An 842,601-nucleotide genomic window follows, 5' to 3' on the forward strand; every position below is an offset into this window, starting at 1 on the left:
CTGACATCGAGGAAGACGCCGGCTCCTACCTTCTCTACCGCGTGCTCTCGGACCTGCCGGATGGGCCGCTGACGCCGTCGATCGGCCTGTTGCGTGCGCCCGCCCCTGCCAATGAGGCGGCCGTGCGAAAAGGCGTCAAGGCCGCCGCCTCGGCCATGGCCAGCCACCTGACGCCGCTGCCGCGTGTCGGATAACCTTCCTGGGTCGCAGACATCGGCGAACTGGCGGTCTAGGGTTTTCGGATGACAGTGAGTCGCAATCTGATCGTCTTCGCCGCCCTGAACGGCGCCCTGGCCGTGGCGCTGGGCGCCTTCGCCGCGCACGGCGCTGGGCCGCAGATCAAGACCCTGCTGACCACCGGCGCCCAGTATCAGATCGTCCACGCCGTCTTCGCCTTCGCTTGCGCCCAATGGACAGGGGGCGGCGGGTTGGCGCGGCTTGCAGGCTGGCTTGGATCGATCGGCGGCCTGATTTTCTGCCTCGCCCTGGCGGCGATCGCCTTTCTGGGCGTGCCGGCGTTCGGCGCCGTGGCCCCGATCGGCGGCCTGCTGATGATCGCCGGCTGGCTATGCCTGGCCTTCACGGCCTCGCGTTCTCGCTCCTAATCTTCTCGTAGAAAGACCAAGCATCCATGGCCTTCCCCACGCCCGCCGAGCCGCGTCGTGTGCTCCACCCTGAAATCGAGGCCTACGCCTCGGGCTGGATGACGACCGAGGGCGTGCATGAAATCTACTACGAGGAATCGGGCAATCCGCACGGTTTGCCGGTCCTGGTTCTGCACGGGGGGCCTGGCGGCGCGGTCAATCCGGGCATGCGCCGCTTCTTCGACCCGGCCGTCTATCGCATCATCATGTTCGACCAGCGCGGCTGCGGTCAGTCGCGGCCCCACGCCTCGCTGGAAGACAACACGACCTGGGCCCTGATCGACGACATCGAGCGTCTGCGCGCCCTGTGCGGCGTCGACAAATGGGTGGTGTTCGGCGGGTCCTGGGGATCGACCCTGTCGATGGTCTACGCCATCACCCATCCTGAGCGGGTCATCGCGCTGCTGCTGCGCGGCATCTTCCTGCTGACGAAGAAGGAGTTGCACTGGTTCTATCAGGACGGCGCGTCGATGATCTTCCCGGACGCCTGGGAGCGCTTCGTCGCCCCCATCCCCGAGGCCGAGCGCGGCGACCTGATGGCCGCCTATTACAAGCGGCTGATCGGCGATGACGTCGCCGAGCGCGAACGCTGCGCCGTCGCCTGGTCCAGTTGGGAGGGCGAGACCGTCAGCGTCGAGGGGCCCAACGCCCGGCCGGACAGGTTCGCCGAGCCCGACTTCGCCGTCGCCTTCGCCCGGATCGAAAACTGGTTCTTCACCAACGCCGGCTTCTTCGATGAGGACGGCTGGCTGCTGAAGAATGTCGACCGGATGCGGCATATCCCGTGCTGGATCGCGCAGGGGCGGTTCGACGTGGTGACGCCGATTTCAGGCGCCTGGGCGCTGCATCGCGCCTGGCCCGAGGCCCATCTGGACATCGTCGGCGACGCAGGCCACGCCTCGTCGGAACCGGGCATCGTCGACAGCCTGGTGCGCGCCGCCGACTGGGCCGCGAGCCTCAAGGCATGAAATAAGCCGCCGCGCAGGACAGCGTGGCGGCTATTCTCATTCTGACAAATCAGAAGCGTTTTGCGGTTCGATTGTCGATGCTCCACGCGCCCGGACCGGCGGTGAAGATGTACAGGAAGATGAAGCAGTACAGGATGGCCGCGTCGCCGCCGTTCACCGCCGGATACGGGCTGCTGGGGAAGTGGAACATCCAATAAGCCACAGCCATCTGGCCCGAAGCGATGAAGGCGGCCGGACGCGTGAACAGACCTAGGATAAGCAACAGGCCCGTGATCAGCTCGATCACCCCACCGATGCCGAACAGCGACAGCAACTCCTGCTGACCGGGCTCGGCCCCGGCCGGAAAGCCGAAGACCTTGATGACGCCATGCGCTAGGAACAACAGACCGGCGACGATCCTGAGCGCCGCCAGGGCGCGGGAAGACCAGCCATTCACCTGATTGAACATTCTCTTTCCTCGCCTTTTTGATGCGGTTGTTCACGGTCGGATAGGGTCCGACCGTGAAGCTTGTTCCGAAAATCAGGCGGCGTCCACCAGCACGATCTCGGCGTCGGACAGCGCCTTGACCGTCACGACATCCTCCTGAGCGATGGCCGCGCCATCACGGGCGTTCAACCGGACGCCATTGACCTCGACCTCGCCCTTCGCCGGGACCAGATAGGCCCGCCGCGCACCGCCCAGCGGATAGTCGGCGCTGTCGCCTGCCTTCAGCGTCGCCGCCACGATCCGCGCATCGGTGCGGATCGGCAGGGCGCCCCCGCCGCTCTCGGAAGTGTCGCCTTCGAAGCCCGAGGCCAGGACCACGAACTGGCCCGACCGCTCGCCCTTGGGGAAGGGCTTGGTGCCCCAACTCGGCGCATCCCCGCGTCGGGTCGGCTCGATCCAGATCTGGAAGATCCGCGTCAGGTCCGGCTCAGCGTTGTATTCGGCATGACGGATGCCGGTTCCGGCGCTCATCACCTGGACATCGCCCGCGACGGTGCGGCCCTTGTTGCCCAGACTGTCCTCATGGGTGATGGCCCCATCGCGGACGTAGGTGATGATCTCCATGTCGGCATGCGGATGCGGCGGGAAGCCCGTTCCGGCGGCGATCTCGTCGTCGTTCCAAACCCGTAGGTTGCCCCAGCTCATCCGCTTGGGATCATAGTAGTTCGCGAAGGAGAAATGGTGTTTGGCGTTCAGCCAGCCGTGGTTGGCGCCGCCGAGGGATTCAAATGGTCTGCGCTCGATCATCGCACTCGTCCTTTCGCGTCGGAACCGTCCGACGCCTTTGCTTGACGCCAAGATAGAGATCGGCGACCGATCAGAAATAGAAACAACCGAAACTCATCGTTTCAGGACGCGAGGCCGCCCATGTCCCGCCTGCCCGATCTGGAAGCCCTAGCCATCTTCGCCAAGGTCGCCGACAGCCAATCCTTTTCCGGCGCAGCCGAGACGCTGGGCCTGTCCAAGGCCACGGTGTCCAAGGCGGTCACACGCCTGGAACAGCAGCTGAAGACCACCCTGCTTCACCGCACCTCGCGCCGCTTCGCCCTGACCGATGCAGGCCGAACCCTGGCCGCCCGCGCCGCCCACATGTTGGCCGAGGCCGAGGGCGCGGTGTCAGAGGCGCTGGACATGTCCATCACGCCGCGTGGCCTCGTGCGACTGGCGGCGCCCATGTCGTTCGGCATGGCCTATGTGGCCCCGGCCCTGCCCGAGTTCCTCGCCACCCACCCCGACGTATCGGTCGACTTGCATCTGTCGGACGAGGTCATCGATCTGGTCGGCGGCGGCTTCGACTGCGCGCTTAGGATCGCCGCCCTGGCCGATTCCTCGCTGACGGCGCGCAAGCTGCGGCCTGTGGCCCGCGCCCTGGTGGCCTCGCCGTCCTATCTCGATCAGCGGGGTCGCCCCACTCATCCCGACGATCTGGCCCGTCACGCCTGCCTCGGCTACGCCTACATGCCCAGCCCGGACACCTGGCGGTTCAGCAATGAGGCGGGTGAAGAAGTGGTGGTGCATCCACGCGGGCCGTTGCGCGCCAACAACTCCGACGCCCTGACGGCGTCGTTGTGCGCAGGCCTGGGGCTCTTTCCCCAGCCGGACTTCATCTACTGGAAGGACGTCGCCGACGGCCATCTCGAGGCGGTGATGACCGACTGGCGCCTGCCGCCCATCGCCCTTCATCTGGTGGCGCCCAGCGGCGGACCGCGCCCGGCCAGGGTCACGGCCTTCATGGACTATCTGGCGGCGAAGTTCAGCGGACCGCTGTGGCCGGGCGATACGGTGGGGCGCTAACGCTCAACCGCACTTCACTTCACGCACGATGTTCGTCGCCTCGTCATAGACGAAATTCACCCGGTTCTCGCGATAGTCCATGGTCGCGGCGCAAGTGGTGCAGAGCACGCGGAACGTCTGGCCGGCGGGCGCGGTCGGGATAGTCGAGCGGTTGCGGCCGACATAGCTCTGATAGTCCGAAACCTTGCACGCCTTGAAAGCGGTGTCCGATCCGGGCGCAGGTTCGGCGGTCTGGACCGGCGCGCAGGCCGACACGGCCAAGGCGCCAGCGGCCAACAGGGTGCTCACGATGATCTTCATGGTCGTCTCCTTGCGTCGGGCTCAGCCGCAGCGGACCTGTTCGATGATGCCGGTCTGTTCATTGTAGAAGATGTTCAGACGATAGGCGGAGAAGTCCTGCGTCACCGGGCAGGTGGTGCAGGTCACCCGCCGATTGACGACGTCCACGGGCACCGGGATTTCGGTCCGGGACTTGCCCACCAGATACTGCATCTCGCCGGCCTTGCAGACGTCCTCCGTCTGGGCGGTCGGCATCCGGCTTCCGATGGGCGGGTTCAGCTGGGCCTGCTCGACAGCGCGCGGCGCAGGCGCCTCGGAGACCGGCGTCGAACAGCCGGCCAGCAGAACCAGTCCGATCAGGCCGCCTTTTCCCAGCGCCCTTCGTCCGTTTGACGCCAATAGGCCAGGTTCGCGCCCTGCCCCTTCAGCGCCTTCCAGCGTCCCCGCGCGTTTTGCAAAGCCGGCTCGTCGCGACCGTCGAAAATAATGAAGCATCGTTCGAACCCTTCCGTCCCGCCCAGTTCTGCGTCGTCGACTATGAACAGCGCCTGAGCGCCGTTCAGGTTCTCGCCCGTCTCGCTCAACAGCACAGGCTGGCGCTCGGCATGGGGCTGGTCAGCCCGGCCGTGCGGCAAGAAACTGTCATCGCGAAACGTCCACAGCGTCTCGTCGACCTCATCCAGTCGATGCGAATGCGACGATTTGATCATGGCCCTCCAGCCCCGCTCGATCGTCTTTTCGAGCAGGGTTGGCAGCACCTGATCCAGCGATGAACGCTCCAGGTGATAGAACCAGATTTCGGGCTTGTCGCTCACCCGGCTCTACCTCCCGACCGATCAGCCTTCGTAGGAATCCGCGACCATCCGGTCCAGCGTGCGCACGGCGAAGCCGACGCCGCCTTCCGGCACGGTGGGGCTGGGGCTCTTGTTGGCCCAGGCCGTCGGGGCGATGTCCAGGTGCGCCCACGGCACGCCGTTTGTGAAGCGTTGCAGAAACAGGGCGGCGGTGATCGAGCCGCCGGCGCGGCCGTTGCCGGTGTTCTTCACATCGGCGATCTTGGAATCGATGTGCTGCTCGTAGATGGCCGGGATCGGCATGCGCCAGAAGTTCTCGCCAACCTTCTTGGCCGCCGCCAGGATCGGATCGGCGACATCGTCAGAGTTCGAGAAGACGCCGGCGTAATCCAGGCCCAGGGCGACGATCATGGCGCCCGTCAGGGTGGCCAGGTCGATCATGAACTTCGGCTTGAAACGCTCCTGCGTATACCAGAGGGCGTCGGCCAAGACGAGGCGACCTTCGGCATCGGTGTTGATGACCTCCACCGTCTGACCCGACATGGACACGACCACATCGCCCGGACGCTGGGCGTTGCCGTCCGGCATGTTCTCGACCAGGCCCAGAACGCCGATGACATTGGCCTTGGCCTTGCGGCTGGCCAGGGCGATCATGGTTCCGGTCACGGCGGCCGCGCCGCCCATGTCCCACTTCATGTCTTCCATGCCGTCCGCCGGCTTGATCGAAATGCCGCCGGTGTCGAAGCAGACGCCCTTGCCGACGAAGGCCAGCGGCTGCGCGCCGGCTTCGCCGCCGTTCCACTTCATGATCGCCAGCTGGCTTTCGCGACGGCTGCCCTGGCCCACACCCAGAAGGGTGCGCATGCCCAGCTTCTCCATCTCGGCCTCGCCGAGGATTTCGACCTCCAAACCCAGGCTCTCCAGCGCCTTCACCCGCTTGGCGAACTCGGCCGGATACAGGACGTTGGCGGGTTCGGACACCAGGTCGCGCGCGAAGATCACGCCGTCTGCGACGGCCGATAGCGGCTCCAGCGCGGCTTCCGCGCCCCGCAGGTCGGTCGTGACCACGCGGATGGCGGTGATCGACGGAATCTTGTCAGCCTTTTGCGTCGTGCGATATTTGTCGAAGCGATAGGCGGCCAGACGCGCGGCGAAACCGACGCGGGCAGCCTGCTCAGGCGACAGGTCCGAAGCGTCGATCGTCAGCACCTGGGCGCCCGACAGCTTGACCGCCGCATAGGCGTTGCCGCCGAAAGCCTCAACCGCCAGGTCGTCCAACTTGTCCTTGGCGCCGGCGCCGACCAGCAGCACGGCGTCGGCCTCGACGCCCGCCGGCGCGGCGATGCTCAGGCTCTGCCCTGCCTTGCCGGTGAAACGGCCCTTGCCCGCCGCCTTGGTCAGGGCGCCGTTGGCCTTGCCGTCCAGCGCGGTCCCTGCGGCGGTGAAGGTGCGATCTTCAAAAACCGGAACGGCCAAAATCTCGGCGGCGTCCACGGCGGCGACGAATTCGATCTTCATTCAATCAACTCCAGCCAGGCCCCACCCGGCGTCTGCAAACAGCAAAATGACAACGGCGCGTCTGCTTGTCGCGGACGCGCCCTGATGTGCTACTAGATGCGCCTCAATATCGCCGCCTGCAACCGGGCGAAGTCCATCCGCCCATGACCCTGATTCAAAGATACCTTTTTCGCCAGATCCTGTTCCCTGTGATCGCCGCGTGCGCAGCGCTGGCGGGAATCGGGATTCTGAGCCAGAGCCTCGACCAACTCCAGGTCATCGTGGAGCGGGGCCAGAGCGTGTGGATCATGGTCAAGCTGACCCTGCTTGCCCTGCCGCAACTGCTGTCGGTGATTCTGCCGATCGGCCTTTTCGTCGGCGCCCTGATCGCCCTGACGCGTCTGCAACGCGAACAGGAGCTGACGGCGGCCTTCGCGGGCGGCATGACCCGGTGGCAGGTCATATCGCCGGCCGCCCGTATCGCCGTGCTGGTCGCCCTGGTCACGCTGCTGGTCAACGTCTTCATTCTGCCCTGGGCGCAGCAGGAGGCGCGGCGACAGGCGTTCGACATCCGCACCGACCTCGCCGCGCTTCTGGTCGAGGAAGGCCAGTTCGTTCAGGGACCTGACGGCCTGACCGTCTATGTGCAGCAGATCGAGCAGAACGGTCTGTTGAAGAACCTGTTCGTCTATCTGGACGACAAGGACAAGGTCACGACTTGGAACGCGTCCGAGGCGCGCTTCAGCCGGGACGCCGGCGGCATTCCCATCCTGACCATGATCGACGGCTCGGCCCAGCGCTATTCGTCGGGCGGCGTGCTGGAGACCCTGTCATTCGGACGATACGACTTCTCTCTCGCGCCCTTTGTGGGCGTGACCGACACCATTCGCTACAAGCCGACCGACCTCTATCTGCGCCAGCTGCTGAACCCGACGGCCAAGGTGCTTGAGGTCGCCGGATCGCGCGGCGAACTGCTGGCCGAGGCGCATTCGCGGCTGGCCTCGCCGCTCTACGCCATGGTCGCCATGGCGCTGGCGCTTTCGGCCATTCTAGGCGGCGCCTTCAGCCGCACCGGCTACACCTTGCGCATCGCCAAGGCGGCGGGTCTGTTCCTGGTCCTGCGCGTCATCGGCTACGGCCTTGTCGCCGCCAGCGCCTGGAACGGCTGGATGAACGTGCTCCAATACGTCGTGCCGATCGTGGCCATCGTCGTCGCCCTGCGAGTTCTGTTCCGCGCGCTGAAGCCGCGTCGCAGCCGGACAACCGCCGCCCTGCGCGATTTGAAGGCCAAGTTCGCATGACCGCCGTCGTCGCCTCCGCCCGTCGTTCGCCGCATATCCCCCGTCTGGGTGGGATCGAACGCTATGTGCTGGTCCAGCAGCTGAAATCGCTGGGCGTGGCCCTGGCCGTAATTTCGGCCCTCGTCATGCTGATCGACTTTGTCGAGGTCTCGCGCGGCGTCGGCTCGGCGCAGGATTTGTCGGCCGTCCGCATTTTCGGCCTGGTGCTGCTGAAGTCGCCCTCGGTCATCGTGCAGTTGATGCCGTTCGTCTTCCTGTTCGGCACCTTGTCGGCCTTCATCAGCCTGAACCGACGCAGCGAACTGATCGCCATGCGCGCGGCGGGCGTCTCCGCCTGGCGGTTCGTCTTACCGGCGGCCGGCATGGCTTTCGTCCTGGGCGTCCTGACCGTCACGGTGCTGGGTCCGATGGCGTCGGCCGGCGACGGCCTGTGGCAACGCGAGCGCGCGCGGATTTCCGGCACGGCGCCCGGCGGCGACCCCAAGGAAGCGATCTGGCTGCGCGAGGGCGACGATCAGCGGCAGATGATCATCCGCGCCGGCCAGCAGGACCGCGCCAACGCCCGACTGCTGAACGTCAGCTTCTTCATCTACACGACCGCGCCCGGCGGCGGCCGCACCTTCTCCGAGCGGATCGACGCCAAGTCGGCCTCTCTGAACGCCGGCAGCTGGCGCCTGACCGATGCGGTCGGCGCCCAGATCGGCCAGCGCGCCGTCACCTATTCCAGCCTGACCCTGGTCTCCAGCCTGGCGGACGACGAAGCCTTCGATCGTTTCGCTCGACCGCAGGCCACGCCCTTCTGGTCGCTGCCGAACCAGATCAGCCGGATCGAGAACGCGGGCTTCACCTCGACCGCCTATCGCCTGCGCTTCCAGCAACTTCTGGCCACGCCGCTGGTGTTCGCGGCCATGTCGATCCTGGCCGCCGCCTTCTCGCTGCGGCTGATGCGGCTGGGCGACCTGGCGCGCATGAGCGTCGCGGCCGTGGTGCTGGGCTTCGCTTTCTTCTTCCTGAACCAGTTTTCGTCGGCGATGGGATCGGCGGAGGTCGTGGCGCCGTTCGTCGCCGCCTGGCTGCCGCCTGTTCTTACGGCGCTCGCAGCCTTGACCTTGCTGTTCTATACCGAAGACGGCTAATCGGGCGCTCGCTTCTCAGACTACGGATGGCCTATGCAGGGTGATCGGCGCTTCGACGCTTTCAAAGCAAGGCTTCTCGCCGGTGCGGCTCTGGTCGCCTGCGCACCCCTGGCGACGCCTGCATGGGCGCAATCCACCCCGGCGGCCGCAGCCGCGCCTTCCGACGGCCTGCCGCCCGAAGCGGTCTATGTCGACGCCGACAATGCGCGTCGCGAAGGCGACAACATCATCGTCAGCGGCACGCCCGAGAACCGCGCCTATGTCCGCACGCGCGGCCATGTGCTGCGCGGCGAGAACCTGTCCTATGATCTGAACGCCGGTTCGGCGACGGCCGAAGGCCGCGTCGAGGCCATCGCGCCCGACGGCACCGTGGTCTACGCCAGCCGTCTCGAGCTGGATGAAAATCTGGAGACAGGCGTCGCCGTGGATTTCGCCACGCGTCTGGCCAACGGCGCCAGTCTGATGGCCGCAACGGCTGTGCGCCGCAGCGAGAATGTCAGCGAACTGAACTACGCTCGCTTCACACCCTGCCCGATCTGCGACGATGGCGGTCCAAAGACGCCGACAATCTCGATCCAGGCGGAAAAGGTGACGCAGGACGAGCAGTTGCGCGCGATCCTGTATCGCAACGCCGTCTTTTATATCGGGCCGGTGCCCGTCTTCTACACGCCCTTTTTCGCCCACCCCGATCCCTCGGTGGAGCGGGCCTCGGGCTTCCTGGTGCCTATCGTCAACTATGACGAGGGTCGCGGCGTTTCCGTCGAGGTTCCCTATCTACGTGTCGTGTCGCCGTCCGAGGACTGGCTGATCAGCCCGCAGATCAACACGAAGGTCGCGCCGCTGCTGAACCTGCAATGGCGGCGACGGTTCGCCAACGGCATGATCGTGGCGCGCGGCGGCTATACCTACGAGCGCGAGTTCGGCGACTTCGATCGGGACGGCGACGGCGACTTCGAAAGCAACGTCAAGTTCGGCGATCGCGAACATCGCAGCTATTTGTTGTCGCACGGCGAGTTTGATCCGGATGGCCCATGGCGGTTCGGCTTCACGGCCGAGCGCACCTCGGACAAGACGCTGTTCGATCGCTACGACGTGCGCTCTCCGTATCAGGATAACGGCCTCTACTACGGCGACCGCCGTCGTCTGATCAGCCAGATCTACGCCGAACATCAGACCGATCGGTCTTACGTTTCGGTCGCGGCCTTCTCGATCCAGAGCCTGCGCCTCGATCCGGCCTTCGCCGCGACGGACTTCCGCGACGCAAACGGCTTCAAGGTGTTCGAGGACGACGACACCCTGCCCTTCGTCGCTCCGCTGATCGATGCCCGCTGGGAGCCGCGCGAACTGGTCTTCGGCGGCCGGCTGCGCTTGAAGGGTTCGGCCGTCTCCCTTTATCGCGACGCCTTTGTTGGCGCGCCGATCCTGAATCCGGAGATCGTCCCGCCCGTCACGACAGGTCTGGCTGGCGTGGACAGCCGCCGCATCACGGGCCAAGTCGAATGGCGACGGGCGATCATCCTTCCTGTCGGCATGCGCGTGGAGCCGTTCGTCGATACGCGCGTCGATCTCTATTCCATGTCTGACCTGCCGCCGATGATGGGCGTCGACAGCGACGAGACGGTGAGCCGGTCCAGGTTCAGCGCGGGCGTGGACGTCACCTATCCCCTGATCAAACGCATCGCCGACGCCGACATCATCCTGGAACCGGTGGGCCAGTTCTCGGTCTCCAACAAGGTCAGCCTGGACCGCCGCATTCCCATCGAGGACTCGCAGGTTCTGGAGCTGGACGAGTCGTCGCTGTTCCGCATGGATCGCTTCTCCGGCTATGATCTGCTGGAAGGCGGCGCGCGCGTGACGGCGGGCGGTCGCGCCACCATCCGCTGGGCTGAAGGTCGCAAGGCCAGCCTGTTCGTGGGACGCAGCTATCGCTTCGACCAGCAGGACGACTTCCGAACGTCGATTCCCGACGATCCCGCGCGTCTCTATGACCCGACGGGTCTGGCCTCACAAACCTCCGACTGGGTGGTCCAGGGCGACTTCTCGCCGTCGGATCGCATCCGTAGCTGGTTCCACGCCACGGTGGACGGTTCGGGCGAGGTGCGCCGCGCCGAGGCGGCGCTGGACGGCCGCTGGGGTCGCCGCAACCTGGCGACCGTCAGCTACATTCTGGATCAGTCCAACCCCGTCGACGGGCCGCTGAACCGCAACTACGAATTCGTCCAGTTGGCGGGTCAGCAGTTCGTCTTCCAGAACTGGGGCTTTACCGTCGCCGGCATCGCCGATCTGGACCAGAACGAGATAACGCGGTCCGAAGTCGGGGTGCTGTTCGACGACGACTGCCTGCGGTTCGAACTGGGTTATCGGCGCGACAACACCCGCGCCCGGCCCGGCGGCCCGTCGGAAGGCATCTATGTGCGCCTAAACCTCGCCACTTTCGGAGGTTCAGGTTATGGACAGGGCGATATGCGTTGAGCATGACGCTTTACGGGGCGCGACCGCCTGCCGGCCTGGCTGGCGGACCGCTGTGAGGAATCAGGACGACCAATGGGTTTGATGCGTTATTCGACGGGGGCTGCGCTCGCGGCAGTCCTCCTCGCCGGTTCGGCCTATGCCCAGACGGCGCCCGCCCCGGCACAGACCCCGACGCCTGCGCAAGGCCCTGCGGCCGGCGCGCCGAATCCTGCGGCCGAAGAGGCGCCGACAACGGCGCGCGCCGAACCCCAGTTTGAAATGGCCGACGGCATCGTCGCCACGGTCAACGACAAGATCATCACCGGCTACGACCTGCGTCAGCGTATGCTGATGCTGATCGCCTCGTCGCAGGTCCAGCCGACCGAGCAGAACCTGCCCGCCATTCAGCAGGCCGCCCTGAACGCTCTGATCGAGGATCGCCTCAAAGATCAGGAGATGGCCAAGTTCGAGAGCCTGAAGGTCACGGACGAGGAAATCGACGGCGAGATCGCCGAAATGGCCCGCGCCGCAGGCACGACGCCGCAGGCCTATCTGCAGTTCCTGCAACAGGGCGGCATCCAGCCCGCCGCCTTCCGTGACAACCTGCGCACCCAGATCGGCTGGAGCCAGCTGATTCCGGGCCGCTTCAACAGCCGCGCCCGCGCCAGCACCCTTCAGGTCGATCAGGAAGTCCGTCGTCTGAACGAGGCGGCCTCCAAGCCCCAATTCCTGCTCGGCGAAATCTATATCGACGCCGCCCGGGTCGGCGGCGCGCAGGCGGCCTTGAACGGCGCCCGCCAGCTGGTGCAGCAGATCATCCAGGGCGCGCCGTTCCAGGCCGTCGCCCAGCAGTTTTCCGCCGCCCCCTCGGCCAGCGCCCGCGTCCCGGGCGATGCGGGTTGGGTCGTCAAGGATTCGCTTCAGCCGGCGGTGCAATCGGTTCTGGAACAGCTGCAGCCTGGGCAATTGTCCAACCCGATCGTCGTCGATGGCGGCGTCTACATCCTCTACCTCCGCGACAAGCGTGACGGCGCCTCGACCAGCTTGGTTTCACTGAAGCAGGTCATGGTCGAACTGCCGGAAACCGCGTCGGAGGCCGATGTCGCCACCGCGACCGCCAAGTTGGAAGGCCTGCGCAACGGCCTGACGTGCGACAACATCATCTCCCAGGCCCGCGCGACGCAGGGCGTCCTTGGCGCTGACCTCGGCGAATCCGACGTCGCCAACCTGGCGCCCCAGTTCCAGCAGTTCGCCCGCACCGGCGAAATCGGTTCGGTCTCGACGCCGATCCGTACGCCGCTGGGTCTGCACCTGGTCGCCGTCTGCGGTCGTCGCGTCGGCGGGCCGGAGGCGCCGAACCGTCAGCAGGTCGAAAACCGTCTGCGCGCCCAGAACCTGGCCGTGCTGGAGCGCCGCTATCTGCGCGACCTGCGCAGCGACGCCCTGATCGAGTTCAAATGACCCCAGGGGTCGCGCCTTTGGTCCTGACGCTCGGCGAACCCGCCGGCGTCGGGCCGGAGATCGTGGCCGCCGCCTGGAAAGCGTTACGCGCCGAGCCGACTCCCTTCGCCGTCATCGGCGACGCGGCCCTGTTGCGCGCACAAGGCGTCGCCGTGGCCGAGGTCGGGGCTCCCGGAGACGCTCATGGGCTGTTCGGGTCGGCCCTTCCCGTCATCCATCGCCCTCTGCCCGCGCCGGTCTTGGTCGGGTCGCCCGATCCGGCCAATGCCTCGGCCGTCGCGGACGGCATCGAGGAGGCGGTCAGCTTCGCCCTGTCCGGCGAGGCGTCCGGCGTCGTAACCGCCCCCATCGCCAAGGCGCCGATGTACGCCTCGGGCTTTCGCTTTCCAGGCCATACCGAGTTCATCGCCGAACTGACCGCCGATGCGCCCTATGCCGGCACGCGCGGGCCGGTGATGATGCTGACGGCCCAAAACCTGCGCGCCTGCCTCGTCACCATTCACGTCGCCCTGGACCAGGTGCCTGAACTGGTCACGGCCGAGCGTGTCGCCCGTACCGCCCGCGTCGTTCACGAAAGCCTGAAGCGCGACTTCGCCATCGCCCGCCCGCGCCTGGCCATGGCGGCCCTGAATCCCCACGCAGGCGAAGGCGGCGCCTTGGGCCTGCAGGAACGCGACATCCTGATCCCCGTCGCCGAACAGCTTCGCGGCGAGGGCATCGACATCACCGACCCTAAATCTGCCGACACGCTTTTCCATGACGAGGCGCGCGCGACCTATGACGCGGCCATCTGCATGTATCACGATCAGGCCCTGATCCCGGTCAAGACGCTGGACTTCTGGGGCGGGGTGAACGTCTCCCTCGGCCTGCCGATCATCCGCACCTCGCCCGATCACGGCACCGGCTTCGACATCGCCGGCAAGGGCGTCGCACGTCCGGACAGCCTGATCGCCGCCATTCGCCTGGCATCGGAGATGGCGGCGGCCCGCGCCGCGCGCTAACAGGGCGTGTGACCGACCTTCCCTCCCTCCGCGAAACCCTCGACGCCCACGGCCTCTCGGCCAAGAAGAGCTTCGGCCAGCATTTCCTGCTGGACCTGAACGTCACCCGCAAGATCGTGCGTCTGGCCGGTCCTTTCGAGGGCCGCGCCGTGATCGAGGTCGGACCAGGTCCTGGCGGCCTCACCCGCGCCCTGCTGGAATCCGACGCCGGCGCCGTGGTCCTGGTGGAAAAGGATCCGCGCTTCATTCCCTTGCTGACCGAACTGGACGACGGCTCCGGCCGCCTGACCATCGTCGAAGCCGATGCGCTGAAGGTTAAGGAGGCCGACCTGGCCTCCGGCCCGACCCATCTGGTGTCCAACCTGCCCTACAATGTCGGCACTCCTCTGCTGATAAAATGGCTGACCGGCCCGTGGCTGCCGCACAGCCTGACCCTGATGTTCCAGAAGGAAGTCGCCGAGCGCGTCGCCGCAGGGCCAGGCGAGGACGCCTACGGCCGTCTGGCGGTCATCGCCCAGGCCGTCTGCACCGCCCGCATCGTCATGCATCTGCCCGCCGCCGCCTTCACCCCGCCGCCCAAGGTGGCCTCGGCTGTCGTCCATCTGGTTCCGCTGGATGAGCGGCCGTCGCCGGACCGCCTGAAGAAGCTGGAACGCGTTACCGCCGCCGCCTTCGGCCAACGTCGCAAGATGCTGCGGTCCAGTCTGAAACAGATGGGCGGCGCCGCCCTGTGCGAAGCCGCCGGCATCGAACCCGACGCCCGCGCCGAAACCATCGACGTCGCGGGCTTCCTGCGTCTGGCGGATGCCCTTGCCTGAGACCCTTGCCATGACCGTCGAACCCTTCCGCGCCATCTCCGTCAGCCGACTGGCGCACCAGCTGAAAGCCGAAGGCCGGTCGATCATCCACATGGAGTTCGGCCAGCCCTCGACCGGCGCCCCCGCCGCCGCCATCGCCCGTGCGCACCAAGTGCTGGACGCCGACGCCATGGGCTATTGGGAAAGCCCCGACCTGCGCGCCCGCATCGCGCGCCTGTACGACGACCGATACGGCGTCGCCGTTAATCCCGACCGCATCCTGCTGACCTGCGGCGCATCGCCGGCCCTGGTTCTGGCGCTCAGCACCCTGTTCAAGCCCGGCGACCGCATCGCCTTGGCCCGCCCTGGGTATGTCGCCTATCGCAACACCCTGCGCGCCCTGCATCTTGAGCCGCTCGAGATCGCCTGCGGTCCCGAGACCCGGTTCCAACTCACCGCCGCCCAACTCCAGGCCCTGGATCCCGCCCCAGCGGGCGTCATCATCGCCAGCCCGGCCAATCCGACCGGCACTATCATCCCCGATGCGGAACTGGAAGCCATCGCCGAGGTCTGCCGCGCGCGAAACATCGCCATCATATCGGACGAGATCTACCACGGCCTCAGCTACGTCGGCCCGACGCCCTCAATGCTGCAGTTTGCGCCTGACGCCGTGGTCATCAACAGCTTTTCCAAATACTGGAGCATGGCGGGCTGGCGCCTGGGTTGGCTGCTGGTTCCAGAGGAGCGGATCGACGCCGCCCGCGCCTATATCGGCAATATGTTCCTGACCCCGCCCAGCCTCAGTCAGCATGCCGGTCTGGTCGCAATGGACGCGATCGATGAGCTTGAAGGCCATATCCAGACCTACGCCCGCAACCGCCAGCTCATGCTGGAAGCCCTGCCCGCGCTGGGTCTGCGCAAGATCGCGCCCCCCGACGGCGCCTTCTACATCTGGGCCGACATCGGCCATCTGACGAACGACAGCGTGGCCTTCTGCGAGCAGTTGCTGCGTGACACCGGCGTCGCCACCGCGCCCGGCGTCGATTTCGACCCCGTCGAAGGCCACCATTTCATCCGGTTCAGCTTCGCCGTTTCGACGCCCGAAATCGAAGACGCCTTGAGCCGCCTGCGTCCCTGGTTCGCAGCCCTGGCTTAAGCCGCCTTCGCGTCCGCCGCCGTCGATGTCGCCCGGTGCAAGGCGTCGTAGAGCTTCTTCGGCTCCAGCGGCTTCGCCAACCAGTCCGTCATACCGGCCGCATAGCAGGCCTGTACCTGTTCGGTTTCCGTGCCCGCGCTGAACCCGATCACAGGGGCGTCCACATTGGGCCCGTCCGATGCCCGCAAGCGGCGCGTCGTCTCATTGCCGTCGATGCCCGGCATATTCACATCCATCAGCACCACATCGAACGCCTTCTCCGACAGCAGCGCCAGCGCCAGATGGCCGTCCGAGGCCGTGGTCAGATCGACATCCAGCGGCTGAAGCACGAGCGAGATCGTGCGGCGATTGATCTCGTGATCGTCGACGGCCAGGACGCGAAGTCGCCGGACCAGAACGGGCGCCGCCGCCTCTTGCCCGTCCAAATCCTGCGTCGGCTGACCCGCCGGCAGGTCGACGCGAAGGGTAAAGGCCGCACCCTGCCCCGGCGTGCTCTCGACCGATAGGTCGCCGCCCATCAACCGCGCCAGTTCCCGACTGACGGTCAGGCCCAAGCCCGTCCCGCCATAGGTGCGCGCCACCTCGGCGGACCCCTGCGCAAAGGGTGTGAACAGCCGGCTCATCGCGTCTGGCGCAATGCCGGCGCCTTGGTCGATGACGGTCAGGGTCAGACAGTGCTTCCCGTCGCCACGCGGCGCCGACGCTTCAAGACGGATCGCGCCCGACGGTGTGAACTTGATCGCGTTGGACACAAGGTTGTTGATGATCTGGCGCAGACGATAGGGATCCCCGCGCAGCCACACCGCCTCGCTGTCCACGCCCGACATGTCCAGCGTCAGTCCCTTGTCCGCCGCCGGCGCCGCCCAGAACCGCACCGTATCGCGCATCAAATCGCCCAGCTCGAAGTCGCGGCTTTCCATCGCCATCGCCCCGGCCTCCATCTTGGAGTGGTCCAGCAGATCGTTCAGCATGCCGGTCATCAATCGTCCGGCGTCGATGATCAGGTCGGCCGTCTCCTGGCGGTGTTCCGACGACTTGCCGTCGCGAATGACATGGGCGCCGGCCAGGATGGCGCTGACGGGCGTGCGCAGTTCGTGGCTGACGATCGCCGCCATCGCCGCGCGATCGGCCATGGCCGCCTGCGCCTGCTCCAGCCGCGTTTCCGCCTCCGCCCGGGATTTTACCTCGGCTTCACGTGATCCGTGCACGCGCCAATAGATGTTGAGCACCATGCCGACGAACAAAACGGCGGACAGGGTCATGACCACGACCCCGCGGGTGTCGCCCTGGATCACCTTGATCGCCGGCATCAAGGCCAGCGCCGCCAGATAAGGGCTGCCGCCGATGAAGAAAATCGTTCGTGAAGCGATGCCGGATGCGACATTGGTCAACAGACCACCCGCCATCGTCAGGGCGGCGAGCGTCACAAGCGCTGGGTGATTGGTGGACCAGATCACCAAGGCCATGACGGCATAGGTCGTCGCCATCACGGTGGTGGACGCTAGGGCGACAAACACGGACAGCGGGCTTTGTGACGGCTGGGCGCGTCTGAACGGCGCCATGGCCCACAGTTCGAATGCCTGAACCAGAACCGCGACCGCCAGCCACAGCGGGACCCATCGTAGCATCCCGGCTTCGGTCATCGCCCAGCCGACCAGGGCGGCAAGCAGCAGCCTGACCGGGACCTGCTTGACCCTCTCCTTGGCGCTGCTGGCCAGAAGAGGCGCGATCGAATGAAGAAAGCCCATGATACCCCCGTTCACCGCCTGACGTTAGGTCAAGAGGGCGAACAGGTCGTAAACCTGCGATATCGCGCCGCTACGGAACATTCCCTATGGCCGCGTTTACCGTCCGAAATCTTCTGGGTGGCACAACAGCGTCAGTAGCGTAGCGTTGAGTACCCCACAGCGCCGCAGGTCCCCACGGCCTGTGGCGCTGTTTTTTCAGACGGCTTCGTTCAGAAGGGCGGCCTTGTAGTCGCCGACCCACAGGTTCCTGAACCGGCGCGAACGCTCGGCGTGATAGATGTGAGCCAGTTCAGCGTAGGACCGGTCGAAGTCCTCGTTCACCAGCACATAGTCGAAGGCGTCGCAGTGTTCGATCTCGCCCTTGGCGTTGGCCACACGGCGCTCGATCACGTCGTCTGCATCTTGTGAGCGGGTGACGAGACGACGACGCAACTCTTCCAGGCTGGGCGGCAGGATGAAGACGCGCACGGCGTCCTCCGGGCATTTCTCGGCGACATCGCGCGCGCCCTGCCAGTCGATGTCGAACAACACGTCGCGCCCTTCGGCCAGCGCCTTGTTCACCGGCGCGCGCGGGCTGCCGTAGCGATTGCCGTGGACGTCCGCCCATTCCAAAAAGGCGTCCTCGTCGATCAGGCGCTGAAACTCGTCATGGCCGACGAAGTTGTAGTCGCGCCCATGCACCTCGCCCGGCCGAATGCCGCGCGTGGTCATGGAGACCGACAGCTCCAGCCCGCCGTGATCCGCCATCAACCGGCGACACAGCGAGGTCTTGCCGGCGCCCGAAGGACTGGCGACGATCAGGAGGACGCCCCGGCGGGGGCTGCGTTCATTCGACATTCTGGACCTGCTCACGCAACTGTTCGATGACGGCCTTGAGCTCCAGGCCGATTCCGGTGAGCGCGGTCGTAGCGGATTTCGAGCACAGCGTGTTGGCCTCACGCATGAATTCTTGCATCAGGAAGTCGAGTTTCCGCCCGGCGGGCGCCGAGGCCACAAGCTGACGGGCCGAGGCGACGTGGGCAGTCAGTCGATCCAGCTCCTCGCGCACGTCCGCCTTGGTCGCCAGAGCGGCCGCTTCCAAGAAGATTCGGTCCTCAAGCCCCGGCGCATCGGGCGCCAGTTCGGAGATTCGCCGGGTGAAGCGATCGCGAATGGCCTCGACCTGCGCGGCCGCCTCGCCTTCTGCCTGGGCGACCAGCGCCTCGATCCGAACGATGAATTCGTCCACCACCGGTGTCAGTTGCGCGCCCTCGTTCTGGCGTGACGCCTTCAGCGCATCCAGCGCCTCCTCGACCGTGCGGGTCATGGCCGCCTCGACCGCCGCCCGCGCCTCGGGATCATCCACCTCTTCGGGCGCCTCGATCACACCGCGCAGGGCTAGCAGGCCGTCGGCGGACGGCGGCGTTGCGCCGTCCTCGGCCAGTTCGTTCGCCAGCGTCAGATAGCGCGCCAGCACAGCGGCGTTGATCGTGACCGCCGCCTCACCAGCTTCGGTCCACTTGGCCTGAACGCCGATGGTCACCTGGCCCCGCGCGAACCGCGCCTGGCCGGCCGCCTTGGCCGCACGCTCCAGCCCGTCGAAACCGTTTGGTCCACGGAACCGGACCTCCAGATTGCGCCCATTGACCGAACGCGCCTCGACCGACCAGGTCCAGCCTTCGCCGGCCCCGTCGGCCCGGCCGAAGCCGGTCATGCCAGAAAGCGTGCTCATCGGGGCCCTTGCGTCGCGCCGGCCGGAAGGGTGATCGTCGCCTGACCGCTCTCGGCCGACGCGGCGGACGGCTCGGTCGTCATTGGCGCCGCACTGGTTCCCGGCGTGGCGGGCGGCGTGGCTTCGGGCGGCAAGCCCGCCTTCTGGCGCTCGATCTGACGCCACCGCGCGACGTTCTGCAGATGCTCGTCATAGGTCAGGGCGAAGGCGTGTCCGCCGGAGCCATCCGCCACGAAGAACAGGGCCGGGTCCGCCGGCGGATTCAACACGGCCTTGACCGCCTCCTTGCCCGGATTAGCGATCGGCGTCGGCGGCAGCCCGTTGATCTGGTAGGTGTTCCACGGCGTCGGGGCCAGCAACTCCGAGCGTCGGATGCCGCGCCCCAAAGGCCGCCCCTTGGTCACGCCGTAAACGATAGTCGGATCGCTCTCCAACCGCATCCCCGCCCGCAGACGATTGGAGAACACAGCCGCCACGCGGGGCCGCTCCGCCGCCAGCGCGGTCTCCTTCTCCACGATAGAGGCCAGGATCACCGCCTCCTCCGGCGTGCGCGCCACGGTCGCGGGTGACCTCTGGCTCCACAACAGGCGCAGGTTCTCAGTCGCCGCGCGCTGCATCCGGTCGACGACCGACTGGCGCGTGTCGCCGCGCGAAACCTCATAGGTATCAGGCCACAGGCTGCCTTCCTCGGGTGTTTCGGCGACCGTCCCGGTCAGCACGGCCTCCTTGTTCAGGATGTCCACCGCCTGCAACGACGACCAGCCCTCCGGCAGGGTCACGAAGTGGCGCACCACGCGACCTTCGACCAACAGGTTCAGCACCCCGGCCAGCGACGTGCCCGACGGCACCTCGTATTCGCCGGCCCTCAACCGCCGATCCGCGCCCGTCAGGGTCGCCGCCGCACGGAACAGGTCCGTCGAACGGATCACACCCGCGGCCTTCATCCGCGCGGCGATGGCCGAGACGCCCGATCCGCTGGGCAGGGTGACGACCGTCGTCTGACCCTGCCGCGCGGACGGTCCCGGCGCATAGTAGACCGCCCAGACGGCGATCAGCGCCACCAGCAGAAACAGGCCGAAGGTCGCGGACGCGGTCAGCAGCGAGACTGTAAACCCTGACCGCCCGCTGGATTTCTCGACCCGTCCGCGCCCGAACATCTTAGTCCACTTTCTTGAAGATCACCGAGGCGTTGGTGCCCCCGAAACCGAAGCTGTTGGACATGGCTACGTCGATCTTCATCGGCTTGGCGGTGTTGGGGACCAGATCGATGGGCGTCTCCATCTCAGGGTCGTCCAGATTGATCGTCGGCGGCGCGATCTGATCTCGGATGGCCAGCACGCAGAAGGCCGCCTCGATGGCGCCCGCCGCGCCCAGCAGGTGTCCGGTCATCGACTTGGTCGAGGAAACGGTCAGGTTCTGCGCATGATCGCCGACCAACCCCTCGATCCCCTTCAGCTCGATCCAGTCGGCCATGGTCGAGGTGCCGTGGGCATTCACGTAGTCCAGGTCCGACGGCTGCAGACCGGCCCGCTTCAGCGCCGCCTTCATGGCCCGCACCCCGCCTTCGCCGTCCTCGGACGGAGCGGTGATGTGATAGGCGTCGCCGCTCATGCCGTAGCCCACGACCTCGGCATAGATTTTGGCTCCGCGAGCCTTGGCGTGTTCGTATTCTTCCAGCACCAGGATGCCGGCGCCCTCGCCCATGACGAAGCCCGCATGGCCCCGATCATAGGGGCGCGACGCCTTCTCGGGCGTGTCATTATAGGCGGTGCACAGCGCCTTGCAGGCCAGGAAGCCCGCGATGCCGATCGGCACGACCGAGCTTTCCGCCCCGCCCGCCACCATCACGTCCGCGTCGTCCAGCGCGATCATTCTCGCCGCGTCGCCGATGGCGTGGGCGCCGGTGGCGCAGGCGGTGACGGCCGCATGGTTCGGCCCCTTCAGACCGTGACGGATCGAAATCTGGCCGCCGGCGAGGTTGATCAGGGCGCTGGGGATGAAGAAGGGGCTGACGCGACGCACGCCCTGTTCCTTCAGGACGATGGCCGTATCGGCGATGGGGCCCAGGCCGCCGATGCCCGAGCCGACCATCACGCCGGTGCGCTCCTTGTCTTCGTCCGTCTCCGGCTTCCAGTTGGCGTCAGCCAAGGCCTCATCCGCCGCCGCGATGGCATAGAGGATGAAGTCGTCGACGCGCTTCCGGTCCTTGGCGGACATGATCTTCTCGGGGTCGAAGTCGCCTTCGCCGCCTCCGCCGCGTCCATCCACGCTCGGCACTTCGCCGGCGATGGTGCAGCCGTAACCGGTAGTGTCGAACGACGTGATCGGGCCGATGCCCGAGCGTCCCTCGACGATGCCCTTCCAGCTTTTCTCGACGCCCCAACCCAGGGGGGTCAGCAGACCGATGCCCGTAACGACGACGCGGCGCATGGTGCGTGCTCCTTCAAATCCATCCGTCCTGGGAATCACATGGGGATTCGCGAGGGTCAGAAACAGTAAAGGCCGCCGGGCGTCTCCGCTAGGAGCGCCGGGCGGCCCTGTGAACCGTCAGCCTGTTCGGCCGATTCGGCGACTGAGATCAGCCGGCCGACTTTTCGTCGATGAACTTGACCGCATCGCCGACCGTCTGGATGTGCTCAGCGGCGTCATCCGGGATCTCGATGTCGAATTCTTCTTCGAAGGCCATCACCAGCTCGACGTTGTCGAGCGAGTCGGCGCCCAGGTCGTCGATGAAGCTGGCCTTTTCGGTGACCTTGTCCGGATCGGCGTCCAGATGGTCGATGACGATCTTGCGAACGCGCTCGAGGGTGTCGGACATGAGTGTCTCTCTGCCTGTTTGAAATCGCCGTAGAGGCGGGGGTAGCTCAGAAATCGCCGTCTCACGGCAGCGTTGGCGACGCAAGCCCGAAAGCCCGAACCGCCGACGCATTCAACCCTTTAGCACAGGCTTTCGGGCTGGAAATAGTCTGTTGCGCGACGTGATAAGGGCTGTAGCCCTTAAATCATCGCCATGCCGCCGTTCACGTGCAGGGTCTGACCTGTCACATAGGCGGCTTCATCGGAAGACAGATAGACGGCGGCGGCGGCGATCTCGTCGCCCGAACCCAGTCGGCCCGCCGGAATCTTGGTCAGAATGGTCTCACGCTGCTGATCGTTCAGCACGTCGGTCATCGGCGATGCGATGAAGCCTGGCGCGATGCAGTTGACGGTGATGCCGCGCGATCCGACCTCCTGCGCCAGCGACTTGGAAAAGCCGATCATGCCGGCCTTGGACGCGGAATAGTTGGTTTGGCCCGGATTGCCAGTCACGCCGACCACCGACGTGACGCCGATGATTCGTCCCGAACGGCGCTTCATCATCCCCTTCACCGCCGCGCGTGTCAGGCGGAAATAGCTTTCCAGATTGATCTTGATGACCGACTGGAAGTCCTCGTCCTTCATCCGCATCAGCAGGCCATCCTTGGTGATGCCCGCATTGGCCACCAGGATGTCCAGGGCTGAGCCCGCCGCCGTCTCGGCCGCCGCGACGAGATTGTCGACCGACTCAGGATCCGACAGGTTCGCCGTGGCGAAATGCGCCCGTTCGCCCAGTTCCTTGGCCAGATCCGCCAGCACCGCCTCGCGCGTGCCCGACAGCACGACGGTCGCGCCTTGCGCATGCAGCGCCCGCGCCACCGCCCCGCCGATCCCGCCCGTCGCGCCGGTCACCAGCGCGGTCTTACCTGCAAGATTGAACATTTGTTCCCTCTATTCCTTCCGTCATCCTCGGGCTGGAGCCGAGGATCAGGCGCCGTGCAGCGCCGATGTCGATGATGGCGTTAAAAGCCGAAGTGCGGACGGTCCGATCCTCGGGTCAAGCCCGAGGATGACGACTGCGTGGGCTCACAACGCCTTGGCGAACGCTTCCAGTTCTTCGGGCGTATTCAGAGGCAAGGCCTCGGCGTCCGGCGCGATCCGCTTGGCCATGCCGGTCAGCACCTTGCCCGAGCCGATCTCGACGAAACGCGTGACGCCGCCTTCGGTCGCCATCCACTCCATGCTCTCGCGCCAGCGAACCCGGCCGGTGACCTGCTCCACCAGCAGCCGGCGGATCACCTCAGGATCGCGCTCCGGCCGCGCCAGCACATTGGCCACCACGGGAACCGCTGGCGCCAGAATGGTCGCCGAGGCCAACGCCGCCGCCATCTCGTCCGCCGCCGGCTGCATCAGCGGGCAGTGGAAGGGCGCCGAGACGTTCAGCGGGATCGCCCGCGCGCCCAGTTCCTTGGCCTTCTCGATGGCTCGATCCACGGCGGCCTTCTCGCCTGAGATGACGATGTTGCCGTTGTTGTTGTCATTCGCGACCACACAGACGCCGACCTCCGACCCGGCCGCCGCGGCCGCTTCTGCCAGCGCGAGGTCGGTCTTGGGTCCGATCAGCGAGGCCATTGCCCCCTGCCCCACCGGCACCGCGCGCTGCATTGCCTGGCCGCGCAGTTTCAGCAGCCGCGCCGTATCCGACAGCGAAATCGCGCCCGCCGCCGCCAGGGCCGAATATTCGCCCAGCGAGTGACCGGCCACATAGGCCGCGCTCGCCACGTCAAAGCCGAACTCGGCTTTCAAAGCCCGGATCGCCGCCACGGACACCGCCATCAGGGCGGGCTGGGCGTTCTCGGTCAGGGTCAGTTGGTCCTCAGGCCCTTCACGCATCAGCACCGACAGCTTCTGGCCCAGGGCCTCGTCCACCTCGGCGAAGACGTCGCGAGCGGATTGGAAGGCGTCCGCCAGCTGCGCGCCCATGCCGACGGCTTGGCTGCCCTGTCCCGGAAACAGAAGTGCGAGGGTCATCGACCGCTCCCTGAATCATTGATCAAGAGCGCGGACCCGTAAGCCCAGACTTACCCGAGGGCAAGCGGAGGCGATGCGTGCTTTTGCGTCTGATCGTTTCCACGACCGCAGGGATGTTGCCTCAGGAGAGCCTAGCGGCGCCCGGATTTTGTGAGCAGTCGATCACGCGCGGCGTTGACGCGCGTCGCCAGACCCGCCGTGCCGCCCTGATCGGGATGGGCGCGAGCCATGGCGCGTTTCCAGGCGGCTCTTATCTCCGCCTCGGTCGCGGCTGGTCCGACGCCCAGCACGGCGCGGGCGTCCGCTTCGCTGATGTGTTCGGATCGGATGATCGGTCGCTGGCGGGACGACCAGGCCAGATAGAGACCAGCCCCGGCCAGCGCCGCCGCCGTCAGCCATGATCCCCGAAACGCCGCAAGCGCGCCGCCAGCCAGAAGAGCCGCGCCCAGCAGGGTCGCGGTCACCCGCCAGTGGGCGCGTCCGCGTCGCTCGGTCTGCCGGCCCAGCCGCACCAGCGCCCAGACGGCGATCGCCGCCAGGGCCAGCCAGATCAACCCCATCAGGCGATCAGGCCGCCACGTCCAAAGGGCTGAGAACCTGCTCCAGGCCCATTGCCATCATCAGATTGCGCATCTCCTGGCGCGCAGCGACGTGGGCCAGGGACACCGCGACAGGCCGAATGTCGTTCGACAGGTCGGCCACCGTCAGGCCGAACGGGAACAGCTCGCGATAGATGACCCGGTCACGCAGGCCCGGACCGACGCGGAAGCCGACGCGCTTGGCCAGCTTGGTCATCCGTTCTTCCAGACGCTTGCGGTTGCGGGCCTCCGCGACGGCGAGGCGGTTGGTGACCACCAGCCAGTCGATCGTGGCGTGACGGCCCTGGGCGATGGCGCGCTGCTTACGTGCCTCCCAGACGCTCTCGGAATAGATGGAGGGTTTCAGCAGATCCAGGGTGACCGGATCAACGTCGCCCAGCAGGTCGAAGTCGACGAAGCTGTCGTTCATCGGCGTCACGATCTGATCGGCGCGGGCGTGAGCGGCGTTCGACACCGCCGTGTCGCCGCCGGGCGTGTCGATCAGGATGCAATCGACGCCCCGCGCCGCCGCCTCATCGAAAGCGCGCTCGAAGGTGGCGATCTGTTCGGCGACGTCCGACTTGGCCAGGGCCTTGCCGTCGCCCATGTCGGGAATGAACGGCTGGGGCAGATCGTGCCCGTTAGCCGCCAGCCAGGCCAGACGGTTGTGGAAGAAGCGCTGCATCGAGCGCTGGCGCAGGTCCAGATCGATGATCGCCACCGAGCGCCCGGCGTGCAGCAGCCCGGTCACAATGTGGATGGCCAGGGTGGACTTGCCCGCCCCGCCCTTTTCGTTGCCGAGGACGATCACATGCGGCTGCGTCATTCGAGGGAATCCTCTGTGCCGACCGCGCGACTCAGACTGCGCGGTCCTAGGTCCGGCCAGACTCGGCCTCAACGGGCCAAACGTCAACGGAACCTTAACGCAGACCTGTGGACGGCGAACGGGGGTCGATCAGCTGTTGCGTGCGCACCAGGCGTCGGCGACAGCGGCGGAGCGGCATACCGCAGCGGCGGTTTCGGTCGAGACCGGTCCGACCTTCAGCCGCGTGAGCCGACGGCCGTCCACCTCGACCTCCTGATAGATCGGCGACAACCCCGACAGGTCTGATGTCGTCTTGACCCGATCCCAGGCCTGGCGAGCGCCGGCCGCACTGGAATAGGCGCCCAGTTGGATCGTTCGCCCGGTTTCCGGCGCCGTCGTGAGGCTGGCGGGACGCAACACAGGCGCCTGAATCCGCGAGACCGCTTCGTCCGCCACGGCCTTGACAACCGCGGGCGAAGCAGCCCGAATGACCGCATCGCGCAGGCCCGGCGCGTCGCCGACGGGGCGAAGGCCCGCCTGAACGTCTCGGGCGTCCCACATGGCGTGGGGATCCATGACGGCCACCTTGACCGGCGTGAAGCGCACAGGCCGCAGTCCGGCCTTTTCAGCCACGGCATGCCGGGTTTCGCGATCACCGGCCGAGAGCGGAATGTCGATCGCCGCGACGTTATCGGCCATCGCGCTGAATCGATGAGGATCGCTGTCCACCGCGCCGCAGCCGGCGACGGCAAGGCTGCTGGCGAAGGCCAGGGCGATCAGAACTGGACGGGTCGCTTCTGCGGGCGTCATAAGCACGACCCTAGAGCCCAGACTTTGCGGTCTGGTGCATCAACAGGCTTAAGCGGAAAGGTTAATCCCTTCATCATGATAGACGCCGCCCCCCCGTTTACCCCTTTGGCCGTCGTCCGCACCGTCGCCGACCTGCGGGCGATCGTCCGGGACTGGAAACGTCAAGGCCTGAGCGTCGGCATGGTTCCGACGATGGGCGCCCTGCATGAAGGCCACCTGACGCTGGTGCGCGAAGCCGCACGCCGCGCCGACCGCGTCGTCGCCTCCAACTTCGTCAATCCGACCCAGTTCGCGGCGCATGAGGATCTGGGCAAATATCCCCGCCAGCAGGAGGAAGACGCCCGCCTGCTGGCCGGCGCAGGCTGCCACCTGATGTTCGCGCCCTCAGCCGACGAAATGTATCCAGAAGGCTTTGCAACCAGCGTCGCCGTCGCCGGCCCGGCGTTGGGTCTCGAGGGCGATTTCCGGCCGCAAATGTTCGGCGGGGTCGCCTTGGTCGTCACCAAACTGTTCAACCAAGTCCAGCCTGATGTCGCGGTCTTCGGCGAGAAGGACTACCAACAGCTGATGGTCGTTCGTCGGTTCGTGCGCGATCTGGACCTGCCGGTCGAGATCGTCGGGGCGCCGACGGAGCGGGATGGCTGGGGCCTGGCCCTGTCGTCACGCAACGCCTACCTGTCAGAGACCGAGCTTAAGACCGCCCGCCGGCTGAACGGCATTCTGGCGGAGGCGGGCGTCCAAGCTTCCAGCGGCCGCCCCCTGCCCGGTGTCGAACGTGAAGCCTATGCCGCCCTTCTGAAAGCCGGGTTTGATCGGGTCGATTACGTCGCCATCCGCCACGCCAAGGACCTGACGCCGTTCCGCAACGACATCTTCGACGCCCCCGCCCGCATCCTGGTGGCCGCTTGGCTGGGCAAGACGCGCCTGATCGACAACATGGCCGTCTGAAAAGAAGGGCCGCATCCGGTTCTGGACATAGGGCGGCGAATTGCACGTGTGAAAAGTAGTGCAATGGCGTGCAATTGAAGGAACGGATCCTTGTTTTCGTTCAAGAAAACAACAGCACCCGAATTGCACAGTGCAACGAAGTGCAATCCGGGCCTGAAAGTTGGACCGGGGAAATAGTCCAAAGAGCCTAACAAGCCCAAGTCTTGTCGAGGGATGGCGATGTCAAAGACCGAGCCGGCATCATAATGGCGTTTGACGTCGGACTCAGGACAAAGCCGATCCCCGCCCTTCAAGCCGCTGAAAAGATGCTGTTTCGCCCAGGCGAAAAGGATGGCTGGCGGCCGCGACATAGCAGCCGCCAGTCCGGAACCGCCATTCCTCAAATACTGACCGATCTAACCGATCGCGCCGACGCAGCCCTCGGCGTCGCCCGGCGCCAGATCGGCGTCGGTCAGGGCGATGGTCCAGCCGTGATGCGTGTTCAGGCCCCAGCGCCGCGCGCCGCCGCCGTCGCCCGCGTCCCCACCAGCAGTGACCACCACGCGTCGGCCTTTGGGCAGAGCCGGCGGATCGATCTTGCCGACCGCCAGAGACGTCGGCGTCTCGCCGCCATAGCCGTCGAACACGCTCAACATCGACCATTCGCGACGCAGGCCCATCCACCAGGCGTCCTCGGTATTGATCGCCAGCACGGCGATCCCGTGGCCTTCGGCGGCGAAGGCCAGGGCCTTTTGCGGGTCGCGCACCATCTTGATGTCGGCGGCGGCCCCGAAACGCAGGCGCGCGCCGTCATAGGCGCGGGTCGGTTCGATCGGGGCCCAGACCTGGACCTGAAGCCGACCCTGGCGCGCCAGCCCCCAGCCGACAATCTCGCGCCACAGATGTTCGACCGCCTCGGCGTTCTCGGGCTTGGCCTGCTTGAGCATGCGCGAGAGGACGGTCTGCTCGCGATCGGGACGCAGCTTGGTGTGCGGTCCCGTGGGCGCGTCCTTGGCGCGGCCGACGGTGGCGGCGATGGCCAGGCGCTGCTCGAAGAGCGCCAGGATCTGGTCGTCGATGCCGTCGATCTCGGCGCGCAGGGCGGCCAGCGCCTGCTGTTCGGGGGTCAGGTCGGCCACGTCAGGCCAGACTTGCTGGATTTTGGAATTGGGCATGGGAAAAGGCTTTCGGCATTCTGGATTTCAATATGTGCAAAGGCGAACAGCCGCTCTGGTCCAGAGCGGTCGCCGGTGAAGCAGTCAGGGACGGATTGCGCCCGACGCCTCAGCCGGCGTATCGAAAGCCGTAAAAGCCGTAGCCGAAATAGAGGCCGGAAACCGCGCGCGAACGGTCGAAAGAAACAGAAAGAGCGCGCAGGCGGGACATGGTCCGGTTCCGGTTTGTGCGGATCGTGTTGCGACCCGTGGGTGACTTAAGGACGCAAAGACCTTGCGCCGTCAAGCCTCAGGGAAGCTCAACAGGACAAAACGCGTCTGATTATCGCCGGAATCCTGCAAGTCGTTGCGCAGGATCGACAGGCCGTACACCTCCGCCGCGCCGACTGGGGCGATGGCCGCCCGTGTCGGATCGCCCGCTTCGGCGACATCGCGCGCCGCGCCTGCGGTATCGAAATGCTCGATGACCTCGACATTCAAACCGGCCAGCGTGCCCTTGCACTGGGCCAGGGCGATGGGGTGGCTCTCGACCGTGCGGATATCGGACAGGCGCGCGCCGTCGATCGCCATCAGCGCATGACGGATCGGCCGCCAGACCTGGGCGACCGGCTCCACGCCAAGCCCGCCTACCAGCGTCGCCGCCGGCTCGACCACGCCGATGGTCGAGTTCTCGACCGGGATCAGGGCGCAACCGCAGTCGCCGGCGCGCAGCGCCTCCAGGGCCTGGGCGAAGGTTTCGAACGCCACCGCCTCGTCCCACGGACGCAGGGCCAGACAGGCCTCATGGCTGAACGATCCGGGCGCGCCCTGATAGGCGACCCGGCCGGGCTTTTCCTCAGTTGGAGCCGCTGATTGCATCGATCACTCCCTCGGTCTCGGAACGATCTGGCGCTGCTCAGTGGCGGCACCGTGACCGGATCGGCCCGCATTTGGGGCGCTGACGACGGTTAGGCCGCCGCCGACTGCGCCACCCGCCCGGCCTTCAGCCGCTCCGCGACCAGGAAGGCCAGCTCCAGCGCCTGGTCGGCGTTCAGGCGCGGGTCGCAGTGGGTGTGATAGCGGTTGGACAGGTCGTCTTCCGTCACGGCCTGGGCGCCGCCGATGCATTCGGTGACGTTCTGGCCGGTCATTTCCAGATGGACGCCGCCGGGGTGGACGCCTTCCGCCTCGGCCACATCGATGAAGGTCCGCACCTCGCCCAGAATCCGGTCGAACGGCCGGGTCTTGTAGCCGTTGCCGGCCTTCAGCGTATTGCCGTGCATCGGGTCGATGGACCAGATCACCTTGCGGCCCGAGGCCTTCACTTCGCGCATCAGCTTGGGCAAGCGTTCGCCGACCTTGTCGTGACCGAAACGTCCGATCAGCGTCAGACGACCGGAGACGTTGTCCGGGTTCAGGGCGTCGATCAGCGGCAGCAGGTCGTCGGCCGTCATCGTCGGTCCGCACTTCACGCCGATGGGGTTCTTGATCCCCTTCATGAACTCGACGTGGGCGCCGTCCAGCTGACGCGTGCGCTCGCCGATCCACAGCATGTGGGCCGAGGTGTCGAACCATTCGCCAGAACCGCCATCCAGACGCGTCAGGGCGCTTTCGACGTTGAGCAGCAGGGCCTCGTGACTGGTGAAGACCTCGACCCGGCTCAGGTCCGGATGGGTCTCGGGCGTGACGCCGACCGCCTCCATGAAGGCCAGGGCCTCGGTGATCTTGTCGGCCAGCTCACGGTACTGGGCGCCGGCGGCGTTGTCTCCGGCGAAGCCCAGGGTCCAGCGATGGATGTTGTACAGGTCGGCATAGCCGCCGCCGGCGAAGGCGCGCAGCAGGTTCAGCGTCGAGGCCGACTGGTTATAGGCGCGGATCAAACGCTGCGGATCGGGCGCGCGCTCCTCCGGTGTAAAGCCCATGCCGTTGATGATGTCGCCGCGATAGCTGGGCAGTTCGACGCCGTCGATCTCCTCCAGCGGCGACGAGCGGGGCTTGGCGAACTGACCTGCGATCCGCCCCACCTTCACCACCGGCTTGCGTCCAGCGAAGGTCAGCACGACCGCCATCTGCAGGATCAGGCGGAAGGTATCGCGGATATTGTCGGTCGAGAACTCCTTGAAACTCTCGGCGCAGTCGCCGCCCTGGAGCAGGAAGGCGTCACCCCGCTCGACCTGCGCCAGCTTCGACGTCAGGCGCCGCGCCTCGCCGGCGAAAACCAGCGGCGGCAAGGCGCGCAACTCGTCTTCTACTCGCGCAAGAGCGGCAGGATCCGGATAGTCCGCCGGCATATGCAGGGCGGTCTTGGTTCTCCAGCTTTCGGGGGTCCAGCGTGTCATCGCGCAAGAATAGGACTTCGCGCCTATTCAAACAACGAAAAGCCAGGAGGATTTTGCCGCGAAATGTCAGTCTTCCGAAGAAGGCGACTTTTCCGCCGCAGCTTCAGCCTTACGTTCGGCCTTGGCCGCCGCCTTCTCGGCCGCTTTCAGCGCTGCGGCGCGCTCACGTTCCTGACGCTCAAAGCTGTAGTTGGGTTTGCGAGCCATCGGCGTCCTCGTCTCTTATCGTGATCTTGCGGTGAAAGTGGCGATGCAATCGGTCGGACGCAATCGCCAAATCCAGCACCGTGCAAAAGCGGCTCACAGCAGTCTCTCCTTACGCGTCAAAATCTTGGCTGCGGCGTCGAAGGCGATGAACAGGCGAGCTAGAAGGGTCATGGGCTCTAAACGCTTGGCCCTATTCGATGTTCAGTCCAGCGAACCTTCGTCGCACCCGAAAGGCAGGCGCTCATGTCGACCCAACCCATCCTCCTCGGCGGTGTCGAAGCTGGCGGCACCAAGTTTATCTGTGGTGTCGCCACCGCCGACGGCGTGATTGTCGACCAGATGCGCATCCCGACGACGTCGCCCGACGAGACGCTCGATGCGGTCGCGGCCTTCTTCGTCCACGCACAATCGAACTACGGCCGGCTTTGTGCACTGGCGATCGTCAGCTTCGGCCCTTTGTCATTGAAGCCCGACGCGCCGGATTTCGGCGCCATCACCAGCACGCCCAAGCCAGGATGGAGCGACGTCAACCTGTTGGCCCGTCTACGCCGCCGCCTCGATGTTCCAATGACGCTGGACACCGATGTGAACGGCGCGGCCGTGGGCGAACGCCTGTTCGGCAGCGGGCAAGGACTGGAAAGCTTCTGCTACGTCACGGTCGGCACCGGCGTGGGGGTCGGGGTGATGATCGACGGCGCGCCGCATGGCGGGGCGAACCATCCCGAAGCCGGTCATATCCGACTGCCTCGCGCCAAGGGCGACGAGACCTTCTCGGGCGTCTGCCCCTTCCACGGCGACTGCCTGGAAGGCCTGGCGAGCGGGCCGGCGCTGCAAGCGCGCTGGGGCGCGGCCGCCGAGACGTTTTCTCACGATCATCCGGCCTGGCCGATGGCGGCGGAGTATATCGCCGGGCTGTGCACCAACCTGACCTACACGCTGCGGCCGGAGCGAATCATCATCGGCGGCGGCGTGATGCAGCCGCACATGCATGATCTGGTCAGGCAGGCGCTAATGAGACAGCTCGGCGGCTATGACGCGAGCCTGCGGGGTCTGGATATGAAAACCTACATCGTGGCGCCGACCGCGGGCGTATCCGCCGGCCTGATGGGCGCATTGGCCCTCGCCTACCGTTCTGGCACGGGCGAGTGGCCCAAGGACTGGGCGACGCAAGGCCAGGGTCAAAATAGAGTGGAGATGGTGGACGCGACAGGGATTGAACCTGTGACCCCCTCGGTGTGAACGAAGCGTGTTCCGCCTGAAAGGCCCTTACCGCTTGGATTGGGTCTTCGCTACTTTCCGGTTTCGTTCACGGTGTTTTCGACCATTTGCGGGAAGTAACTGGGAAGCATCAGCGCATCGCGCGCCGCGCGGCGGATTGGTGATCCGGCCTGTGGTGCCCGTAATGGCTCTCCAGGGTCGCTGTCGTCATGCCGAGATATCCCGCCGCTTCCCAGCCATCGACGTTTTGTTCCATCAGCCAAGTCGCCGCCGTGTGTCGGAGCCAATGCGGCGTAACGCCCGAAAGCCCGGCCGCCTTGGCGCATGCGGCGAACCCCGTCCGCACCGATCCGATCTGCTCCCCGCCATGATGGATGACGATCGCCAAGCCCCTCTTCTCGTCGATGCTGCGCCAACGCCGGAGGTGCGCCAGAAGCCGGGGCGGCAACTTCACCAGAGGCCGCTTCTTGTTCGCTGCGACACTTTCATTCCGGCCGCGCCGATAGATGATGCCGCGCTCCAGATCGACCCAGGGGTTGTTCAGGCTTTCCAACCACGACAGACGCTTGATCGCTGTCGAGCGGGTACCGGTGTAAAGCCCGATCAGAATGAAGCGACGAAGGTGCGCCCGGTTCTCCCGGCCGGATGACGAATCGCCCCTTTGCATGGTCGCGCGCAGAAGGGCTGCCGCCTGCGATCGCGTGAGGGCGTCCCGGTTGCTTTCCGCCTTCTCTGGGAGGACGACCATCGGCCGGCGCGTCAGGTGATGCTCTGCATCCCAGAAGCCGATCGCCGCCGATAGAACCTCCAGCTCGCGCCGCGCTGTCTGCGCAGACACCTTTCGCCCGGTCGAGCCGGTGCGGATGACCTGGGACGTCCTGTGGCGGACATAGGCATTGCAGGAAGACCGCTTGACGTCCGAGAGCGTCTGCTCGCCCCAGAAGGCATTCAGGTGGTCGACAAACCCCTTCATGGTCGCGGGATCCGCCTTGAGCTGAGGGCCGCGCTCCATGCTGTAGAGCGCGAGGGCGTCAGCTACGAGGACTTGAGCGGGATCACTGTTGCCGACTGGCTTGGCCCATTTTTCCGCGATGAACGCGGCGAGTTGTCGTTCCGCGTCGTCCAGGCGCTCGACGCTGCAGCCTGTGCCAACCTCACTCTTTCCGTCACGGATGAACCAACGGTCGGGGAGCTGCTGGCCCGTCCGGTTGTCGATCCGGCCTTTGCGGAGGTAGAGGCGCGGGCCTTTGGACTGACGGGGCATCGAAAGAGGGCTTTCACAGCAGCGGGGGTGACGAAGTAGGAGCCCCCAACTCGGGAGGCCGTCAAGCGCCCGCGGGCGATCTCCGTCCGCATGGCCGAAACCGTTATAGGGAGCACTGCGCCAAAAACGGACACAAACTCGGCCAGCGTCATCGGATCATCGTCGGTCCAATCTTCCGGCGCCGGCCGGTCAGCGGTGCGGCATTTGAGGTTCGCGCTCATCTCCACACTCCCCTGCGTTCTCTCCGGGCTGCGTTCTCATCGCGCCGGTATGGATCTCCGAAGTTCGTCTCGCTGATGGCCAGCCCCTCGCGGACCAGCTGGGCGCCCAGATCGCGCCCCCTGGCCGTGCAGACCGCGACGTTGCGGCGATACCGATCTGTGTCGGTGATCGTGCAGCGGGCGCTGGCGCTGGCCAACTGACGGGCGCGGGCAGCCGCGGCCGAAGCCGTGGACCGGGCGACGGGCGAGCAAGCCCAGACATCCGGCCGCTGGCGGCAGCGGGTGAAGGGCGCGACTTCCCCGGTATCAATCCCAGCCAAACGCAACCGGTGGCGCTCGCCGTCGGCGGTGACGCACCAGCCGCTGTCGCCATCGCTCATGAGTAGGGTCGCGCAGATCAGTACGACGGCGCTCATCCCTCCCCCTTCCCATTGCGGGCGAGGAAGGCGCGGATATTGGATAGGCAAGACCTGATGGCGACCATTTCCGCGTAATCGACCCCCTTGCCTTCGAAGGTGTCCATAAGCTTATCAATGCCGTTCTCTTGCAGGTCCTTGGCTGCAACCTCGGCCGCCCACATCGCCTCACAACGGTCCTTCAGTTCAGCAATCAGGGCTTTGATGGTGGAGGGGTTGGCGGCTTCCGAAAACTGGCGTTGGCGATTGAACCATGACCGACGACGCCTATCAGGCATCGGCAACAGCGCCTCATCCGCCAGCTTCTCCAGCGCGTCTAGGTCGATGACCTTTTTGGTGGCCTCACCGATATGGTCTGTCATGCGTCACCTGTCGGGGCGGCGGGAAACGGCATCCAGTGGGTGGGCTTTTCAGAGGGGATCATCCTGACGGTATGAGAACCGCGCCACTCATGTCGCCCCCAGCCGGTCGGTCCCCACGTCGCATCTGTGAGACGACCCCTTTCTGGATAGAACAAGTCAACGACCGTCCCATCCTTCGGAGCGGTGCTGATGTCCTGCCACCCGCCCCGTGGCAGCGGCGATGCGGGGGCGGCTTTTGCTGCCAGTAAGAGCGCATAGAGGTCGTCAAGATCAACCATCATGGCTGTGGCCTTATCGACGTTACGCGCCCAAGCCGCATCTGTTGCAAGCTGAACGAAGCGATCTGGCAGGCGCAGCGCATCGTTGGCGGCTTCATTGCTCACGGCTGTGTCTCCTGCTGTAGGGCGGCGCGGGTCCGAATGCGGATTTGCCCGGCGAGAAGGTCGGCTGAATCGTCGCAGAAGCTGTCCGCTACGTTCTCGATGTCCTCCAACGCCTTCGCCAGCCTATCCGCTCGGGCTTCTGCTGCGTCGATCCTGGCTTGAGCGGATGCGGCGGTGACAAAAACCTCGCGGATGTCAGCGGCGAGGGTCACAGCGCCTTCCTCACGGAAATGGATTCCGTTTCCCGGGCCGAACTCGACAGCCGCTGCGATTGCTTTCAGCCGCTTTTCAGCCTCCAGCCCCGACGTGTTCGCGTTAGAGGGGGCGGTCATTGGTCGGACACCTTGATTGCGAACACCTCGACCGGTTCTGTGCCGAAGTGCGGATGAGTGAGGGTGATTTCGCGATAGCCGCGCCATGGCAGGACTAGTCGTCGCGCGTGGTCGTCTCGGGCCGGATAGCCACGCGTCAGGACGATCCGGTCGTAGGACCGGCCTTCCAGCCGTTTTCGCCAATAGTCCGTGCGAAGGCGGAACTCTTCGACCTTCAAGCCATCACGGATCGCGTCGAAATACTCGCCGTTCAGGGCTAGGGTCAGATCACCCATCACTCTCCCCCTTCCTTCGCGGCGGTCGATTTCAGGGCGGCTTCCACCGCGTCAGCAGCTGCACGCAGGCATTCAGCCGCACCGTCAATGCGACAATGCTGAAATGAGGCAAGCGGAGGGCTGTTGTTAATCCTCACCACATAATCGCTGGGATGCTTGTCTGGTGTGAACGGATCGGCCGTGACGTTCTGTATCCAAAGAGCCATCTACTTCCCCTCCGATTTCAGGGCGGCGAGGGCTTGACGGGCCTTTTTGAAATCACCGATTGCATGGCTTGTTTCGGCGCGGTCAGAGCCGCCTTTACCGTTGACCTGTTCCCAATAGTCGGCTCGCCGCGCGAACGGCTCCAACGCCTCCACCGCGATCCGCATCCTGTCGGCATCGGCGGCGGGGGTCGGGGATGGGTGGGCTGAATCCTTGCCTGCCAAATATACCTTGTTGCGCATCTGAGTGATACGGCAGCAAATGTCGTTCAAGCCTAACTCGTCACCGTTCAGGACGGAGCCGCCTGTGGCGTGTGCGACCACGTTGCGCAGAATCGTGCGCAAGTCCCCCGCCGCCCCTTCGTCTTGGGCCTCGGCTTCCTGACACGAACACCGCCGTTCCGTTTGATGGGTGACGCCGGTGTCTCCGCAATCAGTGCAGGGCGTGTCCTCGTCCTGGGCCTCGGCTCGGGCGGGGGTGGTGGAGAGGGCGGACACGAGCGCGTCGGTGGCGTTCTGCGTGATCTCGAACCGCATGGCGGCGCGATCAGCAAACTTCTCAGGCACATCGACCGAAGCCGCAATGACCGCTTCTCGCACAATCGCCTCTATGCGCCCCCGATCATTCCCTTGCTGGCCTCCCAAGGCGAGGGGGCGGGCGGATAGGAGGGCGGGCTTGGAACCATGCAGCGCGTCGCCCATGGTCTGACACAGGGTCACGAGAGGGTGTAGCGCCCATGATCCGAGCGGACGTAGCGAGCGGGCATCTAGGGCGACGCCGGGCGAAACGACAAACACCGGGACGCCAGCCGCCAAGGCCATGCCGACTTCGATAAACGCGCCTTTCAGCGGAAAGTCGTCAGGCTCGACATAGAGGATCAGGCGTTCGGCCGAGTTGACCTCGCGCAAGATGCGCTCCCACAGTTCGCCTAGGTCGTGGCTCTGGCCTTCGCCGTCCTCGTCAATCCACGTCGAGATGATCGGAGCGCCGCCAGCGCGAAGAGTGCGCCACATTTCGCCCCGCGCCGGGACGCTTGCACGGCTGGCCACATAGACGCCCGACCGCGTCTCTCCGCTCGGTTGGGGGCGGAGGGCGGCCGGAAGGTCCGCGATCAGGACTTCGGCGTGGCAATGAGCGGTGAGCAGATTATCGTTCATCAGCCAGTCCGGCACACGCTCAATCGCTATGGCTAGGGCCTGAGCGGTCTGCACCAAATCATGCGCCTCGCCATCGAAGACGGTCTCCCGCTCCGGCCCGCTCGCTTCGACCGGAGAGGTGGGGGCGAGGCGGAAGGCTTCGACCATGACGCCACCTTTGCGCCACGAAACGATGTCGCTGTAGTATTGCTCGACAAGACCATTGGTCCAGCGAACCTCCACCATCCGCCCCGGCACCGGGTTCTCGCCGCCAGACCACGGCATCCAGCCGGATTCGTCAGGGCGGCCGATGAAGTTGAAATCTCCGTAGTGCGTGTCTCGGATCAGTGTTTCTTTGCCGCTATCGCCTGACAGCCAAACACCGGCCTTGTCGTGGTAATCGTAAGGCTCGTAAACGCGGCAGAACCGCAAAACATGCTGGCGGTTTGGGGACATCAACAAATCGCCCTTCACGAGCAGCTTCACGTCATCCCCGCTCAGCGGGCCGGGTGTGGGGGCTTGGGTCACGAGCGATGCTCCCGGGGCTGGCGAGAGGATTGGATGTGGGCCAGCAGTTGGCGGCCCAGCTGTTCGGTGAAGGCGGGCGGGATGGCCTCTGACATTTCGGCGCAGGTGGCCCAGGTCATACCCATGGCCTCCGACATCGCGGCACGGTGTCCGCCTTCCCAAACGTCGCGGGTTCCACGTCCGCCGGCCGATGCGGCGCGGCGCCGGGCATGTCCGCCATAGACGCCGATTACCGGACGGGCGTCGTGCTGACAGGGGGATGGCGGGCTGATCGCGATGTTGCTTTCGAACAGCCTATGCCGCCGAAGCTGGCACCCTTGGGCGCCGAGGCCGAACATAGAGCCGCAGAGGGTGATCGGATCGACCATCGCCCATCGCGCCTCCTCAACGTTCTCGATGATCCAGGGCACGCCGGCTGCTTTCAAGATCGCACGCGTCTGTTCGATCAACAGCGGCGCTCCCTTGGCCCCAGGGGCGTGGCGCATCGGTGTATAGCCCTGGCAGGGCGGCGAGGCGTGGATGGCGTCGAAGGACCGCAGGAAACGTCGATCAAGCGTCAGAGCGTCGTGCTGGATGAAGGCAAACGGATAGTTGCGCTGCGGCTCCAGATCGACGCCGACGACCTCGAACCCGGCACGGTGATAGCCCATGCCAGCGCCGCCCGCGTTACAGAACAGGTCGAGCACCCTCACGACGCGCCCTCCCCCTCATTTGCGGGGCTGTCTTCTCCGGTGGCGAGGGAAATGGCGTCACGCAGCGCCATGGTGAGATCGGCTTCATCGGCGCCGTAGAGGCAGCGGATGTCCTCCTCGTCGAGGCCGACATACGGTTGGTGGCTCTTGATCGCGACTGCCAGCAGATCAGGCGCCGCGGCGATCAGGCGGGCGTTGGCTTCCACCTCTTCGTCATTGCCGTATGCGCTCGGCTCAACAGCGAAACAGACTGGCTGCGGACGGGCGCCGCAGATGGTCATGTAGGTGGACGAAGGGCCGTCGTAATCGACCGACCAGTCCTCGGAGCCGTTGACGTCTATCCGCCAAGGCCCCGGCGTATGTCCCTGCTTCTCCCCCATCAGACGCGGGCCTCCGATTGGGCGCGGAGGATAGGATGTCCGTCAGGTGCGATGACGTAGATCGGCGGGTTGCCGATAGCAGCAGCGTCCCATTGTGCATGGCAGCCATCGCGGATTGGGTCGTCGAACCAATACTGTCCGTCACGATCCATGCACGGCGTTCGGCCATTTGAGCCGCGCACGGTCGGCCCTTTCATGGGCACAACCAGCTCCTCGACCTCCCCGACTTGCTCGCCGTCCTTGTAGATTTCGCGCCGGATGTCGTGCTCGCCGAGCGGCAAGACCAGCTCGTAATGGCAGTTCCAGGAAAGCTCTCCGTCCCAATCCATGTCGTGGGGATCGGCGCGACGTTCCCACCTCATTTGCAGGCGCGGCGCGGGCAGCTTCTCGGTCAGCGATGTGATGGTCTGGTCAGACATCAGGCGGCTGCTCCAAATTTGGCGGTTTCATTGCCCCACACGGTCCAGCCTGGACGCGGCTCGCGGGCGAACATTTCGAGGTAGGGACCGGCGACCAGCGCCTCGATCCGGGCGTGGGTCTCGTCGGGCTTGCGGCTGTGCTCGCGGCGTGGAGCCTCGATGATCTGGCGGACGCCCTTGCCGAGCCGCTTTGGCCGGCCGCGCGTGAACAGCAAGCACGTCTCCGCTTCCTTGCGGGTCCAGTATCCCATGCCCATGCTGTGCTGCTGCCGAAACAGATCGGGCGTGTCGCCGCGCATCTTCGTCCAGATGAAGGCGTCGGTTTTGTAGGCGAAGCCCCAGGCACCCGCGAGGTCGATGGCTTCAAGAAGATGGGCGCCCACGATCCACATGAAGAGCGCGCAGTCGGGCGCCGCGACCTCAGAAACCGGCAATGCCTTCATGTCCGCGATCGACATCGTGGCGTAGGGATCTGGCGCGACCGTCGGCACAGCCGACTTGCCGTCGTAGGTCCGAAACGACCACGGCGGGTCAGCCAGGATGCAGCCGAATGGTCCAGCGGGAAGCTCGCCCATCCTCTAGCCCTCCCTGTTGGAGGAAGGGGCGGCGCCCTGATATTCGGCGTAGTACTGAGCGGCGGACGCGTAGGCATCGAGGCCGGCAGCAGCCCAGAAGGCGCGCTCATTCCGCTTGTGCTGGTCGTGCTGGTGGTGGTGGTGGCAGAGCGGGTTGCAGTGACGGTCGTGATTGCGCCGCTGCATGCCCGGGTTCACTGATCCAGCCGCCGCGTCGCTATAGCGGACATGCGCAGCCTCCACCGGGCCGTCACAGCCGCCCATGTGGCGCACGGCGCACGGCTGGCGGCGCAGGAAGGCGAGGAACCCCGTGTCGGTCTCGCGACCGCGCGTGGCGGTTCCTCGGGCTTTGCGTTCACCCTTGATCTTGGCTTTGGCCTCTTTCCGCTGGGCCGACTTGATGCGGGCGGCGGCGCGGATGATGTCGCGCTCTTGAGCGGTGACCATCATGCGGCCTCCCCGATGTGACGCCACGACCGGCCGTCTGCGATGGATTGGATGGTGGCCGGGTGAACGCCAAACTTGGCGGCCAGCCCTCGCTGCGTGCTGCCATGAAGGAGTTGAGCCTTGATCGAGCGGACCTGAGCGTCGGTCAGCCGCGCCTTGCCACTCTTTTCACCACGAGCGACGACACCGCGCCCCTTGGCGGTCATGTCGGCCATGTTGTCTTTCTGCGTCCCGAGGAAGAGGTGATCTGGGTTGCAGCAAAGGCGAACATCGCACTTGTGACAGACCATCAGGCCGTCCGGGATGGGGCCCTTAAAGGCCATCCATGCGGCTCTGCTAGCCGCGACGCTCTTCCCGCGAATGGGCAAGTTGCCGTAGCCGGCATTTGCGATGATCGCGCCTGACCACAGCCAACAGCCGCCCACGGTGTCGTATTCGACGCGGCGCAGTATCCGATCAGCGAGAGGGTGCTCCTTGATCATGCCGCCCTCCGCAAGTCTGCATCGGCGTCGAAGTGCTCGATTGTCAGATTGTTCTGCGCGGACCAGGCCAAGATCAGCTCAATGAGATCCGAAAACTCGGACTTGGTGAGCTTGGACGACTGAAGCCCGAGCGGGAGCATGGAGGTGCCGTCAAGGGTCGGCACAAAGCGCACCTCACGCCCAAGCGCCGCCAAGAACAAAGCCTTGTACGTTTCGGCATCCATCTGGACGCCGTTGTGCTCGGGGCGCTGTTTGACGATCTGGCCCAGCAGTGACCAGAGGGCGGCGTTCTGAGCGTCCGAGCGCTTCCCGTCGCGGACCTCCATCACCATGCCGAGACCTTCGCGGCAGGCCTTTTCGACCCAGGCGTGGGCGCGTTCGCGGGTGAAGGCGTTCAGGGGGATGGCGAACCGGCTCACAGCACGCGCTCTTCAGTGATCGCCACGCCAGGGATCATCGAACCGCGGCGGCCTGCGCGGACGTCAGCGTCGACCATGCTCTGGACCAGACGGCGGAACGGGCCATCGTCCTGGCGCCAGTAGAACTTCACCGCCTCGTTCAGGTCGATGATGGTCCCGACGTGCTTGGTGCGCAGGCCCATGGCCCGTTCACCACCCGTCGCGTGGGCGCGGTCGTTCGCTGCGATCTTCGCCGCCCGCTGAGCGTCTTCGGCCTCGCGGATCTTATCTTCGGCGGCCTCGCGGGCTTCCAGGTTGGCCGCGTCGGCGTTGCGGATGGCCTCAGCGGCGGCACGGGCGGCCTTCTCCGCTTCCTCGCGGGCGATGCGTTCCTTCTCGCGCTTCTCGTCGTCCAGCTTGCGCAGATACGGCGCCAAGGCGGCCTTGAGCGCGGCGACAGCCTTGTGGACTTTGCCGGGCGTCTTGTTCGTCGCCGGAGCGAAGAGCGGCGCATACTTGTCCTGCACCGCCGCCTTGGCGTCATCGAACGGCTTCACCTCGACCTTGCGCTGCTTCTCGGCGGCGTCGGCCGACTTACGCAGGGCGTCGATCACAGCCGACACGGCGTCAGCCTGCTTTTGGGTTTCGATGGTCGCTCCGTCGGCCCAGTTGCGGGCTTCTTCCAGCCACGACTCCGCGTCCTCGGCGATCAGGTCGAAGGGTGTCGAGTTCGACAGGTGGATGGGCTCGGCGCTCATGCCGCATCCTCCGACTGAGCAGCTTGCTCAGCGGCGAAGGCGTCGTCCCGGCGCTGCAGTTCTGCAGCCATGGCGTCGATCTCGGCCTGGCGCAGGCCGTCACGCTGTTCGCGGACCAGCTTGGCGTGGGCGCTGGCCAGGTGCGGATACGCCATGTCAGCGATCACGACGTCTTGGCCCTTGGAGTTCACGTAGAACATCAGGCGGCTTCCTTTTGATCGAAGGGGGTTTCTTCGGAGGCGGGCTTCTCAGTCGGAGCCTCGGCGAAGCGCTTGGCCTCGGTGCGCATCACGCCGATGACGTGGGCGAAGTTGCCGTCGTCCAGCGTTTCGCGAAGGCCGCTCTTCTGGCCCTCCCAGAAGTGGGTGAACTCTTCCTTCGTCTTGGCTTGGCGCAGTTGGTCGGCGGCGTATTGAGCGGCGGCGCTGGGGAAGTCCGGTTCGCGCTGCTGCTGCTGATGCTGATGGTTTCCAGCCGGGCGTTGCGGCGACGCGGCATTCGCGCCGTCATCGTCATCCTCTGCCGCAACACCGATCATCGCCGTCAGTGCGTAGCGACGGGCATAGGTGAGCGCTGATCCCATCTGCTGATGGTCAGCAGCGATTTGGCAGACCGGGTAGTCGCCCTCGATCCACTGACCTGCGTGAGACAGGCGCGTGACCAACATCATCATGTTGGTGCGCGGCATCGGCACTTGCGTGATGGAGATGCCGTGCTTGGCGAGGATTGGGCGCGAGGAAGCCAGCACGTCGCCTATGTCGGCATACGTGTAGGACATCTCGAAGTCCTTGCCGGTCTTCTTGGAAACGCCCTTTACTTTGGCTGTCTTGGTCTTCGCCGGGTTTTCCAGCTCGACCTGAGCCTTTGCCAAGGCGACATCGAACTTGTCGGTATGAACCGAAGTGCGGAGGGCGCTGCTAGGCGACGATTGCTCAGTCATGGATTGCTCCGAAGGTTCGGCAGCATCCCGGAGGGCTTCTTGGGCCTCTCCGGTCTCTGCTGCGGGGAAAAGGGTGTCGGTCACGGCAGGCGGCTCCACAGCAGGGCCAGCGCGGCGACGGGCGCCATGCAGGCCAGCAGAGCGGGAACGAGGGCCAGCAGCCGGAACGGCGTGGCGCGGGCGTCGAACGGCGCGGTGCGCGGGTCGCCCCAATGCCCGACCGGATCAGCAGACCCGACGACCGACATGGAGCGGTCACGGTTGCCGGTGGCGCGGGCGGCGGGGAACAGCGGATCGGCCGGGATGATGCGGAGGTCGGTCACGCTGCGGCCTCCACGGGGCTGTAATCCAGCTCTTTCGGGTGGCAGGGCGTCGAGAACTTCATGCCGTCGAACACGACGTGGACGTAGTTGTCGTAAGCCTTCTTGCCCGCGATCTTACCGAACTTGCCGGTCACCGTGTGCCGGACGCGCGCACCGGGAACCGGGTTCACGCCGTACGCTTGTTTCACATATTCGTAGGCCATTAGGCTGCGGCTCCCATGCTCACCGGAACAGCCAGGGCCGAACCGGAAGGGTCTGTGTCAGGGGTGGTGGGGTCAGCATCGTTCGCGGCGTTCAGGCGGCGGCTCATGGCCTCGCCCAGCCGGACGGCCCTCGTGACGGAGCGGACCTGAAGGTCGATCAGCGTCCCGAGGATTTCGCGGGTCAGCGCGTCCTCTTCGGGCTCGCAGGTCGGACCCCAGCGTTCGCGGAAGTCGCGGATCGCCTCGATGGCGGCGTCAACGGCTGTAGGGCCTACGCTGTCCTTGAGGGCGGTGATGGCGCGTATGCGGTTCACAGGTCACCACCCTGTTCGAAGTAGGCCGTGACTTCCTCTGGGGTCATAACGTCGATGACCTGTTCCGCCTCGCGGTCCCAGATGACCGAGATACCTTCGGCCTCCGGCGCTTCGCACGGCACGATGATGAAACGGTCGCCGATCATGCCGCCACCGCCGAGAACATCGCCGCCTTCGCCACGGTCAGCTCACGGCGCCATTCAGCAGCCTTGCGCTCTCCGATTTCCTTGCGGGCGAGGTAGGCGGTCAGGGCGTCGCCCTTAGCGACCGAGATCAGATAGTCGAGGTCGGCGTTCGCCCTGCCCTCTTCCATGGCTTGAAAGTCGTAGAGGGCGGCGCGGATGGCGCTGTCGCCTTCGTCATTCCGGTGCGGGCCGAAGTCGCGCAGGGCGGCGGCGGACGATCCGGCGTGAAGCGCCATCTGGCGGGCGGTCGCAGCGGCCTCGCTGGGCGAACCGGCCCAGACCTGATCGGCAATCTGTGCGCCTTCCGGCAGCAGACGAAGCGCGGCTTCGTGCTTTCCGGGGCGGCGTTGGGTGGAGGCGGCCATCACGCGGCCTCACGTTCGGCGATGGCGACAGCGCAGGCGGCGCGGCCCGCTTCAGCGCGCAGCAGCTTGCGGACGGCGGGGCCATCGACGGGCGGTTCATAGCGCATGGCGATCCGCCACAGGTCCGCCTTGCTGGCGACGTTGGCGAAGACGGCGCCGGTGGACATGCCCATCTCGTCGGCGATCTCGCGGATGCCGATGGCTTCATAGGTGCCGGGCTCAGCCCAAAGCTTGCGGGCGGCGGCGATCAGCTTGGCGCGGGTCGCGGCTTTGGCGAGCTGGCGCTTGTTCGGGGTGGTGGCTTGGGTCTGCATGAGTGCGGCTCCGTTGTTGAAGCCATCCTACACATCGTAGGGATTGCGTCTAGCCCCTATTCCTACTTTTTGTAGGCATGGATACGCCAAATCCGGACGTAGCCTCTCGCGCTAGGACTCGACTTGGCTGCAAAACCGGCGATTCGTTAACGGGAGAGAGAGGAGACGGTAGATGGCCAGAAAGACGATCTATTGCGCTCAGGCGTTCTGGCGCCGGGGCGGCCGGTTGGTCGGCGGTGAGGTGCGACAGTTCTTGAACGAGGATCGGGCGCGCGCCGGGGCGGACATTCTGCTGACCGGGGCGGACGGCGTTGCAGTCTTCAGCCTGGAGGGCCATCCAGACGAAGATCTTTGGGATGAACCAAAGATGATCGCGCTTATGGGCGACACGCCCCGCCACGACGTGCTGGCGGCCTAGACACCCGCACTGGCTGTGATACGCAAGATGATCAAGAGCGGCAGGGGGCCGCTAGGGGGAAGCATTTGGAAATCCTGATTATAGCCGCCTTCATCGGCCTCATCCCGGCGGCCGTTGCTAAGAACAAGGGTCATGGGCCATTCTTCTTGTGGTGGATCTACGGCGCTGCGATCTTCATCGTGGCCATCATTCACGCCATCATGCTCAAGCCCCAGGGAGAGGCGGCGCGACGCATGACGGCCCCTCCTCCCGGCTTCAGCCATGCCGATGAAATCGCCAAGTTGAGCGACCTGAAAGAGAAGGGCATCCTCACTGAGGCCGAGTTCCAAGCGAAGAAAGCACAGCTTCTCAGCTAACTCGCAGCCATCCTGGAACGACCAACGGCGGCTCCATAAGGGGCCGCCGTTTTGCTGTCAGAGCCAGTTTCCGAGGCCGTCGAGTATCTGGTCCCGTTCCTCATCAGCGATCACGTCGCTGGATTCCACGAACTCTACAATCTTCATCAGCACATCAGCGCCAACCACTCCCTTCACCTCCATGCGCCGGCCCTTTAGGTCGGCAGGCGTAGGAGCAAGCACGAGGGTGCAGCAAACGATGGATTGCCCCGAAGGCGTGGGATCAAGAAATGGGAAGTCCGTGCATGGAAGCGACAAGTCGCCCTCGTAGACGCGCACCTTTGGCGAGTTGAGATAGAGGTACCGGCCGGCAAGACTGACGCAGAGGTGGAACTTCTCTTTCCCGGCGCTCCCGCTCCAGAACAGCACCACCTCTCCCGGCTTGTGCATCAGGCGTAACGCGATGCCTCAGCGAGATCTGCTGCGAGCTCTTCGTCGGGCTCAGACATCACTCGCGCGTAGTTCATAGGCGCGGAGCCCTTTTCACCACGGCTATTCCAAGCCTCTGTGTACGCAGGGTTCCTATGCGTCTTATCAACGACGCCGCCGAAGCGCAGGCTCTTCACTTCATCTAGCGCGGCAGATAGCGCCGCCGTATCCGTTTTCGACAGCACGCGAAGGTTAGGATCACGGCGGGGTCCGCGATAGAAGTAGGCGCGATTGTGAGCGTGCTCTCGACGCCAAGGCGGCCATGCTTCATCAGCGAAGTAGTGGTTTGGATTGTAGTTCGGCTTCAGCATGTCATATGCCGCTTCGGGCACAGGGCCGAACTCCAACGCAGCGTAGTTGTCGAAAGTAATAGGCCGGCCGTAGCGCTCCAAATGGGCGACATCGGCCAGAAACAAAGACTTCACGATTTCATATTGCGTGACAGGCGCGCGCCTGCGCTCGCCCTCCTGCACAAGATACAGGGTGGCCTCCAATATGCGTTTATGGTTTGGCGTCAGCCTCACCGATTCCCTCCGTACCGCCACGTTATCCAGTATGATTCCTGAAGGATGCCTTGACAACGGCGCATTTTGAGGGCGGTCGCGCCCTCCCAGAACTAGACTAGCGTCAGCGGTATTGCTCAAGGCGCTCTAGGCGTCTCTCAAGGTCGTCAACCCGCAGCCGCTCCTCGTCAGACACGGCATAGGCGGCGTCGGCTCGTGCCTGGGCCTCGTCGGCCGCGTCTCTGGCTTCTTGATCTGCACAGCCCATGACGATCACACACGCTGCGACGGCAGCAACGCTGCGACCGAGCCGTCGCTTCATCCTTCGGTCCCTGTCCGCTTGAAGCTCTCCAGCACGCGAAGAGCCTGAGGCCTGCTTTCCTCGGGGATGTCAGCCCAAACGTCGAGGATGGCGGTCGGAAGGTCGTTGGGATCGTGGTCCAGCAGATAGCCGGGCGACGTGCTGAGGACCTTTGCGATTGGGTGCGCCCACTTGTCGGACAACCTGCGAACGCCGGTTTCGATGTGTCCAATAGTGGCAGTCGAACATCCTACAGCCTCCGCCAGCTCTTCCTGCGTGAGGTGGCGAAACATTCGCCAAGCGCGGACATGGTTCGGGAACGGAGCGTCTGCCATCTCTACATTATGAAGGGGCGGCCGCGCCGTGTCCTTGCATGGAATGTAGGATCGGGGCTTGTCGCGTGACCCTACACATTGTAGGGTTTGGTTATGACCCAGCAAATCACCTCTGCCGATCTTCGCCGGGCAGGCCTCTCCCGTAGCTTCGCTGATCATGTGATCGCGGGAACGAGAAATATCGGCGTCCCGCTCGCGCTCTGGCTCTTGGACAACCACAAGATCGTCTCCGGGCCGTTGGTCGGGAAGTCGCGGGCTGAGGTGCGGCTGTTGCGGTCCATCTATGAACCGCGCGCGCCGAAAAGCATCGAGCGCCGTGTCGCCGCCAACGACACCGACACCCCTCCCCAAGAGGCGGCGGCATGAAGCCCATGGTCATTATGCACTATGACGAGAAGGGTTGGCTCGACGTTCGTATCTCGGGCGAGGTCACGGTTTTGACCGTCGATGACCGAGTTCCCGCTGATCGGGTTTACGAGCACACCATCCAGGAAGACCGCGACGAACTGCTGGCTTTCGCTGACGGTCCTTGGGGCAACATCAACGACCAGCGCTCCGACCAGCTTCGTGTGAAGCTGCATCGGTTGGAGCATGGTCTCGCCGTTGTTGGCGAGGGCGCCTGAGATGCGCGCTCCCTCACAAATTTCGCGCTGCGCTGGGCTTGCACTTACCGGACGGGAGCCCGGGGGCTGCGGCGCGAAAGCTCCGGCGGGGGCCGCCCTCCCCCCAGGTCCCCGCCGGAGCACCCCATGCTGAGCAGCGACGATCTCCAGATGATCCGCGCCGTCGTCCGCCAGGAACTGAACGGCGCCCTGCATCCAAGCATCCGCCGCGTCGTGCCCGACCCTGCGTCGTTCGACGCCTACGTGGCCACCGCCACCTCTCCACCAGCCAACGACACTCAACCCGATCAACCTCCGCCTGATGCCGCCTGAGTAAGCGCACGAAGCGGAGCCGTCATGACGAAACCGAACGAGAACAGAGCAAGCACATGGACCGGCTCACACCTCTAGAACATGCAAACCTCGCCCGGCGGCTCATTGAGCATGTCGGCGGGTTGGACAAGGCGGCGAAACTCTGCCGCGTCGGCGTCAGCGACCTGTCGCTCTATCAAAATCCCAATCGCCCCGACCGGATCATGCCTGCGGACGTCATGAGCGCCCTTCAGGTCAATGGCGGGACGACGCTCTACTCCGACGCCCAGCTGGCCGAAGTGGATGCGCCGAGAACCGTCGTCGCCGATCCCATGCACCACGCCTGTGGGCTGGTGAAGGAAGCGGCCGACGTGCTGGGCGCGGTTCAAGCCTCGCTGTCCGACGGGACGGTGTCCGCCGCTGACTTCTCCAACTGCGACCGCGAACTGGCTGACCTTGAAGAGCGCATTATGGTGCTTCGGGCTGGTCTGCGCGGCGCTCATCTGCGGGCGGTGTCGTGATCGGTTACCTCTTCCTCCGCGCCCACGCCGCCTTCCAGGCCGCGACAGCGCCGATCCGAGAACGGAAGGTTGAGAGAGCCTTCGCCGCGCAACGCGATCTTTCTGACGCCAAGGATATGCTTCGTCGCGCGAAGCTTCGGAAAGACACCCGCTCGATCCACCACGCCGAAGCTGAGGTCCATCGTGCCCGCACCGCTCAACTGTCCGCTGAGCGGGCGATGGGGTGGCGGCTATGAGCGCGCCCCAGACCCACATCGTTGATCGCGTCTATCATGCCGATAGCGGCAAGTTCTGCACCCTGATTGGAAAGCCCGGCGTCTTCCGTTGCGATGACGACGTTGCGCCCGGCCTTTCAGTGATCGTGCGCGGAAACCGCGCGGAGAAGGCGCGATGACCGTGCCGACCAATCATGGGGCCATCGGCTCGGCCGGCCTTTTCGCGACCACTCGGCGCGGCGGCCTGACGGCTGACGAGATCCGGCAAGCGAAGGACATGCGCGCCAAGCGCTGGGGCATTCAAAACATCGCCAATGTCTTGGGGCGTTGCCGTGAGGACGTGCAGCGGGCGCTGGAGCCTGTCGCGCTTGAGGCCATTCCCGGCCCTACGTCGCCGCGCTCTGCTGACGAGCGGTTGAAGGCGGCGGAAGGTTATCGCGACAAGCGCTTTGCAGAGATGTGGGCCGGTTCGGCTTCTATTGCCGAAATAGCCGACCATTTCTCGGTCAGCACGAACACCATTCACAGCTGGCGCATCCGCCTCCGTCTTCCGACCCGGCAAGCGCCAGGGCTGGAACCGAAACAAACGGGATCGTCGAAGACATGCGGGCCGGAGGCTGAGCGCGTCGCTGACGCCATAGCCGGCATCTACGGCCTTCGGCTCAAGGATCTCGCGCCGCCGCCCTCGAAAGCCAACCGGTACGCCCACCCGCGCCAGCACATCATGGCCGCGCTCATGGATTGCGGCTACTCCGCGAAAAGCATTGGCGACCTTCTCCACACCGACAACGGCACCGTCAGCTACGGCGCCAAGGCGCACCGCCTGCGGCAGCGTCGGGCCGATGAGGTTGCGGCATGAACGCCATCATCCCCTTTCCCGATCGCGCTGGCCACGATCTGCTCAAGGACACGTCGGTCGGCGTCGCCTCCATCAGCCGCAAGGTTGATCGGATCATCGAGGACCACACACCTCATGCCCAAGCTGCGCGCCTGACGGTCCGGTTCGCCGTTCTGGCGGCCCGTGACCGAATGACGAAATCCGAACTGCTGAACGCCCTGCGTGACCTGACCGAAGAAGTCGAGGCCCAGCCATGAACATCCCCATCGACCAAATCACGACTTTTGATCGCGTCCGTCAGGCTTCCCGACCGCAGGTTGATGCCCTCGTCGCCAGCATTCGTGAAGTTGGCCTGCTGAACCCAATCACCGTGGCGCCGACCGACGGCGGTTTCGCCCTGGTCGCCGGCATGCACCGTCTGGAGGCCTGCCGCGTCTTGGGGATGACGGCAGTGCCAGCGATCACGCTCGACCTCGACGCCAATCAGCGGATCATCGCCGAGTGCGACGAAAATCTGTGCGCGCCGACGTTGACCGCGTCGGAGCGGGCCGAGTTCACCCGCCGGCGGAAGGCGGCCTATGAGGCGCTGCACCCCGAGACGCGGGCGGATGCACCTAAGGGCAACCAGTATGCTTCTCGCCAAGTTGGCGACAAGCAACCTGCCCCACGGTTCACTGCCGACACTGCCGCCTCGACGGGCCAGTCTGAGCGGGCCGTGCAGCGCGATGCCGAGCGAGGCGAGAAGGTCTCCGACGATGCCCTGGGCATGATCAAGGGCACCCGTCTCGACACCGGCAAGTACCTCGACAGCATCAAGAACCTCGCGCCCGAGGATCAGGTCGCTAAGGTCGAGGCCGACCTCGCGCCCTCAGAGCCTGACGAAAAACGGGACACTGCTCCACAAGCAGCGGTCGATCCCGAACGCCGCAAGCTGGCGAAGCTGACGACGGACGCCTTGATCGACGAGGTATTGGGTCTGCGCGCCGACCTTGCTGACGAAAAGACGAAGACCCTCAGTTTGAAGAACGAGCGTGAAGACCTTTCCGCCAGGCTGGCCGAGGCCACCTCCGGCGAACAGGGAAAGGTGATAGGCAACCTCCAGCGCCAGCTGCATCAGCTCAAGGGACGCATCGCAGAGCATCAGACTGCAGCCAAGCGATGGGAGCGAAAGGCCGTGAAGGCTGAGGCGCGCGTCAAGGAACTGGAGAACCTGCCGATCGACATGGGTGCGCTGTGAGCATCCTCGCCCGCATCCAAGCCCATGGCGGTCAGGTCGTCCGCGCCGAATGGAGGTTCACGCTCAAGCCCGGCCGTCTGTCGCCTGCCGCCCTCGCATGGCTGAAGGCGCACTGGCGCGCGGCGTGCGCTGAGGCATGGCCAGCGCTGGACCATTGGGAAGAGCGCGCGGCTATCCGCGAATACATGGGCGGGCAGTCTCGCGCCGAGGCTGAGGCCAGCGCCTATGCGGAGGTCGCCGGATGCTGACCTTCCGAGACCCAAAGGACATCGTTCTGCGCCCCTACCAGGATGCAGCGGTCGAAGGATTGCGCGACGGTCTTCGTGAGGGCCGCAAGCGTCTAATCCTGTGCGCCCCGACCGGTGCGGGCAAGACAGTCTTGGCGGCCCACCTTCTGAAGCAAGCTGATGAGAAGGGCAGCTACGCCTTGTTCCTCGTGGACCGCGTGGCCCTAGTGAACCAGACGAGCGAGACGCTCGACGAATATGGCGTCAACCACGGCATCGTGCAGGGCATCAACCGCCGCTGGGCTCCCCGCGAGAACGTGCAGGTCTGCTCGGTCCAGACGCTGGCTCGCCGGTCTCTGCCCCGGCGTCCGTCGCTGATCGTCTACGACGAAGCGCACTGCCAATACGCGGCGACCCTGAAGTTCATCGCCGACCATCCTGACGCCGTGGCCATCGGCCTGACCGCCACGCCATTCACCGCCGGCATGGCGGACCATTGGGAGGGTATGGTCAACGTCACGACGACGCGGACGCTGATTGACGACGGCTTCCTGATGGAGCCGAAGGTCTATATCGCCAGATCGCCGGATGAGAGCGAGTATGGTCGTAACAGCTTCGGCGAGTTCTCGGATGAGAGCGCAGCTTCGGCCGGCATCAAGATCGTCGGCGATGTGGTGGCCGAGTGGATCGCCAAGACAAACGAGCATTTTGGCGGCCCAGCCAAGACCATCGTTTTCAGCCCGACCGTCGAACATGGGCGCGAGCTATGCGCTGCCTTCGCAGCGGCTGGGTTTAACTTCCAGCAGATCAGCTACCAGGACCGCGACGACAACGAGCGCGCCGAAAAGATCGCTGAGTTCCGCCGCCCTGACAGCCTCATTCATGGGCTGGTCTCTTGCGGCGTGCTGACCAAGGGCTTTGACGTGCCAGACGTCCTGGTCGGGATCTCGTGCAAGCCTTACCGAAAGAGCCTGTCGAGCCACATCCAAGAGATAGGCCGCGTCATGCGGACCCATCCTTCGAAGACTAAGGCCCTCTGGCTCGATCATTGCGGCAACTTCGAACGCTTCGCCGTCGACATGTATGACGTCTGGGACAACGGCGCGGGTGAGCTGTCGTCAGCGACGAAGCGCGACAGCATCGCCCGTGAGCGCGAAGTTAAAAACCGCGAGCCGGTCAAGTGCGTCGAGTGCGGCGGAGGGATGCGAGGCAATACCTGCACAGCATGCGGGTGGGAGCGTCCGGCGCGCTCTGACATCCAGTCGGTCGCAGGTGAGTTGCGCGAGTTCGATCCGGCTGCCTTCGGCATGCAGGCGCGCGGCGGTCTGAGGGCGGACTGTTTGAAGCGGCCGAAGGACATCTGGCGTGCCGCTCTCAACTATTGCGCCGCCCACACCCGCCAGGGCGAAGATCATGCCCGGCGCTGGGCTTATGGCGTGTTCCGGGGCGTCTATCCCGGCGCCAAGGTGCCGAGCGGCTGGTATCATGCTCGCATCCCTGCCGTCGTGGACCCGGCAGCATACGGCTTGGTCGAACGCGAGACGGCTCGCTTCCGCAAGAAGTCGCCAATGAAGAGGGCAGCATGAACGCCCTTTCGCTGGATGAAGCCATGCGCCGGGCATGTGATGCCGTGAGGGTGTCGCCGCCCAAACGCCGATGCGCGCCCGGTCGATGGACCCGAACCGATTCCCTCGGGAAGAACGGAAAGAACGACGCGGCGGTGTTGATCGATGACGATCAGCAAGGCGGCTTCGTCTACAACTACCAGACGGCCCAAGGGCAGAAGTTCCGCGTCGATGGCGCGAACGATAACCGCCCGGCGGACCCGATGATCGAGATTCGCCGGCGGCAGCGGGACGCTGAACGTGAGACCGAGCGTCGAGACGTGGAGCGCATCTGTGCGGACTTGGTGCATGGGTGCAGGACGGACGTTCACCCCTACCTGAAGGCCAAAGGCTTCCCGGATGAGCTGGGGCTGGTCTGCGACGACCCTCGCCAGTTCTTCCCGTCCGGCCGGTTCGGCGACATGCTGGCCCACGCCTTGCCCGAGGGCCAGGGCCCGTTCCTGATCATCCCCGGCCGCGTCGGCAAGGCAATCACGACGGTTCAGTTCATCACGCCCGACGGCGCCAAGAAGAACATCCTTCGAGGCGTCATGTCTGGTGCCGCCCATCGGATCGCCACGGGGCGCGACACATGGGTTTGTGAGGGCATCGGAACCGCCATGACCATCAGGGCCGCCCTGCGCCTACTGGGGGCCTCGGCGACTGTCCTTTCGGCCTTCTCGGCATCCAATGTCGGTCAGGTGGCAGAATCCATCGCAGGATCGCGCATCGCAGCTGACCACGACAAGCCCGTCGAGACGCTAGACTGGAAGGGCGCGGGAGAGTTCTACGCCCGCCGCTCAGGTCGCCAGTGGACGATGCCCAAGCAGATGGGCGACGACTTCAACGACCTTCACCAGCGGGAGGGCCTTCGGGCCGTGGCGCTGCACCTTAGGGAGGCGCTGGGATGATGAAGAGACCCCGCGCTCTTGAGGAACGCGGGGCCGGCCTGGCGGACGGTTTGAAGACAGTGGCGCCAGAGACCGGAAGCCTACCACGGGGCGGAACCCCAGGCGAAGCGCAGTCCGAAAGAGTGAAGCGCGGTTCCCGGCACGATGACCAAGGTGTCGCAAGTAGCACTCGACGATCCGGCGATAGTCACTCGACCAGATCGGCCAAGACGACGGCTCGGCTCCGGCCAGCAAGATCGTGGAGGCATGGGGACCAACCTGGGAGGCCGCGAGGCCCCTGGGCTGGTCGTCCTATGCCTTCGCTCAGGCTCTCTCCTACCAGCAATACAAATCTGACCGAGGAAATTCAGACAGTGACCCGCGCCGATTTTTCCGCCAACCGCCACCACCAGGGAGCCGCAGCATAATGGCCAAGCGCAACTCTATCCCGCTGACCTTTGCGGAACAGCAAGAGCGAACTCGCGCCGCCAACGAGGCGCGGGCGATCAAACGCGCCCAGAAAGAGGCCGAGGCCCAGGGCGTCGCCCAAAAAGAGCAGCCCGAAACCAACGCTCTTCTGCGAGAGCGGCGAGCCGAAGTCGCGCGGTTGAAGGCCCAAGGCGCCGACGTGAACGTGGACAAGAACACGAATGAGGTCCTTGGAGCTTGGCGCCGGGACGTTTTTACGATCCTGCGCAACCGTCACGGAAAGCCGACCAACGGCTATCCCAAGGGCCGGCCCGCCCTTTCACAGCGCGCTTATGAGGCGTTTCGGGGCCACGAGACGGACATTCACCTGTCGGAGGGGGCGTCAGGTGGCGAACGCCGGCCCGACTTCATCCGCGCGACGTGCGAAGGCGCGCCGGGCCAGAACGTCACCCAGGAAGCGATAGACGCGGCCGGCCGGGTAAAGAAGACGCTGCTGGGCCTGTCGCCGACTGACGCTCGCCTGCTGACCGCCCTGATGACCGGAGAGAAGGCGCTGGCGCGAAACTGGCGCCAGACCGTGGAGGCGGAGACGGGAGAGACGGCTGACGAAAGCCAGGCGGCCCGGATCCGGGCCTTAGGTGAAAATCTGATCCACGCGCGCGGCGTCGCGACTGCCAAGGCCATCATCCCCGCCAACGACCGACCTGCCCTCGAGCCTCATCAGCAGAAGGTGACATGGTTCAGGGGCGCTGATTTCGGAAGATAACTCAGGGCTTTTCCGACCGGTCGAAGCAGGGTACACAAAGGCAAGGTCGCTTCGCGCGTCCAGAAGATCAGCCCCGCCTCTTTTGAGCGCGGGGCTTTTCGTTGCGCGTCAGATTTGACCAAGCGGCCTCAGCGCTGATCCATCGTGATCGGTGTCCACACGAGCTGAGCGCCGTCGACCGTAGTGTACGACCCCATTGGATTGCCGATTATCGCGCCTGTGTTCGGCACGGCAGCAAAGCTTTTACCGGTGACGGTGTCGAGCAACACCATGTCTCGCAGGTTACCCTGGTTGTAGATCATCCACCTGCCGACGTTTGATTGTTCGACGGGCTCTGGCTGCGGATTGCAGGCACCCAAAATCAGTAGAGCCGAAGCTACAAGAAACCTCTTCATCGATCCCCCCTATAAAAAACAACCTGCGGGATATTTCGATTCCCCGATTGAAAACAATCAAAGGAAATCAAACATGGCCCGAGGCGGTGCGCGCCCCGGCGCTGGGCGTAAGAAAGGCGCGATCACGACCAAGACGCGTGAGATCGCAGAAGCGGCTCTAGGCTCAGGTCTGACGCCTCTCGACTATATGCTCGGCATCCTTCGGGACGACCAGAAGCCGGAAGCCATGCGCTTCGAGGCAGCTAAGGCGGCGGCGCCATTCGTCCATGCTAGGCTGGCGGCCGTCGACGCCAACGTGAACCACGGCGGCATCAGCATCAACATCTCGCCGGACGACGCCGAGCTGTAGGGTGGCCTTTTCCCTGACGCCTAAGCAGCGAGAGGCGAACAGGCTTCTCGCCAGCGCGGCGACAAACATCATGCTTCGGGGCGGATCCCGATCGGGCAAGACGTTTCTGATCATTCGCGCCATGTGCGTCAGGGCGATGAAGGCGTCGAACTCGAAGCACGCCGTGTTCCGCTTTCGGTTCAATCACGCGAAGGCCTCTATCTGGCGAGACACCCTGCCGAAGGTCATGCGGCTATGTTTTCCGGGCGTGCCGCTGGAGCTGAACGAAACCGACCTGGTCGCCACCTTCCCAAACGGTTCGCAGTTGATCCTTGGCGGACTGGACGACAAGGCGAGGGTCGAGAAGATCCTCGGCGGCGAGTACTCGACCATCTACTTCAACGAGAGCAGCCAGATACCCTGGTCCTCGATCGAAGTGGCGATGTCGCGCCTAGCTGAGAACAGCGGCCTCGCCCTCAAGGCCTATTACGACTGCAACCCGCCATCGAAGCTGCACTGGTCGTTCCAACTCTTCCGGCTGAAACTGAAGCCCGGCACCAAGGAGGCGGTCTCCGATCCCGACGACTATGTCGAGATGCTGGTCAACCCGTCAGACAACCGAGCCAACCTGCCATCGAAGTATTTCGACATCCTGGGCGGAATGTCGGCCGCCAAGCGCCAGCGTTTCGAAAAGGGCGAATGGGCGTCCGAGGTCAACGGTGCCCTCTGGTCGCTTGACGATCGCGAGGCGCCCGATGGCCGGGTAATCCCCGGCATCGACAGCACGCGGATCGCGACGCCAGCCTTGCCCCAGATGGTGCGGGTCGTGATCGCAGTTGATCCATCCGGCACCAAAGGCGACGGCGGCGGGGACGACATCGGCATCGTTGCCGCCGGCAAGGGCATCGACGGCCGGGCCTACGTCCTGGCTGACAGAACCTGCCAACTGTCCCCCGATGGATGGGGGCGAATGGCCGTTCAGGCCTATCACGACTTCCAGGCCGACCGGGTCATCGGGGAGTCGAACTTCGGCGGCGACATGGTCCGCTTCGTCGTCCAGACGGCCGACAAGCGCGTCCCCTACGCTGAGGTCAAGGCCAGCCGGGGCAAGACCGTTCGGGCTGAGCCTGTGTCCGCCCTCTACGAACAGGGCCTAGTGTCGCACGTCGGCGACTTCCCGGATCTGGAGGACCAGATGGTCAACTTCACCCAAGCCGGATTTGTCGGCGAGGGCTCACCAGACCGCGCCGACGCACTGGTCTGGGCCCTGACTGAGCTGATGCTTAGCGGCACGAACTACAGCCTGGCCAACGTCTGATGCGCCTGTTCGCCGCCGACCGCCTCGTCAACCTCGTCACCGCCATGGGGACGCAGAAGGACAAGGCTTCGGCTGCGGCCTACTCGATGGCCTATCTCAGTCCCGAGCAGGCAAACACCGCCTATCGAACCGACTGGATATGCCGCAAGGCCGTGGACATCCCGGCCTTCGACATGATCCGCGAAGGCCGGAACTGGCAGGCCGAGGCCACCGCAATCGAGAAGCTGGAAGCCGAAGAGGCCCGGCTACAAGTCTGGCCCAAGCTGGCCCGCGTGCTGAAAATGGCCCGCCTGCATGGTGGCGCCGCGCTAATCCTGGGAACCGGGGAGACGACCCTCGGTCAACCGCTTCGCCTCGACAGCGTCGGCGCCGGCGGGCTGAAGTTCATCCACGTCGCCAGCAAGTACGAGATCAGCGCAGGCCTGATCGATAAAGACCCCGCCTCCCCCGGTTGGGGCGAGCCGATCAAGTACACGATGAGCGGGAACGGCGGCCGGCAGGTCGATCTGCACCCCTCGCGCGTCATCCGTTTCGTCGGCGCCGAACTGCCCGACCTCGCCACCGGGAGCGACGGTTGGGGCGACAGCATCCTTCAGGCCCTGGACGAGGCGATCAAGAACGCGGGCCTCGCCGCTGCCGGCATCGCCCAGCTGCTCCAAGAGGCCAAGGTCGACGTCTTCAAGCTGCCGAACTTCATGGCGAACGTCGGCGACGAATCCTACCGCCAGAAGGTGCTGGACCGCATCAGCCTGGCCAACACCGCCAAGTCGATCAGCAACGGCTTGGTGATGGATGCCGAGGAAGACTACCAGCAGAAGCAGGTCAGCTTCTCGCAGCTGCCCGAGGTGCTGCAGCTATATCTTCAGATCGCCGCCGGCGCCGCAGACATCCCCGCAACCCGCCTGCTGGGTCAGTCGCCATCGGGCATGAACAGCACCGGCGAGAGCGACCTCCGCAACTACTATGACCGGCTCGCCGCCGAGCAGCAGGTCTATCTTCGCCCCCGGCTGGAACGCCTCGACGAACTGCTGATCCGCTCGGCCTTGGGCTCACGTCCCCCGGAGGTCCACTTCACCTTCGCCCCCCTGTGGCAGATCAGCGAAAAAGAGAAGGCGGACATTTTCAAGACCACGGCCGACGCAGCGCGCACCATCGCGGGCAATGGCGGCACGTCCGAACCGCTGATGCCGCTTGAGGCTCTGTCCGACGCCCTGGTCAATCGTCTGGTCGAGGACGGTCACTTGCCCGGCCTTGAGGCCGCCATGGACGAATACGGGCGTCTCAGCGAGCAGGACGATGACACTGGTGCTGACGAAGAAGCGCTGGCTCTGGTCACCCCCCAGATTGCGCCTCCCGTCGTCGCTGTAGACGCCGCGCCCCGCAGCCTCTACGTCCAGCGCAAGCTGTTGAACGCCGCCGAGTTCATTGCCTGGGCCAAGGCGCAGGGCTTCGAGACAACGACCCCTGCCGACGATCTGCACGTCACGATCGCCTTCAGCCGTGTCGCGGTGGACTGGATGAAGGCGGGTCAGCCCTGGAGCAACGACAAGAACGGACACCTGCTTGTTGAACCCGGCGGCGCCCGTCTGGTCGAGAAGCTGGGCGACAAGGGCGCGGTCGTGCTGCTCTTCAACTCATCCGAACTGGCTTGGCGCCACGAAGCGATCCGCCGCGACGCCGGCGCATCGTGGGACTATCCCGAGTACCAGCCGCACGTGACGATCACCTATGCCGGCGGCACCATCGATCTGACGAAGGTCGAGCCTTATCGCGGCAAGCTGCTCTTCGGCCCGGAAATCTTCCAGGAGCTGGACGAAGACTGGTCCTCGCGGCTCACCGAAGCCTGATCCCAGGAGACCGCTATGCAGTTCACGGACGCCGCGCCGATCGCAGGGGTGCGCCTGACGCGTGACGGCTACGCCGTCGCCGAAGTTCGCGCCGCGCGCACCGGCATTCAGCAATACGCCGGTTCCGAAGTCGGCCGGCCCGACCTCGCCGTGGTCAATGTCTACCGCCCGCCCGAGAGCGTTTTCGCCAACGACAGCATGGCGAGCTACGGCTTCAAGCCGGTCACCATCAACCATCCGGCGGAGGGCGTGACCGCCGATAGCTGGAAGGCCCTGGCTGTGGGCGTCGTCGGCGGCGATGTCGTCCGAGACGGCGGGTTCGTGAAGGTGCCGCTGGCCCTGATGGATTCCGCCGCAATCAAGGCCGTGCAGGACGGCACGCGCGAAATCTCGATGGGCTACGTCTGCGATCTCGCTTTCGAGGACGGGGTGACGCCGGAGGGCGAGCCCTATCAGGCGATCCAGAAGGACATCCGCATCAATCACCTCGCGCTCGTGCCGAAGGGCCGCGCGGGTCCGCAATGCCGTCTCGGGGATCAGGGCGCCCCTAAGACAGCTCCGACCAAAGCGCCCCTCAACCATGGAGACCGTCTCATGACGCTCAAGACCATCACCGTGGACGGCCTCCCGGTCGAGACCACGGACGCCGGCGCCATCGCCATCGACCTGCTGCGGGGCAAGCTGTCCCAGGCCGCCGATGCGATGTCCGCCGCCAAGACCACCCACGACGCCGCCCTCGCCGCCAAGGATGCCGAAATGGCAGCCAAGGACGCCCAGATCGCGGACCTGAAGACCAAGGTGCTGGACGGCGCCGCCCTCGACGCTCTGGTCGCTGAGCGCTCGACCATCGTGGCGAAGGCCAAGGCGCTGGACGCCAAGGTCGTGACCGACGGCAAGTCGAACGCCGAGATCAAGCGGGCCGTTCTGGGCGACGCCGCCAAGGACAAATCCGACGCCTACGTCGATGCCGCCTTCGACCTGAAGACGGCCGACATCAAGACGCCGGACCCCCTGCGCGAGGTCATCACCGACGGCGTCAACGTCGCCGACGCGCTGGCCCAGCGCGACGCCGCCAAGGAGGCGCGACTGAACCGCCTCAACGGCATCATCGAAGCCGCGGCTTAAGGAGCACCTGACATGGCTGTTGTTCAATCCACCTACGCCAACGACATCCCGGTCGGCTATCCCGGCATGGTCGCCAATGGCGAAACGTCGAACCGCATCTCGCGCACCTGCGAAGACGCGGGCGGCATCCCCTTCGGTGCGCCGGTCTGGCGTGGAGCCGGCGACCGTGGCTGCACCGCCACCGTCGGCACCGCCGCCAACTTCCTCGGCTTCGCCATCGCTGACCACGGCGTCCAGGCGTTGCCGGGCGGCGTCGCGGCCGACGTCTATCCGCGCTACGCCAGCGTCGGGATCATGACGGACGGTGTCATCTGGGTCACCGCCACGGGCGCCAATGTTGACGGCGCTGCCGTGACGATCGGCACCGGTGCGGGCGCCGCTGACGCCATCGGCGACGTCGCCGCCGACGCCACCCACATCGCCACCGGCGGCTGGGTCTTCGACGACACCACCACGGCGACGGGCCTCGCCCGCATCGCCAAGCGCTAAAGGAGCGTCATCACCATGCGTGAGATCAACTTCGCCGACGCTCAACAGGCGCTCGGCTTCATCACCCCGCAGCTTCTGCGGATCGAGACCCAGGTCTATCAGACCAAGTACCCGAGCTTCGATTATTCCCGCCTGATGACCGTCAACACCGACGGCGACATGTGGGACATCGGGTCGGTCTTCTACTCGGGCGACTTCGCCGGTAAGGCCGAGTTTCTGTCCGGCAAGGGCTTCGACATGCCCTTCGCCGACATCAGCCAGTCGCAGTTCCTGCAACAGAACCACCTTGCCGGCATCGGCTATGAGTGGTCGCTGCAAGAGCTGCAACGGGCCGCCAAGCTCGGTCGCAACCTGTCGTCCGACAAGGCCATGGCCGCCTCCAAGGTCGCCGAGAGCTTCTGCTACGGCATCGCCATTCGCGGCAATGTCGAGAAGGGCCTCACCGGTCTGGTCAACGATCCGAACGTCCCGACTGCTACTGTGGCAGCCGACGGCTCCGGTTCGGGCACGGCGTTCACCACCAAGAACCCCGACCTGATCCTGCGGGACATCAACGCGGCCCTGAACGCGCCGTATAACGCGACCAACGAGACCCAGGTCGCCAATACGCTGCTGCTGCCGACTTCGCGTCTGCAGTACATCGCCGGCCTGCGGATCGGTGACGGCGCCGACACCCTGATGAAGTACATCCGGGAGAACAACGCCTACACCCTGGCTACCGGGCAAGAGCTGACCATCATCGGCACCCGTGAGCTGGAAACCGCCGGCGCGGGCAACTCGGCCCGGATGATCGCCTACGACAACAGCCGGGACGTGGCCCAATTCCACCTGCCCGGCCCGCATGAGTTCCTGCCTGCCTTCCAGAAGTCTTCGATGACCTGGGAAGTCGGCGGCATCATGAACGTCGGCGGCGTCGAAATCCGCCTGCCCAAGGGCATTGCCTATCGGGACGGGATCTGATCATGGCCAAGTTCACCAACTACACCCAAGGCCCCAAAGGCCTGAACACCGAGACCGGCCTCGTCTACGTCGAGGCTGGTCAGACGGTGGACGTCGAAATCAGCAAGGACGAGGCGGCATCCGCCAAGAAGACCGGCTGGTTCTCGGCACCGAAGCATCAGGCCGAGGCGGCTCCCCCGTCGGAGCCGACCGATGCGGAGATCATCGACGCCCTGAGCGCCGATGACAAAGCCGCCTATGACAAGCTGGACGACGCCGGGAAGGCGAAGTTCCTGGCTGACAAGAAGGCCGCCTGATCGTGGCGGGCTACGGCAGCGACCAACGCTTCACCGACTGGATGGCCGACAACGGCTATTCCACGTCGGGTGATGGCGTGCTGACCGTAGCCCAGCTGCGTCAACGTGGGTCCGCATACATCGACGCCCTCTATGAGCCAAAGTTCCCCGGTCAGCGCACCGGCGGCTTGGAGCAAGAGCGCGCCTTCCCTCGTACCGGCGCATCGGCCTATGGCCAGACCATCGGCTCCGACGTCATCCCTCTCGCTGTCGAGCACGCCAGCTATCATGCGGCACTCCAAGAGGACGTGACCCCCGGCAGCCTGTCGGTCGGCGTCACAGCCGCCGGCGCCGTGAAGCGCGAGCGCATCGAGGGCGCGGTCGATATCGAATACTTCGAAGGCTCTGGCGATGCCGCAGCCGACGCAACAATCCGGCTGAGCGCTGTGGAAGGTTTGCTCGCCCCATTCTTCTCTCGGCCGATGCCGGCGATCTTTGTGGTCTGATGCCCAAGTTCGACTACAGCCGTCCGCTGGCGACGGCGAACCGGCTGTTTGATCGCTATGGCCAGCGCGGCGCGATCCGACGCACCACCCCCGGCACCCGCCCATCATACGACCCCGGCCCTTCCACATATTCCGACGACCCGACCGACATGGTCGTCACCGACTTCAGCAGCCGCGAGATCGACGGCACCCGCATTCTGGCGACCGACAAGAAGATCATGGTCGCGCCCGGCGCGCTGACCGCGCCCCCCGCCCTCTCCGACAAGGTGGTCGAGGCTGACGGAACGGTCTACAACATCGTTCCGCCGATCCAGACGAAGCGCCCGGCAGGCACGACGCTGGTCTACATCCTCCAGGGCCGCCGATGACCACGAAGAACTCTGTGATGCTGGCCACCGCCACGCTGCAGGACATCATCAGCAAGGGTAAGGCGATGAGCGCGTGCGCCATGCGCCAGGACGGCGCCGGCCCCCGCGAGGCCCTCCGCAACGACGCCCACGCCCTGCTGGACGCCTATCTCGACCACATGGCTGACGCGGGCACCCACGCCCGAGCCATCATCCCGGATTGATCCATGGCCACCACCCGCGCGAACCGGCAGGTCTATGCCGACCTGCTGGCTCGCTATGGTGTGGCGGTCGCTGACGCGTTCTTCCGAGCGCTGGACAGCCTTCGGGCCGGGGTTGAGCTGCAACGGGTCACAGCTGCCCTCCAGAACGGCGACATCGACGCGGCGCTGGAAGCCCTGCACATCGACCCCGAGGTCTTCAACGAAGTCGCCGAGCGCGCCAAGCAAGCCCACGATGAGGCGGGCAAAGTCACTGCATCGGCCATGCCGAAGCGCGGCGCTGACGGCACCGCCCTGATTGTCCGGTTTGACGGCCGTAACCCTGAAGCCGAGGCCTGGCTCTCGCGCCGGTCTTCGGATCTGATCACCCGCCTGACGACTGAGCAGCGCCAGCTGGTTCGTGACACCCTCTCCGACAGCATGCGCCGGGGCGTGAACCCGCGTCAGGCCGCGCTAGATATTGTAGGCCGCATCAGCCGCGTCACTGGCAAGCGTGAGGGCGGTATTCTCGGGCTTTCCGCGCCCCAGGCCGAATACGTCGCTACCGCGCGCGGTGAACTCGACAGCGATGACCCGGCCGCCCTGAAGCACTATCTGACGCGCATCCGGCGCGACAAGCGCTTTGATCGATCGGTCATCAAGGCGATCCGCGAAGGCACACCCGTCGACCCCGCCATCGCCGCCAAGGCTGTCACCGCCTACGAGCGCCGGCTTCTGAAGTTGAGGGGCGAGACCATCGGCCGGGTCGAGACACTGACCTCGATGCAGCGCGCCAAGTTCGAAGCTTATCGACAGGCCATTGCATCGGGGAAGGTCGCCGAGAACGTCGTCACGAAGGTCTGGCGCTCCGCTGGCGACTTGCGGGTCCGCCATACGCACCAAGCGCTGAACGCCGAGAGCGTGCGGTTCAATGAGGCATTCCGCAGCCCGTCGGGTGCCTTGATGCGCTTCCCGATGGACACCGCGCTCGGGGCCGGCCCGCAAGAGATCGTCGGCTGTCGGTGCGACTGTGAATACCGGATCGACTTCCTGGCGAACCTGAGGTGATGCAATGGCCAACGTCACCTTCAAGGAACAGGTGACGGCTTGGACCACTCGGACGAAAGAGCGGATGCTCGCGGTTCGAAATGAAAGCGTTCAGCGCGTGATCGAGGTCATGCAAGAGCCTGGCCCATCAAAGGCCGGCACCAAGCGTGCAATCGCCGCTGGCGCTGGCCTCGGCAAGCTGAAGAAAGACGGCTCGCGAGGCGTCAGCAAGAAAGCATTCGGGCCGGTCGCGCCCGGCGGTACGGGCAACATGCCTGTCGATACCGGCTTCCTGCGGGCGTCGCTCCGGGTCGGAAAGGCGCCACTATCGGTCGCGGTCAGGCAGCCGCCCGAAAATCCAGGCTCCTATAGCTGGAACGCGTCGAGCGTGAGCCTCGTGCTCACCCGGCTCACGATAGAAGACCCCATCGAGGCCAAGTACACGGCCGTCTATGCGCGGGTCGCGGAGTACGGCGCCGGCGGCCGACCAGCGCGTCGGTTCGTTTCACTGGCTGCGCAACAGTGGCCCCAGATCGTCCAGCAGGTCTGCATTGAGGCCCGCGCTCGCACAGGCGGCGGTTTCGATCAGATGCAGCCACGAGCCGCTAACGGTCGCTTCGTATCGGACAGAGGGTAACCCATGGCCGATCCCGCCATCGTCGCCGACCTGCTGCTGGCTCGCGCCGCGCTGATGGAAACCCAAGGCCCAGCCCTGCCGGTCGCCATGCCCGACGTGGCCTTTCAGCCCCCAGTCGACAGCCAAGGCGAGGCCCTGCCCTACATTCGCGTCGACCTCTTCTCCAATGCGCCGCTCTGGGAAGGCCTGGCGTCGGGCCGCATCGACCAGGGGCTTCTGCAGGTTACCGTCGTCTGGCCCGAAGGCGAAGGCATCGTCGCCGCCCGTCGCATTGCCTCACACGTCATGGCCCACTTCCAAAAGGGGTTGCGCCTTTTCGGCCCAGCCACCCGCGTCACCGTCAACAAAGAGCCTTGGGCCGCATCGCCGATCACAGAGCCTGCTGAGACGCTGACGCCCATCACCATCAGCTGGACGGCCGTCTGAGCCCTCCCTGACCGCCCTCACTCGCCGAGATGGGCTCCGGCTTCAAACCAAAGGAGCCACCCATGGCAATCGGCACCTCCGAAGGCTCGACCGTGTTCATCGGTCCGGTCACCAACGTCACCACCCTCGCTGCTCTGAAGGCCCTGACCGGCTGGGTCGAGATTGGCGACGTCGAAAGCATCGGCGAGTTCGGCCCCCAGAAGCAGGACGTCAGCTTCACGCCACTCAAGGGACCGAGCGTTCAGCACCTGGTCGGCGCCGTCGATAACGGCATGCTGCCGATCGTCTACGCCCACAACCCGCTGGATGCTGGTCAGATCGCTCTGCGCGCCGCCGCTGGCACGAAGTTCGAATACGCGGTCAAGATCGTCTTGGCTGATGAGGCCGACGAGAACGACACGCCGACGACCTTCTATGCGCGCGGCCCGGTCTTCGGGAACCGCATCAACGTCGGCGGCGCCAACGACGTCCGCAAGCGCACCTCCAACATCGGCTTGAACGTCTTCGAAGAAGAGCCGGGCGCCGCCGTCACCTGATTTCGACCTCCCCCCCCCAAACTCAACGGCCGGGTCGCGCCCGCGCCGTCCTTTTGAAGGACACCCCTATGGACCTCTCCACCCTCGACACCTCAGCCTTGGCCAACGAAGGCGCGGTGCTGGAGCTTCGCGGCCCCGACGGCAATCCGGTGCTGCAGGAAGACAACTCGCCGGTTTCGATCACCCTGCTTGGCGAGGACTCCGACGTCGTCACCAAGCACAACAACGGCATCGCCAACCAGTTTTTGCGCTCAGCCACTGGCGGCCCGGCCATCACCGCCGAGGCCAGCAAGGACAACGAGATCGCCAAGTTCGCCAAAGCCACGGTGTCGTGGAACGGGATCGTGCTTGATGGTGAGGCGCTGGCCTGCAACGAGGCGAACGCCAAGCTGATCTATCGCCGCTTCAGCTGGATCCGTGATCAGGTCCGCGCCTTTATGGGTGACCGCGCCCGTTTTCTGCCGACCTCGCCGAAGACCTGATCGCCTTCGCTGAGGCCGTCGCCGGCGGGACGCCACAGACCAAGCTCCCGCCGCTTCCCCAGGCGATCACCCACCTCTGGCTAGCTCTCGTCGATCTTCAAGCCACGCGCGACAGAGGCATGGCGGTCGGGCCGATCACATGGGCCGAAATCAACGCCTACGACGCAGCCACGCTCGCCGGCCTGTCCGCTTGGGACAAGCGCCTGATCCGCCGCGCCGACGACGTCTATGAGGCCGTGCGGCTGGGCGTGAAGCCGAAGCCAACGAGCGTCGCCGGGATCAAGGCCAGCCTCAGGGCCGCCATCGCAGCGCGCAAAGCCCGCCAGCCTCAGGAGCCGCCAGCATGACCGACCTGGCGACCCTGGGCATCCGCGTCGAAAGCCAAGAGGCGGATGTCGCCGAAAAGCGCCTCGACAACCTGTCAGCTTCTGCTGCCAAGGCCGAGAAGAGCGTCGACGCTCTAGCTGTTGCAGCCCGTCGGGCCGACGGCGCTACCTCGACCATGAACACGGCAGTGCGCGAGCAGGGCCGGGTTATGACGGCGGCCCGGAACAGCATCGGTCTGACGGCTGCTGAAGGCCTGAACCTGTCGCGCCAGTTCGCCGACATCGGCGTCACCGCCGCCATGGGCATGAACCCGCTCATGATCGCCCTTCAGCAGGGGCCGCAGCTGCTGGACATCTTCCAGATGGCGGCGATGCGGACGGGCGTCACAGTTCGGGCCGCGATGCTGACTGCGGCAAGCGGGGCCTGGGCCGCAGCTGCTCCCTTCGTCCCTCTGGTTGCTGCTGCAACGGCTGCTGTGGCGGTCATCGGCGGTGGCCTGGCTTTGGCGGCACGCGGCGCCAACAAGGAGTTCGGTGACCTCGAAAAGGGCCTTGGCCTGACCGACGAGCAGCTGAAGAAGGTCACCGACACGTCGATCGGCATGGGTGACATCGTCATCGCAACCTTCCAGGAAGCGGGTGAGGCCATCATGGACGCCTTCGACGGGCCGCTGAAGGCCGCGAAGCAGGCGACCAATCAGTTCCTCGATGAGTTGGCGACGAACACAGTCAAGGAGTTGAAGGTCGTCGTCGGCGCGTTCGTCGGGGCGTTCGGTGCGATCAAGGCCACGTGGAGCCTTCTGCCCGGCGCAATCGGCGACGCCGCCTACACGGCCGCCCAGGCCGCGATCAATGCGGTGAACTGGCTGATCCAGAAGTCGGTCGACGGCATCAACAGCCTGCGGAACCAGTTCAACGCCCTACCCGCCTGGATGCGCGGAGGCGAGACGGCTCCGACCCTGGCGGCTCCGCGCATCGCGGCGCTGGCCAATCCCTATGCTGGGCAGATGCGCAATGTCGGAGAGGTCGGCTCGGCTGCCTTCAACCGCGACTTCGCCCGCGGCGGTGCCTACGTCGATCAGGCGTTCGACGCCATCGGCCGGCGCGCACGAGACAACCAGATCGCATCCATTCGCCGACAAGCCGGCGACGCAGATGAAAGCGGCGCCGGCCGCGCCGCCCGTGAAGCCGCGAAACTGCGCGAGGTGCTGGACCCCCTGCCCCGCATCGACCTTCAACCGCTTCGGGTGCAGTTCATCGAGCTGGTCGAGCCGCTGAAGCTGATAGCTGATGAGCTGCGTCTTATCGACGGCCTGGCCCAAGAGACAGCCCAGGGGCTGGCGTCTGCTTTCGGCGAGACTGGCCGAGCGATGGGCGATCTGCTGACCTCGATGACGCGCTATCAGTCGCGGGTCGCGGAAATCAATCTCGCCGAGAAGGAATATCACCTCAGCGCTGCCCAGGCTGAGCGAGAGCGTGCCTACGCCCAGATCGCCAACTACGGTGACATGCTGGCGGCCGCCAAGGGCTTCTTCCAAGAGGGCAGCGACGGTTACCGCGTCCTCCAAGCCGCTGAGGCCGCCTATCGCGTGTTCCAGTTCGCCATGTCGGTCCAGGCGATGGCCCAGAACGCCGCAGAGACGAGCGCCAGTGTCGCCGGATCCGCCGCAAAGGGCACAGCATCGGCCGCCGCCGGTGCCGCCAAGATGTTTGAGGCTTTGGGGCCGTTTGGCTTCCCCGTCGTCGCAGCGATGATCGCCTTGCTGGCTTCGCTCGGCCTCAAAGGCAAAGGCGGCGGTGGCGGATCGGCCTCACCGTCTCTGGACGGATCGGTGGCGAAGTCGCAGGGCTACAGCCAACAGGCCGACGCCACGCAATCCTCTTTCGCCGCATCGCTGGCCCAGAAGGTCGAGGTGCGCGTCACCGCCGACCGCGACGGCCTGAACGCCTATGTAGCGCAGACCGCCCGCGAGGAAGCCACGCCTTTAGTCATGCAGGGCATGGCGGCGGCCTCGGGCGCAACCCGGGCCCAGGTAATGTCGGACCTCGACAAGGGCCGCACCTATAGCCGAGGCTGACACTCGACCGCGGGGCAGGCCCGTGGCAGGATCGAGCGATGATCTCAGCACTCTTCGCCCTTCTGGTCGCCGCAACGCCTGCGCAGGCCGCGCCGCCACTTCAAAACGCAGCCCAGATCAAGGATGCGCTCGACACGCGCCTGACCGACTATCCGTCGGCACGCTTCCGGCGCGTCCAGGTCAGCGAGGACGGCTCGATGATCTGCGGCGAGGTGAACAGCAAGAGCCCCGCCGGCGGATATGAAGGCTGGAAACCCATGATCATCGTCAACGCGCAGTCCGCGCCTGACGTCCAAATCGCGCAGGCGCCGGCGCCCGCTCGTGATTTCCAGGCTCGGTGCAGTTCACGCTCGGACTGGCGATCTGCCGATTATGCAGCCGCGCTCGTCCACACCGACTGAAGGCACACGCCACAGCCTGAAGCCTACCAAGGGGCAGTTCTTCGGAGCTGCCCTTTCTGATTCCGGGAGCCAAGATGCCAAAGCAGCTTCCGACCCCGCGCTTCATCAGCGCCGAGCCGACTATCGTGTCGTCCAGCATCGATCAGCGCAGCGCCACTGGGTCCAATCGTCAGAAGGGCATGCGGAAGGGCAGCCACTATTCGTTCGAAATGGCCTTGGAGCCTATGAGCCACGCCGAGGCCCTGACTTGGCTGGACCTCCGCAACGAGGCCGACACCGTCATCATCGACGTTCCACAGATGGGCCTGGAGATCGGAACGCCCGGAACCACGCTGGTCAACGGCTCGGGTCATGCCGGTGCCAACCTCCCCATCAAGGGCTTCACGCCCGGCTACGTCGTCCGCAAGGGCCAGGCCTTCAACCACATCGGCAGCGATGGCGTGCGCCGCATCTATGTCGCCGCCTCGGCCGTGACCGCCACCGACGGCACCGCGACCGTCCCGCTTGAGACCATGCTGAACTGGCCCGTCACGAATAATGAGGTCGTGACCTTCTCCGATGTCCGCATCGAGGGCTTTGCCGCTGTCGAGCGCGGGTCGTTCCTGCAAGACGGCGATGGCTGGCACCACATCCGCTTCACGGTCGAAGAACCCGGCTGATGGATCCCGCCACCTCTGCCGCCTATAGCCAGCGGGTATGGACGCGGGCGCTATTGGTGCGCCTGGACCTCCCCGGCGGCACCTACTGCCTGACCGATGGCGGCTTCGTCTTCTACGACGGCTTCTACTATCTCGGCGCTGAGCCAACGCTCGGCCTGTTCCAAGGCATTTCCGGCCTGACCAGCGGCATGGGCAATCAGACGACGCGGGTTGACCTGCGCGTCCTGCCCAAGAGCAACGCAGCCGCCTCGATCCTGGGATCGCCCAACACACAGGGCAGCCGGGTCCGCGTCTGGCGTGGCGCCATTGATCGGCAGACCGGACTGTTGGTCGGCGCGCCCGTCCTCCGCTTCGACGGCGAGATCGATCAGCCCAGGTTCGCCATCAGCTCCGACCGATCGCTGACCATCGCCTGCGGCACCCAATCGGCTCGCCAGTTGGAAGAGAACGCCGATTGGCGCGGCAACCACAGCTTCCACACCACTCGGTGGCCCGGCGAGGCCGGAATGGTCCGCGTCGCCGGCATTTCGAAGATCACGCAAGATTTGGGGACGTGGCGCACATGATCGACGAACGCATCCGCCGCGCCGCCGCTGCCGAAGCCTGCTGGAAGCGCTTCTATGGCAAGGCCTACGACCCCGGCAAACGCGACTGCGTGAAGCTGGCGACCCATGCGCTGATCAAGATGGGCCACGGCTCCGGCCCGATGAAGGGGCTCGTTTATGCAAGCGAAGCGCAGGGCCTGAAGCTGCTTCGCAAGGCTGGCTTTAAGTCCCTGCCGGAAGCGCTGGATGCGCGAGGCCTGCCGCGGATTGCGCCGGCCGCCGCCATGCAGGGCGACTTGATCGCCCTCGACGCGGGCGAAGAGAACCCCTTCGGCGCCGCGCTCACTGTCGCAATGGCTGACGGCATCGTCCTCGGCTTTAGCCAGGGCATCTGCTCGACGTGGCGCCCCCTCGCCTATCAAGCGGCTTGGCGCTTGTAATGCCGGAGATCGCCGCCGCCGTTGTAACGGCCATCGCCTATGTCGGAACCGCGACCACTGCCGTCGTCGCGGGCACCGCAACCTTGGCTCAGATCGCCACTGTCGCTGCGGTCGGCATCGGCGCCGGTGTCGGGAGCATGGCCGCCGCCAAGGCGCTGACGCCCGAGATCGGCAGCCAGGGCGCCGCCGTGCGCTGGGAGGCCAACCCCGACGCGCCACTGCGCTTCGCCTTCGGTCGTGTCGGCGTTAAGGGCAACATCGTCGACGCCGCCATCTACGGCCCCGACCGGATGTACGTGTCGTTCGCCTGCACGGTCTCGGCGGCTGGGCCCATCAAGCGCTTCGTCAGCTTCCGAGCCGGCGACTACTACATGTCGTTCGACGGTGCAGGCGCGGCGATCAACGAGCCCTATCGCGGCGAGATGTGGCTTTCGACTCGGTTGGGCACCCAGCCAGACACAGCCCTATCTCTGCCCTCGGGCCTCAAGAACGGCGTCAGCTTCCCCGGATGGGACGCTAGCCGGAAGATGTCGGGGTCGGCAGGCTATCTCGTCACCCTCGGCGAGAACTCCAAGCGATCGGCCTACGAGGGCAAAATCCCGGCCTTCGTGACCACCATCGAAGGCCTGTTCTGCTACGATCCGCGCCAGGACAGCACCTATCCGGGCGGCGCCGGCTCCTGCCGACTTAACGATCCCTCGACGTGGGTTTGGACGCAGAACCCCATCCTGTTCGCCCTGAAGTGGGCGCTCGGCCTCTGGGAAGGACCGAACGGCAAGGGCGCGCCTCAGGTCGACTATCAGGTCGGCGGCATCGGTGCGAAGGTCGAGAGCATCCGCCTGACGACCGTCGTGGAAGCCGCCAACATCGCGGATGCGAACGGCTGGACTTCGGCGGCTTGGCCTTCGACCGACGACGACAAGGCCCAGGTGCTGGACGGCTTCCTGAAGGCGGCTGGGGGCCGCTACGCCGAGATTGCCGGTCAGATCGCCTTCATCCACCGCGCCGCGCCGCGCGCGCCGGTCTTCACTGTCCGCGCCAGAGACACAGCCGGCCCGGTCGAAATCGACACTGCTTCGTCCAAGCTGAACCGCTTCAACACCGTCAGGCCTCGCTTCTGGTCCGAGGCCAACGAATGGGAAATGACGGCGCTGCCGGAGGTCACGGCGACCGAATGGCAGATCGAGGATGGCCAGGGTGTCGCGGTGAAGCGGACGCGCGGCGCCGACTACACCTTCGTGGTCGATCCGAAGCAGACCCGCGAGCTGGCCAGCCTGGAGATTTCGAATAGCCGGGAGGGTATCAAGGGCCGAGTGCCGCTGCGGCCCTACATGGACCCCGAGCCGGGCAACACCTTCATCTTCGATGAGCCCGACTTTGCTCTGTCGAATCTGAAGTGCTTCGTCCTCGACGTTGAAGACGACACCGAGAACGACACGGTTGTCGTCACCTTCGAAACCGAGACCGACGGCAAATACCCCTACGCCTACGGCCAGACCGGCAGTCCGCCGCCAGCCCAAGAGCTCGATCCCATCGACCCGTTCTTCGTCACGCCACCCGGCGCCGGCGATTGGACCATTACCCCGCGTCCGCCCTCGAACGGTGCGCAGCTCCCCGGTTTTGATCTGACGGGCTTCGTGTCGAACTCGACCGCCACGGCCATCATCGTGGAGACCGGCCCGAGCGCGAACGGCCCATGGAAGCAGGCCTATCAGGGACCGCCGACGGTCACGAACATCCCGATCGATGGGCTGCAACCCGGCGCGACCTATTTCATCGCGATCCAGTATCAGCGTAACCAGAACTATTCGGAGCGCGAGGTCTTCGGGCCATTCACGGCGCCGGATTTGATCGCTGGCGACCTGTCGCCGGAAAGCCCGGTGCGGATCGCGGTCACCGAGATCACCGATAGGCTCGTTGGCGTCGAGCAGATTTCGGCGACGAACGCGGCGGCCGTCGCGGATCTGGAAGAGGTCTTTGGAGACACCGTCAGCGCGGCAGCCAGCGCGGCCCAAGCCGCTGAACAGGCTGCTGTCGCCACGCAAGCCAAAGCCGATGCCCTGATCTCTTCCGCTGCAGCCAGTGAACAGGCAGCAGTTGCGATTCAACAAGCCCTCAACGCTGAAACGCAGGCCGGAAACGCTCAAATCTGGGCGGATCAATCGGCGGGTTCCGCGACGACAGCATCGAGTGCTGCGGCGACTTCGACGGAACAGGCCGGCCTCTCCGCCACGGCTCGCGGTGAGGCCGAAGGATTTGCCGGCGCGGCCTTCAACTATCGAAATCAGGCTTCCGGCTTTGTCACTGACGCGGAAGCGGCGGCGGCCGTCTCGACCGCGCAAAAACTGGAAGCGATTGCTGCCCGCGACATAGCGACGGAAAAGGCGACGGCCTCGGCGCAGTCGGCATCGAACGCCAGCGCGTCAGAAACGGCGGCCAGTCAGCAGGCCGCTGCCGCGACACAACAAGCCCTCAACGCCCAAACTCAGGCCGGAAACGCCGAAGTGTGGGCGAGCCAAGCTTCGGCCTCATCTTCTAGCGCGGCGGCGTCAGAGAGCAATGCAGCCGGGTCGGCTTCGACCGCTGCAAGTCAGGCGGTTTTGTCGGCGTCGTCCGCGTTCGGTGCGGCGTCATCGGCCAACTCGCCGCTGGCGACCTCTCCTGCCCTGTCGCCGGATGCGTTTTCGGTAAACGACCTTTCGACGCTGAACGGCGCCCCGAACCTGCGCCAAGTCCTCTCCGACAATCCAGGGAAGATTTATCCGATCAACTCGACCGTTGAGGTCAACAACTTCGGATCAGCCGTCCATATCAACACCGCAAAGGCGCTGGCTCGACCGGTAGGACACCGTTTCCGGTATTCGGCCCGCATCAAGCGCATGGCCGAGGGCGGCGACGCATCGCAGAACCTCGTTTCGCTCTTCGCGTGGTATTGGGACGAATCTGGAAACCCCCTGGGCGGCGAAGAGCTCGCTGGCGTCAACCCATCGGGTTCGGACGGTGTCGTGCTGCTTTCCGTGGATCACCCGCCGCCCGCCGAGGCCGCTTGGACGCGGACGCTTTTGCGTGTGATCTCCCGTGTCGGTGTCACGGCGATCCTCTCGCTGGACACCCAAGACATCGAGTCCGAGAAGACCGCGTCGGCGGCGGCGACCGCCTCTGTCGCGTCGGCTGCTGTTGCGTCAACCAGGGCGGATGAAGCGGGTCAAAGCGCGTCTGCGGCGACTGCGGAGAAACTGGCGGCTGAACTTGCCCGCGACGGCGCAAGCGCAGCGGCTTCGGCATCAGCGACAAATGCGGCCCAAGCCCTTGCCTCTAGAAATCAGGCTGGCGAGTTTGCGTCGTCGTCCAGCGGGTCCGCCAATACTGCTGAAACCGCCGCCGGGCACGCGCTGGCCTATCGAGATCAGAGCGCCAGTTCAGCCGCCACTGCGAACGCTGCATCCGTAAGTTCCGGTGTCAGCGCCTCGACGGCGGAGGCGGCGAAGCAGGACGCGGAAGCGGCTCGGGATGTATCGATTTCCCAAGCCGCCGCCGCGCTTACCCAAGCCGCCAACGCCGGCGCGTCAGCTTCGTCAGCGTCGATCAGCGCGAACCTCGCCGCCTCGCTTGGAGCGAACGCCAGCGTCATCAACAATGGTAGGTTCCTGAACTGGCCCGCGGGACAGGATCGACCAACCGGCTGGGACGATTGGACCAACGCTACCGGATCGACCAACATTCAATCCGGCAGCGGATGGAACGGGCGACGCTTCACCCGCATGAACTACGTCCCCAGCATGGGCAGCCTGGGGATGAAGCAAGTCATCAGCGGCTTCAGGGGCGCTGGGGCGTATAACCTAGAGGTCGAAATCGCCATCCCGAACGGCGGTGCTACCGGAACCGGCTTTCAAGGTGCAGGCGTCCTCATCCAGTGCATGGATGGGAACGGCGGCTATATCGCCGATGGGGGCATTCTGCGCTTCGCCACCGATCCTGACACGGGCGGAAACGTCGCGGGCAGCGGCTCCGGCGACGGTCGGATCTATCGTTTCACAAAGCGGATCGATTTGGCCCCAAACACCGCCAGCATTCAGCTTTACCTCATGTCTCGGTGGGCTGAAGGTTTCGGGCCGCAGGGCGCCAACGAAACCAAGTCGCTGGATTGGTATAGCACCGCTCTGACGTCTATGTCGGAAGGTGATCGGGCGGTCCCAGCCTTGGCGGCGCAGCTCAACGTCACCGCCGCCGTCGCTGCCGATGTGGCGACCCGGATGGCATCGGTCGAGTTCAGCGTCACCGGCGGCGCGGGCGGTGATCCGTTTGATATCTCGCTGAAAGCGGGGCCGACCGGCTCAGACGCCTCGATCACGGCGACGAAAGTGCGGCTGCGGAACATCGTTAACGGCGAGGCGGTCGAGGCGCTGCGGATTGAAAACGGCAAGTCCAAGTTCTTCGGCGATGTCGAGGTCAATGGCGGAAGCATGAACTTCAATAACCGGTTCATCGTCGCGCAGGACGGCACGACCACCATCCGCAGTGGTCAGACCGGCGAACGGATGTGGATCGAGGGCAAGACGATCCGGGGCTGGTACGCCAATGGCCAGCAAGCCTATCAGCTGGGGTGACGGATGGGCCTGCGTATCTGGCGTCCGGACGGCTCGGTGTTATTCGACACCACCAGCCGTCCCGGCCGCATCACGGGCACGGCCGCACATAGCGGACCGGGAACCGTCACCCAGACCATCGGGGTGCCAACTGGTCCAGGCAAGCGGTCGTGGATGTCCGCCTTCCCCTGGGGTGATGTGCGCGGCGGTTGTTTCGACAATGGTGACGGCACCTGGACTTACAGCCTGACGCTGGCGGCCGGAGCGACGGTCCAGGTCTATTGGGGCGACCGCTGATGGCCGGCTTCTTCTTCAACACGCCGGACGGCGTGCGCCAGTTCGACAGCAATGGCTGGCCAGTGATCGGCCATACGGCCCGCGCCTCGGTGCCGTCCTCAGCGCTCGATTTCGGGCTTGAGTTCCCATTCTTCACCGCCAAGTTTATCGACATCACCATAAACGGCCGTTCGCCCATGATCGCCGTTCGCGTTCCCTCGACGCTGCACCCCGTCACTGGCAATCCGTACAAGCTGGGGGGCATCTTCAGCACGCGGCGGAACGGCGATGCCTTCACCTTTCGGATCTACGTCTTCTCGACCAACAATGACTGGGCGTTCGACTATTTCGTGATCGACCGGATGCAGATCGCGCACGACGGCATGGGCCTGACGTTCTGGGACGAAGCGCAACAGGTGGTCGTTTTCTCGACCGCGACACCGTTCGTCAACATTCCAGCCGCCCAGGCGTCCGGCCGTCGCCATGCCGTCGTTGGCTTCGTGTCCTCAACGATGAGCGAGAACTTCAACGACGACTTCAACAATCCCTCGACCCAATACGAGGTCACCGGGAACGGCTTCTACTACGCCGACGGAAAGGTGTTCGCCGCGTCCAAGGTGATCGACGGAGGGGTCGTCACGGGCGCGTCAGGTCCGCCCTACAGCGGCCGAGACATCGGTATCGCCCAGCCGCCCCTGATCATCGACGTCACCGATGTCGGCGGCTGAACCCCACCCCAACAGCGAAAAGGAACCTCCATGGCGAACGCGTCCCTCATCAAGTCCGACGATATGGCGCTGAACCTGCCGGCCGGGTCGGTCGTCGTCCTTGCGCCGCACTCAGCTGGCGAGGATGGCGCGCTCAGCTACATCGTGTCGCGTCACCGCACCTCCAGCTATTTCGACCTGGCGCAATCGACCGAAGATGTGCGGGCAGAGCTGTTCCGCGCCGGCCGATCCGCTGAAACCTTCGTGCAGTTGTCCTCCAGCGGCCAACCCGTTCTGGTCGAGCCCGGCTCGCTGGAAGGCTTCGAGGGTCGCAAGGGTGATGACGATTCTCGCTGGATCGTCGTCGATGTCCGCGCGCCCAACGACAATCTGTTTCAGGTCACGGTCGATCACACGCCCGATCACCTGATCCTGCTTCAAACCACCCTCACCGAAAAGGAGGCCGGACATGGCCAAGACCCAACCCACGCCTGAAGACATCGCCGCCGCCCGCCAGATGGTGGCCGAAGCGGACGCCGCCGCCGCCGCCGAACGCAAAGCGTCGGTGCGCGCCACACTGACTCCGTTCACCGACGCCGGCCTGGGATCGACGGCGGAAGACGGCAGGGTTGCCGCCCTGATCAGCGTCCTGCGCGCCAACTACACCACCCTGGCGGAGATCGATCCCAGCCTGCCCAACCTCGCCTTCAGCACGGCTCGAGTGCTGCAAACCCTGGACGATCGCGTCCGCAGTCTTGCGGCCATGAATGCGCCAGCAGCTGCGCAGCCCTGACTTCGTCAAAGCCGCCCAACGGCTGTTCGACCACGGCCTGACATTCGGAGACCTCCATGGCTCGTTTCATCCGCTGGGTGGCGGAACCCTTCACCGTGTTCGGGATCGGCGCGCTGCTGAACCTGATCCTGAGCGCAGCGGCCTATGCCGGCGTCATCGGGGCGGACCGGATCGACCCCGACTGGATTTTTCTGGCGGGCGCGGCGGGCGGCATCGTCTCCGCCCTGGTCCACGTCGGGGTGGTGTCGCTGGGTTCCGAACCGGCGACCTCGCGCGAGATCATGCGCGCGGTGATCGAGGGCGTGTTCGCCGTCGTCGTCGGCGCGTTGGTCGCCCGGTTCTGGGCCGCGCCCATCGCCCTGCGACTGGCGCCAGACATCAACCCGTCCGACCTCAGAGCCATCGGCTTCGGGATCGGGATGGGGGCGTGGCGCTTCGCGCCTGGTCTGTTTGGGGCCGTCAAACTGCTGTCCAACCCCGCCACCCTTCGCGATCTGGCCCTGCGCTGGTTGGGCGGCACGAGGGCCAACCCATGACCCCTGTCGATATCGTCACCGTCATCGCCGCTGGCGTGGTCGGGCTGACCGTCTTCGCCCGCGCTGAGATCGTCTCGCCGCGCGTGCGCAGTTCCTACGCCAGCAACTGGATCGTGCGACGACTGATGGATGTCGTGGCGCTTGTGACGGTGTTCGTCATCCTCGAAATCTATGGCGGCGCGCATGTGCCGGATGCGGTCGCCTGGTTCTTCGTGTTCGCCGCCGTCACCTCGACCGCCATGCTGATCAGCATGTTCGTCCACGACGGGCGCGAGGTGCTGGAGGTGCGGCGGGCAGAGACGCGGGCCGCCGACGTTCAGGACATGAAGGAAGCGGTGGCGGAGACGGTCCCGCCGGTCGTGGAGCGCTCTCTGGAGAAGGTGGTCTCGGGTTTCGCCGAACCTGCGCCCGATTACGACCGACTGATCCGCATCGACCCGGTCCCGCCTGCCTCGCCGTCCGCCGACTGACGAACCGGGTTCGCGAACGCCGTTCGCCTCATCTTTCCACGCGAGTAATCATCATGACAACTCTAGCACAGACGTCGTCTGCCTGCGGCTGCTCTTCGGCCGACTGCCGCATCAACGGCTGCGCCTCTCTCAGGCAGGCATCGCAACATGGACGATCGCACTGGCGTCCATGGGAAGCGGGAACTGCTGCACAGACGTCGCAATACCAAGCGTCAGGGCCTCCTGCGGGAGGAGCCGCCGATCTTCTGTTCCAAAATAGTGATCGATCTGCTGATCACCCCACCCAAGAATTTCCCTGAAGGGCGCGCCGATCAGGTCCGTATTGGGGGCGCGTTGCCCGATTTTTGGGCCATCCGAATAGGTTGCCCCGTGGAGCACAAAGGCGCTGATCGGCAGACAAGTCCGCGCGGCGCCTGCCATGAACACCGTCGCTGCTATAGAGTCGCATGGCCCGAAAGCGTGGGTATCAACACGCCACGGCAAGCTTCGAATGAAGTTGTAGAGCCCGACGCCGGCGACGACATCACCGCCTCCGCTGCAAATGTGAAGCACGATGCGGGTCGCGCCTTCGCGGAGGGCGCCCACCATCAAGATTTGCGTATTTCGAGCAGCGACTGGCGTCATTGCTCCATGGAAGATCAAGTGACGGTCCATGCTGATATCGTCTCCTGTCACGATGATTTTGGCGCTGTTGCTCGTCGATCAGGCCCGGCGCGGCCCGAGCCTCGATCAGGCGAAAGTCTGCGTGATCAGCTGATCCGTCAGGTCCAGGTGCACTTCCAGCGCCGCAATAGCCTCGGTTCGGGCACGCTCTGCGGCCGATCGATCACCCGCCGTCAGGTGGGCCGCGAACTCGGTGATCTTCGCCGTCATCAGCTGTTCCGCGCCCATGGCGCGCCGCTCCAGCGTCCCGTCATCCATTCCGTGTTCCCTATAGCTTTGCGGCCCGGCCGTTGATGTCCTCGCCCAGCCGGGCCGCCTGACGCAGTTCGGGCACGAGCCGCGACGGCTTCGCCTTAGCCGCGAAATCTCACTCTCACAATCTGGAGACTGACCATGCTCGACGCCCGTCGATTGCAGACGAACCAGCGTGTCCCGGTTGACGGGATCATAGGCGCCGGCACCCTGACTGCTCTCTTCTCACGGATGGGCGCCGCGCCTGCCATCGCTGCCGAACTCGGCCTCGCCGCCAACGTCCACTTTCGAACCTACGGCATCTTAGAAAGCGGCCTGCGCCTAGCGCACTTCATGGGTCAATGCGCGCACGAGAGCGGCAGCTTCCGATACATGGAGGAGATCGCCAGCGGCGCGGACTATGAGGGACGCGCCGACCTGGGCAACACCCAACCGGGCGACGGAAAGCGCTATAAGGGACGCGGACCCATTCAGACCACGGGCCGCGCCAACTATCGGCGGGACGGCCGGGCCCTTGGCATTGATCTGGAGAGCAATCCGCATCTGCTGTCGATTCCGTCTCTCGGGTTGATGGCTAGCACCTTGTTCTGGTCACGCATGGGGCTGAACACCTATGCAGATCGGGACGACGCCGTGGCCTGCTCTCGCGGGGTGAACCGGGGCAATCCGAAGTCCGACAAACCCTCCAACCATGAAGCCGACCGGATCGCTCTGACGGCGAAGGCCAAGGCGTTGATCCTGTGATCGACACCCTCGCCTTCCTCCGCTCCATCCCGCGCCTGCTCAGCCCGACCGGCTGGCTGATCGTCGCCATCATCGCCGCCTTCGTCGTGACCGGAGCCTATTGCTCCCACAGGGGCGCACAGGGCGAACGGGACCGTCAGGCTGTCCAGACCCAGAAGACCGAGGCGAAGGCTTCAGGCGCGCGGGAAACCGCTGCTATCGAGCGCGAAGCCGACACGACCACCATCCGCAACCGGCAAGAGGAGAGAGACCATGCCGCTGAAGCGATCCCTGACAGCCGCCCTGATGATCGCGAGCTTAGGCGCCGCTGTCGCCAGTTGCGCGAAGCCGGTCGGAGCCTTCCCGACTGCGACGGATTTGATCGTCCAGCCCAAGCCGGTCCCGCCTGACGACGTGCTGAGCAGCCGCATCGCGGGCGAGCAATACGACAACGCCGTAGAAGCCTGGGGCGAGGAAGGGTGGGCGCGGGTGTCGCGGCTCTGCCGATTCTTCGACACGATGGGGATGCGAGGGCTGGATTGTCCGCCGCCTCCGCGACCGGGCTAAACCTCCGAATAATCCGGGGGTATCAGCAATGACTATCGGTCAGAGCGATAGTCATTCGGTCGGAGGAAATCACCCCCAAATCCAATAAGGGCGGGGGGTTCAGCCGCTTTACCCCTTGATTGGAAATCAGCAGAGCGTCGAGCCTCGGCTCCGCTATCGAGGCCGCTCCGGGAGACCGGGGCGGCTTTCGTCTTATTCCGCTCACAGGAACCGATGGTCACTGCTGGAGTTAACCGCAGCAGAGCCGGCTTATGAGGGTGGTGGCCCGGCAATATGCGCCACCCCGCTCGGTGGGCGGTCTATTACGTTCCCAGGGTGAGGCCGCCCGCCACAGACGCCCTCGGTTTAACTGCCGGGGGCGTTTTGCCGTTGAGGCCCTGCCCATAGACCGGTTTCGGCGGCGGCCGCCATTTCCCCATCTCAAGCCACCATCCCAGAGCCTTGAGCCGCTCATTCTCTGCTGCGGTGTAGTCCCACCAGATCCGATCCATGTCGGTGATCGTGTCCACTTGGCGGGGCCAGGTGCTCGTCTTGTCCATGAACCGAACTCGACCGGGGCAGCCCTCGACGCGGCAGGCGGGCCGCCTGTTCGCTAGGGTGAAGTCTTCGCCTTTGGCGCTCGCCACAGCAGCAAGATCGACGGGGCCGCCGTGACCGATCTGGACGACTTCACACTCCCATATGATCTTCGCGCCCCGCTCGATCATGGAGCCGACGGTTTCGGCGGTCATGGCGCCTGGAAGCGGCCGAGGCGCATCAGTTCTTCGGTTGATAGGGGCTGGCCCATGATGTCCTCCGTCGCGCCATCGACGAGAGAGCCATAGCTTACCATGAACAGAATGAGAACATCTGCTGTTTATGGGAAGTCAGGCGGGGAGTGAGACGCAAGGCTTCAAGCTAAGTACTTGAAAAGGATGGTGGACGCGACAGGGATTGAACCTGTGACCCCCTCGGTGTGAACGAGGTGCTCTCCCGCTGAGCTACGCGTCCTTGCCTTGCGGAGGCGGCGACATAGCCCGGTCGCCGGCCCCGCGCAAGCGCCTGTTTCAGATTCCGGCGGCGCGAACGCCTTCGGGCGTATCGGCTTCCGGATCACCCGGCAGCCAGGCGACGTGACCGTTATAGATGTCCTGGTTCAGGATGCCCTCTTCCTTGGCCACCAGCACCGGCACCAGCATCTGGCCGGTCACATTGGTCGCGGTCCGCATCATGTCGATGATCCGGTCGATGGCGACGATATAGCCGATGCCCTCGAGCGGCAGGCCGGCGGTCGACAGGGTCAGGGTCAGCATGACGATGCTGGTCCCCGGCACGCCGGCCGTCCCCAGCGACCCGAGCACCGCCGTCAGGCCGATCAAGATGTACTGCGTCAGCGTCAGATCAATCTTGAAATACTGGGCGATGAAGATCGAGGCGATGGCCGGATAGATAGCCCCGCACCCGTCCATCTTCACATTGGCCCCCAGGGGCACAGCGAAGGCGGCGTAGGCCTGGGGCACGCCCAGCCGCTCGACCGTCTGGCGAAGGGTGATGGGCAACGTCCCCAGCGAGGACGAAGTCGCAAACGCGGTCTGCTGGGCCGCGAAGGCGCCGCGGAAGAAGCTGGTCACCTTCAGCCCGTGAACCTTCAGCAGGCCCGAATAGACGATCAGGATGTGGAACAGGCAGGCGGCGTAGATGGCCAGGATGAACTTCACCAGGGGCAGCAGCGCCTCCCAGCCATAGCCGCCGACGACCGAGCCGATCAGGCCGAACACGCCGATGGGCGTCAGCTGGATCACCCAGCGGGTGATGCGGAAGATGACGGCCGCGCCCTCATCCACCAGACGCCGCACCCCTTGCGCCCGATCACCCAGCGCCACCAGCGCCATCCCGACCAGTGCCGAGAAGAAGATGATCTGCAGCACCTTGCCTTCGGCCAGGGCGGCGAACGGATTGGTCGGCACGACGCCGATCAGAACTTCCAACGGCGTCGGGATCACCCGTTCCTTGACCTCGCCCAGCGGCAGGTTCGACAGGCCCACGCCCGGATTGATGATGTGGCCGAACGCGAACCCGACCAGCACGGCCAGCAATGAGGTGATGGCGAACCAGACGATGGTCCGCACCCCCAGCCGCACGGCCCCCGCCCCCTCACCCAACTTTGCGATCGAGCTGGCGATGGTGAACAGCACGAGCGGCGCCACCACCATGCGGATCAGGTTCAGATAGACGTCGCCGATCGGCTGAAGCCAGGTCTCGGCCCGCTCGCGCAGGATCAGCCCGGCGATGATGCCAAGGATGAAGCCGGCGGCGGTCCGCTGCCACAGCGGGATCTTGAAAAAGCGAGCGAGCATGACGGCACTTTCAACAGGGGTGCGCCAATCTGTCCATCGCCATGGCGATCCGCAACCGCAGCAGCGATCATTCAGCCGACAGATTTCCTCTCGGCCGGTATCAGAATTTCAGCGCTCGCCTCACGTAGAAGTCGGAGAGGATGCCGTCGATCGCCTCTTCCACGTCCTCGAAAGCATCGATCAGGACGTCCCCGCCCAGGTCTTCAACGGGCGTCGGCGTAAAGCCGAAGGTCGTCAGAATGCAGGGCATGCCGGCGTCTTTGGCGGCGTCCGCATCCGGTGCGGCGTCTCCCACCATGATGGCCCGTTCGGGATCGCCGCCTGCGATGGCGACGGCCTCCTTCAGATGGGCGCCTGAGGGCTTGCGCGCGCTGACCCGATCCGGGCCGACGATGGCGGCGAAATGTCGGGTCAGGTCCAGCTTGCCCAACAACAGCTCCGACAGGTCCGAACGCTTGTTGGTGGCGACGACCAGAACTGCGCCCCGCTCGGTCAGACGCTCCAGCGTTTCGACCACGCCCTCGAAAGGCTGGGAGCCATCGGCGATATGGGCGGCGTAATCGACCAGGAAGCGTTCGAACAGCTCGTCGGACTTGGCCCGCTCGACCGGCGCGCCGGCGGCTTCGAAGCCGTGCACCAGCAGCGCCCGCGCGCCCGTTCCGATCAGGGTCGAGGCGGACTCCATCGGCACGGGCGGCAGCCCCTCCTCGACCAGCATCCGGTTCAGCGTTCCGATCAGGTCCGGGGCGGAATCGACCAACGTCCCATCCAGATCGAAGGCGATGGTCCAGCCTTCCAGGTCGCGATCGCTCATCCACATCTCCCGCTGGCCCGCATGATGGGCTAGATCGCAGGACGACTAGACTGCGAGACGATTCATGACCAGCCAGACGCGCGCCCGCGCCGCCATCATTCTCGCCGCCGGCCAGGGCACGCGGATGAAGTCGCCCCTGCCCAAGGTGCTGCACCCCGTCGCCCACCGCGCCATGCTGGACCACGCCATCGATGCGGCGGAAGGGCTAGGTTGCGAACGCATCGTGGTCGTGGTCGGCAATCACTCGCCGGAGGTCCGGGCCCATGTCGTCAGCAGGCTGGGCGAGGCCGCCATTGCGGTCCAGGACCCGCCGCTCGGCACCGGCCACGCCGTGCGCGCCGCCGAACAGGCGCTGGCCGGCTTCGACGGCGAGGTGGTCGTCACCTATGGCGATGTACCCCTGCTGAAAGCCGCCGACATCGAGCCCGTGTTCAATGCGGACGGCGTCACCGTCATCGGGTTCGAGGCTCGCGATCCGGGCGCCTATGGCCGTCTGATCGTCGAAGGCGACACCCTGACCGCCATAACCGAGGCCAAGGAGGCGTCGCCAGACGTTCTCGCCATCACCGCCTGCAACTCCGGCGTCATGGCCGCGCCGGCGGCTTTGCTCTTCTCGCTGCTGGCCGAGGTGAAGAACGAGAACGCCAAGGGCGAATACTATCTGACGGATGTCGTCGCTCTGGCGCGCCAGGGCGGCCACCCGACCCGCGCCGTCTTCGCGGCAGAGGACGCCGTGATGGGCGTCAACTGCCAGGCCGAGCTGGCTGAGGCCGAAGCCTTGTTCCAGAGCGTGCAGCGCGACGCCTTCCTGGCGGCGGGCGTGACGATGGCGGCGCCAGAGACCGTCCATTTCGCCTGGGACACCCAAATCGGCGGCGGGACCGTCGTCGAACCCTTCGTGGTCTTCGGCCCTGGTGCGGTGATTGATGCCGGCGCACGCATTCGCAGCTTCAGCCATATCGAGGGCGCGCGGGTCGCGGCCGGCGCCGAGGTCGGTCCCTATGCGCGCCTGCGTCCCGGCGCGGACCTGGCGACAGGGGTCAAGGTCGGCAACTTCGTCGAGGTCAAGAACGTCAAGATGGCGGAGGGCGCCAAGGCCAATCATCTGGCCTATCTGGGCGACGGGTCGGTCGGTGCGGGCGCCAACGTCGGCGCCGGGACCATCTTCTGCAATTACGACGGCTTCAACAAAGCCCAGACCCAGGTCGGCGCCGGCGCCTTCGTCGGGTCGAACTCAAGCCTGGTGGCCCCCGTGGTCATAGGCGACGGCGCCCTGATCGCCTCCGGCTCTGTCATCACCGAGGATGTGCCCGCCGACGCCCTGGCCTTCGGCCGCGCGCGCCAGACCGTCAAACCCGAAGCGGCCGCGGCCTTCCGTGTCGAAGCCAAGGCGAAGAAGGCTGCGAAATCCAAATGAGCGACCTCCAGAAGAAGAACGCCGGCGAGGCCGCCGCCGCTCATGTCGAGGCCGGAATGATCGTCGGCCTGGGCACGGGCTCGACGGCCGCCTGGTTCGTGAAGGCGTTGGCGGCGCGGGGCCTGCCCGGTCTGCGCTGCGTGCCCACCTCCGAAAAGACCGCCGATCTGGCGCGCGAACTTGGGCTGACGTTATCGACGCTGGAGGACACGCCGCGCATCGACCTGACCGTGGACGGCGCCGACGAGATCGGGCCGGGCCTGGCGTTGATCAAGGGCGGCGGCGCGGCTCTGCTGCGCGAAAAGCTGGTTTGGGAGGCCTCGGCTCGCTGCATCGTCATCGCCGATGCGGCCAAGGTCGTGCCTGTGCTGGGAAACTTCCCCCTGCCCATCGAGGTCGTCGCCTTTGGTCACAAGACGACGGCCAACCGCATCGCTGATGTCCTGATCGACCACGATATCAACCAGCCGGCACGGGTGCGTCAGGCCGATCGCGGCCTGGTCCGCACCGACGGCGGCAATCTGATCTATGACGCGGGCTGCAAGGCGATCCACGATCCGGTCCGTCTGGCCGACGATCTGAAACTGATCACCGGCGTGGTGGAGCACGGGCTGTTCCTGGATCTCGCGGACCTCGCCATCATCGGCACGGACGAGGGCTTCGAGGAGCGTCTTCCCTAGGACACGCCCCGGCGGCTCAGCACCGCCGGGATCGTGCGCACCAGGATCGCGAGATAAACCCTGATGCTCCGGTTTCTGACCAGCCAGACATCCATCGCCACACGGCGCGGATAAGGCACGGCGTTGCGGCCCGACACCTGCCACAGCCCCGTCAGGCCCGGCCGCACCGCACAGTACTCAGCCAGCCGCCGGCCGTATCGCGCAGCCTCGTCGATCACGATCGGTCGGGGGCCGACCAGCGCCATCTCGCCCCTCAACACATTGATCAACTGAGGCAGTTCATCCAGGCTGGACCGGCGCAACAGGCGTCCCAGCGGCGTAACGCGCGGGTCGTGTGTCAGCTTTCGCATCGCCTGCCATTCCGGATCAGATGCTGACGGCAAGGTTTGCTCCGCGCCCATCCTCATCGAGCGAAACTTGAGACAGTCGAACATTCGGCCGTCGCGTCCGATGCGCTGCTGGCGAAAGATCGCGCCCCCCCCGTCCTGCGCCCTGACGCCCAGGGCGATGAAAACGAAGAGCGGCCAGGTCAGAAGCAGGCCTATTAAGGCGAACACGACATCCATGGCGCGGGTCGGGTCGGGACGAACGCGGCGCCGATGCGCACCGACACCGCGTGTCGGCGTGACATCGCACTCGGCCAAATCCGATATCGACATTCAACGCCCCCAAGTGTGATCATGACCTGGGATTGCGTGATTGGCAATCTTGACGAGCTGTCAGCGCAGGTTGGTTAGATCAGTCGCCGCCCCACCAACTCAGCGTGAACGACGTGCGACGGCCGCTCACCGAAACCGTCCCGGCGACAACAGGCGTATGATCTCCGAGATTGCGCCGCGCCGTCGCCAACGCGCCCTGATCAATCTGCGCCGACAACTCCACCAAGCCCATGCCAGGCGCCGAGCCGCGCATCTGGACCCGATCGTCGGTGACGACATAGGCGTCCGGCAGAACTCTTACCTCGCCTTGCGGCCCGTTCAGCGACAGGATCAGCGGTGGCGAAGCGCGGGACCCACCTTCCCAGGCGGCGAAGGCGTCATCCTGTCCGATAAACAGCGAAGCCACGGGCTGAATGGATTCCTCACCTATCGGGCGATAGTCGCCCGAGGTATCGCCGCTCAGACGATGCTGGAACGTGGCTTCCGGCGTCGACGTCGATGTCGCGGCGTCGCGCCGCTCGCATGCCGCCAGGCTCAACAAGCCCGCGACCGCAACGACCACCCATGAGGACTTCATCGATCAAGCGCCCGGTCCAAGGCGCGGAACCCGGCGATGGCGATCTCGGTCGCGCTGGTGAAGATCGACGGCGTGATCCGGTCGAAGGTGTCGCTCGGTCGATGATAGTCGGGGTGATAGTCGATGCCCATGTACAGGAAGGGCACGCCCGCCTCGTGGAAGGCGCCATGATCGGAAGCGTCGACCCAGTTGTTCTCGCCCGTATCCTGAGGGGTGTCCTTGCCGAAGGCGAAGGACACGGCCCCGTTCGGCGCCACAGCCTCCAGCAAGGGTCGCAGATTGGGATGCTGATAGGTCCCAGTGACCCACAGATGGCCGTCCGTTTCCGCCCGCGCCGTCATGTCGAAGTTCAGGTTGAGGCTCAGTGACGACAGGGGTACCGGAGGCGCCTTGACGAATTCGCGAGCGCCCAGCAGCCCCCGCTCCTCGCCGTCCAGCGCGACGATCAGCACGCTATGTTCCGGCGGTTGGGCCTTCAGTCGCGCCGCCAGTTCCAGCATCGTCGCCACGCCCGAGGCATTGTCGTCGGCGCCGTGGAAGATCTGGCCGTCATTGACGCCGACATGGTCGTAGTGGGCCGTCACAACGATATAGCGGTCGGCGACGCGGGTTCCGGGGATCAGGCCGACGATATTGACGCCGCTGAAGGTCTTGACGCCTTCTCTCGTGCGGCCCGGCGTCTCGAACCGCTGCAAACGCCCGAACGGCGGCGCCTGAACGCCCACGGCCTCCAATCGCGAGACGATATAGGCGCGCGCCCGCTCGCCGCCTTCAGAGCCCGTGTCGCGGCCCTGCATGTCGTCGGCCGACAGGATGCGAACGTCCTCGAGCAGTTGGCTGGAAACCGGCGCAACAGCGCTCGGCGCACTCGGCGCTGTTGCGGGAACGGCGGCGCAACCGCTGACGATCAGTGCGGCGCCAGCGACGAAAAGGCAGAGGGTCGAACGAGTCATACAGGCTCCGATAAGGACGCGCGAACCTATCGAAGAGCGGACGGCGCGTCAGCCTACGGTTCTGTCATCATCGGCTTTGCGCGATGCACGGGCGGCGCGTCAGATGATATGACGACGGCCATGGCCAACACGATTCCTCTCGAAGTCCCCGTCGAAGACCTAACCGCCGAGACGGCCGCCGAGGCCCTGGCCTGGCTGGCCGCCGAAATGGCCCGCCACGACGCGCTGTACAACGAGGCGACGCCCGAGATTTCCGACGCGGAATACGACGCCCTGCGTGCGCGCAACCTAGCGATCGAAACCGCCTTTCCCGATTTAATCCGGCCTGACTCGCCGTCGAACAAGGTCGGCGCCGCCGCCTCAACCCAGTTCGCCGAGGTGCGGCACGGCGTGCCCATGCTGTCGCTGGACAACGCCTTCGACGAGGGCGAGGTGCGCGATTTCGTCGCCCGGATCACACGCTTCCTGAAACTGCCCGCCGACGAACCGATTGCCTTTGTCGCCGAGCCCAAGATCGACGGCCTGTCGGCCAATCTTCTCTATGTCCAAGGCAGGCTGACGATCGGCGCCACGCGCGGCGACGGCCGCTCGGGCGAGGACGTCACCGCCAATCTGAACACCATCGCCGATGTGCAGCAGACCCTGGCCGGCGACGACTGGCCCGACCGGATCGAGGTGCGTGGCGAGGTCTATGCGCCAAACGATGCCTTCGCCGCCTTCAACGCCGCTGCCGAGGCGGAAGGCCGCCGGACCTACGCCAACCCCCGCAATTTCGCCGCCGGCTCCCTACGCCAGAAGGACGCCCGGATCACGGCCAAACGCCCGCTGAACTTCTTCGCCTACGCCTGGGGCGAACACTCCAGCGACTTCGCCGAGACCCAGTGGGAGGCCCTGCAAAAGCTCGAAGCCTGGGGCTTCCCCGTCAACGCCCGTTCGCGCCAGGTCGAGGGCGCAGAGGGCCTGATCGCCGTCTATCGCGAACTGGAACGCGACCGCGCGACCCTGGGCTATGACATCGACGGCGTGGTCTACAAGGTGGATCGCATCGACTGGCAACGCCGCCTGGGCTTCGTCGCCCGCAGTCCTCGCTGGGCCATCGCCCACAAGTTCCCGGCCCAGCAAGCGACTACGGTGCTGGAGGGCATCGACATCCAGGTCGGCCGCACCGGCTCCCTGACCCCCGTCGCCCGGCTGCACCCCGTCACCGTCGGCGGTGTAGTGGTCAGGAACGCCACCCTGCACAATGAAGACGAGATCGAACGTCTGGATGTCCGCATCGGCGACACCGTCCGCCTGCAACGGGCCGGCGACGTCATCCCCCAGATCCTGGGCGTGGTCCCGGACCTGCGCCCCGCCGACGCCGTCCCTTACGTCTTCCCAGAACATTGCCCCGTCTGCGGTTCGGAAGCTGTGCGCGAAGGCGACGAGGTCAAACGCCGCTGCACCGGCGGCCTGATCTGCGACGCCCAGATCGTCGAGCGCCTCAAGCATTTCGTTGGCCGCCGCGCCTTCGACATCGAGGGATTGGGCGAAAAGCAGTTGGTCGCCTTCCATGCGCGGGGCTGGATCAAGGAGCCGGCCGACATCTTCCGCCTGGCGCGCGACGAGGCGCGGCTGAAGGAACTGGAGCGCGACGACGGTTATGGCGAGACCAGCATCCGCAACCTGGTCGCCGGCATCGACGCCCGCCGCGTCATCGCGCTGGACCGGTTTCTGTTCGGTCTGGGAATCCGCGACATCGGCGAACAGACCTCCATCGTTCTGGCCCGCGCCTTCGAGAGCTGGGCCGCGCTTAAGGCCGCCTGTCTCCAGGCCGCATCAGGTGTGCCGTCCGAAGCCTGGACCGAACTGGCGGCCGCCCACGCCATATCGCCCCGCGTCCTGACCCTGATGGCCGAGGCGAAGCCCCCCGCCGTCGATCCCTGGCACGAGGCGACGATGGACATGAAGATCAGCCAGGCCTTCCCCGGCATGGCCGCCCCGGCCCGCCGATCGTTGGCGACGATGGCGAGCGACTGGTCCGGCCTGGTCGAACTGGCCCGGGTCGCGCGCGAGGACGGCCCGTCCGAAATCCTGAACCAGATCGCCGGCGTCACCGGCGTTGGCCCTGTCGCGGCCGAGGCCCTGGCGCACTTCTTCCACGAGCCGCACAATCTCAAAGTCGTGGAGGCTCTGGAAGCAGAGCTGACCGAAATCCTCGACGCCGAACGCCCCAAATCCGACACTGCGGTCGCCGGCAAGACCGTCGTCTTCACCGGCGCCCTGGAACGCTTCACGCGCGACGAGGCCAAAGCCCGCGCCGAAAGCCTGGGCGCCAAGGTGTCGGGCTCGGTGTCGAAAAAGACCGACTACCTCGTCGCGGGCCCCGGCGCCGGCTCCAAGCTCAAGGACGCCGAGAAGCACGGCGTCCAGGTGCTGACCGAGGACGAATGGCTGGCACTGATCGGCGGTTGAAGTTGACCTAACGGTCGGTTTTCGTTGGTGATCGCTGGGGTTTTGGCCTTGTTTTCAACCGAAACCGCGATCAACGTCCGCTTTAACGGGCGGTGCGACCGACCCGACGAAAGGGAACGACTATGAAGATCAAGATCATGCTGGCCGCGGCGACCCTGGCGGGCGCCCTCGCCTCTCCGGCTCTGGCGGGCGACCCGACGGGCCTGTGGCAGACGCCGACCAATGGCGGCCAGGTGCGGATCGCGCGCTGCGGGCAAGCGCTGTGCGGCACGCTGGTGACTTCGGACCACATTCGCGCCGACGCCAATGCGCGCGACGCCAACAATCGCAACGCCGCCCAGCGGAACCGCACCCTGCGCAATCTGCCCATGCTGACCGGCTTCACCGGCGGTCCGACGGAATGGCGCAACGGCTCGGTCTACAATCCGGCCGACGGCGGCACCTATCGCGGCACCATCACCATGACAAACGACAACAGCCTGCGTCTGCGCGGCTGCATCGTCGCGCCGCTCTGCAAGACGCAGACCTGGACGCGCATCCATTAGGATCAGGACTCCCCACATAGGAAAGGCCCGGTCGGAGCGATTCGACCGGGCCTTTTTTGCATTGGTCTTCAGATTAACGGTTCAGCGCAGCCCGCGCCGTCTCGGCGTAGCGATGCCCCGTCGCCGCGCCCTTCGGGAAGACGGCCTCGATCCGAGCGAAATCCTCGGGCGTCAGAACGACGTCGACGGCCGCCGCATTCTGCTCCAGGGTCGCGATACGGCGCGTGCCGGGGATCGGGATCAGATCCTCGCCCTGAGCCAGCACCCAGGCCAGCGCCAGTTGAGCGGCGGTGATGCCCTTGTCCGACGCAATGGCTTTCACTGCCTCGACCAGATCCAGATTCTTCTGGAAGTTCTCGCCCATGAAGCGCGGATTGGTGCGGCGGAAATCGTCGACGGCCAGATCATCGATGGATGTGATGTCGCCAGACAGGAAGCCGCGGCCCAGCGGGCTATAGGGCACGAAGCCGATGCCCAGGTCGCGCACGACCGCGAACAGTTCGTCTTCGGGCTCGCGGCTCCATAGCGAATATTCGGTCTGCAGCGCCGTAATCGGATGGGTCGCATGCGCCTTGCGTACTGTGTCAGGCGCGGCCTCGGAAAGACCCAAGAAGCGGACCTTGCCCTCCTTGACCAGCTCCGCCATCGCGCCGACCGTGTCCTCGATTGGCGTGTCCGGATCGACGCGGTGCAGATAGTAGAGATCGACGTGATCGACGCCGAGGCGCTGCAGGCTGCCCTCGATGGCGCGACGGACATTGGCCGGGCTGCCGTCGGTCATCAGCTTGGTGCGGTCGGCGTTATAGTTGATACCGAATTTGGTGGCGATGAAGGCCTGGTCGCGCCGGTCCTTCAGCGCCTTGCCGACCAGCACCTCGTTTGTGTGAGGGCCGTACATCTCGGCGGTGTCGAACAGACTGATCCCCAGATCCAGCGCGCGATGGATGACGGAGATGGACTGGGCCTCGTCGGCGCCACCGTAGAAGGCGCTCATGCCCATGCAGCCCAGGCCAATGGCCGAAACCTCGGGGCCGTTCGCACTCAACTTGCGCGTCTTCATGAGGCCTTCTCCTGTCGATGTGGGGGATCGGCCCAAAAACGGATGTGGCGGCCGACGATAAGGAGATGGTCGCGGCGACGGCGGGCTGCAAGCCCGACCGCGCTTTTGCGATGGTACCGCCTCTCAGGCTTGAACTGAGGACCTCCGGTTCCACAAACCGGCGCTCTAACCAACTGAGCTAAGGCGGCCCGCGCGTCGCGAGGCGCGTTCTCTACCGGGCCTGCGGCAGGCGATCAAGCGCCTTCCTCACATTTCGTCAGGAGATTTCGTCGGCGATGCCGCAAACAAAAACGCCCCGGAGATTGCTCTCCGAGGCGTCTTGTCTGTGGCCGTGACAATCACCCGAGGGTGAAGGGCACCCGGACGCGGAAGGTCGCGTCTTGAGCGGCGCCATCGACGGTCCGCGGGGACAGTTGTCCACGCTGAACCACCCGAATGGCGGCGCGGCCGAAGCCCATGCCTGCGGGCTCTTCCGAGATCACGCGGCAGTTCGCCGGAGCACCGTTGGAGCGCGCCGTGCACTCGACCGTAGCGGAACCGCTGATTTCACGTTCCAGCGCACGCGCCGGGAAGTCATCAGCCGTCGGGCGCGGTTGGCGCGACCACTGAACGTTCGTGATCGTCGACGGGCGCGGCGGAGCCGGGGGGGCGGGCGGAGGCGGAGGTCCAGGAATATTGACGGGCGGACCCGTGTATTCAACCCGATCTTCCTTCTTCGTCGGCGTGATGTTGACCGGCGGAGGGGGGACGATGTTCGGGACCGGAGCCGGCACGCGCACCTGAAGCTTCGGCGGCGGAGGCGTATCCGTCGGCGGAGGCGGCGGGGGCGGAGGAGGCGGAGGCGGCGGAACCGGCTCGACCAACTCGACCTCGACGGACTCGTCGACGTAGTTGAACTCCTTCAGCTTGAACTTGGACTGCTGAACAAAGAAGATCAGCAACGCAAACAAGATACTGACCACCATCAGGCAGACGATCAGCACGGGGTAGGACACCCCCATGAAGCCCTTCTTCTTGGGTACGTCGTAGCGACTGCGATGATATTCGACGTCTGTCATACTATCTCCGCATCCTAACTCGTCGCCTGGTCTTCGCCGACCAGCGCAACGCTATAGAAGCCGTTATCCTGCAGCGCATTCATGACCTGCATGAAGTCGCCGTAACGGGTGTTCTGGTCGCCCCGAATGAAGATCCGCTCATCGGCCGGGTTCCGGGATCCGATCTGTTCTTTCAGATCGTCACCCAGGGATCCGACGTCGGTCCGGAAGTCGCCCACATAGACGTCGCCGTCATTCTGGATCGAAATATAGACCGGCTTGGGCGGGTTCGGGGCCGCCTTGGCGACGGCGATTGGCAACTCGACAGGCACCGACACAGAGGCAAGCGGAGCCGCCACCATGAAGATGATGAGCAAGACCAGCATGATATCAACGAAAGGCGTAACGTTGATATCACTGTTGGCCTGAGGCAGGTTGCCAGCGCCGCCCGATTTAATCTTGGCGGCCATCCGTCTTACGCCCCCTTGTCGAGCTGACGCGAGATGCCGTTCAGCAACTCGGCGGCGAAGCCGTCGGCGCGCGTGCCGTAAGCAGCGATGCGGGTGTTGAAATAGTTGTAGAACACAACGGCCGGAATAGCGGCGAACAGACCGATACCGGTAGCCAGCAGAGCCTCAGCGATACCCGGAGCCACAACGGCCAGGTTGGTCGTGTTCGACTGGGCGATACCGATGAAGGAGTTCATGATGCCGTACACGGTGCCGAACAGACCGACGAACGGACCGATCGAGCCGACCGAGGCCAGGAACTGCTGGCCGCCCGAGAGGCGAAGGGCCAGACCGGATTGCACGGCGGCGACAGCCGACTGAGCGCGGGCCATGGCCGAGTCGAGGTGATCGCCGGTGACCGACAGACCCGATTGACGCGACAGTTCGATTTCCTCGGTGGCGGCGGCGGCCATGTCGGCCAGCGGGTTGCCGTCGAACTCTTCCTGGGTCGAGACAGCGCGCATGTCAGCGATGGTGCGGGCGCCGCGGAAGTTTTCGAGGAAGTTGTCGGTCTTGCGGTTCAGAGCGCCGAACTCGAACAGCTTGATAAGCAGCAGGGTCCACGACAGGATCGAGGCCAGCAGCAGGCCGGCCATGACGACCTTAACGACGACCGTGGCTTCCATGAACATGGAGATCGGAGTGATGTCGCCGTGACCGCCGCCGACGGCGTCGTTCACCGTTGCGGGATCAGCTTCGCCGGCGGCCGGAGCGGCGGCTGCGGGAGCCGCGGTCGAGGCGGCCGGAGTGGGCTCGGCCGGGGCCTGGGCCAGGACCGGCGAGCTCGCCATCAGCGCGGCGGCGCCGGCCATGGCGAGAAGGATATTCGTCTTTTTGCTGTTCAGCATAATTCGCCAGTTCCTGCTTGGTCTGACTCGTGGAACCAAAGGTGCGGCCATAGTCAGCGACCGCCCCCCAACCTGAAATGTTTCCTTCAACGCGCCCGTCCTTTCGAGGATCAGAGCCCGCTGAAATCTTCGGTGGAGATCGAACCGGTCGCCCGCCTCGTCTCCGCTGGTCGAACCTTCGGAGACACGTCTCCGGCGATCCGCATTAACGTCTTCTTGCGAAGGCGCCTCAACCCTTTGACGAACCCTTACCGGAGCGTCAAGGGACAAGAGGGGCTTTTAACCCGTCGAGAGACATGGAGAAAAGTTCCACCAACCGGCGCATTAGAGTGCAGCCGCGCGACATTTTGATGATGATCTGACGTCAGGTGAAGCAAGTTTGTTCAAAACAGCCATCCTGAGCGTGATCATTTCCCGATATGGCGAATTGTAGGGCTGATCGCTGCAAGCCAGCTGAAACCAAAGGACGGCGCAAAGGCCGCAGCGCGGGATCATGCGCTCGAAACAATCGATTTTCACGGTGTAGGAAAAGATGGTGCCTGGAGGCGGGTTCGAACCACCGACACGCGGATTTTCAATCCGCTGCTCTACCAGCTGAGCTATCCAGGCGCCGACGCGGCGTCGCGAGAGGCGGGTCTATAGGGGAGGCTTTTGCGCCTGTCCAGCGCCCAGTTCGTCCATTTCGTCATCATCTTCGGCGCCCTCGTCCAAGGCGACCGGAATGGCGTAGGCGCCGGTGAACCAGCGCTGAAGATCCACGTCCGAACACCGGCGTGAGCAGAAGGGCTTGTACTTGGGATCGGCGTCGGCCTTGCGGCAGATGGGACAGGAAGCCACGGCTCAACCCTCTTCTATTCGTCCGCGCCCCGGCGGGATTGCGGCATCGGCTTGGATCACCGCTCGCGGTCCCAGACGGGCCGCCAGCGGATCAGCGATCAGGGCTTCTTCCGGCGCGCAGCGCGCGATGATGCGCGGCGAAAGCGTATCGGCCAGAAGCTGCCGCCGCAAAGCCCTTACGACAGACAAGGCTCGTGTTTGAACGGACGGGCGTCCGCCGGCGTCGAGCAGGACCTCCTCGATCGGTGTGCGGCGCCAGGGAAGCGACATCTGCAACAGGCCGAATCGACTGACGGGTCCGAACACGGCCTGGGGATCGTGGCCGAACGCGGCCCGCGCGGCCTTGGACTGCGCCTCGGCGTCCGCACCGTCCCCGATCATGTCAATGACGACCAGGCCGCCCCAGTGGCGCAGGCCGATCAGCCGCGCTGCCTGTTTCAAACCCTCGCGATTCGCAGCCGCCCTTGCCTGTTTCGGGTCACGACCGAGCGTGGAGGCGAAGTCGATGTCCACAGCCACCAGGGCGCGGGTGCGCTCTATGGCGAGATCGATTCCATGCGAGGCGAAAACGCACGACCGAGCCAGGGCCTCCTCCTCCGCCTCGATCACGGCGTCGATGGCGGGGATGCCGGTGACCGATTCCTCGTTCGGCGCGAGATCGCGCAACTGTTCCGCGATGCTGGGTGCGGGCTGAATCAGGCGAGGCGTCCCCTCCCCCGGCCCCAGACGACGAACCATCGCCCCTTTTCCGGCACGAGGTTCGGCGGTGACGACGACTTCCAGCCGTTGGCCTTGGGTAAGTCGCTCATTTCTCGGGAACGGCAGAAAGGCGGCGGCCGGTGCGGCGATATCGACGAAGGCGCCGCGCAAGCCGGGGTTCACCTCTATCACACGCCCCACCGAGCGGGCGCCGAGCCGCGTCTGCGCCGCATCACTCTCGCGATGGATCAGAAGATCGGTGTAGCGGCCGTCGCGCATGATCGCGGCACGCGTCTCGCCAGGCGTCTCGTCGAGGAAGACCTCGACTTCGCCGCTCATGAACGCCAGCCGACGCCGTGCAAGAGCTGTACGGCCTCATAGACGGGCAGGCCCATCACGGACGGATGGCTGCCGACGATTCTCTGGATGAAGGCAGCCGCTGGGCCTTGGATACCATAGCCGCCGGCCTTGCCACGCCAATCGCCAGTGGCGACGTAAGATGCGATCTCGTGATCGGACAAGGGTTTGAAGGTCACGCGGGTTTCGTTGACGCGCGATGATAGTTTTCCGTCGCGCCAGACGGCGACGCCTGTGAAGACGCGGTGATTGCGGCCAGACAGCAGTTTCAGAAAACGCGTCGCCTCGGCCTCGTCCGCCGCCTTCTCCAGAAAGCGACGCCCGACGGCGACAACCGTATCGGCGGCGATGACGACCGCGTCGGGACGCCGTTCCGCGACGACCTGGGCTTTCGAGGTGGCGAGTCGTTCGGCCAGACGCGGCGGGGTCTCGCCCTTCAGAGGCGTCTCGTCGATATCGGCGGGATCAATGTGGTCGGGCGTGATGCCGACCTGCGCCAGCAGTTCGATGCGGCGCGGGCTGGCCGAAGCCAGCACCAGTTCGGGGCGACCCGCAGCCACTTACTTGAAGCGATAGGTGATGCGACCCTTGGTCAGGTCGTAGGGGGTCATTTCGACCAGCACCTTGTCGCCGGCCAGAACGCGGATGCGGTTCTTGCGCATCTTGCCGGCGGTGTGGGCGATGATCTCGTGGTCGTTCTCGAGCGTCACGCGGAAGGTGGCGTTCGGCAGCAGTTCGCTGACGGTGCCGGGAAACTCGAGCAGTTCTTCCTTAGCCATGCGGCCTCTCACGCCCGTTGAATATGCGTTCGACCCCACGCCGGGCGGGCGCGAGGGGCGGAATGGACGGGCCTAATGCCCGAAAACACAGAGATAGTCGAGGTCAGCCGCGACGGTAGAGGGCGCAGAGCAATGTAAACAGGCGCCGCGACGTCTCATGATCGACGACGATCTTGCCGTCCAACCGCGTCTTCAGCTGTTCAGCCCCTTCGTTGTGAAGGCCGCGCCTTCCCATATCGACCGATTCGATCTGGCTGGCCGAGGATCCGCGCAGAGCCTCATAGTAGCTGTCGCAGATCATCAGATAGTCTTTGATCACGCCCTTCAGCGGCGTCAGGCTGATGGCGTAGGTGCGCGTGAAGTTTTCGCCGTCGATGTCGAACACCAGACGATTGTCCTGAAGCGACAGCTTCAGCCTGTAGGGTCCGCCCTCGGCGCCGACGGGCTCGAAGCTGTTCTTCTCGACCAGATCAAAGATGGCGACGCGACGCTCGTGCTCGATCTCGGCCGTCGCCGCCGGCAGGGTCGCGGCATCCAGCTCGACCGAGGCCAGCTTGTGATCGGCGCTCATGCCGCAGTCCCTTCGTCCAGTTCGGGCGTGTCCAGGTGGGTCGGCGCGATCCGCGCGGGCCAGCGGTCGGAAATATCCGTGACCACGGCGTCCAGACATTCCACGTCGATTCGCAGGTCGCCGCCGCCGGCGAACATCAAGATGACGCGTCCGCTCAGATCCTCGGTCGGAATGAAGTCGAGCGCGAGCAGCTCGAGCGATGCGTCGGGACTGCGCGACAGGCGACGGCTCTTGACCGCCAGAACGTCGCCGAACTGCATGGCGCACATCACCCGCGTCCCGCCGCACTCCCAGCAGAAGCGGCTGAAGGCGATGGTCACGGTCCGGGCCGCCTTTTCCCAGACGATATCGACGGGACGCAGGATGGCGTCCTGAAGGGCGGCGGAGATGATCTGAAGATCGTCGGCGTCCTCGGCCAGCAGGCGCAGCGGTTCGACCGGCGCCTTGGCTTCGGGGATGACGCCGTTGATCTCAGTGCTCATCACCTGTTCCCTTTATGCGGCGGATGTCGGCTCCGCACGCGCCAAGCTTTTCTTCCAAACGCTCAAAACCGCGATCCAGATGATAGACGCGTCCGACCGTCGTTTCGCCCTCGGCGACGAGGCCCGCAATGACCAAGCACATCGAGGCCCGAAGATCCGTCGCCATCACCTGGGCGCCGTGCAGAACTTCGACGCCGTTGACGTGCGCCTCTCCGGCATGAACCGAAATGTCGGCGCCCAGCCGCGCCAACTCCGGCACATGCATGAAGCGGTTCTCGAAGATCGTCTCGCGCACCGTGCTGACGCCCTCCGCCGTCGTCATCAGCGCCATGAACTGGGCCTGAAGATCGGTGGCGAAGCCCGGATAGATGGCCGTCTCGACGTCCACGGCCTTCAGTCGTTGCTTCGGGTCGCGTTTGATCAGAACGCCGTCGGCGGTCGGCGAGACCTCAACCCCGGCTTCGACCATCTTGTCGGTCAGCGAACCGATCAATTCAGCTCGCGCCTTAGTCAGGCGCACCTCGCCGCCCGCCATGGCGGCAGCGACCGCGTAGGAGCCCATTTCGATCCGGTCGGGAATCACAGACCAGGTCGTTCCGTTCAGCGACGAGACGCCGGTGATGGTCAGGACGTCGGTGTCGATTCCCTCGATCCTGGCGCCCATGGCCGTCAGACAGTGGGCCAGATCACCAATCTCGGGTTCGCGCGCCGCCCGGCGCAGGACGGTCGTGCCCTCAGCCAGCACAGCGGCCAGAAGCGCATGTTCGGTGGCGCCGACCGAAACAAAGGGGAACTCGATCTCGGCGCCCTTCAAGCCTTTTGGCGCGCGGGCGGTGACGTAGCCCTCGTCCAGCTCGATCTCGGCGCCCAACGCCGTCAGCGCTTGCAAGTGCAGATCGACCGGACGCGCGCCGATGGTGCAGCCACCCGGCAACGAAACCTTGGCCTCGCCTGTGCGCGCCAACAAAGGCCCCAGCACATTGAACGACGCCCGCATCTGGCGCACCAGATCATAGGGAGCGAAGGTCGAGGTCAGGTCCCTGGCGTGGAACAGGCTCTCCTGCCCGTCCGCCCCGTCACGCTCGGTCACTTCGATGCCGAACTGGCGTAGCAACTGACCCAGGAACCGGGTGTCGGCCAGGCGCGGCATATTGGTCAGCAACAAGGGCTGATCCGTCAGGATCGAGGCGGCCATCAGCTTGATGGCGGAGTTCTTGGCGCCGCTGACGGGAATATCCCCGAAAAGCTGGGCGCCGCCCTGAATGGCGATGCTGTCCATGACGTCCTTAAGCGCGCCCGATGCCAACGCCTCGGGGGGAAGGTTCTCTAGCAAGCCGGCGGGCGCTTGCCAAAGGGCTGCGTGATTGCGAGCCGATGACTTTCAGTTGCTGTCGCGCGGCGCGGCGGGCGTGCGCGCGGGCGCCTTGCGCCGCCGCAGATTGGCCCGGAGCGCCGAGGCCAGCCGCATGGCCTTTTCCGCCTTTGCGCGCGCCTTCTCGAAATCAGGGCCCGATTCGGCGATTGGCGTCGCCTGCGCAGCGGCGGAGGGCGTATCGGCATCATGCGGCGTGCGAGTCATGGCGTGATGATGCCGTGATCACGGGCCATGTCCAAACTTTCTTTCAGATCGTCAAAAAGCCGCTTCCCTCCCCGGAAGGGTTTGGCTATACGGCCGCTTCCTCAGTCGGGGCCGCCGTAGCTCAGTGGTAGAGCGCATCCTTGGTAAGGCTGAGGTCGTGGGTTCGATTCCCCCCGGCGGCACCATCTGAGACTTGAAAAGGCCCGGCTTTCGCCGGGCCTTTTTGATTTCCAGATCGGACGAAAAGTCTTCAGTCGTATCCGTACAGGCTGCGGCGATAGGGATCGCGATCATCCGCATCCCCGTCCTTGCTCCAGCTGAACCCCATCGACATCGATTTGGTCGTGGTGTCGGCGCCATAGCCTCGACCGCGCCAGCCGCCGCCATAGGGCGAATAGAAGCCCGGTCCGCGCAGACCATAGCCGCCGTAGCCGTAGCCCCAGGTTTCGTTGCGGCCTTCGCGGTAGGCCAGGTCCAGACGACCGTTCTCGCCGACAGGCAGAGAGACAGCCGCACCATAGCTGCGATAGCCGCCGGTGCCGATCCCGGCCTCGACCATGCCATGCATCTTGCGCTCGGCCGGCGCGCCCGGCTCTCCGCTTTCGTCGAAGGTTGCGCCCGGCGTGCGTGCGCTGATCCAATTCTGGATCTGCTGTTCGGTGGTCATGCCGTGCGGGGCGGCGTCCTGAGCCGTCGGCGCGGTCAGCGACGCCTCCGGCGCCGTCGCCAAGGCCTGAGCCAGGGTGGGCGCGTTTGTCGGCGCCGTCGTCACAACGCCGTCCGGATCACCGTCCGACGCCGCCAGCGCCACACCCGCCAAGAGACTTGCGATCAGCATAGGCCACCTCCGTTCGACATCATCCTAGCACAGCGATTGAGGCCAAGGTCAGGCGATGCCGTCGCCGCGGTTCAGGGGGTCCGGCAGAGCCTCGCCCTCAGCTACAAAACTGAGCGCGACTGAGTTGATGCAATAGCGGTTTCCGGTGGGCGGCGGGCCGTCGGGGAAGACGTGACCCTGGTGGCTGCCGCAACGGGCGCATTGGGTCTCGATCCGGATCATGCCGTAGCTGGTGTCGCGGATCGCGTGGACGTGCGCCTCATCGACCGGTTGGGTGAAGCTGGGCCAGCCGGTCCCACTTTCGAACTTCGTTCCGCTCTTGAACAACGGCAAGCCGCATTCGCGGCAGCAGAAGACGCCCACCCGCTTCTCGCCCAGCAGAGTGCCGCAGAACGGGGCCTCCGTGCCATGGGACAGCAGCACGCGCTTTTCCTCTGGGTTCAGATCGGCTTCGAGCCGGGCGCGTTCTTCCGGGTTCGGCGGGGTCAGGTCATAGCCCGACGGCGAACGGAGGGATTCGGAGGTTTGGGCGAGATCGGTCATGGACTGCAAATAAGAAGGGCGGGCCAAGGGTTCCACCCCCTGCCCGCCCCTCGCTCACCCGATGAGCCGTTTCCTTATTGGAACAGCGTGCCGACCCACGTGCGCACGGCCGCCTCGTCCGTCGCCGAGCCGGTGTAGGCAAGGCCTTGCGCCGGCGTGAACGGCGCATCGTTGCCGCGCTGACGCGTGGTCCAGGCCTTATGGCCGTAGCTGAGCTCGGCATAGTTCGACGGCAGACGCAGAACGGTCGGCTCGATGAAGATCGAGTCCTCGGCGGTCACCGATCCGGCCAGACGCACGTTCGGCAGGCGCGTCAGCAGATCCAGCGTATCCAGGCACCCGCTGGTGCAGCCGCTGTCGACCAGGACCACGACCGGACCCGCCACGGGGTTTGCTGCGCCCGTGTCCGCCACCGACGGGCGGCCCGGCATGGTGAAGGTCGGCTGATTGGCGGCCAGGGCCGAATCGAAGGCGGCGACGATGGCCTGGGTCTGTTCGATCACCGGGCCGGACTCGGCGACGAAGCGCGGGTCGGCCTGCATGCGGGCCAGGGTGTCGGCGAACCACTGACGGTTGGCGGGTGTGGCGCGGTAAGTGATCGAGCCGGCTTCAGGCTGACGGCTGACGGTGAACTCCGGCGTCCAGATGCGGTTGGCCAGGCCATAGCCCTTGCCCGTCGCATTCAGCGAAGCGCCGTTTGCGCCGCGCAGATCGATGACCAGCCCCTGCGCACCGCGAATGGCGGGCAGTTGGGCTTCGACAGCGGCGTAGAAGGCGTCCCATCCAGCGTCGTCAGCCAGGGTGTGAACGTTGATCCACGGACGGCCGTCCACCGTCTCGACCGACAACGGATTGGCGCCCGGCGTATAGACGGTGGCGCGATAGGCGGCTTCCAGGCTGGCGGCGTCGGCCGGCTGGGGCTGCATCTGGAAGTCGCGATCGCGACGCCCGACCTTGAACGTGCACAGCGACGGCACGCCGCCGGTGAACGGATTGTTGCGGTTCCACAGCAGATAGGGGGCGGTGCGGACACGCCCGGCCTCCGTCGTCAGATCGCCTTCCCAGCGGTCCAGCCGCTCTTCGGCCAACTGAGCGGCGGTCTTGTCGCCGCACTTGACCAGCGTCGCGCCGAGCGGCGGCACGTTGCGCACGCCGGGCTTCACATAGGAAACGACATATTCGCCGTTGCGCCACGCCGTGGTGACGCCCGGCCAGCTGGTCGCGAAGAAGGGACCGAGGCCTTCATAGGTCGGGCGAATCGCGATGTTCGAATCGCGGAAGCCGTTGGCGTAGTAGCGCATCAGATAGGCGTGGCTGTCGCCGCTGTTCACGCGACCAACCTTGCCTTGCGCATCGGTCAGGCCAGCATCGATCCAGCTGCGAAACGCTTCGCTGGGCGCGCCGGGAATCACGGCGGCGGGGTGGTTGGCGGCCAGGGCGTCATGCGCGGCCTGAAGGTCTTGTTGCGCCAAGGCGCGAAAATCCTGTGCGACAGCGGCGCCCGCGGCGACGGTCAGCGACAGAACGGCAGCCGATGCGGCGGCGATCATGCGGTTCATGGGGTTTCCTGCGGCCTTTGATTTCAAGCTCGTGGGAAAGGTTAAACCCCATGCGTCCGTTGCTTGCCAACCCCGCCGCGCGGGATTTCGCCCGATTGTCACATGGGCTGCGGCAATGCGGCGCGCGTCAAAGCGGCGCCGAAGCCTCGACCGCTGCGCCGAAGATCCAATCGAAGCTGCGCCTCAAGGCCTCGTCCGCCTCGTCCATCGTCGCCAGAACGCCGAGATCGACCAGGCTGGTGACGCCGTGCTCCTGAATGCCGCAGGGGACGATGCCGCCGAAATGATCCAGATCCGGCTCCACGTTCAGACTGATGCCGTGGAAGCTGACCCATTTGCGGACCTTGACGCCGATGGCGGCGATCTTGTCCTCACGCGACCAGCCCGCCCCCTTGCGCTCGACCCACACGCCGACGCGCCCCGGCCGGATGTCGGCCTTAACGCCGAACGTCTCCAGGGCGCCGATCAGCCACAGCTCAAGCCCGCGCACGAAACACCGGACGTCCTTGCCGCGCCGGCTCAGGTCCAGCATCACATAGGCCACGCGCTGTCCCGGGCCGTGATAGGTGAACTGCCCGCCCCGCCCTGTGCGATGCACCGGAAACCGGCCGGCATCCAGAAGGTCGTCGTCCTTGGCCGAGACGCCGGCGGTGTAGAGCGGCGGATGTTCCAGCAACCAGACCATCTCATGCGCCTCGCCCGCCGCAATCGCGGCGACGCGCGCCTCCATGAAGGCCTCTGCGGCCGCATAGTCGACGTAGCCTTTCGACACGGCCCATTCGACCGGTCGACCATCGTCGAGACGCAGTTTCTGAAGGGACGGGCTTAACGGCTCAGCAAGCATGACGCTTCAATGTGGTCGCCAGGGCGTTTCTGCAAGAGACGGCCCTCCTGTGAAGAGAGCTTTACGTGACCCAGATCAACGCCGTCGATGTCGAAATCTCTGTGGTGCTGGGTCGATCGGTGCTGCCGATGTCGCAACTGCTGCGCATGGGTCGCGGCGCGGTGATTCCCCTGGACGCCGCAGAGGGCGACGAGGTCTGGATCCTGGCCAACAACTATCCGGTCGCGCGCGGCGAAATCGAGATTCGCGACGACCGTATCGCCATCACCGTCACCCGCCAGGCGGACGTGTACGACTTCATGGCCGGGTCGGCCTGAGGCTTTGATCCGCGACGTCTTTGCGTCGTTCATTTCGCCCTTTCCTTTTCCAACGGCTTCGTCTATTCGCCGCCGCTCCGATGCGAGCGGTCGTGGCGGAATTGGTAGACGCGCAGCGTTGAGGTCGCTGTGGGGCAACCCGTGGAAGTTCGAGTCTTCTCGACCGCACCATCTGGCTAAACAGGGCGATTCATCGGCTAAATACGGCTGGACATTCTACCAAGGGAGGCGACCACGTGAGCACCACGGACACCGCCTTTGCTCCAGACGAGACGCTCGATAACGAAGACCACGCCGCCCTGGACGAGGACTATGTCCTCACCCCTCAATTCGTCGAGAAAGTCGTGGACGCCGCCGACGACGGCGACGGGATGCGGCTGCGCTCGCTGTTGGAAGACCTGCACCCGGCCGACGTCGCCGACCTGATGGGCTTTCTGACGGCGGAACACCGCGCCGTCGTCGTCCTTTGGTTGCCGCCCGAGCTTCTGGCCGAAACCCTGCCCGAGCTGGACGACAATATCCGCGAGGAAGTGCTGGAGCGGGTTCCGCACGGCACCCTGGCCGAGGCGCTGCAGGAACTGGATTCCGACGACGCCGCCGCTGTCGTCGAAGACCTGGAAGACGACCAGCGCGAGCGCGTTCTGGCCGCCATGCCCGAAGTCGATCGCGCCGCCATCGAAAGCAGCCTGGGCTATGCGGAAGAGTCCGCCGGCCGCCTGATGCAGCGCGAGGTGATGGCCGCGCCCCAGTTCTGGAGCGTGGGCGACACCATCGACCACATCCGCAAACAGGGCGACGACCTGCCCGAGCTGTTCTTCGACATCTATGTCGTCGATCCGCTGAACCGTCCGGTCGGCGGCGTGCCGATCAGCGGCCTGTTGCGCGCCGCCCGCACCGTCGCCCTGACTGATCTGATGGAGCCGATCAACGAGATCGCCGTCGATCAGGATCAGGAAGAAGTCGCCTACATCTTCGAGAAATACCACCTGATCTCGGCGCCGGTCGTGGACGCGGCCGGACGGCTGGTGGGTCAGATCACCGTCGATGACATCGTCAACATCATTCAGGAAGAGAACCGCGAGGACATCTTGCGTCTGGCCGGTGTCGCCGACGAAGACCGCGGTTCGTCCGTACCCGAGATCGTGCGCGGTCGCGTGCCCTGGCTGGCGATTAATCTGGCGACGGCGGCCCTGGGCGCCAGCGTCATCGGCCTTTTTGAAGCCACCATCCAGCAGATCGTCGCCCTCGCCGTGCTGATGCCAATCGTCTCTGCCATCGGCGGCAACGCCGGCACCCAGGCCCTGACCGTGACCGTGCGCGCCCTGGCGACGCGTGAGCTGAACAGTTCGAACGCCCCCCGCACCTTCTGGCGTGAAATGATGGTCGGCCTGGCCAACGGCCTGATCTTGGCCCCCCTGATCGGCATCGCGGCAGGCTTCTGGTTCCGGGACGAAGACTGGAAGATCGGCCTGGTGATCGGCGCGGCCATGATCCTGAACCTGTTGGTCGCCGCATCGATCGGGGTGCTGACGCCCCTGACCCTGTCCAAGCTGAAGTTCGACCCGGCCGTGTCATCAGCTGTGTTCGTCACGGCGACCACCGACTTCTTCGGCTTCCTGATCTTCCTTGGTCTGGCCACACTGGTGCTGCTCTAGACACGACGCGGACGATCCGGCGCGGCCCTTGCTGGGAGCGGTGCGAGCGCCGCGCGCCTGTTTCCAATTGGGTCAACTGTGTCTGACGTCCTCCCCAAACCCAGCAAGGTGTCCCGCGAGGGCGTCCTGCTGATCAAGAGTTTCGAAGGCTTCCGCCCTCGGGCCATGCAGCGCAGCGACGGTCGCTGGGTCATCGGCTATGGCCACACCCAGTCGGCCCGCGAGGGCGCGAGGGTGTCCGAGGCCGAGGCCGAACTGCTGATGCAATACGACCTGATCCCGATCGTGAAGGCCGTGACCGATCACGTCCGCGCCCCTTTGAACCAGCATCAGTTCGACGGCCTGGCCAGTTTCGCCTTTTCCATCGGCGCAGACAGGTTCGCCGCCTCGGACGTGGTTGAACAGTTGAATGCGGGGTCTGCGCGTCAGGCGTCCGCCTCCTTGAGCGCCTGGGCCGATGAAGCCGCAGCCGAGACCCCGACCCGCCGTCGCTCGGCTGAACACGCGCTGTTCAACGCCGCGCCCGGCGCGCCGGTCACCTTGGCGGACCTTTTGGCCGCGCCCCTGCCGTCTCCTTTCGAGACGGATGAACCGACTCTGCCCGCCGTCGACGGCGCCCTGGATGAAGCCGTCGCCCCCTTCCCGGCCCAAGACGACGTAGCGCTGGCTCAAGCGACCACCGCGCCCCAGCCGCATGCCGTCTATGCCGCGACGGCGGTCGGCCCGGTCCCGGACGTCGTGCCGCTGAACGGGCAGTCGGAGACCGTGTCCGTCGCTGCGCCGATCATCGCCGCCAACGACATCCACGCCCCGGTTGAGACTCAACAGCCGGAGACGCCGTCGGGCTTCGCCGATGCGCAGAAGACCAGCGTGGTGCTGACCGCGCCGGGACTGGCCGAAGCCGTGCCCGCCGACAGCCCCGTCGAACCGGTCATCGAGGGCGACGCTGCATGCAGCGAAGACGTGCTGAGCACGCGTGAACGCCTGGCGCGCGCTCGGGCCAAACGGCGTTCGGGCCTTGGCGAAACCCTGACCTTCGTCATCATGGGCGGCCTGGGCGCCCTGTGCCTCGGCGTCGCCATGGCCGCCTTTCGCCGCGCGTCGATCTCGAACAGCAGTGACACCGCCACGGTCGCCTGGGTCCTGATCCTGGTCGCCGCCGCCTGCCTCGGGGTATCGGGCTACAACTGCTATCGGCGCTGGGGACGGGCTGACCGCGTCTGACAGCGCTTGGCGAAAGGCCGTGCGCGATGCTACGCCCTAGCGCATGAGCATTCCCTTCGCGCCCCAATCCATGGAATTCGGCCTTGGCGATAACGCCGACGCCATCCGCGACACCACCGCCCGCTGGGCCGCCGATCGCCTGGCCCCGCTGGCCGCCGAGATCGACGAAAAGAACGAGTTCAAACGCGAACTCTGGCCCGAGATGGGCGAGCTGGGTCTGCACGGGATCACCGTCGAAGAAGAGTTCGGCGGCCTTGGCCTGGGGTATCTCGAACACGTCGTCGCGATGGAGGAAGTGTCGCGCGCCTCGGCCTCGATCGGCCTCAGCTACGGCGCCCACTCCAACCTGTGCGTCAATCAGATTCGGCGCTGGGGCACGCCCGAGCAGAAGCAGAAATATCTGCCCCAGCTAATCAGCGGCGAACATGTCGGCTCGCTGGCCATGTCGGAGGCCGGATCGGGTTCCGACGTCATGTCGATGCGCACCCGCGCCGAAAAAAAGGGCGATCGCTACGTCCTGAACGGCACCAAATTCTGGATCACCAACGCGCCCCACGCCGACACCCTCGTCGTCTACGCCAAGACCGATCCGGATGCAGGATCAAAGGGTTGCACCGCCTTCCTGATCGAAAAGGGCATGAAAGGTTTCAGCGTCTCCAAGAAGCTGGACAAGATGGGCATGCGCGGCTCGGACACCGCCGAACTGGTGTTCGAGGACTGCGAAGTGCCGGAAGACAACATCATGGGTCCGCTGGGCGGCGGCGCCGGCGTGCTGATGAGCGGCCTGGACTATGAGCGCGCCGTTCTGGCCGCCGGTCCGCTCGGCATCATGCAGGCCGCACTCGACGTAGTCCTGCCCTACGTCCGCGACCGCAAGCAGTTCGGCAAGCCGATCGGCTCGTTCCAGCTGATGCAGGGCAAGATCGCCGACATGTATGTCGCTCTGAACAGCGCCCGCGCCTATGTCTATTCGGTCGCCCGCGCCTGCGACGCCGGCCTGACCACGCGCTACGACGCGGCGGGCGCGATCCTGCTGGCGTCCGAGAATGCGGTGAAGGTGACGATGGAGGCCGTTCAGGCCCTGGGCGGGGCCGGCTACACCAAGGAGTGGCCGGTCGAACGGCTGGTCCGCGACGCCAAACTCTATGACATCGGCGCCGGCACCAACGAGATCCGCCGCTTCCTGATCGGACGGGAACTGCTGGGCGGCTGACGGCTTGTCTCCGGACAAGGAGACAGCCCATGCCCGCCAAATCCGCCGCTCAGCAAAAGGCCGCCGGCGCCGCCCTGTCGGCCAAGCGTGGAGACACGCCGAAGTCGAAGCTAAAGGGCGCGTCCAAGTCCATGGTCGAGTCCATGACGGAAAAGCAACTGGAAGACCTTGCCGAAACCAAGCGCAAGGGCAAACCCGAGCACGTGCAGGACTGAGACAGCGTCGATTTATCTGATCGCCTGTCCGTTCTGTAAGTGGCGATCCGCGCGCCGACCGCCTAGATGGGCGCAATCTCCAGCCGAGCGCCCCGCCTGATGCCCGCCCAACCGCCTCCGAACGACGACCTGCGGCGGTTCTCCGACGTCCTTGAAGACCTCGGCCACGCCCCGGAACCCAAGCTGACCATGGCCGAACTGGTCGCATCGTTCGGCGAGCGCGGCTTCGGGGCCATGATCCTGATCCTGTCGCTGCTGGCGCTTTTGCCCTGGCCGCCCGGCGGCAAGGCGGTCTTCGCCGTGCCGATCATCCTGATGTCTCTGGAACTGGCCTTCCAAAGACAGAGCGTGTGGCTGCCGCGCTGGATGTTGAAGGCCTCGGTGTCCCGCGCCGCCTACACGTCCTTGATCGCCACGCCGTTCGCAGCCCCGGCCTGGCTGCGTCGCTGGGTGCTGTCGGCAAGGGTGCGGATCGCCGGGCGCCGCTACATCTTTTCCGACGGCGTGAGGCGCGCCGTTCGCAGACGCCCGAATGGCCTGAGCGTCCTGAAGATGGTTCGCGCCATCGAACGACTGACCCGCCCACGCCTGCCGCTGCTGACCGGCGATGTCGCCGACACCTTCACCGGCCTGGTCTGCGTCGTGTTGGCCCTGATCATGGCCTTGCCCATTCCGTTTGGAGACGCCCTGCCCGGCATCGCCCTGGTTCTGTTCGCCCTGGGCATGATGCAGCGCGACGGGGTCGCCATCCTGCTCGGCGTCGTCGCCACCGCAGCCAGCGCCCTCTATCTGTTCCTGATCTGGGCGACGGTGGTCGAGGTGGCCCAGCACGTGACCGGCTGGTTCGCCAAACTGCTGCACTGACGGCGACAAAAAGGGCCGCCGGGTTTCCCCGACGACCCTTCATTGCCTGACCGCGAACGGTCCGGCCGCAACTCAGTCTGAAAGGCTCAGACCAGACCCTCTCCGAGGGCCAGGGTCGCGGTCGCCGCTCGCGATTGATGACAATGAGACACTGGATCACCTCCTTTCGACTGTTGAACAGGGAGGTGAAACATAAGACGGCTCAACGCCTTGCGCCAATGGGCTTCGCGCTTTCGTGAACGCGTGTCGATCTACTGCGTCGGCGACGCCCCGCCGGACAGGCCCTGCATGATCATGCGATTGATATCGATCAGATCCTGAAAGCTCTCTTCGCCCCGCATGATCGCCGAGGAATGGCGATTGATGAATAGGCTCAGGGAAATGATCTGCGCACGCATCGGAGCGCCCAGAGCGTTGCCTGCATCGCTGCACTCGCCAGCCAGCGTCGACCAGAGGCGGCGATTCCAGTCCAGCGCATCGATGCGCGTGGCGATGTCGGATTCGTCGACGGTCGAGGCGTGAACCAGAGCGCGCGTGACCTGACCGAACAGACGGTACTCCAGGTCGCGCGGGCTCTCAGCCCTCGCTGTCGCCGCTGTGTAGGCCTGAAGCGACATTCAGCACTCTCTCTTCATACTCGACAATCTTACGCGCCGACATCAGGGCCTTGTAGTATTCGCGCGCCAGCACATGACGCGAGGCCGAGACGCATTCGGCCAGGATGTCCGGGTTCTGCGTCGCGCCCATGAATTCGGTAATCCGCAGAGCGAGTTCGTCGAAGAACTTCGACGCCGAACTCTCGTCCAGATACATCATCATGATCGGGAAATAGATGCGGCGTGCGGGCGTGGTGACGTCCTCGGCCTGCATGATGTCCTTCTCGCGCAGGACGCTGGCGCGGTTTTGAAGGATCAGCACGCCGCGACGATCGCCGTTCTGGACCACGGCGCCATTCAGAACAAACTTCTCGCCGGGTTTCAGCGACAGCTTCAAGGCCATTGAGGACCGTACTCCAGTCGTGGTCGAGCCGATCGCGCACGACAGCTCCGAGTGAGCCACACTCTACCCCGGCATCAGTTAACCATCCCTTGTGAGATCGATCTGCTGGAACGCGTATCGTCGCCGTTGCGTTGGCTTGTCGAAGAGGAGACGACCATGCCGGACAACGACTATCAGGACGATCAGGAACAGTCTGAGACGTTCGACGAAACCCATCTGGACGACGAGGGCGACGGCGAGTTTCTGTTGGATGAAGCCGACCAGGTGCTCGACGTGACCCAGGCCGATGGCGACGCCGACGAAGAAGATTTCGACGAGGACGCCGAGATCGATCTCGACGACCAGTTGGCCCTCGACGGCATCGAACGCGAAGCCGACGCCCTGTTGGGCGTCGATGGCGAAAACCGCGATCAGATCGACGCCGAAGGCGGGCCGCCGTCAGCGCCGGATGAAGTCGAGCTCGTCTATTCCGGCCTGATGGAAAACGAACGCGGCGCACAGGCCAGCGCCGCCCATTGGGAGGCCAAACGTCTCTCGGACGACGACATTACGGACCTGGGATACGGCCCGGACGGCGATCAAGACGCTCCGGCGCAATAAGGAGAGAATGACATGACCGACGACAAAGCCCGTCACGACGCGTCGCACGACGCCCCGCACGCCAAGCGCACGACCGCGCAGGACGGCGTGCCGGACCAACTCGATAAGATCGACAAGTCGGATAGCCGCCAGGAGGCTCTGGTTGATGAAGGCCTGGAAGAGACCTTCCCCGCCAGCGATCCAGTCTCGGCGAAGCGCATCACCTGATCGCTGTTCACGACGCAAGTGATCCGCTAACCCACTCTGTGGAAACACGGAGTGGGTTTTTCTATGAGCCGTTTCGAAGGCACGGACCGTTACATCGCCACGAGCGACCTCAAGGTCGCGGTGAACGCCGCGGTCGCACTAGAGCGTCCCCTGCTGATCAAGGGCGAACCCGGCACAGGCAAGACGGTCCTGGCCTATGAGATCGCCAAGGCCTTCGACGCGCCGCTGATCACCTGGCACGTCAAATCCACGACCAAGGCCCATAACGGCCTTTATGAATACGACGCGGTCAGCCGGCTGCGCGACAGCCAGCTGGGCGAGGAACGCGTCCATGACGTCCGCAACTATCTGAAAAAAGGCAAGCTGTGGGAGGCCTTTACCGCCCCTGCACGCCCCGTCCTGCTGATCGACGAGATCGACAAGGCCGACATCGAGTTCCCGAACGACCTGCTGCAGGAACTCGACCGGATGGAGTTCTACGTCCAGGAAACGGACGAGACGATCCGCGCCGAAGTGCGCCCCATCGTCATCATCACTTCCAACAATGAAAAAGAGCTGCCCGACGCCTTCCTGCGCCGCTGCTTCTTCCACTTCATTCGCTTCCCCGACGCCGAAACCCTTTCGGCGATCGTCGACGTACACTTCCCCGGCATCAAACCGCGCCTGGTTTCCGAGGCCTTGAAGACCTTCTACGAAATCCGCGACACGCCGGGTCTGAAAAAGAAGCCGTCCACCTCAGAGCTTCTGGATTGGCTGAAGCTGCTGCTGGTCGAGGATATCGACGCCGAGACCCTGCGCGAGAAGACGCCGAACAAGCTGATCCCGCCGTTGCATGGCGCGCTGCTGAAGAACGAACAGGACGTGCATCTGTTCGAACGTCTGGCGTTCCTGAACCGCCGCGAAGGCTCGCGCCCCGGCGGCTGACCCTGTGATTACCGCGATTTCACTGGATCACGCGGCCGCAGCGAGCAGAATGAGGGCCAAGAGAGGTTCGACCATGCGTCATGTCCTGCTTTATCTCGCGCTCAGCGCCAGCCTGGCCGCCTGTGACGGCGACAGCTCGGTCCGCATCACCACCACCTCGTCCAGCGACGATCAGGGCGCGGGCGTATTGAAGGTGATCGACGCCCTGCAATGCCCAGACAATCTTGGCGTCCTGACGCGAAAAGGTCTGGCGGCGGCGGGCGGCGCGAACTGCGTCTATGGCGGTCCCAAGGGCGCCGACGTCGTTCTGCATCTGGTCAAGCTGGACGGTCGCTCCGTTGATGACGTGCTGCGGGACTTCGAGGCGCGCGCCAGCGCCGATCTGCCCCACACGGTCGCGCGCCTGGCCCCGGGCGCAGGCGATGCGCCGCCGCCTCCGCCATCGATCGAGGCAGGCGATACGACTTCCGTCCAGGCGCCGGGGGTCGACATCAAGACGCGCGGCGAAGACGCCTCGGTCCGCCTGCCGGGCTTGAAGATCGAGACCCAGGGCGATAACGCCAGCGTCCGCATCGGCGGCATCAACATCCAGTCCAAGGATGGACAAAACGTCCGCACCGAAACCTCGACGGTCAGCGTGGACGCCAACGACAACTCCACGCGCGTGCGCACCCGTGCGCCGGGCGCGGCGACGCGCATGACCTATATCCTGGCTGACGATCAGCCCGGCGATGCGGGCTGGCGCCAGGTCGGCTTCGAGGCGCGCGGCCCCAGCGGCGGCCCGATCGTGATCGCCGTGGTCAGGTCCAAGGATCGCCGCAACGACGGCATTTTCGACGACGCCAAGGAACTGGTCACGCTGAACGTCGGACGCTGACGCGGCGATTTCCTGCGCCGTCTGGTCCCTCCCGCTTGATCCCGGCGTATCTTTGCGTCACCTGACCAGCCGACAAGCGATCAGGACACGCGATTTGGCCGAGCGCCCCACTAAGAAGAACGCCCCCCGCGCCTGGCAGCGCATGCTGTCCGGTCGTCGCCTGGATTTGCTGGACCCGTCGCCGTTCGACATCGAGATCGAGGACATCGCCCACGGCCTGGCGCGCGTCGCTCGCTGGAACGGTCAGACCATTGGCGAACACGCCTTTTCGGTCGCCCAGCACTCGTGCGTGGTCGAAGAGATCGCCGCCCATATCAAGCCCGGCCTGGATCCGAAATGGCGTCTGGCGGCCCTGCTGCATGACGCCTCGGAATACGTCATCGGCGACATGATCTCGCCGTTCAAGGCGGCGCTGGGGGCCGGGTACAAGGACTTCGAGGCCAAGTTGGAAGCCGCAATCCACCTGCGCTACGGCCTGCCGCCCAAGACGCCGCAAACGATCAAAACGCTGATCAAGAAGGCCGACAAGGCCTGCGCCTTCTTCGAGGCGACGCAGTTGGCGGGTTTCACCGAAAAGGAATCGCTGGGCTTCTTCGGCAGCCCGCCCGAGGGCTACAGCCTGACGATCGAACCGCAACCCGCGCCTGTCGCCCAGGCCCGCTATCTGGAACGGTACCGCGTTTTGGCTGGCGCCGTCGGCCTGATCCCCGCCGACGACGCCTGGCACACGGAATAACACGATGACGCAGGGGGCGGAGGATGGCGTTCGCATCGGTCTGTCGGCGGTCGTGATAACCTTGAAAGACCGACAGGCCGTCGTCCTGACGACCCCGACCGAAGACGGTTCACGCGCCCTGCCCTTCGGACCTTTCGATCCCGTGCGCGACCGCACCTTCGAACGCGCTCTGCGGGACTTCGTGACCGCCCAGACAGGGTTTCGGCTTGGCTTTGTCGAACAGCTCTACACCTTTGGCGACGCGGGCCGCGCCTCGCCGCGCGCCACCCCCGGTCCTGGTCGTCACAGAGAGGTCTCCGTCGGCTATCTGGCTCTGACGCCCGACACGGCGGAAGGCCAGACCCACGACGCCCGCTGGGACGCTGTGTTCGAGTTCTTTCCCTGGGAAGACCGGCGCAGCGGCCAAGACACTCAGATTACGGAAGGCCTGCACGCCTGGGCCGACGGCGACGAGCACCGCATAGCCCGCGCCCGCGCCGTGTTCGCCCTGACGCCCGATCACCGCTGGAACGAGGAGCGGGTCCTGGAGCGATATGAACTGCTCTATGAAGCGCGTCTGGTCGCTGAGGCGTGGCGCGACGCCGACCTGTCGCCCACTCAGCCCATGCCGGGCCGCATCATGTCCTCGGATCACCGTCGCATCCTGGCGACCGCCCTCGGCCGTCTGCGCAGCAAGCTGAAATACCGCCCGGTCCTGTTCGATCTTACCCCTGGAGTCTTCACCCTGTCCCAACTCCAGGCGGGCGCCGAGGCCGTCTCGGGCCTCAGCCTGCACAAGCAGAATTTCCGGCGCGGCGTGGAGCGGACAGGGCTGGTCGAACCCACCGGACAGCTCTCTTCCACCACGGGCGGCCGACCCGCCGAACTGTTTCGATTCAAGGGTGTGGACGCCCAGACCGGCGCCGCGCCGGGCCTGTCTTTGCCCGCGCAAAGATAGCGTCGGATTTCTTTCACAGACGGGTTGCGAAGCGCTGCGGCTCCGACTAGAGAAGCCCCTCGCTCGACCAAGCGATATCGGCGCCGCGGAGAGGTGGCAGAGTGGTCGAATGTACCGCACTCGAAATGCGGCGTGCCTGGAAGGGTACCGTGGGTTCGAATCCCACCCTCTCCGCCATTCCGCCGGGAATAGCCTAGACTACGAATGCTTAGGTTCCCGGCTACGGCCGGTCGCGCTTTTCCGGTCCACATCATGGTTCACACCGGTGACGGTGCGGATGGTCCGGACTTTCGATGGGAACACGCCCCTTGCCGGAGTTGAGGTTCGCCGCTACGCGCGGAGCACGTCATTCTATCTCTTTTGCCGTGGCCGCATTGATTACCTACGCATGCGGGCGCCGCTTCGTCATCAGGATCGAGTTTGTTGGCGCTACCGAAGTGAGATGGTCTCTACAGGTCTGTCATCCACGCGCACACAGATGGAGCGGTTCGCCGTGGTCGTCCTGCTGCCGGTGTTCTTCACCCTCTCGAGGCTGAACACTCAGTTGACCATGATAAACAGCGTCAGCCTGCTCGGGTGACGGTGGCGATCCGGTTCGCGCCAGCCGCGTCCAAGGGCGTCGCCTGCTGGGCGAGGCGCGCCTCACGGGTCAGGACGACGCCATCGCCATGGGCATCGGCGCCCTAATGAATGCGCGCGGTCCGATGGAGTTAATCATGATCAGCATCGGCCTGCAGCGCGGCATCATTGGCCCGGCGCTGTTCTCCATGCTGGTGGTGGTAGCCATCGTGACGACCCTGATGGCCTCGCCCCTGTTCGAGTTGGTTTACGGCAAAAAGGCGCGCGGACGTGACGAGCTAGGCTCGCTCGCCGACGCCCAGGACGATCTCTCACCCGCCAAACGCGCGGCTGTCTATTCAGCCAGGGTCGAACGTCGGACGGTGAAGTCGAACGGGATGGTCACGCCGGCGGGCAGATCCGCATCCCCCGCCTTGGCCCGGATCAACAGGCGCGCGGCCTCCGCCGCCATCGCGGCGACCGGTTGAACCACGGCGGTGAGGGGCGGATTACTGAAGCGTACGATGGGGGTGTCGTCGAAGCTGACGATGGCCAGACCGTCGGGCACCTGAATGCCACGGCCGTTCGCGACCCGTAGCGCCGCCAGCGCCATCTGATCGTTCGAGGCCACCACCGCCGTCGGCGGGGTCTTCAGCGCGAAGAAGGTCTCCATGGCCCGCACGCCGGACTCAAACGAGAAATCTCCTCGCCCGACAAGGTCGTCATCTAGCGGCAGTCCCCGGTTCGAAAGCGCCCGGCGATAGCCGTCCAGCCGCGCCCCACTCAGCACATATTCATCGCTGCCCGTGATGAAGCCGACGCGTTCATGTCCCAGATCCAGCAGGTGGGTCGTGGCCACCTCGGCGGCGGCGCGGTCGTCCATGACGATGGCGAACCCAGGCCCAGCCGCGACCGAGCCGATCCGCGCGAACGGCAGGCCCATCTGCACCAGCAACTGGGTGATCAAGGGATTGTCCGAGTGCGGCGGCGTAAGGATCACCCCGTCGGGGTGGAGGGCCGAGATCGCCGCCTGCACCTCCCGCTCGACCTGGGACGAATGGGTGTCGACCAACTCGAAGATCATGCGGTAGCCGAACTCGGCGGACTTCAGCATGCCGCCCAGCAGCATCTGGTCGACCCAGTCCGTGCCCTCGCCGGACTTCCACCCCTCGATGGTGCGGTCGCGATCGTTCAGGGCTAGCAGCAGATAGGATCGCGACCCGCCCATGCGCTGGGCCGCCAGACTGGGCACATAGCCCAGCTTCTCGACCGCCGCATTGACACGCTCGCGCACCTCGGGGCGAACGTTCGGCCCATTGTTGATGACCCGCGAAACGGTCTGAAGTGAAACGCCGGCCTCGGCCGCCACGTGTTTGATGGTTACGGAGCCGCGCACACGCTCATCCGCCGCTGTGAGTCCGATCTGCTCATAATGCTACGCTAGCCTATCCCTTCGCTGCAGTCGCGTAACGATCAGGCCGCCTTCTCGGGCATTTTGGCCGCGCAGTGCTGGCTGATGAACTGGGCATGGAGCGGCAGGTCGCCGACGACCCGTCGCAGCAGTTCGGCCGCGTGGTCCAGTTGCTGCGGGACGCCATCGAACGGGATGCGATCCACCAGCGGGTGATAGCCGCGCGGATGCACCCCCATCCCCTCCATCACCGATTGCCAGCTGACCGCGCGGAACAGCTCGTCCAGCCCCTCGGCCAGACTGCCATTGACGCGAAACAGGTCGATCTTGCGCTTCAGGCCCGGCGGCAGCTCCATGTCCCGGCACTCGCGCCAGAAGGCCGTGTCATCCCGCTCGGTCGTGCAGTAGTGCAGGACGATGAAGTCGCGGATCTCCTCATAGTCCGTCCGCATGCGTCGATTATACTCCTCAGCTAGCGCCGGATCGCAGTCGCGGTCGGGAAGCAGGCGGAAGAAGAAGTCCATGCCGCGGTAGATCAGGTGGATGGCCGTCGATTCTAGCGGCTCGATGAATCCGCCGGCCAGCCCGAGGGCCAAGACGTTCTTGTCCCATAGCTGCTCGCGCATCCCGGTCTTGAACGGCACCACCATAGGCTTGACCACGGGCGCGCCCTCGACCTGGCTCATCAGGGTCGCGGTCGCCTCGTCGTCGCTCAGATATTTGCTGCAGAAGACATAGCCGTTACCGGTCCGGTGCTGCAGCGGGATGCGCCAGCGCCAGCCGAAGTCTTGGGCCTGGGCCATCGTATAGGGTGTGGGCGCGCCGACATTCTCGGTCTGGACGGCGATGGCGCGGTCGCACAGCAACCAACGGGACCAATCCTCGTAGCCGACACCCAGAGCCTTGCCGATCAACAGGGCGCGGAAGCCCGAGCAATCGATGAAGAAGTCCGCCTCCACCGTCCGGCCGTCCTTCAGGATCAGCTTCTCGACGAAGCCGTCGGCCCGAACCGCGACATCATCGACTATACCCTCGCTCCGCGTCACGCCTCGCGCCTCGGCATAGCTGCGCAGGAAGCGCGCGACGCGTTTCGCATCCACATGCAAGGCGTAGCTGGCCCCGCCGATGGGCGTCCGCGCCGCCTTGAACGGCAGGGTGAATTTGCCGTTCTTGGCCATCACAGCTGCGGGTGCGAAATCCTGCAGCGCGCCGGCATATCCGTGTGCCTTGGCCTTCAGCCACAGCTGGTAGAAGTCGGCCAGATCGACCGGCGCCCCGATGGTCCCGAACGGGTGGAAATATCGCTCGCCCTTTCGTTTCCAGTCCTGGAACTCGATGCCCAGTTTAAAGCTGGCCTGAACCTCGCGTACGAAGACCTGTTCGTCGATCCCCAGCTTGGCCAGCAGTTGCAGGAAGGGCGGGACGGTGGATTCCCCGACGCCGATTGTGCCGATGTCGTCGGACTCGACCAGTTCGATCTGGCCCATCGCTCCCTTGAAATGCTCGGCCATCAGGGCGGCGGCCATCCAGCCGGCGGTGCCGCCGCCTACGATGCAGATCTTGCGGATCGAACGATTGGGATCGGTTTCCATCAGGCGGCTTTCGGCGAGGCGAACTGAGACAGGAAGGCCCCGTGACTGGGCGTGCGGGCGACGGCGTCGGCGATTGCGGCGCGCATCTGTTGCAGGCTGACGTCGAGGTCGCGCGCGGGTATGCCCTCCACCGCCGGGTCGATCCGGTCCGGCATCCAGTCGAAACCGTCATAGATGGCCAGCCAGCTGGCTGGATGGAACATCTCCCAGCGATAGCGGACGAACTGTCCCCTCGCCTTCCAGAGCTCGACCTTCTTGCGCAAGGTGTCTGGGATATCCGCCTCGCGCCGCTCGCGCCAGAAGGGTTCGACACGGCCGTTCAGCCAGTAGTGCAGGATGATGAAGTCGCGCGTCCGTTCCATCTCGCGCGCCGACTGGTCGTTGAACTCGTCGATCACGGCGGGGGCGAACGTCTTATCGGGGAACAGGCTCTTCAGCCGTTCGATCCCGTTCTCGATCAGGGCGATGCTGGTGCTCTCCAGCGGCTCCAGGAAGCCGGTCGACAGGCCCAGGGCAACGCAGTTCTTTACCCAGGCGCGATCGCGGCGACCGGGGCGGAAACCAATGCGACGCGGCTCAGTGATCGGCTTGCCCATCAGGTTCGGCATCAGGGCGTCCAGCGCCTGCTGGTCTGTCATGTGGCGGCTGGAAAAAACCATTCCGTTGCCCGCGCGGTGTCTCAGCGGAATACCCCACTGCCAACCGGCCGCATGGGCGGTGACGCGGGTATAGGGCACAGGCTCCGTCCCCGGCGCATTCTCGCTCTGCACGGCGAAGGCGGCGTCGCAGTCGAGCCACTTCCCCCAGTCCTCATAGGTCGACCCGAGGGCCTCGCCGATCAGCAAGGCGCGGAAGCCGGAGCAATCGACGAACAGATCGCCCGCGACCTTGCGGCCGTCGTCCAGCACCAGCGCTTCGATGAAGCCGTCCGTTTGTCGAAGATCGACGCTGCCGATCCGCGCATCGATCCGGCGCACACCCGAGGCCTCCGCATAGGCGCGCAAATGTTTGGCGAACAGCGACGCATCGAGATGGAGCGCCCAGTCGAACACCGACAATGACGATGGCGGATTGGGCGACGGCCCGGTGAACTTGCCTGCCTTGGCCAGCGATGCACCCAACGAATACGCAGCAAGAGGCGTCGTGTCGCCCAACCGCCTCTGCTTCATCCAGTAATTATGGAAGCCCACCCCGTTCAAGTCCTGACCGTACAGGCCGAAGGGATGGATAAAATCGGATCCCGTCCCGTTCCAACCGACAAAGCGGATGCCAAGTTTGCAGCTGGCCTCGGTCGCGCCCATCACATCGGCGTCGCTCATCCCAAGCTGGGCGTAGAAGCGCCGGATGGTGGGAATGGTGGCTTCTCCGACACCGATTGTGCCGATCTCGGACGACTCGACCACGGTGATCGTCACGGGCGTGTGGCGCAGGTGATGGGCCAGGGCCGCGGCCGCCATCCACCCGGCGGTGCCGCCGCCCGCAATGACGACGTCGCGAATGGCGGTGTCGGATACACTGTCCATGACAGACCCTTGGCTCTTGAACTGGATACTCAAAAAGATTGGCCGGCGACAACACAAGGGCGCCGCCGGCCGAGGCTTCAGGAGATCTAGAACTTGGCGCGTACGCCCACGAACCAGCGGGGTTCGAACTCGTTGCGAGAGTGGAACTGCTCCGCCCCCTTCTCGAATTCGAGGTAGTACTCTTCGATCTCGCCAAAGACATTGGAGCCGTTGGCGTAGATAGTGATGTCGTCCGTCACATCATAGGTGATGTTGACGTCCACATACTGGGCCGTGTCCTGGTAGATCGGAATGGCCCCGAACGTGCTGGCCAGACGCGGCGTGCGGTAGTTCCAGGCGACACGGGTCTGAAGACGTTCCCCCTGGTACCAGAAGGCGGCGTTGATCTGCTGCTCGGAGTTGTCCGGGAACGGCAGGTCGTCGCCGGACAGGTTCTGGGCGTTCTGCGAGCTGTCCGAGAAGGTGTAACTGCCGTCGAAACCGAAGTCGCGCAGGAAGCCGTCCTCAATGAAATCGCTGAATGCCAGCTTTGCCCCGACTTCCACCCCTTGCAGCGAGCCGCCTTCGCCCTGAACCGGACGGTTGACCGGCACGATTCGGCGGATGATGCCGTCGCCGTCCGGGAACTGCCCGTCGTTGACCGTGGCGCGCGTGACGAAGCTTTCTATCTCCAGCTTGAACAGGGCGATATTGAACATCGTCGCTCGGCCCATATAGTACTCGAGGCTGAGATCGTAGTTGTTCGACCGCCACGGGTTCAGCTCCGGGCTGCCCGCGAAGCTGGCCCCGGTCACCCGGCGCACGCCCACAGGCGAGGCCGTCGGATCGGTCGCGGTAGGCCCTGCGGAGTCGGCCGTCGAGATGGTGACGCCGCCGCCGTAGTTACCAAGATCCAGCGGGATCATGGTCTTGTTGTATGCGGCGCGCAGCTTCAGCCGATCGCTGAAGTCATAGACAAGGTTCACCGACGGCAGATAGTCGGTGTAGCTGCGCGACGAGATCGTATCGCCAACATCCAGGTTGGTGTCGCCGTAGTTGCGAGTGTCGCCGGTCTGGTTCTGACGCACGCGCAGCTCGGTCTCGATGACCTTCAACCCGATGTCGCCCGAAAGATTGCCGATGGCGATGCCGGCGTTCAGGTAGGCGCTGTCCTCATAGAGGTCGACGTCATAGCTGTTGCCAGGGATAATGACCTCATAGGCGCTGCCGAACACCCTCTGCTGGAAGCCGACGACGTCATCGAAGTCGCGCGGATCGACGACCCAAACACCCGGCATGCCGCGCGTGATCGAGCCGAAGTCGCTGAGGAAGTAGGTGTTATTGTTTGCGTTCAGGCGCGTCGGACGGTTGACCGTATAGCCCTGGAAGATGGTCTGGGGGTTTGTCGCGCTGACTGGCAGGCCAGGGTTGAATGCGGGGTTGGGCACCTGTTCGCCGGCCTGGCACTGGTTCTGGTTCATGACGACATCGATCGCCTTCCACTGAACCGAGCAACCGTTGACGTCCGAGAACAGGTGGAAGCTGGTGATATTCACCTCGCGGTCGGAGTGACGCAGACCCGCATCGACTCGGGTGATGAAGCCGAGCGCCGGTCCGCCCTCGAACTCATAGCTGCCGTCCATGCGCAGGACGGACAGTTCGGATTCGTTGCGCTGGTTGCCTTCCGACGAGTAGGCGGCGACCGCATAGCTGTCCTGATTGGACATGTAGTCGGTCAGAGGACGTGTCCCCAGACCGCCGACGATCGGACGGTCGAAGCCGCTCCAGACCGTCTGGCCGCCGCCGATGTTCAGGTGCAGTTGCGGGTCATTGCCGATGCCCAATGGGTTCGGGTTGATGTAGCGGCCGCCGGCCGAACCGACGATGCTGTTGGAGTATTGCGACGCCGGATATTGTGCCGCGATGGCCGCCGAGTAGAAGGGGCCGCGCGTCCGGTCCAGCGGATCGCGGAACAGGGTGAAGGCGCGATCGGGCGCGTATTGCCAGTTCGACAGGTCGCCCTGGACCTGACCGTTCATGCTCAACAGAGACGCCTCGCCCCGCAGCGCGCGCGCCGAGAAGGTGAAGGGACCGCCGCGGTCGTATTTCAGTTCCAGATTGTAGTTGGTCGACTCGTTGTTCTTGGTGCGGTTCACCGTGAACGAGTTCATCCACCAGACGTCGAGGTCGTACTCGGTCACGTCCAGCCACGGGTTGCCGTTGCCGCCACTCACGCCCGTAGTGGTGAAAGCCGTCGGCGTCGTCCAGGTCAAACCGTTCCAGCGGTTGGAGATGTTCAGGCCGGCGGCGCGGTCATGCTCCTCCAGCTTGGTGTAGAAGACCTCGCCGGTCAGTTCGAAGCCGTCGTCGATCTGCCAGGTGAAGGCGCCGTTCAGGCCAGTGCGCTTGCGTTCCACCACGCGGGCGAAGGTGTCGTAACCGTGCGGTGCGATCCAGTTGGCGTCCGAGCCGCCCCAGTCGTTGTTACCAAAGACCCCGCCGGAAACGCCGGAATAGTTGTTGCCCAGATTGCTCTCGCTGTAGACGCCCGAGATCATCGCGCCGAAGCGATCCGTCCGCCAGTTAAGCAGGCCGTTGAACAGATAGTCCTGCTCCTGGGTGTCCTCGCCTGAGGCGTATTCCGAGGCCACGGCCGAAGTCAGCCCCTCGCTGAAGTCGAACGGGCGCTGGGTCCGCAAGTCGATAGTGCCCGAGATGCCGGAGATGGCGTTGCGCACATCCATCGACTTGAACACGACGATCGACTTCATCAGCTGGGCGGGCACGTCGTTCAGGTTCGGCTGGGCGCTGCCCAGATTGCCGGGCGCCAGATACTGTTCGCCGTTCAACAGCGTCACAACCTGCGGCAGACCCCGGATGTTGACGGTCGCACCCTCGCCGGCGCTCCGCTGGATCTGGATGCCGCTGATGCGTTGCAGAGCGTCGGCCACGGTGACGTCCGGCAGCTTGCCGATGTCTTCCGCCGAAATCGCGTCCACGACAGCCGTTGTGTTGCGCTTGATGTCGATTGACTGTTCCTGCGACGCGCGGATGCCGGTGACGATGATCTCGTCGAGTTGGGTCGCCTCGTCCTGCGGCGCGGTCTGGGCGAAGGCGGGCGACGCCAGCGCCGTACTCGCCATCAGGGCCGTTAGAATGGATCTCTTCTGCAGTCTCATTTTGTTTCCTCCTCCGTGGGCGCCGCCTCTGAGGGCGGCTTTGTCCAAAGTTTGCGCGTTCAAGGCCTCATGGTTCGCGTCGACAGTTCCGTCTCTCCCCCAAGAGCGTTGTCGAGCGCGTCTCGTCCGATCTGGACGCGATAGGTTCCGGCGGCGATCCGCCAGCCGGGCATAGCCGTGTCGTATTCCGCCAAGATGCGAGGCTCTGCCGTGATGACGACCTCGCGGCTTTCGCCGGGGCGCAGCGACACCCGCTGCCACCCGGCCAGACGACGGGCCTTCTGGCCCTCTCCGGCGACATACAGTTGCGGCACGTCAGCGCCTTCGCGATCCCCGACATTCGAGACCCGGAAGGTGACGCGCAGGCTGTCGCCGCCCTCGACCTTCAGGTCGCTGTACTCGAACCGGGTGTAAGAAAGCCCGTGCCCGAACGGGAAAAGCGGGACGTGCCCCTCGCGCTCGTACCAGCGGTAACCGACGTCAGAGCCTTCGGGATATTGGACCGGGAAAGGTTCGAAGCCCAAGGCTGCACCCGCCCCGGCGTTCGACGCTGCGTCGGAGGCCTTCATGGCTTCCAGACCTGGAACCTCGGGACGCGGCGCCTGATCGGCGCTGCGTGGGAAGGTGATCGGCAGACGACCCGAGGGATTGACATGACCGAACAGGATGCGAGCTATGGCCTCTCCGCCGCGCTGGCCCGGATACCAGGCCTGAACCACGGCCGGAACGTCGTCGATCCACGGCATCAGAACGGGGCCGCCGGTCTCCAGCACCACCGTCGTCTTCGGATTGGCGGCTGCCACGGCGGCGATCAGGGTGTCCTGATCGTTGGGCAGAGACAGGGTTTCCACGTCCTGCGCCTCGGTTGTCCACTGGGTGGCGAAGACCACGACGGCGTCGGCGCTCTGAGCAGCACGCGTGGCGGCGGCGACATCGTCACCGGCGACGAACTCGACCTCGGCGTCTGGCGCCGCCGCCCGGATGGCGCTCAGCGGCGAAGACGCATGATAGGTCATCCGCGCGAAGGACGCCGCCGCCCCGGACGTCAGCGGAATTTCGATCGGCGCTCCGCCGACTGACCGCACTTGGGACGATCCACCGCCCGAGAGGACCCCGACATCGGCATGGCCGCCGATCACCACGATGCGTCGCGCTTCGGTGCTTAGCGGCAAGGCGCCGCCCTCGTTTCGCAGCAGGACGACGCCCGCCTCCGCCGCCCGCTGGGCCACCTCGGCGTTGGTCGCATAGTCGATCGTCTGGGCTGTAGCGGGGACTGGCGTATCCATCGCGCCCGTTTCGATCATGCCGATCAGGATGCGCCGGACCATGTCGTCCAACCGCGCCTCGGTCACCCGCCCGGCCTTAATGGCATCAGTCAGCGGCTTGCCGAAATAGATTTGACGATCCAGCTCCTGTCCCGACTCCTGATCCAGCCCGCTGTTGGCGGCCTTCTCGGTCGAATGCACCGCGCCCCAGTCGGACATGACCCAGGCCGGATAGCCCCAGTCGCGCTTCAGCACCTGGTTCAGCAGGAAGTCGCTCTCGCAAGCATAGTCGCCGTTGATCCGGTTGTAGGCGCACATGACCGAACCCGGCCGGCCGCGCTCGATGGCGATCTGAAAGGCTAGAAGGTCGCTTTCACGGAGCGCCGCCTCGTCAAGGCGCGCATCCATGATCATCCGCCCCGTCTCCTGACTGTTGAAGGCGAAATGCTTTATCGTGGAGACGATGTTGTTCGACTGGACGCCGCGAATATGCTCGCCCGCCATGACGCCGGCCAGAAGCGGGTCCTCGCCGAGATATTCGAAGTTCCGACCCGCCCAAGGATCGCGGGTCAGGTTCACGCCCCCGGCCAACAGGACGTTGAAGGTCTTGGCCCGCGCCTCGGAGCCGATCATCGCCCCGCCTGCGTGGGCGATCTCGGGATCGAAGGTGGCGGCGGTGGCGAGGCTGGACGGCAGGGCAGTGGCGACATCGCCGCGCCGCTGCTCGATTTGATTGGCGACGCCCAGGCTGGCGTCGCTCTCGCGCAGGGCCGGAATGCCCAAACGCGCCACGCCCGGCACATAGCCGGCCGAGGGAATCATCTGGTCCAAAGGCGCGCCCGGCGTGCGATCGGCCATCGGCGGGAAGTAGCCGTGCACCAGCTGCAACTTCTCTTCGCGGGTCAGCTGAACGACCAGGGCCGAGGCGCGCGCGAAGGCGTCGGCCGAATTCGCAGAGGTTAGCGAAGCGGCCTGCTCGAAGGCGCAAGCGGACCCAACCGGGGTCTGCGCGGCAAGCAGCGCGACGGCTGCGACCGACAGGTTGCGCCAGGCTCCAAACCGCTTCGACATCCGCACGATCCCTCCAGTTCAACGGCAGGAATTTCGTCGAGTGGTGCAAACACGCGTGTACATCGGCCCGTCGGCGACCGAGCGTTTGCGCTCCGTCGCCGGTTCGCTTCCGGCACACAGAACGCACGGGTCCTGTCGCTCGAAGGCGAACGTTTCAGATCGTCGTTCCTGACGCCCGCCCCGACCTTGATCGGACTACGAACTCTGGAAACGTCGACACCTGCCGTCTGTACGAGTGATTGACTCGATTTCCGTCCCTCGGAGGGTCTGCGCCCTCTCATATCGCTGGTAGAGCATGCTTTGAGAGCGTTCACAATCACAAACTGGCCACAAATGGTTACAGCCTCGCCGGGGCTACTTTAGCGCGGCAGTTGTGGGATGTGGTTGGCTAAACGGACTGTTCGCGGATCTGAAACAGCAGGACCAAAGCGACCGCAGCCAACCCCGTCAGGACCAGCAGCAGCATCTGGAAATCCCCCTCCCCCGCCAGAGCGAAGGCCAGGGACGGCGCGATCAGGGCCGGGATAGTGTTCGTCAGATTGAGCACCCCCATGTCCCGCCCCCGATGTTCGGGCGTGATTAGAAGCTGCATCGCATAGGCGCCCTGCAGAGCGAGGAAGAGACCCACCCCCGTGGCGAACAGCACATAGCCTGTCGCCGCCGGAACCCACTGCGGCAGCAAAGCCATCAGCCCGAGCCCCGCCGTCATCATCACCGCCGTGATCAACAGGAAAGGCTTCCTCAACCGCACCGCATCGGACAGCCGCCCCATGGCGATCGACAGGGGCACTAGCAAGATGGTCACCGACCCCGCCAGCCAGGCCACCTCACGCGCGATCTTGGTCGGCGAGACGGCTGCCCCCGACCGCTCGACCGTCTCGAAATAGAAGAGGAGGTAGGCGAACAGGATGCTGCCCGCGATCTGGACCAGCAGTCTCGCGGTCCAAACCCGCGCCAGATTGCGCTTCCTCCCCGCCCCCGCCTGAACCACAGGAACCGACGCCGGCACGATAGGCCCACGCCGTCGGCTTATCAGAAGGAAGGGCAGCATACAGGCCGTGACCAGACCTCCGACAATGGCCAGTTGCGTCCCCTCGCTCCATCCCGCCGAGGCCGTGACGACCATCCCGGACAGGGCGCCGAAGGTATAGACCGCCCCCATCAGCCCACCCGCCAGACCCTTCTGCTGATCCGGGATCTCGTCGGCCGCCGTGGCGCTGAGCGGCGCCAGCATCAGATTAAGCGCCCCTTGGAACAGGACGATGCCGACGATCAGTCCAGCTCGCGTCGTCACCACATCGATCAGGACATAGGAGGCCAGCGTCAGCACGAGCCCCAGCGCCACCCAGGGCCTGCGCCCCCTCTCTTGCAAGACAGTTCGGTCACTGACGACGCCGACCACGATGTTGATCACGCTGGCCACCACCGCCCCGATCAGGGTGGCGAGGCTCAGCAGAGCGACCTTGTCGTCCGGCGCAATGGCCTCGACCTTGATCGGCAAAATGAGGGTAAGCAGCGGCACGTAGGCGATGACCCCGCCGCCCCAGGCTAGGGCGTAGAGCACAAGAAACCCCAGCCCACGCGGCCGGACCGGCGACGTCGCATCGGACAGGATCAGGGTTTGACTCCGCGCATGCGCTATACTGTCAGGCGCACGCGGCGAATGTCGAGACGTTCCCTATCGGCGGCAGTAGGCAGCGTAGGCAGCGATCACCGCATAGCAGACCGCCGGCACGATCAGCGCCATCCGAAGCGTGGACATGTCGGCAACATAGCCGGTCAGCGGCGGGATGATCGCCCCGCCGACGATGGCCATGCAGATGATGCCGCTGCCTTCCGCCGCCCGCTTGCCCAGATTGACAGAGGCCAAGGTGAAGATGGTCGGGAACATGATGGCGTTCAACAAACCCACGGCGATCAGAGCCAGGCCCGAGATCGTTCCAGTGGTGGAGACCGACAGGCCGATCAGGGCGATGGCCCCCATGGCGACGAACGCCAAAACCTTCCACGGCGCGATGAACCGCATGACGAAGGCGCCGATGAACCGTCCGACCAGAGCTCCGCCCCAGTAGAAGGCCAGCCGCTCGCCCGCATGCTGGGCCGACAGGCTGAGCGTATCGGACTGCATCAGATAGTTGGTCAACAGGCTGGCGACCGCCACTTCAGCCCCGACATAGACAAAAATGCCCAAGGCTCCGAAAGCGAAGCGGGGGTCCTTCAACAGATTGAAGGCCCGCAGGAAACCGATGCTCGGCGCCTTCTCCTCGATCAGCCGGTTGCGGTTGAACCAGACGACCAGAGCGACGACGGCCAGCGCCGCCGCAATGCCGATATATGCGTGGGTAATGACCGCCGATTCCGCTGCACGATAGGTGATCAGCGCCTCGCCCGACAGATCCGCCGCGCTGACCGTCGCCAGCGACCCCAGGATTATCGTCGCTCCCACATAGGGGAAGACGGTCGTGCCCAGCGAGTTGAACGCCTGGGCAAAAGTCAGGCGGCTCGACGCCGTCTTGGCAGCGCCCAGCATGGAGATCAGGGGGTTGGCCACCACCTGAACCAGGGTCACGCCTGACGCCAACACGAACAGCGCCCCTAAGAAGGCGACGAACAACCCCGCCCCCGCCGCCGGAACGAACAACAGACACCCCGCCATCATGATCAGCAGACCGACCACGGCGCCGCGCATGTATCCGACCTTCTGCACCAAGGCGGCGGCCGGCAGGGACACCATGAAATAGGCGGCAAAGAAGGCCGTCTGGATCAGCATGGCCTGGAAATAATTAAGCGCGAATAGCTCCTTCAGCTTGGGCACCAGGACGTCGTTCAGGCTGGTGATGCCGCCGAAGATGAAGAATAGGCCGAAGACGAACCACTGCAGGTAGCCGACGTCGCCCTTCGGGCCAGAGCCGGACGTCTCTTCGCCCAGATCGGACGTGGGGCTGGTGGTGGCGATCATTGGCCGGCCTCCTTAGGACAGACGGTGTCGTTATTGTTGGGCGCCAGCTGGATTTCGGACACCGAGACGGTGAAGGCCGAGCCTGTCGACAGGCCGAACGGCACGTCGATCCCCGTCAGGTTCACCCCCTCCCCGACCAGGCACGACAGCCGCACCTTCATCGTCCGCCATTGATTCAGAGGCGCGGCCTTGAACAGGTCGGTCACATCGGTGCGACCCCGGCCGAACATCAGGCCGACATCCCCCTGGGGCGCCGCCTCGACGCGATAGCGGAAGCTGATCGCCAGCTCGCCGTTCGTCTGTCGCGACAGGTCGATCGGCACGCCCTCGATATAGGCGTCGGCCGGACCGGCTCCGGTGAAGGTGAACTGCTGGCCGCTCTCTTGCGCCAGGTCGTCGATGGGCCGGACCCGCACCCCGTCGCGCGGACTGGTCGCCACCTTGACCGTGCCCGGCTTGTTCTGCCCGCCCGCATCCCGCAACATCAGGCCCCACGGCGCGACATAGCGGCCGGCGACGAAATAGTGGTCGACGCTGGAGGTCGAACCGTCAACCCCGCTATCTTCCGACAGGGCGCCGACCTCGCCCGGCCGGGCATACGTGAGGCCGTAGCCATAGGCGAACTGCGGATCGTAGCCCGGTTGTCCGTGGTTCAGCGGCGTCCCCGTCGCATCCTTCGGCCAACTGAACGTCAGTGTCCCGTGGAAGTCGTTGCGCGGCTGTCCTTCGGCATTGCCGATCAGCACATCGGCGACCCCGCCGCCCTCGGTTCCCGGCAGCCAGGCGGCCACAAAGGCGTCGGATGCATTGATCTCCGGATTGGTCCACATCGGTCGCCCCGAGAGGAAGACCGACACCGTGGGCACCCCCGCCGCCTTCAGCCGCAGCAAGGTCTCCAGCGGCTCGGTCGGCAGGAAGTCGAGCGTGTCCACATCGCCCTGGAACTCGGCGTAGGGCATCTCCCCGAAGACCACGATAGCCACGTCCGGCTTGTCGGTGAAGGCGCCGTCGGCGCTCAGCGTCGCGGACCCGCCCGCCGCCTCGACCGCCTCCTCAATCCCGGCCCAGATCGACTGCCCCTGCGGGAAATCGGCGTTGGTGTTGCCCGTCCCCTGCCAAGCCAGGGTCCAGCCGCCTGCGGCCTGACCGATGTCGTCGGCCGCGGTCCCCGCCACCAGCACCCGCGCTCCGCCCCGGATCGGCAGCACGCTCCGTTCGTTCTTCAGCAACACAAGCGACTTGCGCACGGCCTCCCGCGCTAGGGCTCGGTGCGCCGGCGACGCCAGTTGCGCCAGGTCACCCTCGACAGGCCGTTCCTTGCGGAACACTCCCGCCTTGACCTTGGCCCGCAGGATGCGCCGCACCGCCTCATCCAGCCGCGTCTTCGAAATCGTCCCGTCCCGCACATGGGCCAAGGTGCTTTCATACAGTGGCTTCCAGGTGTCGGGCGCCATCAGCATGTCGATGCCCGCATTGATCGCCAAGGCGCAACTGTCGTTGGTGCAACCGGGCAGTTGGCCGTGCGCATTCCAGTCCGACACCACGAAGCCGTCGAAACCCAATGACCCACGTAACACCTCGGTCAACAGGCTGTGGTTGCCCGTATGCTTGACCCCGTTCCAACCGGAGAAGCTGGCCATCACCGACAACACGCCTGCGTCGATCGCCGCCGGATAGCCACCGAGATGGGTATCGATCAGTTCCTGCTCCGAGTCTCGAAAGTCGCCCTGGTCCTCGCCCTCGAAGGTGCCGCCGTCGGCGAGGAAGTGCTTCGCCGATCCCGCGATCCGGCCGGGCGTCAGCGGCCTGTTTGCCGACAGTTCGCCTTGCAGCCCTAGGGTCATGGGGCCCGCATAGGCGCGCTGCACCTCCGGATCCTCGGAATAGCCTTCATAGCTGCGACCCCAGCGATCGTCGCGCGGCACCGCCAGGGTCGGTCCGAAGGTCCAGTCCGCCCCGGTCACCGCCACCTCCAACGCCGTCGCCTCGCCGATGCGGCGGATCAGGTCGGGATCGCGCGCGGCGCCCAGACCGATATTGTGGGGAAAGATCGTCGCGCCCGGCACATTGTTGTGCCCGTGGACCGCGTCGATGCCGTAGATCAGCGGAATGCGCGCGCCCGGCCTGGCCGCCGCCGCCGCCCGGAACTCCCGCGCCAGATCGACCCAGGCCTGGGCCGGCGCCTTGTCGTTCCCGCCAGGCCCGGAGCTGCCGCCCGCCAGAATGGACCCCAAAGGATAGGTCGCCAGATCGGCTGGGGTGATCGATCCAATGTCCGCCTGGATGGTCTGCCCGACCTTCTCCTCCACCGTCATCCGGCTCATTAGCTCGGTGACGAAGGCCTCGGTCTCCGCGTCCGACATCGCAGCAGGAGACGCTGCGCGGGGCCAGATGTTGGGGTGAGCCGTCGCTTCTGGCCGGACCGCCAAATCTTGGGCCATCGCCCCGACGGGCGTCAGAGCCAGCATCGGCAAGGCGGCCAGAAGCGCCGCCGTCGAAAGTGCGTACCGCATGATTTTCCTCGCCCTATGTCACCCGGCCAGTCGCTCTGTCGGCGACCTTTTGTATCGGTTGATGAAATAGTGGCGCAACAGATCAGGGTTGTCACCGAAATTGTGAACGCTCACAATCGAGGCTGCTGACCTTCTCCGACTGTCGCTACTCTTGAACAGGCCGCCAAGCTTAGCGTTCGGTACGCAGCTGATGGGGGCATCTCCAACGGAAGGCTAGGCGTCAATTCCGCTGACGCGCCGTCGATGCCCGATCCGATAGGCAAGCTGCTGAACTCGCCACTGAGACCGACATTTTCGAATCGCGTTTAACCCTTGTCGTCGGCCCTTTGAGCCTGCATTTCGACCTCCCCGACATTCCACATTGAATCATGATGATACCGGTGTCACGATCGCGTTGGCCGGATATAGGACAGGCGAGGATTGATGATCACGCGACGTAAGGCGCTGCTGAGCAGCTTGGCGACCGCAGGTCTGCTTTCGGCGCCCTCTGGCGTACTTGCGGCGCCGGCGCCGGATCGCGTGATGACAACGGCCGGGCCGATCATCGGTCTGCGACAGGATGGGATCAGCGTCTTCAAAGGAGTGCGATATGGAGCGCCGACGCGACGGTTCCAGCCGCCAGAGAAGCCGACGCCTTGGCGCGACCCGGTTCGTGCAACAAGTTACGGCGCGGCCAGTCCGCAGCGCGGCGATGAGCCGAATCAAAGCGAAGACTGCCTGTTCCTGAACGTCTGGACGCCGGGGACCGACGCGGGTCGGCGACCGGTGATGGTCTATATACACGGCGGCGCCTATTCGAGCGGATCGGGATCGGACCCGCTGTATGACGGCACGCGTCTGGCGGCGCGCGGCGATGTCGTGGTGGTGACGCTGAATCACCGGCTGAACGTCTTCGGCTATGCCTATCTGGCGCGACTGGCTGCGGGTTTTGAGGATTCGGGCAATGTCGGCCAGCTGGATCTGATTCTGGCGCTGCAGTGGATACGGGACAATATCGCGACATTCGGCGGCGATCCGTCGAGGGTGATGCTGTTCGGTCAGTCCGGCGGGGGCGCCAAGATCGCCACCCTGATGGCGACGCCGGCGGCGCGAGGTCTATTCCATCGCGCCGCGACCATGAGCGGTCAGCAGGTGACGGCGTCCGGGCCGATCAACGCCACGACGCGAGCCACGACTTGGCTGAAGGCCTTGGGCCTGACGCCGGATCGGGCGGCCGAGGCGGCGACGATGCCGGCCGAGCGGCTGCTCGAAGCGCAAAGCGCCGAGGATCCGATCCTAGGCTTCGGCGGTCTGTATTTCGGGCCGGTGCTGGATTTCCGGACCTTGCCCCGCCACCCCTTCTATCCCGACGCGGCGCCGTTGGGCCGATCGATCCCCATGATCATCGGCAATACGCGGGAAGAGACCTTGGGCTTCATGGGCAACGATCCCAAGAATGTCGGCCTGACGTGGGAGACCCTGGCGGCGCGGCTATCGCCCGGCGTCATGCGCATCGACATCACGCCCGAAGCCGTGATCGCCGGCTATCGCGCCATGCATCCCGAATGGTCGCCCGACCAGGTGCTGATCGCCGCGACGACGGCGGGGCGGTCCTGGCGCGGCGCGGTGATCGAGGCTGAGGAGCGGGCCAGGGCCGGCGCACCCGCCTGGGTCTATCAACTCGACTTCCCTGGAGAGTTGGCCTCGGGTCGCCGGGGCGCCTTCCATACCGCCGACATCCCTTTGGTGTTCGACAATGTCGAGGCGACGGGCTCACGGACGCGTGGGCCAGGCGCGCAAATCATGTCGGACCGGATGAGCGACGCCTTCATCGCCCTGGCCCGCGATGGCGATCCGAACCATGCCGGACTGCCGCGCTGGGACCGCTATGAGCTGCCTCGCCGCCAGACGATGTTGATGGATATCCAGCCGCGTATGGTCGACGATCCGCGCGGCGACGAGCGGGCCTTCTTCTCGGCCATTCCCTATATCCAGCCGGGAACCTAGAGCGGAAAATCCAGCCGGGCGGCCCAGGCGCGAACCAGATCGGGCCAGACCTGGGCGGGCTTGCCCTCGATCAGGCGGACGCCGAAACCGTGGCCGCCTTCCTGGAACAGATGCGCCTCGGTCGGGACGGCGGCGGCTTTGAGCGTGGTCAGCAGTTGCAGACTGTTCTCGACCGGCACGGACGCGTCGTCCACGGCATGAAGTAGGAAGACGGGCGCCGCATTCCGCCACTCCATCTGCTCCAGAGAATAGGCCGCGATCCGCTCGGCCGACGGCGTATCGCCCAGCAGATGCGTCCGCGATCCGGCGTGCACGTATGGGTCCGCCATGGTCGCGACCGGATACATCAAAACGGTCAAATCTGGTCGCAAGGATGCGCTGTCGGCCGCGTCGATCGGTTCATAGGTCGCGTCCTTCCGGGCGCTGGCCAGCCCCGCCAGATGCCCTCCCGCCGAGGCGCCCAGCACGGCGATCTTTTGCGGATCCACAGCATAGTCGGCGGCGCGGCTGCGGATCAGCCGGATCGCACGCTGAGCGTCCTGAAGGGGCGCATCGGCCTCGGCCGCCCAGCCGTCAGCCGGCAGGCGATAGCGCAGGACGAAGCAGGTCGTGCCGCTGGCCGCGAAGACGCGCGCGACGTCATAGCCTTCCTTGTCCAGCACCGCCCAGCGATAGCCGCCGCCAGGGATAAGGAGCATCGCCGAACCGTTCGGCCGCTCGGGGCGAAACACGGTCAGGATCGGGTCGGTCGTATATTGGGCGTAACGGTCGTGAAAGGCGGGATCGGTCGAGCGCTCTGGCACGACCGGCGTGACGGTCACATCCTGCCCGCCCGGCGCGCCGTCGGACCATAGGCGGATGATCTCGGTTGGGTCTGGCGGGGCGACGCGGCCGCCGTCGGCCACTGTCTGCGCCCGCGCCCCGGATGCGCCAACCACGGCCCCCATCGCCAGACCTAAAACCGTCCTGCGCTCAACATCCATCACGGCTCTCACTTCCTGAAAAGACGACGGCCGGACGATCGCTCGCCCGGCCGCAATCCTTGATGACGTCGCGGCGCTGAGCCACGCAGCCTTTCGTCAGACCTTGGCCAGTTCGTATTTCGGCGTGATCAAGTGAATAACCAAAAGCGCGATCAGATAGGCCGAGGCCGCCACGATGAAGATGGGCGTATAGGTGCCGATCTTCTCCAGGACGTAGCCGGCGTATTTGGCCATGGCCATGCCGCCGATGGCGCCCAGCATTCCGCCGATGCCGACGACCGACCCCACCGCCGAACGGGGAAAGACATCGCCCGGAAGCGCATACAGGTTGGCCGAGAAGCCTTGGTGCGCGGCCGTCGCCAGACCGATGATGCCGACCGCAAGCCACAGGTTTGAGGCCTCGGCCGCGAAGGCCACCGGCACGGCGCACAGGGCGCAGATCAACATGGTGATCTTGCGGGCCTTATTGATGCTCATGCCCCTGTGCATGAAGCGCGACGACAGCCAGCCCCCGCCAACCGACCCGATGTCGGACAGCAGATAGATGGCGACAAGCGGCGGGCCGAAGGTCTTCAGGTCCAGCCCATAGGTTTTGCCGAGGAAGTCCGGCAGCCAGAACAGGAACATCCACCAGATCGGATCGATCAGGAACTTGCCCAGAGCGTAGGCCCAGGTTTCCTTGACCGTCAGCAGTTTGGTCCATTTGACCTTTTCGACAACGTCGGCCGGATCCTGTTCGATATAGGCCAGCTCCGTCGCGGACAGCTTCTTCTGCTCGCGCGGGCGGCGATACACCAGCAGCCAGATCGGCAGCCAGATCAGGCCCAAGGCCCCGGTGATGACAAAGGCCATCTGCCAGCCGAACGCCAGCACGAGGCCCGGAACGATCAGGGGGGTGACGATGGCGCCGATATTGGTGCCGGCGTTGAACAGGCCGGTAGCGAAGGCGCGTTCCTTTTTCGGGAACCACTCCGCCACCGCCTTGATCCCGCCAGGGAAGCCGCCAGCTTCGCCGACGCCCAGCACCATCCGCGCCATCATGAAGTGCGATAAATCACGCGCCGCACCGTGCATGATATGACCGATCTGCCAGATACCGAACGCGATCCCCAGCCCCCAGCGCGCGCCGATCTTGTCCATGATCCGGCCCCACAACAGGTAAGCCACGGCATAGGACGCCTGGAACCAGAAGACGATGTCGGCATAGTCCGTCTCGGACCAACCGAACTCGGCCGACAGGGTCGGCTTGAGGAAGCCGATCATCTGACGATCGACGTAGTTGATGACCATGGCTGCGAACAGCAACCACATGATGATCCAGCGATACTTGCCGGGAGATGGCGCCTTGATCTGGATCGGCGGCGCGACGGAGGCGTCTGACATGGTTATGAAAACCCGTTCCTGAATATTCCTCGACACGTCCCTGCTCTTTTCCGTCCCTGAACGGCGGCGGGGTAGGCGTCCGATGATGTTACTGGGCTTCGGCCCTGACGACCGAACAGTGAAGTTCTGCGATACCCTTGAAGATGCACACGGCCTCGTCGCCCGCGTGGACACGGTGGACGCCGGTGACAGCGCCGGTCGAAACCAGCGTGCCTGCCGTCAGCGGACGTCCCCAGCGCGCGCAATGTTCCAGCAGAAACCGCACGGATTCTATCGCGCCGCCGGCCAGGGATTGCGACCCGCCCGTGCCGACGCTGGCGCCATTGATCACTGTCTCGACCTCGATGCGGTCCAGACGCTCGCGCCAGTTCTCGACCTCGGGACCGATCATCAGTCCGCCATTGTTGCCGAAATCGGAGGCGACCACGGCTGATCCCAGGTCGTTGATCGTCGAAAGCGGACTGCCGGCTAGCTCGACGCCGATGAAGACCTTGTCCACGACGCCCATGGCGTCTTCGATGGTCCAGTCGGTCTTGGCGGGATCGGCGTCGGCGCCGATCCGAGCAATGAACTCAGCCTCCACCGCCGCGAACCCACCCTCGATTTCGGGCAAAGGCACGACCGTATCGCCGGGCGCCGGCCAGACATTGCGCGCGAAAATGGCGCCGGCCAGACGATGGATCCCCAGCTTCGGTTGCTGCTCGGGCGGGACACCGCCCACCTTCCAGCCCACGACCTCATCGGGAAACAGACCGATGGCGGCGTCCTGGATGGCGTAGGATTCGGCCATGCTTTGAGGGATCACGCCCGGATAGTCGGGCGTGTTGCGCGCCGCCAGACGCGCGGCGACGAACTGCTGTGCGATCGCAGCCGGGTCGGCCGACAGCGCGTCGTCCTGGCTCGCAAGAGAGGGGGTCGAAGTCAAAGGTGTCGCCTCGTGAATAGGCCCCGATAAGAGCGACGAAGGAAACCGGTGTCAATGCGCTTTCACCGAGCCCCATGGCGTCGGCCGCGAGTCGCGGCTATGCCTTCAAGCTGCACTTAGGGAAGGAGCCGAACCTTGGCTCAAGACGATCCGCGATCCGGCAAGCCGGGCAAGCGGGCAACCATCAACGATGTCGCCCGTGAGGCGCGGGTCTCCAAGAAGACCGTCTCACGTGTCATCAATCAGTCGCCGTTCGTCAAGGAAGACACGCGCGAAAAGGTCAACGCCGTCATCAAGGCTCTGGGGTTCACGCCTGATCCACAGGCACGCGCCCTGGCGTTTCGACGCTCGTTCCTGGTCGGTCTGATCTACGACAACCCCAGCCCGACCTATGTCGTGAACATGCAGCAAGGCGTGCTGGATGCGTTGAAGGGATCCGGCCTGGAACTGGTTGTTCACCCTTGCAATCGCAACTCCCCTACCCTGCTGGAAGACATCAGGGGCTTCGTTGAGCGCCAACGTCTGTACGGCGTCATCATGCCGCCTTCGGTGTCCGAGGACGAACAGGTCATCGACCTGCTGCGCGATCTCGACTGCCCCTATGTCCGCATCGCCTCGGTGGCGTTGGATGAACCTCAGGCGATGGTGGTCACCAATGACTGGATCGGCGCGGCTGAGGCTGCGGCGCATTTGGCCGAACTGGGACACGAGCGAATCGGTCTGGTGCGCGGGCCGGACCTGTTCCGGTCGTCGGCCGTGCGGGGCAAGGGGTTCCTTGACGCTCTGGCCGAGCGCGGCATCCCGCTGGACCCGACCTATGATTTCAAAGGCGCCTATACGTTCGAATCAGGCGTGGAGGCGGGCCACGCCCTGTTGGCGCTGGAAACACCGCCGACCGCGATTTTCACCCTTAACGACGACATGGCCATCGGGGTGATGCAGGCGGCGCGAGATCGCGGTCTGGAACTGCCGCGCGACCTGTCCGTCGTCGGCTTCGATGACTTGCCGATGGCGGCGCGGGTTTGGCCCAACCTGACGTCGGTGCGCCTGCCGATCCGCGACATGGGACGGATGGCGGCCGAAAAGCTTCTGGCGCCGATGCGGGGCGTCGATCCGGCCAAGATGCAGCAGCCCGAAGTTCGACCGGCTCTGGTGGTGCGCAAGTCGGCGATCCCGGCAGCCTGAGTTGGGTCGGCGCGCGTGATCGCGCGCCGACCTCTTCGCCTCAGGCCGTTTCGAGCGCAGGCTTGGCGGCGAGAACGCTCTTCAGATAGTCGCGAATGCCTTCGTCCGTAGCATTGGCGAAGAAGTAGTCCTGGAACTTCTCTCCGGCGATGGCGGCCTTCAGCAGGTCCTGATCCATCGTCTTCAGAACGGTCAGCATGTCGTGGCAGGTCACGGCCTTCAGGTCGCTGAGCACGCCGCGATTCTTGCGCATGATTTCGGCGCGCACTTTGGGGTAGCCCAGGCCGCGCTCGCCTTCGAACAGCTTGCGATAGACGTCCTGCAAATTCAGCTCCGCAGCCCAGCCGAAGCCCTTGGCATAAGGCATCGAGATGGCGTTGCCGTCGTTGATCTGGCCGAACAGGAAGGCGTCGGTCGGGTCGATCACCAGACCGCAGAAGACGCCGGGCATGCTGTTGCACGCCAGCATGGAGCCCATGCCGGTTCCGCAGCCGGTGACGACGAAATCGGCCGCGCCGGAGTTCAACAGGATGCCGGTCAGCACGCCGTTCATGACGTAGGTCAGCGAGGCCTTGTCCTCGGCCGTATACATTCCATAGTGGAAGACTTCATGGCCCAGTGAATCGGCGACGGCCGTAAGCGCCGCATGCACCGTTTCACTTTTGGCGGCCTGGCTGTTTTCGATGATGAGAGCGATCTTCATGGGGAAATCCTCAAGACGGTGGCGAAGCGATGCCGACATATGTGGGCGGCGTTGGTCTAATCGATTGCATCATTATATGACACCGGTTACCTAGTCCACAGAAGGACGGGCGAAAGAACCGTTTCGGTGGCTCGTGCTGCGAGCTCCAGGGAGACCGGGATGTACGACCCCATGTATGACAAGGTCTATCAGGCCACCCATCCCGACATGATGGACGGCGCCTCGAACCAGCAGCTGCGGGATCGCTATCTGATCGAGAACCTGTTCGTTCCGGGTAAGGTCAGCCTGAACTATTCGCACCACGAGCGCATGATCATCGGCGGCGCGACCCCGGCTGAGACCGCCCTGAGCCTGCCCACCCAGTCGGAGCCGCCCTCCTTGGCTGGCGCGCCGTTTCTGCAGGCCCGAGAACTGGGCGTAGTCAATATCGGCGGCTCCGGTTCGATCACGGTGGATGGCAAGACTATCGAACTACGCTTCCGTGACGGCCTGTATGTGCCGATGGGATCGAGCGATGTCAGCTTCGCCTCGAATAACCCCGCCGAGGCCGCAAAATTCTATCTGGTCGCCACGCCGGCCCACGCCCGCTACGACTTGACCAAGATTTCGATCGATGAGGCTGTGCCGCTGAAAATGGGGTCGCTGGAGACCTCCAACGAACGGACCATCTATCAGTACATCGTTCCCGCCAAAGTGAGGTCCTGCCAGTTGCTGCTGGGCGTGACGGTGCTCAAGTCGGGCTCGGTGTGGAACACCATGCCGCCGCACATTCACGACCGCCGTTCGGAAGCCTACCTCTATTTCGGCCTGGGCGAAGATGACCGCGTCTTCCACTTCATGGGCGAACCAGACAAGTCACGCCACATCGTCATCGCCGACGGCGAGGCGGTGATCTGCCCGCCCTGGTCGATCCATACCGGCGCAGGCACTTCGAACTACACCTTCATCTGGGGCATGGGCGGCGAGAACCTCGACTACACCGACATGTACAAGCTCGACATCTGCCAGTTGAAGTAATCAGGACAAGAGGAAGAAAAATATGAGCAATTCGTTCGACCTGACCGGCAAGGTCGCCCTGGTCACCGGCGGCAACGTGGGCCTGGGTCAAGGCATCGCCCTGGCTCTGGCCGAAGCTGGCGCCGACATCGTCTCGGTCGCCTTGTCAGACTCCGACGACACGGTCGCCAAGGTGCAGGCGATGGGCCGTCGCGCCCACGCCATCAGCGCCGACCTGACGTCGATCGAGCCGGTCGAACGCGTTGTTCAGGAAGCTCTGGCAGCCATGGGTCGGATTGACATCCTGGTGAACAACGCCGGCCTGATCCGCCGCGCCGACGCCGTGGACTTCACCGAGGCCGACTGGGACCTGGTGATGAACATCAACCTGAAGACGGTCTTCTTCATGAGCCAGGCGGTCGCCCGTCTGTTCATCAAGCAGGGGGACGGCGGCAAGATCATCAACATCGCCTCCATGCTGTCCTTCCAGGGCGGCATCCGCGTACCCTCCTACACCGCGTCCAAGTCGGGCGTCGCCGGATTGACCAAGCTGATGGCCAACGAATGGGCGCCGCACCGCATCACCGCCAACGCCATCGCCCCCGGCTATTTCGCCACCGCCAATACCCAGGCCCTGCGCGAGGACCCGGTCCGTTCGGCTGAAATTTTGGGCCGCATTCCGGCTGGTCGCTGGGGTGAGCCGTCGGACCTGGGCGGCGCGGCCGTCTTCCTGGCCAGCCGAGCCTCCGACTACGTCCAAGGGGCCATACTGCCGGTCGACGGCGGTTGGCAGGCGCGTTGATCCAGGGCTAGCGTTGCGATCATGACCCAGGCTGCATCTTCCCGCCGCATCCTCTGCTTTGGCGAGATGCTGCTGCGGTTTTCGCCCAACGCCAACGAACTGCTGATGCAGTCGCCTGCCCTGACCGTGCGTCCGGGCGGGGCCGAGGCCAATGTCGCCGTGTCCCTGGCTCGCTTCGGTGCGCCGACCGGCATGGCCACAGTCCTGGCCGACAATGCGCTAGGCCGTGGCGTGCGCGACGAGGTGCGCAAGCACGGGGTAGACACGTCTCAGGTCGTCTTCAAACCCGGCCGCATGGGTTTGTATTTCCTAACGCCGGGCGCTGTGCGTCGCCCCTCGGAAGTCCTCTATGACCGCGCCGGATCGGCCTTCGTCGAACATGTCGACACAGCCTTCGACTGGGACCAGTTACTGGACGGCGTGGAATGGCTGCACGCCTCGGGCGTGACCCCCGCGACGGGGCCGAACGGCTCGGCCGCCGCTGTCGCCCTCATTGAGGCCGCCGTCAGGAAAGGCGTGAAGGTCAGCTACGACGGCAACTTCCGTGGCAAGTTGTGGGAACAATGGGATGGCGATCCCCCGGCTACGCTCGGCAAGATGTTGGCCGGCGCCACGGTCGCCTTCGCTGACGACCGCGACTTCGCCATGGTGCTGAAGACGACGTTCGACAGTTCCGACCCGACTGTGCGTCGTCGCCACGCCGCAAAGGCCGCCTTCGCCGCCTTCCCGCGCCTGCAACGCATCGCCTGCACCCTGCGTGTTCAGGATAGCGTCGCCGACCAGGCCCTGTCCGCCGTCATGCTGACGCGCAATGGCGACGATGTGATCGAAACCAAAGCCGAGGCCATCCATATGGCCGGTGTCGTGGACCGGGTCGGCGGCGGCGACGCCTTCGCCTCAGGCGTCCTGTTTGGCCTATGGAGCGGATGGGCGGATCAGGAGGCCCTCGACTTCGGCCTTGCCGCCGCCGGCCTGAAGCACTCCGTGCCCGGCGACTTCAACCTGTTCGCCGCCGACGACGTCCGTGCCGCCATGGGCGACGGCGGGTTCGATATTCGCCGCTAAGGCTGCGAACATTGAGACTGGGTGGAGGCCGCATGGAGAAGTCCATGCGGCCCTTTTTCAATCGCGCCACGGGGCTAGGAAACCGGTGTCAATCATGCTTCAGTGAGGGTTCGAAACGGTCGATAGAAACCGTGCGAAAGAGGTCACACCAGGAGTTTCCATGTCCGTTACGTCCTTGAACCGCCGCGCCCTTCTGGCCGCCGGCGCCGCCGCCACCTTCGTCGCTGCTTCAGGGCCGGTCCTGGCCCAGGCGTCGCCAGCACGGGCCGCCATTCTGGACACCATGAAGCGCGCCGCTCGGTTCATGAGCGGAGAGGCCGCCGTCGAGGGCGGATACGTTTGGCAATATCTTCCCGACTTCTCGCGCCGTTGGGGCGAGCTTGAGGCCAACCCGACGATGATCTGGGTCCAGCCGCCGGGCACCGCGACCGTGGGCCATCTGTTCCTGGACGCCTATCACGCCACCGGCGACGAATTTTACTATGAAGCGGCCAAGAAAGCTGCGGACGCCTTGGTCAAGGGTCAGCACCCGCTGGGCGGCTGGAACTATGTTATCGACACCGCCGGCGAGGAGTCGCTGAAGCAGTGGTACGGCACGGTCGCCGCCAACGCCTGGCGGTTGGAAGAATACCACCACTACTACGGCAACGCGACGTTCGACGACGCGGGCACAGCCGAGGCGTCGCAACTGTTGCTGCGGATCTACCTTGAGAAGAAGGATCGCAAATATCTGGCGCCGCTGAACAAGGCGATCAGCTTCGTGCTGGAAAGCCAGTACGAGAATGGCGGCTGGCCCCAGCGCTATCCGTTCGTCGAGAACGGCGGCCTGCATGGGCATGCGGACTATACGCCCTACATCACCTTCAATGACGACGTGGCTGGCGAGAACCTGGAGTTCCTGATCTACGCCTATCATGGCCTGGCGCGGAGCGGTCGGGGCGATGCGAGGATTCTGGACGCCATCAATCGCGGCATGGACATCTTCGTAAAGACCCAGCAGCCGCAGCCGCAACCGGCCTGGGGCCTGCAACACTTCCCCGACACGCTGAAGCCGGCGGGCGCCCGCACCATCGAGCCGCAAGCCTTCGTCACCCACACGACCGGCAGCAACATCAAGTCGATGATGGGCTTCTATCGCCTGACGGGCGACCGCAAATATCTGGCCCGCCTGCCCGAGGCCATGGACTGGCTGGATCAGGTTGCGGCCAAGCCGCCGCTGAACACGCCGGGCCGTACCCACCCGACCTTCATTCTGGAAGGTGCCAACACCCCGATCTATATCCACCGGCGCGGGTCCAACATCGCCAACGGCCAGTACTACGCCGACGACAACCCTACCAATCTGATCGTCCACTACGGCTCGTTCCGCAATGTGGATACCCCGGCCCTGCGCGCCGAATACGCGCGTCTGTCGGCCATGTCGGTTGATGAGGCGACACGCGGTTCGCCGCTCAAGGCCCGCCCCGGCTCGCTGAACCTGCCCAAGTACTTCACGCTTCAGGATGTGGACGTGTGGGACATGTCCAGCGACGCTCGTCGCCCGACCGCGCCTCACGCCGGTCGCGCGGCCGAAGTCATGGCCGGGCTGAATGCGCGCGGCTATTGGCCCACGCCGCTGACCACGACATCAAACCCGTACAAGGGGCCCTCCCCCACCGCCGTGACAGGCGGCGAATATCAGATGACCCGCGTCGGCGACCTATGGGACACCTCGCCTTACAATACCGACTTCCCGGTCGAGGGCGTCTCCACCTCGGTCTTCATCCGCAACATGGGCGACCTGATTGAGGCATTGGGGGCTTAGGACTTGCGAAGATGTGCGTCATCCCGGCTTTCGTAGCGGGAGATGACGCACTGATCCGCGTCAGGTCGCTAGCATTTCTCGGCTCATGCCTGCGACCGACTTGGCGCCGGTCAGGGTCATGGCGACGCGCATTTCCTTTTCGAACAGGTCCAGCAGGTTTTCGACACCCGCCTGACCGTTCGCCGCCAAGGCGTAGATGAAGGCCCGGCCCAACAAGACCGCGTCGGCGCCCAGGGCGATGGCGCGGACCACGTCCAGACCGTTGCGAATGCCGGAATCCACCAGAATCTTCAGGTCACCCTTCACCGCGTCGGCGATGACGGGCAAGGCGCGAGCCGACGACAGCACTCCGTCCAACTGACGCCCGCCGTGGTTCGACACCACGATGCCGTCTGCGCCGAAGCTGACGGCGTCGCGGGCGTCTTGCGGATCCAGGATGCCCTTGATGATCATCGGCCCGTCCCAGAAATCGCGGATCCATTGCAGGTCCTTCCACGAAATCGACGGATCGAAGTTGTTCGCCAGCCAACCGATGTAGTCGGCCAGGCCCGTGGGCTTGCCCAGATAGGCCGAGACATTGCCAAGATCATGCGGCGTGCCGCGCACACCGACGTCCCAGGCCCAGGCCGGATGGGTCATGGCCTGAACCATGCGGCGGATTTCGGCATTGGGCCCGCTCATGCCCGAATGTGCGTCACGATAGCGAGCGCCCGGCGTCGGCATATCGACGGTGAATACCAAGGTCTTCACCCCCGCCGCCTTGGCCCGTTCCAGCGCATTCCTCATGAAGCCGCGATCGCGCAGCACATAGAGCTGGAACCACATGGGCCGGTCGATGGCCGGCGCCACCTCCTCGATCGGGCAGACAGACACGGTCGACATCGTGAACGGCACGCCGCGCGAGGCCGCCGCCCTGGCCGCCTGGACCTCGCCTCTGCGCGCATACATGCCGGTCAGGCCGACGGGGGCCAAGATGATCGGCAGGCGCAGGGTTTCGTCGAACAGATCGGTCTCAAGGCTGAGGCTGGTCATGTCCTGCAGCACGCGTTGGCGCAGGGCGATGGCCTGCCAGTCCTCGACGTTGCGGCGCAGGGTCTGCTCGGCATAGGCGCCGCCGTCGATGTATTGAAAGAGGAAGGGCGGCAGCTTGCGTCGCGCGGCTTCCCGGTAATCGCTCGGCGACGAAATGATCACGGCCTGGCCTTACTGGAAGTTGGCAAAGGCGCCGCCGTCCACCAGCAGCGCCGCGCCGGACATATAGCCCGCCATGTCCGAGGCCAGGAAGGCGACGACCGAGGCGATGTCCTCCGGTCGGCCCAGACGCCCCAGCGGGATGCGACCTTCCATATATTCGCGCTTCTTCGGATCGGCGAGGTCGTCCTTGTTGATGTCTGTGGCGATGGTGCCCGGGAGGACCGAGTTGCAGCGGATGCCATGACGGCCCAGGGCGACGGCGCAGGACTGCATCAGGCTGTGCACCCCCGCCTTGGTCGGGGTGTAATGGGTCTGCATCTCGCCGCCGACCAGGGCGGAGATCGAGCTGATGGCGACGATGGCGCCGCCATCGCCCTGCTTCACCATCTGATTGGCCGCCGCCTGCACCATGTAATAGGCGCCGTGCAGATTGACCTCCATCGTCCGACGCAGGGTCTCGACCGGCATGTCGAGGAAGGCGTGGAAGGGGCAGATGCCGGCGTTGGAGACAAAGACGTCGACCCGACCCAGCGCCTGAACGGCGGCGGCGACGAAGGCTGCGGCGCTCTCGGGCTGGGCCACGTCGCCGTCGACGGCGATGGCCCGGCGGCCCAGCGCCTCGATCTCGGCGACCACCTGGGCGGCGGCGGCCTCGTCCCGGAACGTATTGAGCGCGACATTCGCGCCCTGGCGTGCAGCTTCGATCGCCGTCGCCCGTCCGATACCCCGCGATGCGCCCGTGATCAGGACGACCTTGTTCTCAAGCAGCATGGGGGCTCCGGCGGTGGTTCGGTTTCAAGGTTTGGGCGACCAGCCCAGGTCGGCGCTGATCGCATCGGCGGCCTCGGTCACGGTCTTGGTCAGTTCGGTCATCCGGGCATCCGACATATATTGCGCAGCGGACGACACGCTGAGCGCGGCGACGATCTGGCCGTTCACCGACCGGATCGGGGCGGCGACGCAGCGGATCTGATCCTCGTTCTCTTCCAGATCGAAAGCGTAGCCCTTCTGGGCGTAGCCATGCATCCGCTCAAGCCAGACCGCGCGAGCCGACGAGTCGAAGGCGGCGCCCGGCTCGGCGTAGAAGTCGATCCAGTCCGCCTCGGTCTTGTCCAGGATCAGTGCCTTGCCCAGGCCAGTCGAGGCGATCGGATGACGTTCACCCAGGCGGGAGCCGATGTTGATCCGCCTGCGCCCCGCCACCTTGTCCAGATAGAGCGCATGACGGCCGTCCAGCACGCCCAGATGCACGGTGTCATCGGTCTGGGCCGACAGCTGTTCCAACCAGGGCCGGGCGACGCGCGGCAAATGCATCTGCTGGCTGGCCGCATGACCCAGCTCCAGCAGTTTCGGACCGAGGGAATAGCCCTCGCGCGGGCGGAAGGACAGCAGCCGCCGCTCGACCAGGGCCGAGGCCAGACGGTGGGTCGTGCTGCGCGTCAGCTCCAGCTTTTCGGACAGTTCGGCCAGCGGCAGGGAGCCGTCGATCAGGGCGTCGATGACGTCCAGACCCCGCAGCAGGGTCTGGCTGCCGGACGCCTTGGCGCCGACCTCTTCATCCCCATCGACCTGTGCGGTCTTGATTGACGGCGTTCGTCCCATTTCGTAATCCTCATTCTCAGAATGTAGCAAAACGCGCAAGTCGCTCCGTTACACTGACCTGACTTTGACGCTGCGCACGGAGGAACGCCAGTGAAATCCCGCATTATGGGAGCAAATCACCAATCCTTGGTGATGACGCGATGAGCCGCCTGCCCCGCATCAAATACGTCCGCGCCTTCGTCGTGAAAAACGACGGCACCGGCGGCGGCGCCGATTACCACGATCAGGGCGACGGCCACTGGATCGACGACCACATCGCCACTCCCATGGCGAAATACCCCGAGTACCGCCAGAGCCGCCGCAGCTTCGGCATCAATGTGCTGGGCACATTGGTCGTCGAGATCGAGGCCGAGAACGGCGTGGTCGGATTTGCGGTGACGACCGGCGGCGAACCCGCCGCCTATATCGTCGAGAAACACCTGGCCCGCTTCCTCGAGGGGCGCGATCCGTCCGAGGTCGAGAAGATCTGGGACCAGATGTATTTCTCGACCCAGTACTACGGCCGCAAGGGCCTGGTGGTGAACGCCATCTCCGGCGTGGATCTGGCGCTGTGGGACCTGCTGGGCCGTCTGCGCCAGGAGCCGGTCTTCGCCATGCTGGGCGGGGCGGTGCGCGACGAACTGACGTTCTACGCCACCGGCGCGCGGCCCGACAAAGCCAAGGAACTAGGCTTCATCGGCGGCAAGATGCCCCTGCACCACGGCCCGACCGAGGGCGAAGAAGGCCTGCACAAGAACATCGCTGAACTCGAAGCCATGCGGAACGCCTGCGGCGACGGCTTCTGGCTGATGTTCGACTGCTGGATGGCGCTGGACTTGAACTACGCGACACGTCTGGCCCACGAGGCCCACAAGCTGGGTCTGAAGTGGATCGAGGAGGCGCTTAGCCCCGACGATTACTGGGGCTATCAGGCGCTGAAGAAGAACGCCCCCAAGGGAATGCTGGTCACGACCGGCGAGCATGAGGCCACCCGCTGGGGCTTCCGCATGCTGCTGGAGATGGAATGCTGCGACATCATCCAGCCGGACGTGGGCTGGTGCGGCGGCGTCACCGAACTGCAGAAAATTTCGGCCCTGGCCGACGCCAAGGGCGTGCTGATGATCCCTCACGGTTCGTCGGTCTATTCCTACCACTTCGTGGTGACGCGCCATAACAGCCCGTTCGCCGAATTCCTGATGATGGCCCCCGGCGCCGACGAGGTCGTGCCCATGTTCCACCCGCAACTGATCGGCGAACCCGTCCCCGTAAACGGCCGCCTGAAGGTTCCAGATACGCCCGGCTTCGGCGTCGAGCTGAACCGCGACATCGCCCTGCATCGCCCCTACGCGCGTTAAGACGAAAGCCTCTCCGCCACCATGAAACTGCTGCGTTACGGCCCCAAGGGCCAGGAAAAGCCGGGCACGCTGGACGCCGAGGGGCGTATCCGCGACCTGTCCGGCGTTATCGCCGACATCACGCCGGACCAACTGCATGGCCCGACGATCGAGGCGCTGAAGGCCATCGACCCGACCACCCTCCCTTTGGTCGAGGGCCAGCCCCGCTATGGCGTGCCGATCAATGGCGTGCGCAAATTCCTGGCCATCGGCCTGAACTTCGCCGACCACGCGGCGGAATCGAACCTGCCGATCCCGGCCGAGCCGGTTCTGTTCACCAAGGCCATCACCTGTCTGAACGGGCCGAACGATGACGTGGTCATCCCGCGCGGCTCGGAAAAGACCGACTGGGAGGTCGAGCTGGGCATCGTCATCGGCAAGCCCGCCAGCTATGTCACCCAGGAAGAGGCGCTGGATCACGTCGCCGGCTATGTGCTGATCAACGACGTGTCGGAACGCGCCTATCAGACCGAGCGCGGCGGCACTTGGGACAAGGGCAAGGGCTGCGACACCTTCGGCCCCGTCGGCCCCTGGCTAGTCACGACCGACGAGGTCGGCGACGTCCAGAACCTGGACATGTGGCTGGACCTCAACGGCCAGCGGATGCAGACCGGCAATACGAAGACGATGATCTTCGGCGTGGCCGAGATCGTGTCCTACGTCAGCCAGTTCATGACGCTGGAGCCTGGCGACCTGATCACCACCGGCACCCCGCCCGGCGTCGGCCTGGGCCAGAAGCCGGAGCCCTTCTACCTGAAGGCCGGCGACGTGATGGAGTTGGGCATCGACAAGCTGGGCAGCCAGCGCCAGGCGGTGGTCGCCTGGTCCAGGGACGCCGTCGCATGAGCGCCTATCAGGGACGTTTCACCGGCCGCACCGCCGTCGTCACCGGCGGCGCCTCGGGCCTGGGCAAGGCCTCGGCCGCGCGCATCATCGCCGAGGGCGGCCAGGTCTCGCTGTGGGACCTGAATGCAGACGCCTTGGCCGCCGCAGCCGTCGAGATCGGCGCGCAACATTTCGTGGCGCTGGACGTGTCGGACGCCGATGCGGTCGCCGCCGCTGCCGCCGAGGCGAACCAGACGCTGGGCAGGATAGACATCCTGATCGCTTCGGCCGGCATCACCGGGGCCACCGTGCCCGTCCATGAGTTCCCGATCGACAGTTGGAAACGGGTCGTGGACATCAACCTGAACGGCGTCTTCTACTGCTCGCGCGCCATCGTGCCCTTCATGCTCGAGAACGGCTATGGCCGGATCGTCAACGTCGCCTCGGTCGCGGGCAAGGAAGGCAATCCGAACGCCAGCGCCTATTCGGCGTCCAAGGCCGGGGTGATTGGCTTCACCAAGTCGCTGGGCAAGGAGCTGGCCGGCAAGGGCGTCATCGCCAATGCCCTGACCCCCGCCACCTTCGAAAGCCCGATCCTGGCCCAGATGCCGCAAAGCCAGGTCGACTACATGCGCTCCAAGATCCCCATGGGTCGCCTGGGCGAGGTCGACGAGAGCGCCGCCATGGTCTGTTTCATGGCCTCGGAAGAATGCAGCTTCACCACCGCCTCGACGTTCGACACGTCGGGCGGACGCACAACCTACTAGGCGCGAAAGGTGGGTTCGGATCTTCGCATCGTCGACAGCCACGTCCACCTGTGGGACCTGTCGCGTGCGCGCTATGGCTGGCTTCAGGACGATCCCCTGCCGAACAATCCGGCGGGGGACATGAGTCCCATCGCCAACGCGAACTACCTGCTGGACGACTACCTCGACGACACGACCGGCTGGCGCGTGGACAAGATCGTCCACGTCGAGGCCGGCCAGCCGGTGGGCCAGCAGTTGGCCGAGACCGACTGGCTCCAGTCCCTGGCCGATGACCGTGGCTATCCGCACGCCATCGTCGCCGGCGCCGACCTGCTCGATCCCGATCTCGACGCGCTGCTGGAAGCCCATGCTGCGCGTCCGAACGTGCGCGGCGTGCGCCAGATCGTCTGCTGGCACGAGGATCCGCTGAAGACCTATACCGACCGCGACCTGTTGCGCGATCCGCAGTGGGTCGAGGGGCTGGCCAAGCTGGGGCGCCACGGTCTGTCGTTCGACCTTCAGCTCTATCCGTCGCAGATGGCGACCGCCGCCATCATCGCCGCGCGCCATCCCGACATTCCCATGATCGTCAACCACGCGGGCCTGCCGACCGACCGCGACGACATCGGCATGGAACGCTGGCGGATAGGATTGCGCCTGCTGGCCGCCCAGCCCCAGGTCTCGATCAAGATCTCCGGCCTGGGCATCACCGACCGGGCCTGGACGCCTGAAACCATCCGCCCGATCATCCTGGAATGCATCGACGCCTTCGGGACCGAGCGCGCCATGTTCGCCTCCGACTTCCCTGTCGAAAGCGTCCACGGAACCTTCGACGCCTTCTACTCCGCCTTCGACGCGATCACGGCCGACTTCTCGGCCGACGAGCGCGACCGCCTGTTCGCCGCCAACGCCGAGGCGATCTACCGCATCTGACACCCAGTCCGCCGAAGCCGCATCAAGACGGCTAGGCCCCGAGGAAATCCAGGAGAGTACCCCATGGTCATCGAGACCGACGCCGCACACACCCCCGGAGGCCTGGCTAAACCCGCCGGTTCGCTGAAGGGGCCGCTGGCCTTCGCCATCGCCTGCTTCCTGATCTGGGGCCTGGCCTACGGCTTGCTGGACGTGCTGAACAAGCATTTCCAGGAGACTCTGAACATCAGCCAAGCCGACAGCGCTTGGCTGCAGATCGCCTATTTCGGGGCCTATCTGCTGCTGTCGATTCCCGCGGGGATGCTGCTGCACGCGCGCGGTTACAAGTTCGGCATCGTCTCGGGTCTTGCGGTGACCGCCATCGGCGCCCTGTTGTTCATCCCGGCGGCGGGCGCGGGCGCCTTCCTGCCCTTCGTCGGCTCTATGTTCGTCCTCGCCGCCGGTCTGTGCATCCTTGAGACCAGCGCCGACACCTACGTCAACGTCCTGGGCGATCCGGCCAAGGCCTCGCAACGTTTGAACCTGGCCCAGTCTTTCAATGCGCTTGGCGTCTTCTTCGGTCCCCTGATCGGCGGCGCGGTCTTTTTCAGCCCGACGACGACCGAAGCCCTGGGCGGCGCGACCCGTTCGATCCAGATCGTCTACGGGCTGATCGCCGTCGGCGTGGTCCTGTTCGCCCTTGCCGTCTGGCGCGCCCGCCTGCCGGAGACCGGTCTGTCCGACCACGGCGGCGCGGTGCAAGGCGACGCCCCTGCCCTGCCCCTGTCCAAACAGCCGCACTTCGTCGCCGGCGTGATCACCCAAGCCCTCTACATCGGCGCCCAGGTCGGCATCGGCGCCTATTTCATCAATCTGGTGACGCATAATTGGCAGGGCCTGACGTCGCAACAGGGCGCCTTCATGCTGTCGCTCGCGGCCATCGGCTATCTGGTGGGTCGTTTCTTCGCCACCGCCCTGCTGCTGAAGATCAAGCCACGCGTGCTTCTGACGGCCTATGGCGTCATCAATATCGTGCTGACGCTGATTGTCGCCGCCGGCATCGACAAGGTCTCGCCCATCGCCCTGCTGGCCGTCTTCTTCTTCATGTCCACCATGTTCGCGACCATCTTCGCCTTGGGCACCGCCGGCCTGGGCGCCGGCACCAAGAAGGCCTCGTCCCTCATGGTCATGGCCATTGGCGGCGGCGTTCTGCTGCCTTGGCCGATGGGCCGGATCGCCGATCTGTACGGCGCCAATGTCGCCTTCCTCCTGCCCGCCGCCTGCTTCGCCGTCGTCGCCTGGTACGGCTGGAAAGGTGCGGGGCTGGGACTGAAGGCGGAGGCGAAGTGATGCGTCTTCGCACCGCCCTCCTCGCCTTCACGCTGTTGGCCGGCTCTACGGCGGCCTGCGCTCAAACGGTCGCGCCCACCCCTGCCATCGCACCGGCCACACCAATCGACCGCCATGCGCTGGTCACGCGCCACAACGTGACCTTGACCGCCATCGATCGCCATGCGCCGATCATGCTGGGCAATGGCGACCTGGGCTTCACCGCCGACATCACCGGGCTTCAAACCTTCCCGGAACAGTATTCGGAATTGGCGCCTCTGTTGACCATGGCCCAATGGGCCTGGCACAGCTTTCCTAACCCGAACGGATATAGTGAACAGGACGGCCTGATCGATGTGCCCGTGCCGGGCCGGGGCGAACAGCCCTATGCTTGGATGAAGTCTTGGTCCGTGGCCGAGACGCAACCCGCCTACACCTGGCTGCGGGCCAATCCGCATCGGTTCTCGCTCAGTCGCATCGGCCTGACCTTCGCCGACGGCAAGGCGCTGGACTTCGCCAAGATCGCAGACACGTACCAGACCCTGGACTTGTGGTCCGGTGCCCTGACCAGCCGCTTCACCTACGACGGCCAGTCGGTCGAGATCGTGACCCGCGTCCACCCGATGGTGGACATGCTCATGGTCGAGATCGCCTCGCCTCTCGTTTCATCTCAGGGCCTGGGCGTCCAGGTCCGCTATCCCGGCGTGAATCCCGCCATCAATCCCGACCCGACGATGTTCCACAGCGATGGCGAACAGAGCCTGAATATCGTCGCCTCCGACACAGGCGACGTCCACATTCGCCGCACCTTGGACGGCGCCACCTATTATTCCGGCATCACCGCATCCGGTAAGATCGAACAAAGCGCCCCCGACACTTTTCGCGTGGCTGCTGCTGGGCGCGAGCGGCTGACCGTCATGGTCCGCTTCGATCAGCAGGAGCCTGTTGAGAAGACGCCTGCTTATTCCGCCAGCGTCCAGGCGACGACCGCCCACTGGAACGGTTTCTGGACTCATGGCGGCGCCGTTGATTTCACGGGCTCCACCGATCCACGAGCGGCAGAGTTGGAACGTCGCGTCGTCCTGTCGCAGTACCTGTCGGCGGTGAACGGCGCCGGCGAATTGCCGCCGCAGGAAGAAGGCCTGTTCTCCAACAGCTGGTACGGCAAGTTCCACCTGGAAATGCATCCCTGGCACGCCGGCTGGCAGGCGATGTGGGGTCACGCCGACATGCTTGAGCGCAGTCTGCCCTGGTATGTCGGCAATCTGGACAATGCGCGCGCCGAGGCCGCGCGTCACCACGTCAAGGGCGCCTGGTGGCCCAAGATGGTGGGGCCAGAGGGTCGCAATAGCCCCAGCCTGGTTTCGCCCTTCATCATGTGGCAGCAGCCGCATCCAATCCTTTTGGCCGAACTGGTCTGGCGGGCCGAGAAGGATCCGGCCGTGCTGGATCGATACGGCGAGGTGGTCGAGGCCACGGCCGATCTTTTGGCCACCTGGCCTATCGAACGCGACGGCCGGCTGAACTTGGGCACGCCGATGATCCCGGCGCAGGAGAACTATGATCCGCTGACCACGGTGAACCCGACCTTCGAGGTCGAGTATTTCCGCTGGGCTCTCGAAACCGCGCAGCAATGGCGCGAACGCAGAGGTCAGGCCCGCCGCGCCGACTGGGATCAGGCCCTGGCCAAGATCGCGCCGCCGCCGATGAGGGACGGCCTGTATCTGCCCGTCGAGAGCGTGCCGGACTTTTGGGAGACGGCCATGTCCGACGCCTGCCGCCGACACGCGGCGGCGGCTCAGTGCAAGAACCGCGACCACCCCTCCTTCCTGATGGCCTATGGCTTCATTCCCGGCGCGCGGATCGATCCGGCCGCCATGCGCCGCACCTTTGAAGCGGTGGAGCAGACCTGGGACGTGCGCCAGACCTGGGGCTGGGACTTCCCGATGATGGCGATGACGGCGGCTCGCCTTGGCGAACCGGACAAGGCGGTGAACTGGCTGTTCGCCGACCTGAAGAACAATCAGTGGGGCGTTACCGGCATGACCCCGCGCGTTCACCTGGACGAACACGCCGACGAACTGGTGCCCGTCTCGGCCGGCGCCGGCGGCGTGACAATGGCGGTCAATCCGGATGGTCCGGGCTATCGCCGCGCAGCCGAGACCTATTTCCCGTCCAACGGATCCCTGCTTATGGCCGTCGGTTTGATGGCGGCGGGTTGGGACGGGTCCAGCGGCCACGCGCCCGGCTTCCCAAAGGAAGGCTGGACCGTCCGCGTCGAAGGCCTGACCCCCGCGCCGTAATCCAGAAAACCGAGAGGACCGCCCCGATGACGACCTCGAGACGCACCGCCCTGAAGGCCCTGCTCAGCGCCCCCGCCGTCGGCGCCTTCGCCACGACGACCGTTCAGGCGCAGGCTACGCCGGCCGTCCCGCCAGTGCCGGGACAGACCCCCGTCTGGCCCGCGCCCAACACCGCCCCACCTTCGACTCAGGAGGCGCCGGGCGAGCGGCCGCGCTGGGACGGCCCCGTGCCGACCGAGTGGGTCGATCCGAAGACCGGCCATCGCATCCGCCGCGTCTCGCCCGATGGCGGGGGCGGAAAGCCCTATTTCTACAAGAACATGTTCTTGCCCAACAAGGTCGGGGCGCCCGACCTGATGGTCATCTCGACGCCTCAGGGCATCTCGACCGTCAATCTGGCGACCTGGGCCGTCGACGTTCTGGTGCCCGATCATGACGCCGACCTGATGTTCACGGGCCGCAAGGGGCGCAACGTCTATTATTCGGTGACCGCGCCTGGCGAAGGCCAGTTGATGGACCGCGCCAAGACCCTGTTCGTCATCGACGTCGACACCAAGCAGCGTCGCGAGATCGGCCGGATACCGAACGGTCAGATCAATTCGGTCAATGCCGATGAGAGCCTGCTCCTGGGCTTCGTGGCCTATGACAGCCAACCGCTACAGCCGACCGTGCCCGATCCGCGCAACCGCCGCTTCGATCAGGCCGAATACGAAGCTGATGGGCCGGACGGAAAGCCGCTGAACTTCGCCCGCGCCAAGGGCGTGCGGATGCTTCAACGCTGGGCCGCGCGCTATCCGATGGAAATCTTCGTCATCGACCTGATCACGGGCGAGCGACGCGTGATCCACAAGACCAACGAATGGATCGGCCACACCCAGTTCTCCCCCACCGATCCCCGGCAGATCATCTTTTGCCATGAAGGGCCTTGGCACCGCGTGGATCGAATGTGGGCTATCCGCGCCGACGGCACGGGCCTGAGAAAGACGCATCAGCGGACGATGAACTTCGAGATCTTCGGCCACGAATGGTTCAGCCCGGACGGCAAACAGGTGCTCTATGACCTGCAAACCCCGCGCGGCCAGGTCTTCTGGGTCGCCTCGGTCGATCTGGAGACGGGCCGCCGGGTCTATCGCAAGGTCGAGCAGAATGACTGGTCGGTTCATTACAACGTCTCGCCGGACGGCAGCCTGTTCGCTGGCGACGGCGGCGACGGCGACATGGTCGCGCATGCGCCAGACGGTAAATGGCTCGTCCTGTTGCGCCCCGAACCGATCGTCGATGAAGATCCGTCCAGCGACAAGGAAGACCAGATCTTCGTCGAATATCTGCGCTCCGAGCGTCTCGTGGATATGTCCAACCACGACTACCGGCTTGAGCCGAATCTGACCTTCACGCCGGACGCAAAATGGATCGTCTTCGTGTCGAACATGCACGGCGCCAACCACGTCTATGCTGTCGAAGTCGATCGCCGCGCCTAGGACCATCGGCAGTTTCTCGAGCCCCAACGCCAGAGATGTCGAGGCTTCATCGACGTTCTCAGCAGGCTCTCTCGGTCGAGACATCATCTTGTTGCAAAATGCGGGAGGCTGTTGCAATAAGCGATACGTCGCTAATCCGAATATGCGCGACGGCATACCACAAAATGACACCGGTGCCAGATGGACGCCGGGATGGGGAGAGAACGAATGCGACGGACCAACACCCGGACTCTGTGCGCCGTTGGCGTATCCCTGGCGGCCCTGACGGGTGCGTCGGCGGCTGCGGCTCAGGCCGTTCCTGCCTCAGAACCCGTCACGCAAGACGCTGCCCAGGACGCGACCGTGGTCGATGAAATCGTCGTCACCGGCTTCCGGTCCAGCCTGCAACAGGCGCTGAACATCAAGCGCCGCGAAGCTGGAGCGGTGGACGCCATCCTGGCTGAAGACATGGCCGACTTCCCGGATCAGAATCTGGCCGAAGCAATCCAGCGCCTGCCCGGCGTCACCATCGATCGCGTGAACGGCCAAGGCACGACCATCTCGGTGCGTGGTTTGGGTTCCGATTTCACCCGCACCCGCATCAACGGCCTGGAAGCCCAAGCTGCGTCTGGCGGCAACCGCAACCGCAGCTTCGACTTCTCAATGTTCGCCTCCGAACTGTTCAACAGCATCAAGGTCCGCAAGACGCAATCGGCCGAGATCGAGGAAGGCTCGCTGGGCGCCACGGTCGATCTGCAGACCGGTCGCCCCCTGGACTTCAGCGGCAGCGGCCTGAACTCCGCCTTGTCTGTACAGGGCTCGTACAATGATCTGTCAGAGAAGACCGTGCCGCGGCTCGCGGGCCTGCTCAGCTGGTCGAACGCGGACCGGACTTTCGGCGCGCTGGTGTCAGTCGCCTATTCCGAGCGGTCACCGATCCTGGGTAGCTTCAACACGACGCGTTGGCAAAAGGGCGACCCGTCAAACGTCAACGCCGCCGGCAATCCCTATGGGCGCGGCCAGAACTTCGGCGGCTGCATTCCCTGCACCACGACGGCGCAACGTGACGCCGTCCTGAACGCCTTCTATCCCCGCATCCCGCGCTACACCCTGGGCAATACTCAGGAAGATCGTCTGGGTATGACGGGCGCGCTGCAATGGCGGCCGAGCGACCGCACCGAGGCGGTGCTGGATGTTCTGTGGTCGCGTTTCAACGCGGAACTGGAAAGCCCGAACATCGAAGCCTGGTCGTTCAGTCGCGCCAACGTCAACAGCGTCGTCGTGCGCGATTATGCGATCGACGCCGACAAGAACATCCTGTCCTACGGCGTCTTCGACAATATGCTGGTTCGCGCCGAAAACGGCTTCACCCGCAACGAAAGCAACTTCTACCAAGCCTCTCTGAACGTCCGCCACGATTTCAGCGACCGGCTGCATGGCAATCTGAAGGTCGGCGCCAACCGATCCGAAGCCCGCACGCCGCTCAATGTCGCCTATGCCTTCGAGGCCGCGGGCGTAAACGGCTATACCTTCGACTTCCGCGAGGATGATCGCCGGCCGCGCATCAACTACGGCTTTGACGTCACTTCGGGTCAGCGCTTCACCCTGGTCAATGCGACGCGCAGCAACGCCGGAGGCAACTTTGACAATAAGGTCGGCGCAGGCTCGTTGGCCTACGACTGGTCCGACTTCCTGACTTTCAAGATCGGCGGCGAATATCGCACCTATGGGTTCGAGACCTTTGGCCTGACGCGGACCAAAACGTCTCCGACCGGCGCCGATCGGCTGACCGGGGTCGACAGCATCGGACGCGTCGTCAGCATCGGAGACGGTGTAAACGCCGGCGCAGGTTCGGACCTCAGCTTCATCGTTCCCGACATTTCCAAGATTGCCGACTTCCTCAGCTTCTATGACGATCCCCTTGCCCCTAATCGCAGCGAGCGTGAAGTGGACGAAACGGATAAGGGCGTCTTCTTGCAGGCCGACTTCAATACGACTGTTGGAGGTATGGTCCTGCGCGGCAATGCGGGCATCCGCTATGCCCAGACCGAGGTCACGGCCAAAGGCTGGCAAACCATCGCAGTGGGGACGCCGCCGGTCACGACCTATGACTATGTCACGACCGACAACGACTATGACGACGTCTTGCCGTCCTTCAATCTGGCGCTGGAGCCGCGTGACGACGTCGTGATTCGCCTGGGCGCCGCCAAGGTGATGTCGCGTCCGACTCTCGGCGATCTGACGCCAGGCGGCAGCGTCTCACCGACCACCCGCACCGTCTCCTACGGAAACCCGCTTCTCGACCCGTTCCGCGCCACCAACTACGACTTCTCGGTCGAGTGGTATTTCCAGAATGAGGGCCTTCTGGCCGCCGCCGTCTTCTACAAAGACATCGACAGCTTCATTACCTCCGAAACCGTCGGCATCCCCTACAACCAGTTGGGCCTGCCCAACGAACTGCTTCAGGGCGCTGCCAGCCCGACTGACATCTTCCAGGTCACGCGCCGCCTCAACGGCGAAGGCGGCGCGCTGAAGGGGATCGAAATTCAGTACCAGCAGCCCTTCACCTTCCTGCCTGGCCTTTGGTCCAACTTGGGCTTCACCGGGAATGTCACCTGGGTTGATTCCGAAGTCAGCTACGGCACGGCCGGCAAGAATCGCCTGACGGGCCAGTCAAAGAACACCGCCAACGCGACCCTGTATTATGAGGACGGCCCATTCCAGGCCCGCGTCTCGGTCGCACACCGCAGCCAGTATCTGCTGTCCTTCCCCGGTGCGAACGGCAACTCCGAAGAAGGCGTCAATGACACCACCAACGTCGATGCCTCTATGTCCTACGAGTTCACGCCGAACCTGACCTTCTCGCTCGAAGGCATCAATCTGACGGACGCCTACACCGACCGTTATGTCGACGTGACCAACCGCGTGTCCGACTACCGTCACACCGGCCGGGAAATCGCCGTGGGATTGCGCTGGAAGTATTGAGCTTCCCTCCCTGACGCCTCCAGCGTGACAAACTAAAGGCCCGGAGCCAACGGCTCCGGGCTTTCTTTTTTACCCACGCGACAGGAGGTGATTGAGGTTCTCGATCCCTTGCCGCCTCTACAGATACGCCCCGACCTGCCAAGGCACGAACTCGTTGTCGCCGATGCCTAGGGCCTCGGATTTGGACGGCTCGCCTGACGCGATATCGAGCATTTTGCGGAAGATGACCTCGCCGACCTCGGCCAAGCTGGTTCCGGTCAGGACGGGCGAGGCGTCGATGTCCATGTCCTGGTCCATCCAGTTCGCCAGCCTGGCGTTGGAGGCGACCTTGATCGACGGGGCGGGCTTGGCGCCGAAGACCGAACCCCGTCCCGTGGTGAAGACGATCAGATTGGCGCCCGAGGCGATCTGGCCCGTCGCCGAGCACGGATCGTAACCGGGGCTGTCCATGAAGCTGAGGCCCTTCACCTGAAGCGGTTCGGCGTATCCGATCACGTCGTTCAGCGGGATCGAACCGGACTTGGCCACCGCACCCAGCGACTTCTCCAGGATGGTGGTCAAACCGCCCTTCAGATTGCCGGGCGACGGATTGTTGTTCAGCTCCATCTGATGGCGATCCGCATAGTCGCGCCACCACGCCAGGCGCGCGTTCAGCTTGTCCGCAACATTCTGCGACGCCGCGCGCCGCAGCAGCAGGTGTTCTGCCCCCCAGATCTCGGGCGTTTCCGACAGCATGGCCGAGCCGCCGTGCGCGACCAGCAGATCGACAGCCGCGCCCAAGGCCGGATTGGCGGTGACGCCGGACCAGCCGTCCGAACCGCCGCATTGCAAGCCGACCTTCAGGTGAGATGCGGAAACAGGCTGGCGCTGGACCGTGGCGGCTTCGGCGACTAGGTCGCGCACGATGTCGATCCCCGCTTCAATGGCGCGGGCGGTGCCGCCGGCCTCCTGAATGGTCAGGGTGCGGAGGTGCGAGCCGGATTGCAGGCCTTCGTTGGCCAGCCAGGCGGGGATCTGGTTCGCCTCGCAGCCCAGGCCGACGATCAGGATTGAGTGGAAGTTCGGATGCTTGGCATACCCCGCCAAAGTCCGCTGCAGCAGGGTCACGTCGCTGCTGAGCGAAGAGCCGCCGCAACCACCCTGGTGGGTGAAGGCGACGACGCCGTCCACGCCCTTGGGCAGACTGGAATCCGGGAAGGCGTCGGCGATGTGGCGCGCGACTGTGGCCGAACAGTTCACGCTGGTCAGGACGCCGATGTAATTCCGCGTGCCGATGTGACCGTCCGGGCGAACGATGCCGTTGAACGTCGCGCCCGACAGCGGTGCGGGCGGGCGCAGATCGGCGCCGACCTCGGCCTTACGCCCGTCCTCGGCCATCGCCAGGTTGTGGACGTGGACGTGGTCCCCGGCGGCGATGGCCGCCTTGGCGCGGCCGATGACCTGGCCATAGCGGCGAACCAGACCGCCCTCCTCCACCGCATGCCGAGCGATCTTGTGCCCGGTGGCGATGTCGGCGCGCGCCGGCGCGTCCAGGCCCTCGGGCGTGTCGCCGTTCGCGATGTCGTCCAGGGCGATGGCGACGTCGTCGGCGGGGTTCAGGATCAGGACGCGTGACATGATCTAACCTCGTGTCGTCCTTCTCCCCTCGGGGGAGAAGATGGCTCGCGGAGCGAGACGGATGAGGGGGTTGCCGGATACGGGCCCGCTCTTGCCGTCAGTGGTGCGGACAGAGCCCCCTCATCCGAGCCCTTCGGGCCCACCTTCTCCCCCGAGGGGGGAAGGAAGAAAATGGCGAGTTCAGCCATCATTCTAGTCCACGACCTGTATCGCAGCGTCGATCGCGCCGTTCCGGCTGAGCGACAGATAGGCGCCCGTGACCGCGACCGCGAACCGGTCGTCGGCGGCGAGCGCGGGCGGGAAGACGGCGGACAGGCTCAGCAAGGCCGATACCCGCGCCTGGTCGTCAGCGGCGCCGGCCAGCAGTTCGGCGGTCCTCGCCGCCAGGGGATCATCGACGACGAAGGTCTCGCCGCTTTCGGTCCCGCCCGACTGCCATTTCATCCAGGCGGCGACGCCCAGGGCGATGGCGTCGATGCCCTGCCCGGTCGCCAAACGTTCGGCGGCGCCAGCCAGCAGACGCTGGGGCAGTTTCTGCGAACCGTCCATGGCGATCTGGCGGGTCCGGTGCATCAGGGCCGCGTTCGAAAACCGGGCCATCAGCGCATCGCGATAGGCGGGGATGTCCAGGCCGGACGGCGGGTGCAGCGTCGTTTGCGCTTCGTCCCACAGGGCTTCGACATAGGCGCGGAAGGCAGGGACGGCCACGACCTCGTGGACATGCTCATGACCCGACAGGGCGCCCAGATAGGCGATGGCCGAATGGGCGCCGTTCAGCAGCCGCAGCTTGGCGTCCTCCCAGGGTTCGACCGCGTCGGTCAGTTGCACGCCCAGAGCCGCAAAGTCCGGGCGCTCGCCGGCGAACCAGTCTTCGATTACCCATTGGGTGAAGGGTTCAGCCTTCACCATCCCCCGGTCTTCGACGCTGAGACGGGTGGTCAGGCGGCCGATGTCGTCGGGGGTGGTCGCCGGGACAATCCGATCGATCATCGTTTGGGGGAAAGCGCCTTCGGCCTCGATCCAGTCGGCCAGCGAAGGGTCGATCCGACGAGCCATGGCGATGACGCCGGCGCGGATGCGCTTCCCGTTGTGGGGAAGGTTATCGCAACTGATGACGGTGAAGGGCTTGAGGCCTGCGGCCTTCCTCGCGCGCAAGGCCGCGACAATGAAGCCGGGCGCGGTTCGGGGCGCGGCGATATCAACCAGATCGCCCTCGACATCAGCGTCGCTCAAAAGCAGATCGCCCGTCGCCGGGTCGAGCCGATAGCCCTTCTCGGTCACGGTCAGGGTGATGATGTGGACATCGGCGTCGGCCATGGCGGCGACCAGGGCGGCGGGATCCTCCGGCCCGACCATCACGCCCGCGCAGGCGCCGATCACCCGCAGATGCTCCTCCGATCCGTCACGCACGACCAGGGTGTAGAGGCTGTCCTGCGGGTTCAGTTGCTCGCGCACGTCGGGCGACCGGAGCGAGGCGCCCAGCACGCCCCAACGCAGGTCGCCTCGCCTGATCGCATCATCAAACACAACCGCCTGGTGGGCGCGATGGAAGGCGCCGATGCCTAGATGGACGACACCCGTCTTCACCTGGGCGCGGTCGTAGCCGGGGACGGCGACGTCGGCGGGCAGCCCCTTCAGGGCGGCTTGGTTCAGTCTGCTCACAGCTTGTACGCCGCCTTGACCAGGCCATAGGTCAGAGCGTGGGCCAGTTCGTGGGCCTCGTCCTCCTCCATTCGGTGCTCGACAACCAGTTTGGCCAGGAAACCGCAGTCCATGCGCCGCGCCACGTCGTGGCGGGCGGGTATGGACAGGAAGGCGCGGGTGTCGTCGTTGAAGCCGACCGTATTGTAGAAGCCGGCCGTTTCGGTGACCTGTTTGCGGAAGCGACGCATCCCCTCGGGACTGTCGTGGAACCACCAACTCGGCCCCAGCTTCAGCGCCGGATAGTGACCGGCGAGCGGTGCGAGTTCGCGGCTGTATGTGGTCTCGTCCAAGGTGAACAGGATCAGAGACAGACGGCTGTCCGAGCCGAACCGATCCAGCAGCGGCTTCAGCGCGCGGACGTAGTCGGTCTGGGTCGGGATATCGCAGCCCTTGTCACGGCCGAAGCGGTTGAAGACGGTGGCTGAATGGTTGCGGAAGCTGCCGGGGTGCAACTGCATCACCAGACCATCCTCGACCGACATGACGGCCATTTCGGTCAGCATCTGGCCGCGGAACAGTTCGGCGTCGGCGGCGCTGGCAGGGGCGGTCGAGACACGCCGGAACAGGGCCTCGGCTTCGGCCTTGGGCAGATCGGCGGTGAAGGCGGTCGGGTGGCCGTGATCGGTCGAGGTCGCGCCCATCGCGATAAAGAAGGCGCGACGGTCGCGCAGGGCCTGCAGATAGCCGTCCCAGTTCATCGTATCGCGGCCGGTCTGATCGGCCAGAACCTTCAGATTGTCGCGGAAACCCTCGTAGTCGGGGTCCAGCACCGGGTCGGGGCGATAGGCGGTCAGCACCTGTCCCTTCCAGCCCGAGGCTGCGATGGTCCTGTGATGCTCCAGCGTGTCCAGCGGGCTCTCGGTCGTGGTCAGGACCTCGATATTGTAGCGATCGAACAGGGCGCGCGGCCTGAAAGCGTCGGTCTTCAGGGCCGCATCGATCACGTCGTAATAGTGATCCGCCGTCTGGGCCGACAGGCGCACGTCGATGCCGAACGCCTCAGCATAGACCCAGTCGTGCCACATCCGCGAAGGCGTCCCCCGGAACAGGTGATAGTGCTCGGCGAAGCGCCGCCAGATCTTGCGCGGATCCGTTTCAACCGGCCCGCCATCGGCGCGCGGCACGCCCAGATCCTCCATCGCCATGCCCTGCGAGTGCAGCATGCGGAAGACGTAGTGGTCGGGCGTGATCAGAAGTTCGGCCGGATTGGCAAAGGGTTCGTTCAACGCAAACCAGCTCGGGTCCGTATGACCATGCGGGCTGATGATCGGCAGCCCCTTGATCTCACCATACAGACGACGCGCGATCGCCCGGGTGTCGGCGTCCGCCGGAAACAGGCGATCGGGGTTCAGTTTGAGCGGATGAACCATAGCGTTCCTCATGGCCTCGTGTCGGAGGCTTCGTTCGCCTCTCAATCTTGATCCAACAAACCTACAACATCGGCCGCAAAAAGACACCGGTTACCATCATCGAACCTCAGCTTGTCTTTGGGCGTCGCACGTCGGATTTTCGGCAAGCCTGCGCTGGCGCCTTGCGTCCGGCCGCGAGGCTGGACATAAGGGCCCCTCACCGCCCGTGCGGGCCGGCTTAGCTCAGTTGGTAGAGCGCCAGTTTTGTAAACTGGATGTCGCGGGTTCGATTCCTGCAGCCGGCACCACGCCTTTCGACCATTGGGGACATGGCCGACACAACCAATAAGCTGGGCCACAAGATCGGTGCGCGAGGCGGCAGAACCCGCCAGGCGATCCTCGACGCGACCCAGCGCCTGTTGAACGAGCGGCACTACGGGGAAATCCGCGTCGCCGATCTGGCCTCGGCCGCCGGCGTATCACCGTCGAATTTCTACACCTATTTCAAGACGGTCGAAGAACCTGTTCTGGCGCTGTGCGAGGTCGCTGCGACGGATTTCCAGGGGCTGGCGGCGCATTTCCAGGCCGACTGGCCGGGCGACAAGGCCTTCGTCATCGCACGCGCCTTCATTCTGGACGTGATGGCCATCTGGCGCAGTCACGGTCAGGTGCTGCGTGTCGAGCATATGCTGGCCGACAATGGCGACGCCGCCTTCGTCGAGAGCCGAGTGCGCCGCCTGCGCCGTCTGCACCTGGCCATTGAACGCCGCGTGGCCCAGGCCCACGCCAGCGGGCTGCACCCCAAGGATTACAATCCGCGCCTGGCCTCCTATCAGATCGCCTCGATCGCGGAATCGACGGCGGCCAGTTTCGATCTGTTGCGGCGGGCCGATACGCCCGAAGCCATCCTGGATACGGCGGCCATCATTATCGTGAAGCTGACGACGGGACGTTAGAGGCCCAAAGGCCCATACAGCCAGGTCAACCAGATCCCGACGGCCAGGAAGACGCCGAAGGGCAGCTTCTCCGATCCGCTGACGCTGCGCCGGACCACCAAAATACCGAAGACCAGACTGAGCCCGACCGCGCAGGCCCACAGCAGCACGCTGGGCAGGCCCATCCAGCCGACCCAGGCCCCTGCTCCCGCGAACAGGAAGGGGTCGCCTCCCCCCAGTCCCTGGCGTTTTCGGACGAGCTGGTACAGCCAGCCGACCAGCCAAAGTCCGCCAAAACCGACAGCCGCGCCAATCAGGTTGGATAAACCGAGGCCCCAATCCAGAATCAGCGCGACCGTGACGCCTGTCGAGATCAAGGGCAGCGTCAGACTATCAGGCAGCCAGAAGTGTTCGCCGTCGACGATGGCGATCAGCAACAGCTGCCAACCCAGAATGGCCGTGGCGGCGATCATGAATGTCGAGGCGCCGCTTGTCGCGCCCCATACCCCGGCCCAGATCCCGACGCCGGCCGACGCCAGTTCGATCAAAGGATAACGTGGCGAAATCCGGGTGTGGCATCGCGCGCACCGCCCGCGCAAGGCAAGCCAGCTGAACACCGGCACAAGCTCCCAAGGGCGTAGTGCTTGATCGCAGCCACGGCATCGCGAGCGGGCGACGACGATGTCCTCGTCGCGCGGCAGGCGAACGCTGACGGCGGCGATGAAACTGCCGACGATCAGGCCCAGCCCGCCCATGACGGCGGCGGCGAGTACAGGATTCATCAGGGCGTCCAGACGGCGGCGAACCGCCTTGGCTTAGCCGCCTCCGAGCGCCACCGCCACATGATAGGTGGCCAGCGACGCCAGATAGGCCAGACCGAACATGTAGCCGATCATGATCCAGGTCCATTTCAGCGAGTTGGTCTCGCGCCGCACCACGCCCAAGGTCGCTACACACTGAGGCGCAAAGATGTACCAGGCCAGGAACGACAGGGCCGTTGCCAACGACCAGTGCGACGCCAACGTCGAGGCAAGGAGGCCCGTCGCATTCTCGGCGTCTGCGATGGCGTAGGTCGTCCCCAGCGCCGCCACCGCGACCTCACGCGCCGCCATGCCGGGGATCAGGGCGATGACCATCTGCCAGTTGAAGCCGATGGGCGCGAAGATCGGCTCAAGCGCCCGACCGATCATCCCGGCGAACGAATAGTCGATGGCCGGCAGGGTCGCATTCTCCGGCGGATAGGGGAAGGTCGCCAGCACCCACAGAATGATTACGAGCGGCAGGATGATACGGCCCGCCCGGTTCAGGAATATCTTGGCCCGGAGCCACAGGTTGAAGCCTACGCTCTTCAGGTCCGGCGTCTTGTAGGTCGGCAGCTCCATCATGAAGGGCTCGACCGCGCCGCGCCAGAACACCTTGCGGATCACCAGCGACACCAGAAGCGCGCTGACGATGCCGGCGGCGTAGAGGCCGAACATCACCAGACCCTGTAGGTTCGCGAAGCCCCAGACCGTCTCGTTCGGAATGAAGGCGGCGATGATCAGCGTATAGACCGGGATGCGCGCCGAGCAGGTCATCAGGGGGGCGACCAGGATGGTGGTCAGGCGGTCGCGCCGCGAATCGATCACTCGCGCCGCCATGACGCCGGGAATGGCGCAGGCGAAACTGGACAGCAGCGGGATGAAGGCCCGGCCGTGCAGCCCCGCCCCGCCCATGATCTTGTCCATCAGGAAGGCCGCGCGGGCCATATAGCCGAAGTCTTCCAGCGCAATGATGAACAGGAACAGGATCAGAATCTGCGGCAGGAACACCAGCACGCTGCCGACGCCGGAAATGATGCCGTCCACGATCAGGCTTTGCAGCAGACCGTCGGGCAGCACATTGGCGACCAGGCCGCCCAACCAGGCGATGCCGGCCTCGATGCCGCCCATCAGGGGCGCGGCCCAGCTGAATACGGCCTGGAACATCACGAACAGCAGGGCGAACAGGATCAGCAGCCCGCCGACCGGATGCAGCAGCACCGAGTCGATCTTGCCGGTCAGCGTATCCGGCCGCTCGGGCGGGCGAACGCAGGCCTTCATGATCCGCTCGGCCTCGCGCGCGGCGGTCCGCAACTCGGCGGCGTCCGGACTGCGCCACTGGCTTTCAGTCACGGCGGCGACGGCGGCCTGGTCTTCTATCGCGGCGACCAGATCGTCGATGCCGCGCTTGCGCGTCGCCACGGTGGTGATGATCGGTACGCCCAGTTCGGCGCGCAGTCGCTCCAGATCGATGCGCAGCCCCTGGCGCTGGGCGATGTCATACATGTTCAACGCCAGAACCATGGGCCGACCCACCGCCTTCAGCTCCAGAATCAGGCGCAGGACCAGGCGCAGGTTGGTGGCGTCCGCGACGCAGACCACCACGTCAGGCGGCGTCTCGCCGGCCAGTCGCCCCAGCACTGCGTCGCGCGTGACCTCCTCGTCCGGGCTGCGGGCGCGCAGGGAATAGGTGCCGGGCAGGTCCAGCACCGACATCGTGCGGCCGGAGGCGCGGATCAGGCCTTCCTTGCGCTCCACGGTCACGCCGGCGTAGTTGGCGACCTTCTGGTGAGCGCCGGTCAGGGCGTTGAACAGGGCCGTCTTGCCGCTGTTGGGATTGCCGACCAGAGCAACGCGAGCGGTCTTCAGCGCAATGTCCATCAGGCGGCGCCCAGCCGGATCGACAGGCTTTCCGCCTCGTGACGACGCAGGGCCACGCGCATGTCGTCCACCTTCATGGCGATGGGGTCGCGTCCGAACAGACCTTCGTGCAGCAGTTCGATCTGCGCGCCTTCGACAAAGCCCAGTTCAAGCAGACGGCGTTCCAGTTCGACCGTCTCGGCCTGATGGTGACAATGGGCGCCCACCTGAACGATGACGCCGCGATCGCCGCGTCGGGCCTGGCTCAACTTGATGGTGTCGGTCAATTCTACGCTCGCACGGGCGAGGCCGCTCCCCGACGGCTCCGCGTTTCTTTGACACTGATTATCAGGTGCGAGGGGGCTACGTCCAGCAGGACAGCTTGACCAATTGCCGCGCCGGTGCGTTGCGCTATCACAAGGCAAACAGGAAGCCGCAATGACACGCCACGCCCTCGTCGCCCCCCTTCTTCTGGCCCCGCTTTTGACCCTGGCCGCCTGTGGTCAGGGCGAGCCGTCCGCAACCACGCCTGCCGCGCCGGTGCACGTGCTGACGGATGCGGAAAAGGCGACCCTGCTGGCCTCCCTACCTGCCCCCTACAATGCGGGCGATCTCGAGAACGGGCGTCGGGCGTTTGCGCGCTGTCGCGCCTGCCACACCATCGGCGAAGGCGGCCCCGACATGGCGGGGCCGAACCTGTATGGCGTGTTCGGCCGCAAGGCGGGCGATCGTCCGCGCTATAACTATTCCAACGCCATGCGCACGGCGAACTTCACCTGGGACGCCGAGAAGCTGGATCACTGGCTTGAAAACCCGCGCACCTTCCTGCCCGGCAACAAGATGACCTTCCCGGGTCTGCCCGACGCCACGGATCGCCGCGACGTCATCGCCTTCCTGAAGGTGGAGACGGGCTACAAGCCGGAGCCTGCGCCCGCCGCCTGATCCGTCAGGCCTCGGGCAGTTCCTTGCGGCCGCCCTCGCGCATTTCCTGCGCTTCCCACTCCTCGATCTTGCGGGCGGTCCATTCCGGCGACTTGGTGAAGCGCGCGAGGACGCCATAGATCACCGGCACCACAAACAGGGTCAGGACGGTGGCGAAGATGGCGCCGGTGAAGATCACTACGCCGATCGTCTGACGGCTGCCGGCGCCTGCGCCTTGCCACAGCACCAGCGGCAGAGCGCCGAAGGCGGTGGCGATCGATGTCATGATGATCGGACGCAGACGCAAGGACGACGATTCGACGATCGCCTCCCTGATCGACCGCCCCTGGTCGCGCAGCTGGTTAGCGAACTCGACGATCAGAATGCCGTTCTTGGCCGCCACGCCGATCAGGATGATCAGGCCGATCTGGCTATAGATGTTCAGGCTGGAGCCCGCCATCAGCAGGCCGAAAAGCCCGCCCGCCGCCGCCAGCGGCACCGTCAACATGATGACCGCCGGCGTGATCCAGCTTTCGAACTGGGCCGCCAGAACCAAGAAGACAAGCAGCAGCGCCAGACCGAAGGCCGCGAACACCGCCCCGCCTGCTTCCTGCTGATCGCGCGCCGCCCCGCCCCACTGAGTGACGACGGCCCCTTGCGGCTGCTTGGCCGCCTCGGCGTTCAGGAACTGTATCGCGTCGTCGATCGTGGTGCCGGGATTGAGGTCGGCCTGCAGGGAGATCGCGCGCTGCCGATCCAGACGGCGACGGTCCGGCGTGTCGCCGCTGGTCTTGGTCGTGACGACGGCCGACAAGGGCACCAGTTGGCCGCCCCCGGTCGCAACATACAGGGCTTCCAGGTCGGCGACCTCGCGACGGTTGTCGCGCTCGGTCTGCAGGATGACATCGTATTCCTGACCGCCCTTGATGTAGGTCGTGGCGCGGCGAGAGCCAAACATGGTCTCCAACGTACGGCCGATCGACTGGGACGAGACGCCCAAGGCGGCGGCTTTCTGCGGATCGACATCGACCAGCAGACGCGGCGAGTTTGGCTCATAGTTCAGGCGTGGACGCGAGAAGCCGGGATTGGCCTGGGCCGCGGCCAGCATCGGCTGGAGCCAGGCGTAGATCTGCTGGTAGTCGCTGCCGGTCGCGATCAACTCGATCGAGTTGGAGTTGCCGCCGCCCCGCTGGAAGGCGCCGGGCGTCGAGGCATTGACCTGGGCGCCCGTCTGGCCGCGCAGCTTGCCGTTCAGTTCCTGAGCGATCTCGGCCGCCGAGCGGTCGCGCTTGGACCAGTCGGCGAGCGTGAGGACGGCGTTGCCCGAGTTGAAGCTGCCGCCGCCGAAGCCGGGCGCGGACACCAGATAGCTGTCGGCCTCGCCGCTCGTCTTGTATTCGGCCAGCAGAGGCTCGAGCCCCAGCATGATCTTGCGGGTATAGTCGAAGCCCGCGCCTTCGGGCCCTGCGACGCGCACCGTGACCCGGCCGCGATCCTCGTCCGGCACCAACTCGTTGGGCAGGGTCAGGAAGATGCCGCCCGCCCCCGCAGCCACCAGCAGGATCAGGGCGCCGACGCCGATCACGGCGATGCGACGGCCCAACAGCATGTCCAGCGACCGGCCATAGGACGACTTCAGCCGATCCATGCCCCAGTCGACCTTACGCGCCACCCAGCCGCCGCCATGAGCAGGTCGCAGGATTTTGGACGCCAGCATCGGCGACAGGCTGAGCGCCAGGAAGGCGGAGAAGGCCACAGCCGCCGCGATCGCTGCGGCCAGTTCGACGAAAAGACGTCCGACATAACCCGGCAGGAACAGCAGCGGCGCGAAGACGGACAATAGCACGATGGTGGTGGCCACGACCGCGAAGAAGACCTGGCGCGCGCCACGTTCGGCGGCGACCAGCGGCGGCTCGCCCAGATCCAGACGGCGCTGGATGTTCTCGACCACCACGATCGCGTCATCGACCACCAGGCCGATGGCCAGAACCAGAGCCAGCAACGTCAGCAGATTTAGCGAGAAACCCAGCGGCGCCAGGACGATGAAGGTCGCCAGCAGACAGATCGGCGCCACGATGGACGGGATCAGCGCGGCTCGCAGGCTGCCCAGGAAGATGAAGTTCACCAGGGCCACCAGCGCCATGGAGATGCCGATGGTGATCCAGACCTCATCGATCGCGTGCGAGGTGAAGACCGAGTTGTCGGATCCGACCTCGATGGTCACGCCCGGCGGCAAGGTCGGCCGGATTTCCTCGATCATCTTGTGGACGCCGTCCGAGATGGCGAGGTCGTTGGACTGCGCCTGACGAGTCACGGCCAGGCCGATCTGATCCATCCCGTTGCCGCGGAACAGACGACGATCTTCTTCCGGCGCCTCCTCAACGCGGGCGATGTCGCCAAGGCGCGTCACATAGGTCGGCTGCCCCTGGATGATGGCTGACGAGCCGCTGCCCGTCCCTGTGGCGACTGTCGCTGAGGCCGAGGCCGAACCGCGCGTGCCGATTGGCAGTTGGCGGAAGTCTTCCGGCAGGGCGTAGGTGCGCGCCACGCGAACGGTGTAGTCCTTGTCCGTCGATTCCAGCGAGCCGGCGGGCAGTTCGACGTTCTGGTTCGTCAGGGCCGTCTCGACGTCGTTGACCGTCAGGCCCCGCGCCGCCATGGCGGCGGAATCAAGCCAGATCCGCATCGAATAGCGCTGCTCGCCATAGATGTTCACCTGGGCCACGCCGGGCACCGTCGCCATGCGGTCGATCAGATAGCGGTCAGCGTAATCGGTCAGCTGAAGCCGGTTCATGCTGGTCGAGCGCAGGAAGACAATGATGATCGGCTGGCTGTCGGAATCGGCCTTGGCTACCTCGGGCGGGTCGGCCTGATCCGGCAGGCGGCCGACCACGCGGCTGACGCGGTCGCGCACATCGTTGGCGGCGTCGTCGATATTGCGGTCCAGCGAGAACTCGATGTTCACGTTGGAGCGTCCGTCGCGGCTGGTCGAATTGATGCGTTCGACGCCCTGGATGCCGGCGATCTGCTGCTCCACAGGCTCGGTGATGCGGCTCTCGATCACCTCGGCCGAGGCGCCGGCGTAGCTGGTGTTAACCGAGACGATCGGCGGATCGACGTCGGGCAGTTCGCGCACGGGCAGGAAGAAGAAGGCCGCTGCGCCGATGACGCACAGCACGATGGCCGCGACGGCCGCGAAGACGGGCCGCCGGACCGAGACATCGGACAGCATCATTTGGCGGCGCCCGACTTGCGACCCTGGCCGCCCACGCTGACCGGTGCGCCCGGCTGAATACGGTTCAGGCCCGATCCGACGATGCGGTCGCCCGCCTCAATGCCGGACAGGATTTCAACGAAGCCGTTCTCGACGGCCCCGGTTTCGACCTCGACCCGCTGAGCGGTGGAGCCGTTCTGGCCGGGCGCGATGCGATAGACGAATGCGCCGGCGCCTTCGTATTGCACGGCCGACTCGGGCACGGCGGCGCTCTGACGCTGGCCCTGCTGAACCGCCACACGCATCAGCATGCCGGGACGGATGCGACCGCCGGGGTTGGGGAACTCCGCGCGCGCCGTTGCGGCGCGGGTCGTTTCGTTGACGCGCGTGTCGATCAGGGCGATCCGGCCCGTGAAGGGTTCATCGCCATAGGCATCCGCCGTCGCGGTCAGCTGGGCGCCGGGACGCAGAAGGTTCAGATAGCGCTCAGGCAGGGGGAAATCGACGCGGATCGTCGAGGTGTCGTCCAGCGTCGTGATTACCGCGCCCGGGTTTATCAGCGTGCCGGGCGTCACCGTGGTCAGACCGACACGGCCGGAGAACGGCGCCCGGATCATCCGATCGCCGCGACGCGCCTGGGCCGCCTGTAGCGACGCCTGGGCGGTTTCGAGCGCGGTCTCGGCCTGTTCCAGCATGACCTGGGGCGCGACGCCCCGGTCGGCCAAAGCTTTGTAGCGGTCGTATTCGCGCTGAGCCTGATTGACGTTGGCGCGGGCCTCGATAATGGCGGCGTCTTCTTCACGCGCTTGAAGCTCGACCAGGGGCGCGCCGGCCGAGACGTACTGGCCGTCCGCAAACAAGACGCGGGTGATCAGTTCGGTGGTCGAAGACGTCACGTTCACCGACCGTTCGCCGCGCGCCACGCCCAAAACGCGAATCTGATCCGAGAAGGGTCGCTGCGCCACGACGGCCTCGGACACCTGCTGCGCTCCGCGTCCGCGACCACCGCCCGGCCCTGCCGCCTTCTTTTCATCTCCAGCGGAGACTTTGACGATGGCGGCGACGACCATCAGAGCAAGCAGGATAGCGGCGGCGACGAGGAAGAAGTGACGTTTGATCACGCGGGGGTCTCTCGGTCAGGGGGACGCCGCATGCATTACCGGGTAATGAAGTGCGCGCAATGTTACGTATCAGTAACGTGCCGCATCACATTTTCCGTCGCGGAAATCTTCCCTAAAATCGTCGCCAGATCGCAAGAACCGGCCCGCGACTGATGGGAATCTCCTGGCCTGCGACGGTTTGTCTCCATCCGGCCTGCACGCTCCAGGCGCCGAAATCACGCACCACCGAGGCTTCCAAGGATAGCCAGCGCGCCCCGCCGTCAGCCGCGCCGCCAAACGCCTGACCGAGCACCATCCAATCCTCGCCGATCCGGGCGCCCGCCGTGGCGTCAATGCGGGTTTCATCCGGCAAGCCGTCGCGCAGACGACGTGCGACCTGAAGCTCGACAAATGCGCCGTCCATTCCCCAGCGCTCGCCCATCTCGCCGAGGGACCGGCCGACCGAGACTCGCGCCTCCCAATCGTGATCGCCGACGCCCGGCGCAGCATAGCCGGCGTTGCGCCCCTCCCCGGCCTGGGTATAGCCGCCGTAAAGGCTGACGGCGTTCCGGTCGTCGCGCCAGATCTGCCAGGTCGCGCCGATCTCGATGGGGCCGCGCCCGTTGTAATCGACGAAAGCGTCCTCGCCGTCCTGCCAGTCCGCCTTCAGCTGCAAGGTCAGCCGATCCGACACGCCGTATTCGGCGAACACGCCCAAGGTGGCGTCACGCCGCCGGCCAGACAGATCAAGTTCCTCGCCACCAGCGTCGAAACCTGTTTCAGCACTCAGCCGCTCGTATTTGACGATGGCCTGGCCCTTGCCCTTCGGCTGGGTCCAGGCGCCGGCGAGGACTTGAGTCGGCGTCAGCGCCGCGAGGACCAGCGCCCCCGCGACAACGGGAGTTAGGCGTCGTAGCCCGGCGACTTGCGATCCAGCTGTCGCAGAGCGCCCGGCCAGGCGAGCGACGAGATGAAGCCGATGCCCCGCCCCTGCTCCTTGGTTTCGGCTTGGGCCTCGTCCGGCGCCAACAGGATGTGCTCGCGCCCGCCAGACAGCGCTGCAACCTGCTGCGCGCAGGCCCTCTCCAAAAAGAAGATGCCGATCCATGCCTGAGCCGCCGTTTCCCCGACCGCCAGCGTGCCGTGGTTTCGCAGCAGCATCAGCGGTTTGTCCCCAAGGTCGGCGACCAGACGTTCGCGTTCGTCATGGTTCAGGGCCAACCCCTCGTACCCATGATACGCAACCTGATACTGTAGTAAACACGCGTTCTGACTGACGGGGAGCAAACCTTCGGCCTGAGCAGCGACGCCCACCCCGTTCACGGTATGCAGATGGATGACGAACTTGGCGTCCTCGCGCGCGGCATGGACCGCCGAATGGATGGTAAAGCCCGCCGGATTGATGAAATAGGGCGTGTCCTGGACGATGTTGCCCTCCAGATCGACCTTCACCAGCGACGAGGCCGTGATCTCGTCGAAGTAGAAGCCGTACGGATTGATCAGGAAATGATGCTCCGGCCCGGGCACGCGCGCCGAGATATGGGTGAAGATCATGTCGTCCCAACCGTTCAGGGCGACCAGTCGATAGAGGGCCGCCAGCTCGACACGGACCTGCCATTCGGCTTCTGACACGCGCGACTTGATCGAGGGACTGGTTCCGTCCGCCATGATTTCCTCCTGCCTCTGGATGGGCTTTTACAAACCGTCACCCCGCGCGGTCGCGTCGTCAAGCCGACAAGGCCGTAGTTGACGTTACGTTATCCCCAGCGGCACCCTTGCTTAACCCGGTCTTCATCACGCAAGCATATGGTTAAGCATCGTCGCCGGTTCGGGGAGCCGCCTTGTCTGTCGTTCAACTGGAGCCGCCCCGCGACGCCTGGGACGACCGCACTGTGTCTGAGCTTCTGGCGTTGGCCAGCAGCCGTTCGGCCGACGACCGTCAGCGCCTGCTGCTGAAGGTCACCTCGCTGTGTGATTCCAATCCGCCGCCGCCCAAGGTCGCGCCGCTGCTCAGCGACATCTTCCTCGCTCTGACGGCCCAGGCCGAGCGGGACATTCGATTGGCGCTGTCCGAACGGATCGCGGGCGTCGACTGGGCGCCGCCCGCCTTGATCAATATGCTGGCGCTGGATGAGATCGAGATCGCCCGCCCGGTCATCACCTCCAGCCCGCTTCTTCAAAACGCCGACCTAATACGCCTGCTGATCGAGGCGACGCTGGAGCATCAGATCGCCGTCGCCCGGCGCCCGCATCTGGCGCGGCCGGTCGTGGACACCATCGTCGATCGCGCCGAACCCGTCACCATGACAGCGCTGGCGTCCAACCGCACGGCCGACATTGGCGAGGAGGCCATGCGCAAGCTGGTCGATCATTCGCGCCGCATCGCGGGCCTGCGGGCGCCGTTGACGCGTCACCCCAGGCTGAACGAACAGTTGGCTCAGCAGCTTTATCAATGGGTCGGCCAGGCTCTGCGTCAGTCGATCGGCGAACGCTTCCGCATCGACGGCGCCCAGTTGAATGCGGCGGTTCAGGACGCAGCGGCAAAGGCCGTCGGCAGCCCGGAGTGGCGCGCCATGCCCGCCCGGATGACCGAGGATCGCGCGCGCATCGACGCGGAACGACGACTGGTGGAAAAGCTTCAAACCGCCGGTCAACTGCGCCCCGGCCTGCTGGTCCGCGCGCTGCGGGAACAGCGTTTCGAACTGTTCGAACAGACGCTGGCGGTCCTGGGCGGCTTCAGCGAGGCTCAGGTGCATCACGCCATCCGAGCGCCGACCGCCGAGCCGCTTTACCTAGCCTGCATCGCCGTGGGCGTGGATAAAGCCGTCTTCGCTTCCCTCTTGGTCGAGGTGCGCAAACTGTCGGGCGGAATGCCTGCCGACGGCGGCTGGAAGGCGACACCGATGAGCGCGCACGCCGCCTCTCGCGCCTTCCATCAGATGATGCACAAGCCCGCGACCGTTTGACTCTGGGCCTAAGCTCGGGCCACGTCGCCAAGTGACTCAGTCAAGCCCCTCTCCCCTGCCGTCTTCGCCCCGATTGGCCTTCGTCGCCAGCGACCGGCCCGAAGCCCAGGCGGCGCGCAAAGCCCTGATCGCCCGCTATGGCGCGGTGCCTGAAGACGAGGCCGATGTGATCGTGGCCCTGGGCGGCGACGGGCAGATGCTGGAAACCCTGCACGGCAACCTGCGCAAGCGCACGCCGGTGTACGGGATGAACCGGGGGTCGGTCGGCTTTTTGATGAACGACTACGACGACAACGGTCTGCTGGAGCGAATCGCGACGGCCGAAAAGACCGTCATCCACCCTCTGCAAATGGACGCCTGGACCGAAAGCGGCGAGGTGCACACCGGCCTGGCCATTAACGAGGTGTCGCTGCTGCGCCAGACGCGCCAGTCGGCCAAGCTGCGGATCACCGTCGATGAGCGCGTGCGGCTGGAAGAACTGTCCTGCGATGGCTGCCTCGTGGCGACGCCTGCGGGATCGACCGCCTATAACCTTTCGGCACACGGCCCGATCATCCCATTGGACGCCCGCATCCTGGCCCTGACGCCGATCAGCGCCTTCCGACCGCGTCGCTGGCGCGGCGCCCTGTTGTCACACGGCGCCAAGGTGCGGTTCGAGGTTCTGGAGGCCGACAAACGCCCGGTCTCGGCCACGGCCGACAACTTCGAAGTCCGACGCGTCGCCCGCGTCGAGGTGCGCGAGCGTCGTGACGTCACCCTGACCATGCTCTTCGATGCGGGCCGGTCGTTCGACGAACGTGTGATGGCCGAACAGTTCGCCAACTGATCGGTCACAGCTTCTTAAGCCCGCCACCGTATCTTGGCGTGAACGTCCTATGGAGCCCGCCATGAGCAATCCGGCGCAGATCACCCCTCCGACCAACTCACTGCGGCTCAAGGTCGGCGGCGGCTTCGGCATCAACGCCGACGCCATCGCCAAGGCTGAGGAGGCGCTGAAAGCCATGTCGGCCCAGTTCGGCCAGTGGCTGAACGACGAGATCGTCAAGCTGGACAAGGCCCAGGCCGACATCCGTGAGCAGGGCTACACCCCCGTCACCGCAGAGGCTCTATATTTCCGAGCTCATGATCTGAAGGGCTTGGGCACGACCTACGAATATCCGCTGGTCACCCGCATCGCCGGTTCGCTGTGCAAGATGCTGGACGACGCCGATCGCCGCATGACTGCGCCCATCGCCATCCTGGACGCCCATATCGACGCCATCCGCGCCGTCGTCCGCGACCAGATCAAGACAGACGAACATCCGACCGGCCGCGCTTTGGCCGAGACCCTGGAAGCGCGCGTCGCAGATCATCTCGCAGGCTGAAGTCCCTCCAGCCGTTTGCGAAAGGCCCGTCGTCTCCGGCGGGCCTTTTTCTTTAAGCCTGATCGGTTAAGACGAATCGCTTCGCGATCTCGTCGACACCGTAAATCAGGCTCTCAGGATCAGGCCGCGTTGGCGGCGGTCAGGCTGAGCGACGGCGACTGATCCAGCCGCTCCATCAGATAGGCCAGATCGTCGCGCAGCACGGCTGGACGCTGGGTCAGGAACCGCTCCAGCATCTGATCGCGGAAATAGGCGCTGGACGTATCGATCCCCTCCGCAGCCAGCGCACGCCAGGTGTCGACGCCCGCCCTGAAGGCCTGGAACAGGCGTGGCGGCAAACCCGCGCGATCATAGATGGCCTTCAGCCCCAGCGGACCGGCGTCATGCACCATCAGCCAGGCGCGGTGATGCGGCGTGTTGGCCAGTTCGGCCAGCCCATATTCGAACATCGCCATCTGACCCCGCGCCAGTCCGCGCAGCAGCAGCGATGCGTTCAGGACGCGACGGGCGTTCAGCTGGGCCATGAAGGCCGCCAGATCGGTGCTGACGCTGGCCTGATCGACCAGATCGACCGTCATCCGCTCACGAGAGTATTGGGCCAGACGGATCGCGGTTTCCGGCGCCACAGCGTGATGGCTGATCAGATGTTCGCGCACCGCCTCGCTGGCCAGCTGGATCAACCGTTCCGTCACATGCAGCGGCAGGACCTGGCGATAGGCGACCGCGGTCATGACTTCGGGCGCTTCTGCGAAACGATCGACGACGGTCGCCAGCGCGTCTTCGGACAGGTCGGCGTTGTCGTTGGCCGCCAAGGTGCGAACAGACTGCTCGCATCCTTCGGCCGCCAGCACGGTCGCGACATCACGCGACACCCGCGTCCGCCCCGCCACGGCGACCTGACGCACGACCGATCCGGCGCGCACGATCTCGATCAGATCCTCATCGCTGAACGCCGGCGACGAGGCGATGATCGGCAGGGCGATGCTGTCCAGATCGCCGGCCAGCTTACGCGCCACGTCGTTGGGAATCAGATCGGACGCCTTCAGCGTGACGGCCATGGCGCGCCGCACCAGTTCGGCGGCGTCATTGGCCAGTAGCCGCAGGATTTTCTGCGCCGCCGCACGGTCGTCCTCATTCAGCTCCGCACGCTCCATATTGCGGCACAGCTTGTGCGCCGCCTCGGCCCGCTCATCGTCGTCCGTCGCCTTGATCAGGCGTCGAATGTCCACTTCTGTCAGGCGGGCGCGGAAGGCGGTCATGGACGGCTCGTGATGGAATCGGACATTGATCCCAGAATGAGACTGCCATGCTTAACGGGCGGTTTACCATCGGTTGCAATGCAACGACTCAGGTCGTTTCCTTGCCATTGGGCGAGAAAGCGCCACCAAAGCCGCTGCTGGACGATCCATCCTGACCGAGCAGTAGCGCTAGCAAGCCTTGATCCTGCTTCAACCGATCCAGACGTGCGGCCAGCATCTGGTCCTTGTCGCTAAGGTTCGGCACGGCGTATTTCGTCTCGCCGGCTCCGGCGGCGGGTGCGCCCTCGCCTGCCGTGCGCTGCAGATTGGCGTGAACCTCGGCGACCGTGGCGGCGCGTCCATTGCGATAGAAGATGCTGCGATTGGCCCGCGCGGCGTCCGGGAACAGAGCGGCGGCGCTGCCGCCGGGATTGCGATCCATCGCCTCCATCAACCCGGCCGCCCCAGCAGGCCCCAAGAAGTGAGCCGCATATAGATCGCCCGCGCCCGGTTCCTTACCCGTGCGCCCGCGCAGATAGGCGGCGTTGGACGCCGTCAACTCAGCCGCCATGGTCGAGGCTGCATGGGGATCGAACCGCAGGTCCAGCACCACATTGCGCGCCGAACCCTCGACGCGCCAACGGCCATCCGATCCGCGATGGATCAGGTCGGCGTATTGGCCATAGCCGTGCTGGGCCCCGTGCTGCTTGACCGTGCCCAGCCAGGTTTGTTCGATAAACTGAAACAGCCCGGCGGCCGACGAGGTCGGAGCCTTAGCCGACGGGTTCATCGCGCTCTCGCGCCGCGCGGTCTTGACCAAGAAGTCATAGTCCACGCCAACGGCGTTAGACGCGCGCCGGATGGCCGCCTCTACTCCGCCTGTCGATGGAATCGCTCCGATACCCATGTGCGAAGGGTCGGCGAACGTAGTTAACCAACTCTTAATTCTTAACGGCCGCGTTAACGCCTCGACCTTCGTCGAACGGGAAAACTTCGCCGTAAAGCCGCCACAACCTGCGCGCTCAACTTCCAGTTACGGGCGCTGCGGGGGCGGTGAACGAGGGAGTGAGTTTGATGATGATCCGTGCTGCCGGTGGACCCGGCTTGATCAGCCCGATCGACTTCGGGGAACGCAAGAAACCCATCCCGCGCTGGATGCTAGGCGCTATCGGCGTCTCCGTCGTCCTGCACGTTGCGGCGGGGGTGGTGCTTTATAATCAGCGGTTCGAGCTGAGTGCGGCGCCCATCGAAGACATCGTCGACCCGCCGGTCTCGGTGATGATGGCGCCGCCCAAACCCAAGCCCTTGCCCACGCCTGAGCCGGCGGCGCCGCCCACGCCCATTCACAAGTCGGCGATCCCCGTGCCCTCGACGGTGCAGACGATCCCGCTGACGCCGCCCGAGCCCGGCGTCGTTACCGCTCAACCCGGTCTGCCGACCATCAGCGTTGCCCCCACCGGCGTCGAGAGCGGCACGGCCACCGTCGAGACGCCACCGCGTCCGCCGTCGGTGATCAACAATCCGTCTTGGGCCAGCCGGCCTTCGGCGGCGCAGATGGCGCGCGCCTATCCGACCCGCGCCGCAGAGAACGGCACGCCGGGTTCGGCCACGCTCAGTTGCGTGGTCAATGCAGACGGCGGCCTGAACGGCTGCCGAGTCGTGGGCGAGACACCGAGCGGCCAGGGCTTCGGCCGCGCCGCACAGAGCCTGACACGGTCGTTCCGCATGAACCCGCGCACCGTGGACGGCCGGCCTGTCGACGGCGCGACCGTCAACTTCACCGTCCGGTTCGCGATGGAGGGCTAGAACCGACCAGGGTCGAGGGCGCGGGCGTGCGGCGACGCCGTCCGCCCCTCGATCGCATCGGCGACCACTTCGCCGACCAAGGGCCCCAGCAGCCAGCCGTTTCGACGCGGCGCCAAGGCCAAATACAGACCCTCTTCACCAGGCGCCGGGCCCGCGAGCGGCAGACCATCCCCCGTCGCGCCTCGAATGCCGACGCGCCATTCGATCGCCAGCGGTTCGGGCGACCGACCCAGCGCAGCCCAAGCCGCCTGGGTCAGGCGTTCGGACGCCTCGGCATCCGGCGCCGTATCCCGCCGCCCCGGCTCCATCGTCGCTCCGATGACCGCGCCAGACGCCATTGGCGCGACATAGGCGCCCGGTCCACGCACGACATGATCGACAAGATGTCCGGCTGCCACGCCGATCTGTCCTCCGATCGGCTCAATATCTGCGATCAACCGGCGCGCGGTCTCGGACAGACCCGCAATGGCGTCACCGGCGCCGGTGGCGAGCACGACCGCCTCCGCATCCCGCCACTGATCGCCGACTTCGAGTCGCCAGCCGCCATCGGTACGGGCGATCTTCGTCACCGTCCCGGCCACGACAGCCTCGCCCAGCGCCTGCCTCAGCGCCGCTAACGCCTGTGCAGGATCGACCTGATAATCCTCTTCTGTCTTGACGGAGTCGCCCTCGCGCCATGCGTCGAAGCCCAGCGCGCGCAACCGCGCCTCCATCGCCCCCACATCGCCGCCTCTCCATTCGGCGGGTCGACGCGCCAGAGCGATGCCGGCCGCCGTCGCGAACTCGGACCACAGGTCGCGTCCCGCCCGAAACAGCCGGGCGCGTTCCGGCGATACGTCGTCGATAGCCGATTCCATCGCCGGGGCGATCATCCCGGCAGCCACCAGGGAAGCGTTCACCTCGCCCGGATCGACCACCAACACCGCCCGGCCGAGCCGATGCAGTTCGAACGCCGTGCAAAGCCCCAGCACGCCGGCGCCGACGATCACGATGGGAGAGGAAGACGTCACGGGCGGTGTGATCGACCCGTGACGCCCCTATTGCAAGATGGCTTTCGCCTATTCCGCCGCCATCGAGGCCGCGCCGGCGTCGTCCAAACGTGCGACCAGGGCCGCGTGCTGGTCCCACAAGGCGGTCGGCAGACGCTCGCCGAACTGGCGATAGAAGTCGGGGATCAGCGCCGCCTCTTCGGCCCAGACGCCCGCATCCACGTCCAGCAGGATCGACAATTGCGCCGGCGTCAGGTCCAGGCCTGACAGGTCCAAAGCCGTGACTGACGGGACGCGCCCGACCGCCGTATCGACCGCCTCGGCCTCGCCGTCGATCCGCTCGCTGATCCACTTCAAGACGCGCGCATTGTCACCGAAACCGGGCCAGACGAAGCGGCCGTCCTGATCCTTTCTGAACCAGTTGACGAAGAAGATGCGTGGCAGTTTCGAGGCGTCTCGCCCTTGGCCCATCTTCAGCCAGTGGGCGAAATAATCGCCCATGTTGTAGCCGCAGAACGGCAGCATGGCGAAGGGATCGCGGCGCAGTTCGCCCACCTTGTTCTCGGCCGCTGCGGTGCCTTCGGACGCCACGGTCGAGCCCATGAAGACGCCGTGTTCCCAATCGAAGGCTTCGGTCACCAGCGGCACGGCGCTGGCGCGGCGACCGCCGAACAGGATCGCGTCGATCGGCACGCCCCTGGGATCTTCCCACTCCGGCGCGATGGCCGGGCATTGGCTGGCGGGCGCCGCGAAACGGGCGTTGGGGTGCGCGGCGGGTTCGCCAGACGCAGGATCGTGCGGACGGCCCTTCCAGTCGGTCAGACCTTCGGGCGTCTCCTTGGTCAGACCCTCCCACCAGACATCGCCATCGTTGGTCAGGGCGGTGTTGGTGAAGATGGTGTTGGAGGCGAGGGTCTCCAGCGCATTGTGATTGGTGTTGCGGCTGGTGCCCGGCGCGACGCCGAAGAAGCCGGCCTCGGGATTGACCGCATACAGCCGCCCGTCGTCGCCAAATCGCATCCAGGCGATGTCGTCGCCGATGGTCTCGGCGGTCCAGCCCGGCAGTGTCGGTTGCAGCATGGCCAGGTTCGTCTTGCCGCAGGCGCTGGGGAAGGCGGCGGCGACGTATTTCGCCCTGCCCTGCGGATCCGTCAGCTTCAGGATCAGCATATGCTCGGCCAGCCATCCCTCATCGCGAGCCATGATCGAGGCGATGCGCAGAGCGTAGCATTTCTTGCCCAACAGGGCGTTGCCGCCATAGCCCGAGCCATAGGACCAGATTTCGCGCGTCTCGGGGAAATGAACGATCCATTTGTCGTCGTTGCAGGGCCAGGCCACGTCCGGCTGACCGTCGGCCAGCGGCGCGCCCAGCGTGTGGACGGCCGGCACGAAGACGCCCTTATCGCCCAACTGATCCAGCGCCGGCTTACCCATGCGGGTCATCACCCCCATGGATAGGGCGACATAGCCGCTGTCGGTGATTTCGACGCCCAGGGCGCTGATCTCGGATCCCAGCGGGCCCATGCAGAACGGGACGACGTACATCGTCCGCCCGGCCATGCAGCCGTCGAACAGACCGTCCAGACGTTCACGCATCTCGATCGGATCGGCCCAGTTGTTGGTCGGTCCGGCGTCAGTCTGGTCATCCGAGCAGATGAAGGTGCGGCTCTCGACGCGCGCGACATCGCGGGGATCGGAGGCGGCGTAGTAGCAGCCCGGCCGCTTGGTCTGATCCAGCGCCTTCAGCGTGCCCCTGGCCAGCAGGTCGGCGGTGATGGCCTCTTTCTCGGCCTCTGAGCCGTCGCACCAATGGACCTTGGCGGGCTTGGTCAGGGCGGCGATCTGATCGACCCAGGCGATCAGCCCGGCATGGGCGGTGGGCGCCGGGCGCAAGCCGGGCGTGGAAGGATTGGACAAGGACGTCTCCTGAGCAAAAAAGAGCCCGGCGATCTGACGCCGCCATGACCCGACATATAACGATCACGCACTGTTACAAGCCCAATGCGCCGTCGTCTCCGCCACGTCAAACCGCGCACGAAAGCGCCGATGTCCACCGGTGTCGTGGGCAAAAGATCGCAGATGCGGTCGCGGCGTCGGAGCGGTAGAAGACCCTGTGCAAACCATGGATTCGCTCACTGTCCTGCCTGACGGCGCGCTCACTTCGCCCGCCGCGCGTCGAAACGCCGAGGCGATTCTTCGCGTCCTCCGCGCCCATCTGCCGGGCCGTGGTTCGGTGCTCGAGATCGCGTCCGGATCTGGCGAACACGCCGCCGCCTTCGCCGCCGCCTTGCCGGATTTGGATTGGACGCCTAGCGATCCCAGCGATCAGGCCCGCGAAAGCATCGCCGCCTGGAGCCGCCAGTTCGCCGTGTCGAACCTGAGGCCGCCGTTCTCGATCGACGCAGGCGACGTCGCGACATGGCCGACCGACACGTTCGCCGCCCTGTATTGTGCGAACATGACGCACATTAGCCCCTGGTCGGCGACCGAGGGGCTGATGGATCTGGCCGGTCGGGTCTTGAGACGCCCCGGCGGCCTGTTTGTGCTTTATGGCCCCTATCGCGAGGCCGAGGTTCCGCTGGCGGAGTCGAATGCGGCCTTCGACGCCAGTCTGAAGGCGCGGAACATGGAATGGGGTCTTCGTGATCGCGAAGCGGTCGAGACCCTAGCCCGCTCGCATGGCCTTGCGGCCACGCTGCGCGTTCAGATGCCGGCAAACAACCTCATTTTGCTGTTTCGCGCCGTCTGATCAGACGATCGCGCCGACCAGCTTGGACAGTTCGGATCGCTCGTTCAGCAGGGTCACCGCCCCGTCCTTGAACACTGCTCCATCCGCCTGGGCCGGCACGCCAAAGCTCTCAGCCGCCAGCGTGACGCCATCGGCGAAGGCGATGACCGTCAGGCCGTTGGTGCGCGCCAGGTCGATCAGCGACCGCACGGCCGCCAACGACGCCTCATCCATCGACCCGCCCGGCACGACCAGACCCTTCAGACGCCCCTCGGCGATGTCCTTGGCCGTTGCGGTGGCCAGCACGGTCACGCCGCCGGCGATCAGGCTGGCGTCGCCTGTCGAGATCGGGGCCAGGCCCACGCCTTCGGCCCGCAACGCGCCCTCCACGTCGCCCAATTCGCCAAACGCCATGTCACGCCGCATCACCAGCCCCATGCGCAGACGGGTGGGAACAGGACGGTTGTAACCGGTGCGACGGGGGCCTGCGGAAGATTTGTTTTGAGCGAACAAGACGTCTCCTTGAGATGTTTCAATACTGATCCAGATCCGACAAGCGACGCTGTCGAACCACCCACGCCGATGACCAGAAAAACGAAAATCGACGGGTCCGACGCGTGTCGTCCCGCACTCTGGCTCATTTGTGGAATGCCGTCAGATATAGTGACGATCCTGCCTGGATCAACCTGCCAGTTCGAACAGACTGGCCTTGTTGATTCTGAAAACGGCGATCCGCTTGCTCGCGATCGCGGCCGGCTCTAGACACCCGCATCGACTGGACGACGGAATCGCATGGCCTTCACCCGCACCTATGATGGCGACGAACCCGTTCGCGTGAACAAATGGCTGGGCCAGACCGGCGTCTGTTCGCGGCGCGAGGCCGATACCCTGATCGCCAATGGTCTGGTCTCCATCGATGGCGAGACGATCAGCGACGCCGGCCGAAAGATTCAACCCGGCGAAACCCTGACCCTGAACGACACCGCCCAGGCTGCGCTGGCGACGGGCATGACCCTGGTGCTGCACAAGCCGGTCGGCTACGTCTCGGGCCAGCCCGATCCCGGCAAGATCCCGGCGGTGCGACTGCTGAAGACGCCCAATCGTGTCGGCGAAGGCGAGACGCCTGCGCGGGATGCCTCCCTGCCCCCCATCGGTCGGCTGGATGAGGATTCGCGCGGCCTGTTGCTTCTGTCGTCGGACGGCGTCGTCGCCAAGGCCGTGATCGGCCCAGCGTCCGAGCTGGACAAGGAATATCTGGTCGTTGTCGAAGGCCAGATCACCGAAGGCAAGCTCAGCAAGCTGCGCCACGGCCTGTCGCTGAACGACAAGCCGCTAAAGCCCGCCCGCGTCACCCAGATCGAGCAACAACGCCTGCGCTTCATCCTGACCGAGGGCAAGTATCGCCAGATCCGCCGGATGTGCGAACTGGTCGGGCTGGAGGTCGTGGACCTCTATCGCACCCGCATCGGCCCGTTGGAACTGGGCGACCTGCCCGAGGGTCGCTGGCGTCACCTGAGCGATCAGGAACGCGCCATGCTGATCGCGGCCTCGACGACGCCTACAGCGCCGTAATCGAGCGCTCTAATTGAGCGCTTTGAACCACCGGTCCAGAAGTTGGGCCTCGGCACGGCGCGCCTCGGTGCGTTCGGCGGCCTCGGCGTCCACGCCCCACTGCTCTTCCTGGAACAGCTCGTCGATCCGCGACAGGTCGAACGCCGCCCCGCCATCCAACGCCCCCTGCTCCACCGCCAAGGCCAATACAGCCGACCCCAACAGCGGCACGGCCGTCGCCAGTCCAGTCAGGCGGAAATCATCCAGCGTCACAGCGTGCGCCTTCACCTTTGCGATGGCGTCCGGCGACTGCGGCCGATGCACGATGCCTTCAACAGGCTCCAGCGCCACCCCCATCTCGCGCGCCGCCCAATCGCGCCAAGGCCCCCACTCCTGCGCCTGCCGTTCGACCAGCGGCGTCGGATGCTCAGCCAGGTAGCAAACCACGTCCGATCCGGCATAGGCGGCGATCTCGTCCGCCACCGCCTCGCGCGCCTGCCCGATCCGGTCGATCGCGGTCGAGGCTAGCCGCGTCGCCGGCATGGTCGATGGGTCGAGAAACTGTTCCTGCGCCGCCCATTCGTCGGCGACCAACTGCGCCGCAGCCTGCGTCGGCAGGACCAACGCCGCCTTGTCCGGCGTCTTCGGCGTGCGCCCATCCAGCAACACGGCCCAGCCCCCGTCTGCATGCGGCCCCACCGTCGCTTCAGTCCAGAAACGGGAGATGCGATCCGGCGACTGTTCGACGAAACGCGGGCGATGCGGGGTGGGTTGATCGGTCATCAGAAGGTCCGTTGAAATCAGGCGGGCACGACGTCGAACGCCAGCGTCAGACGCGACGCCTCGCCGCCGAACGGCTGGGTGCCATGCCACATATAGGAAGGAAACAGGACCAACGTGCCGGGTTGGGGCTGCACATAGTGTTCTGCCGCCAAGCTCGGCAGGCCGGGCGGCGCGCCGAACCGCAACCCCCCCTCGCAGCCCTCGCCCCGCACCGCCGGCGGCAGTTCGATATGGCAGGCCGAGGACAGCCAGCCGTTCGAATGGATGTGGTCGGCGTGAAATCCGTTCGGCCTCAACCGCACCGACCAACTGCCCTGGATGCGATAGTCGCCCGTATTGCGCGCTCTCAGCGGATCGTCGCCGTGGCCAACCGCCGCCATATAGTCGCGGATCGGCTTGTCGATAGCCTGGAAGAAGGCGCGAATGGCCGGATCTTCGCTCTGGGCCAGGGACGCGCTGGTCTGCGATCCCCCGCGCAGCGACTGGCCCACCGGATGGGTCTTTAGCGTATGCAGATCATGCAGCGCCCTCGCCAGATCAACCAGATAGGCCTCCAGGGACACCCACCCTTGCGGCGCCTGCAGCCGATACGGCCGGACGAAGGCGTCGTAGTCGTAAAGCTCATGGTATCGAGGATCGCCGAGCATCCGCCACACCGTCGCCTGAAAGGCCAGCACATGCTGGTTCAGCGGCTCGCGCGCCCGCAGCGTCTCGATCGGAACCAGCGCCGCCTCTGTCTCGCCCAACGCCAGCAGACATTCGGCCTGGGTCACCATGATCGCCGCGACCTCGCCACCGGCAAGCGCCGCCGCCCGGTTCGCATGGTCCAGCGCTCGGCGTGGGTCCAGCGTCAGGCACGCCTGCGCCGCCGCCAGTTCCCCTGGCCCATCCAGCGGCCCGGCGACTAGGGTGCGATAGGCCCGCTCACCCTGCCCTGCATATTCCAGCAGCTTCGCTTTGATCTGGCGCAGCATGGGCGTCGCTGGCGATACGGCGATGGCGGCGTCCAACGGCGCGCAAGCAGTTTCCAGATCGGCATCCCGCATCCAGATCAACTGGCTCAAATCACGCAACGCGTCGCCATAGCCGGGACGCCGCGCCAGCGCCTGACGGTAGGCGTTATCCGCCTCGTCGAACCGACTCTGCGCCTGCAACGCCCGCGCCAGCACCAACCAGGTTTCCGGCGCATCGCCGCCGATGGACATGGCGGCGCGACACGCGACCTCCGCGTCGACCGCCCGCCCAAGATCGCCGAGGGTGGACGCCAGATTATGCCACGCCGGCACGCTCTGCGGCCGAACGCCGACGAGTCGCTGCGACAGCGCCGCGCTATCCTCCAAACGCCCCGCCCGCTTCAGCAGATCGGCCTGGACCGACAGCGCCTGCCACGGCGCATCGGCCGGCTGCGCTATCGGCGCCAGCATATCTACGGCCGCGTTTAGCTGCCCGGCGGCGGCCAGAGCCTTGGCCCCTTCGACCCTCGCCTGCCAAACCTGCGCTTGGAGGTCCGCCGTCACCGAATTCGCTTCACGCCCAGGAAGGGATCGTCTTCGGCCTCATCCTCGGAGAAGCCGAAGTGGGCGAAGCCGGCTTTCATCTCAGGGCTCAAAGGGGCGGTGACCTTCAGGACGCCGCCGCGCGGGTGATCCAGTTCGATGCTGCGGGCATGCAGTTGCAGCTTCAGCGGACCCGACAGTTCACGCGATTTCTCGTCGCCGTATTTCGGGTCGCCCAGAATGGGATGGCCGATCCCTGCCATGTGGGCGCGCAGCTGGTGCGTCCGGCCGGTGAAGGGGCGCAGCGCCATCCATGACGCCCGATGCGAGGCGCGGCTGATGGTCGAGAAGGCCGTCTCGGCCGGTTCGGCGCGCGGGTCCTTGCGCTCGGCTGGGCGCATCATCTCGAAGTCGTTGATGCCCGTCTTCTTCAGCGGCATGTCGATCTGGCCCGAATAGGGTTTCGGATTACCGATCACGATGGCCCAATAGGTCTTCTTGGCCTGCCGACGCGCAAAGGCGCCCGCCAGACGCTTGGCCGCCTCCGGCCCCTTGCCCAGCAGCAGAACGCCCGAGGTGTCGCGGTCCAGCCGGTGCACCAGACGCGGTCGCTCCAATCCCTCGCCCCAGGCCGACAGCAAACGGTCCACGTGACGGCTCGTCTTGGTCCCGCCTTGCACCGCCAGGCCATGCGGCTTGTTCAAGGCGATGACCATGTCGTCTTCGTACAGTACCAGCGACTTGGCGAAGGCGATGTCACGTTCTGAAAGGGTGTGGGCGTCGCCCGCCTGGCGAGACGTGTCGTCAGGGATCGGCGGCACGCGAACGGCTGCGCCGGCGGTCAGCCGGCCTTCGGGCTTGATGCGGGCCCCGTCCACGCGGATTTGACCGCTGCGGGCCATCTTCTGCACCTGGATGTTGGACAGATGCGGCCAGCGCCGGCGGAACCAGCGGTCCAGCCGGATGCCGTCCTCATCCTCGGCGACATAGATCGTCAGGACTTCGCGCTTGGGCGCATCTGCTGCGGGCGGCTGGTCGGTCAAGCGGGAACTCCAAAGGCGCGGCGGGCGAGCATCAGGCCGACGAACAGGGCCGCGATCGCCAGAACCACCGAGCCGATCACATAGGCGGCGGCCAGACCGATCTGGCGGCGCTCGATCATCTGCACCGCTTCCAGCGAATAGGACGAAAAGGTCGTGAACCCGCCCAATACGCCGACGGCTGCGAACAGACGCACCATCTCCTGCTGCGCCCCGCCCCGGAACGCCAGCCAGCCGACGAGCAAACCCATCAGCAGACCGCCGGCGACATTGGCGGTGAAGGTGCCCACGGGCCAACCGGCATTGGGCGCGAGCCGCCCGGCGGCGAGGCCAAGGCCATAGCGCGCCATGGAGCCGATGGCCCCACCTGCCGCAACGAGAAGAAAACGTGTCATCGTGCGGCGATATATACGCCGCCCGCGACGAAAGCGATGGTCAGCGCGGGATGGAGCCCTGCGCCGAGCGCGCATCATAGGCGTTCGGCCGATCCGGCTTCTGGCCGCGTCCCAAAAGCACTTCCAGGGTCGTCGAGGTCGGCTGCGGTCCACTGAAGTTCAGACCGACGCCCACGCCGACGCCCGAGGCCGAATAGCCGCCGTATCGACTGCTGCCGCCGCCGATGGAGACGCTCGGGCTGACGCCGCCTGCGCCACCCGGCCGACCATCGGTCCAGCTCTGCGTCACCTCGAACCAGTCGTAGCCCTGTTCGGTGGTCAGGTCGGCGGCGCGCACCAGCGCCCAATCGGCGACACGGCCCGCCGCGCCGACGCCGTTGTAGGTTACACGGTAGCGATTGGATTCGATGCGCTGCTCGGAATACCCCTGCCCGTTCGGCCCCATCTGGGCGCCATAGGGCGCCAGGCTGGCGCAGGCGGTCAGGGCCAGGGCGGAAAGACCGGTCAGGGCGAGGGCGAGACGCTTCATCAGAGGTATCCTTTCAACGACATAGCGCCAAAACGCGCACGGCGTTCCCTGAAGCGACCGTGCCCTAAAGACCCAGAGCCGTCCTCAGCGTCGCGAAATCCTCGGGCGGCGGCGCTTCGACCGTGGTCGTCCCGCCCTCGGGATGCGGAAAACTCAGTTTGGCGGCATGCAGCATCAGGCGTGGCGCCGGCCCGACCGGCGTGGTCAGGGCGCCGCCGTAACGCACATCCCCGATCAACGGCCGACCGACATGGGACATATGCACCCTCAACTGATGCATCCGCCCCGTCAGAGGCTCCAGCTCGACTACCGCCCCTTCGGATCCCGAGGCCAAGGTCCGATATCGGCTCTGCGACCCCTGCGCGCCCGGCGCATCAAAGGCGACGACCCGCATATAGCTTTCGCGCCCGATCTCCTCGCGTCGCAACGGCGCGTCGATGGTCGCCGCCTTGGGCTCAGGCGCGGCCGACAGCAGGGCCAGATACTGTTTTCTGAACCGCCGCATCTGCAACGCCTTGCCCAGAAAACTCGCCGCCGGCTTGGTCTTGGCCGCCAGGATCACGCCCGAGGTGTCCCGGTCCAGCCGATGCACCAGTTCCGGCCGCTTGCCGTTGGACCGGGCGAACGCCCACAGCAGATCGTCCAGCGTATGCGCCTTGATCCGCCCGCCCTGGCTGGACAGGCCCGGCGGCTTTGAGAAGGCGATGACGTGCGCATCCTCGTGGATCACCCACGACCGGACGGCGGCGATTTCGTCTGGGGATAGGGCGACGGGTTGGCGTTCGGACATCGGGCGCTTCTAGAGGTCAGTCGCCCGCCGCGTCCACAGCGCCGTCCACCGCCATCCGCGCCCGCATCTCGGCCCAGCGCTCCAACCGCGCCTTGACCTTCTCCTCGTGCCCCTCGCCCTTGGGCTTGTAGAAGGTGCGACGGTCCATCTCGTCGGGAAAGAAGTTCGCGCCCGAGAAGCCCTCGGGCGTGTCGGGGTCGTATTGATAGCCCTTGCCGTACCCCAGCGACTTCATCAGCTTGGTCGGGGCGTTGCGGATGTGGGCGGGGGGCATCAGCGAGCCCGTCTCATAGGCCGCCTTCTTTGCCGCCTTGAACGCCTCATAGACCCCGACCGACTTGGGCGCCGTCGCCAGATGCACCACCGCCTGAGCCAGGGCCAGTTCACCCTCGGGACTGCCCAGGAAGTCGTAAGTGTCCTTGGCGGCATTGGCGACCAGGATCGACAGCGGATCGGCCTCGCCGATGTCCTCGACCGCCATCCGCACGATCCGTCGCGCCAGATACAGCGGATCCTCCCCCCCGTTCAGCATGCGCGCCAGCCAATAAAGCGCCGCGTCGGGGTCCGACCCCCGTACCGATTTATGCAGGGCGGATATGAGGTTGTAGTGTTCTTCTCTCGACTTGTCATAAGCGGGCGCGCGGCGTTGCAGCACGCCCGCCAGACCCTGCACGTCCAGCTTTTCGCCCTCAGGCAGGTCGAACAGCACCTCCGACATGGTCAGCAGATACCGCCCGTCGCCATCGGCCAAGGCCAGCATCGCCTGTCGCGCCTCCGGCGTCAGCGGCAGGGTCCGGTCCATATGCGTCTCGGCACGGCTCAGCAGCTGATCCAATGCAGCGTCGTCCAGCCGCTTCAGCACATAGACCTGACTGCGCGACAGCAGGGCGCCGTTCAGCTCGAAGCTGGGGTTTTCCGTCGTGGCCCCGACCAGGGTCACCACGCCTGCCTCGACGAAGGGCAAAAAGCCGTCCTGTTGGGCGCGGTTGAAGCGGTGGATTTCATCGACGAACAGCAGCGTGCTCTGTCCCGCCGCACGCCGCATCCGCGCCGCCTCGAACGCCTTCTTCAGGTCGGCGACGCCCGAAAAGACCGCGCTGATCGCCTGATATTCATAGCCGGCGGCCTGGGCCAGCAGCCGCGCGATCGTGGTCTTGCCCGTCCCCGGCGGTCCCCACAGGATCATCGACCCCAACCGCCCCGCCTCGATCATTCGCCGGATCGGCCCGCCTGGTCCCAGCAGATGATCCTGCCCCACCACCTCGTCCAGCGTGCGCGGACGCAGGCGGTCGGCCAGAGGGGCGTCGGGGGGCAGAATGCCGGAGGCTTCGAACAGGTCGCTCATGGGTGCGACCTATGTAGGCGTTCGCCAAAGGCTTTTCACGCGTTAGTATGGCGAACCGCCACGGAGACCGCCCCATGACCGACACCAATCCGAACCAGGGTCCGACTTCTGGCGTGACGCCGCACCTGACCATCCCGTCGCGCGGCGCTTCTGCGGCGATCGATTTCTACATCATCGCCTTCGGCGCCGAGGTTCTGGACCGCAGGCTGGCGGACGACGGCGAGCGGCTGATGCACGCCCACCTGAAGATCAATGGCGCCAGCGTCATGTTGAATGACGAGTTTCCGGAATACGGCGGCTCGCAGGACCTGCGGCCCGCCGGCGTCACCCTGCATCTTCAAGTCGCCCATCCCGACGCCTGGTGGACGCGCGCCATGACCGTCGGCGGCGCGGAACCCGTTCTGGACATGGCCGATCAATTCTGGGGCGACCGCTACGGAGTCCTGCGCGACCCCTTCGGCCACACCTGGTCGATCGGCGGGCCGACGAAGGCCTGACGACCTATCTCAGCACGCCGCGGATCTGACGGCCGCCCCGGTTGACCACGACCTCCCACGGGCCGCGACCGGAACTGGCGGCCTCGACATCGCGGGCCGAGCCGATGGCGCGGCCGTTGATGCTGACGATAAGGTCGTTCTGGCGGAAGCCCGCGCGGGCCGCATAGCCGCGCCCCGACACGCCGGTCACGATGACGCCCGTCGCGAACGGATCGCCGCCCAGTCGGTCGGCCAGAGCAGGGCTGAGCGCGACGACCTCGGCCCCGGCGAAGGGGCCGGACTGGATCGTCACTCCCTGCTTCGGATCGGCGTCGCCCGGCAGAGTCTGCACCCGCGCGGTCAGGGTCTGCGCCCGACCGTCGCGCAGGATGGACACCTGCACCTGGTCGTTCGGATTGCGCGAGCCGACGCGGTAGTTGAGCCCGTTCTGGTCGTTGATCTCCTGACCATCGACTGAGGTGATGACATCGCCCTGACGAATGCCGGCGCGCGCGGCCGGACCGTTGGCGTAGACGTCGGTGACGACCAATCCCTGCGGCCGGCTCAGGCCCAGGCTGCCGGCGATGTCGCCAGTCACAGTGTCGCCCTTCACGCCCAGCCACGGCCGCACCACAGCCGTCGCGCCGCCCAGCGCGCTGTCGACGACCCGCTTGACCATGGCCGCCGGCACCGCGAACCCGACTCCGGCCGAGGAGCCTGAGCGCGAGAAGATGGCGGTGTTGATGCCGATCAGGTCGCCGTCCATGTCCACCAGCGCCCCGCCCGAGTTGCCGGGATTGATGGCCGCATCGGTCTGGATGAAGGAGCCGCTGTCGGAAATGCCGGTCTCGGTCCGGTTCAGGGCCGAGATGATGCCGTTCGTCACCGTCTGGCCCACGCCGAACGGATTGCCGATGGCCAAGACCAGATCGCCGACCTGCTGCTCTTCCTGATCGTCGATGGCCAGCACCGGCAGGCGGTCGCTGACGTTCTCCAGCCTCAGCACGGCAATGTCGCTGCGCTCGTCGGCTAGGATAACGGTGGCGGGAAACTCGCGCCGATCGTTCAGCACGACCTTGATCTGCTGGGCGCCGTCGATGACGTGGTTGTTGGTGACGACGATCCCGTCAGAGCGGACGATGACGCCAGAGCCCACGGATTCCGCCACCCGCGCCTGGGGAATGCCGCCGCCGAAGAACTGGAAGAAAGGATCGGCCTGCACCCGCTGCACGCTGCGCGCCGAGATATTGACCACGGCCGGCGCGGCGGATCGCACTACCGGCGCGAAGCTGGACTTCATCCCCGCCGCATCGGCCGGAGCGGTGCGCGTCGGTTGGGCGAACTCGCCCTCCTGCGCCTTGGAATTCGAGGGATTGCCGCACGCCGACAGGGCGAAGGCGGCGGCGAGCACGATCGATCGGGTCTTCATGGGCATCCGAGGCTGGGGCATCCGAGACTGGCAAGCGTAAAGCGACGCCATTCCGCACCTGGTTTCGGGCCGGATCAAGGCGCGCCATTGTCATCAACGGACACGCTTTACAGCCGTTCCGTTCGGCCGCCTGCCCGCCATATTTGCCCTTCGCGCGCAGGATCGCTACATCCGGCGCAACTCCCCATTCAGACGAACCCGAAGGGCGCACCGCACCTCATGGCGCAGCAATATATTTTCCAGATGCAGGGTCTGACCAAGACCTTCCCCGGCGGCCGCAAGATCTTCGAGAACATCTGGCTCAGCTTCTACAACGACGCCAAGATCGGCGTCGTCGGCGTCAACGGCTCGGGTAAGTCCACCCTGCTGAAAATCATGGCCGGCCTGGACAACGAGTTCAACGGCGAGGCCCGCGCCGCCGACGGCATCAAGCGCGGCTATCTGGAGCAGGAGCCCAAGCTCGACGACAGCCTAAACGTTCGTCAAAACGTCGAGGCCTGGTGCGAAGAGAAGCAGTGGGTCAACCGCTTCAACGAAGTCGCCGCCGAACTGGGCGAAAACTACACCGACGAGCTGATGGAGGAGATGACCTCCCTTCAGGAGAAGATAGACGCCGGCGACGTCTGGGACATCGACAGCCGCATCGACCAAGCCATGGGCGCCCTGCGCTGCCCGCCTGACGACTGGGAAGTCACCAACCTGTCCGGCGGTGAAAAGCGCCGCGTGGCCTTGGCCCGCCTGCTGCTGTCAAAGCCCGACATGTTGCTGCTCGACGAACCGACCAACCACCTGGACGCCGAATCCGTCGCCTGGCTGCAGCACCACCTGGAAAACTTCCCCGGCTGCGTCATCCTGGTGACCCACGACCGCTACTTCCTGGACCTCGTCACCAAGTGGACGCTGGAGCTGGACCGCGGCAAGGGCCACCCGCACGAGGGCAACTACTCCTCGTGGCTGGAAGCCAAGACCAAGCGCGTCGTGCAGGAACAGTCGGAATCCGAAGCCCGCCAGCGCGCCCTCACCCGCGAACTGGAATGGGTGCGTTCGGGCGCCAAGGCCCGTCAGGCCAAGTCCAAGGCCCGTCTGGCCGCCTACGAGCGGATGGTCGAGGAACAGGAATCGATGCGCGGCGCCCAGACCCACGCCCACATCCAGATCCCGCCCGGGCCGCGCCTCGGCAACGTCGTTCTGGAAGTCGAGGGTCTGCAAAAGACCTATGGCGACAAGACGCTGTTCGACAACCTGACCTTCAAACTGCCGCCCAACGGCATCGTCGGCGTCATCGGCCCGAACGGCGCCGGCAAGTCGACCATGTTCAAGCTGATCACCGGCCAGGAACAGCCCGACGGCGGCACGATCAAGGTCGGTGAAACCGTCAAACTGGCCTATGTCGATCAGTCGCGTGACGATCTGAAGCCGGACGAAACCATCTGGCAGGCCATTTCGGGCGGCACCGACGTGATGATGGTCGGCAAGCGCGAGATCAACACCCGCGCCTATGTCGGCAGCTTCAACTTCAAGGGCGGCGACCAGCAGAAGAAGGTCGGCCAGTTGTCCGGCGGTGAGCGCAACCGCGTCCACCTGGCCAAGACCTTGGCCTCGGGCGGCAATCTGATCCTGCTCGACGAACCGACCAACGACCTGGACATCGAGACCCTGCAGAACCTCGAAGAGGCTCTGGAAGAGTTCGCGGGCTGCGCCGTGGTCATCTCCCACGACCGCTGGTTCCTTGACCGTCTGGCCACCCACATTCTCGCCTTCGAGGGCGACGGCCATGTAGAATGGTTCGAGGGCAACTTCGAAGCCTACGAACAGGACAAGATGCGTCGCCTGGGCGCCGACAGCATCATCCCCAAGCGCATCCAGCACCAGAAGTTCGGCCGCTGATCGCCTGACCTGACAAGAGGAGCCGCTGCATGACCCAACGCCCCGCCGTTCTCATCATGCAGCGGCATCTTGCGCCGCTCTCGGGATTTCTGGAGAGCGCCTACGACGTCTATCGTTTCTGGGAAGGTCCGCCGATCGAGGCCGCCCACGACATCCGCGTCCTGGTCGTCGCCGGCGAGGCGCCGCTGGATAAGGCGCTGATCGAACGCTTGCCCAATCTCGACCTGATCGCCTGTTTCACCTCCGGCTATGATGGGATCGACATCGACTGGTGCCGCCAGCGCGGCCTGCCTGTCACCCATGCCCCCGGCGTCAATCACGAGGATGTCGCAGATCACGCCCTGGGCCTGATCCTGGCCGCACGCCGCCAGATCGCCTCGGGCGACCGTCAGGTCCGCGCTGGCGGCTGGACCTTCGAGACGCGCACCATCACGACGTCGCTCGCTGGCCAGAAGCTGGGCATTGTCGGCTTGGGCCACATCGGCAAGGCCGTCGCCGACCGCGCCGAGGCCTTCCGCATGGCGGTCAGCTGGTGGGGGCCGCGCCCGCACGACGCCGAATGGCCACGCGCCGACAGCTTGCTGGCGCTCGCCAAGGCCAGCGACATCCTGGTCGTCGCCTGCAAGGCGGACGAGACCAATCGCGGCCTGATTTCGCGGGACATCATCGAGGCGCTTGGCCCGGACGGCCTGCTGGTCAACGTCTCGCGCGGTCAGGTCGTGGACGAGGACGCCCTGATCGCCGCTTTGAAGTCAGGGACATTGGGTCAGGCCGCCCTGGATGTCTTCATCGAAGAGCCGACAGACCCAGCGCGCTGGGCCGACGTTCCCAATGTTATTCTCACGCCCCACACCGCCGGGGCCACGACCGCCGGCGTGCAGGGCATGCTGACGCTGCTGATCGACAACCTGCAGGCGCATTTCGCAGGCGAGCCGCTGAAGACGCCCGTCGTCTGACTTCAGCGGGGACGCTGCGGCCGCTCGTCCGCCGTCACCACGCCGTCGCCGTTCTTGTCCATCGCCTTGAAGGCGGCGGCGAGGCCCACGTCGAACTCCTCGCGAGTGATACGTCCGTCTGCATCGGCGTCGAAGCGCGCCAGCATCCGACCGCCGCGCGCATTGGCCAGTTCGCTGGCGTCGACTACGCCGTCTTCATTGGCGTCTAGGCGGTTGAACATCTGGGTCATGCGCGCCTGCATCTGGGCTAGGTTTTCGCGCTCCGGCGGCCGCATCTGTCCGCCCATAGGCCGCCCTGACATTTCAGGTCCAGACATTTGAGGCATGGGCGTCTCGGGAAAGTCGCTCTGGGCCAACGTCGGACTGGCGGCGGCGACAGCAAGAGCGGCGATGAACAGGCTACGCATAAGATCACTCCAAGACGGGTCTGTGGGCTTTAACGCACGCACGAACCATTCCCGTCGACGCGGTTCCAAGAAACCGATTTCACTTGCCAAATCATATAAGGATATCTTTATATGAGCATATGAGTTTGTCCGCCGATCAGACTGTCGAAGCCCTCCGCGCCGCTGGCGAACCCACCCGTCTGCGCCTTCTGTCGCTGCTGGCGGGTGAAGAGCTGTCGGTCATGGAAATGTCCCGCATCCTGGATCAGAGCCAACCCCGGGTGTCGCGCCATCTAAAGCTGATGACCGACGCCGGGCTTATCGAGCGCTTTCCCGACGGCGCCCGCGTCTATTACCGCCTGTCACACGACGCCCAAGCGCGCCGGCTGATCGACACGGTGCTGGACATCCTGGCCGACGACGCCGGCGAAGCTGATCATCGGCGTCTGGACGAAGTCCGCAAGGACCGCGAGGAAGCCGCCGTCAGCTATTTCGAACAGGTCGCGCCCCAGTGGGACCGCCTGCGTTCGCTCTACGTCAGCGAAAGCGCTGTCGAGGCGGCGCTGGAAAAGGCTGTGGGGCCCGGCCCCTTCGAACGCGTCGTCGATCTGGGCACGGGTTCTGGCCGGATGCTGACCCTGTTCGGCAAGAAGGCCAAGATGTCGGTCGGGCTGGACCTCAGCCAGAATATGCTGAACATCGCCCGCACCAACGTCACCAAGGCGGGTGTGGAGCAGGTCGAACTGCGCCACGGCGATATCTTCGCCACCCGCCTGCCCGCCGCCAGCGCCGATCTGGTGATCGTGCATCAGGTGCTGCACTACCTGTCCGATCCGTCCGCCGCCGTGGCCGAGGCCGCCCGCCTTGTCAGTCCGAACGGCCGCCTGGTCATCATCGACTTCGCCCCGCACGACTTCGAACATATGCGCGAGGCGCATCAGCATCGCCGCCTGGGCTTCGCCGACAGCGAGATCAACGGCTGGCTGCTCGACGGCGGCCTGACGCCATCGGCCCCGATCGCTCTGCCGCACGACGCCGAGGGCCTGACCGTGACCATCTGGACGGCGGAACGCCGCGTCCAGGACAGAAAGACCGCCTGATGGCCTCCTCCGCCTCCCTCAACCTGGCCGATGCCCGCGCCCTGCTGCTGTCGCCGCTTGGCCCCGTAGCCCGCGCCGGATCGAACCGCGACGCCGTGCGAGTCTCGTTCGAATTCTTTCCGCCCAAGACCGATGAGGCCGAGGCCAATCTGTGGAAGGCGATCCGCCGTCTGGAGCCGCTGAACCCCGCCTTCGTCTCCGTGACCTACGGCGCCGGCGGTTCGACCCGCGAACGGACCCACCGCACAGTCCAGCGCATCATCACCGAGACTTCGCTACGACCCGCCGCCCACCTGACCTGCGTCGAGGCCAGCAGGGAAGAAGTCGACGAGGTCATCGAAGGCTACAAGGTGATCGGCGTCGATCACATCGTGGCCTTGCGCGGCGATCCGCCCGGCGGGGCTGGCATCGGCGGCGTCTATCAGCCGCGCGCCGACGGCTATGCCAACGCCACCGAACTGACCGCCGCCATCAACCGCATAAGCGGCTTCGACGTCACGGTCGGCGCCTATCCCGAGCGCCATCCCGAAAGTCCGTCCATCGATCACGACATCGAGGTGCTGAAGGCCAAGGTTGACGCCGGAGCCACCCGCGCCGTCAGCCAGTTCTTCTTCGACATCGACGCCTTCCTGCGCTTCCGCGACCGGGTGCGGGCGGCGGGCGTCACTATCCCCCTGATTCCCGGCGTCATGCCGGTGTCCAACTTCGCCGGCCTGACCCGGATGTGCGGCGCCTGCGGGGCCAGCATTCCCGACTGGCTGAAGGCGCATTTCGACGGCCTGGACGACGATCCTGAGACCCGCAAACTGGTGGCCGCCTCGGTCGCCGCCGAGACCTGCGCGCGTCTGCAGGAAGAGGGCTTCTCGGACTTCCACTTCTACACTTTGAACCGCGCCGACCTGGTTTATGCGATCTGTCGCGTTCTGGGCGTGCGCGAGACGGCGGCAGCCCAATGACCGCTTCTCTAACTCGGGCAGAACGCATTGCCGCCCTGCATCAGGCGGCCAAGGAACGCATCCTGGTCCTCGATGGCAGTTGGGGCGTCATGATCCAGCGTCGGGGGCTGGACGAGGCCGACTTCCGCGCCGACCGCTTCGTCGCCGCCAAAGGCTATGACGAGAAACACCAGATGAAGGGGAACAACGACATCCTCTGCATCACGCGGCCCGATGTCATCGCCGACCTGCACGACCAGTATTTCGCCGCCGGCGCCGACATCAGCGAAACGAACACCTTCTCGGGCACCACCATCGCTCAGGAGGACTACGCCCTGGACGCCCAGGCGGTGTGGGACATCAATCTGGAGGGCGCGAAACTGGCCCGCGCCTCGGCCGACCGCTGGACCGCCATGGAGCCGCACAAGCCGCGGTTCGCCGCCGGCTCCATCGGCCCGCTGAACAAGATGCTGTCGATGTCGTCCGACGTGAATGACCCCGGCGCCCGCAGCGTGACCTTCGACCAGGTCTATGAGGCCTATCGCCATCAGGTGAAGGCGCTGAACCAAGGCGGGGTCGATCTCTATTTGATTGAAACCATCACCGACACGCTGAACTGCAAGGCCGCGATCAAAGCGATCAAGGACTTGGAAGACGAAGGCATGGACGTCCTGCCGATCTGGATTTCGGGCACCATCACCGACCGTTCGGGCCGCACCCTGTCGGGCCAGACGGCCGAAGCCTTCTGGAACAGCGTACGCCACGCCAAACCCTTCGCCGTCGGCTTCAACTGCGCCCTGGGCGCCGACCTGATGCGACCCTTCATCGCCGAGCTGAGCCGCGTCGCCGACACTCTGGTCGCCGCCTACCCCAACGCCGGCCTGCCCAACGCCATGGGCCAGTACGACGAAGAACCGCACGAGACCGCCCACTTCATCGAGGAATGGGCCGCCTCGGGTCTGGTCAATATCGTCGGCGGCTGCTGCGGCACGACGCCGGATCACATTCGTCACGTCGCCGAAGAGGTCGCGCCGCTGAAGCCCCGCGTCATCCCGGAACGACCGGTGGCCTTGCGGCTATCCGGCCTCGAACCGTTCGAGATGGTGGCGTGAGCAAGACCGGAGAGGTCGAGGCGTTCGAGCGGTTGCGTATCGAACTCCGAAAACTAGCAGCAAGCAGCCCCGCCTGCGTGATCGATCACGACTCTGAGAAATATATTCTTCTCCGAATGGGGGACGGCGGCGACATGTCTCTTCTGGAGGCGCGTCTGGGTAGCTACGAGCTAGGCCTGAGTTGTGGCCAAGGCCTAGACTTCAAACGTCTCCGAAATGATCACGACGTCGAAGAGGCACTCGCTCTTTGCGACGCGGTCATAGCAGGCCGAGGCGTCTCTGTCAGCGGTCCCAAAGGCTATCCGACACGCTCCTGGATATTCCTGGATAGTCGGGGCTTCAAAAAAGCCGTCACGACCGGTGCTGTATCCATCATGTCATGGCGCCGCGCCCGGTCGATCAAGAAAAGCCTCTGGCAGCGAAACAGGTTGCCTATCCTCGTAGTTGAGTCCGCCTGATGCGCCCCACCTTCATCAACGTCGGCGAACGGACCAACGTCACCGGCTCGGCCAAATTCCGCAAGCTGGTGGTCGAGGGCGACTATTCGGCTGCGCTGGACGTCGCTCGCCAACAGGTCGAGGCCGGCGCCCAGATCATCGACGTCAATATGGACGAAGGGCTGCTGGACGGCGTCGTCGCCATGCGGACCTTCCTGAACCTGATTGCAGCCGAGCCCGACATCGCCCGCGTGCCGGTGATGATCGACAGCTCCAAATGGGAGGTGATCGAGGCGGGCCTGAAGTGCGTTCAGGGCAAGCCCATCGTCAACTCGATCAGCATGAAGGAAGGCGAACAAGCCTTCCGCGATCATGCGATCAAATGCCTGCGCTACGGCGCGGCCGTCGTGGTCATGGCCTTCGACGAGGTCGGTCAGGCCGACACCGCCGCCCGCAAGATCGAGATCTGCACCCGCGCCTACAACATCCTGGTCAACGAGGTCGGCTTCCCGCCCGAGGACATCATCTTCGATCCCAACATCTTCGCCGTGGCGACAGGGATTGGGGAGCACGACAACTACGCCGTCGACTTCATCGAGGCGACGCGGGAGATCAAACGCACCCTCCCCTACGCCCGCATCTCGGGCGGGGTGTCGAACGTCTCGTTCAGCTTCCGCGGCAACGAGCCGGTGCGCCGGGCGATCCACAGCGTCTTTTTGTACCACGCCATCAATGCCGGCATGGACATGGGCATCGTCAATGCCGGCGACCTGCCGGTCTATGACGACATCGACGCCGAACTGCGCGAGGCGGTCGAGGATGTGATCCTGAACCGGCCGCAGCGGACCAATGTCACGAACACCGAGCGGCTGGTCGACATGGCGCCCCGTTACAAGGGCGAGAAAGGCCAAGCCCGCGTCGTCGATCTGAAATGGCGCGAACAGCCGGTTGGCAAGCGGATCGAACACGCCCTGGTCAACGGCATCACGGAGTTCATCGAGACCGACACCGAAGAGGCCCGCCTGGCGTCCGAGCGCCCGCTGCACGTGATCGAAGGCCCGCTGATGGACGGGATGAACGTGGTCGGCGACCTGTTCGGCTCGGGCAAGATGTTCCTGCCGCAGGTGGTGAAGTCCGCCCGCGTGATGAAACAGGCCGTCGCCTGGCTGGAGCCCTTCATGGAGGCCGAGAAGGCCGGCAAGCCGCGCGAGCAGGCGGGCCGCATCCTGATGGCCACCGTCAAGGGCGACGTCCACGACATCGGCAAGAACATCGTCGGCGTCGTGCTGCAATGTAACAACTACGAGGTGATCGACCTCGGCGTCATGGTCCCGGCCGACCGCATCCTGGACGAGGCCAAGGCCCACAACGTCGACATCATCGGCCTGTCGGGCCTGATCACGCCCTCGCTGGACGAGATGGTCTTCGTCGGCGCCGAAATGGAACGGCGCGGCTTCGACATCCCTCTGCTGATCGGGGGCGCCACCACCAGCCGCACCCATACGGCAGTCAAGATCGAACCCGCCTATCGCCGGGGCTCGACCACCTATGTCGTCGATGCGTCGCGCGCCGTCAGCGTCGTTTCGGGTTTGCTGTCCAAGACCGAGCGCGCGAAGAACGAGGCCGCCACCCGCGACGAATACATTCGCATCCGTGAGCAATATGCGCGCGGCCAGGAGGTGAAGGCGCGCGCCACCCTGGCTCAGGCCCGCGAAAACCGCTTCCGCATCGACCCCGCCCAGCCCATGCCCGGCAAGCCGTCCTTCCTCGGCGTGAAGGCGTTTGACGCCTGGGACCTGCAGGATCTGGCCGACCACATCGACTGGACGCCCTTCTTCGCCAGCTGGGAGCTGATCGGCCGCTATCCGCTGATCCTGGACGACGAGATCGTCGGCGAGGCCGCGCGCGACCTGTTCGCCGACGCGCAGGTTATGCTGAAGCGGATCATCGACGAGAAGTGGTTCACGGCGAAAGGCGTTGTCGGCTTCTGGCCGGCCCGCGCCGACGGCGATGATGTCATCGTATTCGCCGACGAAGGCCGCGACGCGGAGATCGCCCGCTTCCACACCCTGCGCCAGCAAATCAAGAAGTCGAACGGCAAGCCGAACCTGGCTCTATCCGACTTCATCAACGACGATGGCGACGACTATATCGGCGCCTTCGCCGTCACGGCCGGGCACGGCGAGTTGGAGATCGCAAAACGGTTCAAGGACGTCGGCGACGACTATTCCGCCATCCTCGCCACTGCCCTGGCCGACCGCCTCGCCGAGGCCTTCGCCGAACGGCTGCACAAGGAAGTTCGCACCACCCTGTGGGGCTACGCCGCCGACGAAACGGCCGACATCGACGCGCTGATCGCCGAACAATACCAAGGCATCCGCCCTGCACCCGGCTATCCCGCCCAGCCCGACCACACTGAAAAAGCTACGCTCTTCCGCCTGCTGCAGGCCGAAGACCACGCCGGCATGGCATTAACCGAGAGCTACGCTATGACGCCCCCCGCCTCGGTCTCCGGCCTCTATTTCGGCCATCCGGGCAGCCACTATTTCGGCGTCGGCAAGATCGATCTAGACCAGGTCGAGGATTACGCCCGGCGCAAGGGATGGGACGTCGCCACCGCCGAGCGCTGGCTTGCCCCCATCCTCAACTACGATCCCTACGCCGCCAAACGCGACACGGCGGCTTGAGCCGGGCTCAAGCCGCCGTCTGTGATCGGGTAACCGCCGAACCGATCAGTTGATACCGACGCTCTCCAGCGTGGCAGGCGGCGTTGTGATGTTGTCGCGCAGGCGGCGCGCGGCGTGCTCGCAGCGGCCCGGCAGACCGAAGAACAGGCCAAACGACTGGCTGCGCGCCTCGGCGTCAGGGTTCGCCATCAGCGGCGCCCACTGCGCCTTGACGGCGGCGACGGCCTGCTCGGCCTCGGCCTTCGAAGCCGCCGACTGGCGCGGCGCGGCCGCCTCCAGGGCGCTACGGAAATCCTGGGCTTCGAGACGGCCCAGACGCACCAGCTCGACATCCTCCGGCGCACGCGACGTCAGCGTCTCGCCCAGATCGGCATGGCCCGTCACCAGCGCATCGCACCACGCCACCAGCGGATAGTCGGCGCTTGGCGCGCCGCGCGGCAACGGCCGTGCATAGGCGATGGCCTCGCGCGTCTTCAACGCATCGGCCGTCTCGCCCGAGCGATTACCCGTCACGATCGGCCCATCCTGCGTTTGAGCAACCGCCGCGCCGGCAGCCAGCAGCGACAGGACCGATAGTCCGGGAACGACAAATTTCAGCATGATCTTCCTTGGAGGGGCGCGCCGCAAATAGGCGACGATCCGTAACGCTCGCCCGCGCGAATGGTTTTTCTACGGCGCCGCTTAAACGAAAAAGGCGGCGGAGCGTTGCTCCGCCGCCTCAGTCTGTCGTCGATGACCGGCCTTAGAACTTGGCGGTCAGACCGACGTAGTAACGGCGACCCAGCACATCATAGGTGGACGGGTCGGTGTTGGCCTGAACGCCAGGAACGAAGACGTTCGGCTGTTCGTCGGTCAGGTTGTTCACACCGCCGCGCAGCGACACCGTGTCGTTGATGGACCACGAACCGTTCAGATCGAAGTAGTCGATGGAAGGCAGGACCTCGGTGGTGTTGATCACCGTGATTTCGCCAACCCGACGCCAGCGTGCGCCGACCGAGAATGGACCGCTCGCCCAAGTCACCGACGTCAGAGCTTTCCATTCCGGGAAGGTGTTTCCGAAGGTGCTGTCGATCGTGCCCGTACGGTCAGTGAAAGCGCCGCCTTCGACGACGTTGTCTTCGTAGTTCTCCAGCCAGCTGATGACCGTGTTGAACTTCAGACGGCCCCAATCGCCACCACCGATGTCGGCGATGTTGAACGCCCAGTCGGCCTGGAAGTCGACGCCAGACGTCTTGATCATGCCAAGGTTGGCCTGATTTTCGATCGCGCCGACAATGTTGCCGGACAGCGGATCGCGGCTGAACAGCTGGCAGTAGCTATTGGCGTTGCTGAAGGTGGGGTTTTCGCCCGTTACGTTGAAGCAGCCGGCCAGCGAGTCGTCTGCCGCGATCGATCCGATCGCGTCGGTGATTTCGATGTTGTAGTAGTCGATCGAAGCCGAGAAGCCCGACAGCCAAGGCGACGTGAACTGCGATTGATACACCAGACCGACCGACCAGCTGTCCGAGGTCTCTTCAAACAGGTTGGGGTTGCCACCGGTGCGGCTTTCGACCTGGTTGTTGGAGAAGGTGTAGCGATCGATCGCCTGAGCCGAAATCCCTTGCGCCAAGCACAGCGCACGGACGGCAGCGGCGTTAGAGCCCTGGCGGAAGCTGCTGCGAATATCGCAGGGGTCACCACCGGTGCCCGCAGCCGAGGGCGCGCCGATGCTCGGGAAGTTCGTGCTCGCGGTGGCGAACAGCTCCCCGATCGACGGCGCACGAACCGAGCGGCTATAGCCGCCACGAGCGCGCAGACCGCCGGCGACGGTCCAGTCTAGCTCCGCACGATAGGCCTGCGTGCCGCCAGCGGTGCTGTAGTCGGCGTAACGATAGCCGAGGTTCAGATCCAGTTGCTCGACGAAAGGCAGATCCGAGAGCAGCGGGACCAGCGCTTCGATGAACAGTTCCTTGGAGTTTGTACCACCGCTCAGCGAAGGCGTCGGGTTGAAGCCGGCGATTTCCGAACCACCGACATTGCCGCCGTCCGGCTGGCCATTTGCGCCCAAGTGAGGCGTGACCGCGTTCTGTTGAGCGAGCGAGGAGTCGGCGCCGAAGGCGAAGTCGTCTTGGCGATACTGAGCGCCGAGGGCGACACGAACTTCACCGGCCGGCAGATCAAACGCCTTGCCCTGAAGCGACGCTTCGATGACCCGTTGTTCGGTCACGGTCGAGTTACGCGCCGAACGACCGATGTAGTTGATGCACTCGGCCGACAGGTCTGTCACGCCAAACGGATCGAAACCACCAGCGCAGAGGCTGCGTCCGCCGTCCGCAGCGTCCAGCAGTCGCTGAACCGACGAGCGAGAAACGTTGCCGGTTTGAGTGGTCGTGTTGGAAACGCGGCCATACGAACCGTAAACGTCATACGTCCAGGTGCTTTGCGGAACCTGACCACGGACGCCCGTGGTGATCTGATAGATGTTGTACTCTTCCGTCGAGTGGCGACCGCCCAGCGACGTGAAGCGCTTGTTCAGCAGGAACGAACCATTCGGATTAGCACGCGAGTTCAGGAATCTGCGGAGATCAGCCGTGATGAACGGGTTGGTCGCCGGGACGCGGAAACCGGTTCCGCTGGCCGCGGGGCTAGCCGCCAGTTCGGTGTCGGCGACATATTGGGTGAACAACGCATTGGCATAGACTTCAGCGTTGTCATTGATCTTGTAACGGCCGCCACCGTAGACGTTGTAACGGTCAAGCGGCAGTTGCAGATAGTTCAGCGGACCCGTGTTGAACGTGTAGTTGGCGCCGGGCGCCGTGTATTCCGCGCCGGCTCCAGCCGGATTCTTGACGTTCAGCTTGCCAGTGTACGAGAACAGCGTGTTGTCATCGTTGAAACCGAACGCGCCCGTTTCAACAAGCGTCGGGCTGTTGAAGTAAGATCTGACCAAAGCCAGGCTTGGCAGGTTGTTGCTGTCGAAGATCGTCGAACCCAGGGGCGAGGTGCCCGAAGGGCCGGACACCGCCGAGAAGTCACGCGCGGCGTTGAAGATCACATCGCGGGTCGAACGGCCGAGCGACAGCACCATGTTGCCACGGTCGTCGTCGAAGTTGCCGCCGACAGTGACCGAGTAGCTTTCGGTCTTGCCGTCGCTGCGATCGGTTTCACCGTACTGGGCGTCGACCTGAACGCCCGAGAAGTTCTCGTCGAGGATGAAGTTCGCAACACCAGCCAGGGCGTCCGAACCATAGGCCGCCGAGGCGCCGCCCGAGATGACTTCAATATTTTTGATGAGGGCCGTCGGGATCAGGTTGACGTCAACCGAACCGTCCGAGTTCGACGGCACAACGCGACGGCCGTTCATAAGAACCAGCGTGCGGTTCGAACCCAGGTTACGCAGGTTGATGTTGGCTTGGCCGCCATTGGACGGGTTGTTCGAGGTCGACGAGATCGACGGCGTGAACTGCGGCAGATCGTTGATCAAGGTGTCGATCGTGACCGAACCCGTCGCCTGGAAGTCCTGGGCGGTGACCGTGACGATCGGGCTAGTCGAACGATAGTCCTGACGCGCGATGCGCGAACCCGTGACGACGATCTCGCCGACGTCGGTCGCTTGGTCGTCAGCCGACTGTGCGAACGAGGGCGTAGCGGCCATCGCCAAAGCGGCGCCGCCGATGATCGTGGTTGCCAGCAGGCCGCGACGATATCTGTTGTTGTTCAAGGCTTGTTCTCCCAGAAGAGCCAAGATCGTTAGAAACGAACTGCTCAATACATTAGCCATTTGCCGACCATGCGATCGGTTGGGCGCGAGAGCATACCAACGCAGGCAGCAAGTCCAGCGAGAAGGTGGCGCTTGAACACATTGGAGACACGCCTGTCGCAAAGACGACACACCATAGTCGCTACAGCGACATCGGACACGACTCGAATTCTAATGATATACTGGCCGCCACCTTAATGAGACGAAGAAGATTATGGCCCGTTCAGATGGCAAACACGCCAAAAAAATCGCCGTTCTATCGGTTGCATCGGTTATTTTTGCGTCAAACCAGGCTTTAGCGCAGCAAGGTTTGTCTTCGTTAGGGAGCGACTTGGTCGGAGCCGTGACGCAATGCACGACGATCGCGGCCGATGCCGCCCGACTGGCGTGTTTCGACGCCGCCGCGGCTCGATTGGCAGCCGCCGGCGAGGTTGCGATCGTCAGCCGGCAGGATGTGGAACAGAATCAACGTCGACTGTTCGGCTTCAACGTAACGGGCTTGAACCCATTCAGCGGGTCAGGGCGATCCGAAGAATTGCAGTCCATCACGGCGACGATGACCTCAGCCCGAAACCTTGGCAGGGGGGAATGGTCCATCACGCTGGATGACGGCTCGGTATGGCGTAAGACCGACGGCGTGGATGTGCTCTTTTCGGCGAACCGGCAGAATCCGGTTACCGTGCGCAGGGCAGCGTTGGGAAGCTACATGATGAAGGTGGCGAACGATCCGCCCTTCCGTGTACGCCGCGAGTAGTTCTCTAGCGTTGGATCCCCCCCCGCGCCGCATAGGGCGCGGGCTCCGGCGTGCAGGAGGCGGCGATCAGTTGCACCGCGGCGAGACACAGGATCGCCGCCGCGACGAACGGGAGCCGATTTGATACAGCGTTGGCGATCGAACGGGCCATTGTGGGCGCTCCAGGCATGATTACCAAGACGTTAACGCAAGCTCTGCGCCAAACGCGGCCGTGACGGTGATCCCGTTCGTGAGAGCCTTCGACTTCGCCTATGGGCGGCGCGATCAGGTGTCGCCGTTGATCCAGCGCGTGGTCGCCGACAATCCGGGGCCTTTCACCTTCACCGGAACGGGGACCTATATCGTCGGCCGCCTGGATCGAGGGGCCGAGGTCGCGGTGATCGATCCGGGGCCGATGGACGAAGCGCATCTGGCGGCGCTGATGGCGGCGGTCAAGGGGCGGCGGGTCAGCCATGTGCTGGTGACGCATACGCATCGGGATCATGCGCCGCTGGCCCGGCCGTTCGCCGAGGCGACCAAAGCACGGATTTGGGCGGCCCGGCCCCCGGTGCGGGAAACGCATGCGTCGGGTGCGCTGGACGAGGATGAGGATGCGGACTTCGCGCCCGATGTGGTGCTGACGGGCGACGAGGTCATCGAAGGCGACGGCTGGACGATCGAGGCGATGTTCACGCCCGGCCATGCGTCAAATCATATGGCCTTCGCCTTGCGCGAGGAGAACGCGCTGTTTTGCGGCGACCATGTCATGGGCTGGTCGACGACGGTCGTGGCCCCGCCGGATGGGAGCATGCGCCACTATATGGCCAGCCTGGACGCGGTGATCGCGCGCGACTTCGATGTGCTTTGGCCGACGCACGGGGCGCCGGTGACGCAGGTGCGGCCGTTTCTGGAGGCTTATCGCGCTCATCGGATGGAGCGGGAGGCGCAAGTGCTTCAGCGGCTGGCGGCGGGGGATCGCACGATCGCCGAGATGGTCCCGGTTCTGTACGCCGCCGTCGATCAGCGGCTGTGGCCGGCCGCCTCGCTGTCGGTACTGGCGCATCTGATCAAGCTGGTCGAGGACGGCGCGGCGATCAGCGATGGCGCGCCCGGCCTGTCGGCGCAGTTCCGGCTGGCCTAGCTTTCCGCCCCAAGGTTTAGGGTGATCTTGGCGGCGAGACGGCAGGTGGCGCCGCCGTCGGGACGACTGCCGCGTGCGGCGACGCGGATGTCGGTGCGGCCGGGACGGATGCGAACGACCGCGTCGGTGGCGAAGCCGAACCAGGCGCCGGCGTGCACGGCCTCGACCTGGAAGGTTGTGGCGCGGGTGACGACGAAACCGGCGTCGACCAGGGCCGAGGTCGCCTGCTGGGCCAGGACCTGGGTCGGGACGGCGTCCACACCCTCGCAGGCTTGAGGCGCGCCGCTGCGCACGCCGGCGGCGCGGGGCAGGCCGGGCGGCTCGTCCAGATTGGTGCTGACGTCACGCGGATGGGGCGTCGCATCCTGACCCTGACGCAGCACGAAGCCGGCGACGGTCGCGCCCGAGAGAACCAGCGCCACCAGTGCATAAATCCCCCTGCCCTTCAGATCGCGCAGCGCCAGCACCGCCGCCGTCAGAGCCGCCGCCAAACCGACCCAGGCCAGGATGCGCGCCACGGTCCAGGTCAGCAGGTCGTAGCCGATCGCCAGATCGAGCCCGCCGAACCGCGTCGCCGTAACGGCCGCCACGACCAGCACAAAGGGCGCCGCCGCAAGCGCCGTCAGCCAGGGCAGAATGGCGGGTACGGGCTTTCTGGTCGGCATTCAGGCTCCGGTTCTAGGGTTAGGCGGCGGTCGGCAGACGATAGTCCTTCATCCGGTCGCGCAGAAGCTTCTTGTCGATCTTGCCGGTCGCGCCCAGCGGAATGTCGTCCACGGCGACCACATCGTCGGGCATCCACCATTTGGCGATCTTGCCGGTCAGGAAGTCCAGATGCTCCTGCTTGTCCAGCGTCTCGTCGGGCTTAAGCTTCAGGATCAGCACGGGCCGTTCGTCCCATTTGGGGTGGGCCGCGCCGATGACGGCGGCGATCTCGACCTTGGGGTGACCCACGGCGATGTTCTCGATCTCGATGGAGCTGATCCACTCGCCGCCCGACTTGATCACGTCCTTGGCGCGGTCGGTGATCTGCATGAAGCCCAGGTCGTCGACCGTGGCCACATCGCCGGTGTCGAAGAAGCCTTCGTCATCTAGGATCGAGCCGTCTTCCTTGAAATAGGCGCGGCTGATCGTCGGTCCCTTGACCATCAGACGACCGAAGGTCGCGCCGTCGTGCGGCAGTTCGGCGCCCGCCTCGTCCTTCAGCTTCAGCTCGACACCCAGCGGCGGGACGCCCTGCTTCAGGCGGTATTTCATCTGCTGGTCGTAGGAGAGCTTCAGGATTTCGGGCGGCAGGTTGGCGATGGTGCCGATGGGCGAGGTCTCGGTCATGCCCCAGGCGTGAGTAACCTCGACGCCGAAATCGTCCTGGAAGCCGCGGATCAAGCTTTCGGGGCAGGCCGAACCGCCGATCAGCACGCGTTTCAGAGTCGAGAAGCCCAAGCCGTTCTGTTTCATATGGGCGAACAGCCCCTGCCAAACGGTCGGCACGGCGGCCGAGAAGGTGACGCCCTCCTGTTCAATCAGCTCATAGATCGACTGACCGTCCATCTTGGCGCCCGGCATCACCAGCTTGGTGCCAGCGGCGGGGCCGGCGAAGGCGATGCCCCAGGCGTTGGCGTGGAACATCGGCACGACCGGCAGGATCACCTCCTTGGGCGTGGCGCCCATCACCGTGGCCTGAAGGCCCATGAAGGTGTGCAAGAAGTTGGAGCGGTGCGAATACAGCACCCCCTTCGGATTACCCGTGGTGCCGGAGGTGTAGCAGAGGCCGCAGGCCGTCTGTTCGTCGAAGTCGCCCCAGACGACGTCGGTCGATTGACCGGCGATCGCGTCCTCATAGGCGACGGCCTTGGGCAGCTTCGTCTGCGGCATGTGGGCGGCGTCGGTCATGATGACAACGCGTTCGACCTTGGGGATATGCGGCAGGATCGCTTCCAGCAGCGGCACGAAGGTCAGGTCGACGAAGATGATCCGGTCTTCAGCGTGGTTGATGATGTAGACGAGTTGTTCCGGGAACAGGCGCGGGTTCAGGGTATGGCACACCCCGCCGATGCCCATAATGCCGTACCAGGCCTCGATATGGTTGGCGGTGTTCCAGGCCAGGGTGGCGACGCGGTCGCCCAGCTTGATCCCCCAGTCCTTCAGGGCGCTGGACACGCGTTTGGCCCGCTCGTGGATCTGGGCGTAGGTCGTTCGGACGATGGGCCCCTCGACCGAGCGCGTCACCACTTCGCGCTCGCCATGCCAGTTCTTGGCGTGGTCGATGATCTTGTCGACCGTCAGCGGCCAGTCCTGCATCAAGCCCAGCATGTCGTATCCTTGTCCCTTGGATGCGTCTGCTTTGATGCGACGCTTGAGCCGACGCTAACATCGGTGATCGGCGATAAGCAACGTGACCCAACGTCAACTGGGGCGTCAGCCACGGCGCGGCGGATCGTCCCCCGTGGCGTCGGCAGGTTCAGCGGTCTAGAAGGTCGCCCATGACCATACTGATCGCGATCACGGGGGGCTCCGGCTCCGGCAAAAGCACCCTGGCGGAGGCGCTGGTCTCGGCCCTGCCGGAAGGGTCGGCCGTGCTGGTGCGCGAGGACAGCTATTACAAGGACGCAGCCTCCCTGCCCGGCTTCGACGCCGCGACCTTCGACTTTGACGATGTGACGGCGCGCGATCACGACCTGATGATCGCAGACCTGAAGGAACTGAAGGCCGGGCGCGCGGTGACGGCGCCGGTCTATTCCTTCATCCACCACGGCCGCGAGCCGGGCGGCGAGCCGATTCCGGCGGCCGAGGTGGTGATCGTCGAGGGCACGCATGTTCTGTGCACTCCCGACCTGACCGCCCTGTTCGACATTCGCGTCTTCGTGGACACCCCTGCCGACATCCGCTTCATCCGCCGCCTGCTGCGCGACCAGGCCGAGCGGGGCCGGTCGGCGGATTCGGTCGTGGCGCAATATCTGGCGACTGTTAGGCCGGGCCACGAACGCCTGACCGAACCGTCGCGCACCCACGCCGACTTCATCGTCGCCGACGCCACGGCGGCCGTCCGCCTGGAAGACCCCCAGGCCGTGGTGCGTCTTGCCGCTCCGGTCCTGGCCCATCCGCTGCTGCAGGCCCTGCTGGACGATTAGGACCAAGGGCTCTGATGTGGTCTTGCGTATCTATTCGCGAGATCGTGAGGATGAACTGCGTTCACCCTCCGCGTGCCCACTTCTCCTCTATGGAGGAAGGTGGCGTTTAGATCAGTCCCGCCAGCGGCGACGACGGGTCTGCATACATGCGTTTCGCCATCCGGCCGGCCAGATAGGCGTCGCGGCCGGCGATGACGGCGTGTTTCATGGCGCGGGCCATGCGGATGGGGTCCTTGGCCCCGGCGATGGCGGTATTCATCAGGACGGCGTCGCAGCCCAGTTCCATCGCACGGGTCGCATCCGAGGCCGTGCCGACGCCTGCATCAACCAGAACCGGCACCTTGGCCTGTTCGACGATGAGGCGGACGTTGACCTCGTTCTGGATGCCCAGGCCCGAGCCGATCGGGGCCGCGGCGGGCATGATGGCTGCGGCCCCGGCGTCTTCGAGCCGCTTGGCCATCACCACGTCGTCGGTGCAATAGACCATGACGTCGAAGCCGTCCTTGATCAGCAGATCCAGCGCCCGCAGGGTCTCGATCATGTCGGGATAAAGGTGAGCGGTGTTGGACAGCACCTCCAGCTTGACCAGGCTCCAGCCGCCGGCCTCGCGCGCCAGACGCAGGGTGCGAACCGCATCCTCACCCGTGAAACAGCCGGCGGTGTTGGGCAGGAAGGTGAAGCGGTCGGGCTTCACATAGTCGACCAGCATCGGCTGGGTCGGGTCCGACAGGTTCACACGGCGCACCGCGACGGTGACGATCTCGGCCCCGGCCGCCTCGGCGGCGGCGGCGTTCTGGGCGTAGTCGGCGTACTTGCCAGTGCCCACGATCAGACGTGAGTTGAAGGTGCGGCCGGCGACGGACCAGGTTTCGTTGGCTGTATCGGTCATGGATGCTGACCTAGGCCTCTCCGGCGCGCGGGGGAACCCGTCGTAGCCGGATTTGATCTGATCACCCGCCGCCGACGAACTGGACCAGCTCGATACGATCGCCTGCGGCCACCGGCGTGGCGGCGTGCAGGGACTTGGGCACGATCTCGAGATTGCGTTCGACGGCCACCTTGCGCGGGTCCAGCGACAGTTCCTCGACCAAAGCCAGGATGGTGGCGGCCTGGACCTGGCGTGGTTCGCCATTGAGATGGATCTGGTGCACGCGCATTCTCCCTGACCTTCGCCCCTCCGACCGTCGCGCGTCAGATAGACGGTGACAGGCCGCTTCGCCAGACTATGCGTTCAGCCCGCCTCGAACAGGAAGGCGCCGACCGCGACGGCCAGGGCCGCCAAGGTCGCCACCACGGTTCTCAGGATCAGTTTGCCGTCCTGGCGCATCCTCGGCGCTCCCTCAGGCCGTCCCGACCAGGGACGATGGCAGCCGGCGCTGCGAAATCCACGCCATCGCACGCAACGTCGGGTAAGGTTCGACGCTGCGAGCGTTTGACCCACGCCCTGCGTCCGCTAAAAGGCCCCTCTTGCGCCGCGCTGCGCCGGATCGATTCTGGAACCATGGCCGAAACGCCCGTCATTCATGTGCTGAACGGCCCCAACCTGAACCTGCTCGGGGTTCGGGAGCCGGACATCTATGGCCGCGACACCCTGGCGGACATCGAGCAGCGCTGCGTCCGGGCGGCCGGCGAGGCGCAGATCGTGTTTCGCCAGACCAACCATGAAGGCGTGCTGGTGGACTGGATCCAGGAGGCGCGCGAAGGCGCCCACGCCCTGATCCTCAATCCGGCGGCCTATGGGCATACGTCGGTGGCGCTGCATGATGCGTTGAAGACGCTGTCGATCCCGGTGATCGAGCTGCATCTGTCCAATCCGGCGGCGCGCGAGGCGTTTCGCCATCACTCCTATGTGTCCTCCGCCGCGACCGGCGTCATCGCCGGCTTCGGCGCGGCGGGCTATGAACTGGCCGTCCAGGCGGCCCTCACCCAGGTTCGGGAACGCGGCTGAGGCCCGTCCCGTTTATCAAAGACCACGAAAGACAAGGCGCAACTCCAATGGCCGATGACAAGAAACACGCCGAGATCGACGCCGCCCTGGTTCGCCAGCTGGCCGAGATCCTGAACGAGACCGATCTGACGGAAGTCGAGGTCGAGCGCGGCGAACTGCGTATCCGCGTGGCGCGCGAAGTCACCATCAACGCCGCCCCGGTTCAGTACGCCGCCGCCCCCGCCCCGGTTGCCGCTGCGCCCGCTGCCGCTGCTGCGCCGGCCGCCATGCCGTCGGACCCCGCCACCATCGTCGCCCGCGCCGGCGAAGAGGTGAAATCGCCGATGGTCGGCACCGCCTATCTGCAGGCCTCGCCGGAGGCCCCGGCCTTCGTCCAGCCCGGCGACAAGGTCAAGAAGGGTCAGACCCTGCTGATCGTCGAAGCCATGAAGACGATGAACCCGATCCAGGCCCCGCGGGACGGCGTTGTGGCCGAAATCCTGGTCGGCGACGCCCAGCCGGTCGAGTTCGGCGAACCCCTCGTCCTGCTGGAAGCCTAAGCCGTGTTCACCAAGGTCCTGATCGCCAACCGCGGCGAGATCGCGCTGCGCATTCACCGGGCGTGCAAGGAGATGGGCATCTCCACCGTCGCCGTGCACTCGGAAGCCGACCGCGGTGCCATGTGGGTGCGGCTGGCCGACGAGAGCGTCTGCATCGGCCCCGCCTCGGCCGCAAAGTCGTATCTGAACATCCCCTCGATCATCGCTGCGGCCGAGATCACCGGCGCCCAGGCGATCCACCCCGGCTACGGCTTCCTGTCCGAGAACGCCCGCTTCGCCGAGATCGTCGAGGCCCACGGCATGAGCTTCATCGGTCCCAAGCCCGAGCATATCCGGGTTATGGGCGACAAGATCAGCGCCAAACAGACGGTCAAGGACGCCGGCATCCCCGTCGTCCCCGGCTCGGATGGCGAGGTCGAAACGGTCGAGGCCGCGATCGAGGCGTCCAAGTCCATCGGCTTCCCCCTGATCGTCAAGGCTGCGGCGGGCGGCGGCGGACGCGGCATGAAGGTCGCCCTGACGCCTGACGATCTGGTCGAGGCAGTCCAGACCGCCCAGTCGGAAGCTCTGGCCGCTTTCGGCAACGGCGCGGTCTATATGGAGCGCTACCTCCAGAAGCCGCGCCACATCGAGATCCAGGTCATCGCCGACAGCCACGGCAATGTCGTCCACCTGGGCGAACGCGACTGCTCGCTGCAACGCCGTCACCAGAAGGTGCTGGAAGAGGCCCCCTCGCCCGCCCTGTCGGCCGAAGGTCGCAAGCAGATCGGCGAGACGGTCAACAAGGCTATCGCCGCCATCGGCTATCTGGGCGTCGGCACCATCGAGTTCCTGTGGGAGGACGGCGAGTTCTTCTTCATTGAGATGAACACCCGCCTGCAGGTCGAACACCCGGTCACCGAAATGATCACGGGCGTGGATCTGGTTCGCGAACAGGTGCGCATCGCCGCCGGTCTGCCGCTGTCGTTCACCCAGGACGACATCGAGTTCAAGGGCCACGCCATCGAGGTGCGGATCAACGCCGAGAACCCGGAGACCTTCACCCCGTCGCCGGGCAAGATCACCGACTTTCACGCACCGGGCGGCCTGGGCGTGCGCCTGGATAGCGCGATCTATGCCGGCTATTCGATCCCGCCCTATTACGACAGCCTGATCGGCAAGCTGATCGTCCACGGCCGCGACCGCGAGGAGGCCATTGCCCGACTGAAGCGTTCGCTGAACGAGGTCGTCATCGGCGGCGTCGATACGACCATCCCCCTGTTCCAGAAGTTGCTGGCCGAGCCGGACATCCTGTCGGGCGACTACGACATCCACTGGCTGGAGAAGTGGGCGGCCCGTCAGAAGGGCGACGCCTGACCGACCCCGATTTCAGCGCCAGCGGGCCTTTCGGCGGTTTCGGCCCCGACGACCTGCTGGCCTGTTACGCCCGGGGCGTGTTTCCGATGGCCGAGGCGCGCGATGATCCGCGCGTCTTCATTATCGAGCCGGAACAGCGCGGCGTCATTCCGCTGGACGCCTTCCACATCCCCAGCCGCCTGCGCCGCACCGTGCGGGGCGAGCCGTTCGAGGTGCGGGTCGATACCGCCTTCGAAGCGGTGCTGGACGGCTGTGCGGCGGCGCAAGGACCGGATCGCGAAGACACCTGGATCAACGGCCCGATCCGGCGGCTGTACGCCGCCCTGTTCGCCATGGGTTTCGTCCATTCCATCGAGTGCTGGCGTGACGAGCGGCTGGTGGGCGGCCTTTACGGCGTGTCGCTGGGCGGGGCCTTCTTCGGCGAGAGCATGTTCAGTCGCGAACGGGACGCGTCCAAGGTCGCTCTGGTGCATCTGGTCGCGCGCCTGCGAAAGGGCGGCTGGGACCTGCTGGACGCGCAGTTCTTGACCGACCATCTGAGCCAGTTCGGTACGGTCGAAACGCCGCAAGCGACCTATCTGGAGCGGCTTCAGCCCGCGCTGTCGGTCAGGCCGGACCAAGGGGTGTTGCGCGCGCCCCTGACCGGCGCAGAAGCCGTCGCCCTGGCCAGCGCCTAGTCTCTGTCCGGACACGATTTCAGGCCTGTCCCGACAGCTTAGGATTGGCGTCTTCGCCCGGCCTGACGGTCAATGGCGGCATGACCCAGACCCCGTCCAAAGCCCCGCCCCACCCGTCCCTTCTTCGCGAGGTGCGAGAGATCGCCCTGACGCTGATCTTCGCCATCATCCTGGCGCTCGCGATCCGCATCGTCCTGTTCCAACCCTTCACCATCCCTTCGTCGTCGATGGAGCCGGGGCTGGTGACCGGCGACTATATCGTCGTGTCGAAATATCCCTATGGCTGGAGCACGGCGTCTCTGCCGTTCAATCCGGCGATGTCGCCGGGACGGCTGCTGGGGCGCGAGCCGAGACGCGGCGACGTTGTGGTGTTCCGACTGCCCCGCGACCCCAGCGAGGCCTGGATCAAGCGCGTCGTCGGGCTGCCGGGCGACACGGTTCAGGTGCGGGGCGGCGTTGTCTTCGTCAATGGCGACCCGGTGCGACAGACCCGGCTGGATGTCGTCGCCGATCACGATGCGCCGCAGAGACGGGTCCTGCAGGTGCGCGAGACCCTGGCGGACGGACGATCCTACGTCACCTATGACGGCGGGCCGGGCCTGCCGGGCGACGACACGCCTGTGCGCCGTGTGCCGGCGGGCTGCTATCTGATGATGGGCGACAATCGCGACAACTCGCTGGACAGCCGCTGGCCGCCCGAGGTCGGCGTCGGCCTGCTGCCGGCCGAGAACATCATCGGCCGGGCCGAGGTGGTGCTGGCCTCATGGAAGCCGGGCGCCAGCCTGTTCAAACCGTGGACGTGGTTAGACCTTCAGTGGGACCGGTTCCTAGTCCGCATCCGCTAACGCGCGCGGTACTCTTCGAAGCTGACGACGCCGTCGTGATTGCGGTCCAGCCGGTCGAAGTCGGCGCGGGTGGGCGACGATTGGGCCAGGGAGGGCGCGGCGACGGCGCCCAGCGCCAGGCCGGCGACGGCGGCGGCCAGCAGCGGTCGCCAGCCCAGGCGGGGTTGAGGACGCCCGGACGACGTCGCGTTCAACTCTGCGTCTATGAAACGGCGAATGGCGTCGCTGGCCGTCCGGCCCTCGTCACGGCACCGGGCCATGAAGGCGGTCTTGGTCGCGTGGGGCAGTCGAATTTCGACCGTTTCGGTCTTCTTGGGCGGCTTGTTGCAATCCATGGCGCGCCTCCTCGCGGCGTCAAAGCTCAGTTCTTACAGCCGACGACCCAGGCGTCGTAGTAAGGGTTCTGGATGCCGCTGACGGCGGGTGACGAGGCGAACATCCAGCCGCGGAAGATCTGGCGGCCTTCCTGCCGGCCGCGCGCCTGGAGCGAGACGTCCATATAGGCGATGGCGTCTTCGGTCAGTTCGTCGGGCGTCGTCACCTCGCAGGCGCGGGCCGCGAAGATCAGATTTTGGTTGAAGCGCACGGGGCGACCGCCGACCTCGACCTCGAACTTCATCGTCTCGGCGGTGACCTTGTCGATGGCCTGGATGATCGCGAACTTGCGACGCTGGCGGCGCGCGGGCGTGGCGGGCTGGTCGATGGCCTTGGTCGCGACGGGCTTCTCGGCCTCGACCTCCTCCTCGGCCTTTTCCTCGACGGCGGCGTCCTCGGCGATGACGACGTTGGGCGGTGGGGCCACGGCGACCGGAGAGCGCGGAGCCGGCGCGCCCGCAGGCGGCGTCTCGGTCGGGACCGAGGGCTGGGCCGGGGTGGTGCGCAGAATGTCGCCAATCGGATCCTGGACCGGACGCGCATCGCGCGGTGCGTCCTGAAGCACGCTGGCGGTCACCGCGCCCGCGCTCAGCACGGCCGCGACGGACGCCGCGCCCAACAGGATGCGGCGGATTTTCACTCGGGCGTCCAGGCCTGATAGTCGCCGGTCGCGGCCGGGCGCTTGGCGTCGCCGGCCAGCGAGCCGGGCGGACGCCAGGCCAGGGGCGTGCCGGTCAGATTGGGCAGATGCTCCTTCTCCCAGGCGCGACGCGGCAGCGGCTGCTCGGTCGGCGGCAGGTCGAAGGTGTAGTGCAGCCAGCCGTGCCAGTCGGGCGTCACCTTGGACGCCTCGGCATAGCCGTCATAGATGACCCAGCGACGCTTGCGGCCGTCGTAGCTGACGTTGTCGCGGCTCTCGTAATAGCGATTGCCGTTCTCGTCCTGGCCGACGAAGCGACCGCGCTTGGCGATGGTGAACCGGGTGCCGATCGTGGCGCCCTCCCACCAGCCGAAAATCTTGCTCAACACGTCGTGGAATCCAACCGTAAGGGGTCGCCGGAAAGGGAGGCGGCGTCTGGTGCGGATCATAGAAACCCGCGCCCTCTTCGTCCAGCGTTCAAGCGTCGGGCAGTGAATCGATATCTTGTGGGCAACCCCGCCCTGCGACACCAGATGTATTGGCTAAGTCGCATGCGCATCCTAGGCTTGCCCGAACCTTTCGGAGAGACGCCGCCATGCGCTTTCAATCCGGCTTCGCCGCTCGCGCCAAACGAGTCGCGATGGAGACCCGCGCCGTCGAGCGCCCCGCCGGCGTGCAGCAGGTCCTGGCCCCCGCCGGCTGGTCCGACGTCCGGATCGAGGCCTGGTTGGACTGGGTCGAGGCGGAAGGATTCGCAACACCCCTGTCCGGTGACTGGCTGAACGGCGGCGTCGACGGCTGGGCCGAGCGGCTGGCCGAGACGGGCGTGGCCGACGGCGTGTTTGACCGGGCTGACGCCGCTGCGTTCGTCGATGAGCTGTCGGGCGCCTTCAAGTTGGGCGTGGCGGCGCTGGCGGCGTCTGGACCTGCGGCCGTCGGCGTCGTCGATCTGAACGACCCCGGCGCGGCGGCGCGTCTCAAGGCGCACGCCGGACGGCGCGCGGCCGCGCGTCTGGGCGCCCAGGCGGCCGACGCCTTGGCCGAGGCGCTGGCGGGCGTCGCCGATGCGGTCGATCGCTGCGAAGGCCCGCGGGGCGACTGCGGCGACCCTTCGCGCAATCCGGCCCTGGGCCGTGCGGCGGCCCTGGCGCGGCGGTGCGGCGCCAGCGACGCCGATATCTTGAGAGCCATCGACGGCGAACGGCCCGCGATGGCCTTGGAGCCGATGGTCGAAGGCGCGCCTCTGGTCGCCCTGGCGGACCGGACCCAGATCGCAGCGGGCGCGCCCGAGGCCCTCTTGGCGGCCGAGGCGGCGCTGGACGGCGGTCTGATCGTCGCCTTCGACCCGCGCGATGCGGAGACCGCAACGGCGCAGACCACGCGGGCTTTGATCGATCTGAGCGCCGTCCTGGCGCTCGACGGAGACGCGGCGAACGATCTGGCGGATCTGACCCGCCTGCTGATCGTGGCGCTGGACCTGCAGTCCGCGCAGCCCGGTCCCATCGCGTTGGGACTGGACGGTTTGCTGGAGGCGCTATCCGCCAGCGACGACCGTACGGATCAGGCGCAGACGCTCGCTGGCCTGGTCGCGGCGACGGCGGCGCAGACCTCGGCCGAACTGGCGAGCCTGCGCGGTCCCTGCCCCGACTGGGAAGCCCCGGACAAGCCGCGTCGCCATTCGGCCATCGGCCTGTTCGTCGAGGATGCCGAGGTGCGGCTGCGGCTGGGCCTGGGCCGCGTCGCGGCGGTCGATGTGTTCCAAACGGCGGACGGCGAGATCGGTCGCCGGCTGCACCCCGCGTTTGCCGCGGCCATCTCTGCCGCCGGCGGCGATCTCCAGGCGGCGGAACGGTGGACGTTCGGTCGCCGCACCCTGGTCGAGGCGCCAGGCATCGACCACACGGCCTTACGGGCCCTGGGCTTCACCGACATCGAACTGGCCGCCATCGAAAACGCCCTGGGCTGGGCTGAGGATTTCGACACGGTCTTCGCCGCCCCCGTCCTGGACCCCGGTTTCATCCGCGACGTCCTGGGCGTGGAAGACGGGGATGGTCTGCTGCTGACCCTGCTGGGCGTGTCTGAAGAGGCCGAGACGGCGGCGACGCGTTGGGTCTTCGGCCATGGCGATCTGCGCGACTGGCCCGAGGCGCCGGCCTGCGTCTCCGCCCTGCTGGCCGATCCGGCGGCGGCGGCGGCCGACCTGCGGCGCGCCGTGGAACCGTTCAGCGACATGCCGGACCTCGCGATCGAACCGATGGACTGGCGCACGACCGCCACCCAGGCCGCACGCCTGTTGAGCCAGGGCGCCCTGGACGGCCGTCGCGCCCTTCGCCTGTCGCGCGCCGCACCGCCTGTCGGTCCGCTGCTGTCCCTGCCAAACATCGACACCGGACGCCCCGAGCTTGGCCGCCCCGAGCCTGCCCACGAAGCGCCTCGCCCGGCTCCGACGGAACGGGTCGTCGAACGCGTGGTCGAGCGCGAACGCGCGCGCCGCAAACTGCCCGACCGGCGTAAAGGCTACATCCAGAAGGCCGCCGTCGGGGGCCACAAGGTCTATATCCACACCGGAGAATACGAAGACGGCGAACTGGGCGAGATTTTCATCGACATGCACAAGGAAGGCGCCGCCTTCCGCAGCCTGATGAACAACTTCGCCATCGCCATCTCGATCGGCCTGCAATACGGCGTGCCGCTGGACGAGTTTGTGGACGCCTTCGTCTTCACCCGGTTCGAGCCGGCCGGCCGCGTTACCGGGAACGACTCCATCAAGTCGGCGACCTCAATCCTCGACTACATCTTCCGCGAACTGGGTGTTTCCTATCTGGACCGCGTCGAGCTGGCCAATGCCGAGACGGAGGCGCAGAACCCAGACGATCTGGGCGATGGAAAGCCTGACGCCAGCGCGGCCGTGCCCGCCGCCCGCTTCATCTCCAAGGGTTTTGCGCGGGGTTCCGCGCCCGACAATCTGGTCGTCCTGCCCTTCGGCAAGAAGGGAGAGCCAGAAGCCCGCGCCGCCGCCAACAGCGAGCCCGTCGCCTGCCCCGCCTGCGGCGATTTCAGCCTGCAGCAACGCGGCGCGGCCTGGGTCTGCGACACCTGCGGGGCGGCCCCTGCGCTTCAGGGCGGCGATCAGGGCTAGGTTAAGGGTTATGGCCTAGGGTTTGCTGACAGACGATCGAACGTCGGAGCCCGGTCCATGAAACGCACACTTTCCCTCGGCCTGATCGCCGCCCTGCTGGCCGTCGCCGCGCCCGCCCTGGCGCAGAACGCGGGTCAGATCGCCAGTGTGCGGCGCGGCGCCTCCTGCGCCGGTTGCAATCTTTTTCAGGGCGACTTTTCGGGGCTGGAGGCGCGGGGCCTGAACCTGGCCGGCTCACGCCTGCGTCAGGCGGACCTGAGCCTCAGCGTCATGAACCGCACGCGCTTCTCCAACACCGACATGCGGGACGTCGAAGCCTATGGCGGCGTCTTCTCAGGCTCCAACTTCTCGCGCGCCAACCTGACCAACGCCAGTTTTGTCGGCGCCTATCTGGAGGGCGCCAGCTTCGCCGGCGCGAGCCTGTCGGGGACTAATCTGTCAGGCGCCCAGCTGGCGCGGGCTACCGGCCTGACCCAGGCCCAACTGAACCGGGCCTGCGGCGACGGCTCTACCGTCCTGCCTCGGGGCTTCCGCATTCCGGCCTGCTGAGCGGCGCCGACCTTGCTCCGATTTCATGAAGTTACCTCGATTTAAGTAGGTGTGGCGGGGGTTTCGAGGCATTCAGAGTGCGTGAAACAGATCGCTAAACATATCCGGGTCCGCCCCGCATTGGCTCTGCTGACGCTGGGACTGGCGCTCGCCGCCTCCCCCGCCTTCGCCGGGGTCGAGATGTCGATGCAGGACCGCGACGTGGCCCGTTCGGTGTCGCTGGGCGGATCGTGTAATCGCTGCGAACTGTCCGGCCGCAATCTGTCGGGCGCCACCTTCACCGGCGCCAGCTTCATGAATTCCACCCTGGTCGGCGCCAATCTGCGCGGCGCCGAGATGATGGGGTCCAACTTCACCGGCAGCGATTTCAGCCGCGCCAACATGGGCGGGGTCGAGATCGTCGGCGCCAACTTCACCTCCGCCAACTTCACCGGGGCGCAAATCAACGGCGCCGAGGCGCAAGGATCGTCCTTCGTTCGCGCCAACCTTACCCGGGCCAACCTTTCCGGCAGCGAGATGCACGGAGTCAACTTCACCGGCGCTACCCTGTCTGGAACCAACTTCTCCAACTCGGAACTGTTCGGCGCCACCCTGGCCAATGTCCGGGCGTCCGGCGCCAACTTCGCGAGCGCCGAAGTCACGGCCTCGAACCTTTCAGGCGGCGATTTTTCCAGCGCGGACTTTTCCAACGCCAGCCTGGATGGGGCGCGGTTGACCGGCGGCAGCTTCTCGCGCGCCGACTTCTCCAACGCCTCGCTGCGTCGAACCGACATTCGCGGCGCCGACTTGTCGGGCGCGCGAGGCCTGACGCAGGACCAGATCAGCGAAGCCTGCGGCGACGGCTCAACCCGCCTGCCCGGCCGCCTGACACCCCAGGCCTGCCGCAGCAGTTCTATCCGCATCGTCCGCGCAGCGCCCACGCCGCCGATCCCGCCTCGCGTGCGCAACTTGGTCAACGCCGAAAACTAAGCCGTTCGCCTCGGACTCGTCCCCTCGGGGACTGCCCCGTATCTAAGGCCGGACCGCGTCCCGAAGACAAGAGGCCTTGGCCTGCGGCGCACACCGATCAAACTCGGCTCTTCTACGAGCGCCTCTGGCGATCTGCGGATAGTCCCAACAGCAAAACGGCCCCCGGATTGCTCCGGGGGCCGTTCTGTTACGCTACTCTGTATCCAACCGGCCTCAAGCAGCGCGTGAGCGCGTTAGGCCAAAAGGACGTCTTCTTACTCGACGATCTTGGCGACGACGCCGGCGCCGACGGTGCGGCCGCCTTCACGGATGGCGAAGCGCAGGCCTTGGTCCATCGCGATCGGAGTGATCAGCTCGACGTTCAGCTCGGCGTTGTCGCCCGGCATGATCATCTCGACGCCTTCCTTCAGGTGAACGATGCCGGTCACGTCCGTCGTGCGGAAGTAGAACTGCGGGCGATAGTTCGTGAAGAACGGGGTGTGACGACCGCCCTCTTCCTTGGTCAGGATGTAGGCTTCGGCCAGGAACTTGGTGTGCGGGGTGATGGAGCCCGGCTTGCACAGCACTTGGCCGCGCTCGACGTCTTCACGCTTGGTGCCGCGCAGCAGCACGCCGACGTTGTCGCCCGCTTGACCTTGGTCAAGCAGCTTGCGGAACATTTCCACGCCCGTGCAGGTCGTCTTCTGGACCGGACGGATGCCGACGATCTCGACTTCCTCACCGACCTTGACGATGCCCTTCTCGACGCGGCCCGTGACCACGGTGCCGCGGCCCGAGATCGAGAACACGTCTTCGACCGGCATCAGGAACGGCAGGTCGACCGGACGTTCCGGCTGCGGGATGTAGGCGTCGACGGTTTCCATCAGGGCCAAAACGCGCTGTTCGCCGATTTCCGGGTTCACGCCGTCGGTCGCGGCCTTGGCCGAACCCTTGGTGATCGGAATGTCGTCGCCCGGGAACTGGTAGCTGCTCAGCAGCTCGCGCACTTCCATCTCGACCAGCTCGAGCAGCTCTTCGTCGTCGACCAGGTCGACCTTGTTCATGAAGACCACCAGGGCCGGCACGCCGACCTGACGGGCCAGCAGGATGTGCTCGCGGGTCTGCGGCATCGGGCCGTCAGCGGCCGACACCACCAGGATCGCGCCGTCCATCTGGGCGGCGCCGGTGATCATGTTCTTCACATAGTCGGCGTGGCCGGGGCAGTCGACGTGGGCGTAGTGACGGTTGGCCGTCTCGTATTCCACGTGCGCGGTGTTGATCGTGATGCCGCGAGCCTTCTCTTCCGGCGCAGCGTCGATGTCGGCGTAGTTCATCGCCTTCGCGCCGCCGGCCTTCGCCAGCGTCATCGTGATCGCAGCCGTCAACGTCGTCTTGCCGTGGTCAACGTGACCAATCGTGCCGATGTTGCAGTGCGGCTTCGTCCGTTCGAACTTTTCCTTGGCCATTTTCTAGCTCCTAAGGTCCCCGAACCGGGGTTCCTGCAGTTTGGGGGTTAAGGACGCCCGGTCCTTACGGTCCGGGCGCATATAGGCGGGCTTTCCGAAAAGGGAAAGCTTAGGCGTACTTCTTGATCACTTCGTCGGCGACGTGTTGCGGCACCGGCTCGTAGTGGTCGTATTGCATGGTGAACTGAGCGCGGCCCTGCGACATGCCGCGCAGCGTGTTCACATAGCCGAACATGTTGGCCAGCGGCACGAAGGCGTTCACGACGGTGGCGTTGCCGCGCATGTCCTGACCCTGGATCATGCCGCGACGGCCGTTCAGGTCGCCGATGACCGAGCCGAGGTATTCCTCGGGGGTCACGACTTCCACCGCCATGATCGGCTCGAGCAGCTTGGGCGAACCCTTCTCCTTCAGTTCGCGGAAGGCGGCGCGCGACGCGATTTCGAACGCCAGCACGCTGGAGTCGACGTCGTGGAACTTGCCGTCCGTCAGCGTCGCCTTGAAGTCGATCAGCGGGAAGCCGGCCAGCAGACCGTTGTCCTTGGCCGAGTTCAGGCCCTTTTCGACGCCGGGGATGTATTCCTTCGGCACCGCGCCGCCGACGATCGAGTTCTCGAACACGAAGCCCGAGCCCGGCTCGCCGGGTTCGAAGGTGATCATGACGCGGGCGAACTGGCCCGTACCGCCGGTCTGCTTCTTGTGCGTGTAGTCGATGTCGACCTTGCGGCCCAGCGATTCACGATAGGCGACCTGCGGCGCGCCGATGTTGGCCTCGACCTTATAGGTGCGCTTCAGGATGTCGATCTTGATGTCCAGATGCAGCTCGCCCATGCCCTTCAGGATCGTCTGGCCCGACTCGTGGTCGGTCGAGACGGTGAAGGAGGGATCTTCCGAGGCCAGCTTGGCCAGGGCGACGCCCAGCTTCTCCTGGTCGCCCTTGGTCTTGGGCTCGACCGAGATCTCGATGACCGGCGCCGGGAACTCCATCTTCTCCAGGATGACGGGCGACTTTATCGGGTCGCACAGGGTGTCGCCCGTGCGGGTTTCCTTCAGCCCGGCCAGGGCGACGATGTCGCCGGCGTAGGCTTCCTTGACGTCTTCACGGTTGTTGGAGTGCATCTGCAGCATCCGGCCGACGCGCTCTTTCTTGTCGCGGCTGGAGTTCAGCAGCGACTGACCGGTTTCCATCTTGCCCGAGTACAGGCGGCAGAAGGTCAGCGAGCCGACGAAGGGGTCGTCCATGATCTTGAAGGCCAGGACCGACAGGGGCTCTTCGTCCGAAGCCTTACGCACGACAGGCTCTTCAGTCTTGAAATCGATGCCCGGGGTCGGCGGGATGTCCAGCGGCGACGGCAGGTAGTCGACGACGGCGTCCAGCAGCGTCTGCACGCCTTTGTTCTTGAAGGCCGAGCCGCACAGGATCGGATAGAAGGCGCCGGTCAGAACGGCCTTACGGATGCACTTCTTGATGGTGGCTTCGTCGGGCTCGTTGCCTTCGAGATAGGCTTCCATCGCCTCGTCGTCCAGCTCAACAGCGTTGTCGATCAGGTACTGACGCGCGGCGATCGCCTTGTCCATCAGGTCGTCGGGGATCGGCACGTCCTTGTAGGAGGCGCCCAGGCCGTCGTTGTCCCAGACCACGCCGGTCATACGGACCAGGTCGACCAGACCCGACAGCGAGGATTCGGCGCCGATCGGGAACTGGATCGGCACGGCCTTGGCGCCCAGACGGTCGCGGATCGACTCGACCGAGGCGTCGAAGTCGGCGCCGATCTTGTCCATCTTGTTGACGTAGACGATGCGCGGCACCTTGTACTTGTCGGCCTGGCGCCAGACGGTTTCCGTCTGCGGCTCCACGCCAGCGTTGCCGTCCAGCACCGTCACGGCGCCGTCGAGGACGCGCAAGCTGCGCTCGACCTCAATGGTGAAGTCCACGTGGCCGGGGGTGTCGATGATGTTCAGGCGCTTGCCCTGCCAGAAGGCGGTCGTCGCTGCGGACGTAATGGTGATGCCGCGCTCCTGCTCCTGGTCCATCCAGTCCATGGTCGCAGCGCCGTCGTGGACTTCGCCGATCTTGTGGGATTTGCCGGTGTAATACAGGATCCGCTCGGTCGTCGTCGTCTTGCCCGCGTCGATGTGGGCCATGATGCCGAAGTTGCGGTAGTCCTCGAGCTTGTGAGTGCGGGCCATGAAAGCGTGCCTTGAAAGTTTTCAGGACGCTCAGGTGCGCCCTCGGAAGGATGTCGGTGTTCGGATAAGCGAGTGCGGGCGATTTAGCTCAAACCGCCCGCACCGGAAACCCTTAGATAGTCAGCGCAGATGACGCTTTGAAGGCGTTACCAGCGATAGTGGCTGAAGGCGCGGTTGGCTTCGGCCATCTTGTGGGTGTCTTCACGCTTCTTGACCGCGGTGCCGCGGTTGTTCGAGGCGTCCAGCAGTTCGGCGGCCAGCTTTTCGGTCATGGTGTTCTCGCCACGCTTGCGCGCAGCGTTCACCAGCCAGCGGATGGCCAGGGCGCGGCGGCGGTCCGGACGGACTTCGACGGGCACCTGATAGGTGGCGCCGCCGACGCGACGCGAGCGCACTTCGACCGACGGGGAGACGTTGTCCAGGGCGGCGTGGAAGGTCGCGACCGGCTCCTGGTCCTTCTTCTTCTCGGCCAGAATATCGAAGGCGCCGTACACGATGTTCTCGGCGACGGCCTTCTTACCTTCGTACATGACGTAGTTCATGAACTTGGTGACGACCAGGTCCCCGAACTTGGGATCCGGCAGAACTTCACGTTTCTGGGCGCGGTGACGACGCGACATGGGGTATTCCTTGCAGTGCCCGACCAGCGCCGGGAAGATCTCGAAAAGGCCTCCGGGCGCGACGGCCCGGAGAAGAATGGCTTACTTCGGACGCTTGGCGCCGTAGTGCGAACGACGCTGCTTACGGTCCTTGACGCCTTGGGTATCCAGAACGCCGCGCAGGATGTGGTAGCGAACGCCGGGCAAGTCCTTCACGCGGCCGCCGCGGATCAGAACAACCGAGTGTTCTTGCAGGTTGTGGCCTTCGCCGGGGATGTAGCACACAGCTTCGTAGCCGTTCTTGGCCAGACGGACCTTGGCGACCTTACGCAGAGCCGAGTTCGGCTTCTTCGGGGTCGTGGTGTAAACGCGGGTGCAGACGCCGCGACGCTGGGGCGAACCCTCCAGAGCCGGCACCTTGTTGCGGGTGGGCTTGGGCTTGCGCGGCTTGCGGATCAGCTGGTTGATCGTAGGCATTCGAAACTCGTCTCGACTTCTGATGGAGGCGTGTGTCTTTCGACCGAAGCGCCTCTCGCCTTCTTGTGAACGGGGGACCATCCCCTCGCCCGGGTGTCATCGAGACTGATCGCGCGACCACCCAAACAGAAAAACCGGAACGCGCGCTTCGGGCGTTCCGGCGGGCACAGCCCGACCGTTCGATTGTCACGATCTCAGCGACCGGCGAACCGGTCACGCCTCGAAAGTGGGCGGCTTCTACGCGCGATGGGCGTGAAGGTCAAGGCGGAGACGTTAACGCTCAAGACTCCAGCCGCTTCGATGAAACCTGGCGGTCTTCAATAGAGCGACCTTTCGCCCGAAACCCGCCACGCTTCGCGCTCAGCTTGATGACACGACCAACCGGGGATGGGTCATGGCGGGGCTGGCAAAAACAGGGGCGATTGCGCTCTCGCTTGCGGTGAACGCAGGGCTGCTGGCGCTGCTCGTTGTTGAAGATCGCCGTCCGACGCCGCGGCGGGGTTTGGGACATTCGCCTCTCTACATCAAGATCGAGCCTGTGATCATAGGGGCCAAGGACCGCAAAGCGCAGGCGTCCGCGCCGCAAGCGCAGCACCAGCGCCGGGCGCCAGCCCGTTCGCGAGATTCTGAGGCTGCGGGACCGGCGCCAGCCGTGACGCCGACGTCGGATCATTCGGCCGCGCCCGCCTATGATCCGCGCTGGACAGTCCGACCGAGCCACTCACCCGACGCCGCCTGGCCGGCGGGGAACGCGGCGCGCAATGACGGACCGGATTGCCGCCCCACAAGCGCGCCGTCCTCACCGGACCGTCAGGCTTGCCGTGCGCTGGCGATCGCGGCCGAGGAATCATCGCCGCCGATGGCGCGCTCCGGCGACGAGGAAAGGACGGCGGGTTTCGCCAAACAAGCCGCCGTCAAGAAACGCTGGCGCGACTACCGCGAGGGCGACGGCGCCTACCCCGGGCTGCGGTCCCTGTTCGGCATGAATTGAGGATGGCTGCAGTTGACCTCTCACCTGGGACGATGACCCCGACGAAGGCCCCCCGCCGTCTTGACTGGCGCAAGGCGGGCTTTGCGGCCGCAGCAGTCGGGCTGAATGCGGGCGCCGTCGGGCTTCTATCCATGACCGATCCTGGGCTGCGCGTTCGTTCGCTGCGGCCTGCGCAAATGATCGTCTATCTTGAGGACGCCTGGCCATCCCTGGTCCGCGCGCCAAGAGCTCCGTCTGTCACTTCCTCTGAGGATGCCATGGCCGCGCCCCGACGCGCGCAGGCGTCGCAAGGGGATGAGTCAAACAGTGGCGATCGGGCGACGTCGGCGCCCCCGCCCACGTCCATGAGCCAGACGAAAGCGGACGACGGGATCGACCCCCGCTGGCGGGTAGACGGTGCTCTTGCGGGGCCGAGACTGTCTTCCCCTTCGTGCAACGCCCCGCACCGCCTCGCGCCCGACGACCGTCGCCGCTGCGAGGAGCGCTGGAGCGATCACGTGGCGGTCCGTCCAATCCGAGGCACAGGCGATACAGAACGCGACGCGGCCTTCGCCCGGCAAGGCGCGCGTCGCCTGGCGGCCTGGGAGGCTCAACGGGCCGTGCCGCCGCGCGGAGATCCGCCGTGCGTAACGCCACATCCGATGGCAGGATGCGAGGGCGTGAACATTCAGGTCGATCTCTTCTCCTCGCGAGACGGCTTCCTGCCCAATCTCAGAAAGCGTCGCGAATGACCGCCGCCTCCGCGCCCTCCTCTGGCCCATGGCCGCGACGAGCTCGCCCGGACTGGCGCAAGGTCGCCTTGGCCACAGCCTCGGTCGCCATCAATGCAGGACTGATCGCCATCCTATCCCTCACCGCACTGGGGATTGACGCTCCGCCAAGCGCGCCGCATCCACGTCCCCTCTATATCGACATCACCCCACGCCCTTTGCTGCCGAATGAGCGGCCCCGCCCTGCGATGCAGACGCCCGAGCCCGTCACCACGTCCGCATCGCGTGACGCTGGCGGCATCGACGCCGCTCCCACAGACAGGGTCGCGTCCGCACCGGACAGTCGCCCCGCCCCGATCCGTCCGCGGATCGCCGCGCCCACGCCCCAGGGCGCGCCCGCGCCGCCGGACGCCTGGACAGTCAATCCGAACGACCGCGCCGGCGCCATGTCTCGCGTCCTGCGTCAGGGCCTGATCGGCTGCACCACGCCCCAACAGCTCAGCGCCGCCGAGCGCGCCCATTGCCACGAGGACGCCATGCGACGCAGCATGAACGCCGCTCCGATCACCGGCACGGGCAACCCCGAACGCGACGCCGCCTTTGCGCGTGAAGGCGCACGGCGTCTGGCCGAATGGGAGGCGCGGCGTCGTCCTCTCTCCGGCGGGGTCGGTGTGGTGGGCCCGGCGGACTGCGTCGGCTCGAACTTCGGCACAGGCTGCGCCGGCGCGCAGTTGAACCCGTCGCTGGCGCCCGACTCGACCCGCAACGTCCAGACCCGACGCGACGGCCACCGGGCCGGCGGCGCACCGATCACGCCGGGCGCTTCGGCCCCGATGGAGCGGTGGAAAGACTGAGGTCAGTGATCCTGGCAGTAGGCGTCGTGCATGGCCGCGCCGAGGTTGAGCATCATCGTCTTGGCTTCAACGACGATGAAGAGCGACAGAATCACGGCCGCTAGGCCCCACAGCACCTTGTCGGCTTTCGTCATGAAGCCCCCCTACACAACCTCGACTTTGTTCGCCGCAATCCGAACACGCGTCAAGGCATAGAAAAAGGGCGGCGCCGTCGCCGGCGCCGCCCCCCTCATGTCTTCGCTTTTGAAACGGAAGATCAGCTCTCGCTGCTCTCCAGCTCCAGTTGCAGATCGGCCGGCAGCGGCTCGATCGCCTCTTCCAGGGCCGAGGTCAGTTCCGCATCACGCTCATTGGCGATCTTCTGCAGGCTGCGCAGGTAGGCGCCGGTGCCGGCCGGGATCAGGCGGCCGACGATGACGTTTTCCTTCAGGCCTTCCAGCATGTCCTTCTTGCCGTGGACCGAGGCGTCGGTGAGGACGCGAGTGGTCTCCTGGAAGGACGCCGCCGAGATGAAGCTGCGGGTTTGCAGCGACGCCTTGGTGATGCCCAGCAGGACGGGCTGGGTGGTGGCCAGACGGCCGCCACGCTTCTCGACCTTGGCGTTTTCCAGAACGGCTTCAGCGACTTCGACGGTGTCGCCGCGGATCAGGGTGGTTTCACCCGAATCCAGCACTTCCACCTTCTGCAGCATCTGACGCACGATGACTTCGATGTGCTTGTCGTTGATCGGCACGCCCTGCAGTCGATAGACCTCCTGCACTTCGTTCACCAGATACTCGGCCAGCGCCTCGACGCCCTGGATGCGCAACAGATCGTGCGGATCCGGGTTGCCGTCGATGATGTAGTCGCCCTTCTGGATCAGATCGCCGTCGTGGACAGAGATGTGCTTGCCCTTCGGGATCAGGAACTCGACCGGTTCGCCCTGCACGCCGTCGGCGTTGGGCTCAGGCGTGATCTTGATGCGACGCTTGTTCTTGTAGTCGCGGCCGAATTCCACGCGACCATCCATCTCGGCGATGACCGCGCAGTCCTTCGGACGGCGAGCTTCGAACAGTTCGGCGACGCGCGGCAGACCGCCGGTGATGTCGCGGGTCTTGGCGCCTTCGGTCGGAACGCGAGCGATGATCTCGCCCGGCTTGACCTCATCGCCGTTCGACACGGACAGAACCGCGCCCACGGGCAGCAGATAGCGGGCGTCCGAACCGGACGACAGCTTGGCGTAGGCGTCGCCCAGGGTGACGCCCATGGCCGGACGCAGGTCCGAACCGCGCGGGCTGGCGCGCCAGTCGCTGACGACGCGCTGGGCGATGCCCGTCGCTTCGTCGGTTTCTTCCTTGACCGACAGGCCTTCGACCAGGTCCTCGAAGCGCACGACGCCGCCGACTTCCGTCAGGATCGGGGTGGTGTAGGGGTCCCACTCCGCCAGGCGTTGGTTCTTCTTGACCTCGTCGCCGTCCTTGACGCGGATGCGGGCGCCGTAAGGAGCCTTGTGCGTCTCGCGGTCCTTGCCGTCCACGACCACGGTCACGATGACGTTGCGGCTCATGGCCACCAGATCGCCGTGCGCCGCGACGACGGTCGGGCCGGTTACCTTGGCCGTACCGGCGTTGGTCGCCTCCATGAAGGAGGTTTCCGCCACCTGGGCCGTACCGCCGATGTGGAAGGTCCGCATCGTCAGCTGGGTGCCCGGCTCGCCGATCGACTGGGCGGCGATGACGCCGACCGCTTCGCCGATGTTGACGTTGGTGCCACGCGCCAGGTCACGGCCGTAGCAGTGGGCGCAGATGCCGGCGTCCGCCTCGCAGGTCAGGGCCGAGCGGACCTTGACCGACTGGACGCCCGCAGCCTCGACGGCCTCGGCGACTTCTTCCACCAGATAGGTGTCGGCGGGGAACAGGACGGTATCCGTGCCCGGCTCCTTGATGTCCTCGGCCGCATAGCGACCCAGGATGCGCTGACCCAGCGAGACCAGCACGTCGCCGCCTTCCATCACCGCACGCAGGGTGATGCCGCGCGTCGAGCCGCAATCCTGCTCGGTGACGATGGAGTCCTGCGCCACGTCCACCAGACGGCGGGTCAGGTAACCCGAGTTGGCGGTCTTCAGCGCGGTGTCGGCCAGACCCTTACGGGCGCCGTGGGTGGAGTTGAAGTATTCAAGGACGGTCAGGCCTTCCTTGAAGTTCGAGGTGATCGGCGTCTCGATGATCTCGCCGGACGGCTTGGCCATCAGGCCGCGCATGCCGCCCAGTTGCTTCATCTGGGCCTGCGAACCACGGGCGCCGGAGTTGGCCATCATGAAGACCGAGTTGATGTCGGGGTTTTCACCCTCGATCAGCACGCGCGGTTGCGCGATCTCGCCCATCATGGCGTCGGCGATCCGGTCCGTGGCCTTGGACCAGGCGTCGACCACCTTGTTGTACTTCTCGCCGCGCGTGATCAGGCCGTCGGCGTACTGTTGTTCGTACTCCTCGACCTGGGTGCGGGTCTCGGCGACCAGCTCGACCTTCTTGGCCGGGATCACGATGTCGTCCTTGCCGAACGAAATGCCGGCCTTGGCGGCTTCGCGGAAGCCCAGGCCCATCATCTGGTCGGCGAAGATGACCGTCGCCTTCTGACCGCAGTGGCGATAGACCACGTCGATCAGATTGCCGATTTCCTTCTTGGTCAGGTTCTTCTCGAGCAGGCGGTAGCCGACGTTCGGGTTGCGCGGCAGCAGAGCCGCCAGCTTCATCCGGCCCGGCGTGGTGTCGATGACCTTGGTCACCTCATTGCCTTCGGCGTCCTGTTCCGTCCAGCGCGCCTTGATGCGGGTGTGCAGGGTGACGACCTTGGCGTCCAGCGCCGCATCGATCTCGCCGATGTTGGCGAACAGCTTGCCTTCGCCCGGCTCGCCGTCCTTGACCAGCGACAGGTAGTACAGGCCCAGGACGATGTCCTGCGACGGCACGATGATCGGCTTGCCGTTGGCGGGCGACAGGATGTTGTTGGTCGACATCATCAGGACGCGCGCTTCCAGCTGGGCCTCGAGGCTCAGCGGGACGTGAACGGCCATCTGGTCGCCGTCGAAGTCGGCGTTGAAGGCGGTGCAGACCAGCGGGTGCAGGCGGATGGCCTTGCCCTCGATCAGCTTGGGTTCGAACGCCTGGATGCCCAGACGGTGAAGCGTCGGCGCGCGGTTCAGCAGAACCGGGTGCTCGCGGATGACCTCGTCCAGGATGTCCCAGACGGCGGGCTGCTCGCGCTCGACCATGCGCTTGGACTGCTTGACGGTGCCCGACAGGCCCTTGGCGTCCAGGCGCGCGTAGATGAACGGCTTGAACAGCTCCAGCGCCATCTTCTTGGGCAGGCCGCACTCGTGCAGCTTCAGTTCCGGTCCCACGGTGATGACCGAACGACCCGAATAGTCGACGCGCTTGCCCAGCAGGTTCTGACGGAAGCGACCCTGCTTGCCCTTCAGCATATCGGCCAGCGACTTCAGCGGACGCTTGTTGGCGCCCGTGATGACGCGACCGCGACGACCGTTGTCGAACAGGGCGTCGACGGACTCCTGCAGCATCCGCTTTTCGTTACGGATGATGATGTCCGGCGCGCGCAGCTCCATCAGGCGCTTCAGGCGGTTGTTGCGGTTGATGACGCGGCGATACAGGTCGTTCAGGTCGGAGGTCGCGAAACGACCGCCGTCCAGCGGCACCAGCGGACGCAGTTCCGGCGGGATGACCGGCACGATCGTCAGGATCATCCACTCGGGCTTGTTGCCCGATTCCAGGAAGGCCTCGATCAGCTTCAGGCGCTTGGACGCCTTCTTGGCCTTCATTTCCGAGGGATTGTCGGCCAGCTCGGCGCGGTGCTTTTCGGCTTCCGCGTTCAGGTCGATGCCCATCAGCAGGTTGCGGACGGCCTCGGCGCCGATCTCGGCGGTGAAGCCGTCATCGCCGAACTCTTCCTGGTAGCGATAGAACTCGTCTTCCGTCAGCAGTTGGTTCTGCTTCAGCGGGGTCAGGCCCGGCTCGGTGACGATATAGTTCTCGAAGTACAGGACGCGCTCGACGTCCTTCAGCGCCATGTCCAGCATCAGCGAGATGCGGCTGGGCAGCGACTTCAGGAACCAGATGTGGGCGACCGGCGCAGCCAGGTCGATGTGACCCATGCGCTCGCGGCGAACGCGGGCCAGGGTGACTTCGACGCCGCACTTCTCGCAGATGATGCCCTTGTACTTCATGCGCTTGTACTTGCCGCACAGGCATTCGTAGTCCTTGGTCGGGCCAAAGATACGCGCGCAGAAGAGGCCGTCACGCTCGGGCTTGAACGTGCGGTAGTTGATGGTTTCCGGCTTCTTGATCTCGCCGAACGACCACGAACGGATCTTCTCGGGCGAGGCCAGGGCGATCTTGATCTGGTCGAAGGTCGGGGTGACCGGGACCGGGTTGAAGATGTTCAGGACTTCCTGGTTCATCTTGATTCCTTCTGCGGGGCAGACCCGCGAAAATTATTCAGAACGGAGAAAAGCGGAGGGATCGCCCTCCCCCGCCGTGGCGAGAGAGGGCTCGTGATCCGGATCAGCTGTTCCCCAGCTCCACGTTCAGACCCAGCGAACGCATTTCCTTGATGAGCACGTTGAAGCTCTCGGGAATGCCGGCCTCGAAGCTGTCGTCGCCACGGACGATGGCCTCGTAGACCTTGGTCCGGCCGGCCACGTCGTCGGACTTGACCGTCAGCATCTCCTGCAGGGTATAGGCGGCGCCGTAAGCTTCCAGAGCCCAGACCTCCATTTCCCCGAAGCGCTGACCGCCGAACTGCGCCTTGCCGCCCAACGGCTGCTGGGTGACCAGCGAGTACGGGCCGATGGAGCGGGCGTGGATCTTGTCGTCGACCAGGTGGTGCAGCTTCAGCATGTAGATGTAGCCGACCGTGACCGGACGTTTGAACTGCTCGCCTGTTTGACCGTCGTACAGGATCGACTGGGCCGACTTGTTCAGCCCCGCCTCTTCCAGCAGACGCTCGATGTCGCCGATGTGCGCACCGTCGAAGACCGGGGTCGCGAAGGGCACGCCCTTGGACAGGTTCTTCGCCAGTTCGATCAGCTCTTCCTCATCCTGCGGCAGCGGGGTTTCCGGGCCGTAGATATGCGTCAGACGATCGATCAGCGCCTGCTTCTGACCACCCTGCTGCCAGGCTTCCAGCAGACCGGAGATCTGCTTGCCCAGACCGGCGGCGGCCCAACCCAGGTGGGTTTCGAAGATCTGGCCGATGTTCATGCGCGAAGGCACGCCCAGCGGGTTCAGAACGACGTCGACGTGCGTGCCGTCTTCCAGGTGCGGCATGTCCTCGATCGGCAGGATCTTGGAGATGACGCCCTTGTTGCCGTGACGGCCGGCCATCTTGTCGCCGGGCTGAAGCTTGCGCTTCACGGCTACGAAGACCTTGACCATCTTCATCACGCCGGGGGGCAGTTCGTCGCCGCGCTGCAGCTTCTCGACCTTGTCTTCGAAACGACGGTCCAGTTGCTTGCGAGCGTCCTCGAACTGGCGCTTCATCGCTTCCAGCTCGCCCATGGCCTTTTCGTCGTCCAGGGCGATCTGCCACCACAGACCACGGCTGACCTCGGCCAGCTTCTCGTCGGTCAGTTCGCCACGGCCGATGCCCTTGGGCCCCGACACGGCGTTCTTGCCCACGATCAGCGGCTTCAGGCGGCCATAGACGTTGCGCTCGAGGATCTTGAGCTCGTCGTCGCGGTCCTTGCCCAGACGTTCGATCTCGGCGCGTTCGATCGCCATGGCGCGCTCGTCCTTGTCAACGCCGTGACGGTTGAAGACGCGAACGTCGACGATCGTGCCGGCGACGCCGGGCGGCAGGCGCAGGGAGGTGTCGCGCACGTCCGAAGCCTTCTCGCCGAAGATGGCGCGCAGCAGCTTCTCTTCCGGCGTCATCGGGCTTTCGCCCTTCGGCGTGACCTTGCCGACCAGGATGTCGCCCGGCTGGACCTCGGCGCCGATGGCCACGATGCCCGCTTCGTCGAGGTTGCGCAGGGCTTCCTCGCCGACGTTGGGGATGTCGCGCGTGATTTCCTCAGGGCCAAGCTTCGTATCGCGGGCGGCGACTTCGAACTCTTCCAGGTGGATCGAGGTGAAGACGTCGTCGCGCACGATGCGCTCGGAGATCAGGATGGAGTCTTCGAAGTTGTAGCCGTTCCAGGGCATGAAGGCGACGAGGGCGTTGCGGCCCAGAGCCAGTTCGCCCAGGTCCGTCGACGGGCCGTCGGCGATGACGTCGCCGCCCTTCACCTGATCGCCCACGCGCACGATCGGGCGCTGGTTGATGCAGGTCGACTGGTTCGAACGCTGGAACTTCGACAGGCGGTAGATGTCGACGCCCGAGCGGGCGGCGTCCACGTCGCCGGTGGCGCGCACGACGATCCGGGTGCCGTCGATCTGTTCGACGACGCCGTCACGACGGGCGACCACGACAGCGCCGGAATCCACGGCCACGACCGCTTCCATGCCGGTGCCGACCAGCGGCGCGTCCGACTGCACCAGAGGCACGGCCTGACGTTGCATGTTGGCGCCCATCAGCGCGCGGTTGGCGTCGTCGTTTTCCAGGAACGGGATCAGGGCGGCGGCGACCGAAACGACCTGTTTCGGCGACACGTCCATCATGTCCACGGCGTCCTTGTTCAGGAGCTGGGATTCGCCGTTGATCCGGCCGGGGACCAGGTCCTCGACGATCTGGCCGTTCTTCAGTTCGATGTTGGCCTGAGCGATCGTGTACTTCGACTCTTCCATGGCCGAGATGTACACCACCTCGCCCTGGGCCTGGCCGTCCTTCACGCGGCGGTACGGGCTCTCGATGAAGCCGTACTTGTTGACGCGCGCATGGGTGGCCAGCGAGTTGATCAGGCCGATGTTCGGGCCTTCCGGCGTTTCGATCGGGCAGATGCGGCCGTAGTGGGTCGGGTGCACGTCGCGGACTTCAAAGCCGGCGCGCTCACGCGTCAGACCGCCCGGGCCAAGCGCCGACAGACGACGCTTGTGGGTGATTTCCGACAGCGGGTTCGTCTGGTCCATGAACTGCGACAGCTGCGACGAACCGAAGAACTCGCGAACCGCGGCGGCGGCCGGCTTGGCGTTGATCAGATCGTGCGGCATGACCGTGTCGATATCGACCGAGGACATGCGCTCCTTGATGGCGCGCTCCATGCGCAGCAGACCGACGCGGTACTGGTTTTCCAGCAGCTCGCCGACCGAACGGACCCGGCGGTTGCCCAGGTTGTCGATGTCGTCGATCTCGCCGCGGCCGTCCTTCAGGCCGACCAGGATCTGCAAGACCTTCAGCACGTCTTCCTTGCGCAGGACGCGGATCTCGTCGGAGACCTCGGGGCTTTCCAGACGCATGTTCATCTTGACCCGGCCGACGGCCGACAGATCGTAGCGTTCGCTGTCGAAGAACAGCGAGTTGAACATGGCCTCGGCGGCTTCCGGGGTGGGCGGCTCGCCCGGACGCATCACGCGATAGACGTCGAACAGGGCGTCCTCACGGTTGTCGTTCTTGTCCACACGCAGGGTGTTGCGCATGTAGGCGCCGACCGTGACGTGGTCGATGTCCAGCACTTCAATGGTGGTGAAGCCGTTTTGCTCCAGCACGTCGATGGTCGGGGCGTCCAGTTCGTCTCCGGCCTCGGCGAAGATTTCGCCGGTCTCGAAGTTGACGGCGTCATTGGCCAGATACTTGGTGACCAGGGCGTCGGCGGCCAGCGACAGCGAGGTCGTCGTCTCGCCCAGCTTCTTGGCGGCGCGAGCGCTGATCTTCTGACCGGCCTGGGCGACCACTTCGCCGGTGTCGGCGTCGATCAGGTCGAACTCCGGCTTAACCCCGCGCCAGCGCTCGGCCTTGTAAGGCGTGACCCAGCCTTCGCCGCGCTTCTCGTAAGGCACGGTCTCGTAGAAGGTCTTCAGGATTTCTTCGCCGTCCATGCCCAGACCCATCAGGAAGGTCGTGGCGGGCAGCTTGCGGCGGCGGTCGATGCGGACATAGACCACGTCCTTGGCGTCGAACTCGAAGTCGAGCCACGAGCCGCGGTACGGGATCACGCGGGCGGCGAACAGCAGCTTGCCTGACGAGTGCGTCTTGCCCTTGTCGTGGTCGAAGAAGACGCCCGGCGAACGGTGCATCTGCGAGACGATCACGCGCTCGGTGCCGTTGACGATGAAGGTGCCCTTGTCCGTCATGAGCGGGATGTCGCCCATGTAGACATCCTGCTCCTTGATGTCCTTGACCGAACGGGCTCCCGTTTCCTCGTCGGTTTCGAACACGATCAGACGCAGCTTGACCTTCAGCGGCGCGGCATAGGTCATGTCACGCTGAATGCACTCTTCGACGTCGTACTTCGGCTCTTCGAACTCGTACGACACGTATTCCAGGATCGCGCGTTCGTTGAAGTCCTTGATCGGGAACACCGACTTGAAGACAGCCTCGATGCCCTGCTCCTTGCGGACGCCCGGACGGACCTCACGCTGGAGGAACTGTTCGTAGGAAGCGCGCTGAACCTCGATCAGGTTCGGCATCGCGATCGCTTCGGGGATACGCCCGAAGGATTTGCGGATGCGCTTCTTGCCGGTGAACGAGGTGGCGGAAGCGATCTGACCGTTGATGGCGAGATCGTGGGCGACGTCAGTCATTCAGTGTTTCCCATGGCGCACGCCCCGGGGAAGGCGTGCGTGAAATGCAGCAGCCACGGCGCGCGTTTCCGCGTCCGCAGCCAGGGTTTCGGCATCCACCCTCGGCCCGCTGCCGGGCCAGGACGCCTGAAATGTACCGGCTCCCTGGGAAGGAGCCGCGCCTTCGCTCGGTCGGAGGGCGACGGACCGGGCCTCGGCGCTTGCGCGCAGACTCATATGGAGTGTTGCGGAGCGCGCACATATACGCGCATTCGCGACGAAATAAAGGCCCCGGGGAACCTTTTCGACAGAGCCTTCCAATCTCGTTGCGAGCGACGATAGGCTGATCTAGCGTCGCCTTATGACACGTATCGCCCTGCCCCTGCTCGCCGCTCTCGCCCTTTCCGCCTGCGCCACCCATCGTGAGCCGGTGACCTATGCCGAGACGGCTTCGGCCGCCGCGCGCGCCGCCGATCAGGTCAATGGCCAGGGCGCCCTGACGCCGCAACAGGCCTGGGACGCCGGCAACACCGCCTACCTCGCCTGGAACGGCGCGCGGCGCGGCTGGACCACCACCGAAAGCGGTCTGCAATATCGCCGCGTCGGTAAGGCCCACCCCGAGGGCGCCCAGCCCTCCGGCTCCGACACGGTCAAGGTCCACTATCGCGGGACCTTCATTGACGGGCGCGAGTTCGACAGTTCCTACAGCCGCAACGAACCGGCCGAGTTCCCGCTGAACCGCGTCATCAAGGGCTGGACCGAGGGCGTGGCCCTGATGCGCGTCGGGGAAATCTACGAGTTCGTCATTCCGGCCTCGCTGGGCTACGGCTCGCGCTGGGTCGGCGGCGACGAACTGCCGCCCAACTCGACCCTGCGCTTCTCGGTCGAACTGCTGGACGTCAAGCCGGGCTGAAGACTGAAACAGGATGGCTGGCGACTGCGCCCCATCCTATTTCGACACCCCGACCATAGCGTATTCAACGCCTTGGGCGCTCGGATCGTCGTTGTTCCGGCCATAGTCGACGCCACCTGCATCATGGGCGGCATGACCGATGACACCTGCGATCCCAATCCGAATTCCCCCGACTGGACCCGACGGTCCGCCGCAACCTGGGCCGCCGCCCGCAAGGACTATCTTGCCGGGGGATTCGCCCCGGAGGTCTGCGAGCGCCACGGCCTCAGCCTCTCGACCTTCCGTTGGCGCGCTCGCACAGAGGGTTGGCGCCGATCGGACCAGCCGCACGGCGCGGTTTTCGAACCGCTCGACGCCTATGAGTTGGACGCCATCGACCAGCGCCTGCCCTGCAACGCCGCCGACATGGCGCGTCTGGCCTGGGCCAATGCTTCGAGGGCGATGATCGACGGCAAGCTGATCGAGGCGCGGGGCTGGTCCCGCCTGCACAAGGATCTGGAGGCCATCGCCAAGATCGACGATCATGCCGTGCGCTACTACCGGGGCATGGCGAACGACCCGAAACGACAGCACAATCTGCCCACCACGCCGCCCCTGCGTCCGATGGAAGAGGACTGACCCAAATTGCACGTCCTTGCATTTTGCACGCGTTTTCGGGGTGCAGTGCAATTTCGGATCAGCGCTGACGCTTGACGCCCCGCCCCCTGCGTCGGACTGTCGCGGCTCCCCCAGTCGCCTGAAGAGTCCTCGATGATCCGTTCTTGCCTGCGCGCCGCTCCACTCGGCCTCGCCCTCCTCCTGGCCTCGACCGCCCCGGCCGCCCTGGCGCAGCAGGCCTCGACCACGCCGCCCGCCCTGCCCGCGCCCTTGCCCGCGATTCCGGACGCGCGGGACGTCGCCTACCCCGGCGTCATCACCCTGGATGTCGACGCCACCAATCTGGCCCAGCACATCTTTGCGGTGAAGGAAACGATCCCGGTCGCCCAAGCGGGTCCGATGACCCTGTTCTTCCCCGAATGGCTGCCGGGCAACCACGGCCCCGTCGGCCCCATCGCACAGCTGGCCGGCATCGAGATCACGGCGAACGGCCAGCGGGTGCAGTGGGTGCGCGACACCCTGCATCCCTTCGCCTACCATGTGGTCGTCCCGGCCGGTGCGACGGCGCTGAACATCACCCTGCAGCATCTGTCGCCGACGACCGGCAATCAGGGCCGCATCACGATGACGCCTGAGATGCTGAACATTCAGTGGGAGAAGATGCTGCTCTATCCCGCCGGTCACTGGTCGCGGAACATCACGGTCCAGCCCACGGTCAAGTTCCCCACCGGCTGGCAGTTCGGCACGGCGCTGGAGCCCGAAACCAAGACCGGCGACGGCCAGACCTTCAAGCCCGTCAATTTGGAAGTGCTGATCGACAGCCCGGTCTTCGCCGGCGTCCATTATCGCCAGATCGACCTCGATCCCGGCGGCCGCTCGCCCGTTCGCGCCAACATCGTCGCGGACAAGGCCGACAGCCTGAACGCCACCGACGAGCAGATCCAGATCCTGCGCAATCTGGTCGATCAGATGGACCGCCTGTATGGCGCGCGCCATTTCGACCACTACGACTTCCTGATCGCCATGACCGACAAGCTGGGCGGCATCGGGCTGGAGCATCACCGCAGTTCCGAGAATTCGGTCGATCCCGCCTTCTTCACCGGCTGGGAGACCCACCTGGGCGACCGCGACCTGCTCAGCCATGAGATGAACCACTCCTGGGACGGCAAATGGCGTCGCCCCGCCGACCAATATGTGCCCAACTTCAACTCGCCGCTGCAGAACAGCCTGCTGTGGGTCTATGAGGGCCAGACCCAGTACTATGGCCAGGTGATCGCCGCACGCTCGGGCCTGCTCAGCAAGCAACAGGCGATGGACGCCCTGGCCATGACCGCCGCGACGTTCGACACGCGCGTCGGCCGCGAATGGCGCGCGATGCAGGACACCACCAACGACCCCATCATCAGCCAGCGCCAGCCCAAGGGCTGGCTGTCGTGGCAGCGCGACGAAGACTACTATTCTGAGGGCCAGCTGATCTGGCTCGACGTCGACACCACGATCCGCGAGAAGACCGGCGGCCGGAAGTCGCTCGACGACTTCGCCCGCGCCTTCTACGGCGTCCAGGACGGCAGCTATACGCCCGCTCCCTACACATTCGAGGATGTGGTCGCGGCCCTCAACGGCGTCGTCGCCAATGACTGGGCGACCTTCCTGCGCACCCGCCTGGACGCCGATGGCCCCGAGGCCCGTGCGCCGCTGGACGGTCTGGCGCGCGGCGGCTGGCGGCTGTCCTATTCGGACAAGCCCACCGATTACATGAAGACCCTGTATGCCGAGCTGAAACGCAACGACTTCACCTATTCGCTGGGCTTCCAGACCGGCGAGGGCAACAAGATCCGCAGCGTCCAGTGGAACGGCCTGGGCTTCAAGTCGGGCTTGGCCGCCGGAATGGAGATCGTCGCCGTCAACGGGCAGGCCGCCAGCGCCGAACGGCTGACCGAGGCCGTCACCGCGGCCAAGGATCCGTCGACGCCCATCACCCTGATCGTCAAGGACGACGAGCAGTACCGCACCGTCGTCTTCGACTACCACGACGGCCTGCGCTACCCCCGCCTGGAACGCATCCCCGGCACGCCTGACCGCCTGGGCGACATCCTGACGCCGCGTCGGCGCTGAAACGCCGAACACATACGTCTCCTCCCCACTGCGTGGGGAGGTGGCGCGGCGCTTCTTCAGCGCCGTGACGGAGGGGCTCTTCACCGCCTCGCAGGCGCCTGTGGGACTTCAAGAACCCCTCCACCGCTTCGCGGTCCCCCTCCCCATTTCATGGGGAGGAGACACAACGCCGCGCTTGACGCATCGCCCCCCGCCCCCGACGGTGCGGCTCCCTCGCCGAACCGGATGACCGAATGCCGCGTACCCGCCTGACCGCCGCCTGCCTCGCCGTCCTGATGACGACCGCAGCCGCTCCCGCGATAGCACAGACCTTCCAGTCCACGCCCGTCATTACCGATGCGACCCAGGCGCCGCTGGCCCTGCCCCGCGCCCAGCCGGCCATCCCCGCGCCCCAAGACACCCCCTATCCCGGCGTCATCCAGTACCGCGCCGACATCACCGATCTGGACCGCCGCATCATCAACGTCAGCCAGACCATTCCCGTCGCCGGCCCCGGCGCGCTGACCCTGCTCTACCCGAAGTTCCTGCCCGGAAACCACGCCGCCACCGGCCCAATCCAGCTGATCTCCGGCCTGACCGTGACGGCCAATGGTCAGCGGATCGAGTGGCTGCGCGACACGCTGGATCCCTATGCCTTCCACCTCAACATCCCGGCGGGCGTGACCAGCATCGACGTGCAGTTCCAGCAACTGACCCAGCCGGACGCCTCCAACTGGCGCGTGCTGATGACTCCGGCCATGGTCAATCTGCAGTGGGAGAAGGCCATCCTCTATCCGGCCGGCTATTTCAGCCGCCAGATCCAGGTCGCCCCGAGCGTGGTCCTGCCCGCCGGCTGGAAATACGGCACCGCCCTGAGCACCGCTTCGCAAGACGGCGACGTGGCGACCTTCGCCCCGACCGACCTCTACACCCTGATCGACAGCCCCATCTTCGCCGGCGCCCACTACCGCCGCGTCGACATCGACCCCAGCGGTGAGCGCGTCCACCTGAACATCCTGGCCGATCAGGCCAAGGGTCTGGCCGCCACCGACGACCAGCTGAAACTGTTCGAAAACATGGTCCAGCAGGCCGACCGCCTCTTCGGCGCCCGTCACTTCGACAACTATGAATTCCTGTTCGCCCTGACCGATCAGATGGGCGGCATCGGGCTGGAGCATCATCGCTCGTCCGAGAACACCGGTGCGCCCGACTTCTTCACCAACTGGACCAAGAGCGCCGGCGACCGGGGCCTGCTGCCGCACGAATACACCCACTCCTGGAACGGGAAGTTCATGCGTCCGGCGGACGAGCTGACCGCCAACCACAACGTCCCGACCCAGAACACCCTGCTGTGGGTTTATGAAGGTCAGACAGAATATTGGGGCGACGTGCTGGCCGCCCGTTCGGGCCTGCATTCCAAGGACGTGGCCCTGGCGACCCTCGCCAGCGTCGCCGCCTTCTATGACCAGCAGCCGGGTCGCCAGTGGCGCGCCTTGCAGGACACCAACAACCACAATCTGCTGGGCTATCGCGTGCCGGGGCAGTTCACCTCTTGGATGCGCGGCACCGGCGACTACTACCGCGAAAGCCTGCTGGTCTGGCTGGACGCCGACACCCTGATCCGCGAGGGCACCAATGGCCGCAAGTCGCTGGATGATTTCGCCAGGGGCTTCTTCGGTCACGACGACGGCGAATGGGCGCCTCAGGGTTACACCTTCGAAGATGTCGTCGCGGCCCTGAACGCCGTGTATCCCCACGACTGGGCTTCCTTCCTGCGCACCCGTCTGGACGCCGTCGGCCCCGACGCCCGCGCGCCGCTGGCCGGGATCGAGCGTGGCGGCTGGCGACTGACCTACACCGACACGCCCTCGGCGGCGGAGAAGTCGGTCCAGAGCGGCTGGGCCAACGACTTCCAGTATTCGCTGGGCTTCACCCTGTCGGGCGACAAGCTGACCAACATCCGCTGGGGCGGGCCGGCCTTCGAGCAAGGCCTCGGCGCCGGCTGGAGCCTGGTCGCCGTCAACGGCAAGGCCGGCTCGGCCGAGGTGTTGCGCGACGCCGTCACGGCGGCGAAAGGGACCGACGCCCCGATCGAACTGTTGCTGAAATCCGGCGATCGCTTCCGCACGGTGGCCTTCGCCTATCACCACGGCCTGCGCTACCCCCGCCTGGAGCGGATCGAGGGCGCGCCGGATCGCCTGTCCGACATCCTCGCGCCTCGGCGGCGCTAACTCTGGGCGACCGTCTCCTCCCCACTCGGTGGGGAGGTGGCGCGACGCGCCTTCGCGTCGCGACGGAGGGGCTCTTCAGGTCTGTGGGACTTCAAGAACCCCTCCACCGCTTCGCGGTCCCCCTCCCCGCATCGCGGGGAGGAGACAGTTTTTCCTTATGCGCTCAACAGCTTCAGCAGCGCCTCGGCCGCTGCGTGCGACGAGCCGGGGTTTTGCCCGGTCACCAGCTTGCCGTCGGTCAGCACATAGGAGCCCCAGTCCGGCCCCTTGGAGTAGTCGCCGCCGTTGGCGGTCAGTACGTTCTCGACCAGGAACGGCACCACGTCGGTCAGGCCCACGGCCTCCTCTTCGGAGTTGGTGAAGCCGGTCACCTTGCGGCCGTTGACCAGCGGCTTGCCATCCGGCCCGTTCACCGACTTCAGCACGCCGGGCGCATGACAGACGAAGCCGGTCGGCTTGTCCGCCTTGGCGAAGGCCTCGATCAGGGCGATGGAGTCGGCGTCGTTCGCCAGGTCCCACAGCGGTCCGTGGCCGCCGGGATAGAAGACGGCGTCGAAATCCTCGGCCTTCACCGAAGACAGGACGACCGTCGAGGCCAGGGCGGCCTGGGCTTCGGCGTCGGCCTTGAACCGGCGCGTGTCGTCGGTCTGGGCGTCGGGGTCGTCGCTCTTGGGGTCCAGCGGCGGCTGACCGCCCTTGGGCGAGGCCAGCACGAGCTCCGCGCCCGCATCTTTCAGCGCGTAATAGGGCGCCGCCAGTTCTTCCAGCCAGAAGCCGGTCTTCTTGCCCGTGTCGCCGAGTTGGTCGTGCGACGTTAGCACCAGCAGAATTTTCATAGGGGATGGCTCCGTCTTGGGGTGTCCACAGATGGGAAGCCGCACGGCGCCGCTCAAGACTGGCCTCGATGCCGAAAACACCCCACCCTGTCGCTCTCGATCAGCGGAGACAACGTCGCATGAAGCCTTGGTTCGGTCTGTTCGCCGCCCTGATGGGCCTGATGATCTTCAGCCCGTCGGCGCAGGCGGCCGGTCCTTGCAACATCGGACAAGCGGGCGCGACTCAGGCCGTCGCCATCGGCCGCACCGGACGCACGATGCGGATCCACCTGCCCATCGGTTTTGACCCAGCAAAGCCGGCGCCTCTGGTCTTCCTGCTGCACGGCAGCGGCGGCACGGGAGAGAAGATGCTGGCGTCTTCCGGCCTGGCTGAGGCGGCGGATCGGCACGGCTTTATCGTCGCCGCGCCCGACGCCGGCATTCCGATCGATCAAGGTTTCGTCTGGAACATCCCCGGCGTGCCGACCGTCACCGGCGCGGTGCCCGGTCCCGGCGATGCGGACGACGTCGCCTATCTGACGGGGGCCATCGACTATCTGGCCGACCAGGGCTGCGTCGATGACAGCCGCATCTATGCGACGGGCCTGTCAGGCGGCGGGCGGATGACGTCCTGGCTGGGTTGCGTCGCCGCCGATCGTTTCGCCGCCATCGCTCCGGTCGTCGGCTTGCGCGCCGGCAATCCCAGAAAGGACCGCCCGCAGGAGCCGGATCCCGCCACCTGCCGCCCCTTGCGCCCCATGCCGGTCATCGCCTTCGCCGGCGACGCCGACACCACCAATCCGACCCAGGGCGGCGGCGCAGGCTATTGGAGCTACACTATGCATGCCGCCGAACAGCGCTGGGCCCAGTTGAACGGCTGCACCCAGGTGCGCGACACCCGCTGGATCGCCGACAAGGTCTATGAAGAGGGCTACGCCGCCTGCCGCGACGGCGCCGACGTCGTGGGCCGCATCACCTCAGGCGGCGGCCACAGCTGGGTCGCCGACAACGACGCCCTATGGGCCTTCTTCACCGCCCGCACCCGCCCGCAGCGCTGAGCGCTCCACGCACAGCAGCAGCGCCCGGCCTCAAGTAGCGCGAAGCGCGATAGGCCAACAAAAAAAGACCCGGCGGTTTCCCGCCGGGCCTTTCCGATCTTCAGCAAATGCCGAAAGTCAGACCTTACTTGATCTGGACCTTGGCGCCGGCTTCCGTCAGCTTCTTGGCGACTTCATCGGCGGCTTGCTTGGAGACGTTCTCGACGACGTTCTGCGGAGCGCCTTCGACCAGGTCCTTGGCTTCCTTCAGACCCAGGTCCGAACGGACGCCGCGGACTTCCTTGATCACGTTGATCTTCTTGTCGCCGCCGTCGACCAGGACGACGGTGAATTCGGTTTGCTCTTCGGCAGCTTCAGCCGGAGCGCCGCCGCCGGCGGCCGGAGCAGCCATGGCGACCGGAGCAGCGGCGCTGACGCCCCACTTTTCTTCCAGCAGCTTGGAGAGTTCAGCAGCTTCGAGGACGGTCAGAGCGGACAGGTCTTCGACGATCTTGGCGAGGTCAGCCATTGTCAGTTTTCCTTCGGAGGATTGGTTTTAGAGAGTGATGCAGAGATGAAAGGCTGGGCCGCTTACGCGGCTTCCTTGGTGGCGTAGGCGTTGAACACGCGAGCCAGCTGACCGGCGGGTGCTTGCAGCACGCCGGCGATACGGGTCGCAGGCGCGTTGAGCAGGCCGATGAGTTGACCGCGAACCTCGTCGAGCGTCGGGAGCTTGGACAGTGCGTCCACGCCCTTTTGGTCGACGATGGTCGAGCCCATGAAGCCGCCGACGATCTTGAAGCGATCGTTGGCCTTGGCGAACTCGGTGGCGACCTTGGCGGCCGTACCGGGGTTCTCGGAATAGGCGATGCCCACGGGACCCTTGAACAGGTTGTGGTAGTCGCTGCCTTCCTCGGCCTCGAGCGCCTTCAGCGCCAGGCGGTTCTTGACCACCTTGAACGCGCCGCCTTCTTTACGAAGACGGCCACGCAGATCTTCCATTTCCGCAACGGTCAGACCCAGGTTGTGGGTCACGACCACGCTGCCGGCGTCGGCGAAAACGCCCTTGAGCGATTCGATAGACTCGGCTTTTTGAGCGCGATCCATTGCGGTCTCCAGTCTTGGTGTTCGCCGCCGGGCTTATTCCCGACGACGGATTGGCCAAAGCGCGTCGCATCGCTGCGAAACGTCGGGCCGGTCGTATTGTCCGAAGGATGCGTCTGACGGCGTCCGTCCCGGAATGCGGGCTGACAGCGCAGGGTCGCGTCCCCATCTCCCCACGGCGTCAGAGGGCTCTCTGACAGTTATGGCCCGGGTGACCCCCACGCCCCGAAGTTCTCGGACAGGACCGTCAGAAGATGAACCTCCGACGGGAAGCGGCGCTCTTACAGGCGCCGCCGTTGGAAATCAACCCGGCTTAACGCCGGCTGGGCTTTGCGCCGGTCTCGTCTTCTTCGCCGCAATCGAACCGAGCGCAGTATTTGCTCTCGAACTCCTCCAGAAGGTTCGTCATCGCTGCGGTCTCGACCTCCTGTGAGGCCATGCTCAAGGATATCGTCTTGGCTGCGACAGACCGCCCGACAGCCGTGCGATAAAATGCGATCTGAGCGACAAGCTCTTCTTCGGTGAAGACGGAGCCGTAGATCGGCGCCAAGTCATTCATGAATCGCTCGATCATTCTGCTCGCCATCGACGGCATGTTGGTGCGGACCCAGATCGCTTCTTCGCCGCCCTTCTTATCCATTTCGCCCATCTGCGCGACCATGACGCGCTCAAACTCCTTCATGAAGTTCGGTCCGACGGACAGGTCGATCAGTTCGCGCGCCAAGGCGCTGCGGCGGGCCAGGCCGGAATCCTGCTGCGCTGGCTCGACGCGCGTGACGACGACCGTTTCGGACTGAGCCGCCGCCTGCGCGTGCGCGCCTGTCACGCTCAGCCCCAGCGCCAGACCCAGCGACGCGGCCAGCGCCAGTTTGCGTGTGATGGTCATGATAGCCTCCCCCGCCCTCTTATCGGGAAGCTCAGACCTGCAGGCCAGTCGAATTCGACCGACGGTTGCTCAATCTTCCAGCGGCGTGGCTTCGAAGTCGCGGATCAGCGCGGCCAGATCGGGCTCGTGAACCAGGTCCGCAGCCTCGCTAAAGCTCATCCAGCGGCGCTCGCGTTGATGCGCTTCGGGCCAGGCGCCCATCTGGATCAACACCTCCATCGGATAGACCGACACCACACATTGGCGAACCCCGCCGTCCTTCAGACCCTTGGCGTAACGGAATACGCCGATGGATTGGGTGTCGATGTCGCCCTTGACCCCCGCCTCCTCCATCGCCTCCTGGGCGGCGGCCTCGGGGTCGCTCTTGCCGACCATCCGCCCGCCCTTGGGGATCACCCAGCGCCGCGTTTCGCGCGAGGTGATCATCAGGATGCGACGTTCGCCGTCCTCCAACCGCCACGGCAGGGCCGCGACCTGCCGGGTCTCGGAACGGGTGGTGCGTTTCGACCGGGCCTGCGCCACGCCTCAGCCCTCGCCCCTTGCGTGCGCGGTGCTGACGATTCGTGCTGGCGCTCGCCCAATCTTCACGTCTGGTTCCAGGTCTGCCGGTCGCGGCCGCCCTCGAAACGGGATCGCGACGGCTGCGTCAAGTTGTCAGACCACGGACGGTCCCATTTATTTCTCACCAGGCGCCTTGGCCTTTGGATCGCCCAGCACGTCCTGACGATACAGCATGGTGATCAGCGTGTGCAGCACCAGCGCCAGCGGCGTGGCGAACAATACGCCCAGCGGCCCGAACAGGGTGCCGATTCCCACCACGGCGAAGATGCCCAGGACGACCGGCAGATTGGCCACGTTCTTCTGCACCATCGGCGTGATGAAGTTGCTCTCCAGTTGGGACACAACGACATACAGCGCCAGCGTCATGAGGGCCGTCTCCCACCCTTGTGTGGCGCCCACCAGCACAGCCGGCACGGTGGAAACGATGGGCCCAACGATCGGCACGAACTGCGCCAGGCCCGTCAGCAGACCCAGCCCCAGCGCCGACGGCACGCCGATGATGGCCAAACCGACCCCTGTCATCGTTCCGACCAGGACCATCGAGAACAGCTGCGCCTTCAGCCAGCCCTTCAGCGCCTTGCCGCAGCTGTTCAACACTTCGCGCATTCGCGGCCGCCGATCCATGGGCAGCATGGACAGCAGCCCCTCGCGCGACTTGGCGGGCTCGATCGCCAGGAAGACGCCCGCCACCACGACCAGAACCAGGGTGGTGACGCCGGATGCGAAGCCCAGGGCGAACTTCTGCGCGACCTGCAACGCCTGACCGGCGCGGCCGCCCAGCCCCTGCAACTGCTCCAACAGCTGCGCGGCATAGGGCTGGGCCTGGATCCAGGACTGAACCTGCTCCCAGCCTTGCGGCACCACGGCGGACAGGGCAACGACCTGTTCGGTGATTTGAGTGCCGAACAGGGTCAGAACGCCTGCCAGCACCGCGATCACGATCAACAGCGACAGGAAGACGGCCAGCGCATCCGGCGCCTTCAGCCAGCGCACGATGGGATCGGCCAGCGCGCGCAGGATCACCGACACCACGATGGCCCCGAAAATAAGCAGCCACAGCGTCTGCAAGGTCACGATCAGCTGGACCGCGAAATAGGCCGCCACCAGCACGATGGCGCCGAACGCGAGGCGTCCCTTCCACGGGTCGTGGCCGCCTACACCGGGCTTGTCGCCCATCAGTTTTCCCAGTCCGAACATATCGCCCCCTTCAAGGTCGCGACAGGAACGCGGGTCGAGCGTGGCCGTTCGCCGCACGCGATAAAAAAGTCAGTGGACGTCGGAGGATCGCTGATCGTAGGCCATTTGCGCGGCCGCGACTTCGGGCATCCGGGTCTCGGCCCAGTCGATCATCGACTGCATCGCCGCCATCAGGGTCCGGCCCAGCGGCGTGACTGCATAGGTCACCGACACCGGCACGGTGGCCACGACGGAGCGTGACACCAGGCCGTCGCGCTCCAGCGACTTCAGCGTCTGGCTCAACATCTTCTGCGACACCCCATCGACCCGCTGCTTCAGGGCGTTGAACCGGATCGGCCCCTCTCCCAGCACGATCAGGATCAGGGTGCTCCACTTATCAGCGATGCGGTCCAGCAGCTGTCGCGTCGGACAGTTCGCCGCGAACACATCGCCGCGCAGCCAGGTTTCTTGAAGGTGACCAGGTGTCCGAGAGGTGCCGTCTTGCATGGGTGCATCCCATATCGCACCTGGTATCCACTGGATACCCAAAGGAGCCTTCCATGAAAGTCGCAGTTCTCGGCGCCAGCGGTCGCGCCGGCTCGGAAATCACCAGGGAGCTGGCCGCGCGCGGTCACACAGTCACCGCCATCGCCCGCAAGCCGCAAGCGATCCCGACCGCCACCGGCGTCACGCCTGTCGCCGGCGACGCCTCGGACGCCGCCGCGCTCGCCGACCTGATCAAGGGTTCGGACGCGGTCATCAGCGCCCTGCATTTCGATGTTCCCGCCGCGACGATCCTGGGCGCGCTGAAGACCGCCGGCGTCCCGCGCCTGCTCGTCACCGGCGGCGCCGCCAGCCTGGAGGTCGCGCCTGGCGTCCTCTTGTTCGATACGCCGCAGTTCCCGGCCGAATGGAAGCCCATCGCCAAGGGCGGCCTGACCTTCCTGGACGACCTGCGTCAGGAGACCGAAATCGACTGGACCTTCTTCTCCCCCGCCGCCCTGATCGAGGAAACGCCACGCCTGGGCCGCTATCGCACCGGGACCAACCAACTGGTTGTAAACGCCAACGGCGACAGCAAGATCGGCTTCTCCGACTACGCCATCGCCATGGTCGATGAACTGGAGAACCCCAAGCACAGCCGCGCCCGCTTCACCGCCGCCTACTGATCCGGGCAAGAAAAAACGGCGGGGATCGCTCCCCGCCGTTCTTCAGTGTGGCTTGTCTTTCGACTTAGGCGCCCAGCGAGGCCGGGTCGACCTTGAAGCCCGGGCCCATCGTCGACGACAGGCTGATGCGCTTCACATAGGTGCCCTTGGCGCCCGACGGCTTGGAACGCACCAGGGCGTCCACGATGGCCTTCACGTTGGCTTCCAGGGCGTCCTGGGTGAACGAGACCTTGCCGATGCCGGCGTGGACGATGCCCGCCTTCTCGACGCGGAACTCGACGGCGCCGCCCTTGGCGTCCTTGACGGCCTGGGCCACGTTCGGGGTCACGGTGCCGACCTTGGGGTTCGGCATCAGGCCGCGCGGGCCCAGCACCTTACCCAGACGGCCGACCAGGGCCATCATGTCCGGCGACGCGATCACGCGGTCGAACTCCATGAAGCCGCCGGCGATCTTTTCGTACAGATCTTCGGCGCCGACGTGTTCGGCTCCGGCTGCGGTGGCTTCGGCGGCCTTGGCGTCCTTGGCGAAGACGGCGACGCGAACGTCACGGCCGGTGCCCGACGGCAGGTTGACGACGCCACGGACCTGTTGGTCGGCGTGACGCGGGTCGACACCCAGGTTGACCGAGATTTCCAGCGACTCGTCGAACTTGGCCTTGGCGTTTTCCTTGGCCAGCTTGATGGCGTCGGAGAACGGCAGCAGGTCTTGGGTCACGCCGGTGCGGGCCTTGAAGGCCTTGGTTTGCTTGGCCATCGTTTAGCCCTCCACCACTTCGAGGCCCATCGCGCGGGCGGAGCCTTCGATGATCTTGGCCGCCGCGTCGATGTCGTTGGCGTTCAGATCCTTCATCTTCTTTTCGGCGATCTCGCGCAGTTGCGCCTGCGTGATCTTGCCGGCGACTTCACGGCCGACCAGCTTCGAACCCGATTTCAGGCCCGTGGCCTGCTTCAGGTACCAGGTCGCCGGCGGCGTCTTGGTGATGAAGGTGAACGACTTGTCCTGATAGACGGTGATCACGGTCGGAAGCGGGGTGCCCTTGGCTTCCTTCTCGGTGCGCGCGTTGAACTCCTTGCAGAAGCCCATGATGTTCACGCCGCGCTGACCCAGAGCCGGGCCGATCGGGGGCGAAGGCGTGGCCGAACCGGCCGGCACTTGCAGCTTGATATAGCCGAGAATCTTCTTGGCCATTGGTCTCTCCTATGAATGACCCGGCGCGAACGCAGGGCCGGTGAGCCGTGGTGCGGCATGGCTGCCTCCCACGGATTTGACGCTCCACGAACCGAAGGCCCGCCGAGCGAAGGCGCGCGTGTAACAGAGGGGGGATGGAAAGGCAACGCAACGCACCGCCCTCGCCGCAGAAACGAAAAAGCCGCGCCCTTTCGGACGCGGCTTAAATCTCGACAGGTGCGTGAGCCTCAGCCCGCGACCTTCTCCACCTGGGCGTATTCCAGTTCGACCGGCGTGGCGCGACCGAAGATGGACACGGCGACGCGCAGGCGGGCGTGTTCCTCGTCCACGCTCTCGACCGAACCGTCGAAGCTGGCGAACGGGCCGTCGATGACCTTGACCTTCTCGCCGATGTCGAAGCGGATGGTGGGCTTGGGACGCTCGACGCCCTCTTCCACCGCGCCGATGATGTTCTGAACTTCACGCTCGGAGACCGGCAGCGGCTTGGTTCCGCCCGCGGCGCCCAGGAAGCCTGTGACCTTCGGCGTGTTCTTGACCAGGTGATAGGCCTGGTCGGTCATTTCCATCTTCACCAGGACATAGCCGGGGAAGAACTTGCGTTCCGAGTTCACCTTGCGGCCGCGACGGATCTCGACGACGTCCTCGGTCGGAACCAGGATTTCGGAGAAGGCGTCTTCCAGGCCTTGTTGCTTGGCCTGATCACGCAGCTGCTCGGCGACCTTCTTCTCGAAGTTCGAGTAGGCGTTGACGATGTACCACTTGTGGCGCGGATTGGCGGGCTTTGCGGGCGCTGCATCGGTCATGGGCGCGTCTTTCTCAGGATCCGAGAGCGATGATGTAGCGGAAGGCGTAGCCTAGGCCGGTGTCCACGATCCAGAAGAAGATCGAGGCGATGATGACCATGATGAAGACCATCACCGAGGTGATCCAGGTCTCCTTGCGGCTGGGCCAGACGATCTTGCGGCCTTCGGCGCGCACCTGGCTCAGGAACTGGCCAGGGCTGGTGCGGGGCTTCTTGGGCTCGGGCGAATCGACCGTGATGGCGGCGGCGCCGGCCGCCTGAGGCTTGGCGCCCATCTGGGGCTTCGCGCTGCCTTGAGGCCGCTTGCCGGGAGTTTTGGCCTTGGCCATCAGTTGCTCTTCACACAATTGTTCCTGTCGCCCCAGATGGGAAGTCCCATCCGGAAGCGACAGGGGGGATTGGCAGGAGTTGGGGGACTCGAACCCACGACCCCCGGTTTTGGAGACCGGTGCTCTACCAGCTGAGCTAAACTCCTAGACAACCGCGCAAACCCGAAAGGTCCGTGCGTTCGCCAGAGGGGGGCGTATGCCCGACACCGCCCGCCATTTCAAGGGCGATGTGACACTTGCGATCAGTCTTCCAGATGCGCGGCGATGGCGTCCCGCTCGTCCTGAGCCTTCACCAGTTCCTTGAAGATCAGCTTGTCGATGCGGCGGTCGTCCATATCCACGACCTCGACCTCGAATCGGCCGACCTGCAGCACTTCGCCCTCGTCCGGGACGCGCGAGATCTGGTGCAGAATCAGGCCGGCGACGGTGTGGAAGCCTTCATGCTCGCCAAAGTCCTCGCCCAGCTTGTCAGCCAGTTCGTCCAGGTCCGTCTGACCGTCGACAAGCCAGCTGCCGTCGGCGCGCTGATGGATCCAGGCCTGCTCTTCGTCATGGCCCTCGTTGAAATCGCCGGCGATCATTTCCAGAATGTCGGTCGCCGTCACCACGCCTTCAAAGGCGCCGTACTCGTCGACGATGAAGGCCATGTGGACACGCGAGCCCTTCAGGATCTCCAGCGCCTTCAACACCGAGGTCGACTGAGGAATGAAGGCCGGCTCGGCGACCAGCGGTTCGATGTCGAACTTGCCGTTGGTCAGCAAGCTGTCCAGCAGATCCTTCTTGTGAACCACGCCCAGCGGATTATCGACGTCGCTCTCGCGCGCCACCACGATCCGCGAATAGGGGCAGGTGCGAATCTCTTCGCGCAGCATCTCTTCGGGGTCGTCCAGCGCGATCCAGAACACGTCGTGGCGCGGCGTCATGGCCACCCGCACCGGACGGTCGCCCAGGCGCAGGATTTCCTCGATCATCACCTGCTCTTCGGGCTCGATCAGGCCGGCCGAGGTGCCTTCGGCCAAGATGGTCGCCACCTCTTCCTGGGTTACGTCCGAGCCATCGCGATCCTTGACGCCCAGCAGCTTCAGAATGCCCGAGGTCGAGGCGGTCAGCAGCAGGACGAACGGCTTCAGCACGATCGCCAGCTTGGAGATCGGCCCGGCCATCTTGGACGCCACCGTCTCGGGGAAGATCAACGCCAGGCGCTTGGGCACCAGTTCGCCGATGATCAGCGAGACATAGGTGATGCACACGACCACCAGGGCCGTGGCGAAGAATTCGGTATATTGAGCCAGGGCCGGGAAGGCGACTTCCAGAATGCGATCCAGCTCGCCCGCGATGGTCGCCTGACCATAGGCGCCCGCCAAAATGCCGATCAGGGTGATGCCCACCTGAACCGCGGACAGGAACTGAGTCGGTTCTTCCGACAGTTTCAGCGCCGCCCTGGCCCCCCGGTCGCCCCGTTCCGCCCTCGCCTGTAGTTTGGATTTCCGCGAGGAGACGACCGCCAATTCAGTCATGGCGAACAAGCCGTTGAGCACCACCAGGAGCAGAACGACAGCAATAGCGATGAGTAACATCTAGGGGGTTTTGGGGACCGACGCGGCGCAACAGACGGCGTCCGCAGCGCTACAGTAGGGCAGGATCGCGACCAACGCCACGTTTTCCTTTGCGCTCAGCCCGTCCGCCCGGCTTCGACCGAGCCGTAAGCGCCCGAAACCGGCCGACCATTGGCGTCATACTGGGTCGCACAAGCGCTCATGCCCAGCACGGTGCCGATGAAGATACCCAGTCGAATGGCGCGTCGCATTTGGTTACCGAAAGATTAACGTCCGATCCGAACGTAAATCCCGGTTTGCGGTTGCAGGCAATCGTGCTCGCCCTGGGCGCGAGCGCAAAAAAGGGGGACGCGAAGCGTCCCCCTTCTTCATCTGTGATCAGACCTCGCCGATCAGACCTTGATCGGCAGCGCTGTGCGAATGTGGACATCCTTCAGCTGGCGCTCCTCGGCCTCGGTCGGAGCATTCATCAGCAGATCCTCGCCCTGCTGGTTCAGCGGGAAGGCAATGACCTCGCGGATGGCCGTCTCGCCGGCCAGCAGCATGACGATGCGGTCGATGCCGGGGGCCAGGCCGCCGTGCGGCGGGGCGCCGAAGCGGAAGGCGTTCAGCATGCCGCCGAACTGCTCCTCGACCACCGAGGCGTCGTAGCCGGCGATGGAAAACGCCTTCAGCATGATCTCGGCCTTGTGGTTCCGGATCGCGCCCGAGCACAGCTCATAGCCGTTGCAGACGATGTCGTACTGATAGGCGCGGATGGTCAGCGGATCCTGGTTCTCCAGGGCCTCCAGCCCGCCCTGCGGCATGGAGAAGGGGTTGTGGCTGAAGTCGACCTTCTTCTCCTCTTCCGACCATTCGAACATAGGGAAGTCGACGATCCAGCAGAACTTAAACTGGTCTTCGTCCACCAGCTTCAGCTCGGCGCCCACGCGGGTGCGGGCCAGGCCGGCGAACTTGGCGAAGGTCGCAGGCAGGCCGGCGACGAAGAAGGCGGCGTCGCCCTGGCCCAAGCCCAGCGACGACATCAGGGCCTCGGTCGGTTCCTGACCCAGGTTCTTGGCGATCGGGCCGCCCCAGGCGCCCTGGTCCTCGGACCAGAAGATATAGCCCAGGCCCGGCTGGCCCTCGCCCTGCGCCCAAGAGTTCATGCGGTCGCAGAAGGCGCGGCTGCCGCCGGTCGGCGCCGGGATGGCCCAGACGGCGTTCTTGTCGTCGGCGCCCAGGATCTTGGCGAACAGGCCGAACCCGCCGTCGCGGAAGTGATCCGACACCACCTGCATCTTGATCGGGTTGCGCAGGTCCGGCTTGTCCGAACCGTACCAAGCCATCGACTGGGCGTAGGTCAGGCGCTCGAAACCCTTGTGTTCGAACGTCTCGCCGAAATCGTTGGTGAAGACGTGGGTTCCGTCGATGGCCGAGACCGGCTTGCCCTCGCCGAACTCCTCGAACACGCCGTGCATCAGCGGCTCGATGGCGGCGAAGACGTCTTCCTGCGTCACGAAGCTCATCTCGACGTCGAGCTGGTAGAATTCGAGCGACCGGTCGGCGCGCAGGTCTTCGTCACGGAAGCACGGCGCGATCTGGAAATAGCGGTCAAAGCCCGACACCATCAGCAGCTGTTTGAACTGCTGCGGCGCCTGGGGCAGCGCGTAGAACTTGCCCGGGTGCAGTCGCGACGGCACCAGGAAGTCGCGCGCGCCTTCCGGCGACGAGGCCGTCAGGATGGGCGTCTGATACTCAAGGAAGCCCTGATCGACCATGCGACGACGGATCGAGGAAATCACCTTGGAGCGCAGCACGATGTTCTTGTGCAGACGCTCGCGGCGCAGATCGAGGAAGCGGTTGGCCAGGCGGATATCCTCGGGATACTCCTGATCCCCAAAGACCGGCATCGGCAATTCGGCGGCTTCCGACAGCACCTCGACGCCTTGGACGCGCACCTCGACTTCGCCCGTGGGCAGATTGGCGTTCACCACCGAGGCGTCGCGGGCGACCACCTCGCCATCGACCTTGATCACGCTCTCGGCACGCAGACGTTCGACGGCGGCGAAGCCCGGCGTCTCGGGGTGCAGAACCAGCTGCGTCAGGCCGTAGTGGTCGCGCAGGTCGATGAACAGCAGGCCGCCGTGGTCGCGCTTGCGGTGAACCCAGCCCGACAGGCGAACAGCGGAACCGGCGTCGGAGGCGCGCAGGGCGCCGCAGGTGTGAGAGCGATAGGCGTGCATGAAACGAACCGTCTGGAGTCTCTGGGCGGTGGAATCCGACGCCGTCGGCGCCCGAAATCGAAGCGGCGTAGGGCGCATCATCGCCCCGGAAAGTCAAGGTTTCAGCCGTTGCAAAGCCTGCCGTCGCGCATGATATCTGACGCTTCCATCCGCCCGAGGCCGCCATGTTCATCGTCACCATCACCTACACCCAGCCCATCGAAGCCATCGAGGCGCGGACGGTCGAGCATCGCGCGTGGCTGGATCAGCATGTCGCCAGCGGCCTGATCATCGCCGCCGGGCCGATGGTTCCGCGCACCGGCGGCATTCTGGTGGTCCGCAGCGGCGGAACCAAGCAAGAGCTGGAGACCCTGCTGAAGGACGATCCGTTCCAGGTTCACGGCCTGGCCGATTACACGGTGACGGAGTTCAAGGCCGGCAAGCTGAACCCCGCCTTGGCCGAATTCGCCTGATTTCATCCACAGGGGCGCGGTTCGCTCCCCGCAACCAACAGCGCGGGCCTGACGCGGTTAACGCCGGCCTCTGCTATGACAGGCCCATGTCCGCGCTGAGCGCCCTGCCCCCGACGACGACCGAACAGCTGCGTCTGCCGCTGGAGCGGCCGGTTGCGGGCGAGGCCTTCGTGACGTCCGACAGCAATGCCGAGGCTGTGCGCGTTCTGGCCCGCTGGCCCGACGGCGTGGGCGCGGTGCTGGCGCTTCACGGCCCCCCTGGATCGGGCAAGAGCCGCCTCGCCGCCGACTGGGCCGAACGGATCGGCGCCGTGCCCCTGAACGGCGCCGAGGCCGCGCTGATCGATCCGCTGGAGCTGGAAGGCCGGCCGGTCCTGCTGGACCGCGCGGCCGACGCCGACGACGAAAGCCTGTTTCATCTGATCAACCTGGCCAACTCCGGCGGCGGCGCCCTGCTGCTGGTGTCCCGCTCGGCTCCCCGTCAGTGGTCGGTCGATCTGCCCGATCTGCGTTCGCGGCTGGACGCCGTGCGCGCCGTCGCCATCGTCGCGCCCGACGACGCGGTCCTGTCGGCCATCCTGCGCGCCCGCTTCGCCGAGCGCAGCATCATCCCATCCGACGACGTGATCGACTATCTGGTGCGCCGCCTGGACCGCTCGGCCGAGACCGCCGCCGCCGTGGTCGAACGTCTGGACGCCCTCCACCGCCCCGTGACGCGCGTCCTGGCGCGTCAGGTGCTGGACGCCATGGACGCCGCCGCCGACTGACCCGCGACATTTTCTCGGCGCCCGCTTGCGGCCGTCACACACGCGCGCGAGAACCGGTTCATGACCGACGCCGCGATCCATGACGACACCCGAGGCGAAGAGGTTCCCGCCTCTCGCGCCCCTCAACTGGCGCTGAGCGAAGAGCTGATGGCCTCGCCCAGCCGGTTCTTCAATCGCGAAACCTCGTGGCTGGCGTTCAACGAACGCGTGCTGGAAGAAGCGGCCAACCCCAACCACCCGCTGCTGGAGCGGCTGCGGTTCCTGTCCATCTCGGCCAATAACCTGGACGAGTTCTTCATGACGCGCGTCGCCGGTCTGAAGGGTCAGTTGCGCGAACGGCTGCGCGTCCTGTCCGCCGACGGCCTGACGCCCGCCGAACAGCTGGAGCGGATCAACATCGCAGCCGGCGAGCTGATGGCCGAACAGCAGTTGCGCTGGCGCCAGCTGAAGAAGGAGCTGACGGTCGCCGGCATCGAGATCGTCGATCGCCAGAAGATCACCAAGACCGAGCGCGAGCGTCTGGAACCCGAGTTCCTGAACCAGCTCTTCGCCGTCCTGACGCCGCTCGCCATCGACCCGGCCCACCCCTTCCCCTTCCTGCCCAACCTGGGCTTCTCTCTGGCGCTGAAGCTGAAGCGCAAGGGCGAGACCAAGACCTTCTATGCCCTGGTGCCGGTGCCGACCCAGGTGCGCCGGTTCTGGGAACTGCCGACCGACGGCCGCTCCACGCCAGGGCACAAGCGGTTCATCACGCTGGAAAACGTGCTGTTATTGTTCATCGACCACCTGTTCCCCGGCTGCGAGGTTCAGGAAAAGGGCGTGCTACGCCTGATCCGCGACTCGGACATCGAAATCGAGGAAGAGGCCGAAGACCTGGTGCTGGAGTTCGAGGAGGCGCTGAAGCAGCGTCGTCTGGGCTCGGTCGTGCGGGTCAAGATCGAGGCGTCCATGCCGTCCGACCTGCGCACCTTCATCGTCGGCGAGCTGGAGGCCGCGCCCCAGGACGTGGTTCTGGTCGACGGCATGTTGGGTCTGGCCCAGCTGTCGGACCTGATCCCCGGCGGCCATCCGGACCTGAAGTTTAAGGGCTATGAGCCGCGCTATCCCGAACGCGTCCGCGACAATGGCGGCGACGTCTTCGCGGCCATTCGCGAAAAGGATCTGCTGATCCACCACCCGTTCGAGAGCTTCGACGTGGTGGTTCAGTTCCTGCGACAGGCCGCACGCGATCCCAACGTCATCGCCATCAAACAGACGCTGTACCGCACCTCCAAGGACAGCCCCATCGTCGCCGCCCTGATCGAGGCGGCCGAGAACGGCAAGAACGTCACCGCCCTGGTCGAACTGAAGGCCCGCTTCGACGAAGAGGCCAATCTGCGCTGGGCGCGGGCGATGGAGCGGGCCGGCGTCCACGTCGTCTTCGGCTTCGTCGAATACAAGACACACGCCAAGGTCAGTGTCGTGGTCCGGCGCGAGGGCGACGGGCTGAAGACCTATTGCCACTTCGGCACCGGCAACTATCACCCGGTGACGGCCAAGGTTTACACCGACCTGTCGCTGTTCAGCTGCGACCCCGTGCTGGGGCGCGATGCGACCAAGGTGTTCAACTACATCACGGGCTATGCGACGCCGGACCATCTGGAGGCGCTGATCGTGTCGCCGCTGAACATGAAGTCCACGCTGGTCGAACTGATCGGCAAGGAGATGTCGGCCGCCGCCATGGGCAAGCCCGCCGCCATCTGGGTCAAGCTGAACTCGCTGGTGGACCCCGAGATCATCGACGCCCTGTACCGGGCCAGCCAATGGGGCGTGCGGATCGACCTGGTGGTGCGCGGCATCTGCTGCCTGCGTCCGGGCGTGCCAGGCCTGTCCGAGAACATCCGCGTCAAGTCGATCGTCGGCCGCTTCCTGGAACACAGTCGCATCGTCTGTTTCGCCAACGGCAAGGACCTTCCGCATGACAAGGCCAAGGTTTTCATCTCCTCAGCCGACTGGATGACGCGCAACCTTGATCGCCGTGTTGAGCTGATGACGCCGATCCGCAACGCCACCGTCCACGATCAGGTGCTGGACCAGATCATGGTCGCCAATCTGAAGGACGACGCACAAAGCTGGGTGCTGGACGCCGAAGGGCGCTATACACGCGTCACCCCCGCCGATCCTGAGCGGCCCTTCTCGGCGCACAAATACTTCATGACAAACCCCAGCCTGTCCGGGCGCGGCCGCAAGGCCAAGAGCCTGCCCGCCGTCCTGCGCTACGAGCGTCCAGGCCGCTGATGCCCGACATCACGCTTACCGACCGCGACATCGCCGCGATCGACATCGGTTCAAACTCGGTTCGACTGGTCCTGTACCGGCTGGAAGGCCGCGCGATCTGGACCGTCTATAATGAGAAGGTTCTGGCCGGCCTGGGCCGCGACCTGCCGACGACACGCAAGCTGTCGCCCGATGGCGTGGTCATGGCGATGACGGCGCTGCGCCGTTTCGCCGCCGTGCTGGAAGGCGTGCGGCCTGACGCGACCCTGATCGCCGCCACCGCCGCCGTGCGCGAAGCCCTGGACGGGCCGGAGTTCTGCGAGCGGGTCGCCGCCGAAACCGGCCTCCAGATCCGCGTCCTGTCGGGTGAGGAAGAGGCCAAATATGCGGCCATGGGCGTTTTGGCTGGCGCCCCCCTGGCCCACGGCGTCTCGGCCGACATGGGCGGCGCCAGTCTTGAGCTGACCCGGCTGAACGGAGACGGCGTCGAGAACGGCCTGACACTGCCGCTGGGTCCGTTTGCTCTGGCTGACGGCAAGGCCTTCGACGCCGAGCGCATCAAGGCCCGTATCGATCAGGCCCTGAAACCGGTCGCAGCCCAGTTCAAGAGCGAGCGCCTCTACGCCGTGGGCGGCGCCTGGCGCACCCTGGCCCAGGTCCAGATGGACTTGAAATCCTATCCGCTGAAGGTCGTGCATCAGTATCAGATGTCGGCCGATGAGGCGCTGGAGACCGCGCGTCTGGTGGCGCAACAGTCGGCAGCCAGCCTGGCCAAACTGCCCGGCGTGTCGAAGAAACGCGCCGAGACCCTGCCTTACGCCGGACTGGTGCTTGAGGCGTTGATCAAACATCTCGGTCTCAAACAGATCGAGATGTCGGCCTGGGGCGTGCGCGAGGGCCTGCTTTTCGAGACGCTGGACGAGGCGACGCGCACGGCCGATCCGCTGCTGGCCGGCTGCACCGCCCTGGGCGGTCGCCAGGGCGTGGCTCCCGCCCTGCCCGGCGCGCTCAACGGCTGGATTTCCGAAATCGTCGCCGCCCTGCCCGAGGTGTTCGGCGAGAAACGCGACGCCGTGCTGGTCAGCGCCGCCTGCCGTCTGGCGGACCTGGGCGCGCGGCTGCACCCGGATCACAGGCTGGAGCTTGTCTTCGACCAGGTGCTGCGCGCGCCCGTCGCGGGCATCAGCCACACGGAGCGCGCCTTTTTGGCCAGCGCGATGAACGCCCGCTACGGCGGCGCCCCCGCCACCCCGCAGCCCGAGGTCATCGACCGCCTGCTCGACGCCGCCGCCGCCAAACGCGCCCGCGCCATCGGCCTGGCTATTCGTCTGGCCTGCGATCTGTCCGGTCGCTCACCCCAGCTACTGGCCAACGCCACCGCCAAGGTCAAAGGCGGCGACCTGCGTCTGACCGCGACCGAAGGCTACGCCGACGTCCTCTTGGGCGAACAGACCAAGAAGCGCGCCAAGGCCCTCGCCGAGGCGATGGACCTGGGGCTGAAGATTTGATTCCGAAGTCTCCTCCCCACTCTGTGGGGAGGTGGCGCGGCGCGTCTTCTGCGCCGTGACGGAGGGGTCTTTCACGCGTCGCAGGCGGCTGTGAAACTTCAAGAGCCCCTCCACCGCTTCGCGGTCCCCCTCCCCATTGCATGAGGAGGAGACGTTTTCCCTACTCGATCTCGACGACTTCCACCCGCGCGCCATTCAGCACCAGGGCGATCTCGCCGCGCTTCAGCTTCAGCGCATCCTCGCCGAAGATCTGGCGGCGCCAGCCCTTCATGGCGTCGATGTCCGCGTCGTCGCTGATGGCGATCTTTTCCAGGTCCGACACGGTCGCGATCAGCTTGGAGGCCACGCCGGCGTTGTCGCTCTTGGCCTTCAGCAGCACCTTCAACAGTTCCACCACCGACGGCGGGGCCGGCTGGCGGTGGGCGGGGCGCTCCATCTCGGGCGCAAAGGCTTCAGGATCGGCCAGAACCCGTTTCAGCTCCTCGGCCAGTTCCAGCCCCAGCCGTGAACCGCCGAAACCCTTCGGCACCGAGCGCAGGCGATTGAAGGCCTCGACATCCGTCGGCGTCTGCTGGGCGATCTCGTCGATGCCCTCGTCCTTCAGGATGCGGCCGCGCGGCTGGTCGCGCTCCTGCGCCGCCCGCTCGCGCCAGACGGCGACGGCCTTGAACGCCGCCAGATATTTGGCCGAGAACTTCTTGGGCTTCAGCCGCTTCCAGGCGTTTTCCGGATTGGTGTCGTAGAGGGCCGGATCGGTCAGGCTCTCCATCTCCGACATCACCCACCCCAGCCGGCCTTCCTTCTGCAGCCGGTCGCGCAGCTTGGGATACAGCGCCGCAAGATGGGTCACGTCGCCAAGCGCATACACCAGTTGGTTCTCCGACAACGGCCGGCGCGCCCAGTCGGTGAAGCGGCTGCCCTTGTCCACCTCGATGCGCAACATCTGCCGCACCAGCGAATCATAGGCGACCTGTTCGCCGAAGCCCGCCGCCATGGCCGCGACCTGGGTGTCGAACATGGGCTTGGGCATGGCCCCCAGGCGCACGAAGATTTCCACGTCTTGGCGACAGGCGTGGAAGACCTTCACGATCTTCTCGTCGCGCAACAAATTCAGGAACGGCTCCAGATCCAGCCCCTCCGCCATCGGGTCGATGATCGCGGCGTGATCGGCCGATGCCGCCTGGATCAGGCAGAGCTTCGGCCAATAGGTCGTTTCCCGCATGAACTCGGTGTCGACCGTGATGAAGGGAGCTGTGGCTACGCGGGCGCAGAAATCGGCCAGCGCCTCGGTGGTGGTGATCGGCGTCATTCCGATGCTATAGCCCCGCGCATCCTACCTGTGGCAAGAGCCGCGCTGCATTTCCGCCCCGATTCAGGCCCGAGATCCCATGAGCGACACCCAAAAGCCTCTCGAAAACGGTCTGACCTACGCCGATGCAGGCGTGGACATCGACGCGGGCGAAATGCTGGTCGAACATATCAAGCCGCTGGCGAAATCGACGGCGCGCCCCGGATCGGAACCCTCGCTGGGCGGATTCGGCGCCCTGTTCGACCTGAAGGCCGCCGGCTTCCAGGACCCGCTGATCGTCACCACCACCGACGGCGTCGGCACCAAGCTGAAGATCGCCATCGAGACCGGCCGTCACGACGGCGTCGGCGTCGATCTGGTCGCCATGTGCGTCAACGACCTGTTGGCCCAGGGCGCCGAGCCCCTGCTGTTCCTCGACTATTACGCGACCGGCCGGCTTGAGATCGACGCCGCCCGCCGCGTCGTCGCCGGCATCGCCGAGGGCTGTCGTCAGGCCGGCTGCGCCCTGGTCGGCGGCGAGACGGCCGAAATGCCGGGCATGTACACCGAGGGCGACTACGATCTGGCCGGCTTCAGCCTGGGCGCCGTCGAGCGCGGCCACGCCCTGCCCTATCTGGATCGCCAGGCGGCCGGCGACGTGATCATCGGCCTGGCCTCCACCGGCCCGCACTCGAACGGCTATTCGCTGGTCCGCAAGGTGGTCGAGAAGTCCGGCCTGGCCTGGGGCGACGACGCCCCCTTCGCCAAGGACCGCTCGCTGGCCCAGGCCCTGATGGAGCCGACCCGCATCTATGTGAAGCCGGTCCTGCCGATCATGAAGGCGGGCCTGGTCAAGGGCGCGGCCCACATCACCGGCGGCGGGTTGATCGAAAACCCGCCTCGCTGCATCGCCGAGGGTCTGCAGGCCCGATTCGACTGGAACGCCTGGCCCATGCCCGCCGTCTTCCATTGGCTGGCGGAGACCGGCGGCATCAGCGACCACGAGATGCGCCGCACCTTCAACTGCGGCGTCGGCTTCATCCTGATCGTCTCGCCCGAGAACGCTGAGCCGGTGCTGGCCGCCCTGCTCAACGCCGGCGAAGTCGCCTTCGTCTGCGGACAACTGGAAGCGGCCTGATCTCGTGACGACGCGCGTCGCCGTCCTGATCTCGGGCGCGGGCTCCAACATGGCGGCTCTGATCGACGCCAGTCAGACGCCGGACAGCGGCTATGAGGTCGTGCTGGTGCTGTCGAACGTCGAGGGCGCGGGCGGTCTGGCGATTGCGGCGGCCAAGGGCGTGGCGACGGCGACCGTGGCGCACAAACCGTTCGGCAAGGACCGTGAGGCGCATGAGCGGGCGGTGGACGCCGTCCTGCGCGACGCCGGCGTCGAGGTCGTAGCGCTGGCCGGCTATATGCGTGTTCTGACGCCCTGGCTGGTCGGCGGCTGGCGCGAGCGGATGCTGAACATCCACCCCAGCCTGCTGCCCCTTTATCCCGGCTTGGACACCCACGCCCGCGCCATCGCCGCCGGCGACGCCGAGGCGGGATGCACCGTGCATCTGGTCACCGAAGGCGTAGACGAAGGCCCGATCCTGGGCCAGGCGCGCGTGCCGATCGTTCAGGGCGATACGCCGGAAGCCCTGGCCGAACGGGTCAAGACGGCGGAGCACGGGCTCTATCCGCAGGTGCTGAGCGACTTCTGCTTGGGTTTGGAACAGGGCTAAAGCCCCCACCCCGTTCGTCATCCTAGGCCTTGTGCCTAGGATCCAGAATCCCGGTGGATATGCAGCGTGCGCCGCCTTCGAACACCGAGCGTATGGATCCTAGGCACAAGGCCTAGGATGACGGCTTGAGGGGGCCTGGACACCCACCCACGACAATCCCGGCCCCAAGATTACAAAAACGTCATGCGACAGACCGCCGCACCGGCGCAATGGTGCGCCCGACCTCAATCGGGACCCTCTCTATCCATGACACGCATTCGTCTGATGGCCGCCTGCTCGGCCTGTATCGTCGTCGCTCTTACCGGCGGCGCGGCCTCGGCCCAGGACGCTTCGGCCCAGCACTCGCACGGCATGGCCGGCGCGGCCCACAGCCCCTTCGGCGCCTGGGGCTTTGATCTGGCCGGTCGCGACACCTCGGTGAAGCCCGGCGACGACTTCAACGAATACGCCAACGGCGCCTATCTGCGCACGACCGAGATTCCCGCCGACAAGTCGCGCTTCGGCCCGTTCGACGTCCTGTATGAGAACGCCCAGTCCCAGCTGAAGTCGATCATCGAGACCAGCGCCGCCAATCCCGCCAACGAGAACGCCCGCAAGGTCGGCGCCCTGTACGCCAGCTTCATGGACGAGGCGAAGATCGAGCAGCTGGGCGCAACGCCGCTGGCCGCCGACCTCGCCGCCGTCAAGGCGGTCACCGACCACGCCGGCATGGCGCGCCAGATGGGCGAGAGCCATTCAGGCTTCGGCGGCTCCCTGTTCGGCATCGACGTGTTCGAGGACCTGAAGAACCCCAATCTGAACTCGGCCTATCTGGGTCAGGGATCGCTGGGCCTGCCGGACCGCGACTACTATCTGAAGCCCGACTTCGCCGCCCAGCGCGAGGCCTATCTGGCCTATCTGACGACCACCCTGACCGCCATCGGCTGGGCCGATCCGGCCAAGACCGCCGCCGACATCCTCGCCTTCGAAACCAAGGTCGCCGACAAGCAGTGGACGACGGTCGAGCGTCGCCAGATCGACAAGCTGTACAACCCGGCCAAGGCCTCGGACCTGGCGACCCTGGCTCCCGGCTTCGACTGGGCCGGCTTCCTGGCCGGCGCCCAGGTGTCGGACGTCGACACCTTGGTGCTGATGGAAAACACCGCCATCCCCGCCATCGCCCAGGTGTTCGCCGACACCCCCATCGAGACGCTGAAGGCCTGGCAGGCGTTCAACGTCGTCGATCAGGCCAGCCCCTATCTGTCCAAGGCCTTCGTCGACGCCCGCTTCGACTTCCGCGGCAAGACGCTCCGTGGGCAGCCCGAGAACCGTCCGCGTTGGAACCGGGGCGTTGCCCTGGTCGACGGCCAGCTGGGCGAGGTCCTCGCTCAGGAATACGTCCGCCTGCATTTCCCCGCCTCGTCCAAGGCCCAGATGGAAGCCCTGGTCGGCAACATCCGCGACGCCATGACCGAGCGGCTGAAGACCCTGGACTGGATGAGCGAGCCCACGCGCGAGCAGGCCCTGTACAAGATGTCCAAGTTCGGGGTGAAGATCGGCTATCCCGACAAGTGGCGCTCGTATGACGGCCTGGAGCTGAAGGCCGACGACCTGTACGGCAACGTCGAACGCTCCTCGGCCTTCGAATGGGCCTACAAGCGCGGCAAGATCGGCAAGCCGGTCGATCCGCTGGAATGGGGCATGACGCCCCAGACGGTGAACGCCTACTACAACCCGCCGCGCAACGAGATCGTCTTCCCGGCCGCCATCCTGCAGGCGCCATTCTTCGATCCGAACGCGGACCCGGCCGTCAACTACGGCGGCATCGGCGCGGTCATCGGCCACGAAATCACCCACGGCTTCGACGATCAGGGCCGCAAGTCCGACGGCGACGGCGTGCTGCGCGACTGGTGGACGCCGGAGGACGCCGCCCGCTTCGAGGCGCGCGCCAAGGTGCTGGGCGACATCTATGACAAGCTGGAGCCGATCCCCGGCGTGCACGTCAACGGCGACCTGACGATGGGCGAGAACATCGCCGACCTGGGCGGCCTGCTGCTGGCCCTGGACGCCTATCACAAGTCTCTGAACGGCCAGCCGGCGCCGGTCATCGACGGGCTGACGGGCGATCAGCGCGTCTTCCTGGGCTGGGCGCAGGTCTGGCGCGAGAAGTCGCGAGAGGCGGCGCTGAAGGAACAGTTGACCACCGATCCGCACTCGCCCGGCCCGGTGCGCGCTGCGACCTCGCCGCGCAATATCGACGCCTGGTATGCGGCCTTCGGCGTCTCGCCGGACCAGAAGGAATATATTGCGCCCGAGGCCCGCGCCCGCATCTGGTAAGGGCGCCGGACGTCGAACGTAGAAAAGGCCCGGAGCGAACGCTCCGGGCCTTTTTGTCATCCGGGCTTTCGCCCGAAAGACCTAGACTGATTTAGCGGGGCGTGGTCGCCGCGCCGCCGACAGCGCCGATAGCGGCGCCGGCCACGGTCGAACCCGTGTTGCCGCCGAGGACCTGACCGGCGACAGCGCCGCCCAGGGCGCCGGTGGCGGCGCGTTGTTCCATCGTCTGGCCGCAGGCGGCCAGCAGGGCCACGACGCCGATGACGGGGGCCAGTTTGATCATGGTCTTCATGGGTCTTCTCCGGGAGACGAACGATATAATGACCACCAAACGACAGGGCCCGCGTCCGGTTCCGGACGCGGGCCCATATAGTAACGCTATGCGGGGATCAGTATCCACGCATAGGCTCGCCTAAAATGCTTAGCCGACGATCTGGTCGTCGGTGAAGAACTGGGCGATCTCGATCTTCGCGTTGTCCTGGCTGTCCGAACCGTGGACCGAGTTTTCACCGATCGACAGGGCGAACTGCTTGCGGATGGTGCCTTCGGCGGCCTGTTCCGGGTTGGTGGCGCCCATGACTTCGCGATAGGCGGCGACGGCGTTGTCGCCTTCCAGCACCTGAACGACGACCGGCTCGGCCGTCATCTGCTCGACCAGCTCGCCGTAGAACGGGCGCTCGGCGTGCACTTCGTAGAATTTCTTGGCTTGTTCGGTCGTCAGCTTGACGCGGCGCTGGGCCACGATGCGCAGGCCGGCGCCTTCGATCACGGCGTTGATCGCGCCGGTCAGGTTGCGGCGCGTGGCGTCGGGCTTGATGATCGAGAAGGTACGTTCGGTCATGGGAATTGACTTCTTGTTGGGAGATTGAGTGTCGCGGGCTTATAGCGACCACCTCCCGCGTTTCCAACCGTCCCTTTTTGCATCCCTGACGCACGCCGCATGGCGACCTGCCGATTGAGGGACGCCGACCAATCGAAGAACCTTCGCCGCAATGCTCCAGATCACCGACCTGACCTTCAACGCCTGGGGCCGCAAGTTTCTCGTGGACGCCTCCGTCAGCTTGCCGCCCGGCTCCAAGGTCGGTCTGGTCGGCCGCAACGGCATCGGCAAGTCGACCCTGTTCAAGCTGATCCTGGGCGAGCTTCACGCCGCCGGCGACGAGATCAGCCTGCCCAAGACCGCCCGTATCGGCTCGGTGGATCAGGAGCATCCGGCGACCCCCGTCAGCGTCATCGACACCATCCTTGAGGCCGACGTCGAACGCCACACCCTTCTCGGCCGGCTGGAAACGGCCGAACCGGAAGAGATGGGCGAGATCTGGTCGCGCCTGATTGAGATCGACGCCGACGCCGCGCCCGCGCGCGCGGCCGAAATCCTCGTCGGCCTTGGCTTCGACCAGGAAAACCAGGCCCGGCCGATGTCGGAGTTCTCGGGCGGCTGGCGGATGCGCGTGGCCCTGGCCGCCGCCCTGTTCGCCGAGCCGGACATGCTGCTGCTGGACGAACCGACCAACTACCTCGACCTGGAAGGCGCGCTGTGGCTTGAGGCGCGGCTGAAGAAATACCCGCACACCGCCCTGATCATCTCCCACGACCGCGAGATGCTGAACGAGGTCTGCACCCACATCCTACACCTCGCGAACCACACCCTGACGCTCTACACGGGCAACTACGACGCCTTCGAAAAGGCTCGCGCCGAAAAGGCCCGTCTGCAACTGTCGGCCAAGGCCAAGCAGGACGCCGAGCGCGCCCACCTTCAGGCCTTCGTCGATCGCTTCAAGGCCAAGGCCTCCAAGGCCGCTCAGGCCCAGTCGCGCATGAAGCGGCTGGAGAAGATGCAGCCCGTCGCCACCACGATCGAGGAGCGCGTCGCCCCCTTCACCCTGCCCTCGCCGCCGCGCCCGTTGGCGCCGCCGCTGATCCGGCTGGAGCGGGCCAACGTCGGCTATGAGCCGGGCAAGCCGATCCTGCGCAATCTGAACCTGCGCATGGACCTGGACGACCGGATCGGCCTGCTGGGCGTCAATGGCGCCGGCAAGTCGACCTTCGCCAAGATGATCGCCGGCGCCCTGGACGTGTCCGAGGGCGAACTGCACCGCGACCGGAAGATGCGCGTGGGCTGGTTCCACCAGCATCAGATCGAGGCCATGGACCCCACCGACACGCCGCTGGAAATCATCCGCCGCGCCATGCCGGACGCACCCGAAAGCGCCCGCCGCTCCAAGCTGGCCCAATTCGGCCTGGGCTATGAGAAGCAGGAGACCACGGTGGACAGCCTGTCGGGCGGCGAACGCGCGCGTCTGCTGCTGAATATGGTGGCCATGGATGCGCCCCACGTCCTGATCCTGGACGAACCGACGAACCACCTGGACATCGACAGCCGTCGCGCCCTGCTGGACGCGCTGAACGACTACAGCGGAGCCGTCATCCTGATAACCCACGACCGCTCGCTGATGGAGATGGTGGCGGATCGCCTGTGGCTGGCCGCCGACGGCACGGTGAAACCCTTTGACGGCGACATGGACGACTACGCCAAGTTCGTCCTCGACCGCGCCAAACAGGCCATCGCCAAGCCCAGCCAGATCAAGAAGGAAGAGGCCGCCGCCGCCCCGGCCCAAAACAACAAGAACCGCAAGAACGACAAGAAATCCGGCCCCTCGCCCTCGACCCTGCGCCACGCGGTCAAGAAGGCGGAGGAGACGATGACCCGCCTGACGGCCGAGATCGCTCGCATCGACGACGACATGGCAACCGCCTCGGTCAGCAATCCCAAGGCCCTGGAAGGCCTGACCCGCGCCCGCGCCAAGACCGAGGCCGATCTGGCCGCCGCCGAAGCCGCCTGGGTCGCCGCCGAAGAAGCCCTCGCCGAAGTCGCATGACGCCGATCGAATTCTCCAGGGAAGAACGCGCAGCGATCACCGCCAAACTGCGCGACTACTTCGCCCGAGAACTGGATCAGGAACTCGGCCCGCTTCCGGCCGAGATGCTGCTGGACTTCATCGGGAAGGAGATCGGCGGCGCCTTCTACAATCGCGGTGTCCACGACGCCCAGCAACTGGTCCAGCAGAAGGCCGAAGACATCGTCGAGGCGCTGTATGGCCTCGAGCGCGCGGCCCCTACGCGCTGACCGGCCCGTATCGCTGAACAGGTCGGCCCAAGCGAAAACCGCCCGGCGCATTCACACCGGGCGGTCGGATCGGTCGGCGTTTAGGCCGGAAGGTCTTCGGCCAGGATCGCCATTTCGAACATGAACGAGCCTTCCTCGTCCTCGTCCTCGAAGACGATGCCGATGAACTCGTCGCCGACATAGACCTCGGCCGAGTCATTCTGCTTGGGGCGGGCCTTCACGATGATGCCGCCGGTGTTGAAGGTGCGCTTGAGGTGCGCCTCGATGCGCTTCAGGTCGGTGTCTTTCACGGGGGGCCTCATGGTCTGGACGTTGGCGGCGGACCCTAGAGACATCGGCGGTTCAGGGAAACCGGCGATGCACATTTTCCCCATTTCAGAGGTAACGCATCCACCAGTGCGAACTGCGCCGCTTCACGCCGGCGAACCATCGGCAGGCGAACCAGCACGGCACGGCGAGCACAGCCGCCAGTCCCCATAGCCAGGCCACGCCCGGCGCCGCGAACTCATCGCCCTGATTGGGACCGAAGGCGGTCAGGGCCGCCAGATTCAACAGGTGCAGCGCATAGATGTGCAGGATGTAGAAGAACAACGGCGCCGCGCCGAACACGGCCAACAGCCCGACCAGCCGATCCGGCGCCTTCTCCAGCCCCGCCAAAACCAGCGCCCCGATACCCAGCGTCAGCAGCAGGAAGTCGGCCGACGGCGGATATTTGGTCAGGTTCAGCACGCTCATCACCGTCTGGATCGGCGTCGCCTGCACGGTCCAGGGCGTCGGATCGCCATAGACATTGCTCGTCCGCAACACGACGAACAGCGCCAGCGCGCCCACCCCCAGCAGCACCAGCCGCCGCAACCGCGTCCTCTGCTCGCCCACGAACCACGGCCCGATGGCGTAACCCAGCGCCGCCACCCCGATCCACGGCAACAGCGGATAGGAGGTTCGCACCTGCCCGCCCCATGGCAGGTCCATCAGACTGCGATCATGCAGCACCGCCCACAGCGCATGGCCCGGCTGGCCCGCCGCGACGGTGATCGGATCCAGCAGATTGTGCCCCAGCACGATCACCAGTCCCACGACGATCAGCGCCGGACGAGGCAGATGAACCAGGGCCGCAAGGGCGATCATCGACAGGCCGATGGCCCAGATGACCTGCAGATAGATGATCTGCGGCGTGAACGAGAAGCTCCAGCCGAAACCGACGACCGTCAGTTCCAGAACAACCAGAAACAAGCCGCGCTTCCATAGGAAGTCGGACGCCGACTTGGCGCCGTTTGCGCCCTGGGCCTGTTTGTTCCCATACAACCACGCCCCCATCCCCGTCAGCGCCAGGAAGATGGGCGCGCACAGATGGGCCGACAGCCGCGTGAAGAACAGGGCGGGCGAGGTCGTCTCCAGGTTCATCGGGTCTGAGACCTGGGCGTGGATGAAGAACGATTCGCGGGCGTGATCGACCAGCATCAGCAGGATCACAAGCCCGCGCAGGGCGTCGATGGATCGGATGCGACCGACCGCACGGCTTGGCGCGGCAGTCGACGAAACGGAGGCGGGAACAAGCGTTGCAGCGGTTGACATCATCAGGCGGAAGCGGATAGCCGATACGGTATAACATTTCAAATGGAGCCTGCCTTGTCCCTCCTTCTGGGCTGCGCCAGCGCGTGCCTGCTGGTCGCCGCCAACGCCCCCGCCCCTGTCGCTGTCGAGGCGGTCGAGCCTGAAACGGTGGGGGAGATCGTCGTTCTGGGCCGCCGCTCGGCGCCGCGTGACCTGACCCTGGGCGCGGGATCGATCACCGAGGCCATGTCGCCGTCCAGCCGCTCCATCGAGAACGACCTGATCAAGGCCGTGGGCGCGACGCGCATGGCCGATGCGCTGGAACTGGTCAGCGGCGTCAGCCAGCAGAACAATCGCGGCGGCGTCATGGACAACTTCGCCATCCGCGGCTTTCTGGGCACGCCCGACGGCGGCGCCGAATATTACGTCGACGGCTTTCTGGCCAATCGCGGCATGGCCCCGCCTCGCGACCCGGCGACGTCCGAGCGGATCGAGGTGCTGAAAGGGCCGTCCGGCGCTTTGTTCGGCGACATCGACCCGGCCGGACGCATCAATATCGTCTCCAAGACCCCGCGCTTTGCGCCCGCCGCCGCCTTCACCGCCACGGTGGGATCGTTCGGCCTGCGTCGTGGCGAACTGGACCTGACCGGCCCGATCAACGACACCCTGGCCGGACGGCTTGTGGTGGCGGGCGAGACCTCGAACGGCTGGCGTGACTATGTCGGCCTGGACCGCACCGTCGTGGCGCCGTCCCTGACCTGGCGTCCCAACGATGCTCTGCGCCTGACCTATGTGGGCGAGTTCACGACCTTCACGACCCTCTTTGACCGGGGGATGCCGGCGATCAACGGCGACGCCCTGTTCCTGCCGCCCTCGAACTACTACGGCGAGCCCGGCGACGGCGTGACCCGCTTCCGCAACGAACGGCACCAGATCACCGGCGAATACCGGATCAATGACGACTGGAGCCTGAACGGCGGCGTCGCCTGGCGCGGCGGCTCTCTGAAGGGCCTGTCCAGCGATCAGTCGCGCCTGGTCGGCGAGCAGCTGTGGCGCCAGCGTCGCGGACGCGACTTCTCGGTCGAGGACCTGTCGGCCCGGCTGGAGCTGAACGGCGTGGTCGAGACAGGGCTGGGCGTTCACAATCTCGGTTTCGGGGTAAAGGCCTATCAGCTGACCTATGGGGAGAAGTGGCTGCGCATCAATCCGACTGCGGCCAATCCCTATCCGATCAATGTCTTCAATCCCGTCTATGGCGCGGTCACGCCGCCGACACCCCTGCCCTTCACCGACAATCTGGAAACGCGCGACGTCGTCACCCTGTACGCCCAGGATTTGTGGGAGGTGAACGACCGCCTCAGCCTGCTGGCCGGGCTGCGGTTCGACGACTATGACCAGACCATCCGAAACAACCGCACCGGCGCTGTCGGCGAGGCCAGTGACACACCCCTGAAATACCGCCTCGCCGCCCGCTATCGCCTGACCGACAACCTGACCGCCCACGCCAGCTATGGTCAGTCGTTCGTGCTGAACTCCGGCACGGGTCGCGACGGCTCCGGCTTCGCGCCCGAGGACGGCAAGGGCTATGAGATCGGCCTGGCCGGCGCCTGGGACGGACTGGACCTCGCCGCCACCGTCTTCGACATCGAGAAGTCGAACATTCTGACGACCGATCCCGTCGATCCCAACTTCCTGGCCCCGGTCGGCAAGCTGACGACGCGCGGGATCGAGCTGGACGGCGCCCTGAAGATCGACGACGCCTGGCAGGTGGTCGCCAACTACGGTTGGACCGACGCCAAGGCCGACGACAGCGCCTTCGCCACCGACGCCGTGCTGAACGTGCCAGAACATTCGGGCTCGCTGTTCGTGATCGGTCGCTTCCCCACTATCCACGGCACGACCTGGTCATTCATGACCGGCGCGGCCTACGTCGGCGACCGGGCCGGCGGCCTGGCGCTCGGCGCGCCCGAACTGCCCGCCTATTGGAAGGCCAAGGCGGCGCTGGACTATGGCCTGACGCCCCAGGTCACCGCCCGCGTCGAGGTCGACAACCTGTTCGACGAGCGTTACGCCGCCAGCTCCTACAGCGCCCTGTGGATCTACCCTGGTGCCCCGCGCAGCGTCCGCGCCTCGCTCAGGATCGCCCTGTGAAGCGTCGGCTCAGATGACGAAGTCGTACACCACATCGGCCAGGGTGTGATCCATGGTGCGGGCCGGTTCGGCGTTGGTCGGGCAGTTGACCAGCCGGGCCGGCACTCCCGCCACGGTGCAGCCGGACGGCACGGCCTTCAGCACCACCGAGCCGGACGCCACCTTGGCGTAGTCGCCGACGTGAATATTGCCCAGCACCTTGGCCCCGGCGCCCAGCAGGACGCCCTTGCCGATCTTGGGATGGCGGTCGCCGCGCTCGGCGCCCGTCCCGCCTAGGGTCACCCCATGCAGCATCGACACGTCGTCGCCGACCACCGCCGTCTCGCCGATGACGATTCCGGTGCCGTGATCCAGAAACAGCCCCTTGCCCATCTGTGCGGCCGGATGAATGTCCAGCTGGAACAGTTCGGAAATCCGGCTCTGGAAGTGGAAGGCCAGCGTCTCGCGCCCCTGTCCCCACAGCCAGTGGGCCACGCGCCAACCCTGCAAGGCTTGGAATCCTTTGAAATACAGGAAGGGCTGCAACAGGTTGCGGATCGCCGGGTCGCGTTCGGCCACAGCCTGCAGATCCGCCTCCGCCGCCCCGACCATCGACGGATTGGCCTTGAACGCCGACAGACAAACCTCGCGCACCGACATGGCGCTCATCTCGCCGTCTGCCAGCTTGCGCGCGATCTGGAAGCTCAGCGCGCCCGCCAGGTCGTCATGCGACAGGATCACCGCATTCATCTGCGAGCCCAGTTGCGGCTCCTCGCGCGACGCCGCCTCGGCCGAGGCGCGCAGCTGACGCCACACGCTGTCCGTTTCGGTTTCCGCAACGACTTCCAGCTTGGCCATGACCGGCTCCTTCGGCGACATCATACGCGCCCCAGCAAGGCGCGCGCCAGCGCCTCGGGCAGCTCGCCGTTCATCGCCATATGATAGACCTTGTAGGCCGTCGCCACCGTCAGGCTGTCGCGCACCGTTCCCCGCCCGATCTCGCCCAACAGATCGACAAACGGCACGCGCACCACGGCGATGATCTCGGTGGGATCGGGATCGGTCGGCGCGGGCGACAGGCCCCAGGCGATCCAGGTCATGCCGATCTCGTCGGTGATGGAGTTCGACATCTCGACCTTCAGCGCCGGCAGCCAATGTTCGGCCTGCAAGCCCGCCTCTTCGGCCAGTTCGCGCTGGATGCCGTCGAAGGGATCCTCGTCCAGCGGCGCGCCGCCTTCGGGCATTTCCCAGCTGTAGTTGGCGTGGGCGAAGCGCTGCTGGCCCACCAGGGTCACCGTCCCGTCCTCGTGCACGGGCAAGACGCCGGTCCCGACGTTCTTGAACCGCGCGACGGCATAGTCGGCCTTCATCCCGGTCGGCGCCGTCGCCGGATGCCGGGTCAGCGCCATCCAAGGGCTATCGAACACGGTCTCGGTTCCGTCGCTGCGCCACGCCGGCGGTTTCGCCAGCCCCTCGGCCCATTTCGGTTCGTCGGATTTGCGCATGGGCCACCTATGGCGAAGACGCGGATGAAAGCCTAGCTAGACGGCATGGTCGCCCTCAACGAACCCCTGCCCCCGCCCGTTCCGTCGAAAGATTTCCGGGACCGCCTGGCCCAGCGGCGCTCCGCCCCAGCCCAGGCCCTGGTCGCGCCCGGCCCGTCTGAGGCCGAACTGGACGAGATACTGACGCTGGGCGCCCGCACGCCCGACCACGGCAAGCTGTTCCCGTGGCGGTTCGTCGTCCTGGGCCCCCAATCGCGCGCCGACATCGCCGCCCGCCTCGCCGTGCTTGTCGAACTGCGAAACGGCCCGGCCAAGGATCAGGCGGTCCTGGCCAAGCTGACCGCCGCGCCCGTCACCATCCTGGTCATCTCGACGCCGGTCGAAGGATCCAAGCCGATCTGGGAGCAACAGCTGTCGGCGGGCGGCGTCTGCATGAACTTGGAACACGCCGCTTCCGGCTTCGGCTATTCGTCCAGCTGGATCACCGACTGGTACAGCTACGACCCGCAAGGCGTCGCCCTGTTCGGCCTGACCGAGGGCGAGAGCGTCGCCGGCTTCATCCACATCGGCACGCTGAACGAACCCGCGCTGGAACGTCCGCGTCCCGACCTGACCGCCAAGGTCACACGCCTGCCGTAAGCGGGTGACATAAGGTCGCCCTACGTCGGTTAGACCTCGACCGACCCCGCCTTCCTCCCCCAAGGCCTTCGTATGGATTCCCTGTTGCAAGCCGTGGGCGATTTCGTCGCCCGCAACCATATGTGGGCCGGCGTCATGCTGGGCCTGGTCGTGTTCGTCGAGTCGCTGGCCGTCGTCGGCGCCTTCGTGCCCGCCACCGGCCTGCTGGTCGCGGCGGGCGGCCTGATCGCGGCCGGCGTGCTGGACCCCGTCAATGTCATCGTCGGCTGCGTCATCGGCGCGGTGATCGGCGACGCCATCTCCTACTGGGCCGGACGTCGAATGGGCGTTCGCTTCCTTCAGCGCCCGATGTTCAAGGCGCACCGTCGCCGCATCGCCTGGACGCGCCTGTACTGCCGTCGCTACGGCGTCATGTCGATCTTCGTCGGCCGCTTCTTCGGTCCGTTGCGCGCCTTCGTGCCCCTGACCCTGGGCATGCTCAGGATGCGTCAGCGCGCCTTCCAGTTCGGCAATGTCACATCCGGGATCGTCTGGGTGCTGGCCATGCTGGCGCCGGGCTATCTCGCCGCCCAGGGCCTGGCGAAGATGGAAGTCCTCAGCGAGGCCCACGGCCCCACCCTGCTGATCGGCGCCCTCGCGGCAACCATTCTGGTCGTTGCCGTGGTCTATCGCTTGGTGAAGGCCCGCATGAGCCGCAAGTCGGCCATCATGCGCGGGGCGCTACAGGGCCGCTGACCTCCTCTTCCGGTCGGTGCACCAACGAGACCAACACCACCGAGATGATCATCAGCAGGAACCAGCTGCCCAGCTTGGCCAGGGACACCATCTCCCACCCGTCGGCCTGCCCCGGATAGACCCAGGCCCGCCCCAGCGTGCCCAGGTTCTCGGCGAACCAGATGAACAGGGCCACCAAGCCGAAGCCCAGCAGCAACGGCATCTTCAATCGCATCCGATCGACGGTGAAGAAGAACCAGCCTCGGCAGAACAAGAGGATCGTCAGCACAAATAGGACTTTTCGAAAATCCGGCAGCCAGTGATGGGCGAAGAAGTTGACGTAGATCGCCGCCGCCAGCACCCAGGTCGTCCAAAGCGGCGGATACCCGCGCACCCGGATATGGAAGATGCGCTGCACCCTCGCGATGTAGCTGCCGACGGCCGCATACATGAAGCCCGAGAACAGCGGCACCGCCCCGATCCGCAGCAGACTGTCCTCGGGATAGACCCATGACCCGTGCGCTGTCTTGAACAGCTCCATGACCGTCCCCGCCACATGGAACAGGAAGATCACCCGCGCCTCTTCCCAGCTTTCCAGCCGGAAGATCAGCATCGCCGCCTGGATCACCACCGCCCCGGCCGCCAGGAAATCGTAGCGAGACACCGGCGCCTCCTCCATCCACAGCAGAAACGTCCCCAGGATCAGGGCCAGCATCAGCCCCCCGAACAGACACGCCCACCCCTGCTTCAGCCCGAACCAAAGGAACTCATAGGCCTGGCGCCGCGCCCACGACCCGTCCGCCCACGCCTCCGCCCGCGTCATCAGACGACGGCCCCAGGCTTCGAGCGGAAGTGCGTGGTTCATCGCATTACCCGTGACGGCGCAGCGCGAAACTTCAAGAGCGGACCGCTTCCGTGCTGCGGCCTTTTAACCGCACGAAAGGAACGTAGAGCGAATTTCTTGTTCGACATCAGTCCTTAATGCCTACCACCTTAGACTTGCCGGCCAGTAGGAGAAGCTGATGTCTTGCGCAGGCTGTAAGGATGGGGCCGGGTTCGACCTGCCGATCACCATGGCGTTCCAGCCCATCGTCGATGTGGCGAACCAGACCGTCTTCGCCTACGAGGCCCTGGTGCGGGGCAAGGACGGCCAAGGCGCCGGCCAGGTCCTGTCGCAGGTCTCACCCGACAATCGCTACGCCTTCGACCAGGTCTGCCGGACCACCGCCATCGACCTGGCGGCCGGTCTGGATATGACGGCAGACGGCGCGCACCTGTCGATCAACTTCCTGCCCAATGCGGTCTATGAGCCGCGCGCCTGCATCCGCGCCACCCTGGCGGCGGCGATGCGCACCAACTTCCCGCTGAACCGGATCATCTTCGAGTTTACCGAGAGCGAGGCGATGGACGCCGATCACATTCTGAACATCCTGCGCGCCTATCGCGCCATGGGGTTCAAGACCGCCATCGACGACTTCGGCGCCGGCTACGCGGGTCTGGGCCTGCTCACCCTGTTCCAGCCCGATATCGTCAAGCTGGACATGGCCCTGGTGCGCGACATCGACACCAACACGGTCAAGCGCACCATCGTGCGCCACACGTTGAACATGCTTCGGGACCTGGGCATCCAGCCGGTCTGCGAAGGCATCGAAACCCTGGCCGAACACGATGCCCTGCGCGATCTCGGCGTCGATCTGATGCAAGGCTATCTGCTGGCGAAGCCGGCGCTGGAAGCCCTCTCGCCCATCGCCTGGCCTGACCAGGCTGCGCCTACCGCCCTAAGCGCCTGATCGCCACGCGGGCGCGTATGCCCGGTAGCATCTCGTCACCGCGAGACCGACTGCGCCAAAGTCGTCGAACCCAGGCTGGCACGGCGCTCAATGACGGCACAATGTACCGGCTCCGGATCGATAGCGATCCAGTACGCGACTGCCGCACACGTTTGTCAAAAACAATCCGCCCGCCGCGTCTGCGCAGGCGTATGGACTAGCGTCCTCGTTGCAGTCTGGTAGTCAAGACCTCGATATCTCGGGGGACAACGAATGATTTTGAGCATGCTGGCGGCGTTAGCGATTCAGGCCGCAGAATCGACGACACCGGCGCCTGAGGCCTCCGAACGTTTACGGCTTGCTGCACCTGACGCAGCCGCGTTTCCCAACACGACCTTGCGCGGTTATGTGCTGCAGGCCACGTCCCCTCGTGCAATCAGAGCGGAGATGAACCAACTCCGCCCTGGCGTAAATGGACGTCGGCACGATGCGACGACGAACTGGCGCTATTCATTCCGCCTCGCGTCTTCAGGCGGCAGATGCGATCCTACGACAGCCGTGGTTGACCACGATATCTCCATCGTCATGCCGGATTTGCAGAATCGCGAAGGCCTTCGCCGCCAGGACAAGCAGGCGTGGGATCGCTATTTTTCAGCGCTGCAAATGCATGAGGTCAATCACGCCCGGATCGCACAGCTCGGAGCCCAACAGTATCAGGCCGCCATGCGCTCGGCGCCGACCTGCGAAGCCGGAAGGGCTGCAGCGGCTCAGGTAGCCGCAGACGTGTCCGCAGCCAGTGCTGAGTATGACAGGAGAACCGAGCATGGGAGACACGAAGGCGCTTCTTACCCGAACTAGGTCAAACGCCTGTCACCCCCGCCCGCGATAGGTCGGCACGCCCTGGTCCGGCAGCCACAGCCCCTCGGGCGGCGCGCCGGTCTGCCAGAAAACGTCGATTGGGATGCCGCCGCGCGGATACCAGTACCCGCCGATCCTCAGCCATTTGGGCTCAAGCAGGTCGGCCAGCTTGCGGCCGATGGCGACGGTGCAGTCCTCGTGGAAGGCGCCGTGATTGCGGAAACTGGTCAGATACAGCTTCAGGCTCTTGGACTCGACCAGCCAGTCGCCCGGCGCATAGTCGATGACGATGTGGGCGAAGTCCGGCTGGCCCGTCACCGGGCACAGGCTGGTGAATTCCGGCGCCGTGAACCGGGCCAGATACAGCGTATCCGCATGCGGGTTCGGCACCCGCTCCAGCACCGCCGTCTCGGGACTGGTCGGTGCGGCGGTCTGGGCGCCGAGCTGGCTGAGGTTGTCGGTATAGTGGGTCATGCCGCGCATTTAGGCGCTTGCGACACGTATGAAAATCCTCCCCCGCCGGGGCCGCATTGGAATCCCCCAGCCATCCCAGTCCCGGACGGCTTCCTCCACGCTTTCAACGCCTTCGCGCCGAGCAGCGTCAATCGACCGATCCTCTGTCCAAACTGTCGTATGATGGCCGGTTTTCACCCGCCATCGCCGCCTGCCCGCTTTCACCCCGCCCCCGGCCCGAGATTAGACGAATTAGACTCATTTTTTCGCGCCACCGTCTGAAATCCCCGCGATTGCCTTCCCCGGCGACAGCCCGCTAAGCGTGGCGAAAGAAAACCAAAGGAGACGTCCGTGGCCATTCCCGCTTCGCTGCAAAAAGGTCTGATCCTGCCGATCATTTCGGCGCCGATGTTCCTGGTGTCCGGACCGGATCTGGTGGTCGAGGCCTGCAATGCGGGCGTGATCGGCACCTTCCCGTCGCTGAACCAGCGCACGACCGAGGGCTATCGCGACTGGATTCATGAAATCAAAGGCCGGCTGAAGCCCGAGGCCGCGGCTTTCGGTGTCAACCACATCGTCCACCTGACCAACCCCCGGCTGATGGCCGACATGATGGTGTCGGTCGAGGAGAAGGTGCCGCTGATCATCACCTCCTTGGGCGCCGTGCGCGACGTGGTCGACGCGGTCCATGGCTACGGCGGTCAGGTCTTCCATGACATCGCCAACATTCGCCATGCGCGAAAGGCGGCCGAGGCGGGCGTCGATGGTCTGATCCTGGTCGCCAACGGCGCGGGCGGCCATGCGGGCATCATCAACCCGTTCGCCCTGGTCAATGAGGTCCGCAGCTTCTTCAAGGGGACCATCATCCTGTCGGGCGCGCTCTCGACGGGTCAGGATGTGGCGGCCGCCCTGATGCTGGGCGCCGACTTCGCCTATATGGGCACGCGCTTCATCAACACGACCGAGGCGATGGCGGCGCCGGCCTACAAGCAGATGGTCATCGACAGCGGCGCGACCGACATCGTCCATACGCCCGCCGTATCCGGCATCCCCGCCAACTTCATGAGCAAGTCGCTGATCGAGAACGGCATCGATCCGAAGACCCTGCCAGAGCACAAGCTGGACATGGGCGACGAGGCCAAGGCCTGGAAGACCGTCTGGTCCGCCGGCCAGGGTGCGGGCGCGATCCACGACGTGCTGCCGACCGCCGAACTGGTCGCGCGCCTGCGACAAGAGTTCGCTCAGGCCACGGATGAATTCGCCATCAAGGCCGGAGCGCGCTAAAGGCGGCGCCAATCCGCATCTCGCGCGTTGGAGCCGCCATGATCCGCACGACCGTCCTCGCCGCCCTTTCCGCCGCCGCGCTCGCCGTCGCCTTGCCGGCCTCCGCCCAGTCGGCGCCTGCCGCGCGCGACGCCTGGTCCTTCGAACTGGGCGCGGGCACGGACAACCGCTCCAAGGATGCGTCCAAGTCCGGCAACGACGGCTACGCCTTCGGCTCGGCGACCTGGGAAAGCGCGGACGGCCTGTTCTACGTCGGCCCCGGCTTCCAGACGATCCAGGCCGGCGGCTCCAACGTCGAGGCCGAGTTCGTGGTCGGCTATCAGCCTGAAGCCTTCGGCTATCGGTTCGATTTCAACGTCGCCTACAAGAACCGCCTCGACGCCGAAGCCGGCTATGATCAGGACGCCTGGGAGATCACCGGCAACGCCAGCCGCTCGATCGGCCCGGCCAGGGCGCGACTGCAGGTCCAGTATTCGCCCGACGCCGCCGGCTCGACCGACAGCTTCACCTGGGTCGAGGGCCGCTTGGGCTGGGACTTCACGCCCCAGCTGAACGGCATGGTCGCCATCGGTCGTCGCGAACAGAACGGCGCCCCCGATTACACCGGCTGGAACGCCGGCGTGACCTACGCCCTGACCGACGCCCTTGAGCTCGACCTGCGCTACTACGACACCGACGCCCACACCTTCGGCGAACAATATGAGGACGCCCTGGTCGCCAAGGTCGCCTACGCCTTCTGATCGCCAGCCCCTTGCGTAACGGTTGTCGGGCGCCCATCTAGGTCTGGTCGATCTCTCTGCGTAACGCCGCTGCTCCCTTTGCATCACGCACCGAGGTCCAAAAGCCGATCCCATTCAGACCCGACAGGCCGACCAGGGATCCCTCCCTGCGGTCAACGCCAGACGGAGGTCTCCAAATGGCTACCGGCACTGTAAAATGGTACAACCCCACCAAAGGCTATGGCTTCATCGCGCCCGATGACGGCGGCAAGGACGTCTTCGTCCACGCCTCGGCCGTCGAAACTTCGAGCGTCGGCTCGCTGAACGAAGGCCAGAAGATTTCCTACGAAATCGAGCGCGATTCGCGCTCCGGCAAAGAGTCCGCCGGTCGCCTTACGGCGGCGGAGTAGGACACGCTCCAAGCGTCCAACACGAACGAGCCGGCCCCGACCAGGGCCGGCGTGATCGCCTTCGACGGCGAGGTCATCAAACTGATGCCGCTCGGCGGCCGTCGTGTTCGCCTGGACAACGGCCACCTGATCACGGTCCTGCCCTCGCTGGGCGCCCAGACGGGCGTCTCGCTGCTGGGCGACCGCGTGACGGTGGAAATCGCCTTCAATCAGCTGAAGGGCTGGCGCCTGTCGCGCCAGCCCTGAGGCTTCTGCACACGGATGCCGACATGACCCCGCTCGCCGACATGATCCCCGCGATGACCGACGCCGACCTGACGACGCTGCGCGCCAACGCCGCCCGCCTGGTCGAACACGGCGCCTCGACCCAGGTCATGGCCGCCAGCGACATCATCCCGGTCATCGACACCGAAATGGCCCGCCGCGCGGCCCTGCCCAAGCCCGCAAAGGCCCCGATCAAGCGCGCCGCCCCCAAGAAGAAGCTGCCGCCGGTCACCGGCCACCAGACAGCCCTTCCTTCCAGCTGAGATCAGCCCAGGGCCTGATCCAGATCTGCGATCAGGTCCTCGACATTCTCGACCCCGACCGACAGACGGATCAGGTTGTCGGTCACGCCGCCCGCCTCGCGCACCTCCTTGGGCACGCTGGCGTGGGTCATGATGGCCGGGTGGTTCACCAGGCTTTCAACCCCGCCTAGCGATTCCGCCAGGGTGAAGACCTGAACCCGCTCCAGCACGCGCTTGGTGCGCTCCAGATCGCCCTCCAGGATCACCGTCACCATCCCCCCAAAGCCGCCGTGCATCTGGCGCGCGGCCAACTCATGCTGCGGGTGGGCGATCAGGCCGGGATAGATCACCTTTGCGATCCCCGCGCGCGTCTCGAGCCAGCGCGCAATGGTCAGCGCGTTCTCGCAGTGCGCCTTCATCCTCAGCGCCAGAGTCTTCAGCCCCCGGTTGGCCAGGAAGGCGTCGAACGGCCCCATGATCCCGCCGACCGAGTTCTGCAGGAACTTGATCCGCGTCGCCAGGTCGGCGTCGGCCGTCACCAGCACCCCGCCGATGATGTCCGAATGGCCGTTCAGGTATTTGGTCGCCGAGTGCATCACCACATCCGCCCCCAGGCTCAGCGGTTGCTGGCAGAATGGGGTGGCGAAGGTGTTGTCCACGACCAGCAGCAGACCATGCGCCTTGGCCACCTTCGACAGGGCCGCGATGTCAGCCAGCTTCATCAGCGGATTGGTGGGCGTCTCGACCCACAGCATCTTGGTCTTGGGCGTGATCGCCGCTTCGACCGCCGCAATGTCACTCAGGTCCACATAGGCGAAGTCCAGCCCCATGGTCCGCCTGCGCACCCGCTCGAACAGCCGCCACGAGCCGCCGTACAGGTCATCGCCCGTGACCACATGATCGCCGGCGTCCAGCAGTTCCAGCGCCGTGGATGTCGCCGCCATGCCCGAGCCGAAACCGAACCCGTGCGTGCCGCCCTCCAAGTCCGCGATACAGGCCTCGAACGCCTCGCGCGTCGGGTTCTTGCCCCGCGCATACTCGTATCCTTTGTTCACGCCCGGACTTTCCTGGGCATAGGTCGAGGTGGCGTAGATCGGCGTCATCACCGCACCCGTCGTCGGGTCGGGATGTTGACCGGCATGGATGGCGCGGGTGGAAAACCCTTGGCTGTTCTTCTTGTCGGCCATGGTTCTTACCGGTTCAGGCTGAGGTGGTTGATCAGGTCGGTGCGGGTGATCAGGCCGACGAACTTCTCGCCGTCCAACACGATGGCCACGCGGTCGCGGTCGAAGACGGGGATCAGGGCGTCCAGAGGCTCATTGACCTGAAGCGTGTCCAGATCGCGGGTCATGGCCGAGGCCACCGGCTTGGCGAACCGCTCCTTCCGCGTGATTTCGTCGGTGTTCATGATGCGGATCAGGTCGCTTTCGTCCAGGATCCCGACCAGCCGGCCGTCTTCGATGATCGGCAGCTGCGATACGTCGGCGCCCTTCATCCGCTTGAAGGCGGTGTCCAGCGTATCGCCCGGCCCGGCGACGACGACGTCGCCCTTCTCGTATTTGCGGTTGATCAGGTCCGACAGGTCGCCGTGCAGCTCGCGCTCGCCCAGACCCTGATCCGCCAGCCAGGCGTCGTTGTAGACCTTGGACAGGTACTTGGCCCCGGTGTCGCAGACGAAGGTGACGCAGGTCTTGGCTTCCGTCTGCTCGCGGCACCAGCGCAGCGCCGAGGCGATCAGGGTGCCGGACGACGAACCGGCCAGGATGCCTTCCTTCAGCAGCAGTTCGCGCGCCGTGGCGATCGCCTCGGCGTCGGGGATCGAATAGGCCTTGTCGATCAGGCTCATGTCCGCTGTGTCGGGCACGAAGTTCTGGCCGATTCCCTCGACGGTGTAGCTGCCTTCCGGCCCCGGCACTCCGTCGTTGACGATGCCGGCCAGGGTCGAGCCGACCGGATCGGCCAGGATGATCTGGGCCTTCGAGCCCACGCTCTTCAGAAACTGCGCCGTGCCGGTGATGGTGCCGCCCGAGCCGATGCCGGCGACGAAGGCGTCGATATCGCCACCCGTCTGCTCCCAGATTTCCGGACCCGTCGTCTTCACATGGGCCTCGGCGTTGGCGGCATTGGCGAACTGGTTGACGTAGAAGCCGCCGGGAATGCCCTGGGCCAGACGCTCGGCCATGTCGGTGTAATATTCCGGATGGCCGTGCGGCACGTCCGAACGCGTCAAACGAACATCGGCGCCCATCGCCCTGAGATGCTGGATCTTTTCCTTGGACATCTTGTCCGGGATAACCAGAAGCACCTTATATCCCCGGGCCCGACCGACCAGCGTCAGCGCCAGGCCGGTGTTGCCCGCCGTCGCCTCCACGATGGTGCCGCCTTTCTTCAAGAAGCCTTCGCGCTCGGCGGCGTCCAGCATTGAGATGGCGATCCGGTCCTTGATCGAACCGCCGGGGTTCTGGGACTCCAGCTTCAGCAGCAGGCGGCACGGGCCGGTGTCGATCTTCGTCACCTCCACCATCGGCGTCTTGCCGATCAGATCCAGCGGCGACGAGACGGTCGCGCTCAGGGCGGGGGCGGTCAGGGACATCGAAAACTCCATTCGGGGCGGGCGGAAGCTGAAGCCCCGCCTTCACCTGGTCAACTCACGCAAGATTTGACCCCTCAAGATTTACTCAAGGGCGCGGTTCCGCGCTACGAAAGACATAATGACCAAATCATCCAATAGGCCGCCCGCCGGTCTCCCCGACAAAGACACCCTCGTCGCCTTCCTGCGCGAGGCCGGATCGGCCGAGAAGACCGACATCGCGCGCCATTTCGGGCTCAAAGGCGGCGACCGCCGGGCCCTGCGCGAAATGATCCGCGAGCTGGAAGCCGAAGGGCGACTGGGCAAACGCGGTCGCAAGGGCTTTTCCGAAGCCGGCGCCCTGCCCCCCGTCGGCGTCGCCGATGTGATCGAACGCGACGGCGACGGCGAACTGTATGTGCGCCTGGTCGAGGCCAGTCCCGACGCCCCGCGCGCCATTCTGATGCCCGACAAGTCAAAGGCCGCCCCTGGCCTGGGCGACCGCGTGCTGGTGAAGTTCCAGCGCGGCGCCGAGGGTTGGGAAGCCCGGCTGATCAAGAAGCTGGATGTCGGCTCCAACCGGGTTCTGGGCGTGATCCGCAAGTCGGCCCGCGAAACCCGCGTCGAGCCGGTCGATCGCCGCTCCAAGGACGTGCTGCTGGTGCCCCAGGCCCAATCCGGCGATCTGCGCGACGGCGACCTTGTTCTGGCCGCCGTTGAAAAGGGCGACCAGCGCTATGGCCCCAAGCGCGGCAAGATCCTGGAGCATATCGGCAAGGAGGATGATCCCCGCGCCGCCTCCCTGATCGCCATCCATGCCCACGGCGTCCCGACCGGCTTCTCCGAAGCGGTCGAACGCGAGGCCGAGGATCAGGCCCTGCCGACCCTGAAGGGCCGCGAGGACCTGCGCGAGGTCCCCTTCATCACCATCGACCCCGCCGATGCGCGCGACCACGACGACGCCGTCTATGCGGCGCGCGACGAGGATCCGAAGAATGAGGGCGGCTGGATCGTCTGGGTCGCCATCGCCGATGTCGCCGCCTACGTCCGCCCCGGCAGCCAGTTGGACCGAGGGGCGCGCGACAAGGGCAACTCGACCTATTTCCCCGATCGCGTCGAGCCGATGCTGCCTGAGGTGCTGTCGAACGGTCTGTGCAGCCTGAAGGAGGGTGAGAACCGCGCCTGTCTCGCCGTGCGGATGGTCTTCGACAAGGAAGGCCGAAAGACCGGGCACAGGTTCGTGCGCGGTTTGATGCGGTCGCACGCCAAGCTCAGCTATGAACAGGCGCAGGCCGCCATCGATGGGCAAGCTGACGACACGACCGGCCCGATCATGGAGGCGATCCTCTATCCGCTGTGGAACGCCTATCACGCCATGCTGAAGGGCCGGCTGAAGCGCAGTCCGCTGCAGATCGAATCGGCCGAACGCCGCATCCGCATGGCGCCAGATGGCGGCATCGCGTCTATCGAGAAACGTGCGTCGCTAGAGGCGCACCGGCTGATCGAAGAGATGATGATCCAGGCCAACGTCTGCGCCGCTGAAACGCTGGAGCAGAAGAAGACACCGCTGATCTACCGCGTCCACGACACGCCCAGCCAGGAGAAGATCTTCAACCTGGCCGACTTCCTGTCGACCATCGGCAAGCCCTGGAACAAGGGCGAGCCCGGCACGACCAAGCGGTTCAACAAGCTGCTGGACGAGACGCGCGACACCGAACACGCCGATGTGGTCAACGAGGTGGTCCTGCGCAGCCAGATGCAGGCGATCTACAGCCCTGAGAATATCGGCCACTTCGGCCTGAACCTGGATCGCTATGCCCACTTCACCTCGCCGATCCGGCGCTATTCCGACCTGATCGTCCACCGCGGACTGATCCGGGCGCTAGGCCTAGGCAAGGACGGCCTGACGGATCGCGAGATCGCCGAACTGCCCGCCATCGCAGAGGGCGTGACCATGACCGAGCGCCGGTCGATGGCCGCCGAGCGCGACGCCATGGATCGCTACATCGCCGCCTATCTGGAGGAGCACGTCGGTGCGACCTTCGCCGGGCGGATCACCGGGGTGACGCGGTTCGGCCTGTTCATTCGTCTGGAGGACACGGGCGCGGACGGCCTGGTGCCCGTCTCCACGCTCGGCAGCGAATATTTCACCCATGACGATCGCGCCCACGCCCTGGTCGGCGAACGCACCGGCAAACGCTTCACCCTGGGCCGCATGGTCGAGGTCAAGCTGCGCGAGGCGACCCCCGTCACCGGGGGCCTGGTGTTCGAAATGCTCAGCGAGCCCGAACCTCGCGATCCCAACGCCCCCGCGCCCCGCTATGGCATTCGCGGACGCGGCGGCGACGGCCCGCCGATGCGCGGCAAGAACCGGCCCGGCGGCCCCAAGCCCCGCAACGGCTCCAAACCCTCCGGCGGCCTGAAGGGCGTGAGGAAGGGCAAGCGCAAGTGACCCCTTTCGACGCCGCTCAGGATCTGGCCGACGCCCCGCGTGTCGGCGAGGCTCAGCGGCCGAAGGATGCGGCGACGCTGATCCTGACGCGCGGCGGCGATCAGCCCAAGGTGCTGATGGGCCGTCGCGCGCCGGGGCATGTGTTCATGGCGTCGAAATGGGTGTTTCCGGGCGGGCGGATTGATCGCAGCGACTTCACCGCCGCCGCGACAGGCGAGTTGTCGGGCGAGGTTGCGCGGCGATTGGAAGCCGAACTGCCCGCTCGGCGTGCGCGGGCCCTGGCGCTGACGGCTGTGCGCGAGACGTTCGAGGAGACCGGGCTGATCCTGGGGCGGCCGGCTCCCCACGCCTCCGTCGCCGGCCCGTGGCGTGAGTATCGGAAAGCGGGCGCCCTGCCCGATCTGTCGGTCCTGTCCTACATCGCCCGCGCCATCACGCCGCCGGGTCGCACGCGAAGGTTCGACGCCCGGTTCTTCATGGCCCCGGCCGAGGCCCTGCTGAGCCCGGAGCCGACCGCTGGCTCTGGCGAACTGGACGAGATCGCCTGGCTGCCGCTGGACGAGGCGCGCAGCCTGGACCTGCCGGCCATCACACGTTTCGTGCTGGGGGAGTTGGCCGAGAGGTTGGAACACCCGAACCGCCCCCTGCCCTTCGTGCGGATGGTGCGGGGTCGGCACATGGTCGAACACAGGGACTGACATGGCCGGAATGACGATCACCCTGCGCCTGACGATCGCCGATCCGGTCGCGGGCGTCGCCTACAGCCTGCAGGCAAGGCGAACATGCCGGTCGAGCCGCGCATCGCCGCCGAAGGCCTGATCAGCTTCGACGCGCCCGTCACCCTGTCCGAGGATGGCCGCCTGACCGGCCCCTTCGTGCGGCGCGAGGGCGCAACGCGGCGGTTCGTCTATATCGCGATCGGCACGTCAGCAGGCCAGCACGCCAGCGAATGGAGCCGACGCGCCAAGATCGACGTCCACGACATTCCCGCCGATCTGCTGGCCCAGGCGCGCCAGGGCGAGGTGCTGGAAGTCGTTTTGCCCGGCCGCGCCAAGGACGGCAGCCCCGCCTGCGCCACCGTGCGGCCGATCCGGGCCTGGCGCGCCATCTAACCTAGTCGGCGATCGGCTTGGTCAGGTCGAACTCCACGCGGAAATGCCGGTTGGGACGACGCAGCTCGTAGGCGAACATCCGGTCGGGATGGACCTCTATCGCCCAGACATTGGTGGTCGAGACCGCTGCGTCATTGGCGTTGAACAGGGCGATCGATTCGGCGTCGACCGGGAACGCCTGCCGCTCGGCCGTGCCCGCGCCGGCCGTGTCGCCGCCGTACCAGTGCAGGACGTCGGTCGTGCCGTCCTCGTGCCGGTGATCGTGCTTCAGCCGCAGGCCGGCCTCGGTCTTGGTCACGACCCAGGTGCGCGAGCGGTCCTCGCCCACAGCGAAGGGAATGCGCACCTCGTCCGCCGAACAGTCGCGGACCTGCATGACCAGCCGCTCGCTGGCGAACCTGACGTCAGCGGCGTCGGTGGTGACGACCCGGCCTTCGAATCGTTGCCCGCACAGGGCGTTCAACCGCGCCAGGAAATCGCCCTGGGACTGAGCCGGATCGGCCGTTACGACGCCGACGCACGACAAGGACATCAGGGCCGCGGCGGCAAGCAGGGATGCGATTTTCATGCGGTCACACTATATGTGCGTTTCGCCTCATCAACGTGGCATCGCGCCCGTTGACTTTGGGGCGATCCTGAGTATGTTCCGCGCCTCTTATTTTAAGCGGCTTTCGCCGTCGCAGAGGTAATTCCGATGGCCAAACCGGCTTCCATCAAGATCCGCCTGAACTCCACGGCCGACACAGGCTTCTTCTATGTCACCAAGAAGAACGCCCGCACCATGACCGAGAAAATGGTCGTCAAGAAGTACGACCCCGTCGTGCGCAAGCACGTCGAGTTCAAGGAAGGCAAGATCAAGTAAGTCCTTGATCGGCTAAGAATTAAAAACGCCCGGCTGGTCTCCAGCCGGGCGTTTTTCGTTGTGTCTAAGGGGTTCACGCCGCCTTGGCGATGACCCGGTTGCGGCCGGCGGCCTTGGCCTCATAGACCCCCTCGTCGGCGCGCTTCAGCAGGCCTTCGGGCGTATCGCCGTCGCCGGTCGTGGCGGCCACGCCGATCGAAATGGTGATGGTGATCTGCTCCTTGCCGCCCATGACGCGGAACGGCGCGGAGGCGACGTCGCGGCGAATCCGTTCGGCGACGCGGCCGGCGTCTTCCAGACTGGCGCCCGGCATGACCACCACGAACTCCTCCCCGCCCATGCGGCACGGCAGGTCAACGGCCCGGACATTGGTGGCCAGGCGCACGGCGAACTCCACCAGCACCTCGTCGCCGGCATCGTGGCCGAAGCTGTCGTTGACCGACTTGAAGTGGTCGATGTCCAGAACCAGCACGGCCACCTGGGCCCCGCCCTGGGCCGCGCGACCCACGAGCGCCTGTAGCTGGCCGGTCATGTAGCGCCGATTGTGCAGACCGGTCAGGGCGTCGGTGACGGCCATTTCCATGCTGCTGTCCAACTTTTGGCGGAGGAAGTCGGTGTAGCGTTTGCGCCGGATTTGGGTGCGAACCCGCGCCGAGAGTTCTTCGGTATCGACAGGGCGCGGCAGGATGTCGGCAGCGCCCAGTTCCAGCGCCTTGATCATGCGCGGCCGTTCGGTCGGCTCCACGATCGCCAGGATCGGCGCGCGGCGGGCATCGCCCGACTTGGCCTGGGCGACGATCCGAAGCCCGTCGAAGCTGGCGGCGGCGACGTTGACGATGATCAGGTCCAGCGCGCCCTTGGCGGAGACCAGCGCCGCCTCGGGATCGGTTTCGATGGTGACGCGATGTTCGCCGCCCAGTTCCTGGGCGATCTTCTCGGCCTGACGCTGGTCGTCATCGACGATCAGGACCCGCCCGCCCTCGCTGCGCAGCCGCGCGGCATTGTCCGAATCGACGCCCAGGCGACGGCCGCTTTCTTCGCGCTCGCGCAGCTCGTCCATGACGTGCTTCAGCCGCGTCAGCGACTTGACCCGCGCAAACAGGATGACGTCGTCGATCGGCTTGGTCAGGAAGTCGTCGGCGCCGGCCTCAAGCCCCTTGATCCGATCCTCGCGCCCATCCAGCGCCGTGACCAGCACGATAGGGATATGGCGCGTCTCGGCCTGGGCCTTCAGCCGTCGGCAGGTCTCGAACCCGTCCATGCCGGGCATCATGACATCGAGCAGGATCAAATCCGGCTGATGTTCGGCGGCGATGGCCAGGGCCGACAGGCCGTCGTTGCAGCTCAGCACATCGTAGTATTCGATGGTCAGCTTCGCTTCGAGCAGGCGGACGTTCACGTCCACATCGTCGACGACGAGGATACGGGCGCTCATCCGAGGTGCTGCCGGATGGTTTCGAGGAAATGCATCACAGAGATCGGCTTGGAGATATAGGCCTCGCAGCCGCCCTGTCGAATCCGCTCCTCATCGCCCTTCATGGCGAAGGCGGTGACGGCGATGACGGGGATGTGGTTCAGCTCCTCGTCGTCCTTCAGCCATTTGGTGACTTCCAGGCCCGAGATTTCAGGCAACTGGATATCCATCAGGATCAGGTCGGGATGATGGGCGCGCGCCAGGGCGAGCGCCTGCAAACCCTCGCGGGTCTGCAGGGTCTCATAGCCCTGGGAATCGAGCAGATCATGAAAAAGCTTCATGTTCAGCTCGTTATCCTCGACGATGAGGACTTTCTTGGACATCATCACCTGACCTGCGCGCCCCTCGAACGCGGGACGCCTCGTTGGTCGCATTCGTAGGCGCCCAGTCTTAAGTTGGGGTGAAGCCAACCTTACGGAGACCTTAAGCGTGGCCATCAAGGCCATCTGTCGCGACTGCCTGTGGACCGGCGATGATCCCGCCGGGCCGCGCGAGAACCGCTGTCCGGCGTGCGGATCGCGGCGCGTGGTCGCAGACGCCGAACTGGACCAGTTGTCGATCGCCCACATGGACTGCGACGCCTTCTACGCCTCAGTGGAGAAGCGCGACCGGCCAGAGTTGCGCGACAAGCCGGTGATCGTCGGGGGTGGAAAGCGCGGCGTGGTCTCCACCGCCTGCTATGTCGCGCGTCAGTACGGCGTCGGCTCGGCCATGCCGATGTTCAAGGCGCTGAAGGCCTGTCCCGAGGCCGTGGTGATCCGGCCGGACTTCACCAAATACGTCTTCGAATCGCAGCGCATTCTGGGGGCGTTGGGGCAGCTGACGCCGTTGATCCAGCCGTTGTCGCTGGATGAGGCCTGGGTCGATCTGTCGGGCACAGAGCGGCTGAACGGCGGCCCGCCGGCGTTGCAGCTGATCCGCTTCCAGAAACAGATCGAGGAGGAGACCGGCCTGACCGTCTCCATCGGCCTGGCGCCCAACCGCTTCCTGGCCAAGATGGCGTCGGAGATGGACAAGCCGCGCGGCTTCTCCGTCGTCGGCGCCGCCAACGCCCAGGCCCTGCTGGCGCCGCGCCCCGTCACCGCCCTGCCCGGCGTCGGGCCGGTGTTCGGCAAGGCGTTGCGCAGCGACGGCTATTCGACCATCGGGGATCTGGCGCGGGCGGACGTGCGCAACCTGGTCAAACGCTACGGCGAATCCGGTCTGCGCCTGCACGATCTGGCCCATGCCCGCGACGCCCGCGCCGTGAACCCCGAGCGAGATCGCAAGGGGATGAGCGCCGAAACCACCTTCAACGAAGACCTGAGTTCGGCCGAGGCGCTGGAGGCCGAGCTGTGGCCTCTGTGCGAGAAGCTGGCGTCCAAGGCTCGCCGCGACGGCGTCGCCAGCCGGGTGCTGGTGCTGAAGCTGCGGCGCACCGATTTCAAGATCGTGACCCGACGCGTCACCCTGCCCGATCCGGTGCAGACCGCCCGCGCCTTGTTCGCCGCGGGGCGCGATCTGCTGAAACCCGAGCTGGGCCGCCCCTATCGTCTGATCGGCATCGGCATGGCGGACGTGCAGGACGCCGAGGACGCGCCCGCCGGCCTGTTCCAGACCCCCGAGACCCGGGCCTTGAAGACCGAACGCGCCATCGACGTGCTGCGCGAGAAGTTCGGCAAGGACGCAGTGGTGGCGGGCCGGGCGTTGAAGCCGTAGGACAGGGCATGGATCTCGCAAAACGCGCCTATGACCATGGCTTTCGCCTGGACCCGATCGTCCGCAGCCTGCTGGACACGGACTTCTACAAGCTGTTGATGCTGCAAATGATCTGGCGCGAGCATCGCGACGTGCCGGTCGTCTTCCAGGTCATCAACCGCACCAAGACCGTGCGTCTGGCCGATGAGATCGATATCGACGCCTTGCGCGAACAGCTGGATCACGCCCGCACCCTGCGCTTCACCAACAAGGAGCTGGTCTGGCTGGCGGGCAACAGCTTCTATGGGGTGAAGCAGATCTTCTCGCCCGACTTCATCGCCTGGCTGACCGACTACCGCCTGCCGGACTACGACCTGTCGGTTCAGGACGGGCAGTATGTGCTGACCTTCTCGGGCCCCTGGGCCGAGGTGACGCTGTGGGAAATCCCGGCGCTGGCGATCCTGAACGAGTTGCGCTGCCGGGTCGGGATGCGGCGGCTGGGCCGGTTCGAGCTGGACATCCTGTATTCGCGCGCCAAGACGCGGCTGTGGTCCAAGGTCGAGCGGCTACGCGCCTTGCCCGACCTGGCCCTGTCCGACTTCGGCACGCGGCGGCGGCACGGCTTCCTATGGCAACGCTGGTGCATTCAGGCGCTGAAGGAGGGGCTGGGCAAATCCTTCATCGGCACGTCCAACGTCCTGCACGCCATGGAGAACGATCTGGAAGCCATCGGCACCAATGGCCACGAACTGCCGATGGTCATGGCGGCGCTGGCGCCCGACGACGCAGCGCTGGCCCAGGTGCCGTATGCGGTGCTGGACGAATGGCGCAGGCACTATGCGGGCAATCTGCTGATCGTCCTGCCCGACGCCTTCGGCACGGAGGCGTTTCTGGAGCAGGCGCCCGATTGGGTGGCGGACTGGACCGGTTTCCGTCCCGACTCGGCCCCGCCCATCCCGGCCGGCGACCGCCTGATTGACTGGTGGCGCGCGCATGGGCGCGACCCTAAAGAGAAGCTGCTGATCTTCTCGGACGGGATGAACATCGACGGGATCGAGGCGACCCACGCCCATTTCCACGACCGCGCGCGTCTCAGCTTCGGCTGGGGCACCAATCTGACCAATGATTTCCGCGACTGCTCGCCCGCTTTTGCGCCGGAACTGGAGCCCATCTCCCTGGTCTGCAAGGTGGTCGAGGCCGGAGGGCGGCCCGCCATCAAACTGTCGGACAACCCGGAAAAGGCGGTCGGGGACCCGGCCGAGATCGAACGCTATCGCCGGGTCTTCGGCGTGCGCGGCCTGACCGCCCAGCCCGTCACGGTGTGAAACCCGGCCTTAAGCCCGTTGTGCGACAAGGCGGGCATGAGCGCCTTTCTCGACAAGATGCGCCGCCGCGCCGGCCGCTATCTCGATGTCCGTCCTGCCGACGTGCGACCCGCGCGCGGCGTCCTCAGCCTGTCGTTCGACGACATCCCGGCATCGGCCTGGACCGAGGCCGGGCCGATCCTGGCCCAGCATGGGGTCAAGGCGACCTACTATGTCTGCGGAGGCCTGTCGGGCGGCCGCAATCTGGACCTGCCCCAGTTTGAGGTGGAGCACCTGCAGGCCCTCCATGAGGCCGGGCACGAAGTCGGATGCCACACCTACGAGCATGTCTCGACCCTGACCCTGTCGCCGGCCCAGCTAGACGCCAGCCTGGCCCGCAACGCCGCCTGGGTGGCCGAGCGGCTGGACGGACACGAAATGCAGACCTTCGCCTATCCCTTCGGCGATTGCGCCTTGGGATCGAAAGCCGTGATCGACAAACGCTTCCTGTGCGGGCGCGGCGTCCGCGACGGGATCAACGCCGGACGTTCGGATCGCAATCTGCTACAAGCCATCGGCCTGGAGAGCCGTCGCCTGCCCGGCTACGATATGGAGGCGCTGGTGGCGGAGACGAGGGCCTCGAACGGCTGGCTGATCGCCTACGGCCACGACGTCAGCGACACGCCGACGCCATATGGTTGTTGTCCAGAGGATATCGATCGATTGATCCGACTGGCCAAGGCGGCCGATCTGGACATCCAGCCGGTCGCGGCGGCGTGGCGGATGGCGACAGCCTGAGAGATCAGGCGCCCGTACGCCGATCCGCCCAGGCGATCAGCTCCTTGCGGGGCCAGATCATCAGCCATGACCGCGCGGTGTATTCCCCGCAGTCGATCAGCGCCTTCCTCGACGCTGAGGCCGTGCCGGCTCGCTCGGTATGGATCTCGCCCGGTCCTTGGTGGACCATGAAGGCCCCGCCCTTCAGCGGGTTCAGGCGCAGGTGCGCCAGGCGGGGGCTGATCTCGGTCAGGGGCGGGTCGTAGAACCAGCTGGAGCCGATCATGCCGGCCAGTTCGGACCGCGCGCGGCACAGTTCGGCCGCTGTCGCCCAGGCCTCGTTCCAGCCGTCCTCGTTGAAGCCGCGCAACCAGCGGCTCTCGGTGTGAACCTCCAGCCAGGGCTCCCGCTTGGCGCCCGCCGCCAGATAGCGGAACAGCGGTTTGACGCCCCAGCCCTCGCGGACGTGTTTGACGATCTGGCCCGGCCCGACCGGCGACGACAGGTCTATGACCTGGCTCTTGGCGCCCGGCACGCTGAGCGCCAGGGTGAAGCGCACGTCCTTGGACCAGTGGTCGAAAACGTAGTCGCCCTCGGCCTTGTCCAGAAACCCCGCCAACTGTTCGATCCAGTAGGGATAGAGGGCCATGACCTCGGCCGGCAGGCTCATCGCCGCCGCCCGGTCGGGCAGTTGCAGCGCCCAGGCGGCGACCAGGCCGCGACGCACATCGTCGGATGCATCAGCGCCCAACAGCGCATCCACCGCCTTGGCCGGCATTTCGAAGTCCCAATGCGGCGCGGCCTCGGCGGCCTTCTGCGCGGCCGGGAGCACGGCGGCGTCCACGCGCGCGCGGTCGTCAGGGGACAACCGCGCCAGCACGGCATGGAAGGCGGCGACGTCGGGGGTCAGATGCATATCCATGATCGCATCATGACACGGCGCGGTTGGCGAACCTTTAAAGCGCGCCGAACGGGTGACGCCGCCCTTGCCCCGCGCTAAACCGCGCCCAGATAAACAGGAGCCCCCATGAGCATCGAAGCCCGCATCGCCGAACTCGGCCTCACCCTACCGGAACCCGCCAAGCCGGTGGCTAGCTATGTCTCCTATGTCCGCTCGGGCAATCAGGTCACCATCTCGGGCCAGTTGTCGAATGACGCGAACGGCGGGATCAAGGGCACGGTTGGCGTGGACGTGACGCCGGAGCAGGCGCTGGAAGCCGCGCGTCTGTGCGGTCTGAACCTGATCGCCCAGATCAAGGCCGCCTGCGATGGCGATCTGGACCGGGTGGTCCGCATCGTGAAGCTGGGCGGCTTCGTCCAGGCCGGTCCCGACTTCATCGCCATTCCCGCCGTGATCAACGGCTGCTCGGACCTGATGGTCGAAGTCTTCGGCGATGCGGGCAAGCACGCCCGCTCGGCCGTCGGCGTCTACAAGCTGCCGCTCGGCTTCGCCGTCGAGATCGATGCGATCGTGGAGATCCGCTGATCTTTCAAATCTCGGTTCACGAAGGGATCGCCGAAATCGGCCGCGAGGCCTGGGACGCGTGCGCGCATCCCACCGGCGATCCCTTCGTCTCCTATGATTTTCTGCACGCCTGCGAGGCCTCAGGCAGCGCCGCGCCGCGCCAGGGATGGGCCCCGCGTCATCTGGCCCTGAGGGATGAAGACAACGCCGTGCTCGGCGTCATGCCCCTCTATCTGAAGGGCAACAGCCAAGGCGAATACGTCTTCGACCACAGCTGGGCCGACGCCTATGAGCGGGCCGGCGGGCGTTATTATCCCAAGCTGCTGGGCGCCGTGCCGTTCACCCCGGCGACCGGCCCGCGCTTCCTGAACCATCCCGACACCGACGCCGCCACGGTGCGTCAGGCGCTGATCCAGGGCGCGGTGACGCTGGTCGAGCGACTGGGCGTCTCGTCCCTGCACGTCAACTTCCCCACAGAACCGGAATGGTCGGCCATGGCCGAGGCGGGCCTGCTGCCGCGCCAGGACATCCAGTTCATCTGGCGCAACAACGGCTATCAGACCTTCGACGACTTCCTCGCGGCCCTGTCGGCCAACCGCCGCAAGACCATCAAGCGCGAGCGCCGCGACGCCCAGGCCGACCTCGACATCCGCGTCCTGACCGGCGCCGACATCACCGAGGCGCACTGGGACGCCTTCTTCGCCTTCTACATGGACACCGGCTCGCGCAAATGGGGCCAGCCCTATCTGACGCGCGACTTCTTCAGCCGCGTCGGCGCAACCATGGCCGACCGGATCGCCCTGGTCATGGCGTTTAGGGACCAGACGCCCATTGCCGGCGCCCTGAACTTCATCGGCCGTGACGCACTGTATGGCCGCCAGTGGGGCACGCTGGAAGACGTGCCCTTCCTGCATTTTGAGCTTTGCTATTATCAGGCTATCAAATTCGCCATTTCGCGTGGTCTGTCCCGCGTCGAGGCCGGGGCCCAAGGCGACCACAAGATCGCGCGCGGCTATCTGCCCTCCCCCGTCTATTCTGCCCACTTCATCGCCGACCCCGCCCTGCGCGATCCCGTCGCCCGCTATCTTGACGGCGAACGCCCGGCCGTCGATGCAGAGATGCGGGCGATGACCGAGGAACTATCGCCCTACAAGCAGGCATAGAAAAAGGCCCGGCTGCTGCCAGCCGGGCCTTTCGCCATCACCATTTTAAGGATCAGGCCGTCTCTTCTTCCTCGGCCTTCGCGGGCGCGCTGGCGCTCGTGATGTCGAAGTCGATCTTGCCGTCCTTCAGCTGGACCCTGACGTGTCCGCCGCGCGTCAGGCGGCCGAATAGGATGTCGTCGGCCAGCGGCTTCTTGATCGAGTCCTGGATGACCCGCGCCAGCGGACGCGCGCCATACAGTTCGTCGAAGCCGTTCTTGGCCAGCCAGTCGGCGGCTTCGTCGGTCAGTTCGATGGTGATGTTGCGGTCCGCCAGCTGGGCTTCCAGCTGAAGGACGAACTTGGTCACCACCGAGCGGATCGTGTCGGCCTGCAACGGCTTGAAGGCCACGATGGCGTCCAGGCGATTACGGAACTCCGGCGCGAACAGGCGCTGGATGGCCTTGTCGTCCTCACCCTCGACCTTGCCCCGGCCGAAGCCGATGGAGGCGCGCGCGTTGTCGGCGGCCCCGGCATTGGTGGTCATGATCAGGATGACGTTCCTGAAATCGACCTTCTTGCCGACCGCATCGGTCAGCATGCCGTTGTCCATCACCTGCAGCAGGATGTTGTAGACATCCGGGTGGGCCTTCTCGATCTCATCCAACAGCACGACGGCATGCGGATGCTGATCGACCGCGTCGGTCAGAAGCCCGCCCTGGTCATGGCCGACGTAGCCGGGAGGCGCGCCGATCAGACGGCTGACCGTGTGGCGCTCCATATATTCCGACATGTCGAAGCGCTGCATCTCGATGCCCAGAGTGGCGGCAAGCTGCTTGGCGACCTCGGTCTTGCCGACGCCGGTGGGGCCGCTGAACAGGAAGCTGCCGATCGGCTTGTTCGGATCGCGCAGACCCGCCCGCGCCAGCTTCATGGCCGCCGACACCTGTTCGATGGCCTGTTCCTGACCAAAGACCGCGCGCTTCAGATCGGTTTCCAACTCGCGCAGGCTTTCCGTGTCGGATTTGGACACCGACTTGGCGGGGATGCGGGCCATCTTGGCGATGACGGCCTCGACCTCCTTCTGGCCGATGACCTTCTTGCGCTTGGATTCGACCAGCAGCATCTGGCCGGCGCCCGCCTCGTCGATCACGTCGATCGCCTTGTCAGGCAGTTTGCGGTCGGTCATGTAGCGGGCCGACAGCTCGACCGCGGTGCGGATGGCGCTGTCGGTATAGCGGACCTTGTGGTGCTGCTCGTAGTAGGTCTTCAGACCCTTCAGGATCTTCACCGTATCCTCGACCGTCGGCTCGTTGACGTCGATCTTCTGGAAGCGACGCACCAGGGCGCGGTCCTTCTCGAAGTGCTGACGATATTCCTTGTAGGTCGTCGATCCCATGCAGCGCAGCGTGCCGGACGCCAGGGCCGGTTTCAGCAGGTTCGAAGCGTCCATCGCCCCGCCCGAGGTTGCGCCCGCGCCAATCACCGTGTGGATCTCATCGATGAAGAGCACGGCGTTGTCGTGGTTCTCCAGTTCCTTGACCACCTGTTTCAGGCGTTCCTCGAAGTCGCCGCGATAGCGGGTGCCGGCCAGCAACGCGCCCATATCGAGCGAATAGATGGTGGCGTCCTTCAGGACGTCGGGCACTTCGCCGTTGACGATCTTGCGGGCCAGACCTTCGGCGATGGCGGTCTTGCCGACGCCGGGGTCGCCCACCAGAAGCGGGTTGTTCTTGGTCCGACGGCACAGGATCTGGATCGAGCGATCCACCTCGGCCTGACGACCGATCAGCGGGTCGACCTTGCCCTGGCGCGACTTCTCGTTGAGGTCGACGCAATAGGCTTCCAGCGCCTCACCGCCCTGTTTGACGGCGGACGCATCTTCGGCCTCTTCGGGCGAAGCGCCCTTGGCCGGACGCGCCTCGTTGGCGCCCGCCTTCTTGGCGATGCCGTGGGCGATGAAGTTGACCGCGTCATAGCGCGTCATGTCCTGCTCTTGCAGGAAGTAGGCGGCATGGCTCTCGCGCTCGGAGAAGATGGCGACCAGCACATTGGCGCCGGACACTTCCTCGCGGCCGGACGACTGGACGTGGATGACCGCACGCTGGATCACGCGCTGGAAGCCGGCGGTCGGCTTGGCGTCCTCACCGTCGCTGGTCGCCAGGGCGGCCAGGTCGTTGTCGACATAGAGGGTCAGCGCCGCTTTCAACGCCGACAGATCGACGTTGCAGGCCTGCATGACGCCGGTCGCGTCGGGATCGTCGATCAGCGCGAGCAGCAGGTGCTCAAGCGTCGCATACTCGTGCCTGCGCGCATTGGCGTATCCCACCGCGCGGTGCAGGGTTTCTTCGAGAGGACGGGAAAATGAAGGCATAGGGAGGCTCCTCTCAGTCCTTTTCCATCGTGCATTGCAGAGGGTGCTGGTGGCGGCGCGCGGTCTCGATGACCTGCGCGACCTTGGTCTCGGCGACCTCGTAGGTGAAGACGCCGCAGACGCCGACGCCATGCTGATGCACATGCAGCATGATGCGGGTGGCCTCTTCCCGGCTCTTCTGGAAGAACCGCTCCAGCACATAGACGACGAATTCCATCGGCGAATAATCGTCGTTCAAAATCAGCACTCGATAGAGCGAGGGCTTTTGCAGCTTCGGCTTTGTTTCGGTGACGACGGCGGTTCCTTGACCGCCGCCGGTCTCACCGGGCCTTTGTATGGGCATTCGTGTTCCGTAATCGGGGAGTCGTCTTGGCTCTCAGATAGGGAATGATGGCTTGAATTGAAGCGGCGTCCAGTCACGGATTGCGTGAACGGCAAATCACGGACGCAGAACAGAAAAAGGCCCCGGAGCGAACTCCGGGGCCTTCTCGATCGACCAAACGGTTCGCTGGTTTAGCGAGCGGCCTGGAAGGTTTCGACCGAGGCGGTGACGCGCTCGTTGATCGGCTTGATGCTGTCCTTGACCGTGGCGGTGACGATTTCGTTCGTCTTGGTCAGCTCGGCGACATAGCGCTCCATCGACTTCTTGGCCCAGGCGGTCTGGAGCTCGAAGAACTCCTGCACCGAACGGGCGGTCGACAGTTCCTTGGAGGCGGCGACGCCGTCTTCCCAGGAGGACTTGGCGAAGCCCAGCGCCTGTTGCGACAGGGCCTCGGCGCCCTTCTGGGCGACGGTGACCGACTCGACCATGGCTTCCAGGGTCTTCTTGCTGTGCGCGTTCAGCTCAGCCATCGAGGCCGTCGACTTGTCCATGCCTTCACGGAAGGCCTGCGTGCCAGCAGCCTGCATGGTTTCGGCTTGCGCCTTGACCTTGGCGGCGGCCGAAGTCGCGGCGGCGGTGGCTTGGTCGGCGGTTTTCTTCATCGTTTCGGCGGCGTCGGCCATGATCGTCTCTCCGGTAGAAGGTCCTTGGGGACGGACCTGAGGGCGGAAATAATGACGCGAGAGGATCTCGCAGACCCGTAATATGCTGCAAGTGCGAAGGCTTTTCAAGCGTTTTGTGCAATGCACAATATGATCGACAATAACCTTGATCGGTCAGTCAAATTTGCGTTGACGCGCGGTTAACCACCACGAAACCCGCGCTTCCTATGCTAGCTGTTTGTTCGTGACGGCCGGGGGGCCTGTCGCACCCTGCTCACCGAGGGGTTGTCCCGCCCATGATCGCTTTTCTCCGCCGTGGCCTGTTCGCCGTCCTTGCGCTGTCGCTGGTTCTGGGCGCGAACGTCAGGCCGATCGAGGCCCAGACCGCCTACTCGGCGCAGGAGAACAGCCGCTACGCCGCCATCGTGATCGACGCCGCCACGGGCGAGGTCCTGTTCGCGAGAAACGCCGACAGCCGCCGCTATCCAGCGTCGCTGACCAAGATGATGACGCTGTATCTGACGTTTGAAGCGCTGTCTCAGGGCAAGGCCAACGTGAACGAAGTGCTGACGATCTCGCCGCGCGCCGCGTCTCAGCCGCCGTCGAAACTAGGCCTGGCGGCGGGCCAGACCATCACCCTGGACAACGCCATGCGGGCCACCGCCGTGCGGTCCGCCAACGACATGGCCCTGGCCATCGGCGAGCACATCGGCGGATCGGAAGCCCGCTTCACCAATATGATGACGCAGAAGGCCGCGCAGCTGGGCATGACCCAGACGCGCTACTACACCGCAAACGGCCTGCCGGATGCGCGCCAGGTGACCTCCGCGCGCGACCAGGCCATTCTGGCGCGGGCCATCATGCGCGATTTTCCGCAGTACTATAGCTACTTCGGCCTACACGACTGGGCTTACAACGGCCGGAACTATCGCAACACCAACGGCCTGCTGCCGACCGGCCGCGGCTATGACGGGATGAAGACCGGCTACACCAACGCCTCGGGCTACAACCTCGCCGCCTCGGCCGTGCGCGACGGACGACGCCTGATCACCGTGGTCCTGGGCGGCCGCTCGACCGCCAGCCGTAACGCCCACGTCGCTGAGCTTATGGACACCGGCTTCGAAGTCGAGCGCCGCCGCGCCCAGGGCGAGCGGATCCAGGTGGCCCAGACCTTCTTCGAGCAGCGTGGTTTCGGCGTCGGATCGGCGATCGCCGACGCCCCGATCGCCTATGCTTCGGTCAATGACGACGAGGACGGCGTCGGCGCGGAATCTACTGCTGTCGCCTATACGGCAGCGCCCGCGCCCGCCGCCCTGCCGACGCGTGTCGCCCCAGCCCCTTCGGAGCGCGCGGCCAGCCAGCGAGCCGCCGCGACGCTGCCGCCCATCGGTCAGGCGCCGGCCGCTTCTGCCCCTTCCCGTGCGCCCCGCAATGTCACCGCTTCGCTGAACGGCGCCCCGGCCAATGCCGCTGTCGCGCCTTCCACCACGCCCCGTCGCTCGGCGTCTTCCGCAACGCGGGAACCCGCCCGCGCCACGCCCAGAACGCCGGTGGGTCGCTGGGCGGTGCAGGTCGGCGCCTTCCGAGAAGAGAAGGTGGCGACCGACTGGCTGACCGAGGTCAACCGCCGCTTCCGCGATCAGTTCGCCACCGCCGAACGCAATGTCCAGACCGCCGGTGACTGGTATCGCTCGCGCTTCGTCGGCCTGACCGAAACCGGCGCGAAGTCCGCCTGCGAGGCGCTGGCCGCGCGTCGCGTGACCTGCATGGTCATCGGCCCCGACTGAGACCAAAGCCGCGAGAACAAATGTTCTTGCTTTGTTCCGATTGATGTCGCATCGTCCTTCCCATGGAAACCGCCAAGGGAAGAGGCGCGCGTTCGAATGCCAGCGGCCGCTACGAGCCTGAGCAGCACCAGTCGTTCGATGACGGCTGGACGCAAGACGACGCCGAGGCCGCGCCGCTGCGCACCACCCTCACCCCTGAACACGCCCGCACCATCATCGCCCGGAACGATAGTCCGGACATCGGCTTCGACCGCTCCATCAACCCGTACAAAGGTTGCGAACATGGCTGCATCTACTGCTACGCCCGTCCGTCCCATGCCTGGATGGGCCTATCCCCGGGCCTGGATTTCGAGAGCCGGATCTTCTTCAAGCCCCAGGCCGCAAGTCTGCTGGAACAGGCGTTCCTCGCACCCCGATACCGATGCAAGCGCATCCACATAGGCGGCAACACCGACCCCTATCAGCCGGTTGAACGTGATCTGAAGTCGACGCGCGCGATCCTGGAGGTCATGGAGCGCTTCAACCACCCGTTCAGCATCATCACCAAGTCGGTGTTGATCGCGCGCGATGCCGACATTCTGGGCCCGATGGGCAAGGCGGGGCTGGCCTCGGCCTTCGTTTCCATCACCACATTGGACCGTGGGCTGGCGCGGGCGATGGAGCCGCGCGCCTCGACCCCCGCCAAGCGGCTGGAGGCGATCAGCCGCCTGGCGGACGCCGGTTGTCCCGTCGGGATCGGTTTCGCCCCCGTCATTCCCGGTCTGAACGACCACGAACTGGAAGCCATACTGGAAGCCGCCGCCAAGGCCGGGGCGACGCGGGCCATGTATGTCACCCTGCGTCTGCCGCTTGAGATCAAGGATCTGTTTCGGGAATGGCTAGCCGACGCTCGCCCGGATCGCGCCGCCCGTGTCATGTCCCTGATCCGCCAGACACGCGGCGGCAAGGATTATGACGCTGACTGTTCCCAGCGCATGAAGGGAACCGGCCCTGTCGCAGAACTGATCGGAACGCGGTTCAAGGCCGCCGTCAAACGCTACGGCCTCGACACGCCACACCGCTTGCTGGATGAAACCCAGTTTTGCGTGCCGGCAGACGCTCAGCCGCAGCTGGAGTTGTTCGGTTAGTCGTCCGCCGCCGATGGATCGATGGCGCGCGTGACCAGATCGCGCCAGGTGGGGTCGGTGTCATCGACCAGATCGACATCTTCCATCAGGGCCACCGCCCCCTCGCCGTCCGGCAGGATCAGGCCCAGGATTTCCATCTCCTCACCATCGCCGCCGAGATGGCTTTCGGCCTGAACGGCCACCGCCGCCTGTTCGCCGTCCTCTTCCCACCAGATGACCGGCTGAGGCAGGTCCATGATTATGGGACGCGGATCGTCGGTCTCGCCCAAGGCGAACACGGCACGTCGCGCCTGAACGTCGTCCAGCGTAGCCACAGCGCCAGTAAACGGCTTCAGCCGCGTCCAGTCGTCGGCGTCGAAACCGCCGCCGTCCTCTTCATTCGTGTCGTCCGAGGTCATCGTTTGAAAACCCCCACCAGTTCGACGTGCGAGGACCACAGGAACTGATCCACCGGCGTCACCGTCTCCAGCCGGAAACCGGCGTCGATCAGCACCCGCGCATCACGCGCAAAGGTCTGAGGATTGCACGACACGCCCACGACGACGCCGGCCTTGGTGTCCGCGATCTGAGCCGTCTGGTCGATCGCGCCCGCCCGCGGCGGGTCGAACACGATGGCGTCGCAACCCTTCAGGTCATAAGGATTCATCGGCCGACGAAACAGATCGCGCGCCTCCGCCGTGATGGCCTTCATCCCTTTCGCTGAGCCCACTGCGGCCTTCAGCGCATCGATACCCGGCTTGGATGCGTCCGCTGCGATCACCGGCGCCACAGTCGCCAACGGGAAGGTGAAGGTCCCCGCGCCGCAGAACAGATCGGCGATCTTCTTGGCGCCCTTCACAGCCGCCAGCGCGCGAGAGACCATCGCCGCCTCGGCTTGGGGCACCGCCTGCAGGAAGCCGCCCGCCGGCAGGGCCACGGTCGCAGGACCGAACCCTACCTTGGGCTGGCGCGCCATCACCAGGGTGTCGCCCGCCAGGCTGAGTCGCGCCAGATCGGCCCGGTGCGCCGCCTGAATGGCCTGCATCTGAGCGTCGGCCGACAGGCCGCCGCCAGAGCGCCGTTCGACCCCGGTCACATCGACGTCCAGCCCCGACAGGGTCCAGGTGACGTGCAGGGTCGGGGCGGATTTCGGATGTTCGAAAAAGCCGGCCGCGACCTGGGTCAGCGCCGGAATGGCCGCCACGATGCGGGGATCGGCGACCGGACAGGCCTTCACCTCGACCAGCCGCCACGAGCGGCGCGCCTTGAAGCCCAGAACGACCCGTCCATCCTGGGTGCGACGGGCATGAAGAGCCAGGCGGCGACGGCTGGCCGGCGGGGTCGCCACCGTCGCCTCGATCTCGGTCTCGATCCGCTCGCGCGCCAAGGCCAGACGCACCTGTTCCCGCTTCCAGTCCAGATACGGCCCCTCGGACCAATGCTGAAGCGAGCAACCGCCACAGTCGCCATACTGGGGCGAGACCGGTGCGATCCGGTCGGGGCTGGGCGTGACGATCTCGACCTCTTCCAGCCGCCCGTCCACGACGACGCCGCGCACTGTTTCGCCGGGCAAGGTCAGGCCGGCGAACACCGGGCCGGACGGCGTCTGGGCGACGCCGTCGCCCTGGCCGCCGACGCGGTCGATGGTGAAGATATCCATCGGCGGGCTTCTAGACGGGCGTCCCCTTTCGCTCAAGCCACGGGCTGCAACAGCGGAGCGGCTGAACATGAACGAAGATGAACGAACCGATCAATTGCCGTTCAGCTTCGCCGTCGTAAATCCCATTGCAACGAGACACGAGGCTTTGCCGTTAACGTTTGACGGAAATCGTTCGGTCCTCAGAGGGTTGGAAAATGCGTCTCACGAAAACATCGATCGCCGCCGTCGCCGCCCTGGCGTTCGGCGTCACGGCCGCCCCGCTTACGGCGTCGGCCCAGAACTATTACGGCAACGGCTACAGCCAGAACTACGGCACCGGCGCCTACAGCCGCTCGTATGATTACAATAGCGGCCGTTATTACGATCCTTGCGCTCGTGAGCGCCAAGGTCGCACTGGTGCCGGCGCGGTGATCGGTGGCGGCGCGGGCGCCGTCATCGGTTCGCAGCTCGCCGCTCGCGGTCGACGCACCGAAGGCAGCATCCTGGGCGGCGTGCTCGGCGCTGTCGTCGGGTCTCAGGTCGGTCGGTCCAGCTCGGACGCCTGCCGCAGCTATCAAAGCAGCTATGGCTCGAACGGCTACTACGCCCAAGGCTACAGCCAGCCGAGCTACGGCTATTATGATGATCGTTACACCGGCGACGAAGGCTATCGCTACGACGACTATGATCGTCGCAACGACTACGCCTACAGCCGTGGCGGCTACTACGATGACCGCTCGCGCCCGGTCGACTCCTATCAGAATTCAGACGGATGCCGTCTGGCCGAAAGCCAGATCCGTCTGCCGGATGGTCGCACGGACACCCGCTACGTCCGCACCTGCCCCGACCAGTACGGCCGCTATCGCGTCGTCGATTAATTTTCAGCCCCCCTGTCGATCGACGACGTGACGGAGCCGCCGGAGGAGCAATCCTCCGGCGGTTTCTCTTTGTTTGTGGGGCTATCGGCCTTTGGCCTACTTGAGCCCGTTTTGGGCCATCGGCCGTTGGGCCACTTGAGCCCTTTTTGGGGTTACGGCCCTAGCCCGGCTTCTTGGCCCACAGCAGGAACTCGACATTGCCGTCGCCGCCGGTGATCGGGCTTTCCGTCGTCGCCAGCACCGCCCAGCCCAGCGCTTCCAGCCAGTCGCGCACGCGCTCGACAGCGGCCGCATGCGCCGCCGCATCCTTGATCACGCCCTTCTTGCCGCCGCCCGGGCCATCGGCCTCGAACTGCGGCTTGACCAACGTCACCAGATCCGCGCCAGGCGTCGCCAGATCGAGTGCGACCGGAAGCACCTTGATCAGGCTGATGAAACTGGCGTCGCAGACGACCAGTGAGGGCGGCTGGGGGATCAGATCGACTGTAAGGTCCCGCGCATCTGTACGCTCCAGATTGACCACGCGTGGATCGGACGACACCCGTGCATGCATCTGGCCAAAGCCGACATCGACGGCGAACACCTTGGACGAGCCGCGGTTCAGCAAAACCTCGGTAAAGCCGCCGGTCGATGCCCCGACATCCAGCGCCACCCTGCCCTCCACAAGGACGGGCCACAGGGTCAGCGCGTGGTCCAGCTTCAGCGCCCCGCGCCCGACCCAAGGGTGGGCGGGTTGGGCCTCGATCTCGGCATCCTCGGCGATATGTTCGGACGGCTTGACGATCAGACGACCGTCCGCCTTGACGCGCCCCGCCTCGATGGCGGCGCGTGCGCGGGCGCGGGTGTCGAACAGACCTCTGGCGACGAGCATCTGGTCGGCTCGCCCCCTCATTTCCGCTCATCCCCGCGAAAGCGGGGACCTAGTTCTTTCGCTAAGCACGCGCCTTGGATCACGCACGTCGAGATCGACCCTACGCCGGATCGCCCAAAGCCCTGGGTCCCCGCTTTCGCGGGGATGAGCGGAGGGAGGGTCATCCGATCTCGCTGAGACGCGCCAGCGCCGCCTGCAGCTTGACCTTGCCCGCCTCGGCCTCTGCCAGCTTGGCGCGCTGTTCGTCGACGACTTCCGGCGCGGCGCGAGACACGAAGTTGGGGTTGCCCAGCTTCTTGTTCACATGGCCGATATCGCTGTCGAAGGCGGCGATTTCCTTCTCCAGGCGCGCCCGTTCGGCGGTCAGATCGATGATGCCCGCCAAGGACAAGGCGATGGTCGAGCCGCCGGACACGAAGGTCACAGCCCCTGTCGGCGCCGCGTCCGCCGAGCCGACCTTGGACACACGGCCCAGGGTCAGGATCAGATCGCGGTGACGGGCGATCCGCTCGGCCGTCACGTCGTCAGGCGCGACAAAGGCCAGCGGCGGCTTGGCCGACGGCGGCACGTTCATTTCGGCGCGCAGACCGCGAATCTCACCGACCAGATCGACCAGCCAGCCGATTTCGGCTTCAGCCGAGGCGTCGATGAAGGCGTCCGGCAGAACCGGCCACTCAGCGCCGATCAGCAAGCCGTCGCGCGCCGGGCCTTCCTTGCCCAGCTCGGCCCACAGTTCCTCGGTGATGAAGGGCATGACCGGGTGCAGCAGCTTGAGCGTCTGGTCCAGCGTCCAGGCCGTCATCGCCCGCGTCTCGGCCTTGGCGGCTTCATCGGCGCCCTGGAACACCGGTTTGGCCAGTTCCAGATACCAGTCGCAGAACACATTCCAGACGAAGCGATACAGGGCGCCCGCCGCATCGTCGAACCGGCCGCCTTCGATGGCTTCGGACACGCCGCGTTCGGCCTTGGTCAGCTCGCCGCGGATCCAGCGGTTGATCGTTTGATCAACGGTCGCCGGATCGAATCCCTCGACGCGGCGCGCCTCGTTCATCTGGCTGAAGCGCGCGGCGTTCCACAGCTTGGTGCCGAAGTTGCGATAACCCTCGATCCGCTGCTTCGACAGTTTGATGTCGCGGGTGCCCGACAGGATCGCCATCGTGAAGCGCAACGGATCGGCGCCCAGCTCGTCGATGATGCCCAGGGGATCGATGACGTTCCCCTTGGATTTGCTCATCTTCTGACCCTTCTCGTCGCGGACCAGGCCATTGATGATGACGCGCTTGAACGGCACCTCGCTCATGAAGTGCTGTCCCATCATCATCATCCGGGCGACCCAGAAGAAGATGATGTCCGCCGCCGTGACCAGGTCGCTGGTCGGATAGAACCGCTCCAGATCCTCGGTCTTCTCGGGCCAACCCATGGTCGAGAACGGCCACAGGGCCGAGGAGAACCAGGTGTCGAGAACGTCCTCGTCCCGGGTCAGGGCGACCTCGGAATCGTAATCCGCCATCGCCTGTTCGCGGGCGTCCTCTTCCGTTTCAGCGACATAGATTTCGCCGTTCGGGCCGTACCAAGCCGGGATGCGGTGGCCCCACCACAGCTGGCGCGAGATGCACCAGGGCTCGATGTTGCGCAGCCATTCGAAATAGATCTTCTCATAGGACTTCGGCTCAAACACCATATCGCCCTGCTCCACCGCCTTCAGCGCGGGCTGGGCCAGGACCTTGGCGTCGACGTACCACTGGTCCGTCAGCCACGGCTCGATGACCACGCCGGAACGGTCGCCGTGCGGCACGACGTGTTTGGTCTTTTCGATCTCGCGCAGCCAGCCCTCTTCCTCGGCGCGGGCGACGATGGCCTTGCGCGCAGCGAAGCGGTCTTGACCGACATAGTCCGCAGGCACGTCGGTCGTATCGACGTCGGTGATGCGTCCGAAAGCGTCGAGGATATTCAGCGACGGCAGGCCCGACCGCTTGCCCACGCCGAAGTCATTAAAATCATGCGCCGGCGTGATCTTCACCGCGCCCGAACCCTTGGTCGGATCGGCATAGTCGTCAGCGACGATGGGGATGCGACGGCCGGTGATCGGCAGGGTCACGAACTTGCCGACCAGGCCGGCATAGCGTTCGTCATCCGGATGCACCGCCACGCCGGTGTCGCCCAGCATGGTCTCGGGCCGGGTCGTGGCGACGACGATGAAGTCGCGCGTCTCGAACTCGGTCGCCGTGCCGTCCTCGTCGAAGGTGACCGGATGCTGATAGGTGACGCCATCGGCCAGCGGATAGGCGAAATGCCAGTAGGCGCCGTCGACTTCGCGCTGTTCGACCTCCAGGTCCGAGATGGCGGTCTGGAAATGCGGGTCCCAGTTCACCAGGCGCTTGTCGCGATAGATCAGGCCTTCCTTATGCAGTTGCACGAAGACCTTGCGAACGGCGGCGTTCAGCCCCTCGTCCAAGGTGAACCGCTCGCGCGACCAGTCGCACGAGGCCCCGAGGCGGCGCAGCTGACGCACGATGGTCCCGCCGCTTTCGGCCTTCCATTCCCAGATCTTCTCGATGAAGGCGTCGCGGCCCATATCGCGGCGCCCCACATTGCCGGCGGCGGCCAGCTGACGCTCGACCACCATCTGGGTGGCGATGCCGGCGTGATCTGTGCCAGGCAGCCACAGCACCGCCTTGCCCTTCATCCGGTGATAGCGGGCCAAGATGTCCTGCAGCGTGTTGTTCAGGGCATGGCCGATATGCAGGCTGCCCGTCACGTTCGGCGGCGGAATGACGATCGAATAAGCCTCGGCGGCGCCGTCGGTGCGGGGCGCGAACAGGCCGCTCTCTTCCCACTGGGCGTAAAGGCGGGGCTCGGCGGCCTGGGGTTCGAAGGTCTTCTTAAGCATCGTCATTCTTTTTTGCTAACGCTCCGCGCGCGGCGCGTCGCTACATGAGCATATCGAAATGCGAAAGGGCGGCCCCTTCAGGAGCCGCCCCTCGGATTAGTCTGGGCTGAAGCGAAGGGCTAGGCGCTGCGCGCGATGCGTTCGACTTCCTTTTGTACCGCCGCCTGGACAATGCCGGGCAGGTTGTTGTCCAGCCAGTCCTTCAGCAGCGGACGCAGCATCTCGGCGACCATGGCCTCGACCGTGTTGCCGCTGACAAAGGGCAGGTCGCCCGTGGCCGACGGAGCCGGCTCAGGCTTCTTGAAGCTGGCGGCCAGGCCCGCAAAGGCCGAGGCCGCGCTGGCGGCGGCGCTGTCGCCGACCAGGGTGTCATAGGCCGGGGCCGGCTCGGGAGCCGATTCGTAGGCCGGCGCGGGTTCAGGCTCGGGCTGATAGGGCGCAGGCGAATGCTCGACCACGTCCAGATCACCGATTGTCTCGGCCGGCGCCTCATAGCGGTCGGTCAGTTCCAGCACGTCGTCTTCGACGGCGGCAGTTTCCGGCGCAGGCTCCACCGGAGCGGCGAAGACGGTTTCAGCCGCGATCGGCTCTGGCGCCGGCTCGGGCGCAGCTTCAGGCGTTGTTTCGGCCGGGGCCTCGTCTTCGGAGATGATCCGGCGAATCGACGCCAGAATCTCCTCCATGGTCGGTTCCTGGGCGGACTGATCGGTCATGGCGCAACCTTGGGCGAGGCCTGGTAGAAGGGGTGGGCGCCGAACGATGGATCGCTCGAAACCTGTGCCTTGTCGTCGCATCTTCGCCCGTCGGAATCAACGGGCGGTTTCCGTCCGTATTCGACGCGGTCAGTTCTGCGGCGCCGTGCGCACGACCTCGCCCTTGAGCTGAGCGTCGATCGGCGCGTCGGCGGTGTCCGGCGTGGTGACGATCGGCGGCGAGGCCACGCGGTCCAGCGTTTCGATCACACCATCCCACGGCAGCCCGCCGCGTCCCTTGACCCGGTCGTAGTTCGTCGCGGGATCATAGGCCTCGATCGTCGGGTTCAGCGCCGGGCCTTCCAGCTGGCCCATGGCGGCCAGCAGCGAGGCGCGGGCGACGTATTCGGCAGCGCGGGCGCTGGCGACCGAAGTCTGGGCGTTGCGCAAGGCCAGTTCCTGATTGAGCACATCCAGCGTGGTGCGCAGACCGACCTGGGCTTCCTGGCGCACGCCTTCGGCAGCGACCGATGCGGCGCGAACCGCTTCCGTGCCGGCCGCGACCGTGGCGCGGGTCGACAGCACTTGGGCGTAGGCCGAGCTGACGTTCTGAAGAACGGTGCGGCGCTCGCCCTCGATGCCTATCTGAGCCGCGTTGGCGCGTTCCAGCGCCTGGGCGACGCGCGAGCGGTTCAGGCCGCCGGTGAACAGCGGCACGGACAGGGTGGCGCCGGCCGTGAAGCTGCGGCGATCGGCCAGTTCACCGAGGTCGCCCAGATCGTTGGTCGATCCACCATAGGAGGCGGTAGCGCGCACCGACGGCAGATATTCCGAACGGGCGGCGGCGACGGCCGCCTCGGCGCTTTGCAACTGATAGGTCGCGGCCAGGACGGCGGGGTTGCGCTGCAACGCCATCTCGATGGCGACGTCGAAGTCGCTGGGAACCTCCGGCAGGACCGGCGCAGCTTCCAGATCGGCCGGCGATTGGCCGACGACGGCGGCATAGGCGGCGCGCGACGTGGACAACTGGGCCTGGGCGTTCGCCAGGTCGGCTTCGGACTGCGCCTGCGAAGCTTCGGCCTGTGCCACGTCGGTACGGGTGATCTCACCGACCTCGAAGCGGGCGCTGGTTTCCTCCAGCTGGCGTTGCAGCACCGTCAGATTCTCCTGGCGGATACGCAGAATTTCCATGTCGCGAGTGACGTTCACATAGGCCTGGATCACGGACAGCATGACCGACTGTTCGATGTCTCGCAGGTTTTCACGACCGGCCAGGACGCTGGCGCGGGCCTGGTCGATGGCGCGCGAAGTGCGACCGGCGGTCCAGACATTCTGGCTCACGCTGACGCCGACGTTGGCGCCTTCGGCTTCGGACGACGAGGTCGTGACCTGGGTGTCGGGTATGCCGTCGCCGTTCGTGTCGACGAACTGGGTCACGGCGGGGAAGTCGTTGCGAGTATAGTCCACGCCGGCCGAGGCGCCGATGGTCGGGCGCAGACCCGACCGCGCCTGGACCACCGTCTCGTCCAGCGCACGCTGGTTGGCGCGCTGGGCCAGCAGATTGGGATTGGTCCGATAGGCCAGGGCGATGGCGTCCTGCAGCGTCTCGGCCCAGGCCGGCGCGCCCAGACCGGTCATCACGGCGACCACAGCGGCCGAAGCCAGCACACGCGAGCGTTTCAACATTGTCCGTCCTTACGTGACGCTCTGAAGAACGCCCGAATGTTTTCTCAAGCGTAACTGCGGCCTGACCGAACCACACGCCAGTTAAGTTTTCTTCACGGTTGCGAACGGGATTTCCGTCGCAACCGCGCGTCTCTTTGGTCTTACAGCGCGAAAGTGGGGGCCGGCTTCAGCTCGGCAAGGACCGCAGGCGACGAATCAAACAGTTCGCGGCGCGACAGCCCTTCGCGCGTCTGAACAAACAGGGCCGCCTTGCCGATGGCGCCGCGACGTTCAACGACGACGATACGGCCGCCAGGACGCAGGGCCGCGCCCCACGATTCGGGCAGGCTCTCGACGCCGCCTTCGGAAATAATCAGGTCCCATCCTTCGCCGGTCGGTTGACCCAGCGGCGCGACGACGGTCGCCACGCCCGCGTCCGATAGGGCCTCGCCGACTACGGCGAACACGGCGTCGTCCGATTCCTGAGCCGTGACGCTGACGCCCATATGGGCCAGCAGGGCGGCGGCATAGGGCGCGGCAATGGCCAGGGCCTTCTCGCCTTCGCGTGCATCGGCGGCTTGCAACAGCTTGGCGACGTCGCGCGCCGGCATCAGGCGGCGCTCGCCCGCGATCACCACCGATTCTTCGGAATAGGCGGCGAAGGCGCGATCAGGCGCGCAGAACTTTTCACGCGGCACGGCCATCATGGCCAGGTGAATCGCGCGATCCGTCACGTCGTTCACCCGCACCTGCGAGTCGACCATGGCCTTGCGCTCTGCGGTGAAATCCATCTGTAGGCAGCCTTCAACGATAATCCGGGAGGAAATCTCGCGCGCTTATAGGTCCGTGCGTTGCAGCGGACAATCCGATCTGATAGCGAACGCCCCTCGCGATGACCGCCCCCGAGAAATCGGGGACAAAAAGCGGCCTGATGGCGGAGTGGTGACGCAGAGGACTGCAAATCCTTGCACCCGGGTTCGATTCCCGGTCAGGCCTCCATCGCGAAGATACGGACGAAGGCCGCCCCTCGGGGCGGCCTTCGCGTTTTCAGCTTCCAGCAAGCGCCGTCGTCGTCAGATGATGAAGCGCAACCGCACTGGTCGCCGCGACATTCAGCGAATCGAACCCGCCCGCCATAGCGATGCCGATCGGCCGGCAACGGTCGATCAAATCCTTCGGCAGCCCCGGACCCTCGGACCCCAGCAGCAAAGCGGCCGGTCCGGGGCGCCTGTAGTCCGAAAGCCGCTCGGTCGCCGAAGGCGTCAACGCCAACACCTCGACGCCGGCCCGCTGCAGAGCCTCGATAATGTCCGTCGCGCCGCCGACGACAAACGGCGTGCGCAGCACCGCGCCGACCGAAACGCGAATCGCCTTGCGGTAAAAGGGGTCGCAGCAGGTCGGATCAAGCAGCACCGCCCTGGCGCCGAACGCGGCGGCGTTCCTGAACAGGCCGCCGACATTGTCGTGGTTGCCGATCCCGCTGGCCACGACGAACACGTCCAGTGGCTCGATATCCTCCACCACTTTGTCCAGCGACAGCGGCTCGGGCTTTTGGCCCAAGGCCAAAATGCCCCGGTGCAGTTCGAAACCCGCGATCCGGTCCAGCACGGCCTGGCCTGCGACATAGACGGGCGTCGCGGGCGGCAGAGACGTTATGACATCGCCCAAGGCCGCAACGCGCTTTTCCGCCAGCAGCAGCGACAGCGGCTGGCAGCGCGACGCCGCCGACGCCAGTCCACGCACCACCACCTCCCCTTCTGCGATGAACTGGCCTTGGCGGCCCGTCAGATCGCGCTCGCGGATATCGCGATAGGCCGCAACACGCGGGTCGTCGGGATCGTCGATAAATATCGTTTCGATTGGCTCGTTTTCCCATTGCAAGATCGGAACGGCCGCTGCTATACGCCCGCCTCCCGAGCAGATGTTCCGCAGTAGCTCAGTGGTAGAGCAGCCGACTGTTAATCGGCTGGTCGTAGGTTCGAATCCTACCTGCGGAGCCACTCGGGGTAAAGACTGAGGCCAGACAAGGCGTTAGGTCGGAAACTTCCCGTAAAATCTGATCCTTTCGCACGACGACCGAGCTGTTGGGCGCGGATGTGGCGCGCTCTGCTGTCGCTTTGACGCACCCCGCCCCTGTCCGTAGATCAAAGCGAACCTTGCCCAACCTTGAGCGTTGGCAAAGCTATCCCTCACGAGCCAGGAGAGACGCCCCGCCTCGATGTCCATCAGCTTCCTTCTCGTCGTCATCCTAGTCCTGCCGTTCCTTGGCGCCATCGTCGCGTCCGGATTGCCGCGTCACGCACGCACCTCCGCCGCCATCCTGTCGTGGGTCGTGGCCTTGGTCAGCCTGGGGTGTCTGGCTGCGCTATGGCCGATGTTCCAGGACGGTGAGACGCTGCGCTACGAAATCCCGTGGCTGCCGTCGCTAGGCGTCAATCTGGTGCTGCGACTGGACGGACTGTCGTGGCTGTTCAGCGCCCTGATCCTCGGGATCGGCGCCTTGGTGGTGCTATACGCCCGCTACTACATGTCGCCGAAGGACCCAGTCCCGCGGTTCTTCTCCTTCCTGCTGGCCTTCATGGGCGCGATGCAGGGCGTGGTGCTGTCGGGCAATCTGATCCAGCTGGTCGTCTTCTGGGAGCTGACCAGCCTCTTTTCCTTCCTGTTGATTGGCTATTGGCACCAAAACCCCGCCGCGCGCGAAGGATCGCGCATGGCGCTGACGGTGACGGCCATGGGCGGCATCGCTCTGCTGGTCGGGATGATCCTGATCGGGCGGATCGTCGGCAGCTATGACCTCGATGTCGTCTTGGCGTCACGCGACGCGATCCAGACGAGCCCGCTGTATCTGCCCGCGCTGATCCTGCTGCTGCTCGGTGCGATGACCAAGAGCGCGCAGTTTCCGTTCCACTTCTGGCTGCCCCGCGCCATGGCCGCGCCGACACCGGTCAGCGCCTATCTGCACTCCGCGACCATGGTGAAGGCCGGGATATTCCTGCTGATCCGCTTCTGGCCCGTTCTGGCGGGCTCCGAAAGCTGGTATCTGATCGTTGGCGGCATGGGTCTGGCGACTCTGCTGCTCGGCGCCTGGTGCGCCATCTTCCAGCATGATCTCAAAGGCCTGCTGGCCTATTCGACGATCAGCCATCTGGGCTTGATCGTGCTGCTGCTGGGACTAGGCAGTCCGCTGGCCTGCATCGCGGCCATTTTCCACACGGTGAACCACGCCACCTTCAAGGCGTCGCTCTTCATGGCCGCCGGCATCATCGACCACGAGGCCGGCACGCGGGATATGCGCAAGCTGAGCGGTCTGTTCCGCTTCATGCCCTTCACGGCGACCCTCGCCATGGTGGCTGCAGCCGCGATGGCGGGCGTGCCGCTGCTGAACGGCTTTCTGTCCAAGGAGATGTTCCTGGCCGAGGCGGTGGCCAGCGCCCATACGCACGGCCTGAACATGCTGCTGCCCGCCCTGGCCACATTGGCCAGCGCCTTCAGCGTTCTGTATTCACTGCGGTTTATTCACGCGACCTTCTTTGGCCCTGCTCCGACAGAGTTGGACCGCATCCCGCACGAGCCGCCCGCCTGGATGCGTCGCCCCGTTGAGGTGCTGGTCGCACTGTGTCTGGTCGTCGGAATCTTTCCGGCTGTGACGGTGGGGCCGTTCCTGAAGAGCGCCGCCGTTTCGGTGCTGGGCTTTGATCTGCCCTATTACAGTCTGGCCCTGTGGCACGGGTTCAACCTGCCGCTGGTGCTGAGCCTCATCGCCCTCGCGGGCGGCGTGGGCCTCTATGTCGTTTTCGGTAAACGCATCAACGCCAACCCGCGCGGCGGACCATGGGGCTGGAAACGTCTGAACGGCGGCTGGTTGTTTGAGCGAACCATGACCGGCCTTTTCAAAGGGTCGGAGGCGACGGTTCGCCTGTTCGGGGCCACACGACAACAGCCACAGCTACGGGCCATCGTCTTGGTGGCCCTGCTGGCAGGCGGGCTGGCGGCTATCGGCGCCGGATTGGTGATCCGCCCGATCATGCCGACATTGACCCTGTCCAACTGGGCCTTCGCGGGTCTGTGGCTAGTCGGCGCCAGTTGTGCGGTCGCGGCGGCATGGCAGGCGAAATATCACCGGCTGGCCGCCGTGGTTCTGATGGGCGGCGCCGGTCTGGCCAGTTGCCTGTCCTTCGTCTGGCTGTCGGCGCCGGATCTGGCCGTGACCCAACTCCTGGTCGAGGTCGTGACCACCGTCCTGCTGCTGCTGGGTCTGCGTTGGCTGCCGAAACGGCTGGAGACCATTCGCCTGCCACAGACCATGGAGAAACGGTCTCGCCGCCGTCGCCGTATCGACCTGATCATCGCCGGCGCCGTCGGCGCGTCCTTGGCGGCCATTTCCTACGCCATCATGACGCGCCCATCGATCGAGGGGATTTCGCGCTTCTTCGTCGAGCACGCCTACAAGGACGCGGGCGGGCGCAACGTCGTCAACGTCATCCTGGTCGACTTCCGCGCCTTCGACACCTTCGGCGAGATCACGGTTCTGGGCATCGTCGGCCTGACGATCTTCGCCCTGCTGCGCCGCTTCCGTCCCGCCGACGACACCCTGTCCAATCCCAGCCAGCAGAACGTGCAGGACGCCTCCGACCGCGATCACGAGACGCGATCAGAGGGCGACACGCTGAAGGAGACCATGCTGATCCCCCGCGTGGTGATGCGCTGGATCTTCCCCTTCATCATCCTGTTAGCGGTTCACCTGTTCCTGCGCGGTCATGACCTGCCGGGCGGCGGTTTCGCGGCGGGCGTGGCCCTGTCGATCGCCTTCATCCTGCAATATATGGCCTCGGGCGCCCGGTGGGTCGAAGAGCGGCTGGCGATCCGGCCCGTCTTCTGGATCGGAGCCGGCCTGGTGATCGCCGCCCTCAGTGGGATTGGATCGGGGTTGTTCGGCTATCCCTTCCTGACCTCCTGGTTCCAGTATGCCGACCTGCCGATCCTGGGTCGCGCGCCCTTGGCCAGCGCTGTGCTGTTCGACCTGGGCGTGGTCGTTCTGGTGGTCGGCGCCACGGTCCTGACGCTTGTCGCCCTGGCGCACCAGTCGCTGCGCAAGCCCAAACAAAGAGACGCCGAAGAAGGAGAACCATCATGATGGAGCTGGTTCTCGCCCTCGCCATCGGCGTGCTGTCGGCCTCGGGCGCCTGGTTGCTGCTGCGCCCGCGTACCTTCCAGGTGATCATGGGGCTGTCGCTGCTGTCCTATGCGGTCAATATCTTCATCTTCGCCATGGGACGGCTGAGGTCGGGCGCGCCGCCCGTGCTTGCGGGCGAGGTCTCCGATCCCGCACGCTACACCGACCCGACGCCGCAGGCGCTGGTCCTGACCGCGATCGTGATCAGCTTCGCCCTGACGGCGCTGTTCCTGGTCGTCATTCTGGCCGCGCGCGGCATCACCGGCAGCGACCATGTCGATGGCAAGGAGCCGGACGCATGATCGACTGGGACGCCCATCTGATCATCGGCCCCATCGTCCTGCCGATGATCATCGCCTCGGCCATGCTGCTGCTGGACGAGCGCCGCCGAACGCTGAAGGCGGCGCTTAGCTTGAGCGCTATGGCCGCTATTCTGATCATGGCCCTGGTTCTGCTGCACGAGAGCGCAAACGGCGCCGTGGGCGGCGGTGATACTGCGCGCGTCTATCGCCTGGGATCTTGGGCTGCGCCCTACGGCATCGTCCTGGTGGCCGACCGCCTGTCGACGATGATGGTCGCGCTGACCAGCGTTCTGGGTGGATGCGCTCTGATCTTCGCCCTGGCGCGATGGGACCGGGCAGGGCCGCGCTTCCACGCCCTGTTCCTGCTTCTGATCATGGGCGTGAACGGCGCCCTGCTGACCGGCGACCTGTTCAACCTGTTCGTCTTTTTCGAGATCATGCTGGCCGCCTCCTACGGACTGGCCCTGCATGGTTCGGGCGAGGCGCGGGTACGGGCGGGCGTGATCTATATCGCTGTCAATCTGACCGCATCCTTGCTGTTCCTGATCGGCGTCAGCTTGATCTACGGAGTGACCGGAACGCTGAACATGGCGGATGTTGCGACGCGGGTTGCGACCGTCACAGCGGATGACCTGGGACTGTTTCATATCGGAGCGGCGGTGCTGGGCACGGCCTTTCTGATCAAGTGCGCCATGTGGCCCTTGGGCTTCTGGCTGACCCCGACCTATTCGGCGGCCAGCGCGCCGGCGGCGGCGGTCTTCGCCATCCTGTCCAAGGTCGGGGTCTATGTGGTCATCCGCCTAAGCCTGCTACTGTTCGGCGCTGATGCTGGCGCGTCCGCCGGATTTGGCCTGACCTGGCTGTTCGTCGGCGGACTGGCGACCATAGCGTTCGGCACATTCGGCCTGATCGCCTCTCGCGATCTGTCGCGCGCCGCGGGGTTCGGCGTGATGATCTCGTCTGGCACTGTTTTGGCGATCCTGGGCGTCGGCGACGCGGCCGCGCTCAGCGGCGCGCTCTTTTACCTGATCGGCTCCACGCTGGCCTGCGCAGCCCTGTTTTTGCTGGCCGAGATCCTCCAGCGCGGACGTGAGGCCGACGTCGGCGAGGCGCGCGCTGTTTTCGATGATGAATATCGCGATCCGTTCGACGACGAGGAACGCAACGAGCCAGGCCTGGTGATTCCGGCGGCTGTCGCAGCCCTGGGCGGGGCTTTTCTGATCTGCACCTTGATGGTCGCCGGCCTGCCGCCCTTGGCCGGCTTCGTCGGAAAACTGTCGATGATCAGCGCCCTGGTCGGCGTCGGCGACGCGGCGGCCTGGACGCTGGTCGCCGTACTTTCCGTGTCCAGCCTCGGCGCCTTGATCGGCCTGACCCGCCTCGGGGTCAGCGCGATCTGGACGCGCGACGAGGATGCGCCGGCTTTCGTCGTGGGTGCTGCCGAGCTCACAGCGGTTGCCGCCCTGCTTGGCGCCTGCGTGTTTCTGGCCATCTTCGCTGGCTCCGCCCTGATCTACACCGACCACACGGCGGCCTGGCTGGCTGAACCGCAAGGCTACATCCACGCGGTCTTGGGCGGGGGCGGTCGATGAGACGCATCCTCCCCTACCCCGTCCTGTCGCTAGCCCTGTTCGTCGCCTCGATCCTGCTCAGCGCCTCGGTCGCGCCGCCGTCTCTGGCGCTCGCGGTGCTGCTGGCCCTGCTGGCGCCGATCATCATGTTGGCGCTGGGCGTGGATCGCGTGCGGGTGAAGTCGCCGATCGCCATAATGCGCCTCGCCATTGACGTCGTCGGAGACATCGTCCGCTCCAACTGGGCGGTGTCGCACATCATTCTGGGGCGGCGACGGCATGAGCGCACATCCGGCTTCATCCACATCCCGCTGGACCTGCGCGACCGATATGGTCTGGCGGTCCTGGCCATCATCATCACCTCGACGCCCGGCACCCTGTGGGTCGAGTACGAAGCCGCGACCGGCCGTCTGCTGCTGCACATTCTGGATCTGGTGGATGAGGAGACCTGGGTGCGGCTGATCAAGGATCGCTACGAACGCCGGCTGATGGAGATTTTCGAATGACGGCGGCGGTGCTGACCTGGGGCCTGGGTCTGGCCCAACTGATGCTGATCTGCGCAATGGGCCTGGCGGCATGGCGGATCATTCACGGTCCGCGCGCCCAGGATCGCGTCCTGGGCATGGACACCCTTTATCTGAACGGCATGCTGCTGGTGGTGGTGTTCGGCATTCGCACCAACAGCCAGCTGTATTTCGAGGCCGCCCTGGTGATCGGCATGTTGGGCTTCGCCGCCACTGTGGCCCTGGCGAAGTTTCTGATGCGCGGCGAGGTGATCGAATGATCGAGGCTGACGTTCCCGCATGGGCCGCCATTATCGTCGTCGCCCTAGCCGTCATCGGCTCGACCCTCTCCCTGCTGGGCGCGGTTGGGCTGGTTCGGCTGAAAACTTTCTATGAGCGCGTCCACGCCCCGACGCTTGGAGCCACGCTAGGCATGGCGCTGATCCTGCTGGCCTCAATCGTCTGGTTCACGACCGTCGAGCGGCGTTTCATGCCGCGCGAACTCCTGATCGGCCTGTTCCTGACGGTCACGACGCCGGTCACCCTGATCCTGTTGGCCCGCGCCGCCCTGTTCCGCGATCGCACCGAGGGCGCCAAAAACACGCCGAGGAAGGGCTGATCGACCGGCAAAAAAGAAGCCCGGCGGGGGAGCCGGGCTGCAAGCAGGTTCGGTGATGGTGTCCCTGAGGACGGCCCATTCCTTAACCGAAATGGTTTCCAGATCGTTAAACGCCTTCAGTCCGGCAGCCATGTCGTCTGACGTCCCGCTGGCTCGACAGGCCGAGTGATCCGCCAGCCTGCTCCCGCCCGCTCGACGACGAAGCTCCCAGCCGCGCCCGGGCCCGGATAGTCGAAGCGCTTTCCATTCACCGTGATCGTCGCCGCACCCGACTGTCCGATAACGGCCCGCCAGCGGCCGCGCCCGATCGCCATCGGCGCCATATCTGCGCCGTTGATATTGACCGAGGGAGCCGCCCCATTCGTCCGGCCTGACGCCATCAGAGTCGCACCGTCCGAATCCACCGCATCCAGCCCCTCGCCGCCATCGAGCCGGACAGTCGGCTGGCCTGCTGCAATCAGGGCGACGGGACCCGCCCCGCCCTGGATCACCACCAAGGTCTCGGGCGAGACGGCGGCGTCCTCGCCCACCTGCACCTCAGGCGTGAAACGCACATCGCCGCTCAAAGGCGGCAGTCGCAGTTCGAAACGCCCCGCGCCGTCCGCCGTCGTCGCCACTGCCGCAGCGTCCGGCGCACGCAGCACGACACGCGCATTGGCCCCCGCCCCGCCGCGCAGCACCAGAACGCCGCCTTCGCGCATCACGCCATCAATCTGGGGCGGGCGAACCCAGGGCGAGGCCTCGTCGGCCCCAGTCGGCCCCGCCACGCCGCCCTGCTGATCGGAACAGGCTGTGGCAGCCAGGACCGCGACACACGCGACCATCATCCGACGTTTCATCCTGCGCCTCTACGATATAGGACTGGCGACCCAGCGGCTTGAGCCTGTGTTAGCTTGAGCGCCGTCGGTTTGGCCATGGCCAGGCCGCCTATTCGTTTTGTTCGAGGCTCCATGTCCCTACCCCCCGTTTCGTTCCTGCCGTTCGACGGGTCTTCCGTCTGCCTGTTCTGCGGCGCTTCCGAGACCGCCGATCCTTCCTATACCGAGGCGGCCTACGCCTTCGGCAAGGCGGCGGCTGAGGCCGGCTGGCGGCTGGTCTATGGAGGCGGCGGCGTGGGTCTGATGGGTGCCTCGGCGCGCGGCGCGCATGAGGCGGGCGGCCGCGTTGTCGGCATCATGCCGGCCTTCCTGCGCAGCCGCGAACGCCTGTTCGACGAGGTCGAAACGGTCGTCGTCACTTCGATGCACGAACGCAAACAACTGATGTACGACCAGTCCGACGCCTTCGTGGTCGCGCCCGGCGGCATCGGCACCCTGGAAGAGGTCGTGGAGTTGCTGTCCTGGAAGCGGCTGGACCTGCACCACAAGCCGGTCGTCTTCCTGAACCTGAACGGCTTCTGGAACGGCTTCTTCGACCTGATGAAACACAGCGTTGCAGAAGGAATGACGCCGCCGTCGTTCCTGGACGCCTGGACCGTCGCCGAAACCGTCGAGGAGGCGATGGCGCAGGTTCAGGCCGGCGGCGATGCACCGCACTTGAAACATGATCATCGATAAGTGATCAACGCTCATAATCCGCTGCGCGCGTCTTGACAGTTTTTATGGAAAACTGACATGGGAGCGCAGCGGCATGACGCCGTTCTTCAATTCGGAGAGTTTTCAATGCGCGTTCTGCTGATCGCCGCCGCCCTGTTCGCCGCTGCCCCTGCGGTCGCCCAAGCCCCCGCCGCCACCAGCCTGACGCTAGCCGACGCCGCCAAGGCGCCCGCACGCGCCACCATCATCGACGGTGCTCGTTGGTCCTGCGAAGGCGCGACCTGCACCGCTGCAGGCGGCACGGAACAGCCCGCGACGCGCGCCTGCCGCCGCGTTGTTCAGAAGTTCGGTCCCGTGACCGCCTTCTCGTACAAGGGTGTCGCCCTGAGCGCCGACGAACTGGCTGTCTGCAACGCCTAGAATGCGTAAGGCGGCTTAGGCCGCCTCGCCTCTCAGACGCCGCTGGATGGTTTCGCGACCGATCAGCGGCGCCATGGCCGCCATGTCCGGCCCGTGCTGCTGCCCCGTCAGCGCCAGACGCAGCGGCATGAACAGCGCCTTGCCCTTGGCGCCCGTCTCGGCCTTGACGGCCGAGGTCCACGCGGACCAGGCGTTCTCGTCGATCACTTCCGGCAGCAGACGCAGCGCTGTTTCAATGAAGGTCGCATCTTCGATCACCGGTTGGATCGGACCACGGACGATCTGCGCCATGTCCGCGACGTCGGCGAACTTTGTCAGATTGCCCCGAACCGTATTCCAGAAGGTTTCACCCAGATCGGCGCCGAGAGCCTGAAGACGCGGCTGCGCCGTCGCATAGTCCATGACGTGCAGCGCCTGGGCGTTCAGCCGGTCCAGATCGGCCGTATCGTAACGCGCCGGCGAACGGCCCATCTTAGAGAAGGCGAAGCTCTGACCCAGAGCCTCGACCGAGGCGCCGACTTCCAGGGGATCGGAGGTGCCGATCCGGCCGAGGTGGCTGGTGATTGCGATCGGCTCATAGCCTTGGTCGCGCATGTCGCTGATCGACAGCGATCCCAGACGCTTGGACAGGGCCGCGCCGTCGGCGCCGACCAGCAACGGCATGTGGGCGAACCCCGGAACTGTCGCGCCCAGCGCTTCGAAGATTTCGATCTGCGCCCCGGTGTTGGTGACGTGATCCTCGCCCCGGATGATGTGCGTGATGGCCATGTCGATGTCATCGACCACCGACGGCAGGGTATAGAGGAACAGGCCGTCCTCGCGGATCAGCACCGGGTCCGACATCGAGGCGGTGTCCACCTCCGCATGACCGCGCGCCAAGTCTTCCCAGGCGACGCGCTTGCCGTCCAGTTTGAAGCGCCAATGGGGGCGACGCCCTTCGGCTTCGTAGGCGGCCTTCTGCTCTTCGGTCAGTTCCAGCGCCGCGCGGTCATAGATCGGCGGCAGGCCGCGCGACAGTTGCACCTTGCGGCGACGGTCGAGCTCGTCGGCGGTCTCATAGGCGGGATAAAGCCGCCCCGACGCCTTCAGCCTGGCGGCCGCTTCTTCGTAGCGATCGAACCGCTTCGACTGATTATAGCGCTCGTCCCAAGGCATCCCCAGCCAGGTCAGGTCGTCTTCGATTCCCTGTTCGAACTCGGGCGTGGAGCGCGCCAGATCGGTGTCGTCGATGCGCAGGACGAACGATCCGCCCTGCCCCTTGGCGAACATCCAGTTCACCAAGGCGGTGCGGACATTGCCGACGTGCAGCTTACCCGTGGGCGACGGGGCGAAACGAACCTTGACGGACATGGATAGACGACCTCGAAAGCGAGGCGGCTAGGTCGCCCCGCAACCCGGCGAAGTCAAGGCGCGTAAGGCTTAAACCTCAGTCGTCGCGGTGGACGCGTTCGCGGCGTTCGTGGCGTTCCTGGGCTTCGACCGACAGGGTCGCCGTCGGACGGGCTTCCAGACGACCCAGGCTGATGGGTTCGCCCGTGTCCTCGCAGTAGCCGTAGGAGCCGTCCTCGATCCGGCGCAGCGCGTCGTCGATCTTGGAGATCAACTTGCGTTGGCGGTCGCGGGTGCGCAACTCCAGCGCGCGATCCGATTCCGAAGACGCCCGGTCCACCAGATCGGGGTGGTTCTCGGTCTCGGCCTTCAGATTGACGACCGTGCCCTTGGACTCGCGAAGGATCTCATCCTTCCAGGCCAGCAGCTTCTTCTTGAAATAGGCTTGCTGCCGTTCGTTCATGAACGGCTCGCTGTCAGACGGCCGATACGGGCCGGTTTCGTCGGACACAACGGACGCCAAGGCGCTCATCGATCTCACGCTCTCTAACACGCCCCCCTGTGGCGTAGATGGCCGTATAGTCAGCCCGTCGAGTCGCGGCAACGCGGTTCTCGATTCCGTGATGAAAATAGGGCGACTAACCGCCTGACAGTGGCAAAAGTCACTCACTGCCGAAGCTTAGCCGCCTGATGTCAGACGATTATTTCGTATCAGGGGCGGTTGCGGCGCATTTCCGCCTTCGCCAGTTCGACTGAGGCGCGCAGGTCGATCTGATCCAGCAGGGCGCCCAGGTCCTTGTCGTCGTCATCGGTGCGCTCTTCGCGCAGGCTCCGCGCCAGACGATCCAGAGCGCCTTCGTCGACGTCGCCGTTCAGCAGGGCCAGCTTGATTTCATCAAGGCGATCCAGAAGACCGCTGCCGCGCCGGATCGCGCGACGTCGCTTTTCCAGCGGCCCCTCAACCCCTTGAAGGGCCATCAGGGCCGAGACGTCAGAGACCCCGCCCGTCGCTGCGCTGGCGGTCATTGCAGCGGGCGCGGACGCACCCGCAGTCTGCCCCAGCGAAAAGCCGCTGGCGGATCGCGTCGGACGTGTGCTGGCAGGCGTGCTGACGCCGTTGGGGCCGACAACCTTCATGTGCAGGTGCTCCGCGTCATGAAACCATGGATGACGGGCGGCGATGACCGTTTGGTTAACGCCCCGGCAAATCCTGCCGCTTCTCTGCCCGTCGAAGGCCGACCAACATTGATTTCACGTCGTTAATTCTCCGGCATGATCCTCGCAATGATGGCGGCCTAACGTTGCGTGGACGCCTGACCGATGCAAAATCTGCTTGCCCGCCTGATCGCCTCCGTCGCCGCGACGCTCGTCGTCGCCGGCGGCGCGACCTCGGCGCTGGCCCAGTCGCAGTCGCGCATCAAGGACATCGCAGCCGTCGAGGGCGTGCGCGGCAACCAGTTGGTTGGCTACGGCATGGTCATGGGGCTGAACGGCACGGGCGATTCCTTGCGCAACTGCCCCTTCACCCGTCAGTCGCTGGAAGGCATGACGGAGCGACTGGGCGTCAACATTCGCGGGGCCAACGCCAACACCAAGAATATGGCCGCCGTCATGGTCACGGCCGACCTGCCGGCCTTCGCCACGCCCGGCTCGCGCATCGACGTGTCGGTGGCCTCCATGTGCGACGCCAAGAGCTTGCTGGGCGGTTCGCTGGTTGTCACCAGCCTGCAAGGCGCAGACGGTCAGGTCTATGCGGTGGCGCAAGGCTCGGTCCAGACCGGAGCCGTCTCGGCGTCGGGCGGGTCAGGGTCGTCGGTGACGCGCGGCGTGCCGACCGCCGGCCGCATCGCCTCGGGCGCCCTGGTCGAGCGCGAGACGGGTTTCCAGATGGCCAATATGAACGAGGTGCGCCTGAACCTGCGCAACCCCGACTTCACCACCGCCCAGCGCGTCGCCGCCGTCGTCAACGCCGCCTATCCGGGGTCGGCCCTGGCCGAGAACGGCACGGTCGTCGCCCTCCGCGCGCCCGGTGAACTGGGCATGGCGGGCTTCATCAGCCGGATCGAAAACCTGGCCGTCAGCGTCGATACGCCTGCCAAAGTCATCATCGACGAGGTCAACGGCGTCATCGTCATGGGCGACGCCGTGCGCATCTCTCGCGTCGCCATCGCCCAAGGCAACCTGACCATATCGGTGGACGAACAGCCGCAGGTCAGTCAGCCGGCGCCGTTCAGTCGGGGCCAGACCGCCGTCGTGCCCTCGACCCAAGTGAACGTCGAAGAGGATCTGGGCACCCAGATGCGACTGGTCGGCGGTGGCGCCAACCTGTCCACCCTGGTCAACGGCCTGAATGCCCTGGGCGTCAGCCCGCGCGACATGATCAGCATCCTGCAGGCCATCAAGGCCGCCGGCGCCCTGCAGGCCGACATCGAGGTGATGTGAGCATGACCGACCTGACCGTCTCCGCCGATCTGCTGCGCCCCGCCGCGGCTGCGCCGACCGCCGTGAACCGTGACAAGATCGAGGAAACCGCCAAGGCCTTCGAGGCCACCTTCATCTCGCAAATGCTGAAGCCGATGTTCGAAGGCCTGTCGACCGACGGCCTGTTCGGCGGCGGCCAGGGCGAGGCGACATGGCGCAGCTTCATGCTGGACGAAATGGCCAAGTCCACGGTGAAGGCGGGCGGCATCGGCCTGAGCAACACCGTCATGGCCGAAATGCTGAAGATGCAGGAGGGCCGGCAATGAGCGACACCGAACTGGCCCAGGCGCGGGTTCGCCAGCTGACGACCCTGACCTTGCGCCTGACCGAGCGACTGAAGGCCGAAACAGCCGCTTTCGCCGATGGCCGTCCTCAGGATGTGGCGGCCGGTCTGTCGGAAACCCAGGAGATGGCCAATCTCTACCGTCGCGATTCCGCCCATGTGAAGGCCAATCCGGCGCTGCTAAGCGGTGCTCCACTCGAAGATCGCAGGACGCTGGTCGACGCCACGCGTGAGTTCGACGCCGTCCTGACTCGCCACAGCCGCGCCGTCGACGCCGCGCGTCAGATTTCCGAAGGTCTGGTCCGCGCCATCGCGACGGAGGTCACCGCTGCACGCACACCCGCCTCCGCCTATGCCGCCGACGGCCGCGCCTCGCTGGGCGACGGACGCGCCGTCGCCCTGAACCGAATGGCCTGAAAGGGACGGCCTGACCAGAACGGCCATTCGCCGTTCGCAGATCACGGTTCTCGCCCTAAGGATCGTTGCCTATTTTTTAAGCGACTGCGTGCCAGCATGGCCTCATGACGCTGACCACTCGCCTCCTAGGCCTGGCCTTCGCTTCCGCCGACACCTTGGTGGAGGTGGACTCGAAAGGCGTGGTCGCCTTTGCGATCGGCGCAGGCGCCGTGGCCGGCGAAGACGCAGGCGCGACCTGGACGGGCCGTCCCCTGCTCGATCTGCTACACGATGGCGTCTCCACCCTGACCGCCCTGCAAGGCATGAAGGCCGGCGTGCGTATTCCCGCGACATCAATTTTGGTGGCGGCCGGACCTGACCGCGTGCGTCGTGCTTCGTTTCGCGCCTTCGTCCTGCCGCAGATGGCGCCGGCCGTCTCCTGCGCCATATCCTACGAAGGCCCGGCCTTTGCGCTGGAGGATCTTGAAACCCGCCCGCTTCTGGAGCCGGAGGATTTCCTGGCCGACGCAGGGCGCGTGCTGGAGTCCAATCCCGACCTGGCCCTGTCCTTCCTCGACATCACCGGGTTGGAGAACGTCACCGGCGACGCCGCCGACCGTCTGAACCGCCGCATCGAGGCCACGCTTCAGTCCGCCGCCGTCGAGGGATCGAGCGCGTCGCAAGTCACCGGCGTCCGCTATGCCCTGCTGCGCCCCGCCAACGACCGTCGCGACATCGCCGCCGAGATCGTGGAGGCCGGTCGGGCCGAAGGCCTGTCGTTGGGCGCCGAGGCGTTCAGCTCGCCCGTGCCGCCCGGATCGGATTCCCTGTGCGTGCTGCGCGCCATGCGGTTCGCCATCGAAGGCTGCTTGAAGGGCGACGGCCTCGCCAATCCACAGATCGCGTTCGCCGATTCACTGAAGCGCACCTTCCGCGACGCCGAAACCTTCCGCAGCCTGGTCAAGTCGCGCGAGTTCCAGGTCCACTACCAGCCCATCGTCCATCTGGGTTCCCGAGCGGTCCATCACTTCGAGGCCCTGACCCGCTTCAACGGCAACAGCGGTCCCGCCGAGGCCATTCGCATGGCCGAGGAGCTGGACATGATCGAGTCGTTCGACCTCGCCGTGGCGGAAAAGGTCTTGAAGCGGATGCGCCAGCCCGGCGCCGGCCTGCTGAAGATGGCGATCAACGTCTCGGGCGCCTCGCTGGGCGATGACACCTACGTCGAACAGCTGCTGCGCATGACCGCCGGCGCGCCCGAAGAACGCCGTCGTCTGATGGTCGAGGTGACGGAAACCTCCGCCGTCGCAGACATCGAAGCCGCCGACCGTCGCCTGGCCGCGCTGCGAGAGGCCGGCATAAAGGTCTGCATCGATGATTTCGGCGCCGGCGCCGCCGCCTTCGACTATCTGCGCAAACTGTCGGTGGACTCGGTCAAGATCGACGGGGCCATCGTGCGCGATATCCAGACAGATCAACGCTCCAAGGCCATGCTGCACAGCATCGTCGAACTGTGCCGCTCGATGAGGCTGGAAACCATCGCCGAGATGATCGAAACCGACGGCGTCGCCGCTGAGCTAAAGGCGGCGGGCGTCGAATACGGCCAAGGCTGGTTGTTCGGCCGCGCCGAAGCCGAGCCGCGCACCCAATTGTCCAGCCCGTCAATGGTTCGTCGCAAGGGCGCCGTCGAGGCCTGGGGCTGACCGACCTCAGAGCTTGACCGTGCGCGTGATCTTCAGTGCGGCCAGGAAATCCACGTCGTGGCTCACGACGATCAGGGCGCCGTCAAAGGCGTTCAGCGCCTCTTCGACCGCTGTGATGGCGTCCAGGTCGAGGTGGTTGGTCGGCTCGTCCAACACCAGCAACTGCGACGGCGTCGCGCCTGTCATGACGCAGGTCAGACCCGCCCTCAGCCGCTCCCCGCCAGACAGCTCGCCGACCCGGCGCTGCGCCGCCGTATTGCGAAACAGGAACCGCGCCAGCGCCGCCTGGGCGTCATTGACCGACCCTTGCGGGTTCAATCGCCGCCACGCCTCCACCAAGGTTTCGTCCGGGCTCAGGATCTTGACCTCCTGATCCAGCAGCACCGCACGCACAGGCCGATCGACGGCGCCCGTGGTCGGTTGCAGATCGCCGGTGATCAGCCGCAGCAAGGTCGTCTTGCCCGCGCCGTTCGGTCCCGTGATCGCGACTCGTTCCGGCCCGACCAGCTTCAGGTCGACCGGCCCGACGATCGTCCGTCCCTCAGGTGTCGCCCAACCGACTTGGTCCAACGTCAGCACTGTCCGTCCCGTTGGCAGGCCGGTCGTCGGCATCGGGATCGCGAGCCTTCGTGTCCGCTCGACGCGCGCTTGCGCTGAGGCCAAGGCGTCCTGCGCGGCCTCGGCCTGTCGTTCGGCGAGCAATCGGCTGCGCCCGCCCGTGTTTTCGGCGCGCTCGGCCCGTGCGCCCAGCAGGATCTTCGGCATGTCGCCCTTGGCGGCCTTGCGGCGGCCGGCGGCGTCGCGACGCGACTGAGCCTCCGCGCGCTGCTGAGCCTCGGCGCCGGCCCGCGCGAGGTCGCGTTGAGCTTCGGCCAGATCCCGCGTCGCCGCCTCGCGCTCCAGCGCCTTTCGCTCGACATAGGCGTCATAGCCGCCGCCGTAGCTGGCGACGCCCAGGCTCGACACCTCAACGATGCGGTCCATGCGGCGCAACAGGTTGCGATCATGGCTGACCACCACGACCCCGCCGTCCCAACGAGCGATGACATCGGCGACCAGCGCCCGCGCCTGCGCATCCAGATGATTGGTCGGCTCATCCAGCAGGATCAGATCGGGCCGAGCCAGCCTCAGTCCCGCCAAGCGCAACCGCGTCTGCTCGCCCCCGCTGAGACTGGACGTCAGGCGTTCGTAGTTCAGGTCCGCCAGCCCGACGTCGCGCAAGGCTTCGTCCAAACGCGTCTCCAGCGTCCAGTCGGCCTCAGCCAGATCGTCGGAAGCTCCCTGTCCCGCCAACACCCGCACCAAAACCGCCAGCGCTGCGTCGACGCCGAGGGTTCGAGCGACGGTTTCATCAGGCTTTGGCTCATAGCGCTGATCCAGGACGCCGATCGTTCCGGCTCGCGCGACAGCCCCTTCAGCCGGCGCGGCTTCGCCTGAGATCAGGCGCAGCAGCGTACTTTTGCCCGCCCCGTTGCGACCAACGACGCCGGTGCGCTCAGGCCCGAAAGTAAGGCTTAGATTGTCGAATAATGTGGCGCCGTCCGGCGTCCTAGCGGCGACCTTGTCGAGTGTCGCGAGTGCGGACGGGAACGCGTTTCGGCTTGGGCTGGTTGGCATTGAGGATCACGAGCAGCATGGCGGACAGGGCGGAACCGGTGGCCAATGCGATGATCATGATCGTCAAACCTTCTGCAAAACGCGTCAGAACAAGGAGGATGGGTCGTAATCCCGCAATGCGCAAGTCTGGCGTCGAACACGGCCGCGTGAGAAGCTTGGCTGTCAGGAGACATCCATGAAGCTTCTCATCGCGCTCGTCCTCGTCTCCGCCCTCGCTTGCGCCGCCTGCGCCACCGCGCCGAAGGCGCCGCCTAGACTTGCGAACTACAGCGCCGTGCCGACCCAGGCACCCCCGCCAAACGCAAGGCTCTATGCGGCCTGCCTGGAGCAGGCCGCCGCAGCCGAAGACTATCGGCGCGCGGACAACGGGGACGGCGCGGAATATATCCTGTTCACCTGCACAGGTGCGACGGCCGCCGCCTTCGCCAAGGCCTTGATCCCTTGGAGCGAGAAGATCGGATCGACATTCCAGCGTGACGGCCGCACGTTCCGCTCGACCGCAAAGGTCGAGGCCAACCTGTTCGGAGTCGATTCCTGCTCCACCGACGCGACGGGCGGCGACGCCGTCTGCACCCTGTCCTTCAACGCCGGCGACTTCCTCGACCAATAGGATGGCGGCGGCTAGACCAGCCGTCATGCAAACCCGTTTCCACATCGAAGACCCTGCCGGCGCCGCCGCGCGGCGCGAGGCCGCCGTCCAGCGCCTGCGGGACGAGACGGGCATAGACGAAGCCATGATCGACGCCTTGGTCGAAGACTTCTACGCCCGCGTCCGCGACGACGCGCTGATCGGCCCGATCTTCGCGGACCGGATCACCGACTGGGCACCGCATCTGACGCAAATGAAACTGTTCTGGTCGTCGGTCGCCCTGTCCACCGGCGTCTATCAGGGCCGGCCGATGCCCAAACACCTGCCTCTTCCCATTGATGCGCGGCATTTCGATCGCTGGCTGCAGTTGTTCGTCGAAACCGCTTTCACCCTGTGCCCGCCCATCGCCGCCAACCACTTCATTGAACGCGCCCGCCGCATCGCCGAAAGCCTTGAACTGGGTGTCGCCAACGCCCGCGGCGTGCTTCTGGCCAAGGGCGAGCGTTTCGTGCGGCCCATGCAAGCGTGGACGCCGGAATGATGCGCTGGCCGCAATGTTCTTACATTGTTCTTGCTTCAATCACGCAATTCGTCCCCATATAGCGATGTCGCGCCGGACCCGCCGGCCCTCCTCCGCGTTCTCCGGACAGCATGACCGAAAAGCACAACTTCATCCGCGTTCGCGGCGCCCGCGAGCATAACCTCAAGGGCGTGGATCTCGACATTCCACGTGAACAGTTGGTGGTGATGACCGGCCTGTCGGGGTCGGGTAAATCGTCGCTGGCGTTCGACACCATCTACGCCGAGGGCCAGCGCCGCTATGTCGAGAGCCTGTCGGCCTACGCCCGCCAGTTTCTGGAGCTGATGGGCAAGCCGGACGTGGATCTGATCGAAGGCCTGTCCCCGGCCATCTCCATCGAACAGAAGACCACCTCCAAAAACCCTCGCTCGACCGTGGGTACGGTGACGGAAATCCACGACTATATGCGCCTGTTGTGGGCGCGCGTCGGCGTGCCCTATTCGCCGGCGACCGGACTGCCCATCGAGAGCCAGACCGTCAGCCAGATGGTCGACAAGCTGGTCGCCCTGCCCGATGGCGAACGCATCCTGCTGCTGGCTCCCGTCGTTCGCGGCCGCAAGGGCGAGTACAAGAAGGAAATCGCCGAGTGGCAGCGCCAGGGCTTCCAGCGCCTGAAGATCGACGGCCGGTTCTATCCGATCGACGAAGCGCCCACGCTGGACAAGAAGTTCAAGCACGACATCGACATCGTCGTGGACCGGATCGTCACCAAGCCGGATCAGGAAGCGCGCTACGCCGACAGCCTGCAGACGGCGCTGGGTCTGGCCGACGGCATCGCCAACGCCGAATGGGCCTCGACCGCCGAGGGCGAGACGGCGCCACGCTCCATCCTGTTTTCCGAACGGTTCGCCTGTCCGGTGTCGGGTTTCACGATCAGCGAGATCGAGCCGCGATTGTTCTCGTTCAACAACCCCTTTGGCGCCTGCCCGGTCTGCGACGGTCTGGGGGTCAAGCTGGCGTTCGACGCCGATCTGGTGATCCCGGACCGCGACAAGACCCTGCACAAGGGCGCCGTCGCGCCGTGGGCGCGTGGGCCGTCGCCGCTCTATACCCAAACGCTGCAGTCGCTGAGCCTCCACTACGGCTTCTCAATGGACAAGCCGTGGCGCGACCTGCCCGCCCAGGCGCACAAGGCCATCCTGCACGGCACGGGGTCCGAGAAGATCAAGTTCGTCTATGACGACAACGCCCGCAAATACGAGGTCTCCAAGCCGTTCGAAGGCGTGCTGCCGAACCTGGAACGCCGCTGGCGCGAGACCGACAGCGCCTGGGTGCGCGAGGAACTGGCCCGCTATCAGTCCGAGACGCCCTGCGACGCCTGCCACGGCAAGCGGCTGAAGCCCGAGGCCCTGGCGGTTAAGGTCGGCGGCGAGGACATCGCCGACATCTCCACCCTGTCGATCTCAAAGGCCTATCTGTGGTTCTCGACGCTGGAAGAGAACCTGACGGAAAAGCAGATGGAGATCGCCCGGCGCATCCTGAAGGAAATCTGCGACCGTCTGCGGTTCCTGAACAACGTCGGCCTGGACTATCTGAACCTGTCGCGATCCTCCGGCACCCTGTCGGGCGGCGAGAGCCAGCGCATCCGCCTGGCGTCGCAGATCGGCTCGGGCCTGACCGGCGTTCTTTATGTGCTGGACGAGCCGTCCATCGGCCTGCACCAGCGCGACAACACCCGTTTGCTGGAAAGCCTGAAGGGTCTGCGCGACCTCGGCAACTCGGTCCTTGTGGTCGAGCATGACGAAGAAGCCATCCTGACCGCAGACTATGTCATCGACATGGGCCCGGCCGCCGGAGTTCACGGGGGTCAGGTCTGCGCCGAGGGCACGCCGGCCCAAGTCATGGCCAACCCCAAGTCCCTGACCGGCAAATATCTGACTGGCGAGCGCGAGATTGAAATCCCCGCCGAGGGGCGCCGCCCCATCAACCGCAAGCGAATGCTGAAGATCAGCGGCGCCAGCGGCAACAATCTGAAGAGCGTCACTGGCGAGATCCCGGTCGGCGTCTTCACCTGCATCACCGGCGTCTCTGGCGGCGGCAAGTCCACCTTCACCATCGAGACCCTGTACAAGGCCGCCGCGCGTCGCCTGAACAATGCATCGGAGGCCCCTGCCCCCTTCGACCGGATCGAAGGCCTGGAGCATTTCGACAAGGTCATCGACATCGACCAGTCGCCCATCGGCCGCACCCCGCGCTCGAACCCGGCGACCTACACCGGCGCCTTCGGCCCAATTCGCGACTGGTACGCCGGCCTGCCTGAATCAAAGGCGCGCGGCTATGGCCCCGGCCGGTTCAGCTTCAACGTCAAGGGCGGCCGCTGCGAGGCCTGCCAAGGCGACGGCGTGATCAAGATCGAGATGCACTTCCTGCCCGACGTCTATGTCACCTGCGACGTCTGCAAGGGCAAACGCTACAACCGCGAGACGCTGGAGATCGTTTTCAAGGGCAAGTCCATTTCGGACGTCCTGGACATGACGGTCGAGGAAGCGGCGACCTTCTTCAAGGCCGTGCCCCCCATCCGCGACAAGATGCTGACGCTAGAACGGGTGGGCCTGGGCTACGTCAAGGTCGGCCAACCGGCGACCACCCTGTCGGGTGGCGAGGCCCAGCGGGTGAAACTGTCCAAGGAATTGTCGAAACGCGCGACCGGCCGGACCCTATACATCCTCGACGAGCCGACCACCGGCCTGCACTTCGAGGATACGCGCAAGCTGCTTGAGGTGCTGCAGGAACTGGTCGAGGCCGGGAACACCATTGTGGTGATCGAGCACAACCTCGATGTCATCAAGGTCGCCGACTATCTGCTCGACTTCGGTCCCGAGGGCGGCGATGGCGGCGGCGAGATCGTCGCTGTGGGCACGCCCGAACAGGTCGCGGACAACAAGGCCAGCTGGACCGGAAAATACCTCAAGGAGGTGCTGGATCGGCACGAGGACCGCCGCAAGGCGCGTGTTGCGGCCCTGGGCGGGTCCGTCGATGCTCCGGCCAAGAAGAAAAGGGTGAAGGCGTCGGCTTGAGCCGACGCCAGTCTGTCTTCAGCGCGGCTTCAGGGCCGCCCAGGCCGCTGCGAACGGGGCATACAGGACCGCGAGTTGCAGCGCGGCGAGGAAGGCGTTGACGATCGACGACACCAGGATGGCCGGCCAGGCCTGCACCAGGATTTGACCCAATCCCTCGCCGTCGAAGCGCGCCAGCGTCTGGATGCCGCCGGTGGCGAGGTCTGCCGCTGCGCCGATGATCATGCCCAGGATGCTGACGATCAGGGACATGATGATGGCGATCACGGCCATGCCCAGCAGCGACCAGAAATGTCCCTTGGTGGCGGCAAACGATTCCACGATGGTGATCTTGCGACGATCGATCGTCATCGGAACCGCGAGACTTAACTTGATCGCCAACCAAACGATCAGCGCAAAGACGGCGAAGACCAACAGCACGCCCGCTAGGATCAGCAAGGCCTGACCCGACGCCGCACCCACCCCGATGGCGGCCCCAACCAGCATCATGCCGACTCCCGACGCCAGACCGATAACGAGGCTGATCACCAGACTGACCGCCAGAACACGGACCTCATCCATACCGAGGCGCAGATAGCCCCACGACGACTCGTCCGGCCGCAAGACCGAGCGCGCCACCGCCGCGCTCAGCACCGCGCCGACCAACAGGCCGATGGGCGCGGCCCAGATCAAGGCTCCGGCATAGGTCTGACCCAGGGCTTGAAACTCCGCCATCGACGGGTTGGCCGACTGTTCCAGCGCTTCGCCGGCCGCCATCAGGCTGGCCCACTTGTCTGCGCCCAGGCCGAACATGGCGACATAGACGGCCAGGTAGACCAGGCCCCAAGCGACCGCGACGATCGGATGCCGGCGAACGACCCGGAAGCCTTCGAAGGCCGCGTCGGTGGCGGAAAAACTCATGACAACTCCGGGAGCAGATTCGCGGCGCACCCTAGCGCATCCGCAAGGCTACGTCCCGCACCGCCACCCTCGCGGCACAATGCGCTCGATCGCCTCAGTTCGCGGAGGCGATCGTCCAGTCCGCGATCTGGGTATTGATCTCGCGCGTCGCCGTGTCGAAGGCCGCAACGATGGCGGACAGGCGATTGTCGCCGGCGGGCTGGGTCACGGTGAACACCCGCTCGACCGAGCGGCCTTCCTCGGAACGAATGGTCCCGCCGCCAGCGCGCCGTTCGGGGGTGGAGCGCAACTGCGCCTGCGCGGTCACGACGACGTCCGGCACGGCGCCCGGCGCGGCGTAACGCGCCTCGAACGTCGTAACCGTGACTTGCAGCACCAACGGCGGCGTCCCCGGTTCGCGACGACCCAGCACGCGAATGCGGTCGGCCCGGTTGGCGAACGCCGCTTTCAGGCTGTCGTCGAACAAGGTCGAGGCCGGCGACACCCAGCGAGCGCCGCCGATATAGGCCGTCTCCAGACCCGTGACGCCCAGGATCTTGTCGTCGCCGGTCGCCTGCGGGAACTCTATGCGGCGGATGGAGACCGTGAGAGGCGCAGGCGTGTCGCCCACCGCCGACGGCGCGGCCATCGGGAGGCCGAACCGATAGTTCTGCACCGGGTCCGGCGACGATAGCAGCGCGCACCCGCTCAGTGCGGTCAGGACAGCGGCGGACGCCGCCAGTCGAAGGACAGGACGAAGGATCACGGCTGCACCTCCAGCTCTTTGGATTTCGGACGACCGATGAAGTCGCGCGGGCTGGCGCGGACGTCGTCGATCAGGGATTGCAGAGACCGGGTGGCGTCCTGCAGTTCTTCGATCGTGCCAGTCAGTTGCGGCAGGCTGGTCGTTGCAAAGTCACCCAGCGGACGCTCAAGCCCCGTTATCGAACGGTTGGCCGAGGCGATCGCCGTACGGGCTTCCGCCGTCGCCGAGTTGATGTTGGCGATGGCCTGGCGACCGTCCGTGTTGATGATCTGCCGCGTGTCGACGGCCAGGGCCTGGTATTCCTTCACCGCAGCGTTGGCGTTGGTCACGGCCTCTTCCAGTTGCTGGAAGATGGCCTTGCGGGCTTCCAGTTCAGTCGTCAGCGCCTCGACGTTCTTCACGCTGGTGGAGAAGCTGCGGATGTTGTCGTCGGACATGACGCGGTTGATCCGGTTCAGCGCATCCACGGTCTGGGCCAGCACTGTGCCCGAACCGCTCAAGAGTTCGGCGATCGGCGACGGCTGGCTTTGCAACACTGGCACGACATTGTCAGGATACTGCTCTTTCAGCAGGGCGCTGTTGGGCGAGCCGGCGGTGATCTGGATGTAGTTCAGGCCAGTGATGCCTTGCGGCTCCAGCTGCGCGCGCGAGGTCACGCGCACCGGCGTCGTGCCGTCCACGCGGACACGTGCGATGACCTGATCGCCGCGCTTGGTGTCGATGTTCAGGTCGGTGACCTCACCGACACGGATGCCGTTGAAATGCACCTCGCCGCCTTCGGACAGGCCGTTCACCGGCCCATAGAAGACGATGTCGTACATGTCGTAGTCGCTGTTGAACTGCAGCCGGGCCAGCCAGATGGTGAACACCGCCAAGGCCGCCAGAAGGGCGACGGTGGCGATGCCGACGGCGGCGTAATGTGCGTCTCTTTCCATGATCCGCTCTCCTCAGGCGGCAGACTTGGTGGCTGCGCGTCCGCGCGGCCCCAGGAAATATTCTTTGATCCACGGGTGGTCGGAGCCTTTCAGCTCCTGCACCGTGGCCTTTTCCACGACCCGCTTGTCCGCCAACACCGCCACCTTGTCACAGATGGCGTAGAGCGTATCGAGGTCGTGGGTGATCATGAAGACGGACAGACCCAGGTCGTCAGCCAGTTGCCGGATCAGATCGTCGAACGCGGCCGCCCCAATGGGGTCCAGACCCGCCGTCGGCTCGTCCAGAAACACCAGCTCGGGATCCAGCGCGAGCGCACGCGCCAGGCCGGCGCGCTTCTTCATGCCGCCCGACAGTTCGGCGGGCTTCAGATGGTGATGCTCGGGCTTCAGACCCACCATGGCGATCTTCAACTCGGCCAGCTCATAGATGACCGACTTGGGCAGATTGGTGTGTTCGACCAGAGGCGAAGCCACGTTCTCCAGCACGCTCAGCGACGAAAACAGCGCGCCTTGCTGGAACAGGATGCCGGTGCGTTTCTCTATGTCGGCGGCCTCGGCATTGGTTAGGTTCGCCCGGTCGTAGCCCAGCACCTTCACCGACCCGCCCTCCGGCTCCTTCAAGCCGATGATGGTGTTCAGCAGCACGGTCTTGCCCGCGCCCGATCCGCCGACGACGCCCAGGACTTCGCCGCGCACGAGGTCGAGGTCGAGGTTCTCGTGGATGGTGCGCTCACCGAACTGGCTCAGCAGGCCGCGCACTTCGATCAGGTTTTCTGGCGCCTCGGTCATATGTTCAGCTCCAGGAAGACCAGGGCGAACACGGCGTCCAGGAAGATGATGGCGAAGATGGCCTGCACCACGGCAGCCGTCACGCGGCGCCCCAGGCTTTCGACATCGCCGGCGACCGACATGCCCTGACGGCAACCGATGGCGGCGATCACCAGGGCGAAGACCGGCGCCTTCACCAAACCGACCATCAGATGCTGGGCCATGGTGCCATCCTCGACCAGACGCTGGAAGAAGAAGGACGGACCGAGATTGAGCGAGCTCCAGCACACGACCAGACCGCCGACCAGACCGCCGATCATGCCCATGAAGGTCAGCAGCGGCAGCATCAGCACCAGGGACGCGACGCGCGGGATCACCAGGGCCTGGAACGGATTGACGCCCATGACCTGCATGGCGTCGACCTCCTGGTTCATCCGCATCGACCCGATCTCGGCCGCAAAGGCCGAAGCCGAACGTCCAGCCAACAAGACCGAGGCGATGACGACCGCGAACTCGCGGAACATAGCGACGCCGATCAGCTGAACCGCAAACACCTGCGCACCGAAGTCAGTCAGCAAGTCCACGCCGATGAAGGCGATGACCGCGCCGATGAAGAAGTTGGTGATCATGACGATCGGAATGGCGTCCAGCCCGGCGCGCTCGGCCTGACTGACCCAGGCGGGCCAGCGGATGCCGCCGGGATGTTTGGCGGCTTCCACCACGGCGGCCATTAGCCGGCCCAGGAAGGCCAGCGACAACATGGCCTCCCCGCCGAAATCGTAAACGCCGCGCCCGATCTTGGCGAAGGTGCGCACGAAGGCGCTGGGGCGTTTCGGCGCCGGGGCGCTCTGGCGCTCCAGCAGTTCGATCATGTGATAGATGCGACCGGCTTCGGGCCGTTCTTTCCACTGGCTCTTGGACAGACGACCGCTTGAGGCCTGCACCAAAGCCAGGGCGCCGGCGGTATCGAAACGCCCAAGGTCGGAGGTGTCGATGCTGGCGATATCGCGGCCTTCCAGATCGCGGCTCAGCTCCGTCGGCAGACGACCCAGAGCCGTGGTCGTCCAGTCGCCGGTCAGCCGCAGACGCGCCTCGCCATCACGATCGACAATTTCATATGCGGCCGGGTTCATCGCGCCCCTGAAGATCGGTCTGACATCGCGATTTTCCCCTGACACTCTGAACAGACAGCCGAAATCCCTGCCGCGCTAATGGTCAAGCCGGCATTGGATGTCAACGCGCGATGACATTCGCGCGGATGTTTGTCGATCGACCGTGTCGAGATCGCCTCCCCCGATGAAACGTCCAACGGTCACGCTGGCGCTGATGCCAAACGCGGCCGAAAGGGATTCGTTCTCGCGTCACCTCATACGACGTTGCACCGCCGCCAGATCCTCAATGAACAACCGTCTCGCCTCGGACTTCGCGGCCTCGTCCGGCAGACGTAGCAAATAGGAGGGGTGCACCGTCAGGACGGCGGTCGATCCATCGCTGAGGTCGATCGGCGCGCCGCGTTCCTGCATCACGGCCGGCTTGCGCCCCAGCAAGGCCAGACCCGCCGTCGCCCCCAGGGCCAGAACAACCTGCGGCTTGATCAGCCTTCGCTCTGAGTCCAGCCACCAGCGGCAGGCCTGAACCTCGCCGGCGTTCGGCGTTTTGTGCAGCCGGCGCTTGCCGCGCGGCTCATGTTTGAAGTGTTTGACCGCGTTGGTGACATAGACGTCGGATCGATCAATGCCGGCCTCGGCCAGGGCTGCGTTCAACACCTGTCCCGCCGGCCCGATGAAGGCGCGCCCTGCTAGATCCTCCTGATCGCCCGGTTGTTCGCCGACAATCATCAGACGCGCCGACCTCGGCCCCTCGCCGCACACGCCCTGCGTCGCATCTCGATAAAGCGGACAACGGCGGCACGCCTGAATGCCGCCGGCGACATCGTCGAGGTTTTCGGGCACGGCCTCGGCGTCAGGACGCGCCAAATGGAGGTCCGGCGCGACGGCGCGTGCGAAACGCGGATTGGGCTGAGGAGAGGGCGTAGCGACCATGGTCTCGGTTCGCACCGACGAGGCCGCGACCAGTTCCGGTATCAACGCGGCTTCCGGCAGGTTCTTCCAGTAGGACTTGGCCATTTCCCCCTGCATCGTCTTCACCTTCAGCCGCGCGGGATTGAAGGTTGAGGCGTAATAGGTCTTCCAGAAATCCTCGATCTCATCTTCGGCCGGCGCCATGTCGCGCGTTGCCGGCGGCCCGAACCGAAGGGTTTCGCCATCCCAGAAGGCCGAACCATCCGGCGTCAGGATCGACCAGCGCATGGTCGTGAATCGCCGCTGGAAAAAGGGCGCGGTCTTTTCCAGAACCCGGTGCGGCGGCTCGAACCATGCCACCCAGGCCTCGCCCAGATCGTCATGCACCTGGCGAAAGCGAACGAAGGCCTTCATCTTATGCGAGGCCCGGCTCACATTTTTTACCCGCTCCAGCGCGTCGGCGACGTCCCGGTCCGAAATGACCTTGATCAGGTCCGGCTCATCCTTCAGCCGCCACAGCAGCCGATACATCAGATCGAAACGGTCAGCGGATCGATGCAGGACCAGGTTCTGGGCCAGATCCACGAACTCTTTCGGAACGTTGAAAGCGCTGCGGTCATCCGACGTCGGCAACGCCTTGTCGGCAATCGGCTGATCGAACAGCCCGCCCTGTTCCACCGCCCCCGCCACGACAAACCGCGCCGCCGCAGGCTCCACACCCGCCAATCGAAATGCGCGCGCCGCTTTCCGCCAGCCGTCGAAGTCGGTCTCACCGTCCAGCGTCGCCACCGCCATCAGAACAGGCTCAACTGCTCGGGCGTGCGACTGGTCACGCGCGCCTTGAGGTCCGCCGCATCCGTCAGTCCGCCTGGCGTCCAGTCCAGCGCCGTGATGAACGGCCGGATTTTCGCCACCGATCGCGTCAGCCGTCCGACATCCTCCAGCCGCAGGGTCCGGTAGCGGCGCACCGAGACGATCCGGTCCACGGCCTTCACGCCCAGCCCAGGCACCCGCAGCAGCATCTCACGCGGAGCGCGGTTCACATCGACGGGAAACTGCTCGCGCTTGTTCAAAGCCCAAGCCAATTTGGGGTCGACCGCCAGATCCAGCATGCCGTTCGATGCACCCTCGCCGATCTCTGGCGCGGAGAAACCATAGAACCGCATCAGCCAATCGGCCTGATACAGCCGATGCTCACGCATCAAAGGCGGCTTGGACAGCGGCAGGATCGAACTGGAGTCTGGGATGGGGCTGAACGCCGAATAATAGACGCGGCGCAGGCCATACCCTCCGTAGAGCGAGGCGCTACGATCCAGGATTTCCGTGTCCGGAGCGCCGTCGGCGCCGATGATCAACTGCGTGCTTTGGCCGCCCGGCGCGAACTTCGGCGGCTTGATCTTTTCACGTTTGGCCGGCTTGGCGGCCTCGACGCCAAGACGCACCTGGCTCATCGCCTTCTTGATGACCCCGACGTCCTTCTGCGGCGCCAGTCGCGCCAGCGCCTCGTCGCGCGGAAGTTCGATATTGGCTGACAGGCGGTCGGCATACAGACCCGCCATCTCCACCAGCTTCGGATCCGCTTCCGGGATCAGCTTCAGATGAATGTAGCCCCGGAAATCGTGGACTTCGCGCAGCGTCTTGGCCACCAGAACCAGTTGCTCCATCGTATAGTCGCCGGATCGAATAATGCCCGACGACAGGAACAGGCCTTCGATATAGTTGCGCTTGTAGAAGTTGAGCGTCAGGTCGACCACTTCGTCGACATCGAACCGCGCGCGCTCCACATTCGACGACACGCGATTGATACAATAGGCGCAATCGTAGATGCAGAAGTTGGTCAGCAGGATCTTGAGCAGACTGATGCATCGACCGTCGGGCGTATAGGCGTGACAGATGCCCATGCCTTCGGTCGAGCCGATCCCTTTGCCGCCGACAGAGTTTCGTTTCGACGTTCCGGACGACGAACACGAGGCGTCATATTTGGCGGCGTCAGCCAAAACGGAGAGTTTTCGACGCAGATCGAGACGGGCCATCGTTCATGATACGTTCCAGAACGATGTTTGGTCCAGCGTTGCCGTTTTCTTTTTTGAAACGACGACTTAACGCAGGAGATTGAGCAGCGACGTGCTCTTCAGCGAGTTGATGATCTGAGCCGAAGCCTCGATCGCCACCTGCGCCATCTGCAGATCGGTGATCGCCCGTGCCGGATCATAGCCGGACTTGTCCTGCATCATCTTCTGCAGGGCGGTCTTCTGATTTTCCTGGGCGTCCAGCGCCGTCTCGACGTGGTTTTGAATCAGACCATTCTTGGCCGTCTGGTTCGTCAGGCCCGCATTCGCCTTGTCCAGCTCGCCCATCTGCGCCTTCAAAAAAGCGGTGACGTTGGCGTCCGGCTGTCCCGTCAGAGTGCCGGCGCCAGCTGGTGTATAGGTCACGCCGCCGACGGTCACCGCCGTGCCGTTCTGGAAGGCCTGAATGTTGCGGAACACCTCAGTCAGCGGCCCGCCGATCTCGCTGGCCAGAAACCCGGTTTCGACCGTGGTCTTCTCGTCGATGCGCGACTTCTGCTTCAAGGTGTCGTTGGCGAAGGTCGCGGCGGTGGACGGCGCCGTCGTCAAATCGGCCATGGTCGCGGCTGTGGCGGGAGCGATGTCGCTCTGGCCGCCCGCAAACAGGTACGAGCCCTGGTGTTCCGCGTTCAGCCCCCCCTGCACCGTCTGATAGTTCAGACCGAGCTCGACCATCAGATTGTCGATCCGCCCGGCGGCCAGGCTGTTTGCGATGGCCTCGCGTGCCGCATTGCCGCCTTCGTAGATGCGGTTCATAGCCAGATCCTGGGCGCTCAGCCTCGCCTTCACGGCCTCGCCGGTGGCGATGAAGCCCTCCAATCGCGCCTGTGTCGACGTCAAACTTGTCAGCTGCTCTGCGCCTCGGCCGTAGCCGGACATGTCGGTGGCGATCTTCTCGCTATCGATCCGCTCCTGCGCCTGCTGCGCGCGGCCTTGCGCGTTCATCAGGCTGAGCAAGGCCGACTGGTAGTTCCCGTGGGTCGCGACGCGCGTCATTGCAGGATTCCGATCAGTACGTCGTACATGTCCTTGCTCGCCTGGATCAGGCGCGCAGAGGCGTTATAGGCTTGCTGGAAGGTGGTCATATTGACCAGTTCCTCGTCCATGTTCACGCCTTCGGCCGAGGTGCGGCGGCTGTCCGCCTCCTTCGCCAGGGCGCTTGCCGTTTCGCTGCGGGTCTTGGCGGCCGAGGCCTTGCCGCCAATCTCGCCGGCGAAGTCCGCCGAATAGGACGACAGGGTCTTGGTCCCGCCGGCATTTCCTCCGGCTGCTGCGAAGGCGACGTTCTTCTTGCCCACATCGCCCAGCGCCAGGCCGCCGCGCCCATCGTTCTTGCTCAGCGCCGGCGTCCCCGCCGCGGCCGACAGGTTCAGTTGCGCCAGGGCCAGCTTTCCGGGGTCCTGCTGGATGTCGCTGCGCACCGTATAGGCGCCCGCCCGGGTCGACCCGGTCGCGCCCAGGCCGAACAGTTGCGACATTGAAACGCCGGATGGATCCTGGGTCGTATTGTCCTTCACGACGCTCATCGACGTCGCAGACGGGTCGTAGGCCTTGAAGAACATCTTGCCCGCCGCATCCAGGCTAAATGCGCCATAGCGGCCAACGCCGGTGATGGGATCGTTCAGCGCGCCCAGCATCTCGCCCATTGTGCCCGTCCCGGCGGGCACGGACACAGTGATGTCGCGAAGGCGAGCGCCGGACGGGCCGACAAACCGCAAGGTCAGGCTCTCGCCTGGATCGAACCCATGCTGGGACGTCAGGGTCAGGCCCGTCTCGTAGAAGGTCGGCGTGGTCGTGGTCACCAGGTCGTTCAGGCCGAACCAGTGAGAAAATCCGCGCCCGCCCTTCGTGCTGGGCGAGGTCGCGTCGTCGGCGATGGCCACGCCGTTTCCACCCGCGCCGTCCAGGCGCAGTTGGCCGTCCGAGAAGCTCGCCGTCGCCGTGCCGCCCAGTTGGGCGTTCAGCACGCTGAGGAAGGTGGTCGGATCGGCGGCGGCGCCGTTGATCGTCATCGTGCCGCCGGAAAAGACGATCCGCGCCGAGGCCTGCACCACGCCCGACGCATTGACCGCCGAGATGGTGGTCGTGCCGGTGAAGCCGGTCAGGGCGTTCTCGAGCGACTGGCCGGTGTTGCGCCCTGTCAGGGTGGTCGGCGCGGGGACACTACTGTTGGCGTTGTGGGCGCGGTTCAGTTCGTCGGCGAGCTTGGCCGTCAACTCGCCCAGGCGCGCGGCGGCGGCAGGCGCATCGACATCGCGCATCTCGACCAGACCCCGGATCTGACCGGACGACACGCCGTCCAGCAGCGGCCAGCGCGTGCCGCTGGGCTCGGTGATCATGATGTCGGAGAAGGCTGTCATGGCGTCCACGGTGCCGGCCGCCTGATATGACAGCGTCGCCGCCCCCTCGCCCACCAGGGTCGTGCCTGTGTTGGTGCGCAACGTCACGCCGCCGTTGGAGCGCGCCTCGACCTTCACATCCATATATTTGGACAGTTCGTTGATCAGGCCGAGCTGAGCATTCTGGGCGCCCGTCACATCCTCGTTCGTCACCGTGCCGGCGGCGATGGTCTTGTTCAGCTTGGCGATCTGTTCCAGCAGCGGATTGACCGTCTCGACCGCGCTCAACAGCCGGCCGTCCGCCTCCTGACGCGCCGATTGGATCTGGGACGCAATGCCGGCGGCCTGATTGAAGATCGCCTGGGTCTTGTAGATCGTGTCCTGACGCCCCGCCGAGGACGTCGGGCTTTCGGCCAGGGTCGCATAGGTGGCGAACAGTTTGTCGACCTGAGCGAAGAAGTTGGTGTCGCTGCTGGGATCGCCGAACTGGTTCTGGATCTGGTCGTACAGTTCATACCGCACGGTCTGGCGCGCGGCGTCCGATCCGGCGCTGAGGCTGGCGGCCTGCAGGAAACGGTCTGTCGCCAGACGCACCCGCGTGACATCGACACCCGAACCATACCCATTGGTGACGGCGGCCGACTGATCAGCGACCTTGCGGATGTATCCCGGCGTATCGACGTTGGCGATATTGTCGGCGGTGACGCGCAACTGCGACTGGGCGGTCTTCAGCCCCGACGTCGCAATGTTCATGATCGAGTTCAGCGACATTGACGCATCTCCCCCGCCCTACCCGGCAACCGCTGCATCGCGACGCGCAGTTCTTGCCCAGCCACGCGCCACGCCCACCCGCACAAAGCGTTGTTTTTCCATAGGATCGTTGATCGGGCGGCCGTCATAATGGGAAAGACGCGCAAAGGTCGGGCCAATAGGATTGCGGGCATCCCGCGTGTCACTGATCGGCAGCGTGCGAAGCCGGGCAAAAAGTGGCGAGAGCGCGGCAATAACGACCGCCGCGCCGCGGACCCGTCGACCACGACCCTGTTCTTTGCATTGTTTTTGCTCGCTTATTTTCTTGGCCCGGCCCTTGCGTCGAGGGCGGCGAACTCTTGGGCGCAGCAGGCGCCGTCGTCGCTCCTTACGAAAGCCGCCGCGCTTCCATGTCCACCGCTTCCGCCCTGCTCGCGCATGCCGCTCTGGTTTCGACCGGAACGTCGGCTGCTGCCCTGGGCGCAGAGTCAGCCGATGCGGGCCTGTTCTCCAGCAAGGTCGCCGATGCGCTGAACGCGGGCGTTCACGGCGCGCCGGTCGAAAGGATGACGCCCGGCCGTCTGACGGGCGCTCGGTCGCTGGGCGTCATCATGGCCCAGCCCATGGCGGCCGAGCCGGACGCCGACACGCCGACCCCGACAACCGAAAGCGTCCCTACGATCTCGGGCGAGATAGCAGACTCCGCAGCTCAGCCTTCCCTCGCCGACGAGCAGCCGATCGGCACGGACACGGCCGCGAATGACGACAATAGCTCTGGCCTCGTTGCCGAAACGCCGTTTACAGCCGCGCAACTGACGCCGGCCGTTGCACTCGCTCAATCGATCGTCGTCGCGGGCTCGCTGGCCGTTTCCGAGGACGCGGAAATCCTTGTCGAACCTAAAGCTCGCCAAGACGTCACGCCAGTCGATGTCGGTGCGCCAGAAGCCGCAATGTCCGCGTCGATGGTCGCTACGACTGCCCGTTCTGAAACGGATATGGCGGGCAAGCCTGCGTCATCACCTGGCGAACAGGAAGTCGAAGCGCGGAACGCTCTGGCTGCCGCGACCGCTCAAACGGTTCTTTCCGAACTCAGCGAAATCCTGACCACCAAGGCGCCGGTCACTTCTCCGGTCGAAGCGAAGACGGCGGTTGAAATCGGAACTGAAAAGGCCCCAACCGCGTCCGCCCAGAGGGTGACGGTGAGCGATAGTTCAAAGCCTGCCGTTACCGGCATGGCTGACGCTGGGCCGCGCTCGACCGAACCGACGACGCCGGCGACCGCAACGGCCGCCAACACGATCCAGACCGTGGTCGCCAATACCGACAAACCGGCCGCTCCCTCGCCCATAGCGCAGTCCCTGGCGGCCGCTCAGATCCCGGCCGCTCAGGTCCAGATCGCCGGCAACGCAACGACGTCCAAGCCCTCCGCGATAGCCCTCGCCGACGTCGTCGCGGCCCTCAATGAAGCGGCTTCCGAACAGTCGGCAGAGGCTGCCCCGGCCGACACGCCGAAGCCGCCGACCTCGCTGCAGGCCGCTGCCCCCCTGCGCGGCAGTCTCCATGGCGCTCTGGACCAGACCGGGGAAACCGCCGTTCCTGCGGTTCAAACGGCTGCCGCCGAATACGCCACCCCTTCCAGCGCGGGGATTGAAGTCGGCGCCAAGCCGACGTCCCCATCCGCCAAGGCAGCCGAAGCCACGACCGGCGGCGTCGCCATGCCGGAGCAAGCGTCGCCCGAAGCGCCGATTGCGAGCCCCGCGTCGACCGATGCTCAACCTGCTCAGCAGGCGGCCGCGTCCAGCCATTCTCAGGGCCTGTCCACCCTGTCACGCGCCACCGTCGAGACCACCGCCCAACTCGCCGCGCAGATGGCCCGCAAGCTCGAGGGCCGTTCGACCCGGTTCGACATGGTGCTGACGCCCGAAGATTTGGGCCGCGTCGATGTCAGCCTTGAAATCGGCAAGGACGGCCAGTTGTCCGCTCGTCTGGCCTTCGACAATCCCGCCGCAGCCGCCGATCTGAAGGGCCGCGCCGACGAACTGCGTCGCCAGCTTCAGGAGGCCGGCTTCCAGGTCGCAGGCGACGCGCTCGACTTCTCGCAACGCGATCCGTCCGCGGGCGGCGGCGCCTTCGAGCGCCAGCAGCAGCGCAACGCCCTGTTCGCCGGCGGCACTCGCCTCGCGGCCCAGGCTGACATGCCCATCGTCCCGGCGCCCAGCGCCTGGATCAACCATTCCCTGACGCCTGACCGCGTCGATCTGAAGGTCTGACCCCATGGTCGACGCCGTCACAACCTCCGCCGCAGCGGGCCGCATCACCGGCGGCACCAAGGCCCTCGCCTCGAACTTCGAGACCTTTCTCACCCTGCTGACCACGCAGATGAAGAACCAGGACCCGCTGTCGCCGCTCGATTCGAACCAATTCACGGCTCAGCTGACCCAGATGGCCGGCGTGGAGCAGCAACTGCTGACGAACGATCTGCTGACCAGCCTTCTGGCCGCCCAGGCCGGCGGCGGGTTGGACAACGCCGCCAACTACATCGGCAAGAGCGTCACCGCCGCCTGGACCGCCACCGAGTTCAACGACGGCAAGGCCACCTGGGCCTACGAGCTGGGCGCCGATGCGGACAAAGCCACCTTACAGGTCGTCGACAGTAAGGGCGTCGTCGTCTGGGAGGGCGCCGCGCCCGACAAGAAGTCCGGCCTGCACACCTTCTCCTGGGACGGCAAGCTGAAGGCCGGCGGCACGGCCGAGGACGGCGGCGTCTATACGCTGAAGGTCGCCGCCACGGACGCTGTCGGCGCCAAGGTGGACGCCCAAGCCCTGATCCAGGGCCGGGTCACCGGCGTCGAGATATACAACGGCGCGCCGTATCTGGTGATCGGCGACTCCATCCTTCCGCTTTCGACCGTGATCTCGCTGAACGAGATCAACGCCCAGGCGGCCAACGATACCGACGATACGGAGAATCCGAACGTCCCCACCGAGGAGGCGGCCGCATGATGCGATCCGCCGCCTTCCCGATGACCTTTATCTTAAGGAGCGTTCTTCCATGAGCCTCAACAGTGCAATGCTGGCCGGCGTGTCCGGCCTGGCCGCCAACTCCGCAGCCCTGGCGGCGATCTCCCAGAACATCGCCAACGTGAACACCATTGGCTACAAGCGCACGGCCAGCGAGTTCCAAACCTTGATCAACAGCCAGACCGCAACCGGCGGCAGCTATTCGGCCGGCGGCGTCACCACCAACACACGCTCCTACGTCAGCCAGGAAGGTCAGCTTCAGCGCACGACCTCAAGCACGGACCTCGCCGTTAATGGCCAAGGCTTCTTCGTCACGACCACCCAGGCGGAGAATGTTAACGCAACCGACACCCGCCTGTTCACCCGCGCCGGCGCCTTCACCGTTGACAAGCAGGGCTATCTAAAGAACAGCGCCGGCCTGTACCTGCAAGGCTGGCCGGTCGACTCCAACGGCGAAATCGCGACCGATCCGTCCGACCTGTCGCGGCTGCGCTCGATCAACATCGGCTCGGTCGGCGGCACCGCCGAACCGACCACTCGCGTCCAGATCAACGCCAACCTGCGTTCCAGCCAGGAATCGTCCACCGCGGCCAGCGCCCAATCCTATAAGGGCGTGTCCGATACGGCGACGCCGGCCGTGACCCACGACGTGTCGGTCCGCTACACCCGGACCGGCGCCAACAGCCACGATCTGGTGATCAAGTCCGGTTCGCAGAAGGTCGACGCCTCGGCGACCTTCGACCCAACCACCGGCGCCATCACCGGGCTGACGATCAACGGCGCGAACGCCGGCTCGGCGGCCCTGGTCGGCACGCCGCCGACTCAGATCCAGTTCACGCCGGCTAGCGGCCCTGCCTATACGATCAACCTTTCGGACGTCGGCCTGGGCAACGAAAACGTCGCCAAGACGAAGTATGACCCGTCGGTCAACTCGATGGCGATGTACAATGCCGACGACGACAACCCCGTCGGCGTGAAGCCCGACTTCAAGATGAACATTCCGGTTTCGGACTCCAAGGGCGGCCAGCGCAACCTGGAACTTCGCTTCCTGAAGAGCGACGAGCCGAACATCTGGTACGCGGAAATCGTGTCCGTGCCAGCCAGCGACATAACCGCAGGCGCACCCTACGCCAACGGCCAGATCAAGACCGGCAAGATCGCCTTCACGCCTTCGGGTCGCCTTGACGTCGATACGATGAAGGCCTGGCCGGCCGGTACCGGCCTATTCGACGACCCGACCATGGCGACGCTGAACTTCGGCAAATCCGACCCTGCCAACTTGACGATGCCGGCCGGTCAGGTGGCCTGGGCCGACGGGCTGGGCATCGCCGCCCAATCCGTCACGCTGGACCTCAATACCTCGGCCGGCGGCCTCAGCCAGCTGAACACGGCCTCGGTCGTCCAGTCGACGGTCACCAACGGGACGGCGTTCGGCAATCTGAGCGAGATCAAGATCGACGAAGGCGGCTTCGTCACCGCTATCTTCGACAACGGCGTCATGCGTCGCATCGCCCAGGTCGCGGTCGCCACCTTCCCCAGCCCGGACAGCCTGCGTGAAGTGTCTGGCAACGCCTACGCCGTCAGCCTTCAGTCCGGCACCTTTAACCTGAAGGCGGCGGGAACGGGCGGCGCCGGACAGATTGCAGCCCAGCAACTTGAGGCGTCGACCGTCGATCTGTCGGCCGAGTTCACCGGCCTGATCACCACCCAGCGCGCCTATTCCGCCTCGTCAAAAATCATCACCACGGCCGATGAAATGCTGGCCGAGCTGATCAACATCAAACGCTGATCGGCGAGTAAGTAAGCGTTAGTCTCGATGAATCGTCGCGCAAGCAAGGTTTACAGAGTCGTTCAGGGAGGGGCGGAAGTTATGCGTTCCTTCACCACGACGCTTAAACGGACCTTAGTCGGGGACGCCTACATTCATGACACTACGGTGTTGGTGAAAGAGGCATAAGCCCATGTTGCAAGAGCGACGCCTTAATAGCAAAGGCGAACAATACGTGGTCGGACCGACTGGCACGCCCCTGACCCTCAACGACCTGCCGCCGTCCAACACGGACCGGTGGGTGATCCGGCGGAAGGCCGAGGTTGTCGCCGCCGTTCGCGGCGGCCTGCTCAGCCTCGACGACGCCCTGGCGAAATATCGCCTGACGGCCGAAGAGTTCCTGGCCTGGCAAAAGGCCATCGACAAATGGGGCATGCAGGGCCTGCGCACGACGCGGATCCAGAGCTACCGCTCCTGAGGGTTTCCCCGAAGACGTTAAGGGCCGCATCCGGCGACGGGTGTGGCCCTTTTCTTTTGCGGGCCTCGAAATCGCACTGGTTACGCACTAAATGGCCGCGATGAGCTTGGTCGAAGATTTCTGCCCCGTTCCCGACATCGCCCGCACCGACATGGATGCGGCGGTCGAGAGCGCGCGGGCGGCGGTTGGCCTGCCGGTCGGCGCGCGGGTCGTAGCCGCCATGTCGGGCGGAGTGGATTCCACCGTCGTCGCCGCCCTGCTGCACAAGGCGGGCTACGACGTCGTCGGCGTGACGCTGCAGCTCTACGACCACGGCGCGGCGCTGAAGAAGAAGGGCGCCTGCTGCGCGGGCCAGGACATTCACGACGCCCGTCTGGCCGCCGACATGATCGGCATTCCTCACTACGTCCTGGACTATGAGAGCCGGTTCAAGGACGCGGTGATCGACCAGTTCGCCGACAGTTACCTGAAGGGCCAGACGCCGGTCCCCTGCATCCGCTGCAATCAGACCGTCAAGTTCCGCGACCTGCTGGACGTGGCCCGCGACCTGGGCGCCGAGGCGATGGCGACGGGTCACTACGTCCGCCGCGCCGTCGCGGGCAACCGCTCGCAGATGCGCAAGGCGATCGACCATTCGCGCGACCAATCCTACTTCCTGTTCGCCACGACCCAGGACCAGTTGGACTATCTGCGCTTCCCCCTGGCCGATCTGGAAAAGCCACAGGTGCGCGGCGTCGCCGCCGAACTGGGTCTGAAGATCGCCGCCAAGCCGGACAGTCAGGACATCTGTTTCGTGCCCTCCGGCGACTATCGCACCCTGATCGACCGCCTGCGTCCGCAAGGGCGTGAGGCCGGCGAGATCGTGCATATGGACGGCCGGGTGCTGGGCCGGCACGCGGGCATCACGGACTACACGATCGGCCAGCGCCGCGGCCTCAACGTCGCCGTAGGCGAACCGCTGTTCGTGACCAAGCTGGAGCCCGAGACCCGTCGCGTCATCGTTGGACCGCGCGAAGCTTTGCTGACGGCCAGTCTGAGGTTGGAAGAGACCAACTGGCTGGGCGATGAGGCGACCATCATAGAGGCCGCCCAGGCCAACATCCCAGTCCTGGCCCGTGTCCGCTCGACCCGCCAGCCCTCGCCAGCCCGCCTCACCCTGATCGACGGCGATATCCGCGTCGTGTTCGACGATGGCGAAGAAGGCGTCGCGCCGGGCCAGGCCTGCGCCCTATATGACCCGACGGACACCGAACGCGTTCTGGGCGGCGGTTTCATCCGCGACACAACGGCGGTCGTCGTCTAGCCACAGCACAAAGTGTGGAGACGATGTGGAGACGCGGTGGACCCTGGCTGCAGGTTTCTCTCAATCTCGGACATCAAAGACGCACCGGGCGGTTGCACGGCTGTAAACTGCGCATCGCAATGACGGCGTAATCCCCGCCCCGACCAAGTAGGGATAAAAATGCATCGTCAGACCAAACTGCGCCTTCAGCTGCTGCTGGGGACCGCCTTCTCGCCGCGCCCGTTTCCGCCTTCGCTCAAACCACGCCGGTCCAGACCGCGCCGACGGCCGCAAGCGCCGAGCCGGCCGGTCTTGACGACATCGTCGTGACCGCGACCAAGCGCGAAACCAACCTGCAAGACACGCCGATCTCGATCTCGGTCGTCAACGCAGAAGCCTTGACCGATCGCCACGTGCAAAGCCTTATGGACCTGGCCGACGGCAGCGTCCCCAGCCTGCGCATCGCCACATTCGAGGCCCGTCAGTCCGCCCTGACCATCGGCATCCGCGGCATCGTGCCGAACGACGCCAACCAGCCGGCCCGCGAGCAAGGCGTCGGCGTCTATGTCGACGGCGTCTATCTGGCCCGCCAACACGGCTTGGCCGCCGCCCTGCTCGACATCGAGCGCGTCGAAGTCCTGAAGGGTCCGCAAGGCACCCTGTTCGGCCGCAACACCGAAGGCGGCGCCCTGTCGCTGGTGACCAAGAAGCCCACGGGCGTGTTCGGCATGCGCGCCATCGCCGGCGTCGGCAATCTGGAGTCCTACAACTCCGAACTGCACGTCGACTTCCCCGCCCTCGGCGACTTCGCCTTCAAGGTCGACGGCATCATTTCGGTCCAAGGTCCGGTGACCGAGAACATCCTGCCGGGACAGACCGGCTTTGGCGAATACGACCGTCGCGGCCTTCGCTTCCAGACGCGCTGGACGCCGGCCGAAAACTTTACCGCCACCCTGGCGGCGGACATCAGCAAGGACAAGAACACCCCGTTCTACAGCCAACTGCTGAACTTCAACCCGAACGGCCTGAACGTCGTGCCGTTCACCTCGGCTACGGTTCCGTCGGGCAGCATTCGCGCCCTGTCGCCTCTGGTCCAGGTCGAAGGCTCCAACCGCATGACGCAGGCCGATATCGGCGTGCCTCAGCAGTTCAGCGTCGACGAAACGCGCGGCATGGATCTGCACCTGTCGTATCGCCCGACTGACTCGCTGGAAATCCGCTCGATCACGGCCTACCGCGATCTCGACGTCGAACAGTACGACAACATCGCCGGCGCCCACCGTCCGCCGGTCGTCGGCCCGAACGGCCGGTTCAGCCGCTATTCGCTGGCCGGCTTCTGGCAGCATCAGTTCAGCCAGGAACTGCAGGCCATTGGTTCGCTGGGCGACAGCATCGACTATGTCGGCGGCGTCTTCTACTTCAAGGAAACGGTGTCCGACGACGCCGGCACGCCCTCGACCAACCAGTGGAACGCCGACGGCACGGGCTACACCATCCTGGACCCCACCCCGACGATCCGCGGCTTCCGCTCGCTGGACCGCCGCTGGAGGTGCAGTTGGAGAACTATCTGGCGGCGATCTTGACGCCGGCTGGCAAACGCCGCCTGGACCTGACCCTGACCGAGTTCCGCATCCTGGCCCACATGGTCCGCACGCCCCTGCGCGTCTTCAGCCGCAGCGAGATCATGCAGGCCTGCTTCCCCAATCAGTCGGTTCTGGAACGCACGATCGACAGCCACGTCAGCCACCTGCGCCGCAAGCTGGACGCCGCCGACGCCGCCGGTCTGCTGACCAATGTGCGCGGGGTCGGATACCGGCTCGAAGCCGAGGTCTGATCGCGCCTAGGTCGTGACGACTCGGGTCTAGGCTGCTTCCTTGGGCATCACATCGCCGACCGTCGGCCGGTTCTCCGCGCGGGTCAGGGCGATGTCTCTGGGTTTGACGATCTCGCCGCAGCAGCCGCAGGCGATGCGTGGAGTCAGCGAATGGCCGCAGGTCTTGTGGATCATGTCGATGCCGCTGTCGGCGTCGCCATAGACGTGCTTGTTGCCCCAGCCGTGCAGGGTGACCAGAACGCCGTAAAGATCCTTGCCCTTGGCGGTCAAGACATATTCGTTGCGCGGGGGGCGTTCGGAATACAGGCGCGGCTCCAGCACGCCATGCTGAACCAGGCTTTTCAGACGGGCGGCAAGGACGTTGCGCGCCACACCCAGATTGTCCTGCCACTGTTCGAACCGGCTGACGCCGTTGAAGGCGTCGCGAATAACCAACAGGGTCCACGGATCGCCGATCACCTCAAGCGTGGCGGCGATGGAGCAGCTTTGGCGGCTGTAGTCGGCGGTGCGTCCCATAGGCGCGAAAGTGACGCCGCGTCAGGCATTTGGCAAGGGTTGCAAATCCGAACGCTCCAAGTCAGTCTTGTTTCGCAACGGACGTGCGAGCGTCCCGGTTCGCCGCCTTGTTCCTTGGACTTCGGCGGGAGATCGTCATCAGGTCTTCCGCCGCTTCTTCGCCTGACGCAGGATTGCGCAATGACGCCGCCCATTTCCCTCGCCGCCGCCCTGACGTTCCAGATCCTCGACGACGGCGGTTTGTCCGCGCACGTGCCGGGTCATTTCTCGAATGGCCCATCGAGCATGGCGCCGGAGAAGGGCTTTCCGTTCGGCGGGCTGCTGGCGGCCCTGTGCGCGCAGTCGATGCGACAGGGACTGGCGCTGACAGCGCCCCTTCGGACCCTGTCGGTCCAATATTTGTCGGCTGCAAGGTTCGGTGAACAAGTCGCATTTCGCCCTCGCCTGCTGCGCGGCGGCCGCAATGTTCTGTATGCTGCGGTGGAGGCCGAGCAGGACGGGCGCATGACCCACCACGCCACCGGCACCTATGGCCCGGACGCCGCGCCGCCTCCGCTGACGCCATTGCACACGTCGCCGCCGCCGCTGGATAAACTGGACCCCAAGGCCACCATACGCGGGCCGATGTCGCCGCACTTCGCCCAGCACGTTCAATACCGCTTTGATGGCGGCCCCAACATCCTGGGCGGCAATGAGGGCAAGCCGGTGATCGAACGCACCTGGATGCGGATGGCCGACGCCAGGCCTCTGGATGAGGTCGGCCTGTGCTACCTACTGGATGCGCTGTACCCGCCCGCCTGGACCGCATCCAAGACGCCAGCCGCCATGACCACCGTCGATCTGCGCATCGACATCCTGACCGATCCGACGCCGCAGACCGCGCCGGACGGCTGGGCCTTCTTCGAGTTCAGGATGCTGGACCTCGGCCTGGGCTGGACGGTGGACGAGGCGATCGCCTGGGGCGCTGATGGAACGCCGCTGGCCCTGTCGCGCCAACGCCGCAAGCTGCTGCCGCAACGTCCCGCCTGAAGTCAGCCCTCATTCATCATTATCGACGACTATTCCAAATCTCTGGAGTGTCGCCCATGCGTCGAAATCGCCTCGTTTCCGTATCCCAAGTCGTCGTTGCGCTGGGCGGTTGTCTGATGCTGCAGGGCTGCCTTGTCGGCGCCGTCGTCGGCGGGACCGCTGCGGTCGTCGGTGGGACGGCGAAAGCCACTGGCGCGGTCGTCGGCGCCGGCTTCGACGCCGTCACCACCTCTGACGAAGAAACCAAACTGCGTCGTGAGCGTGAACAGCGCGACTACGAACGCGAACAGCGCCGCTGCGAACAACGCCAACGTCAGGGAAAACGCTGCTAGATCAGAGACTTAGAACGCAGCGCTCGTTGATCGTCGGCCGCGCCACCTGAATCCGGCACAGGCCCGGCCATTCGGGTTTCAGCGTCTTGGCGAACCATAGGCACAGGTTTTCCAGACTGGGCAGCTCCAGTCCCTCGTGCTCGTTCAGCATCCCGTGATCCAGCGTCTCGGCCGCCGCCTTCAACGCCCGGTCCAGCGCGCCCAAGTCCGCGACCCAGCCGTGTTCGACATCCAGCACCTCGGACCGCACCGTCGCTTCGACCGTGAACGAATGGCCGTGGACGCGGCGATAGATGCTGCCCTCGGGCTCGTTCGGAAAGTGGTGGGCGGCGTCGAACGTCGCCTGTTTGGTGATCTCGAAGACGGGCATTAGCGGACGCCGATGTATTTGTGGGTCTGGACGCTTAGGCGCCACTGCGGGTGGGTCAGGCAGTATTCGATGGCGGCGGCGGTGTTCTCGACCTGATCCGGCCCGTCCATCGGCTGGAGCCAGAACCGTTCGAAATCCAGATGCTCGAACCGATCCGGCATGGCCTTGGGCTGGGGAAAGACCAGTTTCAGCTCGGCTCCGCGCGTCTGCACCACATCGGCATCGGCCTTGGGACTGATGCAGATCCAGTCGACGCCGTCCGGCGCCGCGATCGTCCCATTCGACTCGATCGCGATCTCGAAACCGCGCGCATGCAGCGCGTCGATCAGCGGCGCATCCAACTGCAGCAAGGGCTCTCCACCGGTGCATACGACCAGTTTCGGATCGCCGTCACGCCCGCGCCACATCGCCGCGACATGACCGGCCAACAGGTCCGGCGAGGCGAACTTGCCGCCCCCGTCGCCGTCAACCCCGACAAAGTCGGTGTCGCAGAAGGTGCAGACGGCGCTGGCCCGATCCTGCTCGCGACCGCTCCACAGATTGCAACCCGCGAACCGCAGGAAGACCGCCGGTCGCCCCGCCTGTCCGCCCTCGCCCTGAACCGTCAGGAACACTTCCTTGGCCGAATAAGTCATCGCCCCGACGCCCATTCGTCATAGCCGGCCGCGCGCAGTTCGCAGGCCGGGCAAGACCCGCAGCCATAGCCCCAGGCATGTCGATGCGTCCGGTCGCCCTGATAGCAGGTGTGGCTATCCTCGATGATCAGCGCGATCAGCCTGTCGCCGCCGATGCTGTGCGCAAGTTCCCAGGTCTGGGCCTTGGTCAACCACATCAAGGGCGTGTCGATGACGACCGGCTTGTCCAGCCCCAGCGACAGCGCCCGCGCCATCGCCTCCATCGTCTCGTGGCGGCAATCCGGATAACCCGAATAATCCGTCTCGCACATGCCGCCGACCAGCACGTCCAGACCACGCCGATCCGCCAGCGCCGCGGCTGCGACCAGGAAGATCAGATTGCGACCCGGCACGAAGGTCGTCGGCAGGCCGCGCGCGTCCATCTCGATCTGGCGGTCGGCGGTCAGGGCGCTCTCGGCGATCCGGCCGTATCCGGTCAGGTCCACCACATGGTCGTCGCCCAGGCGATCGGCCCACTGTGCCAGGGCCGTCTTCATTCCGTCGCGCACGGACTGACGCGCCTGCATCTCGACCAGATGGCGCTGGCCATAGTCGAACCCGACCGTCTCCACCCGCTCGAACCGCTCCAGCGCCCAGGCCAGGCAGGTCGCGCTATCCTGCCCGCCGGAGAACAGGACCAGGGCCGTCTTGCTAGCGGTGGGGGAGGTCTTTTCCAGGACGACGCTCATGACGAATCTGCGGTCGGCCGGTCGGCCGCGCGCATGCACAAAGGTATGGGGACCCAGATGGGTCGGGCGGGCCTCATACACCAGACCCCGCCCGTGAGCAAAAAAGGCGGATTTGCGTCTTGGATGACGCCGCTTAACTAATCCGCAAGCGATTTGGGCTTTTACTCACAATGAGTAGGAGTTCCAGGCAGTATGCCGACCATCGAGACCCTTTCCGAGCGTCCAAAGCCGGTTGAGCCGACGACTCTCGGCTGCGAGGTTCTGGCGCGTTTTGAATGCGAGCCGGATACGCTGGTCATTCCCGTGGTCGATGGCGACCGCCCCGTCGGCCTGGTCGAACGCACAGCCTTCCTTCAGAAAATCGCCGCCCGTTTCGGCCACGCCCTTTACGACCTTCGCCCCATCACCTTCGCCATGGATGCCGAGCCGGCGGTGGTCGAGGCCGGCGTCCGGATCGACGCCTTTTGCGACATCATGCTGAAAGGCGGTCCGGCCGCCCTGCTGCGCGGCTTCGTCGTCACCAAGAACGGCGCCTATTGGGGCGTAGGCACCGCCGCCACCCTGTTGCAGGCCGTCAACACGCGTCAACGCGAACAGAACGCCGAACTGGCCGAACAGGCCGCGATCCTCAGCGACACCCGCGCCCAAGCCATCGCCGCCGCGCGCGCCAAGAGCCAGTTCCTGGCCATCATGAGTCATGAACTGCGCACGCCGATGAACGGCGTCCTGGCCGTCGCCGAACTGCTTCGCCGCCAGCCCTTGAATACGGCGGCTCAGGCGCACGTCCAGACCATCGTCGACTCGTCCGAAACCCTGCTGCGCATCCTCCAGGACGCGGTGGACCTGTCAAAGGCCGAGGCCGGCGAACTGGAGCTGAATACCGAACCGACCGCCCTGCGCGCCGTCATGGACGACATCCAGTCGATGTGGGAGCCACGGGCCTCTCAGGACGGCGTGACCCTGCTCGTCGGCTACGAAGGCGACACAGAACTGGCGGCCGTTATCGACGGCATGCGCCTGAAGCAGGTGTTCAACAACCTGATCGGCAATGCGCTGAAGTTCGCCCGCAACGGCGTGGTCGAGGCGGGCCTCAAGGCCTGGGTCGAAGGCGACCACATTCGTATGGAAGCCCGCATTCGCGACGACGGCCCGGGCGTCGAGCCGGAACGCGTCGATTCCATTTTCGAGCCCTTCGTCCACGGGTCCGGTCCCGACGGCGCCGGCCTGGGCCTGTCGATCTGTCGTCAGGTCATCGACCGGATGGACGGCCGGATCTGGGCCGAAAACAACAAGGGACGCGGCGCCACCTTTGCCTTCGACCTGACCGCGCCGCGCGCTGTGATCGAGGTGGAGGCGCAGTCCAATGTGTCGGATCTGTCGGGCCTCGACCTGAAATCCGCGCCACACATCCTGATCGTCGACGACAACGCCACGAACCGCGTCGTCGCCCAAGCGCTGTGCGAGATGTTCGGCTGCAGTTCCGAACTGGCCGAGGACGGCCTCGAGGCGCTGCAAGCTGTTCAGGAGAGCCGCTACGACCTGGTCCTGATGGACATCAAGATGCCGCGGATGGACGGGGTTCAGGCGACGCAGGCCATTCGCGCCCTGCCCGGCGCCGTCGGCCGCGTGCCGATCGTGGCTCTGACCGCGAATGCGGACCCCGAAGACGCCAAACACTATCTCTCGATCGGCATGGCCGCCGTCGTTGAAAAGCCCATCAAGCCCGAACGCCTGCGCATGGCGATGAACGCCGCCATCTCCGCCGCTCACGAAGACGCAAAAGAACAGGACCAATCCGGCCGCGCCGTCGCCTGATCCTCAGTCCGGACGAACGTCCAGCGCCTCTTCGTCCTCTTCGTCATAGCCGACCAGTCGGAGCGCCCTCGCCTTCTGGCCGTTGATCTCGGCCCAGCGCAGCAAACCCTCTTCACGGCCGTGAGTGATCCAGATTTCCTCCGGCTTGATCTCGGTGAAGGTCGCGGTCAGTTCGTTCCAGTCGGCATGATCCGACACGACCAACGGCAGTTCTACGCCGCGCTGGCGCGCCCGCGCCTTCACCCCCATCCAACCTGAAGCGAAGGCCGTGACCGGATCAGCGAACCGACGCGCCCATCGATCCTGGATGGCGGATGGCGGTGCGATGGCGACCTCGCCGCCCAGCGCATTCTTGGGCAGATCCCGGGTCGGCGCCAGCGGGCCCAGATCGACCCCTTCTCTTTCGTACAGGGCGTTCAGCCGCTCCAGCGCCCCGTGGACATAGATGGTGCGGTCCCATCCGGCCTCGCGCAGCAGACGGATGATCCGTTGCGCCTTGCCCAGCGCGTAGGCGCCGACTAGATGCGCGCGCTCGGGAAACTGTCCCAGCGACCGCACCAGCCGCCCGACTTCCTCCTCTGCCAGCGGATGGCTGAAGACCGGCAGGCCAAACGTCGCCTCCGAGATGAACACGTGGCAGGGCACAGGTTCGAACGGCGCACAGGTCGGATCGCGGCGGCGCTTATAGTCGCCGGACACGACCATGATCAGCCCCTTCCAGCGCACCTCGACCTGGGCCGAGCCCAGCACATGGCCGGCGGGCGCCAGTCTGAGATCGACGCCGTTGATCGCGGTCGCCTCGCCGTATTCCACCGATTGGGGTTGCAGCGTGAAATCCGCGCCATAGCGCTCAGCCATGATCGCCAGGGTCTGGCGTGTCGCGAGCACCGCCCCGTGACCGGCGCGCGCATGGTCGGCATGGCCGTGCGTGATGACGGCGCGATCCACCGGCCGAACCGGATCGATGTAGAAATCTCCCGGCGGACAGTAGAGGCCGGCGGGCGTGGGATGCAGCAGGTCTTCAGGGCGGATCATCTTACGGTAACGCTCTCGACGCCGTCGGGTCGCCGCCCCATAGAGGATGACCCCGAAAATCGGCGCAACAGGTTCAGTCCGCACGATGCACGAGAGTTTCCTGACCACCATCCTGCCGCAACTGGCCGCCGGCGCCGCCCACACCGGCGCCTTGGGCTTCACCTTCGACGGCCTGCACGATGGCCAGCCCCGCATTCGCGTGCCGTGGCGTGAGGATCTGGTCGGCGATCCCGACAGCGGCGTCTTCGCGGGCGGTCTGGTGACGACCTTGCTGGATCATATCGGCGGGCTGGCGGTGTGGACAGCGATGGACGCCTTCCAGCCCATCGCCACTCTGGATCTGCGCGTCGACTACATGCGCGCCGCAAGGCCGCGTCAGGACCTGCTGGCGCAAGGCCTATGCTTCCGGCTGACGCCCAGCATCGCGTTCGTGCGCGCCTGGGCTTTCGAGGACGACCCCGCCGATCCGGTTGCCGCGGCCCAGGCCGCCTATATCCTCAACCAGACCCGCGAGCGGACGCCCCATGCAAAAGGAGCGGCGGTATGACCGACATCCTGAACCGCATGCCCTACGCCCGCTTTCTTGGCCTTCAGACTTTGGTCAGCGGCGACGAAGTCACCGTCATCATGCCCTTCGACGACAAGCTGATCGGCAATCCGATGCTGCCCGCCCTGCACGGCGGGTCGACGGCCGCCCTTTTGGAAATGACGGCGATGGCTCAGGTGGCGCTCAGCTTCCCAGGCCCGCGACTGCCCCGCCCGATCAATGTCACGGTCGCCTACCTGCGCACCGGCAGACCGATCGACGTCTTCGCCCGCGCCCGGATCAGCCGCGCGGGTCGTCGCGTGGCCCATGTGCATGCAGAGGCCTGGCAGGAAGAACGTCAACAGCCGATTGCGTCCCTTACCGCACACTTCCTGCTGGACAACCAGGACTGATCACCGCGCCCTAGCGCGCTGATTCGCGCCGACTTCCTGCTCTCATTGGCTTTAAACGTCGTGCTTACGGCGGCGCTTCAACGCGCGATTGCCGATATGGTAAAGATTGCTCTACCAAACAGGGTTAAGACGTGATAACCATACGGTTCTTGTAAACCTGTCTTTGAGGGGCTTTCATGGACCGCACTGAAGTCGTCACCAGCGTTGCTGGCGATCTGCATGCTACCGAACTCGCGATCGACGCCGCGATCACCCAGGCGACCACGCTGGTTCAATCCTTCATCGGCGCTCGCGCCGCTCTGTCGCTGTCGCCGGTTTCCGGCACGATGTCGCAAGCCAAGGCCATGGAAACGATCGCCGCCCTCTCGGCTGCACGTGAATCCATCGTGGCCTGCCACGCCGAGCTGCAAAAAGATCACCGCCGCCTCGGCTTCGGCACCTACGCCGCCGGCCCGGTCGCCAAGCCCGACGATTGGCTGGACCCGAAATCGGCCCTGACGCCGACGCACCTGCATCGCGTCGCGTGAATTCTTGGTAAGCTTGGCTTACCGAGATTTCAGTTTGAACTGACTTCGGTCATTATCGCCCCCGTTCATTTCTGCGCGGGGGCGATTTGTCATGCTCAACATCGCTTATGCCATCGTCGGCGCCGTATTCATGGTCGGCATGGCTTTGTTCGCCTTTTTGAAGGGCAACTCGGCTGAACGGATCGGCGCGGGCGCCTATCTGTTCGCGTGGTTTGCTACCATTGTGATGCAGGAAAACAGCGGATTTCGCGGTGTGCCGCTTGGCATGTTCCTGGTCGATCTTGTCCTTCTGATCGTCTTCATAGGCATCAGCTGGCGTTATCGACAGTCGTGGCCCGTGTGGGCCAGCGGCCTGCAGCTGATCGCAGTAATGTCCCATGTCATGAGCCTGACCGGACAACGCGTGATGGTCGGATCGCTTTATACGGTCGTGAACATGATTGGTTATTTAATCATCGGCTGCATCATCATCGGCACATTCTATGCCTGGCAGGAGCGCCGCGCGGCGGCGTTGATAGGTAGAAATTCCTAGCGTCTGACCGTATGCTGGCGGCGAATCAGTCGTTGGAACACGATGCCGCTCTCTCATGCCAAGCTTTGGAAGGCTGTCGACGCCTTGGCGCGGCGTGAAGGGCTGACGCCGTCGGGCTTGGCGCGTCGGGCCGGTCTGGATGCCACGAGTTTCAATCCCTCAAAACGCTTCGGGCCCGGCGATCCACCGCGTCCACGCTGGCCCTCGACGGAGAGCATGACGCTGGTGCTGCAGGCGACGGGCCTGTCGCTGTCGGAGTTTGCGGTGTTGGCCGAAGACGCGCCCGAGGCGCCGACCAGCGTGCCCTTGCTGGGTCTCGCCAAGGCGGGGCAGGACGGTTTCTTCGACGACGCCGGCCTGCCGGTCGGCGAAGGGTGGGATCAGACCGACCTGCCGCGCGCCAAGGACACCCTGTTCAGCCTTCAGATCACCGGCGATTCGATGTCGCCCCTCTATCGCGAAGGCGACCGCGTCATCGTCGATCAGGAAGCGACACAGGTGCGACGCGGCGACCGCGTCGTCGCCCGCCTGACCAGCGGAGAAACCGTGGCCAAGGAGGTCACCAGCCTGACCAGCCGCGCCGTCACATTGGCCTCAATCAATCCCGATTACCCGCCAAGGGTCGTGCCCCGGCGTGAGATCGAATGGATGGCTCGCATCCTCTGGGTCAGCCAGTAACGCGCAGGAAAAAACCCCGCCCGGCGAACCGGACGGGGCTTTCGATTGAAGGCGAACTGAACTCAGTTGGCCGTGACGTAGTGGGCGTTCACCCAACCGCCGCCAGCGATCTGAACCCATTCACCTTGCGAACCGATGGCGGTGAAGGGCTGGCCGGCCGACAGCGTGCCGGCTTGGCGGTAGTTGGTGCCGGGGCCGCTGCGGATGCGCAGGTTCGACGACGCGCGATACTGGGCGCCGCTGGAGGCCGAAGCCGCACGGGCGCGTTGCTGGTTGCAGCCGATGTAGGAGCCGGCGGCGGCGCCGGCGCCGGCGCCGACGATTGTGCCGGCCGTACGCTCGTTGCGAGCAAGGTTCGAACCCACCACGCCGCCGACCACGGCGCCGATCAGAGCGCCCGCACGCTGGCGACCGCCCGGGGCGTCACAGTTGGTCACGCCGTTGGCCTGAGCCTGGGCGGACATCGGGGCGGCGGTCACCATGGCGGCCAAGGCGGCAGCTGTGGCCAAACCAGTCTTGAAAATCTTGTTCGACATAACTCTTCTCCTGTCAGCGCGTTTGCCGATGAGGGGAGAATGCACGGACGAACCTGAAGGCTCCCGGAGCTTCGCCGTTATTTTCTGTTCATGTTCGCTGCGGCTAGAGGCCCATGGCTACTTAACCCGAAGAGCGGGATGACGCGGTCAGGCCGCCAGCTCTCCGTGCGCGCCCGCTTCGATCAGGGCGATCGTTTGCGGCAGGCCGTAGATGGCGGCGAACGAACCGAAGCGTGGCCCCTGGCTGGCGCCCAGCAGCACCTCGTAGAGCGCGCCGAACCACGCCCGCAGCGGCTCGAACGCGTGGGCCTTGCCAACCGCATAGACCTCGTTCTGGATCAGTTCGCTGTCGGTGGTGTCGGCCGGCAGCGCCTTCAGCCGTTCGGCCAGGTCCAGCAGCGCCGCCTTCTCCTTGTCGTCCGGCAGGCGGTACGACTTCGAGGGCTTCACGAAGTCCTCGTAGTAGTTCAGCGCGTGGTCCATCAGCCGGTACAGCAGGGGCTCGTTCTGCGGCGTGGCGTCAGGCAGGTATTTGGCGAAATAGGCCCACAGCTGCTCTTTGGTCGAGGCGTTGGCCACGCCGACCAGGTTAAGCAGCAGGGCGAAGGACACCGGCGAGGTGTGGGTCGGCGGGTCGCCCGCATGGATCGACCAGACGGCGTTGTCGATCCGCTTGGCCGGCTCCTGGGTCTTGTAGCTTTCGATGAAGGCCAGATAGTCGTCGATGGCGCGCGGGATGACGTTGAAGTGCAGGCTCTTGGCCGACTTTGGCGACTGGAACATATACCACGACAGGCTCTCGGGCGTGCCGTAGCGTAGCCACTCGTCCATTGTCAGGCCGTTGCCCTTGGACTTGGAGATCTTCTTGCCCTCGATGTCGAGGAAGAGCTCGTAGTTGAAGCCTTCGGGCGGGGTGCCGCCCAGAGCGCGGCAGACCTTTGAGCTCTCGCGCACGCTCTCGATCAGGTCCTTGCCCGACATCTCGTAGTCGATGTCCAGCGCCACCCAGCGCATGGCCCAATCGGGCTTCCATTGCAGCTTCACATGGCCGCCCGTGACCGGCACCTCGGTTCTGTTGCCCGGCTCGCCGGCGGGGTCTTCGAAGGTGATCGTGCCCTTCTCGACGTTGCGCGCCAGGGTCGGCACCTGCAGCACATGGCCGGTGATCGGGCTGATGGGCAGGAAGGGCGAATAGGTGGCGCGGCGCTCCTCGCCCAGGGTCGGCAGCATGATGGCCTGGACCGCGTCGAACCGTTCCAAAAGCGTCAGCAGCGTCGCGTCGAACCGGCCCGACTTGTAAGTCTCGGTCGAGGACATGAACTCGTAATCGAAGCCGAAGCTGTCGAGGAAAGCGCGCAGGCGGGCGTTGTTGTGCGCGCCGAAGCTGTCGTGGGTGCCGAAGGGATCCCGCACTCGCGTCAGGGACAGATGCAGATCCTCGCGCAGCATCTCCGGATTCGGCACGCCTTCCGGCACCTTGCGCAGGCCGTCCATGTCGTCGGAGAAGGCGATCAGGCGCGTGGGCCAGTGGTCGCCCGTCAGGGCGCGAAAGGCGTTGCGCACCATGGTCGTGCGGGCGACCTCGCCGAAGGTGCCCATGTGCGGCAGGCCCGACGGGCCATAGCCGGTCTCCAGAATCACCGGGCGCTGCAAGGCGGGAAAGGCCGCAAGGGCTTCATCCGCCTTGCCGGCGTCGATCAGGGCGCGCGCTTCGGCTCGCTCGGTCTCGCCCAGCCGTTTCTTCAGAACATGGGCCAGCAGGTTGCGGGCTTGTTCGAAGGGCCAGGACTTGGCCTCGCGGGCGAGGGTTTCGAGGTTCTGAAGCATGGCGGCGGTTTGCAGTCTGCATCCCGCCCGGTCAACCGCGATCAGGCTTTGGCGGCGATTACGATGATCTCGACCTTGTAGTCGGGCGAGGCGAGCCGGCTTTCGCCCGTGGCGCGGGCCGGCGGGTTGGCGGTGTCGACCCACGCGTCCCAGACGCCGTTCATCGCATCGAAGTCACCGATATCCGCCAGCCAGATCTGGGCCATCAGGATCTTGGACTTGTCGCTGCCGGCCTCGGTCAGCAGGGCCTCGATCTCGGCCAGCGCCGTTCCGGTCTGCGTCGCCACATCGTCGCCGGGTTCGCCGACCTGGCCCGACAGATAGATGGTGTCGCCGTGGACGACGGCCTCGCTCATGCGGGCGCCGGGCTGGATGCGGGTGATCATGGGCGGGGATCCTTCGAAAACGTCTCTCACCTATCGCCGCCGTGGCCCGGCTGTCGAGCGGCTAGCGGCGGTTGAACCGCGAGACCGTCAAGCCGACGACCAGGGCGCCGGCGCCGACGATCAAGGCGTCCTCGATCAGCCCGCTCTTGGTCTGACCGATGCGAGCCATGGCCTTCTTGCGACCCGAGAGGGTCAGATAGGCCAGCGGCACGGCCGTGCCGACCGCCAGGCCGGCGCCCAGCTTCTCCCTGCCACGCGGGGCCAGGGCGGCGCCGGCGATGCCCGCGCTCATGACCCGCGCCAATAGGCCGAGAATGACGGTGCGGTCGGGCGCGGTCTTCATCTTGTCGCCCAACAGTTCGCCGACGCCCATGGCCAGGGCGCCAAACTTGAACAGCGGCCGGTTCAGCAGGAAGACGCGGCCGGGCAAGGGCTTGTGCGCCAGTTCGGCGGCGGCGAGGGCCGCCATCGGGGTCATGGAACGGGCGCTGGCGACGGCGCCGATGAGGGCGGACGGGAGGAGGTCGAGGGCTTTCATGCCGCCACAACACCCGACCGGGCCGGAAGGTTCAGCCCGTTTCAGCCGCGCGCCGCCAGGACGTTGCGGATCGCCAGGCTGGAGTGGATGCGCGACACGCCCGGCAGGCGCGACAGGACGTCCTTGTGGATCACCTCATAGGCGGCGATGTCGGGCGCGACGGCGCGGACGATGTAGTCGGCCTCGCCCGCCATCAGATAGCAGTCGCGGATTTCCGGGTGGTTGCGGACGGCCGCCTCGAACCGGCGCATGTGATCGTCGGTCTGCTTCTCCAGCGTGATCTCGACATAGGCGACGACGCCGTCGTCGCTGTCGTTGGCCAGGACGGCGGCATAGCCCCGGATCACCCCGCGCTCTTCCAGCCGCCGCACCCGCCGCAGGCAGGCGGAAGGCGACAGACCGACGGCGTTGGCCAGGTCCGCGTTGCTGATGCGCCCGTCGGCGCGAAGCCGTTGAAGGAGGCGTTGGTCGAGGGGATCAAGCAGGGACACAAGTTTCCGCCATTCAGCCGCAGATCATTGCGCCACACCTCTATCAGCGACCGATCGTTGCGCAAACAGGCAGGATCGTCGATCCATGCGGCGCTAGCTTGCAGCGAATAACAACAGTGGGCTTGGGAACGTCACATGCGGGTTCTGGTGCTTGGGTCGGGCGTCATCGGCGTCACCACCGCCTGGTATCTCAGCCAGGCCGGGCATGAGGTCACGGTCGTCGATCGGCAGGCCGGTCCGGCGCTGGAGACCAGCTTCGCCAACGCCGCGCAGATTTCGCCGGGCTATTCCGCGCCCTGGGCCGCGCCGTCGATCCCGGTCAAGGCGATGAAGTGGCTGCTGATGCGCCATGCGCCGCTGATCGTGCGGCCGCGTCTGGACATGGCCATGGTGCGCTGGACCTTCGCCATGCTGCGCAACTGCACCCATGACCGCTATGCGCTGAACAAGAGCCGGATGGTGCGTCTGGCCGAATACAGCCGCGACCAGATCGACCTGCTGCGCCGCGAGACCGGCATCACCTATGACGGTCGCCAGCAGGGCACGCTGCAGCTGTTCCGCACCGAAAAACAGCTGGCCGACGTGCACAAGGACGTCGATGTGCTGAAGGCCGCCGGCGTGCCGTGCGAGGTTCTGGACCGCGCGGGCTGTATCGCGGCCGAGCCGGGCCTGGCCGCCTCCGACGTCGATTTCGTCGGGGGCCTTCGTCTGCCGCATGACGAGACCGGCGACTGCTTCCTGTTCACCAACGCCCTGGCGAAGCTGGCGGCGGAGCGCGGCGTGGTTTTCCACACCGGGACCGAGATCCAGTCGATCACCATGACGGACGGTCGCGCGACCGGCGCAATGACCAGCAAGGGCGCTATGACGGCCGATCTGGTGATCCTGGCGCTCGGCTCCTATTCACCGATGATGGCCAAGCCGCTGGGTCTGGATCTGCCGGTCTATCCGGTGAAGGGCTATTCGATCACGGCGAAGATCGTGAAGGAAGACCGGGCGCCCGTCTCCACCGTCATGGATGAGAGCTACAAGGTGGCGATCACGCGCCTGGGCGACCGCATCCGCGTGGGCGGCATGGCTGAACTGTCGGGATACAACAACACCCTGCCCGCCCTGCGTCGCGAGACCCTGGTCCATTCGGTGGGCAGCCTGTTCCCCGGCGGCGGCGACCTGGCGGGCGCCAGCTATTGGTCGGGCCTGCGTCCGATGACGCCGGACGGCACGCCGGTGATCGGCGCGACCAAGGTTTCGGGGCTTTACCTGAACACCGGCCACGGCACCCTGGGCTGGACCATGGCCTGTGGCTCCGCGCGGGTTCTGGCCGACATGGTCGACGGCAAGGCGCCCGAGATCGAGACCCGCGACCTGTCGCTGAACCGCTATGGCGCCTGGGCCGGGGCGTTCGCGCCGGGCTACACCTGAGATCAGACGTCGACGGGGAATTTTACCGTCTAAAGAGTCTAATTCGTCTAATCGCGCGGCGGTGAGGCCTTGGGCCGCGGACGGGAATTCACCGTCTAAAGTGTCTAATTCGTCCAATCTGGCGGCACCATCCTGGTGAGGCGCAGGCGGGATTTCGCCATGCCTTCCGGCTGAACTTACACTGTCAAAGATCCACGGCCAGTCTAGCACGCGGCCGGGGCGCGGTCGGTTAGACGCCGTTCGGGCGCGAAAACCCGTTGTGAATCAGACAGCGGCCCGCCGACGATGCGCTGGCAGTACGCCGCGACGTGGCGCGGCGCGTCGGAGCCCCCTATAGAGCGCGCGATGAAGACCGCCGATTTCGATTTCGACCTGCCCGAAGACCGGATTGCGTTGCGACCGGCCGATCCGCGCGATTCCGCACGGCTGTTAGTGGTGAAAGGCGGCGCGCTGGAAGACCGGATCATTCGCGATCTGCCGGACTTCCTGCAGCCGGGCGACGCCCTGGTGTTCAACGATACGCGGGTCATTCCCGCCCGTCTGTCGGGCGTGCGTCAGCGGATCGGGGCCGAGGGCGAAACCCTGACGGTCGAGGTGGAGGCGACGCTGCACCACCGCGACGCGCCCGACGTCTGGTCCGCCTTCATGAAGCCCGGCAAGCGGATCAAGCCGGGTGATCGGGTTCGGTTCGGAACCGCGAGCGACGCCGCCTGCGACCTGGGGCGACTGGACGCCACGGTGACGGCCAAGGGAGAAGGCGGCCTGATCACCCTGACCTTCGACCTGGCGGGACCGGCGCTGGACGATGCGATCCGCGATGTCGGGGTCATGCCCTTGCCGCCCTATATCGCGGCAAAACGGCCCGAGGACGACCGCGACCGGTCGGACTATCAGACCGTCTTCGCCGAGCATGACGGGTCGGTCGCGGCGCCGACGGCGGGGCTGCACTTCACCCCGGCCCTGCTGGACGCCATCCGCGCCAAGGGCGTCTCGACCCATGCGGTGACGCTGCACGTCGGGGCCGGCACCTTCCTGCCGGTCAAGGCCGACGACCTGGCCGACCACAAGATGCACAGCGAGTGGGGCGAGGTGTCGCCTGAAACCGCCGCCGCCCTGAACGCCGTCCACGCGAAGGGCGGGCGCATCGTCTGCGTCGGCACCACCTCCCTGCGGTTGCTGGAAAGCGCCACGGCCGAGGATGGCGAGATCAAACCCTTCCACGGCGACACGGCCATCTTCATCACGCCCGGCTATCGGTTCCGGGCGGTCGATGTACTGATGACCAACTTTCATCTGCCGAAGTCGACGCTGTTCATGTTGGTCAGCGCCTTTACCGGCACGGCGACGATGAAGGCGGCCTATGCCCATGCGGTCGCCGACGGCTATCGCTTCTATTCCTACGGCGACGGGTCGCTGCTGTTCAGAGCGTAAAAAGCCGTAAAGCTCTACAGTCCGTCATTCCGGGGCTGAGCGCAGCGAAGAACCCGGAACCCAGGCCCACACCCCCGCCGCCGACCGCATTTCAACGCCGGATGCGAGCCCCCTGGGTTCCGGGTTCGCCCTTCGGGCGCCCCGGAATGACGGCTGTGGGACGAATATCGATAATCCCGGTCAGGGCCAGAGGCGGCCCGAGCGCCAGGCCTCGCCGTCGTGGTCGAAACGCAGTCGGTCATGCAGGCGGAACGGGCGATCGCGCCAAAACTCGACCGAGCGCGGAACGACGCGCCAGCCGGTCCAGTGGGACGGGCGCGGGACCTCCTGACCATCGAAGCGCGCGGTTTCGCGGCCCACGGCCTCTTCCAGCACCGTGCGATCCGACAGGGGGCGGGACTGGTCCGAGGCCCAGGCGCCGATGCGGCTTTCGCGCGCGCGGCTGGCGAAATAGGCGTCGGCCTCGGCCGGCGTGACCGGCTCGACCGCGCCGCGAACCCGCACCTGACGGCGCAGGGATTTCCAGTGGAAGGTCAGGGCGGCGGCCGCGCAACCGGCCAGTTCGACGCCCTTGGCGCTCTCGCTGTTCGAATAGAAGGTGAAGCCGCGCGCATCGACGTCCTTCAGCAGGACGATCCGCGCATCGGGCAGGCCGTCGGCGTCGACGGTCGACAGGGTCATGGCGTTCGGATCGTTCGGTTCGTGCGCGCGCGCATCGGCCAGCCATTCGACGAACAGGCCGATCGGTTCGGGCCGGTCGAAGATGGTCTCGTCGCCATTGGCGGCCAGGGCGGCGGCATAGTCGCGGGCGTATTCCTCACGCGACGGGCTGGGCGGGATCACGGATGCGGTCATGCGAGTGATGTAGTCGGTGCAGGCGCGGCTGGAAATGATCGAGGTCAAAAACGGGCGTCTCGCCGTCAGGGTTAACCGCCCATTGACCCTGATGGACGAACGGTGACGATATGAGCGCGCATCGTCAGCTGTCTGATGTCTCCAGCGTCCGCGAGGCCCTGTCGATCCTGGGCCTGGGCGGCGATGTCGATGCGTCGACGCTGAAGGCCGCCTTCCGCACGGCGGTGAAGGCGGCGCGGCCGGATCAGGCGGGCGGCGACGCCGAGCGGTTCCGGCGCGTGATCGCGGCCTATCGGCTGATCCAGGCGCATCAGCCCCCTCGCCCCGCCCTGTCCGCGCCCGCCGCGCGGCCCGCGCTGACGCCGGTTCTGGTCCTGTCGCCGATGCAGGCCCTGGCCGGGGGTCACGTCGAGGTGCGGCTGGGCGCGCGCACCGTGCGGGTCACGGCGCCCAGGGGCCTGCGCAGCGGCGATCATCTGCGGCTGAGACGCGGGGCGGCGGACGGGAGCGACCTCTATCTGTCGGTGTTGATCCGGCCCGAGGACGGGCTGTCTGTCGTCGGCGACGACCTGTTTATGACCTGGGCCGTCGAGCGTCGCCTGATGGCCGACGGGGGGCGGGTTGAAATCGAAACCCCTGTCGGCACGCGCTCGGCCTGGATCACCGCCGACATGGCCGCGCCGGTGCGGGTGCGGTTGAAGGACCTGGGCCTGCCCGCGCGCGGATCGCGGCCGGCGGGGCATCTGTTCGTGACGCTGGAGCCGTCGTCGGATGTTCCCTCGGCGGCGGAGGACCTGCTGGTGCGGTTCACGCGGGTCTGGACGCAGGAGCGTCTGGCGGCCTAAGTCGGGGCCATGTCGCACAACACCTTCGGCCATCTGTTTCGCGTGACCACCTGGGGCGAGAGCCACGGGCCGGCGATCGGCTGCGTCGTTGACGGATGCCCGCCGATGATCCCGCTGACCGAGGCGGATCTTCAGCCTTGGCTGGACCAGCGGAAGCCGGGCGGCAGCCGCTTCGTGACCCAACGCAAGGAAAGCGACACGGCGCGCATACTGTCGGGCGTGTTCGACGACGGCGACGGACCGGTGACGACGGGCACGCCGATCTCGGTCCTGATCGAGAACGAGGACCAGCGCTCCAAGGACTATGGCGAGATCGCCCGCGCCTATCGGCCGGGGCACGCCGACTATGCCTATCAGGCTAAATACGGGGTGCGCGATCATCGGGGCGGCGGTCGATCCTCGGCGCGCGAGACGGCCAGCCGCGTGGCGGCCGGGGCCGTGGCGCGCAAGGTGCTGGGCGACGGGATCAGGATCCGCGCCGGCGTGGTCCAGATCGGCCCGCACCGGATCGCGCCAGATCGGATCGACTTCGACGCCGTCCACAGCAATCCGCTGTTCGCCGCCTCGGCCGAAGTCGTGGGCGACTGGGAAGCCTATCTGGACGGCATCCGCAAGGCGGGATCGTCGGTCGGGGCGGTCGTCGCGCTGGAGGTCACGGGCGTTCCAGCGGGCTGGGGCGCGCCCTTGTACGGCAAGCTGGACGGCGAGTTGGCCGCAGCCCTGATGTCGATCAATGCGGCCAAGGGGGTCGAGATCGGTGCGGGCTTCGAGGCCGCCGAACTGACCGGGGAACAGAACGCCGACGAGATGCGGCTGGACCTCAACAAGCAGCCGGTCTTCCTGTCGAACAAGGCGGGCGGCGTGCTGGGTGGAATTTCGACGGGCCAGCCGGTGACGGCGCGGGTGGCGTTCAAGCCGACCTCCTCCATCCTGACCCTGCGCCAGACGATCACCCGCGACGGCGAAGAGACGGACCTGCGCACCAAGGGTCGTCACGACCCGTGCGTCGCCCTGCGCGCCGTGCCAGTGGTCGAGGCGATGGCCGCCTGCGCGCTGGCCGACGCCTATCTGAGGCACCGCGCCCAGGTCGGCTGATCAGGGTCTGGGTCGGCCCGGCCGCGGGTCTGCGCGATCGGTGTCGAGCCTCTGCGGCGGCTCGACCGGACGCGTCTCGCACTGCATCAGGGCCATCAGGGCCGACAGGCCTGTCGTCATCACGATCATCGCTCGATTCCTGCAACTGCGAACCGTTTGCAGGTTTGCGCATGTCGAGGGCGCGTGCAAGACAGGGGAACGGTGGCGCCCAACTCAGGAGATCAACCGTGCGTGAAGACGGAAAGCTGGATTACCTCGAACTCCCCGCCGCCAACCTGCCCGCGACCAAGCAATTCTACAGCCAGGCGTTTGGCTGGAACTTCGTGGATTACGGCCCGACCTATGCCGCCTTCGATCAGGGTCTGGACGGCGGGTTCGACGCCGATCAGACCGATCAGACCAAGGCACCCCTGCCCATCCTGTACGCCCATGACCTGGAAGCCATGCTGGCCAAGGTCGAGGCGGCCGGCGGCCGGATCTTGAAACCGATCTACAGCTTCCCCGGCGGTCGCCGCTTCCACTTCGCCGATCCGGCCGGCACCGAAATGGCGGTGTGGTCCGAGGGCTGAGCCCTATTTGACGTCGATGGACTGGCCGATGCGTTCGGCCAAATCCCGGTCCGCGCCCTCGACGCTGGCGATCCAGACGTGGATTTCCTTGGGGTCCGTGGCGCGCTGGAACAGATGCTCCATCGCCAGACGGCGGCTGCCTTCGGTGACGACGACCGAGGCGCGGCCGCCGGCGCGGACCGTCTCGCCGTCATAGATCGGAAACTGCGACGACGGGCCGGCGTAGATCATCAGCAGGGTCTGGTCGCCGCGCTGAACGCGATAGATGTTGGCGTTCGCGCCGGCGCGCGCCGGGGTGATCGTCAGGCCGGCGGGCAGTTGGATGCTGAACGGCAGAGCGGCGATAGCGGCGGCGTTCAAGGCCGCCGGGGCGGGTGCAGCGGCCGGCGCAGTTGCGGCAGGCGCGGTCGTTGTCGGTTGAGGCGTGGTCGCCTGAGGCGTCGTTGTGGTCGGGGCTGGGGTCTGCGGACGTGTCGCGGTCGCCGGGCGCGTCGTGGCCGACGGGCTTTGGCCGATGGGCGGCTGGGCCTGGGTCGTGCGCGGCGCGGATGACGTGGCGGGCGCCGGACGCGGCGATGCTGCGGGGGTCTGGCCGATCGGAGGCAAGGCCTGGGTCGTCGCCCGGGCCGGGGCCTGGGTCTGGGCCTGGGTCGGCGCTACGGCGGAGGCGGCGGGCGGGGTCGCGGAAGGCGGGGCGCTGTTCAGGTCGCGCGTCAAGTTGGAACCGGCGCGCTGCGGCGGGGGCGTCGTCGCCTGTCCGGAAATCATGAGGGCGGCGGCAAGGGCGATCATGGGCATGGCCGGACCATCGCGCGGCCGGGGCGCGACCGCAAGCGCGACCTCACGCCTTGGGCAAAGCGACCCAGAAGGTGGCGCCCTCGCCCGGCGCCGAGATCACGCCGATCGAGCCGCCCTGCAACTCGACCAATCGCTTGGCCAGGGCCAGGCCGACGCCGTGCCCCTCGACCGTCGAACGCTCAAGGCCCAGGCGGTTGAAGGGCTCGAACAGCTGCGCCTGCTTTTGAAGCGACAGACCGGGGCCGAAATCGCTGACCTCGATGCGGACGCAGTCATCCTGACGAAGCGCACGCAGAACGGCACGGCCGCCGGAACCGCCGTATTTCAGCGCATTGCTGGTCAGGTTGGTGATGATCTGGGCCAGACGCTGAGAGTCCGCGACCGCGATCAAACCATCACCCTCGCACACCACCTCGACGGCGACCCGGTCGGCGTCGGGCCACAGCAGGCACGTGCGGCGCACGTCTTCCAGCAGCCCTGGAATGTCGGTCGGCCGCAGATCGACCCGGACGGCCCCGGATTCGGCGCGGGCCACGTCCAGCAGATCATGGGCCAGGGTTTCGACCTGACGCGCGGTCTTGACCAGCATGTCGGACATTTCGGCCTGCTGGGCCGAGACTGGCCCCAGGTGGCCCTGCCGCCACAGATCGCCAATGCCGATGATGCCGGCGACGGGGCTCTTGATCTCGTGAGCGACATTGGCAAGCAGGCGGGACTTGGCCTCCGAGGCCTTTTCGGCGCGTTCGCGACCGACGCGCGCGCGCTCCGCCAGAAGATCGCGCTCTTCCAGCAACGAGGCCACCAGCAGGACGGGCATATAGCCGATCAGCACCAGCATTTGGCCCATCAACACCTGTTGGGTCAGGTCACCCTTGCTGTAAGGACCATTCCCCATCATGGCGCCGCCGACCAAAAGGATGGTCAAGACGACCAAGGTGAAGGCCGCGCCAGCGACGCCGAGCCGGACCGCGATGGCCAGAAGAAGCGGCAGCAGGACGAAGCCCATCGGCACGTCGCCCGTGAAGGCGACAAAGTAGAAGACGGGGACAAGGCCGATCAGAACGACGGCCTCGATCAGCTTTCTCGGCTTCAGCAGACGCGCGAACATCGCAGGCGTCAGCGACATGCCTAACGAACCCAGTACAGCGATGCCCAAGGCGTGACCCAGCCACCAGGTCTGGAACCCCTGCCAAACGATGTCGGACTGGCCCACCAGCGACAGGATCACGGTGCTGCAAAGGGCGGCGGGTAGCGGCGCTAGAACGGCCGCAAAAAACAGGAAACTCACCGCCCCGTTCAGGCTGGACAGGTTCAGCGTGGGCGAGAAACGGCGCGCCAGCAGCACGGCGCTAATGATCTCGACCATATTGGCGATCGTGAAGGCTAGCGCCAGCGGGGGTTTGTTGCCGGCGATGATCTCGCCGATCAGGATACTGACGGTTAGGACGCCGGCGAAGGTGAGGTCGCTGGTGCGGCCACGGCTGGTGCGCAGCCAGACGGCGACGGCGACGCCGCTGGCGCCCCACAGGCCCGCCACCAGTCCGGCCGAACGGGCATAGGCGATGGCGATTGCGACCAGGATGGCCACCGCCACACCTGTCAGCACGGGGATAAGAGGATTGGGCCCGTCGGAACTCTCTGCGTCGACCGGGCTGGGGCGATGGCCAGCCGCCAGCGCGCCCTTGACGGACGCGCTGCGGGGATCGTCGATATTGAGCGCGCGGCCCAGGATCATGGACAGGTTCCGACCAGTCAGAGGTTGGTATAGGATCAGCCGGTTCCTAATATCCCCTGAAGTCAGGGCCTCAATTTTTCATTGAAGCGCCTGACGGCCTCGGCCGGGCCGTCGGGATGGTTCCAGACCCCGCCGCTGACCGCCACGAAGTCGGCGCCGGCTTGGGCAAGGTCTGCGGCGTTGTCGACCGTGATCCCGCCGATGGCGACGCAGGGGGTTTCGACGGTTTCTTGCCACACCGTCAGGATGTCCAGCGGCGGACGATGCACCGTTTCCTTTGTATCGGTGGGATAAAAGGCGCCGAAGGCGACATAGTCGGCGCCGCCCTCTGCGGCGTCCCAGGCCAGGTCGCGGTCGTCGTGGCAGGTGACGCCGATCATGGCGTCCGGCCCCATGATACGCCGCGCCTCGGCTAGCGAGCCGTCTTCCTGACCGATGTGAACGCCGTCGCAGCCGCTGGCCCGCGCCAGATCAGGCAGGTCGTTCAGCAGGACCGCGACATCATGACGCCGCGCGATGGGAGCCAACACCTCGACCGCCGTGCGGATGGCGGCGTCGTCGGCGGGCTTCAGCCGGATCTGCAAGGCCGCGACGTCGCCGGCGGCCAAAGCCTGATCGAGGGTTTGCGCAAAGGCGTTCAGATCGGCGATCACAGGCGGCGTGATCAGATACAGCCGGCAGGGCGGACGCTCGGGGACGGTGGGTGTTCGGGCCATGTCCGTCATTGCCTGCCCCCGCGACGATCCGTCAACGGCCCACCGGCAGCTGAGCCATGCGAACGACTTGCAATCGCCTTAAGTACTGCTATAGCGAACCATTCTCAGTCAGTGAAACGTGTAGCGCCTCGTGTACGTCTGCAACTGTAACGGTCTTCGCCAGCGTGATGTCGCCCAGGCCATCGAGGCCGGCGCCTGCCGTCCGCGTGACATCTTCGCGCGCAACCAATGCCAGGCCCAGTGCGCCAAATGCGTCTGCGAGATGAGTCAAATGATTCAGGAAAGCCGCGAAGCGTTCGCTCTCGCAGCCGAATAGTTTGCTTCGCCTGCGGCCGACAGTCACTCGCACTCTCAATGCAGTGATAAAAATTCGCAAATAAACAAAGCCCGTTTTACTGTGTTATGGCTGCGCTCGACAGACGGCGATAGCGCCGTGGCGAGACCAAGGACCATGGCCATGAAGGGCGACCCCGCAATCCTGCGCACGCTGAACGCAGTGCTGACCAACGAGCTGACGGCCGTAAATCAGTATTTCCTGCACGCCCGCATGTTCGAAAGCTGGGGCCTCGCGCACCTGGGCAACGTGATCTACGAAGAGTCGATCGGCGAGATGAAGCACGCCGACATGCTGATCAAACGCATCCTCTTCTTGGATGGACTGCCCAATCTGCAAGACCTGCACAAGCTGAAGGTCGGCGAAGATCCGATCGAATGCCTGGGCGCCGACCTGCAACTGGAACTGGACAGCCGCGCCACGACCGCCGCCGCCGTGACCCAGTGCGAGGAAACCCGCGACTACGTCAGCCGTGACCTGCTGATGAAGATCCTGGCCGACACCGAAGAGCACATCGACTTCCTGGAAAACCAGCACAAGCTGATCGAGCTGATGGGCGCGCAGAACTATCTGCAATCGGCGATGAAAGAGATCGTCACCGACGGCGCGGCGACCGGCAACTAAGCTCTGCCTTCTGACGGAACTCCAATCCGCTCCGGCCATTAGCCTGTCAGGGCCAAGCTGGAGCGGACCATGACCGATATCGACGACGCCATCGACGACGTGCGCGACGCCGCCATGGACTTGCTGAACAGCGAGGGCCGCAGCACCGGCCATGTGGTCGCGGGGATCGCCCTGACCGTCGGCTTCGCCCTGCTGGCCCACACCATCGCCTCGGGCGCGTTGAAGCCCCGCCGCAACCTGAAACAGGTGCGCGACAAGGATTTGCCGATCACCGAAAAGCCCAAGGGGGCCTTCAGCCTGGTCCTGCCGGCCGTGTTCTCGGCGACAACCCTGTCCGCCGTACGCGTCTGGAACGCGCCTCCGCAAAAGGAGCGGACCCGCGCCATGGGCCTGTGGGTCGCGGCCCAGACGGTGAACGCCGTCTGGCTGGGCCTGCGTCCGTCGTCGATGGCGCGTCAGGTGGTCGCCGCGATGTCGTCAGCCGGTCTGGCCGCCGCCTTCGCCCACGAAGCGCGCAAGCTGGACGAAGGGGCCGGCAAGATGGCGGCGCCGCTGGGGTCGGGCGTGCGGTTCGGAAACTTCCTGCATCGCAAGGCCGATGACGCTTCGGGCGGACGCACGCTGCATTAGGTTGCGTCGCCTTGCCCTTTATCGGGGCTTCCTCTAGGGATCGCGCCCTATTCGCCTCGCCCCGAACGGTGCGAGGGCGCAACTCCATTTCCGATGTGACCCCATGAAGATCAACGGCAACACCATCAAGCCCGGCATGGTCCTGCAGCACAATGGCGGCCTGTGGGTCGTCACCAAGGCCAGCCACGTCAAGCCCGGCAAGGGCGGCGCCTTCGCCAACGTCGAGGCCAAGAACCTGGAGACCGGCAACAAGCTGAACGAACGATTCCGGTCGGAAGACAAGGTCGAGCGCGTGACGCTGGAGCAGAAGGACTTCTCCTATCTGTTCGACAATGGCGACAGCCTGGTCTTCATGGACGACACCACCTACGAGCAGATCGAACTGCAGAAGGACTGGGTGGGCGAAGAGCGCATCCCCTATCTGCAAGAAGGCATGAAGGTCGTCATCGAGATGCACGAAGAGCGTCCGATCGGCCTGGAACTGCCCGATCAGGTCGTGCTGGAAGTCGCCGAGACCGAGCCGACCGTGAAGGGCCAGACCGCTTCGTCGTCCTACAAGCCCGCGCTGGCGTCCAACGGCGTGCGTATCATGATCCCGCCCTATATGTCGGCCGGCGAGCGTATCGTCGTCGACACGACCAGCGGCGAATACGTCCGCCGCGCGGACTAATAGACCACCACGCTAAAGCGGCCCCTCGCGGGGCCGTTCCTTTCTGAACTTCTCCGACTGTCCGGCTGCGGCTTTGAAGGACTTTCGGACCAGGAGATTCCCCGATGGCCCTCGCCTCCGCCCTGCTCCAAGTCATGACCGATGCGGTGCGCAAGACCGCCCGCCCGATGCTGCGCGACTTCGGCGAAGTGTCCCAGCTTCAGGTATCGAGGAAGGGCCCCGGCGATTTCGTCACGGCCGCCGACTTGAAGGCAGAAGACACGCTTTACGAGCTGCTGATGAAGGCCCGCCCCGGCTATGGTTTCCTCGGCGAGGAACGCGGCATGATCGAGGGGACGGACAAGTCCCACACCTGGATCGTCGATCCGATCGACGGCACCACCAACTTCATGCACGCCATGCCCCACTTCGCCATCACGGTGGGGCTGGAGCGCCGCGCGCCGGACGGGTCCAGCGAGATCGTCGCCGGCGTGACCTACAACCCCGTCATGAACGAGCTGTTCTGGGCCGAAAAGGGCAAGGGCTGCTATCTGAACGACCAGCGCATCCGCGTCGCCGGCCGGCGTGACCTGTCCGAAAGCCTGATCGCCACCGGACTGCCCTTCATCGGCAAGTCGGGCCATGCCCAGTCGATCAAGGATCTGCACGCCGTGGGCCAGCGGGTCGCGGGCATCCGCCGTCTGGGTTCAGCCGCCCTGGACTTCGCCTGGGTCGCAGCTGGTCGCTACGACGCCTATTATGAGCGCAATCTGAAGCCCTGGGACGTGGCGGCGGGCATCCTGTTCGTCACCGAGGCCGGCGGCCGGGTCACGACCATCGAGAACGACGGCGATCCCAAGACGGGCAAGTCCATCCTGGCGTCGAACACCGAACTGCATCCGAACCTGCGCAAGGTCCTGCAGGGCTGATTGTCATAGGGGCGACGCGCCTCTGCCCTATCCAAGGCGGATGATCCGTTTCATCCTGTGCGGCCTCGTCCTTCTGACCGGAACGCCAGCCTTGGCCCAGCCCCTGATCATCGCCCACCGCGGCGCGTCCGGCGAACGGCCCGAGCACACCCGTGCGGCCTATGAGCTGGCGATCGAACAGGGCGCGGACGTGATCGAGCCGGATCTGGTGCAGACCAGGGATGGCGTCTTCGTCGATCGGCATGAGAACGAGATCGGCGGCACGACGGACGTGGGCGACCGGCCCGAGTTCGCGGGCCGTCGGACGACCAAGACCATCGACGGGGTCGAGACCACCGGCTGGTTCACCGAAGACTTCACCCTGGCCGAGTTGAAGACGCTGAGGGCCAGGGAGCGGTTGCCCGCGTATCGACCGGGCAGCGCCGCCTATGATCGACAGGAGCCGATCCTGACCTTCGAAGAGGTCGTCGCCATCGCGCGCGAGGCCTCGGCGCGGACCGGGCGGACGATCGCCGTGGCGCCGGAGCTGAAACACCCGACCTATTTCGCCGATATCGGCCTGCCGATGGAGGACGGCTTCGTCGCGGAACTGGAGCGGCTGGATCTGACGGGCGCCGAGGCTCCGATCATCATCCAGTGTTTCGAGGTCGGGCCGCTGGAGCGGCTGGCGAAGCGCATCGATGCGCCGCTGGCTCAACTTGTGGCCGCCAAAGGCGGACCGGCGGACCGGGCGGACGTGACCTATGCGCAGATGATCACGCCGGAGGGGCTGAAGGCCATCGCCGCCTACGCGGACTGGGTCGCGCCGGAGATGACCCTGGTCCTGCCGCGCGACGCACAAGGTCGCACGACCGCGCCCACGACCTTGGTCGCCGACGCCCATGCGGAGGGCCTCACGGTCGTGGTCTGGACCCTGCGGGCCGAGAACGCCTTCCTGCCGGTCGAGCGACGCAGAGGCGACGACCCGGCCGCGCACGGCGACATGACCGGCTATGCTGCATCCTTCGCCGCAGCAGGGGTCGATGCGCTGTTCAGCGATTTCCCGGCCCTGGCGCGGACCACGGCGCCCTAGTTGCGGAACTGAAGCTCGGCGAGGCGGGCGTAGAGGCCGCCCTGGGCGACGAGTTGCTCGTGGGTGCCCTCTTCGACCACGCGACCGTCGTCCATGACGACGATGCGGTCGGCGCGGAGCACCGTGGCCAGGCGGTGGGCGATGACCAGGGTGGTGCGCTCTTCCATCGCCTGATCGAGGGCGACCTGGACCAGGCGCTCGCTTTCCGCGTCCAGAGCGCTGGTGGCCTCGTCCAACAGCAGGATGGGGGCGTCGCGGACCAGGGCGCGGGCGATGGCCAGGCGCTGGCGCTGGCCGCCCGACAGGCTCTTGCCGCGCTCGCCGAGCGGGGTGTCGAAGCCCTCAGGCAGGGCGTCGATGAAGCCGAGCGCCTGGGCCTTTTCGGCGACGGCGCGGGCCTCTTCCCGGGTGGTGTTCTCGCGGCCGAAGCGGATGTTCTCTAGCGCCGAGCCCGAGAACAGCGGCGTTTCCTGCGACACCCAGGCGAAGCGGTCGCGCACGGCGACAGGATCGGCCTGGCGCACATCGACGCCGTCGACCGAGACCATGCCGGTCTGCGGATCATAGAAGCGCAGCAGCAGGCGGAAGACCGTGGATTTGCCGGCGCCAGACGGGCCGACCAAAGCGACCGTCTCGCCAGGGCGCACAGTCAGGCTGAAGCCCTTAAGGGCGGGATGGTCGGGGCGGCCCGGATAGGCGAAGCCGACGGCCGACATCGACACCTCGCCGCGAGGGGGCGTCGGCAGGGCCATGGCCTGAGGCGGCGGAGCGATGCCGGCGACGGCGCGCATCAGCTCCTCGATCCGCTCCATGGCGCCGGCGGCCTTTTGCACGTCGCCCCAGCTTTCGCCGAGCGCGCCCACGGCGCCCGCCGCGAAGACGGACAGCAGAACGAACTGAAGCAGGGCGCCGGGCGTCATGGCGCCCTTCACGACATCCTGAGCGCCTAGCCACAGCACTAGAGTGACGCCGCCGAACATGACGACGATGATCAGGGCGGTCATCCAGGCGCGGGCCTGCATCCGGGTCAGGGAGGCGTTGAAGGCGTCCTCGACCGCCGCGCCGAAGCGGGTGATGGCGCTCTGTTCGCGGCCAAAGGCCTGGACCGTCTCGATGGCGTCCACGCTTTCACCGGCGAAGCCGACGGCGTTGGCGAAGCGGTCCTGGGACGCGACGGTCAGTTTGCGCACCTTGCGGCCGAAGATGAAGATCGGCCCCAGGAGGAAGGGCACGATCAGCAGAACGAAGCCGGTCAGCTTGGGGCTGACGAAGAACAGCAGGGCCACGCCGCCGATCATGGTCAGGAAGTTGCGCAACGCATAGGAGATGGACGTCGTCATCAACGTCTCGACCAGGGCGATGTCCGTGGTCAGGCGCGACAGCACCTCGCCCGTCCGCATATGGGCGTAGAAGGACGGGTCCAGCGTCAGGATGCGGCCGAACAGACCCTTTCGCACATCGGCGATGACGCGCTCGCCCGTGCGGGTGACGAAATAATAGCGAGCGGCGGTCGCCAGCCCCAGGAACAGGGCGTTGGCGCCCAGCAGCAGGAACCAGATGTTCAGATTGGCGCCGCCCGCCTCGAACCCGTGGTCGATGGCCCCGCGCGCCAAGGCGGTCAGACCCAGAGAGGCGGCAGTGGACAGCAGCAGCCAGAAGACCGCCATCAGGGCATGACCCTTGTGGCGCATGGCGAAGGGAATCAGTCGCGCCAGCGGGCGAATGTCGCGGCGCTTGGCGCGCTTTGCGCCCGCTTCGGACATCTGGTCGGCGAGAAGGGCGCCGGCGCTGGGCCTCCCCTCCAGCGACGCCATGCCCGAGGCGCGGTTGGCGGAAGAGGCGGAGGCGGCGGCTTGATCGGTCATTTCGCCCGCCTCTTGCCCCGGAACGCCCCCCGGTGTAAACGCCGCCCCTCATTCCCGCCGGGCCTTTCCCTCAAAAAGGATTGGTGGCGGGTTTCTCATTTCACGCGCACGGACGGTCGGCATCGTCACCGCGCAGAGACCGGACGACGACCATGAAGGCGGATACCCATCCCGACTACCACTTCATCACCGTGGTGATGACCGACGGCAGCACCTACCAGACCCGTTCGACCTACGGGAAGGAAGGCGACAAGCTGGCCCTCGACATCGACCCGTCGACCCACCCGGCCTGGACGGGCGGCAACGCCCAGCTGATGGACCGCGGCGGCCGCGTCTCGCGCTTCAACAACAAGTTCGCCGGCTTCATCAAGAAGTAAGCGCGTCCTGGCTGCGACATCTCGCAGCAATCGGAACACCAAGAGCGTCGGTCGCAAGGCCGGCGCTTTTTGTTTGGTCGGAACGCCGATAATGTGGGGGCGTTCGGGTACCAGGGGCGTCGGCCACGCTGGCCGAAGCGATCGAAGAAGCGGAAGACTATGAACAGACGGCAACTGGGTCTGGGCGTCGCGACGGCGGCCATGACCCTTGGCTCGGCGGCGCGCGCGCAGCAGGTCTTCGTGCAGCGCGGACCGGAGGCGACCGCCTTCTACAACAGCTTCAACGATCAGATTTCGCGTCTGCCCCAGACGCAGCAGGCGGATGTGCGCGCCTTCTATGAAATGAACGGCTGGCGCCCGGTGTGGAACGCCGAGCGGGTTCGGGCCCTGAACACCGTCGCGGCCGGCGCCAATCGCCATGGTCTGGCGGGCTCTGACTATTTCGACTTCGTGGGACTGGCGGCCGATCCGGCGAGCGCGGACCTGCGGACCACGGCGGCGGCGCTGGCCTATGCCCGCATCCTGGCCGAGGGCAAGGTGCGGCCCGAGACGGTCGAAGACCTTTGGGAAATGCAGAAGAACCGTGTGGATCTGCCGCGCGGCCTCAGCGACGCCCTGACCCGCAATGTGCTGGGCCAATGGTACGACGGCCTGGCGCCCACCGACATCGGCTATCAGAACCTGTCGGCCGGCTATGTCCGCTATCGCCGTCTGGCGGCGCAGGGCGGCTGGCACCGCTTCACCCAAGGCGCGACCATCGAGCCGGGCAATAGCGATCGCCGCATCCCCGCCCTGATCGACCGCCTGACGGCCGAGGGCGACCTGTCGGCCGCCGACGGCGCGCGGCTGAAGTCGCAGGGCCTGGTTTACAACGCCGAACTGCAACGTGCGGTGCAAAGCTTCCAGAACCGCCATGGCCTGGGCGCCGACGGGCGGATCGGCGCGGGCACCCAGCGCTCGCTGGGCGCCTCGGCCGAGGACCGTGCGCGTCAGATCGCGCTGAACCTTGAGCGGCGTCGCTGGCTGAAGCGCGAGGTCGCGCCCGAGCGGATCGAGGTCAACACCGCCGCCGCCATCATGGTCTATTGGAAGGACGGCAAGCCGGTTCACTCCAACCGCGTCGTGGTCGGCTCGGCCGAGAACCAGACGCCGAGCCTTGAGAAGCCGTTCGCCTCGGTCGTGGCCAATCCGCCCTGGTATGTGCCGGCCGGCATCGCGCGCCGCGAAATCCTGCCCAAAGGGCCAGGGTATCTGGCCGCCAACGACATGTATGTGAAGGACGGCACGGTCATCCAGCGCGCCGGTCCGCGCTCGGCCTTGGGCTATGTGAAGTTCGAGCTGCGCGACAGCTACGCCATCTTCCTGCACGACACGCCGTCGAAGGCCGCCTTCAACCTGTCCACGCGTCAGCGCAGCCACGGCTGCGTGCGGGTGCAGAATGCGGTGGAGTTCGCGCGCCTGTTGCTGTCGCCCGATCCGACCAAGCTGGCCCAGTTCGACACGGCGCAGGACACGCGCGAGACGACGCGCGTGACGACCGGACGCGAGATCTCGGTGCGTCTGCTGTACTGGACCGCCTTCGTGGACGGTCAGGGCCGGGTGGCGTTCCGCGAGGACGTCTATGGCCGCGACGACAAGCTGGCGCAGGCGCTGGGCATCGGCGTCAATCTGCCCAAGCCTATCGACGACGGCCGGGCGGACGCAAACGACGTCGGGCCGTAAAGGGGGCGATCAGCCCCTGAAGGCCGCCTCAAGCATGCCCATCTGGCTGAGCACCGGGTTTTCCGGGGTTTGGTCCTGATCGTCTGAATACATGCGGCGATGCAGATAGAGGGTGCGGTCGAACAGCTTTTCCGAACGAACCAGATATTCGATCAGGGCGATGGGAAGTTCGGCGTGGCTGGGCTCGGCGTCGATGCGACGCTCGTTCAGGCGATAGCGCGGCTCGCAGGCGGTTTCCGGCGACATGTCGTCTTCGCGCACGGCGCGCTGGACCAGGAGCCAGGAGGCGATCTGCATCAGGCGGGTGGTCAGCTTCATGCTCTCGGCCGCATAGGCCAGGGCGGCGGCGCGCGACAGCATCTTGGAATCGCGACGGCCCTCGCCGTCCAGATAGGCGGCGGTTTCCTCGACCAACTCCATGCCTTCACGGAAGGTGCGATCGAACAGCTCGGACCGGGCGAAATCGCGAACGGTGCGGCTGCGGTCAGCGGGGGACGGAGCGGAGGTCATTTGAGCATTGATCATCAGAGAAGGTCGGGTCCGTCCTGCAATCGGCCCCTGGCGGCGCCGTTCGCACGAAAGATGCAACGCTCATGCCATGCCAGCGGATCATTCGCGATCACGAACCGAAGTTGAACAGGGCGTCGGCGGCGTTTTTCTTGGAGCGTTTCGTCTCGATCGCGGCGCGCGAGCGCGCGATCTCGGCCTCAAGCGCGGCGATCCGCTCCTGCAAATCCTCGACGGCGTAAACATCCAGATCTTCGCGTGACAGGGCCCGCAGCGGTTCACCGCGTTGCGGGCGGGGTTCAAGATCTTCGAACATCGTCGCCTTCCTTTCGCGCTGTTATGGCCAAGGCGGTCCACGGTCCCTATCTGAACGCCCGGATACGGACGAATGCAAGGCGAGTGCGATGCGCGTGATCGAAATCGAAGGCGGTTCCGGACCGGCCGAGGCCCTGAAGATCGCCGAACGGCCCGATCCCGTGGCGAGGCCGGGTCAGGTGCTGATCCGGGTGCGGGCGGCGGGCGTGAACCGGCCGGACCTGCTGCAACGCACCGGCGCCTACCCCCCTCCCCCCGGCGCGTCGGACGTTCTGGGGCTTGAAATCGCCGGCGAGATCGAGGCCGTCGGAGAGGGCGTCACGCGCTGGACGGTCGGCGATCGGGTCTGCGCCCTGCTGGGCGGCGGCGGCTATGCGGAGTTGGCCGTGGTGGATGCACGTCACGTCCTGCCGATCCCCGAGGGTCTGGATTTCGTGCAGGCGGCTGTGCTGCCGGAAACCGTCTTCACTGTCTTCGCCAATGCGTTCGAGGGCGGCGCGTTAAAGGCCGGCGAGACGTTGCTGATCCACGGGGCGACCAGCGGCATCGGCGTGACGGCCATCCAGATGGCCAAGGCGGCAGGCGCCCGAGTGATCGCCACCTCACGCGGGGCGGACAAGGCCGCAGCCGCCAAGGCGTTGGGCGCGGACGTCAGCCTGGACGCCAAGAGCGATGATCTGGAGGCGCAGATCCGCGAGGCGGGCGGCGCGGACGTGGTTCTGGACATGGTGGGGCGCGATTACGCCGCCCTGAACCTGAACAGCCTGAATGCGGGCGGGCGCTGGGTGGTCATCGCCTCCCTGACCGGACCCAAGGTCGAGTTGGATCTGCAGCGGATCATGCTGAAACGGTTGACCCTGGCCGGATCGACGCTGCGCAGCCGCCCGGCGGACGAAAAGGCGCGTCTGACCGCGGCTGTCGAGGCGACCGCCTGGCCGTGGGTGGCATCCGGCAAGGTCAAACCGCCTGTTCAGGCGGTCTTCGCGTTGGAGCAGGCTGCCGATGCGCACGCCGAACTGGAAGCCGGCGGGCACATCGGCAAGATCGTGCTGAGCGTCTAGTAGCGCCCGCCACGCACGGGGCGCAGCGACGAAATGTTGTCGTTGAAGCCGCCGTTCAGGAAGCGGACGTCGCCTTCGACGATGCGGCAGCGTCCCCGGAACTCGGCGTCAGTGCAGACTTCCCAGCGGCCTTCGACGCGCATCGAGCTGATGCGGTCGTTAAACGGAGTGCGGCCCAGGTTGCGGTCTTCGCTGGTGAACTCACGCGAAGCGCCGCGGAAGTTGGCGTGCTCATAGACGGTGATCGAGGACCGTCCCCAACCGCCGCCATTGCCGCCGCCCCAGCCGGGGCCACCATTGCCAGGTCCCCAGCCGCCACCGGGACGGCCGGGCTGGCTGTCTTCATAGTCGCCACGGAACCGCCCGCAGACCAGCAGGCCGTTGTCGTTGTTGATCTCCTCGCCGCCGCAGCGGTTCAGCTCGATCGACGTGCCGCGCATCCGGCCGCGCGTATCGCGGCAATCGGCATAGAGACGACCGCGATTCACATAGGCTTCCGAACACGACTGGGTATAGCCGCCGCGCGGGGCGACGCGTTGCTGCGCATAGTCCTGGCCCGAGGCCATCGCTGCGGCCAGAGCCGCGCCAAGCAGAATGGACATAGTGGTTCTCCTATCCCGAAGCTGAAAAGCTTCATTACCGCGAAGGTTGCGTCAGGGCGGATGAACCGTTGCTGTATGGGATTGTCGCTCAGCGTTTTCTTTTGTGTCGAATAGGCCTATATCGGCATCATACGCGCCCGGTCGAAAGGCCGGGCGCCGTCGTATCCAACGCCAGCCGAAGCCTCATTCGGCGGCTCAACAACACCGGGACGAACGCCCCATGAGCGACATTCTGATGCCCAAGGCCACTGCGGTCTGGCTGGTCGACAACACCTCTCTCAGCTTCGAGCAGATCGCCGACTTCTGCGGCCTGCACCCGCTGGAAGTTCGCGGCATCGCCGACGGCGACGTGGCGCGCGACATTCGTGGCGTGGATCCCGTCACCGGCGGCCAGCTGACGCGCGAAGAACTGGACAAGGCCCAGGGCGACGAAAACTACCGGATGAAGGCGATCGTCAGCCGCCACGCCGAACTGCTGAAGTCGGCAAAGCCGGCCCCGAAATACACGCCCGTGTCGCGTCGCCAGGACCGCCCCGACGCCATCGCCTGGTTCGTGCGCAACCACCCCGAGGTGACGGACGCCCAGATCGCCAAGATGCTGGGCACGACCAAGTCCACCATCGAAAGCGTGCGCAACCGCACCCACTGGAACAGCGCCAATATCAAGCCGGTCGATCCGGTGACGCTTGGCCTGGTCGGACAGCTGGCGCTGGACGAGATGGTCAAGAAGGCCGCCGACAAGAAGGCCAAGGACGACCTGAAGAACGGCGGCGGCACGATCCAGCCCGTCGAACAGGTCGAGGCCGAGCCCGAGTTCGTGCCGGAAGCCCGCCAACGTCCCGGCGCCGAGCCGACGGCGGAGTCGGTGTTCGGCACCAAGGACTGATCCGCCTTTGAGCAACGAAAACGGCCCCGGAGAGCGATCTCCGGGGCCGTCGTCGTTTTCAGGGAGACGGGCGCTAGGTCGCACGCGCCTCCAGACTGGTGATTTCTTCCTTCAGCCGAAGCTTCTTCTGCTTCAGCGCCCTGACCTGCAACGGATCCGTGGACGGGCGGGTAAGCTCCCTCTGGATGGTCTCATCCAGGGTGCGATGACGATTACCCAGTTCGCGAATACGAGCCTCGATGGTCATGGCTTGCGCCTCCTTTGGTTAGGGACCAGTAGAGTGAGCGCCCGGTTTGGCGCGCTGTGTAATCACTTTCCAGTGACAGCCCGTCGCCCCGGACCCGAAGGAGGCTGACCCCCAAAATGGACCATGATGTGAACGGAGCCATACGGAACCCGCCCGCCAAACTGGTGGTCGGAATTTCAGGGGCTTCCGGCGCCGTCTATGGCGCCCGGGTGCTCGACGCGCTGAACGATCTGGGCGTCGAAAGCCATCTGGTCGTGACCAAGGCCGCCCTGCTCACATTGTCGCAGGAAACCGATCTGTCGCCCGACGAACTGACGGCCAAGGCGTCGGTGGTTCACAAGCTGGGCGACGTGGGTGCGACGATCGCCTCCGGCTCGTTCCGCACCCTGGGCATGATCGTAGCGCCCTGCTCGATCAAGACGATGAGCGAGATCGCGACGGGCGTGACCTCCACCCTGCTGACGCGGGCGGCGGACGTGACGCTGAAGGAGCGGCGACCGCTGGTGCTGATGGTGCGCGAGACGCCGTTCCACCTGGGCCATCTACGCACCATGACGGCCCTGGCCGAAATGGGCGCGATCATCGCCCCGCCCCTGCCCGCGCTTTACGCGCGGCCGAGCTCGATCATGGAGATGGTCGATCAATCGGTGGGTCGGACGCTGGACCTGTTCGGCCTGGATTGGGGCGCGGTGCGGCGCTGGGAAGGCCTGAAGTCATGAGGCTTTGGGACTGGGCGGTCGCCGCCTATGGCGCGCCGGGGGTTGGTGAGGCGTGTCTGACGCTGCAGGACAGCCACGACCAGAATGTGCCTGTGCTGCTGTGGTCCGCCTGGGTCGCAGCGACAGGCCGAAAGCCCGACGAAGAGACGATCGAGGCGGCCTGCGACACCGCTCGAGCCTGGGACAGCGTCGTGGTCGCCCCGCTGCGTTCGGTGCGGCGGATCCTGAAAGCGCCGGTCCCCGATATCGACGACGGCCCGCGCGAGAGCGTGCGCAACCGCATCAAGGCGCTGGAGCTGGAGGCGGAACGGCATTTGCTGGACGCGCTGGAGGCGCTGGCCCCCGAACCCAGCGGGCCGGCCCGCCCGATCATCGACAGCCTGGCAGCCACCGCCCGGATGTGGGCCGACGTGACACCGCGCCCGGCCCTGATCCGGCTCGCAGACGCCCTTCCGGCCTGAGATCAGCGTGGCTATAAGCGGCCTGAGACGAGCGGCGTGGAGATGACACGATGAACGACGACACGCCTGCGATCACCGAGGAAATGGTCGAGCTTCACGCGCGGGTGAAGCATCTGCGCCAGGAACACGCCGACCTGGACGCCTCGATCGAAGCCCTGGGTCAGGCCGCCATTCCCGACCAGCTGATGATCGCCCGGTTGAAGCGCAAGAAGCTGGCGCTGAAGGACGAGATCGTGAAGCTGGAAGACCGCATCCTGCCCGATATCATCGCCTGATCTGGCCCGGCGGGCGGCGGGTTCCGCCCTGCGACCATCCGCCGCCCTGCCCTAGCCCCAAAGTCGCCAAAGCCAGCGGGCATAAGCCGCCCTCCCACGGAACGCCGTGCGCTGTCGGGGCGCCGCTTCCTTCATTCCAGAGCGTAGAGACGCTGGAGAGGCCGCCGAATGCGACGCCTGCTGTCCAACGCGCCGATGGCGCGGTGCAAGACCCTGTTGATCCACTCCGGCCAAACGGCCGCCTTCGCCGCCGTGGCCGTTTTCGCCGCCGCCGCCGCGCCAAATGCTGCGCGCGAAGCCGCCTTGCCGCCGCCGACCCAGATCGCCGCGCCGGTCTCGCCGCCCCTGAAGGCCGAAGTCGAGAAGGCGGGGCCGATCACGCGCCAGATCGCCTTCACCGCCCCGGTGCGCGGCTATGCGATCAACTCGCCGTTCGGCCTGCGCAAACTGGCCATCGAAGCCAAGGCGCGCGCCCACAAGGGCGTCGACATCGCCGCGCCGAAAGGCACGACCGTCTTCACCGCTGCCGAGGGCGAAGTCATCCGTACGGGCTATGACCCCGAGGGCTATGGCAACTTCATCGAGGTGCGCCACCCTAACGGCATGAGCACCCTGTATGGCCACCTCAGCCGGATCGATGTGGCGAACGGCGACGCTGTCGCGCCCGGTCAGCGCATCGGTCTGGTCGGCTCCACCGGCTATTCCACTGGCCCGCACCTGCATTTCGAGGTCCGTCGCGGCGGCGCGCAGGTGAATCCGACCAAGGTGGTCGATCGCCATTTCGAAGTGACGGTGAAGGCCAAGGCCTGACGCGCATTGCGTTGCGACGGGCGCCGCAAACGTCCTAGTGTCCCCTCTCGTTCTGGGAGGGATGGATATGAACAAGATCGTCGCCGCCGTCGTCGCGGGCCTTTTGGCCGCCACGCCCATCGCCGCCTCGGCGCAGGACTATGGGCGCTACAGCGACGCCGCCGCACAGACCGAGCTGTCGCGCCTGGCGGATGTGCAGATGGCGGTCATGGTGCCGATGCGCGACGGCGTGGGACTGGCCACCAATGTCTATCGCCCCAAGAACGCGACCGGCCCCTTGCCGACCGTCTTCGTGCGCACGCCCTACAACGAGCTGGCCTACAACGCCCGCACTACGCGCTCGGCCCTGAGCTGGGTCAGCAAGGGCTATGCCTTCGTCATCCAGAACGAGCGGGGACGGTACTTCTCGGGCGGCGACTATCAGATCCTGGGCTATCCCCAGACCGATGGCTATGACGCCCTGACGTGGATCGCGGCCCAGCCCTGGTCGAACGGCAAGGTCGGCACCTTGGGCTGTTCGTCGTCCGCGGAATGGCAGTTGGCCCTGGCGGCCCAGAACCACCCTGCCCACGCCGCCATGGTGCCCCAGGCCTCCGGCGCCGGCATCGGCAAGGTCGGACGGTTCCAAGAACAGGGCAACTGGTACACCGGGGGCGTGCCGCGCAACCTGTTCTTCGTGTGGCTGTACGGCGTGGACAATCCGCAGCGCGCCCAGATCCCGATGGATATTGACCAGGAAACCCGCGCCCGCATCGTTCGCTACAACGATCTGGACGCCAAGAAGCCGGACGTGAACTGGCCCAGCCAGATCCGTCATCTGCCGGTCAATGACATGCTGAAAGACCTGGGCGAGCCCGCCGGCACGTTCGAGGAACTGATCGCGCGCACTCCGTCCGATCCGGCCTGGCGTCAGGGCGGCCTGTATCACGACGACATGGGCTGGGGCGTGCCGTCCCTGTGGTTCAACAGTTGGTACGACGTCTCGATCGGGCCGAACATGGAGCTGTTCAACCACGCCCGGTCCACGACCCAGGATCGCGAGGCGGCCGAGAACCAGTATGTCGTGGTCGGCCCCAACAACCACTGCGCCTTTGGGGGCCTGGGGCCGAATTACAAGTCGGGCGACCGGCCGCTGGGCGACGCCACCTTCGACAGCGACGCCCTGGTGCACGCCTGGTTCGATCGCTGGCTGAAGGGCGAGCGCCGCGCCTTCCCCGAGAGCACGCCGCACGTGCAGTATTTCAACATGGGCGAAAACGCCTGGCGCACGGCCGCGCAGTGGCCGCCGGCCGGGGTCAAGACGGTGCGGATGTATCTGCGCTCGGGCGGCGGGGCCAACAGTCTGAACGGCGATGGCCTGCTGAGCCTTCAAGCGCCGCCCGCCGGCGAGCCGGCAGACCGCTATCGCTATGATCCGATGAACCCGGTCCAGACCATCGGCGGCGGCGATTGCTGCAACGGCGGGCTGGTCACGGCCGGGGCCTTCGACCAGCGGCCGATCGAGGCGCGCAACGACGTGCTGGTCTATACGTCGGAAGCGCTGACCGAGCCGATGCAGGTCACCGGCTTCATCGATGCGGTGCTGAAGGTGTCGTCCTCTGCGCCCGATACCGATTTCGCGGTCAAGGTGGTGGATGTGGCGCCGGACGGCACGGCCTATATCCTGGGCGACACCATCATGCGGGCGCGCTATCGCAACGGCTATGACCGCCCTGCGCCTCTGACGCCAGGCCAGGTGGCGACTGTGCAGCCCACGCCGCTGACCATCAGCAACACCTTCCAGCCCGGCCACCGCATCCGGGTCGAAGTCACCAGCTCCAACTTCCCCAAGTTCGTGCGCAACCTGAACACGGGCGGACCGAACGAGACCGAGAGCCAGGGCGTGGTCGCCGACAACGCCGTCCATCACGCGGGCGACGACGCCTCCTACATCGACTTGCCGGTCCTGAAATAGGGCGCGACGCCGAAGCCGCTGGCGTCCCCTGCCGTCCCCTTCTAGGCTGACGGCAGGGACAAGGGAGGCGACATGGCGGCGTTGACGCTGGATGGGGTGAACAAGCGATACGGCGATTTTCACGCCGTGCGCGATCTGAGTTTTCAGGTCGAGAAGGGGTCGATCTGCGGCTTTCTGGGGCCGAACGGGGCGGGCAAGACCTCGACCCTTCGGATGATCCTGGGGTTGCAGCCGGCGACCTCAGGGCGGATCGAGATCCTGGGCGCCGACGACGGGCGCAAGGTGCGCGACCGGATCGGTTTCCTGCCGGAGGAGCGCGGGCTCTATAAAAAGATGACGCCGGTCGAGGCCATCGCCTTCTTCGGCGCGCTGAAAGGCCTGCCGGTCGCCGAGGGCCGCAAGCGCGCCAAGACCTTGCTGGAGCAGCAGGGGCTCGGCGAGGCGCAGAAGAAGAAAATGAAGGAGCTGTCCAAAGGGATGGCGCAGAAGGTGCAACTGATCGCTTCGGTCGTGCATCAGCCCGAGTTCGTCATCCTGGACGAGCCCTTCTCCGGTCTGGACCCAATGAACCAGCAGGGCCTGGAGGCCATGATTCGTGGGCTGGCTGCGAACGGCGCCACGGTGCTGTTCTCCACCCATGTGATGCAGCATGCCGAGCGGCTGTGCGACAAGGTCGTGCTGCTGGCGCGCGGCAAGAAGGCGTTCGAGGGGACGGTGGATCAGGCCAAGGCCACCTCGCCGCGCTTCCTGGATCTGGACGGGGCGATCAGCGCGGACGCCGCCGCCGCCCTGCCCGGCGTGGCGGGCGTCGAGACCCTGTCCGACGTCGATGGCGTGCGTCGCCTGAAGATCGCCCTGGCGCCCGGCGCCGGGGGTCAGGACACCTTGAAGACGGCCTTCCTGAACGGCCTGGACGTGCGCGGCTTCGCACTGAAGGAGCCGACGCTGCACGACGCCTTCATCGGCCTGACTGGCGACCATCCCGACCAACCCGTCGCATCCGTGGAGGCTGTCCGATGAACCGCACCCTGCTGATCGCGCGACGCGAATATGTCGCCTACGCCAAGACCGTCGGCTTCTGGCTGTCGCTGTTGGCCTTTCCGCTATTCGCCGTGCTGGGCGGCGGCATTCCGGCGCTGATCAAGGCCTCCGAGCCGATCAAGTCGGTGGCGGTGATCGAGGAAGGCCCCAATGCGACAGGTCTGGCGGCCGCCGTGCGCGCCTCGTTGCAAGCCGATGTGGATCGTCAGAACGAGCGCCTGCGCGAAGCCGCCGAAAAGGGACAGGCCGGCGCCGGGCGCGCCGTCGCCTCCATCACCGGCCCCAAGATCCGTCTGGTCGACGCGCCGCCCGCCATCGCCGACGCAGTGGGCCCGGCCCGTGACGAGGCGATCCGCAAGGCGCTGGACAAGCAGACCTCGAAGGCCAGGCGCCTTGACGCCGTGGTCTTCCTCAGCCGCATGGATGGGAAGCCCGCCGCCCAGGTCTGGACCGCGCGCGCCACCGACAACGACGTCTCCGGCTTCGTCCGCAATGCGCTTCGTGATGCGCGACGCACCGAGCTTCTGACCGCCGCCGGGGTCGCCCCCGCCGTGGCGCAGGAGGTTCAGACCTTCCGGCCCGAGGTGAAGTCCTTCTCGCCCAGCGCGGCGAGCGGGGGAGAGGTGTCGATGCGTGACCGGATCCCGTCCTTCATCGGCCTGGGCGTCGGCTTCCTCCTGTGGTCGCTGGTCATCACAGGGGCCTCCATCCTGCTGAACAGCGTGATGGAGGAGAAGTCGAACAAGATCCTGGAGGTGCTGCTGTCCTCGGCCTCGGCGACCGAAATCCTGACGGGCAAGGTGCTGGGCGTGGCGCTGCTGACCCTGACGGTCATGGGGGTCTGGGGCGGGATCGGCGCCTTCACCCTGATTTCGGCCTCGCCCGAGACGGCGGCGACGGTCGGACAGGTTCTGCTGCACGACGGCCTGATCTTCTATTTCATCGCCTATATGGCCGGCGGCTACCTGATGTATGCGGTGCTGTTCGCGGCCATCGGCGCCTTCTGCGAGACGCCGCGCGACGCCCAGACCCTGATGGGGCCGATCATGATGATCCTGGTCGTGCCGATCCTGGTGATGCAGATGGCCCTGACCAGCCCGGATGCGCCGGTGGTCAAGGTTCTGTCCTGGATCCCCTTCTTCACCCCCTTCCTGATGAGCGCCCGCGCGCCCAGCGACCCGCCGCTGGTGGAGGTGATTCTGACGCTGATCGGCATGTTCGCGACCGCCGCCTTCATGGTGTGGATCGCCGGGCGGGCCTTCCGCGCTGGCGCGCTGTCGGACGTAAAGCTGAGCTGGAAGAGCTTCGGCCGGGCGATCACCGGACGGGCTTAGGCGGCTTGGTTGCCTCCTCCCTGTCGCGTCGCGATGGGGAGGTGGCGCGGCGCTTCTTCCGTCAAAACTTGCAGAGCCCTCCACCACGCTCCGCAGAAGCGAAACGCAAAGAAAAAGGCCGCTTCCCGGAGGAAGCGGCCTTAAATCTGTCGGCTTTCGCCGGGGTCTTAACGACCGCCGGGAACGCGCGGCTTCGGCGCGGGCAGCAGGCCCTCGCGCTGCATGCGCTTGCGCGCCAACTTGCGGGCGCGACGGATGGCTTCAGCCTTCTGACGGGCGCGCTTTTCCGAGGGCTTCTCGAAATGCACGTGGCGCTTCATTTCACGGAAGCTGCCCTCGCGCTGCATCTTCTTCTTCAGGGCTTTGAGCGCTTGGTCGACGTTGTTGTCGCGAACGAAAATCTGAACCAGGTTAAACTCTCCTTTGGCCGCCCGCCGCGTCCTGTGAGGGAGACGGGCGAACAAAATAAAATCGTCTTCCGACAGCCGGGCTCTCGGATGAAGGCGCGCTGATACACGAGCCGCCTCCTTCTGTCCAGATCGTCGCGACCATTCTTCAAGGCTCGAAACGCCATGACGACCGGCGTATGATCGCCCCTATGACCGAGACGACAGACTGGGCCGACCGGACCGAACAGACCGTGCTGGACGCCGCCATCGCCCGCGCGCCCGCCCTAGGCTGGAACGCGCGTCTGGTGCGCGAAGCCTGCGGGGCGTGCGGTCTGTCGCAGGGCGACGAGGAACTGCTGCTGCCCAACGGCGCGCGCGATCTGGCGGCCCTGCTGTCGCGCCGCCATGATGCGCGGGCGCTGGCGGCTCTGGGTGAAATCGACGCCAAGTCGCTGAAGATTCGCGAGCGAATCGCCCGCGCTGTGTCCGAGCGGATGGAGGCCGGCGCCGCCGATCTGGAGGCCACGCGTCGCTGTGCCGCCTTCCTGGCCCTGCCCGTCAACGCCGACTTGGGCCTGAAACTGGCCTGGGAGAGCGCCGATCATCTGTGGCGTTGGGCCGGGGACGAGGCGACCGACTGGAATCACTATTCGAAGCGGACGATCCTGTCGGGCATCCTGATTCCCGCCCTGACGATGCGCTGGTTCGACGGACGGGAAGCGGCGGAGGCCTTCGTCGCCCGCCGGATCGATAACGTCATGGCCTTCGAGAAATGGAAGGCGGGCAAGGACTTCGACGCGCCGTTCCGAAAGGTCAGCGATGCGCTGAGCCGCATGCGGTATGGGGCGAAAGCCTAGACCGCACCCAGCACCCGGTTCACATGGGCCATCTTGCGGCCGGGGCGGGCCTCGGCCTTGCCGTAGAGGTGCAGGCGTTCGTCGGACTTGGCCGACAGCTTGCGCCAGTCCTCGACTTCGTCGCCCAGCAAGTTTGTCATTTCGATGCGGGCGTGGGCCGTCGTGGGGCCGAGCGGCCAGCCGGCGACGGCGCGGATATGCTGTTCGAACTGGTCGCAGACGCAGCCGTCCTGGGTCCAGTGGCCGGTATTGTGAACGCGCGGGGCGATCTCGTTGACCAGAAGCACGTCGTCTCCGAGGTCGAACAGTTCGACGCCCAGAACGCCGACGTAATCCAGCCCGTCCAGGATCGCCTCGGCGATGGCGCGGGCGCGAACTTGGGTTTTCTCGTCCACGGCGGCGGGGGCCAGGGTGGTGCGCAGAACGCCGCCCTCGTGCCGGTTCTCGCCCAGCGGATAGACCGCCATATGGCCGTCCCAGTCGCGGGCGGCGATGACCGACAGTTCGCGCACGAAGGTCGCCCTGGCCTCCAGGATGGCCGGACGACCGCCCAGGCTTTCCAGGGCGGCGGGCGCGTCCTCGATGGCGTGGATCCAGACCTGCCCCTTGCCGTCATAGCCTTCGCGGCGGGTCTTCAGCAGGGCGGGCAGGCCCAGCTCGGTCAGGCCGACGACCAGATCGTCCAGCGTGTCGATGACGGCGAAGGCGACCGTCGGGGCGCCGACGGCGTTCAGGAAGGTCTTTTCGTCCACCCGGTCCTGCGACACGCGAAGCGCGGTCGGTCCCGGCGCGACGAGGGCGCCGGCCTCGGCCAGACGCTCGATGGATTCGGCCGGCACGTTCTCGAACTCGAAGGTGACGACATCGGCGGCGCGGCCCAGCGCCGACAGGGCTTTGGGGTCGTCATAGGCGGCGACGATCTGGCGCGCCGAAACTCGGCCGGCCGGGCTGTCGGCCTCGGGGTCCAGGATCACGACGTCGAAGCCCAGGCGCGATGCGGCCTGGCTCAGCATCCGGCCCAGCTGGCCTCCGCCGATGATGCCGAGGGTCGAACCGGGGGGAAGCGGAAGATCAGGCACTCAGTCCTCGACGGTTTCTGCGACGGAATCGGTCTGGGCGGCGCGGAAGGCGGCCAAGCGTCCAGCCAACTCTTCGTCCGACAGGGCCAGGATCTGGGCGGCCAGGATGCCGGCGTTGGCGGCCCCCGCCTCGCCGATGGCCAGGGTGGCGACCGGAACGCCGGCCGGCATCTGCACGATCGACAGCAGGCTATCCATGCCCTTCAGCGCCTTGGACTGGACCGGCACGCCCAGCACCGGCAGTTCGGTCATGGAGGCGGCCATGCCCGGCAGATGGGCGGCGCCCCCTGCGCCAGCGATGATGACCTTGTATCCGGCGGCCTTGGCGCCCGTGGCGAAATCGACCAGGCGTTGGGGCGTGCGGTGGGCGCTGACGACCTTGGCGGCCCAGGCGACGCCCAGTTGATCCAGGCGATCGGCGGCCAGCTTCATGGTCGGCCAGTCGGACCGGCTGCCCATGATGATCGCCACCGGGGTTTCGGAAGTCGCCATGTCTGCAAGGCCCCTCGCGGAAAGGCGCCGGTTACAGCACGCGGGTGACGCCCGCAACCGCAACACCGTGATTTCAGCCGCGTCGCCCCTTAATGTCGGCCTTCAATGTCGACGGATCACGCTCTACCATCGTTCGACCGCGCGACGCAGACTGAGTCGCGCCTTCGGAGCCATCCCTGCGCCGTGACCGACGTGGCCGAACACGACCTGACCGCCGAGATCGCGCGCCTGCGCGTCGAGCTGGAAGCGTGGAAGACGCGCGCCGCGGCCGCCGAGGCCGCCGCCGACCACGATGTGCTGACGCCCGCCCTAAACCGCCGCGGCTTCATCGCGGCGATGCAGCGGACCATGGCCTATTGCCAGCGGCACGGGGCGCCGGCGGTGCTGCTGTATCTAGACATGGACGGGTTCAAGAGCGTCAACGACAGCCTGGGTCATGCGGCCGGCGATGCGGCTCTGGTCGCGGTGGCGGAGCTGTTCTTGGCCAATCTGCGCGAGTCGGATGCGGTGGGTCGGCTGGGCGGGGACGAGTTCGCTCTGCTGATGTTGCACGCGGGCTATGAAGAGGGCCGGGCCAAGGCGCGTCAGCTGGCCGAGGCGCTGAAGACCGAAGGCTTCGTCTGGGACGGCCAGAAGACCGAACTGGGCGGCTCTTTCGGCGTGCGCGCCTGGGACGGCCATACGGACGCCGAGGTCTGGCTGACCGAGGCCGACGCCGCCATGTGGGTGAGGAAGAAGGGGCGCTGAGGCCCCTTCCCGCCCCTGCTGCTTAAAGCGGCAGTTTCAGCTGAATGCCGCCCATGTGGCTGTCGGCGTGGTCGCCGAAGCGGCCGCGATAGCCGACCGTCACATTGACCGGGCCGAGCGAACCCTCGACGCCGGCCGAGGCCAGGAACTGGCCGCCGAACGGATCGTCGATCTCGCGCGACAGCACCTGAGCTGGGTTGTTGTAAAGGCCGACACGCACCGGATCGGAGCTGTCGTCCAGGGCGTCGCGATAACCGCCCTCGGCGAACAGGCCGAACCCGCCCATTTCCGCCTCGGCGCGCAGCGCGACCTCGCCGGTCAGGGCCTTCACGGTGCGGTCGCCGTACTGATACTGGGCGCCGACGCCCTGTTCGTAATAGCCGTCGACGTCGCTGGACACATAGGCCAGGCCCGCACGGGGCGACAGGGCGACGCCGCCCATGTCGAACCACATGCCGCCTTGCAGACGCGCGCCGCTGCTGAGCGCGCGGGTTTCGGCGGTGTGGACGATCGGCGCCAGGCTGGTGGTGCGTTCGATGTCATCGATATTGTCACGCGCCACGCCGACGGCGGCGTTGACGAAGACATCGCCCGAGCGCCAGCCGCCATAGACGTCCAGGCCGAAGCTCTCGACGTTGAACTGCAGCGCCTGGCTTTCGACGTCGGTGTTGCGCGCCGTGCCGGCCAGACCAAAGCGCCAGTTGGCCGAGGGGCCAGCCTCAAGCGCGATACGGGCGCCCCAGCCGTCGCTGGACGAGCTGGTGACCGAGCCGCGCGCGTCGGTGTCGACGCTGTCGATCAGGGCCGAGGTGGTGACGGACACGCCGGCCTCCCACGGCTGGCGACCCGACAGGGCCTCGCCGGCGGCGTCCAGGGCGTCCTCGCGGTGACGATAGGCCGTCTCGCCCTGCAAGGTCGATTGGGCGCCGATGTCGCCGTAGTAGAGGTAGTCGGTCGCCAGCTGGGCGATGATCCGGTGGCCCGCCGCCGTCGGGTGAACGCCGTCGAAGTAGAAGTAGCTGTCGGGGTTCGTGCAGACCGTCACCCCGTTGAAGCAGGGCTGGGTGATGTTGGTGATGCCGAACAGGCCCGGATTGCCGGCCAGGGTGTCGCCGATCTTGTACAGGTCCATCATGATGATGTTGCTGCCTGGGCGGGCGGCGGCTGTAGCGGTCAGATTGGTCTGGAGCGCGGTGTTGAAGGTGGTGACGGCGAAGTCGGCCAGAGGCGCGGCGGTCGTGCCGCGGAATTGAGGCGTCAGGCTGAGCTTGGGCAGGTTGGTGACCAGGATGGTTCCGGCGCCCGCGCCGGCCACCGTGTTGACCAGGCTGTTGATGTTGGCGGCGGCCGTGGTTGCGACCGGGGTGATGGCGGCGACCGGGCTGGCGGAAGCGCCGGCGGCGGGCAGGCCTTGGAAGATGTCGTTGGCGCCGCCCAGGACGCTGACCAGATCGGTCGAGCTAAACCGGCCGCCCGAAGCGGTGTAGCGCGACAGCTGGTTCAGCATGCCGAACGGCACGCCGGCCGAGGCGTCGGTGCGCGAGCCGCCGAAGGCGTAGTTGATGCTGCCCGTGACCGAGCCGTTGAAGTTGGCGGCGTTGAAGCCCAGCAGTTCAACGAAGGTCGGCCCGTTCGAGAAGCGGCGCGCATAGGGCGGCGACGGCGGCTGGGTCCCGCCCGAAATCAGAAACAGGTTGCCGTTGTCGCTGAGGCTGTCGCCGAACACGACCAGACGGTTGTAGGTCTGGGCCGAGGCCGAGCCGGCAAAGGCGCAGGCGGCGAGCGCCAGAGCGGCGACGGCGCCGCCGGTGATGAAGCGTGACATGAAATTCCTCCCGCAGCCGTCGTTGCGCGGCCGTTCGACGTGAGGATGCGCCAGTTCGCGCAGAGCGCAAGATGCCGCGAGGTCAGCTTTGAGAAGATATTTGCGAGCGACGTATCACTGCAACGTGCGGAACTTCAGCGTGCCCGGCACCGTCTTGAGTTCGCGCAGCGCCTCCGGGTCGTAGTCGCGGTCCACGTCGGTGATGACATAGCCCGTGCGCTCGTCCGTCTTCAGGTGTTGGCCCAGGATGTTCAGGCCCGCCGACGCCAGGGCGCGGTTCAGTTCGGCCAGCACGCCCGGCTGGTTCCTGTGGATGTGCAGGATGCGGTGCGCGCCCGAAACTTCGGAGAGCTGGACGTTGGGCAGGTTGACGCTGAAGGTCGTGTCGCCCCGGTTCAGATAGCCCAGCAGGCGTTCGGCCGCGAACTCGGCGATGGCCTCCTGCGCCTCTTCGGTTGAGCCGCCGATGTGCGGCGTCAGGATCACGTTGGGCAGGCCCTGAAGCGGGCTATCGAAGGGGTCGGCGTTGGTGCGCGGTTCTTCGGGGAAGACATCGACGGCGGCGCCGGCGACCCGGCCCGAGCCGATCGCCTGGGACAGGGCGCCGACATCGACCACATGGCCGCGCGCCAGGTTCAGGACCAACGCGCCTTCCTTCATTCGGCCGAACTGGGCCGCACCGAAGATGTTGGCGTTCTCCTTGCGGCCATCGACATGCAGGGTGACCACGTCGCTTTCGGCCAGCAGCGCGTCCAGCGAGCGCATGCGGCGCGCATTGCCTAAGGCCAGGCGCTCGGACAGGTCGTAGAACAGCACCCGCATACCCAGGTTTTCGGCCAGGACCGACAGCTGGCTGCCGATCGCGCCGTAGCCGACGATGCCCAGAGTCTTGCCGCGCAGCTCCTTTGAGCCGGTGGCGGACTTGTTCCACTTGCCGACATGCATGGCCGCCGACTTGTCCGCCACGTCGCGCATCAGGACGATCATCAGGCCGATGGCCAGCTCGACCACCGAGCGGGTGTTCGAATAGGGCGCGTTGAACACCGCCACCCCGTGATCCGAAGCCGCGTCCAGATCGATCTGGTTGGTGCCGATGCAGAAGGCCGCGACGGCCATCAGGCGATCGGCCTGTTCCAGTACGCGACGGCTGACCGTGGTCTTGGAGCGGATGCCCAGGACATGGACGCCCTTGATGGCGGCGATCAGATCGTCCTCGTCCAGCGCGCCCTTCTGGGTTTCGACCGAATAGCCCGCCTCCTCCAGCCGCTCGACGGCAGCTGGGTGGATGTTTTCCAAGAGCAGCATCTTCATGCGGCTGCGCGGGAAGGACCAGCGGCCGACCAGGCCTTCGGCATGCAGCACCTCGTCGAGCGATGCAGCCTCGGCGTCGGCGACTTGGACTACCGGCGCGCGGCGCACGACCTCGGTGAAGGCGTAGAAGGCGTCGGCGGCGCCCGCGATTTTGACCTCAGCGTCGTTCCAGCCGTCGCCCACCATGACGACGCGACCCGTCAAGTTCAGACCGTGAATGGCGGTCGGCTTGCCATTGGCGTGCGACAAGGGGTTGGCGTCGTCCACGCCGATAACGCGGTCGTCGGCGTCATAGATCAGATCATTGCACAGCACGCGATCGACAGAGACGCCCAGCTCTTCGGCGACGGGCGCAATCACCTCGCGGAAGCCTCCGGAGAGGATGACGACCTTGCCCTTGTTCTGCTGGAAGAAGTTCAGGTTGCGCCGCACCGACGCCGTCAGGTGGTCCGACGCGCTCTGGGCCAGGGCGGCGACATGGGCGCGGGTCAGCGGCAGCAGCGCCAGCCGGCGACGCAGAGCCTCGCCGAATTCGATCTCTCCGGCCATGGCCTGATCCGTCAGGGCGGCGATCTGGGCGCGTGTATCGGCTGCGGCCGGCGCGTCGGCCAGGGCGATGTCGGCGAGGGCCTCAAGGGTCTCGAAATCGACCAGGGTCGAATCGAAGTCGAAGATCAGTGTGGGTCGCGCGCTCATGAGCGGCGTCTTAGCGACCTTCGCGCCTGCGGCAAAGCCGAGCGATGCTGCTCACTGTGGGCAGATGCGCTAAAAGTTTGCCGCCCGCCATGATTTTCACACAGCGGGCGGCACGAAAATGTCAGAAGCGCGCGATGCGGCGCACGTGGCTGTCGGGACGACGGCTTTCGAGAACCGCTGCGCCGACGGCTGCGGCAATCGTCGCCACCGCCAACAGCGCGCCGCCTTCGCGGGCGTGATCACGCGCATATTGGCCGGCGTCGTCAGCATAGCGTCGCGCCGTCTTGCCATGCTTCTTCAGCGCCTTCTTGCCGTCCTTGCGGGCCGAACGGAACCAGTCGTCGGCGCGGTCGCGCACGTCATAGGCGGTGTCTGCGGCGCGGTGACGGGCGTCGCGCGACAGTGCGCCGGCGCGTTCACCGACATCCTCGGCGCGGTGGCGGAAGGCGTCGACGGCGTCGTGGAAACGGTCACGCAGTTCGGACGTATCGACCCAGCCGCGCGGGTCGATACGCGACTTGATGCGCTGGTAACGGGTGGGGCCGCTGCGTTGCGTCAGATAGACGACGGCGACAGCGCCGAGCGCGACCGCGAGGAGGCTGCCGGCGGTGATGCCGGGGTGTTTGCGAATCTCTTCGATCGGATCGATGTCGCGGATCATCGGCGGAACCTCTTCAGTTATTGGCGTCATGAACGGAGCGACGGCTCCGCTTGAGCCAAAAGAGCGATCCGCGCCGAAATCGGTTCCGTCGCCCTCCCCCAGACCCGGCGGATTGCCCCCTTATCAAGCCGCCTGCGGGCGCCTACATAGCCGCGATCCCGAAATGACGCCCCAAAGGACCTCGCCGTGACCGATCACGCGCCCAACATTTCCGTTTCCGACGATCTGGCCGCTGCCTTCCAGATCGAAGGCTGGCCCGTGCGCGGTCGCCTGGTTCGCCTGGGCGCGACCATCGACAAGATTCTGGCCGCCCACGCCTATCCCGAGCCTGTCGCCGCCCTGTTGGGCGAGGCCTGCGCGCTGGCCGCCCTGATCGGCTCCAGCCTGAAGTTCGAGGGCCGCCTGCTGGTCCAGGCCCAGGGCGACGGCCCTGTGCGCTACGTGGTCGCCGATTATGGCACCGACGGCTCGCTGCGCGGCTATTGCCGCTACGACGAGGCCGAGGTGGCCGAGGCGTCGCAGGGGTTCGCCCGTCCCGGCGCCCGCTCGCTGCTGGGCCAGGGCGTCTTTATCATGACGCTGGATCGCGGCCCGGACTTCGAGCGCACGCAAGGGATCACGCCGATCGAAGGCGAGAGCCTGTCGCTGGCGGCCGAACACTATTTCCAGCAGTCGGAACAGGTGCCGACCAAGGTGCGCCTGGCCGTCGGCCAGATACAGACTGAGGCCGGATCGCAGTGGCGCGCCGGGGGGGCGATGATCCAGATCATCGCCGGCGACGAGGCCCGCGGTTCGACCGAAGAGGTCTGGGACCGCACGCGGGCCCTTTTCGGCACGCTGGGCGATGACGAGCTCGTCGATCCGACGATCTCGCCCGAAACGCTGCTGTTCCGCCTGTTCCACGAGGACGGCGTGCGGCTGGAGGGCGCGCGAGAACTGACGGCCGTTTGCCGTTGCTCACGCGAACGGATCGCCTCGGTCCTGGCCTCGTTCGATCCGGCCGAGCGCGCCGACATGCTGGAAGACGACGGCAAGATCCGCGTCACCTGCGAATACTGCGCCACGGTCTATGCGCTGGACCCCGACGAAGTGGTCGCAGAGCAGATTTGAATTGCAAAGGGCGGCTCCGAGAGCCGCCCTTCTTCTTTTAGCCTTCCAGATCCAGCGAATAGCCCGCCGAGCGGACCGTGCGGATGGGATTGGCGCTTTCGTCGGCGATGGCCAGGGCCTTGCGCAGGCGACCGACGTGGACGTCCACCGTGCGGGCCTCGACATAGACGTCCGAGCCCCAGACCGCGTCCAGCAGCTGCTCACGGCTGAACACCCGCCCGGGGTGCTGCATGAAGTGGTCCAGCAGGCGGAACTCGGTCGGGCCCAGATGGACCTCCTTGCCGTTGCGCTTCACCCGGTGCGAGACACGATCCACGACGATGTCGCCGTGGTTCAGGCGATCGTCGGCCAGGCCCGGACGAATGCGGCGCAGGACGGCGCGGATGCGCGCGATCAGCTCGACCATCGAAAAGGGCTTGGTCAGATAGTCGTCCGCGCCGGTGTCCAGACCGCGAACCCGGTCGCTCTCCTCGCCGCGCGCCGTCAGCATGATGATCGGCAGGTTGCGGGTCTCGGCCTTGCCGCGAATGCGACGGCAGACCTCGATGCCCGACAGCTTGGGCAGCATCCAGTCCAGCAAAACCAGATCGGGCAGACGCTCGTCGATCTGGAGCATGCCCTCCTCGCCGTCGGCGGCGACGGCGACGTCGTAGCCTTCCTTTTCGAGATTGTACTGAAGAAGGGTCGCCAGCGCGTCCTCGTCTTCCATCACAAGGATATAGGGCTGCACGTCGGGTCTCCGGTCTCGGGTCAGTGCGTCGAAAGGTTCGGCGTCGGATCGGAATCCTCAGCCGTGGGCTGGGCGCGCGGGCGTTCGCCCACGATGTCCTCGCCCGTGATCTCGTAGTGGACGGTTTCGGCGATGTTGGTCGCGTGGTCGCCGATCCGCTCCAGGTTCTTGGCCATGAACAGCAGATGGGTGCAGGCGCCGATCGTACGGGGATCGCCCATCATGTAGGTCAGCAACTCCCGGAACAGGGCGTTGTAGTGCTCATCAACCTCGTCGTCGGTCTGCCAGACGGCGACGGCGCGATCGAGTTCCGAGGCCGTATAGGCGTCCAGCACATCGCGCAGGCGGGTCGAGACCAGCCGTCCCATCCGCTCTATCGAACGGGTCAGGGGCTGCATCGGCTGGCCTTCGGCCAGGATCAGCGCACGCTTGGCGATGTTCTTGGCCAGGTCGCCGGTGCGCTCCAGATCGGTGGCGATCTTCATGGCGCCCAAGGTGCGGCGCAGGTCGCTGGCGACCGGCTGGCGCAGGGCGATCAGGCGGATCGCCTTCTTCTCGATATCGCGGTGCAGGGCGTCGAGCTTCAGATCGCGTTCGACCACGGCGCGGGCCAGGGCGATGTCGCGCCGGGCGACGGAGTCGATGGCGTCCGCGACCTGGGCCTCGGCCAGGCCGCCCATGCGGGCGATCTCGGCCGTGATCTGGTTCAGTTCGTCGCCATAGGCTTTGACGGTGTGCTGGTTCATCGGATTAGCCGAAGCGTCCCGTGATGTAGTCAAGCGTGCGCCGTTCGCGCGGATTCTGGAAGATGTCTTCCGTATCCCCGGTCTCGACCAGACGGCCCATGTGGAAGAAGGCGGTGCGTTGCGACACGCGCGCCGCCTGGGCCATCGAGTGGGTGACGATGACAATGCAGAACCGCTCGCGCAGTTCGTCGATCAGCTCCTCGATCCGCGCCGTGGCGATGGGGTCCAGCGCCGAGCAGGGCTCGTCCATCAGGATGACTTCGGGGTTCACGGCGATGGCGCGGGCGATGACCAGACGCTGCTGCTGACCGCCTGACAGGCCCATGGCCGACGATTGCAGTCGGTCGGCGACCTCGTCCCACAGGCCGGCGCGCTTCAGAGCCTTTTCAACGACCTCGTCCATCTCGGCCTTGGACGACACCAGGCCGTGGATCTTGGGCCCGTAGGCGACGTTTTCGTAGATCGATTTCGGGAAGGGGTTCGGACGCTGGAACACCATGCCGACGCGCGCGCGCAGCAGCACCGGGTCGATGGCGCGGTCGTTGATGTCATCGCCATCCATGGCGATGCGGCCCGTGACCTTGGCCCCGGCGATGGTGTCGTTCATGCGGTTCATGGTCCGCAGGAAGGTGGACTTGCCGCAGCCCGACGGACCGATCAGCGCTGTGACGGTCTTGTCCGGAATATCCAACGAGACGTCGTAAAGCGCCTGTTTGCCCTCATAGAAGACCGAGACGTCGCGCGCGGCGATCTTGATCGGACCGACAGGCGGGCTGTCGACCACGGCGGGGCCCGACCGGGGCGTAGCGTCCTCGACACGCGGTTCGGCGGCGGCGCCCTTGGACGGGGCGATTTCGGGCAGAACCTGACCGCCCATGCGCGGCGCTTCGGTCGGATCGACCGAGCCTGCGCCGGTCTGGTCCTCGGCGGAGCGGAAAATACGGAATTTCATTCTCTTACCACCGACGCTCGAAGCGCCGCCTCAGGATGATGGCCGCCGCGTTCATGATGATCATGAAGACCAGCAGGACGATGATCGCCGCAGCGGTGCGTTCGTGGAAGGCCCGCTCCGAGGCGTTCTCCCAGATGTAGATCAGCGAGGGCAGCGCGCCGACCGGCTGGTCGATGGCCGCCGGCACGCCGGGCACGAAGCTGACCATGCCGATCAGCAGCAGCGGCGCGGTCTCACCCAGGGCGTGGGCCATCGAGATGATGGCGCCGGTCATGACGCCGGGCATGGCGAGCGGCAGGACGTGGCTGAACACGGTCTGGGTCTTGGATGCGCCCATGGCGAGGGCGGCCTCGCGGATCGACGGGGGCACAGCCTTCAGCGCCGAACGGGTGGCGATGACCAGGGTCGGCAGGGCCATCAGGGCCAGGACCAGACCGCCGACGATGGGACTGGCGCGCGGCAGATGCATCCAGTTGATGAACAGGGCGAGACCCAAGAGGCCGTAGACGATCGACGGCACGGCCGCGAGGTTGTTGATGTTGACCTCGATGATGTCGGTCAACTTGTTCTTGGGTGCGAACTCTTCCAGCCAGATGGCCGCGCCGACGCCCAGCGGGATGGCGATCAGGGCCGTGACCATAAGCATCAGGGCCGAACCAACCACGGCGCCCAGGACGCCGGCCAACTCGGGTTGGGTCGAATCGCCGTTGGTGAACAGTGCGGTGTTGAAGTGCGAGCCGATCACGCCCTCGGTCTTCATTCGGTCCAGCCAGGCGATCTGCTGGTCGGTCAGGCGGCGCTGATCCTCGGGCGTGTCCCTGGAGATTTCGCCTTTCAGATACAGATCGGCGTCGTCGGACAGCGGCACGGCCAGGGGCACGGTCTCGCCGATGACTTCGCTGCGCTTGGCGACCAAGTCGGCGGCGACGAACTTCAGCTCCGACGAGAACAACCGCTTCATCTGCGCGGCCTTCGTTCCGGCCGCGTCGTCCTGAATGCCCATGCGGGCCAGCTGCTGCTCGGCGGCCAGTTGCTCGAAGTTGGAGCCCTGCGGATAGGCGCGGTCCACGCGCGCCGGATCCATGAAGACCGGCACGGTGACGGTGTGGGTGTAGAAGGCGGTGTGGCCCTGCTCGACGATGCGCACCAGCAGCACGGCCAAGAACAGCATGGCGGCGGCGATGGCCAGGCGGCCATACCATTTGAAGCGCGTTTCCTTGGCGTGGCGACGCTTCAGGCCTGAACGCAGGCGGTCAAGACGACCCTTGGCGGCCGCGCCGTCGATCTGATCGGGGGTCGCGTCAGTCATATTGTTCCCGATAGGTCTGCACGATCCGGTGGGCGATGATGTTCAGCAGCAGGGTGACCAGGAACAGGGTCAGGCCCAGGCCGAAGGCGGACAGGGTCTTGGCGCTGTTGAACTCCTGGTCGCCGGTCAGCAGGGTCACGATCTGCACGGTGACGGTGGTGACGGTGTCCAGCGGATTGAAGGTCAGGTTGGCGGCCAGGCCCGCGGCCATGGTCACGATCATGGTCTCACCGATCGCGCGCGACACGGCCAGCAACAGAGCGCCGGCGATGCCCGGCAGGGCGGCGGGCAGCAGAACCCGCTTCACGGTCTCGGACTTGGTCGCGCCCATGGCGAACGAGCCGTCACGCAGCGACTGGGGCACCGCGTTCAGAATGTCGTCGGATAGGGACGACACGAACGGGATCAGCATGATGCCCATCACGGCGCCGGCCGTCAGGGCCATCTGGTTCTGAACCAGGGCCAGATACTGACCCAGCCCGTCCAAGGGTCCGCCGATCAGGAAGAGGCCGATCTCGTTGAAGAAGACCCGCAGCAACGGCCCGACGGTCAGGGCGGCGAAGAAGCCGTAAACGACGGTCGGCACGCCGGCGAGAATCTCCAGCAGCGGCTTGATCACCGCACGGGTCGTGCGGCTGGCGTATTCCGACAAATAGATGGCCGACAGCAGGCCGATGGGCGCCGCGACGCACATGGCGATGACCATGATCAGCAGGGTGCCGGCGAACAAAGGCACGGCTCCGAAGGCGCCCGAGGATCCGACCTGATCGGCCCGGATGGCGATCTGCGGACTCCATTGGGTGCCGAACAGGAAGTCGAGAACCGGCACCTTCTGGAAGAAGCGGAAGCTGTCGAAGGCCAGAGAGGCGATGATGCCGAGGGTCGTCAGGACGGCGATGGCCGAGCAGACGAACAGAGCGCCGTAGATCCAGCCCTCGACCCGGTTGCGGGCGCGGGTCTGAGGCTTGATCTGGGTCAGGGCGAACAGGCCGCCCAGGATGGCGGCCAGGATGGCGGCGACGCCGCCGCCCCAAGACAGGGTGCGTTCGATGCGAACCATGCGGCGCGCCTCGACCGGCAGCTGTTCGGCCAGGGGGCGTTCCCAGATTTGCAGCGCGGCCTCTCCGCGACCCACGCGATGGGCGTCGGCGAAGAAGGCGTCGCGGCGGAAGGGCTCTAGCGCCGCAACTGCATCAGGCGTGCCGACGGCGGTCAGCTGACGCTGAAGCGGGGCGGCGAAGACCGAGGCCAGGATCAAGACCAGCAGAGCCGGCGCGGCGACCCAGATCAGGGCATAGGCGCCGTGCTGGCCGGGGCGGGAATGAGGCTTTGCGACGATCGCACGACGACGCGCCAACGTGCGTCCGCCCAAGAAGGCGGCCGCACTCAAGGCGACGAGGATCAGCAAATAAATCCAGATCATTCAGAAGTCCGAAGCGCCGTGCGCGAATCGACGACGGTCCTGAACATCGGGACCGACGCGGCGCGACTACTGCCTGCGAATGGTCAGCGGATTACGACGGGTCGATGACAGTTGGGTGACAGCGACCGTCCCTAGCGCTCTTAGCGTCGCTCGACCGGCTGGGGGAACCAGGCGGTGAAGGCCGCGCCCATGCCCGGCGCGCTTTCGACCACCAGACCGCCCTGGTGACGGTTGATGATGTGTTTGACGATCGCCAGACCCAGCCCCGTCCCCTGCCGCTCGCCGCTCTTTTGACCCTCGACCCGATAGAAGCGCTCGGTCAGGCGGGGCAGGTGTTCGCGCGCCATGCCGGGCCCATGATCGCGTACCGTGACCGCAGCATAGGAGACGCCCGCCGTGCGATCCGGCGTGACCAGCGGCAGTCGTGTCGCGCCAGGCATGCGCGAGGCCCAGGCCTCGTCGAACGACAGGTCTGAACGAACCGAAATTTCGACCGTGCCGTTGCGTGACGAATATTTGACGGCGTTGTCGAGCAGGTTCTGCACCACCTGCAATATCTCGTCGCGATCGCCGCTGATCGACGCCCTCGCCTCCCCTTGATCCAGGGCGATGGCGATCTCCTTTTCGCGCGTCAGAACGCTGATGGCGTCGACCACGTCAGAGGCGGCACGGTCCAAATCGACGCGACCAGACGGCGGAATATGCTCGTTCAGCTCGATCCGGCTGAGCGACAGCAGATCCGCGACCAGCCGCCCCATCCTGTCCGCCTGGGCCGACATGATGTCCAGGAAGCGGTCGCGCGCGACAACATCCTCGCGGGCATGGCCCTTCAGGGTCTCGATAAAACCGCTGAGCGAAGCCAGGGGGGTGCGCAGTTCGTGGCTGGCGTTGGCCAGGAAGTCGACGCGCATCATCTCGATGCGGCGCGAGTCCGTTTCGTCGCGCAGGATCAGCAGGGCCAACTCCGACCCGGCCTTGCCTGACTTTTCGAGTGATAGCGGCCGGGTCCAGGCGCGCCAGCGTCGGTCGCGCTGACCGCCCGTCGCATAATCCGTGGTGCGGGCCGTCCCGCCGAACAGGGCCTCGTCCACCGCCTCCAGCACGCCCGGTTCGCGGATCACCTGGACCAACAAGGCGCCTTGGCGCTGGATGCGCAGCAGCTCGCGCGCCGCCGCGTTCGCCATGACAATGCGTCGCCCGGCGATGTCGTCCGGCTCGCCGCCGCTGACCACCAGCACCGGATCGTCCAGCGCCTCGAACACGCGGTCGAGAAGATCGCCCGTCACCATGTCGATGGCGGGCTCGGTCGCCGCGCCTTGACTGGCCGCCGGCTCAGCCCTGGTCGCCTCGTTCATATTCAACAGCCAGGCCGAGGCCGCCACGACCACCGCACCGCCGACCAGCCAGTTCGCCAGTTCGGGATGCAAGATCGCCAGCACGAGCAGGGTCACGATGGCGAGCCCGATGCTGGCGCCGACCGTCCACAGCCGCGAGGTGGAGACCGGCGCGACAGGCGATGGCGAGACTTCGTAAGGCATGGGTCCGGGCGACCTCGAACTGAAGAACGATTCCGATCCTTGCACGGATTCTGTGACGGCGTGCCGACAGCCTGCGGCGCCCATAAGCTTCGCCGCACGGTTTCTTTAGAATTGTCGTCTATCGTACGCTCAAGGGGAGGCCTCGTGGACCGCATCATCCATTGCATTGCGCACGATCACGACTGGCGGATCACGCTGTTCGCTGCGCTGATCTGCATGGCCGGTCTGGGCGTCTCCACCCACGTCATGCAGCGGATGGGCCGGCGCGATCCTGATCGACGCCGCCGCTCGGTCCTGCTGGCCGTCATGATCGGGGCCCTGTCGATCTGGGCGACCCATTTCGTGGGCATGCAGGGGTTCGTGGCCGGCGTGCCTGTGCGTTACAATCCTTTCCTGACGGTCGCCTCCCTGGGGATCACGCTGGCTATGATCGGCCTGACGATCGGCTCGACGTTGATGGGCAAGGGCCGCATGTGGCGCGTGCTTGCCGCCGTGATCGCCGTCGCCGGCGTCGGCGCCATGCATTATCTGGGTATGGCCGCCATAAGAGCGCCGGCGCACATCAGCTGGGATCCTGGCCTAGTCGCCCTGTCCATCATCGCGGCCCTGGCGATCGGCGGAACGACGGCCTTCTTCTATCGTCGAGGCGGCCTGCTGCGCCTGCTGGCGACGACGACGGGACTGTCCGCGACAGTCATCATTCTTCATTTCATCGGAATGGCGGCCATCACGGTCACGCCAGACCCGACCGTCGCCGCCGACCAGGGGCTGTCCAGCGAGGCGATGCGAATGCTGCTGGCCGCCATTCTGTTGATGATCTGCACGGCGGCCGCCGTGCTGGGCATGATGGCCTATATTTCGCGCGCCACCGCGCTGCGCCGTATCCGTGAAGCGGTGGACGCCATGCCTGACGGCCTGGGCTTTTATGATTCCAAGGATCGGCTGGTGCTTTGGAATGCGCGCTATGCCGAGGTGAACCCCGAGCTTGAGCCGCATCTGGTCGTCGGCCTGACCTTCCGTGAGGCCCTGCGCATCGGCATCGATGAAGGCCGCTATCAGGAGGCGGCCGGTCGCGAAGAGGAGTGGCTGAACGAGCGCATGCAGGCGCGTCGTCAGCTGTCCTCGAACAGCGAGCAGCAGGTCGCCGGCGGGCGTTGGCTGCGCATTCAGGACCGCCGTACGTCCGAGGGCGGGACGGTGACTGTCTGCAACGACATCACCGATCTGAAGCGCGACGCCGAGGCCCTGTCCGAAGCGCGTGACGCAGCCGAAGCCGCCAATGTCGCCAAGAGCCAGTTCCTGGCCAACATGAGCCATGAGATCCGTACGCCGTTAAATGGCGTGATCGGCCTGTCCCAAGCCTTGGCGAAGACTGATCTGACGGCCGAACAGCGTGAGATGCTGGATCTGATGCAGGCGTCGGGCAAGACGCTGCAGACCCTGCTGAGCGACATCCTGGATCTGGCGCGCGTCGAATCGGGCAAGCTGGAACTGACCGAAGACGCCTTCGAACTCGCGACGGTCGTGCGCGAGGCGGCTCAGCTCTACGCCGAGAACGCGCGCGAGAAGCATCTCGACTTCCACGTCGATATCGATCTGGAGGACGACGTCTGGATCCTGGGCGATGCAGTGCGCCTGAAGCAGGTGCTGACCAATCTGATCTCCAACGCCGTCAAGTTCACCAGCAAGGGCTTCGTCAGCCTGATCGTGCAGCGTGGCACGGACCGCCAGGGCTCGCCCGTGCTGCGCTTCACGGTCGAGGACAGCGGCATCGGCTTCGACGCCGCGACACGGGCGCGGCTGTTCAGCCGCTTCGAACAGGCCGACGGCGGCATCACGCGCAAGTTCGGCGGTTCGGGACTGGGCCTGTCCATCTGTCGTCAGCTGGCCGAGATGATGGGCGGCGACCTGGGCTGCGAGAGCGAACCCGGCGGCGGCGCGGCCTTCATCCTGACGTTGCCGCTGAGACAAACCCAGGCCCCATCGCGCAAAGAACCGGCGCCGGCCCAACCCGCCGTCGTGGAGCAGGCGCGGACGATCCGCGTGCTGGTCGCCGACGACCATCCGACCAACCGCCGCGTCATCGAACTGATTCTGGCGCAGACGCCCACGCAGATCGTGATCGCCGAGAACGGCGCCCAGGCGCTGGAAAGTTTCCGGGCCGACACCTTCGATCTGGTGCTGATGGACATGCAAATGCCCGTCATGGACGGGCTGACCGCGACGCAGGAGATTCGTCTGCACGAGGCGACGATGGGTCTGGATCGCACGCCGATCGTCATGCTGACCGCCAACGCCATGCCAGAGCACATCGCCGCCGGACGCGCGGCCGGGGCCGACCATCACCTGGCCAAGCCGTTCAACGCCGCCGAACTGCTGGGCATTGTCGCGGCGCCGACGTCGCTGCTGAAGGATCGCGCGCGGGCGGCGTGAAGCGGAACCTTTGACGGTTGCGCCTTGGACCTGATGCGTGTAATAGCCCGCGCTCTTGAATTCGAGGGTTCATCACCCCCGCCGCGAGAGCCCCGGGTTGGCGCGGCGTTTCCGTTGTTGTTGAGGCGAGCCACATGGCCGAGATCATTCTGAACGTGGACGTCCGCGATGGCGTCGGCACCGGCGGCGCTCGCGCTGCGCGTCGCGCCGGTTTCGTGCCGGGCGTCCTTTACGGCGGCGAGCAAGCCCCCGTCGCCATTTCGGTGAACGAGAAGGACTTCCGCAAGTCGCTCTACACCGGCAAGCTGCTGGGCCACCTGGTGACCCTGAAGTACGGCGACGAGACCCAGCCGGTCATCGCCAAGGACGTGCAGTTCGACCCCGTTTCGGACCGCCCCCTGCACTTCGACCTGATGCGCGTCGACGAGAAGGCTCCGGTCAAGATCGAAGTGCCGGTGCACTTCCTGAACGCCGATGAAGCGCCCTACTCGCGTCAGGGCGGCTCGCTGGAGATCGTCCGTCACGCCGTCGAGATCCTGGTCCGCGCCGACCAGATCCCGGAAGAACTGGTTGTCGACCTGGCCAAGGCTGAAATCGGCGACACCATCCGCATCTCGGACATCAAGCTGCCCAAGGGCGCGGAAGCCACCATCACCGACCGCGACTTCGTGATCGCCACGGTCAAGATCTCGTCGGCCGCCCTGTCGGAAGCTGCTGACGAAGCCGCTGACGCCGAGGCCGCCCCGGCCGAGAAGACCGAAGACTGATCCTTCGTCGCTTCGACAAGATCACGCCCCGCCCGGTTCGCCGTGCGGGGCTTTTCTTTGCCTGACGCAAACGGCAAGAGGACGCCATGATCATCATCGCGGGGCTCGGCAATCCGGGCGGGAAATACGAAAAGAACCGGCACAACATCGGCTTCATGGCCGCCGACGAAATCGCGCGCCGGTGGCGGTTCGGTCCCGAGCGCGCCAAGTTCCAGTCGATCGTCAGCGAGGGTCTGATCGATGGGACCAAGGTCCTGCTGATGAAGCCCCAGACCTATATGAACGAAAGCGGTCGGGCTGTCGGAGAGGCGGCGCGCTTCTACAAGATCAAACCCAGCGAGATCATCGTCTTCCACGACGAGATCGACCTGGCCCCCGGCCGTTTCCGCATGAAGACCGGCGGCGGCGCAGCGGGACAGAACGGCGTCCGTTCGCTGATCAGCCACCTGGGCGCCGACTTCCGCCGCGCACGTATGGGCATCGGCCATCCAGGCGAGAAGGAATTGGTCATGCCCCACGTCCTGGGCGACTTCCACAAGGCCGAACAGCCGTGGCTGGACGCCATGCTCCAGGCCTGCGCCGACGCCCTGCCCTTCGCGATCGCCGGCGACGACGAACGCTATCAGGGCGAGGTCATGCGCCTGGCCCCCGCGCCCAAGTTCAGCCCCCGCCAGGCCGCGCGCGGCGAGCTTTAGGACAAACCGCCGCCTATCGCGCCGTCGCAAAACGCCGTAGAGGCGAGACGTGACCCGCGCCCAGGCCGACAATTGGTCGATCTCGCAATCGCTCGCCTTCCTGGCGGCGGTGTTCGCGCTCGTGCTCGGAACCCTGCTGCCGTTCGCGGCCCTTGCGGCGGTCCAGCCGGGCCACCCGCTGGTCATCTGTTCGGCGGAAGGCCCCCAGACGATCCAGTCCGGCGGCATGGACGGCCCGGTCAACAAGCACGTTGGGGCCAAATGCGCCGCCTGCGTCATGCCGTTGGCCGCCGCCCTGCCCTGCCCGCCTGCGCCCGAGCCGGCGCCGGTGGTCCGCACCGTCGAACGCGTCGTCTATATCGCCGCCAGCGTCAGCCCGCCGCCGCCAGCGCGCGCGCCGCCGCGTCCGCCGTCCACCGCCCCACCTCAAGCCTGAACCAGACCCCAAGCCCGCGCCGGCCCGAGCGCCCGCGCGCCGTCTCGTTCTGATTTCAGGCTCATTCCATGTCCTTCAAGACTACCGCAGCGCCCTGCGCGCTGCTGCTCGCCGCCCTCTCCAACGCCGGTTGGACGAGCCCCGTCCTGGCCCAGCAGACGCCCGAACCGGCGTTGCTGGACAGCGTCATCGTCACCGGCCGCCGCAACGCCGAGGATCCCGCCGTTGTCGCCGAAGCCCGCGCCCTGTTGTCGCGCACGCCCGGCGCCGTCGCTGTGGTCGCCTCCGAAACCTATCAGGACCGCTACGCCCTGACCTTCGCCGATACGCTTCGCAGTGTTCCAGGCGTCTTCGCGCAACGTCGCTGGGGCGAGGAGGTGCGGCTGTCGATTCGCGGCTCCGGTATCGGCAATAGCGCGCACCTGCGCGGCGTCCTGCTGGCCCAGGACGGCGTGCCTTTCAATGCGCCCGACGGCTTTGGCGAGTTTCAAGAGATTGATCCCCTGATCGCTCGCCACATCGATGTGTTCAAGGGCGGCAACGCCCTGCGCTTCGGCGGTGCCGCCCTGGGCGGTGCGATCAATGTGGTGACCCCGACGGGGCGAACGGCCGCCAGCCAGAACCTGATCCGGGTCGAGGGCGGATCGTTCGACACCCTACGCGGCCATGTCGCCCTGGCCCGCGATTGGGGCGATTGGGACCTGTACGCCGCCGCCACCGTGGCCAGTTCAGACGGATTCCGGGACAATCAGAGCTCAGACTCCAAGCGGCTGACGCTCAATCTGGGTCGGTCGTTCGGCGAGGGGCGCGAGCTGCGCCTTATCGTTCAAGGCAATGATCTGGACCAGTCGGCATCATCGGCCGTCACCCGTCAGCAGGCCCTTAACAACCCAACCGCTGTACCGGCCAACAATACGACCTTGGCCTTTGCGCGCGATGTGAAGTCCTTGAGGAGCACGCTGCTTGGTCGCTGGCGCGTGGATGACAGCCTGGCGTTCGAAGGGGCCGTCTATGTGGTGGACAAGGATCTATACCATCCCATTTCCATCGTCATCGATCAGAACAGCCTGCAGTGGGGCGGCTATGGCCGATTGGACTGGAACGGTCGGCTGGGCGGCATGAGGGCTGATGCCTATGCGGGGATCAGCTATCGCGGCGGCACGACGGACGCCTTCACCTTCGTGGCGGCGGGCGGGGCGCGCCCAGGCGCCAAGATCGGCGATTCGGTTCAGGACGCGACCGGTATCGACGCGTTTGCTGAAGGGCGCCTGTTCGTCACCGACCGACTGGCCCTGGTCGCGGGCGGCAGCTACGGTCGCGCAGAGCGGGATTACACAAACAATCTGGCCCCCGCCAACAATGCTGAAACGACCTTTGACTGGTTCGCGCCACGCATCGGCTTGCTGTGGGAAGATGAGACCGGCGCCCAAATTTACGCCAATCTGACACGCTCCGTGGAGGCGCCCAGCTATGGCGCCTTGGTACAGGGGACCGTGCCGCAATTCGTGCCTGTCGATATCCAGGACGCCTGGACAGCCGAGGTGGGCGCCCGCGGCCGCCGCGGTCCATTCACCTACGATATCTCGGCCTATCGCGCCCAGATCGAAGGTGAACTGCTGAACTACAGCGTCAATCCCGCCCTCAACATTCCAGCCGCAACCTTTAATGCGGACGACACCATCCATCAGGGCATCGAAGCGGGGCTGGATTGGCGGATAATCGACAGCGCCGATGGTCGCCTGACTCTGCGCCAGACCTATGCCTGGTCGGATTTCTTCTTCGAGAACGACCGTGTCTACGGCGACAATCGTCTGCCGGTCGTGCCGGAGCACCTTTACCGGGCTGAACTAAAATATGCGCATCCTGCCGGCTGGTTCGTGGCGCCCAGTGTCGAGTGGTCGCCGACGGATGTGCTGATCGATTACGCCAACACGCGCAGCGCCACAGATGGAACGCCGCTGACAGCACCTGACTACGCCATTCTGTCCTTCAATGCGGGCTGGAGTTTGCGAGGTGGCCTGTCCCTGTTCCTGGATGCGCGCAACCTGACCGACGAACGCTATATTTCGACCGTCAACGCCGTGACGGACGCCACTAAAGTCGCGACTGCCGTCTTCGTGCCCGGCGAGGGACGTTCGGCCTATGTGGGGGTGCGTTATGCGTTCTAAGTCTGGCGACGCCTCAGTGTCCGACGCCTATCGCGCGGTTTGGCGCTGGCACTTCTATGCCGGCGTCTTCGTCATGCCTGTGCTGATGCTGCTGGCCCTGACGGGGGGTCTTTATCTGTTCAAGGACGAGATCGACGGGTTTCTGTATCGCGACATGATCCGCGTGCCGGCGGTTCAGGCCGAAGCGGCGCCAGATGCTTGGGTGGCTTCGGCCGCCCAGGCCGCCGGCGGCGGTCGGGTCGCCAATCTGGTCATGCCCGCGCGCGACGATCAGGGGATCCGGCTGCGGGTAGATCGGCCCGACGGGGTGCAGAAGACGGTCTTCGTTGATCCGCACACCGGCCGGGCCACCGGCGTCATTCCGGCCGGCGGGTTCATGGAGCTGGTCAAGAAGACGCACAGCCTGACCCTGCTGGGGCGGCCGTTCAACATCCTGGTCGAGATCGTCGCGGGCTGGACGATCATCCTGTTCGCCACGGGGCTTTATCTGTGGTGGCCGCGACGGCGGGGCGTGGCGACCTTTGCGCCGCAGACAGCCGACAGCCGCCGGCGACCGTTCTGGCGCGACCTGCATGCGCTGACGGGTTTCTATGTCGGCGGGGTCGTACTGTTTCTGGCCGTGACCGGCATGCCCTGGTCGGCGGTCTGGGGCGACAAGGTCATGGGGATGGTCAAGGAGACGGGGCTGGGGCGGCCGCCCGCACCCGTCGCCGGCGCCTGGCAGAGAGCGCAGCACCACGATGCGCCGGTCGGGGCCGGCTGGACCATGGAGGGCATGGTGATGACCCACGACCATGCCGGCCACGGCGGCCTGGCGCAGGTTCTGCAGGTCGCGGAGCAGGCCAGACTGGCGCGCCCCTATACGGTGAACATCCCTAAGGCCGATGACACCGCCTATACGCTGACGACACAGGCGACGCGGGTTCAGGACAGCCGGTCGCTTTATGTCGATGCGGCCTCCGGGCGGCTGCTGGGCGACATCGGCTATGACCAGTTCGGCGCCGGCGCAAAGGTCATCGAGTTCGGCATCTATACGCATCAGGGTACGCAGTTCGGACAGGCGAACCGCATCGTCATGCTGATGGGCTGCATCGGCGTGTGGCTGTTGGCGATCAGCGGCCTGGTCATGTGGTGGAAGCGCCGCCCGCCCAATCTGTCGCGCCGACGCCTGGGCGCGCCGCCCGCCCCGCCGGCACCGCGAGCGCGCGCCGCTGTCCTCGGCATCGTCCTGCCCCTCGCCATCCTCTATCCCTTGACGGGACTGAGCCTGATCGCGGCCGTATTGCTCGACCGAGCCGTACGTCCGATGATCCGGCGCCGTCCCGCCGCCTCGTGAAAGACCTGACGCCATGAAGATCAAACTCGCCCTTGCAGCCGCCGCCCTGTCGCTGACGGCCTGCAATCCGTCCGAGCCGGCCAAGGCGCCCGCCGCTGAGACGCCGACGGCGACCGCCGCCGTGAGCGCGACCGAAGCCTGGTGCCGCCCGTCGCCGAACGGGGCCAAGGCCGGCGGCTGCTACGTCACCCTGACCGCCGCGACCGACGACAGGCTGACGGGCGGATCGACGCCGCGCGCCGGATCGCTTCAGGTCCACGAGATGAAGACCGAGAACGGCATGATGAAGATGGCCGAGATGACGGCGGGCCTGCCCCTGCCCGCCGGTCAGGACGTGGCCCTGGCGCCGGGCGGAAACCATCTGATGCTGATCGGCCTGACCGCGCCTCTGATCGCCGGCGAGACCGTGCCGCTGACCCTCCAGTTCGCCTCGGCGCCGACGATCACGGTTCAGGCGCAGGTTCGCCAACCGGCCATGGACGGCATGGATCACGGCGCCCACTGACCTCAGTTGAAGCGCGAGCCTGACAAACGGCTCTGAACCCGCTAAAGGCTCGCGCCTCACGAGGAATACCATGGCTCTTAAAGTCGCGATCGTCGGCCTGCCCAACGTCGGCAAGTCCACCCTGTTCAACGCCCTGACCAAGACGGCGGCGGCCCAGGCGGCCAACTATCCGTTCTGCACCATCGAACCGAACACCGGCGATGTGGCGGTGCCTGAGGCGCGTCTGAACGCCCTGGCCGAGATCGCCGGATCCAAGGAGATCATTCCAGCCCGCATCACCTTCGTCGACGTCGCCGGTCTGGTGCGCGGCGCGTCCAAGGGCGAAGGCCTGGGCAACCAATTCCTGGCCAACATCCGCGACTGCGACGCCGTGGCCTTCGTCGCCCGCTGCTTCGTCGATGACGACATCACCCACGTCGAGGACCGTATCGATCCGATCGCCGATCTGGAGATCATCGAGACCGAACTGATGCTGGCCGACATGGAAAGCCTGGAGCGCCGTCGGCCGCAGCTGGAGAAGCGCGCCAAGGGCGGCGACAAGGAATCCGTCCTGACGCTGAAGCTGGTCGATCTGGCCTTGGCCCAGCTGAACGCCGGCAAGCCGGCCCGCACCGCCGAGGTGTCCAAGGAGGACATCAAGGCCTGGCACATGCTGCAACTGCTGACCGCCCTTCCCGCGCTTTATGTCTCGAACGTCGAGGAAGGCTCGGCCGACAAGGGCAACGACCTGTCCGACAAGGTCGCGACCCGCGCCGCCCAGGACAACGCCAACTCGGTCGTCATCTCGGCCCAGATCGAGTCCGAGATCGCCGTGCTGGACGACGAGGAACAGAGGGAGTTCCTGGAGACTCTGGGTCTGGAAGAACCCGGCCTGAACCGTCTGATCCGCGAGGCTTACAAGCTGCTGGGCCTGCAGACCTATTTCACGGTTGGACCCAAGGAAGCCCGCGCCTGGACCATCAATGTCGGCGACACCGCGCCCCAGGCGGCTGGCGTGATCCACACCGACTTCGAAAAAGGCTTCATCCGCGCCGAGACCATCGCGTTCGACGACTTCGTGGCCCTGCGTGGGGAAGCCAAGGCGCGCGAGGCGGGCAAGCTGCGCGCCGAAGGCAAGTCCTATGTCGTCAAGGACGGCGACGTGATGAACTTCCTGTTCAACTAGGCGGCGCGGCCGGCGGGGTTTCGGCCCCGTCCTTCTTCATCATCTTTTCCAGCGGATTGGCGGGATCGCGCGCGCGCGGCGAACCGGGGCAGCGCGCCAGTTTCACCGTCTTCATGTCCTGATCGACATAGGTCAGGTTCATCACGTCGCCGCTCGTGCCCATGTGCACCCGCTCGGTCTGAGGCCGCCCCGCACATCGCAGCACTGCGACATAGCCGGAACCCGTCTCGTCGATGCTGGCGATGTCGCAGTTGCTGCCGTAGGCGTCGAAGCGCAGGGGCGTCAGGGTGATCGGGCTGCGTTCGCCCTGGGGCCGGGCGCACCATTGCGGGTTCGCCGCCCAAACGCCCACGAAGCTGCGCGGCCCCCGCCCGGCCAGAGACGACGGTCCAGGCGGTTCGACCGGCTGCATGGCCTCGGGCGTGCGCAGGGGCGCCGCCGGTTCGTTCGGCGGATTGACCTCGTGATCGCCGCAGGCGGCCAAAAGGGCGATCGCGCCCGCCATCGGGATCAAGGCTGTTTTCATCCCGCCACAACGTCACGGCCAAGGTTCGGGTTCAATCCCGAGGCCGACGCCTGCGCCTTATGTCGAAGTCAGCTCAGAACCACCCGGCCGTCGATGATGCGGAAGGCCACGCCTGTGCGCTGGAACAGGCGCGCGATGACGGCGGACGGGTCGGGCGCGCCCTGGTCCAGCAGCCTTTCGACATCGCCACGCAGCGACGGGTCGCGCGATGTCCGGGTCAGGGCCGTTAGCCACTCCTCGCGGCTGAGCACGCCGTCCGGCTGGCGCAGCAGAGGTCTGAGGAAGTCGAACCAGTCGCCGCCTGTGCGCTGGCGTTGCGCGCCCTCCGCCGCCAGGGCGAAGACGGCCCCGCAGGCGTAGTAGGCGCGGTGTTCGCCTCGGGCACCGGCCTGGGCGACAGGCTGGCGGGCCAGGTTGACGCAGTCGTCCACCTCGGACTGAAGCTCGGCGCGGTCGTCATAGTTTGCATCGAGGGCCTTGAGGGCGCGCACAGCCATCAGGTCAGCCCCGCCCTCGGTGATCCAGGCCTCGTCGGCGAAGGCGTATCGCACCGTCTGCCCCAGCCAGAAATGCGCCCCCTCATGGCCGATGAACCAGCGCGAACGCTCCACGATTTCCGGCTGGGGCGAGGTCACGCCCCTGCCCTCGAACGACATGACGATCAGGCCCGGAAGAACGCTGCCGCCCATGCTGGTCATGCTTTCGGTCGGCCCGTTCCAGGCCACCATGACGATGGGCGTATCGCCGCCGGAGCCCGGCGCGCCGAGCCGGTCGCGGTAGTAATGACCGACACGCGGCGCGAAGCCGCGGATCTCTTCACCGATCCACGGCGGCAGATTGGGGTCCATAACGGTCGACAGGCCGTCGCCCGGCGTGACTGTCGCCTCGCCCAGCAGGACATAGCTGCGCTCGTCCGTCGTGGTCAGTTCGTCGCGGCGGCGCCCGTTGAACAGCACGGGTCCGTTCTCATCCCGCCACGTCACGCGCGAAGGGCCGCCATCCAGCCTGATCCGGTTCAGGTCGTCCGGCACCTGTTCGGCCGCCTGGGCCGACGGCAGGGCGAAGACGTCCAGTTGCCGTGTCGGCAGGGCCACCGCGCTGTTGGAGAACAGCAGGGTCGGATATTCGGCCTCAAGATCCACCGCCTGAGGTCGAACGCGGAAGCGGACCTCGCGCGGCACAGGCCCGCCGTCCGTGCTGCGGATGATGTCGTAATGGCCGCGCCGCTCCATAACGACGCCGGGAGTCTCGACCGTCCATTGACGCGGCCGCCAAGGCTGGCGCGAATCCTGTTCCAGCGCCGAATCCTGGAAGGCCCAGACCGGCACGTCGCGCCCGAAGCGATAGTCGATGTTCAGGTGATCGCCGTCGCGCGTCACCGTCACCTGGGGTCCGGCTTCCTCTTGAAAGGTCGCTGGCGCCGACATTGGCCCGGCGGCGCAGGCGCCGCTCACAAGAGCGAGGGCCAGGATGGCGGACGAGGCAAAGGCGTGGACGCGCAAGGGCGATCTCCTGAAGGGCGCTCGGCGCGAAGCCTAGCGGTCGTCAACGCGTCGCGTCAGCTTACGGTTTCGTCAGGCTGAGGCCCGTTCCAAGGCGCGGCCCGCCGCCGCCAGTTCGCCGGCCATCACGGCCTTCAGCCGCTCCGGCGCCAGGATCTGCACCTGCTCCCCCCAGGTGAACAGATGCCAGGCCAGCTCGCGCATGCCCGAGGCCCGGAACCGCACGATGACGCCGCCGTCCGGCTGATCCTCGAACGACTGGGTGGGGTGCCAGCGCCAGCCCTTGGCCTCAGCCGCGCCTTCGGGCGCGATGCGCAGCACGACGTCCTCGATCTCGTCCTGATAGATGCCGAAGGACTGGCTGGCGAAGACGCCGAGGTCGAAATCGGTGGGCGGGACGGCCAACCCCTCCTGCGGGGCGACATGGCTCATTCGGTCGAGGCGGAAAGTCTGGATGCGGCCGGTCTCGCGGTCGGCGGCGACCAGATAGTTGGCCCGGCCGAACATGACGCCGCAGGGCGCCACGCTGCGCCGACGCGGCTCGGCCCCCGGACGAGAATAGGTGAAGCCCAACGGCTGCTGCGCCAGCACCGCCGCGCGAATGGCGGTCAGCATAGCTTCGTCGGCAGAAGGTCGAGGGCCGGCCTGGACCGCAATGGTTTCGGCCCGGACCAACGCCTCCAAATCGGGCGCCATGCGGTTCAGGGTGGTCGACCGCATCGCCGCCTTCAGCTTGCGCTCCAGCCCCTCCAGCGCCGTGGCGCGCGCCGGTTCGCCAGCGGCGCGCAGGGCGGTCGCGGCCTTGGACAGTTCCAGCATTTCGGTCGCCGTCGGAGCCTGTTCGAAGGCCGATAGACCGCCCCGGATGCGCCAGCGTTTGGACGGCGGGTCCGAGACCTCGTCCACCTGGGGGAACAGCATCAGAACCGCGTCGCGCATCCGTTCGGCGGTGCGGCGGCCGACGCGCATGTCGCGCGCGATCTCGTCCAGGCTCAGCCCCTCGGCGCTGGCGGCCATGCGGCGCGCCAGATCGATCACCATCGCCGCCTTGTCGTGTCTCAACTCTTTCGCCGATCCCTACGTCCGTTTCTGACGCAACACTGCTTCATAACGACATCATCGACAAGAGGCCCCCGCTTCAGGAGATCATCAGATGGCGCATTTCCAACCCGCCCAGACCGTCAACGCCGGCCGCTACATCATCGTGCCATGCGAGGCCGGTGGGTCGTCCGACCTCGCAGTGATCTGGGACCGGCTGGAGGAACAGGTGGTCGACGTCATTTCGGCCGCCGCCAGCAGCCGCTATTCTGACGAGGACATGCTGTGGGACGAAGGCCGCGCCGGCGACATGGCCCCCGAGTGGCGGATGGCCGCCTGAACTCAGGCCGCCTTCGGCTTGGTCCAGCGATCGATCATGCGCTGGGCCGGCAGCTCGACAAGTCGGTGCGCCCCGACGGCGACCGCGACGATGAAGCCGAACATGGCGACGGCGAACAGGTCGTTCAGCCAGACCGAGCCGAAGTCGATGCGACGAACCGGCACGAGGTCCAGCTTTCTGGCCACGATCATCATCACGGTCAGGATGAACATGTGGACCATGTAAATGGCGAACGACCAGCGCCCCAAGGTGACCAGAGCCGGGTGGTCCAGCACGCGTGACAGCGCCCCCTCCTCGCCGGCGAAGACCCAGATCAGCGCCACAAAGATCAAGGTGACGGCGACGGTGATCGGGCCCTGGGCATAGCCGATGAAGACACAGGCCGCGACGATGGCCGCGATCTCCAACAGCGTCGCGGCGCCGCCCTTGAGGCGCGGAATGCGCGTCCACAGCCCCTGCAGCAGGCAGCCCAGGAAGAAGCCATAGACGGCACGCGGCACAGCGAAGTCATAGGTCGTATTCATCCAGCGCCGGGCGTAGCTGAGCACCAACACGCCGCCAATGATCGCCAGCACCAGCCCGATCCAGCGGAACCGCTTGGGCGCAATCAGCACCAGCCCTGCGAAGATCAGATAGCAGGCCCATTCGGCGCTGAGCGTCCACGACGGCCCGTTCCAGGTCAGATAGGGATGCACATGCCAGGCCTGGATCAGCGCCAGATTAGTGAAGATCGCCTCGATCGACCGATCCCGCGTGAACGGCGGCGCGCTATCGAAATGAAAGACCAGCCGCGCCAGCTCCAGCCCGATGAAGGCCGCCAGCGTTAGCAGATGCAGCGGCCAGATCCGACCGAAGCGCCGGACCATGAACCGCCCGGCGTCGCGTCCCGACTTCAGTCGGTTCGCATAGGCATGAGCAATGACGAAGCCCGACAGAACGAAGAAATAATCGACGAACAGATAGGAATGTTGAATGAAACCCCAGTCGCGCCAGTGACTTGCGACCGGCATGTGGAACATCACCACAAGAATGGCGCAGACCCCGCGCAAGGAATCCAAGGCCTCGAAGCGGCGATGAGCAATGGGAGCGGGTTTAGAAAGGGCGTTCACGGACGCGTGATAGCGCCGGTCAAGGTTGCGCGATAGGGGTCTGACGAGACTTCAGTCCGCCCCGGCTTTGAGCGCACGAACAGCGCGACCGCAAAGGTCGCGCAGAGCCGCCTGATCGACATCCTCCAGACGCGAAACATACAGGCACCCGACGCCGGTCTTCACCTTGCCCAAGCGGGCGACCAGTTGGGCTCGTTCAGGGAAATCCCCAGCGACATAAAGCACCAGATTGGCTTTTCGCGGCGAGAAGCTGATCAGCGGCCAGCCGCCCTTGGGGCCGCCGTCGTTGCCGAACCCGACGATGGACGATCCCCAAAGCAAGGCCGGTTCACCGGTGATCTGAGCCATCATGGCGGCGACGGCGTGAGCGTCAGACCGTCGGCGGGGATCGTCGATCGCAGACAAGAAGGCGTCGACAGAGGCGTCGGTGGGGCCGGTCTTGGGCGTGCTGGCCATGGCTCAAAGCCCCTTTACGATCCCTTCGACCATCTTCTTGGCGTCGGCGAACAGCATCATGGTGTTGTCGCGGAAGAAGAGTTCGTTCTCGACCCCGGCGTAGCCCGAACCCATGCCGCGCTTGATGAACAGGACGGTGCCGGCCTTTTCCACGTCCAGGATCGGCATGCCGTAGATGGCGCTGGTCGGGTCGGTCTTGGCGGCGGGGTTAGTGACGTCGTTGGCGCCGATGACGAAGGCGACGTCGGCGGTGGCGAACTCGGCGTTGATGTCCTCCAGTTCGAACACTTCGTCATAGGGGACGTTCGCCTCGGCCAGCAGGACGTTCATATGGCCCGGCATCCGGCCGGCGACGGGGTGGATAGCGTATTTCACCTCGACCCCCTCCTCCTTCAGCTTGTCGGCCATTTCGCGCAAGGCATGCTGGGCCTGGGCCACGGCCATGCCGTAGCCGGGCACGATGATGACCTTGGACGCATTCTTCATGATGAAGGCTGCGTCCTCAGCCGAGCCCTGTTTGACCGGCCGCGTCTCTTTCGCTCCCGCCGGACCGGACGCTGCGTCGCCGCCGCCGAACCCACCCAGGATAACGCTGACGAAGCTGCGGTTCATGCCCTTGCACATGATGTAGCTGAGGATCGCGCCGGACGATCCGACCAGGGCGCCGGTGATGATCAGGGCGATGTTCTCCAGCGTGAAGCCCAGGGCCGCCGCGGCCCAGCCGGAATAGGAGTTCAGCATCGACACGACGACCGGCATGTCGGCTCCGCCGATGGGAATGATCAGGGTCGCGCCCAAAACGAGGGCGATCAGGAAGACGCCCCAGAAGGCCCACGTCGCCGCACCATTGGTGCCGATCAGTATGCCGATCAGCAAGACCAGGCCCAGGGCCAGGCCGACGTTGATCAGATGGCGGGCGGGCAGGATGATCGGCGCCCCGCTCATGTTGCCGTTCAGCTTGGCGAAGGCGATGACCGAGCCGGTGAAGGTGATGGCGCCGATGGCGACGCCGAGCGACAGCTCGATGATCGACAGGGTCTTGATGCCCGTCCCATCGTCCGAAAGGATGCCGAAGGCCTCGGGCGCATAGACGGCGCCGATGGCGACCAGACAGGCGGCCATGCCGACCAGACTGTGGAAGGCGGCGACCAGCTGCGGCATGTCGGTCATGGCCACGCGTTTGGCGATCAGGGCGCCGGCGCCGCCGCCGACGATGACGCCGCCAGCGATCAGGGCCAGGGTCACGCTATCCAGCGCCCCCGTCGTGCCCAGCGTCAGCAGGGTCACGCCGATGGCCAGCGCCATGCCGACCATGCCGAAGGTGTTGCCCTGACGGCTGGTCTCGGGGCTGGACAGCCCCCGCAGCGACAGGATGAACAGGACGCCCGAAACCAGATAGGCCAGTGCGGCCAGCGATGCGTTCATCACGCCCCTCCCCTCAAGACGTGCGGGCCAGCCGCCACAGGGCGGCGGCGATGAACAGCGGGCCGATGAAGAACAGGGCCCATTCGAAGACGCCCAACGGCCGGTCCTGCGTCACCACGCGAACCAGAATGGCCGAAAAGACTAAGGCGATGCCGCAGTCATGGAGCCGCTGCCGCTTGATCGGCGTCTTGGCCCCGAACCAGCCATACAGCCACAGGCCGAAGCCGATGCCGGTCGCAACCCAGGAGCCGGTGATGGCGATCTGCGCAGCGTCGGTCATTTCGAACGCTTGTCAAAAGGCGCCAAGGTGCGGCGTCGAATGGCGTAGAAGCCAGTTACAGCAAATACCGCAGCAGCGACGGCCATCAGACCTGCGTAGAGCCAATCGCGATCTCTCACACCTTCGATCGCCCGCCAGGCCCAAAGCCCGGTTACGGTCGGAAACAAGAGAATGCCGACGACAATCTCCACGGTGGATCGCACGGCTTTGGACAAGCGACCGCTAAAAATCACTAACACGATCACTAAAGCTATGACGACGGCTCCGATCGCCGTCACGACCGCGTCCATCGGCAAAGCGTTCACTTCGCCCCCTTCGGAGCGACGGGCCGCTCCTTCTTCTTGTACATCGCCAGCATCCGCCGCGTGACCATGAAGCCGCCGAAGATATTGACGCTGGCCAGGGTGACGGCGATGACGCCCGCGCCCTTGGCGATCCATGCGCTGGGGCCGGTCGCGTCACCGGACACGGCCGCCGCCGCGATCAGGCCGCCGACGATGATGACGCTGGAAATGGCGTTGGTCACGGCCATCAGCGGCGTGTGCAAGGCCGGCGTCACGCTCCAGACGACGTAATAGCCGACGAAGATCGCCAGCACGAAGATGGCCAGACGGAAGATGGTGGGATCGACGTGTTCCATGATCTATGTCCTACTTTCGGATCGCGCGGCCTCGCCGGCGCGGTGCCTGTCCTCCTGCGCCTCCATCCGCTTGGCGAGTTGTATGTTGGACCGCACCACCGCCGCGAGGATGCTGAACAGCACCACGATCAGCGACACTTTTACGTCAGTGTCTGGACGCCAAATCAATAAACCGGCGAGAAGTAGGGCCATCCCCACGCAAATACCGAGATAGATTTTGAGCTCGCTTATCATCCCCGCACCCCCTCATGCACCACGACGCCGCCATTGGTGACCACCGCCGCCTTCAGGATCTCGTCTTCGAGATCGACCGCCAGACCGCCGTCCTTGATCAACAGGCCGACGAAGGCGGTCAGATTGCGAGCGTAGAGGGCGCTGGCGTCGGCGGCGATGCGGCCGGGCAGGTTCGACCAGCCGACGATGGTGACGCCGTTCGCGGTGGTCACGACCTCATTCAGCTTGGAGCCCTCGACATTGCCGCCCGCCTCGACCGCCAGATCGATGATGACCGAGCCGGGCTTCATCGAGGCGACATGGGCGGCGGTCAGCAGCACCGGGGCGGCGCGGCCGGGGATCAAGGCCGTGGTGATGACCACGTCCTGCTTGACCACATGGGTCGCGGTCAGTTCGGCCTGTTTGGCCTGGTATTCGGCCGACATGGGCTTGGCGTAACCGCCGGCGGTCTGGGCGTTCTTGAACTCCTCGTCCTCCACGGCCAGGAATTTGGCGCCCAGGCTTTCGACCTGTTCCTTGGTCGCGGGGCGGACGTCGGTGGCTGTGACGACGGCGCCCAGGCGACGCGCGGTGGCGATGGCTTGCAAGCCCGCGACGCCCACGCCCATGATGAAGACCTTTGCGGCGGCGACCGTGCCGGCCGCCGTCATCATCATCGGGAAGCCCTTGCCATAGGCATAGGCCGCCTCGATCACCGCGCGGTATCCGGCCAGGTTAGCCTGGGACGACAGGACGTCCATGACCTGGGCGCGGGTGATACGGGGCACGAACTCCATGGCGAAGGCGGTGGCGTTGGCCCCGGCTAGCGCGTCGACGGTCGCCTTGTCGCGATAGGCGTCCAGCATGGCGATAACGACGGCGCCGGGCTTCAGCGCGCTGGTTTCCTGGGCCGTGGGGCCGCGCACCTTCAGCACGATGTCGGCGCCGTCCAGCACGGCGCGGGTGTCCGGCTTCACGACGGCGCCGGCGGCGGCGTAGTCGGCGTCGGGAATGGAGGAGCCAAGGCCGGTCCCGGCCTCGACCGTGACGGTCGCCCCCAAGGCGATCAGCTTCTTGACCGTCTCGGGCGTGACGGCGCAGCGCGTCTCGCCTTCGCGACGTTCACGGGTGACGGCGATAGCGACGGCCAAGCGAATCCCCTCGTTCTTTTCGTTGAACGAAGGTTAGGCCCTTCCGGCGCAGGCCGTCAAAGCACGGTTATGCCGAAGCTTGGTGAGGGCGCGTGATTTCAGACCGCCGCAAGGCGATCCGATGCAAGGCTCAGTGCGCGGCGCCGGGCTTGGACTTCAGCGCCACGAAGCCGACGCCGCCCAGAACGACCGCGCCGATGACGGCGGCCATGAAGCTGCCGCCCGGGTGGAACCACAGGGTCAGGAACAGCAGCAGCACGGCGATGGCCAGGCTGCCCCACTTGGCCAGGTTCAGGAAGAGGCGGTAGGTCGAGACCTGTTCACGCACTTCCATATGGCCGTGCAGATAGGCTTGCGCATCGGCGTCGGCAGGTGCGTTGGCGGTGTCGTGCAGGTCGGCCATTCGTGGAATCCCCTCATCGTTATGGCGGACTTACACCGAGGCGACCGCCCCGCTCAAGCCCGCAGTCATGCCTTGGTCAGGCCAGCGCCTCGAACTGATCGACCAGTCGCTCCAGCCTCTGACAGCCCACGCTCCAGAAGGCCGGGTCGCGCGGGTCCAGACCGAACGGCTTCAACGCCTCGACATAGGTCCGCGATCCGCCGCCGGCCAGAAGCTCGCGATAAAGGGGCGTGAAGCCGGCCGGATCGTTGCGACGCGCCTCCATCAGCGCCGCCACCAGCAGATCGCCGAAGGCATAGGCGTACACATAGAAGGGCGAATGGACGAAGTGGCTGACATAGGCCCACCAGTGTTCGTAGCCGGGGTTCAGCTTGACCGACGGCCCCAGCGAGGCGCCCATTTCCTCAAGCCACAGCTGATTGATCCGCTGTTGCGACACCTCGCCCTGCAGGCGCTCGTCGTGGAAGCGGGTTTCGAAACGGTGGAAGGCGATCTGGCGCACGACGGTGTTCAACCCGTCCTCGATCCGGCCGGCCAGCAGGCCGCGCTGCTCGGACTTGGGCGCCGTGGCCAAGAGGCGGTCGAACGTCAGACCCTCGGCGAAGATCGACGCCGTCTCGGCCAGGGTCAGGGGCGTGTCGGCCAGAAGCGTGCCCTGATCCGCCGCCAACGTCTGGTGGACGCCGTGACCCAGTTCGTGCGCCAGGGTCAGCACGTCGCGCCGCTCGCCCATCCAGTTCAGGAAGACATAGGGGTGGCGGTCGGCGGTGACGGGGTGGGCATAGGCGCCCGACTGCTTGCCCGGCCGCGCCCGGCCGTCGATCCACGGCTTGTCGAAGAAGCCGCCCGCCCGGTCGGCGAAGTCGCCGCCCAGGTCCGAGAAACTGTCCAGCACGATCTCTCGCCCCTGCGTCCAGGTGAAGGCGCGCGGGGCGGTGGTTTCGATGGGAGCGTTGCGGTCCCAGTGGTCCAGCCGCGCCTTGCCCATCGCCTTAGCCTTCAGCGCATAATAGCGATGCGACAGGCGCGGATAGGCGGCGGCGACGGCCTCGGCCATGGCGTCCACGGCCTCGCCGTCCACTTCATTGCCCAGGTGGCGGCTGTCGGCGGGACGTTTGAAACCGCGCCAGCGATCCTCCATCGCCTTGTCGGCGGCGACGGTGTTCAGCACCAGGGCCAGGGTCGGGGCGCGAGCGGCCAGGGCTTCCGACAGCCCTTCGGCGGCGGCCTTGCGCCGCGCGGGCTTGGCGTCCGACAGGCGGTTCAGCGCCTCGGCCAGGGTCAGGCTCTCGCTGCCGGCCTTGGCGCGCAGGGCGGCCAGTTGTTCGTCGAACAGGCGCGGCCATTGGGCGGTGATCGGCCCGCGCTCGGCGATGAAGGTCTCCAGCTCGGCTGACAGTTCGTGCGGCTTCATCGCCCGCACGCGCCGCAGCCACGGCCGCCAGCGCGCCGCGCCCGCATGGGCGTTCAGGGCCGCTTCCAGCGCCGCATCGTCGATCTGATTTATCTCCAGCGTCAGCCAGACGGTCGGAGTGGCGATGGCGGTGATCTTCTCGCGCACATCGGCCTCGAACCCTTGCGCCGTTGCATCATCACGCGCGGTCGAGGCCGACAGGAAGGCGTAGGCGCCCAGCGCGCCCAGCACATCGGACGCCTGCTCATAAAGCTGGATCGTGCGGTCCAACGTCTCACCCAGCGCCTGTGCGTCCTGATCGACCGCCAGCCGCCCCTTCAGCCCGTTCAGCGCCTCGACCAGACCGCGCGCCTTTTCCAGGTCGGCGGCCACCTTGGCGTCGTCGCGCGACGCATAGAGCTCGGTCAGGTCCCATAGCGGGGCTTCGGCGTTGGGCGTCTTGAAGGGAGCGTTCATACCCCTGTTCTGGGGACGCATGCGATTGGGCGCAACCTTCAGTCACGTTAACCTGCCGGTCACCACGCCCCACAACGCGATTTTCACCTCATCACGATTAAAACCGTCCCGAAACGATCCATCCGTGACGGGTTGGGCGACAGTACAAGGGATTTTCATGGCCAAGACCGTCCTGGTCGTTGACGACGATCCGACCCAGCGCCGGCTGATCCAGGCCGTGCTGGAGCGGGACGGCAACGCCGTGGTCCATGCCGCCAGCGGCGGCGAGGCCATCGATCGGATGACGCGCGGCGGCGGGGCCGACCTGATCCTGCTGGACATGGTCATGCCCGAGATGTCGGGGCTGGAATGCCTGGCCGAACTGCGCAGCGCCGGCATCAATGAGCCGGTCATCGTGCTGACGGCCAACGGCGGCATCGACATGGTGGTCAAAGCCATGCAGGCCGGGGCCCAGGACTTCTTCGTCAAGCCGGTGGGCCCAGAACGCCTGCTGGTCGGCGTGCGCAACGCCATGCAGATGAAGCGCCTGACCGCCGAGGTCGGGCGCCTGACCAAGCGTGTCCAGGGCCGCACCAGCTTCGACGATATCGTGGGCGACAGCCCGCCGATGCGCATCGTCAAGGCGCTGGGCGCCCGGGCCGCCAAATCGTCCATCCCCGTCCTGATCACCGGCGAGAGCGGCGTCGGCAAGGAGGTCATCGCCCGCGCCCTGCACGGCGCCAGCGACCGGGCGGGCAAGCCCTTCGTCGCCGTCAACTGTGGCGCCCTGCCCGCCAATCTGATCGAATCCATCCTGTTCGGACATGAGAAGGGCGCCTTCACCGGCGCCGTGGACAAGACGCTGGGCAAGTTCCGCGAGGCGGACGGCGGCACCCTGTTCCTGGACGAGATTGGCGAACTGCCGCTGGACATGCAGGTCAAACTGCTGCGCGCGCTGCAAGAGGGCGAGATCGATCCCGTCGGCGGCAAACGCCCCATCAAGATCGACGTACGCATCGTCTCGGCGACCAATCGCGACCCGGCCCAGCAGGTCAAGGACGGCGCCTTCCGCGAGGACCTGTTCTATCGCCTCAATGTCTTCCCGATCGAGGCCCCCGCCCTGCGTGACCGGCGCGAGGACATCGCGCCCCTGGTCGATCACTTCATCGCCCGGTTCAACGCCGAGGAGGGCAAGCGGATCGCCGGATGCGCGCCTGAAACCCTTGCTCTGCTGCAAGGGTTCGACTGGCCCGGAAACGTCCGACAGCTGGAAAATGCAGTGTTCCGCGCCATCGTCCTGGCTGATGCGCCCTTCCTTCAGCCGCACGATTTCCCCGCGATTTCAGGCGTCGCCGCGCCAATGCCCGACGCCCAGCCGCTACAGGCCGCCAAAGCCGCCGGCGCCCAGACCGACGCCGCTGCGCAGGTCGATCAGCCGATCCGCATCCTGGACGACCGCGGCCATCTGCGCACGCTGGAAGACATCGAACGCGACCTGATCCAGCACGCCATCGAGGTCTATGCCGGGCACATGAGCGAGATCGCGCGCCGCCTCGGCATCGGCCGTTCGACCCTATACCGCAAGGTCCGCGAACAGGGCTTGGAAGGTCAACTGAAGGAAGCGGGCTGAGTCTCTCGCAATTCATGGCGTAAACTGATCACTCCGGCGGCTTCCTGCCCCACCGCCGTTTCGGCTCTTCGCCATTGGCCTTTGCGGTGATCTCTTTCAGCTTGCGGCCCTGCATTGCCGAGAGAGCTTGGCCTGGCGCGCCCTTTTCGGGGTCGGCGAAGGCGCGGCCGTGGGTTTTCACGCGCTCGCTGACCGAATCGATGAACTCGCCCTCCCATTCGGACAGCGAAACGCCCGCCTTATCCGCCGCGCGGCGAGCGCGTTTCAATGCATTCAACGCAGCGCGCTTAGCCGCCTCGCGCTGCATCTCGAAGGGGCTGGGCAGCTTCTCCTTTTTGGCGCTACCGCCCTTTGGGCTGCTTGAGCGCAGATTGGATGCGCCGTCGCCTTTCAGGCCGCCTGATCGCGACAGCCCGCCTCCTGGCTTGAAGGGGGTGCGCTTCAAGCCGGGTCAGCCTCAGATCTCGCCGAGCGCCGACAGGTAGAGGTCCAGGATGGCGTCCTCTTCCTGACGCTTGGCCTTGTCCTGCTTTCTGATGCGGATGACCTTGCGCAGGATCTTGACGTCGTAGCCCTCGCCCTTGGCTTCGGCGAAGACCTCCTTCATGTCGGTCATGACGGCCTGCTTGTCCTCTTCGAGCCGCTCAAGGCGCTCGATGATGGTGCGAAGGCGGCCCTGCGCCGTGGCGGTGAGAACGTCTGAACCACCGTCGAACGAGGCGTCGTCAGCCATGGGGAATACTCCAGAAATCAGGCGCGGACGCTAACCATGCGGACAGGCGCGCGACAACCGCGAACACGAAAAAGGCCGCGGACAGAAATCCGCAGCCTGTGGATCGTCATCTTTCAAGCGCGCTATCGCCCATCGGGCTGCTTGAGCGCGATCCAGCGTGCGCACGCCGCCGAAGCGTCGCGCAGCGATCGCTGCTTAGCCCTGCTTCGCCTTGAAGCGCGGGTCGGTCTTGTTGATGACGAAGACGACGCCCTTGCGACGCACGACCTTGCAGTCGCGGTGGCGGGTCTTCAGCGACTTGAGCGAGCTACGGACCTTCATGGTCGGACGTCCTGAAAGAAACCAATAAGAAAGCCGCTGACCCGGTCGGATCGCGGCGGAGGCGGTGGTATAGAGAGAGGGGTTCGGAAGGTCAAGCCGCCAAAGCCCGAAACCGCAGAAAACCCAGTCCCCGTCTGCCTGGTGAAGCCTTTCACTTCGCATGCTTAAGCAGCCCGAAGGGCGATAGCAGGACAAAAACTATGGAGGCCTGACCTCCGAGTCGAACGGAGGGTTTACGGGGTTGCACGCCCGCCGCGTCGCCGCTCCGCCATCAGGCCGTCAGAGCTGGTGCGTCATTACGACACACACGTATAAGGCGTCCAATACAAAGGTAGTTAACGACGCGCCTTACACCCGAGCGGGGAATGGCGAGGCAACGCATTCGCGCGGCGCGCGCTTTAGGGCGTCGAAATGGCCGTTCGCGCGGATGTCATTTCGTGTCTGACCCCGGGGGCTTTAGTTTGAATCTCATGCGCTTTTCCTACCGCCTTCTCCTGATCGGCTGCGTCTCGGCCTGCGCGCCCATGCTGCCCGAGCCCCAGGTGAACCTGCCGACACCCCAGCCTCAGCCCCAGGCGGGCGCGCCGGTCACGACGCCGGCCCCTGCCCCCCAGACGCCGCCGTTGGCCGCCTATGACCAGCAGGGTTTCGAGGGCTGGAAGCAGGGCTTCCTGGCGCGCAAGGGCGGCGCCCGCCGCGCGGAGTATGCGCGTGAGCTGGAGGGGCTGACGCCCGATCCGACGGTGATCCGCCTGGATCGCAACCAACCGGAATTTTCCAAACCCGCCGGCGCCTATGTTCAGAATGCAGTGACCCCGGTGCGAATCGCCCAGGCCAAACAGCGCATCGACCGGGTGCCGTGGTCGGTGGTTCAACGATTCGGCGTGCCGAGCGAAATCCTGGTCGGCGTCTGGGCCCAGGAAAGCGCATTCGGTCAGGTGCAGGGCGACTATGACGTGATCCGCTCGCTGGCGACCCTGGCCTATGACGGTCGCAGACGCGATTGGGCCGAGGGGCAACTGAAGGACGCGCTGGACATCGTCGTGGACGGCCGGCGCGAGCGCACGGGCCTGAAGGGCAGCTGGGCCGGGGCCATGGGCCAGACCCAGTTCATGCCCGACAACTATCTGCGCCTGGGCGTGGACCAGGACGGCGACGGCAAGGTCGATATCTGGCGCGACGACGCCGACGCCCTGGCGTCCGCCGCCAACCTGCTGGCCCAGGCCGGATGGAAGCGCGGTCAGGGTTGGGGCTATGAAGTCACCCTGCCCTCCGGCTTCGACTATGCCGAGGCGGAAGGCCCGAAGCACAACTGGGCCTATTGGGCGGCCAAGGGCGTGCGCCTGGCGCAAGGCGGCACCCCGAACGGCGCCGAGGCGCTGGAAGAGGCGACCATCCTGCTGCCGCAGGGCGCGAACGGTCCGGCCTTCCTGGCCCTGCCGAACCACTATGTGATCCGCCGCTACAACAACTCGGTATCCTACGCCCTGGCGATCGGCCTGACGGCCGACGGGATCATGGGCAAGCCGGGACTGACGAAAGCCTGGCCCAACGATCCGTCGATGACGCGCGATCAGCGCATCGGGGCGCAGCGCGCCCTGACGCAGCTGGGTTACGACACCCAGGGCGTCGACGGTGTGATCGGCTCCAACACCCGCGCGGCCCTGCGTCGCTGGCAGATCGCCAACAACAGGATCGCCGACGGCTATCTGACGCCGACGCTGGCGGACGAACTGATCCGCCGGACGAACTGAACCGCGTCTCCCGTCCCGCACCGCGACCAGAAGGAGTGGGATTTAGACCCTACCCCTTCACGCGCCAGGTGGCGCCGTCGGGGCCGTCCATGACGACGACGTTCAGGGCGTTCAGGCGGTCGCGGATGCGGTCGGCCTCGGGCCAGTCCTTGGCGGCGCGGGCGCTGGCGCGCTGGTCCAGCAAAGCCTCGACCTCGGCCTTCAGGGCGGGATCGCCGCCCTCGAACCAGGCGTCCGGCGTCAGGGACAAGACGCCGATCAGCCCGGCCGCTCCCTTCAGGCTCCAGCGGGCCATGGCGACATCGTTGATATCGGCCTCGGCGTCGTTGAGCAGCTCGCGCAGGGCGTTCCCCAACCCGAACAGCTGGGCGATCGCGCCCGGCGTGTTGAGATCGTCCTCAAGCGCGTCCAGCACCGGGTCCAGTGCGTTCTCGGCCAGCTCCATCTCGGCCTCGTCCAGCGTGGCCTCGTCGAAGTCGATCAGAGCAGCATCGGCGTCGCGCAGGACGCCATACAGCCGGTCCAGGTTCTTGCGGCTCTGATCCAACAGCCCCTGGTTCCAGTCCAGCGGCTGGCGGTAGTGGGCGCTGAGCAGGGCCCAGCGGACGACCTCGCCCGGCATGGCCTGCACCAGATCGTGCAGCAGCAGGACGTTACCGATCGACTTAGACATCTTCTCGGCGTCCACGGTCAGAAAACCGTTGTGCATCCAGTAGCGGGCGTATTCGTCGTGCGCGTGATCGCCATGGGCATGGCCGTGGGCGCAGACGCCCTGGGCGATCTCGTTCTCGTGGTGGGGGAAGACCAGGTCGATGCCGCCGCCGTGGATGTCGATCGGCAGGCCCAGGGTCTTTTCGATCATGGCCGAGCATTCGATGTGCCAACCGGGACGCCCCTCGCCCCAGGGCGACGGCCAGGACGGCTCGTCCGCCTTGGACGGCTTCCACAGGACGAAGTCGTGCGGATTCTTCTTATAGGGCGCGACCTCGACGCGGGCGCCGGCGATCATATCGTCCAGGTTTCGACCCGACAGGGCGCCGTAGGCCTTGTAGGACGAGACGTCGAACAGCACGTGCCCTTCGGCTGCATAGGCGCAGCCCGCGTCGACGATGGCCTGGATCTGGTCGACGATGGCCGGGATGTAGTCGGTGACGTGAGGCGCGATATCGGGCGGCGAGACGTTCAGCAGGCCCATGTCGGCGAGGTAGGCGGCCTCATAGCGGGCCGTGACCTCGCCGATCGGCACGCCCTCGCGCGCAGCCTTCTGATTGATCTTGTCGTCCACGTCGGTGACGTTGCGGGCGTAGATCACGTGGTCGGCGCCATACGTCCGGCGCAGCAGACGCACCAGGACGTCGAACACCACCGGCGGACGCGCATTGCCAATATGGGCGTAGTCATAGACCGTGGGGCCGCAGACATAGAGGGTCACACGATCCTTGTTCCGGGGCTCGAACAGGCGCTTTTCACGGCGCAGGGTGTCGTGGATGTGCAGCGGCATGGATCAGTCTTTAGCGGGTTTTCTTGCGGGACGGACGGTCTGTCCCATATAGCGGCCTGATATACAGTCCCGACGGATTGTAGAAGGTAAACCGGGCGACCCGCCCGCCCCGGCCGGAAATCGAGTTCATGAGCGTCACCCCCGCCAAGCCCGTCCTTGTCAGCGATGCTGCCGTGCAACGCCCCTCGCGCGAACAGGCGCTGGACGCCGTGCGCACCCTGATCGCCTGGGCCGGCGACAATCCCAACCGTCCGGGCCTGATCGACACGCCCAAGCGGGTGGTGGACGCCTATGGCGAATGGTTCGACGGCTATGACGCCGATGCGGGCAAGGAGCTGAGCCGCACCTTCGAGGACGTGACCGGCTATGACGACATGGTCATCCTGCGCGACATCGAGGTGGAGAGCCATTGCGAGCACCACCTGGCCCCCTTCCTGGGCAAGGCCTATGTCGCCTATCTGCCCGGCGAGAAGGTGGTCGGCATTTCAAAGCTGGCGCGGGTCGTCGAGATCTATGCGCGGCGCCTGCAGAACCAGGAGACCCTGACCAACGACATCATCGACGCCATCGAATCGCACCTGCAGCCGCGCGGCGTGGCGGTGCTGGTGGACGCCGAGCATCAGTGCATGACCACGCGCGGCGTGCATCATCGGCACGTTTCGACCATCACGACCCGCTTCACCGGCGCCTTCAAGGACGATCCTGCCCTGGCGGACCGTTTTCTGAAGCTGGCCAAGGCCTGAACGCCGAACTGTCGTCCCTCTGTCGTGTATAATTGACGTTCGGGAACGGCAGATCGTTTAGAACCGCTTTACAAGCCCGCATCGGGACGCCAAGAACCGATCAAGCCTTCGGGCGATCCATAGGGAAATGTCGGCGCGGAACGCAGCCGGCGAGTAACGGAGACGAGCATGGCTGCGAAGATCGGCGGTTCCGGTGGGGACAAGCACACGATCGAACAGACGGCGGATATCAACATCACGCCGTTCATCGACATTCTGCTGGTGCTCATGATCATCTTCATGGTCGCCGCGCCTATGGCGACCGTCTCGATCCGTCTGGACCTGCCGCCCGCACAGCCGCCCACCAATCCGACCGAAGAGAAGGAGCCGGTGTACATCACCATCCAGGAAAACGGTCAGTTGTTCCTGTCGGACAAGCAAACCTCGATCGACAACCTGGCCACTGACGTTTGCACCGCCTTGGGCGGCGGCGCCTGCCAGGAAGAGCGCGTCTTCGTCCGCGCCCAGCCGGAAGTGAAATATTCGCAGTTCATGGAAGTCATGAACAAGATGCAGGAGAACGGCTTCTTCAAGGTCGGCCTGCTGAACGAAGACATCGAATAGGACCGTCGTCCTTTCCAGGATTTGGGCCGCGTTCCGAAAGGGACGCGGCCTTTTTCTTTGCCGAAAGACTTGCCGGATCGATCGACTGCACCCTTGATGCCGCATCGATTGTTCGAGGAGTCCGCCCATGCGTCGTCGCACCTTCCTGTCCGCCCTGCCCGCCGGTGCGCTGGCGGCGACCGCAGCCCAGGCCCGGCAGGCTGCTCCCGCCGCCAGGCCGACCGAAGCGGCCCCTGCCCCCACACCTTTATCGGCTCGCCCGGCCGACCCCTATGCCGGCGTCGGCATCGGCGACCGGATTTCGGGACCGAAGTTCATGGGGCGCTCGACCGTCTGGGGCGCGAACGGGGCGGCGGCGACGGCGCATCCCGCGGCCAGTCTGATCGGCATCGACACCTTAAGGCGCGGCGGATCGGCCATCGATGCGGCCATCGCCATCAATGCGGCCCTGGGCTTTCTGGAGCCTGTGGCCAACGGCATCGGCGGCGACGCCTATTGCATGCTGTGGGACCCCAAACAGAAGAAGGTCGTCGGGCTGAACGGATCGGGCGCCAGTCCGGGGGGCCTCAGCCTGGAGATCGCGCGATCCAAGGCCATCGACGGCTATCTGCCGCGTTATGGCGCGGTGACGGTGAACGTGCCGGGCACGGTGGACGCCTGGTGGAGCGCGCATCAGCGGTACGGCAAGCTGCCATGGAAAGAGGTGCTGCTGCCCGTCGCCGAACTGTGCGAACAGGGCGTGCCCGTGCCCCAGGTCATCGCCTACTATCTGGAACGCAACATGGCTTCGTTTGATCGGGGCCAGATCCCGATCGAGGAAAACGAGAACCGAAAGCGCATCTGGGCCGCCGGCGGCGCGACGCCGAAAGTGGGCGAGGTCTTCGCCAATCCCTATCTGGGCAAGACCCTGCGGATGATCGCGGAGGGCGGGCGCGACGCCTTCTACAACGGTCCCATCGCCGATCAGATCGAGACCTATTTCAAGCGAATCGGTGGCTGGATGACCCGCGCCGATCTGGCCGCCCATCACACCGAATGGGTCGAGCCGATCCGGACCAACTATCGCGGCGTGGACGTGTTCGGCCTGGGTCCCAACACGCAGGGGCTCAGCACCAACCAGATCCTGAACATCTGCGAACAGTTTGACCTGAAGTCGATGGGCTTCCAGTCCGCCGCCTCGCTGCACGTCCAGGCCGAGGCCAAGCGGCTGGCGTTCGAGGACCGGGCGCGCTGGTTCGCCGACGACCGATTCTCCAAGACGCCGGTCGAATGGCTGAACTCCAAGGCCTACGCGGCCGAGCGGGCCAAGCTGATCCGGCCCGATCGGGTCATGGACCGCGTCATGCCGGGCGACGCCCCGCACCACGGCGACACCACCTATTTCAGCGTCGCCGATGCGGATGGGATGATGGTCAGCTGGATCCAATCCAACTATCGCGGCATGGGGTCGGGCCTGGCGCCCGACAACGGCTCCGAACCGCTGGGCTTCATGTTCCAGGACCGGGGCGAGTTGTTCGCCCTGACCGACGGCCATCCGAATGTCTATGCGCCGGGCAAGCGCCCGTTCCAGACGATCATCCCTGGCTTTGCGGTCAAGGACGGCGAGCCGTGGATGGCGTTCGGCGTCATGGGCGGCGCCATGCAGCCCCAGGGCCAGGCCCAGATCATCATCAACATGGTCGATTACGGGCTGGAGCCCCAGGCGGCGGGCGACGCCCCGCGCTGGCAACACTATGGCTCGTCCGAACCGACCGGCCAGCCGCAGGAAGGAACCGGCGTGCTGCACCTGGAAAGCGGCGTGCCCGAGGCGACCAAGGCCCGGCTGCGCGCGATGGGCTGGACTCTGGGCGAACCCGACGGCGGCTTCGGCGGCTATCAGAACGTCATGAAACAGATGAACCCCGACGGGCGCTGGACCTATGGCGCGGCGACCGAGATGCGCAAGGACGGCATCGCCCTGGCCTACTGAGATTGGCCGACTGATGACCCTCGACGAGGTCCGCGCCCTTCTGCTGTCGTTCCCCGGCGTGGAGGACGGCGTGTCCTATGGCGAGCCGTCGTTCAAGATCGCGGGCAAGTTCTTCACCTGGATGCGCCCGGCGCTGGACGACAGCATCGTGGTGCATTTGGACAATCTGGATGAGCGCGAACTGCTGATCGAAATGGACCCGGCGACCTTTCATTTCACCGACCACTATCGCGACCATCCCATCGTCCTAGCGCGCATCGCCAGCGTCGATCCTATCTGGCTAAGAGCGGCGCTGACACGCCGCTGGCGTCGGATCGTGCCGAAAAAACTGTCCAAGGCGCATCCGGACCTTATCGGAGCGGGGTCGGGCGCCTAACTACGCCCCTCAAGCGGACCCAGCCCAAGGAGCGCCCCATGGCCTATGGTGACCAACCCACGACCACAGTCGACGGTATCGAAATTCCCCTGCTGGGCTTCGGCACCTGGCAGCTGGAGCCCGACGATGCGCGGCGCATGGTCGCCGAGGCCCTGCGGATCGGATACCGCCACATCGACACGGCCTGGATCTACAAGAACGAGAAGGCGGTCGGCGAAGGCATCCGGGATTCTGGGGTCGCGCGCGAGGACATCTTCCTGACGACCAAGATCTGGGTCGAACATTTCACCCACGACGCCCTGCTGAAACAGGCCAGGGAATCGGCCGACAGCCTGGGCACGACGCCCGACCTGCTGCTGCTGCATTGGCCGAAGACGACGCCGACGTTCGAAGAGACGCTGGGCGCCCTGAACGAGGCCAAGGACCAGGGCCTGACCGAGTCGATCGGCCTGTCCAACTTCCCCTCCAAGGAGTTCCGCCAGGCGCAGAGCCTGTCCAGGGCGCGGCTGCTGACCGATCAGGTCGAGCATCACCCCTACTTGGGCGTCGATCAGCTGGTGGCGACGGCGGCCGAGCTGAGGTCGTCGATCACCGCCTGGTCGCCGCTGGCGCAGGGCAAGATCGCCGACGACGCCACGATCAGCGAGATCGCCGGCGCGCACGGGAAGACGAACGGCCAGATCACCCTGCGCTGGCTTATCCAGCACGGGATCATCGCCATCCCTCGCACCACCAAGGAGAGCCGCGCGCGCGAGAACTTCGACATCTTCGATTTCGCCCTGACGGACGAGGAGATGCAGCGGATGGACGCCCTGGATCGCGGCGAACGGCTGGGCGACTGGCTGGACCCGGCGTTCGAATGGGACAAGACTGCCGCCTGACCGACAAGGGAGGCGCCGGTGTTTCGCAAGCGGGACCAGCCCAGGCTGTGGCGCGCGACGTTCGCCGTCGTGGGCTGGACCGCGCTGGCGCTTCAATATCTGCTGATGATCGCGCCGGCCCAGGGCTGGACCGTGCTGGAACGGACGATCAACTACTTCAGCTTCTTCACCATCCTGACCAATATCCTGGTCGCCTTGGCCTTCACCGGGCCGCTGCTGGGCGAAGGATCGCGGCTGGCCCGCTGGTCAGCCAGCGAAGGCGTCAGGGCCGCCGTCTCCATGTATATCGTGGTGGTCGGGGTGGTGTACCACTTCCTGCTGCATCCCTATTGGAACCCGACCGGCTGGTCGTTGGTGGTCAATCTGGTGCTGCACTACGTCATGCCGGCCGCCTTCGTGCTGGACTGGCTGTGGTTCAGCCCCAAGGGCCGGCTGCGCTGGATCGATCCGGCGAAATGGCTGGCGTTTCCGCTCGTCTACGGCGGCTGGACCCTGGCACATGGGCTGGCGACACGCTGGTGGCCCTATGGGTTCGTCAATGTGGATCAGCTGGGGCTGGTCCGGGTCGTGGTGATCTTCGGCGTGCTGCTGGCGTTTTTCCTGATCGTCGGGCTCGGTCTCGTCGGGCTTGACCGGCTGTTTGGTCGCGCGACGCGTGACAGTTCAACATTAGCACTCTAGGCATCCCGAGAACCGCTCATCCCCGCGAAAGCGGGGACCCAGTTCTTTCGCTTGGCGGGGTGTCGGAGGATCGAGGGCAGCGCCGTCCCGCCGACATCTCAACGCCCACAGCGCTGGGTCCCCGCCTTCGCGGGGATGAGCGGAAGATTTAAGAGCGGAAGCCTCATGGCCTACAAATCCTTGCGTGACTTCATCGACCAGCTGGAAGCCAAGGGCGAGTTGGTGCGGGTGTCCGAACCCGTCTCCACCGTGCTGGAGATGACCGAGATCCAGACGCGGTTGCTCAGGAACGGCGGACCCGCGGTGCTATTCGAAAAGCCGGTGATGCCCGACGGCACGATCAGCCCCATCCCCTGCCTGGCCAATCTGTTCGGCACGGTGAAGCGGGTCGCCATGGGGGTGACGCTGGAGGGCAAGAACCGGACGACGGCGGGCGAACTGCGCGAAGTTGGGGAACTGCTGGCCTTCCTGCGCAATCCGACGCCGCCACGCGGCCTGAGCGACGCGATGGAGATGCTGCCCCTGGCCCAGACCGTCATGTCGATGCGGCCCAAGACGGTGAAGAAGGCGCCGGTGCAGGAGGTGGTGCTGAAGGGCGACCAGATCGACCTGACGGCCCTGCCCGTCCAGTCCTGCTGGCCCGGCGAGCCGGCCCCCCTGATCACCTGGGGCCTGGTCGTGACCAAGGGGCCGAGCGAGGACCGCGAGGACGACTTCAACCTGGGCATCTATCGGATGCAGGTGCTGGGCAAGGACAAGGCTATCATGCGCTGGCTGGCGCATCGCGGCGGGGCGCAACATTATGCCCGGCACAAGAAGGCCCGGCCCAAGGAGCCTCTGCCCTGCGCGGTCGTGCTGGGCGCCGATCCGGGCACAATCCTGGCGGCGGTGACGCCGGTGCCGGACACCCTGTCGGAATATCAGTTCGCCGGCCTGATGCGGGGCGCCAAGGCCGAGCTGGTCCCCTGCAAGACCGTGCCGCTGATGGTTCCGGCCCAGGCCGAGATCGTGCTGGAAGGCCACGTCCTGCTGGACGAGTTCGAGGACGAAGGCCCGTACGGCGACCACACCGGCTATTACAATTCGGTCGAAAAGTTCCCGGTGTTTCAGGTCAGCGCCATCACCATGCGCCGCGACCCCATCTATTTGACTACCTTCACCGGCCGGCCGCCGGACGAGCCGAGCGTGTTGGGCGAGGCGCTCAACGAGGTCTTCATTCCCCTGTTGCGCCAGCAGTTCCCGGAGATCACGGACTTCTGGCTGCCGCCTGAGGGCTGCAGCTACCGGATCGCGGTGGTGTCGATGAAGAAGGCCTATCCGGGCCACGCCAAGCGGGTGATGCTGGGCGTCTGGAGCTATCTGCGCCAGTTCATGTACACCAAATGGGTCATCGTTGTGGACGACGACATCGACGCCCGCGATTGGAAGGACGTCATGTGGGCCATCTCCACCAAGATGGACCCGGCGCGCGACATCACCGTGATCGAGTCGACGCCCATCGACTATCTCGACTTCGCCAGCCCCGAGAGCGGCCTGGGCTCCAAGATCGGGCTGGACGCCACCGACAAATGGCCGCCCGAGACCAAGCGCGAATGGGGCGAGGAGATTCGCATGGACGCGGCGGTCGTCGAACGGGTCAACGACCTGTGGGGCCGTCTCGGCCTGCCGGGTGACGGAACGCCGATCTGGAAATAAGCTTGGCCTTTGGTCACGCCGGGGGCGATGTGAGCGCATTCGAGTTCTTCTTCAGCTTTTACGGCCTGCTGCTGGGGCTGTCCGTGGCCGAACTGGTCGGCGGGTTCGCGCGGGTGCTGCATGAGAAGCAGCGGATTCGGTTCGGCTGGCTGACGCCGATGCTGGCCCTGTTCGTGGCCATCGACATTGCGACCTTCTGGAACCAGGCCTGGGTCATCTTCCGCGGCGCGCCGTTCAACACCTTCGTGCTGCTGGTCTCACTGGCCATTGCGGCGACCTTCTACGTCGCCGCCAGCGTAACCTTCCCACGTGTTTCGGCCGAAGGCGGCGACCAAAAGATCGATCTGGACGCGCACTTCTGGTCGCATCGGCGACTGGTGTTCGGCTGCATCCTGGCGGCCAATCTGATCGTGGCGGTGATCGTGATCATCCTGGCCCAGCTCAATCCCGGCTTCGCCAAGATCGCCCACTCGGTGCGGTTGTGGGTGGGGGTGGCCATCTTCGTGATCGGCACGGCGACGGCGGCGTTTGCGCCATGGCGCCGGATAGCGGTCGGCGCCCTGATCGTCGTGCTGCTGTACAGTCTTTGGCAGACGGGGAACTCGGCGGCCCTGCTGCTCAAGGCCGGCGGTTGGGCGCCGGTCCTGGGCGGGGGCGGTTGAAACCTTGTCAGGGCCGCGCAATCGGCTCACGAAAGGCCATGCAGTCCCCTCTTCTGGTTTCGGCGCTGGTCGCCGCCCTTGCCTGTAGCGTGAGCCCCGCCATGTCCCAGACGCTTCCCAACACCGCCCCGTGGGATCAGGCCTTCCTGCCGCCCGCCCCCGCTTGGGACGGCGCGTCCAAGGCCTTGCTGCGCGATGCGAGCGATCCGTGGGTCACCGCGTTCGAGGCCGATCCGGGCCATGACTTCAGCCCCAACTATGCCGACACCCGCGCCTGGTTCGATCGTCTGGACACCGCCAGCGATCGGATCCGCATCGAGCAGTTCGGCGTCTCGCCCGAGGGCCGGCCTATCTATGCGGTGATGGCGTCCAAGGACGGGGCGGCCTTCGATCCCGCAAAGCCGGTGCTGATGATCCAGGCCGGCATCCACCCCGGCGAGATCGACGGCAAGGACGCGGGCATGATGCTGCTGCGCGACATCGCCTTCTATGGAAAGGACGCCCTGCTGGACCGGGTCAACCTGATCCTGATCCCGATCCTGAGCGTGGACGGCCACGAGCGTTCTGGCCCCTATTCCCGCCCCAACCAGCGCGGCCCGCGCATCCAGGGCTGGCGCAATACGGCGACCAACCAGAACCTGAACCGCGATTATCTGAAGCTGGATCAGCCCGAGATGCGGGCCGTGCGCGGCCTCATCCTGAAATACCGGCCGGACCTTTACGTGGACGTCCACGTCACCGACGGCATGGATTACCAGTACGATGTCACCTACGGCTTCAACGGCGAGGACGGGACCTTCAGCCGGTCGCCGAACGGCTCGGCTTGGCTGGATTCGGTCTTCAAGCCGGCGATGAACGCCGCGCTGGAACGCGAGGGCCACATCCCCGGCGAACTGGTCTTCGGTATCGACGACGACGAACCCAAGAAGGGCCTGTCGGACGGCGGCCTGGGCGAGCGGTTCTCCAACGGCTGGGGCGCGGCGGCCCATGTGCCGACCATCCTGATCGAGAACCACAGCCTGAAACCGCACGAGCAGCGGGTGCTGGGCACCTATGTCTTCATCGAGGAGGCGATGCGTCTGCTGGCCGATCAGGGCGCGGGTCTTCGCGCCGCGACGGATCAGGACAAGGCCCTGCGTCCGGCGCAGATCCCCGCCAACTTCGAGGCCGACGAGACGGCGTCGTCCACCCGGCCCTTCAAGGGCATGCTGTATGAGATGTACGACAGCGCCGCCTCGGGCCGGAAGGAGATCCGCTGGCTGGGCCGCCCCGATCCTGACCTGTGGCAGATGCCCTTCTATGGCTCCAAGCCGACCCTGACCCTGACGCGGCCTACGGCCTACTGGGTGCCGGGCTATCGCACCGACATCATCGAGCGTCTGAAGACGCACGGGATCGAAATGGAGACCGTCGAGGCTGCGCGCACCGTGAACCTGTCGATGCTGCGCCTGGTCGAACCCAAGCTGGCGACCCGCGCCAACGAAGGTCACGTTCAGGCTTCGGTGAAGAAGGTCGAGGTCGAGAAGCGCGACTGGACGTATCCGACCGGCTCGGTGCGGGTGCCGACGGATCAGCCGCTGGGCGACATCGTCGTGCTGCTGCTGGAGCCGCAATCCAGCGAGAGCTTCTTCGCCTGGGGCATGTTCCCCGAGGTGATGAGCCGCGTCGAATATATCGAGGCCTACGCCATCGCGCCATTGGCGGACAAGATGATGGCGGCGGACCCTGCATTGAAGGCCGAGTTCGAGGCCAAGGTGGCGGCCGACGCCACGTTCGCCGCCGATCCGCAGGCGCGTCTGGCCTGGTTCTATGAACGCACGCCCTTCTATGACGACCACTATCTGCTCTACCCTGTCGGGCGTGAGGACTGATCGATGACCACGCCGCTGATGTACGCTGTCCAGGCCGCCGCCCTGTGGAGCGGCCTGCTGATCCTGATGATGCTGGTGCTGTCGGGCATCGTGGTCAGCGGACGACGCAAGCATATGGTGTCGTTCGGGGACGGCGGGAACGCGGACCTGATGGCCGCCAGCCGGGCCTTCGGCAATCTGGTGGAATATGCAACGCCGGGCATGATCGCCATGCTGCTGCTGGCCGCCATGGGGGCGCCGGCCTGGATGGTCCACGGCGTCGGCGCGACCTTGCTGGCCGGGCGTGTGATCCATGCCCTAGGTCTGTTGTTCCAGACCGGGCCATCGTTGGGGCGGGTGATCGGCATGTTGCTGACCTGGGTGGCGCTGTTGAGCGCCGCCGTGGGCCTGATCGCCTTCGCCGTCGTCTGACGCGGTTGCGGTGCAGCGGGGCGTCCGCCATATCGGGGCATGACTGAAACCCTGGCTGCGCCCGTTTCCACCGATCTTCTCAACGACATCGTCAAGGCCGCGCTGAAGGCCGGCGCCGACGCCGCAGAGGCGGTCAGCGCCGATCGACGATCCCTGTCGGTCGGGGTGCGCAACGGCAAGCTGGAAGATGTCGAACGCGAGGAATCGCGCGACCTGGGCCTGCGCGTGTTCGTGGGCCAACGGCAGGCGTCGGTCTCGGCCTCGGACCTATCGCCGGCGACCCAGCAGCGCTTGGTCGAGCGGGCCGTGGCCATGGCGCGGCTGGCGCCGGAAGATCCCCACGCGGGTTTCGCTTCCGAAGATCGACTGGCGCGGGGGCCGTTCATCGATCTTGACCTGTTCGATCCGAGCGAACGCACCGCCCAAACTCTGGAACAGGTCTCGGCCGAGGCCGAGGCGGCGGCCCTGGCGGTCCCCGGCGTGGCGCGGTCGGAAGGCGGACATGCCGGCTGGTCGTCCACCCGCTGGCGGCTTGTGACCTCTCACGGTTTCGACGGCGCCTATGAAGGGTCGGCCTTCTCGCTGGGCGTCGGCGTCATCGCCGAAAAGGACGGCGCGATGGAGCGCGGCGGCGAGAGCCGTTCGACCCGCCACCTGTCCGACCTGCCGGGCGCCGACCTGATCGGCCGCACCGCCGGCGAGCGCGCCGTGGCGCGCGTGGGGCCGCGCAAGATCGCCTCCACCACTGCCCCGGTGATCTTCGACAATCGGATGGCGGGCCAGATCGTGTCGCCGGCCATCGGCGCCATTTCCGGCCCGTCGATCGCGCGCGGCACCTCCTTCCTGAAGGACCGCATGGGCCAGCGCGTGTTCGCTGAGGGCGTCACACTGATCGACGATCCGTTCCGCCCGCGCGGCATGGGATCGACCCCGTTCGACGACGAAGGCGTGGCGGTCCAGAAGCGCGCCCTGTTCGACGACGGCGTCCTGACCACCTGGTTGCTGAACAGCGCCTCAGCCCGACAACTGGGTCTGGAAACCACCGGCCATGCTTCGCGGGGTCTGGCCGGGCCATCCGGCGTCTCGACCCACAATCTGCATATGGAACCAGGCGAGCGGGATCTGGCGGGGCTGATGGCCGACGCCGGGACCGGCCTTCTGGTGACGTCGATGTTCGGCCCGTCGCTGAACGGCAACACCGGCGACTGGTCCGCCGGGGTGTCGGGCTTCTGGTTCGAGAACGGCGTCATCGCCTATCCGGTCAGCGAGGTCACGGTCGCGGGCAAGCTGACCGACCTTTACCTGCGCATCGAGCGCGGGTCGGACCTGGAGTTCCGAGGCGGATTCAATGTGCCCAGCCTGATGTTCGATGCGGTGGCCATCGCAGGCAAATGATGGACCTGGACGCCGACCTCGACCTGATCCGCCAGGCGGCCATCGACGCCGGGGCGCTGGCCATCGCCGAGCGCGAGGCGGGCCTGAAGATCGAGTCCAAGGTCGGCGGTTCGCCCGTCACCAGCGGCGACCTGAAGGTCGACGCCATGCTGAGGGACCGGCTGCTGTCGGCGCGGCCCGACTATGGCTGGCTGTCGGAGGAGACGGCGGACACGGCCGAGCGCCTGTCGAAACGACGCATCTTCGTGGTCGATCCCATCGACGGCACCGTCGCCTACATGAAGCGGACGCCGTGGTGGTGCGTGCCCATCGCCGTGGTCGAGGACGGCGAGGTCGTCGCCGCCGTCATCCATGCGCCCGAGGTGGACGAGACCTATGTGGCGACGCGCGGCGGCGGGGCGCGACGTAACGGCAAACCCATCCACGCCTCGGATGTCGATACGCTGGAGGACGCCTCGATCCTGGGCGATGCGCGACTGATCGAAGCGCCCTATTTCGACGAAGAACCCTGGCCGTCGATGCGGTTCGAGAAACGCAACGCCCTGGCCTATCGGATGGCGCTGGTCGCCGCCGGCGCCTTTGACGCCGCCCTGGCCCTGACGCCGAAATGGGACTGGGACGTCGCTGCGGGCTGGCTGATCGCGACCGAAGCCGGCGCCAGGGTCAGCGATCACCACGGGCGGCCGTGGGCCTTCAACCGGCCCGATCCGCGTCAGGCCAGCCTGGTCTGCGCGGCGCCGATCATCCAGCCGATGATCGTGCGGCGCTGTAAAAACGTGCCGCTTTCGACCTGAGGCGGGGGGCGGAAAAACCCCCGCCAACATTGATCCGAGGGCGTTCTCGGCCTATGCCGCGCGCAAACCTCCCTCCCCCAAAGCCTCCCGGCCCAGCCTTCAGGATTTCCGATGACCGATCAGAACGCCGTCCCGCCGCAACTTCTGCACATCGTGATCGGCGGCGAGCTTCGTCACCTGGGCGAGCCGACGTTCCGCGACCTGTCGCAGGTCGAGTTCGTCGGCGCCTTCGGCAGCTATGACGAAGCCAAGAAGGCCTGGAAGGCGCGCGCTCAGGCGACCGTGGACAACGCCCACATGCGCTATTTCATCCTGCACGCCCACAAGCTGATCGATCCACGCGGCGACGCGGCCTGATCTGAGCATCGAGTGCGACATCGAGGGGCCGAACCGGCTCCTCGATCCGACGTTTTGATCTGTAGGCGAGGACGACGATGAACCTGGAACCGCAACAGATCTTCCAACTGGTCAGCCTGCTGGCCGTGCTGGCGCTTTTCAGCTTTTCGCTGCGCGGCCACATCAACGACGCCCGCTGGTTCAAACGGTGGGAGGCCGACCGCAAGGCGCGCCGCGACGCCGAACTGGCCGCCGAGGCGCGGGAAAATGATCCCGACGCGCCAAAGACCGGACCATGGGGCTGAAGTCGCTTCCTCAGTTAGGACCGTCATTCCGGGGCTGAGCGCAGCGAAGAACCCGGAACCCAGGGGGACATCTTCGACGCCTGACCCGGTAGATGCCGCAACCGCATCCCTGGGTTCCGGGTCCATCCTGCGGACGCCCCGGAAGGACGACGGAAAGCCCCCTACTCGCGCCGCAACAGCTTGTCGGTCACCAGCGTGCCCCACCAGCCGGCCTTGAACTCGGCGCGGATGGCCTTGGGGTCGTAGTCGGGACTGTCGACCCAATCGATGAAGCTGATGCCCTTCGGCTCGATCTCGTTGACATATTTCTCCAGCGTATAGTCCAGCACCCCGGTCAGCCCCTCGCGGGAGTGCAGATATTTCTTGGACAGCTGTTTCATGGCGACCGAGATCGGCTCGCCCAGGTGGAAATGGCGATAAAAGACCGCCATCATCCCCGCCCGATCCGCGCCGGACTTGCAGTGGATCAGCACCGGATACCGGATCGTCTTGAACAGCGCGCGCGCGCGGTGGATGCGCACCGTCTCGGGCGGATCGCGCGAGTCCAGCGGGGCGTCGATCAGGGTCAGGCCCAGCCGCTCGCAAGCGTCCTTCTCCAGCCAGTAATAGCCCTCGTCGCGTTCACCACGCAGGTTGATGACGGTCTTGACGCCCCTCGACTTCCAATACGCCAGCTGGCGCGGCGACGGCTGGTTGGTGCGCACCAGATCCGGGCCCAGCCAGTGGGCGTTGGAAAAGGCCACGCGCAGAAACGCGTGGTCAGCCCAGAAATAGTGCCAATGCGCCCGAAAACGGCCCATCGCGGTCGAGAGGTCGAAGCGCGCCATGCCCGCCAGATAGCGATCCGGCGCCGCCGCGTCATCCGATCTCGATCCTGATGCGTTGGAATGTTCGTCGAGACCGGAGAACAGCCCGATGAGAACCCTCGCCGCAGCCGCCGCCGTCGCCGCCAGCCTGTGGGCCGGCGCGGCCGCCGCCCAGACCCCGCCGCCCGAAGACCCTGCCCTGATCGCCTATTTGCGTGACCGGGCCAAGGAGGCGTTGGACACCACCCGCTATACGGCCGCGATCACCCCGGACGGGGCGATGACCCTGGTCTATCTGACCGGGCCGAATTGGTGCGGCTCGGGCGGATGCCGGCTGCTGGTGCTGGACCGAACCGGCGCGACCTACCGCTCGGTCGGCGAGATCAGCGTCGCGCGCGCGCCGATCCGGTTGCTGGAGCGACAGACCCATGGCCGACGGGATCTGGGCGTCTATGTCGCGGGCGGCGGAATCACCGAGGGCTATGAGGTCGCCGTGCCGTTCGACGGGCGTCGATACGCGTCCAATCCGACGGTTCCGCCTGCCGTCAGGATCCAGGAGGCGCCCGGCGAAACCCTGTTCCGCGCCGACGAACAGGGCCGCCCGCTGGAACCGTCGCCGGACAAGCCTTGACTTGAACGGCGGCTCGGACGACCGAGAGCCGATGACCGTCGCCGCCTCCGAAACCATGCCGCTGCGCGCCCTGCTGGCGCGGATTTGGCGCGACTATCTGTCCAAGCACAAGGGATCGCTGATCCTGTCGGTCTTGTGCGCGGCGACGACCGGCCTGCTGACGGCGGCGCTGCTGAAACTGCTCGAGCCGGCCGTCAACGGTCTGTTCCTGGGCGGGACCAGGCCGATCAGTCTGTTCGGCCTTGTGACCTTTCCGGCGGACAAGGCCGTCGTCTGGATTCCGATCGCCATCCTGACCGTCGCCATTGCGCGTACCCTCGCCGCTTTGGGCCAGGCCGCCCTCGTCAATCGTTTGGGTCACACCATCGTCGGCGACATCCAGATCCGTTTGTTCGGGGCCATGATCCGCGCCGATCTGGCGCGCTTACGCAGCCAGCACTCGGGCGGCTTCGTCTCCTCGGTGCTGTTCGACGCCAATATGGTGCGCGAGGCCTTCACCTCGGGCGTGGTCAACTACACCCAGAACCTGCTGACCCTGATCGCGGTGCTGATCTACATGGGGTTCATCGACTGGCAGCTGACGATCGTCGTGCTGCTGGGCGTGCCGCTGGTGGCGCTGGTGCTGCGGCGCTTCGGGCGCAAGACGCGCAAAGCCGCCGTCGGCGCCATGGCCGAGACAGAGAACCTGTCCACCGCCCTGATGGAGAACCTGGACGGGGTTCGCCTGATCAAGATCGAGAACCGCGAGGCCGCAGAACAGGACCGCGTCGCCGAGGTGGTCGCCCGTCGCCAGCGCCACGTCATCAAGGGTGCCAACGCCCGCGCCTTCGCCGGTCCGTCCAGCGATCTGGTCGCCTATGTCGTCGTCGCCGCCGTCATGGCCTACGCCGGATGGCGGGCGCAGACGGGCGATATGACCGTAGGGGGCTTCGCCGCCTTCATCGGCATGCTGTTGGCCGCCGGCCAGGCCCTGCGCCAGGTGACCAACCTGGCCACGGTGATGAGCGAGGGTTTCACCGCCGCGCGGCGCCTATTCGGCGCCCTGGACATCCAGCCTGAAATCCGCGAGGCGGCCGACGCCGCGCCCCTGGCCGCTGGGCCGGTGGAGGTCGTGCTGGATAAGGTGTCCTTCGCCTACGCCGGGACCGATGCGCCGACTCTGGACGGGGTGTCCCTGCGGGTCGCGCCGGGCGAGACGGTGGCGTTGGTCGGGCCGTCGGGCGGCGGCAAGAGCACGATCCTAAGCCTGCTGCCGCGCTTCTATGATGTGACGGGCGGGGCGGTGACGATCAACGGCGCCGACGTGCGGGCGCTTCGGATCCATGACCTGCGCGACCACATCGCCCTGGTGACGCAGGAACCCTTCCTGTTCGACGACACCATCGCCGCCAACATCGCCTATGGCCGGCCGGGCGCGACGCAGGAACAGATCGAAGAGGCCGCCCGTTCGGCCGCCGCCCACGACTTCATCACCGCCCTGCCGCAAGGTTACGACACCCGGGCGGGCGAGGCCGGCCTGCGTCTGTCCGGTGGGCAGCGCCAGCGGATCGCCATCGCCCGCGCCTTCGTCAAGGACGCGCCGATTTTGCTGCTGGACGAGGCCACCAGCGCCCTGGACACCGAAAGCGAGGCCCTGGTCCAGGCGGCGCTGGAGCGGCTGATGCAGGGCCGCGCCACCCTGATGATCGCCCACCGCCTGTCGACCGTCCGGAACGCCGACCGCATCTATGTGATCGAGGCCGGGCGCGTGGTCGAGGAAGGCTCGCACGACGTCCTGGTCGCCCGAGGCGGCCTCTATTCCCGCCTGGCCCGCCAGCAGTCGCTGGACGGCGCCGCGCCCACCGTCGAGACCGTCGCGTGAGGCCGCTGCGCATTCCGGCCGTCCAGGCCAGCCTGTCTTTCATCCTAGCGCACTGGATGCAGTTCTGCTTCGCCACCATGCGCTGGACCCATGAAAACCAGGCGGTGGCCGAGGGTGTTTGGGCCCGGGGCGGCGGGGTGCTGTGCGCCTTCTGGCATTCGCGTATCGGCCTGTCGCCGGCGTGCTGGCCGCTGAACCGCGCGCAGCCGGCCAAGGCGTTGATTTCCCTGTCAGCGGACGGTCAGTTCATCGCAAAGGCCGTGGCCCGCCAGGGCTTTCCCGCCATTCGCGGTTCGTCGTCGAACAAGGATAAGGCGGACCGGGACAAGGGCGGATCGCAGGCGCTGCGGGCGGGCCTGCGTCAGTTGAAGATCGGCGCCCTGGCCATCACGCCGGACGGTCCGCGCGGCCCGGCGCGCCAGATGGCCGAGGGCCTGCCGATGATGGCCAAGATCTCAAAGGCGCCGACGCTGTTCATCGGCATGTCGTGCAATCCGGCCATCCGGCTGAACAGCTGGGACCGCGCAATTCTGCCCCTGCCCTTCGCCAAAGGCGCCATCGTGTGGGACATCGCCGATTATCCGACCGGCGACGACCTGGATCACGTCCGCAAGGACTGGGCCGCGCGGCTGGATGCCGTCGAGGCGCGGGCCGATGCGATCACGGGCCTGAAACCATGAGGATGTCGTGACGCCGCTGCCGCTGATCGCCTATCGGCTGGCGACGCGCGCGCTGGAGCCGCTGGCCCCGCGCCTGCTGGATGCGCGCGCCAGGCGGGGCAAGGAAGACCCGGTGCGGGTGGACGAGCGGATGGGCTTCACCCGCACCACGCGTCCCGAAGGTGATCTGGTCTGGCTGCACGGCGTCAGCGTGGGCGAGAGCCTGTCGCTGCTGCCCGTGGTCGAGCGGCTGACGAAGGCGCGGCCGGATCTGACCGTTCTGGTCACCTCAAGCACCGTGACCTCGGCGCAGATTCTGGCCGAACGGCTGCCAACGGGCGTGATCCACCAATATGCGCCGGTCGATGCGCCGGGCGTGGTCGAGCGGTTCCTGGACCATTGGCGGCCAAGCCTTGCGGTCTTCGTCGAAAGCGAACTGTGGCCCAATCTGTTGCTGGAAGCGCGTCGGCGGGGCGTGAAACTGGCCCTGGTCAGCGCGCGCATCACGGAAAAGACGGTCGAGGGCTGGGCGCGGTTTCCGGCCTCGGCGCGGGCGCTGACCGGCGCCTTTGATCTGGTGCTGCCGCAGGATGCGGTCTCGGCCCAGCGGCTTGAGGGCATGGGCGCGCGGATCGACGGGCTGGTAAATCTGAAACTGTCCGGCGAGGCCCTGCCGCACGATCCCGCCGCCTTCAGCCGTTTGAGCGCCGCCATCGGAGACAGGCCGGTGATCGTCGCCGCCAGCACCCATGAGGGCGAAGAGATCGCCATCGTGCGCGCGCTGGACCATTTGAGCGAGCGTGTCTGCCTGATCCTGACGCCACGCCATCCCGAGCGGGGGGCGCACATCGCCCAGACCCTGCAACGCGACGGCTACGCCTTCGCCATGCGTTCGCGCGGCGAGACGATCGGGCCGGACACCGACATCTATCTGGCCGACACCCTGAACGAGATGGGCTTGTTCCTGCGGCTCGCCGATGTGGTGGTGATGGGCGGCTCGTTCGCGCCCGCCATCGGCCTGCCGCCCGTCGGCGGGCACAATCCGCTGGAACCCGCGCGGCTGGGCAAGCCGACGATCACGGGGCCGGATGCGTCGAACTGGGCGCCGGTGACGGCAGCCCTGGTCGAGGCGGGAGGCCTGGCCCTGGTTCAGGCGCCGTCCGACCTGCCCGTCGTGATCGAGCCGCTGCTGGAAGACCTGAACGCGGCCAAAGCCATGGGCGAGCGCGGGCGTCGCGCGGCTGTCGAAGCCGGAGGCGGGCTGGAGCGACTGTGGGCGCTGCTGTCGCCGCTGATGCCGCAAAGGCAGGGCCGGCGATGAAGCTGAACACGCCGCGCTGGTGGTATGTGCGCGACAGCAACCACGCCCGAATGACGCGCACGGCGCTGAAGCCGCTGGGCTGGGTCTGGGCCGCCGTGACGGCGCGCCGGATCGCGCGGACGGTTCCGATCGACCCCGGCTGCGCGGTCATCTCGGTCGGCAATCTGACGGTCGGCGGATCGGGCAAGACGCCGGTCGCGCGCGAGACCCTGCGGCTGCTGCGCGCGGCGGGGGTGGAGGCGCAAGGCTTGTCTCGCGGCTATGGCGGGCGGCTGGAAGGGCCGGTCCGGGTCGATCCCCAAATCCATACGGCCGACGATGTCGGGGACGAGCCGCTGATGCTGGTGCAGGGGGCGCCGATCTGGATCGCGCGCGATCGCGTGGCGGGCGCCAGGGCCGCCGTCACGGAGGGCGCGCTGGCTCTGGTGCTGGACGACGGCCATCAGAACCCGGCGCTGAAAAAGACCGTCAGCCTGATCGTCGTGGACGGCGAGACGCGCGGCGACGAATGGCCGTTCGGCGACGGATCGGTCTTCCCATCCGGCCCGATGCGCGAGGCGCTGAAGGCCGGGCTGGCGCGCGCCGACGCCGTGGTGGTCATGCTGCCGACGGATGTCGAAGAGGCCGATCCCGAACTGCTGGCCGTGTTCGGCGCCCTACCCGTCTTCGTCGCGCGCCTGACGCCCAAGGGGCCGCCGCCGTCGGGGCCCCAGGTCGGTTTCGCCGGCATCGCCAAGCCCTGGAAGGTCGAGCGGTCGCTAAAGGCGGCGGGCTGCGACCTGGTCGACTTCGTCCCCTTCCCCGACCACGCGGCCTATAGCGCCGCCGACATGACGTTCCTGACCGACCGGGCGGCAGTGTTCGACGCTGGCCTGGTTACGACGGAAAAGGACTGGGTCCGGTTGACGCCCGAGCAGCGCAAGGCCGTCGTCGCCTGGCCGGTCGTCGCCCGGTTCGAGGACGAGGCGGCTTTCGCCGCCTTCCTGAACGACAGGATTCAGTCGGCGCGATAGACCACGCCGGACCTCATCACGAACTTCATCCGCTCCAGCTCGGTCACGTCCGACAGCGGATCGCCCGAGACGGCGACGATGTCGGCGGGCATGCCCACGGCGATCTTCCCGGCCTCATTGGCGATGCGCAGGTGTTCGGCGGCGTCGACGGTGGCGGCCTGGATGGCTTCAAGCGGGCTCAGGCCGGCGCGGACCAGAAGCGCGAACTCCTGGGCGTTGTCGCCGTGGGCCGAAACGCCGGAGTCGGTGCCGAAGGCGATCTTGACCCCGCCCTCATGCGCGCGACGCGCCATGTCCAGCATCTTGGGCCCGGCTTCCAGCGCCTTGGCCGTCTGGGCGGGGGTGAAGAAGTTGTCGGGTCCCGAGGCGATGCGCGCAACGAAATCCCCGGCCAGCAGGGTCGGGATCAGCCAGGCGCCGTTCGATTTGAACAGGCGGATCGACTGGTCGTCCAGATAGGTGCCATGTTCGATGGAATCGCCGCCGGCCCGCAGGAAGGCGTTGATGCCGTCGACGCCGTGGGCGTGCGCCGTCACCTGGCGGCCCATGCGGTGGGCGCTGCCGACGATGGCGGACAGTTCGTCGTCGCTGAACTGCTGGTTCAGGCCGGCGGCGGTGTTGGACAGCACGCCGCCCGTCGCGGTGATCTTGATGATGTCGGCGCCGGCGCGAACCTGGGTGCGCACGGCCCGCATGCAGTCCTCAGGCCCCGAGCAGATGCTCTCGGACGACAGCAGGTGCATGACGTCCTCGCGATAACCGTTGATGTCCCCATGCCCGCCATGGATCGACACTGACGACCCCGCCGCAATGATGCGCGGTCCCGGCACGTCGCCGTTCCGAACGGCGTGTCGCAGGGCGAAGATGGCCTGGTTCGAGGCGCCCAGATCCGCCACCGTCGTAAAGCCGGCCATCAGGGTGCGACGCGCATAGCGGGCGCCGACCATCGCCTGGTCCGCGTCCGAAAGCGTCACCTCTTCAAGGCGTGCGTTCGGGTTCTGCTGGCTCGTCAAATGGACGTGGCTGTCGATCAGGCCGGGCAGAACAAAGGCCTGGCGCAGGTCCACAACCTTGCCTTGCAACGCGTCGCCGACGAAGCCGTCGCGCACCTCAACGACCTGGTTCCCTCTGATCACGAGAGTTTTATCGCGTTGCACAACGCCGTTCGACGGATCCGCAAGCAACCTTCCGGCTTCAACGAACGTTGTGTCGGGTTGGGTCGAAACGCCTGTGGCCACGGGGGTTTGCTCCGCATGAGCGCTCGCCGCCGACGCCATCAGCGCCGCCAGCGCGATTCCGAAACGTTTCATCGATCTCTCCCCGCGACGCGTTGGCCGCAAAAATGCCCCACAAGGCTCAGGTTGCCTCGCCCGTAACCAACTGAAACAAACACGCCTCAAGACCAACCGCAACGAGGGCGTCGCATGCGGCTATCGAGACGAGGACTTATTCTGGGCGGATCGGCCATGCTGGCGGGATGCGCCAGCGCGAGCGCTACGGCGCCGCTGACGACGGCTCAGAACGGAACTCCGATCGCCATGCCGCGGGTCGGTCTGCCCTCGGTCCAGACCGCCGCCCTGACGCCTCCGCCGCTGGACCCCCGTGGTCGTGTGCGCAAGGAACTGATGGAGCGCGCCATGACCGCGCTGGACACCCATCACCACCGCCTGCCGCTGCGCGACCGGATGTATCTGGTCGATTTCCAGAAGTTCTCGGGCGAGGAGCGGTTGTACGAAGTCGACCTGATCGCGGGTGAAGTGAAGGTGCTGCGCACCTGCCACGGTCGGGGATCGGACCCCAGCCATACTGGTTATGCCCAGCGCTTTTCCAACACGCCGGATTCCAACATGTCCTCGATCGGCGCCTATGCGACGGCGGGCGCCAACTGGGGCGCGCAACAGGGGCCGAACGTCCTGCTGGACGGGCTGGAATACTCCAACAACAAGGCGCGCGAGCGGGCCATCATCATCCACGGCGCCGACTATGCCGATCCCGACTTCCTGGCGCGCGAAGGCAAGCTGGGCCGCAGCTACGGCTGTTTCTCGGTCGCCCACACTGACCTGCCGGCCTTGCGTGAACGCATGGGCGAGGGCCGACTGCTGTTCGCAGCGGCTTAAGCCTCAACCCCGCTCCAGCGCCCGCCAGCCGATGTCGGAGCGGTTGAAGCCGCCCGGCCAGTCGATCCTGCGGATGGCGGCATAGGCGCGTTCGCGGGCCTCGGCGATGTCGTCGCCCTCGGCGCAGACGTTCAGGACGCGCCCGCCCGAGGCGGCCAGCAAGCCGTCGTCGCGGCGCTTGGTCCCGGCATGGAAGACCTGGACATGGGGGCCGAAGTCCTGATCGGCGCCGCGGATGATCGAGCCTTCCAGCGGGCTGTCAGGATAGCCCTTGGCGGCCATGACCACGCAGATCACCGTCTGAGGCTTGAAGGCGGGCGAAGCCAGACCCGAGACGTCGCCGCGCGCGCAGCCCAGCAGATAGGGGACGATGTCGCCCGCCATCCGCATCATCAGCACCTGGCATTCCGGGTCGCCGAAGCGGGCGTTGAACTCGACCACCTTGGGACCGTCGTCGGTCGCCATCAGGCCGGCGTAGAGCACGCCGCGATAGGGCGAGCCTTCCTCCGCCATCTTGCGGATCGTCGGCTGGACGATCAGCGCGTCGGCCTGCTGCACCAGCTCGGGAGTGAAGACGGGCGCGGGCGAATAGGCGCCCATGCCGCCGGTGTTGGGGCCAAGGTCGCCGTCGAAGGCGCGCTTGTGGTCCTGGGCGCCGCCGAACAGCAGGGCGCGTTGACCGTCGCACAGGGCGAACAGCGAGCCTTCCTCGCCGTCCATGAACTCCTCGATCACGACGCGGGCGCCGGCCGCGCCGAACCGGCCGCCCAGCATCCGCTCGATTTCGGCCTCGGCGTCTGGGCGGTCGGGGCTGATGGCCACGCCCTTGCCGGCGGCAAGACCGTCGGCCTTGATCACATAGGGCGGCCGGAACACGTCCAGCGCCGCCTTGGCGTCCTTGACCGTGTCATAGATGCCGTAACCAGCGGTAGGGATTTCGTGCCGTTCGAGGAAGCCCTTCGAAAAGGCCTTCGAGGTTTCCAGCTGCGCCGCCTTGGCGGTCGGCCCGAAGCAAGGAATGCCGGCCGAGGCCAGACGATCAGCCAGACCGGCGGCCAGCGCCACCTCCGGCCCCACAACGACCAGATCGGCCTTGATCTCTCTGGCCAGGGCGGCCAGGCCGTCGGCGTCGTCCGCCTTGACGGCGCGCAGCTCGCACAGCTTCTCGATGCCGGGGTTGCCCGGCGCCGCGACCAGGCGCGTGACCAGCGGCGACTGGGCGATCTTCCAGGCCAGGGCGTGTTCGCGGCCGCCCGATCCGACGAGAAGAATGTTCATGAGATCGGGCAATGACCGGCCGGCGCCGGCCGGTCAAGCGCCCGTCAGGCTTAACGCCGCATTCAGCGTCCGATCAGCGCGCCGGCGGGGTCCAGGCCGGCAGGGCCTGAAGCTGACCGGGCGTCAGATCGGTGACCAGATCCCGGTCGCCGTTGCGGTCGATCGGAGCAACATCCGCGACCGGAACCAGCACCTTCATGTCGCCGGGCCCTTCCAGTTCGACGACCAGATGGGTGAGGGCGCCAGAGGCGTCCAGCACCAGGGTTTCCACGTCGCCCAGATCGACGTTGGCGCGCGAATATAGGTCCGCATCCTCCAGCTGATCGCGGGTCATGTTGAAGGCCAAGGCGGCGTTTGAGGCGGCGGCATCCGCCTGTTGATCCGGCAAGGCCACGGGCGCTGCGCCGGGTGCCGGGGCCTGAACCACATCGTCGTCGCGATCCGAGCAGGCGACGACGCCGCCGGTCAGGCAAAGAATGGCGGCGAGCGGGACGAAGCGGTTCATACGGCCTCCTTGGGCGTTAGAGCAAGGCCGAGACGACATAGACGCCCAGGCCCAGCAGAATGATGCAGCCGATGATCAGCCACGGGCTCATGGCGCCGCCGCCCCCGGCGCGGCGCGACAGATCGCGCTCATGTGGGTCGCGGTCAGAAGGATCGGTTCCGGGCGGGTCGGCGGCCATGAAAGTCGAACGGCAGGGCGCGCGCAGCGTTCCCGGGCGGATCGACGCAGGCTAGGATGTCTTCATGAGCGACGACTCCTACGTATTTGAAGGCCCGGCCGAGGTCCCTGCCCCGCGCGACAACAATCCGCCCCTGTCGATCTCGGAACTGTCGTTCGCGCTAAAGCGCACGCTGGAGGACCGGTTCGGCCATGTGCGGCTGCGCGGCGAGGTCTCCAAGGTCAACCGCCACGCCTCGGGCCACATCTATCTGACGCTGAAGGACGACAAGTCCGCCATCGACGGCGTGGTGTGGAAGGGGTCGGTGCGCAGCCTGGGCGTCCAGCCCGAGGCGGGGCTGGAGGTCATCGTCACCGGCAAGATCACCTCCTATCCGGCCAGATCCTCCTATCAGATCGTGATCGAGAGCATGGAGGCGGCCGGCGCCGGCGCCCTGCTGGCCCAGCTAGAGCGGTTGAAGGTCCGCCTGCGTGAGGAAGGGCTGTTCGAACCCGGGCGCAAGAAGCCCCTGCCCGCCTTTCCCGCGACCATCGGCGTGATCACCAGCCCGACCGGCGCGGTGATCCGTGATGTGCTGCACCGGATCGCGGAACGCTGGCCCTGCCGCGTCATCGTCTGGCCGGTCGTCGTTCAGGGCGAATCGGCCTGCGGTCAGGTGTCGAACGCCATTCGCGGCTTTGATGCGATGACCGCCGACGGGCCGATCCCCCGCCCGGACCTGCTGATCGTCGCGCGCGGCGGCGGGTCGGTCGAGGACCTGTGGTGCTTCAACGACGAAGGCCTGGCGCGGACCGTGGCGGCGGCGCGCATCCCGATCATCTCGGCCGTGGGGCACGAGACCGACACCACCCTGATCGACTTCGTGTCGGATCGCCGGGCGCCGACCCCGACGGGCGCTGCCGAAATGGCGACGCCGGTGCTGGCGGACCTGCGCTACGCCGTCGCCGACATGGACCGGCGCATGGTTCAGGCGGGCGGGCGGCTGATCGAGGATCGACGCACGCGCCTGCGGGCGGTGGCGCGCGGCCTGCCGGCGCGGCCGGAAGACCTGCTGGCCCTGGCGCAGCAGCGGCTGGACCACGTGTCGAGCCGGCTGGGATCGGGCCTGCAACGCAATGTCGCCCTGCACGAGCGGCATCTGGCGGTGACCGGCGGCAAGCTGAGCCCGGCCCTGCTGCGCACACGGATCGAGCGGGGGCAGGATCGGCTGCGCGGCGCCGGCGACCGGCTGGGCGCCGCGCTTCAGGCCGGCGTGGCGCGCGGCGAGCGGCGGTTGTTGCAGGTCTCGGCCCGCCTGTCGCCCGAACCGCTACATCGGCGGCTGGACCAGCGTCAGGCGCGGCTTGAAGCCGTCGGCGCGCGACTGGACGGGGTCCTGCCGCGCCGGCTGGAGCGCGAAGCCGATCGCCTTGCAGCGCTGTCACGGGCCCTGACGACGCTGGACCCCGGACGTCCCAAGCCCGGCTTCGCCCGTGTGGAAGATGCAGATGGCGCCTGGATCACCTCGGCCAAGGCGCTTGAGGCGGGTCAGTCTGTCAAGCTGGTGTTCGGCGACGGCGCTCAGCCCGCGACGATCGACGGCGGCGAACCCCGTCCGTCCGCGCCGCGTCCGGCGGCCAAGCCGAAGCCGTCCGCCGCCGATCAGGGCAGCCTGTTCTGACGGCGGCGGATATGATCCGCGTTTTCCGCTTCGCCCCGGCGCCGCTTCCTGCTAACGGCGCCGCATGAAGATCACGCGCCTCGCCGTCACCGCCTATGTGTTCGCCCTCCTGATCATCGTCCTGGATCAGCTGACCAAGGCCTGGATCATCAGCGGCCTGTCGCTGCAGGAAGTCGGCCGCATCCCCGTCTTCCCGCCGATCCTCAACTTCAGCTGGGTCGAGAACACCGGCGTCAGCTTCGGCCTGTTCGGCGGCGGCGAAGCGCGCTGGGGTCTGGCCATCTTCTCCATCGTCGTCTCGGCTGGCCTGGCCTGGTGGGCGACGCAGTCGAACCGACGCCTGCTGATCACCGCAATCGGCTTCGTGATGGGCGGGGCGCTGGGCAATGTGATCGACCGGATCCGCTTCGGCTATGTGGTCGACTTCATCGACTTCTCGGGCACCGGCGTCTTTCCCTGGGTGTTCAACGTCGCCGACAGCGCCATCACCATCGGCGTCGTGCTGCTGATCATCGACAGTCTGGTGTCTGACAAACCCGCGAAAGCCTGATCGGCTTTCCTTTCTTTTGAGCCTGATTCACGGCCTTGGCGGGATCGCCCCCTCGGCCGATCAGGCTCCGAGGTTGGCGCGGCCGTCGAAAAGTCGTAATCACCCCGTCTTCACTATGCCGACTGCGCCATCGCGGCGCTTCCTGCATCAGCCGACCAGAGCCTGAAACCATGCGTATCCGCAGTGTCGCCGTCCTGACCCTCGTCGCCTCCTCCGCGCTCGCCGTCTCGGCCTGCGGCAGCATCAAACAGGGCATCGGCCTGACCAAGGTTGTGCCGGACGAGTTTGTCACTGTCTCTACCGCCCCGCTCAGCGTTCCGCCGGAATACGGCCTGCGTCCGCCCGCGCCCGGCCAGCCGCGCCCGCAGGAACTGGCCCCCGAAAGCGCCGCGCGTCAGATCCTTCTGGGTCAGCGTCAGGCCGTCACCCGCACGCCGGGCGAACAGGTCCTGGTGGCCCAGGCCGGCGGCGAACAGGCCGACCCGCTAGCCCGCTATGTCGTCGATGACGAGTTCGGCGATCTGGCGCACAAGGATGAAAGCTTCGCCAACCGTCTGATGTTCTGGCGCAAGGACGACGCCTCGACCCAGGCCCCGACGGTCCGCCAGACGGCCGAAGGCCAGAAGACCATCGACGCCTCGACTGAGGCCGCCCGCCTTCAAGCTCTGACCGGCGGCCAGCAGGCCATCACGATCCAGCCGCGTCGCAGCAGCGGCTTCAAGCTGCCGGGCCTGTAAAAACCGATACGACGGGCGCTTGCCACGGCAGCGTCCGTCCTTATTGTAGACGGACCTGATCAGGAGCTGTCTGCATGACCGAAACCGTCGATATCGCCGACCTGTCCGGGATCGATCAACTGCGTCTGGGCATGACGGGCGGCTTCATCGCGCCCATCGCCCGCACCGTCGGCTTCGAACTGACCGAAGTGGAAGAGGGCCGGGTGGTGTTTGAGGCCATCCCCACCACCGCCGTCTATAATCCGCTTGGCACGGTCCATGGCGGCTGGATCGCGACGGTGCTCGACTCGGCCTGCGGCTGCGTCGTGCATTCGACGCTTCGGCCGGGCCAGACCTATACGACGCTGGAACTGAAGACCGTTTTTCACAAGGCGCTGACCGCCGGCACGCCGGTTCGGGCTGAAGGCCGGATCGTTCAGGCCGGTCGCCGCGCGGCCTTCTCGGAGGCCGATCTACGCGGCCTGGACGGCAAGCTCTATGCGACCGCGACCTCGACCTGCCTGGTCATGGAGCGCTGAGGGGGACGCTGAGGGCAGCAAGCGTTTGCCGCGCCTCGCTTTAGCCGCTATCAGCGGCGAGCGTTGATGATCGGCCGCCGATCGTCGTGCGCCCTCTCTCGCTGTCGGAAAAATAAGCTGATGCGTCGCGTGTTCACCGCCCTGGCCGCCCTCTCCATCGCGGCCTCCGCCCTGCCCGTCGCCGCCGAGGCCCAGACCTCCCAGCGTCAACGCGAGCGCGGCGGGCAACAGCAACAGGCCTCCGGTGAAGACGCCGCGCCGTCGCGCGCGCCGCGCATTGCGCCCCTGCGTCGCCGCGCCAACGCCGGCCCCTGCCCCTACGTGAAAATCCTCTACGACGCCGCCCGCTACGTCGAACTGGAAGGCGGCCGCGCCGCCGTGGCCAATGTCGGCTACACCGGCGAGATCGAAGGCATCTCTTCGGACTGCGAATATCGCGAGGCCGATCCGATTCGCGTCGATATGGACGTTCTGTTCAATCTGGGCCGCGGCGCGCAAGCGGCCGGCGAGCAACGCACCTACCGCTATTGGATCGCGGTGACCGAGCGGAACAACGCCATCCTGTCCAAGGAATATTTCGACCTGCCGGTGAACTTCGAGGGCCAGCGCACCGCCTCGGTCACCGAACAGCGCACCATCGTCATTCCACGCGCCGGCATCGAGACCAGCGGCAGCAACTTCGAAATCCTGGTCGGTTTCGACGTGACGCCTGAAATGGCCGAGTTCAACCGCTCCGGCAGCCGCTTCCGCGTCAACGCCGGCACGACGCCAGCCGCGCCTGCCTCCGCACCGAGCCAATAATGTCTGATCTGAAGACCGTCCTCAGCGAAGCGGTCGCCGCCGCCTTCGCCGCCGAAGGCGTGGACCCCGCCCTGGCCCGCGTCACTCCGTCGGACCGCCCCGACCTGGCCGATTTCCAGTCCAATGGCGCGCTTGCCGCCGCCAAGGCGCTGAAGGCCAATCCGCGCGAACTGGCTGGCAAGATCTCCGAGCGCCTGAGCGCGGATGCCCGTTTCGCCTCAGTCGAGGTCGCGGGACCCGGCTTCATCAATCTGAAGCTCTCCGACGCGCTGCTGGCCGAACGGGCGACCGAGGTTGCGAACGACGCAGACCACGCGGGCGCCGCGACCGTGGCCGAGCCGCGCCGGGTGGTCATCGACTACGGCGGTCCCAACGTCGCCAAGCCCATGCACGTCGGCCATTTGCGCAGCGCCATCATCGGTGAAAGTTTGAAGCGGTTGTTCCGCTTCCGCGGTGACCATGTGACCGGCGACGCCCACTTCGGCGACTGGGGCTTCCAGATGGGCCTGCTGATCGTCGCCTGCGGCGACGAGGGTCTGGCCGAGGCTTTCATGGTCGAAGGCGACGGCCCCTTCCCGGCCGAAAGCCCGGTCACCCTGGCCGACCTGGACCGCCTTTATCCGCAGGCCGCCGGCAAGGCCAAGGAGGATCCGGCCTTCCGCGACCGCGCCCGCAAGGCGACGGCCGAACTGCAAAACGGCCGCCCCGGCTATCGCGCGCTGTGGCAGCATTTCGTGGCGGTCAGCCGCGAGGCGCTGAAGCGCGAGTACGGCGACCTGTCGGTCGATTTCGACCTGTGGAACGGCGAGAGCGACGCCGATCCGCAGATGCCGGAAATGCTGGCGCACCTGGAGGAGACCGGCCTGCTGGTCGAGGACGACGGCGCCCAGGTGGTGCACGTCGCCAAGCCCGGCGAGACGCGCAAGAAAAAGCTGGCCGACGGCTCGGTGATCGAGGCCCCGTCGCCCCCGCCCCTGCTGGTCATCAGCTCGGAAGGCTCGGCCATGTACGGCACGACCGACTTGGCCACGATCCTGGACCGCAAGAAGGCTCTATCGCCCGACCTGGCCCTCTACGTGGTCGACGAACGCCAGGCCGAGCATTTCGAACAGGTCTTCCGCGCCGCCTATCTGGCCGGTTACGCCGAACAGGGCGCGCTGGAGCATCTCGGCTTCGGCACGATGAACGGACCGGACGGCAAGCCTTTCAAGACCCGCGCGGGCGGGGTGCTGAAGCTGCGCGACCTGATCGATCAGGCGACCGAAAAGGCGCGCGAGCGCCTGCACGAGGCCAAGCTGGGCGACGACCTGTCGCCGGAGGAGTTCGAGGCCATCGCGCACAAGGTGGCCATCGCCGCCCTGAAGTTCGCCGACCTGTCGAATGCGCGCACCACCAGCTACGTCTTCGATCTCGACCGCTTCATGAGCTTCGAGGGCAAGACCGGACCGTATCTGCTGTATCAATCGGTCCGCATCAAATCCCTGCTGCGCAAAGGCGCCGAACAGGGACAGACGCCCGGCGCCATCGTCATCGCTGAACCCGCCGAACGCGACTTGGCCCTGACGCTGGACGCCTTCTCGACCGCCGTGTCGGACGCCTACGACAAGCGGATGCCGCATCTGGTCGCTGAACACGCCTATCGGGTGGCCCAGTCCTTCTCGAAGTTCTACGCCGCCTGCCCCGTGCTGATTGCGCCGGACGAAGCGACCAAACGCTCGCGCCTGGCCCTGTCCGCTGCGGCTCTGCGCCAGCTGGAAATCGCGTTGAACCTGCTGGGCATCGACACGCCGGAGCGGATGTAGGGTATAGACGGGGCGACATCCTCCCGGAGATCGCCCATGTCGCTCGACGCCTATATCGCCGGCCTGCCCAAGGCCGAACTGCATCTGCACATCGAGGGCTCGCTGGAGCCCGAGCTGATGTTCGAACTGGCGCAGCGCAACGGCGTGTCCATTCCCTACGACAGCGTCGAGGCCGTCAGGGCGGCCTATGATTTCTCGAACCTGCAGGACTTCCTGGACATCTATTACGCGGGGGCCGCCGTCCTGCTGACGCGGCAGGATTTCGAGGATCTGGCCTTCGCCTATTTCCAGCGCGCGGCGGCGGATAATGTGCGCCACGCCGAGATCTTCTTCGATCCCCAGACCCATACCGACCGCGGCGTGCCGTTCGGCGTGGTGGTCGAAGGTCTGATCGCGGGCATGGACCGGGCCAGGGCGGAGCTGGGCCTCAGCAGCGGTCTGATCCTAAGCTTCCTGCGCCACCTGACCGAGGATGAGGCTTTCGCGACGCTGGAGGCGGCCAAGCCCTATCTGCATCATTTCATCGGGGTGGGGCTGGACTCGTCGGAGGTCGGCCATCCGCCGTCCAAGTTCCAGCGCGTCTTCGCCGCCGCGCGTGAGCTGGGCCTGAAACTGTGCGCCCGCGCCGGAGAAGAAGGCCCGCCCGCCTATGTGCACGAGGCGCTGGACCTGCTGAATATCGACCGGATGGACCACGGCAATCGCTCGATGGAGGACGCGGCGCTGGTTCAGCGGCTGGCCGCCGAGCAGATGACCCTGACCGTCTGCCCTCTGTCGAACCTGAAGCTTTGCGTGGTCGATGACCTGAAGGACCATCCCGTCCCCGAGATGCTGCGCCGGGGCCTGCACGTCACCCTGAACTCGGACGATCCGTCCTATTTCGGGGGCTATGTGAACGACAACTACAGCCGGCTGGCTGAGGCCGTCGGCCTGACACGCGATCAGGTGACGCAGCTGGCGAAGAACAGCTTCGAAGGGTCGTTCCTGGGCGAGGCGGAGAAGGCGGCCTACCTGGCTGAGGTTGATGCCTACGCGCAGCGATGAATGCCGCTCAAGCCGCTCTGGGCATCGCTGGCTGGTTGAGTATGGCGACAGGCATGATCAGCAGCATGGGCGCACATCTCGCGGCCGACCACAGAAGGCGCAACGGGCTCGTTCCTCGAAAGACCCCGGACTTCTACGACTTCTCGAAAAATGTCTTTTACTTCGGCATAGGGCCGTCGTTCAGGACGATCTTTTCCGACGCACACCGTCACTATAACAGCCGCTTCATAACGCGTTGCGTCAAAGTCTCACGGGTGGCTTTCGTCCTCGCTGCGGCCTTCCTCGCTGCATTCGTCATATGCCTGGTTGTCTGGTGATCCACACCCTTTAGATCCCTTCGTGTTCCTGATATGTTCCACCGATGGAGCGGACAGGATCACCGGTGGAAGACGAGGCGAACCTCCGCTGGCTGTTCGTCGATCTGAACGCCTTCTTCGCCAGCGTCGAACAGCAGATGAACCCCGACTGGCGCGGCAAGCCGGTCATCGTTCGCCCGGCGATGAGCGAATACACCGGCGCCATCGCCGCCAGCTATGAGAGCAAGGCCTGGGGCGTTCACACCGGGATGCGGGTGTCCGAGGCGCGCAAACTGTGCCCTGACCTGATCGTCGCCGAGGCGCGCCCCGACCTTTACGTCAAAATCCATCAGCAGATCATGGCCGAGATCGACCGCCATGTTCCGGTGTGGAAGGTCGGCTCCATCGACGAATGTTCATGCGAACTGCTCGGTCCAGAACGGCTGGAGGCGAACGCCGTCGCCTTGGCCCGACGGATTCAGATGGGCATCCTGCAAAACGTCGGCGACTGTCTGCGGTCGTCCGTCGGGCTGGCGCCGTCGCGTTTCCTGGCCAAGACCGCCTGCGGCATGCAGAAGCCCGCCGGGCTGACGGTGCTGCGCGCCAACGAGCTGCCCGGTCCCTTGCTGGACCTGCCGCTGTCGAAATATCCAGGCATCGGCTCGCGCATGCAGATCCGGTTGCAGGCGGCGGGCGTCACTGACACGGCCGGCCTTTGGAACATGAGCGCGAAACAGGCTCGGGCAGTCTGGAACAGCATCGAGGGCGAACGCATCTGGCGCGGCCTGCACGGTCTGGACAGCGAGCCGACGCCTGAGAAACCCCCCGCCTCGATCAGCCACAGCCACGTCCTGGCCCAGGCCATGCGGACCCCGGACAAGGCGCGGGCCGTGGCGCGGCGGCTGGTGGTCAAGTGTGGGGCGCGTCTGCGGCGCATGGGCCTGACCGGCGCCAGCCTGACGCTGCATCTGGACATGGGGCCGAAGGCGACGCCCCGAAGCGGTCGACGCGGCTGGGAAACAGCGGCGATGAGTTGCCCCATCGCGCCCACGCAGGACACCTTCGCCCTTCTGGCCGCGCTCGACAGCCTGTGGCGCAAGGTCGAGCCCGAACTGGAGGCGGGACGCCTGAGCTATGTCGGGGTCGGGGTCCACGGCCTGAAATCCCGCGACGCCTTCGAGACCGACCTGTTCGCCGCTGGGCCGGATCAGGACGGCGACGCCCCGTCTCTTCGCCTGTCCCAGGCGCTGGATGCGCTGAACCGCCGCTACGGCAAGGACACCGTCAGCATCGGGCCCAAGGCCGGCCTGCCCGACTATATCGGCGCCAAGATCGCCTTCACCCGCATCCCCGAGGCCGAGGATTTCTGGGAGTGAGGCCCACCTAGCTCAGCAGGGACGCCGCGGCGACCTCAGCCACGCCGAAGGCCCTGAAACTGTCTTGGGCCGCCGCCTCGGTTTGCGGCGCGATGGCTCGGCTGGCGTCGGCGATCACCACGGCTTCGAACCCTTCGCGGACCGCGTCTTCGGCCGTGAAACGGACGCAGTAGTCAAAGGCCAGACCGCACAGGAAGACGCGCGACACGCCCAGTTCGCGCAACAGGCCGGCCAGCCCCGTCGGGGTGCGGTGATCGTTCTCGAAGAAGCCGGAATAGCTGTCGACCGCCGGATTATAACCCTTGCGGATCACGGCCATGGCCTTGTCCACCGTCGGCGCTGCATCGGGATGAAAGTCGGCGCCAGGCGTGCCCTGAAGACAATGATCCGGCCACAGCATCTGACGACCGTAGGCCACTTCGATCTCGGTGAACGGCGCCGCGCCGGGATGGTTGGAGGCGAAAGAGATCTGTTCTGGCGTATGCCAGTCCTGGGTTATGATCACCCGGTCGAACCGAGCCGACAGCCGGTTGATCAGCGGCATGATCCCGGCACCGCCTGCGACCGCCAGACTGCCGCCTTCGCAGAAGTCGTTCTGGGGGTCGATGACCAGAAGAGCGTCGCTCATCACACGCCTGCGTAGGCGTCGATCTCGTTGGCCGAACCGAGCGCGACGGGGATGCGCTGGTGCAGATGCTCGGGCTGCACATCCAGAATGGCCTGGCGTCCGTCCGTCGTCGCCTTGCCGCCGGCCTGTTCGACCAGGAAGGCCATCGGATTGCCTTCGTACATCAGGCGCAACTTGCCGGGCTTGTTCGGCTCGCGCTGGTCCCAGGGATAGAGGAAGACCCCGCCGCGCATCAGGATGCGGTGGACATCCGCCACCATGGCCGCGACCCAGCGCATATTGAAGTTCTTGGCTCGCGGCCCCTCGTCCCCCTTCAGCAGATCGCCGACATAGGTCTGCACCGGCTCGGCCCAGTGGCGCAGGTTCGACATGTTGATGGCGAACTCCTTGGTGTCCGGCGAAATGGCGATGTCGTCGTGGGTCAGGATCCAGTCGCCGTCGTTCGACAGGGTAAAGCCCTTCACGCCCGCGCCCGTCGTCAGCACCAGCATGGTCTGCGGCCCATAGACGGCATAGAGGGCGGCGACCTGATTGCGGCCGGGCTGCATGAAATCGGCCTCGGTCGGGGTCGCCGTCGCGGATTTCAGCACCGAGACGATGGTGCCGACGGGGGCGTTGATGTCGATGTTGGACGAGCCGTCCAGTGGATCAAACAGCACGAGATATTCGCCCGCCGGATTGGAGGCCGGCTGGACCTCGTCCATCTCTTCCGACGCGACGCCGGCAACGGCCGGGCTGTCCAGCAGGGCCTCGGTCAGCATGTCGTTGGTCATGACGTCGAGCTTCTTCTGCTCCTCGTCCTGCACATTGATCTGACCCGATGCGCCCAGCGCCCCGGCCAGGGCGCCGCCCGCAACGACCTTGCTGATGTCCGCGCAGGTGGCGGCGACCACGGTCAGAACCGTCTTCAGCCCCTGGGGCGCATCCAGGGCGGCGATATGGGCGTCGAGGCGTGTGCAGGTCATGCGGTCGGTCCGGTTCTGGGCGTTGCGCCGTTTTGGCGGGGGACAGGCCCCAGGGCAAGGCGGCAGGGCGAGGCGACAACGAAAACGCCCCGGCGAAACCGGGGCGCTTCCTTATCCTTCGGCGTCTCGTCGGATCAGATCGGCAGGATCGCCGTACCGAACGCTCGCTTCAGTTCGTGGGCGGCGAAGGTCTGGGCCGCCGCAGCATCCGGCACGACCGTCGCCATGCCGAAGAATTCGTGCGTCGAGCCGTGGAAGGTCTTGTGACGCACGTCGACGCCCGCCTGCTCCAGCTTCTCGGCCAGCAGTTCGCCTTCGGTGCGCAGCGGATCGATCTCGGCGCAGATCACCGTCGTCGAGGGCAGGCCCGACAGGTTCGCCTTCTCGACGATATTGATGCGCGGGTCCTGAGCATCGGCCTCGTTGGCGAAGATATGCTTCACGAACCACTTCATCATCGGCTTGTTCAGCGGCTTGGCGTCGGCGTTCTCGACGTAGGACTCATTGTCCATGTCCACGCCGGCGACCGGATAGACCAGCACCTGATGTTTGGGCGCCGGCAGCCCCGCGTCGCGCGCCATCATCGACACGCCGATGGCCAGGTTGCCGCCTGCGCTTTCGCCCATCACCGCCACCTTCTGCGGGTCGCCGCGGAAGGTCTGCGCATTCTCCAGCACCCAGCGATAAGCGGCCAGGGCGTCGTCGTGGGCGGCGGGGAAATGGTGTTCCGGGGCCTGTCGATAATGGACCGAGACAACGATCACATCGGCCATCTTGGACACGCCGCGCGGGCCGCCGTCATAGACGTCCAGATCCGCGATCACGAAGCCGCCGCCGTGGAAATAGACGACGACCGGATGCAGCTTGTCTTCGGAATGGTCGTGCGGCTTGTAGATGCGCGCCTGGATCGGGCCGGCGGCGCCGGGAATGGTGATGTCGCTGGTCTTGACGCCCATGTCGTCGCTGGGGTCCTTGCCGTCCTTGCGCAACAGCGATTTCACTGCATCGGTCGGGGTCGGCTGCTGGCGGGCCTCCTCGGGCGACAGGGTCTCGATCGGCTTGCCGCCGAGGGACGCCAGTTCGTCCAGCACCTTCTGCATCGGGCCATCGGCCTTGGCGGGCGTATCGCGCGGCTTGTCGTTGTCGCCGAACAGCTTGTCTATGATGGACATTTTCGCATTCCTGAGTTTGGTTTCGGGGTTCGGAACGACAACCCGCCGCACGCATCCTTGTTCCCGGCCCGCTTGACTTGGCGCTTGAGTCGATGCCTTAGGTCGCAGGCTCTCGCGGGAGAGATCGGGCGCTGGAAACAGGGTTCGACGCCGAAGGCGCAACCGCCCCGGAAACGCTCAGGCAAACGGACCGCGAAGCATACGGACGCTGGAAAGTCGCCCATTCGGGCGCGCCGACGGAGCAAGGCGACATGATTTGGTCGCCGGAATCTCTCAGGCTTCAGGACAGCGGGGGCGCGAGGACGGCGGAGCTCCGCCACAACACGCGACCGTGAAAGCCTGAACCATGACCGACCAAACCCTGAAGACCACCACCCTGAACGCCGCGCACCGCGCGCTGGGCGCCCGCATGGTGGGCTTCGGCGGCTATGACATGCCGGTCCAGTACGAAGGCGTTCTGGCCGAGCACCGCTGGACCCGGGAACACGCCGGTCTGTTCGACGTGTCGCACATGGGCCAGTGCAAGATCACCGGCGAGGACGCGACCGCCCAGTTCGAGCGTTTCGTGCCGGGCGACTATGCGATCCTGAAGGCCGGCAAACAGAAGTATTCGCTGCTGCTGAACAAGGACGGCGGCGTCATCGACGACCTGATGGCCGGACGGCCGGATCACGACGGCCTGTTCGTCGTCGTCAACGCCGGCAACAAGGACGAGGACTTCGCCTTCTGGGACGCCAATCTGGAAGGCGACGCCAAGCTGACGGTGCTGGACCGCGCGCTGATCGCCATCCAGGGACCGGAAGCCGCCGAGGTCATGGCCACGCACGAGCCGATCCTGGCCGAAATGGGCTTCATGGAATGCGCCCGTCTGATGCTGTTCGGCGCCGACTGCTATGTCTCGCGCTCGGGCTACACCGGCGAAGACGGCTATGAGATTTCGGTCCCGGCGGACCAGGCCGAGCGCATCTGGAACACCATTCTGGAAGACGCCCGCGTCAAGCCGATCGGCCTGGGCGCCCGCGACAGCTTGCGTCTGGAAGCCGGCCTGCCGCTGCACGGCCATGACATCGACCCGACCACCTCGCCGGTGGAAGGCGCCCTGACCTTCGCCCTGTCCAAGTCGCGCAAGGAACGCGGGGACTTCGCCGGCGCCGACCGGATCTTGAAGGAACTGTCCGACGGCCCCTCGCGCGTTCGCGTCGGCCTGATCGTCAAGGAAGGCGCCCCGGCCCGTGAAGGCGCCGAGATCGCCGACGCCGACGGTAACGTGATCGGCAAGGTCACATCGGGCGGCCCCTCCCCGACCTTGGGCAAGAACATCGCCATGGGCTACGTCCCGCCGGCCCATGCCGCCCTGGGCTCGGAACTGAAGGTCATCGTGCGGGGCAAGACCGCTGCCGCCGAAGTCGTCGCCATGCCCTTCGTGGCCCAACGCTATTACCGCAAACCCAAAGCCTGAGAGATCAGACCATGAAGTTCACCAAGGATCACGAGTGGGTCAGCCTGGACGGCGACATCGCCACCGTCGGCATCTCCAAACACGCCGCCGACGCCCTGGGCGACGTGGTGTTCGTCGAAGTGCCTGAAGTCGGCAAGACCGTCTCCAAGGGCGACAGCTTCGCCGTGGTCGAGAGCGTCAAGGCGGCGTCGGACGTCTACGCCCCCGTCTCGGGCGAAGTGGTCGAGGCCAACGACGCCCTGTCGACCGCCCCGGAAACCGTCAACTCGGCCGCCGAGGCCGACGGCTGGTTCGCCAAGATCAAGGTCTCGGACGCCTCGCAACTGGACGCCCTGATGGACCAGTCCGCCTACGACGCCTTCCTCGCCACCCTCTAAGCCCCATCGGACCCGCTGATTAGTCAGCGGGTCTTCGGCCTTTCATGGCCCAGGACACGACCATGCGTTACCTCCCCCTGACGCCCGACGACCGCACGGCGATGCTCGCCGCCATCGGCGCGAAATCCATCGATGATCTGTTCGTGGACGTGCCCCAGGCCGCCCGTCTGGACGGCCCCGTTGATCTGCCGCGCGTTGCGGGTGAGCTGGAGGTCGAGCGCGCCCTGTCCGCCATGGCGGCCAAGAACGCCACGGCGGGCGCCGTGCCCTTCTTCTGCGGCGCAGGGGCCTACAAGCACCACGTCCCGGCGACGGTGGATCACGTGATCCAGCGCTCGGAGTTCCTGACCAGCTACACCCCCTACCAGCCGGAAATCGCGCAGGGCACGCTGCAGTATCTGTACGAGTTCCAGACCCAGGTCGCGAACCTGACCGGCATGCCGGTCGCCAACGCATCCCTCTATGACGGTTCGACCGCCATGGCCGAGGGCGTGCTGATGGCGACCCGCGTGACCCGCCGCAACAAGGCGGTGATCTCGGGCGGCGTGCACCCGCACTACATCAAGGCGACCGAGACCGTGGTTCACGCCGTCGGCGTCGAGACCCTGGCCCTGCCCGCCGCCGTGGACGCCGAGTCCGCCGTCATCGACCAGATCGGTCCCGACACCGCCTGCGTCGTCGTCCAGACTCCCAACGTCTTCGGCACCGCAACGGATGTCACCAAGATCGCCGAGGCCGCCCACGCCGCCGGCGCCCTGCTGATCGTCGTGGTCACTGAAGCCGTGTCGATGGGGCTGCTCAAGTCGCCGGGCGAGATGGGGGCCGACATCGTCGCGGCCGAAGGCCAGTCGATCGGCAACGCCCTGAACTTCGGCGGTCCCTATGTCGGTCTGTTCGCCACGCGCGAGAAGCTGATCCGCCAGATGCCCGGGCGTCTGACCGGCGAAACCGTCGACGCCGACGGCGAGCGCGGCTTCGTCCTGACCCTGTCCACGCGCGAGCAGCACATCCGCCGTGACAAGGCGACCTCGAACATCTGCACCAACTCGGGCCTGTGCACCCTGGCCTTCACCATCCACATGAGCCTGCTGGGCGAAACGGGCCTGCGCAAGCTGGCCCTGCTGAACCACGAAAAGGCCGTCGCCACGCGCAACGCCCTGGCCGCCATTCCGGGCGTCGAAATCCTGACCGACCGCTTCTTCAACGAGTTTGCGGTGCGCCTGCCCAAAAACGCGGCCGAGGTCGTGGATCAGCTGGCCGCCCATCACATCCTGGCCGGCGTGCCCTACAGCCGCCTGGCCCCCGACGCCGGCATGGATGATGTCCTGCTGGTCGCTGCGACCGAGACAACGCTGGATGCTGACATCCAAATCCTCGCCAAGTCGCTCTCCAAAGTCCTCGGCGCGTAAGGGATACTAGCCATGAGCACCATGAACACCGTTGGCCGCCCGACCGCCCCGAACCCGGTCCAGACCAAGCCCGCCACCCTGACCGGCGGCCGCGGCCTGTTGCAGAACGAAGCCCTGATCTTCGAGGGCGACGGCTGGGGCAAGACTGGCGTCGATCTGCCGGAACCCAAGACGGACGGCTCCGACCTGGGCGACCTGGTCCGCAAGGATCCGATCGGCCTGCCCGGCCTGTCCGAGCCGGAAACCATGCGCCACTATGTGCGCCTGAGCCAAAAAAACCACGCCATCGACCTGGCCATCTATCCGCTGGGTTCGTGCACGATGAAGCACAACCCGCGCCTGAACGAGAAGATGGCGCGCCTGCCCGGCTTCTCCGACATCCACCCCCTGCAGCCGATCTCGACGGTTCAGGGCGCGCTGGAGCTGATGGATGCGCTGGCCCACTGGCTGAAGACCCTGACCGGCATGCCCGCCGTCGCCCTGTCGCCCAAGGCCGGCGCGCACGGCGAACTGTGCGGTCTGATGGCGATCCGCGCCGCCCACGAGGCCTCGGGCCAGCATGAGAAGCGCCGCAAGGTTCTGGTGCCCACCAGCGCCCACGGCACCAACCCAGCGACGGCCGCCTTCGTCGGCTATTCGGTGGTCGAAGTGGCCCAGACCGAAGACGGCCGCGTGGACGTCGCCGACCTGGCGTCGAAGCTGGGCGACGACGTCGCCGCCATCATGGTCACCAACCCGAACACCTGCGGCCTGTTCGAGCGCGACATCTTGGAGATCAGCCGCCTGACGCATGAGGCCGGCGCCTATTTCTACTGCGACGGCGCCAACTTCAACGCCATCGTCGGCCGGGTCCGTCCGGGCGACCTGGGCGTCGATGCGATGCACATCAACCTGCACAAGACCTTCTCGACGCCCCACGGCGGCGGCGGTCCGGGTGCGGGTCCGGTCGTGCTGTCCGAAGCCCTGGCGCCGTTCGCGCCCGCCCCCTGGGTCGTGCATGACGACGGCGGCTATCGCCTGATCGAGCGCGAGGAGGATGAGGCCAAGCAAGCCTTCGGCCGTCTGTGCGCCTTCCAGGGCCAGATGGGCATGTACACCCGCGCCCTGTCCTACATGATGTCGCACGGCGCCGACGGCCTGCGTCAGGTCGCCGAGGACGCCGTCCTGAACGCCAACTACATCAAGGCCCGGCTCGGTGATTTGATGTCGGCCGCCTTCCCCGACGGCCCCTGCATGCACGAGGCCCTGTTCGACGACGAGTGGCTGAAGGGCACGGACATAACCACGCTCGACTTCGCAAAGGCGATGATCGACGAGGGCTTCCACCCGATGACCATGTATTTCCCGCTAGTCGTCCACGGCGCCATGCTGATCGAACCAACGGAAACCGAGTCCAAGGCCGAACTGGATCGCTTCATCGAGGCGATGCGCGCCCTGGCCGGGGCCGCCAAGGCTGGCGACGTCGATCGCTTCAAGGGCGCGCCCTTCCACGCGCCGCTGAAACGTCTGGACGAAACCCGCGCCGCACGTTCGCCGGTTCTGCGCTGGACCGCGCCCGAAGGCTCAAACAAGGCGGCCTAAGGCGACGCAACAGGTTTAACCGCGCCAAGCAGCGCTCGTCTCCTCGCCGGAGCGGGCGCTGTTTTCGTTTGAAACTCTTCTTTTTCGTCATCCTCCGGCGAGCGTAGCGAGACCGGGGGACCCAGCGGCGCGCGCAGCGCGAACCGGCGCGGACTCTGCTGTCGGAAGGTTCATGCGGCGGATGGATTTCGCCTTCGGCGCCGCTAGGTTCCGGGTCTTCGCTGCGCTGCGCCCGGAATGACGAAAGAATGAGAGGCACCCAGTCTTCAGCTCGTCCTAAAGTCTCCCCATGACCTGGACGACGAACGACATCCCCGACCTTTCCAGCCGACTGGCCATCGTCACCGGCGCGACCGGCGGGCTGGGCCTGGAAACTGCCCTGGTGCTGGCCGGCAAGGGCGCGGAGGTCGTGCTGGCGGCCCGCAATCCCGACAAGGGGGCCGAGGCCGAACGGCTGATCCGGTCTCGTCATCCGAACGCGGCCGTGCGGTTCGATCTGCTGGACCTCGCCAGCCTGGCTTCCGTCCAAGCCTTTGCCGAGCGCCATCTGGCGACGGGACGCGCCATCGACATCCTGATCGACAACGCCGGCGTCATGGCCCTGCCGACGCGCCAGACGACCGTCGATGGGTTCGAGATGCAGTTCGGGACCAACTACCTGTCCCACTTCGCTTTGGTCGGCCGCCTGTTGCCTTTGCTGACGGCTGCGAAAGCCCGCGTCGTCCAACTGTCCAGCGTCGCCCACCGCAGCGGCCATATCCGCCTGGACGAGCTGAACTATCAGACCCACTACAGCCCGTGGCCGGTCTATCAGCAGTCCAAGCTGGCCATGCTGATGTTCGCCCTGGAGCTTCAGCGACGCAGCGACGCCCACGGCTGGGGCCTGACCAGCGTGGCGGCCCATCCCGGCTTCGCCCGCACCGACCTGATCGCCAACGGCCATGCCGGCAAGCCTGGCCTGTTCGCGCGCGGCGCGCGGCTGCTGGAGGCCGTGCTCAGCCATTCGGCCGCCGACGGCGCCCTGCCGATCCTGATGGCCGCGACCCTGCCGGACCCGACGCCCGGCGGCTATTACGGCCCCACCGGTTTTCAGGAGATGAAGGGCCCGCCCGGCGCTGCAGTGATCAAGCGTCAGGCCAGGGACGCGGATGTAGCCAGGCGTCTTTGGGCGGAATCGGAACGTCTGACAGGCGTGGCTTTCGGCTGACGCTGCGGGCGTGTCCGTCGCGCCACGGCGCGCAGAGATCGTCTCTTCATGACCAAAGCTTCACCCGCCGGACATCCATCCGCCATGGACGCAGGGCGTTAGGGGGTCTTGTGGCAAGGTCGTCACGGTCGCCTTTTCCTTTCCCGACGAGGGATCGCGCGCCCGTGGCGACCGTTGTCATGATGATCCTCCTCCCCATCTGGCGTATTCGTGACCTCACTCCCCGTTCCCTTCGTCCGCTCTGACAAGCCGCGCGCCTCGACGCTGCGGGTCGTCAAACGCTGGGCGCTGATGATCGGGGGTCTGTTTGTCGTGCTGCTGGGCATTCTGATCGCCCCCCTGCCCGGCCCGGGCGGCATTCCCGTCATCGCCGTCGGCCTGATGCTGATCCTGAAAAGCTCGTTTTGGGCCAAGCGCCAGTTCATTCGCGCCCAATATGCGCGTCCGAAATGGGTCTATCCCTTCCGTCGCCTGATGCGGAAGAAGCCCGAGTTCGCGCCCGTCTTCTGGCAACAGGCGCTGCGGGCGGAAAAGATCGTGACCAAACGCTCCAGCCGTCGCCTCTCGCGCGGCCGCAAGAGCGTTCGGCGCTATTTCCGCAAGCTTTTCCGCTAGTCACCGCCTGATTTCGCGGTTGCGTTGCTGCAACCGCTAACCACAGGATCGTGACCACCGCTCTTCCCAGTCAGGCGTATTCTGTCTGCGCGTTATCAGAGAACCACTTATGCGTTGGGAGGCGCTAAGGTCATGATGTCACGCGTACAAAAAGGTCTGATTGCCGGGGTTGCGGCGACCGTGGCCGTCTCACTGCTCGAAATACCCAATATGTTCCTGAACTGGTTCGATCCCTTCCAGGGGGTCATCGCCAGCATGATCGGCATGCCCGGCAATCTGGCCGTCGGCTGGGTCGTCCATGTCATCAGTGGCGTGTTTATCCTGGGGCCGCTGTTCGCCATCCTGTGTCCCCGCCTGCCGACGGACACGCCCGAGACCAAGGGCATCGTCTTCGCCGTCGGCGCCTGGATCCTCATGATGGCGGCCATCGTAATGTTCGGGAACTATCGGACATTCACGGCCGGCGCAGGCTTCGGCACCTTCGCCTGGCTGCTGATCACTCATGCGGTCTTCGGTATCGTGCTGGGCAACGTCTATGCTCGGCTGGTGGCGCGCGACAAGCGGATGGGCGCGACCATCATCGGCGGCGCCCACGCCCACTGATCACGGCTTGATCGCTCAAGAAAAAAGGCCCCCGACGGCGACGTCGGGGGCCTTGTTTCATTCAGGATCGACCCTGATCAGTTCAGGCGATCGCCGATCTGGGCGATGGCGCTGTCGAGCAGCGGATCCTTGGCGCCGCTGGCGAGGCGCGCGGCCAGAACCTGTTCCGCCGACTTGGCGGCCAGATCGGCGGCGGCGGCTTTCACTTCGGCCGAGGCCTGGGCTTCGGCTTGCGCGATGCGGGTCTCGGCCATCTTCTGACGACGGGCCAGGGTTTCTTCCAGCTTGGCCTTGGTCTCGACTTCCAGGCGACGGGCGTCGGCTTCGGCCTGAGCCATCATCTCGGCGGCTTGGGCTTCAGCCTCGGCCTTCTCCTTGCGGATCTGGGCCAGCAGGGCTTCGGCCTCGGCGCGCAGGCGAGCGGCCTCGTCCAGATCGGCCTGGATCTTGACGGCCTTGGCGTCCAGCGCCTTGCCGGCCATCTTGGGCACGCCGGCGGCGATCAGGATGCCAAAGAAGATGATCAGCCCGATGCCGACCCAGATCTCCGCATTGGCGAAGCTCCAGATGCCGTGTTCGAAGATCAGGTTCATCAGGCGGCTCCCTTGACGGCGGCCAGCTCGGCGGCGGTCGCGGCCTTGCCGGTCAGACGCTCGACCATGGCGGCGGTCGTGTCGGAGGCGATGGTAGAGACATTGGCCATGGCGGCGTCGCGGGTCTTGCCGATCGAGGCTTCCGCCTCGGCGATGCGGGCGTTGACCACGGCTTCTTCGGCGGCCTGACGGGCGTTCGCTTCGTCGGTCACGCGCGCCTTGGCGGCGGCGGCCGTGGCGCGGGCGTCAGCGCGAGCCTTGGCGACTTCGGCCTGAGCCTGGGCGGCCTGTTCGGCGGCCTCGGCCTGGACCTGGCGTGCAGTCGCGACGGCGGTGGAAATGGTGTCGGCCCGTTCGTCCATCACCTTGCGAAGGCGCGGCGCGAAGACCTTGGAAACCAGAACATACAGGATGACGAACAGGATCAGCAGATAGCCGATCTGGCCCGCCCAGTGTTCGAACTGGAATTGCGGCAGGCCGCCCGAGCCGTGCTCGGCGGTGGTCGCCGTCTCGGCGTGCAGGTCCGCTTCGACCGAAGGCGGGACCGCGTCGATGGTGTGGGTGCTGGCCATGAACCGTCTACTGCAGGATCAGATGAAGCGGCGCGCGGGCGAACCCCGCGCGCCGTAATCGACTGATATCAGCCGAAGATCATCAGGATGCCGAGCACGAAGGCCAGGATGCCCAGGGCTTCGGCCAGAGCGGCGCCGACGAACAGGTTGCCGACTTGGCCGGCGGCGGCCGACGGGTTGCGCAGGGCGCCGGCAAGGAAGTTGCCGAAGATGTTGCCCACGCCCAAGGCCGAGCCGATCATGCCCAGGGTGGCGAGACCAGCGCCGATGTACTTCGCGGCTTCAGCGTCCATGATTGTATTCCTAGATTAAAGTCGTTGGTGGTTGGGGTGAAGAGACTGGTCCGGCCCTTTAGTGGGCGTGGTCCAGGTTGACCACATCGTTCAGATAGATGCAGGCCAGAACGGCGAAGACGAAGGCCTGGAGGAAGGCCACCAGGAACTCCAGAGCGGTCAGGGCGACGACCATGCCCAGCGACAGGGCCGCGACCGGGAAGGCCAGCAGGCCGATGCCGCCGCCCAGGCCCAAGAGGCCCAGCGACACGACGAAGCCGGCGAAGATCTTCAGCGCGACGTGACCGCCCAGCATGTTGCCGAACAGACGCAGCGCCAGGGTGACCGGGCGAAGCAGGAAGGACACGAACTCGATCAGGCCGACCACCGGGCGCAGCGCCAGCGGCGCACCCATCGGCCAGAACAGCTTGAAGAAGCCCAAACCGTTCTTGGCGAAGCCGACGACCAGCACCAGACCGAAGGTGATCAGGGCGAAGGTGGCGGTGATGGCCAGCTGCGAGGTCGCCGTGAAGGTCAGGAACAGACCCAGGATGTTCATGCCCAGGATCAGGATGAACAGGGTGAAGATGAACGGGAAATACTTGCGGCCTTCGTGACCGATGATGGAATCGGCCAGATTGTCGATCAGGCCGAACAGGCCCTCGCCGGCGGCTTGAAGCCGGCCGGGCACGACCTGGGCGTTCGCGGTCACGGCGGCCAGGAAGCCGACGATAAGCACGAAGGCGACCGTCATGGCGATGTGCGAGTTGGTGATCGCCAGATCGACCGTCCCCAGCACAGGCAGGGTGACGTCGCCAAGGTCGACGACCTTCTGAATCGCAAACTGATGAATCGGATCGGCCATGAAGCCCTATCGTTCCCCGTCTTCGTCGGCCTCGACGTAGGGCTCGGCCGGAGCCGTCGTCCCTTGCGCCTTGGCCTGCGCCATCAGCCGGTTGGCTGTGCGACGCGCCATGTAAATCGACAAGGCGAAGCCCAGAAGGACCCCGCCGATCAAACCCCACGGACGGGTCCCGAGGGCCCAGTCTGCGATCGCTCCAAACGCCAGCCCCACGAAGACGCCGCCGAGAAGTTCGGCGATGATCTTGTAGGCCTGACCCGACACCTGATGGCCGGTCAGTTCGGCGGATTTCTCCGCCGTGGTCCGCGCCTCCAATGCGGATGCGCTGTCTTGGAGGCGTTTGATCGCCTCTTCGCGCGATTCCGACATGGGGGATAGGACCTGTGCGTTCGGCGTCCAGACAGTGCGTCCGGACGGGTCTGAATTCGGCGCGGAAACTAATCGTGAGCGGCCTACAGGTCAAGGCGTCGTGATCATGCGCTAACGCGTTGTAGAATATCGACTTTCTATTCGCGCCCGCCCGCCGTGACGATGCGCCGCTGCTGCGGGCGACAGAATCCGTCGCATCCGCCCTTCGGCTCCGATGGCGGTCAGCGCTGCAAACGACTAGGTTCGCCGCCATGAATGCGCACGTTCCTGTCCCCAACGCCCCGCTTCGCCCGCTTTCGGTGCGGTTGGCCACCCCGCGGGGCTTTTGCGCCGGGGTCGACCGGGCGATCCAGATCGTCGAGCGCGCGATCGAAAAGTTCGGCGCCCCCGTCTATGTGCGCCACGAGATCGTCCACAACAAACATGTGGTCGAGCGGCTGAAGGCCATGGGCGCCGTCTTCGTCAAGGAACTGGACGAATGCCCTGACGACCGGCCGGTCGTCTTTTCGGCCCACGGGGTTCCCAAGTCGGTGCCGGCGACGGCGCGGGCGCGCGAACTGGTCTTCCTGGACGCGACCTGCCCCCTGGTGTCCAAGGTCCACGTTGAGGCCGAACGTCATCATGCGGCCGGCCGCCACATCATCCTGATCGGCCACGCAGGCCACCCCGAGGTCGTCGGCACCCTGGGCCAGTTGCCGCCCGGCGCCATCACTTTGGTGGAGACCGAAGCCGACGCCGAATCGTTCGAACGCCCCGGCGACGCGCCCCTGGCCTACGCCACGCAGACCACCCTGTCGGTCGACGACACGGCGGGCATCCTGAAGGTGTTGAAGCGCCGCTTTCCCGAACTGCCCGATCCGCACAAGGAAGACATCTGCTACGCCACGACCAATCGCCAGGACGCCGTCAAGGCGTTGGGCGAGGGCTGCGACCTCGTGCTGGTCGTCGGATCCAAGAACTCGTCCAATTCGGTGCGCCTGGTCGAGGTCGCGATGCGCGCCGGCGCTCCGGCCGCCTATCTGGTGGACGATGCGTCCCAGGTGGACTGGTCCTGGTTCGATGGGGTAAACACCGTCGGCGTCACCGCCGGCGCCTCGGCGCCCGAGCCGCTGATCGAGGCTCTGGTCGACGCCATCCGGGCGCGCTTTGACGCCACGGTGACCGAGGACGACGGCGCGCGCGAAACCGTCACCTTCAAACTGCCGCGCCTGCTGACGGCCTAGACGACCGCCTCCAACGGCAGGACGACGCGGAAGGTGCTGCCGGTGCCGGGCGCGGTGACGATCTCGATCTTGCCGCCCATCAGGGCCGCGAGACCGTGCGCCGCCGTCAATCCCAATCCCAGTCCTTCGGCCGTGCGCGTCGCGCTTTCATCGCCCTGGGTGAAGGCCTCGAACAGACGCGCCGTCTCCGCCGGCTCCATGCCCGGCCCCGTGTCCTCGACCTCAAACGCCAGGCCCGCGCCCGCAACGGCGCGCAGCATCACGCCGCCGGTGCGTGTGAACCGCACCGCATTGTCCGTCAGCGCCGCCATCAGTTTTTCGACATGGACCGGGTCGCCCAGCCACTCGCCCTCGGCCGCCTTGACCGAAATCTTCAGCCCCTTGGCCTCGGCCGCGCCCCGGAAATCGTTAGCGACCCGCTGCAACAGGTTGTCCGGCCGGAACGGGCGTGTCTCCAGCGCCACCGCCCCGTCGCGCAGCCGCACCACGTCAAGCAACTCCTCGACCAGCCTCAGTTGCTGACGCCCCGACGCCTTCAAGATTTCAAGCCGTTCGCGCTGCTGCGGCGTCACCAGATCGGCGCCGATGATCTCGGCCATCCCCAGAACGCCGTTCAGGGGCGTACGCAGTTCGTGACTGACGTTGGACAGGAACCGCGTCTTGGCCCGGTTCGCCGCCTCGGCCCGCTCCAACGCCGCCGACAGGGCGACCTCGGAGGCCTTGAGGCGCCGCACGTCTGCCGTCGTGTTCCACAGCAACGACCCCGTGCCGATCAGCAGCACGATCAACAGCAGCAGCAGCAGCGGCCCGGCCTTGGTCAGGATCTGATAGCCGGGCTGCTCCGGCGCCCAGACGACACGCCCCAGCAGGGCGCCGCCGACGTCGCGAACATCGACGCCGATCATGCCGTTCGGCGGCTCTGCATCGCCGGGCTGGAAGTGAATCCGGTCCAACGCCAGCCGCGTTCGCAAGAGATTGAGTTCGCCGGCGAATGGTTTGAACGAGGCCACGATCGGATCGGACGCCGGCGTCGATCCGCCCGCCGTATGCCGCACGACCGTGGAGCCCCCCAGCACGTAGATGTCGTCGCCGACGCGAACGAACGCCGCCTTCAGACGCACCCCGGCATCCGCGGTGACCGATCGGTCGCGGCCGGCGGCCTCGGCCCTGAGCGCGTCGATCAGCGGCCGGGCCGCCAGGCCGAATGGCTCGCCGACCTGCGTCTCGGCCGGTCGGCCCAGCGTGCTGATGCGAAACAGCCGCCCGGTCCCGTCATAGCCCAGAGTGAACTGATGCTTATGCTGGGCGGCGTAGAAGGCGCCGAAGTTGCGGTCGTACCAGGCCGCATCGCCCGCCGTCATCCGATCGACGGCCTCGTCCCAGACCGAGGCGGTGGTTAGATTCTCGCCAATGGTTTCCAGCGCGCGCGTCAGACGCAACTGCACCAGACCTTCTTCCTTGCGCGCCTGGTGGGCGTCGATGCCGCGACTGACGATGGTTAGAACCCCGGCCATGCCGACGATGGACGACAGCATCAGGATCAAGGCGATCCTGAACGTGCTCCACGCCCGCCAACCCGTCTTCGATGTCACGCCACTCATACGGTCTGGCTTAGGACGCGCAGACTAAGACGGCGTGAACATCACGCAGGGTCAGCTTCGTTCGCCGACGAAATCCTGGGCGAACTCGGGCGCCTCGTCGTCCAGCGGCAATGTGCCGTCCTCGTCGTCCGCCTCCGAGGCGCGGCTGGGATCCGGCACCTCGAACCCGACCGGCAGCGACAGATCCAGCAGGCCCGCCGCCTTCATCTCCTGCACGCCCGGCAGATCGTACAAGGTCGCCAGGCCGAAATGCTCCAGGAACCGGTCGGTGGTCGCATAGGTGACGGGCCGCCCCGGCGTGCGCCGACGTCCGCGCAGCCTCACGAACCCCATCTCCAGCAGCAGGTCCAGCGTGCCCTTGGAAATGCTGACGCCGCGCACGCTCTCGATCTCGGCGCGGGTGACGGGCTGGTGATAGGCGATGATGGCCAGGGTCTCCAGCGCGGCCTTGGACAGCCGGCGCGGCTCCTCGCGCTCCTGCGTCATCATGAAGGCCAGGTCGGGCGCGGTGCGGAAGCGCCAGCGGTCGGCGACGCACTCCAGCTCGACCCCCCGCCCCTCATAGCGGGCGCGCAGACCCGATATGGCGCGCGCGACGTTGCAGTTCTCGGGCAGGCGCGCGGCGATTTCGGCCGCCGTCAGCGGCCCGGCGGCGGCGAACAACAGGGCCTCGACCCGCCGCTCGATCTCGGCCTCGTCGGGCTGGAACGACAGGTCGCTCACGGCGTCCACTCCAACAGCTGGCCCGGTCCCCGGCGTTTCAGATACAGGTCCGCGAACGCCTCGCTCTGCCGGATGTCCATCGCCCCCTCCTTCACCAGCTCCAGACTGGCCGACAGGGTCGAGGCCGTAAAGCTGGCCTGGCTGGGCCCCTCCTCGTCCTCACGATGCGGCGCGACCTGTTCCAGCGGCGTCCACTCCGCCAGCTTCGGCATGATCTCGCGCAGCCAATCGCGCGCGGCCTCCAACGGAAAGGCCTCGACCCGCTGGCCGGGGGCATAGCGCCGCGCCTCCTCGCGCCGACGCTGGACGACATAGGCGCTCATCAGTTCGTAGAGGCTGGCGTCGATGCGATCCGAGGGCACGATCACCGTCGCCTCGGGATCGCCGCGCGTGAAGACGTCGCGCCTCAGCTGGGGCCGTGCCATCAGCTGTTCGACGGCCTTTCGCATCGCCTCCAGCTTCTGCAGCCGGAACGCCAGGGCGGCGGCCATTTCCTCAGCCGGCGGCTCTTCGGCCTTGCCCTTGTCGGTGCGCGGCAACAGTAGGCGCGACTTCAGATAAGCCAGCCACGACGCCATCACCAGATAGTCGGCCGCCAGGGCGAAGTTGCGCCTGCGCGCCTCATGCACGAAGGCCAGATACTGTTCCGCCAGCTGGGTGATCGACAGCTTCAGCAGATCGACCTTCTGGTTTCGCGCCAGGGCCAACAGGACGTGCAGCGGTCCCTCATAGCCTTCCAGATCGACGACGAAGGCCTCGCGCTCCTCGACCTCCTCGGCGTTGAAATCAAGATTCGGCTGGAAAGACTCCGTCATAGGTCTTTAGGCCTGCGCCTCACCCACGTCCGGCCCCTTGGCGGCGTCCATGCGACCGCCCATGGCCTTGAAGAAGCGGTCGTGCCCGGCGACGGGATCGAGCGGTTCGGGCGTCCGCACGATCCGGGCCAGCGCGGCTTCCGCCCGGCGGCGCGCCCCGCCCTTCAGCGGTCCGACGCCCTCGGCGACCTGGCGCATTTCGTCCATGTCGCCGTTCCAGTGGACGACGAGATCGCACCCCGCCTTCAGCGCCTTGTGAGCGCGCTGGGTCAGCGAGCCCGAAAGGGCGTTCATCACCAGATCGTCGGACAGCAACAGACCGCCGAATCCCAACCGCTCGCGGATCAGGCGAATGGCCTTCTTCGACTGCGTCGCCGGATGTTTGCGATCGATCGCGGTGAAGACGATGTGCGCCGTCATCCCGATCGGCATGTCCGACAGGGCCTTGAACGGCGCAAAGTCCCAGGCGTCCAGCGTGTCCAGATCGGCATGAACCGTCGGCAGGTCCTTGTGCGTGTCCGCAAAGGCCCGGCCGTGGCCTGGCATGTGCTTGATGCAGGGCAGAACCCCGCCCGCCAGCAGCCCTTCCGCCGCCGCCCGGCCCAGCACGGCCACCGTCTCCGGATCGACGCCATAAGCCCGGTCGCCGATGATGTCGTGGGCGCCGGGCACCGGCACGTCCAGCACCGGCAGCAGATCAACGGTCACCCCGACCTCGCGCAGATCGTGCGCCATCAGACGTGCGCCCAGTCGCGTCAGCTCACGCGCCTGAGCCAGCTCGTTCGTCGCCTTCAGATAGGCGTTGCCCGGCGGGTATTTGGGCCAGTGGGGCGGCCCCATCCGCTGGACCCGACCGCCTTCCTGGTCGATCAGGATCGGCGCCTCGGGATCGCCAATGGACGCCCGCAGTTCGTCGGTCAGGGCCCGCACCTGTTCCGGCGTGTCGATATTGCGCCGGAACAGCATGAAGCCCCAGGGTCGGACCTCGGCGAAGAAGGCCTTTTCGTCCTCCGTCAGCCGATGTCCCAGGCAGCCATAGATGGCGGCGGACGTCACCGGACGATGCAGTCCCGGCCCGCCGCCTTCAGCGCGTTGCAGAAGGCGACCGCCCGTTCGCGCGACAGGCCCGAGAAGGCTGTGCGGTACAGGGTCGATCCGCTGGACGATGTCACTTCGGTCACGCGCTTTTCAGCGCCCGAGGCGAACGCGCCGAAGCGGCCGGCGACGGCGGCGTATTCACGGTCCGCGATCTCGGTCGAGGAGAAGGCGCCGATCTGGACCGAGGCCGATCCGCCGGTCGCCGCCGGAGCCTTGGTCGCCGGTGCAGCGACGGGCGCAGTTGGAGTCGTCGGACGCGGCGCAGGCGAGGCCGGCGTCACGGCCTTGGCGGGCGGCAGGCCTTGGCCGGTCGGGGCGGCGGTCGGCGGCGCGGCCGGACGCGGCTGGGGCGCCTCGGGCGGCGGGGTGAAGGTCACCGGCGCATCCGTCGTCTCGGTCTCGTCGCGATAGACGCGCACCCCCTCGGCCGGGTCGATCGGCTGAGCGTCGATGGGCGCGGCGGTCTTCATCTCGCCGACCGGCTGACCCACGGCCGGCGGAGCGTCGGTCGAGGCGCGCATGCCGGAACGGTAGAAGAAGATCACCGCCACGATCAGCAGCAGCAGGACCACCGCGCTGATGATCAACGTCACCGGCGGCGCCTTGCCCCCGCCCGCGCCGACATTGCGGCCGCTGCGCGGATCGTAGCTGTTGCGGCGGAACGGCAGGTCGTCGTCGGTCGGCGGCGTATAGGCGCCCCGGCCGGGTTTGTTGTCGTCTTCAAAGGACATGGTCGCGCTCCGCCGTCTGTCGGCGCGAATCGGCGCGCCGAACGATCACTCTACGCCCCCGCGTGCATCTTTCGAATCACAGATCGAGGGCGAGGTCGAGGCTGAACAGCTTCTGGTGCACTTCTATGGCGTAACGGTCGGTCATGCCGGCGATATAGTCGCACACCGCCCGCGCCCGCTGCGTCTTGTCGGTGGTCATCGCCGGCTCGCCCCATTCCGGCGGCATCACCTCTGGCTCGGCCATGAACAGTTCGAACAGCTGCGACAGCACGCGCCGCGCCTGGCTGCGGGTTCGGTTGACGCGGTAGTGGCGATACATCCGCTCGAACAGGAACTTCCTCAGCACCGCCAGATCGACGTGCATGGCGTGCGAGAAATCCACCATCGTACGCCTGGCCATCCGCACGTCCTCGGTCGTGACGATCCGGTCTTCCTCCAGCCGCCGCGCCGTCTCGGCCAGCACGTCCTCGATCATGACGCCGATCATCCGCCGCACCGCCTCGATCCGCAGCATCCGGTCGTCGATCGTGGGATATTCGCGGCGCACCTCGGCCAACATCGGCCCGATCAGCGGCACCTGATCCAGATCGCGCAGGGTGATCAGACCCGCCTGCACCCCGTCATCCACGTCGTGGTTGTTGTAGGCGATGTCGTCGGCGATGGCTGCGCACTGGGCCTCCAGCGAGGCGAACGTCCCCAGCCGCAGGTCCCACCCCGCCTCGCCGCCGGCCGCATAGGGGCGCACGACCGACCAGGCCGGCTCGTCCAGCCGGTGCGACACCGGGCCGTTGTGCTTGATGACGCCCTCGACCGTCTCCCAGCTCAGGTTCAGCCCGTCGAACTGAGGATAGCGGTTCTCCAGCTCGGTCACGACGCGGAAGCTCTGGACGTTGTGGTCGAACCCGCCGTGGTCCCGCATCTGCACCACCAGCTCGTCCTCGCCGGCATGGGCGAAGGGCGGATGGCCCAGGTCGTGGGCCAGGGCGATAGTTTCGGCCAGGTCGTCGTCCAGCCTCAGCGCATGGGCCAGCGACCGCGCGATCTGCGCCACCTCCAGCGAATGGGTCAGGCGCGTGCGATAATGATCGCCCTCGTGCGCCACGAAGACCTGGGTCTTTTCCTTCAGCCGCCGGAACGCCGTCGCATGGATGATGCGATCACGGTCGCGGGCGAAGGCGGTGCGCGTGCGGCTGGCGGGCTCGAAAACGCGGCGGCCCCGGGTCAGGTCGGCGCGCTCGGCGTAGGAAGCGAGGTCTGTGTGGCTCAAGTCATCAACTTTGAGGCTGCTTTGATGCGGGGGGCCTTTGCGAACGGCCCTGCCCGCCTCATATAGACAGCCGTGAGCACCGTCCAATCCACAGAACCATCCACACCCGCCTTCACCGTCGCCACGCGCGCGCCGGAAGGCATCGTCCTGGCCGCCAGCGCCGCCAAGCGGCTGGCCAAGCTGGGCGCGGCCGAGGGCAAGACCCTGATGCTGCGGGTCGCGGTGGACGGCGGCGGCTGCTCGGGCTTCCAGTATCGGTTCGAGCTGGTCGAGACGGCCGAGGACGACGATCTGCGGATTCAGGCTGACGGACAGACCGCGTTGATTGACCCCGTCTCTATCCCGTTCCTGAAGGGGTCCGAGATCGCCTATGTCGATGAGCTGGCGGGCGCCCAGTTCGTGGTCAGGAACCCGAACGCCGCCTCCAGCTGCGGCTGCGGCGTCAGCTTCTCGATCTAGCGACGGCCCAGCCGGTCGCCAGGATCGGCGAAGCCAGCAAGGCCGCAAAGGCCCAGTCCCACACCCCATCCTGCAACAGCGCGCCCACCAGCCCGATCAGGCTGAGCGCGAACAGGGCGATGGGCGCGCGGAAGATCGCCCAAAGGCTCAGATCCCTCGGGTTGTGACGGCGACGGCTCACGCCTTCCGTCTCCCCTTGCCCAGCCACAGATAAAGACCGGACCCCAGGATCACGATGGTGGCGATGTCCAAGAGCGCCCACAGGATTTTCAGCGCCAGCCCGCCATAGTCTCCGAAATGCAGCGGCTGAGACAGCGACAGGGTCTTCACATACCAGGGCATCGGCGCCACCGCCGCCAGTTCGCCCGTCCGCGCGTCGATCAGAGCCGGCGTCGTCATATGCGTCGTCAGCGGCGTGTCGCCGTGGAAGAAGACGGCATAGTGGTGGTCGGTCGAATAGTCGGTCCCCGGAAACGCCACGAACTGCAGCTTCATGCCCGGCAACGCCGCCTTGGCCCGCTCCACCGCCGCGTCCAGCGAGGCCCGGCCTTGGGCGGGCGCTGGCGCATCATAGGCGACCGTCAACTCCTTCAGCGCCGTCTCTTTCCAATAGGCCAGAATGGGCGTGGCCAGGGTGTTCACCGCCCCCGTCAGCCCCACCACCAGCACCCAGGCCGCCGTCACCACGCCCAGCAGATTGTGATAGTCCAGCCACCGCGTCCGCGCCGCCTTCATGACCCTCACCGTCCCGAACGGCAGCCGACGCATGAAAGGCGCGTACACGACGACGCCCGACACCACGGCGACGACCAGCATCAGCCCCATCGCCCCTAGAAACAGCATTCCCGGCAGACCCAGGAACATGTCGGTATGAAGCTGAAGCAGGAATTCCATCACCGGATGACCGGCGACCAGCGGCGCAACTTCGCCGCTGGTCTGATCGATGGGCTCGAAACTGTATTTGCCGGCCGGGGCGTCGGGGGCGCGGCTGGTGACGTTCACCACCGGCCGGTCCTCGTCGAAGCTCATGAAGGCCGGAACCTCGCCCGGATGTTTGGCCAGACCGGCGGCCAGCACCTCGTCCAGCGTCAGCAGTCGGCCGCCCGGGTTCTTCGGCGCCCACGGCTCATGCAGCAGCGCCTCATTCAGCTCGTGGCTGAACACCAGCGGCAACCCCGTGACGCACAGCATTAGCAGGAACAGGGTCGAGATCAGGCTCGACCACTTGTGCGTCCAGCTCCAGGCGCGGATCGTGCGGGCGTGCATCGGCGGGCGCGGTTCAGAACTCGGTGGAGACCGACAGACGCAAGGTCCGCGGCGCGCCCAGCGTCAGATAGTTCGATCCCGGATAGCCGCCGACCGCGACCCACTGATCCTTGTCCGCGACATTCTCCACCCGCGCCCGCAGCGTCACCGGCTTGTCGCCCGCCACGAAGGCGTAGCGCACCCCGGCGTCGAACCGGGTCCAGCTTTCCAGCTCCAGCGTATTGGTCGCATTGGCCGGTTGGGCGCCGGTATGGACCGCCCGGCCCTCGACCGTCAGACCGCTGACCATCGGCACGTCCCATTCGACGTTCAGATTGGCCTGGAAGTCCGGCACGCCGATCGCCGACTTGCCCGCATTGGCGGCGGTCAGCGACCGATTGATCTCCGCGTCCAGCCATGTCGCGCCGCCGATCAGACGCAAGCCTACGACCGGTTCGCCATAGACAGTCAGCTCGACGCCCTTGTTCTCCTGCTCGCCGCCGTCCGAATAGAGGGCGGTGTCCGGATCGAAAAAGGCGCTGGGCAGGGTCGTGTGGAAGACGCTCAGCGTGCCGCCATACGAACCGGCGTCGTATTTGGCGCCGATCTCGGCCTGCTCGGCGCGGAACGGCGACAGCACTTCGCCGCCGTTCGCCACCGTCACGCCATTGACCACCGCCGGCGCGGTCGTGCCCGGAACCAGGGCTTCGGCATAGTTGGCGTACAGTGAAATCGTGTTGCTGGGCTTGTAGACCACGGCGAAGGCCGGCGTCGTCGCGTCGCTGGAATAGCCCGACGTGAATGCGCCGTCGGCGTAGGCATAGGATCGAGTTTCGATCTCCTGATAGCGGACGCCGACGGTCGCCAGCACCCGTCCACCCAGGAAGGACAGCACATCGGCGACGGCGAAACTGGTGTTCTTGACCCGCTCGGTGACCTTGGGATCATCCAGATCGCCCGAGACGCTTGCGATGGCCGGCGCCGGCGACACCAGCGGATCGGTCAGCGTTCCCATCGCATAGCCGGCGAAGTTCGACGCCGCCCAGGCGTTCTTGGACTTGGACTGAATCTGCGAGGCCGAGGCGACCAGGCGATGTTCGATCGGGCCGGTCGTCAGGTCGGCGCGCACGCCGATGTCGCCCGACCACACCGTGTCCTCGCGGATATTGTCGAAGCGATAGCCGCTGATCGCGCCCGCCGCATCGGCGCGCGGATTGGCCAGGCTGTTGTCTTCCTCGCCCTGACGCCCGCCGAAAGCGGCCCAGGCGCTGATGCTGTCGGTCAGGTCGAGCTCGCCGCGCACGGCGCCGAACAGCTGCTCCTCGTCGGTGTAGGTCCAGCGCTGGGCGAAGTTCTTGTCGGCCGAGGGCGCGTCAGGGATGGCGGTTCCCGGCGTCACGCTGGGACGGGGCGCGTCGATCCGATGATCCTGCCAGCCCACATCGGCCGAAAACCGGGCGCGATCGCCCCGGCGGTCCAGCCCAAGGCCGACGACCCGCAGTTGGCCGGTCTCGTCCTCGACGGCGCTTTCGCCCGCGCGGCTGGCGATGTTCAGGCGCGCGCCCCATTCGCCTTCGTCGCCAAAACGGCGGGCCAGGTCGGCGGCGGCGTAGATCTCGTCACGGCCCGACACGCCCCCGGTCAGGCGCGTCAGGGGGGCGTCGCCCGCCCGCTTCGGCGTCAGGTTGAAGGCGCCGCCGACCCCGGTCCCGCCCGGCGCAGCGCCGTTCAGAAAGGTAGAGGCTCCGCGAAACACTTCCACCCGCTCGACAAGTTCGGCCGCCACGAACTGGCGCGGCAAGACGCCATAGAGCCCGTTGTAGCTCATGTCGTCCGAATAGACTGGGAAGCCGCGAACGACATACAGCTCCTGGAAGTTGCCGAACCCCTTGGACACACGCACCGTCGGGTCGTTCTGCAGCACGTCGCCGATGCCGCGCGCCTGCTGATCACGCACCAGTTTTTCGGTGTAGTTGGCGGTCGAGAACGGCGTGTCCATCACGCCCAGATTGCCCAGCAGGCCGATGCGTCCCCCGCGCGCCACCTGACCGCCCGCCGCGGGCGCCGTCAGCCGCACCTGCGATCCCGTCACCACGATCTCGCCCAGCTCCGCCGGCGTCGTCGCCTGCTGCGCCAAGGCGGGCGAGGCGAGCGTCAGGGCCAGGACGCTGGCGGTGAACGAAACGGAGGCACGGCGAAGGCAGGGCATTTTGATACGCATTCTCAAAATCAAGTTGCGCGTCCTTAGCCCGATCGGTGGGCGCAATGCAATCCGCCGCGCCCGCGACATATTGCATTCGAGCGGTTTCTCGTCTGACCTCTCCACAAAGGAGACTGCAATGCCGATGCTGACCCACGCCCTTCTGGCCGCCAGCCTGCTCGCCGGCCCGGTCTCGACCGACATCGCCCTGCCCGCCCAGCCCGCGCCCTTGCATGGCACGCTGCTGACGCCCGAGAGGCCGACGGCCGTCGCCGTCATCCTGCCCGGCTCAGGCCCGACCGATCGGGACGGCAACAGCCCGATGGGCGTCGCCGCCTCCACCTATCGGCTGCTGGCCGAGGGCCTGGCGGAACAGGGGATCGCCACCCTGCGCATCGACAAGCGCGGCATTGAAGCCAGCGCCGCCGCCGGGTTCGACGAAACCAAACTGCGCTTCGACGACTACGCCGCCGACGCCCGCGCCTGGGCGACGGAGGCCGCTTCGCGCGCGGGTCTGCCCTGCGCCTGGCTGATCGGACACAGCGAAGGCGCTCTGGTCGCCCTGAAGGCGGTGGAGGGCGGAGACGACAAGATCTGCGGCCTGATCCTGCTGGCCGGCGCGGGCCGTCCGGCGGGCGTGGTGATCCGCGAACAGCTCCAGGCCGGCCTGCCCGAACCCCTGAAAACCCAGGCCTTCGCCGTCCTGACCCAACTCGAGGCCGGACGCACCGTCACCGACACGCCGCCCGCGCTGGCGGCCCTGTTCCGCCCGTCGGTCCAGCCCTATCTGATTTCGTGGTTCGCGCTGGACCCCGCCGCCCTGCTCGCCGCCTACGACGGCCCAGTCTTCATCGGCCAAGGGACCACCGACCTCCAGTTCGGCGTCGCGGACGCGCAAGCCCTGGCCGCCGCCGATCCCAAGGCCACGCTGAAACTCTGGGACGGCGTCAACCACCTCCTCAAGACCGCCCCCGCCGACCGCGCCGCCAATATGGCCACCTACGCCGCCCCGGCGTTGCCGCTCGCGCCGGGCGTGGCGTTGCCGCTCGCGCCGGGCGTGGCGGAGGATGTGGAGGTGTTTATTCGGGCGAACGGGCGGCGTTAACCGCGGCTCGTAAAACGGCCGCTCGCTGCATCAATTGTCGGTGGAAGGCGGTCATTGTCGCCCAACCAGTATTCGCGCCAACTTCATCCCAACTCTCTATCATCTCGATTTACGGTTGCACCTCTTCGCGCAAGCCAGTTGTATCGGCGCCATAAAAGCGGAGCTTCTAGATGTTAGAAATTAACGGCCGCCTCTTCATGAACGCTGTCATGGAAATTCGGCGAGTGCAGGCCATTGTCGAACATAGCGGTAGTGACGATCAACGCCGCGAGAACATGAACCGCACTAGCCGAGACATCGTGCTACGTAATACTGAAGACATGGTGCCGTCGCTTCAGCAGCTGCACGCTAGACTGGCGGAGACGTCAGCGCTGCGTCTATGCGACGTACTTCGGAGCGATGACGAGTTTACGTGGAGAGCATTAACGGCGGCAATGGCCGACATCGAGTCAAGACTCCGGGATGAGCTAGATTTGGTCCGCATCTTCGTTCTGAGCCCGGCAATGGCCGCCTACCTGCTAACAGGATCAGACCTTTGCGGCCCTCGCATAACAAGCCATTTCCCCTCTGTGCTTTTTGAAATGGAAGAGGCGGCGAAGTGCTTGGCGGTATTGCGCCCTACGGCCAGCGTGTTTCACTCGATGAGAACACTAGAGATAGCCATCCGCGCTCTCGCTAGGTTCTTGAGCATCCCCGACCCGACCAAGCCTAGCGAAAGAAACTGGGGCGCTATGCTCACAGCGATCAAGGGAGGCATGGGGGCGAAATATCCCGGCCCCGCGATGCCTCATTCAGAAGGTGCCATGATTGAAGGTCTATACGCATCGCTGGACGCCATTAGGAACCCTTGGCGCAACGCCACGATGCACGTGGAGAACATCTACCAGCCGCATGAAGCCGAACATATTTTGCGCTGCGTCAACATGCTGCTTTTGCAGATGTCGAACGTGTTCGATGAAGAGGGCCAGCCAGCTTAGAACGATATAGCCCTTACTCAGCGTCAGCGAAAATGGACCTTCGAATCTAAGTTCGACCTTCTCAAGTTAGAGCTCCTACCTCTTCGCCGCCGTCCCCCGCGCCTGATCCGCCAGCGAGAAGAACCGCTCCCGCACCTCGGCCGCGAAGGGGTTGTCGCGTTCGATGGCGCGGAAGACGGCGGGGCTGTCGTGGCGGACCATGTCGACGGCCTGCATCAGCCGGTCGAAACTGGCGGTAGTCATGCGCGTTGGCAGGGGCTCCATCGCCATCAGGACGCGGGCGATCAGATGGGTCAGGCCCTGCACCGTGGCGGCCTCGCGGTCGTGATCCTCGGGGCTGACCTGAAACACTTTCAGGCGCAGCGCCCGGCGGCAGAAGGCGGCGACGCGGCGGGCGTCCTTCGCAGCCCTCACCTCGCACACAGCGATCCGCAGGCCCGCGATGCCGTCCTTGCCGCTCTGGGGGCCGAACAGCGGGTGCGTCCCGACGATCCGCACGCCGGGCGGCAGCAGGGCGTCCATCGCCTGCGCCGGCCTCACCTTCACCGAGCCCACGTCGACGACCAACGCATCGGGCGCCAGATGCGGGCCGATGGCGATCAGCGTCGCCTCCAACGCCTCGACCGGCACGGCCAGCACCACCGTCGGACAGGCGGCGGCGGTCGCCAGATCGGTCAGCGTCGCGAGGCCTTCGCCATCGCTGGCCGCCGGATCATGCGCCAGGACATCGAACCCCGCCGACAGATGCCGCGCCGTCAGCCGCCCGAAGGCGCCGAAGCCGATCAGGCCGAGCCTTTCCCTCACAGCGTCTCCATGAACCGCACCGGCCGCCCGTGCGCCGATCCGATCAGTTCGCCGTCCTGCATCACCACCTGGCCGCGCACGATGGTCGCCATCGGCCAGCCGGTCGCCTCCACGCCATCGAACGGGGTCCAGCCGCAGCGCGTCGCCTGCTGGTCGTGCGTGATCGTCCGTTTGGCCTTCAGATCGACGATGGTCAGGTCGGCGTCATAGCTGACGGCCATCCGCCCCTTGTTCGCGGTCCCGAACACCCGCTGCGCGCCCGCCGAGGTCAGGTCGATGAAGCGCTCCAGCGACAGCCGCCCATTGGCGACGTGCGTCAGCATCAGCGGCACCAGTGTCTGCACCCCCGGCATTCCGGACGGAGAGGCCGGATAGGGCTTGGCCTTTTCTTCCTTCGTATGCGGCGCGTGGTCGGAGCCCAGCACATCCGCCACGCCCTGCTGCATCCCCCACAGCCAAAGGGCGTCCACATGCTCCTGAGACCGGATCGGCGGGTTCATCTGGGCATAGCTGCCCAGGCGCTCATAGGCTTCCGGTCCGACCAGGGTCAGGTGCTGGGGTGTGATTTCGACGGTCGCGACATCCTTATGGAAGCGCAGATATTCCATCTCTTCCCTGGTCGTGACGTGCAGCACATGGATGCGCGCGCCCGTCTCCTTGGCCAGGCCGACCAGGCGCCGGGTCGAGCGGATGGCGCTCTCGGCGTCGCGCACCTCGGGGTGGCTGGTCCAGTCGCCGGTGCGGGCCAGACCGCGACGCTCGACCAGACGGTATTCGTCCTCGGAGTGGAAGGTGGCGCGGCGGCGCACGTTGGACAGCACCTTGCGCACCCCCTCGTCGTCGGCGATCAGCAGGTCGCCGGTCGAGGCGCCCATGAAGACCTTGACCCCGCAGCAGCCAGGCAACCGCTCCAGCTCGCCCAGATAGTCCGCATTTTCATGCGTGCCCCCGACGTAGAAGGCGTGGTCGGTCCACATCCGATCCTTGGCCCGCGCCAGCTTGTCGGCCATGGTGTCGGGATCAGTGGTGTTGGGATTGGTGTTCGGCATCTCGAACACGGCGACGACGCCGCCCAGGGCGGCCGCGCGGCTGCCCGTCTCCAGATCTTCCTTCCACTCCAGCCCCGGCTCGCGGAAATGGACCTGGGTGTCGATCACCCCGGGCAGAACCGTCAGACCCGTCGCGTCGAAGACTTCGCCCGCCGAGGCCTGGCTCAGGTCGCCGATGAAGGCGATCTTGCCGTCGATCACCCCGACGTCGGCCAGGCCGCGCCCCGCATGATTGGCCACCTCGCCGCCACGGACGATCAGGTCATAGGTCTGGGTCATGGGGCGGCGGTCCTGCGGGATGAGCGATGCGCTCTTACTATATCTCCGCTCATCCCCGCGAAAGCGGGGACCCAGCGCTTTGCGCGTGCTAACCCCGCACCTTCAACATTCTCTGCGCCGCCTTCAGCACCCGCTCCCACGGCAGGTCCATCATATGCTGGATCGCCTGGTTCAGGCGCGGATCTAGCTTTTTGAACTCATCATAGGTGCGCGGCCCGCGCACGGCCTCGCCTTTCCAGGGTCCGCGCACGGTCTCGTCCGACGGTCCAAACACCGCCACCACCGGTGCGCCCGAGGCCACGGCCAGCTGGGTCCAGATCGAGTCCGCCCCGATGTACAGCACTGACCTCGACAGGGCCGCGACCGTCTGCAGGCGCGTCAGCTTGCCCTGAAGCTCGATCACCCGCGCGCGCGGCACGGCGTAGCGGATCGTGTGCGCCGCCTCACGGTCGATCTCCTCGCCCACGATCATCAGCCGCCCGCCCGCCAGCGGCCCGTCGTCGGCCAGCAGTTTGGCCGCGACCTTAGCGTAGCGTTCGGCGGGCCAGCGCTTGCCCATCCATTCCACGCCCGGCCCGACCGCCAGGATCGGCCCATCTCCACCCGTCGCCGGGATCAACGCCTCGACCTGGGCCTGCGTCTCGTCCGAGACATAGAGTTTCGGCGCGGGGATCTCATCGGGTTCCAGCTTCAGCACCGCCGCCGCCGCTTCGACCGCGTGCAGACCGGGCTGATCCTTGCCCCGCACCGCGCGCTTGTGCCGCCTCAGCTTGCCCGACAGGTCCGAGCCGCGCATGTCCACGACCAGCCCCCATTTGGTCGCCCGCACCTGGTTCCACAGGGCGATCCATTCGAAATGGCCTTCGCGCTCCAGCACAATCAGCTTTGTCAGGCGCGGCGTATCGGCGAACAGCGGCGCGCTGGCGGCCGATCCGACGATGGTGAAGGTCGCGTGCGGCAGGCTTTCGACCAGATGCGCCAGCACTCCTGCGGACAGCACGGCGTCCTCGGCGTCCGCCTCGGCGATGTAAAGGATGGGAAACCGCCCGATCATCCGTTGACGGATACAGGGATTCTATCTGCGGTTCAGCGCCAAACGCGTGTTTCCACAGGAAGGCCCCATGCGCTACAGCGACGCGCATGAGACAGACGCCCGACGCCGCCCCGGATCCAGAAGCCGCCGCCGCCCTTGAACGCTTCAAGGCCCAGCGCGTCACGGCCATCTATCGGCTGGACCTGATCGCCAAGGGCGCCACCATTTCCTACGAGGACGGCACGCCCATCGACATGGCTTCCGAAAAGGCGCGACTAGAGGGGGTCGTCGCCGACATGGATCGCCGCATCGCCCGGCTGGAGCGTTCAGCCGGGTGAGCCTGCCCCTCCTTCCCGGCCGGACCTGCGGCGGTTGCGTCGAATGCTGCCGGGTCATTCCGCTGAACCTGCCGGAACTGGCCAAGCCGACGGGCGAGCTGTGCGCCTATTGCGTCGACGGCGCCGGCTGTTCGGTCCACGCGATCCGGCCGAACACCTGCCGCATCTGGTTCTGCCTGTGGCGCGTGGTCGAGCTGTCCGACGACTGGAGGCCGGATCGCAGCGGCGTCATCGTCCGCCCCGACGGTGTCGAGGACGGGGTCATCACCCTGTATGTCCTGCGCCGCTCCGACTTCCTGGCCTCGCCCGACTTCTTCGTGACCGTCGCCGGCTGGATCGCGGAAGGGATCGAGGTGGCGCTCAGCATTCCCGGCCCCGTCGGCACCTATCCCGCCCGCGCCGTCGTCACCGACTGGCTGCGTCCGGCCATCGAGGATGGAGACACCGACGCCTTCACGACCCGCGTTTTGATGTCCCTCGACACCCTGGCCGAACACGACTTCCAGCCGGACGGCGTCATCGCGCGATATGCGGTGACAACCCAGGATCAGCCCAAAGCTTAGCCGATGCTTAAGTCCTTCGCCTTACGGTCCGATCCGTAACGCCGTCGCTGGAAAGGGCACGCCGTCGATGCAGGCCTGGGACGCGCTGAAACGACCGATCTGGATGTTCGATCCGGTCGCCTTGCGCGGCGTCTACGCCAATGCGGCGGCACTCGACCTCTGGGGGTCCGACAATCTCGACGCCCTTCTGGCGCGCGATTTCAGCAACGTGTCCCCCGCCGTCCTGGCCCGCACCGAGCGTCTGGCGCGCGAGACGGCCAATGGCGAGACCCTGACGGAAGACTGGACCTTCTATCCCCACGGTCGACCACTGACGGTGTCGGCGGTGATCTCGACCTATCGCCTGACGGACGGCACGCCGGTTCTGCTATTCGAGGCGGCCCCCATTGCGGTCGAAAACGAAGAGCGTCGCGCGGTCGAGGCCCTGCGCCACACCTCGACGCTGATCACCCTGTTCGACAGCGAGGCCCGCCCGATCTTCTCCAACCCGTCGGCCTTCGCCGCCTATGGATCGACGGCGCACCCCTTCGAGGCCCGTTTCGCCGAACCCGAGCGCGCCCAGCCCATGTTGGCGACCGCCCTGTCCGGCGCCGCGATCTCCGATGTCTGCGAGATCATCACGCGCGGAGGTGTGCGCTGGCACCATCTGGACGTTCGTCCCGTGACGGACCCCGTCACGGGCCATCTCGGCGTCTTGCTGAACGAGATCGATGTGACCGACCGGGTCGAGGCCGAACAGGCCCGCGTCGCCGCCGAGCAGAAGACAGCGATGGCCGAGGCCCGGCAGAAGTTCCTGACGGACATGTCGCACGAACTGCGCACGCCCCTGAATGCGGTCATCGGCTTTTCCGACCTGTTGTCAAAAGCCGGCCTGTCCGAAGAACAAGCCGATCAGGTCGCCCGCATCAACGGCGCGGGCCAGCGACTGCTGTCCGTCGTCAACAACATGATCGACCTGTCGGCCGACAACGTCGTTCCCCTGTCGCCCCAAGAGACGACGGCCGAGCCTAGCCCTCCAGCGAACGAGGACGCTTCCGCCCTGCGCGTCCTCTATGTCGACGATCACGACAGCAACCGCGCCCTGGTCATGGCGGTGATGACGGCCCAGGGCATCCTTTGCGCCACCGCCAATGACGGGGAACAGGGCGTCGAGGCCGCGCGCACCGGCGAGTGGGACGTGATCCTGATGGACGTCCAGATGCCGGTCATGGACGGCGTCGAGGCGACGCGCGCCATCCGCGCCCTGCCCGGCGTGGTGGGGCGCACGCCGATCCTGGCCCTGACCGCCAACACCCTGCCGGAACAACTGATCCAGTACGAACAGGCCGGCATGGACGACTGCATCGCCAAGCCCATGAACATCGTCGATCTGGTCATGCGCGTCACCGCCTGGGGCGCCAGCGACTGGCGCACCTTCGATCCCCGCCTTGAAGACGCGGCGGCCGCTGTCGCCTAAATTCGGCGCGGCGCCTTCTGAAGCCACGCCGTCGGCCCTATCTTGGCCCCATGCCCATCGCCCGCCTCGACAGCCGCGCCCTGATCTCTGTCACGGGCGAGGATGCGCAACCCTTCCTGCACAACCTGCTGACCCAGGATGTGGAGACGCTGACCGACGGCGAACTACGCTTCGGCGCCCTGTTGTCGCCGCCCGGTCGGCTGTTGTTCGACCTGTTTCTTCTGGGACAGGCTGACGGCGTCGTTCTGGATGTCGCCGCCGAGCGACGCGACGCCCTGATCCAGCGCCTGTCGATGTACAGGCTGCGCGCCAAGGTTCAGGTCGCCGCCGACGACCGCCCGGTCTTCGCCGCCTGGCCCGAGGCCTCCGCCGGCTTTATCCCCGACCCCCGCACGCCGATGATAGGCGGCCGCCTCTATGGCGAAGCGACGGCGGACGCCGCCGAGACCGACTACGACGCCCACCGTCTGTCCGTTGGCCTGCCCGATCCGACCGCCGACGCGCCCCAGGACAAGACCTATCCGATCGAGGCCGACTTCGACCTGCTGAACGGCATCGATTTCCAGAAGGGCTGTTTCGTCGGCCAGGAAACGACCTCGCGCATGAAGCGCCGGGGCACGATCAAGAACCGGATGCTGCCGCTGGACTTCGACGGCCCGCCCCCCGCCTTCGGCGCCGAGGTGCTGAAGGGCGAACTGCGCGCGGGCGAGATCCTCTCGGGTCAGGACGGTTCGGTCATGGCCCTGCTGCGCATCGACCGCCTCGACGGCGACCTGACCGTTGACGGCCGCCCGGTGCGCTTGCGCAAACCCGCCTGGATGGGCGACGACGTTCTCCCCTCCTCGAACGCGTGAGTCTCGTATGAAGATCGCAGATCAGATCGTCCTCGTCACCGGCGGGGCGCGCGGCGTTGGCGCCGCCTGCGTCCGCGCCTTCGCCCATGGAGGCGCTCGCGTCGTCATCAACTGGAGGAACAGCGGCGAGGCCGCGAACGCCTTGGCCGCCGAGATCGGCGAGCGCGCCCTCGCCCTCCAGGCCGACGTGACCGACCGCGCCGCGGTGGACGCCATGGTTGCGGCCGCGCAAGGCCGTTTCGGCGCCCCCGTCACCACCGTCATCAACAACGCCCTGGACTACAGCTTCAACGGCGACGCCCGGTCCCAGATGACCGCCATCGGCTGGGACGAGATGGATCGCCAGTTCTCGACCGTCGTGCGCGGCGCCCTGAACCTGATCCAGGCGACCGCGCCCGGCATGGCCGCGGCCCGGTTCGGCCGCATCGTCAACATCGGCACCAACCTGTTCCAGAATCCGGTCGTGCCCTACCACGACTACACCGCCGCCAAGGCCGCCCTGCTCAGCCTGACCCGCACCGCCGCCGGCGACCTCGGCCCTGACGGCGTCACCGTCAACATGGTCTCGGGCGGTCTCCTGCGCACCACCGACGCCAGCGCCGCCACGCCAGAGGCTGTGTTCGACCTGATCGCCGGCATGACCCCGCTGCGCAGCGTCACGACCCCGCAAGAGTTCGCCGACGCCGTCCTCTTCTTCGCCTCCCCCTGGAGCCGCGCGGTCACCGGCCAGAACCTGGTCGTGGACGGCGGATTGGTCCGGGACTGAAATGATGACCGTCTCCTCCCTATCGCGTAGCGATGGGGAGGTGGCGCGGCGCTCTTGCGCCGTGACGGAGGGGCTTTCAGCCGCCTCACCGCCGCCTGTGGGACTTCATAGAGCCTCTCCACCGCTTTGCGGTCCCCCTCCCCATTCCTTGGGGAGAAGACGAGAGACATCCTATTTATGCAGAATATTTTAGAGAAATTCAGTCGCTTGGCTTCCTCCAGCGTCAATCGACCATCCCGCCACCAAACGCCCCTACAATGCGCAGGTTTACGACCGGGGGAGACGAAGACTTGGATCCATTGGACTGTTTTCCAGCGTCCAACCTCACGCCTCGAAATTGCACTTCCTTGCACTTTGCACGCGTTCTTGAGGTGCAGTGCAATTCCGCCCGCGCCCCGAGATTAGACGAATTAGATACTTTAGACGGTGTTTTTCCTTCCCCGCTCTCGACGCCCGGCCTTCCCCGAAACCACCCATACGGCCACCTTCATCCCATGACCGACTCACATGCTGAAGGCCGCTGCGGCTGGTGCGGGACCGACCCCCTCTATGTCGCCTATCACGACACCGAATGGGGCGTGCCCGAGCGCGATCCCCGCGCCCTGTGGGAAAAGCTGGTGCTCGACGGCTTCCAGGCCGGTCTCGCCTGGATCACCATCCTCAGAAAACGCGAAGGCATCCGCGACGCCTTCGATGGTTTCGATCCCGAGATCGTCGCCCGCTACGACGAGGCCGATATCGAGCGCCTGCTGAATGATCCGCGCATTATCCGCTCGCGCGCCAAGATCAACGCCGCCATTCGGGGCGCCCAGATCTGGCTCCCGATGCGCGATGATGGTGAAGACTTCTCCGCCTGGCTGTGGTCCTTCGTCGGCGGCGAACCGATCCAGACCCCCTACGCCGACTATCGCCAGGCCCCGACCCAGACCGACCAATCCGTCGCCATGGCCAAGGCGCTGAAGAAGCGCGGCTTCAACTTCTGCGGCCCGGTCATCGTCTATGCCTTCATGCAGGCCGTCGGCATGGTCAACGATCACCAGACGACCTGCTTCCGTCACGCCCAGGTTCGTGCGATGGCGAGCCATGGCTAAAGCCCCCGCAAATTCGAAAGCTTTCCCGACCCTCGCGCTGGAAACGCTGCTGATGCAGCGGGTCAATGGTCACGTCTGCGGCGTGGACGAGGCCGGGCGTGGCCCCTGGGCCGGGCCGGTTTCGGCGGCGGCCGTGATCCTGAACCCTGACGACCTCCCGCCCGGCATCGACGATTCCAAGGCCCTGACCGAAAAGCGCCGCGCCGCGCTGGAGCCCGAGATCAAGGCCCGCGCCGTCGCCTGGGGCGTCGGCTTCGCCTCGGTGGACGAGATCGAGGAACTGAACATCCTGCACGCCACGGGTCTGGCCATGTGCCGCGCCATCGAGGCCTTGGAGGTCCAGCCGGTCGCCGCCCTGGTCGACGGCAACTATCGCTTCAAGCTTCCCTGCGAAATCCAGACGGTCGTCGGCGGCGACGGGTTGTCGCTATCCATCGCGGCGGCCTCGATCCTGGCCAAGACGGCGCGGGACCGGTTGATGATCGATCTGGATGCCCAATACCCCGGCTACGGCTTCGCCAGCCACAAGGGCTACAACGCCCCGATCCACCAGAACGCCTTGAAAACCCTGGGCCCCTGCCCCGCCCACCGGCGCAGCTGGTCGCCGATCAAGGCGCTGTTGCAGGAGGCCTGACGCCGTCTCAGATGTGCAGGAAGCCGCCCAGCAGCGCGCCCATCAGGGCCGCCACAGCCGCCCCGGCGATCGCCATCATCCAGCGCGGGGGCGGCGCCACCTCGGGCTCGACGTCGATCTGCTCGATGGGTTGAGCAGCTTCGACCGGCCGCGTGTAACGCGCGGCGTTGTGGGTGAAGGTCGCATCCGCCGTCCGCGGCGCCCACGAACGCGGCTCAGCCGCCGGACGGACGCGGTAGTCGTCGGGGCGATCGGTCTTGGGGGCGGTGTACGGGTGCGGTTGCATAGTCCCACAACGGCACGCAGCGATTCGCGTTCCGCCCTACCCTCCGTTGTTTTCGTTGGTGTCTATGCGGCCACGGGCAAGGAGACCGGCCGCTCTGTCACCACGAACAGGTGCTCGACATTCTTGAGCCGCCCCACCTGCCCGACCTTCTCGCCCTTGGGATTATGGATCCCGATCCGGGCGCCGACGTATCGCGGATGCGCCACCTCAAGGACCTGCACATGACCCCGCGCCGAAAGCATCTCGACCAGGTCGGCGCGGCTCAGATACCCCTCGTCGTTGAAGCTGACGATCAGGTTCGGCGCCTTGACCCGCTCGATCACGGTCCGCAGCGCCGGGCCGATACCGGGCCGGCTGTTGAAGGCGCTCTTGCGCGTCCTCACGTCCACCCGCTTGTTGGCGACCCCATAGGTCTCGGGCCGGTCCCACAGCACCAGGCTTTCCCAGCAATGGTAGTTGCCCAGATAGGAATGCTGGTTGTAGGGCGGGTCCAGATAAACCAGGTCCGCCTCGACCTGTTCGGCGATCTCGACCGCATCGCCCTGCGTCGCGCGGCACGGCCCGTCCACGGCCGGGACCAGATCCGGCGTGCGCAACTCCAGCGTCTTCAGCGCCCTCGGCGCCCACTGCTTCATATAGGCCATCTGAACGCCGGCGGTGGAATCCACCCGATCCGCCGCCTCCATCAGGCTGACCAGAGCGATGGCCTTCAGCTCCGGCTCCAGCCCCATGGCCTCAATCCGGTCGCGCATGGCGTCGATCCGCGCCCCGTTGTCCGGGTGGAAATACCGCGCATCCTGACAAAACGCCTGGGTGAACCAGCCCGCCTCGGGCTTCACCGTCCGCAACTCGGCCAGCACGACCTCGACCCGCTCGACCCACCGCTCTCGATCCGCCTGGACATAGGTCGTCGCCAGGGCGTGGGCATAGGCGTTCAGGTCGTTCGACCGCACCTGAAACCCCTGCTTCTTCAAGGCGTGCCCGACCCGCGCCGTGCCTGAAAACAGATCGCACACCCGCCCGCCCTGCGGCAGCACCCCCGCCACCGCACCCGTCACATGCCCCAGCAAGGCGCGCTTGGAGCCGATATATTTGATCATGACACGGCCCGACTCATCACGGCAGCATAGCCGGTTGCAGCGAAGCGCGAGAGAGTGGTCGACCTTACTTTGGGAGGCCTGCAGACCCGGGTGCATCGAGCCCTCGCAAAAACGCGCAAGGCCGCCGTCCCGAAGGATGACGGCCTCGGCTGTGTTCACGGTTCTTAGCGGAATTCGCCCCTTGGCAGATCAAGCGAAAGTGCCAAAGGCTCTAGGTCTCACACCGAAGGCTTAAGGCCTACGGGCGATGCGCCCGGAGGCCTGATCTCGATCAGAAGTAGAAGCGAACGGCTGCGGTGACCGTGCGGCCAGGCAGGGCCTGGGCCAGGACCACGCCGCTGGCGGGCAGGCTGTCGGCCGACACCTCCGTCAGGGCGGTTTCGTCGAACAGGTTGTTGGCGGTCAGCGACAGCACGACGCGGTCGACGGGGCGAACCTGGACGAAGGCGTTGACCGTGGCGTAGCCCGGCATCTTCAGCTGGTTGACGTCCTGCGTATAGCTCTCGGTCGTGCCGACGACGCTGGCGCCGACCGTGAACAGGTCCGTCTCGTACTGCGGCATGACCTGGAAGATCAGTTCGGCCTGACGGCGCGGCGAGTTGCCGACCAAAGCCGCATCCTCGGCCTTGGTGGTCTCGGCGCTGGTGACGGTGGCGCTGCCGGTCAGGCTGAACGGACCGTGACGTACGCCGGCCTCGAATTCGGCGCCCTTGGCCTCGTAGCTGCGCTGGACCAGCACCAGACGCGTGACGCCGCCGGCATCCGCGCGGATCTGCTGGTTGGTCTCGCCGACCTCGGCCCAGAAGCCCGTGACGTTGGCGAACAGGCCGTTGGCCCGGTACTTCATGCCGATCTCGGCCTGGTTCACCGGATCATAGGCCGCGTCGGTCTGCAGCAGGTCGCCGTCGACATTGCTGATGGCCGGCGAACGGAGGATCTTGTCCGCTGCGGCGCGTGCGCCTTCGCTGTAGCGGGCGAAGGTCGAGAAGCTGTCCGAGACGCGGTAGTTGGCGCTGAGCGAATACGAGACATAGTCGTAGTCGTAGTCGACTGGGGTGGCGCTGGCGGCCGGCGCAAAGGCGAAGGTGCGTTCGGCGTCCGAGATGACGCCGTCGTTGTCCACGTCGATGGTGCGAACGTCGGTCAGGCCGTTGGCGACCGTGCGGCCGCTGACGTCGCCGCTGTCGAAACGGATCGACCCGCCCAGCGCCAGCTTGCCCAGCCGGTAGTTCAGCGAGGCGTAGGGCGCGAGCACCTTGTAGGTCACATCCGTGCGCGAATTGGACCCGGCGCCCGAGGGACCGAAGAAGTTGACGACGCCGTCCTGCGTGCGGGGCGTGCTGTTCGTATTGAAGATATCGACCAGGGCCGAGTTTCCGCCGCCCACGACGTCCTGAAGGAACGGGATGTACTGGCGATCGAACTTCAGATCCTGCTGGGCCGAATAGACGCCAACGGTGGTCGTCAGGTCGCCGCCGCCGATCTTCCAGACGCGGTTGGCGCGCAGATCGTTGGTGAAGTTATCCAGGCTGTCGATGTCGGTGTGGACCAGGGTCGAATAGGCCAGCAGACCGTTGCCGTTCAGGGTCGTCGGGCTGGTGATCGCCTGACCGGCGCGCGGTCCCGTCGCGTAGACCAGGGTTCCGGGACGACGGCCGAACGCCAGCGGCGCCTGGGCCGCCGGCACCACGGCCAGCGGGTAGTTGAACGACTGATCACCCGATTGCTGCGCGTAGCGCATGTGCTCGGAAATCGTCCAGCCGTGCAGGTTGAAGCGGGTCTGGAAGCCCAGCGCGCGCACCTGAACCTGGTTGCCGTCCTGCAGATTGACGCGCTTCAGATTGTTGTCGCCGTCCAGCAGCGGGAAGACGGTGGTAATGCGCGACGTCAGGGTGTCGCGCGTCATCGAGAAGTTCGGAACGTCGCTGTAGTTGGGATCGTCGTTCGTGCCGGACACCAGCAGCGGCGTCGGCCCATAGGCGACGACAGTGTCGTCCAGGATCTTGCCGTACAGACGTACGAAGCCGCCGTCGAAGGTCTTGGTGATGTTGGCCTTGATCTGGCCGCCCTTGTTGCCGGTGAAGCCAGCGTCGCGCGGGCCTTCACCTTCGCGATAGAAGCCACCGACGTGGAAGCGCACGGTGTCGCTCAGGTGACCGCCATAGCTGAAATCGCCGCGATAGGTGTCGTAATCCAGGCCCGAAGACACCTGGACCGAGCCGCCTTCGACCTCACCCGTCTGCGAGATCAGGTTGATGACGCCGCCCGGCGCGTTCGAGGCGAAGGTCGAGGACGACCCGCCCCGGATGGACTCGATCTGGCCGACGTTGAAGTCGTAGCGCATGAAATAGTCGGACGTCAGGGCAAGGATGTCGCCGAACTCCAGGACCGGCAGACCGTCTTCCTGGAACTGCAGATACTTTGCACCGGTGCTGACCATCGGCAGACCACGGATCGTATAGTTGCCGTTGGTCTCGCCCGTGCTGGCCTCGGCGCGAATGCCGGGGATGGTGCGGAACAGGTCGTTGATGGAATAGGCGCCGATCTTGGGGATCTCGACATCGTTGATCGAGCTGGTGGAAGTCGCGCTGTCCAGCCTGTCACGCGCCTTGGCCACGCCCGTCACGATCACGTCGTCATTGGCCCGCGTCCGGCCGGCCTCCCAGGCCGTCTGGCGCTGCGGTGCAGGCTGCGTCTGCGCATGAGCGGGCATGGCGAGGATAAGCGGCGCAAACGCAGCCGTGAGGTACAGGGATTTCAAGGAAGCCTCCAAGGCGTTGTCCGGCAGTACGAAGACTGGACAACTGATTTTCGTTCGAAAATTCTTCCATGCAGTTTCTTGCATGGCTGTTATCAATAAACCCGGATGTGTTTGATGATTTATAATGCCAGACTACGGATTAATACTGACATAACGACGCTTACAAAGTTCGAATTGTTGCGCCGGCTTCCTCAACACTCAACTGGATCGATATCTTAGAACTCGCTCCAGTCGTCATCGGCCGCTTCGCTCGACAGGGCGAGCGCACCGAACGTGCGGATGACTTTGGGCGCCGGTCCGGGGGCGGACGCGGTATCCCGGCGAGGCGCCGGCGCGGCCGAGGTCGTCGTATTCAGCCGGAACCTGGAAACCAGGGTCGCCAGCTCGTCGGCTTCGGTCGCCAGGATGCGCGCCGCCGCCGTCGCCTCTTCCGCCATGGCGGCGTTCTGCTGGGTCATGCGGTCCATGCTGCCGACGGCGCTGTTGACCTGCTTCAGGTTTTCGGACTGGATCTGCGCACCTTGCGCGATGTCCACGATCAGGGTGTTGGCGTCGCCGATCTTGGACACGACGCGCGCCAGCATCTCGCTGGTTTCGCCCACGCGATCGACGCCCAGCCGCACCTCGTCCGACGACTTGCTGATCAGCTGCTTGATATCCTTGGCGGCGTCGACGGTGCGCTTGGCCAGTTCGCGCACCTCGCCGGCGACAACGGCGAACCCGCGTCCCGCATCGCCTGCCCGTGCGGCCTCGACGCCGGCGTTCAAGGCCAGAAGATTAGTCTGCAAGGCGATGGCGTCGATCATGTTGATGATCTCGCCGATCTCCTGCGATCCGGCCTTGATGGCGTCCATGGCGACGATCGCTTCTTCGACGATCACGCGACCGTCCGCGGCGTCGCCATTGGCCAGCGTGATGGCGTTGCGGGCGTGGGCCGCGCTGCGCGCCGTGTCGCCGACCATGTCGGTGACGTGGTTGGTGGCGGTGGTGGTTTGCTGCAGGCTGGACGCCTGCTGTTCGGTTCGCAACGACAAGGTTTCGGACGCCGAGCAGATTTGGGTGGCGCCCAGGCGAACGCTCTGTGCCGACCCGGCGACGCTGGCCAGGCTCTCCTCCAGACCCTGCACGGCCACGTTGAAGGCCGTGCGCAGGCGCTCATATTCCGGAGCGAACGGCGTGCGAATGGTGTGGGTGAGATCGCCAGCGGCCAGAGCCTCCAGAGCTGTGTCCAGTTCCTCGACGACGTGACGTTGCGCGGCGTCGGCGACGATCTTCTCGCGCTCGGCGGCGTCCTTGGCCAGATCGGCGGCCGCCTTGGACCGTTCGGCCTCGGCTTTGGCCAGCGCGGTGTCCCGGAACACCAGAACCGCGCGCGCCATGTCGCCCAGTTCGTCGGCATGGCTGGCGTCCACGACGATGTCGTTGTCGCCCTTTGCCAGTTGGCCCATGGCCTCGGTCAGGACCGTGATCGGGCGCGCGATCATGCGGCTGAGCATGGCCGACAGCACCATGGCGATCGTAATCAGGGCGATGCCGCCGACAATCAGGGCGATGATCGCGGTGACGATCGCAGCCTGCTGACGTTCCAGATTTTTCTCGGTGACGGCGGCTTCGGCCTCGCGCAGGTCGCGCAGAGGCAGGACGGCGTCGCTGACAAGAACCTTCTTGCCTGCGTCGCGCACGTCTTGCTGGGCCTGCTCACGCTTGCCGGCGCGAACCTCGGCGATTATGCGATCGCCCCAATCGGCCCTCCAGGCCAGGGTGGCCAGGCGCGATTTTTCCAGCAGCGCCTGTTTTTCGGCGTCGCCCAACTGACCCTTCAACTCGACGACGACCTTGTCGAACTCGTCGCGCCCTTCGTAGTAGGATTTCAGATAGGTCTCATCGCCGGTGACCAGAAAGCCTCGAAACTGGCTGTTCTGACGCAGGATCGCGGTTTCCAGCGACATCGCCTGCGCCTCGATCGTGCGGCTGAGATTGTTGCTCTCGATGGACGCGCGGATCATCATGATCGTCGCGAAAAAGACCGCCATCATGATCGCCGCCGAGACGCAGATCAGGATGAAGGAAAGCCGTAGCTTTCTCGGAATTCGCATCTTCGACATCATGAGCTCGCCCCCGTTACGCACTTATACTTACTTAGGGGCAACCGATTACTCAGCTGACGCCACTGCGCACAGCCCGGTCTCGGTTCGAGCTACGCAAAACACCCTGTTTTTCAGGTGACTATCCACCCCTATGACGGAACGACTAAAAAGATAGTTAAGCTGCCGACGCCCGGGCGCTTACATCGACCGGATCTGAATTTCGCGAGATTCATGCGCTGTTAAGCGAGGTGATCATAGGTAAGTCACCCTTCCCGTCCGCGCTTCAAGCAACGCCGGGTCGCAACCCCCGGGCGAATACTTCTTCAGGCCGCGGATACACAAGTAACAGTTCGTTTTATTCGGAATGCGCGACGATGCGATTGGTGACTGGATGATCTGCCCCGTCGCCGACCGTTTCACCCAGGAACTCGCGGCCCAGGCCGACCGCTGCCGCGCCATGGGGTCGCCCTTCGTCGCCCGCGTTCTCGAAGCCGCAAGCCGGCAACTGTCGCACGCGCCGCTCACCGCCGCACGGCTGTATGACTGGCCGGGAGATCAGGCTGCGGCTGCCCTGGCCCTGCGCTTGAATGGCGCCCTGCACGCCCTGGCGCGCGCGGGCCGGTCCTACGCCCTGACCAGCCTCTATCGTCGCGAACACACCGACTTCGACGCGGCCGTGGCCGACGCCCTGGCCCGGAACGATCGATACATCGCCGACTGGATCCTCCATCCGCCGCAAACGAACGAGGTGGCCCGCGCCGCCGCGCTGATGAGCGCGCTGATGGCCGCCCCTCTGGACCGCGCCATGCCCTTCGAACTGCTCGAGCTCGGGTCCAGCTGCGGCCTGAACCTGAATCTGGATCGCTACGCCTATGCTCTGGGGTCGGCGTCAGCCGGCGATCCCTTCTCGGACGTGCAGATCGACCCCCTGTGGCAGGGCGCGTCGCCGAGGGTCGGTCCAGTCTCTATCGCGGCGGCCCGCGGCGTCGACCTGCACCCGCTGAATGCCGCAGACCCGGCGCATCGCGAACGACTGCTGGCCTTCGCCTGGGCCGATCAGCCGGCGCGCACCCAACGCCTCGAGAACGCTCTGCGCATCGCCGCCGATAATCCGCCGCGCATCGATCAGGGCGACGCCGTGACCTGGCTGGCAGACCGTCTGGCCGAACCGCAGGCGGCGGGACGCTGCCGCGTCGTCATGCACACCATGGTTCTGCAATATCTCAGCGACGACCACCGGCGCCAGATCGCAGCGCTCCTCACGACCGCCGGCCGCCGCGCCGACGCCGACCACCCGCTGCTCTGGATCAGCTTCGAATGGACCCGCGACCGCAGCCACGTCGAACTGCGCCTGACAGCTTGGCCCACCGGCGAAACCCGCGTCCTGGCCCACTGCCATCCCTACGGCGACGCGTTGGAATGGTTGCCGTCATCTTTGGCGGAACTGGCAGCGTAGGCTAAGCCATCGTCCATTTTGCGCTTCCGATCATTTTCACCGCATAGGGCGCTCGAAAACTGATTGAAATCAACTCGCCCAGTTCCCGCTCAATCATTGATCCAATGAGTAACACGGGATATCTTTGATGCAGACCGGCCTGCCGCTCCAAATCATCCGAACGCTGCTCTTAAGAAGCTTGTGCTAGTTCGCGCGACCAATAAGTGTGGTTGTTGATGACTCGATCACCCGTTATCTCAGTATCCGCGCCTATCCTGCGACGTTCGATCAGCGCCCGCGCTATGCAACAGCCTTTCTTTTTTCGACTGAATGTCTCGCACTAGTCGGTATGGCAAGGAACATATCATGCCCCATAGCGAAACCCATCGGGTCGATCGGATCGGCTGGCTCAGGGCGGCGGTGTTGGGGGCCAATGACGGGCTGGTGTCGACGGCCAGTCTGGTGGTGGGCGTCGCAGCGGCGGCGACCAGTCATGGCGGCATAGTGATCGCGGGCGTCGCCGGATTGGCGGCAGGCGCCATGTCGATGGCGGCGGGCGAATATGTCTCGGTCAGTTCGCAGTCCGACACCGAAAAGGCCGATCTGGCGCGCGAGGCGGTCGAACTGGCCGGCCATCATGAGGCCGAGACGCGCGAACTGGCCGGCATCTATGTCGGGCGAGGCGTTGCGCCGGATCTGGCGACCGAGGTGGCGCGTCAGATGATGGCGCATGATGCGCTGGGCGCACACGCGCGCGACGAGCTGGGTATTTCGGAGATCACCACCGCGCGGCCCATCCAGGCGGCGCTGACCTCGGCGATCACCTTCTCGGCCGGAGCCGCTCTGCCTCTGGTCGTCGCCGCCGTTGCGCCGTTGGACACGCTGGCGATCTGGGTCGCGGCTTCCGCCCTGCTGGGCCTGGCTTTGCTGGGCGCCCTGGGCGCCCGCGCAGGCGGCGCGCCGATCGGACGATCGGTTCTGCGCGTCGTCTTCTGGGGCGCGCTCGCCATGGCCATCACCACAGGTGTCGGCCGGCTGTTCCACATCGCCGCCTGATCAGAAACGAGCGGTCAGGGCCAGGCGGGCGGTGACCGGTCGTTGCGGGGTGCTGATGTCACCCGAGGCGTAGAAGGGATTGCCGAAGGTGAAGGTGTCGTCGTTGCGGTTGAACAGATTGTCCACCGACGCCCTGATCGCCCAGCGACCGATCTCCACGCCGACGCCCAGCGAACTGGTCAGACAGCCGGCCGAGGCGCCGGTCGAGGTCGGCGACAAGGCGATATCGGTCGGGCCGACATAGCCCAGGCGAAGCTCGGAACGCACCGTCGCATGCGCCAGATGCGCCTCATGCACGACGCCGCCCTGCACGTTGAAATCGGCAACCGCCGGCAGGCGCGTATCGGTCCCGAGCGCGAAACCGGGATCGGGTCGGGTCAACTCGGGATCATTGACGACGGCGTGCGCATCCAGCGTCCACGGCCCGTCCCGCCATTCGACCTCGCCCTCGATGCCCCGATTGCGGCCGTCGCCCAGATTGGCGGTGAAGGGCAGGCCCCGCGCGTCGAACCGGTCCGACTGGATGTTGCGCCAATCGGCGACGAAGACCGCGCTTCGCCCGCGCAGTCGCCCTTCGAACAGGGTGAAGCGCGCGCCCGCCTCGCCGGCGACGATCTCGTCCGGCTTCACCCGTCGCGCGGGCTGCTGATCGCCGCCCGGCACGGCGCCGGCGTTGAAGCCCGGCCCGCGATAACCCTCGGTCGCCAGGGCGTAGAGGACGAAGGGCCCGCGATCATATTCGATCACCAGGCGCGGAGTGATATCGACCAGGGCGTCTTCTTCAGACACCTCCGTCGGATCGCCGTCGGTTTCGCTGCGATGCTCAACCCCGATGCGGAACAGGCGCGCGCCGGCGATAATCTTGAGGCGGTCGGTCAGCGCATAGGCGGCGTCGCCGAACAGGGCCGCCTCATCCACATGGTCGCGCCTGTGCTGTCGATAGACCCCCGGCCCGCCCTGCCCGTCCGAGATCGCGACGGTGCGAGTGTGGGTGTATTCCGAGAAGAACAGCCCGGCGCTCCACTTCAGCCGTGCGCCGAAGTCGCCGTTCAATCTTACCTCATGCACCGCTGCCGACAGGTCGTCGGCCTGGTCCAGCGCCGCTGTTCCCGTAGCCCGAACAGTCCGGCCGCAGGCGTCGCATCGTATCGCGCATCAAGCCTGTGCGACTGAACGCTGGACGAGGCCCGCAGCCGCGCCCAGCCCAGATCTCCATCCACCGAGGCCCAGACGCCGTCGAAATCGTTGCGGCTGGGCTCCGTCAGGCTGCGACGACGCGCATAGGGTTCGTGGGCGCCCAGGTTGGCGTACTGGCTGTCGTCGACGTCGATGGTCTGGGCCAGGACGCTCGCCTTCAAGGTCCAGCCGGGGTTCAGACGCAGCAGCGCCGCCGCCCTCAGCCCCTGCCGATGCATGCCGCCGGTATTGCTCAGTCCGAGGGCCTCGTCATCGATGTAGCCCCCGACCCGTTCGTCATAGCCGACGACGCGGACCGCCAGGCGATCGCGAAGGATCGGGGCGTTGATCATCAGTTCGACGGCGTCGCCCGGCGCGCCGCCGGCCGTCAGAGCCCCCTCCGCCGTCACGCGCCCATAGACGCCGTCCAGGTCCGGCGCGCGGCTGACCATCTGAACGACGCCGCCCATCGAACCGGCGCCGTACAGCGCCCCTTGCGGCCCGCGGAGAACCTCGACACGTTCGATGTCGGCCAAGCGCAACGCCGGGTCAGGCGCGTCGTAGGTCAGGCGCACGTCGTCGAGATAGAGCCCGATCAGGCTTTGCGCCTGTCCAGCGACGGGTCCGTCCGCCAGGCCGCGAATGAAGAGCTTGTCGCGTCCCGGCCCCAGATTGGTGACCGTCAGGCCCGAAAACGCGCGCGGCGACGCCGTCAAGGTCGCTGACCCCGGCCCGTTCCAGCGCCACCCCGTCCAGCGACGACAGGCTGTAGGGGGCGCGCGACAGCAGCAGATTGTCCGTGCGTGACGCCGTCACCACGACTTCATCCAGGGTCGTCGGGGTCACGGGCGCTGACCATCATCGTCCCGACCGGCAACGTTCACTCGGTCGCCGCCCTCACGGCGACTGGCACGAGGGCGTCGAGGCCCTGGGCCTGGCCGCGATCATCGTCGCCATCGTCGGCCGCGCCTGGTGCTCGCTCTATATCGGCGGACGCAAGAAGGCCGAGATCGTCGACCGTGGCCCCTATTCCATCACGCGTAACCCACTGTATGTCTTCAGCTTCATCGGCGCCTTCGGCGTCGGCGCCCAAACCGGCAGCGTGACGATCGGCGCGATCTTCGCCGTGGCGACCTTCCTCATCTTCCTGCGCACGGTTGGCCGCGAAGAGGCCTGGCTGGCCGAACATTTCGGCGCGCCCTATGCCGCCTATTGCGCCCGCACGCCGCGCTTCCTGCCCAATCCCGCCCGCTGGCGCGACGCCGAGGAACTGACCATCCGTCCCGCCTTCTTCGTCCGCACCCTGCGCGACGGCCTGGTCTTCCTCGCCGCCATCCCCGTCATGGAAGGCATCGAACGCCTGCAGTCATCAGGGTTGATCGGTTTTTCGATCAGCCTGTTCTAGCCCTAACCGTCGCGCCATTCGCTGAGCGTCTGGCCGTCGGCGTCTTCGAAGGCGACGCGGTCGAGTTGCACTGCGCCGATGCAAACCGGCCGTTGATCGGCGGCGGCGGTCCGGCAGTGGATGGCACGGCCGTCGGCGAAGGCGGTCATCCGGCCCTCGAGGACAAGACGGTATCCTTGCGCCGACGGCACGGGTGGTTGACCGTCCTCGCCACGCAACGTGAACTCATAGGCGCGACCATTACGGCGGCCGGTCCGCGCGCCGTTCGCCTTGAACACGGCGGCCAGACCCAGCGTCTGAGGCGAAGGCTGGTCGGACGTCGAGGCGCCGGGCGCCATCGCCGGGCAGGCCTCGGTGCGCAGCCACGGCCGTTCCAGCCAGAATCCTTCGACCGCCTCCAGGCCGCTGTCGTCGCGTCCAATCAGACCAGACTGCAGCCAATCCGTCGGCGCCAGGCTAAACCTTAATGTCTGGCGGTCTTTCGCCCAAGCCACGGTCGCCAGTCCGTCCGTCGCTGTCTCAGCAGCGTCATTAGGCTCACCGCACCCAAAGGGCTGACGCATAACAAAGCGTCGCCCGGCCAGAGACGCGCCGCCGACCTCGCGCCCTGCGGCGAAGGCCGAGGCGGCGATGTCCATGGCCTCGAGCAGGCCAGCACGGTCCAGAACAGGGGCAGGCGCGACCGTCACGACCGGCGGCGATTCGGATTTTGCAGCCGGAGCAGGCGCGGGCTGCGGCTCACGCTGGCAGGCGGCGAGCGCCAGAAGGGACGCCGCGAGCGCGACGAGCGAAAGACGAGGCGACGCAATCGGATCGGGCATGGAACCACCCTAACACGCGAACCGCTGAGGGGGATGCGCTCACCCGAAAAAGGTTGACGCGAAGGACGGGGAACGGTCTGCACAGCATCATGACTTTCGACCAGATCGCCGCCCTCGCCGTGCTCGTCGCCGTCGTGGGCGTCCTGATTCACGGCAAGATGCGGGCCGACGTCGTCGCCTTGACCGGCGCCGCCGTCCTTCTGCTGCTGGGCGTCGTGCGTCCGGTCGAGGTGCAGGGCGCCTTCGCCAGTCCCGCGGTCATCGCCTTGGCCGGCCTGTTCGTCATCGCCTACGCCGTTGAACTGTCCGGCCTCTTGGGCTGGCTGATCCGACAGGCGACGCAGCTTTCCGCCCGGATCGGCGCCCGGGGCATCTGGATCGTCATCGGCCTGTGCGGTTCGGTCGGCGGCTTTCTGAACAACACCCCTGTGGTGGTCTTGGCCGCGCCGGTGATCCGCGACGTGGCCCAGTCGCTGCGCCTGTCGCCCAAACGCTTTCTGATGCCGCTCAGCCACGTCACGGTCATGGGCGGTCTGCTGACGCTGATCGGGACATCCACCAACCTGCTCGTCAACGACATGGCCCGCAACGCCGGCCAGCCGGTGTTCGGCCTGTTCGAGATCACCCCCGTGGGTCTGGCCATCGCAGTCGTCGGCGGCCTGTGGCTCTATTTCGTGGGCGCGCGCCAACTCGGCCGATCCGTCGCCAGGGATGAGGCGGAAGCCGCGCGCCTGGCGGAAATGGAAGAGGCGCGTCGCCGCGCAGAGGCCGAGGCCATCAATCGTCGCAAGCGCCTGCTTCCGTTCGGCCTGCCGCGCCTGGGCGGATCACGAAATCAGGTCGATGGATCGGGCGATGCGCATCTTGGGGACGTTGAACTGTATGGCGCCGCCGATCGTCCGCTGCGGTTGAGGCCTGCTGCGATCTCGCTCGGCGTGTTTGTTTTGGTGATCCTGTCGGCTGCGCTGGGATGGGCGCCGATCGCCGCCTCAGCCTTCGCCGGAGCCGTCGGGTTGATCCTGCTGCGCGTCATCACGCCCGAAGAGGCCTATGCCGGACTGCGCCCCGAAATCCTGCTGCTTATCGCGGGCATGGTCGTGGTCGGCACGGCGATCGAGGTCACGGGTCTGGCGTCTGCTGGCGCGGATCTTCTGATCGGCGTGATCCGGCCGCTGGGGCCGCTGGGCGCCCTGATCGTACTTTACGGGGTGACGTTGTTCGCCACCGAACTGCTGTCCAACGCCACGGTCGCGGTCCTGATCACCCCCATCGCCGTGGCCTTGGCCGAAAGCCTGGGCGTGGATCCCCGCCCCTTCCTGGTGTGCGTCATGATGGCAGCCTCTGCCGCCTTCGCCACCCCGTTCGGCTATCAGACCAATGTGCTGGTCTTCAACATGGGCGGCTACAGCTACATGGACTTCGTCCGCGTCGGCCTGCCCCTGAACCTGATCACCTGGATCGCGGCCATGGTCGCCATCCCGATCTTCTTCCCATTCTGATCGTCTAGTTGTCAGATTGGTGCGGGCGGCCGGGCTTGAACCGGCAAGGACTTTCGTCCGGCAGATTTTAAGTCTGCTGCGTCTACCAGTTTCGCCACGCCCGCAGCCCGGTCTGGCCCGGTTCGGCTCCTATAGACGGAACCGGGCCGGGTCTCCAAGTCGTCAGCGTGTCGGGGCCGCCGGCGCGGGCGCGGGCTTCATCGCCCGGAAGTCCACGTCCGAGTCGGCGATCAGCCACAGCAGGCCGGCCCAGGCGGCGACGTTCTGGTTGAGTTGCGCCGGGTCGACCTTGTCCAGGGTGTCGTTGGCGGTGTGGTGCAGGTCGAAGTAGCGGGTTCCGTCCTGAGCCAGGCCGAAGAAGGGCACGCCCAGGGGGCCCATCGGTCCGACGTCGACGCCGCCTTCGGTCTCGACGCGATCGGAGGCCAGGACGCCGATCGGATAGAGGACGCGGGTCGCGGCCTTCTGGAAGTCCGAGCCTTGCGCGCCGGCGGGCAGGCGCAGGGCATAGACGCGGTCGGCGCCGAAATCGCTCTCGCCGGCGATGATGTGCTTGTCCAGCGCCGCGCCCTGGCCGCGCGCGTAGACGCCGCCGCCGTTGCCGGTCTGGGCGGTCGGCTGGGCCACTTCTTCCGAACCGTAGAAGATGACGCGCAGGGTGCGGGCCGGGCGACGGCCGCTGTCTGCGATGGCCTTGGCGGCGGCGATGGTGATAGCGCCCCCTGCCCCGTCGTCGATGGCGCCGGTGCCCAAGTCCCAACTGTCCATGTGTGACCCCAGGACGATAATCTCGTCAGGCCGCGTGGCGCCCGGCAGATCGCCGATCACGTTCTGGCTGGTGGTGCGATAGGTGCGCGCGGTCGAGGTCAGGCGCATGCGCACCGGCTGCCCCAGGGCGACCAGGCGGCTGACCTGATCGGCGTCGGGCGCGGCCAGGGCGAAGGCGGGAATGGTCGGCTTGCCATCAACGTAGCGGGTCGTGCCGGTGTGCGGCATCCGGTCCTCGTCGGAGCCCACCGAACGCATGACAAAGGCCGCCGCGCCCTTGGCCGCCGCCACGCCGGGGCCGGCGCCGCGCACGCGGGTCTGGGGACCGTAGCCGGAGCCGTCCTGCATCGGGTGCATCTGGCCCAGATCGACATAGACGATCTTGCCGCGGACGGCGGTCTCGGGCGCGGCCTGCAGGTCTTCGAAGGTGGAGAACCGCACGATCTCCGCCTCGACACCGCCCCTCTGCGTGGCTGGCGAGTGGCCCAGAGCCGCAGCGACCAGGGCCTGGGCGTTGTCTCCGACGATGGCGGCCGAGCTTTCACCCCGCTCCCAGCCGACCAGCGGGAACTCTTCGATGCGGACGTTCTGGAAGCCGTTGGCGCGCAGATAGTCGGCGGCCCAGGCGGCGGCCTGCTGCTCGGAGCGCGAACCCGCCGGGCGCGCGCCGAACCGCGTCGTCAGCTGGGTGACATAGTCCATGGCGATGTTCGAGCGCATCGCGGCATCGCGCACCACGATCGCCTGCTGCACCGTCGCCGCATCCTGTGCATGGGCCGCCGGGGTCACGGCGACAAGACCCAGGGCGACGGCGCTGGCGGTCAGCAGACGGATGGACATAGGCAGGCTCCGGACTCAGATGAGAGCCGGACCCTAGGTAGGTTCAGTCGTTCTGGAAATAGGGTTCGACCGGACCCTGCAGTTTCACGGTCAGGGCCTTGCCCTTGCGATCCACGCGGTTGCCGAGCGCCAGGCGCACCCAGCCTTCGGACACGCAGTATTCCTCGACATTGGTCTTCTCTTCGCCCTTGAAGCGAATGCCGACACCGCGTTGCAGAACCTCTGCATCGTGATGCGGGCTGGACGGGTCGACCGAAAGGCGATCGGGGGGCGTGTCGGACATGGCGTTGGTCGGGCTCAGATCTCGGGAAGGCGCGGTGATAGACGCGCAGGCGCGCCCTGCCAATCCGAAACCGGGCTCAATGAACTACGGCAGCAGGTGATAGTGCTGGGCGACAGCGGCCATCATCACGGTTCCGACCGCCGGAACGGCGAGTATGATGGCCCGGCGCATGCGGTGCGCGACGTAAAGCAGTTCGCCGATCATGGCGCGGATCCTCGATGTCATCGCTCTCTGACGGAGCGTTCGAAGATCATTGGTCGAACAGTGCGCGCTGTCGAGACGAAACGTCAGCGCCAAGATCACACTTAAGGTTACTGCACAGTTTGACGGGGCTGTGCGTTGGGCGCGGCTGACGGCTGATAGGCCTGCGGGCCGGTCGCAGTGGGAGCAGCCGCAGGCGTGGCGGCGGGACGACGCGCCGGGGTCGCGGCCGGGCGAGCCGCCGGTCGCGCAGCGGGACGGTTGGCGGCCGGGCGCGGCGTCGGACGGGTCGTCGGGGCGGCGGCGGGCTGAGCCGTCGGTGTCGCGGGCGGGGTCGTGGCGGCAGGCGCAGCAGCGGCAGGCGCGGCGGCCGGAGGGGGCGTGCCTTCGGCGGCGGCGGCGCGGGCGGCCATCTGCTGGGCCTGGAAGCGGGCGGCCAGCTTTTCCGTCAGCTCCTTGGCCTGCGGGGCGCTCATCTGGGCCATGATGGCGGCCAGGGTGCGCGGACGCATGGCGGCGGCGACCGGCAGGCGCACCCGGTCCTCCAGCGCGGCCATGACCGGGGCGGCCTCCTTGGGACGCATGGCGGAATAGACCTGAACCAGACGATCGATCTCGGCCTTCTCGCGCTCGTCGACCTGGCCGAGCATCTGCTTCATCTCGGCCTTCAAAGCTTCCAGCGCCTTGACCTTCGCGTCCAGCTTCTGCTCGGCGGCGACCATCAGCGGCAGGGTGGTGGCGAAGTCCTGATCACGCGCATCCAGCGCCGCGCGGCGCTGCGACAACGATTGGATGATCTTCAGCTCGGCCGGCGAAATCCCCGCCTGCTGGGCCAGTTGTTCGGGAGACAGGGCGGAACAGGTGCCGGGCAAAGCCGGCTTGGGCGGCGCGCCGGCCGCAACGGGAACCGCCTCCTCGGCCCAGGCCTTGGCCCCGTCGAACAGGCCAGGCGCGACGCCGACGGCGCGCACGGCGACGACCCCGCCGATGGCGATAGCGATCAGGGGCAGGATGCGGGGAAGGCGGGCCATGAAATGGGGTTCCGAACTCAGGCGGCGAACAGGTCGTCGTCGAGATTACGACGCGCGGCGTTGAGGCTTTGTTTGGCGGAATGGTTAGCGGAGCGTCCGGCCGTCAGGGCCTGAACGATGGCGGCGACATTGTCGCGCCCTGCGGGCGCCGCCGCTTCATTGCGACGGTTCGAAGAGGGGCTGGCCAGTCCCTGGATGCGTTGAGCAAGAGCCGCCATGCGTTCGGCCCGCTCTTCGTCTTCGGTTGCGGCCGGCGCCGAAGCCAGGGCGGCCGGGGGCGCGCGACGGACGGGTTCGTCCTCGACGATCCGCGCCGGCGCCACTGCCGGCGCGCGGGCGATCAGGGTCTCCAGCTGGGCCTTGACCTCACGCGCCTTGATGATCCGGTCGTGAAGCAGGTCCGTTTCCTGGCCCGAGGCGCGAAGGGTGGCCAGCGCGTTTTCGGCGCGGCCGGCGGCGGCGTTCAGTTCTGTGACAGCCTGGGCGAAGGCCAGCTGTCCGGCGCGCAGGGCGGCCAGCTTGCGTTCCAGCTTGATGCCGTAGCCGACCGCCGCGATCAGCAGCACCATCAGCACGCCGTCCATGATCATTCCGGCCATCAGACGTTCACTCCCAGGCGGGCGGCGACTTCCGGATTGACCGGTCCTTCGACGCGTATGGCGATGTGCTGGCCCTTGCGACCCATGCGGCCGGTGGTCAGCGGAATGGATCCGGCGCGGATCGAAACCTCGGAATCCGGCGTGGCGTTCAGCATCATCGTGTCGCCGACCTTGAGGTTCAGCACGCTGGACAGGGGCATCTGCTGTTCGTCCAGGACCGCGCGGACTTCGGTTTCGGTCGTCCATATCTCGGTGGCCAAGTGGCCTTCCCAGATGTTGTCGCGGCCGAACTTCTCGCCCATGAACTGCTGCAGCAGCATCTTGCGGATCGGCTCCAGCGTCGCATAGGGCAGCAGCAGTTCGATGCGACCGCCGCGATCCTCCATGTCGATCCGCAGCTTGATCAGGATGGCGGCGTTGGCGGGGCGCGCGATGGCGGCGAAGCGCGGGTTGGTCTCCAGCCGGTCCAGGTTGAAGTGGACCGGGGTCAACGGCTCGAACGCCTGGCGGGCGTCGTTCAGCACGACCTCGACCATCCGCTGCACCAGCACCCGCTCGATGGTGGTGTAGGGCCGGCCTTCGATGCGCAGCGCCGCCGTGCCGCGACGACCGCCCAGCAGCACGTCGACAATCGAATAGATCAGGTTGGAATCGACCGTCAGCAGACCGTAGTTATCCAGCTCCTCGGCGCGAAACACCGCCAGGATGGCCGGCAGAGGGATCGAGTTCAGATAGTCGCCGAACCGGATCGACGAGATATTGTCCAGGCTGACTTCGACGTTGTCGGAGGTGAAGTTGCGAAGGCTGGTCGTCATCAACCGCACCAGTCGGTCGAACACGATCTCCAGCATCGGCAGACGCTCGTAGCTGACGAGCGCGGAGTTGATGATGGCGCGGATGCCCGAGCGTTCGGAACCGTCGTCGTCGCCCAGGTCGAAGCCCAGCAGGCTGTCGATCTCGTCCTGGTTCAGGACGCGTTCGGACAGGGCGTCGCCAGGATCGCCCAGACCGCCGAAAGGATCGAGTTGCGCTGCGTCCGTCATGCCTATTGCACCAGCATTTCTTCGATCAGCACGGCGTCTACCTTGCCCGGAGCGGCGATCAGATTGACGCGGCGCAGGATCTCGGCGCGCAGCTGATAGGTGCCGGCCGAGCCGCTGAGATCCTCAGGGCGCAGTTCGCGCACGAAGCCGGTGAACATATCCTGCAGACGCGGCATCTCTTCCTGCAGGTGGGTCGCCACCTCGGCGTCCTGCATTTCCAGCGTCAGCTTCAGCTTCAGGAAGGTCGGACGGCCGTCGGGCGACTGAATGTTCATGACCATGTCGGGCAATGTGTAGAAGGTGACGCCATCCGGCCCCGCGGCGATGACGCCCAGCGCAGGATCGGCCTCGCCTTCCTTGCCGCCGCCGTGACCGCCGCCTTCCTTCTTCTCTTCCTTGCCCTCGGCCTTCTTGTCGGCCTTCTCTTCTCCGTGGCCGGCTTCGGCTTCGGCGCCGTGCGCTTCGGCAGGCTTGGGCTTCAGCATGAAGAAGGCCGCCGCGCCCCCGCCGCCCAACACCAGCAAGGCGACCGGCGCGATGATGAACAGCAACGGGATTTTCTTTTTCTTAGGCGCGGCGGCGTCGCCCTCGGCGGCCTCGCCTTCGGTCACCGCCGGCAGGTTGGCGTCGGCGTCGGCCGCAGGCGCACCCTTCTTCTTGCCGAACTTGAACATGCGCGCGCCCCGGAGACTCTCTCATGACGAGGATCGTCCGGTTTGGTTAACGCGACGTTTACAATGGGCAGGATTTGCCGGGTCGGAACGGACCCGATCCGCTCAAACCCGCATTCCGCCTCGATTAACCCTGTTGGCACGGCCGTTGCGAGAGGCTGAGGCGAAGGAGCACGCCTCTCGTGGAAAACGCCGCCTATATCGGACTGTCACGCCAGATGACGCTGCGTCGCGAACTGGACATCGTGGCCAACAACGTCGCCAACGCCAACACCACCGGCTTCAAGGTCGAGCAGCTGATGCTGGGCACCGAGATCGGGCAGCGCGCGCGCAACGACTCGATCCGCCCGTCGGCCAGCTTCGTGCTGGACAACGGCGTCGGTCGCGACTTCGGCCAGGGCTCGATGCAGCAGACGGGCCGCTCGCTGGACTTCGCCATTTCAGGCGAAGGCGCCTTCTTCACTGTGCGCGACGGCGCCAATGGCGAGGCCTACACCCGTGACGGCGCCTTCACCCTCGACCCGGAAGGGCGTTTGACCACCAAACAGGGTCAGGCTGTTTTGGGCGGCGGCGCGGAGATCGTGCTGGACCCAGCGCTTGGCGCGCCCAGCGTCGGCGCTGACGGCACCATCACCCAGAACGGACAGGTCACCGGCCGGCTGTCGGTCGTGCGTTTCGATACGCTGGGCGTGCTCGAAAAGGGCGGCGACAGCCTCTACCGCAATACGTCCAACGCCCAGCCGATCGAGGCCGCCGACGCCCAGGTTCATCAGGGCTCGCTGGAGTCCTCCAACGTCAATCCGTTGATCGAAATCACCAATCTCGTCGAGATCAGCCGCGCCTACGAGAGCATTTCCAAGCTGATCGAGAACACCACTGACCTGAGCCGTCGCGCCGTCGAGCGCCTCGGCAAGGCCGCTTAAGGGAGCCCCTCAAGTAGCGAGACGCCGAGCGTCGAGCGATAGGGAGAACAACAATGCGCGCTCTGAGAACCGCAGCCTCGGGCATGGCCGCCCAGCAGCTGAACGTGGAGGTCATCTCCAACAACATCGCCAACATGAACACGGTGGGCTTCAAGAAGCAGCGCGCCGAGTTTCAGGATCTGCTCTATCAGAACGTCGAGCGCATGGGGGCCCAGTCCTCGGCCTCCGGCACCGTGGTTCCGACCGGCATCCAGATCGGCGCGGGCGTCAAGGCCGGGGCCGTCTATCGGATCACAGAACAGGGCACGCCCCAGGCGACCGGCAACCCTTACGACATGGCTATCGACGGCAAGGGCTATTTCCAGATCAGCCTGCCTTCTGGCGAAAAGGCCTACACCCGCGCCGGCAATCTGCAGGTCAACCCGGAGGGCCAGATGGTGACCGACGACGGCTATCTGCTGGAGCCGGCGATCACCATCCCGCAGGACGCCACCAAGGTGTCGATCTCCAAGACCGGTCTGGTTCAGGTGACCCAGGCCGGACAGCCCGCCCCGACCACGGTCGGGCAGATCGAACTGGCGAGCTTCTTCAATGAAGCCGGCCTGGAAGCTATTGGCGACAACCTGCTGCTGGAGACCGCCGCGTCCGGGCCGGCGATCGTCGGGACGCCCGGGGACGCTGGCTACGGCCAGATCATGCAGTCCTACACCGAGGCGTCGAACGTGGATGCGGTGGCGGAGATCAGCGCCCTGATCGTGGCGCAGCGCGCCTATGAGATGAACTCCAAGGTCATCAGCACCGCCGACCAGATGCTGTCGGTCGCTTCGCAAGTGAAGGGCTAGGGCCATGACCACCATCCGCTCCCTGCTGCTCGCCGCCGCCGTCAGCGCGTTGGCCAGCGCCGCTCTCGCCAACCCGGTCGTCCTGCGCGCCAACCCCGTGGACGACGACGGCCGCGTCACCCTGGGCGACATCTTCGAGGGCGCGGGCGCCGCAGCCAATGTCGCTGTCGCCGAGCGCGTCGGTCCCTCGGTCGTGCTGGACGCCGGTCAGCTTCAGGCCCAGGCGCGTCAGGCGGGCCTGGACTGGAGCAATCCGAACGGCCTGCGCCGCGTCGCCGTGCGCCGATCGGCCGGACCCGTTCAGACAGAGGCCGTGGCCGCGCCGACGGACGCCGTCCAGGCCGTCCAGCCCATCGCCCGCGCCGCCTATCGTCCCGGCGCCGCGCCGCAGGTCATCGCCCGCAACGATATGGTGCGCGTCTCCTATCAGGTCGGCGGCGTGAACCTGGCCGTCATGGGCAAGGCCATGCGCAGCGCCGGTCTGGGCGAGCCGGTCGCCATCATGAACACCACGTCCAACCGCGTCATCGACGCGGTCGCCTCCGGCCCCGGCCAGGCCATCGCCGGCCCCGGCGCCGACATGGCCCGCGCCAATCCCCAACAGTTCGCCGCCCGCTAGGGAATCCAAGTCATGCGTAAAGCCGTCCTGATCCTCGCCGCCCTCGCCCCGCTCGCCGCCTGCTCGACCGTCGCCGAAACGGTGCGCGGTCCGGAACTGGCCCCCATCGGATATCCCGCCGCCCTGATCCCAGCGCAGCAGGCCTATCTGCCCGCGCGCGAGACCGCGCCGGCCAGCGCCAACAGCCTGTGGCGCACGGGCGCCCGCACCTTCTTCGGCGACCAGCGCGCACGCCACATCGGCGACATCCTGACGGTCAAGATCGACATCGACGATCGCGCACAGACCCAGAACTCAACCCAGCGCTCGCGCTCCAACGAGATCAACGCCGGCGTCAGCAATCTGTTCGGCCTGGAAAGCAGCCTGGGCCGCGCCTTCCCCGGCGGCTTCGATCCGTCGAAGATGGTCGGCATGGAAGGCGATCTGAAGTCGTCTGGCAATGGTTCGGTCACCCGCGCCGAGAAGGTGTCGCTGACCATCGCCGCCGTCGTCACGGACGTCCTGGCCAACGGCAATCTGGTGATCCAGGGTCGGCAGGAAGTGCGCACCAACCGCGAGGTCCGCGAACTGACCGTCGCCGGCATCGTCCGCCCCGAGGACATCTCGTCGGCCAACGCTATCAACCACACCCAGATCGCGGAGGCGCGCATCTCCTACGGCGGTCGCGGCGACGTCAGCCGCGTCCAGGCCCCGCCCGTGGGTCAGGCGCTGGCGGAACGCTTCAGCCCGTTCTAACGCGCGCTGACCCTGCAGGTTGAACTGCGGACGGATAACCGCGTTCAAAGGACATGCGGTCGTCTGATCTCTTGCGGTCACAGCCGCGTCTGACGACATTCAAGGCGACGCGGCGCTGCGCGTCGTCGGCGGGGGCTGACACATGATGCTTATACTCTCCGCCCTGATGGCGGCCGCGATACAGACTGCGCCCGGCGCAGGCTGGACCTGGAGCTTGTACGAGGGCGAGGGACCGATGGTGCTGGCCAACGACATCCCCGACACCGCCAACCTGCGCGCGACGCTGCAATGCCTGCCGGGTTCGGGCGCGGTCTCGGTCGCGGTCTATGGCGAGGATGCGTCCGCCGGCTTCGCCCGCATCACCTCAGGCGGGTCGACGGCGACCAGCGAGGCGCGCGTCGGGCGCGGCGGCAAGCTGGAAACGGCAATCCCCGTCGATCACCCCGCCTTTTCCGCCTTCGTGGCGAACGGCCGGATGACGATCGCCGTCGGCGACGACGCCAGCACGATCACCGTCGAACGTCCGCACATGGCCAAGCTGCGTCGCTTCGCCGATCGCTGCGCCGGCTGAGGGAGTCACGCATGCGTCTTCGCTTGATATCAGCCTTGATCGCCGTGTCGGCGCTCGCGGCTTGCGCGACCCAGGCCCCGATGCCCGCAGCCGGCTCGGCGGCGACCGCGTCTGCCCCGGCTCCGACGCCCGGTTACGACTGGTTCCTGAACACCGATGGTCAGGAGGCCATGCTGGCCTACGGCGTCGCCAACAGCGACGAGGTCAAACTTCGGCTCGCCTGCCAGGTGGGATCGAGCGCGCTGGAACTAACGTCCTCCAGCGACAAGCCGGGCCGCGAAATCCACTTGGAGTCCGGCGGCGACACCGAGCGCTATCGCGCTGCATCCGAGCCAGCCGTCGTGCATGACGGCGAACTGCTAACGGCTCAGGCGAAGACCAAGGATCCAGTCTTCCAACGCTTCCGCCGTCTGGGCTGGATCGCCGCCTGGGCTGACGACGAACGTCAAGTCTACGCCGCCCATCCCGCTGCAAAGGCGCAAATCGAGCGGTTCTTCACCGTCTGCGGTTGACGCATCGGCTCTGCTCGGCTTGCGTGCCTCTCCTGACAGGAGGGGGCGTCATTAAGATTTCTTATCTGGCTATCGCAGCCATGCTTGCGGCTGGTTCGCCGATTGCGGCCGCCGCGCAGACGCCGCCTGCCGCCGTCGCAACCGCCCCGGCAGACGCCGCGCTGAACGCCGTCATCGCCGACTACGAGACCTACCTGAAGTCGGTCGATCCAATCTCGGCCGGCGGAGAGGGCGATGTGGAGGCGATGGGCCGGGTGCCTGACCTGTCGCGGGAATTCGAACTGGCCCAGCGCGCGCCGCTGGAAGGGTTCGTGCGGCGGCTGACGGCCATCGACCCGGCAAGTCTTTCCCACGCCGGCGGCATCAACCACGCCTTCCTGCTCTATACGCTCAAGCGCAGTCTGGAAGGGCTGGATTACAACACCAGCCGCCTGGCGTTCGACTCCGAAGGCGGCCCCGGAACCTGGGCGCTCTATGTCGGCGGCAGCACGCGACTAAACTCGGTCGCGGAGGCCGAGGCCTATATCAAACGTATCCGGGGCTTCGGCCAAATCTACGCCCAGACGACGGCCAACGCCCGGCGCGGCCTGGACACCGGCCTGGTCCAGGCGCGATCGGTGACCGAAAGCGCCCTGACGCTGGCGCGAAACGATGTGGCGATCAAGCCGGACGCCGAGCCGCTGCTGAAGCCCTTGGCGACCCTGCCGTCGACCGTGTCTCAAGCGGATAAGGATCGCCTGACTTCAGCGGCGACGGCGGCGGTTTCAGAAACGATCCTTCCCGCACGCCTGGCCTGGCTGGCCTTCCTCGAGAGGGACTATCTGCCCAAGGCGCCGGTCCAGCCGGGCATCGGCAATCGGCCTGGCGGCAAGGCGCTCTACGCCTATCTGGTGCGTGGCCACACCACGACCGACCTGACGCCGGACCAGATCCACCAGATCGGTCTGGACGAGGTCTCGCGCATCCGCGCCCGCATGGATGTGGAAATGAAGGCGTCGGGCTGGACCGGCGACTTCGCCGGCTTCCTGAACTTCCTGCGCACGGATCTTCAGTTCTATGCGACCAGCCGCGAGGCCCTGTTGCAGCAGGCGTCGGAAATGGCCAAGCGTGCGGATGGCGGCCTGCCGCCTCTGTTCGCCACCCTGCCCCGCCTGACCTACGACGTGCAGCCCGTGCCGCCCCAGATCGAGGAAAACTATACCACCGGCCGCTACAACGGCGGTTCGATGCAGAATGGCGTTTCCGCCCATTACATCGTCAATACGTCCAAGCTGGATCAGCGTCCGCTGTATGAGTTGCCCGCCCTGACCCTGCATGAAGCCGTTCCGGGCCACCATCTCCAGATCGCCTTGCAGCAGGAGGCGCCCGGCCAACCCTATTTCCGCCGTCAGGCCAATGTCAGCGCCTATACCGAGGGCTGGGGGCTTTACGCCGAATATCTGGGCGAAGAGATGGGCTTCTACCGAACGCCTTACGAACGGTTCGGCCGCTTGTCCTATGAGATGTGGCGCGCCTGCCGGTTGGTCGCGGACACCGGCCTGCACTGGATGGGCTGGACCGAGGAACAGGCCCGCGCCTGTTTCCGCGACAACTCGGCCCTTGCGCCTCACAATATCGAGACCGAGCTGCAGCGCTATATCGGCTGGCCCGGCCAGGCCACGGCCTACAAGATCGGCGAGATCCGCCTGCGCGAGATCCGCGCGCGGGCCGAGCGGGAGTTGGGGCCGAAGTTCAACATCCGCACCTTCCACGACGCCCTGCTGGTCGAAGGTCCGCTCCCGCTGGCGCTGTTGGACCAGCGGATGGACGCCTGGATCGCGGAGCAGAAGTCACAATAGGCTGTGCGGCTTACGCCCAATCCGGCTCCGGCAAACCTTTCGACCGCAGGAATTCCGGGTTGAACAGCTTGGACGCATAGCGCGAGCCGGGATCGCATAGGCAGGTCACGATGGTCTTGCCTGGCCCAAGCTCGCGCGCCAGCCGCACCGCGCCGGCGATGTTCACCCCCGCCGATCCGCCCAGCGATAAACCTTCGTGCTTCACCAGGTCGAACAGGATCGGCAGGAACTCCGCATCCTCGATCCGATAGGCGTAGTCGGGTTTGAAGCCTTCCAGATTGCCGGTGATGCGGGCCACGCCGATGCCCTCGGTGATCGACGATCCCTCGCCCGTCATCTCGCCCTTGGTGAACCAGTTGAACATGGCCGCGCCTGCTGGATCGGCCAAGGCGATAGTCACATCCGGCTTCTGTTCGCGGAGGTAGGCGCCGACGCCGGCGATGGTCCCGCCCGAACCGACGGCCGACACGAAGGCGTCGATCTGACCGTTTGTCTGCGTCCAGATTTCGGGGCCGGTCGTGTTGTAGTGGGCCTCGCGGTTGGCGGTGTTGTCGAACTGGTTGGCCCAAATGGCCCCGGCCTCTTCGCTGTCGTTCAGCTCGGCGGCCAGACGCCCGGAATAGTGGACGAAGTGGTTCGGGCTGGAGAAGGGCGCGGCGTCCACCTCGACCAGACGGGCGCCCAGCGAACGGATGGCGGACTTCTTCTCTTCGGACTGGGTGCGCGGAATGACGATGACGACCGGATGACCCAAGGCGGCGCCGACCAGGGCCAGGCCGATGCCGGTGTTGCCGGCCGTGCCCTCGACGATCGTCCCGCCAGGTTTCAGCGCGCCCGACGCCCGCGCGCCCTGCACGATCGACAGGGCCGCGCGATCCTTGATCGAACCGCCGGGATTCAGAAACTCGGCCTTGCCCAGGATTTCGCAGCCCGTCGCCTCGGACAGGCGGTTCAGGCGCACCAGCGGCGTATTGCCGATCAGGTCGATGACGGATGACGTAGCGGACACGGTGAGGCTTTCAGGCGAGGTCGAAACAGGGCGGATCAGGCGGCGGCCTGACGTTGCCCTAAGTGGATGCCGCACTCGACCTTGTCCATGCCCGACCAACGTCCGGCGCGGGCGTCTTCGCCGTCCCGGACCGCGCGGGTGCAGGGCCAGCAGCCGATGGATCGATAGCCTTGCTCGACCAGCGGATGACGCGGCAGATCGTTCTCCTCCAGCCAGGCCTCGACGTCGTCGGCGTCCCAGTTCGCCAGGGGATTGATCCGCAGCACCCCGTCCAGCACCTCGAACGGTTTCAGCTTCGCTCGCGTCGCGGCCTGGTAGCGTTTCCGTCCGGTGATGAGCGCATTGAACCCGGCGGTCGCCCGCGCGAGCGGCCGCACCTTCCTCAGGTCGCAGCAGGCGTCGGCGTCGGTCTTCCACAGGTCGGCGCGCGCATCCAGCGTCGCCTTCTCGCCCGCATCCGGCGTCACCAACCGCACGTCGGTCAGGCCCAGCGCCTTGGTCAGTTGGGTGCGATAGGACAGGGTCTGGAGGAAATGCTGGCCCGTCTCCAGAAACACCACTGGCACTGTCTTGTCCTCGCCAGCGATGATGTCCAGCAGGGCGGCGGACTCGGCGCCGAAGGACGAGACGGCGCCGACCCGCAGACCCAGCGCCGGATCCAACGCCGCCTTCAGGATTTCGGTCGCGTCCTTGCCCGCCGTCTCGCGGTTCAGCCGTTCCGCCAGGGCGTCCAGATCGCGGTCGTTGGACGCCGCACGTCTTCGCTGCCAGATCGTTGGGGCGGGATCGACCGCCGGCTGATAGCCAGCGCTGAACGCTCGGTCCATCCGCTCCCAGGCGGCCGGATCCGCACCCTCGGCCAGTTCCACCGCATCGAAGCCCGAACGCCGCAGATGTCGCGCCTGATCCGGCAGCACCTTGCCCGCCGCGATCAGACGCCCGGCGTAACCTCGCTCTCGCAGCACCGCGGCAAGCGAGAAGCCGCGCCCGTCGCGGAAGGCGTTGAACTCCAGCACCAGCGTGTCTTCGTTTGCGGCGGCCGCCTCGACAGCCTCCAGCGGGGTCGTCACCGACAGGCGCAACCCGTTCTGTATGCCCTCAAGCCGTTGCATCGAGCGTCTCATAGATGGCGTCGCGGAAGGGATCGGGTCCGACACGGCGCACCGTGTCGATGAACCGCTCGCCGTCCGTGCGGATTTGCAGATAGCGGTCCAGAGTCCGCTGGATGGCAGGCGCGACCTCGTCGCCAGGCAGGCTCCTGCCGACGATGTCGCCCAGAGCCGCCTGCTCGTCGGGCGAACCGCCGACGGTGATCTGGTAGTATTCCTCGCCCTTGCGATCGACGCCCAGCACGCCGATCTGGCCGACGTGGTGATGGCCGCAGGCGTTGATGCAGCCGCTCATGTTGATGCGGACCGGCCCCAGCCGCTCTTGATAGTCCATGTCCGCCAGCCGCTTCGACAAAGCCTGGGCCACCGGGATCGAGCGCGCGTTAGCCAGGCTGCAATAGTCCAGGCCCGGGCAGGCGATCACGTCCGTCGCCAGATCGGCGTTGGCTGTCGCCAGCCCCGCCTCCCGCAACGCCCGCCAGACCGTCGGCACATCATCCAGCTTCACATGCGGCAGAACCAAGTTCTGCTCATAGGCGGCGCGCAGTTCGTCGAACGAATAGCGCTCGGCCAGATCCGCCACCGCGTCCATCTGGTCCGCCGTGATGTCGCCCGGCACCCCGCCGACCGGCTTTAACGACACCACCACAGAGGCGTAGCCCGGCTGGCGATGACGGCGGACGTTGTTGCGCGCGAACCGGGCGAAGTCCGGATCGGCCAGCAGGGCGCGGTCAAACGGGCCGCTGACCTTGGGCAAATCCTCGAACGGCGGCGGGGCGAAATAGGCCTTGATCCGCTCGGCCTCGTCCTCGGGGATGCGCAGATCTTCGTGGCGCAGCGTGGCGTAGTGTTGGTCCACCTCTTCACGGAAGACCTCGATCCCCAGCGAGGCGACCAGAATCTTGATCCGCGCCTTGTGGATGTTGTCGCGCCGGCCCAGCAGGTTCCAGGCCCGCAGGATAGCGGTCAGATAGGCCAGCAGGTCCGCCGCCGGGACCGCCGAGGCGATCTCCTGACCGATATGGGGCAAACGTCCCTGCCCGCCGCCGACGAAAACGCGGAAGGCCGTTCCACCGTCGTCGCCCTTGACGATCTGCAGGCCGACGTCGTGGGTGCGGATCGCCGCCCGATCCTTCTCGGCGCCGATGACCGCGATCTTGAACTTGCGCGGCAGGAAGGAGAACTCCGGGTGGATGGTCGACCACTGGCGGATGATCTCGCACCAGGGGCGCGGATCCTCGATCTCGTCGTCGGCGGCGCCGGCGAAGACGTCGGTGGTGGTGTTGCGGATGCAGTTGCCGCTGGTCTGGATGGCGTGCATCTCGACCTCGGCCAGGTCGCTGAGGATCGCCGGTAGGTCGGTGAGGGCCGGCCAGTTGTACTGAATGTTGCAGCGGGTGGTGAAGTGTCCGTAGCCCTTGTCATAGGTCCGCGCGATATGGCCCAGCCGGCGCATCTGGCGACTACTCATCACGCCATACGGAATGGCGACGCGCAGCATATAGGCGTGCAGTTGCAGATAGACGCCGTTCATCAGCCGCAGCGGCTTGAACTCATCCTCGGTCAGGGCGCCCGATGCGCGCCGCGCCACCTGGTCTGAGAACTCCTCGACCCGTTCACGCACCAGGGCGTGGTCGAATTCGTCATAGCGATACATCAGCCGACACCTCCGGCGACGCTGTGCCCGACGGTCGGTCCGGCGGACCGTATGCGCTCCTTCAGCCGGTCGCGGCCTGAGGGCGCATGGCCCTCCACCTCGACGGCGTAGGGATTGACGAAGACGTCCGGTCGTCCGGCGACCTGGGCCAGCACGATCTCGGCCGCCGCCTCGTCCAGCACCGAGGCTTGGTCGATGCCCTCGACCGGCTGGTTGTCCACGCCCGCATAGATGACGCGGCCGTCCGACAGGCGGTTTGCGGTGACGATCTTCACGCCGCGGCCTCCGTCCGGGTCTCGACCGTCGCCGAAAAGGCCGCCGTCTCGCCGACGAACAACAGAGCCGGGCCGGTTAGATCAGCGCCACGCACCAGGGCGCACAGCCCGTCGAGCCGGCCGGTCAGCACCCGCTCATTCGGGCGGCTGCCGTTTTCGACGATGGCGACGGGCGTCGAAGGCGAGCGACCCGCCGCAATAAGGCGCGCAGCCGTCTCCTCGGCCCGATCGGACCCCATGTAGATGGCCAGGGTGTGGTTGGGGCCCGCCAGCTTCGTCCAGTCGGCCTCTACGCCGCCCGGCTTGGCCTGGGCCGTCACGAAGGTGACGGCTTGGGCGTGGTCGCGGTGGGTCAGGGGGATGCCCGCCGAGGCCGCGCAGGCCAGGGCCGCCGTCACACCGGGCACCACGAAGACCGGCACGCCGGCCGCCCGCATGGCCTCCAGCTCCTCGCCGCCGCGACCGAAGACGAAGGGATCGCCACCCTTAAGTCGGACCACCCGGTGCCCAGAGCGGGCCTCCGCGATCATCAGGGCCTCGATCTGATCCTGCGGCACCGAATGTTCGCCGCGCGCCTTGCCCACGTACAGTCGCTTGGCGTCGCGCCGCGCCCGCTCCAGCACCGCCTCGGGCACCAGTCGGTCGTGTATGATGACGTCGGCGTCCTGCAACACCCGAAGCGCCTTCAGGGTCAGCAACTCCGGATCGCCCGGCCCCGCGCCGACGATATGGACCACGCCCTGTTCGGGCGCGGCGACGTTCAGCAGGCGCAGCATTTCGCGCCGCGCCTCGGCCGTGCGACCTTCCGCCGCCAGCGTCGCGGCCGGTCCACGAAAGGCCTTCTCCCAAAAGCGGCGGCGCGCCATGAAGTCCGGCACGCTGGCCTTGACCGTGTCGCGCAACTCGCGCGCCATCCGGGCCACATTAGCCAATCCGGCGGGCAGCACGCCCTCGATGGCCGTGCGGATGTCGCGGGCCAGGATGGGCGCCGATCCGCCGGTCGCCACGCCGATCACGACCTCGTCGCGGTCGATCAGGGCTGGGGTCTGGAAGTCGCTCAGATGTGGCTTGTCCACCACATTGACCTGAGCCCCCGCCGCCCGCGCGAAATGACCCAGCCGCGTCAGTTCGTCCGCGTCATCCAGCGCCATGAACACTAGCCGTGCGCCGGCCAGGTCTTCAGCCTCTGGCGAACGCAGCACCGGCTCCGGCGCCGTCAATGGCGTCTCGATCTTGGGGGGCGCGCCGTCGGGCGCGAACCATACCACCTCGGCCGGCGTGTTCAGGAACAGTCGCAGCTTGGCCAGCGCCGGCTCGCCGCCGCCGATGATCACGATCTTTGCGGCCTCCAGCGGAATAGAGGCGAGAAATACACGCATCGTCTTGCTTTCATGGCCGTCGGGAGAGGAGACAGGGACGACGGCGGGGCGTGAACCTTCGTCTTCCGGGTCCCGCGTCGCAAACCAGATTGCCTTTGTCTCGCTGATAGGATTTCTATCCGCGATGGCTCGATCCCTGCTCCCGCTCAACGCCCTGCGCGCCTTCGAGGCCGCCGCGCGGCATCTGAACTTCTCGCGCGCCGCCGACGAACTGTCGGTGACGCCGGGCGCGGTCAGCCAGCAGATCCGCCTCTTGGAAGACATCGTCGGCGGGCCGCTTTTCGTGCGCGAGGCGCGAGGCCTGCAACTGACCGATCTGGGCCGCTCATCCGTGCCGCTGCTTCGCGAGGGGTTTGAACGGCTAATGGACGCCTCGGCCCTGTTGCGCGAACCGCCGCGCAGGAAACAGGTGTCGATCAGCGTGGCGCCTGGCTTCGCCTCCAAATGGCTGATGCCGCGCATGGACGACTTCCACACCGCCCATCCCGAGATCGAACTGTGGATCTCGGCCGACATGGAGCCGGCGGACCTGAGCGAGGGCAAGGTCGATCTGGCGGTGCGCTACGGTCCCGGCGACTATCCCGGGCTTACGGTTGATCGGCTGATGACCGAGACGGTGCTGCCGGTCTGCGCCCCATCGCTGATGGACGGCGACAAGCCGATCCGCAAACCCGCCGACCTGATCGGACACACTCTGCTGCACGACATGTCCAACGACGGCGACCCCAGCCGCCCGGACTGGGCCATGTGGTTGAAGGCGCGCGGCATTCGCCATCCCGACCCGCGTCGAGGCTCGCGTTTCAACCAGTCGGGTCTGCTGATCGAGGCCGCCATATCGGGGCGCGGCGTGGCCCTGGCCAAACGCACCCTGGCCCAGGCGGACTTGGCGTCAGGGCGACTGGTCGCGCCCTTCCCCGACGGGTCCGAGGCGGTCGGCTTCGCCTACTACGTCGTTCAGCCCCGCGACCGCCCGCCCTCGCCCAGCGCGACCGCCTTCGTCGGCTGGCTGAAGAAACAGGCCGTAGATCACGACAACACGATGGGCCAGCTTTAGGCTCAGCCGAAGCCCTAAGCTCGCACGGCCTGGCTAGCGGACACGCCCAGAGCCTGAAGCGCGGCGGCGGTGATGTGTTCGGCGTTCAGGCCGGCCTGGGCGTACATCGCCATGGGCGCATCCTGGTCCTGGAAGACGTCGGGCAGGTTCAGGGTGCGGATCTTGAGTCCGCCATCCAGCGCGCCCTTTTCGGCCAGCAGTTGCAGCACGAAGGCGCCGAAGCCGCCCATGGCGCCTTCTTCAACCGTAATCAGGGCTTCGTGCTCGCGAGCCAGACGCAGGATCAGATCGGCGTCCAGCGGCTTGGCGAAGCGGGCGTCGGCGACGGTGGCCGACACGCCCTTGGCGGCCAGCATGTCCGCCGCCTTCAGCGATTCCTGCAGACGGGTGCCCAGGCTGAGGATGGCGACCGAAGTCCCCTCGCGCACGATCCGGCCCTTGCCGATCTCAAGCGGCGCAGCGAGTTCCGGGATCTCCACGCCCACGCCGTCGCCGCGCGGATAGCGGAAGGCGCTGGGCCGGTCGTCGATGGCCAGCGAGGTCGAAATCATCGCCGCCAGTTCGGCCTCATCCGCCGCCGCCATCAGCACCATGCCAGGCAGCGCGCCCATGAAGCCGATGTCGAACGATCCCGCGTGCGTGGCGCCATCCGACCCAACCAGGCCCGCCCGATCCATGGCGAAACGCACCGGCAGCGACTGGATCGCCACGTCGTGGACCACCTGGTCGTAACCGCGCTGAAGGAAGGTCGAATAGATCGCGCAGACCGGCTTCATGCCGTCCGCCGCCAAACCGGCCGCGAAGGTCACCGCGTGCTGTTCGGCGATGCCGACGTCATACGTCCGCTCGGGGAAGGCCTGACCGAACAGGTCCAGACCCGTGCCCGACGGCATGGCCGCCGTGATCGCCACGATCGACGGATCGACCTTGGCGTGTTTGATCAGCTCGGTTCCGAACACCTTGGTGTAGCTGGGGGCGTTGGAGATGGCCTTGGCCTGCTTGCCCGAGACCACGTCGAACTTGACGACCGCGTGGAGTTTGTCGGCGCTGCTTTCGGCGGGGGCGTAGCCCTTGCCCTTCTGCGTCACGACGTGGACCAGCACCGGACGGTCCTCGATGGCGGCCGCCTTCTTCAAGATCGGCACCAGATTTTCCATGTCGTGGCCGTCGATCGGGCCGACATAATAGAAGCCCAACTCCTCGAAGAAGGTGCCGCCGGTGACCATGCCGCGGGCATACTCCTCGGCCTTCTTGGCCGCCTTGCGGAAGGGGCGCGGCAGGTGCTGGGCCACCGTCTTGCCCAGGCGGCGGACGTTCTGATAGGCGCCGCCCGACACCAGGCCGGCCAGATAGGCGCTCATGCCGCCCACCGGCGGCGCGATCGACATGTCGTTGTCGTTCAGGATGACCATCAGCTGGCCGCTGGTCGCCTCGGCGGCGTTGTTCATCGCCTCATAGGCCATGCCGGCGGACATGGAGCCGTCGCCGATGACGGCCACGACGCGGTTCTTCTCGCCCTTCTGATCGCGCGCGGCCGCGAAGCCGAGGGCGGCGCTGATGGAGGTCGACGCGTGGGCGGCGCCGAACGGATCGTATTCGCTCTCGCTACGCTTGGTGAAGCCCGACAGGCCGCCGCCCTGTCGCAGGGTGCGGATGCGGTCGCGCCGGCCGGTCAGGATCTTGTGCGGATAGCACTGATGCCCGACGTCCCAGATCAGGATGTCTTTGGGCGTCTCGAACACATGGTGCAGCGCCGTGGTCAGTTCGACCACGCCCAGACCCGCACCCAGATGGCCGCCGGTGACGGACACGGCGTCGATCGTTTCTGCCCGCACCTCCTGCGCCAGCTGTTTCAACTGGGCGATATCGAAGTCGCGCGTGTCGGCGGGCGTCTTGACGGTGTCGAGTAGCGGGGTGTCGGGCATCAGCCGTAAAACCTTGGAAAGTCTGGTCGATCAACCCGCAGGTCGCGTCAACGTTTCGTATCAGGACCGGCGCTTTAGCACAAAGTCCACGCTGGCCCTGAGGATTTCGGCCTCTTCGCCGAACGGCTCCAGATGCGACCGGGCCTGATTGGCGAGATGCGCGACCCTTTGCCGCGCCGCCTCCAGACCGAGCAGGGTGACGAAGTTGGTCTTGCCCAGGGCCGCGTCCTTGCCCCCGGCCGCCTTGCCCATTTCCTCGGCCGACCCTTCGGCGTCCAGCAGGTCGTCGACGATCTGATAGGCCAGGCCGACATCGTGGGCGAAGCTGATCAGGGCGTGGCGGTGCTGGGCAGAGGCGTCTGCGATGATCAGCGGAATTTCGAAGGCGTAGGCGAACAGGGCGCCGGTCTTCAGCCGCTGCATTCGCGCCACGCCGCCCAGATCGTCGCGGACGCCCAGAAGATCGATCATCTGACCGCCCGCCATGCCCCGCGCGCCGGACGCCAGCGACAGCCGCGCCGCCAGTTCGCAACGGACGGCCGCATCGTCGTGGGTGTCTTCGTGCAAGATGATGTCGAAGGCGGCCGTCTGAAGCGCGTCGCCGGCCAGCACCGCCGTCGCCTCGTCATAGGCCCGGTGAACGGTCGGCCGGCCGCGGCGCACGTCGTCGTCGTCCATGCACGGCAGGTCGTCGTGAACCAGGCTGTAGGCGTGCACGCATTCCAGCGCGCAGGCGGCGCGCAACACCGATCGCTCATCGATGTCGAACAGGCGTGCGGCCTCCAATGCGAAGAACGGCCGCAAGCGCTTGCCAGGACCCAGCGCGGCATAGCGCATCGCCTCGGTCAGGCGGGATTCCGGTCCCTCGGCGCGCGGCAGCAGTTCATCCAGCGCGACCGTGACCAGATCGGCGACCTCAGCCACGCGATCGATCACCGCCTGTTCCGGCGAGTTCGCGGCGATGACGCGGTTCAAGACCGGCCGCCCATTGCCGACCTGACGCGGAACAGAGTGATCATTCGAACGACGCCGCCTCGACGCCCTTGGCCTGGCCGTCCGGGCCGACGACGATCTTTTCGACGCGCAGCTGGGCCGCCTTCAGGCGCGCCTCGCAGTGGGCCTTCAGCTTGGCGCCTTCTTCGTACAGGGCGATGGATTCTTCCAGCGGCGCCTGGCCGGACTCTAGGCGGGACACGATGGTCTCCAGCCGCTGCAGGGCGTCTTCGAAGCTGAGGTCGGCGGGGATGGCGGCGGCGGTGTCGGTCATGCCGCGGACCCTAATGGGGCGCAACCGCCGCATCAACGTCTCAAGCGGCTATCGTTTCTCGTAGCGCCGTTGCGACCAGTATTTGAAGCCCTGGTTATGGACCAGTTTCCAGCCGTCGGCCTTCAGCGCGCGGCCGACCATATGGTTGAAATAGCCGTGGGCGAAGACCAGCACGTCCTGGCCGCTCTCGGCCCGCGCGATGAGCTTTTGCGCCGCCTGATCGGCGCGCGCCTCGGCCTGGGCGCGGGTTTCCTGGCCGCCGTGATGATCAAAGGCGTGCCACCAGAAGCGCGACACCACGCCCCACCATTTGGGCGACAGCTTGATCCATTCCGGAATCGGCGGCGGCGGCAGGGGCGCCTCGATGAACATGACGTCGGCCGTGACCTCGCGCCCGGCGACGACCGCAGCGGCGGTTTCCTGGGCGCGCTGACGGGTCGAGGCGTAGATGGCCCCAGCCCCTTGGGCGGCCGCGACCAGTTCGGGCGGCGGCGTCTGGCCGGCCAGCAGGCCGCCGATCTCATACTTCGCCCACCAGTCGCCGTACTGGCGCGCAGAGATCAGGCATTTGCGCGACAGCGCCGGCTCGCCATGACGCGTCAGGATGATGGCGCCGGGACGGACAGCGACAAGCGCGCCGACGGACGGCGCCGCATCTGGCGGGGACACGGACGGTTCGGTCGAATCGAGGGACAGGGCGGGGGCTGACATGACAAACGGACGGGCCTTTGGTTTCAAGGCGTTAGGCGTCCTCAGTCCTCCCAGAGCGCAGCGACGTGGGCGACCGCAGAGCGGCCTAGTCCTTCAAGGTCGTAACCGCCCTCAAGCGCCGACACAACCTTGCCCGAACAGGTCCGACGCGCGACCTCCAGAATCGCACGCGTCGCCCAGGCGAAATCTTCGGCCTCCAGCGACTGATGCGCCAGCGGATCGCGCCGGTGGGCGTCGAAACCGGCCGAGATCAGGATCAGGTCCGGCCGGAACGATTCCAGCGCCGGCATCAATCCGCCGGCGAAGGTCGCACGCCAGTTCTCGCGCGCCGCATGGGGTGCGACGGGGGCGTTGACGATATTGCCGACGCCCGTCTCCGACGCCGCGCCCGTGCCGGGATAGAGCGGCATCTGGTGGATGGAGGCCAGGAACAGGCTGTCGTCGTCTTCGAACGCCGCCTGGGTGCCATTGCCGTGGTGAACGTCGAAATCGACCACCGCCACCCGCGCCAATCCTTCGGCCTGAGCCGCACACGCCGCGACGGCGACGGAGGAGAACAGGCAGAACCCCATCGCGCGGTCCGGCTCGGCGTGGTGGCCAGGCGGGCGCACGGCGGCGAAGGCGCGACCCATCTCGCCCCGCGCCACGGCTCGCACCGCATCGATCGCCGCCCCCGCCGCCAGCCGCGCCGCCGGTACGCTGCCGGGTGAAAGGACGGTGTCGGCATCCAGTTGGACCATGCCTGCGACCGGCGAGGCGTCCAGCAGGCGCGCGACATAGGCGGCAGGATGCACCCGCTCGAGATCCACAACCTCGGCCTGGGTCGCGGCGCGCCGGTCGCGGGCCAGGCCTGCGTCGTCCAGAGCATCCAGCACCGCCCTCAACCGCTCGGGGCTTTCGGGATGGCCCGCGCCCGGCGCGTGGGACAGCATGGAAGGATGGGTGAAGATCGGAACGTGGGTCATGGCAAAATCGTCATTTCTCAGATGCGCCTTGCGGCCAGCCTATCGCAAACCGATTTGCAGGGCGACGAAGCAAGCTTGAGGAGATCGTCATGAAGGCTATTGGCACGACCGGCCCCCACCCCGCGACAGACCCTGCCGCCCTTACGCTCTTCGACGCGCCGGAACCGGGCCTGCGCCCCCGCGATCTGCTGGTTGAAGTAAAGGCGGTCAGTCTCAATCCGGTGGACACCAAGGTCCGCTCCAGCCGGACGCCGGAAGACGATCAGCCAAGCATTCTCGGCTATGACGCGTCAGGGGTGGTGATCGACATCGGCGATGAAGTCAGCCTTTTCAAGGTTGGAGACGAAGTATTCTATGCCGGCCAGATCGATCGGCCGGGGTCCAACGCAGAGCGCCAAGCTGTCGACGAGCGGATCGTCGGCCCGAAGCCCAAGTCCTTGACGTTTGCAGAAGCGGCGGCCCTCCCGCTGACGGTGATTACGGCTTGGGAATTGCTGTTTGACCGCTTGAAGGCCGGCAAGGATGAAGACGAGACCTTGCTGATCGTCGGCGGGGCGGGCGGCGTCGGCTCGGCCCTGATCCAGATCGCCCGCGCCGTCACAAGTTTGCGTGTTGTCGCCACGGCCTCGCGTCCTGACACCCGCCAATGGTGTCTCGACCTAGGCGCGCACGCAGTGGTCGATCACTCCGGCCCGATAGACGAGGCTCTAACTGCAGCTGGCGAACGCGCGCCCAAATATATTGCATCCCTGACCCACACGCAGGCGCATTTCGAAGCGTTGGCCCGCGCGGTCGGCGTGCAAGGCGTGATCGGCTGCATCGACGACTTCAAGGGGTTGCCGATCGAGCTCTTGAAACAAAAATCGGCAGGATTTGTCTGGGAATTCATGTTCACCCGCTCCCTCGAACAGACGCCGGACATGATCGCGCAGCACCAACTCCTATCGGAGGTCTCTCGCCTGGTTGATTCTGGCGCCTTGCGCACCACCCTGACCGAGAACCTGGGCCGGCTGTCGGTGGAGAACCTGCTTAAGGGGCACAGACAACTCGAAAGCGGATCAACCATCGGCAAGGTCGCGCTAGACGGTTTCTGAAGCTATTGGCGGATCATGACCGAGATCGTGATCCGCCCTGCCCGCCCCGAAGACGCCGCCGCCTTGGGCGCCCTGGGCCGTCAGACCTTTATCGACACCTTCGTCGAGGGGTTCGGCATCCCCTACCCGAAAGCCGACCTGAACGCGTTTCTGGACGCCAGTTTCGATCTGGAACCGACGCTGAAGAAGTTGGCGGAGCCCGACTGCGCCTGGTGGGTGGCCGCCCGCGACGGAGAACTGCTGGCCTTCGCCAACGCCGGCCCCAATGGTCTGCCTCATCCCGAGGCTCGATCGTCGCACATGGAACTGCGCCGGCTCTACGTGTCCAAGGCGGCGCAAGGTCTGGGGCTGGGAACCAGACTGCTGAAGCTGTCTCTGGACTGGATGCAAACCCACACGGACGGGCCGCTGTGGATCGGCGTCTGGAGCGGCAACGACAAGGCCCAGCGCCTCTATGCCGCCTACGGCTTCGAGAAGGCAGGCGAATACGACTATCCTGTCGGCGCCTGGCGCGACCACGAGTTCATCTTGCGGCGCGGCTGATCCGGGTTCACATCCCTCTCATGCTCCTGCCCTTCTTCACCGCGCTGCGCGACGCCAAGGTTCCGGTGTCGATGAAGGAATGGCTCCATCTGATGGAGGCCATGGATCGCGACGTGGCCGGGCGCGAGGTCGAGGCCTTTTATCACCTGTCGCGCGCGGTGCTGGTCAAGGACGAGAAACACTATGATCGGTTCGATCAGGTGTTCGGGACGGTGTTCAAGGGCGTCGAGTCGGTCGGGTCGGGCGAAGACCTGACCACCGACATTCCCGAGGACTGGCTGCGGCTGCTGAACGAAAAATACCTGACCGATGAGGAGAAGGCCCAGATCGAGGCGCTGGGCGGATTTGACAAGCTGATGGAAACGCTGAAGCAGCGTTTGGAAGAGCAGAAGGAGCGGCACTTCGGCGGCTCCAAATGGATCGGTACGGGCGGAACCAGCCCCTTCGGACACGGCGGCTACAACCCCGAAGGCGTAAGGATCAGCGGTCCGGGCAAGCATGGCCGGGCGGTCAAGGTGTGGGAGAAGCGCGAGTTCAGGAACCTGGACGACACGGTCGAACTGGGCACCCGCAACATCAAGGTGGCGCTGCGTCGTCTGCGCCGTTTCGCCCGACAGGGGGCGCCCGACGAACTGGATATCGACGGCACCATCGACGGCACGGCGCGCCAGGGCTGGCTGGACATCCAAATGCGGCCCGAGCGGCGCAATACGATCAAGGTGCTGCTGTTCCTCGACATCGGTGGCTCGATGGACGGTCACATCAAGCTGGTTGAGGAGCTGTTCTCGGCGGCCAAGACCGAGTTCAAGAACCTGGAGTTCTTCTACTTCCACAACTGCCTCTACGAAGGCGTCTGGAAGGACAATCGCCGCCGCCACACCGAGCGGATCCCGACGTGGGATCTGCTGCACAAATACCCCGGCGACTGGCGCGCCATCTTCGTCGGCGATGCGACGATGAGCCCCTATGAGATCACCATGCCTGGCGGCTCCGTCGAGCACTGGAACGAAGAGGCCGGCGCCGTCTGGATGAAGCGGGCGCGCCAGCAGTGGGAGAAGTCGGTCTGGCTCAATCCCGTTCAGGAGCGGTACTGGGACTATACCGCCTCCGTCGGCCTGTTGCGTGAGGTGATGGAGCAGCGGATGTTCCCGCTGACGCTCGAAGGCCTCGACAAGGCGATGCGGGCCCTGACAAGGTAGGGGAAGTTTGGGCGACCGCCTGAAACTTCACGAAGGGTCCGACCATGATCGCCGCCGCCTTCGCCTTGTTGATCCTCCAACAGACTGCACCGACCGTGGTGTGGGAAACACCGGCGGCAGAATCGGTCGTTGAAACACCAGCGCCGCTCCCGCAGCATAACGTGCCTGCCTGGGGCCTTGCCGATCCATTCGGCTTCGAGCGCGCACGGTGCAGCCCGCTGGTGCGAGGCCAGAAGTCCATGGCCGAGTGTCAGACCGAGGTGCGTGAAAAACTGGCCATCGCCATGGGGCCGGACCTGCCCGAAGCTCTGCGCCCGAGCGGCATGGCTGGCGACTGCCAGATGATCCGGGCCAGCGCCGCGGGCTCGGACTACGCGGTCCAGTGCGGTCCGCAGTCGCGCACGGCGGCCGCGGCCTCGAGCCTGCGTGAAATGGATTGTCGTCCGCGTCCGGTCGAGGGCGGGTTCAGCTCTGAGTGCCGCCCGGTCGATGGAGCCGACAAAAAGGGGCTGTCGCTGACCCTGTGGGGCGACAAGGACTGATGGGACAGAAAAGCGCCGCCCGCTTTCGCGGACGGCGCTTCGCATCTTCGCGCATTCTAGGGAAGCTTAGGCCTTGTCGCGCAGGCTGTCCTTGACGCCGCCGACAGTATTCTGGACCTTGCCTTCGACCTGATCGGCCTTGCCTTCGGCCTGCATCTTGGTGTCGCCGGTCACTTTGCCGACGCCTTCCTTGATCTTGCCACCGATGTTCTTGGCGGCGCCTTCGATACGGTCATGATCAGCCATGGAAATCTCCTAATTTTCATCGCCGCGACGTAGCGTTGCGGTTCGAAAACTAAACGACTTGGCTAACGGCCTGTTCCGTAAGGCTCAGCTTGGACGACGCAGCCAGACGGCAACCGCCCAAGCGTGGGAGTCGTGACGCAGGCGCGAGATGGCGAAGGTCGGATCCAGCCACACCAGCGTGTGATCGTCCTCACATTTTGCATCGGGATTTTCGGCCGCCACAGTCGCCGTCCAGAAGCCGCCGACATTGTTCACCGGCTCGCGCGTCGAACGCACGAAATACTGGCTGGCCTCGGCGATGCGGTTCAGCGGCGCGATCGTCAAACCGGTTTCCTCAACGAATTCGCGGATCAGCGCCTGAACCTCGGTCTCTTCCAAATCCAAGCCGCCGCCGGGCAGGTCGAAATAGGGACCGGTCTCGCGTTCGACGCGCACACAGGCGATCAGGCCATCGCGCTCGACGATGCCGAACGCGGTGGCGCGGTGACGATAATCCGAAGCGGGTTTGCGAACGCCGAACTGCAACATGATGAAAACCGACCCTAGAGGTCGAACGACAACCTGGCGCGCACGCCCTTGTGGGCGCCGTCGAACTCGACGGCCGAGCGCAGGCCCGAGGCCATGGCCGAGATGATCTTGCCGCCCAGGCCCGTGCCCTTGGGCGCGCCGTCGCCCAGGCCGGGGCCGTCGTCCTCGACCGTCAGCATCACGCGATGGTCCGTCTCGCGGCGCAGATGGATGCGAATCTCGCCCCCTTGCCCCGGCGCATAGGCGTATTTGACCGCGTTGGTGACCAGTTCGGTGACGATGACGCCGATGGAGACGGCTTGATCGGTCGTGACCGACAACGGCTCAGCGTCCAGCGTCAGCCTGGGCGATCCTTCGTCTGGCCCGATGGACTTGGACAGTTCGTCCATCAGCCCGACCAGATATTCGTCCATCGCCACGTGGCTCATGTCGCCGGACGTGTAGAGGCGGCGGTGAACATGGGCGACGGCCTCGATGCGCGCCTGCGATTCGCGCAGCGCGTCCTTGGCGCCCTGATCGGTGACGTGGCGCATCTGCAACGACATGAAGCTGGACACCAGCTGCAGCGAGTTGCCGACGCGGTGGTTCACCTCACGCAGCATCGCCTCGGCCCGATCGCGCGCCCGGCGGATTTCTTCCTGCGCCAGTTCGTTCTCGCGCTCCAGCCGACGGCGCGACAGGGCGTCCTCGAGCGCCGAGCGCAACAAGGACGTGAAGTCCTCCGAGACATCCTTGATCACGTAGTCCGCCGCGCCCGCTCGAAGGGCCGCGACGGCGATCCGCCCATCCTGCGCACCCGTCACATAGACGACGGGCGGCGCCGCCGTCAGGGCCAGAATGTCCGGTAGGACGTCCAGCCCGTCTCGCGTCGGCATATAATGGTCGAGCGCGCAGACGTCGAACTCGTCCTGCTGCAACAGCTCCAGCCCCGCATCGCCGTCGGGCGCGCAGGTGACGGCGTAGCCGTGACGCCCCAGTTCCTTCTCGACCAGTCGGGACAGACCCCGATCATCGTCGATGTAGAGCAGGCGGATGGGCTGGGACGCGTCGATCGTCAGATCTCCGGCGCCTGAATCACCGACAGGAACAGACCCAACTGACGGATGGCGCCGGCGAAGGATTCATAATCCACCGGCTTGGTGATGTAGACGTTGCAGCCCAGGTCGTAGCAACGCTGGATTTCGACCTTGTCGTCCGTGGTCGTCAGCACCACGACCGGAGCCCGCTTCAGACGGTCGTTGGCCTTCACCTTTTCCAGAATGTCCGTGCCCGACATATCGGGCAGATTGAGGTCGAGCAGGATCAGCAGCGGGCCGTTGGCAAGGATTTCGTCGCTGAACAGATAGTCGAGCGCCGCACCACCCTCATCGAAATGCTTGATCTCGTTGTTGATGTTGGCCCGGCGGATGTTCTTTTCGATCAGCTTGGCGTGGCCGTGGTCGTCTTCGACCATGATGATTTTGACGGGTTGCGTCACAGCGCGCCTCCGGGTTCAGACAGGATCAGTCGTTTGGGGAATTTCAGCAGGAAAGTCGAGCCTTTGCCCAACTCGGACTCGACGTCGATGGTGCCGCCCAGGCGACGCACGCTGTTCCTGACGAACGCCAGCCCCAAACCTTCGCCGGAACGGTCCTGTTTTCCAGAGCGGCGGAAGAGTTCGAAGATTCGCTCATGGTCGCGCGGGGCGATGCCCCGGCCGTTGTCGGCGACCCGGTAGACGACCCAGCCGCCCGGCACGTCTTCGCCCGACACGACGATTTCGCCCGGCCGGTCGTGATCCAGATATTTGACGGCGTTGTCGATCAGATTGCCGACAATCTGCTCCATCGAAATGCGGTCGCTTTCGATTTCGGGCAGCGACTGCACCTCGATGCGCGCGCCCGAGGCCTCGGTCTGGTGGTGGACGCTGTTGGCGATGTTCTGGGCCATCGTCGTCATGTCCAACGGTTCTGGAAGCAGGTTGCGGCGACCTTCGCGCGACAGCTTCAGGATGGCGTTGATCAGCCGGTCCATCTTTTCTGTCGAAGCGCGGATGAAGCCTACAGCCTCGGGCATTTCCTCGCGCACGGCGGTGACGACCTCGGGATCGACCACGCGCGTCTTCTCATCCTCTTGGATGGCCCTATCGACGACCTTGCCAGCCTGCTCCAGTTCGGAGGTGTAGCCCATGACGTTGACCAGCGGCGCGCGCAGGTCGTGACTGACGATATAGGCGAAGCGCTGGATTTCCTCGTTGGCGCGCATGAGGTCGCCGGTGCGTTCGCGAACCTTGTCCTCCAGACTGGCGTTAGCGGCGTCCAGGGTCGCGCGAGCCGCCTCGATCTCGGCCACATAACGCCGCACTAACCAGGCCGACAGCAGGGCCAGAACGAGGACCAGAAACCCCGCGATGGCGTTCATCGTGACGGTCAGGAAGCCAAGACGCTCCGAGGCCCGACGTCGACTGTCGATCCTGTCGGACTTCAGCTTGTCGAACTTCTCGATGGCGGCTCGGAGCTCGTCCATATACTGCTTGCCTTCGCCAGACCGCACGGCCTGGATCGACTGACCGATCCGACCCTGCCGCGCCAAGGCGACGGTGCGCTCCATCTCGTCCCATTTCTTGTCACCCAGACGGTGAATGGGTTCGACGGTGTCTTTCAGCGTCGGATCGAGGGCTGCGCCCTCATCCAAAAACGCCAGAGCCGGCTCCATGTCGGCCCTGGAGTCACGATAGGGCTGTAGAAAATCGCTTCGTCCCGTCAGCAGAAAACCGCGTTGCGACGTTTCGGCGTTCAGGCTCGCAATGAGAACCGTGCGCGCGGCACGCCGCATCTGCTGAGCATGCTCGATGGTCTTGTTCAACGCCACGGTGCGCTGGATCATCACGAAGGTCGTCGCATTGACCACGATCAGCAGTCCGAACGCCAGGATCAGCATGGCCGATATTGACCGGGCCAACGACGGCGTGCGCATGAAGTCGCGCAGGCGCGACCATTGGGATCGGGGGTTTGGACTCATGACGGCGGAGCTTTAGCGGGGTGCGTCGCTGCGTCAAACGTCAAACTGCCAAGTCGGCGAGATCAGACCTGACCCAGGGTCCGCAATCGGGCCTTGGGGTGGATCTCGTTCTGGCTCATCACGACGGTCTGGCCGCGGAAGCGTTCGATGATCGATCGCACATAGGGCCGCGTCATCGGCCCGGTAAGCAGCACCGGATTTTCGCCCGTCATGGCGATCCGCTCGAAGGTGTCGCGCACGGCGCGGATAAAGTCCTGAAGGCGCGACGGCGCCATGGCCAACTGCTTGTCCTCGCCATTGCCGATCAGGCTTTCGGCGAAAGCGTTTTCCCATTCCGGCGACAGGGTGACGATGGGCAGGGCGCCCTCGCCGTCCTTGTTCTGCCAGCACAGTTGTCGGCCCAGACGCGCACGGACGTGTTCGACCAGGGTGGTAACGCTGGAGCTATGCGGGGCTGCCTCGGCCAAGCCTTCCAGGATCGCCGGCAGGTCGCGGATCGACACCTTCTCGCGCAGCAGAGACTGCAATACCCGCTGCAGAGTCGTGACGGTGACCACGCTGGGCACCAATTCCTCGACCAGCTTCTTCTCCTCGGCGCCTAGTTCCTTCAGCAGCTTCTGCACCTCTGCGTAGGACAGTAGGTCCGCCATGTTGTCTTTCAGGATCTCGGTCAGATGGGTCGTCAGGACCGTCGACGGATCGACCAGCGTATAGCCCCGGAACGTCGCCTCCTCGCGCAGACCTTCCTCGATCCAGGTCGCCGGCAAGCCGAAGGCGGGTTCACGCATATGCTCGCCTGGCAGTTCGACCTGACGACCTGCCGGATCCATCGCCATCAGGTGGCCCAGCCGCACCTCGCCCGCGCCCGTCTCCATCTCCTTGATGCGGATGGCGTAGCCCTGGGTCGGCAGACGCATGTTGTCGAGGATGCGCACTTGGGGGATGACGAAGCCGTATTCCTGGGCCAGCGACCGCCGCAACGCGCGGATTTGATCGGTAAGACGCCGCCCTTCAAGATCGTTGATCAGGCTCAGAAGCGAATAGCCGAGCTCGATCTTCACCTCGTCGATGGTGAGCACATTGGCGATCGGCTCTTCGACATCTTCCTTGGGTTTTGCGGCCGCCGCTGCAGCCGCGATCTCCGCCTCTGTCGGCTGAGGCTTCAGGCGATTGCGGCCCAGCCGCCAGGCCATGAAGCCCGAGCCGATGGCCAGCGCCGCGAACGGGATCAGCGGCATGCCGGGGATCAGGCCGATCAGACCGGCGGCGCCCGAGACCACGCCCAGCGATACGGGATTGGTGGCCAGCTGGGTGACCATGGCCTTGTCCGCCGTGCCTTCGACGCCCGCCTTGGACACCAGGAAGCCGGCGGCGATCGAGATGATGATGGCCGGCACCTGCGTCACCAGACCGTCGCCGATGGTCAGCTGGACATAGGTGTTGGCGGCCTCCATCGCCGGCATGCCGTGTTGCAGCGTGCCGATCAGTATGCCGCCGATGGCGTTGATGAAGGTGATGATCAGACCCGCGACGGCGTCGCCGCGCACGAACTTGGACGCGCCGTCCATGGCGCCGAAGAAGGTCGATTCCTGCTCCAGCTCCTTGCGACGCAGCTTGGCCTGGTCCTCGGTGATCAGGCCGGACGACAGATCCGCGTCGATGGCCATCTGCTTGCCCGGCATGGAGTCCAGGGTGAAGCGGGCGGACACTTCCGCGATCCGGGTCGAGCCCTTGGTGATGACGACGAAGTTCACCACCAGAATGATCGCAAAGATGATCACCCCGATGATGAAGTTGCCGCCCATCATCAACTGACCGAAGGCGTTGATGACCTGACCTGCCGCATCGTGACCTTCCTGGCCGTGGGTCAGGATCAGGCGCGTGGAGGCCAGGTTCAGGCCCAACCGGAACAGGGTTGAGACCAGCAGCACCGTCGGGAAGATGGCGAAATCCAGCGGCCGCTTCATCATCACGGCGGTCATCAGGATCAGCACGCTGGACACCAGCGAGAAGGCCAGCAGCAAATCCAGCAGGAACTTGGGCACCGGCAGGATCAGCAGCATGATCACGCCGATCACGCCGACCGCCATCAGCACTTCGCCGCGGTTGACCCAGCCCAGGACGTCGCGGCCCGTCGGGCGCGCCATGCCGTCCTTCATCATCACCGGCGTATCAGTCACGACCCAACGCCTTCAGCGCGCGACGCGTCGCCTCGGCGATCACGGCCGCATTGGCGTCGTCCGATGTCGCCCGGGTGGCGTGGTAATAGGCGGCGACGATCACGGGTTGGCCGTTCGGCGGATACAACAGGCCGATGTCATTGGTCGGCCCATAGCCCCCCGTCCCCGTCTTGTGCGCCACCCGCCAGTCCGCAGGCGTCCCAGCCCTAAGACGATTCTGACCGGTGGGCGTATCGGTCATCCACTGCAGCAACAGGGCGCGCGACGCTGCGGTCAGGGGCGAGGCCGGAGCCAGAAAAAGACGCTGGAGATTGGCGACGGACTGAGAGGGAAGGATCGTGTCCTTGTCGCCGTCCAGACGATTCATCTCCGGTTCGAAACGGTCCGAACGGGTGCTGTGGTCGCCGATGCCGCGATAGAATGTCTGCATCGCCGACGGGCCGCCCATGGCCTTCAGCAACAGATTGGCGGCGGGGTTGTCGCTGACCTCTACTGCGCCCTTCATCAACTGCTCGACCGTCAGGCTGGCGCCAACGGCAGGCTCGGTCACCGGGGCGTGGTCGATCATGTCCGCCGCCGTGATGGGGATGCGGCGATCCAGCCACTCCTGCCCGGCTTGGGCCCGCAACAGGGTCGCGGCGGCCAGATACATCTTGAAGGTCGAGCAATAGACGAAGCGTTCGTCGCCGCGCCAAACCAGCTTACGGCCCGTCGCTGCGTCCTGAACGACGAAGCCGAGACGGCCGCCGTTGCGCGCTTCCAGGTCGGACAGGTCAATAACCTCGTCTGACAGAGGGGCGGGCGCGGCAGGACGTGATTCCGCGCGCGGCGAACAGCCGACCGCGCTCAAGGCGGCCAGCCCCGTCAGGACGCATCGACGCTCCACGGGTGAGCGCATGGGTTCAGGCCGCGTAGCCCGAGGCGGAGACGCCGCTCATCGGCGCCGGGATGGCCGTGCCTTCGTCGGCGTATTCGTTCAGCTTGTTGCGCAGGGTGCGGATCGAGATGCCTAGGATGTTGGCCGCATGGGTGCGGTTGCCCAGGCAGTGGGTCAGGGTGTCCAGGATCAGCGTCTTTTCCATCGCCGCCACAGTCTGGCCTACAAAGCTGCGGGTCACGGCGTCGGCTGCCTGGGCGGCGCGGGCGGCCACCCCGGCTTGCGGCGCTTCATAGGCCTGTCCCGCCATCATGCCCGCGCCCATGCCGCCCAGCGGCTGACCGTCCGGCAGGCGGATGGCGTCGACGTCGATCTCGGGCCCGGTCGCCAGAAGCACCGCGCGGTGCATGGCGTTTTCCAGTTCGCGGACGTTGCCCGGCCAGCGATGGGCCGAAATGGCCTGACGTGCGGCGGCCGAGATCGGACGCACCGGCACGCCGTTGGCTGCGGCGTATTTCTTGATGAAGTGGTCGGCCAGAACCACGATGTCGCCGGGCCGCTCGCGCAAGGACGGCAGCCGCAGGTTCACCACGTTCAGGCGATACAGCAGGTCTTCGCGGAAGGTGCCTTCCGCCACGGCCTTGGCCAGATCGCGGTTCGAGGTCGCGATGATGCGGATGTTGACCGAGACCGGCTTGGAACCGCCGACGCGATCGATGACGCGCTCCTGGATTGCGCGCAACAGCTTGGCCTGAAGCCGGGCGTCCATCTCGGAGATTTCGTCCAGCAGCAGGGTGCCGCCGTCGGCCTCTTCGAACTTGCCGATGCGGCGCGCGACCGCGCCGGTGAAGGCGCCCTTCTCGTGACCGAACAGTTCGGATTCCAGCAGATTGTCGGGAATGGCGGCGCAGTTGACGCTGATGAACGGGCGTTCGGACCGGCGCGAATGCTCGTGCAGATACCGCGCCATCACCTCCTTGCCGACGCCGCTTTCGCCGGTGATCAGGATCGAGGCTTCCGAGCGCGCGACCTGGTCGGCCAGTTGCAGCACCGCCTTCATCGACGGGTCGGCCGAGATCATGGGCTTTTCGTCGTCGGCGACGGCCGACAGGACGGCGGCGATCAGTTCGGCGTCCGGCGGAAGCGGAATGAACTCCTTGGCGCCGGCCTTGATGGCGGCGGCCGCCTCTCGCGCATCGGCATCGACGCCGAAGGCCACGACCGGAATGGTGATCCGCTCGGCCTCGTTGGCGGCGATCAGGGCGGCGATGTCCAACTGATAGTCGACCATCAGCAGGTCGGCGCCCTGCCCCCGGCGCAGTTGCTCGGTCGCCTGATCGGCGCGCTCGACGTGATTGACCTTGGCGCCGTGCGCCATGGCCATCTTCACCGCCGAAGCGAGCTGGCCGCTCAGTCTGCCTACCACCAGAAGACGCATCGTTCTTCTCCTCTAATCTCTAAAGCCGGTCGCCAATCAGGCGCCCGAATCCTCGGTCTTGATGATTTCCGTCATGGTCACGCCCAGCCGGTCGTCGACGACAACGACCTCGCCGCGCGCGATCAGGCGGTTGTTGACGAAGATGTCGATCGCCTCGCCGACCTTGCGATCCAGCTCCAGCACCGAGCCCTTGTTCAGCTTCAGCAGCTGGGCCACCGACATGTGCGACTTGCCCAGAACCGCCGAGATGTTGACCGGCACGTCGAAGACGGTGGCCAGGTCGGCGGCGCTCTTTTCGCCGCTGTCGTCCAGGGGCGGCAGGCCCGAAAGGCCGGAGAATTCCTCCAGCGCCAGGTCGTCGGATGCCATCAGAACATGCTCCTGTCGACGGGAAGGGTTTCGGCGTGTCCGGCTTCGGCGGCCAGGGCGGCGGTCAGGGCCTCGGCGACACGGCCGGCCGAGCCTTGCGGATCGTGATCGGCGCGGCCATCCGCCCATTCCAGCTGGAAGGCGGCCTGGGCCAGGCCCGGTTCATCGCGGAAGGCGACCACGCCGGTGAAGCCGCTGTCGGCGCAGGCGCGCTCGATCAGGCCGCGCGTCTCGTCATCTAGGCCGGAGGCGCGGACGACCAGACGTGGCGAGGCGTCGATTTCCTGCGCCAACAGTTCCAAAGCGGCTTTCAGCGGCGCATGCGGAAACCGGTCGAGAGCAGCTCCAGCGATGGTGCGCGCAGCAGCCAGGGCCAGGTCGGCGGCCTGTTCGCGGTGCGCCTGGGCCACAGCCTTCAGGGTCGGCATGGCCGAGGCGACAGCCTGGGCGATATTGCTTAGCGCCATGGCGCGGATGTTCTCGACCTCGCTGAGGGCCTGTTCGCGCGCTTCCAGACGCCCTTGGGCGACCAGGGCATCGACCTCGGCCGGCAGATAGGAGCGCTTGGCCGGCGTCCAGGCGCCGGGACGCACGACCGTGCCGTCCGCGTCGAACTCGGTGTCGAAGGCGAAGAGGCGCCGGATTTCGGGAGACTGGGTCATGTCAGTAGATCAACTCGTCGTCCGCGCCCTGACCGGCCAGCATGATGTCGCCCTTGGCGGCCAGATCCTTGGCGACCTGGACCATGGCCATCTGGGCGGCGTCGACATCCTTCAGACGCACCGGCCCCATCGACTCCATGTCCTCGCGCATGATCTTGGATGCGCGCTCGGACATGTTGGAGAAGAACATCTCGCGCAGCCCTTCGGACGCGCCCTTCATCGCAAGACCCAGCGAATCCTTATCCACGGCGCGCAGCAATGTCTGCACCCCGCCCGGGTCCAGCTTGGACAGGTCTTCGAAGACGAACATCAGGGCGCGGATGCGTTCGGCCGATTCACGATTGCGCTCTTCCAGAGCCCCGATGAAGCGGGCCTCGGTCTGGCGGTCAAAGCTGTTGAAGATGTCGGCCATCATCTCGTGGCTGTCGCGCTTGGAGGTCCGCGCCAGGTTCGACATGAACTCGGTGCGCAGCGTCGCTTCGATCTTGTCCAGGATTTCGCGCTGCACAGGCTCCATGCGCAGCATCCGCTGCACGCATTCCAGGGCGAAGTCTTCGGGCAGGCTGGTCAGGACGCGGGCGGCGTGGTCCGAGCGCACCTTGGACAGGATGACAGCGACGGTCTGGGGGTATTCGTTCTTCAGATAGTTGGCGAGAACGGCCTCGTTCACATTGCCCAGCTTGTCCCACATGGTGCGACCAGCCGGACCCCGGATTTCCTCCATCAGGCCGTCGACTCGATCCTTGGGCAGGAAGGCGGCCAGAAGCTTTTGCGTCTGCTCGTAGCTGCCCATGACCGAGCCCGAACCGGACAGGCCCGAGACGAACTCGATCATCAGGGCCTCGACGGCCTCGGCGCTGACATTGCCCAGGGTCGCCATGGCCTGGGAGATTTCCTTGACCTCGTCGTCATCCAGCCGCTCCCACAGGGCGGTATGCTCTTCGCCCAGCGCCAGCAGGATGACGGCGGCCTTCTCCGGTCCCGACAGCTTGTTGGGATCGTCGATCGCGGCCTTCTTGTTTACCAGCTTCGCCATCAGCCTTCGGCCACCCAGGTCCGCAGGATGCCGGCCGCATCATCGGGATGCGACTGAACGAAGTCGGCGACCTTCTTGACCGATGACGCCTTCACCTGCCCCTCGATGCGGGCGATGTCGATCTTCTGTTCCATCTCGCTGGGTGCCGGCAGCTGAACCAACTGAGGCTGGCCGTCCGGGCCGATCACCGTAGTTGCTACTGCCGTGACCGGCACGCCATTGGTGCCCGCCAACGCCGGCAGATTGGTCCCACCGCCGGCCGCCGTCTTCAGCAGAGGACGCAGCACGAAGAAGATCAGCAGCAGGGCGACGACCGTCAGAATGCCCAGCTCGACGAAACGCATGATGTCGTTCTTGGAGAAGTCCAGCAGCGACGACTTGCCGTCCAGACCGCCCTCGATGCCGGTGTCGTGGTTGAAGCGGACGTTGATGACCTCGATCTTGTCGCCGCGTGTCTCGTCGATGCCGGCGGCGGCCGCGACCAGCGACTTGATCTGGGCGATCTCCTCGGCGGTGCGCGGCGCATAGGTCGGCTCGCCCTTGCCGTCCTTGGCCGGCGTCCATTTGCCGTCAACGGCGACGGCGACGGCCAGCTTCTTGACCTCGCCCGGCTCCTTGGTCGTGGTCGTGGTGGTCTTGGAGATTTCGTAGTTCGTCGTCTCGGCGTTTTCCGAGTTGGTCGAACCGGCCGGCGTCGCGCCGGGCGCAGCCCCGCCAGGGATGTTATTGGTCGCGGTCACGCCTCCGTCCGGCTGGGCGCTGTTGTCTGCGGATTGCGAGCCGTTGGTCGTCGTCGAGCGAACGACCTGACCATCGGGATCGAACTTCTCTTCCTGTGTCGTGGCGCGACTTTGGTCGATGTCGGCCGTGACCTGAACGCGAGCAGCGCCGGCGCCCACGACGCCTTCGACGATGTCCTTGATGCGCGCTTGAAGCTGGCTCTCGGTATTGCCCTTGGCCTCGGCGGCGGACGCCGAGGTGAACGTTCCGTCGTCGCTGCCGGCCGCCAGGGTGCGGTTCGTCTGGTCCGCCACGGTGACGCGGTCGGGCTTCAGGTTCGGCACAGATGAGGCCACCAGGTTGCGGATCGCCCGCACCTGATCACTCGTCAGGTCACGCCCGCCCAGCCCCACCAGAACGGCGGCGGTCGGTTCGCCGGCGGCAGAGGTGAACATCTCGCGGCGCGGCATGGTGATGTGGACGCGGGCGGCGGTGATGCCGCGCATGGACATGATGGTGCGTGACAGCTCGCCCTGCAGGGCGCGCTGTTCGTTCAACTGCTGCTGGAACTCGGTCTGGCCCAGCACCGACTGGCTGTCGAACAGCTCGTAACCGACCGATCCGGACGTGACCAAGCCCTTGCCCGCGACCAGCATCCGCGCCGTGCCGACCTCGTCGCGGTTGACCATGATGGTCGAACCGTCGCCTTTGGACGAATATTTGATGCCGGCCTGATCCAGGGCGGCGCTGATCTCGCTGGCCTCGCGCAGATCCAGATTGGAATAGAGAAGCGCGTCCGGCGCCTGGCCCATGCGCAGCATAATGGCGACTAGCACGGCGGCCACGCCTGCGGCGACGCCGAGGACCGCAGCCAGACGGCCGATCCCGAACTTCTGCAACGCCGCTGTGAAGCCGCCCACGCGTCCCCGCCCCCTACTCGCGGGAGACACGAACGCCCCGCTAGGCAGAAAATGCCGCCTTGATGGTAAACGTCGCGTTAAGACCCGCTTAAGGGCGCGCTCTGCCCGCCTGAAGCTGCGGCAAGACGGCCGGCGCACCCGACGGCAACGGGGCTTTCGGATCTCTCAGCCACGAGGCGACGTCACGATAGACGATCTCGGCGTCCAGATCGCGGTTCAGCAGATGCCAGCCGTTTGGATACCATGCGGTCCGCAGCGTGCCGCCCTCCCGCTCAGCCCGCTCCAGCGCCAGCTTCATCGGCCCCTTCTTCACCACCTCGTCGTGGGCGCCGTACATCAGGATGGCGTCGCCCCGAATGCGGCCGAGGCTGCGCGACGAGGCCTCCATCAGATCGACCAGCCCATAGACCGTGTCGAACCGGGTCGCGAGGATGCTCATCGGATCGCGCCCGTTGCGGATCAGCTCCAGCGTATTGGATGAGGCGTGGATATCGCGCGTGATAAACTCCGGCGGTTCCAGCGCAACGTCTCCCAGCGCCCGCGCCGCAATGTTCAGCGCCGTGCTGTTCAACGGTCCTTGCGTCGACCAACCCCAGACGCCTGGCGCGAGCAGCACGACGCGGTCCGCATCCGGGGGATTATCGGAGCCGAACGCCGCCGCCGTCACAGACCCGCCCATGCTTTCGCCCACCACGGCGATGATGGCCTGGGGATAGCGGGCGCGCGCCATGGCGGTGATCTCGCGCAGATCATCGGTCATCCGCTGCTGCCCGGCCCATTCGCCCCGCCCCGGCGCCCCGCCAAAGCCGCGCTGATCGTAGGACCAGGTTTCGATTCCCTGCTCAGCCCACCAGGGTCCGGCCAGACGGAAGCTGGCGTCGTGGTCGTTCATCCCATGTAGGGCCACGATCACAGCCCAAGGCGCCCCATCCTTTGGCCCCCAATGCAGATACGGCAGGCGCGCGCCGTCCGACATGACCAGGGCGCGATCCTCGACATGGGCGCCGACAAAGCCCGGCGGCGGCGTCAAAGGGGGCTGGATATGAGGTGCGGCGCAGGCCGACAGAACGAGCGCGGCGGCCAGCGGCATAAGTCTGGAGGCGATCAAGGCCATGTGTCCCAAGCAGCGCTCACGATACCACCGGCAAGTCCATCTCGCTGGAGCGAATGGCCGCCGGATTTGCAGAAGTCAGAATGCGCCGAACGCGTTCCCGCAGATAGGGAAGCACCTCTATCTCGAACCACGGATTCTTCTTTAGCCAGGCCGTATTGCGCCACGACGGATGCGGCAGCACCAGCAGATCCGGCGCGTACTCACGCCACGCCCGTACCGTCTCGGTCATTGTCCGCTTGGCCCTGTCGCCCAGCGCCCACGCCTGGGCATAGCCGCCGACCAGCAGCGTCAGCTCCATCTGCGGCAGGGCGTCCAGCAACTGCGGTCGCCATAGTTCCGCACAGCGTGACGGGGGCGGATAGTCGCCACCCTTCGGGGCAGTGCCTGGATAGCAGAAGGCCTGGGCCGCCACCCCGATGCGCGGGTCGGCGTAGAAGGTCTCATAGTCCACGCCCATCCAATCACGAAGACGATCGCCTGAGGGGTCCGTGAACGGCAGGCCGCTCTCATGAACGCGTCGTCCCGGCGCCTGGCCGCAGATCAGCAGCCGTGTCTCGGGAAAGACCCGCACTACCGGGCGCGGCGTATGCGGCAGGACGCCCGCGCAGGCGCGACAGGCGCGGATGTCGGTCAGAATGCCTTCGAGATATCTCGCGACACGCTCATCCCCACGAAGGCGGGGACCCATATCTTTGGGCGCTCCGCTTTCGCCGATCTTCAGCGATATCGATCCCAAACGCCGTGCCTCACGAAAGGATTAGGTCCCCGCTTTCGCGGGGATGAGCGGAGTGCTTAATCCTCGCCGTCATTGTCGACGACCGGCGGACGGCGGCTCAACGCCAGGGCCGTCTCTTCCTCGGTCGCCTGACGCAGGCGCGTGACGCCACGGAAGTTGTCTGGATCGACCGCCTTGCCCTTCTTGGTGATAGTCAGCTTGCCTTGGCGCATCAGGCCCAAAGCGGTCGCGCGAACCTTGGGCAGCATGCGCTGCCACTGCTCGGGCTGTAGCTCTTTGGCCACTTCCGCCGGCTCAATGCTCTTGCCGGGCTCAAGCGCGGCGATTTTGTTCAGGATTGCGGTTTCGATCGGGTCGCTCATTGCGCCTATATGCTGCAACGCACGCCCAGAAGTAAGGCCGAGTCTGCATGCCCAAGAAAATCACCATCACCGAGGGCGAGTTCGCCGGCTGGCAGACTTACGATCTGCACGACACCTTCGACACGGTGGTCGGCCCCTTCTACGGCAAGCCGGACCCCGACGGGCACATGCGCTGCGCCTTCCGCGCCGAGCAGAAGCACATGAACGCAGGCGGGCGGATGCACGGCGGTTGCCTGATGACCTTCGCCGACATTGCTATGTTCCAGATCGCCTATCAGGAGATGGAGGGCGCCTCGGGCGTCACCGTCCAGCTGGACTCCACCTTCATCGACGGGGGCTATGTCGGCGAACTGATCGAGGCCACCGGCCAGGTCACCAAGGCGGGCAAGAGCCTGATCTTCGTGCGGGGTCAGATCAATACCGGCGAGCGCCTGCTGATGACGTTCTCCGGCGTCATCCGCAAATTCACGCCGCGCTGAGCGTGTCCTAGCCGAAGACGACGCTGGGCATCGCGCCGACGATGGCCGCGGTCATCAGTGTGGCCAGGAAGCCGGCGAGCAGGCCCTTCCAGACCATGCCCAGCACCTCCTCACGGCGTTCGGGCATCAGGACCGACAGGCCGGTGACGGTGATGCCGACCGAGCCGATATTGGCGAAGCCGCACAGGGCGTAGGTCATCAGCATCCGCGTGCGCTCGGTCATCTCTGCGGCCGGCACCTTGCCCAGGTCGATGAAGGCGACGAACTCGGTCAGGGTCAGTTTGACGCCCAGCAGCCAGCCGGCGACATCGGCATCCTTCCACTCGACCCCGATCAGCCAGGCGACCGGCGCGAAGACCCATCCCAGCATCCGCTCGACGGTCAGGGGCGCATCGAACACGACGAACCCGCCCAGCATGACGTTGACCAGGGCGACCAGGGCCACGAACACGATCAGCACGGCCGAGATGTTCAGCACGACCATCAGGCCGTCGGACGTGCCTTTCACAATGGCGTCGATGGCGCTGTCGTATTTCAGGGCTGAGTCATAGTCGGCGACCGCACCGCCCATCCCCTCTTTCTCGGGGATGATGATCCGCGCCAGCAGCACGCCGGCCGGCGCCGACACGATGGAAGCCACCAGCACGTGCCCCGCCGCATTCGGCAGCACAGGCGACAGGATCGTCGCATAGGCCACCATGGTCGAACCGGCGACGGTCGCCAGGCCCACCACCATCATCAGGAAGATCTCGGAACGCGTCAGCTTGTCCAGATAGGCGCGGATCACGATCGGGCTTTCGATCATGCCCAGGAAGATGTTGGCCGCGACCGCCAGGGCCGAGGCGCCGCCCAGACCCATCGTCTTCTGGAACAGGAAGCCGAAGCCCAAGGTGATCCACTTCAGGATCTTCCAATGCCACAGCAGGGCCGACAGGGCGGAAATCACTAGGATCAACGGCAGAACCTGGAAGGCGAAGGTGAAGAGCGCGCCCTGGTTCGAGACCGTATAGGGTTGGTCCCCGCCCGCCAGATAGCCGAAGACGAACTTGGTCCCCTCGGTCGTGGCGACCGCCAGACCATCCACCGCGCCCGTCACCGCCGCCAGCACCGCCTGCGAGCCAGGAATGGCGAACAGGGCCAGCACCAGCGCGGCCTGCACCAGGATCGCGCCGATGGTCAGCCGCCAGGGAAAGGCCTTGCGGTTTTCCGAGATCGCCCAGCAGACCGCGACGATGACGACCAGACCCAGAAGGCTCTGGAGGTTCAGAAGGCTGAACATGAAAAACGATCCCCGCACCCGGCGCGCCTGCCGGTCTTTATTCGCTTCAAGGACAAAGTGACGCGGCTGGCAAGCGAAACGAAAAAGGGCGGCCCCTTAAGGGACCGCCCTCATCCTGTCGTCGCGCCTCGGCTTACAGTTGGCCGCGCACCAGCTTGCCATAGTGATCCATCAGATCCAGCGACAGGGCGCCGGGGGTGAAGCGGTATTCGCCCACCTCGGCGACCGGGGTCACCTCGACGGCCGTGCCGGTCAGGAAGCATTCGGTGAAGTCCGACAGTTCTTCCGGCTTGATCTCGCGCACCACCACCTCGATGCCCTTTTCGCGGGCGATCTCGATCACCGTCTGGCGGGTGATACCGTCCAGAATGTGCTCGACGTTCGGCGTGTGGATGACGCCGTCCTTGACGAAGAAGACGTTGGCGCCGGTCGCCTCGGCGACATAGCCGCGCCAGTCCAGCATCAGGGCGTCGGCGAAACCGCGGCGCTCGGCGGCGTTCTTGGACATGGTGCAGATCATGTACAAACCCGCCGCCTTGGCTGTCGTCGGGGCTGTCGCCGGATCGGGACGACGCCACTTGGACCATTCCAGACGCAGGCCGCGCGCCTTGACCTCGGGGTCGAAATAGCTGGGCCAGTCCCACACGGCGATGGCCAGGTGGACCTTGTTGTTCAGGGCCGAAACGCTGGTCTGTTCCGGGCCGAGGTAGGCGACGGGACGCACATAGCAGTCCGTCAGACCGTTCTTGGCGCAGGTTTCCTTACAGAAGGCGTCGATTTCAGCGACGCTGTAGGGTATCTCGAAATCGAGCAGGTTGGCGGACCGCTTCAGGCGCTCGGAATGTTGCGTCAGCTTGAAGATTTCGCCGCCGTACATACGCTCACCCTCAAAGACCGACGAGCCGTAGTGAAGGGCATGGGTCAGAACGTGCGTTTTCGCTTCCCTCCAGGGGACGAAATCGCCATTCACCCAGATGAAGCCGTCACGATCGTCGAAAGGAACGAAGGCCATTGAAATACGTCTCCCGCGAAACTGACGGTCTTAGAGCCGCACGAATCGCTCAGGTCAACGCCGCAAGCGGGGGAAACGTCGCATGAGCATGACGGAATCGCGTTCGCATGGCCGCTCAGGCCCCATCGCCGGCCCCGGCGTCGGCCGCCATCTGCTGATTGTCGACGACGACGATCGCATCCGCGAACTGCTGAAGGAATTCCTGGCGCGCGAAGGCTATCGCGTGACCGGCGCCGCGCACGCGGCCGCCGCCAAGCGGATGATGGAGCTGATCGAGTTCGATCTGGTCGTGCTGGATGTCATGATGCCGGGCGAAAGCGGCCTGGACCTGACCAGCTGGGTCCGCAGCAAGGCTGAACTATCCAAGACGCCGGTCCTGCTGCTGACCGCGCGCGGCGATCCGGAGGACCGGATCGAGGGTCTGTCGCGCGGCGCCGACGACTATATGTCCAAGCCGTTCGAACCGCGCGAACTGGTGCTGCGCATCGACGCCATCCTGCGCCGCACCGGCGGCAAGCCGATCGGTCCCAAGGAGATCAAGCTGGGGACCGCTGTATTCGACATGGAACGGCTGGAGTTGAGCCGTGACGGCGCGCTCCAGCGCCTGACCGAGGCGGAGGCCCAGTTGCTCAAGACCCTGGCGCTCCACGCCCATGCCCCGGTCGAGCGGATGAGCCTGTCGCCCGACACCGCCGACATCACAGGCCGCGCCGTGGACGTCCAGGTCACCCGCCTGCGCCGCAAGCTGGAGGTCGATCCCAAGAACCCGCGCTATCTCCAGACGGTGCGCGGCGTCGGCTATATGCTGGCTCCCGACTGAGCCGATGCGGCTTCTGCCCGCCTATCTGTGGCCGCGCTTTCTGAAGCGGCGCCTGCCGACCTCGCTATGGGGCCGGTCGCTGCTGATAATCGTCCTGCCGGTGCTGGTGATGCAAATGGCGGTGACCTGGGTCTTCTTCGACGCCCACTGGCAGACGGTGACCGCGCGCCTGTCCGAAGGCCTGGCCGGCGACATCGCCTGGGCCGTTGAGAGCTATGAGGACGACCCCAGCCCGGCGAACCTGGACAAGCTGGCCAATCGCGCCGAGCGATCCATGTCCCTGTCCATCGTGCTTCAGGATGGACGCACCCTTCCGACCGAAGAACGCCGCGGCGCCATCGGCGTGGTGGACCGCGTGCTGGACAAGGCCTTGGATGCGCGCCTCGACCGCCCCTACTGGTTCGACACCACCCGCTATCCCGCCTACGTCGACATCCAGGTGCAGGAGCCGCAAGGGGTGCTGCGCATCATCGCCCCGCGCGAGCGCGCGGTGGCGACCCAGGCTCATATCTTCGTCCTGTGGTTGGCGGTGGCGACCGTTCTGTTGATGGGCGTCGCCATTCTGTTCATTCGTAATCAGGTCCGCGCCATCGAGCGTCTGGCCGACGCCGCCGAGGCCTTCGGACGCGGCGAAACCGTGCCCCGGTTCAAGCCGCATGGCGCGCGCGAGGTCCGCGCCGCCGCCGTCGCCTTCATGGCCATGCGCGACCGGATCCAGCGCCACATCGATCAACGCACCGCCCTGCTCGCCTCGGTCAGCCACGACCTGCGCACGCCGCTTACCCGTCTGCGCCTCGAACTGGCGCTCGCTCCGCCCTTCAAGCGCCAGTCCGCCATGCGGGGCGACCTGGACGAGATGGAGCATATGATCGACGAATACCTCGACTTCGCTCGCGGCGAGGCGGGCGAACCGCCGAAGCCGGTGTCGATCTCCGACCTGCTGAAGGCGGCCGGCGAGGATGCAAAACGCGCCGGCGCCGAGGTCGAGGTGGTGGTCGCCGAGGGCCTGACCGCCTCGGTTCGCCCCCTCGCCTTCAAGCGCGCCCTGGTCAATCTGGCCGGCAATGCCGCCTCGCACGGCGAGCATGTGCGGCTATCGGGCCGCGCCCTGGCGTCAGGCGGGCTGGAGATCATCGTCGAGGATGACGGCCCCGGCATTCCAGAAGCGATGTATGACGAGGCCTTCCGGCCCTTCTCGCGCCTGGACGAGTCACGCAATCAGAACCGCAAGGGCGTCGGTCTGGGCCTGGCCATCGCGCGCGACGTGGCGCGCGGCCACGGGGGCGACGTCACCTTGGATCGCAGCGAACTGGGCGGATTGAAAGCGACCATCCGCATCCCCGGCGCGGTCACCGTCGCCGAGTCCGCCTAAGGCTTTAAAGCTTTCGTCAGCAGGTCTGGCGAAACGACGCTGCAAGGGTCATCTTGAGGGCGACAGGGCTTGGAGATGATTTCGATGCGTAAACTCGCCTTCTTTGCACCGCTGGCCGCGACCCTCACCGTCGCCGCCATAGCTCAGGCTCAAGCGCCGACGGTGAACGTCACGGTCGGGCCGCAGCTTCAGCGCGAGGTCGAAAAGCTCGGTGACCGCGAGGTTAACGAACAGATCGCCGGCCTTCAGGCCGAGGTCGGCAAGGCCTTGGCCCAGCGTTATCCGGGCGCCACCGCCAATCTGGTGCTGGTCGATCTGAAGCCGAACAGGCCGACGTTCGAACAGGTCCGTCAGACGCCCGGCCTCGATCCGATCCGCAGCGTGTCCGTCGGCGGCGCGGCCATCAAGGGTGAGATCGTGATGGCGGACGGCGTGACGCGGCCCGTGGACTATTCCTACTTCACGCCCAGCATCAACGACGTCTGGGGCTACAGCGTCTGGCGTGACGCCGACCGCGCGTTCGAGCGCTTCGGCGATCAGATCGAGCGCGGACGCTTCTAGGCACCCATCTCGCGGTTGCGTCTGACCGCCGCCGCGACCGTCTCGTCCAGCATCACCGTGAGGCGGCCGTCCTTCGCCATGGCGTCAAGCCCGGCGCGGGTCGAGCCGCCAGGCGAGGCGATGCGGCCTATCAGGGCCTCCAGCCCGTCGTCACCCATGGAGTTGGCTGCGGACCTCAGGGTCGCGCGCGCCAGCACATCCGCCGTCGCCGCATCCAGACCCGCCGCCTCCCCGGCCCGCGCCAGCGCTTCGGTGAAGGCGTAGAAATAGGCTGCGCCTGACCCGGCCACCGCTGTCGCCGCATCCATCAGCGCCTCGTCGGCCAGCACGACCGTCTCGGCCATCGGCTCGAACAACGCCCGCCCGATGCCCTCGGCGCGCCGGTCCGCCGACCAGACAGAGGCAACGCCGCGCCCGCGCGACACGCCGGTCGTCGGCATCACCCGCACGATGGGCCAGCCTCCTAGACCTTCGGCCAAGGTCGGCGCCGTCACGCCCGCCATGACCGACAAGATCACAGCCCGGTCGTTCAGGAACGGCGCCAGCGGAGCCATCACCTCGCGCCATAGCGCCGGTTTGACCGCCAACACGATCACCGCCGCCTCGGTCAGCATCTCCAGCGGCGGATTGATATGCGCGCCCTTGGCCCGCGCCGTCTCGGCCGCCGGCTTTTCAGAAAGGGAGAGAATGATCAGGTCGGACGCCGCCACCGTCTCGGTCAGCAGCCAGCCTTCCAGAATGGCTGAGCCCAGCCGGCCGCAGCCGACCAGGACAACGGGACCCGGCACAGATGCCGCGCTTGGCATCAGGCGGTGCCGACGGTCTCGAACAGGCAGGCGTCGATCGCCTCCTGCGGCTTCTTGTTCCCGCGCACCATGAAGTCGAAGGCGGGGTAGTAGCGATCCGAAGCCTCGATGGCCGCGTCGATCATCGATGCCGCCTGGGCCAGGGTCGGGCGCTCGCCCATCGGCAGGGCCAGCGAATGGCGGAAGACGATCTCCCCGTCCTCGGCCCAAACCTCGAAATGCCCCATCCAGGTGCGCTGGTTGATCAGACCGACCAGTTCATAGGCCGCCGTCTTGCGGCTCTTGGCGACCTTCAGATCCAGCGCGCAGCACAGCTGAAGACAGTCGCCCTCGGGACGCCAGGCGAACCAAAGTTCATAGTCCTTCCAGTCGCCGGCCAGAGCAAAGGCGAGGTCGCCGTCGTCGGTGCGGTCGAACGGAAGGTTCTCGGCCGTGAGCACATGCTCGACGACCTCAAGCGGGTCGAAGGGCACGTCCACTTCTTCTGGCCGGGCGATGTCCATCAAGTGTCTTTCACGCTGCGTCCGCGAGAATCGCGGGCGTTAACAGAACGGTAAGCCTGTTCGCAGATTCGGCTCAACCGGCTGCGTCCCCGGGTTGAGTTCCATCTGTGGACGTTCCCTTCACGGGCTTTGCAGCCGGCTTTTGGGCGGCCTTCAGCTCTGCGATCTCGGCCCGCAGAGCCGCGATCTCGTCCTTCAGAACATCAAACTCGTCGCGACGGACCAGGTCCATTTCGGCGGCGATCCGGTCGGCCTGGGCGCGCCAGGCGGTCTTGGCCTCTTCGCCTGCGGCCTGGGCCAGGCCCATGGCGCCGGTCGTCAGCTTGGCGAACTCGTCCAGAATGGGATTGCGGGTCTGCATGGCGGCTCCGACCTCAACGTCGTTAACGAAGGTTCACCGACTATGGTGAACGAAACCTTTCTTTCTGCTGCTTCGCGGGCGCCATCAAGGCGTCGTGATGCGTCTTCACAGGCGACGACGGCGGCGACGCTTGCTAAACCGCTGTCAAAGACAGTCCCGCACAGGAACGCCCCTTGCCCTTTCCCGAATTCGATCCGGTCCTAATTCACCTCGGACCGCTTCCGATCCGCTGGTACGCCCTGGCCTATGTCGCCGGCATCGTGCTGGGCTGGTGGTACGCCGCACGTCTGGTCAAGACCCAGCGTCTGTGGGCGCCGGGCAAGCCGCCAATCAACACCACCCAGCTGGACGATCTGGTGCTGTGGATCGTGCTCGGCATCATCCTCGGCGGCCGGTTGGGCTACGCCCTCTTCTACAAACCGGTCATGTACGGCCAGCTTTTCACCGGCCAGACCCTGGGCGAACGGTTCGAACTGTTCCAGCTCTGGACAGGCGGCATGAGCTTCCACGGCGGCTTCTTGGGCGTGGTCCTGGCTATCGTCCTCTATTCCCGCGCCCAGAAGATCGACATGCTGCGGCTGGGCGATCTGATCGCGCCTGTCGTGCCCATCGGCCTGATGTTCGGCCGCCTTGCCAACTTTATCAATGGCGAGCTGTGGGGCCGCGAGACGACTGTCCCGTGGGCCATCCGTTTCTGCAACGCCCGCATCGAACAGATGTACGGCTTCTGCCCCGCCGGCGACGCGCCCCGCCATCCCAGCCAGCTTTACGAAGCCGGCCTGGAGGGGATCGTCCTGCTGTCCATCCTCTCCCTGGGCATCTGGAAGTTCGATCTGCTGAAGAAGCCCGGCTACATCACCGGCCTGTTCCTGGTCGGCTACGGCGTCTGCCGCGCCGCGCTGGAGAATGTGCGTGAGCCCGACTTCGGCATGCCTGATTTCCCGCTTGGCCTGACCATGGGGATGATGCTGTCGATCCCGATGATCCTGATCGGCGCCTGGCTGATCTGGCGCGCCTGGAACCAGCCGCCCGTCGCAGCATGAGCGACGTCGAACCCCTGAAGACCCGTCTGGCGCGCGAGATCGCCCTGACGGGGCCGATGACGGTCGCCGACTACGTCACTCGCTGCCTGCATGACCCGAAGGGCGGCTACTACGCCTCGCGTCCTGACCTGGGCGCACGTGGCGACTTCATCACCGCCCCCCTGGTCAGCCAGATGTTCGGCGAACTGATCGGCCTGTGGGCGGTCGAGACCTGGAACCGGCTGGGCGCCCCCGAACGCTTTCGCCTGGTCGAGGTCGGCCCCGGCGACGGCACATTGATGAGCGACGCCCTGAGGGCCGCCCGCCTGGTCCCTGGCTTCCTCGAAGCCTGCGACCTGATCCTCATCGAACCCAGCGCCCCCTTGCGCGATCTTCAGGCCAAGGCTTTGGCCGGCGCCGACCTGTCGCCCCGGTGGGTCCGCGACCTGACGCGGATCGAGACCGACGCCCCCGTCATCCTGATCGCCAACGAGGTGCTGGACTGCATGCCCGCGCGCCAGTTCGTCCGCACCGAGGGCGGCTGGGCCGAGCGGCGCATCGGCGTCACCGACGACGGCGACCTGATCTTCGGCCTGACCGCCATTTCCGGCGGTTTCCAAAAGCCGGACTTCGAAATCGCGCCGGGCGGCATCCTGGAAATCTCGGAACAGCAGGCCCTCTTCGGCCGCGACCTGGGCCTGTTGATGAAGGCCGCCTCGGGCGCCGCCCTGCTGATCGACTACGGCCGCGCCCGTCCCGAGGCCGGCGACACCCTCCAGGCGCTGCACCGTCACCAGAAGGTCGATCCCCTGTCGACGCCGGGTGAGGCCGACCTGACGCAATGGGCTGATTTCCCTCTGGTCATGGAGGCCGCCGTCCGCACCGGCGCCGATGTCACCGGCTGCCTGCCCCAGGGCGAGTTCCTGCGCCTGCTCGGCGTCGAGGCCCGCACCGAGACGCTTAAAGCCAGTCGGCCCGCAGCCGCCGCCGTCATCGACCGCCAGTTCGACCGCCTGACCGCCGCCGACCAGATGGGAAGCCTGTTCAAGGCCGCCGCGATCTTTGCGCCCCGATCCCTGGTCGTGCCCGGCTGGGACGCCTGATATAGGTGGGGGCATGAGCGATCTGGCCCCCATCACCCACCCGCTTCTGACCGCCGCCGGCGTCGCCCACGGCTTCTTCACCCGCACGGGCGGCGTCTCGACCGGAATCTACGAAGGCCTGAACGCCGGCGTCGGCTCAAAGGACGACCCCGCCTCCGTCGCCGAGAACCGCCGCCGCGTCGCCGCCCATTTCAACGCCGACGCCGACCATTTGAACGGCTGCTACCAGATCCATTCCGCCGTCGCCCGCGTGGCGGAAGGCCCCTGGCATGGCGACAGGCCCGAGGGCGACGCCGTCGTATCGGCCGAGCCTGGTCTGCTGTGTTCGGTCCTGACGGCCGACTGCGCGCCGGTGCTGTTGGCCGATCCCGAGACCCGCATCGTCGCCGCCGTCCACGCCGGCTGGAAGGGCGCCCTGGGCGGGGTGGTCCATTCCGCCGTCGCCGCCATGCAGGCCCTGGGCGCCGATCCCCGCCGCACCCTGGCCGTCGTCGGCCCGTGCATCGCCCCCGCCAGCTACGAGGTCGGCGCCGATTTCGAGGACCGTTTCACCCACCATGATCCTGGCAGCGACCGCTTCTTCCACCCCGGAGAGACCGACGACAAACGCCAGTTCGACCTGCCCGGCTTCGTCCTGTGGCGGCTGCAGCAGGCAGGCGTCGGTCAGGCCGTCTGGACCGGCCACAACACCTGCGCGGACACAGAGCGGTTCTATTCGAACCGCCGCGCCTTCCAGCACGGCGAGCCGGACTTCGGTCGATTGATTTCGGTGATCGGGGCTTAACCCGCGCGCGCCAGCTCCGGCACGCGGGTGACCTCGCGCCAAGCTTGGGGCGCGGCCAGCAGGGCGCGGACCAGCTTGTTGTTCAGGGCGTGGCCGGCCTTGTAGCCTTCGTAGCGACCCAGCAGCGGCGCGCCCAGCACATACAGGTCGCCGATGGCGTCCAGCGCCTTGTGACGCACGAACTCGCGTTCCATGCGCAGACCGCCGGGGTTCAGAATCTCATCGCCGTCGATGACCACGGCGTTCTCCAGCGAGCCGCCGCGCGCCAGACCCGCCTTGCGCAGCGCCTCGACCTCATGGGCGAAACCGAAGGTGCGGCAGGCCATGATCTCCTTGCGGAAAGTCGGTTCGTCCACGACGAAATCGATCACCTGATTGCCGATCACGGCCGACGGGAAGTCGATCTCGAACCGCATCTCATAGCGGTCGCACGGCATCAGGGCCGCATGCTTGTCGCCCTCGACGACATGGACCGTTTCCAGAATCTCGACGTAGCGCTGCGGCGTCGGCTGCGGTCGGAAACCGGCCCGGTCCAGCAGCTTCACGAACTCCAGCGCCGAACCGTCCAGGATCGGCAGCTCCGGTCCGTCGACCTCGACCACGGCGTTCGACACGCCCAGCGCGGCGAAAGCGGCCATCAGATGCTCGATGGTCGAAAGGCGAACGCCCGCGCCATTCTCGATCATGGTGTTCAGGCGGGCGTCAACGACGGCCTCGCCCGACACCGGAATGCGGTTGTCGCGGTCGGTGATGTCGGTGCGCACGAAGACGATGCCCGTGCCAGATGGCGCAGGCCGAACCGCCAGCCGCACCCGGCGACCGGTGTGCACCCCGACCCCGGCGATAATGGCCGGGGCGACGAGGGTGCGTTCGTGATGGTCGCTTCTGACCGACAAACCTGATCTCGCTCTTTACCTTTTCGCGCGCCGCACGCCGTGCGGATTGCGCCCTAGGTTCCATGTAACGGTCATGCCGCAAGCGCGAAATCAAAGTCCGGTTTCGGATTGTTTCGGTCTGAGACACATCCAGACGAGAAACGCCCCGGAGGCGGGCTCCGGGGCGTTTGGTCGTCATTTGGGACGTTTAGTTGGCCAGACGGCGGAGAAAGGATGGGATTTCCAGGTCGTCATCGGCCTGTCCCGCCTCCGGTTCTGGATGTTGGGCCGGTTGAGCCGACGCGCGCGCCTGATGCGACGATTGCGGCGCATAGGACATATCGTGCTGAGGCTGGGTGCGCTTGCCGCGTCCGAACAGGCTCCAGCCGCTGCGGCGGTGGTCACGGTCGTCGTAACCATCTTCGGCTTGGGGTTGCTGGGCCGCAGGCGCGGCGCGCTCATAGAGATCGCCTTGCGGCGCGACGCGCGGGGCCGGCGCGCGGGTCTCATATTCCTCGACCCAGGGATCAACGATGGGGTCCAGAGTGCGCGGCTGCGGCTCGGCGACGCGGATCACCGGCTCGGGGCGCGGTTCCGGTTCGCGAGCGGCAGGGGCCTGAAAGGTCGGCACAACCGGCGCCGCCTCGATGCGGGGCTCAGGCGCGCGCGGGGCTTCTGCACGAACCGGCTCGCGATAGGTGTCGCGGGTCGGTTCCGGGGCGCGCGAGGCTTGCGTGCCATACAGGCCGCCAGCCGAGCGTCGAGCGTCATGACCAGCCAGCGGCGCGCTGGCGGCCTGCGGGGCGATGGGTTCGATGCGACGCACTTCGCCCTCGTCCATTCCGGTCGCGACGACCGAGACGCGGATCTTGCCATCCAGGGCCGGGTCGAAGGCCGCGCCGAAGATGATGTTGGCGTCGCCGTCCACTTCCGCGCTGATGGCGTTGGCGGCTTCATCGACCTCCAACAGGGTCATGTCCAGACCGCCGGTGATGTTCACCAGCACGGCCTTGGCGCCCTTCAGGCTGGTCTCGTCCAGCAGCGGGTTGGCGATGGCGTTCTGGGCCGCCAGCAGGGCGCGGTCGTCGCCGGTAGCCTCGCCCGTGCCCATCATCGCCTTGCCCATCTCGGACATCACCGCGCGTACGTCGGCGAAGTCCAGATTGATCAGGCCGGGCAGGATCATCAGGTCTGTGATCGAGCGCACGCCCGAGTGCAGAACCTGATCGGCCATGCCGAACGCGTCGGCGAAAGTCGTGCGCTCGTTGGCGACGCGGAACAGGTTCTGGTTCGGGATGACAATCAATGTGTCGACATAGCGTTGCAGCTCGGCGACGCCCGCGTCGGCCAGACGCATGCGGTGACGCCCTTCGAAGGTGAAGGGCTTGGTCACGACGCCGACGGTCAGGATGCCGCGATCACGCGCGCATTTGGCGATGACCGGCGCCGCGCCGGTGCCAGTGCCGCCCCCCATGCCGCAGGTGATGAAGACCATGTGCGCACCTTCCAGGTGCTGATGGATTTCGTCGGCGGATTCCTCGGCGGCGTTCATGCCGACTTCGGGGTGGGCGCCGGCGCCCAGACCCTGGGTGATGGTCTCGCCCAGCTGGATGCGGCGATCGGTCTTGGCGAAGCTGAGGTGCTGCGCATCGGTGTTGGCCACGACGAACTCGACCCCTTCAAGGCCGGCGTCGATCATATTGTTCACGGCGTTGCCGCCAGCGCCGCCGACGCCGAACACGACGATGCGGGGCTTCAGTTCAGTGTGTTGCGGCTTGACCAATGAGAGCGACATTTTCTGTTTCCGACCTGCTGACCCGCCCCTTCAAACCAACCGACCGCCCCGCCGAATCGCTTTGGTTATGAGCGCGTTAAGGATTGCGCCCATGAAGGTTAAGAGAAGGTTACGGCGATAATGTGAGTCGGACCGAAGAACACCCCAAACCGAAAGCGTTGCCGGAGTTTTCCTGTCGACAACGAAAAAGGGCGGCTCTTCCGAGCCGCCCTTTCCGCAATCAATCCCAGTTTTACCAGGGACGATAGTTCAGGCTGATCGAGTAACGACGTCCGTAAGGATCGAAGTTGGAGTAGAGCGTTGCGCCCAGCCAACGCGCCTGTTCGGAGTCGAAGGCGTTCTGCACCGTGCCGGTGAGCGTCAGATCATCGCGAACCTGATAACGGACCGAGAAGTCGTTCCGCATGAAGTTCTTGGTGTCCAGATATTCGGCAGGACGCGAGTCTGCGTTCTGCACGAAATCACGACGCTGGACGATGTCCTGAGCGGTTTGCCAGTCGGCGACCCAGGTGACACGCAGAGGCTCGAACGGCGTTTGCCACGTCAGCGTCGAGGTCAGGCGGGTACGCGGATAGAACAGCGTGCTCGACAGTTCGGTGAAGTCGTTGGGGTTTTCGATGTTGTTGAAGTTCTTCTGCTCGATCAGCCAGGAGCCGTTGACCGAGTGTTGGAACACCCCCCAGTTCCGACCCAGCATGTCCTGCGTGTCGAAGCGGTAGTTCGACGTGAAGTCCAGTCCGCGAACGTTACGCTTGGCATAGTTGATCGAGCTTTGCAGGAAGTCGACCAGCAGGAAGCGGTCATCGCGCGGCGTCGCCGGATCGTTGACGCCAGTACGGGTCAGCGTTTGGCAGGCGCTGGTGTTCAGCGAAGGCCCGTTGACGCAGTTTTCAGCTGCGGTTTGTGCGCTCACGGCTGCGATCACCTTGTCGATGGTGATTTCGTAGTAGTCCAGCACCAGCGAGAAGTTCGGAATGAAGCGGGGCTGCAAGACCGTCGAGAAGGTGAACGATTCCGACTCTTCCGGCTGCAGGTTGGGATTGCCGCCGTTACGCCCTGCGACGCTCGAGCCGTATTCCGGACGGTAGGCGTTGGCCGCCGTCGGATCCTGGAAGTTGAAGGTCAGACCCAGCTGTTGCGCCAAGGCGGCGCAGTTCACGATCCGGTTCGCCGCCTTCGTACGATCGGCGAAGTTCTGGATGTTGACCGTAGCGCACGGGTCATTGAACTGCAGGAAGGTCTGCGTTTGCGGCGAGTTGGTTTCGGACAACGTTGGCGCGCGCACCGAGGTGTTGAACGACGTCTTGAAGGCGATATCGCGGATCGGGCGGTAAACCAGGTTCACGCCGTAAACGTCGTTGCCGCCAAAGGTCGAGAAGTCGCTGTAGCGATACGACCCGCTGAGTTCTGCATATTCGCCCAGGAAGCTGTCACGCATCAGGGGAATGGAGAGTTCAGCAAAGGCTTCCTTGGTCTCATAGGAAGCCGGCAGGAAGTCGGCGCCGCTGTTGAGCTGGGCGTAGGTGGTGCCGAGCGAACGGCTGCGGCCCGTGCCTTCGGTGTATTCCTTGCGGTATTCGGCGCCCAGAGCGACACCGATGGGGCCTGCGCCCCAGAAGTCCCACAGTTGGCCAGACACGGTGCCCAGCGCGTCATGCTGTTCGTTGACTTGGTCGATCGTCAGTTGGGCGCGCACATACTGCAGAGCTTCTTCGCTCTGGTTGCCCAGACCAAAGACGTTCAGCGGCTTACAGTTCTGGACCACGGCCGACTGCGAATTCAGCGTACCGGGCACGTTGGGGTTACGGCTCGTGACCGTACCGCCGTTGGCGGTCAGCTGCTGCACGCGGCAGACGATATTGCCGGACGCGTCGCGCACTGCATCCATGGCGTAGGAGAAGCGCTCGATGTCCAGGCCACGTTCGACGTTCTTGTTGTCGACACGACCGTAGGTGTAGCCCAGATCCCAGTCGATGTTCTTGACAAAGCCCAGATCACCAGCCGACCCGTTCAGACCGACAACGTAACGTTGCAGTTGCTTGTCATTGGTCTGCGGACGGTCCAGCAGCCAAGCGCTGTAACGCGCGAACGGCGCCGCCGTCGTGCCCGTCTGGGCGCCCGGAGCCCCAGCGGTCGCCGGACCATAGACGGGCGTCGTATTTGCGCGGATCGCAGCGGCCAGATTGGCCGGCAGGAAGGCGTTGTCCGTGCGCGTCGTATAGGCCGACGTGCTCAGGATCTGCATCGAGTTCCCGGCGTTCAGCGTGTCGGAAATATAGACGTCGCCGAACGAGTAGCCCGTCGCCAGATTCGTCGTTTCGTCGACGTACTTGGCCTCGGCATACAGATTGATGTTCGGCGTGATCTTGAAGTTTCCGCCGACCTGGAAGCGGGCGTTTTCAGATTTCGGCAACGTCGAGTCGACATTGAAGATCACATTCGGGTTCTCACCGTCACCGCCGACGTTGACCGCACGGTTGGTGCCCGTTTGCTGAACCCAATTGCCGAAGTCCGCGATACGCGCATTGAGCCCATCAAAGACGTAGGTCCTGCCCGGAGCGACGCCGAAGCAGGACGCCGAAGTGATGGATGTCGTCGTGCACTGTCCGGTTGGAATGGTGTTCGGGTTGTTGAGTGCGCTCGGCTGGTAATTGTTGGCGAGCGTAACCTGACCCCAGCGAAGCAGCTGGAGCGTGCGGCGGTCCTTGTAGAGGAGCGCATCAGTCACGCCATCGTAAGCTGCTGCCGCCGTGTCGGCATCGCGACCGACCAGACCCCAACCGCCCTGCAGCCAATCGATGTCGGCCGCCAGAACTTCATCCAGTTGCTCGTATTCACCGAAGGCGTAGACGTTCAGGCGGTCGTCGAACAGATTTTTGCCAGCCAGCACGGAGATGCGCTTGGAGTCCTGGCCGCCATCGTTAAGCTGCGCCCAGCGAGCATCGATTTCCAGCCCCTCGAAGTCCTTGCGCAGCTTGAAGTTCAGCACGCCGGAAACGGCGTCCGCGCCGTAAACGGACGCCGCGCCGCCCGTGACGATTTCGACGCTTTCAATCAGTAGGCGCGGAATGGTGTCGACGTCGACGGCCAAGGTGCCTTGCGGCGATCCAACGTGGCGACGGCCGTCAACCAGCGTCAGCGTGCGACCCGAGCCCAGCGAGCGCAGGTTGGGCAGCGACAGGCCGCCCGCGTTCAGAACGCCTGCGGTCGTGTCCGACGGAACCTGCGAGTTCATCAGCGCAGGAATGGTCGCCAGGTAGTCGATGACCGTGTTTTGACCGGTCGTCAGCAGGGTCTCGCGGCTGACCTGGATCAGGGGGGTGGGAGCCGTGACCGGATCGCGGCGGATACGCGAACCGGTGACGACGATTTCGTCAACCTGAGTAGCGTCTGCGGCTTCAGCAGCGGTTTGCTGCGCCTGCGCCCAAGCGGGGGCCGACACGGCGAGAATGCCCGCCAGAACCGTCGTCCCAAACAAATAATTACGCTTCAGTTTCATAATCAGTCACCCCACTAGAATCGATTTGCGAACAGCCGAGCCGCAAAAGCCCATGGCTTCTCGTAAACCGTCTAGCGAAATATGGCCGTCAGGCAACCAATGTGACCCAAATCGGGCCAGCACGCGTCGATGATGTTACAATCATGACACAGTTCAGCTACCAGGGATTGGTTAGTTGCGAAGCGCTGCCGCTACAATGATGTCCAAACCGACGAGCCGACGCGCTTTTGACTAGGAATAGACGACATCACAGATTGTCGCGCAGCCAGCCCGCCACACGCCCAACAACATTGCCTCGATGGATCCGGGGCGCGTCGGCGGCTGTAATCTGACGCGCCATCAGCTTTCTTGCCGACACCGCCTCGCGCGGTCCGTAGGCAGCGCGGAGCAGAACGCCAGCGGTGGCGCAGAAGGCGGAGCCGGAGGCGGCATCGGCCAAATGTGGCGCCCGTTGGGGTTTTCCGAGGCGGACGGGACGGTCGAAGACACGCACCGCCAGCTCGCGCACGCCGTTCAGCTGGCTGGCCCCGCCGGTTAGGACGAGGCCCGCGCCGGGCTCCAGGCCGACACCTGCATTTTTCAGCCGATCACGGAGCAGTTCGAGGGTTTCCTCGACGCGGGGAGCGATGACGGTCTTCAACATGGCGCGGGGGACGATGACGGGTCCGGCCGAGGCGTCTTCGCCGCGCGGCGGGGCCTCCAGCATTTCGCGGTCCTCGTTGGCGCTGGCCATGGCCGAGCCGTGAAGGGTCTTGAGCCGTTCGGCGCCGGCCTTGGACGTCGACAGACCGCGTGCGATGTCGGAGGTGACGTGGTCGCCGCCGACGTTCAGGCTTTCAATATGCAGCAGGGAGCGGCCGCCCCAGACGGCTGCGCTGGTCGAGCCGCCGCCCATGTCGATGCAGACGGCGCCCAGGTCCATCTCGTCTTCTTCCAGCGCGGCCAGAGACGAGACGACGGGTGCGGCGGCGACTCCTTGCAGGTCGAGGTGCGCCAACTCCAGGCAATGGCTGAGGGTCGTGAACACGTTCTCGGCCATCGAGACGACCAACAGATCAAGACCCAGCGAGCCGCCCCGCATCGAACGCGGATCATGCACGCCGCGCGCGCCATCGACCGACCAGGCGATGGGCAGGACGTGGATCGGGCGGCGGTTGGGCAGGCGGATCTGGGCCAGGGCCATGCCGATGGCGCGCGCCAGATCGGCGTCGCCGACCGGGTTGGCCCCCAGCGAGACGCGGGCCTGCACCCGGTGGCTTGCCATCTGGCCGATAGCCGTGGTGACGACGACGCCGGAAACCGGGCTCTGGGCCGCGCGCTCGGCGCGTTCGACCGCGTGGCCGATGGCCTGTGCGGCCTCGTCCATGTTGATGATGGCTCCGCCCCTCACACCCTTGGACTGGACGTGGCTGGCGCCCGCGACGCGGATGGTGCGGTCGGCATGACGGACGCCGTCCGGCTTCATGATGAAGCACGACACCTTGGATTGACCGATGTCCAGCGCGGCGACCACGGGCGCGCGACCGGCGCGAGGATCCATGCCCCGACCGTGATCATTCGCCGCGCCGCGTTGCTTGGTCATGTCCTACGGTCCTTAGGCGTCGCCGGCGGGTCGCACGGCGACCTCGTCCGGGGTTCTGAGATCGACGCGGGCGAAACCCAGGTCGAGCAGGCGTTCGCGCTGGTCCAGCGCATCGAGGCGGATCAGGGCCGCCTCCTGTTCGGTGGCGGGAAGCTGGATCAGGCTGCCGTCCTTCAGGCGCAGGTCCCAGCGGCGCTCGTCCACGCGCACCAGGGCGTCCACCATCCCCATCAGTCGCGGGCGCTGGGCCAGCAGAGGCAGAATTTCGCCAGCCGCCACGTCCGCGCCCTTGCCCACGACAAGCGGCAGCGTCGGATAGCGACGCGCGTCGGCGCCGTCGATGACCTGGCCCCGATTGTCGATCACCTTGATCTGGCCGGCCTCCTGCCAGACGGCGAGGCGGTCGTGTTCCTTGACCTCGACGATCAGGGTGTCGGGCAACAGGCGCACCACGCGCGCCTCCTTGACCCAACCCACGCCCTGGACGCGCGTGCGAATGGCGTCCAGATCCAGGCTAGTGATCGGCTGACCGGAATACAGACCCAGCGCGCGCTGAATCGCCGGCTCGGCCTCGGGTGAGGCGCCGGTGATGTGGACCCGCTTCAGCGTCAAGCCCATGCCGGCCGTCACATTATCCAGGCCATGCGAAACCGAGGCGCCGATCCGCTCGGCGCGTGCGCCCGTGGCCAGAACTCCGACCAGCAGCAGCGCGCCGGCGCCCAGGGCGATCACGGCGGTGCGCGGCGAAATATCGACACGGCCGATGGCGGCCATCTTGCCGGGAACGGCGGACGCGTTCTGGGCCCCGCCGCGCGACCGTCCTCCGCCCTTGGAAGCCGAACCGCGCTGTGGAGCCTGACTAGAACCCTGTCGCCGACCGCCGCGAACTACCGCGGGCATGAGGCGTCCTCCACCATCCACCGAACCAGATCATCATAGCTCATCCCGGTATGGGCGGCCTGCTCGGGCGCGAGCGAAGTCGGGGTCATGCCGGGCTGGGTATTGACCTCCAACAGGACCAGATCGTCCTTAACATCATCATAACGGAAGTCGGATCGCGACACGCCGCGGCACCCCATGGCCACGTGCGCCGCCTCGGCCTGACGCAGCGCCTGTTCGAACACATGCGTAGGCAGGACGGCCGGCAGGACGTGCACCGATCCGCCCGGCGCATACTTGGCCTCGTAATCGTAGAAGCCCTTGGTGGGGGTGATGTCCGTGACCGTCAGGGCGCGCGGCCCGGCCGGCTCGCCCAGCACGGTGACGCACAGCTCCTTACCGGCGATATAGGGCTCGACGACGACACGCTCGCCGTAAGCCCAACCTGGCTCGCCCACTTCGGCGACCGGCCGATTGGCACCCTCGCGCACCAGGAAGACGCCGACGGACGAGCCCTCGGCATTCGGCTTGACCACATAGGGCGGGTCGATGACGTGGCGGCTGGCGACTTCGTGACGATCGTAAAGACCACCGCCTGGCACCTTGATGCCAGCCGCCCGCAGCACGGCCTTGGACTTGTCCTTGTCCATCGCCAGGGCCGAGGCCAGCACGCCAGAATGGGTGTAGGGAATCCGCAGGGTCTCCAGCACGCCCTGAACGCAGCCGTCCTCGCCCCAGGCGCCGTGCAGGCAGTTCAGCACGACATCCGGCTTGATCAGGCCCGAAAGCACATTGGCCAGATCCCGCCCGGCATCCACGCGGCTGACGCGTACGCCCTGCCGCTCCAGCGCCAGCGCGCACTGCTCGCCCGACGAGAGGGACACCTCCCGCTCTGCGGAAAGGCCGCCCATCAGGACGGCGACGTGAAGATCTTTGAAAGCGCGGGCCATGGCGCCTTGGATTGGGGCCTACATGTTTAACAGGCCGTCAACCATTGGCGACCGCCGACCATTTTTGCGCGGGATTTTTATCCCGCTCGGCCGATCCGCTTGATTTCCCACTCCAGCTGAACGCCGGTCTTGGCCAGCACATCCGCGCGAACCGCCTCGCCCAGGCCTTCGATGTCGGCGGCTGTCCCCTCGCCGGGATTGATCATGAAGTTGGAGTGCAGTTCGCTGAACTTGGCCCCACCCCCGGTTTCGGCGTGCAGTTTGCCGCGCCAGCCGGCCTCGTCCACCAGCTTCCACGACGAATGGCCCTCGGGATTCTTGAACGTCGAGCCGCCCGTCTTCTCACGGATGGGCTGGGTTGTTTCGCGACGGCTGGTGATCTCGGAGATCCGGGCCGCCACCGCCTCGGGTTCGTCGGCCGTGCCGCGATAGGTCGCCTCGATCCAAATGATGTCGGCCGGCGCCTGGGAATGGCGATAGGTGTAACCGAAGTCGGCCAGAGCGTAATCGACCCGCTCGCCCGCCCGCGTCAGGCCCCAGGCCGACACCAGCACGTCCTGGGTCTCGGAGCCATAGCAACCGGCGTTCATGGTCAGGGCGCCGCCGATCGTGCCCGGAATGCCGGCGTAGAATTCCAGCCCGGCGATTCCCGCCTTGGCGCTGGCCTTGGCCACCATGGAGTCCAGCGCGCCCGCGCCGGCAGTGATCGTGTCGCCGTCTGTCGTGATCTGCGCCCACGGGCGGCCCGCCAGGCGGATCACCACCCCCTCGACCCCGCCGTCACGGACGATGACGTTCGATCCGACGCCCAGAACCGTCACCGGCACGGCCGGGTCCAAGGCCTTCAGGAAGTCCGCCAGATCCTCGGCGTCCGCCGGAATGAACAGGGCCTCGGCCGAACCGCCCACCCGAAACCAGGTATAGGGCGCCAGCGGCTCATTCCGCAGCAGCTTGCCGCGCACTTCGGGCAAATCGATCACGCCAGAGTCTCCAGCTGCGCCGGCAGGCCATAGGCCCAGCTGGTGATATCGCCGGCGCCCAGCAGCACGACGACGTCGCCGGATTTGGCCTCATCCTTGATCAGGCGTGGCAGGACGGCGGCGTTCTCCAGGGCCTGGACGTGACGATGGCCATAGCGGCGCACTCCGTCGGCCAAGGCGTGCTTGTCCACGCCTTCGATCGGTTGTTCGCCGGCGGGATAGACGTCGGCGACGATCACGCTGTCGGCGTCCGAGAAGCAGGTCGAGAATTCGTCCATCAGGTCGCGCAGGCGCGTGTAGCGGTGCGGCTGAACCACGGCGATGACCCGTCCGTCCGTCACCTGGCGCGCGGCCTTCAGCACGGCGGCGATCTCGACCGGGTGGTGGCCGTAGTCGTCGACGATGCGAACGCCGCCCACGACGCCCGTGGTGGTGAAGCGCCGCTTGACCCCGCCAAAGCCGGCAAGGCCGGTGCGGATCGCGTCGTCCGACACATCCAGCTCGCGCGCCACGGCGATCGCGGCCAAGGCGTTCGACACATTGTGCCAGCCGGCCATCGGCAGATGAACGCCCGAGATCACATGGGTTTCGCCATTCTGGATGACCACGTCGAAGCGGCAGCCGTCCGGCCCCATCTCGACATTGTCGGCCCGCACCATGGCCTGCGGATTGACGCCGTAGGTCACCAGCCGCCTGTTATCGATGGCCGCGACCAGCTTCTGCACTTCGGGATGATCCAGGCAGACAGCGGCGAACCCGTAAAAGGGGATGTTCTCGACGAAATCTACGAACGCCTTCCGCACCCCGTCGAAGTCGCCGTAGTGGTCCAGATGTTCTGGGTCGATGTTGGTGACGATGGCCACCGTCGACTTCAGGCGCAGGAAGCTGCCGTCCGACTCGTCCGCCTCCACCACGATCCAGTCGCCGTCCCCGACCTTGGCGTTGGTGCCATAGGCGTTGATGATGCCGCCGTTGACCACTGTGGGATCCAGGCCCGCCGCATCCAGCAGGGCCGCCACCATAGAGGTCGTCGTCGTCTTGCCGTGCGTACCGCCCACCGCAATCGAGAACTGCAGCCGCATCAGCTCGGCCAGCATCTCGGCCCGGCGCACCAGCGGGATGCGGCGCTCTCGAGCCGCCTTCATCTCGGGATTGTCGGTCTTGACCGCCGTCGAATAGACCACCGCCGAAACGCCCTCGCCTACATGGGCGGCGTCGTGGCCGATGAAGATCTTGGCGCCAAGCTGTTCCAGTCGCTCGGTATTGGCGCTCGCCTTGGCGTCAGAGCCCTGCACCGAATAGCCGATCTTCAGCATGATCTCGGCGATGCCGCTCATGCCGATGCCGCCGATGCCGACGAAATGAACAGGACCGAGGTCGAACGGGACGGGGCGAAGGCGTGCGATCATTTTCGCCTCATAAACGCCGCCTCGCCTCCTGCGAAGGGCGCGCCGCATACGGAGCGAACTTTTCTAAGGACGATCTGGCGCAGCTGTGCGCGAACTCGCACAGAACCATTGCGCCTCCACCGAGTTGTCTTCGGGAACGCGCGCGGCTCCCGCTTGCGCCGCTTCTCCAAAGGAATTCCAAGATGGCCAAGAACTCAAAGCCGGTCGGCGCGCCGACAATCGGCAACGCCGGCGAAGTGCACCAGACCGCCTCGACGCCTGAGCCCCGCCTGACCACCAATCACGGCACGCCGATCAGCGACAATCAGAATTCGCTCAAGGCCGGCCCGCGCGGCTCGACCCTGCTGGAAGACTTCATCCTTCGCGAAAAGATCCAGCATTTCGACCACGAGCGTATCCCGGAGCGGATCGTCCATGCCCGCGGCTCGGCCGCCCACGGCTTCTTCGAACTGACCGACAGTCTGTCGGACTTCACCACCGCCAAAATCCTGACCGAGGTCGGCAAGAAAACCGAGCTGTTCACCCGTTTCTCGACCGTCGCCGGCGGCGCGGGGTCTGTTGATACGCCGCGCGACGTGCGCGGCTTTGCGGTCAAATTCTATACGACCGAGGGCAACTGGGATCTGGTCGGCAACAACATCCCCGTCTTCTTCATCCAGGACGCGATCAAGTTCCCGGACCTGATCCATTCGGTGAAGATGGAGGCCGATAAAGGCTATCCTCAAGCGGCCAGCGCTCACGATACCTTCTGGGATTTCATCGGCCTGATGCCCGAGAGCATGCATATGGTCATGTGGGCCATGTCCGACCGCGGCATCCCGCGCAGCCTTCGCATGATGGAGGGTTTCGGCGTCAACACCTTCCGGCTGATCAACGCCGAAGGCGAGGCGACCCTGGTCAAGTTCCACTGGCGGCCCAAGCTGGGCACGCAATCCACCTGCTGGGACGAGGCGGTCAAGATCGCCGGCGCCGACCCCGATTATCACCGTCGCGACTTGTATGAGGCCATCGATCAGGGCGACTTCCCCGAATGGGAGTTCGGCGTGCAGCTTTTCACCCAGGAACAGGCCGACGCCCTGCCCTTCGACATCCTGGACGCCACCAAGCTGGTGCCGGAAGAAGACTATCCGATCCGCGTGATCGGCCGCATGGTGCTGGATCGCAACCCCGATAACTTCTTCGCCGAGACCGAACAGGTCGCCTTCCTGCCGACCAACATCGTGCCGGGCATCGACTTTTCGGAAGACCCGCTGCTGCAAGGGCGGCTGTTCTCCTATCAGGACACCCAACTCTCGCGTCTGGGCACGGTCAACTTCCACCAGATCCCGATCAACCAGGCCAAGGGCTGCCCCTTCCAGAACTTCCAGCGCGACGGGCATATGCAGATGGCTGTGCCCAAGGGCCGCGCCAACTATGAGCCCAACAGCCTGTCCGAGGCGGGCGAGGACGGCGGCCCGCGTGAAGATCCCAAGGGCGGTTTCCGCACCGCGCCCATCCCGGTCGAGGGCGGAAAGGTCCGGCTGCGCGCCGAAAGCTTCGCCGATCACTACAGCCAGGCGCGGCTGTTTTTCCGCTCCCAGACCGAGATCGAACAGGCCCACCTGGCCAGCGCCATCGTCTTCGAACTGTCCAAGGTGTCGCTCGCCCACGTTCGCGAGCGTGTTCTGGCCAATCTGCAGAACGTCGATGAGACCCTGGCCCAGCGTGTCGCAGACGGCCTGAACCTGCCCCTGCCCAAGGCGTCGGACCCCGGTGTGGCGCCCATCGATCTGGACGCCTCGCCTGCCCTGCGCATCGTCGGCAAATATCCCGACACCCTGAAAGGCCGAAAGGTCGCCATTCTGGTCGCCGACGGTTCGGACGGCGCCGTCGTCGATGCGGTGAAGGCGGCGGTTGAAGGCGACGGCGGCTCAGTCTTCATCGTCGCACCCAAGATCGGCGGCGCCAAGCTGAAGGGCGGCAAGAATTTGGCGGCAGATGGTCAGCTGGCCGGCAGCCCGTCGGTCCTGTTTGACGCCGTGGCGATCGTTTTGTCCCAGGACGGCTGCGCCCAGATGCTGAACGAAGGCGCGGCAGTCGATTTCGCCAAAGACGCCTTCGGTCACCTTAAGGCCATCGGCCACACGCCCGAGGCCCAGCCCCTGCTCGACAAGGCGGGCATCGAGGCTGACGCCGGCGTGATCGAGCTGTCCAAGAACGCCGAAAGCTTCCTCGCCCCCGCCCGCACCCGCCAATGGGATCGCGAGCCCAAGGTGAGAATGCTGGCCTAACCGCAGATAATTTGATCAGAACGATAAAAGGGCCGGGCGATGCATCGCCCGGCCCTTTTTTTCCAGCATCGCGATGCGATCAGCTGTCGGCTTGCCAGCCGCCGGCCAGGGCGCGGAACAGGGCGATCTGGTAGGTCGTGACCAAGGCGTCGGACTGAGCGAGAGCGGCGTCCGCCGACGCTTGGGTGCGTTCGGCGTCCAGCACCAGGAGGAAGCTGTCGGCGCCGGCGTTGAAGCGTAAGCGCGACAGGTCGGCGGCGCGGGCGGCCTGGTCCCTGGCTTCGGTCAGGGCCGCACGGCGGTCCAGTTCGTTCGCGTAGTTGCTGAGCGCCGTCTCGGTTTCCTGAAGCGCCGTCAGCACCGTCTGGTCGAAGTTGGCGAGCGCCGCGTCCGAACGGGCGCCGGCGGCCTTGATCTGAGCGCGGGCGGCGAAGACGTTGGGGAAGGACCAACTGATCAGCGGACCGAAGCTGAAGCGGAAGTTCTGGTCGTCGCCCAGTCCACCCGAGTCCAGCGCGGTGGAGCCGAACGATCCGCCCAGGCTGATCTGCGGAAACAGGTTGGCGGTCGCCACATTGACGCGCGCGGCGGCGGCGGCCAGTTCGGCCTCGGCCTGGCGCACATCGGGACGGCGGGCCAGAAGCGCCGCACCATCGCCAACCGGGATCGGCTGGTTGAGCTGGGGCGGACGCACGCAGGCGGCGGCGGCCTGGCTGGCCTCGGCCGGGGTGCGCCCGGTCAGGGTCGCCAGGCGGAACAGCGCCTCGTTACGGGCCGCGCGCAGGGTCGGCAGGGTCGCCGCCGTCTGGGCCAGGGCCGCGCGGGCGCTGGCCACGTCCAGCCCCGTGCCCGCCCCGCCGTCGAGGAGGGTCTGGGTCAGATTGGCGGTGTTGCGTTGCAGCTCCAACGTCCGTTCGGCCACCGCGATCTGCGCATTGGCCGAGCAGGTGTCGGCATAGGCGCGCGTCGTTTCGGCCGCGACCGTCACCTGGACCGTGGCCAGGGCGGCCTCCGCGGCGCGGGCGTCGGCGCGGGCGGCGCGGATGGTGGATTCCACCCGTCCGAACAGATCGACCTCATAGGCCGCCTGAACGCCGACGTCATAGGTGTCGATCTCGGGCGCATCCTGCCCGGCGGGCAGGCCCTGGACCGTGGCGGCCGACGCGCGACTGCGCTGGGCCTGAGCGCTGGTCGTCGTGGTCGGGAAACGGCCGACGCGGGCCTCCGACAGCGACGCCCGGACCGCGCGCAGATTGGCGAAGGCGGCCTCGAGCTGGTTGTTTTCGGCGAAGGCCTGCTGGATCAAGGCATCCAGCGTGGGGTCTTCATACAGCCGCCACCAGTCGTCGCGTGCAGCAGCGGTCGAGACGGTGGGGCTGGCCGAGCCGACGAAGGCGCCCGTGCCGGCGACGGGCAGGTCGGCGACGGGCGCCTTGGGCCCGACCGCGCAGGCGGTCAGCAGGGCGCCAGAAGCCGTCAATTGGGCTGCGGCGGTCAGGAAGCTGAGGGTCTTGTTGCGGGTCATCAGATGTCCCCTCCCCGGCCGGTCGCGGGCGCAGGCGCGTTCGGATCGGTCAGGTCGCTGGTTTCGTCATAACGTACGGGCCGGTCCAAAGGACGGTCAGGCGTCGTGGTCGGTTTCTTGCCTTGCGGCAGTTTCGAGGACAGCCACCGGCTGACCACATAGAAGACCGGGGTGAAGATCAGGCCGAAGAACGTCACGCCCAGCATGCCCGAGAAGACGGACGTGCCCAGCGACTGACGCATCTCCGCGCCCGGCCCCGAGGCCAGCATCAGCGGCACGACGCCGAGGATGAAGGCGAACGAGGTCATCAGGATCGGACGCAGACGGGTCTTGGCGGCGACGACCGCAGCCTCGAACCGGTTCATGCCTTGCTCTTCCTCGGCCTGTTTGGCGAACTCGACGATCAGGATGGCGTTCTTGGCCGCCAGGGCGATCAGAACGACAAGCCCGATCTGGACCAGAATGTTGTTGTCCAGGCCACGCAGGTTCACCCCGATAATGGCCGCCAGCAGACACATCGGCACGATCAGGATGACCGCCAGCGGAAGCGTGAACGCTTCGTACTGAGCCGCCAGCACCAGGAAGACGAACACCACCGCCATCAGGAAGATGACCGTCGCGCCGGAACCCGCCGCCTTCTGCTGATAGGCCAGACCCGTCCATTCGTAAGAGAAGCCCTGCGGCAGGGTCTGGGCGGCCATGGTTTCCATGATCTGCAGCGCCTCGCCGGAAGAGACCCCTGCCGCGGCGTTGCCCTGAAGTTCGGCCGCCGGGAACAGGTTGTAGCGCACGATCCGCGCCGGGCCGGAATCGTTGACCAGATTGGCCACCGACCCGATCGGCACCATGGCGCCCGTGGACGACTTGGTCTTCAGATTGGCGATGTCGGCGATGTCGTCGCGCGCCGTCGGCTCCGCCTGCGCCGTCACCCGGAAGGTGCGGCCCAGCATGTTGAAGTCGTTGACGTAGGACGAACCCAGATAGACGCCCAGGGTGTCGAACACCGAACTGGGTTGGACGCCCAGCATCAGCGCCTTGTCGCGGTCGACGTCGGCGGTGATGCGCGGCGAGGCCGTGTTGTAGGTCGAGAAGACCTGGCTGACCTCGGTCGGTTTCTGGGCGGCGGCGCCCATCATGGCGAAGGTCGCGCCTTCCAGCGGACGATAGCCGGCTCCTTCGCGGTCCTGGATCATCATCGAGAAGCCGTTGCCGGTGCCCAGACCCTGGACCGCCGGGGGGGCGATGACGAAGATCTGAGCATCCTCGATCTGTCCGGTCGCCTGGGTGATGGCGCCGGCCAAGGCCGTGGCGGCCTCTTCCTTGGAGCGTTCCTCGAACCCGTTCAGGCGCACGAAGATGGTGGCGGCGTTGGAGCCGAACGAGAAGCTGGAGCCGTCCAGACCGGCGAAGGCCACGGTGCCGTTCACCCCGGCGGTTCCCTGGATGATCTTGGTGGCGCGTTCCATCACCGCCTGGGTGCGATCCAGAGACGCGCCCGCCGGCAGTTGGATGACACCGATCAGGAAGCCCTGATCCTGTTCAGGGATAAAGCCCGAGGGGGTGTCGACCAGACGCCAGGCGGTGAGGCCCAGAAGACCGGCATAGATGATCAGCACCAGACCGACCGTGCGCACCAGACGCGCAGTCAGGCGGCCGTAACGGTCCGACAGCCAGTCGAAGCCTTCGTTGAACTTCCGCCCTGCCCAGCCGCCATAATAGACGACCGTGCCCAGGACGCCCGGCTTGCGAGCGTGCTCGTGATCCTTCTTGTGCGGCTTCAGCAGCAGGGCGGCCATGGCCGGCGAAAGCGTCAGGGACACGAACAGCGAGATGACCGAGGCCGAGGCGATGACGACCGCGAACTGGCGATAGAAGATGCCTGGGATGCCGGGCACGAACATCGTCGGCACAAACACCGACACCAGCACCAGACCGATGGCGATCAGGGCGCCGGAAACCTCCTGCATCGATCGATAGGCGGCCTCCTTCGGCGTCAGGCCCTCGCTGATGGCCCGCTCCACGTTCTCGACCACGACGATGGCGTCATCGACGACGATGCCGACCGCAAGGACCAGGGCGAACAGGGACAGGGAGTTGATCGAATAGCCCAGCGCCAGCTGCACCGCGAAGGTGCCGACCAGGGCAACGGGAATGGCGACGATGGGGATGATGGCCGCGCGCCAGGTCTGCAGGAAGACCATGACCACGATGATGACCAGAATGACCGCTTCGACCAGGGTGTGCTGAACCGACTCCACCGAGGCGGCGACGAATTCGGTCGGGTTGTAGGGCACGCCCACCTTCATGCCGGCGGGCACTTCGGACTTGAGGGCCTCGACCTCTTTCAGGACGCGGTCGGCGGTGCCCAGGGCGTTGGCGCCCGGCTGTTGCACGATCGCGATCCCGACGCCGCGCTGGCCGTCGAAGAAGCCGCGGATGCCGTAGTCCTGGGCGCCCAGTTCGATCCGCGCCACGTCGCGCAGATAGGTGACGCGGCCTTGGGCGTCCGTCTTCAGGACGACGTTGGCGAACTCATTGGGATCGCTGAGACGGCCCTGAACCTGGACCGGCAGTTGGAAGGCGGCCGCGCTGTTAGGGAACGGCGGTTGGCCGATGGAGCCGGCGGCGGCCTGGACGTTCTGGGCGCGCAGGGCGGAGACGATCTCGGGGCCCGTCAGACCGCGCTCGGCCGCCTTGGCCGGGTCGATCCAGACGCGCATCGAATAGTTGCCGCCGCCGAACACCTGAACCGCGCCCACGCCCTCGATCCGCAGCAGACGGTCCCGCAGCGTGGAGTTGGCGTAGTTGCCGACATAGTCGTTATCCAGGGTGCCGTCGGGCGACGTCAGCCCCAGGATCATCAGGAAGCCGCTCTCGGCCTTGTTGACCACGACGCCCGTCTGGCGAACCGCCTCGGGAAGACGGGGCTCGGCCAGCGCCACCCGGTTCTGGACCAGCACCTGTGCCGAATCCAGGTCCGTGCCGGGCTGGAAGGTCACGGTGATGGCCACCGCCCCGTCCGATGTGGACGAGGAGGAGATGTAGAGCATGTTTTCGACGCCGTTCACCTCCTGCTCGATGGGGGCGGCGACGGTTTCGGCCAGGGTCTCGGCCGATGCGCCGGGATAGGCGGCGTTGATGGTGATCGTCGGCGGCGCGATCTCCGGATACTGCGACAAGGGCAGCAGCGGATAGGCGGCGATGCCGATGATGGAGATCACCACCGCGATCACGGCCGCGAAGATCGGCCGGTCGATGAAGAAGCGCGAGATGTTCATGGCTTAGCCGGCCGGCAGGCTGTTGGCGAAGGAGGCGCTGGACGCTGGCGCCGACTGGGTGACGGGCGCCTGGGACGCATCGCCGGCGACGGGTTCGATCTTGCCGTTCTTGGGCGTGACCTTCGAACCCGGCTGGGCGGCGCGTTGCAGACCCGCGATGATGACGCGGTCGGTCGGGGCCAGGCCCGAACGGACGACGCGCAAGCCCTGCACGATCGGGCCGAGCTGGACGGCCTTGGTCGTCACGGTGCCGTCGGCATTGACCACGGCGACAGTGCGGCGGGCCTGATCGGTGCCGATGGCCGAATCCGGAACCAGCAGGGCGTCATAGGCGCCGGCGCCCGCGACCTGGGCGCTGCCGAACATGCCGGGACGCAGGAAGCCGTCGGCGTTCGGTAGAATCGCGCGCAGACGGATCACGCCCGAGGCGGTGTCCACGGCGTTGTCCGAGAAGTCGAGACGGCCGGTGTGCTTGTACGTGCTTTCGTCCTGCAGGCGCACGTTGACGACCGCGCCCTGATTGGCGCCGCCCTGACGCAGGTATTTAAGCAGGACCGCTTCCGAGCCGTCGAAGACGAAATGGATCGGGCCGCCCGAGATGATGGTGGTCAGGATGTCGCCGGCCGACGAACCGCCGGCGATGACGTTGCCCGGATCGACGCGACGGTCGGACACGCGACCCGAGGTCGGCGCGGTGACGCGGGTGTATTCCAGGTTCAGACGCGCATTGCGGACGGCGGCGTTGCCGGCCGCCAGATTGGCCTGGGCCGCATCGACGGCCGCCTTGTTGGAATCATATTCGGCCTTGGACACAGCCTGCGAGGCCAACAGGGCCTCGCTGCGGGCCAGGTTGGCGCGGGCCAGCGACAGTTGCGACTGAGCCTGGGCCACCTGGGCCTGAGCCTGCGCCAGCGCGGCCTGCGCCGGACGCGGATCGAGGGTGAACAGCAGCTGGCCGCGCTGGACCATCTGGCCGTCGCGGAAGTGAACCGCCTGGATATAGCCGCCGAAGCGGGCGCGCACGTCCACGCTCTCGACCGCTTCGAAGCGCCCGGTGAACTCGTCCCAGTCCCGCACCTGCTGCTTCAGCGGCACAGCCACCGTCACGGGCGGCGCGCCTTGCGCGGGCGCCTCTGCCTTTGGGGAACAACCATAAAGCGCACCCGTCACCATGACGGATACCGCCGCAATCTTCAGCCCGCGCATCTGCGCATCTCCCTGTCGGAGGTAAATCCCTGTCGTGCGGACAGAGGCCGATGGGGAGTCGGCCTTGTCAACGCGTGGTGACTTAATGGTCGGAGCCGTGGCGCTTGTCAACAGACGTTGACAAAGCCATATGTGATCTACGGTTATTGTCTGTGGAGTGTCATCACCTTGTTATGTCCCGGCCCACGCCCGAGAAACGCCGCCGCCACACGCACGGCCATTCTCGATGCTGCGCGCGAGAGATTCGCGGCCGAGAGCTATGACGACGTGGGCATGCGCGACATCGCCCGCGATGTCGGCGTCGATGCGGCCCTGATCAGCCGCTACTTCGGCTCCAAGGACGATCTGTTCCTGGCCGCGCTGGACAGTTGCGGCGACGGCAGCGCCCTTATGCAGGGCGAAAAGGCCGACTTCGGCCGGCGCGTCGCCCACGAGATCGTCTTCGAACCCAAGAAGGCCGAAAAGCTGAAAGGCATGTCGATCATGCTGCGCTCGATCGGCTCGGCCAAGGCGTCGGAGATGGTTCAGACCACCTGCACCCAGCGCTTCTTCGGCCCGCTGGAGGAGTGGCTGAGCGGGCCGGACGCCACGGTCCGAGCTCGGCTGCTGGCCGGCTTCATCATGGGCATGTCGGTCAGTCGCGAACTGGGCGGCGGCAGCTTCAACATCGAACCCGTTCAATGCGAGGAGATGCGCGACCGCCTGGCGCCCATTCTTCAGTCCCTGATCGACGGCTGACCCAATCGCCGAAACGAAAAAGGGCGCGGAGGCTGTCCCCCGCGCCCTTTGTCTTGTCTGGCGACCGGCTCAGTGCGAGGCGGTTGAGGTCACTTCGGTCCGCGCCTTGGTGCGGATGCAGCCGATCGCGAAGATGGTCAGGCCGACGTAGCCCAGCATCGGCACGATGAAGGCAGGCTGAAGCTTGCCGGCCGCATCGGCGATATGCGCCGCGACCTGGGGCAGAAGCGCGCCGCCGATGATGCCGAACACCAGCAGGCCCGAGGTCGCCGAAGTCGGAGCGGTCGAGCGCTCCAGCGTCAGGGTGAAGATGGTCGGGAACATGATCGAGTTGAACAGACCGATCGACAGGACGGCATAGGCCGCCGTCGGACCGCCGATTTGGCTGACGGTCAGGCACAGGACGGCCGCCGCGACGGTGCAGCAGGCAAGGACGATGCCGGGGCGCACCTTGGTCAGGACGGCCGAACCGATGAAGCGGCCGACCATCGCGCCGCCCCAGTACAGGGCAACCATCTTGCCTGCCGTCTCGATGGGGGCGTTCAGGATGTCGGGGCTTTCCAGGAAGTTGGTCAGCATGCCGCCGATGGCGACTTCGGAACCGACGTAGAGGAAGATGGCCAAGGCGCCGAATACGGCCCACGGCGACGACAAGGCCTTCAACGGCGAGACCGCATTGTGCGATTCAGGCGCCGCCGCATTGATCTTCTTGCGCGCTGTGAAGATGAAGACGGCGATCAAGGCGAAGAAGGCGCCCATGCCCAGGAAGGCCATGTCGATGCTGCGCAGTGACTGGGTGCGGGTCGCGGCGGTGACGACGGCGCCAGCGGCGAAGACGCCGCCCGTCAGCAGGACGTGCGAGCCCAGCCAGGGGCCGACGGTGGTGCCCAGCGAGTTGAAGGCCTGCGACAGATTCAGACGACTGGAGGCGCCCTTGGGGCTGCCCAGCTCGGCGACCAGCGGGTTGGCCGCGACCTGCAGCAGGGTCACGCCCGAGGCGATGACGAACAGGGCGATCAGGACGCCGGGATACCAGTCGGCGGCGGTGGCGGCCGGCACGATCAGGCAGCCCGCGACCATGACGATCAGGGCGCCGATGATTGAGCGGCTGTAACCAAGCTTGCTGAGCACCGAGGCCGCTGGCAGCGACATCAGCCCATAGGCGATGAACCAGGCGAAGGTCGTCAGGAAGGCCTCGGCGTTGTTCAGGTCGAACACCCGCTTAACCGCCGCGATCAGCGGGTCGATCAGCGAGGTGGCGAAGCCCCAGGCGAAGAACAGCGTGGTGACATAGGCGAAGGCCAGGCCTGCGCCCTGGCGTTTTCCGGCGTCCGGAACGGTCATGAAGGATCCCCCAGTGAAATCGAACGGCCGCGCTGTGGTCGCGCGGTTCTCATCCTTCTTGGTTCGGACATCGCGAAAGGCGCGTCCAGCCGAAAAGCGCGCTTTGTAACGAAACTTTTCCGCCGAGCCGGGGCGCAGGCAAAGAAAAGGGCCGCCTCGCGAACGCGGCGGCCCAAGTTTGCTCAGAAGAGAGGGGAAATCAGAACTTGTAGTTCAGCCCGACTGCGAAGGTGCGGCCGTAGTGCTGATAGTCGATGGTCCGGCGCTCATCGCCGTTCTCGAAGGTCTTGAACGGCTCGTCGGTCAGGTTGTTGACCTGAGCCAGAACCGACAGGCTTTCCAGCGGACCGGACTGGAACTCATAGCCGACCTGGGCATCGACGACCGTTTCAGCCGCCACCGAACGCAGGGTGCGGCCGTTGCCGAAGCCGGCGACCTCGCCCAGGTAATCCGAGCGATAGCGGGCCGAGATCCGCGACTGGAAGCCGTAGCGCTCATAGTAGAGCGAACCGTTGATCACGTTTTCCGACAGACCCGGCAGAGCAGTCGGGGCCTGGGTCGGATCGGGCTGGACCTCGCTGTCCGTGGTTGAGGCGCTGAACTGGGCGCCGAAACCTTCCAGAGCCGGATGGAAGATGTCGAACGGCGCCGAGATCGACAGTTCAAGACCCTTGATCCAGCCACCTTCGCCGTTGTCAGGCGCGCCGACCAGGCCCTGGCGCAACGCAGGCTCGGGGTTGGTGGGCGAAATCACGCCGATGGGATAGCCCGTGAAGTCGAAGATCTGGTTGCGGTTATAAACGTAGCTTTCCAGGTTCTTGTAGAACGCCGCCAGCGAGATGTAGCCCTTGCGGTTGGCGAAATACTTCTCGAACGACACGTCGATGACGTCCGCGATGAACGGCCGCAGTTCCGGATTGCCGCCGCCGCCGCCCCAGGGGGAACGGTTGATGTCGGTCGATTGGGCCAAGCTGGGGTTATAGCTGTAGTTCCGCGAGGCGCGCATATCGTCCATGCGCGGACGCGCTAGGGTGCGCGAAACCGCCAGACGCGTGAACATGTCCTCGCCGGCTTCCAGGATGAAGTTCGCGCTGGGCAGGATCTCCAGATATTCGTCGCCGCCCGTCACCGCGATGGTCTCGGAGACGCCCGGTCCGACCTGACGCGCCGAGAAGCCGCTGGAGCTTTGATCGGTATAGACGAACTGCATGCCGACATTGCCGGTCAGGGCGCGGCCAAACAGATTGTGATCGATGTTGGCGCGGACATAGGCGGTTGAGACCTTTTCCGTCACCTCCCAGTTGCCGGCGGTGACGTCGGCGTTCGGGTTGCGGATGCGGTTCAAGGCGCCGCTGTTAACTAGGCCGAGAGCGTCATAGCTCAGCACGGCGCTGATGCCGAGATAGCCAAGGTCGGTCGGGTCCAGCAGGAAGGCCGAGGGCACGGTCAGATCGCCGCCACCGGGGACGCCGAGATAGAACTGATCGTTGACGAAGCTCTTCTGACGCTCGGTGTAGTTGACGCCGAAGTCGATCGACTTGAACGGGCTCTGGTGCAGTTGGCGCGTGACCGAGAAGCGGGCCGCCTTCAGTTCGTCCTCGATGGACGGCGTGTTCAGATAGCCGGCCTGACCTTCAGGGATCACGTCGCCGCCCCAGCCCTGCGGGCTGGTGATGCGGATCAGGTTCGGATCGGCGTAGTTCAGACGGCTGGTGAAGCGAGTGACGCCGTCGTCGGTCAGTTCGAAACCCAAAGTATCCAGCGCGCCGTTGATGTTGCGGCCGGTGCCGGCGTTGGTTTCCAAAATAATGTCGTTACGCTCGACCTTTGAATAGCTGAGGTCCAGGTTCGCCGACCAGTCGTCGCTGATCGTGAACTCAGTGTTCCAGCCCAAGGCGGTGATGTTGCTGTCGCGCTTGTTCAGGTCGTTGCGGACGACACCCTTGATGTTGTCCCAAGTACCGGCGACGATCAGGCCGTCCTGCACGGTGTAACCAGGGCGCAGCGCGGGGCCAGGACGGCAGATTGCGGACGGCACGTTCACGGTGCAGTCACCGGAAGAACCGCCCCAAGCCAGTGGGAACTCGATGCCGCGCAGAACCTGGGTGTTCTTGAACTCGGAATAGAAGGCGTCGATCGTGGAGTGGATGCGGTCGTTCGGGCGCCATTCCAGCACGCCCATATAGCCGTCGCGCTCCAGCTCCGACGACATCACATAGGGCTTCACGCCGCCGGTCAGCAGATTGCCGTCCGTGTAGTTGGGATAGCCCCAAGCATTGAAGCGCTCGGACTGATAAGGCGAGCTCATGTGGGCGTAGCCCAGGGCCACGCCCAGCGTGCCGTCCAGGAACTGATCGATGTAGGAGATGGTGTAGCGGTCGCCGTTGTCGGTCGTACCCGAGTTCAGGGCGCCGATCTCGTTCCACTCATGACGATAGTTCATCGCGATGGCCTGGCGGCCATAGGCCAGCGGGCGAACGGTGCGCAGGTCGACGGTGCCGCCCAGACCTTGGCCGATCAGGGCCGCGTCCGGGGTCTTGTAGACGACGACGCTATTCAGCAGTTCGGCGGGGAATTGGTCGAACTCGACGCCGCGGTTGTCGCCGGTGGTGACCAGTTCGCGCCCATTCAGCAGGGCGGTCGTGAAATCGGGGCCCAGGCCACGGATGGAGATCGCCTGGCTGCGGCCGTCGAGGCGCTGCATCGTTACGCCCGGAAGGCGCGCCAGGGATTCGGCGATCGAGACGTCCGGCAGCTTGCCGATGTCTTCGGCCGAGATGACTTCGACGATCGAGGTGTTGTTGGCCTTGGCCGAGATCGCGGCCTCGATCGAACGGCGAATGCCGGTGACGACGATCTCATCGACCTGTGTCGCCTGATCGTCGGCCTGCGTTGTCGCGGCGGCGGTTTGTGCGTGGGCCGAGCCGACCGCCATCAGGGCGGCTGCGCCGAAGGCGACGCCGGATAGCAGGCGCGCGCGCCGGTTGAGACGTTGGAACATGGTCATCCTCCCTGGGGCTGACCGCGATTCTGAACGTCGCGATCTGAAGCCGTCGCAAAAATATGCAAATCTTTTGGAATGTTGCAAGCAGTTAATGCGGAGGTCTGATTTCCGTCGCACTTCCCGCTGCTTTACAGCCCGCTGAGGTCCGAGTGTGTGCGGTTTCGCGCTGTTTCCATGACGCATTGCAGCATTTCAGCGACGCGTTGACAGCTCCGTTCATTGCTGCAAAATCTTGCAAATCGATCTGGAAGGCTTTGCACTTTCTAGACGCAAGGGAGTGAGCGTCATGGCGAGGGGAAACCTCAAAAGGGTCGGACTGCACGCGGCGATGGCGGCGGCGGCTCTGTTGAGCGGCTGTGCAACGCCGAGCGCGGCGGAAACGCGCCAAGCCGAAGACGCCCTGTCGGCCCTGCGTCAACGCCTGCCTCAGGATGAGGTGATCTACTTCTTGTTGCCGGATCGGTTCGCCAATGGCGATCCGTCGAACGACCACGGCGGTTACGCGGCCGAGCGGCTCAAGAGCGGCTTCGATCCGTCTGACACCGACTTCTATCACGGCGGCGATCTGGCGGGCGTGACCCAGCGGCTGGACTATATTCAAGGCCTGGGCGCCACAGCCGTCTGGCTGGCGCCCGTCTTCAAGAACAAGCCGGTCCAGTCGCACGGCAACTACACCGGCGCGGCGCACCACGGCTATTGGATCACCGACTTCACGGCCGTCGATCCGCACTTCGGCGATGAGGCGGCGATGCGCGCCCTGGTCGAGGCGGCCCATGCGCGTGGGATGAAGGTCTATCTGGACATCGTCGCCAACCACACCGCCGACGTCATCCAGTATCGCGAATGCCCGGAAGGCCGCTGCGCCTATCGCAGTCGCGCCGACTATCCCTACACCCGTCGCGGCGGCGTCGATGGCGCGCCGATCAACGAGGGCTTCGACGGTCGCGACTTCTCGCGCCTGACCCGGCCCGACTACGCCTACACTCCCTATGTCCCGGCGGGCGAAGAGAACGCAAAGGTTCCGGCCTGGCTGAACGACCCTATCCACTATCATAACCGGGGCGAGAGCACCTTCACCGGCGAAAGCAGCCTGGACGGCGACTTCGCCGGGCTGGACGATCTGCTGACCGAGGATCCGGTGGTCATCCAGGGTATGATCGACATCTTCGGCGGCTGGATCGACAAATACGGGATCGACGGCTTCCGCATCGACACCGCCCGCCATGTGAACCCTGGCTTTTGGCAGGCCTTCATTCCCGCCATGATCGCCCGCGCCGAGGCCAAGGGCATTCCGAACTTCCACATCTTCGGCGAGGTCTATGATCCCGATCCGGCGGTGACGGCGCGGTTTACGCGGGTCGACGGTTATCCGGCGGTGCTGGACTTCCCGTTCCAGAAGCAGGCGACCGACGTGGCGGCCGGCAAGGTCGGGACCGACGCCCTCGCCAAGCTGTTCGACGCCGACACGATCTATGACAAGGGCGCGGAGACCGCCGCCATCCTGCCGACCTTCCTGGGCAATCATGACATGGGCCGGGTCGGCTTCTTCGTGAAACAGGCCAATCCGAACGCCGACGACGCCGAGGTCCTGGCGCGCATCAAACTGGCCCATGCCCTGATGATGTTCAGCCGGGGCGTGCCCACGCTCTATTACGGGGACGAACAGGGTTTCGCCGGCGCGGGTGGATACGGAAACTCGCGTCAGGACATGTGGCCCAGCCGCACCCCGGTCTATGCGAATGAGCCGCCTGTCGGCGGTCGCCAGCCGGCCTATTCCACGGACGCGCCCCTGTATCGGGCCATTGCCGAAATGGCCCGCGTACGCGCCGCCGAAGCGGCCCTGCGACGCGGCCGTCAGGTCGTGCGCGCCTATGGCGACAAGCCCGGTCTGTTCGCAATGTCTCGCATCGGCGAGGACGGATCGGAGATTCTGGCCTTGTTCAACACCTCCACCGCGCCCGTCGCCGCTCAAGTCGAGGTGGAGCCCGGCTCGCTGCGGTGGCAAGCTCTGCGCGGCGATTGCGCACCCGAATCCTCAGCACCCGCCAGCGTCGCCGTTCGCGTGCCTCCCCTCGATTACCTCGTCTGCAAGAGCGTGCCGTGACTGCCCTGCCCCTCGATCTTTCTACGGCTGACGCCGCCCCCGCATTGGCGCAGGACTGGTGGCGCGGCGCGGTGCTGTATCAGATCTATCCGCGCAGCTTCGCCGACTCCAACGACGACGGCGTGGGCGATCTGAAGGGGATCACCCAGCACCTCGACCATGTCGCTTCTCTAGGCGTCGATGGCATCTGGCTGTCGCCCTTCTTCACGTCGCCGATGAAGGACTTCGGCTACGACGTGTCGGACTACTGCGACGTCGATCCGATCTTCGGCACTTTGGCCGATTTCGACGCCCTGATCGCGCGCGCTCATGCCCTGGGGCTGAAGGTCGTCATCGATCAGGTCTTTTCTCACACCTCAGACGAACATCCCTGGTTTACGGACAGCCGCGCCAGCCGCCACGGAGACCACGCCGACTGGTACGTCTGGGCCGACGCCAAGCCGGACGGCTCGCCGCCCTCGAACTGGCAGTCGGTGTTCGGCGGCCCGGCCTGGACCTGGGACGCGCGGCGCGGCCAGTACTACATGCACAACTTCCTGGCCTCCCAGCCCCAGCTGAACGTCAGGAACCCCGCGGTTCAGGACGCTCTGATCGCCGCCGCACGCTTCTGGCTGGACCGGGGCGTGGACGGCTTCCGTCTGGATGCGATCAACTTCGCCATCCATGACCCGTCCCTGCGCGACAATCCGCCGATCCAGGACGGCAAGAAGCGCACGCGGCCGTTCGACTTCCAGGACAAGATCTACAACCAGTCCCACCCGGACATCATCGGCTTCCTGAACCGCATCCGCGCCCTGACCGACAGCTATGAAGGCCGGTTCACGGTGGCGGAGGTCGGCGGCGATCACGCCGACCGCGAGATGAAGGAATTCACCGCCGGCAACGACCGTCTGCACTCGGCGTACGGCTTCCTATATCTCTATGCCGATACACTGAAGAGCGAACTGATCGGCTTGGGCGATGGGATGTGGCCAGATCAGCAGGGCGAGGGCTGGCCGTCCTGGACCTTCTCCAACCACGATGCGCCGCGCGCCGTGTCGCGTTGGGCCCAGGGCCGGGACGAGAAGGCCTTCTCGGAAATGGCCTTGCTGCTGCTGATGTGCCTGCGCGGCAATGTCTTCGTCTATCAGGGCGAAGAGTTGGGCCTGCCTCAGGCCGAGGTGCCATTCGAACGGCTGGTGGATCCCGAGGCCATCGCCAACTGGCCTGAGACTCTGGGCCGCGACGGCGCCCGCACGCCGATCCCCTGGGTGGCCTCGGCGCCTAACGCCGGCTTCTCGACGGTCGAGCCCTGGCTGCCGGTCGATCCGCGCCATCTGTCGCTCGCCGTGGATGCGCAGGAGGCGGACCCGACATCGATCCTGCACGCCGCGCGCCGCATCATCGCCCTGCGTCAGGTCCACCCGGCGCTGCGGACCGGTGAGCTGGAGATCGAGAGCGCGGGCGACCTGTTGGTCTTCCGCCGGTTCGAACGGGCCGAGGGCGGCGAGCGTCTGCTGTGCGTGTTCAACCTCGGCTTCGAGGCCGTGGATTGGTCTGCGCCTGCCGGTGCGCACCGGATCGCGGCGGTCAACTGGACCGAGGCGGACGGATCGACGCTGAGCCCGCTGGCTGGCCTGATCTTCGCCGACGCCGGATGACGGGTTCAGCCGCCGCAGGTCTCGCGAACGATCAGCTCGGTCGGAACGCGCTCGGAACGGCCTGCTGCGGCGCCGCCGTGATCCAGCAGTTTGGACACCATCAACCGGCCGGCCTTCATGGTGTCCTGGGCGATGGTGCTGAGCGCCGGGCGCGAATAGCGGCTGAACGGCACATTGTCGAAGCCGATCACCGAGACCTGACCCGGCACCTCGACGCCGGCATGCAACAACGCCCTTACGGCTCCGAGCGCGATCTGGTCGGACGCGGCTACGACGCCATCAAAATCCAGCCCGCGTCGGATCAGGGCGTCGACGGCGGCCTCTGCGGATTCGACCTCGAAATGCGCAGGCACGATCAGGTCGGCGTCCACGTCCAGCCCGCTCTGGCTCAGGGCGTCCAGATAGCCGCGATGCCGCTGCATGGCTTCGGGCGGATCCAGATCGCCAAGAAAGACGATGCGTTTTCGCCCCAGCCGCGCCAGATGAAGCGTCGCGCGGCGGCCGCCCGAGATGTTGTCCGATCCGATGGAGCAATAGTCCTGGTCCGGCAGTTCGGCGCCCCACACGACGAAGCGATGGTCGGCGTCGACCAGACGGTTGAAGGCCGAATGCAGGCTGGATTGACCCAGAAAGATCACGCCGTCCGCCCGGCTGGTGTTCAGCGCGGCCGACAGCTCATCATAGTTGGCGGGCGAGATATGGCTCATCAGCAGGTCGCAGCCGCGTTCGCGCGCCGCCTCGCCCACCCCGGCCAGAAGCTCCAGGAAGAAGGGATCGCTGAGGCGCCCTTCGCGCCCCTGCGGCCGCGGCACCACCAGGGCGATGGTGCCCTGGGCGCCGATCGGGCCGGCCGGCATATGGCGGCGGAACGGATAGTCGTGTTCCTTGGCCAGCTTCCAGATCGTCTGTTTGGTGCGATCGTTGACGGCGGGGCTGTCGTTCAGGGCGCGCGAGGCGGTGGCGATGGACACGCCGGCGAGGCGGGCGATGTCTTCCAGACGGGTTGTCTTGCGGCTCAAGGTCGCGGGTCCTCACAGCAGCATGGTGAAGCTGCAAAATTTTCTGCAAATATTTCAGCCACCGTTCGCGGCGGTTGGCAAGAGGCGGCCTAACGGAGTTCCCATGATGCAGCGCAGATCCTTCCTGGCCCTTGGCGGCGTGTCGATCCTGGCTTTGGGGGCGACGGGCGCGCGCGCCCAGACCGCGCCGAACCATGCCCGGGCGTCCTCGCCCGGCGGCGTGCTGACGGTCGAAGCCTTCACCGACAACGACGGGCGGCCGATGTATTCGGTGCTGCGTCAGGGTCGGGTCGTCGTGGCGCCGTCCAAGCTGGGCTTCCTCTTGACCGACGCGCCGGCCATCGAGCGCGGCCTGACTGTGACGGCAGGCCAAGCGATCACGGTCGACGACACCTGGGAGCAGCCGTGGGGCGAGCGCCAGTTCATCCGCAACCACTACAACGAATGGCGCGTCGCCTATGCCGAGACCGGCGGCCTGCGACGCCGCGTGGACGTGGTCTTCCGCCTGTACGACGACGGTTTGGGCTTCCGCTATGAGTTCCCGCAGCAGGCTGGCCTGACCACCGTCCGCATCGGATCGGAAATCACCGAGTTCAACCTGGCCGAAAACGGCGAGGCCCTGTGGTGCCCGGCCTGGGAATGGAACCGCGAGGAATATCTCTACAGCCGCACGCCCATCGATGCGGTCGGCAGCGCCCAGACGCCGATGACGGTTCGAGGCCAGTCGGGCCTGCACGTCTCCATCCACGAGGCGGCCTGCATCGACTATGCAGGGATGAACCTTCGCCGGTCGGAGCAAACCAAGTTCCGCGCTCAGCTGACGCCGGGCCTGACCAATGCGGCGGTGGTGCGCGAGGCGCCGTTCAACACGCCGTGGCGGACCCTGCAAATCTCCGACAGCGCCTCAGGCCTGCTGGATTCCAGCCTGATCCTGAACCTGAACGAGCCCAACAAGCTGGGCGACGTCAGCTGGTTCAAGCCGATGAAATACGTTGGCGTATGGTGGGAAATGCACCTGGACCTGAAGACCTGGAACGCCGGCCCCAAGCATGGCGCGACGACCGAGAACACGATCAAACACATCGACTTTGCGGCCAACCACGGCTTCGGCGGCGTTCTGGTCGAGGGCTGGAACAAGGGTTGGGACGGCCAGTGGTTCGCCAACGGCGCGGACTTCAGCTTCACCGAAGCCTATCCCGACTTCGATATCGAAGCGGTCTGCGCCCATGCGCGGTCCAAGGGCGTGCAACTGATCGGCCACCACGAGACCGGCGGCAACGCCTTCCACTATGAGCAGCAGCTCGAGCCGGCCATGGCCCTGTATGAACGCCTCGGCGTCCATTCGGTGAAGACCGGCTACGTCGCCGACGCGCAAGGCGCCCGCGTCGCCGGGCCGGACGGACAGATGGTGATGGCCTGGCACGAAAGCCAAGCAATGGCCCAGCACCACATGCGCGTGGTCGAGGCCGGCTATCGCCACAAGGTCGCCGTGAACGCTCACGAGCCGTTCAAGGACACCGGCCTTCGCCGCACCTATCCGAACATCATCAGCCGCGAGGGTCAGCGCGGCATGGAATATTCGGCCTGGGGCAATCCCGGCAATCCGCCCGAGCATGAGCCGAACCTGGTCTTCACCCGCCTGCTGGCCGGGCCGATGGACTATACGCCCGGCATCTTCGGCATGGAGACGCGCAGCCCCGGCGGTGTGCAGACGACCTGGGCCAAGCAACTGGCGCTCTATGTCGTGATCTACAGCCCGATCCAGATGGCGGCGGACCTGCTGGTCAACTACGAGGCCAACCCCGCTCCGTTCCAGTTCATCAAGGATGTGCCGGTCGATTGGAGCGAGAGCCGCACGCTGGACGCCGCCATGGGCGACTATGTCGTCACGGTTCGCAAGCAGCGCGGTACGGATGTCTGGGCCCTGGGCGCCGTCACCGACGAGCATCCGCGCGTTCTGAAGGCCCCTCTCGATTTCCTGGACGCCGGCCGTCGATATCGGGCCGAAATCTATCGCGACGGGCCGGACGCCGACTATCGTGGCAAGCGCGAGGACATCGTCATCGAGCAGCGCGAGGTGACGTCGTCTGACACCCTGACCCTGGCGCTGGCCCCCGGCGGCGGTCAAGCGATCCGGTTCGTGCCGGTCGGTCGGGCGCGACGCGGATGACCCTGCTCTCGCACCGCCCGCGCCTGTCCGGCCTGGCGATCTGGAACATGTGCGTCGGCTTCTTCGGCATCCAGATCGGCTTCGGCCTGCAGAACGCCAACACCAGCCGGATCTTCCAGACGCTGGGCGCCGAGGTCGACAGCCTGGCGATCCTGTGGATCGCCGCGCCGCTGACGGGTCTGCTGGTCCAACCGATCATCGGCCATTTCAGCGACAAGACCTGGACCCGGTTCGGCCGGCGGCGCCCCTATTTCCTGGTCGGGGCGATAGCCACCACCCTGGCCCTGATCGCCATGCCCAACAGCCCTAGCCTGTGGTTCGCCGCGGCCATGCTGTGGATCATGGACGCGTCGATCAACATCACCATGGAGCCGTTCCGCGCCTTCGTCGGCGACAACCTGCCGGAGGAACAGCGCACCGCCGGCTATGCGATGCAGAGCTTCTTCATCGGTGCCGGCGCGGTCTTCGCCTCGGTCCTGCCGTGGCTGTTGTCCAACGTCTTCGATATCGCCTCGACCGCCGAGGCAGGCGTAGTGCCCCTGTCGGTCAAGATCGCCTTCTACGTCGGCGCCGCCGGCCTGTTCTCGGCCGTGCTGTGGACGGTGCTTTCGACCAAGGAATACAGCCCCGAACAGATCGCGGCCTTCGAACGCGCCCGAGACGACGCGCCGACCGCACCCGTCGAGACCGAAGCGCCGGCCCGCAGCGTCCAAGGCTGGATGACCTCTGGCCTGGTCTGCGCCGTCCTCGGCGGACTGGGTTTCGTGCTGATCGGCGCGCTCGATCTGGAGAAGGAGCTGCTGATCCTGGCCGGCTTCTTCGCCGGGTTCGGCCTGCTGCAGATCGCCGTCGGCATGATGCAGCGTCGCCGCATCACCAACGCCGCGACCGAAATCCTGAACGACATCTTCCGCATGCCCGAGACGATGCGCGGCCTGGCCGTTGTTCAGTTCTTCAGCTGGTTCGCCCTGTTCGCCATGTGGATCTACACCACCGCCGCCGTGACCCGCGTCCATTACGGTGCGACCGACACCACCTCGGCCGCCTACGCCACGGGCGCGGACTGGGTGGGGGTTCTGTTCGGGGTCTACAACGGCGTGGCGGCCCTGGCGGCCTTCACCCTCCCGGTCATCGCCAAACGGATCGGACGCAAGGCGACCCACGCGCTGATGCTGACGCTTGGCGCCGCCGGTCTGTTCAGCGTCTTCGCCATCCGAGAGCCGGGCCTCTTGTGGCTGCCGATGATCGGCGTCGGCTTCGCCTGGGCCTCGATCGTTTCCATGCCCTACGCCATCCTGTCGGCGGCGGTGCCGGACCGAAAGATGGGCGTCTATATGGGCGTCTTCAACATCTTCATCGTCGTGCCGCAGCTGCTGGCCGCCACGGTTCTGGGCCTGATCCTGAAGACACTGTTCAATGGTCAGGCGATCTGGGCCCTGGTGCTCGGCGCCGTCTCCTTCGTCCTGGCCGCCGCGAGCGCGCTGATGGTCAAGGAGCATCGCGGATGAACCGTCGGGGTCTTCTGGCCCTCATGGCCGCCCTGCCCTTCTCCAGCGCGGCGCGTGCTGAAGGCGCCATCGCAGGCGGCCGGTTGGTGCTGCATGAGGCGGTCGCGTCGGCCCATGTGAAGGCGCGCAACATCTCGGTCTGGCTGCCGCCCGGATACGAAGCGTCCGACGCCGCCTGGCCTGTTCTTTACATGCACGACGGCCAGAACCTGTTCGATCCGGCCACAGCCAACTTCGGCGAATGGGGTGTGGACGAGCATCTGACAAGGCTGATCGCGAGCGGTCAGGTGCGGACGCCGATCGTGGTGGGGATCTGGAACACCGACCTGCGGCTGAGGGAATATGTCCCCGCCGACCTGATCGCCGCCCTGCCCGCCGACATGCGCGACGAGGTCCAGGCCATATACGGCGGCGCGTCCTTGTCCGACGCCTATCTGCGGTTCCTGGTCGAGGAGTTGAAGCCCTTCATCGACGGCGCCTACCGCACCCTGACCGGCCCGCAGGACACGATGATCGCCGGCTCCAGCATGGGCGGCCTGATCTCCATGTATGCGGTGATGAAACGGCCGCAGGTCTTTTCCGCCGCCGCCTGCCTGTCCACCCATTGGCCGCTGAAGGTCGAAGGGCTTGAGCCCGGCGCGACGCTGGACGCCTGGCGCGAACGCCTGGTCGCGGCCTGGACCGGCGTGATCGAACGCGGCCTGCCCGAACCGGGCGACCACCGCTTCTATTTCGACCGGGGCGACGAGACGCTGGATCAGTTCTACGCCGTCTTCCAGACCCAGGTGGACCAGACTTTCCGCCGTCGCGGCTATGGGCCCAGCGACTTCCGCAGCCTGGTCTTCCCCGGCGCCCAGCACAATGAAGCGTCCTGGAACCAGCGCCTGGACGTGCCCTTGACCTTCCTTCTTTCCCCCGCCCCCACGCGCAACTCGTGAGGACCACAATGCGTCACTTCCGTACCTTCTGCCTCGCCGGCGCCGCCGGCCTGGCCCTTGCACCCGTCGCAAGCGCCCAATCGGGCGTCGCGCCCGGCGCGCCCGGCGCCCCGCCCGTCTGGTCCAGCGCGGCCAAGACCGGCGCAGGCGCCTCTTACGAGGCTTATGTCGACGGCCAATATCGCGACGGCGGCCCGACTGGCGCGGTGTCCAAGGTCTGGTATTCCATCGCCGACGGCGTTCTGACCGAGACTATGTACGGCCTGATCCATGCGGCCCAGATCAAGGCCCTGCGCTTCGCCGGCGTGACCCAGGACGGTCTGGTCGTCGAAGGCGACGACACTATCAGCCGCACCGAATATCTGCACGTCGACGCCCAAGGGCGTCCGCTGTCGCCGGCTTATCGCGTCACGACCCAGGACAAGAACGGCCGCCTTGAGATCGAAAAGCAGATCTTCAGCGACCCCGACCGCAACGCCTTGGTGTTGCGCGTCACCATCACGGCGCTGAAGGGCGATGTGACGCCCTATCTGATGCTGGAGCCGCACATCGCCAACACCGGCGTCGACGATCGCGGTCGGGTCTCGCGCGACGGCTTCCACGCCTGGGAAGGCGACACCCACCTGTTCCTGAAGCCCAGCGAGGCCTTCGACAAGGCCAGCGTCGGCTTCGTCGGCGCCTCGGACGGCCTGACCGATCTGAAGGACGGCAAGCTGGACTGGACCTACGCCTCCACCGGCGATCAGGCCGGCAACACGATGATGACCGGGGCTCTGCCGCGCCTGCGCCAAAGCAGCCGGATCACGCGCGACTTCGTCATCGGCTTCGGCGCTAGCGAAGCTGAGGCGCGCGCGGCCGCGGACGGTTCGTTCTCGACCGGTCTGGACGAGGCGCTCGCCCGCTTCAACGGCGAGGGCGAGCGCGTGGGTTGGGAGGACTATGTCGCCTCGCTGACCGAACTACCGCGCATCGCCGAACAGGCGACCGACAGCGGCAAGCTGGCCTACGCCTCGGCTCTGATGCTGAAGGTGCAGGAGGATCGCACCCATGCGGGCGCGCTGATCGCCTCGCTGTCCAATCCGTGGGGCGATACGGTGGACGCGTCGAAATCCTCGACCGGCTACAAGGCCGTCTGGCCGCGCGACTTCTATCAGGTGGCGATGGCTCTGGCGGCGCTGGGCGACAAGGAGACGCCGCTGGCGGCCTTCAACTATCTGCCTCAGGTTCAGGTCGGCCCGAACACGCCCGGCAACACCGGCGTCGGCGGCTGGTTCCTGCAGAAGACTCACGTCGATGGCGAACTGGAATGGGTCGCGGTTCAGCTGGACCAGACGGCCATGCCGATCATGCTCGGCTATCGTCTGTGGAAGATGGGTTGGCTGTCGGACGTCCAGATGACCGAACACTATCGCTCCATGCTGAAGCCGGCGGCCGACTTCCTGGTCGACGGCGGCAAGATCGGGCTGATGTGGAATGACGCGGAGATCAAGCCGCCCTTCACCCAGCAGGAACGCTGGGAAGAGCAACAGGGCTATTCGCCGTCCTCGACCGCCGCCGTGGTCGCGGGCCTGACGGTGGCTGCCGAAATGGCGCGCGCCTCAGGCGACGCCGCCGGCGCGACGCGCTACCAGATCGCGGCCGACAGCTATGCGTCCAAGATCGAAGAGCGGATGTTCACCACCAACGGCGACTTCGGCGACGGTCGCTACTTCATCCGCATCACGCAAAACGAGAACCCGAACGACAAGGCCCCGATCGGCGCCGCCAATGGCCAGATCGCGCCGGTGGAAGACCGTGTCGTGGACGGCGGCTTCCTGGAACTGGTGCGCTATGGCGTGCGCAAGGCCGACGATCCGCACATCCTGGCAACCCTGCCCGTCTATGACGACCAGTCGCTGGATCCGCTCTATCGCGTTCGCTACGACTTCGGTCCCGAGGGCGACAAGACGCCGGGCTGGCGGCGTTATGGCGTCGACGGCTATGGCGAGGACCATCTGACGGGCGCCAACTATGGCGTCGGCGGGGAGATGAGCCCTGGCCAACGCGGTCGGGTCTGGCCGTTCTTCACCGGCGAGCGCGGTCACTATGAGCTGGCCCGCGTCAGCGTGAACGGCGCCCCCTCTGCCGCCGACATCGCCGCCATCCGCCAGACCTATGTGCGCGGCATGGAGCGGTTCGCCAACGGCGGACTGATGCTGGCCGAACAGGTGTGGGACGGCGTCGGAAACCCGACGGCCAAGGGTTATGCCGTGGGTCAGAATACGGACTCTGCGACGCCCCTGGCCTGGACCCACGCGGAATATCTGAAGCTGCTGCGGTCGCTGGCCGATGGCAAGGTCTGGGACAGCTACGACCCCGTCCACGACCGCTACGCCCGCTGATACGAAAACGGCCCCGGAGATCGCTCTCCGGGGCCGTTCTCATTTCAAACTGACGTGGCTCAGAAGGTGAGCTTCACAGCCCCGACGATCCGATCTTCGGCACCGGGCACGCCGTCCACATCGGAGTCGTGATAGCGGACATCGACGCCCACCTTGTCGGTCAGGGCATAGCCGACGCCGACGTTCCAGGTGGTGTAGTCGTCGCTGACGTCGAGCCATTGCTTGCCGAGCGCACCTGACACCGTCCACTTGGGCGCCGGCGAGAAGGCGGCGTTGACCTCGGCGTAGGTCGCCTCGTCGTCGATGCCGAAGAAGTCGGGCGAGTAATAGACGGCCGCGCCGAAGGTGGCCGGACCGACCGCGCGCGAGGCCGCAGCCTTGAACTCGGCGTAGTTATAGTCCGCGCCGTCCGGCTCTCCGACATACAGATAGCCGATCACGCCGAAGTCGAGCGCGAAACCGCCGGCCTCGGTGCGATAGCCGCCGTAGAGATCGACCTCCGCATCGGTGTCATCGCCAAAGTCGACGTTGGAGGCCCAGGCGCCGCCATAGAAGTTGCCCGACGTCAGATCGACGCCGCCCTGAATGGCGGGATCCTCGCCGGTCTGGCTGAAGCCGCGGAACACATAGTCGCTGACGACGCCGACGTTCCAGGCGACGTCGACGGTGCTCTGGGCCGAGGCCGGCGCGGCGAGGCCGATCAGACCCATGGCGAGCGTTGCAGCGGCAGCCGCACGGATGGTGATCTTGTTCATAGTCTATCCCCTTGTTGTGCTTGTTCTACTCGAGGTCGGAAAAGTCGGGCGCGGGGTTTGGGAGCCGCGCCCGATCTCAGCTCAGTGTTCCAGCGCTTCGCCGTGAAGCGAGGTGTCCAGACCGGCGGCTTCCTCCGCCTCGCTCACGCGCAGGCCCGTGGTGAACTTGCAGATGAACAGGATGATCAGGGTGCCGACGGCGCTGTAGACGATGGTCCACAGAAGCCCCAGCGCCTGGGCGCCGACATTGGCGCCTTCCGACAGGCTGTTGATCGCGGTCGTGGCGAACACGCCGGTCAGCAGGGCGCCGATCAGGCCGCCTGCGCCGTGGATGCCGAAGGCGTCCAGACTGTCGTCATAACGCAGCAGCTTCTTGATCCACACCGACGAGGCGTAGCAGGCCGGACCGGCGATCAGGCCGATGATAACCGCGCCCTTGGGATCGACGAAGCCGGCCGCCGGCGTGATGGCGACCAGACCCGCGACGACGCCCGACAGCATGCCGACCAGCGAGACCTTCTTCTTCTCGATATATTCGACGATCTTCCAGGTCAGAGCGCCTGCGGCCGCGGCCAGGATGGTGTTCAACAGAGCTACGCCCATCAGGTCGTTGGCGGCGCCCGCCGAACCGGCGTTGAAGCCGATCCAGCCGACCAGCAGCAGCGAGGCGCCGATCATGGTCAGGACGGGGTTGTGGGCGGTGATGACCTCTGTGCCGTAGCCCTTACGGCGACCCAGGAAGATGGCGCAGACCAGGCCCGCGACGCCCGAGTTGACGTGAACGACAGCCCCGCCCGCGAAATCCAGCACGCCCGCCGAACCTAGGAAGCCGCCACCCCAGACCCAGTGGCAGATCGGCGCATAGACCAGCAGCGACCACAGGGCGGTGAACAGCAGCAGCGCCGAATATTTAAACCGCTCGGCGAAGGCGCCGGTGATCAGCGCCGGGGTGATGATGGCGAAGGTCATCTGGAAGGAGATGAACAGGAATTCGGGAATGCCCGGCAGCAGGGCGTTGGCGGTCTTCAGCGACACGCCGTTCAGGAACAGCATGTCCAGGCTGCCGACATAGGGCTGAAGCGCCGCATTGCCGTTGGCGCCGAAGGCCAGGCTGTAGCCTGCGATGAACCACACCAGCGACACCACGGCGAATACGCCGACGGACTGGGTGATGGTGGCGATGACGTTCTTCTTGCGCACCATGCCGCCATAGAACAGCGCCAGACCGGGGAGGGTCATCAGCAGAACCAGGGCGGTCGAGGTGCCAAGCCATGAGGCGCCGGCGCTGTCCAGCTCAAGCGCAGCCTGGTGGCCGAGCAAGGCGGGCGCGGCGTCCTGCGCATTCGCCGCGCCGGCAGCCATCAGACAGAGTGTGGGAAGTAGGAGCGCAGCCGCTCCCATAAGTCGTTTCGTGGTCTGCGACATGAGCTAGTACCCCCTATGCAATCTCGCAGTTGCGAAGACTTTACCGCATTTGTGATAGGCGCAAGGGGCTAGACCGTGAACGGCGCAACTTTCTTGCAACGGTCACGGAGAAAAAGAACAGGGCCGCACGATCTTGCGATCCTGCGGCCCGATATCAGATTCTTTATGCCGACCAAGCCAAGCTGAGTGGCAGGATTTTCAGCCTCAGTTTAAGGCGTCAGGCCCAGTGCATCTGCACCCGATGCGCTGCCGCCCAATGGATGGCGCGGATGGCGTCGATGACGGCTTCGGTCGCCGCGCGCGTGCCCAGTGCGCCGCCCAGATCGGCCGTCACGGCGCCGGCCGCCAGAACGGCGGCGACGGCGGCCTCGATGGAATCGGCCTCGTCCTCCAGTTTCAGGCTGTGACGCAGCAGCAGGGCTGCCGACAGAATGGTCCCGACCGGATTGGCCAGATCCTGACCGGCGATGTCGGGCGCCGAGCCGTGGATCGGCTCAAACAGGCCCGGCCCGCCCGCGCCCAGCGACGCCGACGGCAACAGGCCGATGGAGCCGCCCAGCACCGAAATCTCATCCGACAGGATGTCGCCGAACATGTTTTCGGTCAGGATGACATCGTATTCGCGCGGCTTACGGATCAGGTGCATGGCCATAGAGTCCACCAGGGCGTGCTCCAGGGTGATGTCGGAGAACTCCTCGGCATGGATGCGGGTCACGACCTCGCGCCACAGACGGCTGGTCTCCATCACATTGGCCTTATCGACAGAGGTCACCTTGCCGCGACGCTGTTGGGCGGTCTGGAAGGCGGCGCGGGTCACCCGCTCGATCTCCGGAACGGTGTATTCGCAAAGGTCGGTGGCGCGGTCGGCGGTCCGGGTCTTCTCGCCGAAATAGACGCCGCCGGTCAGTTCGCGGAAGACGATCAGATCGACGCCCTCAACGATCTCCTTCTTCAGCGGCGAACGGTGGGCCAGCACCGGCGACACCTGCAACGGCCGCAGATTGGCGAACAGGCCCATCGCCTTGCGGATCGCCAACAGCCCCTGTTCTGGACGCGCCTTGCCGCCATCCCATTTGGGCCCGCCCACGGCGCCCAGCAGCACGGCGTCGGACGCGACGCAGGCCGCGCGCGTGGCCTCGGGCAAGGGCTCGCCCGTTTCGTCGATGGCCGCACCACCGATCAGATGCTCGGCGAACTCGAAATGGTGACCATAGAAGTCGCCGATGACCCGCAAAACGTCTCGCGCGGCCCGTGTGACCTCCGGTCCGACGCCGTCGCCGGGCAGCAGGACGATGTTGTAGGTCTTGGTGGCGGCGGTGCTCATCTTACGGTCTCTTTCGATCGCTCGTAGGCTTCGATTTTAGGCATGTTTGCTTGCAGCCAGCCTAGGGTGTCCACCCCGTCCAGCAGGCATTGACGGGCGAAGGATTCGACCCCGAACGGCACGGGTTCGGCATTGCCGCGCTGGATCTGATTGGCCTGGAGGTCGATCGTGACCGGCTGGTCCGGCTGCGACGCCAGATCGTCCCAAACCGCCTGACTGACGACGATGGGCAGCAGACCGTTTTTCAGCGCATTCGATGTAAAAATGTCAGCGATTTCGGTCGAAATCACCGCCCGGAACCCATAGTCCAGCAGGGCCCAAGGCGCATGTTCGCGCGACGAACCGCAGGCGAAGTTCCGGCCCGCCAGCAAGATGCGATGCTCGGCCGGATCGATCCGGTTCAGAATGGCCTCGGGCTTTTCCGAGCCGTCGTCCTCGTAACGCCAGTCATAGAAGGCGGCCTTGCCCAGCCCTTCGCGCGTGGTCGTGGTCAGGAACCGCGCCGGAATGATCTGGTCGGTGTCGATATTGGCCTGGCTCAGGGTCACGGTCTTGGAGGTCAGCACCTGGAAGGGTTCAGACATGTTCGACCTCCTTCAGAAAGACGCGCGGATCGGTCAGCACCCCGGCAACCGCCGTCGCCGCTGCCGTCGCTGGACTGGCCAGAATGGTGCGGGCGTCCTTGCCCTGACGCCCTTCGAAATTGCGGTTCGATGTGGATACGGCCAGTTGGCCCGGCGCGACGAAATCGCCGTTCATGGCGATGCACATCGAACAGCCGGGAATGCGCCACTCGGCCCCGGCGGCGATGAAGACCTCATGCAGCCCCTCGGCTTCGGCGTCGCGACGCACGGCCTCTGACCCCGGCACCACCAGCACGCGCAGACCCGGCTTGACCTTCCTGCCGCGCAGCACCTCTGCGGCGGCGCGCAAATCGGGCAGGCGCCCGTTGGTGCAGGAGCCGATGAAGACCACGTCCACCGGCTGGCTGGTCGTCGCCTCCCCGGCCGTGAAGCCCATATAGGCGATGGCCTTGCGGTCTGAGTCCGACTGCGGTTGCGGCACGGGCGAGCCGATGGGCGCGCCGGCGTCCGGCGTCGTGCCCCAGGTCGCCATCGGACGGATGGCGGCGCCGTCGATGACGACTTCCTTGTCGAAGACCGCGCCCGGATCGCTGGACAGTTTCAGCCATTCGGCCGTCGCCGCCTCATAGTCGGCGGGGACGTGCTTGCGACCGCGCAGCCAATCAATGGTCGTCTGGTCTGGCGCGATCATGCCGGCCCGCGCCCCGGCTTCTATGGACATGTTGCACAGGGTCATCCGCCCTTCCATGTCCAGCGACCGCACCGCCTCGCCCGCGTATTCGATGACATAGCCGGTGCCGCCGCCGAAGCCGATGGCGGCGATGACGGCCAGGGCGACATCCTTGCCCGAGACGCCGGGCTGCAGCTTTCCGTCCACCGTCACCCGCATGGCCTTGGCCTTGCGCTGCAACAGGCATTGGGTCGCCAGCACATGGCCGACCTCGGACGTGCCGATGCCGAAGGCCAAGGCGCCGAAGGCCCCATGCGTCGCCGTATGGCTGTCGCCGCAGACCACGGTCATGCCCGGCTGTGTCAGACCCAGTTCCGGTCCCATGACATGGACCACGCCGCGATCGTCCGAATCCCATCCCGCCAGCGGCACGCCGTGGGCGGCGCAGTTCCGCTCCAGCGTATGGACCTGAGCCTCGGCCTGGGCCGTGACATAGGGCTTCAGGCCGTTCAGCCCCGCCGGCAGCGTGGGCGTCGAATGGTCCAGGGTCGCATAGGTCCGGTCGGGACGACGCACCTTCAGCCCGCGCGCCTCGATCTCGCTGAAGGCCTGCGGGCTGGTGACTTCGTGGACCAGATGCAGGTCGACATACAACACCCCCGGCGTATCGACCGTTTCCGACCGCACGACGTGGGCGTCCCACACCTTGTCGAACAGGGTCTTGGGATCAGGCATATTGGGCCACGACCTTGGACACGCCATCGACCCGGTCGATGATGGCGATCAGTTCGGCGTCATTGATCTCGCCGATCTGATCCGCACGCGACTTGAAGCCCGCGACCACCGCCGCCAGACGCTCGCCCTCGATGGGACGGCCGATGGTTTCGGCGCGCTTGGCGATGGCGTGACGGCCCGAATGCTTGCCCAGCACGAACCAGCTGCCCTCAAAGCCCACATCCTGGGGCCGCATGATTTCGTAGGTGCGGCTGTCGGCCAGCATGCCGTGCTGATGGATGCCCGCCTCATGGGCGAAGGCGTTGATGCCCACCACGGACTTGTTACGGGCGATGACTGTCTCGGTGATCTCGCACAGAATCTTGGAGGCGCGCACCAGATGGCGGCTGTCGGCGCCGGTCGTGACGCCATAGCGGTCCTCACGGACCTTCAGCGCCATGACGACCTCTTCGATCGAGCAGTTGCCGGCCCGTTCGCCGATGCCGTTGATCGCGCCCTCGATCTGACGCGCGCCGCCTTCGACGGCGGCCAGGGAGTTGGCGACCGCCATGCCCAAGTCGTCATGGCAGTGGGTCGAGAAGATGACGTGCGGATGCCGCTTCTTGATGCGCGCGGCCAGGGCGGCGAACCGCTCGCGCACCTCTTGGGGGGTCGCATAGCCGACGGTGTCGGGCACGTTCAGGGTGCGGGCGCCGGCGTCGGCGGCGGCCTCCAGCACATCGGCCAGAAACTCCGGCTCGGTGCGGAAGGCGTCCTCGGCCGAGAACTCGACGTCGTCGAACAGGCTGCGGGCGTATTCCACCGACCGCACGGCCGTCGACAGCACCTCACTGGTGGACATCTTCAGCTTGGCGGAGCGGTGGATCGGGCTGGTGCCGATGAAGGTGTGGCACCGGCGGTGCGACTTCGGCGCCGGCGCCAGGGCGCGGAAGGTGGCGTCGATATCCTTCTCGTTGGCGCGCGACAGGGAGCAGAAGATCGGTCCCTCGACCTCGCCCGCCACGCGGCGGATGCAGTCCTCGTCGCCGGGCGAGGCGGCGGCGAAGCCGGCCTCGATAACGTCGACGCCCAGGTCCCGCAGAACCTGGGCCATCTTCACCTTGGCCTGGGCGGACATCGAGAAGCCCGGAGCCTGTTCCCCGTCGCGCATCGTCGTGTCGAAGACGATGACGCGGTTGGGATCGGCGGCGATCTCCTCTGTGCGGGATACGCCCGATACTCGTACGCTTTCGGGGGTAATCATCACGCGGCCTCGGATTGAATAATGTCGTTGCTGATGCGGCGCACGCCGAACAGCCGGTCGATCTGGCGACCCAGGTTGTCCATGCAGCGGCCCGCGTCGCGGCCGCGCACCGTCAGAGCGATGCGGCGGAAGGCGCCCTCGTCAGCCAGGGCCATGCCGTCGATGTGGAAGCCCCGGCGCTCCACCAGGCCGATGAGACGCTGAAGCGAACCGTCCGCGCGGTCGATCTGGATGTGGATCGTGTTGCTCATCTCAGGAGCCCTCCATCATTTCAGCATTGCTCTTGCCCGGCGGAACCAGCGGCCAGACGTTGTCTCGGGGGTCGATGACCACATGGGCCAGGCAGGGACCGTCGGCGGCCAGCAGGCGCTGGATGCCGTCGGACACCTGATCGCGGCGATCGATGCGGAAGGCCTCGATGCCGAAGGCTTCGGCGACCTTCACGAAGTCCGGATTGTCGGACAGATCGATCTCGGAATAGTTCTCGGCGAAGAACAGCTCCTGCCACTGGCGCACCAGACCCAGCGACGAGTTGTCGATCAGCACGATCTTCAGCGGGATGCCGTAACGCTTCAGCGTCGCCAGCTCCTGAATGTTCATCATGAAGCCGCCGTCGCCGGCGATCGTGACGACCGTCGCCGACGGATCAGCCAGCTTGGCCCCGATGCCGGCGGGCAGCCCAAAGCCCATCGCGCCCAGACCGCCCGAGGTGATGTGGGCCTCGGGCCTGGCGAAGCGACAGTGCATGGCCGCCCACATCTGGTGTTGGCCCACGTCGCAGGCGGCGACGAAGTCATCGCCCGCCGCTTCCGAGATTTCCTTCAGCAGGGCGGGCGCATAGACCCCCTCGCCTGGCGCGTCATAACGGTGAGCGCCCGCTTCGGCCGCACCAGCGCAGTCGTCGGCCCAGGCCTGGATGTCCAGCGCCGCGCCCGACCGCATCCGCGCCGTCAGCGCCTCAACGCCTTCGCGCAGCTCGCCGATGACGGCGACATTGGCGCTGCGCAGCTTGCCGACTTCCGAAGCGTCGATGTCGAAATGGACGATGCGAGCGTTGGGAGCGAACTCGGCCAACTTGCCCGTCGCGCGATCATCGAACCGGGCGCCGACGACGATCAGCAGATCGCTGTCCTGCACCGCATGGTTGGCGGCGCGCGTACCGTGCATGCCCAGCATGCCCAGCATGCCCGGCGCATCCGTCGGGATCGTGCCCAAGGCGTTCAGGGTCGAGACTTGGGGAATGCCGGTCGCGGCGACAAAGGCGCGCAGGGCCTGGGTTGCGCCGCCGATCTTCACCCCGCCGCCGATATAGACCAACGGCTTCCTCGCCGCCCGGATCGCGGCCTCGGCGGCGGCGATGGCGTCGTGATCGACGCGCGGCGTTTTGTTGGGAATCGAAAAACCGTAGTCGTCCGCGGTCGTCTCGAACTGCACATCCTTGGGCAGATCGACCAGAACCGGACCTGGGCGGCCCGAGGCGGCGATATGGAAGGCTTCCTCGATCGCGGCGGGAACCTCGGCGGCCGAGCGGACCAGGATCGAATGTTTCACAATCGGCAAGGTGACGCCCAGGATGTCGATCTCCTGAAAGGCGTCGGTGCCCATCAGGCCTTGGGCGACATTGCCGGTGATGCAGACGATCGGCACTGAATCCATCATCGCATTGGCGATGCCCGTGACCAGATTGGTGGCGCCGGGACCGGAGGTGGCCATACAGACGCCGACCTTGCCGCTCTTCCTGGCATAGGCGTCGGCCGAGAAGGCCGCACCCTGCTCATGGCGGACCAGGATGTGTTGCAGCTTGGATCCAGCCAGGGCGTCATAGACCGGCATGATGGCGCCGCCCGGATAGCCGAACACCACCTCCACCCCCAGCCGCTCCAGGGTGGAGACCAGCAGTCGCGCACCCGACTGGGGAGCAGTCTCGGCTGAGGGTTTAAAGGTGGCGGCGGTCATAAAGGTCATCCGGTCGTTCAGGCGGTGATCAGGCCGCTTCAGCCTTGGGCGTGTTCAGCCAGGCCATGCGTTCGCGCAGACGCGCGCCGACCTGTTCGATCTGGCTCTCGCGGTCCGCCTTCAGCCAAGCCTCGTATTGCGTCTTGCCGGCCTCGTTCTCGGCGATCCAGTTGCGTGCGAAGGTGCCGTCCTGGATCTCGTCCAGAATGGTTTTCATGCGGGCCTTGGTCTCTTCGGTCACGACCCGCGGGCCGCTGGCGACCGCGCCGTACTTGGCGGTTTCCGAGATGAAGTGGTGCATCTTGGAGATGCCGCCTTCGTAAAACAGGTCCACGATCAGCTTCAGCTCGTGCAGGCATTCGAAATAGGCGATCTCGGGCTGGTAGCCGGCCTCGACCAGGGTGTTGAAGCCTTGGATGACCAGCTCCTTGGCGCCGCCGCACAGGACGGCCTGTTCGCCGAACAGATCGGTCTCGGTCTCTTCGCGGAAGGTGGTTTCCAGCAGGCCGCCGGTCGCGCCGCCATTGCCCTTGGCGTAGCCCATGGCCCGGTCGCGCGCCTTGCCGGTGACGTCCTTCTCGATGGCGAACAGCGAGGGCACGCCGCGGCCGCGCTGGAACTCGCGACGGACCAGATCGCCCGGTCCTTTAGGCGCGACCAGGATCACGTCCATGTCCTCGCGCGGCGTGATGCGCTCGTAGATGATCGAGAAGCCGTGGGCGAACAGCAGGGCCGAGCCTTCCTTGGCGTTCGGCTCGATGATGTCGCGATAGACGTCGCCCTGAACCATGTCGGGGGTCAGGATGGCGATGATGTCGGCGCCCTTGACGGCGTCGGCCGGCTCGGCGGTCGGCACGCCGTCGGCGGTGGCGTGTTTCCAGCCCGTGCCGCCGTGACGGACGCCGGCGACCACGTCATGGCCGCTGTCCTTCAGGTTCTGCGCATGGGCGCGACCCTGCGAGCCGTAGCCGATGATGGCGATGCGCTGGCCGGCGATGGCGCCCGGCTTTATGTCTTCGTTGGTGTAGATGGTTATAGCCATGGGTCAGGCGTCCTGAGCAGCGTTGGTTTTGTGGCTAGCCGGGACTTGGGCCGGCGGCGGGTTGGGGATGGTGACGGCGCCCTGGGCGGCCGAGGCGACCGAGGCGCGGTATTTGGCGAAGACACCTCGCGCCGGGCGGACTACGTGGGGCGTAAAGCCCGCCCGGCGCGTCGCCAGATCGACGTTGACGTCGATGCGGCGGTTGGTGACGTCGATGGTGATGCGGTCACCATCGCGAATGAGGGCGATCGGGCCGCCCGCGGCGGCTTCTGGCGAGACGTGTCCGGCGACGAAGCCGTAACTGGCGCCCGAGAACCGGCCGTCGGTCAGCAGGGCGACGTTGTCGATCTTGCGGCCCTTCAGGGCGGCTGTGACCTGCAGCATCTCGCGCATGCCCGGACCGCCCTTGGGCCCTTCGTAGCGGATGATGATCACGTCGCCCTCGCCGACCGATCCGTCCTGAACGGCGTGGAAAGCGTCTTCTTCCGAATCGAAGACGCAGGCCGGACCTTCGAACGTATCTACCTTGTGGCCCGTCAGCTTGATGACCGCGCCTTCCGGGGCGACATCACCATAGATGACGGCGAAGCTGCCGCGATCCATCACAGGGGCGTCGAAGGTGGTCACCACCACCTGGCCCGGGGTCTCCTCGGCCTCGGCGGCTTCGGCGAACAGGCTGCGGCCGGTGACGGTGGGGGTCTTCACGATCTTGCCGGCCTCGGCCATCCGCTGGGTGACCAGACGCGTGCCGCCGGCGGCGAACAGATGCGAGGCCAGGAAGCGGCCGCCCGGCTTCAGATCGCAGATGACCGGCGCCTCGACGCAGGCCTGGTGGCAGTCTTCGACGCCGAACTCGACGCCGGCCTCCGCCGCGATCGCCGTCAGGTGCATGACCGCATTGGTCGACCCGCCCGAGGCCGAGACGGCGACGGCGGCGTTCTTCAGGCTGGCGCGGGTGATGTATTTGCGGGCCGTGTCGCCGGCAAAGACGCGCTCGACGATCAGCCGACCGCAGCGTTCGCCCTCTGCGGCCTTGTTCGGATCGACGGCCGGCACGTCGTTGGCGCCCATGGGCGAGATGCCCATGACCGACAGGGCCATAGCCATGGTGTTGGCCGTGAACTGGCCGCCGCAGGCCCCGGCGCCGGGGCAGACGGCCTGTTCGACCGCCCTCAGCCCTTCGTCGTCCAGGGCGCCGGCCGAATGGGCGCCGATGGCCTCGAACACCTCCTGGACCGAGACCTCTTTCGTCCCGATCACGCCCGGCATGATGGTGCCGCCGTAATAGACCAGGCCGGGGATATCCATCCGCGCCAGGGCCATGGCCGCCGCCGGGATCGTCTTGTCGCAGCCGACGATGCAGACCACGCCGTCCAGCTGGTGGCCCTCGATGGCCAGTTCGATCGAGTCGGCGACGACCTCGCGGCTGATCAGCGAGGCCTTCATGCCCGCCGTGCCCATCGAGATGCCGTCGGTGACGACGATGGTGTTGAAATCAACCGGATAGCCACCCGCCGCGATGATGCCGGCGCGCACGTCCTTGGCCAGGCGGTCCAGGTGCATGTTGCACGGCGTGACCGTCGACCAGGTGTTGACGATGCCGATCATCGGCTTGTCGAAATCGGCGTCCTGCATGCCGGCGGCGCGCAGATACGAGCGGGCGGCGGCCCGGTTCGGACCAGCCGTCACCGCCGCGCTGCGCGCGTTGGGCTTTCTGGGCTGAGAGGTAGAATTTTGCGTCATCGATCCGGTTCGTTTCGAACCGCCGCGCACTAAAAACCCCGCTTCCTTTCGGAGGCGGGGTGGTGCGAGGCGATCCTGAGTGTGTCTAAGGTCAGGTCGCGTGCATCCACGCCGCTTGCGTAAGCAGGCCGAGAAGTACGAGAGTAATGAGGAATACGGGGCTTTTCAGGCCGACAGGCGCGCGAACGGCTGCGACCGCCTTGGCGGTGCGTCCCTTCGTCATGTCGCGCATCATCGTGGCCACGGGCGGCTCCCTGTTCTGACGCCAAGAAACCATAGCGGCGTACGCCACACAACCCTTGTCGCAATAATTTTGCGTAACAGATCGAAAACGACTGCGTCCGGGGTGTTTCTTACCCGAAGCTGGCACGGGCGATTTTGGAAGCGTAACCGTCCATCACATCATGTTACGCGCGCGGGGTTGAAACCCGCTCACGACCGCTCCATTGAGACGCGCACCTATATAACGCTCGTCATACCGATCACAGGAGCTCTCCATGACCGTTCGCGTCGCCATCAATGGTTTCGGCCGCATTGGCCGTCTCGTCCTTCGCTCGATCATCGAGCATGGCCGCACGGACATCGAGGTGGTGGCGATCAACGATCTGGGTCCGGTCGAGACCAACGCCCACCTGTTCCGCTACGATTCGGTCCACGGCCGCTTCCCCGGCACGGTGACCTCGGGCGAGGATTGGATCGATGTCGGCACCGGCAAGATCAAGGTCACGGCCGAACGTGACCCCGCCAACCTGCCGCACGCCGAACTGAAGGTGGACATCGCCTTCGAATGCACCGGCATCTTCACCTCCAAGGACAAGGCCAGCGCCCACCTGAAGGCCGGTGCCAAGCGCGTCCTGGTTTCGGCCCCCGCAGACGGCGCCGACAAGACCATCGTCTACAAGGTCAACCACGAAACCCTGACCGCCGACGACATCGTCGTGTCCAACGGCTCGTGCACCACCAACGCCCTGGCCCCCGTCGCCAAGGTGCTGAACGACCTGTTCGGCATCGAGCGCGGCTATATGACCACCATCCACTCCTACACCGGCGACCAGCCGACGCTGGATACGATGCACAAGGACCTGTACCGCGCCCGCGCCGCGGCCCTGTCCATGATCCCGACCTCGACCGGCGCCGCCAAGGCTCTGGGCCTGGTCCTGCCGGAACTGAAGGGCAAGCTGGACGGCTCGTCGATCCGCGTCCCGACCCCGAACGTCTCGGTCGTGGACCTGAAGGTCGTCGCCGCCCGCGACGTGACGGTCGAGGAAATCAACGCAGCGCTTCAGGCCGCCGCCGACGGCCCCATGAAGGGCGTCCTGTTCACGACGACCGACCCGCTGGTCTCGCACGACCTGAACCACATCGCCGCCTCCTCCACCGCCGCCCTGCCCCAGACCCAGGTCGTCGACGGCAAGCTGGCCCGCGTTCTGAGCTGGTACGACAACGAATGGGGCTTCGCGACGCGCATGAGCGACACCGCGCTGCAGATGGCGAAGTTCCTGTAATATCGCAAAAGTTTCCTCCCCACACCGTGGGGAGGGGGACCACGAAGTGGTGGAGGGGCCTTTCCGCCGCACCGAACTCGGGGCCAAAGCCCCTCCTTCACGGCGCAAGCGCGCCGCGCCACCTCCCATCGCTTTGCGACAGGGAGGAGACAGGGAAACGATCATGACCTTCCGCACCCTCGACGACGCCAAGGATCTCGCCGGCAAGACGGCTCTAGTCCGCGTGGACTTCAACGTCCCGATGGAGGGCGGCAAGGTCACGGACGACACCCGTCTGCGGGTCGCCCTGCCGACGATTCAACGCCTGCGCGATGCCGGCGCCAAGGTCGCCCTGCTGGCGCACTTCGACCGCCCCAAGGGCCAGCGCGTTCCGTCGATGAGCCTGAAGCCGATCGTCCAGCCGCTGGAAGAACTGCTCGGCGCCCCCGTCCGCTTCGCCGACGACTGCATCGGCCCTGACGCCGTGGAGGCCATTCGCGATCTGGACGCCGGCGGCGTGGTGCTGCTGGAAAACGTACGCTTCCACGCGGCGGAAGAGGCCAACGATCCGGTCTTCGCCCAGAAGCTGGCGGATCTGGGCGATCTCTACGTCAACGACGCCTTCTCGGCCGCCCACCGCGCCCACGCCTCGACCGAAGGCGTCGCCCACCACATCCCTGCCTATGCTGGCGAATCCATGCGGCGCGAACTGGACGCGCTCGACGCTGCGCTCGGCAAGCCGCAGAAGCCAGTCGTCGGCATCGTCGGCGGCTCCAAGGTCTCGACCAAGCTGGACCTGCTGAAGAACCTGGTCGGCAAGCTGGACACGCTGGCCATCGGCGGCGGCATGGCCAACACCTTCCTCTATGCGCAAGGGATCGATATCGGCGGCTCGCTGGCCGAGAAGGATATGGCGGGCACGGCGCGCGAGATCCTGGCGGAAGCCGAAGCCAAGGGCTGCCACATCCTGCTGCCCGTCGATGTCGTGGTGGCGACCGAGGTCAAGCCCGGCGCCGACGCCCGCACCGTCAAGACAGGCGAGGCCCTGTCCGCTGACGACAAGATCCTGGACGCAGGCCCCGACACCGTTGCTCGCCTGAACGCCGCCATCGACGGCTCCAAGACCCTGATCTGGAACGGCCCGCTGGGCGTGTTCGAGGTGCCGCCCTTCGACGCCGCCACCGTCGCGGCCGCCAAGCACGTCGCCGAGCGCACCAAGGCCGGCGCCCTGATCGCCGTGGCGGGCGGCGGCGACACAGTCGCGGCCGTCGGTCATGCCGGCGTCAGCGCAGACCTGACCTTCGTCTCCACGGCCGGCGGAGCCTTCCTGGAATGGATGGAGGGCAAGCCCCTGCCCGGCGTCGAGGACCTGCGCGCCTGAAGGCTCAGCGATGCAGGCGGATCACGCCTGCATCCTGTCTTCGAAATCGGCGCTGAAACGGCTGTAACACGGCGTGACTTCGCGCTGTCCGGCGTCTAATCTCTCGCCCAACCAAAAAGACTATTCGGCTCAGGAGACTACCCCATGGCGCGCATCACGCTGCGACAGCTGCTCGACCACGCGGCAGAGAACGATTACGGCCTGCCCGCCTACAACATCAACAATATGGAACAGGGTCTGGCGATCATGGAGGCGGCCCATGAGGTCAATGCTCCCGTGATCATTCAAGCGAGCCGGGGCGCCCGCAACTACGCCAACGACATCGTTCTGGCCAAGCTGATCGACGCCCTGGCCGAGCTCTATCCCCACATCCCGGTCTGTATGCACCAGGACCATGGCAACGGCCCGGCGACCTGCGCCACCGCCATCCAATACGGCTTCACCAGCGTGATGATGGACGGCTCGCTGGAGGAGGACGCCAAGACCCCCGCCTCTTACGAGTACAACGTCGACGTCACCCGTCGCGTCACCGAAATGGCTCACGCCTGCGGCGTCTCGGTCGAGGGTGAACTGGGCGTGCTGGGCTCGCTGGAAACCGGCATGGGCGAGGCCGAGGACGGCCACGGCTTCGAGGGCAAGCTGGACCATTCGCAACTGTTGACCGACCCGGATCAGGCCGTCGATTTCGTCGCCGCCACCAAGGTCGACGCCCTGGCCATCGCCATGGGCACCAGCCACGGCGCCTACAAGTTCACGCGCCAGCCGGACGGTGAAGTCCTGGCCATGAACGTGATCGAGGAAATCCACCGCCGCCTGCCCAACACCCACTTGGTGATGCACGGCTCGTCGTCGGTGCCGCAGGATCTGCAGGACATCATCAACCAGTACGGCGGCGAAATGCCCCAGACCTGGGGCGTGCCGGTCGAGGAGATCCAGCGCGGCATCAAGCACGGCGTGCGCAAGGTCAACATCGACACCGACAACCGCATGGCCATCACCGGCGCCATCCGCAAAGCTCTGATGGAGAGGCCGGGCGAGTTCGACCCGCGCTACTATCTGAAGCCCGCCAAGGAGGCGATGAAGAAGCTCTGCATGGAGCGCTACCAGCAGTTCGGCTGCGAGGGTCAGGCCTCCAAGATTCGTCCCCTCTCCACCGCCCAGATGGCCAAACGCTATGCCTCGGGCGACCTGGATCCGTCCTTCCGCGGCGCATCCGTCAAGGCCGCCTAAGGACCGTCGTCTAGACCGGGTAGCGGCCGCTCAGTTCGCGCCGCACCCGTCGAACGTCCCACTCCGCCTGATCCAGCGCGTCGCGGGCCTCTCGGGCATTGCGACGCGCATCGCGGATTTCGCCTCTGACCTCTTGAATGCGGTCACGAATGCGCTCCCGCTCTTCGTCCGTCAGGCCCTCGCCGCGCAGTTCGCGCTCCTTGGCGTCCAGCTTGTCTTCGCGGTTCTCGATCCGGGCTTCGGCGCTGTTCAAGGCGCTTTCCGCCGTCTCGTACGCGTCCTCGACCTCATGCAGCATTCGGCCGTCACGATAGGCCGGCAGAAACGCCTGTTCCTCTTCGGGCCGGCAGACGCCGTAATAGGCATTGCCCGCCCGCCCCTCCTCCCAGCCGCGCTGGAAGGTGCAGTAGGTCCGCAAGCCATCCTCACGCGCCGAGCCATAGGCGGCCGGATTGGGTGCAATCTGAAACTTGGCGCAGGCCTTGGTGTGGTCGTCCAGCCGCGTCATTGGATAGCCCAACGCCCCGTCCACATAGCCCTTCTCGCCCCAGGCGCCGGCCAGGCATTCGTCCTTGCTCATGGTGGTGCAGCTGCTCAGCAGCGCCGCCGCGGCGAACGCGCCCCCGGCGATCATCAACCGCTTCATCGGATGTCCCCAACGCCCCCAAGCTTGACTATCACCTCACCCGCGCCCCTCGCGCAAGCGGCCGGTCGTGCTAGGGAGACGACGTGTCCGCCCAAGATCTGATCGACGAAGACGAAGACCCCGCGACCGGCGCGCCCGCCGAGGTGCTGCAGGCCCGCATCGACGCGGCCGGCGTTCGCCTGGACAAGGCCCTGGCCGGCGCCTTCCCCACCCTGTCACGCGCCCGGCTCCAGGCCCTGCTGGCCGAGGGCGCCGTCAGTCGCGATGGCGCGGTTCTCACCGGCGGTTCCGCCAAAGCTCAGCCCGGCCTCTATGCGGTCGCCCTGCCGCCCATCGCGCCGGCCACGCCCCAGCCCCAGGCCATCCCCCTGATCGTCCTCTACGAGGACGCCGAGCTTATCGTCATCGACAAGCCTGCGGGCATGGCCGCCCACCCCGCGCCCGGCACGCCGGACGGCACCTTGGTCAATGCGCTGCTGGCCCATTGCGGCGACAGCCTGTCGGGCATCGGCGGCGTCGCCCGCCCCGGCATCGTCCACCGGCTGGACAAGAACACCTCCGGCGTCATGGTCGCCGCCAAGACCGACCGCGCCCACGCCGGCCTCTCCGCCCTGTTCGCTGCGCACGACATCGAGCGCACCTACATCGCCCTCACACGCGGCGCGCCGTCGCCCGCGACCGGGCGCATCCACACCCGCATCGGCCGCTCCACCTGCGATCGCAAGAAGATGGCGGTCCTCAAGGCTGGCGGTCGCGAGGCCATTACCGACTATGTCGTTCAGGCGATCTTCGGGGAGGCCGCGAAAGCTGGCGGCGCGCCGATGGCTGCGCGTGTCGCCTGCACCCTGCACACCGGCCGCACGCATCAAATCCGCGTCCACCTCTCATCCAAGGGCGCGCCCATCCTCGGCGACGCGACCTATGGCTCGGGCAGCCCCGCCATCCCCGTTCGCACCGCCATCGCGGAAGCGGGCCTTGTGCGTCAGGCCCTTCACGCCGCCGTCCTGGGCTTTGTCCATCCTGTCACGGGCGAGGCGCTTCGCTTCGAGACCGCGCCGCCGTCCGACATGCAGCGTCTTGAAACGCGCCTCGCCGATCTCTGAACAGCCGCCCATTCGAGCAGGTCTTGAATAGCAACTGACAAAGTTCTATATAGGACGTCGATCGGCGCGAGTGGCGCCAGGGCCACGGTCACGCTTTCGTGTGACGATCCGCCTCTAAAAATGGCGGCAACCCATCGCCACTTCACCGGTTGAGGGGTGAGACGTCGGCGCACACACCGTGGCCGATGACGAAGAGCCCGCTCGTTCAAGACGGTCGGAGGGACCAGTATATGGCTGCCAATAGTACGCTCGCGGTGATGTCGCCTGAACAAGGCCTGTCGCGTTATCTGACGGAAATCCGCAAGTTTCCGATGCTGACCAAGGACGAGGAGTTCATGCTCGCCAAGCGTTGGTCTGAGCACCAGGACCCTGAAGCCGCCCACCGACTCGTCACCTCGCACCTTCGTCTCGTGGCCAAGATCGCCATGGGGTATCGCGGCTACGGCCTGCCGATCGGCGAAGTCATTTCCGAGGGCAACGTCGGCCTGATGCAGGCCGTCAAGAAATTCGACGCCGACAAGGGTTTCCGCCTGGCGACCTACGCCATGTGGTGGATTCGCGCCTCGATCCAGGAATACATCCTGCGCAGCTGGTCGCTCGTGAAGATGGGCACCACCGCAGCGCAGAAGAAACTGTTCTTCAACCTGCGCAAGGCCAAGAGCCAGATCTCGGCCTTCGAGGAAGGCGATCTGCATCCTGAACACCTCGCCGCCATCGCCACCAAACTGGGCGTGACGGAGGAAGAGGTCACCAACATGAACCGCCGTCTCGGCGGCGACGCTTCGCTGAACGCCCCTCTGCGCGCCGACGGCGAAAGCGAGTGGCAGGACTGGCTGGCCGATGACACGGCCGTGTCTCAGGAAACCCAGCTCGCCGACGACGAGGAAAAGGGCATCCGCATGAGCCTCCTCCAGGAGGCCATGGAAGAGCTGACCGATCGTGAGAAGCACATTCTTACGGAACGTCGCCTCAAGGACGATCCGGTCACGCTGGAAGAGCTCGCCGGCCAGTACGGCGTCTCGCGCGAGCGCGTGCGTCAGATTGAGGTCCGCGCCTTCGAGAAGCTACAGAAAGCCATGCGCGCCGCCGCCGAAGAGCGGAACCTGGTCGACGCCTGAGCAACTCGGTCCGCTGCGGCTTCAACAGCGCGGCGGACCATCCATCACGACGCGCGCGCCACCGGCGCCGCTTCATTGGCCGCTCTCGCAGCCGTCACCACCGTGCCGATTGGCTGGGCCAGTCCCGCCTTCGTCACCTGACCGCTGGCCACATAGGCCTGCAATGTCGCCACAGCCATCGCCAGTCGCGCGTCCGCCGTCTTGATGGCCAGACCATTCAGCGTCTCGGCTTGTTGGCGAATTGCGCGCGTCGCCTGCGACGGATCCTGCTCGAACTGCGACATTGCCGAAACCAGGATTCGCGACGCCTGATCGCGGATTTCGGCAGGGCCGCCTCCGGCCGCGCCATCGCTGCGGCGCTTGCGGGCGCCTGAATATTCACCTGAGTTGAACCGGCGACGATCCGGCCCGACATAGCCGACGGCCTCGATCCAAGGCCGGGGTTTCAACGTCACATTCTCGACCCGCTTGAACAGGTCGCCGGTCGTGAACGGCTTTCTTAGGAACTCGTGGATTCCGGCGTCGCGCGCGCCCTTGATCGCCGCGGCGGTCGCCTCGCCCGTCACCATGATGATCGGCGACATGCGGCACGACATGCTTGAGCGCCGAATGCGCCGCGCCAGCGTCTCGCCGTTCAGCTTGTCTCCGGACCGTTCTGTAAAGATCACGCCCGGCTCGACGTCGCGCAGCAGCTCCAGCGCGCGTTCCTCGTCACCCTCGGAATAGACCTCGCGCGCACCCATGCCCTTCACGATGTCCGTCAGCAGTCGCGCCGACGACAGATTGGCGTCCACGATGACCACCCGACGAAGCGAGGGCTCCATGCGGCTTATGGTTCTGGCGTTTGCGGCGAACACATCAGACTCCGAAGTTGGAGCCATTATCCTTACCGCCCACGGGTTAAGACCTGTTGAATAGGTCTTTCTGCGTAGTCCGCCGCCTCACGCCGCCCCCTTCAGGGCCTCAGCCCTGGAACGGATCACGCATCAGAATGGTGTCGTCGCGTTCGGGGCTGGTCGACAGCAGGGCCACTGGGGCGCCGATCAACTCCTCGATCCGGCGCACATATTTGATAGCGTTGGCGTTGATGTCCTTGAAGCTGCGGACGCCGGCGGTGCTTTCGCTCCAACCTTCCAGCTCTTCGAACACTGGCTCGGCCGCGCCCTGGGCCTTCAGGCTCGAGGGCAGATAGTCCAGCACCTCGCCATCGACCTTGTAGCCGACGCAGATCTTCAGCGTCTTCAACCCGTCCAGCACGTCCAGCTTGGTCAGGGCGATCCCGTCGATGCCGTTGATCGCCACCGATTGGCGCACCAACACGGCGTCGAACCAGCCGCAGCGGCGGGCGCGGCCGGTGTTCACCCCGACCTCGCGGCCAACGGTCGCCAGATGCTCGCCGACCTCATCATCCAGTTCGCAGGCGAAGGGGCCCTCTCCGACGCGCGTGGTATAGGCCTTCACGATGCCCAGCACATAACCGACGCCGCGCGGCCCGATGCCTGAACCCGCCGCCGCCTGACCGGCCACGGTGTTGGAGCTGGTGACATAGGGATAGGTGCCGTGATCCACGTCCAGGAAGGCGCCCTGCGCCCCTTCAAACAGGACGCGCTTGCCGTCCTTCTGCGCCTGATCCAGCACGCGCCAGGCCGGTTTTACATAGGGCAGGATCTTCGGCGCGATCTCCAGCAACTGCGCCAGCAGCGCGTCGGGGTCGATCGGCTCCAGCCCCAGACCGGCGCGCAGCGGATCGTGGTGCGAGCGCAGCCGGTCGATCTTGACCTTCAGGTCGTCTTCATTGGCCAGATCGCAGACCCGAATGGCCCGACGCCCCACCTTGTCTTCATAGGCCGGGCCGATGCCCCGCCCGGTCGTGCCGATCTTGGCGCCCGGCGCGCTCGCCGCCGCCTCGCGCGCCACATCCAGCGCAGGGTGGATGGGCAGGATCAGGCAGGCGTTGTCGGCAATGGTCAGTATCTCGGGGCTGATAGTCACGCCCTGGGCGGCGATCTTCTCAATCTCGCCGACCAGATGCCAGGGATCGACGACCACGCCGTTGCCGATGATCGACGGCTTGCCCTGCACGACGCCGCTGGGCAGCAGCGCCAGCTTATAGACCTTGCCGTCCACGACCAGCGTATGGCCCGCATTGTGACCGCCCTGGAACCGCACGACCATGTCGGCGCGGTTGGACAGCCAGTCCACGATCTTGCCCTTGCCCTCGTCGCCCCACTGGGCGCCGACCACCGCTACGTTCGCCAAAACCGTCTCTCCGCACTGGAATGCGGGCGCAGCCTATAGCGAGGGAATCGTCCGATGTCTCCGTAAGATCCTCCCCCGTTACGGGGGAGGGGGACCACGAAGTGGTGGAGGGGGCGAACGCCGCTTCAACAACGGGCCAAGTCGCATGAATCTGACAGACGAAGTCCGCGAGCTATCCGCCCCCTCTACCACGCTTCGCGCGGTCCCCCTCCCCCGTTCCGCTTTGCTACTCGGGGGAGGATTGAAGAGCCGTCTCGAAAGCCCATTCCAGCCAGGGTGTCGCCGCAACCACATCGGCCGTCTCGACCGTGCAGCCGCACCATAGCCGAAGGCCGGGCAGCGCATTGCGATGCGGTTCCATGTCGAACACCGCCGCCTCGCCTTCCAGCAGGGCCTTGAACCGAGTGACAAAGGCCTTCTGCGCCTTGTCGTTCAACGCGGCGATCCGCGCATCGGTGAACTTCAAGCAGACGGAGGTCGTCGACCGTATCTCCGGTCGATCCGGCAGGAAGGCGATCCAGTCGGTCCGCTCCACCCATTGCGCCAACGCGGCGTAGCTGGCGTCTGTCCGTCGGATCAATTCGCTCAACCCGCCGATGTCCTTGGCCCAGCCCAGGGCGTCGATCCAGTCTTCAATGGTCACGATCGAGAAGGTGTTGATCGCCACCCCGTCCGCCAGCGCCCGATCGAACCGTCCCTTGCCGTCGGTCAGCCGCAGCAGTTTCGGAATCGCCCGATCCGGTCGGAACGTGTCCAGCCGCTCGACCGCGCGCGGCGACAGCACCATCACCCCGATACCGGCCTCTCCACCCAGCGCCTTCTGGAAGCTGAAGGTCACGACATCCAGCTTGTCCCACCGCAGCGGCATGGCGAAGGCGGCGGAGGTCGCGTCGCAGATCGCCAGCCCCTCGCGATCGTCGGCGATCCAGTCGGCGTCCGGCACGCGCACCCCCGAGGTCGTGCCATTCCACGGGAACACCACGTCCTTGGACCAATCCGCCTGGCTCAGATCAGGCAGTTCGCCCCACGGCGCCGTCAGGGCCTCGGGCTCCAGCCCCAGATGATCCTTCACGTCCGCCAGCCAGGTCAGGCCGAAGTTCTCAAACGCCACGACCTGCACCGGCCGCGCACCCAACATCCCCCACAGCGCCGCCTCGACCGCGCCTGTGTCCGACCCTGGCGTGTAGAGCATCACATGGCTGTCGGGCACTTCCAGCACCTCGCGCGTCAGCCGCAGGGCATGCGCGAACCGCTCCACCACCTCTGGCGCGCGGATCCCACGCCCCAGCAGGTCGGACGGCAATCCGCCCAGCGCATAGCCCGGCCGCTTCGCCGTCGGCCCCGCCGAAAACCACGGCCGCGCCGGCTTCACATCAGGCTTCGTGCTCATGCTCTTTTCCTTTGGCGCTACCGCGCTTCACGCGACTTGAGCGCGCTCACCGCCCCGGCGTATAGGGCCGCTTGGCCCGCCAATCCTCGGCGAAGGCGGTCAGTTCGGCATCCGGCGCATCCGGCAGCGTCACCATCACCCGCGCCAGCAGATCGCCGCGTCTGCCTTGCGCAAACGCGCCGCGGCCTTTCAGCCTCAGCACCTTGCCCGAGTTCGATCCGGCCGGCAGCGTCATCTGCACCACGCCCTCGGGCGTCGGCACCCGCACCTTGGCGCCCAGCACCGCGTCAGGCGCCGACACCGGCAGATCCATCGTCAGGTCGGCGCCGTCGCGCTTGTAGATCGGGTGCGGTTCGATCTTCAGCTCGATCAGGGCGTCGCCGTTCTCGGCCCCGCGCCCCGGCGAACCCTGACCGCGCAGGCGGATGGTCTGGCCCTCCGAGGCCCCCTTGGGAATGGTCACGTCCAGGGTGCGTCCATCCGAAAACTGGATCCGCCGCGTCGCCCCGGCGATGGCGTCTTCCAGACTGATGTCCAGCGTCGCCTTCACGTCCTGACCGCGTGAGGTGAAGTCCCGCGCGCCGCGCTGACGCCCGGCCCCGCCGAACATCCCGAACAGGTCGTCCAGATCGACGCCTTCGAAGTTGGCGCGGCCGCCCGGCCCGCCGCCTTGTCCGAACGGATTGCCGCCCTGGCCGAACGGGCTGCCGCCAGCGCGACCGCCCCCGCCGAAGCCGCGATACTGTTCGTTGCCGTCGCCGTCGATCTGGCCCGCGTCGTATTTGGCGCGCTTGTCCTTGTCGCCCAGGATGTCGAAGGCTGCCGTCACCCGCTTGAACTTGTCCTCGGTGATCTTGTCGCCGGGGTTCTTGTCGGGATGCAGCTCCTTGGCGAGCTTGCGATACGCCTTCTTGACCTCGTCCGCGCTCGCGCCCTTCGAAACGCCCAGTTCCTTGTAGGGGTCGCCTGCCACGTCCGTTGTCGCTCCAGCTGAAAAAGGTCGAGAGGCCGTCAGTTAAGCCATGCCCCGCCCCGCGCAAAGGGCTGGACCCGTCCTATTTCGTCAGACCGCCGGATTTCCGTCTCGACTTCAGCTTCTGGGCCCCAGCCAAACCCGTCGCCCCACTGCGCCACGGCGATCCGCACCGTGTCGGTCGCACCGTCCGGCAGGTCCGCCGCTGCATAGAACGCCGACGCGCCCTCCATCTCGATTGTCCGCACCACGACATCGCCACACTGCACACGCAGCCGGAACCGCATCGGATCGACCGCTGTCGGTTCCCCATCCCAGCTGTCGCCGAACAGCCGCGCACGCGGCGTCCATCGGATCGCCAGACCCTCGGCCGACGTCTCGACCGTCAGACCAGACGGCGACCACGGCCGATCATGCACGCCCCTCGGCACGAACAGGGTCTCGCGGAACCCCGCGCCGCCCGGCGCCGCACCGGCCGGACCTGCGCGACAGACCAGCGGCAACCCCCGCTCGCCCCTCCCGATCTCCGCGCGCGCCAGCCGGTCGTCCAGAAACACCATGACCGACCCCGCCCCGGCGCCCGCCCGCATCTCCACCTCGGTCCCCTGCTGCCCGCGCAACAGACCCGTCAGCCGCCACGTCCCCTTCCCGACCAGCAAGGCCGACCGATACTGAACGATCTCCCAGCCCACAGCGGTCTCGACCGCCAGCGCATTGCCGCCGCCCAGCACCGCCGCCTCGACCGCGCTTTGCGGCGCCTCGCCCTCGACCCGCACCACCACGGCGTTGGCCTCATCCCAGCGATGCCGCACGCCCGCTCCCAGCGCCTCGAGCAGCACCCCGACCGTCGCCGGCGTCTCCACATCGCCCCTCGCCGTCAGAGTCTCAGCGGTCGGCCCCGCATGCAGCCGCATCGTCCGCCAGGGCTCGGCCGCCACGGCGATCAGGGGGCGCGCGTCCGCCTCGCTCCCCATCAAGGGCGGCAGGTCCAATACCTTCAGGAACGGCGCCCCGACCACGACCGGCGTCTCGCCCCCGCGCCAGACGCCGTCATCCTCGACCGCCCGCCGGGCCGTCACCGGCTCCAACAATGCCGACGGCGTCTCGTCCGCCGTAATCCGCATCACGCGCCAGTCGTCCGACCGACCCTCCAGCCGCACCCGGTCCGCCGGCTCCAGCCGCAAGGCTTCCAGCGGCCCCAGCGCCAACGTTCTCATCTCCAGGCTCTCGCCGTCCAGCGCCCGCTGCGCCGCCGCCTTCGCCAGTCCGCTGCCGCACACTTCCGGCAAGTCCAGATCGACCCCGCCCGCCGTCGCCGCCGCATCGTCCGACCGCACGACCACCGCCCCGGTCTGATAGTCCGCCGTCTCGTCGATGAACCGCACCCGCGCCTCGCCCGCCCTGGGCTCCAGCGTCCGCGTCGCCGTCTCCGCCGCCCCGCCATCGGGCAGGGCCAGCGCCTCGCCCGCGATCTCGACCACCGTCTCCACCCGCCCCAGGACGGCGACCTTTCCGTTCCGCTCGGCCGCCACCGCGTCAAACGCCGCCAGCAGCGGCTCCAACGCATCGCGCGTCCGCATCGGCCGGTCGATGACGTAGCCGGCCGCCGACCCCTCGACACCCTCGATCGCCATCTCTTGGGGCGACAACCCGCCTCGCGCCAGCACCGCTTCGATCAGATCGCGCCCGTCGCCGGCCAGCCGTCCGTTCAGCCAATGCCCGGCGCGCCACGCCCCTGCGTCGGCCCAGACATCGCCCCGCGAAGGAAACGCCGGATAGGGCCGCGCGTCCCAGCACCAGGCGTCCGCCGCCTCCAGCATTCGCCCGCCATAGACATCCGAAACCGGATTGTTCTCAGCCGTCGCATAATGGCCCAGCACCGCTTCCAGCGCCCCCCGCTGCACTGCGTCGTCGCGCGCGCCCGTTGATCCCGGCGGCAGTCGGCTCTCACTGCTCTTCGCATCCTGAAACAGGTTCGGCGCATTGCCGCCCCGGTCCACCGCCGCGCAGCCGAACTCCGACAGCCGCACCGGCTTCATCCCCGGAATCCAGGTCGTCGACACAGCGCTCCGTACCCCGCCCGGCCGATCATGGTGAAGGTTCGACCACCAGCCCTTCAGGTCCTTGGGCCGAAACACCCAGTCCTCGCCATACGCCCCATCGACGATGGGCGTCCTGACCTGCGCCGCCCGATCCGCCTCGCTGGCGTAGTACCAGTCGAACCCGTCCCCGCCCGCGACGCCCGCCGCCAGATAGACTGGGTCCGCCGCCCCGCCGAACGTCGCGGCATCGACCCCGCCGTCGCCGGCTCTCCAGTCCGTCAGCGGCGGATACCAGTCGATGGACACATGATCGATGTTCGCATCGGCCCACAGCGGATCCAGATGGAACACCGCCTCCCCGCCCGACTGGCGCCCGAAATATTCGCTCCAGTCCGCCGCATAGGACAGTTTCACGCGCGGCCCGACCACCACCCGACACTCCGCCGCCAGCGCCCGGATTTGATCGACCGCCGGAAAACCTCCGGCCGCATCCCGCGTCCAGGTCACGCCCCGCATCTCCGACCCGATCAACAGGCCGTCCGCCCTCTCATCCGCCGCGATCCGGGCATAGTGCAGCGCCATCCGCCGCAAGCCCCAGTCGTCCGGCCCTCCGAACAGCGCCGCGATCTCCGCCGTCGCCCCCGCCCCATCCACGCCCGCCACACGCCCCCGCCATGGATAGCCCGGGCAGTCCATGAAGACGAACGGATACAGGGTCACCTCCAACCCCCGCGCCTTCAGCTCGCGGATCGCCTGCCGCACGCTCTCATCCGACGGCGTGCCGCCATAGGCCGGCGCCCCGTCCACCTGACTGACCTCATAGGCCTCATCGCGCGCCACGCCCGCCACGGACCAGACCAGCGGTTCGGTTGGCTTGTCGCGCCGCTCCACCCCTGGCCGCACAACGCATTGCCCGGCCCTCAGGTCGCTGCCGAACCACCCGACCACCAGACTGACCCGCTTCAGGTTCGGCAGCTGCGCCTGAAGCTGGTCCAGCGACACGACCAGGTCAGCCCCACCCTCGCCATTGTGCACATTCTCCGCCGCCGTCCGCGTCAGCCCCTCGCGCCGCATCACCGCCTCGGTCGCCAGGGCGAACTCCCCCGCCCCAGGGATCAGACATACCTCCTCAAGCAAGTCCTCAAGCCGCGCCGTCTGCCCCCTCGGCCGCCGGAACACCTCGAAACTCAGCTGCGGAACCCGATCCCCGAACGGCCCCAGCGGCAGGTCCTCGAACACCACATAGGCCGTCCCGCGATACGCGGGCGCATCCCCCTCCACCGCCGCGATCAGCGGATCCGCCGTCTGGTCCTCGCCCCCGCGATGCAGCCGCATCACGACGCCGGTCATGTCCATCAGCCGCCCGTCGGCCCAGACCCGCCCGACCCCGTCGATCTCGCCTTCGCACAGGGCCACCGCGAAGCTCAGCGAATAGACATAGTCGACCGTCTTCGGCCCGCCCTTGCCCGCCCGCCCTTTCGACTTGCCTTCCAGGAACCGCGCCGCCCAGATCACCTGACCCGTCACCCGCGCCCGCCCGAAGACGCAGGCCATCGGCGCGCCTTCCGCCGCGCCCTGAACCTTCAGTGTCTCCAGCCTCGGCCCTACCTGCCGCGCCGGACCCAGCGAGCCCACCACCCGATTGTCGATCGCCCGTCCAAGGGTCGAGCCGATCACCCGCCCGACCGGCCCGCCGACCGACTGCCCGACCGCGCTCAAAACGACTTGCGCCATCTACGCCTCCAAAGATCCTCCCCCGTTCACGGGGGAGGGGGACCACGAAGTGGTGGAGGGGGCGACCGCACACCCGACCTCTGATCCTGCTTCACCAAGACTCGTGGGACTTTCGCCCCCTACACCACGCGGCACGCGGTCCCCCTCCCCCGCTTCGCGGTGGAGGACAGGAAACCGGAACACGGCCGCCAGCCGTCTTCGCCACCACACGCCCATCCAGCTCTCGACCACCGCCCGTCCCCAATAGGCGTGGATCATCCTCGGCTCCGGTCCGTCGAGGTCGCTCAGAATGGCGCAGTGCTTCACCGCCGCCCCTGGCGACATGCGAAACAGCAACACATCGCCCGCCCGAATCTGATCGACCTCAACCGGCGGCATCCACCGCCCCGCCGCATCCAGCAGCGTCTCGCGCCCACCGACCTCGGCCCAGTCGGCCGAATAGGCTGGCAAGACCTCCGGCTCTTCGCCTGCCACCTCGCGCCACACCCCACGCACCAGCCCCAGGCAGTCCGCGCCCACGCCCTTCATGCTGGCCTGATGCCGATACGGCGTGCCGAGCCAGGACCGGGCGGCCGCGACGATCGCACAGCCCTTTCCCTCCCCCCCCGGGGGAGGGTGGTCGAGCCGCAGGCGAGACCGGGTGGGGGCGGCCCGGCATTGCGTGTCCGGTCGCCCTGCCGTCCCCACCCCGTCGCTCCGCGACGACCCTCCCCGTTCCGGGGAGGGAGATGTCGTCGCCCTACCCCTCACCGCCGGCTCCCGCCGTCGTTTCGCGCACTTCCGGCCGGATAGGCCGTCAAGAAGTCATCCCCCGGCACGTCCGGAAATCCGCGAAAGTTCGCGCCATTCCCGAACGTCGCGACGCAGGTATCCCACCGCTTGTCGCAGACCCGCCCCGCCGGCTCCGCGACCCGGCACCTCTGGTCTCCCAGCCGCGCATCGCACATCCGCCCATAGGTCCGCCCGACCACCCGCTCCAGCTTGGCGAGGGGTCCCTCAAGCTCGGCGACGAAGCTCTCCCCCTGGCGCCGAATCTTCGCCAGCGTCCCCACCCACAACCGCACCTCCAGATCCGGCCGCGCCCAGTCCACGCGCCATAGTTCGACCGTCGCCGCATCGAACAGCCCTGCCGCCACATCCGCTTCCTTAATCGCCGCGTCGTCCAGTACCCCCGCCGCCGAAGCCGACCCCGCCGCCAGCCCGACCTCGCTCTCGCCCGCCCCCGCCGTCCAGCCGCTCGCCGCCCGACAGACAACGCCGTCCACCACCAGGTCCCGGTCGTGATCGGTGAACCCCATCACCACGCCGTCGGCTCGCTCCAGCCGCCAGACATGGCAAAGCGTCGCCGCCCCGCTCTCGATGCGGGCGGCCATTTCGTTTGGTATGTCGCGCATGGCTCAGACCCGAACCTCGATCAGAGGAACCGCCGCCATCCGTCCGGCCTCGAAGCTCTCCAGCGTGGTCTCGATCCGATCGGAATCGAACCGCACCGGCGTGTCGAACTGAAACCCCGCCGTCACGCTGACACCCGCCTCCGGCGCGCGCTCCAGCGTCACCCGCCCGGTCACGAGATCGACCATAAAAGCCGTCGTCTCGACACCGCCCAGCGCCACCCGCACCGATCCCCCGACCGGCTTGGCGATCGGCCGCTCCACATCGCCGTAGCGCTTCACCAGATCGAACGCGGTCCGAACCCCGTCGCCCACGCCCAGCGCCTGATCCTCAGACGATACCACCCCACCCGGCGCGCACGACTTGAAGTCCGCAAAGTCCTTGAACCTAAACCCGTACAGCCGTCCCCGCCGCGCCTCGAAGAAGGCGACCAACTCGGCCATGTCGTCTAGCGACCTCAGGTTCGCCCCGATCAGATACCGCCTGCGCCCCAACGCCCAGGGCGTGGACCGCCGCTCGAACCCCGACGCCAGCGTCGTGATCTCCGTCCGACGCTCCACCCCGCCGGTCGAACCGAACGCCAGCCGCGCAGGCAGGCGCACCTCGTGAAAGGCCATGTCGAACCTGTCCTCTGTTTCACTTGTTCATGGATCGCCGCTCGTTCATGCTCGCCGCACGGCCAGCTTCGGCCGCATGCCCAAGGGGAGCGACACGTTTGCGCGGCGAGATTCTCAGCTACGACACCACCACCGGAATCGGTCTGATCAGCGGCGACGACGGCGCCCGTTACGACTTCACCTCGGCTGCGCTGCAATCGCCCGCCGTGCCCGCCGCCGGCGTCCGCGTCGACTTCGTCCCCGAAGGCGCCGCGGCCACCCAGATCCTGATCCTGGCGGGTTCGCCCACCACCACCGGCGTCGCCGGCGGCTATGCCAGCTCGACCTCGACCGCTGTCGCCGGTTTCGATTGGCAGAAGCTGTTCCTGTCCTTCGAGGGCCGCATCCGCCGCAGCCATTTCTGGATCGGCTGGCTGATCCTGCTGGGCGTCAACGTCGTCATCAGCTGGATCCCGATCATCAATCTGCTGGGCATCGTGCTGATCTGGCCCAATCTGGCCATTTCGGTGAAGCGTCTGCACGACATGGGCAAGACCGGCTGGCTGATCGCCATTCCCTGGGTCGGCTCGGTCGTCGCCTTCTTCGCCGGCTTCGCCATGGTCATCGCCGCCGCCGTCGCCAACGGCTATTCGGAAGACTACTACGAGGGCAATCCCGCCGCCGTCTTCGCCCTGATGGGCCCGGCCATCGGCCTGTTCGCCATCGCCGGCCTCTCGGGCTTGGCATTCCTGATCTGGATCGGCGTCGTCGACAGCCAGAAGGGCGAGAACCGCTTCGGCCCGAACCCGAAGGGCGAATAAGTCTTACCGCCCGAGTGACTTCAGCGCCGCCCCGTCTTCGACGGGGCGGCGTTTTTAAATCCGCCTGGCGCCCAGGCTGACGGCCCGCGCCAGCATCTGGGCGATCTGCGCCTCGGACCGCAGCAGGGCCGGCGCCCCGCCGTCCACCGCCACATTGACCGTCACGCCCCCACCGCCGACCGGCCCGATCTCGCCGCCCGTCGTCGGCCGAAATATCTCCGGTCCGCGCTCGCCGACCAGATAGGCTGCACCGCCCAGCACCGGCCCGCCGTCCGCCCGAGCCCCGCCGAAGCTGGACATCACCGACTGGATCGCCGCGCTCAGCCCGCCGCCCTGCGATCCCGCCGCCGCATTGACCGCATTCAGCACCGCCCTCGCCAGTTCGGCCAGCGACACCTCCCCGTCCGCCGCCGCCCGCGCCAGCGATCGCGTCAGACTGTCGCCCGCCCGCCCGAACGCCGCCTCGATGGCGTCCGCCGCCTCCTGCGCCGGCGCCTTCAGCGCCTCCAGCGCCGCCCCGGCTTCGGCCGCTCTCAGCGCGACCTGATCGATCCCGTCTCGCCCGAACTCATCCGCCATCCGGCCAACCCTCCATCAATCGCGCCAGTCCCTCGCGCCCCAGCGGCGCCGTGCCGCGCGGCGCCTGCGTCAACATCCGCCACTCCTTCAGCGACAGCCGCCAGAACGCCTCCGGCGCCACGCCCAGCGCCGCCGCCAACCGCAACATCTCGCCCCAGGGCGTCACTTGGCGGCCGCCGCAAACGCCTGCGCTACGGCGACCGCCGCCTCGCGCGGATCGACCGCCGCCACCTCCGGCTCTACATCCCCGCCGCCGCGCAACACCGCCGCCAGCACGATCATCAAATCCCGCGCCGACAGCGTCTTCATTCGCTCGGCGACCGCCGCCATCCCATCGACATCCAGCCCCGTCTCGATCGCCGCCAACGCCCCCAGCGTCAGACAGGCCCGACGCCGCGCGCCGCCGATTTCAACGAGCACTTCACCCCGAACGCCGTTCATCACATCTCCAAGTTCGATTTCGTGAGCGGTGAATCGTGATGCGTGATCGATGCTTCTCCTCACGATTCACGCTTCACGATTCACACAGTCATATCGCGCTGAACCCGATGGCCCCGGCGCTGGCCAGGCTCAGGGCGAAGGTCGCCTCCCCCTCGTGCTCGCCGGCGTATTCCAGCGCCGCCACTAGGAACGGTCCCTCCAGCACCCCAAAGTCCGGCACGATCAGCCGCCACCGCTTCGCCGCCTGATCGAAGAAGGCCTCGCGCACCAGGGCGTCCGACGCCGCGTCGCGGAAGATGCCCTGCCCCGACACCGCCGCCGACTTCACGCCTGCGCCAGCCAGCAGCTCGCGCCACCGCCCCGCGCTGTCTCCGTCGGTCGCATCCACCGTCTTGGCGTTCAACGAGATCGTCCGCGCCCTCAACCCCGCCACCGTCGTGAACACGCCCGGCGCGCCCTCGATCTTCAGCAACATGTCCTTGCCGGCCTGTGCCGTCATCGCTCAATCCTCCCTCGTGAAGCGCAGCGAAACGGGGGAGGGGGACCACGAAGTGGTGGAGGGGGCGGACACGCGCTCCATCGCCTGATTTCCACACCCGGTCCGCTTTTCGCCCCCTCCACCATGCTACGCATGGTCCCCCTCCCCCGCTGTCGCGGAGGAGGATCAAATCTCTTCCGTGACCGCCCTCAGCCGCACGACCGCATAGGTCCGCCGCCCGTCGCCCGCGCGGAACACGTCCGCAAATGTCGCCCTCAGGGTCGCCGTTCGCACCCCGTCGGCCTCCAGCACGGCCTCGTGCAGACAGGCCCGCACCGCCGCCGCCACCGCCTTGGCCTCTTCCGATCCCGCGAACCGCGACACGCCCGTCAGGGTCAGCCTCTGTTCGACCCCGCCCCCGTCGGCCGCCACCGGCCGGCTCTCGCACCGCCCGATCACCAGATGCGGAAATGCAACGTCCTCCGGCGCCCCGAGAGCGGCGAAGTCGAACACCCGCCCGCCCAGCAGCGCCCCGACCGCCGCATCCCCCTTCAGCGCCGCCAGCACCGCCTTCTGCAACGCGCTTTCATGATCCCTCATCGCACCCGCTCCAGATCCAGCCTGACCCGCCCCGGCCGCACATCCTGGGTCGCAACGATCCGCCAGTCCGCCCCGCCGAAGCGCAGCACCCGCCCGACCGCCAGCCGAGGATCCGCCCGCGCCTCCGCGCCCATCGTCTCGACCGCCCGCCTCTGATCGCCCTCGCCGCGTTCGGTCTGGCTGCGCGCCCCGCACTTCAGCCAAGCCGACCCCACCGCCTCGAACGTCACGCTCCGCCCGCCGTAAGCCGTCTCAGCCTCCACCGGCTGGAACAGCCCCGCCAACATCCTCACAACCGCACCACGCGATACGGCGCCAACCAGCCCTCGACCGGCTCGACCGCCACCGGCTCCCCCCGCTCATAGGCCCGCAGCACCAGCATCAGGATCGCCAGCCGCAACGGCGCCGGCGAGGTCGATGTCAGGCCCAACCCCACATCCCCCTCGACCTTCGCCTGCGCCGCCTCGATCAAGGTCTGGATCAACCCGTCCTCGGCCTCATGCTCGACCCGTAGAAACAGCTTCGCCTCCGCCACCGTCACCGGCTGCGCCATGGCAATCTCCATTAAAAAAATCAGACCTCTCCCTCCCCCACGGGGGGGGGGTGGTCGAGCCGCAGGCGAGACCGGGTGGGGAGGGCCAGGAAATCCGTATCCGGTTGCCTTGCCGCCCCCACCCGGCCGCTACGCGGCCTGCCCTCCCCCGCAGGGGGAGGGAGAAACGAGCGCAATCAGATCAGCTCGCACTGAACTTCATCACCTTGATCGCGTCGAAGTTCTGCACCCCGCCGCCCACGCGCTTGGTCGTGTAGAACAGCACATAGGGCTTGGCCGAATAGGGATCGCGCAGCACCCGCACCCCCGCGCGATCAACGATCAAATACCCCCGCTGAAAGTCCCCGAACGCGATGGACAGGCTGCCCGCCGCCACATCCGGCATGGTCTCGATCTCGGTGACCGGATAGCCGAGCAGGCTCGCCGTCTCGGCCAACCGCGTCGCCGGCTGCCAGATGTAGTTGCCGTCCGCGTCCTTGAACTTGCGCACGGCCGAGACCGTCTTGCGGTTCATCACGAACCGGCCGCTCGGACGATATTGGGCCTTGGGCGCATAGATCAGGTCGATCAGGCGATCCGCCGGACTGGTCGCCGCAAAGCCGCCCGCCGCGCCCGAGGCGACATAGCCGATCTGACCCCAGACCTGGCCCGCGTCCGCCACGGTCGGATAGGACAGCAGACCCTTGGGCTTGTTCACCCCGTCGCCATTGACGAAGGCGGCGGTCTCCTGCGCCGCAAAGGCGTCCTCGACCTCGGCCGCCAGCCATTCGTCCAGATCGACCATGGCGTCGTCCAGCAACGCCTGCGTCGCCGCCGGATTGGCGTAGAGATCGGCCGACGGAAACTCCAGCAGGGCCAGGGTCGCCGGGTCCGTCTCGGGCCGTGCGGCCGTCTCCGCCACCCAGCCGCAGGCCACGCCCGCCGTCGAAACCGGCTTTCTGAACACGCCGGCCGCCACGGTGCGCACCGTGGCGATCTCGCGCATCGGACTGGCCGCCATCAGACGCCGCTCGATGGCCCGTTCGGTCTCGTACGGCACCACATAGCCGCCCGAGGTCGCCCCGCCCGACAGGCCCGCCTTGACCTCCAGACCGCTGGCCAAATGAGGGGACTGTCCCGTCTTCAGATAGCCGTCCCACGCCGCCTTCGCTTCGGGCGCAGACGCCGGCTCGGCCGGTTCGCCGCCGATCGCCGGGCGACGGCTCTGGCTCATCACCCGGTCCAGCCGCGCCTGGGCCGAGGCGACCGCCTGGTCGATGCGCGCCACCTTCTCCTCCAGCAGCACATCGGCCGCCGCCTTCTTCTCGATCTCGCCCAGCCGGACGTCGTTCGCCCCTTTGAACGCCTCGAACGCCGCCATCATCTCGCGCACGACATCGCGCGCCTCGGGCTGGCCCGAAGCCTGTTTGGTCTCTTTCATGGTGTCTCCTGCTGAAACGATCCTCCCCCGCGATGCGGGGGAGGGGGACCGCCGAAGGCGGTGGAGGGGGCGGCCGCGTCGCGACCTTCCCATTTCGCGAGCGGCCGTCATCGGCCGCCCGAAACCTGTGATTGCGGCGGCTTCAGGCGACCGCTAGGCTCGCCTCATGCCCGCGCCGATCTTCGTCGAAGCCGATCTCTACAGCCCGCTGCTTCATGCAGCCGCGCTGATCCTTTTCGCGATCCTCTTCCCGCCCGGCACGCTTTCAGCAGGGCCGCGACGTGTGGCCCGCTGGCCATGGGCGGCGGCCATTGGCCTTCCGGTCATTTTCTACACGATTACCGATATCATCCTTGCCGCCCTGCATCGCGGCGCGGAGGCTCAAGGCGAAAGCGGCCTGCCCTACCGCGCGGCGCAGGTTGCCATACTCGTCCTGATCGTCGGCATCGTGGTTTTGATGCTGCGTCGCAAAGCTGCATCCAAGTCGTCCTAGCGCCCCATGTCCCACCTGACGCCCCTGGAAAGCGCCGTCATGGACGCCATGATCTGGCAGATGGGCGACAGCGTGCCGGACCTGCGGGCACAGGTCGCCGCCAGTTCGCCGGGACTGCGTCGCAACACCGGCGCCGGTCTCTATTCCCAGATCGTCGTCGATGCGGACCGCGCGACCGCCAACCCGGACGCCACCGGCCTATTCGGCACCGTCCATGCCATGGTCGCCGGCCTGCCCGACCCCGTCGGCTTCCAGATCGAGCTGCGCCAGGGCCGGCTGACGGCCCTGCATGGCCAGAGCTATGGCCAGGACACCCGCGCCATCGACTTCTCGACCACCGCCTTCGAAGAGGTCTTCACCGTCGACGAAGCCGGCCGCTCGATCCTGTTCCGCCCCGCCCGGCGCGCGCCGGATCCGATCCCGCCCAGGCCCAGACCCACCGCCCGACCGACCGCTGCGCCCGCCGCCCAGGCCGCGCCAAAAGCGCAACCCAAACCCGCGCCCCAACCGGCATCCAAGCCCTCCGATCACGCCCTGCCGTCCGCCGCCGCCTCGCCGGGCCTGGCCGAGATCATCGCCGGCCTGTCCAACCCCACGGCCTCGCGCGGCGGCCAGCTGGCCCTGGTCTATCTCGGCGCCTATGCGCTGGCGGCCGTCTTCATCCTGTTCGCCCACTTGGTTCTGCACGTCGGCTGGATCTTCGGCCTGGTGCTCGCTGGCTGGGCCTTGCGCTACATCCACGGCAAGAAGGGCCGCGCCCAGATGGCCGCCCTCGCCGAAACCCTCGACCGCAACGGCGCTTTCCAGGCCCTCAAGCCAAACTGAAACTGGCGCGGCCTTGCGGCCCCGGCTTCGCTTCCCAACTCAAAGCTAGAAGGGGAGCGCCGTGTTTGGATTGTTCTTTCATCCCAAACGATCCGACGCCGTGCGCGCAGTGGCCGTGCGTGTCGTGCCGGGTCAACATTGCGGAGAGACCACGGATGCGCCTCCGGCCGTCGTCGTCTCCAAGTCTCTGCCCGACCCTCAAGCCAAACTGAACCGCGCCCTCGGCAGCATCGGAAACGTCACCAACGACACTTCCCACAGCTCGACCGCGCTCAGCACGCGCAGCCGTCCCTGACGCCGGGCCCGCGCCGTGCGGTAGCCGATCGACAGCCCATCCAGCGCCCCGGCCCGGCTCAACGCCCCGGCGAACCGCGCCTCGGCCGACCAGTCCTCGATCCGGCCGCGCACGAACAGGCCGCGCGCATCCTCGATGATCTGCTCCCAGACCCCGACCGGCGCCCGCGCATCGTGCTGGTTCAGCATCCGCACCCCCTCAGCGCCCGTCTTGGCCAGACTGTCCGCAAACGCCCCCGCCTGCACCACGTCCCCGTTCAGATCCGCCACGCCCCACAGCGAGGCGTAGCCTTCGATCGCCAAGGTGCTCATTTCCCCTCCAACCGCCGCTCAATCCGCTCCACCGCCGCCGCCGTCGCCTCGCCCTGGACCTCCAACCGCGCCAGCCGTTCGGCGACCAGCCTCTGTTCCCCGACCCGCTGCTCCAGCGTCGCGATCCGCGCCGCGGCGCCCCCCGCCCAGACCAGGCCGCCCACCGTCTGCACGACCACGGCGATCAGCAACGCCGTCGGCACGCGCCGGATTTGATGTTCGGTCACGCCCCCACCCCCGCCATCCGCCGACGCTCTTCGTCGGTCAGGAAGCTCGCCCCCTCCAGCCGCGCCCACAGGGCGTCCCGCTCGGGGTGCAACGCCGCCACCGCCTCCAGGTCCGCCCGCACCTCGCACCCGGCGAACCGCTCGCCCAGCCAGCCCGTCATCGCCCCCGCCGCCTTCCGCACCAGCGGGATCACCGTCTGTCGCCAGAAGGCCGCATTGGCCTCGCGGTAGTTGGCGTAGGTCGCGTCCCCCGGTATCCCCAGCAGCTGCGGCGGCACCCCGAACGCCAGGGCGATCTCGCGCGCCGCCGCATGTTTGCCGGCCGTGAAATCCATCTCCGCCGGCGTCAGGCTCAGCGGCTTCCAGTCCATCCCGCCTTCCAGCAGGATCGGCCGCCCGGCGTTCGTCGCCCCGGCATAGACGTTCGACAGCTGATCCTTCAGCGCCTCGAACTGCCCGTCCGTCAGCCGCTCGCCGTTGCGCGCCCCATAGACCAGCGCCCCCGACGGCCGCGCCGCATTGTCCAGCAGGGCCTTGTTCCAGGCGCCCGCCGCATTGTGCGCATCGACCCCCTGCGCCGCCGCCTCCATCGGCGACAGCCCGTACCAGTCGTCCAGCGGGTGCCACAGCTTCAGGTGCATCACCGGCGCCCAGCCGTCCGCCGCCCGCCCGATCCGAACCGACCGTCCGTCCACGGAATAATCCCACGCCTCGGGCCAGCCCGACCGGCCGGGCACCACCTTCACCCGGTCCGACCGCAGCGCCCACAGCTCGTCCGGCGCCCCGTCCCCGTCCGCATCTCCGGTCGCCTCGACATAGGCGTTGCCCGACACTTGCAGCGCGCCATAGACCGCCTCCATCAGCTCCGCCCCCGACTGCTCGGGATTGGGCCGTCGGATCAGTTTCGCCAGCGGATGCGCCTCGTCGCGCGCCCCGTCCACGAACACCGCGAACGGCGCAGCCGCCGCCGCCTCGGCGATCATGCGGATGCAGCGATAGGCCACCGCATTCTTCTGATACCCCTCGCGCGCCAGGCTGGCGTAGTCGTTGGGCGTCCACCTGGGCCGCCCCACCCCCGACAAGGCGATCACCCCGCCCGCCCGGCTCTCCTTGCCTTCAGGCGCGCCCACGCGCCCCGCCTGGCCGAACGGCCACCGGATCGAAACCATCGCAATCTCCTTTTTATGTCCTCCCCCGCCAGCGGGGGAGGGGGACCGCCAAGCGGTGGAGGGGGCGACGGCGCGCGCTCTGCCAACCGTCTCACACCCAACCCGTTTCCGCCCCCTCCACCCCGCTTCGCGCGGTCCCCCTCCCCCGTGCCGCTACACGGCTCGGGGGAGGATCTTCAAAAGCGGTCGCTCCACCCACAGATGCACCGCAACCCCCGCCACCAGACTGGCGATCACGGTCAGCCCCACCACCGCATCCCCCGGCAGGGCGACCATCCCGCTCTCAAACAGCCTTCCCAGCGCCCGGATGACCAGCACATGGACCAGATAGATCGAATAGGACGCATCCCCCATGAAGGCCGCCGCCCGCCCCAGCCGCCCCGGCGCCCGATCCACCCGCTCCATCCTCACCACGCCGAACACCAGCAGGGCGCTGGGCAACCCCCAGACCGCTGCCCGCCTCAACCCGTTCCACGGATCGTTCAGCGCCCGCACATCGTCGATGCCGCCATAGCCGACGACCAGGCCCAACCCGAAGCCGAGCATCGCCAGAGCGACCGCCCACACCCCAAGCCGACGCGGCGCCGACCGCCACACCCAGGCGATCCCGACGCCCAACAGAAACTCCAGAATGATCGGCGCGCCCCAGAACCTCAGCACCGGCGCCGCCACGACCAATCCGGCCGCCAGCATCGCCGCATAGACCCCGACCAGCCCCCAGCCGACCCGCCGGCCGCCCGCTATGGCCAGGCCGAACCCGGCGTAGAACAGCATTTCGAAACACAGGGTCCACCCCGGTCCCAGCGCCGGAAACGTCATCTCCAGCCCGCTGAACGGCCAGAACAGGAAGGTCGCCACAGCCACCTCTGGGCTCAGCGTCCCGCCCCGCGCCATGCCGATCAGGATCGGCAGCCACAGCAGCCAGTAGATCGGCGCCACCCGTCGAAACCGCCGCCACAGGAAGGCCCCGGTCGCGCCCATGCCCGTCTGACCCTGTGTCGTCGTGGCGATGATGAAGCCGCTGATGACGAAGAACACGTCCACGCCGACGGCGCCGAAGTTCTCCAGCGCCCCGCTGGACAGCACCGTCTCCAGCCCCAGCCGCGTCCCCGCAAGGTCCACGGCATGCGTCACGACCACCGCCGTCGCCGCCGCGAACCGCAGCGCCTGCACCCCGTAAAGCCGCTCCCCCATCCGCCACGGTTACCACTGCGCGAGCGCGCGCGACAACCTCAGATCATCACCCGCGCCCGCACCGCCTCGGCGATCCTCGCCTGTCCCGCCGCATTGGGATGGACGGAATCGAACATCAGCCCGCCGGCGAAGCTGCCGCCGAACAGTGCCGTCCCGTCGATGGGCGCCGCCAGCCCTCGCGTCGCCGCCACCTCGAACACCGCGTCCCGCAACGCGGCTTGCGCGGCATAGCTCGCCTTGCCCTGGGCCGGGTCCGACGGACATCCGGTCATCAGCAGCACGTCCCCCGTCGTCAGGCACCGATCCACCAGCGTCCCCAGCCCGGCCTTGTAGGTCGCGACCGCCGTCCCCGCATTCCAGTCGTTGATCGTCAGACACACGACCGACAGATCAGCCGCCGCCGCCGGGATCGACCCATAGGCCCGATACGGCTGGTCCGTCGTGATCCAGTCCGCGATCCGAGCCCCGCCCCACCCGGCGTTGATCACCCGCGCCCGCTTCACATCTGACCGCCACGCGGCCCCGCCCGCGATGAACACCGCACCGCCCGAGGACCAGCGCACGCTCACCGGCCCGGTCGTCTCGGGAAAGGCTACGGTCGTGACCTCCATCGACGCCGCCTTGGTGGTGTTCACCGTCGCCCGCACCACGCCGTCGGTCTCGACCGTCAGCACCCCCAGCGCCGTGTTCGTTACGGCCCACAGATCGAACCGATCCACTGGCCGGTCCGGCTGAAAGCTCCAAACGCCCGTCGATGAGGCCGCGCCCGAGAACAGCTTGCCGCCCATCCCGGTCAGGGCGTTGACGCCCCACCCGGCGCCCAGGGTCACGCGTGGATCATAGGCGGAATAGCCTCCGCCGGCCCCATCAGCCGCCCCGGCGCCCGCGACCGACGCCGCCGAGGCCGGCAGGCCCCGCCCGCTCATCATAGCCGCCAGCCGCTGGGGCCAGGCGCTCGCCCGACCGTTCGGCGTCCAGCCGCCGGAGACCGCGCCATAGCCTTGGGTCACGCTGTCGCCGATGCACAGCAGCCGCGCCTCGCGCCCGCCCGCCTGCATCGTCCTGACCGCCGCCGACCAGACGGGCAGATCGGGCACGGCGAACCGCGACCTCCCCAGCACCCCGCCCGGCGCCGCCGTCGCCGCTCCGATCTCGAGACCCGACATCAGTCGAAGGCCGCCACGATCTGCGTCGCCGTCGTCCCGGTCGCCAGCACCCGGCGCACCTGCACCGGCAACCATCCCACCGGATGGTTGGCGAAGGTCACGGCGTCGCCATCCTCGGCGCCCACCGTCAGCACACGGACATTGCCCGCCCCGCCGACATACAGCGCCTTGGCGTAGGCCGTCAGATCGACCGTATCGCTGGGCGTGACCGCCGCCGCGCGCCTCGCCGGCCCGCCCGCATCGCGCCCATGGTTCAACAATCCGTCCCGCTCGGGAATGGCCGGCATATCGTCTCTCCTGTCGTTGAAATCTTGAGGCTCTAAAGCCCCCGCAATCGCGGTCCCGCCGACTGCGGCCCCAGCATCAGCCGCGTGATCGCCCACACCAGGGCGTCGGCCCGATCCGGGCTGGGTCCGCCCTCGCTGCCCAGCGCCAGCATCTCTTCCTCCAGCGCCGGGAAGGCGTCGCAGTGAACCACGCGCCCCTGTTCATAGAGCAGGGCCACCGGCTCGGCCCGCGCCGCCTTGGACCGCGAAGCGTGGACCATCTCGATCCGGCAAGGACAGGCGCTGATGGCCAGGACCGAGCGCACCATGTCGCCGCCCTGATTGCTCTCGGCGACTACCTCATGCGCGCCGAATTCGTGTGCGGCCGCGCTGACCGCCCCGCCCCAGCTCTGCGGCGAGCGCCCCTGCACCGTCCGGTCCGCCAGCACGAAGGCCTGGCGATCCTTTCGTCCCACCACAACGATGCCGCAGGCGTCTCCGGTCGCGGTCGCGGGCGGATCGACCGCCACGACGATCCGGTCCAGTTCGACCGGCCGCGCGCCCCTGGCCCGTTTCAGGTCCGCGATGTGGAACAGGGCGCCCTCGCCCTCGACCACCACGCCTTCCAGCTCCTGGGCCGCCAGCCGCGTCCCGCCATAGACGTCGTTCAGATGCGCCAGAAAGCCGGGCGACAGGTTCTGCGCGTTCAGCGCCGTCGCCGCCCGTTCCGTCACCGTTCCGGCCTCGGCCATCAACCGCCTCAGCGCCGGGATCGGCCGGGGCGTCGTGGTCACCGCCAGCAGCGGCGAGGCCCCCAGCCGCAGTCCGAACCTCAGGTTCGACAGCACCATCTCCGGCCGTCGCCAGGCGCAGAATTCGTCTGCCCAGGCCGCGTGAAACTGCGGCCCCCTCAGACTGTCGGGATCCTCGGCCGAAAACGCATAGGCCGCCGACTGATTGCCCCACACCAGCCGACGCCGCCCCGCCTCCCAGCGCGGCCGATCGCCCGGCTCCGCCAGCGCCTTGATGCCCGACGCCCCCTCCACCATCACCTCGCGCACGTCGTGCAGGGCGGGGCCGACCAGGGCCAGGGTGATGCCGGGCAGCTTTCGCGCCATCTTGTCGATCCAGACGGACCCGGCGAACGTCTTTCCCGATCCCCGGCCGCCCAGCAGCAGCCAGGTCTTCAGGTCGTCATCCGTTGGCGAACACTGATGCTTCGCCACCCGACAATGGCTGCGATGCAGCCTTAGCTCGCGCCCTTTCAGCTGCCTCAGCGTTCTTCTCTTCCAGAATCCGATCAAGCCGCTCGTGCTCGACGACCAGTTCCTGTCGGATTCGCTCGTCCTCGGCGGGGTCGTAGGTTCGTCCACCCATCTCGTCCTCTTCGTTGTCGCTCAGGCACAGCAGCCGCATCGCCTCGACCGCCTTGGCCGACCGCGAGATCACCCCGATCTGGCGTGCGACCTTTTCGGCGACGGCGGCGTCCTTGACGTCCGTCTCACAGACGCTCTTGGCCGTCTCCTCGATCTTGGCCTTCATCATCAGGAACAGGGGCTCCATCCACCCTGCGCAGGACGCAGCCGTCTCGCGCGCGCCGCCGCAGCCGCCCTCTCCGTCTTCCTGATTTCCCGTCATGCCCAAACCATAGCGGACCAGCGTACTCAGGCCGGAAGAACGCCCACATAATTCGCCAATGGCTTGTTTTCGCAGCCTTTCAACCAGCGTCATTGCGCTGGCTAGGGGGTGCTACCCTATCGCTCCCGGCCCCGTTCGACCGTCCATTCCCGCGCCTCGAAATCCAGCGCATCCTCCGGCTCGGCCAGCGACAGCTCCGAAATCGTCTGGCCCCGCACCGACACGCCCGCCGTATGCACCGTCTCGCGACTGCCCGAGATCAGATGATGCCATTTCGCCAGCGGCCGCCCCTCATGCAGCCGGCGATAGGCGCACGACTTGGGCATCCACTCCAACGCCTCGATATTGCCGGGCGTCAGCTTGATGCAGTCCGACACCTGGGCCTTGCGGTTCGCATAGTCCGAACAGGCGCAGGCCTTCGGGTCTAACAGCTTGCAATGCACCCGCGTCGGAATGACCTCGCCCGTATCCTCATCCTCGAACCGGATCACGCAGCACAGCCCGCACCCGTCGCACAGCCCCTCCCACTCGGAAGGCGACATCTCGGCCAGGGTCTTGGTTTCCCAGTAGGGCTGCATGGCGCGCCTCATACGCGCCGCGCCGTCGCTTGTCACAGCCTCAATGCCCGACCGTCTTGGAGAACAGGTTTATCACCACCACTCCGCCGACGATCATCGCCAGCCCAACCATCGCCGGCAGGTCCAGCCGCTGGCGGAACACCACCGTTCCGATCACCGAGATGAGCACCACCCCCAACCCGCTCCAGATCGCATAGGCGATCCCCACCGGCATCTGCCGCAAGGCGATCGACAGCAGATAGAAGGCCAGGCCGTAGCAGACCGCCATCCCCGCCGTGGGCCAGGCCCGCGTGAACTGCTGCGAGGCCTGCAGCATGGTCGTGCCCGCCACCTCCAGCGCGATGGCGCCCAGCAGCGCGGCCCAGGTGATCATGCTCATGACAGGCCCATAGCCCGGCCCGACGCTCGGCCGCAAACCCACAGCCTGCGGCTCGTAACGCCTTTCCAGTGGCGAAATGGGCCTGAACCCCTTAGATCACACCCGTTTCCGCCCCCTCCGCCGCGCTGTGCGCGGTTTCCCTCTCAGGCGTCGCCCGAGAGGATCGAAAGTCACATGGCAGCCAGACCCCCTCTCGTCGCACTCAAGGACGTCCGCCTTCAGGACGGCCAGCGCCCCCTCTTCGACGGCGTCGACCTCGCGGTCGAACCGCGCAGCCGCGCCGCCCTGGTGGGACGCAACGGCGCGGGCAAATCCACCCTGATGAAGGTCGTCATGGGCCTGATCGAGCCGGACAGCGGCGACCGCTCCATCCAGTCCGCCGTCCGCTTCGCCTATGTGCCGCAGGAGCCGGTCATCACCGGCGAAACCCTGCTGGACTACGCGTCGTCGGGCGAGGCCGAGACCTGGACGGCCGAAAGCTGGCTGGAGACCTTCGGCCTGAACCCGGCGAAGTCCACCCAAGGGTTGTCGGGCGGCGAAACCCGCCGCGCCGCCCTGGCCAAGGCCTTCGCCGAAGAACCCGACCTGCTGCTGCTGGACGAGCCGACCAACCACCTCGACATCCTGGCGATCGAACTGCTGGAGAACGAGCTGATCCAGGCCCGGTTCGCCCTGCTGGTCGTCAGCCACGATCGCGCCTTCCTGAACCGCGTCACCAACACCGTCCACTGGCTGGAAGGCCGCCGGGTCCGCACCCTGAACAAGGGCTTCGTCGAGTTCGACGAATGGTCCTCCAAGGTGCTGGAGGAAGAGGCCGAATCCCTGCGCCGCCTGACCAAGACCATCGAGCGCGAGACCGCGACCTTCTACTCCTCCATCACCGCCCGCCGCAGCCGCAACGAGGGCCGCGCCCGCTCGCTTCAAGCGCTGCGCGCCGAACGCGCCGAGAAGATGAAGGACGTGCCGCGCGAACTGTATCTCGGCGTCGATTCCGGTTCGACCTCGGGCAAGCTGGTCGCCGAGATCAAGCACGTCTCAAAGGGCTTCAACGGCCGCACCCTGTTCAAGGACCTGACCACGCGCATCATCCGCGGCGACCGTCTGGGCATCGTCGGTCCCAATGGCGCGGGCAAGACCACCCTGGTCAAGACCCTGCTGGGCGAACTGGCGCCCGACGAGGGCACGGTGCGCATGGGCGCAAACCTGGAGCCGGTCTATCTGGACCAGTCGCGCGAGGGGCTGAAGTCGGACATGACCCTGTGGGACGCCCTGACGCCGGGCGGCGGCGACAGCATTCTGGTGCGCGGCGTGTCCAAACACGTCGCCGCCTACGCCAAGGACTTCCTGTTCTCCGAGGCCCAGTTGCGCCAGCCGATCTCGACCCTGTCGGGCGGCGAGCGCAACCGCCTGCTGCTGGCCAGGGCGTTGGCGAAGCCCGCCAATATGCTGATCCTCGACGAACCGACCAACGACCTGGACATGGACACGTTGGACAAGCTGGAAGAGCTGCTGGAGGGCTATGACGGCACCCTGATCCTGGTCTCCCACGACCGCGATTTCATCGACCGGCTGTCCACCTCGACCCTGGCGTTGAACGGGCGCGGCGACATCGTCGAGACCCCCGGCGGCTGGACCGACTTCATCCGCCAGAACCCCGGCTTCCTTCAGCCCGGCTCGAACCCCCGCCCCCAGGACAAGGCCGCCGCCCAGCGCGCCGCTGCGGCGCCCCCGCCCGCCGTCGCCCCCAAGAAGACCGCCAAACTCTCCTTCAAGGACGCCCACCGCCTGAAGGAGCTGGAAGCCCTGATCGATGCGTTGCCCGCGACCATCGCCAGGCACGACGCGACCCTGGCCGACCCCGGTCTCTACGCCCGCGATTCCAAGGCCTTCGACGCCGCCATGAAGGCCGCCGAAAAAGCCCGCGCCGAGCTGGAATCCGCCGAACTGGAATGGCTGGAGCTTGAAGAGAAGAAGGCGGCCCTGGCGGGGTAGGGACCGTACGGCTCGTCACCCTGGCGAGGACGGCTTGAGGTCCTAACCCTAGCTGTCTGGATCCCCGGGCGGCGTCTTCGCCGCGCCCCGGTTCTGCATCACGCTGACGGCGATGCAGGCGACCAGGCCGAACGCGAACCACAGGCCGAACTTGCCCGTCAAAAGCCCGATCAGGCCAAAGATCAACAGGACGCCGAAGGGGGTGAGCCGTTTCATGGGGCGCACGATAACCGTCTTTGTCGTGGCTGACGAGGCTGGGCCGAAGGCCCCGATTTGAAACCAAACCCGCCGCCGCACACTCAAGCTTCATGACCCTGCGCAGCCACCTCGTCGAGTTCGCCCCGCCCCAGCAGGCGGCGGTGCGGCGGATCAACGCCGTCCTCGCCCGCGCGCCGCGTCTGCGCACCGATGGCTGGCGGATCGATGCGGGCCAACGGCTGTCGCTGTGGCTGGACGCCGCCGCCGGACGCGTCACCACGCCGCGTCTCAAAAAGCGCGGCGTGACGGTCGAGATCGTCCAGACGGACGGCGATCACCCCGTTCCTTTGCGCATCCTGCATCCGACGGGCACGCCCCGCGCCGTCATTCTGGATATCCACGGCGGCGGCTGGGTGCTGGGCAGCGCCGGGCTGAACGACCGGCTGAACGCCCATCTGGCGCACCACGGCTTCTGCGTCGTCTCGGTGGACTATCGCCTGCTATCCGAGCGGCGTCAGATCTATATCGACGCCGCCATCGCCGACTGTCTGGCCGCCGCCTATTGGACGGTCACGAACGTCGATCGACTGGGCGCCTTGACCCTGTTTCTGGCGGGCGAATCCGCCGGCGGGCATTTGGCCGCCCTGACGGCCGTCGCCCTGCGCGACCAGGGGCTGATTGATTTGGTGAAGGGCTGCGTCTTCACCTACGGCGTCTTCGACCTGTCAGGCACCGAAAGCGTGCGCTCTGCGGGGCCAGAAACCCTGCTGTTCAACGGCCCGACGATGCAGGCCGATCTGGCGCGCCTGGCGCCCGACCGCGACGAGGCGGCCTTGCGCCAGCCCGACGTCTCGCCCCTGTATGCCGACCTGACCGGCCTGCCGCCCGCCCTGTTCCTCGCCGGCGAACAGGATCCTCTGTTCGAGGACAGCCTGTTGATGGCCACCCGTTGGGGCGAGGCGTCTGACGCCGACCTGATCCGCGTGCCTGAGACCCCGCACGGCTTCCTGCATTTCGGCGGCCCCGCTGCGCGCGGCGCCCGCAAGGCGATCCGCACCTGGCTGAACGCCCGGCTCTAGCTCGCCTCGATCAGTTCGCGGATCCGACTGCCCAGCGCTTCCATGGCGAAGGGCTTGGTCATGACGTGCATGCCGGGATCCAGGTGCCCGTTGCCGACCACCGCATTCTCGGCATAGCCGGTGATGAAAAGCACCTTCAGGTCCGGCCGATCGATCCGCGCCGCATCCGCCATCTGACGTCCGTTCATCCCGCCCGGCAGACCCACATCAGTGACCAACAGGTCGATCCGCGCCCCCGATTGCAGCAGCTTCAGCCCCGCCACTCCGTCGGACGCCTCGATGCACTGATAGCCCAGCTCATGCAGGATTTCGGCGACCAGCATCCGCACCGTCGGCTCGTCGTCCACGACCATGACCGTCTCGCCGGCCTGGGCGCGCGGGGCCTGTTCGACCTCGGGGATCAGATCAGCGTCGTCCACCTCGCCGAAGTGGCGTGGCAGATACAGGCACACCATCGCCCCCTCGCCCGCCTCGGAATAGATCCGCACCTGCCCGCCCGACTGGCGCACGAAGCCATAGATCATCGACAGGCCCAGGCCCGTCCCCTCGCCCAGCGGCTTGGTGGTGAAGAAGGGCTCGAACGCGCGCGCCGCCACCTCGGGCGCCATGCCCGTGCCGGTGTCGCTGACGCAGATGGAGACATATTGGCCGGGCTCCAGGTCCTGGGCCTTGGCCGTGCGCGCATCGATCCAGCGGTTGCCGGTCTCGATGGTCAGACGCCCGCCGCTCGGCATGGCGTCGCGCGCATTGATGCACAGGTTCAGCACTGCGTTTTCCAGCTGGTGCGCGTCGATCAGCACGGGCCACAGGCCAGCGCCGGCGACCACCTCAACCTCGATGCCCGGCCCTGTCGTGCGCCGCACCAGATCCTCCATCCCGCGGATCAGGCGGTTGGGATCGGTCGGCTTGGGATCCAGGGTCTGACGCCGCGAGAAGGCCAGCAGCCGGTGCGTGAGGGCCGCTGCGCGTTTCGCCGCCCCCTGCGCCGCCACCGTGAACCGCTCCACCTCGGCATGACGCCCCTGCGCGATCCGGTTGGTGATCAGTTCCAGGCTGCCGCTGATGCCGGCCAACAGGTTGTTGAAGTCGTGGGCGATGCCGCCGGTCAGCTGCCCGACCGCCTCCATTTTCTGGCTCTGGCGCAGCGCCTCCTCGGCCTGCATCAGGGCGCTGGTGCGCTCGGCGACCTGTTCTTCCAGGGTCTCGTTGAACCGCGCCAGTTCGGCCGACTGGCGGCGCAGGTCCTCGATGTCGGTGTTGGACCCGACCCAGCGCACGATCCGCCCCTCATCGTCGTGGACGGGCTCGGCCCGAACCATGAAGGTGCGATAGACGCCGTCGTGGCGCCGCATGCGGAACTCGTTCTCGTAGACCTGACCGCTGGCCAGGGCCTGGACCCATCGCTCGGCCGCCGCGGCCAGGTCGTCCGGGTGAACGACCTTGCCCCACCCAGTCGTGCCGTCCAACTCGCCTTCTGCAAGACCGGAGTAGGCATAGACCTGGGGGTTGAACCAATACAGCGACCCATCCCCCCAGCTGGCCCAAAGTTGGCTAGGCGTGGCCTGGGCGAAGACCCGGAACTGGGCCTCGTTGTCGCGCAGCGCCGCCTCGCTTCGGGCACGCTCAGTCGCCGTGCGTACCCGCTCGGCCACCTCGCGCATCAGGCGCAGGTCGCTGTCGCTGTAATGGCGCGGCGTGGCGTTGTTGACGAACACCATCGCCACCACACGCCCCTGCTCCATCAGCGGCATGTTGACGAACGACCCGGCGCTGATGGCCTTCAGGGCCTCGGCCGTATCCGCTGTGCGGGGATCGCGGGCGACGTCGTCAATCGCCACCGTCTCGCCGCGCTTGATGTCCTCGATGTATGACCCGTAGTCGCGGAACGACAGGACGCCGGCGATGCTGCTCACCCCCGGCTGGTTGAAGTCGCGCGCGATGGTGATGGTCTCGGCGACCGTGTCGATCGTGCCGTATCCGGCCCGGCTGACGCCCATTGTACGGGCCAGAACCTGGGCCGAGGCCTGGGCGATATCGCTGGCGTCGGTCAGGTCGCGGATCGCGTCGTTCAGCTCCAGCAGCGCGTTCTGACGCGCCTCGCCCTGTTTGCGTTCGGTGATATCGTTGAGCAGGATGGCGACCTGCCAGGCGCCAGGCTGACCGATCCGCAGCGCCTGCACGTCATACCAGCGACCGAAGATGTCGGCCGGATTCTCGAAGCGCATCGGCTCACCCGTGCGCGCCACGCCGCCGTAGAGATCGAACCAGCGCTGCTCCAGCCCCGGCGCGATCTCGCTGACCCATTTGCCGTAGGGGTCGACCAGGCCGGTCATCTCCTCAAAGGCCTTGTTGCCCTCGACGATCTTGTAGTCGACCGGCCGATCCGCCGCGTCGAACTCCATCTCGATGACGCAGAACCCCGTCGCCATCGCCGCGAACAGGGCGCCGTATCGCGCTTCGCTCAGCGCCAGCGCCTGGTCCGCCCGGTGGCGATCCGACACATCCATCCCCTGGATGAAAACGCCCCAGACCCGACCGTCTTCCTTCAGCGGCTGGAAGACGAAATCGACGTAACGGTCCACCACCTCGCCGCCCGGCTCGGCCTGAACGGCGTACAGGGCGCTGTCGGCCCGGTGCGCCTCGCCGGTGCGATAAACCTGGTCCAGCAGGTCCAGATACCCCTGCGCCACCGCATCGGTCAGCACTTCGCCAACTGTGCGCCCGATCACCTCGCGGTGCCCGATCACCTTCTGGTAGTTCGGATTGGTCAGCTCGAACCGATGGTCCGGCCCCGTGACCAGCGCCATGAACCCCGGCGCATGGGCGAACATCTGGGCCAACTGGCTGCGATTGATACCGATAGACAAGGCGTGGTCAGACCCGATGCTGGACAACGAATTCCCCCAAGGACTTTTGTCCGTTGATCACAGAACCCAAAGCGCGCCGCCCGGTTGCAGCGCAATGTGTCCGACGCCGGACATAAGGCTCTATCGCCGCGTTTCTGTGGACAAGACAAAACGCTGATCCGCAATCGCGAATTTGATCCGTCCACCGATGTTCACAGGCTTGTCCACCGCCGCCGGGCCAATCGTGCACATCGGGGCGAGTTCGGGCGCTTGCCTCATAGCCGGTTTCGTCCGAACGTCAACAGGCCAAGGGACACGGGGCAGCGGGAATCCAGGGAGACCTGGACCTCCAGCGAACCGGCCCGGCTCTCCGACCCGGCGCTTCGGGCGATCTTCGGATCGTAACGTGCGACAGGCGGGATCCAGGCTCCAGTCCTCGACGGTCTTCGGATCGACCACTGACAGGAGAACCGGATCGGGATCGACGGACGACGCGGACGCAATGCCGTGGGACGCCGAAGACCAGGAGTGCGACAGGATACAGCCGACCGCCCTTTCGGGTTCGCCCGAAACGACGCTGACGCCAAGGTCCAGACCCGAACGGCCAAGTCCAACCCGGACTTGGCGAGGGGACGAAGCTGACGGGTCCGCCCGAACGCTTCGTCCCCTCGCTCAATTGGGCTTACCTCAGACCGCAGATACGTCGAAGCGCTCAAGCATCGCCTTGAGCTTATTCGCCTCCGTCTGAAGACGTTCACGCTCCGCGCCTGTAGCTTTAGCCAGAACAGCATCCGGCCCTGGCGTTTTAGTCTCAAAATTCTGAGCTAAAAAATCGATGGCGAGCAGGGCGTTCTCCAGACGCCGACCATACAGTGGTTCGTGATGCGCAATCCGATTTCGCGCTTGGTAGACATGCTCCAGTTCTGCCGCGATCTGGCCTCTCGTCAACGTCTTGTTCGGAAAAAGCCGCTTGAGAGATCGCGCCCACAATGTCGCTTCATAATCATTTGAAAAAAGCCGCTTCCAGAACAAAATGGTCAGTTGGGCGATCTGCTGCCCTTGGGTGACCCGAATGGCTTTCTGCCTAGCCTTCGAGCGGTCTTCGTGACTGATGCCCGCTGGTATTCCCATCGGGAAAGCCACCTCGTCGAGTGCGCGCTTTTCTGCATTGTTCAGCTTCGCGTACTCAGCCCTCTGTCCTTGCCGGATTGCGCGGTTCAGGCTTTGCAGTTCTTCGCCCCGCCAAGCAAATGGTGCTGGAGGATGGTTCAACCAGTCCGGCATGTCGAAATGCTGACGCAGGCGATCGCAAATCGAGTTGCGCAAAGCGATTTCGATCAGCCCGATCACAGGCATCAATGCTCCCGCGACCGCCATCATTTGTTGATGCAGTTCGAATGCGTCACGTTCGGTGCCGCTTATCTTTACAAATGTGGCCAAGCGCTCCGACGACAGCCAAGACGCGACCAACGCGATTTCTTGATCCGACAACCCCTTTGACATCGGCAACGCTTAGCACTATATTTTTCGGTGAAACATCGGGATCAGGTCGGCTGCGCCGCTAGCGGTTAACGGACCCCCGATGCACCTTATTAAGGGCGCTCTTTGGAGCGCCTTTTTTTATTGGCCTTAAGCCGGTCGAACAATATGCGTGGTGCTAACGCGGCCGACTGACGCCCCGCCTTTCCAACGCCGCCATCCCCCCGTAAGTCAGGGGCATGAGCTTGTTGGGGAATCGCCTGCTGACCCGTCGCCGTGCGCTGATCGCGGGCGGGGCGGCTGTGGCGGCGGGGGCGATCGGGCTTAGGGCCTGCGGGCGGGCCGAGGCGCCGGTCGACGAACAGGGCCGGGTGCGACTGCGTTTCGCCACCGACTGGCGCGCCCAGGCCGAACAGGGCGGCTTCTATCAGGCGCTCGCCAGCGGGGCCTATGAGAAGCGCGGGCTGAACGTCCAGATCGTCCAGGGCGGCCCCGGCGTGAACGTGCCGCAACTGCTGGCCTCGGGCGCGGTCGAACTGGGCATGGGATCCAACAGCTTCATCCCCCTCAACCTGGTCGCGTCCGGCGCGCCGGTGAAGGCGGTCGCCGCCTTCTTCCAGAAGGACCCGCAGGTCCTGATGGCCCATCCCGACGCGACGCTGGAGACCATCGCCGATCTGGCCGGGCGGCCCTTCCTGCTGTCCGAGGCGGGGATCAGCACCTTCTGGGTCTGGCTGAAGGCCAAATACGGCTTCACCGACGAGCAGCTGCGCCCCTTCGCCTATGACCCCGCCGCCTTCATCGCCAATGCGCGGGCGGTGCAGCAGGGCTATCTGACCAGCGATCCCTACGCGATCGAACAGGCGGCCGATTTCGACCCGCGCGTTTTCCTGTTGGCCGACGAGGGCTATCCCTCCTACGCCGCCATGGTCCTGGCGCCCAACGCCTTCGCCCGCGACAATGCGGCGGCGCTGCGCAGCTTCATCGCCGCCTCGGCGGAAGGGTGGCGCGACTATATCCGGGGCGACGCCTCGGCCGCCGACGCCCTGATCCGCAAGGACAACCCGGACATGACCCAGGCTGTGCTGGATCAGGCCCGCGAGCGCCTGCGCGACTACGCCATCGTCGATGGCGGCGACGCGGCGCTTTACGGCCTGGGCGCCCTGACCGAGGAACGCTGGCAGGCCTTCTTCGACGTGACCTCGAAAGCCGGGGTTTACGAGGCCGGTCTGAACTGGCGCGACGCCTTCACCGACAACTATCTGCCCGGTCGCGGGTGACACGCGGTCGTTGTCGAATCCTGGCTTCACATTAGCGCGGGATTAAGGGTCCGAGCCCTAGTGTGTGCGCTGGAATTCCTCTCCGGAGAGCCGCCGTGCGCCGCGCCCTCGCAGTTTCGATCGTCATGACCGCCGTCAATCTGGCGGCCGGCGCCGCCGTGGCGCAGCAGGCGCCGACCAACGCGTCGGGCCTGCGCTACCTGTCCTGGCCCGGCAAGCTGGCGGTCGCCGCCCGTGCGACCCCGTCGCCTGCCGTCATCCAGGCCGAGGCGCCCGCCCCGACCGTGACCGCGGCCAATCGCACCCTGCCCGGCGCCATTCCCCTGGCCCGCCTGTCGCCCGCGCCTTCGGTCACCCCCTCGATCTCCACGCCGCGCAGCAACGGCCTGACGCCCGCCAGCGCCTGGATGCCCCAGCGCGCGCCGATTCAGGCCGAGCCTGCACAGACCCCACCCGTAGAGGCCGCACCCGCAGAGACCGCACCGCCGCAGGCGACGGCGACGCGCGTCGCGCCCTCGCCCTATGTTCCGGAGCCGCAGCCTTCCGCGCCTCAACCTCAGCCTGAACCTCAGATGCGGGCCGAGCCGGCGCCCGTCCCGCAACAAGCCGCGCTGGCTGAGCCGCAGCCCGCGCCCCAACCGGATCAGGCGGCCGTCGCCGACCCGATGGCCCCACGCCGCGACGCCCCCATCTATCGCCTGCAACGGCCCCAGGCCGGTGCGCCGCTGGACGCCGCCGCCGTCGCTGCCAGCGGTCAGACGCCTGTCGCCGGCGACAGCAGCGCCCGCTACTATTCGGTTCACCGCCAGGCCGGCCGTCACCCCGACGCCATCCCTGCGCCGCAGCAGACCTATCTCGACGCCATGCCTGTCCAAATGGCCCAGACGCCGCAATCCAGCGACCTGGCCCAGCCGGACGGTCCGCCTGCCCTGATCCGCAACGCCAACGGCGCCCTGCGCGCCGTGCCACAGACTGAAGCCGACAACCTGCCATGAGCGATCGCGCCGTGATCGAACCTGCCGAGATCAAGGGCTCGCGCCTGCCCGAACTCATCGCCCTGGCCAGCGAGGAGTCCAGCGAGAAGCGTCGTCTGCTGCTGCGCGAACTGACGGCCCACTTCTTCGGCGCGCCGGCGCCGAACGTCAATGAAACCGCGCTCTACGGCTCGGTGCTGGCCAAGTTGTCGGCCGAGATGGAGGTCGCGGTCCGCGCCGAACTGGCCGCCCGTTTCGCCCAGGCCCCCAACGCCCCGCACAGCCTGATCCGCCGCTTCGCCGACGACGAGATCGCGGTCGCCGAACAGGTTCTGCGCGCCTCCACCGTCCTGACCGACGAAGATCTGATCCAGGTCGTGCGCAAGCGCAGCCAGGGCCATTTGCGGGCCGTCTCGGGCCGCGCAACGGTGTCCGAGGCGGTTTCCGACGTCATCGTCGAGCACGGCGACGACGACACCTTGAACACCCTGCTGCGCAACGATGGCGCCCGGCTGTCGCGCGCCGCATCCGAAACCGCCATCGAGCGCGCCAAGGCCAATCCCGCCCTGCACGCCGCCACGGTCGAGCGCCAGAGCCTGCCCGCCGACCTGCTGAACGAGATGTATTTCGTCGTCGAAGCCCGGCTGCGTCACCAGATCCTGGAACAGAACGCGCGCATGGACCCGGCCCTGCTGGAGGCGGCGCTCACCGCCGGCCGCACCCGGGTGGCCACCGACGACGGCGCCCTGCCGGCCGACTATGCCGAGAACCTGGCCTATATCGACGAGCTTCAGGCCGCCGGCCAGCTGACGCCGCAGACCCTGATCCGCTTCCTGCGCTCCAACGGCCGCACGCCCTTCCTGATCGCCCTGTCCAAGCTGGCCGATATCGACTTCCACACCGCGCGCGGCATCGTCGAGCGCAAGGACCTGGACGCCCTGTCGGTGGTCTGCAAGGCGGCCGACATGGACCGCGCCGTCTATCTGACCTACGCCGTCGCCGTCCTGGGCGCCGAGGACAATCCGATGGGCAAGGCCGCCGCCTACGGCCGCATGTACGGCGAACTGACCCGCGACGCAGCCCTGCGCACCCTGCGCTTCTGGCGCATGCGCCGGACCGCCCAGGCGGCCTGACGCATCGTCTCCTCCCCACAACGTGGGGAGGGGGACCGCGCGAAGCGTGGTGGAGGGGCTCTCGAAGTCCCACAGGCGCCTGCGATGCGGTGCAGAACCCCTCCGTCACGGCGCTCAAGACGCGCCGCGCCGCCTCCCCGCTTCGCAGGGAGGAGACATAACCTCCAAAAGCAAAAAACGCCCGCCTCCTGTCGGAAGCGGGCGTCTCGTTACCGAACACGGGTTCGGCTTATTTCTTCGCGCGAGTTCCGGCGGCGCGGGCGGGCTTGCGGCCGCCCTGGCCCAGGCCCATCGACTTGGCCAGTTCCGAACGCGCCTTGGCGTAGTTCGGGGCGACCATCGGATAGTCTTTCGGAAGACCCCATTTGGTCCGGTATTCTTCGGGGCTCATGTCGTATTTGGTGCGCAGGTGGCGCTTCAACGACTTGAACTTGCGGCCGTCTTCCAGGCAGATCAGGAAATCGGGTGCAATCGACTTGCGGATCGGCACCGCCGGTTCCTTGGGCTCAGGTTCGGCCTCGACCGGACCATTCGACACACCCGACAGGGCGGCGTGAATATTGGCGATAAGCGCAGGCAACGCCTCTGCCGAGACCGAGTTATTGCCGACATAGGCCGACACGATGTCTGCGGTCATCTCAAGCAGTTCGGGCTTATCTTCCATTCTCGGCTTCGCTTTCCTGATTTATTGAGTTCGGCTGATTCTCCAACCGAACGACCCCAATAGCGTCATAGGGTTGTTTCGCCGTGAAAGCAAACACGCGTATAGGCGGTGCGATATGCACGCCTATGCATTCGACATTTGTGATCAGACCTATCGGCCGAAGTCTTCGGCCAGCACCATCATCGCCGCCCGCTCCGGCGCCGAATATTCATCGACGGCGTCATCCTCGCCGTCGCGAATGGCGCGCAACAGCGTCGGCGTCAGGGCCGACGACAAAGACCAGTTCCAGTAACGCAGCACCGTCTGGGCGCGGTCGACGGCCAGCATTTCATAGGTGATCTGCACACGCTCCCAGTCGGGATGGATCTTGCCGTCCACCATCGTCTCGGGCCGCCGCATCGAGCGCCACAGATTGGTCAGATCGACGCGCGACATCCCCGTCGCCTTGCACAGGATCGCCAGCGGCTCGCCGCCGGGATCGCCCAGAAGCTTGGCGCCCGTCAGCGGTTTGATCCCCGCCAGGAAGGCGATCTCGGACGCCGTCTCGCGCGTCAGGCCGTCGCTGGCGGCGACCATGACGGCGTGTTCCAGATTGTCGAACGGGCTTTTTTGGATGGCGGCGCGGTTGCGCTGGCGGCGCTCGATGAACTGAAGGGCCTTGCGCGCGACAGGATCGGACCAGCTTTCGTCATTGGCGATGGTGAAGACATCTTCGGACGCCTCCTGCATGACCTCGCGCGATACGGCGAACCGTTGCAGGATGGTGCGGCGATCCTCGGGCGCGCACCACCAGAACATGACATAGGCGCCCGCCGGCCTCAGCTCGGGCCGCTTCAGCAAGGGGCTGCACAGGCTCGGCGACTGGCGGCTCAGGCCCACCACCGTCTCGATGCCCAGCTGCGACAGGCGCGCGGTCGTGTTGCGCAACACCGCCTCGATCACCTCCATCTCGCCGAAGGAGAACAGGGTCTCGGTCACGATCTCCGACAGGCCCCGGCGCACGGCCAACAGCATCCGGTGTTCGAAACTGGCGTCGCGCGCACAGCCGACGATGTCCGCATCGCTCAGCGAGGCGCATTGTTCGATCAGCAGGCCGGCGATGTCCGGGTCGTCGCGCAACAGGATGCGCGCCACGCTGTTGGGCAGTTCGGCCAGCGGCGCCAGACGCGCCGCCACGCGTTTGCGCTCATCGTGCGAGGCCAGCCGCAGCATCTCGACCAGCAGGTCGCCCGTCACTGCCCGCTCGAAGGCGTTGATGCGGCTGGCGGGCAGCGACACGACGTCGGCCAGACGCTTCAGCAACGCCCGACGCGCACGCAGCGGCGGCGGCGTCGCCTCTTCCCCGATCATGGCTGCCAGATCGCCCATCCCCCCACCTTAGAAGCGAGCGGTTAACCGGGCGTGAGCCTTTCAGAGCCCTTCGAAAAGGGCGGTCGACAGATAGCGTTCGGCGAAGGACGGGATGATCACCACGATGGTCTTGCCCGCATTCTCCTCGCGCGCAGCGATGCGGAAGGCGGCGGTCAGGGCCGCGCCCGAGCTGATGCCGACGGGGATGCCCTCGACCCGCGCGGCCTTTCTGGCCATGTCGAAACTGTCGTCGTTGGACACCTGCTCGACCCCATCGACCACCGACGGATCATAGATGGCGGGCACGAAGCCGGCGCCGATGCCCTGGATCTTATGCGGGCCGGGCGCGCCGCCGGAAAGCACCGGAGAGGCCTCGGGCTCGACGGCGATGAACTGCACCGACGCCTTCTTGGCTTTCAGCGCCTGACCGACGCCCGAGATAGTGCCGCCGGTGCCGACGCCGGCGACGACGATGTCCACCGCCCCGGCCGTGTCGTTCCAGATCTCCTCGGCCGTCGTGACGCGGTGAATGGCGGGGTTGGCCAGGTTCTCGAACTGCGACGGGCTGATGGAGTTCGGCGTGGTCTCCAACAGTTCCTGCGCCCGCGCGATCGCGCCCTTCATCCCTTTTTCGGCTGGCGTCAGCTCCAGCCGCGCGCCCAGCAGGGCCAGCATCTTGCGCCGCTCGATCGACATGCTTTCGGGCATGCACAGCGTCAGCTTCAGCCCCTTGGCCGCGGCCACGAAGGCCAAGGCGATGCCGGTGTTGCCGCTGGTCGGCTCGATCAGCACCGTGTCCTGATCGATCTTGCCCGCCTCCTGCAACGCCTCGACCATGGCCACGCCGATCCGGTCCTTGACCGAGGCGATCGGGTTGAAGAACTCCAGCTTGGCCAGCACCGTCGCCTTCGTATCGTATTCCGCCGATAGACGCGGCAGCCGCACGATGGGGGTGTCGCCAATAGTGTCGACGATCGAGTCATAGACCTTGCCCCGACCCTTCTTCAGGTGGCGGGACGCGTCATAGCTGAAGTCGGTCATGGAAAAGGTCTCCTCGAATGCTGGCCCACAACAGATAAGGCCTTGCCGCCCCACGCAAGGGGTGACGCGCGATGATTTCTGCGCAAACCTTTCAGAGCGGCTATGTCAGCCTATATGTCGCCGTCGCGCGAACCGAGATTTCCGTCCTTGCCCCATACCCGTCCGCTCTCCGACACCGGCCTGACCCCGGAAATCGCCGAACTGGTCGCGGAGGTGCACGCGGATACGGCCGCCGAAACCCAGATCCGGATGGACGCGCCGGTCGCGCCCAAGGTCGAGGATGCGCCGGCCGCCGAGACGCGCTCCACCGCCGACGAGCTGCGCTATCGCCTGAAGCAGCAATCCCTGCTGGCGCGCTTCGGCGAGGTGGCCCTGCGCGAGCGCGACCGCCAGGCCCTGCTGGACGCCGCCTGCGCGATCTGCGCCGACGGGCTGGAGACGCCCCTGTCCAAGGTGCTGATCCATAACGAGGCGCGCGACCGGCTGGTGCTGATCGCGGGCGTGGGCTGGACCGGGCCGGTCGAGGGCCAGGCCTCGCTGAGCGTCGAACTGGATTCGCCGGCCGGCTACGCCTTCCAGACCGGCAAGCCGCTGATCTCCAACCATCTGGAGAACGAACAGCGCTTCCATACGCCCAAGCTGCTAGCCGATCACGGCGTGCGGCGGGCCATCAATGTCCTGATCCGGCCTGAGCTGGACGGCGAACCCTGGGGCGTGCTGGAGGTCGACAGCCCAGACGAGGGTCAGTTCGACGCCCGCGACGCCCTGTTCCTGGACGCCTTCGCCGCCGTCGTCGGCGCCGCCATCGCCCGCCAGCAGACCGAGCAGCGGCTTCTGGCCGCCATCGAACATCAGGCCCTGCTGACGCGAGAGGTCAGCCACCGGGTCAAGAACAGCCTGTCGCTGGTCTCCAGCCTGCTGTCGATGCAGGCGCGCGGCGCGGCCTCCGACGAGGTGCGCGCGGCCTTGGCCACGGCCGGATCGCGCATCCAGGCCATCAGCGAAGTCCACGACCAGCTGTGGCGCGGCGCCGACGTCCAGACCGTGATCCTGTCCGATTTCCTGTGCCAGCTGTGCGAGGCCATCGACGCCGGCAGCGACCGCCATGTCGTCACCTGCGAGGCGTCCGATGCGCCGCTGGGCGCCGACATCGCCATCCCGCTCGGTCTGATCGTGAACGAGCTGGTCACCAACGCCATCAAATACGCCTACGGCCCCGAGGGCGGCGGCGTCTCGGTCACAGGCCGCATCGCCGACGGACGCCTGACCGTCACCGTGGCCGACCAGGGCAAGGGCTTCGACCTGATCGCCGCCCGCAGCGACCGCAGCCTGGGCATGCGCGTGATCGACAGCCTGGTCCGCCAGATCGGCGGCACGATCGAGAACAAAACCCAGGGCGTCGGCGCGATCCTGGTGGTCGAGTCCCCGGCGACCTAGCGCTCCAGCACGGCGCGTCCGGGGTCGAAGCCGACGACCTCGCGGATGACGATCATGCTCTTGAAGCCGCGCACGCCCTTTTCGGGGACCAGTTCGCGGATGCCGAAGGCCTCGTAGTCCTGCATGGACCGCACGGCGACGGTCAGCAGATAGTCGGTTTCGCCCGTTACGTCCCAGCAGCCCTGGACCTCGGGGCTGGCCTTCATGGCGCGCTGGAACGCCTCCATGACTTTACGATCCTGCGTGTTCATCTCGACCTGGACATGCAGGACGATGCGCGGCTCGACCCGGGCGGGATCAATCACGGCGACGTCGGCGGCGATGACGCCCTCGGCCCGCAGGCGACGCAGGCGGCGCAGCACGGCGGATTCCGACAGGCCCACCGCCTCGGCCGTCACCCGCGCCGGCTCCAGATTGTTGCGCCGGACCCGCATCAGCAGCTTATGGTCGAAATCGTCGAGGGTGACGAAATTCGTCATGATTGGCTCTCCAGTGACGATTTCCGTCGCATTCAAGCGGAAAATCGCCGGGAAGCGCAAGCGGCGTTACGCTAGCTTTACGCCATGACGTCGCTGGCCCTGAAAACCCACCTGAACTCGCCAATGGCGGCGCGGCTGATCCCCTATCTGGCGCTGTTTGCGGGCATGGTGACGCTGGCGTGCGGCACCTCCTTCGCCAAGACGCTGTTTCCGGTGATCGGGGCGGAGGGGACCTCGGCCTATCGCGTCGGGATTTCAGCCGTTCTGCTGGTCGCCGTGTTCCGGCCCTGGCGGTTCCGCCTGACCCGCGCCGACCTGGGCGCCATAGCCCTGTACGGCGTCGTGCTGGGGGCGATGAACCTCAGCTTCTACATGGCCCTGCGCACCATTCCGCTGGGTCTGGCCATCGCCATCGAGTTCATAGGGCCCCTGACCCTGGCCCTGATCCATTCGAGGAAGCCCATCCATTTCGCCTGCATCGGTTTGGCGATCGTGGGCTTGGGCCTGATGTTGCCGATCAAGGCCGGGGCCGGCGCGCTGGATCCCGTCGGTATAGCGCTGGCGGCCTTCGCCGGCCTGTGCTGGGCGCTGTACATCGTCTTCGGCAAGCGGCTGTCGCACCTGCACGCCGGTCAGTCGGTGGCGCTGGGCATGAGCGTCGCCGCCCTGGTCGTCGTGCCGTTCGGCGTGACCCATGCCGGCGCCGCCCTGCTGAACCCCGCCATCATCCTGGCCGGCGTGGCGGTGGCGATCTTCTCCAGCGCCCTGCCGTATTCGCTGGAAATGGTCGCCTTGCGCAGCATCCCCAAACGCACCTTCGGCGTGGTGCTCAGCGCCGAGCCGGCGGTCGGCGCCCTGGCAGGGCTTGTGATCCTGCACGAGCATCTGACCGGCCAGCAGTGGCTCGCCATCGCCGCCATCGTCGCCGCCTCGGTCGGCGCGATCGCGACGACGCGGGAGGCGAAGATCGAGCTGGAGCCGAGCGCGCCCTAGAACTCTTCCCAGCCCGCGCTCGACGCCGCCGCGGCCGCGCCGCCGCTGGCGAAGGCCTGGATGCGGGCGCGTTCGCGGGCCAGGGGGACGGGGGCGGCGGCCTGCGACACGTCATGGACGCGGGCCTGAGCCGGCGCTTCTCCCGTCTCGAAGCGTTCGACCAGCAGGGCCAGCTGTTCGGTTTCGGACTTCAGGCTCATGGCGGCGGCGGTCGTCTGCTCGACCATGGCCGCGTTCTGCTGGGTCACCTGGTCCATCTGGTTGACGGCCGTATTGACCTGGCTCAACCCCGTCGCCTGTTCCTGGGCCGAAGCGGCGATCTCGCTGACCAGGGCGTCCATCTCCGCCACCTTGACCGCGATCGCCGACAGGGCCGCGCCGGTCTCGTCGACCAGTTTGACCCCTTGCGCCACCTCCTGGCCCGAGGTGGTGATCAGGGTCTTGATCTCCTTCGCGGCTTCCGCCGAGCGCTGCGCCAGCGCCCGCACTTCGGAGGCGACGACGGCGAAGCCGCGTCCCGCCTCTCCCGCCCGCGCCGCCTCGACCCCGGCGTTCAGGGCCAACAGATTGGTCTGGAAAGCGATCTCGTCGATCACGCCGATGATGTCGCTGATCTGGGTCGAGCTGCGCTTGATGCCGTCCATCGCCGCGATCGCCTGGCGCACCACCTCACCCGACCGGTCCGCCTCGCCGCGCGCGCCCAGGGCGGCGGCCGAGGCCTGTTTGGCGCCGTCCGCGCTGCGCTTCACCGTGGCGGTGATCTGGTCCAGCGCCGCCGCCGTTTCTTCCAGACTGGCGGCCTGCTGTTCGGTGCGGCGCGACAGGTCGTCGGACGCGCTGGAGATTTCGCCCACCCCGCCCCTCAGACCCGACACGGCCCGCAGCGCCTGGCCCATCGTCTGGCGCAGGCTTTCCACCGCGGCGTTATAGTCGTCGCGCACCCGCACATGGTCGCCCTTCACCGGCGCATCGATCCGCGCGGTCAGGTCGCCGGCCGACAGCCTGTTCAGCACCCCCGCCAGGGCATCGACCAGCAGGGCCTGGGCGCTTTCCGCCTCCACCCGTTCGGCCTCGCGCCGCGCGGCCTCCCGCTCGTCGGCGGTGATGTCGATGGCCAGTTTGATGACCTTTACCGGCCGCCCGTCTGGGCCGAACACCGGATTGTAGGAGGCCTGCAGCCAGACCTCGCGGCCGCCCTTGGCCAGCCGCCGGAATTTGCGCGCCAGGAACTGTCCCGCATTTAGCTCGCGCCAAAAGGCGGCGTAGTCGGGCGAAGCCGCCTCGGCCGGGTCCATGAAGGTCCTGTGGTGGGCGCCCCGGATCTCGTCCAGGCTATAGCCCATCGTGGTCAGAAGGTTCTGGTTGGCGTCGATAATGGTGCCGTCCAGGTTGAACTCGATCACGGCCTGCGACCGGCCGATGGCGGCCATCTTGCCGTCCAGATCGATCAGCCGGTCCTGCATGCCCGATGACTTCGGTTTACGCGCGAACATAGGTTGCAACCTCTTCGCTATCGGCCGGGCCCCGCCCGCCTCGGTTGAAAGATTAGCCTCTAATTAGTTGAAAAATCGTTGCCCGCTTGAGTTGCAAGCGAGACGCAATGATCGCTGTCTTATCCCCGGTGGTCCAGAAGCACTTCACCGGTCGTTAACCACGTTGCCGCATCTGTTGAGACCTGTTCCTGGGGTCTGATTTTTGCGCAATCTCGTCGCCGCCGTCGAAGCGATCGATCCGCTGGTCGTGACCGGCAAGGTCGCGGGCGTGTCGGGCCTGCTGATCGAGTCGCGCGGCGGCCTGTCACGCCTCGCCGTCGGCGCCCGGGCCGAGATCGGTCGGCGCGGCCACGATCCCCTGCCCGCCGAGGTCGTGGGCTTCCGCGATTCCAAGGCCCTGCTGATGCCCTTCGGTCCGGTGGAGGGCGTGGCCCCCGGCGCCGACATCCGCATTATCGATCAGGCCGCCAGCGTGCGCCCGACGACCGCCTGGCTGGGCCGCATCATCGACGCTTTCGGCCAGCCCATCGACGGCAAGGGGCCTTTGCCCCAGGGGCCTGCCCCCTATCCTCTGCGCGCCCCGCCCCCGCCCGCCCATTCGCGCGGCCGGGTCGGCGAGCGGCTGGACCTGGGCGTGCGGGCAATGGACGTCTTCACCACCACCTGCCGGGGCCAGCGCCTGGGCATCTTCGCCGGGTCGGGCGTGGGCAAGTCGGTACTGCTGTCCATGCTGGCCAAGGAGGCGACGTGCGACGCCGTCGTGGTCGGCCTGATCGGCGAACGGGGGCGTGAGGTGCGCGAGTTCGTCGAAGAGACTCTGGGCGAAGAGGGGCTGAAGCGCGCCGTCGTCGTGGTCGCAACCTCGGACGAACCGGCCCTGAAGCGCCGTCAGTCGGCCTATATGACCATGGCCATCGCCGAATATCTGCGCGACCAGGACCTTGAAGTTCTGTGCCTGATGGACAGCGTCACGCGCTTTGCGATGGCCCAGCGCGAGATCGGCCTGGCCGCCGGCGAACCGCCAACCACCAAGGGTTACACCCCCACCGTCTTCACCGAACTGCCCAAGCTGCTGGAGCGCGCTGGTCCCGGCCCGATCCGACCCGACGGCACGACGGCGGCGCCCATCACCGCCCTTTTCACCGTGCTGGTGGACGGCGGCGACCATGACGAGCCGATCGCCGACGCCGTGCGCGGTATTCTGGACGGCCACATCGTCATGGATCGCAAGATCGCCGAGCGCGGCCGCTTCCCCGCCATCGACGTGTTGAAGTCCGTCAGCCGCACCCTGCCCGGCTGTCAGACCCCGCCCGAGCGCGAGTTGAACAAGCGCGCCCGCCAGTGTTTGAGCGCCTATGCCAATATGGAAGAGCTGATCAAGATCGGCGCCTACCGCACCGGCGCCGATCCCATCGTGGACCGGGCCATCGCCCTGAATCCGGCGCTCGAAGATTTTCTGGGACAGGACAAGGACGATGCGACGCGTCTTTCCGATTCCTTTACCCGGCTGGAAGCAATCCTGAACCAAGGCATGATCAGGGAGTGATGATTTAGATGACCGCTTGGGCCCAATCCCTGATCCGCATCTCCAACTACGAGGTCGAGACGCTGCAAAAGCGTTTGGCCGAGATCGCCGAACGCCGCGCCGGCGCCGAACTCCGCATCGCCGTGCTGGACGCCGAGGCCGAGGGCGAACGCAACCGCGCCCGCATGGACGCCGAGGCCGGCATGATGCTGGGCGCCTATCTGAACGGCTGGAAATCCAGGAAGGCCGCAGCCGAAGGCGACCTGTCGGTGCTGGACGCCGAGGAAGCCGGCGCCCGCGACGCCCTGACCGGCGCCTTCGAAGAGTTGAAGAAGTTCGAGCACGTCGCCGAGACCACCCGCCTGAACCAGCTGATCGCCCTCGCCAAGCGCGAAACCGCCGCCTTCGACGAGCTGGGGCTGCGGAAGCGTGCGGTCTGACTCCAATGATCCTCCCTCGCATCGCGGGGGAGGGGGACCGCGCCCCCGGGTCTCGCCAGAGGCGAGCCCGAGGACAGTCTTAGCGTGGTGGAGGGGGCGGACGTCGCACGGACCCTCGTCTTCGGTTTTTGCACGCCCTGTCCAGATCGAGTCTGAGGTCGCCCCCTCCACCGCTTCGCGGTCCCCCTCCCCCGTTCCGCTGCGCTCCTCGGGGGAGGATTTCAGTCGCCGCGCTATCCTCGCAGCCCCGCTCGCGCTTGCCGCCTGCGACCGCTTCGCCTCGGCGGAGCCGTCGCCGCCCGACGTCCCCCCGCTGAAGTCCATCGCCCCGGCTCCCTTCGGCACGGCGATCAAGGCCAGCCAGATCGACGACCCGGACTGGATCGCGCTGGCCCGCGCCAACGTCTCCCAACTCACGCCCGAGTGGGAGATGAAGATGGAGTACATTCTGGCGAACGGCCTGGACCGGCCCAACTTCGACCGCACAGACCGTATCGCCGCCTTCGCCCAGGCTGAGGGCATGGCGATGCATGGCCACACCCTGATCTGGTATGCGCAAGGCAAGGAGGCCTTCGCCGGCCTGTCGGGCGCCGCCTTCGACCGCGCCTTCGACGGCTATATCGCCACGGTCGCCGGTCGCTATCGCGGCAAGGTCCGCAGCTGGGACGTGCTCAATGAGCCGATCCTGGACGACGGCTCGGGGATGCGCGACTGTCACTGGTCGGCGCGATACGGCCAGGACGGCTATATCCTGCGCGCGTTCGAAAAGGCCCGGATCGCGGATCCTGACGCCGTCCTGTTTCTCAACGAATACAATCAGGAAAGCGTCCCGGCCAAGGGCGTGCAATTCCTGAAACTGGTCGAGCGCCTGCTGAAGGCCGGCTGCCCGCTGCAGGGGCTGGGCCTGCAATCCCACCTGTGGATCGACATCCCCGACGGCGTCATCGCCGCGTATATGCGCGAGGTCGCCCAGTTCGGCCTGCCGATCCATGTGTCGGAGCTGGACTGCACCCTGCGCACCGAAAACCGGCTGGATATGCGCAGCCAAGCCGACCGGATCGCCGCCCAGGGCGCGCGCGTCACCGAACTGGCCTCGGCCTTCGCCGCCCTGCCCAAGGCCCAGCAGTTCGCCTTCACCGTCTGGGGCCTGCGCGACACCGACAGCTGGTATCGCCAGGGCGACAAGGACGATGGCCGGGACAAGCCCCTGCCCTTCGACAGCTTCGGCCGTTCCAATCCGATGGCGGCCGCCCTCGCGGCAGGCTTCAAGACCCCCGCCTGACGACGGGCATCTGAATACGGAAACGCCCGGCCGTCTTGCGACAGCCGGGCGTTCCTGTGCGAACCGGAGGGGGCGGCCGGTTTACTTCTTCTTGGCGGTCACGGTCGCCGGCGCCTGGACCGAGGTCTGGGCCGAGGTCTGGGCTTGCGCTTGATGACCACGACGATGCGCGCGCGGCGCGCGAGCCGACGGCGCAGGGGTCGTCGCCGAAGCGGTCGCAGCCGGACGGGCGGTCATGGCGGTCGAGGGCGCCGGGGTCGTGCCGGCGAAGGCGGCGCCGCTGGTCAGGGCGACGAAGGCGACGGCTGCCAAAACACCTGAAGTGCGGGCGGCGGCGGTGCGGAAGGATTTCATGTCGATGTCTTTCGTTTGAAGGTCGAAGTCTCAGGATTGTCGGGTGTCCTGCCGGCCGGGGGACGCCGGCAGGACGGGCAGGCGTCGGGCTTACTTCTTCTTGGCGGGCGTCACGGCGCGGTGGGTGCGGGCGTGGCTGACCCGATGATGCGCACGGGCGGAGGCGGCGGGGCGGGCGTGAGCGCCGGACGACGGGGCCGAAGGGGTGCCGGCGAAGGCTGCGCCGCTGGTCAGGATCACCAGGGCGGCGGCGCCCAGAATCGCTGAAGAGTGGGCGGCGGTGGAACGGAAGGACTTCATGGCGGGTCTTTCTGTGTGTTTGGCGTCCGGCCTCGTGTCGGACAGTCACTGTTTCGGACCCGCGTCCGGCCGGTTCGGGGCCGGTCGGTGTCGCCGCGTATCGTCGGCGAAGAGAATTGTGTCCGACTGTATCCGCCGCGCTTTGGCCATGAGACAGGACGACAGATCGCGCTTCTTCCCGCTCGCCGAACGCCAATGTCCCAGACCTCCGCCGCCCCTGTCCTTCTGGTCGTCGACGACGACCGCGAGATCCGAAACCTGTTGTCCGACCATCTGGAGCAGCACGGGTTTCGCACGGTGAAGGCCGCCGACGGCCGGGCCATGAAGGCGGCGCTGGAGGCCGGGCCGGTCGATCTGGTGGTGCTGGACCTGAACCTGACGGACGAGGACGGCCTGTCGCTGTGTCGCGGCATCCGCGCGGCGTCCAAGACTCCCGTCATCATCCTGACGGCGCGCGGCGATCCCATCGACCGGATCGTGGGGCTGGAGATGGGCGCCGACGACTATATGGCCAAGCCGTTCGAGCCCCGCGAACTGGTGGCCCGCATCCGCACCGTCCTGCGGCGCACCGGCGGCGACGCGACGACGAACGAGGGTCGACACGCCGACTTCTCCGGCTGGTCGCTGGACATCGCAGCGCGGGCGCTGACGGCGCCGGGCGGACGGCTGGCCCCGCTGTCGGGCGCCGATTTCGACCTGCTGCACGCCCTGGTCAGGAACGGCGGCAAGCCCCTGTCGCGCGAGCGGATCCGCGCCCTGTCCACCGTCGCCAACGCCGACGACCGCGCCATCGATTTGAGGGTCAGCCGCCTGCGCCAGAAGCTGGGCGACGACGCCAAGGCCCCGGCCCTGATCCGCACGGTGCGCAGCCTGGGCTATATGCTGGCGGGGCCTGTGACATGGCGCGCGTAGGAACCCGCCAGGGCCGGGCCGAGGCCGAAACCACGCGGCTGTTCCTGCTGCTGCTGGTCGGCGCCCTGCTGGCGGCGGGCGTGACCTTCGCCGCGCTTGGCCTGAACCATCGTCATCGCCTGTCCCAGGCCCATGACTTCACCACCGCCGAACGGATCGTGGATCTGGCCGGCTCCAGCGACGATCCCGCCGCCGGCCTGACCGACGGCCTGCCGGATGCGGCGGGCCAAAGGCTGGGCGCGCCCGACCCGTCCCTGACCCATGCGGTCGCCGAGGCTCTGAAACGGCGGGGCGTCGACGGGGTCTCGGTCAAGGCGTTCGAGGCCTCGGACCAGGCGTGTGGCGCAGCGACCGATCGCCTGCGGTGCCGCATCCTGGTGCTGCGGCCGGTCAATGGCGCGCCCGTCCCGGTGGCGATCAGCCTGCCGCCCGCTCCGCGCCCGTGGACGCTCAGCCGCGAGGCCGCCGCCCTGCTGTTCGCCGGGCTCGCAGCCGTGCTGCTGACCGGCTGGATGGCGTCACGGCTGGCGGCCGGGCCGCTGAACCGTCTGTCTCAGGGCGCCGTCGCCCTCAGCCACGATCTGGACCGCCCGCCCCTGGTCGAGGAGGGCGCGCGCGAGGTTCGCGAGGCCGCCGCCGCCCTGAACGCCATGCAGACCCGGCTGAAGGCCCTGATCGAGGACCGCACACGCGTCTTGGCCGCCGTCGCCCACGACCTGCAGACGCCGCTGACCCGGATGCGGCTGCGCGTCGAAAAGATCGAGGACGAGACCCTGCGCGCCCAGTTCATCAGCGACCTGGCCGGCATGCAGCATCTGGTCCGCGAAGGCCTGGACCTGGCGCGGATCGAAACGACGGCCGAGGCCGTGACGCCCGTCGATCTGGACGCGCTTTTATCCGCCATCTGCGAAGACGCGGCCGAGGCGGGCCAGCCGGTCGTCTTCACCCAAGGCTGCAACGCCGTCGTGCCGACCCGGCCCCAGGCCCTGCGCCGCTGCCTGACCAATCTGGTCGACAACGCCGTGCGACACGGCGGCGATGCGGCCGTCAGCGCCATGCGTGACGACCATGCCGTGCGCCTGTTTGTGCGCGACCACGGGCCCGGCGTGGCGCAGGATCAGTTGGAGCGCTTGTTCGAGCCCTTCTACCGCCTCGATCCGTCCCGCTCGCGCGACAGCGGCGGTTCGGGCCTGGGCCTGACCATCGCGCGCCGCATGGCCGAACGCGCCGGCGCCCATCTGATGCTCGCCAACGCCGACGGCGGCGGGCTGGAGGCGACGCTGACCTTCCGACGGCCCTGACAAAAGGACGCGGCGCCTGCATCCGAACGCCGCTCTCGCCGCCTCTGTCTGAAAGCGCTAGCGTGACGCGTTCAGGAGACCGCCCCTTGCCTCATTCGGCCCTCGCCCGCTGTCGTTCGACACTCCCGCTGCTCGCCGCGAGCGCCCTAGCCCTCACGCTCAGCCCGCTGGCCAGCCGCCCGGCCGCCGCCCAGGACGTGGCCCGCATGGACCAGATGATCCGCGCCTCCAGCGACGCCGACGCCTTCTCCGGCGCCGTCCTGGTCGCCCGCGACGGTCGCATCCTTCTGGATCAGGGCTACGGCCTGGCCAATCGCGAGTGGAACATCGCCAACGACGGCGACGCCAAGTTCCGCCTGGGCTCCCTGTCGAAACAGTTCACCGCCGTCGCAGTCATGCTGCTGAGCCAGCAGGGCAAGCTGGATCTGGATGCGCCGATCAAGACCTGGCTGCCCGACGCCCCGGCTGCCTGGGACGCAATCACCCCGCGCCATCTGCTCAGCCACACGGCGGGCGTGCCCAACTTCACCGCCTTTTCCGACTTCGAGGCCCAGAAGACCCGGCCCGCGACGATGCCGCAGCTGATCGCCCGCTTCCGGGACCGGCCGCTGGACTTCGCGCCGGGCTCCCGCTTCGCCTATTCCAACTCGGGCTATGTGCTGCTCAGCGCCATCATCGAGGCGGCCAGCGGCCAGACCTACGCCGATTTCGTCGCGGCCAATCTGCTCCAGCCGCTGGGCATGAGCGATAGCGGCTACGACCGGCAGGACGTGATCCTGCCCCGCCGCGCCTCGGGCTATGCGCTGGGCGCCGACGGTGTCGTCAACGCCGACTATGTGGACATGACCATCCCCACCGGCGCCGGCGCCCTGTATTCGACCACCCACGACCTGCTGAAGTGGGAACAGGGCCTGTTCGGCGGGCGGCTGCTGAACGCCCAGTCGATGACCGCCCTGACCACGCCGGTCCGCAACGGCTACGCCATGGGGCTGATGGTGTCCGAGGCCGACGGCAAGCGTCTGGTCTGGCACAACGGCGCCATCGAGGGCTTCAACACCTATATGGCCTATGATCCGGGCGACCGGACCGCCGTCATCGTCCTGGGCAATCTGAACGGCGAGGCGCCCGACAAGCTGGGCGCGGCCCTGGTCACCCTGGCGCGCGGCGGGACCGTCACCCTGCCCAGCGAACGCCGCGCCGTCGCCCTCTCGCCCGAGGTGCTGAAGGCTTATGAGGGCGTCTATGATCTGGCCCCGACCTTCGCCCTGACGATCTCGGTCGTGGACGGCAAGCTGATGGCCCAGGCCACCGGCCAGCCCGCCTTCGCACTGACGGCGGAGGCTGAGGACGCCTTTTACCTGACCGCCGTCGACGCCCAGATCACCTTCACCCGCAACGCCGCTGGCGCCGTCGAGGGCCTGGTCCTGCACCAGGGCGGCCGCGACATGCCGGCCAAGCGTCAGTAGGGTTTCAACGCAAAACGCCCGCCGTCACCGGCGGGCGTTTCGAAATCGTGGATCGAAGGTCGATCAGGCGGCGACGGTGACGACGCCCTCGGCCGGGTCGCGCAGGACGTAGCCGCGGCCCCAGACGGTTTCGATATAGTGTTTGCCGTCGGCGGCGGTGGCCAGCTTCTTGCGCAGCTTGCAGATGAAGACGTCGATGATCTTCAGCTCGGGCTCGTCCATGCCGCCGTACAGGTGGTTCAGGAACATTTCCTTGGTCAGGGTGGTGCCCTTGCGGAGCGAGAGCAGCTCCAGCATCTGGTATTCCTTGCCCGTCAGGTGGACACGGTGACCGTTCACCTCGACCGTCTTGGCGTCCAGGTTCACGGCGATCTCGCCGGTGTGGATGATCGCCTGGGCGTGACCCTTGGAGCGGCGGACCACGGCGTGGGTGCGCGCGATCAGTTCGTCCTTGTGGAAGGGCTTGGTCATATAGTCGTCGGCGCCGCCGCCGAAGGTCTTGACCTTGGTTTCGATCTCGTGGCTGCCCGACAGGATCATGACCGGGGTGTTGACCTTGCCGACGCGCAGCTGGCGCAGGACTTCCAGACCGCTCATGTCCGGCAGGTTCAGGTCAAGAAGAATGAGGTCGTAGTCATAGATCTTGCCCAGATCGATGCCTTCCTCGCCCAGGTCCGTCGTATAGACGTTGAAGCCTTCCGACTTCAGCATCAGTTCGATGCTTTGGGCGGTTGCGTGATCGTCTTCAATCAACAGGACGCGCATACGTGCCCCTCCAGGCAAAAGCTTTGCGGTAACCACCCTGACACACGGCCGGGTAACCTTGTTCGCAAGTTAAGACGTGAAAACCTTAAGAAGGGTTAACGCCATCCAATTGAGGCGAATCTAGGCTGATTTGCGAATCGGCGTCGAGGGGCTGGAGTCAACGATTCGAAATTTATTAACCATGTTGGTCGGCGCGGAGGGTGAGTGGTGATGAGTGACTCGTGAGTGGGCCAAGCCGAAAGAGCGCATACGAACGCCCCCTCACCACTCACCACTCACCACTCACCACTCACCACTCACCACTCACCACTCACCACGCACAACGTCCCACCTGCAACCGCAAGGCAATTAAGCCGCCACGACCGATTTTGGCGCACAGTAGGACTATATTCCTATCTCGACGCCGCGGCCGCCTATGATGCCGGCGTCGAGAGTTCGTGAGAGGGAGACGTTTCGTGCTGGAGGAATACAGGGTGCCGGTCACCGAGGAGGATCAGGTCAAGGCCGGGCTGGCCATTCATCTGATCGCGGCGCGCACCGGCGCCCATCCGTCGCAGATGACCGGCCGGGGCCGGATGAACCCGCGCGCGGCCCGCCCGCGCTGGCTGGCCATGTATCTGTCGCACGTCGCCTATGGCTGGACGATGGAGCGGGTCGGCCACGTCTTCGGCGTCAATCGCGCTAGCGTCGGCGCCGCCTGCCGCTGGGTCGAGGACGAGCGCGAACAACGCAGCATCGACGATCTGATGAACGACCTCGAAGGCTGCATTCAGGGTTTGTATCAGTCGCCCCGCCTGGAGCTGCCGCAATGAGCCGGCTTCTGGAACGCGCGCGCGATCTGATGGCCAAGCCCGGCGCCTGGCTGTCGGCCGAGGGCGGCGCCTATGCCTTGCGCCTGTCGCCCGATCGCCGCAGCCGCATCAGCCTGACCCTGACCGAGGTCGAGTTTCGCGCCCTGATCGACCAGCCCGGCCTGCGCGTGCGACCCGGCGGCGGCTGGTTGGGACGCGCCCAGCCGGACCGGACGCCGTCCCCCGCCCCCGGCCGTCCCGGCTTCGTGGCGGGCCAGCGCGACCTGATGCAACCGGACGGCCGCATGGTCCGCGCGCGGGCCAATCTGGGCGAAAGCCCCATCGCCTGGCTGGCGCGGCGCAAGGATGCGTCCGGCCGCCCCTGGCTGACCCCGGCCGAGGCCGCCGCCGGCGAACGACTGCGTCGCGAGGCGGAACAGGCGACGAAGGGCGCGTCGGTCACCATGCGTTGGGACGCCCTGCCGACCTCCGGCTCGGGAACCGCCGCGCGAATGGAGCCGACCGACCGCGCCCTGTCCGCCGCCCGCCGCGTCGAACAGGCGCTGACCGCCGTCGGCCCGCGCCTTCGCCCCATCCTGACCCGCATCTGCATCCACGGCGACAGCCTGCAACTGGCCGAAACGGGCCTGGGCCTACGCCGCCGTCAAGGTAAGACGGTGCTGAAACAGGCGCTGCAGGCGCTGGCGGATCACTATGGGATTGGATGAAGTGCACAGATTGCACTGGGTTTTTATGCGCGACCCCGACGCAGCAAATGTCCGCTTTGGGTGGTTAGCGGACTTTTGGCCTCAACATTGCGATCAAAACCTCGACGCGCTTTCCGATGAGAATGCAGACAGCAACAATTGCGGCGGCTAACGACACGTTGAGGATCGAATCACGAAGCCCCAACGCAGAAGCTTCGACGAATGAGTAGCGGCGTATGCCTTCCTCATCAGATGTAAAAAACCATGTCCCGTAGTTTATTGAAGCGAAAACGAAGCAACCGATGGCCATAGTGGTAAGTGCGGCCTTGAATTCGAGCCAATCTCGCATCTGCTCTCGACCCAACCAGACTGCTGCTAACAATCCAGGCAGACCAAAAACCAAATAATTAAACGCCACACCCAACCACAACATCCCAGCCCATCGCAGGCCAGCAGCTTGCGCCGACAAAGCCATGAGGTAGCTGAGACCAAAGGGATAAATGACGAAGATCAAAAGCCGACGCATTGCGCCCCCATAAACGCCGAGACTGTCGAGGTCCGCAATGGTGCGAAAGCCGACGCAGCCATCACGGCGGAAAACGGACCTCCGCTTAGATTTCGCGCTGCGCTGACAAGAGCGCCCTCATTGCACTCTGTGTTGTCCGCTCAGATCAAGGCGATGGGGATAAGGATGGCCAGGAGGTAGATCAGCGCCCGGATCAGGGCTAGGACGGCGATGACGGCGCCGCGTTCCTTTGACACGTTAAGCCGCCGGGCGAACCAGCAAGACTGCACGACGACGAACCAGGCCGCGCCGACGATCATGATCGCAGCGCCGACCGCATTGGGCAGTTCGGGCCGCTGAAAGATGGTCCCGCCCGCCGAGACGAAGGCGGCGCAGACGGCGGCGAGATAGCATTGCGCATAGAAGGGCGCGCGCAGGGTTTCGCGGCTGATGCGCTTCTTCTCGTGACGCAGCAGGGTGACGGCGGCGACCAGCGGGATCAGGCTGAAAGCCAGCGAGCGGAACAGGACCAGGTTCTGCTGGGACGCATAGACCACCCGGCTGAGGTCGGTCGCCTCGGGCGGCGGCGGCACATGCAGCGCCATCGACAGCAGATTGGTCAGGACGATGGTGGCCAACAGGAACAGCGGCGGGCTGAGCGCATCGTCGTAGCGACGCTCCTCGCTGTCGCTTTGCTCGCGGTCCGAATAGTCCATCGCCGCCAGCGGCCCGCGCAGGATGCGCCACAGGGTCAGGGGATAGAAGACCAGCCAGCTGACCGCCTCGAAGAGAAACTCCTCGAAACTGCGCAGGATCTTCAGCAGGTCCATTCGCGCCCCCGGTTACGACCCCGAGATCGTGGGTCGCCGGGCCGGCGGTTGCAACCCCCGACTACTGCACCGCCAGCGCCGCCTCGCGGATGCGGCCAACCATGCTGTTCAGGCCGTTGGCGCGCTGGCGGGTCAGGGCCGAGGGCAGACCTAGCCGATCCAGCGCCGCGCGGGCGTCGAAGGCGACGATCTCCGCCGCCGTGCGGCCGGAATAGAGTTTCAGCAGCAGAGCGATATTGCCCTTGGACAGGGCGCTGTCGCTGTCGGCGGCGAACCACAGCCGCCCCTCGTCCTGCGTCGTCGCCAGCCAGACCTGGGCGGCGCAGCCCGGCACCTTGTTGGCCTCGATGCGGTCGGCCTCGTCCAGCGGAGCCAGCCCCTTGCCCAGTTCGATGACATATTCGATCCGCTGCTCCCAATCGCCCAGCAGGTCGAAATCCTCGGCCAGGACGGCCAGGGTCTGGTCCAGGGTGTCGGTCGGGAGCGTGCGGTTGGTCATGCGCCGCCAGATAGGCCGCGCGGCCGTTAACGACAACCGGCCGTTTTGTCCCCCGATATTCATGGTGAACGCCGCGATGGGGTTCGCCTCAGGGGGGAGCGGCCTCGCACCGACTCAGCCGCAGCCCTAGTCTGGGCGCAGACGAAACCCATGGCCCGCCCTTCTTGAAACCCGACGCCCACGCCAGATTCGAGGACGACCCGACGCACGACGCGGCATTGGGCGCCCCGCTGGTCGCCTTATGGCATGCCATCTGGGCGGTGGCGGTCGCCCTGACGGCGCTGGCGGCCCAGATGATGGACGGGCTGAAGGACGCGCCGCTGGCCGCCCTGCTGCTGATGGCCTTCCCCGGCGTGTTCGGCGTCGTGCTGATGGTGCGCGACAGCGTGGGGCTGAGGCTGGCGGTCATGGGCGGCTGGATCCTGGCCGCAACCGCCTCGGCCGGCCTGACCGGCGGCGTGACCGGCGCCCTGCCCGGCCTGATCCTGACGCCGCTGGCGGCGGGGATCGCCCTAGATCACGGCGTGCATCATGCCCGCGTCGGCGCCGACCGGCTGACCCGGATGGGCGCCTTCGCTGTGGCCCTGCCGCTGCTGGCGGGGCTGATCTCGACCTGGTTGAACGGGGCTGAGGCGCAAGGCCCCCTGCTGGCCGCCGTCTCCGGCCTGCTGGCCATGGGCGCGATCATCGCCGCCATGCGCCTGACCTGGAGCGCGCGCCAGCGTCGTCTGGCCGAAGCCGAGGACGAGGCCGCCCGGATCGCCGCCCTGCTGGAGGATCAGCCGGCCCTGACCCTACTGCTCGATCCGTCCGGCCGTGCGGTCGCGACCTGGGGCACGCCGCCGCCCGCCCTGTCGGTGCTGGCGCTGACCGAACAGGGCCTGATCTCGGCCGTTCATGCGCCGGATCGCCCGGCCGTGTCCGCGGCCTTGGCCCGCGCCCTGTCGGGCCAGTCGGTCGAGGTTCAGTTCACGCCGCGCATCGCCCTGGACCGCCGCGTCGTCATGATCCTTGGGCCGTTCCGTCACGAGACGGATCGCCCGTGCCTGATCGCCCAGGCGTTCGACGGCACCGCCCAGTTCGCCCGCGAGCTGGGACTGGAGACCGCCCGCGTCGAGGCCGAGGCCCAGTCGGCCGGCAAGACCCGCTTCCTGGCCAATATGAGCCACGAGCTGCGCACGCCCCTGAACGCCGTGCTCGGTTTCGCCGACATCATGCGCCAGAAGCTGTTCGGCCCCCTGCCCGAACGCTACGCCGGATACGCCGACGCCATCCACCAGGCAGGCGGCCACCTGCTGGACCTGATCAACGACGTGCTGGACCTGTCCAAGATCGAGGCCGAACGCTACCAGCTGGTCATGGAGGCCTTCGACGCCCGCGACGCCGTGTCCGCCGCCGTCGCCCTGGTCCGGCTTCAGGCCGACGACAAGGGGGTGGATCTGGCCGCCGTCCTGCCGTCCGAGCCGATCACGGTCCGCGCCGACGCCCGCGCCCTGAAGCAGATGGCGCTGAACCTGCTGTCCAATGCGGTCAAGTTCACCCCGGCGGGCGGCTCGGTCACCATAACCCTGGACGCCGACGGCCCGGACCTGGATCTCGCCGTCTCCGACACCGGCGTCGGCATCGCGCCGCAGGACCTTCAACGCCTGGGCCGCCCCTTCGAACAGGCCGGCGGCGCCGATCAGAAGGCGCAAGGCACCGGCCTGGGCCTGTCCCTGGTCCGCAGCCTGACCGAACTGCACGGCGGCCGCATGACCATCGACAGCACCCTGGGCGAAGGCGCGGCGGTGATGATCCGGTTGCCGGTGATGGTGGCGGGGGAGACGAGCGAGACGGCTGAAAATGCACAGCCCGCCACAGCCGAAGCTTGAGCTTATAGGCGAGCTTTCTGAAGGCCTACGGACACTTCCAAGTGTGGCGGCCGAGATAGCCACTAGACGGCTCTGACTTGCCTAATCGTCGATCAATGAAGGTCGAATGACGATCATGCGCCCCGATCACTAGCTTACTAGCTTGAGCTACGATCGCATCGTTCATGGCGCGCTCAATATCCCTGGGCCGTTGCGACGTGAAGGACCACAGCGCGCGGTCGCTGTTGGCAGCTACGAACAAATGCTCGGGTCCTACAGGCAACAGAATAAAGCTATCGCCACGGTTCATGCCATTGCTGGTCATGACGGGGTCATCACATGTCAGTAGGCCATGATTGCGATGAGGGACGGCGAGAACGGACCAAGCCATTTCTGCAAGTCCACGACCAATAGACTGAGAACCAATCAGATTGAGCATCAGCTGCATGCGAGCGACGCTTAGATCATCGCCGCTAGCCTGGCGGAAAAAATCTTCGGGACTAGCCGGATCGCTTGCACTTCGAAGGTGCTGATACTCGGCGCGATCCTCTTCGGAGAATTTGTGGCTAGTGGAACGGATTTGTTCATCAAACCACTCCAGGCGAGCTGGATTTCTGAACAACATCGACATTACGAATATTGTCCAAGCGTTAGTCTGATCCTGACACAGTGGTGCGCCTGGCTCATCCCGCATACGGCAGAGAACGGGTGCTGCTGCCTCGTCTATCTGACGCATGGTGTTGAGCTCAATTTGCTCCCGACGTTCTGCGTCCGGTTCTCCCGGCAAGCTATAGAGGTGCATTTGGAAACCGGTCGCACGTGGCGACCGCCGCTGTAAGTCAAGGCCGCTCCGCTGGCGGGAGTACTCAGTCACCTCTCCGTTTACTGCCCATGCTTTGAGATAGAACTCAGGCAGGTAATGGTGACGATTCGGAACTGACATCGTGACAGCATATCACGAGCTGGTTACAGGTGGACATTCTGAGAATTGTGTTCCACTTGTCATCACAGCTATTAGCGGTTCACACCAGATCGCCGCGATGCCGATCGTCGTCTCAAAATCGAAAGTAGCCCAGCCGCCTAAACCTGCCCCATCGCCAGGAACGCCCTACCGGCCGCGAAGTCGCCGGCTTCGAAGGTGGAGCGGGCGATACTGCCGTCGCGGAACAGGAATTCGACGGTGAAGACCTCGCGCGGGTCAAGGGCCGACAGGGCGTCGGCGGCGGCGGCGGGGAACAGCCAGGCCTGACCGGCCGGACGACCTTCGGGCAACAGCATCGGTTCGGCGCTGGTCACCCCGGCGGCCCAGAAGGCGCGGCGTTGCGCGGCGGGCGGCAGGTCGTGCGACAGCCACGGACGCGGCGCCACCGTGTGGTCGCGCATCACCACCCGCACGCCGGTCGGTCGCGAGCGCCCTTGCCAGGACACCACAGCAGCCAGTTGATCCGGCCGGTCCATGCCGCCCACGACGCCGAACCGCACGGGCGAGGCGCCGGTCACGGTCGCCTGCATCAACCGCCAGGTCGGGCGCGCATAGGCCGCGCGATCCGCGCTCCACTTTCGGCGATCGCCCGGAAACTCCATCCGCGTCGTGCGCGACCAGCCGGAAAAGGCGGTCTGGACCCGGCCCTGAACCGTCTTCAGATCGGTGGAGCCGCACGGCGTCGTGTTCGCGCGCGCCCGCGCCCGCTGGGCCGTCTCGGCCAGCTGCCGGTCGTTGGATCCGGCGCGCAGGGCCGCGCCCCGCGCCTGCCAGGCCGCAGCCGTCAGGGCGGCGGTCAGCTGCGGCTCGAACAGGCCGCAGCGGTCATTGGCGGCCAGCACGAAGCTGCGCTCATAGAAGCGGTCCTGCGGCGCGGCGAAGGCTGCGACGGGCGTCGCGGCGATCAGCACGGCCGACAGGAAACCTCTGGCTTGCCGGGGGGAAAGGCCTATCCTCATGCCCCGACCCTAGCGCGCCAGGGTTGGGGTTCCGTGTTCGAGCAGGGTTAGCGAATTGCTTCTTTCCAGCGACCTGTGGGTCAGCGCCCTGATCCGCCGCGCCCAGATCGCGGGCGCCTATGCGACCGTGGTCAAGAAGGGCGACGCCCGCGCCGGCTCGGTCATCGTCAAGGCCTACGACACCACCACCCGCACCGCCCGCCTGTTCACAGAAGCCTTCGGCACCGACGGCGACCGCCTGTGGATCCAGCCCGTCACGTCCGACAGCGAAAGCGAACTGGACGCCTATATCGCCCGCCAGCGGGGGTATGACCCGGACCTGTGGGTCGTCGAGATCGAGGACCGTCAAGGCCGGCATTTCATCACGGAGACGGTGCCGGGGTAGATGCGCCGTTCGTCGTTCCAAGAAGCGAACTTGAGCCCTAGCATTCCCGGTGAACCCGTCTAGCTTCGACCCCGGGGAGAGCCTGTGGCCGACGCAAGCAAGACCGGAACGGATTGGAAGGACGACGAGCTCGACGCCATCGTCGCTGACTATTTCTCTATGCTTGCCCTCGACGCGGCGGGCGAGCCGTTCGTCAAAGCGCATCGCGCTCGTGCACTGATGGAGCGAACCGGCCGAAGTCACCGCTCGGTCGAGTTCAAGCACATGAACATTTCGGCCGTCGCAGCCGAGCTGGGCTTGCCCCATGTGCGCGGTTACCGTCCCTTGGCCAACTACCAAGCCGCCATCTTCGACGCCATCGACCGGCACCTAGACGCCCATCCCGAAATCCTAGGCGATGATGCCTTATCCGTTGCGCAGCTATTGGCCAACGGATCGGCGCTCCATCGCGCCGAAACGAAGATGGCGACCGGGTCTCATCAAGGCGTCGCCGAATCCGCCGCAAGGTTCAAGTCCGCAGGCAGAAGCCATCCGCCCCTGATGCTCACCGAAGCTCCTCCTCCCGGCCCGGCTCGCACACCACGCCCGGAGGGCCTTGCCCGCCTCGTCCGCAAATACGACCCCGCCGCCCGCGACCACCGCAACAGGTCCCTCGGCTTGCTGGGCGAGGAGCGCGTCTTCCATCACGAGCGCGCGCGTCTCATCGCGCACGACCGCCCCGACCTCGCGCGCCGCATCGAATGGACCAGCCAAGAACGCGGCGACGGCGCCGGCTACGACATCAAGAGTTTCGACCCGAGCGGCGCCGAGCGCCTGATCGAGGTCAAGGCCACCCGGGGCGGCCCCACGACGCCATTTTACCTGACCCGCACCGAGCGCGAGGTTTCACAGGAACGCCCTGACCACTGGCGGCTCTACCGCCTCCACGACCTTTCAGCCGCGGCGGCGCTCTTCGTCCTGCCGCCGCCGCTGGAAACGTCAGTCACGTTAGAGGCCGAGGCTTGGAAAGCCCACTTCTGACCGGTCAAGGTTCGAATCGGATCAGGTCATACTTCTCCGCGAACCACGCCACGAACGCCGCTGGGTCTTCTCCGTCCCGCCAAGCCCGCGTCAGTTGATCTTCGTCGATCCCGGCGTCGGTCACAGACATTCGCCAGTCGCTTAGCAACAACCGATCCGAACCCAGTTCGTGTGGTCCATCACTCGACCTCGCCCGATGGCCCCTTTAGCGCCTTGGCCTTGGCCTTGGCCCGTTCCAACTGACCGATGCTCGTTTCCGGCGTCGGCAGACGCTCCGGCATCACACCGCCCAATTCCGAGATGGTCTGGCGCACCTTCTTGCCGACGGCGTGGTGGATGTCGTTGGCCTGCGCCTTGGTGCTCGCCCCGTCTCGCCTCAGCTTGTCCTCGGCCTGAGTGGCGCGGAACAGGTTCGCGGCAAGTTCCGTCGAACCCATGTGATCCAGTATCTTTTGGCTCTTCTTCAGGCCCTTCAGCGCATGGATGTCGCGCATGGTCCGGCCGCCATAAAGGCCGCGATAGCCGTGGTCCTGAAACACCGCATAATCCAGTCCGGTCTCAACCCCCGCCTGCCTCGCGGCGGAGGCCAGCGCGGTATTGTGTTGCGCCATCTCGCGCCTCAGCATCAATCGCTTGTCGTCCTCCGACAGGCCGCCAAACGCTGGGTCGTCCGCGATCTCCTGACGCCGCGTCTGGACGGCGAAATAGGTCTGCCCCGCCGCGATCACAGGCTTGGACGGGTCACCGTTCTGGACGATCAGGTAACAGGCGTAACGAGACAACCGCACATCGGCGACCTCGCGTTGCGCGCCAGAGCCCAGATCGACCATTTTGGTGACGTCACCGAAATGGTCCGCCGGATCGAGCCCCGCCGCAGCCGCCGACACACGCGCCTTCTCAATCACGGACAGGAAGTTGCGGTAATCCTGATAGCCGAGAACGGGGGCAAGCTGCCTCGCCAGCCAATACTCAACCCCTTCGTCCTCATGGCGAATGGACTCGAACGACTGGCGATGCGGAGGAGCGATGTCGGTCATCTGGTGACTATCACGCCAGCAGAACAAAAAGGCAACCCCGTTATCCTTTTGCCAGCGCTCCTCGGTCAGCTCTCAATCCTCGTCCATCTTCAGGGCGGCGATGAAGGCTTCCTGCGGGATTTCGACCTTGCCGAACTGGCGCATGCGCTTCTTGCCGGCCTTCTGCTTCTCCAGAAGCTTCTTCTTGCGGGTGGCGTCGCCGCCGTAGCATTTCGAGGTCACGTCCTTGCGGAGCGCCCGGACGGTCTCGCGGGCGATGATCTTGCCGCCGATGGCCGCCTGGATCGGGATCTGGAACAGGTGGGGCGGGATCAGTTCCTTCATCTTCTCGACCATGCCCCGGCCGCGCGTCTCGGCGCGGGCGCGGTGGACCAGCATGGACAGGGCGTCGACCGGCTCGGCGTTGACCAGGATGGACATCTTCACCAGGTCGCCGACCTTGTATTCGGTGATCTCGTAGTCAAACGAGGCGTAACCCTTCGAGATCGACTTCAGCCGGTCGTAGAAGTCGAACACCACCTCGTTCAGCGGCAGCTCATAGACCACCATGGCGCGGTTGCCGACGTAGGACAGTTCGATCTGCTGGCCGCGACGGTCCTGGCACAGCTTGATGACGCCGCCCAGGTATTCGTCGGGCGTCAGGATGGTGGCCTTGATCCAGGGTTCGGCGATGGTCTCGATCTGCATCACGTCGGGCAGGTCGGCCGGGTTGTGCAGGTCCATTTCGGAGCCGTCGCGCAGGCCGATCTTGTAGACGACGGACGGCGCCGTGGCGATCAGGTCGAGGTTGAACTCGCGGCTCAGGCGCTCCTGGATGATCTCCAGGTGCAGCAACCCCAGGAAGCCGCAGCGGAAGCCGAAGCCCAGCGCCGCCGAGCTTTCCATCTCATAGGTAAAGGAGGCGTCGTTCAGGCGCAGCTTGCCGATCGCGGCGCGCAGGTCCTCGAAGTCGGCGGCGTCCACCGGGAATAGGCCGCAGAAGACCACCGACTGGACTTCCTTGAACCCCTTCAGCGGCTCGGCGGTCGGCTTCTTCTCGTCGGTGATGGTGTCGCCGACGGCGGCGTGGGCCACTTCCTTGATCTGGGCGGTGATGAAGCCGACCTCGCCGGGGCCGAGCTGATCGACGGGCGTGTTCTTGGGCAGGAAGACGCCGACCCGGTCGATCAGATGGGTCGAGCCGTTGCGCATCATCTTGACCCGCATGCCGGTCTTCAGCACGCCGTCGAAGACGCGCACCAGCACGACGACGCCGAGGTAAGGGTCGTACCAGGCGTCGACCAGCATGGCCTTCAACGGCGCATTCACATCGCCCTTGGGCGCCGGCAGCTTGGTGACGACGGCCTCCAGCACCTCCTCGATGCCGATGCCTGACTTGGCGCTGGCCAGGACCGCTTCGGAGGCGTCGATGCCGATCACGTCCTCGATCTGGGCGCGCACGCGGTCCGGCTCGGCGGCCGGCAGATCGACCTTGTTCAGGACCGGCACGATCTCGTGGTTGTTGTCGATGGCCTGATAGACATTGGCCAGGGTCTGGGCCTCGACCCCTTGCGAGGCGTCCACGACCAGCAGCGAGCCTTCGCAGGCGGCCAGCGAGCGGCTGACCTCATAGGCGAAGTCCACGTGGCCCGGCGTGTCCATCAGGTTCAGGATGTACTCCTCGCCGTCCCTCGCCTTGTAGGTCAGGCGCACGGTCTGAGCCTTGATGGTGATGCCCCGTTCCTTCTCGATCTCCATATTGTCGAGCACCTGCTCGGACATCTCGCGCGCGGTCAGGCCGCCGGTGTGCTGGATCAGGCGGTCGGACAGGGTCGACTTGCCATGGTCGATGTGCGCGACCACGCTGAAGTTGCGAATGTTCGAGATCGGGGGAGTCGTCATCCGCGCGCCCCTATCACGCGCGGGCGCCGGGGACCAGACGCGGCACGATCCGGCCCCGATCAACAGGCGTATTACAGCTTTGCAATGATGGCGTTTGTCTTTGAGCGCGGCCCTGTGACGCGATAAGGAGACAGCCATCGCCTTATCGCTCTTCAAGGACGCTTTTCGTGCTCCAGACGACCCGACCCACACTTCTGGCCGGCGCGGCCGTTCTGGCCGTCCTGCTGCTGGCCAGCTGCGGCGGCGGAGAGGACAAGAAGACCGACGGCAAGGAGGCGGCCGGCGCGCGCCAGACCGTGACTGCCGCGACCGTGACCCAGATCAACCTGGCCCGCACCGTCAGCGCCTCTGGCTCCGTCTCCGCCTGGGAAGAGGTGCCGGTGGCGGCCGAGACGGGCGGCCTGACCGCCGTCGCCGTCTATGTGGACGAAGGCTCCTACGTGCGTCAGGGCCAGCCGCTGGTGCAGATGAATGACGTTCTGCTGCGCGCCCAGCTGCGCCAGCAGCAGGCCCAGGTGCAGTTGGCCGAGGCCAATGTGGCCCGCGACAACGCCGCGCTCGATCGCGCGCAGCAGCTGAAGGAACGCGGCTTCCTCAGCCAGGCGTCGCTGGATACGGCCCTAGCCAACCAGCGCAGCTCGAACGCCAATCTGGCCGCCGCCCGCGCGGCCCTGAGCCAGACCCAGACCCAGTTGTCGCAGGCGACCATCCGCGCGCCGGTCGGCGGCCTGATCATCAGCCGCAGCGTCACCAAGGGCCAGATCATCGCCGCCGGAACCGAGTTGTTCCGCATGGTGCGCGACGGCCGGCTGGAACTGGACGCCCAGGTGCCGGAGACCGAACTGTCGCTGGTCCGCGCCGGACAGTCCGCGATCGTGGCCTCCAGCGAGGCCGGTCAGACCACGGGCTCGGTCCGGATCGTCACGCCCGAGGTCAATGCGCAGACCCGCCTGGGCCTGGCCCGCATCTCCCTGGCGCCCGGCGCCCAGCTGCGGCCTGGCATGTTCGCCCGCGCCGAGATCGCCGTCGGCGATCAACCCGCCCTGGTCGTGCCGTCCTCGGCGGTCGTCTATCGCGAGGCCAAGGCTGGCGTCTATGTCGTGGGTCAGGGCGATGTCGTCCGCTTCGTCCCGGTCACGACCGGCGTTCGCAGCGGCGACCGCGTCGCGGTCACGGGCGTCCAGGCCGGTCAGCGCGTCGTGGTTCAGGGCGCTGGCTTCCTGGGCGAAGGCGACCATGTGACGGTGGCCCCGGCGACCGCGGCGCCCCAGCCGGCGTCGCCCGCCGCCCCTGCCCCCGCCGCTGCGGCCGCGCGCTAGGATCGGACCGATGGGCTTTCAGAACATCTCGTCCTGGTCGATCAGGAACCCGATCCCCATCGTCCTGCTGTTCGTCGTCCTGACGATCGCGGGGACGATGAGCTATTTCAAGCTCAGGACGAACAACTTCCCCGACGTGGACCTGCCGGTCGTCGCCGTCACGGTGGTCCAGGCCGGCGCCGCCCCGACCGAGATGGAGACGCAGGTCACCCGCCTGGTCGAGGATGCGGTGGCGGGCCTGGGCTCGGTCAAGCACATCACTTCGGTCGTCAACGAGGGGGTGTCCACCACCTCCATCGAGTTCCAGCTGGGCGTGAACCTGGAGAAGGTCACCAACGACGTCCGCAACGCCGTCAGCGGCATCCGCCAGAACCTGCCCGCCGACGTGCAAGAACCAATCGTCCAGCGCATCGAATTCACCGCCATCCCCTTCGCCAACTATGTGGTGCGGGCGCCGGGCATGAGCCCCGAGGAGCTGAGCTGGTTCGTCGACAATACCGTGGCCAAGCGCCTGCTGTCGGTGCGCGGCGTCAGCCAGATCAGCCGTGACGGCGGCGTCAGCCGTGAAATCCGCATCAAGCTGGATCCCGCGCGGCTCGCCGCCTCGGGCGTGACGGCGGCCCAGGTGTCGAACCAGCTGCGCGCCTCCAACATCAACCTGCCGGGCGGCCGCGGTGAGATCGCCGGCGAGGAACAGGCCATCCGCACCGTCGGTTCGGCCAAGTCGGTCGAACAGCTGCGCGAGACCCTGATCCCCATCGGCAGCCGCAGCGTGCGCCTGGGCGACCTGGGCCAGATCACCGACGAATGGTCCGAGCCGCGCGGCCGCGCCCGCTTCAACGGTCAGGAAGTCGTCGGCTTCGGCGTCTCGCGCGCCATCGGCTCGTCCGAGGTGGACGTCTATGACCGCGTCAAGGCCGAGATCGAGAAGCTGGACCAGGAGCGCGGCGACGTCGCCATCGAGGAGGTGGCCAACACCACCCAAGACGTCGTCAACAACTTCCACGCCTCGGTCGAGACCCTGGTGCTGGGCGCCCTGCTGGCCATCGCGGTCGTCTTCATCTTCCTGCGGGACTGGCGCGCGACTCTGATCGCGGCGGTGGCCATGCCGCTGTCGCTGATCCCGACCTTCTGGGTGATGGACCTGACCAACCAGTCGCTGAACGTCGTGACGCTGCTGGCCCTGTCGCTGACCATCGGCATCCTGGTGGACGACGCCATCGTGGAGATCGAGAACATCGTTCGCCACATCCGCGACGGCAAGGCGCCCTACCCCGCCGCCATCGAGGCCGCCGACGAAATCGGCCTGGCGGTTATGGCGACGACGGCGACCCTGATTGCGGTCTTCGCCCCCACCGGCTTCATGCCCGGCGTCGTGGGCCAGTTCTTCAAGAGCTTCGCCATCGCCACCTGCGTCAGCGTTCTGTTCTCGCTGCTCGTGGCGCGAACCCTGACGCCCCTGATGGGCGCCTATTTGCTGAAGCGCGACCAGGGCAAGGAGCACAAGGAGCCCTTCTGGATGGGCCCCTATCTGAAGGCCCTGAACTGGGCGCTGGGCGACGACTGGCGCAAGCGCCGGGCCGATCACCATCCGCGCGCCGGCTGGTTCCGCCGCAAGGTCGCGGACCGGATATTCGATCACCGGCTGTGGGTGCTGGGGATGGGGATCCTGTTCTTCTTCCTGTCGATCTTCATGGCGACGAAGCTGCCGGGCGAGTTCATCCCGGTCGAGGACATCTCGCGCTCCACCGTGACGGTGCAGTTGCCGCCGGGCGCGACCTTGGCCGAGACGGATTCCGCCGTGCAGCGCATCAACCGCGAACTGATGAAACGGCCCGAGGTCGCGTCGGTCTATTCGTCCGTCGGTTCGGCGACGACCAGCTTCGGCCCCGGCGGCGGCGGTTCGGCCGGCGAAGTGCGCAGCGCCAACCTGACCGTCAATCTGGTCGGGCGCTGGGATCGCAAGCTTAACCAGCAGGAGTTCGAACGCGACATGGGACCGGTGCTGCGCCAGATCCCCGGTGCGCGGATCCAGTTCGGCGCCTCGGGCGGCGGCGGCGGGTCCAGCCTTCTGACCATCGCCCTGGTCGGGGACGAAGCGAAAGTGCTTGAGCCCGCGGCCGCCAAGGTCGAGCGCGAGATGCGAAGCATTCCCGGCCTGTCCAATGTGGTGTCCTCGGCCTCGCTCGTGCGTCCGGAAATCCTGGTCACGCCCCGCGCCGATGTCGCCGCCCTGCAAGGGGTGTCGACCCAGGACATCAGCCAGGTGGCGCGCGTCGCCACCCTGGGCGACGCCGATCAGCTGTTGCCCAAGTTCAATCTGGGCGACCGCCAGGTGCCGATCCGCGTCATGCTGACGGAACAGGCGCGCTCGGATCTGGGCGTTCTGGAGAACCTTCAGGTGCCGACGGCGTCGGGCGCGACGGTGCCCCTGTCGGCGGTGGCGGACATCACCTTCGGCGCAGGCCCCAACCAGATCAATCGTCTGGACCGACTGCGGGTGGCCAACATCACCGCCGAACTGAGCGGCCTGACCCTGAGCCAGGGCACGCAGGCGGTGAACGCCCTGCCCGCGATAAAGTCCCTGCCGCAGGGCGTCAGCCAGAAACCGTCGGGCGACGCCGAAAGCTTCCAGGAACTGGGCATGGGCTTCGCCTTCGCCATCGTGACGGGCATTCTGCTGATGTATGTCGTGCTGGTCCTGCTGTTCAAAAGCTTCTTCCACCCGATCACCATCCTGGCGGCGCTTCCGGTGTCGTTCGGCGGCGCCTTCTTCCTGCTGCTGGTGACGGGCAAGTCGCTGTCCATGCCGGCCCTGATCGGCATCATCATGCTGACCGGGATCGCGGCGAAGAACTCCATCCTGCTGGTCGACTACGCCATCATGGCGATGGAGAAGGGGATGGGCCGACACGACGCCCTGATGGACGCCGCCCACAAGCGGGCGCGACCGATTATCATGACGACCATGGCGATGGGGCTAGGGATGCTGCCCATCGCGGCGGCGTTCGGCGAAGGCACCGCCTTCCGCTCGCCCATGGCCATCGCGGTCATCGGGGGGCTGATCACCTCGACCGCCCTGTCGCTGCTGTTCGTGCCGGTGGTGTTCAGCCTGATCGACGGGGTCAAGCGCCGCCTGGAAGGCCGACTGGACAAGATGTTCCACGGCCAGCACGGGCATGAGGAGCCGGCGGCGACAGAGGATCGTCCGGCCTGATCCGCCCGCGACTGAAACGAACCAAGGCCCGGCGGAGCGATCCGACCGGGCCTTTCTTTGGGCGCTGTGGCGTCTGCGATCTAGGGCGTGGCGGGCGCGCTGGGCCAGCACAGACGAGCCGATGCGCCGGGGCTGGCGGGCCGTAGCGACCACTCCCCGCCCAGCTGTCGCGCCAGCGCCGTGATGATCCGCAGCCCCAGGCTCGTCGGTTCGCCGCCCGCTTTTTCGGCGAGGCCCACGCCGTCGTCGGCGACGGTCAGGGTGCGAACCGCGCCGTCGTCGCACAGATCGACCGTGATCCGGCCCGGCCGATCGGGGAAGCCGTGTTCCAATGCGTTGTTGACGCATTCCAGCATGATCAGGACCACCGGCGTCGCCTCTTCGGCCGACAGGACCACATCGCCGCTGGAGATAGAGACGACCACATCGTCCCGCGCGGCCGCCGTCAGCGCATCGTCGACGATCGTCCGGGCCACATCCTGAAAGGCGGTGTTCTTCTGGTCCGCGTCAGCCAGGCTGCGCTGGATCCGGGCGACAAGACCGGTGCGTGCCGAGGCGTCGGTCAGGGCCTTTTTCGCGCCAGGGTCCACGGCGGCCCGCGCCTCCAGCTTCAGCAGGGCGCTGACCACCTGGATATTGTTCGACACCCGATGCTGCACTTCTCTGAGCAGGACATCGCGGCTTTCCGCCAAGGCATTGCTGCGCTCCACCTCGCGCGCCAACTTGGCCGACGCCTTGTCCATGCCGACGATGAAGAAGATGTCGACGGCGACGACGAAGGCGTAAAAGCCGATGGCGACGAGGGTCGCGAGGCCCAGGTCGAAGCCCGGCGGGCCGATCCACAACCACCAGGCCGACAGGCCCGACAAGGTCGCTGTCAGGATGGCAGGCCGCAGGCCGGCATAGAAGGCGACCAGGACGACGGCCGGAAAGAAGGTCAGATAGGGAAAGCCCGGCGGAAACCAGTGCGCTAGGCCATAGCGCAAGCCAAACGCGACCAACCAGGCGCCAATGGCTAGAGCATAGCCGCGCCAGACGGGATTTCGAAACTTCTGATGACGCATTCGCTCCCCCAATGGACGCAGTGCGTCGGCAAAGCTGTGTATCGGTCAGTCGCGCGCCTGCGTCCAGTAGGGTTTTGGCGGTGCCCGCCGTTCATTGGCAGGCGTCGAAACGGTTGCCGAACCTGCGCAAAGAAAAGGGGCCGGCCGGTTGCCCGGTCGGCCCTTGGTCGGTCAGCCTGGAGGGGCTGGCGATCAGTATTTGACCTTCAGCGTCACGCCGTAGGTGCGCGGGGCGCCGAGGTAGGCGTTGTAGGTCGCCGTGTCGGTGGCCTGGTTGTAGAAGGTGCCGTTCGCTTGCGGCGTCGTGGTGTTAGTGAAGGCTGTACCCTGCAGCGGCGCGGCGAAGCCGACCTGGGTGTATTCTTCTTCCAGCAGGTTCTGGCCCCAGACCTCGAGCGTCCAGCGCTCATCCGCCGAACCGATCGAGACCCGGCCGTTGACGACGGTGAAGGCGTCCTGGTTCTTGTACGGCAGCAGGTCCGAGCCGGTGTTGTATTCGGTCGAATATTTGGCCGACAGGTTGAAGCCGCCACGCAGGCCGCCACCCAGTTCGCGGTCGAACGCCAGGGCGCCGGTCAGCGACCATTCCGGAGCGAAGGACGCGCGCGCGCCAGGCAGCGGCGACAGCTGCGGGAAGCGGCCGGGGCTGGACAGGTCGCCGGCGCCGAACTGGCCGTATTTCGCGTCGGTGTAGGTCACGCCGCCCTGGAAGCTCAGGCCCTCGACCGGGGTGAACCAGACCATATCGGCGTCGACGCCGCGCGAGGTCAGTTCCGGGATCGATTCCACCACGAAGGCGGTGCCCAGGAATGTGTTCAGCTGGAAGTTCTCGAACTTCTGGTCGAAGTAGGTGACGTTCAGCAGCATGGTGCGGTCGAACAGGGTCGTCTTGACACCCGCTTCATAGCTGTCGACCGTCTCGGCGGCGAAGAACAGAGAGGCGTCCGGCGTCACGCCCGTCTGCACCCGGTCCATATTGTAGCCCGCGCCCTTATAGCCGCGCGCGTACGAGCCGTAGACCATGATGGACGGGTTGAAGCGGTAGGACGCCTTGATCGTGCCCGACAGGTCGGTGTCGCTGAACTTCTCCTGAATACGGCGACCGTCGTACAGCGGGTTGGACCAGGGCAGGCACAGCAGGCCGAGCGCAGCGACCGGCGTCGCGACGTTGGCGGTGCCGGGGATCGGCGAGACGGTGCGGTTGGCCGGATTCTGGTTGGCCAGGGCGCCGCCGCAAGCTGCGCCGTTGGTGCCCAGATTGTCCTGGATCCCGAACAGACGCTTGCTGTCGTAGGTGTAGCGCAGACCCAGGTTGATATCGAAGGCCTCGGTCACCCGGTAGGTGTTATTGGTGAAGACGGCGACCGATTCGGACTTCTGGGAATAGTGGTCTTCATAGGCCTTGCCGACGCCGAAGGTCGGGGCGGCGGCGCTGGGCGGCACCGCGCCGATGACGCACAGCGGCTGACCGGCAGCGGCGCCGGCGGTGCCGACCAGGAAGCCGTTCGGATTGGTGAAGCAGCCCAGGCGCGAGGGGCTGGGGCCGCCCACGGCCGCCGGCAGCGAGGCCGTCAGCAGCAGGGAGGCGAAGGCGTTGTAGTCCGAGCCATAGACGTAGCTGTCGTCGCGATAGACGCCTTCCTTGGTGGCGAACAGACCGACCAGCCAGTCCAGCTTGTCCGAGGTGCCGGCCAGGCGGAACTCTTGCGTCAGGTTGTCGACGCCGTAGCCGTTCGAGCCGTCGTTGGCGCGGTACAGGATGTCGGCGCCAGTGTAGTCGAGGTCCATCCCCTGCTGGAACGACCAGTCGCGCCACGAGGTCTGCGACGTCAGGGTGGCGTTGATGCTGGGGAAGTCGATGGTCGCTTCCGCCGACAGACCCATATCCTCGATCTCTTGCGGCGTCTCGCGGTTGGAATAGGCCAGACGCGAGAAGGGCACAGTGCCGAAGGTCGCGTTCGGCGGCGTCTGTCCGGGGCCGTTCGGCGCGGTCAGGGCGGCGATGAAGGCCTGGGTCGGGCCGACGCGCGTCTGCACGGCGACGCAGCAGTATTCCTCGCGCTTGGTATAGTCGGCGATCAGGCGCACCGAGACGTCGTCGCTGGGCAGGATCAGCAGTTGGCCGCGCGTGGTCCAGTAGTCCTGGGTCTGGTCGTCCTTGCGGGTGTTGGGACCGTCGCCGTTGTTGACGTCGTAGAAGCCGTCACGCTCGCGGTGGGCGACGAACAGGCGACCGGCCACCTGGTCGGTCAGACCGCCGGTGACGGAGACCGAACCGCCGATGGCGCCGAAGTTGCCGCCGGTCAGCTCGCCCGCGATCGACGGATCAAACGACGGGCGTTCGGTGATGATGTTGATGACGCCGGCCGAGGTGTTCTTGCCGAACAGGGTGCCTTGCGGGCCCTTCAGCACCTCGATGCGGCTCAGTTCACCCAGGTCGCCGAAGCCGACCGAGTTGCGCGAGCGATAGACGCCGTCGATCACCACGCCGACCGAGCTTTCCAGGCCGGGGTTGTCGCCGACGGTGCCGGCGCCGCGGATGCGGACGGTGGTGGAGGCTTCCGACTGGGTCGAGGTGACGGTCATGCCCGGCGTCAGGATCTGCAGATCCTTGATATCCTGCACGCCCGCGCCGTCCAGCAGCTCCTGCGACAGGGTCGTGACCACGATCGGCACGTCCTGCAGGCTCTGCTCACGCTTCTGGGCGGTGACGATGATGTCGTCGACGGTCGCCGGGGCTTCCTGCGCGGCGGCGACGCCGGCGAATCCCATGAAAGCGGCGCCCATGACGGCGGCGGACACAGTGGTCCTGAGTTGAAGATTGCGGCGCATAGGCGTCCTCCCGGCTGAAGCCGCGACGCCAGTGGCGATCGCAGCGTTTCCTGTTCCCTCGACGTCCCCTACGTGGGGGATCATTCGTTACGGACAGGCTAAGCGCGGTTCGGGCCGACCGACAAGCGAGCGTTGTTCGCCGCGACGATTTTTCGCCGCGGATTCGCCTTTGTGTGTCAGGGAAGCGACAGAAAACGCTGACGCTAGGTCAGTTTTTGCCCGTCTTGCGGCCCCAAAGGCTCGACCTCAGGGTGCAGGGCGGCGGGGTCCACTTGGCGGCCCCGACCGGCGAAACCGAGCACCAGGGCCGCCGCAATGGCCGACAGGATCGAACCGCCGATGACGCCAAGTTTGACCTCGACCTGCTCGGGCGAATCGACCGCGCCGGGAAAGGCCAGGACGCCGATGAACAGGCTCATGGTGAAGCCGACCCCGCACAGCAGCGAGACGCCGTAGACCTGAAGCCAGCTGGCGCCCGTCGGCCGCGTGCCGATCCTCAGCGCCGAGGCCAGCCAGGCGGCGCCCAGGACGCCGATCTGCTTGCCAAAGAACAGGCCCAGGGCGATGGCGATGACCAGGGGCGCGAACGCCTGCTCCATCGACAGGCCGGCGAAGGAGACGCCCGCCTTGGCGAAGGCGAACAGCGGCAGGACCAGAAAGGCGTTCCACGGATGCAGATCGTGCATCGCCTCCTTCAGCGGGCTCTGGCCGTCTTCGGCGCGCCCCTTGATCGGCACGATCATGGCGAAGGCCACGGCGGTCAGGGAGGTGCTGAGGCCCGACAGCACCGTCAGATACCAGACCAGGGCGAACCCCAGCACCCAGAAGGGCGCAGGGATGCGGATGCGGTGCGCCGCGATCGCGCCGACCGCTAGGGCGCCCAGCGCCCAGAACAACGGCGTCCAGTTTGCGCCCTCGCTGAACAGCACGGCGATCAGGGCGATGGCGCCAAGGTCGTCGACGATGGCGAGGGTCAGCAGGAAGACCCGCAGCGACGACGGCAAGCCCTTGCCGACAAAGCCGAAGATAGCCAACGCAAAGGCGATGTCGGTGGCCAGCGGAATGGGCCAGCCGGCGTGCGGCGCCCCGATGGCGCCGGACAGCAGCAGATAGACCGCCGCCGGCCCCGCCATGCCGCCTAGCGCCGCCAGCACCGGCGTCGCCAGCTTCTTCGGATCGCTGAGTTCGCCGCGTACGATCTCGTATTTGATCTCCAACCCCACGACGAGGAAGAAGATCGCCATCAGACCTTCCTTGATCCAGTCGGAGATCGTCTCCTCCAGCCGGATCGGGCCGATCTGCAAGACGTGGTAGCTCTTGAGCCAGGCGAAATAGTCGGCCGACCAGGGCGAGTTGGCGATCGCCACGGCGGCGATCGCGGCCAGCGCCAGGGCCGAGCCGGATGCGGCCTCGGTCTTGAGGAAATCGAGTGTCAGTTTGCGCGCCACGGCGGCCTCCTAGCGAACGGAAGTTTCGTCGTGACGCCAGGTTATCGACGGGCGTCGGACCGGATTCGCAAACCTGTGATCGGCGCGCCGGCCTGGCCGCGCGGGGCGACCTGATGGCTGGAGCCAGAATAGAGGATCAGGGCGGCCAAGCCAAGCCGAAGCAGGTTAGCCTCGCGGGCCGAACAGGATGAGCCCGGCGCCAACCAGACAGACCAGGCCGCCCAGGATGTCCCAGCGATCCGGCAGGGTCTTCTCGACCAGCGCCATCCAGATCAGGGAGGCGCAGATATAGACGCCGCCGTAGGTCGCGAAGGCGCGGCCCGCCGCGTCGCTGGGGACCAGGGTCAGAAGCCAGGCGAAGGCGATCAGGCAGGCGACACCGGGCGCCAGCCACAGGGCTGAACGATCCAGCTTCAGCCAGGCCCAGAAGGCGAAACAGCCGCCGATCTCCGCCAGGGCCGCCAGCGGATAGATCAGCCAGGGTTTCACTCAGGCGTGTCCGTCTTGGCCTTGGCCGCGCGTTCGGCCGCCAGCTTGGCCAGGACCCGGCCGCGGCCGCGCGACAGGGCGTGGATGGCGCCGCGCATGGTGGCGACCTCTTGCTCGGAGAAGGCGGCGCGGCCCAGCATGACGCGCAGGTTCTGGCTCATCGAGCGTTTCTTCTCGGGCGGATAGAAGAAGCCGCCGTTTTCCAGCTCTTCCTCCAGATGCTCGTACATGCCGATCAGCAGCTCGTTCGACGCCGGCGGTTCGCTGTCGCGGAAGCGCGGCGGCGGGGCGTCCAGGATCAGGGTGCGCCATTCATAGGCGTTGATCGCCACGGCCTGGGCCAGGTTCAGCGAGTGGTGCTTCGGGTCGATCGGAATGGTGACGATGCCGGCGCACAGGGCGATGTCGGTCGTCTCCAGCCCGGCGCGCTCGCCGCCGAACAAGAGGCCGGTCTTCAGGCCGGAGGCGGTGTCGTCATAGAGGACGCGGCCGGCCTCGCGCGGCGTGCGCACGGGTTGGCGCGTCTCGCGCGGGCGGGCGGTGGTGGCGAAGACGGTGTTCAGGTCGGCGATGGCCTCGGCGACACTGTCGAACACCCGCACCCCGTCCAGCACCCAGTCGGCGCCCGAGGCCGTGGCCCAGGCCCGCTCCTGGGGCCAGCCGTCGCGCGGGCTGACCAGACGCAGGTCCGACAGGCCGAAGTTGGCCATCACCCGCGCCACGGCGCCGATGTTTTCGGCCATCTGCGACTTGTCGAGGATGACGGCGGGAGGTGTCAGCTCAGACAACGAAATCAGTCCTCGCCCACCATGGCGATCCAGGGGTCGGCGGTTCCGGCCTCGACCTCGGCGACCTTGACGGCGGGCCAGCCGATGGAGGCGCTGCCGGATGCGGTCCAGGCGGCGACGATGAAGTCGCGCAGTTCGCCGGCGCCCGCCGCCAGACGTTCGTTGACGAAGGCCGCGCCGCGCGGGTCGGCGTCACGGAAGCCGCCGGCCTTTTCCAGGCGATAGAAGGGGATCACCGTGCCGAGCGTCGTGGTCAGATAGGAGACGGTGCGCGCCTTGACGTCGAACCCGTCCAGTTTGGCGGCAGGCATGGCGGCCTCAACGGCGTCCAGACGGGCGACGCGGTTGGTGAAATCGCCCTCGAACACGGCGTGGGTCTGGCGCGAGTTGGTGAAGCCTTCCGGGTTCGGGAAGTCGCCCCAGCCGTTGTAGTGGATGCTGGTGTGATGCGGTTGCGAGCCGTCGCCGACGTAGTGGCCCATGACGCCGATGTCGCGCAGGATCAGGGCCTCGCGACGGATGCGGTCGGCGCGATACCAGGCCTGGCGCTCCATATTGGTCTCGCGCCTCTCGGCGGCGTTCAGCACGCGCCAATAGGCGAAGTCGCGGCCCAGCTGCTGCCAGGCGTCCATCATGGCGTAGGGCAGATAGCCGGCGTCGTTGACGTCCAGACCGGCCTTGGTCAGGGCGGCGTCATATTCGGACTTCAGGCGAGGCAGATCGTTGAGGCTCATGCCGCGCTGGTCGAACACCCGCCCCTGGTCGTCCATGTCGATGAAGTGGGCGGTGTCGCGCTCGCGGTCGTGCGGCTGGCCGGCGCCTTTCCAGCGGTCGGGCTCGCGCGCCAGTTCGCCCACGTCGGCGATGGCGGCCGGGGTGCGCAGGAAGGCCGGCAGTTCGTCCGGCAAGGCCCGCATCGCCGCCACGCCGATCAGGCGATGGCCGGTGTTGCCCCAGGCGGTGACGGTGACAGCCGGCGCGGCGACCGCGACGAGGGCCAGGGCGGCGATGGCGAGACGTTTCATGGACAAACCTCAACAAGGATCACGCCCGTCTAACGCATCCTTGATCGCGCCTCCAGCGTCCAAGGGGTGGAGCGAGGCGCATCGGCGCCTAGGTTATGAAGGCTCCCCGTTCGACTGTTTCAGGCTCCACATTCCTGGGGAGCGATGACGTGATTGCGTCGTCGCCGTCGTCGTACGGCCCTTCAAGTGGACGCCAGATTGAAAGGACATTCCCATGCGCACGCCCCGCATCGCCCTTCTTGCTTCCGTCGCCCTTCTTGCGACCGCCGCGACCGCCCATGCCCAAGACGCATCAACCACATCGCAGACGCCGACGGCCGCGCCGATGGCCGGCTCGACCACCTTCACCGACGACGAGCTGAAGAAGTTCGATGACGCCATGGCCAAGGTGAGAGCCGTCAGCGACACGCTGAACGGCGCCCAGCCGACGCCGGAACAGCAGGCGCAGATGGCCGCCGCGGTGCAGGATTCGGGGCTGGAGGTAACGCGCTTCAACACCCTGTCCAACGCCGTCGCCGCAGATCCGGCCCTGGCCGCGCGCATTCGGGTGGTCAACGCCACGCCGCCAGCGCCCGGCACCCCGGCCGCCGCCGTGACGGATGACGAACTGAACCGCTTCGTCACCGCCATGACGCAGATCCGCGCTGTCACGGCCGAGGTGCAGAACAATCAGGCGACGCCCGAGCAGAGCGCCAAACTGACGGCGGCGGTCGAGGCGTCCGGCCTGACGACCGAGCGTTTCAACGCCATTTCGCAGCTGGTGTCTGCGACGCCCTATCTTCAGGCCAAGGCGCAACTGGCCGGCGCGCGGCTGGAAAACAGCGTCAGCCAGTAGGGATCAGGTGTCGGCGGGCTCGCGCCGGATGTCCGGCGCGGCCGGGTCCGCCTCGTCCTCGTTCAACAGACGGCCTTCGCGACGGGGCTTGATGTAGGGGGCGGGCTGGGGCGTCGGCATATTGCCGCGCATCAGCTGGCGGCCGGCCTTGAGCCCGCCGGTCAGCTGCAGGTCCAGGCGGGCTTCGTCGCGACGACGCACGTCGCCGATGGTCTCGGCCGCCTCGCGTTCGTCCAGGCCCAGTTCGACCAGGGCGCGCTCGCCGAACTTGAGCGCCGACTCGAAGGTTTCGCGGATCTGATAGTCCACCCCGGCCTGGATCAGGCGCATCGAATGACCCCGATCGAAGGCGCGGGCCATGATCCGGGTGGTCGGGAACTCGGACTTGACCAGTTCGACGATGCGGTCGGCGGCCTCGGGCTTGTCCACGCAGACCAGGACCATCTCGGCCTCCTCCGCGCCTGACGCCCGCAGGGTGTGCAGCTGGGTGCCGTCGCCGTAGTAGACCTTGAACCCGAACTGGGAGGCGGCCTGGATCATCTCCACGTCGTTCTCGATGATCGACACGTCGACGTCGCGGACCAGCAGGGGTTGGGACACGACCTGGGCGAAACGGCCGAAGCCGATGATCAGCACCTGGCCGCGCAGGTCCTTGGCGAAGTCCACGCCCTCGGCGCTTTCGGCGTCCTGGACCGGCTTGGGCGACAGCCGCGCGATCAGCAGCGAGGTCAGGGGCGTCAGGGCCATCGACAGGATGACCACCGCCGACATCATCGCGCCGATGCGAGCGTCGAACAGGCCGGCGGCGACGGCGGCGCCGTACAGGACGAAGGCGAACTCGCCGCCTTGCGCGAACAGGCCCGCACGCTCGACCGCCTCGTGGTGGGTGGCCTTGAACAGGCGCGCGACGGCATAGATGCCCACGCCCTTGACCAGCATGAAGGCGACGACCCCGCCCAGCACCAGACGCCAGTCGGCGACGACCACCGACACGTCCAGCGACATGCCTACGCTGAGGAAGAACAGGCCCAGCAGGATGGCGCGGAACGGCTCGACGTCGGCCTCCAGCTGGTGACGGAAGGTGGATTCCGACAGCAGGACCCCGGCCAGGAAGGCGCCCATGGCCATGGACAGGCCGCCCAGCGACATGGCCCAGGCGGCGCCGACCACGACCAGCAGGGCCGCCGCCGTCATCACCTCGCGTCCGCCGTACTGGGCCAGCAGGCGGAAGACCGGATTGACCAGATATTTGCCGGCCAGCAGCACCCCGCCGACCGCCGCGACCGCGAAGCCGACGGTCTGCCACAGGGGCGGGGCCTGTTCGTTCGCCACGCCCAGCACCGAGGCCAGGACGGCGACGATGGCCAAGAGCGGCACAATGGCCAGGTCTTCGAGCAGCAGGATCGAGACCGCCCGCTGGCCCGGCCCGCCCGCGATCTCGCCGCGTTCCTCCAGCATCTGCATGATGACAGCGGTCGACGACAGGACAAAGCCCATGGCGCCGACGAAGGCGACGGGCGCGGAGAAGCCCGCCAGCATGGCGGTCAGGGTCAAGATCAGGCCGCAGAACAGCACCTGGGCCGCGCCGAGGCCGAAGATTTCCTTGCGCAGTCCCCACAGACGTTTCGGCCGCATCTCCAGCCCGATGATGAACAGGAAGATGACCACGCCGAACTCGGCGACGTGCAGGATGGTTTCGGGCTCGCGAAACAGCTTCAGGCCGAAGGGACCGATGGCAAGACCCGCCGCCAGATAGCCCAGCACCGAGCCCAGGCCGATGCGCTTGAACACCGGCACGGCGAGCACGCCTGCGGCCAGCAGAGCGGCCGCCGCGCCCAGATCCAGTCCCGTCGTCGCCTCAGCCATCGCATACCCCCAAGCTTGGCCTCTATTGTGGAGGTCCTGGTCGGCGATTGCGAGAGGACACGAAAGACACGCTGAAAGATCAGCGTGCGTCGCGGGGGATTTGGCGCCACAGTTTCGCCCCATGACGACCCGCGACTGGCGGCAAGACAACAACCGGAGGAAGCCATGTCACGCTCAATCAGGATCGCGGCCCTTTCGCTGCTGAGCGTTTCTTTTGCAGCGCCTCCAGTGGCGCTGCCGTCCGTCGCCCTGGCCAAGCCGTTGGACGGCGAGGCGACGCCTGCGGCCTGTGGTCCGTTGGGCTTCGACTTGGGCCAGCCTGCTCCGGTGGCTGCGCCTCCGGTGCGGCGTGTGGCGCCGCCTCCCGTGAACATCCCGCCTACCCGTAAGGAAGACCGCGTCGAATATACGGGCCCGCCTGTCATTCTACCGGGTCCGCCACCCCCGCCCGCGCCGCCTCCTCCGCCTCCGCCTCCGCCTCCGCCGCCTGTGCCGTCATCGACAGCGCCGCAAGATATTGTCGTCACAGGCTCCCGGATCACGCGATCACCAGGCGCCCCGACGTCTCCCGGCATGATGACGCCGCCCTCTGCCGAGACCGAACGCTATCCGGACGCAACGCCCAATCCGGTGAAGCGGACCAGCGATCAGCCGGTGTCGACCTTCTCCATCGACGTGGACACGGCGTCCTATTCGAACGTGAAGCGCTTCATTGACGAGGGTCGTGGGCCGCCAAAGGATGCGGTGCGGGTCGAGGAGCTGATCAACGCCTTCGACTATGACTATGCCCGGCCGACCAGCCAGCGCCGGCCCTTCGCCATTACGACGGCGGTCGCGGCCTCGCCCTGGGCTGAGGGGCGTCAGATCGTTCACATCGGCCTGCAAGGTTACGAGCTGCCGGCGGGCGAGCAGCGGCCGCTGAACCTGACCTTCCTGGTCGATGTTTCCGGCTCGATGCGCAGTCCTGACAAGCTGGACCTGGCCAAGAAGGCGATGAACCTGGCCATCGACCGGCTGAGGCCGCAGGACACGCTGGCCGTCACCTATTACGCGGAAGGCGCCGGCACGACCCTGCAGCCCACGAAGGGCGACGAAAAGCTGAAGATGCGCTGCGCCGTCGCCAGCCTGAAGGCCTCAGGCGGCACGGCCGGGGCGAACGGCATGACCAATGCCTATGACCAGGCCCAGGCGAACTTCGCGCGCGACAAGGTCAACCGCATCCTGATGTTCACCGACGGCGACTTCAACGTCGGCGTGACCGACGACAAGCGGCTGGAGGACTATGTCGCCGACAAGCGCGGGACGGGCATCTATCTGTCGGTCTATGGCTTCGGGCGCGGCAACTATCAGGACGCGCGGATGCAGACCATCGCCCAGGCGGGCAATGGGGTCGCGGCCTATGTCGGGGACCTGAGGGATGCGCGCCGGCTGTTCGGGCCGGCGTTCGACAAGGGCGCCTTCCCCATCGCCGACGACGTCAAGATCCAGGTCGAGTTCAATCCCGCGCGCGTCGCCGAATGGCGGCTGATCGGATACGAAACCCGGCTGCTGAACGAGGAAGACTTCAACAACGACCAGGTCGATGCGGGCGAAGTCGGATCCGGCGCCAGCGTCACAGCCCTGTACGAGATCACCCCCGTCGGCGGCCCGACCCAGGTTCCCGAAAGGCGCTATCCCGATAACCGTATCGGGGTCGGCGGCGGCGATCCGAACGGCGAGATCGGCTTCATCCAGGTGCGCTACAAACAGCCGGGCCAGAGCCGCTCGGACCTGATCCAGCAGCCGCTGACCAACCGCGCGGGCGGGCCGGTCAGCGCCCAGCCGCCCGAAGCCACGCGCTGGGCCATCGCGGTCGCCGGCTTTGGGCAAAAGCTGCGGGGCGATCCGTGGATGACAGCCGACTATGGTTGGGACCGGATCATCGATCAGGCGCAAGGGGCCAGGGGCGAAGACCCCTATGGCAACCGGGCCGAGTTCGTTCAGCTGGTGCGGGCGGCCCAGGGCCTGCCGCCGATCCGGACGCCCTGACCGGAACCGCCACGCTCGCGGCGGGTTTTCCAGCGCAACGCTTCAACCAAGGAAACCCGCCATGAAGATCCGCGACGTGATGACCAAGGACGTACATCTGGCCCGCCCTGCCGACACCATCCAGGACGTGGCCAGCCGCATGGCCAAGGGCGGCTTCGGCTTCGTGCCCGTGGCGGACGGCGACCAGCTGATCGGCACCATCACCGACCGCGACATCGTGGTGCGCGCCCTGGCGACGGGCGCCGCCTCGAGCGCCTCGGTGGTGGAGTTCATCACCCGCGATCCGCAGACGGTGCTGGACACCGACGATCTGAAGGTCGTTCTGGACCTGATGGGCGCGAAGCAGATCCGCCGCGCTCCGGTCGTGGACAAGCATGGCCGCGTGGTCGGCGTTGTGTCGCTGGGCGACCTGTCGACGCGCGTTAAGGAGAAATACGCCGGTGAGACGCTGGAAAGCATCTCGCGTTAAGACCTGCGTAACCGCGCCCCGACACCGGGCGTCAAGGATCGTCGTTCATGCTGTTCCTTCGGATTTCGGAGGATGGCATGGCGCGCGCACAGTTCCAGAAGGGTCAGAAGGTCTGGGTCGAGTGCGTCGGCGCCTGGGCCTTCATCGAACAGGTCCAGCCCGTCTGGGCCAAGGGGTTCGAGGAGCCCGTGCGCGTCACCTACGACGTCGGTCTGGGGCGCGAGTTCACCGCCAACGAACTGCTGCTGGCGACCGACGATCCGGCCTCGGATCAGGGCTTGGGGGACTGGCGGCTGCTGCGGGCGCGCAACAAGTGGCAGCTGCCCGAGGATTGCCTGCATCACCCCCACCCCGGCACCTATCCGGTCGTCGTCACCGATCGGGCGGACTGGGGCGGTTGGCGCGTGCCGGGCGCCGAATACGACCGCGATCCCCAGCATATCGAGTATCAGGCCCGCCTGATCGCCGCCGCGCCCCAACTGATGCGCCTGGCCCAGGATCTGGTGGATCTGGTCGCCGAGACGCCGGACGATGCGCCGCCGGCCGTCCTGACCCTGGCCCGCCAGGCGCGCGATTTGCTGCATGGGGTGACGCGTGTGCTGGAGCCCGCGCCCGACCGCCTGCTGTCGCCGGTCGCCGCCGCTTAAAAACCCGTTAAAAGCGCGCGCCGAGCCTCGACACGAATCCGCGACGCAGCCTAGATTCCCGCAACCAAGTGTTTGTCGGAGGGTCGGGGCTTGCGGGACGAGGAGCGGCGGGAAAATCGGTCGGGGCGTCGCGCCTCCGACCGCGCCGCCGGCGCGCCCGCCTGGTTGCGGATCGCCGTCCTGGTCCTGGCGCTGATCGCGGCCGCCTATGCCCTGATGGCGTCGCGCCAGTTCAGCCGGCCGACCCGCGAAATCAGCCGCCTGGAAGCCGAAAACCTGAAGCTGAACGCCGAGCTGGTCGCCAGCCAGACTGACGTGCTGATCCAGTCGGCCGAAGCGGGCCTGGCCGCGGGCCGCTCCGCCATCGCCGCCAAACGCGCCCCCATAGAGGTCGTCGAGGCCGCGCAGGCCGCCGCGCCCAAGGTCGCCTTCACCCTGGTTGGCCCCGGCGAGGCGGTGCAGGCCGCCAAGGGCGAAGGATCGGTCGTCGCCGGCCAGACCAATGCCGACGGTCTGAGGCTGGAGGCGCGGATCGCCCCCGTCCTGCCGAAAGGCGGCGAGACGCGGATCGTGTCGGCGGGCGGCGTAGTGCTGGCCTCCGCGCGCGCCGCCGAGATCGGTCAGCCTATTCGCACCCTGCTCGGCGTCGATCCCTCGGCCCTGGTCGACCAGGCCGAACCGCGCGCCGTGAAATCGGGCGGCAAGGCCGGCCTTGCCGCTGCCGCTCGAACCGTCGCGGGCGGTCCCTATGTCGTCGCGATCTCGGGAGGGACGACCGCCTCCGTCTTCGACGACGCCTGGGTGGTGCTCGCGCCGCTGCTGCTGGGGGTCGGGGTCGTGGTCCTGTTCATCCTCTATGGCCTGCGCCAGACGCGCCAGCACCGCGAACGGGTGGCCACCGAAAAGCGGTTCCGCATCGCCGTCGAAGCCGCGCGGTGCGGGGTTTGGGAATGGGATCTGGCCAAGGGCGAGGTGTCGCTGTCGGACTATATGGCCGCCCTGCTGGGCTTTTCGCGCGGCGGCGTGACCGACGCCGAGGATGTGATCGGCCGCGTCCATCCGCGCTTTCAAGAAGATTTCCGCCACGCCCTGCGCCAGGCGGCGGCCTATGGCGCCTTTGAGATCACCTTCCCGGTGGCGGGACCGGACGGGCGGGCGCGGTGGATCGACGCGCGGGGCCAGGCGCGCGGCGAGCGCGGCGACATGGGCTTTTCCGCCATTTTGGGCGTCGCGCTGGACATCACCGAGGCCCGCCGCGCCAAGGCCGCCGCCCAGGCCGCCGAAAGCCGGCTGCGCGACGGGGTGGAGAGCATCTCCGAGGCCTTCGTCCTGTTCGATCGTCAGGGACGGCTGATCCTGTGGAACCAGGCGTTCGAGGACGCCTTCGGCTTCGAGCACGGGGTGGTGCGGCGCGGCGCGATGAAGGACGAGCTAAACCGCATCGCCGGCCTGGCCATCAAGGCCGAGCACCGTCCCGCCGGCGGGCGCGCGGGTCTGCGGGAGGTGGAACTGCACGACGGGCGCTGGCTGCAGCTGTCCGAGCGGTTCACCTCGGAAGGCGGCTCGGTCGTCACCGCCGCCGACATCACCGCCATCAAACGCCAGGAGGCCGAGCGCCGCCGCGCCGCCGACGACCTGCGCGCCACGGTCGATCAGCTGGAAGCCAGCCGTGAGACGCTGGCGCTGCTGGCGCGCAAATACGAGGTCGCCATGACCCGCGCCGAGGCCGCCAACCAGGCCAAGTCCGAGTTCCTGGCCAATATGAGCCACGAACTGCGCACGCCGCTGAACGCCATCAACGGCTTCTCGGAGATCATGGCCAGCGAGCTGTTCGGGCCGCTGAACGAGAAATACAAGGGATACGCTGGCGACATCCTGAAGTCGGGCCAGCACCTGCTCAGCCTGATCAACGACGTCTTGGACATGGCCAAGATCGAGGCCGGCAAGATGACCCTGCACTATGAGCCGGTGTCCTTGCGCGAGGTCTGCGAGGACGCGGTGCGGCTGATGCGCGGCAAGGTGCAGGAGGCGGGCCTGAAGATCGCGGTCGAGGCCGGCGACCTGCCCGACATCGAGGCCGATCAGCGCGGCGTCAAACAGGTGATGCTGAATCTGATCTCCAACGCCGTGAAGTTCACGCCCGAGGGCGGCTCCATCGTCGTGTCGCTGAAACCTTTCGTCGGGACGCAGGGCGAGGACCGCGTCCGCGTCGCCTGCGCCGACACCGGCATCGGCATCGCGCCACAGGATCTGGTGCGCCTCGCCCGACCGTTCGAACAGGTCGAGGGCCAGCATTCCAAGACCACCCAGGGCACCGGCTTGGGCCTGGCCTTGACCAAGTCCCTGATCGAAATGCACGGCGGCCAGCTGAGCATGGAAAGCCAGCCAGGCGTCGGCACGGTCGTCAGCTTCGACCTGCCGGTGAAGCGGCCGGACCAGACCGTGCAGCCGATCCGGGCGGCGTTTGCGGCTTAGGGCGTTCCGATAGCTTCGGTTGCCGATGACAATGTCGCATTCCGACATGCGGTGTCATTCTGACAAGGCGTTTTGCGGCTCTCCACAATGATCCAACGTTGTGCAAGAACGACCTGAGGCAGTCCTTCGACTGCCCGTTGATTGCAAGAGAATGAAAATGATCGTTGCTGCCTTTTTGACGGCGAGCCTCCTGGGGCAGAACGCTGCTCCCCCGATCATCACTCCCTCGAACCCTGACGCCGCGGAAGCCGTCGCAGCATTTATGGGGCTAGGAAGATACTCTGGCACGTGTGTCGCCCATCTTCCAGCTGGTGCCAAGGCGCGCTTGGACATCCTCACTTCAGATCAGGCGCCGTCGGGCGTCCAGGCGTGGCTAATCTCCAGCTTCAAGCAAGGGTATGAGGAGGGTCTTGCAGACCCTAACCGCTCCGACCGGACAGCTTCTGAATGTCGAGACATGGAGCGGGCGGCAAACGCCAGGATGCAAGCCGTCGCAGAACGGCTGAACGGCCGCCGCTAAGGATGCGGCACAGTCCCGGTGCACACCTTGGGAAGACGCTACCGACATAGGCCGAAACTGCGGCCCGCCCTACACCAACTCCACGCCCATAGCGGTCGCTTCGCCGCCGCCGATGCAGAGGGCGGCCATGCCGCGGGTCTTGCCGTGGGCTTTCAGGGCGGACAGCAGGGTGGTCAGGACGCGTGCTCCTGAAGCCCCAAGCGGGTGGCCCAGGGCGCAGGCGCCGCCGTTGACGTTGATCTTGTCGTGGGGGATGCCGAGTTCCTGCATGGCGATCATCGGCACGATGGCGAAGGCCTCGTTGACCTCCCACAGATCGACGTCGTCGGCGCTCCAGCCGGCCTTCTTCAGCGCCTTCTGCAGGGCGAAGACCGGGGCGGTGGTGAACAGGTGCGGCTCGTGGGCGTGGGCGGCCTGGCTGACCACGCGGGCGATCGGCGTCAGGCCCAGGGTTTCAGCCGTAGACCGGCGCATCATGACCAGGGCGGCGGCGCCGTCCGAGATCGAGGCGGCGGAAGCCGCTGTGATCGTGCCGTCCTTGCCGAAGGCGGGCTTCAGATTTTGGATCTTGGACGGGTCGGACTTGGTCGGCTGTTCATCGCGATCGACAGTGACGGGGCCCTTGCGGGTCTTGACCTCAACCCAGGCGATCTCGGCGTCGAAGGCGCCCGTTTCCTGGGCGCGCTTGGCCCGGCCGGCGCTTTCGATAGCGTAGGCGTCCTGCTGCTCGCGGGTGAACTGATAGTCCTTGGCCGTGTCCTCGGCGAACTGGCCCATCAGCTTGCCGGGGGTGTAGGCGTCCTCCAGCCCGTCCAGATACATGCTGTCGGAAATGACGTCGTGGCCGATGCGCGCGCCGCCCCGGTGCTTTTGCATCAGATACGGGGCGTTGGTCATCGACTCCATGCCGCCCGCCACGATCACATCGGCCGAACCGGCGGCCAGCGCATCGTGCGCCATCATGGCCGCCTGCATGCCCGAGCCGCACATCTTGTTGATGGTGGTCGCCTCGGTCGAGGTGGGCAGGCCTGCGCCCATGCCCGCCTGACGCGCCGGCGCCTGGCCCAGGCCCGCAGGCAGGACGCAGCCCATGATGATCTGCTCGACCTTGTTCGGGTCCAGCCCGGCGCGATCCAGCGCCGCCTTGACCGCGACGGCGCCCAGGTCGGTGGACTTGGCGTCGGACAGCGCGCCCTGGAAACCGCCCATCGGCGTGCGGGCATAGGAGACGATGACGACAGGATCGGCGGACGTGGTCGCGGACATGGGGACGGCTTCCTCTATTTCGGGCGAGAGATAGCGATCCCGGCCGGTCAGGAAAAGTGCAGCCGCCGATACTTGCCCCGGAAATAGAGCAGCGGATCGCGGCGCGGCTCGAACCGGGCGCGCCTGACCCGGCCGATGATGACCAGGTGATCGCCGGCCTCGACGATCTGTTCGGTTCCGCATTCGAAGCTGGCTAGGGCGCCCGACAGGATGGGCGCGCCGGTGTCCCAGGTCTCCCACGCCACGTCCTGAAAGCGGTCGGCCTGGGACCGGGCGAAGACGCCGGAGGTCGGCTGCTGGCCGATATGCAGGACGTTGATGGCGAAATGCTCGGCCCGGCGGAAACGGTCGACATTGGTGGACGAGCGGGCCAGGCAGAACAGGATCAGCGGCGGGTCTAGCGACACCGAGGAGAAGGAGTTGGCGGTCAGGCCGACAGGCTGTCCGGCCTCGTCCAGGGTCGTGACCACCGTCACGCCGGTGGCGAAACAGCCCAGGGCGTCGCGCAGGGTGCGCGGGTCGGAACCGGCTTGGTAATGCAGGGCGTCGCGCGGGGCGTGGCGTTCGAGGAAGCCCAGGAGGGCGGCGTTCTCGGCCTCGACCGCGTCCGGCGCCTCGGCGCGCGCGATCGTCTGGATCGGAACGCCGGCCAACTGTGTCTCAAGCTCGAGCGAGACAGCCCCCTGCCCTTCGGCGACGACCGCCAGACAGCTTGCCAGGGCCGGGCCGGTGACGGCGAGCGCAGGGACGACGGCCGCCAGCGTCGTGTCGGAACAGACGATGGCCGGGCGAGAGGGAAGCTCGGTCAGCAGTCGACGCAGGGCGGCGGAGCTGTCGTCCGCTTCATCAAAATCGGCTGCGAGCATGACGTGGCGGCCGGCCTCGACCAGCGCGCGCACCGAACGGCGCCAGTCGCCGGACAGACGCTTGGGCGCGCCGATCAGCAGGACGATGGGATCCTCGGGGTCGCCCCAGCTTTCGACGTCCAGGCCTCCATTCGGGGGCGGCGATGCGGTCATGAGGCGAGGCGGTCCGGTCTGTCGTGAAGCGTGAGAGCGATCCCTATTAGGGGAAGACCGGCGCCCGGCGCCAGAACTGTATCAGCCGCCGTAGCCCCGGCCGCCGCCGCCGAAGCCGCCGCGCGAAACGACGGTGGTGCGGCTCTGCACCCGCGTCGGGGCCTGACGGGCGATGTCGCCATGCTCGCGCGCATTGGTCAGGGTCTTGCCGGTGCGATAGTCGCGGTAGGCGTAGCCGCCGCCATAGCCGTTGGACAGCCGCCCCTCGCGGTCGCGGTACAGCGGTCCGCCGCCGCGATAGCCGCCGCCGTTCAGCATCTGGCCGACGATGAAGCCGGTCAACAGCGGGGTGAAGAAGGAGCCGCCGTTGTTGTTCGGCTGGCATTGCGACGGTCCCCACTGGCCTTCGCACTCCTCGCGGGTGGCGTAGCGCGGCGCGGTCTTGGCGGCCTCTTGCTGAGCCTTCGTCAGGGCGGCGTCGCATTCGTTGTCGGGAATGTCGTTGGCGGCCTTGCACTCGTCCAGCGACTGATAGGCCAGGGTCGGTTCGGGCTCAGGCGCCGGGACACGCTGGGGCGAGCCGCAGGCGGCAAGCGAGAAGCTGGCGGTCGCCATCAGGCTGCTGACGTGCAGGACGCGCGAGCGCTTGAGCCGGCGCATGGTGTCTGTCTTGGGAAGGTCTTTGGGATCGGTCATGGCGGTCACGACGTCATGCAGGCTGCGTTCAGCAGGCCGACGCAGATGGAGATGGAGGCCAGATAGACGGCCGCGGCGATCTCGCCCGCCTCGATGCGGACGACCAGATTGCGGAAGGCCATGCGGCTGATGGCGACGAAGACGACGATCTGGATCACGCCGGCCAGCAGCGCCCAGGCCGCGAACTCCATCAGGCTGACGGTGTGCGACAGGGCCGAGGCCAGAGGCAGGACATAGCCGATCAGAGCGCCCCCAAGAGCAATGGCGGCGGCCGTGTTGCCTTCCCGGATCAGCGTATGTTCGTGATAGGGCGTGACCCACTGGTAGATCAGTTTGAAGGCCAGGGTGAAGGCGCCCGCCATGGCGAAGGCGATCAGGAAGGCGATCGCCCCCTGCTGAAAAATGAACCAGTCGAACATCGATCTTGCCCCCTCGGATTGCGCGCTCAGGCGCGGAACTCGGCCATTTCCAGCGGAATGCCGATCATGATTTCGTGCGTGCTGTCGCCGCCCTCGGGCTGCTGCTCAAGCGCCAGCATCAGCTCGCGCCCGCCGCCCAGCTCGCGAGCATACAGCATGCAGGTCTGGAAGATCTTGGCATAGGGCGTGGTCGCGGCGCGGTCGTCCCAGATCGTCTCCCACAGGGTGACGGGCGGCTGGATGGCGTCGCTCTCGGCGAACCAGAAGCGCGGATAGTCGGGCAGCTCCTCGGCCGCGCCGTGAAACACCGGCGCCGACAGGCGGTCGCGCCAGATGCGGCGTTCACGCTCGCCCGGCGGATAGGCCGAGGTCCAGGGCACGAACAGGCTGAAGTCGTAGGATTCCAGCCCGGGCTCGTCGTCGCTCATGGCCTGAAGCATGACGTGGTCGTCGGTGTAGAAGCGATGGACGAACTGGCCGCTGTCCAGGCTGACCAACCCCTGCGCCGAGATGTCCAGCACGTCGCGATCCAGGGTGAAATGGGTCTCGTCGCCCAGCCGGCGCCAGGCCAGCGGGTCGAGCGACACGGTGCGGCCGACGGTGATGTTGCGCACCGTCGCCAGCCGACTGGCGGGCGCTGCCTTCTCCGACGATCCGAAAAGCTTCTTGAACATGGGACGATCAGGATCCGGCCAGGCTCGGCTGGTTCAGCCGGACCGCCGACACATAGAACAGGCGATCGCCCTGTTCCACGCCTGTTTCCGGCAAAGGATTGAAGCGCGGCGAATCCGCGCCGTCCGGCTGATGCGCTAGAAGGGTCGCGCGGTGCTGGAGGAAACGCTGCGTCAGGTCGCCGACAGACCGACCCGCACCGGCCCATCTCAGGCTGAACAGCGTTGCGCCTTCGTCGAGGTGGCTGGTCAGGGCGCTGATGACTTGGCTGGCGCCAGGATCGCGCGCGGCGCGGGCCAGCATTTCCGGCGCCGACGACAGGACGATCTCGACCCGGGGACAGTGCTGCGCCAACAGTCGCGCGCTGTCGGCGTCATCGAAGAAGCAGACGATGTGTGCGGCGTCCGGCGCCATCGCCGAGACAGCCAGGGTGGCGGTCAGGGTATCGGCGTCATTGCTGGCGTGGATCAATATGCGGCTCGCGTTGGCTGCGCCCGCGCGGGCCAGACCTGTTGTCGAGGTCAGGCTTTCCGTCTGGACGTAGCGAATGCGCGGATCGACATCCGCCACCGCCTGGCGCGTTAGCAGCACCAGCGTCTGAGACCGGTTCAACTCCGCGCACAGTTCTTCGACCATCTTGGGCGTACGGACGGGGTGATAACCGACCAGCAGAATCGTATCGGTCATCCTTGAATAGTCTCCCTTGCCCGATCTCCGGGCGCGCCAGATGTCGCCGATCCCGGCCAGCACCTTGGCCACGACCGTCGTGAAAGCCGCGATGGCGCCGGGAAAGATCCACAATGCCGTGACCAGTCGGCCGCCAACGCCTTGCGGACTGAGATCGCCATAACCTACGGTATAAGCCGTCGTCGCGTACCAGTAGAAGAAGGTCAGCGGATCATGCAGCTCCGCTTCGTGGGCGATGGCGAGGAGAAGCCACGACGAAATAGCGTGAAAGAGGATCAGCCCGCCCAGCATGCGCCAGTGCATATCGGCCATGGCGTGGAACGCCCGGTCGAAAATCACGGCCAGCTTCATTCGCTGCAGCAACATGCGTCTTCCCTTCGCGCTAAGATGATCCCAGACCCCTAGGCGAAGTCAAGCGTTCATGTTACGCGTTTCATGTAACGATATGCCGAACGACCCATCGCCCTCTTCCGCCGCCAACGACCGCATTCGTGCGTGGCGACAGGCGCGTCGTGAGGCGGGCCTGGTCAAGCTGGAGCTTTGGGTGCCGGCCGCCGCCCGCGACGACGTCAAGGCGGCCGTTCGCGCCATCGTCACCGATTCAACACGCGGGCCGCAGCTTGCGGGGCGCCCGCGCCGCCCCACTTCCGATTCCATCACCCCTGGAGACGACCATCAAATGGACGCCGTGATCGAGACCCCCTGGACCGTGCCCGCCATCAAGGCGGCGCTGGACGGCTCAACCCTGCTGCGTGACGGCGAAATGACCCTGCGCGTGGTCGAGGGCGCCGAGCCGGTGCTGCTGGCGACCATGCACGAATACGGCGACCTGCCGGTCTATCTGAGCGTCGGCGGCGCCCAGATCGTCTGTTCGGTCCTGCTGTGGCCGGTGTCGGAGCAGAAGGATCGCCACGCCTTCAACGAATTCCTGCTGAAGGCCCAGCGCGTGGTGCCCCTGTCCAACTTCGCCATCACCAATGTCGGCGGCGAAGACGTGTATGAGCTGATGGGCGAACTCTCTTGCAAGACGACGCTTCAGACCATCCTGATCGAACTGCGCACCCTGGCCGAGAATGCGATCGACGCCACCGAACTGCGTGAAACCTTCGGCGCCGACGCCGCCTGATCCCGGAAGACCGACCATGTCCATGCTCAGAAAACTGTCCGCCCTATTCCGCGGCTCGGCCCATGACGCGGCCCAGGGCGTCGTCGACGCCAATGCGCTGAAGATCCTCGACCAGGAAATCCGCGACGCCGACAACGCCCAGGGCAAGGCCCGCGATGACCTGGCCGGCCTGGTGGCGCGCCGCCGCATGGCCGAAAACGAGATGGCCAGCTTCCGCGACCAGATCGCCAAATACGAAAGCTCGGCCCGCACCGCCCTCGGCCAGGGCAAGACCGATCTGGCGCGCGAAGTCGCCGGCCGCATCGCCGAGCTGGAGGTCGAGATCACCAGCCGCGGTCCGCTGATCGAGGACATGAAGACGGCCGAGACGCGCCTGCGCACGGCTATCGCCTCGACCGACCAGAAGATCGAGACGCTTCGTCGCGAGATCGACATCGTCAAGGTCAACGATTCCGTCCAGAAGGCCCAGACGTCGGTCGCCCTGAACTCGGCCGGCGCCCAGTCGCGCATCGGCTCGGCGGCGGACAGCCTGCAACGCATCAAACAGCGCCAGGCGATCCAGGAAGAGAAGCTGAACGCCAGCCAGGCGCTGGAGGATCGCCGCACCGGCGCGGACCTGGACGCCAAGCTGCGTGAGGCCGGCATCCTGCCCGGCCATTCCTCGGCCGATGACGTCCTGGCCCGCCTCAGCCAGCCGGAGGTGACCGTGGTCACCCCGCGCATCGGCCAATCCACGCCCGACAAGGACCCGGCCTGATCCATGGAGCGTCTGCGCTTCGATCCCCGCACCGACTGGGACGCCAAGGCCGAGGAACTCGGCTTCACCTGGCGCCACACCGACGGCAAACCCTATTGGGACGAGACGGCGGCCTATGCCTTTTCGCTGGCCGAGATCGAGGACGGGATCGAGGCGCCGACCGAGGAACTGCACGGCCTGTGCCTGGAGCTGGTCAACGAGGCCGTCCAGTCCGAGCGGTTGATGGAGCAGCTCGATATTCCCGAAACCATGCGGGACTATGTGGCCGACAGCTGGAAGCGGGGCGATCCGTCCCTCTATGGCCGGTTCGACTTCGCCTATGATGGGACGGGGCCGGCCAAGCTGTATGAATACAACGCCGACACACCGACCAGCATCTATGAGACGGCGGTGTTCCAGTGGCTGTGGCTGGAGGACCAGATCAAGGCCGGCGCCCTGCCCGCCGATGCGGATCAGTTCAACAGCCTGCATGAGAAGCTGGTCGATCGCTTCCGCGCCATCTTCCCGAACGGCGGCTTCGTGCATTTCGCCTCCGACGCCGATTTCGTCGAGGATCGCCAGACGGTGCGCTTCCTGGAAGATCTGGCCCAGCAGGCCGGACTGGAGCCCCAGTTCGTCGCCATCGACCAGATCGGGCTGAACGCCGACGGCCGGTTCGTGGATCACGAGAACTGGATCATCCAGGCGATGTTCAAGCTCTATCCGTGGGAGCAGATGCTGCGCGACGACTACGCCACGCCCCTGCCGACGGCGGACGTGACCGTGCTGGAGCCGGCGTGGAAGAGCATCCTGTCCAACAAGGCCATACTGCCGCTGTTGTGGGAGCGGCATGCGGGCCACCCCAATCTGCTGGAGAGCTATTTCGAGGGCGATCCGGCCGAGGCGGCGCTGGGCTCATCCTATGTCCGCAAGCCGTTGTTCTCGCGCGAAGGCGACAATGTCGAACTGATCGATCAGGGCGTCAGCGCCGCAGAGGTGGTGGACGGCGGCTATGGCGCTGGGCGTCACATCCGCCAGGCGCTGTGCGACCCGCCCCTGTTCGACGGCAACCATGTGATCGTCGGGTCGTGGGTGGTCGGAACGGAGCCGGCGGGCATCAGCCTGCGCGAGGACACGGGCCGCATCACCCGGAACACCTCGCGCTTCGTGCCGCACTTCATCCGCGACTGAGGCGCCGGCAGGCAACCAAGCCGGACGACCATCGTTTTGTCGGCTGACATCAACCGACAAGAAGCTTCCCCATGCGCAACGTCCGCCTCGCCCTGATCGCCACCACCGCCCTGACCCTTGCGGGCGGCGCGGCAGTCGCCCAGACGCAATATCCTTCGACGACCCAGGACCGGCTGGGCGCGGTCGTGGGCGCCCTGTTCGGCGATCGTCTGGGCCTGTCGGCGATGGATCAGGCCTGGCTGCGCGGCGGCCGTCCGCTGCGTGACGGCCAGAGCCAGTTCTCGACCCGCGTGGACGCCAGCGTGCGCGCCGGCGGCGTCTCCGCCTCGGCCGCGACGCGCCTGCGCGCCGACTATTTGGCCCTGGTCGATCTGGAGAACCAATACGCCGTCGGCGGCATCTCGGCCCAGGAACGCGCCGATCTGAACGCCCGCTACACCGCCCTGACCCAGACCCTTGAAGCCGGCGCCTCGGGCTATGCCGACATGGACACCGTGGCCCAGGGCCGTGCGGACTTCGAGACCCGCGTCAACGCCGCCGTGACGGCGCGCCGCATCACCCGCACCGAGGCGACGCGCCTGAAAACGGACTATCAGGCCCTGATCCAGCTGGAGAGCCGTTACACCGCCGACGGCTCCATCAGCGCCAGCGAGCGCGCCGATCTGGACGCGCGTCTGGATGCCCTGGACCTGCGCGTCGGCGACGGCCCGGCCGGACAGACGCCGTCTGCCAACCTGCCCGCCCGCACCCGTCTGGCGAATCTGGAAACCGCCCTGACTGCCGCGGAACGTTCGGGCGCCATCAGCCGCACCGAGGCCGCCGACATCCGCGTCGAGGCCGGAGATCTCGCCCGCCTGGACGCCGCCTACACCCGCACCAGCCCCTCCTCCGACGACACGGCCTACCTGAGCCGCCGCATCGGCGAACTGGAACTGCGCGCCCGCCGCTAAGCCTGACACTGGACGTCCCGCGCAATCCGGCGTGGGACGTTCGGGATGCTCCAGGCAGCCCCGTCAGGCCGCCCCCGAGACATCAGCGCGTAGCCGCAAATGGCGGCCTAGTCGTTAAGGGGCTGCGCCCGCCCAACTCAACCTGTGTGGCTCAGCCTCCGTCCAGCACCTGTCGCACACGCTTGGCCAAATCACCGCGCCGGTAAGGTTTGCTCAGCAGAGCCACCCCTGGGTCGAGCCGGCCGTGATGGACAATCGCGTTTTCAGTGTAGCCAGACGTAAACAGCACCTTGAGGCTCGGCTGCACGCGCTTTGCCGCGTCCGAGAGCTGTCTACCGTTCATGTCGCCAGGCATGACGACATCTGTGAAGAGCAGATCGAAAGGTCGCTCCTCGGTCAGCACCGTCATGGCATCGGCTGCGTGCACCGCCAACGCCACATCATAGCCGAGCGCGCGAAGGAGACGGGCGACATGGTCGCGCACCAAAGCGTCGTCCTCTACGACCAATATGCGCTCGGATCCGCGCGGCGCGTCCTCGCTCGCCGGTTCTATTTGCGGCGCCAAACCGGCCATCGATCGGGGCAGATAGAGGCGCACGGTGGTGCCTTCGCCGACCTCCGAGTAGATTTTGGCGTGGCCTCTCGATTGCTTGGCGAAGCCGTAGACCATGCTGAGACCCAATCCACTGCCTTGGCCGACATCTTTGGTCGTGAAGAAGGGGTCGAAAGCGCGCTCAACCACAGTTCGGTCCATGCCCGTTCCGGTGTCTGAAACCGACACCATGACATATTGGCCAGGACTGACCTCGTCGTGTTGGGCCGCGTAGTCCTGATCCAATGAGACATTCGATGTCTCGATGGTGAGACGCCCGCCTGACGGCATGGCGTCGCGCGCATTAATGGCGAGGTTCAGGATCGCCGTTTCAAGCTGACCGGGATCCACCAGAGCCGACCACAGGCCGCCGCCTCGTATGACCTCGAGGTTGATCTGTTCGCTCAAGGTGCGCCGCAGCATGACGTCCAAGCCCATCAGCAGACGCCCGATGTCCGTGGGACGAGGCTCCAGCGGTTGGCGGCGGGCAAAGGCGAGCAATCGATTGGTCAGCTCCGCGCCACGCTCGGCGGCGGCGCTCGTCATCTCGGCCAACATGAGACTTTCGGCGTCGTCGCTCACGCGTTCGGAAAGGCTCTCGGCCGTCCCTATGATGACCGTCAGAAGGTTGTTGAAGTCGTGAGCCACGCCGCCGGTGAGTTGGCCGACCGCTTCCAGCTTCTGTGCTTCGCGTAGCTGACGTTCGACTGCGGTGCGTTCCGTAATGTCCATCATGCTGCCCAGCATCCGCTGGGCGCGACCATGGGCGTCGCGGATGATCATAGCGCGATCGATGACGCGCGCTATAGAGCCGTCCGCGCGGATGAATTCATATTCGTCCATCCACTCGGTGGCCCCTTCTTCCATCAGTTTGAAAAACTGATCCTTCACGCGCTGGGAGTCGGCTGGCGCGATGTTTTCGATCCAGAACTGGCTGGTCCGGACCTCAGATGGATCGTAGCCGTACTCGCGCAAACGATCGCTGAACCACACCTTGTCGGCCGCAACATCCCAGTCCCAGATCAGGTCGTTGGTGACGGCTGACACAAGCCTGAACCTCTCTTCACTCTCGCGAAGCTCAGCTTGAGCTTTTAGGCGCGAAGTGACGTCTTGAAAGCGCGAGACGAGCCCATCAGGCAGAGGGTAGGCGCCAACCTCCAAATGCACGCCGCGCGGCGCATAGTAGGTCTCGAAGTGGACCGTCTCACCGGACGTGTAGGCGCGAGCGAAGCCGTCCTGAAACAGAGTTCCGTTGGTTTCGGGAAAGGCATCCCAAAGGTAGCGTCCGATCAGGTCTTCGCTGACGCCCAGCAGCGCCAGTCCGGCCGTGTTCACAAATACGACCCGATAATCTCGCGACAGTATAAGGAATCCCTCATCGACCCGGTCCAGGCTGCTGGCCAATCTGATCTCGCTCAACCTCAACGCTTCCTGGGCGCGAATGAGATCGTCGATGTCTTGGAAGGCTCCGCGAACCTCCACCACCGCGCCAGAAGCGTCGCGGACGGCTTCGCCCGCAGTTCGGACCCAAATCTTGCGTCCCAGACGTGTAACGATCTGAGCTGTCAGATCGAAAGGCTCCCCGGAGGTCGCGCATCGTCCGAAGGCGGTCTCGATCAAGAGCCTGCATTCCGGAACATAGTAGCTGAGGCCGTCTTCAACGGACGGGCTGATACCCACCGGTTCATCGTGGATCGCGGCTGCGGCGTCGCTCCACGTCACGATGTTGGTCCTGACATCGACCCGCCAACCGCCGAACCGCGCCAGCCGGCCCGCCATCGTCGCCAAGGCCTCGGCGTCGGTTCGCCTCTTGATGCTCTCCGCATCCGCCACCCTGCATAGGCAGAGCCGCGCCGGCTGGTCTTCAAATTCTGCGCTGCTTTCCACGATCTCGACCATGAAGGTCATTCCGTCGGCGCGTCGGTGGGCGCCCGAAACCGCATACCCCGCGGCTGGATCCTCCAGATCGGTCCTGTGCAGGGCCAAGAAAGCTTCGAGCGTGTAGCCGTAGGCATGCAATGCGGCTGGATTTCCCGCCAGCAATCGCCCGGTTTGGGCATGACAAACCCAAACTGGCTCTGGGAAATCCCCAAGCAGCGCGGTCAATGCGTTCATAAAGCGAGTCCCCTGCTGCCTGCCGTTAAGCTAAGACGAGCGCGAGTGAAAGACCCTTGTCTTGGGAACGCATGCCCCCTGATTTGGCAGCGTCAGACGTTCGATGACGCCACAGCCCGCTCGTCCAGGACTTCTCTGACGGCGTCAGCGAGAACTTGACGACGATAGGGCTTCTTCAAAAGGCGCAAGCCGGGCTGTACGCATTCCATTCCGCTCAGGTTGTTCTCGCTATAGCCCGAGGTGAAGATAACGCTGACCTTGGGGTGCTTTTGCCGCACCAACGACGCGAGTTCCCTGCCGTCGAGACCGCCCGGCATCATGATGTCCGTCAACAAGAGGTCGAAGGAGCCGATGGCTTCGATCTTGGACATAGCGGACGGACCATCGATCGCGGAATGCACTGTGTATCCCAGCCGCACGAGCTGGCGACACACATGCTCGCGAACGAAAGCCTCGTCTTCGACCACCAGAATCGTCTCTTTCGCCAAAGAGGGTTCGGACTGGACGTCGTCGGCCGCAACACCTGCTCCGGCGGCCGGCGTGGCTCTCGGAAGAAACAGGCGCACCTGCGTGCCCTTTCCGAGCTCGGAGCGAATGACGACATGCCCCGCGGATTGATTGGCGAACCCATAGACCATGCTGAGGCCAAGTCCGCTGTGGTTGCTGGCGCGCCTGGTTGTGAAGAAGGGCTCAAACGCACGTGACATGGTGGTCGGCGCCATTCCGCAGCCGTCGTCCGACACAACGATCTCCACGCCATCGGGCTTGGATCCGAATTCGGGGCCGCATTGCGCCGTTCGGGCCTGTATCTTCACGCAGCCGCCCGGAGGCATAGCCTCGTGGGCGTTCATACACAGATTCAGGATCGCCGCCCTCAACTGGCTTGGATCGACCATCACAGGCGGCAGTCCAGCCTCTATCTCGAGGGTGACGTTCGCCTCGCCGCCGAAGAGCCGAACCAAGAGATCCCGCTTTGCAGGAAGCAGCCGACTGAGGTCGACGATCTCCGGCATCAAGGGTTGCTGGCGGGAGAAGGCGAGAAGTTGGTTGGTCAGCTCCGCCCCGCGCTCGGCGGCATCGCGAACGGTTTCGGCGAGTTCGCGCACATCGTCTCGATCCGACCGCAGCATCACCTCTTCAGCATTGCCAAGTACAACCGTCAGCAGGTTGTTGAAGTCATGGGCGATGCCGCCGGTCAGCTTTCCAATGGCCTCGAGGCGCTGCGTCCGCCTCAGCCGTTCCTCGGCCTCTATTTCGGCGGTGATATCACGCGCATTGGCGTAGCAGAGTTGCTCTTCCTCGATCCAAGTTGCGCTCCATTCCAGCGGCACGACCCGACCATCGCGATGACAGTACCGATTGCGCATCGACACGCGCCAGGGAGCGGAAAAAAGCGCCTCCTGAGTTGCCGCCGTCTTTTCCCGATCATCAGGGTGGACCAGGTCGGCGTATTTGCGACCAATCAGCTCTTCGGGCGAATAGCCGATGATGTCCTCCACCCCACGACCGACGTCTATGAACCGCCCGTCCCCATCAACCGTGCAGAGGAAGTCAAAAGACGCGTCCAGCAGTCTCTGGCGTCGAACGAGCGAGGCCTGCAGCCCCTCGTTCACACGCCGCAGCTGACGACGCTGTTCCTCCAGTTCTTTCTCGCGCTCCCGATCCTTTCGCTCCAGGCGGATGCGTTGCGTGATGTCAGTAAGAAAGATGGCCAAGCCTTCGGGCGTCGGATAGACTTTTACATCCAGCCACATCCGACGATGCCGGTAGTAGTAGCGTGTAGTCTGCGTTTGACCGGTCGCCTTTGCGGTCAAAAAGACACTCTCGAGCCTTGATCTCGTCTGCGGGTACGCCTCCCAAATGACGCGCCCCTCAAGATTTGCCGAGCGCCGGCCCACCATGGATTCAATGGCGGGGTTCAGGAAGCGGAACCTCATCTCGTTATCGAGCGAATAGAAGGCGTCCGACATGCCTTTGACCATGGTCAGGGCGCGGCGTTGGGCCTGCTCCGCACGCTCATGCAGCGCCTGGCTTTCCCGAAGATCGCGGACAAAGGCGAGCCGACAGGCGCGCTGCTCGTATTCCAAAGGAATACTGGTGATCTCGACCTCAAACACATCGCCCGATCGGTTGCGATGGCGGCTTGGGCTGGAGTTGCGGATGACATTGTCGCCGGAGGTTCGAATGATCGAAGCGATCAGGTCTACATCTTGCTGCGGTCGAATATCGTTCAGCGTGAAGGAGTGAAGTTCCTCCCTCGTCCATTGGTACAGGTCCGAGGCCGCCGCATTAGCGTGGCGGATCGACAGATCATCAACGGCGAACACCAAGCACGGAGTGGGAAGATGGTCGAGAACTCCCGTGATCGGCGTCGTTTCCGCCGGCGCCAGGGTCTTGTCTTCCCCAACGTGCCGCGTCGAGGCGCCCCGGACCAGAAGCATGAGGGCTTCGGGTGATTGCTGCAAAGGAGCCAGTGAGATCTTGGCATTCGCCCAGCCGGCAGCCTCCGCCAGTCTCAGTTCCAGGTCGACGGTCGTCTGGTCAACCAGCGCGTCCAACAAGCCGCGTTCTGCCCCCGGACGATCGTCGGGATGGATCTGGCTTAGAAAATCCATCTCCTTGAAACGCTCGCCGTAACGCGCGTTGCGGGCCAGCAAGCCGCCGGAACGCGACAGGATCGCAGCCGGCCAAGGCACGGACAGGCACCCGTTGTCATTCACGCCGTCTGACCTAAAGGTCATGCCCGCGTCGCCCATGAGCTCGCTCGAATCATTCCCTGACATCTGGCTATTAACCGGGGAGAGACCCAAGTGCGCTAGCGCAGGACACTGGAGGCGTTGAGGCGCGCGCACATTTGCAGCGACACGGGGCGGGCGACGTGAACTGAGGCGTCCTCGAGAACGTCATCGCTACAAGCCAGCGGTGTCGTTGTTCGATCGATTGCAGGCGTCTGACGGTTGATCCAGCAGCTCGGAAAACCCTTCGATATCGGCCATGACGCTTTCCAAAGCCTGACGCAAATCCGACCGCTCTGATCCTGCAGCCTCGTGGATATCCTCGACCTTGACCATCAACCGGGCGAGCGCGTTGCGGATTGCGTGGATGTCAAAATACCCGGCCTGGGGAGGCTTTGCGGCTGACTTGTCCAATCTCATCGGACCGAAACGGGCGCCAGGGAGGCGGCCAGATCGATCAGCAAGGTCATGGCGAAAGGCTTAGCAAGAGTGGCGTCTGCGCCTAGCCGACGGGCGAGATCGAGAAAGCCCGCCGCCGGGGCCCGACCGCCGCCCGATATTGCGATGATGCGGACTTCAGGCGCCCGCGCTCGGAGCGCCATGATCGTTTCCACCCCCTCTTTTTCAGGCATGAGGATATCCGTGATCACCAGTTGGGCGGCGACCTGTTCGAACTGGACGAGCGCCTGGGCGCCGTCCCGCGCAAGGGCGACGTTATATCCGGCCTGCGTCAGGCCCCTGCCCATGGCGTCCAGCAACACGGGATCATCCTCGACGATCAGGCAATGCGGTCTGTGATCCGTTGCGCTTGTCATGACGAGGTCTCGATCGCCTTGCGAACAGCTCGAGCGAGCTCCGCCCGCCGATAGGGTTTCTGTAGAAGCTGGACGCCCTCATCGAGGCGTCCATGATGGACGATGGCGTTTTCGGTATAGCCGGAGGTGAAGAGTATCCGGATTTCTGGATCCGAAATCCTGGCGGCGTCGGCAAGGCGCCGACCATTGATTTCCCCCGGTATGACCACATCTGTGAAAAGCAGATTGAAGCGACGCGTGGCGAGGATTTTCAGCGCAGCTACCCCGTTGGTCGCTTCGGACACGTCGTAGCCCAGCGCCTTGAGCTGTCGCACCACATGAGCCCGCACAAGCTCGTCGTCCTCGACAACCAGAATTGTTTCGCGTCCACCTTCGGGCCGAATAGGGGCCGGCCGTTCGACAGCGGACAAAGCATCGTCCGTGAGCGGCAGGTACAGATTGATCGTTGTCCCCTCGCCCGGTTCGGAATAGGCCTTCACATGGCCTTTCGACTGTTTGAGGAAGCCATAGACCATGCTAAGCCCAAGGCCCGATCCCTTGCCGACCGGCTTCGTCGTGAAGAACGGATCGAAGATTTGGTCCACCACGTCGGCGGCCATGCCGTATCCAGTGTCGGAAACCGCCACGTGAACGTAACGGCCAGCGGTCACGTCCGCATTCCAAGCCACATAGCTGGCGTCCAGATCCACAAGCCCCGTTTCGATCGTCAACCGCCCTCCGTCCGGCATGGCGTCGCGGGCGTTGAGACACAGGTTGAGGATAGCACCCTCCAACTGCGCCGGGTCGATTACGGCCCGAAGCGGGCTGACGCCGGACACAACGGACAGCATGACATCCTCGCCCAGGGTGCGACGCAACAGGGGCTCCATCGTTTGCACCAGGGCTACGACGTCAACCGTCTCGGGCCTCAGCGGCTGCCGGCGAGCGAAAGCGAGTAGGTGCGCCGTTAGGGCGGCGCCTTGGTCAGCGGCCTTTAAAATGGTGTCCGCCAAATCCGACAGCTCCTTGTCAGCAGGTCTGACATGCAGCGTATCGCGCAGCGACTCGGCGCAGCCGAGGACGACGGTAAGCAGGTTGTTGAAATCGTGGGCGACGCCACCCGTCAACTTGCCGATCGCCTCCAGCCGCTGCGACCGCACCAACTGGTCCTGGAGCCTGAAATACTCCGAACTGTCGCGACATTTCACGGTGACCAGCAAATCGCCGTCGTCCTCGTGAGAATAGCCTCTCACGCCAGCCGGAAAGCTCGAGCCGTCCAGGGCCAATATCTGGTCGGTGATCACCGTGCCCACGCAGGGTTCGCGGGTCAGAACCGGCATTTGATGGTTTATGAATTGCGCGTCGGTCTGGAAGAAGCTGGAGAGCTCCGCTCCGACAATGTCGCCTTCCTCACCTTTCAGAAGCGCCATACCCGCCGCATTGACGTACTCGACGCGGCCGTTCCGGACCAGCAAGATCAGATCCGGCGATCCTTCAACAAGGTGCCGGTAACGCTCGCTGGAGCGCCGGCGATCGGCTTGTGCTCTTTCCTCCCGCAGGTTCGACTGACGGCCCAGCAGCAACGCAGCGCCGAGCAGCAGAATAAGACTGGTCGCCGTCACGCCGGCCACCAGCATCCCCGTCGCAAGTTGCTTGCGGCTTCTTTCGAGCCGATCGGCCGCATCGGCTCGAACTTGATCGGATAGCCTCTGGGCCTCCGCATAGAGACGGCGAGTTTCCGCGTCGCGGAGCAGCGCGGCGCCATTGCTGGTCGAAGCGGCGGGGGTAGCGCTCCACGCCGCATTGAGGCCGCCGATCACCTCATAGAACTCAGGCGGGGCCAAGCCCTTGTTGTCGGCAGATTTCATTGCCAAGACAGCCTTATCTACCCGACGCCTGGCAGCGACCTCACTTTCCATGTCTTGGTAGCCCTGACGGGCGATCAAGGTGTCAAAGAGGCCTGCGCGAAGCTCGTCGACAGAATAAAGCTCCACCTGCGCGGACAGCGATCGCGCCGCGGTGGACATAGAAATCAGCAAACTGGCAAAGACGATGGCAAGAAGCACACCGATGACGCCCATCGCTACGGCTAGACTTGGCGAGCCGGGAATAGCGAGCGCCAATGGGCGCGCGGGGAAATAGCGACTGTTTCGCAACCGACCAACTCTTCCAGGCGCTCCAGCCTGCAGAGGGTCGAAGCGTTAATTCGATAAGCGTAAGCTTAGTTGCGTAGCCGACACAAGGCGCTCCGTCGAACTTCGGTCAATCAGTGTTTAACCTTCCTCGTTCACCGTTCTACTATGACCCAGCCCCGCCTCGATGTATTGGTTGTCGTGGACGACGATCCCGCCGTCCACAATGTGATAAGGCTGGCTATGGGCGAGCGCGGCTCGTCGGTCCTCTCCTATTACGACTCCTCCGCCTTCATCGAGGATCTGGCGAACATCCCGCCAGCGGTGGTCTTGCTCGACCTAGTCATGCCTGGAAGAGACGGCTTGTCTGTGCAGAAGGAAATCGTGCGCAGCGGTTTGCCGCTGTCGGTCGTCTTCCTATCTGGAGCAGGACAGCTGCCCGATGCAGTCGAAGCGATGCGCCACGGGGCTGTCGATTTCCTCGGCAAGCCCTTCCGGCGCGATGCGCTCTACGCCGCTCTGGCGCGCGCCGAAACCAACCTGGCCCAACTGGCCACGGAACGGGATCGGCGTAATCGGCTGCAGGTCCTTTCGCGTCTCAGTCCGCGCGAGGTGGAAGTGCTTCAGGCCATAGCCGCCGGCCTGCAGACGAAGACCATAGCCTATCAGCTGGATATCAGCTGCCGGACGGTCGAGATGCACCGAGGAAATATCACGACAAAACTGGGAGCGCCTCTCACAGGCGCGCTACTGCTGGCTCAGGAAGCAGGACTGCTCAAGACCGCAGCATAAGTACGCCACCGTAATTTCCACATCTGGTCGCTCGAGCGCCGGCGTTTAATCTGGCGGCATCGGACATCAAAGATGTAACCCATGCTGCGCCTAGTTTTGACCGTGCCGACGATCGTCGGCCCCGAGATCGCCGGACCTATTGCCCCTGGACGGCGGGCCCACGAGCTCTGCGTGAACATCTCCGACTTTGGACGTAAGCCGAGACGGCATGTTGAGCGCGTGCGCCAGGAGGCCACGGCCTCTCCCAACTTCGGGGCATGACCGTGTTCCCCCTTCACGATGATGCCCTGGGCAGTCTCGAGCGTACCGGGAGCGGTAGCGGAGGCTCTGGCGCCACGCTGCGCACGGCTTCGAAACGCAACCCGTCCAAGCCCAGGTTCAAAGTTGGAATGCCACTGTCTCTTGCAGGCTGGATCATCTCCCTATGGCGACCCTGACCTTGCGCAGATCCTCCTCAACCGTTCTGGCCCGATTGGACGAATTCCTGGCGCGCTACGGCGCGCTTTTACTCACGTTTGGGGTGATCCTGGCCGCCGTCATCGGCGGAGCCTGTCTGTTGACGATCGAGAGTTCCATCCGCGCGGACAAACGGTCTGCTGAGATCGGCCGCGCCGCTGCAAACAGCATGGCGGCCGCCTTCCACCAGCAGACCAAGCTGCGGCACTTCGCGCTGACCGGGGACGACACCGTTCGACAAGAGGCGGAGCGTCGCCAAAAAGTCTTCGAAGCCAGAGCCGAGAAACTTCTTGCCCTGACACGTCACGATCCGGCGCAAACCGCGCGTGTCACAGCGATGATCGAGGCCGTGGACTTCGCGCGGGCCGCCGTGTTGGCGGCGGCGAACACTCCACACCCCGCGGGTCTGTTCATCGGGGACGCCGACATGACCGGTGTCCGCGAATTGGGCGAGGCCATTGAGCAAGCGGAATCGCAGGAAGCTGCGGCTCGCCGCCAACGGGATATGCGGATCCTGGGCTGGCTCCGCATAGCCCTCTTCTCCGGCGCAGCGCCCACCGTGCTGCTGAGCGGCTTGTATGCGCTGAGATCCTGGCGAGGCCTGATCCGCTCTGAACGTGAGGCGCGCCGCCTTGCGGACGCCAAGTCGAAGGCCTTGGCGGTCGCCAGTCACGAAATCCGCACACCCTTGAACGGCATCCTCGGAATGGCCGAGGCCATGGCGCGCCACCCTCTCGACAAGGATCAGCAAGCGCGGCTCGACGTCCTACGAGAATCCGGAGAGGTTCTTATCGCGCTTTTGAACGATCTGCTGGACGCCTCCAAGATCGAAGCCGGGCGCCTTGACCTGGTCGTAGAGCCGTTTGAACTCGACGCAGTCTTGCGACGGATCCAGTCCAACTTCTCGGCCGTCGCACAGGCCAAATCGGTTTCCCTTGAGGTGGTCGTCCATCCCGACTGCGCGACCAATTGGTCGGGCGACGCGCTCCGGATCGGCCAGATCCTATCGAACCTCGTGTCCAACGCCTTGAAGTTCACAGATGCAGGCGTCGTTTCAATAACCGCATCCGAGACCGACGCGGGCCGGCTTCGGCTAGAGGTTCGAGACACTGGTCCGGGCATGTCGCCCGAAATCGTTTCGCGACTGTTCCGCCCTTTCCAGCAGGCGAGCGCGACGACCAGCCACGACTATGGCGGCACCGGGCTGGGGCTGTCGATTGCCCAGTCGCTGGCCGGGTTGATGGACTGCAAAATCCGCGTCGAGTCGACCTCCGGAGTCGGATCGCTGTTCAGCTTGGAACTTCCACTGGCCAAGACGAATGGTCCGGCCAAATCGACGAGATTAACCACCACTGTCCCGAAGGACAGTTCGGTATCCGATTTGCGGCTGCTCGCAGCCGACGACAATCCGGCCAACCGCCAAGTCCTGGCCACCGTCCTCTCTTCGCTGGGCGTCCAAGCACACATCGCCGCCAGTGGGGCGGAGGCGGTTAAGGCCTTCAAAACCGGCTCCTTCGACGGCGTGCTCCTGGACCTCAGAATGCCGGGGCTTGATGGGTTCCAGACGGCAGCGGAAATCCGAAGCTACGAAGCGAGCTTGCAACGGCCGCAGTGTCCCCTGGCCCTTTTCTCTGGCGACATCTCGGAGGAGACCCGCCGAGTGGCGCAGGGCCTGGGCTTTGTCGCCTTTATCGCAAAGCCGCTGCGCATCTCTGATCTGACGGCAGCCTTGTCGACGATCAAGTCGGCGCAGCCCGAGGTTGGCGCCACGAGCGCTCCGAACGGTTGCGCGCCTATGGATGTGCCGGCGTTCCAGACGTGCGAAGCCGTTTGACGCCCCTTCGGCCCGTTTCGCCGTCTGGCTCGGCGGCGCGCAGGTGCGACTTGGCGTTGACTGCGCGACGATGCCGGACGATCTGCTCCTAGGGCAGCCCTCCCGATGGCAAGGTCACGGCGCGGGGTCACCGGGAAGCGATTAGCGCCGGTGCAACTCGTCTTTGGGACCAAGACACCGACGTTCTGTTTTGTCCTGAATTGCATCGGCGACCACGTCGTGATCGTCTTGTCGCCTCTTCGCCCTGTCGCCTAAATTCTCGGGGGGCGACCCCGGCCTGCTTCGGGGTGCCGCTTTGGCACGCCGGGAGCGGAGTGATCGCGGGCTCGAGCGAAAGAAGGCTCAGAACTCTTCCCAGTCGGCGGTCGTGGCGCGTCCCGCGACGGCGACCAGCCGGGGTCTGACGGCTTCGTGCGTTGGGATGTGGTCCTCACCGCGCGTGACGGCGGCTGGGGATGATGAGGGCATGACGGTTTCCGCAGTGACCTGGAAGCGCCGGATCAACTCGATCATCTGTGCGGCGTCACCCGACAGCGCCTGGCTGGCGGCCAACGACTCCTCCACCATCGCCGCATTCCGCCGGGTGACTTGGTCCATGGCGTGGACAGCCGTATCGACCTTCGAAAGATCCGCCGCCTGTTCTTGGGCGGACGATCTGATATCCGACATCAGCGCCGTGACTTCGCGCAAGCCTTGGGTAATCTCCGAAAAGGCGTCGCCGGTCTGCCGCACCAGGGCGACGCCCGTCTTGACCTGCGCAGAACTGGTTGAGATCAGAGCCTTGATTGTCTTTGCAGAGTCCGCGGATCGCTTGGCGAGGGCACGGACCTCGGAGGCCACGACAGCGAACCCCCGGCCAGAGTCGCCCGCACGCGCAGCCTCGACCCCAGCATTCAGCGCCAGAAGGTTCGTTTGAAACGCGATCTCATCGATCACCCCGACGATGTCGCCAATCTCGTCCGATGACCGCTCGATTTCGGACATGGCGTTGATTGCGCTTTGGACCACCCTGCCCCCCGTTTCCGCCCGACTGCTCGTGCCGTTTACAACGGCGTCCGTAGAAGTGGTGTTGGCGGCAGTCTTTCGGACCGTCGCTGAAAACTGCTCGAGCGCGGCAGACGTCTCCTCCAGCGCGCTCGCTTGCTGATCTGTCCGGCTCGACAGGTCCTGCGTCGCGGCGCTGATGTCTCGGGACCGCGACATGATCGCGCCCGCGTTTCCGCTGATTATCCCGACCGCTGCGTCCAAGGCCGTCATGGCTGCATTAAAGTCGTCCCGAAGGGCGGCGTAATCGTCGGGGAAGGGTTCGGAAATGCGATAGGACAAGTCGCCCGCCGCCATGGCCGACAGGCCTTTGCGGGTCCCCTCCACAACCGCCGACTGGATCCCGGCGGCGAGGCGATCGGCTGTGACGCGGCGCTCCCGCTCTTCTTCGACGGCGGTGACATCCGTCGCAAACTTCACCACCTTGTACGGGCGCCCCTCCGCATCGAGGATGGGATTGTAGGAAGCTTCGATCACGACACGACGACCGCCGTTGCCATAGCGGACGAATTTGCTCACCAGATATTCGCCTGCGTTCAGACGACGCCAGAAGTCCGCATAGCCAGTCGACGCCGCTTCGTTCGGATCGACGAACATGCTGTGGTGGCGTCCCTGAATGTCGCCCAGCTGGTATCCAAGCACCGAAAGAAAGTTGTCGTTCGCCTCGCGAACAATGCCATTGAGATCAAACTCAATGACCGCCTGCGAACGATGGACAGCGGCGACAAGACTACGCAGCTCTGCGATAGCAGCCCGCTCGGATGAGCGTGCCTTGGATTCAAACTTGAACATCGTGGCCTCCGACCGTTTCGGCATTCGCAAAGCGGGTCGAGCCTTCTCAAGCGCAAAGTTTAACATTATTTGTGTCGACCATGACTGGATGATCACTTCTTGTAAAAGCGCTGTGACGCCAACAGATGGACCAGCGAAGCCTTCCCGGAGTTGGGCAACGACGTCGTAACCTGGACGCCCGCCCGGGACTTAGCGCTCGCCAACGCCTGGCATCGTCGCACCCGTCACCCGCAGGAAGGCTGCCCATCCTGCGGGCGTTAGGCCCAGTCAAACACCCGAGGACTTAAGCGGTGCGACGGGCGGGAAGCGCGCCGTCGCCGGCCTGAAGAGCGAAGTTCGCCAGGCGCGCATGCGCCTCACCCACGGGATTGAAGCTGTGACTGTGATGGCCGGAAAGCTCCGTTTCAGTGGACGAGCTTTCTGCACCGGTTTCGAAGCCGGCGACCAACCTCGCCAGTTCGCGAGCCTCATTCTTGAGGGTTGAGGCTGCGGCTGTCGCTTCCTCGACCATTGCAGCATTTTGCTGGGTGACATTGTCCATCTGATTGACGGCAGTGTTGACCTGACTGAGCCCGACGGATTGTTCCTGCGAGGATTGAGCCATCTCAGAAATGAGGACGTCGATCTCGGCGACCTTGGCCACGATGCCGTCCAGGGCGCTGCCTGTCTCGGACACGAGTTTGACCCCGCGCTCAACCTGCGATGTCGAGCCGGCGATCAGCGTCTTGATTTCCCTGGCAGCCTCGGCGGAACGCTGAGCGAGGGCCCGCACTTCCGACGCAACCACTGCGAAGCCGCGTCCGGCGTCGCCCGCCCTCGCCGCCTCCACACCGGCGTTCAGCGCCAGCAGATTTGTCTGGAATGCGATCTCATCGATCACGCCGATGATCTGGGTGATCTGACTTGCGCTCTGCTCGATTTCACTCATTGCCTGAACAGCGTCCCGCATCACCTGGCCGGAGTATGTGGCGTCAGCGCGTGCGGTCGAAGCCGCTGTCGCAGCCTCCTTGGCGCCTTCAGCGCTGCGTTTGACCGTGGCGGTGATCTGGTCGAGCGCTGCGGCGGTTTCTTCCAGGCTTGCGGCCTGCTGCTCGGTGCGGCGGGACAGATCGTCGGAAGCGCTCGCGATCTCGTCAGACCCCCCACGAATACCGTCGGTGGCCCCGGCGATCGCCAGCATGGCTTCCCTCAGGCTGGTAAGGGCTCCGTTGTAGTCGCTGCGCAGACCCTCGTACTCAGGCGCGAACGGCTGATCCAGACGCGCGGTCAGATCGCCTCGCGATAGTCTGGCCAGGCTTTTAGCCAACTGGTCGACGACCAATTTCTGACTACGTCCCGCTTCCTCAAAGCTCGCCTCGGCTTCGTTCAGACGTCGATCAAGGCTTTGCTGGAACTTTTCGGCTTCCGCTTCCAGCTCGAGCCGCTTCAGGCCGCCATCCTTGAAGACCTGCACAGCGCGAGCCATCAGCCCCAGCTCGTCACGGCGGTCTTGGGCCTCCACGGTGGTTTCGAAATCGCCGTTGGTCAGACGGGTCATCGTCGCTGTAAGCTTGCCGATGGGAGCGGCCACGGAGCGCGACAGGAGCCAGCCCAAAGCTCCAGCCAAGATGACCGATATGAGCGCGCCCAAGACCAGCGCCACATGGCTCGTCGTTATCGCGGCCTCCTGAGCCTTGCTGCGTTCGGTCAGCAGGACACGCTCGGCGCCCTTGACCGCCTCCAACTCGTTGCGAATGATGTCCATCTGCGCCTTGCCGGCTCCGGACTGCGCCAAGCGACGGGCGCTCGCGCCGCCGTCCGGCAAGGCCATCGCGGCGATCTGAGGTTCCGCGACCAGCTCGCGCCAGCGCTGTGCGTCGGCCGCCACCTTGTCCAGGCGAACCTGTTGGGCCTGATTGTCCTTCGTCTCGACCTTCAGGCTCTGGATGGCTGCGGAGAAGCTTTCCACGCCGGCCTTGTAGGGTTCGAGATACTGCTGCTGACCGGCGATTACGAAGCCGCGCAAACCGGTCTCTTGGTTGATCATGCCAGCGCCCGCCTTTTCGGCCAGAGCAAGCACCTGATGAGTGTGATCATTCCATTTGGTCGCGTCCTGGATCGCCCAGAGCTGGGTCATCACCACCACCGCCACACCGATAACGACAGTCAGCACCGCGCTGAAGACGAGTGCGATCTTGTGGGAAATCTTGAAATTGTCCAACGCAGGTCTTCCTATCTCTTATGCTTTAGCCAGCACAGTTTGTTTTAACGCCTGCACTCGACTCATATCGCACTTGCAGCTGTGCTGTTCTTACTGATCAATGATTTAATTTGGATTTAAGGCTCGAACCCACTCAGTCCATATATTTAGTAAAAACCGATAGCTGAACGTGATTGCGCGAACTTTACCTAGTCATTTACTTGGCTCTAATAATACATGACCTCTAGGCTTAAGTCCGATGTCTTTGACAACTCCGGCCGCTGGACTTTCGTCGCCGAGACCAAGGCTTCGGCCAGGCGCGTCGGTTCAATCGGCTTTGCCACGTGGTCGTCAAAGCCCTCGCTGAGGAAGCGTGTTCGATCTCCGGCCATCGCATTTGCGGTCAGCGCGATGATCGGCAGTCGGCCGCGATCGCGGGGCAGGCTGCGAATTGCCTTCATGGCCGACAGCCCATCGACGACAGGCATCTGGATATCCATCAGGACGAGGTCGAAGTCTCGATCCGCGACCGCTTCAATCGCCAACTGCCCATTGCCGACGATGTGGCAGTCGCAGCCGAGTGCTTCGAGGAAGGCGCGAACGACCGCCTGATTGTGCGGATTGTCTTCGGCGACCAAAACGCTCAGCGGCCGTTCGGAGGGCTGCGCAATCTCGACAAGTCCACTCTTAGGCGCATCGACCGCAGATTGCAGCTCGGCTTCAAACACACCGCTGAAGGTGAAGGCTGAGCCTGCTCCGTGCTGGCTCTGCACCACGATGTCGCCGCCCATCAGGCGAGCCAAGTGACGACTGATCGCCAAACCCAGACCCGTACCTCCGAACTGGCGGGTGATGGAGGCATCGGCTTGGCTGAATGGTTCAAACAGCTGCTTCTGAGCCTCAGGACTGATGCCGATCCCCGTGTCGGCGACCGTGATCGACAGATGGCGCTGGTCGCCTTCGGTCGTGCTCGCAAGCCTGACGTACACACCGCCGCGGTCGGTGAACTTCACCGCATTGGATATGAGATTGGCGAGGATTTGGCGGACCCGATGAGGATCGCCCCTCACAAAAAGGGTATCGAGGCCGCCAGCGCGGAGGTCGAGGAAGAGGTCCTTGGACTCAGCAGCCGGCGTACAAAGCATCACCGCGTGGCGCGCAACTTGAACGATATCGAATGGCACAGCCTCAAGATCGAGCTTGTCGGCCTCGATCTTGGACAGATCCAGAATGTCATTCAGGACGACCATCAGGCCCTCGCCGCACGTCTTGATGGCAGAGACCCGCTCAGACTGCTGAGGCGTCAGTTCGCTCAACTCAAGCAAGTGGGCCATCCCCAGCACGCCGTTCATCGGCGTGCGCAACTCGTGGCTCATCATCGCCAGGAAACTGGACTTGCTGCGGTCCGCCAGCTCCGCTTCAAGCCGGCTGCGTTCGGCGGCGCGCATGGCCCGGGCGCCTACCCAGGTCGACGCCGCCCAAACCGCAAGCAGCGCCAGGATCGTAAACCAAACCCCAGCAGTGACATTGTTGCCGGCGGCGACCCGCTCGGCCCGCAGTCGTTCGGCCTTGATGCGCTCGGTCTGGATGAGGACATCGAGCTCCCTCATGAGCTCGGCCATCAAGCGGCGTCCGTTGTCCCGTTGGACGAGTTCACTGGCTTCGGACACCCGTCCAGCCCGGCGCAATGCGACGGCCTGTTCCATAATGTTGAGCCGCAGGCCGGCGACAGCAGCGAGTGTGAGCAGGCGATCCGACTGCCTCTTGTCGCCGCTCAGAGCCTGCCTCAGGTCCGCCGCGATCGGCTCCAACCTCCGCATTTCTTTATCGTAGGGCTCCAGGTGCGCCTCGTTGCCTGTGATCAGATAGCCGCGCTGGCTCGATTCCAGCGTCAGCAAAACGCCACGAGCTTCTTCTGCAAGCGTTTGGGCGCGGACCGCCTGGGTCAGTTGCCTGGCCTTGTCGGTTTGGACGCTGGTCTGATGCAGCAGAATGGACCCGACGACCAGCAGCGCGACAGGCGTGGCGGCCGCGCCAGCCCATAGCGACCAATGGCGGCGGATGTTGAGCGATTTTCGGGTATTGAACAGGCGGATCATTATCGCGTGGTCGAATTCTGCACCGCCCACATGCCTCTGGACGATACGCGTGCTTGGAACGGTCGAAGCAGTCGTTGCTCAAAAGCGCTGCGACCCAAGACGGAATGCGTGTCGAACTTTATCGAAATCACAGCCTTCGGAAGGTCGATAATGAGCTTGGCCAAGGCTTCATCTCTTGGATGGATGGTGATGGCCCGAACATTAAAGATGAACTGCAAAGCGGCTACCTCGTGAAATTACGGTACCTCGCACAGAACGGCGCCCACGCTTTAGGCTCAAAGCGCTTCCAAGCTCTCAAAGCGTAACCGCGAACGCCGCTCCGACCACTTGCGTGTAAGCGGTAAGACGGAGCCCGCTCATTCGGGGTCCGGCCCGGACAGACTGGTCGTTGGCGCGATCGTCGACCACTTTCAGGAACTGCGGGAGCCAAGCTGTCATATCGTGTCATGAGCGGCGATGCGCAGAGTCGGCGCCTCATCGGCATGCATCATCGCCTTCAAGGAAGGCCTAGCCTATATAGCGGCCTTCTCGACATGGCCCGCCATGTTCTGGACGGGCGTTTCGAATAGGTCGTCTCGCGCCTGCGCCTGAATGCTCCAAGACGTCGAAGAGCTGGAAAGATACGTCGCAACGCGGCGAAAACTAAGTACGCAAACGAAATAACGTTTTGATATAGTTCCGGAAATGTCGTTGAATCTCTCCCGCACGCTGTCCATTGCACCGATGATGGACTGGACCGATCGGCATTGCCGGGCGTTCCACAGGGCGCTGACGGACAAGGCGCTGCTTTATACCGAGATGGTGACGGCGCCGGCGGTGTTGCACGGGGATCGCGAGCGGTTGCTGGGGTTTGATGCGCTGGAGCATCCGGTGGCCTTGCAGCTGGGCGGGTCGGATCCGGTGCAGTTGGCCGAGGCCGCCAAAGTCGGCGAAGCGTTCGGCTATGACGAGATCAATTTGAACGTCGGCTGTCCGTCGGACCGGGTGCAGTCGGGTCGGTTCGGCGCCTGTCTGATGCGCGAGCCGGGGTTGGTGGCCGACTGTATGGCGGCGATCAAGGGAGCCGTTAGCGTGCCCGCCACCGTCAAATGCCGCATCGGCGTGGACGATCAGGACCCGGCCGTCAGTCTGTTCGCCACGGTGGACGCCTGCGCGGCCGTCGGGATCGAGGTCTTCGTCGTCCATGCGCGCAAGGCCTGGCTGAAGGGGTTGTCGCCCAAGGAGAACCGCGACGTGCCGCCGCTGGATTACGATCTGGTGCGCCGGCTGAAGCGCGAGCGGCCGCATCTGAACATCTCGATCAATGGGGGCATCGCCTCAATGGACGCGGCCGAGGCCCATCTGGCCGAGATCGACGGCGTCAAGCTGGACGGGGTCATGCTGGGTCGCGCCGCCTATCACGAGCCGGCCATTCTGGGTCAGACCGATCGTCGCCTGTTTGGCGAGCCGGTCGAGGACACCGACGCCTTCGCCGCGCTGGAGCGCTATCGGCCCTATATGGCCGCGCGTCTGGATGAGGGCGTCGCCCTGCCCGCGATGGCGCGGCATATGCTGGGGTTGATGCACGGCCGGCCGGGCGCGCGGGCGTTCCGTCGCATCCTGACGGTCGAGGCGATCAAGCCCCGCGCCGGTCTGGAGGTGCTGGACCGCGCGGCGGAGGCCGTGCGCGAGGCAGAGGCGAGGCGTGACACGGCGCCCGGCGACTGGGCGGCGTAACCCAATCTTCAGAGCTGGCCGGCAAGGTTAAGAGAACCCTGCCGTTTCGGACCCGCACGCCATGAAGACCCTGCTGATCGCCGCCGTCATCACGGCCGCCCTGCCCGCCACCTCGGCCTTGGCGCAGGCTGACGGCCGGTTCGCCGTCGGCGCTCAGGTCGGCACGCCGGGCGCCGGCCTTCAGGCCCAGTTCGCGCTCAGCCCGGTCGTGGTGCTGCGCGGCGGTTATGACGTGCTCAAATGGGATCGGGACCAGACCTACAAGGGCATCGATTACGACGCCAACATCGACTTCAAGTCGCCGGGCGCTTTTGTGGACCTGCATCCGTTCCGCAACGGCTTTCTGATCTCGGGCGGGGCCTATTTCGGCGATCGCAAGGTCGATCTGGACGCCACACCCACCGGAAGCGTTAATGTCGGCGGGGCGACCTTCACTCCGGCCCAGGTCGGAACCTTGACCGGCCGCATCGACCTGGAGAGCACCGCGCCCTTCGTCGGCCTAGGCTATGACAACACCTTTACGCGCGGCGGAAGGCTCGGCTTCCGCATTCTGGCCGGCGCGGCCTTTGGCGATGCGCCGCAAGTGAACCTGGACGCCCGCGGCGGGACGTTGTCGAACGATCCCACCTTCCGCTTGCGTCTGGACCAGGAAGAGCGTGAAATTCAGGCCGAGGCAGACGATTATAAGGTCCTGCCGGTGCTTCAGGCGGGCCTCAACTTCAAGTTCTGACGCCGGGGGCGTCGTCCCTAGGCGCGAAGGCTGGGGATAAATAGGTTATGCAAAACAAGTCGTTAACCTAGAAACAAATCGTAACGGACGGCGCCAAGGCGGGTTTCGCCACTTTCTCGCCACAGGTTAACGCGACAAGGCCAGCGCCGGCGGCGTTGGGAGCCGGTGTCTCCTGAGCGAAACTCATGATCGGCGCCTCCGCTGCTATCGCCATGCTTTGGGCTGCCGTATCGTCTGTGACGAGCGGGCCTGTCCCCTACAATGACGTCGTAGCGGCGGATCAAGTCAGGACTGAAACCCCTGCCGCCGTCGTCGGTTCCGATGAAGTCGAGACCGCTCTGAACGCCGAACAGGCCGAGCTGATGGCCTCCGATCCCGACTGGCGCGCGTCGGCGCGCCTCTATCACGCAGGTGGCGGCGGCGCGACGGGCAACGATTCGCTGGGTTGCCGTCCGATCGCCATGCGCACCGTCGCGGTCGATCCACGCGTGATCCCGCGCCGCACCAAGCTGTTCATCCGCGAAACGGTCGGCATGCGCCTGGCCGACGGTTCGATCCACGACGGCTACTGGTACGCCTCGGACACCGGCGGCGCGATCAGGGGCCAGAAGATCGACCTCTATACCGGCAACGGTCGCGGCTCGATGAACCAGGCGCAGCGCCTGAACATGCGCACCCTGACGATCGTGGACGCCGGCGACTTCGACGGTTGCCCCCCGGCTTGGACCACCGCTTCCAACTGATCAGACCGATCATGAAAAACGCCGGCTGACCGCGAAGGTCAGCCGGCGTTTTCGTGTCTGAAGCCTTGCGCCGATCAGTCCAGTTCGGACACTTCCAGCGTCGACTGCACCATCGAGCCGTTATAGGTGCCGACCCAGATGTCGTATCGGCCGCTCTGCGGATTGGTGATCGTCACCTTCGGATCGACGCCGCCCGCGCCGTCGTCGTCGCAGTAGAAGCGGCCGTTGGGCGTATTGATCAGCAGGGTCGTGTCTTCCGATGCGCGTACGCGGAACGTCAGATCGGCGTCGCCCGGCTCGAAGAAGATCTGGATATCGGGGGCCGAGCTGACCGAACCTTCGCAGCCCGACTTGGCGGCCGAGGCGGGCGAGGAACCGCCGGCCAGGATCGACTTGGTCCAGGGGTCGGGCGTGAAGCCGCCGCGCAGATTGGCCGTGCCGTAGTTGGGCTCCAGGTCGATGTTGGGCGCCGCGCCCGCCGTCGTGTCGGTGCCGCCCAGTTCGCTGATCTGCAGCGTCGACTGGACCATGTTGTCGTTATAGGTGCCCAGCCAAATGTCGTAGCGGCCGCTCTCGGGATTGGAGATGGTCACCATCGGGTCCAGGTCGCCGCCGCTGTCGTCGTCGCAATACCAGCGGCCGCCGGGGCTGTTGACCAGCAGCGTTGTGTCCTCGCTAGCGACCGCCTTGATGGTCAGGTCCAGATCGCCGGCTTCAAAGTTCAGTTGCAGGTCGGGCGCGGCGCTGACCTTACCCTCGCAGCCCGACTGCGCGGCCGAGGCGGCGATCGAACCGCCCGCCAGGATCGACTTGGTCCAGGGATCGGGTGTGAAGCCGGTCTCCAGCCGCACCGAGCCGTAGTTGGGGTCCAGGGTGAAGTCGGGCTTGGCCCCGCTCTTCTGGGCCAGGCTGACGCCAGGGGCGAGCAGCACGGACGCAGCGGCGATGACAGCGATGGATCTCATGTTGCTCCCTCCAGCAGCAGCGGCGCCATGCCGCAGGCGGAGGTTAATCCGTTTCGCCGAACCGTGCAGCTTGAAATGCGGTCTCAGAAGCGGCGCTTGCCTGTCACCGTCTCGAAGAACAGACGAAAGTCGCCCATGAGGCTCCACAGCGGATATTTAAACGTCGCGGGCCGGTTCTTTTCGAAGAAGAAATGCCCGACCCAGGCGAAGCCGTAGCCCAGCACCGGCATGGCCAGCAGCCACCAGGCGTTCCGCGTCGCCACGAAGGCGACGAAGGCCGAGATCACCAGGAAGGTGCCGACGACGTGGATACGCCGACACGTCCGGTTGGAATGCTCGTGGATGTAATAGGGATAGAAGGCCTCGAAGGAGGCGTAACGGCCCTCAGGTGCGGACGGCGTGCTCATGGGCGGAGGGTGCGCCTCCGCCCACGATCAGGCAAGTGCCCGCAAGATCAGCCCTTGGGCTTGCCCTTGAAGCCGTCCTTCTTGAAGCCCGGCTTGGCCTTGAAGGGCTTCTTGGCATAGGGCTTGTCGCCCGAGGCGTTCGAGCGCGGGTTGGCGCCGCCGTCGTTCTTCGGCGCCCAGGGCTTCTTCTTGAACGGCGGGCGGGCGTCGCCCTCGCCGCCGTCGGCGCGCTTGTAGGGCGTTTTCTTGAAGGGACGATCGCCGTCTTCGCGCGGCTTGCCGGCGAAGCGGCTGGCCTTCATCGAGCCCGGCGTCGGGGCTTCCGACGGGGTGATCTTCACCTCGTCCTTGGAGGCGGCGACGGCTTCGCGGAAAGCCTTCTCGTGGGTCTTGGCGACCTCGAAACGGGTCTCTTCAGGGAAGGTGCGGATGGCGCCGATCTGCGGCTTGGAAATGCCGCCGATGCGGCAGATCAGCGGGATCAGCCATTTGGGGTCGGCGTTCTTGTTGCGGCCCACGTCCAGACGGAACCAGACCACGTCGTCAGCGCCCAGACGCTCGCCTGGCCAGGGTTGGGCCGCCGTGCCGTCATCGTTGCGGACCATGCGATCGCGCTTGGCCGGACCGCGATCCGAACCGGGATCGGACAGTTCTTCCGGCGCCGGCTGTTCCTTGCGCAGCAGACGCACCAGGGCGGCGGCGATCTCGTCGGGCGTACGCTCGGCGATCATCCGCTTGGCGACGACCATATCCTCGTCGGAGACGTCAGCCTCGAAGAACTCGGGCGACAGCAGACGGCCTTCGTCGGCCTTGCGGATTTCATCGAAGGTCGGGGCGCCGGTCCAGACAGCGTCGATGCCGGCCTCGTCCATCAGCCGCTCAGCCTTGCGACGGCGCGAATGCGGGACCAGCATGACCGAGATGCCCTTCTTGCCCGCCCGGCCCGTCCGGCCCGAACGGTGCAGCAGGCCGGCGCGGTTCATCGGCAGTTCGGCGTGGATGACCAGACCCAGGTCCGGCAGGTCCAGACCGCGCGCGGCGACGTCGGTGGCGACGCAGACGCGGGCGCGGCCGTCACGCAGCGACTGAAGCGCGTCGGTCCGCTCGCGCTGACCCATTTCGCCCGACAGACTGACGGAAGAGAAGCCGCGCTCCAGCAGCGACGACTGCAGGTGACGCACGCTGTCGCGGGTCGAGCAGAAGACCATGGCGCGCGGCGCCTCGAACCAGCGCAGGGTGTTGACCACAGCGTGCTCGATCTCATTGGGCGCAATGCGATAGGCGCGGTATTCGATGTCGGCGTGTTGGCGCGTCTTGTCGGTCGCGTCGATGCGGACCGCGTCCTTCTGATAGCGTTTGGCCAGGGTGGCGATGTCGCGCGCAATGGTCGCCGAGAACAGCAGGGTGCGGCGTTCGGCCGGCGCCTGGTCCAGGATGTGCTCCAGGTCCTCGCGGAAGCCCATGTCCAGCATCTCGTCGGCCTCATCGAGGACGGCGACCTTCAACTCGGACAGGTCCAGGTTGCCCCGGTCGATGTGGTCCTTCAGGCGGCCGGGCGTGCCGACGACGATGTGGACGCCGAAGCCCAGCGCGCGGGCTTCACGGCGCGCATCCATGCCGCCGACGCAGGTGGCGATCTTGGCGCCGGCATCGGCGTACAGCCACTGCAGCTCGGCCGCGACCTGCATGGCCAGTTCCCGCGTCGGCGCGATGGCCAGGCACAGCGGCGCGCCGCCGGGGCCGAAGATCGGCTTGTCGCCCAGCAGGGTCGGCGCGGCGGCCAGACCAAAGGCCACGGTCTTGCCCGAACCCGTCTGGGCCGAGACCAGCAGGTCGCGATCCGCATGCTCCGCCTCCAGCACGGCGGCCTGAACCGGCGTGGGTTCGGCATAGCCCTTGTTGATCAGGGCGCGGTCGAGCGCAGGATGGACGGCGGGAAAGGGCATGGAAAACCTGGGCAAACGGACAAGGGCGGCCGCCGAAACGACCGCGCCCGGCCGAGGTCAGACCTCAGGCCGGGCGAATGATGGCGCTCTATACATCAATAAGGGCGCAAGCGGGGCGGAAAACGCCGTTCACCCTGTTCCTTCAGGCGACGTTGACCTGAAAGACGCAGTCTGGCGAGCGAACCCACCGCGTCCGGAGCTTCGCCATGCAAGCGCTTTCTATCGCCGCCGCCGGAATGACGACCGCGCAGAACCGGTTCGACAACAGCGCGCGCCGCACCGCGACCGCGCCGCTGGACAATCTCGCCGAGGAAACGGTGGAGCGGATCCAGGCCAAGACCGCCTTCAGCGCCAACGCCGCCGTTTTGCGCACCGCCGACGACATGACCGGGACGCTGCTGGACATGCTGGCCTGAAGCCTCAGACCGGCGCCTTCTCGGGCAGGTTGAAGAAGCTCGCAAAGCGGTCGAACACCGCCCGGTCGCCGGTCAGGGTCATCAGGCCGTCAGCCTCAAACGCGGCGAGCGGAACCTTGCCGTAGACGCACGCGGCGACCAGCGGCGGTTGGGTCGTCACGACGACGTGGGCGGCGTCCGTGTGGCCGCGGCGGGTCGTGATCGTCCCGTTTTCGATCTGAACGACGAAGGGTTCGTCGCCAAAGACGAAGCCTACGGTCATCGCGGCGTCCCCGGCCAGGGCCGCATCGAACATGGTCTCGAAAGACTGCATGATCGACACCGCGCTGATCGGCAGGGTCGGGTCATGGCGGGGCGAGCGCGCCGCCCAGCCGCCCAGCACCATGAAGACCGGCTTTATCTCGTATCCCCACGGCGTCAGCTCATAGACCTGGACCGAGGCGGGCGGCGGAAGTTTGCGGCGGGTCACGATGCCCGAAACCTCCAGCCCCTCCAGCCGTTGGGTCAGCACGTTGGCGGAAATGCCGTGCAGATCCTTTCTCAGATCACCGAACCGACGCGGCCCCATCATCAGTTCGCGGATCACCAGCAGGGCCCAGCGCTCGCCAATCAGGTCCAGTCCGTGCGCGGCGCCGCAGGCGTCGTGATATCGGCGACCAGCCCTGTAGGTTATCTTTTCTAACTTCATAGTTGACTATCGTAATCATCGGGGTCAGGTTTCGCAAATAACAAGGAGAGGAAACGCCGTGGCTCAGCTGATTTTCATCAACCTGCCGGTCGCCGACCTGCCCCGATCCATCGCCTTCTATGAGGCCGTCGGCGCGACCAGGAACCCGATGTTCAGCGACGACACGGCCGCCTGCATGGTGGTGTCGGACGTGATCCACGTCATGCTGCTGACCCACGACAAGTGGCGCACCTTTACCAATCGGGCGATCCCCGACGCCCATGCCTCGGCCCAGGTTCTGCTGTGCCTGTCCCAAGAGAGCCGCGAGGCGGTCGACGCCGTCGTGGCCCAAGCGGGGGCCGCCGGCGGCAAGATCGACCCCAATGCGACCCAGGACTACGGCTTCATGTACGGCCGCAGCTATGCCGATCCGGATGGACACATCTGGGAAGTCATGTGGATGGACCCGGCCGCCGTCGCCGCCGGTCCCGAAGCCTTCGCCGCCGACGCCATGGTGTCGTGATGGCCGACATCCGCGAACTGAGCATCAGCCGTCTGATCAAGGCCTCGCCGGAGACGGTGTGGAAGATCTACACCGAGCGCACCGGCGAGTGGTTCTGCCCTCGCCCGTGGACCACGCCGGCCGTGGATTGGGACCTGCGCGTCGGCGGTCGGGCCAATGTCGAAATGGCCTCGCCCGAGGGCGAACGGCATGCCTATTCCGGCGTGTTTCTGGAGGTGGTTCCGGGCCGCAAACTGGTCTCGACCGGGGCCTTCACCGAGGGCTGGGTTCCGCAGGCCGGCGACATGAACTTCGTGCGCATCGACACCTTCGAGCCCGAGGCCGGTGGAACACGCTACACCGCCACCGCTCGGCATTGGGACGAACAAGCCGCCGAAACCCACAAGGCCATGGGCTTCGAACAGGGTTGGGGCGCCGTCGCCGATCAACTGGCGGCCTTGGCGGAAGGCGACGCGTGATGGCCGACAAGATCGTCCCCTGTCTGTGGTTCGACGGCGACGGCGACGCCGAGGCCGCGACCGCCTTCTACGTCTCCTTGTTGCCCGACAGCCGCATCACCGCCGTCAACCGTTCGCCGGTCGATACGCCGTCCGGCCCGGAAGGCTCGGTCCTGACGGTGCAGTTCGTGCTGGCGGGTCGTTCGTATCTGGCGCTGAACGGCGGACCGAACTTTCGCTTCACCGAAGCCGTCTCCTTCATGGTGATGACCGAGGATCAGGCCGAGACGGACCGGCTGTGGGACGCCCTGCTCGCCGACGGCGGCAGCGAAAACGCCTGCGGTTGGCTGAAGGACCGCTGGGGCCTGTCGTGGCAGATCACGCCCCGTCGCCTGATGGAACTGACCACCGATCCGAACCCCGCGCGCGCCAAGGCCGCCATGCAGGCCATGATGGGCATGGCCAAGATCGACATCGCGGCGCTGGACCGCGCTGTCGCCGACGTTTGAAACCAGAAAGAGGAGACGACCGATGACCTATGTGACCGGCTTTTTGACCCCCGTGAAAACCGAGGACAAGGCGCGCTACGTCAAGTCCGCCGAGGCGGCTTGGCCCCTGTTTCAGAAATACGGCGCCTTGTCGCAGGTCGAGACCTGGGGCGAGGACGTGCCGGACGGCACGCTGACCAGCTTTCCCATGGCGGTGAAGCTGCAAGAAGGCGAGGTCGTCGTCTTTTCCTGGGTCACCTGGCCCGACCGCGCCACGGCCGACGCCTGTTTCAGCAAGATGCAGGACGACCCCGACTTCGCCAATATGGACATGCCCTTCGACGGCAAGCGCATGATGTGGGGCGGGTTCGAGGTCGTCTTCGACGGCAAGGCCTGACCCACGTCTGACATCGGGCGGCCATGCCCGAACTCAAATCCTCCCGACGCATTGTCATGGATCGAGGAGAAACGACATGGCCGCTCGCCCCACCTGGCAAGGACATCTGAAGCTGTCGCTGGTCACCTGTCCGGTGGCCCTCTACACAGCGACGACCAGCACGAACGACGTGCGGTTTCATCTGATCAATCCCGACACCAACAACCGCATTCGCATGGTGCCGACCGACCCGGACGCCGGGCCCGTCGAGCGCAGCGATCTGGTGCGCGGCTATGAGGTGTCCAAGGACGAATACGTCCTGTTCGACGACGCCGACTTCGACAAGGTGAAGCTGGAAAGCACCAAGACCATCTCGATCGACAAGTTCGTCGATGAGGCCGACATCGACCGGCTGTATTGGGACGATCCCTTCTTCGTGGTCCCCGAGAAAGGCGCGGGCGTCGAAGCCTTCGCCGTCATTCGCGACGCCATGAAGAAACAGGGCAAGGTGGCGCTGGGCCAGTTGGTCCTGCGCGGCAAGGAGCGTCAGCTGGCGCTGGAGGTTCGGGGCAAGGGCTTGGTCGCCTACACCCTGCGCGCCCATGACGAGGTGCGCGATTCCGACGAATACTTCGACGACATCCCGACGGTGAAGGCCGATCCCGACATGGTCGAGATCGCCGCGCGCATCATCGGTCAGAAGGAGGCGGACTTCGATCCGACCGACTTCAAGGACGGCTACGACGACGCCCTGCGCGCGATGATCAAGGCCAAGTCCAAGGGCGGCAAGGGCGTGGTCGATGTCGCCGAACCCGACGACACCAATGTCATCGACCTGATGGCCGCATTGCGGAACAGCCTCAAGGGGTCGGCGACGGGGACGAAGAAGCCGGCCGCCAAGAAGGCCCCGGCAAAGAAGGCGGCGCCCAAGAAGACTGCGGCGAAGAAGAAGACCGCGGCCTGAAGCCTCTTAACATCCGCTCATCCCGGCGAAAGCCGGGACCCAGTTCTTCGGGCGAAAACCGCCTCAGATCAAGACTCGATGGTCATCTGAAGCACCGGGGGTGCGAAAGCACTGGGTCCCGGCTTTCGCCGGGATGAGCGGGATAAGGGTTCAACTAACCCGTAAGGGTTACACCCCCATCTTTTTCAACGCCGATTTCAAACTGACCGCTGAGGCGCGGAAGTCCGCCCACGGATCCGCCTTCTTCAGCAAGGCGTCATAGGTCCACAGATTGAACGCCGCCGGGTCCAGCCCGGCCTTGACCTGCCCCCACGACAGCGGGAAGGCGATCCCCGCCCCCGGCCGTGCGCGCGGCGACCAGGGCGCGACCGCCGTCGCCATTCGCCCGTTGCGCAGATAGTCGATGAAGATCTTTCCGCCCCGCGCCTTCTTGGCCAAGGTCGTGGTGAACCGGTCCGGCGCCTCGGCGCGGATAGCCTCGGCCACCGCCTTGGCGAAGGCCTTGTTCTGATCCCAGGTCACACGCGAGCGGGCGTCGGTCTTGATCGGCACGACGACGTGCAGCCCCTTGCCCCCGGTCGTCTTGACGAAGGCGGCCAGACCCAGCGCCTCGATCTTAGCCTTCACGACCTTGGACGCGGCGATGACGTCGGCGAAGTCCAGCCCCTCGTCGGGATCCAGGTCGAAGGTGATCTGGTCCGGAACCTCCGGCGCGCCGGGCGCACAGCCCCAGGGGTGCAGTTCCAGCCCGCCCGACTGGGCGATGGCGACCAGGCCGCCGACATCGACGGCGGCGACGTAAGGGGTGCGGGCCTTGACGTCGATCAGCTTCAACCGCGGGTTCGACCCCGCCATGGCGTGCCGCTGGAAGAAGGTCTCACCGCCGATCCCCTCGGGCGCCCGGATGATCGAGGTCGGCCGGTCCGCCACATGGGGCAGGATCCGCTCGGCGGCCGCCTCGTAATATCGCGCCAAGTCCGCCTTTGTGATCGACGGCCGGTCGCCGACGGCGGGCCACAACACCTTGTCAGGGCTGGAGAGGGTCACGCCCGCCACGACCACGTTGCCGGGCTTTCCGGTCGGTCGCACCGTGGTGGTCGTCTTCTTCGCGTCGCCCATTTCGGTGGGCGGTTGCGGCGCCTCGGTGACCTCGGCCGCCGTCTTGTCTTCGCGCAGCCCCTTGAACGCCGCCTGCCGTAGCGAGCCGGATTCGGTATAGCCGCCGTGCTCGACCTCGGCCACCAGCACCGGCTTGACCCAATGGATGTCCTTGGCCGCCTTGGGCGCGCCCGCGCCGGCGAAGGGCGATTTCTCCGTCGCCACGCCCTTCAGCGCCGGAACAAGGGTCTTCGTCACCGCCTCGCCATAGCCGGTCCCGACCCGGCCCAGATAGCGAAGGCCGCTCTTTTCCCTGACCCCGACCAGCAGAGAGCGGAACCGCGTGCCGCCTTGGGACGACCAGCCGCCGATCACCACTTCATCGCGTCCCCGGCATTTGGACTTCAGCCAGGTCGAAGACCGCCCAGCATGATAGGGGGCGTCCAGTTTCTTGGAGATCACGCCTTCCAGATCCATCCGGCAGGCGCTCTCCAGCACCGCCTGGCCGGTCGAGGCGAAATGCTCGACGTAGCGCAGCCGCCCTGCGGCCGCCTTTCCGATCCTGTCCACATAGGCCTGCAGCCGCGCCTTGCGATGCGACAGCGGCAGTTTGCGCAGATCCTCCGCCCCCTCGAACAACAGGTCGAAGGCGAAATAGACCAGGCCTTCAGTCTTCTCGTCCGAAATGGCGGCCTGCAACGCGCCGAAGTCCGGCATGTGATCGTCGTCCAACGCGCACAGCTCGCCGTCGATCACGGCGTCGGGCCAAGTCGCCGCATCCGCCGCCAGATCCGGGAACTTGTCGCTCCAGTCCAGACCCTTGCGGGTCCTCAGGACCGCCCGACCGCCGCCCGCGCCGATCTGGATGCGGTATCCGTCGAACTTGATCTCGTGCGCCCAGCCCGTCCCGCCCGGCGGATGGTCAGTCACCTTGCACAGCTGGATCGGCACGAAGGCCGGCGGCTTCTCGGCCTTCGCCGCCGCTTTCGAGGGCTTGGGCTTTGCCGGGCCTTTACGCCCCGTCGGCTTGGACGCCGTCCATTCCTTCGTTCCATCCGCGATCTCGGCCAGCGACCGACCCGTCGTCACCGAGACGTCGATTTCGGCGAGCGCATCACCCTCCCCCGCCACGGCGAAGTCGTCCTTCTCCTTCAGCAGCAGCCAGTTGTTGCGTTTCGACGGTTTGCCCCGATCGCTCTTCAGCCGGATCAGCGCCCATTTGCCCTGCAGGCGCTCGCCGTGAAGGATCATCTTGATCTGACCCTTGGCCCAGGCCGCCTCCAGGTCGGGCTCCTGCGGCTCCCAGGTGCCGACGTCCCACATCTGCACCGTGCCGGCGCCGTAGTTGCCGTCGGGAATCGTGCCCTCGAACGAGCCGTAATCCAGCGGATGATCCTCGACCTCGACCGCCAGCCGCTTGACCGCCGTGTCGCGCGACGGCGCCTTGGTCACGGCCCAGGATTTCAGCACTCCGTCCGCCTCGATACGGAAATCATAGTGCAGCCGCGTCGCCGCATGACGCTGGATCAGATAGCGGAAGCCGCCCTTCGCGCGCTTGGCCTTGGCGCCCTTCGGCTCGGGCGTTTCGCCGAACCGGCGCTTGGCCTGGTAGGTCTTCAGTTCACCGCGCATAGGGGCGTAATCCGCCCCGCGCCAAAGCGTTGCCTCAGCGACAGAAGCGCGTGTCGGTCGCCTCGAGATGCAGGTGGTCGTAGTGGACGGGGTTGTAGTCGGGGCTCAGCGTCGTTCCGAAGATGCGGCAGGCGTCGTCGCGGATACGCTTCAGGAAACGCGCCTCGGGCGTGTCGCCGTTCCAGTCCTTGGTCACGGTGATGCGCCGCCCGTCCCTCAGCCGAACCCCGGCGAAGTCCAGCGCCGCCGCCTGGGAATGGGCGCTGATGCGGTTCGAGCCCACGCCGTTGTTCACATTGCGACAGGCGTAGGCGCCCATGTGGTCGATCTGCACGACGTCCGATCCCAGGATCTCGCGCGCCGCCGGCTCCAGCGATTGGCGACGCCAGATGCTCAGCGCCAGCGCGGTCTGGCAGGTCATCTCCACATCGCCCGGCGACATGCGCGCCACGGTGCCCAGGTCGGCGCCCAACACCCCGCCCTTGCTCAGCCCGCATGTCGCGGTGTTCTGACGATCCGGCATCGGACTAAACCGCACGCGGGCGGCGTTCAACTCGGCCAGGCACCGGCCCAGATCACCGCCTTCACGCACGACCAGGGCCTGGGTCCCGCCGTCGATCATCCGGTCCACCAGCCCCCCGACCAGCGGCGCTTCGGTGCGCGACGGATAGGGCGATGGGGGCCGCAATGGCTCGGGCGGCCGCCGCACGCAGCCGCTGAGGATCAGCAGGACGCCGAGGCCGATGAGAAAGGGAGAGATACGCGACACGGAGGGCATGGTCGCGACGCTTAGCTGATTCCCGACGCCGCCGTGGTCACGAGGCGGAGAGCCGCCTATCGGCGCTCTTCGGACGCGCCCTTTGCCCGGCACCGTTCCGAGCAGAACCGCACCTGATCCCAGTCCCGCGCCCACTTCTTGCGCCAAGCGAACGGCAGACCGCAGGCGGCGCAGAGCTTTTGCGGCAGGTCGGACTTGGCCGGCGCCTTGCCGAGATTGACGTGCTTTCGAGCCATGTCGCCTGCCAAGAAAAAGGGCGGCCCGTCGGGGCCGCCCTTGATCGTATCAGCTGTCCAGGAAGGACCGCAGTTTGCGCGACCGCGACGGGTGCTTCAGCTTGCGCAGCGCCTTCGCCTCGATCTGACGGATGCGTTCGCGTGTCACCGAGAACTGCTGGCCGACTTCTTCCAGCGTGTGGTCCGTGTTCATGCCGATGCCGAACCGCATCCGCAGCACCCGCTCCTCGCGCGGCGTCAGCGACGCCAGAACGCGGGTGGTGGTCTCGCGCAAGTTCGACTGGATGGCGGCGTCGATCGGCAGGACGGCGTTCTTGTCCTCGATGAAGTCGCCCAGGTGGCTGTCTTCCTCGTCACCGATCGGGGTTTCCAGCGAGATCGGCTCCTTGGCGATCTTCAGGACCTTGCGCACCTTCTCCAGCGGCATGGCCAGCTTTTCGGCCAGCTCTTCCGGGGTCGGCTCGCGGCCGATCTCGTGCAGCATCTGGCGGCTGGTGCGGACGATCTTGTTGATCGTCTCGATCATGTGCACCGGGATACGGATGGTGCGCGCCTGGTCGGCGATCGAGCGGGTGATCGCCTGACGGATCCACCAGGTGGCGTAGGTCGAGAACTTGTAGCCGCGACGGTACTCGAACTTGTCGACCGCCTTCATCAGGCCGATGTTGCCTTCCTGGATCAGGTCCAGGAACTGCAGGCCGCGGTTGGTGTATTTCTTGGCGATGGAGATCACGAGGCGCAGGTTGGCCTCGACCATTTCCTTCTTGGCTTGCCGCGCTTCGCGTTCGCCCTTCTGCACCGTCTGGACGATGCGGCGATAGTCGTCGATCGGCAGACCGGCTTCCAGCGCCACGGCGGCGACATCGGAACGGATGGTCGCGATCTGGCCGGCTTCGTTCTCGCTGAACTTGGTCCAGCGCACGCCCTGGTCCTTGATCCGGTCGGTCCAGGTGGGGTCGAGCTCCGAGCCGAAATAGGCCTTGAGGAACTCGGGCCGCGAAATGCCGTAGCTGTCGGCCAGGCGCAGCAGACGGCCTTCCAGACCGATCAGGCGCTTGTTGATCGCATAGAGCTGCTCGACCAGCGCCTCGATGCGGTTGTTGTTCAGCTTCATCGTCTTCAGACGGTCCGAGATGGACGTCGTCAGCGCCTGATAGGCCTTTTCATCCTTGGCGCTCAGCACCTCGCCCTTCAGGCGGGTCTGAACAAGCTTGTCCTGCAGGGCGCGGAAGGCGCCGAAGTCCGCAGCGATGGCGTTCAGGACGTCCATAACCCCGTCGCGCAGCTCGGCTTCCAGCGCCGAGATCGACATGCCGCCGCCATCGTCGAAGTCGTCGTCATCGTCGTCGTCGGATTCAGGCTTGTCCTCGGCGGCCGGCTTTTCCTCGGCCTCCTCTTCCTCTTCGCCTTCAGGCTGGGCGGCGCCCGGCAGGGACGAGGGGTTCAGCACGCCATAGGTCGCGTCCAGGTCGATGACCTCGCGCAACAGGATGCGGTTGTTTTCCAGCTCGTCGCGCCACACCATGATGGCCTCGAAGGTCAGGGCGCTTTCGCACAGACCCGAGATCATGGCGTCACGGCCGGCCTCGATCCGCTTGGCGATGGCGATTTCGCCCTCGCGGCTCAGCAGTTCGACCGAACCCATCTCGCGCAGATACATGCGCACCGGGTCGTCGGTGCGGTCATAGGCGGACTTGGCGGGCGTTTCGGCGACGGCAGTGCCGGCGGCGGCGGCGACGTCGGTGGACTGCTGCTCCTGCGCGTCCTCCTCGGCCTCCACGACGTTGACGCCCATTTCGGACAGCATCGCCAGGGTGTCTTCAATGGCGTCGGGCGTGACTTCTTCGGACGGCAGGACCTTGTTCAGCTCCTCCATCGTCACATAGCCGCGCGCCTTGGCTTGCTTGATGAACTTCTTGACGCCGGCGTCCGTCAGATCGAGCAGGGGCCCATCGGTCGAAACCTCGGTGTCCTGCGTCTCGGTCTGTGCGTTCATAGTCAGTCTGTCTCCAGCCGAGAGGGTGATCAGTCCGCCCCGGCGAAAAATACAATGCTTGGCGTGCCGTAAGGTTACGTGCCCGCGCTGTCTTCCCAAATCGTCCCGGCTTTGATCGCACGGCGAAGCGCATCCCGCTCGGCCTTCAGCCTGCGGAACGCCTCATCCTGCCCAGGCACATCACGTGCATGGGCCAAGGCGTCCTCCAACGCGGCGACCCGCGTCGAAGCGTCGAACGCCTGCGACCATCGGACCCTTGCCTCGGCGAGGGGCGCATTTGCGGCCAGGAATGGCGCGCCGGACTTTGCCGCCGCCTTCTCGACCTCGCGCACTAAGGCATCATGACCCGATTGCGCCAGATGGCGTCGCAGGGCGGCGGAGTCAAGGCTATGTCCCGACAGACGCAGGCGAACCAGCTCTTGCGCCAGTCCATCCAGCCCCTTGTCGCCGAATCCGTGGGCGGCGATCTCCTCCAGATGGTCGTCCATCCGTTCGGGGTCGTCGATGGCGCCGTGCGCCAGTGCGGCCGGCACCGGCTCGATGGCGCGAAACAGCGACTGCATCGCCTGGGCGCCCTCCGCCGTCTGACCCAGTTTGGGCGGCGGGCCGAAACCGCGTTTGCCCTGCCCCGGCGTCCAGGGCGCACGTTGGGGGCTGCGGGGGAACAGGGCGTCGAAACGGTCGAACAGGTCGCGGCGGTATTGTTCGGCCAGATCCTTGTCCTGGATGGCTGAGGCGGTGTTCCTCAGCCGCGCCTTGAAGCCAGCCTTGCGCTCCGGCGTGTCCAGCGGCTCCAGATCCTGTTCGCGGCGGAACAGCACCTCGGCGAACCCGTGCGTTTCGGCGAGGGCCTGGCGCAGCGCCGGCGCGCCCTTGTCGCGCAGGATGTCGTCGGGATCCTGACCGGCGCCCAGCAGCGCAAACCGGAACGAGCGCCCTGGTTTCAGCAGCGGCAGCGAGCGTCCGATGGCGCGATAGGCGGCGCGCAGTCCAGCCGCATCACCATCGAAGCAAAGGATCGGCTCGTGCGACACACGCCACAGCCGTTCCATCTGCTCCTCGGTCAGGGCCGTGCCCATCGGCGCCACGGCCGGCAGGCCCGCGCGCTGGCAGGCGATGACGTCCATATAGCCTTCCACCACGATGATGGCCTGGTCGTTCTTGGATTCCGCCCCCAAGATCCGCCGCGCCTCAGGCAGGCCATACAGGGTCGCCCCCTTGTGAAAGAGCGGGCTTTCCGGGCCGTTCAGATATTTGGCCCGGTCGTCGGGGTTCATGGCCCGACCGCCGAAGCTGACGATCCGGCCGCGCGCATCCAGGATCGGGAACATCAGCCGGTCGCGGAAGCGATCATAGGGCTGGCCGCCGCTTTCGGGCGAGATCAGCAGCCCGGCCTCGACCAGTTCGGCTGGCTTGGCGCCGCGCTGGACCAAGGCCTGTTTCAGCCCCTCACGGTCGTTGGGCGCATAGCCCAGCCCGAACCGCTCCCACTGATCCTCGGGCAGACCGCGCTTGTCCAGGTATTCGCGCGCCGCCTTGCCCGGCGTGCGGCGCAGGTTTGCGGCGAACCATTTCTGGGCCAGGTCCATCCAGTCCGACAGACCCGCCCGCTTCTGCTCGCGCTCGGCCTCCTTGGGGTCTTCGGCGGGAAGCTGCATCCCCGCCTCGCCGGCTAAGCGCTGCACCGCCTCGACGAAACTGAGCCGCTCGGTCTCCTGCAGGAATGAGATGATGTCGCCGTGCTTGCCGGACGAGAAGTCGTGGAAAAAGCCCTTGTCGTCATTGACGAAGAAGGACGGCGACTTCTCCTTCGAGAAGGGCGACAGACCGACGTATTCGCGACCCTGACGTTTCAGCTTCACCGTCCGCCCGATCACGTCGGACGGCCGAAGGCGGGCCTTCAGTTCATCGATGAATCTCTCGTCGAAACGCACCCGCGATCCTTAAGCCCTGCGGCCCTCAACGTCGATGGATGGGAGGACGATCAGGCGGCTCGTCCGGGCATCCCCCGATATCCGAACGAACCGCCGCATCGCAGAAGGCGCAAACCGCAGCGTCCCCCAACGCCTTGGCTAACGAAGTCCTAACGCCTCGCGGACCGGCATCTGAAGTCAGGACCGGCGTTCTGTCGAGAGGCGGGCGAGCTTGCCCCAGCGAATAGAGGCGAGACTGTGTCCTTTTCGTCGCGCGTCGTTCGCTTTACGGGCGACCGAAGGGGACGACCTTGTTGGCGGCGTCATGCCCGATATCGGCGCTTCCCAGAAAGGGTATGCCCGAACGCAGGCACCAGTATCGAACGATTTCCTCCGAAGTCTGACCAAAATCGGGATCGTTTGGCGTGACGTCGGAGACCCGTCCCAAGCGAATCCCGGCTACACGTCGGATGCTGGCTTGGCTGGTCAAGTGAAACATCATCCGGTCGATCCGGTAGGCGGCCTCGGACACCTCCTCCAACATCAGGACGTGGTTGGACAGATCGGGCTCCAGCGGCGTGCCGGTCAGTTCGTTCAGGATGGTCAGGTTGAAGGCGACGGCCGGGCGAGGATCGGTCGCCAGCGACGGCTCGATCCAGTCTGTGCGTCCCGTGGTCAGCCAGGACAGGGCGCCGCGTGCGGTCGCGTCATCGCGTACCGAATCCGAGGCCATCGGTCCGTGCGCCAGATGCTGGAACCCGGCCTTGTACATTCCGGCCAGCAGGCTGCCCGCGTCGGAATAGCCCATGTAGCGCTTCTTGCGGGCGACCGCGTCCAGGCGCGGGATCACCGCATCGGCGATGCGGCACGAGCCGTAGCCGCCGCGCGCGAACCAGATAGCGTCGATGCGGGGGTCGTTGGCGAACTCGACGAAGGCGTCGGCGCGCGCCCGGTCATCGCCGGCGAAATGGCCGTGTTTCAGAAAACAGGCGGGGTGGAAGACGACGGCGACATCGCGGTCGGGATGGTTGTGCGCCATCCAGGCCTCGACAGCCTCGGCGCGCTCTTTCGCAAAGCGCGAACTGGCGCAGACGACGCCGATCTTGAAGCTATTGGTGGTCACGTCCGTCTTCTTCGTCGTTTTTGCGATCCCCTACTGGCGGACCGGCCCGATCCCCTGTTCTAAGGGGGCATGAACCAAGACGCCTCCTATTTCTTCTGCGGCATCGGCGGGTCGGGCATGCTGCCCCTGGCCATGATCGTCCAGGCGCGCGGCGCCGTGATCGAAGGGTCGGACCGGGCGCTGGACCAGGGCCGCACGCCCGAGAAGTTCGACTGGTTGCGCGCCCACGGCGTGACCCTGCACCCCCAAGACGGATCGGGCGTGACCCGCGCGGATCAGACCGTCATCGCCACCGGCGCCATTGAGGAAACGGTGCCCGACATCGGCGCGGCCAGGCGCGCCGGGGCCACCATCAAGACCCGGCCCGAGTTGCTCAGCGAACTCTTCAACGCCGCCCCGACTTCCGTCGGCGTCGCGGGCACCAGCGGCAAGTCCACCATCACCGGCATGATCGCCTGGATCCTGGATCAGACGGGCCGTGAGCCGACCGTCATGAACGGGGCGGTGATGAAGAACTTCGCCGACGCCGACCATCCGTTCGCCAGCGCCCTGATCGGCGGGCCCGACGTGTTCGTGTCGGAGGTGGATGAAAGCGACGGCTCGATCGCCCGCTACGATCCGACGGTTGCGGTGGTGTCCAACATCTCGCTGGACCACAAGTCGATGGAGGAGCTGCGCGACCTGTTCGGCGGCTTCATCGCGCGGGCGACGACGGCCGTGTTGAACCTGGACAATCCCGAGACGGCGGCCCTGGCCCAGGAATTGGCCCAGACCCTGCCAGCCGGCAAGGCGATCACCTTCGGCCTGGGCGAAGAGAAGGCCGACCTGTCCGGCCATGATCTTCAGCCTCTGCCGACGGGCATGCGGTTCCGGCTGATCGAGGGCTGGAGCGAGCACGACGTGGTGCTGAACGTGCCCGGCGCGCACAATGTCGCCAACGCCCTGGCGGCGCTGGGCGCGACCCGGGCGCTGGGCGTGCCGACGGCCGAGGCGGTCAAGGCGCTGGAGACCTTCGCCGGCATCCGTCGCCGGATGGAGGTCATCGGAACGGTGAACGACATCACCGTCATCGACGACTTCGCCCATAACCCGGACAAGATCGCGGCCACGCTGAAGACCCTGCACGCCTTCGACGGGCGACTGCTGATCCTGTTTCAGCCGCATGGGTTCGGGCCGCTGAAGCTGATGAAGTCCGAGTTCATCGACGGTTTCGCCGGCCTGATGCGCGAGGAAGACGTGCTGCTGATGCCCGAGCCGGTCTATTACGGCGGGACAACCGACCGCAGCGTGGGATCGGAAGACATCGCCTCCGGCGTCCGCGCGGCTGGCCGTCAGGCCGAGGCGCTGGCGACGCGCGCCGACTGCGGCGACCGGATCGTGGCGATCGCCAAGCCGGGCGACCGGATCATCGTCATGGGCGCGCGCGACGACACCCTGTCGACCTTCGCGGCGGAACTGTTGGGGCGTCTAGGCCGGTAGCCCCCAACGGCAAATAATAGGTTCAGTACACGTCGCGGCGGTAGCGTCCCTCTTCCAGAAGGGTCAGCGCCACGTCCGCGCCCAGAGCGCTTTCCAGCGCGGCATGCACGCCTTGCGACATGCCTTCCAGACTGCCGCAGACATAGATCGCCGCGCCGCGCGCGACCCAGGCACGCAGTTCGTCGGCTGCAGCCGCGACCAGATTCTGCACATATTGGCCGTCGCCGGCGTCGCGCGAGAAGCTCCGGTCTATCCGCCGCAGCACGCCCGACGCCAGCCAAGCCTGCAACTCCGCATCGAAGAAGGCGTCATGCGCCTGCGTGCGTTCGCCGAACAGCAGCCAGGCGCCGCCCGCCGCCGTCCGCGCTTTCAGATGCGCGCGCAGGCCGGCGATGCCCGTGCCGTTGCCGATCAGGATCATCGGCGTTTCGTCCGCCGGGCCGTGGAAGCTGCGGTTGGTGCGCAGGCGCATCCCGATCTGATCGCCGAGCGCCAGGTCTTGCGTCAGCCATCCCGACGCTAGGCCCGGGGCGCCGTCGGGATGGCGAATCAGGCGGATCAGGAACTCGACCCGGCCGTCCGACGGCAGGGAGGCGATGGAGTATTCGCGCGAACCCGGCGTAACGCCATCACGCTCGGGCAGGCCGACCTCGGCGATGTCGCCGGCCGACCAGTCAGGCGACGCGCCCATGGTCTCGAACGCCAGATGCCAGGCCTCGCCGCCGGGACTGCCGGGATTGACCAGGGTGCGTTCGACCAGCCGCCAAGGGTCGTAGGCCGGCGGGGTCCAGTCGGGGGCGGTGATGCTGCCGGTGATCTGGTTCAGTTGGTGCTGCCAGTGGCGGATGGCGCCGGCCTCGCCGTTATTGACCTCGACCATGTCGAAGAGGGGTTCGGCGCCCGCGCGTCGCAGCCAGCCGTCGACCGCATGGCCGAAGCCGCAGAAACGATCGTAGCTGCGGTCGCCCAGGGCCAAGAGGCCGAAGCGCAGTCCTGACAGGTCCGTCGCTTCGCCCATGACCTTGCGCACGAACCGGGCGGCGCTGTCGGGCGGATCGCCCTCGCCCGTCGTGGAGACGATCAGCAGCGCCCGGTCCGTCGCCTTCAGCGTCTGCACATCCAGATCGGCGAAGGACAGCACCCGCGCACCCACGCCGCCATCTCCCAAGGACCGCGCCGTCATCCACGCCAGTTCCTCGGCGAAACCCGTCTGGCTGGCGAAGGCGATCAGCACCGGCTGTCCCTCGCCTGCGCCCGCCAGAGCATCAGACCGCGCACGGGCCGCCGCCCTGGCCTTGCGTTCGTGCCAGACAATGACGGCGATCAGGGCCAGCCAAAGCGCCAAGGCCCCGACCGCCCACAGCCAGCGCTGCGGATCGGCTGTCACCCCGGACGATCTCCGTCGTCGTCAAGCAAGGCGGCGAAGGCTGACGACATCCGCTCGACCGGCCCGCGCTCGGTGCGTTCGACGAAATGGGCCATCAGGCCGACGGCCTCGGCGTAGTCCGGTCCGTCGAACGGCCCCATGACGGTCAGGGCCGTGGCGTAGGCGTCGGCCATCATGGCCGAGGGGTGCAGGACGGTGACCGAACTCAGATTATTGCTGACCGGCCGCCCGGTCGATCCGTCAATGGTGTGGGGATACAGGCGCCCCTCATGGCGGAACGCGCGGCGATAGTCGCCGCTGGTCGCCATGGCGAGATCGAACAACGCCGCCACGGTGTGGGGCGCGGGCGAACCCTCGACCCGCTCGATCTCGACCCACCACGGCTGGGCGTCTGGCTTGACGCCGCGCCCTTTCAACTCGCCCCCGATCTCGATCAGGTGCGAGGTCGCGCCCATGGCCATCAGGCGATCGGACACGCGGTCCACCGCATGACCCTTGGCGATACCGGAGAAGTCCAGCCTCATCCCGCCCATCTGCATCACCGCGCGCGCATCGCCGTTCAGCCGCAGCTTCTGCCAGCCCGAAACGGCCGCAGCCGCCGCAATCTCGTCCTCGGACGGGACGGGCAACAAGGCCGAGCGCGGTCCGGGCGGGCCGAAGCCCCACAGATCGACCAAGGCGCCCAGGGTCGGATCGACGGCGCCGTTGGTCTCGTCGCCCAGGGTCATCGCCGCATCCAGCAGGTCCCAGAACGGCTGGGACACCGCCCAGACGCCGGCCGGCGCGGTGTTGAAGCGGCTGATTTCGCTGGACGGCTCCCACGGGCTGAACAGACCGACGACGGTCGCCAGTTCCTCTTCGATCGCAGACCGGATCTCGGCCTCGTCCACGCCTGGCGGAGCGATGACGCGCGCGCTCCAGGTCGTGCCCATGGTCTGGCCGCCCAGCGAACGGATCAGATCGCTGGGCGGACGAGGCGGCGCGCCTTCGATTGCGGGCACGAGGACGCGGTTGTCGGCGCGGTCGCCCAGAGGGGCGGCGTCGCCGATATTGATCGTGGTCGGGGCGGCGCGCGAACCGCGCGAGGGGGGAATGTCGGACATGGCCCTTCGCTTAGGGCAGGACTTCCATCGCCGCCACATAGATGGCGTTGGAACCCAGCGTTTCACCCTGGCCTTCGGTGCGGACCGAGGCGTTCAGCCAATACATGCCGGCTTCCGGCCAGGAGATGGTGAAGGCGCCCTCGGCGTTCGTTTTGAGCGTCGATTCTTCGGGGTTGTCGCGGTAACGCAAACCGCCGCGCGCCACGGTGACGTCGATGTCAGCCGCCGGCTGGCCGTTGTTCAGCAGCTTGAAGATGGCAGGCTCGCCCACCACCAGATCGTTCGGGTGGGTGACGGGAACCAGCTCAAGCCCTTCGCCGGTCGTCTTGAAGACGGTGTCGGTCGGATTGTTCAGGGTGACGAAGGTCTCGATGCGGCTGGCGGTGCGGGTCGCCTGAACATTGGTCGCGCCCTCGGGCAGGCCCGCCGGGTATTCCGAGGCCGCGCCGCGCCAGCGCTTCTGTTCACCGTTCAGGGTGTAGCTGGCCATCACGCCGTTCATGACGTTGGCGATCTTGTAGGTGCCGTTCTGGGTCAGATGGGCGTCGAAGGTCGAGCGATAGCGGCCCTGCATGGCGTTCGCGGGCTGGACCGCCGAGCCATCCGGCGCGGTGATGGTCAGGCCGGTCAGGCGCATGGCGGCGTGATCGGGGTTGAACACCTGGTTCGACATGCCCGCGTCGAACCCGACCCAGGCGTCCGTGCCTGACAGGGTCGTGGCGGTGGGCGCCAGCCAGGCGCGGTGGGCCTGGGCGGCCATGGGGGCGGCCAGGGCTGCAGCCAGCGTCAGCAGGGCGATCGTCTTCTTCATGGTCTTGATCCTTAGCGAGAGACGGCGACGCGCACGGCGCCCAGTTCGGTGGAGCCGGTTCCGGCGCCGGTGTTGGCCGAGCCCCAGCGGAAGGGCACGCGCACGACTTCGCGTCCGCCCAGTTCGCGGGCCGCCTCGACGACGATGTTGTACTGGCCGGGCTGAAGGTTGCGCAGCCGGGTGGCGGGCACGGTGACGGTCTGGCGGCCCGGCGCGCGCGTGGCGCCGGATACGCCGTCGGCCGGCAGGCTCATGGCGCGACCGCCCTTGCGCCACCAGGTGCGCAGATCCTTCAGCCAGTCCTTGCCGTCGCCTTCGTTGTTGCGGGTCTGCTGATACCAGACGGCCAGGGTGCGTTCGGCGGACTGGTCCGGCTTTTCGATCCACACCGCGACATAGGGGCGATGATAGGAGGCGGTGTTCAGGCGCGGAATCTCGACCGACACCGTCAGGTCGGCGGCCATGGCGGGCGCTGCGGCGGCGGCCAGGCCGACGGTGGTGATGACGACGGGGAGAAGGCGCATCGGAAAACTCGTCAGTGAATGAAGATCAGGGCGATGACGACGGGGATCAGCAGGCCCAGAGCCGCCAGCGGCCAGGTCGAGGGCCGACCCTTGGCGTGCAGGAGCATCAGACCCAGCCCCGTCAGGGCGAAGATGGTGCAGGCGACGGCGAACACGTCGATGAACCAGAACCAGACCACCCCGGCGTTGCGGCCCTTGTGCAGGTCGTTGAGGTAGGCGATCCAGCCACGCGTCGTCTTCTCATGCAGGGTCTCGCCGGTCGAACGGTCGATGGTGACCCAGCCGTCGCCGCCAGGCGTGGCCAGGGCGACATAGACTTCTTCCGCCGTCGTCTCGGTCGGCTTGCCGGCGATCTCGACCTTGAGCGCCTCGGACGCCCACCGCGCGACAGCGTCGGGGACAGGATCGGTCGTCTCCTGCGGGAAGCTCGCCAGCCGCTGCAACAGGGGCGTCGGCAAGGTCGCGGTCTGTTCGACCGTCACCGGATCGCCGGGGATCGAGGCCGCATGGTTCAGGGTGAGGCCGGTGATCGCGAACAGGATCATGCCGACCAGGCTGACCGCCGCTGAAATCCAGTGCCAGCTATGCAGCTGCTTCAGCCAGAACGACCGTGCGCCGTTCAGCGCCGCCTTGGGTTTGGGGCCCTTGGATGCGGTTTCGGCCTGACGCTGTGTGGCGAGTTCGGTCACGGGCTCGCTGTGCCATTGTTGCGAACGGGTTGCAATAGCATTTAGCGGCGTCGTGGCGCCCTGGGCGTCAAACCTCGGTCCAGCGCCGCAGCAGATTGTGATAGACGCCGGTCAGTTCGATCACCGCCTGATCCTTTGGCCCCTTTTCGGACGCTACGCGCTGGGTGGCGATGTCTAAGCGGAACAGGGTCTCGCGATCGGCGTCGTCGCGCACCAGGCTCTGCATCCACATGAAGGACGACACCCGCGCGCCGCGCGTCACCGACGTGACCCGGTGTAGGCTCTTGGACGGATAGAGGACCAGATCGCCTGCCGGCAGCTTGATCGCCTGCGACCCGTACATCTCCTCGATGATCAACTCGCCGCCGTCGTAGTCCTCGGGCTCCGACAGGAACAGGGTCGCCGACAGGTCGCTGCGAATGCGGATCGGCCCGCCGGTGCGGGACTGGCGGATGGCGTTGTCGACATGCAGTCCGAACTCACCCCCGCCTTCGTAGCGGTTGAACAGGGGCGGAAAGATCGTGTGCGGCAGGGCCGCGGCCACAAACATCGGATTGGCGTTCAGCGCCTGGACGACCAGGGCCGACACCTCTTTCGCCACGTCCGAATCCTCGGGCAGTTGAAGGTTCTTCTTCGCCGTCGCCGATTGATGGCCCGAGGTGGCGTTGCCGTCCGACCACGGCCCGGCGTCCAGCCGCGCACGCAAAGCCTTGACCTCGGCCTTGGAGAAGACTTCCGGAATCTGCAGCAGCACGGGCGTTCTCACTGAAAGACGAAACGGCCCCGCGGGGCATCGCGGGGCCGTCAGATTAGGCCGGGGAAGCAGCCTTTAGAAGCGCAGGTTCAGGGCCAGGATGGCCTGGCGACCTGCGGCCACATCGGCGTGGTGAACGCCGTTGGTGCGCATGATGTAGTCCTCGTCCGTCGCATTCTTGACGTTCAGCTGAAGCGTCGCGCGATCCGTCAGATCATAGGCGGCGAAGGCGTCCACGCGGGTCCATTCGGGCGCATAGATGCGGTTGTTCCCGCCGCCTGCGCCGCCCTGATTCCCGCCCAGAGACTTGGACGTGTAGTAGACGCCGCCGCCGACCGTCAGCCGGGGCAGGACGCGATAGGTGGTGAACAGGCTGGCGCTGTGCTTGGGCGTATTGGCCAGCGGCAGACCTTGCAGCGGATTGACGGTTGAGACGGGGGGCGTGCCCGACACGACCACGGCCGCCTTGGTCAGTTCGGAGTCCATGTAGGTATAGCCGCCGAACACGGTCCACTTCGGCGTGATGCTGCCCGACACGCCCAGCTCAAAGCCGTTGACCTCGACCTCGCCTTCCTGACGGAAGATGTTGGGCTCAACCAGGATCAGGGCGTTCTTGCGGTTCAGATGGAAGGCGGCTGCCGACAGGGCGAGACGGTCGTTCAAGACATTGGCCTTGGCGCCGATCTCGAAGCTTTCGGTGTCTTCCGGATCCAGGACGGTGTTGGCGACGCCATCGACCGTGCCCGTACCGCCCGAGGCGTTCTGGTCGCCCGCTGAAATGGTCGGTGGGGTCGAGGAGGTGGACCAGGACGCGTAGACGCTGCTGTTCTGCGTCGGCTTGAACACCAGACCGACCTGATAGTTGGTGAACTCCCAGGTCTGTTCCGGCACAGCCGTATAGCCGGTCGTGGTCCAGACGCCGGCCGACTGGGTCGCGGTCGCATTGACGCCCTTGACCGAATACTGGTCCCAGCGAACGCCCAGGTTCAGGATCAGTCGCTCGCTCAGGGTGATGCTGTCGTTGGCGTAGACGCCGATGGCTTCGGTCGTGTTCGAGCTGGTCGGGCCGCGATTTATCACGCCGGTCCAGGCGTCTTCGGGACTGGGATTATAGACCGGTGTGCAGTCTCCCGCACCCAGCGCCCCGGCCGCGGTCGGATACGACCCGGTGACGGTCGTCAGATCGGTCGGACAGGCCGAGCCCGAGGTGGTGTAGGTCGAATAGGAGGCGTTCTTGTTGTGCTCGCGCGACAGCTCCACGCCGACGTCATAGCTGTGCTTGATCGAACCGGTGGCGAACTGGCCGAAGACGTCCGTCACATTGGCCAGTGTGGTGACCGGGTTCCAGCGGGTCTTGGCGCCCCGCTTCATCCAGTAGGTCCCGTCCGCCGCGCGTCCGACATAGCCGCCGTCGCCGGGGTTGGTGACGATGTAGTCATTCAGCGTCTGCGAATAGCGGCTGACGTTGCGGATCGTGGCGAAATCGTTGAGGCGATGCTCGGCCTTGAAGGTGAAGGTATCCACCTCATTGGTCAGGTAGTCGCGCGCCTTCAGCCCATAGAAGCTGTCGTAGGGCACATCCAGAACGCCGCTGTCGGTCGTGCGCGACTGGATCTTGGTGAACAGCGGAATGCCGTAGTCGGGCATCTGGTCGCTGGTCAGGTGGTAGTAGCTGAAGACCATCGACGAGGGCGTCCCCAGACCGGCGCCCAGGCTGATGGCCGCACCCCATTTGTCGTAGTCGACGGCGTCGCGGCCGGGCACGTCGCCCTGGGCGCCCATCAGGTTGATACGCAGGGCGGCGGTCGCGCCCAGCGGCAGGTTCGCATCGACCGTACCGCGCAGATAGCCGTCCGTGCCCGCGCCCGCGCTGACATTGGTGAAGGCGTTCAGCTTGGGCGATTTGGAGGCCAGGTTGATGCTGCCGCCGCCCGAACCGCGTCCCGAATAGACGGCGTCTGGCCCCTTGATGACCTCGACCTGTTCCAGGTTGAAGACCTCGCGCTGCTGGCCGCCCGTGTCACGAATGCCGTCTACGAAGATGTTGTTGCCCGACGATTGCCCCCGGATGAAGGGACGATCGGCCAGGGGCTGACCGCCCTCACCGGCCCCGAAGGTGATGCCGGGGGAATTGGACAGCAGGTCCTGCAACGACGAGGCCGAGGTCTGTTCGATGATGGCCTGGGGGATGACCGTCACGGCGCGCGGCGTGTCCACCAGGGGCGCGACGAACTCGGGGCTGACGGGGGCCGGCTTCTTGAACTGACCGTTGACGTCGATCGTGCCCAGATTGGCGGGCTGGGACTGGTCGGCCGTGACGACCACGCCGTCCTCGGCGGTCACGTCAGCGGCGATGGCGGGGGCGGCGACCAGCATGCCGGCGGCGCTGGAGGCGAACAGAAGCGAGCGGAGCGCGGCGGCGCGGGATTCGGACATACTCTTGCGACCTTTTGGTCTGATTTTGCGATGCGCTCGCAATAACCAGCTCCACAGGAAGGCACAAGACAATTGCGAACAAATCGCAATCTTAATTAGCCGACGGCGCTGATGCCCCTCTGAGGCGCCGACGTATCGATATCCAGCCAGGTCGGATCAGGCATGGCGCGGTGGGCGGCGGCCAGGGCTTCGGACCAACGCCGGCCCAGGTCGCGGAAATAGGGATCATCCGCTTCGATGCGACGCGCCGTGCCCGTCAGCTGGTCGCGCGGCATGACGATCAGGTCCAGCGGCGGGCCGACGGCGATGTTCGAGCGGATGGTCGAATCGAACGAGATCAGCCCCAGCTTGACCGCCTCGGACAGGGAGGTGGAGCTGTGCAGGGCGCGATCCAGAATGGGCTTGCCGTATTTCAGCTCGCCGATCTGCAGATAGGGCGTATCGGGCCCGCATTCGATGAAGTTGCCCTGCCCGTAGATCAGATACAGCCCCATCTTGCCGCCGGCGATCTGACCGCCCAGCAGCATGGAGGCGGTGACATTCAACCCGTCTGCGGTCGGCGTCGGCGGCGTATTGATGCTTGCGCGCACGCTGGCCATAGCGTGACCCAGAAGCTGGGCGGCGCGGAACAGGGTCGGAGCGGTCTGGAGCGTTTCAAGCTCGGTGGAGTCCGGCAGTTTGACCCCGGCTGCGACCATGGCCAGCGCCGTCTGGGTGACCGACAGATTGCCCGCCGTCGCAACTGCCAGGATCCGCTCGCCCGGCGACTTGTAGATGTGCAGTTTGCGATAGGACGAGATGTTGTCCACGCCCGCATTGGTGCGCGTGTCGGCGATCATCGCCAACCCGTCGTCCACCAGCATGCCTACGCAATAGGTCACTTCGCTCTATTCGCTCCCCGCGTTGCGAATCCCCAGACGCTAACAGATTCGCGCGTCATGCCTATCGGGGCCATCCACTGGATTGCAGTTGTTGCTGGCTCTGTTGCACCGGCCGCACATTCAAGGCGACGGTCAGCTGCTCCTGGCCGCCGCCATAGCTCGTGCCCCGGATCGGGGTGGCGCCGCGCGCGTCCAGGCCGACCGCGACCCGAACATAGTGTTCGGTCGGACAGATGCCGTTGGCGGGATCGAACCCGACCCAGCCCAGGTTCTCGACCCAGGCCTCGGCCCAGGCATGGGCGGCGTCCTGATCGTGGCGTCCGTCCTGACGGCTGAGGTGGCCCGAGACATAGCGGGCCGGCACGCCGAGCAGGCGCGCGGCCGAGATGAAGATCTGCGAATGGTCCTGACAGACGCCGCGCTTCTGGGCGAACGCTTCGGCGGCGGTGTGGGAGGCGGAGGTCGAGCCGACCTCGAACGCCACCGTATCCTTCAGCGCGCCCATCAACTGATGCATCCGGCCCAGCGTCGCGCCCTCAGAAATGGAGCGGGCGAAATCGATGATACCGGCGTCGGCCTTGGTCATCGGGGTGTCGCGCAGATAGACGATGGGCGACAGGCGTTCGGCCTGCCCTTTCACGACGCCGCCCGTCTCGACGGTCGAGACCTCGCCTGTGACGCGGATGGTCAGGGCGTCGGTCGGCCGCTCGGTGTAGAGGCTGTGGACGATGTTGCCGAACGCGTCCTCGCTGCGCCGCAGCCGGGCGTCCACATCGGTTTCGATCCGCCAGTCGCGGACCTGCTGGCTCTCACACGACTTGGGCGTCAGGCGCAGCATCTGGACGATGAACCGCGCGGGCCGGGCGTAGGCGTAGCGGGTGGAGTGATCGATCCGGATCCGCATGGTCAGACCAGATACTGTTCGTGGACGGCCGCGGCCAGGGCGTTGTTCTCGTTCAGGAAGCTCTGAATGTATTCGTGCAGGCCGGACTGGAAGATGTCCTCGATCTTGGCCTCATTGAACTGGCTGAGGCGATTGGAGGCCAGCCGTTGCGCGGGGCCGCGCCGACCGTAGTCGGTCGCCAGCTTCTCCAGATAGCTGACGATCATGCCCTGACACGAGGCCAGCGAACGCGGCATCTGGCGGTTCAGCACCAACAGGTCCGCAACCAACCACGGCCGCACGCTCTCGCGGTAGACCCAACGATAGGCGGTCAGGGCCGAAACCTCGCGCAGAAGGGTCGTCCACTGGAAGTAGTCCAGTTGCCCCCCCACCCGTTCGCCGGGCGGCAGCAGCAGGTGATATTTCACGTCCAGCAGGCGCGCGGTGTTGTCGGCCCGCTCGATCGCCATGCCCAGTCGCAGGAACCAGTAGGCGTCGTTCCTGAGCATGGTCCGCGACGAGGCGCCCTCCACCGCCAGGGACGTCGATTTCACGAAGTCGAGGAAGTTGGTGAAGTCGTCGCGCTTGGTCGGTTCGCCCAGTTCGTTCAGACCGTTCCAGGCGCCGTTGATCGCCTCCCACAGTTCGATGGTCAGGGCGGTGCGCACCGAGCGCGCGTTGGTTCGCGCCTTGGTGATGCAGGCCTTGATCGAGGTCGGATTGTCGAAGCCGAAGGCCAGATATTCCCGCACGGACTTTTCCGACACGGTGCGTCCGGTCGCGTCGAAGCCGGCCTTGACCCCCGACGAGGCGATGGCCCCGGCCCAGGCGGTGACGGCGGCCTGATCTTTCGCCGGCAGGGCGGCGAGACGGATCGCCGCCTCCAGAATACGAGCGAGAAAGTCCGCCCGCTCCATGTAGCGGCCGGTCCAATAGAGGCTGTCTGCGGTGCGTGAAAGCATCAGTTGTCCAGCACCCAGGTGTCCTTGGTTCCGCCGCCCTGGCTGGAGTTCACCACCAGCGACCCTTCCTTCAGCGCCACCCGCGTCAAGCCGCCGGGCGCGACGCGCACGCCGGCCGGGCTGGACAGGACGAACGGCCTGAGATCGACGTGGCGGGGCGACAGGGCGCCGCCGTTCAGCGTCGGGGCCGTCGACAGGCTCAGCGTCGGCTGGGCGATGAAGTCGTCGGGATCGGCGATCAGCTTGGCGCGAAAATCCTCGATCTCGGCCTTTGTCGAGGTCGGCCCGACCAGCATGCCGTAGCCGCCCGATCCGCCGACTTCCTTGACCACCAGTTCAGGCAGCTTATCCAGCACTTCCTTCAGGGCGTCCGGCTCGCGACAGCGCCAGGTCGGCACGTTCTGCAGGATCGCATCCTCACCCGTGAAGAAGCGGATGATCTCGGGCATGTAGGTATAGACGGCCTTGTCGTCGGCCACGCCCGTCCCGACCGCATTGGCCAAGGTCACCCGCCCGGCGAAATAGGCCGACATCAGCCCCGGCACCCCGATGGTGGAGTTGGGCATGAAGGTCAGGGGATCGAGGAAGTCGTCATCGATGCGGCGATAGATGACATCGACGCGCTTGGGCCCCTCAGTCGTGCGCATGAAGACGGTGTCGTCATTGACGAACAGGTCCGTGCCCTGGACCAGCTCGACGCCCAGCTTGTCGGCCAGGAAGCTGTGCTCATAGTAGGCCGAGTTGAAGGGGCCGGGCGTCAGCACGACGATGGTCGGATCCGCCCCCGCCCCTGCCGGCGCCGAGGCCTGCAACGAGCGCAGCAGCATGTCGGTGTAGATCTCGACGGGACGCACGGCGTGTTCCGCGAACAGGTCGGGGAACAGCCGCATCATCATCTCGCGGTTCTCCAGCATATAGGAGACCCCCGACGGCGTGCGGCAGTTGTCTTCCAAAACGTAGAAGCCGTCCTCGCCCGTGCGCACCAGATCCACACCCGAGATATGGCACCAGACATCGCCCGGTGGACGACGCCCCTGCATCTCGGGCCGATAATGCGGATTGGTCAGGATCAGATCAGCCGGGACGATGCCCGCCTTGATGCAGTCCTGCGGCCCATAAATGTCTTTCAGGAAAGCGTTGATGGCGGTGACCCGCTGCTTCAGCCCCTTTTCCAGACCGCCCCATTCGTCCGCGCCGATGATGCGCGGCACGACATCGAAGGGGATCAGCCGCTCGTTGGATTCCTCGTCGCCATAGACGGCGAAGGTCACGCCCATTCGGCGGAAGAAAAGCTCCGCCTGGCGCGAGCGCGCCTGCAGCAGATCGGCCGGCGCGTTTTCCAACCACGCCGCCAGCGTCTTGTAGCTGTCGCGGATCGCACCCGATCCGCCGCCGTTCATTTCGTCGAAAGCTCTCGTCATCCGCCCCCGCCGCGTTGAAGTCGCAGCTTGAACGGTCACGAACGTAAAGCGCAACAGTTTTGTTGCACTGCGGCGACGCCTTATCCGACGGCCACCGCCTTCATCGACACCGCGGGATCGGCCAGCTTGTCCACGTCCACAGGCGTCGCCTTGGCGATCAACTGCTTGCCGGCCATGAACTCGGGCGGCGCGTTGACGGCCTCTACGCAGACGATGCGGTCGCCGTTCAGATGGAAGACCGCAAAGCCCGACGCCGTTGGGTCGCCGCGCACCACCTGTCGGTCGGCGTCGAACGGCAGGCCGGCGATCTGCAGCTTGACGTCATACTGGTCCGACCAGAACCAGGGCACTTCCGGCGTCGGTCCGGCCCGTCCGACGATGGCGGCGGCCGCCTGTTTGGCCTGCTCCAAGGCGTTGGGCACGCTTTCCAGCCGATGATGCACGCCGCCGTGGACCGGAATGGGTCGTCGCGTCATATCGCCGACGGCGAAGATCGCCCGGTCACTGGTCCGCGCTTCACCGTCCACCACCACGCCGTCGTCGCAGGTCAGGCCGGCCGATCGCGCCAGGGCGTCGCAAGCCAATGCGCCGACCCCCACCAACACCGCATCCGCCCGCACCACCGATCCGTCGGCCAGGCTCACGCCGTCGCGGGCCACGGCGACCACCTCCGTGTCCGTCAGGATTTCGACGCCGTGCGACCGGTGCTGCGCCGTGAAGAAGGCCGACAGGGTCTCGGACGCCACCCGCGCCAGCACGCGCGGCGCCCGCTCGATCACCACCGCCTCGGCGCCCAGGGCCCGCGCCGACGCCGCCGCCTCCAGCCCTACATAGCCGCCGCCGACCACCGCCAGACGCTTGCCGGGCCCCAGGACAGCCTTCAGTCGCTCGGCGTCCTTCATCGTGCGCAGTTCGAGCAGATCGGGATGATCCCCGCCCGGAACCGGCAGCTTGCGCGCCGTCGATCCGGTCGCCAGCACAAGGATGTCATAGGCCTCCGACGAGCCGTCATGGAAAACAACCGTCTTCGCTGCGGGGTCCACCGCCACCGCGACCATTGAGCCCCGGAAGTCGATGTTTTGCTCGGCGTAGAAGCTCAGAGGCCGCAGCAGCAGCGCCTCCAAATCCGCCTCTCCCTTCAGCCAGGCCTTGGACAAGGGCGGCCGCTGATACGGCGGCGCATCCTCCTCGCCCGCCAGCACGATGGGGCCGTCATGCCCATACTGCCGCAGGAAGGCCGCGACGGAGCCGCCAGCGTGCCCGGCGCCGATGATGAGAACCTTGGTCATGGGCGGACAGATAGAGCGGTGCGCGGGCTGAGGTAAGTCGTGATTGGTGAATCGTGAGCCGTGATTGAGCCTAGACCCAATCACGAGTCACCAGTCACGACTCACGCCGCACCCCTTGACCGTTCCACCGTTACAGCATAGTGGAACGCGCATGACGACCCCGCCCGCCCGTGACGACCTGCATGACGCCTTGCTGTCGATGCAGACGCGCGCCGAGATCGACGCCTTTCTGGCCGATCTTTGCACGCCTGCGGAACTGCGCGCCTTCTCCGAGCGCTGGCAGGTCGCGCGCCTGCTCGACGCCGGCGGCAAATCCTATCGCGAGATCGCCGCCGAGGCCCATGCCAGCCCCACCACCGTCGTTCGCGTCGCCCGCTATCTGAAAGACATGCCGCATCAGGGCTATCGCCTCGCCCTGGACCGCCTGAAGAACAAGAACTGAGTATCCGAACATGAGCACCGTGCAGGGCCGGCTTCGCATCGCCGTCCAGAAATCCGGCCGTCTGGCCGACCGCAGCCTCGACCTGATCCGCGACGCGGGTCTGAAATGGGTCAAGGGTCACAACGACCTGCTGTACCGGGTCGAGAACTATCCGATCGACCTGCTGCGCGTCCGCGACGACGACATCCCCACCTTCGTGGCGGACGGTGTGTGCGACCTGGGCATCGTCGGCGAGAACGTGCTGGAGGAAGGCCGCAACGGCGGGCCGAACGCCTCGATCGTCATGCCGCTGGGCTTCGGTCGCTGCACGCTCAAGATCGCCACGCCTCCGACCCTGGCCTATGACGGTCCGGCCTCGCTGGAGGGCTTACGCATCGCCACCTCCTATCCTAAAATCCTGCGCCGCTTCCTCGACGAACGCGGGGTCAAGGCCGACATCGTGGTCATGCGCGGCGCCGTCGAGGTCGCGCCGCGGCTGAAACTGGCCGCCGCCATCTGCGACCTGGTCTCGACCGGCGCGACGCTGGAGGCCAACGGCCTGGGAGCCAAGGATACGGTTCTGGAAAGCCAGGCCGTGCTGATCCAGTCGCCCGTGGCGCCCGAGCCCGCATTGCAGCAGTTGTTGGACAGCGTCATCGAGCGGATGGCGGGCGTGGTGTCCTCGCAAGGCGCCAAATACGTCATGCTGAACGCCCCGCGCTCGGCCCTGGACGAGATCACCGCCATCCTGCCCGGCGCCGGCTCGCCCACTGTCATGCCCCTGATGGGTCGCGACGATGCGGTCGCCGTCCACGCCGTCTGTCAGGAGGCCGTCTTCTGGGAGACGCTTGAGAAGCTGAAGGCCGCCGGCGCCTCGGCCATCCTGGTCCTGCCGATCGAGAAGATGATGTGATGAAACGCATCGACTGGTCTTCCCTCGACGTCGCCGGCAAGACGGCCGCCTTGGCCCGCCCGGCCCAACGCACCGCCGGCGATGTGACCGAGGTCGTGCGCACCATTCTCGACGACGTGCGCCAGCGCGGCGGCGTGGCCGTAACCGACTGGTGCCTGAAGCTGGACAAGGCGCCGCCCCGTCGCATCGCCATCACGCCCGAGGCCGTCGCCGAGGCGCGCAACGCCCTGCCGCCCGGCGACGTGCGCGCCCTGCGCATGGCGGCCGACAATGTGCGCGTCTTCCACCAGGCGACCCGGCCCGAGGACACTCCCTTCGTCGAGACGACGCCTGGCGTGCGCTCGAAACTGGCCTGGCGCCCCATCGCCTCGGCCGGCCTCTATATTCCCGGCGGCACCGCGCCGCTGTTTTCTTCGCTGCTGATGCTGGCCATTCCGGCCGGCGTCGCGGGCGTGGGCCAGCGCGTCGCCGTCACGCCGCCGAACAAGGATGGCGGCATTCACCCCGCCATGATCCTGGCCGCCGCAGAGGCGGAGCTGGACGCCATCTGGCTGATGGGCGGCGCCCAGGCCATCGCCGCCCTGACCTTCGGCGTCGAACTTGAGGACGGAATCATCCCGGCCTGCGACAAGCTGTTCGGACCCGGCAACGCCTATGTGGCCGAGGCCAAAAAGCAGGCGAGCGCCCTGCCGGGCGGCCCCGCCGTCGACATGCCGGCCGGCCCGTCGGAGTTGATGGTCATCGTCGATCGCGACGCCGCGCCCGAGATCGCCGCCGCCGACCTGCTCAGCCAGGCCGAGCACGATGCGGATGCGCAGGTTCTGCTGGTCTCCACCAGCCGCGCCACCATCGACTACATCCTGAGCGAGGTGGAGGTTCAGGTCGCAACCCTGCCCCGCGAAGCCATCGCCCGCGCCTCTCTGAACGAGGCCCGCGCCATTCTGGTCCGCGACCTCGACGCCGCCGCAGAAGTCACCAACCTCTATGGCCCTGAACACCTGGCGATCCAGATCGACGATCCCGAGCCGCTGGTCGATTCGATCAAGGCCGCCGGGGCCGTCTTCGTCGGCCGGTTCGCCGCCGAGACGCTGGGTGACTATGCCGCCGGTCCCAGCCACGTCCTGCCGACCGACGGCGGCGCCCGCACCCTGGGCGGCGTCACCACCGCCAGCTTCATGACCACCATGTCGGTCCAGCTGGTGTCCGAGGCCGGCGCCCGTCAGCTGGCCCCTATCGCCGCCCGTCTGGCCCGGATGGAGGGCCTGGAAGCCCACGCGCGCGCTGCCGATCTGAGGGCCGAAGGATGACCTTGCCCGCTCCCTATCCGCCGCTGGTTTCCGGCGGCGAAGGTCTGGATCGCTATCCTGGCGACGCCTCCGCCCTCGCCGCTCGGATGGCCGCCGTCTATGGCGTGCCTGCCGAACAGGTGCTGCCGGTGCGCGGCCTGACCCACGGGTTGGAACTGGCCTACCGCCTTGCCGCGCGCGACGGCGGATCGGTCCAGGCCCCGAAGGCCGAGCCCTATGACAGCCTGGCCGCCATCTATCCGACCAACGGTGAACCCGCCTCAGAAGCAGGTATCGTCGTCGTACGCGCCCTAGGATCGCCCGAAGCCGTCGGCGAGATGGCCGCCCGCGTCTCCCCCGCCCTGCTGATGGTGGACGAAGGACTGATCGAGTTCTCCGACAGCGTCTCGGCCGTGACCGTCGTCGCCGATCAGCCGAACCTGATCGTGCTGCGCAGCCTGTCCCTGGCCTATGGCTTAGCCGGCGCCCGCGTCGGCGCGGCGATCGCGCAAGCCCAGACCCTGGCGCGGCTGGCCTCGGTTCTCGAACCCTACGCCCTGCCCGAACCGCTGGTTCGGCTGGCGATGCAGGCGCTCGATCCGTCTCGGATGATCGAGACCGCCGAGCGGATCGCCTCGGTCCGGCGCGAGCGCGAACGGATCGTGCGCGAACTGGGTCGCCAGATGCCCGTCGAACCGGGCGTCGGTCCCATCATCATGGCGCGCCCCGAAGAGCCTGCCGCCGCCCTGGCCGGTCTGAAGGCCTACGGCGTCGAGGCCGATCTGTCCGGCGAGCGTCTGCGTCTGCCGATCTCGATCAAGTCAGAGGTCAACGACCGGCTGCTCGCCGCCTTCGGCCTGACGCCCGCCAAGCGCCGCCCGGCGCGCGTTGGTCAGGCGGTGCGCGACACCAAGGAAACCCGCATCGTCTGCGCCGTCGATCTGGATGCGCCCGGTCCGGTGAAGATCGAGACCGGCGTCGGCTTCTTCGACCACATGCTGGAGCAAATCGCGGCCCACGGCGGCTTCTCTCTGCGTCTGCAATGCGAAGGCGACCTGCACACCGATCCGCACCACACAATCGAGGACAGCGCCATCGCCTTGGGTCAGGCGCTGAAACAGGCGCTGGGCGAGCGCAAGGGCATCGCCCGCTACGGCTTCGTCCTGCCGATGGATGAGGCCAATGCGACGGTCTCCATCGATCTGTCCGGCCGCCCGTATCCGCTGTTCGAGGGCGCATTCGAAACGCCCTTCATCGGCGACTACCGCACTGACCTGACCGCCCACGTCTTCCGGTCTCTGGCCGAGGCCATGGGCGCGGCCGTGCACATCAAGGTCACGGGCCAGGACGACCACCACAAGACTGAAGCCGTCTACAAGGCCTTCGGCCGCGCCCTGCGCCAGGCCATCCGGGTCGGGGGCGACGTCGTGCCGTCCACCAAAGGTGTCCTGTGACAGAGGTCGCCGTCATCGCCTACGGCGCCGGCAATGTCGCCTCGGTCCAGTTCGCACTGGAGCGGTTGGGCGCGACCGTGCGCCTCACAGACGATCCAACCGTGATCGCCGAGGCTGAGCGCGTCATTCTGCCGGGTGTCGGCGCGGCCGGATACGCCATGAAGCGCCTGTCGGACCTGGGTCTGATCGCGCCGATCCGCGCCTTCTCACGCCCGCTGCTGGGTGTCTGCCTGGGTCAGCAACTGCTGTTCGGATCGAGCGACGAGGGCGACGGCGTCGATCTGCTGGGTCTCATTCCCGGTGCGGTGACCCGGCTGAAGCCTGAGGGCGATCTGCCGGTGCCGCACATGGGCTGGAGCCGGTTGACGCGCGACCGCGACGACGCCTTGCTGGAGGGCGTCGCCGACGGCGCCTATGCCTATTTCGTCCACGGCTTCGTCTGTCCCGACGGACCGGCGACCCTGGCGCGCGCCGACTATGGCGGCGTCGTTCCGGCTGTGGTTCGATCCGCCAACCGCTGGGGCTGCCAGTTCCACCCCGAACGCTCGGCCGAGGCCGGGGCGACCATCCTCAAGAACTTCCTGGGCCTGTCATGCTGATCTACCCCGCCATCGACCTGAAGGACGGCGTCTGCGTGCGCCTGATGCACGGCGACTTCGCCCAGGTGACGCATTACGACCAGCAGCCGGCCGCCCGCCTGACGACCTTTGCGGCCGAGGGCGCGGAGTGGATTCACATCGTCGATCTGGACGGGGCCGAGGCGGGCGAGGCGCGCCAGCACGCCCTGATCGGCGAACTGACCCAGGCCATCGACGTCAAGGTTCAGTCGGGCGGCGGCGTGCGCAGCGCCGACGATGTGAAAAAGCTGCTGGACGCCGGCGTGTCGCGCGTCGTCGTAGGCTCCTTGGCGGTGACCCAACCTGAGGCGGTGGCCAACTGGCTGGAAACCTTCGGCGTCGAGCGCATCACCTTGGCCCTGGACGTCAAGATCGAGGACGGCGTGCCGGTTCCCGCGCTGAAGGGCTGGACCCAGTCCTCGGGCATGACGCTTTGGGAGGCGCTGGATCGGTATCCCAAGGGAACCGCCAAACACCTGCTGGTGACCGATGTCGGTCGCGACGGCGCCCTAACTGGGCCGAACCTGGACCTGCTGGCCGAGATCCGCAGCCGTCGGCCGGATCTTGTGCTGCAGGCCTCGGGCGGCGTCTCCTCGCTGGACGATATCGCTGCGGTCAAGGCTCTGGGCTGTCACGGCGCCATCGTCGGGCGCGCGCTCTACGAGAACTGCTTCACCCTGCCCGAGGCGATCGCGGCGGCCAGACGCTCATGACGGCCCATCCTGCATCAAGCGGGGCGGTCAAATGACCGCCCGGCGGATCATTCCCTGCCTGGACGTGAAGGATGGCCGGGTGGTCAAGGGCGTGAAGTTCGTCGGTCACACCGACATGGGCGACGCGGCCGAGCTGGCCGCCCGCTATCGCGATGCGGGCGCCGACGAACTGGTCTTCTACGACATCACCGCCAGTCCCGAGGGGCGGACGCTGGACTATGGCTGGATCAAGGACATCGCCCGACTGCTGGACATTCCTTTCTGCGTCGCCGGCGGCATTCGCACCGTGGAGCAGGCGGCGCGCTGTCTGGACCACGGAGCGGACAAGGTCTCGATCAACTCTCCCGCCTTGGAACGGCCCGAACTGATCGCCGAGATGGCCGAACGGCTGGGCAGCCAATGCGTCGTCGTCGGCGTCGACAGTCGGCTCGAGGACGGCGACTGGGTGGTCCACAAATACACCGGCGACGCGTCCGCGCGCCGCCTCGCCGGCAAGCGCACCCTGGACTGGCTGGACGAGGCGCAGAGCCTGGGCGCCGGCGAGATCGTGCTGAACTGCATCGATCAGGACGGGGTTCGGCGCGGCTACGACATCGAGCAGCTGTCCGCCGCACGGGCACGCCTGACCATCCCCCTGATCGCCTCGGGCGGCGCCGGCGCGCCCGCGCATTTCAAGGCTGTGTTCGAGCAGGCCGACGTCTCCGGCGCCCTGGCCGCCAGCGTCTTCCACACCGGCGCCATCGCCATTCCGGACCTGAAGGCCTATCTGGAGGATAAGGGTCTGGAGATGCGCTTATGATCCTCCCCCGAGAAGCGGAGCGGAACGGGGGAGGGGGACCGCGAAGCGGTGGAGGGGGCGGACCCGCGCTCCATTGCCAAACGTTCGACATCCAGCCCGATTTCGCCCCCTCCACCACGCTACGCGCGGTCCCCCTCCCCCGCTACGCGGTGGAGGATCAGGAACAATGACCATGATCGACCCGAACACCATCGACTTCGCCAAGGGCGACGGCCTGGTCCCTGTCGTGGTGCAGGACGCCGCTACGCTGCAGGTCCTGACCCTGGCCTATATGGATCGCGCGGCGCTGGATGAGACGATCGCCTCCGGCGAGGCCACCTTCTTCTCGCGCTCGCGCGGAGGGCGGTGGAGGAAGGGCGAGACCTCGGGCGACCGACTTCACGTCGTCTCCATCACGGCCGACTGCGACGCCGACGCCATCGTGCTGGGCGTCAGGCCGGTCGGAAACGCCTGCCACCTGAACCGGACAAGCTGTTTCGGAGAGGCCGACGCGCCGGGCCTGGGTCGGATCGCCCGGCTGGAGCGCACCATCGCCGAACGGGCCGCCGCCGATCCGTCCGAAAGCTGGACGGCCCGACTGATCGCACAGGGGCCCAAACGCATCGCCCAGAAGGTCGGCGAGGAGGGCGTGGAGACCGCTCTGGCCGGCGTCGCCGGCCCGGACGAGGAACTCGCCAGCGAGGCTGCGGATTTGATCTATCACCTGCTTGTTCTTCTCCATGCCCGTAACATGGTGTTTCAGGACGTGCTGGACGTGTTGGCCTCGCGAGCGGAAGCGGCCAAAGACAGCGGCTAGACCGTAAAGGCGTGCGTCCCGACAAATGGGATCATCGAGGGACAAGACATGGCGGCTCTCATTCTGTTTGGCGGCGGCGGCGATCTGGCGATGCGCATGCTCCTGCCGTCGCTCTATTTCCTCGAACACGACGGCCTTCTGCCTGAAGGGCTGAAGATCATCGGCGCCGCGCGTTCGGAAGAGAGCGCCGACGACTATATCGCCAAGGTGCACGAGGCGGTGAAGGCGCGCGCCGAAGCCGACAAGGTCTGGGACGAAGCCAGCTGGTCGCGGATGAAGGCCCGGCTGGACTATCTCGCCGTCGACGCCACCTCGCCCGAAAGCCTCAAGCCGCTGAAAGACAAGGTCGGCGACGGCGAGGTCACCTCCTTCCTGGCCGTGTCCCCATCGCTCTATGCCCGCATCGTCACGGCGATGAAGGCGGCGGGTCTGGCGGAAAAGAACTGCCGCATCGTGCTGGAAAAGCCGGTCGGGCGCGACCTGAAGTCCTTCCTCGAAATCGACGACGCCGTGGCCCACGCCTTCAGCGAAAACCAGGTGTTCCGCATCGACCACTATCTGGGCAAGGAGACGGTCCAGAACCTGATCGCCCTGCGGTTCGGCAACACGATCTTCGAGCCGCTGTGGAACAACCTGTCCATCGACCACGTGCAGATCACGATCGGCGAGACGGTGGGGGTCGGCGATCGCTGGCCCTACTACGACGAATACGGCGCCCTGCGCGACATGCTGCAGAACCACATGCTGCAGCTGCTGTGCCTGGTGGCGATGGAGCCGCCGAGCGACCTGGACCCAGACTCGGTGCGCAACGAGAAGGTCAAGGTGCTGCGGTCCCTGCGTCCCGTCACGGTGGACGAGGTCGAGCGCGTCACGGTGCGGGGTCAGTATGTGGCGGGCGTCTCAGAGGGCAAGCCGGCCAAGGGCTATGACGAGGAGCGCGGTCAGCCGTCGGACACCGAAACCTTCGTCGCCGTTCGGGCCGACATCGACAACTGGCGCTGGGCGGGCGTACCCTTCTTCATGCGGACCGGAAAGCGCCTGCCCGAGAAGCGCACCGAGATCGTGATCCAGTTCAAGCCGGTGCCCCACTCGATCTTCGACCGCGACGACCGTGGAGAAGTGCAGGCCAACCGGATGATCATCGAACTTCAGCCCGAGGAAGACATCTCGCTGACGGTGATGAACAAGCGGCCCGGCCTGGATCAGCGCATGCAGTTGCAGCCGATCAAGATGAGCCTGTCGTGGGGGGTCGATGGCAAGTCCGCCGCCCCGCCGCGTCGCCGCATCGCCTATGAGCGTCTGCTGCTGGATGCGATGGCGGGAGATTCGACCCTGTTCGTGCGACGCGACGAGGCCGAACAGGCCTGGAAATGGGTGGATGAGGTGTCCGAGGCCTGGGCCGAATCCGGCCTGAAGCCCGACGACTACGTCGCCGGAACCTGGGGCCCCGACAGCGCCGACATGTTGATGATGCGGACCGGCCGCGACTGGAATACGACCGATGTCTGAGATCCCCGCCATCGAAGCCTTCGCCTCCGTCGAGACCTGGGCCGAAGCCATCGCCGCGCACCTGGCCGAGACCTTGGGCGCCGCCATCCGCGACAAAGGAGCGGCCCTGTTCGCCGGTTCCGGCGGTTCGACGCCCGCGCCCGTCTATCACCGCCTGGCGGCGACCGATCTGGACTGGTCCAAAATTGCTGTGACCCTGGTGGACGAGCGGTATGTGCCCGAGACCTCGCCGGAATCGAACGCCCGTCTGATCCGCGACGTGCTTCTTCAGGACAAGGCGGTGCCGGCCCGCTTCATCCCGCTCTATACGCCCGAGGTCACCGTGGACCGGGCGGCCATCGTGGCGGCCAAGGCCCTGGCCGATGCGGGCGGGCGGTTCGATGCGGTGCTGCTGGGCATGGGCGAGGACGGCCATATCTGCTCCATGTTCCCCGAGAGCCCGACGCTGAAGACCCTGCTGACGCCGACGCTGAAGCCCACGGTGCTGGGCGTGCCGCATGGGCGCGACGGCATGGCGCCGACGATCGAACGGCTGTCGATCAATCTGCCCTATCTGATGTCGGCGGGCCGGGTGATCCTGGGCCTGAAGGGCGCCGCCAAGCGTCGCGTCTTCGAAGAGCAGGCCAAGGGCGATCCGAAGATCCAACCCATCGCCGCCCTGATCGCCGCCGGCGTTCCCCTTGAAGTTCTGTGGACGGAGGAAGGCTGAAATGGCGCTTCATCCCACCGTGGCGGCCGTCACCGCCCGCATCGTCGAAAAAAGCCGCGAGACCCGCGCCGACTACATCCGTCGCATGGACGCCGCCCGCGACAGCGGGACCGGCCGCGCCAAGCTCAGCTGCGCCAACTGGGCCCACGCCTTCGCCGGCCAGACCATCGCCGACAAGCTGACGGCGATGGACGGGTCCAAGCCCAATCTGGGCATCGTCACGGCCTATAACGACATGCTCTCGGCCCACCAGCCGTTCGAGCGCTTCCCCGGCGTGGTCCGCGAGGCCGTGCGTCAGGTCGGCGCCACGGCTCAGGTCGCCGGCGGCACCCCCGCCATGTGCGATGGCGTCACCCAGGGCCGCCCCGGCATGGAGCTGTCGCTGTTCAGCCGCGACGTCATCGCCATGTCCACCGGCGTGGCCCTGACGCATGACGCCTTCGACGCCGCCCTGATGCTGGGCGTCTGCGACAAGATCGTGCCCGGCCTGTTCATGGGGGCCCTGGCCTTCGGCCATCTGCCCGTCGTCTTCGCCCCCGCCGGTCCGATGCCCTCGGGCATTCCGAACGCGGAGAAAGCCCGGGTCCGCGCCGAGTACGCCCAGAACAGGGTGGACCGCCACACCCTGCTGGAGAGCGAAATCGGCAGCTACCATTCGCCCGGCACCTGCACCTTCTACGGCACGGCCAACTCCAACCAGATGATGATGGAGCTGGGCGGGCTGCACATGCCGTCCACCGCCTTCGTCCATCCCGACACCGGCCTGCGCGACGCCCTGACGGCGGCGGCGGCCAAGCGGGCGGTCGAACTGGCCCGCAGTGGCGAATGCCGCATGGCCGACGTCATCAGCGAGAAGTCCATCGTCAACATGATCGTTGCTCTGCTGGCCACCGGCGGCTCGACCAACCACGCCATCCACCTGGTCGCCATGGCGCGGGCGGCGGGCGTGCTGATCGACTGGACCGACATGGACGAACTGTCGTCGGTCACGCCGCTTCTGGCCCGCGTCTATCCCAACGGTTCGGCCGATGTGAACGCCTTCCAGGCCGCCGGCGGCGTCGCCTTCGTGGCCCGCGAGCTGGCCCAGGCCGGGCATATCCACGCCGACGTCACGACCATCATGGGTCAGGGCATCGAGGCCTATTTCCAGGAACCGTCGATGGTGGACGGCGAACTGGTCTGGCGCGACGGCGTCGCGGAAAGCCTCGACTTGGACATCCTGCGTCCCGCCTCCAACCCGTTCGACAAGGAGGGCGGTCTGCGGCTCGTCCAGGGCGACCTGGGCCGGGCGGTCATCAAGATCTCGGCGGTCAAGCCCGAGAACCGCAGCGTCGAGGCCCCCGCCGCCGTCTTCGAAACCCAGGAAGACGCGCTGCAAGCCTTCCGGGACGGCAAACTGTTCCGCGACGTGGTTGTGGTCCTGCGTTTCCAGGGACCGAAGGCGAACGGCATGCCCGAACTGCACAGCCTGTCCCCGGCCCTGTCAGTCATTCAGGACAAGGGATTCAAGGTCGCCTTCGTCACCGACGGCCGCATGTCGGGCGCCAGCGGCAAGACGCCCGCCGCCATCCACGTCTCGCCCGAAGCCCTGGCCGGCGGTCCCCTGGCCCATGTGCAGGACGGCGACATCATCCGCCTGGACGCCGAGGCCGGAGTCCTGACCACGGTCGGGATCGCCGACCTGACCGCCCGTCCCCTCGCCGCCCGTTCCGCCGCCAACGCCGAGGGATCATCCTGGGGCTATGGCCGCGAACTGTTCGGCGCCTTCCGCCATGTGGTCACCACGGCCGAACAGGGGGCGACCGTCTGTTTCGCCGTGCCGACCGGCTCACGCGGTCATGACGACACGCCGCCCAACCCCAACTTCGTCGACCGGACCGTGGACGCCTGATCCACCGAACCGCGCGCAGGAAACGCCTGAAATGAATGACAAGACCCTCCTCGTCGGCGATGTCGGCGGCACGAACGCCCGCTTCGCCGTGGCTCGAATGGTGGACGGCAAGCCCGTGCTGGACCACCACGAAAGCTTCCCGGCCGAGACCTATCCGACCTTCCTCGAAGGCGTCGCCGCCTTCATCGACGGCTGCGAGGTCAAGCCGACGGGCGGCGTGATCGCCGTGGCCGGCCCGGTCACGGACGGCGCCATCGACCTGACCAACTCGCCCTGGCAGGTGTCGGAGGCGGAGCTTCAGACCCTGGGCCTGAAGCCGGTCAAGCTGATCAACGACTTCGAGGCCCTGGCCTGGGGCGCGCCCATCGTGCCGGAAGACCAGCTGGAAAGCCTGGGCGGTCCGGTCGACGGCGATCCGCACTGCACCGCCGCGGTGCTCGGCCCCGGCACCGGCTTCGGGGTCTCGGCCCTGGTGCGCGATGCGGCGGGCAAGGAGATGGCCATGCCGTCAGAGGGCGGGCACGCCTGCTTCCCCCCCGGCGATCCGGTCGAGGACGAAATCCTGCGCATCCTGCGTCGCCGCTATGACCGGGTGTCGATTGAGCGGCTGATCTGCGGACCGGGCCTGCTGAACATGCACCGGGCCCTGGCCGAGATCGATGGGCGCGAGACCCACATCGACGATCCGGCTCAGATCACAGCAACGGCCCTGGCGGATCCGAACAGCCCGTGCGGCGCAACCCTGGCCCGCTTCTGCGCCATCCTCGGCGCGGTCGCCGGCGACATCGCCCTGACCACCGGCGCGCGCGGCGGCGTCTATATCGCCGGCGGCATCGTTCCGCGCATCCTGCCCTTCATCAAGGCCAGCCCCTTCCGTCAGCGGTTCGAGCGCAAGGGCCGGTTCAAGGAGTATATGCAGGACATTCCGACCAAGGTGATCATGCACAAACACGCCGCCCTGCTGGGCGCTGCGCGGGTCGCCTTCGCCCAGTCGGAGGGCTGACGCGACGAGCGATCACGAAAATCTCACGGCGGCGTGAACCGAACCGTCACCGTAGCGTTTGAGAGTTTCCACCTAGGAGAGGAAACTCACATGAAAAAGTTCGCCATCGCCGCCGCTTCGGTCTTCATGCTGGCCGGCGTCGCCGCCTGCGGTGAAAGCGCCGCCGACAAGGCCGCTGAAAATCAAGCCGACGCCATCGAAGCGACGGGTGAAGCCCGCGCCGACCAACTGGAATCGCAAGCCGCGACCGCTCCGACCGCTGCTCAGGCCGACGCTCTGAACGCCCAGGCCGACCAGGTCGAGAAGAACGCCGACCGCAAGGCCGACATGGTCGAGCAGCAAGCCGGCAACGCCGACGGCGGCGCTACGACGGCCAACACGCCTTCGACCCACTAAGGTCTGGCGACCAACTAAATCCGTTTACGGATGGATCAGCCCCCGTCGTTTGCGACGGGGGCTTTTTCGTGCCTGCGACCTCAGTCGATGCAGAGGGTGGGGCCGGCCTTGCCGTCCTCGACCGTCGTGTTGCAGCCGAAACGGTCGCTGGTCGCCTGGCAGACGCCGGTCGCCGCCGTCGCCGGCGCCACGCCGCTGTTGCCCTCGATGCGGCAGTCGCCCTGGCACTGATCGCCGTCGGTGCAGCGCTTGCCGGCGTCGGCGTAGCTGATGACGCACTGCCAGGATTGCATCCGCCCGACCTGTTTCATCGTGCCGCCGCGCGTGGCGCAGGACGCGGCGTCGGCGCTCTGCATCGGTGCATCCGACGCCGCTCCCGTGGTCTGGAGCGAGCAGGCGGCGGCCAGAAGCGCGACGGCGGCGATGAGGGAAATGCGGATCATGAGATCTGTCCTTTGGTGAAGCCTGACCAGACGTCGTCGTAGTCGAGCTGCATCTGCGGTGATTCCGACGCCCATTTCGTGACGCGGATCGGCATGCGCGTCTCGAACATGAAGGCCAGGGTGTTTTCGATCTTGTGGGGCTTGAGTTCGGCCTTGATCGCGCCGTCATAGCTAGCCTGATCGGGGCCATGGCCGCTCATGCGGTTGTGCAGCGACGCGCCGCCTGGCGCGAAGCCGCCCGCCTTGGCGTCATAGGCGCCGGTCACCAGACCCATGAACTCGCTCATCACGTTGCGGTGGAACCACGGCGGACGGAAGGTGTCCTCGGCTACCATCCAGCGCGGCGGGAAGATGACGAAGTCGATGTTGGCGGTGCCCGGCGCCTCGGACGGGCTGGTCAGGACGGTGAAGATCGACGGATCGGGATGGTCGTAGCTGACGGTGTTGATCGTGTTGAACCGCGCCGTGTCATAGCGGCAGGGCGCCAGATTGCCGTGCCAGGCGACGACGTCCAGCGGACTGTGATCGAAGGTCGTGGCCCACAGGCGGCCGCCGTACTTCTGGACGCACTCGGTCGGGCGATCCACATCCTCATAGGCCGCGACTGGGGTCTCGAAGTCGCGTGGATTGGCCAGGCCGTTCGAGCCTATGGGGCCGAGATCGGGCAGACGGAACGGACTGCCGTAGTTCTCGCAGACATACCCGCGCACTGGCCCCTCGACCTCGACGCGGAAGCGTATGCCGCGCGGGATCAGGACGATGTGACCCGGCTGGGCCTCGATGACGCCCATCTCGGTGACGAAGCGATGCAGCCCCTCCTGGGGCACGATCAGCAGTTCGCCGTCGGCGTCATAGAAGACCCGGTCGGTCATCGATCGGTTGGCGACATACAGGTGAATGCCCGCCCCGGCCCCGCCGTCCGGTTCGCCGTTGCCGCCATAGGTCGTCAGCCCCTCGACCCAGTCGGTCGCAGCCTGCGGGATCGGCAGCGGGTCCCAGCGCATCCGGTTGGGATTGGGCGGCGTCTCGTCGAACGGACCGGAGCGGACGCAGCCCTGGTCGAAGGGGGTATAAGGCCCATGCTGGGCCGAGGGACGCAGGCGATAGAGCCAGCTGCGGCGGTTTTCGGCCCGTGGGGCGGTGAAGGCCGTGCCGGACAGCTGTTCGGCATACAGGCCCATCGGCGTCTTCTGCGGCGAGTTGCGGCCCACCGGCAGGGCGCCGGGCGCGGCCTCGGTCGCGAAATGATTGCCGAAACCGGTCATGTAGGCGGGCGCGTTGGATCGCGTCATGTCGTGTCTCCCTATGCTCCCTCGTTTAGCCGTCCCCGGCGCCAGCGTCACCCTTTGCCCGTCAGGCAACAGCTTGGCGGTTGGCGCGTTGCTGTGGCCTCGCGGAGGGATTTCCATGACCTATCTGACCCGGGCGGTGTTCGCCTTCGCCAGCCTGCTGCTGTTGCTGGCGGCCATGGCCCTGATCGGGTTCGGGGTGAAGGATGCGCTGCACGGCATCGGCTCGCCCGACAAGTCCGGCGCCGATGCGGTTCTGGACGTGCTGGGCTATGTCATCGTCGCCATCGCCGTCTTCGACGTGGCCAAATACATCTTCGAGGACGAGGTTCGACGCGGCAACGAGAAACGCAGCGCCGCCGAGGCCCGGCGCAGCCTGACCAAGTTCCTGTCGACCATCGTCATCGCCCTGTTCCTCGAAGCGCTGGTGGTGGTGTTCAAGACGGCGCGCGAGGACGTGGCGCAGCTGCTCTATCCCACCGCCCTTCTGATCGCCTCGGTGCTGGTGCTGGTGGGCCTGGGCGTCTTCCAGCGCCTGTCGGCCACGGTCGAGGAAAAGGTCGGCGACGACGACGAGGCCGAGGACCGCAAGGACAAGGTCAGGCGAAAGGCCGCGCCCTAGCCTTTGCTCGGCAGGAAGGGCGAGAAGGTGATGACGGTGAAGGTGTCGCGCACGTGCGGCCGCGTCTGGACCTGTTTCGTCACGAAGGTGCCGATGTCGGCGTCACGCGGCAGGTTGAACTTGGCCAGCAGGTCGTGCTGACCCGAGGTGGAATAGACCTCCGAGACGTTCTCGACATTGTCCACGATGTCGGCCGCCACGTCGTTGGCGTAGCCCAGCTCGCATTTGATGAAGACGAAGATGGCGGTCATCATGGCGGATCAGTCCTCTGGTTCGAGGGCGCTTCTAGCGGACGAAGACGTGACGGGTAAGCCGCAAGACACAGACGCCGTGCTGGAGGCGCAATACAACAACCGCGCCCTGGTCCCCGACCATCCCGCCGTGATGGCGCGCTGGAAGGCGGGATCAGAGATCGCCCGTGCCGCTCATCCGCCCCAGGTCCTGAAATACGGCCTAGGCGAGCGCGAGCGGATTGACTGGTTCGACGCCGGGGGCGGCGCGCCGGTCGTCGTGTTCCTGCACGGCGGATACTGGCAGGCGCTGGATGCGAGTTGGTTCAGCTTCTTGGCTCCGCCCCTGCTGACCCACGGCGTTAGCGTCGCCATCCCGACCTATGATCTGGCGCCGAGCGTGCGGCTGGGCCGGATCGTCGATCAGGCGCGGGCGGCGGTCGACGTGATCCGCGACCGCACCGGCGCCGCGCCCGTCGTCAGCGGCCATTCGGCAGGCGGACATATGGCGGCCTGCCTGCTGGCGGACGGGCGGGCCTCGGCGGCGGTCGCCATCTCGGGCGTGTTCGATCTAGAGCCGCTGATCCCCACGTCGCTCAACGTCGCCCTGGACCTGAATAGGGCCGAGGCCCAGGCCCTATCGCCGATCCGTTGGCCGGCGCCCGCCGGCGCGGTTCTGGACTGCATTGTCGGCGGTGCGGAAAGCGCGGCCTTCGTGGATCAAAGCCGCGCCATGGCCACGCGCTGGGGCGACGCCGGGGCGAAGGCACGCTTCGAGCCCCTGCCCGACCTGAACCATTTCACGGTTCTGGATCCGCTTTTCGACGCGGACAGCGCCTTGGTCAGGCGGCTGGTTGCCTTGGCGCAGGGTCGCTAACGCGGTTTGACTTGACCTTGCGTCCGCGACAGCGGAGGTCGGACGCGAACCTATCGCAGAGGAACCCGTCCATGGCCCATGATCGCGTCAGCGTGCTTCAGGCGCTTCAGACCCAGGGCGTGTGCCCGGTCTTCTACCACCCCGACGCCGAGGTCAGCCTGAACGTCATTCGCGCCTGCGCGCGCGGCGGGGCGCCGGTGGTCGAGTTCACCAATCGCGGCGACTTCGCCTGCGACCTGTTCGGCGAGATCAATCGCGAACTGATCAAGACGGACCCGAACGTGGTCCTGGGCATCGGCTCGGTCGTCGATGCGGGGACAGCCTCGCTTTATCTGAACCGGGGCGCGCGGTTCGTGGTCAGCCCCTGCCTGATCCCCGACGTGGCCAAGGTCTGCAACCGTCGCATGGTGGCCTATTTCCCCGGCTGCGGGTCGGTGACCGACATCGGCGAGGCGCACGAACTGGGCTGCGACATCGTCAAACTGTTCCCGGGCTCGTCGGTCGGCGGACCGGACTTCGTCAAGGCGGTCAAGGGCCCGATGCCCTGGGTCAAGATCATGCCCACCGGCGGCGTCGATCCGGACGAGGCGTCGATCGCCAAATGGTTCGGCGCGGGCATCGTCGCGGCGGGCATGGGCTCCAAACTGGTGACAGATGAAGCGGTGAGGTCGGGCGACTGGGCCGCCATCGAGGCGTCGGTGCGCGCGGCGGTGAACGCCGTCGCCGCCTTCCGCGCGTCCAAGAAGGGCTGAGCGCCCCAGCGCCGTCAGCGGGGAGCGCGGTCGTCCGGCTGACGGTGATCCGGCCCGTGAGCTGCGGCGCGACGGGCGGCGCCCTTACGCTGAAGGATCGGGGCCAGGGCCTTGCGTTCCTCGGGCGTCAGCGTAGCAAGCACGGCGACCGCGCCGTTTTCCAGGCGCGTGCGTCCCCGCATCTCGGCGGCTCTGGACTGTTCCAGCAGGCTTTCGACCTGGGCCGCGTCCAGGATCGGCTGACCGGCGACGTCGATGGCTTCGCGCCGGGCGGCGCGGGCCGCCTCGAAATCAGGACGCGCCGCCAGGGCCGATTCTCGCAGCGAGGAACGCACGCGCTGACGCACGGCCGGATCCAGATCGGCCAGCACTTCGGCCAGCGGTCCCTCACGGCCCGGTCGGCGTTGGTCCTCGATCCGGCGTTCGATCCGGTCGTGATTGACGACATAGGTGATCCCGCCCGCCACGGCGAACAGGTTCAGGGCCACTGAGACGGCCAGGGCGATCTTCAGGCTCTTAGACGTCATCCCAGCAGTTCCGTGTCATCCACGCCCGTCAGCGAGGATTGATAAAGCACCGCATCGGCGCGCGCGTCGGCGGTCAAATGGGTGGTCAGGCCGACACCGGCGACCACGCCCGCACAGGCCGCGGCGGCCCAGCCGGCGCCGAGGTACCAGATCGCCTTGCCCAGACGGCTTTTCGCCCGGGGCGCAGCCGCAAGGATGCGCGCGGTCAGGGCGGCGGACGGGACAGGTTTGGACGCGGCGTCGAGCAGAGCGTCCAGCGCGGCCGCCTCGTCCAGCACCGCCTTCAGCGACGGATCGGCGGCGATCAGGCTTTGGGCGAAGGCGCGCTCGGACGCGGGCCACCGACGCAGGTCGGCGCCGTAGGCGTCCGCCAGTGCGTGCAACCGTTCCGCCTTCATCGTCCGTCTCCTCTAATCGACCCCGGACCGATGTCCGAAAGGGCCAGACGCAATGCGCGACGACCGCGCGACAACAAACTCTCCAGCGCCTCGACGCTAATCTCCATCAGGGCCGCCGCATCGATATTCGACAACTCCTGATAATGGCACAGGACGATGGTCTCGCGCTGTCGGTCCGGCAGCCGTTTCAAGGCCGCCGTGACCCGCACGCCCGTCTCGGCCGCCAGCAGACCGCGATCCGGCGCCGGGCCTTCGTCGGGACAATCCGGCGGCGTGTCGGTCGGGATTTCGCGCCGACGTCTCAGCCGATCGTAACAGAGGTTCAGCGCGACCCGGTGCAGCCAGGTGTCGAACCGGGCCTTGCCGGGCGTCCATTTGGGCGCCTGACGCCAGGCCTTGAGCATCGTCTCCTGGGCCACGTCCTCGGCCTCGACGGCGTCGCCCAGCATGCGCTGGGCCAGCGACAGGATGCGCGGCAGCTTGCGCGAGACGAGCGTCTGCGCCGCCGCCGGGTCGCCCTGCCCCACGCGTCGCACCAGATCCTCGTCGGGGTCGACGATTGCGACCAAACCTGCCTCTTCCGCTGCTGACGAAAGGGACCGGTGCGTTCACGACGGCCGACCCCGACACCGTCTTACTCCGAAGCCGGGACGGGGGAAGCGGGTTGTTGCGCCTGATGCTGAGTCTGGCGGGCCGCGCGGCGTTCCTGGCGATCCGCGCGTTGAGCGGACATGGCCGCCCGGCGCTCGTCGGCAGAGATCACGCCGTCACGATCAGCATCCATCTTGTCGAAACGCTCGCCCAGCTTGGCAGAGGCTTCGGCGATCACCACCGGCCCGCGTTCGCGTCCTTGCCCGCGCATGGCGTGATGCGCACCGCCGCGACGGCCCTCACGATGACCGGCGCGTTCGGCGCGCGGTCCGCGATCCGGGCGTGCGGCATGGCCGGCGTCGAACTCGGCGCGGCTGATGGAGCCGTCGCCGTTCGCGTCCAGCTTGGCGAAGCGGTCGCCCGCGCGTTCGGCGCGACGGGCCTGCATGGCGGCGGCGCGCTCTTCGGGGCTGACCAAGCCGTCGCGGTTGGTGTCTAGCGCGGTCAGACGCGCGATGCGCGCATCGACGAACTCGGCGCGGGTGATCTGGCGGTTCGGATCCGCACGCGAATGATGCGGCGCGGGGGCGCCGACGGCGGGAGCCGGGGGAACCTGTGCGGTCGCGGCGCCGGCGGCGGCGGCCAGAGCGATGACGCCCAGGCCGGTCAGAAAGGTGTTTCTCATCTCGATCATCTCCACGGGCGCGTTTGGCGCCCTTTGACATTGCCCTGTCAGGAGATTGAACGCGGCGGTGCAGATTCTCCGTCGCGGCCTGCTGGAACCGCCCGCTCGAAGGCCTTTCGCGCCCGCGCGCGCAGGTCGGTCAGTTCGGTCTTCAGCGTGTCGAAGTCCGGCGCGCCGGCGGCCTCGGCCAGGCGCAGCTGGAAGACGCCGGGTTCGCCCTCCGGATCGACCCGCCCCTCGAAGGCGGCGGCCAGAAGATGGGCCAGACGCTGCTGCACGCGCCAGGCCTCGGCCAGGACCGGGTCGTCATGCAGGGCCTCAAGCGTCGACAGGGTCAAGGGCTCGCCGATAGCGGCGGCCTGCAGCTGGCGGAACTGGGCCGCGAACTCGGCGTCCACCTGCCCGCCCGGCGAGAGCTTCAAGTCCCAGAAGCCGTGTGGGCGACGCTCGCGATCCATAAGGCTACGCATCTTTCGGACATCGGCGGCGACATCGACGCCGGGACGCGGGCGACGCAGGGCGGCCTCGATGGCGGCCGAAACCTGGGCGCCGAAGGCGGCATCGCTGGCCCAAACCACGCGAGCGCGGGTCAGGACCATGAACTCCCACGTCTCGGCCTCCTTGGCGTAATAGGCGTCGAACGCCTTCAGCCGCACCGAAACCGGCCCCTTGGAGCCGGTGGGGCGCAGGCGCATGTCCACCTCATAGAGGCCACCTTCCGCCGTATGCGCCGACAGGGCCGCAATCAGCCGCTGAGTGAAGCGGGCGTAGAAGACATCGGCGGTCCAGCCCTTGATCTCTGAGGTCGCCTCGGGCGGCGCCTCGTACAGGGTCATCAGATCGAGATCCGATCCGGCCGTCATCTCGCGCGAGCCGGCCTTGCCCAAGGCGACCACCGCGACCGCGCCGGGGAAGGCGCCGCCCAGCCGTTCGGTCTCCGCCAGGGCGGCGGGCGACAAGGTGCGCATGGCGGCGTCCGCGAGCGCGGCGTAGGCGCGGCCCGCCGTCTCGGCCCCCGCCCGGCCGGTCAGGGCGTGGATGCCGATGCGGAACATCTGCTCGCGGTGCAGGCGGCGCACGGCATTCATGGCCCCTTCGAACTCCTCGGTCTCGCCCGCCTCGCGCAGCATCTGTTCGGTCAAGCCTGTCTCTTCGGACAGATCGACCAGGAAGCGGGCGTCCAGCACCCCATCCAGCGCCGCCGGTTGCCGGCCAAGCGTCCGGGCGAGACGCGGTGCGAAGGCCATGACGCCCAGCACCATCTCGAACAGTTTGGGCTGGTTCAGGAACAGGGCCTGGACCTGCACGCCCGCCGCCAGGCCGGAGAAGAAGACCGCGAAACGCCGGAACGCCTCGTCCGGCGCGCCGGACCGGGCCAGGGCCTCCAGCAGGCGCGGCGCCAGGCGGGTGAACAGTTCGCGCCCCCGCGCCGTGCGCGTCGCCGGGATGCGGCCGTGGTGCCAGCTGCGGATCGTGTCGGCGACCGACGGCGCCTCGGAAAAGCCCATGCGACGTAGGGTTTCCAGCGTCTCGGGATCGTTCTCGACCCCGGTGAAGACCAGGCTGCCGTAGCGGGAGTCCAGATCTTCGCCGCCCTCGAACAGTTCGCCATACCGGGCGTTGACCCGCGTCAGGAGGGCCTCGACCCGGGCGTCGAAGGCGGCCAAATCGTCCGACCCAACCAAGGCGGCGACGGCGGCGCGGCGCTCGGCATCCTCGGGCAGGCGGTGGGTCTGCTCGTCGTCGAGCATCTGCACGCGGTGCTCCAGCCCGCGCAGCTCGACATAGGCGGCGGACAGTTCCTCGCAGACCGCCTGGGGCACATGGCGCGCGTCGGCCAGAGCCTTCAACGCCTCCAGCGTGCGCTGTTTGCGCAAAGCCGGATCGCGGCCGCCCAGGATCAGCTGCTGGGTCTGGGCGTAGAATTCGATCTCGCGGATGCCGCCGCGTCCTAGCTTCAGATTGGCCCCGGCGGCCTGCAGTCCCTCGCCCGTCTTGTGGACGTGGATCTGTTTCTTGATCGACTGGATGTCGAGCACGGCCGCGTAGTCCAGGCTGCGGCGCCAGATGAAGGGGATCATGGCCTTCAGGAACCGGCCCGCCGCGCGCATGTCGCCCAGCACCGGCCGCGCCTTGATGAAGGCCGCCCGCTCCCAGTTCTGGCCGACGCTCTCGTAGTAGGCCAGGGCCATCGGCCCGGCGACGACCGGCGGGGTCGAGGACGGGTCCGGCCGCAGCCGCAGATCGACGCGGAAGACATAGCCGTCGCCCGTCCGCTCGGTCAGCAGGGTGGCGATCCCCTTGCCGACGCGATTGGCGAAGTCCTGCATCTCCTCGCCCTCGCGCAGGGCCAGGCCCATCAGGCGCGGCTCGAAGAAGAGGGAGATGTCGATGTCGGACGAATAGTTCAGTTCGTTGGCGCCATGTTTGCCCAAAGCCAGGCCGAACAGGCCGGGAATGGGGCCGCGCGGTTCGCCGGGCGGCGAGATCAGCCGGCCGCGCGCCCTCTGTTCGGCGGCGACGGCGCGCAGCGCGGCGCGACAAGAGGCATCGGCAAACCGGGACAGGGCGTCGGTGACCTGCACCAGATCCCACACCCCGCCCAGATCGGCGAGCGCCGTCAGCAGGTGCAGGTCGGCCTTCAGCACGCGTAGCGGAGCGCGCACCTCGTCCGGTTCGGCGTCCAGAGCGTCCGTGTCGCGAATGATCCGCTCCAGCGCCTCCACCGGATCAGCTTCCAGCAGACGACGCAGATGGGCGGGCCGGCGGCGCATCAGACCGGCGAGATAGGGCGAGGCGCCGGCGACAGGCGCCAGGGCGGGCCACGCGGCGTCCAGAGCATCGCGCCAGCCGTCGGCGTCGGCGGCTTGGATCAGGGTTTCGTGCAGGCGGTCGGCGGCGGCGACGTTTGTGACCGGACCGGCGGGGGCGAGGCTGTCAACCAACGGGACTGCGGCTGAGGTTTTGGTTTCAGGCATCAGATCTTCCGCTCATCCCCGCGAAAGAGGGGACCCAGTGCTTTCGGTCGGCGCAGTGTTGGACCACGATCCAAGACGCGCTCACAAGTCTTACCGCCCACGGAACTGGGTCCCCGCTTTCGCGGGGATGAGCGGAGATATTGAGATCAGCCTGTTGCGGAAGCCGGCGGCAGCACCAGCGCCACCCGCAACCCCGGTCCGAAGTCGCCATAGGCGCCGGGGCCTTCGTCCAGCACGACCCGACCTCCATGGGCCTCGGCGACGGCGGTGACCAGCGAAAGCCCCAGGCCCGAGCCGGGTTCGGTGCGGCTGTTGTCCAGGCGCACAAACCGCTGGACGACGCGCTCGCGATCCTCTTCCGGCACGCCCGGTCCGGTGTCCGTGACGGAATATTCGATCTCGCCCGACGAGCGGCGGCGCGCGCGCAGCTTCACAGCCCCGCCGGCGGGGGTGTATTTGATGGCGTTGTCGATGAGGTTGGCCAAGGCCTGGGCCAAGAAGGGCTGGTTGCCCTCGATCATCAGCCCCTTTTCGACCTCAGACGAGAAGTCGATGTCCTTGTCCTCGGCCGCTGGTTCGTAAAGCTCGGCCATGTCGGCGGCGAGGTCCGAGGCGTCCATGACCTTGGGATCCGGCGCCCCGCCCGCCTGGAGCCGCGCGATGGCCAGGACGGTGTTGAACGTCTTCAGCAGATGGTCGGCCTCGTCCAGGGCGATGCAAAGGGCGTCGACCCCGTCGATCTTGCCGGCTTCGGCGTCGATCAGGGCCACTTCCAGCTTGGCCCGCATCCGCGTCAGAGGCGAGCGCAGGTCGTGGGCGATGGCGTCGCCGGCGTGGCGGATGGACGCCATGGACGCCTCCAGCCGATCCAGCATGGCGTTCAGCCCCTGGCCCAATTCGTCCAGTTCATCGCCGGTGTGGCGCACGGGCGCTCGCACCTTCAGATCGCCGTCCTGCACCGACTGCACGACGCGGTTCAGCCCGGCCATGGCGTTTTCGACCCGCCGGCTGATGTAGAGACCGCCCGCCAGGCCCAGCAGCATGACCAGGGCCATGGCGCCCCACAGGGCCTGGGTCAGGCGCGCCAGATAGGCCTCGATGTCGCCGATGTCCTGACCGACGAACAAATGTTCGCCGCCGGCCAGGGTGGTGATCACCCCGATGGAGCGACGCCGCTGGACCTTGCCCTGGGCGTCCGTGTCGGTCAGGCGGAAGGTCTCCCAGTCGCTGGCGCCGGCCGGCAGGCTGAGGTCGATGTCGATCGGGGATTCGGTGATGTTGCCGGTGATCGTCTTTCCGGCCTTGTCGGTCAGCAGATACAGATACGGTCCGCCCCGGATGGAGCGTTCCACCAGGGCCTGGTTCAGGGCGTCGATGCCGCGCGTACGGTGGATCGCCGTCAGGGCGTCCAGCTCGATCTCCACATCCGCCCTGGCCCGACCTTGGGCCTCCGACGCCGAGGCGAAATAGACATAGGCCAGGATCGCCCCCGCCGCCGCTACGAACAGCGCCAGGAACAGCAGCGTCAGCCGAAACGGCGTGCGGCGAAGGAGGGAGGGAAGGCGCACCTAGAATCCTCCCCCGTTAACGGGGGAGGGGGACCACGAAGTGGTGGAGGGGGCGGCTTCAGCGCCGGTGTCTGGGGTCGCCCCCTCCACCGCCGTGCCGGCGGTCCCCCTCCCCCGCATTGCGGGGGAGGATCTCAAGTCACGCCTCCAACCGATATCCCGCCCCGCGCACGGTCTGCAGCATGGCGCGATCGAAGCCCTTGTCGATCTTGGAGCGCAGGCGGCTGATGTGGACATCGATGACGTTGGTCTGGGGGTCGAAATGATATTCCCAGACCTTTTCCAGCAACATGGTGCGCGTCACCGACTGGCCGGCGTGGCGCATCAGAAACTCCAGCAGTTGGAACTCGCGCGGCTGAAGATCGATCTCGGTCGTGCCGCGATGCACGGTGCGGCCGATCAGGTTCATTTCAAGGTCGCCGACCTTCAGCACGGTCTGGACGCCGCCGGTCTCGCGACGACGCGCCAACGCCTCGACCCGCGCGATCAGTTCGGCGAAGGCGTAGGGCTTGACCAGATAGTCGTCGGCGCCGGCCTTCAGGCCCGTGACCCGATCCTCGACCTCCCCCAGGGCCGACAGGAACAGGACCGGCGTCTGATCGCCGCCCTTGCGCACCGTCTCGACCATGCCGACGCCGTCCAGGCGCGGCATCATCCGGTCCACCACGTAGACGTCGTAGCCGCCTTTTTGCGATTCCAGCAGGCCAAAGGCGCCATCCACGGCGTGGGTGACCTCATGTCCGGCTTCGGACAGGCCCCGCACCATGGCGGTCGCCGCCTCGGCGTCATCCTCGACCACCAGAATCCGCATCGAAACCCCTCCCGGAATCAAAATCGCCGCCGATGGTAGCGCATCGGCGGCGATTGACGAGTTAAGGCTTGGTCAGAATGCCGATCATTCGCCGGTGGCGAACTTCAACGGCACCGGGCTGGTGCCCTGCGGCGTGCGCACGAACAGCAGGATGCTGGGACGACCCGCCTGTTTGGCCGCCGCCACCGCTGCGCGCAGATCGGCGGCGGACGTGATGTTGCGATCATTGGCGCGGGTGATGACGAAGCCCGGCTGGAAGCCGAGGCGCGCCGCAGCCGAACCCTGTTCGACGTTGGTGATCACGACGCCGTTGACGCTGGCCGGCAGGCTGAAGCGCGAACGCGCGGCCGGCGTGATCGCGGTGACGGCGAGCCCTTCGATCGTGTCGCCCTGACCAGGCTGGCTCTGCCCCGGATTGGCGCTTCCGCCCTCTTCCGACGCAGCGAGCTCCTCTTCCGAAGGACGGGTGCCTGAGCGCACGTTCAGGGTCTGGCGACGACCGTCACGAATCACTTCCAGGCGAATTGTGTCGCCCGGCTTGGCCGCGCCGACCCGACGGGTGGCTTCCTGGCTGTTCGCCACCGCCTGGCCGTTCACGCCGACCAGAAGGTCGCCGACCTGGACGCCGGCGCGCGAGGCCGGGCCGTCCTCGGTCACGCTTTCGATCAGAGCGCCCTTGAAGTCCTTGGGCTGGCCCAGGGCTTCCCAACCGTCGGGGCTAAGGGTGCGAAGACCCAGACCCACATAGCCGCGCTCGATCGATTGACCGCGCATCAGGCGTTCGGTGATCGCCTTAGCCGTCTCTGCCGGAATGGCGAAGCCGATCCCGACCGATCCGCCCGTGGGTGAATAGATGGCCGAGTTCACGCCGATGACGCGGCCGTGGATGTCGAAGGTCGGGCCGCCCGAGTTGCCCCGGTTGATGGCGGCGTCGATCTGGATGTAGTCGTTATAGCCCGACGGATCGATGTCGCGGGCCTTGGCAGAGACGATGCCCGCCGTGGCGGTGCCGCCCAGGCCGAAGGGGTTGCCGATGGCGATGACCCAGTCGCCCACGCGCGGCTCGGCCGTTTCTTCGAAGCTGACGTATTTGAAGTCGTTGCCCTCGACCTTGATCACCGCCAGGTCGGTGCCGGGATCGCGGCCGATCAGGCGGGCGGGCAGTTCGCGGCCGTCCGACATCTTGACCTTGATCTCGGTCGCGTCGGCGACGACGTGGTTGTTGGTGACGATGAAGCCGTCCTGCGAGATGAAGAAGCCCGAACCGGCGCCCTGGGTCGTCTGAGGCTCGTCATTGCCCTGACCGCCACGGCCTTGCGGCGGCACGAACTGGAACGGCAGGCCGGGAATCTGGAAGGCGCCGCCCTGGGGCTGGTCCACCTTGACCGTCACGTCGATCTGAACGACGGCGGGCGAGACCTGGTCGAAGATGGTCGCGAAGCTGCTGGGCGCGCCTGGCGGAGGCGTGAAGGCGTCGCCGTTGGCCGGGACCGGGGTGATCCGGTTCACCGCCTGCGGTTCCGCGTGCGCGCCGGGCCAGTTGATGACGCCGCCGGCGGTCGCCGCCGCCGCCAGGGTCAGGCCGGCCGCGGCCCCGAGAATGAACTCCTTGCGCTTCAGCATCGTGGTCCTTGCGATCCTCTTGTCCAGCGCCAGACGGGCGCCGGTTACGCGATTGATATAGGCCGAACCAGCTTTGCGCCAATCCCGACCGCCGATCGTTGATCTCGACTAGCGCCCGTCGTGAGGCGAGGTTGCGTCAGGATCGCGGCGAAGCTTCTCATTTCGTAGAACTTCGTCCAGCCGGCGTTCTTCTTCGGGCGTCAGGGGGACGGCCTCGACCGGACGACGGCGTGCGCGCAGAGCCAGAACGGCGACGGCCAGCAAAACCAGGACAAACGGGCCGAACCACAACAGCCAGGTCCCCGCCCGAACCGGCGGGGTGAACAGCACATAGTCGCCGAAGCGCCGCACCAGATCGTCGCGCACGGCCTGATCCGACGCGCCGGCCGCGATCTCCTCGCGGATCAGGCGGCGCATGTCGCCAGCGACGCCAGCCGGGCTGTCGGCGATGGCCTCGTGCTGGCAAACGACGCAGCGGACGTCCTTGAACAGGGCCTGGGCGCGGGCCTCCTGGGTCGCATCGGCCAACGGACGGTCGGGCGCGGCGGGTGGTTCGGCCGCCGTCAGCATCAGCGCCAGGATCGGCGCGGCCAGCAGGATCGCCAGGCGCCTCATGCGGTCTTGCGCCGGCGCGCGGCGATCCCGAGCCTGAGACGGCGATCCAGCAGCGACAGCACCCCGCCGAAGGCCATGATCATCGGCCCCAGGAAGATCAGTCGCGCCCAGGGGTTCCAATATAGACGCACGACCCAGGCCGGCTGTTCGGGACTGCCAGCGCGTTCGCCGATCACGACATAGACGTCGTCCAGACCTCGGAAATCGAGCCCGACCTCGGTGGTGGTCTGACCGCCTGCGGGGAAGAAGCGGCGCTCGGCTGTCACGGCGCTGGCGCGGCCTTGATCGTTCGTGGCGCGCACGGTCAGGCGGCCCTGCTCGGCCAGATAGTTCGGTCCTTCGACGACGCGCACGTCGTCCAGGGTCACAGTCCAGGGGCCGGCGGCAACGCTCTGGCCCAGCGAGACGGCGCGGGCGGCCTCGGCCTTGAAGCCCGTCTCGACCACCGCCCCCAGGATGAAGACGCCCAGCCCCAAATGCGCCAGGGTCATACCCCAGGCGCCCATGGGCAGCCCCTTCAGTCGGCGCACCGTCTCGGCCATCGAGGCGCGGAACAGGCGGGCGCGTTCGGCGACTTCCGACAGCGATCCCAGGATCAGCCACAGACCCAGGCCGATCCCGGCTGCGGCGAAGGCCTTCCTGGGCTCCCACAAGGCGTAGGCCGCCAGGGCGCCGACGATCGCCAGACCCGCCGCGACGGCCAGGCGCTGCATCGCGCCGGGCAGGTCGCCGCGCTTCCAGGCCAGCAGCGGCCCGGCCGGCAAAATCAGGAAGGCGACCATCATCAGCGGGGTGAAGGTGGCGGCGAAATAGGGCGGGCCGACCGAGATGGTCGCGCCGGACGCCGCCTCCAAAATCAGCGGATAGAGGGTGCCTAGCAATACGGTCGCGGCCGCCGCCGTCAGAAACAGATTGTTCAGGACCAACGCGCCCTCGCGGCTGACCGGCGCGAACAGGCCCCCGCCCTTCAGCTGCGGCGCGCGCCAGGCGAACAGGGCGAAGGCGGCACCGGCCGTGACGCCGAGAATGGCCAGCAGCATCAGTCCGCGCTGGGGATCGACGGCGAAGGCGTGGACGGATGTCAGCACGCCCGAGCGCACCAAAAAGGCGCCCAGCATCGAGAAGGTGAAGGCCAGCAGGGCCAGAAACACGGTCCAGCCCGCCAGCGCGCCGCGCCGCTCGGTCACGACCGCGCTGTGCAACAGGGCCGCGCCCGCCAGCCACGGCATGAAGGAGGCGTTCTCGACAGGATCCCAGAACCACCAACCGCCCCAGCCCAGCTCGTAATAGGCCCAGAAGGAGCCCAGGGTGATGCCGACGGTCAGGAAGGCCCAGCTGGCCAGCGCCCAGGGTCGAACCCAGCGCCCCCAGGCGGGCCAGAAAGCGGTCTGCGCCCGTCCCTCGATCAGCGCTGCGACCGCCAAGGAGAAGCAGACCGAGAACCCGACGTAGCCGGCGTAGAGCAGCGGCGGATGCACGGCCAGGGCCGGGTCCTGCAATAGCGGGTTCAGCGACGCGCCCTGGAACGGCGCGGGGTCCAGACGGGTGAAGGGGCTGGAGGTGAAGACGGCGAAGGCCAGGAACAGCGAGCCCAGCGCGCCCTGCACCGCCACGGCCGAGGCCTTCAGCCCGAACGGCAGGCCGCGCGCCCGCGCCAGCGCCCCGCCGAAGACGGTCAGCACCAGACACCACAGCAGAAGCGACCCCTCATGGCTGCCCCAGGCGCCAGCGACCTTGTAGAGCATCGGCTTGTCGGTGTGGCTGTTGGCCGCCACGTTGGAGACCGAGAAGTCGGACACCACAAAGGCGTAGATCAGAGCTGCGAAACTGAGCGCGACCGCCGCCGCCGCCGCCAAAGCCGCGCCCTGGGCGGCCCCGGCCAAGACCGGGCTGCGCCGCGCGCGCCCGGCCGCCGAAAGCCCGGTCTGCAGGATCGACAGCGCCAGCGCCAGCGCCAGGGCGAAGGCCCCAAGCTCGGCGATCATAAGCGCGTCGGCGCGCTATCGGCCTGCGGCCTAGTTGAGCGCGTTTCGGGACCGTCCGGCCGCCACTCGCCCTTTTCCTTCAGACGGTCGGCGACCTCGCGCGGCATATAGTTCTCGTCGTGCTTGGCCAGGACCTGGCTGGCGTGGAAGGTGCGGTCGGCGCCGAAGGCCCCTTGCGCCACGATCCCCTGCCCTTCGCGGAACAGATCGGGCAGGTCGCCGTGATAGACGACGCGGGTCGTGGCGGCGTTGTCGGTGACGACGAAGGCGACCACGCCGTCGCCGGTCTTTTGCACGCTGCCGGCCTCGACCAGACCGCCCAGGCGGATGTTGCGGCCCTCCGGCGCCTTGTCGGCGGTGGCCTCGGACGGCGAATAGAAGAAGGTCACGCTGTCCTGCATCGCCCACAGCGACAGGCCGACCGCCAGCGCCAGGATCGGCGCCACGGCGGCGACGACCCACAGGCGGCGACGCGCCTTCGGCGATTTGGGCAGCCAGCTCATGCGACGGACATTCCGGATTCCAGGGACGGACCGGCGGCATATACCGCCGTCGTCGCGCAGGACCAACGCGTCATTGCGCGCCGCCCCTCGGCAGTCGGCGTTCCAGATCCAGACGGCGCGGATCGGCCGGGTCGAGCGCGGCGATCAGCGGCGTCCACAGGGTGCGAGCCTCAACGGCGTCGCCGCGCCGCAACGCGGCCTCGCCCAGGAAGAAGCGCGCGCCGAGCTGATCTGGGTCCAGCTTCAAGGCCTCGCGGAAGGCGGCCTCGGCATCGCCGCCGATCTGGTTGTCGTTGGCGACGACCAGGCTTTCGCCCAGGCGCGCCCAGGCCTGGGCGTCACGGGGATCCAGGGCGATCAGGCGACGAAAGGCGGAGGCGGCGCCCAGCGGATCGCCGGCGGCGAAGCGGGCCGCGCCCAGCATGGCTAGCGCCTGCCGATCCTTGGGCCGCTCCTGAACGACCCGCGCGGTCACCGCCGCCAACTGCGCCGGCTCCAGCCGATCCAGATTGGCCGCCCAATCGTCGACGCGTCGCTCATAGGCCTGATCCGGCAGGCCGGGCGAGCCGGTGAAAACATAGAGGCCCAGGGCGGCCGCGACGGTCACGCCGATCCCGCCCAGCACCCAGAACCGATCGCGAGCGCCGGCCACCGGGGTCGTGGTCGCCGAACCGGCGAGAAGCCGCCGCCCCGCCTCAGCGCGCGCGCCTACATAGGCCGCCTCGTCCAGCAGGCCGCGCGCCTTCAGCCGATCCAGTTCCTCGATCTCGCGCGAGCCGGCCTGGGTTTCGGCTCCAGCCGCCGGATCGGCGCCGCGCCGCGCGCCGGTCAGCACCAGCAGGGCGGCCAGAGCCGCCGCCAGTCCCGTCATTATCCAGAAGACGATCATCCTCGCCGTCTAACCCATCCGCGAACGTCGGGCGAGGCGTCGTTTCAGCCCAGCCGCGCCATTTCCGCCGAGGCCGCGCGTCGCCTGACCGCGCGCGCCGCATCCAGCGCCTCGATCACGGTCAGGAACCGCGCCACGACCCCGATCAGACGCAGCACATGGTCGGGATTTTCGGCCTCGCCATCCGACAGACTGTTCAGCGCCTCGTCGGACCAGGTGGAGAGGTAGTCGGTCAGGTCGGCCTTCAGTCCCGAGCGATCGGCTTCGCAGCCGAAGGTGACAGCCGCGCCGCGCAGGGCCGCCACCGCCGCCAGCAGGGCCGCCGCCGCCTCGATCGGTTCGCCCTCGGCCGGCGCCTCCAGCCAGGGCGACATCCGCGTCATCCGGCCGGTGATGACCTGACGCTTCATCGGCAGGGCGGCGTGGACGGCGCTGGAGGCGGACTTCATCAGGCCGGAAAGCTGGCCCGACACCTGGACCCGCGCCATCCGCGCCGCCTTGCCCCAGCTGGAATCGGGCCGCACCTGCAGGCTGAGGTCCATCTCGGCCAGCACGCCGGCGCACCAGTTGACGTCGTCCACCACGCCCAGCATCGCGGTCTCGCCCAGCGACGAACGGACCACGCCGGCGATCTTCTGCACCCGCGCCTGGACGGAGGTCAGCAGCCGCTCGACGAAGACGCCCATCTCGGAGTGGCTGAGGGTGATTTCGCGGTCTGCGAGGCGGCTGGTCCGCGTCACGACCCGCAGCATCCGCTCGGCGTCCGCCACATGGGCGAACAGGATGTCGATCATGCGCCGCCCGCCGTCCGGCGACATCGCCAGACAGTCCTGGATCAGCAGCCTCAAACCCGCGAGCTGGTTGTCGTCGGGGCGTTCCAGCCAGACGGGCAGGCGCGGCAAGGCGCTGCGGGCCAGAGGCGTCAGGTCGAAACAACCGGCCAGTTCGACCGGAGTGGATGGTGGCTGGTCATCGGCGGGGCGCTGAAACTCCGGCCAGACGTCGCGCGGCCGGTCGCGCAGCACGGCGGCCGCCTTTGCGCACAGCCGATCGGCGGCCAGGGTCCATTCGCCGTCCACGGCCACGGCGCCGTCAAGCAGGGGCAGGAAATCCTCCTCGCCCCGCACCGCCTCGCGCCAGACCCGGTTCAGGACCCGAGGCGGAAAGACCAGGGCCGGCACGCCGTCGGCGCGCGGCTGAAACAGCGGCAGCAGGGGGGCGAAGGCCGTGCCGCGACGGGCGCGATCGCGCGCCTCTGCGGCGACGATGTTCGCCAGTTCGGCCGCCTTGTCGCCCTTCAGCGCCGCCACGGCCGCGCCCAGCATCCCCAGCGATGCGTCGGGACAGGCCTCGACGATCGCCGTCAGAGCGGCGTGGTGGGCGGCGGACAGGGACGGCACGAAAGCTCCTGCCAAAACTCAACTCAGGCCGGCACCGTGCGACAATCGGGTTAACAACGACTTGGCGTCTATTGAGACGGCGCCGCCACTTGAGTCAGGCGTCAGGCACGCCATATTGCCGCCACACCCGGCCCGCGCCGCCGCGCGCGCCGGAAAGGAAAGCCCATGCCCGTAATCGAGATCGACGGCCTGACCAAGACCTACAAGTCAGGGCATCAGGCGCTGAAGCGCATCGACCTGACGATCAACAAGGGCGAGATTTTCGCCCTGCTGGGACCGAACGGCGCGGGCAAGACCACGCTGATCTCCATCGTCTGCGGCATCGTCACGCCCACGACCGGGACCGTGGTCGCCGACGGCCATGACATCCAGTCCGATTTCCGCGCCGCCCGCACCAAGATCGGCCTGGTGCCACAGGAGCTGACCACCGACGCCTTCGAGACCGTGCTGGCCACCGTCACCTTCAGCCGGGGCCTGTTCGGCAAGGCGCCGAACCCCGCCTTCATCGAAGGCGTGCTGAAAGACCTCTCGCTGTGGGACAAGCGCGACTCCAAGATCATGACCCTGTCGGGCGGGATGAAGCGGCGGGTGATGATCGCCAAGGCCCTGAGCCACGAGCCGGACATCCTGTTCCTGGACGAGCCCACCGCCGGGGTCGATGTCGAGCTGCGCCGCGACATGTGGGCCATGGTCAGGAAGCTGCGCGAGCGCGGCGTGACCATCATCCTGACGACCCATTACATCGAAGAAGCCGAAGAGATGGCCGACCGGGTGGGCGTGATCCTGAAGGGCGAGCTGATCCTGGTCGAAGAGAAGTCGGCCCTGATGAAGAAGCTGGGCAAGAAGACCCTGACGCTGAACCTGATCGAGCCGTTGGGCGCCCTGCCCGCCGACCTGTCCGACTGGGACCTGACGTTGAAGAACGAGGGCGGAGAGCTGGAGTACAGTTTCGACGCCAACGCTGACGATACGGGCGTGCCGTCGCTGATCCGCCGGCTTGAGGCGCTGAACATCGGCTTCAAGGACTTGAACACCCGCCAGAGCTCGCTGGAAGACATCTTCGTCAGCCTGGTCCACCAGAACGGAGCAGCGGCATGACCTTCAACGGATATGGCGTCTGGGCCATCTATCGCTTCGAGATGGCGCGGGCGCTGCGCACCCTATGGCAGAGCGTGGTCACGCCCGTCATCACCACGGCCCTGTATTTCGTTGTCTTCGGCGGCGCGATCGGCAGCCGGATGCAACAGGTGGACGGCGTGCCCTACGGCGCCTTCATCGTGCCGGGGCTGATCATGCTCAGCCTGTTCACACAGTCGATCTTCAACGCCTCGTTCGGCATCTATTTCCCCAAGTTCACGGGGACGATCTACGAAATCCTGTCGGCGCCGGTGTCGTCGCTGGAGATCGTGCTGGCCTATGTCGGCGCGGCGGCGACCAAGTCGGCGGTGCTGGGCCTGATCATTCTGGCCACGGCGGCCTTCTTCGTGCCGCTGCAGATCCTGCATCCGGTCTGGATGATGGCCTTGTTGATCCTGATTTCGGTGACCTTCAGCCTGTTCGGCTTCATCATCGGGGTCTGGGCCAATGGGTTCGAGCAGCTTCAGATGATCCCGATGCTGGTCGTGACGCCCCTGACCTTCCTGGGCGGCGCCTTCTATTCCATCGACATGCTGCCGGACGGCTGGCGCACGGTGACCCTGTTCAACCCTGTGGTCTATCTGATCTCGGGCTTCCGCTGGGCCTTCTATGGTCAGGGGGATGTGGCCATCGGCGTCAGCGTCGCCGCCACCCTGGCCTTCTTCGCCGTCTGCCTGGGCATCGTCATGTGGATGTTCAAGACCGGCTACCGGCTCAAGAACTGATCCGTCACGAAACGGGCCAGATCGCCAGCGATTGAGAAGACCATGTCCGACGACCAGAAGACCCCGCCCCAGCCCTTCGCCCGCAAGCCGGTGACCTGGGGGCGCATGCCCGCGACGACCTTCCACGTCGGGCCGGTGCCGGTCGCGCCCAATCCGCTGGACCGCATTCCTAATCCGCCGCCTCGCAAGCCCACGCCGCAACAGCAGCAGGCGTCGATCCACACCCAGAGCCTGGCCTCCGGCGTTGCGCCGGCCAAGGGTCAGACGACGCCCGCCAATCCGGCGCCGCGTCCCGCGCCCCGTCCGCAGGGGGCAAGCATCTTGGGCGGTTCGCTGATCCCGACGGCGCGCCCGGCCCAGGCCCAGCCTCAACCCCAGGCTCCGACGCCGCCGCAGTCCCGGCCGCAGCTGGCGCCGGCCGCTCAACCCGATCTGACCGTGCGGCCCCTGCCCGCGCCCGAGACGACGCCCGCCCCTGCGCCGAAGCCGGTCGCGGCCGAACCCGTCGCCGCCGCGCCAGCGGTCGCGGCCAGACCCGCTGTTTCGCCTGCGGCTGCGCCGATCACGCCCAGCTTCGCCGGTGCGCCCGCCAAGAGCTCGCGCCTGCCGCTCTATGTCGGAGTCGGAGTCGTCGCCCTGCTGGTCGCCGGAGGCGGCCTCCTGTGGCTTGCGATGCGTCCCGCCTCGACCCCGCCGGCGTCCACGCCCGCCATGGCCGCCGATGCGCCTCTGACCGCCCCGCCAGCCGATACGATTTCTGCCGACGCCGCACCCGTCGTCGCGACCGAACAGCCCGCACCAGCCGCTACGACCACAGCGACGCCGCCTGCTCCCGCCGCTTCCGCACCTGCGACGACGCCGCCGCGCGCGACGACGGCCGCGCCCCGCACGCAGAGCCCGGCTCAGCCCCAGACCCAGACGCCGGCAACAACAACGCAACCGACGACGCGTGCGCCGACGACGACCACCCCGACGCCGGCGCCGACCGTCGCGACTGAACCGCTGGTGATCGTGCCGACGGCCCCGACGCCCGCCCCGACCGCTGCACGCCCGTCGAGCAGCGATCCCGACGGTCCGGTTGTGACGCGGCCCCAGCCGCTGGACTGATCGGCGGTTTCGCGCGCCGGGCAGGTGACGAAACGGCCTTCAGCCCCTACCTACAGGCCATGACCGTTCATGCCTCCCCGCCGCCCATCCTCGACGCCGCCGGCGTCGATACCGACGAAGCCCTGTCGATCCTGAAAACGGCCCTGGCCGGCGCCGACGACGGCGAACTGTTCCTGGAGCGGTCCGAGAGCGAGAGCCTGGTGTTCGACGATGGCCGGCTGAAGTCCGCCGCCTATGACGCCACCGAGGGCTTCGGCCTTAGGGTCGTGGCGGGCGAGACCGCCGGGTATGCCCACGCCAACGAAATCTCCGCCGCCGCCCTGCGTCGCGCCGCCGACAGCGCCGCTCTGGCCAAACAAGGGCATGAGGCCCGGGTCGCGGAAGGGCCCCGCGCCACCAATCAGAAACTGTATGGCGAGGTCGATCCCCTCGCCTCGCCCGCCTTCTCCGACAAGATCGCCTTGCTGGCCGAGATCGACGCCTGGGCGCGCGCCCGTGATCCGCGCGTGGTCCAGGTGTCAGCCTCCCTGATCGGCGAACGTCGCGCCATCGAGATCCTGCGCGCCGACGAACGGGCAGTGCGCGATGTTCGCCCCCTTGTCCGGCTGAACGTCTCGGTCACCGTCCAACAGAACGGCAAGCGCGAGAGCGCCTCGTCCGGCGCCGGCGGCCGGGCCGGGTTCGAGGCCTGGGTCGCGCCCGAACGCTGGAAGGCCCAGGTGGACGAGGCCCTGCGTCAAGCCCTGGTCAATCTGGACGCCGTCGACTGTCCGGCGGGCGAGATGGACGTGGTTCTGGGCGCCGGCTGGCCCGGCGTCCTGCTGCACGAGGCCATCGGCCACGGCTTCGAGGGCGACTTCCACAGAAAGGGCTCGTCGGTCTTCAACGGCATGATGGGCCAGCGGGTCGCCGCCCCCGGCGTCACCGTGGTCGATGACGGCTCGATCGCCGGACGGCGCGGATCGCTGTCGGTCGATGACGAGGGCACGCCTACATCGCGCACCGTCCTGATCGAGGACGGAATCATGGTCGGGTTGATGCACGACCGGCTGTCGGCGCGTCAGCTGGGCGTAGCCGCCACCGGCAACGGCCGGCGCCAGTCCTTCGCCCACATGCCGATGCCGCGCATGACCAACACCCTCATGGAGGGCGGCAAGGACTCCAAGGCCGACATGATCGCCAATACGAAGCGCGGCCTCTACGCCGCCAACTTCTCGGGCGGTCAGGTGGACATCACCAACGGCAAGTTCGTGTTCCAGTGCAATGAGGCCTATCTGATCGAGGACGGGGTAATCACCGCTCCTGTGCGCGGCGCGACCCTGATCGGCGATGGGGCCACGGCCCTGACCAAGATCCAGATGGTCGGCGACGACTTCGCCTTCGATCCGGGCGTCGGCGTCTGCGGCAAGGCCGGACAGGGCGTGCCCGTCGGCATCGGCCAGCCCAGCCTCAAAATCGGCGGCCTGACGGTCGGCGGCACCGCCGTTTAAGCGAGCGGAACCGTATCGTCACGAAGCGTGTTTCCCCGCCACACTGGAGAGGAAACACCATGCCTACTGAACGCGAAGTCCAACATCCCGATGGCCGGGTTGAACGCATCACTGAGACCAGCGCGGCGCCCACCACGGTCGTCGAGCGTCGCGGCAGCGGCATGGGCGCCATCGTCGCTCTGATCGTCGGCCTGTTGGCCGTTCTGGTGATCGGCTACTTCCTGATGAACATGAACCGCAACGATGCGATCGAGTCCAACGCCGTCGCCGGCGCGGCCGAGAGCGTCGGCAACGCCGCAGAGAACATCGGCGACGCCGCCCGCGATGCCGTTCCGGAACGCAAGTAAGCTCTAGCGCGCCGATTGAGCGGGGACGGAGGGCGCCATTCGGGACCGATCGGTTCCAGCCCCTCCGCCTCCAGCCGATCCAACACACCGTTCGGCTCGGCCAATAGCCGCAAGGGCGCGATAGCGACGGTGATCCCCGTTTCGGCCAGCGCCTTGTCCACCGCCGTATTCCATATCCGACGCAGATCATCCGCCTGGGCCATCACCGACCAGTAGGAACATGCCGTCGCCGCCTTTTCCAGGGGCGAGTCCAACACCGCCGGGATCCGGCGCAGACGCCAGTTCTCCGCGCGCTGCGCGCCCGCCTCGACCCCGGCCTCGGCCGCCGTCGCCGCAGCGTCGATGCAGTCGAGATAGCATTCGGGCGGCGTCGTCAGAACCTTTTCGATCAGCTCGTCACCCCTGAAGATGCCGACGGGTTCAGCAGGCGTGCGATTGGCGCGCGTCGCCTGACGAACCAAGCCGGACACCGGACGCCCTCCACTGCTGTAACCGCCCAGTTCCATCAGATCGCCCGACAGGATCAGCATGCTGTCGCGGGTGGGGCCTTCGCCTGTGAGGCTTTCGACCCGGGCCTCGAGGTCCGGCGACAGATAGTCGGCGCTGGTGCGCCCGTTCGGCAACCGGGTCAGCGTCCGAAACCGCCAGATCAGCCGGCCGACATCGGCCAGCGAGGCCCTCCCCTCGACCGGAAACAGAACGCGGTCCGCGCGATCGACCGCCGAGATGAGAGCGTCGGTGCGCCACTCCATCTTTCTGGGCAAACCGTCGATCGATCCGACCAGGATCAGAACGCTGTCGCCGCGCCGCACCTCCCACATCGGCGCCTCGATCCGGCGGGCGGTGACGACGATATCCTCGACGGCGTCCGATGGCGCATCCTGCGCGACAGCAGGCGCGGTCGTCAGCGCCATCGCGGCAAGTAAAAGCAATAGAGAAGATGAGCGTCTGATCATTACATCGCTGTAAACTTCATTACTGTCACTGGTGTAATGAAATCGCTGTAATGATGTCGTCGATTTAATCCACCTTGCGGCCTTGTAACTGGAGATGAACGCGACGGATCGGCACACCTCTCGCCAACACCCGAGGGGAAGACCAATGACAAAGACCCTGCTGCTGGCCAGCACAGCCCTGCTTTTCACCGCCGGCGCCGCATTCGCCGGCGACAAGCCCCAAGTCGCCGAGGCCCCCGTGCCGACCGGCCCGACAAACCAGGCGCCCCTGGCCGACGCCAGCCAGCGCGGCGTACTGGTCTTCACGCCGGACTTCTTCGCCGCCCAACGCCCCAATACGGCGCTGGACATGGTCAACCGCGTCCCCGGCTTTTCCATCGACAACGGATCGGGCGCGCGCGGTTTCGAAGGGGCGGTCGGCAATGTGCTGATCAACAACAACCGTCCCGCCTCAAAGAACGATTCGGGTTCGAACGTCCTGGGCCGGACCCTTGCCAATCAGGTCGAGCGCATCGAACTGATCCGGGGCGGTGCGCCGGGCATCGACATGCAGGGCTATTCCGTCGTCGTGAACGTCATCCTGAAGACGACCGACAGCCGCCAGTCGATCCTGACCTGGAACGCCATGCTGTTCGAAGGCGGCCATGACATCTATGGCGGCTCCTATCAATTCACTCAGAACAAGGGCGACCGCAGCTGGGGCGTGACCCTGTCGGACGGCATGGGGTCCAGCGATTCCAACGGCGTCGGCCGGTCGATCCGTCGCAACGCCGCTGGCGATGTCATCCGCGACGAGCGGTTCGAGAATGACGGCTGGGGCGGCGGCCAGAGCATTCGCGGCAACTACACCGGCCCACTGTTCGGCGGAAAGCTGGAAGGCACCGCCCGCTATGGTCTGAACGACTATCAGAACTGGACCGAGCTTTCGTCGCCCACCTCTCTGCGCCGCAGCGACTATGCCGAAGACGGCGATTCCGGGGAGCTGGGCCTGACCTGGACCCGTACCCTGAACCCGCGCTGGACCCTGGAGACGCGTCTGATCCACGAGTTCTCAAGCTTCGACAGCGTCTCGGGCAGCAACGAGACGCTGAACGGCACGACGGCGCCGGAGCAGCAGTTCAAGTCCAACGGCGACTCGTCGGAATCCATCCTGCGCGCCCTGGTGCGTCACGAACGCTCGCCTGCCCTGACGATCGAGGCCGGCGCCGAGCTCGCCTACAATATGCTGGACGTGAACCAGGCCTTCACCATCGGCGGCGTCGGCGTTCCCCTGCCCAGCGCCTCGGTCAAGGTCGAGGAGACGCGCGGCGAGGCCTTCAGCAAGGCGACCTGGCGGATCAATCCGAAACTGACGCTGGAGGGCGGCGTGCGCCTTGAGGCCTCCACCATCAGCCAGTCGGGCGATGCTGACCAGGAAAAGAGCTTCTTCTTCGCCAAGCCGCGCCTGCTGGCGACCTGGACGCCGATGGCGAACAACCAGCTGCGTTTTCGTTTCGAGCGCGAACTGGGTCAGCTGGACTTCGGCGACTTCGCCGCCTCGGCTGAGCTGAGCGACGGCACGGTGTTCGGCGGCAACGTCGATCTGGAGCCGGAGCAGCGCTGGATTTCCGAGCTGTCCTATGAGCGCCGGTTTTGGGGCGAGGGCGTGGTCTCGATCGGCTATCGCCACGACCGCATCATCGATGTGATCGACCGCCTGCCCCTGCCTGGCGGCCTGTCGGCGACCGGCAACATAGGCGACGGAACGCTGGATCAGCTGTCGCTGAACGTGGTCGTGTCGCTGGACAAGGTCGGGATTTCGGGCGCCCGCTTCACCTTCCAAAACGACTGGAACAAGACCAGCGTCACCGACCCGACCACAGGCGAGGACCGCCGCATCTCGGGCGTGCGGCCCAGCCAGGCCAATGTCGGCTTCCAGCAGGACATCACCTCGTGGAAGACCCAGTGGGGGATCAACTGGCTGCCGCGTCTGGGCCAGGCGACGTATGACCCCGACCAGACCTTCGCCTGGCGCGGCGCGGACTATCTGGAGGCCTTTGTGGAATACAAGCCCAGCCCGACCCTGTCGCTGCGCGCCCAGCTGAACCTGTGGGACGACTTCACCCAGCAGCGCACCGTCTACGCCACACGCGATCCGCGCACCGTGGCCTTCGTCGAGGAGCGCTCCATCGACCCGCGCACCTTTGTCTCGTTGCGGGTCCGCAAGACCTTCTGAGGTCGCGCTTGACGCAGCAAAAAGCCCCGGCGGATCGCTCCGCCGGGGCTTTTCCTTGATCAGACGTCGATCAGTGGCTGGGCGTCGAGGCCGCAGGACGAGCGACGTTGCCGTCTTCCTGACCGCGATCGTTCAGCACAGGTCCAGGGTGATCATCACCGTCGTTGGCGCCATGCGACCAGCCCTTGATGAAGTGGCTGACGACGATGAAGGCCACGCCGATGCCCATGCCCCACAGGCCCAGCAGCTTGAACACTTCAAGCGAGGTCTGCAGCGCAAGGCCCGGGTTCAGCACCTGGCCGCCCACAGTCTCCGTACCCGCCAGGCCGGCGATCCAGCCGCCGACATATTGGGCGATGGAGCTGGCCAGGAACCAGACGGCCATCATGAAGCTGACCACCTTGGCGACGGACAGTTTGGTGATTTCCGACAGGCCCACCGGCGACAGGAAGAGCTCGCCGGTCGTGTGGAACAGATAGAGTAGCCCCAGCAGGAGCAGCGGCATCTGGAAGGCCGAGTTGGCCATGCCGGCGCCCCACACCACGATCATGAAGCCCAGTCCGACCTGAAGCAGGCCGAGGCCGAACTTCAGCGTGGGGTTGGGGTCCAGGTTGCGCTTGCCCAGGAAGGACCAGAGCGCGGCCATGATCGGTGCGAAGATCAGGATGAAGCCCGCATTGAACGACTGGGTCTGGGCCGCCGTGATGGTGGCGTCGATCCAAGGACCCGACGTGCTGAGACCGGCGGCGGCGATCTGGGCCGGGGTGCCGACGGTGACGCCCAGAAGCTGGAACGCCTGCGGGGTGATGCTGAGATCGACGTTACGGTCGGCGAACAGGTTCAGCGAAGTGCCGGCCTGTTCGAACAGGGTGAAGAAGACGACCGACCCGAAGATCAGCACCAAGGCCAGCATCATCCGCTCACGCTGCGCCTTGTTCTCGCAAACCTTGACGATGACGTAAAGGATGAACAGCAGTGACGCGACGGTGGCGGCGCCCAGGACCCAACCCACCAGGGCGTTGCGCTGAACCATGAACCAGACGACGCCGACGCCCAGGATGCTGAGCAGGTAGATCGACCATTCGCGGTTGATCGGACCCAGCATGGGTTTGCTCAGATTGGCTTCGGCCGGAGGCTCGCCCTTGCCTTGCAGCAGGGGTTTGCCCAGCACGAAGACCACCCAGCCCAGCGCCATGCCGACGCCGGCCAGACCAAAGCCTGCCCACCAGCCGACGGTCTGACCCAAAAGGCCGCACAGCACGGCCGCCCAGAAGGCGCCGAGGTTGATGCCGTAGTAGTAGAGGGTGAAGCCGGAATCCCGCCGCGGGTCACCTTGCGGATAGAGCTGTCCGACGATGGTCGAGATGTTGGGCTTCAGGAAGCCGACGCCCATGATGATGAAGGACACCGCCAGATAGAAGACGTTCACGCCCGCCATATCGCGGGTCGCGTCGATCTTGTATTCGCCGGTCGGCAGAACGGCCGGCAGCGGCGACGCGGCGGGCAGGTTCTCGATCGCCAGGCCGTTCTCGGCGGCCTCGAAGGCGTATTTCTGGCCGTTGACGACGATCGACACTTCACGCGCCGCACCGCGGCCTTCGGCGTCGATCTGATAGGTCTGACCGGCATAAGTCAGGGTTTCGGTCGCGGGACGGCCCTCGAAAGCCATCATGCCGTGACCGGCGACCAGGAGCAGGGCGCCGAAAGCGACGGCCTTGCGCGTGCCGATGAAGCGGTCGGCCATGATGCCGCCCAGCAGGGGCAGCAGATAGACCAGGGAAGTGTAGGAGCCGTAGGTCGACCCCGCCATGGCGTCGTCGAACAGGAAGTGTTGCGTCAGGAAGAAGATCAGGATGCCGCGCATGCCGTAGTAGGAGAACCGCTCCCACATCTCGGCGAAGAACAGGATGATCAGTCCGCGCGGGTGGTTTTTGAGGATCTGCATCAGCACCGGCACGCCCGTGGCGAAGGTGATGATCAGTCCAAGGGCGACGACGATGTTCATGCGCGCGTCCCCCTAATCGTCTTCACGCGTCGTGTAAGTCGCGCCTTCCCCAAATCCGTCCTCAACGGCTCACTCCCAACTGCCGCGCCGCTTATCGGGCGCGCGAAAGGCGCATACCCAGCACAGCGGGCGAATCCGAACAAGTGTTAAGGCTGTCGCGGGGGTGGCCGGGCGACGCGCGAGGAAAGCGGAAAACAACCCTGGGTTATGCCCGGTGGCGCACATCATGCTAGGTCGTTCGTCAGAGACGCACACGGTTTCATAATGGGAAGGAGCGCCAGATGTCTGTCAGACCGATCGCGGCTCTCGACCATGAGGCGCTGAACAGGCTCCATCGTCAGGTCGGCTGGCCCGAGCGGTCGCCGGCCGGATGGCGCTGGCTCGAGGCCAATCCGGCGCGGTTGGCGCTGAGCGCGCCCGCCGGTTGGGTCGTGGCCGATGATGATGACCAAGCCGTCGCCATGCTGGGCAACTTCATCCAGCGGTTTCGGCACGGCGCCCAGGACCACTTCGGCGCCACCGGCTTTTCGATCATCGTGCCGCCCAGCCAGAAGGGCGCCAGCCGGCCTCTGATCCGCACCTTTTTGAAACAGCCGGACCTGTTCGCCCGCTACACCTTCAACGCCAATGCGCGCTCGGCGCCGCTGTACGGCCTGTTCGACATGAAGCCCTGGCCGGCGCAGACCCACGGGCTGAAGCTGTCGTGGATCACCGACCGTCTGGCCTGCGCTCAGGGTCGAGGTCTGCGCCTGTTGCTGGGCCGCACCTCCGCCGAGACCGCCGCGCGTCTGGGTGAGCGGCTGATGAACGGGCGCGTGTTTGGCCAGACGCCACTGATGCTGCCGGCCGGGGTAACGGTGCTGCGCGACTTGTCGGACGCCTCGCCCTATGCGGAATTCTGGCGTCGGCTGTCGCAAGAAGATCGTCTGCTGGCGGATCGCAGTCCGGAAATCCTCCGCTGGCGGTTGGCGGACCCCGACCTGACCCTGCCACCGATCATGCTGGCCTGCGTCAAGGATAGCCGCATCGTCGGGATGGCCATGGCGCAGATGACCAAGACCAGTCTGATCGAGCCGCCCTATCTGGATATTGTCGATCTAATCGCGCTGGACACGGCGCCCGATGCGATCCCGCTTTTGACCCAGGCCTTGATCGACAACGCCCGCGCGCTGGGGGCCGCCAAGGTGCGGCTGCAAATGGTGACGCCGCGCCTGCTGGCGCAGTTGGGGGATCTGGCGAAGTCGGCGCGGCGCGAAGGCGGCTGGGGGCATTGCCACGCCATCATCGACGATCCTGCGCTGGCGGCCGCCTGGGCGCCGACGGCGTTCGACGGCGACTACGGCATCTGTTCGCGCACGCCGCCGATGCCCAAGGCCTGGGCTGCCGCCGCAATCACGCGCCCGACCTTGGGCGGGCGCGTGTCAAAGGCCTGATCAGGCGTTGGGGCGGGCCTTCAGCTCGTCGCGGATCTCGGCTAGCAGGGCCTCGGTCGCCGTCGGCGCGGCGGGCGCCGGATCGGGCTTGGCGGCTTCCTGACGACGCAGAGCGTTGATGCCCTTGACCACAAGGAAGACGACCCAGGCGACGATCAGAAACTGGATCACGGTGTTCAGGAAGGCGCCGTATTGGATCGCCACCTTCTCGACGGCCTCGGTCGCCGGGTTCTCAGCCCTCAGAACCCATTCCAGTTCCGAGAAATCGATGCCGCCGGTGATCAGGCCGATGGGCGGCATCACCACCTGATCGACCAGGCTTTTGACGATGCCGTTGAAGGCGGCGCCGATGATCACGCCGACCGCCAGGTCCACGACATTGCCCTTGACCGCGAACTCGCGAAACTCCGACAGCAGGCTCATGAGATTTCCTTGAGAATGTTAGATCAGGCGTCGCCCGAGGCGTTCAGCCGCTCGCGCAACTCCTTGCCGCTCTTGAAGAAGGGGACGGCCTTGGCGGGCACCTCGACGGTTTCGCCAGTACGCGGATTGCGACCCGCGCGCGCCGGGCGCGACCGCACAGACAGGGCGCCGAAACCGCGCAACTCGACCCGGCCGCCTTCGGACAAGGCCGAGGTCATGGTGTTGAGGATCACATTAACCAGCCGCTCGACCTCGGCGTGGGTCAGGTGGGTATTTTCGGCTGCAAGCTTCTCGATCAGTTCGGACTTGATCATCTGCGCCCCCGCGAGCTCGGAATGACGGGCTGTTTCGCCCGCCGTCGATCCAGAGCACACACCCTAACCTTCGACAGGCTCTGGAAAAAGCCCTTATCCGACAATGATGCGCGCCATTCGCAAGAAAAATGTCCGGAAGTGGACACAGGGTGTGCCAGACAGAGAAAAGGGCGACGGGATTGCTCCCGCCGCCCTCATTCTTCGTCGCTATCGCGGAGCGCGCGGCGCTCTGCTGATTGAGCGAGGCGACCGAAGGACGCGGTGCGCCCTTCGGCTTGAGCCTTACTCCTTGGTGCCGGCGTTCTTCAGCGCGGCGCCCAGGATGTCGCCCAGCGAAGCGCCCGAATCGGACGATCCGAACTGTTCGATGGCTTCCTGCTCGTCCTTCATTTCCAGCGCCTTGATCGACACCGAGACGCGGCGCGAGGCCTTGTCCACGGCGGTGATCATGGCGTCGACGCGGTCGCCGACGGCGAAGCGTTCCGGACGTTGCTCGTTGCGGTCGCGCGACAGGTCCGACTTGCGAACGAAGGCCGTGACCGGCGCGTCGTCTTCACCGAACTTCACCTCGATGCCGCCCGACTCGATCGCCGTCACGGTGACGGTGATCTGCTGGCCGCGACGATAGGTGTCGCCCTCGCCGATCGGATCGCCGCCCAGCTGCTTGATGCCCAGCGAGACGCGTTCCTTCTCGACGTCGACGTCCAGGACCTTGGCCTTGACCATCTCGCCCTTGCGGTAGCGCTGGATGGCTTCTTCACCCGACACCGACCAGTCGAGGTCGGACAGGTGCACCATGCCGTCGATGTCGTTGTCCAGGCCGATGAACAGGCCGAACTCGGTGGCGTTCTTGACTTCGCCCTCGACGGTCGAACCGATCGGGTTGTTGGCGACGAAGGCGTCCCACGGATTGTCCTGAGCCTGCTTCAGGCCCAGCGAGATGCGGCGCTTGGAGGCGTCGACATCCAGAACCACGACGTCGACTTCCTGCGAGGTCGAGACGATCTTGCCGGGGTGGACGTTCTTCTTGGTCCAGGACATTTCCGAGACGTGCACCAGGCCCTCGACACCGGCTTCCAGCTCCACGAAGGCGCCGTAGTCGGTGATGTTGGTGATGCGGCCCGTGTACTTGGCGCCGACCGGATACTTGGCTTCCACGCCGTCCCAGGGGTCCGACTGCAGTTGCTTCATGCCCAGCGAAATACGTTGGGTGTCCGGGTTGATCTTGACGATCTGGACCTTGACGGTGTCGCCGACGGCCAGAACCTGGCTCGGGTGCGAAACGCGCTTCCACGACATGTCGGTGACGTGCAGCAGGCCGTCGATACCGCCCAGGTCGACGAACGCACCGTAGTCGGTGATGTTCTTGACGACGCCTTCGCGGACTTCACCCTCGGCCAGCTGACCGACCAGCTCCGTGCGCTGTTCGGCGCGGGCTTCTTCCAGGATGGCGCGACGCGACACGACGATGTTGCCGCGCGGACGGTCCATCTTCAGGATGGCGAAGGGTTGTTCCTTGCCCATCAGCGGGCCGACGTCGCGGACCGGACGGATGTCGACTTGCGAACCGGGCAGGAAGGCCGAGGCGCCGCCCAGGTCGACGGTGAAGCCGCCCTTGACGCGACCGACGATGGCGCCGTTGACCGGCTGGCCTTCGGCGAACACGACTTCCAGACGGGTCCAGGCTTCTTCGCGACGGGCCTTGTCGCGGCTGATGACGGCTTCGCCCAGGGCGTTCTCGACGCGCTCCAGGTAAACCTCGACGTTGTCGCCGACCTTGGGCAGGGCGCCGTCGTCGCCTTGGCCGAATTCGCGCATGGCGATGCGGCCTTCGGTCTTCAGACCGACGTCGATGATGACGATGTCTTTTTCGATGCCGACGACGCGGCCGTGCACGACCTGGCCTTCGCCGAAGTCGCGACCCGACAGTTGTTCGTCGAGCAGCGCCGAGAAGTCGTCGCGCGTGGGGTTGAGAGTATCAGACATGAAGCTCTGGTGTTTCCAGTGGGGCTGTGGCGCGTGACCGAAGGACGATCCCGCGCGAGGTGGACCCCTGACGCAGCGAAAGGCGGCGCGCGGGGCGATGGGAAAAGATGGAATCAGGTCGTCGGGATGCGAGGCCGTTCAGAACGATCAAAACGCCCGCGGAGGCCGAGGGTGGGAGCGTTGGATTTGCGAGGGCAGGTCAGAGACCATGTTTCGCGCGCGCCGCCTCGACGATACGGCGGGCCGCATCGAAGGCGGCTTCTATACCCAGATCGGTCGTATCCAGCAAGACCGCGTCATCGGCCTGAATCATCGGGGCTGCCCCGCGCCCGGCGTCGCGCTCGTCGCGGCGCTGGATATCGGCCAGCATGGCGTCGAAGGCGATCTCCGATCCGCGCGCCGTCAGCTGCTTCCAGCGGCGCGTGGCCCGCACTTCGGGCGTCGCGGTCACGAACAGTTTGGCCTGAGCGTTCGGCGCAATCACCGTGCCGATGTCGCGCCCGTCGAGAACGGCGCCCCCTGCCTGGGCCGCGAACGCCTGCTGCAGTTCCAGCAGAGCCGCGCGAACGCCGGCGAAGCTGGCGACACGGCTGGCGGCCTCGCCCGCCTCGCCCGTCGTCAGACGCGGATCGTCCGACAGACCCGCCGCGTCGAGGCCCCGCGCCGCCTGCGTCGCCGCCGCCTCGTCATCCAGGGATCCGCCGTCCGCCAGCACCTTTGCGCCCACGGCCCGGTACAGCAGCCCCGTATCCAGATGCGGCAGGCCATAGGTTTGGGCCAGGCGCGCGGCGATGGTCCCCTTGCCAGAGGCGGCCGGTCCGTCGACGGCGATGACGAGAGGCTGTGTCAGGGTGGATCTTCCGAGATTTCGCGAGCGCCGACAGCGCCCAAGCGACGATGTTCAGGAGAAGGGAACGCCTAGCCTTTCCTTGCCCAGCTACACAAGCTCAAGTGCTATTCTTGCCCTGAGCGAATAAGTTTGGGTTGCGCCGACCAACCCAGGGCGCTCACAGCGCAAAGCACGCCAAAAAGCACCGAAGGCATCATCCCCCTGAGGATGACGATCGTCTTAAATTCACGTGGATGCTGGCTGCGAGAGACCCTGTAGAAGCCGAACCCGTTGACCTCGAACCCTTTATTTTCAAGCATCTTGGCGTAACGTGGCTTCGTTTGGTCCCAAGTCTCGCCGTCACCGAGATCAATAAACGATGCAACTGCCCATAGGATAAACAGACAGCCGGCAAACGTCGCCAACCTAGCCAGAACCCGGCGCGAGGCCCGGCCTTCGGTCACGCGATCCGCCCGCCCAGCCCGTTCATCATCTCGACGAAGCCGGGAAAGCTCGTGGCGATCATGCCGGGCTCGTCGACCGAGACCGGCTGTTCAGCGGCCAGCCCCAGGACCAGATGGCTCATGGCGATGCGGTGGTCGTGGGCGGTATGGACCAGGCCGCCGCCGCGCACCGCCCCGCCCCAGCCGGCGCCGGTGACGATGAAGCCTTCCGGCTCCTCCTCGACCTGAACCCCGCAGGCGCGCAGGCCCTCGACCATCAGCGAGATCCGGTCGCTTTCCTTGACCCGCATCTCGCCCACGCCACGCATGATAGTGACGCCGTCCGCAAAGGCCGCCGTCGCCGCCAGGATCGGATATTCGTCGATCATCGAGGCGGCGCGATCCTCAGGCACGACCACGCCCTTCAGGGACGAATGGCGGGCGGTGATGTCGCCGACCTCTTCGCCCCCGGCCTCACGCCGGTTGGTGATGGTCAGGTCGGCGCCCATCTCGATCCAGGTGTCGAACAGGCCGGTGCGAAGCGGGTTCAGCATCACGCCCTCGACCGTGACCTCCGACCCCGGAACGATCAGACCGGTCGCCAGGGGAAACGCCGCCGAGGACGGATCGCCCGGCACGGCGACGAAGGTCCCGGTCAGGGCCTGACCGCCCTTCAGAGTCACCTTCCAGCCCTCGCCCTTCTCCTCGACGCCCACCTCGGCGCCGAAGGCCCGCAGCATCCGCTCGGTGTGGTCGCGGCTCTTTTCGGGCTCGACCACCGAGGTGACGCCCTCGGCGTTCAGCCCCGCCAGCAGGATGGCCGACTTAACCTGGGCCGAAGCCACCGTCTGCACATAGTCGATGGCCTTCAACGTGCCGCCGGTCAGGGCCACCGGCAACCGATCCTCGGCCGCCTGCCAGTCGAACGCCGCGCCCATGTCGGCCAGCGGTCCCGTGACCCGCTTCATCGGACGCTTTCTCAGCGAACCGTCGCCATCGAAGGTCGCCGTCAGCGGATAGCCGGCCGCCGCCCCCATCAGCAGCCGCACCCCGGTTCCGGCGTTGCCGCAGTCGATCACCGACGCCGGCGTCTTAAAGCCCCCCGCCCCCTCGATCCGCCATCTGCCGTCGCCGGTCCGCTCGACCTTGGCGCCGAAGGCCTCGACCGCGCGGGCGGTGGCCAGGACGTCGTCGCCTTCCAGAAGACCCTCGACCTCAGTCACGCCCGACGCCATTCCGCCCAGGATCATCGACCGGTGCGACATCGACTTGTCGCCCGGCGCGCGGACCTTTCCGGTCAGGGCGGATGCGCGGCGCGAAGTCAGTTGGGACGGCATGATCACCCGCTTCAGGCTGTATTGTGCGAAGGGCCGCGCGGGCGGCGCGAAAGACAGCTTTTGACAGCGGGTCAAAGGGGTGGCAAGGGACCGCCCCGAATTCAACCCGTTGAAAGCATCCAAACGTGGCCAATCCCGAACTGGGCGCCAAACAGGTCTGCCCCAACTGCCAGGCGAAGTTTTACGACCTGAACCGTCGCCCTGCACACTGCCCCAAATGCGGAACCGACTTCGATCCGGAAGAGGCGATGAAGCTGCGCAGCCGCCGCGCCCGTCCCGGTTATCCGTCCGACGATGAGGACACGGAAGACCAGGTCAAGGACAAGAAGGTCGACGGCGACGAGGACGAGGAAGACGACGTCAAGACGCCGGAAATCGACGAGGAAGGCCACGAGCCGATCCTGACGCCGGACGACGAGGACGAAGACTCCCCGGCCGACGCCTCGGAAGAAGCCGGCATGGGCTCGACCGACGGCGACGACGATCTGCTGGCCGACGACGATGACGACTCCGTGCCGTTCATCGAGGACGAAGACGACGACTCGATCGACGACGAGATCGCCAAGCCGTCGCGCGACGACGACTGATTTTCGGGCCTATCGCGCTTCGCGCGACATGAGGCCTGACTTGTTCGGGGCTTGTGGATAGGCTCAGATTCTTGTTGCACCCGCCGCATTTCCCGTTAGGGAGACGCGGCGGGACAGCAGGCCTTTCGGACCTTTCGGTTTGAAAAACCTGCGTATTTTCACCCTTGGGAACGCGGTGAAAATAAATCTCGAAACGGGCTTGATCGCAGAAAAAGCCTGACCTAGTTTCCGCCGCCTCGCCGGGGGCCATCGCAAGATGAACCGGGCGATCCAGACCGACAGGTCCGGGGCTTTAGCTCAGTTGGTAGAGCGCTTGCATGGCATGCAAGAGGTCAGCGGTTCGACTCCGCTAAGCTCCACCATCGTCACCTCCGAGCACCGCAAGGTGTTCGGAGGGACGGCCATCTTCCCCCACATTTTCGATCCGCAGAAGTCGCCGTTCGGCGCGACCAGCCGCCCGCCTCTCGTCCGATGACAGATGCGGCAGGCGGCTCGATCCGAGCCTCCCGCCGCGACAGCCGCCGATCAGTTCTCGACTTCGGTCGTTCCCTGGCGGAACTCTTCGGCCGGCACGAAGGCCGAGCCGTCTTCATCCAGCACCCAGACGCCGATCAGCGCGGGGTGATCCGGGGTGACGTCTTCGTCCAGCAGGTCGCCCTCATAGACGCCGACATTGCTGTAATCGAAATCCAGCAGCAGCTGTTCGGCCATGTCGATCATTTCGTCGGCCATGCGGCGTGCATAACCCACCGCCTCGCTGGCGTCGGAAAAGTCGTCCGTCAGCGTATTGACCTCTGCGGCCTCGCTGCCCTGAACGGCGCTGGTGGTGACGATGGTGAATGCGGACATGGTGATCTTTCTTGAGTCTAAGGACTTCACCTAGCCCGTTTGGTCCCGCAACACGTGGAAATTCGGTTGCGCCATCGACGCTATCGATCGGCCCCGCCCCGATCGTTGCGCTTGGTCGCGCGATAGACCTTCTGCAGGCCGCCCAACCGCCGACGTTCTGCAGCCTTGGCGATCCGTTCCGCCTTGTCCCCCGTCGCCGCCAGTTCCGACTTCAGCTTCTGGAAATGCGCCCAGCGCGATCCCTCCAGCGTACCATCGGCCAGGGCCGCCTGGACAGCGCATCCCGGCTCGCTCACATGGCCGCAGTTGGTGAAGCGGCACGCCTGCATCAGCTGTTCGATGTCGTCGAAGACCGCTTCCACACCCTCTTCGGCGTCGATCAGGCCCACTTCGCGAATGCCGGGCGTGTCGATGATGAGACCGCCGCCGGGCAGCGGGAGCAGCTGGCGGTGGCTGGTGGTATGCCGTCCCTGGTCGTCGGATGCGCGGATCGCCTGGGTCGCCATCCGATCCTCGTTCAGGAAGGCGTTGACCAGGGTAGACTTGCCGACACCCGACGAGCCGATCAGGACACAGGTCTCGCCCGGCTTCACCTGAAGACGCAGCGCCTCAAGGCCGACGCCTTTGCGCGCCGAGACGGTCAGGACCAGGGCCTGCGTCTCCAGCGCCGCCACCTGAGCGGCCTCGGCTTGGGGGTCGGCGCTGAGATCCGACTTCGTCAGAACGAGGACAGGCCGCGCTCCGCTGTCCATCGCCGCAGCCAGGAAACGCTGGATCCGACGCGGATTCAGATCCGCATTCATCGAGGTGACGACGAAGGCCACGTCGATATTGGCCGCCAGGATCTGGGTTCGACGCACGCTGTCGGCCGCCCGTCTCACGAAGGCCGTGCGGCGAGGCAGGACGGCGTGGATGGTGGCGGCGCCGTCCTGAGGGTTCGGCGACAGCGCCACCCAATCGCCGACGGCAGGGGGCCCAGTCTCCTGAGCCTCGTGCCGAAGCCGGCCTGACGCCTTGGCTTGAAGCTCGCCCGCATCCGTGGCGACCAAATAGCCGTTGCGATGTTGGAGGATGACGCGGCCCGGCGTGTGACCGGCATGGGCATGCGGCGCGAACACGGTCGCCCAGACCTCGGACCATCCATACTGTTCGATCAAGTCAACGGCATCCCTGTCGCTCGCGCTCCTCAGCCGCCTTGTGCTGAACACTGTCCCAAAGCCTTGCCAGTCGGCGGGGCCGCGAACAAGCACACTGGCCTTCACCCTTCACGACAAAGAGACCGGCCGGTCGATCTCTGAGCGAACGGCTGCGTGCTTAAAGCAGCGTGGCGGCCAGATTGACGGTCAGCGCCAGGATGACGGCGTTGAAGAACCAGGCGATCAGGCTGTGAAACGTCGCCAGGCCGCGCAGCTTGCGGCTGGAGATCTGCACATCGGCCGTCTGGTTCGCCACGCCGATGATCAGGGCGAAGTGCAGAAAGTCCCAGTAGTCCGCGTCCTCCTCGCCCGGAAAGATCAGCCCGCCCTGATCGCCCTTGCCGTCGTCACGCGGGGCATAGAAGCCGTGGGCGTAATGCAGGGCGAAGATGATGTGGACGTACAGCCACGACAGGCCGACGGTGCACACTGAGAACACCGCCTGCCCCACCGTCGGCTTGCCGTCGCTGGCCACCATGGCAAGGACCAGGACCACGACGCTGGCCACGGCCGCCGCCATACTGAGCGGCAGGACCAGAACGCCCGCCTGATCCAGTTCCGCCGCGCGGCGCCGGATCGCCTCTTGCGAACGCGCCTTGAAGATTCGTGCAAAGGTCGCGACGAGGAAGGTCGCCACGCCCGCGTCCCAGCCAGCCGCCAGTCGCATCGGCCAGCCGAGGCTGGCCGGCGCCAGCGCCGCAACGGCCGCCAGCACCAGCAGCCCGAGCCATAGCGACAAATGTAGACGGAACAGGCGCGCGACAGATCCCATGCCCGCGAGATTGCGCATTCCTGGTCGCACGTCCAGCGACCACGCGGCCTGCGGAGCGGTGGCGACCGAAAGGATTTCCGTCTCATTGAGGGACATGTCTGTCGGCGACGTCATAGAAGTGTCGGTTATCGTTTCGGGGGAAACGCGAATGCTGGTGTCGATCGTGATCGGCGAGGCTCTTTATCTGGCGCATCGCTGTCGGCGGGCGTTGATCGCCTCGCCCGTGGTGCTGGTAGGCCTCTGGGCCGTGATGACCGTCATGCCGCACGGCTCGGTTCATCTGCCGAACTGACGAGAAGCTGTCGGCGGTCATTTCAGGCGCCGGACCGAATCCGGCGCCCCAGGCGTTGTCAGGTGTGAACCCCACGCCGAGGACGTCCTGACCGACTTCACCCCATCACCCCAACGCATCCGCGTCATCGACCTGGAGACGACCGGATCCGGCCCGCAGGACGTCTGCGAGATCGGCTGGCAGGACGTGGTGCGTGACGGGCCCGGCCCATGGCGCCTGGATGCGACGCGCGGCGCCCGTTTCGTAAATCCCGGCCGGCCGATTTCGCCCGACACCATGGCGATCCACCACATTCTGGACGAGTGGGTTCAAGACGCCGGCTATTGGAAGGCTGTCGCGCCGCCCATCCTTCGTCCCGAGGCGGGCGTGATCGCCTTGGCGGCTCATCGCGCCAGCTTCGAGCAGCGGTATTGCACCCCTGCCCTCTCAGGCGGCGCAAAGTGGATTTGCACCTGGAAATGCGCCCTGCGGCTGTGGCCCGACCTGCCGCGCTTCTCCAACCAGATGCTGCGCTATCTGCGTCGGCCCGAAGGGTTGGTGCATGAGCTCGGCTTGCCGGCGCATCGCGCCCTGCCCGACGCCTATGTCACCGCTCACCATCTGCGCGACATGCTGAACCAAACGACCGTCGAGCAGCTGCTGGTCTGGAGCCGCGAACCGGGACTGCTGCCCCGCGTGCCTACGGGCCCGGAGCGCGGCAAGGCATGGAGCGCGGTGGATGCCGACCGACTTCAGGCCCTGGCGTCGGGCCGCGACATCGACATCGCCTTCACCGCCGCGACCGAGCTTCGTCGCCGCGACCTGATTACGGACACGGCCGTCCGGACATCGGATCAAGGGCGGCTGCTCTAGGCGCAAACACCAGCCAAGGCTGATGATGACCGATCTGAAAAGAAAGGGAAATGGTGGACGCGACAGGGATTGAACCTGTGACCCCCTCGATGTCAACGAACTGCGCTCTCATTGAAAATCAAACGACGCTTGGGCGGGAACCCCATTGCGTTTGCGGCAGGTGGGGCTTCATGCTGACCTTTCTTACTCGTTTCTGGCTAGTTTTTGGTTAGCGCCGGCGAGAGTATCGCCAGCGAGCATGCTATGAGACGGCCACAATTTTTAAGGCGAACAAAGCACCTTGATGGAAGGGTTGGTGCCTCGCCCACAGTCGCATATTTACGCCGAGAATTTCCGCCCCTTCCAGTTGGATTGCCGACGTGCGTTGGTTGCGCATATGCGCAACAGATCTCCCTCACCCGCCTGCTCGGTCGCCGACGCAACAAGCCAGACATTAGCAGCAACGGGAGAACCAGAAATGGTCCACGCCAGACGATGAGCAGAAGCGGGAGTGCTCAAGGCGCCAGATTTAGAGGGCCTGATCGCGCTCGTGTGCTCTCACCACCGCGGCTGAGTTAGCTGAAGACAGTCCTTACCGATCACGACCGAGAAGATTCTGGACTGATTAACCGAAGTCAGCATCCACCGTGCCGGGTCAATTGCCGGCCTCAGCCATTCTCGGTTCCTGGTCTGGCTTATAGGTGGGCTTTGCTGGCGGAACGATGTAACTCAGCGTCACGATCCCCGCGGCGATCAGTCCAACACGCCAATTCCAGAATGCCAAGCCGAATGCCGCCCAATAGGCAGCGGCAGTTAGGCCATATTTGATGGTAAGACTGCCAAGATAAGCCTCGGTCAGCCTTCGATCGGGAAGACCTCTCGCGGTGGCGTATACCCAACGAAGAAACCACCAAGTCGCCGGTGTCGCTGCTACGCCCAGATACCATAGGGCGGCGGTGGTGCTCTCCGCATCTCCGCCGAGGTGTTCGACCAACGGTCGCGCAGGAAACGGAGTGATGCTGACGGCAGCCAGAAAGCCGATGCTCAGCAGATTGTAGCCGTGGTCGGTCTTCTCCAGCAGCTTGCCACTGAAATGGCTGTACGCCCAGTAGAGGCCGATCAGGACCACGCTGAGAACGTAGGCGCCGTACTCCGGCGCCAACTTCAGATACGCCGCTGCGAGGTCGCCCTCCTCCGGTTTCGGCGCGTGCAACTCGACCACAGGAAGGGTGAACGCGATCGCAAGTACCGCGTCCATGAACGCCTCAAGGCGATCCGATTTGCGTTCGGTTCCTTCGAGAGAGAAGATCGCCATCTGCCGCTACAGCATTTCGAGCGGGCGTCGGTCCGCTGGGCGGGGAAATGCCGCGTCGAGTGTCCCAATGTCGGCGTCTGAGAGGACGATATCCGCGGCCGCGCGGTTCTCCCGCACGTGTGCGATCGAACTCGCTTTCGGGATGGCGATGAGGCCATCGTGCCGCAACGTCCAGGAGAGTGCCACTTGGGCAGGGGTTGCACCGACCTCGGCTGCGATCTTTTCGAGAGCGGGATGGCTTGAGAGTCGTCCCTGCTCGACGGGACTATACGCCATCGCTGGCACTTTATGCTCGGCGAGCCACGGCAACAGGTCCAACTCAGGGCCTCGACGGACGAGATTGTAGAGGATCTGATCGGTCACGCAGCCATCTCCGCCCGCAGCGACAAGCTCGTCCATATCGTCGGTATCGAGGTTGCTGACACCCCAATGCCGAATCTTCCCTGCCGATTTCAGCGCCTTCATTGCCTCCACCGTCTCAGCGAGCGGCACCGATCCCCGCCAGTGGAGCAGATAGAGGTCGAGCCGATCAGTGCCGAGCCGCTTCAGGCTCGCCTCGCACGCACCGGTAAGGCGGGAGCGCGATGCGTTCTGTGGATACGCCTTGCTGACGAGGAACAACTCGTCGCGACGGTCGCCGAGCGCTTCGCAGATCAGCACTTCCGCCGCACCGTCGCCGTACATTTCCGCTGTATCGACGAGCGTCATACCCAGCTCGACACCGGCGCGCAGCGCGGCGATTTCATCGGATCGCCGCTCGGCACGCTCACCCATCTTCCAGGTGCCTTGACCCATTGAAGGAACCACTTCCCCGCCGGGCAATGTCACGTGTTTCATGTGCTTCCGTCCTATGAGATGAGTTCGACTGCTCGGTCGCGGGAGGCGGATTGGCAGATGACCACCATGTAACGATCATATCGCGGCCGGCCATCGATCGAGTGCCATTTTGGCGATGGAGAGCAGTTCGTTGATCGTAGCGCCGTCGCGCGCCTGAACGGACATGCCTTCCATGACCGTATTGATGAATTTGCCTAGCACGGCCGGATCGGTGTTGGCCGCAAGCTCGCCCCGCGCGGCGCCGCGTTGCAGACGCTCGATCAGGAGGGCCTCCGCCGCGATACGCTTGTCGCGCAGCAGGCATTCGATGGCGGCGGACGCCGGCGAAACGGCTGCCGCTGCCGAATACATGAAGCAGCCGGCCGGCGTTCCAGGTTCCGAGAATGATGACGCCGCTCGTTCCAGCAGGCCTTTGACGGCCTCGTGGGTGGACAACGCCGGATCGTTGATGGGTGCATAGAGGTGGACGCTGAACGTCGCGGCGTAGCGCTCGATTACCGCCGCAAACAGCCCCGCCTTGTTGTCAAACGCTGCATAGAGACTGGCGGCGGCGACGCCAGTCTCCGCAACCAAATCGGCCATCGATGTCGCCTCGTAGCCGCGCTGCCAGAACAGCCGCACCGCCTTGTCGAGCGCAGCGTCAGTGTCGAACACACGAGGGCGACCTACGGGGCGACGGGCTTTCGTCTCAGTCATCGCTGACGCACTATATGGAACGATCGATAAACAATATCTTGAAACTGGTGATCCACCCCCTTAATGAACGATCGTTCAATAATCAAGGAGTCTCCAATGAGCCGCATCGTCCGTATTCACGAATATGGCGACGCCAGCGTCCTCAAGATTGAAGATGTGGCGGTCCCCGCGCCCGCGGCCGACGAAGTGCAGATCGCGGTGAAGGCGATAGGCATAAACCGCGCCGAGGTGATGTTCCGCAACCATGCCTACCTTCAGGAAGCCGAGTTCCCGAGCCGCCTTGGCTATGAGGCTGCCGGCACTGTCGCTGCGGTCGGTGCGGACGTTACCGGGTTTGCGGAAGGCGAAGCCGTCAGCGTCATTCCCCCACTCGATATCGCGCGCTGGGGCACTTATGGCGAGGTCGCAAACGTGCCCGCCCGCCTCGTCGTCAAGCATCCTGCGGCGCTGTCGTTCGAGGAAGCGGCGGCCGTATGGATGCAGTATGTCACCGCCTGGGGTGCGCTGGTGGAGCAGGCGAAACTCGGCGAGGGCGATTTCGTCATCGTCACTGCTGCCTCCAGCAGCGTCGGCCTTGCTGCCTTCCAGATTGCGCGGATGGTCGGCGCGACGGTAATCGCGACGACGCGTACCGGCGCCAAGCGCCAAGCCCTGATCGATGCCGGTGCCCATCATGTCGTCGCGACCGGGGAAGAGGATCTGGTAGCGAGGGTGATGGAGATAACCGATGGTCAGGGTGCGCGCGTGGTGCTCGATCCCGTCGGAGGCCCGTCGTTCGAGCCGCTGACCGAGAGCATGGCACGCGGCGGCATCCTGCTCGAATATGGCGCGCTCAGCGGCGAACCGACGCCGTTCCCGTTGTTCTCCGTGCTGGGCAAGAGCCTCACGCTCAAGGGGTATCTCTACAGCGAGATTGTCTCGGACGATGCCGCCCTCGATCGCGCCAAGGCGTTCATCGTGGCGGGTCTGGAATCGGGCTCGCTCAAGCCGCGGATCGCGCGCACTTTCCCGCTCGACGCCATCCAGGACGCTCACCGCTTCCTCGAATCGAACGACCAGATCGGCAAGGTCGTCGTTACGGTCTGACCGGCATACCGGGGGAGTGAGCGATCGCTCCCCCTTCCCCGACAGAGAATCGGACCCTCGGAGCCCATGCCAAAGCTGCTCGTGGCGAAGGCTTGAGAGCATGACCGCAACCTCGCCCGATCAGAAAAACGCCCAGCTCTGTGCAGGATTGAAACTCCCCCCCTGTATAGTATGCTGGAGCGATTTCTCGGGAAAACGCGATGCCACATTCATCAGAGGACAAGAAGCGAGCCATCACACGCTTGCGGCGCATCAAGGGTCAGGCGGACGCTCTGGAACGCGCGATCGAAGCGGGGGCCGATTGCGCTCCCCTACTGCAGCAAATTGTCGCCATGCGCGGTGCGACAAATGGACTGATGGCAGAAGTGATGCAGAGCCATCTCAGGGAAACATTCGGTGCGGGCGCGGATCGGGCCGTCGGAGGCGCAGGTGGCGAGCACGATGACGGCGTGGAGGGCGTAATGAAGATTCTGCGTACTTATCTCAAATGACGATTTCAGGCTCATTTTCCTGCCCGTGTCCTCCCGCACTCAGAAGCCAGCCCCTGCTGCCTTCTCTGGTTTGAGATCCTCTTCAGGACACCTCTTGTATACTGCTGGGGAGTATGATAAACATACTCCCTGCCAGTATGAGAATGTCGAGGAATTTGCGCTGACGCAACAGCCTCGCGCCAGCAATCAGTTTAGTCCAACGAGGGTATCCCAACATGAAATCTCGCGCCGCTGTAGCCTTCGAGGCGGGCAAGCCACTCGAAATCGTCGAGATCGATGTCGCCCCACCCCGGAAAGGCGAAGTCCTCATACGGGTGACGCACACCGGTGTGTGCCACACCGACGCGTACACGCTGGCGGGGAGTGATCCGGAGGGTGTTTTCCCGGTGGTTCTGGGCCACGAGGGCGCGGGCATCGTTGTCGAGGTCGGCGAAGGCGTCACCAGCGTCGTGCCGGGCGATCACGTGATTCCGCTCTACACTGCCGAGTGCGGCAAGTGCGACTTCTGCCTGTCGGGCAAGACCAACCTGTGCGTCGCTGTCCGCGAAACGCAGGGCAAGGGCTTGATGCCCGATGGGACCACCCGCTTTTCGTACAATGGTCAGCCTCTCTATCATTACATGGGCTGTTCAACCTTCAGTGAATATACTGTCGTCGCCGAAGTCTCGCTCGCCAAGATCAATCCCGAGGCAAACCCCGAACATGTCTGCCTGCTCGGCTGCGGCGTCACGACCGGCATCGGCGCAGTCCACAATACCGCCAAAGTCCAGCCCGGAGACTCGGTTGCCGTGTTCGGCCTCGGCGGCATCGGCCTCGCGGCGATTCAGGGTGCGCGCCAGGCGAAGGCGGGTCGCATCATCGCCATCGACACCAATCCGTCCAAGTTCGAGCTGGCGCGCCAGTTCGGCGCGACCGAGTGCATCAACCCCAAGGACCATGACAAGCCCATCCAGCAAGTGCTGATCGAGATGACGGGCTGGGGCATCGATCATACCTTCGAGTGCATCGGCAACGTCCACGTCATGCGCGCCGCGCTTGAATCAGCGCACCGTGGCTGGGGTCAGTCGATCGTGATTGGCGTTGCCGGCGCGGGCGAGGAAATCTCCACCCGCCCATTCCAGCTCGTCACGGGCCGCGTATGGAAGGGGTCCGCTTTCGGTGGCGTCAAGGGACGGACTGAGCTCCCCGGCATGGTCGAGGACGCGATGAGAGGCGATATCGATCTGGCCCCGTTCGTAACCCACACGATGGGTTTGGAGGAGATCAACGAGGCCTTCGAACTGATGCATCAAGGCAAGTCGATCCGCTCGGTCATTCACTACTGACCCATCGATCCGAAGCGGTGCGAAGCGCTCGAATCGACAACTCTCCCGTCATCATGGCCCCCCGCCCATGATGACGGGCGCTCTGGCAAATGGGCAACGCGTCGCGATGCGGTAACAGGGGCCGAAGTGCGGTCGTTACACGCCGATAGCGGCACTGGCCAGGTCCGCCTGGCCTAGGCGCTTACCAGCGGAGTGTGTGTGGTCTCGTCGCGCGACCCAACGGGAAAAATGGTTTTCTCGTAACCTTTGTCTGATGCTGGAAAAATATTTCAAAGGCGCCGAACATCGGGCCAGCTTAGCCGTTGGATGTATTGGGTCGGAAATGCATTCATCTGCCACCCGACTGTGATGAACCACGGGCCGCACGGGCGTATAGGGCAGGAAGACTAAATTGAAGAGCAAGGATATTCACGCGACGACGCCGGCCACCGATCATGGGCATACGGGGCCGCCCGCTTGCGTGCAGGTTCGCGGCGCGCGCCAGAATAACCTCAAAAATATTGACGTCGATGTACCTCGCGACGCCTTCGTTGTGTTCACCGGCATATCGGGCTCGGGCAAGTCATCGCTGGCGTTCGGCACGCTCTACGCCGAAGCGCAGCGGCGTTATCTGGAATCGGTTGCGCCCTATGCCCGTCGCCTGATCGACCAGGCCGGCGTACCGGAGGTCGACGCGATCGACGGTTTGCCGCCTGCGGTCGCATTGCAGCAGCAGCGCGGCTCGGTCAACGCGCGATCCTCGGTCGGCAGCGTGACGACACTCTCCAGCTTGGTGCGGATGCTCTATTCGCGCGTCGGCGAATATCCGCGCCATCAGCCGATGCTCTATGCGGAAGATTTCTCCCCCAACACGGTCGCGGGGGCCTGCCCGACCTGTCACGGCATCGGGCGCGTCTATGACGCGACCGAAGAAACGATGGTGCCCGACGACACGCTGACGATCCGGGAACGCGCAGTCGCCGCCTGGCCGGCGGCATGGCATGGCCAGAACCTGCGCGATATCCTCGTGTCACTCGGCTATGACGTCGATACGCCGTGGCGCGACCTGCCGAAAAAGGATCGCGACTGGATCCTCTTCACTGAAGAGGCGCCGACGGTGCCGGTCTATGCGGGCCTGACGCCCGAACAGACCCGGACGGCGCTCAAGCGCCGCATGGAGCCGAGCTACCAGGGCACCTTCACCGGCGCGCGACGCTATGTGCTGGAAACCTTCGCCAACACGAAAAGCGCGCTGATGAAGAAGCGCGTTTCGCAATATATCATCGGCCGCGATTGCCCGACCTGCGACGGCAAGCGCCTGAAGCGCGAAGCCCTGTCGGTCAAATTCGCCGGCCTCGACATTGCCGAGTTCGGCGACCTGACGGTGCTCAAGCTGAAGGACTTGCTGATGCCCGTCGCGCATGGCGCGTATGGGGCGGTCTCAGCCCCCTCAAAGGGCCATGTTCTGGAAAAAGCGGCCCGCGATGCAGCGGTCGAACAACGGGTTGCGGCGGGCGGCTCTGCGCATAAGAGCGCGCCCGACGTACGCCGCACGCCCAATCTCTCCGACGAGAAGCGGGTCGCCGCCCAACGCCTTGCCTGCGAATTGATCGAGCGGCTAGAGCCGCTGATCGATCTTGGCCTTGGCTACATTTCGCTCGACCGCAGCACGCCGACGCTCTCCTCCGGAGAGCTGCAGCGCTTGCGGCTTGCCACGCAATTGTCGTCACAGCTTTTCGGCGTGGTCTATGTGCTTGACGAGCCTTCGGCAGGGTTGCACCCGGCAGATGGCGAAGCCTTGCTCACCATCCTCGAGCGTCTCAAGGCGGCGGGCAACTCCCTGTTCGTCGTCGAACATGATCTCGACGTGATCCGCCGCGCGGAATGGCTCGTCGATGTCGGGCCAGGAGCCGGGGAAAAGGGCGGTGAAGTCCTCTACAGCGGGCCGATAGAGGGGCTTGCCGACGTCGAGAATTCGATCACCCGCCGCTACCTGTTCGCAGAGCCGTTCCGCAGTGAGCGCACACCGCGCGATCCCAAGGCATGGCTACGCCTGGAAGGGATCAGGCGGAACAATCTCCATGGTCTCGACGTCGAGTTTCCCATCGGCTGCTTCACCGCTGTCACCGGCGTTTCGGGATCGGGCAAATCCAGTCTTGTCAGTCAGGCGCTGCTCGAGCTCGTCACGGAACACCTCGGCGGGTCCCCCGTGGCTGAGGAGGAGGATATCGATCCGCTGCTCGATCTTGCGCAGAACGACACTGAAGGACGCATTGTCGCAGGCATGGAGCATGTTCGCAGGCTGGTGCGGGTCGATCAGAAACCGATCGGCCGCACGCCGCGCTCGAACCTATCCACCTACAGCGGCATGTTCGACCATGTGCGACGGATCTTCGCTGATACGCCGCTCGCCCGCCGGCGGCACTACAGCCCGGGAAGGTTCTCGTTCAACGTCGCGCAAGGCCGCTGCCCTGTGTGCGAAGGCGAAGGATACGTCATGGTGGAGCTGCTGTTCCTGCCGAGCGTTTTTGCCCCGTGTTCGACCTGTCATGGCTCTCGCTACAACCCGCAAACGCTCGAAGTCGAATGGAATGGGCGCAATATCGCCCAGGTGCTCGAACTGACGGTCGACGATGCGTGCGATTTCTTCGCTGGCGAGGCATCTGTGATGCGCTCCCTCGACGTGTTGCGGGAGATCGGTCTTGGCTATCTGAGGCTCGGTCAGCCGGCGACCGAGCTGTCTGGCGGGGAGGCGCAGCGCATCAAGTTGGCGACTGAACTGCAACGCGCTCAACGCGGCAACACGATCTACATCCTCGACGAGCCAACTTCGGGGCTTCACCCCTCCGATGGCGACCGGCTAATGCAACACCTGCAGGGCCTCGTCGACGCCGGCAATACGGTCGTCGTCGTCGAACATGACATGCGCGCCATCACACAGGCGGACTGGATCATCGACCTGGGACCGGGGGCCGGAGAAGATGGGGGCCGTATCGTTGCCAGCGGTGTCCCTGGCGTCGTTGCGGAAGCGGAAGGCAGTGTCACCGCCCCCTATCTTAAAGCGGCGCTGTAGGTCGTGAACCTAGTCGGTATCCAGGTCGCAAGAACAGCAGAGCTAGTGTGGTGGCGGTCGGTCGGCTGGGACCGCCCGGTAACGGTCGGGAGGCCACGAGGGGACCGAACCTGGAGTCGACTATGTGAAAGAACCCGGACGCTACAATGGGTCAAGCCTAGAAGCCTATCAGAGCCGCCGAGGAGTTCACCGCGGTTGACGCGACTTAACGTTTGACTGCGCGTCCGGCGCGCCGTGTTCGTCTGATACGCGGCGTAGCGGATGACCATCATCAGCGGCCATCCGCTACGCCTGTCTCGCGTGGACCTTCTTCCGTGAGCGGGCCTCAAATGGTTTGCCGAGGCCGCCCCGTCTTTACTTGCCGGCTGCGAGCCCAGCGCTCACGCCTGCCGCGACTTCCTCTATGAGTTTGGCACAGAAGGCGGGTAAATCATCGGGGTCGCGGCTTGTGACAAGGCCGTTGTCGACTACGACTTCGTCATTGACCCATGTACCGCCGGCGTTCTCGATATCGACCTTCAGCGTTGGGTAGGACGTCAAGGAACGCCCCTTAAGCACGTCAGCCTCAATCAATGTCCAAGGTGCATGGCATATAGCCGCAACCGGTTTTTTTTGATCGAAGAAAGCCCGGATGAAACCAATTGCCTCGCCGCTGCCGCGAAGCTTGTCAGCACCGACAGTCCCTCCGGGCACAACAAGCCCGTCGAAATCGTCGGCTTTGACCTCGGCAAACGTCTTGTCGATAGTATAGCTGCCGCCCTCGTCAAGGTCGCTATTGACTGTGCGAGCCACGCCCGTTTCAAAACTGACCACCGTCACTTTTCCACCAGCGTCCTCGACAGCTTGCTTGGGCTTCGAGAATTCTGGTTCTTCCGTCCCGCGCGGTGCGATCAGAATGGCAACTGATTTGCCTTCTAAAGTCATAAGTTATTTCCTGTTCCGTCGAGGACTAAGGTCAGGCGCCCGGCTTGAGCACGACCTTGGTCCAACCAGCATCGCGCTCGTCGAAGTGCTTGTAGGCGTCTGGCGCCTGATCAAGCGGCAGTCGGTGCGAGATGATTTGGGCAGGATTGGCTCGGTCTTGCTCGATAAGCTTCATCAGTCGCCGGTTGTAGTGCTTCACATTGCACTGGCCGGTGCCGATCTTCTGGCCCTTGAACCAGAAGTTGCCGAAGTCGAACGCCATCTTGCCTTCCTTCTGCAGATCGTCGGGCGCGTTCGGGTCTTCCGGAATGAACACGCCGACGACGCCGATGCCTCCGGTGGCCTTCGTGCTTTTGACGAGGCAGTTCATCGTGTAGTTGCTGCGCTCCTTGCCGTGGCGATCGCAACACTGATACCCAACCGCCTCGACCCCCCGATCAGTCCCGAGGCCGCCCGTCGCGTCAAGGATCTGCTGGGCGGGATCGCCCTTGCGCATGTCGATCGGAATAGCGCCCATCGCCTCGGCCAGTTTTAGGCGGTCATCGTGAGAATCGACCACGAAGATCTGAGAGGCGCCGCGGATTTCGGCTGAGTGCGCGGCCATTAAACCGACCGGACCGGCGCCGTAGATCGCGATGCTTTCGCCAGGTAGGAAACCTGACAGTTCGACGCCATGCCAACCCGTCGGGAAGATGTCGGAGAGCATGACATAGTCATCCTCCTTCTCCTCAGCGTCCTCAGGCAGTTTCAGACAATTGAAGTCCGCATACGGAACGCGCATCAACTCGGCCTGACCACCTTGCCACGGACCCATCTCGGCAAAGCCATACGCTGCGCCGGCGGTTCCAGGGTTGGTCGTGAGGCAGAAACCTGTCAAACCGCGTTCGCAATTTTCGCAGAAACCGCAACCGACGTTGAACGGCATACACACGCGATCGCCCTTCTTGATGCGATCTACGGCAGAGCCGACTTCGATGACCTCGCCAAGGTTTTCGTGTCCGAAGACCTTGCCCTTCTCGAAGCTGGTACGGCCCTCATACATGTGAAGGTCCGACCCGCAGATATTGGTCGTGGTCAGCCGGATGATAACATCGGTCTGCTTTTCGATCTTGGGATCATCGATGTTATTGACAGAAACATCTTTGGGCCCGTTGTACACGACAGCTTTCACGGATCTTTTCCTTTCGCAGCTCTTCTCAACGCGTCATCAAATCGAGAGCTTGGTGATGATCCGGTCCATCGCAACGGCGGAGGACATCGCACCCTTCGAAGTGATCTCAGTTTACTGAACCTTCTGCTACCTGGGAGGTTCCGTCCCGTAGGGCCGTCCTGGGATTGATTCACCGCAGCTTTCTGAATGACCGCGCCAGAACGGCGGAATAAAGCGCCAAGCGGAGACGACCAGCGCGGCGCGGGAGGCGCGCCTGGCGCACGAGTCCGCCGCCGTCGACTGAACGGCGTCGACTGAACCGCCGTAGACTGAGCAGGCGGCACCGCGCTCCAAGGTTCAGCCGCGCGCCAACGCCTGCGCCGCAGCCTCGACCACCCTCTGGTCCTGCTTGCCGGTGCCGCCCGACACGCCCACCGCGCCGATCACCGTCTCGCCCTCCTTGATCGGCACGCCCCCGGCGAAGATCATCACCTTGCCGTCGTTAGAGGCATGGATGCCGTAGAAGTCGGCGCCCGGCTGGGCGAGCTTCGCCAGCGCCATAGTCTCGACGTCGAACGCGCGCGCCGTCCACGCCTTACCGATCGCGATGTCGACGCTGCCGCGCCACGCATCGTCCATCCGCGCGAACGCTAGAAGGCAGCCACCCGCGTCCACCACCGCGATGTTCATCGGGTTGCCGATCCGCTCGGCCTCCGCGATCCCCGCATCGATGATCGTTCCCGCGTCGTTCAGGTCGAGCGTTTGGGTAGTGCGCATGGTGTCTCCGTGGTCAATTCGTGGAACACCGCTCAACGCACGCCGCCGCGCCCGGGATTCCCTCCAACCCGGGCGGTGAGAGCGACGCGGGTGCCGATCGGTTGGCTATTTCGCGGCCAGCAGGGTGAACTTGTGAATCTGCGGCGGTTCAGAGAACAGTTCTTCTGCCTTCTCCATCAGTGCGGCGGCAACCTTGCCGTCAAGATGGGCCTGCCGATCCTCCTCTGTGTCGAACGTATCGAAGATCGCGTACGCACCTGGACCTTCCTCGATCGCATACCAGGTCAGAGTTCCCGCCTCGGCTTGAACGAGCGGCAATGCCGAAGTCAGGAAATCGGCGACATCACGCTCTTTTCCGGGCTTGGCCTTCAGCGGTACATACAGTGCAATTTTGGGCATAAATGACTCCTCAAGTGAAACGGACACATTATTCTGCAAAGTAACGGACAAGCGGGCCGATACGTTCCCCATGAGGCGGAGCACACGCGGCCCCGCCTCCTCGTCGAAATCAGAACTGCTGTGCGGTCGGACGGATGACAATTGCGTTGACGTCGACGTCATCAGGTTGTTCGACAGCGAACGCGATAGCACGCGCCACCGATGCCGCCGGGATGGCCTGCTTGTAGAAGTCCAGCACCGTCTCGGCAGCCGTGCCAGAGGTCGTGAACTTCAAATCGCTTTCGACAGCTCCTGGCTCGATTGACGTGACCCGGACCTTTTCCCCCACCTCGTGGCGCAAGCCCTCGCTGATCGCGCTGACGGCGAACTTGGTGCCGGAGTAGACCGTGCCGCCTGGTGCGAAGACCTTGATGCCCGCAACCGAGCTCAGGTTGATGATGTGGCCGCTGCCCTGCTCGAGAAAACCGGGAAGGGCCGCCGCGATACCGTAGAGCGTACCCTTCAGATTGACGTCGATCATCTGGTCCCACTCGTCGGTGTTGACCTCGGCCATCGGACGGATTGGCATCAGCCCGGCGTTGTTGATCAGCACGTCGAGGCGGCCAAAGTCGGCAATGACTGCGGCGACGACGGACTGGACCGCCGATTTGTCGGTTACGTCCAGCGCGTAGCTACATGCCGTGCCGCCAACTACGGCGATGTCCGCGACGACCTCGTCGAGCCTATCCTTGTGCCGCGCGGCGATGGCCACCTGGGCGCTGCGTTGCGCGAGAAGACGCGCGGTTTCCGCGCCGATGCCGGTGCTGCCGCCCGTAATGAGAACGACCTTGCCTTCGATACCCTTGGTCCTGACTGTATTCCTTTAAGTCAGTCGTTGATTTTCGTCGGATCGCGGCCCCGCGCCAGCCATAGGCGCTTAGATGAATGGGGCCCAAGAGCCCGCGAAGCGCAGGTGCCAACAAGCCGGTCATTCGCAGCACATCTGTGTCGAACACCTTTACAAGCCGTGCCGTACCCACCCGCTGTTATGGCGAGAACGAGGCACCCGTTTCAAAGCCCCGTTCGAAGTTGCGTTCGAAGATGTCGCGAAGATCCTCGAAGGGCGTCAGGGCGTGGCGTAGTGGGCAATGCATCGCGGATGTGGATGCGGCTGAGGCGCCGCCCTCGTCAGACTTGATCGCAAAGCTTGTTCACGCGGGGATCTACGTGTTCGGCGCGCCGTTCCAGGACCCGTAACCGGCGACTCTTTCCTCGCCACGGGGAGCCGGCGTCTGGTTACCCCTAATCGAACAAGCGTCGGCGTCAGTCCGCCTGAGCCGTTATCGTTTTCGCAATGCTGGAAATGTCGGGCGATAGCGGCAGCAGGCCGCACTCGCCAGCACGCCCTCGTCCTTCAAAAGAATTCGTCCCCGCACGGTGCGTAGGGCGCCGGCGGCGCGAAGGCTCTGACAAGCCTGATTGATGCTGGATCGGCGCAGGCTCAGCAACTCGCCGATATTGGCTTGAGACAAGGCGATCTCGGATCGACCACTGGCGCGGTGAACATCCAGAAGAAAGCTTGCAACGCGAGCGACCGCGCCATGGGCCATGGCGCACCGCAGACGCGTCTCCATCGACTTTAGTCGCTCCGCTCCGCCGGCAAGTAGTAATCGAAAGCCTTCTTCGCCCGCTTCGGAACAGAATGCCGACACGGACGCCTGATACAGCGACCCGTCCGTCAGCCACAGACCTTGGCTTCCGCCGCCGATGTCGATCAGGTCGCCCGCCGCTGCCACGCCGCAATAGGTTCCCCGATTCCCGCTATCGAGAAGAAGGCATCCCTCCAATACAACGGCGATCTCACCCTCCGGGCGATAGACATCACCCGACCTTACGGAGCGGATCTGGCCAAGCCGCAGAGCTCGGCTTCGACTGTCGAAGGACAGCTCGCCGAACGCCCGCCAGAGCGACAGGATTTCCTCGCGTGGCTCAACAATAGGCGAGGCCTCGCCGGACGGTGTCGAAGGTTCGAGCATGAGTATATCCTGCGACTGTCCGGCGGCGGCGCATTTACATGGGTTAATCCAGGACGTCGTCCTCGACCAGCTCTGTTGTCGTACCCGCGCCAGGCCCCGCGCCCAGATCCGCTCCGGTCACAGGATTGGCGTCTGGATCGGACGCCGTTCGGGCGCAAAGGCCTGGACGGCAGCGGCGTCCAGCTCGCCCAACGAAACGCTCGCGGATCCGTCGCCCCGTCCACGGCGCCCTGCTGTTCACGGTCGTCGATGAACTCCCACTGCGCTCCTTCATTCCAGGGACCGCGGACATCGCCCTCCCCTTAGGACATGTCGTAGTATTTGTCAGCGAAGGCAGGCAGGCCGACCAGCTTGTCTGCCGGGAAGTTCGGCTCCATGGCGTAGAGCGCCTTCTCGAAAGACTTCTGATGCGCCACTTCGCGCGTCATCAGGAAGTTCAACGCGTCCTTCACGCCGGGATCGTCCGTGCAGTTGATCAGGCGTTCATAGACGATCTTGGCTCGGGACACGGCGGCGATGTTGGAGCGTAGGTCGCAGGCGGGATCGCCGATCGAGTCGATGTAGGCGGCAGTCCACGGGACACCGGCGGAATTGATCAGGGCAGGCGCGCCGCCATAGAGAATGGAGGTCGTATGGCTTTCACCGCCGCTGTTCAGCGAGGCGTACAGATCCGCCTCTTGCATCGCGGCTTCAGCCATTTGGCCTTTCACGCCTCGGTTCAGCATGGACACGATCGAGCCGATGACCTCGAGGTGGCTCAACTCTTCCGAGGTGACGTCGAGCAGCAAGTCTCTGCGGCCCGGATCTTCATCCGCCAAAGCCTGGGTGAAGTGGCGCATGGCGGCGGCGAGCTCGCCTTGCGGCCCTCCGAATCGCTCAAGCATCAGAGTGGCGAGACCGCGGTTGGCTTAGGACACCCGAACCGTATACATCAGTCGCTTATTGTGCATGAACATGGTTGACTCCCACGAGTTGGAGCCTGGCAAACCGAAACAGTCTTGAGACTGTTCCCAAGGTCTCTTTTCCGACCTTTAGTAGTTCACCAGGTCCGAAGCCACGGGCTGTGCCCGCTATTGGACAGTCGGAACAGACGCCCATGGGAGGGTATTCAACCTTCTTTCACGGGAGGTTTGATGTCCCTCATCGACAAATCGCTCGCCGCCGTCACCCCGCAGCCTGACGACGAGACGCGCAAGGCGGTGACGGAAAAGGCCCGCGCCGCCTCACAGGCGGGAGATTGGCTTTCGCTAGTGCTCGATCACCACGACGCTATCCGCGCGGCCTTCGCCAGCGGCCGAACCGCCAAGACCGCCGTCGAAAGAAACGCCGCTCGCGATGCGCTCGCGGTCGTGCTCAACGGCCATGCGCTGGCCGAGGAGCTGGTCCTCTATCCCGCCCTCGGTCAGGCCGGCGAAAAGATGCACGCGGCCCACGCCTATCTCGAGCAGACGACGACGAAGGCTCAGATGGCGGAGCTTGAAAACATCGCGCCCTCAAAGCCCGCCTGGCTGGAAAAATGGGCCCACATCGAAGGCGCCGTTCTCACCCATATGTTCGAAGAAGAGAGCGATTGGTTCCTGACCCTGAAGGCCAAGGGTCACCACCAGGTCCGTCTGGCCTCGCGTTACGCCGAAGAGTTCGAACGCTACGCTGGCGCGCCCCAGTCTCGAGCCGCCTGATCCCGACCGTTTAACATCAAGGAGGCATCGACGATGTCCGCCCCCCTCTCAACCGACGCCGACGTCCAATCCCCAGCCTTCCATGACGACGATTATGTGGAGGGCGCCTATGACGCCACCAGCGTCCGCGCCGTCATGATCAATCGGCCGCGTCAGGCGCTGTATGAGTATTGGCGCGACTTTCGAAACCTGCCCAGTTTCATGGAGAATGTGAGGTCGGTGGATCTTCTGGACGACCTCCGATCGAGCTGGAGCGTCGCCGGCCCGGCCGGTGCGGAGATCGAGCTTGTCAGCGAGATCACCGAAGATCGTCCCGGCGAGTACATCGCCTGGCGCTCCACAGAAGACAGCGACGTCGATCACCAAGGCTGGATCGAGTTTCGCGACAACGCCTTCGGCCGCGGAACCGAGGTGCGTGTCCTGATCAGCTACGACCCGCCGGCGGGCGCCGTCGGCAAATTGGTCGCCAAGGTGATGCAGCGCGAGCCCCGGGTGCAGGCCCGGCGCGAGCTGCGACGTTTCAAACAGCTGATGGAGACGGGCGAAATCGCGACGTCCAAGGCTCCCGACGCGGCGCCGCGCGCCGACCGTCATTTCTGATCCAGGAAGGAATTCCCATGCGCGCCCTGACTTGGCACGGCAAACACAATGTTCAGGTGGACACGGTCCCCGATCCCCAGATCGTCAATCCCCGCGATGCGATCATCAAGATTACGGCGACCGCCATCTGCGGATCAGACCTGCACCTCTACGATAGCGTGATCCCCGGCATGTCCAATGGCGACATCCTCGGCCACGAGTTCATGGGCGAGGTCGTCGAGATCGGCCGTGGCAACACGAGCCTTCAGGTCGGCCAAAAGGTCGTCGTCCCCTTCGTGATCGCCTGCGGCTCCTGCTTCCATTGCGGCAAGCAGCAGTTCTCGGCCTGCGACAACTCCAATCCCGCCGACAAGTCCGACGCATCCGAGATCGCCTACGGTTACCCGGCTGCCGGGATGTTCGGCTATTCGCATCTGACCGGCGGCTATGCGGGCGGCCAGGCGGAATATGTCCGCGTCCCCTATTCCGACGTCGGCCCGATCGTGGTGCCGGACGGGATTGAGGATGAGCGGGTCCTGTTCCTGTCGGACATCTTCCCCACGGGTTGGATGGCGGCCGAAAACGCGGAGATCGAGCCCGGCGACACGGTGGCGATCTGGGGCTGCGGGCCCGTCGGTCTGTTCGCCATCAAGAGCGCCAGATTGATGGGCGCCGGCCGCATCATCGCCATCGATCATCATCCACGCCGACTGGAGCTCGCCAAGGCGAATGGCGCGGAAGTCCTCAACTATCATGAGGTCAAGGTTCGCGAAGCCCTGATGGAGATGACCGCCGGCATCGGGCCGGATGCCTGCATCGACGCCGTCGGCATGGAGGCGCATGGCTTTTCGCCCGACAACATCATCGATGCGGTGAAGCAGGAAACGAAGCTGGGAACGGATCGCCAACATGTCCTGCGCGAGACGATCATGGCGTGTCGCAAGGGAGGACGCGTTTCAATCCCCGGCGTGTATGGAGGGATTGGCGACAAGCTGCCGATCGGCGCCCTCATGCAGAAGGGTCTGACGATCAAGACCGGCCAGACCCATGTGCAGAAATACCTGCCGCAGCTCCTTGAGCTGGTCATGGACGGCAAGATCGACACGACGGATCTGATCAGCCATCGCCTGCCGCTTGAGCAGGCGCCAGAGGCTTACAAGAACTTCCACGACAATCCGAACGAATGGACGAAGGTGGTGCTGAAGCCGCACGGCTGATCGACGGCCTTCGTTTGAGCCCTACCGCCATGACACGATGGACAGCCAGACATCCGATCGCACCATAGCGAAGTCCGTGATTGTTTTCAGGCGATCTGGCAGGAACACGACAGGTTCGGCGAGCTTTTGGGTAGGCCATGACGATGAACCCGCTGCTCGCCGACCGCTCCAGATCCGGTTTCGGCCCACTCGCTACATCAGACGCTGACGGGAGCGCCGCCTGTGGGCAATACTGAGCAGGTCGTAACGGTTCTCGGCGATTCCCTGACCGGCCGGCTACGGCCTCAAGCCGGTTGAGAGCTTGCCGCGACAACTGGCGGCGCGACTGGCGACCCACACGCCCCCGGTTCGCATCATCGGCGCAGGCGTGTCCGGCGACACGACAACGGACGGTCTGAGACGGCTCGATCGGGACGTGCCGGCCCAGACGGATCTTTGCGTCGTCGCCCTGGTTCGGCGCCTACGCCTGGGCGTTCGACGCAGTCTACCCCGAGGTCGCTCGAACGGCGAACGCGCCCCTGATGCCGTTCCTGATGGACGGTGTCGCGCTGCACCCAGCCTATGTCTTACCGGACCGGATCCATCCCAACGCCGCCGGCGTGGGGAGGATGGCCGACGCCCTCGCCTCCCATGTGCGCGCTGCTTTGGCGGCCTTGCGGACGCCGTGACGGGATGCGGCTCGTCACCTTCAACATCAACGGCGTCAATCGTCGCCTGCCCAACCTCCTCGGCTGGCTGGAACAGGTCCAGCCGGACGTGGTCTGCCTGCAGGAACTGAAGGCGGCCGACACGCAGTTCCCAGCCGCCGAGCTCGAGGCGGCCGGCTATAGCGCGGTCTGGGTCGGCGAACCGCGCTGGAACGGCGTCGCCATCCTGAGCCGGATCGGCGCGCCGGTCGTGACCCGACGCCGGCTGCCCGGCGCCGCCGACGACCGACAGGCCCGTTATATTGAGGCGGCAGTCAATGGCGTGTTGATCGGCTGCCTCTATTGGCCCAACGGCAATCCCAGGCCCGGGCCCAAGTTCGACTACAAGCTTGCCTGGGCCGACCGGCTGATCGCCCATGCGGGGACCCTCTACGCCACTGCAGCGCCGGTCGTGCTCGCCGGCGACTACAATGTCGTCCCGACCAACGCCGACATCTACAACACCCGTTCGTGGAAGGCCGACGCCCTGCTTCAGCCCGAGAGCCGCGCGGCCTTCAAGCGCCTGCTGGACCAGGGCTGGACCGACGCCCTGCGCGAGCGTTTCCCGCACGATCCGCCGCCCTGGACCTTCTGGTCCTATTTCCGCGAGGCCTGGTGCCGCGACGCCGGTCTGCGGATCGACCATGTGCTGCTCAACGGTCTCGCGGCCGAACGGCTGACCGACGCCGGCGTCGATCGCGCGGTGCGCGGCGCCGAGGGCGCGAGCGACCACGCGCCGGTCTGGATCGAGCTTGCCTGACCCAGCCGATCCGGACCGCTGGACGTCAGTCGACCCAACAATCGTCAAGCCGTCAGGGTCCGGAAGGTCATGGAATAGCGCAAGGCTGTCATAGGTGTGATAGAATGCTCCCAAGCAGCGCGCGCCTCTCCTGACAGGCGATAGACCGAGCCGCTCGCCAGCGCCGCATTTCGACGCAGGAAGCCCGCCCCCTGGCGACGGCGCAGCCGCATCACGCAGGGCGCAAGTAAGGACACGCCCAGGATTTCCCCATAGACGGCGCGGTCGCGATGCCAGCCGATGCCGGCGCCCGGCGCATATTCATTGACCAGAACCTGCACAAAGGCCGCGCCGTTCAGATCGAGGCGGCCCGCCAAGCGCGCCATTAAGGTCGAGAGAAACGCCGGCCAACCCGCGCCATCACCCCCGCGGTCGAAGGCGGCGATCCGGCGATGACCCAGGTAGCCCAGATGTTCATAGGGTTTGAACGCCAGAGTCTGGAGCGCGGCGACAAGCGCGGCCTGTTCAGGCGCCGACAGGACGCCGGCCCAATAGTCAAAGCCCGCCACCACGGGCGTGCGCGCGGGTGCATCGTCGAACAGGTCGATTTGCGATAGTTCGGTCACGCCAGGACCAGTTGGTTCGCCGCGGCGCCGGTCGTCTCCAGATTGGACAGGCTTACCCCGACCAGGCGCACGCCCCGGCTTGGCGGGTAGAGGGACCGGACCAGCACCCGACTGACCTCGTGCAGGGCTTGGCGGGAGGCCACAGGCTCGGACAGGGACCGGCTTCGCGTCGATTGCTGGAAGTCCGCCCATTTGACCTTGACGGTGACCGTCCGTCCCCGGCTGCCGGTCTTCTCGCACCAGGCCCAGACATCGTCGGCCATGGCCATTACCCCGGCCTCGATCGCGTCCGGATCGGTCCGGTCGGAGGCGAAGGTGGTTTCCGAACCGCTCGACTTGCGGGTCCGGTCGGGATTGACCGGACGATCGTCCTCGCCGCGGGCGATGGCGTAATACCAGGGCCCGGACTTGCCGAAATGATGCTGGAGAAAGGCTCGGGATTGGCGGCGCAGATCCGCGCCGGTGCGGATCCCCAGCCCTTCCAACTTCGCGGCCGTCACCGGCCCCACGCCGTGGAAGCGCCTGACCGGCAAATCCTCGACGAAGGCCTCGCCACGCCCGGGCGCCACGACAAACTGGCCGTTCGGCTTGTTCTGGTCCGACGCCAGCTTGGCCAGAAACTTGTTGTACGAAATCCCGGCCGAGGCCGTCAGGCCGGTCTCCTCGAGGATCCGCCGCCGAATCGCCTCCGCCGTCGCCGAGGCGGTCCCCAGGCCGCGCCGATCTGAAGTCACATCGAGATAGGCCTCGTCCAGCGACAGGGGCTCGATCAGGTCGGTGTAGTCGGCGAAGATCGCATGGATTTGCGCCGAGACCGCGCGATAGACCTCGAAGCGCGGCGGGGCGAAGACGAGGTCCGGGCATTTGCGCAGGGCGGTTGTGGAGGGCATGGCCGAGCGCACCCCGAACCGCCGCGCCTCATAGCTGGCGGCGGCGACCACGCCGCGCGCCGCCGCATGACCGACAGCCACGGGCCGGCCGCGCAGGGCGGGATCATCCCTCTGCTCGACCGAGGCGAAGAAGGCGTCCATGTCCACATGGACGATCTTGCGGGTGGCGACGCCGGACATGCAGCGTGCATATCAAGACGAGAACGAAAAGAAAACATTTGTCCAAGGCGGCGCTTGCCAACGGGTGCGCCCGGGTACTGTCCGGAAGACCAAACCCCTGCTCAATCCTGATGTCCTACGTCGAGCTTCAAGCCACTTCGCACTTGCTGCCGCCGAAGCCCACGACCAGAAGCGATCCGGGCCTGAAACCGATGACGCCCGGACGGGAAGTGGTCGAAGACTACAGCCACATCGGCCTGACATTGCGCGACCATCCGCTGAGCTTCCTGCGCGGCGATCTGCAAGCCCGGCACGTCATGACCTGCGTTGATGGGACGGCCCTGCGCGACGGCCGCCTGACACGTGTGGCGGGCCTCGTGCTGGTCCGTCAGAAGCCCGGCAAGGGAGGCATGTTCATCACCATTGAAGACGAGACCGGCGTGGCCAATCTGGTCATCTGGCCCAGCCTCGATGAGCGTGAGGGCGACGTCGTCCACATCGTCGCGACCAAACTTCACGACGCATCGGGTTTGCTCGCTTCGGTCGGCGACCGTGGCGAGGCCTTCCCCCTGCCCGATGGACGGGGCGACGAATTCCATCGTGGGGCTTCGCCGGATGCGCGTGATGCGCCCTCTCGCGCGATCATGGTCCGGGACATCTACATCCCCGATCTTCACCTCGATGCGATCAGACTAAAAACGCGGAATTTTCGCTAGCGAAGGGCCGACCCTCCATCGCCCGCGCCAGACTGACGATGCGCCGTACGGCACAGGTTCAGCCGCCTAATATATCGAGAGTATCAACCTTGGCCGTCGGAACGAACGCCGGCGGTGGTCCCTTTTGATGGCTCACCCTGAAAGGAAAACCCATGTTCAAAGCCGCCCTCGCCGTCTCGTTGACCGCCGTCTTGCTGACCGCCTGCGGAAACAACGAGCGGAGCGATGCGCCTGTCGAAGGCCCGGCCGTTTCCTCCGCCGAAGCGCCGATGAACCCGGCCGTCGACACCCAGGAGACGTCTGACAAGACGGCCCTGACGCCCGGCGCAAACTCCTTCACAGAAGGTCAGGCGAAAGCAGCGATCGAGAAACAAGGCTATGTCATCTCCGGCCCCCTGATGCAGGACGACCAGGGCATATGGAAGGGCCAGGCCACCCGTTCGGGCGGCGAACCCGTCACCGTTTCGGTCGATTACAAGGGCGTCGTGTCGCCCCAATAATCACAGCCTGATTTCCACCTCACTCAAACAATCCAAAGGACCCCATCATGGCCACCGTCACCCGGCTGTTCGACAGCCACACAGAAGCCCTGGACGCCGTCTCGAAACTCGAGTCCTCCGGCGTTCACCACGACAAGATCAGCATTGTGTCAAACAACGCCGACAACTGGCATTCCGTATCCCGCGATCACAAGGCCGGCCCTCTAGGCGATCGTAATGGCGACGGCGAAAACGATGTCGCCGATGGCGCCGGCAAGGGCGCGACCACCGGCGGTCTGCTCGGCGCCGGCGCGGGCGTCCTTGCGGGCCTCGGCATGCTCGCCATTCCGGGCCTCGGCCCGGTCGTCGCCGCGGGTTGGCTCGCTTCGACGGCGGTCAGCGCGGCGGTCGGCGCCGCAGCCGGCGGCGCGACGGGCGGCCTCCTCGGCGCCCTGAAGGAATCCGGTCACAGCGACGAAGAAGCGAACGTCTATTCGGAAGGCGTTCGTCGTGGGGGTACGCTCGTCAGCATCAAGGCCGACGGCGACGAGGCGCAACAAATTCAAGCCATCCTGGACGGCAGCCGCGGTTACGACGCCGCCACGCGCGGTGAAGCCTATCGCCAATCGGGCTGGTCTGGCTTCGATGCGGACGCCAAGCCCTACACGTCTGAGCAGATCATCAAGGAACGCGCCCGGTATCGATAAGCCGGTCTCGCGGCTCGGCTGAGCCGAGTGGGACGAGTCAGAACGGCCCGACGTCATCGACGCCGGGCCGTTGTTCCACGTCGCTTTTGAGTCGGTTGCCTTTGAAAGCGGGTGTCTGAGATAAACTAAGCGCTCGCCTCGCGAATGGCGAAAGAAAGCCCATGTCTCGTCACGCTATACCCTCCGTCTCCGAGCGCGCGGCCAGCCTCAAACTGACCGGTCGACTGAAGATGGCGCGATCTGCCCACGCCTATGTGCGCGGCAACACCCAGCAGTTCTACGACTGGTTGGACGCCTCGCCGGCGGGGGTCCCTCAAGGGCCGCCGATCTGGATCTGCGGCGATTGCCACCTGGGGAATCTGGGTCCGTTCGCCGACGTCAGGGCGAGGTCGAGGTGCAGATTCGCGCCCTTGACCAGACGGTCATCGGGAACCCGGCGCACGACATTATCCGGTTGGGTCTGTCGCTGGCCTCCACAGCAAGGGATTCCAGCCTCCCGAGCGTTGCGACCGCTCGGATGCTCGAGCAGCTTATGCAGCGCTATGATCAAGGTCTTGAAATGAATCCTGACGACGGCTCCACCGACATTCTAAAGCCGCCGGGCGATCCGAACTCTGTTGAACGATCGATTAAGCGCCGCTCGTTCGGAACGCGCGCTGAGACGGCGTTTCTCAAGTTTTGTTATACATGTATGGCGAGAAAGCGTCTTCGGCCTGCGGCTTGTTCCAGTCAAAAGAGAACAGAGTCGTGACGAAGCACTCGACGATTGCTAGCGTAACCACCAGTCTACGGTGAGAGGTTCATCCGTGATGCTCCTGCGTAAGAAACCGCTTCGCGCAGAATAAGGTTTTGGAAACGTCGTTAACGAAAACCTTTGGGGCTTGGAGGTCGAACCGGTCATTATGTTTTTTAGAGGCAAGCTGATCGCGCAAAAAGTCACCCACGAGACTTATGGAGTTCGAACCGTTTCCGACCCATCAAAACGACCTACGCCTTGGGAGACGCAGCGGGCGCTTCACGGCTTGGGAAAATAAAGCGGCCAGCCGCACGGGGTGGTGGATTCAACCGGGCCGCCACCCTCTCAGGCCGGCCCCGCAGAACCAACTCCGATCCACCGCTAAGCGTTCCGGCAGTCCAAAAGACGACAAAGCCGCCGCTCTCGAAAGAACGGCGGCAGGGTTTGCGCAACACTTAGCGCCGACTTCGCGATCGGTCCGACTTCAAAATCGCTTTGGGCCGTGTCAGGTTCCGGTCCGGAGGTTTGAAACCATGACGACACGCAAGACCCTCATCAGATCGCGCGCCGGCGTTCGCCTTCAACGCATCGAGCATCTGGCTCGGCAGCAGGTGGTCCAGTCGTCCTGGCGGCTTTCAACCCTACGCCAGAACCAACCACGCTCGTTTGCCGATGAGACGGAAGCGGAGGACGCCTTTGACATGGAGGTCATCGCTTCGCTGACCGATCCCATCATCATGGACATGCAGCGTCGCGGACTGATCGACTGACATGGCGGCCAAGCTGAAGGTCTTCACCTGGTCCGACGGCTTCCATGCCTTCACCGTCGCCACAAGCTCGCGACCCAAGGCTTTGGAGGCCTGGGGCTCAAAGCAAGATCTGTTCGCAACCGGCCTGGCCAGCCAGCTTTCCGGCGGACCGGATTACGAGGCCGCCCTAGCCTCTCCTGGCGAGGTCGTCGAGCGCGGGCTTGCGATCGATGTCGGCAAGATCGGAAAGGCGAAACCCGCCAAACCTCGGGGACCATCCAAGGCGAAGGCCGCCAAAATCGAAAAGCTGCAGGCGGCGCTGGCCGATCTGGATCAACGCCATCAGGCGGTAAGGACTGATTTCGAAGAACGACAGGCCGCGCTGAATCAGGCGCGTCAGGAGGCGGAGACGACCTATGAGGCGGAGCGCAAATCCCTGGCTGCGGCTCTGAAAAAGGCCAAAGCCTGATGTGCAACCTGTACCGCCAACGCTCCGGCCCCCAAGCCATATTGGATGCGGCGAACGCCATGCGATCGACCGTCGGAAACCTCGCGCCGGGCGACGTTTATCCCGACTATCCCGCGCCGATCGTGCGCTGGGAGGGCGCAGAGCGCATTCTGGCTTCGGCGCGCTGGGGCATGCCGTCATCCCAGAAGATGATCTTCGACAATGCGACGAGACGTGCCGTCAAGCTAAGGGCCAAAGGCGGCGAGGTCGACTTTCAGAAAGTCCTCGAGTTCGAACCCGACAGCGGCACGACCAACGTCCGCAACACCAGCTCCGGCCATTGGCGCCCATATCTGTCGCCGGCATCTCGATGCCTGGTGCCTTTCACTGCCTTCAGCGAACCGGGCCGTGATGCGGCCCGAAAATACCAACCCGTCTGGTTCAAGCTTGCGGGAGACGAACCCAAGCCGCTCGCCTTCTTCGCCGGCATCCACCTCCAAGCCCACACGAGCGTCCGCAAGATCAAGACCGGCATGGAGACGATCGATGTCTTCGCCTTTCTGACGACCGAGCCTAACGCCGAGGTCGGCGCGGTTCACCCCAAGGCCATGCCGGTGATCCTGACGCAGTCCGACGAGATCGAGGCCTGGATGACGGCGCCGTGGGAGACGGCCAAGGCGCTGCAGCGCCCGCTGCCCGACGGCGCTTTGTCAGTTATCGACGCCTAGGCCACGTAAAGCCTCTGATAGTTGTTTAAAGACGATCCGGTCCCGTCCTGGCGGTCAACACAAGTTCTGCGGTCAACGGATCAGGCGAAAGGCCCCAGCGTGCGAGCGCCGCGTCGAACACGCTCGGATCGGCCGCCACGGCGGCGAATAGCGTCATCGATGATCGGAATTTGAGATCGTCGGGCGATCCGAACAGCTGAAGCACCGACGCCGCCGGCGCCGTGGTCGCGGTTTGGGCTGCGCGGATGAGACGCGCCCCTAAAACCGTATGAGCCAGGTAGGCCTGGGCCTCCTCGAGCGATCCCATGCCATAGAAGGCGGCTGTCGAAGACTGTCCCAGCGACCGGGCCTGGGGGAAGACAAACCACATCCAGTGGCTTGTCTTGCGACCCGCCGCGAGCTCGGCCATCGCCGTTTCGATCACGGGGTCTTGAGCTAGGACGAAACGGTCGAGTGCTGTGGTCATTCGGCCGTCTCGCCCAGACTGGCGAACCAGTCTGCATAGGTAGTGTTTCGCGCCATGTGTCGATTGAGATCCGGCGAGCCGTCGGTCCACCACACAGGGCCCCGCTCACCCAACCCCACCTTGGCCTTGTCGACGCTGCGCCGCGCTGCGGCCAAAGCGTCCGTATCCTCAGCCGCCAAGGCCGTCCGCACCGCCCGGCGCGCCGGCATGAGATCATGCACCAGTTCGTCTCTCGCCTCAGCCGACAGAGCGGGATTGGAGCACCGCCACAGCCGGCCACGCACCACATCAGACTCGCGACTTGGTCGAAACTCTGCAAAGAATGTGAGCATGGCGCACGGCACAGCTACAGAAATCGATGTTCAGATCGGCGGTATAATCCGAGATCGGCGAGCCGCTATCGGCATGACACAGGCGGAACTCGGCAAAGTCATCGGCGTCACCTTTCAACAGGTTCAAAAGTATGAGCGCGGCTTCAATCGCGTATCTGCAGCAACCCTGCTCAAGATAGCCAACGCTCTACAATGCAGCGTGGCAGACCTTTACAACGACCCCGATCCGAATGGCCGATCACATTCTGAGCGCGCCATTCTCAAACTTTGGGCGCAACTCCGTCAGCCGGAACGTGATGCTGTTGTTGGCATGATCCGAGAATTCATGCACAGAGAGTAGGAGCCGCTACCGTGACTTGTGCGCCCTCGACAACTTCGACATATTGCGAAGCCATGGTTTCGTATGATGATCTTGCCGCCGGTAGCGACATCCATATCGTCTTACATGTTTCAGGCGCGATTCTGATCCAGCCTTACCCAGATTGCGAAATCGAGTTTGATACGTTGGTAGCGCATCTCTACGAGATCGAGGACAGAAACTTCGCAATCGTCCCGAAAATCGGATCCGACAGCCTCTACGTGTCAGCCGAGGTCATGCGTCTGAACTGAAAAGATAGGCTTCGCTCGGACGATGAAGATTCATGGGTCAAATCGCTACCGGCGAGGCAGGGTAACGGCACGTCTTAGCCGATAACACTGCCTCTTGCCGGCGAAATAACAAACATGTCGGTTGGTGGTTGAATAGATTGCCGGCAAGCGCGTGGACTGTTGAAAGCGCGCGTGCCTATGGGCGAATATGGAAACTGTCTGCGCGATCGAGATGCCAAGCTGCACCGTAGAAGTCGCGGTTGACGTGACCCCCTGAAACTCCTCCAGGAATAGCTAGAGTCCGCCCAACGAAGGACGGACAGAATGAAGCGATCAAGGTTCACGGAAGAGCAAAT

Annotated in this window: 845 protein-coding genes, 13 tRNA genes, 4 pseudogenes and 1 riboswitch (1 of these 863 running past the window's edge); of the genes and pseudogenes, 396 read left to right on the top strand and 466 right to left on the bottom strand. The window is 66.1% G+C overall.

What is annotated here, in order from left to right:
• The 3 genes in view from HNP47_RS03890 to pip are tightly spaced (at most 48 nt apart) and all read left to right on the top strand, a layout consistent with a single transcriptional unit that may run on beyond the window.
• Positions 1-194 carry the 3' portion of a hypothetical protein gene (locus tag HNP47_RS03890; protein WP_184278407.1) on the top strand. Its footprint begins 412 nt before the window's first position, so 194 of the gene's 606 nt are visible here — the last part of the coding sequence; its start codon lies off the left edge, out of view; its stop codon occupies positions 192-194.
• Positions 195-242: 48 nt separating this feature from the next.
• Complete coding sequence (locus HNP47_RS03895) at positions 243-605, top strand: DUF423 domain-containing protein (RefSeq protein WP_184278408.1); 363 nt, start codon at positions 243-245, stop codon at positions 603-605.
• 26 nt (positions 606-631) lie between these two features.
• Positions 632-1,612 (top strand): prolyl aminopeptidase, encoded by a 981-nt coding sequence (pip, locus tag HNP47_RS03900; RefSeq protein WP_184278409.1) that lies wholly within the window; start codon positions 632-634, stop codon positions 1,610-1,612.
• A gap of 49 nt (positions 1,613-1,661) precedes the next feature.
• Here the strand turns inward: pip and HNP47_RS03905 are convergent, their stop codons facing one another.
• A complete protein-coding gene (locus tag HNP47_RS03905; protein WP_055755196.1) occupies positions 1,662-2,060 on the bottom strand; it encodes a DoxX family protein in 399 nt (132 codons plus the stop codon).
• Between the two features lie 72 nt (positions 2,061-2,132).
• Positions 2,133-2,846 carry a pirin family protein gene (locus HNP47_RS03910; protein WP_184278410.1) on the bottom strand — a complete coding sequence of 238 codons (714 nt, stop codon included), beginning with the start codon at positions 2,844-2,846 and terminating at the stop codon, positions 2,133-2,135.
• A gap of 120 nt (positions 2,847-2,966) precedes the next feature.
• Here HNP47_RS03910 and HNP47_RS03915 point away from each other — a divergent pair, with 120 nt between their 5' ends.
• Positions 2,967-3,893 (top strand): LysR family transcriptional regulator, encoded by a 927-nt coding sequence (locus HNP47_RS03915; RefSeq protein ID WP_184278411.1) that lies wholly within the window; start codon positions 2,967-2,969, stop codon positions 3,891-3,893.
• A 3-nt stretch (positions 3,894-3,896) separates the two neighbouring features.
• Here HNP47_RS03915 and HNP47_RS03920 read toward each other — a convergent pair whose 3' ends face one another.
• Genes HNP47_RS03920 through HNP47_RS03935 form a run of 4 tightly spaced genes read right to left on the bottom strand, consistent with a single transcriptional unit; the run spans position 3,897 to position 6,484 of the window.
• Entirely contained in the window at positions 3,897-4,193 is a 297-nt protein-coding gene (locus HNP47_RS03920; RefSeq protein ID WP_184278412.1) for a hemolysin, read from the bottom strand.
• A gap of 21 nt (positions 4,194-4,214) precedes the next feature.
• On the bottom strand, positions 4,215-4,571 hold the full coding sequence (locus HNP47_RS16270; RefSeq protein WP_184278413.1) for a hypothetical protein: 357 nt from the start codon (positions 4,569-4,571) through the stop codon (positions 4,215-4,217).
• Positions 4,529-4,987, bottom strand: a complete 459-nt coding sequence (locus HNP47_RS03930) for a DNA polymerase III subunit chi (RefSeq protein WP_184278414.1) — start codon at positions 4,985-4,987, stop codon at positions 4,529-4,531. The genes HNP47_RS16270 and HNP47_RS03930 overlap by 43 nt, the downstream gene beginning before the upstream one ends.
• A gap of 21 nt (positions 4,988-5,008) precedes the next feature.
• A complete protein-coding gene (locus HNP47_RS03935) occupies positions 5,009-6,484 on the bottom strand; it encodes a leucyl aminopeptidase (protein ID WP_184278415.1) in 1,476 nt (491 codons plus the stop codon).
• Positions 6,485-6,627: 143 nt separating this feature from the next.
• Here HNP47_RS03935 and HNP47_RS03940 point away from each other — a divergent pair, with 143 nt between their 5' ends.
• From HNP47_RS03940 to HNP47_RS03970, 7 genes are all read left to right on the top strand, one after another.
• On the top strand, positions 6,628-7,764 hold the full coding sequence (locus HNP47_RS03940) for an LptF/LptG family permease (protein ID WP_066551675.1): 1,137 nt from the start codon (positions 6,628-6,630) through the stop codon (positions 7,762-7,764).
• The gene (gene lptG, locus HNP47_RS03945) at positions 7,761-8,900 is read left to right on the top strand and encodes an LPS export ABC transporter permease LptG (protein ID WP_153924301.1); all 1,140 of its coding nucleotides are present in this window, start codon (positions 7,761-7,763) and stop codon (positions 8,898-8,900) included. Before HNP47_RS03940 ends, lptG begins: the two co-directional genes overlap by 4 nt.
• A 33-nt stretch (positions 8,901-8,933) precedes the next feature.
• Positions 8,934-11,372, top strand: a complete 2,439-nt coding sequence (locus HNP47_RS03950; RefSeq protein ID WP_055755188.1) for an LPS-assembly protein LptD — start codon at positions 8,934-8,936, stop codon at positions 11,370-11,372.
• 72 nt (positions 11,373-11,444) lie between these two features.
• A complete protein-coding gene (locus tag HNP47_RS03955) occupies positions 11,445-12,812 on the top strand; it encodes a peptidylprolyl isomerase (protein ID WP_260394588.1) in 1,368 nt (455 codons plus the stop codon).
• Positions 12,809-13,813: a 4-hydroxythreonine-4-phosphate dehydrogenase PdxA gene (gene pdxA, locus HNP47_RS03960; protein WP_184278416.1), complete on the top strand. Its 1,005-nt coding sequence runs from the start codon at positions 12,809-12,811 to the stop codon at positions 13,811-13,813. The genes HNP47_RS03955 and pdxA overlap by 4 nt, the downstream gene beginning before the upstream one ends.
• An 8-nt stretch (positions 13,814-13,821) precedes the next feature.
• Positions 13,822-14,631, top strand: coding sequence for a 16S rRNA (adenine(1518)-N(6)/adenine(1519)-N(6))-dimethyltransferase RsmA (rsmA, locus tag HNP47_RS03965; RefSeq protein WP_184278417.1), 810 nt, complete (start codon positions 13,822-13,824; stop codon positions 14,629-14,631).
• 10 nt (positions 14,632-14,641) lie between these two features.
• Entirely contained in the window at positions 14,642-15,766 is a 1,125-nt protein-coding gene (locus tag HNP47_RS03970) for a pyridoxal phosphate-dependent aminotransferase (protein ID WP_409360139.1), read from the top strand.
• Here HNP47_RS03970 and HNP47_RS03975 read toward each other — a convergent pair.
• The 11 genes from HNP47_RS03975 to HNP47_RS04025 form a co-directional block, all read right to left on the bottom strand.
• Positions 15,763-17,514, bottom strand: coding sequence for an ATP-binding protein (locus HNP47_RS03975; protein WP_184278419.1), 1,752 nt, complete (start codon positions 17,512-17,514; stop codon positions 15,763-15,765). The genes HNP47_RS03970 and HNP47_RS03975 overlap by 4 nt on opposite strands.
• Before the next feature lie 195 nt (positions 17,515-17,709).
• Positions 17,710-18,351, bottom strand: a complete 642-nt coding sequence (gene gmk, locus HNP47_RS03980; protein WP_184278420.1) for a guanylate kinase — start codon at positions 18,349-18,351, stop codon at positions 17,710-17,712.
• Entirely contained in the window at positions 18,341-19,225 is an 885-nt protein-coding gene (locus tag HNP47_RS03985; protein WP_184278421.1) for a YicC/YloC family endoribonuclease, read from the bottom strand. The genes gmk and HNP47_RS03985 overlap by 11 nt, the downstream gene beginning before the upstream one ends.
• The gene (gene mltG / locus HNP47_RS03990; RefSeq protein ID WP_184278422.1) at positions 19,222-20,382 is read right to left on the bottom strand and encodes an endolytic transglycosylase MltG; all 1,161 of its coding nucleotides are present in this window, start codon (positions 20,380-20,382) and stop codon (positions 19,222-19,224) included. The genes HNP47_RS03985 and mltG overlap by 4 nt, the downstream gene beginning before the upstream one ends.
• Position 20,383: 1 nt before the next feature.
• A complete protein-coding gene (fabF, locus tag HNP47_RS03995) occupies positions 20,384-21,655 on the bottom strand; it encodes a beta-ketoacyl-ACP synthase II (protein WP_055755180.1) in 1,272 nt (423 codons plus the stop codon).
• A gap of 148 nt (positions 21,656-21,803) precedes the next feature.
• A complete protein-coding gene (locus HNP47_RS04000) occupies positions 21,804-22,043 on the bottom strand; it encodes an acyl carrier protein (protein WP_008264317.1) in 240 nt (79 codons plus the stop codon).
• Positions 22,044-22,222: 179 nt separating this feature from the next.
• Positions 22,223-22,963: a 3-oxoacyl-[acyl-carrier-protein] reductase gene (gene fabG / locus HNP47_RS04005; protein WP_184278423.1), complete on the bottom strand. Its 741-nt coding sequence runs from the start codon at positions 22,961-22,963 to the stop codon at positions 22,223-22,225.
• Positions 22,964-23,107: 144 nt separating this feature from the next.
• A complete protein-coding gene (fabD, locus tag HNP47_RS04010; RefSeq protein WP_184278424.1) occupies positions 23,108-24,052 on the bottom strand; it encodes an ACP S-malonyltransferase in 945 nt (314 codons plus the stop codon).
• A gap of 131 nt (positions 24,053-24,183) precedes the next feature.
• A complete protein-coding gene (locus tag HNP47_RS04015) occupies positions 24,184-24,612 on the bottom strand; it encodes a molecular chaperone DnaJ (RefSeq protein ID WP_184278425.1) in 429 nt (142 codons plus the stop codon).
• Positions 24,613-24,619: 7 nt separating this feature from the next.
• Positions 24,620-25,456: a division plane positioning ATPase MipZ gene (locus HNP47_RS04020; protein WP_055808642.1), complete on the bottom strand. Its 837-nt coding sequence runs from the start codon at positions 25,454-25,456 to the stop codon at positions 24,620-24,622.
• Between the two features lie 129 nt (positions 25,457-25,585).
• Positions 25,586-26,245, bottom strand: coding sequence for an SPOR domain-containing protein (locus HNP47_RS04025; RefSeq protein WP_184278426.1), 660 nt, complete (start codon positions 26,243-26,245; stop codon positions 25,586-25,588).
• A 75-nt stretch (positions 26,246-26,320) separates the two neighbouring features.
• Between HNP47_RS04025 and panC the strand changes: the two genes are divergently transcribed.
• Entirely contained in the window at positions 26,321-27,193 is an 873-nt protein-coding gene (panC, locus tag HNP47_RS04030; protein ID WP_184278427.1) for a pantoate--beta-alanine ligase, read from the top strand.
• A gap of 395 nt (positions 27,194-27,588) precedes the next feature.
• Here the strand turns inward: panC and HNP47_RS04035 are convergent, their stop codons facing one another.
• The 4 genes from HNP47_RS04035 to HNP47_RS04050 all read right to left on the bottom strand — a co-directional run bounded on the left by HNP47_RS04035 (position 27,589) and on the right by HNP47_RS04050 (position 30,872).
• A complete protein-coding gene (locus HNP47_RS04035) occupies positions 27,589-28,347 on the bottom strand; it encodes a chorismate mutase (RefSeq protein WP_184278428.1) in 759 nt (252 codons plus the stop codon).
• A gap of 282 nt (positions 28,348-28,629) precedes the next feature.
• Positions 28,630-29,205 (bottom strand): prephenate dehydratase domain-containing protein, encoded by a 576-nt coding sequence (locus HNP47_RS04040; RefSeq protein ID WP_184278429.1) that lies wholly within the window; start codon positions 29,203-29,205, stop codon positions 28,630-28,632.
• 89 nt (positions 29,206-29,294) lie between these two features.
• Positions 29,295-30,665, bottom strand: coding sequence for a class II 3-deoxy-7-phosphoheptulonate synthase (locus tag HNP47_RS04045; RefSeq protein WP_153925671.1), 1,371 nt, complete (start codon positions 30,663-30,665; stop codon positions 29,295-29,297).
• A gap of 66 nt (positions 30,666-30,731) precedes the next feature.
• The gene (locus HNP47_RS04050) at positions 30,732-30,872 is read right to left on the bottom strand and encodes a hypothetical protein (RefSeq protein WP_165116349.1); all 141 of its coding nucleotides are present in this window, start codon (positions 30,870-30,872) and stop codon (positions 30,732-30,734) included.
• A 243-nt stretch (positions 30,873-31,115) separates the two neighbouring features.
• On the opposite strand from HNP47_RS04050, the gene HNP47_RS04055 reads away from it, so the two are divergent.
• The gene (locus HNP47_RS04055; protein ID WP_184278430.1) at positions 31,116-32,111 is read left to right on the top strand and encodes an ROK family protein; all 996 of its coding nucleotides are present in this window, start codon (positions 31,116-31,118) and stop codon (positions 32,109-32,111) included.
• Positions 32,112-32,220: 109 nt separating this feature from the next.
• Here the strand turns inward: HNP47_RS04055 and HNP47_RS04060 are convergent, their stop codons facing one another.
• The 24 genes from HNP47_RS04060 to HNP47_RS04175 all read right to left on the bottom strand — a co-directional run bounded on the left by HNP47_RS04060 (position 32,221) and on the right by HNP47_RS04175 (position 44,006).
• On the bottom strand, positions 32,221-33,354 hold the full coding sequence (locus HNP47_RS04060) for a site-specific integrase (RefSeq protein WP_184278431.1): 1,134 nt from the start codon (positions 33,352-33,354) through the stop codon (positions 32,221-32,223).
• Between the two features lie 217 nt (positions 33,355-33,571).
• A complete protein-coding gene (locus HNP47_RS04065; protein WP_184278432.1) occupies positions 33,572-33,991 on the bottom strand; it encodes a thermonuclease family protein in 420 nt (139 codons plus the stop codon).
• Positions 33,988-34,353, bottom strand: a complete 366-nt coding sequence (locus HNP47_RS04070) for a hypothetical protein (RefSeq protein ID WP_184278433.1) — start codon at positions 34,351-34,353, stop codon at positions 33,988-33,990. Before HNP47_RS04070 ends, HNP47_RS04065 begins: the two co-directional genes overlap by 4 nt.
• Positions 34,350-34,736: a DUF551 domain-containing protein gene (locus HNP47_RS04075; RefSeq protein ID WP_184278434.1), complete on the bottom strand. Its 387-nt coding sequence runs from the start codon at positions 34,734-34,736 to the stop codon at positions 34,350-34,352. The genes HNP47_RS04070 and HNP47_RS04075 overlap by 4 nt, the downstream gene beginning before the upstream one ends.
• Positions 34,733-35,068 (bottom strand): hypothetical protein, encoded by a 336-nt coding sequence (locus HNP47_RS04080; RefSeq protein WP_184278435.1) that lies wholly within the window; start codon positions 35,066-35,068, stop codon positions 34,733-34,735. Before HNP47_RS04080 ends, HNP47_RS04075 begins: the two co-directional genes overlap by 4 nt.
• A complete protein-coding gene (locus tag HNP47_RS04085) occupies positions 35,065-35,343 on the bottom strand; it encodes an ASCH domain-containing protein (RefSeq protein WP_184278436.1) in 279 nt (92 codons plus the stop codon). The genes HNP47_RS04080 and HNP47_RS04085 overlap by 4 nt, the downstream gene beginning before the upstream one ends.
• Positions 35,343-35,549 (bottom strand): hypothetical protein, encoded by a 207-nt coding sequence (locus HNP47_RS04090; protein WP_184278437.1) that lies wholly within the window; start codon positions 35,547-35,549, stop codon positions 35,343-35,345. Before HNP47_RS04090 ends, HNP47_RS04085 begins: the two co-directional genes overlap by 1 nt.
• Positions 35,550-37,211, bottom strand: coding sequence for a hypothetical protein (locus HNP47_RS04095; protein ID WP_184278438.1), 1,662 nt, complete (start codon positions 37,209-37,211; stop codon positions 35,550-35,552). It lies immediately after the preceding gene.
• Entirely contained in the window at positions 37,208-37,903 is a 696-nt protein-coding gene (locus HNP47_RS04100) for a DNA cytosine methyltransferase (protein WP_221414908.1), read from the bottom strand. The genes HNP47_RS04095 and HNP47_RS04100 overlap by 4 nt, the downstream gene beginning before the upstream one ends.
• Positions 37,900-38,283: a hypothetical protein gene (locus HNP47_RS04105; RefSeq protein WP_184278439.1), complete on the bottom strand. Its 384-nt coding sequence runs from the start codon at positions 38,281-38,283 to the stop codon at positions 37,900-37,902. Before HNP47_RS04105 ends, HNP47_RS04100 begins: the two co-directional genes overlap by 4 nt.
• Positions 38,283-38,702, bottom strand: coding sequence for a hypothetical protein (locus HNP47_RS04110; RefSeq protein ID WP_184278440.1), 420 nt, complete (start codon positions 38,700-38,702; stop codon positions 38,283-38,285). The genes HNP47_RS04105 and HNP47_RS04110 overlap by 1 nt, the downstream gene beginning before the upstream one ends.
• Positions 38,702-39,277 carry an MT-A70 family methyltransferase gene (locus tag HNP47_RS04115; RefSeq protein WP_184278441.1) on the bottom strand — a complete coding sequence of 192 codons (576 nt, stop codon included), beginning with the start codon at positions 39,275-39,277 and terminating at the stop codon, positions 38,702-38,704. Before HNP47_RS04115 ends, HNP47_RS04110 begins: the two co-directional genes overlap by 1 nt.
• Before the next feature lie 3 nt (positions 39,278-39,280).
• Positions 39,281-39,727: a hypothetical protein gene (locus HNP47_RS04120; protein ID WP_184278442.1), complete on the bottom strand. Its 447-nt coding sequence runs from the start codon at positions 39,725-39,727 to the stop codon at positions 39,281-39,283.
• Entirely contained in the window at positions 39,724-40,206 is a 483-nt protein-coding gene (locus tag HNP47_RS04125; RefSeq protein ID WP_184278443.1) for an HNH endonuclease, read from the bottom strand. The genes HNP47_RS04120 and HNP47_RS04125 overlap by 4 nt, the downstream gene beginning before the upstream one ends.
• Positions 40,203-40,625 (bottom strand): recombination protein NinB, encoded by a 423-nt coding sequence (locus HNP47_RS04130; protein WP_184278444.1) that lies wholly within the window; start codon positions 40,623-40,625, stop codon positions 40,203-40,205. The genes HNP47_RS04125 and HNP47_RS04130 overlap by 4 nt, the downstream gene beginning before the upstream one ends.
• Entirely contained in the window at positions 40,622-41,362 is a 741-nt protein-coding gene (locus tag HNP47_RS04135; RefSeq protein ID WP_184278445.1) for a hypothetical protein, read from the bottom strand. Before HNP47_RS04135 ends, HNP47_RS04130 begins: the two co-directional genes overlap by 4 nt.
• Positions 41,359-41,562, bottom strand: a complete 204-nt coding sequence (locus HNP47_RS04140; protein WP_184278446.1) for a hypothetical protein — start codon at positions 41,560-41,562, stop codon at positions 41,359-41,361. Before HNP47_RS04140 ends, HNP47_RS04135 begins: the two co-directional genes overlap by 4 nt.
• Entirely contained in the window at positions 41,562-42,386 is an 825-nt protein-coding gene (locus HNP47_RS04145) for an ERF family protein (protein WP_184278447.1), read from the bottom strand. The genes HNP47_RS04140 and HNP47_RS04145 overlap by 1 nt, the downstream gene beginning before the upstream one ends.
• Positions 42,383-42,625 carry a hypothetical protein gene (locus tag HNP47_RS04150; RefSeq protein ID WP_184278448.1) on the bottom strand — a complete coding sequence of 81 codons (243 nt, stop codon included), beginning with the start codon at positions 42,623-42,625 and terminating at the stop codon, positions 42,383-42,385. Before HNP47_RS04150 ends, HNP47_RS04145 begins: the two co-directional genes overlap by 4 nt.
• A complete protein-coding gene (locus HNP47_RS04155; protein ID WP_184278449.1) occupies positions 42,622-42,828 on the bottom strand; it encodes a hypothetical protein in 207 nt (68 codons plus the stop codon). Before HNP47_RS04155 ends, HNP47_RS04150 begins: the two co-directional genes overlap by 4 nt.
• The gene (locus HNP47_RS04160; RefSeq protein ID WP_184278450.1) at positions 42,828-43,142 is read right to left on the bottom strand and encodes a hypothetical protein; all 315 of its coding nucleotides are present in this window, start codon (positions 43,140-43,142) and stop codon (positions 42,828-42,830) included. The genes HNP47_RS04155 and HNP47_RS04160 overlap by 1 nt, the downstream gene beginning before the upstream one ends.
• Positions 43,139-43,288 carry a hypothetical protein gene (locus HNP47_RS04165; protein ID WP_184278451.1) on the bottom strand — a complete coding sequence of 50 codons (150 nt, stop codon included), beginning with the start codon at positions 43,286-43,288 and terminating at the stop codon, positions 43,139-43,141. Before HNP47_RS04165 ends, HNP47_RS04160 begins: the two co-directional genes overlap by 4 nt.
• Positions 43,285-43,692: a hypothetical protein gene (locus HNP47_RS04170; protein ID WP_184278452.1), complete on the bottom strand. Its 408-nt coding sequence runs from the start codon at positions 43,690-43,692 to the stop codon at positions 43,285-43,287. Before HNP47_RS04170 ends, HNP47_RS04165 begins: the two co-directional genes overlap by 4 nt.
• Positions 43,692-44,006: a TetR/AcrR family transcriptional regulator gene (locus HNP47_RS04175; protein ID WP_184278453.1), complete on the bottom strand. Its 315-nt coding sequence runs from the start codon at positions 44,004-44,006 to the stop codon at positions 43,692-43,694. Before HNP47_RS04175 ends, HNP47_RS04170 begins: the two co-directional genes overlap by 1 nt.
• A gap of 172 nt (positions 44,007-44,178) precedes the next feature.
• Between HNP47_RS04175 and HNP47_RS04180 the strand changes: the two genes are divergently transcribed.
• On the top strand, positions 44,179-44,424 hold the full coding sequence (locus HNP47_RS04180; RefSeq protein ID WP_184278454.1) for a hypothetical protein: 246 nt from the start codon (positions 44,179-44,181) through the stop codon (positions 44,422-44,424).
• 65 nt (positions 44,425-44,489) lie between these two features.
• Positions 44,490-44,780 (top strand): SHOCT domain-containing protein, encoded by a 291-nt coding sequence (locus tag HNP47_RS16175; RefSeq protein ID WP_221414909.1) that lies wholly within the window; start codon positions 44,490-44,492, stop codon positions 44,778-44,780.
• Positions 44,781-44,837: 57 nt separating this feature from the next.
• Here the strand turns inward: HNP47_RS16175 and HNP47_RS04190 are convergent, their stop codons facing one another.
• The 4 genes from HNP47_RS04190 to HNP47_RS04205 all read right to left on the bottom strand — a co-directional run bounded on the left by HNP47_RS04190 (position 44,838) and on the right by HNP47_RS04205 (position 46,546).
• The gene (locus tag HNP47_RS04190; protein WP_184278455.1) at positions 44,838-45,209 is read right to left on the bottom strand and encodes a hypothetical protein; all 372 of its coding nucleotides are present in this window, start codon (positions 45,207-45,209) and stop codon (positions 44,838-44,840) included.
• A complete protein-coding gene (locus HNP47_RS04195; RefSeq protein ID WP_184278456.1) occupies positions 45,209-45,742 on the bottom strand; it encodes a Panacea domain-containing protein in 534 nt (177 codons plus the stop codon). The genes HNP47_RS04190 and HNP47_RS04195 overlap by 1 nt, the downstream gene beginning before the upstream one ends.
• Positions 45,743-45,875: 133 nt before the next feature.
• The gene (locus HNP47_RS04200; protein WP_184278457.1) at positions 45,876-46,073 is read right to left on the bottom strand and encodes a hypothetical protein; all 198 of its coding nucleotides are present in this window, start codon (positions 46,071-46,073) and stop codon (positions 45,876-45,878) included.
• Positions 46,070-46,546 (bottom strand): helix-turn-helix transcriptional regulator, encoded by a 477-nt coding sequence (locus HNP47_RS04205; RefSeq protein ID WP_311770019.1) that lies wholly within the window; start codon positions 46,544-46,546, stop codon positions 46,070-46,072. Before HNP47_RS04205 ends, HNP47_RS04200 begins: the two co-directional genes overlap by 4 nt.
• Here HNP47_RS04205 and HNP47_RS04210 point away from each other — a divergent pair.
• The 4 genes from HNP47_RS04210 (at position 46,481) to HNP47_RS04225 (ending at position 47,822) form a co-directional block, all read left to right on the top strand.
• The gene (locus HNP47_RS04210; RefSeq protein WP_184278459.1) at positions 46,481-46,753 is read left to right on the top strand and encodes a hypothetical protein; all 273 of its coding nucleotides are present in this window, start codon (positions 46,481-46,483) and stop codon (positions 46,751-46,753) included. The genes HNP47_RS04205 and HNP47_RS04210 overlap by 66 nt on opposite strands.
• A complete protein-coding gene (locus tag HNP47_RS04215) occupies positions 46,750-47,010 on the top strand; it encodes a hypothetical protein (protein WP_184278460.1) in 261 nt (86 codons plus the stop codon). The genes HNP47_RS04210 and HNP47_RS04215 overlap by 4 nt, the downstream gene beginning before the upstream one ends.
• A gap of 126 nt (positions 47,011-47,136) precedes the next feature.
• The gene (locus HNP47_RS04220; RefSeq protein WP_184278461.1) at positions 47,137-47,322 is read left to right on the top strand and encodes a hypothetical protein; all 186 of its coding nucleotides are present in this window, start codon (positions 47,137-47,139) and stop codon (positions 47,320-47,322) included.
• Positions 47,323-47,378: 56 nt separating this feature from the next.
• Positions 47,379-47,822, top strand: coding sequence for a hypothetical protein (locus tag HNP47_RS04225; RefSeq protein WP_184278462.1), 444 nt, complete (start codon positions 47,379-47,381; stop codon positions 47,820-47,822).
• Here HNP47_RS04225 and HNP47_RS04230 read toward each other — a convergent pair.
• On the bottom strand, positions 47,801-48,004 hold the full coding sequence (locus HNP47_RS04230; protein ID WP_184278463.1) for a hypothetical protein: 204 nt from the start codon (positions 48,002-48,004) through the stop codon (positions 47,801-47,803). The genes HNP47_RS04225 and HNP47_RS04230 overlap by 22 nt on opposite strands.
• 50 nt (positions 48,005-48,054) lie before the next feature.
• Here HNP47_RS04230 and HNP47_RS04235 point away from each other — a divergent pair, with 50 nt between their 5' ends.
• The 8 genes from HNP47_RS04235 (at position 48,055) to HNP47_RS04270 (ending at position 54,028) form a co-directional block, all read left to right on the top strand.
• A complete protein-coding gene (locus HNP47_RS04235; RefSeq protein WP_184278464.1) occupies positions 48,055-48,216 on the top strand; it encodes a hypothetical protein in 162 nt (53 codons plus the stop codon).
• Positions 48,213-48,896, top strand: coding sequence for a hypothetical protein (locus tag HNP47_RS04240; protein ID WP_184278465.1), 684 nt, complete (start codon positions 48,213-48,215; stop codon positions 48,894-48,896). The genes HNP47_RS04235 and HNP47_RS04240 overlap by 4 nt, the downstream gene beginning before the upstream one ends.
• Positions 48,893-49,132: a hypothetical protein gene (locus tag HNP47_RS04245; protein WP_184278466.1), complete on the top strand. Its 240-nt coding sequence runs from the start codon at positions 48,893-48,895 to the stop codon at positions 49,130-49,132. The genes HNP47_RS04240 and HNP47_RS04245 overlap by 4 nt, the downstream gene beginning before the upstream one ends.
• Entirely contained in the window at positions 49,129-50,112 is a 984-nt protein-coding gene (locus HNP47_RS04250) for a ParB N-terminal domain-containing protein (RefSeq protein ID WP_184278467.1), read from the top strand. The genes HNP47_RS04245 and HNP47_RS04250 overlap by 4 nt, the downstream gene beginning before the upstream one ends.
• On the top strand, positions 50,109-50,360 hold the full coding sequence (locus tag HNP47_RS04255; RefSeq protein WP_184278468.1) for a hypothetical protein: 252 nt from the start codon (positions 50,109-50,111) through the stop codon (positions 50,358-50,360). Before HNP47_RS04250 ends, HNP47_RS04255 begins: the two co-directional genes overlap by 4 nt.
• Positions 50,354-51,925, top strand: coding sequence for a DEAD/DEAH box helicase (locus HNP47_RS04260; protein ID WP_184278469.1), 1,572 nt, complete (start codon positions 50,354-50,356; stop codon positions 51,923-51,925). The genes HNP47_RS04255 and HNP47_RS04260 overlap by 7 nt, the downstream gene beginning before the upstream one ends.
• 137 nt (positions 51,926-52,062) lie before the next feature.
• A complete protein-coding gene (locus tag HNP47_RS04265) occupies positions 52,063-52,854 on the top strand; it encodes a hypothetical protein (RefSeq protein ID WP_184278470.1) in 792 nt (263 codons plus the stop codon).
• A 406-nt stretch (positions 52,855-53,260) separates the two neighbouring features.
• Positions 53,261-54,028 (top strand): hypothetical protein, encoded by a 768-nt coding sequence (locus tag HNP47_RS04270; protein ID WP_184278471.1) that lies wholly within the window; start codon positions 53,261-53,263, stop codon positions 54,026-54,028.
• 128 nt (positions 54,029-54,156) lie between these two features.
• Here HNP47_RS04270 and HNP47_RS04275 read toward each other — a convergent pair whose 3' ends face one another.
• Complete coding sequence (locus HNP47_RS04275; RefSeq protein WP_184278472.1) at positions 54,157-54,423, bottom strand: hypothetical protein; 267 nt, start codon at positions 54,421-54,423, stop codon at positions 54,157-54,159.
• A 73-nt stretch (positions 54,424-54,496) separates the two neighbouring features.
• Between HNP47_RS04275 and HNP47_RS04280 the strand changes: the two genes are divergently transcribed.
• The 28 genes from HNP47_RS04280 (at position 54,497) to HNP47_RS04415 (ending at position 76,763) form a co-directional block, all read left to right on the top strand.
• The gene (locus tag HNP47_RS04280) at positions 54,497-54,772 is read left to right on the top strand and encodes a hypothetical protein (RefSeq protein ID WP_184278473.1); all 276 of its coding nucleotides are present in this window, start codon (positions 54,497-54,499) and stop codon (positions 54,770-54,772) included.
• 70 nt (positions 54,773-54,842) lie between these two features.
• Complete coding sequence (locus tag HNP47_RS04285; RefSeq protein ID WP_184278474.1) at positions 54,843-56,069, top strand: phage terminase large subunit; 1,227 nt, start codon at positions 54,843-54,845, stop codon at positions 56,067-56,069.
• On the top strand, positions 56,069-57,916 hold the full coding sequence (locus tag HNP47_RS04290) for an anti-CBASS protein Acb1 family protein (protein ID WP_184278475.1): 1,848 nt from the start codon (positions 56,069-56,071) through the stop codon (positions 57,914-57,916). Before HNP47_RS04285 ends, HNP47_RS04290 begins: the two co-directional genes overlap by 1 nt.
• 15 nt (positions 57,917-57,931) lie before the next feature.
• The gene (locus tag HNP47_RS04295; protein ID WP_184278476.1) at positions 57,932-59,041 is read left to right on the top strand and encodes a DUF2213 domain-containing protein; all 1,110 of its coding nucleotides are present in this window, start codon (positions 57,932-57,934) and stop codon (positions 59,039-59,041) included.
• 12 nt (positions 59,042-59,053) lie between these two features.
• Positions 59,054-59,530 (top strand): hypothetical protein, encoded by a 477-nt coding sequence (locus tag HNP47_RS04300; RefSeq protein ID WP_184278477.1) that lies wholly within the window; start codon positions 59,054-59,056, stop codon positions 59,528-59,530.
• 15 nt (positions 59,531-59,545) lie between these two features.
• The gene (locus tag HNP47_RS04305) at positions 59,546-60,490 is read left to right on the top strand and encodes a DUF2184 domain-containing protein (RefSeq protein ID WP_184278478.1); all 945 of its coding nucleotides are present in this window, start codon (positions 59,546-59,548) and stop codon (positions 60,488-60,490) included.
• A 2-nt stretch (positions 60,491-60,492) separates the two neighbouring features.
• Positions 60,493-60,786 (top strand): hypothetical protein, encoded by a 294-nt coding sequence (locus tag HNP47_RS04310; protein WP_184278479.1) that lies wholly within the window; start codon positions 60,493-60,495, stop codon positions 60,784-60,786.
• 2 nt (positions 60,787-60,788) lie between these two features.
• Positions 60,789-61,271 carry a DnaT-like ssDNA-binding protein gene (locus HNP47_RS04315; RefSeq protein ID WP_184278480.1) on the top strand — a complete coding sequence of 161 codons (483 nt, stop codon included), beginning with the start codon at positions 60,789-60,791 and terminating at the stop codon, positions 61,269-61,271.
• Positions 61,271-61,639: a hypothetical protein gene (locus tag HNP47_RS04320; RefSeq protein WP_184278481.1), complete on the top strand. Its 369-nt coding sequence runs from the start codon at positions 61,271-61,273 to the stop codon at positions 61,637-61,639. The genes HNP47_RS04315 and HNP47_RS04320 overlap by 1 nt, the downstream gene beginning before the upstream one ends.
• Positions 61,636-61,842, top strand: coding sequence for a hypothetical protein (locus tag HNP47_RS04325; protein ID WP_184278482.1), 207 nt, complete (start codon positions 61,636-61,638; stop codon positions 61,840-61,842). Before HNP47_RS04320 ends, HNP47_RS04325 begins: the two co-directional genes overlap by 4 nt.
• Positions 61,843-61,845: 3 nt before the next feature.
• Complete coding sequence (locus HNP47_RS04330) at positions 61,846-62,886, top strand: head morphogenesis protein (protein ID WP_184278483.1); 1,041 nt, start codon at positions 61,846-61,848, stop codon at positions 62,884-62,886.
• 4 nt (positions 62,887-62,890) lie between these two features.
• Positions 62,891-63,502, top strand: coding sequence for a hypothetical protein (locus tag HNP47_RS04335; protein ID WP_184278484.1), 612 nt, complete (start codon positions 62,891-62,893; stop codon positions 63,500-63,502).
• A 3-nt stretch (positions 63,503-63,505) separates the two neighbouring features.
• Positions 63,506-63,928 (top strand): phage tail terminator-like protein, encoded by a 423-nt coding sequence (locus HNP47_RS04340; protein WP_184278485.1) that lies wholly within the window; start codon positions 63,506-63,508, stop codon positions 63,926-63,928.
• 62 nt (positions 63,929-63,990) lie between these two features.
• Complete coding sequence (locus HNP47_RS04345) at positions 63,991-64,464, top strand: iron ABC transporter substrate-binding protein (protein WP_184278486.1); 474 nt, start codon at positions 63,991-63,993, stop codon at positions 64,462-64,464.
• A gap of 68 nt (positions 64,465-64,532) precedes the next feature.
• A complete protein-coding gene (locus HNP47_RS04350; RefSeq protein ID WP_184278487.1) occupies positions 64,533-64,946 on the top strand; it encodes a hypothetical protein in 414 nt (137 codons plus the stop codon).
• A gap of 119 nt (positions 64,947-65,065) precedes the next feature.
• The gene (locus HNP47_RS04355) at positions 65,066-65,293 is read left to right on the top strand and encodes a hypothetical protein (protein ID WP_184278488.1); all 228 of its coding nucleotides are present in this window, start codon (positions 65,066-65,068) and stop codon (positions 65,291-65,293) included.
• Positions 65,290-67,350 (top strand): phage tail length tape measure family protein, encoded by a 2,061-nt coding sequence (locus tag HNP47_RS04360; RefSeq protein WP_184278489.1) that lies wholly within the window; start codon positions 65,290-65,292, stop codon positions 67,348-67,350. Before HNP47_RS04355 ends, HNP47_RS04360 begins: the two co-directional genes overlap by 4 nt.
• A 38-nt stretch (positions 67,351-67,388) precedes the next feature.
• Positions 67,389-67,751: a hypothetical protein gene (locus HNP47_RS04365; protein WP_184278490.1), complete on the top strand. Its 363-nt coding sequence runs from the start codon at positions 67,389-67,391 to the stop codon at positions 67,749-67,751.
• A gap of 74 nt (positions 67,752-67,825) precedes the next feature.
• Positions 67,826-68,410: a hypothetical protein gene (locus HNP47_RS04370; RefSeq protein WP_184278491.1), complete on the top strand. Its 585-nt coding sequence runs from the start codon at positions 67,826-67,828 to the stop codon at positions 68,408-68,410.
• Positions 68,410-68,976: a hypothetical protein gene (locus tag HNP47_RS04375; protein WP_184278492.1), complete on the top strand. Its 567-nt coding sequence runs from the start codon at positions 68,410-68,412 to the stop codon at positions 68,974-68,976. Before HNP47_RS04370 ends, HNP47_RS04375 begins: the two co-directional genes overlap by 1 nt.
• A complete protein-coding gene (locus tag HNP47_RS04380) occupies positions 68,973-69,395 on the top strand; it encodes a DUF6950 family protein (RefSeq protein WP_184278493.1) in 423 nt (140 codons plus the stop codon). Before HNP47_RS04375 ends, HNP47_RS04380 begins: the two co-directional genes overlap by 4 nt.
• Positions 69,396-70,324: 929 nt before the next feature.
• Positions 70,325-74,002 (top strand): hypothetical protein, encoded by a 3,678-nt coding sequence (locus tag HNP47_RS04385; protein WP_184278494.1) that lies wholly within the window; start codon positions 70,325-70,327, stop codon positions 74,000-74,002.
• A 3-nt stretch (positions 74,003-74,005) separates the two neighbouring features.
• Positions 74,006-74,278, top strand: a complete 273-nt coding sequence (locus HNP47_RS04390) for a hypothetical protein (RefSeq protein ID WP_184278495.1) — start codon at positions 74,006-74,008, stop codon at positions 74,276-74,278.
• Positions 74,278-74,985 (top strand): hypothetical protein, encoded by a 708-nt coding sequence (locus tag HNP47_RS04395; RefSeq protein WP_184278496.1) that lies wholly within the window; start codon positions 74,278-74,280, stop codon positions 74,983-74,985. The genes HNP47_RS04390 and HNP47_RS04395 overlap by 1 nt, the downstream gene beginning before the upstream one ends.
• Before the next feature lie 30 nt (positions 74,986-75,015).
• Positions 75,016-75,459, top strand: coding sequence for a hypothetical protein (locus HNP47_RS04400; protein ID WP_184278497.1), 444 nt, complete (start codon positions 75,016-75,018; stop codon positions 75,457-75,459).
• Positions 75,434-75,757, top strand: coding sequence for a hypothetical protein (locus HNP47_RS04405; RefSeq protein ID WP_184278498.1), 324 nt, complete (start codon positions 75,434-75,436; stop codon positions 75,755-75,757). The genes HNP47_RS04400 and HNP47_RS04405 overlap by 26 nt, the downstream gene beginning before the upstream one ends.
• A 56-nt stretch (positions 75,758-75,813) precedes the next feature.
• Entirely contained in the window at positions 75,814-76,293 is a 480-nt protein-coding gene (locus HNP47_RS04410) for a hypothetical protein (protein WP_184278499.1), read from the top strand.
• On the top strand, positions 76,290-76,763 hold the full coding sequence (locus HNP47_RS04415) for a hypothetical protein (RefSeq protein ID WP_184278500.1): 474 nt from the start codon (positions 76,290-76,292) through the stop codon (positions 76,761-76,763). The genes HNP47_RS04410 and HNP47_RS04415 overlap by 4 nt, the downstream gene beginning before the upstream one ends.
• A 129-nt stretch (positions 76,764-76,892) precedes the next feature.
• Here the strand turns inward: HNP47_RS04415 and HNP47_RS04420 are convergent, their stop codons facing one another.
• Both HNP47_RS04420 and HNP47_RS04425 read right to left on the bottom strand, forming a co-directional pair.
• Entirely contained in the window at positions 76,893-77,417 is a 525-nt protein-coding gene (locus HNP47_RS04420) for an ATP-dependent Clp protease proteolytic subunit (RefSeq protein ID WP_184278501.1), read from the bottom strand.
• A 75-nt stretch (positions 77,418-77,492) separates the two neighbouring features.
• Positions 77,493-77,684 carry a hypothetical protein gene (locus tag HNP47_RS04425; protein WP_066550153.1) on the bottom strand — a complete coding sequence of 64 codons (192 nt, stop codon included), beginning with the start codon at positions 77,682-77,684 and terminating at the stop codon, positions 77,493-77,495.
• A 135-nt stretch (positions 77,685-77,819) separates the two neighbouring features.
• Here HNP47_RS04425 and HNP47_RS04430 point away from each other — a divergent pair, with 135 nt between their 5' ends.
• Entirely contained in the window at positions 77,820-78,422 is a 603-nt protein-coding gene (locus HNP47_RS04430) for a glycoside hydrolase family 19 protein (RefSeq protein ID WP_184278502.1), read from the top strand.
• The gene (locus HNP47_RS04435; RefSeq protein WP_311770020.1) at positions 78,419-78,811 is read left to right on the top strand and encodes a hypothetical protein; all 393 of its coding nucleotides are present in this window, start codon (positions 78,419-78,421) and stop codon (positions 78,809-78,811) included. The genes HNP47_RS04430 and HNP47_RS04435 overlap by 4 nt, the downstream gene beginning before the upstream one ends.
• A gap of 459 nt (positions 78,812-79,270) precedes the next feature.
• Here HNP47_RS04435 and HNP47_RS04440 read toward each other — a convergent pair whose 3' ends face one another.
• The 4 genes from HNP47_RS04440 to HNP47_RS04455 all read right to left on the bottom strand — a co-directional run bounded on the left by HNP47_RS04440 (position 79,271) and on the right by HNP47_RS04455 (position 82,118).
• Positions 79,271-79,699 (bottom strand): hypothetical protein, encoded by a 429-nt coding sequence (locus HNP47_RS04440; protein WP_184278503.1) that lies wholly within the window; start codon positions 79,697-79,699, stop codon positions 79,271-79,273.
• Positions 79,700-79,883: 184 nt separating this feature from the next.
• A tRNA-Val gene (locus tag HNP47_RS04445) sits at positions 79,884-79,958 on the bottom strand.
• Between the two features lie 56 nt (positions 79,959-80,014).
• Positions 80,015-81,304 (bottom strand): dicarboxylate/amino acid:cation symporter, encoded by a 1,290-nt coding sequence (locus HNP47_RS04450; protein WP_184278504.1) that lies wholly within the window; start codon positions 81,302-81,304, stop codon positions 80,015-80,017.
• A 100-nt stretch (positions 81,305-81,404) separates the two neighbouring features.
• The gene (locus HNP47_RS04455; RefSeq protein WP_184278505.1) at positions 81,405-82,118 is read right to left on the bottom strand and encodes an HAD-IA family hydrolase; all 714 of its coding nucleotides are present in this window, start codon (positions 82,116-82,118) and stop codon (positions 81,405-81,407) included.
• A gap of 64 nt (positions 82,119-82,182) precedes the next feature.
• Between HNP47_RS04455 and glmU the strand changes: the two genes are divergently transcribed.
• Complete coding sequence (gene glmU, locus HNP47_RS04460) at positions 82,183-83,535, top strand: bifunctional UDP-N-acetylglucosamine diphosphorylase/glucosamine-1-phosphate N-acetyltransferase GlmU (protein WP_184278506.1); 1,353 nt, start codon at positions 82,183-82,185, stop codon at positions 83,533-83,535.
• Positions 83,532-84,215, top strand: coding sequence for a ribose-5-phosphate isomerase RpiA (gene rpiA / locus HNP47_RS04465; RefSeq protein WP_184278507.1), 684 nt, complete (start codon positions 83,532-83,534; stop codon positions 84,213-84,215). Before glmU ends, rpiA begins: the two co-directional genes overlap by 4 nt.
• On the opposite strand, the gene HNP47_RS04470 is transcribed toward rpiA, so the two are convergent.
• The 3 genes from HNP47_RS04470 to HNP47_RS04480 form a co-directional block, all read right to left on the bottom strand.
• A complete protein-coding gene (locus tag HNP47_RS04470; protein WP_221414910.1) occupies positions 84,212-84,874 on the bottom strand; it encodes a sugar transferase in 663 nt (220 codons plus the stop codon). The two genes, rpiA and HNP47_RS04470, sit on opposite strands and share 4 nt — an antisense overlap.
• Positions 84,875-84,953: 79 nt before the next feature.
• Entirely contained in the window at positions 84,954-85,451 is a 498-nt protein-coding gene (locus tag HNP47_RS04475; protein ID WP_184278508.1) for a hypothetical protein, read from the bottom strand.
• Positions 85,448-86,404 (bottom strand): M28 family peptidase, encoded by a 957-nt coding sequence (locus HNP47_RS04480; RefSeq protein ID WP_184278509.1) that lies wholly within the window; start codon positions 86,402-86,404, stop codon positions 85,448-85,450. Before HNP47_RS04480 ends, HNP47_RS04475 begins: the two co-directional genes overlap by 4 nt.
• 120 nt (positions 86,405-86,524) lie before the next feature.
• Between HNP47_RS04480 and ligA the strand changes: the two genes are divergently transcribed.
• Positions 86,525-88,858, top strand: coding sequence for an NAD-dependent DNA ligase LigA (gene ligA, locus HNP47_RS04485; RefSeq protein ID WP_221414911.1), 2,334 nt, complete (start codon positions 86,525-86,527; stop codon positions 88,856-88,858).
• A gap of 122 nt (positions 88,859-88,980) precedes the next feature.
• Complete coding sequence (locus tag HNP47_RS04490) at positions 88,981-89,403, top strand: DUF2147 domain-containing protein (RefSeq protein ID WP_184278511.1); 423 nt, start codon at positions 88,981-88,983, stop codon at positions 89,401-89,403.
• 73 nt (positions 89,404-89,476) lie between these two features.
• Here HNP47_RS04490 and HNP47_RS04495 read toward each other — a convergent pair whose 3' ends face one another.
• The 14 genes from HNP47_RS04495 to HNP47_RS04560 all read right to left on the bottom strand — a co-directional run bounded on the left by HNP47_RS04495 (position 89,477) and on the right by HNP47_RS04560 (position 98,161).
• Positions 89,477-90,463, bottom strand: a complete 987-nt coding sequence (locus HNP47_RS04495; protein ID WP_184278512.1) for an aldo/keto reductase — start codon at positions 90,461-90,463, stop codon at positions 89,477-89,479.
• A 111-nt stretch (positions 90,464-90,574) separates the two neighbouring features.
• Positions 90,575-90,651, bottom strand: a tRNA-His gene (locus HNP47_RS04500).
• Positions 90,652-90,801: 150 nt separating this feature from the next.
• A complete protein-coding gene (locus tag HNP47_RS16500) occupies positions 90,802-91,521 on the bottom strand; it encodes an energy transducer TonB (protein WP_055754883.1) in 720 nt (239 codons plus the stop codon).
• Between the two features lie 14 nt (positions 91,522-91,535).
• Positions 91,536-91,970, bottom strand: a complete 435-nt coding sequence (locus HNP47_RS04510) for a biopolymer transporter ExbD (protein ID WP_184278513.1) — start codon at positions 91,968-91,970, stop codon at positions 91,536-91,538.
• A gap of 5 nt (positions 91,971-91,975) precedes the next feature.
• Entirely contained in the window at positions 91,976-92,857 is an 882-nt protein-coding gene (locus HNP47_RS04515) for a MotA/TolQ/ExbB proton channel family protein (protein ID WP_017505197.1), read from the bottom strand.
• Between the two features lie 533 nt (positions 92,858-93,390).
• A tRNA-Phe gene (locus tag HNP47_RS04520) sits at positions 93,391-93,466 on the bottom strand.
• Positions 93,467-93,493: 27 nt separating this feature from the next.
• Positions 93,494-93,694 carry a DNA gyrase inhibitor YacG gene (locus HNP47_RS04525; protein ID WP_184278514.1) on the bottom strand — a complete coding sequence of 67 codons (201 nt, stop codon included), beginning with the start codon at positions 93,692-93,694 and terminating at the stop codon, positions 93,494-93,496.
• Positions 93,695-93,697: 3 nt separating this feature from the next.
• Entirely contained in the window at positions 93,698-94,732 is a 1,035-nt protein-coding gene (locus HNP47_RS04530) for a ribonuclease E/G (RefSeq protein ID WP_184278515.1), read from the bottom strand.
• Entirely contained in the window at positions 94,729-95,310 is a 582-nt protein-coding gene (locus HNP47_RS04535; RefSeq protein ID WP_184278516.1) for a nucleoside triphosphate pyrophosphatase, read from the bottom strand. Before HNP47_RS04535 ends, HNP47_RS04530 begins: the two co-directional genes overlap by 4 nt.
• Positions 95,311-95,529, bottom strand: a complete 219-nt coding sequence (gene infA / locus HNP47_RS04540; protein ID WP_008261544.1) for a translation initiation factor IF-1 — start codon at positions 95,527-95,529, stop codon at positions 95,311-95,313.
• 103 nt (positions 95,530-95,632) lie between these two features.
• On the bottom strand, positions 95,633-96,100 hold the full coding sequence (locus HNP47_RS04545; RefSeq protein ID WP_017505201.1) for a UPF0262 family protein: 468 nt from the start codon (positions 96,098-96,100) through the stop codon (positions 95,633-95,635).
• Positions 96,097-96,582, bottom strand: coding sequence for a DUF2948 family protein (locus tag HNP47_RS04550; RefSeq protein WP_184278517.1), 486 nt, complete (start codon positions 96,580-96,582; stop codon positions 96,097-96,099). Before HNP47_RS04550 ends, HNP47_RS04545 begins: the two co-directional genes overlap by 4 nt.
• Positions 96,572-97,861 carry a UDP-N-acetylglucosamine 1-carboxyvinyltransferase gene (gene murA, locus HNP47_RS04555; protein WP_184278518.1) on the bottom strand — a complete coding sequence of 430 codons (1,290 nt, stop codon included), beginning with the start codon at positions 97,859-97,861 and terminating at the stop codon, positions 96,572-96,574. The genes HNP47_RS04550 and murA overlap by 11 nt, the downstream gene beginning before the upstream one ends.
• A 102-nt stretch (positions 97,862-97,963) precedes the next feature.
• On the bottom strand, positions 97,964-98,161 hold the full coding sequence (locus HNP47_RS04560; RefSeq protein WP_184278519.1) for a hypothetical protein: 198 nt from the start codon (positions 98,159-98,161) through the stop codon (positions 97,964-97,966).
• A 110-nt stretch (positions 98,162-98,271) separates the two neighbouring features.
• Here HNP47_RS04560 and HNP47_RS04565 point away from each other — a divergent pair.
• A tRNA-Thr gene (locus HNP47_RS04565) sits at positions 98,272-98,346 on the top strand.
• Positions 98,347-98,411: 65 nt separating this feature from the next.
• Here HNP47_RS04565 and HNP47_RS04570 read toward each other — a convergent pair.
• The 4 genes from HNP47_RS04570 to lipB form a co-directional block, all read right to left on the bottom strand.
• Positions 98,412-98,999 (bottom strand): hypothetical protein, encoded by a 588-nt coding sequence (locus HNP47_RS04570; protein ID WP_221414912.1) that lies wholly within the window; start codon positions 98,997-98,999, stop codon positions 98,412-98,414.
• Between the two features lie 48 nt (positions 99,000-99,047).
• Positions 99,048-99,542, bottom strand: coding sequence for a peptide-methionine (R)-S-oxide reductase MsrB (gene msrB, locus HNP47_RS04575; RefSeq protein ID WP_184278520.1), 495 nt, complete (start codon positions 99,540-99,542; stop codon positions 99,048-99,050).
• A 74-nt stretch (positions 99,543-99,616) separates the two neighbouring features.
• On the bottom strand, positions 99,617-101,101 hold the full coding sequence (locus HNP47_RS04580) for a hypothetical protein (protein ID WP_184278521.1): 1,485 nt from the start codon (positions 101,099-101,101) through the stop codon (positions 99,617-99,619).
• Between the two features lie 127 nt (positions 101,102-101,228).
• On the bottom strand, positions 101,229-101,945 hold the full coding sequence (gene lipB, locus HNP47_RS04585; protein ID WP_184278522.1) for a lipoyl(octanoyl) transferase LipB: 717 nt from the start codon (positions 101,943-101,945) through the stop codon (positions 101,229-101,231).
• 65 nt (positions 101,946-102,010) lie between these two features.
• Between lipB and HNP47_RS04590 the strand changes: the two genes are divergently transcribed.
• From HNP47_RS04590 to HNP47_RS04620, 7 genes are all read left to right on the top strand, one after another.
• Positions 102,011-102,262 carry a FliM/FliN family flagellar motor switch protein gene (locus HNP47_RS04590; protein WP_017505209.1) on the top strand — a complete coding sequence of 84 codons (252 nt, stop codon included), beginning with the start codon at positions 102,011-102,013 and terminating at the stop codon, positions 102,260-102,262.
• 86 nt (positions 102,263-102,348) lie between these two features.
• A tRNA-Leu gene (locus HNP47_RS04595) sits at positions 102,349-102,433 on the top strand.
• 65 nt (positions 102,434-102,498) lie between these two features.
• Entirely contained in the window at positions 102,499-103,917 is a 1,419-nt protein-coding gene (mgtE, locus tag HNP47_RS04600; protein ID WP_066551775.1) for a magnesium transporter, read from the top strand.
• Between the two features lie 78 nt (positions 103,918-103,995).
• Positions 103,996-105,141 (top strand): lysozyme, encoded by a 1,146-nt coding sequence (locus tag HNP47_RS04605; RefSeq protein WP_184278523.1) that lies wholly within the window; start codon positions 103,996-103,998, stop codon positions 105,139-105,141.
• A 43-nt stretch (positions 105,142-105,184) separates the two neighbouring features.
• Complete coding sequence (locus tag HNP47_RS04610) at positions 105,185-106,354, top strand: isovaleryl-CoA dehydrogenase (protein WP_184278524.1); 1,170 nt, start codon at positions 105,185-105,187, stop codon at positions 106,352-106,354.
• Between the two features lie 29 nt (positions 106,355-106,383).
• On the top strand, positions 106,384-106,569 hold the full coding sequence (locus HNP47_RS04615) for a DUF3008 family protein (RefSeq protein ID WP_039247297.1): 186 nt from the start codon (positions 106,384-106,386) through the stop codon (positions 106,567-106,569).
• A gap of 99 nt (positions 106,570-106,668) precedes the next feature.
• Positions 106,669-107,433 carry an exopolysaccharide biosynthesis protein gene (locus tag HNP47_RS04620; RefSeq protein ID WP_221414913.1) on the top strand — a complete coding sequence of 255 codons (765 nt, stop codon included), beginning with the start codon at positions 106,669-106,671 and terminating at the stop codon, positions 107,431-107,433.
• Positions 107,434-107,684: 251 nt separating this feature from the next.
• Here HNP47_RS04620 and flaF read toward each other — a convergent pair whose 3' ends face one another.
• Both flaF and flbT read right to left on the bottom strand, forming a co-directional pair.
• On the bottom strand, positions 107,685-108,050 hold the full coding sequence (gene flaF, locus HNP47_RS04625; RefSeq protein ID WP_055808591.1) for a flagellar biosynthesis regulator FlaF: 366 nt from the start codon (positions 108,048-108,050) through the stop codon (positions 107,685-107,687).
• Positions 108,010-108,432, bottom strand: a complete 423-nt coding sequence (flbT, locus tag HNP47_RS04630) for a flagellar biosynthesis repressor FlbT (RefSeq protein WP_045811316.1) — start codon at positions 108,430-108,432, stop codon at positions 108,010-108,012. The genes flaF and flbT overlap by 41 nt, the downstream gene beginning before the upstream one ends.
• A gap of 156 nt (positions 108,433-108,588) precedes the next feature.
• Here flbT and HNP47_RS04635 point away from each other — a divergent pair, with 156 nt between their 5' ends.
• From HNP47_RS04635 to HNP47_RS04665, 7 genes are all read left to right on the top strand, one after another.
• Complete coding sequence (locus tag HNP47_RS04635) at positions 108,589-109,032, top strand: hypothetical protein (RefSeq protein ID WP_184278526.1); 444 nt, start codon at positions 108,589-108,591, stop codon at positions 109,030-109,032.
• A 12-nt stretch (positions 109,033-109,044) separates the two neighbouring features.
• A complete protein-coding gene (locus HNP47_RS04640) occupies positions 109,045-109,239 on the top strand; it encodes a hypothetical protein (RefSeq protein ID WP_184278527.1) in 195 nt (64 codons plus the stop codon).
• A gap of 63 nt (positions 109,240-109,302) precedes the next feature.
• Complete coding sequence (locus HNP47_RS04645; RefSeq protein ID WP_017505219.1) at positions 109,303-110,163, top strand: MoxR family ATPase; 861 nt, start codon at positions 109,303-109,305, stop codon at positions 110,161-110,163.
• A 73-nt stretch (positions 110,164-110,236) separates the two neighbouring features.
• Positions 110,237-111,040 (top strand): methyltransferase type 11, encoded by an 804-nt coding sequence (locus HNP47_RS04650; RefSeq protein ID WP_184278528.1) that lies wholly within the window; start codon positions 110,237-110,239, stop codon positions 111,038-111,040.
• Between the two features lie 94 nt (positions 111,041-111,134).
• Complete coding sequence (locus HNP47_RS04655; RefSeq protein WP_017505221.1) at positions 111,135-111,776, top strand: YfbR-like 5'-deoxynucleotidase; 642 nt, start codon at positions 111,135-111,137, stop codon at positions 111,774-111,776.
• Between the two features lie 4 nt (positions 111,777-111,780).
• Complete coding sequence (locus tag HNP47_RS04660; RefSeq protein WP_184278529.1) at positions 111,781-112,713, top strand: NrtR DNA-binding winged helix domain-containing protein; 933 nt, start codon at positions 111,781-111,783, stop codon at positions 112,711-112,713.
• 87 nt (positions 112,714-112,800) lie between these two features.
• Positions 112,801-112,890, top strand: a tRNA-Ser gene (locus HNP47_RS04665).
• A 736-nt stretch (positions 112,891-113,626) separates the two neighbouring features.
• On the opposite strand, the gene HNP47_RS04670 is transcribed toward HNP47_RS04665, so the two are convergent.
• From HNP47_RS04670 to HNP47_RS04705, 8 genes are all read right to left on the bottom strand, one after another.
• The gene (locus HNP47_RS04670; protein WP_311770021.1) at positions 113,627-114,667 is read right to left on the bottom strand and encodes a LacI family DNA-binding transcriptional regulator; all 1,041 of its coding nucleotides are present in this window, start codon (positions 114,665-114,667) and stop codon (positions 113,627-113,629) included.
• A 77-nt stretch (positions 114,668-114,744) separates the two neighbouring features.
• Entirely contained in the window at positions 114,745-116,274 is a 1,530-nt protein-coding gene (locus tag HNP47_RS04675; RefSeq protein WP_260394595.1) for a tryptophan halogenase family protein, read from the bottom strand.
• Positions 116,274-117,797, bottom strand: a complete 1,524-nt coding sequence (locus HNP47_RS04680) for a tryptophan halogenase family protein (protein WP_184278530.1) — start codon at positions 117,795-117,797, stop codon at positions 116,274-116,276. The genes HNP47_RS04675 and HNP47_RS04680 overlap by 1 nt, the downstream gene beginning before the upstream one ends.
• Positions 117,798-117,883: 86 nt before the next feature.
• Positions 117,884-120,955 (bottom strand): TonB-dependent receptor, encoded by a 3,072-nt coding sequence (locus HNP47_RS04685; protein WP_184278531.1) that lies wholly within the window; start codon positions 120,953-120,955, stop codon positions 117,884-117,886.
• A gap of 59 nt (positions 120,956-121,014) precedes the next feature.
• Positions 121,015-123,291 (bottom strand): beta-glucosidase, encoded by a 2,277-nt coding sequence (locus HNP47_RS04690; RefSeq protein WP_184278532.1) that lies wholly within the window; start codon positions 123,289-123,291, stop codon positions 121,015-121,017.
• A gap of 388 nt (positions 123,292-123,679) precedes the next feature.
• Positions 123,680-124,855: an MFS transporter gene (locus HNP47_RS04695; RefSeq protein ID WP_184278533.1), complete on the bottom strand. Its 1,176-nt coding sequence runs from the start codon at positions 124,853-124,855 to the stop codon at positions 123,680-123,682.
• Between the two features lie 114 nt (positions 124,856-124,969).
• Positions 124,970-126,250, bottom strand: a complete 1,281-nt coding sequence (locus HNP47_RS04700; RefSeq protein WP_184278534.1) for a sugar MFS transporter — start codon at positions 126,248-126,250, stop codon at positions 124,970-124,972.
• Positions 126,247-128,763 (bottom strand): exo 1,3/1,4-beta-D-glucan glucohydrolase, encoded by a 2,517-nt coding sequence (locus tag HNP47_RS04705; protein ID WP_184278535.1) that lies wholly within the window; start codon positions 128,761-128,763, stop codon positions 126,247-126,249. The genes HNP47_RS04700 and HNP47_RS04705 overlap by 4 nt, the downstream gene beginning before the upstream one ends.
• A gap of 423 nt (positions 128,764-129,186) precedes the next feature.
• Here HNP47_RS04705 and HNP47_RS04710 point away from each other — a divergent pair, with 423 nt between their 5' ends.
• Positions 129,187-130,749 carry a carboxylesterase/lipase family protein gene (locus tag HNP47_RS04710; protein WP_184278536.1) on the top strand — a complete coding sequence of 521 codons (1,563 nt, stop codon included), beginning with the start codon at positions 129,187-129,189 and terminating at the stop codon, positions 130,747-130,749.
• On the opposite strand, the gene HNP47_RS04715 is transcribed toward HNP47_RS04710, so the two are convergent.
• The 3 genes from HNP47_RS04715 to HNP47_RS04725 form a co-directional block, all read right to left on the bottom strand.
• The gene (locus HNP47_RS04715) at positions 130,746-131,654 is read right to left on the bottom strand and encodes an alpha/beta hydrolase (RefSeq protein ID WP_311770022.1); all 909 of its coding nucleotides are present in this window, start codon (positions 131,652-131,654) and stop codon (positions 130,746-130,748) included. The genes HNP47_RS04710 and HNP47_RS04715 overlap by 4 nt on opposite strands.
• A 174-nt stretch (positions 131,655-131,828) precedes the next feature.
• The gene (locus HNP47_RS04720; RefSeq protein ID WP_184278537.1) at positions 131,829-133,115 is read right to left on the bottom strand and encodes an MFS transporter; all 1,287 of its coding nucleotides are present in this window, start codon (positions 133,113-133,115) and stop codon (positions 131,829-131,831) included.
• Positions 133,116-133,203: 88 nt separating this feature from the next.
• Positions 133,204-134,040 carry a 2-keto-4-pentenoate hydratase gene (locus HNP47_RS04725; RefSeq protein WP_260394597.1) on the bottom strand — a complete coding sequence of 279 codons (837 nt, stop codon included), beginning with the start codon at positions 134,038-134,040 and terminating at the stop codon, positions 133,204-133,206.
• A gap of 135 nt (positions 134,041-134,175) precedes the next feature.
• Here HNP47_RS04725 and HNP47_RS04730 point away from each other — a divergent pair, with 135 nt between their 5' ends.
• Complete coding sequence (locus HNP47_RS04730) at positions 134,176-135,225, top strand: LacI family DNA-binding transcriptional regulator (RefSeq protein WP_184278538.1); 1,050 nt, start codon at positions 134,176-134,178, stop codon at positions 135,223-135,225.
• A 40-nt stretch (positions 135,226-135,265) separates the two neighbouring features.
• Here the strand turns inward: HNP47_RS04730 and HNP47_RS04735 are convergent, their stop codons facing one another.
• Positions 135,266-135,928: an RpiB/LacA/LacB family sugar-phosphate isomerase gene (locus HNP47_RS04735; RefSeq protein WP_184278539.1), complete on the bottom strand. Its 663-nt coding sequence runs from the start codon at positions 135,926-135,928 to the stop codon at positions 135,266-135,268.
• 171 nt (positions 135,929-136,099) lie between these two features.
• On the opposite strand from HNP47_RS04735, the gene kduI reads away from it, so the two are divergent.
• The 4 genes from kduI (at position 136,100) to HNP47_RS04755 (ending at position 140,595) form a co-directional block, all read left to right on the top strand.
• The gene (gene kduI / locus HNP47_RS04740) at positions 136,100-136,945 is read left to right on the top strand and encodes a 5-dehydro-4-deoxy-D-glucuronate isomerase (protein ID WP_184279102.1); all 846 of its coding nucleotides are present in this window, start codon (positions 136,100-136,102) and stop codon (positions 136,943-136,945) included.
• A gap of 22 nt (positions 136,946-136,967) precedes the next feature.
• Positions 136,968-137,726 (top strand): 2-dehydro-3-deoxy-D-gluconate 5-dehydrogenase KduD, encoded by a 759-nt coding sequence (gene kduD, locus HNP47_RS04745; RefSeq protein WP_184278540.1) that lies wholly within the window; start codon positions 136,968-136,970, stop codon positions 137,724-137,726.
• A gap of 21 nt (positions 137,727-137,747) precedes the next feature.
• Complete coding sequence (locus tag HNP47_RS04750; RefSeq protein ID WP_184278541.1) at positions 137,748-138,791, top strand: sugar kinase; 1,044 nt, start codon at positions 137,748-137,750, stop codon at positions 138,789-138,791.
• Positions 138,792-138,951: 160 nt separating this feature from the next.
• Positions 138,952-140,595: a pectate lyase gene (locus HNP47_RS04755; protein WP_184278542.1), complete on the top strand. Its 1,644-nt coding sequence runs from the start codon at positions 138,952-138,954 to the stop codon at positions 140,593-140,595.
• 60 nt (positions 140,596-140,655) lie between these two features.
• Here the strand turns inward: HNP47_RS04755 and lldD are convergent, their stop codons facing one another.
• The 3 genes from lldD to HNP47_RS04770 are packed head-to-tail and all read right to left on the bottom strand — an operon-like array spanning position 140,656 to position 143,391.
• The gene (gene lldD / locus HNP47_RS04760; RefSeq protein WP_184278543.1) at positions 140,656-141,789 is read right to left on the bottom strand and encodes an FMN-dependent L-lactate dehydrogenase LldD; all 1,134 of its coding nucleotides are present in this window, start codon (positions 141,787-141,789) and stop codon (positions 140,656-140,658) included.
• A 9-nt stretch (positions 141,790-141,798) separates the two neighbouring features.
• Positions 141,799-142,560, bottom strand: coding sequence for an SDR family NAD(P)-dependent oxidoreductase (locus tag HNP47_RS04765; RefSeq protein ID WP_184278544.1), 762 nt, complete (start codon positions 142,558-142,560; stop codon positions 141,799-141,801).
• Between the two features lie 24 nt (positions 142,561-142,584).
• Positions 142,585-143,391, bottom strand: a complete 807-nt coding sequence (locus HNP47_RS04770; protein WP_184278545.1) for an IclR family transcriptional regulator — start codon at positions 143,389-143,391, stop codon at positions 142,585-142,587.
• A 140-nt stretch (positions 143,392-143,531) separates the two neighbouring features.
• Here HNP47_RS04770 and rhmD point away from each other — a divergent pair, with 140 nt between their 5' ends.
• The 8 genes from rhmD to HNP47_RS04810 all read left to right on the top strand — a co-directional run bounded on the left by rhmD (position 143,532) and on the right by HNP47_RS04810 (position 155,321).
• Positions 143,532-144,725 (top strand): L-rhamnonate dehydratase, encoded by a 1,194-nt coding sequence (rhmD, locus tag HNP47_RS04775; protein WP_184278546.1) that lies wholly within the window; start codon positions 143,532-143,534, stop codon positions 144,723-144,725.
• 21 nt (positions 144,726-144,746) lie between these two features.
• A complete protein-coding gene (locus HNP47_RS04780) occupies positions 144,747-145,610 on the top strand; it encodes a fumarylacetoacetate hydrolase family protein (RefSeq protein WP_184278547.1) in 864 nt (287 codons plus the stop codon).
• Complete coding sequence (locus tag HNP47_RS04785; protein ID WP_184278548.1) at positions 145,607-146,356, top strand: SDR family NAD(P)-dependent oxidoreductase; 750 nt, start codon at positions 145,607-145,609, stop codon at positions 146,354-146,356. The genes HNP47_RS04780 and HNP47_RS04785 overlap by 4 nt, the downstream gene beginning before the upstream one ends.
• A gap of 9 nt (positions 146,357-146,365) precedes the next feature.
• Entirely contained in the window at positions 146,366-147,268 is a 903-nt protein-coding gene (locus HNP47_RS04790) for an amidohydrolase (protein ID WP_184278549.1), read from the top strand.
• 63 nt (positions 147,269-147,331) lie between these two features.
• Positions 147,332-148,597, top strand: coding sequence for a sugar MFS transporter (locus tag HNP47_RS04795; protein ID WP_184278550.1), 1,266 nt, complete (start codon positions 147,332-147,334; stop codon positions 148,595-148,597).
• A complete protein-coding gene (locus HNP47_RS04800; RefSeq protein WP_260394598.1) occupies positions 148,597-150,879 on the top strand; it encodes a hypothetical protein in 2,283 nt (760 codons plus the stop codon). Before HNP47_RS04795 ends, HNP47_RS04800 begins: the two co-directional genes overlap by 1 nt.
• A gap of 26 nt (positions 150,880-150,905) precedes the next feature.
• On the top strand, positions 150,906-152,357 hold the full coding sequence (locus HNP47_RS04805; protein ID WP_184278551.1) for an oligogalacturonate lyase family protein: 1,452 nt from the start codon (positions 150,906-150,908) through the stop codon (positions 152,355-152,357).
• Between the two features lie 207 nt (positions 152,358-152,564).
• Positions 152,565-155,321: a TonB-dependent receptor gene (locus HNP47_RS04810; protein ID WP_184278552.1), complete on the top strand. Its 2,757-nt coding sequence runs from the start codon at positions 152,565-152,567 to the stop codon at positions 155,319-155,321.
• 117 nt (positions 155,322-155,438) lie between these two features.
• On the opposite strand, the gene HNP47_RS04815 is transcribed toward HNP47_RS04810, so the two are convergent.
• From HNP47_RS04815 to uxaC, 3 genes are all read right to left on the bottom strand, one after another.
• Positions 155,439-156,938: a UxaA family hydrolase gene (locus tag HNP47_RS04815; RefSeq protein ID WP_184278553.1), complete on the bottom strand. Its 1,500-nt coding sequence runs from the start codon at positions 156,936-156,938 to the stop codon at positions 155,439-155,441.
• 192 nt (positions 156,939-157,130) lie between these two features.
• Positions 157,131-158,600 (bottom strand): mannitol dehydrogenase family protein, encoded by a 1,470-nt coding sequence (locus HNP47_RS04820; RefSeq protein WP_184278554.1) that lies wholly within the window; start codon positions 158,598-158,600, stop codon positions 157,131-157,133.
• Entirely contained in the window at positions 158,597-160,012 is a 1,416-nt protein-coding gene (uxaC, locus tag HNP47_RS04825) for a glucuronate isomerase (protein ID WP_184278555.1), read from the bottom strand. The genes HNP47_RS04820 and uxaC overlap by 4 nt, the downstream gene beginning before the upstream one ends.
• Positions 160,013-160,223: 211 nt before the next feature.
• Here uxaC and HNP47_RS04830 point away from each other — a divergent pair.
• Together HNP47_RS04830 and HNP47_RS04835 are read left to right on the top strand one after the other, a co-directional pair.
• Positions 160,224-160,299 (top strand) — tRNA-Thr (locus HNP47_RS04830).
• A 21-nt stretch (positions 160,300-160,320) separates the two neighbouring features.
• Entirely contained in the window at positions 160,321-160,947 is a 627-nt protein-coding gene (locus HNP47_RS04835) for a TetR/AcrR family transcriptional regulator (RefSeq protein WP_184278556.1), read from the top strand.
• Here HNP47_RS04835 and HNP47_RS04840 read toward each other — a convergent pair.
• The 3 genes from HNP47_RS04840 to HNP47_RS04850 are packed head-to-tail and all read right to left on the bottom strand — an operon-like array spanning position 160,944 to position 163,873.
• Positions 160,944-161,708 carry an A24 family peptidase gene (locus tag HNP47_RS04840; protein WP_184278557.1) on the bottom strand — a complete coding sequence of 255 codons (765 nt, stop codon included), beginning with the start codon at positions 161,706-161,708 and terminating at the stop codon, positions 160,944-160,946. The two genes, HNP47_RS04835 and HNP47_RS04840, sit on opposite strands and share 4 nt — an antisense overlap.
• Positions 161,709-161,741: 33 nt before the next feature.
• Positions 161,742-163,607 (bottom strand): ferrous iron transporter B, encoded by a 1,866-nt coding sequence (locus tag HNP47_RS04845; RefSeq protein WP_184278558.1) that lies wholly within the window; start codon positions 163,605-163,607, stop codon positions 161,742-161,744.
• Positions 163,607-163,873, bottom strand: coding sequence for a FeoA domain-containing protein (locus HNP47_RS04850; protein WP_184278559.1), 267 nt, complete (start codon positions 163,871-163,873; stop codon positions 163,607-163,609). The genes HNP47_RS04845 and HNP47_RS04850 overlap by 1 nt, the downstream gene beginning before the upstream one ends.
• Positions 163,874-164,024: 151 nt before the next feature.
• On the opposite strand from HNP47_RS04850, the gene HNP47_RS04855 reads away from it, so the two are divergent.
• Entirely contained in the window at positions 164,025-164,528 is a 504-nt protein-coding gene (locus tag HNP47_RS04855; protein ID WP_184278560.1) for a cytochrome c family protein, read from the top strand.
• 4 nt (positions 164,529-164,532) lie between these two features.
• Here HNP47_RS04855 and HNP47_RS04860 read toward each other — a convergent pair whose 3' ends face one another.
• The 4 genes from HNP47_RS04860 to HNP47_RS04875 all read right to left on the bottom strand — a co-directional run bounded on the left by HNP47_RS04860 (position 164,533) and on the right by HNP47_RS04875 (position 170,489).
• The gene (locus tag HNP47_RS04860; RefSeq protein ID WP_221414998.1) at positions 164,533-167,739 is read right to left on the bottom strand and encodes an efflux RND transporter permease subunit; all 3,207 of its coding nucleotides are present in this window, start codon (positions 167,737-167,739) and stop codon (positions 164,533-164,535) included.
• On the bottom strand, positions 167,739-168,842 hold the full coding sequence (locus HNP47_RS04865; protein ID WP_184278562.1) for an efflux RND transporter periplasmic adaptor subunit: 1,104 nt from the start codon (positions 168,840-168,842) through the stop codon (positions 167,739-167,741). Before HNP47_RS04865 ends, HNP47_RS04860 begins: the two co-directional genes overlap by 1 nt.
• A 112-nt stretch (positions 168,843-168,954) precedes the next feature.
• A complete protein-coding gene (locus HNP47_RS04870; RefSeq protein WP_184279104.1) occupies positions 168,955-169,533 on the bottom strand; it encodes a hypothetical protein in 579 nt (192 codons plus the stop codon).
• 191 nt (positions 169,534-169,724) lie between these two features.
• On the bottom strand, positions 169,725-170,489 hold the full coding sequence (locus tag HNP47_RS04875) for a class II aldolase/adducin family protein (protein WP_184278563.1): 765 nt from the start codon (positions 170,487-170,489) through the stop codon (positions 169,725-169,727).
• A 173-nt stretch (positions 170,490-170,662) separates the two neighbouring features.
• Here HNP47_RS04875 and HNP47_RS04880 point away from each other — a divergent pair, with 173 nt between their 5' ends.
• The 3 genes from HNP47_RS04880 to HNP47_RS04890 all read left to right on the top strand — a co-directional run bounded on the left by HNP47_RS04880 (position 170,663) and on the right by HNP47_RS04890 (position 173,151).
• Entirely contained in the window at positions 170,663-171,787 is a 1,125-nt protein-coding gene (locus tag HNP47_RS04880; protein ID WP_184278564.1) for a DUF2336 domain-containing protein, read from the top strand.
• 31 nt (positions 171,788-171,818) lie between these two features.
• On the top strand, positions 171,819-172,613 hold the full coding sequence (locus HNP47_RS04885; RefSeq protein ID WP_311770024.1) for an NAD kinase: 795 nt from the start codon (positions 171,819-171,821) through the stop codon (positions 172,611-172,613).
• 61 nt (positions 172,614-172,674) lie between these two features.
• Positions 172,675-173,151, top strand: coding sequence for an Hpt domain-containing protein (locus HNP47_RS04890; protein WP_184278565.1), 477 nt, complete (start codon positions 172,675-172,677; stop codon positions 173,149-173,151).
• 119 nt (positions 173,152-173,270) lie between these two features.
• On the opposite strand, the gene HNP47_RS04895 is transcribed toward HNP47_RS04890, so the two are convergent.
• Together HNP47_RS04895 and HNP47_RS04900 are read right to left on the bottom strand one after the other, a co-directional pair.
• Positions 173,271-174,410 (bottom strand): DUF2336 domain-containing protein, encoded by a 1,140-nt coding sequence (locus tag HNP47_RS04895; protein ID WP_184278566.1) that lies wholly within the window; start codon positions 174,408-174,410, stop codon positions 173,271-173,273.
• Between the two features lie 88 nt (positions 174,411-174,498).
• Positions 174,499-175,296 carry a transglycosylase SLT domain-containing protein gene (locus HNP47_RS04900; RefSeq protein ID WP_026108427.1) on the bottom strand — a complete coding sequence of 266 codons (798 nt, stop codon included), beginning with the start codon at positions 175,294-175,296 and terminating at the stop codon, positions 174,499-174,501.
• Between the two features lie 167 nt (positions 175,297-175,463).
• Here HNP47_RS04900 and HNP47_RS04905 point away from each other — a divergent pair, with 167 nt between their 5' ends.
• The gene (locus HNP47_RS04905) at positions 175,464-176,195 is read left to right on the top strand and encodes a TonB family protein (RefSeq protein WP_184278567.1); all 732 of its coding nucleotides are present in this window, start codon (positions 175,464-175,466) and stop codon (positions 176,193-176,195) included.
• On the opposite strand, the gene HNP47_RS04910 is transcribed toward HNP47_RS04905, so the two are convergent.
• Positions 176,192-177,205, bottom strand: coding sequence for an FAD-binding oxidoreductase (locus tag HNP47_RS04910; RefSeq protein ID WP_311770026.1), 1,014 nt, complete (start codon positions 177,203-177,205; stop codon positions 176,192-176,194). The two genes, HNP47_RS04905 and HNP47_RS04910, sit on opposite strands and share 4 nt — an antisense overlap.
• Before the next feature lie 48 nt (positions 177,206-177,253).
• A complete protein-coding gene (locus HNP47_RS04915; RefSeq protein ID WP_184278568.1) occupies positions 177,254-179,101 on the bottom strand; it encodes a phosphoenolpyruvate carboxykinase (GTP) in 1,848 nt (615 codons plus the stop codon).
• 205 nt (positions 179,102-179,306) lie between these two features.
• Here HNP47_RS04915 and HNP47_RS04920 point away from each other — a divergent pair, with 205 nt between their 5' ends.
• Positions 179,307-179,933, top strand: coding sequence for a DUF938 domain-containing protein (locus HNP47_RS04920; RefSeq protein WP_221414914.1), 627 nt, complete (start codon positions 179,307-179,309; stop codon positions 179,931-179,933).
• Here HNP47_RS04920 and HNP47_RS04925 read toward each other — a convergent pair whose 3' ends face one another.
• Complete coding sequence (locus HNP47_RS04925; RefSeq protein ID WP_260394601.1) at positions 179,934-180,425, bottom strand: hypothetical protein; 492 nt, start codon at positions 180,423-180,425, stop codon at positions 179,934-179,936.
• Positions 180,426-180,704: 279 nt separating this feature from the next.
• On the opposite strand from HNP47_RS04925, the gene HNP47_RS04930 reads away from it, so the two are divergent.
• Positions 180,705-181,484 carry a pseudouridine synthase gene (locus HNP47_RS04930; protein ID WP_184278570.1) on the top strand — a complete coding sequence of 260 codons (780 nt, stop codon included), beginning with the start codon at positions 180,705-180,707 and terminating at the stop codon, positions 181,482-181,484.
• Positions 181,485-181,493: 9 nt separating this feature from the next.
• Here HNP47_RS04930 and HNP47_RS04935 read toward each other — a convergent pair whose 3' ends face one another.
• The 7 genes from HNP47_RS04935 to HNP47_RS04965 form a co-directional block, all read right to left on the bottom strand.
• A complete protein-coding gene (locus HNP47_RS04935) occupies positions 181,494-182,246 on the bottom strand; it encodes an ATP12 family chaperone protein (RefSeq protein WP_184278571.1) in 753 nt (250 codons plus the stop codon).
• Positions 182,247-182,263: 17 nt separating this feature from the next.
• A complete protein-coding gene (locus HNP47_RS16505; RefSeq protein WP_184278572.1) occupies positions 182,264-183,763 on the bottom strand; it encodes a putative 2OG-Fe(II) oxygenase in 1,500 nt (499 codons plus the stop codon).
• Positions 183,760-184,785 (bottom strand): RluA family pseudouridine synthase, encoded by a 1,026-nt coding sequence (locus tag HNP47_RS04945; protein WP_045811444.1) that lies wholly within the window; start codon positions 184,783-184,785, stop codon positions 183,760-183,762. The genes HNP47_RS16505 and HNP47_RS04945 overlap by 4 nt, the downstream gene beginning before the upstream one ends.
• Positions 184,782-185,177 carry a fluoride efflux transporter CrcB gene (gene crcB, locus HNP47_RS04950; protein WP_184278573.1) on the bottom strand — a complete coding sequence of 132 codons (396 nt, stop codon included), beginning with the start codon at positions 185,175-185,177 and terminating at the stop codon, positions 184,782-184,784. Before crcB ends, HNP47_RS04945 begins: the two co-directional genes overlap by 4 nt.
• Before the next feature lie 40 nt (positions 185,178-185,217).
• On the bottom strand, positions 185,218-185,706 hold the full coding sequence (locus HNP47_RS04955; protein WP_184278574.1) for a CC0125/CC1285 family lipoprotein: 489 nt from the start codon (positions 185,704-185,706) through the stop codon (positions 185,218-185,220).
• 64 nt (positions 185,707-185,770) lie between these two features.
• The gene (locus HNP47_RS04960; RefSeq protein WP_184278575.1) at positions 185,771-186,496 is read right to left on the bottom strand and encodes an RluA family pseudouridine synthase; all 726 of its coding nucleotides are present in this window, start codon (positions 186,494-186,496) and stop codon (positions 185,771-185,773) included.
• A gap of 16 nt (positions 186,497-186,512) precedes the next feature.
• Complete coding sequence (locus HNP47_RS04965) at positions 186,513-187,841, bottom strand: replication-associated recombination protein A (RefSeq protein WP_184278576.1); 1,329 nt, start codon at positions 187,839-187,841, stop codon at positions 186,513-186,515.
• A gap of 74 nt (positions 187,842-187,915) precedes the next feature.
• Here HNP47_RS04965 and HNP47_RS04970 point away from each other — a divergent pair, with 74 nt between their 5' ends.
• The gene (locus tag HNP47_RS04970) at positions 187,916-188,338 is read left to right on the top strand and encodes a VOC family protein (protein WP_184278577.1); all 423 of its coding nucleotides are present in this window, start codon (positions 187,916-187,918) and stop codon (positions 188,336-188,338) included.
• 4 nt (positions 188,339-188,342) lie between these two features.
• Here HNP47_RS04970 and HNP47_RS04975 read toward each other — a convergent pair whose 3' ends face one another.
• Positions 188,343-189,746 (bottom strand): Do family serine endopeptidase, encoded by a 1,404-nt coding sequence (locus tag HNP47_RS04975; RefSeq protein ID WP_184278578.1) that lies wholly within the window; start codon positions 189,744-189,746, stop codon positions 188,343-188,345.
• 219 nt (positions 189,747-189,965) lie between these two features.
• Here HNP47_RS04975 and ettA point away from each other — a divergent pair, with 219 nt between their 5' ends.
• Positions 189,966-191,633 (top strand): energy-dependent translational throttle protein EttA, encoded by a 1,668-nt coding sequence (ettA, locus tag HNP47_RS04980; protein WP_184278579.1) that lies wholly within the window; start codon positions 189,966-189,968, stop codon positions 191,631-191,633.
• Positions 191,634-191,662: 29 nt separating this feature from the next.
• Positions 191,663-192,589 (top strand): 2-hydroxyacid dehydrogenase, encoded by a 927-nt coding sequence (locus HNP47_RS04985; RefSeq protein WP_184278580.1) that lies wholly within the window; start codon positions 191,663-191,665, stop codon positions 192,587-192,589.
• Positions 192,590-192,591: 2 nt separating this feature from the next.
• On the opposite strand, the gene HNP47_RS04990 is transcribed toward HNP47_RS04985, so the two are convergent.
• Positions 192,592-192,996, bottom strand: a complete 405-nt coding sequence (locus tag HNP47_RS04990; RefSeq protein WP_184278581.1) for an EF-hand domain-containing protein — start codon at positions 192,994-192,996, stop codon at positions 192,592-192,594.
• Positions 192,997-193,115: 119 nt separating this feature from the next.
• Between HNP47_RS04990 and HNP47_RS04995 the strand changes: the two genes are divergently transcribed.
• From HNP47_RS04995 to metH, 5 genes are read left to right on the top strand one after another with little or no spacing between them, the layout of a single operon-like run.
• A complete protein-coding gene (locus tag HNP47_RS04995; RefSeq protein ID WP_184278582.1) occupies positions 193,116-194,075 on the top strand; it encodes a metalloregulator ArsR/SmtB family transcription factor in 960 nt (319 codons plus the stop codon).
• Complete coding sequence (metF, locus tag HNP47_RS05000; protein WP_184278583.1) at positions 194,075-195,031, top strand: methylenetetrahydrofolate reductase [NAD(P)H]; 957 nt, start codon at positions 194,075-194,077, stop codon at positions 195,029-195,031. The genes HNP47_RS04995 and metF overlap by 1 nt, the downstream gene beginning before the upstream one ends.
• Positions 195,028-196,122: a homocysteine S-methyltransferase family protein gene (locus tag HNP47_RS05005; RefSeq protein WP_184278584.1), complete on the top strand. Its 1,095-nt coding sequence runs from the start codon at positions 195,028-195,030 to the stop codon at positions 196,120-196,122. The genes metF and HNP47_RS05005 overlap by 4 nt, the downstream gene beginning before the upstream one ends.
• A complete protein-coding gene (locus HNP47_RS05010; RefSeq protein ID WP_184278585.1) occupies positions 196,119-196,580 on the top strand; it encodes a hypothetical protein in 462 nt (153 codons plus the stop codon). Before HNP47_RS05005 ends, HNP47_RS05010 begins: the two co-directional genes overlap by 4 nt.
• Positions 196,580-199,246, top strand: coding sequence for a methionine synthase (metH, locus tag HNP47_RS05015; RefSeq protein WP_184278586.1), 2,667 nt, complete (start codon positions 196,580-196,582; stop codon positions 199,244-199,246). The genes HNP47_RS05010 and metH overlap by 1 nt, the downstream gene beginning before the upstream one ends.
• A 45-nt stretch (positions 199,247-199,291) precedes the next feature.
• Here metH and HNP47_RS05020 read toward each other — a convergent pair whose 3' ends face one another.
• Positions 199,292-199,846: a hypothetical protein gene (locus tag HNP47_RS05020; protein ID WP_184278587.1), complete on the bottom strand. Its 555-nt coding sequence runs from the start codon at positions 199,844-199,846 to the stop codon at positions 199,292-199,294.
• Between the two features lie 142 nt (positions 199,847-199,988).
• Positions 199,989-202,946 carry a TonB-dependent receptor domain-containing protein gene (locus tag HNP47_RS05025; protein ID WP_184278588.1) on the bottom strand — a complete coding sequence of 986 codons (2,958 nt, stop codon included), beginning with the start codon at positions 202,944-202,946 and terminating at the stop codon, positions 199,989-199,991.
• Between the two features lie 253 nt (positions 202,947-203,199).
• Between HNP47_RS05025 and HNP47_RS05030 the strand changes: the two genes are divergently transcribed.
• Both HNP47_RS05030 and HNP47_RS05035 read left to right on the top strand, forming a co-directional pair.
• Positions 203,200-203,739 carry a hypothetical protein gene (locus HNP47_RS05030; protein ID WP_184278589.1) on the top strand — a complete coding sequence of 180 codons (540 nt, stop codon included), beginning with the start codon at positions 203,200-203,202 and terminating at the stop codon, positions 203,737-203,739.
• A 217-nt stretch (positions 203,740-203,956) separates the two neighbouring features.
• Entirely contained in the window at positions 203,957-204,859 is a 903-nt protein-coding gene (locus HNP47_RS05035) for an MBL fold metallo-hydrolase (protein ID WP_184279108.1), read from the top strand.
• Here the strand turns inward: HNP47_RS05035 and HNP47_RS05040 are convergent.
• Positions 204,856-205,524: a DUF1499 domain-containing protein gene (locus HNP47_RS05040; RefSeq protein WP_184278590.1), complete on the bottom strand. Its 669-nt coding sequence runs from the start codon at positions 205,522-205,524 to the stop codon at positions 204,856-204,858. The genes HNP47_RS05035 and HNP47_RS05040 overlap by 4 nt on opposite strands.
• A 19-nt stretch (positions 205,525-205,543) precedes the next feature.
• A complete protein-coding gene (locus tag HNP47_RS05045; RefSeq protein ID WP_184278591.1) occupies positions 205,544-207,172 on the bottom strand; it encodes a long-chain-fatty-acid--CoA ligase in 1,629 nt (542 codons plus the stop codon).
• 170 nt (positions 207,173-207,342) lie between these two features.
• Here HNP47_RS05045 and udk point away from each other — a divergent pair, with 170 nt between their 5' ends.
• The gene (udk, locus tag HNP47_RS05050; protein ID WP_184278592.1) at positions 207,343-207,990 is read left to right on the top strand and encodes a uridine kinase; all 648 of its coding nucleotides are present in this window, start codon (positions 207,343-207,345) and stop codon (positions 207,988-207,990) included.
• Between the two features lie 106 nt (positions 207,991-208,096).
• Here the strand turns inward: udk and HNP47_RS05055 are convergent, their stop codons facing one another.
• Both HNP47_RS05055 and thiS read right to left on the bottom strand, forming a co-directional pair.
• Positions 208,097-208,879: a HisA/HisF-related TIM barrel protein gene (locus HNP47_RS05055; RefSeq protein ID WP_039247919.1), complete on the bottom strand. Its 783-nt coding sequence runs from the start codon at positions 208,877-208,879 to the stop codon at positions 208,097-208,099.
• Between the two features lie 61 nt (positions 208,880-208,940).
• A complete protein-coding gene (gene thiS / locus HNP47_RS05060; RefSeq protein ID WP_055755162.1) occupies positions 208,941-209,147 on the bottom strand; it encodes a sulfur carrier protein ThiS in 207 nt (68 codons plus the stop codon).
• 344 nt (positions 209,148-209,491) lie between these two features.
• Here thiS and aroQ point away from each other — a divergent pair, with 344 nt between their 5' ends.
• The 5 genes from aroQ to lepB all read left to right on the top strand — a co-directional run bounded on the left by aroQ (position 209,492) and on the right by lepB (position 213,355).
• Positions 209,492-209,938 (top strand): type II 3-dehydroquinate dehydratase, encoded by a 447-nt coding sequence (gene aroQ / locus HNP47_RS05065; protein WP_112861799.1) that lies wholly within the window; start codon positions 209,492-209,494, stop codon positions 209,936-209,938.
• A gap of 47 nt (positions 209,939-209,985) precedes the next feature.
• The gene (accB, locus tag HNP47_RS05070; protein WP_165116179.1) at positions 209,986-210,477 is read left to right on the top strand and encodes an acetyl-CoA carboxylase biotin carboxyl carrier protein; all 492 of its coding nucleotides are present in this window, start codon (positions 209,986-209,988) and stop codon (positions 210,475-210,477) included.
• A 3-nt stretch (positions 210,478-210,480) separates the two neighbouring features.
• The gene (gene accC / locus HNP47_RS05075) at positions 210,481-211,833 is read left to right on the top strand and encodes an acetyl-CoA carboxylase biotin carboxylase subunit (RefSeq protein WP_184278593.1); all 1,353 of its coding nucleotides are present in this window, start codon (positions 210,481-210,483) and stop codon (positions 211,831-211,833) included.
• Positions 211,830-212,510 (top strand): leucyl/phenylalanyl-tRNA--protein transferase, encoded by a 681-nt coding sequence (aat, locus tag HNP47_RS05080; protein ID WP_184279109.1) that lies wholly within the window; start codon positions 211,830-211,832, stop codon positions 212,508-212,510. Before accC ends, aat begins: the two co-directional genes overlap by 4 nt.
• A gap of 80 nt (positions 212,511-212,590) precedes the next feature.
• Positions 212,591-213,355, top strand: coding sequence for a signal peptidase I (lepB, locus tag HNP47_RS05085; protein WP_184279110.1), 765 nt, complete (start codon positions 212,591-212,593; stop codon positions 213,353-213,355).
• Here the strand turns inward: lepB and HNP47_RS05090 are convergent.
• From HNP47_RS05090 to HNP47_RS05100, 3 genes are read right to left on the bottom strand one after another with little or no spacing between them, the layout of a single operon-like run.
• Positions 213,352-213,690: an EF-hand domain-containing protein gene (locus tag HNP47_RS05090; RefSeq protein WP_184278594.1), complete on the bottom strand. Its 339-nt coding sequence runs from the start codon at positions 213,688-213,690 to the stop codon at positions 213,352-213,354. The two genes, lepB and HNP47_RS05090, sit on opposite strands and share 4 nt — an antisense overlap.
• A 26-nt stretch (positions 213,691-213,716) precedes the next feature.
• Positions 213,717-214,370 carry a DUF2155 domain-containing protein gene (locus HNP47_RS05095; RefSeq protein WP_184278595.1) on the bottom strand — a complete coding sequence of 218 codons (654 nt, stop codon included), beginning with the start codon at positions 214,368-214,370 and terminating at the stop codon, positions 213,717-213,719.
• Complete coding sequence (locus HNP47_RS05100; protein WP_026108621.1) at positions 214,367-214,759, bottom strand: NADH:ubiquinone oxidoreductase subunit NDUFA12; 393 nt, start codon at positions 214,757-214,759, stop codon at positions 214,367-214,369. Before HNP47_RS05100 ends, HNP47_RS05095 begins: the two co-directional genes overlap by 4 nt.
• 206 nt (positions 214,760-214,965) lie before the next feature.
• On the opposite strand from HNP47_RS05100, the gene HNP47_RS05105 reads away from it, so the two are divergent.
• The 3 genes from HNP47_RS05105 to HNP47_RS05115 all read left to right on the top strand — a co-directional run bounded on the left by HNP47_RS05105 (position 214,966) and on the right by HNP47_RS05115 (position 219,027).
• On the top strand, positions 214,966-217,509 hold the full coding sequence (locus HNP47_RS05105; protein WP_184278596.1) for a TSCPD domain-containing protein: 2,544 nt from the start codon (positions 214,966-214,968) through the stop codon (positions 217,507-217,509).
• Between the two features lie 57 nt (positions 217,510-217,566).
• Complete coding sequence (locus HNP47_RS05110; protein WP_184278597.1) at positions 217,567-218,058, top strand: pentapeptide repeat-containing protein; 492 nt, start codon at positions 217,567-217,569, stop codon at positions 218,056-218,058.
• An 81-nt stretch (positions 218,059-218,139) separates the two neighbouring features.
• Positions 218,140-219,027 carry a pentapeptide repeat-containing protein gene (locus HNP47_RS05115; RefSeq protein WP_184278598.1) on the top strand — a complete coding sequence of 296 codons (888 nt, stop codon included), beginning with the start codon at positions 218,140-218,142 and terminating at the stop codon, positions 219,025-219,027.
• A gap of 254 nt (positions 219,028-219,281) precedes the next feature.
• On the opposite strand, the gene tuf is transcribed toward HNP47_RS05115, so the two are convergent.
• The 4 genes from tuf to rpsL all read right to left on the bottom strand — a co-directional run bounded on the left by tuf (position 219,282) and on the right by rpsL (position 223,736).
• The gene (tuf, locus tag HNP47_RS05120; protein WP_055753383.1) at positions 219,282-220,472 is read right to left on the bottom strand and encodes an elongation factor Tu; all 1,191 of its coding nucleotides are present in this window, start codon (positions 220,470-220,472) and stop codon (positions 219,282-219,284) included.
• Between the two features lie 109 nt (positions 220,473-220,581).
• Complete coding sequence (fusA, locus tag HNP47_RS05125; protein WP_066622735.1) at positions 220,582-222,660, bottom strand: elongation factor G; 2,079 nt, start codon at positions 222,658-222,660, stop codon at positions 220,582-220,584.
• Between the two features lie 146 nt (positions 222,661-222,806).
• Positions 222,807-223,280 (bottom strand): 30S ribosomal protein S7, encoded by a 474-nt coding sequence (gene rpsG, locus HNP47_RS05130; RefSeq protein ID WP_184278599.1) that lies wholly within the window; start codon positions 223,278-223,280, stop codon positions 222,807-222,809.
• 81 nt (positions 223,281-223,361) lie between these two features.
• Positions 223,362-223,736: a 30S ribosomal protein S12 gene (rpsL, locus tag HNP47_RS05135; protein ID WP_008260482.1), complete on the bottom strand. Its 375-nt coding sequence runs from the start codon at positions 223,734-223,736 to the stop codon at positions 223,362-223,364.
• A 394-nt stretch (positions 223,737-224,130) separates the two neighbouring features.
• Between rpsL and HNP47_RS05140 the strand changes: the two genes are divergently transcribed.
• Both HNP47_RS05140 and HNP47_RS05145 read left to right on the top strand, forming a co-directional pair.
• The gene (locus HNP47_RS05140) at positions 224,131-224,727 is read left to right on the top strand and encodes a hypothetical protein (RefSeq protein ID WP_184278600.1); all 597 of its coding nucleotides are present in this window, start codon (positions 224,131-224,133) and stop codon (positions 224,725-224,727) included.
• Between the two features lie 727 nt (positions 224,728-225,454).
• Positions 225,455-226,291, top strand: coding sequence for a hypothetical protein (locus tag HNP47_RS05145; protein WP_184278601.1), 837 nt, complete (start codon positions 225,455-225,457; stop codon positions 226,289-226,291).
• Between the two features lie 2 nt (positions 226,292-226,293).
• Here HNP47_RS05145 and HNP47_RS16300 read toward each other — a convergent pair whose 3' ends face one another.
• The 3 genes from HNP47_RS16300 to rpoB all read right to left on the bottom strand — a co-directional run bounded on the left by HNP47_RS16300 (position 226,294) and on the right by rpoB (position 234,963).
• Positions 226,294-226,425 carry a hypothetical protein gene (locus tag HNP47_RS16300; protein WP_260394603.1) on the bottom strand — a complete coding sequence of 44 codons (132 nt, stop codon included), beginning with the start codon at positions 226,423-226,425 and terminating at the stop codon, positions 226,294-226,296.
• Positions 226,426-226,547: 122 nt separating this feature from the next.
• Positions 226,548-230,744 carry a DNA-directed RNA polymerase subunit beta' gene (rpoC, locus tag HNP47_RS05150; RefSeq protein ID WP_017506747.1) on the bottom strand — a complete coding sequence of 1,399 codons (4,197 nt, stop codon included), beginning with the start codon at positions 230,742-230,744 and terminating at the stop codon, positions 226,548-226,550.
• Between the two features lie 103 nt (positions 230,745-230,847).
• The gene (rpoB, locus tag HNP47_RS05155; RefSeq protein ID WP_184278602.1) at positions 230,848-234,963 is read right to left on the bottom strand and encodes a DNA-directed RNA polymerase subunit beta; all 4,116 of its coding nucleotides are present in this window, start codon (positions 234,961-234,963) and stop codon (positions 230,848-230,850) included.
• 340 nt (positions 234,964-235,303) lie between these two features.
• Between rpoB and HNP47_RS05160 the strand changes: the two genes are divergently transcribed.
• The 4 genes from HNP47_RS05160 to HNP47_RS05175 all read left to right on the top strand — a co-directional run bounded on the left by HNP47_RS05160 (position 235,304) and on the right by HNP47_RS05175 (position 240,777).
• Positions 235,304-235,855, top strand: a complete 552-nt coding sequence (locus HNP47_RS05160; RefSeq protein ID WP_184278603.1) for an FKBP-type peptidyl-prolyl cis-trans isomerase — start codon at positions 235,304-235,306, stop codon at positions 235,853-235,855.
• A 72-nt stretch (positions 235,856-235,927) separates the two neighbouring features.
• Positions 235,928-236,473: a hypothetical protein gene (locus tag HNP47_RS05165; protein WP_184278604.1), complete on the top strand. Its 546-nt coding sequence runs from the start codon at positions 235,928-235,930 to the stop codon at positions 236,471-236,473.
• 132 nt (positions 236,474-236,605) lie between these two features.
• On the top strand, positions 236,606-238,567 hold the full coding sequence (locus HNP47_RS05170; protein WP_184278605.1) for a M61 family metallopeptidase: 1,962 nt from the start codon (positions 236,606-236,608) through the stop codon (positions 238,565-238,567).
• A gap of 233 nt (positions 238,568-238,800) precedes the next feature.
• Positions 238,801-240,777, top strand: a complete 1,977-nt coding sequence (locus tag HNP47_RS05175) for a M61 family metallopeptidase (RefSeq protein WP_184278606.1) — start codon at positions 238,801-238,803, stop codon at positions 240,775-240,777.
• Positions 240,778-240,932: 155 nt separating this feature from the next.
• Here the strand turns inward: HNP47_RS05175 and HNP47_RS05180 are convergent, their stop codons facing one another.
• On the bottom strand, positions 240,933-241,613 hold the full coding sequence (locus HNP47_RS05180; protein ID WP_184278607.1) for a type 1 glutamine amidotransferase domain-containing protein: 681 nt from the start codon (positions 241,611-241,613) through the stop codon (positions 240,933-240,935).
• Between the two features lie 119 nt (positions 241,614-241,732).
• Between HNP47_RS05180 and HNP47_RS05185 the strand changes: the two genes are divergently transcribed.
• Positions 241,733-242,650, top strand: a complete 918-nt coding sequence (locus tag HNP47_RS05185) for a PHB depolymerase family esterase (RefSeq protein WP_184278608.1) — start codon at positions 241,733-241,735, stop codon at positions 242,648-242,650.
• A 124-nt stretch (positions 242,651-242,774) separates the two neighbouring features.
• Here the strand turns inward: HNP47_RS05185 and rplL are convergent, their stop codons facing one another.
• The 6 genes from rplL to HNP47_RS05215 all read right to left on the bottom strand — a co-directional run bounded on the left by rplL (position 242,775) and on the right by HNP47_RS05215 (position 246,863).
• On the bottom strand, positions 242,775-243,158 hold the full coding sequence (gene rplL, locus HNP47_RS05190) for a 50S ribosomal protein L7/L12 (protein WP_055754823.1): 384 nt from the start codon (positions 243,156-243,158) through the stop codon (positions 242,775-242,777).
• Between the two features lie 62 nt (positions 243,159-243,220).
• Positions 243,221-243,736, bottom strand: coding sequence for a 50S ribosomal protein L10 (gene rplJ, locus HNP47_RS05195; protein ID WP_055754822.1), 516 nt, complete (start codon positions 243,734-243,736; stop codon positions 243,221-243,223).
• Between the two features lie 310 nt (positions 243,737-244,046).
• Positions 244,047-244,619, bottom strand: a complete 573-nt coding sequence (locus HNP47_RS05200; RefSeq protein ID WP_184278609.1) for a DUF2059 domain-containing protein — start codon at positions 244,617-244,619, stop codon at positions 244,047-244,049.
• A 69-nt stretch (positions 244,620-244,688) separates the two neighbouring features.
• Positions 244,689-245,141 carry an NUDIX hydrolase gene (locus tag HNP47_RS05205; RefSeq protein ID WP_184278610.1) on the bottom strand — a complete coding sequence of 151 codons (453 nt, stop codon included), beginning with the start codon at positions 245,139-245,141 and terminating at the stop codon, positions 244,689-244,691.
• Between the two features lie 153 nt (positions 245,142-245,294).
• Complete coding sequence (locus HNP47_RS05210) at positions 245,295-246,377, bottom strand: AI-2E family transporter (protein ID WP_184278611.1); 1,083 nt, start codon at positions 246,375-246,377, stop codon at positions 245,295-245,297.
• A gap of 69 nt (positions 246,378-246,446) precedes the next feature.
• Positions 246,447-246,863 (bottom strand): helix-turn-helix domain-containing protein, encoded by a 417-nt coding sequence (locus HNP47_RS05215; RefSeq protein WP_184278612.1) that lies wholly within the window; start codon positions 246,861-246,863, stop codon positions 246,447-246,449.
• Between the two features lie 53 nt (positions 246,864-246,916).
• Here HNP47_RS05215 and HNP47_RS05220 point away from each other — a divergent pair, with 53 nt between their 5' ends.
• Positions 246,917-247,525, top strand: coding sequence for an NAD(P)-dependent oxidoreductase (locus HNP47_RS05220; protein WP_184278613.1), 609 nt, complete (start codon positions 246,917-246,919; stop codon positions 247,523-247,525).
• Between the two features lie 64 nt (positions 247,526-247,589).
• Here the strand turns inward: HNP47_RS05220 and rplA are convergent, their stop codons facing one another.
• The 8 genes from rplA to aspS all read right to left on the bottom strand — a co-directional run bounded on the left by rplA (position 247,590) and on the right by aspS (position 253,626).
• Positions 247,590-248,279: a 50S ribosomal protein L1 gene (gene rplA / locus HNP47_RS05225; RefSeq protein WP_017506695.1), complete on the bottom strand. Its 690-nt coding sequence runs from the start codon at positions 248,277-248,279 to the stop codon at positions 247,590-247,592.
• A 3-nt stretch (positions 248,280-248,282) separates the two neighbouring features.
• The gene (gene rplK / locus HNP47_RS05230; protein WP_055754816.1) at positions 248,283-248,714 is read right to left on the bottom strand and encodes a 50S ribosomal protein L11; all 432 of its coding nucleotides are present in this window, start codon (positions 248,712-248,714) and stop codon (positions 248,283-248,285) included.
• Between the two features lie 227 nt (positions 248,715-248,941).
• Entirely contained in the window at positions 248,942-249,517 is a 576-nt protein-coding gene (nusG, locus tag HNP47_RS05235) for a transcription termination/antitermination protein NusG (protein ID WP_017506694.1), read from the bottom strand.
• Between the two features lie 13 nt (positions 249,518-249,530).
• Positions 249,531-249,845, bottom strand: coding sequence for a preprotein translocase subunit SecE (secE, locus tag HNP47_RS05240; RefSeq protein WP_017506693.1), 315 nt, complete (start codon positions 249,843-249,845; stop codon positions 249,531-249,533).
• 70 nt (positions 249,846-249,915) lie between these two features.
• Positions 249,916-249,991: transfer RNA gene (locus tag HNP47_RS05245), tRNA-Trp, on the bottom strand.
• 96 nt (positions 249,992-250,087) lie between these two features.
• The gene (locus HNP47_RS05250; RefSeq protein ID WP_153923662.1) at positions 250,088-251,422 is read right to left on the bottom strand and encodes a hemolysin family protein; all 1,335 of its coding nucleotides are present in this window, start codon (positions 251,420-251,422) and stop codon (positions 250,088-250,090) included.
• Between the two features lie 95 nt (positions 251,423-251,517).
• Positions 251,518-251,652 (bottom strand): hypothetical protein, encoded by a 135-nt coding sequence (locus HNP47_RS16305; protein WP_255360388.1) that lies wholly within the window; start codon positions 251,650-251,652, stop codon positions 251,518-251,520.
• A 141-nt stretch (positions 251,653-251,793) separates the two neighbouring features.
• Complete coding sequence (gene aspS / locus HNP47_RS05255; protein WP_184278614.1) at positions 251,794-253,626, bottom strand: aspartate--tRNA ligase; 1,833 nt, start codon at positions 253,624-253,626, stop codon at positions 251,794-251,796.
• Positions 253,627-253,790: 164 nt separating this feature from the next.
• On the opposite strand from aspS, the gene HNP47_RS05260 reads away from it, so the two are divergent.
• The 4 genes from HNP47_RS05260 (at position 253,791) to HNP47_RS05275 (ending at position 258,609) form a co-directional block, all read left to right on the top strand.
• A complete protein-coding gene (locus tag HNP47_RS05260) occupies positions 253,791-254,078 on the top strand; it encodes a YciI family protein (RefSeq protein ID WP_066623334.1) in 288 nt (95 codons plus the stop codon).
• Between the two features lie 86 nt (positions 254,079-254,164).
• Positions 254,165-254,845, top strand: coding sequence for a chromosomal replication initiator DnaA (locus HNP47_RS05265; protein ID WP_184278615.1), 681 nt, complete (start codon positions 254,165-254,167; stop codon positions 254,843-254,845).
• Positions 254,846-254,905: 60 nt separating this feature from the next.
• The gene (locus HNP47_RS05270; protein WP_184278616.1) at positions 254,906-257,122 is read left to right on the top strand and encodes an RNA degradosome polyphosphate kinase; all 2,217 of its coding nucleotides are present in this window, start codon (positions 254,906-254,908) and stop codon (positions 257,120-257,122) included.
• A complete protein-coding gene (locus HNP47_RS05275) occupies positions 257,122-258,609 on the top strand; it encodes a Ppx/GppA phosphatase family protein (protein ID WP_184278617.1) in 1,488 nt (495 codons plus the stop codon). Before HNP47_RS05270 ends, HNP47_RS05275 begins: the two co-directional genes overlap by 1 nt.
• A gap of 160 nt (positions 258,610-258,769) precedes the next feature.
• On the opposite strand, the gene rnd is transcribed toward HNP47_RS05275, so the two are convergent.
• Positions 258,770-259,918 carry a ribonuclease D gene (gene rnd / locus HNP47_RS05280; RefSeq protein WP_184278618.1) on the bottom strand — a complete coding sequence of 383 codons (1,149 nt, stop codon included), beginning with the start codon at positions 259,916-259,918 and terminating at the stop codon, positions 258,770-258,772.
• A 79-nt stretch (positions 259,919-259,997) separates the two neighbouring features.
• Between rnd and purM the strand changes: the two genes are divergently transcribed.
• The 3 genes from purM (at position 259,998) to HNP47_RS05295 (ending at position 263,940) form a co-directional block, all read left to right on the top strand.
• Entirely contained in the window at positions 259,998-261,035 is a 1,038-nt protein-coding gene (purM, locus tag HNP47_RS05285) for a phosphoribosylformylglycinamidine cyclo-ligase (protein WP_184278619.1), read from the top strand.
• 4 nt (positions 261,036-261,039) lie between these two features.
• Entirely contained in the window at positions 261,040-261,624 is a 585-nt protein-coding gene (gene purN / locus HNP47_RS05290) for a phosphoribosylglycinamide formyltransferase (RefSeq protein WP_184278620.1), read from the top strand.
• A gap of 246 nt (positions 261,625-261,870) precedes the next feature.
• Entirely contained in the window at positions 261,871-263,940 is a 2,070-nt protein-coding gene (locus HNP47_RS05295; RefSeq protein ID WP_184278621.1) for a M13 family metallopeptidase, read from the top strand.
• Between the two features lie 91 nt (positions 263,941-264,031).
• On the opposite strand, the gene HNP47_RS05300 is transcribed toward HNP47_RS05295, so the two are convergent.
• On the bottom strand, positions 264,032-264,232 hold the full coding sequence (locus HNP47_RS05300; RefSeq protein ID WP_184278622.1) for a hypothetical protein: 201 nt from the start codon (positions 264,230-264,232) through the stop codon (positions 264,032-264,034).
• A gap of 129 nt (positions 264,233-264,361) precedes the next feature.
• A complete protein-coding gene (gene ndk / locus HNP47_RS05305) occupies positions 264,362-264,781 on the bottom strand; it encodes a nucleoside-diphosphate kinase (RefSeq protein ID WP_017504672.1) in 420 nt (139 codons plus the stop codon).
• 151 nt (positions 264,782-264,932) lie between these two features.
• Here ndk and HNP47_RS05310 point away from each other — a divergent pair, with 151 nt between their 5' ends.
• Complete coding sequence (locus tag HNP47_RS05310; RefSeq protein WP_184278623.1) at positions 264,933-266,819, top strand: ABC-F family ATP-binding cassette domain-containing protein; 1,887 nt, start codon at positions 264,933-264,935, stop codon at positions 266,817-266,819.
• The gene (locus HNP47_RS05315) at positions 266,816-267,067 is read left to right on the top strand and encodes a DUF2164 domain-containing protein (protein WP_184278624.1); all 252 of its coding nucleotides are present in this window, start codon (positions 266,816-266,818) and stop codon (positions 267,065-267,067) included. The genes HNP47_RS05310 and HNP47_RS05315 overlap by 4 nt, the downstream gene beginning before the upstream one ends.
• Before the next feature lie 80 nt (positions 267,068-267,147).
• Here the strand turns inward: HNP47_RS05315 and HNP47_RS05320 are convergent, their stop codons facing one another.
• Together HNP47_RS05320 and HNP47_RS05325 are read right to left on the bottom strand one after the other, a co-directional pair.
• The gene (locus HNP47_RS05320; RefSeq protein ID WP_017504669.1) at positions 267,148-267,357 is read right to left on the bottom strand and encodes a DUF3126 family protein; all 210 of its coding nucleotides are present in this window, start codon (positions 267,355-267,357) and stop codon (positions 267,148-267,150) included.
• A gap of 85 nt (positions 267,358-267,442) precedes the next feature.
• Positions 267,443-268,645: a DUF1624 domain-containing protein gene (locus HNP47_RS05325; RefSeq protein ID WP_184278625.1), complete on the bottom strand. Its 1,203-nt coding sequence runs from the start codon at positions 268,643-268,645 to the stop codon at positions 267,443-267,445.
• A gap of 51 nt (positions 268,646-268,696) precedes the next feature.
• Here HNP47_RS05325 and HNP47_RS05330 point away from each other — a divergent pair, with 51 nt between their 5' ends.
• Positions 268,697-270,772 carry a TonB-dependent siderophore receptor gene (locus tag HNP47_RS05330; protein WP_184278626.1) on the top strand — a complete coding sequence of 692 codons (2,076 nt, stop codon included), beginning with the start codon at positions 268,697-268,699 and terminating at the stop codon, positions 270,770-270,772.
• A gap of 9 nt (positions 270,773-270,781) precedes the next feature.
• On the opposite strand, the gene cysE is transcribed toward HNP47_RS05330, so the two are convergent.
• Both cysE and HNP47_RS05340 read right to left on the bottom strand, forming a co-directional pair.
• Complete coding sequence (gene cysE, locus HNP47_RS05335; RefSeq protein WP_184278627.1) at positions 270,782-271,609, bottom strand: serine O-acetyltransferase; 828 nt, start codon at positions 271,607-271,609, stop codon at positions 270,782-270,784.
• Between the two features lie 20 nt (positions 271,610-271,629).
• Positions 271,630-272,256: an NUDIX hydrolase gene (locus HNP47_RS05340; RefSeq protein WP_184278628.1), complete on the bottom strand. Its 627-nt coding sequence runs from the start codon at positions 272,254-272,256 to the stop codon at positions 271,630-271,632.
• Between the two features lie 45 nt (positions 272,257-272,301).
• On the opposite strand from HNP47_RS05340, the gene HNP47_RS05345 reads away from it, so the two are divergent.
• Entirely contained in the window at positions 272,302-272,895 is a 594-nt protein-coding gene (locus HNP47_RS05345) for a nitroreductase (RefSeq protein ID WP_184278629.1), read from the top strand.
• 72 nt (positions 272,896-272,967) lie between these two features.
• Positions 272,968-273,630, top strand: coding sequence for a DedA family protein (locus HNP47_RS05350; RefSeq protein ID WP_184278630.1), 663 nt, complete (start codon positions 272,968-272,970; stop codon positions 273,628-273,630).
• Here the strand turns inward: HNP47_RS05350 and HNP47_RS05355 are convergent.
• The gene (locus HNP47_RS05355) at positions 273,602-274,474 is read right to left on the bottom strand and encodes a DUF817 domain-containing protein (RefSeq protein ID WP_409360140.1); all 873 of its coding nucleotides are present in this window, start codon (positions 274,472-274,474) and stop codon (positions 273,602-273,604) included. The genes HNP47_RS05350 and HNP47_RS05355 overlap by 29 nt on opposite strands.
• Before the next feature lie 157 nt (positions 274,475-274,631).
• Between HNP47_RS05355 and HNP47_RS05360 the strand changes: the two genes are divergently transcribed.
• Positions 274,632-275,399 (top strand): EAL domain-containing protein, encoded by a 768-nt coding sequence (locus HNP47_RS05360; RefSeq protein ID WP_184278631.1) that lies wholly within the window; start codon positions 274,632-274,634, stop codon positions 275,397-275,399.
• 252 nt (positions 275,400-275,651) lie between these two features.
• Positions 275,652-276,236 (top strand): DUF922 domain-containing protein, encoded by a 585-nt coding sequence (locus tag HNP47_RS05365; RefSeq protein WP_184278632.1) that lies wholly within the window; start codon positions 275,652-275,654, stop codon positions 276,234-276,236.
• Positions 276,237-276,248: 12 nt separating this feature from the next.
• Here the strand turns inward: HNP47_RS05365 and queF are convergent, their stop codons facing one another.
• Entirely contained in the window at positions 276,249-276,710 is a 462-nt protein-coding gene (gene queF, locus HNP47_RS05370) for a preQ(1) synthase (protein WP_055805377.1), read from the bottom strand.
• A gap of 330 nt (positions 276,711-277,040) precedes the next feature.
• Between queF and HNP47_RS05375 the strand changes: the two genes are divergently transcribed.
• The 5 genes from HNP47_RS05375 (at position 277,041) to HNP47_RS05395 (ending at position 279,629) form a co-directional block, all read left to right on the top strand.
• Complete coding sequence (locus HNP47_RS05375; RefSeq protein ID WP_184278633.1) at positions 277,041-277,973, top strand: nitronate monooxygenase family protein; 933 nt, start codon at positions 277,041-277,043, stop codon at positions 277,971-277,973.
• Between the two features lie 38 nt (positions 277,974-278,011).
• Positions 278,012-278,713: a TorF family putative porin gene (locus HNP47_RS05380; protein WP_184278634.1), complete on the top strand. Its 702-nt coding sequence runs from the start codon at positions 278,012-278,014 to the stop codon at positions 278,711-278,713.
• Positions 278,714-278,889: 176 nt separating this feature from the next.
• Positions 278,890-279,102, top strand: coding sequence for a cold-shock protein (locus tag HNP47_RS05385; RefSeq protein ID WP_008260450.1), 213 nt, complete (start codon positions 278,890-278,892; stop codon positions 279,100-279,102).
• A gap of 51 nt (positions 279,103-279,153) precedes the next feature.
• Positions 279,154-279,348, top strand: a complete 195-nt coding sequence (locus tag HNP47_RS05390) for a hypothetical protein (RefSeq protein ID WP_055754798.1) — start codon at positions 279,154-279,156, stop codon at positions 279,346-279,348.
• A gap of 23 nt (positions 279,349-279,371) precedes the next feature.
• On the top strand, positions 279,372-279,629 hold the full coding sequence (locus HNP47_RS05395; protein ID WP_184278635.1) for a hypothetical protein: 258 nt from the start codon (positions 279,372-279,374) through the stop codon (positions 279,627-279,629).
• A gap of 2 nt (positions 279,630-279,631) precedes the next feature.
• Here the strand turns inward: HNP47_RS05395 and HNP47_RS05400 are convergent, their stop codons facing one another.
• Positions 279,632-280,795 (bottom strand): cystathionine gamma-synthase, encoded by a 1,164-nt coding sequence (locus HNP47_RS05400; protein ID WP_184278636.1) that lies wholly within the window; start codon positions 280,793-280,795, stop codon positions 279,632-279,634.
• Between the two features lie 5 nt (positions 280,796-280,800).
• Positions 280,801-282,201 carry a cystathionine beta-synthase gene (locus HNP47_RS05405; protein ID WP_221414915.1) on the bottom strand — a complete coding sequence of 467 codons (1,401 nt, stop codon included), beginning with the start codon at positions 282,199-282,201 and terminating at the stop codon, positions 280,801-280,803.
• 118 nt (positions 282,202-282,319) lie between these two features.
• On the opposite strand from HNP47_RS05405, the gene rnr reads away from it, so the two are divergent.
• From rnr to HNP47_RS05420, 3 genes are all read left to right on the top strand, one after another.
• Positions 282,320-284,629: a ribonuclease R gene (gene rnr / locus HNP47_RS05410; protein ID WP_184278638.1), complete on the top strand. Its 2,310-nt coding sequence runs from the start codon at positions 282,320-282,322 to the stop codon at positions 284,627-284,629.
• Positions 284,626-285,327 (top strand): NUDIX domain-containing protein, encoded by a 702-nt coding sequence (locus HNP47_RS05415; RefSeq protein ID WP_184278639.1) that lies wholly within the window; start codon positions 284,626-284,628, stop codon positions 285,325-285,327. Before rnr ends, HNP47_RS05415 begins: the two co-directional genes overlap by 4 nt.
• An 84-nt stretch (positions 285,328-285,411) precedes the next feature.
• On the top strand, positions 285,412-285,741 hold the full coding sequence (locus tag HNP47_RS05420; protein ID WP_260394607.1) for a DUF5990 family protein: 330 nt from the start codon (positions 285,412-285,414) through the stop codon (positions 285,739-285,741).
• Between the two features lies 1 nt (position 285,742).
• Here the strand turns inward: HNP47_RS05420 and HNP47_RS05425 are convergent, their stop codons facing one another.
• Complete coding sequence (locus HNP47_RS05425; RefSeq protein WP_184278640.1) at positions 285,743-286,309, bottom strand: hypothetical protein; 567 nt, start codon at positions 286,307-286,309, stop codon at positions 285,743-285,745.
• Between the two features lie 126 nt (positions 286,310-286,435).
• On the opposite strand from HNP47_RS05425, the gene rpmG reads away from it, so the two are divergent.
• Positions 286,436-286,603, top strand: a complete 168-nt coding sequence (rpmG, locus tag HNP47_RS05430) for a 50S ribosomal protein L33 (RefSeq protein ID WP_003164451.1) — start codon at positions 286,436-286,438, stop codon at positions 286,601-286,603.
• 73 nt (positions 286,604-286,676) lie between these two features.
• On the opposite strand, the gene HNP47_RS05435 is transcribed toward rpmG, so the two are convergent.
• Positions 286,677-288,038 (bottom strand): PleD family two-component system response regulator, encoded by a 1,362-nt coding sequence (locus HNP47_RS05435; protein ID WP_184278641.1) that lies wholly within the window; start codon positions 288,036-288,038, stop codon positions 286,677-286,679.
• Positions 288,035-288,400 (bottom strand): response regulator, encoded by a 366-nt coding sequence (locus tag HNP47_RS05440; protein ID WP_164952723.1) that lies wholly within the window; start codon positions 288,398-288,400, stop codon positions 288,035-288,037. Before HNP47_RS05440 ends, HNP47_RS05435 begins: the two co-directional genes overlap by 4 nt.
• A 106-nt stretch (positions 288,401-288,506) precedes the next feature.
• Between HNP47_RS05440 and HNP47_RS05445 the strand changes: the two genes are divergently transcribed.
• The 3 genes from HNP47_RS05445 to HNP47_RS05455 are packed head-to-tail and all read left to right on the top strand — an operon-like array spanning position 288,507 to position 291,856.
• Positions 288,507-289,775, top strand: coding sequence for a DNA polymerase IV (locus tag HNP47_RS05445; protein ID WP_184278642.1), 1,269 nt, complete (start codon positions 288,507-288,509; stop codon positions 289,773-289,775).
• An 8-nt stretch (positions 289,776-289,783) separates the two neighbouring features.
• A complete protein-coding gene (pncB, locus tag HNP47_RS05450; protein WP_184278643.1) occupies positions 289,784-291,079 on the top strand; it encodes a nicotinate phosphoribosyltransferase in 1,296 nt (431 codons plus the stop codon).
• 36 nt (positions 291,080-291,115) lie between these two features.
• Positions 291,116-291,856, top strand: a complete 741-nt coding sequence (locus HNP47_RS05455) for a polysaccharide deacetylase family protein (protein ID WP_184278644.1) — start codon at positions 291,116-291,118, stop codon at positions 291,854-291,856.
• A gap of 4 nt (positions 291,857-291,860) precedes the next feature.
• Here HNP47_RS05455 and HNP47_RS05460 read toward each other — a convergent pair whose 3' ends face one another.
• Positions 291,861-292,757: a hypothetical protein gene (locus HNP47_RS05460; protein WP_184278645.1), complete on the bottom strand. Its 897-nt coding sequence runs from the start codon at positions 292,755-292,757 to the stop codon at positions 291,861-291,863.
• 105 nt (positions 292,758-292,862) lie between these two features.
• Between HNP47_RS05460 and HNP47_RS05465 the strand changes: the two genes are divergently transcribed.
• Entirely contained in the window at positions 292,863-293,321 is a 459-nt protein-coding gene (locus tag HNP47_RS05465) for a RidA family protein (protein WP_184278646.1), read from the top strand.
• Positions 293,318-294,463, top strand: a complete 1,146-nt coding sequence (locus HNP47_RS05470) for a GNAT family N-acetyltransferase (RefSeq protein WP_184279112.1) — start codon at positions 293,318-293,320, stop codon at positions 294,461-294,463. The genes HNP47_RS05465 and HNP47_RS05470 overlap by 4 nt, the downstream gene beginning before the upstream one ends.
• Before the next feature lie 52 nt (positions 294,464-294,515).
• Here the strand turns inward: HNP47_RS05470 and clpA are convergent, their stop codons facing one another.
• The 3 genes from clpA to HNP47_RS05485 form a co-directional block, all read right to left on the bottom strand.
• Positions 294,516-296,816: an ATP-dependent Clp protease ATP-binding subunit ClpA gene (gene clpA / locus HNP47_RS05475; protein ID WP_184278647.1), complete on the bottom strand. Its 2,301-nt coding sequence runs from the start codon at positions 296,814-296,816 to the stop codon at positions 294,516-294,518.
• A 13-nt stretch (positions 296,817-296,829) separates the two neighbouring features.
• Positions 296,830-297,159, bottom strand: a complete 330-nt coding sequence (gene clpS / locus HNP47_RS05480) for an ATP-dependent Clp protease adapter ClpS (RefSeq protein ID WP_017504641.1) — start codon at positions 297,157-297,159, stop codon at positions 296,830-296,832.
• Between the two features lie 170 nt (positions 297,160-297,329).
• Positions 297,330-297,821 carry a phasin family protein gene (locus tag HNP47_RS05485; protein ID WP_184278648.1) on the bottom strand — a complete coding sequence of 164 codons (492 nt, stop codon included), beginning with the start codon at positions 297,819-297,821 and terminating at the stop codon, positions 297,330-297,332.
• 275 nt (positions 297,822-298,096) lie between these two features.
• Between HNP47_RS05485 and HNP47_RS05490 the strand changes: the two genes are divergently transcribed.
• Together HNP47_RS05490 and HNP47_RS05495 are read left to right on the top strand one after the other, a co-directional pair.
• A complete protein-coding gene (locus tag HNP47_RS05490) occupies positions 298,097-299,587 on the top strand; it encodes a D-alanyl-D-alanine carboxypeptidase family protein (RefSeq protein ID WP_184278649.1) in 1,491 nt (496 codons plus the stop codon).
• Between the two features lie 62 nt (positions 299,588-299,649).
• On the top strand, positions 299,650-300,714 hold the full coding sequence (locus HNP47_RS05495; protein ID WP_184278650.1) for a PA0069 family radical SAM protein: 1,065 nt from the start codon (positions 299,650-299,652) through the stop codon (positions 300,712-300,714).
• On the opposite strand, the gene HNP47_RS05500 is transcribed toward HNP47_RS05495, so the two are convergent.
• Both HNP47_RS05500 and HNP47_RS05505 read right to left on the bottom strand, forming a co-directional pair.
• Positions 300,711-301,112: a hypothetical protein gene (locus HNP47_RS05500; RefSeq protein WP_184278651.1), complete on the bottom strand. Its 402-nt coding sequence runs from the start codon at positions 301,110-301,112 to the stop codon at positions 300,711-300,713. The genes HNP47_RS05495 and HNP47_RS05500 overlap by 4 nt on opposite strands.
• Positions 301,109-302,353, bottom strand: a complete 1,245-nt coding sequence (locus HNP47_RS05505) for a class I SAM-dependent RNA methyltransferase (RefSeq protein WP_184278652.1) — start codon at positions 302,351-302,353, stop codon at positions 301,109-301,111. Before HNP47_RS05505 ends, HNP47_RS05500 begins: the two co-directional genes overlap by 4 nt.
• A 194-nt stretch (positions 302,354-302,547) precedes the next feature.
• On the opposite strand from HNP47_RS05505, the gene HNP47_RS05510 reads away from it, so the two are divergent.
• Positions 302,548-303,210, top strand: coding sequence for a glycine zipper 2TM domain-containing protein (locus tag HNP47_RS05510; RefSeq protein ID WP_184278653.1), 663 nt, complete (start codon positions 302,548-302,550; stop codon positions 303,208-303,210).
• Between the two features lie 160 nt (positions 303,211-303,370).
• Here HNP47_RS05510 and HNP47_RS05515 read toward each other — a convergent pair whose 3' ends face one another.
• The 5 genes from HNP47_RS05515 to HNP47_RS05535 all read right to left on the bottom strand — a co-directional run bounded on the left by HNP47_RS05515 (position 303,371) and on the right by HNP47_RS05535 (position 310,119).
• Positions 303,371-304,081, bottom strand: coding sequence for a TlyA family RNA methyltransferase (locus tag HNP47_RS05515; protein WP_260394608.1), 711 nt, complete (start codon positions 304,079-304,081; stop codon positions 303,371-303,373).
• A 160-nt stretch (positions 304,082-304,241) separates the two neighbouring features.
• The gene (locus HNP47_RS05520; protein ID WP_184278655.1) at positions 304,242-306,971 is read right to left on the bottom strand and encodes a valine--tRNA ligase; all 2,730 of its coding nucleotides are present in this window, start codon (positions 306,969-306,971) and stop codon (positions 304,242-304,244) included.
• A gap of 119 nt (positions 306,972-307,090) precedes the next feature.
• Positions 307,091-307,684: a DUF2497 domain-containing protein gene (locus tag HNP47_RS05525; protein ID WP_184278656.1), complete on the bottom strand. Its 594-nt coding sequence runs from the start codon at positions 307,682-307,684 to the stop codon at positions 307,091-307,093.
• Positions 307,685-307,813: 129 nt separating this feature from the next.
• Complete coding sequence (locus HNP47_RS05530; RefSeq protein ID WP_184278657.1) at positions 307,814-309,349, bottom strand: TolC family outer membrane protein; 1,536 nt, start codon at positions 309,347-309,349, stop codon at positions 307,814-307,816.
• A gap of 140 nt (positions 309,350-309,489) precedes the next feature.
• Positions 309,490-310,119 carry a protein-L-isoaspartate O-methyltransferase gene (locus HNP47_RS05535; RefSeq protein WP_184278658.1) on the bottom strand — a complete coding sequence of 210 codons (630 nt, stop codon included), beginning with the start codon at positions 310,117-310,119 and terminating at the stop codon, positions 309,490-309,492.
• Between the two features lie 134 nt (positions 310,120-310,253).
• On the opposite strand from HNP47_RS05535, the gene HNP47_RS05540 reads away from it, so the two are divergent.
• Positions 310,254-310,327: transfer RNA gene (locus HNP47_RS05540), tRNA-Cys, on the top strand.
• Between the two features lie 48 nt (positions 310,328-310,375).
• Here the strand turns inward: HNP47_RS05540 and HNP47_RS05545 are convergent.
• The gene (locus HNP47_RS05545; protein ID WP_221414916.1) at positions 310,376-311,209 is read right to left on the bottom strand and encodes an RNA methyltransferase; all 834 of its coding nucleotides are present in this window, start codon (positions 311,207-311,209) and stop codon (positions 310,376-310,378) included.
• Positions 311,210-311,253: 44 nt separating this feature from the next.
• Between HNP47_RS05545 and HNP47_RS05550 the strand changes: the two genes are divergently transcribed.
• The 7 genes from HNP47_RS05550 to mnhG all read left to right on the top strand — a co-directional run bounded on the left by HNP47_RS05550 (position 311,254) and on the right by mnhG (position 317,499).
• Positions 311,254-311,328: transfer RNA gene (locus HNP47_RS05550), tRNA-Asn, on the top strand.
• Between the two features lie 218 nt (positions 311,329-311,546).
• On the top strand, positions 311,547-314,465 hold the full coding sequence (locus HNP47_RS05555; protein ID WP_184278659.1) for a monovalent cation/H+ antiporter subunit A: 2,919 nt from the start codon (positions 311,547-311,549) through the stop codon (positions 314,463-314,465).
• On the top strand, positions 314,465-314,806 hold the full coding sequence (locus tag HNP47_RS05560) for a Na+/H+ antiporter subunit C (protein WP_184279114.1): 342 nt from the start codon (positions 314,465-314,467) through the stop codon (positions 314,804-314,806). Before HNP47_RS05555 ends, HNP47_RS05560 begins: the two co-directional genes overlap by 1 nt.
• Positions 314,803-316,398, top strand: a complete 1,596-nt coding sequence (locus HNP47_RS05565) for a monovalent cation/H+ antiporter subunit D (protein WP_184278660.1) — start codon at positions 314,803-314,805, stop codon at positions 316,396-316,398. Before HNP47_RS05560 ends, HNP47_RS05565 begins: the two co-directional genes overlap by 4 nt.
• Positions 316,395-316,883, top strand: a complete 489-nt coding sequence (locus HNP47_RS05570; RefSeq protein ID WP_184278661.1) for a Na+/H+ antiporter subunit E — start codon at positions 316,395-316,397, stop codon at positions 316,881-316,883. The genes HNP47_RS05565 and HNP47_RS05570 overlap by 4 nt, the downstream gene beginning before the upstream one ends.
• On the top strand, positions 316,880-317,161 hold the full coding sequence (locus HNP47_RS05575; protein ID WP_045810222.1) for a K+/H+ antiporter subunit F: 282 nt from the start codon (positions 316,880-316,882) through the stop codon (positions 317,159-317,161). Before HNP47_RS05570 ends, HNP47_RS05575 begins: the two co-directional genes overlap by 4 nt.
• The gene (gene mnhG, locus HNP47_RS05580) at positions 317,158-317,499 is read left to right on the top strand and encodes a monovalent cation/H(+) antiporter subunit G (protein WP_184278662.1); all 342 of its coding nucleotides are present in this window, start codon (positions 317,158-317,160) and stop codon (positions 317,497-317,499) included. The genes HNP47_RS05575 and mnhG overlap by 4 nt, the downstream gene beginning before the upstream one ends.
• Before the next feature lie 116 nt (positions 317,500-317,615).
• Here mnhG and HNP47_RS05585 read toward each other — a convergent pair whose 3' ends face one another.
• On the bottom strand, positions 317,616-318,338 hold the full coding sequence (locus tag HNP47_RS05585) for a hypothetical protein (RefSeq protein ID WP_221414918.1): 723 nt from the start codon (positions 318,336-318,338) through the stop codon (positions 317,616-317,618).
• A 111-nt stretch (positions 318,339-318,449) separates the two neighbouring features.
• On the opposite strand from HNP47_RS05585, the gene HNP47_RS05590 reads away from it, so the two are divergent.
• Positions 318,450-319,055: a TIGR00730 family Rossman fold protein gene (locus HNP47_RS05590; protein ID WP_184278663.1), complete on the top strand. Its 606-nt coding sequence runs from the start codon at positions 318,450-318,452 to the stop codon at positions 319,053-319,055.
• 105 nt (positions 319,056-319,160) lie between these two features.
• Positions 319,161-319,454 (top strand): CC_3452 family protein, encoded by a 294-nt coding sequence (locus HNP47_RS05595; RefSeq protein WP_184278664.1) that lies wholly within the window; start codon positions 319,161-319,163, stop codon positions 319,452-319,454.
• 15 nt (positions 319,455-319,469) lie between these two features.
• Here HNP47_RS05595 and gltX read toward each other — a convergent pair whose 3' ends face one another.
• The 3 genes from gltX to HNP47_RS05610 form a co-directional block, all read right to left on the bottom strand.
• Positions 319,470-320,804 (bottom strand): glutamate--tRNA ligase, encoded by a 1,335-nt coding sequence (gene gltX / locus HNP47_RS05600; RefSeq protein ID WP_184278665.1) that lies wholly within the window; start codon positions 320,802-320,804, stop codon positions 319,470-319,472.
• 76 nt (positions 320,805-320,880) lie between these two features.
• Positions 320,881-321,315, bottom strand: coding sequence for an RNA polymerase-binding protein DksA (dksA, locus tag HNP47_RS05605; RefSeq protein WP_017504616.1), 435 nt, complete (start codon positions 321,313-321,315; stop codon positions 320,881-320,883).
• 179 nt (positions 321,316-321,494) lie between these two features.
• The gene (locus HNP47_RS05610) at positions 321,495-321,920 is read right to left on the bottom strand and encodes a flagellar assembly protein FliX (RefSeq protein ID WP_184278666.1); all 426 of its coding nucleotides are present in this window, start codon (positions 321,918-321,920) and stop codon (positions 321,495-321,497) included.
• Positions 321,921-322,103: 183 nt separating this feature from the next.
• On the opposite strand from HNP47_RS05610, the gene HNP47_RS05615 reads away from it, so the two are divergent.
• From HNP47_RS05615 to HNP47_RS05630, 4 genes are all read left to right on the top strand, one after another.
• The gene (locus tag HNP47_RS05615; RefSeq protein WP_091747795.1) at positions 322,104-323,225 is read left to right on the top strand and encodes a flagellar basal body P-ring protein FlgI; all 1,122 of its coding nucleotides are present in this window, start codon (positions 322,104-322,106) and stop codon (positions 323,223-323,225) included.
• Positions 323,226-323,227: 2 nt separating this feature from the next.
• Positions 323,228-323,530, top strand: a complete 303-nt coding sequence (locus tag HNP47_RS05620) for a rod-binding protein (RefSeq protein ID WP_184278667.1) — start codon at positions 323,228-323,230, stop codon at positions 323,528-323,530.
• Positions 323,527-323,964 (top strand): flagellar basal-body protein FlbY, encoded by a 438-nt coding sequence (locus HNP47_RS05625; RefSeq protein ID WP_184278668.1) that lies wholly within the window; start codon positions 323,527-323,529, stop codon positions 323,962-323,964. Before HNP47_RS05620 ends, HNP47_RS05625 begins: the two co-directional genes overlap by 4 nt.
• Before the next feature lie 104 nt (positions 323,965-324,068).
• Positions 324,069-325,646, top strand: coding sequence for an EAL domain-containing protein (locus HNP47_RS05630; protein ID WP_184278669.1), 1,578 nt, complete (start codon positions 324,069-324,071; stop codon positions 325,644-325,646).
• 6 nt (positions 325,647-325,652) lie between these two features.
• Here the strand turns inward: HNP47_RS05630 and HNP47_RS05635 are convergent, their stop codons facing one another.
• Entirely contained in the window at positions 325,653-327,263 is a 1,611-nt protein-coding gene (locus tag HNP47_RS05635) for an ABC-F family ATP-binding cassette domain-containing protein (RefSeq protein WP_184278670.1), read from the bottom strand.
• A 175-nt stretch (positions 327,264-327,438) separates the two neighbouring features.
• Here HNP47_RS05635 and HNP47_RS05640 point away from each other — a divergent pair, with 175 nt between their 5' ends.
• The 3 genes from HNP47_RS05640 (at position 327,439) to uvrA (ending at position 331,449) form a co-directional block, all read left to right on the top strand.
• Entirely contained in the window at positions 327,439-327,873 is a 435-nt protein-coding gene (locus HNP47_RS05640) for a hypothetical protein (RefSeq protein WP_184278671.1), read from the top strand.
• 25 nt (positions 327,874-327,898) lie between these two features.
• A complete protein-coding gene (locus HNP47_RS05645; RefSeq protein ID WP_184278672.1) occupies positions 327,899-328,393 on the top strand; it encodes a group III truncated hemoglobin in 495 nt (164 codons plus the stop codon).
• Positions 328,394-328,503: 110 nt separating this feature from the next.
• Complete coding sequence (gene uvrA / locus HNP47_RS05650; RefSeq protein ID WP_184278673.1) at positions 328,504-331,449, top strand: excinuclease ABC subunit UvrA; 2,946 nt, start codon at positions 328,504-328,506, stop codon at positions 331,447-331,449.
• Between the two features lie 18 nt (positions 331,450-331,467).
• Here the strand turns inward: uvrA and HNP47_RS05655 are convergent, their stop codons facing one another.
• From HNP47_RS05655 to flgK, 9 genes are all read right to left on the bottom strand, one after another.
• Entirely contained in the window at positions 331,468-332,349 is an 882-nt protein-coding gene (locus HNP47_RS05655) for a hypothetical protein (protein WP_184278674.1), read from the bottom strand.
• A 94-nt stretch (positions 332,350-332,443) separates the two neighbouring features.
• On the bottom strand, positions 332,444-333,094 hold the full coding sequence (locus HNP47_RS05660) for an ABC-type transport auxiliary lipoprotein family protein (protein WP_184278675.1): 651 nt from the start codon (positions 333,092-333,094) through the stop codon (positions 332,444-332,446).
• A complete protein-coding gene (locus tag HNP47_RS05665) occupies positions 333,091-334,029 on the bottom strand; it encodes an MlaD family protein (protein WP_039246448.1) in 939 nt (312 codons plus the stop codon). Before HNP47_RS05665 ends, HNP47_RS05660 begins: the two co-directional genes overlap by 4 nt.
• A gap of 12 nt (positions 334,030-334,041) precedes the next feature.
• Complete coding sequence (locus HNP47_RS05670) at positions 334,042-334,818, bottom strand: ABC transporter ATP-binding protein (protein WP_184278676.1); 777 nt, start codon at positions 334,816-334,818, stop codon at positions 334,042-334,044.
• Complete coding sequence (locus tag HNP47_RS05675) at positions 334,815-335,930, bottom strand: ABC transporter permease (RefSeq protein WP_184278677.1); 1,116 nt, start codon at positions 335,928-335,930, stop codon at positions 334,815-334,817. The genes HNP47_RS05670 and HNP47_RS05675 overlap by 4 nt, the downstream gene beginning before the upstream one ends.
• Before the next feature lie 228 nt (positions 335,931-336,158).
• Entirely contained in the window at positions 336,159-337,613 is a 1,455-nt protein-coding gene (locus HNP47_RS05680) for a UdgX family uracil-DNA binding protein (RefSeq protein WP_184278678.1), read from the bottom strand.
• On the bottom strand, positions 337,613-338,851 hold the full coding sequence (locus tag HNP47_RS05685; RefSeq protein ID WP_066623107.1) for a putative DNA modification/repair radical SAM protein: 1,239 nt from the start codon (positions 338,849-338,851) through the stop codon (positions 337,613-337,615). Before HNP47_RS05685 ends, HNP47_RS05680 begins: the two co-directional genes overlap by 1 nt.
• 66 nt (positions 338,852-338,917) lie before the next feature.
• The gene (locus HNP47_RS05690) at positions 338,918-339,883 is read right to left on the bottom strand and encodes a flagellin (RefSeq protein ID WP_184278679.1); all 966 of its coding nucleotides are present in this window, start codon (positions 339,881-339,883) and stop codon (positions 338,918-338,920) included.
• A complete protein-coding gene (gene flgK, locus HNP47_RS05695; protein WP_184278680.1) occupies positions 339,880-341,997 on the bottom strand; it encodes a flagellar hook-associated protein FlgK in 2,118 nt (705 codons plus the stop codon). The genes HNP47_RS05690 and flgK overlap by 4 nt, the downstream gene beginning before the upstream one ends.
• Positions 341,998-342,386: 389 nt before the next feature.
• Between flgK and HNP47_RS16310 the strand changes: the two genes are divergently transcribed.
• The 7 genes from HNP47_RS16310 to HNP47_RS05730 all read left to right on the top strand — a co-directional run bounded on the left by HNP47_RS16310 (position 342,387) and on the right by HNP47_RS05730 (position 350,359).
• On the top strand, positions 342,387-344,246 hold the full coding sequence (locus tag HNP47_RS16310; protein WP_260394611.1) for a flagellar hook-length control protein FliK: 1,860 nt from the start codon (positions 342,387-342,389) through the stop codon (positions 344,244-344,246).
• Between the two features lie 4 nt (positions 344,247-344,250).
• On the top strand, positions 344,251-344,979 hold the full coding sequence (locus HNP47_RS05705; protein WP_184278681.1) for a flagellar hook assembly protein FlgD: 729 nt from the start codon (positions 344,251-344,253) through the stop codon (positions 344,977-344,979).
• A 49-nt stretch (positions 344,980-345,028) separates the two neighbouring features.
• Complete coding sequence (gene flgE / locus HNP47_RS05710) at positions 345,029-346,786, top strand: flagellar hook protein FlgE (protein WP_184278682.1); 1,758 nt, start codon at positions 345,029-345,031, stop codon at positions 346,784-346,786.
• Between the two features lie 172 nt (positions 346,787-346,958).
• Entirely contained in the window at positions 346,959-347,243 is a 285-nt protein-coding gene (locus HNP47_RS05715; RefSeq protein ID WP_026108337.1) for a DUF1153 domain-containing protein, read from the top strand.
• Positions 347,244-347,334: 91 nt separating this feature from the next.
• A complete protein-coding gene (gene mnmA, locus HNP47_RS05720; RefSeq protein ID WP_184278683.1) occupies positions 347,335-348,546 on the top strand; it encodes a tRNA 2-thiouridine(34) synthase MnmA in 1,212 nt (403 codons plus the stop codon).
• A 305-nt stretch (positions 348,547-348,851) separates the two neighbouring features.
• Positions 348,852-350,108, top strand: coding sequence for a TonB-dependent receptor (locus HNP47_RS05725; protein WP_221414919.1), 1,257 nt, complete (start codon positions 348,852-348,854; stop codon positions 350,106-350,108).
• A complete protein-coding gene (locus tag HNP47_RS05730; RefSeq protein WP_260394612.1) occupies positions 350,081-350,359 on the top strand; it encodes a winged helix-turn-helix domain-containing protein in 279 nt (92 codons plus the stop codon). Before HNP47_RS05725 ends, HNP47_RS05730 begins: the two co-directional genes overlap by 28 nt.
• Positions 350,360-350,386: 27 nt before the next feature.
• Here the strand turns inward: HNP47_RS05730 and HNP47_RS05735 are convergent, their stop codons facing one another.
• Positions 350,387-350,875: a helix-turn-helix domain-containing protein gene (locus HNP47_RS05735; RefSeq protein ID WP_184278684.1), complete on the bottom strand. Its 489-nt coding sequence runs from the start codon at positions 350,873-350,875 to the stop codon at positions 350,387-350,389.
• 180 nt (positions 350,876-351,055) lie between these two features.
• Between HNP47_RS05735 and HNP47_RS05740 the strand changes: the two genes are divergently transcribed.
• Positions 351,056-351,904, top strand: a complete 849-nt coding sequence (locus tag HNP47_RS05740) for a thioesterase family protein (protein WP_184278685.1) — start codon at positions 351,056-351,058, stop codon at positions 351,902-351,904.
• Between the two features lie 29 nt (positions 351,905-351,933).
• Here HNP47_RS05740 and HNP47_RS05745 read toward each other — a convergent pair whose 3' ends face one another.
• Genes HNP47_RS05745 through queC form a run of 4 tightly spaced genes read right to left on the bottom strand, consistent with a single transcriptional unit; the run spans position 351,934 to position 353,969 of the window.
• Entirely contained in the window at positions 351,934-352,209 is a 276-nt protein-coding gene (locus HNP47_RS05745; RefSeq protein WP_184278686.1) for a hypothetical protein, read from the bottom strand.
• 28 nt (positions 352,210-352,237) lie between these two features.
• On the bottom strand, positions 352,238-352,606 hold the full coding sequence (locus HNP47_RS05750) for a 6-carboxytetrahydropterin synthase (RefSeq protein WP_112861642.1): 369 nt from the start codon (positions 352,604-352,606) through the stop codon (positions 352,238-352,240).
• Positions 352,606-353,241 carry a 7-carboxy-7-deazaguanine synthase gene (gene queE / locus HNP47_RS05755; RefSeq protein ID WP_184278687.1) on the bottom strand — a complete coding sequence of 212 codons (636 nt, stop codon included), beginning with the start codon at positions 353,239-353,241 and terminating at the stop codon, positions 352,606-352,608. Before queE ends, HNP47_RS05750 begins: the two co-directional genes overlap by 1 nt.
• On the bottom strand, positions 353,238-353,969 hold the full coding sequence (gene queC / locus HNP47_RS05760; RefSeq protein WP_184278688.1) for a 7-cyano-7-deazaguanine synthase QueC: 732 nt from the start codon (positions 353,967-353,969) through the stop codon (positions 353,238-353,240). The genes queE and queC overlap by 4 nt, the downstream gene beginning before the upstream one ends.
• Before the next feature lie 192 nt (positions 353,970-354,161).
• On the opposite strand from queC, the gene HNP47_RS05765 reads away from it, so the two are divergent.
• Positions 354,162-355,784 carry a response regulator gene (locus tag HNP47_RS05765; RefSeq protein WP_184278689.1) on the top strand — a complete coding sequence of 541 codons (1,623 nt, stop codon included), beginning with the start codon at positions 354,162-354,164 and terminating at the stop codon, positions 355,782-355,784.
• A 3-nt stretch (positions 355,785-355,787) separates the two neighbouring features.
• On the opposite strand, the gene HNP47_RS05770 is transcribed toward HNP47_RS05765, so the two are convergent.
• Complete coding sequence (locus HNP47_RS05770; RefSeq protein WP_184278690.1) at positions 355,788-356,819, bottom strand: ligase-associated DNA damage response exonuclease; 1,032 nt, start codon at positions 356,817-356,819, stop codon at positions 355,788-355,790.
• Between the two features lie 85 nt (positions 356,820-356,904).
• Between HNP47_RS05770 and HNP47_RS05775 the strand changes: the two genes are divergently transcribed.
• The 5 genes from HNP47_RS05775 to HNP47_RS05795 all read left to right on the top strand — a co-directional run bounded on the left by HNP47_RS05775 (position 356,905) and on the right by HNP47_RS05795 (position 359,495).
• A complete protein-coding gene (locus tag HNP47_RS05775; RefSeq protein ID WP_184278691.1) occupies positions 356,905-357,366 on the top strand; it encodes a PaaI family thioesterase in 462 nt (153 codons plus the stop codon).
• Complete coding sequence (locus HNP47_RS05780) at positions 357,363-357,758, top strand: PaaI family thioesterase (RefSeq protein WP_153923570.1); 396 nt, start codon at positions 357,363-357,365, stop codon at positions 357,756-357,758. Before HNP47_RS05775 ends, HNP47_RS05780 begins: the two co-directional genes overlap by 4 nt.
• Before the next feature lie 176 nt (positions 357,759-357,934).
• On the top strand, positions 357,935-358,285 hold the full coding sequence (locus HNP47_RS05785) for a hypothetical protein (protein WP_039246411.1): 351 nt from the start codon (positions 357,935-357,937) through the stop codon (positions 358,283-358,285).
• A 91-nt stretch (positions 358,286-358,376) separates the two neighbouring features.
• A complete protein-coding gene (locus tag HNP47_RS05790; protein ID WP_184278692.1) occupies positions 358,377-358,817 on the top strand; it encodes a hypothetical protein in 441 nt (146 codons plus the stop codon).
• Positions 358,818-358,859: 42 nt separating this feature from the next.
• A complete protein-coding gene (locus HNP47_RS05795) occupies positions 358,860-359,495 on the top strand; it encodes a helix-turn-helix transcriptional regulator (RefSeq protein WP_017504575.1) in 636 nt (211 codons plus the stop codon).
• Between the two features lie 62 nt (positions 359,496-359,557).
• On the opposite strand, the gene HNP47_RS05800 is transcribed toward HNP47_RS05795, so the two are convergent.
• From HNP47_RS05800 to HNP47_RS05820, 5 genes are all read right to left on the bottom strand, one after another.
• Positions 359,558-360,031 carry an SH3 domain-containing protein gene (locus HNP47_RS05800; protein WP_039246408.1) on the bottom strand — a complete coding sequence of 158 codons (474 nt, stop codon included), beginning with the start codon at positions 360,029-360,031 and terminating at the stop codon, positions 359,558-359,560.
• 147 nt (positions 360,032-360,178) lie between these two features.
• Complete coding sequence (locus HNP47_RS05805; RefSeq protein WP_184278693.1) at positions 360,179-361,858, bottom strand: lysine--tRNA ligase; 1,680 nt, start codon at positions 361,856-361,858, stop codon at positions 360,179-360,181.
• 41 nt (positions 361,859-361,899) lie between these two features.
• Positions 361,900-362,244 carry a RidA family protein gene (locus HNP47_RS05810; RefSeq protein WP_184278694.1) on the bottom strand — a complete coding sequence of 115 codons (345 nt, stop codon included), beginning with the start codon at positions 362,242-362,244 and terminating at the stop codon, positions 361,900-361,902.
• Between the two features lie 61 nt (positions 362,245-362,305).
• Complete coding sequence (locus tag HNP47_RS05815) at positions 362,306-362,782, bottom strand: hypothetical protein (protein ID WP_184278695.1); 477 nt, start codon at positions 362,780-362,782, stop codon at positions 362,306-362,308.
• 41 nt (positions 362,783-362,823) lie between these two features.
• Complete coding sequence (locus HNP47_RS05820) at positions 362,824-363,273, bottom strand: Lrp/AsnC family transcriptional regulator (protein ID WP_184278696.1); 450 nt, start codon at positions 363,271-363,273, stop codon at positions 362,824-362,826.
• Between the two features lie 135 nt (positions 363,274-363,408).
• Here HNP47_RS05820 and HNP47_RS05825 point away from each other — a divergent pair, with 135 nt between their 5' ends.
• Together HNP47_RS05825 and queA are read left to right on the top strand one after the other, a co-directional pair.
• Positions 363,409-364,695, top strand: a complete 1,287-nt coding sequence (locus HNP47_RS05825) for a D-amino acid dehydrogenase (protein ID WP_184278697.1) — start codon at positions 363,409-363,411, stop codon at positions 364,693-364,695.
• Positions 364,696-365,040: 345 nt separating this feature from the next.
• Complete coding sequence (queA, locus tag HNP47_RS05830) at positions 365,041-366,126, top strand: tRNA preQ1(34) S-adenosylmethionine ribosyltransferase-isomerase QueA (RefSeq protein ID WP_184278698.1); 1,086 nt, start codon at positions 365,041-365,043, stop codon at positions 366,124-366,126.
• A 180-nt stretch (positions 366,127-366,306) separates the two neighbouring features.
• Here queA and pdxH read toward each other — a convergent pair whose 3' ends face one another.
• On the bottom strand, positions 366,307-366,981 hold the full coding sequence (pdxH, locus tag HNP47_RS05835; protein WP_184279118.1) for a pyridoxamine 5'-phosphate oxidase: 675 nt from the start codon (positions 366,979-366,981) through the stop codon (positions 366,307-366,309).
• Positions 366,982-367,091: 110 nt separating this feature from the next.
• Between pdxH and HNP47_RS05840 the strand changes: the two genes are divergently transcribed.
• Together HNP47_RS05840 and aroC are read left to right on the top strand one after the other, a co-directional pair.
• Positions 367,092-367,826 carry a DnaJ C-terminal domain-containing protein gene (locus tag HNP47_RS05840; RefSeq protein ID WP_184278699.1) on the top strand — a complete coding sequence of 245 codons (735 nt, stop codon included), beginning with the start codon at positions 367,092-367,094 and terminating at the stop codon, positions 367,824-367,826.
• Between the two features lie 9 nt (positions 367,827-367,835).
• Positions 367,836-368,921, top strand: a complete 1,086-nt coding sequence (gene aroC, locus HNP47_RS05845; protein WP_184278700.1) for a chorismate synthase — start codon at positions 367,836-367,838, stop codon at positions 368,919-368,921.
• Here aroC and HNP47_RS16315 read toward each other — a convergent pair whose 3' ends face one another.
• The gene (locus HNP47_RS16315) at positions 368,922-369,050 is read right to left on the bottom strand and encodes a hypothetical protein (RefSeq protein ID WP_260394613.1); all 129 of its coding nucleotides are present in this window, start codon (positions 369,048-369,050) and stop codon (positions 368,922-368,924) included. It abuts the gene before it with no gap.
• 98 nt (positions 369,051-369,148) lie between these two features.
• Here HNP47_RS16315 and HNP47_RS05850 point away from each other — a divergent pair, with 98 nt between their 5' ends.
• A complete protein-coding gene (locus HNP47_RS05850) occupies positions 369,149-369,490 on the top strand; it encodes a VOC family protein (RefSeq protein ID WP_184278701.1) in 342 nt (113 codons plus the stop codon).
• A gap of 3 nt (positions 369,491-369,493) precedes the next feature.
• Here the strand turns inward: HNP47_RS05850 and HNP47_RS05855 are convergent, their stop codons facing one another.
• The 3 genes from HNP47_RS05855 to thiE all read right to left on the bottom strand — a co-directional run bounded on the left by HNP47_RS05855 (position 369,494) and on the right by thiE (position 372,739).
• Positions 369,494-370,288 carry a hypothetical protein gene (locus HNP47_RS05855; protein ID WP_184278702.1) on the bottom strand — a complete coding sequence of 265 codons (795 nt, stop codon included), beginning with the start codon at positions 370,286-370,288 and terminating at the stop codon, positions 369,494-369,496.
• A 43-nt stretch (positions 370,289-370,331) separates the two neighbouring features.
• Positions 370,332-372,023 carry a HAMP domain-containing sensor histidine kinase gene (locus tag HNP47_RS05860; protein ID WP_184278703.1) on the bottom strand — a complete coding sequence of 564 codons (1,692 nt, stop codon included), beginning with the start codon at positions 372,021-372,023 and terminating at the stop codon, positions 370,332-370,334.
• A 62-nt stretch (positions 372,024-372,085) separates the two neighbouring features.
• On the bottom strand, positions 372,086-372,739 hold the full coding sequence (gene thiE / locus HNP47_RS05865) for a thiamine phosphate synthase (RefSeq protein ID WP_184278704.1): 654 nt from the start codon (positions 372,737-372,739) through the stop codon (positions 372,086-372,088).
• 130 nt (positions 372,740-372,869) lie between these two features.
• Here thiE and HNP47_RS05870 point away from each other — a divergent pair, with 130 nt between their 5' ends.
• The 6 genes from HNP47_RS05870 to HNP47_RS05895 all read left to right on the top strand — a co-directional run bounded on the left by HNP47_RS05870 (position 372,870) and on the right by HNP47_RS05895 (position 376,977).
• On the top strand, positions 372,870-373,055 hold the full coding sequence (locus tag HNP47_RS05870; protein WP_184278705.1) for a (2Fe-2S)-binding protein: 186 nt from the start codon (positions 372,870-372,872) through the stop codon (positions 373,053-373,055).
• Positions 373,056-373,196: 141 nt separating this feature from the next.
• Complete coding sequence (gene bfr, locus HNP47_RS05875; protein WP_026108332.1) at positions 373,197-373,697, top strand: bacterioferritin; 501 nt, start codon at positions 373,197-373,199, stop codon at positions 373,695-373,697.
• 69 nt (positions 373,698-373,766) lie between these two features.
• Entirely contained in the window at positions 373,767-374,327 is a 561-nt protein-coding gene (locus tag HNP47_RS05880; protein ID WP_184278706.1) for a tryptophan-rich sensory protein, read from the top strand.
• Between the two features lie 103 nt (positions 374,328-374,430).
• Positions 374,431-374,997, top strand: coding sequence for an elongation factor P (gene efp, locus HNP47_RS05885; RefSeq protein ID WP_055754985.1), 567 nt, complete (start codon positions 374,431-374,433; stop codon positions 374,995-374,997).
• Between the two features lie 104 nt (positions 374,998-375,101).
• Entirely contained in the window at positions 375,102-375,905 is an 804-nt protein-coding gene (locus HNP47_RS05890) for an inositol monophosphatase family protein (protein WP_184278707.1), read from the top strand.
• A 40-nt stretch (positions 375,906-375,945) separates the two neighbouring features.
• On the top strand, positions 375,946-376,977 hold the full coding sequence (locus HNP47_RS05895; protein WP_184278708.1) for a glycerophosphodiester phosphodiesterase: 1,032 nt from the start codon (positions 375,946-375,948) through the stop codon (positions 376,975-376,977).
• Here HNP47_RS05895 and HNP47_RS05900 read toward each other — a convergent pair.
• Complete coding sequence (locus HNP47_RS05900; RefSeq protein ID WP_184278709.1) at positions 376,974-378,842, bottom strand: ABC transporter transmembrane domain-containing protein; 1,869 nt, start codon at positions 378,840-378,842, stop codon at positions 376,974-376,976. The two genes, HNP47_RS05895 and HNP47_RS05900, sit on opposite strands and share 4 nt — an antisense overlap.
• Before the next feature lie 152 nt (positions 378,843-378,994).
• Between HNP47_RS05900 and rpmE the strand changes: the two genes are divergently transcribed.
• Positions 378,995-379,219, top strand: a complete 225-nt coding sequence (gene rpmE / locus HNP47_RS05905) for a 50S ribosomal protein L31 (protein WP_017506001.1) — start codon at positions 378,995-378,997, stop codon at positions 379,217-379,219.
• A 159-nt stretch (positions 379,220-379,378) separates the two neighbouring features.
• On the top strand, positions 379,379-380,941 hold the full coding sequence (locus HNP47_RS05910) for a murein L,D-transpeptidase (RefSeq protein WP_184278710.1): 1,563 nt from the start codon (positions 379,379-379,381) through the stop codon (positions 380,939-380,941).
• A 9-nt stretch (positions 380,942-380,950) separates the two neighbouring features.
• On the opposite strand, the gene HNP47_RS05915 is transcribed toward HNP47_RS05910, so the two are convergent.
• Together HNP47_RS05915 and HNP47_RS05920 are read right to left on the bottom strand one after the other, a co-directional pair.
• On the bottom strand, positions 380,951-381,451 hold the full coding sequence (locus HNP47_RS05915) for a DUF1465 family protein (RefSeq protein ID WP_184278711.1): 501 nt from the start codon (positions 381,449-381,451) through the stop codon (positions 380,951-380,953).
• Positions 381,452-381,560: 109 nt separating this feature from the next.
• Positions 381,561-381,764, bottom strand: coding sequence for a DUF1192 domain-containing protein (locus HNP47_RS05920; protein ID WP_055754990.1), 204 nt, complete (start codon positions 381,762-381,764; stop codon positions 381,561-381,563).
• A gap of 88 nt (positions 381,765-381,852) precedes the next feature.
• Between HNP47_RS05920 and HNP47_RS05925 the strand changes: the two genes are divergently transcribed.
• A complete protein-coding gene (locus HNP47_RS05925) occupies positions 381,853-382,824 on the top strand; it encodes an NAD(P)H-quinone oxidoreductase (RefSeq protein ID WP_184278712.1) in 972 nt (323 codons plus the stop codon).
• On the opposite strand, the gene HNP47_RS05930 is transcribed toward HNP47_RS05925, so the two are convergent.
• Positions 382,821-383,426, bottom strand: a complete 606-nt coding sequence (locus HNP47_RS05930; protein WP_184278713.1) for a beta/gamma crystallin-related protein — start codon at positions 383,424-383,426, stop codon at positions 382,821-382,823. The two genes, HNP47_RS05925 and HNP47_RS05930, sit on opposite strands and share 4 nt — an antisense overlap.
• Before the next feature lie 220 nt (positions 383,427-383,646).
• Between HNP47_RS05930 and HNP47_RS05935 the strand changes: the two genes are divergently transcribed.
• Positions 383,647-384,312 carry a DUF1013 domain-containing protein gene (locus HNP47_RS05935; protein WP_184278714.1) on the top strand — a complete coding sequence of 222 codons (666 nt, stop codon included), beginning with the start codon at positions 383,647-383,649 and terminating at the stop codon, positions 384,310-384,312.
• 73 nt (positions 384,313-384,385) lie between these two features.
• Here HNP47_RS05935 and HNP47_RS05940 read toward each other — a convergent pair whose 3' ends face one another.
• Positions 384,386-384,559, bottom strand: a complete 174-nt coding sequence (locus tag HNP47_RS05940; protein WP_184278715.1) for a YdcH family protein — start codon at positions 384,557-384,559, stop codon at positions 384,386-384,388.
• 116 nt (positions 384,560-384,675) lie between these two features.
• Between HNP47_RS05940 and HNP47_RS05945 the strand changes: the two genes are divergently transcribed.
• The 7 genes from HNP47_RS05945 to HNP47_RS05975 all read left to right on the top strand — a co-directional run bounded on the left by HNP47_RS05945 (position 384,676) and on the right by HNP47_RS05975 (position 391,153).
• Positions 384,676-385,278 carry a UbiX family flavin prenyltransferase gene (locus tag HNP47_RS05945; protein WP_184278716.1) on the top strand — a complete coding sequence of 201 codons (603 nt, stop codon included), beginning with the start codon at positions 384,676-384,678 and terminating at the stop codon, positions 385,276-385,278.
• Complete coding sequence (locus tag HNP47_RS05950) at positions 385,275-385,739, top strand: TIGR02444 family protein (protein WP_184278717.1); 465 nt, start codon at positions 385,275-385,277, stop codon at positions 385,737-385,739. Before HNP47_RS05945 ends, HNP47_RS05950 begins: the two co-directional genes overlap by 4 nt.
• A gap of 50 nt (positions 385,740-385,789) precedes the next feature.
• Positions 385,790-386,014 (top strand): YdcH family protein, encoded by a 225-nt coding sequence (locus tag HNP47_RS05955; protein ID WP_055754995.1) that lies wholly within the window; start codon positions 385,790-385,792, stop codon positions 386,012-386,014.
• A gap of 168 nt (positions 386,015-386,182) precedes the next feature.
• A complete protein-coding gene (locus HNP47_RS05960; RefSeq protein WP_045810279.1) occupies positions 386,183-386,824 on the top strand; it encodes a M23 family metallopeptidase in 642 nt (213 codons plus the stop codon).
• Positions 386,825-386,891: 67 nt separating this feature from the next.
• Positions 386,892-388,778 (top strand): CocE/NonD family hydrolase, encoded by a 1,887-nt coding sequence (locus tag HNP47_RS05965; RefSeq protein WP_184278718.1) that lies wholly within the window; start codon positions 386,892-386,894, stop codon positions 388,776-388,778.
• Positions 388,779-388,850: 72 nt separating this feature from the next.
• Positions 388,851-389,798: an ABC transporter ATP-binding protein gene (locus HNP47_RS05970; protein WP_017505988.1), complete on the top strand. Its 948-nt coding sequence runs from the start codon at positions 388,851-388,853 to the stop codon at positions 389,796-389,798.
• Positions 389,795-391,153: an ABC transporter permease gene (locus HNP47_RS05975; protein WP_184278719.1), complete on the top strand. Its 1,359-nt coding sequence runs from the start codon at positions 389,795-389,797 to the stop codon at positions 391,151-391,153. The genes HNP47_RS05970 and HNP47_RS05975 overlap by 4 nt, the downstream gene beginning before the upstream one ends.
• Positions 391,154-391,320: 167 nt before the next feature.
• Here HNP47_RS05975 and rpsU read toward each other — a convergent pair whose 3' ends face one another.
• Entirely contained in the window at positions 391,321-391,563 is a 243-nt protein-coding gene (gene rpsU, locus HNP47_RS05980; protein WP_026108547.1) for a 30S ribosomal protein S21, read from the bottom strand.
• 188 nt (positions 391,564-391,751) lie between these two features.
• On the opposite strand from rpsU, the gene HNP47_RS05985 reads away from it, so the two are divergent.
• A complete protein-coding gene (locus tag HNP47_RS05985) occupies positions 391,752-392,399 on the top strand; it encodes a COQ9 family protein (protein ID WP_184278720.1) in 648 nt (215 codons plus the stop codon).
• Here HNP47_RS05985 and HNP47_RS05990 read toward each other — a convergent pair.
• Together HNP47_RS05990 and purE are read right to left on the bottom strand one after the other, a co-directional pair.
• Entirely contained in the window at positions 392,396-393,478 is a 1,083-nt protein-coding gene (locus HNP47_RS05990; RefSeq protein ID WP_184278721.1) for a 5-(carboxyamino)imidazole ribonucleotide synthase, read from the bottom strand. The two genes, HNP47_RS05985 and HNP47_RS05990, sit on opposite strands and share 4 nt — an antisense overlap.
• Entirely contained in the window at positions 393,479-393,970 is a 492-nt protein-coding gene (purE, locus tag HNP47_RS05995) for a 5-(carboxyamino)imidazole ribonucleotide mutase (protein WP_184278722.1), read from the bottom strand.
• A 183-nt stretch (positions 393,971-394,153) separates the two neighbouring features.
• Between purE and HNP47_RS06000 the strand changes: the two genes are divergently transcribed.
• Entirely contained in the window at positions 394,154-394,717 is a 564-nt protein-coding gene (locus HNP47_RS06000; protein ID WP_184278723.1) for a GGDEF domain-containing protein, read from the top strand.
• Positions 394,718-394,739: 22 nt separating this feature from the next.
• Here HNP47_RS06000 and HNP47_RS06005 read toward each other — a convergent pair whose 3' ends face one another.
• From HNP47_RS06005 to HNP47_RS06015, 4 genes and pseudogenes are all read right to left on the bottom strand, one after another.
• Positions 394,740-396,542, bottom strand: a complete 1,803-nt coding sequence (locus HNP47_RS06005; RefSeq protein WP_184278724.1) for an autotransporter domain-containing protein — start codon at positions 396,540-396,542, stop codon at positions 394,740-394,742.
• 114 nt (positions 396,543-396,656) lie between these two features.
• Positions 396,657-397,886 carry a phosphoglycerate dehydrogenase gene (gene serA / locus HNP47_RS16565; protein ID WP_409360148.1) on the bottom strand — a complete coding sequence of 410 codons (1,230 nt, stop codon included), beginning with the start codon at positions 397,884-397,886 and terminating at the stop codon, positions 396,657-396,659.
• A 135-nt stretch (positions 397,887-398,021) separates the two neighbouring features.
• A pseudogene (locus HNP47_RS16570) lies at positions 398,022-398,549 on the bottom strand (HAD family hydrolase); the annotation flags it as partial.
• Between the two features lie 121 nt (positions 398,550-398,670).
• A complete protein-coding gene (locus HNP47_RS06015; RefSeq protein WP_055755006.1) occupies positions 398,671-399,210 on the bottom strand; it encodes a hypothetical protein in 540 nt (179 codons plus the stop codon).
• Positions 399,211-399,396: 186 nt separating this feature from the next.
• Here HNP47_RS06015 and HNP47_RS06020 point away from each other — a divergent pair, with 186 nt between their 5' ends.
• The gene (locus HNP47_RS06020; RefSeq protein ID WP_184278726.1) at positions 399,397-400,320 is read left to right on the top strand and encodes an Hsp33 family molecular chaperone; all 924 of its coding nucleotides are present in this window, start codon (positions 399,397-399,399) and stop codon (positions 400,318-400,320) included.
• 37 nt (positions 400,321-400,357) lie between these two features.
• Here HNP47_RS06020 and phoB read toward each other — a convergent pair whose 3' ends face one another.
• The 6 genes from phoB to HNP47_RS06050 all read right to left on the bottom strand — a co-directional run bounded on the left by phoB (position 400,358) and on the right by HNP47_RS06050 (position 407,018).
• Complete coding sequence (gene phoB / locus HNP47_RS06025) at positions 400,358-401,050, bottom strand: phosphate regulon transcriptional regulator PhoB (RefSeq protein WP_017505977.1); 693 nt, start codon at positions 401,048-401,050, stop codon at positions 400,358-400,360.
• A gap of 20 nt (positions 401,051-401,070) precedes the next feature.
• Entirely contained in the window at positions 401,071-401,796 is a 726-nt protein-coding gene (gene phoU / locus HNP47_RS06030) for a phosphate signaling complex protein PhoU (RefSeq protein ID WP_165115929.1), read from the bottom strand.
• Positions 401,797-401,800: 4 nt separating this feature from the next.
• Entirely contained in the window at positions 401,801-402,748 is a 948-nt protein-coding gene (gene pstB / locus HNP47_RS06035) for a phosphate ABC transporter ATP-binding protein PstB (RefSeq protein ID WP_184278727.1), read from the bottom strand.
• Positions 402,749-402,752: 4 nt separating this feature from the next.
• Entirely contained in the window at positions 402,753-404,057 is a 1,305-nt protein-coding gene (pstA, locus tag HNP47_RS06040; protein ID WP_184278728.1) for a phosphate ABC transporter permease PstA, read from the bottom strand.
• On the bottom strand, positions 404,050-405,480 hold the full coding sequence (pstC, locus tag HNP47_RS06045; RefSeq protein WP_184278729.1) for a phosphate ABC transporter permease subunit PstC: 1,431 nt from the start codon (positions 405,478-405,480) through the stop codon (positions 404,050-404,052). Before pstC ends, pstA begins: the two co-directional genes overlap by 8 nt.
• A 140-nt stretch (positions 405,481-405,620) precedes the next feature.
• Positions 405,621-407,018: an ATP-binding protein gene (locus tag HNP47_RS06050; protein ID WP_184278730.1), complete on the bottom strand. Its 1,398-nt coding sequence runs from the start codon at positions 407,016-407,018 to the stop codon at positions 405,621-405,623.
• Between the two features lie 144 nt (positions 407,019-407,162).
• Here HNP47_RS06050 and HNP47_RS06055 point away from each other — a divergent pair, with 144 nt between their 5' ends.
• From HNP47_RS06055 to ychF, 8 genes are all read left to right on the top strand, one after another.
• Positions 407,163-409,451: an ATP-binding protein gene (locus HNP47_RS06055; protein ID WP_184278731.1), complete on the top strand. Its 2,289-nt coding sequence runs from the start codon at positions 407,163-407,165 to the stop codon at positions 409,449-409,451.
• A 134-nt stretch (positions 409,452-409,585) separates the two neighbouring features.
• Complete coding sequence (locus HNP47_RS06060; RefSeq protein ID WP_045810293.1) at positions 409,586-410,218, top strand: 50S ribosomal protein L25/general stress protein Ctc; 633 nt, start codon at positions 409,586-409,588, stop codon at positions 410,216-410,218.
• Between the two features lie 86 nt (positions 410,219-410,304).
• Entirely contained in the window at positions 410,305-410,913 is a 609-nt protein-coding gene (gene pth, locus HNP47_RS06065; RefSeq protein ID WP_184278732.1) for an aminoacyl-tRNA hydrolase, read from the top strand.
• A 49-nt stretch (positions 410,914-410,962) separates the two neighbouring features.
• Positions 410,963-411,349, top strand: coding sequence for a hypothetical protein (locus HNP47_RS06070; RefSeq protein ID WP_174085676.1), 387 nt, complete (start codon positions 410,963-410,965; stop codon positions 411,347-411,349).
• A 68-nt stretch (positions 411,350-411,417) separates the two neighbouring features.
• Entirely contained in the window at positions 411,418-413,517 is a 2,100-nt protein-coding gene (locus HNP47_RS06075; RefSeq protein ID WP_184278733.1) for a TonB-dependent receptor domain-containing protein, read from the top strand.
• The gene (locus HNP47_RS06080; protein ID WP_184278734.1) at positions 413,507-414,853 is read left to right on the top strand and encodes a PepSY domain-containing protein; all 1,347 of its coding nucleotides are present in this window, start codon (positions 413,507-413,509) and stop codon (positions 414,851-414,853) included. Before HNP47_RS06075 ends, HNP47_RS06080 begins: the two co-directional genes overlap by 11 nt.
• A gap of 13 nt (positions 414,854-414,866) precedes the next feature.
• Positions 414,867-415,358 (top strand): copper chaperone PCu(A)C, encoded by a 492-nt coding sequence (locus HNP47_RS06085; RefSeq protein ID WP_184278735.1) that lies wholly within the window; start codon positions 414,867-414,869, stop codon positions 415,356-415,358.
• 70 nt (positions 415,359-415,428) lie between these two features.
• The gene (ychF, locus tag HNP47_RS06090; RefSeq protein ID WP_184278736.1) at positions 415,429-416,523 is read left to right on the top strand and encodes a redox-regulated ATPase YchF; all 1,095 of its coding nucleotides are present in this window, start codon (positions 415,429-415,431) and stop codon (positions 416,521-416,523) included.
• Here the strand turns inward: ychF and HNP47_RS06095 are convergent.
• From HNP47_RS06095 to HNP47_RS06105, 3 genes are all read right to left on the bottom strand, one after another.
• Positions 416,516-417,049 carry a hypothetical protein gene (locus HNP47_RS06095; protein WP_184278737.1) on the bottom strand — a complete coding sequence of 178 codons (534 nt, stop codon included), beginning with the start codon at positions 417,047-417,049 and terminating at the stop codon, positions 416,516-416,518. The genes ychF and HNP47_RS06095 overlap by 8 nt on opposite strands.
• A gap of 68 nt (positions 417,050-417,117) precedes the next feature.
• Complete coding sequence (locus HNP47_RS06100) at positions 417,118-418,551, bottom strand: hypothetical protein (RefSeq protein ID WP_221414922.1); 1,434 nt, start codon at positions 418,549-418,551, stop codon at positions 417,118-417,120.
• Positions 418,552-418,623: 72 nt separating this feature from the next.
• Complete coding sequence (locus tag HNP47_RS06105) at positions 418,624-419,613, bottom strand: YafY family protein (protein ID WP_221414923.1); 990 nt, start codon at positions 419,611-419,613, stop codon at positions 418,624-418,626.
• A 91-nt stretch (positions 419,614-419,704) separates the two neighbouring features.
• Between HNP47_RS06105 and HNP47_RS06110 the strand changes: the two genes are divergently transcribed.
• A complete protein-coding gene (locus tag HNP47_RS06110) occupies positions 419,705-419,929 on the top strand; it encodes a hypothetical protein (protein WP_184278738.1) in 225 nt (74 codons plus the stop codon).
• Positions 419,930-419,931: 2 nt separating this feature from the next.
• Here HNP47_RS06110 and HNP47_RS06115 read toward each other — a convergent pair whose 3' ends face one another.
• From HNP47_RS06115 to HNP47_RS06155, 10 genes are all read right to left on the bottom strand, one after another.
• Entirely contained in the window at positions 419,932-421,038 is a 1,107-nt protein-coding gene (locus HNP47_RS06115; protein WP_184278739.1) for an acyltransferase, read from the bottom strand.
• Positions 421,039-421,089: 51 nt separating this feature from the next.
• A complete protein-coding gene (locus HNP47_RS06120; protein ID WP_184278740.1) occupies positions 421,090-421,494 on the bottom strand; it encodes a DUF1801 domain-containing protein in 405 nt (134 codons plus the stop codon).
• Positions 421,495-421,497: 3 nt separating this feature from the next.
• Positions 421,498-422,919, bottom strand: a complete 1,422-nt coding sequence (locus tag HNP47_RS06125; protein WP_184278741.1) for an NAD(P)(+) transhydrogenase (Re/Si-specific) subunit beta — start codon at positions 422,917-422,919, stop codon at positions 421,498-421,500.
• Positions 422,920-422,932: 13 nt separating this feature from the next.
• Positions 422,933-423,199 (bottom strand): hypothetical protein, encoded by a 267-nt coding sequence (locus HNP47_RS06130; protein ID WP_055755025.1) that lies wholly within the window; start codon positions 423,197-423,199, stop codon positions 422,933-422,935.
• Complete coding sequence (locus HNP47_RS06135; protein ID WP_184278742.1) at positions 423,196-423,504, bottom strand: hypothetical protein; 309 nt, start codon at positions 423,502-423,504, stop codon at positions 423,196-423,198. The genes HNP47_RS06130 and HNP47_RS06135 overlap by 4 nt, the downstream gene beginning before the upstream one ends.
• Positions 423,501-423,839, bottom strand: coding sequence for an NAD(P) transhydrogenase subunit alpha (locus HNP47_RS06140; RefSeq protein WP_184278743.1), 339 nt, complete (start codon positions 423,837-423,839; stop codon positions 423,501-423,503). Before HNP47_RS06140 ends, HNP47_RS06135 begins: the two co-directional genes overlap by 4 nt.
• Before the next feature lie 3 nt (positions 423,840-423,842).
• Positions 423,843-423,977 carry a hypothetical protein gene (locus tag HNP47_RS16320; protein WP_260394616.1) on the bottom strand — a complete coding sequence of 45 codons (135 nt, stop codon included), beginning with the start codon at positions 423,975-423,977 and terminating at the stop codon, positions 423,843-423,845.
• A gap of 92 nt (positions 423,978-424,069) precedes the next feature.
• Positions 424,070-425,203 carry a Re/Si-specific NAD(P)(+) transhydrogenase subunit alpha gene (locus HNP47_RS06145; protein WP_184278744.1) on the bottom strand — a complete coding sequence of 378 codons (1,134 nt, stop codon included), beginning with the start codon at positions 425,201-425,203 and terminating at the stop codon, positions 424,070-424,072.
• Positions 425,204-425,333: 130 nt separating this feature from the next.
• The gene (locus HNP47_RS06150; protein WP_017505952.1) at positions 425,334-425,606 is read right to left on the bottom strand and encodes an aa3-type cytochrome c oxidase subunit IV; all 273 of its coding nucleotides are present in this window, start codon (positions 425,604-425,606) and stop codon (positions 425,334-425,336) included.
• A gap of 76 nt (positions 425,607-425,682) precedes the next feature.
• Positions 425,683-427,476 (bottom strand): M3 family oligoendopeptidase, encoded by a 1,794-nt coding sequence (locus HNP47_RS06155; protein ID WP_184278745.1) that lies wholly within the window; start codon positions 427,474-427,476, stop codon positions 425,683-425,685.
• Positions 427,477-427,633: 157 nt separating this feature from the next.
• Here HNP47_RS06155 and HNP47_RS06160 point away from each other — a divergent pair, with 157 nt between their 5' ends.
• Complete coding sequence (locus HNP47_RS06160; protein ID WP_184278746.1) at positions 427,634-429,085, top strand: sigma-54 dependent transcriptional regulator; 1,452 nt, start codon at positions 427,634-427,636, stop codon at positions 429,083-429,085.
• Between the two features lie 28 nt (positions 429,086-429,113).
• Here the strand turns inward: HNP47_RS06160 and HNP47_RS06165 are convergent, their stop codons facing one another.
• The 4 genes from HNP47_RS06165 to HNP47_RS06180 all read right to left on the bottom strand — a co-directional run bounded on the left by HNP47_RS06165 (position 429,114) and on the right by HNP47_RS06180 (position 430,417).
• The gene (locus HNP47_RS06165) at positions 429,114-429,392 is read right to left on the bottom strand and encodes a hypothetical protein (protein WP_221415022.1); all 279 of its coding nucleotides are present in this window, start codon (positions 429,390-429,392) and stop codon (positions 429,114-429,116) included.
• 150 nt (positions 429,393-429,542) lie between these two features.
• On the bottom strand, positions 429,543-429,818 hold the full coding sequence (locus HNP47_RS06170; protein WP_017505946.1) for a DUF2312 domain-containing protein: 276 nt from the start codon (positions 429,816-429,818) through the stop codon (positions 429,543-429,545).
• Positions 429,819-430,013: 195 nt separating this feature from the next.
• Complete coding sequence (ykgO, locus tag HNP47_RS06175; RefSeq protein WP_008263184.1) at positions 430,014-430,139, bottom strand: type B 50S ribosomal protein L36; 126 nt, start codon at positions 430,137-430,139, stop codon at positions 430,014-430,016.
• Positions 430,140-430,340: 201 nt separating this feature from the next.
• A tRNA-Ala gene (locus tag HNP47_RS06180) sits at positions 430,341-430,417 on the bottom strand.
• A 192-nt stretch (positions 430,418-430,609) separates the two neighbouring features.
• On the opposite strand from HNP47_RS06180, the gene HNP47_RS06185 reads away from it, so the two are divergent.
• A complete protein-coding gene (locus HNP47_RS06185) occupies positions 430,610-431,893 on the top strand; it encodes a lytic murein transglycosylase (protein ID WP_184278748.1) in 1,284 nt (427 codons plus the stop codon).
• 49 nt (positions 431,894-431,942) lie between these two features.
• Here the strand turns inward: HNP47_RS06185 and cysS are convergent, their stop codons facing one another.
• A complete protein-coding gene (gene cysS / locus HNP47_RS06190) occupies positions 431,943-433,394 on the bottom strand; it encodes a cysteine--tRNA ligase (RefSeq protein ID WP_184278749.1) in 1,452 nt (483 codons plus the stop codon).
• Positions 433,395-433,522: 128 nt separating this feature from the next.
• Between cysS and folE the strand changes: the two genes are divergently transcribed.
• The 14 genes from folE (at position 433,523) to HNP47_RS06260 (ending at position 446,116) form a co-directional block, all read left to right on the top strand.
• The gene (folE, locus tag HNP47_RS06195; protein WP_184278750.1) at positions 433,523-434,137 is read left to right on the top strand and encodes a GTP cyclohydrolase I FolE; all 615 of its coding nucleotides are present in this window, start codon (positions 433,523-433,525) and stop codon (positions 434,135-434,137) included.
• A 168-nt stretch (positions 434,138-434,305) separates the two neighbouring features.
• A complete protein-coding gene (locus HNP47_RS06200; RefSeq protein WP_055753310.1) occupies positions 434,306-434,740 on the top strand; it encodes a biopolymer transporter ExbD in 435 nt (144 codons plus the stop codon).
• A gap of 127 nt (positions 434,741-434,867) precedes the next feature.
• The gene (locus HNP47_RS06205; RefSeq protein ID WP_184278751.1) at positions 434,868-436,709 is read left to right on the top strand and encodes a gamma-glutamyltransferase family protein; all 1,842 of its coding nucleotides are present in this window, start codon (positions 434,868-434,870) and stop codon (positions 436,707-436,709) included.
• Positions 436,710-436,722: 13 nt separating this feature from the next.
• A complete protein-coding gene (locus tag HNP47_RS06210; RefSeq protein WP_184278752.1) occupies positions 436,723-437,085 on the top strand; it encodes an MmcQ/YjbR family DNA-binding protein in 363 nt (120 codons plus the stop codon).
• A 38-nt stretch (positions 437,086-437,123) separates the two neighbouring features.
• Positions 437,124-437,966 (top strand): aldo/keto reductase, encoded by an 843-nt coding sequence (locus HNP47_RS06215; RefSeq protein ID WP_184278753.1) that lies wholly within the window; start codon positions 437,124-437,126, stop codon positions 437,964-437,966.
• 18 nt (positions 437,967-437,984) lie between these two features.
• On the top strand, positions 437,985-438,647 hold the full coding sequence (locus tag HNP47_RS06220; protein WP_184278754.1) for a Pr6Pr family membrane protein: 663 nt from the start codon (positions 437,985-437,987) through the stop codon (positions 438,645-438,647).
• Positions 438,648-438,812: 165 nt separating this feature from the next.
• Positions 438,813-440,342: a UbiD family decarboxylase gene (locus HNP47_RS06225; protein WP_184278755.1), complete on the top strand. Its 1,530-nt coding sequence runs from the start codon at positions 438,813-438,815 to the stop codon at positions 440,340-440,342.
• 29 nt (positions 440,343-440,371) lie between these two features.
• Positions 440,372-441,004: a hypothetical protein gene (locus HNP47_RS06230; protein WP_184278756.1), complete on the top strand. Its 633-nt coding sequence runs from the start codon at positions 440,372-440,374 to the stop codon at positions 441,002-441,004.
• Between the two features lie 101 nt (positions 441,005-441,105).
• Positions 441,106-442,875, top strand: a complete 1,770-nt coding sequence (locus HNP47_RS06235; protein WP_221414926.1) for a M14 family metallopeptidase — start codon at positions 441,106-441,108, stop codon at positions 442,873-442,875.
• 3 nt (positions 442,876-442,878) lie between these two features.
• Positions 442,879-443,286 (top strand): MAPEG family protein, encoded by a 408-nt coding sequence (locus HNP47_RS06240; RefSeq protein WP_184278758.1) that lies wholly within the window; start codon positions 442,879-442,881, stop codon positions 443,284-443,286.
• A 39-nt stretch (positions 443,287-443,325) separates the two neighbouring features.
• Positions 443,326-444,681 (top strand): TldD/PmbA family protein, encoded by a 1,356-nt coding sequence (locus HNP47_RS06245; RefSeq protein WP_184278759.1) that lies wholly within the window; start codon positions 443,326-443,328, stop codon positions 444,679-444,681.
• A complete protein-coding gene (locus HNP47_RS06250) occupies positions 444,678-445,475 on the top strand; it encodes a 3'(2'),5'-bisphosphate nucleotidase CysQ (protein ID WP_184278760.1) in 798 nt (265 codons plus the stop codon). Before HNP47_RS06245 ends, HNP47_RS06250 begins: the two co-directional genes overlap by 4 nt.
• 111 nt (positions 445,476-445,586) lie before the next feature.
• Positions 445,587-445,832: a DUF4170 domain-containing protein gene (locus HNP47_RS06255; protein WP_017505336.1), complete on the top strand. Its 246-nt coding sequence runs from the start codon at positions 445,587-445,589 to the stop codon at positions 445,830-445,832.
• A 77-nt stretch (positions 445,833-445,909) separates the two neighbouring features.
• Positions 445,910-446,116: a hypothetical protein gene (locus HNP47_RS06260; protein ID WP_184278761.1), complete on the top strand. Its 207-nt coding sequence runs from the start codon at positions 445,910-445,912 to the stop codon at positions 446,114-446,116.
• A 161-nt stretch (positions 446,117-446,277) separates the two neighbouring features.
• Here HNP47_RS06260 and HNP47_RS06265 read toward each other — a convergent pair whose 3' ends face one another.
• Positions 446,278-446,943: a fused DSP-PTPase phosphatase/NAD kinase-like protein gene (locus HNP47_RS06265; RefSeq protein WP_184278762.1), complete on the bottom strand. Its 666-nt coding sequence runs from the start codon at positions 446,941-446,943 to the stop codon at positions 446,278-446,280.
• Between the two features lie 88 nt (positions 446,944-447,031).
• On the opposite strand from HNP47_RS06265, the gene HNP47_RS06270 reads away from it, so the two are divergent.
• From HNP47_RS06270 to lpxK, 5 genes are read left to right on the top strand one after another with little or no spacing between them, the layout of a single operon-like run.
• Positions 447,032-447,553, top strand: coding sequence for a hypothetical protein (locus HNP47_RS06270; protein WP_184278763.1), 522 nt, complete (start codon positions 447,032-447,034; stop codon positions 447,551-447,553).
• A 31-nt stretch (positions 447,554-447,584) separates the two neighbouring features.
• Positions 447,585-449,414, top strand: coding sequence for an ABC transporter ATP-binding protein (locus HNP47_RS06275; RefSeq protein ID WP_184278764.1), 1,830 nt, complete (start codon positions 447,585-447,587; stop codon positions 449,412-449,414).
• A complete protein-coding gene (locus tag HNP47_RS06280) occupies positions 449,411-450,094 on the top strand; it encodes a lysophospholipid acyltransferase family protein (protein WP_184278765.1) in 684 nt (227 codons plus the stop codon). Before HNP47_RS06275 ends, HNP47_RS06280 begins: the two co-directional genes overlap by 4 nt.
• 7 nt (positions 450,095-450,101) lie before the next feature.
• Positions 450,102-451,394, top strand: coding sequence for a 3-deoxy-D-manno-octulosonic acid transferase (locus tag HNP47_RS06285; protein WP_184278766.1), 1,293 nt, complete (start codon positions 450,102-450,104; stop codon positions 451,392-451,394).
• Positions 451,391-452,407, top strand: a complete 1,017-nt coding sequence (gene lpxK / locus HNP47_RS06290) for a tetraacyldisaccharide 4'-kinase (protein WP_184279121.1) — start codon at positions 451,391-451,393, stop codon at positions 452,405-452,407. The genes HNP47_RS06285 and lpxK overlap by 4 nt, the downstream gene beginning before the upstream one ends.
• On the opposite strand, the gene HNP47_RS06295 is transcribed toward lpxK, so the two are convergent.
• Positions 452,392-453,717, bottom strand: a complete 1,326-nt coding sequence (locus HNP47_RS06295; protein WP_184278767.1) for an amidohydrolase family protein — start codon at positions 453,715-453,717, stop codon at positions 452,392-452,394. The two genes, lpxK and HNP47_RS06295, sit on opposite strands and share 16 nt — an antisense overlap.
• A gap of 114 nt (positions 453,718-453,831) precedes the next feature.
• Between HNP47_RS06295 and HNP47_RS06300 the strand changes: the two genes are divergently transcribed.
• Positions 453,832-454,524 (top strand): murein L,D-transpeptidase catalytic domain family protein, encoded by a 693-nt coding sequence (locus HNP47_RS06300; protein ID WP_184278768.1) that lies wholly within the window; start codon positions 453,832-453,834, stop codon positions 454,522-454,524.
• 3 nt (positions 454,525-454,527) lie between these two features.
• Here the strand turns inward: HNP47_RS06300 and purD are convergent, their stop codons facing one another.
• The 3 genes from purD to HNP47_RS06315 all read right to left on the bottom strand — a co-directional run bounded on the left by purD (position 454,528) and on the right by HNP47_RS06315 (position 456,485).
• Positions 454,528-455,802 (bottom strand): phosphoribosylamine--glycine ligase, encoded by a 1,275-nt coding sequence (gene purD, locus HNP47_RS06305; RefSeq protein ID WP_184278769.1) that lies wholly within the window; start codon positions 455,800-455,802, stop codon positions 454,528-454,530.
• 73 nt (positions 455,803-455,875) lie between these two features.
• Positions 455,876-456,307: a PRC-barrel domain-containing protein gene (locus tag HNP47_RS06310; protein WP_184278770.1), complete on the bottom strand. Its 432-nt coding sequence runs from the start codon at positions 456,305-456,307 to the stop codon at positions 455,876-455,878.
• A gap of 16 nt (positions 456,308-456,323) precedes the next feature.
• Positions 456,324-456,485, bottom strand: coding sequence for a hypothetical protein (locus HNP47_RS06315; RefSeq protein ID WP_165115848.1), 162 nt, complete (start codon positions 456,483-456,485; stop codon positions 456,324-456,326).
• A gap of 64 nt (positions 456,486-456,549) precedes the next feature.
• Between HNP47_RS06315 and xseA the strand changes: the two genes are divergently transcribed.
• From xseA to HNP47_RS06360, 9 genes are all read left to right on the top strand, one after another.
• Positions 456,550-458,145, top strand: a complete 1,596-nt coding sequence (gene xseA / locus HNP47_RS06320; RefSeq protein WP_184278771.1) for an exodeoxyribonuclease VII large subunit — start codon at positions 456,550-456,552, stop codon at positions 458,143-458,145.
• A gap of 64 nt (positions 458,146-458,209) precedes the next feature.
• Entirely contained in the window at positions 458,210-458,695 is a 486-nt protein-coding gene (gene lspA / locus HNP47_RS06325) for a signal peptidase II (protein ID WP_184278772.1), read from the top strand.
• A gap of 170 nt (positions 458,696-458,865) precedes the next feature.
• Complete coding sequence (locus HNP47_RS06330) at positions 458,866-459,432, top strand: DUF3035 domain-containing protein (protein WP_184278773.1); 567 nt, start codon at positions 458,866-458,868, stop codon at positions 459,430-459,432.
• 74 nt (positions 459,433-459,506) lie between these two features.
• On the top strand, positions 459,507-459,950 hold the full coding sequence (locus HNP47_RS06335; protein WP_184278774.1) for a PaaI family thioesterase: 444 nt from the start codon (positions 459,507-459,509) through the stop codon (positions 459,948-459,950).
• Positions 459,951-460,070: 120 nt separating this feature from the next.
• Positions 460,071-460,751 carry a Tat pathway signal sequence domain protein gene (locus HNP47_RS06340; RefSeq protein ID WP_184278775.1) on the top strand — a complete coding sequence of 227 codons (681 nt, stop codon included), beginning with the start codon at positions 460,071-460,073 and terminating at the stop codon, positions 460,749-460,751.
• Positions 460,751-462,553, top strand: coding sequence for an arginine--tRNA ligase (argS, locus tag HNP47_RS06345; RefSeq protein WP_184278776.1), 1,803 nt, complete (start codon positions 460,751-460,753; stop codon positions 462,551-462,553). Before HNP47_RS06340 ends, argS begins: the two co-directional genes overlap by 1 nt.
• 36 nt (positions 462,554-462,589) lie before the next feature.
• Entirely contained in the window at positions 462,590-463,597 is a 1,008-nt protein-coding gene (locus HNP47_RS06350; RefSeq protein ID WP_184278777.1) for an adenosine deaminase, read from the top strand.
• Entirely contained in the window at positions 463,594-463,914 is a 321-nt protein-coding gene (locus tag HNP47_RS06355) for a hypothetical protein (protein ID WP_184278778.1), read from the top strand. The genes HNP47_RS06350 and HNP47_RS06355 overlap by 4 nt, the downstream gene beginning before the upstream one ends.
• Positions 463,915-463,979: 65 nt before the next feature.
• Positions 463,980-465,269, top strand: a complete 1,290-nt coding sequence (locus tag HNP47_RS06360; protein WP_311770034.1) for a type VI secretion protein ImpB — start codon at positions 463,980-463,982, stop codon at positions 465,267-465,269.
• A gap of 7 nt (positions 465,270-465,276) precedes the next feature.
• Here the strand turns inward: HNP47_RS06360 and pncA are convergent, their stop codons facing one another.
• From pncA to HNP47_RS06375, 3 genes are all read right to left on the bottom strand, one after another.
• Complete coding sequence (gene pncA / locus HNP47_RS06365; protein WP_184278780.1) at positions 465,277-465,897, bottom strand: bifunctional nicotinamidase/pyrazinamidase; 621 nt, start codon at positions 465,895-465,897, stop codon at positions 465,277-465,279.
• Complete coding sequence (locus HNP47_RS06370) at positions 465,897-466,862, bottom strand: class 1 fructose-bisphosphatase (protein ID WP_184278781.1); 966 nt, start codon at positions 466,860-466,862, stop codon at positions 465,897-465,899. The genes pncA and HNP47_RS06370 overlap by 1 nt, the downstream gene beginning before the upstream one ends.
• 134 nt (positions 466,863-466,996) lie before the next feature.
• Positions 466,997-468,034, bottom strand: a complete 1,038-nt coding sequence (locus HNP47_RS06375) for an alpha/beta hydrolase (protein ID WP_184278782.1) — start codon at positions 468,032-468,034, stop codon at positions 466,997-466,999.
• A 105-nt stretch (positions 468,035-468,139) separates the two neighbouring features.
• Positions 468,140-468,237, top strand: a riboswitch (glycine riboswitch).
• Between the two features lie 143 nt (positions 468,238-468,380).
• Here HNP47_RS06375 and gcvT point away from each other — a divergent pair.
• From gcvT to HNP47_RS06410, 7 genes are all read left to right on the top strand, one after another.
• A complete protein-coding gene (gcvT, locus tag HNP47_RS06380; protein WP_184278783.1) occupies positions 468,381-469,493 on the top strand; it encodes a glycine cleavage system aminomethyltransferase GcvT in 1,113 nt (370 codons plus the stop codon).
• Positions 469,494-469,504: 11 nt separating this feature from the next.
• Positions 469,505-469,870: a glycine cleavage system protein GcvH gene (gene gcvH, locus HNP47_RS06385; protein WP_184278784.1), complete on the top strand. Its 366-nt coding sequence runs from the start codon at positions 469,505-469,507 to the stop codon at positions 469,868-469,870.
• Between the two features lie 62 nt (positions 469,871-469,932).
• Positions 469,933-471,279, top strand: coding sequence for an aminomethyl-transferring glycine dehydrogenase subunit GcvPA (gene gcvPA, locus HNP47_RS06390; RefSeq protein WP_184278785.1), 1,347 nt, complete (start codon positions 469,933-469,935; stop codon positions 471,277-471,279).
• Between the two features lie 12 nt (positions 471,280-471,291).
• Complete coding sequence (gcvPB, locus tag HNP47_RS06395) at positions 471,292-472,860, top strand: aminomethyl-transferring glycine dehydrogenase subunit GcvPB (RefSeq protein ID WP_184278786.1); 1,569 nt, start codon at positions 471,292-471,294, stop codon at positions 472,858-472,860.
• Positions 472,861-473,149: 289 nt separating this feature from the next.
• Complete coding sequence (locus HNP47_RS06400) at positions 473,150-474,067, top strand: SDR family oxidoreductase (RefSeq protein WP_184278787.1); 918 nt, start codon at positions 473,150-473,152, stop codon at positions 474,065-474,067.
• Positions 474,068-474,277: 210 nt separating this feature from the next.
• Positions 474,278-474,682: a PGPGW domain-containing protein gene (locus tag HNP47_RS06405; protein WP_017505302.1), complete on the top strand. Its 405-nt coding sequence runs from the start codon at positions 474,278-474,280 to the stop codon at positions 474,680-474,682.
• A 132-nt stretch (positions 474,683-474,814) separates the two neighbouring features.
• Positions 474,815-475,285 carry a DUF6789 family protein gene (locus HNP47_RS06410; RefSeq protein ID WP_091748144.1) on the top strand — a complete coding sequence of 157 codons (471 nt, stop codon included), beginning with the start codon at positions 474,815-474,817 and terminating at the stop codon, positions 475,283-475,285.
• 77 nt (positions 475,286-475,362) lie between these two features.
• On the opposite strand, the gene HNP47_RS06415 is transcribed toward HNP47_RS06410, so the two are convergent.
• From HNP47_RS06415 to HNP47_RS06435, 5 genes are all read right to left on the bottom strand, one after another.
• On the bottom strand, positions 475,363-475,878 hold the full coding sequence (locus HNP47_RS06415) for a F0F1 ATP synthase subunit B (RefSeq protein ID WP_017505300.1): 516 nt from the start codon (positions 475,876-475,878) through the stop codon (positions 475,363-475,365).
• Positions 475,878-476,450, bottom strand: a complete 573-nt coding sequence (locus HNP47_RS06420) for a hypothetical protein (protein WP_184278788.1) — start codon at positions 476,448-476,450, stop codon at positions 475,878-475,880. The genes HNP47_RS06415 and HNP47_RS06420 overlap by 1 nt, the downstream gene beginning before the upstream one ends.
• Positions 476,451-476,518: 68 nt before the next feature.
• The gene (locus tag HNP47_RS06425; protein ID WP_017505298.1) at positions 476,519-476,743 is read right to left on the bottom strand and encodes a F0F1 ATP synthase subunit C; all 225 of its coding nucleotides are present in this window, start codon (positions 476,741-476,743) and stop codon (positions 476,519-476,521) included.
• Between the two features lie 58 nt (positions 476,744-476,801).
• Positions 476,802-477,587, bottom strand: a complete 786-nt coding sequence (locus HNP47_RS06430; protein ID WP_017505297.1) for a F0F1 ATP synthase subunit A — start codon at positions 477,585-477,587, stop codon at positions 476,802-476,804.
• Between the two features lie 6 nt (positions 477,588-477,593).
• Positions 477,594-477,953, bottom strand: coding sequence for an AtpZ/AtpI family protein (locus tag HNP47_RS06435; RefSeq protein WP_017505296.1), 360 nt, complete (start codon positions 477,951-477,953; stop codon positions 477,594-477,596).
• A gap of 251 nt (positions 477,954-478,204) precedes the next feature.
• Here HNP47_RS06435 and ispH point away from each other — a divergent pair, with 251 nt between their 5' ends.
• Entirely contained in the window at positions 478,205-479,176 is a 972-nt protein-coding gene (ispH, locus tag HNP47_RS06440; protein WP_091748150.1) for a 4-hydroxy-3-methylbut-2-enyl diphosphate reductase, read from the top strand.
• On the opposite strand, the gene HNP47_RS06445 is transcribed toward ispH, so the two are convergent.
• From HNP47_RS06445 to HNP47_RS06470, 6 genes are all read right to left on the bottom strand, one after another.
• The gene (locus tag HNP47_RS06445) at positions 479,173-480,711 is read right to left on the bottom strand and encodes an ATP-binding protein (RefSeq protein WP_260394715.1); all 1,539 of its coding nucleotides are present in this window, start codon (positions 480,709-480,711) and stop codon (positions 479,173-479,175) included. The genes ispH and HNP47_RS06445 overlap by 4 nt on opposite strands.
• Before the next feature lie 117 nt (positions 480,712-480,828).
• A complete protein-coding gene (gene scpB / locus HNP47_RS06450) occupies positions 480,829-481,500 on the bottom strand; it encodes an SMC-Scp complex subunit ScpB (protein ID WP_052247644.1) in 672 nt (223 codons plus the stop codon).
• Positions 481,497-482,315 carry a ScpA family protein gene (locus tag HNP47_RS06455; RefSeq protein ID WP_184278790.1) on the bottom strand — a complete coding sequence of 273 codons (819 nt, stop codon included), beginning with the start codon at positions 482,313-482,315 and terminating at the stop codon, positions 481,497-481,499. The genes scpB and HNP47_RS06455 overlap by 4 nt, the downstream gene beginning before the upstream one ends.
• Positions 482,316-482,321: 6 nt before the next feature.
• On the bottom strand, positions 482,322-483,371 hold the full coding sequence (gene nagZ, locus HNP47_RS06460) for a beta-N-acetylhexosaminidase (RefSeq protein ID WP_184278791.1): 1,050 nt from the start codon (positions 483,369-483,371) through the stop codon (positions 482,322-482,324).
• Positions 483,368-484,144 carry an SPOR domain-containing protein gene (locus HNP47_RS06465; protein WP_184278792.1) on the bottom strand — a complete coding sequence of 259 codons (777 nt, stop codon included), beginning with the start codon at positions 484,142-484,144 and terminating at the stop codon, positions 483,368-483,370. The genes nagZ and HNP47_RS06465 overlap by 4 nt, the downstream gene beginning before the upstream one ends.
• A gap of 76 nt (positions 484,145-484,220) precedes the next feature.
• The gene (locus tag HNP47_RS06470) at positions 484,221-485,411 is read right to left on the bottom strand and encodes a deoxyguanosinetriphosphate triphosphohydrolase (protein WP_184278793.1); all 1,191 of its coding nucleotides are present in this window, start codon (positions 485,409-485,411) and stop codon (positions 484,221-484,223) included.
• Positions 485,412-485,552: 141 nt separating this feature from the next.
• Here HNP47_RS06470 and erpA point away from each other — a divergent pair, with 141 nt between their 5' ends.
• Positions 485,553-485,870 (top strand): iron-sulfur cluster insertion protein ErpA, encoded by a 318-nt coding sequence (erpA, locus tag HNP47_RS06475; protein WP_311770050.1) that lies wholly within the window; start codon positions 485,553-485,555, stop codon positions 485,868-485,870.
• On the opposite strand, the gene HNP47_RS06480 is transcribed toward erpA, so the two are convergent.
• The 3 genes and pseudogenes from HNP47_RS06480 to HNP47_RS06490 form a co-directional block, all read right to left on the bottom strand.
• A complete protein-coding gene (locus tag HNP47_RS06480; RefSeq protein WP_221415055.1) occupies positions 485,854-486,051 on the bottom strand; it encodes a hypothetical protein in 198 nt (65 codons plus the stop codon). The two genes, erpA and HNP47_RS06480, sit on opposite strands and share 17 nt — an antisense overlap.
• Positions 486,048-487,240 (bottom strand): annotated as a pseudogene (locus HNP47_RS06485) (PepSY-associated TM helix domain-containing protein). Before HNP47_RS06485 ends, HNP47_RS06480 begins: the two are co-directional and overlap by 4 nt.
• Positions 487,150-489,336: a TonB-dependent receptor gene (locus tag HNP47_RS06490; RefSeq protein ID WP_409360141.1), complete on the bottom strand. Its 2,187-nt coding sequence runs from the start codon at positions 489,334-489,336 to the stop codon at positions 487,150-487,152. The pseudogene HNP47_RS06485 and the gene HNP47_RS06490 overlap by 91 nt, the downstream one beginning before the upstream one ends.
• Positions 489,337-489,454: 118 nt before the next feature.
• Between HNP47_RS06490 and HNP47_RS06495 the strand changes: the two genes are divergently transcribed.
• On the top strand, positions 489,455-490,420 hold the full coding sequence (locus HNP47_RS06495) for an alpha/beta fold hydrolase (RefSeq protein WP_260394622.1): 966 nt from the start codon (positions 489,455-489,457) through the stop codon (positions 490,418-490,420).
• 170 nt (positions 490,421-490,590) lie between these two features.
• Complete coding sequence (locus tag HNP47_RS06500) at positions 490,591-491,397, top strand: hypothetical protein (RefSeq protein ID WP_184278797.1); 807 nt, start codon at positions 490,591-490,593, stop codon at positions 491,395-491,397.
• Positions 491,398-491,472: 75 nt separating this feature from the next.
• Here HNP47_RS06500 and HNP47_RS06505 read toward each other — a convergent pair whose 3' ends face one another.
• The 3 genes from HNP47_RS06505 to HNP47_RS06515 all read right to left on the bottom strand — a co-directional run bounded on the left by HNP47_RS06505 (position 491,473) and on the right by HNP47_RS06515 (position 494,583).
• Positions 491,473-492,201 (bottom strand): prephenate dehydrogenase/arogenate dehydrogenase family protein, encoded by a 729-nt coding sequence (locus HNP47_RS06505; protein WP_184278798.1) that lies wholly within the window; start codon positions 492,199-492,201, stop codon positions 491,473-491,475.
• Positions 492,198-493,529: a dihydroorotase gene (locus tag HNP47_RS06510; protein WP_184278799.1), complete on the bottom strand. Its 1,332-nt coding sequence runs from the start codon at positions 493,527-493,529 to the stop codon at positions 492,198-492,200. The genes HNP47_RS06505 and HNP47_RS06510 overlap by 4 nt, the downstream gene beginning before the upstream one ends.
• Positions 493,530-493,617: 88 nt before the next feature.
• Complete coding sequence (locus HNP47_RS06515; RefSeq protein ID WP_184278800.1) at positions 493,618-494,583, bottom strand: glycosyltransferase family 9 protein; 966 nt, start codon at positions 494,581-494,583, stop codon at positions 493,618-493,620.
• A gap of 86 nt (positions 494,584-494,669) precedes the next feature.
• On the opposite strand from HNP47_RS06515, the gene HNP47_RS06520 reads away from it, so the two are divergent.
• From HNP47_RS06520 to HNP47_RS06550, 7 genes are all read left to right on the top strand, one after another.
• On the top strand, positions 494,670-494,900 hold the full coding sequence (locus tag HNP47_RS06520; RefSeq protein ID WP_184278801.1) for a hypothetical protein: 231 nt from the start codon (positions 494,670-494,672) through the stop codon (positions 494,898-494,900).
• Positions 494,897-495,463 carry a hypothetical protein gene (locus tag HNP47_RS06525; RefSeq protein ID WP_184278802.1) on the top strand — a complete coding sequence of 189 codons (567 nt, stop codon included), beginning with the start codon at positions 494,897-494,899 and terminating at the stop codon, positions 495,461-495,463. The genes HNP47_RS06520 and HNP47_RS06525 overlap by 4 nt, the downstream gene beginning before the upstream one ends.
• Positions 495,464-495,530: 67 nt before the next feature.
• A complete protein-coding gene (locus HNP47_RS16510) occupies positions 495,531-496,919 on the top strand; it encodes a response regulator (RefSeq protein WP_184278803.1) in 1,389 nt (462 codons plus the stop codon).
• Between the two features lie 50 nt (positions 496,920-496,969).
• Positions 496,970-497,773 carry a folate-binding protein YgfZ gene (locus HNP47_RS06535; RefSeq protein WP_184278804.1) on the top strand — a complete coding sequence of 268 codons (804 nt, stop codon included), beginning with the start codon at positions 496,970-496,972 and terminating at the stop codon, positions 497,771-497,773.
• 7 nt (positions 497,774-497,780) lie between these two features.
• Complete coding sequence (locus tag HNP47_RS06540; protein WP_184278805.1) at positions 497,781-498,539, top strand: 3-oxoacyl-ACP reductase; 759 nt, start codon at positions 497,781-497,783, stop codon at positions 498,537-498,539.
• A gap of 494 nt (positions 498,540-499,033) precedes the next feature.
• Positions 499,034-499,630 (top strand): DNA-3-methyladenine glycosylase I, encoded by a 597-nt coding sequence (locus tag HNP47_RS06545; protein WP_184278806.1) that lies wholly within the window; start codon positions 499,034-499,036, stop codon positions 499,628-499,630.
• Positions 499,631-499,682: 52 nt separating this feature from the next.
• On the top strand, positions 499,683-500,264 hold the full coding sequence (locus HNP47_RS06550; protein WP_184279124.1) for a ribonuclease HII: 582 nt from the start codon (positions 499,683-499,685) through the stop codon (positions 500,262-500,264).
• Between the two features lie 7 nt (positions 500,265-500,271).
• Here the strand turns inward: HNP47_RS06550 and HNP47_RS06555 are convergent, their stop codons facing one another.
• The 4 genes from HNP47_RS06555 to HNP47_RS06570 all read right to left on the bottom strand — a co-directional run bounded on the left by HNP47_RS06555 (position 500,272) and on the right by HNP47_RS06570 (position 506,507).
• Positions 500,272-500,550: a hypothetical protein gene (locus tag HNP47_RS06555; RefSeq protein WP_091748209.1), complete on the bottom strand. Its 279-nt coding sequence runs from the start codon at positions 500,548-500,550 to the stop codon at positions 500,272-500,274.
• A gap of 62 nt (positions 500,551-500,612) precedes the next feature.
• Positions 500,613-501,650: a DNA adenine methylase gene (locus tag HNP47_RS06560; RefSeq protein ID WP_184278807.1), complete on the bottom strand. Its 1,038-nt coding sequence runs from the start codon at positions 501,648-501,650 to the stop codon at positions 500,613-500,615.
• Positions 501,651-501,921: 271 nt separating this feature from the next.
• Positions 501,922-504,411 carry a TonB-dependent receptor domain-containing protein gene (locus HNP47_RS06565; RefSeq protein WP_184278808.1) on the bottom strand — a complete coding sequence of 830 codons (2,490 nt, stop codon included), beginning with the start codon at positions 504,409-504,411 and terminating at the stop codon, positions 501,922-501,924.
• Positions 504,412-504,626: 215 nt separating this feature from the next.
• Positions 504,627-506,507, bottom strand: a complete 1,881-nt coding sequence (locus HNP47_RS06570; protein WP_260394625.1) for a methyl-accepting chemotaxis protein — start codon at positions 506,505-506,507, stop codon at positions 504,627-504,629.
• 355 nt (positions 506,508-506,862) lie between these two features.
• On the opposite strand from HNP47_RS06570, the gene HNP47_RS06575 reads away from it, so the two are divergent.
• Together HNP47_RS06575 and HNP47_RS06580 are read left to right on the top strand one after the other, a co-directional pair.
• A complete protein-coding gene (locus tag HNP47_RS06575; protein ID WP_260394626.1) occupies positions 506,863-507,954 on the top strand; it encodes a DUF2332 domain-containing protein in 1,092 nt (363 codons plus the stop codon).
• A 345-nt stretch (positions 507,955-508,299) separates the two neighbouring features.
• Complete coding sequence (locus HNP47_RS06580; protein WP_184278810.1) at positions 508,300-508,989, top strand: VIT family protein; 690 nt, start codon at positions 508,300-508,302, stop codon at positions 508,987-508,989.
• Here HNP47_RS06580 and HNP47_RS06585 read toward each other — a convergent pair whose 3' ends face one another.
• Both HNP47_RS06585 and HNP47_RS06590 read right to left on the bottom strand, forming a co-directional pair.
• Positions 508,990-510,042 (bottom strand): TonB-dependent receptor, encoded by a 1,053-nt coding sequence (locus HNP47_RS06585; RefSeq protein WP_184278811.1) that lies wholly within the window; start codon positions 510,040-510,042, stop codon positions 508,990-508,992.
• 2 nt (positions 510,043-510,044) lie between these two features.
• Positions 510,045-510,881 carry a TonB-dependent receptor plug domain-containing protein gene (locus HNP47_RS06590; RefSeq protein ID WP_184278812.1) on the bottom strand — a complete coding sequence of 279 codons (837 nt, stop codon included), beginning with the start codon at positions 510,879-510,881 and terminating at the stop codon, positions 510,045-510,047.
• An 83-nt stretch (positions 510,882-510,964) separates the two neighbouring features.
• On the opposite strand from HNP47_RS06590, the gene HNP47_RS06595 reads away from it, so the two are divergent.
• Entirely contained in the window at positions 510,965-511,570 is a 606-nt protein-coding gene (locus HNP47_RS06595; RefSeq protein ID WP_311770035.1) for an isoprenylcysteine carboxylmethyltransferase family protein, read from the top strand.
• Positions 511,571-511,572: 2 nt separating this feature from the next.
• Here HNP47_RS06595 and HNP47_RS06600 read toward each other — a convergent pair whose 3' ends face one another.
• Complete coding sequence (locus tag HNP47_RS06600) at positions 511,573-512,391, bottom strand: hypothetical protein (RefSeq protein ID WP_184278814.1); 819 nt, start codon at positions 512,389-512,391, stop codon at positions 511,573-511,575.
• 89 nt (positions 512,392-512,480) lie between these two features.
• Here HNP47_RS06600 and HNP47_RS06605 point away from each other — a divergent pair, with 89 nt between their 5' ends.
• On the top strand, positions 512,481-513,890 hold the full coding sequence (locus HNP47_RS06605) for an SLC13 family permease (protein WP_184278815.1): 1,410 nt from the start codon (positions 512,481-512,483) through the stop codon (positions 513,888-513,890).
• A 17-nt stretch (positions 513,891-513,907) separates the two neighbouring features.
• On the opposite strand, the gene HNP47_RS06610 is transcribed toward HNP47_RS06605, so the two are convergent.
• The 8 genes from HNP47_RS06610 to HNP47_RS06645 all read right to left on the bottom strand — a co-directional run bounded on the left by HNP47_RS06610 (position 513,908) and on the right by HNP47_RS06645 (position 519,329).
• Positions 513,908-513,994 (bottom strand) — tRNA-Leu (locus HNP47_RS06610).
• Positions 513,995-514,052: 58 nt separating this feature from the next.
• Positions 514,053-515,498 carry a M20/M25/M40 family metallo-hydrolase gene (locus tag HNP47_RS06615; RefSeq protein WP_184278816.1) on the bottom strand — a complete coding sequence of 482 codons (1,446 nt, stop codon included), beginning with the start codon at positions 515,496-515,498 and terminating at the stop codon, positions 514,053-514,055.
• 43 nt (positions 515,499-515,541) lie between these two features.
• The gene (locus HNP47_RS06620) at positions 515,542-515,781 is read right to left on the bottom strand and encodes a DUF3297 family protein (protein ID WP_045810378.1); all 240 of its coding nucleotides are present in this window, start codon (positions 515,779-515,781) and stop codon (positions 515,542-515,544) included.
• 84 nt (positions 515,782-515,865) lie between these two features.
• Complete coding sequence (locus tag HNP47_RS06625) at positions 515,866-516,006, bottom strand: hypothetical protein (protein WP_155965911.1); 141 nt, start codon at positions 516,004-516,006, stop codon at positions 515,866-515,868.
• Positions 516,007-516,092: 86 nt separating this feature from the next.
• Positions 516,093-517,013 (bottom strand): MotE family protein, encoded by a 921-nt coding sequence (locus HNP47_RS06630; RefSeq protein ID WP_184278817.1) that lies wholly within the window; start codon positions 517,011-517,013, stop codon positions 516,093-516,095.
• Positions 517,014-517,030: 17 nt separating this feature from the next.
• On the bottom strand, positions 517,031-517,612 hold the full coding sequence (locus HNP47_RS06635) for a DUF6468 domain-containing protein (protein ID WP_184278818.1): 582 nt from the start codon (positions 517,610-517,612) through the stop codon (positions 517,031-517,033).
• Positions 517,612-518,655, bottom strand: coding sequence for a flagellar motor switch protein FliM (gene fliM, locus HNP47_RS06640; RefSeq protein ID WP_017504455.1), 1,044 nt, complete (start codon positions 518,653-518,655; stop codon positions 517,612-517,614). The genes HNP47_RS06635 and fliM overlap by 1 nt, the downstream gene beginning before the upstream one ends.
• A gap of 2 nt (positions 518,656-518,657) precedes the next feature.
• Complete coding sequence (locus tag HNP47_RS06645) at positions 518,658-519,329, bottom strand: flagellar basal body-associated FliL family protein (protein ID WP_184278819.1); 672 nt, start codon at positions 519,327-519,329, stop codon at positions 518,658-518,660.
• A gap of 179 nt (positions 519,330-519,508) precedes the next feature.
• Between HNP47_RS06645 and flgF the strand changes: the two genes are divergently transcribed.
• The 7 genes from flgF to HNP47_RS06680 all read left to right on the top strand — a co-directional run bounded on the left by flgF (position 519,509) and on the right by HNP47_RS06680 (position 525,366).
• Positions 519,509-520,249, top strand: coding sequence for a flagellar basal-body rod protein FlgF (gene flgF / locus HNP47_RS06650; RefSeq protein WP_184278820.1), 741 nt, complete (start codon positions 519,509-519,511; stop codon positions 520,247-520,249).
• A gap of 53 nt (positions 520,250-520,302) precedes the next feature.
• A complete protein-coding gene (flgG, locus tag HNP47_RS06655; RefSeq protein ID WP_055754135.1) occupies positions 520,303-521,091 on the top strand; it encodes a flagellar basal-body rod protein FlgG in 789 nt (262 codons plus the stop codon).
• A gap of 4 nt (positions 521,092-521,095) precedes the next feature.
• A complete protein-coding gene (locus HNP47_RS06660) occupies positions 521,096-521,710 on the top strand; it encodes a flagella basal body P-ring formation protein FlgA (RefSeq protein ID WP_184278821.1) in 615 nt (204 codons plus the stop codon).
• 12 nt (positions 521,711-521,722) lie between these two features.
• The gene (gene flgH / locus HNP47_RS06665) at positions 521,723-522,445 is read left to right on the top strand and encodes a flagellar basal body L-ring protein FlgH (RefSeq protein WP_055803887.1); all 723 of its coding nucleotides are present in this window, start codon (positions 521,723-521,725) and stop codon (positions 522,443-522,445) included.
• Positions 522,446-522,587: 142 nt separating this feature from the next.
• Complete coding sequence (locus HNP47_RS06670; protein WP_184278822.1) at positions 522,588-523,016, top strand: hypothetical protein; 429 nt, start codon at positions 522,588-522,590, stop codon at positions 523,014-523,016.
• An 11-nt stretch (positions 523,017-523,027) separates the two neighbouring features.
• Complete coding sequence (locus HNP47_RS06675) at positions 523,028-523,528, top strand: hypothetical protein (protein WP_221414927.1); 501 nt, start codon at positions 523,028-523,030, stop codon at positions 523,526-523,528.
• Between the two features lie 80 nt (positions 523,529-523,608).
• Positions 523,609-525,366 carry a DUF885 family protein gene (locus tag HNP47_RS06680; RefSeq protein ID WP_184278823.1) on the top strand — a complete coding sequence of 586 codons (1,758 nt, stop codon included), beginning with the start codon at positions 523,609-523,611 and terminating at the stop codon, positions 525,364-525,366.
• Positions 525,367-525,376: 10 nt separating this feature from the next.
• Here HNP47_RS06680 and HNP47_RS06685 read toward each other — a convergent pair whose 3' ends face one another.
• Genes HNP47_RS06685 through cysG form a run of 5 tightly spaced genes read right to left on the bottom strand, consistent with a single transcriptional unit; the run spans position 525,377 to position 530,795 of the window.
• Positions 525,377-526,375, bottom strand: coding sequence for a cysteine synthase A (locus tag HNP47_RS06685; protein WP_184278824.1), 999 nt, complete (start codon positions 526,373-526,375; stop codon positions 525,377-525,379).
• 35 nt (positions 526,376-526,410) lie between these two features.
• Entirely contained in the window at positions 526,411-527,487 is a 1,077-nt protein-coding gene (locus HNP47_RS06690; RefSeq protein ID WP_184278825.1) for a phosphoadenylyl-sulfate reductase, read from the bottom strand.
• Positions 527,474-529,141 (bottom strand): nitrite/sulfite reductase, encoded by a 1,668-nt coding sequence (locus HNP47_RS06695; RefSeq protein WP_184278826.1) that lies wholly within the window; start codon positions 529,139-529,141, stop codon positions 527,474-527,476. Before HNP47_RS06695 ends, HNP47_RS06690 begins: the two co-directional genes overlap by 14 nt.
• Positions 529,141-529,416, bottom strand: coding sequence for a DUF2849 domain-containing protein (locus HNP47_RS06700; RefSeq protein ID WP_184278827.1), 276 nt, complete (start codon positions 529,414-529,416; stop codon positions 529,141-529,143). Before HNP47_RS06700 ends, HNP47_RS06695 begins: the two co-directional genes overlap by 1 nt.
• On the bottom strand, positions 529,413-530,795 hold the full coding sequence (cysG, locus tag HNP47_RS06705) for a siroheme synthase CysG (RefSeq protein WP_184278828.1): 1,383 nt from the start codon (positions 530,793-530,795) through the stop codon (positions 529,413-529,415). The genes HNP47_RS06700 and cysG overlap by 4 nt, the downstream gene beginning before the upstream one ends.
• A 124-nt stretch (positions 530,796-530,919) precedes the next feature.
• Between cysG and gcvA the strand changes: the two genes are divergently transcribed.
• Entirely contained in the window at positions 530,920-531,849 is a 930-nt protein-coding gene (gene gcvA, locus HNP47_RS06710) for a transcriptional regulator GcvA (protein ID WP_184278829.1), read from the top strand.
• A 14-nt stretch (positions 531,850-531,863) separates the two neighbouring features.
• Here the strand turns inward: gcvA and dxs are convergent, their stop codons facing one another.
• The 5 genes from dxs to HNP47_RS06735 form a co-directional block, all read right to left on the bottom strand.
• A complete protein-coding gene (gene dxs, locus HNP47_RS06715; RefSeq protein WP_184279127.1) occupies positions 531,864-533,777 on the bottom strand; it encodes a 1-deoxy-D-xylulose-5-phosphate synthase in 1,914 nt (637 codons plus the stop codon).
• A gap of 57 nt (positions 533,778-533,834) precedes the next feature.
• Positions 533,835-534,710 carry a polyprenyl synthetase family protein gene (locus HNP47_RS06720; protein WP_184279128.1) on the bottom strand — a complete coding sequence of 292 codons (876 nt, stop codon included), beginning with the start codon at positions 534,708-534,710 and terminating at the stop codon, positions 533,835-533,837.
• Positions 534,711-534,789: 79 nt separating this feature from the next.
• The gene (locus HNP47_RS06725; protein ID WP_008260204.1) at positions 534,790-535,041 is read right to left on the bottom strand and encodes an exodeoxyribonuclease VII small subunit; all 252 of its coding nucleotides are present in this window, start codon (positions 535,039-535,041) and stop codon (positions 534,790-534,792) included.
• A gap of 48 nt (positions 535,042-535,089) precedes the next feature.
• Positions 535,090-535,752 (bottom strand): histidine phosphatase family protein, encoded by a 663-nt coding sequence (locus HNP47_RS06730; RefSeq protein ID WP_184278830.1) that lies wholly within the window; start codon positions 535,750-535,752, stop codon positions 535,090-535,092.
• A gap of 41 nt (positions 535,753-535,793) precedes the next feature.
• On the bottom strand, positions 535,794-536,717 hold the full coding sequence (locus HNP47_RS06735; RefSeq protein ID WP_184278831.1) for a histone deacetylase family protein: 924 nt from the start codon (positions 536,715-536,717) through the stop codon (positions 535,794-535,796).
• Positions 536,718-536,806: 89 nt separating this feature from the next.
• Between HNP47_RS06735 and HNP47_RS06740 the strand changes: the two genes are divergently transcribed.
• The 4 genes from HNP47_RS06740 to HNP47_RS06755 are packed head-to-tail and all read left to right on the top strand — an operon-like array spanning position 536,807 to position 540,095.
• Complete coding sequence (locus HNP47_RS06740; protein ID WP_184278832.1) at positions 536,807-537,811, top strand: zinc-binding alcohol dehydrogenase family protein; 1,005 nt, start codon at positions 536,807-536,809, stop codon at positions 537,809-537,811.
• A 15-nt stretch (positions 537,812-537,826) separates the two neighbouring features.
• A complete protein-coding gene (locus tag HNP47_RS06745; protein WP_184278833.1) occupies positions 537,827-538,354 on the top strand; it encodes a GNAT family N-acetyltransferase in 528 nt (175 codons plus the stop codon).
• A gap of 20 nt (positions 538,355-538,374) precedes the next feature.
• Positions 538,375-539,553, top strand: a complete 1,179-nt coding sequence (locus HNP47_RS06750; protein WP_184278834.1) for a VWA domain-containing protein — start codon at positions 538,375-538,377, stop codon at positions 539,551-539,553.
• A 44-nt stretch (positions 539,554-539,597) separates the two neighbouring features.
• A complete protein-coding gene (locus HNP47_RS06755; RefSeq protein WP_184278835.1) occupies positions 539,598-540,095 on the top strand; it encodes a hypothetical protein in 498 nt (165 codons plus the stop codon).
• Between the two features lie 66 nt (positions 540,096-540,161).
• Here the strand turns inward: HNP47_RS06755 and HNP47_RS06760 are convergent, their stop codons facing one another.
• The 15 genes from HNP47_RS06760 to HNP47_RS06830 all read right to left on the bottom strand — a co-directional run bounded on the left by HNP47_RS06760 (position 540,162) and on the right by HNP47_RS06830 (position 554,283).
• The gene (locus HNP47_RS06760; protein WP_055803844.1) at positions 540,162-540,341 is read right to left on the bottom strand and encodes a CsbD family protein; all 180 of its coding nucleotides are present in this window, start codon (positions 540,339-540,341) and stop codon (positions 540,162-540,164) included.
• A gap of 84 nt (positions 540,342-540,425) precedes the next feature.
• Positions 540,426-540,869, bottom strand: coding sequence for an NUDIX domain-containing protein (locus tag HNP47_RS06765; RefSeq protein ID WP_184278836.1), 444 nt, complete (start codon positions 540,867-540,869; stop codon positions 540,426-540,428).
• 14 nt (positions 540,870-540,883) lie between these two features.
• Positions 540,884-541,927 carry a sensor histidine kinase gene (locus HNP47_RS06770; RefSeq protein WP_221415033.1) on the bottom strand — a complete coding sequence of 348 codons (1,044 nt, stop codon included), beginning with the start codon at positions 541,925-541,927 and terminating at the stop codon, positions 540,884-540,886.
• On the bottom strand, positions 541,924-542,346 hold the full coding sequence (locus tag HNP47_RS06775) for a response regulator (RefSeq protein ID WP_231868686.1): 423 nt from the start codon (positions 542,344-542,346) through the stop codon (positions 541,924-541,926). The genes HNP47_RS06770 and HNP47_RS06775 overlap by 4 nt, the downstream gene beginning before the upstream one ends.
• Positions 542,343-543,869 (bottom strand): CHASE3 domain-containing protein, encoded by a 1,527-nt coding sequence (locus HNP47_RS06780; RefSeq protein WP_221414929.1) that lies wholly within the window; start codon positions 543,867-543,869, stop codon positions 542,343-542,345. The genes HNP47_RS06775 and HNP47_RS06780 overlap by 4 nt, the downstream gene beginning before the upstream one ends.
• A gap of 62 nt (positions 543,870-543,931) precedes the next feature.
• The gene (gene flhA / locus HNP47_RS06785) at positions 543,932-546,031 is read right to left on the bottom strand and encodes a flagellar biosynthesis protein FlhA (protein WP_091748308.1); all 2,100 of its coding nucleotides are present in this window, start codon (positions 546,029-546,031) and stop codon (positions 543,932-543,934) included.
• Between the two features lie 10 nt (positions 546,032-546,041).
• Entirely contained in the window at positions 546,042-546,947 is a 906-nt protein-coding gene (bla, locus tag HNP47_RS06790; RefSeq protein ID WP_184278837.1) for a class A beta-lactamase, read from the bottom strand.
• Positions 546,948-546,951: 4 nt separating this feature from the next.
• Positions 546,952-548,364, bottom strand: a complete 1,413-nt coding sequence (locus HNP47_RS06795; protein ID WP_055803826.1) for a sigma-54-dependent Fis family transcriptional regulator — start codon at positions 548,362-548,364, stop codon at positions 546,952-546,954.
• 36 nt (positions 548,365-548,400) lie between these two features.
• Positions 548,401-548,733, bottom strand: a complete 333-nt coding sequence (gene fliN, locus HNP47_RS06800) for a flagellar motor switch protein FliN (protein WP_039246916.1) — start codon at positions 548,731-548,733, stop codon at positions 548,401-548,403.
• Positions 548,733-549,395 (bottom strand): flagellar assembly protein FlbE, encoded by a 663-nt coding sequence (locus tag HNP47_RS06805; protein ID WP_184278838.1) that lies wholly within the window; start codon positions 549,393-549,395, stop codon positions 548,733-548,735. Before HNP47_RS06805 ends, fliN begins: the two co-directional genes overlap by 1 nt.
• Before the next feature lies 1 nt (position 549,396).
• Positions 549,397-550,431 carry a flagellar motor switch protein FliG gene (gene fliG / locus HNP47_RS06810; protein ID WP_184278839.1) on the bottom strand — a complete coding sequence of 345 codons (1,035 nt, stop codon included), beginning with the start codon at positions 550,429-550,431 and terminating at the stop codon, positions 549,397-549,399.
• Positions 550,431-552,071, bottom strand: coding sequence for a flagellar basal-body MS-ring/collar protein FliF (gene fliF / locus HNP47_RS06815; RefSeq protein WP_184278840.1), 1,641 nt, complete (start codon positions 552,069-552,071; stop codon positions 550,431-550,433). Before fliF ends, fliG begins: the two co-directional genes overlap by 1 nt.
• 88 nt (positions 552,072-552,159) lie before the next feature.
• Positions 552,160-553,179, bottom strand: a complete 1,020-nt coding sequence (locus HNP47_RS06820; protein ID WP_260394631.1) for a lysophospholipase — start codon at positions 553,177-553,179, stop codon at positions 552,160-552,162.
• A 22-nt stretch (positions 553,180-553,201) separates the two neighbouring features.
• Positions 553,202-553,873 carry a uracil-DNA glycosylase family protein gene (locus tag HNP47_RS06825; RefSeq protein ID WP_184278842.1) on the bottom strand — a complete coding sequence of 224 codons (672 nt, stop codon included), beginning with the start codon at positions 553,871-553,873 and terminating at the stop codon, positions 553,202-553,204.
• Between the two features lie 104 nt (positions 553,874-553,977).
• Positions 553,978-554,283, bottom strand: coding sequence for a DUF3253 domain-containing protein (locus HNP47_RS06830; protein WP_184278843.1), 306 nt, complete (start codon positions 554,281-554,283; stop codon positions 553,978-553,980).
• Positions 554,284-554,330: 47 nt separating this feature from the next.
• On the opposite strand from HNP47_RS06830, the gene HNP47_RS06835 reads away from it, so the two are divergent.
• Positions 554,331-554,762 (top strand): PaaI family thioesterase, encoded by a 432-nt coding sequence (locus HNP47_RS06835; protein WP_039246907.1) that lies wholly within the window; start codon positions 554,331-554,333, stop codon positions 554,760-554,762.
• Positions 554,763-554,769: 7 nt separating this feature from the next.
• On the opposite strand, the gene HNP47_RS06840 is transcribed toward HNP47_RS06835, so the two are convergent.
• A complete protein-coding gene (locus HNP47_RS06840) occupies positions 554,770-556,041 on the bottom strand; it encodes a NupC/NupG family nucleoside CNT transporter (RefSeq protein WP_184278844.1) in 1,272 nt (423 codons plus the stop codon).
• A gap of 133 nt (positions 556,042-556,174) precedes the next feature.
• Positions 556,175-557,053 (bottom strand): branched-chain amino acid aminotransferase, encoded by an 879-nt coding sequence (locus HNP47_RS06845; RefSeq protein WP_045810405.1) that lies wholly within the window; start codon positions 557,051-557,053, stop codon positions 556,175-556,177.
• 88 nt (positions 557,054-557,141) lie between these two features.
• On the opposite strand from HNP47_RS06845, the gene HNP47_RS06850 reads away from it, so the two are divergent.
• The 3 genes from HNP47_RS06850 to HNP47_RS06860 all read left to right on the top strand — a co-directional run bounded on the left by HNP47_RS06850 (position 557,142) and on the right by HNP47_RS06860 (position 559,806).
• Entirely contained in the window at positions 557,142-557,873 is a 732-nt protein-coding gene (locus HNP47_RS06850) for a response regulator (RefSeq protein ID WP_409360149.1), read from the top strand.
• A gap of 4 nt (positions 557,874-557,877) precedes the next feature.
• Positions 557,878-559,245: an ATP-binding protein gene (locus tag HNP47_RS06855; protein ID WP_066626393.1), complete on the top strand. Its 1,368-nt coding sequence runs from the start codon at positions 557,878-557,880 to the stop codon at positions 559,243-559,245.
• An 84-nt stretch (positions 559,246-559,329) separates the two neighbouring features.
• On the top strand, positions 559,330-559,806 hold the full coding sequence (locus tag HNP47_RS06860) for a hypothetical protein (protein WP_221414930.1): 477 nt from the start codon (positions 559,330-559,332) through the stop codon (positions 559,804-559,806).
• On the opposite strand, the gene HNP47_RS06865 is transcribed toward HNP47_RS06860, so the two are convergent.
• The 3 genes from HNP47_RS06865 to HNP47_RS06875 form a co-directional block, all read right to left on the bottom strand.
• Positions 559,803-560,594 (bottom strand): pyrroline-5-carboxylate reductase dimerization domain-containing protein, encoded by a 792-nt coding sequence (locus tag HNP47_RS06865; RefSeq protein WP_311770037.1) that lies wholly within the window; start codon positions 560,592-560,594, stop codon positions 559,803-559,805. The genes HNP47_RS06860 and HNP47_RS06865 overlap by 4 nt on opposite strands.
• 17 nt (positions 560,595-560,611) lie before the next feature.
• Positions 560,612-561,115: a YbjN domain-containing protein gene (locus HNP47_RS06870; RefSeq protein WP_017504503.1), complete on the bottom strand. Its 504-nt coding sequence runs from the start codon at positions 561,113-561,115 to the stop codon at positions 560,612-560,614.
• 73 nt (positions 561,116-561,188) lie between these two features.
• Positions 561,189-561,476, bottom strand: coding sequence for an accessory factor UbiK family protein (locus HNP47_RS06875; RefSeq protein ID WP_017504504.1), 288 nt, complete (start codon positions 561,474-561,476; stop codon positions 561,189-561,191).
• A gap of 173 nt (positions 561,477-561,649) precedes the next feature.
• On the opposite strand from HNP47_RS06875, the gene lgt reads away from it, so the two are divergent.
• From lgt to pgeF, 3 genes are read left to right on the top strand one after another with little or no spacing between them, the layout of a single operon-like run.
• Positions 561,650-562,519: a prolipoprotein diacylglyceryl transferase gene (gene lgt, locus HNP47_RS06880; RefSeq protein ID WP_184278847.1), complete on the top strand. Its 870-nt coding sequence runs from the start codon at positions 561,650-561,652 to the stop codon at positions 562,517-562,519.
• On the top strand, positions 562,516-563,601 hold the full coding sequence (locus tag HNP47_RS06885; RefSeq protein WP_184278848.1) for a class I SAM-dependent methyltransferase: 1,086 nt from the start codon (positions 562,516-562,518) through the stop codon (positions 563,599-563,601). The genes lgt and HNP47_RS06885 overlap by 4 nt, the downstream gene beginning before the upstream one ends.
• A 13-nt stretch (positions 563,602-563,614) precedes the next feature.
• Positions 563,615-564,385 (top strand): peptidoglycan editing factor PgeF, encoded by a 771-nt coding sequence (gene pgeF / locus HNP47_RS06890; RefSeq protein WP_184278849.1) that lies wholly within the window; start codon positions 563,615-563,617, stop codon positions 564,383-564,385.
• Here pgeF and lpxC read toward each other — a convergent pair.
• The 8 genes from lpxC to murC (HNP47_RS06930) form a co-directional block, all read right to left on the bottom strand.
• Positions 564,382-565,281: a UDP-3-O-acyl-N-acetylglucosamine deacetylase gene (lpxC, locus tag HNP47_RS06895; protein ID WP_184278850.1), complete on the bottom strand. Its 900-nt coding sequence runs from the start codon at positions 565,279-565,281 to the stop codon at positions 564,382-564,384. The two genes, pgeF and lpxC, sit on opposite strands and share 4 nt — an antisense overlap.
• Before the next feature lie 187 nt (positions 565,282-565,468).
• Positions 565,469-567,055, bottom strand: a complete 1,587-nt coding sequence (ftsZ, locus tag HNP47_RS06900) for a cell division protein FtsZ (protein WP_184278851.1) — start codon at positions 567,053-567,055, stop codon at positions 565,469-565,471.
• Positions 567,056-567,287: 232 nt separating this feature from the next.
• A complete protein-coding gene (locus HNP47_RS06905) occupies positions 567,288-570,554 on the bottom strand; it encodes a TonB-dependent receptor domain-containing protein (RefSeq protein WP_184278852.1) in 3,267 nt (1,088 codons plus the stop codon).
• Between the two features lie 247 nt (positions 570,555-570,801).
• A complete protein-coding gene (gene ftsA, locus HNP47_RS06910) occupies positions 570,802-572,094 on the bottom strand; it encodes a cell division protein FtsA (RefSeq protein WP_184279132.1) in 1,293 nt (430 codons plus the stop codon).
• Between the two features lie 54 nt (positions 572,095-572,148).
• Positions 572,149-573,036 (bottom strand): cell division protein FtsQ/DivIB, encoded by an 888-nt coding sequence (locus HNP47_RS06915; RefSeq protein ID WP_221414931.1) that lies wholly within the window; start codon positions 573,034-573,036, stop codon positions 572,149-572,151.
• Entirely contained in the window at positions 573,024-573,965 is a 942-nt protein-coding gene (locus HNP47_RS06920; protein WP_184278853.1) for a D-alanine--D-alanine ligase, read from the bottom strand. Before HNP47_RS06920 ends, HNP47_RS06915 begins: the two co-directional genes overlap by 13 nt.
• A gap of 77 nt (positions 573,966-574,042) precedes the next feature.
• Positions 574,043-574,945: a UDP-N-acetylmuramate dehydrogenase gene (gene murB / locus HNP47_RS06925; protein WP_184278854.1), complete on the bottom strand. Its 903-nt coding sequence runs from the start codon at positions 574,943-574,945 to the stop codon at positions 574,043-574,045.
• On the bottom strand, positions 574,942-576,354 hold the full coding sequence (gene murC / locus HNP47_RS06930) for a UDP-N-acetylmuramate--L-alanine ligase (protein WP_184278855.1): 1,413 nt from the start codon (positions 576,352-576,354) through the stop codon (positions 574,942-574,944). Before murC (HNP47_RS06930) ends, murB begins: the two co-directional genes overlap by 4 nt.
• Before the next feature lie 182 nt (positions 576,355-576,536).
• Between murC (HNP47_RS06930) and HNP47_RS06935 the strand changes: the two genes are divergently transcribed.
• Positions 576,537-578,624 (top strand): catalase, encoded by a 2,088-nt coding sequence (locus tag HNP47_RS06935; RefSeq protein ID WP_184278856.1) that lies wholly within the window; start codon positions 576,537-576,539, stop codon positions 578,622-578,624.
• A gap of 79 nt (positions 578,625-578,703) precedes the next feature.
• Here HNP47_RS06935 and HNP47_RS06940 read toward each other — a convergent pair whose 3' ends face one another.
• The 3 genes from HNP47_RS06940 to HNP47_RS06950 are packed head-to-tail and all read right to left on the bottom strand — an operon-like array spanning position 578,704 to position 584,633.
• Positions 578,704-580,149, bottom strand: coding sequence for an efflux transporter outer membrane subunit (locus tag HNP47_RS06940; RefSeq protein WP_184278857.1), 1,446 nt, complete (start codon positions 580,147-580,149; stop codon positions 578,704-578,706).
• A complete protein-coding gene (locus tag HNP47_RS06945) occupies positions 580,149-583,427 on the bottom strand; it encodes an efflux RND transporter permease subunit (RefSeq protein WP_184278858.1) in 3,279 nt (1,092 codons plus the stop codon). Before HNP47_RS06945 ends, HNP47_RS06940 begins: the two co-directional genes overlap by 1 nt.
• Positions 583,428-583,430: 3 nt before the next feature.
• Positions 583,431-584,633, bottom strand: coding sequence for an efflux RND transporter periplasmic adaptor subunit (locus HNP47_RS06950; protein WP_184278859.1), 1,203 nt, complete (start codon positions 584,631-584,633; stop codon positions 583,431-583,433).
• A gap of 132 nt (positions 584,634-584,765) precedes the next feature.
• On the opposite strand from HNP47_RS06950, the gene HNP47_RS06955 reads away from it, so the two are divergent.
• Positions 584,766-585,371 (top strand): TetR family transcriptional regulator, encoded by a 606-nt coding sequence (locus HNP47_RS06955; RefSeq protein WP_311770038.1) that lies wholly within the window; start codon positions 584,766-584,768, stop codon positions 585,369-585,371.
• A gap of 69 nt (positions 585,372-585,440) precedes the next feature.
• Here HNP47_RS06955 and HNP47_RS06960 read toward each other — a convergent pair whose 3' ends face one another.
• Together HNP47_RS06960 and HNP47_RS06965 are read right to left on the bottom strand one after the other, a co-directional pair.
• Positions 585,441-586,715 (bottom strand): sugar MFS transporter, encoded by a 1,275-nt coding sequence (locus HNP47_RS06960; RefSeq protein ID WP_017505130.1) that lies wholly within the window; start codon positions 586,713-586,715, stop codon positions 585,441-585,443.
• A gap of 199 nt (positions 586,716-586,914) precedes the next feature.
• Positions 586,915-589,716 carry a TonB-dependent receptor gene (locus tag HNP47_RS06965; RefSeq protein WP_221414932.1) on the bottom strand — a complete coding sequence of 934 codons (2,802 nt, stop codon included), beginning with the start codon at positions 589,714-589,716 and terminating at the stop codon, positions 586,915-586,917.
• A gap of 289 nt (positions 589,717-590,005) precedes the next feature.
• Between HNP47_RS06965 and HNP47_RS06970 the strand changes: the two genes are divergently transcribed.
• Positions 590,006-591,823, top strand: a complete 1,818-nt coding sequence (locus tag HNP47_RS06970) for an alpha-amylase family glycosyl hydrolase (RefSeq protein WP_260394635.1) — start codon at positions 590,006-590,008, stop codon at positions 591,821-591,823.
• Positions 591,820-593,463 (top strand): alpha glucosidase, encoded by a 1,644-nt coding sequence (locus HNP47_RS06975; protein ID WP_311770039.1) that lies wholly within the window; start codon positions 591,820-591,822, stop codon positions 593,461-593,463. The genes HNP47_RS06970 and HNP47_RS06975 overlap by 4 nt, the downstream gene beginning before the upstream one ends.
• A gap of 5 nt (positions 593,464-593,468) precedes the next feature.
• On the opposite strand, the gene HNP47_RS06980 is transcribed toward HNP47_RS06975, so the two are convergent.
• On the bottom strand, positions 593,469-594,482 hold the full coding sequence (locus HNP47_RS06980; RefSeq protein ID WP_017505134.1) for a LacI family DNA-binding transcriptional regulator: 1,014 nt from the start codon (positions 594,480-594,482) through the stop codon (positions 593,469-593,471).
• Between the two features lie 103 nt (positions 594,483-594,585).
• Between HNP47_RS06980 and HNP47_RS06985 the strand changes: the two genes are divergently transcribed.
• From HNP47_RS06985 to HNP47_RS07000, 4 genes are read left to right on the top strand one after another with little or no spacing between them, the layout of a single operon-like run.
• Complete coding sequence (locus tag HNP47_RS06985; protein ID WP_184278861.1) at positions 594,586-596,652, top strand: glycoside hydrolase family 97 protein; 2,067 nt, start codon at positions 594,586-594,588, stop codon at positions 596,650-596,652.
• A complete protein-coding gene (locus HNP47_RS06990) occupies positions 596,649-598,160 on the top strand; it encodes an MFS transporter (protein WP_184278862.1) in 1,512 nt (503 codons plus the stop codon). The genes HNP47_RS06985 and HNP47_RS06990 overlap by 4 nt, the downstream gene beginning before the upstream one ends.
• Positions 598,157-599,098, top strand: a complete 942-nt coding sequence (locus HNP47_RS06995; RefSeq protein WP_184278863.1) for an alpha/beta hydrolase — start codon at positions 598,157-598,159, stop codon at positions 599,096-599,098. Before HNP47_RS06990 ends, HNP47_RS06995 begins: the two co-directional genes overlap by 4 nt.
• 8 nt (positions 599,099-599,106) lie before the next feature.
• Positions 599,107-601,479: a glucan 1,4-alpha-glucosidase gene (locus tag HNP47_RS07000; RefSeq protein ID WP_184278864.1), complete on the top strand. Its 2,373-nt coding sequence runs from the start codon at positions 599,107-599,109 to the stop codon at positions 601,477-601,479.
• A gap of 59 nt (positions 601,480-601,538) precedes the next feature.
• Here the strand turns inward: HNP47_RS07000 and HNP47_RS07005 are convergent, their stop codons facing one another.
• From HNP47_RS07005 to HNP47_RS07055, 11 genes are all read right to left on the bottom strand, one after another.
• Positions 601,539-602,234 carry a TorF family putative porin gene (locus tag HNP47_RS07005; protein ID WP_184278865.1) on the bottom strand — a complete coding sequence of 232 codons (696 nt, stop codon included), beginning with the start codon at positions 602,232-602,234 and terminating at the stop codon, positions 601,539-601,541.
• 81 nt (positions 602,235-602,315) lie between these two features.
• Positions 602,316-603,596 (bottom strand): ammonium transporter, encoded by a 1,281-nt coding sequence (locus HNP47_RS07010; RefSeq protein ID WP_260394637.1) that lies wholly within the window; start codon positions 603,594-603,596, stop codon positions 602,316-602,318.
• A gap of 280 nt (positions 603,597-603,876) precedes the next feature.
• Positions 603,877-604,983, bottom strand: a complete 1,107-nt coding sequence (leuB, locus tag HNP47_RS07015; protein WP_184278867.1) for a 3-isopropylmalate dehydrogenase — start codon at positions 604,981-604,983, stop codon at positions 603,877-603,879.
• Entirely contained in the window at positions 604,980-605,567 is a 588-nt protein-coding gene (leuD, locus tag HNP47_RS07020; protein WP_184278868.1) for a 3-isopropylmalate dehydratase small subunit, read from the bottom strand. The genes leuB and leuD overlap by 4 nt, the downstream gene beginning before the upstream one ends.
• Positions 605,560-606,972, bottom strand: coding sequence for a 3-isopropylmalate dehydratase large subunit (leuC, locus tag HNP47_RS07025; RefSeq protein ID WP_184278869.1), 1,413 nt, complete (start codon positions 606,970-606,972; stop codon positions 605,560-605,562). The genes leuD and leuC overlap by 8 nt, the downstream gene beginning before the upstream one ends.
• On the bottom strand, positions 606,965-608,215 hold the full coding sequence (locus HNP47_RS07030; RefSeq protein WP_184279136.1) for a 2-isopropylmalate synthase: 1,251 nt from the start codon (positions 608,213-608,215) through the stop codon (positions 606,965-606,967). Before HNP47_RS07030 ends, leuC begins: the two co-directional genes overlap by 8 nt.
• A complete protein-coding gene (locus tag HNP47_RS07035) occupies positions 608,215-608,466 on the bottom strand; it encodes an ACT domain-containing protein (protein ID WP_039244600.1) in 252 nt (83 codons plus the stop codon). Before HNP47_RS07035 ends, HNP47_RS07030 begins: the two co-directional genes overlap by 1 nt.
• A 1-nt stretch (position 608,467) precedes the next feature.
• Entirely contained in the window at positions 608,468-610,180 is a 1,713-nt protein-coding gene (ilvG, locus tag HNP47_RS07040; protein ID WP_184278870.1) for an acetolactate synthase 2 catalytic subunit, read from the bottom strand.
• A 19-nt stretch (positions 610,181-610,199) separates the two neighbouring features.
• Entirely contained in the window at positions 610,200-611,213 is a 1,014-nt protein-coding gene (gene ilvC / locus HNP47_RS07045) for a ketol-acid reductoisomerase (RefSeq protein WP_184278871.1), read from the bottom strand.
• A 3-nt stretch (positions 611,214-611,216) separates the two neighbouring features.
• Complete coding sequence (locus tag HNP47_RS07050) at positions 611,217-612,956, bottom strand: dihydroxy-acid dehydratase (RefSeq protein WP_184278872.1); 1,740 nt, start codon at positions 612,954-612,956, stop codon at positions 611,217-611,219.
• 91 nt (positions 612,957-613,047) lie between these two features.
• Complete coding sequence (locus HNP47_RS07055) at positions 613,048-613,200, bottom strand: hypothetical protein (protein WP_184278873.1); 153 nt, start codon at positions 613,198-613,200, stop codon at positions 613,048-613,050.
• 253 nt (positions 613,201-613,453) lie between these two features.
• Here HNP47_RS07055 and gap point away from each other — a divergent pair, with 253 nt between their 5' ends.
• The 3 genes from gap (at position 613,454) to fba (ending at position 617,051) form a co-directional block, all read left to right on the top strand.
• Positions 613,454-614,461, top strand: coding sequence for a type I glyceraldehyde-3-phosphate dehydrogenase (gene gap, locus HNP47_RS07060; protein ID WP_184278874.1), 1,008 nt, complete (start codon positions 613,454-613,456; stop codon positions 614,459-614,461).
• A 163-nt stretch (positions 614,462-614,624) separates the two neighbouring features.
• The gene (locus HNP47_RS07065) at positions 614,625-615,821 is read left to right on the top strand and encodes a phosphoglycerate kinase (protein WP_184278875.1); all 1,197 of its coding nucleotides are present in this window, start codon (positions 614,625-614,627) and stop codon (positions 615,819-615,821) included.
• A gap of 144 nt (positions 615,822-615,965) precedes the next feature.
• On the top strand, positions 615,966-617,051 hold the full coding sequence (fba, locus tag HNP47_RS07070; RefSeq protein WP_184278876.1) for a class II fructose-bisphosphate aldolase: 1,086 nt from the start codon (positions 615,966-615,968) through the stop codon (positions 617,049-617,051).
• A 10-nt stretch (positions 617,052-617,061) separates the two neighbouring features.
• Here the strand turns inward: fba and HNP47_RS07075 are convergent, their stop codons facing one another.
• Positions 617,062-617,697 carry a DUF2799 domain-containing protein gene (locus HNP47_RS07075; RefSeq protein ID WP_184278877.1) on the bottom strand — a complete coding sequence of 212 codons (636 nt, stop codon included), beginning with the start codon at positions 617,695-617,697 and terminating at the stop codon, positions 617,062-617,064.
• Between the two features lie 83 nt (positions 617,698-617,780).
• On the opposite strand from HNP47_RS07075, the gene HNP47_RS07080 reads away from it, so the two are divergent.
• Together HNP47_RS07080 and rpoH are read left to right on the top strand one after the other, a co-directional pair.
• The gene (locus HNP47_RS07080) at positions 617,781-618,800 is read left to right on the top strand and encodes an RluA family pseudouridine synthase (RefSeq protein ID WP_184278878.1); all 1,020 of its coding nucleotides are present in this window, start codon (positions 617,781-617,783) and stop codon (positions 618,798-618,800) included.
• A 230-nt stretch (positions 618,801-619,030) separates the two neighbouring features.
• Positions 619,031-619,918: an RNA polymerase sigma factor RpoH gene (rpoH, locus tag HNP47_RS07085; RefSeq protein ID WP_026108409.1), complete on the top strand. Its 888-nt coding sequence runs from the start codon at positions 619,031-619,033 to the stop codon at positions 619,916-619,918.
• 44 nt (positions 619,919-619,962) lie between these two features.
• Here rpoH and HNP47_RS07090 read toward each other — a convergent pair whose 3' ends face one another.
• The 8 genes from HNP47_RS07090 to HNP47_RS07125 form a co-directional block, all read right to left on the bottom strand.
• Positions 619,963-620,742, bottom strand: coding sequence for a response regulator (locus tag HNP47_RS07090; protein ID WP_184278879.1), 780 nt, complete (start codon positions 620,740-620,742; stop codon positions 619,963-619,965).
• A 139-nt stretch (positions 620,743-620,881) separates the two neighbouring features.
• Positions 620,882-622,177 (bottom strand): adenylosuccinate synthase, encoded by a 1,296-nt coding sequence (locus HNP47_RS07095; RefSeq protein ID WP_184278880.1) that lies wholly within the window; start codon positions 622,175-622,177, stop codon positions 620,882-620,884.
• 226 nt (positions 622,178-622,403) lie between these two features.
• Entirely contained in the window at positions 622,404-623,567 is a 1,164-nt protein-coding gene (locus tag HNP47_RS07100; protein ID WP_184278881.1) for a phosphoserine transaminase, read from the bottom strand.
• Between the two features lie 46 nt (positions 623,568-623,613).
• Positions 623,614-624,540, bottom strand: coding sequence for a DnaJ C-terminal domain-containing protein (locus HNP47_RS07105; RefSeq protein ID WP_184278882.1), 927 nt, complete (start codon positions 624,538-624,540; stop codon positions 623,614-623,616).
• 38 nt (positions 624,541-624,578) lie between these two features.
• Complete coding sequence (locus HNP47_RS07110; protein WP_184278883.1) at positions 624,579-628,316, bottom strand: glycoside hydrolase/phage tail family protein; 3,738 nt, start codon at positions 628,314-628,316, stop codon at positions 624,579-624,581.
• Positions 628,317-629,066, bottom strand: coding sequence for an NlpC/P60 family protein (locus HNP47_RS07115; protein ID WP_311770041.1), 750 nt, complete (start codon positions 629,064-629,066; stop codon positions 628,317-628,319).
• Positions 629,063-629,710, bottom strand: coding sequence for a DUF2163 domain-containing protein (locus HNP47_RS07120; RefSeq protein WP_184278884.1), 648 nt, complete (start codon positions 629,708-629,710; stop codon positions 629,063-629,065). Before HNP47_RS07120 ends, HNP47_RS07115 begins: the two co-directional genes overlap by 4 nt.
• Positions 629,711-629,713: 3 nt before the next feature.
• Positions 629,714-630,325: a DUF2460 domain-containing protein gene (locus HNP47_RS07125; RefSeq protein WP_184278885.1), complete on the bottom strand. Its 612-nt coding sequence runs from the start codon at positions 630,323-630,325 to the stop codon at positions 629,714-629,716.
• 98 nt (positions 630,326-630,423) lie between these two features.
• Between HNP47_RS07125 and HNP47_RS07130 the strand changes: the two genes are divergently transcribed.
• A complete protein-coding gene (locus tag HNP47_RS07130) occupies positions 630,424-631,125 on the top strand; it encodes a DUF805 domain-containing protein (RefSeq protein WP_221414934.1) in 702 nt (233 codons plus the stop codon).
• A gap of 54 nt (positions 631,126-631,179) precedes the next feature.
• On the opposite strand, the gene HNP47_RS07135 is transcribed toward HNP47_RS07130, so the two are convergent.
• The 8 genes from HNP47_RS07135 to HNP47_RS07170 form a co-directional block, all read right to left on the bottom strand.
• Positions 631,180-631,704 (bottom strand): phage tail tape measure protein, encoded by a 525-nt coding sequence (locus tag HNP47_RS07135; protein WP_184278887.1) that lies wholly within the window; start codon positions 631,702-631,704, stop codon positions 631,180-631,182.
• Positions 631,694-631,870 (bottom strand): phage tail assembly chaperone, encoded by a 177-nt coding sequence (locus HNP47_RS07140; protein WP_409360142.1) that lies wholly within the window; start codon positions 631,868-631,870, stop codon positions 631,694-631,696. The genes HNP47_RS07135 and HNP47_RS07140 overlap by 11 nt, the downstream gene beginning before the upstream one ends.
• Positions 631,867-632,145: a GTA-gp10 family protein gene (locus HNP47_RS07145; protein ID WP_184278888.1), complete on the bottom strand. Its 279-nt coding sequence runs from the start codon at positions 632,143-632,145 to the stop codon at positions 631,867-631,869. Before HNP47_RS07145 ends, HNP47_RS07140 begins: the two co-directional genes overlap by 4 nt.
• An 88-nt stretch (positions 632,146-632,233) precedes the next feature.
• Positions 632,234-632,644 (bottom strand): phage major tail protein, TP901-1 family, encoded by a 411-nt coding sequence (locus tag HNP47_RS07150; protein WP_055753040.1) that lies wholly within the window; start codon positions 632,642-632,644, stop codon positions 632,234-632,236.
• 165 nt (positions 632,645-632,809) lie between these two features.
• Positions 632,810-633,223, bottom strand: a complete 414-nt coding sequence (locus tag HNP47_RS07155) for a DUF3168 domain-containing protein (protein WP_184278889.1) — start codon at positions 633,221-633,223, stop codon at positions 632,810-632,812.
• Complete coding sequence (locus tag HNP47_RS07160) at positions 633,220-633,510, bottom strand: head-tail adaptor protein (protein WP_221414935.1); 291 nt, start codon at positions 633,508-633,510, stop codon at positions 633,220-633,222. The genes HNP47_RS07155 and HNP47_RS07160 overlap by 4 nt, the downstream gene beginning before the upstream one ends.
• A gap of 2 nt (positions 633,511-633,512) precedes the next feature.
• Positions 633,513-633,776: a head-tail connector protein gene (locus tag HNP47_RS07165; protein ID WP_184278890.1), complete on the bottom strand. Its 264-nt coding sequence runs from the start codon at positions 633,774-633,776 to the stop codon at positions 633,513-633,515.
• Between the two features lie 181 nt (positions 633,777-633,957).
• Positions 633,958-635,196, bottom strand: coding sequence for a phage major capsid protein (locus HNP47_RS07170; protein ID WP_184278891.1), 1,239 nt, complete (start codon positions 635,194-635,196; stop codon positions 633,958-633,960).
• Positions 635,197-635,362: 166 nt separating this feature from the next.
• Here HNP47_RS07170 and HNP47_RS07175 point away from each other — a divergent pair, with 166 nt between their 5' ends.
• Entirely contained in the window at positions 635,363-635,689 is a 327-nt protein-coding gene (locus HNP47_RS07175) for a hypothetical protein (RefSeq protein ID WP_184278892.1), read from the top strand.
• Positions 635,690-635,695: 6 nt separating this feature from the next.
• Positions 635,696-636,514, top strand: a complete 819-nt coding sequence (locus HNP47_RS07180; protein WP_184278893.1) for a hypothetical protein — start codon at positions 635,696-635,698, stop codon at positions 636,512-636,514.
• 198 nt (positions 636,515-636,712) lie between these two features.
• Here HNP47_RS07180 and HNP47_RS07185 read toward each other — a convergent pair whose 3' ends face one another.
• From HNP47_RS07185 to HNP47_RS07230, 10 genes are all read right to left on the bottom strand, one after another.
• Positions 636,713-637,120 (bottom strand): HK97 family phage prohead protease, encoded by a 408-nt coding sequence (locus tag HNP47_RS07185; protein ID WP_184278894.1) that lies wholly within the window; start codon positions 637,118-637,120, stop codon positions 636,713-636,715.
• The gene (locus tag HNP47_RS07190) at positions 637,117-637,347 is read right to left on the bottom strand and encodes a hypothetical protein (protein ID WP_184278895.1); all 231 of its coding nucleotides are present in this window, start codon (positions 637,345-637,347) and stop codon (positions 637,117-637,119) included. The genes HNP47_RS07185 and HNP47_RS07190 overlap by 4 nt, the downstream gene beginning before the upstream one ends.
• Complete coding sequence (locus HNP47_RS07195; RefSeq protein WP_184278896.1) at positions 637,344-638,516, bottom strand: phage portal protein; 1,173 nt, start codon at positions 638,514-638,516, stop codon at positions 637,344-637,346. The genes HNP47_RS07190 and HNP47_RS07195 overlap by 4 nt, the downstream gene beginning before the upstream one ends.
• Before the next feature lie 153 nt (positions 638,517-638,669).
• Complete coding sequence (locus HNP47_RS07200; protein ID WP_184278897.1) at positions 638,670-639,710, bottom strand: acyltransferase; 1,041 nt, start codon at positions 639,708-639,710, stop codon at positions 638,670-638,672.
• 38 nt (positions 639,711-639,748) lie between these two features.
• Positions 639,749-640,876 carry an SGNH/GDSL hydrolase family protein gene (locus HNP47_RS07205; RefSeq protein WP_184278898.1) on the bottom strand — a complete coding sequence of 376 codons (1,128 nt, stop codon included), beginning with the start codon at positions 640,874-640,876 and terminating at the stop codon, positions 639,749-639,751.
• Positions 640,876-641,163 (bottom strand): hypothetical protein, encoded by a 288-nt coding sequence (locus tag HNP47_RS07210; RefSeq protein ID WP_184278899.1) that lies wholly within the window; start codon positions 641,161-641,163, stop codon positions 640,876-640,878. The genes HNP47_RS07205 and HNP47_RS07210 overlap by 1 nt, the downstream gene beginning before the upstream one ends.
• Positions 641,164-641,195: 32 nt before the next feature.
• Positions 641,196-642,368, bottom strand: a complete 1,173-nt coding sequence (locus HNP47_RS07215) for a terminase large subunit domain-containing protein (RefSeq protein WP_311770042.1) — start codon at positions 642,366-642,368, stop codon at positions 641,196-641,198.
• Entirely contained in the window at positions 642,337-642,780 is a 444-nt protein-coding gene (locus HNP47_RS07220) for a hypothetical protein (RefSeq protein WP_184278900.1), read from the bottom strand. Before HNP47_RS07220 ends, HNP47_RS07215 begins: the two co-directional genes overlap by 32 nt.
• A 116-nt stretch (positions 642,781-642,896) precedes the next feature.
• Positions 642,897-643,358, bottom strand: coding sequence for a YcgN family cysteine cluster protein (locus tag HNP47_RS07225; RefSeq protein ID WP_184278901.1), 462 nt, complete (start codon positions 643,356-643,358; stop codon positions 642,897-642,899).
• A 40-nt stretch (positions 643,359-643,398) separates the two neighbouring features.
• Entirely contained in the window at positions 643,399-643,737 is a 339-nt protein-coding gene (locus tag HNP47_RS07230; protein ID WP_055803632.1) for a multidrug efflux SMR transporter, read from the bottom strand.
• Between the two features lie 174 nt (positions 643,738-643,911).
• Here HNP47_RS07230 and HNP47_RS07235 point away from each other — a divergent pair, with 174 nt between their 5' ends.
• Positions 643,912-645,729, top strand: coding sequence for an ABC-F family ATP-binding cassette domain-containing protein (locus HNP47_RS07235; protein ID WP_184278902.1), 1,818 nt, complete (start codon positions 643,912-643,914; stop codon positions 645,727-645,729).
• 48 nt (positions 645,730-645,777) lie between these two features.
• Here HNP47_RS07235 and HNP47_RS07240 read toward each other — a convergent pair whose 3' ends face one another.
• Positions 645,778-645,945, bottom strand: coding sequence for a hypothetical protein (locus HNP47_RS07240; protein ID WP_184278903.1), 168 nt, complete (start codon positions 645,943-645,945; stop codon positions 645,778-645,780).
• 92 nt (positions 645,946-646,037) lie between these two features.
• Here HNP47_RS07240 and HNP47_RS07245 point away from each other — a divergent pair, with 92 nt between their 5' ends.
• Positions 646,038-647,006 carry an alpha/beta hydrolase gene (locus HNP47_RS07245; RefSeq protein ID WP_184278904.1) on the top strand — a complete coding sequence of 323 codons (969 nt, stop codon included), beginning with the start codon at positions 646,038-646,040 and terminating at the stop codon, positions 647,004-647,006.
• Here the strand turns inward: HNP47_RS07245 and HNP47_RS07250 are convergent.
• Both HNP47_RS07250 and HNP47_RS07255 read right to left on the bottom strand, forming a co-directional pair.
• A complete protein-coding gene (locus HNP47_RS07250) occupies positions 647,003-649,873 on the bottom strand; it encodes a PAS domain S-box protein (protein WP_221414937.1) in 2,871 nt (956 codons plus the stop codon). The genes HNP47_RS07245 and HNP47_RS07250 overlap by 4 nt on opposite strands.
• Before the next feature lie 666 nt (positions 649,874-650,539).
• Complete coding sequence (locus HNP47_RS07255) at positions 650,540-651,355, bottom strand: hypothetical protein (protein ID WP_184278905.1); 816 nt, start codon at positions 651,353-651,355, stop codon at positions 650,540-650,542.
• A 215-nt stretch (positions 651,356-651,570) separates the two neighbouring features.
• On the opposite strand from HNP47_RS07255, the gene HNP47_RS07260 reads away from it, so the two are divergent.
• From HNP47_RS07260 to HNP47_RS07270, 3 genes are all read left to right on the top strand, one after another.
• Entirely contained in the window at positions 651,571-652,611 is a 1,041-nt protein-coding gene (locus HNP47_RS07260) for an ABC transporter substrate-binding protein (RefSeq protein WP_184278906.1), read from the top strand.
• A gap of 95 nt (positions 652,612-652,706) precedes the next feature.
• Positions 652,707-653,606 carry a hypothetical protein gene (locus HNP47_RS07265; RefSeq protein ID WP_184278907.1) on the top strand — a complete coding sequence of 300 codons (900 nt, stop codon included), beginning with the start codon at positions 652,707-652,709 and terminating at the stop codon, positions 653,604-653,606.
• The gene (locus HNP47_RS07270) at positions 653,603-654,718 is read left to right on the top strand and encodes a DUF2336 domain-containing protein (RefSeq protein WP_184278908.1); all 1,116 of its coding nucleotides are present in this window, start codon (positions 653,603-653,605) and stop codon (positions 654,716-654,718) included. Before HNP47_RS07265 ends, HNP47_RS07270 begins: the two co-directional genes overlap by 4 nt.
• A 229-nt stretch (positions 654,719-654,947) precedes the next feature.
• On the opposite strand, the gene HNP47_RS07275 is transcribed toward HNP47_RS07270, so the two are convergent.
• The 3 genes from HNP47_RS07275 to cysK all read right to left on the bottom strand — a co-directional run bounded on the left by HNP47_RS07275 (position 654,948) and on the right by cysK (position 657,773).
• Positions 654,948-655,382: a MucR family transcriptional regulator gene (locus HNP47_RS07275; RefSeq protein WP_017505833.1), complete on the bottom strand. Its 435-nt coding sequence runs from the start codon at positions 655,380-655,382 to the stop codon at positions 654,948-654,950.
• Between the two features lie 150 nt (positions 655,383-655,532).
• Positions 655,533-656,750 (bottom strand): DUF2336 domain-containing protein, encoded by a 1,218-nt coding sequence (locus HNP47_RS07280; RefSeq protein ID WP_184278909.1) that lies wholly within the window; start codon positions 656,748-656,750, stop codon positions 655,533-655,535.
• 42 nt (positions 656,751-656,792) lie between these two features.
• Complete coding sequence (gene cysK / locus HNP47_RS07285) at positions 656,793-657,773, bottom strand: cysteine synthase A (protein WP_017505835.1); 981 nt, start codon at positions 657,771-657,773, stop codon at positions 656,793-656,795.
• Between the two features lie 147 nt (positions 657,774-657,920).
• On the opposite strand from cysK, the gene HNP47_RS07290 reads away from it, so the two are divergent.
• A complete protein-coding gene (locus HNP47_RS07290) occupies positions 657,921-659,210 on the top strand; it encodes a sensor histidine kinase (protein ID WP_260394642.1) in 1,290 nt (429 codons plus the stop codon).
• Here HNP47_RS07290 and HNP47_RS07295 read toward each other — a convergent pair.
• Positions 659,207-659,689, bottom strand: a complete 483-nt coding sequence (locus tag HNP47_RS07295; protein WP_184278910.1) for an Lrp/AsnC family transcriptional regulator — start codon at positions 659,687-659,689, stop codon at positions 659,207-659,209. The genes HNP47_RS07290 and HNP47_RS07295 overlap by 4 nt on opposite strands.
• A gap of 84 nt (positions 659,690-659,773) precedes the next feature.
• On the opposite strand from HNP47_RS07295, the gene HNP47_RS07300 reads away from it, so the two are divergent.
• Positions 659,774-660,682, top strand: a complete 909-nt coding sequence (locus HNP47_RS07300; RefSeq protein WP_184278911.1) for a DMT family transporter — start codon at positions 659,774-659,776, stop codon at positions 660,680-660,682.
• Here HNP47_RS07300 and HNP47_RS07305 read toward each other — a convergent pair.
• Positions 660,679-662,175, bottom strand: a complete 1,497-nt coding sequence (locus HNP47_RS07305) for a PAS domain-containing methyl-accepting chemotaxis protein (RefSeq protein WP_260394643.1) — start codon at positions 662,173-662,175, stop codon at positions 660,679-660,681. The two genes, HNP47_RS07300 and HNP47_RS07305, sit on opposite strands and share 4 nt — an antisense overlap.
• 202 nt (positions 662,176-662,377) lie before the next feature.
• On the opposite strand from HNP47_RS07305, the gene fliI reads away from it, so the two are divergent.
• Genes fliI through HNP47_RS07320 form a run of 3 tightly spaced genes read left to right on the top strand, consistent with a single transcriptional unit; the run spans position 662,378 to position 665,422 of the window.
• On the top strand, positions 662,378-663,721 hold the full coding sequence (gene fliI, locus HNP47_RS07310) for a flagellar protein export ATPase FliI (RefSeq protein ID WP_066552424.1): 1,344 nt from the start codon (positions 662,378-662,380) through the stop codon (positions 663,719-663,721).
• An 8-nt stretch (positions 663,722-663,729) separates the two neighbouring features.
• Positions 663,730-664,140, top strand: coding sequence for a hypothetical protein (locus tag HNP47_RS07315; RefSeq protein ID WP_055803572.1), 411 nt, complete (start codon positions 663,730-663,732; stop codon positions 664,138-664,140).
• Positions 664,130-665,422, top strand: coding sequence for an endo-1,4-beta-xylanase (locus HNP47_RS07320; RefSeq protein ID WP_311770043.1), 1,293 nt, complete (start codon positions 664,130-664,132; stop codon positions 665,420-665,422). Before HNP47_RS07315 ends, HNP47_RS07320 begins: the two co-directional genes overlap by 11 nt.
• Positions 665,423-665,503: 81 nt before the next feature.
• On the opposite strand, the gene HNP47_RS07325 is transcribed toward HNP47_RS07320, so the two are convergent.
• Both HNP47_RS07325 and HNP47_RS07330 read right to left on the bottom strand, forming a co-directional pair.
• A complete protein-coding gene (locus HNP47_RS07325) occupies positions 665,504-665,776 on the bottom strand; it encodes a hypothetical protein (protein ID WP_184278912.1) in 273 nt (90 codons plus the stop codon).
• 90 nt (positions 665,777-665,866) lie between these two features.
• Positions 665,867-666,076, bottom strand: a complete 210-nt coding sequence (locus HNP47_RS07330; protein ID WP_184278913.1) for a hypothetical protein — start codon at positions 666,074-666,076, stop codon at positions 665,867-665,869.
• Positions 666,077-666,271: 195 nt separating this feature from the next.
• On the opposite strand from HNP47_RS07330, the gene HNP47_RS07335 reads away from it, so the two are divergent.
• The 3 genes from HNP47_RS07335 (at position 666,272) to HNP47_RS07345 (ending at position 669,755) form a co-directional block, all read left to right on the top strand.
• Positions 666,272-666,988, top strand: coding sequence for a response regulator (locus HNP47_RS07335; protein ID WP_184278914.1), 717 nt, complete (start codon positions 666,272-666,274; stop codon positions 666,986-666,988).
• Complete coding sequence (locus HNP47_RS07340) at positions 666,976-668,289, top strand: ATP-binding protein (protein WP_184278915.1); 1,314 nt, start codon at positions 666,976-666,978, stop codon at positions 668,287-668,289. Before HNP47_RS07335 ends, HNP47_RS07340 begins: the two co-directional genes overlap by 13 nt.
• An 86-nt stretch (positions 668,290-668,375) precedes the next feature.
• Entirely contained in the window at positions 668,376-669,755 is a 1,380-nt protein-coding gene (locus HNP47_RS07345; protein ID WP_184278916.1) for a serine hydrolase, read from the top strand.
• A gap of 63 nt (positions 669,756-669,818) precedes the next feature.
• On the opposite strand, the gene ctrA is transcribed toward HNP47_RS07345, so the two are convergent.
• Positions 669,819-670,520 carry a response regulator transcription factor CtrA gene (gene ctrA / locus HNP47_RS07350; RefSeq protein ID WP_017505852.1) on the bottom strand — a complete coding sequence of 234 codons (702 nt, stop codon included), beginning with the start codon at positions 670,518-670,520 and terminating at the stop codon, positions 669,819-669,821.
• A 455-nt stretch (positions 670,521-670,975) separates the two neighbouring features.
• Between ctrA and HNP47_RS07355 the strand changes: the two genes are divergently transcribed.
• Positions 670,976-671,332, top strand: coding sequence for a chromosomal replication initiator DnaA (locus HNP47_RS07355; RefSeq protein ID WP_174087221.1), 357 nt, complete (start codon positions 670,976-670,978; stop codon positions 671,330-671,332).
• Positions 671,329-672,039, top strand: a complete 711-nt coding sequence (locus HNP47_RS07360; RefSeq protein WP_184278917.1) for a DUF6456 domain-containing protein — start codon at positions 671,329-671,331, stop codon at positions 672,037-672,039. Before HNP47_RS07355 ends, HNP47_RS07360 begins: the two co-directional genes overlap by 4 nt.
• Before the next feature lie 64 nt (positions 672,040-672,103).
• Here the strand turns inward: HNP47_RS07360 and HNP47_RS07365 are convergent, their stop codons facing one another.
• The 3 genes from HNP47_RS07365 to HNP47_RS07375 all read right to left on the bottom strand — a co-directional run bounded on the left by HNP47_RS07365 (position 672,104) and on the right by HNP47_RS07375 (position 673,852).
• Positions 672,104-672,544: a hypothetical protein gene (locus HNP47_RS07365; protein WP_184278918.1), complete on the bottom strand. Its 441-nt coding sequence runs from the start codon at positions 672,542-672,544 to the stop codon at positions 672,104-672,106.
• A 140-nt stretch (positions 672,545-672,684) separates the two neighbouring features.
• A complete protein-coding gene (locus HNP47_RS07370; protein WP_184278919.1) occupies positions 672,685-673,353 on the bottom strand; it encodes a hypothetical protein in 669 nt (222 codons plus the stop codon).
• 61 nt (positions 673,354-673,414) lie between these two features.
• Entirely contained in the window at positions 673,415-673,852 is a 438-nt protein-coding gene (locus tag HNP47_RS07375; protein ID WP_184278920.1) for a SufE family protein, read from the bottom strand.
• A gap of 164 nt (positions 673,853-674,016) precedes the next feature.
• On the opposite strand from HNP47_RS07375, the gene HNP47_RS07380 reads away from it, so the two are divergent.
• A complete protein-coding gene (locus tag HNP47_RS07380; RefSeq protein WP_184278921.1) occupies positions 674,017-675,723 on the top strand; it encodes a HAMP domain-containing sensor histidine kinase in 1,707 nt (568 codons plus the stop codon).
• A gap of 25 nt (positions 675,724-675,748) precedes the next feature.
• Here the strand turns inward: HNP47_RS07380 and HNP47_RS07385 are convergent, their stop codons facing one another.
• Positions 675,749-676,645, bottom strand: a complete 897-nt coding sequence (locus tag HNP47_RS07385) for a DUF4238 domain-containing protein (protein ID WP_184278922.1) — start codon at positions 676,643-676,645, stop codon at positions 675,749-675,751.
• A 137-nt stretch (positions 676,646-676,782) separates the two neighbouring features.
• Positions 676,783-677,643, bottom strand: coding sequence for a hypothetical protein (locus HNP47_RS07390; protein ID WP_184278923.1), 861 nt, complete (start codon positions 677,641-677,643; stop codon positions 676,783-676,785).
• 55 nt (positions 677,644-677,698) lie between these two features.
• Between HNP47_RS07390 and HNP47_RS07395 the strand changes: the two genes are divergently transcribed.
• Positions 677,699-678,028 (top strand): DUF1491 family protein, encoded by a 330-nt coding sequence (locus tag HNP47_RS07395; protein ID WP_184278924.1) that lies wholly within the window; start codon positions 677,699-677,701, stop codon positions 678,026-678,028.
• A gap of 84 nt (positions 678,029-678,112) precedes the next feature.
• Entirely contained in the window at positions 678,113-679,048 is a 936-nt protein-coding gene (locus HNP47_RS16515; RefSeq protein WP_311770044.1) for a DUF3883 domain-containing protein, read from the top strand.
• Between the two features lie 179 nt (positions 679,049-679,227).
• On the opposite strand, the gene dinD is transcribed toward HNP47_RS16515, so the two are convergent.
• Together dinD and lepA are read right to left on the bottom strand one after the other, a co-directional pair.
• The gene (gene dinD / locus HNP47_RS07405) at positions 679,228-680,085 is read right to left on the bottom strand and encodes a DNA damage-inducible protein D (RefSeq protein ID WP_184278925.1); all 858 of its coding nucleotides are present in this window, start codon (positions 680,083-680,085) and stop codon (positions 679,228-679,230) included.
• A 72-nt stretch (positions 680,086-680,157) separates the two neighbouring features.
• Complete coding sequence (gene lepA, locus HNP47_RS07410) at positions 680,158-681,966, bottom strand: translation elongation factor 4 (RefSeq protein ID WP_184278926.1); 1,809 nt, start codon at positions 681,964-681,966, stop codon at positions 680,158-680,160.
• A 167-nt stretch (positions 681,967-682,133) separates the two neighbouring features.
• Here lepA and HNP47_RS07415 point away from each other — a divergent pair, with 167 nt between their 5' ends.
• A complete protein-coding gene (locus HNP47_RS07415) occupies positions 682,134-683,285 on the top strand; it encodes an efflux RND transporter periplasmic adaptor subunit (protein WP_184278927.1) in 1,152 nt (383 codons plus the stop codon).
• A gap of 10 nt (positions 683,286-683,295) precedes the next feature.
• A complete protein-coding gene (locus HNP47_RS07420) occupies positions 683,296-686,502 on the top strand; it encodes an efflux RND transporter permease subunit (protein ID WP_184278928.1) in 3,207 nt (1,068 codons plus the stop codon).
• Positions 686,503-686,582: 80 nt separating this feature from the next.
• Here HNP47_RS07420 and HNP47_RS07425 read toward each other — a convergent pair whose 3' ends face one another.
• The 6 genes from HNP47_RS07425 to HNP47_RS07450 form a co-directional block, all read right to left on the bottom strand.
• Complete coding sequence (locus HNP47_RS07425) at positions 686,583-687,566, bottom strand: sensor histidine kinase (RefSeq protein WP_184278929.1); 984 nt, start codon at positions 687,564-687,566, stop codon at positions 686,583-686,585.
• Between the two features lie 192 nt (positions 687,567-687,758).
• Entirely contained in the window at positions 687,759-690,398 is a 2,640-nt protein-coding gene (locus tag HNP47_RS07430; RefSeq protein WP_184278930.1) for a TonB-dependent receptor, read from the bottom strand.
• Between the two features lie 203 nt (positions 690,399-690,601).
• Complete coding sequence (gene nhaA, locus HNP47_RS07435) at positions 690,602-691,846, bottom strand: Na+/H+ antiporter NhaA (RefSeq protein WP_184278931.1); 1,245 nt, start codon at positions 691,844-691,846, stop codon at positions 690,602-690,604.
• 165 nt (positions 691,847-692,011) lie between these two features.
• Complete coding sequence (locus HNP47_RS07440) at positions 692,012-692,335, bottom strand: YnfA family protein (RefSeq protein WP_184278932.1); 324 nt, start codon at positions 692,333-692,335, stop codon at positions 692,012-692,014.
• Positions 692,332-693,123, bottom strand: coding sequence for an RNA methyltransferase (locus tag HNP47_RS07445; protein WP_184278933.1), 792 nt, complete (start codon positions 693,121-693,123; stop codon positions 692,332-692,334). Before HNP47_RS07445 ends, HNP47_RS07440 begins: the two co-directional genes overlap by 4 nt.
• 5 nt (positions 693,124-693,128) lie before the next feature.
• A complete protein-coding gene (locus HNP47_RS07450) occupies positions 693,129-694,148 on the bottom strand; it encodes a S1/P1 Nuclease (RefSeq protein ID WP_184278934.1) in 1,020 nt (339 codons plus the stop codon).
• A 214-nt stretch (positions 694,149-694,362) separates the two neighbouring features.
• Here HNP47_RS07450 and HNP47_RS07455 point away from each other — a divergent pair, with 214 nt between their 5' ends.
• On the top strand, positions 694,363-694,983 hold the full coding sequence (locus HNP47_RS07455) for a DUF4168 domain-containing protein (protein WP_184278935.1): 621 nt from the start codon (positions 694,363-694,365) through the stop codon (positions 694,981-694,983).
• Between the two features lie 3 nt (positions 694,984-694,986).
• Here the strand turns inward: HNP47_RS07455 and HNP47_RS07460 are convergent, their stop codons facing one another.
• Positions 694,987-696,849 (bottom strand): monovalent cation:proton antiporter-2 (CPA2) family protein, encoded by a 1,863-nt coding sequence (locus tag HNP47_RS07460; protein ID WP_184278936.1) that lies wholly within the window; start codon positions 696,847-696,849, stop codon positions 694,987-694,989.
• Between the two features lie 573 nt (positions 696,850-697,422).
• On the opposite strand from HNP47_RS07460, the gene HNP47_RS07465 reads away from it, so the two are divergent.
• From HNP47_RS07465 to HNP47_RS07480, 4 genes are all read left to right on the top strand, one after another.
• The gene (locus HNP47_RS07465) at positions 697,423-698,877 is read left to right on the top strand and encodes a von Willebrand factor type A domain-containing protein (RefSeq protein WP_260394644.1); all 1,455 of its coding nucleotides are present in this window, start codon (positions 697,423-697,425) and stop codon (positions 698,875-698,877) included.
• Positions 698,878-698,938: 61 nt separating this feature from the next.
• Positions 698,939-699,346, top strand: a complete 408-nt coding sequence (locus HNP47_RS07470; RefSeq protein WP_055752885.1) for a CBS domain-containing protein — start codon at positions 698,939-698,941, stop codon at positions 699,344-699,346.
• Between the two features lie 77 nt (positions 699,347-699,423).
• Complete coding sequence (locus HNP47_RS07475; RefSeq protein WP_184279146.1) at positions 699,424-699,993, top strand: hypothetical protein; 570 nt, start codon at positions 699,424-699,426, stop codon at positions 699,991-699,993.
• Between the two features lie 90 nt (positions 699,994-700,083).
• On the top strand, positions 700,084-702,468 hold the full coding sequence (locus tag HNP47_RS07480; RefSeq protein WP_184278938.1) for an ATP-binding protein: 2,385 nt from the start codon (positions 700,084-700,086) through the stop codon (positions 702,466-702,468).
• Between the two features lie 589 nt (positions 702,469-703,057).
• Here HNP47_RS07480 and HNP47_RS07485 read toward each other — a convergent pair.
• The 6 genes from HNP47_RS07485 to HNP47_RS07510 form a co-directional block, all read right to left on the bottom strand.
• Positions 703,058-704,254: an acetyl-CoA C-acyltransferase gene (locus HNP47_RS07485; RefSeq protein WP_184278939.1), complete on the bottom strand. Its 1,197-nt coding sequence runs from the start codon at positions 704,252-704,254 to the stop codon at positions 703,058-703,060.
• 47 nt (positions 704,255-704,301) lie between these two features.
• Complete coding sequence (locus HNP47_RS07490) at positions 704,302-705,273, bottom strand: flavin reductase family protein (protein ID WP_184278940.1); 972 nt, start codon at positions 705,271-705,273, stop codon at positions 704,302-704,304.
• Positions 705,274-705,354: 81 nt separating this feature from the next.
• A complete protein-coding gene (locus tag HNP47_RS07495; RefSeq protein ID WP_221414939.1) occupies positions 705,355-705,969 on the bottom strand; it encodes a DUF1190 domain-containing protein in 615 nt (204 codons plus the stop codon).
• 5 nt (positions 705,970-705,974) lie between these two features.
• Positions 705,975-706,388 carry a DUF350 domain-containing protein gene (locus HNP47_RS07500; RefSeq protein WP_017506364.1) on the bottom strand — a complete coding sequence of 138 codons (414 nt, stop codon included), beginning with the start codon at positions 706,386-706,388 and terminating at the stop codon, positions 705,975-705,977.
• A gap of 26 nt (positions 706,389-706,414) precedes the next feature.
• Positions 706,415-707,062 carry a YjfK family protein gene (locus tag HNP47_RS07505; RefSeq protein WP_184278942.1) on the bottom strand — a complete coding sequence of 216 codons (648 nt, stop codon included), beginning with the start codon at positions 707,060-707,062 and terminating at the stop codon, positions 706,415-706,417.
• 7 nt (positions 707,063-707,069) lie between these two features.
• A complete protein-coding gene (locus HNP47_RS07510; protein ID WP_184278943.1) occupies positions 707,070-708,113 on the bottom strand; it encodes a potassium channel family protein in 1,044 nt (347 codons plus the stop codon).
• 79 nt (positions 708,114-708,192) lie between these two features.
• Here HNP47_RS07510 and HNP47_RS07515 point away from each other — a divergent pair, with 79 nt between their 5' ends.
• The 4 genes from HNP47_RS07515 to HNP47_RS07530 all read left to right on the top strand — a co-directional run bounded on the left by HNP47_RS07515 (position 708,193) and on the right by HNP47_RS07530 (position 711,750).
• Positions 708,193-708,873, top strand: coding sequence for a DUF2170 family protein (locus tag HNP47_RS07515; RefSeq protein ID WP_184278944.1), 681 nt, complete (start codon positions 708,193-708,195; stop codon positions 708,871-708,873).
• A 16-nt stretch (positions 708,874-708,889) separates the two neighbouring features.
• The gene (locus tag HNP47_RS07520; RefSeq protein WP_055803477.1) at positions 708,890-709,630 is read left to right on the top strand and encodes a PspA/IM30 family protein; all 741 of its coding nucleotides are present in this window, start codon (positions 708,890-708,892) and stop codon (positions 709,628-709,630) included.
• 3 nt (positions 709,631-709,633) lie between these two features.
• On the top strand, positions 709,634-710,800 hold the full coding sequence (locus HNP47_RS07525; protein ID WP_184278945.1) for a glutathionylspermidine synthase family protein: 1,167 nt from the start codon (positions 709,634-709,636) through the stop codon (positions 710,798-710,800).
• A gap of 71 nt (positions 710,801-710,871) precedes the next feature.
• Entirely contained in the window at positions 710,872-711,750 is an 879-nt protein-coding gene (locus HNP47_RS07530; protein WP_184278946.1) for a hypothetical protein, read from the top strand.
• Positions 711,751-711,901: 151 nt separating this feature from the next.
• Here HNP47_RS07530 and HNP47_RS07535 read toward each other — a convergent pair whose 3' ends face one another.
• From HNP47_RS07535 to HNP47_RS07555, 5 genes are all read right to left on the bottom strand, one after another.
• Positions 711,902-714,457 (bottom strand): PAS domain-containing sensor histidine kinase, encoded by a 2,556-nt coding sequence (locus tag HNP47_RS07535; RefSeq protein ID WP_184278947.1) that lies wholly within the window; start codon positions 714,455-714,457, stop codon positions 711,902-711,904.
• A gap of 92 nt (positions 714,458-714,549) precedes the next feature.
• A complete protein-coding gene (locus tag HNP47_RS07540; protein WP_184278948.1) occupies positions 714,550-717,213 on the bottom strand; it encodes a PAS domain-containing sensor histidine kinase in 2,664 nt (887 codons plus the stop codon).
• 153 nt (positions 717,214-717,366) lie between these two features.
• Entirely contained in the window at positions 717,367-717,606 is a 240-nt protein-coding gene (locus HNP47_RS07545; RefSeq protein WP_184278949.1) for a hypothetical protein, read from the bottom strand.
• 2 nt (positions 717,607-717,608) lie between these two features.
• Positions 717,609-718,007, bottom strand: coding sequence for a response regulator (locus HNP47_RS07550; protein ID WP_184278950.1), 399 nt, complete (start codon positions 718,005-718,007; stop codon positions 717,609-717,611).
• A complete protein-coding gene (locus HNP47_RS07555; RefSeq protein WP_184278951.1) occupies positions 718,004-720,067 on the bottom strand; it encodes an ATP-binding protein in 2,064 nt (687 codons plus the stop codon). The genes HNP47_RS07550 and HNP47_RS07555 overlap by 4 nt, the downstream gene beginning before the upstream one ends.
• 219 nt (positions 720,068-720,286) lie before the next feature.
• Between HNP47_RS07555 and HNP47_RS07560 the strand changes: the two genes are divergently transcribed.
• Complete coding sequence (locus tag HNP47_RS07560) at positions 720,287-720,910, top strand: response regulator transcription factor (protein WP_184278952.1); 624 nt, start codon at positions 720,287-720,289, stop codon at positions 720,908-720,910.
• A 424-nt stretch (positions 720,911-721,334) separates the two neighbouring features.
• Entirely contained in the window at positions 721,335-723,200 is a 1,866-nt protein-coding gene (locus HNP47_RS07565) for an ATP-binding protein (protein WP_184278953.1), read from the top strand.
• Positions 723,201-723,542: 342 nt separating this feature from the next.
• Here HNP47_RS07565 and HNP47_RS07570 read toward each other — a convergent pair whose 3' ends face one another.
• The 3 genes from HNP47_RS07570 to HNP47_RS07580 all read right to left on the bottom strand — a co-directional run bounded on the left by HNP47_RS07570 (position 723,543) and on the right by HNP47_RS07580 (position 729,314).
• The gene (locus HNP47_RS07570) at positions 723,543-725,036 is read right to left on the bottom strand and encodes a methyl-accepting chemotaxis protein (RefSeq protein WP_184278954.1); all 1,494 of its coding nucleotides are present in this window, start codon (positions 725,034-725,036) and stop codon (positions 723,543-723,545) included.
• 283 nt (positions 725,037-725,319) lie between these two features.
• The gene (locus tag HNP47_RS07575; RefSeq protein WP_260394648.1) at positions 725,320-727,236 is read right to left on the bottom strand and encodes a methyl-accepting chemotaxis protein; all 1,917 of its coding nucleotides are present in this window, start codon (positions 727,234-727,236) and stop codon (positions 725,320-725,322) included.
• Between the two features lie 206 nt (positions 727,237-727,442).
• Positions 727,443-729,314 carry an ATP-binding protein gene (locus tag HNP47_RS07580; RefSeq protein WP_184278955.1) on the bottom strand — a complete coding sequence of 624 codons (1,872 nt, stop codon included), beginning with the start codon at positions 729,312-729,314 and terminating at the stop codon, positions 727,443-727,445.
• Positions 729,315-729,998: 684 nt separating this feature from the next.
• Here HNP47_RS07580 and dusA point away from each other — a divergent pair.
• The 3 genes from dusA (at position 729,999) to HNP47_RS07595 (ending at position 732,503) form a co-directional block, all read left to right on the top strand.
• A complete protein-coding gene (dusA, locus tag HNP47_RS07585; protein ID WP_184278956.1) occupies positions 729,999-731,030 on the top strand; it encodes a tRNA dihydrouridine(20/20a) synthase DusA in 1,032 nt (343 codons plus the stop codon).
• A 61-nt stretch (positions 731,031-731,091) separates the two neighbouring features.
• Positions 731,092-731,760 (top strand): hypothetical protein, encoded by a 669-nt coding sequence (locus HNP47_RS07590; RefSeq protein ID WP_184278957.1) that lies wholly within the window; start codon positions 731,092-731,094, stop codon positions 731,758-731,760.
• 185 nt (positions 731,761-731,945) lie between these two features.
• A complete protein-coding gene (locus HNP47_RS07595; protein ID WP_184278958.1) occupies positions 731,946-732,503 on the top strand; it encodes a 3D domain-containing protein in 558 nt (185 codons plus the stop codon).
• 74 nt (positions 732,504-732,577) lie between these two features.
• On the opposite strand, the gene HNP47_RS07600 is transcribed toward HNP47_RS07595, so the two are convergent.
• The 3 genes from HNP47_RS07600 to HNP47_RS07610 form a co-directional block, all read right to left on the bottom strand.
• Positions 732,578-733,468 carry a hypothetical protein gene (locus tag HNP47_RS07600; RefSeq protein ID WP_184278959.1) on the bottom strand — a complete coding sequence of 297 codons (891 nt, stop codon included), beginning with the start codon at positions 733,466-733,468 and terminating at the stop codon, positions 732,578-732,580.
• A gap of 83 nt (positions 733,469-733,551) precedes the next feature.
• A complete protein-coding gene (locus tag HNP47_RS07605; RefSeq protein WP_066552492.1) occupies positions 733,552-733,875 on the bottom strand; it encodes an Mpo1-like protein in 324 nt (107 codons plus the stop codon).
• Positions 733,876-733,922: 47 nt separating this feature from the next.
• Positions 733,923-735,821 carry a DEAD/DEAH box helicase gene (locus tag HNP47_RS07610; protein ID WP_184278960.1) on the bottom strand — a complete coding sequence of 633 codons (1,899 nt, stop codon included), beginning with the start codon at positions 735,819-735,821 and terminating at the stop codon, positions 733,923-733,925.
• 206 nt (positions 735,822-736,027) lie between these two features.
• Between HNP47_RS07610 and HNP47_RS07615 the strand changes: the two genes are divergently transcribed.
• The gene (locus HNP47_RS07615) at positions 736,028-736,237 is read left to right on the top strand and encodes a flagellar basal body rod C-terminal domain-containing protein (protein ID WP_161638373.1); all 210 of its coding nucleotides are present in this window, start codon (positions 736,028-736,030) and stop codon (positions 736,235-736,237) included.
• Positions 736,238-736,241: 4 nt separating this feature from the next.
• On the opposite strand, the gene HNP47_RS07620 is transcribed toward HNP47_RS07615, so the two are convergent.
• Positions 736,242-736,925 (bottom strand): winged helix-turn-helix transcriptional regulator, encoded by a 684-nt coding sequence (locus HNP47_RS07620; protein ID WP_184278961.1) that lies wholly within the window; start codon positions 736,923-736,925, stop codon positions 736,242-736,244.
• 58 nt (positions 736,926-736,983) lie between these two features.
• Between HNP47_RS07620 and HNP47_RS07625 the strand changes: the two genes are divergently transcribed.
• From HNP47_RS07625 to HNP47_RS07645, 5 genes are all read left to right on the top strand, one after another.
• Positions 736,984-737,427 (top strand): VOC family protein, encoded by a 444-nt coding sequence (locus HNP47_RS07625; RefSeq protein WP_184278962.1) that lies wholly within the window; start codon positions 736,984-736,986, stop codon positions 737,425-737,427.
• The gene (locus HNP47_RS07630; protein WP_184278963.1) at positions 737,427-737,885 is read left to right on the top strand and encodes an SRPBCC family protein; all 459 of its coding nucleotides are present in this window, start codon (positions 737,427-737,429) and stop codon (positions 737,883-737,885) included. Before HNP47_RS07625 ends, HNP47_RS07630 begins: the two co-directional genes overlap by 1 nt.
• Positions 737,885-738,373 carry a VOC family protein gene (locus tag HNP47_RS07635; protein ID WP_184278964.1) on the top strand — a complete coding sequence of 163 codons (489 nt, stop codon included), beginning with the start codon at positions 737,885-737,887 and terminating at the stop codon, positions 738,371-738,373. The genes HNP47_RS07630 and HNP47_RS07635 overlap by 1 nt, the downstream gene beginning before the upstream one ends.
• Before the next feature lie 22 nt (positions 738,374-738,395).
• A complete protein-coding gene (locus tag HNP47_RS07640) occupies positions 738,396-738,749 on the top strand; it encodes a DUF1428 domain-containing protein (protein ID WP_184278965.1) in 354 nt (117 codons plus the stop codon).
• 76 nt (positions 738,750-738,825) lie between these two features.
• Positions 738,826-739,692, top strand: coding sequence for a Ku protein (locus HNP47_RS07645; RefSeq protein ID WP_184278966.1), 867 nt, complete (start codon positions 738,826-738,828; stop codon positions 739,690-739,692).
• 168 nt (positions 739,693-739,860) lie between these two features.
• On the opposite strand, the gene ligD is transcribed toward HNP47_RS07645, so the two are convergent.
• The 6 genes from ligD to HNP47_RS16520 form a co-directional block, all read right to left on the bottom strand.
• The gene (ligD, locus tag HNP47_RS07650; protein ID WP_184278967.1) at positions 739,861-742,422 is read right to left on the bottom strand and encodes a DNA ligase D; all 2,562 of its coding nucleotides are present in this window, start codon (positions 742,420-742,422) and stop codon (positions 739,861-739,863) included.
• Positions 742,423-742,456: 34 nt separating this feature from the next.
• Entirely contained in the window at positions 742,457-743,200 is a 744-nt protein-coding gene (locus HNP47_RS07655) for an extensin family protein (protein WP_184278968.1), read from the bottom strand.
• Between the two features lie 56 nt (positions 743,201-743,256).
• Positions 743,257-743,436, bottom strand: a complete 180-nt coding sequence (locus HNP47_RS07660; RefSeq protein ID WP_184278969.1) for a DUF2256 domain-containing protein — start codon at positions 743,434-743,436, stop codon at positions 743,257-743,259.
• Between the two features lie 49 nt (positions 743,437-743,485).
• A complete protein-coding gene (gene rpoD, locus HNP47_RS07665) occupies positions 743,486-745,432 on the bottom strand; it encodes an RNA polymerase sigma factor RpoD (RefSeq protein WP_184278970.1) in 1,947 nt (648 codons plus the stop codon).
• A 74-nt stretch (positions 745,433-745,506) separates the two neighbouring features.
• On the bottom strand, positions 745,507-747,366 hold the full coding sequence (gene dnaG, locus HNP47_RS07670; protein ID WP_184278971.1) for a DNA primase: 1,860 nt from the start codon (positions 747,364-747,366) through the stop codon (positions 745,507-745,509).
• A gap of 265 nt (positions 747,367-747,631) precedes the next feature.
• Positions 747,632-748,468 (bottom strand): LD-carboxypeptidase, encoded by an 837-nt coding sequence (locus tag HNP47_RS16520; protein WP_184278972.1) that lies wholly within the window; start codon positions 748,466-748,468, stop codon positions 747,632-747,634.
• Between the two features lie 69 nt (positions 748,469-748,537).
• Here HNP47_RS16520 and murC (HNP47_RS07680) point away from each other — a divergent pair, with 69 nt between their 5' ends.
• On the top strand, positions 748,538-749,947 hold the full coding sequence (gene murC, locus HNP47_RS07680; RefSeq protein ID WP_184278973.1) for a UDP-N-acetylmuramate--L-alanine ligase: 1,410 nt from the start codon (positions 748,538-748,540) through the stop codon (positions 749,945-749,947).
• A 22-nt stretch (positions 749,948-749,969) separates the two neighbouring features.
• Here the strand turns inward: murC (HNP47_RS07680) and HNP47_RS07685 are convergent, their stop codons facing one another.
• The 12 genes from HNP47_RS07685 to HNP47_RS07740 all read right to left on the bottom strand — a co-directional run bounded on the left by HNP47_RS07685 (position 749,970) and on the right by HNP47_RS07740 (position 763,087).
• Complete coding sequence (locus HNP47_RS07685; RefSeq protein WP_184278974.1) at positions 749,970-751,334, bottom strand: sulfite reductase subunit alpha; 1,365 nt, start codon at positions 751,332-751,334, stop codon at positions 749,970-749,972.
• Positions 751,331-752,437, bottom strand: coding sequence for an FAD:protein FMN transferase (locus HNP47_RS07690; RefSeq protein WP_184278975.1), 1,107 nt, complete (start codon positions 752,435-752,437; stop codon positions 751,331-751,333). Before HNP47_RS07690 ends, HNP47_RS07685 begins: the two co-directional genes overlap by 4 nt.
• 10 nt (positions 752,438-752,447) lie before the next feature.
• Positions 752,448-753,248: a DUF4198 domain-containing protein gene (locus HNP47_RS07695; protein ID WP_184278976.1), complete on the bottom strand. Its 801-nt coding sequence runs from the start codon at positions 753,246-753,248 to the stop codon at positions 752,448-752,450.
• Positions 753,249-753,259: 11 nt separating this feature from the next.
• Positions 753,260-753,772 (bottom strand): DUF2271 domain-containing protein, encoded by a 513-nt coding sequence (locus HNP47_RS07700; RefSeq protein WP_184278977.1) that lies wholly within the window; start codon positions 753,770-753,772, stop codon positions 753,260-753,262.
• A gap of 11 nt (positions 753,773-753,783) precedes the next feature.
• Positions 753,784-754,461: a PepSY-associated TM helix domain-containing protein gene (locus HNP47_RS07705; protein WP_409360143.1), complete on the bottom strand. Its 678-nt coding sequence runs from the start codon at positions 754,459-754,461 to the stop codon at positions 753,784-753,786.
• Between the two features lie 67 nt (positions 754,462-754,528).
• On the bottom strand, positions 754,529-755,215 hold the full coding sequence (locus tag HNP47_RS07710) for a Fe2+-dependent dioxygenase (RefSeq protein ID WP_184278978.1): 687 nt from the start codon (positions 755,213-755,215) through the stop codon (positions 754,529-754,531).
• A 75-nt stretch (positions 755,216-755,290) separates the two neighbouring features.
• Positions 755,291-757,651, bottom strand: coding sequence for a TonB-dependent siderophore receptor (locus HNP47_RS07715; protein ID WP_184278979.1), 2,361 nt, complete (start codon positions 757,649-757,651; stop codon positions 755,291-755,293).
• Between the two features lie 95 nt (positions 757,652-757,746).
• Entirely contained in the window at positions 757,747-758,532 is a 786-nt protein-coding gene (locus tag HNP47_RS07720; protein ID WP_184278980.1) for a peptidase, read from the bottom strand.
• Between the two features lie 61 nt (positions 758,533-758,593).
• Positions 758,594-759,436, bottom strand: coding sequence for a transglutaminase family protein (locus HNP47_RS07725; RefSeq protein ID WP_184278981.1), 843 nt, complete (start codon positions 759,434-759,436; stop codon positions 758,594-758,596).
• Between the two features lie 2 nt (positions 759,437-759,438).
• On the bottom strand, positions 759,439-760,377 hold the full coding sequence (locus HNP47_RS07730; RefSeq protein ID WP_091748762.1) for an alpha-E domain-containing protein: 939 nt from the start codon (positions 760,375-760,377) through the stop codon (positions 759,439-759,441).
• Positions 760,377-761,798, bottom strand: a complete 1,422-nt coding sequence (locus HNP47_RS07735; protein ID WP_017504409.1) for a circularly permuted type 2 ATP-grasp protein — start codon at positions 761,796-761,798, stop codon at positions 760,377-760,379. The genes HNP47_RS07730 and HNP47_RS07735 overlap by 1 nt, the downstream gene beginning before the upstream one ends.
• Before the next feature lie 80 nt (positions 761,799-761,878).
• The gene (locus tag HNP47_RS07740) at positions 761,879-763,087 is read right to left on the bottom strand and encodes an NAD(P)/FAD-dependent oxidoreductase (RefSeq protein WP_184278982.1); all 1,209 of its coding nucleotides are present in this window, start codon (positions 763,085-763,087) and stop codon (positions 761,879-761,881) included.
• A gap of 151 nt (positions 763,088-763,238) precedes the next feature.
• Here HNP47_RS07740 and HNP47_RS07745 point away from each other — a divergent pair, with 151 nt between their 5' ends.
• From HNP47_RS07745 to HNP47_RS07805, 13 genes are all read left to right on the top strand, one after another.
• Positions 763,239-763,529: a YerC/YecD family TrpR-related protein gene (locus HNP47_RS07745; protein ID WP_017504407.1), complete on the top strand. Its 291-nt coding sequence runs from the start codon at positions 763,239-763,241 to the stop codon at positions 763,527-763,529.
• Positions 763,530-763,539: 10 nt separating this feature from the next.
• Positions 763,540-764,421, top strand: coding sequence for an ATP phosphoribosyltransferase (hisG, locus tag HNP47_RS07750; protein ID WP_184278983.1), 882 nt, complete (start codon positions 763,540-763,542; stop codon positions 764,419-764,421).
• Positions 764,421-765,728, top strand: coding sequence for a histidinol dehydrogenase (gene hisD, locus HNP47_RS07755; protein ID WP_184278984.1), 1,308 nt, complete (start codon positions 764,421-764,423; stop codon positions 765,726-765,728). Before hisG ends, hisD begins: the two co-directional genes overlap by 1 nt.
• A complete protein-coding gene (gene hisB / locus HNP47_RS07760; protein WP_184278985.1) occupies positions 765,725-767,161 on the top strand; it encodes an imidazoleglycerol-phosphate dehydratase HisB in 1,437 nt (478 codons plus the stop codon). The genes hisD and hisB overlap by 4 nt, the downstream gene beginning before the upstream one ends.
• On the top strand, positions 767,158-767,760 hold the full coding sequence (gene hisH, locus HNP47_RS07765; protein WP_184278986.1) for an imidazole glycerol phosphate synthase subunit HisH: 603 nt from the start codon (positions 767,158-767,160) through the stop codon (positions 767,758-767,760). Before hisB ends, hisH begins: the two co-directional genes overlap by 4 nt.
• Complete coding sequence (gene hisA, locus HNP47_RS07770) at positions 767,754-768,491, top strand: 1-(5-phosphoribosyl)-5-[(5-phosphoribosylamino)methylideneamino]imidazole-4-carboxamide isomerase (protein ID WP_184278987.1); 738 nt, start codon at positions 767,754-767,756, stop codon at positions 768,489-768,491. Before hisH ends, hisA begins: the two co-directional genes overlap by 7 nt.
• 31 nt (positions 768,492-768,522) lie before the next feature.
• Positions 768,523-769,290, top strand: coding sequence for an imidazole glycerol phosphate synthase subunit HisF (gene hisF, locus HNP47_RS07775; protein WP_184278988.1), 768 nt, complete (start codon positions 768,523-768,525; stop codon positions 769,288-769,290).
• Between the two features lie 172 nt (positions 769,291-769,462).
• Positions 769,463-770,086 (top strand): bifunctional phosphoribosyl-AMP cyclohydrolase/phosphoribosyl-ATP diphosphatase HisIE, encoded by a 624-nt coding sequence (gene hisIE, locus HNP47_RS07780; RefSeq protein WP_066552540.1) that lies wholly within the window; start codon positions 769,463-769,465, stop codon positions 770,084-770,086.
• Positions 770,087-770,134: 48 nt separating this feature from the next.
• The gene (gene zwf / locus HNP47_RS07785) at positions 770,135-771,595 is read left to right on the top strand and encodes a glucose-6-phosphate dehydrogenase (protein WP_184278989.1); all 1,461 of its coding nucleotides are present in this window, start codon (positions 770,135-770,137) and stop codon (positions 771,593-771,595) included.
• Positions 771,588-772,304 (top strand): 6-phosphogluconolactonase, encoded by a 717-nt coding sequence (gene pgl, locus HNP47_RS07790; RefSeq protein WP_184278990.1) that lies wholly within the window; start codon positions 771,588-771,590, stop codon positions 772,302-772,304. The genes zwf and pgl overlap by 8 nt, the downstream gene beginning before the upstream one ends.
• Position 772,305: 1 nt before the next feature.
• The gene (gene edd / locus HNP47_RS07795; protein ID WP_184278991.1) at positions 772,306-774,195 is read left to right on the top strand and encodes a phosphogluconate dehydratase; all 1,890 of its coding nucleotides are present in this window, start codon (positions 772,306-772,308) and stop codon (positions 774,193-774,195) included.
• A 31-nt stretch (positions 774,196-774,226) separates the two neighbouring features.
• Entirely contained in the window at positions 774,227-775,198 is a 972-nt protein-coding gene (glk, locus tag HNP47_RS07800) for a glucokinase (protein WP_184278992.1), read from the top strand.
• Between the two features lie 90 nt (positions 775,199-775,288).
• The gene (locus tag HNP47_RS07805) at positions 775,289-775,594 is read left to right on the top strand and encodes a hypothetical protein (protein ID WP_184278993.1); all 306 of its coding nucleotides are present in this window, start codon (positions 775,289-775,291) and stop codon (positions 775,592-775,594) included.
• Between the two features lie 80 nt (positions 775,595-775,674).
• Here HNP47_RS07805 and HNP47_RS07810 read toward each other — a convergent pair whose 3' ends face one another.
• On the bottom strand, positions 775,675-776,037 hold the full coding sequence (locus HNP47_RS07810) for a hypothetical protein (protein WP_184278994.1): 363 nt from the start codon (positions 776,035-776,037) through the stop codon (positions 775,675-775,677).
• Positions 776,034-777,329 carry a homogentisate 1,2-dioxygenase gene (gene hmgA / locus HNP47_RS07815; RefSeq protein ID WP_184278995.1) on the bottom strand — a complete coding sequence of 432 codons (1,296 nt, stop codon included), beginning with the start codon at positions 777,327-777,329 and terminating at the stop codon, positions 776,034-776,036. The genes HNP47_RS07810 and hmgA overlap by 4 nt, the downstream gene beginning before the upstream one ends.
• Before the next feature lie 115 nt (positions 777,330-777,444).
• Here hmgA and HNP47_RS07820 point away from each other — a divergent pair, with 115 nt between their 5' ends.
• Positions 777,445-777,948, top strand: a complete 504-nt coding sequence (locus tag HNP47_RS07820; RefSeq protein ID WP_045811869.1) for a hypothetical protein — start codon at positions 777,445-777,447, stop codon at positions 777,946-777,948.
• Here the strand turns inward: HNP47_RS07820 and HNP47_RS07825 are convergent.
• The gene (locus tag HNP47_RS07825; RefSeq protein ID WP_039244189.1) at positions 777,945-778,202 is read right to left on the bottom strand and encodes an Lrp/AsnC ligand binding domain-containing protein; all 258 of its coding nucleotides are present in this window, start codon (positions 778,200-778,202) and stop codon (positions 777,945-777,947) included. The two genes, HNP47_RS07820 and HNP47_RS07825, sit on opposite strands and share 4 nt — an antisense overlap.
• On the opposite strand from HNP47_RS07825, the gene HNP47_RS07830 reads away from it, so the two are divergent.
• Both HNP47_RS07830 and HNP47_RS07835 read left to right on the top strand, forming a co-directional pair.
• The gene (locus HNP47_RS07830) at positions 778,189-779,055 is read left to right on the top strand and encodes an alpha/beta hydrolase (protein WP_184278996.1); all 867 of its coding nucleotides are present in this window, start codon (positions 778,189-778,191) and stop codon (positions 779,053-779,055) included. The two genes, HNP47_RS07825 and HNP47_RS07830, sit on opposite strands and share 14 nt — an antisense overlap.
• 71 nt (positions 779,056-779,126) lie before the next feature.
• Complete coding sequence (locus tag HNP47_RS07835; RefSeq protein ID WP_184278997.1) at positions 779,127-779,807, top strand: bifunctional 4-hydroxy-2-oxoglutarate aldolase/2-dehydro-3-deoxy-phosphogluconate aldolase; 681 nt, start codon at positions 779,127-779,129, stop codon at positions 779,805-779,807.
• Between the two features lie 14 nt (positions 779,808-779,821).
• Here the strand turns inward: HNP47_RS07835 and HNP47_RS07840 are convergent, their stop codons facing one another.
• From HNP47_RS07840 to HNP47_RS07900, 13 genes are all read right to left on the bottom strand, one after another.
• A complete protein-coding gene (locus HNP47_RS07840) occupies positions 779,822-780,334 on the bottom strand; it encodes a periplasmic heavy metal sensor (RefSeq protein ID WP_184278998.1) in 513 nt (170 codons plus the stop codon).
• Entirely contained in the window at positions 780,331-780,732 is a 402-nt protein-coding gene (locus tag HNP47_RS07845; RefSeq protein WP_184278999.1) for a hypothetical protein, read from the bottom strand. Before HNP47_RS07845 ends, HNP47_RS07840 begins: the two co-directional genes overlap by 4 nt.
• Positions 780,729-781,301 carry an RNA polymerase sigma factor gene (locus HNP47_RS07850; RefSeq protein ID WP_184279000.1) on the bottom strand — a complete coding sequence of 191 codons (573 nt, stop codon included), beginning with the start codon at positions 781,299-781,301 and terminating at the stop codon, positions 780,729-780,731. Before HNP47_RS07850 ends, HNP47_RS07845 begins: the two co-directional genes overlap by 4 nt.
• 65 nt (positions 781,302-781,366) lie before the next feature.
• Complete coding sequence (locus tag HNP47_RS07855) at positions 781,367-782,008, bottom strand: EF-hand domain-containing protein (protein WP_221414940.1); 642 nt, start codon at positions 782,006-782,008, stop codon at positions 781,367-781,369.
• Positions 782,009-782,055: 47 nt separating this feature from the next.
• Positions 782,056-784,986, bottom strand: a complete 2,931-nt coding sequence (locus tag HNP47_RS07860; RefSeq protein ID WP_184279002.1) for a bifunctional [glutamine synthetase] adenylyltransferase/[glutamine synthetase]-adenylyl-L-tyrosine phosphorylase — start codon at positions 784,984-784,986, stop codon at positions 782,056-782,058.
• A 146-nt stretch (positions 784,987-785,132) separates the two neighbouring features.
• Complete coding sequence (locus tag HNP47_RS07865) at positions 785,133-786,554, bottom strand: ATP-binding protein (protein WP_184279003.1); 1,422 nt, start codon at positions 786,552-786,554, stop codon at positions 785,133-785,135.
• 139 nt (positions 786,555-786,693) lie between these two features.
• Positions 786,694-787,365, bottom strand: coding sequence for a response regulator transcription factor (locus HNP47_RS07870; RefSeq protein WP_017504381.1), 672 nt, complete (start codon positions 787,363-787,365; stop codon positions 786,694-786,696).
• 84 nt (positions 787,366-787,449) lie between these two features.
• Positions 787,450-788,988, bottom strand: a complete 1,539-nt coding sequence (locus HNP47_RS07875) for a Do family serine endopeptidase (protein WP_184279004.1) — start codon at positions 788,986-788,988, stop codon at positions 787,450-787,452.
• Between the two features lie 108 nt (positions 788,989-789,096).
• A complete protein-coding gene (locus HNP47_RS07880; protein ID WP_184279005.1) occupies positions 789,097-789,603 on the bottom strand; it encodes a cytochrome c-type biogenesis protein in 507 nt (168 codons plus the stop codon).
• Positions 789,600-791,588: a heme lyase CcmF/NrfE family subunit gene (locus HNP47_RS07885; RefSeq protein ID WP_184279006.1), complete on the bottom strand. Its 1,989-nt coding sequence runs from the start codon at positions 791,586-791,588 to the stop codon at positions 789,600-789,602. The genes HNP47_RS07880 and HNP47_RS07885 overlap by 4 nt, the downstream gene beginning before the upstream one ends.
• Entirely contained in the window at positions 791,585-792,091 is a 507-nt protein-coding gene (gene ccmE, locus HNP47_RS07890) for a cytochrome c maturation protein CcmE (protein ID WP_184279007.1), read from the bottom strand. Before ccmE ends, HNP47_RS07885 begins: the two co-directional genes overlap by 4 nt.
• A gap of 70 nt (positions 792,092-792,161) precedes the next feature.
• Positions 792,162-792,980 carry a c-type cytochrome biogenesis protein CcmI gene (ccmI, locus tag HNP47_RS07895; protein ID WP_184279008.1) on the bottom strand — a complete coding sequence of 273 codons (819 nt, stop codon included), beginning with the start codon at positions 792,978-792,980 and terminating at the stop codon, positions 792,162-792,164.
• A gap of 44 nt (positions 792,981-793,024) precedes the next feature.
• Entirely contained in the window at positions 793,025-794,380 is a 1,356-nt protein-coding gene (locus tag HNP47_RS07900; RefSeq protein WP_184279009.1) for a hypothetical protein, read from the bottom strand.
• A 165-nt stretch (positions 794,381-794,545) separates the two neighbouring features.
• Here HNP47_RS07900 and HNP47_RS07905 point away from each other — a divergent pair, with 165 nt between their 5' ends.
• Genes HNP47_RS07905 through HNP47_RS07925 form a run of 5 tightly spaced genes read left to right on the top strand, consistent with a single transcriptional unit; the run spans position 794,546 to position 799,186 of the window.
• Positions 794,546-795,478: an ABC transporter ATP-binding protein gene (locus HNP47_RS07905; RefSeq protein ID WP_184279010.1), complete on the top strand. Its 933-nt coding sequence runs from the start codon at positions 794,546-794,548 to the stop codon at positions 795,476-795,478.
• The gene (locus HNP47_RS07910) at positions 795,475-796,242 is read left to right on the top strand and encodes an ABC transporter permease (RefSeq protein WP_184279011.1); all 768 of its coding nucleotides are present in this window, start codon (positions 795,475-795,477) and stop codon (positions 796,240-796,242) included. Before HNP47_RS07905 ends, HNP47_RS07910 begins: the two co-directional genes overlap by 4 nt.
• Positions 796,243-796,284: 42 nt before the next feature.
• On the top strand, positions 796,285-797,349 hold the full coding sequence (locus HNP47_RS07915) for a hypothetical protein (RefSeq protein ID WP_184279012.1): 1,065 nt from the start codon (positions 796,285-796,287) through the stop codon (positions 797,347-797,349).
• Positions 797,350-797,408: 59 nt separating this feature from the next.
• Complete coding sequence (gene tldD / locus HNP47_RS07920; RefSeq protein ID WP_184279013.1) at positions 797,409-798,839, top strand: metalloprotease TldD; 1,431 nt, start codon at positions 797,409-797,411, stop codon at positions 798,837-798,839.
• Positions 798,840-798,898: 59 nt separating this feature from the next.
• Positions 798,899-799,186 (top strand): hypothetical protein, encoded by a 288-nt coding sequence (locus HNP47_RS07925; protein ID WP_184279014.1) that lies wholly within the window; start codon positions 798,899-798,901, stop codon positions 799,184-799,186.
• A 68-nt stretch (positions 799,187-799,254) separates the two neighbouring features.
• Here HNP47_RS07925 and HNP47_RS07930 read toward each other — a convergent pair.
• Positions 799,255-800,142: pseudogene (locus tag HNP47_RS07930) on the bottom strand (TraB/GumN family protein); the annotation flags it as partial.
• Positions 800,143-800,287: 145 nt separating this feature from the next.
• On the opposite strand from HNP47_RS07930, the gene HNP47_RS07935 reads away from it, so the two are divergent.
• On the top strand, positions 800,288-802,357 hold the full coding sequence (locus HNP47_RS07935) for a TonB-dependent siderophore receptor (protein WP_184279015.1): 2,070 nt from the start codon (positions 800,288-800,290) through the stop codon (positions 802,355-802,357).
• Between the two features lie 70 nt (positions 802,358-802,427).
• Here HNP47_RS07935 and HNP47_RS07940 read toward each other — a convergent pair whose 3' ends face one another.
• A complete protein-coding gene (locus tag HNP47_RS07940; RefSeq protein WP_184279016.1) occupies positions 802,428-804,362 on the bottom strand; it encodes a peptide MFS transporter in 1,935 nt (644 codons plus the stop codon).
• A gap of 281 nt (positions 804,363-804,643) precedes the next feature.
• On the opposite strand from HNP47_RS07940, the gene HNP47_RS07945 reads away from it, so the two are divergent.
• On the top strand, positions 804,644-805,795 hold the full coding sequence (locus tag HNP47_RS07945; RefSeq protein WP_184279017.1) for an N-acetyltransferase: 1,152 nt from the start codon (positions 804,644-804,646) through the stop codon (positions 805,793-805,795).
• Here HNP47_RS07945 and mscL read toward each other — a convergent pair whose 3' ends face one another.
• From mscL to aroA, 6 genes are all read right to left on the bottom strand, one after another.
• Positions 805,796-806,218 (bottom strand): large-conductance mechanosensitive channel protein MscL, encoded by a 423-nt coding sequence (gene mscL, locus HNP47_RS07950; RefSeq protein ID WP_066624021.1) that lies wholly within the window; start codon positions 806,216-806,218, stop codon positions 805,796-805,798.
• Positions 806,219-806,241: 23 nt separating this feature from the next.
• Positions 806,242-806,592 carry an integration host factor subunit beta gene (locus HNP47_RS07955; protein ID WP_184279018.1) on the bottom strand — a complete coding sequence of 117 codons (351 nt, stop codon included), beginning with the start codon at positions 806,590-806,592 and terminating at the stop codon, positions 806,242-806,244.
• 222 nt (positions 806,593-806,814) lie between these two features.
• Positions 806,815-808,518, bottom strand: coding sequence for a 30S ribosomal protein S1 (rpsA, locus tag HNP47_RS07960; RefSeq protein ID WP_066552585.1), 1,704 nt, complete (start codon positions 808,516-808,518; stop codon positions 806,815-806,817).
• Between the two features lie 199 nt (positions 808,519-808,717).
• Entirely contained in the window at positions 808,718-809,368 is a 651-nt protein-coding gene (gene cmk, locus HNP47_RS07965; protein WP_184279149.1) for a (d)CMP kinase, read from the bottom strand.
• A gap of 104 nt (positions 809,369-809,472) precedes the next feature.
• A complete protein-coding gene (locus HNP47_RS07970; RefSeq protein ID WP_184279019.1) occupies positions 809,473-809,811 on the bottom strand; it encodes a hypothetical protein in 339 nt (112 codons plus the stop codon).
• Positions 809,808-811,130 (bottom strand): 3-phosphoshikimate 1-carboxyvinyltransferase, encoded by a 1,323-nt coding sequence (gene aroA, locus HNP47_RS07975; RefSeq protein WP_409360150.1) that lies wholly within the window; start codon positions 811,128-811,130, stop codon positions 809,808-809,810. Before aroA ends, HNP47_RS07970 begins: the two co-directional genes overlap by 4 nt.
• 122 nt (positions 811,131-811,252) lie before the next feature.
• On the opposite strand from aroA, the gene HNP47_RS07980 reads away from it, so the two are divergent.
• Together HNP47_RS07980 and HNP47_RS07985 are read left to right on the top strand one after the other, a co-directional pair.
• Positions 811,253-811,714, top strand: coding sequence for a TIGR02300 family protein (locus HNP47_RS07980; RefSeq protein WP_055752793.1), 462 nt, complete (start codon positions 811,253-811,255; stop codon positions 811,712-811,714).
• A gap of 286 nt (positions 811,715-812,000) precedes the next feature.
• Positions 812,001-812,076 (top strand) — tRNA-Ala (locus HNP47_RS07985).
• Between the two features lie 163 nt (positions 812,077-812,239).
• Here HNP47_RS07985 and HNP47_RS07990 read toward each other — a convergent pair.
• The 3 genes from HNP47_RS07990 to HNP47_RS08000 form a co-directional block, all read right to left on the bottom strand.
• The gene (locus HNP47_RS07990) at positions 812,240-812,563 is read right to left on the bottom strand and encodes a hypothetical protein (protein WP_184279021.1); all 324 of its coding nucleotides are present in this window, start codon (positions 812,561-812,563) and stop codon (positions 812,240-812,242) included.
• 80 nt (positions 812,564-812,643) lie between these two features.
• Positions 812,644-813,720: a ribosome small subunit-dependent GTPase A gene (rsgA, locus tag HNP47_RS07995; protein WP_184279022.1), complete on the bottom strand. Its 1,077-nt coding sequence runs from the start codon at positions 813,718-813,720 to the stop codon at positions 812,644-812,646.
• 157 nt (positions 813,721-813,877) lie between these two features.
• Entirely contained in the window at positions 813,878-814,645 is a 768-nt protein-coding gene (locus HNP47_RS08000; RefSeq protein ID WP_260394651.1) for a DUF1345 domain-containing protein, read from the bottom strand.
• A gap of 34 nt (positions 814,646-814,679) precedes the next feature.
• Here HNP47_RS08000 and HNP47_RS08005 point away from each other — a divergent pair, with 34 nt between their 5' ends.
• Both HNP47_RS08005 and HNP47_RS08010 read left to right on the top strand, forming a co-directional pair.
• The gene (locus HNP47_RS08005; RefSeq protein WP_153925618.1) at positions 814,680-814,823 is read left to right on the top strand and encodes a hypothetical protein; all 144 of its coding nucleotides are present in this window, start codon (positions 814,680-814,682) and stop codon (positions 814,821-814,823) included.
• A 189-nt stretch (positions 814,824-815,012) separates the two neighbouring features.
• Positions 815,013-815,675, top strand: coding sequence for a DNA polymerase III subunit epsilon (locus tag HNP47_RS08010; RefSeq protein WP_311770047.1), 663 nt, complete (start codon positions 815,013-815,015; stop codon positions 815,673-815,675).
• Positions 815,676-816,309: 634 nt separating this feature from the next.
• Here HNP47_RS08010 and HNP47_RS08015 read toward each other — a convergent pair.
• From HNP47_RS08015 to HNP47_RS08025, 3 genes are all read right to left on the bottom strand, one after another.
• Complete coding sequence (locus HNP47_RS08015; RefSeq protein WP_184279023.1) at positions 816,310-816,969, bottom strand: TMEM175 family protein; 660 nt, start codon at positions 816,967-816,969, stop codon at positions 816,310-816,312.
• 6 nt (positions 816,970-816,975) lie between these two features.
• Positions 816,976-817,806, bottom strand: a complete 831-nt coding sequence (locus HNP47_RS08020) for an aldo/keto reductase (RefSeq protein ID WP_184279024.1) — start codon at positions 817,804-817,806, stop codon at positions 816,976-816,978.
• Positions 817,807-817,881: 75 nt separating this feature from the next.
• On the bottom strand, positions 817,882-818,460 hold the full coding sequence (locus tag HNP47_RS08025) for a TetR/AcrR family transcriptional regulator (protein WP_240612092.1): 579 nt from the start codon (positions 818,458-818,460) through the stop codon (positions 817,882-817,884).
• A gap of 138 nt (positions 818,461-818,598) precedes the next feature.
• Here HNP47_RS08025 and HNP47_RS08030 point away from each other — a divergent pair, with 138 nt between their 5' ends.
• The 4 genes from HNP47_RS08030 (at position 818,599) to HNP47_RS16525 (ending at position 824,456) form a co-directional block, all read left to right on the top strand.
• Positions 818,599-819,588 (top strand): zinc-dependent alcohol dehydrogenase family protein, encoded by a 990-nt coding sequence (locus HNP47_RS08030; protein WP_184279025.1) that lies wholly within the window; start codon positions 818,599-818,601, stop codon positions 819,586-819,588.
• Positions 819,589-819,788: 200 nt separating this feature from the next.
• A complete protein-coding gene (locus tag HNP47_RS08035; protein WP_184279026.1) occupies positions 819,789-820,079 on the top strand; it encodes a metal/formaldehyde-sensitive transcriptional repressor in 291 nt (96 codons plus the stop codon).
• 215 nt (positions 820,080-820,294) lie between these two features.
• On the top strand, positions 820,295-821,404 hold the full coding sequence (locus tag HNP47_RS08040; RefSeq protein ID WP_088582808.1) for an S-(hydroxymethyl)glutathione dehydrogenase/class III alcohol dehydrogenase: 1,110 nt from the start codon (positions 820,295-820,297) through the stop codon (positions 821,402-821,404).
• A gap of 460 nt (positions 821,405-821,864) precedes the next feature.
• Positions 821,865-824,456, top strand: a complete 2,592-nt coding sequence (locus HNP47_RS16525) for an excinuclease ABC subunit UvrA (RefSeq protein WP_184279152.1) — start codon at positions 821,865-821,867, stop codon at positions 824,454-824,456.
• A gap of 354 nt (positions 824,457-824,810) precedes the next feature.
• Here the strand turns inward: HNP47_RS16525 and HNP47_RS08050 are convergent, their stop codons facing one another.
• The 7 genes from HNP47_RS08050 to HNP47_RS16370 all read right to left on the bottom strand — a co-directional run bounded on the left by HNP47_RS08050 (position 824,811) and on the right by HNP47_RS16370 (position 830,605).
• The gene (locus HNP47_RS08050) at positions 824,811-825,380 is read right to left on the bottom strand and encodes a type 1 glutamine amidotransferase domain-containing protein (protein ID WP_184279027.1); all 570 of its coding nucleotides are present in this window, start codon (positions 825,378-825,380) and stop codon (positions 824,811-824,813) included.
• 31 nt (positions 825,381-825,411) lie between these two features.
• Positions 825,412-826,551 (bottom strand): glutathione-independent formaldehyde dehydrogenase, encoded by a 1,140-nt coding sequence (locus HNP47_RS16530; RefSeq protein WP_184279028.1) that lies wholly within the window; start codon positions 826,549-826,551, stop codon positions 825,412-825,414.
• Between the two features lie 336 nt (positions 826,552-826,887).
• Complete coding sequence (locus HNP47_RS08060; protein WP_184279029.1) at positions 826,888-827,307, bottom strand: heme-binding protein; 420 nt, start codon at positions 827,305-827,307, stop codon at positions 826,888-826,890.
• 105 nt (positions 827,308-827,412) lie between these two features.
• Positions 827,413-827,706, bottom strand: coding sequence for a putative quinol monooxygenase (locus HNP47_RS08065; protein WP_184279030.1), 294 nt, complete (start codon positions 827,704-827,706; stop codon positions 827,413-827,415).
• Positions 827,707-827,815: 109 nt separating this feature from the next.
• The gene (locus HNP47_RS08070; RefSeq protein ID WP_184279153.1) at positions 827,816-828,544 is read right to left on the bottom strand and encodes an SDR family oxidoreductase; all 729 of its coding nucleotides are present in this window, start codon (positions 828,542-828,544) and stop codon (positions 827,816-827,818) included.
• A gap of 481 nt (positions 828,545-829,025) precedes the next feature.
• A complete protein-coding gene (locus tag HNP47_RS08075; RefSeq protein ID WP_184279031.1) occupies positions 829,026-829,721 on the bottom strand; it encodes a Crp/Fnr family transcriptional regulator in 696 nt (231 codons plus the stop codon).
• Between the two features lie 302 nt (positions 829,722-830,023).
• The gene (locus tag HNP47_RS16370) at positions 830,024-830,605 is read right to left on the bottom strand and encodes a manganese catalase family protein (protein ID WP_260394652.1); all 582 of its coding nucleotides are present in this window, start codon (positions 830,603-830,605) and stop codon (positions 830,024-830,026) included.
• Positions 830,606-830,854: 249 nt separating this feature from the next.
• On the opposite strand from HNP47_RS16370, the gene HNP47_RS08085 reads away from it, so the two are divergent.
• The 5 genes from HNP47_RS08085 (at position 830,855) to HNP47_RS08105 (ending at position 834,642) form a co-directional block, all read left to right on the top strand.
• The gene (locus HNP47_RS08085) at positions 830,855-831,400 is read left to right on the top strand and encodes a hemerythrin domain-containing protein (protein WP_184279032.1); all 546 of its coding nucleotides are present in this window, start codon (positions 830,855-830,857) and stop codon (positions 831,398-831,400) included.
• 33 nt (positions 831,401-831,433) lie between these two features.
• Complete coding sequence (locus HNP47_RS08090) at positions 831,434-832,000, top strand: SRPBCC family protein (protein ID WP_184279033.1); 567 nt, start codon at positions 831,434-831,436, stop codon at positions 831,998-832,000.
• Positions 832,001-832,017: 17 nt separating this feature from the next.
• Positions 832,018-833,196, top strand: a complete 1,179-nt coding sequence (locus HNP47_RS08095) for a zinc-dependent alcohol dehydrogenase (protein WP_184279034.1) — start codon at positions 832,018-832,020, stop codon at positions 833,194-833,196.
• 521 nt (positions 833,197-833,717) lie between these two features.
• Positions 833,718-833,864, top strand: coding sequence for a hypothetical protein (locus tag HNP47_RS08100; RefSeq protein ID WP_184279035.1), 147 nt, complete (start codon positions 833,718-833,720; stop codon positions 833,862-833,864).
• A gap of 4 nt (positions 833,865-833,868) precedes the next feature.
• Complete coding sequence (locus tag HNP47_RS08105) at positions 833,869-834,642, top strand: exodeoxyribonuclease III (protein ID WP_184279036.1); 774 nt, start codon at positions 833,869-833,871, stop codon at positions 834,640-834,642.
• Positions 834,643-834,686: 44 nt separating this feature from the next.
• Here the strand turns inward: HNP47_RS08105 and HNP47_RS08110 are convergent, their stop codons facing one another.
• Together HNP47_RS08110 and dinB are read right to left on the bottom strand one after the other, a co-directional pair.
• Positions 834,687-835,247, bottom strand: coding sequence for an alpha-ketoglutarate-dependent dioxygenase AlkB (locus tag HNP47_RS08110; RefSeq protein WP_311770048.1), 561 nt, complete (start codon positions 835,245-835,247; stop codon positions 834,687-834,689).
• The gene (gene dinB, locus HNP47_RS08115; RefSeq protein ID WP_184279037.1) at positions 835,244-836,317 is read right to left on the bottom strand and encodes a DNA polymerase IV; all 1,074 of its coding nucleotides are present in this window, start codon (positions 836,315-836,317) and stop codon (positions 835,244-835,246) included. The genes HNP47_RS08110 and dinB overlap by 4 nt, the downstream gene beginning before the upstream one ends.
• A gap of 5 nt (positions 836,318-836,322) precedes the next feature.
• Between dinB and HNP47_RS08120 the strand changes: the two genes are divergently transcribed.
• From HNP47_RS08120 to HNP47_RS08150, 7 genes and pseudogenes are all read left to right on the top strand, one after another.
• Positions 836,323-837,012, top strand: a complete 690-nt coding sequence (locus HNP47_RS08120; protein WP_221414942.1) for a hypothetical protein — start codon at positions 836,323-836,325, stop codon at positions 837,010-837,012.
• Between the two features lie 152 nt (positions 837,013-837,164).
• Positions 837,165-837,512: a hypothetical protein gene (locus HNP47_RS08125; RefSeq protein ID WP_184279038.1), complete on the top strand. Its 348-nt coding sequence runs from the start codon at positions 837,165-837,167 to the stop codon at positions 837,510-837,512.
• 47 nt (positions 837,513-837,559) lie between these two features.
• The gene (locus HNP47_RS08130) at positions 837,560-838,198 is read left to right on the top strand and encodes a hypothetical protein (RefSeq protein ID WP_184279039.1); all 639 of its coding nucleotides are present in this window, start codon (positions 837,560-837,562) and stop codon (positions 838,196-838,198) included.
• A 230-nt stretch (positions 838,199-838,428) separates the two neighbouring features.
• Positions 838,429-838,949: pseudogene (locus HNP47_RS16575) on the top strand (DUF2252 family protein).
• A 200-nt stretch (positions 838,950-839,149) separates the two neighbouring features.
• The gene (locus tag HNP47_RS08140) at positions 839,150-839,704 is read left to right on the top strand and encodes a hypothetical protein (RefSeq protein WP_184279040.1); all 555 of its coding nucleotides are present in this window, start codon (positions 839,150-839,152) and stop codon (positions 839,702-839,704) included.
• Between the two features lies 1 nt (position 839,705).
• Positions 839,706-840,152 carry a hypothetical protein gene (locus HNP47_RS08145; protein WP_184279041.1) on the top strand — a complete coding sequence of 149 codons (447 nt, stop codon included), beginning with the start codon at positions 839,706-839,708 and terminating at the stop codon, positions 840,150-840,152.
• Complete coding sequence (locus tag HNP47_RS08150; protein ID WP_184279042.1) at positions 840,152-840,859, top strand: SOS response-associated peptidase; 708 nt, start codon at positions 840,152-840,154, stop codon at positions 840,857-840,859. Before HNP47_RS08145 ends, HNP47_RS08150 begins: the two co-directional genes overlap by 1 nt.
• Positions 840,860-840,884: 25 nt before the next feature.
• Here HNP47_RS08150 and HNP47_RS08155 read toward each other — a convergent pair whose 3' ends face one another.
• Both HNP47_RS08155 and HNP47_RS08160 read right to left on the bottom strand, forming a co-directional pair.
• Entirely contained in the window at positions 840,885-841,325 is a 441-nt protein-coding gene (locus HNP47_RS08155; protein WP_184279043.1) for a DUF1810 domain-containing protein, read from the bottom strand.
• Positions 841,322-841,612: a hypothetical protein gene (locus tag HNP47_RS08160; RefSeq protein ID WP_311770049.1), complete on the bottom strand. Its 291-nt coding sequence runs from the start codon at positions 841,610-841,612 to the stop codon at positions 841,322-841,324. The genes HNP47_RS08155 and HNP47_RS08160 overlap by 4 nt, the downstream gene beginning before the upstream one ends.
• A 43-nt stretch (positions 841,613-841,655) precedes the next feature.
• Between HNP47_RS08160 and HNP47_RS08165 the strand changes: the two genes are divergently transcribed.
• A complete protein-coding gene (locus tag HNP47_RS08165; protein ID WP_184279045.1) occupies positions 841,656-841,997 on the top strand; it encodes a helix-turn-helix domain-containing protein in 342 nt (113 codons plus the stop codon).
• Between the two features lie 11 nt (positions 841,998-842,008).
• Positions 842,009-842,266, top strand: a complete 258-nt coding sequence (locus HNP47_RS08170) for a hypothetical protein (protein ID WP_184279046.1) — start codon at positions 842,009-842,011, stop codon at positions 842,264-842,266.
• Positions 842,267-842,601 lie beyond the last annotated feature (335 nt).

Origin of the sequence: Brevundimonas vesicularis (genome assembly GCF_014204545.1) — a bacterium.
Classification (GTDB): domain Bacteria; phylum Pseudomonadota; class Alphaproteobacteria; order Caulobacterales; family Caulobacteraceae; genus Brevundimonas; species Brevundimonas vesicularis_B.

What these genes read in the sequence shown, in the direction of transcription:
- HNP47_RS04770 (WP_184278545.1), bottom strand. Translation starts at nt 143,391, where the DNA reads ATGGGACGAACGCCGTCAATCAAGACCGCACAGGTCGATGGGGATGAA.
- HNP47_RS07195 (WP_184278896.1), bottom strand. Translation starts at nt 638,516, where the DNA reads ATGGTTTCGATCCGGTGGCCGTTCGGCCAGGCGGGGCGCGTGGGCGCG.
- HNP47_RS05350 (WP_184278630.1), top strand. Translation starts at nt 272,968, where the DNA reads ATGGATTCCCTGTTGCAAGCCGTGGGCGATTTCGTCGCCCGCAACCAT.
- HNP47_RS04620 (WP_221414913.1), top strand. Translation starts at nt 106,669, where the DNA reads ATGCCCGCCCAACCGCCTCCGAACGACGACCTGCGGCGGTTCTCCGAC.
- HNP47_RS04990 (WP_184278581.1), bottom strand. Translation starts at nt 192,996, where the DNA reads ATGCGTAGCCTGTTCATCGCCGCTCTTGCTGTCGCCGCCGCCAGTCCG.
- HNP47_RS04580 (WP_184278521.1), bottom strand. Translation starts at nt 101,101, where the DNA reads ATGAACCGCATGATCGCCGCCGCATCGGCTGCCGTTCTGTCGCTGACC.
- HNP47_RS04045 (WP_153925671.1), bottom strand. Translation starts at nt 30,665, where the DNA reads ATGACACGCTGGACCCCCGAAAGCTGGAGAACCAAGACCGCCCTGCAT.
- HNP47_RS04350 (WP_184278487.1), top strand. Translation starts at nt 64,533, where the DNA reads ATGGACCTCTCCACCCTCGACACCTCAGCCTTGGCCAACGAAGGCGCG.
- HNP47_RS04690 (WP_184278532.1), bottom strand. Translation starts at nt 123,291, where the DNA reads ATGTCGAAGCGGTTTGGAGCCTGGCGCAACCTGTCGGTCGCAGCCGTC.
- HNP47_RS05590 (WP_184278663.1), top strand. Translation starts at nt 318,450, where the DNA reads ATGTCCCTACCCCCCGTTTCGTTCCTGCCGTTCGACGGGTCTTCCGTC.
- HNP47_RS04480 (WP_184278509.1), bottom strand. Translation starts at nt 86,404, where the DNA reads ATGACTCGTTCGACCCTCTGCCTTTTCGTCGCTGGCGCCGCACTGATC.
- HNP47_RS04285 (WP_184278474.1), top strand. Translation starts at nt 54,843, where the DNA reads ATGCTTCGGGGCGGATCCCGATCGGGCAAGACGTTTCTGATCATTCGC.
- HNP47_RS05210 (WP_184278611.1), bottom strand. Translation starts at nt 246,377, where the DNA reads ATGTTCGGACTGGGAAAACTGATGGGCGACAAGCCCGGTGTAGGCGGC.
- bla (WP_184278837.1), bottom strand. Translation starts at nt 546,947, where the DNA reads ATGCGCTCACCCGTGGAGCGTCGATGCGTCCTGACGGGGCTGGCCGCC.
- HNP47_RS05425 (WP_184278640.1), bottom strand. Translation starts at nt 286,309, where the DNA reads ATGAAAATCGCATCCCTGCTTGCCGCCGCGGCCCTGATGTCCTTGTCG.
- ychF (WP_184278736.1), top strand. Translation starts at nt 415,429, where the DNA reads ATGGCTCTTAAAGTCGCGATCGTCGGCCTGCCCAACGTCGGCAAGTCC.
- HNP47_RS04275 (WP_184278472.1), bottom strand. Translation starts at nt 54,423, where the DNA reads ATGAAGAGGTTTCTTGTAGCTTCGGCTCTACTGATTTTGGGTGCCTGC.
- HNP47_RS07005 (WP_184278865.1), bottom strand. Translation starts at nt 602,234, where the DNA reads ATGAACAAGATCACCATCCGTGCGGCTGCCGCTGCAACGCTCGCCATG.
- HNP47_RS05805 (WP_184278693.1), bottom strand. Translation starts at nt 361,858, where the DNA reads ATGCTTCAGAACCTCGAAACCCTCGCCCGCGAGGCCAAGTCCTGGCCC.
- HNP47_RS05915 (WP_184278711.1), bottom strand. Translation starts at nt 381,451, where the DNA reads ATGACCTCCGCTCCGTCCCCCGCTGACCGCAGCCGCACCGTTCGCGAT.
- HNP47_RS07175 (WP_184278892.1), top strand. Translation starts at nt 635,363, where the DNA reads ATGCCCGCGCCGATCTTCGTCGAAGCCGATCTCTACAGCCCGCTGCTT.
- ilvC (WP_184278871.1), bottom strand. Translation starts at nt 611,213, where the DNA reads ATGGCTATAACCATCTACACCAACGAAGACATAAAGCCGGGCGCCATC.
- HNP47_RS07280 (WP_184278909.1), bottom strand. Translation starts at nt 656,750, where the DNA reads ATGGGCGATCTGGCAGCCATGATCGGGGAAGAGGCGACGCCGCCGCCG.
- HNP47_RS04440 (WP_184278503.1), bottom strand. Translation starts at nt 79,699, where the DNA reads ATGACCGCCGAAACCGTCGGCTCCATGATCGAGCGGGGCGCGAAGATC.
- HNP47_RS04810 (WP_184278552.1), top strand. Translation starts at nt 152,565, where the DNA reads ATGCGACGGACCAACACCCGGACTCTGTGCGCCGTTGGCGTATCCCTG.
- HNP47_RS06875 (WP_017504504.1), bottom strand. Translation starts at nt 561,476, where the DNA reads ATGCAGACCCGCAATCCCATTCTGGACGAGTTCGCCAAGCTGACGACC.
- ettA (WP_184278579.1), top strand. Translation starts at nt 189,966, where the DNA reads ATGGCGCAGCAATATATTTTCCAGATGCAGGGTCTGACCAAGACCTTC.
- HNP47_RS04450 (WP_184278504.1), bottom strand. Translation starts at nt 81,304, where the DNA reads ATGCTCGCTCGCTTTTTCAAGATCCCGCTGTGGCAGCGGACCGCCGCC.
- pdxA (WP_184278416.1), top strand. Translation starts at nt 12,809, where the DNA reads ATGACCCCAGGGGTCGCGCCTTTGGTCCTGACGCTCGGCGAACCCGCC.
- HNP47_RS05310 (WP_184278623.1), top strand. Translation starts at nt 264,933, where the DNA reads ATGCTCCAGATCACCGACCTGACCTTCAACGCCTGGGGCCGCAAGTTT.
- HNP47_RS04975 (WP_184278578.1), bottom strand. Translation starts at nt 189,746, where the DNA reads ATGAAGACCCGATCGATCGTGCTCGCCGCCGCCTTCGCCCTGTCGGCG.
- HNP47_RS07180 (WP_184278893.1), top strand. Translation starts at nt 635,696, where the DNA reads ATGTCCCACCTGACGCCCCTGGAAAGCGCCGTCATGGACGCCATGATC.
- HNP47_RS05440 (WP_164952723.1), bottom strand. Translation starts at nt 288,400, where the DNA reads ATGTCCAAGAAAGTCCTCATCGTCGAGGATAACGAGCTGAACATGAAG.
- HNP47_RS06920 (WP_184278853.1), bottom strand. Translation starts at nt 573,965, where the DNA reads ATGGCCCGCGCTTTCAAAGATCTTCACGTCGCCGTCCTGATGGGCGGC.
- HNP47_RS05880 (WP_184278706.1), top strand. Translation starts at nt 373,767, where the DNA reads ATGACCGATATCGACGACGCCATCGACGACGTGCGCGACGCCGCCATG.
- HNP47_RS04270 (WP_184278471.1), top strand. Translation starts at nt 53,261, where the DNA reads ATGGCCAAGCGCAACTCTATCCCGCTGACCTTTGCGGAACAGCAAGAG.
- HNP47_RS06310 (WP_184278770.1), bottom strand. Translation starts at nt 456,307, where the DNA reads ATGAACCGCTTCGTCCCGCTCGCCGCCATTCTTTGCCTGACCGGCGGC.
- purD (WP_184278769.1), bottom strand. Translation starts at nt 455,802, where the DNA reads ATGAACATTCTTCTCGTCGGATCGGGCGGCCGCGAACACGCCCTGGCC.
- HNP47_RS05220 (WP_184278613.1), top strand. Translation starts at nt 246,917, where the DNA reads ATGAAAGTCGCAGTTCTCGGCGCCAGCGGTCGCGCCGGCTCGGAAATC.
- HNP47_RS04090 (WP_184278437.1), bottom strand. Translation starts at nt 35,549, where the DNA reads ATGGCTCTTTGGATACAGAACGTCACGGCCGATCCGTTCACACCAGAC.
- HNP47_RS05705 (WP_184278681.1), top strand. Translation starts at nt 344,251, where the DNA reads ATGGTCGACGCCGTCACAACCTCCGCCGCAGCGGGCCGCATCACCGGC.
- HNP47_RS07295 (WP_184278910.1), bottom strand. Translation starts at nt 659,689, where the DNA reads ATGACGAATTTCGTCACCCTCGACGATTTCGACCATAAGCTGCTGATG.
- HNP47_RS05625 (WP_184278668.1), top strand. Translation starts at nt 323,527, where the DNA reads ATGAGCGACACCGAACTGGCCCAGGCGCGGGTTCGCCAGCTGACGACC.
- HNP47_RS07925 (WP_184279014.1), top strand. Translation starts at nt 798,899, where the DNA reads ATGCCTACTGAACGCGAAGTCCAACATCCCGATGGCCGGGTTGAACGC.
- HNP47_RS07430 (WP_184278930.1), bottom strand. Translation starts at nt 690,398, where the DNA reads ATGCGCCGCAATCTTCAACTCAGGACCACTGTGTCCGCCGCCGTCATG.
- pgeF (WP_184278849.1), top strand. Translation starts at nt 563,615, where the DNA reads ATGAGCGATCTGGCCCCCATCACCCACCCGCTTCTGACCGCCGCCGGC.
- HNP47_RS04380 (WP_184278493.1), top strand. Translation starts at nt 68,973, where the DNA reads ATGATCGACGAACGCATCCGCCGCGCCGCCGCTGCCGAAGCCTGCTGG.
- HNP47_RS04025 (WP_184278426.1), bottom strand. Translation starts at nt 26,245, where the DNA reads ATGACGCCCGCAGAAGCGACCCGTCCAGTTCTGATCGCCCTGGCCTTC.
- HNP47_RS04140 (WP_184278446.1), bottom strand. Translation starts at nt 41,562, where the DNA reads ATGTTCTACGTGAACTCCAAGGGCCAAGACGTCGTGATCGCTGACATG.
- HNP47_RS04845 (WP_184278558.1), bottom strand. Translation starts at nt 163,607, where the DNA reads ATGGACATTGCGCTGAAGACCGCTCGCGTTGCTCTGGTCGGCAATCCC.
- rnr (WP_184278638.1), top strand. Translation starts at nt 282,320, where the DNA reads ATGACCAAATCATCCAATAGGCCGCCCGCCGGTCTCCCCGACAAAGAC.
- HNP47_RS07825 (WP_039244189.1), bottom strand. Translation starts at nt 778,202, where the DNA reads ATGATGACCGCCATCTTCGTCTTCATCAAATGCGAGCTGGGCTACGCC.
- queF (WP_055805377.1), bottom strand. Translation starts at nt 276,710, where the DNA reads ATGACCCACTATACCGACAACCTCAGCCAGCTCGGCGCCCAGACCGCC.
- murC (WP_184278973.1), top strand. Translation starts at nt 748,538, where the DNA reads ATGAACCAAGACGCCTCCTATTTCTTCTGCGGCATCGGCGGGTCGGGC.
- HNP47_RS08150 (WP_184279042.1), top strand. Translation starts at nt 840,152, where the DNA reads ATGTGCAACCTGTACCGCCAACGCTCCGGCCCCCAAGCCATATTGGAT.
- hmgA (WP_184278995.1), bottom strand. Translation starts at nt 777,329, where the DNA reads ATGACGCGATCCAACGCGCCCGCCTACATGACCGGTTTCGGCAATCAT.
- metF (WP_184278583.1), top strand. Translation starts at nt 194,075, where the DNA reads ATGGCCTCCTCCGCCTCCCTCAACCTGGCCGATGCCCGCGCCCTGCTG.
- HNP47_RS07455 (WP_184278935.1), top strand. Translation starts at nt 694,363, where the DNA reads ATGCGCACGCCCCGCATCGCCCTTCTTGCTTCCGTCGCCCTTCTTGCG.
- HNP47_RS05565 (WP_184278660.1), top strand. Translation starts at nt 314,803, where the DNA reads ATGATCGACTGGGACGCCCATCTGATCATCGGCCCCATCGTCCTGCCG.
- HNP47_RS05340 (WP_184278628.1), bottom strand. Translation starts at nt 272,256, where the DNA reads ATGCGCAAATCCGACGAACCGAAATGGGCCGAGGGGCTGGCGAAACCG.
- HNP47_RS06680 (WP_184278823.1), top strand. Translation starts at nt 523,609, where the DNA reads ATGCTTGCGGCTGGTTCGCCGATTGCGGCCGCCGCGCAGACGCCGCCT.
- HNP47_RS05825 (WP_184278697.1), top strand. Translation starts at nt 363,409, where the DNA reads ATGCGGGTTCTGGTGCTTGGGTCGGGCGTCATCGGCGTCACCACCGCC.
- HNP47_RS07690 (WP_184278975.1), bottom strand. Translation starts at nt 752,437, where the DNA reads ATGTCCGACATTCCCCCCTCGCGCGGTTCGCGCGCCGCCCCGACCACG.
- HNP47_RS04985 (WP_184278580.1), top strand. Translation starts at nt 191,663, where the DNA reads ATGACCCAACGCCCCGCCGTTCTCATCATGCAGCGGCATCTTGCGCCG.
- HNP47_RS04165 (WP_184278451.1), bottom strand. Translation starts at nt 43,288, where the DNA reads ATGATCGGCGACCGTTTCATCATCGTGCCGTGCGAAGCGCCGGAGGCC.
- HNP47_RS08105 (WP_184279036.1), top strand. Translation starts at nt 833,869, where the DNA reads ATGCGGCTCGTCACCTTCAACATCAACGGCGTCAATCGTCGCCTGCCC.
- HNP47_RS05295 (WP_184278621.1), top strand. Translation starts at nt 261,871, where the DNA reads ATGACACGCATTCGTCTGATGGCCGCCTGCTCGGCCTGTATCGTCGTC.
- pstB (WP_184278727.1), bottom strand. Translation starts at nt 402,748, where the DNA reads ATGAAATTCCGTATTTTCCGCTCCGCCGAGGACCAGACCGGCGCAGGC.
- HNP47_RS04905 (WP_184278567.1), top strand. Translation starts at nt 175,464, where the DNA reads ATGATGATCCGTGCTGCCGGTGGACCCGGCTTGATCAGCCCGATCGAC.
- HNP47_RS07305 (WP_260394643.1), bottom strand. Translation starts at nt 662,175, where the DNA reads ATGTTCGCGCGTAAACCGAAGTCATCGGGCATGCAGGACCGGCTGATC.
- HNP47_RS04345 (WP_184278486.1), top strand. Translation starts at nt 63,991, where the DNA reads ATGGCAATCGGCACCTCCGAAGGCTCGACCGTGTTCATCGGTCCGGTC.
- HNP47_RS07610 (WP_184278960.1), bottom strand. Translation starts at nt 735,821, where the DNA reads ATGCCCTTTCCCGCCGTCCATCCTGCGCTCGACCGCGCCCTGATCAAC.
- HNP47_RS05790 (WP_184278692.1), top strand. Translation starts at nt 358,377, where the DNA reads ATGCTCAACATCGCTTATGCCATCGTCGGCGCCGTATTCATGGTCGGC.
- HNP47_RS07220 (WP_184278900.1), bottom strand. Translation starts at nt 642,780, where the DNA reads ATGACGGGAAATCAGGAAGACGGAGAGGGCGGCTGCGGCGGCGCGCGC.
- HNP47_RS06510 (WP_184278799.1), bottom strand. Translation starts at nt 493,529, where the DNA reads ATGACCCAGACCTATGACCTGATCGTCCGTGGCGGCGAGGTGGCCAAT.
- HNP47_RS05960 (WP_045810279.1), top strand. Translation starts at nt 386,183, where the DNA reads ATGCGACGCCTGCTGTCCAACGCGCCGATGGCGCGGTGCAAGACCCTG.
- mltG (WP_184278422.1), bottom strand. Translation starts at nt 20,382, where the DNA reads ATGTTCGGGCGCGGACGGGTCGAGAAATCCAGCGGGCGGTCAGGGTTT.
- HNP47_RS06725 (WP_008260204.1), bottom strand. Translation starts at nt 535,041, where the DNA reads ATGACCGACACCGCCGCCGCCATCCCCGCCGACCTCAGCTTCGAAGAC.
- HNP47_RS07500 (WP_017506364.1), bottom strand. Translation starts at nt 706,388, where the DNA reads ATGTTCGACTGGTTCATTTTTCAGCAGGGGGCGATCGCCTTCCTGATC.
- HNP47_RS07840 (WP_184278998.1), bottom strand. Translation starts at nt 780,334, where the DNA reads ATGACGTCTAAGAGCCTGAAGATCGCCCTGGCCGTCTCAGTGGCCCTG.
- HNP47_RS08145 (WP_184279041.1), top strand. Translation starts at nt 839,706, where the DNA reads ATGGCGGCCAAGCTGAAGGTCTTCACCTGGTCCGACGGCTTCCATGCC.
- HNP47_RS05510 (WP_184278653.1), top strand. Translation starts at nt 302,548, where the DNA reads ATGCGTCTCACGAAAACATCGATCGCCGCCGTCGCCGCCCTGGCGTTC.
- HNP47_RS06870 (WP_017504503.1), bottom strand. Translation starts at nt 561,115, where the DNA reads ATGGACATCGCCCGGCCAGAAGAAGTGGACGTGCCCTTCGACCCGCTT.
- mscL (WP_066624021.1), bottom strand. Translation starts at nt 806,218, where the DNA reads ATGAGCCTGCTGTCGGAGTTTCGCGAGTTCGCGGTCAAGGGCAATGTC.
- HNP47_RS04055 (WP_184278430.1), top strand. Translation starts at nt 31,116, where the DNA reads ATGTCGACCCAACCCATCCTCCTCGGCGGTGTCGAAGCTGGCGGCACC.
- aroQ (WP_112861799.1), top strand. Translation starts at nt 209,492, where the DNA reads ATGGCCGAAACGCCCGTCATTCATGTGCTGAACGGCCCCAACCTGAAC.
- HNP47_RS05560 (WP_184279114.1), top strand. Translation starts at nt 314,465, where the DNA reads ATGGAGCTGGTTCTCGCCCTCGCCATCGGCGTGCTGTCGGCCTCGGGC.
- HNP47_RS07225 (WP_184278901.1), bottom strand. Translation starts at nt 643,358, where the DNA reads ATGCAGCCCTACTGGGAAACCAAGACCCTGGCCGAGATGTCGCCTTCC.
- flgE (WP_184278682.1), top strand. Translation starts at nt 345,029, where the DNA reads ATGAGCCTCAACAGTGCAATGCTGGCCGGCGTGTCCGGCCTGGCCGCC.
- HNP47_RS07365 (WP_184278918.1), bottom strand. Translation starts at nt 672,544, where the DNA reads ATGCGTCGGCTTTTGATCTTCGTCATTTATCCCTTTGGTCTCAGCTAC.
- HNP47_RS05460 (WP_184278645.1), bottom strand. Translation starts at nt 292,757, where the DNA reads ATGGATATGCATCTGACCCCCGACGTCGCCGCCTTCCATGCCGTGCTG.
- HNP47_RS06760 (WP_055803844.1), bottom strand. Translation starts at nt 540,341, where the DNA reads ATGGCTGATCATGACCGTATCGAAGGCGCCGCCAAGAACATCGGTGGC.
- HNP47_RS07210 (WP_184278899.1), bottom strand. Translation starts at nt 641,163, where the DNA reads ATGCCGGCCATTCCCGAGCGGGACGGATTGTTGAACCATGGGCGCGAT.
- HNP47_RS05260 (WP_066623334.1), top strand. Translation starts at nt 253,791, where the DNA reads ATGTTCATCGTCACCATCACCTACACCCAGCCCATCGAAGCCATCGAG.
- rpmE (WP_017506001.1), top strand. Translation starts at nt 378,995, where the DNA reads ATGAAGGCGGATACCCATCCCGACTACCACTTCATCACCGTGGTGATG.
- HNP47_RS06260 (WP_184278761.1), top strand. Translation starts at nt 445,910, where the DNA reads ATGAACCTGGAACCGCAACAGATCTTCCAACTGGTCAGCCTGCTGGCC.
- HNP47_RS05945 (WP_184278716.1), top strand. Translation starts at nt 384,676, where the DNA reads ATGGACCATGATGTGAACGGAGCCATACGGAACCCGCCCGCCAAACTG.
- HNP47_RS05855 (WP_184278702.1), bottom strand. Translation starts at nt 370,288, where the DNA reads ATGCCCATGATCGCCCTTGCCGCCGCCCTCATGATTTCCGGACAGGCG.
- HNP47_RS04230 (WP_184278463.1), bottom strand. Translation starts at nt 48,004, where the DNA reads ATGGACCTCAGCTTCGGCGTGGTGGATCGAGCGGGTGTCTTTCCGAAG.
- HNP47_RS04875 (WP_184278563.1), bottom strand. Translation starts at nt 170,489, where the DNA reads ATGGCGGACGGAACCAGTCCCTCGATCAAGTCGCGCGTGTCAGAAGCC.
- HNP47_RS08155 (WP_184279043.1), bottom strand. Translation starts at nt 841,325, where the DNA reads ATGACCACAGCACTCGACCGTTTCGTCCTAGCTCAAGACCCCGTGATC.
- HNP47_RS05435 (WP_184278641.1), bottom strand. Translation starts at nt 288,038, where the DNA reads ATGAGCGCCCGTATCCTCGTCGTCGACGATGTGGACGTGAACGTCCGC.
- HNP47_RS07255 (WP_184278905.1), bottom strand. Translation starts at nt 651,355, where the DNA reads ATGTCAAAGGGGTTGTCGGATCAAGAAATCGCGTTGGTCGCGTCTTGG.
- HNP47_RS05895 (WP_184278708.1), top strand. Translation starts at nt 375,946, where the DNA reads ATGATCCGTTTCATCCTGTGCGGCCTCGTCCTTCTGACCGGAACGCCA.
- HNP47_RS08125 (WP_184279038.1), top strand. Translation starts at nt 837,165, where the DNA reads ATGTTCAAAGCCGCCCTCGCCGTCTCGTTGACCGCCGTCTTGCTGACC.
- HNP47_RS06240 (WP_184278758.1), top strand. Translation starts at nt 442,879, where the DNA reads ATGACCACGCCGCTGATGTACGCTGTCCAGGCCGCCGCCCTGTGGAGC.
- HNP47_RS07660 (WP_184278969.1), bottom strand. Translation starts at nt 743,436, where the DNA reads ATGGCTCGAAAGCACGTCAATCTCGGCAAGGCGCCGGCCAAGTCCGAC.
- HNP47_RS07810 (WP_184278994.1), bottom strand. Translation starts at nt 776,037, where the DNA reads ATGATCCGCATTTCCCTCATCGCCGCCGTCGCGCTTCTGGCCGCCGCC.
- HNP47_RS05395 (WP_184278635.1), top strand. Translation starts at nt 279,372, where the DNA reads ATGACCCCGCTCGCCGACATGATCCCCGCGATGACCGACGCCGACCTG.
- HNP47_RS06600 (WP_184278814.1), bottom strand. Translation starts at nt 512,391, where the DNA reads ATGCCCGATCCGATTGCGTCGCCTCGTCTTTCGCTCGTCGCGCTCGCG.
- HNP47_RS05785 (WP_039246411.1), top strand. Translation starts at nt 357,935, where the DNA reads ATGGACCGCACTGAAGTCGTCACCAGCGTTGCTGGCGATCTGCATGCT.
- HNP47_RS05595 (WP_184278664.1), top strand. Translation starts at nt 319,161, where the DNA reads ATGCGCGTTCTGCTGATCGCCGCCGCCCTGTTCGCCGCTGCCCCTGCG.
- HNP47_RS07640 (WP_184278965.1), top strand. Translation starts at nt 738,396, where the DNA reads ATGACCTATGTGACCGGCTTTTTGACCCCCGTGAAAACCGAGGACAAG.
- HNP47_RS04640 (WP_184278527.1), top strand. Translation starts at nt 109,045, where the DNA reads ATGACCGACGACAAAGCCCGTCACGACGCGTCGCACGACGCCCCGCAC.
- HNP47_RS05555 (WP_184278659.1), top strand. Translation starts at nt 311,547, where the DNA reads ATGTCCATCAGCTTCCTTCTCGTCGTCATCCTAGTCCTGCCGTTCCTT.
- HNP47_RS06420 (WP_184278788.1), bottom strand. Translation starts at nt 476,450, where the DNA reads ATGGCCAGCACCCACACCATCGACGCGGTCCCGCCTTCGGTCGAAGCG.
- HNP47_RS06795 (WP_055803826.1), bottom strand. Translation starts at nt 548,364, where the DNA reads ATGCGTCTTCTGGTGGTAGGCAGACTGAGCGGCCAGCTCGCTTCGGCG.
- HNP47_RS07260 (WP_184278906.1), top strand. Translation starts at nt 651,571, where the DNA reads ATGAGCTTGTTGGGGAATCGCCTGCTGACCCGTCGCCGTGCGCTGATC.
- queC (WP_184278688.1), bottom strand. Translation starts at nt 353,969, where the DNA reads ATGAGCGTCGTCCTGGAAAAGACCTCCCCCACCGCTAGCAAGACGGCC.
- ligD (WP_184278967.1), bottom strand. Translation starts at nt 742,422, where the DNA reads ATGCGCGGTGAACTGAAGACCTACCAGGCCAAGCGCCGGTTCGGCGAA.
- HNP47_RS04560 (WP_184278519.1), bottom strand. Translation starts at nt 98,161, where the DNA reads ATGACTCGCACGCCGCATGATGCCGATACGCCCTCCGCCGCTGCGCAG.
- HNP47_RS06255 (WP_017505336.1), top strand. Translation starts at nt 445,587, where the DNA reads ATGACCGATCAGAACGCCGTCCCGCCGCAACTTCTGCACATCGTGATC.
- ccmI (WP_184279008.1), bottom strand. Translation starts at nt 792,980, where the DNA reads ATGATCGTCTTCTGGATAATGACGGGACTGGCGGCGGCTCTGGCCGCC.
- mnhG (WP_184278662.1), top strand. Translation starts at nt 317,158, where the DNA reads ATGATCGAGGCTGACGTTCCCGCATGGGCCGCCATTATCGTCGTCGCC.
- pip (WP_184278409.1), top strand. Translation starts at nt 632, where the DNA reads ATGGCCTTCCCCACGCCCGCCGAGCCGCGTCGTGTGCTCCACCCTGAA.
- HNP47_RS04215 (WP_184278460.1), top strand. Translation starts at nt 46,750, where the DNA reads ATGAAGCCCATGGTCATTATGCACTATGACGAGAAGGGTTGGCTCGAC.
- HNP47_RS04815 (WP_184278553.1), bottom strand. Translation starts at nt 156,938, where the DNA reads ATGTCACGCGTCCTGATCCTGAACCCCGCCGACGACGTCGCCATCGCC.
- HNP47_RS06245 (WP_184278759.1), top strand. Translation starts at nt 443,326, where the DNA reads ATGACTGAAACCCTGGCTGCGCCCGTTTCCACCGATCTTCTCAACGAC.
- HNP47_RS03950 (WP_055755188.1), top strand. Translation starts at nt 8,934, where the DNA reads ATGCAGGGTGATCGGCGCTTCGACGCTTTCAAAGCAAGGCTTCTCGCC.
- HNP47_RS04685 (WP_184278531.1), bottom strand. Translation starts at nt 120,955, where the DNA reads ATGAGACTGCAGAAGAGATCCATTCTAACGGCCCTGATGGCGAGTACG.
- rpoC (WP_017506747.1), bottom strand. Translation starts at nt 230,744, where the DNA reads ATGAACCAGGAAGTCCTGAACATCTTCAACCCGGTCCCGGTCACCCCG.
- HNP47_RS05170 (WP_184278605.1), top strand. Translation starts at nt 236,606, where the DNA reads ATGATCCGTTCTTGCCTGCGCGCCGCTCCACTCGGCCTCGCCCTCCTC.
- HNP47_RS04355 (WP_184278488.1), top strand. Translation starts at nt 65,066, where the DNA reads ATGGCGGTCGGGCCGATCACATGGGCCGAAATCAACGCCTACGACGCA.
- HNP47_RS05325 (WP_184278625.1), bottom strand. Translation starts at nt 268,645, where the DNA reads ATGATGTCAACCGCTGCAACGCTTGTTCCCGCCTCCGTTTCGTCGACT.
- aroC (WP_184278700.1), top strand. Translation starts at nt 367,836, where the DNA reads ATGTCGCACAACACCTTCGGCCATCTGTTTCGCGTGACCACCTGGGGC.
- HNP47_RS06125 (WP_184278741.1), bottom strand. Translation starts at nt 422,919, where the DNA reads ATGAACGCATCGCTGGCCGCACTGGCCTATCTGGTTTCGGGCGTCCTG.
- HNP47_RS07425 (WP_184278929.1), bottom strand. Translation starts at nt 687,566, where the DNA reads ATGCGTCATCAGAAGTTTCGAAATCCCGTCTGGCGCGGCTATGCTCTA.
- leuD (WP_184278868.1), bottom strand. Translation starts at nt 605,567, where the DNA reads ATGTCTGAACCCTTCCAGGTGCTGACCTCCAAGACCGTGACCCTGAGC.
- HNP47_RS04415 (WP_184278500.1), top strand. Translation starts at nt 76,290, where the DNA reads ATGACCCCTGTCGATATCGTCACCGTCATCGCCGCTGGCGTGGTCGGG.
- HNP47_RS07475 (WP_184279146.1), top strand. Translation starts at nt 699,424, where the DNA reads ATGGCGCGCGCACAGTTCCAGAAGGGTCAGAAGGTCTGGGTCGAGTGC.
- HNP47_RS04755 (WP_184278542.1), top strand. Translation starts at nt 138,952, where the DNA reads ATGTCCGTTACGTCCTTGAACCGCCGCGCCCTTCTGGCCGCCGGCGCC.
- HNP47_RS05420 (WP_260394607.1), top strand. Translation starts at nt 285,412, where the DNA reads ATGCCGGTCGAGCCGCGCATCGCCGCCGAAGGCCTGATCAGCTTCGAC.
- HNP47_RS04050 (WP_165116349.1), bottom strand. Translation starts at nt 30,872, where the DNA reads ATGGCTCGCAAACCCAACTACAGCTTTGAGCGTCAGGAACGTGAGCGC.
- HNP47_RS07700 (WP_184278977.1), bottom strand. Translation starts at nt 753,772, where the DNA reads ATGCGCCTTCTCCCCGTCGTCATCACCACCGTCGGCCTGGCCGCCGCC.
- flbT (WP_045811316.1), bottom strand. Translation starts at nt 108,432, where the DNA reads ATGGCCTTGAAGCTGTCGCTGAAACCCGGCGAGAAGTTTGTTCTGAAT.
- HNP47_RS05500 (WP_184278651.1), bottom strand. Translation starts at nt 301,112, where the DNA reads ATGACCTCGGACGACACGAATGAAGAGGACGGCGGCGGTTTCGACGCC.
- HNP47_RS08060 (WP_184279029.1), bottom strand. Translation starts at nt 827,307, where the DNA reads ATGCGCACTACCCAAACGCTCGACCTGAACGACGCGGGAACGATCATC.
- HNP47_RS06355 (WP_184278778.1), top strand. Translation starts at nt 463,594, where the DNA reads ATGAATGCCGCTCAAGCCGCTCTGGGCATCGCTGGCTGGTTGAGTATG.
- HNP47_RS07855 (WP_221414940.1), bottom strand. Translation starts at nt 782,008, where the DNA reads ATGAGAAACACCTTTCTGACCGGCCTGGGCGTCATCGCTCTGGCCGCC.
- HNP47_RS05020 (WP_184278587.1), bottom strand. Translation starts at nt 199,846, where the DNA reads ATGCTGAAATTTGTCGTTCCCGGACTATCGGTCCTGTCGCTGCTGGCT.
- HNP47_RS07945 (WP_184279017.1), top strand. Translation starts at nt 804,644, where the DNA reads ATGTCTGTCAGACCGATCGCGGCTCTCGACCATGAGGCGCTGAACAGG.
- HNP47_RS04260 (WP_184278469.1), top strand. Translation starts at nt 50,354, where the DNA reads ATGCTGACCTTCCGAGACCCAAAGGACATCGTTCTGCGCCCCTACCAG.
- flgH (WP_055803887.1), top strand. Translation starts at nt 521,723, where the DNA reads ATGCGTAAAGCCGTCCTGATCCTCGCCGCCCTCGCCCCGCTCGCCGCC.
- HNP47_RS04680 (WP_184278530.1), bottom strand. Translation starts at nt 117,797, where the DNA reads ATGGACAGTGTATCCGACACCGCCATTCGCGACGTCGTCATTGCGGGC.
- cysK (WP_017505835.1), bottom strand. Translation starts at nt 657,773, where the DNA reads ATGACCGACTTCAGCTATGACGCGTCCCGCCACCTGAAGAAGGGTCGG.
- HNP47_RS06830 (WP_184278843.1), bottom strand. Translation starts at nt 554,283, where the DNA reads ATGAGCGACCCGATCGAAACCGCAATCCTGAACAAAATCGCCGCGCTT.
- HNP47_RS05160 (WP_184278603.1), top strand. Translation starts at nt 235,304, where the DNA reads ATGACACGTATCGCCCTGCCCCTGCTCGCCGCTCTCGCCCTTTCCGCC.
- HNP47_RS05215 (WP_184278612.1), bottom strand. Translation starts at nt 246,863, where the DNA reads ATGCAAGACGGCACCTCTCGGACACCTGGTCACCTTCAAGAAACCTGG.
- cysG (WP_184278828.1), bottom strand. Translation starts at nt 530,795, where the DNA reads ATGCGTGTATTTCTCGCCTCTATTCCGCTGGAGGCCGCAAAGATCGTG.
- HNP47_RS06580 (WP_184278810.1), top strand. Translation starts at nt 508,300, where the DNA reads ATGCCCCATAGCGAAACCCATCGGGTCGATCGGATCGGCTGGCTCAGG.
- HNP47_RS04495 (WP_184278512.1), bottom strand. Translation starts at nt 90,463, where the DNA reads ATGAAGACGCGCAAGTTGAGTGCGAACGGCCCCGAGGTTTCGGCCATT.
- HNP47_RS07230 (WP_055803632.1), bottom strand. Translation starts at nt 643,737, where the DNA reads ATGAGCATGATCACCTGGGCCGCGCTGCTGGGCGCCATCGCGCTGGAG.
- rpsL (WP_008260482.1), bottom strand. Translation starts at nt 223,736, where the DNA reads ATGCCTACGATCAACCAGCTGATCCGCAAGCCGCGCAAGCCCAAGCCC.
- HNP47_RS04860 (WP_221414998.1), bottom strand. Translation starts at nt 167,739, where the DNA reads ATGCTGTCCGATGTCTCGGTCCGGCGGCCCGTCTTCGCGGCCGTCGCG.
- HNP47_RS07000 (WP_184278864.1), top strand. Translation starts at nt 599,107, where the DNA reads ATGCGTCACTTCCGTACCTTCTGCCTCGCCGGCGCCGCCGGCCTGGCC.
- pstC (WP_184278729.1), bottom strand. Translation starts at nt 405,480, where the DNA reads ATGATCTGGATTTATTTGCTGATCCTCGTCGCCTTGAGTGCGGCCGCC.
- dinB (WP_184279037.1), bottom strand. Translation starts at nt 836,317, where the DNA reads ATGTCCGGCGTCGCCACCCGCAAGATCGTCCATGTGGACATGGACGCC.
- HNP47_RS07645 (WP_184278966.1), top strand. Translation starts at nt 738,826, where the DNA reads ATGGCCGCTCGCCCCACCTGGCAAGGACATCTGAAGCTGTCGCTGGTC.
- HNP47_RS05515 (WP_260394608.1), bottom strand. Translation starts at nt 304,081, where the DNA reads ATGCTCGTCGCCAGAGGTCTGTTCGACACCCGCGCCCGCGCACGCGCC.
- HNP47_RS04310 (WP_184278479.1), top strand. Translation starts at nt 60,493, where the DNA reads ATGGCCAAGTTCACCAACTACACCCAAGGCCCCAAAGGCCTGAACACC.
- HNP47_RS05690 (WP_184278679.1), bottom strand. Translation starts at nt 339,883, where the DNA reads ATGACGCGCGTCGCGACCCACGGGAACTACCAGTCGGCCTTGCTCAGC.
- HNP47_RS06635 (WP_184278818.1), bottom strand. Translation starts at nt 517,612, where the DNA reads ATGGCCGGAATGATCATGGACGGCGTGCTGATGGTGCTGCTGATCGCG.
- leuB (WP_184278867.1), bottom strand. Translation starts at nt 604,983, where the DNA reads ATGAGCACCGCCGCCACCAAGACCTACAACATCGTCCTGCTGCCCGGC.
- HNP47_RS06490 (WP_409360141.1), bottom strand. Translation starts at nt 489,336, where the DNA reads ATGCGTATCAAAATGCCCTGCCTTCGCCGTGCCTCCGTTTCGTTCACC.
- HNP47_RS08005 (WP_153925618.1), top strand. Translation starts at nt 814,680, where the DNA reads ATGCTGGTGTCGATCGTGATCGGCGAGGCTCTTTATCTGGCGCATCGC.
- HNP47_RS07050 (WP_184278872.1), bottom strand. Translation starts at nt 612,956, where the DNA reads ATGACGCAAAATTCTACCTCTCAGCCCAGAAAGCCCAACGCGCGCAGC.
- HNP47_RS06430 (WP_017505297.1), bottom strand. Translation starts at nt 477,587, where the DNA reads ATGGCCGATCCGATTCATCAGTTTGCGATTCAGAAGGTCGTCGACCTT.
- HNP47_RS07100 (WP_184278881.1), bottom strand. Translation starts at nt 623,567, where the DNA reads ATGAGCACGAAGCCTGATGTGAAGCCGGCGCGGCCGTGGTTTTCGGCG.
- HNP47_RS06535 (WP_184278804.1), top strand. Translation starts at nt 496,970, where the DNA reads ATGCCCATCGCCCGCCTCGACAGCCGCGCCCTGATCTCTGTCACGGGC.
- HNP47_RS06370 (WP_184278781.1), bottom strand. Translation starts at nt 466,862, where the DNA reads ATGACCTGCACACGCCTCGACGCCCATATCGCCGCCCTGGATGCGCCC.
- HNP47_RS05630 (WP_184278669.1), top strand. Translation starts at nt 324,069, where the DNA reads ATGACGCTGACCACTCGCCTCCTAGGCCTGGCCTTCGCTTCCGCCGAC.
- HNP47_RS07550 (WP_184278950.1), bottom strand. Translation starts at nt 718,007, where the DNA reads ATGACAAGCGCAACGGATCACAGACCGCATTGCCTGATCGTCGAGGAT.
- HNP47_RS06095 (WP_184278737.1), bottom strand. Translation starts at nt 417,049, where the DNA reads ATGAAAACAGCCTTGATCCCGATGGCGGGCGCGATCGCCCTTTTGGCC.
- fliN (WP_039246916.1), bottom strand. Translation starts at nt 548,733, where the DNA reads ATGGCATCCGACGACCTGGCGCTGGAGGAATTCTCCGGCCTTTCGGGC.
- HNP47_RS06165 (WP_221415022.1), bottom strand. Translation starts at nt 429,392, where the DNA reads ATGCAGCGCGAGGCGGCTAAGCGCGCTGCGTTGAATGCATTGAAACGC.
- rpsG (WP_184278599.1), bottom strand. Translation starts at nt 223,280, where the DNA reads ATGTCGCGTCGTCACCGCGCCCAGAAACGTGAAGTTCTGCCGGATCCC.
- mnmA (WP_184278683.1), top strand. Translation starts at nt 347,335, where the DNA reads ATGGCCGCGATGAGCTTGGTCGAAGATTTCTGCCCCGTTCCCGACATC.
- HNP47_RS07505 (WP_184278942.1), bottom strand. Translation starts at nt 707,062, where the DNA reads ATGTTCAAGAAGCTTTTCGGATCGTCGGAGAAGGCAGCGCCCGCCAGT.
- gcvT (WP_184278783.1), top strand. Translation starts at nt 468,381, where the DNA reads ATGACCGACCAAACCCTGAAGACCACCACCCTGAACGCCGCGCACCGC.
- HNP47_RS06265 (WP_184278762.1), bottom strand. Translation starts at nt 446,943, where the DNA reads ATGGCGCGCTTCGACCTCTCGACCGCGATGGGCCGTTTTCGGGCGCAT.
- HNP47_RS07510 (WP_184278943.1), bottom strand. Translation starts at nt 708,113, where the DNA reads ATGTTGCTGCAGCGAATGAAGCTGGCCGTGATTTTCGACCGGGCGTTC.
- HNP47_RS07450 (WP_184278934.1), bottom strand. Translation starts at nt 694,148, where the DNA reads ATGAAACGTCTCGCCATCGCCGCCCTGGCCCTCGTCGCGGTCGCCGCG.
- HNP47_RS05770 (WP_184278690.1), bottom strand. Translation starts at nt 356,819, where the DNA reads ATGATCCGCCCTGAAGACCTGCTGCATCCCACGCCCGCCGGCCTCTAC.
- gmk (WP_184278420.1), bottom strand. Translation starts at nt 18,351, where the DNA reads ATGTCGAATGAACGCAGCCCCCGCCGGGGCGTCCTCCTGATCGTCGCC.
- HNP47_RS07835 (WP_184278997.1), top strand. Translation starts at nt 779,127, where the DNA reads ATGGCCCATGATCGCGTCAGCGTGCTTCAGGCGCTTCAGACCCAGGGC.
- HNP47_RS07565 (WP_184278953.1), top strand. Translation starts at nt 721,335, where the DNA reads ATGGCGACCCTGACCTTGCGCAGATCCTCCTCAACCGTTCTGGCCCGA.
- fabD (WP_184278424.1), bottom strand. Translation starts at nt 24,052, where the DNA reads ATGACCCTCGCACTTCTGTTTCCGGGACAGGGCAGCCAAGCCGTCGGC.
- HNP47_RS06520 (WP_184278801.1), top strand. Translation starts at nt 494,670, where the DNA reads ATGAGACAGACGCCCGACGCCGCCCCGGATCCAGAAGCCGCCGCCGCC.
- HNP47_RS06730 (WP_184278830.1), bottom strand. Translation starts at nt 535,752, where the DNA reads ATGTCAGCCCCCGCCCTGTCCCTCGATTCGACCGAACCGTCCGTGTCC.
- msrB (WP_184278520.1), bottom strand. Translation starts at nt 99,542, where the DNA reads ATGACCGATCTCGCCCAAACCTCCGAATCCCTCCGTTCGCCGTCGGGC.
- fliM (WP_017504455.1), bottom strand. Translation starts at nt 518,655, where the DNA reads ATGACGGACGCAGCGCAACTCGATCCTTTCGGCGGTCTGGGCGATCCT.
- HNP47_RS07375 (WP_184278920.1), bottom strand. Translation starts at nt 673,852, where the DNA reads ATGACCAACCGCACGCTCCCGACCGACACCCTGGACCAGACCCTGGCC.
- pdxH (WP_184279118.1), bottom strand. Translation starts at nt 366,981, where the DNA reads ATGACCGCATCCGTGATCCCGCCCAGCCCGTCGCGTGAGGAATACGCC.
- HNP47_RS06465 (WP_184278792.1), bottom strand. Translation starts at nt 484,144, where the DNA reads ATGTCCTTTGAAGACGACAACAAACCCGGCCGGGGCGCCTATACGCCG.
- HNP47_RS08130 (WP_184279039.1), top strand. Translation starts at nt 837,560, where the DNA reads ATGGCCACCGTCACCCGGCTGTTCGACAGCCACACAGAAGCCCTGGAC.
- HNP47_RS05810 (WP_184278694.1), bottom strand. Translation starts at nt 362,244, where the DNA reads ATGATCACCCGCATCCAGCCCGGCGCCCGCATGAGCGAGGCCGTCGTC.
- HNP47_RS08090 (WP_184279033.1), top strand. Translation starts at nt 831,434, where the DNA reads ATGTCCGCCCCCCTCTCAACCGACGCCGACGTCCAATCCCCAGCCTTC.
- HNP47_RS03970 (WP_409360139.1), top strand. Translation starts at nt 14,642, where the DNA reads ATGACCGTCGAACCCTTCCGCGCCATCTCCGTCAGCCGACTGGCGCAC.
- thiS (WP_055755162.1), bottom strand. Translation starts at nt 209,147, where the DNA reads ATGCGCGTGCACCAGATCCATCTCAATGGCGAACCACGCCAGGTCCAG.
- HNP47_RS06765 (WP_184278836.1), bottom strand. Translation starts at nt 540,869, where the DNA reads ATGTTGCAGTTCGGCGTTCGCAAACCCGCTTCGGATTATCGTCACCGC.
- lipB (WP_184278522.1), bottom strand. Translation starts at nt 101,945, where the DNA reads ATGCTTGCTGAGCCGTTAAGCCCGTCCCTTCAGAAACTGCGTCTCGAC.
- HNP47_RS06085 (WP_184278735.1), top strand. Translation starts at nt 414,867, where the DNA reads ATGAAGATCAAACTCGCCCTTGCAGCCGCCGCCCTGTCGCTGACGGCC.
- HNP47_RS06185 (WP_184278748.1), top strand. Translation starts at nt 430,610, where the DNA reads ATGCGCTTTTCCTACCGCCTTCTCCTGATCGGCTGCGTCTCGGCCTGC.
- HNP47_RS04120 (WP_184278442.1), bottom strand. Translation starts at nt 39,727, where the DNA reads ATGATGGTCACCGCTCAAGAGCGCGACATCATCCGCGCCGCCGCCCGC.
- HNP47_RS06410 (WP_091748144.1), top strand. Translation starts at nt 474,815, where the DNA reads ATGATGTCACGCGTACAAAAAGGTCTGATTGCCGGGGTTGCGGCGACC.
- HNP47_RS05680 (WP_184278678.1), bottom strand. Translation starts at nt 337,613, where the DNA reads ATGGCGGTGGCGACGCTGGACGGTGAGACCGACTTCGACGGCTGGCGG.
- HNP47_RS05655 (WP_184278674.1), bottom strand. Translation starts at nt 332,349, where the DNA reads ATGAGTTTTTCCGCCACCGACGCGGCCTTCGAAGGCTTCCGGGTCGTT.
- HNP47_RS07540 (WP_184278948.1), bottom strand. Translation starts at nt 717,213, where the DNA reads ATGGGCGACGCGGGCATGACCTTTAGGTCAGACGGCGTGAATGACAAC.
- HNP47_RS06740 (WP_184278832.1), top strand. Translation starts at nt 536,807, where the DNA reads ATGAAGGCTATTGGCACGACCGGCCCCCACCCCGCGACAGACCCTGCC.
- HNP47_RS07520 (WP_055803477.1), top strand. Translation starts at nt 708,890, where the DNA reads ATGTCCATGCTCAGAAAACTGTCCGCCCTATTCCGCGGCTCGGCCCAT.
- HNP47_RS06415 (WP_017505300.1), bottom strand. Translation starts at nt 475,878, where the DNA reads ATGAACCTGATCTTCGAACACGGCATCTGGAGCTTCGCCAATGCGGAG.
- HNP47_RS04135 (WP_184278445.1), bottom strand. Translation starts at nt 41,362, where the DNA reads ATGAGCGCCGAGCCCATCCACCTGTCGAACTCGACACCCTTCGACCTG.
- HNP47_RS07580 (WP_184278955.1), bottom strand. Translation starts at nt 729,314, where the DNA reads ATGATCCGCCTGTTCAATACCCGAAAATCGCTCAACATCCGCCGCCAT.
- HNP47_RS04245 (WP_184278466.1), top strand. Translation starts at nt 48,893, where the DNA reads ATGAACGCCATCATCCCCTTTCCCGATCGCGCTGGCCACGATCTGCTC.
- HNP47_RS04965 (WP_184278576.1), bottom strand. Translation starts at nt 187,841, where the DNA reads ATGAGCGACCTGTTCGAAGCCTCCGGCATTCTGCCCCCCGACGCCCCT.
- fabG (WP_184278423.1), bottom strand. Translation starts at nt 22,963, where the DNA reads ATGTTCAATCTTGCAGGTAAGACCGCGCTGGTGACCGGCGCGACGGGC.
- HNP47_RS04705 (WP_184278535.1), bottom strand. Translation starts at nt 128,763, where the DNA reads ATGCGGTACGCACTTTCGACGGCGGCGCTTCTGGCCGCCTTGCCGATG.
- HNP47_RS03905 (WP_055755196.1), bottom strand. Translation starts at nt 2,060, where the DNA reads ATGTTCAATCAGGTGAATGGCTGGTCTTCCCGCGCCCTGGCGGCGCTC.
- crcB (WP_184278573.1), bottom strand. Translation starts at nt 185,177, where the DNA reads ATGACACGTTTTCTTCTCGTTGCGGCAGGTGGGGCCATCGGCTCCATG.
- HNP47_RS04635 (WP_184278526.1), top strand. Translation starts at nt 108,589, where the DNA reads ATGCCGGACAACGACTATCAGGACGATCAGGAACAGTCTGAGACGTTC.
- rplA (WP_017506695.1), bottom strand. Translation starts at nt 248,279, where the DNA reads ATGGCCAAGCAAACCAAGGCCTTCAAGGCCCGCACCGGCGTGACCCAA.
- HNP47_RS05185 (WP_184278608.1), top strand. Translation starts at nt 241,733, where the DNA reads ATGAAGCCTTGGTTCGGTCTGTTCGCCGCCCTGATGGGCCTGATGATC.
- HNP47_RS05105 (WP_184278596.1), top strand. Translation starts at nt 214,966, where the DNA reads ATGCGCTTTCAATCCGGCTTCGCCGCTCGCGCCAAACGAGTCGCGATG.
- HNP47_RS06075 (WP_184278733.1), top strand. Translation starts at nt 411,418, where the DNA reads ATGTCCTTCAAGACTACCGCAGCGCCCTGCGCGCTGCTGCTCGCCGCC.
- gcvPB (WP_184278786.1), top strand. Translation starts at nt 471,292, where the DNA reads ATGAGCACCATGAACACCGTTGGCCGCCCGACCGCCCCGAACCCGGTC.
- HNP47_RS06495 (WP_260394622.1), top strand. Translation starts at nt 489,455, where the DNA reads ATGCCGATGCTGACCCACGCCCTTCTGGCCGCCAGCCTGCTCGCCGGC.
- HNP47_RS04210 (WP_184278459.1), top strand. Translation starts at nt 46,481, where the DNA reads ATGACCCAGCAAATCACCTCTGCCGATCTTCGCCGGGCAGGCCTCTCC.
- HNP47_RS06210 (WP_184278752.1), top strand. Translation starts at nt 436,723, where the DNA reads ATGACCCTCGACGAGGTCCGCGCCCTTCTGCTGTCGTTCCCCGGCGTG.
- HNP47_RS07830 (WP_184278996.1), top strand. Translation starts at nt 778,189, where the DNA reads ATGGCGGTCATCATGGCGGATCAGTCCTCTGGTTCGAGGGCGCTTCTA.
- HNP47_RS04470 (WP_221414910.1), bottom strand. Translation starts at nt 84,874, where the DNA reads ATGTCGATATCGGATTTGGCCGAGTGCGATGTCACGCCGACACGCGGT.
- HNP47_RS06940 (WP_184278857.1), bottom strand. Translation starts at nt 580,149, where the DNA reads ATGACCCGCAACAAGACCCTCAGCTTCCTGACCGCCGCAGCCCAATTG.
- cysE (WP_184278627.1), bottom strand. Translation starts at nt 271,609, where the DNA reads ATGGCCAAGCTGGAAGTCGTTGCGGAAACCGAAACGGACAGCGTGTGG.
- hisB (WP_184278985.1), top strand. Translation starts at nt 765,725, where the DNA reads ATGACCTTGCCCGCTCCCTATCCGCCGCTGGTTTCCGGCGGCGAAGGT.
- HNP47_RS06500 (WP_184278797.1), top strand. Translation starts at nt 490,591, where the DNA reads ATGTTAGAAATTAACGGCCGCCTCTTCATGAACGCTGTCATGGAAATT.
- HNP47_RS06205 (WP_184278751.1), top strand. Translation starts at nt 434,868, where the DNA reads ATGCGTCGTCGCACCTTCCTGTCCGCCCTGCCCGCCGGTGCGCTGGCG.
- HNP47_RS07335 (WP_184278914.1), top strand. Translation starts at nt 666,272, where the DNA reads ATGTCCCAGACCTCCGCCGCCCCTGTCCTTCTGGTCGTCGACGACGAC.
- uxaC (WP_184278555.1), bottom strand. Translation starts at nt 160,012, where the DNA reads ATGGTTCATCCGCTCAAACTGAACCCCGATCGCCTGTTTCCGGCGGAC.
- HNP47_RS16510 (WP_184278803.1), top strand. Translation starts at nt 495,531, where the DNA reads ATGCAGGCCTGGGACGCGCTGAAACGACCGATCTGGATGTTCGATCCG.
- HNP47_RS07745 (WP_017504407.1), top strand. Translation starts at nt 763,239, where the DNA reads ATGACGACCCCGCCCGCCCGTGACGACCTGCATGACGCCTTGCTGTCG.
- HNP47_RS05045 (WP_184278591.1), bottom strand. Translation starts at nt 207,172, where the DNA reads ATGCTGGGCTTGATGCAGGACTGGCCGCTGACGGTCGACAAGATCATC.
- HNP47_RS06605 (WP_184278815.1), top strand. Translation starts at nt 512,481, where the DNA reads ATGACTTTCGACCAGATCGCCGCCCTCGCCGTGCTCGTCGCCGTCGTG.
- cysS (WP_184278749.1), bottom strand. Translation starts at nt 433,394, where the DNA reads ATGCCGCTGCACATCCACGACACCCTGCGCCGTGAAAAGCGCCTGTTC.
- HNP47_RS06750 (WP_184278834.1), top strand. Translation starts at nt 538,375, where the DNA reads ATGCTCCTGCCCTTCTTCACCGCGCTGCGCGACGCCAAGGTTCCGGTG.
- aspS (WP_184278614.1), bottom strand. Translation starts at nt 253,626, where the DNA reads ATGCACGCCTATCGCTCTCACACCTGCGGCGCCCTGCGCGCCTCCGAC.
- accB (WP_165116179.1), top strand. Translation starts at nt 209,986, where the DNA reads ATGGCCGATGACAAGAAACACGCCGAGATCGACGCCGCCCTGGTTCGC.
- HNP47_RS04700 (WP_184278534.1), bottom strand. Translation starts at nt 126,250, where the DNA reads ATGATCGCCACCACCAGCCCCACGTCCGATCTGGGCGAAGAGACGTCC.
- HNP47_RS06970 (WP_260394635.1), top strand. Translation starts at nt 590,006, where the DNA reads ATGGCGAGGGGAAACCTCAAAAGGGTCGGACTGCACGCGGCGATGGCG.
- glk (WP_184278992.1), top strand. Translation starts at nt 774,227, where the DNA reads ATGAATGACAAGACCCTCCTCGTCGGCGATGTCGGCGGCACGAACGCC.
- HNP47_RS05860 (WP_184278703.1), bottom strand. Translation starts at nt 372,023, where the DNA reads ATGATCCTGGGCCGCGCGCTCAATATCGACGATCCCCGCAGCGCGTCC.
- HNP47_RS06630 (WP_184278817.1), bottom strand. Translation starts at nt 517,013, where the DNA reads ATGGCCCGCCTTCCCCGCATCCTGCCCCTGATCGCTATCGCCATCGGC.
- HNP47_RS04855 (WP_184278560.1), top strand. Translation starts at nt 164,025, where the DNA reads ATGACACGCCACGCCCTCGTCGCCCCCCTTCTTCTGGCCCCGCTTTTG.
- HNP47_RS07615 (WP_161638373.1), top strand. Translation starts at nt 736,028, where the DNA reads ATGCAAGCGCTTTCTATCGCCGCCGCCGGAATGACGACCGCGCAGAAC.
- HNP47_RS05090 (WP_184278594.1), bottom strand. Translation starts at nt 213,690, where the DNA reads ATGGATTGCAACAAGCCGCCCAAGAAGACCGAAACGGTCGAAATTCGA.
- HNP47_RS04115 (WP_184278441.1), bottom strand. Translation starts at nt 39,277, where the DNA reads ATGGGCGAGCTTCCCGCTGGACCATTCGGCTGCATCCTGGCTGACCCG.
- HNP47_RS08085 (WP_184279032.1), top strand. Translation starts at nt 830,855, where the DNA reads ATGTCCCTCATCGACAAATCGCTCGCCGCCGTCACCCCGCAGCCTGAC.
- HNP47_RS07935 (WP_184279015.1), top strand. Translation starts at nt 800,288, where the DNA reads ATGACAAAGACCCTGCTGCTGGCCAGCACAGCCCTGCTTTTCACCGCC.
- HNP47_RS04365 (WP_184278490.1), top strand. Translation starts at nt 67,389, where the DNA reads ATGATCTCAGCACTCTTCGCCCTTCTGGTCGCCGCAACGCCTGCGCAG.
- HNP47_RS06275 (WP_184278764.1), top strand. Translation starts at nt 447,585, where the DNA reads ATGACCGTCGCCGCCTCCGAAACCATGCCGCTGCGCGCCCTGCTGGCG.
- HNP47_RS07875 (WP_184279004.1), bottom strand. Translation starts at nt 788,988, where the DNA reads ATGCTGAAGCGCAAGGAGTTCATTCTCGGGGCCGCGGCCGGCCTGACC.
- HNP47_RS05570 (WP_184278661.1), top strand. Translation starts at nt 316,395, where the DNA reads ATGAGACGCATCCTCCCCTACCCCGTCCTGTCGCTAGCCCTGTTCGTC.
- HNP47_RS06455 (WP_184278790.1), bottom strand. Translation starts at nt 482,315, where the DNA reads ATGACGGAGTCTTTCCAGCCGAATCTTGATTTCAACGCCGAGGAGGTC.
- HNP47_RS07235 (WP_184278902.1), top strand. Translation starts at nt 643,912, where the DNA reads ATGGCAGCCAGACCCCCTCTCGTCGCACTCAAGGACGTCCGCCTTCAG.
- HNP47_RS05365 (WP_184278632.1), top strand. Translation starts at nt 275,652, where the DNA reads ATGATTTTGAGCATGCTGGCGGCGTTAGCGATTCAGGCCGCAGAATCG.
- HNP47_RS06805 (WP_184278838.1), bottom strand. Translation starts at nt 549,395, where the DNA reads ATGACCCAGTCTCCCGAAATCCGGCGCCTCTTCGCCTTCGACACCGAG.
- HNP47_RS07535 (WP_184278947.1), bottom strand. Translation starts at nt 714,457, where the DNA reads ATGAACGCATTGACCGCGCTGCTTGGGGATTTCCCAGAGCCAGTTTGG.
- HNP47_RS04735 (WP_184278539.1), bottom strand. Translation starts at nt 135,928, where the DNA reads ATGAAGATCGCTCTCATCATCGAAAACAGCCAGGCCGCCAAAAGTGAA.
- HNP47_RS07910 (WP_184279011.1), top strand. Translation starts at nt 795,475, where the DNA reads ATGACCTTCAACGGATATGGCGTCTGGGCCATCTATCGCTTCGAGATG.
- HNP47_RS07940 (WP_184279016.1), bottom strand. Translation starts at nt 804,362, where the DNA reads ATGAACATCGTCGTCGCCCTTGGACTGATCATCACCTTCGCCACGGGC.
- HNP47_RS05840 (WP_184278699.1), top strand. Translation starts at nt 367,092, where the DNA reads ATGAGCGCGCATCGTCAGCTGTCTGATGTCTCCAGCGTCCGCGAGGCC.
- lepA (WP_184278926.1), bottom strand. Translation starts at nt 681,966, where the DNA reads ATGACGACTCCCCCGATCTCGAACATTCGCAACTTCAGCGTGGTCGCG.
- HNP47_RS05920 (WP_055754990.1), bottom strand. Translation starts at nt 381,764, where the DNA reads ATGTTCGAAGATCTTGAACCCCGCCCGCAACGCGGTGAACCGCTGCGG.
- HNP47_RS04720 (WP_184278537.1), bottom strand. Translation starts at nt 133,115, where the DNA reads ATGTCAGACGCCTCCGTCGCGCCGCCGATCCAGATCAAGGCGCCATCT.
- HNP47_RS05800 (WP_039246408.1), bottom strand. Translation starts at nt 360,031, where the DNA reads ATGTCGAACAAGATTTTCAAGACTGGTTTGGCCACAGCTGCCGCCTTG.
- HNP47_RS06670 (WP_184278822.1), top strand. Translation starts at nt 522,588, where the DNA reads ATGATGCTTATACTCTCCGCCCTGATGGCGGCCGCGATACAGACTGCG.
- HNP47_RS06005 (WP_184278724.1), bottom strand. Translation starts at nt 396,542, where the DNA reads ATGTCACGCTTCATCACCGGCGGCGCCGTCGCCGCTCTGGCGCTCGCC.
- HNP47_RS08100 (WP_184279035.1), top strand. Translation starts at nt 833,718, where the DNA reads ATGCCGTTCCTGATGGACGGTGTCGCGCTGCACCCAGCCTATGTCTTA.
- HNP47_RS07360 (WP_184278917.1), top strand. Translation starts at nt 671,329, where the DNA reads ATGAGCCGGCTTCTGGAACGCGCGCGCGATCTGATGGCCAAGCCCGGC.
- HNP47_RS05040 (WP_184278590.1), bottom strand. Translation starts at nt 205,524, where the DNA reads ATGCCGACCAGAAAGCCCGTACCCGCCATTCTGCCCTGGCTGACGGCG.
- dusA (WP_184278956.1), top strand. Translation starts at nt 729,999, where the DNA reads ATGTCGTTGAATCTCTCCCGCACGCTGTCCATTGCACCGATGATGGAC.
- HNP47_RS16300 (WP_260394603.1), bottom strand. Translation starts at nt 226,425, where the DNA reads ATGACGAAAGCCGACAAGGTGCTGTGGGGCCTAGCGGCCGTGATTCTG.
- HNP47_RS07370 (WP_184278919.1), bottom strand. Translation starts at nt 673,353, where the DNA reads ATGGACCTGCTGAAGATCCTGCGCAGTTTCGAGGAGTTTCTCTTCGAG.
- HNP47_RS08015 (WP_184279023.1), bottom strand. Translation starts at nt 816,969, where the DNA reads ATGGCGATCTTCTCTCTCGAAGGAACCGAACGCAAATCGGATCGCCTT.
- HNP47_RS05525 (WP_184278656.1), bottom strand. Translation starts at nt 307,684, where the DNA reads ATGACCGATCAGTCCGCCCAGGAACCGACCATGGAGGAGATTCTGGCG.
- HNP47_RS04205 (WP_311770019.1), bottom strand. Translation starts at nt 46,546, where the DNA reads ATGATCAGCGAAGCTACGGGAGAGGCCTGCCCGGCGAAGATCGGCAGA.
- HNP47_RS05685 (WP_066623107.1), bottom strand. Translation starts at nt 338,851, where the DNA reads ATGGCCCGTCTCGATCTGCGTCGAAAACTCTCCGTTTTGGCTGACGCC.
- HNP47_RS04510 (WP_184278513.1), bottom strand. Translation starts at nt 91,970, where the DNA reads ATGGCCGCCAAGATTAAATCGGGCGGCGCTGGCAACCTGCCTCAGGCC.
- rpoB (WP_184278602.1), bottom strand. Translation starts at nt 234,963, where the DNA reads ATGACTGACGTCGCCCACGATCTCGCCATCAACGGTCAGATCGCTTCC.
- HNP47_RS06575 (WP_260394626.1), top strand. Translation starts at nt 506,863, where the DNA reads ATGCGCGACGATGCGATTGGTGACTGGATGATCTGCCCCGTCGCCGAC.
- ndk (WP_017504672.1), bottom strand. Translation starts at nt 264,781, where the DNA reads ATGACCGAACGTACCTTCTCGATCATCAAGCCCGACGCCACGCGCCGC.
- HNP47_RS04805 (WP_184278551.1), top strand. Translation starts at nt 150,906, where the DNA reads ATGACGACCTCGAGACGCACCGCCCTGAAGGCCCTGCTCAGCGCCCCC.
- HNP47_RS04225 (WP_184278462.1), top strand. Translation starts at nt 47,379, where the DNA reads ATGGACCGGCTCACACCTCTAGAACATGCAAACCTCGCCCGGCGGCTC.
- HNP47_RS06555 (WP_091748209.1), bottom strand. Translation starts at nt 500,550, where the DNA reads ATGCAACCGCACCCGTACACCGCCCCCAAGACCGATCGCCCCGACGAC.
- HNP47_RS06625 (WP_155965911.1), bottom strand. Translation starts at nt 516,006, where the DNA reads ATGACATCGAGGATCCGCGCCATGATCGGCGAACTGCTTTACGTCGCG.
- HNP47_RS04660 (WP_184278529.1), top strand. Translation starts at nt 111,781, where the DNA reads ATGACGCAGGGGGCGGAGGATGGCGTTCGCATCGGTCTGTCGGCGGTC.
- clpA (WP_184278647.1), bottom strand. Translation starts at nt 296,816, where the DNA reads ATGCCTTCATTTTCCCGTCCTCTCGAAGAAACCCTGCACCGCGCGGTG.
- fusA (WP_066622735.1), bottom strand. Translation starts at nt 222,660, where the DNA reads ATGGCCCGCACTCACAAGCTCGAGGACTACCGCAACTTCGGCATCATG.
- HNP47_RS05530 (WP_184278657.1), bottom strand. Translation starts at nt 309,349, where the DNA reads ATGTTGAAACGCTCGCGTGTGCTGGCTTCGGCCGCTGTGGTCGCCGTG.
- HNP47_RS07205 (WP_184278898.1), bottom strand. Translation starts at nt 640,876, where the DNA reads ATGTCGGGTCTCGAGATCGGAGCGGCGACGGCGGCGCCGGGCGGGGTG.
- HNP47_RS04610 (WP_184278524.1), top strand. Translation starts at nt 105,185, where the DNA reads ATGAGCATTCCCTTCGCGCCCCAATCCATGGAATTCGGCCTTGGCGAT.
- HNP47_RS08095 (WP_184279034.1), top strand. Translation starts at nt 832,018, where the DNA reads ATGCGCGCCCTGACTTGGCACGGCAAACACAATGTTCAGGTGGACACG.
- HNP47_RS08065 (WP_184279030.1), bottom strand. Translation starts at nt 827,706, where the DNA reads ATGCCCAAAATTGCACTGTATGTACCGCTGAAGGCCAAGCCCGGAAAA.
- thiE (WP_184278704.1), bottom strand. Translation starts at nt 372,739, where the DNA reads ATGGCCCGAACACCCACCGTCCCCGAGCGTCCGCCCTGCCGGCTGTAT.
- HNP47_RS05005 (WP_184278584.1), top strand. Translation starts at nt 195,028, where the DNA reads ATGACCGCTTCTCTAACTCGGGCAGAACGCATTGCCGCCCTGCATCAG.
- HNP47_RS05975 (WP_184278719.1), top strand. Translation starts at nt 389,795, where the DNA reads ATGAACCGCACCCTGCTGATCGCGCGACGCGAATATGTCGCCTACGCC.
- HNP47_RS06335 (WP_184278774.1), top strand. Translation starts at nt 459,507, where the DNA reads ATGACCGAAACCGTCGATATCGCCGACCTGTCCGGGATCGATCAACTG.
- HNP47_RS05645 (WP_184278672.1), top strand. Translation starts at nt 327,899, where the DNA reads ATGCAAACCCGTTTCCACATCGAAGACCCTGCCGGCGCCGCCGCGCGG.
- HNP47_RS08000 (WP_260394651.1), bottom strand. Translation starts at nt 814,645, where the DNA reads ATGACGTCGCCGACAGACATGTCCCTCAATGAGACGGAAATCCTTTCG.
- HNP47_RS07470 (WP_055752885.1), top strand. Translation starts at nt 698,939, where the DNA reads ATGAAGATCCGCGACGTGATGACCAAGGACGTACATCTGGCCCGCCCT.
- HNP47_RS06675 (WP_221414927.1), top strand. Translation starts at nt 523,028, where the DNA reads ATGCGTCTTCGCTTGATATCAGCCTTGATCGCCGTGTCGGCGCTCGCG.
- HNP47_RS06110 (WP_184278738.1), top strand. Translation starts at nt 419,705, where the DNA reads ATGGCGCATTTCCAACCCGCCCAGACCGTCAACGCCGGCCGCTACATC.
- HNP47_RS07695 (WP_184278976.1), bottom strand. Translation starts at nt 753,248, where the DNA reads ATGAAGAAGACGATCGCCCTGCTGACGCTGGCTGCAGCCCTGGCCGCC.
- HNP47_RS03920 (WP_184278412.1), bottom strand. Translation starts at nt 4,193, where the DNA reads ATGAAGATCATCGTGAGCACCCTGTTGGCCGCTGGCGCCTTGGCCGTG.
- HNP47_RS04615 (WP_039247297.1), top strand. Translation starts at nt 106,384, where the DNA reads ATGCCCGCCAAATCCGCCGCTCAGCAAAAGGCCGCCGGCGCCGCCCTG.
- HNP47_RS04155 (WP_184278449.1), bottom strand. Translation starts at nt 42,828, where the DNA reads ATGGCCTACGAATATGTGAAACAAGCGTACGGCGTGAACCCGGTTCCC.
- HNP47_RS05175 (WP_184278606.1), top strand. Translation starts at nt 238,801, where the DNA reads ATGCCGCGTACCCGCCTGACCGCCGCCTGCCTCGCCGTCCTGATGACG.
- HNP47_RS04455 (WP_184278505.1), bottom strand. Translation starts at nt 82,118, where the DNA reads ATGAGCGATCGCGACCTGGAAGGCTGGACCATCGCCTTCGATCTGGAT.
- lpxK (WP_184279121.1), top strand. Translation starts at nt 451,391, where the DNA reads ATGAAGCTGAACACGCCGCGCTGGTGGTATGTGCGCGACAGCAACCAC.
- uvrA (WP_184278673.1), top strand. Translation starts at nt 328,504, where the DNA reads ATGACCGAAAAGCACAACTTCATCCGCGTTCGCGGCGCCCGCGAGCAT.
- HNP47_RS05145 (WP_184278601.1), top strand. Translation starts at nt 225,455, where the DNA reads ATGACCGCCGCCTCCGCGCCCTCCTCTGGCCCATGGCCGCGACGAGCT.
- HNP47_RS04080 (WP_184278435.1), bottom strand. Translation starts at nt 35,068, where the DNA reads ATGACCGCCCCCTCTAACGCGAACACGTCGGGGCTGGAGGCTGAAAAG.
- HNP47_RS04835 (WP_184278556.1), top strand. Translation starts at nt 160,321, where the DNA reads ATGGCCGACACAACCAATAAGCTGGGCCACAAGATCGGTGCGCGAGGC.
- HNP47_RS08020 (WP_184279024.1), bottom strand. Translation starts at nt 817,806, where the DNA reads ATGAAACACGTGACATTGCCCGGCGGGGAAGTGGTTCCTTCAATGGGT.
- rpoD (WP_184278970.1), bottom strand. Translation starts at nt 745,432, where the DNA reads ATGAACGCACAGACCGAGACGCAGGACACCGAGGTTTCGACCGATGGG.
- HNP47_RS05740 (WP_184278685.1), top strand. Translation starts at nt 351,056, where the DNA reads ATGACGCCGCCCATTTCCCTCGCCGCCGCCCTGACGTTCCAGATCCTC.
- HNP47_RS07240 (WP_184278903.1), bottom strand. Translation starts at nt 645,945, where the DNA reads ATGAAACGGCTCACCCCCTTCGGCGTCCTGTTGATCTTTGGCCTGATC.
- HNP47_RS04405 (WP_184278498.1), top strand. Translation starts at nt 75,434, where the DNA reads ATGGCCAAGACCCAACCCACGCCTGAAGACATCGCCGCCGCCCGCCAG.
- HNP47_RS06330 (WP_184278773.1), top strand. Translation starts at nt 458,866, where the DNA reads ATGCGTATCCGCAGTGTCGCCGTCCTGACCCTCGTCGCCTCCTCCGCG.
- HNP47_RS07620 (WP_184278961.1), bottom strand. Translation starts at nt 736,925, where the DNA reads ATGAAGTTAGAAAAGATAACCTACAGGGCTGGTCGCCGATATCACGAC.
- pstA (WP_184278728.1), bottom strand. Translation starts at nt 404,057, where the DNA reads ATGACTGACGCGACCCCCGATCAGATCGACGGCGCGGCCGCCAAGGGT.
- HNP47_RS07300 (WP_184278911.1), top strand. Translation starts at nt 659,774, where the DNA reads ATGACGTCGCTGGCCCTGAAAACCCACCTGAACTCGCCAATGGCGGCG.
- HNP47_RS04800 (WP_260394598.1), top strand. Translation starts at nt 148,597, where the DNA reads ATGCGTCTTCGCACCGCCCTCCTCGCCTTCACGCTGTTGGCCGGCTCT.
- HNP47_RS06170 (WP_017505946.1), bottom strand. Translation starts at nt 429,818, where the DNA reads ATGGCTGACGACGCCTCGTTCGACGGTGGTTCAGACGTTCTCACCGCC.
- argS (WP_184278776.1), top strand. Translation starts at nt 460,751, where the DNA reads ATGTCTGATCTGAAGACCGTCCTCAGCGAAGCGGTCGCCGCCGCCTTC.
- HNP47_RS07275 (WP_017505833.1), bottom strand. Translation starts at nt 655,382, where the DNA reads ATGGAAGATAAGCCCGAACTGCTTGAGATGACCGCAGACATCGTGTCG.
- HNP47_RS06160 (WP_184278746.1), top strand. Translation starts at nt 427,634, where the DNA reads ATGGCCAAGACCGTCCTGGTCGTTGACGACGATCCGACCCAGCGCCGG.
- HNP47_RS07515 (WP_184278944.1), top strand. Translation starts at nt 708,193, where the DNA reads ATGCCGAACGACCCATCGCCCTCTTCCGCCGCCAACGACCGCATTCGT.
- HNP47_RS07600 (WP_184278959.1), bottom strand. Translation starts at nt 733,468, where the DNA reads ATGAGATCCATCGCTGTCATCGCCGCTGCGTCCGTGCTGCTCGCCCCT.
- HNP47_RS04335 (WP_184278484.1), top strand. Translation starts at nt 62,891, where the DNA reads ATGGCCAACGTCACCTTCAAGGAACAGGTGACGGCTTGGACCACTCGG.
- pth (WP_184278732.1), top strand. Translation starts at nt 410,305, where the DNA reads ATGATCATCATCGCGGGGCTCGGCAATCCGGGCGGGAAATACGAAAAG.
- HNP47_RS05455 (WP_184278644.1), top strand. Translation starts at nt 291,116, where the DNA reads ATGAGCGCCTTTCTCGACAAGATGCGCCGCCGCGCCGGCCGCTATCTC.
- xseA (WP_184278771.1), top strand. Translation starts at nt 456,550, where the DNA reads ATGAGCGACGACTCCTACGTATTTGAAGGCCCGGCCGAGGTCCCTGCC.
- HNP47_RS04710 (WP_184278536.1), top strand. Translation starts at nt 129,187, where the DNA reads ATGATCACGCGACGTAAGGCGCTGCTGAGCAGCTTGGCGACCGCAGGT.
- rpsA (WP_066552585.1), bottom strand. Translation starts at nt 808,518, where the DNA reads ATGTCTGATACTCTCAACCCCACGCGCGACGACTTCTCGGCGCTGCTC.
- HNP47_RS08075 (WP_184279031.1), bottom strand. Translation starts at nt 829,721, where the DNA reads ATGCTCGAACCTTCGACACCGTCCGGCGAGGCCTCGCCTATTGTTGAG.
- HNP47_RS05965 (WP_184278718.1), top strand. Translation starts at nt 386,892, where the DNA reads ATGAACAAGATCGTCGCCGCCGTCGTCGCGGGCCTTTTGGCCGCCACG.
- HNP47_RS04785 (WP_184278548.1), top strand. Translation starts at nt 145,607, where the DNA reads ATGAGCGCCTATCAGGGACGTTTCACCGGCCGCACCGCCGTCGTCACC.
- HNP47_RS07570 (WP_184278954.1), bottom strand. Translation starts at nt 725,036, where the DNA reads ATGTTCAAGTTTGAATCCAAGGCACGCTCATCCGAGCGGGCTGCTATC.
- HNP47_RS06945 (WP_184278858.1), bottom strand. Translation starts at nt 583,427, where the DNA reads ATGAACATCTCGCGCTTCTTCATCGACCGGCCGATCTTCGCGGCCGTG.
- HNP47_RS05775 (WP_184278691.1), top strand. Translation starts at nt 356,905, where the DNA reads ATGCACGAGAGTTTCCTGACCACCATCCTGCCGCAACTGGCCGCCGGC.
- HNP47_RS07245 (WP_184278904.1), top strand. Translation starts at nt 646,038, where the DNA reads ATGACCCTGCGCAGCCACCTCGTCGAGTTCGCCCCGCCCCAGCAGGCG.
- HNP47_RS06935 (WP_184278856.1), top strand. Translation starts at nt 576,537, where the DNA reads ATGGCCAAGAACTCAAAGCCGGTCGGCGCGCCGACAATCGGCAACGCC.
- HNP47_RS07110 (WP_184278883.1), bottom strand. Translation starts at nt 628,316, where the DNA reads ATGGCGCAAGTCGTTTTGAGCGCGGTCGGGCAGTCGGTCGGCGGGCCG.
- HNP47_RS07460 (WP_184278936.1), bottom strand. Translation starts at nt 696,849, where the DNA reads ATGGCTGAGGCGACGACGGGACTGGATCTGGGCGCGGCGGCCGCTCTG.
- HNP47_RS04000 (WP_008264317.1), bottom strand. Translation starts at nt 22,043, where the DNA reads ATGTCCGACACCCTCGAGCGCGTTCGCAAGATCGTCATCGACCATCTG.
- HNP47_RS04060 (WP_184278431.1), bottom strand. Translation starts at nt 33,354, where the DNA reads ATGCCCCGTCAGTCCAAAGGCCCGCGCCTCTACCTCCGCAAAGGCCGG.
- HNP47_RS06400 (WP_184278787.1), top strand. Translation starts at nt 473,150, where the DNA reads ATGACCTGGACGACGAACGACATCCCCGACCTTTCCAGCCGACTGGCC.
- rhmD (WP_184278546.1), top strand. Translation starts at nt 143,532, where the DNA reads ATGAGCCGCCTGCCCCGCATCAAATACGTCCGCGCCTTCGTCGTGAAA.
- HNP47_RS07990 (WP_184279021.1), bottom strand. Translation starts at nt 812,563, where the DNA reads ATGTCCGCATTCACCATCGTCACCACCAGCGCCGTTCAGGGCAGCGAG.
- HNP47_RS05535 (WP_184278658.1), bottom strand. Translation starts at nt 310,119, where the DNA reads ATGGATTTCACCGCAGAGCGCAAGGCCATGGTCGACTCGCAGGTGCGG.
- HNP47_RS04650 (WP_184278528.1), top strand. Translation starts at nt 110,237, where the DNA reads ATGCGTCATGTCCTGCTTTATCTCGCGCTCAGCGCCAGCCTGGCCGCC.
- edd (WP_184278991.1), top strand. Translation starts at nt 772,306, where the DNA reads ATGGCGCTTCATCCCACCGTGGCGGCCGTCACCGCCCGCATCGTCGAA.
- HNP47_RS07860 (WP_184279002.1), bottom strand. Translation starts at nt 784,986, where the DNA reads ATGCCTGAAACCAAAACCTCAGCCGCAGTCCCGTTGGTTGACAGCCTC.
- leuC (WP_184278869.1), bottom strand. Translation starts at nt 606,972, where the DNA reads ATGCCTGATCCCAAGACCCTGTTCGACAAGGTGTGGGACGCCCACGTC.
- ligA (WP_221414911.1), top strand. Translation starts at nt 86,525, where the DNA reads ATGGCCAACACGATTCCTCTCGAAGTCCCCGTCGAAGACCTAACCGCC.
- HNP47_RS06445 (WP_260394715.1), bottom strand. Translation starts at nt 480,711, where the DNA reads ATGCTGTCGTCCATCGTCGGCATGGCCGGGGTTCTAACCATCGTCAGT.
- HNP47_RS04395 (WP_184278496.1), top strand. Translation starts at nt 74,278, where the DNA reads ATGGCCGGCTTCTTCTTCAACACGCCGGACGGCGTGCGCCAGTTCGAC.
- HNP47_RS06350 (WP_184278777.1), top strand. Translation starts at nt 462,590, where the DNA reads ATGTCGCTCGACGCCTATATCGCCGGCCTGCCCAAGGCCGAACTGCAT.
- ispH (WP_091748150.1), top strand. Translation starts at nt 478,205, where the DNA reads ATGAATGCGCACGTTCCTGTCCCCAACGCCCCGCTTCGCCCGCTTTCG.
- HNP47_RS04645 (WP_017505219.1), top strand. Translation starts at nt 109,303, where the DNA reads ATGAGCCGTTTCGAAGGCACGGACCGTTACATCGCCACGAGCGACCTC.
- ctrA (WP_017505852.1), bottom strand. Translation starts at nt 670,520, where the DNA reads ATGCGCGTCCTGTTGATTGAAGACGATCACGCAACCGCCCAAAGCATC.
- ilvG (WP_184278870.1), bottom strand. Translation starts at nt 610,180, where the DNA reads ATGACCTTTATGACCGCCGCCACCTTTAAACCCTCAGCCGAGACTGCT.
- nusG (WP_017506694.1), bottom strand. Translation starts at nt 249,517, where the DNA reads ATGACCGATGCAGCGCCCGCAAAGCCCGCCAATCCGCGCCACAAGTGG.
- hisD (WP_184278984.1), top strand. Translation starts at nt 764,421, where the DNA reads ATGAAACGCATCGACTGGTCTTCCCTCGACGTCGCCGGCAAGACGGCC.
- HNP47_RS03895 (WP_184278408.1), top strand. Translation starts at nt 243, where the DNA reads ATGACAGTGAGTCGCAATCTGATCGTCTTCGCCGCCCTGAACGGCGCC.
- HNP47_RS07120 (WP_184278884.1), bottom strand. Translation starts at nt 629,710, where the DNA reads ATGCGCGACATACCAAACGAAATGGCCGCCCGCATCGAGAGCGGGGCG.
- HNP47_RS04280 (WP_184278473.1), top strand. Translation starts at nt 54,497, where the DNA reads ATGGCCCGAGGCGGTGCGCGCCCCGGCGCTGGGCGTAAGAAAGGCGCG.
- hisIE (WP_066552540.1), top strand. Translation starts at nt 769,463, where the DNA reads ATGATCGACCCGAACACCATCGACTTCGCCAAGGGCGACGGCCTGGTC.
- HNP47_RS06845 (WP_045810405.1), bottom strand. Translation starts at nt 557,053, where the DNA reads ATGGCCTTCGTTCCTTTCGACGATCGTGACGGCTTCATCTGGGTGAAT.
- HNP47_RS07325 (WP_184278912.1), bottom strand. Translation starts at nt 665,776, where the DNA reads ATGAAATCCTTCCGCACCGCCGCCGCCCGCACTTCAGGTGTTTTGGCA.
- HNP47_RS06250 (WP_184278760.1), top strand. Translation starts at nt 444,678, where the DNA reads ATGATGGACCTGGACGCCGACCTCGACCTGATCCGCCAGGCGGCCATC.
- HNP47_RS08140 (WP_184279040.1), top strand. Translation starts at nt 839,150, where the DNA reads ATGGAGTTCGAACCGTTTCCGACCCATCAAAACGACCTACGCCTTGGG.
- HNP47_RS05520 (WP_184278655.1), bottom strand. Translation starts at nt 306,971, where the DNA reads ATGCTTAAGAAGACCTTCGAACCCCAGGCCGCCGAGCCCCGCCTTTAC.
- HNP47_RS05935 (WP_184278714.1), top strand. Translation starts at nt 383,647, where the DNA reads ATGAGCGACATTCTGATGCCCAAGGCCACTGCGGTCTGGCTGGTCGAC.
- HNP47_RS04530 (WP_184278515.1), bottom strand. Translation starts at nt 94,732, where the DNA reads ATGAGCGGCGAAGTCGAGGTCTTCCTCGACGAGACGCCTGGCGAGACG.
- rplK (WP_055754816.1), bottom strand. Translation starts at nt 248,714, where the DNA reads ATGGCCAAGAAGATTCTCGGCTATATCAAGCTGCAAGTGCCGGCCGGT.
- HNP47_RS06620 (WP_045810378.1), bottom strand. Translation starts at nt 515,781, where the DNA reads ATGTCCGACACGCCCCCCGATCGCCTTTCGGTCGACCCGTCCAGCCCG.
- HNP47_RS06545 (WP_184278806.1), top strand. Translation starts at nt 499,034, where the DNA reads ATGACCGACTCACATGCTGAAGGCCGCTGCGGCTGGTGCGGGACCGAC.
- HNP47_RS07170 (WP_184278891.1), bottom strand. Translation starts at nt 635,196, where the DNA reads ATGAAAGAGACCAAACAGGCTTCGGGCCAGCCCGAGGCGCGCGATGTC.
- HNP47_RS16370 (WP_260394652.1), bottom strand. Translation starts at nt 830,605, where the DNA reads ATGCTTGAGCGATTCGGAGGGCCGCAAGGCGAGCTCGCCGCCGCCATG.
- HNP47_RS07490 (WP_184278940.1), bottom strand. Translation starts at nt 705,273, where the DNA reads ATGACCGCATCGCCGCCCCCGAATGGAGGCCTGGACGTCGAAAGCTGG.
- HNP47_RS04390 (WP_184278495.1), top strand. Translation starts at nt 74,006, where the DNA reads ATGGGCCTGCGTATCTGGCGTCCGGACGGCTCGGTGTTATTCGACACC.
- HNP47_RS05735 (WP_184278684.1), bottom strand. Translation starts at nt 350,875, where the DNA reads ATGGGACGCACCGCCGACTACAGCCGCCAAAGCTGCTCCATCGCCGCC.
- HNP47_RS05345 (WP_184278629.1), top strand. Translation starts at nt 272,302, where the DNA reads ATGGTCGCCCTCAACGAACCCCTGCCCCCGCCCGTTCCGTCGAAAGAT.
- HNP47_RS04300 (WP_184278477.1), top strand. Translation starts at nt 59,054, where the DNA reads ATGGCTGTTGTTCAATCCACCTACGCCAACGACATCCCGGTCGGCTAT.
- HNP47_RS06150 (WP_017505952.1), bottom strand. Translation starts at nt 425,606, where the DNA reads ATGGCCGACCTGCACGACACCGCCAACGCACCTGCCGACGCCGATGCG.
- HNP47_RS06780 (WP_221414929.1), bottom strand. Translation starts at nt 543,869, where the DNA reads ATGAGTCCAAACCCCCGATCCCAATGGTCGCGCCTGCGCGACTTCATG.
- HNP47_RS06540 (WP_184278805.1), top strand. Translation starts at nt 497,781, where the DNA reads ATGAAGATCGCAGATCAGATCGTCCTCGTCACCGGCGGGGCGCGCGGC.
- HNP47_RS05265 (WP_184278615.1), top strand. Translation starts at nt 254,165, where the DNA reads ATGTCCGCGCTGAGCGCCCTGCCCCCGACGACGACCGAACAGCTGCGT.
- HNP47_RS03915 (WP_184278411.1), top strand. Translation starts at nt 2,967, where the DNA reads ATGTCCCGCCTGCCCGATCTGGAAGCCCTAGCCATCTTCGCCAAGGTC.
- ykgO (WP_008263184.1), bottom strand. Translation starts at nt 430,139, where the DNA reads ATGAAGGTCCGTAGCTCGCTCAAGTCGCTGAAGACCCGCCACCGCGAC.
- HNP47_RS04430 (WP_184278502.1), top strand. Translation starts at nt 77,820, where the DNA reads ATGCTCGACGCCCGTCGATTGCAGACGAACCAGCGTGTCCCGGTTGAC.
- HNP47_RS05405 (WP_221414915.1), bottom strand. Translation starts at nt 282,201, where the DNA reads ATGTCCCTGACCGCCCCCGCCCTGAGCGCGACCGTCTCGTCGCCGCTG.
- HNP47_RS07465 (WP_260394644.1), top strand. Translation starts at nt 697,423, where the DNA reads ATGATGACGCCGCCCTCTGCCGAGACCGAACGCTATCCGGACGCAACG.
- HNP47_RS06840 (WP_184278844.1), bottom strand. Translation starts at nt 556,041, where the DNA reads ATGTTCAGCCTTCTGAACCTCCAGAGCCTTCTGGGTCTGGTCGTCATC.
- HNP47_RS05925 (WP_184278712.1), top strand. Translation starts at nt 381,853, where the DNA reads ATGCGCGTGATCGAAATCGAAGGCGGTTCCGGACCGGCCGAGGCCCTG.
- HNP47_RS05465 (WP_184278646.1), top strand. Translation starts at nt 292,863, where the DNA reads ATGAGCATCGAAGCCCGCATCGCCGAACTCGGCCTCACCCTACCGGAA.
- HNP47_RS05970 (WP_017505988.1), top strand. Translation starts at nt 388,851, where the DNA reads ATGGCGGCGTTGACGCTGGATGGGGTGAACAAGCGATACGGCGATTTT.
- HNP47_RS04330 (WP_184278483.1), top strand. Translation starts at nt 61,846, where the DNA reads ATGGCCACCACCCGCGCGAACCGGCAGGTCTATGCCGACCTGCTGGCT.
- HNP47_RS07740 (WP_184278982.1), bottom strand. Translation starts at nt 763,087, where the DNA reads ATGACCAAGGTTCTCATCATCGGCGCCGGGCACGCTGGCGGCTCCGTC.
- HNP47_RS04015 (WP_184278425.1), bottom strand. Translation starts at nt 24,612, where the DNA reads ATGGGGTTGATCTGGCTGGCCCTGGCGGCGATCGCCGTCTGGGCGCTG.
- HNP47_RS04490 (WP_184278511.1), top strand. Translation starts at nt 88,981, where the DNA reads ATGAAGATCAAGATCATGCTGGCCGCGGCGACCCTGGCGGGCGCCCTC.
- HNP47_RS05985 (WP_184278720.1), top strand. Translation starts at nt 391,752, where the DNA reads ATGACCGAGACGACAGACTGGGCCGACCGGACCGAACAGACCGTGCTG.
- HNP47_RS07590 (WP_184278957.1), top strand. Translation starts at nt 731,092, where the DNA reads ATGAAGACCCTGCTGATCGCCGCCGTCATCACGGCCGCCCTGCCCGCC.
- HNP47_RS05940 (WP_184278715.1), bottom strand. Translation starts at nt 384,559, where the DNA reads ATGACCATCGAGGCTCGTATTCGCGAACTGGGTAATCGTCATCGCACC.
- HNP47_RS04955 (WP_184278574.1), bottom strand. Translation starts at nt 185,706, where the DNA reads ATGAAGCGTCTCGCCCTCGCCCTGACCGGTCTTTCCGCCCTGGCCCTG.
- HNP47_RS07870 (WP_017504381.1), bottom strand. Translation starts at nt 787,365, where the DNA reads ATGCGGATTCTGGTGGTCGAGGATGACGCCGAGGCGGCGACCGCCATG.
- HNP47_RS05180 (WP_184278607.1), bottom strand. Translation starts at nt 241,613, where the DNA reads ATGAAAATTCTGCTGGTGCTAACGTCGCACGACCAACTCGGCGACACG.
- HNP47_RS06755 (WP_184278835.1), top strand. Translation starts at nt 539,598, where the DNA reads ATGATCGCCGCCGCCTTCGCCTTGTTGATCCTCCAACAGACTGCACCG.
- HNP47_RS07725 (WP_184278981.1), bottom strand. Translation starts at nt 759,436, where the DNA reads ATGCGGATCCGGATCGATCACTCCACCCGCTACGCCTACGCCCGGCCC.
- HNP47_RS06340 (WP_184278775.1), top strand. Translation starts at nt 460,071, where the DNA reads ATGCGTCGCGTGTTCACCGCCCTGGCCGCCCTCTCCATCGCGGCCTCC.
- HNP47_RS07420 (WP_184278928.1), top strand. Translation starts at nt 683,296, where the DNA reads ATGGGCTTTCAGAACATCTCGTCCTGGTCGATCAGGAACCCGATCCCC.
- HNP47_RS06695 (WP_184278826.1), bottom strand. Translation starts at nt 529,141, where the DNA reads ATGTATCGCTATGACGAATTCGACCACGCCCTGGTGCGTGAACGGGTC.
- HNP47_RS07730 (WP_091748762.1), bottom strand. Translation starts at nt 760,377, where the DNA reads ATGCTTTCACGCACCGCAGACAGCCTCTATTGGACCGGCCGCTACATG.
- HNP47_RS04320 (WP_184278481.1), top strand. Translation starts at nt 61,271, where the DNA reads ATGCCCAAGTTCGACTACAGCCGTCCGCTGGCGACGGCGAACCGGCTG.
- purE (WP_184278722.1), bottom strand. Translation starts at nt 393,970, where the DNA reads ATGGCGACTTCCGAAACCCCGGTGGCGATCATCATGGGCAGCCGGTCC.
- HNP47_RS04170 (WP_184278452.1), bottom strand. Translation starts at nt 43,692, where the DNA reads ATGGCCGCCTCCACCCAACGCCGCCCCGGAAAGCACGAAGCCGCGCTT.
- HNP47_RS07390 (WP_184278923.1), bottom strand. Translation starts at nt 677,643, where the DNA reads ATGAGGATAGGCCTTTCCCCCCGGCAAGCCAGAGGTTTCCTGTCGGCC.
- HNP47_RS07630 (WP_184278963.1), top strand. Translation starts at nt 737,427, where the DNA reads ATGGCCGACATCCGCGAACTGAGCATCAGCCGTCTGATCAAGGCCTCG.
- HNP47_RS07165 (WP_184278890.1), bottom strand. Translation starts at nt 633,776, where the DNA reads ATGGCGCAGCCGGTGACGGTGGCGGAGGCGAAGCTGTTTCTACGGGTC.
- HNP47_RS16305 (WP_255360388.1), bottom strand. Translation starts at nt 251,652, where the DNA reads ATGCGACGCGCCATTCGACTGGGTATCTTCATCGGCACCGTGCTGGGC.
- HNP47_RS06300 (WP_184278768.1), top strand. Translation starts at nt 453,832, where the DNA reads ATGCGGCTATCGAGACGAGGACTTATTCTGGGCGGATCGGCCATGCTG.
- HNP47_RS06985 (WP_184278861.1), top strand. Translation starts at nt 594,586, where the DNA reads ATGATGCAGCGCAGATCCTTCCTGGCCCTTGGCGGCGTGTCGATCCTG.
- gap (WP_184278874.1), top strand. Translation starts at nt 613,454, where the DNA reads ATGACCGTTCGCGTCGCCATCAATGGTTTCGGCCGCATTGGCCGTCTC.
- clpS (WP_017504641.1), bottom strand. Translation starts at nt 297,159, where the DNA reads ATGCCCATACAAAGGCCCGGTGAGACCGGCGGCGGTCAAGGAACCGCC.
- HNP47_RS06140 (WP_184278743.1), bottom strand. Translation starts at nt 423,839, where the DNA reads ATGGAACACGTCGATCCCACCATCTTCCGTCTGGCCATCTTCGTGCTG.
- HNP47_RS07090 (WP_184278879.1), bottom strand. Translation starts at nt 620,742, where the DNA reads ATGGAGCCCTCGCTTCGTCGGGTGGTCATCGTGGACGCCAATCTGTCG.
- HNP47_RS04795 (WP_184278550.1), top strand. Translation starts at nt 147,332, where the DNA reads ATGGTCATCGAGACCGACGCCGCACACACCCCCGGAGGCCTGGCTAAA.
- HNP47_RS04475 (WP_184278508.1), bottom strand. Translation starts at nt 85,451, where the DNA reads ATGAAGTCCTCATGGGTGGTCGTTGCGGTCGCGGGCTTGTTGAGCCTG.
- HNP47_RS06130 (WP_055755025.1), bottom strand. Translation starts at nt 423,199, where the DNA reads ATGACCGACGCTGCGCAGATCGCCATCACCGGCTCCTGGGTTGCGACC.
- HNP47_RS04410 (WP_184278499.1), top strand. Translation starts at nt 75,814, where the DNA reads ATGGCTCGTTTCATCCGCTGGGTGGCGGAACCCTTCACCGTGTTCGGG.
- HNP47_RS05270 (WP_184278616.1), top strand. Translation starts at nt 254,906, where the DNA reads ATGACCGACGCCGCGATCCATGACGACACCCGAGGCGAAGAGGTTCCC.
- HNP47_RS04370 (WP_184278491.1), top strand. Translation starts at nt 67,826, where the DNA reads ATGCCAAAGCAGCTTCCGACCCCGCGCTTCATCAGCGCCGAGCCGACT.
- HNP47_RS03910 (WP_184278410.1), bottom strand. Translation starts at nt 2,846, where the DNA reads ATGATCGAGCGCAGACCATTTGAATCCCTCGGCGGCGCCAACCACGGC.
- HNP47_RS06515 (WP_184278800.1), bottom strand. Translation starts at nt 494,583, where the DNA reads ATGATCGGGCGGTTTCCCATCCTTTACATCGCCGAGGCGGACGCCGAG.
- HNP47_RS04960 (WP_184278575.1), bottom strand. Translation starts at nt 186,496, where the DNA reads ATGTCCGAACGCCAACCCGTCGCCCTATCCCCAGACGAAATCGCCGCC.
- tldD (WP_184279013.1), top strand. Translation starts at nt 797,409, where the DNA reads ATGACCGTTCATGCCTCCCCGCCGCCCATCCTCGACGCCGCCGGCGTC.
- queA (WP_184278698.1), top strand. Translation starts at nt 365,041, where the DNA reads ATGAAGACCGCCGATTTCGATTTCGACCTGCCCGAAGACCGGATTGCG.
- HNP47_RS07635 (WP_184278964.1), top strand. Translation starts at nt 737,885, where the DNA reads ATGGCCGACAAGATCGTCCCCTGTCTGTGGTTCGACGGCGACGGCGAC.
- HNP47_RS05200 (WP_184278609.1), bottom strand. Translation starts at nt 244,619, where the DNA reads ATGACCATCACACGCAAACTGGCGCTGGCCGCGTCGCTGGGTCTGGCG.
- HNP47_RS05505 (WP_184278652.1), bottom strand. Translation starts at nt 302,353, where the DNA reads ATGGATATCTTCACCATCGACCGCGTCGGCGGCCAGGGCGACGGCGTC.
- HNP47_RS04675 (WP_260394595.1), bottom strand. Translation starts at nt 116,274, where the DNA reads ATGGAAACCGATCCCAATCGTTCGATCCGCAAGATCTGCATCGTAGGC.
- HNP47_RS07030 (WP_184279136.1), bottom strand. Translation starts at nt 608,215, where the DNA reads ATGATTACCCCCGAAAGCGTACGAGTATCGGGCGTATCCCGCACAGAG.
- gcvPA (WP_184278785.1), top strand. Translation starts at nt 469,933, where the DNA reads ATGCGTTACCTCCCCCTGACGCCCGACGACCGCACGGCGATGCTCGCC.
- HNP47_RS05715 (WP_026108337.1), top strand. Translation starts at nt 346,959, where the DNA reads ATGTTGCAAGAGCGACGCCTTAATAGCAAAGGCGAACAATACGTGGTC.
- HNP47_RS06905 (WP_184278852.1), bottom strand. Translation starts at nt 570,554, where the DNA reads ATGAAACTGAAGCGTAATTATTTGTTTGGGACGACGGTTCTGGCGGGC.
- HNP47_RS05355 (WP_409360140.1), bottom strand. Translation starts at nt 274,474, where the DNA reads ATGAACCACGCACTTCCGCTCGAAGCCTGGGGCCGTCGTCTGATGACG.
- HNP47_RS07495 (WP_221414939.1), bottom strand. Translation starts at nt 705,969, where the DNA reads ATGACCGATCCCAAAGACCTTCCCAAGACAGACACCATGCGCCGGCTC.
- murA (WP_184278518.1), bottom strand. Translation starts at nt 97,861, where the DNA reads ATGGACAGCATCGCCATTCAGGGCGGCGCCCAGCTTTTCGGGGATATT.
- bfr (WP_026108332.1), top strand. Translation starts at nt 373,197, where the DNA reads ATGAAGGGCGACCCCGCAATCCTGCGCACGCTGAACGCAGTGCTGACC.
- HNP47_RS06850 (WP_409360149.1), top strand. Translation starts at nt 557,142, where the DNA reads ATGACGGAATCGCGTTCGCATGGCCGCTCAGGCCCCATCGCCGGCCCC.
- HNP47_RS06425 (WP_017505298.1), bottom strand. Translation starts at nt 476,743, where the DNA reads ATGGACGCTGAAGCCGCGAAGTACATCGGCGCTGGTCTCGCCACCCTG.
- HNP47_RS07715 (WP_184278979.1), bottom strand. Translation starts at nt 757,651, where the DNA reads ATGTCCGAATCCCGCGCCGCCGCGCTCCGCTCGCTTCTGTTCGCCTCC.
- HNP47_RS05950 (WP_184278717.1), top strand. Translation starts at nt 385,275, where the DNA reads ATGAGGCTTTGGGACTGGGCGGTCGCCGCCTATGGCGCGCCGGGGGTT.
- HNP47_RS06080 (WP_184278734.1), top strand. Translation starts at nt 413,507, where the DNA reads ATGCGTTCTAAGTCTGGCGACGCCTCAGTGTCCGACGCCTATCGCGCG.
- tuf (WP_055753383.1), bottom strand. Translation starts at nt 220,472, where the DNA reads ATGGCCAAGGAAAAGTTCGAACGGACGAAGCCGCACTGCAACATCGGC.
- HNP47_RS08030 (WP_184279025.1), top strand. Translation starts at nt 818,599, where the DNA reads ATGAGCCGCATCGTCCGTATTCACGAATATGGCGACGCCAGCGTCCTC.
- HNP47_RS05495 (WP_184278650.1), top strand. Translation starts at nt 299,650, where the DNA reads ATGGAAACCGCCAAGGGAAGAGGCGCGCGTTCGAATGCCAGCGGCCGC.
- HNP47_RS06995 (WP_184278863.1), top strand. Translation starts at nt 598,157, where the DNA reads ATGAACCGTCGGGGTCTTCTGGCCCTCATGGCCGCCCTGCCCTTCTCC.
- HNP47_RS05640 (WP_184278671.1), top strand. Translation starts at nt 327,439, where the DNA reads ATGAAGCTTCTCATCGCGCTCGTCCTCGTCTCCGCCCTCGCTTGCGCC.
- HNP47_RS06155 (WP_184278745.1), bottom strand. Translation starts at nt 427,476, where the DNA reads ATGAACGCTCCCTTCAAGACGCCCAACGCCGAAGCCCCGCTATGGGAC.
- HNP47_RS07340 (WP_184278915.1), top strand. Translation starts at nt 666,976, where the DNA reads ATGGCGCGCGTAGGAACCCGCCAGGGCCGGGCCGAGGCCGAAACCACG.
- flhA (WP_091748308.1), bottom strand. Translation starts at nt 546,031, where the DNA reads ATGATGAAGGACGGCATGGCGCGCCCGACGGGCCGCGACGTCCTGGGC.
- HNP47_RS06915 (WP_221414931.1), bottom strand. Translation starts at nt 573,036, where the DNA reads ATGCCCGCGGTAGTTCGCGGCGGTCGGCGACAGGGTTCTAGTCAGGCT.
- HNP47_RS06950 (WP_184278859.1), bottom strand. Translation starts at nt 584,633, where the DNA reads ATGCGCGGGCTGAAGATTGCGGCGGTATCCGTCATGGTGACGGGTGCG.
- HNP47_RS04970 (WP_184278577.1), top strand. Translation starts at nt 187,916, where the DNA reads ATGACCGACACCAATCCGAACCAGGGTCCGACTTCTGGCGTGACGCCG.
- HNP47_RS07560 (WP_184278952.1), top strand. Translation starts at nt 720,287, where the DNA reads ATGACCCAGCCCCGCCTCGATGTATTGGTTGTCGTGGACGACGATCCC.
- HNP47_RS05670 (WP_184278676.1), bottom strand. Translation starts at nt 334,818, where the DNA reads ATGACCGAGGCGCCAGAAAACCTGATCGAAGTGCGCGGCCTGCTGAGC.
- HNP47_RS07150 (WP_055753040.1), bottom strand. Translation starts at nt 632,644, where the DNA reads ATGACGGCACAGGCCGGCAAGGACATGTTGCTGAAGATCGAGGGCGCG.
- fba (WP_184278876.1), top strand. Translation starts at nt 615,966, where the DNA reads ATGGCGCGCATCACGCTGCGACAGCTGCTCGACCACGCGGCAGAGAAC.
- glmU (WP_184278506.1), top strand. Translation starts at nt 82,183, where the DNA reads ATGACCAGCCAGACGCGCGCCCGCGCCGCCATCATTCTCGCCGCCGGC.
- HNP47_RS06050 (WP_184278730.1), bottom strand. Translation starts at nt 407,018, where the DNA reads ATGCCTTACGAAGTCTCGCCATCGCCTGTCGCGCCGGTCTCCACCTCG.
- HNP47_RS06965 (WP_221414932.1), bottom strand. Translation starts at nt 589,716, where the DNA reads ATGTTCCAACGTCTCAACCGGCGCGCGCGCCTGCTATCCGGCGTCGCC.
- HNP47_RS07010 (WP_260394637.1), bottom strand. Translation starts at nt 603,596, where the DNA reads ATGGCTGCCGGCGCGGCGAATGCGCAGGACGCCGCGCCCGCCTTGCTC.
- rnd (WP_184278618.1), bottom strand. Translation starts at nt 259,918, where the DNA reads ATGACGCCGATCACCACCACCGAGGCGCTGGCCGATTTCTGCGCCCGC.
- HNP47_RS05795 (WP_017504575.1), top strand. Translation starts at nt 358,860, where the DNA reads ATGCCGCTCTCTCATGCCAAGCTTTGGAAGGCTGTCGACGCCTTGGCG.
- HNP47_RS05585 (WP_221414918.1), bottom strand. Translation starts at nt 318,338, where the DNA reads ATGAAACGTCGGATGATGGTCGCGTGTGTCGCGGTCCTGGCTGCCACA.
- HNP47_RS06375 (WP_184278782.1), bottom strand. Translation starts at nt 468,034, where the DNA reads ATGTCCATCATAGACAAGCTGTTCGGCGACAACGACAAGCCGCGCGAT.
- HNP47_RS04360 (WP_184278489.1), top strand. Translation starts at nt 65,290, where the DNA reads ATGACCGACCTGGCGACCCTGGGCATCCGCGTCGAAAGCCAAGAGGCG.
- HNP47_RS05765 (WP_184278689.1), top strand. Translation starts at nt 354,162, where the DNA reads ATGCCGACCATCGAGACCCTTTCCGAGCGTCCAAAGCCGGTTGAGCCG.
- HNP47_RS06860 (WP_221414930.1), top strand. Translation starts at nt 559,330, where the DNA reads ATGCGTAAACTCGCCTTCTTTGCACCGCTGGCCGCGACCCTCACCGTC.
- HNP47_RS07880 (WP_184279005.1), bottom strand. Translation starts at nt 789,603, where the DNA reads ATGAGGCGCCTGGCGATCCTGCTGGCCGCGCCGATCCTGGCGCTGATG.
- HNP47_RS05665 (WP_039246448.1), bottom strand. Translation starts at nt 334,029, where the DNA reads ATGGAAAGAGACGCACATTACGCCGCCGTCGGCATCGCCACCGTCGCC.
- rpmG (WP_003164451.1), top strand. Translation starts at nt 286,436, where the DNA reads ATGGCCAAACCGGCTTCCATCAAGATCCGCCTGAACTCCACGGCCGAC.
- HNP47_RS05400 (WP_184278636.1), bottom strand. Translation starts at nt 280,795, where the DNA reads ATGGCCGACAAGAAGAACAGCCAAGGGTTTTCCACCCGCGCCATCCAT.
- HNP47_RS05815 (WP_184278695.1), bottom strand. Translation starts at nt 362,782, where the DNA reads ATGAAAGCCCTCGACCTCCTCCCGTCCGCCCTCATCGGCGCCGTCGCC.
- HNP47_RS05900 (WP_184278709.1), bottom strand. Translation starts at nt 378,842, where the DNA reads ATGACCGATCAAGCCGCCGCCTCCGCCTCTTCCGCCAACCGCGCCTCG.
- HNP47_RS07315 (WP_055803572.1), top strand. Translation starts at nt 663,730, where the DNA reads ATGACCGCTTGGGCCCAATCCCTGATCCGCATCTCCAACTACGAGGTC.
- HNP47_RS05620 (WP_184278667.1), top strand. Translation starts at nt 323,228, where the DNA reads ATGACCGACCTGACCGTCTCCGCCGATCTGCTGCGCCCCGCCGCGGCT.
- secE (WP_017506693.1), bottom strand. Translation starts at nt 249,845, where the DNA reads ATGGCCAAGGCCAAAACTCCCGGCAAGCGGCCTCAAGGCAGCGCGAAG.
- HNP47_RS04780 (WP_184278547.1), top strand. Translation starts at nt 144,747, where the DNA reads ATGAAACTGCTGCGTTACGGCCCCAAGGGCCAGGAAAAGCCGGGCACG.
- HNP47_RS06885 (WP_184278848.1), top strand. Translation starts at nt 562,516, where the DNA reads ATGAGCGACGTCGAACCCCTGAAGACCCGTCTGGCGCGCGAGATCGCC.
- HNP47_RS06570 (WP_260394625.1), bottom strand. Translation starts at nt 506,507, where the DNA reads ATGCGAATTCCGAGAAAGCTACGGCTTTCCTTCATCCTGATCTGCGTC.
- HNP47_RS07845 (WP_184278999.1), bottom strand. Translation starts at nt 780,732, where the DNA reads ATGAAGGCGGAACGGTTGCACGCACTGGCGGACGCCTACGGCGCCGAC.
- HNP47_RS04305 (WP_184278478.1), top strand. Translation starts at nt 59,546, where the DNA reads ATGCGTGAGATCAACTTCGCCGACGCTCAACAGGCGCTCGGCTTCATC.
- HNP47_RS06735 (WP_184278831.1), bottom strand. Translation starts at nt 536,717, where the DNA reads ATGACCCACGTTCCGATCTTCACCCATCCTTCCATGCTGTCCCACGCG.
- HNP47_RS06560 (WP_184278807.1), bottom strand. Translation starts at nt 501,650, where the DNA reads ATGATCAAATATATCGGCTCCAAGCGCGCCTTGCTGGGGCATGTGACG.
- HNP47_RS06855 (WP_066626393.1), top strand. Translation starts at nt 557,878, where the DNA reads ATGCGGCTTCTGCCCGCCTATCTGTGGCCGCGCTTTCTGAAGCGGCGC.
- lepB (WP_184279110.1), top strand. Translation starts at nt 212,591, where the DNA reads ATGACCCAGACCCCGTCCAAAGCCCCGCCCCACCCGTCCCTTCTTCGC.
- HNP47_RS04765 (WP_184278544.1), bottom strand. Translation starts at nt 142,560, where the DNA reads ATGCTGCTTGAGAACAAGGTCGTCCTGATCACGGGCGCATCGCGGGGT.
- HNP47_RS05930 (WP_184278713.1), bottom strand. Translation starts at nt 383,426, where the DNA reads ATGTCCATTCTGCTTGGCGCGGCTCTGGCCGCAGCGATGGCCTCGGGC.
- HNP47_RS07655 (WP_184278968.1), bottom strand. Translation starts at nt 743,200, where the DNA reads ATGCCCTCCGTGTCGCGTATCTCTCCCTTTCTCATCGGCCTCGGCGTC.
- HNP47_RS06315 (WP_165115848.1), bottom strand. Translation starts at nt 456,485, where the DNA reads ATGGCCGCCGACCCGCCCGGAACCGATCCTTCTGACCGCGACCCACAT.
- HNP47_RS03955 (WP_260394588.1), top strand. Translation starts at nt 11,445, where the DNA reads ATGGGTTTGATGCGTTATTCGACGGGGGCTGCGCTCGCGGCAGTCCTC.
- HNP47_RS06690 (WP_184278825.1), bottom strand. Translation starts at nt 527,487, where the DNA reads ATGCAACGGCTTGAGGGCATACAGAACGGGTTGCGCCTGTCGGTGACG.
- HNP47_RS06660 (WP_184278821.1), top strand. Translation starts at nt 521,096, where the DNA reads ATGACCACCATCCGCTCCCTGCTGCTCGCCGCCGCCGTCAGCGCGTTG.
- HNP47_RS04290 (WP_184278475.1), top strand. Translation starts at nt 56,069, where the DNA reads ATGCGCCTGTTCGCCGCCGACCGCCTCGTCAACCTCGTCACCGCCATG.
- HNP47_RS06615 (WP_184278816.1), bottom strand. Translation starts at nt 515,498, where the DNA reads ATGTCCATCCGTCTGCTGACCGCCAGCGCCGTCGCCCTGGGTCTTGTC.
- HNP47_RS07200 (WP_184278897.1), bottom strand. Translation starts at nt 639,710, where the DNA reads ATGGGGGAGCGGCTTTACGGGGTGCAGGCGCTGCGGTTCGCGGCGGCG.
- HNP47_RS07330 (WP_184278913.1), bottom strand. Translation starts at nt 666,076, where the DNA reads ATGAAGTCCTTCCGTTCCACCGCCGCCCACTCTTCAGCGATTCTGGGC.
- HNP47_RS07485 (WP_184278939.1), bottom strand. Translation starts at nt 704,254, where the DNA reads ATGTCCGCGACCACGTCCGCCGATCCTGTCGTCATCGTCTCCTATGCC.
- HNP47_RS16315 (WP_260394613.1), bottom strand. Translation starts at nt 369,050, where the DNA reads ATGATCGTGATGACGACAGGCCTGTCGGCCCTGATGGCCCTGATGCAG.
- HNP47_RS07035 (WP_039244600.1), bottom strand. Translation starts at nt 608,466, where the DNA reads ATGAGCAACACGATCCACATCCAGATCGACCGCGCGGACGGTTCGCTT.
- HNP47_RS06215 (WP_184278753.1), top strand. Translation starts at nt 437,124, where the DNA reads ATGGCCTATGGTGACCAACCCACGACCACAGTCGACGGTATCGAAATT.
- HNP47_RS04895 (WP_184278566.1), bottom strand. Translation starts at nt 174,410, where the DNA reads ATGACCGCCTTCCGCGCCCGCCTGACAGAAGTGGACATTCGACGCCTG.
- HNP47_RS04515 (WP_017505197.1), bottom strand. Translation starts at nt 92,857, where the DNA reads ATGCTGAACAGCAAAAAGACGAATATCCTTCTCGCCATGGCCGGCGCC.
- flgK (WP_184278680.1), bottom strand. Translation starts at nt 341,997, where the DNA reads ATGTCGCTGAACTCGATCATGAACATTGCGACGTCGGGGCTGAAGACC.
- gltX (WP_184278665.1), bottom strand. Translation starts at nt 320,804, where the DNA reads ATGTCCGTCAAGGTTCGTTTCGCCCCGTCGCCCACGGGTAAGCTGCAC.
- HNP47_RS06120 (WP_184278740.1), bottom strand. Translation starts at nt 421,494, where the DNA reads ATGGCCAGCACGCCCAAGACCGGCCCCACCGACGCCTCTGTCGACGCC.
- fabF (WP_055755180.1), bottom strand. Translation starts at nt 21,655, where the DNA reads ATGCGCCGCGTCGTCGTTACGGGCATCGGTCTGCTGACCCCCCTGGGT.
- HNP47_RS05110 (WP_184278597.1), top strand. Translation starts at nt 217,567, where the DNA reads ATGAAACGCACACTTTCCCTCGGCCTGATCGCCGCCCTGCTGGCCGTC.
- HNP47_RS05750 (WP_112861642.1), bottom strand. Translation starts at nt 352,606, where the DNA reads ATGCCCGTCTTCGAGATCACCAAACAGGCGACGTTCGACGCCGCCCAC.
- lptG (WP_153924301.1), top strand. Translation starts at nt 7,761, where the DNA reads ATGACCGCCGTCGTCGCCTCCGCCCGTCGTTCGCCGCATATCCCCCGT.
- HNP47_RS04340 (WP_184278485.1), top strand. Translation starts at nt 63,506, where the DNA reads ATGGCCGATCCCGCCATCGTCGCCGACCTGCTGCTGGCTCGCGCCGCG.
- zwf (WP_184278989.1), top strand. Translation starts at nt 770,135, where the DNA reads ATGGCGGCTCTCATTCTGTTTGGCGGCGGCGGCGATCTGGCGATGCGC.
- HNP47_RS04840 (WP_184278557.1), bottom strand. Translation starts at nt 161,708, where the DNA reads ATGAATCCTGTACTCGCCGCCGCCGTCATGGGCGGGCTGGGCCTGATC.
- HNP47_RS04020 (WP_055808642.1), bottom strand. Translation starts at nt 25,456, where the DNA reads ATGACGCAGCCGCATGTGATCGTCCTCGGCAACGAAAAGGGCGGGGCG.
- HNP47_RS04545 (WP_017505201.1), bottom strand. Translation starts at nt 96,100, where the DNA reads ATGAGCGCCGATCACAAGCTGGCCTCGGTCGAGCTGGATGCCGCGACC.
- HNP47_RS08050 (WP_184279027.1), bottom strand. Translation starts at nt 825,380, where the DNA reads ATGACTTTAGAAGGCAAATCAGTTGCCATTCTGATCGCACCGCGCGGG.
- HNP47_RS04235 (WP_184278464.1), top strand. Translation starts at nt 48,055, where the DNA reads ATGAGCGCGCCCCAGACCCACATCGTTGATCGCGTCTATCATGCCGAT.
- HNP47_RS06015 (WP_055755006.1), bottom strand. Translation starts at nt 399,210, where the DNA reads ATGATCCGCGACATCGATCCGATCGAAGAGATTCGCAAACACCCCGGC.
- pncB (WP_184278643.1), top strand. Translation starts at nt 289,784, where the DNA reads ATGGATCTCGCAAAACGCGCCTATGACCATGGCTTTCGCCTGGACCCG.
- HNP47_RS07530 (WP_184278946.1), top strand. Translation starts at nt 710,872, where the DNA reads ATGCGCAACGTCCGCCTCGCCCTGATCGCCACCACCGCCCTGACCCTT.
- HNP47_RS05315 (WP_184278624.1), top strand. Translation starts at nt 266,816, where the DNA reads ATGACGCCGATCGAATTCTCCAGGGAAGAACGCGCAGCGATCACCGCC.
- fliG (WP_184278839.1), bottom strand. Translation starts at nt 550,431, where the DNA reads ATGGCGAAGCTGGTAAACAAGAAGGCCGCGATCGACGATCCCAACAAG.
- gcvH (WP_184278784.1), top strand. Translation starts at nt 469,505, where the DNA reads ATGAAGTTCACCAAGGATCACGAGTGGGTCAGCCTGGACGGCGACATC.
- HNP47_RS05360 (WP_184278631.1), top strand. Translation starts at nt 274,632, where the DNA reads ATGTCTTGCGCAGGCTGTAAGGATGGGGCCGGGTTCGACCTGCCGATC.
- HNP47_RS05675 (WP_184278677.1), bottom strand. Translation starts at nt 335,930, where the DNA reads ATGAACCCGGCCGCATATGAAATTGTCGATCGTGATGGCGAGGCGCGT.
- HNP47_RS04105 (WP_184278439.1), bottom strand. Translation starts at nt 38,283, where the DNA reads ATGGGGGAGAAGCAGGGACATACGCCGGGGCCTTGGCGGATAGACGTC.
- HNP47_RS04550 (WP_184278517.1), bottom strand. Translation starts at nt 96,582, where the DNA reads ATGAGCACTGAGATCAACGGCGTCATCCCCGAAGCCAAGGCGCCGGTC.
- HNP47_RS05300 (WP_184278622.1), bottom strand. Translation starts at nt 264,232, where the DNA reads ATGAAGACCATGATCAAACTGGCCCCCGTCATCGGCGTCGTGGCCCTG.
- HNP47_RS04425 (WP_066550153.1), bottom strand. Translation starts at nt 77,684, where the DNA reads ATGGATGACGGGACGCTGGAGCGGCGCGCCATGGGCGCGGAACAGCTG.
- HNP47_RS05275 (WP_184278617.1), top strand. Translation starts at nt 257,122, where the DNA reads ATGCCCGACATCACGCTTACCGACCGCGACATCGCCGCGATCGACATC.
- HNP47_RS04920 (WP_221414914.1), top strand. Translation starts at nt 179,307, where the DNA reads ATGGATTCGCTCACTGTCCTGCCTGACGGCGCGCTCACTTCGCCCGCC.
- ccmE (WP_184279007.1), bottom strand. Translation starts at nt 792,091, where the DNA reads ATGAGCTGGCTGCCCAAATCGCCGAAGGCGCGTCGCCGCCTGTGGGTC.
- ftsA (WP_184279132.1), bottom strand. Translation starts at nt 572,094, where the DNA reads ATGGATCCTCGCGCCGGTCGCGCGCCCGTGGTCGCCGCGCTGGACATC.
- HNP47_RS05780 (WP_153923570.1), top strand. Translation starts at nt 357,363, where the DNA reads ATGACCGACATCCTGAACCGCATGCCCTACGCCCGCTTTCTTGGCCTT.
- HNP47_RS07555 (WP_184278951.1), bottom strand. Translation starts at nt 720,067, where the DNA reads ATGGGCGTCATCGGTGTGCTTCTTGCCATCGTCTTTGCCAGTTTGCTG.
- udk (WP_184278592.1), top strand. Translation starts at nt 207,343, where the DNA reads ATGACCATACTGATCGCGATCACGGGGGGCTCCGGCTCCGGCAAAAGC.
- HNP47_RS07385 (WP_184278922.1), bottom strand. Translation starts at nt 676,645, where the DNA reads ATGTCAGTTCCGAATCGTCACCATTACCTGCCTGAGTTCTATCTCAAA.
- queE (WP_184278687.1), bottom strand. Translation starts at nt 353,241, where the DNA reads ATGACTTATTCGGCCAAGGAAGTGTTCCTGACGGTTCAGGGCGAGGGC.
- HNP47_RS16310 (WP_260394611.1), top strand. Translation starts at nt 342,387, where the DNA reads ATGTCCACCGCTTCCGCCCTGCTCGCGCATGCCGCTCTGGTTTCGACC.
- phoU (WP_165115929.1), bottom strand. Translation starts at nt 401,796, where the DNA reads ATGAACCAGCACACCGTCAAAGCCTATGGCGACGAACTGAACCAGATC.
- efp (WP_055754985.1), top strand. Translation starts at nt 374,431, where the DNA reads ATGAAGATCAACGGCAACACCATCAAGCCCGGCATGGTCCTGCAGCAC.
- pgl (WP_184278990.1), top strand. Translation starts at nt 771,588, where the DNA reads ATGTCTGAGATCCCCGCCATCGAAGCCTTCGCCTCCGTCGAGACCTGG.
- hisF (WP_184278988.1), top strand. Translation starts at nt 768,523, where the DNA reads ATGACCGCCCGGCGGATCATTCCCTGCCTGGACGTGAAGGATGGCCGG.
- HNP47_RS07525 (WP_184278945.1), top strand. Translation starts at nt 709,634, where the DNA reads ATGGAGCGTCTGCGCTTCGATCCCCGCACCGACTGGGACGCCAAGGCC.
- HNP47_RS06990 (WP_184278862.1), top strand. Translation starts at nt 596,649, where the DNA reads ATGACCCTGCTCTCGCACCGCCCGCGCCTGTCCGGCCTGGCGATCTGG.
- HNP47_RS04190 (WP_184278455.1), bottom strand. Translation starts at nt 45,209, where the DNA reads ATGCACAAGCCGGGAGAGGTGGTGCTGTTCTGGAGCGGGAGCGCCGGG.
- HNP47_RS04400 (WP_184278497.1), top strand. Translation starts at nt 75,016, where the DNA reads ATGGCGAACGCGTCCCTCATCAAGTCCGACGATATGGCGCTGAACCTG.
- HNP47_RS06825 (WP_184278842.1), bottom strand. Translation starts at nt 553,873, where the DNA reads ATGGGTCCCCGCCTTCGTGGGGATGAGCGTGTCGCGAGATATCTCGAA.
- HNP47_RS06435 (WP_017505296.1), bottom strand. Translation starts at nt 477,953, where the DNA reads ATGTCGGAATCGCGCGAAGAGGCGATCAAACGCCTCCAAGACAGCGCA.
- HNP47_RS06645 (WP_184278819.1), bottom strand. Translation starts at nt 519,329, where the DNA reads ATGTTCAAGTTCGGCAAGAAGAAGGGTGCGCCTGCGGCCGACGCCGAC.
- HNP47_RS04295 (WP_184278476.1), top strand. Translation starts at nt 57,932, where the DNA reads ATGCAGTTCACGGACGCCGCGCCGATCGCAGGGGTGCGCCTGACGCGT.
- HNP47_RS04085 (WP_184278436.1), bottom strand. Translation starts at nt 35,343, where the DNA reads ATGGGTGATCTGACCCTAGCCCTGAACGGCGAGTATTTCGACGCGATC.
- infA (WP_008261544.1), bottom strand. Translation starts at nt 95,529, where the DNA reads ATGGCTAAGGAAGAACTGCTCGAGTTTCCCGGCACCGTCAGCGAACTG.
- dksA (WP_017504616.1), bottom strand. Translation starts at nt 321,315, where the DNA reads ATGAGCGCCTTGGCGTCCGTTGTGTCCGACGAAACCGGCCCGTATCGG.
- folE (WP_184278750.1), top strand. Translation starts at nt 433,523, where the DNA reads ATGAGCGTCACCCCCGCCAAGCCCGTCCTTGTCAGCGATGCTGCCGTG.
- HNP47_RS05250 (WP_153923662.1), bottom strand. Translation starts at nt 251,422, where the DNA reads ATGTTACTCATCGCTATTGCTGTCGTTCTGCTCCTGGTGGTGCTCAAC.
- HNP47_RS05490 (WP_184278649.1), top strand. Translation starts at nt 298,097, where the DNA reads ATGATCGCTTTTCTCCGCCGTGGCCTGTTCGCCGTCCTTGCGCTGTCG.
- HNP47_RS04220 (WP_184278461.1), top strand. Translation starts at nt 47,137, where the DNA reads ATGCTGAGCAGCGACGATCTCCAGATGATCCGCGCCGTCGTCCGCCAG.
- HNP47_RS07885 (WP_184279006.1), bottom strand. Translation starts at nt 791,588, where the DNA reads ATGATCGCCGAGCTTGGGGCCTTCGCCCTGGCGCTGGCGCTGGCGCTG.
- HNP47_RS07160 (WP_221414935.1), bottom strand. Translation starts at nt 633,510, where the DNA reads ATGTTGGCGGGGCTGTTCCAGCCGGTGGAGGCTGAGACGGCTTACGGC.
- HNP47_RS03975 (WP_184278419.1), bottom strand. Translation starts at nt 17,514, where the DNA reads ATGGGCTTTCTTCATTCGATCGCGCCTCTTCTGGCCAGCAGCGCCAAG.
- HNP47_RS07905 (WP_184279010.1), top strand. Translation starts at nt 794,546, where the DNA reads ATGCCCGTAATCGAGATCGACGGCCTGACCAAGACCTACAAGTCAGGG.
- HNP47_RS04180 (WP_184278454.1), top strand. Translation starts at nt 44,179, where the DNA reads ATGGCCAGAAAGACGATCTATTGCGCTCAGGCGTTCTGGCGCCGGGGC.
- HNP47_RS08040 (WP_088582808.1), top strand. Translation starts at nt 820,295, where the DNA reads ATGAAATCTCGCGCCGCTGTAGCCTTCGAGGCGGGCAAGCCACTCGAA.
- HNP47_RS07125 (WP_184278885.1), bottom strand. Translation starts at nt 630,325, where the DNA reads ATGGCCTTTCACGAGGTGCGCCTGCCTGCGCGGCTGGCGTTCGGTTCG.
- HNP47_RS07185 (WP_184278894.1), bottom strand. Translation starts at nt 637,120, where the DNA reads ATGAGCACCTTGGCGATCGAAGGCTACGCCTCGCTGTGGGGCGTGGCG.
- HNP47_RS05610 (WP_184278666.1), bottom strand. Translation starts at nt 321,920, where the DNA reads ATGAAGGTTGTCGGCCCCAACGGCGTCAGCACGCCTGCCAGCACACGT.
- HNP47_RS06060 (WP_045810293.1), top strand. Translation starts at nt 409,586, where the DNA reads ATGGCCGAGATCATTCTGAACGTGGACGTCCGCGATGGCGTCGGCACC.
- HNP47_RS06745 (WP_184278833.1), top strand. Translation starts at nt 537,827, where the DNA reads ATGACCGAGATCGTGATCCGCCCTGCCCGCCCCGAAGACGCCGCCGCC.
- HNP47_RS04070 (WP_184278433.1), bottom strand. Translation starts at nt 34,353, where the DNA reads ATGACAGACCATATCGGTGAGGCCACCAAAAAGGTCATCGACCTAGAC.
- HNP47_RS07145 (WP_184278888.1), bottom strand. Translation starts at nt 632,145, where the DNA reads ATGAACGGCGTTCGGGGTGAAGTGCTCGTTGAAATCGGCGGCGCGCGG.
- HNP47_RS05890 (WP_184278707.1), top strand. Translation starts at nt 375,102, where the DNA reads ATGGCCCTCGCCTCCGCCCTGCTCCAAGTCATGACCGATGCGGTGCGC.
- rpiA (WP_184278507.1), top strand. Translation starts at nt 83,532, where the DNA reads ATGAGCGACCTCCAGAAGAAGAACGCCGGCGAGGCCGCCGCCGCTCAT.
- HNP47_RS04065 (WP_184278432.1), bottom strand. Translation starts at nt 33,991, where the DNA reads ATGAGCGCCGTCGTACTGATCTGCGCGACCCTACTCATGAGCGATGGC.
- HNP47_RS06225 (WP_184278755.1), top strand. Translation starts at nt 438,813, where the DNA reads ATGGCCTACAAATCCTTGCGTGACTTCATCGACCAGCTGGAAGCCAAG.
- purM (WP_184278619.1), top strand. Translation starts at nt 259,998, where the DNA reads ATGAGCGACACCCAAAAGCCTCTCGAAAACGGTCTGACCTACGCCGAT.
- HNP47_RS04570 (WP_221414912.1), bottom strand. Translation starts at nt 98,999, where the DNA reads ATGCTGATCGCAAGTCTCTTGGCGGGTGTGGCGCTGGCGGCGTCGGAC.
- murC (WP_184278855.1), bottom strand. Translation starts at nt 576,354, where the DNA reads ATGATCGCACGCCTTCGCCCCGTCCCGTTCGACCTCGGTCCTGTTCAT.
- HNP47_RS04890 (WP_184278565.1), top strand. Translation starts at nt 172,675, where the DNA reads ATGAGCAATCCGGCGCAGATCACCCCTCCGACCAACTCACTGCGGCTC.
- HNP47_RS06200 (WP_055753310.1), top strand. Translation starts at nt 434,306, where the DNA reads ATGGCTGCGAAGATCGGCGGTTCCGGTGGGGACAAGCACACGATCGAA.
- HNP47_RS04125 (WP_184278443.1), bottom strand. Translation starts at nt 40,206, where the DNA reads ATGATCAAGGAGCACCCTCTCGCTGATCGGATACTGCGCCGCGTCGAA.
- HNP47_RS04200 (WP_184278457.1), bottom strand. Translation starts at nt 46,073, where the DNA reads ATGAAGCGACGGCTCGGTCGCAGCGTTGCTGCCGTCGCAGCGTGTGTG.
- HNP47_RS05030 (WP_184278589.1), top strand. Translation starts at nt 203,200, where the DNA reads ATGGCCCGTTCAGATGGCAAACACGCCAAAAAAATCGCCGTTCTATCG.
- panC (WP_184278427.1), top strand. Translation starts at nt 26,321, where the DNA reads ATGATAGACGCCGCCCCCCCGTTTACCCCTTTGGCCGTCGTCCGCACC.
- HNP47_RS06960 (WP_017505130.1), bottom strand. Translation starts at nt 586,715, where the DNA reads ATGACCGTTCCGGACGCCGGAAAACGCCAGGGCGCAGGCCTGGCCTTC.
- HNP47_RS07735 (WP_017504409.1), bottom strand. Translation starts at nt 761,798, where the DNA reads ATGACGAGAGCTTTCGACGAAATGAACGGCGGCGGATCGGGTGCGATC.
- HNP47_RS04375 (WP_184278492.1), top strand. Translation starts at nt 68,410, where the DNA reads ATGGATCCCGCCACCTCTGCCGCCTATAGCCAGCGGGTATGGACGCGG.
- HNP47_RS04750 (WP_184278541.1), top strand. Translation starts at nt 137,748, where the DNA reads ATGACCCAGGCTGCATCTTCCCGCCGCATCCTCTGCTTTGGCGAGATG.
- ftsZ (WP_184278851.1), bottom strand. Translation starts at nt 567,055, where the DNA reads ATGTCGCTCTCATTGGTCAAGCCGCAACACACTGAACTGAAGCCCCGC.
- HNP47_RS07805 (WP_184278993.1), top strand. Translation starts at nt 775,289, where the DNA reads ATGAAAAAGTTCGCCATCGCCGCCGCTTCGGTCTTCATGCTGGCCGGC.
- HNP47_RS07155 (WP_184278889.1), bottom strand. Translation starts at nt 633,223, where the DNA reads ATGAGGGATCATGAAAGCGCGTTGCAGAAGGCGGTGCTGGCGGCGCTG.
- HNP47_RS07820 (WP_045811869.1), top strand. Translation starts at nt 777,445, where the DNA reads ATGACCTATCTGACCCGGGCGGTGTTCGCCTTCGCCAGCCTGCTGCTG.
- HNP47_RS04110 (WP_184278440.1), bottom strand. Translation starts at nt 38,702, where the DNA reads ATGTCTGACCAGACCATCACATCGCTGACCGAGAAGCTGCCCGCGCCG.
- HNP47_RS07605 (WP_066552492.1), bottom strand. Translation starts at nt 733,875, where the DNA reads ATGAGCACGCCGTCCGCACCTGAGGGCCGTTACGCCTCCTTCGAGGCC.
- HNP47_RS07915 (WP_184279012.1), top strand. Translation starts at nt 796,285, where the DNA reads ATGTCCGACGACCAGAAGACCCCGCCCCAGCCCTTCGCCCGCAAGCCG.
- rplL (WP_055754823.1), bottom strand. Translation starts at nt 243,158, where the DNA reads ATGGCTGACCTCGCCAAGATCGTCGAAGACCTGTCCGCTCTGACCGTC.
- HNP47_RS04900 (WP_026108427.1), bottom strand. Translation starts at nt 175,296, where the DNA reads ATGGGTATCGGAGCGATTCCATCGACAGGCGGAGTAGAGGCGGCCATC.
- HNP47_RS05615 (WP_091747795.1), top strand. Translation starts at nt 322,104, where the DNA reads ATGCAAAATCTGCTTGCCCGCCTGATCGCCTCCGTCGCCGCGACGCTC.
- HNP47_RS04250 (WP_184278467.1), top strand. Translation starts at nt 49,129, where the DNA reads ATGAACATCCCCATCGACCAAATCACGACTTTTGATCGCGTCCGTCAG.
- HNP47_RS05055 (WP_039247919.1), bottom strand. Translation starts at nt 208,879, where the DNA reads ATGACCGATACAGCCAACGAAACCTGGTCCGTCGCCGGCCGCACCTTC.
- HNP47_RS05140 (WP_184278600.1), top strand. Translation starts at nt 224,131, where the DNA reads ATGGCGGGGCTGGCAAAAACAGGGGCGATTGCGCTCTCGCTTGCGGTG.
- HNP47_RS03940 (WP_066551675.1), top strand. Translation starts at nt 6,628, where the DNA reads ATGACCCTGATTCAAAGATACCTTTTTCGCCAGATCCTGTTCCCTGTG.
- HNP47_RS07075 (WP_184278877.1), bottom strand. Translation starts at nt 617,697, where the DNA reads ATGAAGCGGTTGATGATCGCCGGGGGCGCGTTCGCCGCGGCGGCGCTG.
- HNP47_RS16500 (WP_055754883.1), bottom strand. Translation starts at nt 91,521, where the DNA reads ATGACAGACGTCGAATATCATCGCAGTCGCTACGACGTACCCAAGAAG.
- metH (WP_184278586.1), top strand. Translation starts at nt 196,580, where the DNA reads ATGCGCCCCACCTTCATCAACGTCGGCGAACGGACCAACGTCACCGGC.
- HNP47_RS05635 (WP_184278670.1), bottom strand. Translation starts at nt 327,263, where the DNA reads ATGCCAACCAGCCCAAGCCGAAACGCGTTCCCGTCCGCACTCGCGACA.
- kduD (WP_184278540.1), top strand. Translation starts at nt 136,968, where the DNA reads ATGAGCAATTCGTTCGACCTGACCGGCAAGGTCGCCCTGGTCACCGGC.
- HNP47_RS05955 (WP_055754995.1), top strand. Translation starts at nt 385,790, where the DNA reads ATGAACGACGACACGCCTGCGATCACCGAGGAAATGGTCGAGCTTCAC.
- lspA (WP_184278772.1), top strand. Translation starts at nt 458,210, where the DNA reads ATGAAGATCACGCGCCTCGCCGTCACCGCCTATGTGTTCGCCCTCCTG.
- HNP47_RS06235 (WP_221414926.1), top strand. Translation starts at nt 441,106, where the DNA reads ATGTCCCAGACGCTTCCCAACACCGCCCCGTGGGATCAGGCCTTCCTG.
- HNP47_RS03935 (WP_184278415.1), bottom strand. Translation starts at nt 6,484, where the DNA reads ATGAAGATCGAATTCGTCGCCGCCGTGGACGCCGCCGAGATTTTGGCC.
- flgG (WP_055754135.1), top strand. Translation starts at nt 520,303, where the DNA reads ATGCGCGCTCTGAGAACCGCAGCCTCGGGCATGGCCGCCCAGCAGCTG.
- HNP47_RS04040 (WP_184278429.1), bottom strand. Translation starts at nt 29,205, where the DNA reads ATGCAATCAGCGGCTCCAACTGAGGAAAAGCCCGGCCGGGTCGCCTAT.
- HNP47_RS03985 (WP_184278421.1), bottom strand. Translation starts at nt 19,225, where the DNA reads ATGAGCACGCTTTCTGGCATGACCGGCTTCGGCCGGGCCGACGGGGCC.
- HNP47_RS05910 (WP_184278710.1), top strand. Translation starts at nt 379,379, where the DNA reads ATGAACAGACGGCAACTGGGTCTGGGCGTCGCGACGGCGGCCATGACC.
- HNP47_RS06550 (WP_184279124.1), top strand. Translation starts at nt 499,683, where the DNA reads ATGCAGCGGGTCAATGGTCACGTCTGCGGCGTGGACGAGGCCGGGCGT.
- rpoH (WP_026108409.1), top strand. Translation starts at nt 619,031, where the DNA reads ATGGCTGCCAATAGTACGCTCGCGGTGATGTCGCCTGAACAAGGCCTG.
- HNP47_RS06835 (WP_039246907.1), top strand. Translation starts at nt 554,331, where the DNA reads ATGCCCAAGAAAATCACCATCACCGAGGGCGAGTTCGCCGGCTGGCAG.
- HNP47_RS05385 (WP_008260450.1), top strand. Translation starts at nt 278,890, where the DNA reads ATGGCTACCGGCACTGTAAAATGGTACAACCCCACCAAAGGCTATGGC.
- HNP47_RS04035 (WP_184278428.1), bottom strand. Translation starts at nt 28,347, where the DNA reads ATGCCCAATTCCAAAATCCAGCAAGTCTGGCCTGACGTGGCCGACCTG.
- HNP47_RS08165 (WP_184279045.1), top strand. Translation starts at nt 841,656, where the DNA reads ATGGCGCACGGCACAGCTACAGAAATCGATGTTCAGATCGGCGGTATA.
- dinD (WP_184278925.1), bottom strand. Translation starts at nt 680,085, where the DNA reads ATGACCGACATCGCTCCTCCGCATCGCCAGTCGTTCGAGTCCATTCGC.
- rplJ (WP_055754822.1), bottom strand. Translation starts at nt 243,736, where the DNA reads ATGGATCGCGCTCAAAAAGCCGAGTCTATCGAATCGCTCAAGGGCGTT.
- HNP47_RS04240 (WP_184278465.1), top strand. Translation starts at nt 48,213, where the DNA reads ATGACCGTGCCGACCAATCATGGGGCCATCGGCTCGGCCGGCCTTTTC.
- HNP47_RS07065 (WP_184278875.1), top strand. Translation starts at nt 614,625, where the DNA reads ATGACCTTCCGCACCCTCGACGACGCCAAGGATCTCGCCGGCAAGACG.
- HNP47_RS06270 (WP_184278763.1), top strand. Translation starts at nt 447,032, where the DNA reads ATGAGAACCCTCGCCGCAGCCGCCGCCGTCGCCGCCAGCCTGTGGGCC.
- HNP47_RS07270 (WP_184278908.1), top strand. Translation starts at nt 653,603, where the DNA reads ATGAGCGATCGCGCCGTGATCGAACCTGCCGAGATCAAGGGCTCGCGC.
- kduI (WP_184279102.1), top strand. Translation starts at nt 136,100, where the DNA reads ATGTATGACAAGGTCTATCAGGCCACCCATCCCGACATGATGGACGGC.
- hisG (WP_184278983.1), top strand. Translation starts at nt 763,540, where the DNA reads ATGAGCACCGTGCAGGGCCGGCTTCGCATCGCCGTCCAGAAATCCGGC.
- HNP47_RS04930 (WP_184278570.1), top strand. Translation starts at nt 180,705, where the DNA reads ATGGCCTTCACCCGCACCTATGATGGCGACGAACCCGTTCGCGTGAAC.
- HNP47_RS05380 (WP_184278634.1), top strand. Translation starts at nt 278,012, where the DNA reads ATGATCCGCACGACCGTCCTCGCCGCCCTTTCCGCCGCCGCGCTCGCC.
- HNP47_RS04935 (WP_184278571.1), bottom strand. Translation starts at nt 182,246, where the DNA reads ATGACCGATCAACCCACCCCGCATCGCCCGCGTTTCGTCGAACAGTCG.
- gcvA (WP_184278829.1), top strand. Translation starts at nt 530,920, where the DNA reads ATGGCTCGATCCCTGCTCCCGCTCAACGCCCTGCGCGCCTTCGAGGCC.
- HNP47_RS05485 (WP_184278648.1), bottom strand. Translation starts at nt 297,821, where the DNA reads ATGGCCGACGCCGCCGAAACGATGAAGAAAACCGCCGACCAAGCCACC.
- hisA (WP_184278987.1), top strand. Translation starts at nt 767,754, where the DNA reads ATGCTGATCTACCCCGCCATCGACCTGAAGGACGGCGTCTGCGTGCGC.
- HNP47_RS05575 (WP_045810222.1), top strand. Translation starts at nt 316,880, where the DNA reads ATGACGGCGGCGGTGCTGACCTGGGGCCTGGGTCTGGCCCAACTGATG.
- HNP47_RS04175 (WP_184278453.1), bottom strand. Translation starts at nt 44,006, where the DNA reads ATGCAGACCCAAGCCACCACCCCGAACAAGCGCCAGCTCGCCAAAGCC.
- HNP47_RS07135 (WP_184278887.1), bottom strand. Translation starts at nt 631,704, where the DNA reads ATGGCGGATGAGTTCGGGCGAGACGGGATCGATCAGGTCGCGCTGAGA.
- flaF (WP_055808591.1), bottom strand. Translation starts at nt 108,050, where the DNA reads ATGTCGCTTCAGGCCTACACAGCGGCGACAGCGAGGGCTGAGAGCCCG.
- HNP47_RS07595 (WP_184278958.1), top strand. Translation starts at nt 731,946, where the DNA reads ATGATCGGCGCCTCCGCTGCTATCGCCATGCTTTGGGCTGCCGTATCG.
- HNP47_RS04995 (WP_184278582.1), top strand. Translation starts at nt 193,116, where the DNA reads ATGAGTTTGTCCGCCGATCAGACTGTCGAAGCCCTCCGCGCCGCTGGC.
- HNP47_RS08035 (WP_184279026.1), top strand. Translation starts at nt 819,789, where the DNA reads ATGCCACATTCATCAGAGGACAAGAAGCGAGCCATCACACGCTTGCGG.
- HNP47_RS04420 (WP_184278501.1), bottom strand. Translation starts at nt 77,417, where the DNA reads ATGGACCGTCACTTGATCTTCCATGGAGCAATGACGCCAGTCGCTGCT.
- HNP47_RS04325 (WP_184278482.1), top strand. Translation starts at nt 61,636, where the DNA reads ATGACCACGAAGAACTCTGTGATGCTGGCCACCGCCACGCTGCAGGAC.
- pncA (WP_184278780.1), bottom strand. Translation starts at nt 465,897, where the DNA reads ATGAGCGACGCTCTTCTGGTCATCGACCCCCAGAACGACTTCTGCGAA.
- HNP47_RS06295 (WP_184278767.1), bottom strand. Translation starts at nt 453,717, where the DNA reads ATGAAACGTTTCGGAATCGCGCTGGCGGCGCTGATGGCGTCGGCGGCG.